Consider the following 914,505-nt stretch of genomic DNA (forward strand, 5'->3'; position numbering starts at 1 on the left):
AGAGCGCAGTCACTGCCGTCGTGGCTGCGTATTACATTCTTTTATTCTATTTTTAACCAGTCCTTAGCGATTATTTCACTACCTGATTGCCACTTTTGGCTTATCAGATAGAGTGATCTTGCATAAAAAATTGATAAAAGGCGTTTTTTACCCTGACCTATAGCCTCTGACACAGGCTACAGTTATTCTTGCGACATATCGGTGCACTCTCTTTTATTAGCTAACATTTAGCGTAGTTGGCGAGGATCTTGCATCGGTAAAGCGAGCAATGACTGCAGGGGAGCCCGGTCTCTTCTCTTTCATGTAATCCGAAATAATATGCATGATATCTGCATACTCAACATTGCGTATATTGAGTCCGTTTGTTAACGGGCGACGAGAAGGATAAGAGAGATGGCCGCCTTGAATAAGAAATGGTTAACGGGTCTGGTAACAGGTGCGCTGATGGCCGCCTCGGCAAGCGTGCTCGCTGCGGAACAAAAAACGCTGCATGTATATAACTGGTCTGATTATATTGCGCCGGACACCGTCGCAAATTTTGAAAAAGAGACCGGCATTAAAGTGGTGTACGACGTCTTTGATTCCAACGAAGTGCTGGAAGGCAAACTGATGGCAGGCAGCACTGGCTTTGACCTGGTGGTGCCTTCCGCCAGCTTCCTTGAGCGTCAGCTTACCGCGGGCGTTTTCCAGCCGCTTGATAAAAGCAAATTACCGAACTGGAAAAATCTTGACCCGGAAGTGTTAAAGCTGGTGGCTAAGCACGACCCGGATAACAAATACGCTCTCCCTTATCTGTGGGCGACGACCGGCATCGGCTATAACGTCGATAAAGTGAAAGCCGTGCTGGGCAAAGATGCGCCGCTCAACAGCTGGGATCTGGTGATGAAGCCGGAGAATCTTGAGAAGCTGAAAAGCTGCGGCGTGTCGTTCCTCGATGCCCCGGAAGAAATCTTTGCCACCGTACTTAACTACTTAGGCAAAGACCCGAACAGCATGAAAGCCGATGATTACACCGGCCCGGCAACCGATCTGCTGCTAAAACTGCGGCCGAATATCCGCTATTTCCACTCTTCGCAATACATTAACGACCTGGCTAACGGCGATATCTGCGTGGCGATTGGTTGGGCAGGCGATGTCTGGCAGGCGGCAAACCGCGCGAAAGAGGCGAAAAACGGCGTCAATGTTTCCTACTTTATTCCAAAAGAGGGGGCGCTGGCGTTCTTTGATGTGTTCGCGATGCCTGCGGATGCGAAAAATAAAGATGAAGCCTATCAGTTCCTTAACTACCTGATGCGTCCAGATGTGATAGCCCATATCAGCGACCACGTGTTCTATGCCAACGGGAATAAGGCCTCCACGCCGCTTATCAGCGCTGAGGTTCGCGACAACCCGGCGATTTACCCACCGGCCGATGTGTTCGCCAAACTGTTCACGCTGAAAGTGCAGGAGCCGAAAATCGACCGCGTCAGAACGCGCGCGTGGACCAAAGTCAAAAGCGGCAAATAAATTAACCAACCGAAAGATGATGCCGATTGCGCACCAGTAGCCCGGACGAGGTGCGTTAGCACCGACTCTGGGGAGTTCCCCGGCGTCACTCCGTTCGGCCAGGCTACTCAATGGTGATGGTTATGCACCGGGGCAGTGCAGCTGCCCCAATCTGGACATCGGTCGTTTGGCCGAACGCCAGGGGTTGATATGACAACCGGATCATATCGCTATTTTTTTTGCCGGAGAGCACTCGATTGAACGACGCTATTCCCCGCCCACAGGCGAAAACCCGCAAAGCGCTCACTCCGCTGCTGGAAATCCGTAACCTGAGCAAATCTTTCGACGGCAAACCCGCCGTTGATGACGTAAATCTCACCATTTATAAAGGCGAAATCTTTGCCCTGTTAGGCGCCTCCGGCTGCGGGAAATCGACCCTGCTGCGGATGCTGGCAGGTTTTGAACAGCCAACCGCCGGACAAATTATCCTCGATGGCGTCGACCTCGCTCAGGTGCCGCCATATCTGCGGCCTATTAACATGATGTTCCAGTCCTATGCGCTTTTCCCGCACATGACCGTTGAACAGAACATCGCCTTCGGCTTAAAGCAAGACAAGCTGCCGAAAGCTGAAATCAGCGCCCGCGTGGCCGAAATGCTCACCCTGGTGCATATGCAGGAGTTTGCCAAACGCAAACCGCATCAGCTTTCCGGTGGTCAGCGTCAACGCGTGGCGCTGGCGCGCAGCCTGGCGAAACGGCCAAAACTGCTGCTGCTTGACGAACCCATGGGCGCGCTGGATAAAAAACTGCGCGACCGGATGCAGCTGGAAGTGGTGGATATTCTGGAACGCGTTGGCGCCACCTGTGTCATGGTGACTCACGACCAGGAAGAAGCGATGACCATGGCCGGGCGCATCGCCATTATGAACCGCGGTAAATTCGTGCAGATTGGCGAACCGGAAGAGATCTACGAGCACCCAACCACGCGTTACAGCGCCGAATTTATCGGCTCGGTTAACGTCTTTGAGGGGCTGCTTAAAGCGCGGCAGGAAGACGGGCTGGTGATTGATTCTCCAGGGCTGGTTCATCCGCTGAAAGTAGACCCGGATGCCTCGGTGGTCGACAACGTGCCGGTATACGTCGCGTTACGCCCGGAAAAAATCATGCTCTGCGAAGACCCGCCAGCCGACGGCTACAACTTTGCCGTCGGCGAAGTCGTGCATATTGCCTACCTTGGCGATCTCTCCATTTATCACGTGCGGCTTAAAAGCGGCCAGATGATCAGCGCTCAGTTGCAGAATGCGCACCGTTACCAGAAAGGGTTGCCGACCTGGGGCGATGAAGTACGTCTGTGCTGGGAAGCCGACAGCTGTGTGGTACTGACGGTTTAAGGAGCGGCGATGAGTATTTATGAACCTCCGGCTCGTCCGAGCAAACCGGGCGGTATCGCCCTGTGGCTTGCGCGCATTAATATGAAGCACGGTCGCAAGCTGGTGATTGCGCTGCCGTATGTGTGGCTGATTCTCCTGTTCCTGTTGCCGTTTTTGATTGTCTTTAAAATTAGTCTCGCCGAAATGGCGCGGGCAATTCCGCCGTACACTGACTTAATGGAATGGGCGGATGGCCAGTTATCCCTGACGCTTAATTTTGCCAACTTCCTGCAACTGACCGACGATCCGCTCTATCTGGAAGCCTATTTACAGTCGCTACAGGTGGCGGCGATCTCGACGATTTTCTGTTTGCTGCTCGGCTATCCGCTGGCCTGGGCGGTGGCGCACAGTAAACCGTCGACGCGCAACATCCTGCTGCTGCTAGTGATTTTACCGTCGTGGACCTCATTTTTGATTCGCGTCTACGCCTGGATGGGGATCCTTAAAAACAACGGGGTGTTGAATAACGTTCTGATGTGGTTAGGGGTTATCGACCAGCCGCTGACCATTTTGCACACCAATCTCGCGGTCTATATCGGTATTGTTTACGCCTACCTGCCGTTTATGGTGCTTCCGATTTATACCGCGCTCACGCGCATTGATTATTCGCTGGTGGAAGCGTCGCTGGATCTCGGCGCGCGACCGCTGAAAACCTTCTTTAGCGTGATTGTGCCCTTAACCAAAGGCGGGATTATTGCCGGTTCGATGCTGGTCTTTATTCCGGCGGTCGGCGAGTTTGTGATCCCGGAACTGCTTGGCGGCCCGGACAGTATCATGATTGGTCGCGTGCTGTGGCAGGAGTTCTTTAACAATCGCGACTGGCCGGTGGCGTCAGCCGTGGCGATCATCATGTTGCTGCTGCTGATCGTGCCGATCATGTGGTTCCATAAATATCAGCAAAAACAGATGGGGGATCACGGATGAATAATTTACCGGTCGTGCGCTCGCCGTGGCGCATTCTGATTCTGGTGATTGGGTTTACCTTCCTGTATGCCCCGATGCTCATGCTGGTAATTTACTCGTTTAACAGTTCCAAGTTGGTGACCGTATGGGCGGGCTGGTCCACGCGCTGGTACGGCGAGCTGTTCCGTGATGACGCGATGATGAGCGCGGTCGGGCTCAGCCTGACCATTGCCGCTGCGGCCGCCACTATGGCAGCCGTGCTCGGCACGATGGCGGCGATGGTGATGGTGCGTTTCGGTCGTTTTCGCGGAGCAAACGGCTTTGCCTTTATGATCACCGCGCCATTAGTCATGCCGGATGTCATAACCGGGCTGTCGCTGCTACTGCTGTTTGTGGCGCTGGCGCACGCTATCGGCTGGCCGGCGGATCGTGGCATGCTCACCATCTGGCTCGCGCACGTGACGTTTTGTACCGCTTACGTAGCGGTGGTGATCTCCTCGCGTTTGCGCGAACTTGACCGCTCGATAGAAGAGGCGGCGATGGATCTTGGCGCGACGCCGCTAAAGGTCTTTTTCATCATCACGCTGCCGATGATTATGCCAGCGGTCATTTCCGGCTGGCTGTTGGCCTTCACCTTGTCGCTTGATGATCTGGTGATCGCCAGCTTCGTTTCTGGCCCCGGTGCCACCACCTTGCCGATGCTGGTCTTTTCCAGCGTGCGAATGGGGGTGAACCCGGAGATCAATGCCCTGGCATCGCTTATCTTAGGCGTGGTCGGAATTGTCGGATTGATCGCCTGGTATCTGATGGCGCGCGCAGAAAAACAACGCGTGCGCGATATCCAACGTGCAAGACGCGAATAATCCACTTAAAATCAATAAGGATGCAGTCGATGCCGCGAACGTTCGCGGCATCGTTTTCATGGAAGGCAATACATTGGAACTGTTTACTCGAACCCCTCGGTCGCACGCCCGTCTGAATGTTCCTGCTTTAGTGCAGGTGGCTGCGCTCGCGATTATTTTAATCCGCTGCCTCGACCTGTTGATGATATTCAACTTACTCGGGCTTGCCGGTATTGCCGATTTTATCCATCGCAGCGTACAAACCTGGACGCTGACGCTGGTATTCTTAAGTTCTCTGGTGCTGGTTTTTGTGGAAATTGGCTGCGCATTCTCGTTGGTGAAAGGGCGCAACTGGGCGCGCTGGGTTTACCTGTTGACGCAGGTCATTGCCGCCAGCTACCTGTGGGCCGCATCGCTTGGCTACGGCTATCCCGAACTGTTTAGCATTGCCGGGGAGTCTAAACGGGAAATCTTCCGCTCGCTGGTGCTGCAAAAAATGCCGGATCTGCTGGTCCTGCTCCTGCTTTTTATTCCTGCCTCCTCGCGTCGGTTTTTCCGCTTTCAATAACGGTGATACAATCCACGCCCCGATTTGTCTGAAGGTTTTTCTATGCAGTGCGCACTTTTTAATGCCGACCGTTGCCGTTCATGCCAGTGGATTGAACAGACAATCCCACAGCAACTGGCGGCGAAAATGGCCGATCTCCAGACGCTGTTGGCGGATTTCCCCGTGGCCCAGTGGTGCGCGCCGGTAAGCGGCCCAGAAAAAGGCTTTCGCAATAAAGCCAAAATGGTGGTCAGCGGCAGCGTAGAAAAACCGCTGCTGGGCATGCTGCACCGTGACGGAACGCCGGAAGATTTAACCGACTGCCCGCTCTACCCAGACACCTTTGCGCCGGTATTTGCCGCGCTTAGGCCTTTTATCGCCCGCGCCGGACTTACGCCGTATAACGTGGCGCGCAAGCGCGGCGAGCTGAAGTATTTGTTGCTGACCGAAAGCCAAAAAGAGGGCGGTATGATGCTGCGCTTTGTGCTGCGTTCGCAAAGCAAGCTAGAGCAGCTGCGCGCGGCGCTGCCGTGGCTACAAGCGCAATTGCCGCAATTAAAGGTGATCACCGCGAATATCCAGCCGGTACATATGGCGATTATGGAAGGTGAGCAGGAGATCTATTTCACCGACCAACAGGCGCTGGCGGAGACCTTTAACGGCGTGCCGCTGTGGATCCGCCCGCAGAGTTTCTTCCAGACTAACCCGACGGTTGCCAGCGCGCTGTACGCTACCGCCCGCGACTGGGTGAGGGCGCTGCCGGTCAACCATATGTGGGATCTGTTCTGCGGCGTGGGCGGCTTTGGTCTGCATTGCGCGACGCCGGAAATGACCCTTACCGGGATTGAAATTGCCCCGGAAGCCATTGCCTGTGCCAAACAGTCGGCGGGGGAATTAGGCCTTAAAAAACTGCACTTTCAGGCGCTCGATTCCACCCAGTTCGCGACCGCCCAGGGCGAAGTACCGCAGCTGGTGCTGGTGAACCCACCACGTCGCGGTATTGGCAAGGCGCTGTGTGATTATTTAAGTGAGATGGCGCCGGAGTTTATCGTTTATTCCAGCTGTAATGCGCAAAGCATGGCGAAGGATTTTTCTCACCTCACCGGGTATCAGGTGGCGAAAGTTCAGCTGTTCGATATGTTCCCGCATACGGCGCATTATGAAGTTCTGACGTTGCTTGTGCGGCGTTAGACCCTCACCCCAGCCCTCTCCCTAAAAGGGAGAGGGAGCACACCGAGCTCCGGCCAGTCCCCTCGCCCCTTTGGGGAGAGGGTTAGGGTGAGGGGAACCCCTGCACCTCTCTGCTCCGCCAAAGTTTAAATTAAATGTGATAACTCGACGCGCCCGACTGGGTTAAGCTTTTAAAAAAGAACGGGTGAAATGACATGAACAGCGCGAAGAAAATCTTACTGATTGAAGATGATATCGATATCGCCACTTTGCTGCGGCTTAATTTGCAAGATGAGGGCTATCAGATTGCGCATGAGGCCGATGGCGCACGGGCGCTGGAGCGGCTTGAAGCAGAGGTCTGGGATGCGGTGATTCTCGATTTAATGCTTCCGGGCGTCGATGGGCTCGAAATTTGCCGCCGTATTCGTCTCATGACCCGCTACCTACCGGTAATTATTATCAGTGCCCGAACCAGCGAAAGCCACCGGGTGCTGGGCTTAGAAATGGGGGCTGATGACTATCTTGCCAAACCTTTCTCGGTGCTGGAGTTAATTGCTCGAGTGAAAGCGCTGTTCCGCCGCCAGGAGGCGATGGGGCAAACCTTGCGTCTGCAAAGCGGTTCCATTGCCAGCCACGGCCTGAACATTGATCCGCTGACCCGCGAAGTGCGTCTGCATGGAAACGCCATTGAGCTGACGCCGCGTGAATTTGAACTGCTGTACTGGTTTGCTCGTCACCCCGGCGAGGTCTTTTCACGGCTGGCGCTGCTGGAAAACGTCTGGGGCTACCAGCATGAAGGGTATGAGCATACCGTCAACACTCACATCAACCGTCTGCGCATCAAAATAGAAAAAGATCCCGCCGAACCGGAGATTATTCTGACCGTGTGGGGGAAAGGGTATAAATTCGCCACTGAACACCAGGAGCCTGTGCCATGAGCCGCCGCTTCAGTCTCAGCCAACAGCTCACGCTGGTCTTTAGCGCTATTTTGCTGCTGTGCGCCATCGCCGCCTGTAGCATTCAGCTCTACAACAGCAGCCAGTTCGGTAATGCCATGGTGCAGCGCCTGTCGGCTGGCCTGGCGCAGCAGATTGTTAACCGGGAACCGCTGCTGGATGAGCAGGGCGAAGTGAATCGTCAGACGCTTAAAATGCTTTTTGACCGCTTGATGACGCTCAATCCCAGCGTGGAGCTCTATCTCGTCTCGCAAGACGGCAACATCGTTGCCGACGCGGCACCGCCGGGCCATATAAAACGTAAGCAGATCAACGTTGAACCGTTAAAGGCCTTCCTCAACGGCGCGGCATGGCCGGTTTATGGCGACGACCCGCGCAGCCTGGAGAAGGAGAAAGTGTTCAGCGTGGCGCCGGTATTGCTGAACGGCAATCTGCATGGCTATCTCTATATCATCCTTGAAGGCGAAAATTTGAATGCGCTGGCGGATAGCGCATGGCATAAGGCCTTGTGGAATACGCTGCTTTGGTCACTGCTACTTGTCGCCTTGTTTGCCCTGCTGGCAGGCGTTCTGGTCTGGTACTGGGTGGCCCGACCGGTAAGATTGCTCACCTCGCAGGTGGCGGGGCTCGATCAGGACAGCATCAGCGCCATTCGGCAACTGGCGCAGCAGCCGCTGGTTGCCGATAGCTCCAATGAAGTGACCATTCTGCGCAATACGTTTATTGAACTGGCGAGAAAAATAACCGGCCAGTGGGAGAAACTCTCCGATAGCGATCGCCAGCGCCGCGAATTTATTGCCAATATTTCCCACGACCTGCGGACACCGCTGACCTCATTACTGGGCTATCTGGAAACGCTTTCGCTGAAGGCCGACACGCTGACGCCGGAAGATAATCGCCAGTATCTGTCAATTGCGCTGCGCCAAGGGCAGAAGGTGCGCCATCTTTCCCAGCAACTGTTTGAGCTGGCGAAGCTGGAACACGGCGGCATGAAGCCGCAGCGTGAACCGTTTGCCATTGGTGAGCTGATTCAGGATGTGGCGCAGAAGTTTGATCTGTCCATCGAGACGCGGCAGTTAACGCTGAAGGTTGAGATCCCGCGCTCGCTGCCGCTGCTCAATGCCGATGTGTCGATGATTGAGCGAGTGGTGACTAACCTGCTGGACAATGCGGTGCGTCATACGCCGCCCGGCGGCACGGTTACCCTGCGTGTGTGGCAGGAAAATGAACGGCTTCAGGTTGAGGTGGCTGATAGCGGGCCGGGCGTGGAAGAGGCGCTTCGTGAACAGTTATTCCATCGTCCTTCAGCATTAAGTCGGCAGAGCGTAAGAGAGAATCGCGGTGGGCTGGGGCTGCTTATCGTCCGGCGGATGCTGGAACTGCACGGGGGCAATATTCGTTTAGTTGATGCCGAATCGGGCGCATGTTTTCGCTTTTTTGTCCCGCTATAAAAGCAAATCCCCGGTAAGTTAGCGCTTACCGGGGAGTCGTTATTTATTCAGCAAACCATTTGTCATTGATTTTCTGATAGGTGCCGTCCGCTTTAATCGCTTTCAGCGCGCCGTTAAGCTTTTCCAGCAGCGCTTTGTTGTCCGGGCGCACCGCAATCCCCAGACCAATGCCGAAGTACTGAGGATCGGTCACTTTCTCGGTGGCGGCACCCAGCTGTGGGTTGGTTTTCAGCCACTCGTTGACCACCGCGGTATCGCCAAACACCCCGTCGATACGGCCATTTTTCAGATCGATAATCGCATTCTGGTAGCTATCGTAGGCCACGGTTTTGACTTCCGGGTGCTTATCCATCAGGTATTTCTGGTGGGTGGTGCCGTTTTCCATACCAATACGTTTGCCTTTCAAGTCAGCAAAGGTTTTGTAGGTATCTTTTTTAGCGATAACCAGCGCGGAGTTCGCGTAGTAGGCGTCGGTAAAGGCAACCTGCTTGCTCCGCTCTGGGGTGATGTCCATACCGGAGATTACCGCGTCATATTTTTTAAATTTCAGCGCTGGGATCAGGCTATCAAACGCGTGGTTGGTGAAGGTACATTCCGCCTGCATCTGCTTACACAACGCGTTGGCGAGATCGATATCAAAGCCAGCAATCTGGTTGTTTGCATCCATTGATTCAAATGGCGGGTAGGTCGCGGAAACGCCAAAGCTGATTTTATCTGCGGCGTGAGCGCCTGCGGCAACGGTGGCGAGTAAGGCGGCCAATACTAATTTTTTCATGGATGTGCTCCTGTCTGTCTGGCTTAAGGTTGCTGCCCTGCGTGTGGCATAAATCTACAATGCCACCAAGTGAATTTGTATGCAATATGGATGAGTAAGTATTTTTGTTTGTTGCAAAAAAAACGGATAAGCCAGTGACTTATCCGTTTTTATAATTGCTATTTATGCAATGAATTTAGTTGCGACGTTCAAAGGCCAGCGCTTTACGCTCAATTAAACGCATCATCAGCGTCAACAGACCGTTAACCACCAGATAGACCAGCCCGGCGGCACCAAAGACCATCACATCGTAGGTGCGCCCGTACAGCAGTTGCCCGTGTCCCATCACTTCCATCAGCGTGATCGTGTAGGCAAGCGACGTACTCTTAAACACCAGCACCACTTCGTTAGAGTAAGAGGAGAGCGCGCGCTTAAGCGCGTACGGCAGCAAAATTGCCAGCGTGTCCTTCTTGCTCATGCCAAGCGAACTGCATGACTGCCATTGGCCTTCCGGGATAGCGCGAATGGCCCCGAAGAACAGCTGCGTGGTATACGCGGCACTGTTGAGCGATAGCGCAATCAGCGCGCACAGCCACGGCTCAGACAGCAGGTGCCACACCACCGGGTAGTTTTGCAGCGATGGGAACTGGCCCGGGCCGTAGTAGATCAAAAAGATCTGCACCAGCAGCGGGGTGCCGGTAAACAAGGTGATGTAGGCGCGAACGATCCACACTAGCACCGGCGTTTTCAGCGTCAGAATAATGGTGAAAATCAACGCCAGCACCAGCGCCACCACGATGGAGGCAACGGTCAGCGTCAGGCTGGTATGCAGCCCTTTCATCAATTCCGGTAAATACTCGAGCATCAGCCTGGTCTCCGTTCGAAGCGAGTGGTATGCAGGTCAATGCGTTTGAGAATGTACTGACTCAGCAGGGTAATCACCAGGTAAATGGCCGCCGCAACGATATACCAGGTAAACGGCTCCTGGGTACGCGTCGCAATGCTCTTGGTTTGCAGCATCAGGTCGTTCACGCTTATCAGCGACACCAGCGCGGTATCTTTCAGCAGTACCAGCCACTGGTTACCCAGGCCTGGGAGTGCGTGACGCCACATCTGTGGCATCACCAGGCGGAAGAAGATCGCGCTTTTCGACATCCCCAATGCCTGGCCAGATTCCCATTGGCCGGTAGGCACTGCCTTCAGCGCGCCACGCAGCGTTTGTGACGCATACGCCGCGTACAGCAAGGAGAGCGCAATCACGCCGCACAGGAACGGGCTGACATCGAAGTTTTCGATCTGCATCTGCACCGGAATCTGGGCAAATCCGAGGTTAAGGGTAAAACCGTCGGAGAGCGTCAGCAGCAGCTGGGAGGAGCCGAAGTAGATAAACAGCACCACCAGGATTTCCGGCAGACCGCGCAACACGGTCACCAGCGCGGAGCCAATCCAGGCGATAGGCCGCCACTTCACTGACTCCCACACCGCAAACAGCATTGCGAGCGCCAGCCCGATTAACAGTGCACAAACGGCAAGGCCGACGGTCATGCCGGCGGCGCTTGCTAAAGGAAGCATTTCATTCATCAAGTTTTACTTCTGGAACCATTTAGCGTAGATGGTCTGGTAGGTGCCATCCTTCTTCACTTTTTCCAGCGCAGCGTTAAATTTCTGCTGCAACTCGGTGTTGCCCTGACGCAGAGCAATGCCGAGGCCGGTACCAAAGTAGTCTTTATCGGTCACTTTATCGCCAACGGCGGCCAGCTTGTCGTTGGCGGTAAGCCACTCGGTGACGACGGCGGTGTCACCAAATACGCCATCAATACGACCGTTTTGCAGATCCAGCTTGGCGTTCTGGTAGCTGTCATAAGGAACGGTGGTGATTTCCGGGTGTTTATCCATGATGAACTTCTGGTGCGTGGTGCCGTTCTGCACGCCGACTTTTTTGCCTTTAAGCTGGTCAACGGTGGTGAATTTGCCTTTCACACCTACGAACAGCGCAGAATTGTCATAGTACGGGGTGGTGAACAGAACCTGCTTTTCACGCTCCGGCGTGATGTCCATACCGGCCATCACCGCATCAACACGACGGAATTTGAGGCTTGGGATCAGGCTGTCAAAAGACTGGTTGCTGAACGTACAGGTGGCATCAATCTCTTTACACAGCGCGTTCGCCAAATCGACGTCAAAGCCGACAATCTTGTTGTTAGCATCGATAGACTCGAACGGAGGGTAAGAGGCTTCCGTGGCGAAACGAATGGTTTGAGCGGCCCCAGCGGTCAGGCTGAAGCTGGCAAGCAGCGCGGCTATCACTAATTTTTTCATCGTCATTGTCCTGAATCTCAGTGAGAAAGATAACTTCTGAATGCGTCTGTCTGTGGGCTGCTAAAGCAGCTTGCATCGCCTTGTTCGACGATATAACCATTTTCCATGTACACCACGCGGCTGGCCGTTTTACGCGCCACTTCCACCTCGTGGGTGACAATTACCTGGGTAATGTTGGTTTCTGCCAGCTCATGAATAATGCTTACGATCTGGGCGGTGATTTCCGGGTCGAGCGCGGCGGTCGGTTCATCAAATAACAGAACCTGTGGCTCCATCATCAGCGCACGGGCAATCGCCACGCGCTGCTGCTGGCCTCCTGAGAGGTGCAGGGGATAGCGGTCGCTATAGGGTTTTAAGCGTAAACGCTCCAGCAGTTTTTCCGCGCGCGCCATCGCTTGCGCTTTGCTCAGGCCCAGCACACGGCAGGGCGCTTCAATAAGATTCTGCGCCACCGTCAGGTGAGGCCAGAGATTATACTGCTGAAAGACCATTCCCACGTTTTGACGCAGTTCGCGAATCGCTTTGTCAGACGGGGTTTTAGCAAAATCGAAATGGTTACCCGCAATCGCCAGGGTGCCTGATTTCGGCATCTCTAACAGATTCAGCACGCGCAGCAGTGAGCTTTTACCCGCGCCGCTTGGGCCAAGCAGCACCAGCGTTTCACCCTCTGGGCATTGAAGCGTGATGTCGAACAGCGCCTGATGTGCGCCATAAAAGCAGTTAATGCCGTCTAATTTAATGCTCATTGATACCCGTCACGAATGTGTTGTCTTCGTCCTGGAAAGACCAGGTGCTAGCTCTGCTGCCGCATTCCGTCTCGCGCTGAAGGTCTCCATAATGGATTTATTATCAGCAATTGAGGCCGCAAATAGTACCTTTGACAGAATAGTTATGCAATATTTGTGCGTTAAAACTTAAATATAAACCAGCTTTTCTTTTAAAGTTAGCACAAAATAACGGGCGGGGTGGGCGAGGGGAACAAATGTCGGCATTCTAAAGAGAATGCCAGACATTTTGCCGGAATAATCGGTTAGACAGAATTTGTTAACACGATATTAACGTTTCTCGAGAGATTGACGCAAAGTGCCGGCTGGCGCATGGCTGTTGTTGCCAAGATAACGCACGTCATCTACGGCCCAACATTGGCCTTCGCGTACCATCAACACTTCATCTTTCCAGCTCTGTGAGCCCTGTTTCAACGTCACGCGCAGCGGGATATTACGGGCATCGGTATTCGGAATGGTCGATGCGCTGTCAACATCCGCACTGTCAGGCGTGGTGGCGCTGCTGGAGAACAGGCCGGACTGCATCAGCGAACGTTTGCTGGCGTCCTGGCTGCTGTCGTTAAGCAATTTTGCCAGGCTGTCGGTGAAATACGGACGCAGGGCGGTAATGTCCTGCGTCCGGCGCTGGATCTGGTCATTATAAAACTTCTGTGCCACGGTATCCGGGCCGCCTTCCACGCATTGTCCGCTGCGCGTACCAATATCTTTATAGGCCGGGGTAACGGTGGTACACGCGCTTAAAAACAGCGCAGCAGGAAGAATAAGGGCAAGGTTGGTGTAACGCATAGAATGATTCCTTGTTAGCAATCTCGACACTCATCACGCCATGCAGCAGGCGTGATTAATGTATACGATAATGGAGTAATCCCTTTTCAAGCATAGCAAATCGGTTCGATAATGCGTTTACCGCATTGAGCTAAGGTATTGAACGTTAAAGAAGGAGCCAGTCATGCAATTTTCCACCACCCCCACTCTGGAAGGGCAGTCTATTGTCGAGTATTGCGGCGTCGTTACCGGAGAAGCGATTCTCGGGGCGAATATTTTCCGCGATTTTTTTGCCGGTATTCGCGATATCGTCGGTGGCCGTTCAGGTGCCTATGAAAAAGAGCTGCGCAAAGCGCGCGAGATAGCGTTTAAAGAGCTGGGCGAACAGGCCAAAGCGCTGGGCGCAGATGCCGTGGTTGGCATCGATATCGACTATGAAACGGTCGGGAAAGACAGCAGTATGCTGATGGTGAGCGTAAGCGGCACGGCGGTTAAAACACGCCGATGAAACGTTTTCTGACGGTTTTTATGCTGGCGGCATTGCTGGCAGGGTGTGCTGGGGAAGAGAAGAAAGCGACCGTTGAGAAACCTGGCTACGTGCTGGATACCAGCCGTTCGGCCCCGGCGGCTTATCCTCGTGTCAAAATCCTGGTGCTGCACTACACTGCGGATGATTTTGACGTCTCGCTGACGACACTTACCGGTGATCAGGTCAGCGTACATTATCTGATCCCCGCCGTGCCGCCGCTGACGCGCGGTAAACCGCGCATCTGGCAGCTTGTGCCGGAGTCTGAACTGGCCTGGCATGCGGGCGTCAGCTTCTGGCGCGGTGCTACGCGTATTAATGATACCTCGATAGGTATCGAGCTTGAGAATAAGGGCTGGCAAAAAACAGAAGGCACGAAGTTCTTTACGCCGTTTGAACCAGCGCAGATACAGGCGCTTATCCCGCTGGCAAAAGACATTATCAAACGCTACAACATTCCGCCGGAGAACGTGCTGGGCCATTCCGACGTGGCGCCGCAGCGTAAAGACGATCCCGGCCCGCTGTTCCCATGGCAGTCGCTGGCGCAGCAGGGGATTGGTGCCTGGCCAAATGAAAATCGCGTGGCGTTTTATCTTAACGGACGCGCGCCACACGCGCCGGTGTCAACAAACAACCTGCTCGATCTGTTAGCGCGTTACGGTTATGAGGTGAGGCCGGGGATGACCCGTATGCAACAGATGAGAGTGATTGCCGCCTTCCAGATGCACTTCCGTCCGACGCGCTGGGATGGCGTGGCTGACGCCGAAAGCCAGGCCATTGCGGAAGCGCTGCTGGAAAAATACGGGCAGGGTTAAGCTAGCGGGGCAGTTTCCCGTGATCTTCAAGCCAGGCGGCGGTACGAATAATACCGTCGTCGAGCGAGATAATCGGTTCGTAGCCAAGCTCTTCACGCGCGCGGCTGATATCCAGCGTGAAGTCGAAGTTGAGCTTTGACACGCCGTAGTGAGTCAGCGACGGCTCCTTGGCTTTTTTATCGCCAAAGCGCTCCATGCTGCGCGCAATCATATCCAGCATCGGATAAGGCACCGAACGAATACGGCAGGAAATATCCAGCTCATCAATCAATCGCTCTACGATGCTGCGCAGCGTGCGTGGTTCACCGTTGGTGATGTTGTAGGCGCGGCCAGACGGCAGGTTATCGCAGCGCGGCTGGCTGGCGAGCCACATGGCGTGTACGGCGTTTTCGTAATAGGTCATATCGACCATCGCATGGCCACCGCGGGGGAGCAGTACGCTGCCGTAGTGATGCATCATCTGCGCCAGGCGCGGGATAAACACTTTGTCGTGTGGGCCGAAGACGCTCTGTGGACGCAAAATAGTGAAGCGGGTATTGGGGTTAGCCTGGGCCAACAGTTGTATCACCTCTTCGCTGGCGGCTTTGCTGCGTGCAAATTCGTTGGCGAAACGGTGTGGGCGAAAATCTTCTTTAATATCGCGGTGGTGGTGATAATCGAAATACAGGGAAGGCGAGGAGATATGTATAAAGTTACGCACGCCCCAGGCCACGGCCCATTCACCCAGACGACGGGTCGCGCGGACGTTGGCTAAATCAAACGCCGCTTGTGTGCCCCACGGCGAGGTAAAGCTTGAGCAATGCCACAGGGTATCGACACCCGCCAGCATCACTTTGGCCTGAGAAGAAACTAACTCGGTCAGGTCAGCATGGACGAACTCTGCGCCCATTTTCTCCAGCAGTTTGCCCATCGCTTCATTGCGACCGCTCGCTCTGACGCTAATGCCCTTGTTACGCAGATATTCAACTGCATTTCTGCCTAAACCGCTGGTGGCGCCGGTGACCAGTACCTTCATAATAATCCACAGTGATAAAAAAGAGTTTCGTGCGCATTCTTCCGTTTATTTCACTCGTATGCAATGGGAAACTAAGACAAAAAAGTGTTAAAGCGCACTTTTTCTTGTCTCTTCTTCTGCCAGACGAGCGATTTTCCGGGCCATCCCGCGGAAGATAAACAGGTGGGCCGGAATCATCAGTAACCAGTAGATTAAGCCTGGCATACCGTGCGGGTGCCACCAGGCGCGAACGTCGAGTTCACGATGCGTACCTTTATCGACCATCGTAAAGCAAAGACGACCCAGACCCGGCGCTTTCATCCCGAACAGTAAGGTTAGCGCTTTTTCCGGCTCAACGATAATCACCTTCCAGCTATCGACGCTATCGCCGGTCTGCAACATAGGATGCTCGGGGCGGCCTTTTGCCAGCCGGTGGCCGACCAAAAGATCCATGGCTGCGCGCGTTTTCCACAGCGCATTACCAAAGAAATAGCCCTCTTTTTTACCGCCGAGGCGGTTAACCACTTTCCACAGCGCCGACAGGCTTGCTGAGGTTTTTATCGTGAATCCGGCCTGTTTGGCGAAAAATCCATACTCTGGACGCCAGCGGGCAAATGCCTGCGCGTCGTAGCCCCAGTCGCTGGAGTTAGCGAGTTCTTTCTCATCTTCCAGCGTGCGGCGCACCGCCTCATCGAAAGGGATCAACGTTTGCGGGATGAGCGCGCGCAGTTCACGATCGTCTGCCAGAAGATCGTGCTTTAATCCCTGGATCAGCGCTTTGGCGATCGTTGGTGGCACGGACGTTATGACGTTTAAAAACCATACCGAGATCCAACTGGTGGGGAAGGGAATAGGGATCAACAAGCGATGACGGCCGCTGACCGCCATAAAATGCTCAAACTGCTGCTGGTAGGTCAACTCCTCCGGCCCGGCGGCCTCGAACACGCGGTGCTCAGTTGCTGGATGGTTGAGCAATTCCACCAGATAGACCAGCAGGTTCTCCAGCGCAATCGGCGTGGTGCGCGAGCGTACCCAACGCGGCGGTGTCAGTACCGGCAGGTTGTAAACCATATCGCGCATCACCTCAAACGCCGCAGAGCCGGCGCCGACGATAATTCCGGCGCGCAGCTCGCTAACCGGAACGCCGGCCTCACGCAGGATATCGCCGGTCAACTGCCGGGCGCGCAGGTGCGCGGATTGTTCATGCTCCGGTGCCTGAAGCGAGCTTAAGAAAATCAGTTGTTTCACCGGGGTCTGGCGCAGCGCGTCGCGCACGTTCTCCGCCACCCGGCGCTCGTGGGCGATAAAGTCTTTGCTTTCGCCCATGCCGTGAACCAGATAATAAACGGTGTCTACGCCGTGAAGCAGGGACGAAAAATCGCTGTTTTTCTCCAGATCAACCGCATGGCAGGTAACCCCCGGCAGCTGTAATTTTTGCAGCCGGTCAATACGACGTGCCACCGCCCGCACCGTATACCCGCGCTGGCTTAATTCGGTGACCAGATGCTGGCCGATATAGCCGCTGGCCCCAAAAATTAAAATCGTCTGTGACACGCCGAACTCCTTAACGGGCTAAAAAGGCTTTCCAGTGGCCGACAACCTCAGCTAACTGCTGACGATTGACGTCTAAATGCGTCACCAGGCGCACGATCGGCGAAGCGTTAATCAGTACGCCGCGTTGGTGCATAAATGCGCCCAGCGCGCTGGCGTTTGCCTCACCCACGCGTACAAACAGCATATTGGTGTCATGTCGCATGACGTCTGCGCCAATCTCGCGTAGCTGCCCGGCAAGCCAGGCGGCATTGTCGTGGTCATCTTGCAAACGTGCGACGTTATTTTTTAGCGCATACATCCCAGCGGCTGCGAGGAATCCAGCCTGACGCATCCCGCCGCCGGTCATTTTACGCCAGCGGTTTGCGCGTTTAATGTAATCATGGCTACCGACCAGTAGCGAACCCACCGGCGTGCCCAGCCCTTTGGAAAGGCAGATGGTGAAAGAGTCGCAGTACTGGGCAATGTCTTTGAGTTCGCAGCCGTAGCTGACCAGAGCGTTGAAAATACGCGCACCGTCAACGTGCAGCGCGAGCCCGCGCTCGCGGGTAAATTCCCACGCTTCTTTCAGGTACGCCTGGGGCAGCACTTTGCCGTTATGGGTGTTTTCAATGCTCAGTAATTTCGTGCGGGCGAAGTGAATATCATCGGCTTTGATTTTGGCGGCGACTTTATCCAGCGGTAGGGTGCCGTCAGACGCGGCGTCAATCGGCTGCGGCTGGATGCTGCCCAGCACCGCGGCACCGCCGGCTTCGTACAGGTAGTTATGCGCGCCCTGACCAACGATATATTCTTCGCCGCGTTCGCAGTGGGAGAGCAGCGCCACCAGATTGGCCTGGGTGCCGGTTGGCAGGAAGAGGGCGGCCTCTTTACCTGCCAGCTCGGCGGCGTACTGCTGAAGGGCGTTGACGGTAGGGTCATCGCCATAAACGTCATCGCCGACCGGTGCGGCGACCATGGCATCAAGCATGGCGCGCGTTGGGCGGGTAACGGTATCACTGCGTAAATCAATCACGGCATTTCCTTTTTAAACTCAGAAGAATGCCATCATTTTTACCTCAGCCAGTTGGTTTTCGCCAGTTCAATGACTTCATCACCGCGCCCGTTGATAATCGCGCGCAGCATATACAGGCTAAACCCTTTGGCCTGCTCCAGTTTTACCTGCGGCGGCATGGCGAGCTCTTCTTTGGCCACCACCACGTCAACCAGTACCGGGCCGTCGATGCTAAAGGCGCGCTGCAGCGCTTCGTCCACGTCTGCCGATTTCTCCACGCGAATACCGGTAATACCGCAGGCTTCCGCGATACGCGCAAAATTGGTGTCGTGCAGTTCGGTGCCGTCGGTCAGGTAGCCACCGGCTTTCATCTCCATGGCGACAAAGCCCAGCACGCTGTTGTTAAACACCACGATTTTTACCGGCAGCTTCATTTGCGCGACGGAGAGAAAATCGCCCATCAGCATACTAAAGCCGCCATCGCCGCACATGGCTACGACCTGACGGTCAGGAGCGGTGGCCTGCGCGCCCAGCGCTTGCGGCATGGCGTTAGCCATTGAGCCGTGGGTAAATGATCCAATCAGGCGGCGTTTGCCGTTCATTTTTAGATAGCGCGCGGCCCACACGGTGGGCGTACCGACGTCACAGGTGAAGATGGCATCTTCTGCGGCAAAGTGGCTGATTTGCTGCGCCAGATACTGCGGATGAATGGCTTTATCGCTGGGTTTTGCCAGAGAGTCGAGATCTTTACGCGCATCGCGATAATCACTGAGCGCTTTATCGAGGAACTTCCGGTCGGTTTTTTCTTCCAGATGCGGCAACAGGGCGGTGAGGGTGGATTTAATGTCGCCGATAAGCGCCATATCCACCTTACTGTGCGCGCCGATGCTGGCCGGGTTGATATCGATCTGGATGATTTTAGCGTCCGTCGGATAGAACGGGCGATAGGGGAACTGGGTGCCGAGCAGGATCAGCGTGTCGGCGTTCATCATGGCATGGAAACCGCTGGAAAAACCAATCAGCCCGGTCATGCCCACGTCATACGGATTGTCGTACTCGACGTGCTCTTTGCCGCGCAGCGCGTGGATAATAGGTGATTTCAGCTTGCCGGCAAATTCCACCAGCTCTTTATGCGCCCCGGCACAGCCGCTGCCGCACATCAGCGCGATGTTGCTGGAATAACGCAGCAGCTGGGCTAATTTTTTCAACTCATCTTCATTGGGCGTGACCACCGGCTGCGGCGCAGGATACCAATGCGTGCTGGCGCTTTCCGGCGCGGCTTTCAGCGCCACGTCGCCCGGCAACACCACCACCGATACGCCACGGTTCAACACCGCTTTACGCATAGCGATAGCCAATACCTGAGGGATTTGCTCCGGGGATGACACCAGCTCGCAATAGTGGCTGCATTCGCGGAACAACTCTTGCGGATGCGTCTCCTGAAAATAACCGCTGCCGATTTCGCTCGACGGAATATGCGCCGCAATCGCCACCACCGGAACATGGTTGCGGTGACAGTCGAATAACCCGTTGATAAGATGCAGGTTTCCCGGCCCGCATGAACCCGCGCACACCGCCAGTTCGCCCGTCAGATGTGCTTCGGCTCCGGCAGCGAACGCGGCGACCTCTTCGTGTCGTGTCGGCATCCATTCAATGGTGCCCATCCGGTTCAGGCTGTCGGAGAGTCCGTTCAGGGAGTCACCCGTCACACCCCAGATTCTTTTTACTCCGGCTTGTTCAAGGGTTTTGGCGATGTAGTTGGCTACGGTCTGTTTCATGGTTGTCCTTCTCCTTAAATGTGATACCGGTTACAAGTTTAGATGAATCTTGTCGTTTCGCCGGAATAATGCCCTTATTTTCAGCAGGTATATTTTGTAAGTGATAACCATTAACGTGGTGTTCTACAGGGAAAAACAGGGAAATTATTAAAATGATCGCAACATTATTAAATTCAGTTAATCGCCTTTTGTCACATGAGGATTTTGGTAAGTTTTTACTCCGCGTTGCCGTCGGTGGATTGATGCTATTTCATGGTCTGCACAAGCTGTTTGACGGCGTCGACGGTATCAGCACGATGCTGGTGGCAAAAGGGCTGCCGGGCTTTATCGCCTACGGCGTGCTGGTGGGCGAGGTGGTGGCGCCCATTCTGCTTATCATCGGCGTACTAACGCGCCCCGCGGCGCTGGTGCTGGCGTTGACTATGGTGGTGGCCTGGTTGATGGTTGGGCTTGATAAAACCGGCGCGCTGGATAAAACCGGGGCATGGGCGATTGAAAGCCTGGTCTATTTCTTTATTGCTGCACTGGCCATTGCGTTTATCGGCGCGGGGAAATATGCGCTGGGGAATAATTCCGCTTGGCGCTAGCCGAGTGAGACATGGGCAAAATCCCAATATTGGCACGGTAAGCCCCCTCTCCCTATTTAAGGGTGAGGGTTGGGGTGAGGGTTACAGCGCTGATATTAAAGATAATTCTCTTTCTTTTGTCACCCGTTCACCCCCTCACCCTAGCCCTCTCCCCATAGGGGAGAGGGGATCGTACTGTGCTGATTTCTTTATAGTGCAATAAGTTAGCCGCTTTATTTAATCCGATGGGAAATCCCTCTCCTCATTGCCCCACCAGTTTCGTCGACGCCTCACCGCGCTTTTCGCCAATGCGCTTGCCATCGCCGCGCCAATTTCCGCGCTAACCACCAGCCCCTGAATAAACGGACGGTCGTGCATTAACCAGGGCAGCCCACCAAAGGCAATGCGGCCCCGGGCATTTTCCGGCGCTTGCAGAGTGTAATCTTCACCGATATCCGGGATGTCATCCCCGCAGGCCAGAAGCTGTTCACGCAGCGAGGGGAAGGGGATATCTTTACTTTTCAGGGCTTTTTGCCCACGGGCATCAATAAAAACGTCAAATTCACGGCGCTGATTATCATGATAGATAACCGTTTTTCCCTGCTCGTTTTTGCGTTCATACTCCGTTCCCAATGCCACTATCTCAATCAGCCCGGCATCATGTAGCGCCAGCAGCCGACGAATAGACTCAGAGGGAATGGCGGCATAGTTATCGATAAATACCCGCGACAGCCCGCGTTTGAAGCGTGCGCGGTCAGCCTCATCAAGATGCGGCACGATATCTTCGATAACTTCATGCAGCCGCAGCAGGGTATAGCGCCATGCCACCGTATGTTGTTGTTGCTTATTACGTTCTACTTCCAGCAAATTGAACCTCGCCCAGTCAAACGGGTCGTGGTGAATGCGTTCGGCAAAACAGGCGTCAGAGAAGGTATCGGCGGTGAGCGTTTCAAGGCCAATCAGCTCGCTCCACTGCGGTGCCGCTTCCTGCAACTGCTTTACAATAAGCCCGAAAATGCGATCCAATAATCCATTTTGACCTTGTGCAATCAGGCGTTCGATGGCGTCTTCAGTGGCGACCGTCAGCGGTTCATAGGGTAGCGGGCAGTAAAAATCGGCTTCAGGCAGCACGCCGGTGCGCGACATCAGGGTCAGTTTCAGGTTTTCGCTGCCGGGTTTGCGCGTAAAGCGGATGGTGTCGTCAGCCTCGGTGGTAAAAGTGCCGTGTTGGCATACCACGGCGACCGCCGCGTCGATAGCGCTGAGCGAGGTGCCCAGAATGCCTACCCGGCAGGCGCTAATTTTCGCGTCCATCAGGCCGGTCCACGGGCTTGGGAAGTATTGTCGCGAGGGTTTATCCGTTTCCGGCCACAGGTGCCCGGTGGCGATAGCGGCAAAATCGACATCAACGGGCTGCGAGGCGTGGTTTACCCACACTGAGATCCCGTCCGGGTTCGCGCGCAGGTCGGTGACCTCGCTGGATTCATAGACAGAAACCTCAAATCCGGCCTCCCGCGCTTTATCGACAAGGAATAAAAAGCGATCGCGATAATAGTCACCAAGCAGCACGCGCGGCAAAAACTGCCGTTCATGGAGTGCGGTGCGTTCCACGCCAAATTGCGCCAGGTACTCATCGCTTTGGTTTTGTAGCCACGTCAGGTAGCTTATCTCAATCGGCGGGATCTCAATACTGGCGATATTTGCCAGCATATGTTCGGAATTATGTTCATTGTTGTAGGGCATACCGACGCCCGCCTGTTCGGCTTGCTCATAAAGCTGCACAGCCAGCGGTTCACCGCGTTCGATCAGCGCATGAAAGGTGTAGATCCCTGTAGGGCCGGTGCCGACGATAGCGACTTTTTTCATAAGATTCCTTTTTTGAAAAATTGATCGGTCTGTGAACGTTAAGTGTGGTTGAAAAATTGATGGGTGAAATGTTTATGTTCGCTTTTTTGCGGGGGAGGCTGCTGGATTCGGAATATGGCGGAGGAAGGGAGAGCATCACGGGGCGTCGGCCTTGCCAGGCGAGGGTTCCAGAGAAAGCCTCTAATGAGGCCTTCTTCTAAACAACCTTCTTTTGCCACCGGCTCCGTATTGGTTTAGGTATGCATGAAATGGCGGTGAGACGTGTTCCGCATTGGGAACATACTGCACCATGTGGTTGTGATAAGTCAGAACTAAAGGTCGTGAAATAGAACTTTTTGTTCGAACACACCTGGCACTTAAACTGGATGTTGGGGATATCCCCTCCGGCCGGGTGAGTTGAATACTCACCTTACAGGAATTAGTTAGCGGTGTATGTATGTTTCTGGATATATTTTGTTCAATGTACAGGCGAAAAGAACGCTGACAACCCATAATCCATTCATTGCGGTAATAAAAAAGCCGCCCGGCTAGCCTGGGCGGCTTTTGTGACATCAAAACGTCACTACGCTAGCACCAAATCCCCTTGCGGGTGACACGAGCATGCCAGTACAAACCCGTCAGCAATTTCCGCGTCGGTCAGCGTCATCGTGCTGCTGACCGTATACTCACCGGAGATCACCTTCGTCTTACAGCAACCGCAAACGCCCGCACGGCATGCGGCAACCACGGGAACGTTGTTGCTTTCCAGCGCATCCAGTAGCGTGGTGCCGACCGGTGCGTAAAACTCTTTTGCCGGTTGCAGCTTGGTGAACTTCAAGCCGCTGGTGGCCGCTTCAGCGACCGGCGTGAAGAACTTCTCTTTAAAGAAGCGGGTGACGCCAAGCGCCCTCACCTCTTTTTCCACCTGATCCATATACGGCGCGGGGCCGCAGGTCATTACGGTGCGAGAGGCCAGATCCGGTACGCTTTTTAACAGCTCGGTGCCAAGGCGACCAGCCACAAAACCGTGGGTAGCGTTGTTTTCTGCCACCAGGGTGACCGGATACTGACGCCATTCGTCGGCAAAAATCACATCTTCCGGTGAACGAACGCTGAAGATGACCTGTACGTCGGCCTGCGGACGGTACTTCGCCAACCAGCGACGCATCGACATGATAGGCGTCACGCCACAGCCGGCGGCCAGCATCAGGAACTTGTCTTGTGCTTTATCGTCACAGGTGAATTCACCCATCGCATCGGACAGCCAGATATAATCGCCGCGCTTCACGTCGCGGGTCAGCCACTGTGAACCCGCACCATCATCAATACGACGGACGGTCAGCGTAATGTACTCGCTCACGCCCGGTGTTGAAGAGATGGTGTAGGCGCGCAGGGTTTCCGCTGAATTACGCACGCTGACCAGTGCATACTGTCCGGCGCGGTAAGGATAGGCGTCGTGGCATAGCAACGAAATCGTCCATACGTCCGGCGTTTCCTGATGGATGTGATGAACCTGCATCCGCCATGGGCACTGATGAGTTGGCATTGTCATTTTTTACTCCTTACGCGTTCAGCAGCTGCTTCATGTCTTCTTCAACGGTGGTCACGGAACGCAGACCGAATTTCTCGTTGAGAACAGCCAGCAGATCCGGCGTAAAGAAGCCTGGTGCGGTTGGGCCGGTGACGATGTTTTTCACGCCCAGAGACAGCAGGGTCAGCAGAATGACGATGGCTTTTTGTTCGAACCAGGAAAGCACCAGAGACAGCGGCAGATCGTTCACGCCACAGCCCAGTTTCTCAGCCAGCGTGACCGCCAGGATGATGGCAGAGTACGCATCGTTACACTGACCGGCATCAATCAGACGCGGCAGACCTTCGATATCGCCGAATTCCAGTTTGTTGAAACGGTATTTACCGCAGGCCAGAGTCAGGATCAGACAGTCGTCCGGTACGCTGGTGGCGAAGTCGGTGAAGTAGTTACGTTCGCCGCGCGCGCCGTCACAGCCGCCGACGAGGAAGATGTGACGCAGTTTTTCGCGGCTCACCAGATCAATCAGCGAATCCGCGGCACCCAGCAGAGTCTGACGACCGAAACCGACGGTGATGAGGTGTGGGATTTCGCTGTACGGGAAGCCCGCCATTTGCTGGGCCTGTGCGATAACCGGGCCAAAATCATCACCTTCCAGGTGGCTTACGTTTGGCCAGCCGACGATGCTACGCGTCCAGATACGGTCGTCGTAAGCGCCAACGGTTGGGTCGATGATGCAGTTAGAGGTCATCACGATTGGGCCAGGGAAGCGGGCAAATTCCACCTGCTGATTCTGCCAGCCGCTGCCGTAGTTACCGATCAGATGTTTGAATTTACGCAGTTCCGGGTAACCGTGAGCTGGTAGCATTTCACCGTGGGTATAGACGTTCACGCCGGTGCCTTCGGTTTGTACCAGCAGGTTGTACAGATCTTTCAGGTCGTGCCCGGAAATCAGAATACATTTGCCTTCGGTCGCTTTCACGTTGACCTGAGTTGGCGTCGGATGACCGTATTTAGTGGTTTCACCGGCGTCCAGAATGCTCATCACTTTGAAGTTCATCTGGCCGATTTCCATTGAGCACTCCAGCAGAGCGTTCATATCGGAAGGCCAGGTACCCAGCCACGCCATGATTTTGTGGTACTGCGCGTAGATGTCGTTGTCGTACTGATCGAGAACGTGGGCGTGCTCCATGTAAGCTGCCGCACCTTTCAGACCGTACAGGCACAGAAGACGCAGGCCGAGGATGTTCTCGCCGATGGTCGCTTTGTCTTTATTCGGGGTAAATTCCGCCGCCTGTTGTTGCAGCGCGCCAAGATCGTCGCTTACGAGCTGCAGATCGGCCATTGGGTTATCAACGGAGGCGTGCGCATCCACGGTCAGACACTGCGCTTTCAGCGCTTCGCGCAGGGCAATCGCTTCACGTGCGTAGCCCACGATGCGGGGTGAGTCGAAGTTGACGTTAGTCAGCGTAGAGAAGAACGCGCGCGGGGCGAAGTTATCCACCTCGTGGCTGATGATGCCGTATTCACGAGCCTTCACCGCCCATGCGGACAGACCTTGCAGAGAAGCAATCAGCAGATCCTGCAGATCGGATGTTTCAGCCGTCTTCCCGCACATACCCTGTGAGTAAGAGCAGCCGTTTCCTGCCGGAGTACGAATGGTTTGTTCACATTGCACACAAAACATGGTCACACCTTTTTTAAAGTTATATTTAATATACATGTTAAAGGGTAAGCCTGGAGGTAAGCCTTGAAAAGGCATTTTTAGTGCAACTTAAAGAGAGGTTGATTTAGCGCAATTTTGGCGGCAGCCGGAGCTACCGCCAGAGAGGTATCAGGCGGTGAAAAAGGCCATCAGGATAGGCACCAGCAGGCTTAAAACAAAACCGTGAACGATGGCGGGAGGCACCATCTCTACGCCGCCGGAGCGTTGTAGAACGGGGAGGGTGAAGTCCATAGATGTTGCGCCGCACAGGCCAAGGGCGGTGGAACGACTGCGACGGACCAGGCCTGGAATCAACATGATGGCGACCAGCTCACGCGCCAGATCGTTAAAGAAGGTGGCGCTGCCGATAACCGGGCCGAAGGCATCGGTCAGCAGAATACCGGACAGGGAGTACCAGCCAAAACCGGAGGCCATCGCCAGACCGGTTTTAATCGGCAGGTCGAGCAGAAAGGCATTAATGACGCCTGCGACCATTGAGCTGGCGACGACAACCAGCGCAATCAGCATCCCGCGGCGGTTTAGAATAATCTGGCGAAGCGTCATACCGCTATTACGCAATTGAATACCCACCAGGAACAGCAGGAAGATCAGCGTATATTCGCTGGCAGCGGTGGCGTGTTGTAAAAAGGAGAGGCCGCTCAGTCCCAGAACAAAACCGGTTACTACCACGAAACACAGTTTTAATGATTCCAGCGCCATGGCTAAACGGGAGGGTAATTTCTCCTGATGTTTAGGGTGACCCCACGGGCGGATTTTTTCCAGCCACAGGAGCGCGGCGGTATTACAGACGAGAATAACGACAATGCTGATGGCGGAATAGTGGAAAATATCCAGCAAGTTTGAAGCCAGATTATCCAGAAATGCCAGGCTTATCCCCATGAAGAAGAGAATAAGGTACACAATCCAGCTTAACAGGCGATTAATCAGCCCAAGTGCGCCACGGTGGGTCAGGGGAATAAGGTAGCCGATAATGAGCGGCACCAGAATGATGAGCAATCCAGATAACATGGCTGACACTGTTCCTTGCAGTATTGAAATCGCGCACAGACACTACCTAAAACAGTATTCTGAGTAAAGCCACGAAAAAAGAAAGACCCGGAGAATCCGGGTCTTTGCGAGGGTAGGCGGATGATGCACCGAGCCCCCGGGGTCGGCGTGAACGCCTCGCCCGGGCTACATGCTTGTAGGCCTGATAAGCGTAGCGCCATCAGGCACAACGGCGCAGATTGCCGGATGGCGGCTTTCGCCTTATCCGGTCTACCAGACTCTTATTTCTTTTCCAGCAGCGTGCGATAAATCAGGCCACCCAGGATACCGCCAATAATTGGCATTACCCAGAACAGCCACAGCTGGTTCAGCGCCCAGCCGCCCTGGAAGATGGCAACTGCGGTACTGCGCGCTGGGTTAACGGAGGTGTTAGTGACCGGAATGCTGATCAGGTGAATCAGGGTCAGCGCCAGGCCGATAGCGATAGGCGCGAAGCCTGCCGGTGCATTTTTATCGGTCGCACCGTGGATAACAATCAGGAAACCACAGGTCAGTACGATTTCAATCACGATAGCGGAAAGCATAGAGAAACCGCCCGGAGAGTGCTCGCCGTAACCGTTAGAGGCAAAACCGCTCGCAGCCGCATCGAAGCCCGCTTTACCGCTGGCAACGAGGTACAAAATAGCCGCAGCAATAATACCGCCGACAACCTGCGCGATAATATAACCAATCACCTCTTTTGCCGGGAAACGACCGCCAGCCCACAGACCCAGGGTTACGGCCGGGTTAAAGTGACCGCCAGAAATATGACCTACGGCATAAGCCATCGTCAGAACGGTTAAACCGAATGCCAGTGCGACACCCGCAAAACCAATCCCTAATTCTGGAAACGCTGCAGCCAGAACCGCGCTACCGCAACCACCAAATACCAGCCAGAAGGTGCCGAAGCACTCCGCAGCCAATTTTCTAAACATAACCACCTCGAATCACAAAATAGTATCGTCACAAAGGATGACGACAGAATTTATACCTGCCAAAAAAGGGGGGCAGGTATAGTCCGCGCTATTTTAGAAACTAACGGCATCCTTTAACCAGTTAAATAAAGACGTGAACTTTGATACAAAACAATGTGGTGTTATTCCTTAGGCAATTCATTCTTTGATTTTGAGTGTAGTGCATTATTTTCGGAATAATCGCGTCACAGGAGTGGGAGCGCACTTTATTACCTGGCGTGGTTATTTAATCCACAAACGGGCGCAAAGCGTGGTGGGAGGCGGGTGCCAAGCGAGGCGCATACCGCTATACTGCCGATAACGAAGGATGACAGGCACCGTATTACGGAGGGATTATGCTTCTTGAACGCACCGAAATTGTAGGGTTTCGCGGCATTAACCGATTGTCGTTAATGCTTGAGGAGAATAATGTCTTAATCGGCGAGAATGCCTGGGGTAAATCGAGCCTGCTGGATGCGTTAACGCTGCTGCTCTCTCCGCATGAGGGGCTGTATCACTTTACTCATAACGATTTCTGGTTCCCTCCCGGCGACATCGAAGGTCGCGAGCACCATCTGCATATTATTCTCACCTTCCGCGAAAACGAACCGGGGCGCTATCGTGGGCGTCGCTATCGGGGCCTCTCCGACTGCTGGACGCTATGTGACGATGGTTATCAGCGAATTTTCTATCGTCTGGAAGGCGAGCTTGCCGCCGACGATAGCGTCCTGACGCTGCGCAGCTTTATTGACAGCAACGGCCACGCGATCGAGCTTGAAGATATTGATGCTAAGGCGCGCGAGCTGATTCGCTTAATGCCGGTACTGCGGCTGCGGGATGCGCGATTTATGCGCCGTATTCGCAACGGCACGGTACCGAACGTGCCGGATGTGGAAATTACTGCCCGTCAGCTTGATTTTCTCTCCCGTGAACTGGTGACCCATCCGCAAAATCTCAGCGACGGGCAAATTCGTCAGGGGCTGGCGGCGATGGGACAACTGCTGGAGCACTACTTCTCTGAACAGGGCTCCGGCCCCGCCATTCAGCGCTTAATGCGCCGTCGTTCGCATGATGAACAGCGCAGTTGGCGCTATCTGGATTTGATCAATCGGATGATCGATAAACCCGGCGCGCGCAATCACCGGGTGATTCTGCTGGGCATGTTTGCCACCTTACTGCAGGCAAAAGGGGCCGTCAGGCTCGATAAAGACGCGCGTCCGCTGCTGCTGGTGGAAGACCCGGAAACACGGCTGCATCCCATTATGCTGTCGGTGGCGTGGAGCCTGCTTAATTTGATGCCGTTGCAACGCATTGCCACCACCAATTCCGGCGAATTGCTGTCGCTGACGCCGATGCAGAATGTCTGCCGTCTGGTACGTGAGTCTTCCCGCGTTGCCGCCTGGCGTTTGGGGCCTGAGGGGATGAACGCCGAGGACAGCCGACGAATCTCTTTCCACATTCGCTTTAATCGCGCCTCTTCGCTGTTTGCCCGCTGCTGGCTGCTGGTGGAGGGGGAAACTGAAACCTGGGTGATTAACGAACTGGCGCGCCAGTGCGGGCACCATTTTGATGCAGAAGGTATCAAGGTCATTGAGTTTGCCCAATCCGGCTTAAAACCGTTGATTAAGTTTGCCCGGCGAATGGGGATTGAATGGCATGTGCTGGTCGACGGCGACGAGGCTGGAAAAAAATATGCGGCCACCGTCCGCGGCGTGCTCAATAACGATAAGGAACTGGAACGCCATCACCTCACCACGCTACCCGCGCTGGATATGGAACACTTTATGTATAAACAGGGTTTTTCCCATGTTTACCACCGCGTTGCGCAGTTGCCGGACAATATCCCCATGAACATGCGCCGGGTGATCACTAAAGCGATCCACCGCTCTTCAAAGCCTGATTTAGCCATTGAGGTGGCGATGGAAGCAGGGCGACGAGGCATTGATGCCGTGCCTCCGCTGCTAAAAAAAATGTTTTCCCGCGTCGTCTGGCTGGCGCGCGGGAAGGCAGATTAACGCTGAACGCTGTCGATAATTTGCTGCTGGAGTGCATCCAGCAGCGTATAGCGACGGCGATATTCCGCGCGCTTCTTGCTGGCAATCTCTTCCATCGTTTTGCGCGGCAGCGCTAACGGCAAAATGTAATCCCCATTAGCATCGGTCACGGCGCTTAAAGATTCCCAGAAACCGTTGTAATCCGCATGAAGCGCATCGCGTTTCTTACGACGGTAGCGCACGCTACGATAGATGTGCGTTTCATTACTGACGGCGCGCACCTGTTCAACCGAGAACAGCGTACCCAGCGTCAACAGCGCATCGACGACCAGACGTTTCGGGAACAAGCCGTGACAGGCTTTGGTCGCCGACTGGATCAACTGATGCGGCACATCCGCTTTTGCGCCCTGTAGGCCACCAATAAAGAAGGTATTGACGCCGTGGTACTGACATAACGTGAAGGTCAGCTCCGCCAGCACGGTGCCGTCTTCGTCGTGAAACGTCAGCGTGGCTTCGCCTTCTTTATCCTGCATCGCATCGGCGCGCAGGCCAATGCTGTAGCGCTGGCCCTCTTTGCCTTCAATCTGAGCCAGCGGTACGCCGTGGGCTGAGAGATAACCGCTAACGATGTTCCCCGGCAGCTTGTCGAGCATCTGCTGATAATGGAAGCACAGTGCATCGATGGTTTGTTGATGGCGCATATGCATGGCGAGCCACGGGCGATGCAGGCGGCACGGCAATCCGGGCTGGGCGTTAAGAATCTGCAGCAACTGCGGCTGTTCAGCCAGGCGCGCTAATAGCTTCCCGGTCATACGCGGAGTGCTCATGCTGCGCAGCATAAATTTGCGTCGGTAGGCGGGATTTTTCCAGGCGGTTCCCGGCGTCAACGTTCCACTGGCGAGCAGGCGAAATAATCGCCAGCCGGAAAGAGGTTGCAGTGCGGCGGAATGGGGAAGTTCAACAAGGCTTGCCATCGGGAAATCTCATCTCTGGAAGGATGAGAGCATTTCAGCAGAGTGAGGGTCAATCGAATGTAAACGGTAAAGAAACGTATTGAAAAGTTATAATCTCGTTTATTGATTATTTACATTTGATGCTTTTAAGGTTCCACAACGCCGATAGACGTTGTGGAAAATGACGTGAAATTAGTGGTGAAATAAATCAGCCATCTGTTGTTGGATGGTATCCAGTAATTGATAGCGTCTGCGGTATTCTGCGCGCTTTTTACTGGCGATTTCAGACTCATCTTTTCGCGCAATATCAATCGGGATATGGAAATAACCCTGTTTATCGCACTCACCGCCGACGGCTTCCCAGAATGAATTGTAATCGGAGAGAATTTTTTTATTCTTATCCTGATAACGTTCACCCCGGAAAATATGCGCGTCGTTGCTGACCGCAAGAATTTGCTCAACCTGCAGACGCTGCGCAAAACGGCAAACCGCTTCCATTACCAGGCGTTTGGGGAACAGACCGTGGCAGGCTTTGGTTGCGCTCTGGATTGCTTCATGCGGCAGGTCGCTGCGTCCACCCTGAAGCCCACCAATAAACAGCGTGCGCGTATTCTCATACGCCAGAAGGGTAAACGTCATTTCCGCCAGCACGTCACCCTCGCTATTACGCATCAGGATAGTACTATCGCCCTCTTTATCGAGGTTGACCTGCATGGTCAGTTCGAAGGTAAAAATCTCACCATTTTTGCCTTCGATTTGCGCCAGAGGCAAAGCCTGTGTATTCAGGTAGGTCGACAACTCTTCAGAGGACATCGCCGCAGACAACAGCGTATAGTGATAACGCAACGCTTCCAGTACCTGCTGGCGGCTGAAATTAACCGCCAGATACGGGCGATGCAGGCGCACAGGAAGACGAGGTTGTCGGGTTAACAGCGCATCAAGATTGGACCACTGAGACAGTTCGTGCATCCATTCACGGCTTAAACGTGGCATCAATAAAGAGCGCAGCATAAACTTCCGTCGAAAGCTGCGTTTATTCCAGAATTCACCTGGTCGCCATTGGCCGCGAAAAAGGCTAAAAAAGAGCCCAAGTCCGGTGAAATGACGCGATTCGGTGAGTGAATTATCGCTAAGCTGTGACATAGTTTACGACCTAAATATAAAAATTTTCAGTATTTTACAATCGGAAAGCTAAACATATTCTCAATCATTCGGTGATTTTTGGGATTTTCTCAATCTGGTTGAGCTTTCGTTGACGTACGTTTTTTCATTCTGTCGAATTCACTGGGGAACTCAGGATTTTTATGATCATCAAGGGAAAATTTAAAAAACGGTATTTGATTGCCATTATCCTGCTCATTATTGCGGTGATCTATGTCTGGAAAATGCTCAATGCGCCGTTACCGAATTACCAGACATTAATTGTGCGTAAAAGCTCCCTTGAACAGAGCGTCCTGGCGACCGGGAAACTTGATGCATTGCGCAAAGTCGATGTGGGTGCTCAGGTGAGCGGGCAGCTTAAAACGCTGTCGGTGAATATCGGCGATAAAGTGGTTAAAGATCAGCTTTTAGGGGTTATCGACCCCGAACAGGCGGAGAACCAGATTAAAGAGGTTGAGGCCACGCTGATGGAGCTTAATGCGCAGCGTAAGCAAGCGCAAGCGGAGTGGAAGCTCGCCAGTGTTACTTACTCGCGCCAGCAGCGCCTGGCACAAACTCAGGCGATTTCACGTCAGGATCTGGATACCGCAGCCACCGAAGTCGCGGTTAAGCAGGCGCAGATTGGCACCATTGATGCGCAGATTAAACGCAACCAGGCTTCATTGGACACGGCGAAAACCAACCTCGATTACACCCGTATTGTCGCCCCTATGCGCGGCGAAGTGACGCAAATTACGACGCTGCAAGGGCAGACGGTTATCGCCGCCCAACAGGCGCCTAACATTCTGACGCTGGCGGATCTCAGCACCATGCTGGTTAAAGCGCAGGTGTCGGAAGCGGACGTTATCCATCTTAAACCCGGTCAGAAGGCGTGGTTCACCGTATTGGGCGACCCGCTGACGCGCTATGAAGGCACGCTCAAGGATATTCTCCCGACGCCGGAGAAGGTGAACGATGCCATCTTCTACTACGCCCGTTTTGAAGTGCCGAACCCGAAAGGCGTATTGCGTCTTGAGATGACCGCACAGGTGCATATTCAGCTTAGCGGCGTGAATGACGTCCTCACCATTCCACTCTCCGCATTGGGTGATAACGTGGGTGATAACCGCTACAACGTGCGTTTGCTGCGCAATGGCGAAGTGAAAACGCGTGAGGTGGTCATTGGCGCGCGCAATGATACCGATGTTGAGATAGCCAAAGGGCTGGACGCGGGCGATGAAGTGATTATCGGAGAAGGCAAAGCCGGAGCCGAAAAATGACCGCCTTGCTTGAACTGACCGATATCCGCCGAAGCTATCCCTCGGGCGACAGCAGCGTGGAGGTGCTAAAAGGCATTTCTCTGCAAATCAACGCCGGGGAAATGGTGGCTATTGTCGGAGCATCGGGTTCCGGCAAATCCACGTTGATGAATATTCTCGGCTGCCTGGATAAACCGACCAGCGGCACTTACCGGGTGGCGGGCACCGACGTGGCGACGCTCGACGGCGATGCGCTGGCGCAGCTGCGTCGCGAACACTTTGGGTTTATCTTCCAGCGCTATCATCTGCTTTCGCATCTGACGGCGGCGCAGAACGTTGAGGTGCCGGCGGTGTACGCCGGGATGGAACGTAAAGCGCGGCTGGAAAGAGCAAAACAGCTGCTACAACGGTTGGGTATGCAAGACCGGGTGGATTATGCGCCATCGCAGCTCTCCGGCGGCCAGCAGCAGCGCGTGAGTATTGCTCGTGCGCTGATGAACGGCGGTCAGGTGATTCTGGCCGATGAACCCACTGGCGCACTCGACAGCCATTCCGGCGAAGAGGTGATGGCTATCCTCCATCAGCTCAAAGAGCAGGGCCATACCATCATCATCGTCACTCATGACCCGCTGGTGGCCGCACAGGCTGAACGCGTGATTGAAATTCGCGATGGCGAAATTATTCGTAATCCCCCGGCGCGGGAAAGCACGGTCGCGGCGCGTCAGCCGGTGACGCAGAACGTTTCCGGCTGGCGGCAGTTCAGCAATAGCTTCCGGGAAGCGCTGTCGATGGCCTGGCGGGCAATGGTGGCGAACAAGATGCGCACCTTGCTGACGATGCTGGGGATTATTATCGGCATTGCCTCGGTGGTGTCGATTGTGGTGGTCGGTGACGCCGCTAAGCAGATGGTGCTGGCAGACATTCGCGCCATCGGCACAAATACTATCGACGTCTATCCGGGGAAAGATTTTGGCGACGACGATCCGCAGTACCAGCAGTCATTGAAATATGACGACCTGCTCGCCATTGAAAAACAGTCGTGGGTCAGTTCAGTTACCCCATCGGTTTCGAAAAATCTGCGGATACGTGCGGGCAATATTGATGTGGCCGCCAGCGTACAAGGGATTGGCCAGCATTACTTTAGCGTCTATGGCATGACCTTTAGCGAGGGGAATACCTTTAACGAGGTGCAGGCTGCCGAGCGTTCGCAGGTGGTGATTCTGGACAGTAATACGCGTCGTCAGCTATTTCCCAATAAGCCCCGCGTGGTGGGGGAAGTGATTCTGGTCGGCAATACGCCAGCGACGGTAATCGGCGTGTCGGATGAGAAACAGTCGATGTTTGGCAGCAGCAAGGTGCTTCGCGTGTGGCTGCCGTATTCGACCATGTCCGGGCGGGTGATGGGCCAGGCGTGGCTAAACTCGATAACCGTCAGGGTTAAAGAGGGGTATGACAGTAGCCTTGCGGAACAGCAGCTAACCCGATTACTCAATTTGCGTCACGGCAAAAAAGATTTCTTCGTCTGGAACATGGACAGCGTCTTGAAAACGGCAGAACGCACCACACATACATTACAGCTGTTCTTAACGTTAGTGGCGGTCATCTCGCTGGTGGTCGGCGGTATCGGAGTGATGAATATCATGCTGGTGTCGGTGACCGAACGCACGCGAGAAATTGGTATTCGTATGGCGGTGGGCGCGCGGGCCAGCAACGTGCTTCAGCAGTTTTTGATTGAGGCTATTCTCGTCTGCCTGGTGGGCGGCGCGCTAGGTGTCACGCTGTCGTTGATCATCGCGCTGTTGCTGCAACTGGTACTGCCGGGCTGGGAGATTGGTTTTTCACCGCTGGCGCTCTTGACGGCGTTTATCTGTTCGACGATAACAGGGGTATTGTTTGGCTGGTTACCGGCGCGCAACGCGGCGCGGCTTGATCCGGTGGAGGCACTGGCGCGGGAATAATCGCGTCGAACAAGACAGAAAAAATGCCAGTCAGAAGGGCTGGCATTTTGGTAGCGGGATGTACACAATGGGGCAGTGCACTAGGCAGCCGTTTCTGCTTGTACTTCCACGGGAATGATAACGCTGGCATGGTTGCCTTTCGGCCCCTCGTGGACATCAAAATGGACGGATTGCCCGGCTTTTAATGTTCTGTAGCCATCCATCTGGATGGTGGAGTAATGTGCGAAGATATCTTCGCCACCGCCTTCCGGGCAGATAAAACCAAACCCTTTAGCATTGTTGAACCACTTAACAGTACCCATTTCCATACTTCGACATCCTTCGTAATTCTATTATACGTTTATAAGATGGAATGAACCGGTGGTGGAGTCAGGATTGTTCAAAACCTCACCAACTCTCGCCAGTACAATTTAGATATTTCGGCCAGTGCGTCAAGCGTTAGAGGGAGGCTAAAGGGGGAAAATGCACCAAAATTTGAAGCAGTTAACGCTATTGACGGGAATGTGACAGAGCTCGCGAATGACAGCTATAGGTGATAGCTATCTATGATCTACAGTAAATTCAGAGGCTGTATACGCAGGAACGAACGGAAACGTGGTTGGCGGGGAATGTGTCATTGATCTTGCCAATAATACGATACCCGACGTGTTTACCCAAAATAATTCGAGTGGCAGGAAGGCGGCAAGGGAGTGAATCCCCAGGAGCTTACTTAAGTAAGTGACTGGGGTGAGCGAGCGCAGCCAACGCATCTGCCACTTGAAGTATGACGGGTATTGACCACTCGTCAGTAACACCAAATGACACCGACGATGATGACTGACAATGAGTAAGACCAGAGACTGGCTGGATTTTGACCAGCTTACCGCAGATAAACTTAAGGATGGGCTTCAACCCCCATCGATGTATAAAGTGATATTGGTCAATGATGATTACACTCCGATGGAGTTTGTTATTGACGTGTTACAAAAATTCTTTTCTTATGATGTAGAACGTGCAACGCAACTGATGCTAGCGGTTCACTATCAAGGTAAAGCAATTTGTGGTGTATTTACGGCAGAAGTCGCCGAGACCAAAGTTGCGATGGTGAATCAGTACGCGAAGGACAACGAGCATCCACTGTTGTGTACGCTGGAACAAGCCTGATACAGGCATGAAAATTGGGGGAGGTGCCAATGCTCAATCAAGAACTGGAACTCAGTTTAAACATGGCTTTCGCCAGAGCGCGCGAGCACCGTCACGAGTTTATGACCGTAGAGCACTTGTTGCTGGCTCTGCTCAGCAACCCATCTGCCCGTGAAGCGCTGGAAGCGTGTTCGGTCGATTTAGTGGCGCTGCGTCAGGAACTCGAAGCCTTCATCGAACAAACCACGCCGGTCTTGCCGGTCAGTGAAGAAGAGCGCGAAACGCAACCGACGCTCAGCTTCCAGCGTGTTCTCCAGCGCGCGGTCTTCCACGTCCAGTCTTCCGGGCGTAGCGAAGTAACCGGCGCGAACGTCCTTGTGGCGATTTTCAGCGAGCAGGAGTCGCAGGCTGCGTATCTTCTGCGTAAACATGAAGTCAGCCGCCTTGATGTGGTGAACTTCATCTCTCACGGCACGCGTAAAGACGAGCCGAGCCAGCCTTCTGATGCGGCTAGCCAGCAAACCAATGAAGAGCAAGCAGGCGGGGAGGATCGTATGGAAAACTTCACCACCAACCTCAATCAGCTTGCTCGCGTTGGCGGAATCGACCCGCTGATTGGTCGTGATAAAGAGCTGGAACGCACCATTCAGGTTCTGTGCCGTCGCCGTAAAAATAACCCGCTGCTGGTGGGGGAGTCGGGCGTGGGTAAAACCGCGATTGCCGAAGGTCTGGCATGGCGTATCGTACGCGGTGACGTGCCGGAAATCATGGCTGACTGCACCATCTATTCACTGGATATTGGTTCGCTGCTGGCGGGCACCAAATATCGCGGTGATTTTGAAAAACGCTTTAAAGCGCTGCTCAAGCAGTTAGAGCAGGACACCAACAGCATTCTGTTTATCGACGAAATCCACACCATTATCGGTGCGGGTGCGGCGTCGGGCGGCCAGGTGGATGCGGCGAACCTCATCAAACCGCTGCTGTCCAGCGGCAAAATTCGGGTGATGGGTTCTACCACTTACCAGGAGTTCAGCAATATCTTTGAGAAGGACAGGGCGCTGGCGCGTCGTTTCCAGAAAATCGATATTACCGAGCCATCGGTTGAAGAGACCGTGCAGATTATTAACGGCCTGAAACCGAAATACGAAGCACACCACGACGTGCGTTATACCGCTAAAGCGGTGCGTGCGGCGGTTGAGCTGGCGGTGAAATACATCAACGATCGTCATCTGCCGGATAAAGCGATTGATGTGATTGATGAAGCCGGTGCGCGTGCGCGTCTGATGCCGGTGAGCAAGCGTAAGAAAACGATCAACGTGGCGGACATTGAATCCGTGGTGGCGCGTATCGCGCGTATCCCGGAGAAAAGCGTCTCCCAAAGCGATCGCGATACGCTGAAAAATCTCGGCAATCGCCTGAAAATGCTGGTATTCGGCCAGGATAAAGCGATTGATGCCCTGACCGAAGCCATCAAGATGAGCCGTGCCGGTCTCGGCCACGATCATCGTCCGGTCGGTTCCTTCTTGTTTGCTGGCCCTACCGGTGTCGGTAAAACAGAAGTAACCGTGCAGCTGGCGAAGGCGATGGGTATTGAGCTGCTGCGTTTTGATATGTCCGAATATATGGAACGTCATACGGTGAGTCGCTTGATTGGTGCGCCTCCGGGATATGTTGGTTTTGACCAGGGCGGCCTGCTGACCGATGCGGTGATTAAGCATCCTCACGCGGTACTGCTGCTGGACGAAATCGAGAAAGCGCACCCGGATGTCTTTAACCTGCTGTTGCAGGTGATGGACAACGGCACGCTGACGGATAACAACGGTCGTAAAGCCGATTTCCGTAACGTGGTGCTGGTGATGACCACCAACGCCGGCGTACGTGAAACCGAGCGTAAATCGATTGGCCTTATCCATCAGGACAACAGCACCGACGCGATGGAAGAGATCAAAAAGATCTTTACGCCAGAGTTCCGTAACCGTCTGGACAACATTATCTGGTTCGATCATCTGTCGACCGACGTTATCCATCAGGTGGTGGATAAGTTTATCGTCGAGCTGCAGGTTCAGTTGGATCAGAAAGGCGTGTCGCTGGAAGTCAGCCAGGAAGCGCGTAATTGGCTGGCCGAAAAAGGCTACGACCGTGCGATGGGCGCACGTCCAATGGCGCGTGTAATTCAGGATAACCTGAAGAAACCGCTGGCTAACGAACTGCTGTTTGGTTCACTGGTCGACGGCGGTCAGGTCACCGTAGCGCTCGATAAAGAGAAAAACGAACTGACCTACGACTTCCAGAGTGCTCAGAAGCATAAACCGGAAGCGGCACATTAAGGGCTGAAGTGGGTGAAGTGAATAAAAACCGGGCTGGAGGATGGCCCGGTTTTTTTATGCTAGGCAGCTTAAACACTTCATTTCGGTGGCAGCAAAAATTGCGTACCTGAATCGCTTTTCATTATATACGGTGAGCCAAAATGATATTTGATGATGTGTAACATCCTCCCCGCTTTGCTATTTCTGCATTCCTACTAACAAGGAAGGAGTGCAAAAAATGAAACTAAACCCGCTTACGTTGAGCCTAATCCCACTATTATCCGTCACGGCTTTTGCCGCCCACGCAGGCCCTCAGGCCCATGTGGTCTGCGCTTACCACCATACTTTGGGTGACGATGCCATCATGATGTTTGGTAAGCCAAATCAGGCGATGTGGCATGATTTCTTCGGCAATACCCATACGGATGCCGTCTCAACTTACCAGACGCTGCGTGCGCAGCCGGAAACGACGTGTGACAACAAGGCTGATAGCTCGGCGTATTGGGCGCCGTCCATGAAGCTACCGGATGGTCAGATTGTCACTCCGGCCTATCAGAAAACGTACTACCAGACGAGTAAAGTTGAGCAGTATCCTTTGCATCCGTATCCAGCGGGGCTTGAGTTACTGGCGGGCGATCACCATGGCTCGGCGCCGAGTTCGCGCATTACTTTCTTGTGTGCAAATGGCAACGGTTATAGCAATAAAGCAGGGGAGATCTGCGGGCTTCGTAAAGCGGGTGATGCAGTGCAGTTCAATATTGGTATCCAGTTCCCTAACTGCTGGGACGGCGTCAACCTGAAGCCGACGCACGGGCATAGCAACGCGACCTATGACGTCAACGGCGCGTGCCCAACGGACTATCCGGTGAAAGTGCCGACGGTTAATATGAACATTGCCTACGTGCTGCCGCAGATTAAAACGCTCGATACCGCGAAAATCCAGCTATCGATGGATCCGGTTATGAATGGTGATACACGTGAGGAGCATTGGGGAAGCATTTACTCCGCTCATGCCGATTTCATGAATGGCTGGACGGTCGAAGGGGCGCAATACATGACGGAGCGCTGTATGAATAAAGGCATTGATTGCGGCAGCGCTGTGCCTTATGGCTTCTCCACCGCGAAAGAGAATGCGCTGGTGATGAGCGAAGAGCCTGATGCGAAACACGCAGCGCCAGCAAATCTGGATGTGAGCGATAACTGGAAAAACGGCGGTCGCACTAAAAACCCGGAAACGATGACGCTGGTAAAATTTGCCATCCCGCCGCTGCCGCAAGGCCAGGATGCGTCGCTGTTTAAATACAGCTTGCGTATCTACGGGGGCAAAGTAGAAATGAACGGCGCCGATCAGCTCTTCTTCTATCCAGCAAGCAATGACTGGAATGCGGATAGCGTCACCTGGAACCATCGCCCATCGTGTAACTATAATTCAGAAGCCTCGCTGTATCTGAACTACAAGCGCGAATATCGTATGGTTGATGTCGATAAAGCGGTACGTAAAGCGTTGGCAGAAGGAAAAACAGAGATCTCCTGGTATATCGGTGGCGACCGTCAGGGTAACCATTATCAGTTTGACCCAGTTTCCACTGAGCAAGAACCGATGCTGATGCTGATGGGTTTTAAAGGGACACCGGAAATCTGATAGGCAATAGTCGCAAGACACATTGATAAAAAGCACCGAATATTCGGTGCTTTTTTTTGCCCATAAAAATGCCCCGCAGTGAGCGAGGCATTATTTGGCAAATCGCGTTCGGCGAACGTTGCGCCAGATGCTCATTATCTGCGGTTATTAGCGACTACGGAAGACAATGCGGCCTTTGCTCAGGTCGTACGGGGTCAGCTCAACAGTCACTTTGTCGCCCGTCAGGATGCGGATATAGTTTTTGCGCATTTTACCGGAGATATGTGCAGTCACCACGTGTCCGTTTTCCAGTTCTACGCGGAACATGGTATTAGGTAACGTATCAAGTACGGTACCCTGCATTTCAATATTGTCTTCTTTGGCCATCTAATCCTCTGGGGTATCACTACCGTAATTTGAACCGGCAAGATAATGCCGAAGTTCATCAAGTAAGTAAAGAATTGTCCGTCTTTATCGGCGAAAGTCGTTTTTGCGCATCACCCTTTCACCACACAAACAGGTCATGTGATGGGCGCGAACCAGGCCGGAAACAGCAGGATAAACGTGGGCGTTATCTGACTCGAATGATTCCCAAACGGCGGCGGGGCAAAAGGCAGAAGCGACTCTCGTCGGCAATTATATCATCCTCATGGAAATTGTGCTGAAAACATTTACCTTTCAGCGCAAAACAACTGACGTGGCACCCAAAATTGATGAGTTAAGCGTCCGGCACGCAGGTTGTCGACCTGTTCCAGATAATCACGACGCGGAATTTCGGTCGCGCCCAGCGATGCAGTGTGGCTGTTTAACACCTGACAGTCGATGAGTTTACCGCCTGCCTTATGAAATGCCTCACAGAACACGTACAACGCCGTCTTAGAGGCGTTCTCCGCGCGGCTGAACATTGACTCGCCGCAAAACAGTTCGCCCATCGCAACGCCGTACATGCCGCCTACCAGCATATCGTCCTGCCAGACCTCAATGGAGTGCGCATGGCCAAGCTCGTGCAGTCGATGATAAGCCTGGCTGATACTGCTGGTTATCCAGGTACCTTCATGACGATCCTGCGCGCAGCCTTCAATCACTTCGCTAAAGGCATAATTCAGGGTGACGCGGTAAGGGGAGGTCTTATGAAAACGTTTCATGCTGCGGCTGAGATGAAATTGCTCGGGCCACAGTACGGCGCGCGGATCCGGTGACCACCAAAGAATCGGGTCACCGGGAGAAAACCACGGGAAGATCCCGCGCTGATAGGCCATTAACAGCCGGGCAGGGGCCAGATCGCCGCCGAGGGCAAGCAGTCCATTTGGTTCGCGTAATGCGCCCTCCGGTGAGGGAAATGCTATCGAATGCCGGGAAAGCTGGACAAGGCGCATGTCGCGACGACCTCACGAAACAAAGTTAACTAATCATAGCCTACAGACGCTGTTTAAACTGGTAGTAACGACCTTGTTTTGCCAGCAATTCTGAATGATTACCTTGCTCAATAATTTGCCCATTGTCCATGACAATTATCTGATTAAATCTTGCCAGGCCGCGCAGACGATGGGTGACCATTAACAGCGTTTTTTCACGCATCACGTCTGCCAGCAGTTCGAGAATCTGGCTTTCCGTGGTGGCGTCCAGACCTTCCGTAGGTTCGTCCAGCAGCATTAAGGGCGTATCGTGCAACAAGGCGCGGGCAATCCCCAGACGGCGTAATTCGCCCCCGGAAAGCTGACGACCACCTTCACCCAGCCAGCTGTTAAGACCAGTGTCTTCCAGCAGTTTTTCTAACCCGGTACGACGCAAAACCTGGCAAAGCATCTCGTCACTGGCCTGAGGTTTTGCCAGCAGGAGATTGTCACGCAGAGTGGCGCTAAACAGGTGTACACGCTGCGGCACCAGGCTCATGGTCTGACGAAGCGTTGGCTCATCAATGCTGCTAAGCGGTTTGTCGTTAAGCTGGATTTGGCCTTGCTGCGGATCCCAGGCGCGTGTCAGGAGCTGCAACAGCGTTGATTTACCGCAGCCGGTACGGCCGAGAATGGCGATATGTTCACCGGCGTTAATATGTAGCGAGAGATTATTCAGCGCAGGCTGCGACTGATCAGGATAGGTGAAGGAGACGTTTTCCAGCGTCAGCGCCACCTGCTCCGGGCGGGCGGTGGTTTGCTGCGGGAAGGTCACTTCAGGCTGCTGTTCAATAATCTGGCTGACGCGCAGCGCCGAGGCGATAACCTGACCCAGATGCTGGAACGCGCCGGTAACTGGAGCAAGCGCTTCGAACGCTGCCAGCGCGCAGAAGACAAACAGGGCGATAAGGGCGCCCGGCTGGGTATGTTCACCCACGCCGCCGGCCGCAAGCCACAACATGGCGACCACCGCCGCACCGCCGATAAGCAGCATCAGCGCCTGGGAAAGGGCGGTAAGTTCCGACTGGCGGCGCTGGGCATCGTGCCAGTTCAGCTCAGTCTGCTCCATCTGCTTGCGATAGCGCTGGCTGGCGTTGAAAATCGTCAACTCTGCTTGTCCCTGAAGCCAGCCGGTAAGCTGTTGGCGATATTGCCCACGCAGCGTAGTGAGCTGCTCGCCGGTGGGTTTGCCCGCGCGGTAAAACAGCGGCGGCAGAATGAACAGCGTCGCCAGCATGATGCCGCCAAGCGTGAGGGCGAGGCCCACGTCCAGGATGCTAAGCCCCGCGGTGACTACCAGAATGACCACCAGTGCACCAATGAGCGGAGAAATCACGCGCAGATAGAGGTGATCCAGTGTGTCGACATCCGCCACCATACGGTTTAGCAGCTCGCCTTGACGAAAACGCGCAAGCCCGGCAGGGGAGAGCGGCAACAGTTTACTGAATGTGAAAACGCGCAGGTGTTGCAGCACACGGAAGGTGGCATCGTGGCTGACCAGACGCTCGAAGTAGCGACCGGCGGTACGAACAATTGCCGCACCGCGCACGCCTGCGGCAGGCAGCATATAGTTGAAGGTGTAGGCGCCCGCAAAACCGACCACGGCCGATGCGGAAAGGAACCAGCCGGAGAGCGTCAGAAGCCCAATGCTGGCTAACAGTGTGATTATCGCCAACACGACGCCGAGGCTTAACAGCCATTTGTGGCGTTTATAGAGCGCCAGATAAGGCAGCAATGCGCGCATTTAAATCTCCTCCTGACGATTGGCCAGCAGGCTAGTGAACACGCCATTGGCCTCAACCAACTGTTGATACGTACCCTGTTCAATGATCTGACCGTTATCCATCACCCAGATAGCATCCCATTCGGCCAACCCTTCCAGTTGATGAGTGACCATCAGCGTGGTTTGTTGAGTCGACGCTTCGGTGAGGGCCTGCATCACCCGTTGCTCGCTATGGGCATCAAGGCTTGCGGCCGGTTCATCCAGCAGTAACAGGCGACACGGCGCTATCAGCGCGCGGGCAACCGCGACGCGTTGTGCCTGGCCGACGGACAAACGGGCGGACTGTTCGCCAACCGCGGTATCTACACCCTGCGGAAGCTGTGGCAGAAACTCGTTAACCCATGCTTTTTCAAGCGCGTTATTGAGTTCTTCTTCACTGGCGTCTGGATTTCCCAGCAGCACGTTGTCACGTAGCGTTGGCGCCGGAAGCTGCGGGTTTTGCCCAACCCAACTCATCAGGCGGTGCCAGCCTTCAGACTGGAGATGGCGCAGTTCAACGCCGTTAATCTGTAAAGACCCGCTGTAGGGTAAAAATCCAGCCAGCGCATTCAGCAACGTACTTTTCCCCGAACCGCTTTGCCCCACCAGCACCGCACGTTGCCCGGCGTCGAGGGTGAAGTTAAGCGGCCCAGCCAGCATTTTGCCTTCTGGCGAGGTGATAAACAGATCTTTAGCATGAAGTGTAACCGGCCCGCTGGTCTCGAGAATCTGCTCTCCCTGTTCAGGATGCGCCAGTGGGGCTTCAAGGAAGGTTTTCAGACTATCAGCGGCCCCCACGGCTTGGGCCTTGGCGTGGTAGAAAGTCCCTAAATCACGCAGCGGCTGGAAGAATTCAGGGGCCAGAATCAATGCCAGGAAGCCGGAGGACAGCGTGACCGCCATACCGTAGCTGCCAAAGTTCAGCTCGCCCAGATAAGAGAAGCCGAAGTAAACCGCGACCAGCGCAATGGAGAGCGAGGTAAAGAACTCGAGCACGCCGGATGACAAGAAGGCCAGACGCAGCACTTCCATGGTGCGATGACGAAAATCTTGCGAGGCTTCACGGATGCGGTCGGTTTCAGCCTCACCGCGCCCGAAAATGCGCAAGGTGTCCATGCCGCGTAAACGGTCGAGGAAATGGCCGCTCAGTCGCGCCAGCGCAAGGAAGTTCCGTCGGTTAGCATCGGCGGCACCCATGCCGACCAGCGCCATAAACATTGGAATGAGCGGGGCGGTGACCAGCAGGATCAATGCGGCGGCCCAGTTTGAGGGGAAGATAGCCGCCACAATTAACAGTGGCACGCAGGTCGCCAGCGCCATCTGTGGCAAATAGCGGGCGTAATAATCATGCATATCGTCAATTTGTTCGAGGATAAGCGTCGCCCAGCTACCGGCAGGCTTGCCCTGAATCCAGGCCGGGCCTGCTTGCTGGAGGCGATCCAGCACCTGACGACGGATCTCAAAGCGAATCTGTTGCCCGGCATGGAAACCGACGCGTTCGCGCAACCACACCACCCAGGCGCGCAGAATAAAAATCAGCACCAGTTGGATAAACGGCATCAGCAGGGCTTCTCGTGGAATATTCTCCATTATCATGTGATGAAGAATACGGGCCAGGAACCAGGCCTGGGCGATGATCAGTACACCGCTTGCGAAGCCGAGCAGGCGGGAGATCATCAACCAGCGGCGTGAGACAACGCTTTGCTGTTTGAGCCAGCGGGTGAGTTCTTGTTGGCGACTTTTATTCATTGGGCGCTTAGCAGGTGGATAATGGTTTCAGTTATGTGCGCGGCAATGTTACATCGCAGACAAAATAAAGGCGACTTATCGTCGCCTTTTTTACTTTTGTTACTGACTTGTAAAGATTATTTGCAAGCGTCGGCCAGACCGTCGAGATAACGCTCTGCATCCAGCGCGGCCATACAGCCGGTGCCCGCAGAGGTAATTGCCTGACGATAAATGTGGTCCATCACGTCACCCGCAGCAAAGACACCCGGAATGCTGGTCTGTGTCGCATTGCCATGAATACCGGACTGAACTTTGATGTAGCCGTTTTCCAGTTCCAGCTGACCCTGGAAAATGGCGGTGTTCGGGCTGTGACCGATAGCCACAAACAGACCGGCAACGTCCAGCGACTCAATATCATCGCTCTGGGTATCACGCAAACGCAGACCGCTCACGCCCATTTGATCGCCGGTAACTTCTTCCAGCGTACGGTTGGTGTGCAGGACGATATTGCCGCTTGCCACTTTATCCATCAGACGCTTAATGAGAATTTTTTCCGCGCGGAAAGAGTCGCGACGGTGAATCAGGTGCACTTCAGAGGCAATGTTCGACAGATACAGCGCTTCTTCAACCGCCGTATTGCCACCACCAATCACCGCCACTTTCTGGTTGCGGTAGAAGAATCCGTCACAGGTTGCGCAGGCGGAAACACCGCGTCCTTTAAAGGCTTCTTCGGAAGGGAGGCCCAGATAACGAGCAGAAGCGCCGGTAGCAATGATCAATGCATCGCAGGTGTACTCGCCGCTATCGCCAGTCAGACGGAAGGGACGGTTTTGCAGATCGACGCTGTGAATGTGATCGAAAAGAATTTCGGTTTCAAATTTGGTGGCATGCTCGTGCATGCGTTCCATCAGCAGCGGACCGGTCAGATCGTTCGGATCGCCTGGCCAGTTTTCCACTTCAGTGGTGGTGGTCAACTGACCGCCTTTTTCCAGACCGGTAATCAGTACCGGTTGCAGGTTTGCGCGTGCAGCATAGACCGCTGCGGTATATCCCGCAGGTCCTGAACCAAGGATTAACAACTTACTGTGTTTGGCCGTGCCCATGAGATCCCCATAATTGTTGGCAGACATTGGTCTGGATTGTAGGGAATTTGCAGACGTAAAAAAAGAGCGCTGCGATTTTGTTAACGATATGTGCAATAGAATATGCCGATTGATGCTTAATTTAACATCAAAAAACATAACTATTTCTACTGTCAGCAGGGGAGTTATAAGACGATTACATGTGAATCAAGCCCGGCTGATGATGAATATCTGGCATGTTGTACTAAAAAAAGATGTTTTGCTTTGACAATCACCTGTGCTTTTGCGACAACATTCAAGGAAGAAGAAAAGCAGTGTTTCGCGTGTGGTGAATTTTCATGCACGCAAATGCCATTTTTACCCGGTCACTGAAATCTACGTATGGCGTGGACAGACTTCATACGTGATGTCGGAGGGTGGCACCGGGGCTTCTCATACGCATACCCTGGGATATACGTCGTTGCAGCAACAACGGCGTATTGAAATCGGGATAAGGCTCTGAACAGTGAAGTGACACAGAGTCAAGACAGGAGTAGGGAAGGAATACAGAGAGACAATAATAATGGTAGATAGTAAAAAACGCCCTGGCAAAGATCTCGACCGCATTGACCGCAACATCCTGAATGAATTGCAAAAAGATGGGCGCATTTCGAACGTCGAGCTTTCCAAAAGAGTAGGACTTTCTCCGACCCCGTGCCTTGAGCGCGTACGTCGTCTGGAACGACAGGGTTTTATTCAGGGCTATACCGCGCTGCTGAACCCGCATTATCTGGATGCGTCGCTGCTGGTTTTTGTTGAGATTACTCTGAATCGTGGCGCCCCGGATGTGTTTGAACAATTTAATACCGCCGTACAAAAACTTGAAGAAATTCAAGAGTGTCACCTGGTTTCCGGTGATTTCGACTATTTGTTGAAAACCCGTGTACCTGATATGTCGGCTTACCGTAAGCTCCTTGGCGAGACTCTGCTACGCCTGCCAGGCGTCAATGACACCCGTACGTATGTCGTTATGGAAGAGGTCAAACAGAGTAATCGTCTGGTAATTAAGACCCGCTAAAACGGAACAGGTGCAAAATCAGCGTAGTTTGATTACACTCCTGTTAATCCATACAGCAACAGTGTCAGCGTAATCTGGCACTGTTGTCCGTTTTAGCATTTGGCACCTGGAGAGCCTTTCTTGAGCCAGGAATATACAGAAGACAAAGAAGTCAAACTTACAAAACTCAGCAGCGGACGCCGACTCCTTGAGGCGTTGCTCCTTTTATGCGCCATTTTTGCCGTCTGGTTGATGGCAGCATTACTGAGCTTTAATCCTTCCGATCCCAGCTGGTCTCAAACGGCCTGGCACGAGCCTATCCACAATTTGTGTGGCGCATCAGGCGCATGGCTTGCTGACACGCTGTTCTTTATCTTCGGCGTGATGGCTTACACCATTCCGGTGATCATTGTCGGCGGCTGCTGGTTTGCCTGGCGACACCGGGCAAGCGAAGACTACATCGACTATTTTGCCGTATCGTTACGCCTGATTGGCGTGCTGGCGATTATTCTCACCTCCTGTGGCCTGGCGGCTATTAACGCCGATGACATCTGGTATTTCGCTTCCGGTGGCGTTGTCGGCAGCCTGTTAAGCACGGCGTTACAACCGATGCTGCACAGCAGCGGCGGCACCATTGCACTATTGTGCATTTGGGCTGCGGGGTTAACGCTGTTTACCGGCTGGTCGTGGGTCAGCATTGCTGAAAAAATGGGCAGCTGGATCCTCAATATTCTGACGTTCGCCAGTAACCGCACTCGCCGTGATGATAGCTGGGTCGAAGAAGACGTCTACGAAGATGACGAATACGAAGAGGAAGGGGAGGCTACGTCGAAAGCATCCCGGGAATCTCGCCGTGCGCGTATCCTTCGCGGAGCACTGGCTCGACGTAAACGTATTGCCGAAAAATTCTCAAATCCAATGGGGCGCAAAACTGACGAAGCGCTGTTCTCAGGGCGCCGCATGGATGACCCTGAAGAGGCCGAGCGCTACGCAGCTAAAGCTGACCCTGACGATGTGCTGTTCTCTGGCGCCACTGCCGCGCGTGCGACACATTATGACGAGTTCGATCCGTTATTAAACGGCCATTCGGTGACTGAAGCCGCCCCTGTGGTCGCTCCGATAGTCACAGCCCCCGCCTGGACTGCCGACGCCGCGCAGCCAGCGACCATCCCAGACGTTGAGTGGCAGGCTGTTCCGCCGCCTGTGACCACAGAAACAAATATTGCTCCGACGCCTGAAGGGTGGCCGCCAACACCTCAGCCTGCTTACGATCCTCTGTTGGCCGCGCAGCCGCAGCAGCCTGTTTATCAGGAGCCGCAGTACGCGCAGCCGCAGCAGTCTGTATATCAGGAGCCGCAGTACGCGCAGCCGCAGCAGCCTGCATATCAGGAACCGCAGTACGCACAGTCGCAGCAGCCTGCATATCAAGAGCCGCAGTACGCACAGCCGCAGCAGCCTGTTTATCAGGAACCGCAGTACGCGCAGCCGCAGCAGCCTGCATATCAGGAGCCGCAGTACGCGCAGCCGCAGCAGCCTGTTTATCAGGAACCGCAGTACGCGCAGCCGCAGCAGCCTGCTTATCAGGAACCGCAGTACGCGCAGCCGCAGCAGCCTGCTTATCAGGAGCCGCAGTACGCGCAGCCACAGCAGCCTGTTTATCAGGAGCCGCAGTACGCTCAGCCACAGCAGCCTGTTTATCAGGAGCCGCAGTACGCGCAGCCACAGCAGCCTGTATATCAGGAACCGCAGTACGCACAGCCTCAGATTGTTGAACCGGCACCCGCAGCCGAACCTGAGCCGACTATTGCAGAAGAGGTGAAGCCCGCGCATCGCCCGCCTCTCTATTACTTCGAAGAAGTGGAAGAGAAACGCGCTCGTGAACGCGAGCAGCTGGCCGCGTGGTATCAGCCGATTCCTGAGCCTCTGGCACCCGTGGAACAGCAGGGCGTATTCCCGTCGAGCTCCACGCCGGTTTCGGTGCCTGAACCTACCGCAACCGTTGCCCCTATCGCCGCAAGCGTGCGCGATGCTTCTGTCGCTGCGGGTAGCGTAGCTGCTACTGCCGCCGCGGCTTCCGCGCCGTTATTCAGCCCAGCCGAAGGGCCGCGTCCTCAGGTTAAAGAAGGCATTGGCCCGAAATTGCCTGCGCCAAATCGCGTGCGTGTTCCTACGCGTCGTGAACTGGCGTCGTATGGTATTAAGCTGCCCTCCCAGCGTATGGCTGAAGAGCGGGCCGCGCGTGAAGCAGAGCGCTATCAAACTGACGATTCCGATAACCTCAACGATGATGAAGCCGATGCGCGACATCAGGATGCCCTAGCGCGTCAGTTTGCTGCCACCCAGCAGCAGCGTTACGGTGAAACAGATACGCAGCACGCTCAGTATGCAACTGAGGATGATGATGCGGATAACGTCGCGGAAGCAGAACTCGCGCGCCAGTTTGCTGCCTCGCAGCAGACACGCTACGCGAGTGAACAGCCGGATGGCGCGTACGCCTACACGGCCGATGATTTTGAATTCTCACCGATGAAAACATTGGTAGATGATACGCCGAAAGCGCCGTTATTTACGCCGAGCGTAATGCCAGAACCGGTTGCGCCAGCGCAGCCGCAGTACTCTCAGCAGCAGCCTCAGCACGCGCCGCAGCAGTTTGCTCAGCCGCAACAGCCGGTGCAACAGCCGGTGCAACAGCCGCAATATGCTCAGCCGCAGCAACCGGTGCACCAGCCCCAGGCGCCGCAGTATGCGCAACCGCAACACCCGGTTCAGCAGCCGGTTACGCCACCGCCGCAGGAGAGCCTGATTCACCCGCTGTTAATGCGTAACGGCGACGATCGTCCGCTACAACGTCCGACCACGCCGCTACCGTCGCTGGATCTTTTAACGCCACCGCCGACAGAAGTGGAACCGGTTGATACATTTGCGCTGGAACAGATGGCGCGTCTGGTGGAAACGCGGTTGGCAGACTATCGCATTAAAGCTGATGTCGTGAACTATTCACCGGGTCCGGTGATCACGCGCTTTGAATTGAACCTGGCTCCGGGCGTGAAAGCTGCACGTATCTCCAATCTCTCCCGCGACCTGGCACGTTCACTGTCGACCGTCGCTGTGCGCGTGGTTGAGGTGATTCCTGGTAAGCCATACGTGGGCCTGGAACTGCCGAACAAAAAACGTCAGACCGTTTATCTGCGTGAAGTGCTGGATTGCGAAAAATTCCGTGATAATCCGTCACCGCTGACCGTGGTATTGGGTAAAGACATTGCCGGTGAGCCGGTGGTGGCCGATCTTGCGAAAATGCCACACCTGCTGGTCGCTGGTACCACCGGTTCGGGTAAATCCGTCGGTGTCAACGCCATGATCCTCAGCATGCTTTATAAAGCGCAGCCGGAAGATGTGCGTTTCATCATGATCGACCCGAAAATGCTGGAACTGTCGGTATATGAAGGCATTCCGCATCTGCTGACTGAAGTTGTCACCGACATGAAAGATGCCGCCAACGCCCTGCGCTGGAGCGTCAATGAAATGGAACGTCGCTACAAGCTGATGTCAGCGTTGGGCGTACGTAACCTGGCCGGTTATAACGATAAAATCGCGGAAGCAGCCCGCATGGGACGTCCGATTCCAGACCCATACTGGAAACCGGGCGACAGCATGGATGCCACCCATCCGGTGCTGGAAAAACTGCCGTATATCGTTGTGCTAGTCGATGAATTTGCTGACCTGATGATGACCGTCGGGAAAAAAGTGGAAGAACTGATTGCACGTCTGGCGCAGAAAGCCCGTGCGGCCGGTATCCACCTGGTATTAGCGACTCAGCGTCCGTCGGTCGATGTTATCACTGGCCTGATTAAAGCGAACATTCCAACGCGTATTGCGTTTACGGTTTCCAGTAAAATCGACTCGCGTACCATTCTTGATCAGGGCGGCGCTGAATCATTACTGGGCATGGGTGACATGCTCTATGCGGCCCCTAACTCCAATACCCCGATTCGTGTCCACGGTGCATTCGTACGTGACCAGGAAGTGCATGCGGTTGTGCAGGACTGGAAAGCGCGCGGTCGCCCGCAATATATTGAAGGCATTACCTCCGATAGTGAAAGCGAAGGCGGTAACGGCGGTGGTTTTGACGGCGCAGAAGAGCTGGATCCGTTATTCGATCAGGCGGTGAACTTCGTGACGCAGAAACGCAAAGCTTCGATCTCAGGCGTACAGCGTCAGTTCCGTATCGGCTACAACCGCGCGGCGCGTATCATCGAGCAGATGGAAGCGCAGGGGATCGTCAGCGAACAGGGGCATAATGGTAACCGTGAGGTGCTAGCGCCACCGCCGTTTGATTGATTGCAAAGATCGGTAAATGAGTCAGAATTAAGCATATTCTTCTGTCACCGCACGAAATGGCATCATAGAGTGAGTGACAGAGGCTCTCCTGGCGGGAGCATGAGGCTATTTAAGGAATAACAATGAAAAAGTTCGCGATCACATGTGCATTACTTTCCAGCTTTGTTGTCAGCAGCGTATGGGCTGATGCCGCCGGTGACCTGAAAAACCGCCTGGATAAAGTCAGCAGCTTCCACGCCAGCTTTACCCAAAAAGTGACTGACGGTAGCGGCAACGCGGTACAGGACGGTCAGGGCGATCTGTGGGTAAAACGTCCCAATCTGTTCAACTGGCACATGACCCAGCCGGATGAAAGTGTTCTGGTTTCTGACGGCAAAACCTTGTGGTTCTACAACCCGTTCGTTGAACAGGCGACCGCGACGAATCTGAAAGATGCTACCGGCAACACGCCGTTTATGCTCATTGCGCGTAACCAGGCGAGTGACTGGCAGCAATATAATATCCAGCAAAATGGCGATGATTTTGTGCTGACGCCACGCGCCAGCAACGGTAATCTGAAAAAATTCACCATCAACGTTGGCCGTGATGGCACCATCCATCAGTTTAGCGCCATCGAACAGGACGATCAGCGCAGTAGCTACCAGCTGAAAACGCAGCAAAACGGCGCGGTTGACCCCTCTAAATTCACCTTTACACCGCCGCAGGGCGTGACGGTGGACGATCAGCGTAAGTAAGAGGCATGCGTGGGCAATTTGTCGCTCGATTTTTCTGATAATATCTTCCAACCTCTGGCCGCGCGTATGCGGCCAGAAAACTTAGCGCAGTATATCGGTCAACAGCATTTGCTGGCGGCCGGTAAACCGCTGCCGCGCGCCATCGAAGCCGGGCACCTTCACTCGATGATCCTCTGGGGGCCGCCGGGAACCGGCAAAACCACGCTTGCGGAGGTGATTGCGCGCTATGCTAACGCCGATGTTGAACGTATCTCCGCGGTCACCTCTGGCGTCAAAGAGATCCGTGAAGCCATCGAACGGGCGCGGCAAAACCGCAATGCCGGACGGCGGACGATTCTGTTCGTTGACGAAGTCCACCGCTTCAACAAAAGCCAGCAGGATGCCTTCCTGCCGCATATTGAAGACGGCACCATCACTTTTATCGGCGCCACCACCGAAAACCCATCGTTCGAGTTGAATTCCGCGTTGCTCTCCCGGGCGCGTGTCTATTTGTTAAAATCGCTAACCACCGAAGATATTGAGCAAGTGCTCACGCAGGCGATGGAAGACAAAGCTCGCGGCTATGGCGGGCAGGACATTATTCTGCCTGATGAAACCCGTCTTGCGATTGCGCAACTGGTGAACGGTGACGCTCGTCGGGCGCTGAACACCCTGGAAATGATGGCCGATATGGCCGAGCTGGAAGATGCCGGTAAGCGTGTACTGCAACCTCAACTGTTGACTGAAATCGCCGGCGAGCGCAGCGCGCGTTTTGATAACAAAGGCGATCGCTTCTACGACCTGATTTCGGCGTTACATAAATCCGTGCGCGGTAGCGCGCCGGATGCGGCACTCTACTGGTATGCCCGTATCATCAGCGCCGGTGGCGATCCGCTCTACGTGGCGCGACGCTGTCTGGCCATTGCCTCAGAAGATGTGGGCAATGCCGATCCGCGAGCAATGCAGGTGGCCATTTCGGCCTGGGACTGCTTTACTCGCGTTGGCCCCGCAGAAGGGGAACGCGCTATCGCTCAGGCGATTGTCTATCTGGCCTGTGCTCCGAAGAGTAACGCGGTGTACACCGCGTTTAAAGCGGCGATGGCCGACGCTCGTGATCGCCCGGATTACGACGTTCCGGTTCATCTGCGTAATGCGCCAACAAAATTGATGAAAGAGATGGGCTACGGGCAGGAATATCGCTACGCCCATGATGAGCCAAATGCGTACGCCGCGGGTGAAGAGTATTTTCCCAGCGAGATGGCGCAAACTCGCTATTATCATCCGACAAAACGGGGTCTTGAAGGCAAGATTGGCGAAAAGCTCGCCTGGCTTGCTGAACAGGATCAAAATAGCCACACAAAACGCTACCGCTAGCGCAGGCGTTGCGGTAATGTTGTCGATGTACCTCTGTGACCGCGGGCTGCGGTCACATACTCCACTTTCAATTCGATAAGCATAGGATAAGCATGCTCGATCCCAATCTGCTGCGCACAGAGCCAGACGCAGTCGCAGAAAAACTGGCACGCCGGGGCTTTAAGCTGGATGTAGATAAACTTCGCGCTCTTGAAGAGCGTCGTAAAGTACTGCAGGTAGAAACTGAAAATCTGCAGGCAGAGCGTAACTCGCGATCGAAATCCATCGGCCAGGCGAAAGCACGCGGGGAAGACATTGAGCCTTTACGCCTGGAAGTGAATAAACTCGGCGAACAACTTGATGCCGCGAAAGCTGAACTGGACGTTCTGCTGGCGGAAATCCGCGATATTGCGCTGGCGATCCCGAACGTTCCACACGACGATGCACCGGTAGGCCGTGACGAAAATGACAACGTCGAAGTCAGCCGCTGGGGCACCCCGCGTGAATTTGACTTTGAAGTGCGTGACCACGTGACGCTTGGCGAAATGCATAGCGGTCTGGATTTTGCCGCTGCCGTTAAGCTGACCGGTTCACGTTTTGTTGTCATGAAAGGCCAGATCGCCCGTATGCACCGCGCGCTGGCGCAGTTCATGCTGGATCTGCACACCGAGCAGCACGGCTATAGTGAAAACTATGTGCCTTACCTGGTTAACCAGGACACGCTGTACGGTACGGGTCAGCTGCCGAAATTTGCCGGCGATCTGTTCCACACGCGTCCGCTGGAAGAAGAGTCTGACAGCAGCAACTACGCGCTGATCCCAACGGCGGAAGTGCCGCTGACGAACCTGGTACGCGATGAAATCATCGACGAAGACGACCTGCCAATCAAAATGACCGCGCATACGCCGTGCTTCCGTTCTGAAGCCGGTTCTTACGGTCGTGATACCCGTGGTCTGATTCGTATGCACCAGTTCGACAAAGTTGAGATGGTGCAGATTGTTCGCCCGGAAGATTCGATGACGGCGCTGGAAGAGATGACCGGTCACGCGGAAAAAGTGCTGCAATTGCTGGGCCTGCCGTACCGTAAAATCATTCTGTGTACCGGCGACATGGGCTTTAGCGCATGCAAAACCTACGATCTTGAAGTCTGGGTTCCGGCGCAGAACACCTACCGCGAAATTTCTTCATGCTCCAACGTCGGCGATTTCCAGGCACGTCGTATGCAGGCTCGCTGCCGCAGCAAGTCTGACAAGAAAACGCGTCTGGTCCATACCCTGAACGGGTCTGGTCTGGCAGTTGGCCGTACGCTGGTCGCCGTGCTGGAAAACTATCAGCAGGCAGATGGTCGCATTGAAGTACCAGAGGTACTGCGTCCTTACATGAACGGTCTGGAATTTATCGGTTAATCCTCATTTTTACCGATCGTTTAGAAAAAAGCGCCGCAAGGCGCTTTTTTTATATCTCATATTGATACTGAACAATACCTCTCCTGGTAGAACGTTTAATACTCCCTTCTAAGTAACACCAGCATATAAAACTACAATAACAGAATTTCGTTATATATAAATCTATATAACGATCAATGTTTTCAATGTCAGCAACGAAGTGAGTATCCATGAAAACTGAAATCCCCGATGCTTTACTGGCAGCCGAGGTCAGCCGTCGTGGTTTGATGAAAACGACGGCGATAGGCGGACTGGCAGTGGCCAGCAGCGCATTAACGCTTCCCTTCAGCCGTATCGTCAGCGCCGCAGAAGTCATTGCCCCAACTAACGCCGTCGAGCGTGTGACCTGGAGCGCCTGTACGGTTAACTGTGGCAGCCGCTGCCCGCTGCGCATGCATGTTGTCGATGGCGAGATTAAATACGTCGAAACCGATAACACCGGTGATGATGACTACGATGGTCTGCATCAGGTTCGTGCCTGCCTGCGCGGTCGCTCTATGCGTCGTCGCGTCTATAACCCAGACCGTCTGAAGTACCCAATGAAACGCGTGGGTAAACGTGGTGAAGGAAAATTCGAGCGTATTAGCTGGGAAGAGGCCTTTGACACCATTACCGACAACATGAAGCGTTTAATCAAAGACTACGGTAATGAATCCATTTATCTCAACTATGGTACCGGCACGCTTGGCGGGACGTTAACCCGCTCCTGGCCGCCGGGAAAAACGCTGATTGCGCGTTTGATGAACTGCTGCGGCGGTTATCTGAACCATTATGGTGACTACTCTTCTGCCCAGATTGCTGAAGGGCTGAACTATACCTACGGCGGTTGGGCTGACGGTAATAGCCCGTCTGATATTGAAAACAGTAAGCTGGTGGTGCTGTTTGGTAATAACCCTGGCGAAACGCGAATGAGCGGCGGCGGGGTCACTTATTATCTGGAGCAGGCGCGTCAGAAATCCAATGCGCGCATGATTATCATCGATCCGCGCTACACCGATACCGGTGCGGGGCGTGAAGATGAATGGATCCCAATTCGTCCAGGCACCGACGCCGCGCTGGTGTCCGCGCTGGCATGGGTAATGATTAACGAGAACCTGGTCGATCAGGCGTTCCTCGATAAATATTGCGTCGGTTATGACGAGAAAACCCTGCCGGAAGGTGCACCGGCGAACGGTCACTATAAGGCTTATATCCTGGGCCAGGGCAGTGATGCGACGGCGAAAACGCCGGAGTGGGCCTCCACCATTACCGGAATTCCGGCTGACCGCATCGTGAAGCTCGCGCGTGAAATTGGCAGCGCAAAACCGGCCTACATTTCTCAGGGTTGGGGGCCGCAGCGTCACGCTAACGGTGAAATCGCTACGCGTGCCATTTCCATGCTGTCGATTCTGACCGGCAACGTCGGGATTCACGGCGGCAACAGTGGCGCGCGCGAAGGCTCCTATCAGGTGCCGTTTGAGCGTATGCCAACGCTTGAAAACCCCGTTGAAACCAGTATCTCCATGTTTATGTGGACCGATGCTATCGTTCGCGGGCCGGAAATGACGGCGCTGCGCGACGGTGTGCGCGGCAAAGACAAGCTGGACGTGCCGATCAAAATGATCTGGAACTATGCCGGTAACTGTCTGATTAACCAGCACTCTGAAATCAACCGCACCCATGAAATCCTGCAGGACGATAAGAAATGCGAAATGATTGTGGTGATTGACTGCCACATGACGTCGTCTGCGAAATATGCCGATATCCTGCTGCCAGATTGCACCGCATCTGAACAGATGGACTTCGCGATGGATGCCTCCTGCGGCAACATGTCCTACGTTATCTTCACCGATCAGGTGATAAAGCCACGCTTTGAGTGCAAAACGATTTATGACATGACCACCGAGCTTGCGAAACGCATGGGCGTTGAGCAACAGTTCACTGAAGGGCGTACGCAGGAAGGCTGGATGCGTCATCTGCACGAACTTTCTCGTAAAGCCGTGCCGGAGTTGCCTGATTTCGATACCTTCCGCAAGCAGGGGATCTTCAAGCAGCGCGACCCAGAAGGTCATCACGTCGCTTATAAAGCCTTCCGCGAAGACCCGCAGGCCAATCCATTGACCACGCCGTCGGGCAAAATTGAGATCTACTCACAGGACCTGGCGAAAATCGCGGCGACCTGGGAGATAGCGGAAGGTGATGTCATCGATCCGTTACCTATCTACACCCCGGGCTTTGAAAACTACAACGATCCGCTGGCGGAAAAATACCCGCTCCAGCTGACCGGTTTCCACTACAAGGCTCGCGTGCACTCTACCTACGGCAACGTTGATGTCCTTAAAGCATCTTGCCGTCAGGAAATGTGGATCAACCCAATTGATGCGAAGAAACGTGGCATTGCTAATGGCGATCGCATTCGTATCTTCAACGACCGTGGTGAAGTCCATATTGAAGCCAAAGTGACACCGCGCATGATGCCGGGCATCGTCGCGTTGGGTGAGGGCGCCTGGTACAACCCGGATGCGGGACGTATCGATCAGGCCGGCTCTATCAACGTGCTGACGACCCAGCGCCCATCGCCGCTGGCGAAAGGTAACCCATCGCATACCAACCTTGTTCAGGTTGAGAAGGTGTAAGGAATAATCGATGACCACGCAATATGGCTTTTTTATTGACTCGGCACGTTGCACTGGTTGCAAAACCTGTGAACTGGCCTGTAAAGATTTCAAGAACTTAACCCCGGACGTCAGCTTCCGTCGTATTTACGAATACGCGGGCGGCGACTGGCAGGAAGATAACGGCGTCTGGAATCAGAACGTCTTTGCCTACTACCTGTCGATTGCCTGTAACCACTGCGAAGATCCGGCCTGCACCAAGGTCTGTCCGAGCGGCGCGATGCACAAACGCGAAGACGGTTTCGTGGTGGTAAACGAGGACGTCTGTATCGGCTGTCGCTATTGCCATATGGCCTGCCCATACGGCGCGCCGCAGTACAACGAAGCAAAAGGTCATATGACTAAATGCGACGGCTGCCATGAGCGCGTGGCGGACGGCAAGAAACCCATTTGCGTCGAATCCTGCCCGCTGCGTGCGCTGGACTTTGGCCCGATTGAAGAGCTGCGTAAAAAGCACGGGACGCTGGCGGCGGTAGCGCCACTGCCGTCTGCGCATTTCACCAGACCGAGCATTGTGATCAAACCAAACGCCAATGCACGTCCGTGCGGCGACACCACTGGCTATCTGGCCAACCCGAAGGAGGTGTGAGATGGGAAGTGGATGGCATGAATGGCCGCTGATGATTTTCACGGTCTTAGGGCAGTGTGTGGCCGGAGGATTTATCGTTCTGGCGCTGGCGCTGATGAAAGGGCAGCTGTCGCGTGAGCAGCAGCAGCGGGTGGTGGTAAGCATGTTTGCGCTGTGGGTGCTGATGGGGATTGGTTTTATCGCCTCCATTCTGCACTTAGGCTCACCGATGCGCGCCTTTAACTCGCTTAACCGTATCGGCGCTTCGTCGCTGAGTAACGAAATTGCCAGCGGTTCAATCTTCTTTGCCGTGGGCGGGATTGGCTGGCTGCTGGCGGTGACGAATAAGCTCTCCTGTGCGTTACGCAGCCTGTGGCTAGTGGTGACAGCGGTGCTGGGGGTGGTCTTCGTGTGGATGATGGTGCGCGTGTATAACACCATCGACACCGTGCCGACCTGGTACACGGTCTGGACGCCGCTCTCGTTCTTCCTGACGCTGTTTATCGGCGGCCCGCTTCTGGGTTACCTGCTGCTGAGCTGGGCGCGAGTGGAAGGCTGGGCGCTGCGTCTTCTGCCGGTAGTGAGCCTGGCGGCGCTGGCGGTGAGCGTGGTGGTGTCCCTGATGCAGGGCGTTGAGCTGGCCGCAATTCACAGCTCAATTCAGCAGGCATCCGCGCTGGTGCCGGACTATGGTTCGCTGATGGCATGGCGCGTGGTGGCCATTGCGCTGGCGCTGGTGTGCTGGGTGGTGCCGCAGCTTAAAGGCTATCAGCCTGCGCTGCCGCTGCTGAGCCTGGCGTTCGTGCTGGTGCTGGTGGGTGAGCTGATTGGCCGCGGCGTGTTCTACGGTCTGCATATGACCGTCGGCATGGCGGTCGCAAGTTAAATTGAAAGCCGGAATAATTTCCGGCTTTTTTTATCACCAGGCAAGGATGTATAGGGGGAAAAATGTCAGATGATCAAATAACACAATTAATTAAAACACCGGTGAGTCGACGAAAAATTATTCAGGTCGGTGCCGCCACCGGCTTGGTTGCTGCTGCGGGAGGGATCTCATTACCCTTCAGCCATAAAGTTTTTGCCGCCAGTGAAAAGGCCGCAAAATTAGAAGAAAAGGCCGTCTGGAGTTCTTGTACCGTTAACTGTGGTAGCCGCTGTTTGCTACGGCTCCATGTGAAAGATGATGAAGTGTATTGGGTTGAGTCCGATACCACCGGTGAAGATATTTATGGCCAACATCAGGTCAGAGCTTGTCTGCGCGGTCGGTCTATTCGCCGTCGCATGAATCACCCAGACCGTATCAAATATCCAATGAAACGGGTCGGTAAGCGCGGGGAAGGCAAATTCGAACGAATTAGCTGGGATGAAGCGCTGGATACTATTGCCAACAGCCTGAAAAAGACGCTTAAGGATTATGGCAACGAAGCGGTGCATGTTTTATATGGCACCGGCGTGGATGGCGGCAATATTACCAACTCCAACGTGCCTTATCGCTTAATGAACTCTTGTGGTGGATATTTAAGCCGCTACGGAAGCTACAGTACTGCGCAAATTAGCGCCGGTATGAATTATATGTTCGGCGGAAATGATGGTAATAGCCCGGACGATATTGCGAATACCAAATTGGTTGTGATGTTTGGTAATAACCCGGCTGAAACCCGAATGAGCGGCGGTGGCGTCACTTATTATGTTGAGCAGGCGCGTGAACGCTCAAATGCGCGAATGATCATTATCGATCCGCGCTATACGGATACAGGCGCCGGGCGAGAAGATGAGTGGTTGCCTATTCGTCCCGGTACTGACGGCGCGCTGGCGGCAGGCATTGCTTGGGTGCTTATCGCTGAAAATATGGTTGACCAGCCTTTCCTCGATAAATACTGCATCGGCTACGATGAGAAAACCTTGCCGGAAGGGGCATTGCCGAATGCCCATTATAAAGCCTATATCCAGGGGAATGGGCCGGACGGTATCGCCAAAACTCCCGAGTGGGCAGCGAAAATTACCGGTATCCCGCAAGATAAAATCATTCAACTGGCGCGTGAAATAGGCTCTGCCAAACCGGCCTATATTTGCCAGGGTTGGGGGCCGCAACGGCATGCTAATGGAGAACAAGCTTCTCGCGCTATTGCGATGCTCTCTATCCTGACCGGTAACGTCGGCATTAACGGCGGTAACTCTGGCGCCCGTGAAGGAACCTTTGATTTAGGCGTTGAGTGGTTTTCCATGCTGGATAATCCAGTGAAAACACAAATATCCGTGTTCACCTGGACCGAGGCTATTGAACGAGGCGCTGAAATGACGGCGACCCGCGATGGTGTCAGAGGCAAGGATAAGCTTGATGTCCCGATTAAATTTATGTGGTGTTACGCCAGTAATACACTGATCAATCAAAACAGCCATATCGCCAGAACCCACGAAATATTACAAGACGAAAGTAAGTGCGAAATGATTGTCGGGATGGATCACTTTGTCACGGCATCAGCGAAATATTATGACATTCTGTTGCCCGACCTTATGCCAACCGAACAGGAAGATCTGATCTCGCATGAGTCTGCGGGGAATATGGGCTATGTCATTTTAGGGCAGCCCGCTACCACGGCGAAATTTGAACGTAAGCCTATTTACTGGATGCTAAGCGAGATAGCAAAACGGTTGGGTGATGATGTCTGGAATACCTTTACCGAAGGGCGTACGCAACATGAATGGATAAAATATCTATTCGAGAAAACGCGTGAACGTAATCCCGATATGCCTTCCTATGAAGAGATGAAAAAAACGGGGATTTATAAGCGTAAATGTCCTGAAGAGCACTACGTGGCCTATCGTTCTTTCCGTGAAGATCCTCAGGCGAATCCATTAAAAACGCCATCAGGGAAAATTGAAATCTATTCACAGCGATTGGCCGAAATTGCATCGACCTGGGAATTACCTGCTGGGGATATTATCGATCCACTACCGATTTATGCCGCAGAAGTGGAAGGTTGGGATGATCCGCAGCGACAGCATTATCCGCTGCAACTCACCGGGTTCCATTACAAGGCCAGAACGCACTCCAGCTATGGCAACATTGATGTCTTACAGCAGGCTTGCCAGCAAGAGGTGTGGATTAACCCGATTGATGCTAAACCGCGCGGAATAGTTAATGGCGACAAGGTTAAGGTATTTAACGATCGTGGCCAGTTGTTTATTCAAGCTAAGGTGACGCCAAGGATTATGCCTGGGGTGACGGCAATGGGACAGGGGGCGTGGTTACAGGCGGATATGTTCGGCGATAAGGTCGACCATGGTGGCTCCATTAATATTCTGACCTCATCGCGCCCATCGCCGCTGGCGAAAGGCAACCCATCGCACACCAACCTTGTTCAGGTAGAGAAGGCGTGAGGAGTAACTGATGACCACGCAATATGGCTTTTTTATTGACTCGGCGCGTTGCACCGGTTGCAAAACCTGTGAACTGGCCTGTAAAGATTACAAGAACTTAACCCCGGACGTCAGCTTCCGTCGTATCTACGAATACGCGGGCGGCGACTGGCAGGAAGATAACGGCGTCTGGAACCAGAACGTCTTTGCCTACTACCTGTCGATTGCCTGTAACCACTGCGAAGATCCGGCCTGTACCAAGGTCTGTCCGAGCGGCGCGATGCACAAACGCGAAGACGGTTTTGTGGTGGTAAACGAAGACGTGTGTATCGGCTGCCGCTATTGCCATATGGCCTGCCCTTACGGCGCGCCGCAGTACAACGAAGCAAAAGGTCATATGACCAAGTGCGACGGCTGCCATGAGCGCGTAGCGGACGGCAAGAAACCGATCTGTGTGGAATCCTGCCCGCTGCGCGCGCTGGACTTTGGCCCGATTGAAGAGCTGCGTAAAAAGCACGGGATGCTGGCGGCGGTAGCGCCACTGCCGTCTGCGCATTTCACCAAACCGAGCATTGTGATTAAACCAAACGCCAATGCACGTCCGTGCGGCGATACCACTGGTTATCTGGCCAACCCGAAGGAGGTGTGAGATGGGAAGTGGATGGCATGAATGGCCGCTGATGATTTTCACGGTCTTAGGGCAGTGTGTGGCCGGAGGATTTATCGTTCTGGCACTGGCGCTGATGAAAGGGCAGCTGTCGCGTGAGCAGCAGCAGCGGGTGGTGGTAAGCATGTTTGCGCTGTGGGTGCTGATGGGCATTGGCTTTATCGCCTCCATTCTGCACTTAGGCTCACCGATGCGCGCCTTTAACTCGCTTAACCGTATTGGCGCTTCGTCGCTGAGTAACGAAATTGCCAGCGGCTCAATCTTCTTTGCCGTGGGCGGGATTGGCTGGCTGCTGGCGGTGACGAACAAGCTCTCCTGTGCGTTACGCAGCCTGTGGCTGGTGGTGACGGCGGTGCTGGGCGTGGTCTTCGTGTGGATGATGGTGCGCGTGTATAACACCATCGACACCGTGCCGACCTGGTACACGGTCTGGACGCCGCTCTCGTTCTTCCTGACGCTGTTTATCGGCGGGCCTCTGCTAGGTTATCTGCTGCTGAGCTGGGCGCGAGTGGAAGGCTGGGCGCTGCGTCTGCTGCCGGTAGTGAGCCTGGCGGCGCTGGCGGTGAGCGTGGTGGTGGCCCTGATGCAGGGCGTTGAACTGGCCGCGATTCACAGTTCAATTCAGCAGGCGTCCGCGCTGGTGCCGGACTATGGTTCACTGATGGCATGGCGCGTGGCGGCCATTGCGCTGGCGCTGGTGTGCTGGGTGGTGCCGCAGCTTAAAGGCTATCAGCCTGCGCTGCCGCTGCTGAGCCTGGCGTTCGTGCTGGTGCTGGCGGGTGAGCTGATTGGCCGCGGCGTGTTCTACGGTCTGCACATGACCGTCGGCATGGCGGTGGCGAGCTAAGCGAAAAAGTGCCGGGGCAGCTATGCCCTGGCACTTTTTGTCCATGAATTTTTTCAACTGAACCCTGCCGGCATATTTATTCCCTTTCTCAATAAAAACAATCAAATAAATTTCTATGATGCTTTTGTAGCGATGCGCTGAATAAGAAACATCAATCGTTCGGCCATAAAGCGTCTTAGGGTGAAAATTCGGTGGATTGACAATGTTTTTTGCGGTGGCATGATGCGCTCGAAATCTGTCTATCCTCACGGTCTGATACCCATGTCCACCTATACTCGCCCGGTGTTGTTGTTGCTCTGTGGCTTACTCTTATTGACGCTGGCGATCGCGGTATTAAACACGCTCGTCCCGCTCTGGCTCGCTCATGAAAATCTGCCAACCTGGCAGGTGGGAGTGGTCAGCTCGTCCTATTTCACCGGTAACCTGGTGGGCACAATGCTGACTGGACGCCTTATCAAGCGTCTGGGATTCAACAACAGCTATTACATCGCCTCGCTGATTTTTGCCGCGGGCTGCGTTGGGCTGGGCCTGATGGTGGGCTTCTGGAGCTGGATGTTCTGGCGTTTTGTTGCCGGTGTTGGCTGTGCGATGATTTGGGTGGTCGTGGAAAGCGCGCTGATGTGCAGCGGAACCACGCACAACCGTGGGCGTCTGCTGGCGGCCTACATGATGATGTACTATATCGGCACCGTGCTGGGGCAATTGATTGTCAGTAAGCTGCCAACCGATATGGCGACCATCCTGCCGCTGATGACAGGCGTTGTGCTGGCAGGGATCCTACCGCTGCTCTTCACCCGTATTCTGAACCAGCAGAGCGAGGCTGAAAGTGGTACCACGCGCGTATGGCCAATGTTCAAACTGCGCCAGGCGCGCTTGGGTGTGAACGGCTGTATTATCTCGGGTATTGTCCTGGGATCGCTATATGGCCTGATGCCGCTGTATCTGAACCACCGCGGAGTGAGCGACTCGGGCATTGGATTCTGGATGGCAGTGATGGTGAGCGCCGGTATTTTAGGGCAGTGGCCGATTGGTCGCCTGGCGGATCGCTATGGTCGTTTGCTGGTGCTGCGCGTACAGGTATTTGTGGTGATCATCGGCTGTATGGGGATGCTGAACCAGGCCATGATGGCACCATCGCTATTTATCCTGGGCGCAGCGGGCTTCACGCTTTATCCGGTGGCGATGGCCTGGGCTTGTGAAAAAGTCGAACATCATCAGCTTGTGGCCATGAACCAGGCGCTGCTGCTCTCCTATACCATCGGCAGTCTGGTTGGGCCAATGCTCACCGCGATGCTAATGCAGAACTACTCCGATAATCTGCTGTTTATTATGATTGCCGGCGTGTCGTTCATTTATCTCATGATGCTGCTGCGCAAAGCAGGACATCATCCAACTCCTGTGGCTCATGCCTGATTCTCCCCCGGCGCGTTGCTTTCACTCCAGCGCGCCAGCCATTCCCTCTGCAATACCATAAACCCGATTAAATGTGCGAGATGTTGGAATTTTGCACTGCCACATTACCTTTTCTTGTCCGGTGCTCGCATAATCATCCGTCGAAAAAAATAACGCATTCGCGAAAATAACATTCAAGGAACGGAATTTATGGCAAGCGATCAACAAAAACAGTTGCGATGGTACAACATCGCGCTGATGTCGTTTATTACGGTTTGGGGTTTTGGTAACGTCGTCAACAACTATGCCAACCAGGGGCTGGTGGTTGTTTTCTCATGGCTTTTTATCTTCGCTCTTTATTTTACCCCTTATGCCCTGATTGTTGGTCAGCTTGGCTCGACCTTCAAGGATGGCAAGGGCGGGGTAAGCACGTGGATTAAAAATACCATGGGGCCAGGGCTGGCATACCTGGCCGCCTGGACCTATTGGGTGGTGCATATTCCCTATCTGGCACAAAAGCCACAGGCGATTTTGATTGCCTTGGGATGGGCGCTCAAGGGAAATGGTTCCCTTATCACCGAATATGGCGTGGTGGCGCTGCAGGGCTTTACGCTGGTGCTGTTTATCTTCTTTATGTGGGTGGCTTCCCGCGGGATGAAATCACTGAAGCTGGTCGGCTCAATTGCCGGGATTGCGATGTTTGTGATGTCGCTGCTTTATGTGGTGATGGCCGTGACGGCTCCCGCTATTACAGAAGTCAAAATTGCCACGACCAATATCACCTGGCGCACGTTTATTCCGCACTTCGATTTCACCTACATCACCACGATTTCAATGCTGGTGTTTGCCGTCGGCGGCGCGGAAAAAATCTCCCCATACGTCAACAATACGCGTAATCCCGGTAAAGAATTCCCGCGGGGAATGATATTCCTCGCTGTGATGGTGGCGGTATGCGCCATTCTGGGATCGCTTGCGATGGGGATGATGTTTGACTCCAACAATATTCCAGACGATCTGATGGCCAACGGGCAGTATTATGCTTTCCAGAAACTGGGCGAGTACTACGGTATGGGCAACGCCCTGATGGTGGTTTATGCGATTGCCAATACCCTGGGGCAGATTGCCGCGCTGGTGTTCTCGATTGATGCGCCGCTGAAGGTGCTGCTGAGTGATGCTGACAGCCGTTACATTCCCGAAAAACTCTGCCGTACCAATGCCTCCGGCACGCCGGTAAACGGTTATCTGCTGACGCTGGTGCTGGTGGCGCTGCTCATCATGCTTCCCACGTTAGGGATTGGGGATATGAACAACCTGTATAAGTGGTTGTTGAACCTCAATTCGGTGGTGATGCCGCTGCGCTACCTGTGGGTGTTTGTGGCGTTTATTGCGGTGATTCGGTTAGGGCAAAAATATCACTCGGAGTATGTGTTTATTCGTAATCGGAAGCTGGCGATGACGGTGGGCGTATGGTGTTTCCTGTTTACCGCCTTTGCCTGTCTCACCGGGATCTTCCCGAAAATGGCGACGTTTACCCCGGAGTGGATCTTCCAGCTGTCATTGAACGTGGCGATGCCGTTTGTGCTGATAGGGCTGGGGTTAATTTTCCCGCTGCTGGCACGTCGGCGCTGAGTTCCCCGGCGTCGCTTCGCTCGGCCGGGCTACAAATATGCACGAAAGTAGCCCGGCCGAACGAAGTGACGCCGGGAAGGGCAGGTGAGCTTAGTACATCACCTTATGACCGTACTGCTCGAGGATGCCTTTTACGCGCTCCATGGTCTCTTTCTTCGGCGGCTTAACGCCGTCGAGCTTGTACTCTTCACCCATGGCGACCCACTTGTGTTTGCCCAGCTCGTGGTACGGCAGCAGTTCGATTTTCTCAACGTTGCCCATGTCCCGGGTAAATTCCCCCAGACGGTGCGCTGAATCATCATCATCAGACCAGCCCGGAACCACCACGTAACGGATCCACACCTTCACGTCTTTCTTCGACAGATACTGCGCAAATTCCAGCGTACGGTGGTTAGACACACCGACCAGATTCTGGTGAATTTCATCGTTCATCTGCTTAAGGTCGAGCATGACCAGATCGGTGACTTCCAGCAGTTCATCAATCACCGGATCGTAGCGACGAACGAAACCGTTAGTATCAAGACAGGTATGAATGCCTTCTTTGTGGCAAGCGCGGAACCAGTCGCGAACGAACTCAGCTTGCAGGATAGCTTCGCCGCCAGACGCCGTTACGCCACCGCCGGATGCGTTCATAAAGTGGCGATAGGTCACCACCTCTTTCATCAGCTCTTCAACGGTGATCTCTTTACCGCCATGGGTATCCCACGTATCGCGGTTGTGGCAGTACAGGCAGCGCATCAGGCAGCCCTGGAAGAAGGTAATAAAGCGGATGCCTGGGCCATCAACGGTGCCACAGGACTCAAAGGAGTGAATACGACCAATTACGGACATTGCGGTGTTATCTCCAGTTCTTCCCGGCTTTACAGCCAGGTTTGCGAGCACGGTTATAAAGCCGCGTCGAGTTTATTTTGCTTGTTAACTTCAGTATAGAAGTCAGCAAGCAAAATCCACTCAGCGTGAGTCGGTTATAAGAAAGGCCCCACCGAAGTGGAGCCTTTATGTTACGCGTTTTTAATCGCGATTTCAGTCAAATCTATTAGATAGATTGAGTGAAGGTACGAGTGATAACGTCCTGCTGCTGTTCTTTAGTCAGGGAGTTAAAACGTACTGCGTAGCCAGATACACGGATGGTCAGCTGAGGATATTTCTCAGGGTTTTCCATCGCGTCGAGCAGCATTTCGCGGTTCATAACGTTAACGTTCAGGTGTTGACCACCTTCAACAGACGCTTCGTGGTGGAAGTAACCATCCATCAGGCCTGCCAGGTTGGTTTTACGAACATCGTCGTCTTTACCCAGAGCGTTTGGAACGATAGAGAAGGTGTAAGAAATACCATCTTTAGCGTAAGCAAACGGCAGTTTAGCAACGGAGGTCAGAGAGGCTACAGCACCTTTCTGGTCACGACCGTGCATTGGGTTAGCACCTGGGCCGAATGGCGCGCCAGCACGACGACCGTCTGGGGTGTTACCGGTTTTCTTACCATAAACCACGTTAGAGGTGATGGTCAGAACAGACTGAGTCGGGATAGCGTTACGGTAAGTAGTCAGTTTCTGAATTTTCTTCATGAAACGTTCTACCAGGTCAACTGCCATGTCATCGACGCGAGGGTCGTTGTTACCAAACTGCGGGTATTCGCCTTCGATTTCGAAGTCGATAGCCAGACCATCTTCGTCACGAATTGGTTTAACTTTCGCATATTTGATTGCAGACAGGGAGTCAGCAGCAACGGACAGACCTGCGATACCACACGCCATGGTGCGGATAACGTCACGGTCGTGCAGCGCCATCAGAGAAGCTTCGTAGCTGTACTTGTCGTGCATGTAGTGGATGACGTTCAGTGCGGTGACGTACTGTTTAGCCAGCCAATCCATGAAGTGGTCCATACGATCAATGACTTCGTCATAGTTCAGTACGTCGCCTTTCATTGGTTCAGACTTAGGACCAACCTGCATTTTCAGTTTTTCATCAACGCCGCCGTTGATTGCGTACAGCATGGTTTTCGCCAGGTTTGCACGAGCACCGAAGAACTGCATTTGCTTACCAACGATCATTGGGCTTACGCAGCAAGCGATAGCGTAGTCATCGTTGTTAAAGTCAGGACGCATCAGATCATCGTTCTCGTACTGCAGAGAAGAGGTATCGATGGAGACTTTAGCAGCATATTTTTTGAACGCCAGTGGCAGTTTCTCAGACCACAGAACGGTGATGTTCGGCTCTGGAGAAGGACCCATGGTGTACAGGGTGTTCAGGAAACGGAAGCTGTTTTTGGTAACCAGGGTACGGCCATCAACGCCCATACCTGCGATAGATTCAGTCGCCCAGATTGGGTCACCGGAGAACAGTTCATCATACTCAGGGGTACGCAGGAAGCGAACCATACGCAGTTTCATGACCAGGTGGTCAATCATTTCCTGAGCGTCTTGCTCGGTGATTTTACCTGCTTTCAGGTCACGTTCGATGTAGATATCCAGGAAGCTGGAAGTACGACCGAAGGACATTGCCGCGCCGTTCTGAGATTTAACCGCAGCCAGGTAGCCGAAGTAAGTCCACTGAATAGCTTCCTGAGCGTTGGTAGCCGGACCAGAGATGTCGTAGCCGTATTTAGCAGCCATCTCTTTGATCTGACCCAGCGCACGGTGCTGTTCAGAGATTTCTTCACGCAGACGGATAGTCGCTTCCAGGTTTACGCCATTTTCGAGGTCAGACTGCAGAGACACGAACTGTGCGTATTTGTCTTTCATCAGGAAGTCGATACCGTACACCGCGATGCGACGGTAGTCACCGATGATACGACCACGGCCGTAAGCATCTGGCAGACCAGTCAGAACGCCAGATTTACGGCAGTTCAGAATGTCTTTGGTGTAAACATCGAATACGCCCTGGTTGTGGGTTTTGCGGTATTCGGTGAAGATTTTTTTGATCATTGGGTCCAGTTCGCGATTATACGCTTTGCAGGAACCTTCGATCATTTTGATGCCGCCGAACGGGATAAGAGCACGTTTCAGTGGGGCTTCAGTCTGCAGACCAACGATTTTTTCCAGCGACTTGTTGATGTAGCCAGCGTCGTGGGAAGTGATAGTTGAAGCAACGGCGGTGTCAAAGTCAACTGGCGCGTGGGTGCGGTTTTCCAGTTTAACGCCTTCCATTACGCTGTCCCACAGCTTGGTGGTCGCTTCAGTAGCGCCAGCCAGGAAGGACTCGTCACCCTCGTACGGAGTGTAGTTTTTCTGGATGAAGTCACGTAAGTTTACTTCATTCTGCCAATCACCTTTGGTAAAACCTTCCCAGGCTGCGGCTAACTTTTCATTAAGTTCGGACATGTAACACCTACCTTCTTAAGTGGACTTTTATTTACTGCCTGGAGCAACCATCAAATTAATGACGGTCACCGCCACGCAGGTAAATGACCCAGTATGTCAACCCAACCAGCAAACCGCCGCCGATGATGTTCCCGATAGTGACAGGAATCAGGTTATCGGTGATGAAATGCATCACGGTCAGGTGTGAGAAATTCTCCGGAGAAGAACCGACAGCGGTCCAGAATTCCGGGCTAGCAAAATCGCGTATTACGATACCCATAGGGATCATAAACATGTTTGCGATACTGTGCTCAAAACCGCTGGCAACGAACATAGCAACCGGCAGAACCATAATCATGGCTTTGTCCATCAGGCTGCGGCCAGAGTAGCTCATCCAGACTGCCAGGCAGACCATCAGGTTCGCCAGGATGCCGAGAGCGACGGCTTCGATAAATGTGTGATGCATTTTGTGGTCGGCAGTTTGCAGGACGTTGAGCCCCCATCCGCCGTTGGCCGTCATGTATTCCCCGGACAGCCACATGAGCAGTACGAAGATCAGGCAGCCAATCAGGTTACCCACATAGACGTTAAGCCAGTTTTTTGCCAATTGACCCCAGGTGATACGACCGCTGGCTTTTGCCACGACGATGAGCACGGTTGAGGTGAAGAGGTCAGCGCCACAAATAACGCAAAGAATGAGGCCTAGTGAGAAGCAGATACCACCAATCAGTTTTGCGATGCCAAACGGCATGCCAGCTGTACCCGTGGTTGCTGTAATATAAAATACAAAAGCAATCGAGATGAAAACGCCCGCAGTGATCGCCAGATAAAAGGTTTTCAGCGGATGCTTAGTTGCTTTATAGACACCTGCTTCTTCGGCAACTTTAGCCATTGCAGCAGGGAGAAGTAGATCAAAAGGGTTGTCAGCTTTCACACTAACTCTCTCTTTTTATTTAATCGGCGATGAGATACTAACAAAGCATTATAGATGAGAAATTGATGTAGATCATATCTCGCCTGGCTTATAGGCCTGCAAAGTGGATGGTTTTTCAACTAAAGCAGGGTAATTTATTGATTTTGATGATAAAAATAAATTTTAAGATTTGCAAATTCAGTTGAATATTTTCTTTACCCTTAATTTTACTGGTTAATTAAAATGGAGTAATGATCAAGTAAATTAACAATAAAAGTAAGCTACCAATAATCGTGTTTACTTATCTTTAACTTTATTTTCACACCGCAGTTAAGCGAAGCGTGGAAATAAAAACGGGGCCAGCAATTGGCCCCGTAATATAGCGTAGAGTCTACGTTAAGCCTACTCTTTATAAGGCTTTAACTTATTTTGCCCAGAATGCGGCTTTTGCCCGCTGCAGTTTTTCGTATGCCTGTAACAGCGACTGATGTGCAGGGAAAGCGGCAAGCGTGCCATCCGAAGGTTGCAGACCATAGAAGGCTTCTTCACCGCTGAGGGCTGCGCTGGCAGCTTCTACCGCATCTACGCCATACATGCGCACGAAGGCATTCAGATACTGAAGCGGCTGGCGATCTTCTTCCTGAGACAAGAGCAGCAGAGTCTGCAGGCAGCGGTAGTAGTTTGCCCGTTCCGGGCTAAAGACCGAGGCGTTGAATTCCATCGTCCACTCGGTCCAGATCAGCGCCTGTTCCAGGTCACCGCCGGCCAATGCCAGCATGGCTTTCAGCTCACCGATACGCAGCGTGTACCAGCCGTTATCGGAACCCGTCGCCAGACCCAGCAGTTCACGGACACGGGTGAAGTCGTCCAGACCTTCATCGTCAATCTGTTCAATCAGATTCAGATACTCTTCTTTTTCCCACTCGCTGCCCGGCAAGGAGAGAATGGTGTCGCGCAGGTGGCTACCCATGTTGTTGTTAGCCAGCCACAGATCTTCTGCTGGATAAATGTCGGACATGCCAGGGACGATGATGCGGCAGGCGTAAACGCTCAGGTGCTCATAGTCGGCGATGTACACTTCTTTATCTTCTTCTTTGAAGATAGCCATCAGGGTTGCGAACTCTTCTTCGGTGGTACCGGAGAAGCTCCAGTCCACAAACGGATAGTCCGCATCCTGCTTGAACAGATCCCAGGAGATAGAACCGCTGGAATCGATAAAGTGGGTTTCCAGGTTGGTGTGTTCAGCCACTTCTTCGTCATCGAAGGTGGGGGGAGTAAACACGTCGAGATCTTTCAGGCCGCGGCCCTGCAGCAGCTCGGTCACCGTACGCTCCAGCGCGACGCCGAAATCTGGGTGCGCGCCAAAGGACGCAAAGCAGGTTCCGTTTGCTGGGTTGAACAGTACCACGCAGATAACCGGGTATTTACCGCCCAGAGAACCGTCGTAAGCAAAGATTGGGAAACCTTCAGCTTCCAGTTTTGCGATTGACTCAACCACGCCCGGGTAGCGCGCCAGCACATCGGCTGGAATTTCCGGCAGGCTGATGCTTTCGGCAATAATGCGGTTTTTCACGTAACGCTCAAAGACCTCTGACAGACCCTGAACGCGCGCCTCATTGCGGGTGTTACCGGCTGACATGCCGTTGGACACGTACAGGTTCGCGACGATGTTCATCGGGATATAGACGGTTTCGCCATCGGATTGACGGGTAAACGGCAGGCCGCATACGCCGCGATCGTCGTTACCGGATTGCAGATCGACCAGCATGCTGGCGCTAAGCTGATCGTCTGGATCATAAAAAGCGCGCAGACGGGCGTCGAGCAGACCTTCCGGCACTTCGTCGTCTTCGGTCAGCGGGAACCATTTTTCATTCGGGTAGTGCACGAATGGGCCGTTGGCGATTTCATCGCCCAGCCAGAAATCGGCAAAGAAATAGTTGGTTGAGAGACGTTCAAAGTACTCACCCAGCGCTGACGCCAGCGCTGCTTTTTTGGTAGCACCTTTACCGTTGGTAAAGCATAAAGAACAGGCTTTATCACGAATATGCACTGACCAGACGTTAGGAACAGGGTTCAACCACGAGGCTTCTTCAATATCGAAACCGAGGTCGAGCAGCTTTTGCTGGAAGCGCGCGATGGAATCTTCCAGCGCGGCGTCTTTGCCGGGAATATAGGTCTGGGTCATAGCAATCTCTTTAGTCGTACGGAAAGCGCGCAATGATACGGGTTTTGTGTGACGGGTGCTATCTCCGGCGAAAATAAAAGACAGGTCTATGCTTATAGAAAATAACCTTTTGTTAAGGCATAGAAGAATGAAAGTATTTGATATCCAACGGATGGCATTTGATAAAGTTCCTCCTGAGTTTTTAGCTGAAGTGGCGCTGAGAAGTCTCTATACCTTTGTGCTGGTGTTCTTATTCCTCAAAATGACCGGGCGGCGTGGCGTTCGACAGATGTCGCTTTTTGAAGTGCTGATCATTTTGACGCTCGGTTCAGCGGCGGGTGACGTGGCATTTTATGATGATGTGCCGATGGTGCCCGTACTGGTGGTTTTTGTCTCCCTGGCCTTGCTTTACCGTTTAATTATGTGGGTGATGGGAAAAAGTGAAACGGTGCAGGATCTACTGGAAGGTAAAGCGGTAGTCATTGTCGAGGACGGACAGTTAGCGTGGGACAACGTGCGCCAGGCCAACATGACCGAGCTGGACTTCTTTATGGAACTGCGTCTTAGCAGCGTGGAACAGCTAGGACAAGTTCGGCTCGCCGTGATGGAAACCAACGGCGAGATAAGCGTGTTCTATTACCATGATGATGACGTTAAGCCGGGCTTGTGCATTCTGCCAAACAAACTGATCACCCGATACAAAGTGGTGCCCGAGCCGGGTGAATATGCCTGTGTCCGCTGTAGCAACGTTATCACTATGCAAGCGGGCGAGCGCCAATTATGTCCTCGCTGTGCGAATCCAGAGTGGAGTAAAGCCAGCCGGGTTAAACGCAACGCCTGACAGCAATTTTGTCGGTTTTACGGCGTCCAGATGGAACAATCTTTTGTGTGATGCGGTGCACAATTCGTCGGTGGAAAGTTTTAGACATTGCGGCGCGTGTCACTGAATGATAAAACCGATATCCACAGGTATTACTTATAGCTTTTAGCGTGGTGAGGGAAAATGGCTCAGGTGTTTAATTTCAGTTCAGGTCCGGCAATGTTACCGGCAGATGTTCTTAAACTGGCGCAGACAGAACTTTGCGACTGGAATGGCTTAGGAACGTCGGTAATGGAAGTCAGCCACCGTGGTAAAGAATTTATTCAGGTGGCGGAAGAAGCAGAGAAGGATTTCCGTGACCTGCTCAAAATCCCTTCCAACTACAAAGTGCTGTTTTGTCATGGTGGCGGTCGCGGGCAGTTTGCCGGTGTTCCGCTCAATATCCTGGGTGAAAAAACGACCGCAGATTACGTTGATGCGGGCTACTGGGCTGCCAGTGCGGTCAAAGAAGCGAAAAAATACTGCACCCCGAATATCATTGATGCCAAAGTTACCGTAGACGGCAAGCGCGCGGTAAAACCGATGCGCGAATGGCAGCTCACTGACAACGCGGCGTACGTACACTACTGCCCGAATGAAACTATCGATGGTATTGCCATTGAAGAGACGCCAGACTTTGGTAAAGACGTCATTGTGGCCGCTGACTTCTCCTCTTCTATCCTGTCACGTCCTATTGATGTTAGCCGCTACGGTGTTATCTATGCCGGTGCTCAGAAAAACATTGGGCCTGCGGGCTTAACGCTGGTCATTGTTCGTGAAGACCTGCTGGGCAAAGCGCATGTGGCTTGCCCGTCCATTCTCGATTACACCGTGTTAAACGATAACGACTCCATGTTCAATACCCCACCGACCTTCGCCTGGTACCTGTCTGGTCTGGTGTTCAAATGGCTCAAAGAGCAGGGTGGCGTTGAAGCCATGGAAAGAATTAATCAGCAGAAGGCCGATCTTCTGTATAGCACCATCGATGGTAGTGATTTCTATCGTAACGATGTGGCGACCGCCAACCGCTCCCGTATGAACGTGCCGTTCCAGCTAGCGGATAGCGCGCTGGATAAGTTGTTCCTCGAAGAGTCGTTTGCCGCAGGCCTGCATGCGCTGAAGGGCCACCGCGTTGTGGGTGGTATGCGTGCCTCAATCTACAACGCCATGCCGCTGGAAGGCGTACAGGCGCTGACAGACTTTATGAAAGCATTCGAACGCCGCCACGGTTAATCTGGATTTTTCTATTTCATCCCCACGGTTGCGCCGTGGGGTTTTTACTTCTGTTTTTGAGAGTTGAGTTTCATGGAATCCCTGACGTTACAACCTATCGCGCGTGTTGATGGCACCATTAATCTGCCCGGTTCTAAAAGCGTGTCGAACCGCGCACTGTTGTTAGCAGCATTGGCTCGCGGCACAACCGTTCTGACAAACTTGCTGGATAGTGACGATGTTCGCCACATGCTCAATGCGCTGAAGGCTCTGGGAATTCACTATACCTTGTCCGCTGACCGCACCCGCTGTGAAGTGACCGGCAATGCGGGGCCGATGCAGTCCTCTGGTGAACTGGAGCTGTTTTTGGGCAATGCGGGCACGGCCATGCGGCCGCTGGCAGCGGCGCTGTGCCTGGGGCAGAACAATATTGTGCTGACCGGTGAACCACGGATGAAAGAGCGTCCCATTGGTCATCTGGTTGATTCTTTGCGTCAGGGTGGCGCGCAGATTGACTATCTTGAGCAGGAAAACTACCCGCCGCTTCGCCTGAAAGGCGGTTTTAACGGCGGAAAGATTGATGTTGATGGTAGCGTATCGAGCCAGTTTCTCACCGCGCTGCTGATGACGGCACCGCTGGCCCCACAGGATACCGCCATTACCATTAAAGGCGATCTGGTCTCAAAGCCGTATATTGATATAACCCTGCACCTGATGAAAACCTTCGGTGTGGACGTTGAAAACCAGAATTACCAGCGTTTCATCGTGCGCGGTAATCAACAGTATGTCTCCCCAGGACACTACCTGGTTGAAGGCGATGCTTCCTCCGCTTCGTATTTCCTTGCAGCCGGCGCGATTAAAGGCGGTACCGTGAAGGTAACGGGTATTGGTCGCCATAGCGTGCAGGGGGATATTCGTTTTGCTGATGTGCTGGAAAAAATGGGCGCAACCATCACCTGGGGTGACGACTTTATTGCCTGTACTCGCGGTGAGCTAAACGCCATTGATATGGACATGAACCATATTCCTGACGCGGCAATGACTATCGCCACCGCGGCGTTGTTCGCTAAAGGCACGACGACGCTGCGCAATATCTACAACTGGCGGGTGAAAGAGACTGACCGTCTGTTTGCGATGGCAACTGAATTACGTAAAGTGGGCGCTGAAGTCGAAGAAGGCGAAGACTACATTCGCGTGACCCCGCCTACTGAACTTAATTTCGCAGAGATAGGCACCTATAACGATCACCGTATGGCGATGTGTTTCTCGCTGGTGGCGCTGTCTGACACGCCTGTGACGATCCTTGACCCAAAATGTACGGCGAAAACCTTCCCGGACTATTTTGAACAGCTGGCGCGAATCAGTACCCTTGCCTGAGGTTAGTCGTTAAAGGTAATACTTTTCGGGCTGGTCTCCCACCAGCCCACTATACTTATCTATTCTCCTGTTTTTTTACGGTCAATTCTGGAATTTGCATACAAAGGTAACTGTCTGGCGCAGAGATGCGTATAATGCGCGGCGTTTACGTTGATTATGCCTTTTATTAAGGAGATAGAGATGACGGCAATTGCCCCGGTAATTACCATTGACGGCCCAAGTGGCGCGGGTAAAGGCACACTGTGTAAAGCCATGGCTGAAGCACTACAGTGGCACTTACTGGATTCGGGTGCGATTTATCGTGTGCTGGCATTAGCCGCACTGCATCATCATGTTGACGTGACCTTAGAAGATGCATTAGTCCCGCTTGCCACGCACCTGGATGTCCGTTTTGTCTCAAACGGTGGGGCGCTGGAAGTCATCCTTGAAGGGGAAGATGTGAGCGGTGAAATTCGCACCCAGGATGTCGCGAACGCGGCATCGCAGGTTGCTGCATTCCCACGCGTTCGCGAAGCGCTGTTGCGCCGCCAGCGTGGCTTCCGTGAGCTGCCAGGCCTGATTGCCGATGGCCGTGATATGGGTACGGTGGTGTTCCCGGATGCGCCGGTAAAAATCTTCCTTGATGCGTCATCGGAAGAACGTGCCAACCGCCGCATGCTACAGTTGCAGGAAAAGGGCTTTAGTGTTAACTTTGAGCGCCTTTTGGCAGAGATAAAGGAGCGTGACGACCGCGATCGTAATCGTGCTGTTGCGCCACTGGTTCCTGCCGCCGATGCTTTAGTGTTGGATTCCACCACCTTAAGCATTGAGCAAGTTATTGAAAAAGCGTTAGACTATGCGCGCCAGAAGCTGGCACTCGCGTAAAACGCGACCGAATTTTGTAGTACCCCCGTTGCAATGGATTGACAGCGGGTATGTTAAACAACCCCATCCGGCATGGAGCCAGGTGGACGTTAAATATGAAACCTGAAGATTAAACATGACTGAATCTTTTGCTCAACTATTTGAAGAATCTTTAAAAACTATCGAAACCCGTCCGGGTTCCATCGTTCGTGGTGTTGTTGTTGCTATCGACAAAGATATCGTACTGGTTGACGCCGGTCTGAAATCTGAGTCTGCCATTCCGGCAGAGCAGTTCAAAAACGCCCAGGGCGAGCTGGAAATCCAGGTTGGTGACGAAGTTGACGTTGCACTGGATGCAGTAGAAGACGGCTTCGGTGAAACTCTGCTGTCCCGTGAGAAAGCTAAACGTCACGAAGCTTGGATCACGCTGGAAAAAGCTTACGAAGAAGCTGAAACTGTAGTTGGTGTTATCAACGGCAAAGTTAAAGGTGGCTTCACTGTTGAGCTGAACGGTATTCGTGCGTTCCTGCCAGGTTCTCTGGTAGACGTTCGTCCAGTGCGTGATACTCTGCACCTGGAAGGCAAAGAGCTTGAGTTCAAAGTAATCAAGCTGGACCAGAAGCGTAACAACGTTGTTGTTTCTCGTCGTGCCGTGATCGAATCCGAAAACAGCGCAGAGCGCGATCAGCTGCTGGAAAACCTGCAGGAAGGCATGGAAGTTAAAGGTATCGTTAAGAACCTCACTGACTACGGTGCATTCGTTGATCTGGGCGGCGTTGACGGCCTGCTGCACATCACTGATATGGCATGGAAACGCGTTAAGCATCCAAGCGAAATCGTAAACGTTGGCGACGAAATCACTGTTAAAGTGCTGAAGTTCGATCGCGAACGTACTCGTGTATCCCTCGGCCTGAAACAGCTGGGCGAAGATCCATGGGTAGCTATCGCTAAGCGTTATCCAGAAGGTACCAAACTGACTGGTCGCGTGACCAACCTGACCGACTACGGCTGCTTCGTTGAAATCGAAGAAGGCGTTGAAGGCCTGGTTCACGTTTCCGAAATGGATTGGACCAACAAAAACATCCACCCATCCAAAGTTGTTAACGTTGGTGATGTAGTGGAAGTTATGGTTCTGGATATCGACGAAGAACGTCGTCGTATCTCCCTGGGTCTGAAGCAGTGCAAATCTAACCCATGGCAGCTGTTCGCAGAAACCCACAACAAGGGCGACCGTGTTGAAGGTAAAATCAAGTCTATCACTGACTTCGGTATCTTCATCGGCCTGGACGGCGGCATCGACGGCCTGGTTCACCTGTCTGACATCTCCTGGAACGCTACAGGTGAAGAAGCAGTTCGTGAATACAAAAAAGGCGACGAAATCGCAGCAGTTGTTCTGCAGGTTGACGCAGAACGTGAACGTATCTCCCTGGGCGTTAAACAGCTCGCAGAAGATCCGTTCAACAACTGGGTTGCTCTGAACAAGAAAGGCGCTATCGTTAACGGTAAAGTGACTGCAGTTGACGCTAAAGGCGCAACCGTAGAGCTGGCTGACGGCGTTGAAGGTTACCTGCGTGCTTCTGAAGCATCACGTGACCGCGTTGAAGATGCAACTCTGGTTCTGAGCGTTGGCGACGACGTTGAAGCTAAATTCACCGGTGTTGATCGTAAAAACCGCGCAATCAGCCTGTCTGTTCGTGCGAAAGACGAAGCTGACGAGAAAGATGCAATCGCGACTGTTAACAACAAACAGGAAGAAGGCAACTTCTCTAACGCGATGGCTGAAGCATTCAAAGCAGCTAAAGGCGAGTAATTTTATCCATTCAGGCTTAACAATCTGAATTGTGATGAGTTTACTTGACAGATTACAGGTTTCGGCCTGTAATCTAGCACAAAGGGCGGCTATGGCCGCCCTTGTTTAATAAGCTGTTAGCTAATTTTCCTTAAAGGAAACCGGAGGAATCATGACCAAGTCAGAATTGATTGAAAGACTTGCCAGCCAGCAATCCCATATCCCTGCTAAGGCAGTGGAAGATGCGGTAAAAGAGATGTTGGAGCATATGGCTACGACTCTTGCTGAAGGCGAGCGCATTGAAATCCGCGGTTTCGGCAGCTTCTCTCTGCACTACAGAGCACCACGTACCGGGCGTAACCCGAAGACTGGCGACAAAGTGGAACTGGAAGGCAAATACGTGCCGCACTTTAAACCAGGCAAAGAACTGCGCGACCGCGCCAATATTTACGATTGAGTTACTGTCGCTCCGGCGGCCAACTTGATTGAGAAAAAAGCACCTTCGGGTGCTTTTTTCGTTTCTGCAAACCCTGCACCTCTGGAACCCGCCTCGCATTTCAACTGTAACTCTTACCGCCACCATAAACTTCTGTGGAACCCGCCGCGTAACGTCCATTTTATCTTCACGACACAAATGGTATTTGGCGCGACACTTCCTGCAACAAGGAGGTTTTAATGCGTCTTCCACAGCTCGCCTGCAGCGTTTTGCTCGGCATTCTTCCATTAAGCATATTGCCGGAATTACCCTCACTCACGTCCATAAAGTGCGCCGTGATTGCGCTCATTTTGCTGGCTGCTTGTGGCAAAGTTGCGCGAATTATCAGCCTGACAGGGCTCATGTTCTGCTGGGCGGTGCTGGCTGCCTGGCAGGTGAAACTACCTGCTGAACTCTTACCGGGAAAGAATCGCCATATTGAAATGCTGCTGACGCAGACCGATGGGCAAACCACGCATCAAGGCACCATTACCCATCTGGAAGGACAACGTCTATTCCCGGGGGCGGTGATGGTTTTGTACGGGAACTATCTACCGTCTCCTCCCTGTGCAGGGCAGCGCTGGCGTATGACGGTAAGCGCGAGAGCCGTACATGGTCAGCTAAATGACGGTGGATTTGACTCGCAGCGTTATGCGCTCTCGCAGCATCGCGCGCTGACGGGGCGCATTATCGCCGCCGAACCGCTGGATACAACCTGTAGCCTCCGGGCGCGCTTTTTAAATTCGTTAAGAGACACCGTGGGGAGTTTACCCTGGCGCGATGTGATGCTGGGACTGGGGATGGGGGAGCGCTTAGCGATATCACAGGATATCAAAACGTTGATGCAGCAGACGGGCACCTCGCACCTGATGGCGATATCCGGGCTTCATATTGCGCTGGGCGCTTCACTAGGATGGTTGCTGATTCGTGGGATCCAGTTTTTTCTCCCCGCCAGGTTTATAAGCTGGCGGCATCCGCTGCTGGTGGGGTGGGTATGTGCGATGGCCTACGCCATGCTGACAGGCATGCAGCCTCCCGCGTTGCGTACCGTGGTTGCTGCGGGTATCTGGTATTCGCTTCGTTTGAGCGGCCGACAGTGGACGGGCTGGGAAGTGTGGTTGTGTTGTCTGGCAACCATTGTGTTTGTCGATCCGTTGACGGTACTTTCGGATAGCTTATGGCTATCAGCCTTTGCCGTCGGCACGCTGATATTCTGGTATCAATGGGTGCCGCTACCGGAAGGTTATTTTTCACGTCGACTGCGGCCGCTGGTAAGCCTAATTCATTTGCAGATTGGGCTGATGCTCTTGCTGGCCCCCCTGCAAATCTGGCTGTTTCATGGCATAAGCCTGACGTCATTGCTGGCCAACATTGTTGCCGTGCCGGTGATTACGTTTATCGCCGTGCCAATGATTTTATTGGCGATGTTTCTCCATCTCTGCGCGCCTGCCGCCGTTGAGATGGTGGTGTGGTACGGCGCGGACCGCGTGCTGGCGCTGGTCTTTGCATACTTGCGTTTACTGCCGGCGGGCTGGTTGGGTATCGACGGGGCATGGCTGGGAATATCGCTGGTTCCCTGGTTGGTCGTTGTGCTCTGGCGTCTGCGTGGCGGGTGGCAATTTTCAGCGCTATGGATACCACTATGCACACTGCTGGCTTTTCCCCTGTGGCGGAAAACGCCTGCCGATCAATGGCAGGTGACGATGCTGGATGTCGGGCAGGGGCTGGCGATGGTTATCTCGAAAGGGGATAGCGCGATACTCTATGATACGGGCCTGGCATGGCCTGAGGGCAACAGCGGCGATCAGCTGATTATTCCCTGGCTGCGATGGCATGGGCTGACGCCCGAGGGCATTATCCTCAGCCACGAACATCTGGATCACCGTGGCGGACTGCACGCCATACAGCAGACCTGGCCGCACGCCTGGGTGAAAAGCCCGTTGGGGTGGGCGGGGCATAAGCCTTGTCTGCGTGGGGAAACATGGCGGTGGCAGGGGCTGACTTTCCGCGCACTCTGGCCGCTGCCTGGCAAAGTGCAAAAAGGGAATAATGGATCCTGCGTGGTGAGGATTGATGATGGTAAAAATAGCATTCTGCTCACAGGAGATGTTGAATTAGCGGCAGAAATGTCCATGATTAGCCATTTCTGGCGGCCATTTGCGTCTACAATTATTCAGGTTCCACACCATGGTAGTTCGACATCGTCGGGCATGGCATTACTGCAACGGGTGGGTGGCATGGCTGCCCTGGCTTCCGCATCCCGCTATAACGCGTGGCGACTGCCTTCCACTAGCGTAAAAGCACGTTATCGCCAACGCCAATATGCCTGGTTTGATACCCCACATCAGGGGCAAATTACCGTCACTTTTAACGCCAAAGGCTGGAAGGTTGAGAGCCTACGAGATCAACTTTTACCTCGTTGGTATCATCAGTGGTTTGGCGAGACTCGCGATAACGGGTAGAATATGCGGCTATTTCAACATAAGCTGGTTTTTTGAATGCAGAACGACAAAGATCTCTCCACGTGGCAGACCTTCCGCCGACTCTGGCCGACTATCGCGCCGTTTAAAGCCGGGTTGATCGTGGCGGCTATTGCGTTAATTGTCAACGCAGCCAGCGATACCTTCATGTTATCGCTTCTTAAACCATTACTGGATGATGGTTTTGGTAAAACAGATCGCTCAGTGCTGCTGTGGATGCCGCTGGTCGTTATTGGCTTGATGATCCTCCGTGGTATTACAAGCTATGTCTCTAGCTACTGTATTTCCTGGGTTTCCGGCAAAGTGGTGATGACCATCCGCCGTCGGCTGTTTAGCCATATGATGGGCATGCCGGTTTCTTTCTTTGACAAGCAGTCCACCGGGACGCTGCTGTCACGCATTACCTATGATTCAGAACAGGTTGCCTCCTCTTCCTCCAGCGCACTGATTACCGTAGTGCGTGAAGGTGCGTCGATAATCGGCCTGTTTATCATGATGTTTTACTATAGCTGGCAGCTGTCGGTCATTCTTATCGTTCTGGCACCTATCGTGTCGATAGCGATTCGCGTGGTCTCCAAGCGCTTCCGTAGCATCAGTAAAAACATGCAGAACACCATGGGGCAGGTCACCACCAGCGCCGAGCAGATGCTTAAAGGGCATAAAGAAGTGCTGATGTTCGGTGGTCAGGGTGTTGAAACTCAGCGCTTTGATAAAGTCAGCAACAAGATGCGTTTGCAGGGGATGAAACTGGTCTCCGCATCATCTATCTCTGACCCTATCATCCAGCTGATTGCCTCACTGGCGCTGGCCTTTGTGCTGTATGCGGCAAGCTTCCCAAGCGTGATGGAAACGCTGACAGCCGGTACTATCACCGTGGTCTTCTCCTCAATGATTGCGCTGATGCGCCCGCTGAAATCGTTAACTAACGTCAACGCCCAGTTCCAGCGTGGGATGGCGGCGTGCCAGACGCTGTTCTCCATTCTCGACAGTGAGCAGGAAAAAGACGAAGGTAAACTCGAGGTTGAACGTGCGAAGGGGACGGTTGAATTCCGTAACGTCACCTTTACCTACCCAGGCCGTGAAATCCCGGCGCTGCGCGATATCAACCTGACGATCCCTGAAGGCAAAACCGTTGCATTGGTGGGGCGTTCAGGATCGGGCAAATCGACCATCGCCAGCCTGTTAACGCGTTTCTACGATATCGATCAAGGCGAAATTTTACTCGACGGTCACGACCTGCGTGAGTATAAGCTTTCCTCGCTGCGTAATCAGGTTGCTCTGGTCTCACAGAACGTCCACCTGTTCAACGACACGGTTGCCAATAACATTGCGTATGCGCGCACCGAAGAGTTCAGCCGCGAACAGATTGAAGAAGCCGCACGTATGGCTTACGCGATGGACTTTATCAACAAAATGGATAACGGCCTCGATACCATCATTGGTGAAAATGGCGTGCTGCTCTCCGGTGGGCAACGTCAGCGTATCGCCATTGCGCGAGCCCTGCTTCGTAACAGCCCGATACTGATCCTCGATGAGGCCACCTCGGCGCTGGATACTGAATCAGAACGTGCGATTCAGTCGGCACTCGATGAGTTGCAGAAAAACCGCACATCGCTGGTGATTGCGCACCGTCTCTCCACCATTGAACAGGCCGATGAAATTATCGTCGTTGAGGACGGTGTTATCGTTGAGCGTGGTAATCACCAGAAACTGCTGGAACATCGTGGCGTGTACGCGCAGTTGCATAAAATGCAGTTTGGCGAATGATTGCGAAAATCTGGTCGGGCGAATCGCCGCTGTGGCGGCTATTACTGCCGCTTTCCTGGCTTTATGGCCTGGTGAGCAGCAGCATCCGACTGTGCTATCAGCTCGGGATTAAAAAAACCTGGCGAGCGCCTTGTCCGGTCGTCGTTGTCGGAAATCTGACGGCGGGTGGCAATGGCAAAACGCCGGTGGTTATCTGGCTTGTTGAACAGTTGCAGCAACAAGGCATTCGTGTCGGCGTGGTGTCTCGCGGTTACGGCGGAAAAGCAGAACGCTATCCGCTGTTGCTGAACAAGGACACCACCACGGCGCAAGCGGGTGATGAACCGGTACTGATTTTCCAGCGCACCGGTGCTCCCGTTGCGGTGTCGCCCGTGCGGGTCGATGCCGTAAAGGCGCTACTGGCGGCGCATGATGTGCAGATTATCGTCACGGATGATGGCCTCCAGCATTATCGGCTGGCGCGCGATAAAGAGATTGTGGTTATCGACGGCGTTCGCCGTTTCGGCAACGGCTGGTGGTTACCGGCGGGCCCAATGCGCGAGCGGGCATCACGTCTAAAGACGGTAGACGCCCGAATCGTTAACGGCGGCCAGGCACAGGCGGGAGAAATTCCGATGACCCTGCGTCCGGGGGATGCGGTAAACCTGCTCACCGGCGAACGCCGACCTCTCAGTGCGTTGCAAAACGTGGTGGCGATGGCGGGAATTGGTCATCCTCCACGCTTTTTTGCCACGCTTAATGATAATGGCCTGCAGCCGGTGCGTACGGTTGCGCTGGCCGATCATCAGGCGCTGACTCAGGCGGATGTTGAATCGGTGGTTGAGCCGGGCCAAACCTTAATCATGACGGAAAAAGACGCGGTGAAATGCCGCCACTTTGCGCAGGATAACTGGTGGTATCTGCCGGTCGACGCCGTGCTCACCGGCGACCGTGCTCAGACCCTGTTACAGGAATTGATAACCCTCGCACGGCGCTAACGGGCGTCGGCGATAACTGGGGGAACCGGCATGACTGAACGGCAACTTACCCTCCGCGCCGCACGCCATCTTCACCTCGCGGCGCAGGGCCTTCTGCACCGCCCACGCCGCAAACCGAAAGCGGCAGATATCCTCCCGACTATTCAGCGCATGTCTTTGCTGCAAATTGATACCATCAACGTGGTGGCCCGCAGCCCTTATCTGGTGCTTTTTAGTCGACTCGGCGCTTATCCGCCTTCATGGCTGGACGATGCGCTTTCTCGCGGCGAACTCATGGAGTACTGGGCCCATGAAGCCTGCTTCCTGCCGCGCAGCGATTTTCCGCTTGTGCGTCATCGCATGCTTGCCCCCCATAAAATGGGCTGGAAATATCATCAAGGCTGGATGGATGAATACGCCGAAGATATTGCTGCGTTGAAGGCGCATATCGCGGAAAAAGGGCCCGTACGCTCCGCCGATTTTAGCCATCCTCGTAAGGGGGAAAGCGGCTGGTGGGAATGGAAACCGCACAAACGTCATCTCGAAGGGCTGTTTACCGCCGGGGAGGTGATGGTGGTGGCGCGGCGAAACTTCCAGCGGGTTTACGATCTCACCGAGCGCGTGATGCCGCACTGGGATGATAAAACCGATGCGTTAACGCAGGCGCAGGCTGAAGAGGTGATGCTGGAAAACAGCGCGCGTAGCTTAGGGATTTTTCGTCCCCAGTGGTTAGCGGACTATTATCGTTTACGACAGCCTGATTTAGCGGCCCTGATGTCACGCTGGCAAGAAGCCGGAGTGATACTCGCGGTAAACGTCGAAAGTCTCGGTGAGATGTGGGTACATGCGAGTTTATATCCCCAGCTCAATCTGGCATTAGCGGGCAAACTCAAGGCGACGCATAGCGCGGTGCTGTCACCGTTCGATCCGGTCGTCTGGGACCGTAAGCGTGCCGAGCAGCTATTCGATTTTACTTACCGGCTTGAATGCTATACGCCTGCACCTAAACGTCAGTACGGCTATTTTGTTTTGCCGCTGTTGCACCGTGGCGAAATCGTCGGACGAATGGACAGCAAAATGCATCGTCGTGACGGCGTGCTGGAGATTTTCTCGCTGTATCTGGAAGATGGCGTGAGGATAACTCAGCATCTTGAAAGCGGATTGATTCAGGCCATTAATGACTTTGCCCGATGGCAGGGGGCGAGTCGTATCAAATTGGGGCAGGTGGCTGAAAAACTCTTTATTCAACAACGTCACGGTTGGGAGATTGACGCCGACCGTTAGCGCTCTATGATATGCTGCACTGGTTTTCGATACGGCCCATCAGGAGGAACCATGGATCACCGTCTACTTGAAATTATTGCCTGCCCGGTTTGCAACGGTAAACTTTACTACAGCCAGGACAAGCAAGAACTGATTTGCAAAATTGATAATCTGGCGTTTCCCCTGCGTGACGGAATTCCCGTTTTGCTGGAAACCGAAGCCCGCGTACTCGCTGCCGAAGAGAACCGACCATGAGTTTCGTTGTCATCATTCCCGCGCGTTTTGCCTCTACGCGCCTGCCGGGGAAACCTTTACAGGACATCAACGGCAAGCCGATGATTGTACACGTGCTGGAACGCGCGCGTGAATCTGGCGCTGAGCGCATTATCGTGGCAACCGACCATCCTGACGTGGCGAACGTTGTTGAAGCGGCCGGTGGTGAAGTTTGCATGACGCGTGCCGATCATCAGTCCGGCACCGAACGTCTGGCAGAAGTGGTTGAGAAGTGCGGATTCAACGACGACACCGTTATCGTTAACGTGCAGGGCGATGAGCCGATGATCCCGGCGGTTATCATCCGCCAGGTGGCAGAAAACTTAGCCGCTAGCCATTCTGGAATGGCCACTCTCGCGGTGCCAATCCACGATGCGGAAGAAGCCTTTAATCCGAATGCCGTGAAAGTGGTGATGGACAAAGACGGCTATGCGCTCTATTTCTCCCGCGCGACGATCCCCTGGGATCGCGACCGTTTCGCGAAAACCCGCGAAGAGATTGGTGACACCTTGCTTCGCCACATCGGTATTTATGGTTATCGTGCCGGTTTTATCCGCCGCTACGTTAACTGGGCGCCAAGCCCGCTGGAGCACATTGAGATGCTCGAGCAGCTACGCGTGCTGTGGTATGGCGAAAAAATTCACGTCGCCGTGGCGAAAGAAGTTCCGGGTACGGGCGTGGATACGCTCGAAGATTTGAATCGCGTTCGCGCGCAAATGCAGTAATCCTCTCGCCTCCTTATCGCAAGGAGGCGTCTCTCGCGGCACTATTTCCTGGTTTTCTGTTGCAATTTTGATCTTGTCTGGTGAAATTCCCACTCCATATGCTCATTATGAAAGCAGTGGCTTTTATAGGGGTAATCTGACATGGAACAGCTACGTGTAGAACTTAGCCATCTTTTGGGTGAACCACTCAGCCGCGTGGAGTGTATTAACGAGCAGACGGATACCGCGCTGTGGTCGTTGTATGATGCCGAAGGAAACCCGATGCCGTTACTGGCCCGGAGCTTCTCCTCGCCCGGTATAGCCCGGCAGTTAGCCTGGAAAATCTCAATGCTGGCGCGCAGCGGCACCGTGCGTATGCCGGTGGTTTACGGCGTCATGACCCACGAGGAACATCCCGGGCCGGATGTTCTGCTGCTTGAGCGCCTTCGTGGCGTTCCTGTCGAAGCACCCACCCGCAACCCGCAGCGCTGGGATGCCCTCAAAGACCAAATTGTTGAAGCGATGCTGGCGTGGCACAGAATAGACAGCTCGGGAAGCGTCGGTTTTGTCGATGGCACCCAGGAAAATAGCTGGCCGAATTGGTATCGCCAGCGGCTTGAAGTGCTGTGGGAGACGCTTAGCCTCTATCACAATACGGGGTTAACGATGCAGGACAAACGGCTGCTGTTTCGCACCCGTGAACGCCTGGATACGCTCTTTGACGGGTTTAGCGATAACTGCGTACTGGTGCACGGCCATTTGACGCTGCGCAGTATGCTGAAAGATTCGCGCAGCGATCAGCTACTGGCGATGGTTGGCCCGGGGCCGATACTGTGGGCGCCAAGAGAATATGACCTGTTCCGCCTGCATGAAAGCGGGCAGGCGGAACAGCTGCTGTGGCACTACCTCCAGCGCGCACCGGTGGCTGAGGCCTTCCTCTGGCGGCGCTGGCTCTACCTGCTGTGGGACGAGGTTGAGCGGCTGGTGAATACCGGTAAATTTAACCGGGATAACTTTGATTTGGCGGCCAAATCACTGCTCCCCTGGCTTTCCTGAATCACCTTTTAACCACTGCCAGATACGCCCTAGCGTCTCGTAACCGACCCGGTCACTGTGCATCAGCCAGACCGGTGAAGGGATGAGGCGCTCCCACGGATTGAGCGGGGAAGTAATGGCGAGCTGATTGGCTGGCGCAGGAAGCGGGTGTAACCCGGCGTGCTCAAAAAAGATCATGGCACGCGGCAGGTGTGATGCGGAGGTGACCAGCAGGAACGGCGTATCACCAATAGCGGCTTTCACCGCGCTGGCTTCTTCTTCTGTGTCCTTCGGGGTATCCAGCACGATGATGTCACTACGCGGAACGCCCAGGCTTTCGGCGACGCGCGCGCCACTCTCTGCGGTACTCACCGGATTGGTTATCGCCCGCGCACCGGTGAAGATCATTTTCGATCCCGGATTAGCCTGCCACAGACGAATTCCCTCGGCCAGACGCGGTAAACTGTTGTTAATCAGATTCGAGCTCGGCGCCCATTCCGGGTTCCAGGTATAGCCGCCGCCCAGCACCACAATGTACTGCACCGACTTTTCGTTGCGCCAGGTGGGGTATTTGTCCTCAATCGGTTTAAGCAAACTGTCGGCGACCGGTTGCAGGCTTAGCAGAAGCAACAGTAGCCAACCGGCGGTAATTGCCGTTTTTCCCGTTTTTTGAAAACGCGTAAACCAAACCAGGACAATTCCCAATCCAATCAGCAAAAGAAGAAGAGGAAGCGGCAGCATCAAACCGCCGATATACTTTTTCAGCATAAAAAGCATTCTGTAGAGTACCTTTTTTAACCATCTGACCGTATGAATGCAGGGATATTACACCAGATAGCTTCATTCTCGCCGTGGGTGTGACAAAATAGACCCTTTGTGGCGGTGAAGTAGGAAAGTCCTGTGCAGGATCGCAATTTCGATGACATGGCAGACAAGTTTTCGCGCAATATTTATGGCACCACGAAAGGTCAGCTGCGCCAGGCTATTCTGTGGCAGGATCTGGATGCGCTATTGGCGACAATGGGCTCCCGGCCGCTGCGTGTCCTGGATGCGGGTGGTGGTGAAGGCCAGACGGCGATAAAAATGGCCCAGCGTGGTCATCATGTGACGTTATGCGATCTTTCCGCGGAAATGATCGCGCGCGCAAGTCAGGCGGCAGCCGAGAAAGGTGTGAGCGACAACATGCATTTCATACATTGCGCCGTCCAGGACGTTGACGAACATTTGGAAAGCCCGGTTGATCTGATATTGTTTCACGCGGTGCTGGAATGGGTGGCTGAGCCCCAGGCTGTCTTAAAGACGCTGTGGACGGTACTTCGTCCGGGCGGCGCATTGTCGTTGATGTTCTACAATGCAAACGGCCTGCTGATGCATAACATGGTGGTCGGCAACTTCGATTACGTGATGCTGGGCATGCCGAAAAAGAAAAGACGTACGCTGTCACCGAACTACCCGCGCGATCCGCAACAGGTCTATCGCTGGCTGGAAGAGAGTGGCTGGCAAATAAACGGGAAAACCGGCGTGCGAGTGTTTCATGACTATTTGCGCGATAAGCAGATGCAAAAGAACTGTTTTGACGCCCTGCTGGAGCTGGAAACACGCTATTGCCGCCAGGAGCCGTATATTAGCATGGGGCGCTATATTCATGTCACCGCGCGCAAGCCGCAGACAGAAACAAGGATAAACGATGAGTGAATTTTCCCAGACAGTCCCCGAACTGGTTGCCTGGGCCAGGAAAAATGATTTTGCCATCTCGCTACCCGTCGACAGGCTCTCATTTTTGCTGGCGGTAGCAACGCTCAACGGTGAGCGACTGGAAGGTGAAATGACGGAAGGCGAGCTGGTGGATGCGTTCCGTCACGTCAGTGATGCGTTTGAGCAAACCAGTGAGACCATCGGCACGCGCGCCAACAACGCGATTAACGACCTGGTGCGCCAACGTCTGCTGAACCGCTTTACCAGCGAAGTCACGGAAGGGAACTCAATCTATCGTCTGACGCCATTAGGGATTGGCATCACCGACTACTATATTCGTCAGCGCGAGTTCTCCACGCTGCGTCTGTCGATGCAGCTCTCCATTGTGGCAGGTGAACTCAAACGAGCGGCTGATTCGGCGGATGAAGGTGGCGATGAATTCCACTGGCACCGCAACGTTTACGCACCGCTCAAATACTCGGTAGCGGAAATTTTTGATAGCATCGATTTGACGCAGCGCATTATGGATGAGCAGCAGCAGTCGGTGAAAGACGATATTGCCCAGTTGCTCAATAAAGACTGGCGCGCAGCGATTTCCAGCTGTGAACTGCTGTTGTCCGAAACCTCCGGCACGCTGCGTGAATTGCAGGATACGCTGGATGCGGCGGGGGATAAACTGCAGGCGAACCTCCTGCGTATTCAGGACGCCACCTTAAGCCATAACGATTTGCACTTTGTTGACCGCCTGGTTTTCGATCTGCAAAGTAAGCTTGACCGCATTGTGAGCTGGGGCCAGCAGGCGATTGACCTGTGGATTGGCTATGACCGCCACGTGCATAAATTTATCCGTACCGCTATCGATATGGATAAAAACCGCGTTTTCGCTCAGCGTCTGCGTCAGTCAGTGCAGAATTACTTCGATGCGCCATGGGCGTTGACCTATGCCAGCGCCGACCGTTTGCTGGATATGCGTGATGAAGAGATGACGCTGCGCGACGAAGAGGTTACCGGGGAACTTCCGCCGGATCTGGAATATGAAGAATTTAACGAAATCCGCGAACAGCTTGCCGCGCTAATTGAAGAACAGTTAGCCATCTATAAAACCAAACAGCTGCCGCTGGACCTCGGTCTGGTGGTGAAAGAGTACCTGGCACAATATCCACGGGCGCGTCATTTCGACGTTGCGCGTGTGGTCGTAGACCAGGCGGTACGTTTGGGCGTAGCAAACGCAGATTTCACCGGACTGCCAGCAATCTGGCAGTCGATTAATGATTACGGAGCCAAGGTACAGGCGCATGTCATCGACAAATATTGAACAAGTGATGCCGGTTAAACTGGCACAGGCCCTGGCCAACCCTCTTTTTCCCGCGCTGGATAGCGCACTGCGTGCTGGCCGCCACATTGGTCTGGATGAGCTGGATAATCACGCCTTTTTAATGGATTTCCAGGAGTACCTGGAAGAGTTTTACGCCCGTTACAACGTGGAGCTGATTCGCGCGCCGGAAGGATTCTTCTACCTGCGCCCGCGTTCCACCACGCTGATTCCGCGCTCGGTGCTTTCTGAGCTGGATATGATGGTCGGCAAAATTCTTTGCTACCTCTATTTAAGCCCGGAGCGTCTGGCCAATGAAGGCATCTTCACCCAGCAAGAGCTGTACGATGAGCTGTTATCTCTGGCTGATGAAACCAAGCTGCTGAAGCTTGTTAACAACCGTTCTACCGGTTCTGACCTCGATCGTCAGAAACTGCAAGAGAAAGTCCGCTCCTCGCTCAACCGTCTGCGCCGTCTGGGAATGGTGTGGTTTATGGGCCATGACAGCAGCAAATTCCGCATCACCGAATCGGTCTTCCGCTTTGGCGCGGATGTGCGCTCGGGTGATGACGCGCGCGAAGCGCAGCTGCGCATGATCCGCGATGGTGAAGCGATGCCTATCGAAAACCATCTGTTGCTCAATGACGAGAACGACGAAAATCAGCCAGATAGCGGGGAGGAAGAATAATGATTGAGCGCGGTAAATTTCGATCGCTTACGCTGATTAACTGGAACGGGTTCTTTGCCCGTACCTTTGACCTGGATGAACTGGTCACGACGCTTTCAGGCGGTAACGGTGCGGGTAAATCGACGACCATGGCGGCTTTCGTCACGGCGCTAATTCCCGACTTAACGCTGCTGCACTTCCGTAACACCACGGAAGCAGGGGCAACCAGCGGTTCACGCGATAAAGGTCTGCACGGTAAGCTGAAGGCGGGGGTGTGTTACTCGGTGCTGGACGTGATGAACTCACGCAATCAGCGCGTAGTCGTCGGTGTACGTCTGCAACAGATCGCCGGACGCGATCGTAAAGTCGACATCAAACCGTTCGCCATTCAGGGCCTGCCAACGTCATATCAGCCGACTCAGCTCTTGACCGAAACGTTAAACGAACGCCAGGCGCGCGTCTTAACGTTGCAGGAGCTAAAAGATAAGCTCGACACCATTGAAGGCGTGCAGTTCAAGCAGTTCAACTCGATTACTGACTACCACTCTTTGATGTTCGATTTGGGGATCGTAGCGCGTCGTCTGCGTTCCGCCTCCGATCGTAGCAAATACTATCGTCTGATTGAGGCCTCGCTGTACGGCGGTATCTCCAGCGCGATCACCCGCTCGCTGCGTGATTACCTGCTGCCGGAAAACAGCGGCGTACGTAAAGCCTTCCAGGACATGGAAGCGGCGCTGCGCGAAAACCGTATGACGCTTGAGGCGATTCGCGTTACCCAGTCCGACCGCGATCTGTTCAAGCACCTGATCTCTGAAGCGACCGACTACGTTGCGGCAGACTATATGCGCCACGCCAATGAGCGTCGGGTGCATCTGGACAAAGTGCTGGAGTATCGACGTGACCTGTTCACTTCGCGCTCGCAGCTTGCCGCTGAGCAGTTTAAGCACGTAGAAATGGCGCGTGAACTGAACGAGCATAACGGTGCGGAAGGGGATCTGGAGGCCGATCACCAGGCTGCCAGCGATCATCTGAACCTGGTGCAGACAGCGCTGCGTCAGCAAGAAAAAATTGAACGCTACGAAGCGGATTTAGACGAGTTACAAATTCGTCTGGAAGAACAAAATGAAGTCGTGGCGGAAGCCGCTGAACAGCAGGAAGAAAATGAAGCTCGCGCCGAAGCCGCCGAGCTTGAAGTGGATGAACTGAAAAGCCAGCTGGCGGACTACCAGCAGGCGCTGGACGTGCAGCAAACGCGCGCCATTCAGTACACCCAGGCGTTGCAAGCCCTGCAACGCGCCAAAGAGCTTTGCCATCTGCCGGATTTAACCCCGGAAAGCGCCGATGAATGGCTGGAAACGTTCCAGGCGAAAGAACAGGAAGCGACCGAAAAACTGCTGACGCTTGAGCAGAAAATGAGCGTGTCGCAAACCGCTCACAGCCAGTTTGAACAGGCGTTCAAACTGGTGGAAGCCATCAATGGCCCGCTGGCGCGTAACGAAGCCTGGGACATCGCCCGTGAACTGCTGCGCGACGGCGTCAACCAGCGCCATCTGGCGGAACAGGCGCAACCGCTGCGCAGCCGTTTGAATGAGCTGGAACAGCGTCTGCGTGAACAGCAGGAAGCTGAACGCCTGTTGGCAGATTTCTGTAAGCGTCAGGGCAAACAGTACGATATTGACGACCTGGAAGCGCTGCATCACGAGCTTGAAGCACGAATCGCGGCGCTAAGCGACTGTGTTACCGACGCCCGCGAACAGCGCATGGCGCTGCGTCAGGAACAAGAACAGCTGCAATCGCGTATCTCAGCGCTGATGCACCGCGCACCGGTCTGGCTTGCTGCGCAAAACAGTTTGAGCCAGCTTTGCGAACAGAGCGGCGAGCAGTTTGAGTCAAGCCAGGACGTTACCGAATACCTGCAACAGCTGCTGGAGCGTGAACGCGAAGCTATCGTTGAGCGTGATGAAGTCGGCGCGCGCAAACGTGCCGTTGACGACGAAATTGAACGTTTAAGCCAGCCGGGCGGTTCTGAAGATCAGCGTCTTAACGCGCTGGCGGAACGTTTTGGCGGCGTGCTGCTGTCAGAAATTTATGACGACGTTAGCCTTGAAGACGCGCCGTACTTCTCCGCGCTATATGGCCCGTCGCGTCACGCGATCGTCGTACCGGATCTCTCGCAGATTGCCGAGTATCTGGAAGGTCTGGAAGATTGCCCGGAAGACCTCTATCTGATTGAAGGGGATCCGCAGTCCTTCGATGACAGCGTATTTAGCGTCGATGAACTGGAAAAAGCGGTGGTGGTGAAAATTGCCGACCGTCAGTGGCGTTATTCTCGCTTCCCGTCGGTGCCGCTGTTTGGCCGCGCAGCGCGTGAAAGTCGTATTGAAAGCCTGCACGCCGAGCGTGAAGGCCTTTCCGAACGTTTCGCTACGCTGTCATTTGACGTGCAGAAAACCCAGCGTCTGCACCAGGCATTCAGCCGCTTTATTGGTAGCCATCTGTCGGTCGCCTTTGATGACGATCCAGAAGCAGAAATTCGCAAGCTGAACACCCGTCGCACCGAGCTTGAGCGTGCGCTCAGTAGCCATGAAAGCGACAACCAGCAGCAACAGGCGCAGTTTGAACAGGCGAAAGAGGGCGTAGCCCAACTGAACCGTCTGCTGCCACGCCTGAGCCTGCTGGCGGATGAAACGCTGGCCGATCGTGTTGATGAAATTCAGGAACGTCTGGATGAAGCTCAGGAAGCCGCGCGCTTTATCCAGCAGTATGGTAATCAGCTGGCGAAGCTTGAACCTATCGTCTCGGTTCTGCAAAGCGATCCTGAGCAGTTTGAGCAGTTGAAAGAAGATTTCGCCTGGTCGCAACAGGTACAACGAGAAGCGCGTCAGCAGGCCTTTGCCCTGACGGAAGTGGTGCAGCGTCGCGCTCACTTTGGCTACTCTGACTCTGCCGATATGCTTTCAGGCAACAGCGATCTGAACGAGAAGCTGCGTCAGCGTCTGGCACAAGCGGAAGCCGAACGTAGCCGTGCTCGTGACGCCATGCGTACTCATGCAGCCCAGGTCAGCCAATACAGCCAGGTGCTGGCCTCACTGAAAAGCTCTTACGACACCAAAAAAGAGCTGCTCAACGATCTGCATAAAGAGCTCAAAGATATTGGCGTTCGCGCCGATGCGGGTGCTGAAGAACGTGCGCGTACCCGTCGTGACGAACTGCATGCGCAGTTGAGCAATAACCGCGCGCGTCGTAACCAGCTGGAAAAAGCGCTGACCTTCTGCGAAGCGGAGATGGATAACCTGACCCGTAAACTTCGCAAACTTGAACGTGATTATCTGGAAATGCGTGAACAGGTCGTGAGCGCCAAAGCCGGATGGTGTGCGGTCATGCGTCTGGTGAAAGATAACAACGTCGAACGCCGTCTGCACCGTCGTGAACTGGCTTATCTCAGCGCCGACGATCTGCGTTCTATGTCGGATAAAGCGTTAGGGGCATTGCGCCTGGCAGTCGCGGACAACGAGCATCTGCGCGATGTTCTGCGTATGTCGGAAGATCCGAAACGTCCAGAACGTAAAATTCAGTTCTTTGTCGCGGTTTATCAGCATCTGCGCGAACGTATCCGTCAGGATATTATTCGCACCGACGATCCGGTTGAAGCTATCGAGCAGATGGAAATTGAACTGAGCCGTCTGACCGAAGAGCTGACTAGCCGCGAGCAGAAGCTGGCGATAAGTTCCCGCAGCGTCGCGAATATCATTCGCAAAACGATTCAGCGTGAACAGAACCGTATTCGCCAGCTGAACCAGGGCTTGCAGAGCGTCTCCTTCGGCCAGGTGAACAGCGTACGTCTGAACGTCAACGTGCGGGAAACTCACTCTATGCTGCTGACCGTGCTCTCTGAACAGCATGAACAGCATCAGGATCTGTTTAACAGCAATCGCCTGACCTTCTCGGAAGCGCTGGCGAAGCTGTATCAGCGCCTGAATCCGCAGATTGATATGGGACAGCGTACGCCGCAGACTATTGGTGAAGAACTGCTTGATTACCGCAGCTATCTGGAAATGGAAGTTGAGGTTAACCGCGGATCTGACGGCTGGCTGCGCGCTGAATCCGGTGCGTTGTCAACCGGTGAAGCTATCGGTACCGGGATGTCGATTCTGGTGATGGTGGTACAAAGCTGGGAAGATGAAGCGCGTCGCTTGCGCGGCAAAGACCTGTCGCCATGCCGCTTGCTGTTCCTGGATGAAGCCGCCCGTCTGGATGCCCGTTCCATTGCCACGCTGTTCGAACTGTGCGACCGTCTGGACATGCAGTTAATTATCGCGGCGCCGGAAAACATCAGCCCGGAGAAAGGGACAACCTACAAACTGGTGCGTAAAGTGGTCAATAACCATGAACACGTGCACGTCGTGGGTCTGCGCGGTTTTGCCGCCCAGCTCCCGGAAACTCTGCCCGGAACGGCAGACGCTTCGTAGCACTCATCCCGGTGTAGTAGGGCGCGTCCGGCAGGATAAGTCCTAAAAAGAACTCAAGGCGACAGCAATGTCGCCTTTTTTGTTATCCGCTTTTAGGCCATATCACGTTATTATCTTTAGACTTCTTTACATTTCGTCGGGCAAAAATATTTTTGTCTTTATATACTGAAGATAAGCCCATGTTACGGGTCTTCGTATATTTAACAGGGGGCAAGGGATGTTGCTGAAAAATGAAAATCGTCGTCGATTGTCGGCCGTGAGTTTGTGCCTGGCAATGGCGTTTGCTCCACTGTGTACCGCGTTTGCGGATGAGCCTGAGCTGGTTCCTTCTGATAGCAGCGCATTGCCTGCCGAAGTCTCGCCAGCCCTCGAGCAACCGGGCACGCAATCTTCTGCAATGGCTAATCTGGAAGGCAGTCAACCCTTACCTGATGGCGCGGCGGCGAAAAGCCGCGCGGAGATCCAGGCCCTCCTGCCTGTAGGGTATAAACCCGTCTACATGAACCCTCTGGTAACGTTGTACGCTGCCAGAGAGATGAAACCGATGTGGGATAACCACGAGGCGGTTCACGCCTTCCAGCAGCAGCTGGCCGAGGTGGCCATCGCCGGTTTCCAGCCGCAGTTTACGCAGTGGGTTGAACTGCTCACCGACCCGGGCGTCACCGGTATGGCCCGCGATGTGGTGCTGTCGGATGCGCTAATGGGCTATCTCCACTTCATTAGCGGTATTCCGGTACAGGGCAACCGCTGGTTATACAGCAGCAAGCCGTACACGCTGGGCACGCCACCGCTGTCGGTGATTAACCAGTGGCAACTCGCGCTGGATAACGGTGGCCTGACACAATTTATTAGCGCTTTAGCGCCGCAGCACCCGCAGTACGTTGCCATGCATCAAGCGCTGCTGGCGCTGACCGGCGATTCGCGACCGTGGCCTAAGCTGACCGGCAAAACCTCATTACGTCCGGGGCAGTGGAGTAATGATGTGCCAGCGCTGCGCGAAATTTTACAGCGTAACGGTGTGCTGGATAATGGCCCTGCGATTGCGCTGCCGGGCGACAATATCGGTCAGGCTAAAAGCAACGCCAAAAGCGAGGTCTACGATCGCACGCTGGTGGAAGCGGTTAAGCGTTTCCAGACGTCGCAAGGGCTAGGCGGGGATGGGGTTATTGGCCCGTCTACCCGAGACTGGCTCAACGTCTCTTCCGCCGAGCGCGCGGGGGTTCTGGCGCTGAATATTCAGCGTCTGCGACTGCTGCCTGGCAAAGTCTCTACCGGCATCATGGTGAATATTCCGGCCTACTCGCTGGTTTATTATCTCAATGGTAATGAAGCGCTGGCATCGCGAGTGATTGTGGGTCGTCCCGATCGTAAAACGCCGATGATGAGTAGCGCGCTGAATAACGTGGTGGTGAATCCGCCGTGGAACGTGCCACCAACGCTTGCGCGTAACGATATCCTGCCGAAGCTGCGTAATGACCCGGGCTACCTTGAACGCCATAACTACACGTTGATGCGCGGCTGGAACAGTAAAGAGGCCATCGATCCATGGCAGGTTGACTGGTCTACGATCACGGCATCGAATTTACCTTTCCGTTTCCAGCAATCGCCGGGCGCTCATAACTCCTTAGGGCGTTATAAGTTTAATATGCCGAGTTCGGATGCGATTTATCTGCACGATACGCCGAACCATAATCTGTTCCAGAAAGATGCGCGAGCGTTAAGTTCCGGCTGTGTGCGGGTAAATAAAGCCTCGGATTTGGCAAATATGCTGTTACAGGATGCTGGCTGGAATGACGCACGCATTTCTGCGGCGCTGAAAGAAGGCAATACGCGCTATGTGAATATCCGGCAGAATATTCCGGTTAATCTCTATTATTTGACCGCATTCATTGGCGCTGATGGACAGACACAATATCGCACAGATATTTACAATTATGATGCCACTGCGCGATCCGGTGCACAGATTTTGCCAAAAGCGGAACAATTGATCAGATAAATGAAGTAGTTCAGGTAATGTAGTGGTCGAATAAAACGCGAAGATGCCAGCCTCGAACGTCCAGGGCTGGCAGATCTGCGCTGCAGGCCGCCTTGACGCTGGCTTTGATGCCCGGTAAGGTGCTTAACGTGCGCCAGAAGTGCATATATTCCGACCACATTTACTGACTGTAGACCTGATTATCATGGACAAATTTGACGCTAATCGCCGCAAACTGCTGGCGTTAGGTGGTGTTGCGCTGGGCGCAGCGGCCATCTTACCGACACCTGCGTTTGCTACCCTCTCGACCCCACGCCCGCGTATTTTAACGCTGAGCAATCTGCACACCGGTGAGTTGATAAAAGCCGAGTTTTTTGACGGCCGAGGCTATATTCAGGATGAATTAGCAAAACTGAACCATTTTTTCCGTGACTATCGCGCGAATAAAATAAAGAGCATCGATCCTTCTTTGTTTGATCAGCTCTATCGCCTTCAGGGATTATTAGGCACCAATAAACCGGTACAATTGATTTCTGGATATCGCTCGCTTGATACCAATAATGAGCTGCGTGCGCACAGCCGTGGTGTAGCTAAGAAAAGCTACCACACGAAAGGGCAGGCAATGGATTTCCATATTGAAGGTGTTGCTTTAAGCAATATTCGCAAAGCTGCATTAGCAATGGGAGCGGGTGGAGTAGGATATTATCCACGCAGCAACTTTGTGCATATTGATACCGGGCCAGTACGGCACTGGTAATGTCATACTCACCGTTTAACATCATTGATGAGTCTCGGCGGTGACAAGTATATACTCTATGGATTTCGAGCTGTAGAAAGGCGGCAAGAAAGTGAATCCCGATTTTCAATTATTCGGGTGAACCAAGCAGCCAACGAGTATAAACAGGAGCAACATGAATTATCGCATTATTCCGGTTACCGCTTTCGCGCAAAACTGTTCGTTGATCTGGTGTGAGCAAACTAAACTGGCGGCGCTGGTCGACCCGGGCGGTGATGCCGAAACCATCAAACAGCAGGTAGCAGATGCTGGCGTGACGTTACAGCAAATTTTGCTGACCCATGGTCATCTTGATCATGTGGGAGCGTCGGCAGAACTGGCGCAGCACTATGGTGTGCCTATTATTGGGCCGGATAAAGAAGATGAATTCTGGTTGCAGGGATTGCCTGCACAAAGCCGGATGTTTGGTCTGGATGAGTGCGAGCCGCTGGTGCCGGATCGTTGGCTGAGCGAAGGCGACACGGTGAGCGTCGGTAACGTTAAGCTACAGGTGCTTCACTGTCCTGGGCATACGCCGGGGCACGTGGTGTTCTTTGACGAGGCGGCGCGTTTACTGATTTCTGGTGACGTGTTGTTTAAAGGCGGCGTAGGGCGCAGTGATTTCCCGCGCGGCGACCATGCGCAGCTGATTGATGCTATCAAACATAAACTATTGCCGCTGGGTGATGATGTGAAATTTCTCCCGGGACACGGGCCGATGTCGACGCTCGGTTTCGAGCGTTTGAATAACCCGTTTTTGCAGGATGAATTACCCGTCTGGTAAAAATACAAAAGGCCGCGAAAGCGGCCTTTTTACTTTTATGCTCAAGTCACCCGGCAAGCGCAGCGCTACCAGAGCACTCCCGGAGTCGGTGCTATCGCACCTCGTCCGGGCTACCGAAATGTAGGCCTGAAAGCTGAGCGCCATCAGACATTACGGTGTTACAGCACAGCGACGATAGCTTCGCACAGCGGCGCCATGTTGTCCGGCGTCATGCCAGCAACGTTAATACGCCCGGATGCGACCGCATACACGCCAAACTCTTCACGCAGACGCAGCACCTGCTCTTTAGTCAGACCGCTGAACGAGAACATTCCGTTCTGTTTGGTGATGAAGCTAAAGTCACGGCCCGCACCTTTCTCCTGCAACGTATTCACAAACAGCAGACGCATACGCTGAATGCGCTGGCGCATATCGGTCAGCTCTTGCTCCCAGATTGCGCGCAGAGCGTCGTTGCTAAGAATAGTCGCCACAACCGAAGCACCGTGTGCCGGTGGGTTCGAGTAGTTGGCGCGGATAACGGCTTTCATCTGGCTGAAAGCACGATCGGCATTTTCGGCATCGGCAGCGACCAGGGTGCAGGCACCGACGCGTTCATTATAAAGGCCAAAGTTCTTCGAGTAGGAGCTGGCGACAATCAGCTCTTTGTGCACGGCGGCAAACGCGCGCAGGCCTTCAGCGTCTTCTTCCAGCCCACGGGCAAATCCCTGGTAGGCGAAGTCAAACAGCGGCAGCCAACCTTTCTCAATCGACAGGGCAGCCAGCTGTTGCCACTGCTCAAGCGTTGGATCAATACCGGTTGGGTTATGACAGCAACCGTGGAACAGAACCACGTCGCCCGCTACGGCTTCATTCAGACTTGCCAGCAGAGCGTCGAAATCGAGCGCGTGTTTCTCAGCGCTGTAATAGTTGTACTCACGCACTTCAAGACCGGCTGCGCCAAACACGCTTTTATGGTTAGGCCAGCTTGGATTGCTCACCCAGATACGTTTTACGTCGGTGTTTTTAGCGAGAAAATCCGCCGCGACGCGCAGTGCGCCAGTGCCACCAGGGGTTTGTGCGGTACGCGCGCGTTTATCGTTGACGATAGCGCTGCCTTTACCAAACAGCAGTTCCTGCGTGCAGCGACCAAATTCAGGAATACCATCAATACCGAGGTAGTTTTTGGTGGTTTCATTTTCCAGTAGATACTGTTCAGCTTTCTTTACACTGGTCAGAACCGGCGTCTTACCGGTTTCATCTTTATACACACCAATCCCGAGATTGATTTTGCTCGGGCGTTCGTCGGCGCGAAACAGATCGGCCAGGCCAAGAATAGGGTCGGCAGGGGCGGCGGTAATGTTCTCAAACATGACGAGGTTCCATTTTTAAGTTCGGGGGAGATCCGCTATCAGGTTAACGGTAGATTTACAAAATGCCAACCATTAGAGATGAAAAGCGCGATGGTTTTCAAAAGTTACGATCTTCATCTTAGGAACGTAAAAAAGCAGGACCGAAGTCCTGCTTTTTAGGCATATAGCAGCGAGGGTCTGCTGATTAGAACTGGTAAGTTGCCATCAGAGCCATCATGTCATCGTTGCCGTTGATGCCGCCCACTTCACGGGTGTAGGTGTCATCTTTGTCCAGCAGGTTGATGTAGTAGTCAGCTGCGATGTTGAAGTTTTTGTTGAAGTAGTAAGTTGCGCCAACCTGGATGAATTTCGCCAGGTCCGCATCGCCGCCTGCGAAGGCACCAGATGCTGGCAGATCCTTACCTTTGGTCTGCACGTAAGAGATAGCTGGGCGCAGGCCGAAGTCGAACTGATACTGAGCAACCAATTCTAAGTTCTGAGTTTTCTTAGCGAAACCAGCGTCACCGTCGCTACCGGTACGGGTGGTGTTACGGGTTTCAGCATAGGTGGCTGCCAGGTAGATGTTGTTTGCGTCGTACTTACCGCCAACACCCCAGACTTCCGCTTTGTTACCCTGGTTGTCCGCTTTCTGATTCACGGTACGGTTAGAGTTGCTGTAGGTGGCAATCACACCGAAGCCTTCAGCAAAGTCGTAACCCAGAGAGTAACCAACGCCATCACCGTTAGAGGTATAAACGTTATCACCGTTACCACGATCGTTCTTCGCCTGGTACTGGACGCCCATGTTCAGGCCGTCAACCAGACCGAAGAAGTCGCTGTTACGGTAAGTTAACAGACCGGTGCTACGGCTGGTCATGAAGTTATCAACGTAGTTACCGCCCCAGGTCATGCCTGAGAAGGATGGCGCCATATCGGTGTAAGACGCGACGTCGTAAGCAATACCGTAGTTACGACCGTAGCTGATGCTACCTGCATCACCGGCTTTCAGACCCGCAAAGGCCAGACGGTTTTTGTTAGTCGCAGCGGTGCCTTCCGGGCCGTTTGCCATGAAGCGATATTCCCACTGACCAAAACCAACCAGCTGGTCATTGATCTGAGTCTCACCTTTGAAACCGAGCTGTGCATAGGTGCTGTCGGAGTTCTTGGTGTCGCCACTGGTGACGAAATCACGCTCGGCATTGACTTTACCGTACAGGTCCAGCTTGTTGCCATCTTTGTTGTAGATCTCGGCCGCGTTCGCTGCACCCGCTACCAGCAGAGCAGGGATAACCACTGCCAGGATATTACGCTTCATCATTATTTATTACCCTCATTAGGTTTTTTTTATAGACACTCTCGACTTTCGACAATTACTTCCGTCAATAAATATTTACGGAACTATTGATGAGAGTTTGGTGTCTTTATGTGTCTGAGAGGCATCTTTCCATTCAAAACATTCTTTCGCTAGCCTGAAAATGCTACAAACCTCAAGAATTAGTAAGCAAAAGAAATAATGTGTAAGAATTTATTAATTTTAAGGAACTTTGTGAACTAACTCAAAATTCTGATGTGTACGCGGAATATTTGAGCGGCTCTTTATCTATCAATATGAATTTCTTATCTTTTATTCGCATAATGCTTTTTCTTATCGCACTGGGCGGAGGAGTTAAGTTTTACATATGACATTTTTTAGCCGTCTGGATTGCCGTTCAATCGGTTGAAAAATATGCTAAGGCGTAAGTGAATTCTGAGATGCAACCTACGAAAGGTTGTTTTTTGTACAGAAATGTGGCGATGAAATAGTCTGTAACACAGCAGGGAGGGTAAGGGGTTGATGCTTAAGTTTGTTAAACTTAATAAAGATTTCTTTACATAGTGGATTAAAAAAAGGCCAGCACGATGGCTGGCCTTGACAACATAACTAAATCAGAAAGCTGCGTTACGCGGCGTTCTTGGGAACGCAATCACGTCACGAACGTTTTGTACGCCAGTGACATAAGCGATCAGACGTTCGAAGCCCAAACCGAAACCAGAGTGTGGCACGGTGCCGTAGCGGCGCAGGTCGCGATACCACCAGTAGTCTTCTTTGTTGAGACCCATTTCAGCCATACGCGCATCCAGTACGTCCAGACGCTCTTCACGCTGAGAACCACCGATGATTTCGCCAATGCCCGGTGCCAGAACGTCCATTGCGGCAACGGTTTTACCGTCATCGTTCAGACGCATATAGAAAGCTTTGATCTCTTTCGGGTAGTTTTTGACGACGACCGGCGCTTTGAAGTGTTCTTCTGCCAGGTAGCGTTCGTGTTCGGAAGAGAGGTCAACGCCCCAATACACTGGGTTTTCGAAGGTCTTGCCGCAGTTTTCCAGAATGGTCACCGCGTCGGTGTAGTCAACCTGGGCAAAATCAGCGGTAACGAAACGTTCCAGACGGTCAATCGCGTCTTTATCGACACGTTCTGCGAAGAATTTCATGTCGTCAGCGCGTTCGGTCAGAACGGCTTTAAAGACATACTTCAACATGGCTTCCGCCAGTTTGGCGTTATCTTCCAGATCGGCAAATGCGACTTCCGGCTCCAGCATCCAGAATTCAGCCAGGTGACGGCTGGTATTGGAGTTTTCAGCGCGGAAGGTTGGGCCGAAGGTATAGATTTTGGACAGTGCGCAGGCATAGGTCTCGCCGTTCAACTGGCCGGATACGGTCAGGAAGGCTTCTTTACCGAAGAAGTCTTTGTCGTAATCCACTTTACCCTGATCGTTACGCGGCAGGTTTTCCATGTCCAGCGTGGAAACGCGGAACATTTCACCCGCACCTTCAGTATCTGAAGCCGTAATCAGAGGGGTAGAAACCCAGAAGAAGCCCTGTTCGTCGAAGAAACGATGCAGCGCCTGTGCCAGCGTATGACGCACGCGGGCAACCGCACCAATCAGGTTGGTACGCGGACGCATGTGGGCAACTTCACGCAGATACTCAATACTGTGGCGTTTTGCCGCCATCGGATAGGTATCTGGATCTTCGACCCAGCCGGTCACTTCAACGTGGGTGGCCTGAATTTCAAAACTCTGACCTTCACCTTTAGAGGCGACAATCTTACCGGTGACAATAACGGAACAGCCAGTGGTCAGACGCAGCACTTCCTGATTGTAATTGGGCAGAGAATTATTAATAACGGCCTGTACAGGATCAAAGCAGGAACCGTCATAGACGGCCAGGAAGGAAAAGCCAGCTTTTGAATCTCGGCGGGTACGTACCCAGCCGCGCACGGTGACTTCGCTGTCAACGGCTACGCGGCCCTGGAGTACGTCGGCTACAGGCACAACGCTCATAATAGTCTCTCTATTCGTAGTCCAATAAAAAAATCGTTTACCCCAACACTACGGGGGGATATCTATGTTACCTGTCATCTTCCATCAGACAAGCAGAATTCGCACAGGGAAGGGATGTTTTCGGAAATAAATAAAGAAGAAGGGAGCCTGACGGCTCCCTTTGGTGATTAACTGGCCTTTTTGATCTGCGGGAGATCGAAGGCTTTGCGTAAAGCGCGTACAAACGCTTTATCGTGACAGATGGTTTTACCCGGACTGTCGGAGAGTTTCGCCACCGGTTTGCCATTACACTCCACCAGTTTAATGACAATATTCAGCGGTTTTACCTGCGGAATATCGCAGGTCAGGCGCGTACCAATACCGAAACTGAGATTCACCCGTGAGGAAAAGTGACGATACAGTTCGACGGCTTTAGTCAGGTCGAGATTATCGGAGAACACCAGCACCTTGGTCAGCGGGTCGATTCCCAGTTTCTGATAATGGCTAATGGCTTTCTCGCCCCACTCAACCGGGTCGCCCGAGTCATGGCGTAAACCTTGATAGCGGTTAGCAAACTCTGGGCCGAAGTCACGCAGGAAAGCATCCATGGTGATACAGTCGGTGAGCGCAATACCGAGCTTGTCAGGATATTCCATAAGCCAGGCCGCAAGCGCCGCACGCTGGCTGGTGGCAAGGTCAGGGCTGATTTGCTGATGCGCCTGGAACCACTCGTGCGCCTGAGTACCCATTGGCGTCAACGTCAGTCGGCGCGCCAGGTCATAGTTACTGGTGCCGGTAAACCAGGATTCCTGCTGCAGACGGCTGACGATGGCCTCCTGAACCTCGCGAGAAAAGCGGCGGCGCGTGCCAAAGTCCATCAGCCTGAAAGCCGACATATCGAGGTCAGCGGTCATCTGATTGAAGTCGACAAGCTTATGCTCCAGCATTTCAAGCGCCTCAGGCACACCGCATTCCGGTGAGCGATAGCGATGAACCAGCTCGCTTATCACCGCCAGCAACGGAACTTCCCACATGATCACTTCACGCCACGGGCCTTCAAGACGGATATTGAGTTTGCCGTTGTCGTTAGTGACGGTAACCTGCTGCGGGTCATAGCGGAAGTCGCGCAGCCAATCGAGATAGTCTTGCTTGAAGAACGGTAAACCGGATAGCCACTGGTATTCATCATCGCGCAAGGTGAGTGAACGCATAGCGTCGACTTGTTCGCGGATGGCGTCAGCATAAATGCCTAGCAGATCGTCACCACGGCAGCGAAATTCGGCCGCCACATTAACATCATAGTAGTGGTGGAAAACGGCCTGCTGCATATGCAGCTTGTAGGCGTCTGTATCCAGCAATGAATGCAGAACAGGGGAAGCGAATTGTGTCATGGTGCGCAATAGCATCCTCTCACAGGAGCGTTTAGTACATTAAACAACAGAGGGAGAATCGCTGGAGTATACCCTGTTTAACAATTTATTGAACCCCGATCACAACATTTGGCACGAAGAGCCACTTGTGCTTTTGTGCGTCATGTTGCGTAAATGTATCATTTTTACCTATTTGACTGGAAAAGATGAAGATTCTGCATAGCGTGAATAACACAACAGGAATAGACTGGAGCTGACATTTACATAAGATGCTAAAGGTTTTTTATGACACAACAGCCCCAAGCCAAGTACCGCCACGACTACCGTGCGCCGGACTACCTGATTAGTGATATTGACCTGGCCTTTGACCTGGATGCCGCAAAAACCGTCGTGACAGCGGAAAGCCAGGTTTCCCGCCACGCAGCGTCTGATGTGCCGCTCCGTCTGAATGGTGAAGATTTAACGCTTATCTCCCTTCATGTTAACGGACAACCGTGGACCGACTATAAAGAAGAAGATAGCCACCTGGTCATTTCTGGCCTGCCGGAGCGTTTTACGCTCAAGATTGTGAACGAAATTAGCCCTGCGTCGAATACGGCGTTAGAAGGGCTGTATCAATCTGGTGAAGCGCTGTGTACCCAGTGCGAAGCGGAAGGTTTCCGTCACATCACCTGGTATCTCGACCGCCCGGATGTGCTGGCGCGCTTTACCACCAAAATCACCGCAGATAAAAGCAAATATCCTTTCCTGCTTTCCAATGGTAACCGTATTGCCGAAGGTGAGCTGGATAATGGCCGTCACTGGGTGCAGTGGCAGGATCCATTCCCAAAACCGTGCTATCTGTTTGCGCTGGTGGCCGGCGATTTCGACGTGCTGCGCGATACCTTCAAAACCCGCTCCGGGCGTGAAGTGGCGCTGGAACTGTTTGTCGACCGCGGTAACCTGGATCGCGCGCCGTGGGCGATGACCTCGCTGAAAAATTCCATGAAGTGGGATGAAGAGCGTTTTGGCCTCGAATACGACCTCGACATCTATATGATTGTCGCCGTTGACTTCTTTAATATGGGCGCGATGGAGAACAAAGGGCTTAACGTCTTTAACTCCAAATACGTGCTGGCGCGTACTGATACCGCCACCGACAAAGACTATCTCGATATTGAACGCGTGATCGGTCACGAATATTTCCATAACTGGACCGGTAACCGCGTGACCTGCCGCGACTGGTTCCAGCTGAGCTTAAAAGAGGGCCTGACGGTGTTCCGCGATCAGGAGTTCAGCTCTGATTTAGGTTCACGCGCTGTCAATCGTATCAGCAATGTACGTACCATGCGTGGCCTGCAATTTGCTGAAGACGCAAGCCCGATGGCGCATCCGATTCGTCCAGATAAAGTTATCGAGATGAATAACTTCTATACCCTGACGGTTTACGAGAAGGGTGCGGAAGTGATCCGTATGCTGCACACGTTGCTGGGCGAAGCTAATTTCCAGAAAGGAATGCAGCTTTATTTCGAACGTCATGACGGCAGCGCCGCCACCTGCGACGATTTCGTCCAGGCGATGGAAGACGCGTCGAACGTGGATCTGTCCCATTTCCGCCGCTGGTACAGCCAGGCCGGTACGCCGATTGTGAGCGTACAGGACGACTACAACCCGGAAACCGAGCAGTACACCTTAACTATTCGTCAGCGTACGCCAGCAACGGCGGAGCAGGACGAGAAATACCCGCTGCACATTCCTTTTGATATCGAGCTGTACGATAACGAAGGCAAGGTGATCCCGCTGCAAAAAGACGGCCATCCGGTGCACCATGTGCTCAATGTCACCCAGGCCGAACAGACGTTTGTCTTTGATAACGTCTACTTCCAGCCCGTGCCTTCGTTGCTGCGTGAATTCTCAGCGCCGGTGAAACTGGAATATAAATGGAGCGATCAACAACTGACGTTCCTGATGCGTCATGCGCGCAACGATTTCTCACGCTGGGATGCCGCGCAGAGTCTGCTGGCAACCTACATCAAGCTCAACGTGGCTCGTCACCAGCAGGGGCAACCGCTGTCTCTGCCGATTCACGTGGCGGATGCTTTCCGGGCTATTTTGTTAGATGAGAAGATCGACCCGGCGCTGGCGGCAGAGATCCTGACGCTGCCATCGGCAAGCGAAGTGGCTGAACTGTTCGAGATTATCGATCCTATCGCGATTGCGGCGGTACGCGAAGCGCTGACCCGCACGCTGGCGACCGAGCTTGCCGATGAATGTTTAGCGATTTACAACGCCAACAAACTCGACAGCTACCGTGTTGAGCATGATGACATCGCGAAACGCTCGCTGCGTAATACCTGCCTGCGTTATCTGGCGTTTGGCGACCGTGAGCTGGCCGATAAACTGGTTAGCAAACAGTATCATGAAGCGGATAACATGACCGATGTGCTGGCGGCGCTGTCTGCGGCCGTGGCCGCAGAATTGCCATGCCGTGACGCGCTGATGCAAGAGTATGATGACAAGTGGCATCACGATGGTCTGGTCATGGATAAATGGTTCATCCTGCAAGCCACAAGTCCGGCGGACGATGTTCTGGAAAAAGTGCGTAAGCTGCTGACCCACCGTTCATTCAGCATGAACAACCCGAACCGTATCCGTTCTCTGATTGGTGCGTTTGCCGGCAGTAATCCAGCGGCGTTCCATGCCCAAGATGGTAGCGGCTACCAGTTCCTGGTGGAAATGCTCACCGAGCTTAACAGCCGTAACCCACAGGTTGCATCACGTCTGATTGAGCCGCTGATCCGCTTAAAACGCTATGACGCAAAACGTCAGGCGCTGATGCGTGCGGCGCTTGAGCAATTGAAAGGTCTGGAAAATCTGTCCGGCGATCTGTACGAGAAGATTGCGAAGGCGTTAGCCTAAGCACTGGTAGCCCGGCCGAGGCGTTAGCGCCGACGCCGGGAGGCTCGGAGCCTGTTCCCGGCGTCACTTCGTTCGGCCGGGCTACATTATCAACAAAAACGCCGCTGAGGTTCCCTCGCGGCGTTTTCTTTATCAAACATGTTCGGCCCGTCTTGCCGTACCTAATGCGGGAACCTGAATATCCCGCCGGTGTAATGCTTGCCAGAAAGTCTCCAGCGCGCTATCCAGACGATGATGCAAATTCGTGCTGAACTGCGGTTTATGCTGGTAATCGGTCACCTGACTGTCGTCAGCAAATACGCCTTGCAGGATCTCCTGCGCCTTCAGCGCATTCAGCACCGGTTTCAGGGCGTAGTCCACCGCCAGCATATGTGCGACCGTGCCGCCGGTGGCGAGCGGCAATACCACTTTACCTTCCAGCGCGCGCTCAGGTAACAGATCGAGCAGCGCCTTCAGCGCCCCGGCGAAAGAGGCTTTATAAACCGGCGTAGCAATAATCAGCCCATCCGCATGCGCCAGTTGTTCGGTCAGAGCTTGCAGGGCCGGGCTATCGAAACGGGCATAGAACAAATCCTCCGGGGAGAAATTTTGCAAATGCCAGTGGAAGACTTCGACATCTGCCGTCGATAATTTCTCCCGCGCGTACTCGAGTAAGGCGCTGGAGCGGGAAGGGAAGCGGGGACTACCGGCTAAAGTAATGACGCGCATGAACTCTCCTTATAACTAAAAACAAACATTAATCTAAATTTCATAACATTTGCATGAGTGTCGCAGAGCGCATAAGGAGGGCGAAATACTTTTTCCAGCGTTGGTTTACCAAAAAAGGCATAAAGGATTGCTGTGCGGGGGAGAAGCAAAGAAAACGTTTGCGCTTTTTTTGCCATAGGTCAATTCCCTTTCTGCGCGTTATCGCACATAATACGCCCCCGGTTTGCACACCGGGAATCCAGGAGAGTTCATGTACTATCCCTTCGTTCGTAAAGCACTTTTTCAGCTCGATCCAGAGCGCGCTCATGAATTAACATTTCAACAGTTACGCCGTATCACCGGCACCCCACTCGAAGCGCTGGTGCGCCAGAAAGTGCCGCAAAAACCGGTGACCTGTATGGGTCTGACGTTTAAAAATCCACTGGGGCTGGCCGCGGGCCTGGATAAAGATGGCGAATGCATCGACGCCTTAGGGGCGATGGGATTCGGCTCCATTGAGATAGGTACCGTCACCCCGCGTCCGCAACCAGGAAACGACAAACCGCGTCTGTTCCGCCTGGTTGATGCTGAAGGGTTGATCAACCGTATGGGCTTTAACAATCACGGCGTTGATAACCTGGTCGAGAACGTTAAAAAAGCGCATTTTGACGGTATCCTGGGGATTAATATCGGTAAGAATAAAGACACTCCGGTAGAGCAGGGTAAAGATGACTATCTGATTTGTATGGAAAAAATCTATGCCTACGCCGGTTATATTGCGATAAATATTTCCTCGCCAAATACCCCAGGGCTGCGTAGCTTGCAATATGGCGAAGCGCTCGATGATCTACTTTCCGGTATTAAAAATAAGCAATCTGAGCTTCAGGAAAAACATCACAAATATGTTCCTGTGGCGGTGAAGATCGCGCCGGATCTTTCTCATGAAGAGTTGATCCAGGTTGCCGACAGTTTAGTTCGTCACAATATTGATGGTGTAATTGCGACCAATACGACATTAGATCGTTCTTTGGTTCAAGGGATGAAATATTGCGATGAAATGGGTGGCTTAAGCGGTCGTCCATTACAATTAAAAAGTACCGAAATTATTCGTATGCTGTCAGCAGAATTAAAAGGTCAGCTGCCGATCATCGGCGTTGGCGGTATTGATTCAGTGACTGCGGCGCGCGAGAAAATGGCGGCAGGAGCTTCACTGGTACAAATTTATTCCGGTTTTATTTTTAAAGGCCCACCGTTGATTAAAGAAATCATTACCCATATCTAGTCTTTTTCCTGGTAATGTGATCCAGGGCTTTATTTCCGGCCCTGGTTGCTTTATATTTCCCTACTGTTGCTTATTTAAACATATTAGTCTTTTATTATTCAGGGCAACGTAACACAGCGGAAGAAACGGGCACAGCATTGGATGCGAAAATGATGGGGGAGAGCAATGCGAATTAAACCTGATGATAACTGGCGTTGGTATTATGATGAAGAGCACGATCGAATGATGCTCGATTTAGCCAATGGTATGTTATTTCGCTCGCGTTTTGCCCGCCGCATGTTAACGCCCGATGCATTTGATCCTACCGGTTTTTGCGTTGATGATGCCGCACTCTATTTTTCTTTTGAAGAAAAGTGCCGCGATCTACCGTTGTCCAAAGAACATCGCGCTGAGCTCATTTTAAATGCGCTGGTGGCAATCCGTTTCCTGAAGCCGCAAATGCCGAAAAGCTGGCATTTTCGTACCCATCACGATGCCTGGTCACCGACGACCGGCGACGCCGCTTGCGTGTGGCTAAGCGATGACAATAGCCAGGTGAATCTTTTAGTGGTTGAACCCGGCGAGAACGCCGCATTGTGTCTGTTAGCGCAGCCAGGTCTGGTACTTGCGGGGCGCACAATGCAGTTAGGCGATCCGATTAAAGTGATGAACGACAGGCTGCAACCGCAATTCGGAAACGTCGGTTACAACCTGGAACAAGCGGTTTAACGCTTTAGCTTCAGCGCGGTTTTAGGTACGCAACTGCAACTCAGTATCGTTCCGTCCTGGCCAATGGCGCTCTTCTTCAGCGGAGTCACTTCGCCTTCAAGTAACGTCACACGACAGCTTCCACAAAGTCCGGCACGGCAGGAATATGGAACGCGAATTCCCTGTTGTTCAAGCTGTTCGAGCACAATCTGCTGATTATTACCGCTAAATGCGCTTCCTTCCCACTCGATCTCCACCTCTGCATCCTGCTCGGCCTGCGGCGCAAGCGTGTCATCGGTTTTCCCGGCCGCGTAGGTTTTGGCCGTGCCGGTTGCGAGAATTTCCACCTTATCGCCCACGCGCACCACGCCGCTGTTACGGGCTATCAGGTTTTGTCCAAAATCGACATCGCCGTTAGCCGGGTCGGTGCGGAATGACTGCAAAGTGCTAAGCGGTTCACCCGCCGGATGTTTTTGGCCTTTCTCCGGGCTTATGGTGGTAAAGATACAGCGGCTGCATGGCTTCACAACGTCAAAGATGACATCACCGATGCGAATCGTTTTCCAACTATCCTCGGCCCATGCTTCTACGCCAGTGACCACCAGATTGGGGCGAAACTGTTCCATACTTACGCTGGCACGGCAGCGCTGCTGGACGTCCCGCAGCGAGGCTTCATTGGTAAGGAGGAAGGGGAAGCCGTCAGCAAACGAAAGCGGAACGGCGTCATGGCGTTTAACCCGGCGAGTCAAATCGGCGCCGAGCCAGCGCAGTTGTACATCGCGTTTGAAGAATGGCGACAGCCACTGATTGATGGCATCCGGGGCAATACGCGAGGTAAAATGGTTGCCCCAAACTTCGGTAGGCGACGCCTGAGTCGTGAAATCGGTGAAGCGTACCAGCGCGCTACTGCCATCCGGCGCGGTCAGATGTAGCCCATCATGCAGGACGGCAGGCGTAAAACGCACCATCGCCGGAAACTGCCGGGCGGTAATGAAGGTGCCATCGGGTTCGGTAATCATAAAAATGCGGTCGAACGCCAACCCGCTGATATCAGCAAAGGCGTGTGTCAGGCCGATGCCCCGCATAGATTTCACCGGATGAATAAAAAGCCGCGATAATGTAGCCACAACGCTGTCCCTGAGTCGAAATAAGCCTTTAACTTTATGACATGGGGCGCAGATTGGCTATAATGCGCAACAATTTTCTGCGAGTAAAAGTGACGATATGAATTCTCTGTTTGCCAGTACGGCCCGTGGGCTGGAAGAGCTGTTAAAAACTGAACTGGAAGGTCTGGGCGCGCAAGCGTGCCAGGTAACCCAGGGTGGCGTCCATTTCCAGGGCGATACACAGCTTCTGTACAAAAGCCTGATGTGGAGTCGTCTGGCTTCACGCATCATGATGCCGCTGGGGGAATGTAGCGTCTGGAGCGATCTCGATCTTTATCTTGGCGTGCAGGCTATCGACTGGACGTCAATCTTCACCCCTGATGCCACCTTCGCGGTCAGCTTCGGCGGCCTGAATGACAGTATTCGTAACAGCCAGTACGGTGCGTTGAAGGTCAAAGACGCCATAGTGGATGCCTTTACCCGCAAAAATCTGCCGCGTCCTAACGTCGATCGCGAAAACCCGGATCTGCGTATTAACGTGCGTCTGAATAAAGAAACCGCCTATATCTCCCTCGACCTGAGCGGCGATGGCCTGCACCTGCGTGGTTATCGCGACCGCACCGGTATGGCGCCTATCAAAGAGAACCTGGCGGCGGCTATCGTCATGCGTTCAGGCTGGGTACCCGGTACGCCGATGCTCGACCCGATGTGTGGTTCCGGTACGCTGCTGATTGAAGCGGCGATGTGGGCCACCGATCGCGCGCCAGGCTTACACCGCAGCCACTGGGGCTTTAGCGGCTGGGCACAGCACGACGAAGCGGTCTGGCAGTCGGTTAAAGCCGATGCGCAAACGCGCGCCCGCGCGGGTCTTGCGGCCTATGAGTCGCGTTTCTTTGGTTCTGACGTTGACGGACGCGTGGTGGAGCTTGCGCGCAGCAACGCCCGTCGCGCGGGGATTGGCGAACTGATTACCTTTGAGGTCAAAGACGTTGCTCAATTGAGTAATCCGCTGCCAAAAGGCCCTTACGGCACGGTCATCAGCAACCCGCCATACGGTGAGCGTCTGGAAAGTGAACCCGCGCTGATTGCCCTGCACAGCTTGCTGGGCCGCAGTATGAAAAATCTGTTTGGCGGCTGGAACTTGTCTTTGTTCAGCGCTTCTCCTGAACTGTTAAGCTGCCTGCAACTGCGCGCTGAACGTCAGTTTAAGGCTAAAAACGGCCCGCTGGACTGCGTTCAGAAAAACTATCACCTGACCGAAAGTACCGGTGAAGCTCCGGCATCGCTTGCCGAAGATTACGCTAACCGTCTGCGCAAAAATTTCAAAAAATTCCAGAAGTGGGCAAAGCAGGAAGGGATCGAATGTTACCGCCTGTATGATGCCGACTTGCCGGAATATAACGTTGCCGTCGACCGCTACGCCGATTGGGTGGTCGTGCAGGAATATGCGCCACCGAAAACCGTCGACGCCAATAAAGCGCGTCAGCGTCTGTTTGATATTATCGCCGCCACTATTTCGGTTCTGGGAATTGCGCCTAATAAGCTAGTGCTCAAAACCCGCGAACGTCAGAAGGGAAAAAATCAGTATCAGAAGATGAACGAGAAGGGCGATTTCATGGAGGTGAGCGAGTATAACGCGCGCCTGTGGGTCAACCTGACCGACTATCTTGATACCGGCCTGTTCCTCGATCACCGTATCGCACGTCGCATGTTGGGCCAGATGAGCAAAGGAAAAGATTTCCTTAACCTCTTCGCCTACACCGGCAGCGCCAGCGTGCACGCCGGTCTGGGCGGTGCGCGTTCTACCACTACCGTGGATATGTCGCGTACCTACCTCGAGTGGGCGGAACGTAACCTGCGCCTGAATGGTTTGACCGGTCGTCCGCATCGCCTGATGCAGGCGGATGTGCTGGCATGGCTGCGCGATACCGACGAACAGTTCGATGTGATCTTTATCGATCCGCCAACCTTCTCAAACTCTAAACGTATGGAAGACGCGTTCGATGTGCAGCGCGATCATCTGCGTTTAATGACCGATCTGAAACGTCTGCTTCGTAAAGGCGGCACCATTATGTTCTCCAACAATAAACGCGGTTTCCTTATGGACCACGACGGTCTGGCTGAACTGGGACTGAAAGCACAAGATATTACCCAAAAAACACAGTCGCCGGATTTTGCCCGTAACCGTCAGATCCACAACTGCTGGCTTGTCACCGCGGCCTGAAAGGAATAAAGAATGTCATTAATTAGTATGCACGGCGCCTGGCTATCGTTCAGCGATGCGCCGCTTCTCAATAATGCCGAACTGCATATTGAAGATAACGAGCGCGTTTGTCTGGTGGGCCGTAACGGCGCCGGCAAATCCACGCTGATGAAAATCCTTAACCGCGAGCTGGGGCTGGACGACGGGCGCATTATCTACGAGCAGGATCTGGTCGTGGCGCGTCTGCAACAGGATCCTCCGCGTAACGTTGAGGGCAGCGTTTACGATTTCGTCGCCGAAGGGATCGCGGAACAAGCGGTTTACCTCAAGCGTTACCACGATATCTCGCATCTGGTGATAACCGATCCGAGCGATAAAAATCTCCAGGAACTGGCGAAAGTCCAGGAACAGCTGGATAACCACGGTTTGTGGCAGCTCGAAAGCCGGATTAACGAAGTCCTGGATCAGCTCGGCCTGACCGCAGATACCGAATTGGCTTCGCTTTCCGGCGGCTGGCTGCGTAAAGCCGCGCTAGGACGTGCGCTGGTCAGTGCACCGCGCGTGCTGCTGTTAGACGAACCGACGAACCACCTGGATATTGAAACCATTGACTGGCTTGAAGGCTTCCTGAAGTCCTTCAAGGGGACGATTATTTTCATCTCCCACGACCGTTCATTTATTCGCAATATGGCGACCCGCATTGTCGATCTCGATCGCGGCAATCTGGTGACCTATCCGGGCAACTACGACCAGTATCTGCTGGAGAAAGAAGAAGCGCTGCGCGTTGAAGAACTGCAAAACGCTGAATTCGATCGCAAACTGGCGCAGGAAGAAGTGTGGATCCGTCAGGGTATCAAAGCGCGTCGTACCCGTAACGAAGGCCGCGTTCGCGCGCTAAAAGCAATGCGTAACGAACGTAGCGCGCGCCGTGAAGTGATGGGTAGCGCGAAGATGCAGGTCGAAGAAGCTTCTCGCTCCGGCAAAATCGTCTTTGAAATGGAAGATGTGAATTACCAGGTTGATGGCAAAGTACTGGTGAAAGACTTCTCCGCCCAGGTACAGCGTAGCGATAAAATCGCCATGATTGGCCCGAACGGCTGCGGTAAAACCACATTGCTGAAGCTGATGCTCGGCCAGCTTCAGGCCGATAGCGGACGAATTCACGTCGGTACTAAGCTGGAAGTCGCTTACTTCGACCAGCACCGCGCAGAGCTGGATCCGGACAAAACGGTGATGGATAACCTGGCGGAAGGGAAGCAAGAAGTGATGGTGAACGGTAAGCCGCGCCATGTACTGGGCTACCTGCAGGACTTCTTGTTCCATCCGAAACGTGCGATGACGCCGGTGCGTGCGTTGTCCGGTGGCGAACGTAACCGTCTGCTGCTGGCTCGTTTGTTCCTGAAACCGAGTAACCTGTTGATTCTCGATGAACCAACCAACGACCTGGATGTCGAAACGCTCGAACTGTTAGAAGAGCTTATCGACGGCTATCAGGGCACCGTCCTGCTGGTAAGCCACGATCGTCAATTTGTTGATAATACTGTGACCGAATGCTGGATCTTTGAAGGCAATGGGCGCATTGGTCGTTATGTCGGGGGCTACCACGATGCTCGCGGCCAACAGGCGCAATCGCAGTCGCGTCAACAACCGGTTGTGAAAAAAACGGCGGAAGTAGTTCAACCAAAAGCAGAAACTGTCAAACGCAGTGGTAGCAAACTAAGCTATAACCTGCAGCGCGAACTGGAACAGCTGCCGCAGAAGCTGGAAACGCTGGAAGCGGAGCTGGAAGCATTACAGTCGCAGGTTGCTGACGCATCGTTCTTTAGCCAGCCTCATGACCATACCCAAAAGGTACTGGCTGACATGGCACAGGCGGAACGCGCGTTAGAAGAAGCGTTTGAACGTTGGGAATATCTGGAAGCGTTGAAAAACGGCGCCTGATTGAGGACTTTTCATGTGCGAACAACATCATGCTGCGCAGCATATTCTGTGTTCACAGTGTGACATGCTGGTGGCGTTGCCGCACCTCGAGCACCGACATAAAGCAAACTGTCCACGCTGTGGTACGACATTAACCACCGCGTGGGATGAACCCAGACGACGCCCCACGGCGTACGTCCTGGTGGCACTCTTTATGCTGCTGCTGGCTAACCTGTTCCCTTTTATCAATATGAAAGTGGCAGGGGTGAGCAGTGAAGTTGAGCTGCTGGAAATTCCCAGCGTCATGTTTTCAGAAGACTACGCCAGTCTGGGTACTTTTTTCCTGCTGTTTGTTCAGCTGGTGCCGGCGTTTTGTCTCATCACCATTCTGTTACTGGTTAACCGCGTGCGGATGCCTTACCGACTGAAAACGTTTCTGGCGCGGATTCTGTTCGCGCTGAAAACGTGGGGCATGGCCGAAATCTTCCTCGCGGGCGTACTGGTGAGTTTTGTGAAGCTGATGGCCTATGGCGATGTCGGCGTGGGCAGCAGTTTCCTGCCGTGGTGTCTCTTCTGTCTGCTGCAATTACGTACTTTCCAGTGCGTCGATCGCCGCTGGCTATGGGATGATATCGGCCCGATGCCAGCGCTCTCGCAGCCGCTAAAACCGGGGATGACCGGTCTGCGGCAAGGGCTGCGTTCATGCTCATGCTGCACCGCTATTCTGCCCGCTGACCAGCTTGAATGCCCGCGCTGTCACAGCAAAGGCCACGCACGACGCAAAAATAGCCTGCAGTGGACGATGGCCCTGCTGGTGACGTCGATTCTGCTGTATCTTCCCGCCAATATCCTGCCGATCATGATAACCGATCTGCTGGGTGACAAAATGCCCTCGACCATTATCGCCGGGGTGATATTGCTGTGGAGTGAAGGATCGTATCCGGTGGCGATGGTGATTTTTATCGCCAGTATTCTCGTACCTACCTTAAAGATGATTGCCATTGCCTGGCTGTGTCTTGATGCAAACGGCCTCAAGCGTCGGAGCCGGGACAGCGAACGTATGCACCTGATTTATGAAGTGGTGGAGTTCGTCGGGCGCTGGTCAATGATTGATGTGTTTGTAATTGCCGTCCTCTCTGCGCTGGTGCGCATTGGGGGATTAATGAATATCTACCCGGCCATTGGCGCGCTGATGTTTGCGTTAGTCGTCATAATGACCATGTTCTCAGCAATGACCTTTGATCCGCGTTTGTCGTGGGATCGGGAACCTGAAGCAAGCCATGAGGAGTCGTAAAAACATGGAAACCAAGAGTGGGGAGGCAAACGTGCAGAAAGTGAAAAACTGGTCTCCCGTTTGGATCTTCCCGATTGTCACGGCGTTGATTGGCGCCTGGATCTTATTTTACCACTACAGCCATCAGGGGCCGGAGGTGACGCTTATCACCACCAATGCTGAAGGGATTGAAGGGGGTAAAACCACCATTAAGAGCCGCAGCGTGGATGTGGGCGTGGTAGAAAGTACTACCCTGACCGACGATTTGACGCACGTAGAAATCAAAGCACGGCTGAACTCAGGAATGGAAAAACTGCTGCATAAGGACTCGGTATTCTGGGTCGTGAAGCCGCAGGTTGGGCGTGAAGGGATTAGCGGACTGGGTACGCTGCTCTCTGGGGCCTATATCGAATTGCAGCCGGGTTCGAAAGGTTCGGTACCGGACAATTATCAACTGCTCGATGCACCGCCGCTGGCGCCACCGGATGCAAAAGGTATTCGCGTGATACTCGACAGCAAAAAAGCGGGCCAGCTCAATCCGGGTGACCCGGTGCTGTTCCGTGGCTATCGCGTGGGTTCGGTAGAAACCAGCACCTTCGATCCGCAAAAGCGTGACATCTCCTATCAGCTGTTTATCAGCGCACCGAACGATCGTCTGGTGACCAGCAACGTTCGCTTCTGGAAAGACAGCGGCGTCGCGGTGGATCTGACTTCTGCCGGGATGCGCGTTGAAATGGGGTCGCTGGCGACGCTGTTCAGCGGCGGCGTGAGTTTTGATGTCCCGGAAGGCGTTGAGCTGGGTCAACCAATCACTGAGAAGACCGAATTCAAACTTTACGACGACCAGAAAAGCATTCAGGACTCGCTGTATACCCAGCATATTGATTACCTGATGTTCTTTAAAGATTCAGTTCGAGGCCTTCAGGTTGGCGCGCCGGTTGAATTTCGCGGTATTCGTATGGGCACCGTGGCACAGGTACCGTACTTTGTTCCCGGCCTTCGCCAGAAGCTGACCAGTGATTATCGGATACCGGTAAAAATTCAGATTGAACCCGAACGACTTGCGGCTCAGTTTGGCGATAACCTCGATGTGCGTGGCCATCTGCCAACCCTGATTGAACGTGGACTGCGGGGCTCGCTGAAAACCGGTAATCTGGTCACCGGTGCGCTTTACATCGACCTCGACTTCTATCCAAAAGAACCGTTGATGAAAGATGTGAAGTCATTTGATGGCGTGGACATTATCCCGACCGTGAGCGGTGGTCTGGCGCAAATCCAGCAGCGTTTGATGGATACGCTGGATAAGTTCAACAATCTGCCGTTAACGCCGATGGTCCAGCAGGCAACCAATACGCTTAGCGAAAGCCAGAACACTATGCGCCGTCTGCAAACGACGCTGGATAATCTTAACAAGATCACCGCTAGCCAATCCGCGCAGCAGCTTCCAGCTGACATGCAGAAAACGCTCAATGAACTCAACCGCAGCATGCAAGGCTTCCAGCCGGGCTCCGCGGCCTATAACAAAATGGTCGGCGATATGCAGCGTCTGGATCAGGTTCTGCGCGAGTTGCAGCCTGTACTGAAAACGTTGAACGAGAAGAGCAACGCGCTGGTATTTGAAGCGAAGGATAAAAAAGATCCAGAGCCTAAGAGGGCGAAATAATGAAGAAGTGGTTAGTTCTGACGGCAGCCTGCCTGTTGGCAGCCTGCAGCAGCGGGGAAAATAAAACCTACTACCAGTTGCCGTTGACAACGGGAGTGGTGCAAAACACCAGCGCCACTACCAACCAGCGGATGCTGTGGGTGGAACAGGTCAACATACCTGACTTCCTCGCCGGGAGCGGCGTGGTATACCAGACCAGTGACGTTCAGTACGTGATTGCCAGTAACAACCTCTGGGCAAGCCCATTGGATCAGCAACTCCGTACGACGCTGGTTTCTAACCTGAGCAATCAGCTGCCGGGGTGGGTGGTCTCTTCACAGCCATTATCCAGCACACAGGACACGCTAAACGTGTCGGTCACTGGTTTCCACGGGCGGTATGATGGGAAAGTCGTGGTGAGCGGCGAATGGCTGCTTAACCATCAAGGCCAGCTGATTAAGCGTCCATTCCATGTAGAACTGGCGCAGCAGCAGGATGGTTACGATGCGATGGTGAAACTCTTAGCGCAGGCGTGGAGCCAGGAAGCGGCCTCTATTGCGCAGACCCTCAATCGCCAACCATAAGTAGAACTAATTGTTCTAAGGGCCGCCGCCGGTGTAAAACCGGCGGCGGTTTTTTTATGTCTGGCTTCAATTGGTTACTTATGCCACTTCACATTTTCTGTACAAATGAACTTCTGATTAGCTCACAAATATGACATTGGTATGAATTCTGCGCATTGACGGGAAGATTATTTAGCGGTATTCGTATTATGTGGTTGCGCGATTTGTAGCCACTGTTTTCTTTTCCACCAGACCAAAATATGAGGGAAACGAGGCATGAAGAGACAAAAACGAGATCGCCTGGACCGGGCACATCAACGCGGATATCAAGCCGGTATTACTGGACGATCGAAAGAAATGTGTCCTTACCAGACTATTAATCAGAGGTCTCACTGGCTAGGAGGCTGGCGAGAAGCCATGGAGGACAGGGCAGTAGTTGCCTGACACTGTCTCTTTAAAAAGAAACCTCCGCAGTGCGGAGGTTTCGCCTTTTGATTCACAATACTAATCTATCGCCGGTCTGGACGATAATCGGTATTAGAATGCAGAAGTGTCCTGGAACAGACCCACTTTCAGGTCGTTCGCGGTGTAGATCAGACGACCGTCAACCAGTACTTCACCATCTGCCAGACCCATGATCAGACGACGGTTAACGATACGCTTAAAGTGAATACGGTAGGTCACTTTCTTCGCCGTTGGCAGAACCTGACCGGTGAACTTGACTTCACCTACGCCGAGCGCACGGCCTTTGCCTTCACCGCCCAGCCAGCCGAGGTAGAAACCAACCAGCTGCCACATTGCATCCAGACCCAGACAGCCTGGCATCACAGGATCGCCGATAAAGTGGCAACCGAAGAACCACAGATCAGGATTGATATCGAGCTCAGCTTCAACATAACCCTTGTCAAAGTTGCCGCCGGTTTCGGTCATCTTAACGACACGATCCATCATCAGCATACTCGGTGCCGGTAACTGCGGGCCATTAGCGCCGAACAGTTCACCGCGACCAGAGGCAAGAAGGTCTTCTTTCGTATAGGATTCGCGTTTATCTACCATGTTTTAAGTAAGCCTTATTTTAAGTTCGGAACGCAGGATAGCTAACACGTGTACGCTGAACAAGTCCGATCAGTTGGATTGTGATCGGTTTAGCCAGCGTAACGGCCACGGAAAGCGGTTGCGGGGCTCCTGCTGCGTGGCCTGTGCAATGCGTTCCTGAATAGTTTGTAACAGCGTCTGACCTTCGCCATCCCAGTTAAGCTGTGTCAGCAACGGTAACGCATCACCGATGTCATCGATAGCCCAGATTGAAAATTCACCGGCCTCTACCGCTTCTTGTACTTCGGTGGCGAGACTCAGATGACGGACATTCGCAGAAGGGATAATGACACCTTGCTTACCGGTTAACCCGCGCTGGGCACAGATAGCGAAGAAGCCTTCAATTTTCTCATTCAGACCGCCAATCGGCTGGGCGCGACCGAACTGATCGACGGAACCTGTCATAGCGATGCTTTGGTTAATCGGTACGTTAGCGAGAGCACTGATCAGCGCGCATAGCTCAGCCATCGAAGCGCTGTCGCCATCGACTTCACTGTAGGATTGCTCAAAGGTCAACGATGCAGAGAAGGGCAACTGCTGGTCCAGATCGAGCTCGGCCATCAGGAAGGCCTGCATCAACATCATGCCTTTAGCGTGCAGATTACCGCCCAGTTCCGCTTTGCGTTCCACATCAATAAACTCGCCGTCACCAATGTGGACGACGCAGGATATACGGGAGGGCTCACCGAACGGACGCGGATGGCCTGGGAAATCAATGACTGACAAGGCATTGATCTGACCGATGCATTCACCTTCGGTTTCAATCAGAATCTGCTCAAGTAGAATTTCATCCTGCATACGTTCAGCAAGGAAACCTTCACGCCACTGACGCTGCATCAGCATGGTTTTCAGCTGTTCAGCATTGATGCGGTCGTTGTCGGTAAACGGAGCGGCTTCACGAAGCTGACGGGCAATCCACAGCGGGCATAGCGGCATAATTTCCTGATCGCCGGTATCGCGAGCACCTTCCTGCATCAGCAAAGGCCAGGCATCCGGGGCAAGACCCGGCAGCGATTTTTCACGCGCGATATTCCAGACCCACTGGCACCATTGCTTCAACGTCTCTTCATCGGAGATTTGCAGGTTATCTTCAAATTCGCTATACAAAGCGGTCTCCGCCAGCTCCGGTTCCATTTCCTGGAAGTCGGCCAGAGAATCCCTGTCGCCCATTAAGACCACTTTCAACGTCAATGGCATTGAGGGGATACTTACCGGCAGGGGACGGGCATCATCAAAGGTCAGCCAGTCAAAACGTTGTTGCATGACCTGATTCTTCAGGCGCATCCACAACAGCGGTTGTGCCATTAGTGTACGCAGGGACAGTATCAGGATGCCGCCATTGGCCTGATGTACCAGACCCGGCTGGAGGCTAATTTCACCGTTAAACTGGCGTACGCAGCCAAAAAGCTGTTCCGCTTCAACCCAGTCGGCAAAAATGACGGGACCCTGGCTTGCAAAGTTATCCTCTGAGCTCTGGGCAGCAGTCATGCTGACTTTGCTACCATTCACCTGATAGCTGACGCCCGTTAGCGCTTGCGCATCACTATCGCGCAAAGAGTCGATGTTCTGCGTAAGCAGCTGGAGGTACTCTTTTTCTTCCGGTGCTTTGACCAGTAAGAAAGGGGAGATGCCCTGAGGATGTAAAAACTGTTCCAGCGCATAGTGTAAACGCGCTTGAAGCTCGCTGAATAAGGTATCGTTTTCTGAGGCCAGCTCACGCTGGGCAAATAGCGCCTGAAATGCTTCAGTCGCGGGGGCGAGAAAGCGCCGGGAAAGAGTATTTATAGTCAATGTCGCTATTTTTAGTCAGATGTAAAACGCGAGATTATACCTGATGCTGCGGGGAAGCTCACGGAGATTAAGGAAGTATCTTTTACCGCTGGCTTAATCCGTATCACAGTTGCAGATTTCTTCTCAGCACATTCGGAAAAAACTGTTATCCTGAAAAGAGTTACACGGTCACACTGAGATCGCAATGAAATATCAACAACTGGAAAATCTTGAAAGCGGTTGGAAGTGGAAATATCTGGTGAAAAAACACCGGGAAGGCGAATCCATCACCCGCTACATTGAAGCCAGCGCCGCACAAGAAGCTGTCGATGTTTTGCAGAAGCTGGAACATGAACCCGTTCAGGTAAATGACTGGATTGCTCAGCATATTAATCCACAGCTGGTTAATCGCATGAAGCAGACCATCCGTGCACGCCGCAAGCGCCATTTCAACGCTGAGCACCAACACACGCGAAAGAAATCTATCGATCTGGAGTTTGTGGTCTGGCAGCGGTTAGCGGGTCTTGCTCAGCGTCGTGGTAAGACGCTGTCTGAAACGATCGTGCAGTTAATTGAAGATGCCGAAAACAAAGAGAAATACGCCACTAAGATGTCCAGCCTTAAGCAGGATCTCGAAGCGATGTTGGGTAAAGAGAAGTAGCTACCCGGACTCATTTTTTTGGCGACTCATCGTCAGACAAGCAAAAAAAAACCCCGCTTAGCGGGGTTTTTTATGAGACGAGAACTTAAGCCTGTGGCTGAGTTACAACGTCTTTGCTGCCTTTAACTTCGATCTCAACGCGACGATCTGGTGCCAGGCAATCGATCAGCGCAGCTTTCGCTTTCACGCCGTCACAGGTGTTGCCAGTAACTGGGTTAGCTTCGCCCATGCCACGTGCAGAGATTTTGTCTGAAGGGATACCTTTAGATACCAGGTAATCAACTACGGACTGTGCACGTTTCTCAGACAGACCCTGGTTGTAAGCGTCAGAACCGATGCGGTCAGTGAAGCCCAGAACCACTACGGAACCGTCTTTCGGATCCAGGTTGCTCAGCTGGCTGTACATCTGGTCCAGAGCCTGCTTACCTTCTGGTTTCAGGGTAGATTTGTTGAAGGTGAACAGAACGTCAGACTTCAGAGTGAAGTGTTTGGTCTGTACTTCTGGCGCTGGAGCTGGAGCTGGAGCAACTACTGGAGCTGCTGCATCCTGCTGGCCGAAACGGTAGGAAACACCTACGCTCAGCATGCCGTTGTCTGGACGTACGCCAACGCTGTTTGCGTCGCCGATGTTGTTAACCCACTGGTATTCCAGACGGGTAGCGATGTCACGGGTCATTGCCCACTCAACGCCGCCAGCGAATACTGGGGAAACGCCGGTGTCGTGGTGATCGCCAGCTTTGTTGTTGCTGGAGTCTGCACGCCAAACCATACCACCCAGACGGGTGTAGATGTCCAGGTCGTCAGTGATTGGGTAACCCAGTTTAGCGGTCAGCTGAACGCCCTGAGCTTTCAGAGCACCGTTAGTCTGGCTACCGGTGTATTCCATACGACCCAACCAGTCGTAACCCATTTCGAAACCAACATACGGGTTAACCTGATAACCACCGAAGGCGCCTGCGCCCAGCTGGCTGTTGTGGGTTGAACCGTTGTTGTTCAGGTCACTCTGGTACCAGCCAGTGTCATGGAACTGAGACCAGCCCAGTTTACCACCAGCATACCAGGTGTTGTCTTGCGGAGCGGCCTGCGCTACAGAAGCGAAGCCTGCCAGTGCCACTGCAATCGCGATAGCTGTCTTTTTCATTTTTTGCGCCTCGTTATCATCCAAAATTTGCCATGAAGTTCTAAGTAGACTCACGGTTAAATCCTTCCACCGGGGGCGTGGCTTAGTGAATTACTTAGCAGATATCTGCGGTATAAGCTGAGCACCCCTGGCGATGTAAAGTCTACAACGTCGTTCGAAACTTACAAGTGTGAACTCCGTCAGGCTTATGAAAAAAAAAGAGTTGTATACGCAATATTTAACATTTATGTTGAAAAATTAAACAGTGAAAAATACTGAAAACCGCACCAGACAAGCCTTCTGCGCAAAATGAGCCGGTAAATCTTAGGGATAAAAAAGTTTCAAAAAAATTACTCAGAAAAATCCTATTTTTGATTAATGGTACAAATTTGAGTGAATTTTTAGCCCATTAAATTGTCCAGTGGGGTGAGAAGTCGACTGAACTGGTCGCATAATAAACACCATCGAATTACCTTCTTCGGCCGCACTTAACAAACGTGCGTGCTCCTCTGATGACAATTCTTCCGTTAACCAACCGATAACAACACTATAATTTCCGGTGCGCAAAGCACGAACCATAGAATCAAGCATGTCGCACGATGACATCTGGCGCAATTGCATGACTTTAGTTAGCGGAAGGCCAGACGACTGCACCCATTCGCGACTCAGTTTTTGTTGTGGCGTGAGCCACAGCTGCCAACGAGATTGTTGCCCCAGCTGTTGGAGTAATGGTAGCAGTAACATCTGCGCCATCATCGGCTGGTCTTCGCGGTAGAGCACTTCGCTGATTAAGGCGGCAGACGTATTCTCTACCGGAGATAAAGTATGGGAAGCCGTTTTAACGACAGCCGCGGAAGAACGATTAACAACACCAGAAGTATACATAGCTAATCCAACCTTGTGGGTTACTGTATGCATATACAGTACTACCCTGCATAGTAAAGATCAACCTCATTTTCTGAAAGCAACTCGCAAAATTGCACACTAATTACCTCGGAGGTGAAATTCACCTTGCCGTCCTGTGTGAAGTTCCTTATGTTGCTAATTATGTGTTCCGTTAACGAATTTAATGAATCCATGTACATGATTATTAAGGATTAATCATGAAGATAATATCATATAAACGGATTTATCAATCCCAGGAATATTTTGCGGTATTAGGGAAAGTCAGGTCACGAGCGCTGTTTGGGGGGTACAGCCTTGCCGTAGACGACACGGTTTTTGCCATGGTGGCGGAGGGCGAACTGTATCTGAGAATGTGCGAAAAAACCGCCATTTATCAGACCAAGCATTCACCACCATTATTAATGCTACATAAAAGAGGAGGGCCACTTCAGCTTAAGTACTTCCGCGTAGACGATGAACTCTGGGCAAATAAGCCCGTTTTGCTGCAACTGGGCGCATATTCACTGGAGGATGCGCGACGTGAAAAGTCTCAGCAAAAACATCCGAAGCGTTTAAAGGATCTCCCTAATCTGTCATTCCATATGGAACTCTTGTTACATGAAGCGGGGGTTAAGGACGCTCAGGCGTTGCATCAAATGGGGGCGAAATCGGCGTGGTTGCTACTTCGCCAAAAGCGTAAACAGATAAGCCCGAACGTGATTTATTCATTGGAAGGGGCTATTCAGGGGGTACATGCTGCGGCGCTCCCAGCGCAAAAACGTCAGGAGCTCCAGGAGTGGGTGCATCATTACACCCACAAGAAGTAAGCGCAGGCCTTAGCTCAGAACCTGCTTTTGTAGCCGACAGATTTCCGGTAACAGCGAAATCATCAGGCCTATTTGTTGCAAAACCAGAGGCTCTTTACTGTCCTGGCGAGGCTCAAGATGGTTTATTCGTGCTGATAATCCGTTGAGTGCCTGCGAAACCCGGTCTTCATCTGAGGGTAGATGATGCAGGGCATCGTCGACATAGCAGACCGCGTCGTCAAGAAGGGCCAGAATTTCTGGTGTAGTCAATTTCTCCCGGTGGGCGCCCAACGCGGAGATATAGCTGGTTAACGTATGATTCAGGCACAGTAAACGGAAAGCCGTTTCTCGCATTTCGGCGGTGACGTTGGGTTCAGTCGACATATTGGATACCACCGAGGCGAGTTCAGCATCCCTATTGTGCGCATCACGACGCGCTATCCGGTAAGCGAGCCGGTTATCCCGGCCCTGGTGATACTGCTCAAGAATAGCATCCAGATATCGACAGTTGGCATTCACCGCTCGCTCAAGGACTCGGGGCAGGTTGCGGAACTTCCAATCCGGCCAGATAAAGCTCACGGCAATCCATGCGATTCCACAGCCAATCAGCGTATCAATGACGCGTGGTAGCGCGACCTCAAATCCTTCACCGAGCAGGTTAAAGCACAGCAGCACCAGCAGCGTGATGAACATCGTGGCGTGGGCGTATTGCACGTTGCGAAAAGCAAAGAACAACACACCGGTAATGACGATAAGCATCAACTGCCCCTCAAGCGACGGCACCAGCCAGAGGATGGGGAGGCCGAGCGCTACGCCAACCAATGTGCCGATAATACGCAGCGCAAGTCGGTGACGAGTGGCGTTATAGTTGGGCTGACAAACGAAGAGGCTGGTGAGCAAAATCCAGTAACCGTGCTGTAACCCGGTTAATTGAATAAAGGCATAGCCCGCACACAGCACCAATGACATGCGCACCGCATGGCGGAACAACGCCGATTCGGGCGACATATTGCGGCTCAGGCGGGAACGAATATCGTCAAAGCCATGGATGCTGTCATCCGCCAACAGATTTTCCGTATCGCTTTTCGCTTGTGACTGCACCTGTTCGGACTCAATGGTCGCCAGTTGGGCGTCAATAGCGCGCAGGTTATTGAGTAGAAAACCCAGCGCTTTCATCTGCTCCGGCGCGGCTCCGCTTGCGCGGACGCGGTCAAGGGCGGCGTCCAGATGGGTGAAGGCGCGTTCGAAACGGGCATCGTGCTGGTAAGGGGTACGCAGCAGTATGGCTCGGGATAACGCCTGGCAGGCTAATGATTGCATCGACAGCAGACGCTGGAATCGGAACATCACATCGCTATAGCGAAAGTGATCGCGCAGGGCCTGATACTGGATGTGCGATGAGCTGGCGCGCTCATGGATATCCTGAGCGACAAAATAATAGTGCAGCGTACGTCGCGTACTGCGCTGACCGCGATCGCCGCGCAGCCGGGTGAGCAGCGACGCTTTAGTCTGATTAAGCGTGGCAACCAGCTGACCATTCGCCAGCGCCAGTTCGTAGAGTGGCGCTTGATTTTCATCATCGAGATCCGGGTCGAACAGCCGCGATTTCAGCTCAAGATAGTGCGCCAACTGCTCATAGCTGCGCGCAAGATTGTCCTGAAGCGGACGGATAGGGAAAATCAGATGCCCGGTGAGCGTCAGCAAGTTGTACCACACCGCCCCAGCAATCAGCAGCAGCGGTTGCTGATACCAGTGGGCGTAAAGCGACACGCCGAGCATGGTGTAAATGGCAATCAGCAGCGCGCCAAAGGCGATGGTGGCGTAACGTTGGCCTAAACCGCCAAGGAGAATGAAGCTGATGGTCGAGACGGTTAACCCAAGCGCGAAAAGCCACGGCCACGGAAACAGCAGTTCAACTGACGCTGAAGCGATAAAAAAGCAGAAAAGCGTAATCACCAGATTACGCAGTCTTCCGGTGAGGCGATCGTCTAAATCAGTCAGCGCAGCGGCGACGACGCCGAGCGTAAGGGGAATCGTTAATTTGGCATCGCCCAGCCACCAGGGCAGGGCGGTAGTGCCAACTAATGCGATAAATATTCTGGCGTTGTATAGCCAGGTACTATTCCAGGTATAGCGGCGAAGCAAAGGGCTTAGCATATCGGGTGACGGGTCCTGATTACTGGAAACGACGGCGAGCGTTGGCTTCACGCGCAGCGCGCGCCACCTCTACTGGCACGACACGGCGACCGACCGGCCACAGCGCGATGGCCGCAATTTTAAAGTTCGCAATACCTACCGGTATGCCAATAATAGTGATGCACTGAGCGATGCCCGCCAGAATATGCGTCAGACACAGCCACCAGCCAAACAGAATAAACCAGACAATATTGAGCAGCGCTCCGCCAGCATTCATCACGCTGCTTTTGCTACCGGGTTCCAGTTCGTCAACATGCACTGCTTCGTTCCCGAAGGGGAACAGTGAGAGTTTGGTTATTTCCCAGCAAGAACGGGTGAGGGGAAGGGTGATAATCAGCACGACGCTGAACAACGTCGCCAGCAGCCAACCCAAAGTTGTCAGAAAACCACCTAAAACAAAATTCAAAATATTCAGAACAGTACGCATAAATCCTCTCTGCAGCGCTGTGAATAATAAGACCTGGTGATTGTAACGTTTTTTTAGGCTGGAGCACCTATTCTCTGGCGGTTACACTGTGAGATATCGAAAAAGTCAGGACTCTGCATGACATGGAACTAAAAGCAACGACATTGGGCAAGCGGATGGCGCAGCACCCTTACGACCGGGTTGAGATCCTCAATGCGGGCGTGAAGGTCTCCGGCCCGCAGCATGAATATCTTATCCCTTTCAACCAGTTAATCAGTATCAACTGCAAGCGTGGCCTGGTGTGGGGTGAGATGGAGTTCGTTCTGCCAGAGGAAAAAGTCGTGCGGCTGCATGGAACCGAGTGGGGTGAGACGCAGCGGTTTCACCGTCATTTGCTGGGGCTATGGCAGCAGTGGAGCGCGGAGATGAGTGAAATAGCCGCCGGGCTATTACAAGCGCAGCTGGCGATTATTAACGGCAATCGTGAGCAAACCCATTGGCTGACACGCCAACAGGCGCAGACTATTCGCCAGCAAATTGTGCAGGCGCTGGAAGGATTACCCCTGCCAACCAGCCGTTTGGATGAGTTTGGTAACTGCCGCGAAGCCTGGCAGCAATGTAAGGCCTGGCTGGCAGATAAAGAGAGCGGCCGCGCTCAGCATAACCAGCGTTACACCGACGCCATGCTGGCGCAGTACAGCGACTTCTTCGAACAAATCGAATCCTCGCCGCTGAATCCGTCACAGGCGCGAGCCGTGGTCAATGGCGAGCGTTCATTGCTGGTGCTCGCCGGTGCCGGTAGCGGAAAAACCTCGGTGCTGGTGGCGCGAGCTGGCTGGTTGATGGCGCGCGGCGAAGCGTCAGCAGAACAAATTCTGCTGCTGGCATTTGGCAAAAAAGCCGCGGAAGAGATGGATGAACGCCTGCAAACTCGCTTACATACTGATGCGATTACTGCCCGTACCTTCCACTCTCTGGCGCTGTTTATCATCCAGCAGGGCAGCAAAAAAGTGCCGGTGGTTAGCAAACTGGAAAACGATTCAACCGCCCGTCACACGCTTTTTACCCAATGCTGGCAACAACAGTGTCGCGAGAAAAAAGCCCAGGCCAAGGGCTGGCGGCTATGGTTGCAGGAAGAGCTGGGTTGGGACGTGAGCGACGAAAATTTCTGGGAAAATGAGAAAATCGTTAAGCGCATGGGCAGCCGATTGGATCGCTGGGTCAGCCTGATGCGGATGCACGGTGGCACGCAGGCTGAAATGATAGCCGGTGCGCCAGAAGAAGTGCGCGACCTGTTTGGCAAGCGTGTGAAGCTGATGGCACCGCTGGTTAAAGCTTGGAAAACCGCGTTAAAAGAGGAGAATGCCGTCGACTTCTCCGGCCTTATTCATCAGGCGATCATTATTCTTGAGAAGGGCCGTTTTATCAGCCCGTGGAAATATATTCTGGTGGACGAATTCCAGGATATCTCGCCGCAACGCGCGGCGCTTCTGGCGGCATTGCGCAAGCAGAACTCACAAACTTCCCTCTATGCCGTCGGCGATGACTGGCAGGCCATCTACCGCTTTAGCGGGGCGCAACTCTCGCTGACCACGGCGTTTAACCACTATTTTGGCGAAGGGGACAGCTGTGCACTGGATACCACTTACCGTTTTAATGGCCGTATTGGTGAGATTGCTAACCGCTTTATTCAACAAAACCCGCATCAGCTCAGTAAACCGCTCAATAGCTTAACCCCGGGTGATAAGAATGCGGTGACGTTACTGGCAGACGATAAGCTCGATGCACTGTTTGATAAGCTCAGCGGCTATGCCACGCCGGACCAGCGTATTCTGGTTCTGGCTCGCTATCACCATTTGAAACCTGCTGCGCTTGAAAAAGCCGTGACCCGTTGGCCGAAGCTGAATATTGATTTTATGACGGTGCATGCCAGTAAAGGGCAACAGGCAGATTACGTCATCGTGTTAGGTCTACAGGAAGGGACTGATGGTTTTCCGGCACCCGCGCGCGAGTCAATCATGGAGCAGGCGCTGCTGCCCGCGCCGGAAGATTTCCCGGATGCGGAAGAGCGGCGTTTGCTGTATGTGGCGATAACGCGTGCGAAACTTCGGGTCTGGCTGATGTTTAATCAGGCGCAGCCTTCATCGTTTGTGGAGGTCTTAAAGCAGTTGTCGGTACCGGTGGCGCGTAAACCGTAAGGCTTACCGGAGCCGCTGTGCGCGCTCCGGTTTTTAGCTCGCTTATTTCAGACGTTCTGCCAGATAGCGCTGGTAATCGGGGATCAGAATCTCAACCGGTTGACCAAAGTTTGGCGACTGAATGATGAAATCGGCGGTAGAGGCGTTAGTGGCAACCGGAATATTCCAGACGGTGGCCAGACGCAGCAGCGCTTTGACGTCAGGATCGTGCGGTACGGCGTTTAGCGGATCCCAAAAGAAGATCAGGACGTCGATTTTGCCTTCCGAAATCAGCGCGCCAACCTGCTGGTCGCCGCCCATTGGGCCGCTTAAAAGCGCCTGTACTTCAAGCCCGGTGGCGCGTTGCACCAGGTTACCGGTAGTTCCCGTCGCCGACAGCGTATGTTGTGCCAGACATTCCTTATGGCGCTCCACCCATTTCATCAGCATATCTTTGCAGTGATCGTGTGCAACCAGCGCAATATGTTTGCGCGCGGCCAGGGTGCGAGTAGTCAGTTCCATAAAACATTCCCTAATGTGTGAGATCCCAACAGATTACTGCAAGAGAATCAGGCTGCAAGCCCTGATTGGCAAAAATTTGACGCGCGACATCAGCGGCTAGCATACACTTAAGCTATTGGCCAGGAGGATAATGATGACAGAAAATGAGATTGCCAGTATTTTGACCACAACGCGTACCATTGCGCTGGTGGGAGCCAGCGACAAACCTGACCGTCCAAGCTATAGGGTGATGAAGTACCTGCTGGATCAGGGCTATCACGTGATCCCGGTTTCACCTAAGGTTGCAGGCGGCACGTTATTGGGACAAAAAGGGTATGCCACGCTTGCCGATGTGCCGGAAAAGGTCGATATGGTCGATGTTTTCCGCAACTCAGAAGCCGCATGGGGTGTCGCTCAGGAGGCGGTTGCCATTGGGGCGAAAACGCTGTGGTTGCAGCTTGGGGTTATCAATGAACAGGCGGCTGTTCTGGCGCGTAATGCCGGGATGCAGGTGGTGATGGACAGATGTCCGGCCATTGAGATCCCACGGTTAGGATTGGCGAAATAACCCTGAATAAAAAACCCCGCAACGCGGGGTTTTTTTAAACGGCGGTTAGTTGCGCAGCCGTGGCGCCTGTAGCTGTCGGCGAATGGTGCGGGCCAGTTCATCCATAGTCGGTTGTTCTGGATGATCGGCTCGTAGTTCACTGCTTAACTGCGCTTCGGCCAGATAAGTATGCATTGGCTGGCCTTCGTCATCTTCCATCACCACATGATACCAGGGCAACGCGCGGAGTTCGTCGTTAGCCGCAAGATCGTCGGGCTCAGGTTCATCAAGCGAGTAAACCGGGTCGATATCTACCACCACGCCCAGGTAGCCCAGCAACGAGTGTCGCACCTGCTGGCCAATTCCGAATTTGCTGGTAATCATCATTCTTCCTCCCGGGAAATAGCGCCTTTATCCTACCTATAGATATATAGACACCATTTCGCTTTTCAAGTTACATGACGCGGCAGGCAAATCCTTTCAAATATAGCCCTTCCGGGTATGTCGCAATCACCGGGTGATCGGCTGCCTGACGGAACTGCTCTATAAATTGTACATCACGACCAGCATCTATTGCGGCGTCAGCGATGATTTTCTGGAATAAATCGGTGGTCATCAGGCCAGAACAGGAGAATGTCAGCAGCACGCCGCCCGGATTCAGCAACTGGATAGCCAGCATGTTGATGTCTTTATAACCGCGGCAAGCGCCCATCAGCTGGCTTTTGTTCTCGACGAACTTTGGTGGGTCCATCACGATGACATCGAATTTCTCGCCCTGATCGCGATATTTACGCAGCAGTTTGAACACGTCATCGCGGACAAATTCAGCTTTGCTAAGATCGAGCTTATTTAGCTCAACGTTCTGGCGCGCGATATCCAGCGCTTCCTGCGAGGTATCGACGCTGGTGACCTGGCGGCAACCGCCCATCAGCGCGGAAACCGCAAAACCGCCGGTGTACGAGAAGCAGTTCAGCACGCGTTTGCCTTCCACGTAGCGACGGGTCGCCAGACGGCTGTCACGCTGATCGAGGTAGTAGCCGGTTTTATGGCCGCCCTGAATGTCTACCAGCAGTTTCATGCCGTGTTCTTCAATGGGCAGCAGCGCAGGCGGCAGCTCACCGGTCACCGGGCCCTGGGTCAGCTCCATTCCTTCTTTTTTACGCACCGCAACATCGCTGCGATCGTAAATTGCGCACTGCGGGTAGAGCGTTTGCAGAGCGCTAATCAGCGCAGCGCGCTGATATTCAGCCCCGGCGCTCAGCAACTGGAGCACCAGGAAAGTGCCGAATCGGTCAATGGTGACGCCCGGCAGACCGTCGGATTCACCGGCAATCAGGCGATAGCTATCGAGGCCGTCTTTTTGCGCCAGCCAGTCACGCCACTGCTGCGCCTGCTGTAAACGGCGAACGAAGAAATCGATATCAATCGCTTCGTTGGCGTCAAATGTCCAGACGCGAGCACGAATTTGCGACGATGGAGAATACGCACCGCGGGCTAGCCATTTCCCCTGGCTATCAACAATATCAATGGTCTCGCCGAGGCTGGCTTTGCCTTCCATGCGCGCAACCGCACCGGAAAAGACCCAGGGATGACGGCGCAACAATGATTTTTCGCGCCCTTTGGCTAACACTAAACGTACACTCATAATTTTTCTAATCTGGCTTTTTGATGGGAAGGGCTTCATTTTCCCGACTTCCCCGCATAAATGCAACGAACGGCGGCAGAATGCCAGGACAATTGACGTTACAGTATTGAAATTCATCATCACCGTTTACGAGGAGTCAGCGTGGATAAATGTGTAATCTGTTGGGTTTATGGCCAGGTGCAGGGCGTCGGTTTTCGCTACTTTACTCAGCAGGAAGCGGGGCGGCTTGGGGTGCGCGGCTATGCGCGGAATCTGGATGACGGTAGCGTCGAAGTGCTGGCCTGTGGGGACGGTGAGCAGGTGGAAAAACTGCTGGCATGGCTAAAAGCCGGTGGGCCGAGAAGCGCTCGGGTTGATAAAGTTCTGGCAGAGCCTCATCAACCCGAAAAAGCGTGGCGCGACTTCAGCATTCGTTACTAAATGCACTTCACCGGTTTAGGGAGACCGGCGATTTTTGTTGCCTGTTTCGCCGGGCCTTTCGGGAACAAGCGGTACAGGTAACGGCTATTGCCTTTCTCTTCACCAAAGGTGTTGGCCATGGCTTTGACCAGCATTCGAATGGCTGGAGAGGTGTTGAACTCCAGGTAAAATTCACGCACAAAGCGCACCACTTCCCAGTGTTCCGGGCTCAACGTAATCCCTTCTTTTTCAGCAATGACGGCAGCCAGCCCTTCGCTCCATAACGTTGAGTCTTTAAGATAACCGTCGTTATCGGTCTCGATTTCGGTATTTTCGTAGATAAGCATAATTTTTCACACAACATACAGATGGCGGGAAGTGTAGCAAATAAAAAGGCCCCGCATAAGCGAGGCCTTGAGGGATGGCTGACTTCAGGTTAGTCGCGGCTGGCGAAGCCCAGAATGCTCAGCAGGCTAACGAAGATGTTGTACAGAGACACGTACAGACTCACCGTTGCGCGGATGTAGTTGGTTTCACCACCGCGAATAATGTTGCTGGTTTCATACAGGATGGCACCTGAAGAAATCAGGATAAACACTGCGCTAATCGCCAGATGCAGGGCAGGCAGCTGCAGGAAGATGTTCGCCACCATACCAATTAGCACCACCACAATACCCGCCATCAGCATACCGCCGAGGAAGGACATGTCTTTACGGGTGGTTAACACATAGGCCGAGCAGCTAAAGAACACTAACGCCGTACCGCCCAGCGCCATACCGATAACGTCGCCCATACCCGCAGACAGGTAGGCGTTCAGAATCGGCCCAAGGATATAACCTAAGAAGCCGGTGAAGGCGAACGCGGACAGAATACCGACAGGCTTATCCGCCGTTTTATAAGTCAGGAACATCAGTCCGTACATACCGACCAGCGTCAGGATTAACCCCGGCGATGGCAGCATCAGTACGGTGCTGGCCGTGGCGGTGATGGCGGAAAACGCCAGCGTCAGGCTCAGCAGGAAATAGGTATTACGCAGGACTTTATGGGTGCTCAGTAGCGATGAGCGGTCACGCGATGAAGTAATTATGCGATCCATGAGTCACTCTCTTATGATGGATGTTATTAATGGCTAAGCATAAAAAAAGTCTTCTTTATTCCCAAATGGTTTTACCCATCTTTACTCTGCCGAATCAGAGGATTATGGGCAGGTCACAAATTCTTCCAACAATGCCACAAATAGCGAGATCGCTATCTTATAGGTTATTGAAAGTCCTTGCGTAATTCAATATCCATGCCGAAAGTGAAAGAGGTAAAAACAACAAGGCAATGGAAATGAAAATACAAAAATATAACTACATCACGATAGCTTTACTGACGATGGGACTAACAGGGGCGGCGCAGGCCGCAAACGTCCCGCAAGGAACAGCGCTTGCTGATACCCAGGAGCTGGTGCGCAGTAATGGTAATGAACCCGCCTCACTTGACCCGCACAAAGTGGAAAGCGACGTCGAATTTAACATTATCAGCGATCTGTTTGACGGGCTGGTGGCGATAAAACCGGACGGCACAATCGAACCCCGACTGGCCCAATCCTGGGAGAATAAAGATAACACCGTCTGGACGTTCCATTTACGCCCGGGCATCGTCTGGAGCGATGGCTCAGCCATCACCGCCCAGGATATCGTCTGGAGCTGGCAGCGGCTGGTCACGCCCGCCACCGGTTCTCCCTATGCAAGCTACCCCGGCAATATGCACATTGCGAACGCCGCTGACATTGCGCTGGGTAAAAAATCACCTGATACCCTTGGGGTAAAAGCGCTCAACGATTCTACGCTCGAAGTGACGTTAACGCAGCCAACCTCATCATTCCTGGCGATGCTTACCCACCCGTCGATGGTGCCGCTCGATAAAGTCCTGATCGGCCGCTATGGCGATAAGTGGGTCAAACCGGACCATTTTGTGGGCAGCGGCGCCTATAGCCTGGCGCAGTGGGTAGTGAATGAACGCATTGTGGCGGTGCGTAACCCACATTATTGGGATAATGCAAATACCGTCATTAATAAGGTGACCTATCTGCCGATTCGTTCGGAAGCTTCGGACGTGAACCGCTATAAGGCGGGCGAAGTTGATATCGTCTATACGCTGCCAATTAACCAGTTCAGCCAGTTGCAGAAGACGCTGGGCTCTGAAGTGAATGTCTCGCCACAGCTGGCGACCTATTACTACGAATTCAACACCACGCGTGCCCCGTTTAACGATGTGCGCGTTCGTCGGGCACTGAATATGGCGCTGGATAAAGACATCATTGCCGGGAAAGTGCTAGGGCAGGGGCAGCGTCCGGCGTGGGTGTTTAGCCAACCGGAAATCGGTGGGATAAAACTACACGGGCCAGACTATGCCTCATGGCCGCTCGAAAAACGTCTTGTCGAGGCGAAAAAGCTACTGGCGGAGGCGGGATTCAGTGAAAGTCATCCGCTGACCTTTAATCTTCTCTATAACACTTCCGAGTCGCATCAGCGTATCGCGATTGCCGCCGCTTCCATGTGGAAGAAAAATCTCGGCGTTGAGGCCAAATTGCAAAACCAGGAGTGGAAAACCATGCTCGATACGATGCATACCGGCAATTTCGATGTGGTTCGCTATGCCTGGATTGCTGATTACGACGATGCCTCAACCTTCCTGAATACCTTCCGTACCGGCGACAGCGAAAATACAACGAAGTACAGTAACCCGGACTATGACAGCGCGCTGCGTGATGCCGCTAAAGTGCTGGATCCGGCCCAACGCGCGAGTGATTATCAGAAAGCGGAAGATCTCCTGGGACGTGATGTTCCGGCAATTCCCGTCTATCACTATGTGCGCACGCACCTGGTGAAACCGTGGGTGGGGGGATTCACCCCTGACCGCCTGGGCTACTATTACACCAAAGACATGTATATCAAAAAACATTGAGACACTGAGTATCAATAAAAGGCGAGTAAAACCCATCATTTTGTTGTTTTTTCAGGCGAATAACACGGTTTTGCTCGTTTTTCGCCCGGTCGTGCGTTTTGGGGCTTTACAGGCCCAATGGGGATGTTTATAGTGCGCCTCATTGGAAGCGTGGCCGAGCGGTTGAAGGCACCGGTCTTGAAAACCGGCGACCCGAAAGGGTTCTAGAGTTCGAATCTCTACGCTTCCGCCAAATTCGCAAAGGGGTTACCGAAAGGTAACCCCTTTTTGCTTTTGTCTCCCGGTAGCTCGTCGTTTGCAGCGGTTTTCTGCTTTTAAACTTTTAAACCTATCCCGTATGAAAATACGTCTCCTCGCGCAGTAGCCTGTCTTTTTTTTGTCCATGACGGGCAAAATTGACGAGGAAATAATCAGACGATAAAAAAGAAGTGAATTTCATCGCCAATAACGCGTTTTGGTGCTTTACAGGGCCGTTTGGGATGTTTATAGTGCGCAGCATTGGAAGCGTGGCCGAGCGGTTGAAGGCACCGGTCTTGAAAACCGGCGACCCGAAAGGGTTCTAGAGTTCGAATCTCTACGCTTCCGCCAAATTAGAAACCCAGGTCGTTATGCGACCTGGGTTTTTCTTTTTTCGTTTCATTGTGCCATTGCCGGTCGTCTTGCGCTGGACTGCTGCGAAAGCATTGGAGACCTCGCCCCCTTTCATCTAGACGTCAGCGCCCCGATAGTGGCGGGCATGATGTCATTGAGTTTTCGACCAGTTTGCGCCGTTTTAACGTAATATGCGTCGTTCCATTCAGAAGTAGTTAACTGCAAACATCTCACCCTCGTAAAGGTTGCCGTGTCGATTAGCATGGATGCGGTCTGCCATGCGACAGGAATACGCGGTAGCGACCGCATCATCTCATCATTAGCAACAACGCATCGGGCATTACGGACAACAAAACTTTCAATCTGAAAAACGCTCTCTGCCGTGGTTATAGGATTGTGGGACAAGTTCATGGGGTGATGCTACATCAGTCCCTATAAGTTTTTAAAAATACGCCTTAAAAAACTGCAAAATTATAAAGTGGCGTTTTTTTAAAGTCACAATGGCAATATAAAAGATATAGTTATAAATATAAATTTCGGTATCAAAAGTTTCGATAATTTAACTTCAATCTCATTCTCAAATAGAGTAGTGGGAATATATCCTGTAATCACGGAAAACAGAGTTTATTTAATATTTCTCACCCTAATAATTAAGGTCACAAAATGCTTAGTCCTACTCCATACTCACTTTCTTCATCCTATATTTCTTCGCATTTCACTACTAAATCAAACCAATCTAATGCGCATTGCTCGTCAGAAAACTTGAGTAAGTTGCGAGAAAATATTTGTGGTATTCATAATTCCAGAGCGACATTTTTGCGATCAATGCTCCATTCTGAAACAGAAACGAAAGCACAGCTTCCCACCCGTAATGAAGTGCCTGCCGTGATGAAGCATACGGCTCCTGGCCAATTCCGTATTAAAGCGCCTACCGCGATGAGGCATACGGCTCCTGGCGAATTGCGTAACGAAGCGCCTACCGCCACGAAGCTTTCGGCTATTGACCAATTTATTGCCAAACTGGATAAGGTAAAAATTGAAACGCAGCCTCAAATTGGAGCGGGTTCTTACGGTACTTGTTATCGCTGTGGTGATTTCGTCATAAAAGTACCCGTGAATAGCAGCGGTAATTTTGTTGACTGGAATTCACCAGAGCATAAAAATGCCAAACCTGAACGAGTGAGCCGCTATTTAAATGAGGCCAATAATGACTGTGATTACTCACGCAGCGCGCAGGCGGTATTCAATAATAAACCCATGAATGTATTAGTTTCAAAATTTGTACAGGGTCATGAGCTTGATGTGGATAACGAAGAAAATTACTTCCGTGCCAGCGACCATCTTGAATCAAGAGGGTTATACATGCATGACATCAACGTAATGGGTAACATCCTGGTCGATAAAAATGATAATCTCCATATTATTGATGGCGATCAACTTGTTTTGTCTCAGGCTAAGCGACTTGAAAGACAACCCTCCATGGCGACAACCGATCTTGAAGATCAAATTGAGTCATCGTTACTGGTAAAATTAAAGATGGCCACCAATAGAAAAAATGAAGAAGATATAACATATTATCAAGATCTCGTTGATGATCTTAAAGACCTCAGAGGGAAATAAAAAATTATGACAACTGATAATATCGACTTAGCTCTTTACGTCTGAATTCGGTGGAAGCCCCTCCAGACCTCTCACTTGAGGTGGCAACAGACTGGATGCTATCTCAACCTAAGGGAACAATCTTTGCAGTATATGTAGCAGGGACGGTCGATGGGAAAGAAGCCTATCATTTTCTTAATGCTGCCCACGTTAATGATATAGTTTACATCGATTTCCAAACTAATCGTGGACCAAGAGTAACTGGTCGAGGGTTCGAATATGAACCCTATCCAGGGCATTTAGGCCCCGCTACGTCAGACACTCCTTTTGTTGGCGTTATAACGCAACAGTGTGCAGTCAGTACAAGTGACATACACGCACAGGTGCAGGAAGGTTCGTTTGCGAAGGAAACCGCAAGATTAACAATAGTGGCATTTCAACAAAATTGATTGTCATCTTTGATAATATCAGAGCGCTGAGCACGAACTATTGCATTTGGCGGAACAGTTTTTCCTTCTGAATGATTCAAAATATCAAGTTTTATGAGATGCAATGAAATCATGGCGGGCATCTTAACTTAACCTAAAACGGACAGCGCCCATTTACCCTGGTGAGCGTTGTCTTCAGTGTAAAATCTGGCTGGGGCCGTCAGGTCAGGCAGAGAATTTCAAATCAGTAACCGGTTACGCCTTTTATTAGATATATCGACTTAATCATTGTCGATTGTCCACCTTTACATGACGACCCTGGCCGCGGCACAGCCTCTGCGCGCCGTCATCACAATACTTTTAGCGTGATAATTTCATCAGGAAAACATTTTCTTTTGTTGAATCGATAAAGCATTTTGCACATTGTCAACCAATGTGGGACAAAGAGTATCGTGGAGTGATATTGTAAGTGAATTCTTAAGGAATAGAATACGCGTGTAAAAAGTATTGATATCTAATAATCATCAGACTTTTTACAGGGGATGGCGTTAATGATACCTGGCGGTCGCTGCCAGGTCAGTAGCAAATGCTTTATCACTGGTCGTATTTTAAGGAAAAACCATGCAGTACTTATCATTGGATAAATATAAAGATAGTTACTTATTGATTGCCCGGGTGTTGGTAGCAATCCTGTTTGTATTATTTGGCTGGCAGAAAATAACTGGGTTCGAAGGGACGGTAGGCTACATGGCGGCAGTAGGCGCGCCGTTGCCGCAGATTGCCGCGGTGGTTGCGGTTATTGTTGAACTGGTGTTTGGTTTACTTATCGTGATTGGTTATTTCACCCGTCCACTGGCGCTGATTCTGGCAATATACACGGTGGTTACCGGATTTATCGGCCATCCATATTGGGGAATGAGCGGAATGGACCAGTATATGGCAATGATTAATTTCTATAAAAACATCAGCATTTGCGGTGGTTTTATGCTGTTAGCATTGACAGGGCCAGGCCGTTTCTCTGTTGATCGCAAATAATTCACAGTAATAGTGAAAAAAGTCTATTTCGCGGCCATACGCTGAGGCCAGACGATAATAGCTCTTATTGCCATTCAAACCGTCGTGTGGGAATGGCAATATTTCATTTATTGGATAGGCTATTTCTTATTCTGTGGTGCAATCAAAACAATTAAAGGAATGTGACAATGTCGGGCGAGAAAACGAATAATTCGAGACGCGACTTCCTGGTCAAGTCGATGACGATAATTCCTGCACTGGTTGTGGGAGGCAGCGGTGTCGGTACGCTGGGGCTGGTCGAAAATGCCAATGCGGCAGAGGGCAAAGCTCATGCGGATACGGCAGCCAAAAAGACGGCTGATAATGAGTGGATACCCCAGTTTTTTAATGCCGATGAATGGACATTTCTAAAAGCCGCCGTCGCGCGGTTGATTCCAGCCGATGAGCACGGGCCCGGCGCGCTGGAAGCTGGAGTACCGGAGTTTATCGACCGCCAGATGAATATGCCTTATGCGACAGGCTCCATCTGGTATATGCAGGGGCCATTCAATCCCGATGTGCCAAAAGAGATGGGCTATCAACTCCCATTGGTGCCAAAGCAAATCTACAACCTCGGTATCGTGGAAGCCAATGACTGGTGCCGCCAGCAGTACGGCAAACCCTTTGCGGAGCTGGATGCCGCAAAACAGGATGCAGTATTAGGTCAGTTTGAGTCCGGCTCTGCCAGCTTTAAACAGCTGCCATCTTCTCTCTTCTTCTCCTATTTATTACAAAACACCCGTGAAGGATTCTTTAGCGATCCTATTCATGGCGGCAACAAAGGTATGGTGGGCTGGACGTTGATTAACTTCCCCGGCGCGCGTGCGGACTTTATGGACTGGGTTGAACGGGGCGAGCGTTATCCCTTCCCGCCAGTATCAATCAGTGGGGAGAGGGCATAACAATGGCTACTGTAATGAAAAAAACCGACGCCGTGATTGTCGGGTTCGGTTGGGTAGGGGCCATTATGGCCAAAGAATTAACCGAAGCGGGGCTGAATGTGGTGGCGCTGGAGCGCGGCCCGATGCGCGATACCTGGCCTGATGGTGCCTATCCGCAGGTTATTGATGAATTGACCTATAACATTCGCCGCAAACTGTTCCAGGACTTGTCCAAAAGCACCGTGACTATTCGTCACAACACTAGCCAGACCGCCGTTCCGTATCGTCAATTGGCGGCATTTTTGCCGGGGACGGGCGTCGGCGGTGCGGGTTTGCACTGGTCAGGCGTGCACTTCCGCGCTGACCCTATCGAGCTGCGCATGCGCAGCCACTATGAAGAGCGCTACGGCAAAAACTTCATCCCGCAGGATATGATTATTCAGGACTTCGGCGTCACCTATGACGAGCTGGAGCCCTTCTTCGATAAAGCGGAAAAAGTCTTTGGCACTTCCGGGACTGCGTGGTCGGTCAAAGGGCAGATCGTCGGCAAAGATCGCGGGGGCAACCCGTTTGCGCCTGACCGCTCCGATAACTTCCCGCTCCCGGCGCAAAAGAACACCTGGTCGGCGCAGCTTTTTGAAAAAGCGGCGCGTGAAGTGGGTTATCACCCGTATAACCTGCCATCGGCGAATACCTCTGACTCGTACACCAACCCTTATGGCGCCCAGATGGGGCCGTGTAACTTCTGCGGTTATTGCAGCGGCTATGCTTGCTACATGTACTCTAAGGCTTCGCCGAACGTTAATATCCTGCCCGCGCTGCGTCAGGAGCGTCGCTTTGAGCTGCGTACCAACGCTAACGTTCTTAAGGTGAATCTGACCGGAGATAAACAGCGCGCAACCGGAGTCACTTACGTTGATGCACAAGGGCGTGAAGTTGAACAACCCGCCGATCTGGTGATTGTGGGCGCATTCCAGTTCCATAACGTTCACCTGATGCTGCTTTCGGGCATCGGTAAACCTTACGACCCGCAAACCGGTGAAGGGGTGGTGGGGCGTAACTTTGCCTACCAGAACATGACTACCATTAAAGCTATCTTCGATAAAGATACCTTCACCAATCCGTTTATTGGTGCGGGGGGTAACGGTGTCGGACTCGACGACTTTAATGCCGATAACTTTGACCATTCCGAGGTGGGTTTCGTCGGCGGCTCACCTTTCTGGGTTAACCAGGCCGGAACCAAACCGATCTCCGGTCTTACCGTACCGCCGGGCACGCCTGCGTGGGGGAGCAAATGGAAAGCGGCGGTTGCCGATACCTACACTCATCACCTGTCGATGGATGCCCACGGTGCGCACCAATCTTACCGTCAGAACTATCTTGACCTCGATCCGAACTACAAAAATGTCTTCGGCCAGCCGCTGCTACGCATGACGTTTGACTGGCAGGAAAACGACATCAAAATGGCCCAGTTCATGTTTGATAAAATGGCACCTATCGCGAAAGCGATGAACCCGAAACATATCCTCGGCAGCCCAAAAAACGCCAACAGCCATTTCGATACCACCAGCTATCAGACCACCCACATGAACGGCGGGGCGGTGATGGGGGAAGATCCGAAAACCAGCGCGGTAAACCGCTATCTGCAAAGCTGGGACGTTCACAACGTGTTTGTGATCGGCGCTTCCGCATTCCCGCAAGGGCTGGGATACAACCCAACGGGGACGGTTGCCGCGCTGGCCTACTGGTCGGCTAAAGCCATCCGTGAAAAATATCTCGCGAATCCCGGTCCACTGGTACAGGCATAAGGAAGGCAACGATGAAGATCCCACTGTTATCAGCATTGGTGCTCGGTACGCTGAGTTTATCCAGTTTTGCGCAGGACGCTGCGGTTGACAGCAATCTGCTCCGTCAAGGGGAATACCTGGCGCGGGCAGGTGACTGCGTGGCGTGTCATACCAACGGTAAAGAAGGGAGACCTTTTGCCGGTGGTTTGTCGATGGAAACCCCGATTGGCGCGATTTATTCCACCAATATCACGCCGGATAAAACGCATGGTATCGGCAACTATACCTTTGAAGAGTTTGATGATGCGGTGCGTAAAGGCGTTCGCAAAGATGGCTCAACGCTCTATCCGGCAATGCCATACCCGTCGTTTGCGCGCATTAGCGAAGCCGACATGCGCGCGATGTACGCCTACTTTATGCATGGCGTGCAGCCGCAGGCGCAGGCCAATCGTGACTCCGATATTCCGTGGCCGCTTTCAATGCGCTGGCCGCTGTCTATCTGGCGCATGATGTTCGCGCCAGAACCGAAAGATTTCGTCATCAACACGCAGGCGGATCCGGTACTGGAGCGCGGGCGCTACCTGGTGGAAGGATTAGGTCACTGCGGGGCATGCCACACGCCGCGTAGCCTGACCATGCAGGAAAAAGCGCTCAGCGAGAAAGACGGCGACGACTATCTCTCCGGCAGCAACAACCCGATTGACGGTTGGGTTGCCTCCAGCCTGCGCGGTGAAAATCGCGATGGACTGGGCACCTGGAGCGAAGCTGAACTGGCGGAGTTCCTGAAAACCGGGCGCAACGACAAATCCGTGGTCTTTGGCGGCATGAGCGATGTGGTTGAGCACAGTCTGCAATACCTCTCCGATGACGACATTACGGCGATTTCGCGCTACCTGAAATCCCTGCCGCCGCGCGGAGGGAAACAAACGCCTGCGCCAGTGGAAGATAGCGTGGCGAAGGATCTGTGGAAAGGTAACGACAGTAAACCGGGGGCTTCACTGTACGTCGACAACTGTGCCGCCTGCCACCGTACCGACGGCGTGGGCTATAAGCGCGCTTTCCCGGCGCTGAAAGGCAACCCGGTCGTGCAGACGGAGGATGCGACATCGCTTATCCACATTATCCTCACCGGCAGCACAACGCCGGCGGTTAAGGGCGCCGTGTCCAACCTGACCATGCCATCGTTTGGCTGGCGTCTTGACGATCAGCAGGTCGCTGACGTCACCAACTTTATCCGCTCAAGTTGGGGCAATAAGGCACCGCCAGTGACGGCATCCGACGTGGCGAAGGTTCGTAAAGACAAGACCCTGACTCACGATGGCAAAGCGCTTGGCAATGCCGATATCTCTAAATTGCCAGCTCAGTAAGCCACTTTCGGGGAGCTCTGCACTGGCGGCGCTCCCCGCATAGGTTTTGCTGAACATGTTTTCAGCCGTCTGTTTTGAAGGGATTTGTGCATGCTTGATGCCAACCAACTGACCTGTATCTATGACGAGCGGGTGCTGTTCCAGTCGTTATCTTTCAGCGTTAAGCGCGGCGAGATGGTGCAGATTGCGGGGGAGAATGGTGCCGGTAAAACCTCGCTGCTGCGTGTCTTAACTGGTCTGCGTCAGCCGGAAAGCGGCAGCGTGAGCTGGCAGGGCAAACCGCTTGCCGACGTGCGGGAAACCTTCCATCAGCAACTGTTGTGGATGGGGCATAAACCCGGGGTCAAAGCGCCGTTAAGCGCCGAGGAAAATCTGCGCTGGCTTTATCCCTGCTCGACATCCGCGTCGCGAGAAGCGGCCTTGTCGGCGGTGGGGCTGGCGGGATATGAAGACCTGCCGCTCTATCAGCTTTCGGCTGGGCAACAACACCGCAGTGCGCTGGCGCGTCTGTGGATGACCGATGCAGCGCTATGGATACTCGATGAACCGCTGGCGGCGCTGGACGTTGCGGCTATTGAAACCGTTACGCATCAGCTAGAACGGCATGTTCAGGCCAGTGGCAGCGTCGTGTTAACGACCCATCAGCCGCTAAGAGCGCTGAACTGCCCGTTTCGCACGGTGGAACTTTGCGGTGAGGAGAGGGAGTTCACATGATACGGGCGATTTTCCTATGTGAAATGCGGCTCGCGTGGCGTCGGGGGGCCGATATCCTGAACCCGCTGTGGTTTTTCCTGATAGTGATTACGCTGTTCCCCTTTAGCGTGGGGCCGGAAGCGGCTTTGCTGGCGCAAATTGCCCCCGGCGTTGTCTGGGTAGCCGCGCTGTTGGCCTCGTTGCTGGTAATGGATCGGCTGTTTCGTGATGATCTCCAGGACGGTTCGCTCGAGCAGTTAATGCTGCTGCCGACCCCATGGGTGGGCGTCGTCATGGTGAAAATCGTCGCGCACTGGATGATGACCGGATTGCCGTTGCTGCTGGTGTCGCCGCTGGCGGCATTACTGCTGGGCATGACGCCTCATAGCGTCGGGATCTTATTTATCACCTTGTTGCTGGGCACGCCGACGCTAAGTTTTATCGGGGCCGTAGGAGCAGCGCTCACGGTCGGCTTAAAACGCGGCGGCGTACTGCTTAGCTTGCTGGTGCTGCCCCTGCTGGTGCCGATGCTGATTTTTGCCTCCGCCGCAGTTAACGCCGCCGTCCTGGGACTGCCCGTGGATGGCTATCTGGCGGTACTGGGCGCATTTCTGGCAGCAAGCGCGACGTTATGTCCTTTTGCCACCGCAGCCGCTCTGCGGTTGTCCGTATAACTGGCCTGTTTTTTCGCTAGGGTAAGCAAATTTATGTGGAAAGCATTACATCAACTGGCCGTACCGGAGCGGCTGTACACGCTTTGTGGACGCGGGCTGCCGTGGTTGACGGCGCTAAGCGCGCTGTTGCTGGTCATCGGGCTTGGCTGGGGATTTGTCTTCGCGCCGGCGGATTATCAGCAGGGCGAGAGTTACCGCATTATCTATATTCACGTTCCCGCCGCGATGTGGTCGATGGGGATTTACGCGATGATGGCAATGGCGGCGTTGTGCGGTCTGGTCTGGCAGATGAAAATGGCCGACTTAACCCTGATGGCGCTGGCCCCCGTCGGCGCGGTCTATACCTTTATCGCGCTGGTTACCGGTGCGGCATGGGGCAAACCGATGTGGGGAACCTGGTGGATTTGGGATGCCCGCCTGACCTCTGAGCTGGTGTTACTGTTTTTATATGCCGGGATAATTGCGCTCTGGCATGCCTTTGACGACCGGCGTCAGGCCGGGCGAGCCGTGGGCATTCTGGTGCTGGTGGGCGTGGTCAATCTGCCGGTTATTCACTATTCGGTGGTGTGGTGGAATACGCTGCATCAGGGAACGACAAACGTCGGGCAGACGCTGGATATCAGCATGCGCGTGCCGCTACGCATTTGCATGGTCGCCTTTCTGTGCCTGGCCATGACATTGACCCTGATGCGCCTGCGCAACCTCATCCTCTGGCAGGAGCGTCGTCGCCCGTGGGTGGCAAATCTGGCGAAAAAAGGAGAGGCACAATGACCCCTGCATTTTCTTCGTTGAGCGCTTTTTGGCAGATGGGCGGCTACGCCTTCTATGTCTGGCTCTCGGTGGGAATCACGCTGCTGGCGCTGGCTGGTCTGATAGGCCACACCTGCTGGCAGCATCGGATGCTGCTCCAGGCGGTACGCCGCCAGCAACGTCGCGACCAGCGTCTGCGCGAGTCACGTCAACGGTTCAACAAGGAGCAGGCCGATGCTGGCACGCCGTAAAAATCGCCTCTATCTGGTGTTAGCTGTGTTGGCAGGACTGGGCCTGGCCGTCGGTCTGATGTTGTATGCGCTGCGCGCCAATATTGACCTGTTTTATACGCCGGGCGAAGTGCTGTATGGCAAAAACGAAACCCATGAAAAACCGCAGCCCGGTCAGCATCTGCGGGTGGGTGGATATGTCCAGCCGGGCAGCATCAAACGCGATGCGAAAACGCTGGATGTCACGTTTCGTCTGTATGATGCGCGCGGTGTTATCTCGGTCAGCTATCGGGGAATATTGCCGGATCTTTTTCGCGAAGGGCAGGGCGCGGTGGCGCAAGGGGTTCTGGATAGCCAACAGCATATGACGGCGATTCAGGTACTGGCGAAACATGATGAAAATTACACGCCGCCGGAAGTGCATAACGCGATGACCACGACGCCTGCGGCGCAAAAGGATACCCGCTCATGATGCCAGAACTGGGCAACTTTTTACTGTGTCTGGCGCTAGGGCTGGCGGTACTGCTGGCGATTTATCCTCTGTGGGGAGCCTGGCGACAGAATCAACGACTGATGGCATTAGCGCGCCCGCTAAGCTGGGCACTCTTCTTGTGCATTCTTGGCGCATTTCTAGTGCTGGTGCATGCGTTTGTGGTTAATGATTTTACCGTCCGCTATGTCGCGGATAACTCTAACAGCGCGCTCCCGGTGTGGTATCGCGTGGCGGCGACCTGGGGCGCGCATGAGGGCTCCTTGCTGCTGTGGGTTCTGCTGATGAGCGGCTGGGCCTTCGCGGTGGCGGTGGCTAGCCGTCGAATGCCGCTGGATGCCGTTGCCCGCGTGCTGGCGGTGATGGGCATGATAAGCGTCGGTTTCTTGCTGTTCATTCTGCTGACCTCCAACCCCTTTACGCGCGGCCTGCCTAACTACCCGATTGACGGACGCGATCTCAATCCGATGTTGCAGGATATCGGCATGATCTTCCACCCGCCGCTGCTCTATATGGGCTACGTGGGCTTTTCCGTGGCGTTTGCCTTCGCCATTGCCTCATTGCTGGCAGGACGGCTGGACACCGCCTGGGCGCGCTGGTCGCGTCCGTGGACGCAGGCAGCCTGGGTATTCTTGACGCTGGGTATCGTGCTGGGATCGTCGTGGGCCTACTATGAACTAGGCTGGGGCGGCTGGTGGTTCTGGGATCCGGTGGAGAACGCGTCCTTGATGCCGTGGCTTGCCGGTACGGCGTTGATGCACTCGCTGGCGGTGACGGAAAAACGGGGCAGCTTCCGGGCCTGGACGGTGTTGCTCGCCATCGTCGCCTTTTCGCTGTGCCTGCTCGGCACGTTTCTGGTGCGCTCCGGCGTTCTGGTGTCGGTGCACGCTTTTGCCTCCGATCCGGCGCGCGGCATGTTCATTCTGGCGCTGCTGGTGATAGTGATTGGCGGATCGCTCCTGCTCTATGCCCTTAAAGGCGGCAGCGTGCGGGCGCGCGTCGAGCATACCCTCTGGTCGCGAGAATCCTTCCTGCTCGGTAACAACATCCTGCTTATTGCGGCAATGCTGGTCGTGCTGCTCGGCACGCTGCTGCCGCTGGTGCACAAAGAGCTGGGAATGGGCAGCATCTCGGTAGGCGAGCCCTATTTTAATACTCTGTTCACCGTCCTTATGGCACCGTTTGCGCTGTTATTAGGGATTGGGCCGCTGGTGCGCTGGCGTCGTGATGACGTGGCGAAGCAGGTCAAACGCCTGGCTTACTCGCTGGTCGTGACCTTCGCGCTGGCGCTGCTCCTGCCCTGGCTTTTACAGGACAGCATTGTCGGTATGACGGTCGTTGGCATGATGATGGCGCTGTGGGTGCTTATCTTCGCGCTGATTGAATTGCATGAACGTGCCACCCATCGCCACGGTTTCTGGCGCGGGCTAACGAAACTCACCTCCAGCCAATGGGGCATGGTGCTGGGACATATTGGCGTGGCGGTCACCGTTATCGGCATTACCTTCAGTCAGAATTACAGCGTCGAACGCGACGTGCGCATGAAGGCCGGTGACAGCGTCGATATTCATCAGTATCACTTTGTTTTCAAGGGAGTACGCGACATCGTTGGCCCCAACTGGTTTGGTGGTGAAGGGATTATCGACGTGACGCGTCAGGGGCGTCCCGAAACGACGTTATATGCGCAAAAACGCTTTTACAGCGCCAGCCGCATGATGATGACCGAAGCGGCTATCGACGGCGGGCTGACGCGCGATTTGTATGCCGCGCTTGGCGAGGAGCTGGATGACGGCAGTTGGGCTATGCGCCTGTACTATAAACCGTTTGTTCGCTGGATCTGGTACGGCGGGGCGCTTATGGCGCTGGGCGGTATTTTCTGCATGTTTGACCCGCGCTACCGGACGCGCAAAAAAGCTAAAGGAGTCGCCCATGAAGCGTAAGGCGCTATTTGTCCCGCTTGTCCTGTTTCTGGCGCTGGCCATCGCTTTGATGTGGCAATTACTGCGTAACGCTGGCGGAGACGATCCCACCTTGCTGGAGTCTGCGCTGATGGGAAAACCGGTGCCGGAATTTCGCCTGGAAGCGCTGGACGAACCGGGCAAGCTGTACGACCGTCAGGTGCTGGTCAGCGGAAAACCGCTGCTGCTTAACGTCTGGGCCACCTGGTGCGCCACCTGCCGCGCCGAGCATCAGTTCCTCAATCAGCTATCCGCCGAGGGCGTGAGAGTGGTGGGGATGAACTATAAAGACGATCGTCAAAAGGCCGTCGACTGGCTGCATCGGCTGGGCAATCCCTATTCACTTAGCCTGTTTGACGGTGACGGTATGCTGGGGCTCGATCTTGGCGTATATGGAGCGCCGGAGACGTTCTTAATTGACGGGCAGGGCATTGTGCGCTGGCGGCACGTGGGGGCGCTGGATGCCAGCGTCTGGCGTGAACAGCTAGCGCCGCTGTGGCAGCAATATAGTCAGGGAGCATCATCATGAGGCGCTGGATAATCGCTATCGCCGCGTTGCTGCTAAGCGTAAACGCGCTGGCGGTCACCGAAACGTGGCAGTTTAAAGATGCGACTCAGGAGCAGACGTTCCACGACATCATCTCCCAGCTACGCTGCCCAAAATGCCAGAACAATAGCGTGGCGGATTCGAATGCGATGATCGCCGCCGACATGCGCCAGAAGGTGTATCAGCTTCTGCAACAAGGGCAAAGCAAACAGCAAATTATCGATTACATGGTGGCGCGATACGGTAATTTTGTCAGATACGATCCTCCGCTCACGCCCGGCACGCTAGTGCTGTGGTTGCTGCCTGCCTTATTTATCCTCGGCGGCGCCGCGGTGGTGGTGATGCGTACCCGGCGGCCGCAAGCGGCAAGCGGCGCGCTCAGTGAAGAAGAGCGCCAGCGTCTGGCACGCTTACTGGAAAAAGAGAAAACGCTATGAGCCTGTTTTTCATTGCCGTCGTGCTGCTGTTGGTGGCGAGCGTGGGGCTACTGTACTTTCCGTGGTCAACCCGCGATAACGTTGACCGCGATACCTTAAACCGCGATTTTTATCACGCTCGCCTGCAAGAGATTGAGCAAGACGATTCCGCCGGTCGTGACGCTATGGTGGCGGAATTGCAGCGTACGTTATTGACGGACATCCCGACTAATGCGCCCGCCGCGACGCGCGCATCGGGTGGCAGAATATTATTGCCGGGTGCGCTAGCGCTGGTGGTGATTAGCGTCGGGGTGTTCTGGAAAACCGCCGATATGGGTGAGGTGGCAAACCTGCGCCTGGCGCAAGAGGCCTTGCCAACGCTGGTCACCCGGTTACTTGACCGGACGCAGCCTCCGCTACGCACCGATGAAGTCGAACAGCTGGCGCTGGGGCTGCGCAGCCATGTGCAGACGGCACCAGACGACCTTGACGCCTGGCGGATGCTGGGGCGTATCGGTATGGTGATGAATAACGGTGAAATGGCGATAGGGGCGTACGCTAAGGCAAGCCAACTGGCGCCTGACAGCGCGGTGCTGTCGCTTGAGTATGCCGGAGCGCTTATTTGCGCGGGAGATGATAGCGCCAGACGACAGGGGGAAATGAAGCTGCGAGAGTTGCTCACCCAACATCCTGAGCGCCTGCGTGCCGCCGCGCTAAAAAACGATCGTCCCCCGTTCAACCTGCTGGTTCAAAACGAGATGCGTTGTGATGCCGTGGTGCAGCACATGCTCCAGGGGAGCGCTCCCTGATACCGCAGGGCTTATTCCCCCTTTCCGACGCCTGCGCGTTTACAATAGTTCCCAGATGATGCGCGAAGAAGGCGCGTCCAGAATCGGGTGATAAAAATGCAGTTAGATGACATACGGATTTTTGTAACTATCGTCAATATGGGCAGCTTCACCGCCGCGGCGGAACATCTGCAATTGTCGAAACAATTCGTCAGTCGCCGCATGGCGGCGCTGGAAAAAAAAGTAGCTGCCCGGTTACTGGTTCGAAACACTCGAAAATTATCGGTAACGGATACCGGGCAGGTCTTTTTTCATCATGCGCAACGTATTCTCGACGAGGTGCACGAAGCCGAACAGGTTATCTCCGCCCGTCAGCAGAAGCTGACCGGATCGTTTCGCATTAGCCTGCCGATGATTTACGGCGTACGACGTCTGGCGCCTCTCATCATCGAGTTTCAGCGTGCTCACCCGGAATTGTCCGTTCATATTGATATGAGCGACCGCTATGTTGATGTGGTGGGCGAGGGCTACGATATGGTGCTGAGGATTGGCAACCTGATGGATTCAACGCTCATCGCGCGTGGTCTGGGTAAAGAGCCGATGGTGATTTGCGCAAGCCCCGGCTATCTCCAATCCCATGGGCACCCTAATGTCGCCGCCGACCTGATGCAGCACAACTGCCTGTTGTACGGTCGCGAAGGGCATATTGGCTGGCGATTAAAATCGGACGATGCGCTGCATACCTACGCCGTGCGCGGGAGCCTCAGCAGCAATCATGGTGAAGTGATTCGCGATGCCGCAGAAGCCGACGGCGGCATCGCGCTGTTGCCGCTGTTTATTGTTGAAGATGCGCTGCGTCGGGGAACGCTGGTGCAGCTTTTGCCGGAGTGTTCACCGCCGCCGCTGAAGATAAGCGCCCTGTACCCTAAACATCACCAGAACAGCGCGGTGACGCGGGTTTTACTCGCTTTTCTCGCTAAACGTATTGTGGGAATCATGAATACCGGCGAAGAGGGCGAGGCGAAGAGCGGCCTATAAAATCGTCGCGCGAGTCGGGCAAAGCCTGCACAAAAAAGCCCGCGAAATTTCGCGGGCATATTACATTGCCTTCTCTCTCTCAGTGTGGCTTATGCCCCCTGATGTTGTGCCAGCGCTTTAAACACCATCGCGACCGCATGGGCCCCAGGGTCCATATTTCCTGCCAGACTGTCGCTGTTCAGGTAAGACGCGCGCCCGGCATTGGCTTTGGTTGCGCGGCTGGTGGCGTCCGCCCCTTCCTGTGCGGCACGGTAGGCGGCATCCAGATTGCCAGGATTTTGCGCCAGCGCCTCCAGCGCCGGTTGCAGAGCGTCAATCAACGTCCGATCGCCTATGTCGGCTCCGCCGTAAAACTTCATCTGCGCAAGCCCTGCCTGTAGGGCGCTGACGACCGATTTACCGTCATGAATTGCCTGCCCGGCAGCGGTGAAGAAAATCGACATCAGCACGCCGCTGGATCCGCCCATAACCACCGTTAAGCGTTCGCCAATTAACCCGCACAACGTCTCCAGTTGCGCCAGCGGTAGCTGATGCTCGTTTAACAGACGGGCAATTTCACGGGCACCGGCGGCAAAGGTTGAACCGGTATCCCCATCGCCGACTTTGGCATCCAGAGCGTTAAGACAGCTTTCGAGGTCCGACAAAGTGGTCGTGACCGTCTCGACAATCTGGCGGGTCTGCATATTGTCCGATGGCGTAAAGTCGACGCGCGCGCTTTGAATCTGGCAGGGCACCGTTTGCGGCGAACGCAGGCTCACCGGCGGTAGCCAGCCTGAAGTTCTGACCTCAGCCAGCAGCGCCTTTTCAACACTCTCCTCCATCACCATCGCGGTAATGGAAAAACCTTTCATATCAAGGGCGCTGACCAGCGGCGCGGGCCCTATCAGCCAATCGGTGCGTGATGCCAGCGCGCTGGTGGCCAGTTCGCGGGTGATGATCGCCATTTCGGTGACCGAAACGCCGCCAAGGTTATTGAGCATCAGCATCAGGCGACCGGTAGTCGGCAATGCCGCGGCGATTTTCTCCACCATCAGGCGGACAATTTCCTGGCTGTTTTGCGTATCCACAACGTTGGCACCGGGCTCGCCGTGGATCCCCATTCCCAGTTCTGCCTTGCCCGGATGATGGCGAACACCGTCTTCAGGGTCGGCGGGAAGGTGGCAGCTTGACAGCGCGACACCCAGGCTGAATACCCGCGCCATCGCCAGCCGCGCTTCCCGGGCAACCGTATCCAGATTGCTGCCGTTCTCGGCAAAATAGCCGGCCACTTTGTGAATAAGGATCGTGCCCGCAATGCCTCGAGGGTGCTTATTGTCCGGCAGCGAAATATCATCGCCGACGATAACCATCTCCACTTTAAAGCCCAATCGACGCGCTTTTTCCGCCGCCAGACCGAAGTTCAGCCGATCGCCGGTGTAGTTTTTAACAATCAGCAGGCAGCCCGCCTCGCCGGTCACCGCCTGTATCGCGGTCAGTACGGCATCGACGCTCGGAGAGGCAAATAAATCGCCGCAGACCGCTGCCGTCAACATGCCTTTTCCGACAAAACCGACGTGCGCCGGTTCATGACCCGCACCGCCGCCGGAAATGACCGCCACGCGAGATTTATCCAGATCCTGACGCACCACAATGCGGATGGCGGGATCGGTTTCCAGACGGGCAAGATTGTTCCAGGGACTGGCGATAATCGCCCCTTCAATCGCGTTATTCACGAGGTTTTCACGTTGATTGTAGAAAAATTGCGACATAATGGTTTCCTGAGATTGAGGTCTGACACGTAAGCCTGGCCGACGTGTCAGAAAGGGGATGAATTTTGATTAGAGACGGTTTAAGGATAGCGGGTCGCCGTTATGGTAGGCATCGAAGGCGTCGCCCTGCTGGCATAGCCAGAGGATGCCAGCGGCTTTTGCAATGATTGCACCATGCGCCAGTGGGCTACCGTCGCGTAAACAGATGGCGGCCGTTTTGGTTGCATCCAGCTGCAAGACCACCGACGGATAAATATTGTCGGCGATGATCACCGTCCTATGCTGCAAACCTGGAGCGCTATCAGGGTTATCCGCCAGGTGCCCCAGCGTACGATGCAGAATATCTTCAATATCAATATAGCGCGCCTGAAGATAGGCATCGTCCAGGCCTTGATACTGCTGGCTTAGCGCGCTCATGGCTTGCGACCATGCCCACTCTGCGCGGCATTTCTGCTGATTTAAGATATCGCTGATGCTGTTGAGCAGTTCCGGGTCGTCGAGCAAGTTGTGCTGACCAAAGAAAATGGCGGCGATATCCTCCGAGTATTTTTCTGCCGCCAGCGCAGCGAGCCCCAGCAGGTCGTCCAGCGTATGGCTCACCGCCATTTTAACGCGACGAAGCTCCGCCTTCGGGTCGCCGTCCGCCATAGGATCAAGCGCGTAAACGGTCGGCTGGTAGTGCAATACCTGGCCGCTAACGGTCGATAGTAAAAGGGGATTTTCCGTCGGCGGAACGCGGGTGGTCAGGTGTTCGCCAAAATGAGCGTCGGCCAGCGCGGCAAATGCGGCCAGCGCCTCGGCGGCCTCGGGGCCGTTGGCAATCAGGCGAAGCTTGTCGTTGCAGCGGACTTTCAACAACGCAATTTGGTTAATACTGTCAGGTTTGACGCATTTACCGTCTTTTTCCAGCAGCAGATCGGCGTTAAAACCGGCCAGCCCCTCGACCAGTCGAGCGGCAGGGCGCACGTGCAGGCCGTTGGGGTTGGCGATTTCCACAATCAGAGACTGCCCCTGGGCGTCGGCTGAGCATTCCTCGTTTGAAGTGTGGGCTTCCTGCGCGGGAAAACCGAGCTGAACGCGTTTAGCCGCAAGAGCCCCCTGGGCGTCCTGAATCACCTTATTAATGTCGGCACCGCTGGCGGCGCTGACCGTCGCCGCCAATGCCCCTTCCACCAACGGCGCTGGGCAAAGATGGACGCGTGCTGCAATCTCGGGATCCAGCAAATCGAGCGCGGTTTCGGCGCTCATCAGCGCGCTGCCAATATCCATTAATACCAGAATCGCATCGGTATCCGCGACGGAGAGTATGGCATCCATGACTTTGATAGGATCGGTGCCAATGGGATTTTCAGGATCGTCGATACCGGCGGCGATGGCGAGTCGGCAGCCATCTCCTCTTAACATCTGACGCGCCAGTTCCCCGACCCCCTGGCCCAACTGGGCGCTGTGAGAAACAATGACCAGATTTACCATCGCCTTATCTCCTTTTACGCCTGAGCCGCGGCGGCGAGCATTTGCATCATAAACAGCGCAGAGGTGGCCCCAGGATCCTGATGGCCGATACTGCGTTCCCCCAGATAGCTGGCGCGACCTTTGCGCGCCTGCAGGGTGATGGTGGCCTGTACCGCCTGCTGCGCAACCTCGCAGGCGGCGTCCAGCGCGACCGTCATCGAGAGATTTTGCTCCGTGGATTGACGCAGAGAATCCACCACCGGCAGCCAGACATCGCACATGGTTTTGTCGCCGCGTTCGGCCTTACCCCGGCTGACCACGCCGTCAGCGCCTTCACGGATCATCAGATACAGTTCTTCAAGCGTCAGGTTCTGACGTGCCTGGGTAACCTGGGCTGCGCGAATAAAGAACGTGCCAAATAACGGGCCGCTGGCACCGCCGACGTTGGAAAGCAGCACCATGCCGGTGTTTTTTAAAATAAAACCAATATCCTTATCGGCAATCGAGGGCAGCTTTTCCACCACCTTGCTAAACCCCCGGTGCATATTGAGGCCGTGATCGGCATCGCCAATTTCACGATCCAGTCCGGTGAGAAAATCGCATTGCGTGGTGAAGATTTCGCCACAGCGATACAGCCAATCAACGATGTTATCTCTGTTCAGTGACATAGCAGTTCTCCTTAATGGCCCCAGTTGAGGGCAGGCGTGTGAACCGGGGCATCCCACAGGGCGAGGGTATCCGCATCAACTTTCAGTAAAGTGATGGAAAAACCGGACATATCCAGGGAAGTACACCAGGCCCCGACCAGGGAGCGTTCAATCGTGATTCCCGCCTCAGCGCACAGCGTGTCTAACCGGTTATAGACGCCGTAAAGCTCAGAAAGCGGCGTGGCGCCGAGGTTATTGACCAGCGCAATCACCTGGTCGCCTTTTTGCAACGCCTGCTTGGTTTGCACGACTTCCTGCCAGCAGCCTTTCTGCGGATCCCATTGGCGCAGAGTACGGCTGTAGTGACCGTTTTCCAGCAGGGTGGCAAACATCGCATCGACGGTGTTATCCAGGGAGGTAAAGGCGCGGCGGTCGATGCCGGGCTCGCCGTGGATCCCCACGCCAAACTCCATCTCGTGGTCGTTGAGTTCAAACGACGGTTTCCCGGCGGCCGGCACGGTGCAGGCGCTTAGCGCCACGCCGATGGAGTGGCCCTGGTTATTGAGCTGCCGTCCAAGATTCGCGCAGGCTTCCAGGCTGTCGCCGCGCTCGGCGGCGGCGCCCATCAGCTTTTCGATAAGCACCGTATTGGCGACGCCTCGCCGTCCAGCGGTGTACAGACTATCTTTGACCGCGACATCATCATCCACCACCACGGTGGTGACGTTGACGCCGCTCTCGTGCAGCAATTCGGTGGCGGTTTCGAAATTCAGGATATCGCCGGTGTAGTTTTTGATGATCAGCACGACGCCTTCGCCGCCGTCGACCTGCATGGCGCACTCGAAAATTTTATCGGGCGTAGGCGAGGTGAAAATCTCACCCGGGCAGGCACCGCTCAGCATACCGCGACCGATAAATCCGCAGTGCATCGGTTCATGCCCGCTGCCGCCGCCGGAAAGCAGGGCAACCTTACCAGCAACCGGCGCGTCGGCGCGGGTGACGTAAACCGGATCCTGAAACAGTTTCAGCTCCGGGTGTGCTTTTACCAGCCCGGCCAGCTGTTCAGCCAGGACATCTTCCACACGGTTAATCAATTTTTTCATTTTGCGTACTCCGCTGGATGTTTTAAGAGACCACGCTGAGGTTGTCTCATGTGTAGGGTTGCGGTGGCGATACCGTGACCGATGAGTTGATTCTCGCCTGGCAGCAAAAAAAGAAAATCCCCGTCGTCAGCGGTTTCATAGCGGAACACAATTCGCTGAATTTGTTTCAAAATGGAACGTTATTTGATGGGCAATGATAAAAGTGAGAGATGGGGCAAGCTTAAACACCGTTGAGCGAAGCCTTGAATCATCGGCATGATGGGCGGGCGCTATTATTTTTTGTTATTCACGGTCAAAATGGTGGAATTGGTACTGATTAAAATTGTGAATAGTGTGAATCAGCGGCGGATCGCGATCGCAATCCTGACCGACTGCCCTGTGATGCGTTTCGTTTTGGAACAAAATTTTATGGATAGTGTTTCGAAGTGGAACCAAATGATGAAGAATTTTTTTGTTCTGCACCCGCTCTAAAGTGATTGTCACCGCGTCGGTCATGTTCCACATCCCCGACGCCATCATGGAAACGAGTTCAATGTGAGGGTGTAGAGAATGCTACAAGTTATTCAATCTCCAGCAAAATATCTTCAGGGTCCTGATGCATCAGCGTTATTCGGTCAGTATGCCAAAAACCTGGCGGACAGCTACTTTGTGATTGCCGATGATTTCGTGATGAAGCTGGCCGGTGACAAGGTTCTGAACGGTCTGCATGAAAACGGCATTAGCTGCCACGCCGAACGTTTTAACGGCGAATGCAGCCATGCTGAGATTAATCGTCTTGGGGCAATCGCTAAGCAAAAAGGCTGCAAAGGTGTGGTCGGTATTGGCGGCGGTAAAACCCTCGATACGGCGAAGGCCATTGGGTATTACCAGCATTTGCCGGTGGTAGTGATCCCAACTATCGCCTCAACCGATGCGCCAACCAGCGCGCTGTCGGTGATTTACACCGAAACGGGTGAGTTTGAAGAGTATCTGGTCTATCCGAAAAACCCCGATATGGTGGTGATGGATACGGCGATTATTGCCAAAGCCCCGGTTCGCTTACTGGTGGCCGGGATGGGGGATGCGCTCTCCACCTGGTTTGAGGCAAAAGCCTGTTTTGACGCGCGTGCGGTAAGCATGGCGGGGGGATACTCAACCGCGGCGGCGTTAAGCCTGGCGCGCCTGTGCTATGACACTTTGCTGGCGGAAGGGGAGAAAGCCCGTCTGGCGGCAGAAGCGGGAGTGGTGACGATGGCGCTGGAACGTATCGTGGAAGCCAATACTTATCTGAGCGGCATCGGTTTTGAAAGCAGCGGCCTGGCGGCGGCGCACGCTATCCATAATGGGTTCACGATCCTCGAAGAGTGTCATCATTTATACCATGGCGAAAAAGTGGCTTTCGGGACTTTGTGCCAACTGGTGCTGCAAAACAGCCCGATGGAAGAGATCGAAACGGTGCTCGGCTTCTGTCAAAAAGTCGGACTGCCGATGACGCTGGCGCAGATGGGCGTGAAAGACGGCATTAGAGAGAAAATTCTCGCCGTTGCGGAGGCGACCTGTGCCGAAGGCGAAACCATCCACAATATGCCGTTCGCGGTGACGGCACAAAGCGTGTACGGCGCGATTCTGGCCGCTGACCGTCTCGGTACTCAGTGGCTGGCAACACACTAAATTGTTGCGCTGACGGTTTCTCTGTCTGCGCTCCGCCGTGTTGAATTTTCCCCCGATATCGCGTCAGGCGATGCCGGGGGAAAATGTTTTAAACGGAATGCAAAGAAAGGAGAAATGGCACAGATGAGCATACACCACCCGCAGCCCGAACAGGCGCCGATGTCATTTATCGCGCAGTCCTGGCACCGCTGCGGCAAGATGATGCAGCGCGAGACCTGGACCACCCCGCATCAGGCGCAGGGGCTGACGTTCGCCTCCATCAGCCGTCGAAAGACGGCGCTGCTGACCATCGGCCAGGCCGCTCTTGAAGACGCGTGGGAGTACATGGAGGAGCGTCCGTGCGCGCTGTTTATCCTTGACGAGTCCGCCTGTATTCTGACCCGCAGCGGGCATCCGCAAACGCTTGAGCAGCTCGATAAGCTCGGGTTTCATGCCGGGAGCTACTGTGCAGAAAGCATTATCGGCACCTGTTCTTTGTCGCTGGCATCAATGGTGGGACAGCCGGTAAAAACGCTCGGCGAGCAACACTTCAAACAGGCACTTTTCCCGTGGGCCTTCTGTTCTACGCCGATATTTGATAACCACGGTCGGCTGTCTGGCTCCATCGCCCTGGCATGCCTTGCGCCACACTCCGGGAGCGCCGACCTGTCGCTGACGCTGGCGATGGCCCGGGAAGTAGGCAATTCGCTGCTGACCGATAGCCTGCTGGCAGAGTCTAACCGTCACCTTAACCAGATGTACGGCCTGCTCGAGAGCATGGACGACGGCGTGATGGCGTGGAATGAAGCGGGGATATTGCAGTTTCTCAACCCTCAGGCGGCACGACTTTTACATCTTGATGCCGCGACCTGTCAGGGGAAAAATATTGCCGATCTGGTGACGCTTCCTGCGCTTTTGCGACGCGCGATTAAGCATGCCAGGCCGCTCAGCCATGCGGAGGTCACGTTTGAAAGCCAGCATCAGTTTGTTGATGCGGTGATAACCCTCAAGCCGATAGTGGAAGCTCAAGGGACAAGCTTTATTCTGCTGCTCCACCCGGTGGAACAGATGCGTCAGTTGATGACCAGCCAACTTGGCAAAGTCAGCCACACTTTTGCCCAGATGTCGGCAGACGATCCCGAAACCCGTCGGGTGATCCATTTTGGCCGCCAGGCTTCCCGCGGCAGTTTCCCGGTATTGATGTGCGGCGAAGAAGGTGTCGGGAAGGAGTTGATAGCCCAGGCAATTCATAACGAAAGCGAACGCGCAGCGGGGCCATTCATTGCCGTCAATTGTCAGCTGTATGCCGATAATGCCCTCGGGGTCGATTTTATGGGCAGCACGGCAACGGAAGAGGAAAATGGCCGACTCAGCCGCCTGGAACTGGCCTCCGGCGGAACGTTATTTCTGGAGAAGGTCGAATATCTGACGCCGGAACTCCAGTCCATCCTGCTTCAGGTGATAAAGCAGGGCGTCGTCACCCGCCTTGACGCGCGCAGGCTGATTCCGGTGGATGTGAAGGTCATTGCCACCACCACCACCGATTTAGAAAACCTGGTCGAACAAAACCGATTTAGTCGTCAGCTCTACTATGCGTTGCACTCTTTTGAGATCAGCATTCCGCCGCTGCGCGAGCGCCGCAACAGTATTCCCTCGCTGGTTCACAGTCGACTGCGTACCCTGGAACGACGTTTTTCATCACGCTTGAAAGTGGACGATGATGCGCTGGCGCAACTGGTGGCCTACTCTTGGCCGGGCAATGATTTTGAGCTAAACAGTATTGTTGAAAATATCGCCATAAGCTGTGAACACGGACATATCAGGCTTTGCAATCTCCCGGACTGGTTATTCCACGATAGCCCCGGCAGTGGTGCAAATAGCGGATTAATCCCTGCTAGCCTGAGTATTTCCGCCAGGGAGAAAGAGGCGATTATTCACGCCGCAAGAGTCACCAGTGGCCGGTTGCAGGAGATGTCCAGCTTGCTCAATATTGGCCGCACGACCTTGTGGCGTAAACTCAAACAGTTTGACATTGATGTTAGCCAGTTTAAGCATCGGCAGCAGGAGTAGCGGCGCTTTTTAAAGGCCACTATTTCGTAAATGCGGCGCTGTTGCTAAAGTAACCCACTGATAGCAATAGAAAGGAACTCACCGTGGCTGGCATTATTGATTATCAGATTGAAAAATATAGCTTTAAAGAAGCTGCTGAACCTGCACGACTGACTCGCCAGTGGGCTGAGGTCATGCAGGAGTGCCGCAAGATGAGCGCAGAAGAACGTCTGCGCACGGCCTTACTCAACGTTGACTACGTGACCAGCTTCGAGCTGCCTTTTCGTTTGCTGCTAGTCAGAGCGCCGCAATTCATCGCAGGCTTGCGTGAGGAGCTGGCGCTTAACCAGAAAAATGTGACGTTTAACGGCAAGCGATTTGGCTGCGTATACAGCCTGAAAACCAGTATGGATGCCATCCCGGATACTTTTCAGTACAGTCTGGCAAATCGTATCCGGCGCATGGAAGGTGGGCAATCAACGTCCTCGCCGTATCAGGAGATAGCCAAACAAACTCGTCTCACGCGGGAACGCCTTAAGCTGGCGCTGGAGGCTGGGCTGGATGTCACGGCGCTGGATGCGCTTTTCTGGTTTGGTATTCAGCGTCTTGCCGCCGAGATACCGCCTTTACGTAAAGCGGGGATGACTATTATCACCGGGGAAGTTGAGGTTTATGATTCGCTAACCGAAACGACCCGACGAGTGCCGTATTATCGTGGGGTAAATAAATGAAAATACATAAAGAAGTTTATTTATCGTTATTTTCAAATCAATATATATAGGATATGAAAAGCTTAGTGGTAATATTCTTATATTTTCCTGACGGTCATTTTTGATATTAATCAACAATCATGCAGATTTTTACAGCATAAATATCCTGGGCTTTAGAAAAATGAAAAATCCTGGTGCTGATAAAAATGCGTAATGAATGCTAAGCGCACTAACTTATAAGCAAATTTTGTGTTGGCCTCATCGTTAGCTAATTGAAAAAACAGTAGTTTAGCCACAGCCCCCCTTCCTGAAGCATTAAATAATCTTCGTAATTACTTCTGGTATATATTCATCACAGCGATTGTAACGCTAGTGTTGATAGATTTAATCTATCAATTGGCCGGTGCTACCGTGTAATAAACGATTGGAAACAGCCAGGTAAATATCTAATTCTTTAGCGACTTAAACGCCTGATGATATTGATTTAAATGAAATTTAAAGTCTATTAATGCTATTAATTGTCAGTTTTGAGAATAATGGTAAATATGTCTGAGAAAGCCTTTACATAATTACTTACTTATTCTTTATAACGATAATGTGCTTTTTATATTATTCCTCATGCGGCTTATTTAATAACGCCTGTCATTTCAGATTTTATACGTAAGGAGACGTAGCCAATGAAATATAAAAATGTTGTGATCACACATATGCTTTTTATGGCGGTGGCCGGGCAGGGAGCCTGGGCACAGCAGACCTACCATATTACTCAAGGTGATTATGTCTGGAATGATGGTCTGATTCTTAATAATTTATCTGACAATTACGTCAGCGCGCTGCGAGCCGAAGGGGAGCAAGACTCTGAAATCCGTACCGGAAAAAATATCGACGTCAGCAATAATAACGCCGGGGTATTCTTTTCTAATAGCGCATCGATAACGTTAAACAGCATGAGTCCTGACATTCTATTCCAGGCGAACAACAATCGTTGGGAAGGGATTCTGGTGGAGTCCAATGCTGACTTTATTCTCAACAACATAAACGTCAGCTCCAATGGTAATGCAAATAACGGCATTCGCGCCGATACCGCGGGTCAGTTCTCCATTAACGAGGCTTCCCAGGTTGAGTTCAACAATAACGCGGGTAAAGGAATTTTCGCTTATGCTGCTGGCAGCGCCGTTAACATTACCGGTAAAGCTAACAATAGCTCGTTCCTTTCTGTGAATAACAATAATGCCAGCGTGGGCTGGGGCGGTGGCATTTGGTCAGAAGATGGGGCGCGGGTGAACATAATCAATATGAACACCGAGGTGAAGGGCAACGGATTAGCAGGGATTATGGCATGGAACAACGGACGCGTAGATCTCCTGGGGGATGGGCGCCAGTATTTACATGTCATTGAGAATGGCCTGAATAGCGATGGCGGCATTATTGTAAAAGGAAACTCGTCACTGAATATCAAAGGCATGGATGTTCAGATAAAGGACAATGGTCGAAATGGTCTACAGGTAGCGGAAGGCAGCACCGCCACTATTATCAGCGCGGAAAACGTCCAGAATACACTTCAGGCTAACGGCAATAAAAACCATGCGACCTCATGGACGGAAGGCGCGGGAATTGAGGTTCAGGGCGCAGCCGATGGCAAGGCTTCCCAGCTTGTCGTGCAGAACATGAATGTGCAAGCCAACAACAATGGTCGTTACGGTCTTTCCGCCACCGAAGGCGGGATGCTCACGCTCAGCGGCGATGGCACCCAGCTGCTTGAGGCCATCGCTAATGTGACCTCCCAGGACAACCCCTGGGCCTTTGGGGCGGGAATCATCGCGAAAGGTGTCAGTAGCCTTTATGACGACCTCAAGAGCACCATCAATATTACCGGCATGGATATCAAGGTTCGTGACAACGATTATCACGGCATCCGCGCAACGGAAGGCGGCGTCGTGAATATCGTCGGCGTCGAAAATAATAAAATTGAGGTGGCCGCTAATAACAGCGCGGATGGCAACATGGGTAATGGCATTATTGCCGACCATTCAGCGTCCAACGGCGACCGTTCGACTATCGCTATCCAGGATATGAATATTCGGGTAGACGATCAGGCTTACCAGGGTATTGCCGCCCGCGATGGGGGGATCGTCAATATTAGCAGCACCAGCGGACAGCACCTGCTGGAGGTGTATAACACCAGAATGGCGACCGATAACGGGCAGGACCTGGGAAAAGGTCTGCATGCGAAAGGGGCCGATAGCACATCAGGCGATGTCGCAACGCTTATGATTAAAGATATGGATATCATTGCCAACAATAATGAGCGTGAAGGGGTAGTGGCAGCCAATAGCGGCGTCATTCATATTGAAAGCCAATCGGGGAATAACACCTTAATCGCCAACGCCAATCGGCAGTATACGGCGGCCACGCTGGATGAATGGTCGTATGGCGCCGGGCTACTGGCACACGGTGTTTCTGCGAATACGCCGGAAAAGCAAGCCGCTATTGTCATTAAAAATATGCATGTAGAAGCCAATGATAACGGCGTTTACGGCCTCTATGCGCGTGATGGCGGGGTGATTAGCATCACCGGCGATGGCTCACAACGACTTGATGTTATTGGCAATAAATCCACCGAGTCGGATACCTACGACGCCGGTGTCGCCATTGAAGGCATCACCAATCAGGGGACTTCGGCAAAACCCGCCGCTATTGAAATCAAAAACATGCAGGTCACTATCAACGACAACGGTCGCTACGGCATCGATATTAATAGCGGTGGGCAGATGTCGATCGTCAGCAATACCGGCAATACGCTGACCGTTTCGGGGAATCAAACGGTCAACGGTGCCCAAAAAGAGGGTATCGGCATTAACGTCAACGGTATTGCTGATGGTTACCACTCCCGGCTGGATATCATGGATATGGATGTTCTGGTTGATAACAGCCCTGACGCCGGAATCAAAGCGAGCAATGGCGCCGAGATCAATGTGGTGAGCCAATCCGGGTCTCATACCTTGCAGGTCAACAATAACGATAACCACGGTGCGCAGTACAATGAAGGTGCGGGCCTGTTTGCTTATGACTCAAAGGATACGACCAACGCCGCGGCGACGATAAACGTGGTTGGGATGAATATTGAGGCCACGCATAACGGGTCGTATGGCGTGTTATCGGAAGGCGGCAAAATTTTCATCCAGGGCAATGGCCAGCATCTCCTCGATGTCGACGGTAACGGTCGGTATGGTTTGTTGGCAAAAGACGGTGGCGATATCGCTATCTCGGGCATGAACGTTTCCGGCAACTCGCAGGGCCACGCGATGGTGGGCATTGAACGGGACGGCCTTTTCCACTTAACGAACAGCACTCTTACCACCGATAACGATGCCTTATTTTACACCTGGAGCGACAGCGACTCGCAGCGGGCCGAATTTGTTATCGAAGGTTCAGAAGTGACGGCGAATGGCGACCTGCTGGCACAGTTTGCTGCTCACGACAGCACGCTGAGCGCCACGAATTCCTCATTAACCAATGCGATATTGACGGATCATGCCGCGGGGGCGTCATCCAATATTACCCTCAATCAATCAACCTGGGCGATGAGGACAAACAGCGCTATCACCCATCTTACCGCCAATAACTCGCGCGTCGATCTCCGTGGCTCTGACCAATTCAACACGCTGACCATCGCGGAGAACTATGCCGGAGATAACAGCACGCTGGTGATGAATACCGCGCTGGGCAACGACTTTTCGCCAACGGATAAACTGGTGGTGAACGGGGATACCTCAGGAACCACCAACGTGTTGATTCATAACGCCGGGGGAACGGGGGCTAAGACGCTAAACGGTATTGAGGTGATTGAAGTGGGCGGACTGTCTGCGGGGGAGTTTGTTCAGTCGGGGCGTATTGTCGCGGGCAGCTATGAATATTTTCTTGGCCGGGGTGATGGCAGTAACAGCAGCCACAATAACTGGTATCTGACGAACACCATGGCGCCGACCGATCCGACGCATCCAACGGATCCCACCGACCCAACTGACCCGACCGACCCTACGGATCCAACTGACCCAACCGATCCCACGGACCCAACCGACCCGACGGATCCTGTTGGCCCGGTTGCGCCTACCGGCCCGGCGACATACCGCCCTGAAATCGGGTCTTATCTTGGCAACCTGGCGGCAGCCAACACGATGTTTAACCTCCGTTTGCATGACCGCATCGGTGACACGCAGTATACCGACCTGCTGACCGGCGAGGAGAAAGTGACCAGCCTGTGGCTGCGTCAGATTGGTGGTCATACGCGCTTTGATACGGCGCAAAACCAGCTCCACACGCAAACTAACCGTTATGTTGTACAACTGGGCGGCGACCTTGCGCAGTGGAGTGATGATGGTCTGGATCGCTGGCATCTGGGGCTGATGGCAGGCTACGGCAACGCGCAGAGTAATACCCAATCGAACGTGAGCCAGTACCGCTCACGGGGGCGCGTCGACGGCTACAGCGTCGGTGTTTATGGAACCTGGTATGCGAACGATGAGGATAAAACCGGTAGCTACCTTGACTCGTGGGTTTTATATAACTGGTTTAAAAACAGCGTCACAGGCCAGGGGCTGGCGAGCGAGAAGTACAACTCGGCCGGATTTACAGCCTCGGTGGAAGGCGGTTACAGCTATCTGATGGGGCCGCGTCAGGATGGGCGTTCCAGCTGGTGGTTGCAGCCAAAAGCGCAGATCACCTGGATGGGCGTGCAGGCGGATAACCATACGGAGGCCAACGGCACGCGCGTGAAAGGTAAAAATGACGGCAACCTGCAAACGCGTCTGGGCGTGAGAGCCTACATCAAAGGGCATAACGCTATTGATGACGGAAAAACGCGTGAGTTCCAGCCCTTTGTCGAAGCCAACTGGATCCACAACTCCGGCAGCTACGGCGTCAGCATGAACGGCGTCACCAGCCGCCAGCAAGGCACACGCAATATCGGTGAGCTAAAAGCCGGTGTGGAAGGCCAGCTGAATCAAAACCTGCAACTGTGGGGGAACGTCGCGCAGCAGGTGGGCGATAAAGGCTACAGCGATACGCAGGGGATGGTGGGAATAAAATACGCTTTTTAATCTTACGGGTATGAAAAACCGCCCCAGCCGACAGGTTGGGGCGGTTTCGTGAGGGTTAAATCACCGGTGCATCCGGTTTCGCAATCAGGCTATTAATATCAATATCCGCCGCCGCACAGTTCTCTACGGTGATACTCATGGTTGAGTTTCCGCTTTGCATCTGCCCGTTGGTGTTAATTTCAATCACCGTGTTACCGTGATTGTCATCGCTGACTTTGATGTAAGACGCCAGATCGTTATTGGCAACATCGCCCAGCAGATCGCTTAAATCTATGCGGTCGCCTTCGTCAGCGCGGAAGTCTTTTATGACATCGTGCCCATCGTCACCTTTAAGCCAGGTGAAGGTGTCGCTGCCCGCGCCGCCGTACAGGGTGTCATTGCCTTTTCCACCGATCAAAATATCATTGCCCGTTCCGCCGAACAGCAGGTCGTTACCCTCACCGCCGTTGAGAAGATCGTTGCCTCCGCCGCCAATCAGGATATCGTTACCTTCGCCGCCGTAGAGTTTGTCATTGCCTGAGCCCATTGCGCCAAGTTCGTCGCTATGCTGGGTCACATAGTCAGCCACTTTATCGAACGTCAGTTGGTCGACGGGAGTATTCATGTGGTTGGCCATGCCGATCAGACTGTCAAAACCATCGCCAATCAGAATGTCATCGCCTTTACCGCCAAAGAGGACATCATCCCCGCTGCCGCCGACCAGAATGTCGTCACCGCCGCCGCCGTAGAGGATATCGTCACCAACACCGCCGAACAGTACGTCTTTACCGCCATCCGCTTGAGACTGGTCGAACTCGGCGGGGTGCTCGGTGATATATTGCGCGATATGCGACACTTCCAGCTGACTCACGGGAATATTGAGTTTGCCAGCAACATACTCCTGAATAGCGGCATACCCGGTTTTGTCGCCAAACTGCACCATGTCGCCAAACAGAATGTCGTTGCCGCCGTTGCCGTGAACGGTATCCTGCGCACCCGCCATCTGCACATAGTCACCGCCGAGAATCGCGTTGGCCAGTTCGGTTGCGGAGATCCCCGCCGTCACTTTTCCATCGGAATCGTAGGCGATAAGATCTTTTGCGCTAATACCGTTGTTGATACCGATGGCTTCGACGTTGCCGCACATCGCCATTAATAAGCCAAAGGCAGAGATGGAGTTACTGGTGGTATCGGTTGTCGTGCTGCTGCCGTTACCCGCACGCACGGATATCTCGTAACCCCCTTTACCGTCCGCTCGCATGGTGCCAACATTTGTCCGGTTATTGCCGTTCCAGCTATACACGTTACCGCTCGCATCAATGACCACACGGCTAACGCCGTTGATAGTCATCGAGACCACCTGGCCTGGATGATAATCAATTTTGGTGACATCGAGAGTGACAACGTCGTTCCTACCGGTACGACCATCCACGTCTATGCTGGTTTTATCATCCTGATAGTAAGTAGGTTTACCGTCAGTGATAAAGTAGGTCAGGTTCTCGCTGTTGTCAGAAGAGACGTCATGGAACCAGTTTGCGGTGGTTTTAAACGCATCCTCATAGTTGGTGCCGCCGCCGCTGGTCATTTTGGCTAAGGCATCGGTCAGCGTTTTTAAGGCCCCGGAATCTTTAAGATTCACCGAGACGGCGAAGTTCACCTGAGCGTCAAAATCGACCAGCAGGATTTTCACATCGCCAGCGTTCGCCAACTGCGCGTTCTGATGCAGAGCGTTAAAGACGGTGGTGAGAGAGGCGATGATACTTTTAATATCAGCCGCCCCCACGCTGCCGGAACTGTCCACCACGAAGGCAATGTTGTAATTCTGTCCCGGTATCTGCTGGAAGCCCTGGGTATCGGCGATAATAATATCGCTGCTATCACTGCCATCAATCACGTTGTCTTTTTCATCGCCGGTAATGAGATTGCCGGTTTCGATGGTGACGGAACGTTCGGTCGAGTGGCTAGCCGTGTTGCCTGCCGGATCGCTAATGCTGATGGATGCCGTGACTTCCGGGTTATTCATCAGATTTTTAGCCGTGAATTCGCTCTCCCAGACCAGATTACCCTTACCATCATCGGTGACCGTTGCCTGCTGTGTCACCTCGCCGACTTTAACATTGACGATATCGCCCGCCTTAGCCTCTCCGGTAACGGTGCCAGTCACTTTGATGACTGGCTCTGGTTGACCCGGCAGCTGGTTAGTTTCTGCAAAGCTCAGGAAATCGTCGCCGGTGACCGGGTCGATGGTGACCTTAACGTCGATCTCGGTATCGATGATGACCGGCTCGCTATCAGTTGCTGTAGCTTCGTTTCCAGCTACATCGGTGATGGTGATAGTGCCGTTGACGATCGGGTCTTTAAGTAAATCGCGGGTGTCGACCTCGGTTTGCCAGATTAGGTTACCGTCTGCGTCCGCCACCACTTTCGCGGTGTAGGTGTTGTCATTGATTTCCAGATGGACCACGTCCCCGGCTTTGGCATCGCCGCCGACGGTACCGCTGATGGTGGTGGTCGGTTTCTCCGCCTCGGCGGCGTTGATATAGCCATCACCGCTGATAACATCAATGTGCAGCGAGACGTCAGGAGGCGTGGTGTCAAACACCACGGATTCATCATCAATGGCGGTGGCTTCGTTGCCCGCCTCATCCCGGATGGTGATGCTGCCGTTCACCTGCGGGTCGGCAAGCAGATCGCTGGTGGCCACCTCGGTCTGCCAGACCAGCGCGCCGTTTTCATCTGCGACGACAGTGGCGGGGTAGTCCTTGCCGTTCACTTCCAGATGGACCACGTCCCCGGCTTTCGCATCCCCGCCGACGGTACCGCTGATGGTGGTGGTCGGTTTCTCCGCCTCGGCAGCGTTGATATAGCCATCACCGCTGATCACATCAATGTGCAGCGAGACGTCAGGAGGCGTGGTATCAAACACCACGGATTCATCATCAATGGCGGTGGCTTCGTTACCCGCCTCATCCCGGATGGTAATGCTGCCGTTCACCTGCGGGTCGGCGAGCAGATCGCCGGTAGCGACCTCGGTCTGCCAGACCAGCGCGCCGTTTTCCCCCACGACGACGGTGGTGGGGTAGTCCTTGCCGTTCACTTCCAGATGGACCACGTCCCCGGCTTTCGCATCGCCGCCGACGGTGCCGCTGATGGTGGTGGTCGGTTTCTCTGCCTCGGCGGCGTTGATATAGCCATCACCGCTGATAACATCAATGTGCAGCGAGACGTCAGGAGGCGTGGTGTCAAACACCACGGATTCATCATCAATGGCGGTGGCTTCGTTGCCTGCCTCATCCCGGATGGTGATGCTGCCGTTCACCTGCGGGTCGGCAAGCAGATCGCTGGTGGCGACCTCGGTCTGCCAGACCAGCGCGCCGTTTTCCCCCACGACCACGGTGGCAGAGTAGTCCTGACCGTTCACTTCCAGATTCACCACGTCCCCGGCTTTGGCGTCGCCGCCGACGGTGCCGCTGATGGTGGTGGTCGGTTTCTCCGCCTCGGCGGCGTTGATATAGCCATCACCGCTGATAACATCAATGTGCAGTGAGACGTCAGGAGCCGTGGTATCAAACACCACGGATTCATCATCAATGGCGGTGGCTTCGTTGCCCGCCTCATCCCGGATGGTAATGCTGCCGTTTACCTGCGGATCGGCAAGCAGATCGCTGGTGGCGACCTCGGTCTGCCAGACCAGCGTGCCGTTTTCCCCCACGACCACGGTGGCAGAGTAGTCCTGACCGTTCACTTCCAGATTCACCACGTCCCCGGCTTTCGCATCCCCGCCGACGGTACCGCTGATGGTGGTGGTCGGTTTCTCTGCCTCGGCGGCGTTGATATAGCCATCACCGCTGATCACATCAATGTGCAGTGAGACGTCAGGAGCCGTGGTATCAAACACCACGGATTCATCATCAATGGCGGTGGCTTCGTTACCCGCCTCATCCCGGATGGTGATGCTGCCGTTCACCTGCGGGTCAGCAAGCAGATCGCTGGTGGCGACCTCGGTCTGCCAGACCAGCGCGCCGTTTTCCCCCACGACCACGGTGGCAGAGTAGTCCTGACCGTTCACTTCCAGATTCACCACGTCCCCGGCTTTGGCGTCGCCGCCGACGGTGCCGCTGATGGTGGTGGTCGGTTTCTCCGCCTCGGCGGCGTTGATATAGCCATCACCGCTGATCACATCAATGTGCAGCGAGACGTCAGGAGCCGTGGTATCAAACACCACGGATTCCTTATCGTAAGCGGTGGCTTCGTTACCCGCCTCATCCCGGATGGTAATGCTGCCGTTTACCTGCGGATCGGCAAGCAGATCGCTGGTGGCGACCTCGGTCTGCCAGACCAGCGTGCCGTTTTCCCCCACGACCACGGTGGCAGAGTAGTCCTGACCGTTCACTTCCAGATGTACCACGTCCCCGGCTTTCGCATCCCCGCCGACGGTACCGCTGATGGTGGTGGTCGGTTTCTCTGCCTCGGCGGCGTTGATATAGCCATCACCGCTGATCACATCAATGTGCAGTGAGACGTCAGGAGCCGTGGTATCAAACACCACGGATTCATCATCAATGGCGGTGGCTTCGTTGCCTGCCTCATCCCGGATGGTGATGCTGCCGTTCACCTGCGGGTCGGCAAGCAGATCGCTGGTGGCGACCTCGGTCTGCCAGACCAGCGCGCCGTTTTCCCCCACGACCACGGTGGCAGAGTAGTCCTGACCGTTCACTTCCAGATGCACCTCATCCCCGGCTTTCGCATCCCCGCCGACGGTGCCGCTGATGGTGGTGGTCGGTTTCTCTGCCTCGGCGGCGTTGATATAGCCATCACCGCTGATAACATCAATGTGCAGCGAGACGTCAGGAGCAGTGGTATCAAACACCACGGACTCATCATCAACGGCGGTGGCTTCGTTACCCGCCTCATCCCGGATGGTAATGCTGCCGTTCACCTGCGGGTCGGCAAGCAGATCGCCGGTAGCGACCTCGGTCTGCCAGACCAGCGCGCCGTTTTCCCCCACGACCACGGTGGCAGGGTAGTCCTTCCCGTTCACTTCCAGATGTACCACGTCCCCGGCTTTGGCGTCGCCGCCGACGGTGCCGCTGATGGTGGTGGTCGGTTTCTCCGCCTCGGCGGCGTTGATATAGCCATCACCGCTGATAACATCAATGTGCAGCGAGACGTCAGGAGCCGTGGTATCAAACACCACGGATTCCTTATCGTAAGCGGTGGCTTCGTTACCCGCCTCATCCCGGATGGTAATGCTGCCGTTCACCTGCGGGTCGGCAAGCAGATCGCCGGTAGCGACCTCGGTCTGCCAGACCAGCGCGCCGTTTTCATCTGCGACGACGGTGGCGGGGTAGTCCTTGCCGTTCACTTCCAGATGGACCACGTCCCCGGCTTTGGCGTCGCCGCCGACGGTGCCTTTAATGGTGGTGGTCGGTTTCTCTGCCTCGGCGGCGTTGATATAGCCATCACCGCTGATAACATCAATGTGCAGCGAGACGTCAGGAGCAGTGGTATCAAACACCACGGATTCCTCGTCGTAAGCGGTGGCTTCGTTACCCGCCTCATCCCGGATGGTAATGCTGCCGTTCACCTGCGGATCGGCAAGCAGATCGCTGGTTGCCACCTCGGTCTGCCAGACCAGCGCGCCGTTTTCCCCCACGACCACGGTGGCAGGGTAGTCCATCCCGTTCACTTCCAGATGCACCACATCCCCGGCTTTCGCATCCCCGCCAACGGTGCCGCTGACGGTGGTGGTCGGCTTCTCCGCCTCGGCGGCATTAACAAAGCCGTCACCGCTAATAACGTCGATATGCAGCGACACGTCAGGCGCGGTAACATTTACTGAGACCGCGCTTTCTGCGCTCGCGCTCGCCTCATTACCGTACTGGTCGTACGTCGTCACGCTAGCATGCACTTCGCCCGATGCCACCAAATCGCTGGTGTTCACCTCAACGGACCAACGCCCGTCAGCCGTAACCTGCGTCTGGTACGAGTTGCCATTGACCGTCACGGTGACGATATCGCCTGGCTGAACATCCCGCCCGGTTGACCCGGTAATCACGGTTTTTTGCTGGGCGGCCTCATTGATATTGATGACGTTATCACCCGCAATCACATCGATAGTGATACTGGCTTCCGGTAATGGATGAGAGGGCGGTGGGGTGATAGGGGTATCGGTGTCGGTATCGACGTTGGTGTCGTTGCCTTGCTCGGGCTGTAGTAGCGTAACTTCTTCTACAGGCATAGATCTTGCGGCGTCGAGCCCTTCGGTCGGGTAGCCTGCCGTAGGATCAAGTATTTCGCCGGTCAAATCGAGAATAACGTGGCTGTGCCCGCTGTGGGCTCCTGTTGGTTCGGACGACGAATCAATAATGGTGGTGTTACCGGCGGCCGTCGCTTCCAGAATTTGCGTCGGGTCAGCGCCCTCGGCGATAGCCTGCTGTGCGGCGGCGATGGCCTGCTCATCGCTACCGCCGGATACTGAGACCGCTACCGCCTCATTACCCCATTCACTTCCACGACCGAGATCCATATTCTTGCCATTGGGCAACGTTACGGTCGCAGCCCCCTGGTCGGTGACGACTAATTCCCCGCGCATGACCTGTTCGCCTTCTGTTGCCAGACGACGAGAGCCGTCAGTTGCGACGATCCACACTTGTCCCATAACTGCCTTTATCGTTCCTATAATTGTTGACATAGCGGTCTCTCCTTAGAGTGCAAATTACGTAGTCGACAGTGGAGATAATCCACCCGGTAATCATATTTATAATAAAAATTACGTATCGGTTGATGGTCTTAAGAATGAGTCTAGTTTTTTATCCCCTAAATATATATATCCAATGTCGCATTAGTAATAATATTCATGTGTTATTTTTGGGTTTATTTATCTTGTTGTTATTTTTATTGCACTTTTTAGTTTTGTTATTAGCTGTAATTAACTGTTAAGATTAATACAACAATGATTTTATTAATGTTTCCTATCTGCTAACCTGCGTCAGCTTTCTTTCATCTGCTTGTTTTTATTGGATATTTGATATTGTTATTTAATTTAACAAATGGCTGGTGCGCGTTATTAATTGTTTTATATTTATGTTTCAACATAGATTGCATTTGTTTTTCTTAAGCATTCTACGTTATTGTCATTAGCGCTAATTATAAAGAATTACTGAAGAATATTCTCAATGATTCCTGCTCGAATATCTGGTAATTTGGTAGAGTAATCAAGTATTGTAATGTCTGCTAAGTCAATGCCCGTAATTTCAGGAATAAGAAAGTACTAACGGTTTTAGTCGGGTTTGTTATTAAGGATATAACTATGACACTACAATCACCGACCCCTGGTGAAAAGGATGTCACTGAACGCTATGAAGATGTTCAATTAGATCAGCGTGAGCTGTGTGACGATCCGCTTCTTGAAAGCCTGATGGCCGTCTGCACGTTATATGGAAAAGCGTCAAGCCGCGTTTCGCTCACCGCAGGTTTACCCCTGAAAAATAATCGCTTAACGCTTCCCGTTTTCCCACGCGCCGCCGCGCGCGCCGGGCTACGCGTGCGGATGTTAAAACGAGAGCTGAGTAAAATAACGGCCTTGTCGCTGCCCGCCATCCTGATCCTGAAAAATAACCGTACAGCGGTACTGTGCGGATGGACGCCGGGCGGGCAGGCCCAGCTATTGTCCGGGGATACCCAGGGCGGGCAAATTGAGTTGGATCCCTCGCGACTGGCTGAAGAATATACCGGCATCACGCTGTTCATCCAGCCCATTCACCAGAGCGAGCGAACCAAAGCAACGCTGCTGCCACGTACCCGGACATGGTTTCGCGATACGCTGAAACTGTCGCGTTTTCTTTATATCGATGCGGTTGTTGCCAGCTTCCTGATTAACGTCATTGCGCTGTGCACGCCATTATTCGTGATGAACGTTTATGACCGGGTCGTGCCCAATCAGGCCACATCCACTCTATGGGTGCTGGCGATTGGCATCACGGTCGCATTCTTATTCGACCTGTTACTCAAGACCTTGCGCACACGCTGTCTGGATATTGCCGGTAAGAAAACCGACATGATTGTCTCGGCATCGCTGTTTGAGCGGATCACCGGAATGGCAATGAAAGCGCGTCCGGCGCGGATGGGCAGCTTTGCGCAGAACATCCATGAGATCCAATCACTGCGTGATTTTCTCTCATCGCTAACCATGGCCACGCTCATCGACATGCCCTTTACGCTGCTGATGCTGCTGGTAATTGGCATCATCGGTGGCCCGCTGGTCTTTATCCCGCTGGTCGCTTTCCCCTTAGCGCTGCTGGTGAGCTGGGCTATCCAGAAACCGTTGAACCAGACCATTAACGACACCATGAAACTGGCGTCGGAACGGCAGGCGGTGCTGATTGAAACGCTCAGTGGCCTTGACGCCATCAAAGTGAATAACGCGCAAAGCGAACGGCAGCACATGTGGGAAAGCACGCTCGTCACGCTCAGTCAAAAAGAGCTGCGCGTTAAAACGCTCTCCACGCTGGCGATGAACTTCACCGCCTGGTTACAGCAATTCTCCGGCGTCGCGATGATCGTGGCGGGCGTGTATTTGATCATTGATGGCAACCTCAGTATGGGCGGCCTGATTGCCTGTTACATGCTAAACGGCCGCGCATTGGTGCCGATGGGGCAGCTGAGCGGGTTAGTAACTCGCTACCAGCAGGCCCGCATGACGATGAACACCACCGAAGAGATGATGGATTTACCGCAGGAACGCCAGGACGATCGCCCCCTGGTGGCGCGTGAAAAATTGCAGGGCGCAATCACCTTCCAGAACGTCACCTTCACCTACCCGGATCAGAAACGACCGTCGCTTAGCAACGTGTCGTTTACCATAAAACCGGGCGAGCGGGTTGGCATTATCGGGCGCAGCGGCTCGGGAAAAAGCTCTCTGGCTAAGCTCATCATCGGTTTTTACCAGCCCAACAGCGGCGAAATTCTGCTCGACGGCATGGATTCCAACCAAATTGACGTCAACGACGTGCGGCACAACATCGGTTACGGGCCTCAGGATATTCATCTGTTCAGCGGCACGCTGCGCGATAACTTGCTCAGCGGCGCCAGCTATGTGGATAACGAGGCGATGCTTAAAGCCTCTCAGCTGGCGGGCGTTCATGAGTTCGCGCGTAAGCATCCTGATGGTTACAACATGCAGGTAGGCGAGCGTGGGCTTAACCTCTCCGGCGGACAGCGCCAGGCGGTCATGCTGGCGCGCGCGCTACTGCTTGACCCGCCGATATTGCTGCTGGATGAACCGACCAGTTCGATGGATAACACCACGGAAGACGCCGTGCGGCGGGCGCTGACGGAATCTACCGTGGGTCGCACGTTGCTGTTAGTCACCCATCGCGCCTCAATGCTGACGCTGGTTGACCGGCTTATTATTATCGACCGGGGACGCATTATTGCCGATGGCCCACGGGACAATGTTCTGGCTGCGCTGAAAAAGGGGCAAATCCATGCGACACAATAAAGGATTAAAAAACTGGCTGCGTGGATTAGGAACGGGAAGCGGTGAAAAAGATCTGACCGTTAACGGTATCAACGGCTTGATTATGGGCGATGCGCCCCGGTCATCCCGTATCACGCTGTGGTCATGTCTGGCCTTTTTCATCGCGCTGATCGTCTGGGCTGCGAACGCTCCGATTGATGAAGTGGCCCGCGGTGAAGGGAAAGCCATTCCCTCCTCACGCCTGCAAAAAGTGCAGAACATGGAAGGGGGGATTGTCTCGGAAGTTTTCGTGCATGAAGGGCAGGTTGTTGAGGCCGGGCAGCCGCTATTAAGGCTCGATGATACCCGCTTCAAATCCAACGTCGGTGAAAGTGAAGCTGACCGCTATGCATTGATGGCGCAAATCTTACGTCTGGAAGCGCAGCTTGATGATAAACCGCTGGTCATTAGCGAGGAGATCACCCGCGAGGCGCCAAATATCGCCCGTGGGGAGCAAGAATTATTCAATACCCAGCGTGCGCGCTTTAATAGCGAAATTGCGGGGCTGGAAGAGCAGCTCTCGCAAAAAAAACAAGAACTGCTGGATTTTGAAGCCAAAAAAACACAATTCAGCCATAGCCTGGGGCTGCTTCAGCAAGAAGTCCGCATGTCTGAACCGCTGGTTAGCGCCGGGGCGATTTCAAAAGTCGAAATTCTCCGCCTGCGGCGTTCGGAAGTGGAAACGCGGGGGCAACTGGATTCAGTTACCCACTCCATTCCCCGCGCCCGCTCGGCGATTAAGGAAATCGAAAATAAGATTGCCGAAGCGCGGGGCCGCTATCGCAGTGAAATGCTCGGGCAACTTAACGAAGCGCGCACTAACCTCGCCAAAACCGAAGCCAGCGGAAAGGCTATCGAAGACCGGGTCAACCGGACGCTGGTGACCTCGCCGGTACGCGGCATTATTCAGCAAATGCTGGTCACCACCATTGGCGGCGTTATCCAGCCGGGCAGCGAACTGGTGGAGATTGTGCCGCTTGATGACAGCCTGCTGGTTGAGGCGAAAATACGCCCTCAGGATATTGCCTTTTTACACCCGGGCCAAAAAGCGATGATTAAATTTACCGCCTATGACTACACCATTTACGGCGGTTTAAAAGGCTCACTGGAACATATTAGTGCCGATACCATCACCGACAAAGAAGGCCGCAGTTTTTACCAAATCCGCTTAAGAACGGATCGTAATTATCTCGGCAGTGAAGATAAGCCGCTGCTGATTATCCCTGGGATGACGGTGTCCGTGGATATTATGACCGGGCAAAAGACGGTACTCAGCTATCTGTTAAAACCGATTTTACGGGCTAAAGCGGAAGCGCTGCGTGAACGCTAAAAGTCGTGAGGTTAATGATGTGGTTTTCTTATAAGACAAACAGGGTTTAGCGATCTTCTCTCTTGAGAACACCAGGCTAACCCCAGGCAATCAGGGAAATTAATAAAAGGACGAAATTATGAGCAAACATATTCTGGCGCTGACCGGCATTTCATTACCATTGCTGTTCTCTCATGCGGCAAATGCGGCATCACTTGAACAAGCGGTGAAAGACAGTTTGCTATGGCACCCGCAGGTGAGTGCATCGGTCAACAGTCGTTATTCCGCCGATGAGGATCTTCGTGCGGCAAAAGGGGGCTATTTACCCACCTTAGATTTATCTGCCGGTACGGGCTGGGAGCAGACCGATAACGCCAGCACCCGAGGCGCTGACGATCACCGTCGCAATCTGCATCGCAGCGAGTCCTCGATCAATTTACGTCAAAATGTCTTTAACGGTTTTGCCACCACCAGTGAGGTTTCCCGTCAAAAGGCGACGGTGAACTCTCGCGCCTACTCGGTGCTCAATACCAGCGAAGTCACCGCGCTGAATGCGATTCAGAGCTATCTGGATGTCCTGATGCGCCAGCGCATGGTGAAACTGGCGGAAGATAACCTGCGAAGCCACGAGCGGGTGTTCGACCAGATTCGCCTGCGTACTGAACAGGGGGTAGGGCGCAAGGCGGACTATGAACAGGCGCAGGCCCGTCTGGCGCAGGCGAGAAACAATCTGCTGACCGAACAAACCAATCTCCAGGATGCCCAGGCGAACTACTTCAGCGTGGTGGGGAAAGAGGCGGAAGGGCTGTCGATGCCGCTGACCACACACATTCCCGCGTCTGTGGCTGATGCCCGCAAGCAGATGCTGGAAAACAGTCCGCTGCTCAAACAAGCGGATGCCGATGTTGAGGCCACTCGCCAGCAGTATGAAGCCGCCAAATCACGTTTCTATCCAAGCGTTGATATTGATTTGGGACGCAGAATGGATAACAACGTCGACGGTACCCGTGGGCACGATCAGGAATGGCAGGCCATGGTGAGAATGAACTACAACCTGTTCAACGGCGGCAGCGACAAGGCCCAGCTGTCATCCTATGCCTATAAAATGCAGGAGGCGCAGGATGTTAAACGCAATGCCCTGCGTCAGCTCGATGAAGAACTGCGCCTGTCATGGAACGCCTGGCAGAACGCTCGTCAGCAGGTTCCAATCGCCAAAGACTACGCTGACCGCAGCGCCGTGGTGCGTACCGCCTACCAGGAACAGTTCAGCATTGGCGAGCGTAGCCTGCTGGATATGCTGGACAGTGAAAATGAAGTGTTCAACGCTCAGCGCCGCTATGTTGAGATGCAGTTTACGGAGATGTTCACCACTTACCGCATCAATGCGCGAATTGGCGATTTGTTAAAGCAGCTTAACATTCAGGCACCGTCTGCGGCACAGCCGGTTGAAGTGGCGCAAAAAACGCAGCCAGAATTACCCGATCTGAAATAATAATGTGCGGGGGCGCTATCCCGGCGCCCCCAAAGTAAAACTTAACCCACTGTAATCGCCGTTTTTTATCCTTCCTGGCATTGTTATACTGAATATTTTTTCGTCACTTTTCCCCGACTAAAATAGCGCCGTCGCCTGTGCAAAACCGCGACGATTAATGGTGATGCGGCACATAAGGATAAGTTCAATAAATTTCAGTGATGTAAAATACATTTTTTATAAAAACTAGTGATATTTATGATCTTAATTAAGCTTCTTTTGCGCATCATATTTTTGATTATAGCTGTCGCTGCGGCAGTGCTTTGCCTGCATGTTGACGTCAACATCATGAACAACGGCTTGTCTGAAACCTCACTCACCGAGGTGGTGCAAGAGTGGATACTGTTGCTGATTGTGGTCATTCACTTCATTCGCGTCCGTAAAAGCAGCGTGCAGCGGCAATGTAATGTGTTGATTGCTGGATTTTTCCTCGCCATGCTGATTCGTGAACTGGACGGTATATTCGACCTTATCCGTCACGGCAGCTGGGTATGGTTTGCGCTGTTGAGCAGTATTGTGTCCATTGGTTATGTCCTGCGCACCCCTTCATTGGTGGCAAAACAATTAGTGGACTATGCCCGTACGCCATCCTACGGCCTGATGGTCGCGGGCCTTGCGACGGTACTTATTTTCTCCCGACTGTTTGGTATGTCGGTTCTCTGGCACGATATTTTGCAGGAAGGCTATGTTCGCGTGGTGAAAAATATGGTGGAAGAGGGCGTCGAGCTGTTTGGCTATATTTTGTGCCTTGCCGCGACGGTCAATTTATTACATGTCAAACAACCTGACGAGGAAGGAAATTAATTTTCCCTACAGGTGTTAACCACTTTGTTAATACTTAGTGGATAATATCATCACCCTTAGATTATTTGAGCGGCGTCCAGTTGGACGCCGTTTTTTTATGCCTGAAGGTTACCTGAGAATCAGCGCAAGGCGGCGTTCTCGCGTGGCGCGTTTTTCGAGAGCTACGCCGGCCTAATCCGCGTATGTTTTGCACCGCTTATTAATTGCAGGTAGGATGCTTCGCGGCGATTTTATCCCTACACAGAATGACGGGAAAAATGGTCAACGTTATCGCGCATCGTCGTTCGATTCGCGCAACCGGAAGTCTTCCTTTAAACAGACAGGTAACAGGGAAACGATGGAAACACAAAACACACAGGCCACGGAGCAACACGCGGCAAAACGACGCTGGCTTAACTCTCATGAATCGGGTTACCACAAAGCAATGGGTAACCGCCAGGTGCAGATGATTGCCATCGGCGGCGCTATTGGTACCGGGCTATTTTTAGGCGCAGGTGCGCGCTTACAGATGGCCGGCCCGGCGCTGGCGCTGGTCTATCTGGTCTGCGGCATTTTCTCCTTCTTTATTCTCCGCGCGCTTGGCGAGCTGGTATTACACCGGCCATCCAGCGGGAGCTTTGTCTCCTACGCTCGCGAATTCCTCGGTGAGAAAGCCGCCTATGTGGCGGGCTGGATGTATTTCATTAACTGGGCAATGACCGGTATCGTGGATATCACCGCCGTGGCGCTGTATATGCACTACTGGGGCGCGTTTGGCGATGTGCCGCAGTGGGTATTTGCGCTAGGGGCGCTGGCGATTGTCGGCACCATGAACATGATTGGCGTGAAATGGTTTGCCGAAATGGAGTTCTGGTTTGCCCTCGTTAAGGTGCTGGCGATCGTTATCTTCCTTGTGGTCGGCACCGTTTATCTGGGCAGCGGCAAACCGCTCGATGGTAACGCGACCGGTTTCCACCTCATTACCGATAACGGCGGCTTCTTCCCACACGGTCTGCTGCCTGCGCTGGTACTGGTTCAGGGGGTGGTGTTCGCTTTCGCCTCAATCGAACTGGTCGGCACCGCGGCGGGCGAATGCAAAGATCCGCAAACCATGGTTCCTAAGGCCATCAATAGCGTGATCTGGCGTATTGGCTTGTTCTACGTTGGCTCCGTGGTGCTGCTGGTGCTGTTGCTGCCGTGGAATGCTTACCAGGCAGGGCAGAGCCCGTTTGTCACCTTCTTCTCGAAGCTCGGCGTGCCGTATATCGGCAGCATTATGAACATCGTGGTGCTGACCGCCGCACTCTCCAGCCTGAACTCGGGGCTCTATTGCACCGGGCGTATTTTACGCTCCATGGCGATGGGGGGGTCAGCGCCGAAATTTATGGCTAAGATGAGCCGCCAGCATGTCCCGTACGCGGGGATCATGGCGACGCTGGTGGTGTACGTGGTCGGGGTGTTCCTCAACTATCTGGTGCCTGCTCAGGTGTTTGAGATTGTGCTCAACTTCGCTTCGCTGGGGATTATTGCCTCGTGGGCATTTATTATGGTTTGCCAACTTCGTCTGCGTCAGGCTATCAAAGCCGGACAGGCCGCCGACGTCAGCTTCAAGCTGCCGGGTGCACCGTTTACCTCGTGGTTGACGCTGCTGTTCCTGCTAAGCGTGCTGGTGCTGATGGCATTTGATTACCCTAACGGCACCTACACCATTGGTTCGCTACCGCTGATTGCCATCCTGCTGGTTGCTGGCTGGTATGGTGTACGCAAACGCGTTGCGGAAATTGAGCGCACCGCGCCATAAACCGTAGCCCGGCCAAGCGCAGCGCCGCCGGGATTGGCTCCGCACTTCCCCCGGAGGCGGCTAACGCCTTGCCCGGGCTACATAAACCGTAGCCCGGCCGAGCGCAGCGACGCCGGGGAACCCCCGCACAACGGGTCGGCAATGCAAAAACTCACCACCATACCCGCTGGTGCTATTCCCACACATATAGCGCGTCACCACTCGCGAGCCATGCAGACAAATCATTACATGCAAAGTCTTGCACAATGATTTGTATTGTTTATGATTCGGCTGTTCTGAATCATCTGGTAACTTATGCGTAATCGTCAGCTTCTTGCGAAATGGTTTTTGATATTGGCCTGCTTTGCTATGGTTATCTGCCTGGCTCAGCGGACGGTCTATCTACACCATTTTTTACAAGACGCCGCCAGCCCGGTTCAGGTTCTCTCTTCTCCCGCGCCCGATGATGCGCCGGTTGGCCCGTCACCGTGTCAGCTTAGCGCTAATTCATTGCTCTGCGCGCAGCCCGTATTTTTTGATGGCGCATTGCCCGCCGTTATTCTCTTTCTGGCCCTGCTGCAACTACTGACTGCGGAACGGACGTACGTCCCACGGGACACGCCCACAAGGCCTCCTACGCTACGGATCCACCTCAAAAACTGCGTCTTCCGTGAATGAATAATCGTCGTTAGTACGACTTATTATTCAATTTACGGAGAAAACAAATGCTGAATATCTTCAGGGGATTCGTCCTCCTGTTGCTGTCGTGCATGGGCGTGGCTCATGCGGCAGATAGCGGGTGGCTGACCGCCCCGCAAAACGATCACGCCCGGGTACGTTTCCAGGCACAAAAAAGTCAGGATCAATTGCATGGGCTGCTCACCGTCGAGCTGCAATCGGGATGGAAAACCTACTGGCGATCGCCAGGAGAAGGCGGTGTTGCGCCGGAAATCACCTGGAAAAAGGGTGAAACGGCACGGTGGTATTGGCCGGTGCCTTCGCGCTTTGAAATTTCAGGCTTAACCACCCAGGGCTACCACAAGAAGGTCGTCATCCCGATGGTCATCAGCGCAAATGCCGGTGATGTGCTGGATGGGATGCTGACGCTCTCCACCTGTAGCAACGTCTGTCTGCTAACGGACTATCCGCTGCATCTGGATTTCAACCAGCCGGACGACCCCGATTTCGAGGCGGCATTTGCGCAAGCCATGCGCGCTATCCCGGCTGATAGCGGTATTTCAGACGACCTGTCCGCCCATCTTGCTGGCAGCAATCTGGTGATAACCGGCAGCACGGCGGGGGAGTGGCGCGACGCGCAGATTTATTTTGACCCGCTCGAGGGCGGCATTATTCCCGGTGAACCGGCAATAAAAAGCAGTGGAAGCTCGCTGGTTGTAACCACGCCCGTCACCGACGAGTGGGGCGAAAAACCCGCCAGTCTGGCGGGGAAAACGCTCTCTTTCGTCCTCACTAATGACGGCAAGGCGCAGCAAACCACGCTCACGGTGGGCGCCGATCGAGAGGCAGCAGCCGTCGCTGATGCCTCTACGGGCAACCTCGGCCAAATGGTACTGTTTGCCCTGCTCGGCGGGCTTATCTTAAACCTGATGCCCTGCGTTCTACCGGTGATGGGCATGAAGCTTAATTCAGTGCTCCATGGCGGCACGGACACCGCCCGCATCCGGCTGCGATTCCTGGCGACCAGCGCCGGGATTCTGACCTCGTTTGCCCTGTTGGCAGCGATGATTACCGCCCTGAAAATCACCGGCGCTTCACTGGGATGGGGGATTCAGTTCCAGAATCCGTGGTTTATCGGTCTGATGGTTGCCGTCACCTTTATCTTCGCCCTCAATCTGTTCGGCGTCTTTGAGATGCTGCTGCCGTCATCCCTCACCGGACGTATGGCAACGGCGGGAGGCAATGGGCTGGCGGGAAGCTTCTTTGAAGGCGTTTTCGCCACGCTCTTAGCCACCCCGTGCTCCGCACCGTTTCTCGGTACCGCCGTGGCCTTTGCGCTGGCGGCCCCGCTTGGGGATCTGTGGCTCATCTTTATGCTATTAGGTCTGGGGATGGCGCTACCGTGGCTGTTTGTCGCGCTTCTCCCGAAAACGGCGCAGCTGCTGCCGCGTCCCGGCCGCTGGATGAACAGCTTAAAAGTGATTCTGGCTCTGATGATGCTGGCCTCCAGCCTATGGCTGGCGACGCTGCTTAATCAGCATCTGGGGAACACGCTTAGCGGGCTTGTCACGCTGGCGTTGACGGTTATCGCGCTGGGCGCGTTTATTCGCACCGCACCGCGCACCACGTTGGCATTCTGGCTGGTGGTGATTGCGCTTGCAGCCTTTGGCGGATACCAGATTCGGGGGCTCACCCAGGATGATGCGGCGAGGGCATCGACTGCCGATGCGCATCCACTCATCACATGGCAGCCGCTCAGCGAAGAGGCCATCACGCGTGCGCTGACGGACGGTAAACGAGTGTTTGTTGATATCTCCGCCGATTGGTGCGTGACCTGCAAGGTGAATGAACTGCGGGTGCTAAATCAGCCGGAAATCATTGCGGCGCTCAATCAACCGGACGTTGTCGCCCTGCGCGGCGACTGGAGTAAACCGTCCGAACAGATCACCGCGTTTTTGCAAAAGCGTCACAGCTACGCGATCCCCTTTAATCAGGTTTACGGCCCCGCGCTGCCCGACGGTCAAATATTGCCGCCGCTGCTCACTCAGCAGACCGTCCTGACCGCTCTCAAGAATGCTAAAGGTTAATTCATTATGAAAAAGACACTCTTCACCCTGATTTTACTTTCACTGTCCACACAGGCGTTTTCCGCGCCCGCGCTCACCGCGGCGCAGGAGGCTCGCGTGCAGGAGCTGGTCAAAGAAACGTTGCTAAACCACCCGGAAATTCTGGCGGCAGCGGCAGAAAAACTGGATCAACAGGACGCGCAGGCCAACCAGCAACAGCTAGAAGAGGTGATTGCCAAGAATGCCGACTTCCTGTTTCGTGATGCCAATTCACCGCGTATCGGTGCGGCGCATCCCCGTCTGACGCTGGTGGTTTTCACCGACTACAACTGTCCGTACTGCAAGAAATTCGACCCGTATCTGGAAAAGATTGTGGCTAAATATCCCGATGTGGCGGTGCAATTCAAATTCCTGCCGTACCGTTCCGAAAGCTCGGTGACCTCCGCACGCGACGCGCTAACCGTCTGGCGGGCACACCCGGAACAATTTATGAAATTTAACGATATCCTGATGGCAAAAAAGGGCTATCACGATGATGCCAGCATTGCTCAGGCGAAAACGAAGGCGGGCGTGACGGTGAATAAGCCGGATGAGCAGAGCATGCAGACGCTGAAGAAAAGCCTCATGCTGGCGCAAGAGTTAGGGATTCAGGGCACCCCGGCGACGCTTATCGGCAACGAAATGCTGTCCGGTTGGGTTCCCTTTGAACAATTTGATGCTATGGTCAGCGACGCGCTGAAAAAACGCTAAACCGGCATTCGGGGGAACACACGCTCCCCCGTTTCACAAGAGGCGACGATGAAACGTATTCTTTTATCTGCTCTACTGATGACACCCGTTCTGGCCTATGCGCAGGACACTATTCCCGATATCGTTAAACGCTTTAGCGATCGGCAAAATATCACCAATCTGAAGCCCGTGCAGGCGCCCGGCGGCATGAAAAGCTGGGTCGGTCAGTATCAGGATATGGGGGTCAACCTGTTCTTAACTCCCGATGGCCAGCACGTTATCTCGGGCTATCTCTACGATGACAAGGGTAAAAACCTTAGCGAAGGCTATTTCACCGAACAGATTTACATCCCGCTCGGTCGGGAGATGTGGCAGACCCTCAACAAAACCAAAGCGCTGAAAGAGGGAGCCGATACCGCGCCGCGTAAAGTATTCGTCTTTGCCGACCCGTTCTGCCCGTACTGTAAAACGTTCTGGTCGGCAGCCCAGCCGTGGGTCGCCGCGGGTAAAGTGCAGCTTAATACGCTGATGGTGGCGTTCTTAAACCCGAAAAGTGGCCGCAACGCCACCGCCATCCTCAACGCGCCCGACCCGGTCAGCGCCTGGCGTGAATACGAGCTTTCGGGGGGCAAAAAACTGCCGCGCTTTGACGGCGCCACGCCGCGTGAAACCTTTAATCTTCTACAACACCATCAGCAGCTGATGGACTCGCTCGGCGCCAACGCCACGCCGGCTATTTATTATATGAATGATCGTAATGAGCTTCAGCAGGTGGTGGGGATGCCGGATGAGAAACAGCTGATTGAGATGTTTGGCCCGAGGCCGTAGTGGGCTGATGGTATTTTAATCAGGTGCTTTCGTGAGCGTGGGGGAGGCTGAGCACTCGCCTGCGCTGGCGCGCCCTTATTTGTCGACAAGGCGGAAGTATTGCTTCCGTTATTTTCTCTATTACCATCGACGGGCGGAAATGATATTTCCGCAAATCGCAACATCACATTAGCGTTATTTAATGATTATTGTGTTGACGCAAAAAACGATATACATCAATGGGGTATAATGATCGCCTGAATTGAATGATGGCTTCTTCTGAGATAATGAAATACGCACTTTTACTGTTAGCTTTTCTTTCTGCGCCCAGTTGGGCATTGAACTTCACCTCAACGCACCTGCGATTACACTGCCCATCGCGAGGCATCGTGGAAATCACGCTTCACGTCTATGAGCATGTTTCTGAACTGTGGAATGGGCATTTTGAAGTGGGTGCCGGGCATCGCTCGCGTGATGGCATGGATCTGGTGAAATTTATCAACGGCGATCTGCTTATCCATCAAAGTCATACCGATGAGTTTCTTTTCCGCTATGCCGGAGAAAGTACGCTACGGCACTGCCAGAAACTTTCGGAAAGCCCGGTCAGCGTGGTGTCTTTACCTTACTATCGCTCGGCGTCGGTCTGACGCCGGTTCTCCTGCGCCCAGGCCATAAACGCTTTTTTCGGCAATGACGGGCTATACAGCCAACCTTGACCCGATTGCACGCCGTGCGCGACCAGCCAGTCGCGCTGGCACTCGCTCTCAATGCCTTCGGCCACCATCGATAAGTTGAGTGATTTAGCAATCTCAATGATATGGGCGGTCACCGGATTACACGCCAGCGTGTCGACGAAGCATTTGTCGATTTTGAGCGTATCCACCTCAAGTTCTTGCAGATAGCTCAGGCTGGAATAGCCGACACCAAAGTCATCGATATAAATCGGGTGGCCCGCCTGGCGATAGCTCTGGAGTACCGGCAGCGCTTTTTCCGGGGAGACCAGAACGCGCTCGGTTAACTCAATGGCAATTTGGCTCGGCTCCACGCCCCAACGCGCGCACTGCTGGCTCATCAACGCGGGTAGCGTCGATGAATAGAGGTCGGTTGCCGCAATATTAATCGAAATATGCTGCTCTGGATGCTGCGCCAGCCAGCGCCCCATCTCGCTGAACACGCTGCTGACAATATGCTCAGTCAGCTGGGTAATCACCCCTGTTTGTTCAGCAAGAGGGATGAACATGTCCGGCGGCAGCCAGTGCCCATCGGGTTGCTGCCAGCGAGCTAGCGCCTCGGCGCCGATAATGCGGCCGCTTTTTAGCGCCACGATAGGCTGATAGTGAACGGTAATTTCCCCGGCTTTAATCGCATCAAGAATACGGTAGTGGGACGATTGTAGCTGGCGCAAAATGCGCAGCATCAGGAACGAAGCCAGCGCGCTAAGCACTAACCCAACCGGTAGCCAGAAAAGCAGCTGGTGGTACCAACTGTTATCGATAGGATTTGTCGTAGACCAGGTTAATAAGATGCCGCCAACCGGGGGAAGAAGCTGCTGTTTATACACCACACCGTTATGTTCTATCACCGGTTGGAAGGTGTGGAGGGCGTTTTGCCAGATATCCGGGTCGATGGCATAGTTGCTGGCGATAACCCGATGGTTACGGGTACTAATGATTGCCGCATGAAGAGGGTAGGCGGGATGCGGCAGCACATCGATCATCGAGTCAGGATCGATCATCACCATATATTTCCCGCGACTGACGGCAATCATATTGTCGTTGGTCTGCAGATCGTAACGCGATGTTAACCACACGCGGTATCCGCCGGGAGTGACAAATTCAGAATTCGGCACTTTCTGAGATAGCGTATTCCTGAGCAGTTCGCAGGGCTTAATGGCATTATCCAGATAAAAAATACCTTGAATATATTGATGAATATAGGACACTTTTTGTAGCTGCCGCAGATGTTCCAGACTACAAGGTTCGCCCTTAAAGCGATTGATTTCATTTAGCGCGGTGCGGACCTGGTCTTTTACACGCTGGGTACGCGCCAGAATGCGGTCGGCATAACCGTCCATTTCCTGATTGAACAGGTCATTGGCCTGACGGTGAGCCAGCCACAGGCTGAGGATAATGGGAAGCAGGATTGAGACAATCAGCACGCTTGTGACGAGTCTCACCAGGCGCTGTGTGGTCATCAATAATCCTTAACGATCGAGCAGAGTGGGGAAGAACCAATGCGCAAATTATATCGATGTGTCCCCTGTCCGGCTATATCAACATAAACAATGGTCCTATTATCAGACTTTTCGAATTGTTATTGTATAAAATTTCCCCTTCAGATTGACCTGAAGGGGAAATAACGAGGATTAAAGGACGCCGAAGAATTTTGGCAGGAACAGCGAAATGGCCGGGATATAGGTCACCAGTAGCAGCACGAGGAACAGCACCGCGTAGAACGGCAGCATCGCTTTCACCACTTGCTCAATTTTCTGCTTACTCACAGCACTTGCCACGAACAGCACCGAACCGACCGGCGGGGTAATTAAGCCAATGCCGAGGTTAACCAGCATAATCATGCCGAAGTGCACCGGGTCGATACCCAAAGCGTTAGTGACGGGCAGCAGCACCGGGGTGAGAATCAAAATCAGCGGCGCCATATCCATCAACGTACCGATAAGTAGCAGCATGATGTTAATGCACATCAGGATCACGTACTTATTATCGGAGATGCTGGTGAAGGCTTCGGTAATACGCATCGGCAGCTGCATGTAAGTCATGATGGCGCCGAATGCCGCGGCAAAACCGATAAGAATCATAACGATGGTGACGGTTTTCACCGTGCGATACATCAGCTTTGGTAGTTCAGACCATTTGTAATCGCGATAGATAAACATGGTGACGAAGAACGACCACAGACAGGCAATTGCCGCAGATTCGGTGGCGGTAAAGATGCCGGATAAGATCCCACCCATAATGATGACTACGGTCATCAAACCCCACAGAGTATCGACGAAAATCTTCAATGCCTGGCGGAAGGGCACGCGTTCACCTTTCGGATAGCCGCGTTTGTTGGCGAAGCACACGCACATGACCATCAGCGATAGGCTCAGCAACAAGCCAGGCAGAATACCGGCGATAAACAGTGCGGCGATGGAAACCGTACCGCCCGTTGCCAGCGAATAAATCACCGAGTTATGGCTAGGCGGGGTGAGAATGGCCTGTACGGAACCGCTGGCGGTGACGGCGGCGGCAAAGTCACGCGGATAGCCTTTTTTGTCCATTTCCGGGATCATCACCGAACCGATGGATGCCGTATCGGCGACCGAAGAACCCGAAATCGCGCCGAAGAAAGTGGAGGCCACGATATTCACCAGTGAGAGTCCGCCGCGAATAAAACCGACGAAAATATAGGCAAAGTTCACCAGTCTGCGGGCGATACCGCCCTCCGCCATAATGGCCCCGGCCAGAATAAAGAACGGGATGGCCAGCAAGGAGAATTTATTGACCCCATTGGTGAGCTGGATCATGACCGCTTCCAGCGGGATATCAATATACCAGGCACCGATAATCGCGCTAATGCCGACTGCGAAGGCCACCGGCACCCCAATCGCCAGCATAATTGCCAGCGTAAAAACGAGAATAAATGCGTCCATCTGCTTTCCTTTTCTCAAAAGTAGGGGGGTTAACTGGTGGAACCCAGCATCACGACAGGACGTTGGTACTGCGGGCCGCGCCAGAGCTTCTCAATGATGAAAAGCACGGTGATGGCAGAACCAATAGGCAGCGGCAGGTAATTTTCTCCTGCGGTTAATAACGGGAACTCAGCGACCGGTTGCTCCCACAGCTCGTAGCACAGCAGAGTGCCGTACCACAAAATAAACAGGCTGATGGCCATCATCGTTATGTCGGCCAGAATTAAGCACAGGCGGCGAGCGCCTTCTCCCAGACGGTCGGTGACCATGCTGACCGCAATATGGGAACCTGCACGATAACTGACCGCCGCACCAATAAAGGTAAAGGTCACCATACATAAAATAGCCACCGGCTCGGGCCAGGACAGCGCGCTGTTCATCACGTAACGGGCGAAAATACCCACGGGAATAACTGCCACCATAACTAATAATGCAATTCCGGCAATCCACATGGAGATTCGGTAGATAATATCCATGACTGACGAATAGCGTTCATCCATAATAATGACCTCGAATTATTTAGGCTGTAGTTGGGCGAAATCATTCGCCCAACTAAAGTGTTACTTCACATCCTGAATTTTCTTGATGAGATCCTGATGGTCTTTACCATATTTATCACGCACCGATTGAGTGGCGTCATAATATGCTTTGGTATCGATATCGTGGAACTGAACGCCGTTGGCTTTCATCGTTTCGAGAGATTTAGCATTATAGGCTTCCCATAATTCGCGCTGTTCAATCTGGGCTTCTTTAGCCAGTTTTAAAATTAATTGCTGATCTTCTTTTTTCAGCTTGTCCCATTTTGGTTTAGAAAACAGGAACAGTTCAGGCATGATGAAGTGTTTACTCCAGGTAAAGTTCTTCGCAACCGGTAAATAGTTATGGGCGACGTAGGTTGGCGGGTTATTTTCGGTGCCGTCAATCACGCCGGTTTGCATCCCGCTGAACACTTCACTGGTGCCCATCGCGATGGCGTTTGCACCCATGGCTTTTAAGGTGTCGAGTGCAACCGGGCTAGTCTGGACGCGAATCTTCATGCCCTTGAGGTCTTCGGGTTTGACCACCGGCGCTTTGGTAATCAGGTTACGGGTTCCGGCATCCATCCAGCCGAGGAATACCAGACGAGACTTGCTGTTTCCGGTCAGCCGGTCGCCGATTTCCTGGCCAATCATACCGTCGAGAACGTGGTGCATATGCGTTTCATCGCGGAAGATATAGGGCAGGGTAAAGACGTTAATCTCAGGCAAAATGGCGGCCACGGGCGCCATTGATACACGGATGATATCAATGGCGCCAAGCTGGGCCTGCTCAATCATCTGTTTTTCATCACCCAGTACGCCGCCGGGAAAGGTCTTGATATCCAGTCGGCCGTCGGTGGCAGCGTTGAGTTTTTCACCCATATGTTTAACGGCGACAACGTTAGGATAATCAGCAGGATGGACGTCAGCGGCGCGGAGGGTTTGGGCCACGGTGGCGTGGGTGCTCAATAAGAGGGTCGTACCAATACATAAACTTAACAGGGTTTTCGTCAGTTTCATTTTCCGTCTCCAGACACTTATTAATATCCATTAATGAAAATACTATTCAGAGTAATAACCGCCCGGGTGAGAAGACGGTGAACAATGACTTTAACGATGTTACCGGGCCAGACTAATAGGTGTAACAAGTTATTACGATGATGTTCTTCACAAAAAAAGAAATGACGCGCTTAAAAATGGCACGGCGTTTCAAAAGTGTTGGTGGCTTCGGGTTTTTGACGGGTAAATGCACGTGAGAGGTTCAGTGATGTGAGTGCTATCACTTATTTTGTTTCATTAAAAATAAAACATAAATATTCTGTCACGCATTAATCGTAATATTTATTAATAACATTAATATTAATGCTGATAATGAAAGTTGAGGGTGTTATGAAAAAAGGAAAGGCGGGGCGGTTTTATGAAGCACGATTTTCACGCTAATAACCCCCTTTCCCATGAACGATGAGAAAGGGGGGCCGGACTTACATCCCGGAGAACACGTTCATGATAATTCCGCCGCTAATAATTAATACCATAGCGAAAATAGCCGGTAAGTCGGGTTTTTGCTTATAGAGGATCATTGAGCAAATGGTCACGCCGACGATGCCAAAACCGCACCACAGCGAGTAGGCCACGCCCACTGGAATCGTGCTCATAGCGCGGGTTAGCGCGAAGTAGCACAGCGAATAGGCGCACACCACCAGCACCGATGGCCACAGGCGGCTGAAGCCATTGGTTTTTTTAATCATTGAGGTGCCGGTAATTTCAGAACCGATAGACAGTGCCAGCCATAAAAATCCGAGATTAAACATATGCTATTCCTTGTGCGTTAGTTGGCGATTTTTTTCTCGAGGGTAGAAACCGGCGTAGGTGGCGTTTCTTCTTCCTCTTCATGACCCATTTTTGAGAACAGATTCATAATCACGATGCCGCTGGCAATAATGACCATACCAATCACGGCAGCAGTGTCAGGATGCTGGCCGTAGAAGGCCATACCTAACGTTGAGACAACGAGAATGCCGGTGCCGGACCAGGTGGCATAAGCCAGACCAACCGGGATATCTTTCACCGCACGCGACAAGGAGTAGTAACAAACACAGTAGAGCACGACGATCAGCGCCAGCAGCAGGGTTTTAGTGGCCCCTTCGCTGGTATCGAACATTTTAAGGGTGGAAGTGGCTGAGGTTTCTGACAGGATAACCAACAGCATCCATAGCCAGCATTTTGTTTTAGAAGACATAATCTAAACTCCAGGGTTAATTATCGAGGTCAGTTTTTTGCTTTGCTTTAATAAAATCGACGGCAGCATCGGTCAGTACAACGTTGGGCGCCCCGGCCAGCGACGGATTATTGACGATATCTGTGACAGTCAGATAACGGCGGGTCGTCGCATCAGCGGTCGGCCGGTCTGTGCCCGAGGCCAGTTTTTCCAGCATTTCATTCAGGGTACAAAGCGTGACGCCAATCGCCGTTAATCGGGAGAGCGTCGCTTCAACATGCGCGGCGTACCGACTGTTGTCGCTACAACCGCGCAGTTGGTTTAGCTCGCTGCGCGGGTCGCAGTGATAGCGCAAAGCCAGCACCGGGATCCCGGCCAATAGCGCATCGTGCAGCCGACGTGCGACCGGACTTTGCAGCGTACCGCTCACCAGTTCTGCCGCCAGCGGGTAATCGAGAAACGGCAGCAGTAGCGCTTTATAGCGAGTCTGCGGCAGCGCGCGCTGCCAGTCGGGTAGCGTCTCACCCAACTCGCGCCACTGTTCGCCGTCGGCAATGTCACTCTCCAGCGCCAGATGCAGCCGCTCGCCGCATCCCGCCAGCCGTTGGCGGATCACGTGGCGATACCCCAACGCTTGCGTCACCATCACCAACACCGGCGGCTGCAAACGCGCGAGGATCAGTGTTACCAGACGTTCTGTCTGTGCATCGGTCATGCTGGCCTCCCTTAGCGAACGAGCGTCACCTGCGCGCCGTTTTTCAGCCCGGCAGCATTCGCTTCTTCGGTATCGATATGGAACTCGAGCGCGAAATCTTCGCGAACTCGTACCACCACCTCATCAAAGGTAAGCTGGCGTTCTCCGGCGCTGCGCACGCTCACCTTCTGTCCGTTAACCACATTCAACCGGCGGGCGTCCTGCGGCGACATATGAATATGCCGCCAGGCGCAGATCACCTGCGAATGCAAATCGACGTGGCCCTTCGGCCCGACCAGCAGCGCGTCACCGGCTTTCTCTAACTGACCGGACTCGCGAACCGGTGCGCTGATGCCCAGCGTAAAGCAATCAGCGCGCGACACCTCAAGCTGGGTGACGGGACGGGTTGGCCCCAGCACGCGGACGTTTTTCAGCGAGCCTTTTGGCCCGACGATGGTCACGCACTCTTCGGCGGCAAACTGCCCCGGCTGACGCAGCGGCTTCAGCGGCGTTAAAGTGTAGCCCTTGCCAAATAACGCCTCGACGTCCTGCTGTGCCAGATGCACATGGCGATTAGAAATTCCCACCGGAATCGTCGGTGCCGCTTCGTGCAACCGGGCGACGATCTTTTCTCGTAGCAGGGTGTCAATCATGCCTTTTTCCCTTTCTTATGCGCCGCGTTCTTATCCTCGCTAATCGGCGCGGGTGCCTGCGGCTCGATAACCGGTGCGTCGATAACCGTCGTGACCGGCGCTTTTGCCCGCGGTGGATGCCCCTTCAGATTGCTGAGTGCATCGACGATGCAGCGTTCCGGGCGGGCAATCACCAGCGAGTGAACCTCGGCGTCGGTGGCTGAGGCCACTTCCACACCGCGTTCAATGGCGGTATGCACGGCGCTGATCTCACCTTCAAAGCAGACGCTCACCAGCCCGGAACCGACTTTACGATAGCCGATACAGGTCACGCCTGCGGCTTTACAGGCTGCATCTACGGCCTGAATGGCGGCGACTAATCCTCGCGTTTCAATGACGCCTAAACTTTTCATGATCGGCTCCTTTAGTGACGAACTAAGCGAATATCAAAATCAAATTGCGCAAAAAAGGCTTCCAGCTTGTTCAGCTCTTCCACGCTGTAGGTCGGGTCTTTTAAGATGGGGTAGGGCATCTCCAGACGCTCATATTTCTTACGTCCCAACTGGTGGTACGGCAGCATATCGATACGGCGGATATTGCCGCGCTTCGCCAGCTTCTGAACATAGTCGATGGCCCCGGTGATGGCCTCCCAGGAGTCGTTATAGCCCCGAACCAGCGGCATACGCACAATCACGTTGGCCCCTGAGTCCACCAGCCACTCCAGATTGCGCCGCACTCCTTCGTTACCGATGCCGAACAGCGCCTTATGGTGATCGCTGTCAATCTGCTTGATGTCGAATAAGAAGGTATCGGTGACCGGCGCCAGCTTCTGATAGTTTGCCAGCGGCGTGGTGCCCTGGGTTTCGACGGCGGTATTGAGCATCATTTTTTTGCATTCACTAAACAGCGCGACGGCAAAATCGGTTTGCAGACTCATTTCACCGCCGCCGATGGTCACGCCGCCGCCGGAGGAAATGTAGAAATCATAGTCCTGCATAATGATGTCCATCAGCTCGCTGACGGTGACGTCTTTGCCCATAATATCCAGCGCATTCTGGGTGCAAATCTCTTCACACTTGCGGCAGCCGATACAGTCTTTATTGCGGTTGACGAAGTGCTTCATCTCGCCGTTTTCTTCCGCGCGATAGTGAATCCCCGCCGGGCAGACGTTGACGCAATCGCCGCAGTTAATGCATTTATCCTGCGAGAACATCACCTGAAACTGGCTTGAAAGCCCTTCAGGGTTGGCGCACCACGGGCAGCGAATATTGCAGCCTTTGAAAAACACCAGCGTGCGAATACCGTCGCCGTCGTAAATGGAGTACTTCTGGATGTTAAAAATGCGCCCGGTTAATTCTGTCTTTCCTGTCACGCTTGCCTCCTGAAAACGTTGGACGTCCTTGTCCTTTAGGTTCCGTTAATCAGAACTTCTCAATCACCGTACGGCTGATGATTTCGTCCTGTACCTCTTTGCACAGCTCCACGAAGTAGGCGCTGTACCCCGCCACGCGGACGATCAGGTCGCGGTATTTTTCCGGCTCCTGCTGGGCTTTTTTCAGCACTTCGTTATCGACATAGCTGAATTGCATCTGGCCGTTGCCGAGAATCGACGCGGTGCGCAGCAGGGTAATCAGGCCGTGGCGTCCTTCCGGGGTATCCAGCAGCCCTTTGAGGAACTTGAAGTTATGCACCATGCCGATGTTCATGGTTTCGACGTTCATCTTGCTCACCGACTTGATGATCGCCGTCGGTCCTTGTTTATCCGCGCCCTGGGTTGGGCTGATGCCGTCGGAGAGCGGCATCCACGCCAGGCGACCGTTCGGCGTAGCGTTGGTCAGCTCGCCAATCGGCGTGTTGTTAGAGATAGACAAGGTGCCGTGGCTCAGTGTGGAGTAGAGCATTTTGTACTTACGGCACTCGCGCTCGGTCCACTCGGTGATATCCAGCGCGTACTGGTCAACGTAGTTATCATCGTTGCCGTATTTCGGCGCATTGAGGCAGTCGCGGCGCAGGCCTTCAAAGCCTTCGAAGTTCGCCAGCATCGCGTCGCGCATCTGCTCGAGGGTGTATTTCTTATCTTCGAATACCAGCTTGCGAATCGCCGCCATCGAGTCGACGTAGGTTGCAAGACCAGAGAAAATCAGCCCCGGCCCGTGGTTGACCATCGCGCCACCGGCTGCAACGTCTTTGCCTTGCTCCATGCAGCCTTCCACCAGCAGCGACATCAGCGGTTTCGGCGCCACGTCGCGGTGCACGCGCTGGCTGATAACCGTACCGATAGCCGACAGGCGTACGATATGGGCAATCTGCTGTTTCACCGCCGCGTCGAATTCTTCGAAGGTGTGCAGGTCGCGCAGGTCGCCGGTATCCAGCCCCTGATAGCTATCGAACAGCACCATGCGACCACGGTTTAAGACGAACTCGATGGCAATCGGCCACTGGGTATAACCGGTGGAGGTCCACTGATAGATGCGGCCGGATTTCTGCGGCTCGACGCAGCCCATCAGGCAGTAATCGCGCGCGTCTTCGAAATCAAAGCCTTTGCGCAGCATCATCTTGATATGCGAGTCATCGAAGTGACAGGCCGGGAAGCCCATGCCCGCTTTCACCACGTCGACGATTTTTTCCATATACTTCTGCGGCGACTGGTTGTGAATACGGCAGGCCAGCGACGGCTGGTAAACCTTCACAAAGCGCACGGCGTCCATGATCAGGTAGGTCAGGTCGTTACAGGCATCGCCGCCGGAGCGCTTCTGACCGCCAACGGTCAGGTTGATAAACGGCTGATAACCGGCGAAATATTTCGCTCCCAGCTCGCTCGACATCCACATCAGCTCGGCGCACTTGATGATAAACGCCTGCATCATCTCCAGCGCGCTATCGTGAGTCAGACGGCCTTCACGGATATCGGCTTCGAACATCGGGTAGCAATACTGGTCGACGCGACCCAGCGACAGCCCGGTCTGGTTCTCTTCAATTTCAAACAGCGATTCCACGGTCCAGATACTTTGCAGCGCTTCCTGCAAGGTTTTCGGCGGGTTCGCCGGAACGTTCTGGTTCACTTCGGCGATGGTCAGCAGCTCGGCGCGACGCTGGGCGTTCTGCTCAAGGGCTGCCAGTTCACGGGCGCGCGCGGCGATGCGGTGCGAGTAGTTAATGACCCCTTCGCAGGTTTCAATCGCCGCCTTGTAGTAGTAGATACGGTCGATATCTTCCGGTTTTTCCATGCTCAGGCTGGCGAGATGCGCCTCGGCGTCGGCCTTAATGCCGTTCATCCCTTTGGTGAACAGCAGCACGTCGTAGCCCGGGCAGGTGTCGCCGCCGCCGTTGATCTGGTGATAGGAGAGGTCGCTGACGAAGGTCTCGCCGCTAAATGCCCACACGCCCGCTTCGCGGTACTGGGCTTCACAGATCTCATCCAGCGAACGGCCTTCCCAGAACGGCACGATCTCTTCGCGGATGGTTTTCTTATCTTCTTCGCTGATCTCAAACGGATCCTGTGGACGGGTGCTCATGGTGTCCAGTTCGTCGCGGACCCAGCGCCAGGCGATATCCGGCGAGAATGCGCCCGCACGCGGCTTGCCGCACGGATGACCGACGATCAGCTCGTCGTCCTGAATCAGAATCGGCGCGGTTTCGCAGGCGTGGCGGAAGGCTTTGGCGCGCAGCAGAATGGTCGGCATCCCCGGATTGGCTTTCACCACTTCGGTAAATGCCAGCGCGCGGTAGATAGAGACGCTCGGGCGCACGGTCAGGTAGTGGTTGCGCAGGCGCTGCATGCGTGGGGTTAAGCCTTCAGCCGTTGGCATTTCGCTGGTGGCGGCAAACGGCGTGCTCGAGATTTTCTGCGCGCCGCTGAACAGCCGTACCGGCAGATGCAGGGCGCTGAGGTTTTGCTGCGCGCTAAGGAACATGTCGGAGAGGTCGTTAATGCGCGCATTTTCAAGGCTTGCGCCGTGCAGCATGGCGTCAAACATCGGATAGCCGTCGATAGCGCAGGCGGCGCGCACTTCGCTTAGCTCCGCCAGTTTGAACCACAGCGATTCGACGATTTCATACGCCTGCTGCTGCGACAATGCGCCGCTGTTGATATCGTGCTGATAGTAAGGCAGCAGGGCTTTGTCCGCCCCTTCCGGGTTGACGGCGTAGCTGCCGTTGTCCAACTGGAGCGCCAGCTGGAACAGGTAGAACGCCTGGCAGGCTTCTTTAAAGCTGCGCGCCGGATGCGCCGGAACGTGGTGCAGAATGGCGGCGCTGTCCAGCAGTTCCGCTTTGCGGTAAGCGTTGGTTTCAGCAGCGGCCAGGGTTTCCGCGCTGTTAGCCAGATTTTGCGCCAGCGCCATCAGGGCATCGCAGGCGTAGATGGCCGCGCGGCAGCCGTTGACTTCGTCCATACCGCTGCGGCTGACGGCGCTGCCCAGCGCGCGGGTTTTCTCTTCCAGCTGATGTTTAATCGCCAATACGCCTTTTTCGACCACCAGCTTGTAATCCGGCGAGTCGAGGTCGCTGTTCAGGTTGAGAAACTGGAACGCGGAAGGGCGACGGGCGGCGCTTTCGTCGTGGAAAATTGCGCCGTGCGGCTTGCGGGTCTGGTTGCCGACAATCAGCTCGTCGGCGCTGATGTTGAGCGGCAGCTGGCGCATCAGTTCATAGAAGCGGCGCGCCGGTTTGACGGCGGCAGGAACCCCCGCGATATCGCTATCAAGGGCGTTCAGCGTGGTGGCATGTTCGGTGCACAGAGTGCTTTTTTGTGAGAGTAAACGTTCTGCCAACACTTTGACGCGCGGCGTTAAGCTGTAGTGTGCCATGTAGTATTCTCCAGATGTTCTTTTTCCGCGGTTGATGACAACCCGGCTGTGGATACAGTGTCCGTATTCCTGCCGGGTGGCGGCTAACGCCTTACCCGGCCTACGAATAGCCTGATGAACAATCGGTTATCTGTTACCGGTCCATGCCCGGCGATAGAGTTCGGTGAGTGCTTGAGCGTCCGGCGTGCGTGGGTTTGTCGGCGTACAGCTGTCGCGCAGCGCCTGGCTCACCATGTCTGCCAATCGGTCGTCAAAATCGGCGGTTTCAACGTCGGTGTCTTTTATTCCCGCAGGCATCTGCATTTCATCTTTTAAGGCCGCAATGGCGACCAGCAGACTGGCGACACCTTCCCGCGGGGTCTGTGCCGGTAAGTCCAGCAGATGGGCCAATCGGGCGTATTTGCGGGCGGCATCGGTATCGCACTGGCCGTGGAAATCCGCATTCCATGCCACCACTTCCGCCATCAACAACGCGTTAGCGCGACCGTGCGGGACGCGGAACACGCCGCCGAGTGCGTGCGCCAGACTGTGGGTAATACCCAGCGAGGCGTTGGTGAAGGCCATGCCCGCCATGCAGGAGGCGTTGTGCATTTTTTCGCGCGCCACGAGATCCTTACCGTCGCGCCAGCAGGTCGGCAGATAGCGAAATACCTGCTGTACGACCTTCTCCGCGAGCGCATCGGAAAAGTCACTGGCCGCCCGGGAAACATAGGCTTCCAGCGCGTGACACAGCACGTCCATTCCGGTATCGGCGGTGATAGCCGGTGGCACCGAGGCCACAAGCGTTGGATCTAGAATGGCGATATCCGGCAGCAGCGATGGGTCAACCAGCACCAGTTTTTCAGAGTGGGCTTTCACCACGGAAAAGCTGGTCACTTCCGAACCGGTGCCGCTGGTGGTGGGAATAGCCACAAAGCAGGGCGGCTTGCGGCTATCGTTCGGACGGGTTTGCGCCAGGGCGAAAATAACCGCTTTGGCGGCATCAATCACCGAACCGCCGCCGAGTGCTATCACCAGATCCGGGTAGCTGTTATCCATCCGCTTCATACCGCGCACCACGGTGGCGATATCCGGGTCAGCGACCACATCGTCCCAGACCTGGAAAGTGATACCGCGCTGGCGCAGGATCTGCGTAACGCGGGCGGCGAGGCCAAACTTGACCATCGCCTGGTCGGTCACCAGCAGTACGTTGTGGGCGGGGACTTCGGCAAGCGTCGACAGGGCGTCCTGTCCAAAGCGGATCCGCGGTTTCAGTAAAAATTCACTCATTGGGTTATTCACTCCTAAGCGTCCCGAAACACGTTCTCGACAATGGCAACCACCGACATCGCCTTATAACGATCTTTGTTGAGCGCCAGATACTCTTCCGCCAGCACGATGTCATGCATGCCTGCGCCCACGCTATCGACGGCGACCCAGGTCTGGTTTGGCATCGGCTGCTGCGAGTCATCTAATTTGCTGATAAGCAGCAGGTTGCTTCCGCGTAGCTCATCGCACTTTTGCGTGGCGACGACATGTCCGACTACCTTTGCGAGAATCATTGTTTTATCGCCTTATATCAGTGTGTTACTTACCAAGGCGTTCCAGCACCTGGCGGATGACGCGCTCCACGTTCTGCTCGCTGATTTCATCCTCAACGCTTGCGCTCGCCGCAAAGCGGTCATCGCCATGCGTTGCAGGGGCCGCAGAGGTGAAACGGGCATCATCAAGGATGCTGCGATGCGCAGAGGCGGCAGGCGTGGTGATGCATGGCTGAGGCTCCGCGCGGCTGCCCGGTGCTCGCAGTTCGTCAATAGAGCGCACGCCGTAGCCCACTCTGCGGATGTTGATCAGGTTCATCGGCCCGACGTTATCTGAGCTGGAACCGCCGCCTACCGCGCCGCAACCGAGCGTCAGGGCAGGGGTGATATTGGTGGTGGCACCAATGCCGCCGAGCGCCGCTGGCGTATTGATGAGAATGCGGTTAACCGGTTTTTCCAGGCAGAACTGGCGGATAACGTCCTGGTTGCGGGTGTGGATCACAAGCGTATGGCCAAGACCTTCGTTGGTCAGAAGCTCCATCACGCGGTGGCAGGCGGCTTTCCAGTTCTCTTCCACGTACAGACCGAGTACCGGGCACAGCTTCTCGCGGGAGTAGGGGTTGGAATGCGCCACGGTGGTCTGTTCGGCAATCAGCACGCGGGTGCTGGCGGGAACGCAGAAACCGGCCATCTGGCTCAGATACAGCGCGGTTTTGCCGACCGTTTTCGGGTTGATCGCGCCGTTAGGCCGCAGCAGCAGGGCCGCCATTTTCGCCGCTTCGCTTTCGTTCATAAAGTACGCGCCCTGAGCTTCCAGTTCGCGATGGACTTCATCGTAAATGCAGCGTTCGACGATGATCGACTGCTCGGAGGCGCAGATCACGCCGTTATCGAAGGTTTTGCTGGTAATGATATCTTTCACCGCGTGGTGAATATCGGCGCTACGTTCGATAAACGCCGGGCCGTTGCCCGGGCCACCGCTGATGGTTGGCGTGCCGGACGCGTAGGCCGCGCGTACCATGCCTTCACCGCCGGTCGCCAGAATCAGCGACACGTCTTTGCTGTGCATCAGTTCTGAGGTGGCTTCAAGCGTCAGTTCGGTTATACCATCGACAATCCCTGCCGGGGCGCCCGCCGCTTCGGCGGCACGTTTGACAATCTCAATCGCTTTCCAGCTACACTGACGCGCGCCAGGATGCGGCGAAAAGATAATGGCGTTACCGGCTTTTAGCGCAATCAGCGTTTTGTAGATAACGGTTGAGGTCGGGTTGGTTGACGGCACCAGCGCACAGATCACGCCCAGCGGTACGCCCACGTCCATCACTTTTTTCTCTTGATCGTCATGAATGATGCCGACGGTCTTCATATCTTTGATGGCGTCGTAAACGCGCAGCGAGGCAAAACGGTTCTTCAGGACTTTATCCTGCCAGTTGCCAAAGCCGGTTTCTTCTGCGGCCATTTTCGCCAGCGATTCGGCGTGGTGCGCCGCTTCCTGGGCCACGTTCTTCACGATGGCATCGATTTGCTGTTGTGAGAAGGTGGCGAAAATTGCCTGCGCCTTTTTGGCGTTGCGCACCCGTTCTCTCGCGTTCTGGCGGGAGAGCAAATCGGTATCCAGTTCAATCATGAGTCTATCCTTCATCAGACTAAAAGAGTGCAGACGGGGCGTACCCGGTCAGTCATGCTTTGTGCTGCGACGCGATTTTTTCGATGTCATTGTGCGGGCGCGCAATCACGCGAGAGGTCACCACTTCACCGATGCGTTTTGCCGCTTCGACGCCGGAGTCCACCGCCGCATTCACCGCGCCGACATCGCCTTTCACCATGGCGGTAACGAGACCGGAACCGACGTTTTCATAGCCAATCAGCTCGACGTTGGCGGCTTTACACATTGCATCTGCCGCTTCGATACAGGCCACCAGACCTTTGGTTTCAATCAGACCAAGCGCTTCTTTCATCATGTTCTCTCCGTTTACTCGATAATTTTGTAGTGCGAGATAATCTTGCTGATGTCGTTGTGCGGACGCGCAATCACCAGCGACGTCACCACTTCACCAATGCGCTGTGCGGATTCCACGCCGGAATCGACCGCTGCTTTCACCGCGCCGACATCGCCTTTCACCATGGCGGTAACGAGACCAGAACCGACGTTTTCATAGCCAATGAGCTCGACGTTGGCGGCTTTACACATTGCATCTGCCGCTTCGATACAAGCCACCAGACCTTTGGTTTCAATCAGACCTAATGCATCACCCATTTGCGTTCTCCTGGCGGTTACGCCTTGTGTTTAATGACAATTTTGTTGATGTCGTTATGCGGACGCGCAATCACCAGCGACGTCACCACTTCCCCGATGCGTTGTGCAGATTCCACGCCGGAATCGACCGCCGCTTTCACCGCGCCAACGTCGCCTTTCACCATCACGGTGACGAGGCCAGAGCCGATGTTCTCGTAGCTAATCAGCTCGACGTTGGCGGATTTGCACATCGCATCCGCAGCTTCAATACAGGCCACCAGACCTTTGGTTTCGATAAGCCCTAATGCATCACCCATGGTTTATTCCTCTGGACAGGTTGTGTGATTTCAGGAAAACCGTCCGTGTCACGGCGTTAACCCACGGCAGCGGCGTTCGAAGGTCACTATAGGGCGTGGCAAATTGAGTGGAATTTAAATCCGCGGGTAATAAATAATTAGATTTTTATACTAGTAATTAGCCTTATTTAGCCTTCTATTTATCTCTTTATGCTGAAGAGGCACATCAGATTTCAGGAACAATAAGGCGATTTCTTTGGCACTTAACGAGCCACCAGAAAATGTTGCTAAATTGCTAAATAATTAAAAAATGCGGGTAACAGAGGGCGGCGCTAACTGTGGGCGGGCGCATGTTTTGCCGTGAAGGCTAAATACAAAAAATGCGGTTTTTTCGACGTAATGGTTGTCAGTTAAGCGTGGGATGAAGTTCACCTGGTAATACCTTGCATCCTCCGGCTTGCCGATTTCAGAACGATTGGTTTTAGCTTTTAACTTAAAGACCGCACGGATTCAGGTGGCGTCTAAATCGCCGAAGCGTTCCCTGTAGGCCGGGGCAGCCCACAGGGATGTGGGCTGAGGGTGCGGTTTACAGGGATGTAAACTCGCGCCCGACCCGAAGCCGGAAGGGAAAAGCTGAGGGAACCGCGCAGCGGCGATTTTGCCGCCAGAGCCCGGGGGTGCAGGGGGCGGCGGCGATTGGCCGCCCCTTGCGCGCTCCCAGCACTCGCGCATTTTATATGGCTAAATCTTCAAAAGGAGCGCAACAGTGAGATGAACCTAAAGATCCAGCCCCCTAACTGACAAGCATGAGATTTGCACCGGCAAGTAGTCACATCAGGATACGTCGCAGATCAGTCCAGCTTACTACCGGATTTCAGCGTACAAATCCACAACGGTGAATTAATCGAACTAAGTAAAATCGCTTTGTCATTAAGCTTCTGCGCGTTTAAAAACAGCCCATCGTGGCTATCAGACATCTCGCGCATAAAGTAGTCAAAAATCACGTCGGGCGATTCATCAATAGACGAGGCGCTGGACTCCCATTTATTGATCCGGTAATGGCGCTCAGTAGCGGAAATCCGTTTGCTGCTGTAGGTGAATTTGACATAGCGCTGAAGATACAACCACCCGGCGGCGGAATCGGTATAACCTTCAACCACCATCGACCCCTTACCCTGAGCGCCAAAGTTAAAGTGAATGCTGCCGTTAACGTTCTCCTTATCCATGTTTTCAAAACGCATGATGCCTTTGGTGGAGCAGCTCATGGCACCGTCATTGACCGCCGGCAAAAGGTGCCAAGCGCAGAAGCCGACGGCGGCGATAAACACCAAAACGCAAAGGGCAAAGAACGGACGCGGTGCGAGTCTCATTACGGCTTCCAGGAGTAGTAAAAGTAGTTATCGCAGTAGCTAAACGGATTGTCTTCATGCATCGCGCAGTGTGCGAGAAACACGCGGCCCAGCCCGTTAGTCTCGAGCCTGTCACCATAGAAGAACAGGAAACGTTCCCCGGGTTTACAGGCAACGTTTAGGCGCTGGCGTACCTCGTCGAAATTTTTTCCGTAAGCATCGGCACTGACGGAACGCAGCATTTCGTCGCTCGCCAGCAGTTCACACTGGCTGTGGCTGATAAGGGTCAGGGCGATAGGACGTGATTCACCAATCCCCACCCAGCTAAAAATAACCAGCAGCAGCGAGATGGTGAGCAGGCAGGCGCCAGCCATATACCAGCACGTACCGCGCGCATGACCTGTGCGCGGGAGCGGTTTTTGCTCTGCAACCGGCAACGGTTCCGCAATGATTTCCACATCCGCTGGGGCAGGCGATTCAGGCAGCGGCGGCGCTAACTCATCAAGCGCTTCAATACTGACATCCGGGTTGAGCTGCAAATAGCCGCGTGACACGGTGACGATAATATTGTCGATACCATAGTGGCGGAAGGTCTTACGCAGCATGCTCAGATACTGATTGAGATTGCTGTTAGATGACGTTAATCCATTGTCATCCCACACTTTTTTTAACACTTCTTCCCGGCTTATGATGCCCGTATTGCGCAGGAAAAAGTACAGCAGGGCGCTGGCGGTGATCGACAGCTGGCTGTCCGGTTCGTTGCTATCCGGCAGCGTCAGCGTGCCATCGGAGGCGTCATAAATAAAACGGGCATTGATGTTGTAGCGCATCGCGGCCTCAGCCTGTGTGCTTCACGCGGGAAGCGTCATCTTATTAAGGGAGGCGACCAGTGCCCGTCGATGCTCGGCGCTCATCGTTATCCCTTCCGTCAACTCAGAGAGCCAGATACCGTCTGCGGCATAGCGCACAAGCGTCCCGGTGGGGCCGTTGTCTAACGCATCGCCCTGGGCAAGATGGCCCAGCATCCAGTCGCGCCAGCATTGGCGAAGCACCGGTTCATCGGGCATTGCAAGCGACAGCACCATCAGCTGGCGGCTTTCATGCGTATCCGTCAGGTCGGCAAGATAGTTCAGATAGGCGCGGGTAAATCGACCGTAACTGACGCCGTCATCGCGCATTAGCGCGGTGATAGCTTCTTCCATAATCGCCAGCAGCCGGGCAAACAGCGCGAAAATAAGCGCCTGTTTATTGGGAAAGTGGTGTATCAATCCGCCTTTACTCACTCCCGCCTCACGGGCGACGGCGTTAAGCGACAGGGCGGCGATACCATCCCGACCGGCAATCATTGCGGCCGATTCCAGCAGCTGCTGATGCAACCGAACCGGATCTTTTTTGCGGTGTTGGGCTTCCATGTTCATGGCGGGATCATACCGACCAGACGGTATGTTTATTTTTGATAGCGATCAAAAGCGACGAGATGTCCGTAAAGTGATTGTGGGTAATGCGCGCGGGGTCACAATTCGTCGTATGGCCAGGAAAGCGCGACGGCATGTGGCTGATACTTCGTACAATCCGGTCGACACCGTTTGCGGTGAATAAAGACATGATTGTGCATAAAAGCATTCGACTTTACGCCCGGTCATGTCATGGTAGAGCGTGGACGGTCCCGAGAAAAATGAGAAGGTTATGTCATGAAAGAAATTGATTTTTACATGGTTGATGCTTTTAGCACCGTGACTTTTGGAGGGAACGCCGCAGCGGTTTGTCCTCTCACCGAATGGTTGCCTGATGAGATCTTATTGAAAATGTCTCAGCAGCATAATCAGTCAGAAACCGCGTTTTTCGTCACCACCGACGATGGCTTCGAGCTACGTTGGTTTACCACGCAGGGGGAAATTAATCTCTGCGGGCATGCTACGCTTGCCGCCGCGCATATCATTTTTGAATACCTTGATTATCCACACACCGCTATCCATTTCGATACCCGCTTCGTGGGGCCGTTGACGGTGACGCGTAACGGTGATTGGCTTACGCTTGATTTTCCTGCCTGGGAAACCGAGTCCATTCAGCCGCCGCCGTTGCTGCTTGAAGCGTTAGGTATCAGCCGCTATCAGGAAGTGCGGGTGGCGCGCGATTATATGGTGGTATTGGACAATCAGCAGCAGCTTGAGGCGCTACGCCCGAATATTGACGCCATGATCCCATTAGGAAAAATGGTTTGCGTGACTGCCCCGGGTGAGGGCGAGTATGACTTTGTCAGCCGTTTCTTCTGCCCAGGCGAAGCGGTGGCGGAAGACCCAGTGACCGGTTCAACGCACAGTATGCTCATTCCTTACTGGGCGGAAAAGCAGGGCAAAACGCAAATGCTGGCGCGTCAGATCTCAGCACGCGGCGGGGATTTACGCTGTCAGCTGGCAGGGGAGCGGGTGCTTATAGGCGGTCAGGCGACAACCTATCTTATTGGAAAGGTGCTATTGCGCTGAATAGGACGACCGCAGGCGTGGTATCACGCCTGCGAATCACCCGTAACGTTACAGCGTACCGGTCCCGCCGTCAGAGCACCAGACCTGACCTGAGGTGTAGCTGTTTTCTTCCGCTGCCAGCGTGACGTACAGCGGCGCTATTTCCACGGGCTGACCCGGACGGCCAAGAGGGGCAGACGCGCCAAACTGTTCTAACTTCTCCTGCGTCTGACCGCCACAACATTGCAGCGCCGTCCAGTATGGGCCCGGTGCCACCGCATTTACCCGTATTCCTTTAGGGCCTAACTGTTTGGCAAGGGATTTGGTAAAAGCCACGATAGAGGCTTTGGTCTGGGCATAGTCCAGCAGAATTTCACTCGGTTCATAAGCCTGTACCGAGGTGGTATTAATAATCACGCTACCTTGCTGTAGATGGGGAACAGCGGCTTTGGTGATCCAGAACATGGCATACACGTTGGTCTTAAACGTTGCGTCAAATGCCTCTGTAGTGAGTGTTTCAATTGACTCACAGAATTGCTGACGTCCGGCATTATTGACGAGAATATCAAGACCGCCCAGCGCATCGGCCGCCTGCGAAACCAGTTGCTGGCAAAATGCTTCATCACGGATATCACCCGGGATGGCAACCGCCTTTTTCCCCGCTTTTTCAATCAGTTCGATGACCGAACGGGCATCCTCTTCTTCGGCTGGCAGATAATTAATCGCCACATCTGCCCCTTCACGGGCGAAAGCAATCGCCACCGCAGCGCCAATACCGGAATCACCCCCGGTGATTAAGGCTTTTCTGCCGTTAAGTCGGCCGCTACCCTTGTAGCTCTCTTCCCCGTGGTCCGGGCGGGGATCCATTTTGCAGGCAAGTCCTGGAAAAGATTGTTTCTGGCGAGGAAAAGGAGGAACAGGAAATTTTCCTGAATGAGTTTTGTTGGTGGCTTCTTTATGATTGTTTTGATTAGACATTAATAATCTCTCTTTTTTCTGCAACGATTTATAAGCGTAGAGCAAAATCGACGGAAGTGGCCGTTGAATATTCTTATCTTTGTTTTGATGTCAGTCTAATAAAACAGGTGTTTATCATGTAACTGTTTGATTTATTGATTGAATTATTATTCTGGTCGATCAATGCAAAAGTCTTATTTATATTTTTGTCAATAAGATGATTTGTAACGATATTATCCTTTAAGACTATTTATTCTTGCAGGATGAAGAATTAGTAACCACACTTAATAAATGAAGTTCACTGCAAAAAGGGGCGGAGATGAAATTTTCGACGATGCCGTTATTAGCTTTTCTTATTATTCCTGGCGCTTTTGCGGTTGAGACTTCAGCGCCACCGTCTCCTCACGCGTTAGCCGATGGTCAGCACGGTAGCGAAGATATTCCACTCACCACGATTAAAGAAGTCCAGACGATGGACGACGGCGCAACGATTGCCTTACGCGGCAAGCTGGTGGCGCATCAGGAGGGGGACAAATATACCTTGCAGGATAAAACCGGCACCATGCACGTGCAGATCCCGCTTGCGGCGTTTCATGGACGCACGGTCAAACCGGAGCACACAATCCGCATTCATGGCAGTCTGGATAAAAAAATGCAGCCGCCGGTAGTGCGTGTGAGCAGCGTACAATAATCACATTGCCTGTTTCTCGGCCCGAGGGGGATTTAAACCGGCTTCAGGGGAAAATCCCGAAGTGCGTCACATTTTTGACTCTGCTGAATACACCTATAAAAATTGCGTGTTATTATTCATCACGTAAATAACTCTCAACTCACCCCGAGGCTTTGATGCTGGAAAATGTAATCATCTGATAATCAGCTTCCCGACCTTTTCAGGCCGGACTGATTATCAATGCGCCGAAATTGTCTGCGAACACCGCCGTGTGTTTGCACGTTTTGCCATGATGATGACACAGGTTTTCCAGTATGAATTTATCCCGTCAGGAACAACGTACCTTACACGTTCTCGCCAAAGGTGGACGTATTGCGCACGTCCGCGATGCTTCAGGCCGCGTCACTTCCGTTGAATGCTACAGCCGCGAAGGATTTTTGCTTAGCGACTGCACGCTCAGCGTGTTTAAAAAACTCAAAACCAAGAAACTCATTAAGTCCGTCAATGGTCAGCCCTACCGTATTAACACCACGGGGCTGAACAACGTTCGCGCTCAATTAGACAACCGTTAAGGAGAGGATAATGGATATCCCACGTATTTTTACCATTAGCGAAAGTAAACACCGCATTCATAATCCCTTCACCCCGGAAAAGTATGCCACGCTGGGGCGTGTTTTACGGATGACGCCTGGTGCGCGCATTCTTGATTTGGGCAGCGGCTCGGGGGAGATGCTTTGCACCTGGGCGCGCGATCACGCGATTACCGGCATCGGTATTGATATGAGTCCACTGTTCACCGAACAGGCTATACGGCGAGCCGAGGAGCTGGGCGTCAGTGAACACGTTCATTTTGAGCATAACGACGCCGCGGGCTATGTCGCAGCGGATAAATGCGACATTGCCGCCTGCATTGGGGCCACCTGGATTGGCGGCGGCGTTGCAGGCACCCTCGAGTTATTGGAGCAAAGCCTGAAGCCCGGCGGAATGCTGCTTATCGGTGAACCTTACTGGCGCCAGGTTCCTGCTACGCAGGATATTGCGAAAGCCTGTGGGGCAACCTCGCTGGCTGATTTTCTCACTCTGCCTGAGCTGGTCTCCTCGTTTGCGACATTGGGGTACGACGTCGTGGAAATGGTGCTGGCAGACCAGGAAGGGTGGGACAGATATGAAGCCGCAAAATGGCTGACGCTGCGCCGTTGGCTGACGGCCAATCCTGATGACGACTTTGCGCCGGAGGTAAGAGCGGAGCTGACGATAGCGCCTGAGCGCCATGTTAGCTTTACCAGAGAGTATTTTGGCTGGGGTGTTTTTGCATTAATGCGACGTTAATTTAAAACACAATGGGTATCGTCGAAAGACGATACCCATTCATGATGAGCCAGTTTCGTGGCCCTTATTTATTACGCAACGTTGCGCCGTAGCGCTACCACTTCATCTCACCGGTATTGACCTTTGCGCTCAGTTCCAGAGAGCTATCCTCTGCCAGGTCAGGGTAGGCGGCCTTCATTGTTTTGATAACCGCAGCCGATCCTTTCTGGTCTTTCAGCGCCTGTTCAAAGGTTTGCAGATAGCTGCGGGTAAAGGCGATTGCCGCGTCATTGGCCGGACGCTCCCCAAGATAGTGGCCCGGAATAACCTGCTGCGGTTTCAGCGCCTGCATTTCGCCAAGCACCTTTATCCAACCCTGACGAATCTCTGGGGTTTGCGTATCTGCCGTCCAGACGTGAATACCGGAAGCAATACCGGTGCCGCCCAGAATCGCTTTGTTCGCGGGGATCCACACGTAGGCCGCATAATCACCGGCGTGTTTAAGCTCCAGTGGTTCACCATCAACGGTAAAACGGGTGGTCGTTGCCACCTGCGGCACGATGATTTTTGTCGGTGTGCCGTCTTTCATCTGTGGCCCCCAGAAGGCTAGCTTAGCGTCTTTCGTCGCCAGGATATGCGAAACCACCGCTTGCGAGGCCACAACTTTGGCCTGTGGGAAGGCTTTCACCAACGGCTCAAGACCGAAATAGAAATCAGGATCGCCGGAGGTGATGACAATCTCTTTAAGCGTTTTACCACTGGCCTTAATCATCTGCACCAGTTTCTCGCCATCGTTGACGCTGAACTGGGCATCAAACAAGACCGCTTCTTTAGGCCCGGATACCAGCGTGGAAGAGACCGGGAAAATACCTTTATCCTGAGGATTGTAAACCTCAAGGTGGAGTGGGGCGGCAAAGGCCGGGGCGGCGGCAAGGGATAAAACCAGCGTGAGAGATTTGAGATTCATGGGACGTCCTGGAGAATGAGTGTTTATCGTGTCTTTTGCATTCTACCGATTCTGGCTTCTGCTAGAATTCCTGAAACAATACATGCTGAGTTTCATAAAACGATCAAATGGGGATGTGATGGACAGGATCATGGCGGCAATCACCTACAATCGCATCTGCGAGCTCGGTAGCCTCAGTGCGGCTGCGCGGTCGCTTGGAATCTCCCGCCCGATGGTGAGTCGTTATCTTGATGAGATGGAAAAGTGGGCCGGAGCACGCTTGATTCACCGCTCAACCCGGCGGTTAACCATCACGCCCGCAGGTGAAAAAACGCTGGAAAAGACCCGACAGCTGGCCCTGTTATCCCAGGGTATTGAAGGGGATACGACCCGCGTCACCCCGTCTGGCACCTTACGCATTGCCAGCGCGCACTTTACGGCCTCGCACCTGTTGGGGCCGGTTATCCCGGCTTTTTTGGCCCAGTATCCGGCGTTACGTATTGAGGTGGATATTAACAACCATCCGGTAAGCCTGGTCGGTGAGCGAATCGACCTCGCGATTCGGATAACCAACGAACCGGAACCCGGGGCTATTGCGCGTTATCTTGGGGACTGCCAGTCGGTAGTGTGCGCGTCGCCGGACTATCTTGCGCGTGCGGGCGTACCGGCGAGCGTTGAAGACCTCGCGCAACATAATTGTTTGCACTACAGCCGCTTCTCCGGGCAGTCGTGGTCTTTTCGCGAGAAAGATAACGGGGTGATATCGGTGGCGGTGCACGGCAATTTTAGTGCCGGAATATCGTCGCTGTTATGTGAGATGGCGCAAGCGGATGTTGGCGTGGCGATGGTGCCTGAAATTGAGGCGCGGGCCGGATTAGCCAGCGGTCGGTTGGTGAGGGTGCTGCCACAGCTGGAACCACAGCCGTTAGGTATTTACGGGCTTTATCAGTCACGCGATCACCAACATGCGGCGCTCGGGCTATTTCTGGATGCTATCAAAGAACATCTGGCGTAACGGCCGCCTTTTTCCGGGTATAATCTCCGTGGGTACATGCGGACAATAACTGTGGCTATGGGTATGAATCTTAATCGTTTTTGTTATTTACTTCTGGCACTTGCCGCGGTGGGCAGCCTGTTAACGTTACATCCCGCCGCCGTGTGGTTCCTGCTCGCCAGTCTACTGACGTTTGTTATTTACGGTGTTGATAAAACCGCGGCGCGCAAGGCCTGGCGTCGGGTGCCTGAATCGACGCTGCTGGTATTAGGGGTTGTGGGAGGCTGGCCTGGCGCCATCGTCGGCCAGCAGCTCTTTCGCCATAAAACGCAAAAGCAGCCGTTTAAAACCTTCTTTTTCGTAAGCGTGATCGTGAATGTGATAGTGCTGGCGGGACTGTATTACGTGACCACGCCAACGCGCTAGCATGGTAAAAACGCAAAGGGCGACAAAATGCGAATGTTAAAAAAATGGGCCAAACGGTGTTGTTACTTCGCGATTTTCATCTTGCTGGGTGTGGTGGTGACACGGATATATGATATCCAACGCAAGCCTGACCTTGAGCGCTGGCATACTTTTGTCCCGCAGGAAATGTCGGCGCATGAAATTGATAATGCCGACTGGAATGACTACATCAACACGGAAAATCGTATTTTCGAAGCCGTTCGTCTTAATGTCACCGATAAATTAGAACCCAGCCAACGCATCGCGCTTAATCGTTATTATGCCGAAAGCCCCGTCTATCCCGACCATTTTTCTCTGAACTGGAATCGCTCGTTTATTCTAAAACCGCAGGGGCAACCCAAAGGCGCCGTGGTACTACTGCACGGCCTCACCGACGGGCCATATAGCCTGCGCACTATTGCCTTGAATTATCAACAACAGGGTTATGTTGCGGTCGGCATTCGTTTACCGGCGCATGGCACGGTTCCCGGTGCGCTTACGGAAGTGGAATGGCAGGACTGGCTGGCGGCGACGCGTCTGGCGGTCAGAGAAGCCAGGGGGCTTACGCAAAAGAATTTGCCGTTGCATATTGTTGGATTTTCCAACGGTGGCGCGCTGGCACTAAAATACGCGTTAGATGCCCTGGATAATCCTGCGCTGGATAAACCGCAGCGCCTTATTCTTATTTCGCCCATGATAGGCATCACCTCCTATGCGCGATTTACGGGTATTGCCGGCTGGCCTGCGATATTTCCCGCTTTTGCGAAAGCCGCATGGCTCGATATTATTCCCGAATTTAATCCTTTTAAATACAACTCGTTCCCGGTCAATGCCGCCCGTCAATCTTATGCACTGACGCAGGCATTACAAAAGCAGATCCAGGCAGATTCTCAAAACCATAAGTTGGGCGCGCTACCGCCGATATTGACCTTCCAGTCGGTAGTGGACTCTACGGTCAGCAGTCGCGCGGTGATTGACGCGTTGTACGATAAACTGCCGGCAAACGGCAGTGAGGTGGTGCTCTTTGACCTGAACCAGGCGGCGACTGTGACCCCGTTAATCCGGGCGTCGGCCGCCAGCGCGTTGCCGAAAATGGTGCCGCCAGCGCCGCGTAATTACAGCGTGACTATCGTCTCGAACATCACATCAGACACCACCAAAACGCAAGCCAGCACCGTTGCTGCACATGAAACCCGGGAGAGCGTCGAGCCATTAGGAATTGATTATCCAGCCGATCTCTTTTCCCTTTCCCATATTGCGCTGCCTTTTCCAGTAAACGATCCGTTATACGGACGTTATCCTGAGCCCCGCAATCAGTATGGTATCGGTCTGGGCACCTTTTCCGCTCGCGGCGAGCGGGGAGTATTGACGGTTAATCTGGATACATTAATGCGCGTGACGTGGAACCCGTTCTATCCGTACATGATTCAACGCATTGACCAGAAAATCAGTTCTGAGTAACGGCCTGCGGGCTTGTGTCATCCAGGCGGTGGCGTAACGACGATTTCGGGAGACAGAGTATGCAAATTTATAGCGTGGGCCAGAACGACGAGATTCAATGGCAAAAAGGCGAGCGCATTATCGTTTTGTTCGAGAGCGGCAAAACCCTCGAACTGACGGCGAGCCCTAATCCGCTGCCGCCCGGTATTCCTGATGGGCTGCATGTCTGGGGCGGCAGAGCGCCTTCGCCAGCATTGGCAGAACCTCAATCCGCACAGCTCACAATTATTCCGGTAGCGGCCAACGGCGTGATTATTACGCCACGCGATAAACAAAATGCCGACTCAGGTGGGATACGCTTTTTTATCGCTGAAGATGAGGACCACCCCCAGCCCGTCAAAGATAAAAAGCTCGTCATTGCGTTAAATAATGGCAAAACGCTTGAGGTGATGGAGGACTACAGCAAAAACGGCCTGCTGGTCTGGGGAGGGCGTGAGCCAATATCCGGGCTACCTCTGGAGGAATTACAAAAGAGAACCGAGAGCATTGGATGTTTCCCTCTCGCGGGTAATCTCGTTCACCTGTATCCCTATAAATTAACATAATAGATAGCGTAATCCGTTATGTTTATAAGAGATCCTGTGTTGATTTTTGGGGCAAAAGATTTAGTATATTCAATGGTTTTTTAATGAGTTTATTTAAATGAAAAAAATAAAATCTACGGGCCTTTTTATTATTGGTGGTTTGTTACTCGGGGCAAATGTTTCTGCTCATGCTGGTCTTTTTAGTAGCCCGATAGACTTATCTAAGCCGTTTATTTGCAAGGACGTTTCTCCAACCCCAATGCGAATTACGGATAAAGGTTTAATGATGGGGGGCGTGCTTTATCCGCTCTACAACCCAAATGCCGCGTCTATTCCAACGCTGACAAATACTATCTTCCGTAGCCGCGATAATCTGGAAGAGATAGACATCGTTCAATACGCCGACGATGGCAAAATAAGCGTAAGCTACATGAAATTTCGCTTCGATCCCGATCAGTTTTTCGATGATGCCGCCATTGAAAATAATAAAATATTTGAAAAAGGCAGTTTTAAGGCGATGAATCCGGGGCCAAAATATTTTTCCAAAAACCAAGGCTGTGAGCAGTAGACGGCAAACCTGACGCCTGCAATGACTTACACGCGGTGGAACGCTCCACCGCGCCACACAAATTCTTACTCTGAAGCCGCCTGCGCTAAATCTTTCTGCACCTGCTGGCGCTGCTCCGCGGTCAGAACCTGGCTCAGGTCAAAGTAGTACTTCACTTTGTAATAACGCACCTGCTGGTCAACCTTGCTGAAGGCGGCAAGTTGTTTCTGCACGCCAGCTTCATCCCATTTTCCAGACTGGATCATGTCGATAATCATCCCGTCTTTCACCTCTTTCATTGAGATGCTTTCAACGTTTTTCTCCAGCTGCTGATGCAGGGTTTTGATTTTTGATACCTGGGCATCGCTGAGTTTCAGGTGCTGAACAATGGGATCTTGCGCAGGGGCTGGGGTGGTGGTTGTGGCAGCCTCGGCGGCAAACGTGGTGCCAGCCAATGTGGCGATAAGTAATGCGGTGCGGGTAAATTTAATCATTATAGTCATCCATAAAGCAGTCAAATTACAGGGAAAACCCTAGGTTTATTGTCAGAATCATAATAGGTTGCCTGTGGTGAAGAACGCTTGCGGATTGTTGTGTCAGGGGGTAACGATAAGAAACAATCACCTTATGAAATCATAGTTATTTACTGCTTTCGCCTCCCTATTTGAACATCCTGTTACTCTCAGTGGAAATGCAAAATTTGCCATAGCAATACTGATTTTGGCATATCAACGACCAGGCTCGATTCTATTTTACCTTTAAATAACAACCGCTTTGCCTATAACCTTTTTTAGCATAAGGAATAACGAATTGTTATTTGTACCGCTGATAAGGGTGTGGGAGCGTAAAAGGACACAACAAAAACAGGGTATCGAGAAAACTTATGGCAAAGACACACCGCACGTTCACAAAAATAGCGCTGATCCTGGGCCTGACGGCAACAGGGCTGATCACATTCTCAGCGCAGGCTGACCAACTGGCCGATATCAAAGCCAAAGGCGTGGTAAAGGTCGCCACCTTTGACGCTAACCCTCCGTTTGGTTCCGTGGATGCTAAAACCCATGAATTAGTGGGTTACGACGTTGATTTTGCCAAAGCGCTGGCGAAATCCTTAGGCGTGAAGCTGGAGCTGGTGGCGACTAACCCGGCAAACCGCATCCCGTTATTGCAGTCCGGTAAGGCGGATTTGATTGTCGCGGACATCACCATCACCCCGGAACGTGCGCAGGTCATTGATTTTTCAACGCCGTATTTTGTCACCGGACAACAGTTCCTGGTGCCGGTAGACAGCGGCGATAAGCTTGATGATTACAGCAAAGCCCGCATTGGCGCAGTAAAAGGCACCACCGGCGAACAGACGCTGCATCAGCGTTTCCCGCAGTCTCGCGTGCTCTCCTATGACGATATTCCGCTGGCGTTAACCGCGCTGCGTAATGGCAATGTGCAGGCGATCACTCAGGACAGCACAATTCTGGCGGGCCTGCTGGGCGAAGCGCCGGACAAAGCGAAATTTAAAATCCTGCCTGAATTGCTGAGTAAAGAAGAGATCGGCGTGGGCGTCAAAAAAGGCGAACCTGCGCTGCTGAAAGCGGTGAATGATGAACTGGTGGCGCTGGAGAAATCCGGTGATGCGGCGAAAATTTATGACGTCTGGTTTGGCCCATCCACCAAAGCCCCACAGCCTCGTTCCTTTACCATAGAAGCAAAATAATATGTTGTCGGCTTTACGCTCACACTCCGCGGCACAGGCCGCGGATTTTTCACATCTGCAGAATGCCAGCGTGGAATTCCGTCAGAGTGTGAAAGAATATGGCAGTCATCGTGTGCTAAACGGCATCGATTTGACGATAAATCCCGGCGAAGTGGTGGCGATCTTGGGGCCTTCTGGTTCCGGTAAATCGACGCTTATTCGCTTGATAAACCAACTTGAAACCCTCAGCGGCGGTGAGATTCTGGTGGATGGCAAACCGACAAGGCAGCTCGGCGGCAAAGCGTTACGCCAGCTGCGCAGCCGGATTGGTTTTGTTTTCCAGCAGTTCAACCTCTATGCCCATTTGTCGGCGGCGCAGAATATCATGCTGGCGCTGGAGTCAGTTCATGGCTGGAAGCGGCGCGACGCGCATAAGCGAGCGCTTGAGCTACTGGCTCGCGTGGGGCTTGCGGAGAAAGCGGATGCGATGCCTTCCCAACTCTCCGGTGGACAGCAACAGCGCGTGGCGATTGCGCGGGCGCTGGCTTCTTCGCCGCAAATCATTCTTTTTGATGAACCGACCTCAGCGCTGGATCCCGAGATGATAGGCGAAGTTTTGCAGGTCATGCAGTCGCTGGCGCACAGTGGGATCACCATGATTGTGGTCACCCACGAGATGCAGTTCGCGCGTGAAATCGCAGACCGGGTGGTGTTTATCGACGGTGGGGATGTGCTGGAAGTGGCGGCGCCGGAGGAATTTTTTGTTCGTCCTCGTCATCCACGCGCCGTGCGTTTCTTGCAAAAAGTCCTCGACCCTTTGCATCAGGAGCGGGCAACGCCATGATTCATTTTGATTGGCAGGGGGTTCTCAGCGGACAGCCCCTGCAATGGGTCATCTCGGGATTTCTCACGACGCTTTGGGTTACGCTGGCAGGGATGGTGCTGGCCACGGTGCTGGCGGCGCTATTTTTGCTGCTACGCCTTGCCGGTGGACGAGCGGGAAAGGCGGTAACCGCCTGTTGGGTATCCATTTTCCGCAATACGCCGTTACTGGTACAGCTACTGTTCTGGTACTTCGCCGCGTGGAATTTTCTGCCGTCAGGGCTGCGCAATTTCATCAACGATCCCCACGACTGGTCGATTCTGCCGGGAAACGTCTGGTGGCTCACGCCGGAATTTATCTGCTCTGCCTGGGGATTGGGCGTATTTACCTCGGCATTTTTGATTGAAGAGGTCGCATCCGGGCTCAGAAGTGTTCCCGACGGACAGCGTGAAGCCGCATTAGCGCAGGGATTTTCCACCGCCGGTCTGCTGCGTCATGTTTTATTGCCCCAGGGGCTGGCGAACGCCTGGCAGCCGGTGGTTGGGCAGTATCTTAATTTGATGAAGCTCTCCTCGCTGGCAAGCGGCATTGGCTTTGCCGAATTGACCTATCAGGTAAGGCAAATTGAAAGCTATAACGCGCATGCGCTGGAGGCGTTTGCCGTGGGCACGGTGCTGTATCTGTTCACCGGCGTAGTGCTGGGGTTACTGTTGACCCGGCTGGGGCCAAAACCGGTAGGGCAATCTGCGCGCAAACGTCAGGTCACAAACGTACAGGATGGGGTTGGCTATGAACGCTAATCTGGCGGTAATTTACGATAACCTGGATTATTTGCTGTGGGGACGGCTGGCGGCCGGTGAACCGGGCGGGGTAGCGCTCACGCTGATGATGGCGGTGGGCGCGGGAGTTCTGGCCTTACCTGGCGGGATTCTGCTTGCCTGTGTGGCCTGGCGCTTTCCCGGTACGGTGCGGCGGCTACTGTATTTGTGGGCCGAAATCATCCGCGGGATCCCGCTGATTTTTGTCATCTTCTGGCTCTGGTATTTGCTGCCGATGCTGACCGGTAGCGATCTGCCGGGCGCGGTGACGGTTACGCTGGCGCTGGCCTGGTTTACCGCTGCAATGGTGATGCACTCGGTGCTGGCTGGCCTTCAGGCGCTGCCCGTCGGGCAGTATGAGGCGGCGCTGACGCAAGGCCTGAGTGCCGGGCAAAGTTTACGCTTGATTTTGCTGCCGCAGACTCTGCGCAACGTGCTGCCGTCGCTGGTGGGCATTTTCATCGGTCTACTCAAAGATACATCGCTGGCGTTTATCGTTAACGTGCCGGAACTGACCACGGTGGCAGGGCAGGTGAATAACCGCGTGCAGATTTACCCGACGGCGATTTTCGTGTTTATTGGCGTGGTTTATTACGTACTGTGCTTTGGGCTGGAAAGCGTGGCGAAGCGCTGGCAAAGGCGGGTGGTGGTGTCGTGAATTTCCCGGCGTCGCTTTGCTCGGCCGGGCTACAACATATCATGTAGGCCTGATAAGCGTAGCGCCATCAGGCACAACGGTGCAGATTGCCGGATGGCGGCTACGCCTTATCCGGCCTACACCCATCGGTAGCCCGTCCGAGCGCAGCGACGCCGGGGGAACCCAACGTTAATCAGACGTTTTTGCGTTCAATGGTTTGCTCACCCCAAAACAGCGAGTCTTTATCTGTTTTACTAAAGGCCAGCTCAAGAACGGCATCGTTACCTTCTTCCCAGATTTGTTCCGCGACTTTCTCATCGTACTTCGCCAGTTCAAAAATCGCTTCGGCTATCTCAGGCGAGGTATTACGTAAGCTCGCCCATTCACCAACGTGATGTGCTTTGTCTGCTTGTGTGGGCATATCTGACTCCCTCAATAATTAGCCTTTTAATTTAACCGCCAGTCCTGCCACGTACTCACCCTGATAGCGAGCAATAGACAGCTCCTCAGGGCTCGGTTGACGTGAACCGTCCGGGCCGGCAATCGTGGTCGCACCGTAGGGGGTTCCGCCGCGAACTTCTGAAATATCAAACAATTCCTGAGCGGCGTAGCCAATCGGTACAATCACCATACCGTGATGGGCAAGCGTCGTCCAGGTGGAAGTAATCGTTTGTTCCTGCCCGCCGCCGGTGCCCGTTGAGCTAAAGACGCTGGCCAGTTTGCCGTACAGCGCGCCGGATGCCCAAAGGCCGCCGGTCTGATCTAGGAAGGTGCGCATTTGTCCGGCCATATTGCCGAATCGGGTTGGCGTACCAAAGATGATTGCGTCGTAATCCGCCAGTTCTTGTGGGGTGGCGACAGGGACAGCTTGCGCTTTACCGCCCGCTTTCGCGAACGCTTCAGCCTGCATGGTTTCTGGTACACGCTTGATGACGACATCGACGCCATCCACCTTATTTGCGCCTTCGGCAACGGCCTTCGCCATCGTCTCTATGTGTCCGTACATAGAATAATAGAGCACCAGAATACTTGCGTTTCCACTCATCTTAACTCTCCTGTGTCAAATTGGTTGGTGATACAACAAGTCTTGTTAAGCATAGACCTTATTGAAAAGAGTGCGGTATCGAACCCGTAATTTAACCAGAAGCAGGTGGCACGTCAGGCTGCCACCGGTGTCCGCCCTTGACGCACAATGACACATTTTTGCTATGTATGATTTCCTGAGCGATAAGAGGGCATTATGCCGCTCCCTTGGCCGCCGCCAGAAATAACGGGCGTGAGATATAACAAAATATGAACGAAGCCTTAAGACCGCCGCTCGGACAGCTATGCTTTAAGTGACTCGTGCAACGGTACGGGTCCTTTTCATCGACAACATGCATTATGCGTTCTCACAACTGGAGGTCAGTAATGGCAAACCATCGTGGCGGTTCAGGCAACTTTGCTGAAGACCGTGATAGAGCATCAGAAGCAGGTCGTAAAGGAGGCCAGCATAGCGGCGGGAACTTTAAAAACGATCCCCAACGCGCCTCGGAGGCGGGTAAAAAAGGTGGCAAAAACAGCCATGGTACGCATCGCGAAAGCAAGTAATGCGTAATTTATCTGTCCCTCATCAGACCGCCGGTTGACCCGGCGGTTTCTTTTTTTGTCGCCAACCCGCAAAATAGGTATTGATGCTGTAAATAACAAGGAGAGGGCGGATGGCTCAGGATGCAGTAAAAAAGAGTGGCAAACGTTCGCAGGCGGTCAGCGCCAAAAAACAGGCCATTCTCAGCGCCGCGCTGAATACCTTTTCGCAGTATGGGATCCACGGTACACGCCTCGAGCAGGTTGCCGAACTGGCCGGGGTCTCTAAAACCAATCTGCTCTATTATTTTCCCTCCAAAGAAGCGCTGTATGTTGCCGTGATGCAGCAAATCCTCGATATCTGGCTAGCGCCGCTGAGGGCATTTCGTGAAGATCTGGCGCCTTTGGTGGCCATCAAAGAGTATATCCGGCTGAAACTTGAAGTGTCGCGCGACTATCCGCAGGCTTCAAAATTGTTCTGTCTGGAAATGCTACAAGGAGCGCCGTTGGTGATGAATGAACTGACGGGGGATTTGAAAACGCTGGTGGCGGATAAGTCTGCGATTATTGCGGCCTGGGTTGATAGCGGCAAGCTCGCGCCTATAGACCCGCACCATTTGATTTTTATGATTTGGGCCACCACGCAGCATTACGCCGATTTCGCTACCCAGGTCGAGGCGGTGACTGGTAAAACGCTGCGTGATGAAACCTTCTTTCAGCAAACCGTTGAAAATGTTCAGCAGATCATCATCGACGGGATTCGCGTCCGTTAGTTAGCCGGCGGCAGCGGGCAGCTCAGATCGCCTTCTTCACACTGCATCAGGGAAGCAAGATACGCTTCCCGGTCGACGGTTTTATCGGTCAGACACTGGCTGTGAATCATCGGCTGAATACTGCCGCCTTCAGTGGCGGAGCTGATAACCGCACAGTCAGCGTCGCGCAGGGCAATCCACGCGCTTTGCGCTTTCTTGAGTAAATCACGCTGTGCGGGCGCTGCCCGTTTCATAACGTCCTGCCAGGTCTGATTGAGCTTCTTATCCGCCGCCTGATATTCGTTTGCGGTACAAGCATTGATGTCAGCCTGCGTGCTGGCGTTGCTACAGTCGTCCGCAAGCGTATAGCCGCTTGCCAGCAGCAGGGCAAGCGCCGGTAAAACACGTTTCATTGATTGACTCCCCGGATGTTCAGTTAAACCCAATGCGTTCAGGATATAACACGATTTTACCGCGAATCTTGTCCAACCAGCGTGCGTTTTTCTTAAATTTGAACGATGGCGCAAGGTTCGCGTAGACGCTACGGCGTACAAGGTTGATGATCCCACGCAGGATGCGTGCGGTGGGGCAGAGGGAGATTATCAGCAATGTCGGGTGTGGAAACTCAGGGACGGTTAGGGCTTTATACTCTGGCGTGGCCCATTTTTGTCGAACAGCTGCTACGGCTGATGTTGGGCTATGTCAGCGTCTTTATGTTGGGCCACTATTCGGATGAAGCGGTCGCTGCCACCGGCGTAGCGAATCAAATTCTGGCAATCTCGGTGATCTTTTATGGTTTCCTCACCGTCGGCGTGCAGATTGTCGTGTCGCAGCTTATTGGCGCTAAACGCTTTAAGCGCGTTGAGCGGGTGATCACCAATGGGCTGGTGGTAGCCTTCCTCATTGGCGTCATCATGAGCCTGATATTTGTGGTTTTTGGTGACAGCTTCCTGCGCATGCTGGGGCTTAGTCATGAACTGGTGGCGGTGGGTTCACCGTTTATTCGCATCATCGGCGGCATCTCGGTGGTGATTGCGCTTTACTCTTCAATCCTGCCGATTCTCCGTACCCACGGCTACGTGCGCCAGGCCATGCTGGTGCCGATTACCGTCAGCGTCGTCAATGTGGTGCTCAACTATCTGTTTTTGTATGGCAAACTGAGCTTTCTTGGCCTTGGCGTGACCGGCGTCGGCATTGCGGTGGGGATTGCTAACGTGATTGGGATGTTGATGTCGGCGTGGATGCTGAAAAAATACATCGGCTACGTTTTCCGCTGGCAAAAATTGCAGCAATGCTCACGCAAAATGCTGGGGGCAATTTTACGCTATGGCCTGCCTTCGGCTGGCGAAAACCTCTCTTATGCGGGGTCGCAACTGGTGGTGACGGCCATTATCGCCTTTCTCGGCACCGAGGCGCTGACCACCAAAGTTTACGCGTCAACCATTAGCCAGTTTGTTGCGCTGTTCGCCATGTCGATTGGTCAGGCATCGCAGATTATTATCGGCCGGGCGGTAGGGGCGAGGGAAATTGACGCGGCGTACCGGCAAGGGGTGAAAAGCTGGCGGCTGGGGATGCTGGTGGCGTTATCGATAAGCGTGCTGATTTATCTGTTTGCCGTGCCGATCATGCAGCTTTTTACCGGTAATCAGGAGATTATCGCCCTGACCAAACGGCTGTTTTTATTCTCCATTTTGCTGGAGCTGGGGCGTGCGACCAACATAATCGTTATCAGCAGTTTGAACGCCACCGGCGACGTACGTTTTCCGTTTATTTGCGGAGTTATCGTGATGTGGATTGTTAGCTTGCCCTTCTCGTATCTGCTCGGCGTGTCCGCCGGTCTGGGGCTGGTCGGGGTCTGGCTGGCGTACATTATTGATGAGGGATTACGTGCGGTGTTGATGTTCCGCCGCTGGCGCAGCCGGGTGTGGACGACCAAATCGATGTTTTAGTGCGGTGGGTTCCCGGGGTCGCTTGCGCTCGCCCGGGCTACATTCATGCATATTTGTAGCCCGGCCAAGCGCAGCGCCGCCGGGGCCGGGATTGAACGGTTAACCGATGGTCATCAAACTGGCGTTGCCGCCCGCCGCCGCGGTGTTCACGCTGAGTGAACGCTCATGGTACAAACGCTCAAGCAGCAGATTGGTTTCCCCGCGCGCAAAGCCCTGTACCGATACTATTGCCCCATCACGCGCCGCCACCTGCTCGCACAGCTCGCGCAGCTGGTCGGAATCACCATGGTAGATAACCGCATCGAAGAATTTGGTCATCAACGTTTCTGGCTTCGCAAAGTGCAGGCGTTCGGTGACCGCTTTCGGCAGCGATTTTGCCAGCTCCCGTTGTAACGGCGCGTCGGCCCATAGCACTTCGCTGCCGACCGCCAGAACCGCCGCCAGCTGTATCAGCAGATCGTTTTCGTTATCCGCAAGGCACAGCACGCGCTCGCGCGGCACCAGCGTCCAGGTATTGCGCTCGCCGGTTGGCCCCGGCAGTACCCGTTGGGTACCGGCCTGCGCCAGTTCGCTGTACTGTTGGCTGAGCGCCAGCAGTTCTGGACGATTTGTCAGCCAGGTTTGCAGCTCGCTAAGCGGTTTTTCCAGCAGCGTTTTCAGCTGCGTATCCACCACCTGACCTGCATCCTGACGCGCCAGCGTCACCTTCAGCGCCGTTTCAGGGCGGCTTGCCAGTAAACGGTAAAGATACATCGGGCCGCCTGCTTTTGGCCCGGTACCTGAGAGCCCTTCGCCGCCGAACGGCTGCACGCCAACCACGGCACCGACCATATTGCGGTTCACATACAGGTTGCCGACCTTAGCGCTACCGGTGACCTGAGCGATGGTTTCATCGATACGGGTATGCACCCCAAGGGTCAGACCGTAGCCGGAAGCATTAATCTGACCGATCAGCGCATCAAGCTGGCTGCGGTGGTAGCGCACCACGTGCAGCACCGGGCCGAAGACCTCTTTGGTCAGCTCATCAAAACTTTCCAGCTCGATAAGCGTTGGCGGAATAAAGGTGCCGTTCTGCCACTCCCGACTGTCCTGCGCGTTTTCTCGTGCGGCCTGGAAAACGGTGCGCCCTTTAGCGCGCATTGTCTGGATATGATCCTCAATGCCGGCTTTGGCCTCCGCATCAATTACCGGGCCAATATCGGTGGTCAGACGGCCCGGATTGCCCATTCGGCACTCGGCCATCGCGCCGCGCAGCATGGTGAGGGTGTGATCGGCGATATCATCCTGTAAACAGAGAATACGTAGCGCCGAGCAGCGCTGTCCGGCGCTATCAAAGGCCGAGGCGACTACGTCCACCACCACTTGCTCGGTCAACGCTGAAGAGTCGACAATCATCGCGTTCATGCCGCCGGTTTCAGCGATAAGCGGCGTTGGACGACCTTGTGCATCCAGTCGCGTGGCGATATTGCGCTGCAGCAGCGTGGCGACGCTGGTCGACCCGGTAAACATCACGCCACGCACGCGGGCGTCGCCGGTAAGCTGTGCGCCCACGGTTTCACCGCGACCCGGCAGAAGCTGCACCACGCCTGGCGGAACGCCGGCTTCCAGCAGCAGGGCGACACCTTGGGCTGCGATAAGCGGCGTCTGTTCGGCCGGTTTCGCCAGCACGCTGTTGCCAGCGGCGAGTGCTGCGGCAATCTGGCCCATAAAGATCGCCAGCGGGAAGTTCCACGGGCTGATACACACTACCGGGCCTAACGGGCGATGCGTTTCATTATCAAAATCGTCACGTACCTGACCGGCGTAGTAGTGCAGGAAATCGACGGCTTCACGCACTTCTGCGATAGCGTTGCTGAAGGTTTTCCCGGCTTCACGCACAAGGATCCCCATCAGTAACTGCATCTGATCTTCCATTAACACCGCCGCGCGCTCAAGAATGGCGGCGCGTTCCTCAGGCGGCGTGGCAAACCAGATAGGCGCGTTATTCACCGCGCTTTCCAGTGCGTGCTCCACTTCGCTCTCCGTGGCTTCACGCACATAGCCGACGATATCCTTCGGCTCCGCCGGGTTGATGACCGGCGTCATATTGCCATCAGTCACCGCGGATTCGAGCATCGGTTTGGCCGACCATTTCTGCAATGCGCTATTGAGCAGGGAAGATGAGAGTGACGCCAGGCGATGTTCGTTCGCCAAATCCAGACCGGCGGAGTTCACCCGCCCTGAACCGTACAGTTCGCGCGGCAGAGAAATTTTCGGATGCGGGAGACCCGCAGTACCTTCCTGCAACGCCATTTTCTCGACCGCCTGCACCGGGTCGGCAACCAGTTCGTCCAGCGGCAGACTGCTGTCGGCGATACGGTTGACAAACGAGGTGTTGGCCCCGTTTTCCAACAAACGTCGCACCAGATAGGCCAGCAGGGTTTCATGAGTGCCGACCGGCGCATAAATACGACAAGGGCGGTTTAACTTACCGTCAGCCACTTTCCCGACGACCTGCTCATACAGCGGCTCGCCCATGCCGTGGAGGCACTGGAACTCGTACTGGCCCGGATAGTAGTTTTGCCCGGCCAGTTGATAAATTGCCGCCAGCGTGTGGGCGTTGTGGGTCGCGAACTGCGGATAAATCTGGCTCGGCGCCGCCAGCAGTTTTTTGGCGCACGCCAGATAGGAGACGTCGGTGTAAACCTTGCGGGTATAAACCGGGTAGCCTTCAAGGCCGTCCATCTGCGCACGTTTGATTTCGCTATCCCAGTAGGCGCCTTTTACCAGACGGATCATCAGGCGACGGCGGCTGCGGGTAGCAAGGTCAATCAGATAATCAATGACGAACGGACAACGCTTCATGTAAGCCTGAATCACGAAACCAATGCCGTTCCAGCCTGCCAGTTCCGGCTCAAAACAGAGTTTTTCCAGCAGGTCGAGAGAGATCTCCAGACGGTCGGCTTCTTCGGCGTCGATATTAATGCCAATGTCGTACTGACGCGCCAGCAGCGTTAAGGATTTCAGGCGCGGATACAGCTCATCCATCACCCGGTCATACTGGGCGCGGCTGTAGCGCGGGTGCAGGGCGGAGAGCTTGATGGAAATCCCCGGTCCTTCATAGATCCCGCGACCGTTAGACGCTTTACCTATGGCGTGAATCGCCTGCTGATACGAAACCATATAGGCCTGCGCATCGGCGGCGGTCAGCGCGGCTTCGCCGAGCATATCGTAGGAGTAGCGGAAACCTTTATCTTCCAGTTTGCGGGCATTGGCCAGCGCTTCGGCGATGGTTTCACCGGTGACGAACTGCTCGCCCATCAGGCGCATCGCCATGTCGACGCCTTTGCGCACCAGCGGTTCGCCGCTCTTACCAATAATGCGGTTCAGGGAACGCGACAGGCTGGTTTCGTTATGCGTGGATACCAGCTTACCGGTAAACAGCAGGCCCCAGGTGGCGGCGTTGACGAACAGCGACGGGCTGCGGCCAATGTGCGACTGCCAGTTACCGTTGCTGATTTTGTCGCGGATTAACGCATCGCGGGTGGCTTTATCGGGAATACGCAGCAGCGCTTCCGCCAGACACATCAGCGCGACCCCTTCTTGCGAGGAGAGGGAGAACTCCTGCAACAGGCTCTGCACCATACCAGCGCGACCGCTGGCGGTTTTTTGATTACGCAGTTTTTCGGCCAGCGTCCAGGCGAGCTTATGCGACTTTTCCGCCACCGCTTGCGGCAGGCGTGCCTGTTCTAAAAGCATCGGGACGGCATCGGTTTCGCTGCGACGCCAGGCGGCGGTGATGGCGGCGCGAGTGACCGATTGCGGCAGGATCTGTTCAGCAAATTCGAGGAACGGCTGGTGGTTTTCTTCTACCGTCGACGTTGATTCGTCGCTTTCATTGGCAGCACCAGACAGCAGTGCAGGCAGTTCCGGTAAGGTTTCGTTATTTTCCAGCTTTTCCAGATAATTAAAAATTGCCTGCTTAATGAGCCAGTGAGGGGTGCGGTCGATCCGTGTCGCCGCGCTCTTAATCCGCTCACGCGTTGCATCATCCAGCTTAACCCCCATGGTGGTGGTGCCCATGCTGTCTACTCCTGTTGCTCGATTTTCATTATGAAGTGCGTGACAGGAATATCCACTATGTTGCAACTTTGTGCAACCTTGTTAAATGTGATGTGCGTTGCAGGCTTGAAAATGAATTAAATGTTAATGGTGAAACTTATGATAAGCCTGCCTGGCAATCGGTAAGAAAGCGTTATTTCATGAGCCACTTAACAGTTATTCATGGTGCAACCCGAAAAAGCGTGAGAGAGTGCAACCTATAGAAAAATGCTCTGATAGCAGGGATGCATTTAATGTGAATGCAGTGTTAAATCATTTGTGAAAAAATTCAGCTTCCGTCAGGATACGGTCGCCTCAAATCATTGTCCCGTTCCGGCAATGGTATAAACGGCAAATTGGAATGTTGCCGATAAATAATCCTGGAGATCGTATGACTATTAGCACACCGATGCTGGTGACTTTTCTTGTTTATATTTTTGGCATGATCCTCATTGGCTTTTTTGCATGGCGTAATACCAAAAACTTCGATGATTATATTCTCGGGGGCCGTAGCTTAGGGCCGTTTGTTACCGCGCTGTCTGCCGGTGCTTCGGATATGAGCGGCTGGCTGCTGATGGGCCTGCCGGGGGCGATTTTTATCGCCGGTATTTCGGAAAGCTGGATTGCCATTGGCCTGACCTTAGGCGCATGGATTAACTGGAAACTGGTGGCCGGGCGTCTGCGCGTGCACACCGAGGCCAATAATAACGCCTTAACGCTGCCGGACTATTTTACCGGGCGTTTTGAAGATAATAGCCGCGTACTGCGAATTATCTCGGCGCTGGTTATTTTGCTGTTCTTCACTATCTACTGTGCCTCCGGGATTGTTGCCGGTGCGCGTCTGTTTGAAAGCACCTTTGGCATGAGCTACGAAACGGCGCTGTGGGCCGGGGCGGCGGCGACCATTCTGTACACCTTTATTGGTGGATTCCTCGCGGTAAGCTGGACCGATACCGTGCAGGCGAGTCTGATGATTTTCGCCCTGATTCTGACCCCGGTTATCGTGATATTTGCCGTAGGTGGCCTGGGTGATTCGCTGGAAGTGATTAAGCAAAAGAGCATTGAGAACGTGGATATGCTCAAAGGTCTGAACTTCGTGGCGATTGTTTCGCTGATGGGGTGGGGTCTGGGCTACTTCGGTCAGCCGCATATTCTGGCGCGCTTTATGGCGGCCGATTCCCACCACAGCATCGTCCACGCTCGTCGTATCAGTATGACATGGATGATCCTGTGCCTGGCCGGTGCGGTTGCCGTCGGTTTCTTCGGTATTGCCTACTTCCAGAATAACCCTGCGTTAGCGGGCCCGGTGAGTCAGAACGCGGAGCGCGTGTTTATCGAGCTTGCGCAAATTCTGTTTAACCCGTGGATTGCGGGGATCCTGCTGTCGGCCATTCTGGCGGCGGTGATGTCCACGTTAAGCTGTCAGCTGCTGGTCTGCTCCAGCGCGATTACAGAAGATCTGTACAAAGCGTTTCTGCGTAAAAACGCTAGCCAGAAAGAGCTGGTGTGGGTAGGGCGCTTTATGGTGCTGGTGGTGGCGCTGGTGGCGATTGCGCTGGCGGCAAACCCGGAAAACCGCGTGCTGGGTCTGGTGAGCTATGCGTGGGCAGGCTTCGGCGCCGCGTTTGGCCCGGTGGTACTGTTCTCGGTGATGTGGTCACGCATGACCCGCAACGGTGCACTGGCAGGGATGGTTATTGGTGCGCTCACCGTGATTGTCTGGAAACAGTTCGCCTGGCTGGGGCTGTATGAAATTATCCCAGGCTTTATCTTCGGCAGTATCGGGATTGTGGTGTTCAGCCTGCTGGGTAAAGCGCCATCGGCCGCGATGCAAGAGCGTTTTGCGAAAGCAGATGCCTATTATCATTCAGCACCGTTACCTCGTACCGGTAGCCCGGACGAGGTGCGATAGCGCCGACTCCGGGGGAACTCGGTGCCTGTCCCGGCGGCGCTACGCTTGGCCGGGCTACAGGCTGCTGCGATTGTAGCCCGGACGAGGTGCGCTAGCACCGACTCCGGGGGAGCACGGAGCTTATCCCGGCGGCGCTACGCTTGGCCGGGCTACAGGCTGCTGCGGTTGTAGCCCGGACGAGGTGCGTTAGCACCGACTCCGGGGGAGCACGGAGCTTATCCCGGCGGCGCTGCGCTTGGCCGGGCTACAGGGTGCTGCGGTTGTAGGCCGGATAAGGCAAAGCCGCCATCCGGCAATGTGCGCGGTTATGCCTGATGGCGCTGCGCTTATCATGCCTACGTGACTGTCCCCAAGCCCGCAAATTTTGCGGGCTTTTTCATGCGCACAGCCTTAGTCTGCTACCGATAAATTGCGCAACTATATTGCCGCTATTCGTTTACATCTCGTCATTATTTCCCACACATTTCCCTTGTGTTTCCGCTTTTCTTAATGATAATCACTATCACTCACATTTACCGGACTTTGCAAAAGTTGACGGCGTTTCACATTTAAGGATGTCTGCATGTTTGTTCCGTTTCTCATTATGTTGCGGGAAGGTCTGGAAGCGGCGCTGATTGTCAGCCTGATTGCCAGCTATTTAAAGCGTACCCAGCGCGGCCGCTGGATTGGCGTGATGTGGATTGGCGTACTCCTTGCCGCCGCACTGTGCTTAGGCTTAGGGATCTTTATCAACGAAACCACCGGCGAGTTCCCGCAAAAAGAGCAGGAGCTTTTTGAAGGCGTGGTGGCGGTGATTGCGGTGGTGATCCTCACCTGGATGGTGTTCTGGATGCGCAAAGTCTCCCGCAACGTCAAACAGCAGCTTGAGCAGGCAGTCGATAATGCGCTGCAAAAAGGCAATAACCACGGCTGGGCGCTGGTGATGATGGTTTTCTTCGCCGTGGCGCGTGAAGGTCTGGAGTCGGTGTTCTTTCTGTTAGCCGCGTTTCAGCAAGACCTCGGCATCTGGCCACCGCTCGGTGCGATGCTTGGGCTGGCCACGGCAATTGTGCTGGGCTTCATGCTCTACTGGGGCGGTATCCGCCTGAATCTCGGCGTGTTCTTCCGCTGGACGAGTCTGTTTATTCTGCTGGTGGCAGCCGGTCTGGCAGCAGGGGCGATTCGCGCCTTCCATGAAGCCGGATTGTGGAACGCCTTCCAGGATGTCGCCTTTGACTTTAGCGGCACTCTGACGACGCATTCGCTGTTTGGCACGCTGCTGGAAGGTATTTTGGGTTACCAGGAAGCGCCGAGCGTCAGCGAAGTGGCGGTCTATTTCCTGTATCTGATTCCGGCGCTGGTGCTGTTCTTCTGGCCTCCGCGTCCAACAACATCAACTTCACGTATCACACCTTAAGGCTGATAACGGTTGCTAGTGACAACAAACTTTCTTTTAAAGGGATGGAACATGACCAAGAACTTCCGCCGCAGCGCGTTGCAGACGGGCATCGCCGCACTCTTTTCGACCGCGTTTATGGCGCACGCCGCCGATATTCCTCAGGTTAAAGTGACGGTAAACGACAAACAGTGTGAACCGATGTCGATAACCGTGAACGCCGGTAAAACCCAGTTCATCATCCAGAACCACAGCCAGAAAGCGCTGGAGTGGGAGATCCTCAAGGGGGTGATGGTGGTTGAAGAGCGTGAGAACATCGCGCCGGGCTTCACCCAGAAAATGACCGCCAATTTGCAGCCGGGCGAATATGACATGACCTGCGGCCTGCTGACCAACCCGAAAGGGAAGCTGATTGTGAAAGGTGAAGCGACAGCGGACGCAGCAAAAGCCAACGCCTTGCTGGATCTCAGCACCGCAATCACCGCTTATAAAGCCTATGTCGTGGAGCAAACCGCTGAACTGGTCAAAGGCACCCAAGCCTTTACCGACGCAGTGAAAGCGGGCGATATCGAAAAAGCGAAATCCCTGTATGCCCCAACGCGTCAGTACTATGAGCGTATCGAGCCGATTGCCGAACTGTTCTCTGACCTCGACGGTAGCATTGATGCGCGTGAGGACGACTACGAGCAGAAAGCGGCTGACCCGAAATTCACCGGCTTCCACCGTCTGGAAAAAGCCCTGTTTGGCGATAACAGCGTCAAAGGCATGGAGCAGTACGCCACGCAATTAAACAGCGACGTACTGGAACTGCAAAAACGCATCAATGAGCTGGCCTTCCCGCCTTCAAAAGTGGTCGGCGGCGCGGCGGGTCTGATTGAAGAAGTGGCAGCAAGCAAAATCAGCGGTGAAGAGGATCGTTACAGCCACACTGACCTGTGGGATTTCCAGGCCAACATCGATGGCGCGCAGAAAATTGTTAACCTGCTGCGTCCGCAGCTACAAAAAGAGAACAGCGCGCTGCTGGCTAAAGTTGACGCCAACTTCAAAAAAGTGGATGCGATTCTGGCGAAATACCGTACCAAAGACGGTTATGAAACCTATGACAAACTGACCGACGCTGACCGCAATGCGCTGAAAGGGCCTGTCACCACACTGGCGGAAGATCTGGCGCAGCTGCGTGGGATCCTGGGTCTGGACTAAGCACCATGGAAAAGAGTCACACCGACGATTTGAATGAACCGTCACGTCGTCGTTTATTAAAAGGGATCGGCGCGCTGGGAGGCGCGCTGGCTATCTCGGGCGGGTGTCCGGTTGCCCATGCGGCAAAACCCGACGCTGCGCCTGCGACCCATAGTCGGATGGAAACGCAGCCGTTTTATGGAGAACACCAGGCGGGCGTGTTAACGCCGCAGCAGGCATCGATGATGCTGGTGGCGTTTGACGTGCTGGCGGCAGATAAATCCGACCTTGAGCGCCTGTTTCGTCTGTTGACGCAACGTATTGCGTTTCTGACGACTGGCGGCCCGGCACCGGATACGCCAAATCCGCGCTTGCCGCCAATGGACTCGGGTATTCTGGGGGCGTATATCGCGCCGGATAACCTGACGATGACGCTCTCTGTCGGCCATTCGCTGTTTGATACGCGCTTTGGGCTGGCGGATAAAGCGCCGCGAAAATTGCACAAGATGACGCGCTTTCCCAATGATTCGCTGGATGCCGCGCTGTGTCATGGCGATCTGTTGCTGCAGATTTGCGCCAATACCCAGGACACGGTTATCCACGCGCTGCGCGATATTATCAAGCACACGCCTGATTTGCTGAGCGTGCGCTGGAAGCGCGAAGGGTTTATCTCTGACCACGCGGCGCGCAGCAAAGGCAAAGAAACGCCGGTCAATCTGCTGGGCTTTAAAGACGGCACGGCGAATCCAGACGGCAGCAATAGCGCGCTGATGGATGAGGTGGTGTGGGTAACCGGCGAGCAGGGTGAACCGGCGTGGGCGACGGGCGGTTCGTATCAGGCGGTACGCATTATTCAGTTCCACGTCGAGTTCTGGGATCGCACGCCGCTAAAAGAGCAGCAGACGATTTTTGGCCGCGATAAGCACAGCGGTGCGCCGCTGGGTATGAAGCTTGAGCACGATGTGCCGGACTACACGCAGGACCCGGAAGGCGAGGTGATTGCGCTGGACAGCCATATTCGTCTGGCAAACCCACGCACCAAAGAGACGCAATCGAGCCTGATGATGCGCCGGGGCTACAGTTATTCGCTAGGCGTGACCAATTCCGGGCAGCTGGATATGGGGCTGCTGTTTGTGTGTTATCAGCATGACCTTGAAAAAGGGTTCCTGACGGTGCAGAAGCGGCTGAATGGCGAAGCGCTTGAGGAGTACGTGAAGCCGATTGGCGGCGGGTATTTCTTTGTGTTGCCGGGCGTGGTGTCACCGAAGTCTTATTTAGGCAGTACGCTGCTGGAGGCTTGAGTATTCCCGGCGGCGCTGCGCTTGGCCGGGCTACAAATCGGTATTCATGCGCTCGCCGGGTTACAAATATGCACGAATGTAGCCCGGCCAAGCGCAGCGCCGCCGGGTTTATCCCCACATCAAATTGAAGAATATCGTCAAAAATCAGCACTTTTTTTCATTTTCCCCGCAATTGACATAAAACTGTCATATGACTGTCAGATGCTATCTCAGGTGACTATCGTTATATTTGTGTAAATTTTATGTTGCATTATTTGTGTTTTATGATGTAAACATTAAGTAGAGCGGTAGTTCCCGGCAGTGATGTTGTTTCACTATGGAGATCGCGAATGGTAGCGTCCTTGACTGGACTTAGCAGTATCAAAAACCGCACCATCCAGCGCGGAGGCCTCTCCTCCGGCAGCGATTTCGTCACCTTAATTTTCCCCCCATGCAGAATTCAACTTGTAGTAAACGATGTTATGCGCGGTGCGCGTAGCCGCGTATTCACATCATTTCGACCAGCAGTTGCTATGGCTTACAAGGAAGCCAAACCTCAGACGTTCGTGCGCATAATCGCGCTGTTATTAGCGCGTGTGATGTATACCAACAACTCAAGGTGCTATCCATGGGAAGACAGAAAGCAGTGATCAAAGCTCATCGCGAAGCAAAACGTGTGCTCAGACGGGATTCACGCAGCCACAAACAACGTGAAGAAGAATCGGTCACCTCGCTTGTGCAAATGAGTGGTGTGGAAGCGATTGGCATGGCGCGTGACAGTCGCGACGCCTCGGCCATCGCCCCCCGTAATGACGCTCAGGCCCACTATCTGAATGCTATCGAGAGTAAGCAGCTGATCTTCGCCACCGGCGAAGCGGGCTGCGGCAAAACCTGGCTTTCCGCCGCGAAAGCGGCCGAGGCGCTGATCCATAAGGATGTGAATAAAATCATCGTCACGCGTCCCGTGCTTCAGGCTGATGAAGACCTGGGATTCCTGCCGGGAGACATTTCGGAGAAGTTTGCCCCGTATTTTCGCCCCGTCTATGACGTGCTGGTGAAACGGCTCGGCTCCTCCTTTATGCAATATTGCCTGCGCCCGGAAATCGGTAAGGTAGAGATCGCGCCGTTCGCCTATATGCGCGGACGTACCTTTGAAAATGCCGTGGTCATTCTTGATGAGGCTCAGAATGTCACCGCAGCGCAAATGAAGATGTTTTTAACCCGCCTCGGGGAGAACGTCACGGTTATCGTGAACGGGGATATCACCCAGTGTGATTTGCCTCGCGGCGTTCAGTCGGGTTTGAGTGACGCTCTGGCCCGGTTTGAAGAAGATGAAATGGTAGGGATTGTCCGCTTCAATAAAGATGATTGTGTCCGCTCGGCGCTCTGCCAGCGGACGCTCAAAGCCTACGACTAAACGTTGCCACCTCTGCAAAGCCCGGGAAACCGGGCTTTGTTCTTTCCGGCTGTTGCAAATCCAACAGCGCTGGCGAAGGCGTGTTGCATTTCACACCGCCTCGTCTGCATCAATAAACCTAACTGATTGAAAAACAAAGCTTCTAAGGCTGGCATAAACTTTGCTATCAACTCATATAACTTAACAACGTAAAGACACAATAATTAATTCCATAAATGGATATGTATAAATATCAATCGGATGATTGTGTTTGCGCGTGCTGATAAACCCGAAGAGATGATGCTATGTCAGTGACCCACAACGCTCCAGACTATACCCAACAGGCGCCAGATGCCTATCGAATTACCAGCGATGAAGAGGCTCTCAGTATCGCCCATGAAATAGCAGCCTTCCTGCAAACCGGCGCATCGGAACGGGATCTGTCCGGCATCGTTCCTGCGGAGGTCGTCAATACCTACTCCAACAGCGGCCTGTGGGGGATTACCGTCCCGCGTGAGTTTGGCGGTGCGGAGGTTTCGGCGGCGACGCTTGCCTCGGTGATTGCGATCGTTTCAGCCGCTGACCCGGCACTGGGGCAAATTCCGCAGAACCACTACTGTTTGCTGGAGGATATCCGCCTGCAGGGTAGCGACGACCAGCGGCGTTTCTTCTTTGAGCTGGCGCTGAGCGGCCATCGCTTTGCCAACGCGCTGTCGGAAACCGGCGGCAAGACGGTGCAGGATATTCAGACGCGGTTGACAAAAAGCCCTCAGGGTCTGCGGATTAATGGTCGTAAAGGCTACTGCACCGGCTCGTTATACGCACACTGGCTGGGCGTGCTGGCGCTGGACGATGAGGGACGGGCGCAGCTGGCGTTTGTGCCGCACAACGCGCCGGGTCTGACGGTGGTCAACGATTGGGCTTGCCTGGGACAGCGCACCACCTCAAGCGGTACGGTGCTGGCGGACAATCTGCCGGTAGAAAGCTTCAATCTGATCCCAAGCTGGAAATCCTACGATACGCCGACGCTCGCCGGCCCCTTTGCGCAGTTAACCACCGCAGCGATAGACGCCGGTATTGCGCGCGCGGCGCTCAGCGACACGGTCAGCTTTGTGAACCAGTTTGCTCGTCCGTGGATTGACGCGGGCGTGGAGCGCGCCGGGGATGATCCGCTGACTATCCATCAGATTGGCGTCCTTGATAGCCGCATTGCCGCCGCCGAAGCGCTATTGGAGCAGGCGGGCAAAGTGCTCGACCGCTACAAGCATCTTCAGACCGAAGAGACCGTGGCGCTGGCGTCTTTGGCGGTCGCGCGCGCCAAAATTTTCACCACCGAAGCCGCGCTGGAGGCCGCCTCACGCCTGTTTGAGCTGGGCGGGACTCGCTCAACGCATCCACGCTACAACTTCGATCGCCACTGGCGTAACGGTCGCGTGCATACCCTGCACGATCCGGTGCGCTGGAAATACCATCTTCTGGGCAACTGGGTTTTAAACGGCAAAGCGCCTGCACGCCACGACTGGAACTAAGGAGTCGGCATGTTCGCAATTCTTGCCGAAATTGACTGGGGGGATGTGGCGCAAGCGGCCGCGGACACCCTGACCATGCTGGGCTGGGCGCTCGGGTTCACGATACTGATTGGCCTCCCGCTTGGCGTCATTCTTTACCTGACCGGGCAGCCTCGCTTGCTGTATGCGCCCTTGCTGCATCGGGTGCTTTCACTGCTGGTGAACGTGATGCGCTCGCTGCCCTTCATCATTTTGTTGATTGTGATGATCCCGCTGACCACGATGATCACCGGAACGTCACTGGGCGTTGAAGGCACCATCCCGCCGCTGGTCGCGGGCTGCGCGCCTTTCTTTGCACGCCTGGTTGAGACATCGTTGCGCGAAGTCGATCACGGGCTGGTGGAAGCCAGCTGGGCGATGGGCGGCAGCACCTGGCAACTGATTTGGTACACTTTGCTACCGGAGTCGCGATCCGGGCTGATTGCGGCGGTGACCGTGACGTCTATCGTGCTGGTGGATTACACCTCGATGGCGGGCGTTATCGGCGGCGGTGGTTTGGGGGATCTGGCGATCCGCTTTGGCTATCAACGTTTTCAGACCGATGTGATGGCGGTGACGGTCGTGCTGCTGATTGCTCTGGTACAGATTTTACAAATGAGCGGTGACCGTTTGGTGCGCCGGATGAGTCGTAAATAAGGATAAACCATGAAAAAAACCATCATTGCCGGGCTGCTGGCGCTGTTTAGCGTGTCGGCTTATGCCAATGAAAAGCTGGTCGTCGGCGCCACGCCGGTTCCACATGCTGAGATTCTCGAATTTGTGAAACCGACGCTGGCAAAGGAGGGGGTTGATCTCGATATCAAGGTATTCAACGATTTTATTCAGCCCAATCAGCAGCTGGCCCAGAAGAATCTGGATGCTAACTATTATCAGTATCGCCCGTTCCTGGATGATTTTAACAAGACTCGCCATACCAATTTAGTGCCGGTGGTGGGGGTACATATCGAACCGTTCGGCGCGTATTCAACGAAATACAAAAGCCTTAAAGAGCTGCCTGACGGGGCAACCATTGCGATCCCAAACGATCCGGTGAATACCGGACGGGCGCTGGTGCTGCTGGCGGAAGCGGGATTGATCTCGCTGAAGAATCCGCAAGATCCGCAGTCGACGGAGAAGGATATCACCGCCAATCCACACCATTTTAAAATTCGTCCGCTGGAAGGGGCGATGCTAGCGCGCGCGGTAAGCCAGGTGGATCTGGCGTTTATTTTTGCCAACTATGCGCTGGAAGCGGGCATTGATACGGACAAGGCGCTGATTGTTGAAAAAGGCAAGAGCCTGTACGTCGAATATCTGGTGGCAAGGCCGGATAACATTAACGACCCGGGTATCCAGAAGCTGGCGAAAGCGCTGAATTCGGATGCGGTACGCCAGTTTATCCTGACGAGATATCAGGGAAAAATCGCCCCCGGGTTTTAGGAGTATACGGTATGACGCAACATCTTCATCTCCAGCTTCGTAACATCAGCAAGGCCTATCCGAACGGAGTGCAGGCGTTAGAGGCGGTGAATCTGGACATTCAGCGCGGGGAGATTTTCGGCATTATTGGCCGCAGCGGGGCGGGGAAATCGACTCTGCTGCGCTTATTTAACCGTCTGGAAAGCGCTGATGGCGGTGAAATCTGCATTCACGGAATACCGATAAGCGGCGGCCGCAGACAGTTGCGGGATTTGCGTCGTCGGGTGTCGATGATCTTCCAGCACTTTAATTTGCTCTCGACCAGGACAGTGGCCGAGAACGTGGCGCTGCCGCTACGGATGGCGGGAATCCCGGTCGCTGAAAGGCAACGCCGGGTGGACGATATTTTAAGGTTGGTCGGGCTTGAGTCGCTGCGGGATAGCTGGCCTTCGCAGCTATCAGGCGGACAAAAGCAACGTGCCGGTATTGCCCGGGCGCTGGTGACTCAGCCGGAGATCCTGCTGTGCGATGAGGCCACGTCGGCGCTCGACCCGGAAAATACGCTGGCGGTGTTGAGCCTGCTAAAAGAAATTAACCAGCGGCTGGGGCTGACAATTGTGCTCATCACCCATGAAATGGACGTTATTCGCACCTTGTGTGACCGGGTGGCGGTGCTGGAGAAAGGGCAGGTGATTGAGCAAGGCGAAGTGTGGCGCGTGTTCGGCGACCCGCAGCACGAGGTGACGCGCGGGATGCTTGGGACGTTACATCACGGTCGTGCGGAAAACGGTGAGCAGCTGGACGTTGGGCAGCAGTTTGTGACGCTGCATTTTAATGGGGTGAATGGGCTGGAGCCCGATTTACGCGAGATTGCCCGCGTGCTGGGCGGCAGCCAGTTGATTTATAGCAGCTGTGAGCCTATTCAGGGGCGAATTGTTGGACAGCTCAAGCTTCGCGTAGAGGCGCCGCTGTCGGCAGAGACGCTGAGACTGGCGGCGGGAGTGGCAGACAGGGTTGCGGTGCAGGTGGGGTAGATCGGCGCACGTCCCGGGGGCGGCGTAAACGCCTTGCCCGGGCTACAACCGCCCGGCGAGGCATTGACGAATGTAGCCCGGGCGAGCGCATGCGACCCCAGGAAATATCGGCACGATGCTGACGATCTACAGACGAAAAAAAAGCCCGTACTTTCGTACGAGCTCTTCTTAAAATATGGCGGTGAGGGGGGGATTGACTCGCTTTGCTCGCCCTTCGGGCAGCCTGTTCGCTTCGCGCTCAGTCTGTCCAACTGGCTAGCGCCAGTTGTCGAACCCCGGTCGGGGATTCTCATCCCCCCGCAGGCGTGCAATATGCGAAAAAAAAGCCCGTACTTTCGTACGAGCTCTTTCTCAAAATATGGCGGTGAGGGGGGGATTGACTCGCTTTGCTCGCCCTTCGGGCAGCCTGTTCGCTGCGCGCTCAGTCTGTCCAACTGGCTAGAGCCAGTTGTCGAACCCCGGTCGGGGATTCTCATCCCCCCCAGCTATGCAATATGCGAAAAAAAGCCCGTACTTTCGTACGAGCTCTTCTTAAAATATGGCGGTGAGGGGGGGATTCGAACCCCCGATACGTTGCCGTATACACACTTTCCAGGCGTGCTCCTTCAGCCACTCGGACACCTCACCATATTGTTTGCTGCTCACCTTAGGTGGGCAACGGGGCGCTACTATAGGGAGTCAGGCTAAAACGGTCAAGCATAATTTATGCGTGACGTCTCGTTTGGTTAAGCAATGAACACTGCCCTGGCCTTTGAGGCCAGGGCAGTGGATTTAGCGCTGGGAATCCAGCTGTTCGTTGTTCTTCACCACGTCCTGAGCGCGGGCATAGCTCTCGATAAGCAGCTGGTAGGCCGGGAAGACGTGGGTGTAGACCTCGGCCCATTCAGCGGCATCCGGGCGATTCCACGTGCGCTGGAGTTCGGACGCCACCGCGGCGGTATCCATCGGAACGACGCCCGCTTGCGTTACGCGGGCCAGCGTAATTTCCTCAGCCATCTTGCTGTAAGTCCCGGAAGCATCAATCACTGCGAAAACTTTATAGCCATCGGCCACGGCGGCAATCGCCGGGAATGCCATGCAAACGCTGGTGATTGTCCCGGCGATAATTAACGTTTTACGTCCGGTTGCCTTGACCGCTGCCACAAATTCCGGGTTGTCCCAGGCGTTAATTTCGCCCTTACGCGCAATGTATTGCGCATGGGGCGCATTGGCGTGGATCTCTGGGATCAGCGGGCCGTTCGGACCTTGTGGCACCGATGCGGTGGTGATGACCGGTAAACCTGCCAGCGTTGCCATTTTTGCCAGCGCAGCGGCACGAGCGCGCAGTTCTGGCATCGGCATATCACCGACGGTCTGGAACAGGCCGCTTTGGTGATCGATTAGCAACATCACGGCATCGTCGACATCAATGACCGGGCGTGCACCGTTGAAATTAGCGGGAGTAGACATATTCTTCACCTCTTTAAACGTCAATTTGACCAAAACGGCCGGAGTTGAAATCGCGAATCGCTGCCTCGATTTCAGTTTTACTGTTCATCACGAAGGGGCCGTAGCCGACAATCGGTTCATCAATAGGCGCCCCTGCAAGCACCAGAACTTTCGCGTTGCTGCTCGCATGCAGATGCACGCGCTGGCCTTGTTGGCTCAACACCACGAGCTGTGCTTCCTGAGCCGTTGCGCTACCGTTCACCGTCACGCTGCCTTCCAGCACCACCAGGGCGGTGCTCCAGCCGTCGGGCTGTTCAAAGGAAAACTCGCCGTCCTGGGGCAGTTGCAGATCCCAGACGTTCAGCGGTGAGAAGGTGTCTGCCGGGCCGACCGCATCCTGGTAGCGGCCTGCGATAACCCGCAGGGAACCACCGCTAGCGGACAGATTCACCGCAGGAATCGTTGCCGCCTCAATACTCTGGTAACCGGGCGCGGTCATTTTGTTTTTGGCCGGAAGATTGACCCACAGCTGGATCATCTTCAGCTCGCCGCCCCGACGGGCAAACTCCGCCGAGTGAAACTCCTCATGGAGAATGCCTGCGCCCGCCGTCATCCACTGCACGTCGCCTGGGCCAATTACGCCGCCTTTACCGGTTGAGTCGCGATGTTCAACTTCACCGGCGTAGACGATAGTGACGGTTTCAAATCCACGATGGGGATGTTCGCCCACACCGCGTTTTGCGCCATCGGCCGGGAAGTGATGCGGCCCGGCGTAATCCAGCAGCAGGAAAGGGCTCAGGCTTTCACCGTGTGATTGATAAGAAAATAACGAACGAACCGGGAAGCCATCGCCCACCCAGTGCGGACGCGGTGCGGTATAGACACCCGTAATCTGTTTCATTTGTTTTCTCCTGCGTAGTGAGCTTTGATGCTTATTAGCTTATATTTGGAGTTAATATTCCGGTAGATAGCAAAAGTGACCTTCACTGTTGCAAAAATAGAACGATGAGGTGGCAATGCAGGATCTTAATGATTTTGCCTGGTTTGTCCGTGTGGTGGATAACGGCGGGTTTGCGGCGGCGGGGCGAGCGCTGGATATTCCGAAGTCGAAGCTCAGTCGACGTATTGCCCAACTGGAAGAACAGCTTGGCGTGCGGTTGATTTATCGCACGACCCGCCAGTTCACGGTAACCGAGGTAGGGCAGACCTTTTACCAGCACTGCAAAGCGATGCTGATTGAAGCGGAGGCGGCGCAGGAGGCGATTGCGATGCTGCAAGCTGAACCGCGCGGCGTCGTCAGACTCGCGTGTCCGGTTACGCTGTTACATGTTCATGTGGGGCCGATGCTGGCCCGCTTTATGATGCGTTTCCCCGGCGTGCAAATTCAGCTGGAAGCGACAAACCGGCGAGTGGATCTGGTGGCTGAAGGGGTAGACGTGGCGATTCGCGTCAGGCCTCGTCCGTTCGATGATAGCGATCTGGTGATGCGGGTGCTGGCAGATCGTGGGCACTGTCTGGTGGCAAGCCCGACGCTTGTGGCTGCATTGGGGAAACCGCAGACACCCGATGAACTGAGCCGCTGGCCGGGGTTGAGCATGTCGGCGGGGAAACATATCCATAAATGGCAGCTCTCCGGCCCGGATAAGGCAAAAGCTGAGGTGCATTTTACCCCGCGGCTTATTACCAACGATATGCTCGCGCTGCGTGAAGCGGCGGTAGCAGGCGTCGGCGTCGTGCAGCTGCCCGTGCTGATGGCGCGTGAACAACTGGCCGACGGCACGCTGGTTCGCGTGCTGGATGAATGGGAGCCGAAGCGTGAGGTGATCCACGCGGTGTTCCCATCGCGGCGCGGTTTACTGCCGGCGGTCAGAGCGCTGGTGGATTTTCTCAGCGACGAGTATGCGCAGATGGTTGAAGAGTAATTTTTACAATTTATTTACAAAATCGCGTTGAATATGCTATCTCTCATAGTTCTATTTCTCTGTGGCCAGGACTCATGAGTCTCCAGCAAATAATGAATACGCGAGATATTCAGATGACAATCAGCCCGGCTCGTGCCGAGCAGGTTCTGAAAAAGCTGGGCTTCACTCAGCCACCGGCGCTGACCGAACATGGGTTAACGCAAGTCTATCAGGCATGGTGTCGAACGGTGCCTTTCGACAATCTTCTTCGTCGAATTCAGGTGGCGAAAGGCGCTAAGTCTGAGCTTCCCGGTTTTATCCCCGATCATTTCTTCGCAAGCTGGCTGCGTTATGGTACCGGCGGTACTTGCTGGGCAGGGCATGGGGCGCTTTTTGCGTTGTTAAAGGCGCTTGGCTTTAGCGTGCAGTATGGCCTGACGACAATGCGCTCCCCACGCCCGGTCAGCGCCGATTCACCGGGGCACGGCACGCTATTTGTGCGTTTGGGTGAGACCCTGTTTATCGTCGATGCCACGATGCTGCACGGTCAGCCTCTCCCGCTGCAAGCATGGTATTCGCCGCATCCCGTGTGGGGAACCCGCGTGCACAGAGATGAAGGCGTCTGGTGCGTTAACTGGAAACCGCTGGGGCGCTCGCGCGTCGATTGCCAGCTGTTGGAGATGGATGCGCCGGAGCATGAATATCCGTTGCGCCACCAACAGAGTCGCGGTAATAGCCGGTTTGATGGGGCGATGTTGATTCGCCTGGCGGGGCGGGAATCTATCACCGGGATCGTGAAAGGCGAGAAGGTGGTGAGAGATGCCTCAGGAAAAGAGATATTCACGCCGCTCACTTTCCGTCAGCAGCAGGCGTTGTTGATTGAACGCTTCGGTATTGCAGAAGAGATTGTGGTCCAGCTGCCGATGGATGAACTCGAGAGATAGAGTAACAATACGTAGGCCGGATAAGGCGAAGCCGCCATCCGGCAATGTGCGCGGTTATGCCGGATGGCGGCTTCGCCTTATCCGGCCTACACCAGTCGGTAGCCCGGGCGAGCGCACGCGACCCCGGGGAAATATCGGCACGATGTTGACGGTCTACGGACGAAAAAAAGCCCGTACTTTCGTACGAGCTCTTCTTAAAATATGGCGGTGAGGGGGGGGATTGACTCGCTTTGCTCGCCCTTCGGGCAGCCTGTTCGCTTCGCGCTCAGTCTGTCCAACTGGCTAGCGCCAGTTGTCGAACCCCGGTCGGGGATTCTCATCCCCCCGCAGGCGTGCAATATGCAAAAAAAAAGCCCGTACTTTCGTACGAGCTCTTCTTAAAATATGGCGGTGAGGGGGGGGGATTGACTCGCTTTGCTCGCCCTTCGGGCAGCCTGTTCGCTGCGCGCTCAGTCTGTCCAACTGGCTAGCGCCAGTTGTCGAACCCCGGTCGGGGATTCTCATCCCCCCGTAGGTATGCAATATGCGAAAAAAAAGCCCGTACTTTCGTACGAGCTCTTCTTAAAATATGGCGGTGAGGGGGGGATTCGAACCCCCGATACGTTGCCGTATACACACTTTCCAGGCGTGCTCCTTCAGCCACTCGGACACCTCACCATATTGTCGTCACCAGCATTGCTGGGACGAGCGATAATGTAGGGAAAAGGGCTGTCACCGTCAATAAACTTTTTAAAAAAAACGTGTGTTTAGACAAACTTCCAGCAACTTGCTTCTTAAATACGCATAAATCGTCTTTTTTGCGATCGCTGCCGCATTTACCGGGACAGCGAAACGAAATTTGCTATGCTGTTCAATCACAAAAAATCAAAAAACGGTGCCGCACGGGTAGCCGGTAAAGCGCTTTTAATCAGGAGTCGTTATGGAGATCATCTTTTACCATCCTACGTTTGATACCCCGTACTGGATAGCTGAGCTTGGCAAAAAACTGCCGGGGGCGAAAATTCGTGCGTGGCAACGTGGCGATAATGCCCCCGCTGATTACGCGCTTGTGTGGCATCCTCCCGTTGAAATGCTTCAGGGACGCCAGCTGAAAGCCGTATTTGCATTGGGTGCCGGGGTGGATTCCATCCTGAGTAAACTCAACGCGCATCCTGAAATGCTGGCGGACTCTATTCCTTTATATCGGCTCGAAGACACCGGCATGGCAAGCCAGATGCAGGAGTATGCCGTCAGTCAGGTACTGCACTGGTTCCGTCGATTTGATGACTATCAGGCTTTGCAGCGCGAAGGGCGCTGGCAGCCGCTGGCGGATTATTCGCACGATGAGTTCACCATCGGCATTATGGGCGCAGGTGTTCTTGGTTCTAAAGTGGCGCAAAGCCTGCTGGCGTGGGGCTTCCCGGTCAGATGCTGGAGCCGCAGCCGTAAAGCGTGGCCGCAGGTGACAAGCTTTGCCGGAGAAGAGGAGCTTGCTGATTTCCTGCAACACACCCGCGTGCTGATTAATTTGCTACCGAATACCGCGCAAACCGTTGGCATTATTAATAAGTCGTTGCTGGCGCAATTGCCGGACGATAGCTATGTGCTGAATCTGGCACGCGGTGTTCATGTGGTCGAAGAGGATCTGCTGGTGGCACTTGATAGCGGCAAACTCAAAGGCGCAATGCTGGATGTCTTTAGCCGCGAACCTCTGCCCGATGAGAGCCCGCTGTGGCGTCATCCGCGTGTCACCATCACCCCCCATGTGGCTGCGGTCACTCGCCCGCAAGAAGCTATCGCCTATATCTCGCAGACGATAGAAAAGCTTGAACGCGGCGAAAAAGCCACCGGAGAGGTTGACAGGGTGCGCGGCTATTGATGCCCCTGGCTAATAAATACGAGGCTTTCCTGCTATTCTTGGCCTATGACGAGAGAGGAGAATGTGATGTATCCTGTTGACTTACATATGCACACTGTTGCCAGCACCCATGCTTACAGCACGTTGCATGACTATATTGCCGCGGCAAAGCTTAAAGGGATCAAACTTTTCGCGATTACCGACCACGGCCCGGATATGGCCGATGCTCCGCATTATTGGCATTTTGTGAATATGCGCATCTGGCCGCGTATGGTAGATGGTGTGGGGATCCTGCGCGGGATCGAGTCGAACATTAAAAACATCGACGGTGAAATTGATTGCACCGGGCCGATGCTGACCTCGCTCGATTTTATCATCGCCGGATTCCATGAGCCGGTTTTTGCGCCGCAGAATAAAGAGATCCACACCCAGGCGATGATTGCGGCGATGGCGAGCGGTAACGTGCATATGATAAGCCATCCCGGCAACCCAAAATTCCCGGTCGATATTCCGGCCATTGCCGAAGCGGCGGCGAAATATCATGTGGCGCTTGAGATCAATAACTCCTCTTTTGTGAGCTCACGTATTGGCAGTGAACATAACTGTCAGGCGATTGCGGCGGCTGTGCGCGATGCCGGCGGCTGGCTGGCGCTAGGTTCGGATTCGCATACCGCCTTCACGCTGGGTGAATTTACCGAATGCCAGAAGATCCTTGATGCGGTGGACTTCCCACAGGATCGGATCTTAAACATTACGCCGCGCCGTTTCCTGAATTTCCTTGAGTCGCGCGGAATGGCGCCGATTCCTGAATTTGCTGAACTTTAATGACTAACTGGATTAACTAATGAACGAGTTTTCTATCATCTGCCGTGCGCTTGGCTCGCTGTATTATCGTCAACCGCAGGATCCGCTGCTGGTGCCGCTGTTTACCCTGATCCGCGAAGGTAAGCTTGTGGCTAACTGGCCACTGGAGCAGGATGAACTGCTCGCCCGTCTGCAAAAAAGCTGCGATATCCAGCAAATTGCCGCTGATTATAATGCGCTGTTCGTGGGTGAAGAGTGCAGCGTTCCGCCTTACCGCAGCGCGTGGGTGGAAGGGGCCACGGAAGCCGAGGTTCGCGCTTTCCTGACCGAATGCGGTATGCCACTGGGCGAGAACCCGGCCGATCAGATTGGGACGCTGCTACTGGCGGCCTCCTGGCTTGAGGACAATGCCGTAGAAGATGACGATGCGCTGGAAGTTCTCTTTGATGATTACCTTCTGCCGTGGGTGGGTACTTTCCTCGGCAAACTCGAAGCGCACGCGACGACGACCTTCTGGCGTACGATGGCGACGTTAACCCGTGAAGCGATCTCCGCCATGTACGATGAGCTGCAGGAAGCGGAAGAAGAGTGATTTTGATCACGAATCCAATGTAATTGAAATGTATTTGATGAGCAAAGCGTGCTCATGATCTCATCATAACGCCGGGTATCTGCTAAGATGCCCGCCATGAACGTTATCTTAGCTATCGCAATCACAACAGGTATCCTCTCCGGCATTTGGGGATGGGTCGCTGTCTCTTTGGGTTTATTAAGCTGGGCCGGTTTTTTAGGCTGTACGGCTTATTTCGCCTGCCCAACCGGCGGTCTTAAGGGACTGGCAATCTCTGCCAGCACCACGATGAGCGGTGTTATCTGGGCGCTGGTGATTATTTATGGCAGCGCCTTAGCGCCGCATCTGGAAATCGTCAGCTACGTTATGACGGGCATTGTTGCATTTCTAATGTGCATTCAGGCTCGTCAGACCCTACTGGCATTTGTTCCAGGAACCTTTATTGGTGCCTGTGCGACCTTTGCCGGGCAGGGAGACTGGAAGCTGGTGGTGCCTTCTTTATTGGTGGGGCTGTTATTTGGTTATGCCATGAAGAATAGCGGTCTGTGGCTGGCGAATCGCAAAGCGAAAAGTCAGCTTGTGGACGAGTCAGCGCTGTAAAGCTCAATAGAGTCAAAAAAGGCGGTAGGTTTTGAACCTGCCGCCTTTTTTATTGCCAGGACTTTATGAGTATTAATATAAAAAACATATATGTTGATGTGATATATTAATATTAACTATATGATTTTAAAAGTCAAAATGGCTTGCGGAAATTATTTTGCTGTTATAATGTAATTAAAATGTTTACGAAATGTATACTCATTATGGGTTAAACATACAGGCCCTCCCTTAAATAAGGAGAGGCCCCGGCTAAACGGGGAGTTGCCATGCAAACATTATCTCGCCTTCCGCTCTATCTTACTTCGCTACTGGTGTTGAACAGCGGTTATACGCTTGCCGCGCCGGATGGCATTATCCATTTTCGTGGGCAAATCGTTGAATCACCGTGTGACTATAATCAGCCGTCACAACAAAGAATTCGCGTCAGCTGTTATGAGAATCAACGCCATACGGAACAGACCATACCGCTTAACGCGCTGCTGGAAGGGCGTACCATCGTTAATGAGAGAAGCTCCGCCCAGTTGCATTGGATTAATCGTGAACAAAATCTGGCCATCTTGCAGGTCGAATACAAATAGCCCGAAACGAAATTGCGGTCTGCGTTGTCTATGGTAGACAATAGGGCAGTCTTAGTCAGAGGATTGTAAGCATGACCGTAAGAATTCAGGTGTTGCAAGGGGATATCACTCGCCTTGAGGTCGATGTCATTGTGAATGCTGCAAACCCATCATTAATGGGCGGCGGCGGTGTTGATGGCGCGATTCATCGGGCTGCGGGACCCTCATTGCAGGAGGCTTGCGCCATCGTGCGCCAGCAGCAGGGCACCTGTCCACCAGGGCATGCGGTGATTACCCATGCGGGCAATCTCAAAGCAAAAGCGGTAATTCATACCGTTGGGCCTATCTGGCAGGGGGGAGGGGAGAACGAAGCCTCGCTACTTGAACAAGCGTATCGCAACAGTTTGCAGCTGGCGCTGGATAACGGTTACCACACGTTAGCCTTTCCGGCGATTTCGACCGGCGCGTATGGCTATCCTCACCAGGCGGCGGTTGAGATCGCCGTCAATACGGTCGCCGCTTTCTTAACCCGCCGAAGCCTGCCTGAGATTGTCTATTTTGTCTGTTTTGATGAAGAGATGTTAGCGCTGTACCAGCATCAGCTAAGCCAGACCCGCATCCCGAGTCTGGCGAATGACGCGAATACTTAACGGCTAGCCGTCTGTGCTTTCTCCGCCTTTTGCTGCGGTTTTCCCGAGAAGAGGAAACGCAGCAAAGGAATGCGCAGATGAATTTCATAAAGCACGATGGCGCAGCCCACCACGAAGACCAGACCGGTGGTAAAGCCGAGCAGATTCGAGTTGATATTCGGCATAATCCACGCGCCGAAGAATAGCGTTAATGGATGGTGAACCAGATAGATAAACAACGAGGCGTTAACGAAGTAGGTCACGCGCGCTGACTTGAAATTCAGCAGACGATAGCCAAACGAGAACACCACGTTGACCATCCACAGCCCCAGCACCATCGTAATCACGGATTCTGTTTCATACATCCACGCCTCACCTGAACCATAACGCTGATTCATCAGATAGGCGATAAAGCCAAGTAATGCCGCAAAAACGCACCACGGAGACGGGGCGGTAAAGAGCGCTTTTAGCCGAGGGTGGATAAAGGCCAGCGCGCCCAGAATAAAGAACGGCACGTAGAAGAGCGTTTGCATCACCACGAAGTTAAACAAACCATCGCTTAAGATTGGCGGATAAAGCAGGAAAAGCGTGCGGCGGACGGCGGCATAAACCACGCCGAGCAGCAGGAAGATGAGCGTCAGTTTCGCCATCGACATGTTATCGAACGCGTCGGCTCGTCTGCGAATCTGGCGACGGCGCAGCAGGCGAAATGCCATAATTCCAATTGTGGTTAACACCACCAGCACCAGCAAGAACCACAGGTGCGACACCAGTTCCCACGCCAGCGTATTATATTTTTGGTAGAAAGTGAGCGTGTGCCAGCTTTCCGTCTTACCCTTTACGTATTGCAGCATTAAAAACTGCGGCAACGTGAGCAGCGGGATCGCGGTCAAAAAGGGTATTCCCACGCGTTCTACGCGCACTTTCCACCACTTTTTCAGCGGATAACGCAAAAAAAGCATGTAGGAAAAGTAGCCGGAGATAACAAAGAACACCTGCATGCGAAATGAGTGAATAAAATCGTTAAACAGCGTCAGCCACCACGAAGGGGTTTCGCTGTTCATATGCCAGGTGTGGCTGGAGTAAAGTAATGAGATGTGAAAGGGTATTCCCAGTAGCATCAACCAGGCCCGAATGGAGTCGAGGAAGTATTCACGCTGTGCGGGTTTGTTATTCATAGGGTTAGCTAAGATTCTCAGACTAATCGCCTTACGTAGCCAGACGATAAAGATTACATTCGTTGGCAACCCTACACGAACTCTGGTTACCTGTCTCCAGGATAAGCACGCAAAGTGCAAAGCGCAGTGACGGTTGCTTACTCCATAAGCCACTGCACTGAACAATATGGGGATTATGTTGTCGGATTGCTTGAATTTCCAGTAAAATGGATCGGATCGATTTAAGCACACAAAGGGGGAAGTGCTTAGTTATATGAAACATACACCACAGATGATGAAACTGCGCTGGTTAGGCGTAGCCGTAATGTTGTCCCTGTGTACTTCATCTGCATGGGCATTCACTATTGATGACGTTGCGAAGCAGGCTAAGTCGCTGGCGGATAAAAGCTACGAAGCGCCGAAAAGCAACCTGCCATCCGTGTTCCGCGATATGAAATATGCGGACTACCAGCAAATCCAGTTCAACCACGATAAGGCTTACTGGAGCAAAATAAAGACCCCATTTAAGCTCGAATTCTACCATCAGGGTATGTACTTCGACACGCCGGTGACCATTAATGAAGTCACGGCAACCTCCGTGCGTAAAATTAAATACAGCCCGGACTATTTTACTTTTGGTGATGTTCAGCACGATAAAGACACCGTAAAAGACCTCGGTTTTGCCGGGTTTAAAGTGCTTTACCCTGTCAACAGCAAAGATAAAAACGACGAAATCGTCAGTATGCTTGGCGCCAGCTATTTCCGCGTACTGGGTCAGGGCCAGGTATATGGTCTGTCCGCGCGTGGCCTGGCGATTGATACCGCTTTACCGTCCGGTGAAGAGTTCCCTCGCTTCCGTGAATACTGGATTGAGCGTCCGAAAGCTAACGATAAACGCCTGACGATTTATGCGCTTCTGGATTCCCCGCGCGCAACCGGTGCTTACCGCTTTGTCGTCATGCCGGGCCGCGATACCGTGGTTGACGTGCAGACCAAAATTTATCTGCGCGATAAAGTCGGCAAACTGGGCGTAGCACCATTAACCAGTATGTTCCTGTTTGGTCCAAACCAACCGTCTCCGGCGACGAACTATCGTCCAGAGCTGCACGATTCAAACGGCCTGTCGATTCATGCGGGTAACGATGAATGGATTTGGCGTCCGCTGAACAACCCTAAACACCTCGCCGTGAGCAGCTTTGCGACTGAAAACCCTCAGGGCTTTGGTTTGCTGCAACGTGGCCGTCAGTTCTCTCACTTTGAAGATCTTGACGACCGCTATGATCTGCGTCCAAGCGCCTGGATCACGCCGAAAGGTGACTGGGGCAAAGGAACTGTTGAGCTGGTTGAAATTCCAACTAACGACGAAACCAACGATAACATCGTCGCTTACTGGACGCCGGACAAGCTGCCGGAAGCCGGAAAAGAGATGAACTACAAGTACACCATCACCTTTACCCGTGACGAAGAAAAACTGCATGACGCCGACAGCGCGTATGTGATGCAGACTCGTCGTTCAACGGGCGATGTGAAACAGTCTAATCTGATTCGTCAGCCAGACGGTACGGTGGCCTTCGTGGTCGATTTCACCGGCGCAGACATGCGCAAAATGCCGCAGGATACGCCGGTAACGGCGCAGGCCAGCATTGGCGACAACGGAGAAATCGTTGAAAACAGCGTTCGCTACAACCCGGTGACTAAGGGCTGGCGCTTAACGCTGCGGGTAAAAGTGAAAGATCCGAAGAAAACCACTGAAATGCGCGCCGCACTGGTCAACGCCGATCAGCCGCTGAGTGAAACCTGGAGCTATCAGCTGCCTGCAAATGAATAACACAACGAAGTACATCGATGCACTGTCGCTGAATGAGACTGAAAAAGCCGCGCTTCCCAGCACGAGTATTCGTGCTGTTCATGAAGCGCTGGATGATGAACATCAGACTTTTTCTCGTGATGATGACACGCCCCTGGCGTCCGTTAAGGCCCGGCTCGAACAGAGCTGGCCTGACTCTCTGGCGGGCGATCAGCTGACCAAAGACGATGAAGGACGTACCCAGCTCAAGGCGATGCCAAAGGCAACGCGTTCTTCTATGTTCCCCGACCCGTGGCGGACAAACCCGGTGGGGCGTTTTTGGGATCGCCTTCGTGGCCGTGATGTCACGCCGCGCTATCTTTCCCGCCTGACCAAAGAAGAGCAGGAGCATGAGGCTAAATGGCGTACGGTGGGGTCTTTACGCCGCTACACGCTGCTTATCCTGACGCTGGCTCAGACCGTGGTCGCCACCTGGTACATGAAGACCATTCTTCCGTATCAAGGATGGGCGCTGATAAATCCTGCCGATATGATTGGGCAGAACGTCTGGGTTTCCTTTATGCAGCTGCTGCCTTATTTGCTGCAAACCGGGATCCTCATCCTGTTCGCCGTGCTGTTCTGCTGGGTCTCTGCCGGTTTCTGGACCGCGTTAATGGGCTTTCTGCAACTGCTTATCGGGCGGGATAAATACAGTATTTCTGCCTCGACGGTAGGCGATGAGCCGCTGAACCCGGAACACCGGACGGCGTTGATTATGCCTATCTGTAATGAGGACGTTTCCCGCGTATTCGCGGGGCTGCGTGCGACTTGGGAATCCGTTAAGGCTACAGGGCAAGAGAAGCACTTTGACGTCTATATCTTAAGCGACAGCTACAACCCGGACATCTGCGTGGCAGAACAAAAGGCCTGGATGGAGCTTATCGCCGAGGTGCAGGGGGAAGGGCAGATCTTCTATCGTCGTCGTCGTCGTCGCGTGAAACGTAAAAGTGGCAACATCGATGACTTTTGCCGTCGCTGGGGCAACCAGTATAGCTACATGGTGGTACTGGACGCCGACTCGGTGATGTCAGGTGAGTGCCTGACTAACCTGGTGCGTCTGATGGATGCGAACCCGAATGCGGGGATCATCCAGTCATCGCCACGCGCCTCAGGCATGGACACGCTGTATGCACGCTGCCAGCAGTTCGCAACGCGCGTCTACGGGCCGTTGTTTACCGCGGGTCTGCACTTCTGGCAGCTGGGTGAATCCCATTACTGGGGTCACAACGCCATTATCCGCGTGAAGCCGTTCATTGAGCACTGTGCGCTGGCACCGCTGCCGGGTGACGGTAACTTTGCCGGGTCTATTTTGTCGCATGACTTCGTAGAAGCTGCGCTGATGCGTCGTGCAGGGTGGGGCGTGTGGATTGCCTACGATCTGCCGGGCTCTTATGAAGAGCTGCCGCCGAACCTGCTGGATGAGCTTAAGCGTGACCGTCGCTGGTGTCAGGGTAACCTGATGAACTTCCGCCTGTTCCTGGTTAAAGGGATGCACCCGGTACACCGTGCGGTGTTCCTGACCGGCGTGATGTCTTACCTCTCGGCGCCGCTATGGTTTATGTTCCTGGCCCTATCAACGGCGCTACAGGTCGTCCATGCGCTGACTGAGCCTCAGTACTTCCTGCAACCGCGTCAGCTGTTCCCGGTGTGGCCGCAGTGGCGCCCTGAACTGGCAATTGCGCTGTTTGCCTCCACCATGGTGCTGCTGTTCTTACCGAAACTGCTGAGCATTATTCTGGTGTGGTGCAAAGGTTCCAAAGAGTACGGCGGGTTTATTCGCGTGACGATTTCCCTGCTGCTGGAAGTGCTGTTCTCAGTGCTGCTGGCGCCGGTACGTATGTTGTTCCATACCGTGTTTGTGGTCAGCGCGTTCCTCGGTTGGGAAGTGGTCTGGAACTCACCGCAGCGTGACGATGACTCGACGCCGTGGGGCGAAGCCTTTATGCGCCATGGTTCGCAGATGCTGCTGGGTCTGGTATGGGCCGTTGGTATGGCGTGGCTGGATCTGCGCTTCCTGTTCTGGCTGTCGCCAATTGTTTTCTCGCTGATTCTGTCGCCGTTTGTATCGGTAGTCTCGAGCCGGGCAACCAACGGGCTGCGCACCAAGCGCTGGAAGTTGTTCTTAATTCCAGAAGAGTACAGTACGCCGAAAGTGCTGGCCGATACCGAAGAATATCTGAAGCTCAACCGTGAACGTATTCTGGATGATGGCTTTATGCATGCGGTGTTTAACCCGTCGTTTAATGCGCTGGCAACTGCCATGGCGACTGCGCGTCACCGCGCAAGCCATGTACTGGAGATCGCTCGCGATCGCCATGTTGAGCAGGCACTGAACGAAACGCCGGAAAAACTCAACCGCGACCGCCGTCTGGTACTGCTGAGCGACCCGGTGACGCTGGCGCGTTTGCACTATCGCGTCTGGGCGTCTCCTGAGAAATACACCTCGTGGGTCAGCGAGTACAGCAAGCTGAAGCTCAATCCGTTGGCGTTAAAAACGAAATAAGGGTGATAGTCTTCTGACCCGTAGCCCGGGCAAGGGAAGCAACATGTAGGCCGGATAAGGCAACGCCGACATCCGGCAATCTGCAGAGTTATGCCTGATGGCGCGCTGCTTATCAGGCCTACTTCCGACGCTAGCTCGGGCGGGTGGTTACGCTGACTCTTGGGGACGCAACATGTAGGCCGGATAAGGCAACGCCGCCATCCGGCAATCTGCAGAGTTATACCTGATGGCGCGCTGCTTATCAGGCCTACGTCCGACGGTAGCTCGGGCGGGTGGTTACGCTGACTAGTGGGGAAGCAACATGTAGGCCGGATAAGGCAACGCCGCCATCCGGCAATCTACGGAGTTATGCCTGATGGCGCGCTGCTTATCAGGCCTACGCCCGACGGTAGCCCGGAGGGGGCGTTTATGCCAACTCCGGGAATACACGGAAGACATATTCACCGAAAGAAAATACCGGCATACTGTGCCGGTATTTTTTTGCCTGTTTAATGAGGAATGACGACGTGATACGAATTATCCTGGTCTCTGCTATGGCGTTAATGCTCAGCGGATGCGGCAGTATTATCAGCCGTACTATTCCCGGGCAAGGTCATGGGAACCAGTATTATCCCGGCGTTCAATGGGATCTGCGCGATTCAGCCTGGCGTTACGTGACCATTCTCGATCTGCCATTCTCGCTGGTCTTTGATACGCTGCTGTTACCCATTGACGCAAGCCACGGCCCCTACGAGTAACTAGCGCTCATCCCACTCATCAGCCGCGGCCTCGCCCTCCTCAGTATCCAGTGAGGGTTCGAGCTGATACTCGCCTTCATCCCATTCATGCAGCGTATTTTCTTCAACCCACTCCTGACGTAGCTCGACTTCATCGAAATCGCCGTCAAATACGCTCTGCGCTGCCTCGCCGCTAAGCATCGGCAGGCATTCCCCTTGTTCATCATCGTCAGCGAAGAACTCGACCTGCCACATAATGTCGCCGTCTTGCTGAACGTATTTCTGCATATTGAATTGCTGAACGTTCGCATCACCTTCCTCAAGGCCTGGATTATCGGCGAGGAACGTTTCACGTGCCGCATCAATAGCTTCTTCGAGTGTGGCGTATAAAGTCATCTCAACTCCCTGCAATTTGATGGGTATTCAGGAAAATAATAGCTTAAGTTTTTAGTTGTACACGCCCGGCGCATTTAATTTATGTAAACGACCGGGCGAATGTATTAAGAGTGAGCAGGGGATGAGCGGCGGCGCAGGCTATATCCGGTGTAAATCGCGTTAATCAGCACCACCAGCGCGGTAACGCAGAATACCGCCCTGAAGCCATATTGTGCGGAGACTGCGGCGCCAATCAGCGGCCCGGTGACGTTACCGATATCGCGGAATGATTGGTTATAGCTAAAAATTCGTCCGGCAATCTGATTGCTGGAGTTGTACACCAGCAATGTCTGCACGGCGGGTAAGAGCGCGCCATCGGCGGCACCCAGCAGGAAGCGTAAAATACCCAACTGCCACGGTGTCTGAACAAACGACATGGGCAGAAGCAGCAGTACTGATACCACTAATGCCACAATCAGGATCTTCTCCGGGCCAATACGGTCACCTAATTTTCCCAGTCGCGGCGCACAAAGCAGGGCAGCAACGCCGGGCACTGAGGCTATCATGCCGCTGATAAACGCAATGTTGCTGATATTCCCCGCGAGGTCGCGCACGTATAGCGTCAGAATCGGCGCAATTGAACCTGTCGCCACCTGAATAATCAGGGTGGTCACAAACAGGCTAAGCACCAGTTCACGATTCTTCAGCGAGCCGAAGACTTCTTTGACATGAAGCATCTCTTTTTTCGACACCGGGGTGAACTGCTCTTTGATAAAGCACAGCGTCAAAATAAAGCAGATAAACAGCACGGTAGCCGTCATAAAGAAAACGGGGCGCAGGCCGTAATTATCCGCCAGAAAACCGCCCGCTAGCGGCCCCAGCAGTGCGCCGCTGACGGCACCGGTAGACAGTGTCCCCAGCGCCCAACCGCTTTTATGGCGTGGGATTTGGGTCGCTATCAACGCATTCGCATTGGGAATGAAACCGCCCAGCAGGCCGAGCAAGGCGCGCAGGATCAAAAATTGCCAGATATTTTGCGCCAACCCCATCAGCAGCATCACGATTGCCATGCCCAGCGCCGAACGCAGCAGCATAATTTTGCGGCCTTTACGGTCAGCCAGCCCGCCCCAAAGCGGTGATGCAATGGCGGAGAATAGGAAGGTAATACTGAACACCAGCCCTGACCACATGTTGAGCTGGCTATGACCGGTGATGCCGAGTTGTTCAACGTAGAGCGGGAGAAAAGGCATTACCAGGCTGAATGCGGCACCGGTGAGAAAACAGCCGAGCCAGACGACGGTGAGATTGCGCTTCCAGTTAATGGGTACATCTGAGGGTTGCATAAGGATCCGCAGGCGATATCACGCCGAAAGGGTGTATTTATAAGCCTGCTAATTATGTACCCGTGTTCATAGCGTTGCAATGTGGGGAGCTTTTAAAGCTAAAACGCGCAGCCGGGGCTGCGCGTTTTTGACGGCTAGTAGCGGGAGGGAACGCCCTCGGGCCGCGTTTTGAATCGGCGGTGGAGCCACATATATTGCTCCGGCGCCATCATGATGCACTGCTCAACGACCTTATTCATCCATTTAGCGGTAGTTTCGGCATCATCGAGCGGAGGATTACATTCAGGCGGCAGAATGATCAGCTCGTAGCCCTTACCATCTGGCTTACGACGCGGCACGAAAGGCACCACGCAGGCTTTGGACATTTTTGCCAGCATCCATGTACCGGAGGTGGTCGCAGCGTCTTTAACGGCAAACAACGGTGCAAACACGCTGGCGCGCGGGCCGTAGTCGTGATCCGGCGCGTACCAGATGATTTCGCCATTTTTAAGCGCGCGCACCATCCCTTTGAGATCTTTACGATCGATCATGTCTTTATTGGAACGCATGCGTCCCCAGGTCTGCATCAGATCGATAACCGGGTTGTCGTTTGGACGATAGACGCCGATCCCTGGATTGTGAATGCCGAACATCCGCGCACCCATCTCAAGCGTCAGAAAATGAATACCGATAAGCAGCACGCCTCGCCCGGAATCCTGAACGGTACGAATGTGTTCAAGACCGCTGGCGTCCATCCAGCGATTAATCCGGCGGGTCGGCCAAAACCAGGCCATCCCGGTTTCGATAACGCCCATGCCTACGGACTCAAAGTTTTTGACCACCATCTGATGGCGTTCTTCGTCCGTCTTTTCCGGGAAACAAAGCTCAAGGTTGCGGTATGCAATTTGCGCGCGGCGCTTCATTAAGCGCAAAGCCAGTCTGCCCAGGCTATTTCCCATTCGATAAAGAACCGGATACGGTAACTGTACGATCAACCACAACAAGCCAACGCCTAGCCAGTATGGCCAATAACGAGGGTGCAAGAGGGCGGCGGTAAATTTGGGTAACTGGGTCATGTCTTTCCTGTTGTCATGAGCAACTCACGCTATTGTTGCACTTTTTTCCTGTCATCCAAAACGACCAGCTCTCGACTGACGCTTATTCAAACAATTGTTTTTCTTACGTGATTAATGATGATGATAATGTAGCGCAAAATGCGTGGATGTAAATTAACAGTGATTGCTATATCATGCGCGGCGATTATTACCTAATTCATCATTTAAATTTTGCAGGATAAGAACACCATGCCAGTGTTACATAACCGCATATCGAATGAGACGCTAAAAGCACAGATGCTGGCTGAGACTGAGCCACGCACTACCATCTCATTCTATAAATATTTCACCATTGTCGATCCAAAAGCGACCCGTGATGCGCTGTACGTCGCGTTGTCTGCGCTGAATGTGTTTGGCCGCGTCTACCTTGCGCGTGAAGGCATCAATGCGCAGATAAGCGTTCCGGCGAGCAACGTGGATGCGCTGCGCGCGTGCTTAGATAGCTTTGATCCGGCATTGAAGAATTTACGTCTCAATATTGCTCTGGATGATGACGGTAAATCATTCTGGGTGCTGCGTATGAAGGTTCGCGACCGTATCGTGGCGGACGGCATTGACGATCCCACCTTTGATGCCAGCGATGTGGGAGAGTATCTGAAGGCGGCTGAAGTCAATGCCATGCTCGATGACCCGGATGCGGTGTTTATCGACATGCGTAACCATTATGAGTATGAAGTCGGCCATTTTGATAATGCGCTGGAAATTCCTGCGGATACCTTCCGTGAACAGCTGCCAAAAGCGGTTGAGATGATGCAGGAAAACAAAGATAAAAAAATTGTCATGTACTGCACCGGTGGCATTCGCTGTGAAAAAGCCAGCGCCTTTATGAAGCATAACGGCTTCAAACAGGTCTGGCATATCGAAGGCGGTATTATCGAGTACGCGCGTCGTGCACGTGAACAAGGGCTGCCGGTGCGTTTTATCGGCAAGAACTTTGTCTTTGACGAACGTATGGGCGAGCGGATTTCAGATGAAGTTATTGCCCATTGTCACCAGTGTGGTGCTTCGTGCGACAGCCATACCAACTGCCTCAATGACGGATGTCACCTGCTGTTTATTCAGTGTCCGGCCTGCGCGGCAAAGTTTGAAGGGTGTTGCAGTGAAGCCTGCCAGGAAGAACATAAACTGCCGGAAGAAGAGCAGCGCCTGCGCCGGGCGGGGCGTGAAAATGGCAATAAAATCTTCAATAAATCGCGTGGACGTCTGAATACGCAGCTGGGTATCCCCGACCCGGAAAACAGCAGCAATTAGCTGAAATAGAGATACGCGACGTCAATAAGAGCGAGCAGGAGCGAGAGCAGCAGGTAAAGCATCAGGTGCTCACGGATGTTATTGATAAGGAAGTCGAGCAGGCGACGCATAGTATTCTCTAATGAACGGCCCCGTTAACACGGGGCCGTTTTGTTATTCGTGATTAAAACGGTTGAGTGCAAAAGCGCTTAAATCAAATTCTGGCGTTTTGTGTTGGGCAAACTGGGCGGCAATTTCTCCCAGTACCGTCGCAAATTTAAAGCCGTGGCCGCTCAGGCCGCCGATAAACAGCACATCCGGTTGGCCTGGCAACGTGTCGATAATAAAGTCTTCATCCGGTGAGTTATCGTAGGTGCAGGCCGCGCCGTGCAGACAGCCGCCGATACCCGGCAGAATTTGCCGCAGAAAGCTGAACGCTTCGGAGCCATCTGTCGCCACCGCGCCGAAAGCTTTACGCTCTTCCGGGCTATTGATGACCTGCCCGCCATTATGCTTGCCAATTTTTAAAGCATCATCCACCGCCGGGAAGCCGTAGAACTGGTCGCCGTTGGGTAACTCGCCGGTAAAAGCCGGGAAATTATTTTTTTGACTGTAACGACCATCGGCCTGGAACCAGGAGAACACCTTACGCACCGGTTGAATGGGCAATTCTGGGTAGAGCTGTTTGACCCAGGTGCCTGCCGTCAGCAGCAATTTTTTACCCTGCCAGCTTCCTTCTGACGTCTCAATGGTTACGCCGCTTTCGTCGCTTTTTATGGCGGTAACGGGGCAATTAAAGAGCTGCGCACAGCCGGCATCTTTCGCCATGGCGATAAGCGTTTTGACTGCCAGTTCACTTTTAAGCACGCCAGAGTCAGGTTCAAAGATGGCCCGGTAATCCTGCGGCACGGTAATTTCCGGCCAGCGTTGCATCACCGCTGCGGCATCAAGATGCTCAACCGGCAGCGAGAATTGGGCGGCGCTATGGGCAACCGTATCGAGGAAGGTGGAGTCGGCAGGCCCCAGATTGACCACGCCGCTGCGTTCAAAAATAGCTTCGCCACTGATGGCGGCTAATTCATCCCACAACGTCTGCGCGCGAAGCACCAGCGGCACATATTTCTCGCCCTCACCATAGGCGTGGCGCATCAAACGGGTATCGCCGTGATGGCTACCATGCTGGTGGGGCGGCATATGGGCGTCGGTCATCAGGACATTTAAGCCCGCCTTACGGGCATAGAAACCTGCCGCAGCACCGACGGAGCCGCTGCCAATGATGATGAGGTCGTATTGCATAGTCTTTCCTGACGCGATGATAAGGCGTGAAACGGTATCAGGTAGAGTAATTAACCCACAGTTGTTATACAAGTGTGGAAATAATTAAGGCACCCGAAGGTGCCTTTTGAGCTTAATTAGAAGAAAGTATCGGTATTAATGCCGACGATACTCGTTAGCCTGATAATCACCAGATTCAATTTTGGCAATTCCAGCTTCCAGAATAGAAATAAATTGACGTGCGACATCTGTCGTTAACCACAGCGTCTGGCCAACTTCTGCTTCTTTATTGCTCGATTCATTGGGGTCTTGGTAGTGCAGGCGCAACATCATGGCATCGTAGCTGTCTACGGTGCTGATGTCCCATCCGACGAGGGGATGGGTCTGGATGACTTCATTATTCTTTTCCATCATAACCCCTTATTTATGCGTTAAAAGGCAACAACAACTCTCGAGGTTTAATGCGTTTTTTAGTGAAGCTTTATCAGTATACAACAATTTAAGCAATACTCGAAAATTGAGGTCAAAAGCAACATAAATTCCTGAGTAGCGTGTTGTTTGCGCAATAAACAAGCATTTGTGCATTGTTTTTGCGGCTGATTTAAATAATGGGGATGGAATGTGGAAATAACAACCAGATAAAGATGAAAAAAAAGCCGGGGCGACCCGGCAAAAACACAATGTTGTCACAAGGGTTAATCAGTGATGAACCAGTCGTCCGCGCTCTCCCAGGTTTCCTGGAGAATTTCGGTGATACGGTCTTTATCTTCTTTAATACCGCCGATAACGGAGAGATTATTGTTCGCGGCGTAGCGTACGCTCACGCTACCTCCACGGTCAGGAAATTGATCGTTGATACGGCGGGAAAGTTCATCTGCCAGCGCGTCTAAGGCGCCGGCGGGTAGCGCGGTGGTTTTTGCTACGGTGACTTCAATACGCATAATTGCCCCCTGTGTAATATACTGTATATTTATACAGTCACTCTCATGAGTTTACAACAGGGGACGCGAATTTATTTTTTTACCGTCCAGCGCAGGGATTCACCGGCAAGGAATGGCACCAGCGTGTCGTCGGTAAGGGCGATACTTTCAGGCACGGTGCTTTCTTCACGTACCAGTTCGACAAAATCTTCATTCACCGGCAAGCCGTAGAAACGCGGGCCGTTCAGGGAACAGAAGGCTTCGAAGTGTTCAAGCGCATTCATCTCTTCGAACACGCTAGCGTAGCTGCCAAGAGCGGTCGGGGCATTGAAGCAGCCCGCACAGCCGCAGCTTGCCTCTTTGCGATGGCGAGCATGAGGCGCTGAGTCGGTGCCGAGGAAGGCGCGGGTGAAACCGCTGGCAACCAGCTCACGCAGCGCCTGCTGGTGCACGTTACGTTTAAGGATCGGCAAGCAGTAAAGGTGAGGGCGCACGCCGCCAACCAGCATATGGTTGCGGTTAAACATCAGATGTTGCGGCGTAATCGTGGCGGCGATAAGTTCATTGCCGTCGCGAACATATTCCGCTGCATCTTTGGTGGTAATGTGCTCGAACACGACTTTCAGTTCTGGCAGACGCTGACGCAGCGGCTCCATGACGGTATCGATAAAGCGCGCTTCGCGGTCGAAGATGTCGATATCAGCGTGGGTCACTTCCCCGTGAACCAGCAGCGGCATCCCCAGTTTTTGCATACGCTCAAGCACCGGCATAATCGCGTCGGTGCTGGTTACGCCGTGGCTGGAATTGGTGGTGGCGTTGGCAGGGTAAAGCTTGGCGGCGGTGAATACGCCCTCATTAAAGCCACGCTCAAGTTCGTTGGGATCCAGCGTGTCGGTTAAATAGCAGGTCATCAGCGGCGTGAAGTTATGTCCGGCCGGAACCGCGTCCAGAATACGCTGGCGATACGCTATTGCCGCTTCCACGGTGGTAATCGGCGGCACCAGGTTTGGCATGATAATCGCGCGGCCATACAGTTCACTGGTATACGGAACAACCGTGTTCAGCATCTCGCCATCGCGAAGGTGGATATGCCAGTCATCAGGGCGGCGAATTTTAAGAACTTGAGGTAATGCGGTCATGGAAGGCTCCGGCTGGTGAGAGATCAGTCATAATGGCTGCTTTTTGCCGGGCACTAAGGATAAGCGTAAACGTTTTCCTTTGCATCCTTTTTAAATAAAAAACTGCCCGGTATTACCGGGCAGCGGGGAGTCAGTTAGTAAACGGGATAATAATTTCACCCGGTTTAACTTCAATGCCTTTAGCGTATTTCTTCGCCAGCGCTTCGCCCTGGCTGGCATCTTCTTTCAACACGTAGGCTGGCTGCTTGTTGAAGTAAGTGCGCAGCGATTGATTCAGATAAGGAATGAGTGTCTGTACCACCGACTGCATTTTCTCTGGGGCGACTTTGGCATCGACCACTTCCATTTCCTGAAGATAAATCGCGCCTTCTTGCTGATTAAATACCGGCAGGGCTTTCAGGGTCAGAGCAATATTCGCTTTCTGACTGCCGAACAGAGAGTTCAGATCCAGTTTCGCGTCGCCGCTGAGCGTGATTTTGTTTGGCTCGGTTCGGCCAATCGCGCTGGTGAGATTGTTTAACACAATATGGGCGTCGGCAACGCCTGGTACCCCAATATCTTTGGAGAAATTATTGCGCTTTTGCAGCGCCTGATTGATCTCCTGTTCGCTCACGGAGTATTGCGTAAGCTGATTACAGCCGACAACCAGACCGCTTATGATCAGGGCGGCAATGACTAACAATTTTTTCATGGGGTTCCTCAGCGTGAAGCATCGTGTTCATCCTGACAGACAGCAGCATACGATGCCAGTAAGTTTCCGACAGCGGAAAATACTGAAAGTGCCGCTGGAGGGTGAAATCAATGGCCCGTTACCGGCATATTCTTCTGACCTGCGTAAATTCTGATGCTAATGACACAGCGGGTAATCATGCTTAACGGTTGGCGGTGCTATCGGCTTTGGTGGCCTCATCCGTCGTGCTTTGCGAATTCAAAAAGTCGGCATCATCACCTTTGTTATCGTCATTCATCGCTTTTTTAAAGCCTTTCAATGCCGCACCGACATCGGAGCCAAGCGTGGCGAGCTTTTTGGTGCCGAACAATAAAATAACCAGTACGACAATCACCAGCAGTTTAGTAATGCTAATTTCACCCATGATGAACCTTTCAAGAGATAAGGGGATCGCGACGCGTTGCCAAAGACCCACGTTGCGAGATTTTTGAGGGCAGATTTTCGCAAAGGCGGGAGAATTTTATTTGTCCGAAAATGGCATTAAACGCCCAATATAGTTTAAGAAATCATCATTCTGAATTCTCTCAACTTCTTGCGGCTGGGCATTAATGATAAACATCTTCATTTTGCCGGGCCGTCTCACCTTTTGACGTATTGCCAGCAGCCCCTTTTTTTTATCACAATGCAGAATAACAGATTGTTTTTCATTGGCTGCCCTCGGGCAGGTATAGTGAAAAGACCGGGGTATACGTTGGGTACGGGAGTAGTGAGATGTTTGGCTATCGCAGTAGTGTACCGAAAGTGCGGTTGACCACCGACCGGCTTGTTGTCCGTTTGGTTCACGAGAGGGACGCATGGCGTCTGGCTGATTATTACGCAGAGAATCGGCAGTTTTTAAAACCCTGGGAACCGATTCGTGACGACAGCCATTGTTATCCTTCGGGTTGGCAGGCGCGGTTGTCGATGATTAATGAATTTCATAAGCAGGGAACAGCCTATTATTTTGCGCTCCTCGATCCCGAGGAGAAAGAGATTATCGGCGTGGCTAATTTTTCCAACGTGGTGCGCGGCTCATTCCATGCCTGCTACCTTGGCTACTCCATTTCGCAAAAATGGCAGGGGCAGGGAATGATGTATGAGGCGCTCACCAGCGCAATACGTTACATGCAACGCACGCAACATATTCACCGTATCATGGCCAATTACATGCCGCATAACCATCGCAGCGGCGGTCTGCTGGCGCGTCTTGGGTTTGAAAAAGAAGGCTATGCAAAAGACTATTTACTGATTGATGGCGAGTGGCGTGACCATGTGCTTACCGCATTAACCACCCCACAATGGACGGCCGGTCGATAAGGAGACAAAAATGAAATACCAATTAAGCCCGCTGGAAGCGCGAGTTATCGGATGTTTACTGGAAAAACAGGTGACTACGCCTGAACAATATCCGCTGTCAATTAACGGTGTTGTCACCGCCTGCAACCAGAAAACTAACCGTGAACCGGTGATGACGCTAAGCGACACCGAAGTGCAAGAGCAACTGGATATGCTGGTCAAGCGTCACTATCTGCGCACGGTCAGTGGTTTTGGCAACCGCGTCACCAAGTATGAACAACGTTTTTGTAATTCTGAATTTGGCGACCTTAAGCTGTCCGGCGCAGAGGTTGCTCTCGTGACCACGCTGCTGTTGCGCGGCGCACAAACGCCGGGCGAACTGCGTGGACGCGCGCAGCGTATGCATGAATTTGCCGATATGGCTGAGGTTGAAAATACGCTTGAGCGTCTGGCCAATCGCGAAGATGGCCCGTTTGTCGTGCGCTTACCGCGCGAGCCGGGAAAACGCGAGAGTCGCTATATGCACCTGTTCAGCGGTGAGGTTGACGTTGACACGATGGCGGCAAGCCAGCCTGAACCAACGGGGGCGAATGAAGATTTACGCGACCGCGTCCTGGCGCTTGAAGGCGAGGTCGCTGAGTTAAAACAGCGTCTGGACTCACTGCTTGCACATCTTGGGGAGTAATCGGCATGGCTAAATTGCGCGTTGGCGTCGTCGGTCTGGGCGGTATTGCACAAAAGGCGTGGTTGCCCGTATTAAGCGCTGCGACCGACTGGACCTTACAGGCGGCCTGGTCACCGGGCAAAGAAAAGGCGCTGCGGGTGTGTGAAACTTATCGCATGCCTTACGCCGACTCGCTAACAAGCCTGGCCGCACAGTGCGACGCCGTGTTTGTCCACAGTTCGACGGCGTCGCATTATGCGGTGGTGAGTGAATTGCTCAATGCCGGTGTTCACGTCTGCGTCGACAAACCGCTGGCTGATAAACTCGACGATGCCGAAAGGCTGGTCGCGCTGGCGGCGCGTAAAAACCTGACGCTGATGGTCGGCTTTAATCGCCGTTTTTCTCCGCTGTATCGTGAGCTGAAAAAACATGCCGGTGAGATGTCATCGCTGCGTATGGATAAGCATCGGGCCAACAGCGTTGGCCCGCACGACCTGCGTTTCACGTTGCTGGATGATTATCTGCATGTGGTGGATACCGCACTATGGCTGGCGGACGGGAAGGCGAAACTGAGCGGTGGTGTGTTAAATACCACCGATGAAGGCTGTATGTTCTATGCCGAACACCATTTCAGCCAACCGGGTTTGCAGATAACCACCAGTATGCACCGACGAGCGGGCAGCCAGCGCGAATGGGTGCAGGCGGTCGCTGACGGCGGGCTGTATGAAGTTACCGATATGCGGGAATGGCGGGAAGAGCGCGGTGCGGGTGTCGTAACCCAGCCGATCCCAGGTTGGCAGACCACCCTTGAGCAACGCGGTTTCGTCGGCTGTGCGCGGCATTTTATTGAGTGTGTGCAAAATCAGACGGTTCCTGAAACGGCCGGTGAGCAGGCGATTTTTGCCCAGCGCATAGTGGAAGGATTGTGGCGCGAGGCCATTCGCGAATAAGCGCAGATCCCGAGCCCATCCCGGTGTCACTGCGTTCGACCGGGCTACCCGTGGATGTAGACCGGCCGCCATCCGGCAATGTGCCAGACGATGCCTGATGGCGGCGTTGCCTTATCAGGCCTACGGGATGTCACAGGCGTCATTATCTGCCACATCGACAAACTCTCACTCGCTGTAACATCTGAGAGTAGCAATTCATTCCGAACCCGGTAGACTAACGCCACTTTTTCAGCGCCCGCCGACGAGGCGCTTTGGTCCAGGTTGTGGAATCACAGATTAATGAACCTACTTAAATCGCTGGCAGCCGTCAGCTCGATGACCATGTTTTCGCGCGTACTGGGATTTGCGCGCGATGCGATAGTGGCAAGGATTTTCGGGGCCGGGATGGCTACCGATGCCTTTTTTGTGGCGTTTAAGCTGCCGAACCTGTTGCGCAGAATTTTTGCTGAAGGGGCATTTTCTCAGGCGTTCGTTCCCATTCTTGCCGAATACAAAAGCAAGCAGGGTGAAGATGCGACCCGGGTATTTGTTTCGTATGTCTCAGGTCTGCTGACTCTGGCGCTGGCGGTCATTACCGTGCTGGGGATGATTGCGGCACCGTGGGTGATAACCATTACCGCTCCCGGATTCGCCAATACCGCTGAGAAGTTTGCGCTCACCACTCAACTGCTGCGCATCACTTTCCCCTATATTCTGCTGATCTCGCTGGCCTCGCTGGTGGGGGCCATTCTTAACACCTGGAACCGCTTCTCTGTTCCTGCCTTTGCGCCCACCTTCCTGAACGTCAGCATGATTGGTTTTGCCCTGTTTGCCGCGCCGTATTTCAATCCACCGGTGCTGGCGCTGGCGTGGGCTGTGACCGTGGGCGGCGTCTTGCAGCTTGCCTATCAGCTACCGCACCTGAAAAAGATCGGCATGCTGGTGCTTCCTCGCATCAACTTTAAAGATGCGGGCGCAGTCCGCGTCATTAAACAGATGGGCCCGGCGATCCTCGGCGTGTCAGTGAGCCAGATCTCCTTAATTATCAACACTATTTTTGCGTCATTCCTGGTGTCCGGTTCCGTTTCGTGGATGTACTACGCCGACCGCCTGATGGAGTTCCCATCTGGCGTGCTGGGTGTGGCACTGGGGACGATTCTGTTGCCCTCACTGTCAAAAAGCTTTGCCAGCGGTAACCACGATGAATATCAGCGCCTGATGGATTGGGGACTGCGTTTATGTTTCCTGCTGGCGCTCCCGAGCGCCGTCGCGCTGGGGATTCTGGCGAAGCCGCTGACCGTGGCGCTGTTCCAGTACGGCAAATTTACCGCGTTTGATGCGGCAATGACCCAGCGTGCGCTGGTGGCCTACTCGGTGGGGCTGATGGGGCTGATTATTGTGAAGGTGCTGGCGCCAGGTTTCTATTCGCGTCAGGACATCAAAACGCCGGTGAAAATTGCCATTGTGACGCTGATTTTAACCCAGGTGATGAACCTGGCGTTCATTGGCCCGCTTAAACATGCCGGGCTATCGCTGTCGATTGGTCTGGCGGCCTGCCTTAACGCGGCGCTGCTTTACTGGCAGCTGCGTAAGCAAAAAATCTTTACTCCGCAGCCGGGTTGGCGTCTGTTCCTGGTGCGTCTGGTGGTGTCCGTAGTGGTCATGGGCGCGGCGCTTTTGGGGATGATGCATGTCATGCCGGAGTGGTCTCAGGGAACGATGCTGTATCGCTTGCTGCGTCTGATTAGCGTGGTGCTGGTGGGCATTGTGGCTTACTTTGCGACGCTTGCGGTGCTGGGCTTTAAAGTTAAAGAATTTGCTCGCCGGACGGTGTAAGCAAAACGAATCGGGCGGGGCACACTCTTTGGCCCCGCATTGCTTCAGACTGAAAACTTCCTGGCGCTGCGCGCTACGGCAGGACTGGCGGCCTGACCATCTTTACCGTAAAGGCCTGGTTCCTGGTACGGTTTGAGAACGTCAATCGCCTGTTGATTACGCACAATCTGCCCTTCAAGCAGCCAGCCGTTATGCTGGTTTTTGCGCCGTAATTCTTGCGTCGTGTCGGTAATCACCTGCCAGCGTTCGCTAATCCCTTCTTCAGCATCACGCTGGGCATTTTGCAAAACCCGACGCTGCTTCTCCAGATAGTCTAAAGTTGCCAGCAACGAGCTTTTCTCTTCGGTGATGCTGGCAAGTTGTAGGCCATTAACGTTGCCTGCGGAGAGTTGCTGTTGCTCAGCATCCATCACCTCTTGTAAGGAGGTCAGGATGCTGGTCATTTGGTCGAGAATCGCTGACAAACCGCTCATGTGATTATTTACTCTGCAAATAGTCTTGCGTGTCCTGAATTAAAGCGTCAGCAATTTTACCGGTGTCCATCTTCAGTTCACCGTTGCGGATCGCCGTCTTAAGTTCTTCAACGCGTGCCGTGTTGATGTCGCTGCTATCAGAACGGGTTAACGCCGTCTGCGCATTGCTCAGGGTGACGCTTGCGCTGGTGGCGGTAGTCGACTTGTCGGCGCGGGCTTTCTGTGCGCTGGTCTCTGGCATTTCGCGTGGCTGTACGCTGGTGACAGCTTTCAGAGATGATGTACGATCGATGCTCATGGTTCTTTCCTCATGGAGGCTCTGGTATGGGCGCAGGCGCCGACTCTCATTAATTGTTAATTATCTATCGGCAAGCGATACGGTTTCTTTATGACGTTTAGAGATTAATCAGAATATTCCCATCAGTATTAACCTGCCCGCTCACCACCTGTCCCGACGACATTCGCACACGTGCGTTTTGCGACACGCCCGCATTGTTTAATGCCTGACCTTCACCGTTGATACTAAATCCCTCTCCCTGCGCAATCACCTGGACTTTCTGCCCGGCCTTGACGCGCCATGACTGGCGTACCATCGACAGCTGAATTGGCTGGCCAATCGCCACATCACGCAGGCTAATCGCATCTTCGGCTTGCGCCAGCGTCAGCATAGTACGCGGTGGAAGCTTATCAAGACGACCGCGCATTAAAGTCACGCTCTGCCCGTCAAGTGGGCTGCCGCGCACGATAGGCGTAGCGGCCACGACGTAATCACCGACCGCCTGCACGTTCACCTGCAAATACTGCTTCGCATTGCCACACTGGGCCACCACCGTCAGGTTTCCCCATAGCCGCGAATTGCCGGGCGTACTGAAAGCGGGTTCCTCACAGGTCAATTTCAAATTCTGCGTATTTCGCAGACTGACGTTGACCTCATCGCTAAACCCGGTCAGGCGCGCGGTAAAAAAATCGCGCAGCTGCGTCTGAATATCGACGGCCTGAGCCAGCGGGCTAAAAGCCAGTATCGCTGCGGTTAACGGGGCAATGAGCTGACGCATTGAACGCTCCAGTGGATGGCGAATGTAGACATATTACCCCTCCGGCTGCGACATCAACGCAATAAATAGCGACGCATATTGCGCTTATTCCGGCGATAACGCGCGCGTCATGGGAATTAAGCTGTGAGCTGAAACTTTGCCACTCGCGGAGGAGCCATGCTCGATAAACTCGACGCCTCATTACGTTTTCAGCAAGAAGCGCTAAATCTGCGCGCCCAGCGCCAGGAAATTCTGGCCGCCAATATCGCGAACGCGGATACCCCCGGGTATCAGGCGCGCGATATGGATTTTTCCAGTGAACTCAAAAAAGTGATGGAGAGGGGGCGGGTGGAAAACAGCGGTGTTGCGCTGACGCTGACCTCCTCGCGCCATATTCCCGCCCAGACGATTTCGACGCCGGAAACCGACTTGCTCTACCGCATTCCCGATCAACCTGCGATGGATGGTAACACCGTCGATATGGACCGCGAACGCACGCAGTTTGCCGATAACAGCCTCCAGTACCAGACCGGTCTTACGGTTCTGGGCGGACAAATCAAGGGCATGATGAGTGTCCTGCAGCAGGGGAACTAACCCATGGCATTACTCAATATCTTCGACGTCGCCGGTTCAGCACTGACCGCGCAGTCCAAGCGTTTAAACGTTGCCGCCAGTAACCTGGCGAACGCCGACAGCGTCGCCGGGCCTGACGGTCAGCCGTATCGCGCCAAGCAGGTCGTTTTCCAGGTTGATGCGCCCATCGGTGCCGCCACCGGTGGCGTGAAAGTGGCTGACATTGTGGAAAGCCAGGAGCCGGACAAGTTGGTGTATCAGCCGGGGAATCCGCTGGCTGACGCCAAAGGGTATGTTCGCATGCCCAATGTGGATGTGGTCGGAGAGATGGTGAATACCATGTCGGCATCGCGTAGCTACCAGGCGAACGTCGAGGTGCTCAATACCGTGAAAAGCATGATGCTCAAAACGCTGACGCTTGGGCAATAAGGAGATAACCAATGTCCGTCGTATCCAATATTAACGACACTGCCAGCAGCACCGCGATATCGTCGTCGGTCAGCAGTACGGGAACCAACAGTTCGTCCGATCTTCAGAGCAGTTTTCTGACGCTGTTAGTAGCGCAGCTGAAAAATCAGGATCCCACCAATCCGCTGCAAAACAATGAATTAACCTCCCAGCTGGCGCAGATCAGCACGCTGAGCGGTATTGAGAAGCTCAACACCACCCTCGGCTCCATTTCCGGGCAAATCGATAACAGCCAATCGTTACAGGCCAGCTCGCTGGTGGGGCATGGCGTGATGATCCCGGGTAGCTCGATTCTGGCCGGGAAAAACAGCAGCAGCGACAGCGTCGACACCACGCCGTTTGGCATTGAACTGGCTCAGGCGGCTGAAAAAGTGACGGCGACCATTACCGATGGCAACGGCAAAGTTGTCCGCACGCTGAATATGGGCGCGCAGACCGCTGGCGTGCACACCTTTACCTGGGACGGTTTGATGGATGACGGCACGGCGGTGCCGGATGGTGCTTATACCATCAACTTTGCGGCAAGTCAGGGGACGACACAGCTGGTGGCTCAGCCGTTGCAGTTCGCGCTGGTGCAGGGCGTTACGCTGGGTAAAGACGGCAACAAACTGGATCTGGGCACCTACGGCACCACCACGCTGGATGAGGTTCGCCAGATTATTTAAGCCTTTCAACGCGTCATTATTCGGGCCGTTAAAGCAGCCTGAATGATTTCGCGCATCACACTTTCAGGAGAGACGATATGGCCTTTTCACAAGCGGTCAGCGGGTTAAACGCGGCTGCCACCAACCTCGATGTTATCGGCAACAACATCGCTAACTCCGCCACCTACGGGTTTAAATCCGGGTCGGCGTCCTTTGCCGATATGTTCGCTGGCTCCAAAGTGGGGCTGGGCGTTAAAGTCGCCGGGATAACTCAGGATTTCACCGACGGCACAACGACCAGCACCGGGCGTGCACTGGACGTCGCTATCAGCCAGAACGGTTTCTTCCGCCTGGTCGATAACAGTGGCACGGTGTACTACAGCCGTAACGGTCAATTCTCACTCGACGAGAACCGCAATCTGGTCAATTCACAAGGGTTGAAGCTGACCGGCTACCCGGCAAGCGGTACGCCGCCGACTATCCAGCAAGGCGCAAACCCGGTAGGGCTGTCTATTCCGAATACCCTGATGTCGGCGAAAGCCTCCACCACCGGCACCATGCAGATGAACCTGAATTCCACGGATAGCACGATCACCAAAACGTTCAACGTCAGCGACCCGGACACCTACAACAAAAAAGGGACCGTCACCGTTTATGACAGTCTGGGTAACTCCCACGACTTGAACGTTTACTACGTGAAAACCGCGGCGAACAAGTGGGATGTGTACACCCAGGATACCAGCGTCAGCGGCGCAGCAGCCGTGAAAGCCGCGCAAATGGGCTTTGATAATAACGGTACGCTGACCTCAGTCTCCAACTATATTGCCGATCCGGCTAATCCAGGCGCATTAATTCTTGGCCCGGCCAACGCCAACCCGGAAATCAATATCGCGCTGGCTTCTCTGAACGGTTCGCAGGCGAGCACCTTCTCTCTGAGCTTCCTCAATTCCATGCAGCAAAACACCGGCTCAAGTGACGTGGTTGCCACCACGCAGAACGGCTATGAGCCGGGCAGCCTGGTGAGCTATCAGGTCAACGATGACGGTTCGGTGGTCGGCAACTACTCCAACCGTCAAAGCCAGCTTCTGGGTCAGATTGTGCTCGCCAACTTCTCCAACACCGGCGGTCTGCAATCGGAAGGCGACAACGTCTGGTCTGCGACGCAGTCTTCTGGCGTCGCGCTGCTGGGGACGGCAGGTGAGGGTAACTTCGGCTCGCTGACCAACGGTGCGCTGGAAGCCTCTAACGTCGATCTGAGTAAAGAGCTGGTGAATATGATCGTGGCGCAGCGTAACTATCAGTCGAATGCGCAGACCATCAAAACCCAGGATCAGATCCTTAACACGCTGGTTAACCTGCGTTAATCCGCTAACAGGGCGACCTTATGGATCACGCGATATACACGGCAATGGGCGCCGCCAGCCAGACCATGCAGCAGCAGGCGGTCACGGCGAGCAACCTTGCAAACACATCAACGCCAGGCTTTCGCGCGCAGCTCAATGCCATGCGCGCGGTGCCGGTAATGGGGCCGTCACTGGAAACCCGCACGCTGGTGGCCGCCACGACGCCGGGGGCCGATATGACCCCTGGACAGCTGGACTATACCGCGCGTCCGCTCGACGTCGCCATTCAGCAGGATGGCTGGCTGGCGGTGCAGTCGGCGGATGGCAGTGAAGGCTATACCCGCAACGGCAATATTCAGGTCGACTCGACCGGCCAGTTGACCATCCAGGGCCATCCGGTTATCGGGGATGCCGGCCCGCTAAGCGTGCCGGAAGGCTCGCAGATTACTATCGCCGCAGACGGCACCATTTCGGCATTAACGCCCGGCGACCCGGCAAACACGGTGTCTCCGGTCGGCAAGCTGAAAGTGGTTAAGGCCAATGCGACGGAAGTGACGCGCGGTGACGATGGGCTTTTCCATCTCACCCCGCAGGCCTTGGCGACCCGTGGGCAGACTTTACAGGCTGATCCAACGTTACGCCTGCAATCCGGCGTGCTGGAAGGCAGCAACGTGAAACCCGTGGCGGCGATGGCGGAAATGATCGCCAGTTCGCGCCGTTTTGAAATGCAGATGAAGGTTATCAGCAGCGTGGATGAAAACACGCAGAAAGCTAACCAGTTGCTGTCAATGAGCTAAGGAAAATTATGATCAGTTCATTATGGATCGCCAAAACCGGTCTTGATGCGCAGCAAACCAATATGGACGTTATCGCCAACAACCTGGCGAACGTCAGTACCAATGGTTTTAAGCGCCAGCGCGCGGTGTTTGAAGACTTGCTTTATCAAACCGTTCGCCAGCCGGGTGCGCAATCATCCGAACAAACGACGCTGCCGTCAGGCTTGCAAATCGGTACCGGGGTACGTCCCGTGGCGACCGAGCGTTTGCACAGCCAGGGCAACCTGTCCCAGACCAATAACAGCAAAGACGTGGCGATTAAAGGTGACGGCTTCTTCCAGATTCTGCTGCCAGACGGCTCCTCCGGCTATACCCGTGATGGTTCGTTCCAGGTCGATCAGAACGGCCAACTGGTGACCGCCAGCGGCTATCAGGTGCAGCCTGCTATTACCATTCCGGCGAACGCTATCAGCATCACGATTGGTCGTGACGGCATTGTCAGTGTCACCCAGCAGGGGCAAGCGAACCCGGTGCAGGTCGGCCAGCTGAATCTGTCGACCTTTATGAACGATACCGGTCTCGAGAGTATTGGTGAAAACCTGTACATCGAAACGCAGGCATCGGGGGCGCCAAACGATACCACGCCGGGCTTGAACGGTGCGGGGCTGCTGTATCAGGGATATGTCGAGACCTCGAACGTCAACGTGGCGGAAGAGTTGGTCAACATGATTCAGGTGCAGCGCGCGTACGAAATCAACAGTAAAGCGGTATCGACGACCGACCAGATGCTGCAAAAACTGACGCAACTGTAAGTCGTGCGGGCTACAGAGCGCCTGATGGCGACGCCCATGCGTCTTATCAGGCCTACAAACGATGAAAACCCGTAGGCCGGATAAGGCGAAGCCGCCATCCGGCAATCCGTAGCCCGGACGAGGCGTTAACGCCGACTCCGGGATCTCTCGGGGCATACATTGAGATTCAGAAGAAGAAAGCAATGCAAAAATCCGCAGCGTTCCGTTTTCCGCTTTTAACCGTCGTCGCCCTTAGCGTGGCGGGGTGCGCCTTGATTCCAAGCAAACCGCTGGTGGAAGGGGCAACGACCGCCCAACCGATCCCCGGCCCGGTGCCTGTGGTGAATGGCTCTATTTTCCAGAGCGCGCAGCCGATCAACTACGGCTATCAACCGCTGTTTGAGGATCGTCGTCCGCGCAATATCGGCGATACGCTGACTATCGTGTTGCAGGAAAACGTCAGTGCGAGCAAAAGCTCGTCGGCCAACGCCAGCCGCGATGGCAAAACAAGTTTCGGTTTCGACACCGTGCCGCGTTACCTGCAAGGTCTGTTTGGCAACGAACGTGCTGATGTCGAGGCTTCCGGTGGCAATAGCTTCAATGGTAAGGGCGGGGCGAATGCCAGCAATACCTTTAGCGGCACGCTGACCGTCACCGTCGATCAGGTGCTGGCAAACGGCAACCTGCACGTCGTCGGTGAAAAACAGATAGCCATTAACCAGGGCACCGAGTTTATCCGCTTCTCCGGGGTCGTTAACCCACGCACCATCAGCGGCAGCAATACCGTGCCGTCGACGCAGGTGGCGGATGCGCGTATCGAATACGTGGGCAATGGCTACATCAATGAAGCGCAGAATATGGGCTGGCTGCAGCGTTTCTTCCTTAACTTATCGCCGATGTAACGAGGTGAATCATGTTTAAAACTCTGCTCACGCTGGCGTTGGTGCTGGTCACCGGGCTGGCGCATGCCGAACGCATTCGCGATCTGACCAGCGTACAAGGGGTTAGGGAAAACTCGCTGATTGGCTACGGTCTGGTCGTGGGGCTAGACGGGACGGGTGACCAGACGACGCAAACGCCGTTTACCACCCAGAGCCTGAACAACATGCTGTCACAGCTAGGGATTACCGTTCCGGCGGGCACCAATATGCAGCTGAAAAACGTGGCGGCGGTGATGGTGACCGCGCAGCTTCCGGCGTTTGGCCGTCAGGGACAAACCATTGATGTGGTGGTCTCCTCAATGGGTAACGCCAAAAGCCTGCGCGGCGGCACGCTGCTGATGACCCCGTTGAAGGGCGTCGATAGCCAGGTTTATGCGCTGGCGCAGGGTAATATTCTGGTGGGCGGTGCGGGCGCATCGGCGGGCGGTAGCAGCGTGCAGGTGAACCAGCTTAACGGTGGCCGTATTACGGGCGGCGCCACCATTGAGCGTGAGCTGCCAAGCCAGTTTGGCGCCGGGAATACCATCAACCTGCAGCTCAATGATGATGACTTCACCATGGCGCAGCAGATTGCCGATACCATCAACCGTCGCAGCAGCATGGGCAACGCCACCGCGCTGGATGCCCGTACCGTGCAAATCCGCGCGCCAAGCGGCGGCAGCGGTCAGGTTCGTTTGCTGGCGGATATTCAAAACCTTGAAGTGGGCATGCCGCCGCAGGACGCGAAAATCATCATCAACTCGCGTACTGGGTCGGTGGTCATGAACCGTGAAGTGACGCTGGATACCTGTGCCGTGGCGCAGGGCAATCTGTCGGTGTCCGTCAACCGCTCGGCGCAGGTTAGCCAGCCGGATACGCCATTTGCCGGGGGACAGACGGTGGTGACGCCGCAAACGCAGATTGATTTACGCCAGAGCGGTGGTTCGTTGCAGAGCGTGCGCGCCAGCGCCAATCTCAACAACGTGGTGCGCGCGCTGAATGCGCTGGGAGCAACGCCGATGGAACTGATGTCCATCATCCAGGCCATGCAAAGTGCGGGCTGCCTGCGGGCGAAGGTGGAGATTGTCTGATGCTGACTGACAGCAAATTACTGTCGAGCGCCGCCTGGGACGCGCAGTCATTAAACGAGCTGAAAACCAAAGCCGGGCAGGATCCGCAGGCCAATCTTCGGCCGGTGGCGCGACAGGTGGAGGGGATGTTCGTGCAGATGATGCTCAAGAGTATGCGCGAAACGCTGCCGAAAGATGGCATGTTCAGCAGCGACCAGACCCGACTCTATACCAGCATGTACGACCAGCAAATTGCCCAGCAGATGACTGCGGGCAAAGGGTTGGGTCTGGCGGAGGAGATGGTGAAACAGCTGTCAGCGCAGCAGCCGCCTGATGAAAACGCAGGCCAGGTGCCGATGAAGTTTGATAGGCAAACGGTCACCAGCTATCAGAATGCGGCGCTGACGCAAATGGTCCGCAAAGCGCTGCCAAAAGCGCCGGATGGCAGCGATGTTCCGCTGTCCGGCGACTCGAAAGACTTCCTCGCCCAGCTCTCGCTACCCGCGCGACTGGCGAGTGAGCAAAGCGGCATTCCCCATCACCTGATTCTGGCGCAGGCTGCGCTTGAATCCGGCTGGGGCCAGCGGCAAATTCGCCAGCAAAACGGTGAGCCGAGCTTCAACCTGTTTGGCGTTAAAGCTTCCGCAGGCTGGAAGGGTAAAGTGACCGAGATAACCACCACCGAGTTTGAGAACGGCGAGGCCAAAAAGGTGAAAGCGAAATTCCGCGTTTACAGCTCTTATCTGGAAGCCTTGTCTGATTACGTCGGCCTGTTGACCCGCAATCCGCGCTATGCGGCGGTGACGTCGGCCGCAACGGCGGAGCAGGGCGCGCAGGCGTTACAGAACGCCGGATATGCCACCGACCCGCAGTACGCACGTAAATTAACCGGCATGATCCAGCAGCTGAAATCGATGAGCGAGAAGGTCAGCAATACCTACCGCAACGATATCGAAAATCTGTTCTGATTAGCCTCAAGTTTGCAGTCCGCCATCCGATAAGTAATACCATGGCCTTAAGAAGGAGCGTTCATGTCCAGTTTAATTAACAGCGCGATGAGCGGGCTCAGCGCCGCGCAGTCAGCCTTGAATACCACCAGTAATAACATTTCGAGCTACAACGTCGCCGGATACACCCGCCAGACGACGGTGCTGGCGGCAGCCAACAGCACGCTAGGCGCGGGCGGTTGGGTGGGTAATGGCGTTAACGTGACTGGCGTGCAGCGTGAGTACAATGCCTTTATTACCAACCAGCTCCGGGCGGCGCAGAATCAGAGCAGCAGCTTAACCGCCCGTTACGAGCAGGTGTCGAAAATCGACAGCATGATTTCCAGTACCACCAATAACCTGTCGACGACTTTGCAGGACTTTTTCAGCAGCCTGCAAACGCTGGTCAGTAATGCGGAAGACCCGGCGGCGCGCCAGACCGTTTTAGGAAAAGCGGACGGCGTGGTAAACCAGTTTAAAGTCGTCGACCAGTATCTGCGCGATCAGGATAAGCAGGTGAACCTGTCTATCAGTTCCACGGTGGATTTGGTCAACAATTACTCCTCACAAATTGCCAGCCTGAATGACAAAATCTCCCGTCTGACCGGCGTGGGGGCAGGAGCATCGCCAAACGATCTGCTCGACCAGCGTGACCAGCTGGTCAGCGAGCTGAATAAGCTGGTGGGCGTCGAAGTCAACGTCCAGGACGGCAGCACCTATAACATTACCATGGCGAATGGTTATACCCTCGTCGCAGGCAGTAAAGCTAACCAGCTGGCAGCGGTGCCAAGCAGCTCGGACCCTAACCGTACTACCGTTGCCTATGTCGATAATGTGGCGGGCAACGTCGAGATCCCGGAAAAATTGCTGACCGGTGGTTCACTGGGCGGCCTGCTGACCTTCCGCTCTCAGGATCTGGATCAGACGCGCAATAGCCTCAATCAGATGGCGCTGGCGTTCGGTGATGCCTTCAATACCGTGCATAAACAGGGGATTGATGCCGACGGTAACAAGGGCGTTGATTTCTTTAGCTTAGGTGAGCCGTCAGCGTTATCGAATAGCAAAAACACCGGCGATGCTGATCTAAAAGTCACAATCGATAAGTCTTCTGCCGTCCAGGCCACAGACTACAAAGTCACCAAAACCGACAGCGGTTGGGAAGTGACGCGCCTGTCTGACAATACCAGCGTCAAACTGGATTCCGGTAGCGATCTTGCCAATGGCGTGCTGAAGTTTGATGGGCTTACGGTTACGGCGCAGGTTAAAACCGGCGGTACCGATCCGGCGCAGAGTGGCGATAGCTTTATTGTCAAACCGGTGAGCGACACTATCGTCAATATGAAAGTGGCTATCAGCAGTGAATCGCAAATCGCGATGGGACTTGCCGATACCACCGGTGCCAGCGTCGGTGAAAGCGATAACCGTAACGGTCAGGCGCTGCTCGATTTGCAAACCAGTAAAGTGGTTGGCGGCTCAAAAAGCTTTAACGATGCCTACGCCGCGCTGGTAAGTAACATTGGTACTCAAACGGCAACGCTCAAAAGCAGTAGTACGACCCAGGCGAACGTGGTGACGCAGCTGAACAAACAGCAGCAGTCTATCTCCGGCGTCAATCTTGATGAAGAGTACGGCAACCTGCAGCTCTTCCAACAGTACTATCTGGCCAATGCGCAGGTGCTGCAAACCGCAAGCACCCTCTTCGACGCATTAATTAATATCCGCTAAGGAGAGGGCATACGATGCGAGTCAGTACCTTAATGATGTACCAGCAGAATATGGGGGGTATCACTAACTCTCAGTCTGAATGGTTAAAGTATGGTGAGCAGATGTCGACCGGCAAACGGGTGAACCGTGCATCGGACGACCCGGTGGCGGCCTCGCAGGCCGTGGTGCTGTCGCAGGCGCAGGCGCAAAATGCGCAGTACGCCACCGCGCGTACCTTTGCCACCCAGCGCGTTTCAACGGAAGAAAGCACGCTAAAACAGGTGACCACCGCCATTCAGGCGGCGCAGGAGAAGATTGTTTATGCGGGCAACGGTACGCTCAGCGATGACGACCGCGCGTCATTGGCGACCGACCTGCAAGGGATCCGCGACCAGATCCTGAACCTGGCCAACAGCACCGACGGCAACGGGCGCTATATTTTTGCCGGTTACAAAACGGATACGCCGCCGTTTGATGACAGCGGCAAATACGTAGGCGGCGATATCAACGTGGAACAGCAGGTGGACTCTTCGCGCTCCATGGTCATTGGCCATACGGGCAATTTGATTTTCGATCACGCGACCAGCAATGCCAAACCGGATGCGGACGATAATATTTTCACCGCGCTCGACTCCGCCATCGCCGCGCTGAATACACCGGTAGCGGATGCGGACGATGCGACAAAAGATAAGATGAGTGCCGCTATCGACCGGACTAACCGCAGCCTGAGCAACTCGCTGAACAACGTGCTGACCGTTCGCGCTGAACTGGGCACCCAGCTTAAAGAGCTGGAAAATCTCGATGCGCTGGGCGATGACCGTAAACTGGCGCAGACCCAGCAGATGAGCAACCTGGTGGATGTCGACTGGAACGAGACCATTTCCAACTACACCATGCAGCAAACCGCCCTGCAGGCGGCGTATAAAGCGTTTACCGATATGCAGGGCATGTCGCTGTTTCAACTGAATAAATAATAAAGATGGCCAGAAAATATCTGGCCGATGTAGATGTTTTTATCGCCCGCGCACCACCCCGTCGCGGGCTTTTTTTAGGGTTTACTGGGTGCTGACCGCAGCGCTGCGTAAACGGTAAGTTTCGCTAACCCGAATTGCCAGCGCAACAAGACCCGCCACCGTTGCCAGCGCCACCACACCTTCCCAGCCTGCGAATGCATAAACTTGTGTACCCAGTACTGAACCTAACGACATGCCGATGAAGACCCCGGTAAACAGCAGCGCATTCAGACGGCCTCGGGCCTGCGGTTCGAGGCTATAGACCAGATTCTGGTGCGCGACCAGACTGGACTGGAGACCCAGGTCGAAGCCGATAGCCGCTATGGCAATCAATACCAGCTGTGCCATCGTAGGCAGGAAGGGGAGCAGGAACATCAGGGCGAACGAGACGCTCACCAGCGCTGCACCTAACTGCGTGACTTTCTCTGCCCCCACTTTATCCGCCAGACCGCCTGCCAGCGGTGCCGCTAGCGCACCAGCCGCCCCGGCAATACCAAACCCACCGGCCACGGCGCTGCCCATGTGATAGTGCTCGGCGAGCATGACCGCAAGCGTAGACCAGAAGGCGCTAAAGGCGATGGACAGAAATCCCTGCGCCACCGCGGCACGACGCAGCGTCGGGTAGCGGCGCCACAGATGCGCCATCGACATCATCAACGCGGGATAGCGTAACTCGGAGTGAGCCACAAAATGAGGCAGCACGCGCCACATTAGCGCACCTATCAAGGCGATGCTCACCGCCGCCGCCTGATACATGACGCGCCAGCCAAACAGTTCACCGACCACGCCGCTGACCGTCCGTGACAGCAGGATCCCCAACAGCAGACCGGTCATTACCGTACCCACCATTTTCCCCTGTTTGCCAGCGGGAGCCAGAATCGCGGCTGCGGGGACAATATCCTGCGCCATGGTGGCGGCCATCCCTATCAGCAGACTTACCGCCAGCAGCGAGTGGAACTGTTGCGTCAGGCTGTAGACCAGCAGCAGGACGGCAAGCGCCAGGCTTTTTACGAGGATTAAGGTACGGCGGTCGTAGCGGTCGCCGAGCGGCAACAGGAACAAAATGCCCAGCGCATAGCCTGCTTGCGTGAGCGTGGGAATAAGCCCCATGCCCTCAACGCTCAGGTGCAAATTGCTGCCCATCAGCGGCAGCAGAGGTTGGGCGTAGTAAATGGCGGCGACGCTGAAACCGGCGCCAAGGGCCAGGATAAAAATCATCATACTGGCGGTTCGGGTTTGCGTGTTCTGGGTGTTCATCATTAAGTCCTCAACGGTGTATGGAGCGCATTTTCCGCCTGTTGCGGCTGGTGCGGTAGCCATTGCAGTGGTAAAACAGTTATACGTTTGGCGTATAGGCATCAAGATAATGAAGAGAAATGAGCGTATAGATCGCGTGGAGTTAATGCGCACGTTCATCCGAATTGTGGAATCTGGTTCACTGTCAGCCGCCGCCCGGCAGATGGAGACCACTCAGGCGACAATCAGCCGACGATTACAGTCGCTGGAAGAGATGCTGGGGGCCAAGCTGCTGCTGCGTTCGACCCACGCCATGAAGTTGACCGACGACGGCGAACGCTGCTATCAGCATGCGCGAGAAGTGGTTGATTCCTGGCTTGCGCTGGAGGATGCGTTACACGTTATCGATGAGCAACCGGTCGGCACGCTTCGGGTGCGGGCACCGCACGCCTTTGGTCAGCAGCAGCTTTTGATGCCGCTGGTTGGTTTTCTGGCACGTTACCCACAGCTTTGTGTCGAATGGATGCTGCATGACCGGGCGGTGGACTTTATTAGCGATAACGTTGATTGCGCGATCCGCGTTGGGGCAGAGGTGGATCCCGCCACCGTGTCAGTGCTGTTGGCAGAAGTCCCGCGCTGCATCGTGGCAACCCCTGAGTTATTGAGCCGCTATCCCGCCGTGACGCAACCGGAACAGCTTTCGATACTGCCGTGGATAGCCATCAGCACTTTCTATCAGCATGAAGTGGTGTTGCATCATCAGGATTCTCAGCAAACGGCAAACGTGGTAATCGCGGCGCGCTTAAGCACCGATAGCCTTTATGTGGCGAAAAATGCCGCGCTGGCTGGAGTGGGGGCCGCCGTGGTCTCAAGCTGGACGGTGGAGGAGGAGCTGGCAAGCGGCGCGTTGGTGGAACTGTTACCCGCCTGGCAGGCGACACCCTTACCGGTGCATTTAGTCTATCCGTGGGCGCGTTACTATCCGACGCGATTACGCAAATTCCTCGACCTGATGCGTGAGGTGATGCCGCAAATAGCCGGAATGCGGCTGCCGAACAAAACGCAAGGATAGGGGACGCAATTGCGGTTTGCAGGGCAAAAAAAAATCGGCCACCAGGGCCGATTTTTTATATTGCGGTGTCGGATTATTCAGCCGACTGCGGACGCGTAGGACCCGCCGTGGCGGTATGCGTTGCGCTATGACCGCCCGCTGAGCCTTTACCTTCGAAATCGAAGGATGGGCGAACCCAATCGCTCTGGCGTGGTGCATCCGGCACGTAGTCTGGCGCAGGTGCACGAGTCATTGGTGCTGTAGCATGCTTGACCGCAACTTTAGCAACCGTGACTGGCGCAGGTGCTTCAACAACAGGCGTTGGCGCAACCACCGGCGTTTCTTCTACCGGAGCTTCCACCACAGGTGCTGGTGCCGCGACCGGTGCTTCTTCTGCAACCGGCGCTTCAACGACCGGGGCAGGTGTGGCAACTGGCGCTTCTGCAACCGGTGCTTCAACGACTGGGGCTGGTGCCGCAGCTGGCGCTTCTTCAATCGCCGCTTCGACGACAGGCGTTGATTCAACGACCGGTTCAACTACCGTCGCTTCCGCTTTCACCTCTTCAACCTGAACGTCTACGGTTTGTGCCGCAGGTTGTTCATCCACAGTCGTTTCAGCCACTACCGGTGCAGGCGTTTCTTCCTGAACTGGGGCAGCGTCCTGGACTTCAGGCTGTGCAATCACTTCTGGCTGTACTGGCGCTTCGGCTGCTGCGGCAATTGGCGCAACGGCTTCAGTGACTACAGGCTGTTCAATCACTTCCTGCTCGACCGGTGCATCAACAACGGCCTGATCCTGTACCTGAGCAATCGGGTATTGGATCCACACTTTACCTGAAGCCAGTTCCGGTGATGCGCAGGCGAACGTCAGCGGCATCGGTGACTGGGTTGGGTAACGCTCGTCACGATAGCGACGACGACGCTGGCCGCTAACGCGCAGGTGGCGCGGAGAACGACGGGAACGACGCGGCATACCGTTGTTATCACGTGCTTCACCGTTTTCATCGTGCTCAGGCTGAACTGGAGCCTCAACGACGGCTGGCAGGTCAACTTTTGCCAGTGTAGTGGTACGTGGTGCTTCGGTCTGCGGTTCTTCTGGCGCGAATTCGCGAGCGGCGGTCTGCTCTGCGGTTTCGATACGCACTTTCTGCGACAGCTGACGCGGCTTACGGCGCGGCATATTCTGTACGCGATCTTCAGGCGCGGCTTCCTGAGCGACGACAACTTCTTCGCGGCTCTGTGGTTTCGCTTCCTGTGGCGTCTGACGCTTATCATCACTGCGGCGACGGTTACGTTCGCGACGTGACTGCTGCTGATCGTCACGCGACTTCGCTTTTTCGCTGTCATCAACAACGGCAGCGTTCTGCTGGCGGTTTTCACGCACCTCAGAAGACTGCTGCGGTTTTTCACGGCGGTTGCGACGGTTGTCCTCGCGACCTTCGCGGCCTTCAGTATTCTCGTTACGCTCGTTGCGGTCATTACGATCGCCACGGTCATTGCGGTCGTTACGACGATCGCTGCGATCGTTGCGGTCATTACGGTCGCGACGGTTGTTCTGACGCGGTTTGCGACGATCTTGCTGACGGTCTGGTTTAGCTTCAGGTTGCTTCTCAGGCTCGGCTGCAACCGGCTTTTCCGGGGTACCGGCAAACAGGTTTTTCAGCGCGGCGAAGAAACGAGAGATAAGGCCCGGTTCCGACGGTGCAGCGGCAGCGGCTTTTACTTTCGGCGCAGCTGCGGTTGCGCTTTCAGCGGTAGCCGTTGGCGGTACTTCAGGCATCACGAAGGTAGCCAGCGCAGGCTGCTCAGGAATCTTACGCTCGGCGACTTCATCGTCTACCGGCAGCGCCATCTCTTCTTCATGCAGCTTCGGCAGCAGATAGCTCAGCGTAGTGGTTTCTTCACCTTTACGCACGCGCAGGACGGAGTAGTGTGGCGTTTCCATCTGATCGTTTGGCACGATGATGCAGCGCACGTCGGTCTGGCGAGCTTCGATAGCAGTTACCGCGGCACGTTTTTCGTTCAGCAGGTAAGAGGCAATCGGCACAGGCACAATCGCATGAACTTCTTTGGTGTTCTCTTTGAGCGCTTCTTCTTCAATCAGACGCAGAATAGACAGCGACAGTGATTCGTTGTCACGCACGGTGCCGGTGCCGGAGCAGCGTGGGCAGACGTGATGGCTGGATTCACCCAGTGAAGGACTAAGACGCTGACGAGACATTTCCAGCAGACCAAAGCGAGAGATATGGCTAATCTGGATACGCGCACGGTCCTGACGTACCGCTTCACGCAGACGGTTTTCAACCGCGCGCTGGTGACGGACTGGCGTCATGTCGATGAAGTCGATAACAATCAGGCCGCCGAGGTCACGAAGACGCAGCTGGCGAGCGATTTCATCGGCCGCTTCAAGGTTGGTGTTAAACGCGGTCTCTTCGATATCGCCGCCGCGAGTGGCTCGAGCGGAGTTGATATCAATGGCGGTCAGCGCTTCGGTGCTATCGATAACGATAGAGCCACCGGACGGCAGACGGACTTCACGCTGGAAGGCGGATTCAATCTGCGATTCAATCTGGTAATGGCTGAACAGCGGAATTTCACCGGTGTACAGTTTAATTTTGCTGCTGAAATCCGGGCGACCCAGTGCGGCAATGTGCTGACGCGCCATTTCCATCACTTTCGGGTTATCAATCAGGATTTCACCAATGTCCTGGCGCAGGTAGTCACGGAAAGCACGAACGATAACGTTGCTCTCCTGGTGAATCAGGAACGGAGCAGGGCGGCTTTCAGCGGCTTTCTGGATGGCTTCCCAGTGCTTCATGCGGAAGCTCAGATCCCACTGCAACGCTTCGGCTGATTTGCCGACGCCTGCGGTACGGACGATTAAGCCCATGCCGTCTGGCAGTTCGAGACTGGCCAGCGCTTCTTTGAGTTCAGTACGATCGTCACCTTCGATGCGACGAGAGATACCGCCGGCACGTGGGTTGTTTGGCATCAATACCAGATAGCTGCCTGCCAGGCTGATAAAGGTTGTCAGCGCCGCGCCTTTGTTGCCGCGTTCTTCTTTATCAATCTGTACGATAACTTCCTGACCTTCACGCAGCACGTCTTTGATATTTGGACGGCCATGCGAGTTGTAATGGGCAGGGAAGTATTCGCGAGCAATTTCTTTTAGGGGGAGGAAACCATGACGTTCGGCGCCGTAATCAACAAATGCGGCTTCGAGACTTGGTTCAATACGGGTAATTTTGCCTTTGTAGATGTTCGCTTTTTTCTGTTCGTGTCCTGGGCTTTCAATATCCAGATCGTACAGACGCTGCCCATCAACGAGGGCGACACGCAACTCTTCCTGCTGAGTTGCGTTGATTAACATTCTTTTCATCGTAACTTACTCATTATTCTTACATTGACGACTAAGCTGCGAGCAGAGTAATGCCTTTCCGGGGTAAACCGATGGCCTCGTGACTATTCACGTCGCCAACCTCACGGTTGTCGCTCGTTTAAGAGGCGCAGAGTGTCGGTAGCCTGTGTTTCAAACGGAACCACAGTGCAATTATTTGGGGAACAACCTGGGATAACTCTCCAGAGAAGATTCCAGTTATACTCGTCATCTTTTAGAGAACAGATGTCCTGGCGTCTTACTTACGTAAGCACGGGAATATCCCGCTTCGCTTTCTGTCTATACGCTAAAAATCGTACAGTATACGTACCGGTAAGGACTGCAACCCGCAGCCCGCTAACTGTTTGAGCGATCAATACGTCTTACGCCATTGCTGCGTGGATGATCAAACAAACAAAATGGGTCTTTCCGTAATTATCCTTGTTATTCCAGGTTCAACACGGAAAACAGCTTCATTATTCCTTGCTAACCTGGTTATAGCAAGATGACTTTCACCTTTTATCACCCGGTTACTCACAGTTTCTTCACCAGCCCGGTGAGATTGTTCTAATAACAAACAACTCGCGGAGCAAAGCACCAGGAGAAAACCGATTATGCTAAATATAAGCATATAAAAATGAGTGGCGCTATTGAGCGGGGATAATTAGAATCGCGCACCATGAAAACTGAGACTCCGACCGTAAAAATGATTGCCATTAGCGCTGATGAAGCCGGGCAACGAATTGACAACTTTTTGCGCACCCAGCTTAAGGGCGTGCCAAAGAGTATGATTTACCGCATCCTGCGCAAAGGTGAAGTGCGGGTGAATAAGAAGCGCGTCAAGCCAGAGTACAAACTTGAAGATGGCGATCAGGTACGCGTGCCGCCGGTGCGTGTCGCTGAGCGTGAAGAAGACGCGGTTTCGCCACATCTGCAAAAAGTGGCCGCATTGAGCGACGTTATCCTCTATGAGGACGACCATATCCTGGTGCTTAATAAACCATCGGGTACGGCGGTTCACGGTGGCAGCGGGTTAAGCTTTGGCGTGATTGAAGGACTTCGCGCGTTACGCCCTGAGGCCCGCTTCCTCGAACTGGTTCACCGTCTTGACCGTGACACTTCCGGTGTATTACTGGTAGCGAAGAAGCGTTCAGCGCTGCGTTCCCTGCATGAGCAGCTGCGTGAGAAGGGGATGCAAAAAGATTATCTGGCGCTGGTGCGTGGACAGTGGCAGTCGCATGTGAAAAGCGTGCAGGCGCCTTTGCTGAAGAATATTTTGCAAAGCGGTGAACGCATTGTGCGCGTCAGTCAGGAAGGCAAACCGTCTGAAACCCGCTTCAAGGTGGAAGAGCGTTATACCCATGCGACTCTTGTGCGCTGTAGCCCGGTGACCGGACGTACGCACCAGATTCGTGTGCATACGCTGCATGCGGGGCATCCGATTGCGTTTGACGACCGTTATGGCGATCGTGAGTTTGATAAGCAGCTGGCCGGTACGGGGCTTAACCGTCTCTTCCTGCACGCCGCCGCGCTGAAGTTCACCCATCCGGGTACCGGAGAGGTGATGCGCGTTGAAGCCCCGATGGACAATGTGCTCAAACGTTGTTTGCAGGCGCTGCGTAACCAGAAGTAAAGCATAAGACCGGTAGCCCGGACGAAGCGTTTACGCTGACTCCGGGAGGTACGGTGTGAAATGCGACATCGTATCTCCCCGGCGGCGCTGCGCTTGGCCGGGCTACAGGGCTTTATCCCACCACACAACCCCTTCATTATGCTGCTGATAAAAAAGTGACCCGGTCAGGGCCAACTTTTTGTCTGGCATCTCCGGTACGAATCCGGGAAAACGTTCAATCCAGCAGGGGATTGAGATTCTCACGGCGTAGCATTTTGCACAGCGCAATCAATGGCAAACCGACCAGCGTATTCGGATCGCGCCCCTCAAGGCGGTCAAACAGCGCGATGCCCAATCCTTCGCTTTTAAAGCTCCCGGCGCAGTTTAGTGGGCTCTCTTTGCGGATGTAGACGTTAATTTCCTGCTCGCTCAGATGACGGAAATGGACATCGAACGGTTCGCATTCGGTTTGCAACTGCCCGTTTGCGGAATTATACAGCGCCAGTCCGGTATAAAAGGTCACCACGTTACCGCTGGCCTTTTTTAATTGCAGACGCGCATTCTCTTCAGTGTGAGGCTTGCCGGTTATTTCACCATCCAGCACGCAAACTTGATCGGAACCAATAATAAGATGGTGCGGGTAGCGGTGGGCCAGCGCCTGGGCTTTCGCCTGCGCCAGACGCAGTACCAGACTGCGCGGAGTTTCACCGGGCAGCGGCAGTTCATGAACCTCAGGGGCTGCGCACTCAAAAGACAGTTCAAGCTTCTCTAACAGCTGTTTGCGATAGGGAGAAGTGGAGGCAAGAATCAATTCAGGCATAATTTTTCAACGAGAGTGTAGCGAATTAGATTCCGACATTTTAAACTATAGGCCGCAATGTGTGCGAATAATTGGCAAAAGGCAACCTGAGGCTGCCTTTTTCTTTGACTCTATGACGCTACAAAGTTAATATGCGCGCCCTATGCAAAACGTAAAATTACCCCTGACTCTCGATCCGGTTCGCACGGCTCAAAAACGCCTTGATTATACGGGTATCTATACCCGCGATCAGGTAGAGCGTGTTGCCGCGTCCGTAGTCAGTGTGGATACCGATGTGGAATGCGAGATGTCCTTCGCCATCGATAACCAACGTCTCGCGGTTATTACCGGTGATGCGAAGGTGACGGTGTCGCTGGAATGTCAGCGTTGCGGAAAATCGTTTACCCATCATGTCCACACAACGTATTGTTTCAGTCCGGTCAAAAATGATGACCAGGTTGAAGCACTCCCGGAAGCGTATGAGCCGATTGAGGTTAACGAATTCGGTGAAATCGATCTGCTGGCGTTGGTTGAAGATGAAATCATCCTCGCCTTGCCGGTAGTTCCGGTGCATGATTCTGAACACTGTGAAGTGTCCGAGGCGGACATGGTCTTTGGTGAATTGCCTGAAGAGGCACAGAAGCCAAATCCATTTGCCGTATTAGCCAGCTTAAAGCAAAAGTAATTGAGGAGTAAGGTCCATGGCCGTACAACAGAATAAACCAACCCGTTCCAAACGTGGCATGCGTCGTTCCCATGACGCTCTGACCGCAGCCAACTTGTCTGTAGACAAAACTTCTGGCGAGAAACACCTGCGTCACCACATCACTGCCGACGGTTTCTACCGTGGCCGTAAGGTCATCGCTAAGTAATCACGCGATGCTCTTGTCAATTACCTCTCGTGGGTGAAAGACAAAAGCCATAGCGTGGTGAAGCTTAGTGAGGCATTTCCCCGGGCAACTGGGGAAACACCAAACCAAGCGGCGACGATACCTTGACACGTCTAACCCTGGCGTTAGATGTCATGGGGGGCGATTTTGGCCCTTCCGTGACAGTGCCTGCAGCATTGCAGGCACTGGATTCTAATTCGCAACTCTCACTTCTTTTAGTCGGTAATCCCGACGACATTACGCCATTACTCGCCAAAGCTGACTTTGAACAACGTTCGCGTTTGCAGATAATTCCTGCCCAGTCGGTTATTGCCAGTGATGAACGGCCCTCGCATGCGATTCGCCATAGTCGCGGAAGCTCAATGCGTGTGGCGCTAGAAATGGTGAAAGAAGGGCGGGCTGAAGCTTGCGTCAGTGCCGGAAATACCGGCGCATTGATGGGGCTGGCTAAATTATTGCTCAAACCGATTAAGGGGATTGAGCGCCCGGCGCTGGTGACGGTGTTACCGCATCAGCAAAAGGGCAAAACGGTGGTGCTGGATCTCGGTGCCAACGTGGATTGTGACAGTACCATGCTGGTGCAGTTTGCCGTCATGGGGTCGGTGATGGCAGAAGAAGTGCTGGAGATTGCGAACCCGCGCGTCGCGCTGCTCAACATTGGCGAAGAAGAAATTAAAGGGCATGACAGTATCCGCGATGCTTCTTTAGTGCTAAAAACAATCACCTCCCTCAACTATATCGGCTATCTTGAAGCCAACGAACTGTTGACGGGGAAAACCGATGTTCTGGTTTGCGATGGCTTTACAGGTAACGTCACCTTAAAGACGATGGAAGGGGTTGTCAGAGTGTTCCTTTCGCTGCTGAAATCACAGAGCGAGGGTAAAAAAAGGTCGTGGTGGCTCATTTTATTAAAGCGTTGGTTACAAAAAAGCCTCACAAGGCGATTTAGTCACCTCAACCCCGACCAGTATAATGGCGCCTGTCTGTTAGGATTGCGCGGCACGGTGATAAAGAGTCATGGTGCGGCTAATCAGCGGGCCTTTACGGTCGCAATTGAACAGGCAGTACAAGCAGTGCAGCGACAAGTTCCCAAGAGAATTGCCGCTCGCCTGGAATCCGTATACCCCGCAGGATTTGACGCGCCTGAGGCCAGCGAATAAGGCCAGTTTCAGGACGTTGAGTTGGGCGGCTATATTAGCGAAAAGTGACTGAGCGTACATGCATACGAAGATTATTGGTACCGGCAGCTACCTGCCTGAGCAGGTGCGGACTAATGCCGATCTGGAAAAAATGGTTGATACCTCCGACGAGTGGATTGTCTCCCGTACAGGTATCCGTGAGCGCCGTATTGCTGGCCCTGATGAGTCCGTGTCTACGCTGGGTTACGAAGCGGCTAAGCGCGCGCTGGAAATGGCGGGCATTGAAGCCAGTGAACTGGGCCTGATTGTGGTTGCGACCACTTCCGCCACCCATGCTTTCCCAAGTGCAGCATGCCAGATTCAAAATATGCTCGGCGTGAAAGGCGCTCCGGCGTTTGATGTCGCCGCTGCCTGTGCTGGCTTTACCTATGCGCTAAGCGTTGCCGACCAGTATGTGAAATCCGGTGCGGTGAAATATGCGCTGGTTGTCGGTGCAGATACGCTGGCGCGCACCTGCGATCCTACCGATCGCGGCACGATCATCATCTTTGGTGACGGTGCGGGTGCGGTGGTACTGGGCGCATCTGAAGAGCAGGGGATCATCTCTACCCATCTGCACGCCGACGGTAGCTATGGCAAGCTGTTGACGCTGCCAAACGCTGACCGCGTGAATCCAGATAACTCCATCTATCTGACGATGGCCGGTAACGAAGTCTTCAAAGTTGCCGTTACTGAGCTTGCGCACATCGTTGATGAAACGCTTGAGGCGAACAACCTCGATCGTTCAGAGCTGGACTGGCTGGTGCCGCATCAGGCGAATTTACGTATTATCAGCGCCACAGCGAAGAAGCTCGGCATGTCGATGGACAACGTGGTGGTGACGCTTGACCGTCACGGCAACACCTCGGCTGCTTCCGTACCTTGCGCGTTTGACGAAGCCGTCCGCGATGGCCGTATCAAACGCGGTCAACTGGTACTGTTAGAGGCATTCGGTGGTGGTTTCACCTGGGGCTCGGCGCTGGTTCGTTTCTAAGTATAAGGATAAAAAACATGACGCAATTCGCATTTGTGTTCCCAGGACAAGGTTCCCAGACGGTTGGGATGTTGTCTGAACTGGCAGCAACCTATCCGGTGATTGAAGAAACTTTTCATGAAGCCTCTGCGGCGCTGGGTTACGATCTCTGGGCGTTGACTCAGCAGGGCCCGGCTGAAGAGTTAAACAAAACCTGGCAGACTCAACCGGCACTCCTGACCGCCTCCGTTGCGCTGTACCGTTTGTGGCAGCAGCAGGGCGGTAAAGCACCAGCCATGCTTGCAGGTCATAGCCTGGGCGAATATTCTGCGCTGGTTTGCGCCAATGTTATCGCGTTTGCTGATGCCGTACGTCTGGTTGAAATGCGCGGTAAATTCATGCAGGAAGCGGTACCAGAAGGCACCGGCGGCATGTCTGCTATCATCGGCCTTGACGATGCTTCCATCGCGAAAGCCTGTGAAGAATCTGCTGAAGGCCAGGTCGTTTCTCCGGTCAACTTCAACTCGCCAGGCCAGGTGGTTATTGCCGGTCATAAAGAAGCGGTTGAACGTGCGGGCGCCGCCTGTAAAGCAGCGGGTGCAAAACGTGCGCTGCCACTGCCGGTGAGCGTACCTTCCCACTGCGCGCTGATGAAGCCTGCGGCGGACAAACTGGCCGTTGAGCTGCAAAAAATCACCTTTAACGCGCCGACCATTCCGGTTGTGAACAACGTCGACGTGAAGTGCGAAACCGATGCAGACGCGATTCGCGATGCCTTAGTTCGTCAGCTGTACAGCCCAGTTCAGTGGACCAAAACCGTTGAGTTTATGGCGTCCCAGGGCGTTGAGCACCTGTATGAAGTTGGCCCGGGTAAAGTCCTCACCGGTTTGACCAAACGTATTGTAGATACCCTGACGGCATCGGCGATTAACGAGCCGGCTGCGCTGTCAGCGGCACTTGCGCAATAAAAGAGGATAGCATGAGCTTTGAAGGTAAAATTGCACTGGTAACGGGTGCAAGTCGCGGTATTGGCCGCGCAATCGCTGAAACACTCGCCGCACGCGGCGCGACGGTTATTGGCACCGCGACCAGTGAAAATGGCGCGCAGGCTATTAGCGATTATCTGGGTGCGAAGGGTAAAGGTCTGATGTTGAATGTGACTGACCCGGCATCTATTGAATCTGTTCTGGAAAAAATTCGTGCGGAATTTGGTGAAGTCGACATTCTGGTCAATAATGCTGGGATTACTCGTGATAACCTGTTAATGCGCATGAAAGATGAAGAGTGGAACGATATCCTCGAAACCAACCTTTCATCTGTTTTCCGTCTGTCAAAAGCGGTAATGCGCGCTATGATGAAAAAGCGTCATGGACGTATTATCACTGTTGGTTCTGTGGTTGGTACCATGGGAAATGCGGGTCAGGCTAACTACGCTGCGGCGAAAGCGGGTCTGATCGGCTTCAGTAAATCACTGGCGCGTGAAATTGCGTCACGCGGTATTACTGTAAACGTAGTTGCTCCGGGTTTTATTGAAACGGACATGACGCGTGCGCTGACTGATGAGCAGCGTGCGGGTACTTTGGCGGCAGTTCCTGCGGGGCGCCTCGGCTCTCCAAATGAAATCGCCAGTGCGGTTGCATTTTTGGCTTCCGACGAAGCAAGTTACATCACGGGTGAAACGTTGCACGTTAACGGCGGGATGTATATGGTCTGACCGTGTTTTGCACAAAGTGCTCAGACAACGGGCAATCTCCGTATGTCTGAGCATGATTAGTGCAAAATCATTTGCGTTATGAGGGCAAACACCCGCAAAATAGCGCAAAATCGTGGTATGACCTGCCGGGATTTAGTTGCAAATTTTTCAACATTTTATACACTACGAAAACCATCGCGAAAGCGAGTTTTGATAGGAAATTTAAGAGTATGAGCACTATCGAAGAACGCGTTAAGAAAATCATCGGCGAACAGCTGGGCGTTAAGCAGGAAGAAGTGACCAACAATGCTTCCTTCGTTGAAGACCTGGGCGCAGATTCTCTTGACACCGTTGAGCTGGTAATGGCTCTGGAAGAAGAGTTTGATACTGAGATTCCGGACGAAGAAGCTGAGAAAATCACCACCGTTCAGGCTGCCATTGATTACATCAACGGTCACCAGGCGTAAGTGAACATCTCCAGGCGGTCATTCGACCGCCTGAGTTTTATCTTTTTGTCCCACAAGCATCTATTTTAATCCCTCCCTGGAGGACAAACGTGTCTAAGCGTCGTGTAGTTGTGACCGGACTGGGCATGTTGTCTCCTGTCGGCAATACCGTAGAGTCTACCTGGAAAGCTCTCCTTGCCGGTCAGAGTGGCATCAGCCTGATCGACCATTTCGATACTAGCGCCTATGCAACGAAATTTGCTGGCTTAGTAAAGGATTTTAACTGTGATGACATTATCTCGCGCAAAGAACAGCGCAAGATGGATGCCTTCATTCAATATGGAATTGTCGCTGGCGCCCAGGCCATGCAGGATTCTGGCCTCGAAATTACGGAAGAGAACGCTCATCGTATTGGCGCCGCTATCGGCTCCGGTATTGGCGGTCTGGGTCTTATCGAAGAAAACCATGCCTCACTGGTCAATGGTGGACCGCGTAAGATTAGCCCGTTCTTTGTTCCGTCGACGATTGTTAACATGGTGGCCGGTCATCTGACCATTATGTTTGGTTTACGTGGCCCGAGCATCTCCATCGCGACCGCCTGTACCTCTGGTGTGCATAACATCGGTCAGGCCGCGCGTATGATCGCCTATGGCGATGCAGATGCGATGGTTGCCGGTGGCGCAGAAAAAGCCAGCACCCCGCTGGGTGTCGGTGGCTTTGGCGCGGCACGCGCACTGTCTACACGCAACGATAACCCGCAGGCGGCGAGCCGTCCGTGGGATAAAGATCGTGATGGCTTTGTGCTGGGTGACGGCGCGGGCATGGTTGTACTCGAAGAGTACGAACACGCTAAAAAACGTGGCGCAAAAATTTATGCTGAAGTCGTGGGCTTCGGTATGAGTAGCGATGCGTATCATATGACTTCACCACCGGAAAACGGTGCAGGTGCAGCGCTGGCGATGGTTAACGCCATTCGTGACGCGGGTATTGATGTGGGCCAGATTGGCTACGTGAATGCTCACGGTACCTCTACGCCAGCAGGCGATAAAGCAGAAGCACAGGCCGTTAAGTCTGTCTTCGGCGACGCTGCAAGCCGTGTGATGGTCAGCTCCACTAAGTCAATGACCGGCCACCTGCTGGGTGCTGCGGGTGCAGTAGAATCTATCTACTCTATCCTGGCACTGCGCGATCAGGCCGTACCGCCAACCATCAACCTGGATAACCCAGATGAAGGTTGTGACCTGGACTTCGTGCCTCATGAGGCGCGTCAGGTTAGCGGCATGGAGTACACGCTGTGTAACTCCTTCGGCTTCGGCGGCACTAACGGTTCACTGATCTTTAAAAAGGTCTGAGTCGGCTTGTCGGGAAATGCTGAGCCGTTAAGCGTCAGTTGACCGATAATGTGGTTGTATAAAAAACCGGAAACGCTTACCCGTTTCCGGTTTTTTTATGCAAATTGGCAAGACTCAGAAAAACGTGGAGCGCTTAGCCCCACGTGGATATTATTGATAGGTAAAGGTGAATTGTACGGTTGTGTTAAATTCGCCGGCCGTCACCGATCCGGTTGGCGTATACAACCGGGCAGAGAGCGGGAAGGTGGCGCTCCGATTAACGGTATCGACCGCTATCGCCAGCGACCCGAGCGGTTGAATTTCCGTAAGATGATCGCGCGTCATGATCTGTAGCGCCATACCCGTCGCATCACCATTCGTATTAGCAAACTTCGTCGGATCGTCGTTATCGGCATTACCGCTGGTGGTGGCCGTGACTTGGGTCGTCGATGGCGGGCAGGATGATAGGGTTAACGAAAAATCCTGCCATTCGCTGGTTGCCCCAGGCGTTTTGTAGTTCACCGCCCGTGCTTGTTCAAACTTTACTGTCTGAATAAGACTTCCTGCATCAACCGTACAGGCTGAGGCCACGACGGTGCCGCGAAGATCAATGTCGGTAGCGTGAGCGCTGCTACCGAGAATAAGCATCACACTCGCGAGCGTTGGGATAAGTTTGCGTACCCGTATTGTCATCATGCCCGTCCTCAATTACTGGTAGGTAAAGGTCGCTTGTACCTGGCCGATAATGCTGCCTGGCATGACGTTTCCTTTGGAAACCGCACGCGCCCGCATTGCCAGATTGTAGGCATGCGTGTTGGGGATGGCGACGTTGTTCAGCGCCGTGCCGTTACTTAGCGTGGTTGCACCATCGGCAGTGGTCAGCTCCAGCGATAGATTCGTGGCGGTGCCGGTATTTTTGTAGTTGGCAGGCACATCGCTATCCGCGTCGCCGCTGAACGTTACGCTAAAGCTGCTGGTTGATGCCGGGCAACTGGTGAGCGCGAGGGTAAAATCACTCCAGCTGGTCAAGCTGCCTGAGGCGGCGAGAGAGTCCGCCTGGATCGTGTCGCCGAGTTTGACCTGCAACGATGACTGGCTGCCATTCACCACGCAGGGTGACGCCACGACGGTACCGTTAATATCGATATTGACCGAGTTGGCGGAACATAAACTTGAGAACAAACTTCCACACGCCAGAATCATTACCGACAATTTTTTTCCATTATTCATTTTCATCTTCAATCCTAAAGAGTTAGTTATAGGTAATCTCAAGCTGAATGGTCGATTTTACATTTCCGGCCGTGACGTTGTTTTCATCATAAATATAGTAACCGATTTTATAACCCGGCAGATCGTAGTTACCTGAGCCGTTATAATTTTCAAGATCATGCGTACCGTTTGCCATGGCTGGGCTACCATCTGCATTTTGCAATTGAATATAAACATTTTTTGCATAGCCATCGCCGGTTACGGTTTTTATTATGCCATTGCTTGCGTCTTGTGTTCCGTAAGTGGCTTTGAAAGCATATTTAATTCCTGAAATTGCACCCGGGCAATTTGTTAATGTCATCGTCGGGATATCAATAGCTTCCTGGGCGCCAGAGGTCAATTTATTACCATACAGGGTTGGTAGAGTAATCGTTGACGGCGCATTAATAGTACAGCTTGTCATTTTAGGCTGCGACGATATACCAGACAGCGCCAGAAATGAGATGTCAGGGTAACCGCTGCCCGTAGGGTTATGGTAATTCAACGTGACGTCAGGAGCTTGGGTAATTGCTCCCGCAGGGACATTTTCAGTGAGACGCACAAGCATGTATTTCACATGCATATAGCCACTTCCACTCGTAGTGGTCGTGAAGGTTATTTTATTGGGCAACTCCCAGGCATACTGAGGCGTAGTCGCGGATGGCGGATCGTAGTTGACTTGATAGGCGATGCCGATGCCCGGATTATTGGTGGCGTAAATTGTCGCCCCCTTGCTATTAATACCCACAGCGGTTCCGTTAACGGTAATATCCGCCCACGCACTGCTTGTGCTCGGAACGACACTCACTTGATATGAACCGCCGTCATCGTACCAGGTTTCACCGTTTACCGCTGACGGAATATTCCACAGGGAAAGATTGTATTTAAGCGTCTTCTGCGTTGCCGAATTAGTATTAAGAAAAGAAGCCTGCGCAGAGAAGGGGAGCAGTGCTTCCCCGGCAAGAATAAATAATGCAATGATTGTCTTTTTATTCATCCTGAATATTCCACTTATGCTCATCTATCGAGAATTAACGACAGGTTGCGCGGGTAGTAATCATGCCGCTGGTTGGGTTATTCTCAGCGAGGTTAAACGTGACGCGGCAGGTTTGATTTGCGGCATTACCCCACTTCGCCATGAGTTCGCCGCGCTCAGGCATCCCGGTGATATAGGCCTGACCGCCGTCGCCGACAATAACGCTGCTGCTATTGTCACCGCCATCAACGGTAACCATGGCACCAAATGGCACGTCTTCGCCTGATGGGCGTGTGAGCGTCATTAGCACACGTTTACCAATATGCGTATCAAAGTGTGCTCTGACGACAGCCCCGCGCGTTGGGGTGACCGTTTTGGCAGAAAGGGTGACATCGGCATCTTCAGGCAGCATTTCGGTATCCAGTGAAATGGTGTTTTCGCGATATGGCGTGATGTAAGGCACGATGGTATAGCCGCGGAAATCGGTGCTGACGCCGGTCTGGTTACTGATGTCGACGCCGCTGGCACCAGGGGCTTCCACCAATGCGGATGTTTCACCCAACTGCTGGCTTAAGGTCACACCGTTGGCATGCGCGATGATGCCGCCGTTGATACCGTAGTTGACTCTGCGCTGATCGTGGTCATAGCCATAGGCCGCGTTCATGCGCGCGTAAGAGCCCTGGTAATCGAGGCTGGCATTACCGCCGGTACCTTCTCCGTGGTTGGTTTTACTTTCCTGTACGCTCCAGTTCAGGTTTTGATTTTCAAGCGCAGAACCGTTTAGGCCGACCGTATGGCTGGTATTCCCCTGTTTGCTGGTGCTAAGGCCATAGCTCGCCCAACTGTTGTTAAGCCAGCGATCCAGCGGAACGTTGATACTCAGCGAGAACACCTGATCTTCGCTGTAGACTACGTCGTTATCCCGGGCGCTGGTTGTATTGCGGTTATAGCTGTAGTTCACGCTCCAGGTTATGCCATTCCAGCTATTGCTATAGCCCGCGCCGATTGAGCGCATATTGCGGTCGCTATTCCAGTAATCTTCGCTGATGGCGTTCAGGGAGAGGGAGCCTGCGCTTTCCCCAAGGTTCTGGTTCAGCAGTAACTCAGCGCGATTACGACGACGTTCCATCGTGTCCAGTTGGTTGTCATCACGCCAGGTATCGAGTACTTCCGATAGCGTGTAATACCCGGACGTTGAATAGCGGTAGCCCGAAATCGAAATATTAGTGCCGGTCGTGAGGATGTTTTTGCTGTAGCGAACGCGTACTGACTGGCCGCTCTCTTTATCCTGCTCTTTTTGCGTTGACCATGCCTGGGTCGCATCGACGGATACTGCCCCCAGACCGCCAAAGTTTTTACCCACACCCGCCAGTACAGACTGGTAGTGTTGGGAGAATTGTCCGCCGCCATAGAGGGTAAATCCGGCGGGCAGGCCATAGATGGCGGTACCCTGGGTAAAATATTCTTTATCTACGGCGCTGTCGTAAGAGCGATACTGGCCGCTGGTCAGGCTGTATTTCAGGCGCCCTTCACGTTGTAAGACGGGGAGGGAAGCGAAAGGGACGATTTGATGCTGTTCGCTGCCATCGGCTTCTTTAATGGTCACGTCAAGATCGCCACTGCTCCCGGTCGGGAACATATCATTGATTTCAAACGCCCCCGGAGAAACGTAGGTCTGGTAAATGGTGTAGCCATTTTGCTTCACAATGACCTGGGCGTTGGTGCGCGCGATACCGCGAACTACCGGAGCGTAACCGCGCAGGCTATCCGGCAGCATGTCGTCGTCAGAGGCCAGCTGAGCGCCGCGGAACGGTACGCTATCAAACATATCCGACGGTGAGTTGCTTTCACCGAGGGTCAGCTGGCTTTTAAGGGCAATAATATTGCGCTGGGCGTAGGTATAGGCCGAATCCCAGTTATCCTGAGTATTGTTGCCCGTGGTGTCTCGCGACCAGGTGCTGTAATTGCGCACGCGCCAGGCGCCGATATTGAGTCCTGGTTGTAGGTTCAGATAGTAGCTGTCGGAATCCTGAGAACCGTTGCGTCGCGCTTCGGTATTGCCGCCGGTAAAGTTGTAGTTAAGCAGCAGGGCATTGATGCCTTCATCAAGTCTTTCCGGCGCAACATAACCCCGGGCGACCGTATTGATAGCCGCCTGAGGAATACTGAGCTCAAGCTGCTGTTTATTGAAGATAAGTTTGCTGCTGGCCTGCGGAATCACCGCCAGATTGGCACATTGACCATGACTGGCTAACTGAGGAAATTGTTCCGTGCGGATGCCAAACGATGCCAGCATTTCAATGCTCAGGCAAGGCTGAAGCGTCTCATTGCCCAATGCATCTTTTTGCATCGAAAATTCAATGTCATAGGTGCCAAGTGAGCTTTTATTCACCAGCACGTCCACGCGATAGGTGCCTGGCATCTGACCGACGCCATCTTCGAAGGCACTCAGATCGGTTAGATCGGTACTCGGCCCATCAATACCTAACATGGCCGGGTTGAAATATTCGCGTGCAAACGCCGGGTTAAGCACTGGCAACGCACACTGTAATGCGATAAAACAGGCCAGTTTTGTTAATGATCTTTTATTTTTATTCACGTCTTTCATTCCGCGATCCTTACGGAGATTTAGGGCGCAAGCGACTACTGGCGGGTTTGATGGACATCACCAGCGGCACCGTAGTCATTGATAATTTTCCAGCTAATGTCGCCCGATGCATTCGCAGGGACGGTAAAGGTTGCGCTGGACATTGGCGCAACATAGGTCGCGTCTTGCACTCTACTGCTGCCGACTTTTACTTCGCTGAAGTTCATGTAATAGGCCGTCGGGTTACTGACGGTCAGTTTTTGCCCACTGCGTACCCAGCTCAGCTTGTCGGTGAGTTTTTCCGGGATATCGGTCAGTGTTTTTGGCCGATAAATGAGTTTGATACGGGTTTTAACGGCGATCTGTAATGTGTTAACGTTTTCTTGTTTTTCTGTTGCTGGAATAGTCTTTATATTCATCCAGAATAATGATTCGCGATCGTCTGGTAAGTTTCCGCCTGCACGAATAATACGTAACTTGTTCTCTTCAGTACCGCCTAAGCGGAAAAGAGGAGGTGTGACAATGAAAGGTACTTTATTATTTTTATTTTCGCCTTCATCAATCCAGGATTGAATAAGATATGAATAATTATCAGGGTTTTTGACGCTGATCGACGTCTCTTTTTTTTCTTCACTATATATAATGCGAGTGCCGCCAACGATAACGCCCGCATGCGCTGCCGCCATCGATAAACAAAATGTCGTGGCGATTAGTGTATTCACTAATTTCATTTGGTTAACCTCAAAAAAGTAAAACCGGAAGACCCGGCTTTACTTATAGCCAAAAGCGGGAATTAATCGTATTACGATTAATTGTATGTCATTGTAAAGTTAACGGTACCGTTGGCTTTACCTGATTTCACGCTCGCCGTTGTTGCGACATACTGTGCGCTAAAGACCATAGTTGCCGTACCTGCAGAGGTGTCAATAGTAGCTGGTTTAGATTCTGTAGACAGCGGCAGAGCGCTACCGTCGCCGTTTAGCAGCTGAATTGCCACGCCTTCGGCCACATCAGTGCCGCCTGCATCGGTCAGTTGCAGATAGTCGTTATTCACGGTATCAGGCGTACCGCTATATTTAACCACAACAGGTTTGCCTTTCAGGTCGTCAGGGCAACCCGTTAATTTCAGGCTAAATGTCGTATTTGCTGCTACTGCACCCGCAGTGGCCAGCGATGCTTTGGCGACATCACCTAATTTAACTGTCTGTGGAGAAGTCAGTGAGCTATCTACCTGGCAACCGGCTTCAATAATATTACCGGTAAAATCTACTTTTCCATCTTCTGCGAGCACAGAGGAGGCCATTCCTAAAGTGGTCAGGAAGGCAACTGCAGCCAGTTTTCCTTTCATGGGTATTATCCTTTTTGAAATATATGGGTTTTTCTGGAAAACAAATACATGTGGCTCCACCGTCGGAAATAGACAGTGGAAAGTAACATTTCTTCCAGACTGGATGGATTATATTGTAACTATATTTAAATATGCATGTTATTTTTCTACATATGATATTAATTAAATCTAAAAATATTGACTCGGTAAATGCTGATGATTTCGTTAAATGTATTGATGGGATGTATTTTATTTCTCATTGTCAGCAACAGTGGGCTTGGTATTTCAGAATTACAAGCATCGCTGCGGCTTTTCGTATTGGTAATTTTGATGTGTCACGAATACAATGAAGCCAGTGCGTAATAATATACGGAGAATGAATGCAATTAATCAATGGATCGCAGACTGACACATTGCCTGCGAACGATCGAAGCGTTCAGTTTGGCGATGGCTGCTTTACCACGGCGCGCATTGTAGAGGGTCAGGTGTGTCTGCTTGATAGGCATCTACGCCGTTTACAGCAGGCCTGTGAACGACTTGCCATTCCTTTTGTCGATAAAGACCTGCTGCTTACGGAAATGAGGTCTTTGGCCGCCGGGCAGGAGACGGGCGTTCTCAAAGTGATTATTACCCGTGGTAGCGGTGGCCGCGGGTATAGCGGCGCACTTTGCCAACAACCTACGCGCATTCTTTCTCTTAGCCCCGCCCCCACGCACTACCATCGCTTAAAAGAGGAGGGCGCAATCCTCGCGCTCAGCCCCGTGCCACTTGGGCGTAACGCGTACCTCGCAGGAATAAAACACCTCAATCGCCTTGAGCAGGTGATGATTCGTTCTCATCTTGAGCAGACGGACGCCGATGAGGCCCTTGTCCTTGACAGCGATGGGTGGCTTACGGAATGCTGTGCGGCTAATTTGTTCTGGCGCTGCGGGCAGGACGTTTTTACGCCGCGCCTCGACAAGGCCGGCGTAAACGGCGTGATGCGGCAGTTTATTATGGCGCAATTGGCACACTCGCCGTATCGCGTTGTCGAAGTCATGGCGCCGCTGTCCGCGCTGGCGCAGGCGGATGAAGTCCTGATGTGTAACGCGCTGATGCCGGTCATTCCCGTACAGCGCTTTGGGGACCAGCAGTGGTCGGCCCGTGAACTTTACCAATTTTTAGCCCCACTTTGTGAGTCATCTGATTAGCATGAAGAAACTGTTACGCATAACGTTATTGATAGTGGTTGTCCTCGGTATTGCCGCCGGCGTGGGCATGTGGAAGGTGCGTCAATTGGCGGACAGTAAGTTGCTGATTAAAGAGGATACCGTCTTTACCCTTAAGCCCGGTACCGGGCGTCTGGCATTGGGCGGGCAGCTTTATACTGAGAAGGTGCTTAACCGTCCGCGGGTTTTCCAGTGGTTACTGCGCCTGGAGCCTGAACTGTCGCACTTTAAAGCCGGGACTTATCTGCTGACGCCACAAATGACCGTCCGCGATATGCTAAAGCTCATTGCCAGCGGTAAAGAGGCGCAGTTCCCGCTGCGTTTTGTTGAAGGAATGCGTCTTTCTGACTACCTGAGACAGCTTCGCGATGCGCCCTATATCAAACATACTCTGAGCGACGATCAATACGCGACCGTTGCTAAAGCCCTGGCATTGGATAACCCGGAATGGGTTGAGGGTTGGTTCTGGCCGGATACCTGGATGTACACCGCGAACACCACCGATATCGCTATTCTTAAGCGCTCCCACCAGAAGATGGTGGCGGAAGTGGACAAAGCCTGGGAAGGTCGCGCTGAAAACCTCCCTTATAAAGATAAAAATCAGTTTGTCACCATGGCCTCTATCATTGAAAAAGAGACCGCGGTGGCGGAAGAACGCGATCGCGTGGCATCGGTCTTTATCAACCGCCTGCGTATCGGGATGCGGCTGCAAACTGACCCGACCGTGATCTACGGGATGGGTGAAAACTACGATGGCAAGCTCTCGCGTAAGGATCTTGAGACGCCAACCGCGTATAATACCTACACTATTGCCGGTATGCCGCCGGGGGCGATTGCCAACCCGGGCGAAGCCTCGCTGAAGGCCGCCGCGCATCCGGCGAAAACGCCGTATCTCTATTTTGTTGCCGACGGTAAAGGCGGACATACGTTTAATACCAATCTTGCAAGCCATAACCGGTCGGTGCAGGATTACCTGAAAGTGCTAAAGGATAAAAATGCGCAGTAATTACATCGTCATTGAAGGACTGGAAGGGGCGGGTAAAACCACCGCGCGGGACGTGATCGTCGAAACGCTGCGAGACCTCGGCATCAACGACCTGCTGTTTACCCGCGAACCCGGCGGCACCGTGCTGGCAGAGAAGCTGCGCAGCCTGGTGCTGGACATCAAATCGGTTGGCGATGAAGTGATTACCGATAAAGCGGAAGTGCTGATGTTTTACGCCGCCCGTGTGCAGCTTGTGGATTCAGTGATTAAACCGGCGCTGGCGCAAGGTCAGTGGGTGATTGGCGACCGCCACGATCTCTCGACGCAGGCCTATCAGGGCGGTGGACGCGGTATCGACCGCCATATGCTGGCAACGCTGCGCGATGCGGTACTGGGCGACTTCCGTCCCGATCTGACCATTTATCTCGACGTGACCCCGGAAGTGGGCCTGAAGCGTGCGCGTGCGCGTGGCGATCTTGATCGTATCGAGCAGGAGTCGCTGAACTTCTTCAACCGTACCCGCGCGCGTTATCTGGAACTGGCTGCGGCCGACGCCAGCATTCGCACCATAGATGCGACACAGCCGCTTGAAAAGGTGATGAGTGACATCCGTGCCACCGTCACCACCTGGGTTGCGGAGCAACAGGCATGAAATGGTATCCGTGGTTACGCCCGCCGTTTGAACAGCTTGTGTCGAGCTATCAAGCGGGAAGGGGTCACCATGCGTTGTTGATTCAAGCGCGTGCGGGCATGGGTGCCGATTCGCTGGCCTATGCCATTACCCGTTTTCTGATGTGTCACCAGCCTGATGGTCACAAGAGCTGCGGCCAGTGCCACAGCTGTCAACTGATGCAGGCCGGAACGCATCCTGATTATTACGTTTTACAGCCTGAGAAAGGCAAAAGTACGCTGGGTATTGATGCGGTGCGCGGGGTGAGTGAAAAACTCTACGAACACGCCCGTTTGGGTGGGGCGAAAGTGGTGTGGATCGCCGATGCGACCCTGCTGACCGAAGCCGCGGCCAATGCATTGTTAAAAACGCTGGAAGAACCGCCGAAAAATACCTGGTTCTTTCTCGCCTGTGAAGAACCCGCGCGTTTGCTGGCGACGATGCGTAGCCGCTGCCGACTCTATCACCTGGCCCCGCCGAGCGAGCAATATGCGCTGGCGTGGCTTGAGCGTGAGATGACCGCGCCCCGGGAATCGCTGCTGACGGCATTACGGCTTTGCGATCATGCGCCAGCCGCCGCGCTTGAGCTGCTGGCTGCCGAGTCGTGGGCCGCGCGTGAAAAGCTGTGTCAGGCGCTGGGTATCAGTCTGAATAACGGCGACTGGCTGGCGCTTTTACCTGCGCTGAACCACGATAGCGTCGTCCAGCGACTACACTGGCTGTCAACGTTACTGCTGGACGCGATGAAACAACAGCAGCGGATCGTACGCTTAACCAACGTCGACCACGCCGAGCTGGTGAATCAGCTGGCGAACGCTTTATCGGCTTCCCGATTGCAGGCCATTGCCGCTGATGCCTGCGTTTGCCGGGAACAGCTGTTAAGCGTCACGGGGCTTAACCGCGAACTTATCCTCACCGAGCGCCTGTTGCGCTGGGAACAGTATTTGCAACCTGGTGCGGTACTGCCAGTATCCCACCTCTAAGAGAGACATTATGTTTTTAGTCGACTCGCACTGCCATCTTGATGGCCTTGATTACCAATCCCTGCATAAAGACGTTGACGATGTGATGGCGAAAGCCGCCGCACGGGACGTTCGTTTTGCACTTGCCGTCGCCACGACCTTGCCGGGCTATCGTCAAATGCGCTGTCTAGTCGGGGAGCGCCCGGAAGTGGTGTTCTCCTGTGGCGTACATCCGCTTAATCAGGATGAGGCGTATGACGTTGAAGATCTGCGCCGCATGGCCGCAGAAGAGGGCGTTGTCGCCATGGGCGAGACGGGGCTTGATTACTTTTATACCCCGGAAACCAAAGCCCAACAACAGCTGTCATTTCGCCAGCATATCCAGATTGGCCGTGAGCTGAATAAGCCGGTGATTGTGCACACCCGCGATGCGCGTGCCGATACGCTGGCTATCCTGCGTGAAGAAAACGTGATGGATTGTGGCGGTGTACTACACTGTTTCACTGAAGACACTGAGACGGCGGGTAAGCTGCTGGATATGGGGTTCTATATTTCGTTCTCCGGGATCGTCACTTTCCGCAATGCGGAGCAGTTACGTGAAGCCGCGCGCTACGTTCCACTGGATAGACTGCTGGTTGAGACCGACTCTCCGTATCTGGCACCGGTGCCGCATCGTGGCAAGGAGAACCAACCGGCGATGGTGCGCGATGTCGCGGAATACATGGCCGTGTTGAAAGGCGTAAGCGTAGAACAGCTGGCGCAACAGACGACGGACAACTTTGCGAACCTCTTCCATATCGATCCTACCCGCCTACAATCTGCCTGATTTTGCGACTTATTTTAATGCTCGTAATTAATGTTCAAAGCGAGTACAGTTCACCGCCGTAAAAGTGGCGGTGAACGTCAATCTGCCAATAAACGGGCCAGTTTATTGTAAAGAAGATTAAAATTCTAAGTCATAACCGTTTGGAATGTGATAGCGGTCAAACAAAACTCAGGGGAATTATTTTACTCTGTGTAATTAATAAAGGGCGCTTTAGATGCCCTGTCCCTGGTGAGTCTCTCCCCACTCACTAATGCGTGAAAACGTAGATAAAAGTACAAATACTCAGGAGCACTCCTAATATGTTTAAGAATGCATTTGCTAACCTGCAAAAGGTCGGTAAATCGCTGATGCTGCCGGTTTCCGTGCTGCCTATCGCAGGTATCCTGCTGGGCGTCGGTTCCGCAAACTTCAGCTGGCTGCCAGCCGTCGTTTCTCATGTTATGGCAGAAGCGGGCGGTTCCGTTTTCGCCAACATGCCACTTATCTTCGCTATCGGTGTTGCATTAGGCTTTACCAATAACGACGGTGTATCTGCGCTGGCTTCGGTTGTTGCCTACGGCATCATGGTGAAAACCATGGCTGTGGTTGCTCCTCTGGTGCTGCATTTGCCTGCGGAAGAGATCGCGGCTAAACACCTGGCGGATACCGGCGTATTAGGCGGTATTATTGCGGGTGCGATCGCGGCGTACATGTTCAACCGCTTCTACCGCATCAAGCTGCCTGAGTATCTGGGCTTCTTTGCCGGTAAACGTTTCGTGCCGATCATTTCTGGTCTGACCGCGATCTTTATGGGTATCGTGCTGTCCTTCATCTGGCCACCGGTAGGTACTGCTATTCAGACCTTCTCGCAGTGGGCGGCTTACCAGAACCCAGTCGTGGCATTTGGTATTTACGGCTTCATCGAACGCTGCCTGGTGCCGTTTGGTCTGCACCACATCTGGAACGTTCCTTTCCAGATGCAGATTGGTGAATACACCAACGCAGCAGGTCAGGTGTTCCACGGCGACATCCCTCGCTATATGGCAGGTGACCCAACTGCGGGCAAACTGTCCGGCGGCTTCCTGTTCAAAATGTACGGTCTGCCGGCTGCGGCTATCGCTATCTGGCACTCTGCTAAACCAGAGAACCGTGCAAAAGTCGGCGGCATCATGATCTCCGCTGCGCTGACCTCTTTCCTGACCGGTATCACCGAGCCAATCGAATTCTCCTTCATGTTCGTGGCGCCGATCCTGTACATCATCCACGCTATTCTGGCAGGTCTGGCATTCCCGATCTGTATTCTGCTGGGGATGCGTGACGGGACTTCGTTCTCTCACGGTCTGATCGACTTTATCGTACTGTCCGGTAACAGCAGCAAACTGTGGCTGTTCCCGATTGTCGGTATCTGCTATGCGGTAGTCTACTACGTCGTTTTCCGCGTGCTGATTAAAGCACTGAACCTGAAAACGCCGGGTCGTGAAGACGCGACTGAAGATTCTAAAGCTACGGCAACCAGCGAAATGGCGCCTGCGCTTGTCGCCGCCTTCGGTGGTAAAGAAAACATCACTAACCTCGATGCTTGTATTACCCGTCTGCGCGTAAGCGTAGCCGATGTCGCGAAAGTGGATCAGCCAGGGCTGAAGAAACTCGGTGCGGCGGGTGTGGTTGTTGCAGGTTCCGGCGTTCAGGCGATTTTCGGCACTAAATCCGATAACCTGAAAACCGAAATGGACGACTACATTCGTAATAACTAAGTTATTCGATGTGATAGGTTTGGGGAGACTAAGGCAGCCGAATGGCTGCCTTTTTTACGTTTGTGGGTTGGGTAGACATCCCGGCGTCGCTGCGCTCGGCCGGGCTACGCCCTAAACGGTAGGCCGGATAAGGCAACGCCGCCATCCGGCATTCTGCGCTTATTTGCCTGATGGCGCGAAGCTTATCAGGCCTACGGGCTAAACGGTAGCCCGGGCGAGGCGTTTACGCCGACCCCGGGGAAGCTCATGAAGGGCATCAGAACTGGTAACTTGCCGTGACGCTCACGTTACGCGGTTCGCCGTACACGATAGAACCATCAATATTGGTATCGTAGGTTTTGTCGAACAGGTTGTTGAGGTTGCCCTGTACGGAAAAGTTCTTCGTAACCTGGTAGCGGGTGAACAGATCGACCAGCGCATAGCTGCCCTGTTCTGCACGGAAGGTACCAAACGGTGTGACGGTATCTTTATAGACGCGGTTTTGCCAGTTCACGCCGCCGCCCACAGTGAGCTCAGGCATTGCCGGCAGACGATAGCGGGTAAACAGTTTCACGCTGGTACGCGGCAGGTTCGGGTTGACCGCATTGCCTTCATTATCTTCCGCCACAAATCGCGTTGCGCCAAAGGTCATCTGCCAGTTATCGGTAAGCGCGCCGTTTATCTCAAACTCCACGCCTTTGCTGACGGTTCCGTCTGCGGTGGTATAAGCAATATCCCCCGCGCTGCCCGGAATCGGGTTGCCCGTCGATTGGCCCAGATTATCCTGCTCAATACGGAACACCGATAACGTTGTGGTCAGGCGGCTGTCCATCCAGTCGGATTTCAGGCCCAGCTCGTAGTTATTCCCGGTAATCGGCGTCAGGTATTTCCCTGAGCTATCGCGCACGTTCTGCGGCTGGAAGATAGAGGTATAGCTGGCGTAGGTTGACCAGTTATCGTTGATGTCATAAACCAGACCCGCATACGGCGTGGTGTGGTTTTTCTCCATCGTGTAGCTGAGCGTATCAATGCTCCAGTTGGTATAGCGCGCGCCGAGAATCAGGTGCAGCGGATCGGCAAGCGTCACGCGGGTTGCCGCATACAGCGATTTCATGCGCGTGGTATCGTCCTGCGCCAGACTTTGCGGGTTCCAGTTGGTTTCCGGGAAGGTGGCGCTATCAAAATTATTGAAGCTACCGACTTCATCCGGGAATACGTTCGCCCACGAGCTGAAATAGCGGTTGTTTTGCTTACTGTAGCTGCCGCCCACCATCATATTATGCTGACGACCAAACAGGTCATAACTGCCGTCGGCAAACAGGTCCAGCGCATCGACTTTACGTTTACCGCTGTTCCATCCGGTGCCGCCAACGTAATCAAAGCCTGGGCCGTAGTTACCGTAAGGCCCAACCAGCATACCGGTATTCTTATCGACATAGGCGTCGATATACATGGTTTTACTGTCGAACTTAATCTCGGTATGCGTGGCGTTAAGCGTCGCCTGCCAGGTGTCGGCAAAGCGCTGCTTTAAGGTCATAAAAACTTTATTGCTATCTTTATCGTTATAAGCCCAATCCGGCGCGGTGCTGTGCGCACGGTCGTATTGACGGCTGCTGCCGTCGGTATTCCAGCGCGGCAGGCCGCCCCAGGTTGGGCTATCGACGTTGATTCGCTGATACTCGTAGCCTGCGGAGAGGCTGGTGGCGGAACCTAAGTCTGCATCGAGAATACCGGAGAAGAACGTTTTGTCGCTGTTGTAACGGTCAAGCCAGGAATCATTATTTTGGTAGCCGGCCACAATACGCGCGCGCACGTTACCGTCTTCGGTTAGCGGGCTTTGCAGGTCGGTGACATAACGCTGCTTATTCCAGCTACCGTATTCGGCGGAAACATTGCCGGTGAATTCACGGCTGGTGGCGTGCTTGCGGATCATATTGATTGACGCGGAGGGATTACCGGTGCCGGTCATCAGTCCGTTAGCACCACGAACCACTTCCACACGTTCATAGAGCGCGGTATCGGACAGGGCATCGCCCAGATTCCAGCGGGATTCAAAATAGGTGGGAATCCCGTCGACCATATAGTTATCGATTTCAAAACCGCGGGAGTAATAGCTGTTGCGGTCAGAGTCGGCCTGACTACGGCTGATGCCGGTGGTGCTGTCCATCACATCACCCAGGGTTTGCAACTGCTGATCCTGCATACGCTGCTCGCTGATGATGCTGACTGATTGCGGAATATCGCGCTGCACCATCTGCATTTTCGTACCGGCTGTCGTCGTCTTAACGCTGTAGTCCTGTTTTTGCGTATCGCTACTGCTATCGGACGAGGAACCTTCGACAACAATCGTGTCTTCAGTTTTATCAGCGGTCATGCCCAGTTGAGGGTAGAGCGCCAGCGCAATGCCGACAGCAATCAGAGACGGCGCGGTACGACCATCCCGGGTGTTGGAAGTGAAAGACATGGTAAACCCTTAATCAAATGAGAATTATTTTTCTCCGCAGCTCTACGGCCACGGTCAATCGTTGCTACGCGCATATGTCGTAGTGAATGCAAATGAGAAATATACGCATTTTTATTAAAATGTAAACAGAGGTAAGCAAGAGAAATGGCGCGTAATGAAACGGCTTTTTAGTTAATTCATGAGCAGGAAAAGTGCGGATGGGGGGAAACTTTGGGGAAGCGAGTCCGTAAGCGGTAGCGGGTACGTTGACGTACCCGCGACAATTACCGTCAGGCGAGGGCGTTTTCTTCAAGTTGCTGCATAAACTGACGCACCCAGTCCATGCGCGTTTTACGCTCGGCCAGTTCCTGGAAGAAGCGCAGACGCGTCGGGCCATCTAACCGATAGTGCTGCGGTTGTTTTTGCAGCAAACCGATAAGCCAGGAAGGATTGACGTGATTTTTCTCGGCAAACTCAATGACGCCGCCTTTGTCGTTGCCTTCAAGCTTGCGGATCCCAAGCTTCTGCGCCTGCTGACGTAGACGCGCAATGTCCAGCAGGTTGCGCGCGGCGTCCGGTAACAGGCCGAAGCGGTCAATCAACTCGACTTTAATCTCGTCAAGCTCATGCTCACCTTTGGCGCTGGCGATACGTTTGTAGAACGACAGACGCGTATTTACATCCGGGATATAGTCATCCGGTAGCAGCGACGGCATCCGCAGCTCAACTTCCGTCTGCTGGCTGGTGAGATCTTCAAGCGACGGCTCGCGCCCCTCTTTAAGCGCATCGACGGCGTTTTCCAGCATCTCCATATACAGCGAGAAGCCGATAGATTCCATCTGCCCACTCTGACCTTCACCCAATAGCTCACCCGCGCCACGAATCTCAAGGTCGTGGGTCGCCAGCGCAAATCCGGCGCCTAAATCTTCCAGTGAGGCAATGGCCTCCAGACGCTTTTGCGCATCGGTCGTCATCGCTTTTGGATGCGGCGTTAACAGCCAGGCATAGGCCTGATGGTGGGAGCGCCCCACGCGGCCTCTGAGCTGGTGAAGCTGCGCCAGGCCAAAGTGATCGGCGCGCTCAATGATGATGGTGTTGGCGGTCGGAATATCGATACCGGTTTCGATGATGGTGGTACACACCAGCACGTTGAAACGCTGGTGGTGGAAATCATTCATCACCCGTTCCAGTTCGCGCTCGCGCATCTGACCGTGGCCGATGGCAATGCGGGCTTCCGGCACCAGTTCGGCAAGTTTATCCGCCGCTTTCTGAATATTTTCAACGTCGTTGAACAGATAGTACACCTGACCGCCGCGCAGCGTTTCACGCAAAATCGCTTCGCGCACCACCAGGCTGTCGTACTCGCGGACGAAGGTTTTGACCGCCAGACGGCGCGCCGGTGGCGTGGCGATGATCGACAGATCGCGCATACCGCTCATCGCCATATTCAAGGTTCGCGGAATCGGCGTTGCGGTGAGCGTCAGAATATCGACGTCGGCGCGCATCGCTTTGATACGCTCTTTGTGGCGCACGCCGAAACGGTGCTCCTCATCGACAATCAACAGCCCAAGATCGCGCAGCTTAACGTCGCTTTGCAGCAGTTTATGGGTGCCAATCAGAATATCAATCTTACCTTCGGCGGCCTCGGCCAGAATCTGGGTTTGCTCTTTGGCACTACGAAAACGTGATAACACTTCAATCCGCACCGGCCAGTTGGCAAAGCGGTCGCGGAAGTTATCGTAGTGCTGCTGAGCGAGCAGGGTAGTGGGTACCAGCACCGCGACCTGCTTGTGGTTTTCGACGGCGAGGAAGGCGGCGCGCATTGCCACTTCGGTTTTGCCAAAGCCAACGTCGCCGCACACCAGACGATCCATCGCCAGCGGCTGGCACATATCGCTTAAAACGGCGTTGATGGCCTGCGCCTGATCCGGCGTGGTTTCAAACGGGAAGCTGTCGCAGAATAGCTGGTACTGCTCCTTGTCGTGCTTGAAGGCAAAGCCCTCTTTCGCCGCACGCTGGGCGTAGATATCCAGCAGTTCAGCCGCCACGTCACGCACTTTTTCAGCCGCTTTCTGCCGCGCGCGTGACCAGGCATCGCTACCCAGTTTATGCAGCGGCGCACTCTCGTCCGCGCCACCCGCGTAGCGACTGATAAGGTGCAGCGACGACACCGGCACATACAGCTTGGCGTCGTTGGCATAGATAAGCATCAGGTACTCGGCGGTGATACCACCGGTTTCCAGCGTCGTCATGCCGGCATAACGCCCAACCCCGTGCTCAAGATGCACCACCGGCTGACCGATATGCAGCTCCGCCAGGTTGCGAATTAAGGTATCCGGGTTAATGGTGCGGCGAGAGTCCTGACGGCGACGCGCCACGCGCTCGCCCAGGAGATCGCTTTCGCAGATAAGCGCGCGGTTATTCTGGGTGTCGATAAAACCATGTTCGGCAGCGCCAATCATCAGATAGCGCTGGTTGCCCTCCGCCTCGTCAAGACGCTGGATGCGTTTAGGCGCAAGCTTAATACGCGCCAGCAGTTCACCTAGCGCTTCACGGCGGCCTTCACTCTCCACCGAAAAAATAACCGGCCCGCTAAAGGACTCAATAAATTTTCGCAGATTATCCAGCGGCGCTTTATTTTGCGCCTGCACGGAAAGATCCGGCAGCGGCTGGAAGCCCATATTGACGTGGGCCGCTTTTTTCGCCAGATGCTCCGTCTTAAGCTGGACGCGCGGCCATTTTTTCAGCTCGCTGTTGAGCTCGTCGGTGCGAAGCCAAAGGTGAGCAGGGGCCAGCAGCGGGCGCATCGGATCAACGCCGCGGTTCTCAAAGCGGGCCTGGGCATCGGCCTGAAAACGGTTGGCGCTGGTGTCGATATCACCGGTATTCACCAGCAGCGTATTGGCCGGGAAGTAGCTAAAGAGCGGCGGTAGCGGCTCGCTAAAGAACAGCGGCTGCCAGTACTCGATCCCCGCCGGTAACGTGCCTTTACTCACTTGCTGATAGATATGCTCGGCATCGCGCTTAACGTCAAACTGGTCGCGCCACTGGCTGCGGAACAGTTCAATGGCGGCTTTATCGGTCGGGAATTCGTGCGCGGGCAGCAGATTGATGGCGTCAACTTCATCAAGCGTCCGCTGGCTGTCGACGTCAAAGACGCGCAGGCTATCAATTTCATCATCAAAGAAATCAAGGCGGTACGGCTGGTCGCTGCCCATGGGATAGAGGTCGAGCAGCGCGCCACGGATGGCGTATTCGCCGTGTTCCATCACCTGATCAACATGGCGGTATCCGGCGCTATCAAGCTGGTTACGCAGCGCATCACGCGACAGGCGCTGTCCTTTTTTCATCACCAGCGCGTGGCCGTGCAGGAAGCTATGCGGGCAGACGCGCTGCATTAAGGTGCTGACCGGCACAATCAACACGCCGCGCTGCATGGTTGGCAACTGATACAGCGTTGACAGGCGCGAGGAGATAATATCCTGATGCGGCGAGAAGCTGTCGTAAGGCAGCGTCTCCCAGTCGGCGAGGTTCATCACCAGCGCATCGGTGAACTGGCCAATTTCGTCATGCAGGCGCAGAGCGTTTTGCATATCCGGGGCGATTAACACCACCGGGCCGGGATGATGTTCTGCGATGTCAGCGACCACCGTCGCACAAGCGGCACCGGTCAGTTCGCCAAGCAGGCGTTGCTCACCGGGTTTCGTCGGTAAGGCATAACGGGCATGTTCAGGCATAGTCAGCGCACGTTCTCCAGAATAAAAGCCGTGTTCGATACGGTAATCATATCAATCTTATACGCTTATTATCCGTGATGGTGGCGGGAGTGCAACCGTTGAAAAAGACGATAATGCTTCAGACAGGCTGTCGGCGCTGCTGGCTCAACTTGCGGTATTGCTGCGGCGACATGCCGACCAGCTTGCCGAATGTGCTGTAAAAACGGCTGCTGGAGCGGAATCCGGCGGTCATGGCGATATCGAGAATCGTTTTATCGGTGTCGCTCAAAAGCGCACGGACGTGGTTGATCCGCATGGCGGTAATGTACTGTTTAAGCGTTAACTGCATGACGCGCTGGAAAATACCCATTGCATAGTTGGCGTTGAGTTTCGCATGCTCGGCAACATCGTTAATGGTTAATGCCTGATCGTAGTTATCGGCAATGAATCCCAGCATCTGGCTGACGTAAAACTGTGCGTGACGGGAGACGCTATTTTTATGCGTGCGCGAGGTTTTGTTGAGCAAAATAGGCTGCCAGCCGGAGAGGCTAAAGCGCTTAAGCATCAGGCCGATTTCATCGATCGCCAGCTGCCGAATCTGTTCGTTCGGGCTGCGCATCTCCTGCTGCCAGCGTAATACCTCAAAGGTGCTGAGTTGTTGGGTCGCCAGCGATTTAATCACCATGCCGTGGGTGACGTGGTTAATCAATTCGCGGTCCAGCGGCCAGGAGAGAAAAAGATGCATCGGCAGGCTGAAAATCGCCATCTTTTCGCAATGGCCGATATGGGTGAGCTGGTGCGGGGTGCAGGCCCAGAACAGGGTGATGTGGCCTTGTTCTATCTGAACCACTTCGTTATTGATCAAATACTCAACGTCGCCGTCAAACGGCACGTTCACCTCAACCTGACCATGCCAGTGGCTGGCGGGCATAACGTGCGGGCGTCGTAGCTCAATATCCATCCGCTGATATTCAGAATACAACGCCAGCGGGCTACGGGTCTGCTTCTCATCACCGTTGCACATATGCGGGTCGGGCGGGAGGAGGGTTATCGGATCAATATTCATGATGACTCCATTTCCTGAATTATCAGAATCATGGCAGGTTTCTGGCCTGGTGACCGAGAATGCCGACACAAAAGTCATACTTTTCTTTAAGCATAGGCCTGATTGCAGGCGCATTACTCTGCTTTTCCGCCGACATTGTCCCATAACCTCAGATTTACGCGCTCTGTGCAGACGATCTGAGTTTATGGGAATGCTCATCCGGGAAGCCGGAGGTTTTCACTCACCGCGCGTGCCACGATGAAGAGGTTAACTACTGTTCTGGAGAGTCACGATGACAGCACCAAAAATTACCTTTATCGGCGCGGGTTCAACCATCTTTGTTAAAAATATTCTCGGCGATGTTTTCCACCGTGAGGCGTTGAAGTCGGCGCATATCGCCCTGATGGATATCGACGAAACGCGGCTGGAAGAGTCGCACATTGTGGTGCGTAAGCTGATGGATTCTGCCGGGGCTTCCGGCCATATCACCTGCCACACCGACCAGCGCGCGGCGTTGCAGAATGCGGATTTTGTGGTGGTTGCCTTCCAGATTGGCGGCTATGAACCGTGCACGGTAACCGATTTTGAGGTCTGTAAGCGTCATGGTCTGGAACAAACCATTGCCGATACGCTGGGGCCGGGCGGCATTATGCGCGCGCTGCGCACCATCCCTCATCTGTGGCGGATATGCGACGATATGACCGACGTCTGTCCGAACGCCACTATGCTCAACTACGTCAATCCGATGGCGATGAATACCTGGGCAATGTACGCCCGTTATCCGCATATCAAGCAGGTCGGGCTGTGCCACTCGGTGCAGGGAACGGCGGAAGAACTGGCGCGCGACCTGGATATCGACCCGGCAACATTACGCTATCGCAGCGCCGGGATTAACCATATGGCGTTTTATCTGGAGCTGGAGCGCAAAACGGCCGATGGCAGCTATGTCGATCTCTACCCGGAACTGCTGGCCGCCTATGCCGAAGGCAAAGCGCCGAAAGCGAATTTACACGGCAATGAGCGCTGCCAGAATATTGTGCGCTACGAGATGTTTAAGAAGCTGGGCTACTTTGTAACCGAATCCTCAGAACACTTTGCCGAATACACCCCGTGGTTTATCAAGCCGGGGCGTGAAGATTTGATTGAACGCTATAAAGTGCCGCTGGACGAATATCCGAAACGCTGCGTGGAGCAACTGGCGAACTGGCATAAAGAGCTGGAGGAGTACAAAACGGCGGAGCGCATCGATATTAAGCCATCGCGGGAATACGCCAGCACCATCATGAACGCTATCTGGACCGGTGAACCGAGCGTGATTTACGGCAACGTGCGTAACGATGCGCTTATCGACAACCTGCCGCAGGGAAGCTGCGTTGAGGTGGCGTGCCTGGTGGATGCCAACGGTATTCAGCCAACCAAAGTGGGGGCGATACCGTCGCATCTGGCGGCGATGATGCAGACCAATATCAACGTACAGACGCTGCTCACCGAAGCTATTTTGACCGAAAATCGCGACCGGGTGTATCACGCCGCAATGATGGATCCGCACACCGCCGCCGTGCTCGGCATTGAGGAAATCTATGCGCTGGTGGATGACCTGATTGCCTCGCACGGCAACTGGCTACCGGCCTGGCTGCACCGTTAATTACGGCGACGCCGGGCGGTGAATCCGGCGTTTTACATCTCTAATAACATCAAGGCGGGCGCTGGTAACAGCGACCCGGTATCCTATGAGCATCTCTCTGAAAACAAAATTAAGTTACGGGTTCGGTGCATTTGGTAAGGATTTCGCCATCGGCATCGTCTACATGTATCTGATGTATTACTACACCGACGTGGTGGGCTTGTCGGTTGGCGTCGTCGGTACACTATTTCTGGTGGCGAAAATCTGGAACGCGTTCAACGACCCGATCATGGGCTGGGTGGTGAACGCTACGCGAACGCGCTGGGGTAAATTTAAGCCGTGGATCCTGCTCGGCACGCTGTTGAACTCGCTGGTGCTGTTTTTACTGTTCAGCGCCCATCTGTTTGAAGGCACCACGCAGGTGGTATTCGTCTGCATCACCTACATCCTGTGGGGCACGACTTATACCTTGATGGATATTCCATTCTGGTCGCTGGTGCCCACCATCACCCTCGATAAGCGCGAACGCGAACAGCTGGTGCCGTTCCCGCGCTTTTTCGCAAGCCTTGCCGGGTTTGTAACCGCCGGGATAACGCTGCCGTTTGTGAACTATGTGGGCGGTGCGGATCGCGGGTTTGGTTTTCAGATGTTCACGCTGGTGCTGATCGCGTTCTTTATTGCCTCGACGATTGTTACGCTGCGTAACGTCCATGAAGTCTTCTCATCAGACAGCGATGCCACGGCGGACAGCAGTCGTCTGTCGCTGAAATCCATTCTCGCGCTCATCTATAAAAACGACCAACTTTCCTGCCTGCTGGGAATGGCGCTAGCCTACAACGTGGCATCGAATATCATCACCGGTTTTGCTATTTACTATTTCACCTATGTGGTCGGCGATGCGGATCTGTTCCCGTACTATCTCTCCTATGCAGGGGCTGCCAACCTGCTGACGTTGATACTGTTCCCGCGTCTGGCGAAGGCGCTGTCAAGACGAGTACTTTGGGCGGGGGCATCAATTCTGCCAATGGTCAGCGGCGGCGTGCTGCTACTGATGGCGTTAGTGGGTTCAGCGAACGTATTGGTTATCTGTCTTGCGGGGATTTTCCTGAACATCGGCACGGCGCTGTTTTGGGTATTGCAGGTGATTATGGTGGCGGATACCGTCGATTACGGCGAGTACAAGTTTAACGTTCGTTGCGAAAGTATCGCCTATGCGGTGCAGACGATGGTGGTGAAGGGCGGGTCGGCGTTTGCCGCCTTCTTTATCGCGGTGGTGCTCGGGGTGATTGGCTATACGCCAAACGTCGCCCAGTCTACCGAAACCGTGCTCGGCATGCAGTTCATTATGATTGTGCTGCCTGTCGTGTTCTTTGCAGTGACGCTGGTGCTCTATTTCCGCTACTACCGTCTGAATGGCGATCAGTTGCGCAAAATTCAGATTCACCTGTTGGATAAATATCGCAAAGTGCCGACGCCAAACGCACCGCATGAGGTGCCGGTAAGTCCGCTTACCGTGACTCGCGATGCGCAGGCGTAACCATGGAGTGGGCTTCTTTGATTGGCTATGCGGCCGCATGCCTGACGACGCTGTCGTTCTTACCCCAGGCTATTAAGGTGATCGCCACCCGCAATACTCAGGGGATCTCCGGCCTGATGTACATTATGTTCGTTTGCGGACTGGTGATGTGGCTGATTTACGGCGTGATGATTGAGGATACGGCGGTGAGCATGGCGAACTTTTTAACCCTGCTGTTCGCCATGCCGATTCTGATTATCAAGTTTCGTCGCGGGTAGAGAAAAAATGCCGGATGGCGGCGTAAGCGCCTTATCCAGCCTACAGTGAGTATCCCGTAGGCCGGATAAGCGTCAGCGCCATCCGGCAGCTTTTAGCTGTCGACAATGCACGCCTGCCAGCAATATCACCGTGGTTAGCGCGCCCAGCAGGGCGCAGAACATATCCGATTGGGTATCCCACGGATCGCCCTGGGTGCCGAGGAAATCATCCGCCCCTTGTCCCATCGCCAGCGCCGCCCACCATTCGATAAGCTCATAGGTCGCGCTAATCGCCAGCGCCACGCAGCAGACCAGAAACGCCAGCATCTTACGCCCGCGTACAATGTGCCCACGTAGCAGAATTTCGCGCGTCGCCAGCGCCGGTACTAGCCCCTGGAAGAAATGGCCCAGTTTGTCGTACGGGTTCCGGCTGAGGTCAAACCACGCCTGCACATCAAAACCAATAGGCACCTTCGCGTAGGTGTACTGCCCACCGACCATCAATATGATGGCGTGAAAGAAAATCAGCGTGTAAAGCAGGGGTGTCAGTGGATAACGTTTGGCCGTTAACAGCAAAACGGGGACCACGATAATCACCGGGGTGACTTCCATTATCCAGGTCACTTTCTCGGCGGCGTTAACGCCGGTATAAATCAGAAAAAGTGCAAGCAGCAGCGCGCCAGCGGCTAACAACACAGGGTTCAGGGTGCGGATCATCATGAATTCGCAAATAAAGGGAAAACATCACTATTGCCCGTTGTGGTGAAAAATTCAATCACCGTGTTGTATTGTCAGCCAATGTCAGGCTTGCGCTTACGGTTCAGTCATTTACCCATTCCGCTTTCGCTTATATACTCGTGCTTCTGCTATCAGCAACCAGACGGATTACATGTATCAACCTGTCGCACTATTTATTGGCCTGCGTTATATGCGTGGGCGAGCAGCGGACCGTTTCGGTCGCTTTGTTTCCTGGCTGTCGACTATCGGCATTACGCTTGGCGTAATGGCGCTGGTCACCGTCCTTTCGGTGATGAACGGCTTTGAACGCGAGCTGCAAAACAACATCCTGGGGCTGATGCCGCAGGCCATTCTGAGCGCCGATCAAGGCTCGCTGAACCCACAAAAATTCCCTGAACAAAGCGTTAAGCTGCAAGGCGTGACGCGCGTTGCGCCGCTCACGACCGGCGATGTGGTGCTGCAAAGCGCGCGCAGCGTCTCGGTGGGGGTGATGCTGGGTATTGACCCGGCACAAAAGGATCCGTTGACGCCGTATCTGATTAACGTTAAACAGGCTGACCTCGTGGCCGGAAAGTATAACGTTATCCTCGGCGAACAGCTGGCCGGACAGTTGGGCGTTAACCGCGGCGATCAAATCCGCGTGATGGTGCCGTCCGCCAGCCAGTTCACCCCGATGGGGCGTTTGCCTAGCCAGCGCCTGTTTACGGTGATTGGTACTTTCGCAGCGAACAGCGAAGTCGACGGCTACCAGATGCTGGTAAATATTCAGGACGCGTCGCGCCTGATGCTTTACCCGGCAGGCAACATTACCGGCTGGCGTCTGTGGCTGGATAAACCGTTGCAGGTGGATACCTTAAGCCAGCAAACGCTGCCAGAAGGCACAAAATGGCAGGACTGGCGCGAGCGCAAAGGCGAGCTGTTCCAGGCCGTGCGCATGGAAAAAAACATGATGGGCCTGCTGCTTAGCCTTATCGTCGCCGTGGCGGCGTTTAACATCATCACCTCGCTTGGTCTGATGGTGATGGAAAAGCAGGGCGAGGTGGCGATTTTGCAAACCCAGGGGCTGACGCGGCGTCAAATCCTCACCGTATTTATGGTGCAAGGAGCCAGCGCAGGCGTAATTGGTGCGCTGCTGGGCGCGGTGCTCGGCGTCTTGCTCGCCAGCCAACTGAATAATTTAATGCCGATTATCGGCGCGCTTCTTGATGGTGCGGCACTGCCGGTTGCCATTGAACCGCTGCAGGTTATCGTGATTGCGCTGGTGGCCATGGCCCTTGCGCTGCTGTCAACGCTGTACCCTTCCTGGCGCGCTGCCGCCACTCAACCCGCTGAGGCTTTACGTTATGAATAAGATCCTGTTGCAATGCGACAACCTGTGCAAACGCTATCAGGAAGGCAACGTGCAAACTGATGTTTTGCACAATGTCAGCTTCAGCATTGATGAAGGCGAAATGATGGCGATCGTCGGCACATCCGGCTCCGGGAAAAGTACGTTGTTACACCTGCTGGGCGGGCTGGACACGCCGACTTCCGGCGATGTGATTTTCAGCGGTCAGCCGATGAGCAAGCTCTCCTCAGCCGCAAAAGCTGAACTGCGTAACCAGAAACTGGGCTTTATTTATCAGTTTCACCATCTGCTTCCGGACTTTTCTGCCCTTGAAAACGTGGCTATGCCGCTGCTGATTGGCAAAAAGAAAACGGCTGAAATCAACGAGCGGGCGCTGGCGATGCTGAAAGCGGTGGGTCTTGACCACCGCGCCAGCCACCGTCCGTCTGAGCTCTCCGGCGGTGAGCGTCAGCGCGTGGCGATTGCCCGCGCGCTGGTGAATAACCCGCGCCTGGTGCTGGCGGATGAACCGACCGGTAACCTTGATGCCAAAAACGCCGATAGCATTTTCAAACTGCTCGGCGAGCTCAATCAGTTGCAGGGTACGGCGTTTTTAGTGGTCACCCACGATCTGCAACTCGCCAAACGGATGGGACGCCAGCTGGAAATGCGTGACGGCCATTTGAGCGCTGAACTGACCCTGATGGGAGCGCATTAATGGCTCCGTCGCTTTCGTTACTGATTGGCCTGCGCTTTAGCCGCGGACGTCGGCGCGGCGGCATGGTGTCGCTGATTTCAATCATTTCCACGGTGGGTATCGCGCTGGGCGTGGCGGTACTGATCGTAGGCCTTAGCGCGATGAACGGTTTCGAGCGCGAGCTGAATAACCGTATTCTGGCGGTGGTACCGCACGGTGAAATTGAAGCGGTTAATCAGCCGTGGGAAAACTGGCGCGGGGTGTTATCTAAGGTCGAAGCGGTGAAGGGCATTGAGGCCGCAGCACCGTATATCAACTTTACCGGCCTTATTGAGAGTGGCAGTAATCTGCGCGCAATCCAGGTCAAAGGCGTTGATCCGCAGCAGGAAGCCAGACTTAGCGCGCTGCCGAGCTTTGTGCAGGGCGATGCCTGGGCCAATTTTAAAGCCGGTGAGCAGCAGATTATTCTCGGTAAAGGGGTTGCGGATGCGCTGAAGGTGAAAGCCGGTGGCTGGGTGTCGATTATGATCCCCAATTCCAACGCCGAACATAAACTGTTGCAGCCTAAACGCGTGCGTTTGCATGTGGTCGGCATTTTGCAACTCAGCGGCCAGTTGGATCACAGCTTTGCCATGATCCCCATGCAGGATGCGCAACAATATCTTGATATGGGTGAGAGTGTTTCCGGTATCGCCATCAAAGTGAAAGACGTGTTTAACGCCAACAAGCTGGTGCGTGACGCGGGTGAAGTGACCAACAATTACGTCTATATCAAAAGCTGGATTGGCACCTACGGCTATATGTATCGCGATATCCAGATGATCCGCGCCATCATGTATCTGGCGATGGTGCTGGTTATCGGCGTGGCCTGTTTTAACATCGTCTCCACGCTGGTGATGGCGGTTAAAGACAAAAGTAGCGATATTGCGGTACTGCGCACATTGGGCGCCAAAGACGGGCTGATCCGCGCTATTTTCGTATGGTATGGTTTATTGGCTGGTCTGTTTGGCAGCCTGTGCGGCGTGGTTATCGGCGTTCTGGCTTCGCTGTATCTGACCGACATTATTAACTGGATTGAAAAACTTATTGGTCACCAGTTCTTATCTGGCGACATCTATTTTATCGACTTCCTGCCGTCTGAGTTGCACTGGCTGGATGTCGTTTACGTGCTGGTCACGGCACTGTTACTGAGTTTGCTGGCGAGCTGGTATCCCGCCCGTCGCGCCAGCCGTATTGACCCAGCGAGGGTGCTGAGTGGCCAGTAATTTGACGTCCTGACCGCGTGGCGTTGCTGCTGCGCGCGTCAGTTAGAGGAATGAACAATGATGCATTATGGATTTGACATTGGCGGCAGCAAAATCGCGCTGGGCGTATTTGATTCATCGCGCCAGCTTCAGTGGGAAAAACGCATCCCCACCCCGAAAGAGAGCTATGACGCGTTTCTGGAGGCGGTCATCGGGCTGGTGGTAGAAGCCGACGAGCGTTTTCAGTGTCGGGGCACGGTAGGTATCGGCATCCCCGGTATGCCGGAAACCGAGGGCGGTTTGCTGTACGCCGCGAACGTCCCGGCGGCCTCTGGCAAGCCGCTGCGTGCGGATTTAAGCCGCCTGCTGGACAGAGACGTGCGTCTTGATAACGACGCCAACTGTTTTGCCATCTCCGAAGCCTGGGACGACGAATTTACCCAATATCCGCTGGTGATGGGGCTGATCCTTGGCACCGGCGTCGGCGGTGGTATCGTGCAAAACGGTAAATCGATTACCGGTCACAGTTATATCACCGGCGAATTTGGTCATATTCGCCTGCCGGTTGATGCACTGGAGGTGGTAGGGCGCGATTTCCCGCTCACGCGCTGCGGCTGCGGTCAACATGGCTGTATCGAAAACTATTTGTCCGGCCGTGGGTTTGCCTGGCTGTATAACCATTTCTACCAGCAGTCACTGACCTCGCCGGAAATCGTTGCCCTGTGGCAGCAGGGAGACGCTAACGCCCGTGAACACGTCGAGCGTTATCTGGATCTGCTGGCCGTGTGTCTGGGTAATATCCTGACCATTGTCGACCCGGATTTAGTGGTGCTCGGCGGTGGATTATCTAATTTTTCAGCGATCGCCGATGGATTAGCGCAACGCTTACCGCGTCATTTACTCCCTGTCGCCCGACCGCCGCGTATTGAACGTGCGCGACATGGCGATGCAGGTGGAATGCGCGGCGCAGCGTTTCTTCATCTCACCAACTAACATGGAGTCGATATGCAGTCGCGCCGCTTACATCGATTGAGCCGTTTTCGGCGGAATAAACGTCAGCTGCGCCAGCGTCTTCGCCAGCGTACATTTTTCGCGGACAGAGCTATGTCAGATAAGACAGAAAAACCGAGGGTATTGGTGCTGACCGGGGCCGGTATTTCGGCAGAGTCAGGGATCCGTACTTTCCGTGCGGCCGATGGGTTATGGGAAGAACATAAAGTGGAGGACGTGGCGACCCCGGAAGGCTACGCGCGCGATCCTCTGCTTGTGCAAAACTTCTATAACGAACGACGTCGGCAGCTGCAACAGCCGGAGATTGCGCCCAATCCGGCGCACCTTGCGCTTGCCAGGCTTGAAGAAGCGCTGGGCGATCGCTTTATGCTGGTGACGCAGAATATCGATAATTTGCATGAGCGCGCGGGCAATAAAAACGTGCTGCATATGCACGGTGAGCTGCTGAAAGTGCGTTGTACGCAAAGCGGTCAGGTATTCGACTGGCCGGGGGAGCTATCGGTTGATGAGCGCTGCCACTGCTGTCAGTTCCCGGCGCCGCTGCGACCGCATATCGTCTGGTTTGGTGAAATGCCGTTTGAGATGGACAATATCTACCTGGCGCTGTCGATGGCGGATATTTTTATCGCCATCGGCACGTCCGGGCATGTTTACCCGGCGGCGGGGTTTGTTCACGAAGCCAAACTGCACGGCGCGCACACCGTGGAGCTCAATCTTGAACCCAGCCAGGTGGGCAGCGAGTTCGAAGAAAAGCATTATGGTTTAGCCAGTGAAGTGGTACCGGCTTTTGTGGAAAATCTTTTAAACGATCTGAAATGATCTCTGACCGGTAGGCCGGATAAGGCGGTTATGCCGCCATCCGGCAATCTGCTCTGCATTGCCTGATGGCGCTACGCTTATCAGGCCTACCATTTCGGATTAACGTCCAGCTTTTAGCTTCTGATAATACTCTTCGTACAGCGTGCTGGTGCTGCCAACATCATTCTGCCATTCACCATTTTTAATCGTTTCGGCATCAGGGTAGAGCGATTTATCGTTAGCAATCTCCGGGCTTAACAGCTTACGCGCAGCCAGGTTTGGCGTAGGATAACCGACGGTTTCCGCAACCTCTTTAGCCACGTCTGGACGCAGTAAGAAGTTAATCAGCTTCAGCGCGCCTTCTTTATTTTTGGCGTTGGCAGGAATGGAGAGGCTGTCCATCCAGAAAATGCCGCCTTCTTTTGGCCATACCACTTGCAGCGGCGCACCGGCCTGACGGGCAACGAACGCCGAACCGTTCCACACCATCCCCAGATTAACTTCACCTTCCAGATACGGGTTGGCAGGGTTATCGGAGTTGAACGCCGCGACGTTTGGCATCAGTTTGCGCAATTCCTGATAAGCCGCCTCAATCTCTTTTGGAGCGGTGGTGTTACCAGAATATCCCAGCTTGCGTAAAGCAATCTGGAACACTTCGCGCGCATCATCGGTTAATAACAGGCTGCTTTTGTATTCCGGTTTCCATAAATCGGCCCAGCTTGTCACCGTTTTAGGGTCAATGACGTCGCTGTTAACGCCAATCGCCGTGGCGCCCCAGATGTAGGGAATCGAGTAGTCATTGTTAGGATCGAAAGGCTTATTCAGCATCTCCGGGTCGAGATTGCCAAAGTTGCTCAACTGGGTTTTATCAATTTTCTGGATCATCCCTTCTTTGCGCATTTTGTCGACAAAGTAAGTGGATGGCACGACCAGATCGTAAGCCCCATTTTTATAGGTTTTGAGCTTGGCATACATGGTTTCATTCGACTCGTAAGTGGAATAGATAACCTTGATACCTGTCTCTTTGGTGAACTGTTCAAGCAGCCCCGGCGGCACATACTCCGTCCAGTTGTAGAAGTAGAGCGTTTTGCTATCGTCCGCGTGGGCGGCACCCATGGTGAGTGCTAAAGCGCCTGCCGCGAGCAGGTGGCGTGACCATTTCATCATTTTATGTCCCCTGAGGTTAGTGCCTGACGTTCAGGCTTTTGGTTTTATCACGTGCAATTAATTGGCTGAGAACCACCATCAATAGCGACAGTACCAGCAAAATGGTAGCGAGCGCATTGACTTCCGGTGATACGCCAACTTTCACCATCGAGTAGATCTTAAGCGGCAAAATTTCATAGCCTGGACCGGTCACAAAAGAGGAGACCACAACGTCATCCATCGACAAGGTGAAGCTCAAAAGCCAACCGGCGGCTACCGCGGGCAGCGCCAGTGGGAGAATGATCTTGCGCAAGATGGTGAACTCGCTGGCGCCCAGATCTTTAGCCGCCTCCAGCATGCGCACATCAAAGCCTTTTAGCCGCGAGTAGACGGTCACCACCACAAACGGCAGGCAAAAGGTAATGTGCGAGAACAGCAGCGACCAGAAGCCAAGCTGAATGCCCAGCAGCATAAAGAGCACCAGCAAGGAAATCGCCATCACGATATCCGGCGACATCATCACCACGAACAGCATGCCGCTGACGAAGGGTTTGCCGCGAAAGCGATAGCGATAAAGCGCGACCGCGGTCAGTGAGCCAATTAATGTCGCGGCGGTGGCCGAGAAAATAGCCATCGTCAGCGAGTGCTGGGCCGCTTGCAGCAGGCTGTCGTTGTTCATTAACAGGCTGTACCACTTGGTGGTGAAACCTTGCCAGTTGATGCCAAAGCGCGAGCTGTTAAACGAGTTGACGATTAAAATGATAATCGGAATATAGAGATACGCATAAATGGCGGACATAAACCCACCGCGCAGCAGTTTACCTATCATTCCAGTTCCACCTTTTTATTGAGCAGTCTTGATGCCCGCCAGTACACCAGCAGCATAAGCCCCATCACTACCGTCAATGTAATGCTGGTGGCTGCCCCAAATGGCCAGTCGCGAATATTGAGGAACTGGCTCTTAATGACGTTACCAATAAGCAGGTTTTTCGCGCCGCCCATTAAGTCCGAGACATAGAAAAGGCCCATCGCGGGAAGCATAACCAGCAGACATCCGGCGATAATGCCCGGCATGGTCAGCGGCAGAATAATGCGGATAAAGGTCTGAAATTTGTTGGCCCCAAGATCCTTTGCCGCTTCCAGTAACGGTTTATCGAGCTTTTCGATGCTGGAATACAGTGGCATGACCATAAACGGCAGCAGGATATACACCAGTCCAATGATAACCGCGCTGGGCGTAAACATGATGCGGATTGGCGTATCAATCACGCCCAGCCACAGCAGGAATTCATTGAGGTAGCCTTTGGTGCTGAGAAAGATTTTTAGCCCATAGATGCGAATCAGTGAATTTGTCCAGAACGGTACAATCAACAAAAACAGCAGCAGTGGACGCACCTTTTGCGGCAGACGTGCCAGAAACCAGGCAAACGGGTAGCCCAGTATCAGGCACGCCAGCGTGGCGATAATGGCCATGTTGAGTGAGTGCAGCAACACCTCAGCGTACAGCGGGTCGAGCAGCCGGGCATAGTTATCCAGCGTAAAGACCATCTGGACGAAGTTGGCATCGTCGCGCGTCAGGAAACTGGTGCCGATGATCATCAGGTTGGGCAGGAACACAAACAGCACAAGCCAACCGACGATGGTGGCAATCACCATATTCTGGAACTTACTTGTGCTCTTCATCTGCCAGTACGACCTCCCAGCTTTCAACCCAATTAATGGCCATCTTCTGGTCAAGTGAATGGTCAAAATCGGGGTCATCTTCATTGAAGAACTCACTGACGATAACCATTTTGCCGTTTTCCAGCTCAACCACCGACTCAAGGGTCATCCCTTTATAGTTACGCTCGCGAACGTAACCAATAAGCCCTTCAACCTCAGTGCCATCGTGAATCTCATCAACGCGTAGATCTTCAGGGCGCAAGAGTACGTTAAGTTTTTGCCCTGGCGTCACCGGGAAGTTGACGTCGATGTTGCATTCACGGCCTTCCACGAGGGCGCGGACGCGAAGATTGTCGAGGCGTTCAATGACCGTGGCGCTAAAGATATTGATCTCGCCAATAAAGCTTGCGACAAACAAATTTTTCGGCTCTTCGTAGATTTCACGCGGCGTGCCGTCCTGCTCGATTTTGCCGTCGCGCATCACCACAATACGGTCAGACATGGTCAGCGCTTCTTCCTGATCGTGCGTGACGAACACGAAAGTGATCCCAAGCTTACGCTGCAACGCTTTTAATTCGTTTTGCATCTGCTTTCGCAGCTTGTAGTCGAGCGCGGAGAGGGATTCGTCTAGCAGTAGCAGGCTGGGTTTGTTGACCACCGCGCGAGCAATGGCCACGCGCTGCTGCTGACCGCCGGAGAGCTGGTGCGGTTTACGTTGCGCAAACTCTTCTAACTGCACCATGCGCAGCGCATCGTTGACGCGGGGAGGGATGTCGCTGGCGGGCGTTTTTTGCATACGCAGGCCGAAGGCAACATTGTCGAAAACCGTCATATGGGGGAAAAGCGCATAGCTCTGAAAGACCGTGTTGACGTGACGATCTTCAGCAGGCACCTCTGTGATGTCCTGATTTTCCAGATAAATTTGTCCGGCGTCGACACTTTCCAGACCGGCAATAAGCCGAAGAACGGTTGTTTTACCGCAACCGGAGGGGCCAAGCAGCGTGAGAAACTCGCCGTTGTTGATAGTCAAATCCAGATCCGAAATGACCGTTTTTCCATCGAAGTCCTTGCGAATCCCCACCAGTTGCACCAGCGGTGACAGCGAACGCGATTTTGTATTCAATTTATTACTCTGTCCCATGTAAACGCATCGGAAAGCGTGTCGATGCGGGGTTTGTGGTTAACCACCTTTAGACGTTTAGAGGTCTGAAATGTATTAATAAGGGCTGGCATTCTACGGCAAACGATACCCAATCGCCAATCCTTGTCTAAGCTACGTGTATGTATCTACATATAATAGCTGTGGTTTGGCGAAAAAAATCGTCTTTGCCGGACTAAAAGTGACCTGACGCAATATTTGTCTTTTCTCGCTTATTGATAATGTTGTCACAAAAAGAGAGGGTGGCTACATGGATAAATTGCTCGAACGTTTTTTGCAGTACGTTTCACTGGACACGCAATCGAAGTCTGGCGTGCGTCAGGTACCGAGTACCGAGGGACAATGGAAGCTGTTGAACCTGCTCAAAGAACAGTTAGAAACAATGGGACTGGTCAACGTCACCCTGAGTGAGAAGGGTACGCTGATGGGCACGCTCCCTGCCAACGTTAGCGGTGATATCCCGGCGATTGGATTTATTTCCCATGTTGATACCGCACCTGATTTCAGCGGTAAAAACGTCAACCCACAAATTGTTGAAAACTATCGCGGCGGTGATATTGCGCTGGGTATTGGCGATGAAGTGCTGTCGCCGGTGATGTTCCCGGTACTGCATCAGCTGCTTGGTCAGACGCTTATCACCACCGATGGCAAAACGCTGCTCGGCGCCGATGATAAAGCGGGCATCGCGGAAATTATGACCGCGCTGGCGGTGATGAAAGAAAAAAATGTGCCGCATGGTGATATTCGCGTGGCCTTCACGCCGGACGAAGAGGTCGGCAAGGGCGCGAAACATTTCGATGTCGCGGCTTTTAACGCTCAGTGGGCCTACACCATCGACGGTGGCGGCGTCGGCGAACTGGAATATGAAAATTTCAACGCAGCGTCCGTGACCATCAAGATTGTCGGCAATAACGTCCATCCCGGCACCGCAAAAGGGGTGATGGTCAACGCGCTGTCGCTGGCCGCGCGCATTCATGCCGAAGTGCCTGCGGATGAAAGCCCGGAAAAGACCGAGGGCTATGAAGGTTTCTACCATCTGACCAGCATGAAAGGCTCGGTGGATCGCGCTGAAATGCACTACATCGTGCGCGATTTTGACCGCAAGCAGTTTGAAGCGCGCAAACGCAAAATGATGGAAATTGCCAAGAAGGTTGGCAAGGGGCTTCACCCGGATTGTTATATTGAGCTGATTATTGAAGACAGCTACTACAACATGCGGGAAAAGGTGGCCGATCATCCTCACGTGGTAGATATCGCCCAGCAGGCAATGCGCGACTGCGGAATTGAACCCGACATGAAGCCAATCCGCGGCGGAACGGACGGTGCCCAGCTGTCATTTATGGGACTGCCATGCCCGAACATTTTCACCGGCGGCTATAACTACCACGGCAAACACGAGTTTGTGACGCTGGAAGGGATGGAAAAAGCAGTGCAGGTGATTGTACGGATTGCTGAGTTGACGGCAAAACGCCAGCGGTAAGATTCGATGTAAACCCGGAGTCGGCGTCCCGCCACGTAGCCCGGCCAAGCGCAGCGCCGCCGGGATTGGGCACCGAGCCTCCCCGGAGTCGGCGTCCCGCCTCGTCCGGGCTACCAGCGACAGCATTGTAGGCCTGATAAGCAGAGCGCCATCAGGCACAACAGCATAAATGCCGGATGGCGGTTTCACCTTATCCGGCCTACATCTGTAGCTAGCCCGGCCAAGCGTAGCGCCGCCGGGATTGGGCACCGAGCCTCCCCGGAGTCGGCGTCCCGCCTCGTCCGGGCTACCAGCGACAGCATTGTAGGCCTGATAAGCAGAGCGCCATCAGGCACAACTGCATAGATGCCGGATGGCGGTTTCACCTTATCCGGCCTACATCTATTGCTAGCCCGGCCAAGCGCAGCGTCGCCGGGAAGTCTCGCAGTTTACTCGGCGAAGAACCAATACCCGCTGTTCACCAGCGCCGCCAGCATGGCCAGGAACGATGGATCGTCCAGCGCCTCGCCGAAGTGCTGGCTTTCTAACATGATGCTTCCTGCCATCGCATCCAGCGCCTGACGGTGCGGAGAGTCGACTTTCTCGCCGTTAACAAAGAAATCATCACCGATGCGAATCACCCGCAGGCCGCCTAAACGTTGCAGCATGTCGCCTTGTTGCAGCGCATCATAAATCTCATCGGGCTGATACGGAGGTTCCGGCGGAGCAATATCCAGCTCATGTCGTGACTGGCTGATAAACTCGCCCAGCCACTGCTGGAAATGTTCCGGCTGTCCGATTAGATCCAGCATCATCCCGCGCAGACGCTCTACCTCTTCCGGCAGCAAATCCGCTGGATGGTCGCGCGAGGGCACATCAGGATCGCTATAGTGCTGATTGCCCAGATCGCGCTGCAACACATAGTCAGCGAAACCGCTAATCAACTCACGGCTGTTCGGTGAACGGAAGCCCACGGAATAGTTAAGCGAGTTTTCCAGCGCATAGCCTTCATGCGGGAAGCCGGGTGGAATATAGAGGATGTCGCCGGGTTCCATCTCTTCATCGATGATGGCTTCGAACGGAGCAACCTGTAACAGATCGGGATGCGGGCAGTGCTGCTTCTGTACGGTCTTTTCACCCACACGCCAGCGACGACGGCCGGTACCCTGGATAATAAAGACGTCATATTGATCAACATGCGGGCCTACGCCGCCGCCCGGCACGGAGAATGAGATCATCAGATCGTCCAGACGCCAGTCGGGCAGGGTGCGGAAAGGGCGCATCAGCGCGCTAGAAGGTTCGTGCCAATGATCCACGGCCTGAACCAGCAGCGACCAGTTGCTTTCACCCAGATGATCGTAACTTTCAAATGGGCCATGTTTAACCTGCCATTCCCCGTCGAGGTGGCTCACCAGTCGGCTATCGACTTCGTTTTCCATCGCCAGACCGGCCAGTTCATCGGGTGAAATTGGGTCAATAAAGTTGGCGAACCCGCGTTTGAGCACAACCGGACGTTTTTGCCAGTAGCGCGCCATAAAATCGGGCCAGTTGAGCGTTAAGTGATATTCCATATTAATATTTCCGCAGCAGGTGTATGACCGGATTATACCTTCTTATTCACAAAACTACCCTGCTGCGGTAACACTATTTACCCTTCGTGACTATCCACATCCTGGTGGCTGAAAATAACCTCCATTTTTGACCCGCCGAGCAGGCTATCGTGAGTCACGATGCGCCCATCGTACTGCTCCACAATATCGCGGACGACGGCAAGCCCAACGCCTTGCCCAGGACGCAGCGTATCGGCGCGCTGGCCTCTATCAAAGACGATATCGCGCTTACCCTGTGGAATTCCGGGGCCGTCATCTTCAACGATGATATGCAGGTCATTGCCGTTCTGGCGGGCGGACACCTCCACGAACTCCAGGCAATATTTGCAGGCGTTATCCAGAAGATTGCCCATCACTTCCATAAAGTCGTTCTTCTCGCCAATGAAGACAATCTCGGGTGAGATATCCAGCGTAATATTGACCCCTTTACGCTGATAGACCTTATTTAGCGCGGAGATCAGGCTGTCGAGCAGTGGCGCCACCGGATGCAGCTCACGGCTCAGTAACGTGCTGTCAGTGCGCATACTGGCACGATGTAGGTAGTAGCCAATCTGCTGGGAGATACGGCTGATTTGCTCAAGCATGACCGGTTCGGCTTCGCTAACGCTAATTTGCTCGCTACGCAGAGAGCGCAGTGAACTTTGTAATACCGCCAGCGGCGTTTTGAGACTGTGGGTAAGATCGGTCAGGGTAGTGCGATATTTGTCGTAACGTTCACGTTCGCTCTTTAATAACCGATTGAGATTACGTACCAGGCTCGTGAGCTCGCGGGTGGTCTCGGAATTCAGATGCTCGCGATGATGCTCTTCCAACTCCCGTACCTCACGTGTGAGCGCGGCGATGGGGCGAAGGCTCCAGTGTGCGGCGACCCACAGCAGTGGAATGACAAGCAGCAGGTTGGCGACCAGCACATAAGAGAACCAGTTCCAGACCATATAGGAACGCTTAAGCTCGATAGGGATGGTGTCCACCACCACAATCACCACGGCGGGCATCAGGCGAGTCGCGGGGTAACTGTTGACGGCGACGGAGTGAGTCATCTCCGAATCATCGCCCTGGAGGCGCATTTCAGTCAGCTCTTTTTGGATTTCGTGATCGTTTCGCAATAGCGAGCTGGTGGAATCCACGTCGGCTTCGATTTCATAAAAGCCGTTGCCCCTAAGCCAGTCCGGCCTGATGCGGTTAACCAACCAGGGAAGATCTTTTTGCTGCCACAACAACTTACCGTGGGCGTCATAAATCAGCGCTACCGTTGGGCTTTGCATGCTGAGATTATCGGGAATATCGACGCTAAGCTTATTGTTTTCCCATTTGGCTAAGGTATAGAACAGATTACTTTCACCGCGCAGCAGGCGAAATGTCGTCTTATCGAAGCTGACGCTATACCCGACCAGCGCCACCATGCCATAAGAAAGCGACAACACGATAACTACGGCGGCGGTCGCGAGCAGAAAACGCACCCGCAGCGACAAGGGAAAAATGTGCCGACGAAGATTTCTCATGCGCGCAGTTCAAATAAATAGCCCTGACCACGCACGGTAATGATCACGTCGTGAGGATACTGAGTCTGAATTTTTTTACGTAAACGCCCCATCAGAACATCAATAGTATGGCTTTCGCGTAATTCGGCGTCCGGGTACAGCTGCAACATGAGGGCATCTTTGCTGACAACTTTACCGTTGTTGCGAATCAGCGTTTCCATGATGGTGTATTCGAAAGCGGTCAGTTTTATGACCTCGTCATTAATGGAGAGCTCGCGGCGTGAAAGGTCAACCTGGAAGGGCGGTAAGGAGATAACCTGTGAAGCGTGCCCGCTGTTACGGCGCATCAACGCCTGCATCCGCGCTGAGACTTCTTCAATATGGAAGGGTTTGGTGACGTAGTCGTCAGCGCCCGCGCTCAGCACTTCAACTTTGTCCTGCCAGCCTTCGCGGGCGGTCAGCACCAGAATAGGCAGTGAAATATCATGGCTGCGCCAGCGGCGAATCAGCGACAAGCCGTCTTCATCCGGCAACCCTAAATCGACGATAGCAATATCGGGAACATGTTCTCCCAGATAATAATCGGCTTCTTTCGCATCCTCTGCGGCATCTACCTGATGGCCCATATCCTGGAGCTGAACTTTCAGGTGGTGACGTAACAGAGCGTTATCCTCTACGACGAGTACGCGCATACTGTATCTCCATTTAATTAATAACATGAATATATTAACGCCGATTATGGCGTTGTGGAGATAAACATTGATTAAATTATCAGGCGTTTCCCCTCCTTCAGAGCGAAGGAGGGGAAGGTTGAAATTATTTCAACTCATCAACCATGGTGGTCGCACGGCCAATATAGTTCGCTGGCGTCATGGCTTTAAGGCGGGTTTTCTCTTCTTCTGGCAGCGCCAGACCGTCGATAAACTGCTTCATGCCCTCGGCGTCAACGCGTTTGCCGCGCGTCAGCTCTTTGAGTTTTTCGTAAGGCTTTTCAATGCCATAACGACGCATGACGGTCTGAATCGGCTCCGCTAACACTTCCCAGTTATGGTCCAGTTCATCCAGCAGACGATCGCGGTTCACTTCCAGCTTGCTCACGCCTTTCAGGGTGGACTGATAAGCGATCACGGCATAGCCGATACCCACGCCCAGGTTACGTAATACGGTGGAGTCGGTCAGGTCGCGCTGCCAGCGGGAAACCGGCAGTTTGCTCGCCAGATGCTGCAGAAGTGCATTGGACAGACCCAGGTTGCCTTCGGAGTTTTCGAAGTCGATCGGGTTAACTTTATGCGGCATGGTGGATGAGCCAATTTCACCCGCAATAGTTTTCTGCTTGAAGTGGTTCAGCGCAACGTAACCCCAGACATCGCGATCGAAGTCGATAAGGATGGTGTTGAAACGGGCGATGCAGTCAAACAGCTCGGCGATATAGTCATGCGGCTCGATCTGCGTGGTGTACGGGTTCCACTGAATACCCAGCGACGTGACGAACTCTTCGCTGAACTGGTGCCAGTCAACGTCCGGGTAAGCGGCGATGTGGGCGTTATAGTTACCGACCGCACCGTTGATTTTACCAAGAATTTCAACCTGTTCTAACTGACGGAACTGGCGCTCCATGCGGTAAGCCACGTTGGCCATCTCTTTACCGATGGTTGACGGCGTAGCCGGTTGACCATGGGTACGTGAGAGCAGGGGGATATCGCGATACTGCACCGCCAGATCTTTAATCGCATCGATAACTTTACGCCAGTAGGGCAGGACAACTTCCTCGCGGGCGGTTTTCAGCATCAAGGCGTGGGACAGGTTGTTGATGTCCTCAGAGGTGCAGGCAAAGTGGATAAACTCTGACACGGCGTGCAGCTCAGGCACGGAGGCAACTTTTTCTTTCAGGAAATACTCAACTGCCTTCACATCGTGGTTAGTGGTGCGCTCGATAGTTTTAATACGGGCGGCGTCTTCTTCATTGAAGTTAGCCACGATGCTATCAAGGTAACCGTTTGCGTCGGCAGCAAAAGCTGGAACTTCCTTGACGGCTGCGTGTGCGGCCAGCTTTTGCAGCCAGCGTACTTCGACTTGTACACGAAATTTCAGCAAACCGTATTCGCTGAAAATCCCGCGCAGCGCGCTGACTTTATCGCCGTAGCGTCCATCGACAGGGGAAACGGCGGTCAGTGAGGATAATTCCATAGATCATAACTCCGGGGTTAAATGAGCAAGAATTTGTTTGGCCTGAGTAGTCAGGCGATTACGAGAAAACATCAGCTGCAGGCGGCCACCGCCGACCTGGTGCCACAGTACCGCCGCGCGGATACCGGCCAGTAACGAGGCGCGCACTTTGGCTTGCACCTGTGGGCTTTGTAAAACGGCAGGGGAGCCGGTGACCTGAATGCGTGGGCCAAGCGGGCTAATCACATCGACATAAATTCCCGCCATGGCGCTGAGGAGGGTTTCTGACTGTAAGTCAAAATGGTCCAACTGGCGTTGCAGACCGTTAATTTGGTTGCCGAGCGTATCCATCGCGCCTTTGGCTGCGGCAAGCTTACGTTCAAGCACCATTAAACTCAGCGTGTAGCGGGTGAGTTCAGCGTTCAGGCCTTGTCGGCTGCTGGCATTCAGCACGCCAAGCAGGGTTTCAAGGCCAAGGCGAAGATTGGCTTCACTGCCACCGAAAACGCCCAGCGTGGAGTCTGGGTTGAGATCGATAACGCTGTTTAGCGAGACGTGGAGCGCGTCGCCGTCACAGTGCCCCTGATGGGCCAGTTGCTGCACCAGACGGGCGGACTGGCAGATGCCGGCCAGCGCCAGGGTGATGTCATAATAATTCTTCGCCACGCTCACTCCTTGTTGGCGCCTGCCCGACGTCGCGATGTCTGACAGGCTACGTTGAACCTCCGCAGGTGCGGGGTCACGCTCAATATTGTTAGGCTACCGGCAGCGGCAAGCGCTGCTCAATGACGCCGCCGCCGAGGCAAATTTCACCGTTATAGAACACGGCGGATTGACCAGGGGTGACGGCGGCAACAGGTTCATCAAAGCGAACCTCAATACGTTCTGCGTCCAGCGCGATCACCGTGCAAGGGATATCCGTCTGGCGATAGCGGGTTTTGACGGTACAACGGAAAGTACCGGTGACCGGTTCGCGGTCAACCCAATGTAACTGCTGGGCAATTAGCCCAACGGACATCAGACGCGGGTGGTCGTGACCCTGAGCCACAACCAGAATGTTGTTCTCGACGTCTTTATCAACCACGTACCATGGTTCTTCGCTGCCTTCTTTAATACCACCGATCCCAAGGCCTTTACGCTGGCCCAGAGTGTGGTACATCAGCCCCTGATGGCTGCCGATCTCTTCACCATCAACGGTGATGATCTTGCCCGGCTGTGCGGGCAGATAGCGACCGAGGAATTCGCGGAACTTGCGCTCGCCGATAAAACAGATACCGGTGGAGTCTTTTTTCTTCGCGGTGATGAGATCCAGCTCTTCGGCGATCTTACGCACCTGCGGCTTCTCAAGTTCACCCACCGGGAACAGGCTTTGCGCGACCTGATCGTGACCCAGGGTATAGAGGAAGTAGCTCTGATCTTTATTGCCGTCCAGGCCGCGCAGGAGCTGGCTTTTACCGTTTACGTCAGCGCGACGCACATAGTGACCGGTAGCAATATAGTCCGCCCCCAGATCTTCAGCGGCAAACTCGAGGAAGGCTTTAAATTTGATCTCTTTGTTGCACAGAATATCCGGGTTAGGCGTGCGGCCCGCTTTGTACTCTTCCAGGAAGAGTTCAAAAACGTTGTCCCAGTATTCGGCGGCGAAGTTCACCGTGTGCAGCTCAATGCCGAGCTTATCGCAAACCGCTTGCGCATCGGCCAGATCGGCTGCAGCAGTACAGTATTCCTCGCCGTCGTCTTCCTCCCAGTTCTTCATGAACAGGCCTTCTACCTTATAACCTTGTTGCAATAACAGGTAGGCGGAAACGGAGGAATCTACACCGCCGGACATGCCGACGATCACTTTTTTCTGGCTTTCTGACATAGGAATACTCACGACATTGGACTTCAAGGCGGCATATTCTATCACGCAGCCTTTTACTTGACACCCTCTGTAAACGGCCAGTTAAATTCGCCAATAAGCGACAGCGGATAGCGGGCATCCTGCTGATAGCTGCGGATGCTTTCCGCAACCAGCGCAGAACGAAGATTCTTCGCGTTAAGAATTTCCTCAGCGCTTAGCCACAGGCAGCGGTCAATATCGCTGTCGTGCGGTTCCGTGGCGCACATTTCGCTAAGCTCAACCACAAACAGAAAGCGTAAAAAAGGCGTTTTGTCAGGCGCAATCCACTGATGAACCCGCAGGAAATGCTGCGGCGTGGCGCTAATTCCGGTCTCTTCCCAAAGCTCACGACGGGCGGCCTGGACGAGCGTTTCATCCGCTTCCAGATGACCGGCAGGCTGATTCCATAGCGCTTTATTGTTAATCGTCTCTTCAACAATCAGAAATTTGCCTTCAGCGTGGACCACACAGGCAACGGTGACATGGGGCTTGAACATGCGGCATCCTTATCGGGTGAGTAGAGGATAAGGATATAAAGAAGAGAAGGGAGAAATCAAACTGGCATGGCTGACGCTCATTATCACCATCGTGAGCGCGGAGAATTTCCCGCGCTCAGCGGCGGATAATCAGGCATCTCGCCATTGTCCGTTTGGCAGATTGTCCAGCGTGTAATCCCCCATGGCGTAGCGGATCAACCGTAGCGTCGGATAGCCAACATGCGCCGTCATGCGTCTGACCTGACGGTTGCGCCCTTCATATAGCGTCACTTTTAGCCAGGCGGTAGGAATGGCTTTTCGCTCGCGAATGGGGGGCGTACGCGGCCATAACCATGCGGGTTCGTCAACGCGCTCAATACCGGCGGGTAACGTCGGGCCATCGTTAAGCGTCACACCGTTGCGGAGTGCTTCCAGCGCTTCATCCGTCGGCTCCCCCTCAACCTGCACGTAGTAAATTTTACCCGTCCGTTTGCCCGGCTGCGTGAGTCTGGCCTGTAGCGCACCGTCATTTGTTAACACCAATAGGCCTTCGCTGTCGCGATCGAGCCGTCCGGCGGCGTACACATTTTGTACGGGAATAAAATCTTTTAGCGTGCTACGTCCCGCTTCATCCGTAAATTGCGGCAAAACATCATAGGGTTTATTAAACAAGATAACGCGTTTTGGTTGGTTATCTTTACGTTGTTTGGTTGCTTGTCGTGAGCTGAATCGCTCAAGCTGGTTTTTTCTAAATGAAGTCTTAATCATAGTATTTTCAGGCTTTATAGATTCGCGCATTATAGCCTAATAACGTGAGTCTTTCATGGCGCCAAACAATCAGGTAGTATTGACAGGCTTATTACAAAACATTAACAAAAATGCTCAAACTCTTTGTGTTGCAGGAAGACGGTAAGACAGTGCATCTCCGGGTAGACGGAATGGGCGTAGTAGCGGCAACAACCTGTGGCGTAAAGGATGACGAGCACACCAGTAGCGCTCGAAGGAGAGGTGAATGGAAAGCAAAGTAGTTGTTCCGGCGGAAGGTCAAAAAATCACCCTGAAAGACGGCAAGCTGAACGTGCCACACAATCCGATTATCCCATTTATTGAAGGCGACGGTATCGGCATTGACGTGACTCCGGCAATGCTCAAAGTGGTTGATGCCGCTGTTGAAAAAGCCTACAAAGGCGAGCGTAAAATTTCCTGGATGGAAATTTACACCGGGGAAAAATCTACCCAACTCTACGGCCAGGACGTCTGGCTGCCAGCCGAAACGCTGGATCTCATCCGCGACTACCGTGTTGCAATCAAAGGTCCTCTGACGACGCCAGTTGGCGGCGGTATCCGTTCCCTGAACGTTGCCCTGCGCCAGGAACTGGATCTCTATGTTTGCCTGCGTCCAGTTCGTTACTATCAGGGCACCCCAAGCCCGGTTAAACACCCAGAACTGACCGATATGGTTATCTTCCGTGAGAACTCAGAAGATATCTATGCGGGTATCGAGTGGAAAGCGGATTCCGCTGACGCCGAGAAAGTGATCAAATTCCTGCGTGATGAAATGGGCGTGAAAAAAATTCGCTTCCCAGAGCATTGCGGTATCGGCATTAAGCCGTGTTCAGAAGAAGGGACCAAGCGTCTGGTGCGTGCGGCGATTGAATACGCTATCACCAATGACCGCGATTCTCTGACCCTGGTTCACAAAGGCAACATCATGAAGTTCACCGAAGGCGCGTTCAAAGACTGGGGATACCAGTTGATTCGCGACGAATTCGGCGGCGAACTGATTGATGGCGGCCCATGGCAGAAGATTAAGAACCCGAACACCGGCAAAGAAATCATCATTAAAGATGTGATCGCCGATGCATTCCTGCAGCAGATCCTGCTGCGTCCTGCTGAATACGACGTTATCGCGTGTATGAACCTCAACGGTGACTACATCTCTGATGCGCTGGCCGCTCAGGTGGGTGGTATCGGTATCGCCCCAGGCGCTAACATCGGTGACGAATGTGCGCTGTTTGAAGCGACCCACGGTACTGCACCGAAGTACGCAGGCCAGGATAAAGTGAACCCAGGTTCTATCATCCTGTCCGCTGAAATGATGTTACGTCATATGGAATGGTTCGAAGCCGCTGACCTGATTGTTAAAGGTATGGAAGGCGCTATCAACAACAAAACCGTGACCTATGACTTCGAACGTCTGATGGAAGGCGCTAAACTGCTGAAATGTTCAGAGTTTGGTGACGCGATTATCGCGAATATGTAATCCAGATTCTGGGTTAGAAGAGAACGGGAGCCGGTTGGTTCCCGTTTTTGTATTAGCCTTTTAATTTTTCTATAACGTATTTAGCACAACTCTACCAACATTCTCTCGTACGGCCATGCTCGAGCATTTTCGCGTATTAAATTTTGCGATGAGCATATTCTTAATAATGTACTTTGATGGCATGTCCAAAATGGATGCAACATAAATGAATGTGCACTATTCGGATGTGCTCTTTCAAAAAGAGCAATTTTTCTTATCCTGGTGGCAAGTGCTTATCTAATGAACGATAACGTACCGATGAGTCTCGATCAAGATTGATATAGATGCTATGATTTTGCGGTTTGGAACCATAATAAATTATAATTATTTAAAATTAGGGTTGATTAGAATGATAAAAAGAAAAAACATAGACAGTATTCATCAGTTACGTGGTATTGCTGCTCTATTAGTTGTCTTTTTTCATTTTAGATTTTTTCTGAATGATGTTTATGCGCAGAAAGATTTAGGATACATATTATTTGGCGGCGGGGCATTTGGTGTCGATTTGTTTTTTATGATTAGTGGGTTTATTATTGCCGCTTCTACGGTTAATCAGCGGAGTATTATTGTTTTTAATATTAGAAGATTCTTTAGAATTTACCCTACGTTTATTGTTACTTTCGCATTTGGATATCTGGCACTATATCATGTAGATCCCATTGAACTGATTTTAAGATCTTTATTTTTTATTCACCGAGATTATAAGCTTCCTTCCCCTGGTTTCGGCTATAACTTACTTGGCCCGGCATGGACTTTGACTTATGAAATTTACTTTTATGCATTATTTTCAGTTGCTATGCTCATAAATCATAGATACAGGGTGTTTATATGCTCATTGTTGATATTGTTACCATTTATTATTGTTCAAACCCATTTTAATGGCGAAGTATTGATTGCCGGAACTGCTGCTCCCAAAGTCCCAGAAGGACATGAATATTTTTCATTATTAAGATTTGTAGGGTCGCCAATTTTAATAGAATTTGTTATAGGTATGTTTTTATATATAATATATAGCACTTTTAGTTTAAGGATTGGGAAAGAAGTCTCATCTATACTGTTTTATCTGTGCGTTAGCCTGGCAGTTTCATTTTATTTTAAACCAAACCATTCAGGCTTTGGCATGCAAGACTTTGGCTTTTGGGCTCTTATACTCCTGTGTGGTTGTTTATTGTATGAAAAAAATAATGAAGTAAAACAATCGAAAGCTTTAAACTTTTTAGGGGATATTTCATTCTCTCTCTACATTTCTCATTATCCAATAATATATAGTGTAAGTAAGTACAATGATTTCTTTCCGCAAGGATTTGTTGGTATTTCTAAATTTATGTTGTTGGCTACTGTGTGTATTGCTTTTGCCACCTTACTTCATATTTTTATTGAAAGGCCGTTTATTAAAATCGGTAAGGCTATTGAAGCAAGGATAACATCAACAAAGCTATGAAATTAATCAAAGATTCACATTGTCAATTTCCCCTACATAGTTATAGTCAGGATTGACAATATTTTCAGTATGGAGCAGACGATTGTCTTTCGACCAATAATGGCGATTTGCCTCATTGACATCGACCACCCATTTGAATACCCCCGCTCTGGCTAATTCCCGGCAATATTGGTCAAAACGAGTACAGCCGCTGAAATGGCGTTTGGTGGCGATGCGTGTCAAAGCATCACTCGCATTTTGATTGATCTTAATTAACCGTCGTTGGCTTTTTAACGATAAGTAGGTGTCCGCAGTTGTCACCACTTGTACATTTCCCGTAGCGACGAAATAGATATAGTAAGAGATATTGTTTTGCTTTAATTGTGCCAAAAAACGGAGAAAGTCTGATTTACATCTAACTTGCTCAAAAAAAACGCTGAGCATTTCATCGAATTCCATTTACTGCCTCTGAATGAGATCTTTGTATTATTGATAATCTTTATTGCTTAAAAGTAATATCTAAAATAAACACAAATAAAAAATTGAAAAAAGATATATTTACCTTTGCTTTTTTGGGCCCTGGACGCAATAAGAAAAATGCATTAATTGTTACTAAAAATTTCATTAGGGGTATTATTTTGATAGCTTGGGCAAGAGGAACATCCTAAACTGGGGTGAATGACATAAGGAGATAGCAATGTTAGAAGGGTACTTCGATCTAGACAACGTCACCGACGCTGAAGCCTCTGAAAACCGTAAGCGTTTGCTGGCTGTTCAGGCCGCGTTAGAGATATCTAAAGCCTCGGTTTCCGCCTCCACCGCAAACTCTGGGATCCGCTCCCAGATGGACTTGCGCAACGTTTCACAGGAAGTTGCGTCACTGGCCGATGCCATCCAGGATGCGCTGGAAATCGGCGAGTAATTGCCGTTGCCGCCTTCGGGCGGCTATCCCCCATTTTTCCTCTTCTGCAAAACTCCTGCAAAACCCTTCTGCAAAACTGTCTATAAAATAACCAATTTCCTCCACTCTTTTCCTCGCGAATCATTGTACCTGTCCGTCATTGCCTGGTTAGCGTGACCCATCAATATCTGGGTATTAACACCCTGTTCACGATATAGCCGTTCAGCTAAGGACCTTTGTTCGTGGAATGTCGGCGCGGTACCATTTTGTGCCCAGTCACGGTCCACTGAATCTCTGGCTTTCCTGAATGCAGTGGTCAAGGTTGTTGGTTTTACTTTTCCACCTCGTACAGCAGTTCCTTTTGCGCTGTGGTGGTGAAGCATATATGGACTCAATACGCTGTCTCGGCACATTGCGACAACGTCACCAATGCTGTAACCAACCTTTTCGCATTTTAATTTCAGTGGAAGTGCGATCTTCGCACCAGTTTTCTCTTGCTCAACAAGCAGATAATCCCCCGAAACATCGGTAAATTTCATTTTGCATAAGTCAGATATTCTTTGTCCGGTTACGATCGCCAACAGCATGCCTTTCTGTAAATAATAATTTTCTTTCTCTGCGGCCTTATATATAAGTATCCACTCTTCGAAATCGAGTCGCTGGCGCGTTATTTTTACGTGCGGTTTTTTAGCGGACTCCGCCGGATTGAAACCAGCAGGAACCTCGCCCAATTGCTGAGCTTCTTTGAAAACATCAATTGCCACTTTCCTGAATATTTGTCCCATACGGTTATGCTCTTGTTCTCGATAATCGTCGAGGATCCCCACGATGTCTTTGACGGATACTTGATCCAGCGACCGCATACCCAGATGTTGCTCAAGAACTTTCAGTGGAGACTGTTTTTGCTTTAACGTGTTTAGTTTTATTTCGCCGCGCTCATAACGTTCATCCTGAATAGCTTTATATCGAACCACGAAATCGCTCACACTTGACGAGCCTCCCAGGCTTTTGATTAGCTCGTCCTTAATTTTTAGTGTGTGCCTCATTTGTTGTTCTGCTAACCGGCTATTTGCCTCAGTAGCCAGTTCTTTCGCTAATGTTTCATCAGACCCCAATCCATGAAATTTTCCAGTAACTGGATGCTTATAGCGCCAGTAGACTTTATTCGTTCTTGAGTCCATGTAGGGGGAGAGCCCCGGAATAGTCACGTTATACTTTCGTGGTCTGCCCATCCTCTAAGATTCTCCTCAAAAGCGGATGATCCTGTTTTTTTATCTCTGGTTGTGACGTAAAACCAATAAATCGAGCCGTAAGCTCTACGCGCCAGCTTTTACCAACTTTACAAGCTGGTGGTGAGATCATTCCGTTTTTTGCGTATTTGCTTAAGGTTGATGGGCCGGGTATCGGATTACCGAACTCATGTTCAGCCCACTCTGAGAGCAGTACAAGCCTCGCCATTTTTCCTCCTGCTGGCAGCTCATTATAAAGCTGCCAGTTGTTTGTATATGATAATTCAGAATCAACTCACCTGGCCCGGCAGCGCACGCAGTCGGCGCATTCCCTTCATCGCTGTGGCCACGTAGTTTGCCTTCCGGTTCACCACTTCAACCCAGACCTTCACCCCGTCAACCCGGATGGTGTACGTCTCTTTCATCTTGCTGCGCCCATAGTCGCCGTAGCGTTCCTGGTGCGTTGCCAGCGCTATCTCGCATGCCTGACGTGCGATGGGGGATTGTTTATTGCCTCTGTTAATTAGCTTCATGCTCGCCCCTTCGCAGTTCTGATGCAGCGGTTACGACGCGACGCAATGATGGCCACGCCGGTTACTGTCTTCTGCTGACGGGATAACTCTGCCAAGACTGTTGCTGCCCGGCGCCACAGGCCGCGGTTCTCTAATTGAGTCGCTATCACCTCCAGCTGGCTAAGTTGGTTTGATTCTGATGATTGGCCGCCGGACTTGCCTACCTGTTGAGTATTCTGCACAAAGCGATACCATCTGGAGTCTTCACTGCGTTTGCACCGGGCAATCGTCCCGCTCTTGATCAGTGAATTGATGATGTGGCGCAAGTTCCGACCTGTAATGCAAAGGGATTCGCTGATCTCTGCGGGGCTGGCCTGCGGGTTATCAAGCAGGTAATTGGCGACCGCGTTCTGACGTTCAATTTTACTTACCATGCTGGTATCCGGCCCCATGCGGGGCCGACCTCCGTTAGCCAACGTATTCCGGTTTCATGTCGTCGAGGGTTACGCGGAACTGCTCGTAAAGTTCGTCGCCCAGGTGGCGCCGCGCGGCGGTGAGTGTTGCTTCTGCCTTCGCGAACAGCTCAGCCGCATCCGGTTCACCTGCGTTCGGCAGAGAGTTAATGGTTGCCTCGACTTTGTTTCGAGCATTCACCCGGTGATAACGCTGTGTAGCTTTGTTCTTGAGCTCGGTGTACAACGCAGACCCCAACTTTGCTTTGGCCTGGTTAATGTCTTCGCCAACGGCTTTTGCCGCGTCGGTATCTTCGGAAGCATCAATCCGGGTGCGGAATTCCTCTGCGATAGACTCGATGCCTGCAATTGATTCCTGAGCGTTGCTGGTGGATGTCACTGCCTCGCCAGTGATTTCATTAAGCTCCATGCGCTGCGGCGCCGGGTTAATCTCTTTCTCTGCGCGTGGCTCGACTTCATCAGGGGTATAGACTCCAAGAACAACCGCTGGGCAGTAGAGGCGCGCCCAGTACTTCAGTGCCAGGTAAGCGATCTGCTGTTTCGGGTTTGATATCCACAGCGGCGAATTGCGGGTAATCACGCTGGAAAGGAAGACCGGTTCTCCCCAGGTGATTTCACTCTCGCCGCGGATGACCGCACCCACGCGAACCGACAGGCCCTGTTCGTCAGCGCTGGACCAGCCGCGTACCATTTCTTTCTTGTCGTACGTGCCGCCGCCTTTCGTTGGCTTCTTCACGATCTCTTCACGGCTGCTGGCGCATTTCGACCAGTCGCCTTCATACTCATAGTGGAAGCGGCCCACGATTGCGTTTGAGCTGGAAATTACCGCGTTGACCAGCTGCGCCTCGTAACCGAGAACGCCGTTTACCAGATGCGTTTTCTGTGCCACTGCGTATGGGTTCATCCCCCACTGCATGGCCTGCATGATGATGGCCATGCAGTCGGCTGGGTTACCTCGAAGATGTTCAGGAACCGTGACGGCGGCCTGCGCCATCAAACCGGCAACGGCTTGCAGCTGGGTTAACGCCTGCACATTGAAAATGGCATTGCTCGCTGAAATGGTGTTTGGTGTCTGCTGCTCAGCGTTCACGATATTTGTGTTTTCCATCATCATTCCCCTTATGCCAGGCGCAGCGTTTCAAGACGGCGTGTGTCGAAGTCGTTCAGTTCGTCGGTGTAGTCGGTGGTGATCGGCGCTGGCCATTCGCCAGTATCAAACCCGGTTGCAATGGCGCGCATCGCCTTGCGATATTCCAGCATGCCCAGTTCCAGAAGCTCGGCAGATGCCTCTACAATTGCTATCCAGTGATAGTTCTCGTCTTTATTGACGAAAATCCAGAAGAACTGGTCAAGTGCTGCCGTGTCGCAGTACATCGCTGCGCTCAGGTGATAATCGCGGTCGATGATCTCCCGGTGCAGCTTGGCGCGCAGGCCTTCCTGTTTGATGTTCCACATGCTGATGGTTTTCAGGTCGGCACCGATACGCAAACCGTCCAGGTCGATTTCCAGATCCGGACGCACACGGACTTCCAGCCCGGTTTCGTCGTCGAATCCGAAGTAGCTCACCTCGACGGCGCGGCTCGGGTGCGTCAGCAGCTTGCCGGCGGTCGGGTGCTGGAGTAGAGCTTTCTGAATATTCAGCGCGGTACTCAGTTGCTGGCGGGAGACCAGCACTTTTCCTTCCGGGTTATCTCGCCATGCGTCCAGCAGCTCGTCGGCGAACACGGCACCCGGATTAACAGACTTCACGGCCTGAATCAGATCGGCTTTCGTGCCGGATACTTTGAGCGGCTGGGGCTTCTGGGCTTCCTGCGCGACCAGGTCAGGATTAATAATCGCCAACTGCTCGAGTAGAGCGTCACGGCTGCCGCTTGTTTTCACCTGCGGCGGCAGGGTGGCGTTGTACTCTTTGATGCAGGCTTTCATTGCTGTTGCGGTCTGCTTCTGGCCTTCTTCAATACGCTGGTACTCAGCAGGCAGAGCCATGTAGCTTTGCCCAGTTTCTTCCAGCGATGCGCCGAGCGGCACCTGCGGCGGCAGGGTGGCGTTGTGTTCTTCCAGCAACGCTTTGATATCTTCGGCTGACAACTGCGCTGGCAGGCTGGCGTTATACTCATCGATAAACGCACGGATCGTTGCCGTGGTGGTGAACGCACCTTCCGGGATAATCGGTTCAACGCTGAACTCGGCATCCAGTAGCTCTGGTTGCAGCGCCAGCGCATGTACCAGATTTCCCATATCCAGAACCGGGGAGCGCTCTTTCGTGATGGTCTTCTCGACGTGGCGCGCGTTGAAGTACATCAGGGATACTCGGGCATCTTTCACCTGCGTTGAGCTGATACCGTTTGCCGCGTGATAAACCTCGTTTGGTAGACCTTCATAGCGGCCGGGTTCGAAGAAAGCAGGGTACTCGGCAGCAGGTTCTAACTGCGGTTCTTCTGGCGCTTCGGTGGCTACTTCCGGCGCAGAGTCGAGCTCCGGCACGGGTTGCTCGTCGGCAGCCAGGCTCGGCGCAGCAGCGGCCAGAATAGCCGTGTTGCTGGTTTCGTGCTCCAGCGCATCCAGCTCGTCTTTCAAACCGGCTTCCATTTCCACATAGGTAGCATCGCCGCATGCAGCGCCACAGTCCGGGCAATGACCGCCACCGACAGCACCGCAGCCGGTGCATACGGTTTCTGTTACGGTATCTGTCTGCTGATCATCTTCCACAGTACCTTCGCCTGCTGATACCGCATTGTTAGTTTCGCCTTCGGCGCGCTCAGTCTCTTCCATCTGCTCATCGCTGGTGGTTTCCTCGGTATTTGCTGGGTGTAATTTTTCTTCGGCGGCGCGCTGGCGCACCTGATCAACGACAGAAAGCGCTGGTTCCAGCTGCTCTCCCATCAGGCCATCGATAGAGAACATGCCGTTGCCCATGCTGGCGATTTTTGGCTGTTCGGCTGCAGCCTTCTGCTCTGCTGCGACCTGCTCGTTAATCTCGTTTTCCCAGCTTTTTTCTGGCACGTGACGAGCTGCTGCCAGGGTTTCTTCGGTTGGGTGCTGGTGGTCGGTTTCCGTTAGGTTCGCGTTGATATACGTCTGCAGGCTGACCGGGAAGTGGTGAACGTTCTCTGCGGCGCCACGGATGAGCGCGAAGATAGCAGCGCGCGAATAGTCCAGGATGCCGGCGGTTTTGCGCAGTGCTTCGGACCACTCTTTGAACGGGCTTTCTTTCTTGCTAACGATCTCTTTTGCGCGGCGGAAAACGCCACCAGGGATATCGTAGATGTTGAAATCCATTGGTAGAGTGGCCAGCGCAATATCAATGTCCAGAGTGTCCAGCGTGTGGACAAGGTCAGGGTTGCGATCGGTTTTATTACCGCCGCCGGCGTTGGTTTTAGTATCAGTCCGCTGAATCAGCTCCACGCGGTTGCCTTTCTGCCATTCTTTGACCAAAAGGCCGCGATCGATGTGTTCGGTGCCTACCCACGCTTTGACGAACCGGATCACCTGGTTCAGTTCGCTGCGATTGTCCTGTGGAAAAATTTTCTTGATGGCGTCAGTGAGTTTCCAGATACCAGGCATGTCATATGCTTTAACTTCCGGAGTGTTTTCGATAGCCAGCAGTAGGTTCTGCACATAGCTGTTATCCATGTCCATTTCGAGAGCAGATAACTTGGCCTGTGTTTCCTTGTTAATGCAGTAAACATGACGTTCTTCGGCATTGAACTGTGCCAGTACCTGGATGCGGAAGGACAGGGGAGCAATGTTGTATTCGACGTTTACAATCTTGCTTTCGTGGACGCTGTCCTCATCCTGTTCTGCGTCTGCGTCTGCGTCTGCGTCTGCGTCTGCGTCTGCGTCGCCAGCATCTTCCTGGTGGAAAGTATCTTGCGGCGCCGCGCCGGGTTTCAGCTGCCAGGTGCGCTGGTCGTCGGCCAGTTCGTAGCGCTCACACCAGGTAAAATCAACCGTTCCTTCTTCCGGCAGGTCATTAAACACAGGGAAGTCAGTACGAACGGGCTTCATGTAGTCTTTGCCACGACCGGTTTCGATTTCGGCATCTTCCAGCTCTACATCAAGCTGGAGGTTAGCCCGGGCTTCTGATTTTGCAGTGAACCAAATCACAGCATCTTGCTTGCCAGATTTCTGAGTGGCCTTGACCACATAGAAGAATTCCATGTTCAATCCTCTTTTTCGGATGTTAGAATCCCCGGGCCATTGATAGCGCCCATTGGGTGTCTTTTTGGTTTGGTAAAAATTCCGGTGTAACTTTGGTCGGGAGCACCGGAGAGTTTCAGCATTGCGCTGGTTTTATAAATTTCTGGCGAATAAGCCGTGATTTGCTTCGCGGAAGTTGTTTATTGCTTCCGCTGCCTTTTCTAATTCAACAAAATTTCCTACCGTGTATCTTTTCCCATCAACGCGACAGATGGCTCTCCAGCGCTGCTTACCCTTGTGCCAGTACACACCCTTCACTCCGCTTGTGTTGTTCTTCTGGAGTGACTTGTTGAAGTTGTTCTGCGAACAAGTTGCTTCGCGCAGATTTTTCAACCGGTTGTCAGAGCACTTCCCGTTTACATGGTCAATCTGGTCTTCAGGCCATTTACCATGTACGTAGAACCAGGCCAGGCGGTGCGCTCGATACTTTTTCCCATTGATGATGATTCGAATATATCCGCGTGAATCAAGATGACCTGCAACTTCACCTGCTGCGACGCGACCACGTTTTTCTAACCAGGTAAAATCACCTGTTTCTGGTGAGTAGCTGAGTAATTCTTTCAGGTGCTCAAGTGATAACTTTTCGCTCATATCCGCCACCGTTATGACTCGTGGGCCATCTGGTCGTATGAAGCACAACGTACAGAGCAATAATCGCGTTCTTCGTGTGTCAGCTGCGCGCCGTGAATCAGCGTCAGCTCATTCTTTACTTCTTTTCCCTGCTCAATCGGCTTTCCACACAGGTGGTAAGCGCATTTCTTTTGGTTATGCATCCGGATCTCCTTTCTGCGCCAGCAGGTAGCAGAGACGGCGGATGAACGCCTCAACATAATTCAGTTTTACGGCCTGCTGCCGTGCTGGTTTGCGTGCAAAGTCTTTCATTTCACCCTCGGTGCTCGTATCGCTGAGCTGCGGAACATTTCACCTGACAACGATGCGCTTGTTATCGATGAATTGAAGTGTGCAACAATAAGTTTCGTTTGTAAAGTGCGGTGAAAGTATAAATTTCGCATGAGGGCGAAAAAAAAGGCGCCGCTAGGGCACCTTTAATTCTTGGGTGTTTCTTTTTTATTTTTTAACGTTGTTTATGAGATCGAACACATCACTTTTGAGAAGCTCTATATCGCGCAGAACTCCTTGGGTATGAAGAATCAACCTCAGTTTTTCAGACTCTGGTAGCTGATTGAATAGTGAGAGCATGACCAATTCTGTCTCATCTAACTGTCTTTGTGTTGCCTGCTCTTGAGGAATATCTTCAGAGACATCAGCAGGCAAAAAGAACCAATGTTCAGGCTTCCCAGTAGCCGCAGCGAGCCTTTTTAACCTCTCTCCGCTAGCAACACTTTTACCTTTAGCCCAATTTTGCACAGCCGTATGCGAAAGCATGACCTTCTTGGCTAGATCGGATTTATTCCAGCCGTTTTCAGTCATGACTTGTTGAATTCTTTTGGCAAAGACCGGGTTAGTAATCTCATTCATAAAACTCATTTTACAACCTAAGGTTTCGCTAGGCACTAAAACAATATGTTTCGTTTGTTGAAACATAAACTTTCGTCGTGTATGCTTCAATTCATCATCTGAAGGAGAGCATATGAACAAAGATATCCAGGAAAAAATCAGCAAAGCCGCTTCGCGAGCTTGCATTGGTAAACACTTCGGCATCAGTGGCCAAGCCGTTGGTAAGTGGATCCATGATAGCGGTGTCCCTCAAAAACGAATTATCCAGCTTTGTCAGTTTCTTAATTGGGCGGTAACTCCGCACGAAATCGATCCTGATGCTTACCCAAACCCAACCGACGGACTACCAAAGCAAGGAGCGTAATCATGCAAGCTCTAAATTTTTATCAGGATACAGGAGCGCCAGCGCAAGCGGTGATATCGAATTATCAGAGCGCTCCACGCAATAACAGCAAGTTAATCCGTATTCGCGAAGCTGTTAAAGCATGGCAGAAAGCCACCCCAGGCCAGGCGCAAATCTACATTTCGAAGCTGATAGCGAAAGAGTGGATCGCCCGCGGTGGTCGCGGTCTGTTGCTTGCTGGTTCCGAGGTGAACACCAGACAAAATTTCTTCCGGATGATTAACGAGCCAGGCCCGAAGAATGACAAAAACCTGATGCTACTGATCCCGGTAATAACAGACGTAATGTCTCGCGATAACGAGAGAGTGGCGCGTGAATATGGGCTGCTCGCGAAAACGGAAGCAGAGCTGATTGCTGATGCAATGAAAGAATGCACTGAAGCGCACCAGGCAAAGCTACTCGGGCAGCCAATTAAACGGCTTGAGAAAGAAGTCCGTGAAGCTGCTGAGGCTTTATTGCGCTTCTTGCCGGATGAATCGCTGGCCGCTGTCGTGACCAGTTTAGCAACCATGGTTCCGGGGATTATGGGATGAGTAATTCAGAAAAGGCGAAAGCCGCGGTGCGCGAACACCAACGGCTTTCTGGTGCAAAAACGGTAGGTAATTGCGGAGATAAGTATGTCAAACACCGCTGAAATATTCAAATTTCCCGCGCAGCTGGGAAAACAGGAGAGTCGCATGGCTGAACTGGAGAACGGCTATTTACGCTTGGCCAACCAGATTCAGGATGCCCTGTGTATCGTTGAGCTTTCAGGCCGTGAATTCCGGGTGCTGAATGCTATCGTTCGCCTGACCTATGGCTGGTCTAAGAAGTCTGATCGCATTGCCAATAGCCTCATTGCAGATAAAACGACGCTGAAGGTGAAGCACGTCTCTGAGGCTGTGCTGAGCCTTGCCTATCGGAACATCATCATCCTGCGCCGCATTGGGCAAATCAGATACATAGGGATTAATACCTGCCTGGATAAATGGGCTTACACCAAGCCAAATTGCATGAAGTGTCCGGCGGCGTTCCCGGCTGCTGAAGTCGAAACGTGGGTTATTAGCGCCCGCGAATTCATGATTGGCAATCCCCGGAATCAGGGACAGTTATCCCCGAAAACAGGGATGGTTATCCCTGAAAACAGGGATGGTGATTTTGCCCCTTCAACCATCCCCGAAAACAGGGATGGTTATCCCCGAATTCAGGGAAAGGTATCCCCGAAAACAGGGAACACCAAAGACATTCTTCCAAATACAAATATAAAAACAGATCTAACCCCCTCTAATCCCCCAAAGGGGAAGGTGAAGTTTGACCCTCTGACAATCCCTGTCCCTGAGTGGCTTGATTCTGAGTCCTGGAGTGAATGGGTTGCCTACCGCCAGCAATCTGGAAAGGCCATCAAGACCGAGTTGACTGTCACCAAGGCATTCAAACTGCTGAAGGCTTGTCTGGACGACGGACATAACCCCGTAGATGTGATTAACACCAGCATTGCCAATGGGTATCAGGGATTGTTCAAGCCGAAGTTTGCTCTCGCCGAGCGCAAAACGGGCAGGGATGTGAACCACATTTCTGAGCCAGAAAATACCATCCCACCAGGTTTCAGGGGGTAGCGATGAAAAATATTGTTAATTCCGGCAGCGCGCTGGAGCGTCTGAAGAAACTCATTCCGCCAGGTGTACAGCCGAAATTCACCAGCGCCGCTGAGCTACTGGCGTGGCAGCGGGAAGAGGGGCTTAAGCATTGCGAGGAACTGAGCAGACTGAACCATAAAGCGCGAACTGAGAAAATCTTCGGCCGTTCCGGTATACAGAGCCTGCACCGCAGCTGCACGTTCGCCAACTACGAAGTATCCAGCGAGCAACAACGCAAGGCCTACACCATGGCGAAAAGCTACGCGCACAACTTCGTGGCTGGCTTTGCGAGCTTCGTATTCAGCGGCGGCCCAGACACCGGCAAAAACCATCTTGCAGCGGCGATAGGAAACCATCTACTGGCTGCTGGCCATTCGGTTCTGGTCGTCACCATCCCGGATTTAATGCTTCGTGTCCGCGAGTTCTATGACGATGGCCAGTCGGAGGCCTCCCTGCTGGATAATCTCTGCAAGGTTGACCTGTTGGTGCTGGACGAGGTCGGTATTCAGCGCGGCAGCAGCGGCGAAAAGGTCATTCTGAACCAGGTTGTTGATCGTCGGCTGTCCTCGATGAAACCGGTCGGCGTTCTGACGAACCTGAACCATGTAGGGCTTCAGGAATCTCCCGGGCTTCGAATTATCGACCGCTTAACCATGGACAGCGGCATCTGGGTGAATTTCGACTGGGCCAGCTACCGCAAGAACGTATCACACTTGAGGGCTGTGAAATGAGAGACATGGAAACAGTGAGTATGAACGATATAACCGTGAAGCAGACCAACAAGGCCATCGCAATTATCGCCGAGTATCTCCAGCGCGCCAGCCGGAATGAGCAGCTGCAAGAAGCGAAAGTTCGTCTGGATAAGAAAATGGTTCTTCTATCCGATGATGAAAACTGCGATCAGGGCATATTGATGGGGGCGTTTGTACCTGCCATGACCAGTCATTCTCGGGAGAAGTTTTTCGAAGAAATCGCCGTAGCACTGAAAGGAGCGCAGGCATGAGACTAATACTGGAAGTCCTTTCTGCATCAGTGAACATTGGTCGATACAGAAATGCAAGGCTGAAGTCTGCCCGTTAATCTTTATAAACAAGTATTAAGGGCACACACTCTTTCGGGGCTGAATTTGCTAGCAAAGTACGAACTCTGCTATAGACTCCCGTGTAAAAACTTCTCAGTGGCGTTCATATCAACATGTGTAATTGCTTTTTATTGTCTAGTCAAGGAGGTACTTTAGCAAGCCTGACCTATCGCAGGTCAAACTGATAAGAAATCCTACCAAATGTGATAACTATCAACAAAGTATATTTCTCGGATATTCACATTTGTGATTTAATTCAGATGGTTTGCAGCTTACTGAGTAAATGGCCTGTGTTTATCATAGCAGGTAGATTCTGTTGACAGTTAGCATACTGATTCATTGAAATACTGGAGTATAGAAATCAATGCTAACCATAGTGTAGTTTTAATTATTTAAGGAAAAGGTGTGTTTGAATCTATGATAGCAGGTTATGTGGCGAGCAAAGCTGACAAAGGGGTGGATAAGGTCGTTGAGAAGAGTTTTGAGAGATTGTTTGAACATATTCTTAAAAATCCTTGGCGATTTAATTCTAAGAAAGGTGAGAAACTTATCAGGAGTCTTAAAGAAGATGGGGGCTATGATAATTATGTCAATGGACATATCTATGAGAATTTAAAAACAAAAACAATTGACGGAAAGGATAGTTTATTTGTTATAGACGATATATATTATCCTTTAAGATTTAAAAATAATAACAATGAGTCTGTTCTTTTAGAGAACATGATAATGACAGGGGAAGGTTGTATTTTAAATATCACTGGTGTGGCTGGTAATGGGAAAAGCACAGTGATGAAGAAGTTATTAATTGAAACGATTAGAAAAGGTCTCCGCCTTCCATTCTTTTTGGAATTGAGAACGCTAGAAGATAATTCGATTGTCGAAAAGCTGGTCGAGATAATAAATAATTGTGGAGTAAAGGCTGATATTGATTCAGTAGAATCTGCATTGTCCAGTTCTAGAGTCATTTTACTGCTTGATGGTTTCGATGAAATATCCTCGGGGAGAAGGAAGGTTGTTTATAAGGAAATTGAATTAATAAAGAATAAGTTTAAAGCACCAATATTAATTTCATCTAGACCACACACTGAAATATGTACATCAACAATAGCACAAGAAATTAAAATCCAGGATCTTTCTCCTTTAGATGTATTCAACTTGATTGATAAAAGGATGGGGAAATTTGAAGCAGAAAAAGCTAAACAGATATTGAAATCTAATAATGAATTGCTGACATCTTTAGTGACGCCGATTCTTGTTTCTCTTTTTTGTGCTTGTTATCCAAATGCAGATATTATTCCGAAAACAGCTAGTGACTATTACCAAAGGATTTTTGATATATTATATGAGGGGCATGATTTAAGAAAGCTTTTTTTCTCTAGAGAAAAAGCGTTTCATGATGATAGTGGATTGGTAAAAGCTATATTTTGTGCTTTTAGCTTTTTATCTTTAAAGGAAAATAAATTAACAATTACACACCAGGAAGCTATTGATTTTATTGACAAAAGCATGAATAGGTGTGGATACAAACCAAAATCGAATGATACTAGTAATTTTTTGCAAGATATAATAAAAATAACAGGTCTTATCAAGGAAGATGGTTTTAAACAATATGCTTTTATTCACAAATCTATACAGGAATATCATGCCGCTTTATTTATAAAAAACTCAGATGATGATGCGAAGAAAAGCATCAATCAATCAATTCTTAATGGGTTGATTGATGGGAGTTTGAAAAACATAAATGTTTCCTCATTTTTGTTTTACATAGATAAGTTAAATACAATAAGAAATATTTCAATTCCATTATTCGAATCAATAGGGTTCTCGCAAGAGGTTGATGTAGAGGAACTCACCAGAAAACTTGTTGACGATGTACTTTGTCACTCGAGAGCAGGTGTTGTTGTGCATGCACAACATGAAGAGGCACTTAAACCAATCAAAGGAAATAAAGCTAAAGTTCGAAAGAAAGAAATATTTATATTGCGTACTGATGTCGTAGGTGAGCGATTGGTTCCTCTGTCACCATTTATATCAATAGATAAAGATAAAACGCTACGTATTGCAGATATGATATATACAACTATGAACTCCCATGTTTATTTGCAATATTATGTTAACAAGGTTGGTGTGAATCGTGAAAATAAAGACTTAGATGCATCAAATTCATTGCTGGCAGTAGAGGTTGTAGATCATTTCGGCCATTATCATAAGGTCTTTAATCTTGCAATGGAAATAGTTTCAGACCTTTATTTGCAATATGTTGAGCAAAAGGCCATGCTGGAGAGTATAAAATCCACTGAGGATTCATTTAGTGGTTTGTAAAAATATTAAAGTTGATGCGACTCTTCTTTTCAAAGAAGAATTTGATTTCATATTGAAGCGTCTTTTAGCTATGTAGTGGTCAATAAATGTCTGATTGTATAACAGAGTAAAGTAGCCTTTATCACATACTGCGGACGAAACCAGTTCGCGGAAGTGATGGGTAAATCCCTTGCTACCTCTGATGGTGAAGCGCTGGAAGGAGAGTGTCTGGACGAGGTGGTTGTTGCGGGTGTTATTACATACGAGATAATGGTTGTACGTGGTAAAGAGCTAGATGATTTTCCGATTATCTGAACCAGTCTACCAAGCTTTATGTTGATAAACCCGCTCCGGCGGGTTTTTTGTTGTCCTCATAAAAACTCATTAGAAACAACATAGTAACCTTCGCAAAAAATGCTTTTATAGGATTGATAAATCTGCTGCATGGGTGTACTGTTTATTTATACAGTATTTGCAGAGGAGGATAGATGAGAGTTGAAGTCACAATCGATAAAAAGAAAAAGTTACCCGATGGCGCAGTGCCGGCACTGGAAGCCGAACTTTCGCGCCACATAGGTCAGAATTATGAAGACTGTAAGCTGATAGTTCGCCGGGCAAGTACTGATGGGCTTAACGTGGTAGGCGATGAAAAAAGCAATAAACATCGCATCGAAGAGATCCTGCAAGAAACGTGGGAAAGCGCGGACGACTGGTTTTATTGATTACTTGCATAATAACCGGGCTCCTTTCTGCACGGTTTCTGGAAATATTTTATTGCGTCTGGATGTCGCTCAGGGGGAAATATTGTGGGTGCAATTGACTCAGCTCCTACCGGAGACTTTATAGCGACCATCACAGATGCTAGTGGCCGCGAAGTTTTGTCTTTTGATTTGGCGGCTAGCGACCGATTCATCCTGTCGTCATCCGATGGGAAGGTTTTAAGTAGAAAGCTCTGCAAAGATGATCATTACTGGTCTCGGGCGACACTGCTGGAAGTTGTCAGAGAGATGACCGCAAAAAATTGACCGTTTAACAGTATATCCAGCATAATCAGCATACTGGTCTGAACAACCAGAACCTGACGACTGTGCGCCACGGGGAAAACCATGGCGCAGTTACAACTCATCAAGCAAAACTCAGGAATCCTGATCGCGGCTACCCCCGAGACCAGCGATATACTGCAATCAAAAATTAAGCTCGGCGCCGTGTTGGTGGCTGAGTTCAAACAGGTCCGCAACCCAGCATTTCACCGGCGATTCTTTGCTCTGCTTAACCTTGGCTTTGAGTATTGGGAGCCTGCCGGCGGCGCCATATCGTCTAACGAACGCAAGCTGGTGACCGGTTATGCTAAATACCTTTCGGCTTACGGTGGCAACGAAGGCGCGCTACTGGATGCTGCTGAGCAGTATCTGGACCAAATCGCAAGCCGCCGTGTCACCAATGGTATCAGTCTCTGCAAATCATTTGATGCGTATCGCGCCTGGGTAATCGTAGAGGCAGGGCATTACGACGCTATTCAGTTGCCAGACGGCACACTCCGCAAACATCCCCGCAGCATCTCCTTTGCCAATATGGACGAAACTGAGTTCCAGCAGTTGTACAAGGCCGCGCTCGATGTTCTCTGGCGCTGGATATTGTCGCGCACTTTCCGAACACAGCAGGAGGCCGAGAACGCCGCTGCCCAGTTGATTAGCTTCGGGGGATGATGCCGATGAAATATTCCTGGTTCCATCATCACGAATGCACCACCGAACAGGCCGACGAGCTGGTGGCTAACTACCGTCGCCGTGGCGTCAAAGTTGAGCGCAGTCTGAACCGTGACAACATCACCTGGACCGTCAGCGCCTTGCTCCCGGAAGGGGATAAAGCGCCGCGCTCGAGCCGCGTCTGGCAAAACAAGGCGTGGGGGTGAACATGGCTAAGTCACCGCGCCGTAAGTGCGCCAACAAAGAATGTCGCCAATGGTTCCATCCGACGCGAAGCGAGCAGATTGTTTGTTCGTACGAATGCGCCAGCGCCTATGGCAAAGAACAGACCAGGAAAGCCAGGGAAGATGCGCATCGCAGGGAGCGTTCCCATCAGCGCGCCATTGAGAAGAAAGAACGTGCAGCCTGGCGCCAGCGTAAAGCAGCGGTTAAACCGCTGAAGCATTGGGAGGATTTAACCCAGCGCGTCGTCAACGACTACATCCGAGAGCGCGATGTCGATCTGTCATGTATCAGCTGCGGGACGTTCGACACCGTCCAGTGGGAAGCCGGCCACTACCGCTCACGCGGTAAGGCATCACACCTGCGCTATAACGAGGACAATATTAGTAAACAATGTCACCACTGCAATGTGCAGCTGTCTGGCAATCAGCAGCAGTACCGCCTGGGCCTTATCGAGAAAATCGGCGCTGAACGCGTCGAGGCGCTCGAAAACAACGACGTTCCACACCGATATACCATCGAAGAACTCGAGGCCATCAGGAAGCGCTATAGCGCACTGCGCCGCGGGTTAATTAAGAGTAGGGAGGCCGCATGACATTCGAATCCTATTTTGCCGACCACCTCCGCGTCCGCTGGATGCGATTGCGCTTATTCCGCTTTCCAGGCTCGGTGTTGGCTGACTATCGAATCTTGAAGAATTACGTGAAAACTATGGGCGGTGCTACATGAATACTCAATTTCTCGAATATGTCCGCCAACAGCTAATTGTTGCTACTGCAGATTTAAGTGGGGCAACGAAAGGGCAGTTAATGGCCTGGCTGGAGAACGCGCAGTTCGACACGAAAACCTTCAAGCGGAAAAAGCCTCGAGTATGGGATGCTGAAAATGAGAAATGGCAGGTTCTCGACAACCCGCCGATTCCCGGCAAACAATCACATGCGAAGGGTTCCCACATTCCTTTGGTGCGGCCTCTGGAGTTCGCGACTGCATCATGGCGCCGTGCGCTACTGTCACTGGAAGAGCACCAGAAGGCCTGGTTACTATGGAACTATAGCGAGAGCACAAACTGGGGCCATCAGGTCACAATAACTCAATGGGCTTGGGAACAGTTCAGCCACCAACTGGCTGGTAAGCGGGTAGCAAAAAAGACCATGGAGCGACTGCGTAAACTTATCTGGCTTGCCGCGCAGGATGTGAAAGCTAAGTTGGCCGGTAAGGACGTTTATCAATATTGTGATCTTGCCGAGCTGGTGGGTGTCAAACCTGACAACTGGAGCAAAAACTATGGTGACTACTGGCGGGCGATGTGCGACATATTTGCTTTGATGGATAGTGAAGCTCTAATGCAGGTAGTAAGAACACGATCGCAACATAAATCTGTTTTTTCGCAGCAAGGTCTTGCAAAAGTCAATTTAATAGGCCATATTTGAAGCATATTTGATATGTTGCCAAAATTTTATAAACCCGCCACCGAGCGGGTTTTTTATCGCAAAACAAACATGTCATGGCTTACCAAGAATGTCTAATCTGTGCCAAAACCTGTCACCCATTTCTTTTCAGCTGGTAAAAGGTAGTGTGATTCTATGAAGGCGTAATACAAAAAGCAGCCGTATCCAGAACACATGTGAGATAAGGTAAACCCAAATCATTTCGATCAATAAAGAGTTAGTAAATGAAAATGATGATTTACAATGTTTTTGGAAGGCATATAGGGGTTGAGCGTAAGGACGAGCGTTGGCTGGTTTATCGTGTTGATTTGACAGATGGAAAATCATCAAGGCTATATGACGCCGTCATTCCTGATGAACTCAGTGAGGCCGAAATCCTTGGTTGGTTAGAGGATATCTTCCATGAAGCTGCTAATGCAATAAATCCCGAGGTAAAAAAAATTCACTAATTAATTGTGATAATAAAAAGTCAATGCTCCGGCTTGTGCCGTACATTGTTTTCAATGAATTAAGCAAAAAACCAGCTACGGCTGGAGAGATTGCACTGAATACCCATATTAGCCGCGAGCGTTGCCAGCTAATTCTTACGCAGTTGGTGATGGCGGGGTTATTAGATTACCAGTTCGGATGTTATACGCACCTCCAGTGATGGGGGCTTTTTGCTGTGAAAATGGGCGGCTGGTGGGTGTTAGCGCACCCGGCCAGCCATCAGCTCATGATTTGAGATCACAAGTTACCTAAGGCCCGCTGTTTTAGTGCAAAAGCAAAGTGGGCCTACTGGCTTAATTCATTATGTAGATTTTCTAACGCATGAGCGTGCTTCTAAATATCTATACTGCTCTGTAATAACAGCGGAATAGGACCAAGAGATGAAAGCAGGCTATTACTGGATTCAGCACGATGGAAAAGTTCAAGTAGCGTACTTCTCACCGGAAGAATTTGAAGATATTGCAACTGGCAGGATGGTTACCGGCGTATGGCATCTGGCCATGAATGATGATATCTGCCACAACGGAGAAGCACAGGTTCTCGAGGGACCGCTGCAACCACCGCGATAATAAATACCAAACATTCAATCCCTGGCAACTGCCGGGGATTTTTCTTATTCAAGGCCGCTGACAGGCCCGTTTAGTGCAACGCCTTTCCCCGTGTCCGCTCCTGGAATTTCGGGGATTTTTTATTTCAGGCTCCGGGAAACCTTCACTTTCGTGCTGTCGTTAAATCAGCCCGAGAGCCTGACCCCATCTACTACCGGAAGAACCCCGGCCGCATAAGCGGCTTTTTTTATTTCAATTAAGGAAAACACTATGTACGCATTAAAAACGATTGGTAAAAACCCGGAAGGCAAACTTGTTGAGAACGTAAGGGTGCTGGGCAAGTGGTACAACCTGGAGTTCGAAGAGTCTCAGCCCCTGGGCGATAATACCCCGATTGAATCCCCCGTCGCGCGTATCTCTTATGCAGACGGCGGTGAAACCATGACTGCAGTCGTCAACGACAATCAGGACGCCTACATCACCACGCTGCAGGGCGATACTGTTCGCGTCGTTCGCAACCGTGGCATCTACTGAAGACCTTCTGCAAAAAGCATCCTCCGGGGTGCTTTTGACAGAGCGTTTTTCAGTTTCCCTTTTAGCCACAGCACCTGCCAAGCGGTGAGGTGAGAGCATGTATCGTATGGAAAAGATAACCACCGGCATTGCTTATGGCGCTTCAGCCGGGAGCATCATCAACGGTGTACTTAATGCCTACAGCCCGGAGCAGTGGAATGCCATTGGGGTGCTGGTGGGCATTATGATCGGCGTACTTACGTACCTGACGAATCTGTATTTCAAAATTAAAGATGACCGGCGAAAAGAACGCGAGGACCGAATTAATGGGCATGTCACCAAATTTGAGGAATAGCGTTCTTGCTGCGGTACCTGCTGGCGCTATTGCTATTGCAGCGGCCCTGATTACCGGTCCAACGGGTAATGATGGTCTAGAGGGTGTTCGCTATCAGCCATATCAGGATGTGGTCGGTATCTGGTCCATTTGCTACGGGCACACAGGCAAAGACATTATGCTGGGTAAGACTTACACGAAATCAGAGTGTGATGCCTTGCTCAACAAAGACCTTGCCACCGTAGCAAGCCAGATTAACCCGTATATTAAGGTTCCTATCCCAGAAACCACACGCGGCGCGCTTTATTCGTTCGTTTATAACGTTGGGGCCGGTAACTTCAAAACCTCCACGCTACTGAGAACTATCAACCAGGGCGATATCAAAGGCGCATGCGAGCAGTTACGGCGCTGGACCTATGCTGGTGGCAAAAAGTGGAAGGGATTAATTACTCGGCGTGAGATTGAGCGAGAAGTTTGCTTATGGGGTGAGAAGCCACAAAAGCTGGATGATGGATTTGGGCCGCTTAACCCAGGAACGCCAGCAACAGCACCGGGAGTATTCTGATGAAACCCAACAAAATTGCGATAGCCGCGATTCTGCTGGTGGGCGTCGTAATCACCATTGCAGTGCTCTGTGTGTTACTGGTGCGCAGCAATGCAGCACTGACCACGTCAGAGAGTGATAACCGGGTACTGCGCAGCGACAACGCTCTACAGGCAACCGTAATAACCACCCAGGCTTTCAACTTCAACCGGTTTAACCAGGTGGCGGAAAACGCCAACCATCTTAACTCGCTTATCGATGCTGGAACCGAAAAGACTGTTATCGAATACCGTGAGATTCTCCGACGTGAAAAAACCTGTGATCTGCCTGTTCCTGCTGATGTCGCTGGTGGGCTGCTCAACTACGCGAACCGTTTACGTGCCAGCGCAATGCACGCCGATTCCGGGAACGCTAACGCAGCCGGTGATAGCACCACTACCGCCATCTCAATAACGTACTGCCAGGCTGTTCTGTGGATAAATCCGCTACTGGCTGCCATCGAAAAGGCGAATAACCAGCTGGCAGGGATACGGAAAATCGAGCTGGGACGAAAATAGCATCAAAGAAAATCTTCGGCGATGGGGCTTTTACCGCGTTAGTGATTATTTCGGGTTGCTATTGCATAATGAAATTCTATATACCTCCAGAGTTTATGTTATGAAAAAGATGCCAGCTAGTGGGATGTGTTACTTTGTAAAAAAAATTGATTTTGAAGAGTTTTCACGCCAGTTGAAGTTTGCTTTATTGAATATAGAAATCCGAGATGTAACGATAAACCCCTACAATGACGGGAGTGTAATTGTGATCCATGATTTCGCAAAAACAGATGACGATTTCACCCTTTCCCATAGGATGACAAAAAAGATAACAGAGAAGTTTGGTGGGACGTATTCCATCGAGTAGTCTGGGCACTTCAACTTTTCTGAAACTTCTCATGCCGAGCTAATGCCATCACCAAGACCGCCTCTGGGCGGTTTTTTATTGCCATTACCATGGGTAGACCCATGGTAATGGCAAAAGTACGGTGAGCTTATCGCCCTGTATCTTAACCGCGAGCCTCGCGACCGTCTTCGTCCTCAGGAGCACGGTATCGCCAGTATTTATCTGGTTTGACCCAAACCACACCCTCACCACTGTCAATCCGGAAGGTGTTTATTACCTTGGTTGATAGCGCTTGGTTGCCATCCGCATTTTCTTTGAGATGCTGCTCGTTATGCTGTTTAACGAGATAATCCACAACATCCTGCTGATATAGACAACCATCCCTCAATAAAGCATCCATCATCCAGGATGAAACATCATCAAGAGTTAAGGTTGGTGCGTTTGGGGCTATGGCTTTGGGGTAACGCGCTCAATGGATTCCGGTTTGAAATAACCTTGCTCAAGTTTTTTACCAGCAAACCATTGGCAAAGAAAAGAATGACCTTGAGTAGTTGAAAATGACCTGATGGTCATGTCAGGTCCGCCTGATTTCAATTTAACAATGTCTCCTGTTTTGAAGTCATCGCTCATAATAATCTCCTTATTGGAAGTAAAAAATGGCACTCACCGACAAACAAGAAATGTTCTGTCGCGAGTACCTCATCGATTTAAACGCCACGCAAGCGGCTATTCGGGCGGGGTACAGCGCAAAGACAGCTAATCGTACCGCGTCTGAAAACATGTCAAAACCTGACATCAAGTCCAGAATTGCCGAACTTAAAGCGCAACGCAATGATCTGGTTGGCATAAATGCGACATACGTCCTTAATCGTCTGGTTGAAATTGACCAGATGGATGTGCTCGACATCCTGACCTCGACAGGAGAGCTAAAGCCAGCATCTCAATGGCCAAAGGTTTGGAGAACGACGCTATCTGGCCTGGATGTCGTTGAAATGGCTGCAGAGGGAAACACATCAGCGCTGCTTAAGAAGATTAAATGGCCTGATAAGGTTAAGAACCTCGAACTGCTTGGCAAGCACGTTCGTGTGCAGGCGTTCAAAGAGCAAGTTGAACAGAAGGTCACAGCAACCCACAGCATCATGCCGGTCCCGTCCTGCGATAACGTAGACGACTGGGAAGCGGCAGCGCAGAAGCAGCAGAGCGAGGTACTGGGTGGATGAATTACAAAGCCGTCTGGAAACCTTTGCCAGGATCGCAATCGCTCTCCCTGAGTTGCCCGTGTAACGAAATCCTCTACGAAGGAACACGCGGCCCGGGTAAAACTGCTGCGCAACTGGCTCGCTTTCGTCGCCTAGTTGGTCTTGGTTATGGTTCGTTCTGGCGTGGCGTCATTTTCGATACCGAGTATAAGAATCTTACCGACATCATCACCCAGTCGAAGCGTATGTACCGCCTGTTTAACGACGGCGCACGCTATCTGGCGTCAGCATCTGAGCTTCGCTGGGTATGGCCGACTGGAGAGGAACTGCTATTCCGCTTCGGCAAGGAAGAGGGCGACTACTGGGATTATCACGGTCAGGAATTCCCATTCATCGGATTCAACGAGCTGACCAAGCAGCAGTCTGGAGAGTTCTACGAGATGATGTTCTCCTGCCGGCGTTCTTCGTTCCGGCCTGAGAACTATCCGCGGGATGATGGCTCGTTACTCAAGCCGATCCCGCTGGAGACGTTTAGCACGACCAACCCGTTTGGCATCGGCCATACCTGGGTGAAGAAACGCTTCATCGAGCCCGCGCCGCGCGGAACCATCATTCGCGAAACGCAAAAAGTGTTTAACCCGCAGACCGAGCGTGAAGAGGACGTGACGCTGACGCGGGTGGCAATACACGGATCGTTCAAAGAGAACCCGTACCTGGATCCACAGTACATCGCAACACTGATGGCTATCAAAGACCCGAACCGGCGCAAAGCCTGGGTAGAAGGCTCCTGGGATGTTACCAGCGGCGGGCGCTTTGACCATCTGTGGAACGCGTCATTGCACGTCATCAAACCGTTTCGCATCCCGGATAGCTGGACCGTCGACCGCTCCCATGACTGGGGCGAGTCGAAGCCGTTCTCTAACCTCTGGTGGGCGCGCGCCGACGGTACCGCCGCAGAGCTGCCCGATGGCCGTCAGTTCTGCCCGCCTGCCGGGTCGCTGATCCTGATTGGCGAATGGTACGGCTGCCCGCCTGATGAACTCAACAAAGGCCTGAACATGTCATCCACTAACGTCGCCAAAGGCGTGGCGTGGGTGAATAAACGGCTGGTGGGCGAAGAACTGGCAGAACCCGAAGAAATAAAGCTAAACGGGGTCACGCAGGGGCAACTGAATATCATGCCCGGCATCTGCAAGACGGTTCTCCCCGGCCCGGCTGACGGGGCTATCTACAACACTGGCGATGATGAACTCTCCATTGCCCAGAAGATGGAATCGCAGGGCGTTAAATGGGTTCCATCCAACAAAAAGCCTGGGTCGCGTGTGAACGGTGCGGCCCTGTTTGCTGACATGCTTGAGGCCGTTGTCGAAGGTAAGAAACTTGAATCCGGCACCCCAGAGAAACCTGCATTTTACGTTTTCGACTACTGCCGTGGCTGGATAAGCCGTGTGCCGGTACTCGTGCGCGACAGCAAAAACCCTGACGATGTAGATACCCAGCAGGAAGACCACGACTGGGATGCTACCCGATATGCCGTTCTGCATTCACCGCCGAAGAAAGTCGGCAAAGTCACCAACCTACGGATCTAACTCCATGCCTGATATTTCAACACCCAATCTGGACTATGGGAACATGGTGCAGGCGTGGGACATTAATGATGCCCTGATGGGCGGTACGTTGTATATGCGCCAACTCGGAGAGTCATATCTCCCTCGCTGGCCGAAAGAAGACAAAGAGGACTACGAAAAGCGCCTGGCTGTGGCCACGCTGCTGCCTGCTTACGAAGAAACCATCAACCAGAACGTGGGCCGCGTATTCGCTGAGCCTATTCAGCTTGGCGAGAACGTGCCGGATGCTCTGCGAGAATTTGCGAAGGATGTGGATCTGGAAGGCAGTCGCCTTGATGTATGGGCGCAGGCGTTCTTCAGCCTGGCGATGCAGTATGGCCTGTCTCATGCGCTGGTGGATTATCCACGTGTAGATGCTGAGCAGGTTAAGACCAAGGCAGATGAAAAGGCTACCGGTGCGCGACCGTACATAACGATGCTGAATCCCCGTCAGGTGATTGGATGGAAGTCGACGATGGTCGGCGGAAAGATACAACTCACCGCGCTACGCATCAAAGAGGTAGTGGTGGTGGATGGCGACGACTTCGGGCAGACAAAGGTTGAGCAGATTCGTCTGCTGACACCCGGGCAGGTACAGATTTATCGAAAGGCCACTGGCACTGACGGCCAGGTAAACTGGACCCTGCATGAAGAGTGGCAAACCTCCCGCAGGGATATCACCCTGGTCACGCTCTACACCAAACGCACTGGCTTTATGTGCGGGTCACCGCCGCTGCTCAATATGGCGCTGCTGAACGTCAAGCACTGGCAGAGCCAGAGTGAGCAGGACAATATCCTTCACGTAGCGCGCGTCCCGTTGCTTACGGTATTCGGCCTGGAGGATGGGCAGGAACTGGTAATTGGCTCTTCGTCTGCAACTCAGTTCTCCGACCGTCAGAAGCAGGGGCTTGAGTACGTTGAACACACCGGCACTTCAATCGCATCAGGAAAAGAATCGCTGACTGACCTCGTGGAGCAAATGCGGCAGGCGGGCGCAAAGCTGCTGCGGACTGACAACACCTCCACGAAGTCTGTAGACCAGACGTCTGAAGAAAAGATGCAGGAGCAGTCGCCGCTCTACACCATGGCCACCAGCCTGGAGGACGCGATCGACAACATCCTGCAAATCATGGCTGAGTACATCGGGGAATCTGAGGGCGGTAATGTTGATGTCCGTACCGAACTGGATGTTGAGTCGAAAGAGTTTAATCCACCGGCGGCGATGGCTATCCAATCCCTGCGCCAGGGTGGCGACCTGCGTCGCATCGATGCGATTAAAGCGCTTCAGAAACTAAACCTGATTGATGCAGATGCAGACCCAGAAAAGGTCTTGGACGAGTTATTGGCTGATTCCTCCTCGCTGGATACCAGAACGATAGACGAGGTGTGATATGGCACGTACCGTCAATGACCGCCTGCAGGACGAGACCATAGCGCATGGTCTGTATGTGACGCGCTACGGTACTGGCGTTGCCCGGCGAATGGTGTCGCTGCTGAACAAGATGGATGCTGACCTCGCAGCCAAACTGCTGGTGCTGCTGGACGGGAAGCGCGCCGATAATTATAGCGCCCGTCGTCTGGCATCGCTGCTGGCTGGCGTGCGTGACCTTAATCACAAGGCCTATGACCCGGTTAATGATGCGCTGGCGCGCGAACTAACACGCTACGTTGAATATGAGGCCGGTTATCAGCTGGACCTGTTCAGCAGCATCATCCCTAAGCAGATCCTCCGGCATGTTCCGCTCCAGAGCATCGCACCAGAGCAGGTTTACGCCTCAGCTGTGGCGCAACCCTTTCAGGGCCGGTTGCTGAAAGAGTGGGGGCAGAAGCTTGAATCAGATCGGCTGGACAAAATCACCAACGCTGTTCGCTCTGGTTTCTTCCAGGGTGAAACGGTTGAGCAGATTGTCCGGCGCGTCGCGGGCACACCGCAGCGCAATCGCGAGGACGGGGTGATAAACACCTCTCGCCGCGACCTGGCTGTGGTGACACGTACGGCGGTGAACCATATGGCCGCCACAGCACGTCAGGACTTCGCTCTGGCAAACAGCGATATTGTGAAAGCCAAGCAGTGGTCGTCTACGCTCGACACGCATACTAGTCAGTGGTGCATCATTCGCGACCGCAAACTCTACTCGCTGGACGGCAAACCGCTGGGGCATGTTGTTCCGTATCTGCGCGGGCCCGGCAAAATCCACTTCTGCTGCCGCTCCGGGGAAATCCTGCTAACGAAATCGTGGGAAGAATTGCAGATAGCCTCAGGTGTTCTGAGTGGTGTAACACGCGCCTCAATGGACGGGCAGGTGCCAGCGCATACCAGTTATCCCGAATGGCTTACCCGGCAGCCGTACGCGCGACAGGAGCAGGTGCTGGGCGTAACCCGCGCGCAGATGCTGCGTGACGGCAAAATAACTGTGCCTGAAATGTTTAACGATGCAGGGGAGTTTCTCACCTTGGACGAACTACGCCGCATGGATGCGTCGGCGTTTGAATAACACAGACCTCATCAACATCAGGCTGCCTTTGGGCGGCCTTTTTTTATGCCTGCCGCTGAGCGGATGCGACGCGGTGACCGGGTCGGATGACCCATTACCAATGGCCGGAAGGCTGGAGCAAAACAATGAAACTCAAACTTGATGCCAACGGCAATGTGGTCGTTGAAAACGGTATGCCTGTGTATGTCCATGATGACGGCAAAGAGATCCCGTTCGATGCGACCGCAGCGATGACCAAAATCACATCTCTGAACGGTGAGGCCAAAACTCACCGTGAGGCGAAGGAAGCGGCAGAAGCTGGTCTTGCGAAATTCGCTGGCATCACCGACCCGACCAAGGCACTTGAGGCCCTGGAGATGATGACCAAAATCGACCAGAAGAAGCTGATCGACGCTGGCGCCGTTGACCAGGTTAAGGCCGAGATCACCAAGGTTTACCAGCAGCAGCTGGACGAAGCGAACGGCAAGACCAAACAGCTAGAAACCCAGCTCTACGACGAGATGATCGGCGGCCGCTTCGGTGGCTCTAAGTTCATTTCCGAGAAGATGGCGATCCCGGCTGAGTTCGTGCGCTCCCACTTCGGGCAGAACTTCAAAATTGAAGACGGCAAGGTCGTGGCCTACGACGGGCAGGGCAACAAGGTGTTCTCCCGCACCAAGCCCGGCGAATTGGCTGGCTTTGACGAAGCGCTGGAATCTCTGGTCGAGTTGCATCCGCAGAAAGACTACATCCTCAAAGCGTCCGGTAATAGCGGCGGTGGTTCTCACCAATCGCAGCATCAGGCCGGGCAAAAAACCATGAAACGCGCTGCTTTTGACGCTCTGGATGGTGCCGGAAAGCAAGCGGCACTCAAAGACAGCGTCAGCATCGTTGATTAATCGAAAGGAGCCATAAATGGCAGGCAATACTCTCACTGGTCTGATCCCGACCATCTATACCGCACTGGACGTAGTGTCCCGCGAACAAACTGGCTTCATTCCTGCTGTAGCGCGCGACGCGAAAGCGGATGCAGCTGCAAAAGACCAGACCGTGCGTGCGCCAGTCGCACCGGCGGCCACCACTGAAGACATTGTACCGGGACCGGCAGCGCCGAATACCGGCGAACAGACCATCGGTGGTGTGGATGTCAAAATCACCAAATCCAAAATGGCCCCGGTCAAATGGAATGGTGAAGAGCAGTTGGCACTTGGCCCGGCCGGTACCTACAACATCATTCTGGCCGATCAGTTCAAACAGGCTTTCCGCGCCTTGTCGAACGAAGTTGATGCCGACCTTGCTGCACTGTACCTCAACTCCTCACGCGCTGTTGGTGCACCGAAAGATACGCCGTTTAGCATCAAGGACGATCTGTCAGATGCGGCTCTGGCGCGACAAATTCTGACCGATAACGGCACGCCAACCACCGACCTGCGCATGGTGCTTGGCGGCGAGGCGATGGCCTCCATTCGCGGTAAGCAGTCTGTACTGTTTAAAGCGAACGAGGCGGGGACCGACCAGCTGCTGCGTGAAGGCGTTATCGGTCGCATCATGGGCTTCAACCTCCATGAGTCTTTCAGTATCAAGCGCACCGCGAAAAGCACTGCGGCTGGTTACAAGGTTAACGGCGCGAAAAAAGAGGGCGATATCATCGTTGCTATCTCGGCGGGCACCGGCGGTATTGCTGCGGGCACTGCGGTGAAGTTTGATGGTGATGACAACCAGTACCTGGTTGTGGCAGCGACGTCTTCCAGCATTACCATCAGCGCACCGGGCCTCCGTCAGGATCTGGCTGACCAGGCGGACGTCACGGTACTCAGCGAGTTTACGCCGAACATGGCGTTTGACCGGGGGGCATTCCTGCTGGCCAGCCGCACCCCTGCGATGCCTGAAGGTGGCGATACCGCAGACGACGTTATGAACGTGACCGACCCGGCATCCGGCATCACCTTCCAGGTCGCCCTGTACCGTCAGTACCGTCAGGTGCGTTACGAGGTCGGTCTGGCGTGGGGTGTGGCCGCTGTGGCTCCGCGTCATTCCGCCATCATCATGGGTTAACCACTGGGGCTTCGGCCCCTTTTCTTTTCGGGAGGCCCAATGGCCGGATTAACCAAAGAGCAGCGCGCGCAGCGTGAGGCTGAAAAGATTGCGGCGCAGAACGGCGCTGAACATGCTTCTGCCCAGCAGGAGCAGCAGGAGCAGCAGGAGCAGCAGGAGCAGCAGGAGCAGCAGGAGCAGCAGGAGCAGCAGGAGCAGCAGGAGCAGCAGGAGCAGCAGGGTATTGAGCTGGCGGTCATGGTACGCGATATCCCTGAATTCCCGGGCGGCCCGCTGCGCGCAGGTGTTCATCCTGACGAAGTGAATAACTGGCTGGCGCTGGACTGGCGTCTGGAGGAGTAAGCATGTTGGTTGCCGATCCCCATTCGCCAGACTTCAACAGCTACGCCAGCGTCGTTGACCTGCGCGCGTTCGCGTCGGGGCGCGGGTATACCGTTCCTACCGATGATGGCGAGTGCGGTCAGATGCTGATGCAGTCCATGGACTATCTGGAAGGGCAGCAGTGGCGCGGCCAGCGCTCCAGGGCATCACAGCCGCTGTCATGGCCGCGTTCTGGCGTTCGCTTTGATGGTGTTGACCTGCCGGATGACGCCATCCCGCAGCGCCTGGTTGACGCGCAATGCCGCCTGGCTATCGAATCGAAGGAGATTGACCTCACGCCTTCGGTCGCTGGTGGTGGGGCCGTCACGATGGAGCGCGTCGAGGGCGCTGTGACTGTTCAGTACGAACCGGGCACGAACAAGGCTGTGCCGTCGTTTCCCTGGTTCTATTCCTCGCTGCGCGGGCTGGTGGTGGGCGGCAATCAAATCCGTATCGAAAGGGGATGATATGGCAATCGACTACCGCCGCATGCGCGCAACAGCAACCCGACTGCTGACCGAGAACGGGAAGGCATACCAGCTCACCCGCGGCGGCACCACCACCCGCGATCAATACGGGAGGGAGGTTACCACAGAGCCTGTTATTGCCACCGTTATCGGCGTTATCACCGAATACTCCACGCGTGAAATCGATGGCTCTCTGATTGCTACTGGCGATAAGAAACTGGCAGCTACGTGTGAAACGGAAGTGCGAATCGATGACCGCATCGAAATTGACGGCAAAAAGTGGCGAGTGGTGCAGCCGAATCCGGTTAAGCCTGCCGATGTGCTGATTTCCTACAACATCCAACTGAGGACGTAAGTATGGCTAGTTCTGCTAATCAGCCGTTCCTGGCTGCCATTCAGTTGTTCGTTGATAGTTCCAAGCAGGAGATGGACGAGGTGGTACGTAGGACGGGTATCAAAATACTCGGTCGGCTGGTGGAAATGTCACCTATTGGTAATCCCGATCTCTGGCAGGTCAACCAGACGGCATCTGCGTACAACACCGCTGTTCGGGAGCATAATGCGATCCTGCGTGATGACCCTACTAACCTGACCAAATCAGGACGGCTCAAGCGCGGTCTGCGTGTTAACGACTCAATGGACGTCAAAAAGCCGGATGGGTATGTCGGTGGGCGCTTCAAAAATAACTGGTACGTGGGATTTGATAGTCAGCCGACTGAATCCAACGACACGCCAGACGCTTCCGGCCAGGGCTCGAACACCCGCGGCATGGCCGTACTTGAGGTGTTCCGGGTAGGGCACGTAAGTTCGATTTACTTCACTAACAACTTGCCTTACGCCCGAGCCCTGGAAGATGGCCACTCCGGCCAGGCTCCGGGTGGGATGGTGCGGGTTACTGCGCTGGACGCCGCGCAACTGTTCCGTGAGGCAATGAGCGAGGTGCGTAATGGCCGGTGACCAGTCAATGCGGATCGCTGACTTGCTGGAAGGTCGTACCGCGGTTATCTGCTCCTCGCTCGGGCTGCCAGTAGCCTGGCCGAACATCGCGTTTACTCCACCGGATAATGCGCCTTACGGACGTGTTTACGTTCTGCCAGCGCAAACTGTGGGGCAGGATCTGGAAGGCCAGTTGCGTACGTATCAGGGTATTCTCCAGCTCAACATCATCGCGCCTGCCGGCAGCGGCGTGACACTGACAAGGGGGCTGGCAAAGTCTGTTGCCTATGCCTTCCCTGAAGGGCTGCCGCTGGTGGATGGCGATTTGACCGTCTATATCAACGGCCCGCCGCAGGTGCGCACGCCGATACAGGATCGCCCGACATCTGCACCAAATGGCTCGAGCGGCTCGATCACCTACACCACCCCCGTCAGCATGCAGTACCGCGCTGATTACTGACCCGCCACTCGGCGGGTTTTTCTTACCTCAATTCAGGAGAATGCAATGGCATTCGCAATCCCTAACGGGTCACGTGTAAACGTGGCCAAGGCCTATCTTGCGCCGATTATTTTCACAGCAGCATCCAATGCCACGGAATGCGAACTGACCGTTGCCTCGGCTGCTGGCATCCTCGCGGGCGATGTTGTCCAGGTTAACTCTGGCTGGTTGAAGCTCGACAACATGGTCGTGCGCGTTAAGTCAGTCTCCGGTACAAAAATCGTGCTGGAAGCGTTCGATACCACCAACACCGCTAAATTCCCGGCAGGCACTGGCGCTGGCACACTGCGTAAAATTGATTCGTGGATCACCATGCCTCAGGTGATGACGCTCTCTACCGAAGGCGGTGACCAGCAGACCATCAGCGTGCAGTTCCTTGAAGATGATAAAGCCCGAACCATCCCGACGTTCAAGAATGCCGTGGTGCAGGTCTACACCTTCGCGCATGACCCGCAGTTGGCTATCTACAAACGGCTGATTGAACTTGATGAATCTAGCGATACCACTGCTGTCTGGTTCCATAACCCGCGCGGAAAAGCGGATCGTTACTACTCTGCCAAGGTGTCCTTCCAGAAAGTGCCGAAGACCGAAATCAACGCAGTGGAAAGCAATGAAGCGCGTATGAACTTCGAATCAGATATGCAGATTTACCCTATCGTTGATGCATCCGCTACGCCGCTGGCGTTCCTGACTGACTTGCCAGCAACCAAAACTGTTGCCAGTGGTGCTGCGTTGGATCTGGCAGTGGTTATGCAGGGTGGTTCCGCGCCGTACACCTACGTGTGGAAGAAGGGCAGCACCGCTATTCCGGGCAAAACTGCATCAACATTCAATATCCCGTCGGTTGCGTCTGGTGATGCCGGTTCGTACACCTGCGAAGTCACCGATGCCGCAGGCAAGACCCTAACCTCAGCGGCATGTACCGTCACTGTCAGCTAACCAACCAGGCCCGGTTCGCCGGGCTATTCTGAGATGAACACATGACCAAATTCTCCCTGATTCCAAACCCAACGTTCTCCGCTACCGCCAGCATCCCGCGCGCCGGTGCTGACGACGGCAAACTGACCGTCACCTTCCGCCATAAGACGCTGGAAGAGTTGCGAGCCATGGACGAGCAACTGCACAAGAAGGCCGGCGGCAAAAAAGCCCCTATCGAGCCGCAGGCCGATTACCTGATGGAAATCGTCGATAGTTGGGCATTACCGGATGAATTCACCCGCGATAACGTGATCGTCCTACTTAAGAACTACCCGCGTGCGTTCGACAGTATTGGCCTGGCTTATACCAAAGAGTTGATGGGCATCCGCGAAAAAAACTGAGGCAGGTCGCCGCAGCGATGTATACGCCGGGACCGACACTCGCGGAGTTGAACGCTTTTGGTTTAACGCCTGAGGACGTGGAGGAAGATGTGGGGATCCTGCCGTCGGTATGGAAGTCTTTCACTATCTTTTCCACGCTTGCGACCCAATGGCGCGTTGGCGCGAGCGGGGCGACCGGCCTTGATTACAACGTACTCCCCTGGATGTTTGAGTTACACGGGGTTGAGGATGCGGCGGCCTGTATGGCTGACCTACAAATCATGGAAAGCGAGGCGCTTAAGGTAATGCATAAGGAGACGAAATAATGTCAGACCAAATCGCCTCTATTACTTTGAGGGCTGATGTTTCCGACCTGAAAACAGCCAGTAATGAACTGGATAAACTCGGAGAGGCAGCGGCAGGTGCCGTCGGCAAGGCTGATGACCTGAACAGTGTTTTCCGTGCTGGCGCTGAGTCGACAAAACAAGGCACGGCAGGCATTAAGGAACAGCAGACCGCGCTAAAGGGGCTGCTGGGGAACATCGACCCGGTAAACAAGGCGCTGAACCGGCTTGACGAGCAGCAGGCAGCGCTACGTAACTTCCAGGCGAAGGGCTTTCTTGATGCCGACTCGTTCCTGGCGTATAGCAAAATTCTGGACGACACCCGCCTAAAACTGACCGATACCGGTGAAGCAGCAGCGAAAGCACAGGCAGAACTGGCAGCCACCCAAGCCGCCGAGAAGCAATCCGCTGCGTTAAAGAACCTGCTGGGCTCCATCGACCCGACCATCCGGGCATTCAACTCGCTGGATGAACAGCATGCGCAGCTGGTGGCGCATTTCGAGTCAGGACGCATCAATAGCGCTCAATTCGAGCACTTCAACACCATCCTGAACCAGACGCGCGAGCGGCTTTCCGGCGTGGCTGACATACTACCCGAGGCTCTATCCCGGCAGGAAGCCGCCGCACGCCGCGCCGGTATCTCCGTGGGCCAGTACAGCGCAGCGATGCGCACACTTCCGGCACAGTTCACAGATATCGCCACACAGCTGGCTGGTGGGCAGTCTCCGTTCCTCATCCTGCTCCAGCAGGGTGGGCAGATTAAAGACCAGTTCGGCGGAGTGGGTGGTGCAATTTCCGGTGTCGGTACTTATTTGCGCGGGCTGCTTGGCTTGCTCAATCCTGTCACCATTGGCATTGGTGCTTTGGTTGTTGGCGCTGGGGCGCTGGCGACAGCCTGGTATCAAGGGTCGAAGGAAGCGACGGAGTTTAACAAGCAGCTTATCCTGACCGGTAATTACTCGGCACAATCAGCTACAAAACTTTCTGATTTGGCTCAAAAAATTGGTGGCTCAAGTGGCAAGGTTGCAGAAGCTGCGAGAACGCTTTCTCAGGTCGTTGGTGCTGGCACATTCAAAACTGACCAGCTCGAAGCTGTAACCCGTGCCGCCATGTCGATGCAAGATGCGACTGGTCAGTCAGTTGATGCCACAATAAAGAACTTCCAGAGGCTTTACGACGCCCCGACTAAGGCGTCAGAAGAGCTAAACTCGACGCTTCATTTCCTCACCTCGGCGCAGTATGACTACATTGCGTCACTGGAACGGCGTGGAGATAAAGAAGGGGCAGCCGCGGTGGCAGCCGAGGCATACGGAGATGCCGAACAAAAAAGAAGCCAGCAGATTCTCAATAATATGGGGCTGATTGAACGAGCTGCAGCGAGTGTTAGTAAGGCCCTCAAAGGAATGTGGGACGAATTGCTCAATGTTGGAAGGCCGGATGCGCCAAATGACATGCTGCGCAAGATGCAGGATGAGCTTGCGGTGCGGGAAAAGGCACTACTACCTGAGAGAAATGACAGTAAATATGTATATGGCATGCCAAATGATGATGCCGAGTACAATCAGCGTCGAAGGGCGCAACTGGCTGCTATTAACGCGCTGAAATCTCAGATAGCACCACTACAACAAGCGGCTCAACTGCAAAATGATATCAGCGCTTCGATAAAGCAGGGGGCTGATGCTGACAATAAGAGAACGGATGCTCTGATTTACCAGAACCGTATTCTCGAGCAATCAATGACGTGGCAGGAGAAGCGCAGCCGTGCGTTATCTGAGCTATGGAAAAATGTTGCTATAGCGCCTGATAAGTGGAGTGAACAACAGCGTCAGCAGGCTGTTGATGGTATTAATAAGCAGTTCCATCCGAACAAAACCCCCAACACTCCAGCCGTTAAGGCTTCAGCTGGTGATCGCTCAACCGATACTTACAATGCTGAGACTTTGGCTCTGCAAGCGCAGCTCAAAACGCTACAGGATCATCGTGACATCAATGATGTAATCAGCCAGCAGCGTAAGCAGCAGTGGGAGTTAATTTCGAAAATCACTATCCTCGAGTCCACCGCTAACGATCCGAAAGGGCGCGCATTAACACTCGATGAAAAGTCACTGCTGGCGAACAAAGATAAGCTCTTGGCCCAAGCAGATATTAATGCTGGATTGGGCGATCAGATTGCCAAACAGCAAAAGTTGAACTCATTAGCTGACCAGGCGACTAAGTTCGCCCAGCAACAGTCTGCCAAGCAGGCGGAAATTGCTGCGGCAGCTAGAGGCTTGTCCACCAGAGAGGCCGAAAGGGAAGCGACGCGCCAGCGCCTGACTGAATCCTACGCCTTTAACCCAGACGCTCAGAAAAAGGTTCTCGCAGATCAGGAGGAGACCTACCGGAAAGAGGATGAACTTCGCAGCGACTGGCAGGCCGGCGCAAAGCGTGGCTGGGCCGATTATGCTGACTCAGCAACAAACACGTTTGAAGCGATGCGGAATGTGGCTGGTTCTACGTTCAGTGGCCTATCTGACATGCTGACAGACTTGGTTACTACCGGTACAGCCAGTTTTAAATCGTTTGCTTCTTCAATGCTCAAAATGATTGCTCAGGTAGTTAATCAGCTACTTGTGGCTTATGCCGTCCAGGCCGCAATGGGCTGGATTAGTGGTGGCGCCAAAGCCCCTACTGCCGGGCAGTCTTTTGCAGTGCCTTCATATCGACCTACAGGATTTGACTCAGGTGGATATACTGGATCGGGTGGTAAATACGAACCAGCAGGCATTGTCCACAAGGATGAATTTGTATTCACTAAAGAAGCCACCAGACGGATCGGGGTGGACAATCTGTATCGCCTGATGAACAACGGTAATTTGGGGCGTTACGCTACTGGCGGGCTTGTTGGTGGAAATCAGTCAGGAGTTACCGCCGCAGGTGTGCCAATCATCAGTGTCAGCTTTGGTGATATCAATATCGGTTCAGGTGGGCAAGCCAATACGGGCGGCTCAGCAAATGCTGCGGCGATTGGCAAGCAACTTAACGACGCGATGGTCGAGACCATCAATACTCAAGTAAGAAAACCAGGCACTCCGCTCTGGAGCGCCGTAAGAGGAAAATATTAATGAAAATTGCCGAAATACAGGTTCATGATGTTATTTGGTACGACAATTTTAATGGAAAGGAAATCAGCGCTAGCGTGACGTTTTACGGCCCAGACGATAGCACTCGCATTATCAGCGTCCCCGTTAGCCTGCCCCATCAGCTAGATCTAACCATCCGACAAGTTGAAGAGCTTGCGATTACGACAGCCAAAGAAAAGCTAAAACTGATCGCTAATAGCATCTGATCGATACATTCTGACATCCCCTGGTTATCATGCGTTAAACCATGCTAATCAAGGGGATGATAGTGAAAAAATTGCTATTGGTGGGGATTGCTTGTTTGCCACTTACCGGGTGCTTTGGAGAATACAGTGAAGCCATAAATTATGGGGAGTCACAAATCAAGCAGTCATTGAAAGATCCAGATAGCGCAAAATTCAATGATGTATGGTTTTCACCAGATGCGAATAATGGCAAGCCTAAAATCAGCGGGTATGTCTGTGGCCGGGTTAATGCAAAAAATGCATTCGGTGGGTATGTCGGAGAGGCTCCGTTCTTTATTTATGTGGGTCAGCTTGCCTCTGATTTTTTCAGTGGGGCCCCAGGAATTATCCAAAGCGATGACGAAAAATCCATGAAAAGATTTGAACAATTTTGCAAGAGATAGCTCACGCCAACACCAACAGCAAGCCCCGATAGGGGCTTGTGCACGGAGCCCACTCAGGTGGGCTTTTTGTTGAAGGAGTTGCTCAATGTATATTTAGCCAGGTTTAGGTGCATGAGTAGTTTTGCTATGATTCGGTTAAACACCATTTGGCCGATGTGGATATGACTAGCGCTAACCCTCAACTGAAAACCAATGAACTTCTTGAAAAGCTAGTTCCCTCCATCGAGTCTGGAGAAAATCTTATTGGTGATTTTGGCCTGCGTGTAGTTATCCGCGAAGCTAAAAAAATACCAGATACCTATCAGTCTCTTTTAGTCATAGGGCTTGCAGAAATCGTTGGTGGTAACTATGTTGCTGCTATGGAAAACCATCGGCGACTTGCCCTTATCAATCCTTATAATGACGTTGTTTGGGTGAATTTTTCAGTCGCGTTAGGCCAGAGATGTCAGTATCGCTTGGCGCGTGAAATTTCCCACAATAGCATCCCTTATGTCGGTTTTGCTGGGCTTTGCCATGCATATTTAAATGCAGGGTTTTGGGGAGATCTCGAAACAATGTTGCTTATAAAAGGTCAGCCAATTTTCAACTCCAGCGATATATCATCATTTGCAGAAAAACAAAGGTATGACATTATGCGTTGCGATTCCATCATGAAAATTTTGATGGATGACAGGGAGGAATCTGATTATTTATTTCAAATGGCTTCTCTTGTAATGCAAATCGCGGAAAGGCTAAAACTCCCACCGAGACAGGCATCAATTCATACAGATGCGGAAGGTATGTTAATTTTCTCTTTTGGCATAACTTCAGAATATTCAGATAGTTTATGGGAAATCAATGATGAACTTGCTTCATTGATAGTTGATAATCAGATTTTCTCTTCAAATAGCATTGCCACATTCCATGTGATAGGAGACTGAAATGGCGATTTCACATTCTGAGATCCTTCATTTTGCAAAGTCGATAGCTGGGGATGGTGAGAACGAAGTTAATCTGAGGGCCTCAATTGGTCGGGCATACTACAGCATGTTTCACGCTGCGCATGAGATTGCTGGTGGTCGCGTACCCAAAAATCATCCTATGCCCGGCAAAATTTTCAAAGGTGGGACTCACGCTCGCTTGTCCCAGTATTTAGCAGACTGTGCAGAACAACTGCATCCGGCGCATGTAAGAACATTGCAATTACTCTCTGTTAAGCTAAAAATGTGTCATAAATCCAGGTGTGAGGCGGATTATGAATTAACTCAAAATATTCATAAATCGCAGTTGGACTGCATTTTAAAAGAAGCTGAAATGACACAAGATATTTTGGTGAAAATTAAAGAATTAGTTGCCTGAATATTTCATAAATACCAATCATTATGAATAACCCAGCTCCGGCTGGGTTTTTTTATGGAGCAAATATGGCAGTTGAAATCTACAAATGGCACTCGCAACTCGGGGCGGGGGCTGTCGAATACAGCCAGACGGTACGGTCGGCGCAGTTTGGTGATGGATATGAGCAGGTAGCTGATAACGGCATCAACTCCACCGCCATTCAGGTGCCGATGAAGCATGTCGGTACCGAAGTAGAAGTAAACGTGATCCGCGACTTTCTGCTGGCCCATACTGTTAAGTCCTTCATCATCACGCCGCCAGGCGAGGTTAAGGGGCTGTACCGGGTTGTCGCTGACTCCATCCGGAAAAATCAGCTTAGCAGCAAGTTTTCTGAGCTGACCTTCACTATCAAGCGAGCTTACGGGGTTTACGCATAATGGCTCTTGTCGATCAGGCGGCGACGCTGGCACCAGGTGGCAGAGTCCGCCTGGTTGAAGTAGACGCTTCAGAGTTCAGCGGTGGTATCCATCGCTTTCATTACGCACCATTCCCCCATACACCAGCCGAAGTTGACGCAGCGAACGGCGACGAGTCAAAGCTGGGGCCGAAGCCAATTATCTGGGGCGGGAAGACCTTCGATTTCTGGCCATTCCAGATTTCTGATCTTGCACTCTCAACCGACCAGGCAGCAGAGCCTAAGCTGAGCGTATCCAACCTCGATGGGCATATCACAGCACTATGCCTACAGTTCAAGGACATGGTGAATGCGAAGGTCAGCATTATTGATACCTACGCTATCTATCTGGATGCGGTGAACTTTCCGGGCGGCGTTAACCCAACGTCGGATCCGACGGCGTTCTCTTTGCAAACCTTCTGGCTGGATACCAAAACCTCAGAAGATGATGAGGTAGTGTCGTGGTCTCTTAGCAGCCCGGCGGATTTGCAGAATCTGGTTATTCCCACCAGGCAGATCACATCACTTTGTGAGTGGGCGTTGCGCGGTCAATACCGCAGCGGTGATGGCTGTACATACAATGGCACGGCGTATTTCGATGCGAAAGGTAATGTAGTCACTGACCCTGCATTGGATGTATGCGGAGGTTGTCTGAGCGATTGTCGTAAGCGATTTGGTGCTGGCCTGGCTGAGCCTAATACCGCAACCCTCGATTTCGGCGGCTACCCAGCAACCGTGCTTTTCTCTCGATAACTGGACATCTAAATGAATAAAACAATTATGAAGGCGATCCGAGCGCATGCGCTGGAGGAATCCCCGTGCGAGTGCTGCGGCTTCATCATTCAGTCAGGGCGGCGCCAGCGTTATATCCCGGTTCCGAACAGTCATGAAAACCCATCAGAGCATTTCCGTATTGATGCTGAGTACTGGGCAAATGCAGAGGATGCGGGAACCATAATTCGAGTCATTCACTCGCATCCTGGCGATGGTGCAAGGGCTATCCCATCAGACCTAGATCGCCAGCAATGCAACCAGTCAGGTGTGGTATGGGGTATCTACGCGCCTGATAGTGACGAATATGCCGAAATTATGCCGGATGCTATTCCGTTAATCGGCCGCCCGTTCATTCTTGGCTCTCACGACTGCTGGGGGCTGGTCATGGACTGGCATGCTACTCAAGGTGTGAAGCTGACCGACTTCCGCGTTGATTACCCGTGGTGGGAAAGTCAGTATCCGGACAACCTCTATTTCGACAATTGGGAGAGAGAGGGATTTGTTGAATGCGATCCGGCCCCCGGATGCATGGCCATCATGCAAGTCGAATCTGGTAAGTGGAACCACGCGGGAGTCATCACCGAAGATGGCGAGCTGTTGCACCATCTATACGGCCAGCCCTCTTGCATCACGCCATATTCCCGTGGCTACTTCAAAGATCGGACGATGATCTGCGTCCGACACAAAGACCTAAAACAGGAGATTAAACCTTGGCGCGGTTAACAACTATCCGTCTGTACGGTGCGCTCGGCGCGCGGTTCGGTCGGGTGCATAAACTGGCAGTTCAGACGTCTGCAGAGGCGGTAAAAGCCTTATGCGTCAATTTTGATGGTCTGGAAGACTACCTGATGAACGCTAAAAAGAATGGAATGGTGTTCGCGGTATTTCGTGGCAAGCGGAATATTGGCGTGCAGGATTTCAAGGAACTGGGTGGAAAGAGTGAAATTCGTATTGCTCCGGTAATGGAAGGTGCAAAAAAGGCAGGAATATTCCAGACAATACTTGGTGCTGTGATGCTCGTTGCTGGGGTTGTAATGACTGTTATGTCTGGTGGAGCGGCTTCTCCATTGGCGGCTAGTCTGATGGTCGCTGGTGGATCAATGATGGCGGGTGGCATCTACCAGATGCTTTCCCCGCAACCCAAGGGCCTTCAGGGTCGTGATGATCCAGATAACAAACCGAGCTATGCCTTCGGGGGGGCAGTGAACACCCTGGCGATGGGCAATCCAGTCGCGCTGCTGTATGGCGAACGCGAGATTGGCGGCGCAATTATCAGCGCAGGTATCGTCGCACAGGATATCTAGAAATAGGTATAAGGCAATTTCCTAATCTGATAGATATCAATGAGAAGACTCAAAATGTAATAGTTTGCATACAACGTGTGTTAGGATAAATCCGATTGCAATCAAAGGATGATCTTAATGAAAAAAATTTTAGTTGTTGCTCTTGGGGCTCTGTTACTTTCTGGCTGTTCTATTCGTGTTGCTGATTTGACTGTTGGTAGTACCAAAAACTACAACATTAACGGTAATAAATTTGTCACTGGCCCACGAGTAATCGCTGAAGATTCCTATCCTGTAGTTATTTTCCCACTAGGAATTCCAAATATGAAAACAGCAATTGATAAAGCGATTGAGAAAGATAAATGTGCTGTTGGATTGAGTAATCTGGTTATCACTCAGCTGAATCATTCCTTCCTTTTCGGCAAGATTGGTGTTCGGGCTGAAGGTAATTTAATTATCGATAAATCATTACCGGGTTGTGAAAATCACAGCTAATGGTTTCTTAAAATGATGAGCCACCTACGGGTGGCTTTTTTTATGGGTGCAATATGGCAACGATTACTGGTGCAAAGGGTGGCAGCCAGAAGCAACACACGCCTGTCGAACAACCAGACTCAGCTCAATCAATGGCGCGGTGCCGCATGCTGCTGGCGTTGGGCGAGGGAGAGTTTGCTGGTGGACTGGATGCCACGCGAATTTTCTTAGATGGCACGCCGCTAGGTAATGCCGATGGCACAATGAACTTTGAGAATGTTACCTGGGATTTTCGCCCAGGGACGCAGTCGCAGACACCGATCCCCGGCTTTCCGGCGGTTGAGAATGAAACCAGCATTGGTGTTTCGCTTACGAAAGTTACCCCCTGGACGCGAGCTATCAGCAACACGCAGATCGACGCGGTACTGGTGCGCATCGGCATTACTGGTTTGCAGCAGCAGGAGAATGACGGAGATATCGTCGGCACCACCGTAAAATATCACATCGATTTGTCCGTTGATGGTGGTGCTTATGCAACGGTGCTAACCAAGACAGTAACGGAGAAACTCAGTTCGCTGTATGAGTTGACACACCGTATCAATCTTCCGAAAGCGAACAGCAGTTGGCAGATCCGAGTCGTTCGCGATACCGATGACAGCACTAGCCAGATGTTGCAGAACAAAACGCAGGTGCAGGCTATTACTGAGGTGATTGACGCCCGTCTACGCTATCCGCATACCGCTCTGTTGTACGTATCGTTCAATGCCAAGTCATTCAGTAATATCCCAAAGATTTCCTGCAAACCGAAAGGACGAGTAATCCGCATTCCGCAAAACTACGATCCCCTGGCGCGCACTTATAACGGCACATGGGACGGTACATTCAAATGGGGCTGGACCAATAACCCTGCGTGGATTTGGTTCGACGTGCTGACGGAGCAACGCTTTGGCCTGGGGCGCCGCGTGTCGGCGGACATGCTGGATAAGTGGGAGCTTTACCGGATTGCGCAGCGCTGCGACCAGAAAGTGCCGGACGGAAAAGGAGGCTCCGCCACAGAACCACGTTTTATGTTCGACGTTTATATTCAGGCGCAAGCCGATGCCTGGCAGGTGATTAAGGATATCGCCGCGGGCTTCAATGGCATGACGTTCTGGGGCAACAACATGTTCAATGTTGTCTCTGACATGCCGGCGGATACGTCGAAGCTGCAGATACTCACCCGCGCATCCGTTGTGGGTAAGCCGAGCTACTCGAGCGGAAGCGAGAAGAACCGCTACAGTTCGGCGCTGATTAATTTCAGCGACCCGGATAATCACTACCAGGATCGCACCACCGCCGTGATGTTCCCTGAGTTGGTGAAGCAGTTTAAGTTTAAGCAGACACAGTTGACGGCGATCGGATGTACGCGAGAAAGCGAGGCGCAGCGCCGTGGAGGTTGGGCGGTATATTCGAACTCTCTTGACCGCATCATCACGCTGCAGACCGGGCTTGATGGATTCGCATATGTGCCGGGTACCGTTTTCGCTTTTGCTGATGAACGGTTGTCAGGGCGGGTCTATGGTGGACGTGTTGTTGATTACAACGCCGGACTTAAAGCCGTAACAACGGATCGCGGTACCAGCGCCGTTGCTGGCGATACGCTGATGATTCGAACGCAGGGTGGTATTGTTGAAAGCAGGGTAATTCAGGCTGTAAATGGCACACAACTTATTTTGGCCACGCCATTCACTGCAGTGCCAGCACCTAATGCAGTATTCGTCATCGATGCTGGGCAGCTGCGCCTGCAGTATTTCCGTGTAACTAATCTGACGTTCAATGACGAGGAAAATACCTTCAGCATCACTGGCGCAGAATACAACGCGTCAAAATATGATGCGGTCGATAACAATGCCCGCCTGGACACGCCGCCAACCAGCCTGATACCAACTGGCCTCGTCAACCAGCCGACCAATATCGTGGTCGCGAGCTATGACGCGGTGCGCCAGGGGCAGCGAGTAGCTACCCTTACGGCAACATGGGATGCACCTCTCGACAAGAACGGCAAGCCACAGGCTGATGTCATAGCCTATCGGGTACAGTGGAAGCGCGGCGACAATGAGTGGATTAACGTACCGGAGACCGGCCTTCGCAATATCGAAGTGCCTGGCATTTTCGAGGGGGATTATCTGTTCCGCGTCCGCGCTATCAACTCTGGTGGTTCATCCAGTCTATGGGCAACTTCTGTTCTGACACACCTCACTGGGCGCACCGGTGATGTGCCGAAACCAGTTGGTTTACGGACGACTGCCATCAACTGGGGGATACAGATTGACTGGTCATTCCCAGCGGATACAGGCGATACGCTCCAAACCGAATTGCAATATTCGGTAAACAGTAATGGGGATAATCCTCTACTACTGGTTGGAGTGCCATATCCGCAACATACCTACTCTCAGTTGGGCTTAAAGGCTGGAGTTGAATTCTGGTATCGTGCTCGCCTGGTCGATCGTATTGGCAATCAGAGTGACTGGACAGGCTGGGTTCGTGGTGAATCCAACGCGAATGCTGATGACTACCTGGGAGATATTGCCGGCGATTTTCTGACATCAGAGGATGGCGAACGCCTTACGGGAGACATTGATACCAACCTTGAAGGCATTATGCAGAACGCGCTGGCGAACCACGGAACCGTTGAGCACCAGTTTGCTCAGTTAGGTGAGGTTCGCGCCGATATCCTGGTGGTGAAGACAACTATCGCTGATGTGGATAAGGCCATGGCGGAAATGTCCACGCAGGTGCAGGCGCAGTTTAATGGCGTAACTGCGGCGCTGGAAGATAAGCTGACCGCCGTCGTGGATGCCACTGGAGCCTCAGCGATTTACACCCTGAAAACTGGGGTTCGCATCAACGGGGTAATGTATAACGCCGGGATGTCGATTGCGGTGCTGGCGGAGTCTGGTAAACCAGTGGTTACTCGCGTCGGGTTTAACGCTAACCAGTTTGTCCTGATGAGCGGCAGCGGCAACACGCAATATTCACCTTTTGCCGTGGTTAATGGGCAGGTGTTTATCAGTGATACGTTTATTCAGTATGCCAGCATTACCCTTGCAAAGATTGGTGAATTACGCTCATCGAATTACGTTCAGGGTAAAACAGGCACCATCATGAAAGCAGACGGAACGTTTGAAATTAATGGTTCTAATGCAGGTGATGGCAGAACCACAATAGATAATTACGGACAGAAGGTATATGACAAAAATAATACTCTTCGGGTTGTTGTTGGCAAATATTAGCGGTTGCGCCTCTATTTCTCAGGCATTAAATAGTGGCGTTAAAAGTGTCGATTGTACGGCTGTATATTCTTCGCATTTAGGTGCCGGTGCTGAACTTCGTACTGCGACAGTTTCTATCAAACAGATCCGCATTGATAAAAATGGGACGTATTGGGTCAGACCGATTAATAGTCTTTATGTTCGATTCTTTCCTGGCTGGAAGTCTACTGAACACCTGACAAACTACCAATGTAAAGGGGATGATTATGGCTTACGGAGTGCAGTTGTTCGACGCTAAGGGGAATGAGCTGGTGGGGCGATTCAACCCCACCTTTGTTGCCGCAGTTATCACTTCGCCAGCGTCAGGCTCTAAGGCTTATCCGGTTGTTGAGGGCAAAACTCTGGTCGCAGATCCGCAAAACATATTCACCCCTAGCGGTTCAAAAGGCCAGACTCCGGCAACGGCGACCGTGGCCAATGGGACGGTAACCTGGTCTAACGCGTCAGTAAATCAGCCAATATTGGTGATGTACAAATGAGTTATGGTATTAAAATTTTTCGTGAAGACGGTAGTCTGTTTATTAGTCCTGAAGTCACACCGATGAATTTTATCGGTGTATATCGTTTCACAGGAAATATGACGATCCCCACAGACATTCCAGCCACGGCAAACGTGATTTCATTTATCCGTAACGATTCTGCAACCGGTGCCGCTTATGTTATTCCGGTTGCTTCAAATGGGAAATGGAATCTGAATTTAAACTGCAATGGGGTAGGCGGTCATGTCTACGTGTTCGCAAATGTTGTTCCTGTTGCGCATGGTGTTGGAATGGCAGTATATAACGCTAACGGCGATATGGTCTGGAATACAGATTGTTTGCCGCTTGAGCTTCATTTTGTAGATAACCCGTGGAACGGCTCAGGAAATGGCAATGGTGCAAACTACGACGTTAATGTTGGGCTTCCGGCGGCAGTTGTATCTGGTATGAGTTCAAATTACCTGGTCCCGTTAGATCCCGCTGCTGGGATTTATATTTATGGGACGCTGACGGCACGCGCTTATGACAACATCGTTGGCGGGTATTCCATTTACAGCGAACAGATTAACGGGCAGGCTCCCACACCACGATTTAAAAAACAGTATATCTACATCGATACGCGGCTTTATTCGTAGAGGCTGCTTACTATCCAAATCACTAACCTCGCTCCGGCGGGGTTTTTTATTTCATGAACACTGGAGTCCTTATGTCCGCAGGAACATTAACCCTGACCAACAAATCAGCCGCTGTTACCGGTTCCGGCACGGCGTTCACAACCGAACTGGCGGCCGGTGATTTCGCCGTTGTTACTGTGGGCGGTATTCCGTACTCACTCCCGGTGAAAAGCGTTAACAGTAATACATCGCTGACGCTGGTGAGTAACTTCACTGGCCCAAGTCAGGCGGGAGCAGCATGGTATGCCATGCCGCGTGTTGCGATGAACCTGGTTACCGCTGCACTCGTTACCCAGAGCGCGGAAGCCCTGCGCGGACTGAACTATGACAAACAGAACTGGCAATCAGTGTTCACCGCCAGTGGCACCATTACCGTTACGCTGCCTGATGGTTCAAATTTCACAGGTCCATCATGGAAATACCTTGCCGATAACATGGCCACAAAATCCGGTGGCGCGGTTCCTGTTAATCAGGGAGGTACCGGGTCAACCTCAGCCCAGGGGGCTCGTACAAACCTCGGGTTAGGAACCGTTGCAACATACACGGTTGCGACATCAACCTTAGACTGGAACCCCAACCGGGTTTTATATACCGGCTGCTGGGGAATCGGTGCGCAGGACTGCCCTACAATTTCAGAAGCTAATGCGGCAAGGCAAGGTGGTATCGTCCAGGGAGGTGGTGGGATAGGGACTAACTGGGCCGATGCATATTGCCCAGCATTGGTCATGAATCGTTCTGAGCGTCTGTTTAGTCAGATTCAGGTTACATCTGCAAATCGAATGGCCTGGCGTATTGGCGAAGGTGGGGTGGGTTGGAAGCCATGGCTTACTGCGTGGGATTCAGGAAATACCACAGTTGATTCCAGTGGGTTCATAAAGAAAGCATCGCCAATTATCAAAATCTACTCCGATGGCCATTTCGACATCAATGAAGAATCTGAGGGGTGTACCGTGACACGGTTAGCTGTCGGGGAATACCTGATTGAAGGCTGCACTGGTATGAACTCTGATGCGAGCTGGGGTGGCATTGATGGGGGCTTTGATATTCCACAGGACCGCAATAAACAGCCTCTTCTCTGGCTTGATTATGAGGTTAATGCTGATGGTTCAGTACTGGTAAAAACCTATCACCGGACTCACCCGGACGCACCAGCGTTTGCCCGAAACCTGATTGGCACGAAAGACGATGCTGGAAACTTCACTGAAACAGTGCTGAATGGTGAGCTGATCGATATTCCTGATGATGTGTTTATCTCGGTGCGCGTTGAGATGCCGGCTGACTCTGTTTATAACCTGAGTTTGCTGGACAGACAAAGAATGGAACTTGCTGAGTAAGTCATGATTGCTCCAAAAATCCTTTTGCAAAACTATTTTTATTTTCATTAATATCAATCAGTTAAAACCACATGAATTTGCCTGTATTCAAGGAATGAAATTGAGCGTTTTTATTTAAAAAACAGAAGGATATTCGATTTTTTTCACGGTGCCGGTCTGGTACATGGATATCGACACTAACGTGAAGTTTAAAGCGGGTGGCGTTAACCAGAGCGTAAGTACCAGACTGGAACCGTGGGTGTTCATGTTCTCTGCTGGCTACCGCTTCTGAATTCTTCTGCAAAACCTCTCTGCAAAACTGGTTATTGCATGACCAGTTTCTTCCACTACTTCGACAAAATATGAACAGATTTTGTTTACATCGTATTGTTCTCCGCTATCCCGAACTTTGAAATAGATCTTGCGATATTTTTTTCAAAAGTTATTTAGCCAGGTACATTATTAAAGATTTGTAATTTATTCATGCTCTGCATGAGATTAATCCTGGTTTTTATGGGTTAGGTATTATTATCAGGGTTGTCATGCAGTTAGTTTGTTTTAATTTTGCGTAACGTAGAAATTAACAATCTGAGGGGCTTGTAATGCTTTGAAAAATAAAGGTGGCGAAATAATGTGATACATTCCATAAATTTGACTAAATCAGAATAACCACTAATGTTAAACACTGAACAACGACAGGTACGAAATACATTTTTGTATCTGACTGACATAACCGATATATATGAGGTGATATATGGCAGAGCATCGTGGTGGTTCCGGTAATTTTGCTGAAGACCGAGATAAGGCATCTGAAGCAGGCCGCAAAGGAGGTCAGCACAGCGGGGGGAATTTCAAAAACGATCCGCAACGTGCATCTGAAGCCGGTAAGAAAGGTGGACAGAATAGTCACAGTGGTGGCAATAAATCTGACAAATCCTGATTATTAGCTTCAATCTTCTCTTTTAACTAAAAGAGTACCTTGCGGGTCCGTTTAAGACCCGCAATTATTTCTACAGCCTAGAAGGTATTCCTATGAATATGAAAAATATTGAAGATGTATTTATTCACTTGCTTTCAGACACCTACAGTGCCGAAAAACAATTAACGCGTGGGCTGGCTAAACTTGCCAGAGCAGCATCAAATGAAAAACTCAGCGCGGCTTTTAGTGCGCATCTGGAAGAAACGCGAGGACAAATAGAACGTATAGATCAAATACTTGAACAAGAACCGGAAATTAAACTTAAACGTATTAAATGTGTGGCAATGGAAGGGTTGATTGAAGAAGCGAATGAGGTCATCGAAAGCACAGAAAAAAATGAGGTTCGCGACGCAGCATTAATCGCTGCGGCACAGAAAGTAGAGCACTATGAGATAGCCAGTTACGGCACTCTGGCCACCCTGGCGGAACAACTGGGTTATAAAAAAGCGGTGAAACTTCTCGCGGAAACACTTAAGGAAGAAAAAGATACCGACCTGAAACTCACCGACCTTGCGGTAGGCAATATCAATAAAAAGGCCGGGGAAAAATAACATTACTGACTCGAGGAAATCACGATGAATCATATTGAGCATTACCATGATTGGTTACGGGATGCGCATGCGATGGAAAAGCAAGCAGAATCCATGCTGGAATCAATGGCAGGCCGTATCGATAATTATCCTGATTTACGTGCCAGAATAGAGCAACACCTGACCGAGACAAAACGCCAGATTACAGTGCTGGAAGAGATTCTTAAGCGAAATGATATCTCGCGTTCTGTACTAAAAGACTCGATGAGTAAAATGGCCGCTTTTGGTCAGTCAATTGGAGGGATGCTCCCCTCAGATGAGATTATCAAGGGCGCGATCAGCGGCTATGTATTTGAACAATTTGAAATAGCTTGTTATACCTCGTTTCTAGCTGCCGCTGAGAAGGCGGGTGACACTGCCTCCATACCCGCAATTAAGGAAATTCTGGCGGAAGAACAGGATATGGCGGATTGGCTTATTAAACATCTCCCGCAAACGACTGCGCAGTTTCTTGTGAGATCTGACGCAAAGGGCGTTGAAGCCAAAAAATAAAGTTCTTTGTAGTCTGCTTATGGCCTGGCAACGGCACTGACAAACCACAGTCCCTGCTGTTGCCAGGCAGAAACTTCTTCCACTAAAACAGCCAGGCTGTAACAGACTGCTTTTGCAATGACATCCTGACAGCCACCGGAAAAAAGTATCCGTTTTGTTACCGTCTGCCCGCGGAAATTCCACGCAAACCAAATTGTCCCCGCTGGAGTACCATCCTCTCCACCGTCTGGTCCAGCATAACCACTAATGGCAATGCTAATATCTGTTCCGGCGCGTATCCGGGCACCTTCCGACATTTCTATCACCGTTTCTTCACTAACGGCGGTATATTTCTCCAGCGTGCTGGCCTGCACACCAAGCATTTTCTGTTTTGCATTGTCGCTAAAAGTAATGATGCCAATATCATAAAAAGCGGCCGTATCTGCCTCCGCGCAAAGCGCGGCAGCCAGAAGTCCCCCCGTGCAAGATTCAGCCGTGGTTAAGGATAAGCCGCTATCAATGAACGCATCTGCGATCTTTTTTGTTAACTCGCCAGCGGTTTTGGCTTCGATGTACTCTGAGCTTTTCATTATTTCCCCCCTTAATCCTCATTAGCTATAACTGAAATATGGCCATTGCGCTCCAGAATGGCATACTTAATTTTCCCAAGTTCCGTAATACCCTGACTCTGCCGCGCAGCCACTAAAATATCGTCGAGAGAGACATCAACCATTTTCATTTTCTCCATTAACGGTACGCCGTGATCCAGCAAAATTACAGGTGAACCATCTAGAGCAGATTCGGCGCCATTGACCTGTTTTTTAAGGAATCCAAACACTATATCAATCACTACTAGAGTGACAATGGTGAGCATCGCGCCCGTTATGGAAAAATCATTGCCAAGTAATGCTTGTTGTGTGGCTTCGCTGATAATCAATAATAGAATCAGGTCGAAACTGGTCATTTGCAATAATGCCCGGCGTCCCAAAATTTTGAACACAACCAATAAAATAAGATAAATGGCTAGAGCTCTCAGCACCATTTCCATACTGATCTCCTACGGATAAATAAATTGTCTGAAACGGATTTCAGGATTGGTGTTTAACTGAACTACACTTATTACGCTACCGGGTTTTACTGGGGTGACATGTAACCAGATGGATGTTGTTTTCCGGTTTTCATGTCCGTTATATACCAGGTAAAGGTCGTCGCCCTTGCTGTACATTCTGTCAGGTTGAGGCCAGATATTTTCTATCTGATGAAAAATATTGAAATCTCCACCTAGGCGATAAATATTTTCACCAGGATGTTGATTTTTAGCTGAAATTTTGAAATTGAACTCTGTTTGCAAACGTCCAAATCGTTCGAAATTTAATGTCATTTCTCCGGTTGTGTTCTTACTCACGGCATCACTGAAATAACCACCAGAAAATGCACCAAACAAGGCCACAATGATAATACAGAGTAAAACAGCGAACCCAACTTTATGACACTTTGCCTCAAAATTCAAAAAACGTGGACTTTCTTCAATTCCGAATATTTTCTCATTTTTTCTGGGCATTTTAACCTCACCGTATCGCTAGTATCTTGTCAGCTAGATGATTTATAGGGATATTATCTTTTAATACTGTTCTGGTTTGCCAGATTAAGGAATAGCAATCAGACTTAATAAGTCAAGTTGTTACTGAGGTAAGGACGGAATGAAATTATACGTGGCACCATCAATAGATTTTTTTTAATCCCGACAGTTTTTACTGACGATGACAATGGTGGACTGAACAAAGATACTGCGCCGCCGCCGCCACACGCTCTGGATGAAGGATGCCGAGGTACAGAAGATGCGCGAATCATGACGGTTCAACAAGCTAAAAGTATGCATGACGGTGCAATCATATCCCTGCGCGGGAATCTGATTGATGGTCAAGAGGGAGGTAAATTTTTTTTCGCGACTAACCGGCAGCCTTCATACCCTGATTCCACTTTCTGTCTTTGATGGTCGTACGGTAGAACCTGATCAAATGATCAGTATTAACGGTAGTCTGGACACGAAAACGCAACCTCCTGTGGTTCGTGTTAACAGAATACAAAAGTAACATTACTACTGTTCTGCAAACTCCACGACACAGAGTAACCCATGCTGGCTGTGTGGTATTGCATACCTGAGGAAGTATACTAAGGTCTGCTTTTCTCTCATAGCGGCCATAAAAAGTTCAGATATTCGTTCTGCAAAACTAAAATTAAGGCTATGTAAATCAGATAGTTAAAAGCACATGAAACGTTACTGTTTTGTGGTTTGAAAATAGAGATTTATCCATATAAAACAGATTGATAGAGTATTTTTATGGCTATACTAGAAGGGTACTTCGATCTAGACAACGCCACCGGCGCTGACGCCTCTGAAAACCGTAAGCGTTTGCTGGCTGTTCAAGCCGCGTTAGAAATATCTAAAGCCTCGGTTTCAGCCTCTACCGCAAACTCTGGGATCCGCTCCCAGATGGACTTGCGCAACGTTTCACAGGAAGTTGCGTCACTGGCCGATGCGATCCAGGACGCGCTGGAAATCGGTGAGTAATTGCCGTTGCCGCCTTCGGGCGGCTATCCCCCACTTTTCCTTTTCTGCAAAATTCCTGCAAAACTGACTAAAAAAACAATTTTCTCCAACGGTTTGCTCGCGAATCATTGACCTAGCACTTTCTCATACTTGTCAGCATAGCGACCATCAAGTTTGTAACAGCGCGCCGTATGCAGGTGTGCTGGTTAAGGTGGCATGGACATATCTGGTAGTATTAATATGCTACTTTGCCCTCTAAATTTTCCCTTTGTAACGTTGGCCATTAAAAATGAACCCTTTTGATGTTGGTTTTTTCACCGAGAATGAATTAAAAAATTTCGGCTTCAAGAAAGTAGGACGAAATGTTTCTATTGCAAAAAACTGTACAATAATAGGCCTGAATAACATTTCCATTGGTGATAATGTCAGAATCGACGGATACACAACCATAGTAGCCAATGGCAATGGTTTTTTAAACCTGGGATCATTTATACATATAGGCGGATATTCTTTATTGTCCGCTGGCGCAGGTATAACTATGGAGGATTTTAGCGGTGTTTCACAAGGCGTTAAAATCTATAGTAAAACAGATGATTACACTGGCAATAGCTTAACTAATCCGACAGTCGATCCAAAATACACAGGAGTCACTTCCGGGGAAGTTATTTTAAGATGCCATGTCATTATTGGTTCAGGCACGGTTATTCTTCCTGGCGTTACCGTCTGGGAAGGGGCGTCCGTCGGTGCATTATCTCTTGTGACAAAGCACCTTCCAGAATGGGGAGTGAATTTTGGTGCGCCTGTGGAAAAAATAAAAAATCGGAAGAAAAAGTTGCTTGAGCTAGAACAGGAATTTTTATCTCAGTACCGAGACTCCTGATTCGGGTACCCGCTCCCAGATGGGCCGGGCAACCTTTTGCTGCAAGTGCTGGCTGGTACAATGAAGTATCACAATAATTTGAATATTTTTTCTCTGAGTGTCAGCTAAGATTTTCCTGTGATCTCAACTACAGGATGAAAAAAATGAAGATAGTCAAAGGGCTGTTAGTGCTTTCAGCGTCAATTCTTGCTCCCGTTGCTTTTTGTGCACCACTCGGCACATTGAGCGTTCATGTTCTGAATCAGCAAACCGGTATCCCATCTGAAAATGTTGGTGTGACGCTTGAAAAGCAACAGGACATGGGCTGGACTAAGATCGCTGAGGGAAAAACAGATGGTGATGGGCGAATCAAGTCGCTTTATCCCATGGATAAAGATATGCAGCAGGGCGTTTACCGGGTCACTTTTAAGACTGGTGAGTACTTTAAAAGTGAAAAACTAAACTCTTTCTTCCCCGAAATACCCGTGATTTTTACGGTGAGTAAAACAAATGAAAAGCTTCACATCCCTTTGCTATTGAGCCAATACGGTTATTCAACTTATAAAGGAAGCTGAAGCTGCGGCGACGTACTACAAGGCTAAATTGTCCTTTTGGTCTTTTTATCGCCAATTGAACTATCCTAAAATACTGCTCCATAAGCGAAATGTGTTACATATTTTTACCGCTGTAATTACAATGCCGCCCAAGAGGAAAGTACTCTTGTAAACGAATTTTGGGCAAGGCTAAGCCTGCGGTGATTTTTCAACGTTTTCGTCCAGGTCAGCTATAAATGCTGACCTTTTTTTTATTCGTCATTTACTCAACTGGATAAAGCGCCGAATTTCTATCTTCCTCGGCGGAAAGGGGTGAATCTCCGGTGAGTGATTAACCTCCTGCAAAGACTGTCATTTTTCTTTCAAGTAAGGAAATATCCTTGTTGTTAGTACCTGATCTCCAACACCTAACACCTGCCTCGCAGAGAGGGGAACGTTTGAACTGGTAACAGGTATTGCCTGAGTAGTGCCAGTTGGTAGTGCTGAATTCTGGATTGTTTATTTTTCATATCCGTACAAATTAATCCTACCCGATAAATACTCACCTAAATATACTTCGCTGATTTTATTGAAACCTTGCTTTGTAACTTCATTTTCCAACCAGTCACTGTCCTTGTTAAGAATTTCTAGCAGATCATTGTTGGCTAAACCATCTACTATGATTGGGTAGCGTATATTTTCATCACCACTCTGTATAATGGTTAACTGCCCATTTTGCTCGAGTACTACGCGTTTTAGCTGCTCTATTTCATAAATTCCATTTGCTCTTAATTTGAACATTAAATCATTTGCAGATACGCCATTTCGCAAACATTCCCGAACATTGATGCAGCCGTTATGTACCAAAGTAATCGGTTTTCCATCAATTACTCTTTTAACTAACCTATTATTTTCTTTCAAAAATTTAAGGACTAAGACCAGAAAAGTCCATATAATTAACACCAGGACAAATTGGAGTACTGTTATCGATTCGTTGTAAATTACACCACCTATAATTCCCCCCAGAACATAGTTTTGAACCTGATCCATTGCGGATGAGGGGGCCAGATTTCCTTTCCCCATAAGATTTATTTGCACGATCAAACACAGTATACCCAAGCCCAATTTTATAATTATAGGTATGTAAATTATCATTTCCGGCCCTCATTTTTTAATGATTTCAATTTGTGGGTTTACTAACGAAACCTCAATTAGGTTGTATGTTTTTTGATCCGGGCTTAAGTTAACACGGTAGTAAAGATCATTAATTTTAACAATAATTCCATCTGAAAGTTGCACTGAACTTGAAAATATAGAATTAACATCTACTTTTTTTTCTTGTGATAGCAACCTTACAAAGTTAACCATTTGTGATGATTGGGAGTGTATATTTTGGCTATCGGTATAATCAGCATACTGAACACCTGAGATAAAAAGTAAAAATAAGAAGGCAATGATCGTTAGGTCACGGTATTTTGTTTGTAAGCGATGGCGCATGTACAGGCTAAAAACAATAATAAGGATAAATAAACTACTAAATATAATAATGTATTTTAAAAAATCATTGATGTTAGACTGCGTTTGGAGATAATCGATACTATAAAATCTCATCTGTCTAATCCCTGCATCTTAAGACCGCTTTTTATTATAGTAACACATTGCTGTTTTCCCCTCAGATATTACTTAACAAATACAAGCAGAAGTTTGCCTTGATCTTTTAGGAGGAAGGATGGGACATCGATAGATTAGCTATTTTCGATGAATAAATATTCGTTCTAAATGTGTTCAAATCTATCATATGCGGCTAATCAAACGTTCAGGCACACAGGCTTAAGGGGACCGGTTTGCATGGATGCTCAAAATGATACTCAATAAGTTAGCCGTTAAATCTTTGGCTAACCTTTGGGAGCCGCTGAAACATGGGGCTGCGCCACGTTTCTCTGGGACTTTATGCGCTGACTGATGCAATCCCGAATGCACGGGGAATCATTATGCGATCGCCATTGTTGTCTCCCAGCGGCAATCCAGATTTTTCACTCTTAGATAAAACAAACACTAAATTATCTGTTTTCTCCATGCCTTTCCCGACAAACCATTCTCCTTATTCCCTGTGTCCTTCGTGCTTTCTTAATGTACAGCGCAGATGAGAAAAGGCCCTGCATTATTAGCAAAAACCATGTTTCCGTTAGGCAACTGACGAATTCGAATGATACGTTGCACCCCAGACAAAAGTGGCATGAGGTACTTGTTCTCAAGCTCGGCAGGGATGTTGTCTCCACCAGAACGAGACGCCTTAGTGACTTCCATCAGATACTCATCTGGGCCGATACGCGTATAGTCATAAATAACAGCACGATTTAAACTGTAATACTTATTTTCATTCTCAATATTGCCAGAAATATAAAGGAAAGCGGCACCACTGCGTGAGAAGGAAATGTTTTGACTGAACGTTAAAAAAGGTGTGCTCTCAGCATTATTATGGAAGGAGGAGTTAGACGATGAACACGTGAAGTTAAGGTTATGTCGCGTATAGACATAACCCATCATCAAAAGCCCAGCCAGAATGAGCAGCCCGACACTATACATTAACACTTTCAATTTTTTCATCCCTGAACCCAGCTGTAATAATACATATTTTGGCAAATGTCACGGCTATCGGGCCACTCCACGCAGCGGCTTACCAGCACTCGAGCCTCTTTATCCAGATGCAATTTTTCCTGCGCATGAATGTAAAACGCCGTGTTTTGCGAACAGGTTTGTTTATTCATGGCTAAGGCTTTTTTCACAACATCAACATTGACGGTGTCCATCGTCTCACTTTTAACACCGGAGATATCATAGATAGCACATCCTTTGAATTCGCCGATTTTACGTGGGATATTTTTTTCCGGCTGCATGAGGTAAACGAAAACGCCTGACATTATTGTGGCTAGTACACTCATGGCAGCAACATATCTCAGCCAATGAGTTTTGGTTTTATGGGCAACAATATTTTCAGAAACGCTAATGTTTTTACTAAAGTAATAGCCCGCACGAGGCACTGTGACAATGGCTTCCTGTTCCCCGATATAGACTGTCAGCGTTTTTCTCAGCAAGCTGATGTACTGATTCAGTGTATTGGACGATGAGACAATTCCTTCCTTCTCCCAGATGTCATCAAAAAGCGTATCGCGAGTGACGAGCTCACCGTGGTGTTGTATTAGATGCGTGAGAATTTTATGCGCAATAGTCGTAAGCGTTGTGGCTTCAAAGGGTTTCTCATTGATACGCCGTAAAGTTCCATTTAGGGAATCGTAGATGACCTTGCCGTCAATAAGATACAACATGACTCGTCTCCATATGTTGAGCATTTTAGATGATAGCGGTTTCTATTCCATCTGTACCGCGATGTTGATGAATATCGTCTTAATGGATTAATAATCTATAATTTTATTATAAATTAGTGTTTTTTGCTATAAATTATGTATACGCGATATTATATCGTTGTTAAGTGAGTGGTGTTTTCTGACACTAAGCGTGTTCTGACAAACGGCGTTTATCCTTGAATATCTGAAGAAGGGATTGTTCATCGAGTATTTTAAGTCGTTAGTTACTCACTTTGGCATTAGATATCGAGGATGTTTTAAAGAGTTAAACCTATTTTTTTTGTGAACGTTCAGTGGCGTTAACGCGTAAAGAAAATTATGGCGGGCAGGGGGGAGTATTCATCCAGACTTTGCTTCTATCCCGTTTATTTAACGGCAGCATAATGCTGAAACATTTATTAGTGCTGTCTTTATGTGTTGTAAAAAATATGACTTATTTCATTGAAACCAAAAATCATTATCAAAGATTAGCCCTGGAGGAACTCCTCGCGCATCATCGTGGCTATCCGTATACCTGTATTATTGATGTTAGTTCTTTCTGTTCCATTATGGAAATCATATCCTGCGTCAGGCGCCATCATCGTGCATCACGCTTTGTTTTTATTGGAGGAACAGATATTTATTCTCGCGCATTATCTCCTTTGATATCGCTTGAAAGTCGATTATCTGTATTAGAGTCCCTCGACCTAATATGCCAGGGGCAGGGGGCGACATATCATGAGACGATGGATTTCTTGCGCAGCTATAGGTGTATGGCAAACTATTCCCGCAGAGATAAAATAACGATTTATGGCATGTTGATAAGTAATACCTTGATGGGCGCAGCCCTGGAAATCGGTATATGCCCCAAATTGTTCTATCATCGCGTAGACAGTCTGGTAAAAAAACTCAATATGCTTAGTCGCTTGCAGGCACATCAGTTTTTCTACAGGGAGTATCCTGCGGAATTTGTTCGCTCGCAGCTTCATGACGCGTGCGTATGCGCATAACGATTGCTTGAAGCGCACTGGCTATCAAAAAGTTGATGCCATCGAACGCTTTCTCTTCTGCTCCCAAGTGGTACACTAAAAATGTGATTTCAATCATGACCTGCGTAAAAACAAAAAAGAGATACTGCTATGCAACATATCATTGAAGGATTCCTCAACTTCCAGAAAGATGTTTTTCCAGAGCGTAAGGAACTCTTCCGCAGTCTGGCCTCCAGCCAGAATCCGAAAGCACTGTTCATTTCCTGTTCAGACAGTCGTCTGGTGCCGGAACTCGTCACGCAGCAAGAACCTGGCCAGCTGTTTGTTATCCGCAACGCGGGTAACATCGTACCGTCCTTTGGCCCGGAGCCAGGTGGGGTGTCGGCGACGATTGAGTACGCGGTGGTCGCCTTAGGGGTGACAGATATCGTTATCTGTGGACACTCAAACTGTGGTGCGATGAAAGCCATCGCCACCTGTCAGTGTCTTGAGCCAATGCCTGCGGTTTCACATTGGTTGCGCTACTCCGACGCAGCAAAAGCGGTCGTTGAGAAAAAAACCTTCGATAATGAAACCGACAAAGTTAATGCGATGGTCGAGGAGAACGTTATTGCTCAGTTGAACAATATCAAAACTCATCCATCGGTGGCAGTAGGTCTGCGTGACGGTGCCATTCGTCTGCACGGCTGGGTTTACGACATTGAGAGCGGAGCGATTCGCGCGCTGGATAAAAACAGCAAATCGTTCGTGTCGCTGGCAGACAACCCAAGCGTTTTCTTTGAATAGAAAAGCAAATAATACAATGTCTTATTAATAAGATACTTGCGAACAGCAAATAGAAAAGGGAGCCATTGGCTCCCTTTTTAGTGCTAAAGAGACTACCACCCGCACACGTCGTGTTCGTTTTCCGTATCGTATGCGCGGACGGTATTAATCAGATCTTTAACCACGTCTGCCGCAACATCAGGGATCAGCAGTTCCATCGGTGTTTCAGTTTCATAATCCACAGAAATCCCGTTGCTGTTGTTGGTGACGGTCACCGTGTAGGTTGCCTTACCCATTTTATTACCCCTTGTGCGAATTCACGACTTTGCCCAAGCCTTTGCCTTCAAGCGTTGCGTCCGGGTCGGCAAAGAAATCGATATTGAAGTAGGTATCATCCGTCAGCAGCTCGATACGGTGCCATTTCTGCGGTGGAGAAATACCAAAGGAGCCGGCTTCAATGACGACTTCAACATCCGGCTCGGTAGCATCGCCGTCAGGAAAACCGAAATAGCGGACAGCTCCTTGCATCACAGAAAGACGACCATAAACGTGGGCCTTCGTATTGTGATGGGTGAATAGGGCTTTCGGCGCGGTATCTTTGTTCCAGAACGGGGTCGAACGCGAATGAACAAAATTTTCAGGGATGCGTAACATAGATGACTCCTTACTATATAGCTTTGTGGGCCTATAGAGATTTCAGCACATCAGCTTCGACAAAGAAGTCGATGTTAAATACGGTATCGTCGGTCATGGTTTCGATGTAATGCCACTTTTCCGGCGGAAATACGCCAAAGTGACCGGCTTCGATAATGAGTTCACTGTCAGGTTCAGTCGAGGTTTCAGAGGTGAAGCCCAGATAGCGGACAGAACCCTGGTGAACGGAAAGTCGTGGATAAACTCCCTGGCGTGTCCCTTTATCAAGGTGACGCTGGAAAATACCGGCTGGCGCCGTGTCCTTGTTCCAGAACGGCGTGGAACGGGTATGAATACAACTTTGCGGAATGCGTAGCATGTTTCCCCCCTATACGTTGAATGTATTAAATCACAAATTAGCCGGACTGTTTATCAAAAAATGCATTTAAAATGCAACTTACGATTTAGGTTAATTTTATGATCTGTATAGGTGCTGTTTGTGAATGTATGGCAACAATAAACATTCAATTTATGCCGCATTAATGTTACAAATACAGCGCAAAATTGTGAGAACAGCGTCGGGAGGATGCGATGATTCTGGAAAAACTGCGGACGCCGAATGGCAAAAAATTTCTGCTTTCCGCTTTAGTGGTATTCGTTATTGCCGTCATAGTGGTAGGGCGGGCGACGTTTGGCGGCGTGGTGAGTGAATATAATTTACCGTATTCGCAATGGACAACGAGCATGTTTGTTCTGCAAGGGGCCATGGTAGTCGTTTACAGCTCGATTTTTACGGTGCTCTTTTCGATCCCGCTCGCTTTTTGGTTTTTAGGCTCTGATATCCAGCGCTAATTCTGCCCGGCGAGTTTCCCGCTCGCCTTCCTGGAATCCTATTGCCAATACGTAAAAAGCCTGACACGATCAAATCCCCGCTTGCGGTATAAAAATCACCCATAATCATTCACATCAGAAATGAAAACGTACCGTGACGCCACGCCGGGTCATGTGGGTGACGTTTCAAGGATTTCACCCATCGGTCCGGGGTATTAGTGAGAATTATTCAGGATAGTCTGCGCAAAAAACAGTCACTCCTCGCTTCGGCTGCGGTGACATGTCTCCTTGTTTGTACGGCCATTGTCTTCTTTTACCAGCGTTCTGTGTCGCAGGTTAACGAAGGCATTAACGCGTTACAAAGCCAGATGGTATCGATGTTCAATGATAATGAGTTAATGGCTGAGGCAACCGGCGTGCGCTATCAGCAAATCAGCCATCATCAGCTGTGCGGGGATGTACCAAATTTTACCCCTCGGGGCAATGCGTGGGCTATCAATGCCGCACCCGGTGCCATCGATAAGGCCCATGGCGCACTCATCACCAAACAACCCGATGACAGCGCACGTTGCATCTATCAGGCCGCTGAATATATACGAGCCAAGGTTCGGACGCTCAATCCCGAACAGCATGACGTTCATCGCTACCTTATCGCAAAGGATGGTCGCTGGTTTTACTGGTTTACGCCAACCGATTCTGCCCCGTTTCAATTCGAGACATCGCAAATGGCGCAGAACCCTCACCATTTTTTTAGCAAACCGGAAATGTATTATGACCGTGTCTTGCAAAAAAGCTTACGTAAAAAATCGCTCAGTGCGACGCAGTTCTACGCGGATAAAATTACAGGCGACCTGGGATATACGATTGTGAGTTATATTTACGATCTCTCCGCCAGTGAGCCAAGTAACGATATTATTGCTTATCTTGCCTACGATCTGTCACGCGTTGAGATTCGTCGCATGTTGCTGTCGGCATTTGCGAATAAGATACCCGAGGGCTTAATACTGGGATTCCAGAGCCGTCAAACGGGCGAAATAATGTGTATCGTCGGCAATTGTAGCTGGCTTGATGATTATCGAATTCACCAGATATCTTTGCGCTATGAAATTAAATACGCGCTACCGGTTTTGTTTTTTGTCACGCAGGATCCTCGGGCATTAATGATGCTGATTCTGGCGCCGGTGTTGTTGGTTCTGCTGTTCCTGTTTTTCCGTTATCACTTAAATCGCGCGGATTTACGTTTTTATCGAGACCCGCTGACGGGCTGTTTTACGCGCAATATCTTCACGCTTGTTCAGCAGCGTTCATTGCCGTTTAGTACGGTGATCCTTTTCGACTGTAACAAGTTTAAAGCGATCAACGATAACTACGGGCATACGGCTGGCGATAAGGCGCTGCAGGCCATCTCATATTGCATGCTGACGGATATTCGCGCTAATGCAGATTGGGTCATCCGTAGCGGCGGCGATGAGTTTATTATTTTGCTCAACCGTACGGATATTGCGCATACGCATATGATCGCTGAGCGAATTGCGGCCAGAATTGCCGTTTTTCCCTTTAGCCCACAGGGGAAGCCTATACCGTTATCGGTGTCCTGGGGCGTCGCGCGGTGTGTCGATTCATTAGATGATGCCATCCAGCAGGCAGATGCGCAGATGTATGAGATGAAGAAAAAAAATGGAGAAAGTCGATAAGTCGGCAAATTACCGACTTATCAGAGGCTTACCACCAGCCGAACTCGACGCCTACGACGGTAATGATGGCGATAATTAACATGATTATCGTGGTCTTTCTCATTGTGCACCTCCCGGTAGCGCATAACCGCCAATAAAGAACCAGCCTAGAAAGACAAGCGCGATAAAGAAAATAACGATGGGAAAGGCGATACCCAATCTCATGGTGACATCCTGATTGTTATCAATAGACAGCGCGTATAATACTGTAATTACCCCATGCGCTGGGCGCTAATTTCCAGGCGATGACGAAATTTTTTGTCCTCATACATCTCGCTATCGGCAGCACGCAGGGCCGCGTCTGGGTTCATTACATTCGGATCCACTACCACCGTACCAATACTGGCGCCAGGGTAATGAATCATCGTGTCGCCTAGCAGATAATCGCCAATCAGGAGCTGGCGCAATGTATTGGTAAACTGCTCAAGTTGTTCCGCCGTACGCGACAGCGTTGCGACCATAAATTCATCCCCCCCCAATCGCCCCAGCTGGTCGTCTGCGGAAATGCCCGATCTCAACCGCTGACCAACCTGCTGTAAAAACGCATCACCCGCCTGATGCCCATAGCAGTCGTTAATCATCTTAAACTTATCGAGATCGATAAAAGCAAGCAGCACCGAATGATTTAAATGGCGTGCCAGTGAGAACAAGACTTCCAGGTTTTCAAATACGGCGCGGCGGTTAGGAAGGCCGGTGAGCGCATCGGTGTAGGAGTGATAGATAAGCGCAGCGTTAGCTTCCTGCAATTGTGCAACCAGCGACTCTTTTTCAATATAACGCGCGATGATACTCGCAAACAGAGCGAGCACATGTTCACTGTTAAAACTGAGCGGTTTTTGCTCGGTGCTAGTGGCACATAGCGTTCCATACAATGAACCATCGGTCAGATGTATTGGTGTGGTCAGGAAGGTGGTGATCCCCAGGGCTTTTGCCGCATCACAATCCCCCCACTGCTCGGGAACGTGATCGGTATAGAAGCAGCCATCATCCAGCGCGCGCTTGCACAGCGAATCGTTCCACGGTACGGATAAATTTTCAGGGATTGTCATCTCACCGCTGTTGCGTGAATAAATAATGTGCTGCAACTGGGCGTCAGTATCAATTTTTGTCAGATAGGTTGATTCCATACTGGTAACCAATCCAAGCATCTCAAGCAGTTGCCGAACGAGGCCTTCGAGCGACTGTTCGGTGGCAAGTGTTTGCGACACGCGTGCAAGAATGATATCTGACATGAAAACAAAGGCCCCTCAACGATGATGTGTTTGATAGTGTATGATCCTAAACAAAACTGGATTAACTAAATTTTATACATTATGTATCGATAAGGTAAGCGCAATGTTGCTTAAAAGTGGCGTTTGCCTGGAGCTGTTGGTTATTACGGATAAAAAAAAGCCCCATCGGGGGCGATGGGGCAAAAATAAAACTCATTGATTATGGAATGTTCTGTTCTCTGGTCAGTTGAGAACGAGTGGTACAATACGTCGCAAAAGTGGAGCTAAATTGAAGAAATTATGGAGTTTAAAGTTAAACTCCTGTCCGAAACTTAGGAGATAAAATGCTAAATCGTTTGAGTTTACTGTTGCCACTATTCCTGCTCGGATGCGCAACCCATGCCGAACCTGAGGCGCCGAAACCGCCGCAAATCGGTATGGCCAATCCTGCTGCCGTTTACTGTCAGCAGAAGGGAGGAGAAAGCCTTCGTCAGGTCAATGCGCAGGGGGAGTCGAGCCTTTGTAAGCTACCTGACGGTGAAACTATTGAGGAGTGGGCGCTGTGGCGTCGCGATCATCCACAGAAAAAATGACAGTAAATTCTCCTTCCAGTACACTACGCCTCTAAGATAATTCTGATTAACGAGAGATGTATGTATTCGCTTAAACCGGGTGCCACCGCCATTATCATCGGTGCCCGTACTGCTGTCGGCCGCGCTAATATTGGTAAGAGCGTGGAACTGTTTGCGTTGATTAACCCAGGTGAGCGTTGTCTGAATCCGGTTAACGGCGTGATGACGGAGCTGGCTGCCGATGCGCCACGGGCGCTGTGGTTAGTGACCGGGGATGTCAGCGCGAGTGAAAACCAATACGGTTTTGCTTTTGTCCGTTCGGAGTATTTACTGCCATTAACGCCGGACGCATTGCCTGCGAAAGAACGAGCGATGCTGGTGGAATAACGCGACGGCGGATGGCGTCGCGTTAGAGTGAATTACAGTTTTTTTAGCCAGTCAGCGAGTACCCGCGCGTGGTTCTGCGTGGTATTGGTGGCGGCGTAAATTAGCGTTAGCCCGCGCTCTTGTGCAATTTTTGCCAGGCGCAGGCCCTCTTCGCGATGGTGCGAAAGCTCCTCGCGATAGTGCTGGCAAAAGGTGGCAAAGTCGATAATTTCACCGTGGTAGGCTTTGCGAAGCTCGGCTGACGGGGTGAGGTCTTTACACCATTCATCAAAGATAAGCGCCTCCTTTTTGATTCCGCGCGGCCAGAGCCGGTCAACCAGGACACGGTAACCATCATCAGGTGCTGCGTCGTCATAAACGCGTTTACACTGGATCATATCCTTCCTCCCTTTATCCTTTTTTGACCATACCATAAAGAATCGTTGGGTTCGCTATCAGGGTGTTGCTATTCGGTTCGCAGATCGCTAATGTGAGGCTCCTTATGCCGTTCTAAACGTCTGTACATAAGGACTTCCATGGAAAACGCAGCAGTGACTCCCTCTCTTCGTATCGCTCTGGTGGGCGACTATAATGCCGATGTGATTGCGCATCAGGCGATTCCTTTGGCTATTGATGACGCGGCAGCGGTACTGGATCTAGCCGTTGAGTACCATTGGTTACCCACGCAAAATATTAAAAGCGCTGAGGATTTCGCCGACTATCACGCTATCTGGCTAGTGCCTGCCAGCCCGTACCAGAATACGCAAGGCGCGCTGATGGCGGTGCGATATGCTCGCGAAAATAGCGTGCCGTTCCTGGGCACCTGTGGCGGTTTCCAGCACGCGATTCTGGAGTACGCACGCAATGTGATGGGTTGGCAAGACGCTGCACACGCTGAAACAGACAGCGAAGGGCGCATGGTGATTGCGCCGCTGACCTGCTCGCTGGTGGAAAAAAGCGACACCGTCGAACTGCGCGCGAATACCCTGATCGCACGCGCATACGGGCGCGACAGTATTGAAGAGGGTTATCACTGCAACTACGGGATATCCCCTGAATTTGCCGCCGAACTGGATGTTCAACCGCTGCGGGTGACCGGGTGGGATGACAATGGTGATATTCGGGCCGTCGAGTTGGTGACGCATCCCTTCTTTGTGGCGACGCTGTTCCAGCATGAACGCCATGCGCTTGCCGGTCGTCCAGCACCGTTAGTTCAGGCTTTCCTGCACGCTGCTGCCCAGTAATCGAAAAATGCCCGGCTGGTATGCCGGGCATTTTTTCGAGGATAACCCCGCGTCGGTGCCGTCGCACTGCGTCAGGGTTGTCGTTAACGCGGCATCTCTCTATCGCGTCCCGCTAATCCGCCAAAGACCGCCATCGCCAGAGCAATCACCGCAACGCAAATCAGCGAGATGTGCCACGCGCCGCTGGCATCGTGTATTTTGCCCATCAGCGGTGGCCCACATGCGGCCAGTAAATACCCCACGGCTTGCGCCATACCTGAAAGTGCAGCGGCCTGATGAGCCGAGCTCGCGCGCAGCCCAATGAAGGTCAGGCCAAGGATCATGGTCGCACCGGAGCCAAAACCAAAGACAATCGTCCAGATCACCGCCTGTGAGGGAAATAACGTGTAGCCTAGCGCGCTGACAGCGCACATCAGTGCCGTGATAATGGCAATGCCGCGCTGATCTTTTAAACGATGTAGAATCAACGGCACCACAAAACCCGGTGCGGCGGTCGCCAATTGCAGTAAACCGTGCAGCGAGCCTGCTTGCGCTTCACTGTAGCCCTGGCTTATCAGAATGGCTGGCAACCAGCCAATAATCACATAATAAACCAGCGAATTCAGGCCTAAGAATAACGTGACTTGCCAGGCTAACGCCGAACGCCAGATACCGCGATTATGCGCCGCTCCGCTACTTGAAATCGAAGTGCCCTGTGTTGCCCGCCATTGGGGCAGCCAAAATAGCATTGCCAGCAGGGGAAAGACCATCAGCGTCAGCAATGCACCGCGCCAGCCAAAACCGTTCATCGCAATCGGCACAACCAGCGCGGAACCTAACGCGGCGGCAGCTCCCATGGTAACCGAATACGCGCCGGTAAATCTGGCTACGTGGGTCGAAAAATCACGTTTTATTAAGCCTGGTAGCAGGACGTTACCAAGCGCTATCCCGCAGCCGATGACCGCCGTACCGATAAACATCAGGGCTACGGAGGGCAGGGAGCGAATGACGATCCCGGCACAAATCAGCCCCATGGCGATAAACAAACTCCGTTCCATACCCATTCGGCGCGCAATTCCTGCCGCCAGAGGCGACACCAGCCCGAAGGCGAGTAGCGGCAAAGTGGTGAGCATCCCGGTCTGGGCGGTGGTCAAACCATAGTCGGCACGGATAGCATCGAGTAAGGGCGCGGCCCCCGTAAAGGTTACCCGTAACGTCGAGGCAATCAGCAAAATTCCAACAATCAACAATGCGCGTTGGCTGGAAGAGGAAGATAAAGAAGACATCGTTTACTCAACTCAGAAATGGGAAAACAACGATACCTGTTTTTACCCTAGTTTAAATCAAGCTAAAATGACAGATTATCGCTAAATTCGGACAATATTATGTTGGGATTAGGATTGGATGGTTATCACCCGGATAGCCAACGGGATGCCGCTGTGGCCTTTGGGATTCAGGTCATAGAAGGTGAGCAATATATTCCCGTGCATCAACATCGTAAGGGACAGCTGATTCTTGCCCTGCATGGCGCTATCACCTGCGAGGTGGAAAACGCGTTGTGGATGGTGCCACCGCAGTTTGCGGTATGGGTTCCAGGCGAAGTGCCGCACAGCAATCGGGCGACGCCACAAACGCAGCTGTGCTTTTTATTTATTGAGCCAGGCTGCGCACGAATGCCAGCGCATTGCTGCACATTAAAAATTTCTCCATTGGTGCGTGAGCTGATTCTGGCGTTAGCGCTGCGAGATGAAGCCTCACGCCAAACGCCAGAAACCCAAAGGCTTGTGCAGGTTCTGTTCGATGAGCTTCCCCAGCAGCCGGAACAGCAGCTTCAGTTGCCGGTTTCTGCGCATCCTAAAATCCGCCAGATGGTGGAGCAGATGGAACGCGAGCCTGCGAACTGGCAGACGCTCGCGCAGTGGGCAGGGCGCTTTGCGATGAGTGAACGCAACCTTGCGCGACTGGTGGTTAAGGAGACGGGCCTGAACTTCCGCCGCTGGCGGCACCAGCTGCAGCTCATCCTCGCATTGCAAATGCTGGTGCGCGGCATGAGCGTACAGCAGGTGGCGCTGTCGCTGGGCTACGACTCGACCACCGCCTTTATCACTATGTTTCGAAAGGGCTTGGGTCAGACGCCGGGGCGTTATCTGGCGTCGCTGTCTACGACTTCCCAATAAGTAACGATACAAGCCCGGCGGCAATCAGCGGCCCAACCGGGACGCCCCGGAACAATGCCACGCCGAGCACGGTACCGATGAGTAATCCCGCCACCAGCTGCGGCTGGCTTCCCATAAGAGTGACCCCACGCCCGCCCAGCCACGAAACCGCTACGCCAACGGCGATAGCGACCAGTGATTTCCAGTTGGCGAATGAATGGAGCAGCGTGGTGGCGGGCAATGTACCGCTGGCAATCGGCGCCATTACGCTAATTGTCAGGATTATAATCCCGATGCTCAGCCCCTGCTTTTCGACCCACGGGAAAAATGTGCTAAGCGGCGTGACGCGGATAATAATCAAAACCAGAATTGAAACGGCGACAGTGGTGTTGTGGCTGACAAAACCCAGGGCAGCCAATCCCAGGAGGATAATCAGGGTGGTATCGAGCATAGAGAGGTGTTCCTTGCCAAAAATAAAAAAAGACAATATTGCTGGTTTGAACGCTATCACGGCCCGGAGCGCAGTGCTCATTATGGCAGCGTGCTTCAATCCGTTTACTGTACGCAAGAAGCGCACAGTAAACAGGTCTTTTTCAACTTTCGCCGTGGATTTCAGGCATTTGACTAATTATTTGAGGCATTTCGTGATTAACGGGCAGCGCTTGCGAAAAAACAGTGGAATCGTCTCCGGGCGGCAACATTATATGACGTGAGTAAGGGGGACCGAAGATTAGCTCTCACGGTGGAAGGCGATAAGCTCTGGCTTTGCAATACGCAGGTAGTCTTGCGTATTCAGGATCACTGATTTATCCAGACTGCCGGCGTTAAAGGCTATCTCGTCAAAACGCTCGAACAGCAGAGGGTCTGCAACCAGACGCAGCGCGTGGTGGAAGCTAAAGGGGGGGATTGCGCCAAAGACGCAGGCGGTGAGCGCGTCAACCTCCGCCGGGCTTGCCAGCGAAGCTTTTACTCCTCCAATCAACTGCGCCAGTTTGCCAAGATCCGCCTGCCGGTCGGCGGGCAGAATGGCGAGCACGTGCTGATTCATGCCGTTGCCTTTCACCTTACACACCAACGCTTTAGCGCCCTGTCCCAGCGCAGTACCGCGAATCTCGGAAACGGCTTCGCATTTACCAACCGCCTCGTGTTCAATGACGCGATAGCGTGCAAGCTCTGCATCGAGTAACGCCAACAGGCGTTGATGAATGTCAGCGGTTATCGGTTCAATCATCATTATCTTCGGCTACCTCTTCGTCTTTTATCCTGATACAGGCGTTCGTCGGCGATTTTCATCGCGCTATCAAGCGTGTCACCGGCCTGCATTTTATAAGCTCCCCATGAAAAGCTCACGCGTTTATGGGTATCGGTGAGACTGAGATAGGCCTGGATCCGCTCGATAATGACGCCCGCTTCCGCTTCTTCATAGTCGACAAGAATAATCGAGAACTCGTCTCCCCCAAGCCTCACTCCGTAATCGCTTTTACGAATGGAAGCGGAGATAGCGTCAGCCAGTAATACAATTGCCCGGTCACCCTCATTGTGGCCCCAGGTATCGTTAATGTACTTGAGTTTATCGCAATCTATCGCAATCACGACAATCCCGGCACCTTGCTCCGTCAGGCGCTGAAGGCGCATGTTCTGCACCTCTGAGAGGATTTTACGGTTATACAGCCCGGTGAGAGAATCACTGATGTTATCCTGGCTAACGGTGCGGTACATCCGAAAATGGGTACGCACTAATTGCAGTAGGGCAACGGTGGTGGCCAGATAAAACAGGAACAACTTCCATGAACTCAGCAGGAAGTACATCACGTCAAGTGACACCTCAACATGCATGTTTTCGGCCATCGGGCGACGGTAATGGACGTACTTGAAAAGATGCGCGGCGCTGCGATGAACGTCGATACGCGCATTATTATCTGAGTCAGTAAATGAGATATCGAGATAACGCCAGACCAGCGGTCGATCGCGGGTAATGAAAATGTCACGTAAATCCTGATGGAAAAGATCGACCATGACAATTCCCTTAAGCTGCTCATGATGATAGATCGGGGTCAGGAATGTTAAGATATTCTTATGGGTGAAAGTGTCAGTATAAATACTCGACACCACCGTACGGCCGAGAAATAAATTTTCCAGACTACCAGGAGAAATACCCAGGCGTTTGCCGTAGAGAAAATTCCAGCTGGTTAATGTTGGGTCGGTAATAACAACGCGAGAATTAAAGTAAATATATTGATTCTCTAAATCAATATAATAGCGAAAGCGCTGATTATTTTTCGGCTCATCGGGAAGAATAGGTTTCCAGATATTATTACTGGCAATCGCGGTATCAAACGCTTCCAGTGTTGGAAGGTCGTTAACCCATTGTGTACAAGGTGTTCTGTTAACGGTAAGCGAGCCCTGAAGCCCAGGGTAAGACATCCCGTCGATATTGAGTCCACTCACCTCTCCGCGGTGTTGTAAGCTGGCACACGCCCGCGCAGCGGTATCAGCCGACGGCTTTTCATCCTCATATCGTGATATTTGCGATATAATCAGCTGGTTCTCATATTTCTCATACAAAAAGGCCGACTCACCTTTATCGATGATATAACGCATGTAATCCGACATATCCTGATGGCTGACCACCAGTTCATATATCAGAAAAGATGAGGTGAGGATAACGACGCCTGCGGAAATGACGAAGCGTAGTAATGTGTTTTGCATTTTCATGATGAAATTAATTATTCTTCCGTGTCAGCCGGAATTTTATCATGGAGGAGACGGTATCTCTAGCTATGTATTAGCAATAGAAATGTTTTGTAATGCACCGGCGCAAGAAGTGTTCATGAATATTGCATGAAATAGGGCTTAATAAGCAAGTAATGTTAAACCCTGGGTGTCAATATGTTGCGTTTTTGCATGGATGTTACGGATAACATTCCAGGGGATCAAAGCGTGATAATATTTGCTGAATCTGATAACAGAGGCTTACATAAGATTTTATAGCCGTCATGATCAAAGCCGGGCTGTTGCCGTGATAAAGAACCGGCGTCAGCCAGTGAACTCACCGAACCCAGCCACATCCAGTTGCGGATGATATGGTACTGCGTCAAGTCGGCGCTCTCTTCTTTCAACGCAATGGCGCCTTCCCACGGCCAACAAACGAGTTGCAGCCGCTGCAATGCGCTAATCAGTCGCTGATGATGTGCTTCCACGCTCTCTTTACCGCAACAGGCGCCCGCGCATCGATGCAGGGCCTGGCGAAAACAGCCGCGTCCTCGGGTAAGCGACTCAAGGCCAAGTAACCCGTAGCAGAGCTGATGTTCATCAGCGAGCGATTTTAAGGTTTCCAGCGCGGCGCGGCGGTTTGAGAAAAGGCCATACAGACCGGGCTGGTGGGCGAAATCAATTTCCTGCGCGTACACCACTTCCGGTTTATTATCCTTAAAAAGCAGTGAACAAAGCTGGCGGGTGCGGCGCAGGCGTTTATTAAAGAGCGGCTGGTGCTCTTTAATCATTTTCGCTTCCAGCAACAGCGCGCCCACTTCACCCGCTGTCCGCGTCCAGCTTATCCGCTTTGATTGATGGAGCATGGACGCTTCATCCGGGGTCCGCAGGTGCGACATCACGCGGCTGCGCAAATTCACGCTCTTACCGATATAAAGCGGCAGCGTTTCACTTTCACCATGAAAAACATAGACACCCGGAAGCGTCGGAATTTCCTTTAACCATTGGCGCAGGTGTTCAGGGTACGCGTAAATGGCTGAAGGGGTGAATGCAGGGCGATGAGATGGACGACCGGGCAAAATGCCTCCTGATGCTGTTTATTTAAACAGTATATAGCCATCATATGAGGTAATGGAAGGGTTAAAATGAATACAAAAGGTGTATGAAAAGAAAATCAGCCAGCAGGGGAAGTTAACTGGCTGATTTATGGTGCTTAGTCCTTAATCGCAGAACCTTGTTTGTGGAACAGCTCGCGGAACACCGGATAGATGTCCTCCTGATCGCGAATATGCTGAATGGCGAAGTTATCAAACGACGCCTGCAGATGTTCGTACTCGCGCCATAAGGTCTGATGCGCCCGGCGGGTAATTTCGATATAGCTGTAGTAACGCACCACCGGCAGGATTTTTTTCGCCAGAATTTCGTGACACAGCGGCGAGTCGTCCGCCCAGTTATCTCCATCCGAAGCCTGGGCCGCATAGATATTCCACTGCGACGGATCGTAGCGCTCTTTCACCACCTCATCCATCAGTTTGAGGGCGCTGGAGACAATCGTGCCGCCCGTTTCCTGCGAGTAAAAGAACTCATGTTCATCAACTTCTTTGGCCTGCGTATGGTGGCGGATATACACCACCTCGACGTTTTTATAGGTTCGGCTCAGGAACAAATAGAGCAGAATATAAAAGCGTTTAGCCATGTCTTTGGTGGATTGATCCATCGACCCTGAAACGTCCATCAGGCAGAACATCACCGCCTGACTTGAAGGTTCCGCACGCTTCTCATAGTTTCTAAAGCGCAGATCGAAGGTATCGATAAACGGTACGCGATCGATTTTTGCCCGCAATTCGGCAATCTCTTTGCGTAACCGTTCTTCCTCCAGCAGCTGAACGGGCTCGCTTTTTGCCACCTCATCCAGCGTCTCTTCCAGCGCCCGCAGTTCGCGACGTTTTCCTGCCGTCATCGCCGTGCGGCGGGCGAGAGAGTTTTGTAGCGAACGCACAACGCTAATATTGGCAGGAACCCCATTGGCGGTGAAGCCCGCGCGATGCGTCTTATACTCGTTTAACTGTCGCTGCTGGTTGCGCTTAAGGTTAGGTAATGCCAGATCCTCAAACAACAGGTCCAGATACTCATCTTTGGAAATCTGAAAAACGAACTCATCCTGGCCTTCACCGTCGGCGCTGGCTTGTCCCTGTCCGCTGCCGCCACCAGCGCCGCCGCCCTGAGGGCGCTCGATACGGTCATTCTGGACAAAATGGTCGTTCCCGGGGTGCACCCGGTGACGTAATCCGCCGCGTCCCTGATGGAACATCGGTTCGCTGATATCATCCGTTGAAATCGAGACAGACTCGCCGCTGTCAACGTCGGTCACCGAGCGTTTGTTGATGGCTTCGGAGATCGACTGCTTTATTTGCGCTTTATAACGACGCAAGAAGCGCTGGCGGTTCACCGCGCTTTTATTTTTGCCGTTCAGACGCCGGTCAATGAACCAGGTCATAAGCCCCTCCTGAACTGCTTTACGCCAACTTACAGCGCCTGTAAGTGCCGGACGGGCTGACGCCAATCCGGCCTACGGGACATTATTGTCGGCCCGGTAAACATAAGGCTACCGGGCGCGATATTATGATGATTTACGCACGCGCAGATACCATTCACACAAGAGGCGCACCTGTTTACGGGTATAGCCTTTCTCCATCATCCGATCGACAAAATCGTCGTGCTTTTTCTGCTCATCGGTTGAGGTCTTCGCGTTAAACGAAATCACCGGCAGCAGCTCCTCGGTATTGGAGAACATTTTCTTCTCGATAACCGTGCGCAGCTTCTCGTAGCTTGTCCAGTTCGGGTTGCGACCGTTGTTGTGGGCGCGGGCGCGCAGCACAAAGTTGACTATCTCGTTACGGAAATCTTTCGGGTTACTGATCCCGGCAGGTTTCTCGATTTTTTCCAGCTCTGCGTTCAGGGATTCGCGGTCGAACAGCTGGCCGGTATCCGGGTCGCGATACTCCTGATCCTGAATCCAGAAGTCAGCATAGGTCACGTAACGGTCAAAAATATTCTGCCCGTACTCGGAATAGGATTCGAGGTACGCCGTCTGAATCTCTTTGCCGATAAATTCGGCGTATTTCGGGATCAGGTAGCCTTTGAGGAACTCAAGATAGCGCTCCGCTTGCTCTTGCGGGAACTGCTCACGCTCAATCTGTTGTTCCAGTACGTAGAACAAATGAACCGGGTTCGCCGCGACTTCGGCATGGTCAAAGTTAAAGACGCGAGAGAGGATTTTAAAGGCGAAACGGGTCGACAGACCGTTCATCCCTTCATCAACGCCGGCGTAATCGCGATACTCCTGGTACGATTTGGCTTTCGGATCGGTATCCTTCAGGCTTTCGCCGTCGTAGACGCGCATTTTTGAATAGACGCTGGAGTTCTCAGGCTCTTTCAGACGCGAAAGAATCGAGAAGCGGGACAGCGTTTCCAGCGTGCCCGGCGCACACGGCGCATGGGTCAGCTCACTGTTATTAAGCAGTTTTTCATAAATCTTGATCTCTTCAGAGATCCGCAGGCAGTAAGGCACTTTGACGATGTAAACACGGTCAAGGAAGGCCTCGTTGTTTTTGTTATTACGGAAAGTCACCCACTCAGATTCGTTAGAGTGCGCGAGGATAATACCGTTAAACGGCAGGGCGGAAATGCCTTCTGTACCGTTATAGTTGCCTTCCTGAGTCGCCGTGAGCAGTGGATGCAGCACCTTAATCGGCGCTTTAAACATCTCGACGAATTCCATTATCCCCTGGTTTGCACGGCACAGCGCGCCGGAATAGCCGTAGGCATCCGGGTCGTTTTGCGCAAAATGCTCCAGTTTACGAATATCGACTTTACCGACCAGCGCAGAAATATCCTGGTTGTTTTCATCACCCGGTTCCGTTTTGGCAATGGCAATCTGTTGCAGGATAGATGGCCACACTTTGACGACGCGGAATTTAGTGATGTCGCCACCAAACTCATGCAGACGTTTTGCCGCCCACGGCGACATAATCGTACCGAGATAGCGGTTAGGGACGCCGTACTCTTTTTCCAGAATTTGCGCGTCTTCCTGCGGATTAAACAAGCACAGAGGATGGTCATTGACCGGGCTGCGCTCGCCGTTGGCGCTCAGCACATAAATCGGCACGCGCTGCATCAGCACTTTCAGGCGTTCAGCAAGAGAGGATTTCCCACCGCCGACCGGGCCCAGTAAATAGAGGATTTGTTTCTTCTCTTCAAGCCCCTGGGCTGCGTGTTTCAAATAGGAAACAATCTGTTCAATGGCTTCTTCCATGCCGTAAAACTCTTCAAACGCAGGATAGCGCCCAATGACGCGGTTTGAAAAGAGACGGGAAAGCCGGGGTTCCTGCGCAGTATCAACCATTATCGGCTCGCCAATAGCCGTTAATAGCCGTTCTGCTGCGTTAGCATAGGCACTGCGATCTTGCTTACATACGGCAAGAAACTCCTGCAGTGTGAACTCTTCGTCCTTGGCAGCTTCATAGCGCTGGCGATAGTGATCGAATATATTCATGGCATGCCGTCCTTTCATTTTTTAGCACAGGTTAAGAGCCATTGGTATGAGTAGTAGGGGCTCCCGGAAGGGGTTAGCCGAACGACGCTCGCTCTCTCATCCAGCAACCCGTGTGCCAGATTGTTGGCGGATTAACGCCGTCGTGCGTGGCAATAACACCTTCTAAAAATAAGCGTAGATGGCATTTGCAAAACTTGCATGGCGATAAAATCGAATTTCAATGACATATCAACAACTCATCAATATTTACCGCTATTCATTCATTTAAACTTTTTTGCACTTTCATATAGCCGTCACGAATTTGCAAAAACAATGCCATAAGCCGCCAGGATAATGACGGGTCGTCTATTGTCATGACAGGTAAAAAATTTGTGATACGACAATGCGGCAGGTAAACTTCCGCTGCTGACACGTTGAATAAAAAGGAATTACGGATTGTGAATCGAATCAAACTTCTAACCCTAGGGGTACTGATTGCCGCTTCTGCCACGGCGGCTCAGGCGGATAACAAATTCACGCTGGGTGCGGGCGTGGGGATTGTTGAACACCCATACAAACAGTATGACCACGATGTTTATCCTGTGCCGGTTATCAGCTATGAAGGCGATAACTTCTGGTTCCATGGTTTAGGCGGCGGCTACTATTTGTGGAATGACGGCACCGATCAGCTCTCCCTGATGGGCTACTGGTCTCCGATGTACTTCAAGCCGGGCGACAGCGACAACAGCCAGCTGCGCCGACTTGATAAGCGTAAATCTACCGTGATGGCGGGCGTCTCCTGGATGCACCACACGCAGTATGGTTCTCTGCGTACCGCGCTTTCTGGCGACGTACTGGATAACAGTAACGGCATTGTCTGGGATACCGCATGGGTTTATCGCTACACCAACGGTGGTCTGACGTTGACCCCGGGTATCGGTGTGGAGTGGAACAGCGAAAACCAGAACCAGTACTATTATGGTGTCTCCCATCGTGAATCATCACACAGTGGGCTGCGCAGCTACGACCCAAGCAGCAGCTTTAGCCCGTATCTGGAAATGACCGCCAATTACCGCTTTGCCGGTAGCTGGAGCGTTTACGGTACCGCGCGTTACACCCGTCTGTCCGACGAGGTTACTGACAGCCCAATGGTCGATAAAAGCTGGACAGGTCTGCTCTCAACCGGCGTGACTTACACCTTCTAAATCGCCAGTTGTCTGGTTCCTGAAGCTCGCCCACCGGCGGGCTTTTTTTTGCCCATTAACCGTGCAGTTCTGGTTCATTGCCCAGTAACGGGGCGTGAGATTTGTGCAGTGTCACAACGTATCCGCAGTGGTTTATCCTTTACGGTAGGGGCTTTTAACAGGAGATGGCGATGACGGACAACATGATGCAATTTTGTGGCACGCAGCTACCCGCAATCGGGCAGGGAACCTGGTATATGGGCGAGAGCACCGCCAATCGACGTCAGGAAGTGGCGGCATTGAATGCCGGTATTGCGCAGGGGCTGACGCTGATTGATACCGCCGAAATGTATGCGGATGGCGGAGCAGAAGAGGTCGTGGGCGAGGCCATCCGCGGCAAGCGTGATGATGTATTTCTCGTGTCTAAGGTTTATCCCTGGAATGCTGGTGGAAAGAAATTAGCCGCAGCCTGTGAGGCCAGTCTGCGCCGTTTGGGGACAGACACGATTGACCTCTATCTGCTGCACTGGCGCGGTGGCTTTGAGCTGGCAGAGACGGTGGAGGGGATGCAGACACTGATAGCTCAGGGCAAAATACGTCATTGGGGCGTCTCTAATCTTGATCTTGCGGATATGCATGAACTCATGAAGATTGACGGCGGTGCAGGGTGCGCCGCAAACCAGGTGCTGTACCATCTGGCCTCGCGCGGAATTGAGTATGACCTGCTGCCGTGGTGTCAGTCTCATAAGATACCAGTAATGGCCTACTGTCCGTTGGCTCAGGCTGGACGTTTACGCCGTGGTTTACTGGCGGATCAAACGGTGCAGGATATCGCCAGCGCCCACCGGGCCACGGCGGCGCAGATCCTATTGGCATGGGTGATTCACCATCAAGGGGTGATGGCCATTCCAAAAGCGGCGACGGTGGCGCATGTTGAGGAGAATGCGGCGGCGCTGAACATTGCCTTAACGGCAGAGGATGTGTCCCGGCTCGACAACGCGTTTCCGGCCCCGGGCAGAAAAGTGGCGCTGGATGTGGTGTAGTGCTGATTCAGAGCCGGATGGTGGCGTAAACCGCCATCCGGCAAGGCATCAAACTTAGCGTTTGACGACTTTAATGGTCTGCGCCAGGCGGGCTGGTTTTTCTTCTGTCGCTTTCTGCGTAGCGCTTGCGCAAGCTGTTTCTACGCAAACAAATGTTTTGTAACCATCATCAGGCATATCGCCCATGCTGACGGATAACGCCGGGCCTGGGTTCCAGCCGACGACGTTCACGTGATGATGATGCACCACATCAATGGCACGGTTCAACGACGTATCGTGGATTACGCTGCACGCTTCTGGATTCAGATAGACGCGGTCGGTACGATCCGGGAAGGTCTGGACGCCGTCGGTCAGCTCGCCAATTTCGGCATTCTGCACTTTATCGATATAACGATCGCCCAGGCCGCTGACTTTCACCGCATGGATGTCACCCACGTTGAAATAGGTGTGCAGCGCGGTAGTGGTTTCAAATTCACCGTGCGCTTCCAGCTCCATTTCACAGGTTTTACCGAGTTTAAAGCGCGCCAACAGGCTGAACTCATGCGGCCAGTATTGACGAGTGGCCTCGCTGCTTTTCAGCTCGAAGGTCAGGGTGACGCCGTTATCGTCTTCATTATGGGCTTTCAGCTCCCACGGCAGATTACGGGCAAAACCGTGCGCCGGGAAACCTTCCGTTGCCGCCGGGCCAAACCACGGCCAGCAGATCGGTACACCACCGCGCAGGGCGACACCGTTTTTAAACGGCGTGTTGTCGCTCAGCCACAGTACTTCTTCTTCACCCGCGGGTTTCCAGGAGAGCAGGTGTGCGCCCTGGAAAGCGACGGACGCTTTGACTTTGGGATGATCGACAACAATAAGCGCCAGCTCATCAAGCTGGCGACGAGAGAGGACAGGGGTAAGCTGTTCAAGAACCGGGAGAGCGAAAATTTTGTTAATCATGATGCAATCCTTGGTGTTTAAATTTTTGGACATAAAAAAAGGCGACCGAAGTCGCCTTTTTGGATCAGATTCTCATCTCAACTTATTTAGAGATGTGAGCGATCAGGTCCAGAACTTTGTGAGAGTAGCCAGTTTCGTTGTCGTACCAGGAAACCAGTTTCACGAAGTTGTCGTTCAGTGCGATACCAGCTTTAGCATCGAACACGGAAGTGCAAACTTCACCGTTGAAATCGGTAGATACAACGTCGTCTTCGGTGTAACCCAGAACGCCTTTCATTGCGCCTTCGGAAGCAGCTTTCAGTGCTTTCTTAATTTCTTCATAAGAAGCAGCTTTTTCCAGACGAACGGTCAGGTCAACAACAGATACGTTAGGAGTTGGAACGCGGAACGCCATACCAGTCAGTTTGCCATTCAGTTCTGGCAGTACTTTACCTACTGCTTTAGCAGCACCGGTAGAAGATGGGATGATGTTCTGGGATGCGCCACGACCGCCACGCCAGTCTTTGTGAGACGGGCCATCAACGGTTTTCTGAGTTGCGGTGGTCGCGTGAACGGTGGTCATCAGACCTTCGACGATGCCGAAGTTGTCGTTGATAACTTTAGCCAGCGGTGCCAGGCAGTTGGTGGTGCAAGATGCGTTAGAAACGATGTCCTGACCTTCGTATTTGTCAAAGTTAGCGCCTTTAACAAACATAGGGGTGTTGTCTTTAGAAGGACCAGTCAGAACAACTTTTTTCGCACCAGCAGTGATGTGCTTACGAGCAGTTTCGTCAGTCAGGAACAGACCAGTTGCTTCAGCAACAACGTCAACGCCGACTTCGTCCCACTTCAGGTTAGCTGGGTCACGCTCAGCGGTAACACGGATTTTTTTACCGTTAACGACCAGATGACCGTCTTTCACTTCAACGGTACCGTTGAAACGGCCGTGAGTGGAGTCATATTTCAGCATGTAAGCCATGTAGTCTGCGTCTAACAGATCGTTGATTGCAACGATCTCGATGTCAGAACGTTCCTGAGCAGCACGGAAAACAATGCGACCGATACGGCCAAAACCGTTGATACCTACTTTGATAGTCATATATTCCACCAGCTATTTGTTAGTGAATAAAAGGTTGCCTGTAAAATTACAAAAACCTTACGCAGCGTCAAGCGGAATCGTGTCAATCATTGCGACAAATCAATCCTCTGCCTAAGCTTTGCACGACTGACCTGCCTCACTCTTCCTATGAGCTTGAAACCACATGAGGGCGGCGCCGGGGATTTTAAAGGGCTCGAGAGATAAAAATGTGATTTGAGTCACAATTAACCGGCTGCCTTTTTACGCCGATTAAGTTTAGAACAAAAGTTCAGGTTTCATTGTTAATGTTTTGTTAGAATCCTCTGGTAATTGTATTTTTCATAGTGAGATGTGAGCAAAATGGCCAACAAACCCACCCCAGATGATCTGAAAAATACCCTGAGTGAAATGCAGTTCTATGTCACGCAGAAACATGGCACGGAACCCCCATTCACCGGGCGTTTGCTGCATAACAAGCGTGATGGCATTTACCACTGTCTGGTGTGTGATGCGCCGCTTTTTCATTCCCAGAGTAAATTTGATTCCGGCTGCGGCTGGCCGAGCTTTTTCGAGCCAGTAAGCGACACCGCCATCCGTTATCTCAACGATTACTCCCACGGTATGCAACGTACTGAGATTCGGTGCGGAAATTGCGATGCTCACCTGGGACACGTTTTCCCTGACGGCCCACAGCCTACCGGCGAACGTTTTTGCGTCAATTCCGCCTCGCTAAACTTCACGGATGACGAGAACGGCACCTCGATCAAGGGTTGAAAAAACGATTCAGCAAATTATTCCTCAACAGAAGGAGCTGGGCATGAGTATTGAGCAAATGATCGACACGATGACGCCGGAAATTTACCAGCGTCTGGCCACCGCCGTTGAACTGGGAAAATGGCCCGATGGTGTCGCCTTGACCGCCGAGCAGAAAGAAAACTGCCTGCAACTGGTGATGCTTTGGCAGTCGCGCAATAACAATGACGCGCAGCACATGACTATCGACACCCGCGGGGAGATGGTGATGAAAAGCAAACAACAACTTAAAGAGGACTTCGGTATTTCACCGAAGCCGATTGCGACATTCAAACAGCACTAAGCGGCGGCCCACGGTTCGATTAACCGCTCCCGGGCGTACCAGATTGCCTCTCTGACCGCGACGGGCCTGTTTAACAGGCCCAGCGCGTAGAAGCGGTCGGCGATGGTTTGTTGCGCCCGTACCGCCTGCATATCCATCTCCCGGGTCTGATGGCTTCGGCGCGCCAGCGCACAGGCCAGTGAACCGACATCTAACCCCAGTTCGCTCGCCAGTAACTGAGCTGCTTCCTGACGATGACGGTCGATAAACTTGCCCGTTTTCACCAGCGCCGCCACAATCCCGACGATAACTTCTTCATTTTGCAGCGCATACTGACGGCGGGTAATGTAAAACTGATGGTTATTGACCCGGCCTTCGCCGCTGGCGAGCACCCTTAGCGTTCCACTGCGTTCGGCGGCGCTTAACACCGGATCCCACATCATCCAGGCGTCGGCCGCCAGATAGTCACTGGCGGTTAACGGATATTTTGGCGGCGCATACACCACCTTCACATCGTCAAGCCCCAGCCCGGCTTCTTCCAGAATTTGCACTAAAAGCCAGTGAACGTTTGATCCTTTGTTCAGTGCAATTCGCTTACCGCGCAGCTGTTCTGGAGTACGAATATCACTGGCATTCGGCACCACCATCGCCACGCTACGCGGAGCAGGTGGCTCCCAGGCGACGTACAGCAGCGCATTATCTTTAGCCTGAGCAAAAATCGGCGGCGCTTCGCCGGTGGTGCCAAAATCAATTTCGTCATTGCTCAACGCCTGAAGAAGCTGTGGGCCCGCCGGATACTCGCTCCACAATACGTTCACTCCCAGCGCCTCGAAGGATTGTTCCAGCAGCTGACGCGCTTTCAGCACGCCCAGATTACCAAAGCGCTGATAGCCAATTCGCAGTTCCCGCTCGCGGGGAATGGGCAGCGCCGTTTCGCCGGATTTCCGCCGTTGCTTAATAACCCCCAGATGCGCAAGCTGCGTCCGCAGGGTATGACGGCTTATTCCCAGTAAAGAGGCGGCCTGACTTTGATTGTTATTACTCTCGCTCATGGCGGTATGGATCATGGTGTGCAGTAGGCGGTCGTAGAGGGCACCGTTATGGATAGCCATCTGGCGGCGCATAAAGTTTGCGAGTTCGTCGCCCTCATCAGCCTGCGGCGTGGGCGCTATGGCAGCAGAGGTGAAGCGCAGATGCTCGGGTCTTAGCTCGTCGTCAGGATGAAGTAGCACGGCGTTGTGCAACGTGTTCTCCAGCTCGCGGATATTGCCCGGCCACGAATAGTCAATGAGCCGTTCCACCGCCTGCGGGCTGAGCTGCTGGGCAGGACGGCCCAGACGCGCGGCATACAACTGGATAAAATGCTGGGCCAGTACGGGGATATCCTGCTTACGTTGACGCAGCGGCGGCAAGGTGACCGCGGCAATATTGAGGCGATAGAAGAGATCTTCACGAAAGCGGCGCGCCTGAATGGCCTGTGCCAGATCGACGTGCGTCGCAGCAATCACACGGACATTGATGCCGATAGGCTTGTGGGAACCGACGCGGGTGATTTCGCGTTCCTGAAGCACGCGCAGCAGCTTGACCTGCAACGCCAGGCTCAGCTCACCAATCTCGTCTAGCAACAGCGTCCCGCCGTCTGCTGCCTCAAACCATCCCTGATGCGTATGCGTGGCTCCGCTGAACGCGCCTTTTTCATGACCGAAAAGCTCCGACTCCGCCAGTGATTCGGTTAATGCTCCGCAGTTCACCGCCAGAAAAGGCGCGTGGGAGCGCTTGCTGTAACGGTGCAGATAGCGTGCAACGACCTCTTTGCCGGTGCCGGTTTCTCCGATGATAAGTACCGTCGCGTCGGTAGGAGCAAGGCGATCCAGCACCTTTTGAAAGGCCTGTGAGGCGGGGTCAACCAGCGCCGGGCCGGTTGTGGTGAGTTCTGTGTTGAGCATCAAACGTCTCCAGCTAATTTCTTTCTCGACGGTATCTTTTGCCGTGGTGATTTGCCAGAGGGGGAAAGCGGCGGGTTGTTGCCATTGCGGCAGTTTTCGGCGTCAGCATGTTGCGTTTGCAACAGCACTTACAGATGCGATGAATTATTAACTCACTGAAAAATAGATATATTTTAGCTTCTAAAAACTGGCACGTATTTCGCTAATGTCTTTATAACTGACTTAAATAACTGCTTCTATAAATACCAAATATAGTTATAAAGGAAATGGATAATGACAGTACAAGCCGCGCAGAAAATCAATGTCTTTTGGTTTCTCCCCACCCATGGCGACGGGCGCTATTTGGGCACCACGGAAGGCGGTCGTCCGGTCGATCTGCCGTATCTCCAGCAGGTGGCGCTGGCGGCAGATAGCCTTGGCTACTATGGCGTGCTGATCCCGACGGGTAAAAGCTGTGAGGATTCCTGGCTGGTGGCCGCCGCGCTGGCCCCCATTACCCGTAATCTACGTTATCTGGTGGCCGTCAGACCGGGTCTCCAGCCGCCGACGTTGGCCGCACGTATGGCCGCCACGCTGGATCGTCTTTCTGAAGGCCGACTGCTGATAAACGTGGTCACCGGCGGCGATCCGGTGGAGAACAAAGGGGACGGTATTTTCTTAAGCCACAGTGAACGTTATGAAGTGACGAACGAATTTCTCGACGTCTATCGTCGCCTTCTGGCAGGTGAAAAGGTCGATTACCACGGTAAACACCTCCAGGTTGAAGGTGCCGAAGTCCTGTTCCCAACGGTGCAAAAGAACGGGCCGCCGCTGTACTTTGGGGGATCGTCTGAACAGGCCATCGACGTTGCCGCCGACCACATTGATGCTTACCTGACCTGGGGCGAGCCGCCGGCGCAGGTTGCCGAAAAACTGGCGGTGGTGAAAGCCCGCGCCGAAGAAAAAGGGCGTGAGCTGGAATACGGGATCCGCCTGCACGTAATTGTCCGCGAAACGGAAGAAGAGGCCTGGGCTGCGGCAGACAAGCTGATCGCCCATCTCGATGATGACACGATAGCCCAGGCGCAGCAGATTTTTGCCCGCATGGATTCGACCGGTCAGGCGCGCATGAGCGCTCTGCACAACGGTAACCGCGATAAGCTGCGCATCTCTCCGAATCTGTGGGCGGGCGTTGGACTGGTGCGTGGCGGGGCGGGAACTGCACTTGTCGGCAATCCACAGCAGGTGGCGGAGCGCATCCGCGAGTACCAGGCGCTGGGAGTGACAAACTTTATCTTCTCCGGCTATCCGCATCTGGAAGAGGCCCATCGTTTTGCTGAGCTGGTGATGCCGCTGCTGCCGGTCAGCACGCAACCGCGTTCGGCTAAAGGGCAGGTCAACACTGGGCCGTTTGGCGAAACGATTGGCGGGGCAAAACGTCCTGCGAAACACGTCAGCGCGAGCTGAAGGGGGAGTGATGTCTGAGCCTCATATCGTGATAGTCGGCGGCGGTTTTAGCGGCACGGCGGTGGCGATTCATTTGCTGCGCGAGGCCACGAGTCCGGTGCGTATCAGCGTGATTGAGCCCCGCGAACATCTGGGGCAGGGCGTGGCCTATTCGGCAACCGATCCTGCTCATCGCATTAACGTCCCTGCCGCGCGGATGCAGCTGGCGGGGGACGAAGATGGCGCCTTTGACCGCTGGTATCGTCGCTACGGCGATTTTCCGCAAGACCCGTTTGCGCAGCAGCCTGACGGCAGCGTCTACCCGCAGCGAGGGGCATTTGGCCGCTATGTCGAGGCGGCGTTTATCGACGTCGCAAAAGCGCACGGCAACCGAGTAGCCCATCTTCAGGAGCGCGCCGTCGATTGGCAAGCAGGCCACATCGTCACCTCTACCGGCCGACGTCTTCGCGCGGATAGCGTAGTCCTTGCGGTGAGCCATCCGCCACCGCGTCTACCCGTGGCGGTTCGCGCCCTGGCTCATCACGCCCAGGTGATTGCCAATCCGTGGCAGGCACAGGCGCTGTCGGCGATACCGCCTGACGGCCGCGTGGCGATAATGGGCACCGCGCTCAGCATGGCTGACGTCGTCGCGTCGCTGGTTCGCCAGGGACACCGGGGCGAGGTGATGGCTTTTTCCCGCCACGGCCTGCTTTCACGCCCCAATGCCCCGACAAATCTGCCGAAATGGCCGGGGGATTATCTTACTGGCACATTGCGCCAGCGTTTACGCCAGATTCGCGCTGATATCGTGCGCGCCAATGCGGCTGGCCTGCCGTGGCAGGTGGTGCTGGATGCCGTACGCCAGCAGGGACAGGATATCTGGCAGCGGATGAGCGCAGGCGAGAAGCGCCAGTTTCAACGCCATTTACGCCGCTTCTGGGATGTGCATCGCTACCGCATTGCTCCCCAGGGGGCGCAGGCGATTGCCGATAAACGTCGTGCTGGGACGTTTCGCCATTTTGCCGCACGTTTACGCACGTTAGGCGCCCAATCGCCGGGGCTTCGCCTTAATTTGATACTTCGCGGTGGCAAATCACATCAGGAAACGGTGGATTATCTGGTGCTCACCACGGGCCCCGATCATACGGATCTGATTGCCAGCCAGCCGTTCTTACACGCATTGCAGCAGGCCGGTCTGATTCGGCCCGATCCGCTGGGTATGGGCATTGAGGTGGATATTTCGTCTCAAGCCTCACCTCAAATTTGGGTAGCCGGCCCCGCCGCCCGTGGACGCTTTGGCGAGCTCATGGGCTTGCCGCAGGTTGCCGACCATGCGCAGCAGGTTGCGCAAAACGTACTGGAAACGCTGGGCTGTCGTCAGCTTGTCTTGTCGTAAATCCATCATCAAAATTTAATGGCACCGGGTGATTCGCCGGGTGCATCGGGAGACCGTTATGCCATCACAACGTGAAATTCGTCTGAACGCTTTTGATATGAACTGTGTCGGCCACCAGTCGCCGGGCCTGTGGGCGCACCCGCGCGATCGTTCCTGGCAGTATAAAGATCTTGAGTATTGGGTTGATCTGGCGCGATTACTGGAGCGCGGGAAATTCGACGGTCTGTTTATTGCCGACGTGCTGGGCGTATATGACGTCTTTAACGGCAATGGCGACGCGGCGATCCGCCAGGCGGCGCAGGTGCCGGTCAACGATCCGCTGGCGCTGGTGACACCGATGGCGCTGGTCACCGAGCATTTAGGCTTTGGCCTCACGGCATCGCTGTCGTTTGAGCATCCCTATCCGTTTGCCCGCCGCTTGTCGACGCTCGATCACTTAACCAAAGGGCGTGTGGGGTGGAATATTGTCACCTCGTATCTGGAGAGCGGGGCGCGCAATATCGGTCAACAGGCGCAAACGGCGCATGATGCGCGTTATGACTATGCCGATGAATATCTGGAAGTCGTGTACAAGCTGCTGGAGGGCAGTTGGGAGGAGGGGGCCATTTTACGCGACCGCGAACGGCGTATTTTCAGCGATCCGAGTAAGATCCACGCGATTAACCATCACGGTAAATTCTTCGATGTTCCGGGCTACCATTTATGCGAGCCGTCGCCGCAGCGCACGCCGGTGCTGTATCAGGCCGGTGCATCCAGCCGTGGCAAACAGTTTGCTGCAAGCCACGCGGAGTGCGTGTTTGTTGCATCACCGTCGAAAAGCGCGTTGAAAAAGACGGTAGCCGATATTCGCCGTCGCGCGGAAGAGGCCGGACGCGATCCGCACAGTATTCTGATTTTTAATATGCAGACCACGATTGTCGGTGAAACGGACAAAGCGGCACAGGCTAAATGGCAGGAGTACAAAAGCTATACCAGCTACGAAGGTGCGCTGGCGCTGATTTCTGGCTGGACGGGGATTGATTTTAGCCAGTACCAGCCGGATGAAGTGTTTACCTATTCCAAAACCAACGCCATTCAGTCGGTGGTGGATACCTTCTCGACGGCCGACCCTGATAGACAGTGGTCGGTGAAAGCGATGGCCGATTGGGTGGGTATTGGCGGATTTGGCCCACTGACCGTTGGCAGCGCCGAGACGGTAGCCGATGAGCTGCAATCGTGGGTTGAAGAAACGGATGTCGACGGTTTTAACCTGGCCTATGCGGTAACGCACGAAACCTTCACCGACGTGGTGGAATTGCTGGTCCCAGAATTGCAAAAACGCGGTGTCTATAAGCAGGAGTACCGCGAGGGGACGCTACGCGAAAAGCTGTTCGGCGGCAGTGCCCGCTTGCAGGCCCCGCATCCGGGGGCCGGTTATCGTATTCACGCCAACAGCGGGATTTTGACCCCGGTTTAACCCCGGAGTCGGTGCTAGCGCACCTCGTCCGGGCTACAGCAGCCGCGTAGCCCGGCCAAGCGCAGCGCCGCCGGGATTTACATCGAGCCTCCCCGGGGTCAACGTTCCGCCTCGTCCAGGCAACCGCAGCCACGTAGCCCGGCCAAGCGCAGCGCCGCCGGGATTTACACCGAGCCGCCCCGGAGTCGGCGTCCCGCCTCGTCCAGGCAACAGCAGCCATGTAGCCCGGCCAAGCGCAGCGCCGCCGGGATTTACACCGAGCCGCCCCGGAGTCGGCGTCCCGCCTCGTCCGGGCTACGGTAGCCACGTAGCCCGGCCAAGCACAGTGCCGCCGGGATTTACACCGGGCCGCCGCGGAGTCAACGTTTCGCCTCGTCCAGGCAACAACAGCCATGTAGCCCGGCCAAGCGCAGCGCCGCCGGGATTTACACCGAGCCTCCCCGGAGTCAACGTCCCGCCTCGACCAGGCAACAGCAGCCACGTAGCCCGGCCAAGCGCAGCGCCGCCGGGTCAAGCGCTAGTGCTTAATCCCCAGTGACTCAGCCAACTGTTTTGCCAGTTGGTTGTTGTCATCGGCTCCGTACTCCCAGAACATCGCGCCGCCGAGTCCTTTGCTCTTGATGTAGTCCGCTTTAATGCTGACCGAGCGCGGATTCTCATACGACAACGCAAATAGCCCCTTACCGTCGTCCGACTTCACCGTCAGGTACGGCACTTTCGCTTGATCGTCCCAGTGCTCGGTAAACCGTTTCTGCGGATCATTTAAAAGTTTTGCGACAATATCGTTATATTTCACGTAGGTATCCTTGCTTAAATCCACTCCCAGCGATTTAAACAGCTCAACCTGCTGCGGGCCAAAATACGGTTGTGTCGCCGGATTTTTCTGCGCATCCGGTTTACTCCAGTCAATACCCGGCTCTACGCTACGTTTTGGCACGCGGCCGTAAAAACCGATACCCAGATTCATCTGGCTCGGTTTCAAACCGGCAGCCAGATAATTATTCACCACAAAATCTGCGCTGTATTTATCCGCCTCGGCCACCGTTGGCCACTGGGTGGAGTCATACAAATTGGAGTTGAAATACTGAGTGCCATACGCCATGTCGTAGGTCATCAGGTTGATGTAATCGAGCAGCGGGGCAATCGCCTTCACATCCACCCAGCTTTTCGGGCTCTCGGCGTTGGCGCCCACGGCAATGGTCACTAGCTTGTTTTGCCCCATTGCGCTACGCAGCTCTTTTAGCAGCGTCGTGAAATTGTCTTTGTCCGCAGGTTGGCTCGCGACCAGACCCCACGCGCCGTTAACCGGGTATTCCCAGTCAAGATCAATTCCATCAAGGCCATATTTCGCCACCACATCCTGTACGGAGCGAATAAATACCGCTCGTGATTCAGGCGTTGCCGCAGCCCCTGAGAACCCTCGTGCGCCCCAGCCGCCGACGGACAGCAGAACTTTCAGATTTGGGTTTTGTTTACGCAGCATGGGGATTTGGGCTAAATCCGCCTGCACCTTTGGCGATAACCAAATCTGATGCAGTTTTGCGGGATCTTTCAATGCGTCATTGGTTTCATCTTTTTCATCGTTGTAGATAAGACCAAAGGAATAGTTGAGGTGGGTAATCTGGCGGACGTCGAGCTTATTGATATCGCCGCCGGGGCCAGCGGTCACATCACCGCCGCCGTTAAAATAGCCAACGGACATCAGGGAATTAGCAGAAACAACCGATGCGCAGAGCAGGGGTAATGCTGCCAGCAAAGGCAAAATTTTCATACACGGTCCTCTTTGACATTAAAAAAACAAACATGCCACAGCAATGGCGTGGCGAAAAAACAACCGTTTGAACATAGCATTGCCGCTGCGTTAAATCTGCGAGAGGGTTCACGTGAATGAAAGGTTAAATCAGGGGAGGGACGCGGGTAAATTCCCGGAGTCGGCGCGGGCGCACCTCGTCCGGGCTACGGTCAGGAATTAACTTTGTGTCTCGAGCCAGTCATCAAGCGTGTAGAGCGTGGCGCCTTCTGCGGCCATTTCCATAAAGGCATTGGCGCTGTCTTGCGGCTCTATATTCACGCCACGGCAGCCGTCCGTTATCACGTTCACGGTGTATCCCAGCTGCAACGCATCCAGGACGGTGAACTTCACACAATAGTCCGTCGCCAGACCCAGCACGATTAATTCGTTGATATCGTGCTCGCGAAGCCACGCGTCCAGCCCGGTTTGCTGGCGGTGTCCGTTATCAAAAAAGGCGCTGTAGCTGTCGATATTCACGCTCTGACCTTTATGAAAGACCGCATCAATATCCTGCGTTGTCAGCAGCGGGTGAAACGCGGCCCCGTCGCTGTTCTGTACGCAGTGATCCGGCCAAAAGGTCTGCGGTAAGCCATCAAGCGTCCCCTGAGTATACGGCCGAACGCCGTGCTGACTGGCGAAGCTACCGTGGTTGGCTGGATGCCAGTCCTGGCTTGCGACAACGACATCGCCGAGGATTTTACTGGCCCGGATCATCAGATTCGCCACATCGATGGTGCTGTCGCCTTCGGCAACGGTAAGCGCGCCACCGGCACAAAAATCATTCTGTAGATCCACCAATAATAGAGCACGTTGCGTCATGATTTCTCCTTAGTCGTCCGGCGTCAGTTCACCGCGCAGGTTCTGCTGCATAGCCTGACGGATGGTCTCGGTATCAAGCCCTTGACTCAGCAGATAGTGTAGCTTGGTCAGCGTCGCCTCTACCGTCATATCAAAACCGCTAATCACGCCCGCCTGCGCCAGCGCATTGCCGGTGGCATACCCGCCCATATTCACCTTGCCGGACATGCACTGGGTGAGATTAACCACCAGGATGCCGCGATGGCTGGCTTCGGTCAGCTCTTTAATAAAATTGCCGTTCTGCGGCGCATTGCCAACGCCATAAGAACGCAGGATCAGCGCTTTCACCGGCTGTAACAGGAAGTTACGCACCACATCTGCGGAAATGCCCGGATAAATCGTCACCACGCCAATCGGCTGCGGAGTGATAGGGTGCACAATCAGCTCGCCTGCACCGTGCGGCGCCGGTGGTGTGCCCAGTTTACGAATATGAATCCCGGCTTCCAGCAGCGGCGCTAGGTTAGGCGAGGCAAACGCATCAAAGCCATCGGCATGGGCTTTGGTGGTACGGTTTCCGCGATAGAGACGATTATTAAAGAATAGGGTGACTTCGTTAATCGGGTAGTTTGCCGCCACGTAAAGCGCGTTCAGCAGGTTGATTTGTCCGTCGGAACGCAGCTCCGCCAGCGGGATCTGCGAGCCGGTGACGATGACCGGCTTACCCAGATTTTCCAGCATAAACGACAGCGCCGAGGCGGTGAAAGCCATGGTATCGGTACCGTGCAGAATGACAAAACCATCGTAGTCATCGTAATGCGCTTTGATATCGTCGGCGATATGCTGCCAGTCTTCCGGCGTCATATCGGAAGAGTCCATCAGCGGGTCGTACTCGTGGATGGTAAAGTCCGGCATTTCCGGGCGATGGAATTCAGGCATCAGCGCGAGCTGGCGCTGGAGATGACCGGAAACCGGAATGTAGCCGTGTTCTGAGCGCTGCATCCCGATGGTCCCGCCGGTGTAGGCGACGTAAATGGATTTTTTTTGCATGTGGTCGTCGAATGATTAATCTAAAGAAAATCCCCTCCGTTGAGGAGGGGATTGCGATTAGCGAATATTGGCGCAGGTCAGGCAAATTGCATAGCGATTTTGCGGGTCGTTAAACACGGCGAGCTTATCGCTTTCGGCTTTGACTGCGTTTGCGGCAGAGGCCAGCGGAGCTGGCAGGTACGCCTGCAATGCCTGAGGCAGGGCTGCACGCACGGAGCCTGACATGCTGTCCATCACCATATCGAAGAATGTCGGCTCACTCTGATAATAGTCAATGTGCCAGGTTTTCACCTTCGCAAGCTCTGCGGCTTTCGCCACTGCGTCATCGAAATCACCCAGACTGTCGACCAGACCGTTGGCTTTAGCGTCCTGACCGGTCCACACGTGGCCTTGCGCAATCTTATCGATAGCTTCCGGCGTGCTCTTACGCGACTGCGCCACGAGGGTGATAAAGCGCTTGTAGCCGTTCTCAATGGTCAACTGCATCATCTGCTGAACTTCAGGCGTTAACGCTTTGGTCACCGCCATGTCGGCCAGCGGTGAGGTGGCAACACCGTCGGTATGAACGCCGATAGAATCGAGCGTATTTTCGACCGTATTTATCACGCCAAAGATGCCGATTGAGCCGGTCAGCGTGCTTGGGCTTGCCACGATGTAATCCGCAGGCGTTGAGATCCAATAGCCGCCAGAGGCCGCCATGCCACCCATCGATACCACCACCGGTTTACCCGCTGCTTTCGCTGCCGCCAGTTCAGCGCGGATCACTTCAGAGGCGCTGACGCTGCCGCCAGGGCTGTTTACGCGTAGCACGATGGCTTTCACTTTAGCATCCAGACGCGCGTCGCGAATCTGTGCCGCCGTGGTGTCACCGCCCACGTTACCCGGGGTTTCCTCACCGTCCATGATGGCGCCGTTAGCAAAGACAACGGCAATGCTTGAACCGGTATCCGCCGGGGTTTTCACCGCGTAGTCATACATGCTGATGGCGCGGAAGTTGTTATCCGCTTTACTCCAGCCAAACGCCTTGGTCATCGCTTTTTCGATGTCGGCGCTGGAGGCGAGCGTATCAACCAGCTTGTTATCCAGCGCGTATTTTGCCGTGTCGCCGTCGGCCTTACGCAGGCCATCGAGCATCGCCTGTGCGCCCGGGAACACCTGCTGGGCGGGAATCTGGCGGTTGGCAGCTACGGTATTGAGGTAGTTTTGCCAGAGTTCGCCAATCCAGCGGCTGTCTGCTTCACGCGCGGCGGGAGACATATCGTCGCGAATAAACGGTTCAACGGCGGATTTGTAGGTGCCGACGCGGAAGACGTGGGTGGAAACCTTCAGCTTATCGAGCAAGGTTTTGTAGTAAAGACCGTTGGTCGCGAAACCATGCAAGTCCACCACGCCCTGTGGCGACAGCCAGATTTTGTTGGCAAAGCTGGCGAGGTAATACTGGCCCTGGCTGTAGCTATCGCCAATCGCGTAGACCGGTTTACCGCTGTCACGGAACTCGCGCAGCGCCTTACCGATATACTGCATCGACGGCTGATCGCCACCGGCAAAGTTTTTCAGATCCAGCACAATGCCGGTGATATTGCGATCATCCTTCGCCTGACGAATGGTCTGCACAATATCAAACAGGGAGTTTTCCTGCAGGCGATCGGAGGAGGCGCCAAAAATCTGTTTGCCTATAACGCTAAGCTTGCTGCTGGTGGACGGTTTATCGACCACCACGCCGCTGATGTCCATCAACAAGGCACCCCGGCTGCTACGTTCAGAGGAGCTGCTGGTGCTCACCTGCATCCAGATACCGACGCATACCAGCACCAGTAAGATAAAGACCAGGTTAAACACCAGTTCACGGACGAAATTAAGTAATCGCCACATCCATTTAAAGAATCCGGCAATAAAGCGCCATACGGTTCGCATGTATTCTCCCTGCAATAACGAAAAAGGTTCACCGAAACGGTAAAACGTCAGGCTATCCTAAATAGACCGTCGCCCGTTGTCAGCAGGAATCGCCTTCTGCGCTGTAACAAATTCCTCGCACATGTTAATTTTATGAAAAATAACGTAAGAGGAGTGACCTGATGGATGCACTTGAATTACTGGTGAATCGCCGCAGCGCTTCCCGTCTGGCGGAACCCGCGCCAGCCGGAGAACAGTTGCAAAATATCCTGCATGCCGGGATGCGCGCCCCGGATCACGGCACGTTGCAGCCGTGGCAGTTTGTTATTATTGAAGGCGAAGGGCGCGCCCGTTTTAGCGGCTTGCTCGAGCAGGGCGCAGTCGCCGCGCAAAGTGACGAAAAAGCCATCGAAAAAGCGCGTAACGCCCCGTTCCGTGCGCCGCTGATTATTGCGGTTATCGCAAAATGCCAGGATCACCCTAAGGTGCCGGTCTGGGAGCAAGAGATGTCGGCCGGGTGCGCGGTGATGGCGATGCAGATGGCGGCGGTAGCGCAGGGCTTTAACGGCATCTGGCGCAGCGGTGCGCTGACCGAGAGTCCGGTGGTACGCGAAGGTCTTGGCTGCGGTGCGCTGGATAAAATCGTCGGTTTCCTCTATCTGGGAACCCCGCAGTTGAAAGCGTCGACCACAATTGTCGCGCCCGATCCGGCCCCCTTTGTCCGTTATCTCTGAAAATCCGCGACGATTGTCTGGATTCCAGGCAAATACCCTCGAATTCAGACAGTCGTACTTATCACCGCCCGGTTCTGGCGTTAACATACAGCCCTTACGCAAATGCCAGAGCAATGACAGGAGTTGTCCATGAGCGAGCAGGCCATTCGTTTAACCCAGTACAGCCACGGAGCGGGTTGCGGTTGTAAAATTTCACCGAAGGTGTTGCAGACTATCCTGCACAGCGATCAAACGAAGTTTATCGACCCGAACCTGCTTGTTGGTAACGAAACAAGCGATGATGCTGCTGTCTATGATCTCGGTAACGGAACTTCCGTTATCAGCACCACCGATTTCTTTATGCCGATTGTCGATAATCCGTTCGACTTTGGCCGCATTGCCGCCACCAACGCGATAAGCGACATTTTCGCGATGGGCGGTAAACCGATTATGGCGATTGCCATCCTCGGCTGGCCTATCAATACACTGGCGCCTGAAATTGCCCGACAAGTGACCGAAGGCGGGCGTTTTGCCTGCAAACAGGCCGGCATTGCGCTGGCGGGCGGACACTCTATCGATGCACCAGAGCCGATTTTCGGTCTCGCGGTCACCGGTATCGTGCCGACGGAGCGGGTGAAGAAAAACAGCACCGCCCAGGCAGGCTGTAAGCTGTTTTTGACCAAACCGCTGGGAATCGGCGTGTTAACCACCGCCGAGAAAAAATCACTCTTAAAACCTGAACATCAGGGGCTGGCGACGGAAGTGATGTGCCAGATGAACCTGGTCGGTTCTGCGTTTGCCAACATTGACGGCGTGAAGGCGATGACCGATGTCACCGGCTTTGGTCTACTGGGGCACCTGAGCGAAATGTGCCAGGGCGCAGGCGTGCAGGCGCAAATTGATTTTAATGCTGTGCCGAAATTGCCGGGCGTGGAAGAGTACATCGCGCTGGGTGCAGTGCCTGGCGGCACCGAACGTAACTTTGCCAGCTACGGCCACATGATGGGCGCGATGAGCGATGACCAGCGCGCGCTGCTGTGCGATCCGCAAACCTCCGGCGGCCTGCTTATTGCGGTGACCCCGGAGGCGGAAGACGCCGTTCATGCCGCCGCTGCGGAATTTGGGATTAACCTGACCGCCATCGGCGAACTGGTGACCGCACGCGGTGGCCGTCCGATGATCGAGCTGCGCTAAACCGATGCGCCTGTTTATCGCGGAAAAACCAAGCCTGGCACGCGCCATTGCTGACGTCCTGCCTAAGCCTCATCGTAAAGGCGACGGTTTTATCGAATGTGGTAATGGTCAGGTGGTGACCTGGTGTATTGGTCACCTGCTGGAGCAGGCGCAGCCGGATGCTTATGACAGCCGCTACGCGCGCTGGAATCTACAGGATTTGCCCATTGTTCCCGAAAAGTGGCAGCTCCAGCCGCGCGCCTCGGTCACCAAGCAGCTCAACGTCATAAAGCGTTTTATTCATGAAGCCAGCGAAGTCGTCCACGCGGGTGACCCGGATCGTGAAGGACAGCTGCTGGTGGATGAAGTGCTGGACTACCTGGATTTGGCGGCGGACAAGCGTCGTCAGGTCCAGCGCTGTCTGATTAACGACCTCAACCCTCAGGCGGTTGAACGGGCAATTTCTCGTCTGCGCGCCAACAGCGAATTTATCCCGCTGTGCGTGTCGGCGCTGGCCCGCGCGCGCGCCGACTGGTTGTACGGTATCAATATGACCCGCGCTTACACCATTTTAGGGCGTAACGCGGGCTATCAGGGCGTACTTTCCGTGGGCCGCGTGCAGACGCCGGTGCTGGGATTAGTGGTGCGTCGTGATGAAGAGATTGAAAACTTCGTCTCGAAAGACTTCTTTGAAGTGAAGGCGCATATCGTCACGCCAAAGGATGAACGCTTTACCGCCACCTGGCAGCCAAGCGAAGCCTGCGAACCGCATCAGGATGAAGAAGGGCGTTTACTCAACCGCACCCTGGCGGAGCATGTCGTCAAACGTATTACCGGCCAGCCTGCGTTAGTCACCGCCTATAATGATAAACGGGATTCAGAACCGGCGCCGCTGCCGTTCTCGCTTTCCGCCTTGCAGATTGAAGCCGCCAAACGCTTTGGATTGAGCGCGCAAAACGTACTGGATATCTGCCAGAAACTGTATGAAACCCACAAACTGATTACCTATCCGCGTTCCGATAGCCGCTATCTGCCGGAAGAACATTTTGCCGGGCGACAGGCGGTAATCAACGCCATCAGCGTTCATGCGGCGGATCTGTTGCCGCAACCGGCGGTGGATCCTGATATTCGCAACCGCTGCTGGGATGATAAAAAGGTCGACGCTCACCACGCGATTATTCCCACTGCGCGCGCCAGCAACGTAAATCTGACGGAAAACGAAGCTAAGGTTTATCGCCTGGTTGCCAGCCAGTATCTGATGCAGTTTTGCCCGGATGCGGTGTACCGCAAGTGCCAGATCGATCTCGATATTGCCAACGGTAAGTTCGTTGCGAAAGCGCGTTTTCTCGCAGAGGCCGGTTGGCGTGCGCTGCTGGGGGCAAAAGAACGCGATGAAGAAAACGACGGTACGCCGTTGCCGGTGGTTGCCAAAGCCGATGAGTTACTGTGCGAAAACGGTGAAGTGGTTGAGCGTCAGACCCAGCCGCCGCGTCACTTTACCGATGCGACGCTGTTATCCGCCATGACCGGTATTGCGCGGTTTGTGCAGGATAAAGATCTGAAGAAGATCCTGCGCGCCACCGACGGTTTAGGCACTGAAGCTACCCGCGCGGGGATTATTGAGCTGCTGTTTAAGCGCGGTTTTCTTAGCAAGAAAGGGCGCTATATTATCTCAACCGATCCCGGACGCGCGCTTTTCCATTCTCTGCCGGAGATGGCGACTCGCCCGGATATGACCGCGCACTGGGAATCAACGCTAACGCAAATCAGCGAAAAGCAGTGCCGCTATCAGGACTTTATGCAGCCGTTGGTCGGAACGCTGTATCAGCTGATTGACCAGGCTAAGAGCACGCCGGTAAGACAATTCAGAGGACTAGCGGTTCCGGCTGGAGGCGCGAAGAAAACATTCATCAAAGGCAAGGGGAAGAAGCGGGCAGCAAGCCCGGCGCCTGACGCGTAGGCAGTATAAGGTGAGGTCGTTGCGCTGTGGTGCCGGATGGCGGCGATGCCTTATCCGGCCTACATCGTTCACACCCTGTAGGCCTGATAAGCGTAGCGCCATCAGGCACCCTGACCGTGATTAAATCACACCCTGTCCCAGCATCGCATCGGCCACTTTCACAAAGCCTGCGATATTCGCGCCGCGAACGTAGTTGGTTTGTTTCGCTTCACCGCCGTGCTCAACGCAGGCGTGGTGAATATCCAGCATGATGTGATGCAGACGCGCATCAACCTTCTCCGCTTTCCACCCCATACGTGCAGCGTTTTGCGCCATTTCCAGACCGGATGTGGCGACACCGCCGGCGTTAGCCGCTTTACCCGGTGCGAACAGTACGCCCGCGTCGAGGAACAAATCGGTCGCTTCAATGGTGGTTGGCATGTTGGCGCCTTCAGCCACGGCTTTTACGCCGTTGGCGATAAGTACGCGGGCGGCCTCAACGTCCAGTTCGTTCTGGGTGGCGCACGGCAGGGCGATATCCACCGGCACGCCCCACGGCTGCTTGCCTTCCAGATACACCAGACCAAATTCACGCGCATAGTCGGCAACGCGACCGTCGCGGCTGGCTTTGATGGCGCACAGGCGAGCCAGTTTTTCTTTGGTGAAACCGGCTTCATCCACCACGGTGCCGCTGGAGTCGGAGGCGGTAATGACGCGCGCACCCAGCTCCATCGCTTTTTCGATGGCGTATTGTGCCACGTTACCGGAGCCGGATACCGCCACGCGAGTGCCTTCAAAACCAAGACCATGACGTTTGAGCATGGCTTCGGTGAAATAGACCAGACCGTACCCCGTGGCTTCTGGGCGAATCAGACTGCCGCCGAAAGACAGCCCTTTACCGGTAAAGACACAGGCGGTGTTGTTGGAGAGTTTTTTCATCATCCCGGCCATAAAGCCGACTTCACGGCCACCGACGCCGATATCACCGGCAGGGACGTCGGTATCTGCGCCCAGATGACGGTACAGTTCGGTCATCAGCGACTGACAAAAACGCATGACTTCGCCTTCGCTTTTGCCTTTAGGATCGAAATCAGAACCGCCTTTACCGCCGCCCATAGGCAGGGTGGTCAGCGCATTTTTAAAGGTCTGTTCGAAGCCGAGGAATTTCAGAATAGATAAGTTAACGGATGGGTGGAAGCGCATCCCACCTTTGAACGGCCCAATAGCCGAGCTGAACTGCACGCGCCATGCGCGGTTAACCTGCACCTGGTTACGGTCGTCTACCCACACGACGCGAAACTGAATAACACGCTCAGGTTCAACCAATCGCTCCAGCAAAGAAAGCTGGCGATAGTGCGGGTTCTTTTCGAGGAACGGCCAGAGCGTTGTCATCACTTCACGTACAGCCTGAGCAAACTCGGTCTGGTGTGGGTCGCGTTGTTGAACATGAGCCAGGAAGGAATCCAGGGAGCAAACCTTGTCCATAAGTATAAGTACCTCTTATGATTGTGAATATATGTAGTTGTTATGGTTGTGTTTAATACAGTGCGTTATTTCGACTATATCACCACCCTGCTAACCGATGACAAGGAATTTCCCCGCGCGTAATAAAATTAATATTCAAGGTAAGGTCATAACCAAAAGCGATGAGGGAAAAAAGTTAAGTTCGCCGCCAATTTGGTCGATAGTTATAAGAAGAGATTTTTTAAGGAGATAACGAATGAAAAGGTTATGGATTGCGGGGGCGCTGCTTCTGTGTTGCCACGCTGCGCAGGCGAGGCCTCAGGTGGAAGTTAACGTTCCGCCTGAAGTCTTTAGCAATAACACGAATAGCCAGCGCGTGCAGCCTTGCTCTCAGTGCTGTATTTATCAGGATGAGAACTATTCAGAAGGCGCAGTGATCAAAACAGAAGGGGTGCTTTTACAGTGCCAGCGCGATGAACGCGCGATTAGCACTAATCCGCTGGTGTGGCGTCGGGTAAAGCCATAAACGCCTGAAGTAGCGGGATATCGGCCGGGGCGAGATCGTAATTCAGTGCCTCTTGTGGTGTACACCATGCCAGCGCGCTATGCTCGCGAGCGATAATTTCCCCGTCATAGCGCGCGACATGCCAGGCGTGCAGATGAATCATTCGCCCGGAAACCTCACGCATATGGCTGGCAATATAGCGACCGGGACACGCGTGGATAGCGAGCTCTTCCTGGAGTTCGCGCACCAGCGCTTGCGGCTGGCTTTCACCGGCCTCAACTTTCCCCCCAGCAAACTCCCAAAGCCCAGCTTGATCGGCATGAGCAGGGCGCTGGGCGAGCAGAATTTTGCCGTTTTTTTCGATAATCGCAGCAACAACATCAATTGTTTTCAGCATAGTGGTCAAAGACGTGATAAAGGGAATGGCATATTATCGCTGCTTTGTCGTTTCCCCAAGTTTTGCAGGAGTCTGCGGGTGAAAAATCAACAACCCTGGGTGCCGCCGCTCAGCCAGTTACCTCTGAGTTTGAAACCTCTCGTTGCCATGCAGCAAAAACATTACGGCAGCGTGCTCAACCCGACCCGCTGGTGGGGGCGTATGCCGCGTCTGTTCTGGCTGGTTGCGCTGTTTGTCGGATATCTGGAGCGCCGAAAAGCCCGGCTTGAGCCGACGCTGCGGGCCTTGCTGCTAACCCGCGTGTCGCAGCAGTGCGACTGTGCGTTTTGCATTGATGCCAATAGCCTGCGTCTGGTAGAGCGCTGTGGGGCAATGGATAAAGTTCAGGCGCTCAACGACTGGCAGACCGCCACGGTGTTTAGCGCGGCTGAACGTGCGGCCCTGGGTTATGCGGATGGCATGACCGCGACGCCGCCAAATATCACCGAAACGATCAAACAAGAGTTACACTGTCACTTTAACGACGCGCAGATCACCGAAATGACCGCGCTGGTGGCGTTTCAGAATTTATCCGCCCGTTTTAACGCTGCGCTGGAGATCCCCTCGCAGGGGCTATGTCCGTTTGGGGGTAAAACCGATGCTTGATAAACACCTGCACCCCCGCCTGAAACCCGGTCTTAACCGGGTGGCGCAAGTGCTGGATCGACCTGGCATCTCGGCGGATGGTATGACCCTTGTGGGATTTGCCATTGGCGTACTGGCGCTGCCGTTCCTGGCGCTGGGCTGGTACGTCGCCGCGCTGGCGGCGATTGTATTAAACCGGCTGTTTGATGGCCTTGACGGTGCGCTTGCCCGCCGTCGCGGCCTGACGGATGCGGGCGGTTTTCTCGATATCGCCCTCGATTTTCTGTTCTACGCGCTGGTGCCGTTTGGTTTTATCCTCGCCGACCCGGCGGCAAATGCCGTGGCGGGAGGCTGGCTGTTGTTTGCGTTTATAGGCACCGGCAGCAGCTTTCTGGCGTTTGCCGCGCTGGCGGCGAAGCACCAGATAGATAATCCCGGCTACGCCCATAAATCGTTTTACTATCTGGGCGGGCTAACCGAAGGCACCGAGACCATTTTGCTCTTTGTGTTGGGCTGCCTGTTTCCGGCGTGGTTCGCGTGGATGGCGTGGGTGTTTGGCGCGCTGTGCTGGTTAACGACGTTTAACCGGGTCTGGGGCGGGTACATGACGCTAAAATTGCTTAACTCTTCAGCAAAATAAAATCGGCCATTTACGCTGAGGCAGAAATTCTCACGACGTTGAGTCAGTAAAGCCCGCCGCCACGGCATTTGGCCTAGTCCTCCCCAAATAGCACCATCACTCACAAATCGACACTTGAACCCGCGCATGATGCGCGGGTTTTTTATTAACCAAGGAAAATCTTATGAAATTGAAGAAAATGATGATGTGTTTGGGACTGCTGCTGATAACCGCATCAGCCATGGCTTGCCCGAAAGGCGAGCATCCGCATGGAGGCACGGGTTCTCACCATAAGGGTGGGTATTGTTCTTATGATCAGTAAGCGCATTTTAGTGCTGATCTCTATAGGTATTCTTTCTGGATGTGTAGGAAAGGCAAGTCACCCGCAGTGTCAGAATTTGAAAGGTGAAGCATTCGGCGCTCGTCTTGGTGCGGCAATCTCGGGTCGCTATATTGACGATATGAAAGCCAATATCGCTGATACGCGTTATGAGCGCTGTGAGGAGATGTTTGATTTAATACAGTACCAGGAGCAGTTGCAGGAGACTGCACAGCAAGAGCGACAGGAAAGTCTTCAGCAACAGTCAGCTATTGCCGTCAGTCCAACCGTACAACCGTCACAATTGCACTCGGCCTCATTAAAAGACCTTGTTGATTGTGAGCGGACAATATTGGAGCCTGGAAAGCAGGGCGTTTCCGATGAGAAGACCAAATTGTCATATCAGTGTGAACTGGAAATTGATCGGCGTGTAGACACAGGTATTGTTGGCCGCGACACCGTGAATAAGATGCTCAAGCAAGGGTAATCACTCATTCCCATCGTGAAGTTTTTATTCTCATGCACTGGATGTTATTGGGTGAAAAGAGAGGGATGGGTGGTAGTTTGCGTTTAATGTGGTGAGTTTTTGGGGAAGAAAACTTCCCCATTATTCAAAACCCTTATCTCATGACGCGATGAGCCTATATCTCAGCATCGTAAATAACGCCATTACAGCGTGCTGTCCGGTTTGCGCTCGCCCGTCACAACCGGATTTTTCGGATCGGCGCTCCACTCATACCAGCCGCCGTCATACACGCTGACGTTCGGCCAGCCCATCGCGCGGGCGTACATAAACGTCTCTGATGCGCGCCAGCCGGTGCCGCAGTAGAACGATACTTGTTGAGTCGGCAAGATATTCCACGATTTCCACATAGCCGCAATATCGTCAGCGCTGCGCATGGTGCCGTCAGGATTGTGGAAGTCTTCCATATGGGTCGAATCGCTACCCGCATGGCCCCAGCGAGCGCCAGCGATTTCGCCTTTTGGCTTGATGTAGCTATAGCCACTGGTGGTGCCGATAAACTCCGGCCACGAACGAATACTCACCAATGAGGCATCCTGGCGATGCAGCAGCGCGCGCGCCTGTTCCATATTCAGCATCAGCTGCGGCTGGGCAGGTATGGTGACGCCAAAATCAGGGGCTGGGGCGACTTTTTCAGGTAAACCCCGCTCCACCGGCAGGCCAGCGTCAGACCAGGTTTTCCAGCCGCCGTCGAGAAGGCGTACATCTTTTACGCCCGCATAAAGCATAATCTGCGCCACGCGGGCGGCGGCATAGACGTCGCGGCCGTACAGCACCACCGTAGTGTCATGACGGATACCGTGTTTCGCCAGCAGTTCTTTTAATTTTGCGTCGGAAACTTTATTCCACAGCGGTTCGCTTTCCACCTCGTTGGTGTCGATATACCCAGCCCCTGGGATATGGCTCACCAGATACAGTTTCGGCGCGCCCCAGGCGGCTTCAATCACCTTCACATCACCCGCCGGTTTCGCAACAACGTCTTTGCCTTGCTGCAGGTCGTGCAACCATTGCGGATAAACCAGTTGCTCAAAATGCGGTAATTTTTGCAGACGTTCAGGCTGTTGCAGCGCATCGCTAAGGGTCGACAGATTAGTATAGCCTGCCGCTTTAAGGCGGCTGGCAACCGCGTCGTTATCTTTGCTGTCGCCGTAGAGTGCGATATCGGTATTTTTCTGTAACTGATGTTGCTGCGCCCACGCGGCCAACTGCTCATTATTCATCGCAGAAAGCCAGCTTGCGGAAAGATTGAGAGCGCCGGGTTCATGACCCTGCGTCCCATTCACCTGCTGCGGCCAGCCGTTATAAAACGCGCTGACACGCGTATCAATGGCGGTACCTTTTTGTTCTAGCAGATGGGTAAAGGTCAAAGTTTTCGGGGTTTGTGCGGCAAATGCAGAAGAGGCAAGACCGAGCGCAAGGGCCAGCGCGGTCAGTTGAGAAACACGTTTCATCAAATCATCCGACGGAGAAAATTGGAGCATTATTTTGCGCCTCAAGTAGAGAGATTACCTTGCGTTAACGCAGGATTTCCCGCGTCATCGCCAGTTTTCGAGCTGTAAACAGCGTCCGCCCGAAGGCACATCATCGGCATCATGTGTCACCTGGACCACCGGGATTTGTCGGCGTTGCAATTCATTGAACACCCACTGACGAAAACTGCTGCGAAGCTGCGGGTCAAGTCGACTAAACGGTTCGTCGAGCAGCAGGGCTTGTGGCTGTGCCAGCAGCGCGCGCAACAGCGCCACACGAGCACGTTGACCGCCGGACAGCGTGGCCGGATCGCGATCGTAAAACTCTGCCAGCCCCGCATGGGCTAACGCCTGCATCACCTGATTTTGCCGTTCCCGACGAACCACCGAGGCCGGGAGTGCCAGCCTCAGGTTATCCCCCACGCTCAGATGATCAAACAACAGCGCATCCTGAAATAAGATGCCGATGCGCCGCTTTTCCGTAGGTAGCGGGCCGCAGCGGCATCCGTTTAGCCACAGCTCGCCGCTGGCGCGAAAATCAGCGCCCAGCGCGCCGACCATCCAGGCAAAAAGGGTGGATTTACCGCTGCCGGACGGCCCCATTAGCGTGAGAATTTCTCCCGGCTGAACGGTAAAGTTGACGCGGTGCAGTAGCACAGAGCCCGCCCGCGAAAGCGTCAAATCCTCGACGTGTAACATTAGCGTAATCCTCGGCGAAGATGACCTATCCGGCGCGCCAGCAGGGCGGTCAATAAGAAGAAAACCATTGGCAGAATCAGTTGCCACAAGGCCTGAGCAGCGAGGGTGGCGGTTGCGCCACCGCTGCTTAATGCGACGGCTTCGGTGGTGAGCGTCGGGATTCGCCCGCCGCCCAGCCATTGGGTGGGGAGATATTGCGCGATGCTCACCGAAAATCCTACCGCCAGCGCTGACAGCAGTGGACGAACAATCAGCGGACATTTCAGCCGCAGAAAAATACGTCCGCGCGTCCACCCCAGGGTTTGGGCGAGGACAATCTGACGTGAATCTATTTGCCGCCAGGCGGGGCGCAGCATAAACAGCATCCACGGCACCACCCACAATAAATGCCCCCATAGCACGGTATCAAACCGACCATCGAACCAACCGTAGAGCGCCAATTGATATTGCCCGGCGGCGAGCGGTAGCGCGGGCAACAACAGCGGCAGATCGACCCAACGTTGATGCCGAACGGGCCCCCACTCCAGCCACAATAAGCAGACGACCGCCCCAAGCGCTGCCGACGAAAGCGCCAGCCACAGGCTATTGTTAACGGTAGGCGTTGCAGGCAACGACGCGTGGGTCAGATAGGCCAATAGGGCGGTGCAGATCAGGCCGCTTAAAGGCAGCATCAGGCTAACCCCTCTTCCCGGCAACGAAGGAAAGTGGGGATTACGAACGCCGTCGGGATGAGGAAAGTTCGCTCGCCAGCCGCGCCAGAGTTGGCGGGCAACCCCGGCCACTAGCGCGAGGATAGCGAGCAGTAATAAACAGGCCAGCGCGCCTTTCGCCTGGTCGTCCGGGTCGCCGGAATTAAGCCACTGCCACGCCAGCACTGCAAGGGTCGGCGGATTTCCGGGGCCGATAATGATCGCCACATCTACGACCGATAACGTCCAGGCCGTTGTCGCCAGCAGGGCGATGCTAAGCGAGGGCATTAGCGCCGGGAGGATAACGTACAAGAGGCATTGTCCACGACCAAACCCGAGGCTTTTAAATACCACCGTTTGTTCGGCTAACCGGCGCTCGCCGAGGATGGCCCAGCTCACCCACAATAAAAAACCGCTTTCTTTGACTGCGAGTACCAGGCCAAGCCCGATGCCGTAGCTGTCCTGCACGGGCCGCAGCGCTGGCAGCAGACCATATATCGCGCCGCCTTCCGCGAACAGCAGCAGGGCGCAGGTGGCGAAAGCCACATGGGGAAGCGCTAATAGCCAGGGCAGCCGCGACGCCAGCCGCTGCCAGCCGGGTGACGGCCAGAGGGTCGCGATAACCAGCAGCGTGAGCAGCAATGCGCCGCCAATCGCCACCAGCGAGGAGATAAGGGTGGCGAGAAGGGCCTGACTAAGCTGCGGGTCGCTGAATAACTGCTGCCAGTGGAATAGCGAAAACGCAGGCGTCAACAAGACACCTGCGGCAGGAAGCAGGGGCAGATAGATAATCAGCATCATGCCCCAGCACAGAGTGATTAATGCGTACCGTAACGGCGCAGCCATTCCTGCTCCAGTGCATTCACCCACGCCGCATGAGGCTCAGCCAGCACCGGAGGGGCGTTTTCCGGGGTAAGCGCCTGTAATGCTTTTCGCTGTTCTGGCGCTAATTTATCGACCGCCAGCACGTAAGGATCGCCCCAGACCGTTGGGTCGGCTTTGCGCAACTGGGCTTCCGGCGAGAGCAGGAAATTTGCCACCACCTGGGCCGCGGCACGGGCGCTGGAGTTTGCGGGAATCGTCACAAAGTGGACGTTGCCGATCATCCCCTGGGGAAAGCCAAAGCTATAGCTGTCTTTGGGTAACTCACCTTTTGCCACTTTTTGTTTAGCGTGCATTGGGTTAAACGTCACCGACAGCCGCAATGTGCCCGCGGTGAACAGGCTGTCCATCCGTGCGGTGGAAGGGGGAAAATCTTTACCCTGACGCCACAGCAGAGGATGCAGTTGGTCGAGATAGGCCCATAACGGCGCGGTGACGGCGGCAAAAGTGCGCTCGTTCGGTGGTTGTTTTAAGGCGTCCGGCTGGGGGGTGAGATTTATTAGTAGCTGCTCGATGAGCGCCGTGCCGGTAAAGTCTGGCGGACGCGGGTAGGTGATAGTGCCCGGGTGCGCTTTGGCATAGCCCAGCAGCGCCTGTGGCGATGTCGGCGGCTCGGGCGTTTGCTGTTGGCGGGCGATAAAGGTCAACTGTGCGCTGCCCCACGGGGATTCGGCACCGTCAACCGCGACGGAGAAGTCTTCACGCACGGGTTTGCTGGTATCAACATAGCGCCAGTTTGGCAGCTGCTCGGCCCAGCCCGTTTGCAGCAGGTTGGCTTCTTTGAGCGCGCGGAAGTTCTCCCCATTGACCCACAACAAGTCGACTGAGCCGTGGGTTTTGCGTCCGGCGCGCGCTTCGGTCTGAATGCGTTTTACCGTGTCGGCGGCATCGGCAATATGCACGATGCGCAGATCGATGGCGTAGTGGCGTTTCACTTCACCGCTCACCCAATCAAGATAGTGATTGACCGCCTCGTCGCCGCCCCAGGCGTTAAACCACACGGTCTGGCCTTCGGCTTCGCGTTGAATCTGCTGCCAGCTATCGGCGTTAGCGGCGAAGGGTGACAGCATCGCCAGCCCCAGCAGTGCACAGCGCAGGATTTCTCCATGAAAACGCATCAGGATTTCCTCTTTTGTCGTTCTTGATAAAAGGCTTTCGCCGCAACGATAACAATAGTCAGCGCGAACAGAATAAACAGCCCGCTCACCAACCAGAAGGTTCCCCCGGTCAACAGGCTGCCGACCCAGGAGTAAACCACGGTGGCGGGAAGCTGACCGAGGCCGGTGGCGAACATAAACTGACGAAAACGTATTGAGGTCAACCCGGCGGCGTAGCTCACCGGATCAAAAGGAACAAAAGGCAGCAGCCGACACACCAGGATGGTGTGTTTACCATACCGCTCAAAAAATTCATCGACGCTACGCAACACCGTTTTACCGGTGAGCTTTTCCACCACCTCGCGTCCCATCACCCGCGCAATATAAAAGCATAACGCGGCACCGACCATCGCACTGCTCCATGACAGCAGCCCGCCCCAGAACGCGCCAAACAGCGAGGCGTTGGCAAAGGTGATAACAAATGCCGGAAGCGGAGCGGCAATCGCCTGGAGAATCATCAGCAGGAACGACACCACGGCCGCAAGCCGGCCGTAAGAGTGAATGAAGCGTTCAATTTCGTGCGGGTCGAGGGCTAAAAAAGCGCTGACGCTGCGGTCAATAAAGGCGTGGACGGCAGGGATATACCACCACGCCAAAAGCGCGGAGATAAAAATCAGCACCATAAGGCCGCGGATGCACCAAAGGGTGCGGGGTGAGCCAGTCATCGGCGATCCTGTTGTGGGAATGCCACCCGTTTTCGCCGGGCATAGCCTTTTGCCGCCTGCACGAGCGCAAACAGCGCCAGACCGGCGAGGCTAAGCTTCAGCACAAAGGCGAGGGTGATTCCGTCGGCGGCAAGTTCACTGGCCATAAACGTGTAGATAAAAATTCCCGGCAAGGTGGTCAGCGCGGATATCAGCGTGTAAGACCAGAAGGGAATCGCCGTTAAACCGTAGGCATAGTTCTGAATATTATAGGGAAACAGGGGAATAAGCCGGGTGAGGATCAGGAAATCAATCCCGTTGCGGGCAATGCCTCGCTCAATGGCCTGAAAAGTGGCGGTATGCCCGACATAATTGAGTAACAGCGTGCGGCCCAGCGCGCGGGCGAGTAAAAATGACGCCGCAGAGGCAAGTGTGGCGGCAACCAGCGACAGCAATGTACCCAGCCACGGGCCAAAGACCATGCCACCGACTAATACCAAAACGCTACCCGGCATCAAACACACCGTCGCCAGAATAAACAGGGCGATGTAAAGGCCATAGCCAAGCGTGCCGCTTTGTAAAATGAGGCGTTGAAGCTGGCGAAAATGCGTCACCAGATCGACCAAACCAAAATGCTGAATAAGAACGTAGAGTGCGTAGATAACAGCGACAATCAGCAGGAGCTTAAAGGCTGCGTAATACCGACTTCTTTTGCATGGGGGTCCTCCTGCCGGGAAGAAAAGTGCGCGCGACGGTATTATAGATTAGTCACTACAGCAAGAGCTTAGCGCCGGTTTATTGATTTTGCTCAGAATTTTTGCCGTTCGGCGTATCGTTGCCGAGCATCACTGCGCGACACCAGGCTACCGATTGCTGTAGGCCGGATAAGGCGTAGCCGCCATCCGGCAATGTGCTCAGTTATGCCTGATGGCGGCTACGCCTTATCAGGCCTACATGACTACATGGCGTAGCCAGGCCAAGCGCAGCGCCGCCGGGATTGCACACCGATTATTCAGCTTATTTAAACGTCGCCCACACCGGCGCATGGTCAGACGGCTTTTCCATACTACGAATTTCGTAATCAATTCCGGTCTCAACACAGTGCGCCGCCAGCGCCTGGCTTGCCAGCAGCAGGTCAATACGCAGGCCGCGGTTGTCGTCAAAACCTTTCGAGCGGTAGTCAAACCACGAGAAGCGGTCGTTCGTTTCCGGGTTGGCGTTGCGGAAGGTATCCACCAACCCCCAGCCCAGCAGGCGTTCCATCCACTCGCGTTCTTCCGGCAGGAACGAGCACTTACCGGTGCGCAACCAGCGTTTACGGTTCTCTTCACCGATACCGATATCTAAATCAGTAGGGCTGATATTCATATCACCCATGATCAGCACCGGATTATCTTTGTTCAGACGCGTTTCCAGATAATCCTGCAAGTCCTGGTAGAACTTCGTCTTGGCCGGGAATTTGGTTTCATGATCGCGGCTTTCACCCTGCGGGAAGTAGCCGTTAATCACCGTGACGTTACCAAACTCAGACGGTACTTCAGCGATGATGATACGGCGCTGCGCATCTTCGTCATCAGTCGGGAAACCGCGATGCACCGCAATCGGCTCAGCCTTAGTCAGGATTGCGACGCCGTAGTGGCCTTTCTGCCCGTGGTAGAAGATGTGGTAACCGAGCTTAGCGACCTCTTCAAGTGGGAACATATCGTCGTGCACCTTTGTCTCCTGCAGGCCAATCACATCTGGCTGATGTTTTTCAACGATGGCTTGCAGTTGATGAGGACGGGCACGCAGGCCGTTGATATTAAAGGAGACAAATTTCATAGTCGTTGCCACTTTGCAGGATGAATTGTGACGGGATAGTAGCAGAATTTAACGCTGAACGCTGCTTTGACTCAGCGCTATTGCCTATTTCTTTTATCAATGCTGCCGTTTTGCTGAGCAAAAACTGCACCAGGTTTGGGCAACTTGCGCCGTTTTGAGGCGTAAATCTACGATTAATTTCGCAGTCGATCACAATTCCAGAATGATATTTTGCCAATGCATAATTTTTCTAAATTTTACCCTGCAAGGTAATGCAATGCCATTAATATTCACTATATATGCAGTTTCAATGAATATTGATGATTCATAACTTATTGATATTTCGTTCTCACCTCCCATTTATGCACTTTTTTCTCTCGCTGGCACGAACCGTGCAATCTACATTAAAGGGGAAAACACTAAAATCATTAACATAAATTAAACCATTTGTTTACTTATCGAGGTCGCTATGTCTCAGTCAATCAGCCGTCAAAACTTTGATCAATGGATGATGCCGGTTTACGCACCCGCCACGTTTATTCCTGTACGCGGTGAGGGGGCGTGGTTGTGGGACCAGGAAGGAAAAGGCTATATCGATTTTGCCGGCGGCATTGCGGTAAACGCCTTGGGGCATGCGCACCCGGCGATGATTGAAGCGCTGACCGAGCAGGCGGGCCGGTTCTGGCATACTGGTAATGGCTATACCAACGAACCGGCGCTGCGACTGGCTAAGCAGTTAATTGACGCCACCTTTGCTGACCGCGTCTTTTTCTGTAACTCCGGGGCCGAGGCTAATGAAGCGGCGCTGAAAACGGCGCGCAAATACGCGCACGACCATTTTGGTGAACACAAAACCGGTATTGTCGCTTTCAAAAATGCTTTTCATGGACGCACGCTGTTTACCGTCACCGCCGGTGGTCAACCGGCTTATTCTCAGGATTTTGCGCCGCTGCCGCCGGATATTCGTCACGGCATTTATAACGATATCGCCTCGGCCCGCACGCTGATTGATGATGATACCTGTGCGGTGATCGTGGAACCTATTCAGGGGGAAGGCGGGGTTATTCCGGCAACCGTTGAATTCCTGCGAGAACTGCGTGAACTTTGCGACCGTCACCACGCGGCGCTGATCTTTGATGAAGTACAAACCGGCGTCGGACGCACCGGCGAACTGTACGCCTACATGCACTATGGCATCACCCCGGATTTACTTTCGACCGCCAAAGCGCTGGGCGGTGGCTTCCCGATTGGTGCGCTGCTGGCCAGCGACAAAATGGCCAGCGTCATGACCGTGGGCACCCACGGCACAACCTACGGGGGTAATCCGCTGGCCTGCGCGGTGGCAGGAACCGTGCTGTCGATGATTAATACCCCGCAGGTGCTGGGTGGCGTGAAGCAGCGCGAACAGTGGTTTAAAGAACGGTTGCAGGCCATTAACGAAAAGCTGGGACTATTCAGTGAAATCCGCGGCGCGGGCTTGCTGATTGGCTGCGCTCTGCGCGACGAATATGCCGGTAAAGCGAAACAGATAAGCCTGCTGGCGGCGCAAGAAGGGTTGATGGTACTGATAGCGGGGGCCAGCGTGGTGCGTTTTGCCCCTGCGCTGATTATTAATGAAGAGGATGTCACGCTGGGTCTCAATCGTTTCGAGACCGCCTGTGCACGCTTTGTTAAAGGAGAATCATCATGATGATTATCCGTCCCATTGCCGCCGGAGATCTCGGCGGTTTGCTTACGCTTGCCGGGGGAACGGGCGGCGGGTTGACATCATTACCCGCCGATGAACAAACCCTGGCGGCAAGAATTGCCCGTTCACAAGCCACCTGGCAAGGTACGCTGCCCCGCGGCGACCAGGGGTATGTCTTTGTGCTGGAAGATACCCGCAGCGGCGCGGTTGTCGGCGTTTGCGCGATTGAGGTTGCGGTGGGGATTAACGATCCCTGGTACAACTATCGCGTCGGGACGCTGGTGCATGCCTCCAAAGAACTGAACGTTTATAACGCGCTGCCGACGCTTTTTCTCACTAACGATCACACCGGCAGCAGCGAGCTGTGCACGCTGTTTCTCGATCCGCAATGGCGAAAAGAGAGTAACGGCCATCTGCTCTCATGCTCGCGCTTTCTGTTTATGGCGGCCTTCCGCGACTGCTTCAACCATAAAGTGGTTGCCGAGATGCGTGGCGTAATCGACGAGCACGGCTACTCGCCATTCTGGAAAAGTCTGGGGGAGCGCTTCTTCTCAATGGAATTTTCCCGCGCCGACTACCTGTGCGGCACCGGACAAAAAGCGTTTATCGCCGAATTGATGCCAAAGCACCCTATCTATACAGATTTTTTAAGCGAAGAAGCACGCGCAGTGATAGGCCAGGTGCACCCACAAACGGCACCGGCGCGCGCGGTGCTGGAAAAAGAGGGGTTCCGCTATCGTGATTATGTCGACATTTTTGACGGCGGCCCGACGCTTGAATGTGAAATTGACCGGGTACGCGCCGTGCGTAAGAGCCGCCTGGTGACGGTGGCCGAAGGGCAACCCTGCGGCGCAGAGATGCCGCTGTGCGTGGTTGCCAACGAACAGTACCAGCATTTTCGCGCCATGTTAGTTCATGCCGACCCGCAGACTGAAAACCTTATCTTAAATGCTGAACAACTTGATGCCCTGAACTGCCATCTCGGCGATAGCGTGCGACTGGTGCGGCTGTGCCCTGAGGAGAAAAAATCATGAGCCTATGGATTAATGGACAATGGCAGACGGGCGGCGGCGCCCCACTTTCCAGCGCTAACCCGGTGACCGGTGAAGCCAGTTGGTCGGGTCACGAGGCATCTTTACTTCAGGTAGAGCAGGCCGTTGCGGCGGCCCGTGACGCCTTCCCGGCGTGGGCGCGTCGGCCGTTTGCCGAACGTCAGCAGATTGTTGAAGCGTTCGCCGGATTGCTTGAGAGCCATAAGGCTGAATTAACGGATGTTATCGCGCGTGAAACCGGCAAACCGCAGTGGGAAGCGGCTACGGAAGTGGGCGCGATGGTCAATAAAATCGCCATTTCACTGGCCTCCTATCGCAGCCGTACCGGGGAGAGTCATAGCGAAATGGCCGATGGCGCGGCGACGCTTCGTCATCGCCCGCACGGCGTGCTGGCGGTATTCGGGCCCTATAATTTCCCGGGCCATCTCCCCAACGGGCATATTGTTCCGGCGCTGCTGGCTGGCAATACGGTGATCTTTAAACCCAGTGAATTAACCCCGAACTGTGCCGAGGCCGTGGTGAAATTATGGGAGCAAGCCGGACTGCCGCCGGGGGTGTTGAATTTGCTCCAGGGCGGACGGGAGACCGGGGAGGCGCTGAGCAGCCAATCGGGGCTGGACGGGGTATTGTTTACCGGTAGCTCGACCACCGGTTTTCATTTACATCGCCAGCTTGCCGGACAGCCGCAAAAAATGCTGGCCCTTGAAATGGGCGGAAACAATCCGCTGATCGTTGATGACCCGGACGATATTGACGCTGCTGTACACCTGACTATCCAGTCGGCATTTATCACCGCCGGACAGCGCTGTACCTGCGCCCGTCGCCTGTTGGTCAAACGCGGCGCCGTCGGCGACACCTTCCTGCAAAGATTGGTGGAAGTGAGTGGGCGTATTGTCCCTGATGCGTGGAATGCGCAGCAGCAGCCGTTTATCGGCGGTCTGATTTCCGCGCAGGCGGCACAGCGGGTCTATCAAGCCTGGCAAATGCAGGTGGAAAAGGGCGGGACGACGCTATTGGCCCCGCGTCTGCTAAAAGAGGGAACGTCGTTACTGACGCCGGGGATTATCGAACTGACCGAGGCGCGGGATATTGCCGATGAAGAAGTTTTCGGGCCGCTGCTGGGTGTCTGGCGCTATGATGATTTTAGCCAGGCGATTACGCTTGCTAACGCGACGCGTTACGGCCTCTCCTGTGGTCTGATTTCGCCAGACAGGGAAAAGTTTGACCGTCTGTTGCTTGAGGCGCGTGCGGGGATCGTTAACTGGAACAAACCGCTGACCGGAGCGGCCAGCAGTGCGCCATTTGGCGGAACGGGTGCCTCCGGTAATCATCGTCCTGGCGCATGGTATGCCGCCGACTACTGCGCCTGGCCGATGGCAAGCCTGGAATCTCCGCAACTCTCGCTGCCGGCAACGCTTAGCCCGGGGCTTGATTTTCAGCATGAGGTGAAATCATGAACGCCTGGGAGGTGAACTTCGATGGCTTGCCCGGGCTGACGCACCATTACGCCGGATTGTCATTTGGAAATGAAGCCTCGACAAAACATCAGTACCAGGTCTCCAATCCGCAGCTGGCGGCGAAGCAGGGGCTTTTAAAAATGAAGGCGCTGGCGGACGCTGGTTTCGCGCAGGGCGTGATCCCGCCGCAGGAGCGCCCGAACGTGGCGTTACTGCGCCAGTTGGGATTTAGCGGACGCGATGAGCAGGTTATCGCTAAAGCCGCGGCACAGGCACCTCAATTACTCAGCGCCGCAAGCTCTGCGTCGGCGATGTGGGTGGCTAATGCGGCGACGGTATGCCCATCAGCCGATGCGCTCGACGGCAAAGTACACTTGACGGTGGCGAATCTCAGTAGTTTGTTGCACCGAGCCAGTGAAGCGCCTACCACTCAGGTAATCTTGCAGGCTATTTTTCACGACACCAACCATTTTTCCGTCCACGGCCCGCTGCCGTCGGTGGCGGCATGGGGAGATGAAGGGGCGGCAAACCATAATCGGCTAGGGCGCGACTACGGTATGCCCGGCACGCAGTTGTTCATCTACGGTCGGGATGCGGCCAGCGGCGTAAGCCCGCATCGCTATCCTGCACGGCAAACCCGAGGGGCCAGCGAAGCGGTGGCCCGGCTTAACCAAATCAATCCGAACCAGACCCTTTTTGCCCAACAAAACCCAAAGGTTATCGATCAGGGCGTATTCCATAATGATGTGATTGCGGTCAGTAACCGGCAGGTACTTTTTTGCCACGCCGAGGCGTTCCTGCATCAGCCGCAGTTAATGCAGCAACTGGCCGAGCGGGTACCGGGTTTTATGCCGATTGAAGTGCCGGCGGAAAAAGTGACGGTGGCTGAAGCGGTATCCACCTACCTGTTTAACAGCCAGTTATTGAGCAAGGCTGATGGCAGCATGATGTTAGTGTTGCCAGGCGAAGCGCAGGAAAATCCGCGCGTCTGGCGCTATCTTAACGAGCTGCTGGCGCAGGATAACCCGATTGATACGCTTCGCGTGTTCGACCTCCGTGAGAGCATGGCGAACGGCGGCGGCCCGGCCTGTTTACGTTTAAGAGTGGTGCTGACTGACGCCGAACGTCAGGCGCTTAATCCGGCGGTAATGATGAATGATGCGCTGTTTGCCACACTGAATGATTGGGTCGAGCGTTATTACCGCGACCGTCTGACCGTGGCGGACCTCGCGGATCCGCAGCTCTTGCAGGAGGGGCGTGAGGCGCTGGATAGGCTCACCCAGATCCTGAAACTGGGCTCACTTTACCCCTTCCAGCGTTAAGGAGCTTTTATGAAACAGTTTCTGGCATATACGCTGGCGGGGAGATTGCCATCTGAACCTGAAGGGGAGTGCGAACATTTCCATTGGGAGTGGCGTGAAGCGGGCGTATTACAGCTCACGCCGCATGAACTTTGCTCACAGGCGTTGGTTTTGTCAGCTGGGATCCACGGTAACGAAACGGCGCCGGTGGAGATGGTCGATAATCTTCTAACCGCACTGCTCAGCGGTAAACAGCCGCTGCGCTGGCATCTGCTGGTGGTCCTGGGGAATCCACCGGCACTGCGCGATAATAAACGTTACCTGCACAGCGATCTCAATCGCATGTTTGGCGCGCGCTGGCGTCTTTTTCCGGTCAGTGATGAAACGGTTCGTGCGGCAAGCCTTGAACAAACCGTGGCGGCATTTTATCAACGTTGCCCTGCGCAAGTGCGCTGGCATCTCGATTTGCACACGGCTATTCGGGGTTCGCACCATATGCGTTTTGGAGTATTACCGGCGCGCGAAACCCCCTGGGACCCGCAATTTTTGACCTGGCTGGCTTCAGCCGGGCTTGAAGCATTGGTGTTTCATCAAGCCCCTGGCGGCACGTTTACCCATTTCACCGGGGAGTCGTTTGATGCTCAGTCATGCACGCTGGAGTTAGGCAAAGCCAGGCCGTTTGGTCAAAACGATCTCTCGCGTTTCGCGCTGGTGGGGCGACAGCTGGCGAATTTACTGGCAGGAGAATTCGCCGGTGGCTCGACGATGGTGCCGCTTTACTATCGCGTAGTGCAGCAAATCACCCGGCGTAGCGCTGATTTTCATCTTTATATGTCGCCACAAACGTTGAATTTCACCCCGTTCGCCAAAGGGACGCTGTTGGCTGAAGATGGCGACACGCGCTATGTAGTGACATCGCCTTGTGAATATGTCCTGTTTCCTAATCCCGATGTGGCGCTGGGATTAAGGGCCGGACTGATGCTGGAACGTTGCCCGACGGAGTCTTAATTAACGTTCTCAGCGGTGCAAGTGGTGTAACGCTTGTGCCGCTGACGTTATTACGGAATATTCCTGGTAAATTGCTTTATTATTAATCTGTGGTGCTTTATACTTCTTCAAAATCTCTTCTTTATCAGCCATTTGTATATTTTCATTGCAACTCTCCACAATTTATCCTTAATTTCTTCATAGTTGGTTGGAAAACGCTTTTTACACTTTCATTGTTTTACGCACGCTCTGATTAATTGACGATAAACCCCGTAAAGTTAATCTCGTCAACACGGCACTACGCCGTCAGAATAAATGAAAGTAAGGACTCAATAATGAAAAAATTAACTGCTCTGTTCGTTGCTTCTACGCTGGCTCTGGGTGCTGCAAGTGTGGCGCACGCTGCCGATACCACGACCTCTACCACCACCGAAGCGGCTCAGCCGAACGGTAAAATGATGCAGCATCATAAAGGTCATATGGGCCCGCGTCATGACATGATGTTCCAGGGACTCAACCTGACCGACGCCCAGAAACAACAGATTCGTGACATTCGTAAAGCGAGCCGCGATGAGATGAAGCGCCCGCCGCAGGAAGAGATGCGTGCGATGCATAACCTGATTGCTAGCGATACTTTTGACAAAGCAAAAGCAGAAGCTCAGGTCAGCAAAATGGAAGAACAGCATAAAGCTATGATGCTGTCTCGTCTGGAAACCCAGAACAAGATCTACAACGTATTAACGCCGGAACAGAAAAAGCAGTTTAATGCTAATTTTGAGAAGCGTCTGACAGAACACCATGCGCCAGAAGGTAAAATGCCACCTGCGCCTGCCGAATAAGTTTAACGGCACACTGTCTTAAGACCGCCGGATCTGCTCATAAACGCCAACAGGCTATGGGCAGACCCGGCGGTTTTCTCATTTATTTCTTCCAGAAATCATCAAACACGGTGATAGGCGTGCGACGCTTATGCTCGGTCTTGAGATACCAGCCTTCAATCGTCTGCGCCACCTCAGGTGCCAGCGTTTTACCTTCCAGATAATCATCAATATTGTCGTAACTCACGCCTAATGCCACTTCGTCAGGCAGAGAAGGGCGATCGTCTTCGAGGTCTGCGGTTGGTGCTTTCTTATAAAGATGTTCCGGGCAGCCCAGTTCGGCCAGTAGCTGCTTACCCTGGCGTTTATTGAGGCGGAAAATAGGGTTGATGTCGGTGCCGCCGTCGCCGTATTTGGTGAAGAAACCGGTAATCGCTTCTGCCGCATGGTCGGTGCCGACCACCACGCCGTGGGTCATCCCGGCGATGCTGTATTGTGCTTTCATGCGCTCACGGGCTTTTTCATTGCCGCGAACAAAGTCACTGAGCTCGATACCCGCTTCACGCAATGCCTCCTCGCTGGCGAGCACGGCGGCCTTAATATTAACCGTCAGTACGCGGTCTGGCTGGATAAAGGCGATAGCATCCTGACAATCTTGTTCGTCAAACTGCACGCCGTAGGGCAGGCGCACGGCAATAAATTGCAGCGCGTTGTCGCCGCTTTCGGCCCGCAGTTCAGTAATCGCCTGTTGGCACAGTTTCCCGGTCAGCGTGGAGTCCTGACCTCCGCTAATACCAAGGACTAACGATTTGATAAACGGATAGGTTTTGAGATAAGCCTTGAGAAAATCGACGCTACGGCGGATCTCCTCTTTCGCATCAACCTGTGGTTTTGCGCCAAGCGCCTGAATAATTTCTTGTTGTAACGCCATTTACCCCTCCGAAATGTGTGTGTCAGCCGTGCCGAGAAGCCGCCAGAACAAAGTGTTAAAGCTACCTCTTTGGCGCTAAAACGACAAGGATCACAGTTTTGACTGATGTAAATTAATCCGAATATTGTCGATGCCCGGGATCATTTGGCCGTATTAGTTGATAAATAGCGATATTTATTCCAGGCTTAATGAACATCATAAAAAAGGAGAGGGAAGATGAACAAGAATGTAATCGGGCTTCTGGGCGCTGCCGCTGTAATGACAATGCTGGCTGGCTGTACCGCTTATGATCGCACAGCAGACCAATTCACCCAGCCGGTGGTTAAAGACGTTAAGAAAGGGATGAGCCGTGCGCAGGTTGCGCAGGTTGCAGGCAAACCATCATCAGAAGTATCAATGATTCACGCTCGTGGTACTTGCCAGACCTATATCTTGGGTCAACGTGATGGTAAAACAGAAACCTACTTTGTGGCGTTAGATGATACCGGTCATGTGATCAACTCTGGCTATCAGACCTGTGCTCAGTACGATACAGACCCGCAGGCACCTAAGAAATAATCGTGTATTTATAGGATGTCTACGAAAACCCGACCATCGCGTCGGGTTTTTTTATGAGCCATGATGCTTATTTCTTGTCGCGAATTATTTTGACCAAAATGTGAGGCCAATCAAGATGGGAGGTCAATGAGAGACAATTTTGGGGCGTTGAGAATTATCCGTGCCCAAAATGTTGCCGTATACTCAGGGCATAAACAGAAGATAACTCATCTGTTACATACGAGGGTAGTGGGCACATGGAACATCGCCCGATGATGGCAGATTTCACAAGTTGAGGAAGCGTGAATGGAAAAGAAACATATCTACCTATTTTGTTCAGCTGGAATGTCCACGTCATTATTAGTCTCCAAAATGCGTGCACAGGCTGAGAAATACGAAGTACCCGTTGTCATTGAAGCATTCTCTGAAGCGTTTGCGGCGGAAAAAGGCCCTGAGGCTGACGTTATTTTGCTCGGTCCACAAATTGGTTATATGTTGGCTGATATTCAAAAGATTTTACCAAACAAGCCAATCGAAGTTATTGATTCAACGCTGTATGGCAAAGTAGATGGTTTAGGTGTGCTTAAAGCAGCTGTTGCTGCAATTAAAAAAGCCGCTGCGCAGTAATTTAATTTATTTTTCCCGTCAAAGAGTTATTTCATATTTAATCGCCGCAATTATTGTTGCGGCCCTTTAAGGGTATTTTATATGAGTAAAGTGATCGATTCGCTTGAAAAGGTACTCCTTCCTTTTGCTGTTAAAATAGGAAAGCAGCCTCACATTAACGCCATTAAAAACGGCTTTATTAAATTAATGCCACTGACCCTCGCTGGGGCCATGTTTGTATTAGTTAATAACGTTTTCCTGAGCTTTGGTGAGGGGTCATTCTTCTATTCAATGGGCATTCGTCTGGATGCATCAACCATTGCCACATTAGACAGCTTTAAAGCCATCGGCGGTAACGTTTATAACGGTACCTTAGGCATTATGTCGCTGATGGCGCCTTTCTTTATTGGCGCAGCTTTAGCGGAAGAGCGCAAAGTTGACCCGATGGCAGCCGGCCTGCTTGCGGTCGCGGCCTTTATGACCGTCACACCTTATAGCGTGGGCGATGCTTACGCCGTGGGCGCGAACTGGTTGGGCGGTCAGAACATCATCTCCGGTATGATTATCGGTCTGGTGGTCGCTGAACTGTTTACCTTCGTCATCCGCCGTAACTGGGTGATTACGCTGCCAGATAGTGTGCCGTCCTCTGTGTCACGTTCTTTCTCGGCCTTAATCCCTGGGTTCCTGATCCTGTCCATCTTCGGCATTATCTCCTGGATCCTCGCCTCCTATGGCAACAACTTCCACCAGATAATCATGGATTCCATCTCCAAACCGCTGGCGGCGATGGGTGGCGTGGTCGGTTGGGCGTATGTGGTCTTTAACTCCCTGCTGTGGTTCTTCGGTGTACACGGTTCGCTGGCGCTGACCGCGCTGGACAACGGCATCATGACCCCTTGGGCGCTGGAAAACATCGCGTTGTATAACCAGTATGGTTCCGTTGATGCAGCCATTGCGGCAGGCCAACAGTTCCACTTCTGGGCGAAACCGATGCTCGACTCCTACATCCTGTTGGGCGGTTCCGGTGCAACCTTAGGTCTGATTATTGCCATCTTTATCGCCTCACGTCGTGCTGACCATCGTCAGGTAGCGAAACTGGCGCTGCCATCAGGCATCTTCCAGATTAACGAGCCGATTCTGTTTGGTTTGCCGATTATCATGAACCCGGTGATGTTTATTCCGTTTGTCCTGGTTCAGCCGATTCTTGCCGCAATCACCCTTGCTGCTTACTCAATGGGCATCATTCCACCGGTCACCAACCTGGCCCCATGGACAATGCCAACCGGTTTAGGTGCCTTCTTTAACAGTAACGGCAGCGTCGCTGCGCTGTTAGTCGCACTCTTTAACCTTGCGGTCTCAACCCTTGTGTACATGCCGTTCGTGATTCTCTCGAACAAAGCACAGGCGGTCATCGAAGAAGAAGAAAGCGAAGAAGATATCGCGGCTTCACTGAAATTCTAATGCCAATGCGGTATGGAGCCAGTCTCCATACCGCCCTCAACAAGAAGGGAATAAAAATGTTCGATCTGGATAATGTTGTTGCTGAGGACGTGCAGGAAAACGATCTCGAAGAAGTGGTGATGGGCCTGATTATCAACTCAGGACAGGCGCGAAGCCTGGCATATGCCGCATTAAAGCAAGCCAAACAGGGTGATTTCGCGACCGCAAAAAACACCATGGAACAGTCCCGCATCGCGCTGAGCGAAGCCCATCGTGTCCAGACCCAGCTCATCGAAAGCGATGAAGGTGAAGGGCGTATGAAGGTAAGCCTGGTGCTGGTTCATGCGCAAGATCATCTAATGACATCAATGTTGGCCCGTGAACTGGTTGCTGAATTGATCGAACTTCACGAGAAGGTACAATAGGCTTTTCCCTATGAGGCAACCGAAGATGATCAGCATGGAAATCAACACCGCCCGAGAACAACAGCTCTTTAACGGTAAGAATTTTCATGTCTTCATCTATAACAAAACGGAAAGTATCAGTGGGTTGCACCAGCATGATTATTACGAGTTCACAATCGTACTGACCGGCCGCTACTATCAGGTGATAAATGGCAAACGGGTTATGCTGGAGCGCGGAGATTTTGTCTTCATCCCAATGGGTTCTCACCACCAGAGCTTTTACGAGTTTGGCGCGACGCGAATTCTGAACGTCGGGATCAGCAAAGATTTCTTCGATACTCACTACCAGTCATTGGTGCCGTTTGCGTTGGTTGCTTCGCAAGTCTATTCGATCAAAAGCACTTTTCTTAGCTACATTGAGTCGGTTATTTCGTCACTGCATTTTCGCGAAACTGAATTTGACGAATTTATTGAACTGGTCTCCTTCTACGTGATTAACCGCTTGCGTCATCACCGTGAAGAACAGACGCAGGACGTCATGCCACAGTGGTTAAAAACCACCGTTGAAGCCATGCACGATAAATTACAGTTTGGTGAAGGTGCGCTGGAAAACATGGTCGAGTTATCCGGGAAGACCCAGGAATATTTAACTCGCGCCACCCAACGTTATTATGGCAAAACGCCAATGCAGATTATTAATGATATCCGCATTAACTTTGCTAAAAAACAGCTGGAAATAACCAACTACTCAGTAACCGATATTGCCTACGAATCAGGTTACAGCAGCCCCAGTTTGTTTATTAAAACATTCAAAAAGCTGACCTCATTCACGCCAAGTAATTATCGGAAGCAGCTGACGGTTATTAAATAACGCGCTACGGAATAATTTCGTAGTTCTGTCACAAATTATTTAGCTCGCCGCATATTATGCGGAGGGGCAACCACGTTTAGCTTGTGGATCTCCAGGGAGAAAAGATATGAGCCAGAAATTAAAAGTCGTTACTATTGGTGGTGGTAGCAGCTATACGCCGGAATTACTGGAAGGTTTTCTCAAACGTTATCATGAACTGCCGGTAACGGAACTGTGGCTGGTGGACGTTGAAGAGGGGCAGGCGAAGCTGGATATTATCCACGCGCTGTGCGAACGCATGGTGGAAAAAGCCGGCGTGCCGATGAAAGTCTATAAAACGCTTAACCGCCGTGAAGCGCTCAAGGATGCCAATTTTGTCACCACGCAGCTCCGTGTTGGTCAGCTCCAGGCGCGTGAAAAAGACGAACGCATTCCGCTAAGCCACGGCTATCTGGGACAGGAAACCAACGGTGCGGGCGGCCTGTTTAAAGGTCTGCGTACCATTCCGGTGATTTTCGACATCATCAAAGATGTGCAGGAAATTTGCCCGGATGCGTGGGTGATTAACTTCACTAACCCAGCCGGTATGGTGACCGAAGCAGTTTATCGCCACACCAACTTCAAGCGCTTTATCGGCGTGTGTAATATCCCAATCGGGATGAAAATGTTCATCACCGACGTTCTGCGCCTTAGCGAAAAAGACGATTTGTCTATCGACCTGTTTGGTCTTAACCATATGGTCTTTATTCGCGATGTGCTGGTCAACGGTGAGTCACGCTTTGCTGAACTGCTCGATGGCGTGGCTTCCGGTACGCTGTCAGCCAACACCGTGAAAAACATTTTCGATATGCCGTTTAGCGAAGGGCTGATTCGCTCTCTGAATCTGCTGCCGTGCTCTTACCTGCTGTACTACTTCAAGCAAAAAGAGATGCTGGCTATCGAAATGGGCGAGTACTACAAAGGTGGCGCGCGCGCTCAGGTGGTGCAGAAAGTTGAGAAGCAGCTGTTTGAGCTTTATAAAAATCCCGATCTGAATGTGAAGCCAAAAGAGCTCGAACTGCGCGGCGGGGCCTACTACTCCGATGCGGCGTGTGAAGTCATCAACGCCATCTATAACGATAAGCAGACCGAACACTACGTGAATATCCCACACCACGGTCATATCGACAATATTCCGGCGGACTGGTCGATTGAAGTGACTTCAATCCTTGGTCGCGACGGCGCGAAACCGCATCCGCGTGTGACCCACTTTGATGAAAAAGTGTTGGGTCTTATCCACACCATCAAGGGCTTTGAAGTTGCGGCAAGCCAGGCGGCACTGAGCGGTGAGTTCAACGATGTCCTGCTGGCGCTGAACCTGAGCCCGCTTATCCACTCTGATAAAGATGCCGAGATTCTGGCGCGCGAGATGATTCTGGCCCACGAAAAATGGTTGCCGAATTTTGCTGCCACCGTGGAGACACTGAAAAAGTGACAGGAGGCATGATGGAACGTTTGTTAATCGTCAATGCGGATGATTTCGGTCTAAGCAAAGGGCAGAACTACGGTATTTTCGATGCCTGTAAGCACGGCGTGGTCACCTCCACGACCGCGCTGGTCAACGGCGCGGCTATCGAACATGCCGCGCAGTTAAGTCGTCGTACGCCTGAACTGGCCGTTGGCATGCACTTTGTGTTGACGCTGGGCGAACCGCTAACGCCAATGCCTGGGCTTACCCGCGAAGGTAAGCTGGGTAAGTGGATCTGGCAAATGGCGGAAGAGGGCGCGCTGCCGCTAGACGAGATTGCACGTGAACTGGAGTGTCAGTACAACCGTTTCATTGAGCTGTTTGACGCGGAACCGACGCATTTAGACAGCCACCATCATGTGCACATGATCCCGCAAATCTTCCCGCTGGTGGCGGCGTTTGCGAAATCAAAAGGCGTTGCGATGCGCGTTGACCGCACTGTTGCGCTGAATACGGACCTGCCGCACGCTCTGCGTACCAGCGAAGGGTTTAGCAGCGAGTTTTACGGTGATGCCATCTCTGAAGCCCTGTTCCTTGATGTGCTGGATAAATCGGCAGCACGCGGCGAGCAGTCGGTGGAGGTGATGTGTCATCCGGCGCTGGTTGATAACACCATTATGGGTAGCGCTTATTGTTACCCGCGTCTGGCCGAGCTGGACGTATTGACCTCGGCATCGCTGAAGTATGCGATTGCGGAGCGAGGCTATCGTCTCGGAACCTACCGCGACGTGTAATAACCCTTTGTTTCACCCCCTCAACCCTTGCCCGGCAGCGATCCTGCCGGGCTTTTTTGTCTATGTCGATGCCCGGTGAATCCTGCTATCATAAGGCTTTCCTGTATTTGTTATTACTGATTGTGAAGTTCACTGCTTATGAAACCGTTTCGCCAACAAAATCGGCAGATTATCAGCTATGTTCCGCGTTCTGAACCCGCTCCACCCGATCACGCCGTGAAAGTTGAAGGCTTTCGCGATGTCTGGTTATTGCGCGGCAAGTACGTGGCGTTTGTGCTGATGGGCAGCGCGTTCCAACGCTCGCAGGCGTTCTCCATTCCTGAAGCGGCGCAGCGTTGGGCGGTACAGATGCGTCAGGAAGGAGAAATCGACGCTTAGTGGCAATCAGGAATAAAAAAAACCGCTGATAAAGATATCAGCGGTTTTTTTATGGAAGTGAGCTAACAAGCTTAGCGGTGCGCTAACTCAGCATCTTCTTCACTATTGAGTACGTCTTTGTCGGTCTGGCGCAGCCATTGGCTGGTCAGCGTACCGGCGGTCATCGAACCGCTAACGTTAAGCGCGGTACGGCCCATGTCGATAAGCGGCTCTACGGAAATCAGCAGCGCAACCAGCGTCACCGGCAGACCCATCGCGGGCAGAACGATAAGCGCGGCAAATGTTGCACCACCGCCCACGCCAGCAACGCCTGCGGAGCTTACGGTAACCATACCGACCAGCGTCGCAATCCACAGTGGATCAAGAGGGTTAATGCCGACGGTTGGCGCCACCATGACGGCCAGCATCGCAGGATAAAGACCGGCACAGCCGTTCTGACCAATGGTTGCCCCAAACGATGCGGAGAAGCTGGCGATGGATTCCGGCACGCCCAGACGACGCGTTTGCGCTTCCACGTTCAGCGGAATAGACGCCGCGCTGGAACGGCTGGTAAACGCAAAGGTCAGCACCGGCCACACTTTACGGAAATACTTCAGCGGACTCACACCGTTTACGCCAAGCAGAATGCCGTGTACCACGAACATAATCAGCAGGCCGAGGTAAGAGGCGACCACGAAGCTGCCCAGCTTAATAATGTCCTGCAGGTTAGAACCGGCAACCACTTTGGTCATCAGTGCCAGCACGCCGTAAGGGGTCAGCTGCATAACCAGACGAACCAGCTTCATCACCCAGCTTTGCAGGGTATCGATAGCGGTCAGAACACGCTGGCCTTTTGGCGCGTCGTCTTTTAACAGTTTCAGTGCGGCGACGCCCAGGAATGCGGCGAAGATAACCACGCTGATAATGGAGGTTGGGCTTGCACCGGTCAGGTCAGCAAACGGGTTTTTCGGCACAAACGATAGCAGCAGCTGCGGCACGCTCAGGTCTGCGACCTTGCCCGCATAGTTGCTTTGAATCGCGTTCAGGCGCGCGGTTTCAGCCGTACCCTGCACCAGACCTTCCGCGGTCAGACCAAACAGGTTTGTCACCAGTACGCCGACCAGTGCGGCAATCAGGGTGGTGAACAGCAGAGTACCAATGGTCAGTACGCTGATTTTACCCAGTTGCGATGCGTTATGCAGACGCGCTACCGCACTCAGAATAGAGGCAAATACCAGTGGCATGACAATCATCTGCAGCAGTTGCACATAGCCGTTACCGACGATGTTAAACCACTGGATGGAATCTTTAAGCACCGGGTTATCGGAGCCGTAAATCATCTGTAAAGCCAGGCCAAAGACCACGCCGACAACCAGAGCAACCAGCACTTTTTTCGCCAGGCTCCACTGTTTGTGGCGCGTTTGCGCAAGCGCAAACAGCAATACGACGAACACGATAATGTTCGCAACTAATGGAAAGTTCATCCCCGTTCTCCTGAAAATTTGTCCACGCCGTCCGGCAGCCATAGCCGCGCGGCGGCGAGTCTTTTTTTAGAACAAATCCGTAAAGATTTGTCTGTATGTGAGAAGGTTAACAGAAGTGGAATAACACGCTTATATCCAAATGGAATTGTTTATGCCAAAAAAGCGCTTTGCGCTGAATTATTGCTCAGCTCGCCCATGGATAAACCGATTGAAATCGTTTTGCAGCATATTAATCACCGAGGATGACCAGCGCACGGCGCTGTTGTCGGGGAGGGACTGCGGCATAAACACGGCGTAGGCAAAAAGCGCCATGCACAGCACGCGCTCAAGCTGGTTGCCCTTGCGCGGCGCGAGAATAGGCAAACGAAAACGCCAGCGGCACGGCCAAAGTAGGGGCACTCCAGCGGGCGTCAGCATATCGGCAAGAATATGGCTCAGATAACCCAGCACCATGCCTTGCAGCGCATCTGCGGGAACAATCCAGCTATCCGGTACTTTGAGGTAAAACACGGTGAGCAGGGCAAATACCGCCAACAGGCTATGAGTAAACCCTCGATGGCCAAACATTCGCGCAATGGGTTTAGACAGCCAGCTAAGCCGCTGCCCGAGAAAGGAGCGCGGGTGATCGATGTCGGGCAGCAGACAGGTCAAAATGGCTGACGGCACCACATGCCACCAGTCTCCCTGCGCTAACACAGGCGTCAGTTCGGCATTTTTAGCAAACACCGCACAGGCGATGGAAAAGAGCAGATGACCTTCCGCCGTCATGATAAAACCCATTATTCTGTAAATTCATACAGTATAGGGTTTTTATACAGTAGGCGGAAGTGGTTACAGTGTAACTCTTTGTCAAAAAATTAACGTGCCAGCCAACCCCCGTCAACGGCTACCGTATAACCATTGATGTAATCAGAAGCCGGGGAGGCGAGAAAGACCACCGGGCCTTTGAGATCTTCCGGGGTGCCCCAGCGTGCGGCGGGGATCCTGTCGAGGATTTCTTTGCTGCGCTCGCTGTCTTCGCGCAGCTGCTGCGTATTGTCGGTCGCCATATATCCCGGGGCAATCGCGTTGACGTTAATATTGTGCTGCGCCCATTCGTTGGCTAATAAACGCGTGATGCCTAATACACCGCTTTTTGAGGCGGTGTAGGATGGCACACGTATTCCGCCCTGGAAAGAGAGCATTGACGCGATATTAATGATTTTTCCGCCGCAGCCCTGGGTCAGAAACTGTTTCGCCACCGCTTGTGAGAGGAAAAAGACCGATTTCAGATTCAGGTTCATCACCTCGTCCCAATCTTTCTCGCTAAAGGTCAGCGCATCTTCGCGGCGGATAGTGCCAGCATTATTGACCAGAATATCAATGCGTCCGGCGGCTTTAACGGCGGCGGGGACAATATCAGCAATGCTGTCCGGCTGACTCAGATCGGCCTGAATGGCGTAAAGTTGACGCCCAAGCGCCTTCACTTTTTCTGCCGTTTCTTGCGGCACGCGGCGGCTGACGCTGACAATATCGCAACCCGCTTCGGCTAACCCGAGCGCCATTCCTTGACCCAGACCTTTATCGCACCCGGTGACGAGTGCCACTTTACCTTGCAAATTGAATGCATTAAGAATCATGTCGACCCCTGTCTTTGCTTTTATTGATTTTGGATGGATGACTACAGGGCAAAGCATAGAAGGGAGAGACGTAAAATTCAAATAAATTTAAAACGGCGTTTCATTTTCATGAGGTGGCTAGCATTTGCGGGCACAATAAGTGCCCGCAGACCGATTAGCCGCACAAATTTTCGCGAGTCAGAGAGACCAGGGATGATAGCTTGACGTCGGCCAGGCTAAAGCGAGGATCCTGCTGGCTTGCCGCATCAGGGACGACAATCGAGCGCATACGCGCGGCTTTGCTGGCTATCATGCCGTTGACGGAATCTTCCAGCGCCACGCAGCACAGCGGGTCTACGCCCAGCTCAGCGGCGCAGTTGAGATAGACCTGCGGATGCGGTTTGCTGTAAGCCAGCGTATCGGCGGAGGCCAGCGCATCAAATTGCTCGCGTAGGTCAAATAAGGCGAGCACTTTTTCCAGCATATACAGCGGTGAGGCAGAGGCGAGGCCCACTTTTAACCCTGATGCCTTGCACAGCGCAACCGCTTCGCGTACGCCGGGCAGGAGTGGCTGTGTGGCTTCGACCTGCGATATGACGCTGGCGATGATGCGTTTCACCACGGTCGCGCGGTCAGGCCCGCTCCACGGTTGCTGCCCAAACCACAAATCGACGACCAAATCGATACGCAAACCACGGGTGTCAGGAAGCTCATGGCGACGGTTAAAGTCGACGCCCAGTTCCCCCAGCACTTCGTGCTCAGCACGATCCCACAATGGTTCAGAATCGATCAGTAAACCATCCATATCAAAAATCGCAGCACGTATTTGGCGCTCGGCGGACATAACAACCTCTCCTTTAGGATAACGAATGCAGGTGAATGGTATATCATATCCAACGTAAAGTCGGGCGAAAGTCGCCATCAGCAGATAGACTGAGGCTGAGTCCCGAAATAAAGCGTCTTAACAAGGGGAACCCATGACGTATCAACAAGCTGGACGCATTGCCATACTTAAGCGCATTGCCGGGTGGATTATCTTTATTCCCGCGCTGATATCGACCTTGATTTCTTTGCTTAAATTTATGTATGAGCACAGTGCTAAGCAGCCAGGAATCGATGCCGTCATGATGGATTTTGTCCACGTGATGGTCGAAATGATGCGTTTCAATACGCCATTTTTAAATGTGTTCTGGTACAACTCACCGCAGCCAGATTTCAGCAACAGCCTGAACGTTCTGTTCTGGGTTATTTTCGCACTGATTTTTGTGGCGCTGGCGCTACAGGATTCCGGGGCGCGTATGTCGCGTCAGGCGAAGTTCCTGCGTGAAGGGGTGAACGACCAACTGATTCTGGAGAAAGCGAAAGGGGCGGAAGGCCTAAGCCGTGAAGCGCTGGAAGCGCGTGTTGAAGTGCCGCGTCATACCATTTTCGTTCAGTTTTTCCCGCTGTACGTCCTGCCGATTATCGTGATTGTGGTGGGCTACTTCGTCTTAAAAGTATTGGGTTTCCTTTAAATGCAACAAGCCCGGCAAAATTGCCGGGCTTGTGATTACGCTGCAGGAATAGCGCGCGGTTTTCCTTGCGGATCGACGGCGACGTAGATAAACAGCGCCTCGGTCGCTTTATAACGCTGGCCTATCGGCTCGGAAGAAACCTTCTTCACCCACACTTCAATATTGATGGTTATCGACGTATTGCCGCGTTTTACGCAGCGTGCATAGCAGCACACCACGTCGCCCACCGCAACGGGCCGCAGGAAGGTCATACCATCAACCCGTACGGTGACTACGCGGCCGTGTGCCACTTCTTTCGCCATAATGGCGCCACCAATATCCATTTGCGACATGATCCAACCGCCGAAAATATCGCCGTTGGCATTGGTATCCGCAGGCATCGCTAATGTGCGTAATACCAGCTCACCCTGAGGAGCGTCATTTTGTTGTGTCATTCTTATTCTCTGTGCTTACTTATGGTCGTCTTGTGGCATGTGGCGATAGATATAAAATCCGCTTAACACGGTAAATACCAGCGTTAACGCCGTCAAACCGAACACCTTAAAGTTGACCCAGATATTTTGCGGTAACCAGAAGGCGATATAAATATTCGCGAGCCCACAGAGAATGAAAAATACCGCCCAGGCGAGGTTTAGCTTCGACCAGACCGCTTGCGGCAGGGTTAATTCTTTACCCAGCATGCGCTGGATCAGCGGCTTTTTCATCACCCACTGGCTGACCAGCAGGGCACCGGCGAACAGCGCGTAAATAACGGTCACTTTCCACTTAATGAATTCATCGTTGTGGAAGAACAGGGTCAGGCCACCAAAGACGGCGACCAGGACGAAGGTGATTAGCGCCATTTTTTCAACTTTGCGATAGCGCACCCAGCTGTAAATCAGTACCACGGCCGTCGCGACAATCAGCGCCGCCGTCGCGGTGTAGATGTCGTAAATTTTGTAAAAGGCGAAGAAAACCACCAGCGGTAAAAAATCCAGAAACTGCTTCATACTTCGATTCCGTCGTTCAGCGCTGTCCACGAATGGACAGCATCAGATTAGTTACGAATAAGCATATACATGCGGAATAAATAAATCAGCAACAGGGCCGATATCAGGTTGCTCAGCGTATTGAGCACCACCGCACCCAGGTAGGGGGTGAGCACGGCAAAGCTCGAGGCAAACAGCAACAGCAGGGTTTTGGCCAGCATCCAACCGACAACCGCCGGCGCGATAAGACGCATATTGGCCCAGCCAAGACGGGTGCTGTTACGCATGGCAGAAAATACGCCCAGTTTATCCTGCACCATCATCACCGGCGCGAAGGCTAGCACGATAGCCAGCAAAATCCCCGGAACGACAATTAGCATCACGCCCATCTGAATCAGGAAAGTGCTGATAAAGATGAGCAGCAGCAGCTTAGGCAGCACCGGTGCGCTCGCCCCGATGGCGCGTATAGCGCTGACCGACTGACCGGCAGAAATCAGCTGAATCATCAGCAAGATGCCGCCTGCCAGAATGGCATTGCCGATCAGTCCAGCAAACGTTGAGGCCGCAGAGGACTGCAGCAAGATTTGCTGTTGTTCCGGCGTCATGTTTTGAACCAAATCAAACAGACCGGTGCTCCCGGTAAGATGATCGCCGACCGTCAGGGTAGCAAGCTGCTCTTCGCTGGGAGAGAAGGCATGGCCGAGCACCACCGTGATAAATGAACAGAGCAATGAAATCAGTAAGATGGTAACAAACTGATTACGGAAAAAATTACCCGTGTCACGGTATACAGACTGCGCCGTGATAGACATGCACTCTCCTTGAGTATTGCAGGTGTTAATTAGCCGGCAATTGTACCGCAAATCTCGCGACCGTAGCACTCTTCGCAGGACACCCGCTAAGTATATCTTTGTAAAGAGGAAGCCGTATCCGACCTCTCAGGGCAGGGAACTGTACATAAGATAAGCATAGGCTGTTTATGCCGCCGATTAATCCTCCAATATCCGTCATCAGAGCGAGGGTTGTGACGCGTGGGAAATTGATCTGGGTATTAATCACCTTATGTTACAAAGGCGTAAAAATTAATCTGGATCAATAAAAGTTAAATCTCATGACTTTATGTGATCTATGAATGATCAAAAGTAACTCGTTATAGGTATATTTGCCGCGCTTGAAAAACCATAACGAGGAAGTGGATATGAAAAAGTTAGCAGTGGTTGCATTGGCGTTAAGTACCTTATCTGGCAGCGTCTGGGCGCATGAGGCAGGCGAGTTTTTCATTCGTGCGGGGTCTGCGACGGTTCGTCCAACCGAAGGGTCGGATAATGTTCTGGGAAGCCTCGGCAGTTTTAACGTCAGTAATAATACGCAGCTCGGCTTAACCTTTACCTATATGGCGACTGATAACATCGGTATTGAGTTACTGGCTGCCAGCCCATTCCGCCATAAAGTGGGTACCGGGCCAACGGGCAATATTGCCACCGTCCATCAATTACCGCCGACCCTGATGGCGCAGTGGTATTTTGGCGATGCGCAGAGTAAATTCCGCCCATACGTCGGAGCGGGGATTAACTACACCACTTTCTTTGATAACGACTTTAATGACACCGGGAAAGAAGCGGGTCTTTCCGATCTCAGTCTTGACGACTCCTGGGGGGCGGCAGGTCAGGTGGGGCTGGATTATTTGATTAACCGTGATTGGCTGGTGAACATGTCGGTCTGGTACATGGATATCGACACCAATGTGAAGTTTAAAGCGGGTGGCGTGAACCAAAGCGTGAGTACGCGTCTGGATCCGTGGGTGTTTATGTTCTCAGCTGGCTATCGCTTCTGATTTCTTCTGCAAAAAAGCTGGTTATTGTATGACCAGCTTTTTCCATTCTTTTCCGCGCGAATCATTTTATTGAACTGTCATCAGTTTTACTGAACTGCTCGAGAAGTAATCGGATATCAATTCCTTACGTTCTGTATAGACGCTCGGACAAGGAGCGTTGTTCATGAAAACTGAGTGGTGCACAGTTTTGCGCCCAACCATACTCAACATCGTCTCTGGTCTTGCAAAAGGCTACGCTGAGCGTCCAGGAATTACTTACGCAGTGCCTTAGCTTTTAGACGAATGCAATGAAGCAGATAAGGCAGTACATTTAGAGCTCGGTGTGCTGCCTTATCGCAGAGGTGCTTGAATTAATTAACTATGTTTTATACTTTTAAAAAATATAGTTTCTGAGTCTGCATCAGTTATTTCACCTTTCAGACCACTTAAATGTTCTGGAACATTAAGATCCAGCATATTGATAACTTCTTTAACCTCAGCGGTGGAAGGATAGCGACCTAGTGACATAGTGAGCCGGGAAGCTATCAACTCGATTCTGTCCACGTCATCAATATCAATAGCAGTGAGTGTTATTTGCTTGTCATTACTGATGGTTCTGGATATATCGTCATTGGCGAAAACCACTCTCTCAGCAGACTTTGCCATATGATAAAATGAATAATCGGCAACTTTGTTTGTAATATCCTCAGATTTATTTTCTTTTGTTTCTTTAAAACCAGATTGATTCGCATATTCAACCTGATTTAACTGAATGGCGGATGAAGTGTCATATTCTGATCTTAGTAAATTAGATACATCCTTACCAAATTGGACTCTTTGTTTCTCGTGTTCAAGAATTTCAGCAATGTCTTTTCCTATACCACCATTGACAATGCTATAAACTTTACCCTTGTCATCGAAATACAATCTATTCTCTGCATCAACTGTATTGAATTTAGTTGAGTCCTCATTTGTATTGTTTTTCTCAATTATCCATCTTGTGCCTGTGTGGTTTTCATGAAGTACTTTATTTTCCTGATAGGCTAAAGCAGTATTCACTATGATACTGCGTACTTCCATGGACACCTGAGTCTCATCTTTATTGGCCTTGATGCCTGATAGTCGTTTGCACAGTACTGACTGAGCTATAACATGTTCTGAGTTGTTGTTACAATGTTTTTTTGCAATGTTGTCACTTGTTTTTATTAATGATTTCAATTCTTTTATTTCCATGCCGACAACTTTAGATCTATCAGTTCTGTTTTTTAGTTCCAGGTGAGTAGGGTTTTTTAGCCATGTGCCATGCTGAGCTCTATTATATGATGTTGCTCTTGTAAAAGAAGCATCATGATGCGTGCCTTCGATATTTTTAGTAAAGGATTTTGTGTTGTCCTTCACTATAGAGATCGGTGTGTTTTGAACGTTTATAACTAGTGTATGTACTTTATTTTCAACACCTGATTTTTGCTGGCTAGATACCGGTGTTGAAATGGCACCATTATTAACTTGCCCATTAATAAGTCGTGATGTTGGTAAAAGCATGCTTCATTCTCAGTTAGTTAAAAGGAGGTGTTATTTAAGTGAAAAGCATGAGAGTAAGATATAAAAAAACAACTATGCTCAATCTAAACTTTGATTCTCTGGGCTAAATCTCAGCGGCTTACACAAAGTAAGACAGAATGTCAATACTCACTGGATTATCTCTGGGTATTAACAATGGCCTTTCTTGGATGGGGGGACGGGGATAGCGTTGAGGTGCCGAAAGATGTCAACGACCGGCCGAGGGTTGGGGCTTATGATACAGATCTAGCATGCTTAATAACTATCATCGGTCTCACCAGAGATTGCTACCAACCCTATTGGGACGAAAGGCGATGTCGGGAATTTTACTGAAACAGTAGTGAAGGGTGAACCGATCGATTTCACTGATGAAGTATTTATCTTGGTACGTGTCAAAATAATAAACCGTAGTGCCAACTGCAGACTTTCCTGTGATCGGTTGATAGGGGCAACACACCTCCATTCGCGGTTATAAGCGTTTTTTAATAAAAAAAATAAAATTTTGCTCTAATATACGAAAGGTGTATTACAATGTATATTTGAGGTATGTCTATGATTTCAAAAGCGTCATCATTCCTGGTGAAGAACATATGCGATAGAAAACTATGTAATTTAGAAATTATCTCAAAGAATAAATACGGCTTTGTCGGAAATTTCTTAAAAGCAAGAAATGAAGTTATGACCTTCTCAATTGGTGGAGTAAAGGAAAAGTTTGAAACCAAAGCGATATTATCATCAGTAGATAGAGCACTTAAAGATAGTTGTAAGACCGAATGGTCTAGAGAAGAAAAGATCAGTATATTATCTTCTGAGATTAATAAAACTATCGATGCTGCATGTGAGATACATGGCCGTATTCTCAATGAAAAAGAAAAAGATGATCTTTTCCGTAGAATTTCATCTAAGTTTGGTTCGGTGGAGCTAGATCCGAAATGCACACAAAGTAGCATTTCACAAATATTGTATAATAATAAGTCTTTATCTGAAAAGGTTGAGCGATTATCTGTTTTTTCGCCATCTCGTGATGATAAGAATAAATTAAGAAATATCATCAACACAAAGCTAACCGATCATGTTTTCATGAAAAAGTTTGGCGACATTGATCTGAATATTCTTAGAAAAAAAACAGCGGAAGAGTTGGCTCGTTTGATAAAACAGAAAAAAATGTAAATATTGGAGACGATTTTCAGTGGTCTCGTTTGTCGGCGTGAATCATTTTGGCTGGTTTGTTAGGTTATAATTTAAACATATGATTGTTTTTTGCAAGGCGGAAATGATGACGTATGCTATAAAGCATTATGTACTCATGTGTTAATAATTATTTATATGAAACTGGCGCTATTCAATGGTTTTTTGATTTTTCTATAAAAGATAATGAGCATGAAACTTAATAATTTAGGCATTAGCCGTTTTTTTTGTAAGGGCAGAGGAACCTATGACCTTACCGCAAAGGGAACCAAAAATGAAATCAACTCTGGTGGTTATATTGGCAAGGTGAAAATTGTTGAAAACACACCTGTTGATTTGGCTTTTCCTCAGGCACGTAAATCTTCGACATTGTCTAGCTCACTGGAATATATAAAACAGAACAGTAGTGATGTCTCAAGTGGAAATGTAAAGCCTCACAAATTTTTTCGGGGTATTAGATGTTGGCTAGCTGAAGTTAAAACAGGAAGTCACACCGTTAACATTGATGAAAATATTGTCTTCAACAGGATTGATGGAATTATTAATAAACTATCCGAAAAAGATAACAATGTTGCATTGCTAAGTTTTAACAAATCTGCACACAGTGCAATTGTTATACACCATAGTGATGGTATGTTCAGTATGTATAATGTTACGGGAGAGGACAACGAGACACGTTATATTGAAAATGAACGGAATGGTTTTACTAATGATATTTTAAATGAGATGGCGAATTGGAATGATATGCTCCAGGATGAGAGTGTGGTATTCCTTCCGAACCTTAATGTTAAAAATATTGAGGATCATATTAAAAACTCCGGGGATCATAAATTTAACGTATTAACGCATAATTGTTCGAAATTTGTCGCGAAAGCCCTACTCGCAGGATTTGATAATGATAATAACCATAAATTCGCACATGACAGAAAATGGCAAATGCCAGCTAACACGCTGGAGTTAGCAAAGGAGATCGCTTTCAAAAGTGCTCAGAAGAAGGATGAATAATCGAACTCAACAAATGGCTCACTCCATTGGGTAATCACCATTTCCCATGGATAGCTAGCTTCAACGAAGGCAAATAGGCTATATCATGGGAAATTTGGGTCACAGCTACGAGCGTGAAAACCTCCATCATACCCGCTTAAGGCTCAGCATGAATGTGTCGCAGATAAGAAGGCATAGTGATTAGATTCTGCAATGTATGGAGAAGTCGTTATGCCTCTTAGAGTTTTACGCAACAATGGAAAAGTGTTTTCTGCCGTTGGAATGTCTAAACCTGAAAAAACGCTTTCTGAAAAGACGATAGAAGATAAAAAAAAGAAATTACAGAGACTTAAACAAAAAGCAGCATCAAAATTTAAACCTATTCCCGCAAAAATTTTGAGTATGATTAATCGTCTGGGGAATATGTTGCAAACCGCGAGCATCACTCCTTCGGTCACGGAGGCGAAAATCAATCAACTTCTGAATCAGATTTCGTCCATGATAGACAGTACCCGGCCGACAGACGATGCCTCTAAAGATGATGGTAAGTTGCCAAAATTTCAAGGAAAAACCCTGGCGGATGATGAAGCAATGACGATTAGTAAAAAGGCTTCATCAGAACTCAAGAAAAGAAAATCAGGCGCCTTGCTGGATAACTCGGTGAGTTCAAAAATAAGACGGGATTGAATTCTATTGGTCAGGCTTGTGGGGCTGCGTAACGAAATTTTTATCCCTTTTACGTTGCGGGTGTCCGACGTGAGAGGTTTTGCCTCATAAAGAGAGCGATTGCGCTGAAGGCGATGTTGAAGTCAAAAAAAAGCCCGCATTAAATGCGGGCAAAAATACTGGAAGCAATGTGAGCAATGTCGTACCGAATACTTGAGTGATTTGCTCAACTATTCGGTAATGAGAAAGATAATAGTTCTCATCTAAGATATCAACCCTATCTTTTGTGTGAAAGCGATTTTTTTTACTCCACCATAAAAACCGTTCTTTTGTGGCTGTTATCTAATGGCCACGCTTCGGCGACTTCATGCAGGGGGACGGGGGTGGTAGCAAGGGTAAATTTGCCCGCCACGGCTGCCTGAAGCATCTCTCCGGTCGCCTGTAACAGCTGCTGTAAGCTCAGGCTGCCGATTCCACTGCCCATCAGCTGCAGCGGCGAGGATCGCAATACCGAACCGTTAAGATTAATGTCACTGCCCGCCAGTGAGCCGACCTGCACATAACGAATAGATGAGCCTGCTGGAGTGTGTTTCGCTAACGCTGGCAGCAGCAATTCCGCGCTGTGTCCCCAAAGATAATCCACCACCACATCAATCTGCTGGCTGGCCTGCTCGGCGAACTGCGCGCTTAGCGTGTCATCGTCGGTGGTTAACACAACGCATTCATCAGCGCCGAGAGAGGCTAAAGCCTGCGGGTTACGTCCGGTGGCAATCACCTTCTTTGCCCCAAGATGGCGGGCAATCTGGATAGCTAACTGTCCGGCGGTGCCGGTGGCACCGTTAATCAGCACCGTTTCACCTGCGTTAAACGCGGCACGCTGTACCAGCGCTGCCCATGCCGACATGCCGGGATTCGCCATTGCCGCCGCAGTGATATCGTCTAACGCATCTGGCAGCGGTAAGCAGTGCGTTAATGCGACAGGAGCATACTGCGCCATGCTTCCCCAGGGAGCGACTGGAAAGGCAAAGTAGACGCGCTGACCATCGGATAACGATCCGGTACCGTCAATACCCACGCCAAAGGGCAGCGTGCCGTCAAAGCTGTAATGCTTGCCGGAGGCGCGGCTTTTCACCACGTGGCTGATGGCGGCGGCGCGCACCTTTACCAGCGTGTGCTGCGCGTCGGCCTGTGGGTCGGTAAAGTCGGCCCATACCGGCCCTTGCGCGAGGTCAAACACGACGGCTGCTTTCATTATTCTGTCTCCATAAGGTATTTATGTGTAAAATGCACATATCAGATAACGGCACTATACCCGGTTGGAAAATATATGCAATATGCACATAATAAATATGACATCACCGAATTTCACGGCGCGCTGCTGGATATCATCGGCGTAATGAATCAACCTGTGCGTGACGAACAGTTGCTACAGGCAGCCGGCGTACAGCTGGATCAAATCCTCTTCCCGCTGCTGGTGGCTATTGGACGTAGTGGCCCGATAGGGGTGGTTGAGCTCGCGGATAACCTCGGGCGTGATTACACCACCGTAAGCCGCCAGGTGAAGAAATTAGAGGCCTTAGAACTGGCGCATAAACAGCCCAACGCGCAGGACCGGCGGATAAGTGAAGTGACGCTGAGTGAAAAAGGTCGGGCTATTTTTGATGCGATTGCGATAGCAAGGCAAAAGCTGATGAATCAGGTACTGGCGGGATGGAAGGCGGAGGAGGTGGAGGCGTTATTTAAGCTTACGCGTCAGTACGCTGACAGCCTGCAACAAAATCCGGCCGCCTGACGGTAGTCGGGCGGCCGGAGTATCAGGCGGTGATTGTGGCGGCTTTCATGCTCTTCACAAAGCGTGAAAGCTCATCCAGCATTGCCTGCGGATTCTCGACGTTACGCTCGATAATCTTAACAATCGCGGAACCGGAAATTGCCCCGGCAGCGCCGGCTTCAATGGTCGCGGTCACCTGATCGGGGGCAGAAATACCAAAGCCCTGCAGCGGTGGCGCGGCGTTGTACTTGGCCAGTTTTTCTACCAGATGGTGCAGCGGCAGCGCGGCGCGTGACTCCGTACCGGTAACGCCCGCCCGGGACAGCAGGTAGGTATAACCCCGTCCGTGCTCAGCAATCTGGCGCAACAGCTCATCATCCGCATTCGGTGGGCAGATAAAGATCGGTGCCACATTGTGGCGCAATGCTGCCTGGCGGAACGGTGCGGATTCCTCGACCGGTACGTCGGCAACCAGCACGGAATCGACGCCTACGCGTTCACATTGCGCATAGAACTCATCAATACCGCCGCTAAAGACCAGGTTTGCGTACATCAACAGGCCAATGGGAATCGTCGGGTGTTTTTGACGAATCGCCGCCAGCATCCCAAAGCACTGGGTTGGCGTGACGCCCGCGGCAAATGCGCGCAGCGTGGCGTTCTGGATGGTCGGGCCGTCGGCCAGCGGATCGGAAAACGGGATCCCAAGCTCCAGCGCATCGGCTCCAGCCTCAATCAGCGTGTCGATGATTTTCAGCGACTGACCGGGGTTCGGATCGCCCAGGGTGACGAAGGGAACGAATGCGCCTTCCTTGCGGGCCTTCAGTGTTGCAAATAGGTTGTCATAGCGTTCCATCAGATTTCCCCTCGCGCTTTCAGAATATCATGTACGGTAAAGATGTCTTTGTCGCCGCGACCGGAGAGGTTAACCACCAGAAGTTGCTCTTTTTCCGGGTTTTCGCGGATCATTTTCAGTGCATGGGCCAGCGCGTGAGAAGATTCCAGCGCCGGGATAATGCCTTCATGACGGCTGAGTTCTTTAAACGCGTCCAGCGCTTCGTTATCGGTAATCGACACGTATTCCGCGCGGCCGATGCTGTTCAGGAAAGCGTGCTGTGGGCCTACGGATGGGAAATCCAGCCCGGCAGAGATGGAGTAAGATTCTTCAATCTGGCCTTCATCGGTCTGCATCATCGGCGATTTCATACCAAAATAGATACCAACGCGACCATGTTTTAGCGGTGCGCCGTGCTCGCCAGATTCGATACCGTGACCGGCAGGCTCGACGCCAATCAGGCCGACGCTGGTCTCCTCAATAAAGTCAGCGAACATGCCGATGGCATTGGAACCTCCCCCGACGCAGGCGATAACCGCATCCGGCAGACGGCCTTCTTTTTCGCGGATCTGCACTTTGGTTTCTTCGCCAATCATGCGCTGGAATTCACGCACGATGGTCGGGAACGGGTGTGGGCCTGCGGCGGTGCCGAGCATGTAGTGCGCGGTTTCATAGCTGCCAGACCAGTCGCGCAGCGCCTCGTTACAGGCATCTTTCAGCGTTGCGGAGCCGCTGTGTACCGCGATCACTTCCGCGCCCATCAGACGCATACGGAAGACGTTTGGCGACTGGCGCTCAATGTCTTTCGCACCCATGTAGATACGGCATTTCAGACCCAGCAGCGCACAGGCGAGGGCGGAGGCGACACCGTGTTGACCTGCGCCGGTTTCAGCGATGATCTCGGTTTTGCCCATCCGTTTCGCCAGCAATGCCTGGCCTAACACCTGGTTAGTTTTATGCGCACCGCCGTGCAGCAGATCTTCACGCTTTAAGTACAGCGTGGTTTTGCTGCCCGCCGTCAGATTGCGGCATTTGGTCAGCGCGGTGGGACGACCGGCGTAGTTTTTCAGCAGGTCGGTAAATTCGGCCTGGAAAGTCGGGTCTTTTTGCGCGCTGACGAAAGCTTCTTCCAGCTGGCGCAGGGCAGGCATCAGAATCTGTGGAACGTACATTCCGCCAAATTCACCAAAATAGGGGTTCAGTAAAGTGCTCATTATTGCTCCTTAATATGCGCGCAGCGTTTGAAATGCCGAAGCCAGTTTGCTGGCATCTTTAATGCCGGGTTCTAATTCGACGCCTGAGTTGAAATCCAGCCCGGCGCAGCCGCTTTTGGCGGCGGTCACACAGTTATCTGCGCTTAATCCACCCGCCAGAATCACATTGCTGAGATCCTGACCTTGTAATAAAGACCAATCAAAGCGCTGGCCCGTACCGCCTTGACCGTTGTCGAACACATATTTGTCGACGTGGTTAAGATTTCGTGCGGGCAGCGTGTCGGCAACGCTGAGCGCTTTCCAGATTTGTACGTCATCAGGCAAAGCGGCACGAAGTTCGTCGATATAGGCTTGATCTTCATCGCCGTGTAATTGCACGGCACAAAGATGCAAACCGGTAACGCGTTCAACAATCTCAGCCACCGGCGCGTTTCTGAATACGCCAACGTAGGCGAGCGGGGCGGCGTTAATCACCTCTTGCGCTTGCTGAGCGCTAACCGCCCGCGGCGAGGTCGGGACGAAAATAAGTCCACCATAAATCGCGCCAGCCTCGAAAGCGGCCTGCGCGTCCTGGGGTCGGGTTAAACCGCAGACTTTGTTCTCGCCTAATAACACACGGCGGACTGCGGCATTCAGGTCATCATGCGACATCATCGCCGAGCCAATCAGGAAGCCGTTGGCGAAGTGGCTCAGCTCGCGAACCTGGGCATTGGTATTAATGCCGGACTCGCTGATAACCGTCACCTCATGCCCCAGACGCGGCGCAAGTTGGCGGGTGCGGTTGAGATCGATGGACAGATCGCGCAGGTCGCGGTTGTTAATACCGACCACCCGGGCCTTCAGGGCAATCGCGCGTTCAAGTTCTTCTTCGTTACTGACTTCGGTCAGCACGCCCATGCTCAGGCTGTGCGCGACGGCCGAAAGCTGGCGATACTGGTCATCGTCAAGCACTGACAGCATCAGCAGGCAGGCATCGGCCTGGTAGTAACGGGCCAGATAAATCTGGTAAGGGTCGATAATAAAGTCTTTGCACAGAATGGGCTGCGGCGCGATTTGGCTGACAATAGGCAGGAAATCAAAGCTGCCCTGGAAGTACTTTTCATCCGTCAGTACAGAAATGGCCGAAGCGTAATGCTTATATACGTTGGCAATACGCGCCGGATCGAAATCCTCGCGAATCACCCCTTTTGACGGAGAGGCTTTCTTACACTCCAGAATAAAGGCGGTGCGGGTACCGCGCAGCGCGTCATAAAAATGACGCTGGCTTGGCTGTACCTCGTTCTGGAATGAGGCTAAAGGCTGTTGTTGTTTACGGGCTTCTACCCAAATCGCTTTATCTGCAACGATTTTCGCTAATACGGTCTGCATTTTTTATCCTCTTGCCGCTAATGCGGTCACGCGGTCGTAGGCGGCACCGCTGTGTAGAACATCAAGCACCTGCTGGACGTTGGCTTTCAGGTCTTCATGACCGTAAAGACGCATCAACATAGCGACGTTTACCGCGACGGCGGATTCGTGCGCAGTCTCACCTTTACCTTGTAGTAAGCGCGTCAGAATGTCACGGTTTTCTTCCGGCGTACCGCCCGCCAGCTCGGCCTGATGGTACGGGGTGAGGCCAAAGTCATCTGCGGTTAACTGGTAGCTCTTAATTTCGCCGTTATGCAGTTCAGCCACCACGGTTGGCGCATGGAGCGAGACTTCATCCATACCGCCACTGTGTACCACCGCGGCGCGCTCGTAACCCAGCACGCGCAGCGTTTCTGCAATCGGCAGCACCAGCTCTGGACTGTAGACGCCAATCAACGCCAGCGGCGGGTGAGCCGGGTTAATCAGCGGCCCCAGCACGTTAAACAAAGTGCGGGTTTTCAGCTGCTGACGTACCGGCATCGCGTGGCGGAAACCGGTGTGATACTTCGGTGCGAACAGGAAGCACACGCCGAGTTCATCCAGCGCCTGACGTGATTTGTCCGCGTTCATGTCGAGGTTTATCCCGAACGCTGCCAGCAGGTCGGAAGAGCCAGACTTACTGGAGACGCTACGGTTGCCGTGCTTGGCGACCTTCAGGCCACACGCGGCGGCCACGAAGGCGCTGGCGGTGGAAATATTGATACTGTTGCTGCCGTCGCCGCCGGTGCCGACGATATCGGCAAACGGATAGTCCGGGCGCGGGAACGGCGCGGCGTTCTCCAGCAGGGCGGTGGCGGCCCCGGCAATCTCATTCGGGCTTTCGCCACGAATTTTCATGCTCACCAGCGCGGCGGCCAGTTGTTCTGGTTTCACTTCACCGCGCACCACGGCGGAGAAGAGCTGGTGGCTTTCTTGCTGAGTCAGCGTTTGCGCCTGGTAGAGTTTTTCCAGAATCGGTTGCAGGGTGTTGCTCTGCTCCAGTTTCTGTAGCGCCCATGCCAGGGTTTGCTCCAATAAACGAGCGCCTTGCGTGGTGAGGATCGATTCCGGGTGGAACTGGAAGCCGCAAACGCGATCCGCATCGTGACGAACGGCCATCACCATGCCGTTGAAATGGGCGTTAATGGTTAAGCCTGCGGGAATGTTGCTGCCCACCAGAGAGTGGTAGCGCGCGACCGGCAGCGGGTTGCTTAAACCGTCGAACATAGCCTGACCGTCGTGCTCAATGCTTGAGGCTTTGCCATGCAGGATTTCACCGGCTTGACCGACATAACCGCCGTAGGCTTCAACAATCGCCTGATGACCGAGGCAGATACCGATAATCGGCAGTTTGCCACGCATACGGGTCAGCAGTTCTGGCATGCAGCCTGCTTCCGACGGCGCACCGGGGCCAGGAGACAGCATCAGCACAGGGTTATCCATCGTGCCCAGACGTTCAATTAACGTTTGCGCCGGAACATGGTTACGGTAAATCACGACGTTGTGCCCGTTTGCGCGCAGCTGATCCGCCAGGTTGTAAGTAAAGGAGTCGATATTATCGAGCAGCAGAATGTCAGCCATCAGAAAATCTCCTGTGCATGATGGGCGGTAGCAATGGCGCGCAGAACGGCACGGGCTTTATTTCGGGTTTCATCGGCTTCAGACTGCGGGACAGAATCGAGCACCACGCCTGCGCCAGCCTGTACGGTGGCAATCCCGTTTTCGACAAACGCTGAACGGATAACGATGCAGGTGTCGAGGTCGCCATGAGCGGTGAAGTAGCCCACCGCGCCGCCGTAGCTGCCGCGTCGCTTGCCTTCGGCTGCGGCGATAAGCTGCATGGCGCGGACTTTTGGCGCACCGCTCAGGGTGCCCATATTCATACAGGCGCGGTAAGCGTGCAGGACGTCGAGGTCTTTACGCAGTTCGCCCACCACGCGGGAGACCAGGTGCATGACGAAAGAGTAACGATCCACTTTGGTCAGGTCTGCAACGTAGCGGCTACCCGGCGTACAGATGCGGGCGAGGTCGTTACGCGCGAGATCGACCAGCATCAGATGTTCGGAAAGCTCTTTATGATCGGTACGCATCTCAAGTTCAATGCGGCTGTCGAGATCGCGGTCCAGCGTGCCGTCAGCGCGGCGACCGCGTGGACGAGTACCGGCAATCGGGTAAATTTCAATCTGACGGTTGGTGGCGTCGTATTTAAGTGAACTCTCTGGCGATGCACCAAACAGCGTGAAATCGTTATCCTGCATAAAGAACATATACGGGCTTGGGTTGCTCTTTTTCAGCACGTCGTAAGCCGCCAGTGCAGACGGGCAGGGCAGAGAGAAGCGGCGTGAAGGCACCACCTGGAAAATCTCCCCCGCGCGAATCGCTTTTTGCATTTTGCGCACCACGTCGCCGTACTCTTCATCGCTCTGGTTGCATTCGCAGCGCATGGTTTTAATTTCATGCACCGGCAGCGCCATCGGCGGTTCGTTCATCTGCTGGCGAACCTGAGCAATACGTTGTAGTAGGCGATCTTTTTCCGCTTCGCATGGGGTGAACAGGCTTGCCTGAATACGGGTGTTTTTAGTCTGATGATCAATCACCAGCAAGGTTTCTGCCAGGTAGAAGCAATAGTCCGGGCACGCGTTATCGCTTTCAAGCTGCGGTAAATCCTCAAAACCGGCGACCAGGTCGTAAGCGAATAATCCGCCAAAGAACATGGCTTCACGTTCATCTTTCGGGACGACAACCAGTTCCTGCATCAAACGCAGGGCATCAAAGACCGACAGCGAACACAGGCGGGCATCTTCATCCAGCAGGTTGCTGACGGCTGGGAAGCGCAGCACGCGGCAGGTGGGCTGACGGTTATTTTCAACGCCTGAAGGCAGCGCAGCGTCGAGCAGAGGCAGCAATGATGCACCGTTATCAGACAGCGCCTGAATGGTGACGGTATCGCCCAGCGCGGTGATGCGCAGGGCGCTATCGACCAGCAGCAGGCTTTTTAAATCGTTCTTGCTATCGATATCTGCGGACTCAAGCAGCAAAGTCGCCGGGCGCGCACCACACAACTGATGAAACAGCGCGGTAGGATTCTCACGGTAAATCGCGTCACTGGTCAGAAGCTCGAGCAGGGGTTTTTGTGTTTGCATCGTTGTTCTCGCCTGATTCTGTATTATTGTGCTTAATAAAAAGCCCGCGCATTGGCGGGCTGGGTATCTGTTTGCTTTACGCAGACGTGATGACTCCGCCCTACTGGGAAGTACGCCACCAACCGTTGTGCAAAGCAATGATTTTACGTGTCATTTTCAGATACCTTTACTAAGTGAACTTGCGTACTAGTTAACTAGTTCGAGGGGGCAAAGTCAACCCCTGATTTTAGAAATAAGCGCAATACCGTTATGATAGGCCGCGAAACATAATGAGTAGTCCAACGGGAGCTGTTTTGAGCGACACCAATTACGCAGTGATTTACGATCTTCACAGCCATACCGTCGCCTCTGATGGTCACCTGACGCCGGAAGAACTGGTACACCGTGCAGGGGAAATGCGCGTGGGTACGCTGGCGATTACCGATCACGATACGATCAATGCCATTCCCCGGGCACAGGCCGAAATTGCGCGCGCCGGTCTGGCGTTGCAGTTGATTACCGGCGTCGAGATCTCGACGCAGTGGGAAAACCACGAAATTCATATTGTCGGGCTCAATATTGATATTGAAAACCCGGCGCTAACCGAATTCCTGGCCGCGCAGATTGAACGTCGCCAGCTGCGCGGGAAAATGATTGCCGAGCGTCTGGAAAAGGCGCAAATCCCTGGGGCGTGGGAAGCCGCGCTGAAAATGGCCGATGGCGGTGCGGTGACGCGAGGCCACTTCGCTCGCTTCCTCGTTGAGCAGGGCAAGGCGTCCAATATTGGCGATGTTTTTAAAAAATATCTCGCGCGTGGGAAAACCGGTTACGTTCCGCCACAGTGGTGTACAATAAAGGAAGCTATTGAAGTCATTCATCATTCCGGTGGGGTTGCGGTTATCGCCCATCCGGGGCGGTACAATTTGTCCGCCAAGTGGCTGAAAAGATTGCTGGCGCACTTTAGTGAACACGGCGGCGACGCGATGGAAGTCTCCCAGTGCCAGCAGGCGCCTCACGAGCGCACTCAGCTTGCCACCTATGCCCGCGAATACGGTTTACTGGCGTCACAGGGGTCGGACTTCCATCAACCCTGCCCGTGGATTGAACTGGGCCGTAAACTGTGGTTACCCGCAGGCGTCGAGGCAGTCTGGCAGCGCTGGGAGCAGCCGCAGCATTCAATTGAGAGGGAAGCATGAGTCAGTTTTTTTATATCCACCCGGATAACCCACAGGCGCGTCTGATTAACCAGGCGGTTGAAATTGTGCGTAAGGGCGGCGTCATCGTCTACCCAACCGATTCTGGCTACGCCTTAGGCTGTAAAATTGAAGACAAAGGGGCGATGGAGCGTATTTGCCGCATCCGTCACCTCCCGGACGGTCACAACTTCACCCTGATGTGTCGCGACCTGTCCGAATTGTCCACCTATTCTTATGTCGATAACGTGGCGTTTCGTTTAATTAAAAACAACACGCCGGGTAACTACACGTTCATTCTTAAAGGCACCAAAGACGTACCGCGTCGACTGCTGCAAGAAAAACGTAAAACCATCGGGATGCGCGTTCCTTCTAACCCGATAGCGCAAGCGTTGCTGGAAACGCTCGGCGAGCCGATGCTCTCCACCTCGCTGATGCTGCCGGGCAGCGAATTTACCGAGTCCGACCCGGAAGAAATTAAAGACCGTCTGGAAAAACAGGTGGATTTGATTATTCACGGTGGATATCTGGGCCAGCAGCCAACGACGGTTGTCGATCTGACTGACGATACCCCCGTGGTTATCCGCGAAGGCGTGGGTGACGTTAAACCTTTCCTGTAATACCCGAACACCCGGCGGCGTTTGCCTGCCGGGTATCTGCATTTAGCGGCCTTTCTCCCCTGATTGACCCATCGTGGCCTTCCCGCTGCTTAAGAAGGCGATAAAAGGCAGGAACAAGCTGCCCTTTTATCCTAAAATTCGTGTACTATGTGCGGTCACAATTCTGGGTGGGTAGCCTGCGTGGTCATTTAACGCGGCTGTTCGCCTGCTTATGCAGCCCGGTGACTCATTCCTGCGGCTGATAATAAAGTCTGTAAGACGCCTGTGAAGGCGACACCTGAAGGAAGCTCGATGAGCGATAAAAGCGAAAAACTGCAAAAAGTGCTGGCGCGTGCTGGCCACGGTTCCCGCCGTGAAATTGAAACCATTATTGAAGCGGGCCGCGTCAGCGTGGACGGCAAAATCGCCAAGCTGGGCGATCGTGTTGAAGTGATCCCCGGTCTCAAAATTCGTATCGACGGACACCTTATCTCCGTTAAAGAATCCGTAGAACAAATCTGTCGCGTTCTGGCGTATTACAAGCCGGAAGGTGAGTTGTGTACCCGTAACGACCCGGAAGGGCGTCCAACCGTCTTTGACCGTCTGCCAAAACTGCGCGGCGCGCGCTGGATTGCCGTAGGGCGTCTGGACGTCAACACCTGTGGGCTGATGCTGTTTACCACCGATGGTGAGCTGGCGAACCGCCTGATGCACCCAAGCCGTGAAGTGGAACGTGAATACGCGGTGCGCGTATTTGGCGAAGTGGATGACAACAAAGTGCGTCAGTTGTCTCGCGGCGTACAGCTTGAAGATGGCCCTGCGGCCTTCAAAACCATCAAGTTTAGCGGCGGTGAAGGTATCAACCAGTGGTACAACGTGACCCTTACCGAAGGTCGTAACCGTGAGGTTCGTCGTCTGTGGGAAGCGGTGGGCGTGCAGGTTAGCCGTCTGATTCGCGTGCGCTATGGTGATATCCAACTGCCTAAAGGCCTGCCGCGCGGCGGGTATACTGAGCTTGATCTGGCGCAGACCAACTATCTGCGTAAGCTGGTTGAACTGCCGGCTGAAACCGAATCCAAAGTGGCGGTGGAAAAAGATCGTCGCCGCATGAAGGCAAACCAGATTCGTCGTGCCGTGAAGCGTCACAGCACCACCAGCGCCAGCCCGAAAAACAATTCTAATCGTCGTTCCAGCACCCGCAACAGCGGTAAAGCGTAATGACCTCGGTTTCGGCGGGTTAACCGCCGAAACCTGCTTTATTATCCTCATCTCCCTGTGATTCATTTCACACTTCCAGATAAAGACAAAAAACAGGAATTCCCCGGACAAATTACGCAAAGTGATGCCTTAGCCAACGCCATATACTGTTGCCACAGATTCCTGAAAGGGTAGCCCGAAATGGACACAACAAAAAAGCTCTCGGCAAGTTATGTGGTTATCGGTGTTAAAGAAAAAATAGGCTATGGCTTTGGCGATTTAGCCTCTAATTTATCCTTTGGTTTTGTCTCTCTTTTTCTGCTCTATTTTTACACCAATATTTATGGCATTAGCGCCGCGCAGGCCAGTTTGATATTTGTGATCGCCCGCGTGATTGACGCCATCTTTAATATCCTGATCGGTTTTGCGATTGATAAAACCCACAGTCGTTATGGGAAATTGCGCCCGTGGTTATTATACGGTTCGATTCCGCTTGGCTTCCTGACGGTACTCTGTTTTGTGCCCTTTGGCGGCGAGGCGAAATTCTTTTTTGCGTTAGCTTCTTATACTATCTATTGCCTGGCTTACACTGCGGTGAATACGCCATATTCCGCATTAACTAACCGTCTCACTCAGCACGAAGCCTCACGATCATCTCTTTCGGTTTATCGATTTGTCCTGGCAATTGTCGGCTACCTTATCGTTTCAACCACCGCCGATTTACTCATTTCGCCGTTTAACGACAAGCAGATGGGCTATGTTTTTGCTGTTTCCTGCTTCGCATTGCTGGCGACGTTTTTGTTTCTTGCCTGTTTTGGCATGACGAAAGAACGAGTGGGTGAAGAAGAGGACACGCCCGCACCGGGCCTGCGTGAAATGCTGCGCGCGGTGATGGGCAATGCGCCGTTGATTAACCTGTCGCTGTTCACCGTCTTTTTCTATATTGCCTACACAGTATGGATGGCCATCGCGGTTTACTTTATTAAATACATTATTGGCAACGAAGGCTTTACGGCCACCTTCTTTATGATTCAATCGGCGGCCTATATTTTAGGCACCATGATTTCAGGCAAGATTATTGCCTGGATGGGCAAAAAGAAAATGGCGCTGCTGGCACTATTGATTGGCGTGCTGGGCGTATTAATGCAGTACTTTATTGCCGGTGATAATCTCTGGCTGGTGATGAGCGGTGTGTGCCTGTTCAGTATTACGCTCGGGATGGGATTTGTCGCGATGTGGTCGATGATTGCAGATACGGTGGAATATGCTGAGTGGCATCATGGGGTGCGTACAGAAGGCGCAATATACGGTTTCTTTAACTTTATCACCAAACTTGCGATGGCTATTGGCGGCGGATGTGCGGGATGGATGCTGGATTATTACCATTATGATGCCGGTGATATTAGTGCCAGTGCGTTAAATGGTATCAATATTTTAATGACCCTTTTCCCCGGCGCGATGTTTGCTTTAAGCGCTATTTTTATCGCGGCCTATTCGCTGGATGAAAAAACCTACCGTGACATTGTGCAGAAAATCAGCCTGCGTAAACAAAACGCGCACTAACCTCAGGGAGTCGAGATATGAATCGTGATTTTAGCAGCCTCATTAGCGCGATGAACGCCGAAGAGAAAGTGGCCTTATTAACCGGCAGTGGCCTGTGGCGAACAGCCAGTCTGCCGCAGCACGGCATTGCTGATATCGTCATGACCGATGGCACCTACGGCGTACGCTACAGCAGTGCGCAAATTGACGGCAGCGAGAAGTGGAGTATGGATGACTTCATTTCGGTCATTACTCAGACGGCAGATCGGGCGAGCGTCGAGGAGTCGGCGGTGAAAGGCGGCAGTGAAGCCTTATTCAGCGCCTCGCTTCCGGCGACCTGTTTCCCGAATGGTTCAAGCCTTGCCTGCAGCTGGGACATTGATCTGGTCTATCAAATGGGGCAAGCGCTGGGACGTGAATGTCAGCATATGGGCGTGGGCATTTTGCTTGGCCCGGGGATCAATATTCGTCGCACGCCGCTGGCTGGACGGGGTTATGAATACTACGCCGAAGATCCCGTGGTGAGCGGGGATATTGCTGCGGCGCTGATTAACGGTTTGCAGGATGAAGGTGTCGGCGCCAGTTTGAAGCACTTTGCGGCGAATAATTCTGAGTATCGCCGCACCGAAATGGACTCGATTATTGAAGAGCGTGCGCTGCGTGAAATTTACCTAGCCGGTTTCCACCGTGCGATTAAGAAATCCCAGCCGTGGACGGTGATGTCCTCTTATAATCGGTTAAACGGTATGCAAACCTCGCAGGATCCTTTCTTGCTGACGCAGGTGCTAAGAGAGGAGTGGGGTTACGACGGGCTGGTGATGTCTGATTGGTATGGCATTAAAGACCGTCCCGCCTCTTTGCTGGCAGGAAACGATCTGGCCATGCCAGAAACGCGGCGTGATAAGCAAACGTTGCTTGCCGCGATTGAAGCCGGGGACGTGCCTATGGCGGTGGTCGACCGCGCCTGCGAGCGGATGCTGGTACTGCTGGATAAAGTGCAGCGCCATCGTCGTCCGCAAACTCAGGCTGATTTCCCGGCTCACCATGCGCTTGCGCAGCGCTTAGCCGCTGAGTCTATCGTGTTACTTAAGAATAGCGATGACCTGTTGCCATTGCGTCCTGAAACTACCCGTCGGATAGCAGTGTTGGGTAAACCAGCACAGGAGCCGGTGATTCAGGGTTCAGGCTGTGCGACGACCGTGCCGTGGCTTCTTGACCGACCGCTGGATGAAATTTTTGATCTTGCCGGGGATGATTTCAGCGTCACCTGGGCGGTGGGCGCGCCTGACGACCTTCACTGTGACGAACAGGCGCTGGCCGAGGCCCGCGCGGTGGCGCAGGATGCCGACGTTGCGGTGATTTTTGTTAGCACCGCCGTGGGTGAAGATGGCGAAAATGGCGATCGTCAGGATCTCAACATCCTGGCAGTGCATGAACGCCTGATCCGTGAAGTCTCTGCGGTGCAGCCAAATGTGGTGGTGGTCTTGGCGAACAGCGACGCCGTCGTGATGCCGTGGCTCGGGGAGTGTAAAGCGCTGCTGGAGACTTTCTTTGCCGGGCAGGGCATGGGCCGCGCGGTGGCAGAGATTTTGTTTGGCAAACGCAACCCTTGCGGCAAACTGACGGTAACGGTGCCAAATACGCTGGAGGAGACGCCTGCCTGGCTGAACTATCCGGGGGAGAACTTGCGCCATCATTATGGCGAAGGGCTCTTTGTCGGTTATCGCTACTATGATAAGCGTCGCCTGACGCCGCTGTTCCCGTTTGGCTTTGGCCTGAGCTATACGCAATTTGCCTATGCCAATCTGGCGCTGTCAGCGAGCTGTATTGGCGAGAACGAAACGCTCACCTTGTCGTTTGATTTGACCAACACCGGCCATCGTGAGGGTAAAGAGATTGTCCAGCTGTACGTCAGCGCGCCTGCAGGTGAGTTGATTCGAGAGGTTAACGCGCTGAAAGCGTTCACGAAAGTCACGCTGGCGGCGGGAGAAACTCGCCGGGTGTCTTTGCAACTCCCGATTGCTGAGCTGGCTTGTTATCATCCCGGTCTCGCAGATTGGGTGGTGACGCCGGGGATCTGGCAGCTCCATGTCGGCAGCTCCTCCCGCGACCTGCCGTTAAACGCGGAAGTGAAAATTGATTGCCCGCAGCGTTACGTCCCGCTGCGCGATGATAATTCTTTGCAACAGCTTATCCAGCAGCCGGAGGCATTTGCTCGCGTCGTTGATCTGATTGCGGCGAAAAGTCAGCGGCCACCAGAGCAGGTGCGTGAGAAATTGATTCGTCTGGCGCCGGATCTATTCTGCGGCCTGCTGATTGCGCTGACTGAGTTCCTGGCGCTCGACATTGAGCGCGATGAGCTTAATGCGGTGCTCGCCGGACGCCAATAATGGTTTAAAACAGGAGATGACGCGTGTTTCCTTTTTCAGTGACTCACCCCCGCCCGGCGACGCCAGCCGGGCGCCAGACGCACAATAGCGGCTACGAGCTGATTGCTTTTGATGCGGAGAAACTGAACGTGTTTGCCGCTGAGGTTCGCTATTGCGAGCCTCACTGGCATCCGGCGCCGGAACTGATTACGGTATTGGCGGGCCGTTTTTCGCTCACGGTGGGGCAACAGCGCGTGGAGCTCTCTGCGGGTGAAATGCTGTATATCAATGCTGAAGAGGTGCATTCGCTCAACGCGCAAGCGTCGGGCAGCCAATTGCTGACGGTGCAGTTTTCGCCGGGATTGTTTGATGAACTGCATCCTGCGCCTTCATTAACCTGGCGCACGCACTCAGCGTCGCAAAACGCGCACGATCGCGACGTTTTTCAGCGCCTTTCCGCATTGCTTGAGCAGATTATTGATAACCGTGCACCGTTTCAGCGTATTGCGGCCATCTACCTTTTATTGGATGCGTTAGTGACTGCTGGACAACCGACGCGGCGTGCGGAAAATTCGCTGCGCGAAGAAGAGATGATCAAAAAAGGCATCGATTATATCAACCAGAATTTCGACCAGCCGTTGACCCTTAGCGACGTCGCAAGCCATACCGGAATGAGCTATTCGTGGTTTTCCCGACTGTTTAAAAAGGTGAGTCGACACAATTTCAAAGAGTATCTGACGCTGGTGCGGCTGAATAAAGCGCGTACTTTGCTACAAGATACCCGCACACCCATAACCGACATCAGCCACAGCTGCGGTTTTCAGGAACATAAATACCTGATAGCCGCGTTTAACAAATATTGTGGACTGACGCCGACCGAATATCGAAAGCGCTTTGTCTCACGCCAGAACATGATTGAAAACGAACTGGCGCTAGGTGAGGACTGCTTGTGCCTGCCGCTGAACGCGGCGTTGCTTGCACGGCTAACGCTTAGTAATCGATCCCAATCTGCGCCTTGATCCCGGCTTCAAACGCATGTTTGACCGGGCGTAGCTCGCTGACCGTATCGGCGTATTCAAGAATATCCCGGTGGCAGCCGCGACCGGTAATAATCACCGTCTGGTGCGCCGGGCGTTTTTTCAGCGCGGATAACACCTCTTCGAGTGGTAAATAATCGTAGGCCACCATATAGGTCAGTTCATCCAGTAACACCATATCGAGGGTTTCGTCTGCCAGCATGCGTTTGGCGTGCTCCCACACCGCCAGACACGCCTCGGTGTCGCTTTCACGGTTTTGCGTGTCCCAGGTAAAACCGGTCGCCATGACCTGAAATTCTACGCCCAGCGGCTCCAGCAGATTTCGTTCACCGTTGGGCCAGGTGCCTTTAATAAACTGAATAACGCCGACGTTATGACCATGCCCCACCGCGCGGGTGGCGGTGCCGAACGCGGCGGTGGTTTTGCCTTTCCCGTTGCCGGTAAACACAATCACAATGCCTCGGGTGTCCTGGGCTGCGGCAACGCGGGCGGCAACGCGCTCTTTCACACGCTGTTGGCGCTCACGATAACGTTCATCACTCATTGGGCAATTCCTGGTTTTCGCCCGGGCTGGGCATCAAAAGTCATACCGGTTTTACGGCGGCTATCATCGCCCATAAGCCACAAATAGAGCGGCATAATATCGGCGGGAGTTTTGAGTTTTTGCGGGTCTTCGGTGGGGAAGGCGCTGGCACGCATGCCGGTTCGCGTTCCGCCTGGATTAATGCAATTTACGCGCAAATGTTGGCCCTTAAACTCTTCCGCCAGCACCTGCATCATGCCTTCAGTGGCAAATTTCGAGACGGCATAGGCGCCCCAGTTGGCACGGCCTTCACGACCAACGCTCGAAGAGGTAAAGATTAAGGATCCGGATTCGGATTTCAGCAGCAGCGGTATAAGCGCTTGGGTCAACATAAAGGTGCCGTTGACATTAACCTGCATCACCTGCTGCCACACCTCGGGATCCTGCTCCATCATCGGTACGATATCGCCTAATAGCCCGGCATTATGCAAAACGCCGTCCAGACGCGGGTAGTGGAGGCTAATTTGCTGGGCAATCTGCTGGCAGGACTGTGGCGTACAGGTGAGCAGATCCAGGGTGTACCAGCGTGCGGGGATGCCGCCTGCCTGGTCTATTTCTTGTGCGACGGCGCGAAGTTTGTCGTCATTGCGACCCAGTAAAATGACGCTGGCGCCGTGGCGGGAATAGGTCAATGCGGCTTCGCGACCGATACCATCGCTGGCGCCGGTCACGAGGATGATACGGTTTTGCAACAAGTCAAGTTGGGGTTGATAGTGCACGGTGACTCCTGTTGGCGTAAGAAACGCCAGATTTTATGTACTTTTCAGGGCGTTTGGGCTTTATGCCTGAATATCCGCGCTATTTCAATCAGCGAGCAGGAGAGATAACGGATAATTAACAATTTGCAATGATTTCATCAGCAAAAAAGTAAACTGGAAGGCGCCTCGCGGGCTGATACTGCAATCAAGACGTACTGGGTTTGGTGTTGTACACTGAGCGACAGATTTTGTGATTTTTGTACAAGGTGGATGTGTGGAATTACTTTTTCAATATGGTCTGTTTCTGGCGAAAATCGTCACTGTTGTCGTCGCCATTGCTGTTATTGCGATACTTATCGTCAATCTGACGCAGCGCAAACGGCAGCGCGGTGAGTTGCGCATCACCAATCTTAGCGAGCAGCACAAAGAAATGCAGGAAGATTTAGCCGTAGCCCTTCTTGATGGGCCGCAGCAAAAGCTTTGGCATAAAGCGCAGAAGAAGAAATTAAAGCAGGAAGCCAAAGCGGCGAAAGAAAAAGCGAAGCAGGGCGGAACGGCTGCGGCTGCGAAACCACGCGTGTGGGTTATCGATTTTAAAGGCAGTATGGATGCCCACGAGGTTGCCTCGTTGCGTGAAGAGATCACCGCCGTGCTGACGATGGCCACAGCGCAGGATCAGGTGGTGGTGCGTCTGGAGAGCCCTGGCGGGGTGGTACATGGTTACGGACTGGCTGCCTCTCAGCTCCAGCGTATCCGTGATAAACAGATCCCTCTGACGGTGGCGGTGGACAAAGTTGCCGCCAGCGGCGGCTATATGATGGCCTGTGTGGCAAACAAAATTGTTGCCGCGCCGTTTGCTATTCTCGGATCTATCGGCGTTGTTGCGCAGATCCCAAACCTTAACCGTTTCCTTAAAAATAAAGACATCGATGTCGAACTGCATACCGCCGGGCAGTACAAACGTACCCTGACGTTGTTGGGTGAGAACACCGAAGAAGGGCGCCAAAAGTTCCGCGAAGAGCTCAATGAAACGCATCTGCTGTTTAAGGACTTTGTCAAAGAGATGCGCCCGACGCTGGACGTTGACGACGTTGCCACCGGTGAACACTGGTACGGCTTAAAGGCGCAGGAAAAAGGTCTAGTGGATGAAGTGGGCACCAGCGATGAACTGCTGCTGGGGCTGATGGAAGGACGCGATGTCATTAGCGTGCGCTATATGCAGCGTAAGAAAATGATGGACCGTTTTACCGGTAGCGCTGCGGAAAGTGCAGACCGTCTGATGATGCGCTGGTGGCAGCGTGGGCAAAAACCGCTGCTGTAATAAACGCGCCCATCAATAACAATGCCCGGCAACGCGAGTTGACCGGGCATTTTTTCACGCCGTCAGGCAAACGCCTCGCGTTCAGTCAACCAGGTGATATTTTTCAGACAGCTGGTGGGCAAGATACTTGAACATATTAAATACTGCCGTACTTTTCGGCGTTGGCAGGCCCTGTTCATCAAGGTAATACTCACCGCTGAAAACCAGCACGCCATTGCGCTGTTCTACGCCAGTGGCTTCAATACCCGCTAAAGTATCCTCATGCTCACGAATGAGTTTGTTTGCTTCAACAAGCAGTGTCTGACGATCGATAGGTTGGCTATTATTTGACATATTCAACTCCTCAAATTTTCGCCGCTAGTTTACGCCGGCCGTTGATTTCGGGCAAATTTTCCCGACGTTTTCCGGGGGAAATGATTTTACCTCAGAGTTGGCATGATTGGTGTTTGCATGCTAATAAAGTTGCGTAACGAATTTTATCAGGTACAGTGTGACGCTTTCGGCGATCTGGCAACAGATTTGCTTGACATTCGACCAAATATTCTTCGTGCTTCAACATCTGACGAAAAAAAGTCTGTAAACTCAGCCACCTGGCTGCTTGTATCAAATGCCGGGCAGTAAAGGGTTGATATCCTTTGGTGTTGCCGCAACATACAAGGCTTGTCGCCAGTGAAATGTGGAACATGTGCGATGTATTCCTGGAAGAATCAAATTAGGTAAGGTGATTATGGGTAAAGCTCTCGTTATCGTTGAGTCCCCGGCAAAAGCCAAAACGATCAATAAGTATCTGGGTAATGACTACGTGGTTAAGTCCAGCGTCGGTCATATCCGCGATTTGCCGACAAGTGGCTCAGCTGCCAAAAAGAGCGCTGACTCTACCTCCACCAAAACGGCCAAAAAGCCTAAAAAGGATGAACGAGGCGCGCTAGTTAACCGCATGGGTATCGACCCATGGCATGACTGGGCGGCACATTACGAAGTGCTGCCGGGTAAAGAAAAGGTTGTTTCGGAACTTAAACAGTTGGCGGAAAAAGCCGACCACATCTATCTCGCAACCGACCTTGACCGCGAAGGGGAGGCCATTGCATGGCACCTGCGGGAAGTGATCGGTGGTGATGAGTCGCGCTATAGCCGCGTCGTGTTCAACGAAATAACCAAAAATGCGATTCAACAGGCTTTTGAAAAGCCGGGTGAACTGAATATTGACCGTGTTAACGCTCAGCAGGCGCGTCGCTTTATGGACCGCGTGGTGGGGTACATGGTTTCTCCACTATTGTGGAAAAAAATCGCTCGCGGTTTGTCCGCAGGTCGCGTTCAGTCGGTGGCTGTTCGTCTGGTCGTAGAGCGTGAGCGTGAAATTAAAGCGTTTGTTCCAGAAGAGTTCTGGGAAGTTAACGCCAATACCACGACGCCGGGCGGCGACGCTCTGGCGTTGCAGGTTACGCACAAAGCTGACAAGCCGTTCCGTCCGGTCAATCGTGACGAAACCATGGCCGCCGTCAGTGTGCTGGAAAAAGCCGGTTACAGCGTTCTTGAACGCGAAGACAAGCCAACCAGCAGCAAACCTGGCGCGCCATTTATTACCTCCACCTTGCAGCAGGCGGCCAGTACCCGTCTTGGCTTCGGGGTAAAGAAAACCATGATGATGGCGCAACGTTTGTATGAAGCGGGCTACATCACCTACATGCGTACCGACTCCACTAACCTGAGTCAGGACGCGGTTAACATGGTTCGCGATTATATTGGCGACAACTTCGGTAAGAAATACCTGCCGGAAAATGCCAATCAGTACGCCAGCAAAGAAAACTCTCAGGAAGCGCACGAAGCTATTCGTCCTTCCGATGTGAATGTGGTGGCTGAGTCGTTAAAAGATATGGAAGCGGATGCGCAGAAACTGTATCAGCTGATCTGGCGTCAATTTGTCGCCTGTCAGATGACGCCAGCGCAATACGATTCCACCACCCTGACCGTGAAAGCCGGTGAGTTCAAACTGAAAGCGCGCGGTCGTACCCTGCGTTTTGACGGTTGGACGAAGGTGATGCCAGCGCTGCGTAAAGGCGATGAAGACAGGGTTCTGCCGGTGGTTAAACAGGGTGATAGCTTGACTCTCGTTGAACTGATGCCAGCACAGCACTTCACCAAACCGCCTGCGCGCTTTAGCGAAGCCTCTTTGGTTAAAGAGCTGGAAAAACGGGGCATTGGTCGTCCTTCTACCTATGCGTCGATCATCTCGACGATTCAGGACAGGGGCTATGTGCGTTCTGAGAACCGCCGCTTCTATGCTGAAAAAATGGGCGAGATCGTCACGGATCGTCTGGAAGAGAACTTCCGCGAGCTGATGAACTACGATTTCACCGCGCAGATGGAAGATCATCTCGACCGCGTGGCGAATCATGAAGCCGAATGGAAGAAGGTGCTGGATCTGTTCTTTGGTGATTTCACCAAGCAGCTGGAAACCGCTGAGAAGTCGCCTGAAGAGGGCGGCATGCAGCCAAACCAGATGGTACTTACCAGCATCGATTGTCCGACCTGTGGTCGCAAAATGGGCATCCGTACCGCCAGCACCGGCGTGTTCCTCGGCTGTTCTGGCTATGCGCTGACGCCGAAAGAGCGCTGCAAAACCACTATTAACCTGGTGCCGGAAAACGAAGTGCTGAACGTGCTGGAAGGCGATGACGCTGAAACCAACGCGCTGCGCGCTAAACGTCGCTGCCAGAAATGCGGCACGGCGATGGACAGCTATCTCATCGATCCAAAACGTAAACTGCACGTCTGTGGTAATAACCCGACCTGTGACGGTTATGAGATCGAAGAAGGCGAGTTCCGTATCAAGGGTTATGACGGCCCAATCGTTGAATGCGAAAAATGTGGTTCCGAAATGCACCTGAAAATGGGACGTTTTGGTAAGTACATGGCGTGTACCAACGACGAGTGCAAAAACACCCGTAAAATCTTACGCAGTGGCGAAGTTGCGCCACCGAAGGAAGATCCGGTGCCGCTGCCAGAGCTGCCTTGCGAGAAGTCTGACGCCTATTTCGTGCTGCGTGACGGTGCGGCAGGGGTCTTCCTTGCTGCCAACACCTTCCCGAAATCCCGTGAAACCCGTGCGCCGCTGGTCGAAGAGCTGTTCCGCTTCCGCGACCGCTTGCCGGAAAAACTGCGTTACCTGGCCGATGCGCCACAGCAGGATCCGGCGGGGAATAAAACGATGGTGCGCTTTAGCCGCAAAACCAAACAGCAGTATGTTTCCTCTGAAAAAGACGGAAAAGCAACGGGCTGGTCAGCGTTCTTCGTTGACGGTAAATGGGTTGAAGCAAAAAAATAACCTATCGTTGATAACGTTCACAAAGGGCCGCTAAGCGGCCCTTTTTTATAACCTCGTTATTATTTTTTGTTTCCACCTATACACACTTGCTATAAATGATATAGTGGTTATAGAAGAGGCATTTCTTATGATTAAATCGTCTTTATAACCGTTTCTCGAGTGCAGACTGGATACAACCGCATGAAATTACAGCAACTTCGCTACATCGTTGAGGTGGTCAATCACAACCTTAATGTCTCCTCTACCGCTGAAGGGTTGTATACCTCGCAGCCGGGCATCAGTAAGCAGGTCAGGATGCTGGAGGATGAGCTGGGTATCCAGATTTTCGCCCGTAGCGGTAAGCATCTGACGCAGGTCACGCCCGCAGGTCAGGAAATTATCCGCATTGCTCGTGAAGTGTTGTCGAAAGTTGATGCGATTAAATCTGTCGCCGGTGAGCACACCTGGCCAGATAAAGGCTCTTTGTACGTTGCCACCACCCACACCCAGGCGCGTTACGCCCTCCCTGGGGTGATTAAGGGCTTTATTGAACGTTACCCTCGGGTTTCCCTGCATATGCATCAGGGCTCGCCAACGCAGATTGCTGAAGCGGTCTCGAAAGGCAATGCCGACTTCGCCATTGCGACCGAAGCGCTGCACCTGTATGACGATTTGGTGATGCTGCCGTGCTACCACTGGAACCGTTCTATCGTGGTGACGCCTGAGCACCCGCTGGCGTCTAAAACCTCCGTCACCATTGAAGAACTGGCGCAGTATCCGCTGGTCACCTATACCTTTGGCTTCACCGGGCGTTCCGAGCTGGACACCGCCTTCAACCGAGCGGGGCTCACGCCGCGCATTGTGTTCACCGCCACCGATGCCGACGTCATTAAAACCTACGTTCGACTGGGGCTGGGCGTTGGGGTTATCGCCAGCATGGCGGTCGATCCGGTCTCCGATCCCGATCTGGTCAAACTGGATGCAGAGGGCATTTTCAGCCATAGCACCACCAAAATTGGCTTCCGCCGCAGCACGTTCCTGCGTAGCTATATGTATGATTTTATTCAGCGCTTTGCCCCACACCTGACCCGTGATGTGGTCGATACGGCGGTGGCGTTGCGTTCGAATGAAGACATTGAAGCCATGTTTAACGATATTAAACTGCCAGAAAAATAATTCCGATGAATTATCCGCCTCTCAAAAGGAGGCGGCTTGCCTTATATCTTCCGCAAATAATCTCTCCGTAAATCCCCTGCGTTGTGCGAATTTCTTGATTAATTATTGTTCCCGTTAGTAACAATGACCCAAAAGTAGAAATAAATTTAACGTAAGGCAAACTTCTCATTTCAAATATTCACGGGTTGTCAAAAGAATAAATAAATCTCTGTCGGCAATTCGTAAAATCGCTGGATTTCTGCTTAAAATTTACTTAGGATTTATCTCATTAACGATTAGTTGTAACAATTGATTGGTGTGAAAATGATAAGTAATATCGATTTCGAGAGGGCAGTAATGACGTCAGAAAATAAAGGGACTCGCGCAAAACGTGTAGCTTGGTTGAGCGTATTCCTGGGTTCGGCGTTGTTTTGGGTCGTGGTTGCCTACCTGGTATGGACTTTTTGGGGCTGAGTATGTTGACCTTTGAACGAGTCAAGCCGACGAAGCCTCAGCAACCTGTCGAGAAACACAAGCCGGTGGTGAAAAATAAAAAAGCGACCGTTCCCGACGAGTGGGATTTAACCCCGGAACAAAAGGCGTTTATTGACCTGTTCAATCAGGATGAGAATAAGAAACAATAATCTCATGGTTATTATTTGCCTTCCATTTCCCGCCCCTAAAATGCCATAAATCCTTCCCCTGCTAATCATTCCAGACGCTGACGAATGTTATTAACGTATTGACATAGTTTATCAATCTGAGCCCTTTCCCGGCGGTATCCGCAGGTTGTGTTATCTTTTATACATACCCCAAGGAGAGTTGCAGTACCCGCCATTAAAGGAGGAGCTATGTCGTTAACCCTACGAGAGACCTGCAAGGATACGCTCCAGGTCGATAATAAAACTTACCATTACTACAGCCTTGCGCTGGCGACTCAGACATTGGGAGATCTCTCCCGCCTACCAAAATCACTGAAAGTTCTGCTCGAAAACCTCTTACGCTGGCAAGATGGCGACTCGGTGACCGCCGAGGATATAGAGGCGCTCGCGGGGTGGCTGAAAAATGCCCATGCCGACCGGGAAATAGCCTATCGCCCGGCGCGCGTATTGATGCAGGATTTTACCGGCGTTCCAGCGGTGGTGGATCTTGCTGCCATGCGCGAGGCCGTTAAACGGCTTGACGGTGATACGCATAAAGTTAATCCGCTTTCACCGGTCGATCTGGTAATCGATCACTCGGTCACCGTGGATCGTTTCGGTGATGACGAAGCCTTTGATGATAACGTTCGCCTTGAGATGGCGCGAAATCACGAACGCTATACCTTCCTGCGCTGGGGCCAACAGGCCTTCAGTCAGTTCCGCGTCGTGCCGCCGGGCACCGGCATTTGCCACCAGGTTAACCTTGAGTATCTGGGGAAAGCGGTGTGGAGCGAACAGCAGGGCAATGAATGGGTCGCCTATCCCGATACCCTGGTGGGCACCGATTCGCACACCACGATGATCAACGGTCTTGGCGTACTGGGATGGGGCGTTGGCGGGATTGAAGCTGAAGCGGCGATGCTTGGGCAGCCGGTCTCAATGCTTATTCCTGATGTGGTGGGCTTTAAGTTAACCGGGAAACTGAGCGAAGGGATTACCGCAACCGACCTTGTTCTCACCGTCACGCAGATGCTGCGTAAGCTGGGCGTGGTCGGGAAATTCGTTGAATTCTACGGTGATGGTCTGGACTATCTGCCGTTGGCTGACCGTGCGACAATCGCCAACATGGCGCCAGAATATGGCGCAACCTGTGGCTTCTTCCCGCTCGATGAGGTGACGCTCTCCTATATGCGCCTGAGTGGGCGTAGCGCTGAGCAGGTGGCGCTGGTGGAGGCCTATGCGAAAGCGCAGGGAATGTGGCGCAACGCCGGTGATGAACCGGTCTTCAGTCAGACATTATCGCTGGACATGGCCGATGTGGAAGCCAGTCTCGCCGGACCGAAGCGGCCGCAGGATCGGGTGGCTTTAGGCGATGTGCCCCGGGCGTTCAATGCGTCCACGGAGCTTGAGCTTAACGTAGTCAAGCAGGCTAAACCGGCAATCGACTTTACCCTCGACGGTCAGCAACATGCACTGCCCGAAGGCGCGGTGGTGATTGCCGCCATTACCTCTTGCACCAACACCTCTAACCCAAGCGTACTGATGGCCGCAGGCCTGCTGGCTAAAAAAGCCGTCGAACGGGGGCTGATGCCGAAACCATGGGTCAAAGCGTCGCTGGCGCCCGGCTCAAAAGTGGTGTCGGACTATCTTGCCCATGCCGGATTAACCCCGTACTTAGATAAACTGGGTTTTAACCTTGTCGGCTACGGGTGTACCACCTGTATCGGTAACTCCGGCCCGTTACCGGAGCCAATTGAGAGCGCCATCAAGCAAGGCGACCTGACCGTTGGCGCAGTGCTTTCAGGCAACCGTAACTTTGAAGGGCGTATCCATCCGCTGGTGAAAACCAACTGGCTGGCCTCGCCGCCGTTGGTGGTGGCTTACGCGCTGGCGGGCAATATGAACGTTAACCTGACCCGGGATCCGTTAGGGCTTGATGGTAACGGTCAGCCGGTTTATTTACACGATATCTGGCCGGGAAGCGCAGAAATCGCTCAGGCCGTGCAGCAAGTCTCGACCGATATGTTCCACAAAGAGTACGCCGCCGTATTTGAGGGCACCCCGGAGTGGAAGGCTATCAATGTTCCGGCGACGGACACCTATGACTGGCAGGATAATTCTACCTATATCCGTTTGTCCCCATTCTTTGACGAGATGGGTGTAACCCCGGAACCGTTGCAGGATATTCACAGCGCGCGCGTGCTGGCGATGCTGGGGGACTCGGTCACCACTGACCACATTTCACCGGCAGGGAGCATCAAGCCAGACAGCCCGGCGGGACGCTATCTTCAGGAGAATGGCGTCGCTGCCCGTGACTTTAACTCCTACGGCTCGCGCCGGGGTAATCACCTGGTAATGATGCGTGGCACTTTTGCCAATATTCGTATCCGCAATGAAATGGTTCCCGGCGTAGAGGGCGGAATGACGCGTTTACTGCCGGGCACGGAGATAATGTCCATCTACGATGCCGCGATGCGCTACCAGGCGCAGGGAACGCCGCTGGCGGTCATTGCCGGTAAAGAGTATGGCTCGGGTTCCAGCCGCGACTGGGCAGCGAAGGGGCCGCGCCTATTGGGCGTTCGGGTGGTCATTGCCGAATCCTTTGAGCGTATTCACCGTTCAAACCTTATCGGGATGGGGATTTTGCCGCTGGAGTTCCCAGACGGTGAGAGTCGTAAAACGTTACGTCTGACCGGTGAAGAACGCATTGATATAGCCGGGCTACAGCAGATAAAACCCGGAGCGACTATCCCTGTGGTACTGACGCGTCCTGATGGTCAACAGCTCACTCTGGCCTGTCGCTGCCGGATTGATACGGCCACGGAGCTGACCTATTACCAGAACGACGGTATTTTGCACTATGTGATCCGTAATATGCTGAAATAAAAGGTTAACCGGGGACACGGCTTAGGCGTAAAGCGTCAGGCCGCTGTTACCCGGTATTAACCCAGGCAAACGAACCGTCAGGCGAATAACTCGAAGGCTTGGGATAAGCGAGGATTGACGGCGGATTGTTAACACCAGGCTGAAATGTCCCCTTTGAACCATTCTAAATCCCTCAGACAATTCTCTGGGGGATTTTTCATGATCAAAGAGACTGTTACGATGAGTCTTAAGGAACTCGACCGACTTCAGATTATTCAGGAGTCAATTAATCGACATATTACTCAGGAACAAGCTGCGGCACGCATTGGCATTTCTATTCGCCAGGTTAAACGTCTGGTGCAACGGTATAGAAATGGAGGGTCTACTGGTCTGGTTTCCCGCCGACGTGGAAAGCGTCCTAATAATTTCTCTGCTTTGATGGCGCGGCGTTTCGCTCCTGCTGAAACAACCCGGACTTACATGGAAACCCTCCGGGGTTACCTTAATGATCATGGCGTACCGCTCTCTCTCTACTCTGATAGACACAGTATATTCAGGGTAAATAACCCAGAGCGGGAAGGTGAGTTGACCCAGTTCACTCGTGCGATAAAGACACTGGGCATTGAGCCTGTGCTAATGTCCGCTATGTGCGAGGAGCTGACCTAAGCTCGCCCGTTTAAGCTGAGGAATACATCGATTTCATCCGGCATGTAGCTACATTGCCAATATTACATCTCTAATGGATAAAATTTTTCCCAGTTATAACTTATCCTCGCTAATGTCAATTCTCCAACGACATCCCCGTAATCAATTTCCCGACGTTCCAAAAAAAACTCCCGCACGGTTGCGGGTATAAAAGCAGCGCTGTATCGCAGGATCGTGCTATGCCAGAATGGCGCCGGTAATGGACTGCTGCTGTGCCGCATCAGCAACTCATCTTTCCACTTAGACTCCAGAATTCTCTCGCAGAATGACTGACGCATAGTTATCGCTGGCTCATCTGGGATACCCGCCAGTAACAACTGGCTGGGCAAAGCGATTAAACGAAGGTTTCTGATCACAATCTTTTTCGAATAATATCCAGCCCAGATATTTTTCAATTGCTCAACTTTAGGGGGCAATCGCTCGTTTGCCTTATAGAGTGGTAGAGTCAGTGGTAAGAAGGTGAAATGGAAACCGTGTTCTGGCAGGATGTCAGCGAGCGGATCATCCCTTATGAGCTCATTTAATTCATCAATTAGCTGCGAGATCGAAAATGGCATATGCGGCTTTATGCCTGTTGCCAGAGCTAGTTTTACCGGGTCGTAGTAGTTTTCCTCTCTGATTTCCCCGATTTCAGCATTATCTTTCCACATCCCAATGGTGTTTAAATTTGTTGAACGGTAAATGTCTGGCAAGCAAAAGGATTTCATGACCGACCTTAAGGGGTAGTGAACACAGGCTATAAATTGCAGTTTTATCAGATATTTTAGGCCATTCTATTAATATTTCACCGCCAGTTAGGGCTGGAGAAAGGATTTTATACCTGCTTATTCCCGCTCAAAGGGCTAGCTGTTGATCTACACAAATATGCAGGACGCCCTCAACTTCCGCTTATGGCACAAAGCGGACTGTGATCACCGTTCAAACAGACACTCCTGAGTGATGAAGATGCTGAGCTCATGGAGATAGTGAAAGAACGGCTTCGTCATCCAAAGCCAGTACGTGTGACGCTTGATGAGCTCTGATGGCTTATTTTCTGGATTTTGACGAGCGGGCACTAAAGGAATGGCGAAAACTGGGCTCGACGGTACGTGAACAGTTGAAAAAGAAGCTGGCTGAAGTACTTGAGTCACCCGGATTGAAGCGAACAACTCCATGTTATGCATGACTGTTACAAGATTAAGCTCCGGTCTTCAGGATATCGTCTTGTATATCAGGTCATAGACGAGAAGGTTGTCGTCTTCGTGATTTCTGTTGGGAAAAGAGAACGCTTGGAAGTATATAGCGAGGCGGTCAAACGCATTCTCTGAAACAAAGCATGACATCTCTGTTTTGCAGCGAAGGTGACGCTTCTGCTTTGCGTTGACAGGATTCACTGCGGATAAAAAAGGGGCCGATTGCTAGCCCCAAAACAAACGACAGCAATGAGAAAAAACGCCCCCATAGCCAGATGGGATAGGCTCTAAACCACAGCTATGGGGTATTGGATTATTTGAAAGTGTAAACAACCCCCATACGAAGACGGAACTGACGTTCGGTTGACGTAGACGAGCGACCAATGTCGCCAAAGGTGACGTACGGTTTCCACTCTTTTTTATCCCCGAGCGTGTAGTCAAACTGCCATTCTTGCTCGTAGTCGTAATGCTGGTTACCCCACAAAATTTCATCACCGTGTTTATAGATGAATTTGTAGGTCGTCGAGAAACGATCAAGGGTATAACGCAAATAAAGATCGCCACGGTTCACGGTACGGTGCTTATTTTTGCTACAGGATTTATCGCCATTGTACCCGCAGTCTGGATCGTTGGCATAATCGGTCATTTCAAAGCGATACATTCCACCGACGGCCCAGTTCTCATTAATGGTATACCACGGTACAAAACCAAATTTCCATTCGGTACGTTCAGAGTTAAATTCAGGTTGAATCAACGGCGCGATTTTAAAATTGCCGAACGTAAATGATTTCGACAAGGTTAATTCAACAGCATTAATCACCGGGTCGCTGTACATTCTATCCTTGGTGTCATCACCGCCGGTTTTGTATTTTGTCTCGATGGCAAAATTATAATTATCAGGCAGGGCGGCCGACATATTTAATTTATCATAATGGGTTCGGTCACGTACCCGGTACTCGTGCCGGTAGTCAAGGCTGAGCGAGCGGATTGGTGAGGTATATTCTTCAGCCAGCACCATATGGCTGGTCAACAAGACGCAACTTGCTAAAAGGTATTTACCGGACATCATATTTATACTTCCCTCTTATTATTAGAAAGATGGCATCGCGCATTCTGCTCAGCCCGCCATTGTTTTTATCAGACTTGCTGATAATGACCTGCGCTGAATAATCGCAGGTAGTTAATCACTGGCGTCAACGATGAAACCTTTAATAAATCACCAATTATTTAATGATTTTGTCGGGAATATGAAGAAAGAACTTTGTCGTATTAAGAATGTGAGCATCGTCGTAATAATTAATGATATTTAAGCAACCTTAATTATTGCGTCATCCTGAAGATGGGCTTTGTCTTTATTTCAAAGGTTATCGTGGAAGCGCAGAGGCATCCTGAGGTCGTTCCCGTACGCTTTATCCAACGGGAGCATCTGAACCAACCCGAACACTGCTGAAATTGAGGAAACTATGGCAAAGGGTGATGTCACTCCGCTGACCTTTACATCTCAAATTGATCCTGTGACCCACGTCCGCGTGGAGCGCTTGACCCCGCAGGAGCGTATTTTTCATCGTAACTATTTCTATCAGAAATGCTTTCTAAAAGGAGGGATGCAGTTACTGATCGGCGGTGTTGATCAGGGAAACTGGAACTATTGGCTGCTCGATCTCGAACACCATACGCTGCGTCAACTCACGGAAGGTGAGGGGGATAACAGTTTTGATGGCTTCATAACCGAGGACGATCGGGCGCTTATTCTTATGCGTCATAACCGCCAGATTGTGCGGGTAGAACTGGACACGCTGCAAGAACAGGTACTGTACGAATTGCCCGCACAATGGGTCAGCACCAGCGCATGGGCGCCGGATAGCACGGGTAGCAAAATGATCGGCATGTCGCTGTCTGCGCAGACCTGGCTACCGTTGAATGACTGGGATGATTTTCAGCGCCAATATCATATGAATCCGACTACGCGCTGCGAAATTGTCGATCTGGCTTCCGGTCGCTCAGAAGTCTTGTTTGAAGAACCGCGCTGGCTGGGACATCCGGGTTTTCGCCCAAATGATACTGATACCATCATGTTCTGCCATGAAGGACCACACGATCTTATTCGTAATCGTATTTGGTTGTTTGACCGCCAGACGGGGAAAAGCGCGCCGATTAGCCAGGCGGAGAATGAAACCTTCACCCATGAATTCTGGGTGCCGGATGGTTCGCGCATTATGTTTGTCTCCTTACACAAAGAAACCCATCAACGCCATATTTGCCAGACCATTGCCGGGAGTCGCCGCAGCGAGAAGGTGATGGAAATGCCAGCCTGTTCGCATCTGATGAGCAACTATGATGGAACGCTGCTGGTGGGCGATGGCTGCGGAACGCCCGTTGATTTAACCGACAATGGTGGCTACACGGCGCTCACCGACCCGTGGCTGTATTTGTTTGAGCCAGCGGTGAAGCATACCCGTAAGATAACCCGCCACGACACCTCCTGGCGGGTTATTGATGGCCAATGCCAGGCATCCCATCCACACCCTTCATTTAGCCCGGATCTACGCCAGGTGCTCTACACCTCTGACCGCGACGGATTACCCGCCGTTTATCTGGCGGATATTTCCGCTCTCCTGACAGGAGGATTGTCATGAAAAAAATCGCTTTTTCTGTACTGCTCGCGTGCAGCGCATTGCTATCAACCGGCCCGGTGATGGCGGATGACGCTGATACAGTGACCTTACGTGTGTCCTGGTGGGGGGCGAACTCGCGTCACCAGAATACGTTAAAAACCCTTCGCGCTTTTGAACAGGCACACCCCAATATCAAGATCAAAGCGGAATACACCGGCTGGGATGGCTTCGTGTCGCGACTGTCGACGCAAATTGCCGGAAAGAATGAACCGGATGTGATGCAACTTGATTGGAGTTGGATCCAGGTATTTTCGCGTTCAGGGGACGGATTTTACGATCTTAACCAGTTACGCCAGGAGGTTGGGCTCGACAACTATACCGGCAAACTCGGTACCGTGACGGTCAACGGTAAAGTTCAGGGGCTGCCCGTCTCGCTGGTAGCGCCGATTATGTATTACAACACTGAAACCTGGAAAAAGGCGGGCCTTGCTTACCCTAAAACCTGGGATGAGCTGTATGCCGCGGGAGGGGTATTTAAAGAGAAGTTGGGTGACAACTATTATCCAGCGATAGTCACCACCTCAATGGAGCTTATTAACTCGTGGATGGTGCAGAAATACAATCAGCCGATGCTTGATGAGAAAGGGGCGTTTACCTATAGCGAGGCGCAGTGGCTGGAGTTTGTCCAGGTGTACCAGAAACTGGTGGCAGAACATGTGTTACCGAGCCAGAAGTACATTCAATCGTTTGGTAAAGCACAACCTTTTGAAATGAAACCGTGGATCAAGGGTGAATTTGGTGGGTCGAACTTGATGAGCTCAGCGGTGGCGAAGTATGAAGATACCCTGACGCCGCCTGCGAAGCTGGAAGTCGGGCCATATCCGTTATTGCCGGGGGCCAAAGATGCCGGGCTGTTTATCAAACCGTCGATGATCTTCGCCATCAGCCGTAACACAAAGCATCCGAAAGAGGCGGCAATGCTGCTCGATTTCATGGTCAACCAACCGGAAGGCGTGCAGCTGATGGGGCTGGAGCGCGGGTTCCCGGTGAGTAAAGCCGCTGCTGATTACGTGATAAAAAATAATCTCGCCCAGCCGGACGACCCGGTGGTCACCGGTCTCAAGCTGGTAGAAAGTATGCCGTCTGACCACGTCTACATCTCGCCGTATTTTAAAAATCCTGAGATAGAACAGTACTGGCTGGATCTTACCCAGCGAATCGATTACGGCAAAATCAGCGCCGAAGATGCGGCAAAAGAGTTCGAACGTACCGCGAAACGTGCATTACGCAAACATGCACCGATGAAATGAGAGGCAATATGGACAGAAAACAACTGCAATTTAACGCCGCGCAAACGGTGCAAATAACGGAAAGTCTCATTGATGCGCTGGTCAACATTCGTGATGAAAATGGCGCATTTCTGATGACGCTGGCGGACGGCCGCGTGGTTGATACCAAAGGCTGGTGCGGATGGGAGTGGACGCATGGCATTGGCCTTTATGGGCTGTGGCAATACTGGCAGCAAACGCGTGATCCGCGCTGGAAGGCTATCGTTGAGCAGTGGTTCAGCGATCGCTTTAAAGAAGGTACGCCCACTAAAAACGTCAATACGATGGCGCCTATGCTCACGCTAGCCGCGCTCTATGAAGAAAGTGGGCATACGCCGTGGCGGCGTTATATCGAGATTTGGGCCAACTGGGTGATGTATGACATGCCGCGCACTGAGCTTGGCGGTTTACAGCATATGACCTTTAACTACGCCCATCATCAACAGCTATGGGACGATACGCTGATGATGAGCGTCATGCCGCTCGCCAAAGCCGGTCTGGTGCTTAACCGACCGGAGTGGGTGGCGGAGGCCAAACGACAGTTCCTGCTTCATTCGCAGTATCTGTGCGATGCGCCAACCGGGCTTTGGTATCACGGCTGGAATTTTGAAGGCCGTCATCACTACGCCAAAGCGTTGTGGGGGCGGGGCAATAGTTGGGTGACGGTCGCCATCCCTGATTTTATTGAAATGCTCAATCTGCCAGAAGGCGACCCGGTGCGTGAATTCTTGCTGGGGCAACTCTCGCGGCAGGTTGAGGCGCTGGCTGCGCGTCAGGACGGGGAAAGCGGGCTTTGGCATACGCTGCTCGATGATCCGACCTCCTATCTGGAGTCTTCCGCTTCGGCAGGATTTGCCTACGGTATTCTGAAAGCGGTGCGTAAGCGCTATATCGACAAGCGTTTTCTGGCGACCGGAGTTGCGGCAGCGGAGGGCGTGATGCGGCAAATTTCCCCGCAGGGTGAATTGCAAAATGTCTCATTTGGCACCGGCATGGGCAAAGATCTCGACTATTACCGCAACATCGAACGTACCACCATGCCATACGGTCAGGCGATGGCGATGCTGGCGTTAATTGAGTATCAGAACCTGTTTATCTGAGTGGCGCAAAGGCTCTTCACCTCAGGACTGAAGAGCCGTGCGATGGCTTATCAACGGAAACAGTCCATATTTGCGGACGGTACGCGGTGGAATGCCAAAGAACAGTTTAAAGCGATGGGAGAAGTAGTTGCTATCGTTAAAACCGCACTGGTAGGCGATATCGGTAATCGTCTGCTGGGAGGTGACCAGCAGGTTCATCGCGTGGCATAACCGGACATGGGTAATGTAATCATTGGGAGTTAGTGCGGTAATAGATTGTACTTTACGCTCTAGCATCCGCTTTTGAATATTAAATTTCTGCGCCAGATAATCGATACTTAATTGATCGTTAGCATAATTGTGATGTAAGTAATTCAGGAGATTAATAATTGAATCTTCTTTAGCATAATTATTGATGGTTTGGCTGACGTGTCCACGCTGCAGGAATATGGCTAATTGCGTAAATAGCGTTTCCAGCATGATGGCGCGATGCGGTAAATCATGGGTTAATTCTTCATTTAATAGGTTGGTATAAAATGCACTATGTACAATTGCTTGATGAGTCGCCATAAATTGTTTCTCAGGCGCGAAGTCGGTCAATAGCGAAAGTAAGGTATCGGTCATAAAATCGGGGTGAATCAGGATATTGAGCAGGGAGAGCTTTTCCACTTTCTCAAAATAGTGCTCCTCATGAGGTGCCACGATAAATACCGAACCGCAGCTAATCGGCCACGAGATACCGTCGATGACGTGCATCCCGCTACCGGAGGAGACGCACACCATTTCATAAAAGTCGTGGGCGTGCAGTGGGCAGATGTCCTGGTCAGCAATGTGCTTAATCATCAGTGACGCGTTATCAGGAAAATAGGTTGCATGACGACGCAGTGCCATGGAAATAGCCTTATCAGGAAAAGAAATTATTTCCAGACTATAGGATTTAATCCTTAAAAAATGAAATGTTTTTTCATTAATTTGCTTGTGCTCACAGCTAATTTTTATTAGCCATTATTAAATGTGATAAAGATCACTCCCTCATCCTATCCTGACGATGAGTGATATTGCGTTTCTTTATTATATTAGAGGAATCTATGAACGAGAATAAATTATTAGGTCTGGCATGGATATCACCCTATATAATAGGGTTGCTGGTATTCACGGCATTCCCTTTTGTTTCATCATTTCTATTAAGTTTTACCCAGTATGATTTGATGAGCCCGCCGCAGTTTATTGGTATAGAAAACTACCGTTATATGCTGACGGAAGACTCGTTATTCTGGAAGTCAATGGCGGTCACCTTCATTTATGTGTTCCTGACCATACCGGTCAAGCTCGCCTTTGCGTTGGGGATTGCGTTTGTCCTCAACTTTAAGCTCCGCGGCATTGGATTTTTCCGCACCGCTTACTACATCCCCTCTATTCTCGGCAGTTCAGTGGCGATTGCGGTGCTGTGGCGGGCGTTGTTTGCCATTGATGGGCTATTCAATAGCATGCTGGCGGTGATTGGCGTTGACCCGATTAACTGGCTTGGCGAACCGTCGCTGGCGCTGATTTCGGTCACGCTCCTGCGGGTCTGGCAGTTTGGTTCGGCGATGGTTATCTTTCTGGCCGCTTTGCAAAACGTGCCGCAATCGCAATATGAAGCGGCGATGATCGACGGGGCGTCGAAGTGGCAGATGTTCCTGAAAGTGACCGTGCCGCTGATTACGCCGGTTATCTTCTTCAATTTCATTATGCAAACCAGCGGCACCTTCCAGGAGTTCACCGGCCCATACGTGATTACCGGCGGCGGCCCGACCTATTACACCTATCTGTTCTCACTTTACATCTATGACACCGCCTTTAAGTACTTTGATATGGGGTACGGTGCTGCGCTGGCATGGGTGCTTTTCCTGGTTGTCGCCGTCTTTGCGGCGGTCGCCTTTAAGTCATCGAAATACTGGGTGTTCTACTCTGCCGATAAGGGAGGCAAACATGGCTGAGCTGCAAGCAATGTCATCTACCGAGCAGGAGGCCGCGCGCGAAGTGGCTCGTACCCTGCGCCGCGAAAAAATAAGCCGCTCACTTCGCTATTTTATTTTGCTGGTGGTCGGGCTGATGATGCTCTATCCGCTGGCGTGGATGTTCTCGGCATCGTTTAAACCCAATCATGAAATTTTTACCACGCTCAATCTGTGGCCCGTTCACACGACCTGGGATGGCTTCATTAACGGCTGGAAAACCGGGACGGAATATAACTTCGGCCATTACATGATCAACACGTTTAAATATGTCATTCCGAAAGTTGTCCTGACCGTTATCTCGTCCACCATCGTGGCGTACGGTTTTGCCCGCTTTGAGATCCCCTGGAAGAAATTCTGGTTCGCCACGCTCATCACTACCATGCTGCTGCCGAGTACCGTGTTGCTTATTCCGCAGTATTTGATGTTCCGCGAAATGGGCATGCTCAACAGCTATCTTCCGCTGTATTTGCCCACGGCTTTCGCCACGCAAGGTTTCTTCGTGTTTATGTTGATTCAGTTTTTACGCGGTGTGCCGCGCGATATGGAAGAAGCCGCGCAGATAGATGGCTGTAACTCCTGGCAGGTGCTGTGGTTCGTGGTGGTGCCTATTTTGAAACCCGCGATTATTTCTGTAGCGCTGTTCCAGTTTATGTGGTCGATGAACGACTTTATCGGCCCGCTGATCTATGTGTACAGCGTGGATAAATATCCGATTGCGCTGGCGCTGAAAATGTCTATCGACGTCACCGAGGGCGCGCCGTGGAACGAAATTCTGGCAATGGCAAGTATCTCCATTTTGCCGTCCATCATTGTCTTTTTCCTGGCACAGCGTTACTTCGTCCAGGGTGTCTCCAGCAGCGGAATTAAAGGTTAAGAGGGAACTATCATGGCTGAAGTGATTTTTAAAAAACTCGAAAAGGTCTACTCCAACGGCTTCAAAGCGGTACATGGGATCGATCTTAACATTGCGGAAGGGGAGTTTATGGTGATTGTCGGGCCGTCGGGCTGCGCGAAATCGACCACCCTGCGCATGCTGGCCGGACTGGAGACCATTAGCGGCGGAGAAGTGCGGATCGGTGAGAAAATCGTCAATAATCTTGCGCCGAAGGAACGCGGTATTGCCATGGTGTTCCAGAACTATGCCCTGTATCCCCATATGACGGTCCGAGAGAATCTGGCCTTTGGCCTGAAGCTCAGCAAGCTGCCGAAAGCGACGATTGATGCACAGGTGAATGAAGCCGCCAGAATTCTCGAACTGGAGGATTTGCTGGATCGTCTGCCACGCCAGCTTTCCGGGGGCCAGGCGCAGCGCGTGGCGGTAGGGCGCGCGATTGTCAAAAAGCCGGACGTGTTCTTGTTTGATGAGCCGCTATCAAACCTCGACGCGAAGCTGCGCGCCTCCATGCGCATTCGTATCTCCGATCTCCACAAACAGCTAAAGCAATCCGGTAAGCCGGCGACCACGGTCTACGTGACGCACGATCAGACGGAAGCGATGACCATGGGCGATCGTATTTGCGTGATGAAACTGGGGCATATCATGCAGGTCGATACGCCAGATAATCTCTATCACTATCCGCAAAATATGTTTGTGGCCGGGTTTATTGGCGCGCCTGAAATGAACATTAAGCCCGCCAGCATTGTTAACAAAGAGGACGGGTTGCACATTACCGTCGGCCACGACACACTACCGCTTAGTGCGCAACAGCAAAGTAAAGTGGCGGACTATGTCGATAAAGAGGTCTACTTCGGGATACGTCCAGAGTATGTCAGCGTGTCAACGCAGCCCTTTGCTGAGGGCTGTGGCAGAGGAACGCTTATCCGAGTAGAAAATATGGGCCATGAGTTCTTTCTGTACATGCAGGTAGGCGATTTTGAGATGACTGCGCGCATGCCATCGGATCACGCAAGGCCGATCCTCGACGCAGGGTTGAACAGCCCGGTATGGTTCCGATTTGATATGGTGAAGTGCCATATCTTTGACGCGCAGAGTGAGCAGAATATTTCGCTTTAAGGGAAGGTCGCCGTTTATATGAATAAACGGCGAATAAAGTGAATGATTAGTGAAACCGATGAGCAGGGGCTTGTTCAATGCCACTACTTAGCTAACGAGTCTATTTAACTCTGTCATCGGTTGATGCTAATAAATAATCTAATGTATAAGTCATTTAAATTATATTGTTTCAGTGAATTATTTTATCTGGTTTCAATAAAGTTAATAAGTTGACTTGATGTTTGCGATAATAAATATTGAAGGCTATCTATCGGTTATATATTATGGGCGGTGAATCACTGCTTTTAATATTTATAAGAAATGCGAAAGGTATTTGTTTTGTGAATGTGTTTGGTGCATCAATAATGGCCAATCTAACAGGAGATTAATCAATCGATGAGAAAGGTAGGTAAATCTGAATTAAGAAACTCATCCTGGGAAGAGTATTTGGGGGATTCATTGCGCGGCAAGGTGCCTGTTAACCAGTTAACGCCAAAGCATCCTTATTTACTGAACACGTTAGGGCTGGAAGATGTTCTCCACAAAAATACTGAGCATATTCTATTGCTGACTTTGGATGAAGCCTATACGGTTGTTAATAGTTTCTATAATATTGGCACAACGTATGCGGGGAATATTAAAGATACGCTCACTGGAGGTAAAAATATTGTCAAGCTAATCAGTTATCATGATTCAGGGAAACTGGTATTCAATCTTAAGAGTTTAGGCATTAAAGCTATCTCGTATATCCATAAGGGAGTTGTTTATATCAAGGTGACCGGCTATCCATCATTGAGGCGCATTATCAATGGAACACGTTACAGCTTAAATAATCTCAAAATACTGGAGCTTAGTATCACTAAAGCAGGGATTTCAGAAGGGGTGATAAGCGGTACACGATTCTGTATCTATTTTGCTGGGGCGGTACGGATCGCTGAGTTGATCTTCTCTTCTGCACACGACGTTGCGCAGTTTATTGGTAATATTACGATGGATGTGGCTAAGGCGATTGTTTCGTTATTTTTAACCAGGATTGCGGTTAATGTATTTGGTGGTACGGCAATGTCAATGTTCGTTAGTTCGGTTGTTCCCATATCAGTAACTATATTTTTTGTAGTATCTTTAGGGGTGGCGATTACCTATGGTTTATATAGTTTGGATAAATCATATCAATTGTCGCCAAAATTAATAGAAAGTATTAAGAAGGGACTGGCAGAACATCGTAAGATACAGGAGTGGAATCTCAAACGTAGCAACCCATATTTATGGTCAATGATTAATGCAGGTCAGTGATGAATATAAAGCTTATTACGGATGGTCTGAGAATTTCATTGATTATTTGCTTTGTAACTGGAATGATTTATTTAATTTATACAACCGTCATTGAAGATGTGAGTGATCTTATTCATAGTGCCGATTATGTTTCGTTTGATCCAAAAGCTATCCCCCTTTTTCTGATCTTACCTACGGCTGTCGTCGCTGATTTTGTTCTGATTTGTGGTCTGTTCCCCGTAGGCACACCGCCAATGAATCTGGCTAAGTTTATTATTATAAAATTTAGTGTACCGTTGGTTGCATATGGCATCTGCGCTATGGTATTAGGATTAGTTTTATCATTCATTATATTAATCTATCCCTTAGGCACTGATTACTATAAATGTGATTCCACGAGCATTATTTCTTCTGGGGCTGTTTACGCCAAAACCGAAGCACTTTGCAAGCAGAGGGCGTTGGAAATTAAAAAAAGCATTGGTGCTGATAGTGAAGATACGCCCTTGAGAGAGCCGCAACAGTAGGGCTATGAAGAAAGGGCACTAAAAAAACCATGAAGAGAGGATAATCGCCGTTTATATTTAAACGGCGATCTCAGCCAGGATTATTTATTCAGCAAATGCCCCATCTTCTCAGCCTTAGTATCAAGGTAGTGGGCATTTTTCGGGTTACGTCCGACAATCAGCGGCACGCGCTCGGTGATGTTGATGCCCGCTTCAGTCAGAATTTCGACCTTTTTCGGGTTATTGGTCAACAAACGTACTGCGTCAACGCCCAGCAGTTTGAACATATCGGCGCACAGTGTGAAATCGCGTTCGTCGGCGGCGAAACCAAGCTGGTGGTTGGCTTCAACGGTATCATAGCCCTGGTCTTGTAACGCATAGGCACGAATCTTATTCAGCAGGCCGATGTTACGACCTTCCTGACGATGATACAGCAGGATCCCACGACCTTCTTCCGCAATATGTGACAGGGCAGCTTCGAGCTGAAAACCACAGTCACAGCGCAGGCTAAATAATGCATCGCCGGTCAAACATTCTGAGTGAACACGAGACAGCACGGGCGTTTGCCCAGTAATATCACCAAATACCAGCGCGACGTGATCGTGCCCGGTTGCCAGTTCTTCAAAGCCCACCATCAGGAAATCGCCCCAAGGGGTTGGCAGTTTGGCTTCTGCCACACGTTTAAGCTGCATGTGATTCTCCAGATTATCTCAGCGCTAGCAGCGCTTTCTGTTTTCCTTATTTTGCCACAACGTGCTTTACTTCACCTAATGGTGCGCGGGCAACCGTCGGTAAAAACGCACAATTTTGACAATATATTTTCAGCTAACGTTGTGACATTGATGGAAAAAGGAAAAGAAATGCGCGTCATTGCGGTACGAACCTTCATAGCGGCAGCCATACTGTTTATGATGCCGCTGGGAATCTGGATCTCCGGTTGGCAGTGGTTGCCAGGACAAAGTGGCGCAGGGTTGAAAGCGTTGTATGCGGTGACTGAAACGGTCACGCAGCCGTGGGGCATTATCACGCATCTGTTGCTGTGTGCGTTGTGTCTTTGGCTGTTGCGCCCCGGTTTACGCGCATCGGTTATTCTGGTGCTCGCGCTCAGCGCTGCCGTGGTCGGCGGGCAAGGTGTTAAATCGCTGGTGAAAGCCCAGGTACAAGAACCGCGGCCCTTTGTCGTGTGGCTGGAAAATACGCAACGCGTTCCGGTTGCGCATTTTTATGCGCTGAAGCGCAGTGAACGCGCGGCGCTGGTGAAAGAACAGCTATCCGGGCAGCAGACTATCCCTAAGTTTTTACGCCATCATTGGCAAAAAGAGACCGGTTTTGCGTTTCCCTCCGGGCACACGATGTTTGCTGCCACCTGGGCGCTGCTGGCGGCGGGGCTGCTATGGTCAAGGCGTCGGGTATGGGTGGTGGCGGCCATCATGGTGTGGGCGATTACGGTGATGGGCAGCCGTCTGCTATTGGGGATGCATTGGCCGCTCGATCTGATGGTGTCGACAACTATCTCATGGGTACTGGCCACCCTGGCGCTGTGGATAGTTCGCCGGTATTGCGGGCCGCTGGAAAAAGAGACATAAAAAAGGGCGCGACGACCGGAAATACGAGAAAGGGTTGATTTTCATTGTTCATACCCACAGATCCTTGTCTTACGACACGCTTTTCCATTTCGTCGTCGCGGTGAAGATGTTATTTTATAAGGCTAGGTGCTGTTTACACGCTGCTGAAGCCACATAACGGGAAGTAATGTGAAATACCTACTCATTTTTTTATTGGTGTTAGCGATTTTCGTCATCTCAGTGACGCTGGGCGCGCAAAACGATCAGCTTGTGACCTTTAATTATTTACTGGCGCAGGGTGAATTCAGAATTTCGACGCTGTTGGCGGTGCTGTTTGCCGTTGGCTTTGCTATTGGTTGGCTGGTTTGTGGCTTGTTCTGGCTGCGCGTGCGCGTCTCGCTGCTGCGTGCGGAACGTAAAATTAAACGACTGGAACATCAAATTGCGCCAGAAACGGTTGCGCCGGTGACCCCTGCGACACCAATGGCAAAGGAATAATCATTTATGCTGGAGTTGTTGTTTCTGCTCTTACCCGTCGCCGCCGCCTATGGCTGGTATATGGGGCGCAGAAGTGCACAACAGTCCAAACAGGACGAAGCGAGCCGCTTGTCACGTGATTACGTGGCAGGGGTAAACTTTCTTTTAAGCAACCAGCAGGACAAAGCGGTTGACCTGTTCCTCGATATGCTCAAAGAGGATACCGGCACCGTGGAAGCTCACCTGACGCTGGGGAACCTGTTTCGCTCGCGCGGTGAGGTAGACCGGGCAATTCGTATTCACCAGACGCTGATGGAAAGCGCCTCGTTGACCTATGACCAGCGTTTGCTGGCGGTACAGCAGTTGGGGCGTGACTATATGGCGGCCGGCATGTACGACCGCGCGGAAGACATGTTCAGCCAGCTGGTTGATGAAACCGAATTTCGCATCAGCGCATTGCAGCAGCTCCTGCAAATCTATCAGGCAACCAGCGACTGGCAAAAAGCCATTGAGACTGCTGAACGTCTGGTGAAGCTGGGTAAAGACAAACATCGGGGCGAAATTGCCCATTTCTGGTGTGAACTGGCGTTGCAGCAAATGGGCAACGATGAGCTGGATAAAGCATTGTCGTTGCTTAAGCGCGGCGCCTCGGCAGACCCGTCCAGCGCTCGCGTCTCGATTATGATGGGGCGCGCGTGGATAGCGAAAGGTGACTATGCGAAAGCCATGGACAGCCTGCTGAAGGTTATCAATCAGGATAAAGAGCTGGTCAGCGAAACGCTGGAAATGCTGCAAACCTGCTATCAGCAACTGGACAGAAATGCCGATTGGGAACATTTCCTGCAACGTTGTGTGGAAGAAAACACCGGCGCGACGGCGGAATTAATGCTGGCGCAGGTGATGGAGCAAAACAAAGGCAGCGACGTTGCACAAACCTACGTCACGCGCCAGCTTCAGCGCCATCCTACGATGCGCGTGTTCCACAAGCTGATGGACTACCACCTGAATGAAGCGGAAGAAGGGCGCGCGAAAGAGAGCCTGATGGTGCTGCGTGACATGGTGGGAGAACAGGTGCGTAGCAAGCCGCGCTATCGTTGCCAGAAATGTGGCTTTACGGCCTATACCATGTACTGGCACTGCCCATCGTGTCGCGCGTGGTCAACGATCAAACCTATCCGTGGCCTTGACGGTCAGTAGCCATTCTAAACGCCCCTCAAAGCGATAATACGCCTACATTTCTGCCCTTGAGCCGACTCCGGCATTGTGCCTGCCGGGTCGCGCAGGTAGAATGCTGCCCGTTTACCTTTTCCGCACCCTGCGTGCCCATCAATAAGAAGGTCCAGTCATGTCTGTTGCTTCATCTTCTTCCCGTGTCGTTACTTCCTCGCCCGTTGTTGTCGCCCTCGATTATGATAATCGCGATAAGGCGCTGGCTTTCGTTGACCGGATTGACCCGCGTGACTGCCGCTTAAAAGTCGGCAAAGAGATGTTTACCTTGTTTGGCCCACAGTTGGTGCGTGACTTACAGCAGCGCGGCTTTGATATCTTCCTCGACCTCAAATTCCACGACATTCCCAATACCACGGCGCATGCGGTAGCCGCCGCCGCGGATCTGGGCGTCTGGATGGTGAACGTACATGCCTCTGGTGGGGCGAGAATGATGACCGCGGCGCGTGAAGCCCTGGTTCCGTTTGGTCAGGATGCGCCGCTGTTAATTGCGGTCACCGTGCTGACCAGCATGGAGTCGAGCGATTTGCTCGATCTTGGCGTGACGTTGTCACCTGCGGACTATGCGGCGAAGCTGGCGGCACTGACGCAACGCTGCGGTCTGGATGGCGTTGTCTGTTCAGCGCAGGAAGCGGTACGCTTTAAGCAGGAGCTAGGTCAGTCATTTAAACTGATTACTCCGGGCATTCGTCCTGCGGGCAGCGCGGCGGGCGATCAGCGCCGCATTATGACGCCTGAACAGGCTCAGGCTGCGGGCGTTGACTATATGGTTATCGGCCGTCCGGTGACGCAGTCCGCCGACCCGGCGCAGACCCTGCGTGATATTAATGCATCGTTAAATCTGGGGGCGTAATGAGTGACGCAAACAGCCGTCTGGTCTATTCGACCGAAAGCGGGCGTATTGATGAACCGAAAGTTGTCGCCGAGCGCCCAAAGGGGGACGGTATTGTCCGTATCCAGCGCCAGACCAGTGGGCGTAAAGGTAAGGGCGTATGCCTGATTACCGGCATCGATCTTGATGATGATGCGCTGGCAAAGCTTGCGGCTGAACTGAAGAAGAAATGCGGTTGTGGCGGTTCGCTTAAAGACGGCGTTATTGAGATTCAGGGCGACAAGCGCGATTTGTTGAAAAGTCTGCTTGAAGCGAAAGGCATGAAGGTGAAACTGGCGGGCGGTTAAGCGGCTTGCCTTCCCGGGGACACTGCGTGCGCCCGGGCTACCGGTGTCCGTAGTCCGTAGGCCTGAAAGCTGCGCGCCATCAGGCATGACCGCATACATTGCCGGATGGCGGCTTTGGCTTATCCGGCCTACGTCCACCGGTAGCCCGTTCGAGCAACGCGACGGCGGGAACCACACAAAATAAAAGGGCCCCGATTTGCATCGGAGCCCTTTTATTTATTAAAAACTTATTTGCCAACCTGGTGGCCGATAATCCCACCGACAGCGGCACCGCCCAGCGTACCCAGCGCGCTACCGTCTGATAATACGGCACCACCAATTGCACCTGCACCTGCACCCAGCGCGGTATTACGGTCGCGTTTAGACCAGTTAGAACACGCACTTAACGACATTACCAGCGTTACAGCTAAAACAGCAGCAGTCATTTTTTTGTTCATTGACGTCATTTTATTTCTCCTGAATTATCTATTCATGGAAAAAGCACTTTAATTATAGCCGCTGTCTTAAGAGGCTGAGTGTTCTCCATGAAACTTGTTGCGCAGGTTGTAAATTTTGTTGCTAAAGGTCACGCAAGTGATAGTTACTTCCTGTTATATCGCTAACATCAAGTTTACGACTTTGTGATGTAATCGACAGGTTAAAAAGTCTTAAATCAGGGATCAGAATACTCTTATAGCGAGGCGGGTTACTGCATAAGGGGCAGGGGGCGTGCCCGATGCGCGGGAGCATCGGGCTGACTATTTAAGGACGTTTTACAATATTTACCGTGAGTCCAGCCTGTTCAAGCTGGAGCTGTTTTTCCGTTGCCAGGTTGTCGTCGGTAATAACCCGATTAAATCGGCTCATTGGCCCCAGCGGGTAGGGATGGGTGGCGCTAAATTTTGAGCTATCCGTCAGCACAATGGCTTCAGTGCCTTTTTCCAGCACCGCATTGACGATATCGGAACGCATCATGTCTCGTCCGGTAAAACCGGTCTCAGGCTGCCAGCCATCAATGCCAATAAACGCTTTGCTAAAATGCACCTGCTGAATGTACTGGCGGGTTAACGGGCCTACCATGCTTTCGCTTTTTTTCTGATAGATACCGCCCAGCAGGATAACTTCTCCCGGCGTCTCTTTAAGCAGATGAGCAATATAGCTGCTGACGGTAATAATAGTGATGTCGGGCTGAGTGGCCAGTTCGCGCGCCAGTAATGCATTGCTGCTGCCGTTTTCAATAAATACGGTTTCACCGGGGCGTACCAGCGAAGCGGCAAACTCCGCCAGTTCGCGTTTGAGGGCGAAATTGTTCATCATCCTTGTTTCAACGTCTTCGCTATCCAGCGGCACGGCAAAACCGTGGGTTCGCCGCAGGTAGCTTTGCTTCTCCAGCAGGTTTAAATCCTGGCGAATGGTCACTTCTGATACGCCGGACATTTTTGCCAGCTCGGCAACGCTCATTCGGCCTTTATCAATGACCAATTGTAAAATGGTTTGCTGTCGGGAATTCATAATAATGCATCAATATCTCTGTGCGAGGGCGCGGGTTTATCACCTCTGCGCCGCTCGCCGGGCGAAAGGGTTAGATTTCCCAGGGGGATTTTGGCTGACCAGGCTTACCACCACGTTCTTCGGCAGCCAGCGTCAGCAATTCCGCTTTTAATATTTCCAGGTTGTTCATTGCGGAATGGGTATCGCCGCCGACCAGAATATCAAGTACGGTATCAATACGTTGGGCAATCTGGCGCGCATCGAGCTCGGACATAGTGGGATCCTGTTAATAAATTCGATTGAAATCAATGATGCAAAATTTAGTGACAAAAGAGAAGTGAAAAAAACGGCTTACCTTATAACCGGGAACGTGCTTCCAGCCAGCGTTCCAGTAACGCCGCGGGCATTGGATGGGCAAAAAGGTAGCCCTGACGTTCATCCACCCCGTGCAGAGTGAGAAACGCATCATCGTCGACGTCTTCAACTCCCTCCGCCACAATATGTAAATTGAGCGCGCGGGCGACGGCGATAATCGCCAGAACCAGCGACTGCGATACCGACCGGTCGTGAACCCGCTGGACAAAAATATGGTCGAGTTTGATGGTGTCGATAGGAAAGCGCGTCAGCTGGGAGAGGGATGAATAACCGGTGCCAAAATCATCAAGATGAATTTGCGCGCCCAGCTCGCGAAATTGCTGAATAACCGTAAGCGCCTGCTCGGCATTGTCAATCAAGCAACTTTCGGTCAATTCAATATCGATAGGACACTGCGTGAATCCCCGCTCGTTGAGCGCCTGGCGCAGGTCGCAAAAAATGGACTGGTCGACCAACTGACGTGCCGAGACGTTGACCGCGACGCGCAAATGAATGCCTTTATCCCGCCACAGCGCCACCTGACGAATCGCATCAAGCATGACCCAACGGCCAAGCGGGACAATCAATCCTGATTCCTCTGCGTAGGAGATAAAATCCATCGGCGGAATAAGACCTCGTTCAGGAGAATTCCAGCGCACTAACGCCTCAAGGCTGCGCACTCTGCCGTCCAGCGACACCTTAGGCTGGTAATAAATGACCAGTTGGTCGCTTTGTAGCGCCTTACGCAGATTCGTATCAAGCCACAGATACTCGAATACTCGCAGATTCATCTCGGGGGTAAACACGCTAAACCGCCCGCGTCCCTTCTCCTTGGCGGTATACATTGCGGTATCCGCATTGCGGATCAAACTTTCCCTATCTTTCCCGTGCTGGGGGGCAATCGAAATCCCCAATGAACAGCCGCTGTAGACTTCGATGAGCCCAATTCGCAAAGGGTCACGCAGGCGAGTGAGCACGCGCGATGCCATCGCTTCCAGCGCGCTTTGCGAGGTATCGGTCGCCAGTACGATAAACTCATCGCCTCCGAGCCGGGCTAACGTCTGACCCTCCTCCAGACAGCTTAAAATCGACAGCGCGACGGATTGCAGAAGCTGATCGCCAAAAACATGGCCGTAGGCATCGTTAACCTTTTTAAAATTATCGAGATCGAAATACACCAGACCAACTTGTTCTTCCAGGCCACGGCCTTCAAGGGCCTCGCCTATCAGTTCGTTTATCGCGTGGCGGTTGGGCAGGCCGGTAATGGTGTCGGTATTCGCCAGTACTCTTAGCCGCTCCTGGGCGCGGCGCTCTTCGGTAATATCTGTGCCGGAGCAAATAAGGAAAACTTCGTTTCTCCCGCTGCCGCTATGGACAAAGCGATTGCGAAATAAAAACAGGCGCGGCCCTTTACGCGTTTTTATCCAGCGTTCGACCTCATAAGGACCACCGTTACTGAAAAAGCGGCTCACATTCTCTCGCGCAGCGGCGGCTTCGGGAGGCGTCATAAAGAGTTCAAAAGCGGTTTTACCAATGACATCGTGCTCTTTGAGGCCGGTATATTCTTCGCATAAGCGGTTGAAACGTTGGATCTTGCCGTCACGGTCGAGGATCACGATCACCGCGTTGGCTTCGGAGACAACCTGCTCAGCAAAAAGCAGCCCTTGTAAGAGATCGCGCGCCACGGAAGAGGTATCAAACCAGGAGGAGGCCGTTCCGGCCCACTCGCTGGTACTGATCTTACGGCCAATTAAATGCACTGGAACGTCGTAACCATTAAGTTGAATATTGAGCGAGACGCTGGAGGTGGTCACGGTGATGGCCTGAATGCGCTGCACATTTTCCGGGCTTAATGTGACGGTGAGTTCCGCTTTGGCATCCGGGTCTACGCTCAGATGTAACGTGGGATTATCCTGCGAAAAACGCCAGAAAAGGCTGGTTTTGCCCGAATTTGGATCAAGAAGGTTTTGTGCTAAAGATGTTGTCATCAACTCTCCCTCATTCATCCGCGATGTAATTACCTACAGCCCAGCCACAATATTTAGTGTGAACGGTTTTCGAAAATTCGCAGGGAAAAAAGTCAGGAGGTGTGGTGCAGATAAAAAAACGGCCCTGAAGAGGGCCGTTTGATGGCTGATAAAGCGCGAACCGTTGCCCGGCGTGACGGCGCTTACGCGGCCGGACGGGCGATAACGCTGCGGGTTTCCATACGGACTTCGGCTATCGTCACATCAATGACGTCGGTGACTTTATAAGCCACTTCGCCTTTGATCTGTACGGTGCCGTTTTCCTGGCTGCAAACCATCTCATCGCGGACGGCATGCAGGAAAGGGGCCGGGATAAAGGCTACTGCGCCGTTATCAACTAGACGCACGCGCATCCCGCCGCGGCTGACATCGATAATCTCAGCGGCAAAACGTGTCTCGGTACCCGCCTGTGGGCTGAGGTAGCGAGCGTAAAGCCAATCGGCCACGTCACGCTCTGCCATACGGTTCAGACGACGGCGCTCGGCCATCTGTACGGTGATCTCATCTTGTGGACGCGCGATGGTTTCACCTTTGATGATAGCTTTCAGCAGGCGATGGTTAACCATGTCACCGTACTTACGAATCGGCGAGGTCCAGGTTGCATACGCTTCCAGACCTAACCCAAAGTGCGGGCCCGGTTCGATGCTGATTTCAGCAAATGACTGGAAGCGACGAATGCGGCTGTCGAGGAACCCAGTTGGCTGGGCGTCCAGTTCGCGGCGCAGTTTGCAGAAGCCTTCCAGGGTCAGGACTTCCACTGGGTCAACGTGGACGTCGTGATTTTTCAACAGTGCGGCCAGCGCTTCGGTGTTGTCAGGTGCAAAGCCGGTGTGCACGTTATAAATACCGAAACCAAGCTTATCGCGCAGCACACGGGCGGCGCAGATGTTGGCGGCAATCATCGACTCTTCAACGATGCGGTTAGCAATGCGGCGCGGTTCGGCAACGATATCCAGCACTTCGCCTTTCTCACCGAGCACGAAACGGTAGTCAGGACGATCTTTGAACACCAGCGCGTGGGTTTTACGCCATTCGCTGCGCAATTTGCAGACGCGTTCCAGCAGGGTAATTTGACGCGCAATCGCGTCATTTTGCGGCTGCCAGCTACCGCTGTTTTCCAGCCAGCCCGATACGTCGTCGTAGGCAAGCTTGGCTTTCGACTCAATGTTGGCGGCAAAGAATTCAATATTGTCTTCAATCGTGCCATCTGCTGCCAGCGTCATTTGACAGGCCAGCACCGGGCGAACCACGTTGGCGCGCAGGGAACACAGGTCGTCAGACAGCTCGCGCGGCAGCATCGGGATGTTGAAACCTGGCAGATAGTTGGTAAAGGAGCGAATTTTCGCCGCGTTATCCAGCTTGCTTCCTTCAACAATCCACGCGGTAGGATCGGCAATCGCCACGGTCAGCAGCAGCTTGCCGTCGCTGGACTCTTCAACGTACAGCGCATCGTCCATATCTTCGGTGCTGGCACTGTCGATGGTGACGAAATCAAGCGCCGTAAGATCGCGACGTTCAATGCCTTCATCCTGCATTTCGGTCGCCACGCCGTCTGGCGCTTCTTTTTCAAGATTATGACGGGCGAGGGTGACCCACCAGGGCACGAAGTGATCGTCGCCATAGGTGATGAATTTGGTCAGTTCTGCGTAGAAGGTGCGGTCGCCTTTTAGCGGGTGGCGACGCATCTGCGCAACCGCCCAATCACCCTCTTTAAAATCGTGGGTCACATCGCGGTCGGCGCGGCATGGAATGGCATCTTTGAGCAGGGGATGATCGGGCACGATAGAAAGCCGGTCATCTTTGCGATGCACTCTGCCGACAAAACGGGTCAGGAACGGTTCAACCAGTTCTTCTGGCTCGGCGCTCTCTTTATCTTTTTCAGAATGGATCACGGCAATAATGCGGTCGCCGTGCATCACTTTTTTCATCTGCGGCGGCGGAATAAAGTAGCTTTTTTGTGCATCGACTTCGAGGAAACCGAAACCTTTTTCCGTGGCTTTAACGACCCCTTCCGCACGTGGCGTTTGGGAATGAAGTTGCTGTTTTAGCTGCGCGAGCAGCGGGTTATCCTGAAGCATAATGTTCTATTTTCGTGGCCAAAAGAGCGGCTGACATTGTGACGCGAATCAAGGGTTGGCAGCAAGCGCTGTTTCACCCTTTTACGTAACTTGTTGCCCGCAGCCAAGGGCAATGCGCAGGCGGTTTAACCAACCGCTTAACGCACTCCAGGCGAGCAGGGTAATGGCATCTGGTGTCGATAGCCCGTATTCTAAGAGCGGTGCAAGCTGTGTGGTGCTGAAGCGATCTGGCGCCCGGGTGAGCAGTTGGGTCGCCTGCGCAACCGCGCGTTCGCAGGGAAAGTGATGACTCCAGGCATGCATTGCGCGCTCGCCGTTTCGCACGGCTTCCGGCAGGCCGCTTGCGCCTTGCCATTGGGTACTGTAGTAATTAAAACAGCTGACGCTACCGTTAATCCGTGCAGGAATGAGCGACGAGAGCGGTTGTAGCGGATGGGCGAAGGTCAGCGCGTCGATAAGCTCGCCGAGCCCATTTAACAGCTCTTCTTCATGTGCCAGCACCGGCGCGAGCGCCTCAAGCTCCGGGATAGATTGCCAACGGTGTAAGGCCTCGCCCTGCGGCGTATTCGTTTGAAGGGACTCTATGCCGTGGAGATCGGTGTGCCATTGCGCACTGTCGTGGCTAAATAGCGCGGCGTCCGCATCTTCTTGTACCGGCATTCCGGGGATCCATCGTACCGGGAAACCCAGATGCGCCTGCAAAAGGGCGATAACCCGCGCCTGAAAACCGACAAAGCCCACCACTTGATTAATGATAATAATATCGTGCAGCGTCAGACCCACATCGTCGAGCTGCTGGCGAGCGCGCGGGGTGATAATGGACGGCGAGCTTGCTAGTTGACGGGCGTATTGGGTGATTTGCGCCAGCCGATGGTTGCTCTCGCGCGAAGAGTCGGGGCCGGGCAAAGGCGCCAGACGGGCGGCATAGTGATTACAGAGCCGCTGGACGCCCGAGACTTGGGCGACCGTCAAGGCCGTACTCAGTCTGTCGTACGCGCTGAAGGTGTGCAGTCGATTGGTGGTGACGACATTGGGAAACAGCGTATTAGCCAGCCTTCGGGCAGCACGTAGCCACTTGAGGCTGGCGTTAAGCAGCGCGTCGGGCAGCGTCAGATCGAGTAAAAAACGGTCGTCAACGTACGCGGCCTCGGGAACCAACGGCATCACATCACTGTGTTGGGTTCTCGACTGGGTTTCGTGATACCAGTGGTTTTTGCCGGAAACGTGGCGTGGCTCCATGGGTGTTCCTTGATCTGATAGTGGCGAGCCAGCCGCGTCAAAGGTGATGTTGCCGGATCGTTATAGATAAGTATCCTGGCGCATGCGTGACGAGGGAGAAAATATTGTTCGGTGATAATTAATAACTTACAGGAATAACAAAGAGGAAAGGGGAGGCATCGGCGCGGCTCCCGGGGTCGGCGTAAACGCCTCGCCCGGGCTACGGCCCGCGTAGGCCGGATAAGGCGCAGCCGCCATCCGGCGATGTGCGGGTTATGCCTGATGGCGCTACGCTTATCAGGCCTACGGGAGATTGTACCCCGGGGGCGGCATACACGCCTCGCCCGGGCTAAGGCCCGTGTAGGCCGGATAAGGCGCAGCCGCCATCCGGCAATGTGTGCGTTGTGCCTGATGGCGCTACGCTTATCAGGCCTACGTGAGATTGTACCTTGGGTCGGCATAAACGTCTCGCCCGGGCTACGGCCCGCGTAGGCCGGATAAGGCGCAGCCGCCATCCGGCGATGTGCGGGTTATGCCTGATGGCGCTAGGCTAATCAGGCCTACGGGAGATTGTACCCGGGGTCGGCATAAACGCCTCGCCCGGGCAACGGACCGTGTAGGCCGGATAAGGCGCAGCCGCCATCCGGCGATGTGCCGAGAGAGAGCGGTAGCCCGGCCGAGCAACGCGACGCCGGGATGCTCCGGGGAGGTGTGGAACTTACTTCAACTCCAGCTCGTTCATCGCCGCGATGCTGAAGCCGCCGTCAACGTGCACAATCTCACCGGTAATTCCGGCGGACAGATTTGAGCACAGGAAGGCCGCGGAATTGCCCACGTCTTCAATTGTCACCGTGCGACGAATTGGCGTCACCGCTTCGCAATGCGCCAGCATTTTGCGGAAATCCTTGATACCGGACGCGGCAAGCGTACGGATAGGACCGGCAGAGATGGCATTCACGCGAATTCCTTCCGGGCCCATGGCGTTTGCCATATAACGCACGTTGGCTTCCAGAGACGCCTTTGCCAGGCCCATCACGTTGTAGTTAGGGATAGCCCGCTCGGCCCCCAGATAGGACAGTGTCAGTAGGGCAGAGTCTGGGTTAAGCATACTGCGGCAGGACTTTGCCATCGCCACAAAGCTATAAGCGCTGATGTCGTGGGCGATTTTAAAACCCTCGCGCGTCACCGCGTTAACATAATCGCCGTCCAACTGATCTGCGGGCGCAAAACCAATGGAATGCACGAAACCGTCAAATTTCGGCCACACTTTTGCTAAGTCGATAAACAGGGATTCGATGCTTTCATCGACAGCCACATCGCAAGGCAGGACAATGCTGGAATCCAGCGCGGCGGCAAAATCTTCCACCCGGCCTTTCAGTTTGTCGTTTTGATACGTGAACGCCAGTTCAGCCCCTTCTCGGTGCATCGCCTGAGCGATACCGTAGGCGATAGACAGTTTGCTGGCCACGCCAGTAATCAGAATGCGCTTACCGGAAAGAAAACCCATCGCTATTCATCCTCTTAGTCAGCGTTATAGCGGCCTGCAAAAATAACAGGCCACCGTTAAACATGATTTGTCGCGTAAAGGTTAGCGGTCTTTACGCCAGGCATCGGCGGTAAGAGCCTCGCCAAAGTGGCCTGCAATCAACCGCTTGGTTAAATCGTGCAGCGGGGAGGCCAGAACATCGGCGGTACTGCCGCGCTCAACGACCTCGCCCTGATGCATCACCAGTACCTGGTCACTGATATGCTTCATCATCCCCAAATGCTGCGTCACATAGATATATGAGATGCCTTGCTTCTCTTGTAACTCCAGCATCAGGTTTACCAGCTGCGAACGCATCGACATATCCAGCGAAGCCAGCGCTTCATCGCAGATAATCACTTTTGGACGCAAAATTAGCGCGCGCGCCAGCCCCAGACGCTGCTTCTGCCCCGGCGCCAGCATATGCGGATAATAACTGACGTGATCGGGTAACAGACCGACCAGCCGCAGGGTGTCGATAATCTGCTTACGTCGGGCTTCCGCTTCCAGATCGGTATTGAGCCGCAGCGGGAAGTCGAGGATCTGCGAGATACGCTGACGCGGGTTCAGCGAGGTGCTCGGATCCTGAAATATCATTCGGATGCGCTGGCTGCGGAAAGAGTAATCGCCATACTCCAGTGGATGATCGTCAATAAACAACTCACCGGTCGTCGGCTCGACCATCCCCGCCAGCATTTTCGCCAGCGTAGATTTACCGGAGCCATTCTCACCAATAATCGCCAGCGTCTGTTTTTCACGCAGCGTAAAGCTCAGCGGCTTGACCGCCTGTAGCGTTTGCCGATGGAACCAACCGGTGCGGTAGCGAAAGGTCTTACTCAGATTGCGCACTTCAAGCAAGGTTTCGACCATGTCACTCTTTCTCCATATTGAGCGGGAAATGACAGGCGAACAGGTGATTCTTCGCTCCCGTCAGACGCGGGGTTTCAATACATTTTCGCTGGGCGTAAGGGCAGCGCGGCCCCAGACGACAGCCCATCGGTAGCTGTTCCAGCAGCGGAATCGCGCCAGAAAGGGTATTCAACCGGCTTTTATGTGGCATCGAGCGGCCAAAATCGGGAATGGCCCGGATTAACGCCTGGGTATAAGGATGATGGGGAATGGTCACCAGTTCTTCACTTGGCGCGCTCTCAACCGTCTGCCCGCAGTACATGACGTTAATCTTATCCGCCCAATGGGTCAGCATCTGCAAATCGTGAGAAATCAGCAGGATGGTGGTGTTGTTGTTTTGGTTAAGACCGGTCAACAAACGGAAAATTTGCGCCTGAGTGGTCGGCTCCATGGCGTTGGTCGGCTCATCGGCAATCAGCAGACGCGGCTGGTTGGCGAGGGCGATGGCGATCATCACCTTCTGACACTCGCCTTCCGTCAACTCATAAGGGAAGCTGCGCATCGCATCTTTGTGATCTTTTATGCCGACTCTATGCAATAGCTCAATGGCGCGACGTTTCCGCCAGCCAAATCGCTGCCACCAGCGGCCTTTAAAGGTCCAGCCGGGAATGTTCTGCATCAGTTGCTCGCCAACCCGTTCCGACGGATCAAGACACGACTGCGGCTCCTGGAAAATCATCGACACGTTGTGTCCGACCAACCGCCGACGCTCGCGATTCGACAGGCGCAGCAGGTCGATATCGTCAAAACGCATACGGTCGGCGGTGACCCGCCAGTTATCTTTGGTGACGCCGCAAATCGCTTTGGCGATAAGGCTTTTTCCCGAACCGGACTCGCCGACCAGACCACGGATCTCGCCTTCGGCAAGCGTCATGCTCACGCGGTCGACGGCCTTTACCCAGCCTTCGCTGGTTTTAAATTCGATGGTTAAATTACGAATATCAAGTAACGGCATTATTCCACCCCGGCATTAATAGCCCGGCGAATACCGTCGCCCAGCAGGTTAACCAGCAGAACGCTGACCATAATGGCCGCGCCTGGCAGCATGACGGTCCACGGCGCCACATAAATCAGCTCCAGCGCATCGCCCAGCATCGCTCCCCATTCAGGCGACGGTAGCTGTGCGCCCAAATCCAGGAAGCCGAGCGCTGCGATATCGAGGATGGCCATCGACAAGGCACGGGTGATCTCCGTGACCAGCCCAGCGGCGATGTTAGGTAAAACAGCAAACCACAGGATATTTAAGGTCGTCGCGCCGTCGAGACGGGCGGCAATGACATAGTCTCGTTCCAGCTCGTCATGAACCATGCTGTAGATGGAGCGCACCATACGTGGCAAAAGGGCCAGCCAGACAGCGAACATGGCATGGGACAGATGCGGCCCGGCAAACGCCACCACGATAATCGCCAGCAGCAGGGATGGAATCGACAGCAGGGTATCGAGAATGTGGTTAAGCATCGCCGAGCGCAGGCCGCGCGTGGAACCCGCGAATGCACCGAGCACCAGGCCAAAGACGGTGGCGGCGAGAGTCACCACAAACGCTCCCCCGACGGTCGGCGCCGCGCCGCTCAGCAGACGGCTTAAGACATCACGACCTAAATCATCGGTACCCAGGAAGAAGGAGACTTCCCCATAGCGCGACCATGACGGCGGCAGCAACTGATACCCAAGGAACTGCTGATCGATGCCGTACGGGGAAAACCATCCGCCAAAGACGCACAGCAGCACGAGCCCGATACAGCCATAGAAACCGATCATTGCGACGGTGTCGCCGTAGAATTTACGCCACACGGTTCGCAGAGCGCCCGGCGGGCGCTTCTCGAGGTAGACGCTATCGTAAGGCATACCATTCCTTATGTTTCAGCGGGTTAGCCATAGCCCCCAAAATATCGGAGATCACGTTAATAATAATGACCAGCGCACCAATCACCATCACGCCCGCCGAGATGGCGGCGTAGTCTTGTTGACGGATGGCGTTAATCATCCAGCGCCCAAGACCTGGCCAGTTAAAGACCATTTCGGTAATCATCGCCAGCGTCAGCATGGTCGAAAATTGCAGGCCCAGACGGGGGATGACGGGCGGCAGCGCATTGTGCAGGACGTGACGACGTAATATCGTCAGCCGCGATACCCCGCGAGTGGCGGCGGCTTTCACGTAGTTGGTGTCGTAAATGGCGATGGTGCTGATGCGCATCAACCGCACCACCTCGGTAGTTGGCGCAACGGCCAGCGTCAGCACTGGCAGCACCATGTGGCGCACGGCGCTCATGATCATTTCGTGACGCCACGGCGAGTCGGACAACCAGGCGTCAATCAGCGCAAATCCGGTGACGTTCTTCACCTCATACAGCAGATCAAAGCGTCCTGAAACCGGCAGCCAGCCGAGCGTGAGCGAGAAGAAGAGCGTCAGCAACAGCGCCAGCCAGAACACCGGGATCGAAAAGCCGAGCAGGGCAAAGAAGCTAATCACTTTATCCTGCCACTTATTGTTAGAGATCCCTGCCAGCATCCCCACCGGAATACCAATCAGCAGCGCCAGGCCGAAGGCCAGAATGCACAGTTCCATCGTGGCCGGGAACACCTGGCGAAGCTGCTCAGAAATAGGCTGGCCATTAATACTGGAGACGCCAAAATCCCAGTGCATAACGCCTTCAAACCAGAATACCCACGCATTCCACAGTGAAGCTCCCTGCAACGGCGCATGCGGGGTAAAGTAGCTCAGGCTGAACCCGACCACCGTCAGAAAAAAGAGGGTGACCAGCAGCAGTAATAAGCGACGAAGAGTGAAAATAATCATGGTTTCTGCACCTTCTCTTCTTCCTTCTCCCGCGAAACACCGGCAAACGACGTGTTACCAAACGGGCTCAACACCAGCCCCTTCATGTCGTAGCGATACGCCTGTAGACGCAGCGAGGACGCCAGCGGCAGGATGGGCAGTTCGCGTGCCAGAATCTGCTGCGCTTCATCGTAGGCATCAATGCGTGAGGCCAACTGCTGCGAGTCCAGCGCCTTTCTTAGCACGTCGTCAAATTCGCGATTACACCAGTGGGCAAAATTGGTCTGCGAGTTTATCGCCGCGCAGCTCAGTAATGGCCGGAAGAAGCTGTCCGGGTCGTTACTGTCGGTGGCCCAGCCGGAGAGCGTCAGGTCGTGGTTCATGTCCATTAACCGCGCTTCCTGGAAGCGCCCCTCGACCGGCACAATAATCACTTTCACGCCAATCTGCGCCATATCCGCCTGGATGAGTTCGGCGGTTTTCAGCGGGCTTGGGTTCCACGCCTGGGAGCTGGTGGGCACCCAAAGATGCAGCGTTAACTTACTTAGCCCCAGCGCCTGTAACCGTCGACGCGCCTCTTGCGGATTGTATTCCGTAATTTTAGCTTCGTTATCGTAAGCCCAGGAGGCGCGCGGCAAAATAGAAGCGGCCGTTTCAGCGGTGCCGTAATAAATTGACTGCATCAGACGTTGGTTATTAATCGCCAATGAGAGGGCATGACGGACTTCAGGATTATTTAACGGCGGCTTATCGGTATTAAAGGCCAGATAAGCGATGTTCATCCCCGGACGCAGCGTCAAGCGCAGACGGGGATCGTCGCGCAGGATGGTTAACTGACTGGCCGCCGGCCACGCAAGCACATCACATTCGCCGGTGAGCAGTTTGGATAAGCGTCCGGTGCCGCCGGAACCCAAATCGACCACCACCTGCGGCATCAACGGAGTGCCGCGCCAGAATTTTGCGTGACGTTGCAGGCGGATGTACTGCCCGGACTGGTATTCGTCAAGCAAGAACGGCCCGGTGCCAACCGGCTGGCGGTCGAGCAATTCCTGATGATCTTCTTTTGCCAGCTTATTGGCATATTCAGCCGACATCACCGAAGCATAATGGGTTGCCAGATGCCACAGGAATGAGGCATCCGGGCGAGTCAGACGAAACTCCACCGTGTGGCTGTCGAGTTTGCGTATGCTCTGCACGCTATCGGCAAATTGCAGACTGTCAAAATAGGGGAACGCGCCGCCGTTGACGTTATGCCACGGGTGATTGCGGTCAAAAATACGCTCGAATGTGAACACCACATCGTCGGCATTTAACGCGCGCGTTGGCGTAAACCAGCGGGTGGTCTGGAACTTCACGTTATTACGCAGGTGGAAGCGGTAGGTCGCGCCGTTATCCAGCACCTCCCAGCTTTCCGCCAGTTCCGGCACCAGGCGATAGGTATAAGGGTCGACGTCGAGCAGGCGGTCATAAAGCTGAGCCGCCAGCGTATCGACGATAAGCCCGCTGCCCGCTTTTTGTGGGTTGAACGTGTTGACCTGCCCACTGACGCAGTAGACAAACCCGCTGTCGCGAATATCGGCACGGGGTGGCGCGAGCGGCTGCGGCGCGGCAAGGGCCTGACCGCAAAGTAACCCCAGCGCCGCCAGAAATGATGACAAATTCAGGCGCATAGTTTCGTTATATTTTCGATTGATCTGCAAAGTGTATCGCACTTAAGGCTATCAGGTACAAATGTCTACGCCCAACCGCTGTAAAAGTCGTCAATTGAGCGGGGTGAGCTCGTATAACACCACGCCGTTGCTCTCCAGTGCGTCGAGCACCTGCCAGTTCTCGGAAATATTAATCTCCCTGACGCTGAGGGCGGGGCGGGTGGTGTGTAAAAGCCATGTCCAGGTCTCTTCGTCCGGGCCGCTGCTGCTTTCAAGCGACTCCAGCCGTGGAAACAGCGCCCCATGGTGTTGATCAAACTGATGGCGCTTTATCTTCCATCGCCCGCGTAATCCGGCAAGTTCGACCGGGCAAGATTGACGAAAACGCTGAATAAACGTCTCCTCACTGGAAAGCCACGGGTTGAACACCACCGGGTTTCGCAGCAGCAACTGGAAACGTCCGCGATGATGAAGAACTAAGACCTGCTTATCGTTCACCAGCACGTCACCTTGCAAGCGCTGCCACAACCACAGTACCCAGTAAATCGGTCGAGGTAAGGCGTGGTGATAGAGCAAGGCAAGGCTAGAGGTATCAAAGGTGCCGTTACTGCGCGCTTCGCCTTGCAGGCTTGAATTCAACCAGAAACCGCCGAGCGCAACCTGCTCGCTCAGACCCAGTAACGTATTGATGAGCAGCGCCCCGCGAAAAAACTCCCCGTTAGTGCGGCGGGTGCTGCCGGTGAGGGTGTTCCACGACAACAGCCAGATTGGCAGTGAAAGGTGGCGCTGGCGTAGCGCGCGTTGAATCAGACGAACTTTCTCAACCGGATAATCCTCCGTCGCCGCCAGACGAGCACGGTCTGGCGGCTGGGTATCGAGACATTCGTTGGCGTTGGCGGAACAGGCCAGAAAATCGGCTTCTTTAAGCAGTGGCGAATGGAAAATAGCATCGTCCGTTGTCGTCGCAAGCGGTGCGGGAAAACGATGCCAGATACCCAGTAACGAGTCGGGGGAGGCGTTATCAATAATTGTTTTTTGCTGCTGCCAGATTTTCTCACGTGAAGCAATGCTGGCCTGTGGCGACCAGTGCCAGACAAAGTGCCAGCTTGCAAGCGTAGTGGCGGGAAAGTGCTGGGCGCTCAGCCGTAAAAATTGCCGCAGCAGGTCCGGGCGCGTGGTCATATTGGTGTGAAGTAAAACCCGCCAGCCTTTCTTTGCGAGAAAGGTGAACGCTTGTTGCAGGGGATACCAGCAGGCGCACTCGGTGGTGAGCGGGGAATCCCAGCCGTCGCTAAATAAGCGACTGCTCAAAAAGGGCTCGTGAATATCGATACCGTCAATGGGGATCTGCGTATGCAACGCTTCCAGCGAACGGCGCACATCATCGCGCAGCAGATCGTCAATTTCACGAAGGGTGATGACCACCGGAACCTGACGCAGCGTAACGCGGCGAGGGGATGGCAAATGCAAGGCGATTTCCCGCGGCGGGGCGCTGCGCAGGGGCTGAGCGGTCTCCTCCCACGGCTGTTTTTCCGCACGATTAAGCAGCGTATAGAGCGTTTCGGCGGCAACGGGGCGGACATCATCGACGCCAGGCTCGACGTGACGGCCTCGTTTGCCGGCAGTTTCCGGGCGCAGACGATACTCCCGAGGCGTCATGCCATGACGGCGCTTAAACAGATCGCTCATCACGCGTGAGCTGGCAAAGCCCTGCTCCTGCGCAATGCGCTGCAAAGAATAAGGGGTCTCCAGCAACTGCTCTTGCGCTTTTTTCAACCGCAGGGCCGTAATGTACTGCATAAAGCTGACGCCGACCTCTTTGTGAAACAAGCGGGACAGCCAGGCTTCCGAAACCCGCTCCGCACGGGCGATTTCCGCAAGCGTTAACCGCTGATTGTACTGCGACTCAATGCGCGTCACGACCTGGCGGATCCGCTGGCTCCAGCCGCTATCGTGATACGGCACGTTGCGGGTTGACGGCACCTGGAAATGCGTCGCCAACAGCAATGCCAATTCGGCAAGCCAACGGTTCGCTTCAAGGCGTGACGGGGTTTCATGGCTGAGCAGGTGCGTCACCAGCAGCTGGCGCATCAGCGCACGCAGCTTGCCGTCATCCACCAGTCCGTGAGAGGACGGCGGGGGCACGTGATAGTCGAAGGCAAAAAAGTGGCTATCCAGCCGGGTTAACCAGTGGCTGGCAATGCTCAATATCATGACCGTGGAGGCCTGTGAACTTTGCAGCAGTGCCTGCTCTCCGGGGTTCAGGATAGTGATCCCACCTTCCGTCATAGCCGTCGAGCTGTGGCGAGTTTGCAGGTCGAGATGACCTTGCAATACCCACAACAGCGTCAGACGCTGCGGCTCATTTAGCGTCTGATGACGAATATCGCTCACTTCTATAGTGAAGTCGTTGCCTTGCTGCGTCATGGTTGCGCACCTCGCGGGACAAAAATAAGCAGATGAATTTTGTCATAACTAAACAGTATGAAAAACAGTCACTTCATTATTAGTCAAAATAAGACAAAAAATGGCATTTTAAAGCCGGGTGAGCGACATAAACTCGACGTTATCACTGTGAAGCAATAAAGGGATAACAAAAATGACACATCCTATCGTCGAAGCATTACAGACTCAGGAAGCGCGATTTACCGCCCTCCGTCGCCAGTTCCATCAGCAACCGGAAATCGGTTTCGAAGAGCATCGCACCAGTGAGCAAGTTGCGGCGCTGCTTAAGGAGTGGGGCTATGAGGTTGATTACGGGCTGGCGGGAACCGGCGTGGTGGCGACGCTGAAAGTGGGTGACGGTAACAAAAGGTTGGGGCTACGTGCCGATATGGATGCCTTACCGATGCAGGAAAACAGCGGCAAACCGTGGGCCAGCCAGACCGACGGGCGTTTTCACGGCTGCGGACATGACGGTCATACTACCACGCTGCTGTATGCCGCCGAATATCTGGCGCGTACCCGCCAGTTTAACGGCACGTTGCACCTGATTTTCCAGCCGGCAGAAGAGTTGCTGTACGGCGGTCGAGTGATGCTGGAAGACGGTCTGTTTGACAAATTCCCCTGCGACCACATTTTTGGCCTGCACAATATGCCGGGGCAAAAACTGGGACGGATTGGGCTACGCGATGGCGCAATGATGGCCTCGTCGGACACCCTGCATATTCAGGTTCAGGGCGTGGGTGGACACGGTGCCGTACCGGAGCATACGGTGGATGCCACCGTGGTGGCTTGCCATATCACGCTTGCGTTACAGACTATTGTCTCGCGTAACGTCAGCCCGTTCGATCCGGCGGTGGTGACCGTTGGCAGCATTCAGGCGGGTCATGCGCCGAATATCATTAATGACCATGTGCTGATGAAGTTGACGGTGCGCACGCTCAATGAGGATGTGCGCCAGACCGTCCTGCAACGTATTCACGATATTGCGATTGCCCAGGCCGAAAGCTTCAATGCCACCGCGACGCTCACGCATGTTAACGGCAGCCCGGTATTAAAAAACGATCCGCAGGCGAATGCGATGGTGCGCCAGGTTGCCACGTCATTGTTTGGTGAGGATGCGGTAGGCACCGTTTCTCCGTTTATGGGCAGCGAAGATTTTGCGTTTATGCTGGAGAAAAACCCGCAAGGTGCCTATTTCACCATCGGGGCCGGCGATGAGCCTGACCGCTGCATGGTGCACAACCCGGGATACGATTTTAACGACAGCATTCTACTCACCGGCGCCGCGTTGTGGTGCGGCCTCACCGAATACTATCTGCGCGCCTAGCGCTTTGTGAAAGAGGGCGAGCCATGAGTAGCGTTTCGATAAATGCCGCGCCGTACGTCGGCACTGACCGCCTGCTGGCGGGGATTGTATTAAGCGTCCTGACCTTCTGGCTGTTTGCCCAGTCGGTGATTAACGTGGTGCCGGTGGTCAAAAGCAGCCTTGATATCTCGCTTGAAACGCTCACGCTGGCCGTCAGCCTGAGCGCGCTGTTTAGCGGTTGTTTTGTGGTGGTGAGCGGCGGGCTGGCGGATAAATTTGGCCGCGTCCGCTTAACCACCATTGGCCTCGCGTTGAGCATGGTTGGCAGCGCGCTGCTGGTGGTTTCGCAAGGGCCGGTGCTGTTTCTGGCCGGCAGAGTGGTACAAGGGCTTTCTGCCGCCTGTATCATGCCCGCGACGCTTGCCTTAATTAAAACCTGGTACGCCGGGAAAGCGCGTCAACGTGCGGTCAGCTTCTGGGTGATTGGTTCATGGGGCGGCAGCGGCCTGTGCTCCTTCGTTGGCGGCGCTATTGCCACCGGTCTGGGATGGCGATGGATTTTTGTTTTCTCGATTGTAGTGGCGTTGACCGCGCTGTTATTGATTCGCACGACCCCGGAAAGCCGCAGCGAAACGGCGGGGCAGCATAAACTCGATATCAGCGGATTGCTCAGTCTGGTGGCGGCGTTAGTGCTGTTCAATCTGTTTATTGCCAAAGGCCATCATTGGGGCTGGAGCAGCCCGCTGAGCCTGTCAATGCTGATAGGCGCGGTGGCGGCTATTGTCTTTTTCCTGGGTACGGAAGTGCGCAAAAAAGAGGCGGCGCTGATTGACTTTGCGCTTTTTAAAAACCGTGCCTACGGTGCGGCGGTGCTGTCTAATTTTATGCTGAATGGCGCAATTGGCACCATGATGATCACCAGTATCTGGCTGCAACAAGGCCGCCATCTGAGTCCCTTCCAGACGGGAATGATGACGCTGGGGTATCTGGTGACGGTGCTGCTGATGATTCGTGTCGGCGAAAAGTTACTGCAACGCTATGGTGCCAGACTGCCGATGATGGGCGGGCCGCTGATTGCGATGGTGGGGATTTTTCTAATATCCTGCACCTTCCTGGAGACCGGCGTCTATATCGCCACGGTGTTCTTTAGCAATGTGCTGTTCGGTCTGGGGCTGGGATGTTATGCCACGCCATCAACCGATACCGCCGTGGCCAACGCCCCTGAAAGTAAAGTGGGCGTGGCATCAGGCGTCTACAAAATGGGCAGTTCGCTGGGTGGGGCGTTTGGCCTGGCGATGACCGCCTCGCTGTACGCGCTTTTCCTGCCGCAAGGGATGGCGACGGCGGCACAGTATGCGCTGTGGTTTAACTGTGCCTTATGTCTGGGGGCGATGCTGGTCAGCGCCGTTATGCTGCCAAAGTCACCTCAAAGCTGATGCTTTTTTAACAGCGCGCGCAGCTGATGATAGGTAAGCCCCAGCAGATCCGCTGCCTGCTTTTGATTGAACCGGGCCTGTTGCAGACTTTGCTGTAACAGCTCTTTTTCCTGGTCTAGCTGGAACTGGCGCAAATCTAACGGTAGCGCCAGTTTTTCGTTTGTCGGCTGAGGCTCGGATTGGCGCTGACGATGGAAAGGATCGATAACAATCTCATCGAGCGGGATTTCACTGCTGCCATGGCGATAGACCGAACGTTCCACCACGTTTTTTAGCTCACGGATATTCCCCGGCCAGCGGTAGTTCAGCAGCGTATCGCGGGCGCGCTCGGTGAAGCCCGGAAACAGCGGCAGCTTTAGCTCCCGGCACATCTGAATGGCAAAGTGGTCCGCCATTAACATAATGTCGCTCTGGCGCTCGCGCATCGGCGGCAACAGCACGACGTCAAATGCCAGACGGTCGAGCAGGTCGGCGCGGAAAGTCCCGTTTTCAACCAACTGCGGCAGGTCGGCGTTGGTGGCGCACACCAGACGAACATTCACCTGCAACGGCTGGCTACCGCCGACGCGCTCAAGCTCCCCGTATTCAATCACGCGTAATAACTTTTCCTGTACCAGCATTGGCGCGGTCGCCAGTTCATCGAGAAACAGGGTGCCGCCATCGGCGCGCTCAAAACGCCCCGGATGGCGCTTTTGCGCGCCGGTAAATGCCCCGGCTTCGTGGCCGAATAATTCGCTATCGAGCAAGTTTTCGTTGAGTGCCGCACAGTTAAGCGAGATAAACGGCCCTTGCCAGCATGAAGACAGATAGTGAAGCCGATTGGCGATAAGCTCCTTACCGGTACCGCGTTCGCCGATGATAAGCACCGGTTTGCTAAGCGGTGCCAGCCGGGAAACCTGTTCCAGCACTTCAAGAAAGCGGTTTGCCTCGCCCAGGAGGTTATCTTTGTATTCTGCCATGATGAAATTCGCCACTAGTTGGTGTAATTCGCCATTTCACTGTAGGTGTTTGCTGGGCAAAATTCAATCACTTCTTTTATAATCAATAAGATAAAAAGTTGGCATGGAACTTGTAATAGTCTTTACGCAGGGCTTAGCCCGATACACAGAACTATGAGGATTGAATTATGGGTATTTTTTCTCGTTTTGCCGACATCGTGAACGCCAACATCAACTCACTGCTGGAAAAAGCGGAAGACCCGCAAAAACTGGTGCGTTTGATGATCCAGGAAATGGAAGACACGCTGGTTGAAGTCCGTTCAACCTCGGCGCGTGCGCTGGCGGAAAAGAAAGAACTGAGCCGTCGCGTTGAAAAAGCACTGGCACAGCAGCAGGAGTGGCAGGAGAAGGCCGAGCTGGCGCTGCGTAAAGATAAAGAAGATCTGGCGCGTGCCGCACTGATTGAAAAACAGAAGCTGACCGACGTTATCGCCACGCTGGAACATGAAGTGACGCTGGTTGATGAAACCCTGACTCGCATGAAAAAAGAGATTGGCGAGCTGGAAAACAAACTCAGCGAAACCCGTGCGCGTCAGCAGTCATTGACGCTGCGTCATCAGGCGGCAAGCTCATCCCGCGATGTGCGCCGTCAACTGGACAGCGGTAAACTCGATGAAGCGATGGCGCGTTTCGAATCCTTTGAGCGTCGTATTGACCATATGGAAGCCGAAGCCCAAAGCCACGCTTTTGGTAAAAAACCGACGCTGGACCAGCAGTTCGCTGAGCTGAAAGCCGATGATGAAATCAGCGATCAGCTGGCCGCGCTGAAAGCCAAAATGAAGCAAGACAACCAATAATTCTTGCAGGCCCGGCGTCGCTATCACGCCGCGTCCGGGCTAACCGAACCAGATATTGAGCAGTACCGTGGGTACTGTGGCTCATAACATATAAGGAGTATCTATGAGCGCGCTTTTTCTTGGCATTCCACTGACGTTGTTTGTTCTGTTTGTGTTGCCAATTTGGCTATGGCTGCACTACAGCAACCGCTCGCGCTCGGGTGAACTCTCGCAGGGCGAAAAGCAGCGGTTGATGCAATTAACCGATGACGCAAAGCGGATGCGCGAGCGTATTCAGGCGCTGGAAGCCATTCTTGATGCAGAGCATCCCAACTGGAGGGACAAATAATGGCAGCCTGGGATTGGAATAAAAAGCTCTGGCGTATTCCAGAGCAAGGTATGGTGAAAGGGGTATGCGCAGGTATTGCGCAGTATCTCGATGTGCCGGTGAAGCTGGTGCGCATTATTACCGTTCTGGCGATGATCTTCGGTCTCTTTTTCTTTGTGGTGGTCGCCTACATTATTCTGACGTTTGCCTTAGACCCGATGCCGGAAGGGGCGAACTATAATGAACACCAGCCCACCAGCCGGGATTTACTGGATGCGGTGGATGCTGAACTGGCCGCTGGAGAACAGCGCCTGCGCGAGATGGAACGCTACGTGACATCTGATGTATTCAGCTTGCGCAGCCGGTTCCGTCAACTCTGAATAAGAGGTCAATGATGAACAATAAATGGCAGCGAGCAGGACAGAAAGTGAAACCTGGCCTGAAAATCGTCGGCAAGTTAGCGCTGCTGACTGCATTACGCTATGGCCCGGCGGGCGTTGCCGGGTGGGCGATTAAGTCTGTCGCTCGCCGTCCGCTGAAAATGGTTCTGGCGGTGGTGCTGGAACCGCTGTTGTCGCGCCTCGCCAAACGGTATTTCCCCATGGCAAAATAGAACATTGGCGTTGACAGGAGTGTGTAAAAAGCAATGAAGCGACTTAAAAATGAATTCAATGCGCTGGTCAACCGTAGCGTTGACCGGCATCTTCGTATTGCCGTGACCGGCTTAAGCCGCAGCGGCAAAACCGCTTTTATCACCGGCATGGTCAATCAACTGCTGAATATCCACACCGGCGCGCGTTTACCGTTACTGAGTGCGGTCAGAGATGAACGACTGCTGGGGGTAAAACGCATTCCCCAACGCGATCTTGGCGTCCCCCGATTTACCTACGATGAAGGTCTGGCCCAGCTATACGGTCAGCCGCCTATGTGGCCGACGCCAACCCGCGGCGTGAGCGAAATCCGCCTGGCGCTGCGTTATAAATCCAATGATTCTCTGCTGCGCCATTTTAAAGAAACCTCCACGTTGTATCTGGAAATTGTCGATTATCCCGGCGAGTGGCTGCTCGACCTGCCGATGTTGACTCAGGATTATTTAAGCTGGTCGCGACAAATGACCGGGCTACTGAATGGCCAGCGCGCCGAGTGGTCGGCAAAATGGCGTCAGCTCTGCGAAGGGCTGGATCCGTTAGCGCCTGCCGACGAAAACCGTCTGGCGGAGATTGCCCAGGACTGGACCGACTATCTGCATCAATGCAAACAGCAAGGGCTGCATTTTATTCAGCCGGGTCGCTTCGTATTACCGGGCGACCTTGCCGGAGCGCCCGCGCTGCAGTTCTTCCCCTGGCCGGAAGTTGACGGAGTAGGGGAAAGCAAACTGGCGCAGGCTGGCAAAGGCACCAACATGGGCATGCTGCGCGAACGTTTTAACTATTACTGCGAGAAAGTGGTTAAGGGATTTTATAAAGATCACTTCCTCCATTTTGACCGCCAGATTGTCCTGGTCGATTGTTTACAGCCGCTCAACAGCGGCCCGCAGGCGTTTAACGATATGCGCCTGGCGCTGACGCAACTGATGCACAGTTTCCACTATGGGCAGCGCACGCTGTTTCGGCGGCTCTTTTCGCCGGTTATCGACAAGCTGCTGTTTGCCGCGACTAAGGCCGATCATGTGACCGTCGATCAGCACGGGAATATGGTGTCGCTGCTGCAACAGTTGATCCAGGACGCGTGGCAGAACGCGGCCTTTGAAGGTATCACCATGGATTGTCTGGGGCTGGCGTCAGTGCAGGCGACGCAAAGCGGATTAATTGACGTCAACGGCGAGAAGATCCCTGCGCTGCGCGGGCATCGTTTAAGCGACGGCGAGCCGCTGACCGTATACCCGGGCGAAGTTCCCGCGCGGCTGCCGGGGCAGGCGTTCTGGGATAAACAGGGCTTTCAGTTTGAGAATTTCCGTCCGCAGTCAATGGACGTTGACCAGCCGTTGCCGCATATCCGTCTGGATGCCGCGCTGGAGTTTTTGATTGGAGATAAACTGCGATGAGCGACTCATTTAAACCACGGATTGATTTTGCCGGCCCGCTTGAGGAAGCCAGACTCGAACAGTTTAAATCCTCGCAGGCCTTTGACGGCGAGGCGGCAGAGAAATTCGCGCCGGTAAGCCTTGAAGAGTTAGAAAGCGAAGGGCAAGCCGAGGCCAGTGTCGAAGCCGCGTTGCGCCCGAAACGTAGCCTGTGGCGTAAAATGGTGGGTGCCGGGCTTGCGCTGTTTGGCGTCAGCGTGGTGGCTCAGGGCGTACAGTGGACGGCACATGCCTGGCAGACTCAGGACTGGGTGTCCTTAGGCGGTTGTGTTGCCGGTGCGTTGATTATTGGCGCCGGTGTGGGCTCGGTGGCGACAGAATGGCGCAGACTGTGGCGCTTACGTCAGCGCGCCCAGGAGCGGGATGAAGCGCGGACGCTGATGCACAGCCACGGCGTAGGACAGGGGCGAGCGTTTTGCGAAGGGTTAGCGCGTCAGGCGGGATTGGATCAAGCCCATCCGGCGCTTCAGCGCTGGTACGCGGCAATCCATGAAACCCAGAGCGACCGGGAGGTGGTCAGTCTTTATGCCCATCTGGTGCAGCCGGTGCTGGACGCTCAGGCGCGTCGTGAAATTAGCCGCTCGGCGGCCGAATCGACCTTGATGATTGCCGTAAGCCCGCTGGCGCTGGTGGACATGGCCTTTATCGCCTGGCGTAACCTGCGACTAATCAACCGCATCGCTAAACTGTACGGTATCGAGCTCGGCTATTACAGCCGTCTGCGTCTGTTCCGTCTGGTGCTGATTAACATTGCCTTTGCCGGTGCCACAGAACTGGTGCGTGAAATCGGTATGGACTGGATGTCGCAGGATCTCGCCGCACGCTTGTCCACCCGTGCCGCGCAAGGCATCGGCGCCGGGTTGCTGACCGCGCGTCTTGGGATCAAAGCCATGGAACTGTGTCGCCCGCTGCCGTGGCTGGATAACGACAAGCCGCGCCTGGGCGATTTCCGTCGCGAGCTGATTGGTCAACTCAAAGAGACCCTACAGAAAGGCAAATCAGCGGCGCAATAAATTAATCGCGCCGATTGCCGGATGGCGGCTGCGCCTTATCCGGCCTACAAATGAGTAGCCCGTCCAGGCGAAGCGCCGTCGGGACTGCTCCGTTGTCGATTGTTGCGCGATAATTCCCGCATTACGCTGTTACCAGTAGACAGGCAAATCATCGGTGTAATGAATTAACCGCGCCGATTGCCGGATGGCGACTACGCCTTATCCGGCCTACAAATGAGTAGCCCGGCCAAACGAAGTGCCGCCGGGGCTGCTCCGTTGTCGATTGTTGCGCGATAATTCCCGCATTATGCCGTTACCAGTAGACAGGCAAATCATCGGTGTAGCCCGGCCAAGCGAAGCGCCGCCGGGACTGCTCGCTTGTTGATTGTTACGCGATAATTCATACGTTACGCCGCCGCCACTTCTCTATTTATGCTCTCAAACGTATATCTTTACAGCAAACCCGCTGTTTTTCCGCCATACTGTCAATAATTGTTGACAGTCATCTTCCCGCCGGTGAAGAACTGTCTTATTATTCATACGTCTTTGGCTTTTAAGGGTGAATACTCCCATGCGTCTTGAAGTCTTTTGTGAAGACCGTCTCGGTCTGACACGTGAACTGCTCGATTTATTGGTGCTACGCGGCATTGACCTGCGCGGTATCGATATCGACCCTGTTGGCCGAATCTATCTTAATTTCGCGGAGCTGGAATTCACCAGCTTCAGCAGCCTGATGGCGGAGATCCGCCGCATTGCCGGGGTGACCGACGTTCGCACCGTGCCGTGGATGCCTTCTGAACGTGAACATCTGGCGTTAAGCGCCTTGCTGGAAGCGATGCCGGAGCCGGTGTTGTCGCTCGATACGCGCAGCAAAATTGAACGTGCTAACCCGGCAAGCTGCCAGCTTTTTGGCATGAACCAGGAGCGGATGCGCAACCACAACGTCACGCAGCTCATTAGCGGATTTAACTTTCAACGTTGGCTTGAGAGTGATGACGTGGAATCCATCGCCGAACATGTGGTTATTCACGGACAGAACTTCCTGCTGGAAGCCACGCCGGTCTATCTGAATGGCGAAAATGATACCCGCATACTGGGCGGCGCGGTGATTATGCTGCGCTCAACGCTACGAATGGGGCGCCAGCTGCAAACCATGACCACCCAGGATGTCAGCGCCTTCAGCCAGATTGTTGCCGTCAGCCCGCGTATGCGGCAGGTGGTGGAACAGTCGCGCAAACTGGCGCTGTTGACCGCGCCGCTGCTGATCGTCGGTGAAACGGGAACCGGGAAAGATTTGCTGGCGCATGCTTGCCATCAGGCAAGCCCACGTGCGGCAAAACCGTATCTGGCGCTGAACTGCGGTTCAATCCCGGAAGATGCAGTAGAGAGCGAGCTGTTTGGCGATGCGGCAGAAGGCAAGAAAGGATTCTTTGAACAGGCCAACGGCGGCTCGGTGCTGCTGGACGAAATTGGTGAAATGTCGCCGCGCATGCAGACTAAGCTGCTGCGTTTTCTCAATGACGGCACTTTCCGCCGGGTTGGCGAAGATCATGAAGTGCATGTCGACGTCCGCGTTATCTGTGCAACGCAAAAAAATCTCGTCGAACTGGTGCAAAAAGGCCTGTTCCGTGAAGACCTCTATTACCGCCTGAACGTGCTGACGCTGAATCTGCCGCCGCTGCGCGATCGTCCACAGGACATCATGCCGCTGACCGAACTGTTTGTTGCGCGCTTTGCCGATGAGCAGGGGATTTCGCGGCCAAAACTGTCAAGCGACCTCAACACCGTATTGACGCGCTACGGCTGGCCCGGAAACGTCCGTCAGTTGAAAAATGCGGTCTACCGTGCGCTGACTCAGCTGGAAGGTTACGAACTGCGTCCTCAGGATGTGCTGCTGCCGGATAATGATGTCACAAGCGCCGCAGTGGGTGAGGAAGCGATGGAAGGTTCACTTGATGATATTACCCGCCGCTTTGAGCGCTCGGTGCTTTCTCAGCTTTATCACAGCTATCCGAGTACGCGTAAGCTTGCCAAACGCCTTGGCGTATCGCATACCGCGATTGCGAATAAGTTACGTGAATATAATCTGAGCAATAAGAAGAGCGAAGATTGATAAAAAAACAGCCTCTGAAAAGAGGCTGTTTTTGTTTGGCTGCCGGGCAATTACGCTTTCAGCGCTGCCAGTGCGGCATCGTAATCTGGCTCGTTGGTGATTTCGTTCACCAGCTCGCTGTGTACCACTTTGTCGTTTTCATCGATAACGACAACAGCACGCGCTGCCAGACCTTTCAGGCCGCCGTCAGCAATGCCAACGCCGTAGGTTTGCAGGAATTCAGGCGCACGCAGGATGGACAGCGTGACCACATTGCTCAGGCCTTCTGCGCCGCAGAAGCGGGACTGGGCGAACGGCAGGTCAGCCGAGATACACAGAACAACGGTGTTCTCCAGTTCACCCGCTAACTGGTTGAATTTACGCACAGATGCGGCGCAAACGCCGGTATCGATGCTTGGGAAAATGTTTAACACTTTACGTTTGCCAGCGAACTGGGCCAGGGTGACGTCAGACAGATCTTTTGCCACCAGCGTAAACGGTTGAGCTTTATCGCCCGCCTTTGGGATAGAACCTTGAACGGCAACAGGGTTGCCCTGGAAATGTACGGTTTGCGACATGATTATCTTCCTGTTTACATATAGTTAACGTCTGCCCTAGTGTATGACATCAGGTGTTAACACGGCAAACGCTATTTGCGCCTGAATGAAAGGAGTGAAAATGAGAAAGCTGTGCGTATTTGAAGAAGCCTGGCCGCTACATACCCCGTTTGTGATTGCGCGCGGTAGCCGTAGTGAAGCCAAAGTGGTGGTGGTAGAGCTTGAGCAGGACGGGGTGAAAGGAACGGGTGAATGCACCCCTTATCCACGTTATGGCGAAAGCATTGCGTCAGTCATGGCGCAAATTATGGCGATTGGCGAACAGCTTGAACAGGGCATCACGCGCGAACAGCTGGCGAGCTTGCTGCCCGCCGGTGCGGCGCGTAATGCTGTAGATTGCGCGCTGTGGAGCCTGGAATGCGGGCTAGCTGGAGGTGACGTTGTCACGCAGCTGGGCGTCATGCTGCCGACTACGGTGACCACCGCACAAACGGTGGTGATAGGCACTCCTGAACAAATGGCCGCCAGTGCAAAGGCTTTATTTGATAGCGGGGCCACGCTGTTAAAGGTCAAACTGGATAACCATTTTATCAGCGAACGGATGGTTGCCATTCGTCAGGCAGCGCCCGAGGCGACGCTGATTGTTGACGCGAATGAATCCTGGCGCGGCGATGGCCTCGCGGCGCGCTGCCAGCTGCTGGCCGATCTCAATGTCGCCATGCTCGAGCAGCCGTTACCGGTCGGCGAGGACGAGGCGCTGGAAAACTTCATTCATCCATTACCGATTTGCGCCGATGAAAGCTGCCACACTCGCGAAGATCTGGCGGTGCTGCGCGGTCGTTACGATATGGTCAATATCAAGCTGGATAAAAGCGGAGGGCTCACGGAAGCGCTGTTGCTCGCCGCCGAGGCCGAGGCGCAGGGATTTGGCCTGATGCTGGGCTGTATGCTTTGCACTTCACGGGCGATTTCCGCCGTGTTGCCGTTGGCCCCAAGGGTCAGATTCGCCGACCTCGACGGGCCTACCTGGCTTGCCGCTGACGCCCAGCCCGCGCTACGTTTTACCTGCGGAACGCTTCATTTGTGACCGGCGGGTTGCCAGTGCAGCAGCCTGGTCATGGCGGCCAGATACTGCTCGCTGGCCTCATCTGCCGAGACCGGGGGAAATTCGGCGGTAATGCAGTGCAGGCTAATATCGTCGCACCAGCTGCCAAAGGAGCCCGGCGTCTCATACCCCACGCTGCTAACCAGCGGCAGGGTGAAGGCGTCGGATAACCATTGCCCCAACTCGCTGCGCCGCGCATCTTCGATGCAGGCCAGCGGATCGTGGAATGATACCACCCATGCCGGGTTAATCTGGTGGATGAGCTGACAAAGCGCGCGACTTTCCGGTTCAGAGCCGGGACGGCTACCGGTCGTCAGCACCACGTCGCGCTGCTCAGCGGCACTGTTCCAGCGATACACCGTTTCGCCCGCCTTCCAGTTAGCCGCGGGGAAATTGCGGTTTAAATCGACGCCATTGGCGTTTGCCCGCAGGCCAAGCTGACAGCCGTCCGGGTTGACCGCCAGAATAACGTGATGGCGGCGAAGTTCAGGGGCCAACGCACGTAACGCGCAGGAGAGGGTGACGATGGAGGAATTCTCGTCGCCGTGGGTTCCGGCAATAATCAGACCGCTCTGGGGGCCAGCTTCTGGCGCGGGAAACCAGATAAGCGGCGCGCCCAGAATGGAGCGGCCGTAATGTTGTGTCCCCTGCGGGAAAGCGCCGCGCTGGGCGCGAGGGCGGAGTGCAGACATGCGTCGAGTCCTGATGCTAAACGGAGATACTCAGCAGTGTTGTGCAAAAATCGCCGCGAATCAAATAGTTTCCTGAGTAGTAATTGACGGTACAAATCAAGTTTCTGCGATATGTTATTTGCAATTATGTAAAGTGAAACAAATAATATTTTCATTAAGTTATCTGGGATTTTTATTTTAAGGGGATGTCATGAAGTATCCTTTCACCCTGGCCTGTAGCGCCGCACTCTTGTCAGGTCTGAGTTTTGCCGCCACCGCGGCCGACGTTCCCGCCGGGACAGTATTGGCGAAACAGCAGGAGCTGGTGCGCCATATTAAAGATGAGCCGGCATCACTCGATCCTGCTAAAGCGGTGGGTTTGCCGGAGATTCAGGTCATTCGTGACCTGTTTGAAGGATTAGTTAACCAGGATGCCAACGGCAATATCATTCCGGGTGTGGCGACGCGCTGGCAGACTAACGATCAGAAAATCTGGACCTTTACCCTGCGTAACGATGCGAAATGGTCAGACGGCACGCCGGTGACCGCGCAGGATTTTGTTTACAGCTGGCAGCGTCTGGTGGATCCGCAAACGACATCACCTTTTGCCTGGTTTGCGGCCCTTGCGGGGATGGCTAACGCGCAGGACATCATCGACGGTAAAGCCAAACCTGAAACCCTGGGAGTTACCGCGGTTGATGCCCACACGCTGCGCGTGCAGCTTGATAAACCGCTGCCATGGTTTGTCAATCTGACCGCCAACTTCTCCCTGTTCCCGGTCAACAAGGCTAACGTTGACAGTGATAAAAACTGGACGCGTCCGGGGAAACTGGTGGGTAACGGCGCATACGTGCTGACCGACCGCGTGGTGAACGAGAAACTGGTCGCAACGCCGAACAAACATTACTGGGATAACGCGAAAACTATTATCCAGAAAGTGACCTTTGTACCGATTAACCAGGAGTCGGCGGCAACGAAACGTTATCGTGCGGGCGATATCGACATCACCGAGTCATTCCCGAAAAACCAGTATCAGAAGCTGAAAAAAGAGCTGCCGGGTCAGGTTTATACCCCAGCCCAGTTGGGCACCTATTATTACGCTTTCAATACCCAGAAAGGGCCGACCGCCGATGCGCGCGTGCGTCTGGCGCTGAGCATGACCATCGACCGTCGCATTATTGCCGAGAAGGTGCTGGGAACGGGTGAAAAACCGGCGTGGCGTTTGACGCCAGACGTGACCGCGGGCTTTAAACCGCAGCCATCGGCGCTGGAACAAAGCAGTCAGGCTGAGCTGAACGCCCAGGCGAAAATGCTGTTGCAGGCGGCGGGCTACGGTCCGGGCCGTCCGTTGAATCTCACGCTGTTGTACAACACCTCGGAAAACCATCAGAAGATTGCTATTGCGGTTGCATCGATGTGGAAGAAAAATCTGGGTGTGGATGTGAAGCTGCAAAACCAGGAGTGGAAAACCTACATCGATAGCCGCAATACCGGTAATTTTGACGTGATCCGCGCATCGTGGGTGGGGGACTACAACGAACCGTCAACGTTCCTGTCGCTGCTGACCTCAACCAATAGCGGCAACATCTCACGCTTTAACGATCCGGCCTACGATAAGGTTATTCGCCAGGCATCGCAGGAAAATACCGCGGCGGCACGTAATGCTGATTACAACGAAGCGGAAAAAATTCTCGCAGAGAAAGCGCCGATTGCGCCAATCTACCAGTACACCAACGGGCGTTTAATCAAACCGTGGGTGAAAGGATATCCGATAACCAACCCGGAAGATGTGGCGTACACGCATACGATGTATCTGGTGAAACACTGATTGTTAAATAAAACATCCTGCTGGCGTACTCCCGCCAGCAGAATGATCTCTTCAAGCCCATGTATAGGTCCGATCACTCACGAACCCTGAAATCCTGTTAAACAGGAGATGGGACTTGCCAGTAGAGCGGCGTACCGAACACCTCAAGATAGTAATCAATGACTGCGCGAACATTAAGCGGTGGATGGCGTGCGTTGGGATAGATAGCCGAAATCTGCTGGGCGTCGGCATGTATTGCGACCTCAAAATCCGCCAGCACTTTCACCAGGCTGCCGTTTTTCAGGCTGTCGCCAATCAACCAGTCCGGGAACAAAACCAGTCCCATGTCGCTTAACGCCGCGGTGAGGAGCGATTCTGCGTTATTCGATGTCATGCGCGCGGTAACCGGATAGTGCACCCACGGCTGCGTACCTTGCTTCATCAGCCAGCGGTTAGCGCCGGAAGAACCTTTGTACACCAGACATCGGTGCTGCGAAATATCCGCGGGCGTCAGCGGGGTGCCGTGTTTTTGCAGATAGCCGGGTGAGGCGGCCAGATGATAATGCTGGTCGCCAAACGTGCGGGCATGAAAACCCGAGTCGGTGAGGGCAGCGATGCGGAAGATAACATCGGCGGCTTCACGATGCGGATCGATAAAATCATCGGTGAGGATCAGTTCAACGTGTAACGCGGGGTAGCGTTCAATCAGGCCGCTTAACCATGGCGCGATGTGGCGTTGACCAAAAAAGACCGGAGCATTAATACGCACCGTTCCTGATGGGGTCGAGGCGCGATTTTGCAGGACTTCTGTTGCCCGACTTAGCTCATCCGCCATCGCGCGGACAAACTCAATCAATTGATGCGCGGCTTCTGTGGGGATCACCGAGCGGGTATTACGATAGAAAAGCTGCTGCCCAACGGCGGCTTCAAACTGCTGCATGGTGCGAGAAATCATCGATGCTGAAACGCCTTCTTTACGCGCGACCCGCGAAAAACTCTGCGCGTCATAGACGGCGATAAAGAACATCAGCGTGCGAATATTGATATTACTAAGATCGAGCATTAATGCAGAACCTGAAAAAGTGTTTCCCCACTTATACCATTTTTAAGTCAGTCTGAATCGCCTATCTTTCCCGGCACTTTTAACGGGAGAGTGATGGATGCAATTTTTACTGATACTACTGACCATAGTCGGGGGGATGGGGCTGTCCGTGGAGGCGGGGATCCTCGGGCCGCTAGGCGCTGAAGTTGGCGATTTATGGGCGACCTTTAGCATCTTCGGCGTCGGCACGGTGTTGACCTTTTTATTGATGCTATTTTTTAGCCCGCGCAACGCGCCGTCGTATTTTGCCCAGCCCGGCTGGACGCTTCTGGGCGGCATACTTGGCCCCATTTATGTGGTGGCATTAACCGTGGCCGCACCCGTTATTGGCGTCGCGATGACCATGATTGGCGTCCTCGCAGGGCAGGTTTTCAAAAGCCTGCTGATTGATCATTACGGCTTATTTGGTACGCCGCACCGTAAAATTAATGTGCGCCGCGTTTATGCCCTGATTTTCATTCTGGCTGCACTATTACTGGTGGCAAAGGGATAAGTTATGACCATACTGATGATTTTACTGGCGGTGCTCGGCGGCGCAACGCTGAGCGTGCAAGCTGCGATCAATGGCCGCCTCGGCGGGCAGGTCGGGGTGCTGAAATGTGCTTTTTTAACCTTTTCGGTCGGCGCGTTAGTCACCGCATTACTGATTCTCTATTTTGAACCTAAACAGGCTGTGACATTACTGGATGTCCCCAAATGGCAGCTGTTAGGGGCGATGCTGGGCGTGCCGTACATTGTGATTATGGTTATCGCCGTGCAGCGAATTGGTGCCGGTGTAGCCACCGTGGCGGTGATCTTCGGACAGCTTGCCATGAGTATGCTCATCGATAATTTCGGCTGGCTGAATAATGCCAGCATCGTATTCTCTCCCACGCGGTTTGCGGCGGTGGTCTGTTTAGCGATTGCGCTCTACTTTATCTACACAAGTCAGAAAAGCGCCTCATCCTGAGGTGGCGGGCACTTCAGGCCTGACGTTTTTTGCCCGCGGAGATATCCCGACGCAGAGCTGCCGGTGCGTTGGGCTCGCCGCTTAACGGCAAATTACTGAGCATAATTTCAATATCTTCTTCGGGCACCGGGTCTGAGAACCAGAACCCCTGTAACGCATCGCAGCCCAGCCCGGAGAGGATCCGCTGCTGTTCGTAGGTTTCAACGCCTTCCGCCACCACGTCCATATTCATCGAATGCGCAATGTGAATAATGGTGGAGACGATTTTGATATTTTTGCTGTTTTCGCGCATATCCTTCATAAAGCTTTTGTCCACTTTCAGCTCTTTGGCGGGAAGATCCTGTAGCGCCAGCATATTGGAGTATCCCACGCCGAAATTATCAATCGATAAGGTGATGCCCATTCGACAAAAGTCGTCAAATATCTGGGCGCTTCGCTCAAATCCATGCAGCGCGGTCGTTTCCGCCAGTTCAATGATAAGGCGGGTAGGTGAAACGCGATGACGCAAAAGCGCTTCACAGACCAGTTCGTAAAAGTTTTGCTGTTCAAACTGCACCGGCGAAATATTCAGGGAAAGCGTCCAGTCGTCGTGCCCGGCCAGGCTCCACTTGCGCAACTGCTCACAACCTTTTTCCAGAATCCAGTTGCCTACCGGGGTAATCAGCCCGGTGTTCTGGAGCGTCGGCAAAAAAACATCGGGTAACAGGATGCCTTTTTTCGGATGCCGCCAGCGCAGCAGCGCTTCAAAACCGAAAATACGTTTTTCTTTGACGTGATATTTGGGCTGATACCACAGCTCAAATTGCCCGCGTTCAAGGGCCTGGGTGAGGTCCTGGAGAAAGTGCGCGCCTTGCCAGGTGCTGTCGAGCATTGACTCATGGTAGAAAACCCAGCCGTTACGACCGCTGTGCTTGACGTTATACATGGCCGTGTCCGCCGACAGCTTCAGTTCCTGCGGCGTTTCACCATGTTTTGGATAGAAGCTGATGCCCACGCTCAGGGAAATTTGCAGTATCTGCCCGGAATGATAGAACGGGCGGCGAATACTCTCGACCATGCGGGTACAGATATCAGCGATTTCGGCCTCACTACAGTCGGGGGCCAGCAGGATAAACTCATCCCCGCCAATCCGCGCGAGCGTCATTTTGGGCGTCAGACATGCGCTCATGCGATTGGCTACCGAGACCAGCAGGTTATCGCCGACGTGGTGGCCCCACGCGTCGTTCACCAGCTTAAACCGGTCAAGATCCATCAACACCAGCGCAAACGTGCTGCCCGCCAGCCGCGACTGGTGTAGACACGCTAACAGCCGCATATCAATCTGGCTGCGGTTCGCCAGCCCCGTTAAGCCATCAAAACGCGCCTGTTGTTCCAGCTGTTGGTTGAGGCGTTGCAGATTCTCCGTCAGGCGAGTGGTACGAACCTGCGAATCGACCATTGAGATCATCAGCATCATGCCGAGCAGCACAAGGGTGGTGGCGGTAACCCAGATAGACAAGCCTTCTTCGCTTATCATCGCCGCAGAGTGCGCCATGGCGTGCCCATGACCGTGAAAGGTCGCGGCGCTCATGCCGGTGTAGTGCATTGCGGCAATCGCGATACCCATCGCCAGCGCCGCGCCAATGCGGGTTAACAGAACGCCTTTGCTGTTTAAGCGTAAGCTAAACGCCAGCCACAGAGCGACCCACGAGGCGACGATGGCAATGACAACCGATGCAAGAATTAAAGGAATGCTCCACGTGATTTGATCGTGCGCCATTAGCGCCGCCATACCGACGTAGTGCATCGTGACCACGCCGCTGCTTAAAAGCGCCGTCGCAATACACAGGCGCTTAAGCGAGAGCGTATTACCCGAAACGGCAATATTTATCGCCAGCGATGAAGCAACGATCGCCGCCAGTAATGAAACAATCGTCAGTTCAAGGTGATAGCTCATCGGCATCGGCATTTTCATCGCCAGCATGCCGATAAAATGCATTGACCAAATCCCAATGCCGAGAGTGGCACCGCCCGTTATGCGCCAGAATAGCGCCGCTTTTTTATTGGAGGCGGCAATTTTCGCCGCGCTATCCAGGGCGACAAAAGAAGCAATAAAGGCAACCAGAAATGAAATACCGACGAGTATCGGGTCCCACGAAGCGTGCAGCATCATGCAATCCATACCTTTTCATTAAGAGATTGTTATTAATCTATCAGTATAATCTGAATTTAAGCTAGAAAAATAATCAGCTAAATCAGCTTTATTACAATATTCTGAAAATAGGGTATTTTAATTTAGCAATGCTTAATGAAGATGAAATGCCGATAAATTAAATATGCTCAATTTTTATATTGTTCTTTCAATCCATGTGGTTAAGTATTTTTCATGCAATTGATGTTGGTGATTTCACTTTAGGGCAGATAAACGGCGGAGAAAAGGTAAACTGGTGCAGCTAATGTTTAAAGTGCAGAAAAATCTTAAAATGGTCTGGAAAATACAACTTCCGGTGATATAACAAAAATACACACCAGGAATTGGGAAAGGGTTATGTTTAAGAACATTAGCGTCCGAACGTTTATCCTGATATTTACTTTATCGGTCTTTATTATCGTAGACGTGATCTGCTTAATATTATCAAAGAATATATTCTTGCATCTGGCGATTAATATTGTATGGGTAGCAGCATTAGCATCGCTGTGGCTGTACATGACGAAATATCTGGTGACGCCAATCAATGCCGTCAAGCGCAGTATAGATGAGGTTAATGACGGTAACCTGGCGGTGCGCATTCCCATTTTTGGTGACAACTGTGCCGGACGTTTAATTCCGGGGATCAACAGCTTATCCAACAATATTTCAACGCTGGTGGCAGAAATTCGTGCATCCTCGGATACGGCAATGACATTATCGGAGCAGTTAGCTAATCGGAGCGCTGAGCTCTCGGTGAAAACCGAGCAGCAATCGGCAACGCTGATGCAGACCGCAGCCAGTATGGAACAGATTGCAGCCAGTACCAAAAATAACGCCGAACATACCCGTCTGGCGAGTGAGCGGGCCGGTGAGGCAACCCAGTGCGCGCGTAAGGGCGGGGCATTAATGGGCGATGTCGCCACCAATATGCAATCTATTACCGACTGCGCGCGACAAATGACGGAAATTATCGCCATGATTGATGGCATTGCCTTCCAGACCAATATACTGGCGCTCAATGCGGCAGTAGAGGCGGCGCGGGCGGGTGACCACGGGAAAGGATTTTCGGTGGTGGCGGGCGAAGTGCGCAACCTCGCCCATCGCAGTGCCGAAGCGGCGAAGAGTATTAAAAGCCTTATCAACGTCACCAGTGAAAACGTGACGCAGGGGGCCAGTATTGTCGCTGAGGCGGAGAAAAATATGCAGGAGATTGTGACCGGCTCGGGTGAGCTTAATAACCTCATGGGGCAGATAGCCGTGTCGACTTCCGAGCAGGAAAAAGGTATCGACCAGATTACAATGGCCCTGGCAGAGCTGGAAACGGTGACGCAAAGCAATATCGGCGTCGTGGAGGAGCTTGCAGGTTCCTCAGACATTCTCAAACGTCAGGTTGTTGAGCTGCAATCACGCACCCAAAGCTTCCGCATCGGTAACGAGGTGCGTGGGGCTGGTGAAATCTCCGCCGCCGAGCGATTACAGCCTTCGGTAGCCGGAGTGAGTGATCGGCATTTCTGGCAATCCTTCTGACCTGGCATCCCTTATCGCCCGGCGTCTGTGCCGGGCTTTATATGCTCAAACCCATCAAATATCCTCCCTTTTACGAATAATTTCAGCGCCATGGCACCGCCGCGAGTTGCTTAACATAAGCAGATGGCTAGACTATCAGGATCAATAGCGATGACCGGAGGCGATGTGGAAGCCATAAAGGGAGCAGATCTTAACGTGCCAGACGCCGTGTTTGCGTGGCTGCTGGATGGACAGGGCGGGGTAAAACCGTTAACCGATACTGAGATTGTCAGCAAAGATAATCCCTGCTGGCTGCACCTGAATTACACTCACCCCGATAGCGCCCAATGGTTGGCGAACACCCCATTGCTACCGGGTACAGTGCGAGAGGCGCTCGCAGGGGAAAGCGTACGCCCCCGTGTGACGCGTTTAGGTGAAGGCACGCTGATTACGCTGCGCTGTATTAACGGCAGTACCGATGAGCGTCCCGACCAACTGGTGGCTATGCGTTTATATATTGATGAACGCATTATCGTCTCAACCCGTCAGCGTAAAGTGCTGGCTCTTGACGACGTGATTAGCGATCTGCAAGAGGGCAGCGGCCCCACCGACTGCGGCTCCTGGCTGGTGGACGTGTGTGACGCGCTAACCGATCACGCAAGCGAATTTATCGAACAGCTGCACGACAAAATTATCGATCTGGAAGATAACCTGATGGAGCAGGAGGTGCCGCCGCGCGGTTTCCTGGCGCTGCTGCGTAAACAATTAATTGTCATGCGTCGCTATATGGCGCCGCAGCGGGATGTGTATGCCCGGCTGTCCAGCGAACGTCTTTCGTGGATGACCGACGATCACCGGCGCAGGATGCAGGACATTGCTGACCGACTGGGGCGAGGGCTGGATGAGATCGACGGCTGTATTGCGCGTACTGCCGTCATGACCGATGAAATAGCCCAGATGCTGCAGGAAAACCTCTCTCGACGAACCTATAACATGTCGTTGATGGCGATGGTCTTTTTGCCAAGCACGTTTCTGACCGGTTTGTTTGGCGTCAACCTGGGGGGAATTCCAGGCGGCGGCTGGCACATGGGGTTCACCCTCTTCTGTATTATGCTGGTATTACTCATTGGTGGTGTTACGTGGTGGTTACACCGTAGTAAATGGTTGTAAAAAATCACCTTTTTATTACCGTTTAACCGTGAAAACGCCGATTAAGTTGAGCGAGGTCAATAAACCGCCACTGCAATCGGGGCAATATCGTTCCTGCAGGTGAATGCAACGTCAAGCGATGGGCGTTGCGCTCCATATTGTCTTACTTCCTTTTTTTGAATTACTGCATAGCACAATTGATTCGTACGACGCCGGCTTAATAGAGTCGGCTTTTTTTTGCCTGTTTTCCGCTACCCTTACGCCACTCATCGATTATTATGTCGCATCAGCCAGCGAGATCTGCGAGGATACGCGCCTGCTGAACGTCAGCCCCTAATTCGCGAGAAAATATTGTGACCGCTTTTGCCTCCCTTAATGCACTGCCAGCCGCCCAGCTAGACAACCTGAACGACCTGGGCTATCTCTCCATGACCCCGGTTCAGGCGGCTGCGTTGCCCGCGATCCTTGCCGGTAAGGACGTGCGCGTGCAGGCAAAAACCGGCAGCGGTAAAACGGCTGCGTTTGGTCTTGGCCTGCTCCAGCACGTGGATGCCAGCCTGTTCCAGACCCAGTCGCTGGTGCTGTGCCCGACCCGCGAGCTGGCAGACCAGGTCGCAGGCGAAATTCGCCGTCTGGCGCGTTTTCTGCCAAACATCAAAGTCCTGACGCTTTGCGGCGGTCAGCCGTTTGGCGCGCAGCGTGACTCCTTACAGCACGCGCCGCACATTATTGTCGCTACGCCGGGCCGCCTGCTTGACCACCTGCAGAAAGGCACCGTCTCTCTTGAAGCGTTACAAACGCTGGTTATGGACGAAGCAGACCGCATGCTGGACATGGGCTTTAGCGATGCCATCAACGAAGTGATTCGTTTTGCCCCAGCATCACGTCAGACTTTACTGTTCTCCGCGACCTGGCCGGACGCGATTGCCGCTATCAGCGGACGCGTCCAGCGCGAACCGGAAACAATAGAAATTGACTCGGTTGATGCCTTACCTGCGGTTGAACAACAGTTCTTCGATGTCCCTCGCCACGGTAAAATTGCGCTGCTGCAACAGCTTCTGAGCCAGCATCAGCCTGCATCATGCGTGGTATTCTGCAACACCAAAAAAGATTGCCAGGCGGTCTATGAGGAGCTTAACGCCGCAGGGCAAAGCACCATTGCGCTGCACGGCGATCTCGAACAGCGCGATCGTGACCAGACGCTGGTGCGTTTTGCGAACGGCAGCGCTCGTATTCTGGTCGCTACCGACGTGGCCGCGCGTGGGCTGGACATTAAATCGCTGGCGATGGTCGTAAACTATGAGCTTGCCTGGGATCCTGAAGTGCACGTACACCGTATTGGTCGTACTGCCCGTGCGGGTAACAGCGGTCTGGCGGTGAGCTTCTGCGCGCCGGAGGAAGCACAGCGTGCCAACATCCTCGCTGAAATGCTCAATATTAAGCTGAACTGGATGCCGGAACCGGCTAAAACGCGCATCGTGCCACTGGAGCCAGAGATGGCAACCCTGTGCATCGACGGCGGTAAAAAAGCCAAAATGCGCGCTGGTGACGTGCTGGGCGCGTTAACCGGTGACGTCGGGCTGGTAGGCGCGGATATCGGCAAGATTGATGTTCATCCGGCGCACGTGTACGTCGCCGTGCGTGCTGACGTCGCGCATCAAGCGTTTAAGCTGTTACAGAAAGGCAAGATTAAAGGTAAGGCGTGTCGCGCGCGTCTGCTTAAATAAGCAAAGCAAATGGTGTCTCAGGCGGCAGCCTGAGACACCAGAGAGATTATTTTACTTCAACCACATCCAGACGTAGTTCATCTAACTGACCTTCATCTTCTTCCGGCTGCCAACCCATTGGCTGTAACGGCAACTCTTCACGGTCGAACGCCAGATCGCCGCCGTCAACCACTTCAGAATCGTGCGTCAGCGCTTTGAAATCAAACAGGCTGGTGTCGCTTAGGTGTGAAGGCACGACGTTCTGCATGGCGCTGAACATGGTTTCGATACGGCCCGGATAACGTTTATCCCAATCGCGCAGCATGTCACCAATCACCTGACGCTGGAGGTTCGGCTGTGAACCGCACAGGTTGCATGGAATAATCGGGAATTCTTTGGCCTCGGCAAAACGCTCGATATCTTTTTCGCGGCAGTAGGCCAGCGGGCGGATAACGATATGTTTGCCGTCGTCGCTCATCAGTTTCGGTGGCATGCCTTTCATCTTGCCGCCGTAGAACATGTTGAGGAACAGAGTCTGCAAAATATCATCGCGATGATGACCTAGCGCAATTTTGGTGGCGCCCAGTTCCGTAGCCGTGCGGTACAGAATGCCGCGACGCAGACGTGAGCACAGTGAGCAGGTGGTTTTGCCTTCCGGGATCTTCTCTTTCACGATCCCATAGGTATTTTCCTCGACGATTTTGTACTCGACACCCAGTTTTTCCAGATACTCCGGCAGAATATGCTCTGGGAACCCAGGCTGTTTCTGATCGAGGTTAACTGCCACCAGGCTAAAGCTAATCGGCGCGCTTTGCTGCAAATTGCGCAGGATTTCCAGCATGGTGTAGCTATCTTTACCGCCGGAGAGGCAAACCATAATGCGATCGCCATCTTCAATCATGTTGAAGTCGGCAATGGCTTCGCCCACGTTGCGACGCAGACGCTTTTGTAATTTGTTCAGGTTGTACTGCTCTTTCTTTGAAACTGTTTGATCTTCTTGCATTATTACCGTTCTCTAAAACCAAAAGGGGCATCTAAGGGCAAACGTTAGACAGACCCGACCTGCGATCGCATCTTTGGCTTGGTTCACCCTTTGCGCGTTCTTAAGCCCCATCTGATTAGCTATATAATGATGGGTTCGCTAAAAGCCAGCAGGCAAAAGTATGTCGCGTATGGTACGGATTCCGGCGACGAATGCCAGCACGTTTTACGGCTGCCATTCGTCACTGCCTGACGAGCCTGGAAGTTGCGCTTTTATTGTGTTGTGAAAAGTGCGCTCCGATAAATGAAGCGCTTAGCGCTCCAGAGCTGCGACAATGGTCGATTCCATTTTCTCCGGCGTGGTGATAGGGGCGAATCGCTGGAGCGGCTTGCCGTCGCGACCGACCAGAAATTTGGTGAAATTCCACTTGATGCGCCTGCCGAATACGCCCGGCAATGCGTTTTTCAGATAACGAAACACCGGATGTGCGGCGCGTCCGTTGACCGCCACCTTTTCAAATATCGGAAAGCTCACCCCGTAGTTTATCTGGCAGGTCTGCGCAATGTCGTCCGTGCCGCCAGGCTCCTGCTTACCAAACTGGTTGCAGGGGAATCCCAGAATCACCAGTCCCTGAGCGGCGTACTTCTTATAGAGGGCTTCAAGCCCCGCGTATTGGGGGGTAAAGCCGCAGTGGCTTGCCGTATTCACGACCAGAACCAGTTTACCGGCGTAGTCTGCCATGGAAACAGGCTCACCCTGTAGATTGGTGGCAGTCAGTTGATGAAAGGTGGTCATGTTGCAGTCCTCAGCGCACAGATGTTACTCATTAGACTATGAGTGTAGGCAAAACCGCGCAAGCGTGGCTTTCCGGCACACATTCCAGGATAAACTCTGCAAGCCATTGTCGCAGGGCAGGGAATAAGCCAGCCTGCTTTTAGCATTAGCCCTCCTTTTGCCAATTTTACTCCCTCATATTCGTTGTCGTGATGAGTGTGTCGTCGCATAATAGCGCCCAACCTCCGCAGGTGCGGGGTTAAGCGCCAGCTTTTTCTGGTGATGAAGGATACACAATGGAAAGGCGTCACTTTCTAAAAGGTGCTGCGGCACTCTCTACCCTTGGTCTGGTTAGCCCGGTTTTCGCGAAAACAGAAGCAAAAGCGCAGCCTGCGGTTTCATCTTCGGGTAAATATCGCCGTTTTGTGATGACGCAAACCTACAGCCTGAAGGCGCCTGAAGGCTCTTCCGGCAAGGTGAATTTGTGGATCCCTATTCCAGAAGAGACGGCTTTCCAGCAATTGCTGAATCTCTCTTTTAGCGGTAATTATCAGTCGGCGACGCTTAACGCCAACAACCGCTACGGTGCAAAGGTACTGTTCGTGACCTGGCCTGCCTCCAGCGGCCCGCTTGAAATCAAGGTTGAGATGGAAATCGAAACCCGCGATTGGGAAGTGCTGAAAGATAACCGCCTGGCCGACTGGCAGCTGCCGGTTGAAGGTGCGGTCATTCCAGATGAGATCAAGCCGTTCCTGAATGCTACCCCGCATATTCCCGTGGATGGCCTCGTGAAAGAGACTGCCCTGAAAATTATTGGCAATGAAAAAGCACCGCTGAAACAGGCTCGCCTGATCCACGATTGGGTCAGTACCCATATGCATCGCGACGATGCGGTGATTGGTTGCGGTACCGGTGATGTTGGCGAAATCCTTAAAACCGGCAAGCTGGGCGGTAAATGCACCGACATTAACTCCGTGTTCGTGGCGCTGTGTCGTGCGGTGGGTATCCCGGCGCGCGAAATGTTCGGTATTCGTTTAGGCGCCAGCCGTAAGCTTGATAGCTACTCTAAAAAAGCGTTTGGCAGTGCCGATGCGCAGGGAGTAGCTAAAATCAGCGGCGGCCAACACTGCCGCGCCATGTTCTGGCTGGCCGGTTTTGGCTGGATGCCCGCTGACCCGGCGGATGTCACGAAAATGCGCCTGACCGAGAAGAAAGAAAACGGTGACCCGGCGGTGACGGCGGTGAACGATTACCTGTTCGGTAACTGGGAAATGAACTGGGTTGGCTTTAACCACGGCCGCGATTTTGCGCTGTCGCCAGCGGCTGAGCAGGGCGACATCAATAACCTCGGCTATCCGTATGCCGAAGTTGATGGCGACCCACTGAACTTCTACGATCCAGCCGCATTTAGCTACGATTATGTCAGCATCGAACAGCATTAAGGGCGGGCTCCTGACGTTGCTGGCGGCGGTTATCGCCGCTGGCGCTTCAACCTTGTGCTGCATTGGGCCGCTGCTGTACCTGCTTTTTGGTATCTCTGCGGCAGGGTTGGTCGGTATCCCGGGCGCGAGCTGGTTACAAATCCCGATGGTGATTGTGGCTATCGGACTGATGGCGCGCGGTTTCTGGCGTTTACATTTATCGACTAAACCGGTGTGCGTGAACGTGGTCAGCCGTCGGGTGTTGGTGTGGCTATATTGGCTCGCCGTACCGTTGGTGCTGGCGCTGATAACCTATCCATATGTTTTGCCGTGGATTTGGGAGTGGATGGAATGAAAAAAGCAGTTATCCTGGCGCTACTGATGGTGTCCCCATTGGGGTGGGCTGCCGATAAGCTGGTGACGATTGATGTCGGCGAGATGAATTGTCCGCTGTGCGTGATTTCGATTAATCAGGCATTGCGCACGACTGAGGGTGTCGTTAAGGCGAAAGCGTCGCTAAAAACGCGTCAGGCGCAGGTGGTGGTGCCGGAAAATTTCGATAATCAGAAATTGCTGGCGGCGATTGCCAAAACGGGCTTTAAGGGTGAAATCCACGGAGAAAGCGTGGTGTAGTAACCGTTGTGCGTCGTACCGTAAAAAAGAAACCCGCCATTGCCAGCGGGTTTTTTTATGGGATTAGAACTGGTAAACCAGACCCATCGCCACGACGTTATCAGTGTTGATACCGTTGTTAGCGTAGAAGTTACCGTCGTCGTTATCGTTCAGCAGGTTGATTTTGTAATCAACGTAGGTGGACATGTTTTTGTTGAAGTAGTAGGTTGCGCCTACATCCATGTATTTAACCAGATCGTGATCGCCTGCATTGGTGCCGTTGGCATTGAGCAGATCTTTACCTTTGGACTGCAGGTAAGAAATCGCCGGACGCAGGCCGAAATCGAACTGGTATTGAGCGGTGACTTCCACGTTCTGCGTCTTGTCGGCGATACCGTAATTACCATACGGGGTCATGTTGCGCGTTTCAGAGTACATGGCCGCAAGGTAGACGTTATTCGCGTCATATTTCAGGCCGGTAGTCCATGCTTCAGCCGTTTCACCTTTCGCAAACTGGGCATGAGAGCCGTTTTGTTGCTCATTGGTACGGTCGGACGTTGAGTAGGCCGCCGCAGCGCTGAAGCCCATGCCGAAGTCATAAGAAGTGGAAATACCGAAGCCGTCGCCGTTGTCTTTACGCACGTTGTCGCTGCCGGTACGGTTGTTGGTACCTACGTCGTCGCCTTCACCGCTCTGGTTTTCGTTTTTGCCCTGATACTGCAAAGCGAAGTTCAGACCGTCAACCAAACCGAAGAAATCGTTGTTACGATAGGTTGCCACGCCGTTGGTACGGCCTGTCATATAGTTGTCTGAATAGGTGTAAGAGTCGCCACCGAATTCTGGCAGCATATCGGTCCAGCCTTCAACGTCGTACAGTACGCCGTAGTTACGACCGTAGTCGAATGAACCGTATTCGCCAAATTTCAGACCCGCAAAGCCCAGACGGGTCCATGCGTTATCGGTATTGCTTTCGGTATTGTTAGCCTGGACGTTATATTCCCACTGACCATAACCGGTCAGCATATCGTTAATCTGCGTCTCGCCTTTGAAGCCGAAACGAACATAGCTCTGATCGCCATCGCTATTAGAGTTGCTGGAGAAATAATGCAGACCATCTACTTTACCGTAGACATCTAATTTGTTGCCGTCTTTATTATAGATTTCTGCGGCGTGAGCTGCGCCTGCTGCGAGCAGGGCAGGAATGACGAGGGCCAGTACTTTTCTGTTCATTGAAAATATTCCTTTAGATTTTTTATATTCGCGCACTTCCAGATTAAGGAAGTGAGTTAATGCTAAAGGAGAGTTATGTCAGATGGTAAATAACATTTGTTACGATATGAGTAAAATCTCAAGCATATGATTCAACTGAAATCATGATGGATTTCATGAATATATCAAGCGTGAAATATACAAAATAAAAATTATACAATTAAAAATGGCTGGCGTACTCTACGTCCGTTATATGCCTTTTTGCCACACATTCAATTCCTGTTGCCGTGTGTCATTTATTAGATTGGTCGTTTATAAAATGACAAGCCCGAATAGATATTCGGGCTTTTTTTATGCTCAATAAATACGCTTTACGGCTTATTCCTGCGGCGTCGCTTTCTCCGCCTTGCCAGCAAGCTGCGCTAAGAAATCGTAGCGTTTTTGCAAGTCGGCGGCGGCGTCCTTCCACAACTGCTCAGCCACTTCTGGCTGCTGGCTGTTCAGGCGACGGAAGCGCTGCTCGTTCATTAGCGTTTCGGCGAGCGCATCGGATGGTGGACGAGAGTCCAGCGCCAGTGGGATCTTCCCTTCATCAGCGCGACGCGGGTCGAAGCGGAACAGCGGCCAGAAGCCGGTCGCGGTGAGCTGACGCATCTGATCGTGGCTCAGCGCCAGATCGTAGCCGTGCTCTTCACATGGGCTGTAGGCGATAATCAGCGATGGCCCCGGATAGGACTCCGCTTCCTGAATGGCTTTCACCGTTTGGTTTAGCTGTGCCCCTAGCGAAATCTGTGCGACATAAACGTGACCGTACATCATCATGCTCACGCCCAGATCTTTGCGCGCTTTGCGCTTGCCATGCTCGCCAAACTTGGTCACTGCGCCCAGCGGGGTAGCTTTTGAGGCCTGGCCGCCGGTGTTGGAGTAGCACTGCGTATCCAGTACCAGAATATTGACGTTCTCGGTCAAGCTCATCACGTGATCCAGCCCGCCAAAGCCAATATCATAGGCCCAGCCGTCACCGCCAATCAGCCAGATGGATTTCTCGACCAGCGCATCGGCATCGGTCAATAGCTCCTCAGCACCGTCAACGCCTGCCAATGCCGCGCGCAGCGCCGCAACCTGTTCGCGACGCACTTCCGGGGTCGCTTCACTATTGAGCGCTTCGTTAAGCTCGGCCGGGATTTTATCGGCAAATCCGCTCAGCAGACGCATCACGCGCTGGCGGTGTTGATCGACCGTTAAACGGAAGCCCAGACCAAACTCGGCGTTATCTTCAAACAGCGAGTTGGCCCACGCCGGGCCACGACCGTTGATGTCGGTAGTGTAAGGCGTAGAGGGCAGGTTACCGCCGTAGATAGATGAACAGCCGGTGGCGTTAGCAATCAACATGCGATCGCCGTAGAGCTGAGTCAGCAGTTTAATGTACGGGGTTTCGCCGCAGCCGGAACAGGCGCCGGAGTATTCAAACAGCGGGGTGATAAGCTGCGAAGTACGAATATCAATACGCTCAAGCTTGCTGCGGTCAATTTCCGGCAGGTCGAGGAAGAAGTCATAGTTCACTTTTTCTTCTTCGACGTGGTCAAGGCGCGACATCATGTTGATGGCCTTGATTTCCGGGTTCTGACGGTCTTTCGCCGGGCAAACCTCGACGCAAAGATTACAGCCGGTGCAGTCTTCAGGCGCAACCTGAAGCACGTACTTCTGGCCGCGCATATCGCGTGATTTCACGTCAAGCGAATGCAGGGAGTCAGGCGCATTTTCCATCGCCTCCGGTGAGACAACCTTCGCGCGAATAGCCGAGTGCGGGCAGGCGGCGACGCAGTGGTTACACTGGGTACACAGCTCTTCCTTCCAGATAGGGATCTCTTCGGCAATATTGCGTTTTTCCCAGCGGGTGGTGCCGACCGGCCAGGTGCCGTCTGGTGGCAGCGCGGAAACCGGCAGGGCGTCACCGAGTCCGGCGAGCATGGCGGCCGTGACGGTTTTCACGAAGTCAGGGGCGGCGTCGGAGACCACCGGCGGACGATTAGGGCTACCAGCATTGACCGGCTGCAACGACACTTCCGCCAGCGACTCACGCGCCAGCGCCAGGGCCTGCCAGTTGCGCTCAACCAGATCCTGGCCCTTGCTGCTATAGCTTTTGGCGATGGCGTTTTGCAGCTCCATCAGCGCGCTATCACCCGGCAGAATCTGCGTGAGGTGGAAGAATGCCATCTGCATGACGGTATTAATACGCGCAGCCAGACCGCATTCACGGGCAATTTTCGCCGCGTTGATAACGTAAAAGCGGGCTTTTTTCTGGTTCAGTACCGCCTGAACTTCCTGCGGCAGGCGCGCCCACACTTCATCGGCGCTATAAGGCGTATTGAGCAGGAAAATACCGCCAGGCTTTAAGCGTTCGGCCATCTGGTATTTATCAATAAATTGCAGCTGGTGGCAGCCGACGAAATCAGCCTGCGCCACCAGATAAGCGGAGCGAATCGGATTGTCGCTCACCCGCAGGTGGGAAACCGTCAGGCCGCCGGCCTTTTTGGAGTCGTAGACGAAATAGCCCTGCGCAAACCACGGCGTGGAGTTACCGATGATCTTGATGTTGTTCTTGGTGGCCGACACGCTGCCGTCGCTGCCTAACCCGTAGAACAGCGCTTCCAGACGCGCCGTTGATGGTAAGGTATTTTCCGGCAGCGGCAGGGAGAGGTTGGTGACATCATCATAGATACCAACGGTGAAGCGGGATTTCGGTTTCGCGGACGAAAGCTCGTTGAAAATCGCCAGTACGCACTCCGGGCCAAACTCTTTGGACGACAGACCGTAACGGCCGCCAATCACCCGCGGCAGCGTTTCGCGCAGGCCCTGGTTAAAGGCTTCGGCAAGCGCCGTCATTACGTCAAGATACAGCGGCTCAGCTAATGCGCCCGGTTCTTTGGTACGGTCGAGCACCGCGACGCTGCGCACGCTGTCGGGCAGCGCTTGCAGCAGGTGTGCGGCTGAGAATGGGCGATACAGACGCACTTTTAACACGCCGACTTTTTCACCCTGAGTCAGCAGCTCATCCACCACTTCCTCACAGGTGCCGATGGCCGAGCCCATAATCACGATTACGCGCTCGGCCTGCGGATGGCCGTAGTATTCAAACGGTTTGTAGCGGCGACCGGTCGCGTCGGCGAAATCATTCATTGCCTGCTCAACATGGTCGTATACCGCGTTGTACCAGGGGTTTGTTGCTTCGCGAGACTGGAAATAGGTGTCCGGGTTTGCCGAGGTGCCGCGAATGATCGGATGTTCCGGGTTCAACGCGCGGGCGCGGTGGGCGGCAATTTCATCGTGTGGCAGCAGGCTACGGATGGTGTCATCAGACATCGGCACAATTTTATTAATTTCGTGCGAGGTACGGAAACCATCGAAGAAATGAATAAACGGCACCCGGCTTTTGAGCGTGGCAATGTGAGAAATCAGCGCGAAGTCCTGCGCTTCCTGCACGCTACCGGCGCACAGCATGGCGCAACCGGTCTGGCGAACTGCCATGACGTCGGAATGATCGCCGAAGATGGAAAGGGCGTGGGTGGCAACCGTACGCGCCGCAACGTGCAGAACAAACGGCGTCAACTCACCGGCCAGTTTGTAGAGCGTTGGGATCATCAGCAGCAGACCCTGCGATGAAGTGAATGAGGTGGAAAGCGCGCCGGTTTGCAATGCGCCGTGCACGGTGGCAATGGCACCGGCTTCTGACTGCATCTCAACCACGCGCGGCACATCGCCCCATACGTTTTTCAGCCCATTACCCGACCAGGCATCCGCCTGTTCCGCCATGGTCGAGCTTGGCGTAATCGGATAAATGGCGATGACTTCACTGGTGCGGAACGCAACCGAGGCGACTGCACCATTACCGTCAATTGTGATCATTGATTATGACACCTTACATTGCGCAAAAAATGAGGTTTACGGATTGCCGCAAACCGGGAATCTATTCTTTTGGTATTGCTAAAGTCTAGCAAACCTCACGCTGAATCATTTTTGCTTTTGTGTCCTTCACCGGGGTTCATATCAATATGATGGATAATTCGACCAACAAAATTGCCAGAAAATGTTTCTACAGCGCATAAATGCGCGTTGGGTCTCTCGACGTACCGCGCTGCGCTGCCTATGATGCATAGGTTTGTTTATATTTTTTCGATGGGGAGAGAAAAGATGCGGGCTGCGTTTTTAGTCGGATGTGCGGCGTTATTATTATCAGCGTGCAGCAGTGAACCTGTTCAGCAGGCGACTGCGGCACACGTTACGCCGGGAATGAGAGCGGCGATGTCCAGTACGGGCGATGCCAATTGCGCCATGATAGGCGGCACGCTCTCCGCTGCACGTCAACTGGATGGCTCCAGCATCGGCATGTGCGCGCTGCCTAATGGCAAGCGATGCAGTGAACAATCTCTTGCGGTCGGCAGCTGCGGAAGCTACTAACGGTTAATTCACCAGATCGGCAAGTTTATAGCTGAGCGTCTGGTCGGCGGTGGCAAGGGTAAGCTGTGATTCGGTGAGATCCACCTGTGCGCCTTTACGCAACATGGAGGCAAGCGTTCTATCAAGTTCATTGAGCTTGTCATCGCTACACAGTTTGCGGGTCATCGCCAGATCCGGGGCGGTCAGCTCGCCATTGGAGATTGAAGCCGTACCGGAAAAACCATTACACATGTTGCCGGACAGGTAGATTTTGTTCAGTAACTGCTTTTCGCCAAAGCTAAGCTCCAGCGGGGTGCCGTTGCCTTTAACGGGCTGACCGTTGACGCTTTCCAGAACAAAGCGATGATGCTGTAGCTGGTCGCCGCCGGTAAATACTTTGCTGTTATAAACGCAGCCGGAGAGAAGCGCGGCCGCCGCCAGGAGGATTAAAGATTTCTTCATTTGCAGGATTTCTTATTTATTTGATGAATACTTACGAAGTGTAACTGTACTGCCAATGGTGTCTGTGGGGCTTATCTGAAAATGCTCCCCAACGGGCGTCAGGGAGCGTTGTGGCTTAGGCGAGGGCGTTAGGACAGTCGCTATTGGTGTCAATCTGACGCAGGTTTTCCAGCGTTGTTTCCGAAATGCTGGTCAATGCCTCTGCGGTCAGGAACGCCTGATGCCCGGTAAACAGAACGTTATGGCAGGCAGACAGACGGCGGAAAACATCATCCTGAATCACGTCGTTAGACTTATCTTCAAAGAACAGATCGCGTTCGTTCTCGTACACGTCCATCCCCAATGCGCCAATTTTCTGCGTTTTCAATGCTTCAATCGCGGCCTGAGAATCAATTAACGCACCACGGCTGGTGTTGATGACCATCACACCGTCTTTCATCTTCTCAAACGCGCTGGCATTAAGCAGATGATAGTTTTCTTCGGTCAGCGGGCAGTGCAGGGAAATAACATCAGACTCAGCAAACAGCGTTGGCAGGTCGACGTACTCCACGCCCATCTCCAGCGCCGCCGCGTTTGGGTACGGGTCAAAGGCCAGCAGCCGCATCCCAAAACCTTTCAGAATACGCAGCGCGGCGATACCGATTTTGCCGGTGCCAATCACCCCGGCGGTTTTACCGTACATGGTAAAACCGGTCAGCCCTTCGAGCGAGAAGTTGGCGTCACGGGTGCGCTGATAGGCACGGTGAATACGGCGGTTCAGCGTCATCATCATACCGATGGCATGTTCAGCCACCGCTTCTGGAGAATAGGCCGGAACGCGAACCACGCGCAGACCGAGCTCTTTTGCTGCATCAAGATCGACGTTGTTAAAGCCCGCACAGCGCAGCGCTATATACTTCACGCCGTTTTTTTTCAACTCTTCAAGAACCGGGCGGCTACCGTCGTCATTAACGAAAATACACACCGCCTCGCAGCCATGCGCGGTTTTTGCGGTTTTTTCCGTCAGCAGAAAATCGAAAAACTCAAGCTCAAAACCATATGCCTGATTAACATTTTGCAGATACTTTTTGTCGTACTGCTTGGTGCTGTAAACGGCGATTTTCATACGCTTTACTCCAGTGATTTTAGAGTCAAATTAGCATAATTCAAATTATCATACAAAATGTAAAAATGTTTTGAATGCTAAAGATATGTAAAGAAACTCCGACCAGTATACCTGCCTGCAAGAGCGCGCGATACTGGCGACCTCAATCAGAATCAACTGAAATTACTCACATTTTATTTTTTTACCGCTATGCTTAAAGCATCACCGCGGCTTTCACTCTCTGGTCTGACATGACACAATACGCGCCTTTGGACAGTCCGCTCGGCCGTCCGGCATCTCTGCCTGCACTAAATTGGACAAGACTGCACCCATGAAGGGTAAATACAAAGCTGCTATTGCGCTACTTCTGTTATTACTGCTCCTGCCATTGACCCTGCTGATGACGCTGGGGTACTGGGTGCCTACGCTGGTGGGGATCTGGCTTCCGGCAGGAACGCGCATTGCCTTACATGACAGCCCACGCTTAACGCGTTCCTCATTGCATATCCCCGATCTGCGCTACCTGGCAGGTGACTGTGAACTGGCTACTTTAAAAGATGTCACGCTCTCGCATCCCAGCCGCTGGAAGCTGCACGCGGCGTCACTCAACCTGAACTCGGTCTGCTTTGCCAAACTGCCGCAAAACGATACCGTCCCGGGCGCGCCGCGTACCCTGGCAGAATGGCAGTCGATGCTGCCGAACACCTGGCTTACGATTGATTCATTAAGCATCTCGCCGTGGGAAAAGTGGCAGGGAAAACTGGATGTTGCCCTGACGCCTGAACGTCAGGAGGTGGAATATCAAGGCGACAACGTCACTCTACACGCCCGTTTGCACGGTCAGGCGCTGACAATCAGCGAGTTTCAGGCAAGCCTGATGGACGGTGAGCCGCCGGTGAAGCTGGTCGGACAGTTCACCATGCCGCTGGTACCGGATGGTTTGCCGATTGCAGGACATCTCACCTCAACGCTACAGGTGCCGCAGGTGCCATCGCTTGTGGATGCGGAGTTGAACTGGGATGGCAATCAGGGGCAACTGCTGATGATGGCGCGCGGTGAGGGCGATCCGTTAGTCGATTTCCCGTGGCAGTTGACCGAACAACAGCTCACCATCAGCGATGGCCGCTGGAACTGGCCGTTCCAGCCGGGGCTTCCGCTGAGCGGCCGTGTGGCGCTTAAACTCAACAACTGGCAGCAGGGCATTGATAAAACCGTGATTTCGGGCCGGTTGAACGTGCTGACCTCGGGGGATGCCGGGAAGGGTAACGCGGTGTTATCCGTGGGGCCGGGTACGCTCAGCATGGATAACAGTGATATGCCGTTGCAGCTGGTTGGCGAAGCGAAGCAGGGGGATCTCATCCTCTACGCCAAACTTCCGGCTAAGTTAAGTGGCCCGTTAGTCAGCCCGGTGCTGGATTTCCAGCCAGGCGCACTGCTGCGTTCGCGCGGTCGAGTGATTGATTCCCTGAATATTGATGAAGTGCGCTGGCCGCTGGCCGGGGTGAAAATATCAACCCAGGGCATTGATGGGCGATTACAGGCCATCCTGCGCGCCCATGAGCAGCAAACGGGAGATTTTGTCCTGCACCTCGATGGCCGCGCCGATAATTTTATGCCGGATAAAGGCACCTGGCAGTGGCGCTATTGGGGCGACGGTCATTTCACGCCGATGCAGGCGCGCTGGGATGTGACCGGCACCGGCGTGTGGCGTGACAGTGCGATTGTGCTGAATACGCTATCAACCGGCTTCGACAAATTACAGTACGGCACCATGACCATCGACACACCGCGCCTGAAGCTGGAAAAGCCGATTCATTGGATCCGCGATGAACAGCATCCTTCCTTTACCGGCGCCCTGGCGCTGGATGCCCGGGAGACTCGCTTTACCGGCGGTAGCGTGCTGCCGGCTTCAGCACTCACTTTCAGCGTTGACGGGCGCGATCCGACGTTCTTCCAGTTTAAGGGCGATCTCAGAGCTCAGGATATCGGTCCGGTCAGGGTGAATGGACGTTGGGACGGCGAGCGTCTGCGCGGTCAGGCGTGGTGGCCGGAACAGTCGTTGACCGTCTTTCAGCCGCTGCTGCCGCCGGACTGGAAAATGAAACTGCGTGATGGTTCGCTCTATGCGCAGGTGGCCTTTTCCGCCGCCGCAGGGCAAGGTTTTGAGGCGGGCGGACACGGTGTTTTGAAAAATGGCAGCGCCTGGACGCCGGATAACCAGGTGAACGGCGTCGATTTTGTGCTGCCATTTCGCTTAAAAGAGGGCATCTGGCAGCTGGGCACCCGGCAGCCTGTGTCGCTGCGCATTGCTGAAATTGTCAATCAGGTCACCGCGCGCAATATCACCGCCGATCTGCAGGGCACCTGGCCCTGGAGTGAAGCACAACCGCTACAACTCAGCGACGTCAGCGTGGATGTGCTGGGTGGTAAGGTCACGATGCAACAACTGCGGATGCCGCAACACGACGCGGCCTTATTGCGCCTGCATCATATTTCGATGAGCGAGTTGGTCAGCGCGGTGAATCCCAAACAATTCGCCATGTCGGGCCCGGTCGATGGTGCGTTACCGCTGTGGCTTAATGACAGCAAATGGATAATTAAAGATGGCTGGCTGCACAACCCCGGCCCAATGACGCTCCGGCTGGATAAAGACACCGCCGATGCGGTTGCCGATGACAATATTGCCGCCGGTGCCGCTATCAACTGGCTACGCTATCTGGAAATTACCCGCTCCTGGACGCGCATTAATCTCGACAGTCTGGGATTACTGACGCTGACGGCGACGGTCACCGGTACCGGGGTGATGGATGAAAAACGCAGTACGGTGCAGTTAAACTACACGCACCAGGAGAATGTTTTTGATTTGTGGCGAAGCTTGCGCTTTGGCGACAAACTTCAGTCATGGCTTGAGCAACACGCGACCCTTCCCGGTGCGCCGTGTGGCAGCGGCACGGAATGTAAGGAGCAACAATGAAATTATCCATCGCCATGCTGGCTGTGATGGGCTGCGGCCTGTTGTCAGGATGCGTCCCGCGCATTGAAGTGGCGGCGCCGAAAGAGCCGATTACTATCAATATGAATGTGAAAATTGAGCATGAGATCCATATCAAGGCCGATAAGGATGTTGAGGATCTACTGAAATCCCGTAGTGATTTATTCTGAGGTCATAATGCGAAAAATAGGGATTGCTGCGCTTCTGGCGTTGGGATTGTTTAGCACCGGCGTACAGGCGTTAACGCTGGCAGACGCGCGTCAACAAGGGCGAGTCGGGGAGAGCCAAAGTGGCTATCTGGCGGCTATCAAAACCGACCCGGACACTCAGGCTTTGGTCAAACAAATCAACGAAGCGCGTAGCGAAAGCTATCGGCAGCTTGCGCAGAGTAATAATCTCACGCAGCAAGAGGTGGCAAGGCTTGCCGGTAAGAAACTTATCGAGAAAGCGCAGCCCGGTGAATTCGTCCAGGGCATTAATGGTCAGTGGCTGCGTAAGTAAAGGTCCGATTGCGCTAAGAAAATATGTATTCCGGTTGAAAGATTAGCGGTAACTCGCTCATACTCTTGGCATGTAACCTGTTCGTCGGTAACGGTTTTACCGTCGCATATGAGAATAATAAAGGAAGTCCCAATGGCAGAAGAAACTATTTTCAGCAAAATTATTCGTCGTGAAATACCGTCAGATATCGTTTATCAGGATGAGCTGGTCACCGCTTTTCGCGATATTTCTCCACAGGCACCCACCCATATTCTGATTATCCCTAATATCCTGATTGCCACCACCAATGACGTCACCGCCGCGCATGAACAGGCGCTGGGTCGGATGATTACCGTGGCGGCGAAAATCGCCCAGGATGAGGGCATTGCTGAGGACGGTTACCGTCTTATCATGAATTGCAATCGCCACGGCGGACAGGAAGTTTACCATATCCACATGCATTTGCTGGGCGGTCGGCCACTGGGGCCAATGCTGGCGCACAAAGGCTAACTTATGAAAACGGTCTGTCTGGGTCTTTTGCTTTGTTCGACGTTGCTAGCCGGGTGCCATTCGCGCCCGGAAATTGCCGTGAATGAGGAGCAAACGCTGGTCATGGAGTCGAGTCTGTTGGCGGCTGGGATCAGCGCGGAAAAACCTGAACTGACGTCGTCAGATATTCAGGCTACCGCCAGCGCGAAGCTTTTCAATGAAAGGCGAAAGCCGGTCACCGTACATTATCGTTTCTATTGGTATGACGCCCGTGGGCTGGAAATGCATCCGCTGGAAGCGCCGCGCAGCATCACGGTTCCGCCAATGGGCGCGGTCACGCTTTACGGTACAGCCAACGGTCTGGGTGCACATAAAGCCCGGCTTTATCTTTATCTTTAAGGGGTAAACTCGAATGAGTAAATTGGGTCGCTATGCGCTTATTGCCTCGCTGGCAATGTTGCTGGCAGGGTGTGTAATTCGTAATGAACCTGCGCCGGTTGAGACGGCTAATCCGCAACAACCGCAGCAGCCGGTAGAGCCACAGCAACCGGTGACAACCGTTCCGGGCGTGCCGACAATCCCTGCGCAGCCGGGGCCGATTGAACACGGTGGTGACGCCACCGCGCAGCCTACGCCGCGGGTTCGTCACTACGATTGGAACGGTGCCGCACAACCGATGGTGGCGAAAATGTTGCAGGCGAGCGGCGTGAATGCGGGCAGTATTTTGCTGGTCGACAGCGTTAACAACCGCACCAACGGGTCGTTAAATGCCGGAGAAGCGACAACCGCACTGCATAATGCGCTGGCGGGCAACGGTAAATTCACCCTGGTGACCCCGCAGCAACTGGCGGTTGCCAAACAGCAGCTCGGTCTTTCTCCACAAGACAGCCTGGGCTCACGCAGTAAAGCGATGGGGATCGCGCGTAACGTTGGTGCGCAGTACGTGCTGTACTCCAACGCCACCGGCAACGTCAATTCACCGACGCTTCAAATGCAGCTTATGCTGGTGCAGACCGGTGAAATCGTCTGGTCAGGAAAGGGTGCGGTTGCGCAACAATAAGCTTACGCGTGATGCGGTACTTTCACGCTATTTCCCTCAGTATTGCGTCGTCGCCAGCCCCGAAACGTCGGGGCTGAGCGGCAGCAGCTGCATTCTTCAGCACGGCGAACGGCGGCTGGTTCTGCGCCAGCATCATGCGCCCGATGCCCCGGAAAGTGATTTTCTTCGGCAGTATCACGCGCTATGCCATCTTCCCGCAACGCTTGCCCCTCGGCCGGTTTTTTATACCCCAGGCTGGATGGCGGTTGAATTTTTAGCCGGTGAGATCAAAAGCGTGCTCCCGGCACATCGCTCGTTAGCGACTCTCCTGTATGATTTACACCATCAGCGCCGATTCGGCTGGTCACTGGCTTTATTGCCCTTACTTGAGCAGTACTGGCAGCAGTGCGACCCGGCTCGCCGGACTCCGTTCTGGCTTCGGTGCCTAAAGCGTCTGCAAAAGCGGGGCGAACCGCGCGCGCTACGACTGGCCCCGCTGCATATGGATGTTCACGCTGGCAACATTGTGCATACCTTGCAAGGACTCCGGCTTATCGACTGGGAGTACGCCGGTGATGGCGATGTCGCGCTGGAGCTGGCTGCGGTATGGACGCAGGACAATTTACAGCGCCATCAGTTAACCGTGGCCTACGCCGAACGCGCCAACATCGCGCCGCCGCTTTTGTGGCAGCAGGTGATGCGCTGGCGGCCGTGGGTACTGATGCTGATGGCCGGCTGGTTTGAGTGCCGCTGGCAACAAACCGGCGACGAACAATTTATCACGCTGGCCAACGACGTTTGGCGCCAGCTTAAGCACAAAAGGGAGGCCGTGTGGGCCCAGTAATGTTGGATGTTGAAGGCTTTGAGTTGGATGCAGAGGAACGTGAAATCCTCGCGCATCCGTTAGTGGGCGGCTTAATTCTGTTTACCCGTAATTATCATGATCCCGCTCAGTTGCGCGAACTGGTACGCCAGATCCGAAGCGCATCGCATCATCAGCTGGTGGTGGCGGTCGATCAGGAAGGTGGACGCGTTCAGCGCTTCCGCGAAGGGTTTACCCAATTACCGGCGGCGCAATCTTTTGCCGCCGTGCTGGGCTGTGAGGCCGGTGGTCGCATGGCAGCGGAAGCGGGCTGGTTGATGGCAAGCGAGATGATCGCCATGGATATCGATATCAGCTTTGCGCCCGTGCTGGATGTTGGACACATTTGTACCGCCATTGGCGAACGTTCTTATCATGCCGATCCGCAAAAAGCGCTGGCGATGGCGCGTCACTTTATTGACGGTATGCACAGTGCGGGCATGAAAACGACCGGTAAGCATTTCCCGGGCCACGGCGCGGTGACCGCAGATTCGCATAAAGAAACGCCGCATGACCCGCGTTCTGAGGCGGAAATTCGTGCTAAAGATATGGCGGTGTTCCAGACGTTAATTACCGAGAACGCGCTGGATGCGATTATGCCTGCACACGTGGTCTACGATGCGGTTGACCCGCGTCCGGCCAGCGGTTCGCCGCATTGGCTGAAAACCGTGCTGCGCGGCGAGCTTGGCTTTAATGGCGTGATCTTCTCAGACGATCTGTCAATGGAAGGCGCGGCGATTATGGGCAGCTATGCCGAGCGCGGGCAGGCGTCGCTTGATGCAGGTTGCGATATGATCCTCGTCTGCAATAATCGTAAAGGGGCGGTGAGCGTGCTGGATAACCTGTCGCCGATCAACGCCGAGCGTGTTAAGAATTTGTATCATAAAGGTTCATTTAGCCGTCAGGAACTGATGGACTCCGCCCGCTGGAAAACGGTTAGCGCGGAACTGGAACAACTCCACGAACGCTGGCAGGAAGTGAAGGCTGGTCATTAACCCTCCCGGTGTGGGAGTAATGGTGTGGTGAGGACGCGATGATTATCTATTTACACGGTTTTGACTCGAATAGCCCAGGCAATCATGAAAAAGTGCTGCAACTGCAGTTTATCGACCCGGATGTTCGGCTGATTAGCTACAGTACGTTGCACCCAAAACATGACATGCAGCATCTGCTCAAGGAAGTGGACAAGATGCTGCAACTGAACGCCGATGAACGTCCGCTGATTTGCGGCGTCGGCTTAGGCGGCTACTGGGCGGAGCGGATTGGTTTCCTGTGCGATATTCGTCAGGTGGTGCTTAATCCGAATCTGTTCCCGTATGAAAATATGGACGGCAAGATTGACCGCCCGGAAGAGTATATGGATATCGGCACCAAATGCGTGAATAACTTCCGTGAGAAGAACCGCGACCGTTGCCTGGCGATCCTGTCTCGTCATGATGATGCGCTGGACAGCAAGCGTACTGCCGAAGAACTGCATCATTACTACGAGATAATCTGGGACGAAGAGCAGGGGCACAAGTTTAAAAATATTTCGCCGCACCTGCAGCGCATCAAGGCCTTCAAAACCTTAGGCTGATTCTGTTACCAAAGCCCCGGCTGCGTTCTGCGCAGCCGGGGCTTTTTTTTGTTAATTTTTAACCTAACAGACGCGATATTTGCGGCAAAAAAATCCCGTCGCTCAACTTATGCGCGATAAAACTTGATGCATATCAATTTTGGTATGACCAATGCACCATTCATGTTATTCTCATTGCAGCTGAATGGTTTCGCGTTAGTAACTTGTTGTTAATTAAAGGCTATGTTAATAACTTTTAATTAACAATTGGTTAATAAATTTTAAGGGGGTCTCATGACTACACCAATCAAGAAAATTGTTATTGTCGGTGGTGGTGCGGGCGGCCTGGAACTGGCTACTCAACTGGGTAGAAAGCTGGGTCGTGGCAAAAAAGCAAAAATCACCCTGGTGGATCGTAACCATAGCCATCTGTGGAAACCGCTGCTGCACGAAGTGGCGACCGGTTCACTGGATGAGGGCGTGGATGCGCTGAGCTACCTGGCGCACGCGCGTAATCATCACTTCCAGTTCCAGCTGGGATCGGTGATGGACATTAACCGTGAAGCCAAAACGCTGACTATCGCCGAACTGCGCGATGAGAAGGGCGAACTGCTGGTGCCTGAGCGCAAGCTGGCCTATGACACGCTGATTATGGCGCTGGGCAGCACCTCGAATGACTTCAACACCCCTGGCGTCAAAGAACACTGTATCTTCCTTGATAACCCGCATCAGGCGCGTCGTTTCCACCAGGAAATGCTGAATCTGTTCCTGAAGTATTCCGCGAACCTCGGCGCGAACGGCAAGGTTAACATCGCCATTGTCGGCGGCGGGGCAACCGGCGTTGAGCTGTCCGCTGAACTGCATAATGCGGTTAAGCAGCTGCATAGTTACGGCTATAAAGGCTTAAGCAACGATGCGCTGAACGTGACGCTGGTGGAAGCCGGTGAGCGTATTCTGCCTGCGCTGCCGCCGCGTATTTCCGGGGCGGCCCACAGCGAGCTGACCAAAATGGGCGTGCGCGTCCTGACCCAAACGATGGTCACCAGCGCCGATGAAGGCGGTCTGCATACTAAAGACGGCGAATATATCGAGGCCGATCTGATGGTGTGGGCGGCTGGGATCAAAGCGCCGGACTTTATGAAAGATATCGGCGGCCTGGAAACTAACCGTATTAACCAACTGGTGGTTGAGCCGACGCTGCAAACCACGCGCGACCCGGATATCTATGCCATCGGCGACTGCGCGTCATGCGCCCGTCCAGAAGGCGGTTTTGTTCCACCACGCGCCCAGGCTGCGCACCAGATGGCAAGCTGCGCGCTGAACAATATTCTGGCGCAAATGAAAGGCAAAGAACTAAAAGCCTACAGCTACAAAGATCACGGATCGCTGGTTTCGCTCTCCAACTATTCCACCGTGGGCAGCCTGATGGGCAACCTGATGCGTGGCTCGATGATGATTGAAGGGCGCATTGCGCGTATGGTTTACATCTCCTTGTACCGTATGCACCAGATTGCGCTGCACGGATACTGCAAAACGGCGCTGATGATGCTGGTGGGCAGTATTAACCGGGTGATTCGTCCGCGTCTTAAGCTGCACTAATTCATCGTGGGTTCCCGGCGGCGCTGCGCTTGGCCGGGCGACTTTAAATTGCCGGATGGCGGCTACGCCTTATCCGGCCTACAACTACCTGTAGCCCGGCCAAGCAAAGCGCCGCCGGGTGGCTCAGAATCCTCTGAAACCCCTACATCCCCCTATAAAACACTTCTTTTGCGTCTTTGTCTGATTGGCTGTGCTAACAAATGGTTGCACAATTGTCAGTAATTGCAACAAAGGAGGAAGTCCCGTGAATAAATCTATGTTGGCGGGTATGGGTATTGGCGTCGCAGCCGCACTGGGTGTTGCTGCCGTCGCCAGTATGAACGTTTTCGACCGTGGCCCACAGTATGCCCAGGTTGTCTCTTCTACGCCCATCACGGAAACCGTCAAAAACCCACGTAAAGAGTGCCGTAACGTGACGGTCACGCATCGTCGTCCGGTACAGGATGAAAACCGAATTGCCGGTTCAGTGCTTGGTGCGGTGGCGGGGGGCGTTATCGGGCATCAGTTTGGTGGTGGTCGCGGTAAAGACGTGGCAACGGTGGTCGGTGCTTTAGGCGGTGGTTACGCCGGTAACCAGGCGCAGGGTGCGATGCAGAATAACGACACCTACACCACAACCGAACAGCGTTGTAAAACGGTGTACGATAAGTCTGAGAAGACGCTGGGTTATGATGTTACCTATAAAATTGGCGACCAGCAGGGGAAAATCCGTATGGATAAGAACCCAGGCAGCCAGATCCCATTGGATAACAATGGACAGCTTGTTCTTAATAAAGCCTAAAAAAGCATGACAATCTTATTCGCCCCGCTATCAATCAGATAGCGGGGCGTTTTTTTAAGGCTGCTTAATCATCTGCGGCCATAGGCGCAGCGTCGTTTCAATAATCTGCATCAGCGTTTCAAAGCTTGCCCCTTCACGGGCGCTTATCGACATTCCCTGCAAAATACAGCCCAGGAACAAGGCCAGCTCTTTGACATTTTTGTCAGCGGGGATCTCGCCGCGTGCCTGACGTAATTGCAGGAATTGACATAACGTCTGTTCTTGCACCGCATGTCGGGATTTGATGGTTTTGGCTATCTCTTTAGACGATGCCGCCAGCGCCGCTGAGGTGTTAATCATAAAGCAGCCCGCAGGCGTGTCTTTGCTGGTAAAGCAGGTGGCAACAGAGGTGAAGTAATTCCTCAGCGCTTCGGTCACCGTCTGCTCTTCGCAAAACAGGCAAGCTTCATTTTTCGAGGCAAAGTGCGAAATATAGTGATCGAGAACGGCGCGGAAGAGCCCCTCTTTGTTCGCGAACTCTGCATAAAGCGTAGGCGCTTTCGCCCCGGTCGCTTCGACAAGGTCAGAAAGCGAGGTTGCTTCATAGCCATACTGCCAGAAAAGCGTCATCGCTTTATCAAGCGCCGCTTCCCGGTCGAATACTTTCGGTCGACCACGGCCTTTTTTCGCGCAACTTTGCGTGTCAGTTGTCATCGTGCCGCCTACCTTAGTCGGTTTTAGTGAACGTTCATTATAAAAATAATCGTCAGCGGGAGCTAGCGCTTCCGTGACAAAAATAAATGAAACATATTCATATGAAAAATATATGAATTTTAATTAATTAAACGGTCGTTATAAAAATAGCGTTGACGTGTGACGTAGATCTCATTATCATTATCTTATCGATCGTTAAGTTAATAACGTCTGACCTACAAAAAATCATCTGCATAGGTAAAAATCATGAAAAACGTAAAAAATCTGGCCATCGCAGCCGTTCTAAGTTCGCTGTCATTTGCAAGCTTCGCCGCTGTTGAAGTGCAGTCCACTCCAGCGGATCAGCAAAAAGTAGGTAGCATCGCGGCAACTGCCGGTCCAAACCTGGCATCCCTGGAACAAGAGTTGTCACAGAAAGCTGATGCGATGGGCGCGAAATCGTTCCGTATCACTTCAGTAAGCGGTCCGAACACCCTCCACGGTACTGCTGTTATCTATAAATAAGCATTAAAACCCTCATAATGCTTTAATATACCACTGCGATAAAAAAGGCCCTGAGCGGGATACGCTCAGGGCCTTTTCTTTTTTCTGCTATTCACTACATATTTTGCTGCGAAACCGCGTCATGTCGGCTGACGTCAATCGGCATGCCCGAACGAATATCCAGCGCTTTATTCATCACCTCGCGGTCAGTACCGCTGTTCTGACTAAACGCTTTCATCGCCGCGTTAAGGACAATCGGCAGCGTTTGTGGATCGTCATTAATATGCTCAGATAGCGGCTGATGGACTTCTACCCAATGTATACCATTGGGCTCAATGGACGCTTTAATCGGCGTGTTGATGATATTCACTTTGGTGCCCGGCTTCACCTCATCAAACAGCGCCTTAATGTCGCCATCACGCAGGCGAATACAGCCTGAGCTGACGCGCATCCCGATACCAAAATCGGCATTGGTTCCGTGCAGCAGGTACACGCCGCCGTAGGCTGCCAGGCGAATCGCATGATGGCCCATAGGGTTATCCGGCCCGGCTGGCATCACTGCCGGCAGATCAATGCCTTGTGCTTTATAACGCGCGCGAATATTGGCCGTTGGCGTCCAGGTCGGGTTTGCCCGCTTATCGGACACGGTGGTGACCATGGTTGGGGTTATGGTATCGCCCCCGAGCTGGCCGATACCGATAGGGTAGACCGTCACCTTGTTGCTGCCCGGCGGATAATAGTAAAGCCGCAGCTCCGCCAGATTGAGCACAATGCCTTCGCGCGGCACGTCCGGCAGCAGGGTTTGCAGCGGGATGGTCAGCACGCTGCCTGGGCGCGGAACGTAAGGGTCAATGCCGGGGTTGGCCTGTAATAGCGCCAGAAAACCGACGTTATATTTCTTGGCGATGGCTTCCAGCGAGCCGCCGTTATTTTCAACCACGTGAAAACGGTTCTCGCCCACCAGACGGCTGCCCGGCGGCGGTAACGGCCAGGTGTTGGCGCTGGCGGGTAACACCATGCTAGCGGCGAGAGCGAATCCCAGCAGCCAGCGTGAAAGTCGCAGAGTTTGATGCATCACGCTTATCCCTCAATGTCGCATTATGTTACTTAAAAGTTAAAACGACTATTATGCGGAAACGAACTGTAGGGAAGTGACACATTATTGAAAGATTACGTAAATGCGGCCCCAGAGCGGGGCCGCGGGTGACCTAGAAGGCCATTTTGACCGTTAATTGCACTTCACGCGGATCGCCAATCTGGTTGCCCAAATTATTGCTGGCGATAGACGAGGTGTAGTAGGTCTTATCGAACAGGTTTTTGACGTTCAACTGTAACGTGACCGGATACTGCAACTTCATTTTGTACGCGGCAAAGACATCGGCAACCGCATAGCCTGGCAGGTAATAATCCGCGCCGTTAGTACCAGAACGCCGACTCAGCGCGTGCCCGCCGCCGCCAAGTGTCAGGGTGTTGCCGTCATAGACGTTATGAATATCGTAAGTCAGGAACAAGGAACCGGTGTGGCGCGGCACGTTCGGCAGCGGTTTTCCGGCGTAATCAGGATCGTCAATCACCTTCGCGTCGGTATAACCATAGCTGGCAATGACGTTGAGATTATCGGTGAGCGCCCCGGCAACGTCCACTTCAATACCCTGCGAACGGACTTTACCCGCCGTTTTGGCGTAGGTTTCATCGCCAATCGTTTCGGTATACATCACGTTGCGTTTATGAATATCAAAGAAGGTGATATTGGATGTTACGCCGTCAAACAGATCGAATTTTGCACCGAGCTCGTAGGCCGTAGACTCTTCCGGCGGCAGGTCGCCAATGTAGCTTGCAATCGACGACTGCGGCATAAACGACTGTGCCACGTTACCGAAAAGCGACACGGCAGGAGTAAGCTTATAAACCATGCCAAACTTGGGCGTGAGTTTCTCATCCTGGCTGTCGGTATTGACGTTGAAAGGACGGCCTTTTCCCGCGTACTGGGTGTAATACTGATAGCGCACACCGGCGACGGCAATCCATTTGTCGGTCAGATAGAGCGAGTCCTGCAAGTAGGTCGCATAGGTTTCCTGCTGAATACGCTGGTCGCTGTCGGCGGCAGAGACGCTGGTGCATTTATCCAGCGTACCGTACGCCGGGTTGTAGATATTGAAACCTTTGACGTTTTTGCAACGGATCATATCAGTGCGCAGCAAATCGTAATTCTCATAGGCAATACCGCCGAGAACTTCATTATAAAAGCCGCCGATCACCACATTACCTTGTAAATCTGCGCGGGTTGAATGCATGCGCTGCGTGGAGCCCTGGGTGGCATCTACCCGCCGCGTCAGATTGCCCGTTTTGGCGTCATAGGCCATAACGCGCGCCTGATTATCACTGTATTTATCCTGGCTGAAACCGTAATCGAAGCGGGCGGTCCACTGACTGTTCAGGCGGTATTCGGCATTCACCTGCGCGAGATCGGAATCTCCGTTGGTGACGTTAAAGGGCTCATCAAAACGCTCGTCACGGGGAACATCGACGGCGTGTCCGGTGTTTAAATCAAAAATGGTGCCGCGGTCAAACGGCGTGTGGTAGCTCCGGTGAGACCACGAGAGGTTAACCGTAGCATCATCGCCAAACCAGGTCAGGGAAGGAGCGATAAAGCTGCTGCGCTCCTTGCCAAAATTACGCCAGTAGTCTTCATGCTGATATTCCCCGACCAGACGGTATGCCAGCTGCGTGCCTTCTATCGGCCCGGTGACATCGACCTGTCCCGTGCCGCCGCCAAAACTGCTGGAGGTGGCGGAGATGTCGCCGGAAAACGTACGTTCCGGGCGTTTGGTAATGACGTTGATCAGACCGCCGGGGTCGAGAATGCCGTATAGCGTAGAGGCTGGCCCTTTAAGCACTTCCACCCGTGAGGTGGCGGCGTTAAAGCTGCGCGGCAACACGGTACGCAGCCCGTTGGTCATGATGGAACCATCGCGATTGGCGCCGAAGCCACGGCGGGTGAAGGCATCTTGCGTACCGCCCAGCGTATTGGTTTGCACGACGTTTGCCACGTTGTACAACGCTTCATCAAGCGTGGTGACATGCTGGTCGGCGAGGACTTTGTCGCTGACGGTATTCACCACCTGTGGAATATCCAGCAGCGGCATTGAGGTGAGCGTGGCGGTAGAACTACTGAGTGGTTGATAGCCATCGGTGACCGTCTGGTCCGCCTGCGAAGTGCCAACGACCGTCATTGCCTCTTCTTTCTGGGCGCTATCACCCGAGGTTTTTGTTTCTGCCGCCATCAGCGACGGGGAGCTAACCGCTCCGACAAGAAGCAATGAAAAGAGGGCGCGCCCGGTTTTTCCCGTGAACGTCGGGGAGTGCTGTGTCATCTGTCTGTTTCCCATAAATCACCGAGTGCGGTGATAAAAAGTGATAAAAATCATTGCCCTGATTGTGAAAATGTATCCATGTGCATCACGCGGTGATGAACTGGATATCTAATTGAGAATCATTCAAACATGAGTGGATGTAGTAGTAAATGCAGCGAAGAATAAATTTATTAAGCAGCGAAAAGCAGGCTCATGAGGACTTTTTTGGATGGTGGATATGATTTTATTTATTGATATATATGGTTTTTATAAGTGTGCTGGCAATCAGCGATTGTTCAGGTAAAAGCAAAGACCCTGTGAAATGAAACGGTAATGTAGTGAGCTTGACTACTACATAACGGCATTGCATGATCAAAAGAGAATGAGATTTATTTAAAGTGCAGCACGCGAAACGGCCGTTGCCCTGGAGAGAGAAACATGCCACAGCGGCAAGATGCCCCGCACCCACGCGGGATTGTGCTGGAGTCCCTGTGCGCAGGCTACGGCAGTCAGCGCATCGTTGAAAATATCAGCCTGACCCTGCCCGTGGGCAAAATGACGGTGCTCGCAGGGGCAAATGGTTCAGGCAAATCTACCTTACTCAATACCATGGCGCGGATGCTCAAACCGCTTGCGGGCTGCGTTCGCCTCGATGGGCGCGACATCCACGCGCTACCGACCAAACAGGTCGCCCGCCAGCTTGGCCTGCTGCCACAATCGCCGCTTACCCCGGAAGGGTTGACGGTGTTTGAACTGGTTTCACGCGGGCGCTATCCGTGGCAGGGGCTGATTCGTCAGTGGTCGGCGGAGGATGAACACGCGGTAGAGGAAGCTCTGCGCCTGACCGGGACGCTGGAGTACGCGCATCTGCCGGTGGACAGCCTGTCCGGCGGTCAGCGGCAGCGATGCTGGATAGCGATGGCATTGGCGCAGCAGACCAGCACCATTTTGCTCGATGAGCCGACCACCTGGCTTGATTTGCGCTATCAAGTGGAGATCCTCGAGCTGCTACACCATCTCACCCGCGCGCATGGGCGTACGGTTATCACCGTACTGCATGATCTCAACTTCGCTGTGAACTACGCCGACACGCTGGTGTTTATGAAGCAGGGACGCATTGCGCATATTGTTGATGAGAGGCAGCCGTGTACGCCGGAAATCATTCAACACGTCTTTGATGTCGAAGTGCAGATGCTGCACAACCCGCAAACCGGTAAGCCGCTGTTTATGCCATTGTGCACCGGCGTGGTGCCGGACTAATGGTGGCGCTCACGCTACAGCGACGGCACCGCGTGCGCCCTAAGCTTGCGTTACTGCTGATAAGTGCGCTGCTGTGCTGCGGGGCGATTGTCCATCTTGGCCTTGGTGCACGCGCCATTGCGCCGCGGGTGGTGATAGAGGCGTTACTGCATAACGATCCGAGCAATTTTGAACACCGTATCATTGTCACCCTGCGTCTGACCCGTTTATTAGCGGCGCTATTAACCGGCGCGGCGCTGGGGGCAGCGGGGCTGCTACTACAAACCGTGGTGCGCAATCCGCTGGGCGAGCCGCATATTCTGGGGTTGAACGCCGGGGCCACGCTGGCGGTGGTGGCCTGCTCGGCGGCGGGTGTTTCGTTTGGTGAGTGGGGGATCGACCGTTCGCTGGTCGCCCCCTTCGGCGCGGCGCTGCTGTTTGGTTTGGTGATGCTGTTGGCAAGCGCGGGGCGCACAGGGGCAACGGCGATGAAAATCACCTTATGCGGCGTGGCGCTGTCGGCGTTTGCCTCGGCGGTGACCGCCTCAATTCTTATTCTTGATGAACAGACGCTCCAGGCGATGCGCACATGGCTTGCCGGGGATCTGGCGGGTATCTCCCTGGCTACCCTGAAAATAGCGAGTATTCCGGCGCTGACTGGCGTGCTGCTGGCAGCCTGGCTTGCCCCGCGTTTAAATATTCTCGCGCTGGGCGATCGCGTGGCGAGCGGTCTGGGCGTGGCGGTCACGCGTACCCGCATCCTGGGGGTGATTGCCATAGCGCTGCTGTGCGGGGCGGCGGTATCGGTCGCCGGGCCGGTCGGGTTTATTGGTCTGGTCGTTCCTCATGCCATACGCCGCTGGGCCGGTCAGGATGTCCGTAGCGGACTCCTGCTGGCGCTTCCCACCGGCGCGCTGTTATTGCTGCTGGCGGATATTCTTGCCCGTTGGCTGCTGGCGCCTCAGGAGCTGGCGACCGGCGTTATGACCGCTCTGGTTGGAGCGCCTATCTTTATCGCCATTGCCGTGAGGTATTTTAAATGACGCGTGCGGTGCAAAAAGCCGGGTTTCGCCCGCTAGCATTTGGGCCGTGGCGCCTATTACTGAGCCCGCGTAGGGTGAAGATTGCCGCCGTGCTGGTCTCGCTCATCCTCCTGTTGCTGGTTTATAGCGTCACGCGCGGGACGTTAGCTATCCCCACGAGTGCGATAGGCCGGGCGCTGTTTTATCCGCAGTCGTTAAGCGCTCAGCAGGTTTACATCGTGCGCGACATCCGCCTGCCTCGGATGCTGATGGCTATCTTTTGCGGTGGAATGCTGGGCCTGGCGGGGGCAGCTATGCAGTCTATCACCCGAAACGGACTGGCGGATCCGGGGCTTATCGGCGTCAAGGAGGGGACCAGTATGGTCGTGTTGACGCTCATCCTCGTGTTTCCGTCGTTAAGCCTGGTATGGCGACCGGTGGCCGGGATGCTCGGCGGCGTGCTGGTGGCGTTGTTGGTTATCGTGCTGGCGCGCGATCTCTCTCGTCCGCGCTTTATTCTTATTGGCATCGGCGTCTCCTGGACTCTGGCGGCGGCAATGGCGCTGTTTGTCACCACCGCCGACATCCGCGATGTTCAGACCGCGATGACCTGGCTTGCGGGAAGTTTGCACGCCGCCACCTGGTCACTGTTAGCGGTTGCCGTCGCGTGGGCGTTACCGGCAGTGATTATCCTGTATCTCACCGCTCGCGCCGCGGATGTGGCGCTGCTTGGCAATCAAATGGCGAGCGGGCTGGGCGTGCGTTTATCTCGTCTGACACTACTGCGATTTTTCGCCCCGGTTTTGCTGACGGCGGCCAGCGTGTCGTGCGTCGGTAGCCTGGGTTTTGTTGGCCTGATGGCCCCGCATATGGCCCGATTTGTGCTGCGCGGAGGGCAGGTTGCGCTGTTGAGCGGCAGTGCGTTGATTGGCGCGTTGCTGGTGCTACTGACCGATACCGTGGGGCGGCTGGCCTTTGCGCCGCTGCAAATTCCGGCCGGGATCATTATTTCGCTAATTGGCTGCCCGTTCTTTATTTTACTGCTGTGGCGTCGTCGCGACGCTTTATGAGGATTTCGATGACTGTACGTGGGCTGTGGTCTTTTTTGTGTCTGTTTAGCGCGTCGGCATTGGCGCAAACCCAGGCATTTACCGACGATCTTGGGCGCGTAGTGCAGGTTCCGCTGCATCCCCAGCGCATTGTCTCGATGCACGATCTCGATATCACCATTCCGCTGATTGAGCTTGGCGTGCCGCCCGTTGCCAGCCACGGGCGTACGCGGCCTGACGGCAGCCACTACCTGCGTTCCAGCGCCCAGTTAACCGGTATTGATTTTGATAACAGCGATATCCAGTTTATCGGCACCGCTGATATCGATCTTGAAGCCGTCGCGGCAGCGAAACCGGATCTTATTATTACCGAACCCAATCGCAATGTGCCGATTGAGCAACTGGCGAAAATTGCGCCGACGGTCAGTATCGATCACCTTCTGGGGGGCGCACCGCGCATCTATAGCAAGCTGGCGCAATTAACCGGCACCGAGGCGCGACTGGCGGTGCTTGACCACCGCTATCAGGCGCAAATAGCGCAGCTTAAACGTACCATTCAAACCCACAACATCAGCGTCTCAGTCATTCAGGCTAACAATGGCAAAGTCACCGTCCATCATTCCTATCACTCGCTGGGACGCGTGCTGCGCGATGCCGGTTTCCGTTTCCCGCCGCTGATTGAGCGTATTCCTGATGGGGAACGCATGGATGTTAGCGCCGAGCAATTGCCCGATCTCGACGCTGATTTCCTGTTCGCCACCTGGCGCTCGGATACCGGCGGTAAACCGCAAGATGAGATCAATGACATGGAAAAAGTCATGCCGGGTTGGTGCGATTTTATGCGCGCCTGCCGCACCGGACATTACATTCTGTTGCCGCGTGAAGAGGTCATCTCTAACTCCTACGCGGCGCTCAGCCTGCTGGTGGCGCAAGTGCAGTCGCAAATTGCCGGTCGCCCCATCCCGCAGGAGGCGAAATGAAACCGGCAGCATCGCGCAAAGAAAAACGCCGAGTCGATTTGTTCGGCGAACGTATGAAAAGCCGCAGCGGACAGCTTTCTCCCCGTCTGCTGGCGGTGGTGAACTGGATTGACGATAACCGTGAAGCGGTGCTTGACCATACGGCGATGGAAATTGCGCAGGCGACGCAAACCTCAGACGCCACGGTGGTGCGGGCGATTCAGGCGCTGGGTTTTGCCGGGCTGCGCGATCTTAAGCATACCCTCCAGCACTGGTTTGGCCCGACCATAACCTCGTCGGAAAAAATGGCCTCCACGGTCGGGGCATTGACCAGCGATGTGAACTCCAGCATCGATTTTGTTCTTGAAGGACATCTCCGCGCCTGTGAAATGCTGGCAAGTACTGAAAACCGGGCGGCGATTGCGCAAGCGGTGGCCCTGCTTACCGAGGCCCGTCAGGTGGCGTTGTTTGGTATCGGGGCATCGGGCATTTTAAGTGAATATAGCGCGCGTCTGTTTAGCCGTATCGGCCTGCCATCGTACGTCTTAAACCGCACCGGTTTTAGTCTGGCGGAGCAGCTTGTCAGCCTGCAACGCGGTGATGTGCTGATTATGATGGCGCAGAAATCACCGCACAGGGAAGGGCTAACGACGCTGCGCGAAGCGGCGCGCTTGGGCATTCCCACCATTTTACTCACCCAAGCCACCGACTCGCGGTTTAGCGAAATGTCGCAGGTCGTGGTGCATGTACCCCGGGGAGAAAATGGCCGTGTACCGCTGCACGGAACGGTGATGGTAGGCCTGGAAATGCTGGTGCTGTCAGTGGCCTCGACGACCTCGCAGCGCACCCTGCGTTCGATGAAGCGTATTAACGACCTGCACAAAGCCATTGGCAAGTCAGGGGGGCGAAAAGGCTGAATGCCGTCAGATAATCCTGGGCGCTCACCTGATTATCCGGTTGCATTTTGGTCTGATAATCATCAGGCTAATTAAAATGACCGAATCGATTAGGAGAACGAAATGAAGGCATTGCCTGTGGTAGCGGTGTTGGGATTAGGCGCAATGGGGCACGCGTTTGCCGCCAATCTGCTGAAAAAAGGGTTCACCGTATTCGGCTGGAACCGAACCCCGGGGCGCGGTGACGATCTCGAGATTCACGGTCTGCAATTGTGTAACGATGCGCCGCTGGCGGTAGAGGATGCCGAGGTCATTATCGCCATGCTGACCGACGGCGAGGCGACGCTTGCCTGTATTCGCACCATCGCGCAGTCCTGTCCGCAAGGGGCCACCTTCTGCCAGATGGGGACGATTGGGATTAAGGAAACCGCTGAGGCTATCGCGCTTCTGGCGTCACTGCGCCCGGATATGCTCTATCTCGATGCCCCGGTATCCGGCACGAAAGCGCCGGCGGAGAACGCGCAGATTCTGGTGATGGCTAGCGGTGATAAATCACGGGCGGGCGCGGCACAACACGTATTTGATGCCATTTCTCGCGGCACCCAATGGTACGGTGAAGCCGGGAACAGCCAGAAAATGAAGCTGGTGATCAATGCCTGGCTGATTGCGATGATGCAGGGCGTGGCGGAAAGTATGCAGCTGGCAAAACAGTTTGGTTTCACTCCCGAGCAGTTGTGGGAAACGCTGGAAGGCGGCCCGCTGGCGGCCCCGTATGTGAAGGGCAAACTTGAGATGATCCGCAAAGAGGATTATACCCCGCAGATGCAGCTCCAGCATGCCCTCAAGGATGCGCGTCTGGCGCTCGCCAACGCGCCACTGGGGACGATGCCGATGATGAGTGACATCACAGCGTTGTGGGCACAGGCGGCCGAGGGAGGGCTTGCACAACAGGATCTGGCCGCGGTGTACGCCTGGCTTGATAACGCGCGACAGAGCTAAACAAACGGAGAAAGGTCATGGAGTGGCTACGTCAACGTATTGAACAGCAGGTGCTGGGGCTGACCGGGATTTCGCTTAACGAGATCGATTTCGAACATCCGAAAGGCGAGCCGGGTCTGTTTGGCCCGCAATCGGCTATCTGGCCGGTGCACGGCGATTTTACCTCCATGCTGTGTGGCGGTATCAGCGCCTTGCTGTTGCAGATGCTTCATCCATTGGCGCTGGCGGGAGTCTGGGACCATTCTAACTTCCGGGAAGATATCTTCGGACGCCTGCGACGCACCAGCCAATTTATCTCTGCCACCACCTATGCGACGGTGCCGGACGCCGAGCGGCTGATTGCCAAAGTGAAAGCCATCCATCTGCGCGTAAACGGCACCGATAGCGACGGTTCACCGTATGCCGCAAGCGACCCGGAGCTTCTCACCTGGGTGCACGTTGCCGAGTGCAGCTCATTTATGGCCTCACACCTGCGCTATCGTCGCATCATCGTGACACCGTCACGTCAGGCGCAATATTTTATTGAATCGGCAAGTATTGCTGAACGGCTAGGGGCGGTAAACGTACCGAAAACGCCGCAGGCGGTCGCCAACTATCTGGAGAACATGCGTCCACAGCTTCGCTGTGATGAACGCACTCAGGAAGTGGCGCGCGTGCTGATGACCACCCGTTTGCCGGGGCGATTGACGCAGCCCGCGGGGACGATATTTATCAAGGCCGGTATCGATCTGTTGCCACCCTGGGCTCAGGAGATGTTGGGGCTACGGTTAAGCCCGCTTGAGCAGCGGATAGTGCGCGGTAGCGTTCATGCTATTGCTGCCGTACTTAGACGTTCGGTCAGAAATGGGGCGTATCACTGCGCGTTGCGACGCATGGGCCGTTGAGGAGTGTCGGTGCCGGGAAGGCCGCTGGATGAACAATTAATTAAAATGGAAATGCATCCCATAAAATAAAAAACCGACAATAAATGTCGGTTTTTTTTATCAGATTTTGCAAGCGTCGCCGCAATCATCGTCAGCAATAATCGCCTGTGCCTTCTTGTCTGCGTCGTCCAGACGTTCTGCATTGCGCTCTTGTGCTTCATCCAGTCCATCAAAGACCAGATTATCGAGATCTATTTCCATTCTTCACCTTCATTTTTTCTGTTCTACTCTTAACACAGTATATTGCAAAAATGTTGATGGATGTACTCAGTTGTGACACTGGTCGCGTATTTCGCACGAAGCGCTACCAGGGCGTCGGGAAACGGCTGAAGTGTGAAGTCACGCGGTCATATGCGCACGCATTGTACAAAAAAGAGTCGATAACAGGCGAATACTGGAAACAGGAAAGCATATAACCTTGAAAATGATCACCAGCTCGGAGGGATATGCAATGCAGAAACAGGATCCACAGGCACTAACCAATTTTGATTTTTTGGCTCGCAGTTTTGCCCGTATGCAGTCGCTTGGTCAACCCGTTGATATTCATGCCGTGACGGGAAACATGAGCGAACAGCAAAGAACCTGGTTTGAGGCACGATACGAGCTTTACATACAGCAGGCCACAAGGGCAAAAGAGCGAGCGCTGGAAGTGTGTTAAACGTTAACGGGCACCTGGGTGCCCGTTGTTGTTTCTGATTAATACCGTTATCTGGAAATGCCTACTTAAGCCTGTCCCACGGAATAAGATTATCCACCACTACCGCAAACAAAATCCCGACTAAAAGCCCGTTACTCAGCAAAGGGCGAATGGTCAGCGGAATATCCTGTAGATACACCGGCGGCAAACTCATTAAAAACAGCCCAACAAACAGCGGTAACGCCAGGCGGTAAATATTGCGCGAGGTCAGTTTGACCTGCTGGCTAAAGACCAGGCTTGAAAAGAGCAGGGGTAAGTAGGAGACCAGCATCACCGCGCTGCTGACACCCAGCGTAATGGCGCAGAAGAACTGGGTGAGCGGGGTTACGATGGCGACAATCAGGAATAACAGCGCGCCGTATAAGAATGATTTCTGCGAACTGTCACCCGTTTGTGTGAGCAGGCCAACCGACGACACGAACGGTGAAAAAGGCACCACGGCTAACGGTACGCTCAGCAGGGTAACAAAGCCCGAGACAATAAAGCTCCGACGGTAATGCCCATTATCAGGAGTGGCCTGGGGATAGAAGGTATCCGTACCGCGGAGTGCACCGTAGGTATTACTGATATTCACAAGGCCGGTTATCACTGCGGTCAGAATAATACCCGGCGACAGCGTGCCATGATTGCCCAGCGGGAACCACTGCCAGTGCAGGCTAGCAGAATTAATGTCTGAGCCGCCAAAAAACAGCCGCCACATGGCCCAGCCAATCACCGTGCCGATAAGCAGCGCGTAGCGTGAAATACGTTGGGGTAAAAAGACAATCAGCCCAATAACAAAAAACATCACCGCGACCGCCATAGCAAACGGCGCCAGCGAAAGACTGACGGTAGATTTGGCCATGCCAAAAGGTAGCCCAAGCATGCCCTTAAAAAAGATGGTCGTTAGCTGGGCGCCGAGTAACAGCATAAACACCACCATCACCGATGGCGTGAACAATCGCGCGAGTCGGCTTCCCAACCCGCTGATGCCGATAACGATGGTCATCACGGCGGAGATAGCAATGCCCACCGCCAGACTGCTGGCAATATCGTTCAGCGGCGTGCCGCGTGATGCTTCAGCCAGGGTAATCGTCAGGATGGTTCCCCACCACAGGCCGGTTGGCCCTTCCATAATTGCACGTCGGTGGCCGATAAAGACCTGCAATAAACAGGCAATGGCGGTAGTGAGAAAGGCATACTGCGTTAGCAACAGCAGGCTGCTTTCCGGCAGATGGAAGGCGGAAACCAGCGTCGGAGGCACGACGACGGTGTTGCAAAAGATAAAGAAAAACCATTGAAAACCGGAAAGCAGGTTTTCACGCGTTGGGCGTAGAGTCAGCATGGGGAAGTCCGGCAAATAAACACGACTGTAGCCCTTTTTATCCGGCAGCGGTAAATATCCGCATTAATTGCCTGAAACCGGGAATGAAATGCTGCGAAAGAAGCATGAAATGCATTATTTGTGTGATGAATATTTTGTTGGCATTGATAGCTTCACGATTAATGAAATTCGCTCATAGGTCAGTTCTGATTTCCCCGTCTAATCATTCTTATATCAACGCATTATAATTTTTCCATTCACCCATTAGCGTGGGAGCCGCGGTTTCCCACCTGGAGATATCATCATGCAAAACCCTCTGAATGCTCGCCAGCAGGCGATGATCCCGATTGCGGCATTGGCCGCTCGCGGCGATATGGAAACGTTAACTCTCGCCCTTCACGAAGGTCTGGATGCTGGGCTCAGCGTAAATGAAGTTAAAGAACTTCTGGTGCAGCTTTATGCCTACTGCGGTTTTCCGCGCAGCTTGAACGCGCTGGGCTGTTTTATGGCGGTGGTCAACGCCCGTAAAGACAGCGGGATTGTTGACGAGGAGGGGGCTGAACCCACGCCACCACCTCAGGATTGGGATAGCCTGACTGCGGGCACTGCCACCCAGACGCAGCTGGTGGGGAAGCCGGTGAGCGGGCCGCTATTTGATTTTGCGCCAGCCATCGACGTGTATCTGAAGGCGCATCTGTTTGGCGATATCTTCCAGCGTGATGTACTGGACTGGCCCGCGCGCGAGCTGGCTACGCTGTCAGCGCTGGCGGCCATTACCGGTGCGGAAAGTCAGCTGAAAAGCCATTTTGCGATTAGCCAGCATAACGGCATCACCACGGAGCAGTTGCACGCTTTCGTCGCCGTGCTCGCCGCGAAATGTCCTGTCGATATTGCCACCCATGCTCACGCGGTGCTAAGCCAGTATCTGAACGACTCATCGTCTAAAACGGCGCGCACTGATGCGGGGCTAAACGCGGCATTTGAGGGCAATAGCGTTTTTCCGCGCGGTGAGAAAAACGAAGCCTACGCGAAATATTTTACCGGCACTAGCTATCTGACCATGCTGTCGCGTGAAGGGGTCACGATCGGCAACGTCGCGTTTGAACCGGGCTGTCGTAACTTCTGGCATATCCACCATCAAGGCGGGCAGATTTTACTGGTCACCGGCGGTCGCGGTTGGTATCAGGCATGGGGGGAACCGGCCCGTGAGCTGAAAACGGGTGACGTGGTGAATATTCCGCCGGGGACAAAACATTGGCACGGCGCCGCGCACGATAGCTGGTTTGCCCACATTGCGGTAGAAGTTCCGGCATCCGGGGCGTCAAACGAATGGCTGGAACCGGTGAGTGATGAAGAGTATTCGCGGCTACCCTAGCGCGGCCACCTTCGCGAGCGAGGTTGCAGTGGCGTAAAGTGCGCCTCGCTGCTAGCCTGAATAGTTGAGGTACCCGGTGAGACGCCGGGTTTAGCATCGACAAATCAAGGATCTCCAATGAGCGAAGTGAAGATAGTAGCCACTCTAACCCCCTTCCCGGAACATATCGAAACCATCAGAAAAGCCGCCCAGGACATGGTGCCACTGACGCATCAGGAGTCGGGATGTTTGCAGTACGATCTGCATGAAAGCCATGCGGTGCCGGACGTGCGAAACCTGGCCAATAAAGGGGCCGTCTCTTTTGTATTTATCGAGCGATGGAAATCGGAAGACGATCTGGTCAAGCACGTCGCGATGTCATACCACGATGATTTTCTTGAGATATTAGACGGTAAACTGGAAAGTCTGAACGTACAGCGCTTAACGAAGCTTTAGCGAGAAGAGAAGGGAATATGCACCATATCAGAAAGATATGGTGCGTCTGAATGGACTCGAACCATCGACCCCCACCATGTCAAGGTGGTGCTCTAACCAACTGAGCTACAGACGCAGAATGGTGCGTTTAATTGGACTCGAACCAACGACCCCCACCATGTCAAGGTGGTGCTCTAACCAACTGAGCTATAAACGCATTAATGGTGCGTCTGAATGGACTCGAACCATCGACCCCCACCATGTCAAGGTGGTGCTCTAACCAACTGAGCTACAGACGCATTGTTGCTTGTGGCAACGGGGACGAATATTAGCGGCACTCATGGGTTGTGGCAAGCGGAAAATGTTTGATTTCACGCGACTGGAGAACTTTTGCCCATCTGTGCGGCTTTTTACCGCAATACGCTAGATTGCGTTGATCTCACAGGCTTTTAGCGATGGCTTTTTATCCTGAATACCCCTTTTGCTGGCAAAAACATTTTGTCATTCTTTGTTGAAAATAGAAATGTTATGTTATAGCGTTTTCTCTCGGTTATTGACGAAGGGAAATTCACGGGTGAAACAATCAGCTAAAATCGTCGCGATGGCCGCGGCGTTAATGGTCAGCGGTCAGGCGTTGGCTCATGGGCATCACGATCATGGTGTGCCGCTAACCGCAACGGAGCAAAAGGCGGCAGAAGGCATTTTTAAACTCAGCGATGTAAAAGACCGCTCGCTCTCGGACTGGGAGGGAATGTGGGAATCGGTTAATGGTTATTTGCTATCAGGTGCGCTGGATCCCGTGTTTAAGCAAAAGGCGGATAAAGACAAAAGTAAAACCTTTGCTGAGGTAAAAGAATATTACCGCAAAGGTTACGCCACCGATGTAAACATGATTGGGATCGAAAATGGTGTGATGGAGTTTCATGTCGGAGATAAGGTCAGTGCCTGCCAGTATCGCTATGCTGGATTTAAAGTCCTGACTTATGCCTCCGGTAAGCAGGGAGTACGTTATCTGTTCGAATGTCAGCAAGCCAACACCGGGGCCCCGAAATTCGTACAGTTCAGCGACCATACCATTGCACCGCGCAAATCGGCGCACTTCCATCTCTTTATGGGCAATCAATCTCAGGATGCATTGCTTGAAGAAATGGATAACTGGCCGACCTATTATCCATACCAGTTGACCGAAAAGCAGGTGGTCGATGAGATGCTCCATCACTAAGAGCCCATCCCATTAGGCTATTTTATTCGCCATTTTGGCACCGGGCAGTGCTCGAAATCCTCACGTACTACGTGTACGCTCCGGTTTCTCCGCGCTGTCCGGCACCAAACTGGCTTCAACAATTACGCCTACTGGGATAGGCTCTAAGCGTCAGTGATACCGCCGCTTAAAAAGAAAAAACGCCGGGTAAACCCCGGCGTTGTGCTGTTTTCTCCCAGCCCGCGGGAGATTAGCGGGACGCCCGCTTGAGAATCACCGTCGCAGGCTGACGTTGCAGGAAGCGCATGCGTAACATCATCATCACTGCCGCAGACGTCAGGCCGATAATAAAGCCCCACCAGAAGCCAGCTGGCCCCATTCTGTCGACCACCAGATCGGTCAATGCCAGCACGTAGCCGCACGGCAGACCGAGTACCCAATACGCGGTGAAAGTAATAAAGAAGATGGAACGTGTATCTTTATAGCCGCGCAAAATCCCGCTACCGATAACCTGAATTGAATCGGAAAGCTGATAGAGGGCCGCCAGTAACATCAGCTGCGCCGCCAGCGTGACAACCTCAGGATTGTCGTTATACAGCAGGGCGATGTGTGTACGCATCAGCGTCGTGAAAATAGCGGTGCACATCGCCATACATATTCCGACACCCAGGCCTGTGCGGGCGGAAACCTGCGCGTCAGGCGTCGAACCTTGCCCAAGGCGGAAGCCCACGCGAATGGTGACGGCCGCCGCAAGCGACATCGGCAGTACGAACATCAGCGAGCTAAAGTTCAACGCAATCTGATGCCCCGCGACATCGACAATCCCCAGCGGGGATACCAGCAGGGCAACCACGGCGAACAGCGTCACCTCGAAGAAAAGCGCCAGCGCGATGGGTAAACCCAGCGTTGCTAACCGTTTCAAAATAACCGGGTCAGGGCGGGTGAAACGATCGCTAGTACGGATATCACGCATGGAACCGGCGTGACGCACATAATAGAGCATGCTAAAGAACATCACCCAATACACCGATGCCGTCGCCACGCCGCAACCCACGCCGCCTAATTCCGGCATTCCAAAGTGGCCGTAAATAAAGATGTAGTTCACCGGAATATTAACCAGCAGGCCAATAAAGCCCATCACCATACCCGGCTTAGTTTTAGCCAGCCCTTCACACTGATTACGTGCGACCTGGAAGAACAGATAGCCCGGTGCACCCCACAGTAGTGCGCGCAAATAGCCGACGGCTTTATCCGCCAGCGCCGGGTCAATATTGTGCATAGAGCGAATAATGTAGCCCGCATTCCACAGCACCACCATGATGAGGATGGAGACAAATCCGGCGAGCCAAAAACCCTGACGGACCTGCATGGAAATACGTTCGCGTCGGCCCGAACCGTTAAGCTGTGCAATGACCGGCGTCAGCGCCAGCAGCAAACCATGACCGAAAAGGATGGCGGGTAGCCAGATTGATGTCCCGATGGCGACCGCAGCCATGTCGGTGGCGCTGTAACCCCCGGCCATGACGGTATCGACAAATCCCATTGCCGTTTGGGCAACCTGCGCGAGGATTACCGGGATTGCCAGAGCTAATAACTGACGCGCTTCGACAAAATACTTCTGCACGTGAACACCTGTATTGTTGTTATTTATTCTCGCCGTACAGCGAGTACGGGAGACAGAAAAACCGCCTTAACCGGCAGCAAGAAGAATAAATAGAGGAATTTCTCCGTTATTGTAGCGAGGATTTGCTATTAATCTAGTCAAAAAATCAGCGGTAGGGCGTGGAAGGTAGCAACCTGAATTATCAACTGCTATTGTGCGTAACAGATGAACCGGTATACCCGTCATACTTCAAGTTGCACGTGCGTTGGCTTTCCTCGTTCACCCCGGTCACTTACTCAAGTAAGCTCCCGGGGATTCACTGCGTCGCCGCCTTCCTGCAACTCGAATTATTTAGGGTATAACGTCGCGAAATAAATGAATAACAGGAGTTAACTGCATGTTCACTGGTATTGTGCAGGGCACGGCGAAAATCGTGTCCATTGATGAAAAACCAAACTTTCGTACCCACGTGGTTGCGCTGCCGCAGCATATGCTGGCGGGGCTGGAGACCGGCGCGTCGGTCGCCCACAATGGTTGCTGCTTAACGGTCACCGACATTAATGGCGACCTGATAAGTTTCGATCTGATGAAAGAGACGCTGCGCATTACAAACCTGGGCGATGTGAAAGAGGGTGACCTGGTCAACGTTGAGCGTGCGGCAAAGTTCAGCGATGAAATTGGCGGCCATTTAATGTCCGGTCATATTATGACTACCGCAGAAGTGTCGAAGATCCTGACTTCCGAAAATAATAAGCAGATCTGGTTTAAAATTCAGGATCCGGCGCTGATGAAATATGTGCTGTATAAAGGCTTCATCGGTATTGATGGGATAAGTCTGACGGTAGGGGAAGTGACTGCTACGCGTTTTTGCGTGCACTTGATTCCAGAAACACTCGAACGCACTACGCTGGGTAAAAAACGTCTGGGCGACCGCGTGAATATCGAAATTGATCCGCAAACGCAGGCGGTAGTCGATACCGTAGAACGCGTGATGGCGGCAAAAGAAGTGGCAGCAAAGCAGCTTACCGCGGAATAACCACAGATTCCTGATACCTGGGTTGCATTGAAAAACGCCTGCGCCAGAACGGCACAGGCGGTATGGGGTTAACGCGCGACGCGCAGACCTTTTTCAACTCCGCGAGAGAACACAACCTGCCATAGCTGAATATCTCGCGCACGGAAAGCACCCGCGCAGGCGTTGAGATAGTAGCTAAACATCCGTTTGAATCGTTCGGAATAGTTGTCCGCAATCTCCGGCCAGCTGGCAAGGAAACGTTCGTACCATGCCATCAGCGTCGTATCGTAGTCAGCGCCAAAGTTGTGCCAATCTTCCATCACGAAGTGAGGTTCACTGGCGTGTGCTATCTGGCGTACTGAGGGTAAACAGCCATTCGGAAAGATGTATTTGTTGATCCACGGGTCAACATTACTGTCGGTTACCTTCGATCCAATGGTGTGCAGTAAGAATAAACCGTCCGGTTTTAAATTACGGTCGACCACTTTAAAGTAGGTATCGTAATTTTTAGGGCCCACGTGTTCGAACATGCCGACGGAAACGATGCGGTCAAACTGCGCGTTGAGGTCGCGATAATCCTGCAGCAGAATCTCGACATCTAACCCTTCGCAGCGAGCCTGAGCCAGCTTTTGCTGTTCAGCGGAGATGGTCACACCCTTCACGCTAACGCCGTGATTTTTCGCCATATAGGCGGCAAGTCCACCCCAGCCGCAACCGATATCTAAAACCTGCATACCCGGTTCGAGCTGCAGTTTCTGGCAAATTAACTCAAGTTTTGCCTGCTGCGCCTCTTCAAGCGTTTGCGCATCTTTCCAGTAAGCGCAGGAATACTGCATGTAAGGGTCTAGCATACGGCTAAAGAGATCGTTGCCCAGATCGTAATGTTCCTTACCGACCTGCCAGGCTCTTTTGCGCGTTTGTAAATTGAAAATACGGGCACCGGCGACGCGGAGCGTATCTTTGAAATGATGAGGGATTTGCTGTTCGAGTCCGGCGCGTAGCACCTGGTCGAAAAAGATATCTAAACGGTCGCATTCCCACCAACCGTCCATATAACTTTCGCCGAGGCCCAACGAGCCTTCTTGTAAAACACGTTTGAAAAACCGGGGATTTTTGACCTGTATATCGCAGGGGGCGTTGCCATTAATTTCAATGCCTGCTCGACTGAGCAATTCGCTAACGATACGGTACCAGTCATCTTCCGGTATATTGACTTCTTCTATACACGATGTGCTCATAGCCTCTCCATCCCGACCTGTTGATCAGAACCTTAAAACAGCGTAGACGCTTTTTTCTGGTTTGTGAGAAATGTCACGAAAAATTCGTGAGTCTGCTATCCGACGTAACATAGAGAAAGGGAGAATCCCTTGCTGAAAGCCAGTCCATGGTTTAACGGGTGGCATCCTGCCGCCGCTCAATAACAATAATGTATATTAATTATGTGATGCCGATCCAGTATAGGACGCTAAGTTTATTGATTCAACTAAAAATCTTAGCGTCCTAACGATTTATCATGGCATTGATATGGATGATGATTAGGCGTGAGAAGTACTCTGTTCAGCAGCGCGCTCTTCACCACGCGCGGCCCGCTGCATTCTGTAACCTATCGCCGCCAGCAATACCGTCACAAGCATCACGCAAGTGGTGGTCAGCAGCGGGGTAGCAATCAGCGTGGACACCGCAAGGCTTGCGAGGAAACACAGGCCCAGCTGTAACGTATTCTGTAGCGCAGCCGCCCGGCCGGTTGCCTGTGGGAAGGGTTTCAGGGCCTGAGCGACGACGATAGGATAAATCCCCCCGTTAGCGATAGCCATCACGCAGAATGGGATAAGTATTGCGGTCAATGAGGCATTTTCCATCAGACCCGCTCCCCACGTACCTATGACGCTTAGGGCATAAACAACCAGCAGCCAGGGTAGCAACTGAGAACCCTGCCATTTTTGCAGCGCGGCGCGACAGCCGTAGCCGCCAATCAGGAACGCGATCGTCTGCGGAACGTAGCTCAGGCCGATAACGGTTGGGCTATAGCCCATCTCATGCAGAATAAACGGCGAACCCGTTAACCATGCGAAGAAACTCGCCGAGCAGGCGGCGTAAATCAGAACGTTACCGCGATAGTCTTTGCTGCGCAGCAGGCGCATAAAGGTCAGTTTCTCTTCGCTGGTGGGGCTTTTCTTATGTGCGGGCTTCAGACGCAATGCCGGTAGCATCAGCACCAGGGTAATGATAAATAATGCCGCGAAAATAGCCTGCCAGTCGAAATGGACCAGTAGCCAGCTCCCCAGAAGCGGGGCGAGGGCAGGAGACAGGCCAACCAGCGGCATTATGGTGGCGAAGATACGGTTTGTGCGCTGTGCGGGATAATAGTCGGTGACCATTGCCTGCCAGGTCACGGCAGCCGCGCAGACGCCGACCGCCTGCACGAATCGCAGCACCAGCAGAGTCGTCCCGTCGCGCACCCACAGCATCCCCAGGCAACCCACGGCAAAAATAGTTAAACCGGTCAGCAAAATAGGCTTACGCCCATAACGGTCAGACAGCGGCCCCCATAACAGCTGGGCAACCGCAAAGCCTGCAAGGAACAGACTGAGGCTGGCGCTCACGGCGGAGGCCGGCGTTTGCAGGTCTTCCTGAATGGCCGCAAAGGCCGGCAAATACATATCTGTTGCCAGAAAACCCAGCACGCTCAGCCCTGCTAGCCAGACTAAAAATCCTTTCCCCGGTTGCATAATACGACCTTTCTATCATCAATAAACAATGCCGCAGAGTGTAGAGAGTGCATTGGTGGTTGTGAAACGCTAATATTTGAGTCATGGATTCAAAATTTTTGCAGGCAGAAAATGTGGTCTGAATATTCTTTGGAAGTGGTTGATGCCGTGGCGCGTAACGGTAGCTTTAGCGCGGCGGCGCAGGAGCTTCATCGCGTGCCTTCTGCTGTGAGCTATACCGTCCGCCAGTTAGAAGAATGGCTGGCGGTGCCGCTGTTTGAACGGCGCCATCGGGATGTGGAACTTACGCCTGCGGGCGTTTGGTTTTTGAAAGAGGGACGGTCTGTTATCAAAAAAATGCAGATCACCCGTCAACAGTGTCAGCAGATTGCCAACGGCTGGCGGGGGCAACTGGCTATTGCGGTAGACAACATCGTTAAACCGGCGCGAACGCGACAGATGATTGTAGATTTCTATCGTCATTTTAACGATGTCGAGCTTATCGTTTTTCAGGAGGTATTTAACGGCGTGTGGGACGCGCTGGCGGATGGTCGCGTGGAATTAGCGATTGGTGCCACCCAGGCTATCCCGATTGGCGGACGTTTTGCTTTTCGTGATATGGGGATGCTTAACTGGCATTGTGTGGTTTCCCATGCCCATCCGCTCGCCCAAATGGACGGGCCGCTCAGCGATGATGTGTTGCGCAACTGGCCCTCACTGGTGCTTGAGGATACGTCTCGTTCATTGCCTAAGCGCACCACCTGGCTTCTCGATAACCAGAAAAGAGTGGTTGTCCCCGATTGGGCATCTTCGGAAACGTGCATTTCCGCAGGGCTATGCGCGGCAATGATCCCCGGACATCGGGCGCAGCCGTGGCTTGATAGCGGTGAGTGGGTCGCCTTAACCTTAGAAAATCCGTTCCCGGATGCCGCCTGTTGCCTGACCTGGCAGCAAAGCGAAGCCTCGCCGGCGCTAAGCTGGCTATTAGAGTATTTAGGGGACAGTGAGACGTTAAACGATGAATGGCTGCGGACGCCGGAATAGGGCGTCCGCATAGGGACTTAACGGCGATAGTCGCGGAACGGGCCGTCAGCCACGGAGCGGCGCTCGATGAGGCGTGGATGGACCTCAATTGACTGCGACTCCTCACGCTTACTGACGATACGATCCATCAGCATATTGAAGGCCGTTTCGCCCAGCGAGTCTTTTGGCTGGTGAATCGTCGTCAGCGCAGGCGTAAAGAAGCGAGAGTTGCGCACGTTATCGTAGCCGATAAGCGAGATGTCCTGAGGAACACGAAGCCCCATTTCATCGGCTGCACACAGCGCGCCCATTGCCATCACATCACCGCCGCAGAAGATTGCGGTGGGGCGAGGGTGCTGGGACAGGATTTGCTGCATTGCGCGATAGCCTGATTCTGGCTCAAAATCGCCTTGCACAATCCAGTTGGCCGGGACGTTAATCATCGTCTCTTCCATCGCTTTCATAAAGCCTGCCAGGCGGCCCGCGCCGGTGTTACGCTCCAGCGGCCCTGGGATAACGCCGATATCACGATGCCCACGTTCCACCAGGTAACGACCCGCCATATACCCGCCTTCAAAGGCGTTATCAATGACTGAGTCAGTAAAGTCGGCTTTGGCTTCACCCCAATCCATAACCACCATCGGGATGTTGCGATACTCTTCGAGCATCGACAGCAGCGATTCCGGGTACTCAGAACACATCACCAGCAGGCCATCTACGCGCTTTTGCGCCATCATTGACAAATACGCGCGCTGCTTTTCCAGATTGTTCCACGCATTGCCAAGGATCAGGGTATAGCCTTTCTCAAAGCAGTTCTTCTCAACGGCTTCGATGATTTCAGCAAAGTAAGCCGCCTCGCTACTGGTTGCCAGCAAACCAATCGATTTGGTGTGGTTAACCTTGAGGCTGCGCGCGACGGCGCTTGGCGAGTAGTGCAGCTCTTTAATCGCTGCCCATACCGCTTCACGCGTGTCTTCAGCGACAAAACGGGTTTTGTTAATAACATGTGATACGGTTGTAGTGGAAACGTTTGCGCGCTTCGCTACATCTTTAATTGTTGCCATTCCATCTCACTCCAGACCCTGGCCTGCCCCTGAAAATACCGAAAGGAAAACGTTTGCCTTCACACACCCTGGTACAATCTTGCAGATTGCATTTCGCCGGGAAAACGATACAGGACGACAGGAGGGGGTCAATGGCCGGTTCGCTTATAAATAAGCGTCGAATTTTGACTTATCCTGACGCAAAGTGGAAGAACAAAAACCATCATCCTGCTAAATCTGTGAAGATTTTTGCGATTAAGTGTGCAAAAATGATTAAACGCAGTTTTACTGTGGTAATCAAAAGGAGAAAAATTGATGAGCACCGACCTTAAGTTGTCACTCGGTACTACCTTCGTTGCGCTCGCGCTGATCGTCGCGGCGGCGTTTACCGCGATATTGCATTAATCCCCCTGTGAGGGAGCATTCGCTCCCTCTCGTTTTATTGTTATCCAAATAGCAATAATCTTTTGCTGTTTTGTACACTTCTGTTTTTCTGTGATTGCTGTCATGCTTTTGCCCCATGTTGTCATGCCGCGTACTGCGTATGGCTTAGCGGAGCTTTTGTATGAAAATGAATTTTCCTTTATTGGCGTTAGCCATTGGGGCTTTTGGTATCGGCACCACCGAATTCTCGCCGATGGGACTTTTGCCGGTTATCGCGAAAGGGGTTGATGTTTCCATTCCTGCCGCCGGTATGTTGATAAGCGCCTATGCCGTTGGTGTGATGGTAGGCGCGCCGCTAATGACCCTGTTGCTTTCGCATCGCGGTCGCCGTAATGCGCTGATTTTCCTGATGGCTATCTTCACCCTCGGCAATGTGCTGTCGGCGTTCTCGCCGGACTACACCACCTTAATGGTGTCGCGTATTATCACGAGCCTTAACCATGGTGCTTTCTTTGGCCTGGGTTCAGTGGTTGCGGCAAGCGTGGTGCCAAAGCACAAGCAGGCCAGTGCGGTTGCAACCATGTTTATGGGGCTGACCATCGCGAATATCGGCGGTGTGCCTGCTGCAACCTGGCTTGGAGAAACCATCGGCTGGCGTATGTCGTTTATGGCCACCGCAGGGCTTGGCGTAATCGCTATTTTAAGCCTGTGGTTCTCGCTGCCAAAAGGTGGAGCGGGGGAGAAGCCGGATGTGAAACGCGAACTGTCTGTGCTGGTGCGTCCGCAGGTGCTCTCTGCGCTGTTGACCACGGTACTGGGGGCAGGGGCAATGTTTACCCTCTATACCTATATCTCTCCGGTATTGCACACCATCACTCATGCCTCGTCAGGTTTTATTACCCTGATGCTGGTGCTGATAGGCGTGGGCTTCTCTATCGGTAACTACCTGGGCGGTAAATTCGCTGACCGCTCCGTGAGCGGAACGTTGAAAGGTTTCTTGCTGCTGTTAATGGTTATCATGTTGGCTATTCCGTTCCTTGCGCAAACGCAGTTAGGGGCGGCGGTGAGCATGGTGGTATGGGGGGCGGCAACCTTTGCGGTGGTGCCTCCGCTACAGATGCGCGTGATGCGCGTGGCGCATGAAGCTCCGGGCCTGTCGTCATCGGTCAATATCGGCGCGTTTAACCTGGGTAATGCGCTGGGCGCGGTAGCCGGTGGCGCCGTGATTTCAGGCGGTATGGGCTATAGCTTTGTTCCGGTGATGGGGGCAATCGTGGCGGGGCTTGCGTTGTTGGTGGTGGTATTGAGTAGCCGCAGTCGCGGTGAAGAAGCGCTGGCGAGTCAGTAAGTCTATAAAAACGCAGAAGAGGAACTCTTCTGCGTAATGGATAAAACCCGGCGGAAGATGGCCGGGTTTTTTGCAACTTATGCAGCCAGATTTTCAGCCACAAACTTCCAGTTTACCAGAGCCCAGAAGTGCTCCAGATAGTTTGGACGCGCGTTGCGGTAGTCAATGTAGTAAGCATGTTCCCACACATCGACGGTCAGCAGTGGCGTTGCGTCGGTGGTCAGCGGCGTACCCGCGTTAGAGGTCGAAACGATGGCCAGTGAGCCATCAGCCTTCTTCACAAGCCAGGTCCAGCCCGCACCGAAGTTTTTAACCGCGGCATCAGTAAATTGTGCTTTGAATTCCGCGAAGCTACCAAACGCTTTGTTAATGGCATCAGCAACGGCGCCGGTTGGTTCGCCGCCAGCGTTAGGGGCCAGGCAGTTCCAGTAGAAAGTGTGGTTCCAGACCTGTGCTGCGTTGTTGAACACGCCGCCTTCAGAGGTACGTACGATCTCTTCAAGCGTTTTGCCTTCAAACGCGGTGCCTTTAACCAGGTTGTTCAGGTTAGTGACATAAGTCTGGTGGTGTTTACCATAGTGGTACTCAAGCGTTTCCACAGAAATGTGTGGGACTAGAGCGTCTTTGGCATACGGTAATGCAGGTAATTCGAACGACATTGCTACTCTCCTTATTATAGTTTGTGCACTCAATAACCTTGTATTGAGTAAGGGTAGAGTAGCAAATTAAAAGGTGAGAGAAAAGATAAGCTTACCCCGTTTATTAACAAACGGGGTAAGTGATTAACGAATGGTCTTCGGCGTGACTACGCGACGGGCGCCAACATAGTGACGAACCCAATAATCTTCGCTCAAGGAAGTGATTTGAATATCACGACCGGTACGAGGGGATTGGATAAATTTACCGTTGCCGACGTAAACACCGACATGGTCAGCCGTGCCGCGACCTTGCGTGCGGAAGAAGACCAAATCGCCGCTCTCCAGCTCGCCACGGTCTACCGGGCGGGCATCACGCAGGTGGTACATTTCATTGGCGGTGCGTGGGATACGAATGTTGACCAGATCTTTATAGGCGTAATACACCAGGCCGCTGCAATCGAAACCGGTACGTGGCGAGTTGCCGCCCCAACGATAAGGCTTACCGAGCTGGCCCATCAGTTTGTTCATTGCCGTCTTCTGCGCTTTTTGCATGCGAACTTTGTGCGCCTGCGCTATGGTCGTCGGCTGACTCTCGGCAGGGCTTGTGGTGCAGGATTTTTTGTGGCCTTTACGCGCAGGTTTGCAGGTGGTGACGAGGTTAGCCGTTTTCAGCGTGCTGCCTTTTCTGCTGGCTTTTGCGGTACGCGTAGAGGAGTTTTTACGGCTGGAGGAAGGTGCTGACTTTTTCGCCACGGCGCTGCTGTTTTTTTTCTTACTGGCCGTAGAGGACGATTTTTTCTTGCTGTTGGACTTGGTGTCTGTGCTTTTTTTCTTACGTTCGCTGCCTTTTACGGGAAGCGATTTTTGCGCCGTAGGTGTTTTGGCATGCCCGGTTGCATGCGCCAACGGCGTGAAAGATAACGATGTAAACAACAATGCACAGAGCGTGAACGACCATTTTTTTATCTGCGCCACTGAACAACCCTCTGAGTAATCAGGCGTACATCCTTGCCTGGGTATGGTTTACAAAACCCAACGATTCTAATCTATAAAAACACGAAATGTTAATACTGTTTTTTAGTCCAAAACGTTGTTTCGTTAGCAACTGCAAAAAAAAACATCATTTGATACAACTCGAGCTAAAAAATGAACAAGTTTTTCAGTGAACTGCCGATAAAGACATATTTATAAAGCAACTTAAGTGAACAGACGATAAAATAGTAAAGCGTGAACAAAATGTTATTTTCGGTTCGCGACCTGAAACGCTACAATGGCGGACTACTGTCGTAAAAAGAAGTGTGAGGAAGCAAGACAATGAGCGAGACAATTGAAAAAATTCAGCGCCAGATCGCTGAAAACCCAATCCTGCTGTACATGAAAGGTTCTCCGAAACTGCCAAGCTGCGGCTTCTCCGCTCAGGCAGTGCAGGCGCTTTCTGCCTGTGGCGAGCGCTTCGCTTATGTCGACATCCTGCAGAACCCGGATATTCGTGCTGAGCTGCCAAAATACGCAAACTGGCCGACCTTCCCGCAGCTGTGGGTAGACGGTGAGCTGGTTGGCGGCTGTGACATTATTATTGAGATGTACCAGCGTGGTGAACTGCAGCCTCTGATTAAAGAGACCGCGGCAAAATACGCTGAAGAGCCAAAAGCAGAGTAACTGCCTGGTTCGTGTAGGCCGGAAAGCTGCTCGCCATCCGGCATTCTACCCGGGATGCCAGATGGCGAGCAGCTTTCTGGCCTACGGTTTCAACGATAGACAGCTACAGAAAATAAAAAGCGCCTTTACGGCGCTTTTTTTATACGATTATTCTTCAGTGGCTATCGGCAGCGGCCAGCCGCCAAGGCGCTTCCAGCGGTTGACGATTTCGCAGAACAGAATCGCGGTTTGTTCGGTATCGTACAGCGCCGAGTGGGCCTGGCTGCTGTCGAAATCCATACCGGCGGCCGCGCAAGCTTTTGACAGTACCGTTTGTCCAAGCGCCAGCCCGCTGAGTGCCGCCGTATCAAAGGTTACAAACGGGTGGAACGGATTGCGTTTGAGCGAGGCGCGTTCGGCGGCGGCCATCATGAAGCTATGGTCGAAGGTGGCATTGTGCGCCACCATGATCGCGCGGTTGCAATCCGTATCTTTCATCCCTTTGCGTACCATCTTGAAAATGGCATGCAGCGCGTCGTATTCGCTGACTGCGCCGCGCAGCGGGTTATTTGGGTCAATGCCGTTGAAAGCGAGCGCTTCTGGAACAAGGTTGGCTCCTTCAAATGGCTCAACGTGAAAATGCAACGTGTTATCCGGCATCAGCCAGCCTTGCTCATCCATTTTCAACGTGATTGCTGCTACTTCGAGCAGAGCATCCGTTTTGGCATTGAATCCTGCGGTTTCAACATCAATCACCACGGGATAAAACCCACGAAAACGGTCGCAAAGACCATTGAGCTGCACATTGTCGGACATCTGAATCTCTTAACTTAGAAAAAGTAGCGCGCATTATGGCAAATTTTGCCGCGGCTTGGAAAGGCGGGAGGAGAAAACGGGTACCCTAAGGCACCCGCTGGAGATTAGTTGCCAAGACCTTTGCCGGCATCCTTCTCTTCGATCAACTCAATTTTGTAGCCGTCTGGATCTTCGACAAACGCGATAACCGTCGCGCCGCCTTTTACCGGGCCTGCTTCGCGCGTGACGTTACCGCCATTTTTGCGAATGCGATCGCAGGCTTCTGCTGCATTATCAACGCTCAGCGCGATGTGACCGTAAGCCGTTCCCAGGTCATATTTGTCTACGCCCCAGTTATAGGTCAACTCAATCACTGCGGTGTCGCTTTCATCGCCGTAACCGACGAATGCCAGGGAGTATTTGTATTCGGTGTTCTCGCTGGTGCGCAGCAGTTTCATGCCCAGAACGTTGGTGTAAAACTCAATAGAGCGTTGCAGGTCGCCGACACGCAGCATGGTATGCAGTAAACGCATGATATCCCTCGTCCTTACTTATGAATAATATCCTAGTATAGCGGCGCAAAGGCGCCGCTATCAATGAAGGATCACAAAGTCGGATAATCGGTATACCCTTCAGCACCACCGCCGTAGAAGCTTTCTGGATGCTGTGGGTTCAACTCGGCTTTGCGTTGCAGACGGGCTACCAGGTCCGGGTTGGCAATATAAGCGCGACCAAAGGCAACGGCGTCAATTAACCCTTTTTCAATCAGCTCTTCTGCTTTTTCCGGCGTGTATGCGCCAGCACCAATGATTGGGCCGTGGAAACGGGCGCGCACTTTTTCGCGGAAAGCATCGCTGTACGGTTCGCCGCCCGCCCAATCTGGTTCGGACATGTGCAGGTAAGCAATGCCGCGTTTGCCCAGTTCTTCAATCAAATAAAGCGCATCTGCTTCTTCATTCGGGCCGTTATCGACGTTCTGGAAGGAGCCAATTGGCGATATGCGAATACCGATACGATCGGCACCCCATTCTTTGATCCCGGCATCAACCACTTCAAGCACCAGACGAGCGCGGTTTTCAACGCTACCGCCGTACTCATCGGTACGATGGTTAGAAGAAGGGGACAGGAACTGGTGCAACAGATAGCCGTGGGCTGAGTGCAGCTCAACTAAATCGAAGCCAGCTTCACGGGCGTTAGCGATAGCCTGACGGAAATCATTAACGATACCCGGAATTTCACGGGTTTCCAAAGCGCGAGGCAAAGACGTGTCGACACGGATAGCATGACCGTTTTCATCACGAAGCGAAGTACGGGTATTGGCACTCAGTGCAGAAGGCGCAACCGGCGCTTCACCATTGGGTTGCAGGCTGCTGTGAGAAATACGTCCGGTGTGCCATAGCTGCACCGCGATACGACCGTTTTCAGCATGCACACCCGCGGTGATTTTCTTCCACGCGGCAATCTGCTCTGGGCTGTGCAGGCCTGGTGCGCCCTGGTAGCCTTTCGCCTGAGCGGAAATCTGGGTTGCTTCGGAGATAATCAGACCCGCGCTTGCACGCTGGCGATAGTATTCACCCATCAACGGAGTCGGGATATCGCCTGGCACGATGCTACGCAGACGCGTCAGTGGGGCCATAAACACGCGGTTTGGGGCGGTCACCGCACCCACTTTAAGTGGGGTAAACAATTTCTCTTGTGACATAATGACTCCTGAGTAGACCGGTCGTCTAGTGATGTAAGAAATAAAAACGCCGGTGATTAATCCGGCGCAGCAATCAGATTCCTGACGTGCGTGAGTGCGCTTTCAAGCGGCGCGGCGCTGCGCGCCATTTTGGCCTGCAAGTTCGCCCCTAACCACAGCGAGTAAAGTACCTGCGCTGTCGCTGCGGCTTCACCGACAAAGTTTAAACATCCTTCCCGGCGGCCATTTTCCAGCGCTTGCGCTAACAAAAACATGATCTGGTTAGCGCCTTTGTTCATTTCAGCGCGCATATCTTCTGACAGATCGCACACTTCAGCAGAGAGTTTGACGGTTAAACAACCGCTGATCAAACCCTGCTGGCAAAATTGGGTGAGCGTGTGCTGATAGTAATCCAGCAGGCGGTCGCGGTAGTTGCCGGGGCCCTGCGTGAAGTGCTCAACCAGACGCAGATGATAATCGGCAAAGTGCCGCTCCAGCATGGCGACGCCAAACGCCTCTTTTGAACGGAAATAGTGATAGAACGATCCTTTCGGCACCTCGGCCGTTTTCAGGAGTTCGCTCAGACCCATTCCGGTAAATCCGCGATGCATACAAAGACGCTCGCCGGTAGCCAGAATGTGTTCACGGGTATCATGTTCAATAGATTTGCTCATGCGCTGAACTGTAATAGACCGATTGGTCTAATGCAACTCTATTTTTGAAAAAGCAGCCTGATAAGCTCTATGACCAAGAAAAGTTGCGTCCGTAGAGTTAAACGTCTTCAATGAAAGGATAACGAGGTAAAAGGGGGCTAACGTGGCGGAGCAACTGGAGTTTTTCCCGGTTCAAAGTCCATGCCGGGGAATATGTCAGGCGGATGAGCGCGGATTTTGTCGCGGCTGTTTTCGCAGCCGGGAGGAGCGCTTTAACTGGCAAAATATGAGCGATGGGCAAAAGCAGGATGTTCTGCGACTGTGTCGCCAACGGTTATTGCGTCAATTGCGCGCAGCCAAGCCTGATAACGTTGAAGAACCTCAGCAGCCCTCACTGTTTTAAACGCAAAAATGCGTATACTCGAGAACAATTTTTTTTAGAGGAAATGGTCATGGTTCAACGTATTACCCTGGCGCCGCAGGGCCCGGAATTTTCGCGCTTTGTGATGGGTTACTGGCGTTTGATGGAGTGGAACATGTCCGCTCGGCAACTGGTGAGCTTTATTGAAGAGCATCTGGATCTCGGCGTGACCACCGTTGACCATGCGGACATTTACGGCGGCTACCAGTGTGAAGCGGCCTTCGGTGAGGCTTTGAAGCTGGCGCCGCACCTTCGTGAGCGGATGGAAATTGTCACCAAATGTGGCATCGCAACCACCGCTAAACCTGAAAATACCCTCGGGCACTACATCACCGACAGCAACCATATCATCCACAGCGCTGAACAGTCGTTGCGTAATTTATCGACGGATGTACTCGATTTACTGCTAATCCATCGCCCCGACCCGCTAATGGATGCCGACGAAGTCGCTCAGGCATTCCTCACGCTACACCAGAGCGGAAAAGTGCGACATTTCGGCGTCTCGAACTTTACCCCGGCGCAGTTCACCTTGCTGCAATCGCGCCTACCTTTCACCCTGTCAACCAATCAGGTTGAGATCTCCCCGATTCATCAGCCAACGCTGCTTGATGGTACGCTGGATCAGCTGCAGCAGCTGCGTATTCGTCCGATGGCCTGGTCTTGTCTGGGCGGTGGTCGTCTGTTTAATGATGATGAATTCCAGCCGCTGCGCGATGAGCTGGCGCAGGTGGCTAATGAGCTGAATGCCGGCAGTATTGAGCAGGTGGTCTATGCGTGGATTATGCGTTTGCCGTCGCAGCCGTTACCGATAATCGGTTCTGGTAAAATTGAGCGCGTGCGTTCTGCGATTGTGGCGCAATCGCTCGATATGACGCGACAGCAGTGGTTCCGCATCCGTAAAGCGGCGCTTGGCTACGACGTACCGTAAGCATCAAGAGGCAGATTGCTTTTACCGTCTGCCTCTCATCTCTCACGCCGTCTGCTCGGTGAGCGTACCGGGCGTCGGCGCCGTTTCAAGCTGTGAAAGCGAGCAGTAAAGACGCCACAGAATAGAAGCCAGCTCGCGCGCAGCCGGTTGATGATGGTGGGAAAGAACGTCGCAAATTCGCTGTAATTCCTGCAACGTGACCGCCAACGGACGCTGTTGCACTCCTCGTTCACTCATCACATCGCGCAATAGACCAATCGCCATATCGCGCACCTGCGAGAGTGGGTCTGAACGCGCTTCCCAGCCGCGTAGTTGCCATACCACATGCGAACAGTTCAGCAGCACCACGCCCCAGCGTAATAACCAGCGACGAGCCGGTTCGTCCTGACTGGTGCTTAATTGGCTAACGTGATGATAAACAAGGGATTCAAACTCATGTTCGCTGTTATCGGGATGACGACTCAGCTGATCGACAAAGTGACGCCGTAACGCACGGATGTGGCGGCGGCTTTTACGGGCGTCAGAACCCGGCGTCAGTACGGCAAAGGCCAGCCAGGCTAGCCCAACGCCGATAATTTTGGCCAGGTTATCATTGAGGAAATCGGCAAAGTTATAAACCGGCGGATTGGTGACGGCGATAAACGATCCCATAAAGACAATTAACGATCCCCAAAGCCTGGCCTGCTTGGGAATTTGCAGCTTGAGCAACTGCATCGTCACCAGTAACGGGAACAGGAACAGCATAAACTGCCACAGGTCGCTTATCTGCACCATCAAACCAAATTTCACGCCAAAGCTGAAAATAGAGAGCAGCACCAGCGTACGCAATAATAAGGTCAATGAACTGTAGGGGGACGGTACGTTTGAGTACAAAACGCAGGAAATTGCCGCCAGCGTCAGTGCCGCTGCGCCCGATTCCCATTGCGTGCTGATGCTCAAAGCGCCGATGCTGACTAACGCAAAGAAGGTGCGGATGCCGCTCCAGGCGGCTTCCGCATGGTCTGTATGTCGCATCAGTGCAGGGGCGGCCGGGACGGAAAACTCGGTGATAGCCGAGGCGCTTTCCAGCCGCCGCAGCCACTGGCTGGTGCTGATATAGAGTCGGCAGAAGTAACGCAGACGGTGCCAGAAGGCATGATGACGGTAATTTTGCCGATCGTGAGGGGCCAGCGGCGCAATAATACGGGCGACGGTGTAGGCGTCGCAGTTGGGTTTAGCGAGCGCTTGCAGCAATTGTTCCAGCACCGGACGAATCGTCGGTGGCGCATCCGGCCAGTTCATCATCAGGCGGCGCAGGCTGGAGATAACGCTGGTCAGGCGTAGCTGCTGGTGTAGCAGGTAGTTAAGTAGCTTATTTTGTCTGCGCAGCCGATAGTGGCTCCAGAATGCCTGAATGCGCAGCAGGTTCATGGTCAGGATCTGGCTTATTACGCTCTGGTGTGCTGAGCGAATCGCGTCAGTCGTCACCGGTTGCCAAAGCAAGCTGGCATGTTCCAGCAGGCGGGCGTGCATATTTTTCAATGCCGTGAGCAGGGCGCTACCGTCCGAGGTGCTGGGCAGGATCATCATCATCAGGCCGCCGCAAAGAATACCGACGATCACTTCACAAACGCGCGCCTGGGCAATTTCCCAGAGCCTGGTGGCGTCCACCACATTAATAATTGGGAAGGCAATGATAGCGCAGGTATAGCCTGCTAGCTGAAACGCATAGGCGACGTTGTTGGTGTACATCGCACAGGCCCAGGTACACAAGGCCAGCCAGCCTGACATGGCGAACAGAAAAAACCACGGGTCGGTCATGGTGTGTCCGGCAATCAAAATGGCGGCGCTGGCACCCAATAAACTGCCGGCAATGCGGCCCAGACTTTTACTGATTACCCCGCCTACGGTGGGAAAACTGACCACCGCGGCGGAGGTCATTGCCCAATAGGGCTCATCCAGATTCAGCCAATAGGCAATACTCAGCGCCAGACACATGGCGAAGGTATTGCGCAGCGCATAGCGCCACTGCGGCGACGTCGCTTTAACCCACGGCAGTGACGCCCACGTCAGGCTGGGAAAGGTCATTGCGGCTTACCGACAATAGAAACGGTACAAGTTGTCCCGGCGACCAATAAAGTCTCGGCTGGCAGAGCATCAAACTGAATACGCACAGGAACACGCTGGGCCAGGCGAACCCATGGGATGGTGGGCTTGATATCGGCAACCAGTGAACCGTCAGCCGCCAGGCTCTGATCGTGAATCGCACGACCGATGCTGGATACGTGACCCTGTAACTTTTTATTGTCGCTGTATAAAACGATATCAGCTCGGTCACCTTCCCGGATATGGCGCAGCTTCGTTTCTTCAAAATATCCCACGACATAAAATGAGTGGCTGTCGATGAGTGCAAACACCGGGTGACCAATGGCGGCATAGTTACCGACGCGAGTGGTCAGATTCGTGACCCATCCATCAACGGGCGCTTTGACATCGGTTTGCGTAAGCTGCCACTGGGCATGAGCTCGTTCAGCTTTGGCAGCGTCGGCGTTAGCCTGGGCCACTTTTAGCGCCATATTAGAGGCTTCACGATCTTCTGCAGAGATAGCATTAGCGGAGAGACCGCGGCGGCGAGCGGCTTCATTGCTGGCGCGGGACAGCTCAGACTGGGCTTTAGCCAGCTTTGCGTCAGCGTTCATCAGCGCAATCTTCCACGGCGTCGGATCAATGGTGAACAGCGTCTCACCCGCCTTCACGAACTGGTTATCTTTGACGTTGAGGGTCAGTATGCTGCCGGAAACCTGAGGCGTAACATCCACCTGTTCGGCGCGGATTTTGCCATCGCGGGTCCACGGTGACTGCATGTAATAATTCCAGACAAACCAGACGGCAACGATGGCAAGAGCCGCGATTAACAGCGTGGAGAAATATTTAAGCTTTTTCATAGGACGACGTTACCACCAGACCAGAATCATCAGCGCAAGGCAGACGGAAAGGGCGAAAAAAGAGAGATCCATTAACAGCGGGTGCCAGATATCGCCGGCATACATCCAGTCGCGTAAGGTTCGGTGGATTAGCAACCAAAAAAGGAAGCCGAGAAGAACCGCTTTGAATAAAGGTGGAAAATAAATTGATGCGCCCACGACGAGATCTTGTAGCGGTAGCCCGGGAATGTTGAAATTCGACTTCACAAGCAAAAATCCTTTGCGATTATGACGTTATGGTTCGATGTTATGTCGTGTTTTGAAATAAATAAACATCATTTGTAACAGTGTAATCCATGACGCGCGTTTGCGGGCACGTGGCAATTCATTTGTTTTGCTAATTTAAATACTGCACACTATTCTAAAATCAGTATAATAACTTAGCAAGCTAATTATAAGGAGATGAAATTGGAATCGCCATTAGGTTCTGATCTGGCACGGTTGGTGCGCATTTGGCGTGCTCTGATTGACCATCGCCTGAAACCTCTGGAACTGACGCAGACGCACTGGGTTACGCTGCATAATATTCATCAGCTTCCACCTGAACAGTCGCAAATCCAACTGGCTAAAGCGATTGGCATTGAACAGCCGTCACTGGTTCGAACCCTGGACCAACTGGAAGAGAAAGGCTTAATCTCTCGCCAGACCTGTGCGAATGACCGTCGTGCCAAACGCATTAAGTTAACGGAGAAAGCGGAACCTCTCATCGAGAAGATGGAGGCGGTGATTAGCCATACCCGTGGTGATATCCTGGCGGGCGTTTCTGCTGAGGAACTGACTTTATTGACCACGCTTATCCGCAAGCTGGAACAAAATATCATCGAGTTACAATCACGCGATTGATAACCCAAAAACCCGCGAATCTCGCGGGTTTTTTCTTACATTTATTCCCAGACCACCACCCGATTTCGGCCCGCGCTTTTCGCTCGGTACATCGCTTCATCCGCCCGACGCACACACTCTTCTACCGATATCGACAAATCGATGGCGGTAAACACGCCCATACTGATCGTTATTGGCTCCGGCAGCTGATTGAGGCTACTTTCAGTATCGTGCTGACTAATAGCCAATCGAATGCGTTCAGCGACGGACTGTGCAACTTCAGGCGAGGTATTGACCAACAGCAGGGCAAATTCTTCACCGCCAATACGCGCAGCAATATCGTTCTGACGTACAGAATCCTGGAGTACTTTAGAGACAAACTGAATGACCTTGTCCCCTTGCAGGTGCCCGTACTTATCATTGATGCGCTTAAAGTGGTCAAGGTCGCTGACGATAACCGACACCGGATGGCCAGAAGCAATGGCCGGCAGCAAAGCGGTGAATGAGTCATAGAAGTAGCTACGATTGTACAGCCGCGTTAATGGGTCGCGGATGGAGTTCTGGTATGAATTCAGGTATTTGGTATTGGACTGACGGTAGAGCGTAAACACGTCGCAGAACAGAACAAAGATAAGGAACAGCGTTGAGATGGTTTCAAATAGCCGAGCCTGATACCAGCTGTAGCTTGCAGTGTCCTGGCCTGTCATCAGCACGAATAGCGTAAATATATAGCAGGAGCAAAAGAATGCTCCACTGTACCAAAAAATATTGCGCAATTGTGTAATAAGTAAAATGATCAGCAGCGCCAGTATCCAAATGCATATTAAGGACCAGCTAATAACCGTCAGCCAAACATTAGAATATTTAAAGGTGTTATTATCAATGAATTCTACGCTTAGCAGTGGGTTATTACTGGAGTATAACCAGGCAAGCCACATCGCCGAGAGACTAAAAAGAACAATCACGCTAATGATTATAAAATGGATTTTTCGTGTATGCATGGCTGTAGTTTTAAAAGCATACAGAATAACTGAAGTAATAAAAAGTACAGCCATCATGAAGTTACGGAATGAGAAAAATATCAATGCATCATTATAATTGGTGATATTCAACCCGCCGCATAAAAACCAGTTGGGGTAGCTTTTTAGCGTTCCAAGCATCAGCAAGGCAGAGGAGGCGAAGGCCAGCGCGATGGGAACCAGATACAGGCGTCTTTTGTCACATAAATACTTCATGATCATAAACACGGCGATCATGGTATGAAAGACCATCAGGAAAATGGTCAAAGTAGGAAATAGAATAGGCGCAATTGCCGGAACATGTCTTATGACGACATTCGAAAAATGATTGAGCAGCAATGTACCAATAAGCGTAATGGTAAGATAAATCAAAAAACGTTGCCGTGGGAAATTTAAAAGCATAGATGCGTCCTGTTTACGCTAAGCGTTTCAATTCTGGGCTTCCTGGCCCTCTATGGCTTTAGTGTACTTGATTCAGGGTAAAGAAATATTGTCCGGGCGCAAATAATAGATTGGCCGAATGTCAACATTATATTCATGTTGCGAATATAATTAGATTGCGAAGGGAGGGGAATACGTGGCCATAAGGCCACGCATGACGTCAAATTAACGTGGTGAAACGGTGACCTGGCTGCCGTTGCTAGCCATCACGACGCGCTGACCAGCAGAGAAGCGGGTATCGCCTTGTTTCTGCACCACCATAATGGTGTTACCGTCATCTTTACGGATCTCAAGCTCAACACCCTGAGTTTTATTCATCGCGCCCTGAACACCTTGACCTGCTACGCCGCCAGCCACAGCACCCGCTGCGGTTGCCAGAGATCGTCCGGTACCGCCACCGACCGTGTTCCCGAGGAAGCCACCCAACACCGCGCCACCAATGGCACCGATTACGTTACTTTCATCACCGCCCTGAATCTGAACAGGACGAACGTGGACAATCGTACCGTAGGTCACGTTCTGGACCTGTTTCGCCTCGGATGCCGAGTAAACATCACCGGACAGGCCGCTGTTGCCGGCACATCCGGCCAGGGATAAACCAATCATTGAAACAGCCAATACACGTAACATCATTATGAATCTCCAGTTCACGAGAATTGCTCTTATGAGCATCCATACAGAACAATTATATGGTATTTGGTCGAAGGGGTCATACACTCCGCATTTATTATTAATGAGAATAATCTAAACAGCTTTAACCAACGTTAAACACGCCCTTATTTCAAGGACGACATTGGCCCCAACGGCCACCATTTTGTTAAAAAATATTATGAGTCAATAGCATTACCTGTCGCTTTATGGTGGAGTGTTGACTTTGCAAAGTTGACTAAGGACAGCGTATGAAATCAGGGCGATATATTGGCGTTATGTCAGGAACCAGTCTTGACGGTGTGGATGTGGTACTGGCAGCAATTGATGAAACCCGCGTAGCGCAGCTCGCAAGCCTGTCCTGGCCCATTCCCATCGCTCTGAAAGAGGCCGTTCTGGCTATCTGTCAGGGACAGCCGCTCACGCTCTCTCAGCTTGGCCAACTGGATAATCGGTTGGGGCATCTGTTTGCTGATGCCATCCTCGCACTTATGGAACGGGAACACCTCAAACCGCAGGATATCGTGGCCATTGGTTGTCACGGACAAACGGTCTGGCATGAGCCGAAAGGGGACGCGCCGCATACGATGCAAATTGGCGATAACAATATTATTGTGGCGCGCACGGGCGTGAGCGTGGTGGGTGATTTTCGTCGTCGCGATATGGCGCTCGGCGGGCAGGGCGCGCCGCTGGTTCCCGCCTTTCATCAAGCATTGCTTATGCATCCAGGCGAGCGCCGGATGATCCTCAATATTGGCGGCATCGCTAACCTTTCCTTATTGGTGCCCGGTCAGCCTGTACGGGGGTTTGATACCGGCCCTGGAAATATGCTGATGGATGCCTGGATCTGGCGAAACCTCGCTAAGCCGTACGATAAAGATGCCGAGTGGGCAAACGACGGTAAAGTTATTCTGCCGCTATTGCAGGATATGTTAAGCGACCCGTATTTTGCGGCCCCGGCGCCAAAGAGTACCGGTCGTGAATACTTTAATTACGGTTGGCTGGCACAGTTCCTGACCCGTTACCCGGGGCTGCGTCCGCAAGATGTGCAGGCTACGCTTGCGGAGTTGACGGCGGTGACCATCGGCGAGCAGGTGATGCTAAGTGGCGGATGCGATCGTCTGCTGGTCTGCGGCGGTGGAAGTCGTAACCCGCTGGTGATGGCGCGTCTTGCCGGACTGCTGGCCGGCACTGAAGTGGCGGCAACGGATAAATACGGTATTAGCGGCGACGATATGGAAGCACTGGCCTTTGCCTGGCTTGCCTGGAGAACCGTTGCCGGATTGCCGGGAAATTTACCGTCGGTGACCGGCGCTTCTGAGGCTAGCGTATTGGGAGCTATTTTTCCCGCAAACCCTCAGAATAATAAGAGTTAACTGAAATCATCTTTTACAGCAGGCCTGTAGACTTAGCCTAAACGGGAGTGTGAAATGACTCCATGAATGAGAAAGTCGTAAGGCCTGAAAAATGAAAAAAATACTGATTGCTGTTGTCCCTTTGATGCTGGCCGGGTGTAGTACCTACAACCAATTTATGGAACGTATGCACACCGATACGCTGGAGTATCAGTGTGAAGAAAAACCGCTGACGGTACATTTAAATAATCCTCGCCAGCAGGTGAGCTTTATCTATGACAACCAACAGCTCAATCTGACCCAAGGCATGTCTGCTTCAGGCGCGCGTTATACCGATGGAATCTATGTGTTCTGGTCGAAAGGTAATGAAGCGACGGTCTATAAGCGCGACCATATTGTTTTAAATAACTGCCAGTTGCAAAACCCTAAGCGTTGAGATTTTCACCCGGGCGGCGCACAATAATGCCACCTACTGATTACCTTCAAAAACGCCATGTCTGATAACGACGATCTGCAGCAAATCGCGCATCTGCGCCGAGAGTACACCCGTGGCGGCCTGCGTCGCCACGATCTTCCTGCCCAACCTCTACCGCTTTTTGAACGCTGGCTGGCCCAGGCCTGCGAAGCACGGTTAGCCGACCCAACGGCAATGGTGGTGGCGACGGTGGATGAAAACGGTCAGCCGTACCAGCGTATCGTGTTGCTTAAGCATTATGATGAGAAAGGTCTGGTGTTCTATACCAACCTCGGCAGCCGCAAGGCGCATCAGCTGGAAAAAAATCCGCATATTAGCCTGTTGTTCCCGTGGCATATGCTGGACAGGCAGGTGATGGTTATCGGTAAAGCAGAACGACTGTCGACCCTCGAAGTGATGAAATATTTCCACAGCCGTCCTCGTGACAGCCAGATTGGCGCTTGGGTATCCAAACAATCCAGCCGCATTTCTGCGCGTGGGATCCTCGAAAGCAAATTCCTCGAACTAAAGCAGAAATTCCAGCAAGGTGATGTGCCGTTGCCAAGTTTCTGGGGCGGTTTTCGCGTAAGCGTTGAGCAAATGGAATTCTGGCAGGGCGGTGAACACCGTCTACACGATCGTTTTTTGTACCAACGTGAAGCCGACGCCTGGAAAATCGACCGACTGGCACCATAAAGGACTAAATTTGTTGTTTTAAGCGCTAGCGCTGAATGCGCCAGCGCTTTATTCTATATAGCTTTCGCGTCTGGCGAAAAGTCGTGTACCGGCAAAGGTGCAGTCGGATAGAGATGGAGAATTTGATGGCAAGCAGTAACTTGATTAAACAACTGCAAGAGCGGGGGCTAGTCGCCCAGGTAACGGACGAGGTAGCGTTAGCAGAGCGACTGGCGCAAGGCCCGATCGCGCTCTATTGCGGCTTCGATCCAACCGCTGACAGCTTGCATTTGGGGCATCTTGTTCCTTTGTTATGCCTGAAACGCTTCCAGGAGGCAGGGCATAAACCTGTCGCACTGGTTGGCGGCGCAACGGGTCTGATTGGCGATCCGAGCTTTAAAGCCGCCGAGCGTAAACTGAACACCGAAGATACCGTGCAGGAATGGGTTGCCAAAATCCGTAAGCAGGTTGCACCGTTCCTCGATTTCGACTGTGGCGAAAACTCGGCGATTGCCGCGAACAACTACGACTGGTTTGGCAGCATGAACGTGCTGACCTTCCTGCGTGATATCGGCAAGCATTTCTCTGTTAACCAGATGATCAATAAAGAAGCGGTGAAGCAGCGTCTTAACCGTGACGATCAGGGGATCTCATTCACTGAGTTTTCCTACAACCTGTTACAGGGCTATGATTTTGCCTGCCTGAACGAGCTGCACGGCGTCGCGTTGCAGATTGGCGGTTCTGACCAGTGGGGCAACATCACCTCCGGTATCGACCTGACCCGTCGTCTGCATCAGAATCAGGTATTCGGTCTGACCGTTCCGCTTATCACTAAAGCAGATGGCACCAAGTTCGGTAAGACAGAAGGCGGCGCGGTATGGCTTGATCCGAAGAAAACCAGCCCGTACAAATTCTATCAGTTCTGGATTAACACCGCTGACGCTGACGTTTACCGCTTCCTGAAGTTCTTCACCTTCATGGACATTGCAGAGATCAATGCGCTGGAAGAAGAAGACAAAAATAGCGGCAAAGCGCCTCGCGCCCAGTACGTGCTGGCCGAAACGGTGACCCGTCTTGTGCATGGCGAAGAAGGCCTTGTCGCGGCAAAACGCATCACCGAAAGCCTGTTTAGCGGTTCTCTTAACGCACTCAGCGAAGCGGACTTCGAACAGCTAGCGCAAGATGGTGTGCCGATGGTCGAAATGGAAAAAGGTGCCGACCTGATGCAGGCGCTGGTGGATTCTGAGCTGCAACCGTCTCGTGGTCAGGCGCGCAAAACTATCGCCTCCAACGCGGTCACCATCAACGGTGAAAAGCAGGCTGACCCGGAATACTTCTTTAACGACAATGATATTCTGTTTGGTCGCTACACACTGCTGCGTCGTGGTAAGAAAAATTACTGTTTAATCTGCTGGAAGTAATCTTCCAAAACAGGGGGGCGTGGGAAACCACGCCCCCTTCTTTTTTGTCGTCTGAGTAGAACCCATGAACAATATCCTCGCCATTCAATCCCACGTTGTTTTCGGTCATGCGGGCAACAGTGCCGCAGAATTCCCTATGCGCCGTCTTGGCGCGAACGTCTGGCCCTTAAATACCGTTCAGTTCTCCAACCATACCCAGTACGGTAAGTGGACGGGCTGTGTGATGCCGCCTGCGCACCTGACGGAGATTGTGCAGGGGATTGCGGATATCGACCAACTATCGCGCTGTAGCGCCGTGCTGAGCGGTTATCTGGGGTCGGCTGAACAGGGTGAGCATATTCTCGGTATTGTTCGTCAGGTCAAAGCGGCGAACCCACAGGCGAAGTATTTCTGCGATCCGGTGATGGGACACCCGGAAAAGGGCTGTATCGTGGCACCCGGCGTGGCGGAGTTTCATAAGCGCTATGCGCTGCCGGCAAGCGACATTATTGCCCCGAATTTGATTGAGCTGGAGATGCTCTCTGAGCGGCAGATTACTGATGTGGCCGGGGCCGTCGACGCTGCCCGCGCACTTATCGCGCTCGGCCCGAAAATTGTGCTGGTGAAACATCTGGCGCGCGCGGGCTATAGCGTGGAGCGTTTTGAAATGCTGCTGGTAACGGCTGACGAGGCCTGGCATATCAGCCGTCCGCTGATTGATTTCGGCGCAAGGCATCCGGTTGGCGTTGGCGATGTGACCAGCGGTCTGTTGCTGGTGAAATTGCTGCAAGGCGCGACCCTACGTGACGCGCTTGAGCATGTCACTGCGGCGGTTTACGAAATTATGGTCACGACAAAAGAGATGGGCGAGTACGAACTGCAGGTCGTTGCCGCACAGGATCGTATTGCGAAGCCGGTGCATGTATTTAGCGCAACGCTATTGTAATTAGCCTGCGCGTCCCGGCGTCGCATTCGCATTAGAACGTAGGCCGGATAAGGCAACGCCGCCATCCGGCGGCAATGCGCGCGGCTATGCCTGATGGCGCTGCGCTTATCAGGCCTACAGGTCGCTGATGTTCACAATATCGACAACCATGGGTAGCCCGGCCTGGCGCAGCGACGCCGGGTGATAATCAAACTACGGCTATTTCAGCCCTTCAGCCGCGAGCGCTGCCGCAACCGCAGGACGCGCTGCTACGCGCGCCATATAGTCCGCTATATGCTTATATCCCGCTATATCCAGCTTCACGGCAAATGCCCAGCGCAGTACGGTAAACAGGTATGCATCGGCAATGGTGAAGCGTGAACCGGTAATCCACTCCGCGTTTGCCAGGGACTCATCCACATACGCGAGCTTCTTATCTAAAAGAGCCCGTACCGCTGGCTTGTACTCTTCTGGCGTATCCGGGCGGAACAGCGGCGTGAAACCTTTATGAAGCTCGGTAGCAATAAAGTTCAGCCATTCGAGAGTCTTATAGCGATTGATACTGCCCACCGGAGCTAGCAACTGGCGGTCGGCAACGCTATCTGCGAGATACTGCATAATAGCCACGCCTTCGGTCAGCAGCGTGTTATCGTCCAGCAATAGTGCAGGAACCTGGCCTTTTGGGTTCACCTTCAGAAAATCGTCACCGTTTTCCATACGTTTTTGCATCAGGTCGACGCCAATCAGCGAAAAATCCTTTCCGCTTTCCCGTAAAGTGATGTGCGATGCGAGGGAACATGCGCCGGGCTTATAAAACAATTTCATGGGTAACTCCTTCAGACTTCGGTTATTTTTGTGGTCCATCAGCAGAAGGGCGGCTGGGGGATATCAACGTATGTTAGTGCCTGCGCCAATAAAAAAAAAGCCGCTAACAGAAGTTAGCGGCCCAAATTTTTGTGTTTCCCGATGACATTATGCGGAGGCGGCTTTTCCATCCGTAGCAGGGAGTGGATCGTCCTGCGTCATGCGGTTCAGTTTTGGTGCAGTCAGCAGCATCAGAGCGGCGACAATAGCGGTAGCCACACCAATTTGCAGGAATACGCGACCATAAACTTCCAGAGACATCACTGGATCGGTAACGTTTTCCGGTACCGCCATCATCCCTGCAACATAACCACCGATAAGGTTCGCACCTGCGGTTGTCAGGAACCAGCTACCCATGATGAAGCCCATCAGGCGCTGTGGAACCAGCTGTGCAACCATCGCCAGACCCAGACCGGAGATCATCAGCTCACCGATACTCTGCAGTGCGTAGCAGATGATAAGCCAGTTCACGGAAACGATACCTGCGTCGGTGGCGAATTTCGCGCCCAGCGGCAGCACCAGGAAGGCACCAGAGCACAGCACCATACCGATGGCAAACTTGGTTGGCATTGGCAGCGTGTCGCCCATCTTGTTGTAGATAGCGGCAAGGATTGGGCTACCGATGATGATCCAGAACGGGTTCAGAGCCTGATATTGTTCCGGTTCGAACGCGATACCCAGAATGGAGTGCTCAACGTTACGAATTGCGAAGAAGTTCAGAGACGTTGGCATCTGGCTGTACAGCACGAAGAAGATAATCGCTTCCAGCATCAGGATAAAGGCGACAATCATCTTACGACGAGCAGCACCCTGCATAGCGAAGGCTTCTTTACCGAAGATAAAGACGATACCCAGCGCAATTACGCCCAGAACCATACGTGCGATTTCCTGGTTGTGCAGCAACCACGTAGCAATAACGACCAGGATAACAACGCCGATGATGGTCAGCAGCAGGTTACGGAAGTTGATCGGTTCAAAATCGGGTTTAGAACCGTACTGTTTAACCCAACGCTGGCAGAAAGCGAAGTTCACGACGGTAATCAGCATACCGACAACGCTCAGCGCGAACGCAACGCTCCAGCCGTATTTCGCGGCGAGCCATGGTGTTGCCAGCATAGAGAAGAACGAGCCGATGTTGACGGACATATAGTACATAGTAAATGCACCGTCCAGACGCGGGTCGTCCTTGGCATAGCAGGTTGACAGCAAGGAGGATGGGTTAGCTTTGAACAGGCCATTACCCACGGCAATGGTTGCCATACCCATATAAACGATAGCAGCGTCGTGACCAGACCATGCAACCAGCGCATAGCCGATTGCCAGGACGATAGCACCCAGCATAATGACACGCTTCGTTCCCAGAACTTTATCACCCAGCCAGCCGCCGATAGCGACCAGACCGTAAACTAATGCGCTGAAGGAAGAGAACAGGGTGATAGAATCTGCTTCAGACATGCCCAGTTGTTTAACCAGGTAAACGGCCATAATGCCTTGCAGGCCGTAGAAGCCAAAACGCTCCCATAACTCGATAGAGAAAATGAGATAGAACGCTTTAGGTTGTTTGAAGGCGTTTAAACTTACGCTTTCCGTTGGTTTATTGTTTGCAGTAGACACATATACCTCTTATTTACATCCCATCTTAATGGGGGGTGTACTGGGTGGAGTGCTCGTTTTGGCATCCACCTTATAGTTATTCTGGAGGGAAACGGGAAGTAATGTTCACTATCCTGCGCCATCAGACAAGGGTTTTGCAATACTCCGTTACAAATTAAAAGACTGGTACAATCGACCAACATTCCAATTGTTATTTAGCGTTAAATTTCATGCTTTAAAAATAGACGGTTTTTTATTCTAAAAAATAGGGGCAAAATTGGCACTATAACCATATCTTCTGCTGATAAGGCTTATCTATAGTGATATAGGCTGGATTCTGAAAAATTGTTGGATGATCATCTTGTGCTGACCCGGCGTTTCATCGTATTGCGATCGTGGGTTTGCTTGTAAAGAAACATAAATGCAACATAGTGTTACTTTCATGATCTGGTCAGTGATTGTATAGAAATTTTCGTGTTCGATGACATGTTTAACCTCTATAAACGTTATATAGCGGTGATTAATGCCAGAAACTGAATAATTATATGAGATTAAAGAGGGCTTAAGCACTGAGGGAGTGCGGCGGGGCGACTTGCCACCCCGCAAATCTTCGGCTAGATATCGACTTTCTCTTTGAATTCGCAAAGATCTTCAATAATACATGACCCGCAGCGAGGCTTGCGCGCGATGCAGGTATAGCGGCCATGTAAAATCAGCCAATGGTGGCAGTCGACCTTGAATTCAGCGGGTACGACCTTCAGCAGCTTCTCTTCGACCTGCTCAACGTTCTTGCCGGGTGCGAAGTTTGTCCGATTGCAAACGCGGAAAATATGGGTGTCGACGGCAATCGTCGGCCAGCCAAAGGCTGTGTTTAGCACCACGTTGGCGGTTTTGCGGCCCACGCCCGGTAACGCTTCAAGCGCCGCACGGTCTTCCGGGACTTCGCCGCCGTGCAGGTCGAGCAACAGGCGGCAGGTTTTAATGACGTTCTCGGCCTTGCTGTTAAAAAGACCAATCGTCTTGATGTAATTTTTCACCCCTTCGACGCCCAAATCCAGCATCGACTGCGGCGTGTTCGCCACCGGATACAGTTTCGCGGTGGCTTTATTCACGCTCACGTCGGTGGCTTGCGCCGAAAGCAGAACGGCAATCAGCAATTCAAACGGCGAGGTGAAATTAAGCTCGGTTGTCGGATGCGGATTGTTGTCGCGTAGACGGGTTAAAATTTCCAGACGTTTTTGCTTATTCATTACGCTTTCTCTGCCGTTTCCACGCCAACGTTATCCGCAGCAACGGCCTTAGCACGACGCTGCTTTGTGCGTTCATCAATCAGATATTTGATGGCGAGCAGCATTCCCAGACCAATGAAAGCGCCTGGTGGTAACATGGCCAGCAGGAATGGGGTATCGGTATGGAAAAGCTCGATCCGCAGTGATTTGGCCCAGCTGCCGAGTAAACCGTCAGCGCCATCAAACAGAGTACCGTTGCCCAATAGTTCGCGGATGGAGCCCAGTACGAACATGGTACAGGTCGCGCCCATACCGATGGCAAAGCCATCAAGAGCCGATAACGCCGGGCCTTTTTTCGCGGCGAAAGCTTCAGCGCGGCCCACGACGATACAGTTGGTCACGATAAGTGGGATAAAGATGCCGAGCGATTGATACAGCCCGAACGCATAGGCATTAATCAGCATCTGCACGGCGCTCACCACCGAGGCGATGATCATCACGTAAATCGGGATTCGGATCTCAGCCGGAGTCCACCGGCGCAGACTTGAGATCGCCAGATTGGTCAGCGTCAGTACCAGCGTGGTGGCAAGTCCCAGGCCTAAGGCGTTGGTCGCGGTGGAGGTGACCGCCAATAGCGGACACATGCCTAATAGCTGTACCAACGCGGAGTTATTCTTCCAGAGTCCCTGGACAATAACCTCTTTTACCTCGCTCATAATTTACTCTCCACAGGCTTGCAGTTGTGAAAGCTGATCGGGCAGCGTTTCGGCATACAGTCCGGCACGCTTCACGGCGTTAACCACCGCGCGCGGGGTAATCGTGGCACCGGTGAACTGATCGAATTGCCCACCGTCTTTTTTGACCGCCCACAGATTGTCATTCGCGCCGCTGATTTTCTTACCGGCAAACAAGGTTATCCAGTCCGACAAACGCAATTCGATTTTATCACCCAGCCCCGGCGTTTCATGGTGTTCAGTCACGCGAGTACCGAGCACTGTACCCTTGAAATCGGCGCCCACTAACAGCTGAATGGCACCTGAGTAGCCGTCTGGTGCTGTGGCTTCCAGCACGGCGGCAACCGGTTTATCGTCCATTCGGGCGATATAGACCTTATGCGGGCCTTTGCCCAGCTCCGGGGCGTCGACCACGAAGCAACTTTTCAGCAGGGCGTTATTATAGCTATCAGCGGGAACCACCTGCTGGAACAGCGCATTTTGCTGTTTCTCCGCCTGTTCGTCGATGGTGTGCTTCGTTAGCTGGTTAATTGCCGCCGTCAGCCCGGTAGAGCCTGCGGCAAACAGCGCCAACGTGACACCGTGTTTACGCATGGTTTTTAACATGCTCGCTCCTTAGCGGTGTCCGTATGCGCGTGGGCGCGTGTAGTAATCAATCAGCGGCACGGTGATGTTCGCCAGTAGCACTGCAAATGCTACGCCATCCGGGTAGCCGCCAAAGCTTCGAATAAGCCAGACCAACAGGCCCGCCAGGGCGCCAAAAATCAGGCGGCCACGGTTAGTGGTCGAGGCGGTAACGGGGTCGGTGAGAATAAAGAACGCGCCGAGCATCGTTGCGCCAGACAGAAGATGCATCTGTGGCGAGGCCACGTTTTCCGGGTGCAGCAACCAGCCGAGCGTGGAACATACGGCAAGGCTTACCAGGAAGCTGACGGGAATATGCCAGCGGATGGCTTTTTGCCACAGCAGGAACAGTCCACCCACGAGGTACGCAATATTGACCCACTGCCAGCCGATTCCCGCAAGGGCACCGTGGTAAATGCTGGCGCTAAGGATATGCTCAACAGACTGCCCGGCATGACGCGAGGTTTTGAAGGTATCAAGCGGCGTGGCCTGGCTGATGCCATCAATCCCAAGCTTCAGCGCATTCATGTCCTGACCTGCGGCAGTGTGGCCGGTGAAAATCATCTGTACTGCATCGACTAAGCCCGGAGTGGTCGCGGCGATATCATGCGGCGGTAGCCATGAGGTCATTTGTACCGGGAAAGAGATCAGCAACACGACATAACCGATCATGGCCGGGTTAAACGGGTTCTGCCCCAAACCGCCGTAGAGCTGTTTGGCAATAATGACGGCAAACACGGTACCGAGCACCACCATCCACCATGGGGCAAACGGCGGGATACTGATAGCCAGCAGCAAACCGGTGAGCAGGGCAGAATTATCTGCCAGCGTCTGGGTAATATTCTGCTTACGCAGACGGAGCACCAGAGCCTCGGCAAGCCAGGCGGTCACAATGGCCAGGATGAGCTGAATAAAGGTTCCCCAGCCGAAAAACCAGCTCTGCACCAGAATACCGGGCAGGGCGGCAATCACCACCAACGTCATGATGCGTGAGGTTTGGCGGTGATTGTGGGTGTAAGGGGAACTTGCGATTTTGAAAACCATTTAATCCTCGTTAACGGCCTGAGCGGCTTTCCTGGCTTGAACACGGGCAATGGCCGCTGCGACGGCTGCTTTGCGTGGATCGTCGTTGGCGGCAGGTTCATTGATATCCTGCGTGACCGCTTTACGTGCTTTTGCGCGCGCGATAGCCGCTTCAACTGCGGCTTTGCGCGGGTCGACGGCTTCAGCGTCGGTTGCTGCGGCGACTGACGCCTGCTCGGCCTTACGCGCTTTCGCACGCGCGATAGCCGCTTCGACCGCGGCTTTACGCGGGTCGATGGCTTCAGCGTCGGTTGCTGCGGCGGCTGACGCCTGCTCGGCCTTACGCGCTTTCGCACGCGCGATAGCCGCTTCAACCGCGGCTTTACGCGGATCAACGGCTTCAGCGTCGGTTGCTTCGATGACTGGAGCTTGCTCGGCCTTACGTGCTTTCGCACGCGCAATTGCCGCCTCGACCGCCGCTTTACGCGGATCAACATCGCTATCAGCCGATTGCTGTTTCTGCGCCTGGGCAGCACGCGCTTGCGCTTTGCGAGCCTCACGCGCTAAGGCAACGGCGCTGTTATCAGGATGAGCACCCGATTGAATCACAATCGGCTGGGTTGCCTTGTGCTGTTTATCCTTCACGCGCGCAAGGGCGGCATGAATGGCATCTTTATCTTGCGCGGCTGGTTGAACGGCGGCTTTTTTATGCCGTTCTTCGCGAGCCGCTTTCTCACGCTCAAGACGCAGTTGGCGGGCCTCAAAGCGCGCTTTGGCTTCTGCCGCTCGCTGTTCTTCAAGACGTATTTCGTGAATTTCGGCCTTTTCCTCACGGAAATACTGCACCAGCGGAATGCTGCTCGGGCACACCCAAGCGCAGGCGCCGCATTCAATGCAGTCGGCGAGATTGTGCGCCGTTGCTTTGTCGTGCTGTTGGCCTTTGCTGAACCAGTACAACTGCTGAGGCAGCAGATCGGCAGGACAGGCGTCGGCGCAGGCGCTACAACGAATGCAGCCTTTTTCTTCTTCAGGTTCGCCCATCTCTGAGGGCGATGGCGCCAGCAGGCAGTTGGTGATTTTCACCACCGGCACGTCCAGCCAGGGCAGGGTAAAGCCCATTAATGGGCCGCCCATAATCACCATCTGTTCACTGGAAGGGCAGAAATTAGCGTGGGTTAACAGGTGCTGCACGGGCGTCCCCAGACGCGCCCAGACATTGCCTGGCTGACCGATAGATTCACCCGTCAGCGTGACCACGCGCTCGGTTAACGGCTCGCCGTCGATGATCGCCCGTTTTACCGCAAACGCTGTGCCAACGTTTTGCATCAGCACGCCGATATCCGATGAACGTCCGCCGTGCGGAACCTGTTTGCCGGTGAGAATTTGCGTTAACTGTTTTGCGCCGCCGGACGGATATTTGGTTGGAATGACGCGCAGGTGAATATTATGGCAACCCGCCAGCACCGCGCGCATCATCGAGATAGCCTGCGGCTTATTATCTTCAATACCAATCAGCACCTGCTGCGGTTGCAGGATGTGCGCGATGATTTGAATCCCCTCGAGGATTTGCGCCGCACAGTCCTGCATTAAACGATCGTCTGCGGTGATATAAGGTTCACACTCGGCGGCATTGATAATCAGCGTGTCAATTTTGTCGCCGCCGCCGCGCAGTTTCACGCCGGTCGGGAAACCTGCGCCGCCTAAACCTGCAACGCCAAACTGGTGAATACGCTCAATTAAGGCTTCGCGGCTGTGATTTTTATAATCTGCCCATCCTTCGCGAGGGATCCAGATGTCTTCACCGTCGGCCTCAATGATCACGCTCATCTCCGGCAGGGCGGAAGGGTGAGCGGTGGCGTGTGGAGCAATCGCAACCACGGTACCGGATGTGGGGGCGTGAACCGGCAGCATTTTCCCCCAACCGCGCGTGAGCGGTTGACCACGGAGCACGCGATCGCCGGGCTTAACGCTGAGTTCACCCTCAGCACCAATATGCTGTTTCAGGGGAATAACAAAACGCTGGGCGAGCGGCAGTTGACGCAGCGGCGTACCGTTAGACTGGGTTTTCATTTCCGGTGGATGAATGCCGCCGTTAAAGTCCCAGACTTTGTCTTTTTTGAATGCGGAAAATAGCTTAAACATGGTGTTCCACAGGAATAATTCGTACCGGGATGGTTTGCAAATCCCATTTCCAGCTGTCGGTGGTCGTCTCTACCGGGCGCATATCAATGCACTGCGTTGGGCATGGCGCCACGCAGAGGTTACAGCCGGTACAGAGATCGCTCACAACGGTATGCATCGCACGGGTTGCGCCGACAATGGCGTCAACCGGGCAGGCCTGAATACATTTCGTGCAGCCAATACAGTTGGCTTCATCGATTACCGCCAGCATCCGCGCTGGTTCAGCGGCGGATTCATCCGCATCGATAGGCTGAGGATCGACGTTTAGTAATTCGGCGATTTTAAGCATGACGGCTTCGCCACCGGGGGCGCAGCAGTTAATTTTTTCACCGTTGCTGACGGCTTCGGCGTAGGGACGGCAGCCGGGATAGCCGCATTGCCCACATTGGCTTTGCGGTAGCAGACCATCAATTTTTTCGACAACCGGATCATCCTCAACGGCAAAACGGCGTGAGGCGTATCCGAGAATGACGCCAAAAATCAGCCCTAACAGGCTTATTGCAGCGACAGCAATCCAGAAGGTCATCATTACAACTTCACCAGCCCACTAAAGCCCATAAAGGCCAACGACATTAATCCTGCGGTGATCAAAGCAATAGCGTTGCCACGAAACGGGGCGGGGACATTAGACACCACCAGGCGTTCGCGAATCGAGGCGAACAGAACCATCACCAGCGAGAAACCGACGGCGGCGGAGAACCCGTACAGTGCCGATTGCAGGAAGTTGTGGCCAAGATTAATGTTCAGCAGCGCCACGCCTAACACGGCACAGTTGGTAGTAATAAGCGGCAGGAAGATCCCCAACAGGCGATAGAGCGCCGGACTGGTTTTACGCACCACCATTTCGGTAAATTGCACAACCACGGCGATAACAAGGATAAAGGCCAGCGTCCGCAGATAAATTAAATCGAGCGGAATAAGGATCCAGTTATCAATAAGCCAGGCGCAAATAGAGGCAAGGGTCATCACAAACGTCGTGGCCAGTCCCATTCCCATGGCGGTTTCCAGTTTTTTGGACACGCCCATAAAAGGGCATAGCCCAAGGAACTTCACGAGAACGAAGTTGTTTACCAGAACCGTACCGATAAAGAGCAATAAATAGTCAGCCATCATTCGACCTGTAACAAAAAAAGCGGCCTATTATCTGACAAAGAGCATCAGGCGACAACAGGTTAACTGTGGGGTTATTACGTACGCGTAAAGGTCCGTTTTACCCGCGATGAGCGCTTGAGATAAGGCACGATAAGTGCAGCAGCCAGCAACGGTAACAGCAGTTGACGCACGGCCAGGTCGTCGGCAATAGGTGAGAAAGCGAAAGCTTTGACAGCCAGAATTACACCCACCATCAACCAGATAATGTAATGTTTCGGTACATTACTGCGACGTTTAAAGAAAGCAAACGTCAGCCAAAGCGTGTAATACCACATGGCGATAAATGAAATAAACGACAGCGCCAACAGGACGATGTTGCTTGTCCCAAGGTCTTTAATCAGCGAGAGCGTTTGTGGCGCAAAGAGCACGGTGGTGAATTTAAATAAGGTCACGGTGACGCTTATTAATTGCACAATGAGCCAGGCCAAAGGGCCAAGCAACCATCCGCCAATGCGTTCAGCAGAATTATCTGACATGGTGTCTCCTGAAAATCAGCGCCAGTCGTGCGAAAATATAGGGCGAGGAGTATAAGCAACTGGCGCTTAGGAGAAAACCCTTATTGCACAAAACGCCAAACGGATTTAGGGACTTGCCCCACATCGTACAACCGACCGCCAGAGACCAGCTCTGCACGACGATGGTCGGCAGCGCGGTACATATTGATGATTTCTTCATTGCTGGTCAGTGAATAGTTAAGGTGGTCATACAGTTTTTCCAGCGTCTCGAGCGAGCTGATTTTGCGAAACTTCAATAAATAATCCAGAACGGTCATTAGAGGGTATCCATTTATAATGTTTAAGCCACCGTATCGCGTTTTACAGCCGAGCTGACGCGAGGAAAATAATCCGGTGGTTCCAGTCTTTATGATTTTGTTATCCATTTTTCTTGAGCCTTCAGCAGCAAGTCTGACCTCAAGAGGATGTTGTAGATTATTTGGGTTATACGAATGAATTTCAATAACAGAAAATGTGCTTATTGATTTAGCACCATAATTAGAGCGGTTTAGGCAATCAGGGCACCGGACGGCGCCCTGAATAGAAGAGGATTAACGGTTCTCGCCGCGGCTGGCGATCACCTCTTTATACCAGAAGAAACTTTTCTTCCGTTGACGTGCAAGGTCTTTGTTATGGTCAACATAAACAAAACCGTACTGTTTTTTGTAGCCGTTGAGCCAGCTTAACAGGTCGATAAACGACCACGGATAATACCCGCGAACGTCAGCACCAAGTTCGATGGCTTTTTCCAGCGCATCAATATGCATACGCAGGAAATCAATACGCGGATCGTCCACGACTTCGCCATCGATTATCGGGTCAACCGCTCCCAGTCCGTTCTCAGTGATATAAATAGGAATATCGCCGTAACGTTTTTTAATCATCATGATGCCGTCAGTCAGCCCCTGCGGCCAGATTTCCCAACCCCATTCGGTATAAGTACTCTGCGGGTTTCTCACGAAATAGAACAGACCCTCAACGCCTTGCTCGCCGCTGACTTTTTCAGCCGGTGGCTGCGCGGAGACCGTTTCACGCCGGTAATAGTTGAGACCGATAAAGTCACAACGGTTTGCGCGCAACAGCTCATCATCGCCCGGCGCAAAGCGGGGGACGCCCCAAAGTGCTTGTGACTGTGCAAGCAGTTCAGCAGGGTATTGACCTTTTAACACCGGATCGTAAAGCCAGTGGGTGTGGATGGCGTCAGCCAGGTCGCTTGCGGCGATATCTTCTGCGCTGTTGGTCAAAGGAGAGTGCGGTTGCAGAACGTTCACAAATCCGATTTCGCCGTTTATCTTCATGCCACGGAATGCCTTCACCGCCAGCGCGTGGGCAATAAATACGTGGTGACAGGCCTGAATTGCGCGAGCCGGATTTTTTACCGACGGCGGATGATTACCGGTGATATAGCCGTGACCAATAAAAACGATGGTTTCATTGAAGGTGGCCCATTTTTGCACTCGGGAGCCAAAACGGGCGTAGCACAGTCGCGCATATTCTTCGAAAGCTTCCGCCGTTGAGCGTGCTTCCCAGCCGCCTTCATCTTGCAGTGCCTGCGGCAGATCCCAATGATAAAGGGTAATCATCGGCTCAATATTATGGGCGATAAGGTCGTCAATTAAATCGCTGTAAAACTTGAGTCCGGCTTCGTTCACTTCCCCGCGCCCGTTAGGCAGCAGGCGAGGCCAGGAGATAGAGAAACGGTAGCTTTGCAGCCCCATTTCGGCCATCAAATTGACATCTTCTTTTACGCGATGGTAGTGATCGACGGCGACGTCGCCATTAGTACCCTGGTAGGTTGTCCCGGGTTGGTGAGAAAAAATATCCCAAATAGACGGGCCCTTGCCGTCTTCATTATATGCACCTTCAACCTGGTACGCCGCTGTGGCAGCACCCCAGAGAAAATTTTGGGGAAACGCAGACATATAACACTCCTTATCATGATGATAAGACGAGTGTAAGGAGTGGCGCTATCTTGTGCAACCGGTTTCAGAAACCGGTTGCACAGATGCGATCCGAATCACTTTTTAGCGCGGTTATCTTACTTTTTTTGCAGTGATGCCGTGGCAGTCGGTTCCGGTGACTGGTAGTTATCAATGTGATGCGCGACAAACAAAAGCAGTACAGAGAAACCCAATACAACCCAACCAATTAATTCAACAATACGCGTCAATACAGAAGTCATAACAGTCAGCAAACAGTCCATTGAAAAATAAAGCGAGACAAAGATCTTAGCGTGCTTAAATTCCAACGCAAGTTTTCCGCCAAATCGCCGCCACAAACGCTGTTTATTTCGCCACTTCCAGCTCATCCAGGCCACAATGTTATTAAAGTGTTGTGCTATTTCCTGAGATAAGGTCAAATAAGAAATCGATTACAAAATCATTCCAACCGCTTTAAATCAGAAGTGAGGCTGCAATATGAGTGACCAAATCCGAGTCGGACTAGTGGGTTATGGCTTTGCCAGCAAGACGTTTCATGCGCCGCTCATCAGCGGTACGCCGGGGATGGAACTGGCAGTGGTTTCCAGTAGCGATGCCAGCAAAGTCCATGCTGATTGGCCGACTGTGAATGTGGTGTCCAATCCTGACACGTTGTTTGCCGATCCCGATATTGATCTCATCGTCATTCCGACGCCGAATGACACCCACTTTCCGTTAGCAAAAGCGGCGCTGGAAGCCGGGAAAAATGTGGTGGTCGATAAACCGTTTACGGTGACACTGTCACAAGCGCGCGAGCTGGATACCCTGGCCAAACAGCAGGGTAAACTGCTGTCGGTGTTCCATAACCGCCGCTGGGATAGTGACTTTTTGACCGTTAAGGCGTTAATTAATGAAGGTAAGTTGGGCGAGGTCGCCTACTTTGAATCGCACTTTGATCGTTACCGTCCCGAGGTACGCGCCCGCTGGCGTGAGCAGCCGGGACTGGGCAGCGGCATCTGGTATGACTTAGGGCCGCATCTGTTGGATCAGGCGGTTAATCTGTTTGGCCTGCCGCAGAGCCTGTCGGTCGACCTCGGGCAAATGCGTCCTGGGGCACAGGCCACTGATTACTTCCACGCCATTTTGACCTATCCACAACGTCGAGTGGTTCTGCACGGCACGCTATTAGCTGCAGCGGAAACAGCACGCTATATCGTGCATGGCACGCAGGCAAGCTATGTCAAATTCGGTCTGGATCCGCAGGAAGACCGCCTGAAAAGCGGCGAGCGTCTTCCGCAGGCGGATTGGGGTTATGATATGCGTGACGGCATCTTGACCACGGTTGAGGGCGAAACCCGGGTCGAAGAGAGCTGGCTGACCTTGCCGGGCAACTATCCGGCGTACTATGCGGGAATCCGTGATGCCTTAAACGGTATCGGTGACAACCCGGTACCGGCTGGTCAGGCAATTCAGATTATGGAGTTGATTGAGTTGGGAATTGAGTCGGCGAAACATCGTGCAACGTTAACGCTGGTGTGAAGCAGAGAGGGCGAACACCTGTAACATGTGGGTGTTCGCCGTCATGGCGTTCTGTGTGTATTGCCGGATAGCGGCTATGCCTTATCCGGCCTACGCTCAAGGTTCGCCCGGGCGTCGACCCCGGCAATCCTCAAGCGCTCTTTATCCGCGCGTCACGCGAGCAGTCAGCGCCTGTTTTTCAGCGGCTGACAGGAACGCCATCTCCAGACCGTTAACCTGCGCCTGACGAATTTGCGCCGGCGTTAAACCCGCAGCCGGGGCGGCAACACGATATTCGTGTTGGATATCAATGCCCTGAACCGCCGGATCGTCGGTGTTGAGACTCGCCAGCACGCCGTGCTCAAGGAAGATTTTCAGTGGATGTTGGGCCAACGAGGCCACGGTACTGGTCTGAATGTTGGAGGTCAGGCACGATTCAATCCCGATTCGTTTTTCCGCCAGGAAATCCATCAGTGCCGGGTCCTGCACCGCTTTGACGCCGTGACCAATACGCTCAGCGCCGAGATCGCGAATCGCCTGCCAGATGCTTTCCGGGCCCGCCGCTTCGCCCGCATGGACGGTAATCCGCCAACCGGCATCCCGAGCGCGGGTAAAGTGGTTCTGGAACAGATGTCCTGGGAAACCTAATTCATCGCCCGCCAGGTCAAGGGCGGTAATGCCGTCGCGATGGGCCAGAAGGGCATTCAGTTCTTCTTCACAGGCCGCTTCGCCAAAGGTACGGCTCATAATGCCAATCAGTCGCGCTTCGACATTAAACGCTTTACAGCCTTCTTTCACGCCAGCAATGACCGCTTCCACCACGCCGTCTACCGGCAACTGGTGAGTCATTGCCATATAACGCGGTGAAAAGCGCAATTCAACGTAGTGCAGGCCGTTACGGGCGGCATCTTCAATATTTTCAAACGCCACGCGGCGACAGGCGTCCAGCGAGGCCAGCACTTTCACCCCCCAATCAAGCTTACTCAGGAAGCTGACCAGATCGGGTTCGTTGCTGGTGACCTGGACGTGGGGGATCAGAGTGTCGAGCGTGGTGGCAGGGAGCGCAAGATTGTACTGGCGACCGAGATCAAGGATTGTCTGGGCACGGATATTACCGTCGAGATGGCGGTGGACGTCGGTTAAAGGCAGGTTAGTATCAATCATGGTTGCACTCATTTTTTAGTTAAAGTGCAAATTATTATACCATAGAGCATTAAGTCGTTAAAAGTATTGAAAATATCGCGAAAATGCAAGAGGTTAGGATTTTATTGCGCAACAAATAGTCTTGTTGCGCAATAAGCTTTAGCGCAGGCTGTTAATCGCCGCAATCAATCGCTCGACGCCAGATTTGAGCTTCACACGCGGACACCCTGCGTTCAGGCGGATAAAACCGTTGCCTTCATCCCCATAGGTGTAACCCGGCATAATGGCCACTTTTTGCTGCTTAATCAGCGCCTCTTGCAATTGGCGATCGTCGATATTGAGCGGGCGTAAATCAATCCACGCCAGGTAGGTGGCCTGTGGCATCGCCCACTGAAGTTCCGGGAAGGCGGCATTCAGCGTCTTTTCGATATAGCGCAGATTTTCCTGCAAGTAGTGACGTAATGCGTCCAGCCAGGATTCACCGTGTTGATAGGCGGCGATATGGGCCACTAGTGCCGGAACGGATGGGGATGAGAGGCCATCGCGTCCTTTCAGGGCATTGAGGTAGGCATCGCGACAGCCATCATCTGCAATTAAGCCGTAAGCGCCGGTGAAGGCCGGAATATTGAAGCTTTTCGAACCGGAAGTGAACAGCGCCCATGGCCCTATGGCTACGTCACTCCATGGAATATGCCTATGGCCCCCCCACGTCATATCCATATGAATTTCATCGCTAATGACCCGCACGTTGTGTTTTGCACACAGTGCCGCCATGGTTTGCAGCTCTTCGCGGGTCCACACTTTGCCGGTTGGGTTTTGTGGGCTACACAGCAGCAGGATGCGGTTTTGAGGCTGCGAAAGTGCTTCCTCTAGCTTATCCATATCGCAATACCATTGACCGTCTTGCTTATCGAGCGGCACGCCAACGACCTGACGCTGATTGCCCTCAATGGTCTTAAAGAACGCGTCATAGGCGGGGGTATGAACCACTATACCGTCGCCGGGCGCAGACCACTGGCGGATCATTTCCGCCACCATATAAATGACCGACGGGCCGTAAACAATGCTGTCGGGGTCAATCGAGGTATGGAATCGCTGCGCGTACCAGTGAACAATGGCGGGCAAGAACTCGTCATTCTTCCAGCGGCTGTAGCCGAAAATCCCGTGAGCAAGACGTTGGCTCAAGGCGTCAAGAATGCAAGGCGCGGTGGCGAAATCCATGTCAGAGATGGTAAAGGGCAGCAGGTCAGCGTCGCCAAAACGGTCGGCAACATAATCCCATTGAGTGCACCATGTGCCATGTCGGTCAATCACCGTTGAAAAATCAAACATGTGAGGATCCTAGCGAAGAAAATATGAGGGCTATTTTGCCCCTGCAATCCACAGGGGCAAAGGGTTTTAGGCTTGAACGGTATTCATCAACATGGACATTTCGTCTTTCACCGACTGCACCTGCGGGCCGATGACCACTTGTAAATTATGTTGATTGAGTTTCACAACACCAATAGCACGGTTGGCCTTGAGGACGGCTTCGTCTACTTTGCTCATGTCGTTGACCGACAAACGCAGACGGGTGATGCAGTTGTCGAGAGAGACAATGTTCTCACTGCCGCCTAATGCGGCAAGAATAGCCGGGACATTATAACCTGACTTACCGGTGACGCCGCTGGTGGTTTGTTCAGCCGTAGGCGCGGTATCAATATCGCGACCCGGTGTTTTGATATTAAAGCGGGTAATCGCAAAGCGGAAAATCGCGTAGTAAGCGGCAAACCAGACGGCCGCGACGACCGGCACCATATACCATTTGGTAGACAGGCCATGCAGGATCCCAAAGACCACAAAGTCGATGACGTTGCCATCTGTGTTGCCGATGGTGACGCCCAGAATAGCCATCACGGTGAAGCCCAAACCCGTCAGCAGAGCATGGATGAGATACAGCACCGGTGCCACGAATAAGAACAGGAATTCAAGTGGCTCAGTGGTGCCGCCAACGACGCAGGCAATCACGCCAGAAATCAGCAACCCTTTAATTTTGTGACGATTCTCAGGGCGTGCACAGTGGTACATCGCCAGCGCCGCGCCCGGCAAGCCGCCGAGGAATGCCGGCATTTTACCCTGTGACAGGAAGCGCGTGGCGCTTTCAGAGAAACCGTGTGTGGTCGGGCAGCTTAGCTGAGCCTGGAAGATAGTCAGTGCACCGCTTACGCTATGGCCGCAAACATCCATGGTGCCGCCAGCCTCGGTAAAGCGAATCAGCGCCACGAGAATATGCTGTAGACCAAACGGCAGCAGCAGACGTTCGCCGGTGCCGAAAATCATCGGCCCAAAATCACCTGCGCTATTGATAATCCAGCCCAGACCGGTAATGCCCATTGCAAACACCGGCCAGACCAATGGGATCACCAGACCGACAAGCCCCATCACCACGGTGGTAATAATCGGCACAAAGCGGGTACCGCCAAAGAACGCTAGCGCATCTGGCAGGCGGATGGTGTGGAAACGTTCGTGCAGCATCCAGACGATAATCCCGGCGATAACCGCGCCGAGGATCCCCGTATCGATCGACTGAATGCCGATGATATTCTGAATGTTATTGGCTTTAAGAATGGCGGCGTCGGTGGTTGGCAGAATACCTTTGGCGGTGAGCCAGAAGTTAACCGCCAGGTTCATTACCGCATAACCGACGAAACCGGAAAAGGCGGCAACGCCTTTGTTGTCACGCGCCAGGCCCAGCGGAATGGCGATACAGAACATTACCGGCAGGAAGCTAAAGGCAAATGAGCCCACTTTGCTCATCCAGATGAACAGCGCTTGCAGGAATGGTGTATCCAGCCAGGGCAGCAGGGTCGTGACGTCATGACTGCTTAACGAGCTGCCAATGCCAAGCATGATCCCGCAAAAGGAAAGCAGAGCAACCGGCAGCATGAACGTCTTGCCCAACTGCTGGAAGAATTCCCAGAGGGTTAATTTAGGTGCTGTTTTCGCCGTCATGAAACGACTCCTTAGTCCTGAAAATGGGTTTCTTTTAATGTTGGGACAGGAAGATAAAACGTTTTACCATTTTTTAGTGAGAAACAAATCACAAAAGCAAGTGATAATACGGTTTATAAAGTAAGTGTATTGATAAAACGTTTTATCGAATGAGCAAAAGGAGTCGCGCAGAAGTCATGGCGATTGCAAAGAAAGTCACCATTAATGACGTCGCGCTGGCGGCGGGCGTGTCGGTGAGCACCGTTTCATTGGTGCTCAGTGGTAAGGGACGAATCTCATCGGCCACGGGCGAACGAGTCTACCGGGCAATCGATGACCTGGGATTTGTGCGTAACCGGCAGGCGGTGTCACTGCGCGGAGGGCAGACCGGGGTTATCGGCCTGATTGTCGGCGACCTTTCTTCACCGTTTTATGCCGAACTGACGGCCGGATTAACCGCGGCGCTTGAGTCACAGGGAAAAATGGTTTTCCTGACTCAGGGCGGCAAGCGCGGCGAGCAGATGCTCCAGCGATTTGACACGCTGGTGTCGCAGGGCGTAGACGGCGTGGTTATTGCGGGTTCCGTGGATCAGGCGTCGGAACTGCGGGCAAAAGCGGTGGAAACGCAAACGCCGCTGGTGTTTGCATCGCGCGCGAGCTATCTCGACGAAGTTGATATTATTCGCCCGGATAATATGCAAGCGGCACAAATGGTGACCGAACATCTGATTCGTCGCGGGCATCAGCGTATTGCCTGGCTTGGCGGACAAAGTTCGTCGCTGACGCGTGCGGAACGGGTCGGCGGCTACTGCGCCACGCTCATCAAATACGGGCTGCCGTTTCACAGTGAGTGGGTGCTGGAGTGCGAGTCCAGCCAGAAGCTGGCCGCAGAGGCGATTGCCGGGCTGCTGCGGCATAACCCGACCATTTCCGCCGTACTGTGCTACAACAGCGTTATCGCGATGGGAGCATGGTTTGGTTTGATGCGTGCCGGGATCCAAAGCGGTGAAGGCAGCGTTGAGAGTTATTTTGAACAGCGCGTGGCGCTGGCGGCTTTTGCCGATGTGCCCGAACGGGCGCTGGACGATGTGCCACTCACCTGGGTCACCATTCCCGCGCGCGAAATGGGGCAGAGCGTTGCTGAGCGGATACTGCAGCGTATCGATAACGTTCAGGGGGGCACCAGAAACGTTATTATGCCGCCCCGGCTGGTGGCGTGGAAATAAAAAAGCGCCTCAAAGAGGCGCTATAAGCATGTGATACTGAGAATGTCAGTTATGGTGCCGGTAACGGTGCCGGTGCCGCAGGCTCAGTCAGGCCTGGCATACCGAACATTCCCACCAGATCTTCCAGCGACATTTTCTGACCATTCAGCGTGACCTGACCATTCGCATATTGCAGGCTGCTGCTGATCGCGTTGTCTTCGGTAGTGGTCAGACGGAACATCTGCCCCATAGCCGCCAGCCCCTGAACCTGCTGCTTCGCAAGCTTATTGGCATCTTCTTGCTGATAGCCTTCAAGACGCGCCACCTGGGTCATCAGCTCTGTTGCCATGTCCATTGGGATGGTCAGTTTAGCATCCAGCGATTTGACGTTACGGTCGACCTGTTGCGTCAGCGTCTGCGCTTCACCGGTGGCCTGAGCCGGGTCTTTAAGCGCCAGCGACAGATTAAATGCGCTTTCCCCTTTAGCATTTTTCCAGCTTAACGGTGACAGTGTCACAACCGGGTCGCCTTTCATCAAAATCGGCAGAGAACTTAACAGTGCTTCCACCGCTTTTTGCTGATACTGCTCGGGATCTTTCGCCAGATTTGGATCGGCCAGCAATGCCTGTGTTTGAGCCTGATACTGCTGGCTGAACTGATGCATCGCTGCGCCATCAATACCATCCACTTTGAACACCAGCTGGCCGCTACCAAAGTCCTGGTTTTGCAGTTTCAGATTGCTCAGCGAGTATTCAAGCTGACTGTTGATTTTCTTTTTATCGGCGCTCAGATCGGACTTACCGACGATGCGCATCCCTTTAAGCTCAGCCAGATCTTTACCTTCAACGGCAATCGCCAGACGTTCCAGTTCAAGCGTCTGGTCGCCAATACGCTCGCCAAAGGAGGCGAGGCTGGTGGTGCCGTCAGTTTTCAGGTTATTAAAGGTCACCTGAACTTTCTGATCGTATTCGTTCACCGCGTTAATCTGGCCGCTTTTCGCTTCGCCGGTCAGAGCCACCAGGCTACCCTGTTTATCTGCGGAAACGGTGAATTCGCCGCCGCTGAAGCTCACTTTGTCGGTGTCTTTTTCGTAATCCAGCGCTTTGAGCGAGATATCTGATTTGGTATCGCCGTTGTAGCTAATGCGAGTATCGATATCGAATGGAGATTCACCTTTGGCAATTTCAAACAATTGCTGAGTAACATCGTTTTTCACCAGGCGCGTATTGACGGCAGCCATGGCAGGGACGAGGTTGAAGGTTTTCAGCGAAGCCAGTGGGAATGGGCCGTGGCTCACGTTTTCATCGAGCAGTACGCTCTGGCCGGGTTTCAACCAGGCGTTTTGCGCGCCAGCTAACGGTTTTACGACCAATTTCAGCTGGCTGCTGAATACGCCGCGCTGATAATCCTGGTAGCTCACCTCAAGACCAGCTTCCGGGGCATTGAGTTTAAGCTGTGAGTTGGCCTGCGACACCATATCAGCAATATGCGTCTCCAGTTGTTTACCTGTGTACCAGGCGCCTCCCGTCCAGACAATCCCTAAAGCAACAATCACACCTACGGCAACCAGCGATTTTTTCATCATATTTATCCATAAAATGAAACCAGACGGGGAAGCCGTCTGGTTGAGTCATAAGGCTATGCAAAAGAGTAGCAAGCCTGTCCTGAAACTGCAGTAATTACTTCAGCTTATTGTATACGCGCGCTAAACGACCGTTGCCACTCACCTGAATAGGCGATTCATTGGCGGCAATAAAGGCGGATTCACCCGGCGCTAGCACCAGCGTCTGGTCGTTTTTGTGTAATACCGCTTCGCCGTCGACGCAGAACACAATGGTGGCGCCGTCCTGCACAAGCTCGCTTTCCTGCTCGTGCAGACGGTGCAGGGAGAAGGCAAAATCGTCAACCGGGATTGGGAAATCAAGGGTATCGCCAAAGGTATCAGGCTCGGTTAACAGCGTATTCGCCGGTTTGGCCGTAAACTTGACGTTCGCCACCAGTTCCGGGATATCAATATACTTTGGCGTCAACCCAGCGCGAAGTACGTTATCGGAGTTGGCCATCACCTCCAGACCGGTACCGCGCAGGTAGGCGTGCGGGGTTTCTGCAAACAGGAACATGGCTTCGCCAGGTTTCAGTTGCACCACGTTTAGCAGCAGCGGCGAGAATAGCCCGCTGTCGTCGGGATAAAATTCAGCAATCAGGCGGATAGCATCCCAGGCCGCACCCTGTTGGTTGTTAAGCGCCGCGGCAAGAATGCGCAGCGCGTGGTCTTTTGCTTCACCCTGTAAATTGAGTAAACCGGCAAACAGGGCGCTCAGATGTTCGCTGGTAGGCGAGGCGATAAACTGCGCGATAAGCGGGTGAGCTTCGGCAACCGGCGCTAACAGAGCGGCAATTTCATCAAACTCGCGGAAAGCATTCATCGCCAGGAACGGCGTGAGGGCGAAAACCAGCTCCGGCTTGTGGTTAGGATCTTTGTAGTTGCGTTCAGCGGCATCGAGAGGGATACCGGCGGCGTTTTCTTTGGCAAAACCCGCTTCGGCGGATTTTTTGCTCGGATGCACCTGAATGGACAGCGGTTGGGCGGCGCAAAGGACTTTAAACAGATAAGGCAGTTCCCCAAAACGCTCGGCGACGTTCGCGCCCAGTAAGGTCGTTTTATCGGCGTCAATTACATCGCGCAGCGACTGCTCCTTGCCATGACTGTCCAGTACACGTGAGCTGCTCTTAGGGTGTGCGCCCATCCACAGTTCCGCCATTGGCAGACCGTCGGGATTGGCCATTTGGTAGAGTTCCGTTAACGCAGTTTTACTGCCCCAGGCATAGTTTTGCACTGAGTTGATGAGTTTTTGCATTATCAAGCCCTGATTTAATGAGGATTCTTTTGGCTGTATTAAAGCAAAAAAATGCGGTGACGTATGCTGGAGAAATAAAAAGTCGTACTAGTCTCAGTTTTTGTTAAAAAATTGTGTACGATAGAGTGACTCGCTTTTACATGGGCATACGGATAACCGGCCCTTTCACAAAATCATCAGAGCGGTAAGTGAGAGCACAATGTCGAATAAACCTTTTTACTATCAGGATCCTTTCCCGTTAAGCAAGGATGAAACCGAATACTATCTGTTGAGTAACGACTATGTTTCCGTCGCAGAATTTGAAGGGCAAGAAGTCCTCAAAGTTGCCCCGCAAGCGCTGACGCTCCTCGCCAAACATGCCTTCCATGACGCCTCCTTTATGCTCCGCCCCGCGCACCAACAGCAGGTGGCCGATATCCTGAACGACCCGGAAGCCAGCGAAAACGATAAGTACGTGGCGCTGCAATTCCTGCGCAACTCTGATATCGCCGCCAAAGGTATTCTGCCCACCTGCCAGGACACCGGCACGGCGATTATCATGGGCAAAAAAGGCCAACGCGTCTGGACCGGGGGTGGCGATGAAGCCGCACTGGCGCGCGGCGTTTACGACACCTTTATTGAAGATAACCTGCGTTACTCACAAAACGCCCCGCTGGACATGTACAAAGAGGTCAACACCGGCACCAATCTGCCAGCGCAGATTGATCTCTACAGCGTCGACGGCGACGAATATAAGTTCCTGTGCATCGCCAAAGGCGGCGGCTCGGCGAATAAAACCTATCTTTATCAGGAAACTAAAGCGCTGATCACCCCGGCGAAGCTGAAAAACTACCTGGTCGAGAAGATGCGCACGCTTGGCACCGCAGCCTGTCCGCCGTATCACATCGCCTTTGTCATCGGCGGGACGTCGGCGGAAGCTACGCTTAAAACCGTGAAGCTGGCATCAACCAAATACTACGATGGTCTGCCAACGGAAGGTAACGAACACGGCCAGGCATTCCGCGATATCCAGCTTGAAAAAGAGTTGCTGGAGGAGGCTCAGAATCTTGGTCTGGGCGCGCAGTTCGGCGGTAAATACTTTGCTCACGACATTCGCGTGGTGCGCCTGCCGCGTCACGGCGCGTCGTGCCCGGTGGGGATGGGCGTTTCCTGCTCGGCCGACCGTAATATCAAAGCCAAGATTAACCGTCACGGTATCTGGATTGAAAAACTGGAAAATAACCCAGGGAAATACATTCCTGAATCACTGCGTAAAGCCGGTGAGGGCGAAGCGGTAAAAGTCGACCTCAACCGTCCAATGAGCGACATCTTAAAGCAACTGTCGCAGTACCCGGTTTCTACGCGTCTGTCACTAAGCGGCACCATTATCGTTGGCCGTGATATCGCGCATGCCAAGCTCAAAGAGCGCATGGACCGTGGCGAAGGCCTGCCGCAGTACATCAAAGATCACCCTATCTATTATGCTGGCCCGGCAAAAACGCCGGAAGGCTACGCCTCGGGTTCTTTGGGGCCAACGACCGCCGGGCGCATGGACTCCTACGTCGACCAACTGCAATCTGAAGGCGGCAGTATGATCATGCTGGCGAAAGGCAACCGCAGCCAGCAGGTGACCGACGCGTGCCATAAACACGGTGGATTCTATCTCGGCAGCATTGGCGGCCCGGCCGCCGTGCTGGCGCAAAGCAGCATCAAGAGTCTGGAATGCGTGGAATACCCTGAATTAGGGATGGAAGCCATCTGGAAAATTGAAGTGGAAGACTTCCCGGCGTTTATCCTGGTGGATGACAAAGGTAACGACTTCTTCCAGCAGATCCAGTCGTCACAGTGCGACCGCTGCGTGAAGTAATCTTTCACCGCCCTTCGGGGCGGTTTTCAGTTCTACGACCATACTTATCTTTTTCGCATGAGCAATGTCACTTCACAATCACTTTGGATTCAAGGAGAAGGTAATGACAACGTCACGCCGTGAAAGCGATTCTATGGGGCCCATCGACGTTCCGGCCGATAAACTGTGGGGCGCGCAAACTCAGCGCTCACTGGAGCATTTTCGTATCTCTTCCGAGAAAATGCCGCTTTCGCTTATCCACGCGCTCGCGCTCACTAAACGGGCGGCGGCTAAGGTCAACCAGGATTTAGGTCTGCTTTCAACGGACAAAGCGGGGGCCATTATTGCCGCTGCCGATGAAGTGCTGGCAAACCAACACCCGGATGAGTTCCCGCTGGCTATCTGGCAAACCGGTTCTGGCACGCAAAGCAATATGAACATGAACGAGGTGCTAGCAAACCGCGCCAGTGAACTGCTGGGCGGCGAGCGCGGTATGTCACGATTGGTGCACCCTAATGATGATGTCAATAAAAGCCAAAGCTCGAACGATGTGTTTCCCACCGCCATGCACGTTGCGGCCGTTATCGCCGTGCGTGAACACCTGCTGGTGCAACTGGCTGTCCTGCAAGAGACGCTTCGCCAGAAATCAGAGCGCTTTCGCGACATCGTGAAAATTGGCCGCACTCACTTGCAGGACGCGACGCCGCTAACCCTGGGGCAGGAGTTTTCCGGTTGGGTGGCGATGCTTGAGCACAATCGTCGGCATATTAAGCAAAGTTTGCCGCATTTATGCGAACTGGCGCTGGGCGGAACGGCGGTAGGGACTGGGCTTAATACCCACCCGGAATACGCGGTACGGGTGGCGCAGGAACTGGCCACCACCACTCATCAGCCCTTTGTCACCGCGCCGAACAAATTCGAAGCGCTGGCGACCTGCGATGCGCTGGTTCATCTGCATGGCGCGTTAAAGGGGCTTGCCGCCTCGATGATGAAAATTGCCAACGACGTTCGCTGGCTGGCGTCCGGCCCTCGTTGCGGGATTGGCGAATTGTCTATTCCAGAAAATGAGCCGGGTTCCTCCATCATGCCGGGGAAAGTAAACCCGACGCAGTGTGAAGCGATGACCATGCTGTGCTGCCAGGTGATGGGCAATGATGTGGCGGTGAATATCGGCGGCGCTTCCGGCAACTTTGAGCTTAACGTCTATCGCCCGATGGTCATTCATAACGTGCTGCAATCGATCCGTCTGCTGGCAGATGGCATGGAGAGTTTCAACGAACATTGTGCCGTCGGCATTGAACCTAATCGTGAGCGTATCGACCAGCTTCTCAATGAGTCGCTGATGCTGGTTACCGCCCTCAATACGCATATCGGTTACGATAAAGCGGCGGAGATAGCCAAAAAAGCGCATAAAGAAGGGCTGACATTGAAAAATGCTGCGCTGGCGCTCGGTTATTTGAGCGCCGATGAGTTTGATCTTTGGGTGCGCCCACAAGAGATGGTGGGAAGTCAGGTCAGCCGAGATTAATCGGTTGCCAGCCAAAGGTGCAGCCGTGGAATGATTAATTTCAGCGGCTGCGCCTGCGGTTTGTGCCGATGCTGCACGTTATCCTCATCGTAATTCAGCAGTTCACCCAGATCCGGTACGCTCACTCCCTTTCTGCCTGAAACGATGGCGATCAATGGCCCAGGACAGGCGTACTGCACCTGTTTTTGTTCGCCCGCGTACCACACGCGAGCAATCGGCTGTACCTTGACCGGGCGCTTTATCTTCAGGCGGGCGTTTTGCGGCAGGGCGGCAATATCCTGATACTCGCGTTCCAGTTTGGCCTGCCATTGCTCGCGCGTCCACGGCGGAACGGCACGCGGCGATTTCAGGCTTTTCTCCAGCTGCGTCATCACCTCATCGCGAGTCAGGTTTTTGATAATGTGCTTGTTTGCCCAACCAAAACGAATAGTGCTGGGATCGGAAAGCAGGGTGAGCGAGCGATAGGCATTGAGTGTAATCAAGCCGGGAATATAGCGATGTACCCACTCAAAACGCGCCACTGCGGGCAGACCTGACTCAACGGTGATGATCTGTTCTAGCTCGGCCTTCAACGTATTAATGTGGGCAATGCGGGCGGCGAGCGCTTCATGCTGCTCGGCATGAGTTTGCAGGCAGATAGCGCCTGGCAGGCGTACCGCGGCCTTGCTGCTGCGATTTTCTGACTGTTGCTGAATAAACAGATGGCCAAAGTGCTGTAACGCGCGAGTGAAGGCCGGCTGCCCGATATGCTGCGTCACCTTGACGTGCGACATCGGTGCCGTTTCCGTCGTTTTTGTCACCTCGGGAAGTTCAAACACCCGCGCGGTTAATAGGCGACATTCGGCCAGCTCATCACGTAGCGTGGCGAGATTGCGTTCCATCTGACGAAATGTGTCAGTCAGGCGTTCGACGAGGTCGTAGCTGGCCATTTTATCCCCTAAGAATGTCATTAGTTACAACATACTGCAGCTGGTTTTATTCTACGCCGGGATTAACCCTCGTGCAAATTCTCCAGTCAACTAGCCGCGGGAAGGGAGATGTGATGGTAAATAGGCCACGTTAAACGGAAACAGGCGCCGCCCAGCGCGCTTTCTTCACAGCTGGCCTGTCCGCCCATTGCCACAGCGATAGAGTGCACAATAGCCAAACCTAATCCACAGCCACCGGTTGCCCGATCGCGGCTCGGATCCAGACGAACGAACGGCTCAAAAACGCGCTCGCGTTCGCTGATGGCGATACCCGGGCCATCATCTTCGACCTGTAAACACGCTTTAGCGCCGTTCAACGTGAGGCTGACCTGGATTTTACGCTGGCTGTAGCGCATCGCGTTATTAATCAGATTATCCAGCACGCGCTCCAGCAAGCGCATATCCAGCGCGCCATAATCACCGCGCGTTAACTGCCCGAGCACGACCTCGCGCTGCGGCGTTACCGACTGAACATCCTCAACGTGGGCCGCCACCCAGCCCGGCAGGTCGGGAGTGGTCAACGACAGTTCAGTTTGTGGCCGGTCGAGGCGGGCGTAGGTGAGCAACTCTTCTATCAGCGCTTCCAGCTGCCCGATATCACGATTGAGCGCCTGTGATTCGGCCTCGGTAAGATTTTCGCTCATCTCCAGGCGGTAGCGTAAACGCACCAGCGGCGTGCGCAGTTCGTGGGCGATGCCGTCAATGAGCTGTTTTTTGCTGGCAATCAGCGCGTTGATATTGTCGGCCATCTGATTAAACGCCACGCCAAGACGTTCAAAACTCGACATGCTATCAAAGTGTATTCGCTCGCCCAGATGCCCCTCACCGAAACGCTGCGCGGCACTTTCCAGCCTGAGCATGTCCTGCCAGTGTGGGCGCATCCAGATAAATACCGGAAAGGCCAGCGATATGGCGATGAAGGCCATCAGCGCAATATCCAGAATCCGCATCTCATGCATAAAGTAGAGATAGGGCACGGGGCCGACGGCCAGAACATAGTGGCTGCGCGGAATACGTTGAATAAAGGTGTACTGATCGTCGAGTGCGACGATATCACCGGCCCGCAAATGCCGCATGGCGCTGTCTTCGAGGTTGAATTTACTCAGTGGCTCAATCCGCAGGTCAAACGACAGGTTCAAATCGAGTTCGTTAAGGGTTTTGCTCCAGTTACGCGGCGGAATTTCACGCAGCTCACTGCGCATCAGGTACAGGGAGCTTTTCATTAAATCGTCAAGAGATTGACGACCCGCGCGTTCGGCAGTGAATTTGTAGACCAGGCCGACCAGCATGGTCATCACCAGGAAGCAGACAAATAATAAGAGGTAAAACTGCACAAACAGCTTTTTCATGGAAAATCACCGAACGTTCAATAAGTTAGCTTACGCAGCTTCACTGCCGAGGCATAGACCCATCAGAGTACACGCTATGGCGTATTTATGCATTCACCAACGCTTGATGCCCGTGCTTTTGTCGCATTTCTCAGCAAGACGTTTCACTTTTCATGCGAACATTAAGATAACCTTAAGAAAAAGGCATGCTTTGCTAATAGCTAATCAACATTAACTTTTAGGATGATAGGCATATTCTTAATATGGCTTTTTAATCTATGAAACTTGATACGCAAATCACGATACCGGTAATTGGCCTTGTTGTGCTCTCCGCGTTGTTGCCTCTGGCGGCCGACTGGCAAATTCCACTTCTCGGCGGGGCGGTTGTGACACAGATTGAAAATGTGCAGGCCCTATGGTTGCTGTTTGGCGCGCTCTTCACCGCCTGGTATATCAAACCGTATTCCCGACCTAAGGGTGAAAAACAGTTCTGGATGTGGGCAGTCATGTGGTGGATCGTACTGCTTGGGCGCAGCACCAGTTGGGGACGCGCTTACTTCCCGGAAGTACCGCATATCGTCTTTAGAATTATCTCGGTTATTTTGGTCGGCGGATTATTGCTGAGCCTGCTGTCATCTTCCTTGCGCAAAGAAATTGCGCGCAGAATGAAGGAAAATTCCATTCCGGTATGGCTGCTGGCGGTGACGGTCCTGACGTTCTTAATTTCCGATACGGTCGAGCATCATCGTCTGTTGGCACCGCTATTTGTGCGTGATGTGCATTATGCTGATTTGATGGAAGAGTTGTATGAAGTACCGTTTTTGATTGGGCTATTCCTGACAACGTTCTATTTTATGCGTGCGGATAAAATGGCGAAAAAGGTCTATTCCTCGGCGACTCAGTATTTACATGGTCACTAAAAAATGAAATGCCTCAGCGTTCAGGGCGCTGAGGCAGTGTTCATCAATTAAGCGTTACGCCTGGCTGTGCCTGTGTTTCTTGCTTATCCAGCACACGGCTGGCAATCACTCCAGACATCATCGAACCATTTACATTTAGCGCGGTACGCGCCATGTCAACGATCGGTTCAATAGCAATAAAAATACCCACCAGTGCGACCGGGAAATTCAGCGTCGACAGCACAATCAGGGCCGCGAAGGTTCCGCCGCCGCCAACACCGGCAACGCCGATTGAACCCAGCGCAATCGCGGGAAGCAGGGTCGCCAGGAAATGCAATGATAAAGGATCGATCCCCATCGTTGGCGCAATCATTGCGACCATAATCGCCGGGTAAATCCCCGCGCAGCCGTTTTGCCCCATACTTGAACCAAACGAAGCCGCAATATTGGCGATGGTGCTCGGAACACCGAATTTTTCCTGTGCGGAAATTGCCAGAGGAATGGCGGCGGCGCTGCTGCGGGAAACAAAAGCGAAGGTCAGTACCGGCCAGACGGTTTTATAATAGTGCAGAGGATTATGGCCGCTCAGGAGCAGAATAATCGCGTGTACGATAAACATCATCGCTACCGCCAGATAACAGGCGGCAATAAAGCCGAGCAGGCTGGTAAATTGCGCCAGTTGATAGGTTGAAAAGACCTTAGCCATTAAGGCCATGACGCCATAAGGCGTCAGCGCAATAACGATGCGCACCATCTTCATGACCCAAATCTGAATGGCATTGATACCGGCGCTTAATTTAGCACCTTCTTCTGGAGCCTCTTTCTTCACTTTGAGTAAAGCAACGCCGGCCAGCAGAGTAAATATCACAATACCAATCACCGATACGCTGCGGGCACCGGTTAGATCGAGAAAGAGGTTCGTTGGAATAAGCGAAGTCAGTAATTGCGGGAGTGATACGGCTGCGGTTTTGCTGACATCATCGGCGGTGAGCGTTGACTGCATATGCCCAAACGCGCTGGCGTCCAGCCCGATAAGGTGCGCGGTCATGAGGCCGACAAAGCCCGCCACCATCACCAGCAACAGCATACAGGCGACGATGGTCAGCGACATTTTGCCGATCCCGGCATTGTTTTCGAGTTTATTAATCGCCGAAAGAATAGAGATAAAGATCAGCGGAACCGCGACCAGCTTTAATAAATTTACATAGCCATTGCCGATAATACCGTACCAGTCAATGACGGTCTTACTGCTGTCAGCGGGGATAAAATGTAGCGATAGGCCAATAACAGCACCTATAAAAATAGCGATAAAAACTGAGCGAGATAATGAATGGCTTTTACGATCTATCTGGAATATACCCCATGAACAGACTAAAAAAAGCACAATATACGCGAGCGTGGTGAACATCTTGTAAGCCTCTTGCCCCATTCAGCACCTGAAATGCCGGAAGAGTTGTTTCGATAAATTACCTCTTATCCAGTATGGATAAGAGTCCGGGGCGGATTATAAAGATAAAAACACCAGATTGGCATACAAAAAGTGTGTCTTTGTGCCATTTTGTTCGCTGAGCTGGAGGGCATATTCATATATTAATATCAGTAGCTTGTTATCACGCTACAGCCTGCGTAAATTGGCTTTTAAATATACAGGGGGGCACTATGCAGGCATTAGTTAGGTCTGCTGGAAGCCGGATTTGCGCGCGGCGTGAATACCGCCGAATTACTCGGCTAGTTGAATTTTATAAAATGCTGCCATCTGCGCAAAATTAGCGCAGATGGCAGAGCGAATACGTTATTTTGGCACTGGGTGGTGAGAAAGTTCTCGAGGGTTATAATTTTAACACCAGCATAAAATGCTGCTGGCCATGTTCTTATTCCCAGGCGTGCGGGGCGAACAGGTAGCCCTTATTTCGCACGGTTTTTATGCGGTAAGGCTCCGTTGCGCTATCGAGCAGTTTCTTACGCAGGCGCGATACCGCCACGTCCACGCTCCTGTCCATTCCGTCATAGCTCACCCCACGCAGGTTTTTCAGCAATGCATCGCGGTCCATTATCTGACCCGCATGGGTTGCCATTTCCCATAACAGATCGAAATCAGCCGTTGAGAGCGCAATATTTTCACCGCTCAGTAGCACCTGACGATTCACTGGATCAATGGATAGCGTGCCGAAACGCAGCGCCTTGTGCGGCATTAAGGTCGATTGTGTTGACGGGGCATTATTGTTGCCTGAAGGATTCTGACGCAGGTGCAGACGTAAACGCGCCAGCAGCACGGCGGGTGGCGTCGTTTTAAGGATATAGTCGTTGGCGCCCATTTCCAGCGACAAAATATGGTTCATATCGCTGTCCAGTGAGGTAAGCAGCACAATCGGCCCTTGCCACTGGCCGCGCAGATCGCGACACAGCGTCATACCGTCTTTTCCTGGCAGCATAATATCCAGCAGCACCAGATCGGGTTTTTCCCGGGCAATGGTGACCTCTGCGTTGTCGCCGCGCGGCTCAACGATGACATCCATATCATGCTTACCCAGATAGGCGGCGATCAACGCCCCAACATCGGGATCATCCTCAACATAAACGATCTTGTTCATTACTCTACGCACTGAGGGAAAAACGCTACGATACCGAAAAAAACGCAAATATCACAGGGACAAATCATTCACCGTCGGGTAGGCACTGTAAGTGCCCGTGGCGTACACCGCGCTGCGCGATAACATCATCGGCAAAATGCTGTACATCCCCCATATCTCCCTTGAGCACCGCAATTTCCAGACAGTCATGGTGATTGATATGTACGTGCAGCGTGGAAACGCTAAGATCGTGGTGATGATGCTGAGTTGACACCAGGCGGCTGGCTAAATCACGCTTCTCATGTTCGTAAACGTACGAGAGCACGGCATAACCCTGGGTGCCATGCTGTTGCGTGGTTTCTTGCGCCAGCGAGTTACGCAGAATATCGCGAATGGCTTCAGAGCGATTGTTATAGCTTCGACGCTGGCTTAACGCATCCAGCATTTCCAGTAAATCATCATCAAGGGTAATAGTGACACGTTGCATATGGCTTAAACCTTATTTCGGCGCGCGGGGAAGGCGGGAAGTACCGCTTTTTGTAGCACACGACCGGCGTCGGAGGAAAAGGTTAATGTGTCACCTGGTGTGAGTGTCTCAACAATTTGTCCCTCGTCCATCACCATCACCCGCTGGCAAAAGCGTTCAACCAGACGTAAATCGTGGGTGATAAACAGGCAGGCGGTACCGAACTGCCGCTGGAGTTTTTTGAGTAAACGAATAACGCCTGCTTGCAACACCAGATCGAGATTCGACACTGCCTCATCGAGAATGAGCAGTTTAGGTTCCACGCTCATCGCGCGTGCCAGACACACGCGTTGCAGTTGTCCGCCGCTCAGTTGTGGTGGGCGTTTATCCAGCACGCTGTCGTCCAGCTCCACGGCTTTGAGCATTTCACTGGCTCGCGCTAATTGCTCCGCTTTTGGTAGCGACAAAAGGTGGCGCATCGGCTCGCGTAAAATCTCGCGCACGGTTTTACGCGGATTGACCGCGCTGATTGAATCCTGGAAAACCATCTGAATATCACGACGGAAGGCTTTTTGCTGTGCACTATTGAGTCGGGAAAGCGATTCGCCGCGCCAGCTGATGGTGCCCTGCGAGGGCAACTCCAGGCCGACCAGCAGGCGTGCCAGAGTACTTTTGCCGCAGCCGCTACGTCCTAAAAGCGCAACGCTTTCACCGGGCTGGAGTTCCAGGGAAATCTCTTTTAGCACCGCCTGGTGTTGAGGCTGCCCGTAAAGATTGCTGCGCGCATAATGATGGGAAAGCGCTGATACGCGAAGTAATGTCATAAGGTAAGCTCCATACCGTACAGCGCCAGATGTGCCGAGACCAGACGGCGAGTGACGGGATGTTGCGGTGCGCTGAAGACGGTGTCGACATCGGTAAGTTCGACAATATTGCCGCTATCCATCACCGCGACATCGTCAGCTAATCGCGCCACGACGCCCATATCATGCGTCACCAGCAGCATGCCGGGTGAACGTGTTTGCATAATGTTATCGAGCAAATCGAGAATCCGCGCCTGAGCGACCACATCCAGATCGGTGGTCGGCTCATCCGCGATGATAAACGGCGCATCGCACAATACCGCCATGGCGATCATCATGCGTTGCAGCATGCCGCCGCTCATTTCGAATGGATAGAGCTTTAACACCCGCGCCGCGTCGTCTAAGCCTACCGCGTTAAGCGCGGCTATGAGCGCGTGGTCGTCTGATGGCTTATCCAGTGCGTGGCAGGTTTCACGCGCATGTGCGGCCATCGTATGCAGGGGATTAAAGGCGCTGCGTGGGTTTTGCATAATCGTGGCGACGTTCACCCCGCGCAGGGACGCTGGTGAAACTGGCTCACCGTCCATCCGTATTTTTCCTGCGGACTGCCGGACACCTGCGGGTAAAATACCGAGCATGGCGGCGCAGGTCAGTGATTTTCCGCTGCCGCTGCCGCCCACCAACGCCAGTACGCGACCGCGCGTCAATCTGAGCGATACGCCGTCGACCAGCGGGCGTTCGGCATGCAAAACAAGATCTTGCAGTTCAATGTGTTGTGGCATCAGTGAGCATGCTCCGTGTCCAGATGCGGATCCAGATGATCGCGCAGGGCGTCGCCCAAAAGGTTAAACGCCATCACGCTAATAAACAGCGCCAGCCCCGGCCACAACATTTGCAGCGGCTGGGTCCAGATATACTGACGGGCGTCGTTAATCATCACGCCCCATTCAGCGGTGGGCGCCGTTACGCCGAGGCCAAGGAAAGACATGCCCGCCACGTGCAGCATCATATGGCCAATATCCAGCGTCGCCAGTACCAACAGTGAAGGAAGTACGGCACCGGCAAGATGATCGACAAACACACGCACATGGCCTGCGCCACACAAACGAGAGGCCAGCACAAATTCACGCTGACGTAGGGAGATAACCAGGCTGCGAACCATGCGCGCATACCAGGCCCAGTGCGACAGAGCGATGGCGATGATGACATTGGTCAGCCCGGTTCCAAGAACGCCAACCAGAAAAAAGGAGAGGATAGAGGTCGGGAAGGTCATAAACATATCGGCGACACGCATGGTGAGCTGATCGATGCGACCACCGAGAAGTCCGGCGCTACCGCCGATAATTAGCCCCAGCGCCAGCACTAACAGCAAGCAGGCCAGCACCGAGCCCAGCGAAACGCGCGTCGCTGCCAGCAGACGGGAGAAAATATCACGCCCCAGATGATCCGTTCCCAACCAGTGATGGCTATCGGGTGATAATAACCGTGACGGTAAATCAATCGCCTGCGGATCAAATGGCAGCCACCACTGCCCGGTGAGGGCAACAAGCGCCAGTAAGGTGATGATGATGAGGGCAAATTGCACGGACCCGCGCGCGGAGAGGAAAAATTTCACGAATGGGCTCCTTCATGACGGCGAATGCGTGGATCCAGCCCGGCGTTTAACACATCCACCAGCAGGTTACAGAACACAAACACCACCACCATCATCAGGGTAAAGCATTGAATAACCGGATAGTCCCGGTTAAATATGGCAGAGACGGCATAGCGCCCGACGCCCGGCCAGGCAAAGATATTTTCGATAATCATCGTGCCGCCAATCAGTTCGCCAATGTGCATGCCAACCGCGGTAATCATCGGCAGCGAAGCATTACGCAGAATATGGCGGCGTTCGGTTTGTTTGTCGCTTAAGCCGCGCAAGCGCGCCCAGGTGACATGCCGCTGCCCAGCCACCTCCAGCATACTGGCGCGCAGCAGACGGGCATTAATCGCAAGCGACATAAAGGCGATTGAAACTGCCGGTAAAACAATATGTTGCCAACCGCCATATCCCAGCGCGGGTAACCATCTCAGGTGTACGGAGAAAAACATCACCAGCAGGAAGGCCAACCAGAAATTGGGCATCGAAACACCAAGAAAGGCGATAACCCGCACCATAAAGTCGGGGAGCTGGTCACGGTGACGTGCCGCCCAAATACCCAGCGGGACGGAGGTCAGCAGGATCAGCACCAGGGCGGCACCGGCAAGCTCGAGGGTGGCGGGCAGGAAGGCCATTATGTCATCCAGCACCGGACGCTGTGTGGCGAAGGAGACGCCGAAATCCAGATGCAGCGCTTTCCATAACCAGCTGCCGAACTGCACGATAAGCGGTTTTTCCAGCCCAAGCATAATGCGCGTGGAAGCGAGCATATCCGGTGTGGGCGGAAGATTTGACAGGCGTAGGTAATCGAGTGCCGGGTCGCCCGTTCCCAGACGGAGCATCAGGAAGATGATTGCCGAAGCGGCGAAAATCATCGGAATGAGCAGCATGATTCGCCGCAAGATATAACGTAGCATCAGCGGGTTACCGGAGTTATCTGTTCGAAGGGAATATCAGAGGTGATGGGCGCGTAGGGAATCGATCCCAGCGCGGGTTTGGCCACGATCATCATCGACATATAGCTAATGGGCAGGTAAACCGCATCGTGATGTAAACGGGTCAGAATGTCGCGATACAGTGATTTGCGCACGGCCTCATCGGTGGTGGTCAGCACAACGCCAATCTCTTTATCGATAATAGCCTTATCCGCCAGACCCTGCTGCGCCTGATAATCCGCGTGTGAAGGCACGCGCATTGAGCTCATAAATGCATGCGGATCGTAGGGCGCGCCCCAGGTTCGCGAGAAAATCATGCCGAAGCGGCCATCCCGCATACGCGCATAAATACTGCTTTCTTCTTCGCCCACTAACGTGACATCGACGCCAATTTTGCGCATATCGGCCTGCACAATTTCCGCCATCGATTTGTTGAGCGCATCGGTGCCAATATACGCCAGCTCAATGTGTAGCGGTTTGCCCGCCTTTTCACGAATGTCTTTCCCGGCAGGGAGCGTCCAGCCGGCTTGTTCCAGCAGTTCGCTGGCGTGATGGGGATCGTATTGTCGAGGTTTAAGGCCAATATTGGCGTACGGCACTGACGGCGCAAACAGCGTATCGGCAACCTGCTGGGTGCCGTACAGCGCGTTGTCGATAAGGGATTTTTTATTAACTGAATAGTTCAGCGCTTCGCGTACTAACAGCTCGTTGGTCGGCACTTTGGCTGAGTTTAACGCCAGCATCACCGTTTCAACCGGAGCGGAAAGTTGGGTACGGTATTGAGGATTGTGGGTAAAGCGGGCGAAAGTATCGAGCGGCAGCAGGCCTTCATTACCGTACAGCAGGTCAATATCGCCGGTTTCAAACGCCACCGCACGCGTTGTGGGGTCGGGGATGACCTTGACCGTAATCTTCTGGATGGGCGGTTTTTCTCCCCAGTAGTGCTCGTTACGTACCAGTACATCGTACTGGTTGAGTTTCGAGTCTTGCAGCACCCATGGCCCGGTGCCAATCGGCGCTTTAATGCCGTTCATCGTGCCATTATTTTTAAACTGTGAGGGGGCGATAAAACGGAACGGGCGGGGCAACGCCAGCTCTTGCAGGAAAGGATAATAAGCCTCTTTCAGCGTGATTTGCAGTTCCGTTTTGCCAAGCACCTTGACGTCAACAATCTGATTAACCAGCTCCAGCCAGGCGTGGCGCTGTCGGTTATCTAGCACCGCGCGGAAGTTTTCCGCGGCCGCCTTCGCGTCAAAGATTTCGCCGTTGGAGAAGGTCACATCATCACGAAGTGTGAAACACCAGACTTTCCCGTCAGCCGAGTGGCTCCAGCTTTTTGCCAGCCACGGTTTGACCGTGCCATCGGCTTGATACTTCACCAGCGGTTCGTAAACCATGCTCTGGGCGAACATCTGGTTAGGCGTATAAAGGTGAGGATTTAAGGGCCCTACGTTAACCGGCCATGCGGTGGTGATTTCTGTCGGGGCGGAGGCATAAGCCAGGAGAGGGACGCAGGTTAGCAGCGCAAATAAGGTGCGGCGTAGTCTGGACAAAACGGTGGCCTTAATGATGGAGAGGTAAGACTAAATGAGTATGACGATTGTAAGGATTCATCATACCTATGGGTTGTGATGGATCAATTTTAGGGCCAATAAGTTAACGTGATGAATAGATGCTTTCTATTCATAAAGATAAGCGCTTCCGTTATGCTGGAACCACATGTTGTTTTTGAGTGAATAATGAAATGGGGTTGTTAATAAAGGCGCTGCTTGGCGCGCTGGTCGTGGTCCTAATAGGTGTGCTGGCGAAAACCAAAAACTATGCCATTGCCGGGCTTATCCCGCTATTCCCCACCTTTGCGCTCATCGCGCATTACATTGTCGCCAGCGAGCGAGGTACCGAGGCGCTGCGTGCCACCATCGTGTTTGGCATGTGGTCAATCATTCCGTACTTCCTCTACCTACTTTCCTTGTGGTACTTCACCGGCATGATGCGCTTGCCGATGGCGCTCGCAGGCGCGGTAGCCTGCTGGGGACTTAGCGCCTGGCTGCTGATTTTCCTGTGGGGACGTTTTCACTAAACCAGCGGTCGTCCGCCATCAACGGCGAACGTCCGCCCGGTGACGTAGCGGCTGCCGAGAATATAATTGACCAGATTGATGATCTCGTTTTCGCCGGCGACGGTTTTCATCAACGACTTATTGAGCGCTTTCTGGCGATATTCTTCATCATCGCTGTCGTTAAACATAACTAACGCGGGGGCAATGGCGTTGACCTTCACCTCTGGCGCCAGCTTGCGGGCAAACGAGCGGGTCATATTGTCGAGGGCGGCTTTACTGGCGGCGTAGGCAATGTGTTTGTCGCTGCCGCGCTCCACCACATAATCCGTAAAGTGGATAATATCGCCTTGCGCATGTCCTTGACCGCGCAACAAATCGTCCAGCGCATGGTTAAGCAAATAGGGCGCGTGAACGTGAATTTGCAACATCGCGTTCAGAACGTGGCTAAGCGAGGCGTTGGGGGTTTCCGCCACCCAGTCGCTGGCGTTATGAATAATGCCGCGCAGCCGGGGGGCGTGCGCTCTGACACTCTCGGCAAAGGCATTAATGCCTTCGTCGCTAGCGAAATCAGCCTGGATGCACACCGCGCCCGCTTCACGCAAAACGTCTATCGACGGGTACCAGGTGCGATAGCTCACCATCACCGGCTGCTGACGGCTGAGAAAATGATGGGCGAGGGCAAGGCCGATACGACGCGCGCCACCGGTAATCAGGATGGGAGGGGATTGCCTGTTTTCCATCATTATCTCCATATTGCCCACTCGTTACCTCACCAGCATCCACGTTGCGGGCACGGAGGCAATCAGAAGCAGACCAATCAAAGCCAGTTCGCGGCGCTTCAACAAAACGTTATCGTCATGAGTACGTCGTGCATAAATAAAGACTAATAATCCCGGCGCATACAGCACCACCGACAGCAGCAGATGCATTGGCCCGGAAGCATACAATAACCATAAGCCATAAATGCAGGCACCGACACCAATCACCTTATGCAGCGGGCGCTGAGCTATTTTCAATAAGAAGGCGCCAACGAGGAAATACGGCACCAGAATCATCTCGGAAGCAATGGTCAGCAGGGTATTGTAATCCGAACCGGTCAGCCAGATGAGCACCAGACTGGCCTGCACGCTAAGGTTGGTTAACCACAGTGAGGCAGACGGCGCGTTGTTGGCATTCTGACGGGCAAAAATACGCGGGAAGGCTTTGTGCGTTGCCGCCAGCAGCGGGACTTCCGCGGCCATAATGGTCCAGCTTAAGTAAGCGCCGCAGACGGAGACAATCAGCCCGGCGGCAATCACAATCTCGCCCCAGGAGCCCATCATCCGTACCATAATTCCGGCCATGGAGGGATTGCGCATTTCCGCAAGCTCGGGACGCGCCACCACGCCCAGCGACAGCAATGTGACCAGCAGATAGACGCTTAACGCGGAGATAACCGCCAGCAGGGTCGCGCGGCCAACATCTTTTTTGTGACGCGCTCGCGCGGAAACCACGACTGCGCCTTCCACGCCGATAAACACCCACAAGGTGATGAGCATGGTATTTTTCACCTGCTCCCATACCGGCACGCCTAACTCGAGGCCGTGGAAATCAAGGGTAAAGACATCGCTGTTAAAGGCGATTGCCGCCAGGACGATAAAAAGCCCAAGCGGCACGAGCTTCGCAAGCGTCGCTGCCAGATTAATACTGGCGGCGGTCTGCACCCCGCGCAACACCAGAAAATGCACCACCCACAGCAGCACCGAAGCGCCGACAATTGATTGCCAGGTATTTCCGTCGCCGAATAGGCGCAGTTCCGGGGTGTCGGTAAAGAAACTTAGGGCCGAGAAAACGATCACCAGATAGGAGACGTTAGCAATAACCGCACAAAGCCAGTAACCCCACGCCGAGCAAAAACCAACCAGTTCGCCAAAGCCTTCGCGCGCATAGGTGAAAATGCCACCGTCCAGATCGGGACGAATGCGGGTCAGCACCAGCATGGCGATAGCGAGAAAGAGAATGCCGACGCCGGTAATCGCCCAGCCAATCAGCAGTGCGGCGGGGCTGGCAACCTGCGCCATGTTTTGTGGAAGGCTAAAAACGCCTGCGCCGAGCATAGAACTCAGAACCAAAGCCGTCAGGGCGCTAAGCCCTAATTTCTTTTCCATGTGATTCCTGTCGTGGAAAGAGAAGAAGGAGAATATTTATTTGGCGAAATCGCATAAACATGGGGGATTGCGCTGAGGCGGCGATTTTACGGAGAGCGATGCATACATGCAACAATGTATGGCGGAAAGGCGTAAAAAAGGCGGCGAGTGTCGCCTTAACGTTCGATGCTTCCCCGGAGTCGGCTTACGCCTCGTCCGGGCTACCGGTTTGTGTAGGCCGGATAAGGCGTAGCCGCCATCCGGCAATCTGCACAAATGTGCCTTGGCGTCGAACAGATTACTTATACAAATCTGCGCTGATAGTGACGTTACCGCCACGTTCCTGCCACTGACGCGTAATGTGGTAGTACTTCGCACCTTTCTTCGCAGCGCGCTTCGCCACCTGGTAGGACACTTCGGTCATGTTGCCGTAGTTACCGGTGAACTTGATGCTGTCGAAAGGAATCATCTGCGCAGCGGCAGCTTTGTTCAGTTCTTCAACTTTAGTACCGTTCGGTAACGTGACGCTGTAACGTCCACCTTTCGACGACTGAGTTTCATAGAACAGGCCGACGCCGGTGCCAGCACCCACTGCGGAAGAGCTTGCTACGCCTGGGATCTCAACCTGTTTAGCCGCTTCACCGCCTTCAGCTAACGCTTTACGGCCAGCCTCGGAATTCGCAGGAATTGCATCAGCGCTTTGCAGAACGCGTTTTTTCGCATCGGCTTTATAGATATACGCGGTGACGCGCTGGTTGCCGCCGTCGTTGGCATCAACCTGACGCACGATAAAGAAGGAAGCCGCTCCTTTCGCCTTCGCCGCTTTGGTGATGGCATCGTTAACATCTGGCTGGCTGCGATAGAAGCCCTGCACGGTCACGGTGTCAAAAGGAACTAACGCCACGGCCTGGTCTTTTGGTAACTCCATCACGCCGTTGATCACGCGGTTTTTCGGAGCTTCGGCTTTGGCGGCATCCTCTTTATAGAAATCTGCCGTAACGCGCCAGTTGCCGCTGTTACCGTAGTCTGAGGTGTCGACCACGTAAAAAGAGGCTGCGCCTTCTTTGTCTGCTTTGCGGGACATGGCCTGCACGGCATCGCCAATGGCGGTAAAACGACCGGTGATGACAACGCGGTCATAAGGTTTCAGTGCGGACGCTTGCTCCGGGGTCAGCTCAGTGGCTGCATGAGCGGACATCGCCGCGGCACACAACATGGCGGACACGAGGAGGGTGTTCTTAAGCTTCATAAAAATAATCCTTCGCCTTGCGCAAACCAAATTCGGGAAATGTTAATTATGGGAAAACGTCTGATTATGGCATTGAAACGATGCAACTGTCTGCGTCATTTTTAATGTCAGATGCGAACCCAGTGACGGTTTTGAATAACTTTTCCTGATATGTTGAAAAAACGGGCGCTTGACCACTAAAAGCGGTCAACCATATGACTTTTTTAAGTTAATGGGATGTTAATTTGCCGATCGCGCCCGCGAAAAATCATGTTTTCCCGAGCTGAGGAAGCGAATTATGAGGCTCGCTAAGCAAATCGGGGTAAATATCGCTGTTTGTAGCCCGCTGAACTCATTATTTGGCAGTTAATGCAAAAATAGTATTTTTTGGCGCTAGATCACAGTCGGTATTTTCAGTAGGTTATAGTCAGTTTGTTACTGTTTTATTTATTCAGGTTGTTCGCCTGTTAGATGCAACGGGTCAGGCGCAACATGCTGGCAAATGGCAAACCATCATATAAGAACCGATGGAAGGGAATAGTTATGCGTATTGGTGTACCAAAAGAGAGGTGGGCCCAGGAAACGCGGGTCGCAGCGACGCCGAAAACGGTAGAGCAGCTGCTTAAACTCGGTTTTAGCGTGGCAATTGAGACTGGCGCTGGAAAGCTCGCCAGTTTTGATGACGATGCATTTGTGCAGGCTGGCGCAGAAATTGTCTCAGGCGAAGCCGTCTGGCAATCCGATGTTATCCTGAAAGTGAACGCGCCGCTGGATGAAGAGATCCCGAATCTCAATCCCGGCACGACGTTAATCAGCTTCATTTGGCCGGCGCAAAACGCCGAGCTGATGGCAAAACTTGCCGCGCGCCAAATCAACGTGATGGCAATGGACTCGGTGCCGCGCATCTCCCGCGCCCAGTCGCTGGATGCGTTAAGCTCAATGGCGAATATCGCCGGCTATCGCGCCATTGTTGAAGCGGCCCATGAATTTGGTCGCTTCTTCACCGGCCAAATTACCGCCGCCGGGAAGGTTCCGCCAGCCAAAGTGATGGTTATTGGTGCGGGCGTCGCGGGGCTTGCGGCAATCGGTGCGGCAAACAGCCTCGGAGCTATCGTGCGCGCGTTCGATACCCGTCCAGAAGTGAAAGAACAGGTGCAGAGTATGGGCGCCGAGTTCCTTGAGCTGGATTTTAAAGAAGAGGCCGGTAGCGGCGACGGTTACGCGAAAGTGATGTCCGAAGCGTTTATCGCCGCAGAAATGGCGCTGTTTGCCGCTCAGGCAAAAGAGGTCGATATCATCGTCACCACGGCGCTTATCCCGGGTAAACCGGCACCGAAGCTTATCACCCGTGAAATGGTAGATTCGATGACGCCGGGCAGCGTGATTGTCGATCTGGCGGCGCAAAACGGCGGTAACTGCGAATATACCGTGGCGAATGAAATCATCACCACCGCCAGCGGCGTGAAGGTGATTGGTTATACCGACCTGGCCGGTCGTCTGCCAACGCAGTCATCCCAGCTCTACGGCACCAACCTGGTTAACCTGCTGAAATTGCTGTGCAAAGAAAAAGACGGCACCGTCACTATTGATTTTGACGATGTGGTTGTGCGCGGCGTGACGGTGATCCGTGAGGGTGAAGTCACCTGGCCTGCGCCACCGATTCAGGTTTCGGCACAGCCACAGGCGGCACCAAAAGCGGTTGAAACGCCAAAAGAAGCGGAAAAACCGGCTTCCTCGTGGCGCAAATATGCGCTGATGGCGCTGGCAATCATTCTGTTCGGTTGGCTGGCAAACGTCGCACCTAAAGAGTTCCTCGGTCACTTTACGGTCTTTGCGCTCTCCTGCGTGGTGGGTTACTACGTGGTGTGGAACGTTTCGCATGCGCTGCATACGCCGCTGATGTCGGTCACCAATGCCATTTCCGGCATTATCGTGGTGGGCGCGCTGCTGCAAATTGGCCACGGCGGCTGGGTTAGCTTCCTGAGTTTTATCGCGGTACTGATCGCCAGCATCAATATTTTTGGTGGTTTCACCGTCACTCAGCGCATGCTGAAAATGTTCCGCAAAGGATAAGGGGTAACAAATGTCTGGTGGATTAGTGACTGCTGCATACATTGTTGCCGCGATCTTATTTATTTGTAGTCTGGCAGGGCTGTCAAAACACGAAACGTCCCAACGTGGTAACTACTTCGGTATTGCCGGGATGGCGATTGCCTTAATTGCGACCATTTTGGGGCCGGATAGCCACAGTGTAGGTTGGATCCTGCTGGCGATGGTTATCGGCGGCGCAATCGGTATTCGTCTGGCGAAGAAAGTTGAAATGACCGAAATGCCGGAGCTGGTTGCGATTCTGCACAGCTTTGTCGGTCTGGCGGCGGTGCTGGTGGGCTTTAACAGCTATCTGCAACATGAAACCGGTATGGATCCGATTCTGGTCAATATTCATCTGACCGAAGTGTTCCTCGGGATCTTCATCGGCGCGGTAACCTTTACCGGCTCCGTTGTGGCGTTCGGCAAACTGTGCGGCAAGATGTCCTCCAAGCCGCTGATGCTGCCAAACCGTCATAAGCTGAACCTGGCGGCACTGGTGGTTTCTCTGCTGCTGCTGATCGCCTTTGTGCGCACCGACAGCACGGCGACGCAGGTACTGTGTCTGCTGATCATGACCGTTATCGCGCTGGCCTTCGGCTGGCACCTGGTGGCGTCTATCGGCGGCGCGGATATGCCGGTGGTGGTTTCCATGCTGAACTCCTACTCCGGTTGGGCTGCGGCAGCGGCGGGCTTTATGCTCAGCAACGACCTGCTGATCGTGACCGGTGCGCTGGTGGGTTCTTCAGGGGCCATCCTGTCGTACATCATGTGTAAAGCGATGAACCGCTCCTTCTTCAGCGTAATCGCCGGTGGCTTTGGTACCGACGGTTCCTCAGCGGGAGGTGACGAAGAAGTCGGCGAGCACCGTGAAATCAGTGCCGAAGAGACCGCAGAAATGCTCAAGGATTCGCACTCGGTCATCATCACCCCAGGCTACGGCATGGCGGTGGCACAGGCGCAGTATCCGGTTGCTGAAATCACTGAGAAACTGCGCGCGCGCGGCATCAAGGTGCGTTTCGGTATTCACCCGGTTGCCGGGCGTCTGCCGGGCCATATGAACGTGCTGCTGGCAGAAGCGAAGGTTCCTTACGATATCGTGCTGGAAATGGATGAAATCAACGATGACTTCTCCGATACCGACACCGTGCTGGTTATCGGCGCGAACGATACCGTAAACCCTGCGGCGCTGGACGATCCGAAAAGCCCAATCGCCGGGATGCCGGTGCTGGAAGTGTGGAAGGCGCAGAACGTTATTGTCTTTAAACGCTCGATGAATACCGGTTACGCCGGGGTGCAGAACCCGCTGTTCTTTAAAGAGAATACGCAGATGCTGTTCGGCGATGCGAAGGCAAGCGTCGACGCCATTCTGAAAGCGCTGTAAATTTTACACGCGAGACGATAAACCGCCGGGGATTTTATCCCGGCGGTTTTTTATTGGCTGGCGTTTGCTTTTGGTCAAAAAATAATCAGCAAGGCGTGTTATACTGGGTTTTAGTCGTCCACACCTAAGAGGAAGTTATGGAAACCTTGTTTACACCTGCACAGCTGGCCATCGAATATCTCCGCCGTGAAACCACACCCTTAAGCCCCGCTCAGTATCTCAAACGTGTTAAACAGCTTGAGTTAGAATTTGCCGATCTGATGTCGCTGTCCTCCATTGAGCTTAAAGAAGAGATCGATTTTGCCTGGCGTCTTGGGCTCCACTGATATTTCTGCAAAAACCACGTCATTGCGTCATGCGCTAACCGCGCTTTAAACGGATGATGTCGCAGTTCGTTCGCTTAAGGATCCAGAGTGAACGAACTTAGTTTCTCCCGCATAACCCTTCGACCCGTACTCACTATCCCGGCAAATCGACTTTTCCGACGAACAACACCGGCCCTGAAGGCCCTTTAAGCCTGGAACCGCCAACCGGTTCGAGACTTATTGCAAGCGTGCTCTGGTTATCCACTAGCCCGGCGGGGAGCTGGAATTCGTTGTGTTCCTGATGCGTAATCAGCCCTATAGAGTGCGGCGGATTATTGCCTTTAATCAGCCATAATTGCAGGTTTTTGGCTTCGGGAAGCGTCGTGTTCAACGCCACCACCTGCATCATCCGCGCTGATTTATCGAGGCTTACCACAAATTGTGAATTCGATTGGCTGCCGCTGAGGATGGCAATCGGCCGCAGGGAAGATGGCGTATCGGGTTTTTGTAGATAGGTGAGAACCAGTACTCCAGCGAGTGCCGCGGCCATTGCCCAACCCAGCCACATAGAAGGGCGCAATTTTGCCGTCGGTGATTTTTGTCGCTGAATTTTTTGCGCGATTTTTTGCCATATTTCGGGGGAAGGTACGCTTTCCGGCGTAATCGCATCCACACCGCTAAACGCAGTTTGCCAGTGCCAGACCTGCTTCGCAAAGGCTTCGTCTTCGTTAAGCCGCTTGTCGAGATGCTGGCGAGTTTGTTCATCCACCAGCCCAAGCACATATTCTGCGGCTAAAATGGCATCCGTATTGTGTGTGTTCATAAGCCGATGCACTCCCTGAGATGGATAAGCGCACGGCGGATCCAACTCTTGACGGTACCTTCAGGCTGGTTCAACGAAAGCGCAATTTCTGTTTGAGACAGCCCGCGATAATAGGCCAGAGCGATGCTTTGACGCTGTTCTGCCGGAAGATGCTCCATGCAATGATGCAGTTTCTTCGCTTCGGGATGAAAGTCGTCCTCAGCTAAAGGTGCGCGCAACATGTCTTCCGCCTCGCTAATCTCCTCGACGGAGCAACACCGATTGTCATGCTTACGCAGATAATCGATCGCGCGGTTTCTGGCGATATGGTTAAGCCAGATTTGCGGTTCGCTACGTTTGTCGTCGTAGTAGAGTGCAGACTGCCAGATGTGAATGAACGTATCGTGAAGGATCTCTTCAGCCCAGTCACGCCGCCTGACAATCCGCAAAATAATCCCGAATAATCGGGGTGATATTGTTTTATACAGCAGTTCCAGAGCCTGTTTATCGCCACAGGCAATCTGGCTCATTAAGCCTGCATGGATATGCGCTGAGTTAATTGTCATCGGTGTCCCTAAAAGGTGCAGCCACCGGACAGGTGGCTGAACACAGTATAGGTAACAATTTACGGCATCAGCACGGTATCAATAACGTCAATAACGCCATTGCTCTGATTAACATCATAAGTACTGATATTCGCGATATTGCCGCGAGCATCCTTCAGCTGGATGTTGTGCGGGCCGTTTGCCATAATCCATAGCGCTTCGCCATTGACCGTTTTCAGTTCTGCTTTCCCTCCGCCCGCCTTAATTTTCTGTTGCAGGGCTTTCATATCGTATTTCCCGGCGACCACGTGATAGGTTAATACGGCCGTTAATTTTTGTTTATTTTCAGGTTTAAGCAGCGAGTCTACGGTGCCTGGAGGCAGTTTCTCAAACGCGGTATTGGTTGGCGCGAAAACGGTAAAGGGGCCTTTTCCTTCCAGCGTTGAGACCAGACCTGCGGCTTTCACCGCGGCAACCAAGGTCGTGTGATCTTTTGAATTCAGCGCATTTTGCACAATATTTTTAGACGGATACATTGCCGCTCCGCCCACCATGACGGTGCTATTGTCCATTGTTGCCGCGTGGGTTGCACCGCTGATGACCAGTGCAGAGAAAAGAAGTGATGGCAGTATTTTTTTCATTTTCATTTCCTCATAAGGTTTTTCGGGAAGGGCTTCATACGCCCTCATGAAGTAATACGATTGAGCAAAGAAAACGGATGCAAAAAAAAGAGAATATTTTTTTGTTTGCCTCGAATACTGAGGTTAAGGCGTAAACTCATATCAGTTACATAAAAATGCATAATTTTTAACGCTGATATAATATAGCGGCGACCAAGCACGTAACCGGGAAACGCCATGAAAAAGTACCAGCAGCTCGCCCAGCAGATGACGGAACAGATTGCCCACGGGGTATGGCAACCGGGTGATAAGCTCCCCTCGCTTCGTGAGCAGGTGGTGAACAGTGGGATGAGTTTTATGACCGTCAGCCATGCGTATCAGCTTCTGGAGAGCCAGGGGCGAATCGTGGCGCGGCCTCAGTCCGGTTACTATGTGGCCCCGCGAATGGTGGCAACGCGGCAAACCGCCGCACCTGCACAGGTGATGCCGGATAACGCCGTTGATATCAACACCTATATTTTCGAAGTCCTGCAGGCCAGCCGCAATGCTGCCGTCCTGCCGTTTGCCTCCGCGTTTCCCGACCCCAAATTATTTCCCTTACCGCAACTTAACCGTTCGCTGGCCCAGGTGAGTAAAACCGCTACCGCAATGAGCGTGATTGAGAATCTGCCGCCGGGCAACGATGAGCTGCGCCATGCGATTGCGCGCCGCTATGCCTTGCAGGGGATGACCATCTCCCCGGATGAGATTGTGATCACCGCCGGGGCGCTGGAAGCGCTGAACCTGAGCCTGCAAGCGGTAACTGAACCGGGCGACTGGGTTATCGTTGAAAATCCGTGTTTCTACGGCGCATTACAGGCGCTGGAACGTCTGAGGCTGAAAGCCTTGTCGGTGGCAACCGATGTGAAGGAGGGCATCGATCTCGATGCGTTAGTCCAGGCGCTGCAAACCTATCCGGTGAAAGCCTGCTGGCTGATGACCAATAGCCAGAATCCGCTCGGTTTTACCCTTACGCCTGAAAAGAAAGCCCGGTTAATAGACACTCTAAGCGAGCACAACGTGACGTTGATTGAAGATGACGTTTACAGCGAACTCTATTTTGGCCGCGAAAAACCGTTGCCCGCGAAGGCGTGGGACAAGACCGATATGACGCTGCATTGCAGTTCATTTTCAAAATGCCTGGTGCCGGGATTTCGTATCGGCTGGGTCGCGGCGGGCAAACATGCGCGGCGCATTCAGCATTTACAGCTAATGAGTACGTTGTCGACCAGTTCACCGATGCAGCTGGCGCTGGTGGATTATCTGGCGACTAAACGCTACGACGCCCATCTACGTCGTCTGCGCCGCCAACTGGCTGAGCGCAAACAGCTGGCCTGGCAGTCGCTGATGCGCTCTTTGCCGCCGGAAGTACAAATTCATCATAACGACAGCGGCTACTTTCTTTGGTTGGAACTCCCAGCGGGCATTGATGCGGGCCAACTAAGCGCCAGCGCGCTGGAGCACCACATCAGTATCGCGCCGGGAAAGATGTTCTCCACGACCGATAACTGGGCCTCCTTTTTCCGCTTTAACACTGCCTGGGGCTGGGGGGAAAGGGAAGATAAGGCCGTTGAAACGTTGGGGCATCTGATCCGTCAGCTTTTAAAGTAAGCAAAACCCTTCAAGTACTCCTCAGGCCATAGGAAATTTGCATAGTCCCTGTGGCCGATAACGCCTTGTCTATAATCCTGTTTATTCAGCTTCAACTGGACGTGCTTGCGGAATGCGCTGCTGGTCACAACCTGTACAAATTATTAACATCCGCACAGGTGGGACGCATGGCGCCGTCTATTTTTAAACAGGGTGATAATTGTACGGTGCGGCTGGCGCAACAAGACGACGGCCCCTCCACGGAAGTACGACGTTAAATATAAAACAGGATCATGCTATGCAACATAAGTTACTGATTAACGGTGAACTGGTGGCAGGTGAAGGCGAGTCACAGCCGGTGTATAACCCGGCAACCGGCGAGATCCTGCTCAATATTAGCGAAGCATCTGCCGCACAGGTTGATGCCGCGGTACATGCCGCTGACCGGGCGTTTGAGCAGTGGGGACATACCACGCCGAAACACCGTGCGGAGTGTTTATTAAAACTCGCCGACCTCATTGAACAACACGCGGAAACCTTTGCCAAACTGGAGTCGCTCAACTGCGGAAAACCGCTGCACTGTGTAATTAACGATGAAATTCCGGCCGTAGTCGATGTGTTCCGCTTTTTTGCCGGAGCGGCACGCTGCTTAAATGGGCTGGCGGCCGGCGAATATCTTGAAGGGCACACCTCGATGATTCGACGTGACCCGGTGGGCGTCGTGGCGTCCATTGCCCCGTGGAATTACCCACTGATGATGGCGGCGTGGAAGCTGGCTCCGGCCCTGGCAGCGGGCAACTGCGTGGTGATTAAGCCATCAGAAATTACCCCGCTCACCGTGTTGAAACTGGCCGAACTGGCGAAAGATATCTTTCCAGCAGGCGTACTCAATGTGGTGTTTGGCCGAGGCAAAACTGTCGGTGATCCATTAACCGGGCATTGCCTGGTGCGGATGGTGTCGTTAACCGGTTCTATTGCCACCGGGGAGCATATTATTGCCCACACGGCGCCATCAATAAAACGGACGCATATGGAACTGGGCGGCAAAGCGCCGGTGATTGTGTTCGATGATGCCGATATTGATGCCGTCGTCGAAGGCGTCAGAACGTTTGGCTATTACAACGCAGGTCAGGATTGTACCGCCGCTTGCCGTATCTACGCGCAGAAGAAGGTTTATGACAAGCTGGTGGAAAAATTAGGTGCCGCCGTTGCCAGTATCAAGCTCGGCGCGCCAGAGGATCCGACAACGGAACTGGGGCCACTCAGCTCACAGGCGCACCTTGCACGGGTTAGCGAGGCGGTAACCCGTGCAAAATTGCTGGCGCATATCAAGGTGGTGACCGGGGGCGAGAAAGTTGAGGGGAAGGGCTATTACTTCCAACCGACGCTGCTCGCGGGAGCACGTCAGGAGGACGATATTGTGCAGCGTGAAGTGTTTGGCCCAGTCGTTAGCGTCACCGTCTTTGAGGATGAAGATCAAGTGCTGGCCTGGGCTAACGATTCCCAGTACGGCCTGGCCTCGTCAATATGGACGCAGGATGTTGGGCGTGCGCATCGCCTGAGCGCCCGCCTGCAATATGGCTGCACGTGGGTGAATACCCATTTCATGTTGGTCAGCGAAATGCCTCACGGCGGGCAAAAGCTGTCAGGTTATGGCAAGGATATGTCGGTATATGGGCTTGAGGATTATACCGTGGTTCGCCATGTCATGGTAAAGCACTAATTACCCCCTTCGCGGTAGGCATTCTGCCTGCCGCGCGCCGCCTCTTTTTTGACATGCCGGGAACAACGTGCGAGGATCCGCGCCGTTGAAAAACTGAGCATAGTTAGAGTCATGAATAAAAGTCTGATTTTTACCACGGTATTAATTGCGGCAGCCATTGGCATTGGTACGTGGTTTTCGGTGAGTCGTATTGCAACCTGCGATGGCAATAGTCGCCAGCTCACGGCAGCCTGTCTGGCCCAAGCCTGGGATGCTGAAAAGGTCAATCTGGTTCCCCAGTACGATCCAAACCATTATGTCAGCGACCCAACCGCCGACAGCATCTTTGCCGCTTCCAAAGTAAAACGCTAAGCGTAAGACAAATCACAGAATTAATGGCTGAAACGGCCTAACCTGGCTTTGCCTTTAATTATTCACACAATCAATTTATGAGAGAGTAAATTGATTGTGTGCTGGATTGTTTCGAGCGAAAAGCGGCGAAAAACTTGATGTGCGTCAAAAAACGTAGCATATTGCGCGGCTTTAACGATCAATTAGAAGGATTGAATTGGTGACGCTGTATCAGCATATGCTCATCTTCTACGCCGTGATGAGTGTCATTTGCGCCTTTATCACCTGGTTTCTTACCAAGGAAAGCCCCACAATTCGCTTTATTGCCGCGTTGTTGATTGGCGCCACATGGCCATTTAGTTTCCCCGTGGCGCTGTTACTGTCGTTATTCTGATCTTTATTTGCTCAGATCGCTTAGCAAAATAGCGATACTTTTGCCGCCTTCCGTTTGCTCAAGCGCAATTTTGACGATGATGGTTAACGGAACGGACAGTAACATTCCTACCGGCCCTAGCAGCCACCCCCAGAAAATCAGTGATAAAAATACCACCAGCGTTGAGAGTCCAAGACCGCGCCCCATGATGCGAGGCTCGAGAATGTTGCCAAAAACAAGGTTTATCACCAGATACCCCGCAAGTACGATAAGGGCGTCGTAAAAGCCGCTAAACACCAGCACCTGAAGAATAGGGGGGATCGCTGCCAGCACTGAGCCGATATTGGGAATGTAGTTTAGGGCGAAGGCTAAAAGCCCCCAGATAAAGGCGAAACGGACGTCCAGCAGTTCCAGCATGCCCCAGGCGACTAAACCGGTTACCAGACTGATAGCCGTTTTCAGCACCAGATAGTGCGATACGCTATCGAGCGCGCGCTGAATGGCCGCCATTCCTTCGATGGGGCGAGACATAATCTGCTGCAATTTTGACGGCAGCTGCGGCACTTCAAGCAGCATAAAGACGACGGTTAACAGCAGCAAAAAGATTGACGACATGGCGTTTGACAGCTGAGTTAACAGGCGGGAAACCAGCGTCATAGCGGCGTTAGGATCGATATATTTGATTAACTCGTCAGGACTGACGCCGATGCCGAAACGTTGCATCCAGGGCTGCAGGTTATATAACGGCTCTGCAAGCGAAGAACGGTATTGCGGCAGGGTGCGCGTCAGTTCGTTAAGCGAGGTTCCAAGTGAGGCGAGCAGCAGAACGACGGCCAAAATGATGACGCCTATCAGCAGTGAAATGGCCAGCACGCGGGGGACTCGCCAACGTACCAACAGCATCACCACAGGATTGAGGATCACGGCGATAAACAGCGCCAGCACGAACGGCACGATGATATCGGCGGCGAAGCGGATACCCGTCAGAATGATCACCAGCATGCCCAGCATGATGACAAGTTTTAATCCATTAAGCGTAATCACAGGCCTGGACATGTTAAGTTAACTCCACCAAAATCTATTATGGCTATCATAATTGGGTTTTTACCGATAATACATGCATTCATATCAAACAACATTGGTAAAGATTTGAAAACATTTTGAGATATTTCGACATCTATGCTAGAAATTAGCTGTGTTTAACTACTGAGGACAATTTTATTCCGCAACGATGAGAAGCAATACCGCGGATAATTGTAATTTTATGGACAATATGTTCAGGTTCTACCGTTCTACTAAACCTTCTGTTTTCCCTTCCTTTTCTGCCTTCTGTGGTGAGCAGCACTGGCGCAACGCGCTTTAGTCTCCTTCTTCGTTTGAGCTAAATTTTAATCATTTTTTATCGGTTTGCGTTTCTCGCAAACTGCGATGGATTATATTCTCATGCAGGAGAAGCACCATGTTTTATTGGATTTTATTAGCCCTCGCCATTGTTGCTGAAATTACAGGTACATTGTCTATGAAATGGGCAAGTGTAAGTGATGGCAGTACCGGTTTTATTTTGATGTTGGCGATGATCGCGCTGTCTTATATTTTCCTTTCGTTTGCAATTAAAAAGATCGCCCTTGGCGTAGCCTATGCGCTATGGGAAGGGATCGGCATTTTGCTGATTACTTTGTTCAGCGTTTTATTGTTCGATGAAAGTCTGACGGTGATGAAAGTCGCGGGTTTGCTGACGCTGGTGGCCGGGATCGTGCTGATTAAATCAGGCACCCGCAAAGCGCCAACCAAACGCAACGCCATGAATAAAGAGGTGGACCATGCAACAGTTTGAGTGGGTTCACGGCGCGTGGCTGGCAGGCTCCATTGTCCTGGAAATTGTCGCTAATATTTTCCTTAAATTCTCGGACGGCTTCCGTCGTAAAGTGTATGGCGTGCTGTCGCTGGTGGCCGTCCTGGCCGCGTTTAGCGCGCTGTCGCAGGCGGTAAAAGGTATCGATCTTTCGGTCGCTTATGCTATCTGGGGGGGATTCGGTGTCGCTGCGACGCTTGCGGCGGGGTGGATCCTTTTTGGCCAACGCTTAAATAAAAAGGGTTGGTTCGGTTTGGGTCTGCTTTTGGTTGGAATGGTACTGATTAAGCTCGCATGATGCGATCGCTGCCCGAGATATCGGGCAGCAACAACGTTAATTTCCCGCCGCTAATGCTTCCAGTTTGTCACGAAAACCGGTCACCGATATCGCGCGGTTATCCGCTCGCCAGCGATCTTTTGCCGCTGGCGCCGAGCTTTGCACCGCAATAACCTGCCAGCCGGTGTCGGTTTTCAGCAGTAGCGGGGAACCGCTATCACCGGGCAGCGTATCGCACTGATGTGAAAGCACCGAAGTTTGCGCCCAGCCGGTCACCACACAGTTCTGGTGGCTGTACAGTGATTCCAGATGATCGACCGGGTAACCTGACTGCGTGACTTTGCGGTCAGCTTGTTTGAGCGCCGCGGTAAGATCCGCTTTATCGCCGCTAAATAATGGAATGGGCGTGATACCGGAAGGCGGGTAGCGCAATACAATCAGCCCAAAATCCCACGGTGCGGCGGATGCGGGAACAATCCAGCCATCACCATCGGGTTTCAATCGCTTGCCTAAAGAGGCATCAACCCGTCCTTCAATGCCATGAATTTCATATCGCCAGATACCTTTTTGCGAAATAAAACGCAGCGCGACGGCTTTATCCAGCTTACCGCGCGGAGGTTCCAGCAGACAATGCCCGGCGGTCAACGCCAGGTTGGGGGAAATCAACGTCGCAGTGCAAAGATTGCCGCTGGCGGTTTCCAGCTGCCCAATCGCATCCCACGGGGACTGTGTTGGATTATCAACCAGCACACGTTCATCCTGCCCAAAGAACAAGGTTTTGATCTCTTTTGCGCTGATGTCGCTATCACCATCATCAGCGTGCGCAAATACAGGTAGTACGGACAACGATCCCAGTAAACAACACACAAAGGCTGTACGCATATCACTCTCTGAAGGGGCAATTATGATTATAAAAGAAATACCCAATGAGACTACTATAGACGGGAGGAATGGAAAGTGGGAGCAAAATCAGCGAACTACGCTCAGTAAAAGAAAAACTGCGTGGCAACAAGCGCACAGACGATAAGTAAAGCCAGGATGAGCTCAAAACGATAGCGCCGCATCATGATTGCTCTCCAGGAAAAAATCGGCGCTAGATTAGCGCCGATGCGGATAATGTTAGGGGTAGCCCAGGCAAGTGTTTCAACACCGGGTGGGGCCCCGGCTCACCGCCGAAGGCTACCCCCCGAATCGATGCGGTTATCGCGTCGACCCATTATCAACCTTTGCTTACGCTGCTGGCTGTGCTGCTGGTTTAGCCGCTTCGTGTTTTACTGCTTTTTTGTGTTTTTTCGCTGCCTGTGCTTTCTGAGCAACGGCTGGTTTAGCAGCGGCTTTTTTGTGTTTCTTTGCAGCCTGAGCTTTCTGCTCTACAGGCTTGGTTGCTGACTTAGCAGCAGATTTTTTGTGTTTTTTAGCGGCCTGTGCTTTCTGGGCAGGGGCTGCTTTTTTGTGTTTTTTGTGGTGAGTCGTTTTAGCTGGTGCCGCGTGAGTGGTGGTCGCGGTGGCAGCAGGTGCTGGAGTTGCAACAGCGTCAGCAGCGAATGCAGCAGAAGACAGACCCATAGCAGCGGCAACAACCAGAGCTAATACTTTTTTCATTCTCATACCCTCAAATCGGTTTTTCATTTAACCCCACTGCGGGGCCGTTGAAAGAACTATACCTGCGGGATGATTAGCTTTCCGTGAGTCATTGGTATCGCTGTGTAACGTAATGTACGAGATTTGTTGTGCGGACGTAACGGGGCAGTTTTCGCTGCCCCGCAATAGGTTAGCTCTGACAGAGGGACTGGTGACGCTGCGCTAAATAAACGCGCAGCATGAGGATAAAGGCGCATGCCACCACGATTGCGGCAATCAGGTAGATGCTGTCTAACTGATAATATCCGGCAATCCAGCCTGCAACTGGCCCGGTGATGCCTAATGCCAAATCCAGGAAGGCGGAATAGGTTCCCAGCGCCGTGCCCTGGTTTTGTTCTTCAACCTGTTTAACCGCTTCAACCCCGAGCGCCGGGAAGACCAGAGAGAAGCCCGAACCGGTCAGAAACGCGCCGACGCCGGCCATCCAGGCATTCGGGGCAAACCCTATGATCAGCAGCCCCAGGCATTCAACCACAAAGCAGATAAGCGACACGCGCAGGCCGCCGAATCGGGTGATGGTATTGCCCAGCACTAAACGAATACAAATAAAGCCGATACTAAACAGCGATAACGTGAACGCAGCGCCTTGCCAGCCATGAGAGGTGAAGTAGAGGGTAATAAAGGTTGCAATCACCCCAAAGCCCACGGTACCTAAACCTAAGCCCAGACCGTAGGGCCAAATTTTGCGCGCCACCACATGAAAGGGCGCTCTGACCCCGGCACTGACGCTGACATCGGCGCGAGTACGGGCGAATAGCAGGCCGATGATAGCAATGAGCACAATCACCACCGCGAACCCACTAATGCCAAACTTGCTGTTAAGCAGTACACCAAGCGGCGCGCCAGCGGCCATTGCTACATAAGTCGCGACGCCGTTCCAGGAAATCACCCGCGATGTATGGATCGCGCCGACGGTTTTAATGCCCCATAGCGTGGAGCCGGTGGAAGTAAAGCTTTCGCCAACGCCGAGGAAAATACGACCGATCAGCAATAATCCAACGGCAAGCATAGGAGAGCTTTGCAAAACCGCTGCCGCCAGCGTGAACAGCCCGCTCAGCATGCAGCAGACAATCCCGAGACTGACAACTTTTTTTGGGCCCCAGACATCGGTATAGCGGCCAGCATGAGGACGACTCACCAGCGTGGAAATATACTGCAAACTGATGACTGCACCGGCGACAAGCGTGCTGTACCCTAAATCGTAGTGAATAAATCCGGGAAGTACCGCCAGCGGCAGGCCTATTGAGAGATAGCAGATACAGGTAAAGACGACTATCGAGATAATGCGTAGGTTGAGCTGTGTGTTGTTGCTGTAGGAGGTCATAACGATAAATAGGTAAGAAGAAGAGGGCTTATTATAGGAATTGCCAGCTAGTATGGCGAGGTGGGAAGGCATTTTATGTCAATAAAATCAGTGGGGCGAACCAGCCAGGGCCATGAAATCGATAGCTGTTTAGCTCGATTGATATTGATGCATCCTATGATGATAAAATGAAAGCTTATTTAAGTAGAAAAAACAGCCAAGAAGTCTTGTCGGCGAATTTGAATATTTAGCGTCATTAAAAATAATAGGGTGTATTTTGGGTTATTCATTCTTGCGGCGAATGGGATAGCGGTTTTTATTATTTATAACTTGCTGCATTTATATTTATCTTATCTATTTATAAAAAGTTTAACCTATCTATCTTGTTGTTTTTGCAGCGCATTATTTTATTTATTTGGCTTAATTATTATTTCATGATAACTGATTGTAATCTTGTATTTGTTTTTGCAATAACTGCTTTGTTTTAATCTAACTTCCATTTTTTCTTGCTTACCATGATGTGATATAGATATATTTGCTCGCGATAATTATGATTATATCTGTAAATAGATTTACGTTAGCGTCCATAGGGATGATTAGTGCCTCAATCCTGATGCCGGATTCGTAATTTTTATTACTTCTGGAGTTATTATTAATGTCTACAGGATTACGTTTCACACTGGAGGTGGACGGCCTGCCGTCGGATGCGCTGGTCGTGACGTCCTTTCATCTGAGTCAGTCCTTCTCCGAACTTTTCTCCCTTGATATCTCGCTGGTAAGCCAGCAACTTCTCAGCATCGATTTCTCTCAGGTACTGGAAAAGCCGGCGCACCTCAAAATCTGGCAGGGCACGGAGATTCAGCGCCGGGTGAACGGCATTGTGACCTGGTTTGAGCAGGGGGAAAACGACGGGCACCAGATGCTGTACAACATGAGAGTCCGTCCGCCGCTGTGGCGTGCCGCGCTGCGCCAGAATTCCCGAATTTTCCAGAATGAGGACATTAAAAGCATCCTCGGGACGATACTTCAGGAAAACGGGGTCACGGACTGGAGTCCGCTGTTCAGCGAGGCGCATCCGGCAAGGGAATTCTGCGTGCAGTACGGTGAAACGGATTATGACTTTCTGGCGCGGATGGCCGCCGAGGAAGGGCTGTTCTTTTACGAAGAGCACTCACCGGACAGCGATGACCAGAGCCTGGTGCTGTGCGACACGGTGCGCTTTCTGCCGAAGGCGTTTGACATCCCGTGGAACCCGAATACCCGCAGCGAAGTGAGCACGCCATGCATCAGCCAGTTCCGTCACAGCGCACAGATACGCCCCTCTTCCGTTATCGGCAAGGACTACACCTTCAAACGTCCGGGCTGGGCGGGCCGCTTTGAGCACCAGGGTGAACATCAGGATTACCAGCACACGCAGTACGAGGTGTTTGACTATCCGGGACGCTTCAAGGATGCACACGGGCAGAACTTCACCCGCTGGCAGATGGAGGGATGGCGCAATAATGCCGAAGAGGCCCAGGGGAAAAGCCGCTCCCCGGCAATATGGCCGGGACGGCGTATCACGCTGACGGAACATCCGCAGGTGAGTCTGAACCGGGAATGGCAGGTGGTGAGCAGTGATTTGCAGGGGAGTCAGCCGCAGGCAGTGGCAGGACGTTCCGGCGCAGGCACCACCCTTGAGAATGATTTTACGGTGATCCCGGCAGACAGAACGTGGCGGCCGGTACCCCAGCCCAAGCCGTCGGTGGATGGCCCACAGTCAGCGGTCGTCACCGGCCCGGAAGGCGAGGAAATCTTCTGCGATGAACACGGTCGCGTGCGGGTGAAATTCAACTGGGACCGTTATAACCCGGCCAATCAGGACAGCTCATGCTGGATCCGGGTGGCGCAGGCGTGGGCGGGGCCGGGGTTCGGAAACTTAGCCATACCGCGCGTGGGCCAGGAGGTTATCGTTGATTTTCTGAACGGCGACCCGGATCAGCCGATCATCATGGGTCGAACCTATCACGCCGAAAATACCCCACCGGGTGGGCTGCCGGGGACGAAAACTCAGATGACTATCCGCTCAAAAACCTATATGGGCAGCGGGTATAACGAGCTGATGTTTGAGGATAAAGCCGGGCAGGAATTGCTGTCGATGCATGCGCAGAAAGACATGTCAACGGTGGTTCTTAATAACCGGGTGACCGCTGTCGGCGCTAACCATGTTGAATCGGTCAGCGGTAACCAGGCGATTAATGTCCAGGAGGGGCAGGTTGTTGTCGTGCATGCCGACCATAAGCAGCAGGTAAAGGATATGCATGACACGCTGGTGGGGGGAAACAAAGTTGAACTGGTTGCCGGACCCTGTCTGATAAATAGCGCGACATCGCTCACGCTCGCCTGTGGAGATGCCGTCATTACCCTCACCGCCGATGGCAATATCAGTTGGTATTGTAACAACTTCAATATCTACGCAAAGAAAATGGGGGCTATCACCGCAGCCGATACGGTGGATATCAATATGGATGACGCGACTCCCGGCACAATTGGTGCGCACTTTGCACCTGCAGATATTAAAGGTGCAGTTGATGCTGCGTTCCCCCCCGCCAAGGACACCAGTAAATAATCTCAAGGGACTGATTTAAAATGAATTATATTACTCATGAAGGCACATTCAGCTTGCCTGACTGCGACGATGTCGTGGATGAAACCGTCAATATCCTGAAATTACCCCAGCGCCAGGCGTCACTGGTCATTAGCCGGGTGCAGCTGGCGGAAGGGCAATCTCACGAGGGTTATCTGTCCCGCCAGATGGCAATGCTGAAAAAAGACTCCCGTCATTTTCTGAGCAGTGAGCCATGGCCCGTCATGCTGGGCGATATTCCGGCACTAGAGCTCACCTGCTCGTTTGAAAAACAGAATGTGACAATTTACCAACAGCTGCTTTGTACCCAACAGACACCGCATCTGATGGTCATCACATTCACCCGGCTTGCCCCGCTGGATGAAGCTGCAACGCAATGGTGGCAGCAGGTCAAGGCCAGCTTTATTGCTCACCGTGATATCACGCAGGCATGACAGGGAGTCTCTACCATGGGCAGTGATTTTCTTGCCGCTAAACTCCACGATCCGCTGGTTCATACCTCGCTACTAGCCGATTTTGTCTCCTCATTTGTGAAAGGCGCCATCTATGTGGCGGTTGCAGTAGGCGCTGCAGCGGCCGCGACAGCCGCCGTCGCTGCCACCATCGGTTCCGGTGGCACCGCGGGGCCGGTAGTCGCTTTTCTTATAAGCAATATCATTATTGGCGGCGTGGGGGCCGGGTTTGGCTCCCTGATTGATGATATCGCCGACGGCGCCGGAGCGTTGGTGGATGATGCGCTGGACTTTTTTGGCATGAAAGGAAAGCCGGACGGTCTTATTGTGACCGGTTCTCCGAATGTGAGGATCAAAAAGCAACCTGCTGCCCGCGCCGCAGGTAAATTGCCTCCCGCTGGCGAACTGGCAAAACTTGAGGCGGAAGACGCGAAGAAGCAGGAAGAAGACGAGAGTGCGTGGGACATCGCTGCCAATATTTTCTTTACACTGCTGCCCGTTGCCGGGCTGGCGAAAATGGCCTGTGATTTTTTGGCGGATCCCGCAGGTTCAATAAAAGAAATGGTGGTACCGACTGTGGCGGGCGCAAACCCTTATGCCACACCTGCCGATGAAGATAAAATAACGTGTGCAAAATTACACCTTATCCCACCTAATGAGCTGTTTCTGGCGGAAGGTTCACGTACCGTCCGTATCAACAGTCAGCCCGCCTGTCGTAACGGCGATCGCAGTACCTGTGAGGCGGTGATTTCACATATCCAGAGCGGTATGAAAGTTCGTATCGGTGGTCCATCTGAAGTCGTTAAGAATATCCGTAGTGGGAAAAATCCGTTCATGGGGCTGGCAGCCGACGTTGTGGTGGGGCTGCTGACCCGGAAAGCACTCGGTAAACCGCCTAAAAAACGTAAAACCGGGGGGAAGGAACCGCATCCGCATAAAGAACGCGATCCCAATGCCCCCTGTCCTATCAGAGGAAACCCGATTCATCTGCCCAGCGGAGCGAAAATACAGGCTGGGGAAAGTGAGCTGGATTTTGTGCTGGATGGACATATTCCTCTACTCTGGCAGCGACTTTACGATAGCCGTAATACCCAAACCGGCATACTGGGCCGGGGATGGCGGTTGCCATTTGAAACAACAATATACCGGAGTGCCTCTCCCGATATCACCACGCCGCCCCGAAGCGATCTGACTGAAAATAGTCCAGACCAGTTCATCTATATGGATGATGCCGGCCGGGCCTTAAAACTCGGCGGGCTGACGCCTGGCGACAGCGCTTTTTATGTGGACGAAAGGTTTCACGTCTGGCGCAGTAAACAGGACTATTTTCTCATCCAGACGCTGGCAGGAGAGTATTCCTTTTTTGCCCCCGACCCTGGCCGCTCGGGCTACTGGCGGCTGGAAAGGATCATGGACCGGCACCTTAATAGCCTGACGCTGGTTTATGACGCTACTGGTGTGCTGACTCATATTCATGATGATGACCACCTGCTGGTTGTTCGTCTGCAGTATGAAAATGAGCGCCTGCATAAGGTCTGGCAGTCTAGCGAAGATGGCAGCCAGGAACGTCTGCTGGTTAGCTATGCTTTTTCGCCGGAAGGACAGCTCGGCCACGTCATTGATGCGAATGGCGACGTCATCCTGCGCTGTGAATATGGTGATATCCATGGCCTGATTCAGGCGCTGTATTATCCTGCAGGCCGGGAGTCACACTACCGCTGGCAGACGTTTGATGCCTGGACGGATGAGGCGGGAGACATGCGCCCGGCTCACTGGCGAGTGATAGAGCACTGGATCCAGGAAAGTGCTCACAACGACACGCCACCGGTGCTGCTGGAGCATTACGGGTTTGACTATGACGTGCCGGGCCAGAGTCTTCGACTGGTGCAGCCCGGCCGGGGAGAAAGCGTCTGGCGCTGGGATGCACTGGGGCAGATAACGTCAGAGCGGGATGAGTCAGGCGCGGAGTGGGCATATCAGTGGAACACCGCACGGCAGCTGCTTAAAAGCATCGATCCTCTGGGGAACTCGCAGACCTTTACCTATGACGAATACGGCAATATTGCCGTGTTCACCAATGCGCTGGGTGAGAAAACGGCAATCACCTGGCTCCCGGGTTTTTCTTTCCCGGTCAGATGGATACAAGCCGGACAGGTGGTCTGGTCGTATGAGTATAACAACATCGGGGATGTCATCAGTATGACCGATCCGGAGGGGCACATCACCCGGCTGGAGTGGGATACCGACGGCAACAACACCGTGGTACATGATGCGAAGGGAAATGCGCTGCGCTACCGATATAATCGTCGAGGGCAGGTGACGGAGTACCGGGACTGTTCCGATCGTGTGACAGGCTGGCGCTATGATGAATGGGGACGTGTCACGCAGCATATCAATGCTGAAAGTCATGGCACTCATTACGGTTACACCGCTACCGACCGTCTGCATACGCTGACCCGACCGGACGGGGAGTTTATGCAGTTTGAGTACGATGCGGCAGGTGAGCTTATTCGCCATCAGGATTATGGCAGGGTATTGACCCTCTTTACCCGTAACGCGCGGGGTCAGGTGACGCAGCGAACCGACCCGGGCGGCTATACGTTACGGTATGAGTACGACCCGCTGGGGCGTCTTAAACGCCTGTTCAATGAAAAAGGTGAGGCCTATCGTTTTGAGTACGACGCGCAGGACAACCTGATACAGGAAACCGGGCTGACCGGGATACAAAAAACGTATCAACGGGATGCGCTGGGTCAGCTTCTGACGCAGACTGAAACGCCCACGGATGGCGGTACGCCTCTGCTGACTCACTTTGAGTACGATGCCCTGGGCCGACAGACGGCCCGCATGACCCCATCACGGCGCACTGAGTATCATTACGCATTACACCAGACAACCGTCCTCAATATCACCGCAGAAGGCACCACGACGCTGCGTTTTGATTACAACCGTCTGGGGCGGCTGCTTGCCGAGCATAACCACGGCGGCGATTATCGCTATGAGTACGATGGGCTGGGTAACCGGATCGCCGAGCATCTGCCGGGAGATCAGACGCTACGTCACCTGTATTACGGTAGCGGGCATCTGCTCCAGACGCATCTGGACAGCGACTGCGGCCGTGAGGTGATAGCAGAATACGAGCGTGACGTGCTGCACCGTGAAATCCGCCGCACGCAGGGCACACTTAATCAGTACCGGGCTTATAATATCTGCGGTCACCTGACGCGTCAGAGCTGCGGCCGGAACAGGCCCGAGCTGGCGACGCCGCTGCTGGATATCCGCTATCACCGTGACGCCCGGGATAATCTGCTGCGGGTGAGCGGTCGATACCATCCGGGGCTGCCGGAGCGGGACAGGGATACGGGTGCCCTGCAGGAGGACGCGTTCCGCTATGACGAGCGCGGGCAGATAGTACATCACGAGCAGGACGGCCACGGCCGGACGTTCAGCTACGATGCCGCCATGAACGGTCTGGGTGACAGCGGTTACCGGCAGTCGCTGGGGTTACCGGACGCGCCGGGTAATGTGCTGACCGCATGTAAAGAGTACCGCTACCGCTGGGATGGTTTTGGTCGTTTAGCACAGCGTGACAATGTCAGCACGGGGGTTAAGCAGCGGCTGCATTATGATGACAGCCATCGTCTGATAAAGGTGGAACTGCTGAACGACCGGGAATGGTCGAGGGTGGAGTTCAGCTACGATGCGCTGGACAGGCGGACAGAGAAACGGATCTGGCGGCATAACGGCATGCTGCCCGTGCGCACATTTTTTGAATGGAGCGGGATGCGGCTGTGCGGTGAGCGCAATGATAAGGTGCCGCTGGCGCACACGCTGTATCTGTATGAGGAAGGAAGCTGGCAGCCGCTGGCGCGGGTGGACAGTTACCGCGGCGGCAGTGCGCCACAACAGCGCGTACTGTATTATCACAGCCTGCCCAACGGTTTTGCGCCGTGCCTGACGAACAGCGAAGGTGAGATAGTCTGGCGCGGACGGATGCAGCTGTGGGGAACGCTGAGGACAGAGGAAAATCGGGAAAGCTACTCCATGCACCCGGCGCACAACCTGCGGTTCGCGGGTCAGTATCTGGACAGGGAAACGGGGCTTCACTACAATACGTTCAGGTATTATGCGCCGGAGAGCGGCCGGTTTACCCAGCTGGACCCGATAGGGGTGAATGGTGGGTGGAACCTTTATCAGTATGCGCCGAACCCGTTATGGTGGATTGATCCGTTAGGATTAAAATGTGGTGAGGGGGAACAGCCTGAATGGACACCTCACAATTACAAGCATTTCCCTCCTAAGAATAAATCTTGGAAGGATATAATTAAATCCACTAAAACAGGGCCAGCAAAATATAAACCCGACATTAATATCAAGTCTGTAGAATATGATGTATTTAATTCAGGAACACCTGTTACGAATGGTAAACTCTGGAAAGTAAAAGATATGGGGGAAGTTATTGGAGCCAGTGAGGGTAAACCATCTCAATGGATGAGGGTTGAACTTAGTGCTGGAACAATTCACGGACATCCAATATCTATAGATGAGTTCTTAAGGTTAACAACACCATGAACATTGATTTCTCAACAAAAAAAGGAGAGATCGTATTCAACGAATTCTCATTAGAACAGAATATCTCCCTTGACAAGCAGCAAGACTCTCTAAAAGAAGATATGTTACAAGTTGAATTTCCAGGTGGATATATTCTTGATGTGGGGTGGAGACCATCATTTGATATAAATGGTAGATTTTATATTTATCTGATAAAAGATTTTGATTGGATCGCGCCTGTCTATAATGGTAATGCTGGAGATATCGATTCTTTAGTATTTGAAATTAATCAAGCACTAAATAAACTGTAATGTAAAAGCCGGGAAAAAAATTAAATCTTCCCGGCTTTTTATTATTTAATTTTGGTTCAGCCCACTAAACAAGCACGTCCTTAATTCCCTTAACCACCTGTTTAGTCTGGTAAATCTGCTCGCTTATATCATCTTCAATAATGTATCCATTATAAATTATTGAAGATGCCGAAAAACGACACGGATAGCTGCGACGATTGTTTGTGAAAAGGAGGTCAATCACTGCAGCCGCCTATGCAGCATCCCCCCCGTCAACAACGCCCCCACCAGCAGCAGGGCAATAAATCCCCCAACGCCGTTCCAGCCATATTGATGCCAGAAAACCCCGCCCAATGTCCCTGCAATACTCGAACCTAAATAGTAACTGAAAAGATAGAGCGAAGAAGCCTGGCCTCTGGCGCGGCGGGCACGTGGGCCGATCCAACTGCTGGCGACCGAGTGGGCGGCGAAGAAACCGGCAGAGAACAGCAGCATTCCGGGGAAAATAACCCACAGCGGGGAAAACAGCGTCAATAACAGACCCAGCAGCATAATGCCGGTAAAGAAGATCATCACCGGGCCACGACCGTAGCGAGTAGTCATCATTCCGGCCTTTGGCGAGCTCCACGTTCCGGTCAGATAGGCGACGGAGAGCAGGCCCACAACCGCCTGATTGAGCGACCATGGCGACAGCATCAGACGATAGCCGATGTAGTTAAACAAGGTCACAAATGCGCCCATCAGCAGGAAACCTTCGATAAACAGCAGGGGAAGACCCCGATCGCGCCAGTGCAGACGGAAATTAATCAGCAAAGATTTAGGCTTTAATGAACTGGCCCGGAAGTGACGAGATTCCGGGAGAATGCGCCAGAACATAATTGCCGCCCCTAAAGCAAAGGCGCTGATAACCGCCAGTGCGGCGCGCCAGCCAAAGAAATCGGTTATTACCCCGGTCAGCAGGCGTCCACTCATGCCACCAATGGAGTTCCCGCTGATGTAAAGTCCCATTGAAAAAGCGACAAAACTCGGGTGGATTTCTTCACTTAAGTAAGTCATGCCGACTGCCGCCACGCCGCTAAGCGAAAGACCAATCAACGCGCGCATGATTAAAATGCCATGCCAGCTGGTCATCATGGTTGAAAGTAAGGAACAACAGGCAGCCAGCAGCAGTGCGGTGACCATCACCGGTTTACGACCGATGGCATCAGACAGTGGGCCGGTAAATAGCAGGCCAATTGCCAGCATCGCGGTTGATATAGACAGCGAAATACTGCTCTGCGCCGGTGAAACACCGAACTCATGAGAAAGGACGGGCAGGATTGGCTGCACACAATACAGCAGCGCAAAAGTGGCGAGGCCTGCGGAGAAAAGGGCCAGCGTCACACGAATAAACGACGGCGTACCGCGACGGATATAAACGTTCGCGGAAGGGGAAAGATCATCGCGGACATCATTTACGGGAGTATGGTCTGCGGTTGTTGTGCGGCTCACGAGAAAATCCTTGGTAATAACGACTTAGGTCACAACTTCAGGGTAGGAAATTGTAAATATTCTGTCTAATATATTAATAATCTCAATTAAGACTTTTAAAGTATGAATATTGAACTTCGACATCTGCGCTACTTTGTCGCCGTCGCTGAAGAGCTGCATTTTGGCCGTGCCGCCGCACGTTTAAACATTTCTCAGCCGCCGCTCAGCCAACAGATTCAGATTCTTGAGCAGCAGGTGGGCGCGCGTTTATTTGCGCGTACTAATCGCAGCGTCACCCTGACCGCTGCGGGGCGTCAGTTTCTAGCCGATAGCCGCCAGATCCTACTTCAGGTCAATGATGCCGCCGCAAGGGCAAGCCGTTTGCATCATGGTGAAACGGGCGAGCTGAATATTGGCTTCACTTCATCGGCCCCGTTTATTAAAGCGGTGTCCGATACCTTGTCGACCTTCCGCCAGCATTACCCGGATGTGCATATTCAGACGCGTGAAACCAATACCCGCGAGCAGATATCACCGCTCACCGAAGGGGCGCTGGATTTAGGATTAATGCGCAATACACAACTACCCGACACGCTTCACTGGCAGGTCATTTTGCGTGAACCGTTGCTGGCAATGATCCACCGCGACCATCCGTTGGCGGTGCAGCACTCGGTGAGTCTGATTGAGTTAAGCAAAGAACCCTTCGTCTTTTTTGACCCCCACGTGGGAACCGGGCTGTATGACGATATCCTCGGCCTGATGCGTCGTTATGGCGTAATGCCGACCATCACCCAGGAAGTGGGGGAGGCAATGACGATTATTGGCCTTGTGGCCTCAGGACTAGGGGTATCTATTCTGCCCGCGTCGTTTCGTCGCGTGCAGCTTCAGGAAATGCGTTGGGTACCGATTACAGAGCCAGATGCAGTGTCGGAAATGTGGCTGGTGTGGTCAAAACATCATGAGCTAAGCCAGTCGGCAGAGCGTTTTAAACAACATCTGCTGACTGCCGCAAAGGTGAGCATTTCTACGACAAAAACATGAAAAATTGTGCAGTAAATCACATGGCTAAGTAAAAATTTGACGTAGGCCATTGAAGTACTTCACCATAGTCCACAGTTTATTTCGAAGCGCGAAAATAAGGGAGTTTCACGGTGGTAGCGGACAGTCAGCCAGGCCATATCGATCAAATTAAGCAGACCAATGCGGGGGCCGTCTATCGCCTCATTGATCAACTCGGCCCGGTCTCCCGTATCGACCTCTCCCGACTGGCGCAACTGGCTCCGGCCAGTATCACCAAAATTGTTCGCGAACTGCTGGAAGCGCACCTGGTTCAGGAGACTGAAATTCAGGAACTGGGTAGCCGTGGCCGTCCCGCCGTCGGTTTGATGGTCGAAACACAAGCCTGGCACTATCTCTCGGTGCGCATTGGTCGCGGTTATATTCATCTTGCTCTACGCGACCTCAGCAGTATGCTGGTCGTTGAAGAACAGCTGGAACTTGCGCTGGAGCACGAAACGCCGTTTCTTGAACGTGTGCTTAATCATATCGACCAATTTTTCATTCGCCATCAACGCTTACTGGAACGCTTAACGGCGGTGGCGATCACGCTGCCCGGGATCATCGATACGGAGAACGGCATTATTCACCGCATGCCGTTTTATGATGTGACCGATGTGCCGCTCGGCGCGACGCTTGAAGCGCATACCGGTGTGCCTGTGTACATCCAGCACGATATCAGCGCCTGGACGATGGCCGAGGCGTTATTTGGCGCCTCGCGCGGCGCGCGTGATGTTATTCAGGTGGTTATCGATCACAACGTCGGCGCGGGAGTGATCACCGATGGTCGCTTGCTGCATGCGGGGAGCAGCAGTCTGGTGGAGATCGGGCATACGCAGGTTGATCCGTTTGGCAAGCGCTGCTATTGCGGCAATCACGGTTGCCTTGAAACCATTGCCAGTGTGCAAAGCGTGCTGGAGCTGACTCAGGCGCGTATGCAGCAATCCATGAGCTCGATGTTGCACCAGCAGCCGCTGACGGTTGACTGGTTATGCCAATCCGCCTTGCAGGGGGATTTGCTGGCAAAAGACATTATCAGCAGCATTGGCACCAACGTGGGGCGCATTCTTGCGATTATGGTGAATTTGTTTAATCCGCAAAAAATTCTTATCGGTTCCCCGTTTAACGCCGCATCCGACATCCTTTTCCCGACCATTGCTGACTGTATCCGCCAGCAATCGTTACCCGCCTACAGCAAACACATTGCCGTTGAACAAACACAGTTTTCTAACCGAGGCACGATGGCCGGGGCGGCGCTGGTCAAAGATGCGCTGTATAACGGAACATTACTGATTAGACTGTTACAGGGTTAACAATTTTTATCAGTTTTGCAAAAAATTGCGCTATCTCAATCCGGCTATCCCGTGCATCACGTAAACTTTCACCTGCTTGAATTATTCATTGCTTTGATATTTTATCGACGTCGCCGTGGGGTTAGTGAGTCATGCTTAATCGTTTCTTTATTACTGGAACTGATACTTCCGTCGGTAAGACGGTGGTTTCTCGTGCGCTATTACAGGCGCTCGCCGCCAGCGGGAAACGGGTGGCAGGTTATAAGCCGGTGGCAAAAGGCAGCAAAGAGACACCGGATGGCCTGCGCAACAAAGATGCGCTGGTGCTGCAAAGCGTTTCATCGCTGGCGTTACCTTACGATGCCATCAATCCTATCGCACTGAGCGAAGAAGAGAGCAGCGTCGCGCACAGCCGTCCCATTAACTACACCTTATTGTCCGATGGCCTGGCGAATTTAAGCCGTCAGGTAGACAACGTCGTGGTTGAGGGGACGGGAGGCTGGCGCAGCCTGATGAATGATCTGCGCCCATTATCAGAATGGGTTGTTCAGGAGCAACTGCCGGTGTTGATGGTGGTGGGCATTCAGGAAGGGTGCATTAACCATGCGCTGCTTACCGCTCAGGCCATTGCCAATGACGGCCTGCCGCTGATTGGCTGGGTCGCAAACCGCATCAACCCAGGTCTTGCGCATTATGCCGAGATTATCGACGTTCTGAGCAAGAAACTGCCCGCGCCGCTTATTGGTGAATTGCCTTATCTGCCGCGTGCGGAACAGCGCGAGTTGAGCCAGTATGTCGATCTAGCGATGCTCAGCAACGTGCTGACGGTAGATAGAATCCTGGCGTAAGGTGCGTGACAGCACGGACGCCAGCACACAGGCAATCAGTAAACCGGGCAGCAGCGTATACTGTCCGGTCATTTCACAAATCATCAGCGTCGACATTATCGGTGCATGCGTGGTCGCTGCCAGCAGCGTCGCCATTCCGGTAATTCCTACTAAAATAGCGATCTCCTGATGTGCCCCGAACACCAGACCTCCTGCATCTGCCAGCAGAATGCCCACCGCCAATCCGATAAACAGCGTTGGGGTAAAAACACCTCCTGGCGCGCCCGACCCGCTACTGGCGAGGATGGCGAGCAGTTTGCATAAAAAAATCCCGGCAATAATGGCAAAAGCTGGCGGAGCCAATAAAAAGCCCTGCACAACACTGTAGCCATTCCCCCATACGGCCGGCGTCAGCAGCGACAATATTCCGACGATAAGCCCGCCCAACGCAAGCTGCCACGGCGGCGAGAGCTTGAGCTTTAAAAACAGACGATGACTGGCGTCCATCAATCCCATCAATAATGGCCCACTCAGACCGCAGACCAGGCCGGTTGCTAACATGAGCGCGTAGAGGCTGGCGTTTAATGTCGGCACCTCGCTCACCTGATACAGCCATTGCGCGCCGCCGTTCATCATCTGCGTTACCAGCAGCGCGACAACCGCAGATATCACCACCGGCCCGAGCGAAGCCAGCATTAAGGTGCCAAAAAGAATCTCAGCGATAAATAAACTGCCCGCCAGCGGCGCATGATAGGCGCTGGTCATCCCTGCGGCAGCGCCACAGGCAATCCACAGTTTCCATTCGTCCTTCGGGGTAAAACGTTGGGCAAAAAGTGAAGCGGCGAGGGCGGCCAGCAGGATCATCGCGCCCTCCCGGCCAATCGCGCTACCGCTGGCGACGACCAGCAGCGACGCCGTTGATTTCACAAGGCTCGCGCCGGTATCGAATTTACCTTCATCACTCTCCAGCGCTTCCATGTAATCGGTCGGCGCATGCGGACGCTGGCGGGTATAGCGCTGCCAGCCCCACAGCAACGTACCGGCGGCCAGACCGCCGAGCGCAGGCGTGATTAAGCGACGCCACCAGACTAACCCTTGCGCCGCATTGACCAGGCTGCCGCTGTCGTTACTTAAAAACAGCCATTCCAGGAAGTACATGGCGTGGCGAAACAGCGACACCCCCAGCGCGGCAAGAAGGCCAACCACGCAGGCAATGATCAGGCGACGAAACATCGCCTTGATGTCGGGGAAGTGATGAAGCCGTTGCATGATGATTTAGCGATAGAGCTTTTTATCAGCGACGGGGATCAGCAGGTCAGACTGCCAGTGTCCCAGCGTTTGCTGAGTCAATTGCCCCAGTGCAGTAAAGAAAGGATGGTTAGCTTTCTCGATAAACTCGGCAATAAAGCGTTTAGCCCATGGCAGCAGATGCCAGGCCAGGAGCTGATCGCACGCCTCCGGGCGCTCGTTTTCAATTAGCCAGGCGGCGAGCATCAGCAGGGTGCCAAAGTGGTCTTCCGGTTCGTTTTGCTGCACATCAAATGCAATCTGGTTTTCACGCATCCATTGACGTAATGCCAGGGTCGAGTCACCAAACAGGACGTTTTCGCGATCAAGCCAGACGGAGCCCCACGGCGGTGATGGTAGCGCTGACGGGCCAATAAACAATCTTTGCCAGGCTTCGGCCAGTGGCTCATCGGCGGAGGTGGAAAATGCGCGGGTTAGCGCATCGGCATTATCAATGGGATAGGGCCATTGTGTTTTCCATTCGCCGTCGGTAAAGGCGGCAACCAGCGGCTCGGCAAGCGCGCTATCCGGTGCAAAGTAAAACAGCGCCCCAAGAACGCGGGCGGAGAAAGCTAAAGCATCGTTGCGCTGAACATAATTCATTACTGCATTTCCTCAAAAGGGTGCGGGAACCCTCCCGCACCAATAGATTATCCGGCAATCGCCATTCCGACGGTCATGTGCAAGCCGTAGAAAAGACCTCGCCCTATGAGTTCACCGGCTAGCACGAACAGCAGTCCGAGCGTGAGCCCGATTGCGCCCGGCGAAACCCGACGAAGCAAAGGGCAGATCCAGCAGCCTAAACCGGCCGCCAGGAAGCCAAAGCGCCAAACCTGTAAGCGCCCCCAGTCAGGTAGCAGTGCATTCGCTTGCTGGACTGAACTGTGAATAAACCCAAGCTCTGCGGTCTGCATCACCACAACCGCAACGCTTGCTAAAAAGGCCAGCACGCTTAGTGAGGCGAAAAACGCGCCATTGAACGGGACTTTCGCCAGCTTTAGCAGCAGGGCTGCAAACAGTGGCCCGGTAAGCACTACGGTTAAGAAGAACGAGGCCGTCGTGTAACCATTATACCAGGTTGGCACCGTCTCTATCTGATAAACCCGCGTCATCGCCCAGACAAAAATTAATCCGAGCAGCATACTGATGATGAGCCAGAGACGACCCAACGCGGCGGGCATTTTACCCAGCGCTGACAGCAGCCACCAGAAACCGCCTACGGCGAAAAATACCGAACCGCTGGCGATTTCATTACTGAGTGCCGAAGCGCCAATGCGGTTTAAGGAGTTAAACGCCCGCAGCGGTGAGCCGAGGTGCATTACCGACGCTAAAAAAGCAATCCCCATGATGACCCACAGGAAAAACATATTCAGTACGATGCGCCGTTGATCCGCCCGTTCGTTACGCGCGGCCAGCCAGCCCATGCCGGTAATGATCGTCGCGCCAACAACACATTGCCCCAGTACCGTGAACAGTACCAATGGCCATTCATGCCATCCGCTTCCCATCTCACACCTCCTTCGGGTTGGCCAGATAGCCAGTGGTGTCGCCGCACGGACGTGCATTGGCGTTCGGTTTAATCACAATGCTCGGTTTGGTGAAATGCGCAGACGGCAGTGGCGCTACCGCCGCCAGGGTCCCGTGCTTTTTACGCTGCTCTTCAATCGGGCCAAAGTCCAGCGCGCGCAGCGGGCAGGATTCCACACAGATCGGTTTCTTGCCGTCCGCTACGCGCTCATGGCAGCCGTCGCATTTGGTCATATGACCTTTTGCTTCGTTGTACTGCGGCGCGCCGTACGGGCAGGCCATATGGCAATAGCGGCAGCCGATACACACGTCTTCGTTTACCACCACAAAACCGTCTTCGCGTTTGTGCATCGCGCCGCTCGGACAGACCTTGGTGCAGGCCGGATCTTCACAGTGGTTACAGGCAATCGACAGGTAATAGGCAAAGACGTTCTGGTGCCAGACGCCATTATCTTCCTGCCAGTCGCCGCCCGCGTATTCGTAAATACGACGGAAGCTGACGTCCGGGGTTAAGTTCTTAAAATCTTTACAGGCCAGTTCACAGGTTTTGCAACCGGTGCAACGCGCTGAATCGATAAAAAATCCGTATTGCGTACTCATTATTCAGTCCTTAAACCTTCGCGATTTCCACCAGGTTGGTATGCTGCGGGTTGCCTTTCGCCAGGGGTGAAGGGCGATGCGTGGTTAGGGTGTTGATGCAGGAACCGTGGTCGATACGATCGCCATCCATCTGCGCGTCATGCCAGGCGCCCTGGCCCATTGCGCTGACGCCCGGCATAATGCGCGGCGTGACTTTGGCGGCAATACGCACTTCGCCGCGCCCGTTGAATACCCGCACCATATCGCCATTTTTAATACCGCGTTTTTGCGCATCAAGGGGATTGATCCACACCTCCTGGCGGCAAGCGGCTTTCAGAACATCGACGTTACCGTAGCTGGAGTGGGTGCGCGCCTTGAAGTGGAAGCCAAACAGCTGAAGTGGGAATTTCTCGCGCAGTGGATCGTCCCAGCCCTCAAAGGTTGAGGCGTAGACCGGCAGTGGGCTAATGGTTTCGTCTTGCTTGAGCTGCCAATTAGCCGCGATATCGGCGAGGCGAGCGGAGTAAATCTCAATTTTACCCGACGGTGTTTTTAGCGGATTGGCCTCTGGATCGTTGCGGAAATCTTTATACGCGACAAAGTGTCCGTTCGGATCTTTGCGTTTATAGATCCCCATTTTCTTAAGTGCGTCATAACTTGGGAGCTCGGCATCTTTAGCGCGCATTTTCGCGTAAAGATACTGGAGCCACTGTTCTTGCGTGCGGCCTTCGGTAAATTTCTGGTGGACATCGTCGCCCAGCCGTTTTGCTATTTCACTTAAAATCCAGTAAATCGGCTTGCGCTCGAATTTTGGTGCAGTAGCAGGCTGAATAAAGATCAGATAGCCCATATTCCCGGCATAGTCGTTAGGAATAATATCTTCCTGTTCGACGGTCATCAGGTCAGGCAGCAATATATCAGCGTATTTTGCCGACGCGGTCATAAAGTTTTCAATCACCACAATCATTTCGCATTTGCTTTCGTCCTGCAAAATTTCGTGGGTTTTGTTGATGTCCGAGTGCTGGTTGATGATGGTATTGCCCGCATAGTTCCAGAAAAACTTAATCGGCACGTCGAGCTTGTCTTTCCCGCGCACGCCGTCACGCGTGGCGGTCATTTCGGTACCGTGGTCGATAGCATCGGTCCAGGTAAAGCAAGAGATGGCGGTTTTCACCGGGTTAGTTAACACCGGGAAACGCTCAATCGTAATGGTATAGGTGGATTCCCGCGCGCCGCTGTTGCCGCCGTTAATGCCCACATTGCCGGTCAAAATTGGCAGCATGGCGATAGCGCGGGCTGCCAGTTCACCGTTGGCCTGACGCTGCGGGCCCCAGCCCTGGCAGATATACGCGGGTTTAGTGCTGCCGATTTCTCTTGCCAGCTTGATGATGCGTTCAGCTGGGATACCGGTGATGCGTGAGGCCCACTGCGGCGTTTTTGCCACACCATCATCACCCTGGCCTTGAATATAGGCCTTGTAGTGACCATTGGCCGGTGCGCCTTCTGGTAGGGTTTTCTCGTCGTAGCCAACACAATATTTGTCGAGGAACGGCTGGTCGACCAGGTTTTCGTCAATCAATACCCAGGCAATACCGGCTACCAGGGCGGCATCGGTTCCGGGACGAATTGGGATCCACTCGTCTTCACGTCCGGCGGCGGTATCGGTATACCGTGGGTCGATAACGATCATCCGCGCATTCGAACGCTCACGGGCTTGTTCCAGATAATAAGTGATCCCGCCGCCGCTCATGCGCGTTTCCGCCGGGTTATTGCCGAACATCACCACCAGCTGACTATTTTCGATATCGGAGGTGCTGTTGCCGTCGTTAGTGCCGTAGGTATAAGGCATGGCGCAGGCAATCTGCGCGGTACTGTAGGTTCCGTATTGATTCAGCGAACCGCCGTAGCAGTTCATCAGTCGCATCACCGCAGAGCCAGAGGGTGAGGAGCGGGTAATATTACCGCCGACGATGCCGGAGGAGTAATTGATGTAGACGGCTTCGTTACCGTAATCTTTGACTACCCGCTTGAGATTGGTAGCGATAGTGTCCAGCGCTTCCTGCCAGGAGATGCGCTCAAATTTGCCTTCACCGCGTTTACCCACGCGCTTCATCGGATAATTAAGACGATCCGGGTGGTTTATACGGCGGCGAATCGAGCGTCCACGCAGACAAGCGCGAACCTGGTGATCGCCATAAACATCCTGCCCAGTATTGTCGGTTTCTACCCAGTAAACTTCATCATCTCTTACGTGAAGACGTAATGCGCATCGGCTACCGCAGTTGACGGAACACGCCCCCCAGACCACTTTATCTTCCGGGCGTGCTGCTTGTTGAACCGCAGCGGCCGTGGCGCGTAATGAGAAAGGGAGCGATAACCCGCCCGCCGCTAACGCCAAAGATCCTATGGCTGACGATTTAATAAGGGTACGTCGGCTTAGCCCTTCTGGCTTTTCCTGATTAGACATCGCTCACTCCATTATTTTTATTGTTTCAATACGAAATTAAAAACAGGGTAATAATGGAGCGGATGATACCTGGTAAGTGGTATGCAAGTATTATCCCTGGTCAAAGAGGGAATACTCCGAACGAGGGTTTATTTTAACGGTGAAAATAAGCGGGCTAACGCCGCCTCAGGGAAGAGGCGACAGGGGGTTACTGCGGCGTGTCGGTGCGGGTATAGATGATTTTAAACGTATCGTTGGCGCAATGGCCAACCACCTGTGCCCCCGATTGTTCGGCCTGATCGTTAGGCACGATGTCCAGTGTAAAAGCGCTTTCGGCGACGCCGTTGTTAACGATTTTTTGCTGAATATCGCTTCTGACGCGTTCGCAGGAATCTGGTACGGCTGCGAGCGCGGGCAGGGATCCCACAACCAGTAGCGCCAGTAACCAACGTGATTTTCTCATGAAAGGCTCCATTTTCCGTAGACGAATAAAAAGTATAGCAGTGATAGTGTAAACAATTGTATTTACTAATATGATTGAGAAAACTCCCGAAACAGGAATGCGGTGTGAAGAAATTGATTTATGTGGCGTCAATGATGGCGATACTTAGCGGCTGTGATAACAACGATACTCCCGCCGCGTTCACCCCGGAAATGGCCAGCTTCTCTAATGAGTTTGATTTCGATCCCCTGCGCGGCCCGGTCAAGGATTTCAGCCAGACGCTTTTAAACGAAAAAGGTGAGGTGGCCAAACGGGTGAGCGGGCAGTTGTCTGCTGAGGGATGTTTTGATTTACTCGAATTTCACAATATTGAAGAGGACACCGGCGCGCTTTTAGTGCTCGATGCAAATTATTATGTGGATGGCGTCACCCATGAAAAACGGGTGCGTTTGCAGGGTAAATGTCAGCTTGCTGAGTTTCCTGCCGCCGGCGTGGCGTGGGAAACGGATGATAACGGCTTTGTGGTGAAGGCGGTGGGTAAAGAGAGTCTGGTGGAGTACAGCTATGATAGCGAGGGCTATCCGTTAGGAAAAACCTCAACCATAAAGGATAAAACGCTGTCGGTCATCTCAACCCCTTCGCAGGATACGCGTAAGAAGCTTGATTACACCGCGGTGAGTTTGCTGAATAAACAGCCGATTGGCAACGTCACGCAGAATTGTGACTATGACAAATATAACAACCCATTGAACTGTGAGCTGCAGATTGTCGATGAAACCGCAAAGCCGCCGGTGACGCAGCGTTATACGATTAAGAACAGTATTGAGTACTACTAAAATGAAAAGGGCGCCAGCGGCGCCCTGATAACACTATGGGTTAATCGTGCGACCGGTCGAGCGGTCAAGACAACGCAGCGTGTTTGGTTCCCAATAGGCGTTAATATTGGGGCTTTGCTGGCACTTATCACGCGCATCAAAAGCAACGTCGGCTTTATCCCACTCTTTCTCGGCACGTTTGTTGACCTTCTGACGCAGTTGGCGCGTATCATTCCACTGCTCTTTATCCATCGCCGCTTCCTGGCGACTTTGTGCGCTATCGCCAGACTCAATAATCAGTTTGTTGGTGGCAGCGGATGCAGTGGCGGTGTACACGATGGCACCCAGCGCAAACATTACCGTCAGGCACAGGCGTTTGCCAGGTTTCATTTTCATTTGCGGGTTCCTTTGATGTGGTGAATGCAATGACTCCTGCCAATCAGTTTACTACATCTCTTACGGTCGTCATACCGGCAACAGATGTGTGGTCGATTCCGTATATGTTATGTGTATGATAGCGCCACGCTTATTGTGACGATGCGACAAAATGTTAAAAACTTCACTGCTTTTTTTTGCGACCGCTTTGTGCGAAATCATTGGATGTTACTTACCGTGGCTTTGGTTAAAGCGTGGGGCAACGCCGTTGCTGCTCCTGCCCGCAGGCCTTACCCTGGCGATGTTCGTCTGGCTGCTCACGCTGCATCCAGCCGCCAGTGGACGCGTTTATGCTGCTTATGGAGGCGTGTATATTTTCACTGCGTTGCTGTGGCTGCGTGTGGTTGAGGGCGAAAAGCTGACGCTTTATGACTGGACTGGGGCGGCGGTAGCCCTGTGTGGAATGCTCATTATTGTTGCTGGTTGGGGACGCGCCTAAAACTGCAACTTTTACACCGGTTCGCTGATTTACCGCGAACAGTGTGCTCAAGGCCCATCGTGAAAACGATGGGCCTTTGTTTTATGCGAATGTCTGCACTTACCGCGCTCGCCACGCGCTTATCGCTCAATATTTCCCACCATCGTCAGGCCCTCAATTCCCCTTTTTTTGTGATCCTACTCGGTAAAATTCGATAATTATACTTGTATGGTAGTTGTCTCGGGCGTAAGTTTCGTCCAACTAACCGATGAGATGTAAGGATTAAGAATGAAAATTGTGGGTGCTGAGGTTTTTGTAACCTGTCCTGGCCGTAACTTTGTCACGCTGAAAATTACCACCGACAGTGGATTGGTCGGCTACGGTGACGCTACGTTAAACGGTCGCGAACTTTCTGTTGCCTCCTACCTAAAGGATCACCTGTGCCCGCAGTTGCTGGGACGTGATGCGCATCGTATCGAAGATATCTGGCAGTTCTTTTATAAAGGGGCTTACTGGCGTCGTGGCCCGGTAACCATGTCCGCCATCTCTGCCATCGATATGGCGCTGTGGGATATCAAGGCCAAAGCGGCCAACATGCCGCTGTATCAGCTCTTAGGCGGGGCGTCTCGTGAAGGCGTGATGGTTTACTGCCACACCACCGGGCGCACGATTGATGAAGTGCTGGAAGATTATGCGCGCCATCAGGAAATGGGCTTTAAAGCCATTCGCGTTCAGTGCGGCGTGCCGGGCATGAAAACCACCTACGGCATGTCGAAAGGTAAAGGTCTGGCGTATGAGCCTGCTACCAAAGGGCAGTGGCCAGAAGAACAGCTGTGGTCGACTGAGAAATACCTCGACTTCACGCCGAAACTGTTCGACGCGGTGCGCAACCAGTTCGGCTTCAACGAACATCTGCTGCACGACATGCACCACCGCCTGACGCCAATCGAAGCGGCGCGCTTTGGTAAGAGTATTGAACAATACCGTCTGTTCTGGATGGAAGATCCTACGCCTGCGGAAAACCAGGAGTGCTTCCGTCTGATTCGTCAGCACACCGTGACGCCAATTGCCGTGGGTGAAGTGTTCAACAGCATCTGGGATTGTAAACAGCTGATTGAAGAGCAGTTGATTGATTATATCCGCACTACCATTACCCACGCTGGTGGCATCACCGGAATGCGCCGCATTGCCGATTTTGCCTCGCTTTACCAGGTTCGCACCGGTTCTCACGGCCCGTCGGATCTGTCACCGGTATGCATGGCGGCGGCGCTGCACTTCGACCTGTGGGTGCCGAACTTTGGTGTTCAGGAATATATGGGTTACTCCGAGCAAATGCTGGAAGTGTTCCCACACAACTGGACCTTTGATAACGGCTATATGCACCCAGGCGATAAACCGGGCTTAGGCATCGAGTTTGACGAAAAACTGGCTGCAAAATATCCGTACGATCCGGCATACCTGCCCGTTGCGCGTCTGGAAGACGGCACGCTGTGGAACTGGTAATCCCTTATTTTTATTAAAGCCACCTTTATTACTAAAAGAGAAATAACATGGACTTCATTAACGATCGTTTTATGATCGATAGTGAAGTCGGTGTTCGGTTATATAAAGAAGTTGCAGCCCAATTACCGATCATCGACTATCACTGTCATCTTGACGCCAAAGAAATTTACGAGAATAAACCCATTGAAAATATCACCCAGCTTTGGCTGGCGGGCGATCATTATAAATGGCGGGCGATGCGTGCTAACGGTATTGATGAATATTATATTACCGGTGAAGCCAGCGCGGAAGAAAAATTTAAAGCATGGGCCGAAACGGTAGAGGCGTCATTTGGTAATCCGCTTTATCACTGGACACACCTGGAGCTGAATAAATATTTTTCCTGCAATGAAATGCTCAGTACCGAAAACTGGCAGGAAATTATGCAGTTCTGTAACCAACAAATGGCAGGTGATGATTTTAAACCGCGACGTTTAATTTCGCGTTCAAACGTTGAAGTCATTTGTACTACCGATGCACCGTTGGATTCTCTGGAATACCATCGTTTATTACAACAAGACCCGAGCTTTGAAACCAAAGTATTGCCGACGTTCCGCCCGGACGATATTTTTGCTGAAAGCGCCACCGATTTTGCGAACTTTATTGTCAAGCTCGCACAGTTAACCCATCAGAAAATTGGCTCATTTAGTGAGTTTTCACAAGCGCTGGCCCAGCGTATTGACTGGTTCCATGAAGTGGGATGCCGCATCTCGGATCACGGCCCGGTCAGCATTGAATATCAGGCTGCCTCAGCACAAACCATCAATGCGCTATTCTGCCGTAAAGCAGGTGGTGAAGCACTGACGGCACATGAAACCGCGCAGCTGCATAGCGCGATGTTTGTGATGCTGGCAAAAGAGTACAAGGCGCGCGGCTGGGCGATGCAAATACACTTTGGTGCTATTCGCAGTAATAATAGCAAAATGCTGCATAAGCTCGGCATTAATACCGGTTTTGACTCAATTGCCGATCAAAGCAATCTCGCCGCGGGCTTGAATCAGTTGCTCGATGCCATGGCGCAGGTCGACGGTTTACCGAAGACGATTCTTTATAACCTCAACGGTAGCTATAACGATATTGTCGCCACCACGATTGCCAATTTCCAATCGGCAAATGATGGCGTGAAATCGCCAATGCAGTTTGGCTCTGGCTGGTGGTTTAACGACACTCGTCGCGGCATGGAAAATCAATTGAACAGTCTGGCGGACCAGGGATTATTAATGCATTTCGTTGGCATGCTGACGGATTCACGCAGCCTGGTGTCCTATACCCGCCATGATTATTTCCGCCGGATCCTTTGTAATTTAATTGGCGGTTGGGTCGACCGTGGTGAACTTCCTGATAACAACAGGATTTTAACGCGGATGGTTAGAAACATTTGTCACGATAATGCGGTTAATTATTTTAGATTCTAACGTCCTTCCTTAAATGAGGGTAGAACATGTCTCGTACTAATAGAAAAATAACAATTCCCGTCAGTATTGGCTATGGCTTAACGGATATTATGGGTGGCGGTGCTTTTACCGTTATCGGAGCCTGGCTATTATTCTTTTACACAACCTTTGTCGGTTTATCCCCGGTAGAAGCGGCCTCTATTGTGGCGATTGCCCGTATTGTTGATGCTATTGTCAGCTTATTTATGGGCAGTTTCACCGACCACTTCTATAAAAATGCGCTCGGTAAGCGCTTTGGCCGTCGTCGCTTCTTCTTATTGATTGGCGCGCCATTAATGCTGGTGTACACCCTGTTGTGGATAACCGGCATGAGTTTCTGGTTCTATCTGGCGGTATATCTGGCCTTTGAAATCATTGCCGCCATGGTGTTGATCCCATGGGAAACGCTGCCATCTGAGATGACCAAAGACTTTAACTCACGTACCAAACTGTCTACCTGTCGCATGTTCCTGTCCGCATCCGGCACGTTCCTGGCGACCTTTATTCCTGGGCTTTTAATCAGCCACTTCGGTGAGCATGATCCGCACGCCTACTTTATTAATGGCGTCGTCTTCTCAGTTATCTTTATGCTGTGCGTCTTCATTTCCTGGAAAGTGACCTGGGAGCGCGAATTGACGCCAGAAATGCAGGCTGAGCTTGAGCGCGATCGTAAGCCGACCTCATTGCTGGAGAAGGTGGCGATGGTCGGTAAATTGTTCAAGGAGTATTACTCTACGCTGAAAGTCCGTGCGTTCAGAAAACACCTGGCGATTTATCTGTTCTCCTTTACGGCGAAAGACGTCTACAACACGGTATTTGTTTTCTTCTGCGTGTACTGCCTCAACGTTTCTTCGTCGCTGTCCGGCACCTTGTTGTCAATGAGTATTGTCGGTCTGCCGGTGACGCTGTTGGCCGGGGTGGCGATTATTAAATACGGCCCATCTCGTCTGTATGTCTTTGCTTATACCTTGATGTTGCTGTGTCTGGCGGGTCTATTCATGGTTTATCAGTTCCCGACGGATAATAAAGTGACTATCCTGGTAGTGCTGGCAGCGGTGTATCAGGTAGGGCGCTGTGTGCTGGAGTTTACCCCTTGGAACGTTTTCCCATTCATTCCAGATATTGATGAGATGATCACGCGTCAGCGTCGTGAAGGGCTGTTTGCGGCAGTGATGACGTTCTCCCGTAAAACCACCGTGGCCATTGCGACTTTTGCAGTCGGCGTCATGCTACAGGAAGGCGGGTTCGTTAAAGGCAGCCTGGTGCAGCCGGAAAGCGCAGTAAACACCATTGCCATGATGCTGTTTATCGGGACATCCGCTCTGCTGTTGATTGCACTTTGGCAAGCGGTGACGTTCCACCTGAACAAGCAAACGCACAGAATTTTTGTTGATGAAGTCGAGCGTTTGAAAGCGCATGGGTCAAAGCTGGATGTGACGCCGCAAGCGCGCCATATTGTTGAAGACCTGACCGGCTATTCCTACGACGATCTGTGGAATGAACCCCAGACTGAAAATGCCAAATTGACTCGCCCAGCGCGGGTGCACTAAGCCAGATGGTGACAACATAGCGCATTTATGTCTATGTTGTCACACAACTCAAAAATCATGTCATACCAATTGCGTATAAATTAATGCAAATCAAAATCTCTCTTGATGAACTCGTTAATCTAGTATGGCAATCAACGTTCTCTACAGTGAGTCAAAAAGATGCAGAATAAGCTATTAACCGCGAAGGCAACTCTCCCAACCTACGATCGCAGCAAGCTGGTGTCACGCATTGTGCACCTGGGCTTTGGTGCGTTCCACCGCGCCCACCAGGCAGTGTATGCCGATATTCTCGCCGCAGAACATGGCAGCGATTGGGGTTATACCGAAGTTAACCTGATCGGCGGTGAGCAGCAGATTGCCGACCTGAATCATCAGGACAATTTATACACCGTAGCCGAAATGTCGGCCGATGCCTGGACTGCTCGCGTGGTCGGCGTGGTCAACGAAGCGCTGCACGCTCAGGTCGATGGCCTGGAAACCGTACTGGCCAAAATGTGCGAACCGCAGGTGGCGATCGTTTCGCTGACCATTACCGAAAAAGGTTATTGCCACTCTCCGGCAAGCGGCCAGCTGATGCTCGATCATCCATTAATTGCCGCAGATATTCAGAATCCACACCAGCCAAAATCTGCGCCGGGCGTTGTTGTCGAAGCGCTGGCGCGTCGTAAAGCTGCCGGTCTGCCGGCGTTTAGCGTGATGTCCTGCGACAATATGCCGGAAAACGGTCACGTCATGCGCAACGTTGTCTGCGCCTATGCGCGTGCGGTTGACGCGGGTCTGGCGGACTGGATTGAATCTCATGTGACGTTCCCGTCAACCATGGTCGACCGTATTGTACCGGCCGTGACGCCTGAAACGCTGGATAAAATTGAACAGCTAACCGGCGTTCGCGACCCGGCTGGCGTGGCCTGCGAACCGTTCCGTCAGTGGGTCATCGAAGATAACTTTGTCGCTGGCCGTCCTGAGTGGGAAAAAGCGGGTGCAGAGCTTGTCAGTGACGTGATTCCATTTGAGGAAATGAAGCTGCGTATGCTAAACGGCAGCCACTCTTTCCTGGCTTATCTGGGCTATCTGGCGGGCTATGAGCACATCAACGACTGCATGGGTGACGAAAACTATCGCCGCGCTGCGCATGACCTGATGCTCAAAGAGCAGGCGCCGACCCTGAAAGTGCAAAATGTTGACCTGGCGCGCTATGCCGATCTGTTAATCGCGCGTTATACCAACCCGGCGCTGCGTCACCGTACCTGGCAGATCGCGATGGACGGTAGCCAGAAATTACCTCAGCGTATGCTGGATTCTGTTCGCTGGCACCTGGCTGATAACAGCAGTTTCAAACTGCTGACGCTGGGCGTGGCTGGCTGGATGCGTTACGTGGGTGGCGTAGACGAGCAGGGCAATAAGATTGAAGTAAGCGATCCGCTGCTGCCGGTGATTCAGGCGGCGGTACAGGGCAGCGAAGAGGGCGAGTCTCGCGTGAAAGCGCTGCTGGCCATCGACGCAATCTTTGGTCAGGATCTGCCGCAAAATGCTCAGTTTGTTGAGCAGGTGACAAATGCTTATCTGTCTTTATTGAGCAAAGGCGCGAAGGCGACCGTGGCGCAATATAGCGCATCGTAATCAAATAACGACAATAGTTATTCTAAATGCCGCCTTAACAGGCGGCATTTTTTTTGCGTGACTCTCCATCTATTACACTTCTTTTAACTAACTCAAATAGCTTGAAATAATGGACGAATATTTTCAACCTCGATGTAGCATTATGATGAATGAATGCTATGACCGCTGGATTAAATATGGCATGGTTATTCCCAGAAGATAATGGAATCTCTTAATAAGGAATCTGGACTATGTATAAAAAAATCCTCATGCCTGTTGATGTATTCGAAATGGATTTAAGTGATAAAGCGATTCGCCATGCGGTTTATCTGGCGGGTAGCGAAGGTGAGATTACGCTTTTAAACGTGTTACCTAACAGCAACCGTTCTATTTTACGCGGATTCGCCTCCGACATTAAGAAATTTGAGGATTACATGCTCCGGGAATCCTCAAAGAAAATGGATGAACTCCAGCGTTTATTCGATCTTCCACGCAAGCGTATGCGTAATGAAGTGCGCTTTGGCAATATCCGTGATGAGATTTTAGCCATGAGCAAAAGCGGTGACTATGATGTTATCGTGATTGGCTCTCGTCAGCGAGGAATGAGCACCCACCTGCTGGGCTCGAACGCCGAATCTATTCTGCGTTACGCGAATATTCCTACGATGGTTGTTCGCTAATTGCTATACCCTGTATGCCGGATGGCAGCTGCGCCTTATCCGGCCTACACCAACGGTAGCCCGGTCGAACGAAGTGACACCGGGGTAGAGCACATTATTTGAGTACGTATTAATTTGAAAATGTCGCCTTAACGGGCGACATTTTTTTGATTACTCTTCGCTGAACCAGTCGCGATTTTCCTGACGAATCAACAATACCGACTCGCTAATTTCCTGGAGGTGTAACGTCATGGCTTTATCGACCGCATCACCATCTCGTTTTTGTAGCGCATCGAAAATCTCATAGTGCTGGCTTATCAACATTTCCGGTGATGAAACATGATCCAGACTCATATAACGTACGCGGTCAATGGCGGCTTTAATATTCTCGATGGTGTCCCAGGCTAACTGGCAATCGGCAATATTCGACAGCAACTGGTGGAATTCATCATCCAGCTGGAAGAAATCATTTAATTGCTGGCGGTCGATCGCGGTTCGTTGCTGATTCAGATTTTGTTCTAACTGATAGCTTTGGGCATCGGTAATCAGCATAGCTGCTCGCCGTGCAACGGCGCATTCAATGGCCTGACGCACAAAACAGCCGTTACGCACTTGCGAAAGCGATATTTTATTCACATAACTGCCGCGCTGCGGACGGATTTGAATCAGCCCGTTTTCGGCGAGTTTGATAAAAGCTTCACGCACCGGCTGTCGGGAAACGTCAAAACGCAAAGAGACCTCTTTTTCTGACAGCGGCGTGCCTGGCGGAATGAGGCAATGAACAATATCGCGGCGGAGAATACGATAAATCTGTTGGTTAACGGGCTGTGTTGGGTTCAGTTGGGTTTCGGCGGCCATTGAGTCGTTCTTATCAGCTGATTAAGCTACTATTTTACGCTTTTTTTGGCTGGTATCCCAGCCCGACCGGTGGTCAGGCTGGGATTAAATGCTAACTTTTACGATGAACGCTAAGTCCCGCAAATGTCTGGCTGACCGGCATCATTTCGACGGTATTGATATTAACGTGTTTTGGTAAGGTTGAAACCCACCACACGGCTTCAGTCACATCTTCCGGGGTGAGCGCGTCGGTATTCTCGTAAGTTTTACCGGCTTTGGCATCATCACCTTTAAAACGCACGTTCGAGAATTCTGTGCCGCCCACAAGGCCTGGTTCAATATCGGTGACACGCACGGCGGTGCCGTGGAGATCGGTACGCAGGTTGAGGCTGAATTGACGCACGAAGGCTTTCGTTGCGCCATAGACGTTACCGCCCGCGTAAGGCCAGCTACCGGCAGTGGAACCGAGATTAATGATATGACCGCGGTTACGTTCGACCATGCCCGGCAACACGGCACGCGTCATGTACACCAGACCTTTATTGTTGGTGTCGATCATATCTTCCCAATCCTCGACGCTGGCCTTATGTGCGGGTTCAAGACCCAGCGCCAGACCGGCGTTGTTAACCAGAATATCAATGTCACGCCATTCGGCAGGCAGATTGGCAATGGTTTCTTCAATGGCTGCGCGGTTACGCACATCCAGCTGCACGGTCAGCACGCTGTCGCCCAGCTCATCTTTGAGTGATTTCAAACGTTCGTAGCGACGGCCTGTGGCAATCACTTTATGCCCGTTGGCAATAAAACGACGGGTAATGCTTTCGCCAAAACCTGCCGTTGCTCCGGTAACTAGTACGATCATCTGTTAGTTCCTTCAAGGCGTTAATGTCTCAACACGATAGCACGCTATCTTTATCAGGGGGAAGATAGCGAAACCATTGCGGTCTTAAAACGACTTGCTACTCTAGGGGGATGTTTTTTATCAGGAGCACACCATGACGGCCACAAATCCCTTTTTTGCGAGTAGCACATTACCTTACCAGGCACCGCCGTTTGATCTGATAAAGGACGCTCACTATCGTCCCGCATTTGATGCCGCGCTTGCGCGTAAACGTCAGGAAATTGCCGATATCGCCGACAACCCGCAACCTGCGACCTTTGACAATACAATGGTGGCGCTGGAAAAAAGCGGTGAGATGCTCTCCCGCGTGACGTCGGTATTTTTTGCGATGGCGGCCTCGCACAGCAATGCTGAAATTCAGCAACTCGACGAGCAATTTTCCGCAGAGCTGGCGGGGCTGGCTAATGATATTTACCTGAATAGCGCGCTTTTCCAGCGCATTGAGAGCCTCTGGCAGCAGCGGGATTCGCTTGGCCTTGATGCGGAATCTTTGCGTCTGCTTGAGGTGACCTATCAACGTTTTCTGCTGGCCGGCGCGACGCTTGGCGATGCGCAAAAAAGCGAGCTGAAAGCGCTAAATACTGAAGCCGCGACGCTTAGCAGCCAGTTCCACCAGTGTTTGCTCGGTGCCGCAAAAGCGGGTGGACTCCTGCTGGAGAATGAAGAACAGCTGGCGGGGTTGAGCGCTGATGAAATCGCTAACGCCGCGGCCGCGGCGAGCGAACGCGGGCTTTCCGGTCGCTGGTTAATCCCGCTGGTGAATACCACGCAACAGCCTGCGCTGGCGTCACTTTATCATCGTGATACCCGCGAAAAACTGTTTAACGTGGGCTGGCTTCGAAATCAGCAAGGCGATGCTAATGACACTCGTGAACGCCTGCTCAGGCTGGTGGCGATCCGTGCCAGACAGGCTGAGCTGTTAGGTTTTGATGATTACGCGAGCTGGAGCATGGCTGACCAGATGGCGAAAAAACCGCAGGCGGCGCTCGAGTTTATGCGCGAAATCACCCCAGCGGCGCGTGCTCGCGCGCAAAGCGAGCTGGCTGATATTCAGAAGATGATTGATAACGGTAACGAAACGTTCACCGCCAAAGCCTGGGACTGGCTCTATTACGCCGAGCAGGTACGCCGCGAAAAATACGCCATCGATGAAGCGCAAATTAAACCGTGGTTCGCATTAGACAATGTTTTACAAGACGGTGTCTTTTGGTCTGCCAGCCAGCTGTTCGGCCTGCGGTTTGTGGAGCGTTTTGATCTGCCGGTCTATCACCCGGATGTCCGTGTCTGGGAAATTTTTGACGCGGATGGGGAAGGGATGGCGCTGTTTTATGGTGATTTCTTCGCTCGCGACAGCAAGAGCGGCGGGGCCTGGATGGATAATTTTGTGCCGCAGTCGACGCTCTTGGGTACGCGTCCCGTTATCTATAACGTCTGCAATTATGCCAAACCCGCTGATGGGAAACCTGCGCTAATTTCCTGGGATGATGTGATCACGCTATTCCATGAGTTTGGTCATGCGTTACACGGGTTATTTGCCACACAGCGCTATGCGTCGTTGTCGGGCACCAATACGCCACGTGACTTTGTTGAATTCCCATCACAAATTAATGAGCATTGGGCCAGCCATCCTGTAGTGTTTGAGCATTATGCGCGTCACTACGAGAGCGGTGAGCCGATGCCCGCAGCGCTACGCGAAAGCCTGTTCCGCGCGGCGAATTTCAACAAAGGCTACGACATGACCGAACTCCTTAGCGCAGCCTTGCTGGACATGAACTGGCACCGTGTAACCACCGCGGCATTACCGCAAAACGTAGACGCGTTTGAGGCGCAGACTTTAGAACAGGAAAATCTCCATCTGGATGCTGTACCACCGCGCTATCGCAGCAGCTATTTCTCGCATATTTTCGGCGGCGGCTATGCGGCGGGCTATTATGCCTACCTGTGGACGCAAATGCTGGCGGATGATGGTTATCAGTGGTTCGTTGAACATGGCGGATTAAATCGTGAGAACGGCCAACGTTTCCGCGAAGCGATATTGTCGCGTGGCAACAGTAGTGATTTAGAAAAATTGTATCGTGATTGGCGCGGCCACGATCCGTTAATTGCCCCAATGCTGAAAAATCGGGGATTATTCGTGTAACCGCTGCTTTTATATTCTCCCGGAAAAATGATGCCGGGAGAATATAAAAAACACACACCGGGCTGGCGAATTCGCATTGAGTGATTCCGTCTTTACAAATGCGTTCAGTTGTTGAAGAAACTCGTCATTCGCTTTGCTACGATAGACCGGTAACTTGTTGAGTTAATGGATTTAATATCAGCACTCTACCGGAGGTAATTATGAATAAGTTTCAGCGTAAATCACGTCGTCAGTCCGCCTGGTCCACCCGCCCTGAACGTCAGGATTTACAGGCGTCGCGCACCGGTAGCGTGTGGGCTTTACGCCAGGCCAACTGCTTGAGTAAAAAAGCATGGAAAGATTTAGCACTGAATAATCCCCTGGCCGTTTAGTATTAGTTGAATATTGCGGTGTTAGGGTAATGGAAAGGACAGTGGCCCAATCAAGGAGAGAGGGTTACCGTAGAAAGAAAATCTATCCATGCAAGCATTTATACCGCCAGTTTCCTGGCGGTTTTTTTTTTGCCGTTAATCATTCCACTTTCCACTCAGATAGGCCGTCAGAAAACCGGAAAAAAGAATGAGCCCCATCGCAATCACAAATACCTGCATATTATCCGGCATGATGACCTCCACGTTGATGCTAAAGACATTCTCCAGACTACTGATTTAAACGTAGACTAACGGCATGCGTGGTTAATTAATTATTTATTGCAGTAAACTTTTTTCTGTAGGCCAGCGGACTGATTGCCAGATGTTGCTGAAAACGCAGGCGCAGATTTTTGGCTTGGCCAAAGCCTGCGAGTTCCGCCACTTTTTCTATACTCTCGCGGCCGGTTGTCAGATGGTGCTGCGCAAGCCGCAAGCGCTCGTCCAGCAGCCAGCGGGCAGGGGTTTTACCGGTTGCCGCGTGAAAGCGGCGCAAAAAAGTACGTTCACTCATCCCGGCCCGTTCAGCGAGCGAACGTACGCTGTGGGCCTGCGCTAAATTCTGATACAGATAATCGAACAAGGTACCTAGTCGCTGACTTTCCCGGGCACGAGCCACAGGTTGAGCCACCCTTTGTTTCTGCGTGCCGTCGCGATGGGGTTGAATGACAAGACGGCGGGCGACCTGGTTTGCGGCGTCGAGGCCGTAATCTTCGCGCACCACATGCAGACATAAATCAATGCCTGCCGCGCTGCCCGCAGAGGTGAGCACCTTGTCATTGGCAATATACAGGACATCCTCAACAACGTTTACGGCCGGATAGCGTTGTTGAAGCGCGTCTGTATAGCGCCAGTGAGTGGTGGCCCGTTTGCCATTGAGCAATCCCGCCGCAGCCAGCACAAAGACCCCGGAACAGATAGATAACACTCGGCAACCCCGCTGGTTTGCTTGTCGTAACGCCTCACACAGTTCTTCTGGCACCGCGTTGTCAATGCCACGCCAGCCGGGCACGATGATGGTATCGGCGCCTGTCAGCAGACTCAGATCGCCGTCCGCCACAACCCGCACGCCGCCGGTGGCCCGAAGCTCGCCCTTATCGACGGCGGCGACCGCAAATTGGTACCAGTCATCGCCCATTTCGGGTCGTGGCAAACCAAAGACCTCCACCGCAACCCCGAATTCAAAAGTACATAAGCCGTCATAGGCTAAAACCACGACGCGTTGGGCGCACTTTGTCATCTTTGGGTCGTTTTCTGTCATCACTGCGGGCAGTCCTCACCAGGGGCATCTGTTTATACTCATGCGGTCGTTGCCATAGAGGTAACATATAACGGGAGAATTAACGATGAGTTACGTAACTGAATTTCCTGCCGCCAGTCCAGCGATAGCGGCCGCGCATTTTCATCAGCGCCTGGCGTGTGAAACAGACTGCGCCGACGTTCATGCCTCGCTGCAGCTACCCGCCCCGGATTTTGTATTGCTGCATGTAGTGGGGAGCCCGGAGATGTTTTTGCGCCGTCATATTCCCGGCGCTATACACCTGCGACATCGCGATATTAACGCCGAGCGGATGCAGCAATGGCCGGAAGACACGCTATTTGTGGTCTATTGTGCCGGGCCGCACTGTAACGGAGCCGATCGCGCAGCGCTGAAGTTGGCCATGCTGGGGCGTCCGGTAAAGGTGATGATTGGCGGGATCACCGGCTGGCAAGATGAAGGGTTTGCATTTTCCACACCATGATGAATTTTCTTCATGTGTGATGAATTTTTCTCGTTTGCCTGACAATGTCACGGATGACACTATTCAGACATGCAGCCGTCCAGACGGCTAAATGATTCAAATAATAAATTATCACTCAAGGCAATTAGTCTGTCTGAGTGACTAAGGAGAATGCATGTCACATCAACACGCCCCGTACCGCGCCGATATCGTTGGCAGTTTCTTACGCCCGCAGGCGATTAAACAGGCCCGTTTACAGTTTGCCGACGGTGAAATCAACGCGCAGCAGCTGCGTGCCGTAGAGGATGCTGAAATACGCCGCGTCGTACAGCACCAGTGTGATTGTGGTCTGCATGTGGTGACCGACGGCGAATTCCGCCGCGCCTGGTGGCATTTTGATTTCTTCGATGGTTTGCAGGGCGTAGAACGTTACGACGCCGATAGCGGGATCCAGTTCAACGGCGTGCAAACGCGCGCTCATGGTATTCGTGTGACCGGTAAACTGGGCTTTGGCGACCATCCAATGCTGGAAGATTTTCGCTTTCTGAAAAGCATCAGCGGCGATGCCACGCCAAAGATGACTATCCCAAGCCCGAGCGTGCTGCATTTTCGCGGTGGTCGTAAAGATATTGATGCCACGGTGTACCCGGATCTGAAGGACTATTTCAACGATCTGGCTGATACCTGGCGTGACGCGATCCGCGCTTTTTACGATGCGGGTTGCCGTTATCTGCAACTGGATGACACCGTCTGGGCCTATCTGTGCTCTGATGAACAGCGCCGTCAGGTACGTGAGCGGGGGGAATGCCCGGATGAACTCGCCGCCATCTACGCCGACGTGCTCAACCGTGCGCTGGAAGGCAAGCCGGATGATTTGATTATTGGTCTGCACGTTTGTCGCGGTAACTTCCGCTCAACGTGGATCTCGGAAGGCGGCTATGAACCGGTGGCGGAGATCCTGTTTGGGCGCGTGAAGGTCGATGCCTTCTTCCTCGAATATGATAACGACCGCTCCGGCGACTTCGCACCGCTGCGCTTTGTACCGAAAGGCGAGCAGAAAGTGGTGCTGGGGTTGATTACCACCAAAAATGGCGAGCTGGAGAACCCGGAAGGAGTGAAAGCGCGCGTGGCGGAAGCGGCCAACTTTGTCCCGTTAGATCAGATTTGCTTAAGCCCGCAGTGCGGCTTCGCCTCAACGGAGGAAGGTAACAGCCTCAGCGAACAGCAGCAGTGGGATAAGGTGCGTCTGGTGACGGGGATTGCCGCACAGGTCTGGTAACCGTAGATTGTCGGATGGCGGCTTCGCCTTATCCGACCTACTCCTGTGGTAGCCCGGCCAAGCGTAGCGCCGCCGGGAACTCTTCACACCACGTTCAAGGCTGGACTCCAGCGACTCGCTTTGATCCCTTTGAAGATAAGCACCCATGCCAGCACGATAACCACCATCATTATCGGAAACAGCGTCATCGGCGGGAAATGGGTCAAAATTTGTCCGGTCAGCAGGGGGTTGAGCGCTGCACCCAGCCACCCCAGCGCTTGCGCAGAAAAATAGCTGGCCTTCATACCCGGCGGCGCAATGTTGTCGATAAGCATATATTCGCCTGGCGCATAAATGATTTCGCCGAGCGTAAACACCGCTGCCGCCAGCCCCCAGAAGATAAGATTGTTGCCTGACACCATAAATCCCGCGAGACCAATAACATAGCAAACGGTGCCAAAGGTCATAAGCGGACGCAGATTATTCGCCGTCAGTTTGCGGCCAATCGCGTATTGTAATGTCACCACCACGGCGGCATTCACCGGCAATATCACGGCCACCACTTTCTCAGCGAAGGTACTGTCGCCGATGGTCAATACGTACTGTGACATACAGGAAGCGAATGAACCGCCCACGAATGAGGCCAGCAGACCGGAAAGGGTAAACCAGAGCAATGCCCGGTCGTGGAGCAGCACCGAGGGCGACCATACGACCGCGGTTTCCCCCCCTTCACCGGGCGTGACTCGTTCGACATAACGCTGAATAAACCACAGCGGGAACGCCGCACATAGCGCGGCAAGCCAGAAGGGCAAGTTGATGCTCTGCATCACCAGCAGCGTGCCGATAGGCGGCCCAATCGTCCAGCCGATATTTAAGAAAGAATAGTTCAGTGAGAAAACCCGGGCTTTCGTGCTGGCTGCCAGGGTATCGGAGAAATAGGCCTTGAGGACGGTCGAAAAAACTGAATATGAGCAGTTTATCAGTGAGAAAAAGAACACGACCAGCGTGACGTTATTGACCAGCGGAATAGCCACAAAGCCGCAAATAAAGAAGGCGATGGCGATCAGCATATAGCGCTTTTTGTCGAACTTGTCCGCCAGAATACCAAAGCCGAGGCTAAAGACGACGCCAATAACCAGAGCAATAGACATCGCGTAGCCAATAGTGTCTACCTTCATGCCATATTGACGCGTCAGGTAGATGGTCATGAAAGGCAGCGTGGCGCCGCGCCCGATAGTTAACAGTAAAGACGATACCAGCAGCGCAATCGTGGATCGTCTGGTCGTAGGTTTCATTTTCCTGCCCAAATTATGTCGTGGTGTTGGTTTTTATTATCTCTTTCACAAATATCATGCCGCAGAAGGGTTGTATAGGCGTCGCCGTGTCAGTTAATGCCATTTTCGCCTGCTAAAAATAATGATCTATTCCTGGCCTGAATTTTTCGTTACTTTGAATGTGTTTACATAAATTTAAAAAACGTTGAGGCGAGAATGACGCGTAAAGATGGGCTACTGGCATTACTGGTCGTGGTGATATGGGGACTGAACTTTGTGGTCATCAAAGTGGGCTTACACAGTATGCCGCCGCTCTTGCTGGCCGGGTTACGCTTTTTGTTTGTGGCCTTTCCTGCGCTTTTTTTCGTGCCGCGTCCCCGCGTTCCGCTCTCATTGCTTTTGGGTTATGCGCTGACGATTAGCTTTGGTCAGTTCGCATTTTTATTCTGTGCCATTAATTTTGGCATGCCCGCTGGGCTTGCTTCTCTGGTTCTGCAAGCGCAAGCGTTCTTCACGATTATTCTCGGCGCGTTTGTCTTTGGCGAGCGACTGCAGCGCAAACAGCTGGTGGGAATTTCTCTCGCGGTGGTGGGTGTCCTGGTGTTGGTGGAAACCAGCATGGGCGGCCAAAACGTTAAGCTCCTCGGCTTTATGCTGACGCTGGGAGCGGCGCTGTGCTGGGCGTGTGGGAATATCTTTAATAAAAAAATCATGCTTCATCCCTCCAGAACCGGCGTGATGTCGCTGGTGGTGTGGAGTGCGCTGCTGCCGATTATTCCCTTTATGCTCAGCTCGTGGATTTTTGAAGGCCCGCAAATCATGGCGCAAAGCCTGATTCACATTAATCTCTCAACGGTACTGTCGCTGGCCTATTTGTCCTTTATGGCGAGTATTGTCGGGTATGGTATTTGGGGTTCGCTGCTGGGCCGTTATGAAACCTGGCGGGTGGCGCCGCTTTCTTTACTGGTGCCGGTGGTAGGGTTGGCAAGCGCTGCGCTGCTGCTCGATGAGACATTGTCACTACTGCAGCTTGCTGGAGCACTGCTTATCATGGCTGGGCTTTTGATTAACGTCTTTGGGTTTCGTTTCCCGGGCATGCGGCGGGTGGTTAAGGGATAAAAAAAGCCCCGCATAAGCGGGGCAATATTGTTAGCGATTGTTGTCGTTGTAATAGGCGACACCCAACTCATCTGACTTATCGCTACCGGCGGCCATGTGATTAAAATCAAATGGCGCCTGGTTACTGGCCGATGGCATCAGCATAGTCTGCTGGGTATGAGTTTGTGCTGGAAGTTGCTCCGCGTAACTCGACAATGAGGCCATCGCCAGCAGGGCGATAGCAACGGAAGCGAACAGTTTCATTATTTCCTCGATACGTCTTTTTGCAGGCGATTAACAAACACAGTGATCAATGGGATGCAGGTAGCGGGATTCTCCGCGCATATTGGTGACGCGATACTTGTGCGGCGGCACGTCGAAATAGTTTTTAAACGTACGCGTCAGCGTCTGTTGTGATTCGAAACCATAACGCTCTGCCAGATAGAGAATCGGCTCGTTGCTCTCTTTTAATTTCTGGGCGATTTCCGTCAGCTTACGGGTGCGGATATATTGGCCTAATGAATGACCGGTCTCTTTTTTGAACATCCGCTGCAGGTGCCATTTGGAATAACCAGAACGCTCGGACACTTTCTCAAGTGACAGCGGGGATTCCAGGTTATCTTCAATCCAGCCCAAAATGCTATGAATTGTAATAGCGTCGGTGTTGCGTCTGGACATCGTCTTACCTCTTCTTCTGTTTACGGCAATATTTTTTTAAGGAGAAGTTCGAGTGTTTCAACTTCATTTGCCGTTAAGTTTTTTGTTAATTCCTGGTGCAGGTTTTGCCCAACGAGCTGATGACATTGCTCACATATCGCCGCGCCTTCGGGTGTTAGCTGAATCAATACACCACGCTTATCGTTTGGATTAGGTAACCGGGCAATCCAGCCCCGACATAACAAACGATCCAGCATGCGAGTGAGTGCGCCTAAATCCACCGACAGGTTTTTCTTCAGCTCCACCGGGGTGATACTTCCCTGGCAGCGAATTGAGCACAGAACCCGGAACTGCGAGGCGGTAATGTCTTCAGGCGATAAATGCTCGTTGAGTAAGCGATCTTTTTTCTGGTTAACCATGTGAATTAAATGCCCAAGTGGAATCATTTCATTGAAGAGATTGCTTGTGCTGTTCACAATGGTTGCCCTGGCAAGTACTTTAGTTGCTGAGGATATTATTTCTCGCGCAATCATAAGTCAACTGAATGGATCATGAGATGCCACGAATTGCTAAAACGCGTCGGGTGGCGGTAAATAGGATATCCTTTACTTAGCCGTTTTAGAGCAAGCGATACGGTGCCCAATGGGTAGACTCGGGTAAATATCACGTATTTTTTCGTTAAACAGACAGGATTTTTGAGCGCTTATGAAGGAACTTTTTCAAGCAATAGGGCTTGGGCTGGTGGTATTACTGCCGCTGGCGAACCCGCTAACGACCGTCGCCTTGTTCCTCGGACTTTCGGGAAACATGAACAGCGCCGAGCGAAACAGACAATCGCTGATGGCGTCCGTTTATGTGTTCGCGATCATGATGGTGGCCTATTACGCGGGCCAGGTGGTAATGAATACATTTGGCATATCAATACCTGGCCTCCGTATAGCCGGGGGGCTTATCGTCGCCTTTATCGGTTTCCGCATGCTTTTCCCGCAGCAGAAGGCGCATGAGTCGCTGGAAGCGCAAAGTAAGTCTGAAGAGTTAAAAGAAGAACCTACGGCCAATATTGCCTTTGTGCCGCTCGCGATGCCAAGCACCGCAGGCCCGGGGACGATAGCGATGATTATTAGTTCAGCGTCAACGGTAAAACACGGCGCTAACTTCCCGGAGTGGGTGGTGATGGTCGCGCCACCGATTATTTTTGCGCTCGTTGGCATCATTCTGTGGGGCTGTTTGCGAAGTTCCGGGGCGATTATGCGCCTGGTCGGCAAGGGAGGAATTGAGGCTATTTCCCGCCTGATGGGCTTCCTGCTGGTGTGTATGGGCGTGCAGTTTATTATCAATGGCGTGCTGGAGATTATTTCAACCTATCACGCATGACATTCCCCGGGGTCGGCTACGCCTCGCCCGGGCTACAGTAACCCGGCGAAGCGCAGCACCGCCGGGAACCTTTTAATGTTGCTGCGCCTGTGCGTCTAAGGACGCATCAGGCCAGCGGCGGAAAATCACCACCGACCAGACAAGCGCGGCGAGCGCAGGTATCGCGCCCACATAACCAATCGACGACATCGACAGATGCGTACTTATCTGGCTGCCCAGTAATGCTCCCGCACCAATCCCGATATTAAAAATTCCCGAAAACAGCGACATCGCCACGTCAGTCGCATCCGGTGCCAGGGCAAGCACCTTAACCTGCATCCCCAGTCCAATCACCATGATCGCCATTCCCCAGAAGATGCTGAGGATAGCCAGATGAGTGACATCCTGCGCGGCGGGAAGCAGTAATAACAAGCAGGCCAGCAGCAGGCCGATAGCGCCGCTGATTAACCCGGAAGCATGTTTGTTGCCAAGCTTACCGAATATCACGCTACCAATAATGCCGGCACCGCCGAGAATCAGCAGCAGAACGGTGGCGACGTTGCCGCTAAGCCCGGCAACGGTCTGCACGAACGGCTCTATATAGCTGTAGGCGGTGTAATGCGCGGTCACCACCACAACGGTCAGCAGGTAGATACTCAATAACGCCGGACGGCGAAACAGGACCGGCAGGCTTTTTAGTGAACCTGAATGTTCGCTTGGCAGACGCGGCAGCAGTTTTACCAGCGCTAGCAGGGTAATCAGCGCGCCTACGCCAATGGCGAAGAAGGTTGTGCGCCAGCCGAAGTACTGCCCGACAACGCGACCAATAGGGATGCCAAATACCATTGCCAGCGCGGTACCGGTGGCGAGTAAACTCAGGGCCTGAGCGCGCTTACCGGCCGGGGCCATACGAATAGCCAGTGACGCGGTAATCGACCAGAACACCGCGTGAGCGAAAGCAATGCCGATGCGGCTTATTACCAGTACGGTAAAGTTCCACGCCAGAAACGACAGCACGTGGCTTGCGATAAATAAGATGAACAGCCCAATCAGCAGCTTGCGTCGCTCCATCTGGCTGGTCAGTAGCATAAAGGGCAGTGACATCAACGCCACAACCCAGGCATAGATGGTCAACATGATGCCCACTTCGGCGGTTTTCATGCCAAAGCTGTTAGCGATATCCGAGAGTAAACCTACCGGTACGAATTCAGTGGTATTAAAAATAAAGGCGGCGATAGCCAACGTGACGACCCGAAGCCACGCGACCCGACGAGAAACGGTATTTGTTGTCATATAAAAGAACCGGGGGGTAAACGAGCGTAATGAACGATCTTAAGGCTATTAACGCTGCAAATACAATCATTATGTGATCTGCATCCCGTTTTTATATCTGTGACAACGTCACGTATAACGCGCATAAGAAGCTTGTCGCTGTGGGGTTTTTATGTCAGTTTGCCTGAAAGCAAATTGAGGGTTGAACGCGATATGCACGAGATTGATTTTTATATGGTTGATGCCTTTAGCCGGAATGCTTTTGGCGGTAATGCGGCGGCGGTTTGTATTCTGAACGACTGGCTACCCGACGAAACGCTGCTCAGCATGGCCCGCCAGCATAATCAGTCCGAAACGGCTTTTCTGGTGAAGCGGGAAGGTGACTTCGCGCTACGCTGGTTCACGACGCGAAATGAGGTCAATCTTTGCGGACATGCCACGCTTGCCAGCGCGCACGTCGTGTTCAATCATCTCAACTATCCACACGCCCGCATCCATTTTGATACGCTCTCCGGGCGTCTGACCGTGACGCGCAACGGGGAATGGATGACCCTGGATTTCCCCGCCTGTAGCACTAAAATGGCGACACCGCCGCCGGAGATGCTACGCGCATTGGGTATCAACAGTTATCTTAGTGCACATAAAGGTCGCGCGTGGGTAATTGAACTAGAAAACCGTCAACAGGTTGAGGCTCTAACGCCGGATATCGGCGCAATGATACCCGGTGAGCATAAAGTTTCGGTGACCGCCAGAGGCGACGGTGAGTATGATTTTGTCAGCCGTTTCTTCTCGCCGGGGGAAGCCGTCTGGGAGGATCCGGTCACCGGTTCCGCGCACACCATGCTGATTCCGTACTGGGTAACAAAACTGGGTAAAACGCAGATGCTGGCTCGGCAGGTCTCGGCGCGCGGTGGGGATATCCGCTGTGAATGGGCAGGCGATAGGGTGCTGATGAGCGGCACGGCGAGAACCTATTTGCAGGGCAAAGTGTGGCTGGAATAGCGGGCACTTGACCCGCATCGCATCTTATGATCAAGCCACCGGCTCATCCAGCAGCGCAATAAACGCTTCCAGCTGGCGGCTCATGGCCCCACGCCGCCACACAAGCCAGGTGGTTAGCCAGCGCCATTTCTCCGTCAGCGGCCAGGCCGAAACCTGATGATGCCCGGGCATACTTTCCAGCATACTGCGTGGGATCAGCGCCAGCCCGGCGCCCGCAACGACGCAGGCAAGCATGCCGTGGTAGGACTCCATCTCATGGATCCGACCCGGCGTCGCTTTATCCGCATGGAACCAGCTTTCAAAATGACGGCGATAGGAGCAGTTGGCGCGAAAGGCATAAATACTGACGCCGTTCACCTCGCTTGCGCGGGTGATTGGTGGATGCCCCAGTGCCGCGACAATCATCATCTCTTCTGGATAGACCGGGATCCCATCGAGACCTGGATGCATCACCGGCCCGTCAATAAACGCGGCGCTAAGCCTGCCCTCGAGGACACCATCGGTCATGGTACCTGACGGCCCGGTGGCTAAATCGAACTGGATGCGTGGGTAAAGCTGGTTATAGCGCGCCAGCGTCTGTGGAATGCGCACGGCCGCGGTACTCTCCAGCGCGCCGAGCGCAAATAAACCCTGCGGTTCATCCCCGGCAACCACCATGCGAGCTTCATCGACCAGGGCCAGGATCTGCTGGCTATAGCGTAGAAAGCTGTGTCCGGCAGGCGACAGACGCAGGCGCTGGTTTTCACGAATAAAGAGATCGACGCCGAGGTCGGCCTCCAGTTGACGGATGCGTGTGGTGAGATTTGACGGAACGCGATGCACCTTCTGTGCCGCCTGCGTAATACTGCCCGTCTGGGCGACGGCGTTAAACATTTCCAGTTGCGTTAGATCCATGCCTTTCTCATTTTGTGAATGGTGAGCTTAATATTATTCAGTTTTCATAAACGAGAGAATAGGTCAGGATGACACCACTTCGCAATCGACGAGAGAGAAATATTATGAATTCACCTGCAACCCATGCCATCTCAGTAAATCCTGCTAACGGTGAAACGATCGCTTCGTTACCGTGGGCGACCGCCGCAGAGGTTGACGCGGCGATGACTCTGGCGCAAAACGCTTTTCGCAAGTGGCGTAAAACCCCCGTCACTGAGCGAGCCGATGCGCTACGTGCTATTGGTCGCGTCCTGCGTGAGCGGGCTGAAGAGATGGCGCAATGTATCACCCGTGAAATGGGTAAACCCATTAATCAGGCGCGCGGTGAAGTGAATAAATCAGCCCATCTGTGCGATTGGTATGCGGAGCACGGCCCTAAGATGCTGGCAACCGAAGCCACCCAGGTTGAGAATAACCAGGCGGTGATAGAGTATCGTCCGCTCGGCCCGGTGCTGGCGGTAATGCCGTGGAATTTCCCACTGTGGCAGGTGCTGCGCGGTGCGGTGCCAATTATGCTGGCGGGCAACAGCTATATTCTGAAACACGCGCCGAACGTGATGGGCTGCGCCACGTTGATTGGCGAGATCATCACTCAGGCAGGGATTCCGTCAGGACTCTTTAACGTGGTGAATGCCACTAATGACGGGGTTTCGCAGATGATCGACGATCCACGTGTAGCGGCGGTCACCGTGACCGGTAGCGTGCGCGCCGGGAAAGCGATTGGTGCGCAGGCCGGAGCGGCCCTTAAAAAATGCGTGCTGGAGCTGGGCGGTTCCGATCCTTTCATTGTTCTCAACGATGCCGATATTGACATGGCGGTGCAGGCTGCGGTGATTGGGCGCTATCAGAACACCGGGCAGGTATGTGCAGCCGCGAAGCGTTTTATCGTTGAAGCGGGCGTTGCCGAGCAGTTTACGGCAAAGTTTGTCGCCGCGACTGCTGCGCTGAAAATGGGCGATCCTCGCGATGAGAACAATTATCTAGGGCCGATGGCGCGTTTTGATTTGCGCGATGAATTGCACGCTCAGGTGATGGCGACGGTAAAAGAGGGCGCCACCTTACTGTTAGGCGGAGAAAAGTCTCACGGTGAGGGCAACTACTATCCGGCCACCATCCTGGCGAACGTTTCGCCTGACATGACGGCGTTCCGCCAGGAGATGTTTGGCCCGGTAGCGGCAATCAGCATTGCGCGTGATGCTGAACATGCGTTAGCGCTCGCCAATGACAGCGAATTCGGGCTCTCTGCCACGGTGTTTACTGCCGATACTGAAACGGCCCAACGTTTTGCTGATGAATTAGAGTGTGGCGGCGTATTCATCAATGGCTATAGCGCCAGCGATGCCCGTGTGGCCTTTGGCGGCGTGAAGAAAAGTGGTTTTGGCCGTGAATTATCGCATTTCGGACTGCGTGAGTTCTGTAACGTGCAGACCGTGTGGAAAGATCGTCACTAAGCAAAACACGTAGCCGTTGCGCTCTGCTATAATCCCTGGCCGAAAGCGCCTATGGGCAAGGAGTGTAAGTGGCTACGGTTATTAATAATGCCATGCTGACGTCGATTCTTGACGACGTCCGACCGTTGATTGGGCAAGGTAAGGTGGCGGATTATATTCCGGCGCTCGCCTGTGTTAGCGGCAAAAAACTGGGGATCGCTATCAGCACCGTGGACGGGCAGCATTTTTGCGCCGGCGATGCTGAGGAACGATTCTCGATTCAGTCAATTTCAAAAGTCCTGAGTCTGGTGGTGGCGATGAATCACTATCAGGCTGAGGAGATCTGGTCTCGGGTAGGGAAAGATCCTTCCGGTCAGCCGTTCAATTCTCTTCTGCAATTAGAAATGGAGCAGGGCATTCCGCGTAATCCGTTTATCAATGCCGGGGCACTGGTGGTTTGTGACATGCTGCAAGGGCGTTTAAGCGCACCGCGTCAGCGAATGCTGGAGATCGTGCGTAAACTGAGCGGTGTGGACGATATCGGCTACGATATGGCCGTGGCGCGCTCTGAGTTTGAACACTCTGCACGTAATGCGGCGATCGCCTGGTTGATGAAATCTTTTGGAAACTTTCATCACGATGTGACGACCGTACTGCAAAACTATTTCCATTACTGCGCGTTAAAGATGAACTGCGTTGAGCTGGCGCAAACCTTTTTATTCCTCGCCAATCAGGGGCTGGCTGAGCATCTTGATAACCCGGTTATTTCGCCGATGCAGACGCGTCAGGTTAACGCGCTGATGGCAACCAGTGGCATGTATCAGAATGCCGGAGAGTTTGCCTGGCGCGTTGGCTTGCCGGCTAAATCGGGTGTGGGCGGCGGTGTAGTGGCGATTGTGCCACATGAAATGGCGATTGCGGTCTGGAGCCCGGAACTCGATGAGACCGGGAACTCGTTAGCCGGGGTCGCGGTGCTCGAGAAACTCACGCAAAAAATAGGACGTTCAGTCTACTGATGGACACTCTGGAAAATCTCTTCTCACGCTTGCAGCGCTCGACGTTTCGCAGCCGGTTTCGGCTTGGCGTTAAAGAGCGGCAGTACTGCCTCGATAAAGGGGCGGAGGTGATTGACAGCCATGCGGCGGATTTTGTCGCCGCTCGTCTCGCCCCGGCGTTACCTGTTAATGATGGTAAGCAGACGCCGATGCGCGGTCATCCGGTCTTTATTGCCCAGCATGCGACGGCAACCTGTTGTCGTGGCTGTCTGGCGAAATGGCATCATATTCCGCAAGGTCAGGCGCTAAGCGAGGCCCAGCAGCAGTATATCGTTCGCGTTATTCATCATTGGTTGGTTATCCAGATGAACTAATGCTCACATGTGTTGAGCATCCTCTGAGATGCTCTCTATGCGGTAAGCTTGATGCAGCAGATTGGCTTCAGGTGCTGGCCCCACGGAAACATATGAAAACACTATGACCTCGTCAGTTGTGTTATTAAATAGTTAACGTGATAGTAGTTTCCTCATTCTGTGGAGACGAAAATGAACCCTTCTTTTACCCTGCACAATTTTTCAGCTAGCGAGATTCTGGCTAATCTGGATGCTTTGGCTGAGGTACTAAGTCACTGTGTCCATGGCGGCGCATCGGTGAGTTTTATGCTGCCATTTTCTACTGAATCCGCGTTGGCATTCTGGCGACGTACGGCTGAAAGTACAGCCCGTCATGAGCGAGTCGTGCTGGTGGCGAAAGATGCCGGGCAGCGGATTGTGGGTACGGTGCAGATGGTTATCGATCAGCCTGAAAACCAGCCGCATCGTGCTGATGTCGCCAAACTGTTGGTGCATGAGAGTGCGCGACGTAAAGGCGTTGCCCGCGCACTGATGCAGCGGCTGGAAGAGGTGGCCATAGATACCCATAAAACGGTGTTGGTGCTCGATACTGCCACCGGGAGTGGCGCTGAACAGTTCTATCATCAGTGCGGCTGGCACAAATCAGGTGAGATCCCTCGCTATGCGTTAATGCCGGATGGCGAGTTAACGGCGACCTCTATTTTTTACAAATTCTTATAGGCTCGCTATTTATTGTCTCACTCTTGATCAAAACAGGGTTTCATAAGCGGAAAATCTGATAAGTTATTAGACCAATTTAGCGGGCTGTATGACTAATCCAGAAAGGAACCCATTGTGAAAACACTGAACCGCCATGATTTCCCCGGTGCCCAATACCCTGAACGTATTATCCAGTTTGGTGAAGGCAACTTCTTGCGCGCCTTTGTTGACTGGCAGATCGATCTGCTGAACGAGAAAACCGACCTCAATTCCGGTGTGGTCGTCGTGCGCCCAATCGCGAGCGACTTCCCGCCGTCACTCAGCACTCAGGATGGTCTTTACACCACGATTATTCGTGGTCTGAATGAGAAAGGTGAGGCAGTGAGTGAGGCTCGCCTGATCCGTTCTGTAAACCGTGAAATCAGTGCATACAGTGATTACGCTGAATTCCTGAAGCTGGCGCACAACCCAGAGATGCGTTTTGTCTTTTCTAATACCACCGAAGCGGGTATCAGCTACCATGCGGGTGACAAATTCGACGATGCCCCAGCGGTAAGCTATCCGGCAAAATTGACCCGTCTGCTGTTCGAGCGTTTTAGCCATTTCAATGGTGCTAAAGATAAAGGCTGGATAATCATTCCATGTGAATTGATTGACTATAACGGTGAAGCGCTGCAAGAACTGGTCGTTCGTTACGCGACTGAGTGGGCATTACCAGCAGAATTCATGACCTGGTTGAATGAATCCAACGCTTTCTGTTCCACGCTGGTGGACCGTATCGTGACAGGTTACCCGCGCGATGAAGCGGCAAACCTGGAAGCCGAATTGGGCTATAAAGATGGTTTCCTCGATACCGCGGAACATTTCTATCTGTTTGTTATCCAGGGGCCTAAATCACTGGCAAGCGAGCTGCGTCTGGATAAACTGGCGCTTAACGTGCTGATTGTTGACGACATCAAACCGTACAAAGAACGTAAAGTGGCCATTCTCAATGGTGCCCATACCGCGCTGGTGCCGGTGGCGTTCCAGGCGGGGATTGATACCGTTGGTGACGCGATGAATGACGCCGAAATTTGCGCGTTCGTTGAGAAAGCGATTTATCAGGAGATCATTCCGGTATTGGATCTGCCAAAAGATGAACTCGAATCTTTTGCCAGCGCAGTCACCGGACGTTTCCGTAACCCGTACATCAAACACCAATTGCTGTCTATTTCTCTGAACGGCATGACGAAGTTCCGTACCCGTATCCTGCCGCAGCTGCTGGCAGGGCAGAAGACTAGCGGCAAACTGCCGGCACGTTTGACATTTGCTTTGGCGGCGCTGATTGCCTTCTATCGCGGTGAGCGCAACGGTGAGTCTTATCCAGTACAGGATGATGCGCACTGGATTGAGCGCTTCCAGATGTTGTGGTCACAGCATCACGACAATGTTATCAGCACCACCGAGCTGGTGACTGCGGTGCTGAGCGTCAGCGAACACTGGGAACAAGATCTCACACAGGTTTCGGGATTGGTCGAACAGGTTTCTGCTGACCTTGATGCCATTCTGACCCAAGGGATGCGTCAAGCCGTTAAGCCACTGTGCTAATGGTTTAATCATCTAAGTGAACCCGGCTGCGGCCGGGTTTATTGTTTCCAGATCATCAACAAAACATATTGTGCCCTTAATTAGTTACAACATACATATAGAGTGTTTCCAATATCCCAATGAAACATTGTGCAAATACGCTTTTCTGGCATCTGGATAGGGCATCAAGTCTATCATCCACGCGCCTGCCATGCTTGAATACATGATGAAGATCACGTTTAATACACAACTCGTTAACCAGATTGAAAAAAACATGATCGTTCGTCCTCACCAACATTGGTTGGCCCGCATTTTCGTATGGCATGGCTCGGTACTGCCAAAGATTTTCTCCCGCTTATTGCTCAATTTCCTGCTGTCGATAGTGGTTATTCTGATCCTGCCCTGGTACTCATCGCTGGGTTTTAAGCTCACTGTTGCACCCTTTAGTATTCTTGGCGTGGCTATCGCCATCTTTCTTGGTTTTCGCAACAATGCTTGTTACTCCCGTTATGTCGAGGCAAGGCAGCTATGGGGGCAATTGATGATTGCGTCGCGCTCGCTGCTGCGCGAGGTGAAAAATACGCTGCGTGACGACGCGCATCTTAGTGAATTTGTGAATCTGCAAATCGCTTTTGCGCACTGCCTGCGTCTGACGCTACGACGCCAGCCGACGCGCGCAGTGATGGAAAAATACCTCTGCGAAGAACATCTGTCACAGGTCATGGCGGCACAATCACCGGCAAACCGCATATTGTTGATCATGGGTGACTGGCTGGCTGATAGACGGCGGGGCGGAGAACTGTCGGATATTCTATATCACAGCCTGAACATCCGGCTTAACGACATGTCTGTTGTGCTGGCAGGCTGTGAACGCATCGCCAATACGCCGGTGCCGTTTGCATACTCATTGATACTGCATCGTACGGTGTATCTGTTTTGCATCATGCTACCGTTTGCCCTGGTGGTGGATTTACATTACATGACGCCGTTTATCTCGGTACTGATTTCCTACACCTTCATCTCCCTGGATACGCTTGCTGAAGAGCTTGAAGAACCTTTTGGTCTGGAAAATAATGACTTACCTTTAGATGCTATCTGTAATGCCATTGAGATTGATTTGCTGCAAATGAATGATGCGTCGCAGATCCCCGCTCGCATTACCCCCGATAAGTACTACCAACTCAGCTAAGAGGTGTGCCGTGGTCGTGACATTTCGTTCACTGGAAGCAGAAGATAAGACGCAGTGGCTGACGCTCTGGAAAGGGTATAACGATTTTTACGCGAGTGATTTATCTGAGGAAGTGACGGAGTACACCTGGGCACGGCTTATCGACCCAGGCTCGTCTATGTTTTGTCGTGTTGCTGTGCTGGACGGCGCGGTTGTCGGTTTTGCACATTGCGTTCTGCATGAAGGAACCTGGGTCACATCACCAATATGCTACCTGGAGGATTTGTTCGTAGACCCCGTCTGGCGTGGTAAGGGCGTTGCCCGTGAGCTCATACAATTTGTGCTAAATGAAGCCAAAGCACAAGGATGGTCACGCTTCTACTGGCATACTCGTATTCATAACCCGGCACGTAAGCTTTATGATGAATTTGTCCCAGCCGATGATTTCGTACGATACTGTGTTAGTCTCTAAGGACTGACGCTGAATAAATCATTAAGGTTTTCCGTGTTTAATGGTTTTACCGACATAGGGAGAATCAAAATGGAAAAGAGAATAGAAACGGCCGTTAACATTATTGTCTTTATCTCGCTGTTTGCGACGGCCTGGGATTTATCGCTAGTACAAGCCTTTAACTGGTAAGCGCCAACCGGGCGCAGAGAAGTGCTGCGCCTTTGAGCTTGTCTTATTCTGCTGCTTTTCCCCTCTTTACCTCCTCGACAATTTTCCGTATTCATGCTGTGCCTATCCCCGGTGAAAGCCGTGGGCGCTACGGTTCCAGATATCTAAGTCATGATGGGTGTCGTAGTCGTTCGTGCCAATCAGGTAACCGTTGAGCAGGATGTGGTGATACAGCAGCGTGTAGGCCACCATGCCTTTATCGTGGCCTAAGTATTTACGTGAATGTCGGCCTTTACTGTCGACCATTCAGTGCCAAACTTCTTCCCGTCAACGGTACCTTCGGATCAAAGAACGTCCGTTGAACTAAATTTAGAGATTGCTACGCGTGAACGTTAACTCTAGCGGATTGAACAGATTACGGAAGAAGGTGTCCACCTTTTTGATGTTACTGATATCGTTTTCCGTCAGGGTGCCGTTCTTAAGGCGAGCGATCATCCCCGTATTAATTTCTTTCATAGCCGCAATATTATCGCCATGGCGAGCAACGTTAGCGCTGTCTTTTTCCAACTGCTGGGCGGTCATCTGAATGCTGTCGACGGCATTATGGAAGAAATTGCTGGCGCTCAGAATGATTCAATAAAACGACTTTTTTAGTCATAGGCTGCATGGTTGGTGTCTTAGGAAAACTAAAGCGTCTTTTTAGTTATGAATAGTCCAGAGGCATGTCCTAAAGCTCTGGCTCTTCTTTAACAACCATTGCTCCCAGCTCAGCGTTCTGTTCCTTAAGTCCATCCAATACCTGTTGATGTGAGCATAAAACGGGGGCTGCCCCTCAGTGGAACGAAAACTCACGTTAAGCATTTTTTTGACCAATGAACGAATGCTTGCCTTGAAGGACAGCTCGCTGAGCTGGAATATGCAGGAGTAATCCATATGGAACGGCCTTTTAGCTAACGGCAATTAACCAAAGTCGTTTTTTGAAAGACGAAAAACTATTAACATGCTCTTATATTCTCACGTTTCTTTTGCCATGCGAGATATATAAAAATGAACATTTCAAGTCTTTTCCGTTCCACACCGGTTGCAAAGCTGCCTTCTTATACAAGTTCGGAAGTTAGCCATTCTGCGAGAAAATTTATTAATAATCTGAAAGGCATTAAAAATACGGCGGAGACTAAAGGGAGTAAAGTTTCATCCATGTATTATAAAACCGAAAATTATGCTAGCAAGTTAGTAAAAAGTGCCGAGAAGGGAAGTATTAAAGATACGCTGAAAAATGTAAGTAAATTACAAAAACATTCAGATAATTTATTTTTCGCAACAGGTAGTCCATTTACTAGAAGTGCCATTGACGCAGCAAAAGCGGAACGAGCAAATATTGCAACGGCACTGTTGAATAACAAACTCTCTTTACGGTAACTGCAGCACTATCCTGCAAATCTATTTAGCATTGTCACGGGACTAGTTTTAGTGAACCTTGATGTTAACCTTGCCTCATGCCAACAAATTTATTGCGCTAAATTGCGTTGTTTGAGATGAGTGTAAGGTTTCATCTTTTAAAATTTTACAACCCGTGACACTAGCAATACGGAGTTGCCGGGAAATCCCGGTTGCTCCAACTCCCTGACGATATAACGACAGTACGTAGTCCCTCTGCGACCAAACCTGATGCCTTTCAGTTTTGCTTCCTGTTGGCCTTTCATTGGCACGTTCTGAGACGTTTTTGACGGGTATGGGGCAGCAGGAAAAGGAGTGCTTAGAACAGTTATCGCAGACGATCAGGGAATAACTGAGAGTGGAATGGCTATGCTTCACTCAAAACTGCGTGGAATTATGGATTAACAATCATCGCGTCATCCACGACTTTTCTGCCTATTATCCACAAGGTTGCGCACCGTTTCTGTGGATAACATTTCAAGACTTAGTGTTCATCATTCCCTGAAATGTCTTGCGCCATTCAAGTGGGCTCACGCCAAATTTATTGCGAAATATCTGACGAAAGGTGATCGCAGACTGAAAACCTGACGCCTCGGCAACCCGTTCAATCGATAGTGAACCTGATTCCAGCAACACCTGGCTTCGGCGCAGCCGTTCGGTGGTTATCCATTCGCCCGGCGTGAACCCGGTGGCTTTGTAGAAATGGCGAGTTAGTGTTCGGCGGCTCATTGCGGTTCGCGTCGCCAGGGATTCGATGCTATGAGGCCGATGTATGTTTTCCTGTAGATAGGTCAATAAAGAATTGATGCGATTATCACCGGTGTTGTGCGGTACAGCATGCTCAATGTACTGAGCCTGACCGCCTTCGCGGTAGGGCGGTGTTACCATTCGTCGGGCTATCTGATTCGCTACTTTGAGGCCAAAACGTTGGCGAATCACATACAAGCAGCAGTCAAGCGCCGCTGCCGTTCCTGCCGACGTGATCAATCCATCGTCATCGGTATAAAGGACATTTACGTCAAGATTAACTCGCGGAAAAAGCTGTTGAAAGGCTTTCTCATATTCCCAATGAGTTACCGCTCGTCGGTTATCCAATATTCCAGCGTAGGCCAGAGCAAAAGTTCCCAGACATAAACCTACCAGGGTTGCACCATTTTTGCGGGCGCTGAGTAACCCAGCAAGCAACGCGGGTGATGGTTTTTCCTCCACATGCCGCCAGAAGGGCACAATGACAATGTCGCACTCGCCAAGTAAGGCAAAGTTATGTGATGCCTTCACTGCGGTTCCATCCTTTGACCACACCAATCCTGGTTCTTCTGCACAGATGTAGCGGGTGAATTTATCTGTATCCCCAAATAAAATCAGCGGAACAGATAAGTGAAAAGTGCTAAAACCATCGCTTGCAACGATCGCAACGGTAGTGGGCATGAGTTCTTTTCCCTTTAAAAGGTGACGGTGTCACCATCATCTGGCGCACTAACATACGCCTGAATTTCAATATCGCGCACGTAATCCAACAGTTCCCGACGCGTGACCAGACAATGGTTTACAGCTTCCATATGGGTGGCGACAATCTGTGCGTGCGGCAAAATATTATGCGCTTTGAGTACATCTTCTTTACCAAATATGATTGGGCCATAGCCTATCAGATGAGCCCAACCGGTATTCATAATCACTACTCCGGGCTGATAGTAGCGCATATTCTCAGCAACGCCATCAATCCAGATGGAATCACCCACCAGATAAAGGTTTTTTTCTGCGGGATGCTGGAAAATCACCCCACAGGCATCGCCGAGCCGTTCAGCTAATTGGGGGACAGCATAGACTTCATTTGAACCATGCTGACCTTCTGTTTTAATCAGCGCAATATCTTCAAAAGCGCTTTTGGCACTTAGCTGACATAAATGGGTGAAGCCTTGAGCACGCAAAAGGGCTTCATCGCTGTCGTTCTGGACATAAATCAGCATAGATTTCGGAATTAACTTCGCTGCCGCAGCATCCCAATGATCAGCATGTGTGTGAGTCACGATGATCGCATCAACATCCAGTAACGCTTCTATATCTATCGGCAACTCAACCATTGGATTGCGGATAGATGAACGTGCGCTTGCGTTGAAGCCTGGCCAGGCATCTTTTTCAGACAGCATTGGATCAACGAGAAAACGTTTTCCGGCGTAGGTAATTATCTGGGTGGCATTACGAATTTGGGTGATTTTCATGGTACAAATCCTGTCAGCAGTTGAATACTAACAGTATGAAGGAATAACGTCTTATTGCTGCTGACCAAAAGACAACTTTCGATGGGATTGCGTCAACATCAAGGATTAATTCGTTCGGCTGCTTAATAACCTGACGGTGGTACGCCAAAGGCCTGACGAAAAGCGTAACTAAACGCCGCTGTACTGGAGTAACCAACTTCCAGCGCGACGGCGGTGACGTTCTTGTTCTTTTTCAGGAGCATCACAGATTCCAGAATGCGCATTTTCTGCTTCCACGCGCTAAATGGCATACCGGTCTCTTTTTTAAAATGGCGGGAAAAGGTGCGGGCTGACATACCAAGATGGCTGGCCCAAAACTCCATTGAATGCTCAAGGGCAGGTGACTCCTGGAGAGTTCTGCACACCTTCATCAACGCCGGGTTTTGTGGCCACGGTAGCATCAGCTCGACAACGGGTAATTTTAGAATCACATCAAGTAATACGCTCACCAGCTGGCCATCTTTGCTGTCTGTATCGTAATGATTTGGCGTGTTGGTGGTGGCGTAATGGATAAATTCACGCACAAAATCACTGATGGCTACGACCCGACATTCATTGATGGGCTGTGGGATAAAATCAGGCTCAATATCGAGATTTTCCAGATACACATCATCCAGCGCCCAAACGGTGTGGTCTGTGTTTTGTGGGATCCATATACCGTAATGCGCTGGAATGACCCAGCATTTTCCCGCGACATCAATACGCATACTGCCCTGGCGTGCAAAATGAAACTGAGCAAAGGTATGGCAATGCTTATCAACGTGATTGTTAGCAGCCAGGACGTAGGAACGAAAATAGACTGACTGCGGCAGCTCTTTCATTGAATCATCCTGCGATGAAATCCACTGTTTTGCCTGCGCGGTCGTGAAAGAAGGGCGATCGTCCATCATTATGACGTCTGTTCGATAGAAATTGTCCTCACATCATAATACATACCATCCGGTTATCAATAATAATCTCTTTCAGAATATACTGACTCAAAATGGATAGTGCTCATGGCCACGGTTTGTTCAAACGTAATCAATGTTAATGAATTAAATGATAACTGGTCCCGAATGGGGAACGATCTTCTCATTCAGGCCGACATTCAAATTAACGGTACCAGACCGTGGGATATTCAGATTCACCACGCCGATTTTTTCAAACGTGTATTCCAACAAGGCTCATTGGGGTTAGGTGAGAGCTATATGGAAGGTTGGTGGGATTGTGAACGTCTGGATATCTTTTTCTATAAAATACTTAAGGCCAAGCTCGACAAACAGATGCCAGGCAACCTCAAAGATATTTTACGGATTATCAGCGCCCGCCTATTTAATCTTCAGTCCCGCCACCGTTCATGGATTGTCGGCAAAGAACACTACGATATAGGTAACGACCTTTTCACCCTCATGCTCGACCCACACATGCAATATTCCTGCGGCTACTGGAAAGATGCACAAACGCTGGAAGCAGCGCAAAATGCCAAGCTTAAAATGATTTGTGAAAAGCTTCAGCTTAAACCCGGGTTGCGACTACTGGATATTGGCTGCGGCTGGGGAGGGCTTGCGGCCTACGCTGCGCGTCATTATGGCGTGAGCGTAGACGGCGTCACTATTTCTGCCGAACAACAAAAATTGGCCCAGCAGCATTGCAAAGGGCTCAATGTCTCTATATTACTTCAGGATTATCGCGATCTTGATAAGACCTATGATCGCATTGTTTCTGTAGGCATGTTTGAACATGTTGGCCCCAAAAACTACGACACCTATTTTAGTGTGGTTGACCGTTGCTTAAAGCCAAAAGGCTTATTTCTTTTACATACTATTGGTAGCAACGAAACGGGGGTGAATGTTGACCCCTGGATTAACAAATATATTTTCCCTAACGGTTGTTTGCCATCTATTCGCCAGATAGCCAGTGTCAGTGAATCACGGCTTATAATGGAAGACTGGCATAATTTTGGTAGCGATTATGATAAAACCCTGATGGCGTGGCACCAACGTTTTAACGCCGCCTGGACTACGCTTGCGCCACACTACACGGCGCAATTCCGTCGGATGTTTAACTATTATCTTTGTGCTTGTGCCGGGGCGTTTCGCGCCAGAGATATAGAACTTTGGCAGGTGCTATTTAGCCGAGGGCAAGAAGGTGGACTGTACGTGTATCGCGGATAGAAAATAATGATTGGCGCTGCACTAGCAGCGCCAATCAAAGCTTAGAACATGGAGTACAGCAGCGCTGAAACGGTGAGAATTCCGCTTATCTTTACCATAACCGATAAAGCTCCGCGCAGCGGCTGAAGAGCCGGGCGGGTAAATATCAGCCAGGTCGGGATAATAAACAGGAAAATGGCGATTAAAGGACCGCAGACGGTTTCAATCATGTTAATCACATCCGGGTTAAGATAAACTACGATTGATGTAACAATAAACATTAACACCGAGATAACCAGCTTAATCCGCTTAATTTGGCTATTACGTTTTAAGTGGAAAAGATCGCTTGCCAGCGCATTAAAGGTTTCAGCCACCGGCATTGATATTCCTAAAAATGACTTGGTCATGCCCAGAATGGCAATAAAAGGCGCCAGATAAAGTATTGCGCTCATACCGCCGTTACCGCCAATCACTGACAGTACGTTAAGGTTTTGCGCTTTTGCCATTTCGAACGTTTCACGCGGCGTACTCAAAATACAGCTCAAAACAAAGAAAATAATGCTGAATAAAATGAGCGCATAAGCACGACGAATCACGCGTATTGACTGTTTTTCGCCTCCGTTTCCTGGTTCACGATACCATGACGCGAGTGCTGGAATGAGCGGTGCGGAGCATAATGAAAAAGCAATCAATGGCAGCGTTAACCATAGATCTTTCAATGTATTGCCCATCGATGATGACGGTGTCTGCTGCCAGGCATGGGTAATATTGCTGAAATCCCAGGCGGGTATTTGCGTTGCGGCAATCACGATAATGGCAATAGCAAAAGGTAATGCCAGTGCGCTCATTGTGCTCACCACTTTATCGCGACCTTTACTTAGTACAAGGTGCAAAATAAACAGTACGACAAGCGTCAACGCGCCTCGGTTAATACCGCTGATGTGAAGGCGTTCGCTCATAAAATGGCTTAGCGCATTGACCAATGAAACGGCATAAACCAGCGTGACCGGGTAGTGGGCCACGCAGAAAAATAGCTTCATCGCCTGGCGGCCTTTGGCACCAAAGAAAGAACCGAACAGAGGCAAAGTATGATCGGCGGAGTCGAGACCTTGCTGATCGCGCATAAATACGCGGGTGATCAGTACATGCGGCACAAGCGCCAGAGGAATGGCGAGTAGGAGTAGCAGGACAAAGACGAGCGGGCCGCGCGTTCCAATTTCTACCGGCAGGAATAGGGTACCTGCACCAACGGTAGCGCCATAAACACCCATCATCCAGATGGTATCTTTTGGAGTCCATTGAGGACGAGAAGTAGCGGTTTCTTTAGTCATAATACTCATAAATATCAGAAATAACGCGAACGTTAATGATGTGTTATTAGGGGCAACCTGCGAGGAAAGGTAAATTAAACGGGCTGGATTTTATTATTATCGACGTTGAAACGACGTTTTACTGATACTACTGGCAGTCAGGCTTGAACCGCAAGAAGTTTTTAGAATGATTAGGCTAAACGGATATATTGGCGATATTGCTTCACATGGTAGTAACTTATTACTCTCGAAATTGAAAGAATCGGTGAGAATTCACCGACTCTTTCAGGTTATTTATTTGCCCCAGCGATCTTTTAGATAATTGACAGCATCCTGAGTTTGCGGTTGATCCAGGTAAGCTTCACGGAACAGAATGGTGCCGTTAATGTTCGAGGCTGATTCATTAAGGTCAATCTGCTTTTTAAGCTCCGGCACGCCACCTTCAATCATCCAGTCCGGCTCGTTCTTCGATGGTTCTCCGACTTTGTACAGCGCGATACCAATATAGAGGCGAGTGTTCGTAGGCTTCACCACATCGGCCCACCATTTTGCCAGCACATCATAACGCGCCGCATCGCGAGCAAAAGGCCAGTAGAGCTGGGGTGCAATGTAGTCCAGCAGGCCAAGCTGCACCCACTTACGGGTATCGGCATAGGACTCATCGTATGCCGCAGCACCGCGAGTATCGGAACCGGCAGGATCGTGAGAGCGATTACGCCAGACTCCGGCCGGGCTTACACCAAACTCTACGTTAGGATTAAGCTGCTTTATGGTATGCGAAACCTGCGCAATTAACTGTTGAGTATTGTTCCTGCGCCAATCCGCTTTTGAGGCAAAACCCTGACCGTACTGGCGGAACGTCGCATTGTCATTGAGAGCCGAGGTGCGCGTTTCGGTATAGAAATAATCGTCAAACTGTACGCCGTCGATAGGGTAGCGGGACACCACTTCCGCGACAATGCTGGTAATCCAGTCACGCGCCTCAGGAATGCCCGGGTCAACCACAAAACGGTCGCCAGCCGAGCGGATCCAGTCACGATGCAGGACGTACACGCTGGATGGCGTTTGCGAGAGAGTATTATTGAGCGCCGTAATCGTCGACGGTTTTACATTCACTGAAACACGATAAGGGTTAAACCAGGCGTGAACCTTCATGCCACGCTTATGGGCTTCATCCAGCACGAACTGTAACGGGTCAGCGCCATAAACACCCATCATCCAGATGGTATCTTTTGGAGTCCATTGAGGACGAGAAGTAGCGGTTTCTTTAGTCATAATACTCATAAATATCAGAAATAACGCGAACGTTAATGATGTGTTATTAGGGGCAACCTGCGAGGAAAGGTAAATTAAACGGGCTGGATTTTATTATTATCGACGTTGAAACGACGTTTTACTGATACTACTGGCAGTCAGGCTTGAACCGCAAGAAGTTTTTAGAATGATTAGGCTAAACGGATATATTGGCGATATTGCTTCACATGGTAGTAACTTATTACTCTCGAAATTGAAAGAATCGGTGAGAATTCACCGACTCTTTCAGGTTATTTATTTGCCCCAGCGATCTTTTAGATAATTGACAGCATCCTGAGTTTGCGGTTGATCCAGGTAAGCTTCACGGAACAGAATGGTGCCGTTAATGTTCGAGGCTGATTCATTAAGGTCAATCTGCTTTTTAAGCTCCGGCACGCCACCTTCAATCATCCAGTCCGGCTCGTTCTTCGATGGTTCTCCGACTTTGTACAGCGCGATACCAATATAGAGGCGAGTGTTCGTAGGCTTCACCACATCGGCCCACCATTTTGCCAGCACATCATAACGCGCCGCATCGCGAGCAAAAGGCCAGTAGAGCTGGGGTGCAATGTAGTCCAGCAGGCCAAGCTGCACCCACTTACGGGTATCGGCATAGGACTCATCGTATGCCGCAGCACCGCGAGTATCGGAACCGGCAGGATCGTGAGAGCGATTACGCCAGACTCCGGCCGGGCTTACACCAAACTCTACGTTAGGATTAAGCTGCTTTATGGTATGCGAAACCTGCGCAATTAACTGTTGAGTATTGTTCCTGCGCCAATCCGCTTTTGAGGCAAAACCCTGACCGTACTGGCGGAACGTCGCATTGTCATTGAGAGCCGAGGTGCGCGTTTCGGTATAGAAATAATCGTCAAACTGTACGCCGTCGATAGGGTAGCGGGACACCACTTCCGCGACAATGCTGGTAATCCAGTCACGCGCCTCAGGAATGCCCGGGTCAACCACAAAACGGTCGCCAGCCGAGCGGATCCAGTCACGATGCAGGACGTACACGCTGGATGGCGTTTGCGAGAGAGTATTATTGAGCGCCGTAATCGTCGACGGTTTTACATTCACTGAAACACGATAAGGGTTAAACCAGGCGTGAACCTTCATGCCACGCTTATGGGCTTCATCCAGCACGAACTGTAACGGGTCATAGCCTGGGTACTCACCAATGTTCCCGGTCATCATATCTGACCACGGCAAAATATTTGATTGCCACAGCGCGGTGCCATCGGGTTTCACCTGGAAAAAGATCGTATTGATGCCGAGACTTTTGAGTTTATCGAGCTTAGTGCGCATCGCAGCCTGCTGCTGATTAATCCTTAGCGTTGCGCTACCGGCGTTAATTGAGCTTATCGGCGGCCAGTCCAGACGCGAAACCGTGGTCAGCCAGACGCCGCGCATCGGCTCATTGCTGTGCTCAGATTTGCCCGGGGTTGAGGTAGACGGTGATTTAACCGGGGTCTTTGAATCACAGCTGACTAATAACAGTGCAGCAACGATCAGCGCGCTGACTTTCTTCATTTTCGACATGCGGGGAAGGCTAATAGTACTGAGGTTCATAGTTGCCGTTGTTCGGTTGTCACGAGTGGAGAACATTTTCGTACTATTGGTGGGGAAGTCAATTGCTTAGCTAGCACGGAATACGGGCTTTACTCATCAGAGCAATGATTCTTCAGTTAGTCCGATCTCTTCATACGGCTGTTAGCCCACGGGTCGATATCCGTTTCGCTAGCTTTATTCGCAGTGAAATCGTCGAGAGAGTCCAGATAAAGCGCTTCAACCTCCGCACGAGCCCACGGAGTACGACGCAAAAACTTCAGGCTGGATTTCACACTGGGATCTTTTTTAAAACAGTTGATACTGATTATTTTCCCTAATTTTTCCCAACCGTAATGCGCAACCAGCGCGTTTATCTGCATCTCAAGCGTTACGCCATGCAGAGGGTCTTTGGAACTATGCGCAGTCATATTGGGTCCGTGTTTTCAATTTCTTTGGCAAAGGAAGATTACAAGAAAGTCAGATCGCCAGCAATGATGCAGGGGAATTTTTGCATCTTTTTTGGCGTTCGTACGTGAAATTTGACGTACAGATGTACTGTTGAAATAGCAGAATTCACACAGAACACGATTATTTAATTAAAGCGTTATAAATCATATTGTTGAAGAACTGGCTAATCGGGGGATGTGTAAAGTTTAGAGTAAGTGATTGGCTGGGACATTAGAAATGGGGCAACAACACAACTTTGACCTTACGAGTAACTCTGATATGAAAAAAATCGCTCTTAACTTTAGGGGCAAAAAACGAAAGATACGAAGGGGGGGCTTAATCCTGTCATTTCATTTAATCGGGTATGCGGGGTCAGATAACAATAAATCCGATTTAACATAATATACATTATGCGCACTAACGTCAGGTAACGAAGATTGTAGCCAGATTGGTGCAGTCATTATAGCTCGCATAGCAGTTGGATTGTCTTGCGCCCTCTGGTTCAGATTGAGGACTTCTATGGCTAAGCTCTCACTGCGTTCGAGAGATTGTGCTCGTTGTGATTTCTTCATTCACCTGACCGACATCATCAGATTGCGGGCACGTTTGCAGTGATTGAACCCTTTTACCCGATGTCATTACATTTCCAATACTTTAGCACCCTAAGGCTACTTCGTATTTCAAAAAACAATCCTAAAATTATCAGTGACGCTCAGCTACGCAGTATGAACTCAACATAAATGCTCATCATAATTCGTCCATCAACCCTTCCAGCCATTCGGCAAAAACTCTCACTTTATGTGACAGATGTCGATGTGGATAAAGCAGAGAAAGTTGGCGTTGGGGGCAAGGAAAATCAGGTAAAACCTCCATAAGTTGGCCGTTGTTAATATAAGGCTGTAGGAAGAACTTCATTCCCTGCAATAACCCAAGGCCTGCAAGACCGGCGGCAATATAGACTTCCGAATTATCGAGGATCAGTTTTCCCGGTATGGTCACCTCTTTAATTCCCGTTGATGTCTGAAAGCGCCAGGGCATAATCTGGCGGCTATTATTATTGATCCAGTTAACGGCCTGATGGTGTTGCAAATCATCGGGATGACTGGGCATGCCGTACTGCGCAAGATACTCCGGGCTGGCACAAGTCGCCATATTGATGTTACCCAGCGGCCTTGCCACATAATCGCCGTCGTCCAGCGTTCCCATGCGCAACACGCAATCCAGCCCGTCTCGCAGCATATCCCGCCTGATATCTGAGCTGCTTAAAACAATCTCCAGTTCAGGATGTGAACGATAAAACTCGGCTAATTTCGGTACCACGATTTGACGGGCAAAGGCGATAGGCATGTCCACACGAAGCTGGCCGTGTAATGGTCTGTTTGGCGCAAACGCGTCCAGGAGATCGTCGGCCTGCGACAACAACGGTTTGCTACGGCGATAAAATTCTTCACCTTCCGGGGTTAAATAAAGACGCCGCGTTGTGCGCTGTAATAGACGCACTCCGGTGTGCTGTTCCAGTTGCTGGAGTGCCTTAGTCACCGCTGGACGGTGAATTTGCAGATTTTCTGCCGCCTGCGTAAAGCTGCCAGAATCGACGATTTCAATGAAAATTTTAATATTATCAAAGAGATTGATTTGCATGATGCGCATCCTGAAAAACAGCTAAAGAGATTATTACTATTTTAATAATAGTGTTGAACATATTTCACTATTTTTCTAACTAATAAAGCCCCCTACACTGCCCTCATTCCAGCATATTCCTGCTGCAACAAGGAAATAACATCATGAAAACAAATCGTATTTGTCAGATTTTAGGTATTGAAAAACCCGTTGTTCAAGGGCCGCTCTCCTGGCTAACCGATGCGCGTCTGGTAGCTGCCGTGAGTCGTGCCGGTGGTTTAGGCGTGCTGGGGCCAAACGCTGGGTTAACCGCAGAAACTGCCGTCTCTACCCCAGATGAGACGGCCGAGAAATTGCGTGAGGAGATCCGTAAAACCCGGATGCTGACGGACAAACCCTTTGGCGTAAACCTGATCCCTACCGCTCAAAATGATATCTGGACGCCTCCCATTCTCAAGGTGATTAAAGAAGAAGGCGTTAAGGCAGTGGTTTATACCGGCTACGGCGAAGGCGCGATTATTCCCACTTTATTTGATGAACTTAAGAGTGCGGGAATCGCCATTATCTATCGTGATATCAACCCTACGCCCGCCAATACCCGTGAAGCGGAACGTGCAGGCGCGGATATTATTGTCGCTACCGGTTTCGACGAAGGGGGTACGTTGCCTGGCACGGTGCTGGGGACATTTTCAATTGTTCCGATGATTGCCGATGCCGTGGAAAACGTGCCCGTTATGGCCGCCGGCGGTATTGTCGATAAACGTACAGCCCATGCGGCTCATGCGTTGGGCGCGGAAGGCGTCTTTGCTGGATCCGTATTTATCAGTACGCTGGAAAATCGCGTCCCGCAATCAGTAAAAGACAAAATCGTTGCGGCCAACGGTCTGGATTTAAGCCTGTTCCGCACCCTTCCCGACTTCTACCGCTCACTGCCTGGGAAACTGACCAGTAAACTGGTGGAGATGGATAAAGCGGGCGCCAGTAATGAGGCAATTGGCCAGGCCATGGGGGGATTACGGGGTTTACGTATTGGTATGCTGGAGGGCAATACCAACGAAGGCTATATTTCACTGGGTACCGGGATTGGCGGTATCAAAAAAGTTGCCAGCGTTGCTGAGGTTGTCGAGCAGCTCTCAGTATAAAAGCAATGGGCAGCGCGAGCTGCCCAAACAGGATAGTTTCCCCATCACTCTCATAAAAGTTCTTTTTTCAGGTTAAGTGCCGGATTTGCCGGTTCTGGTGTTTCAGGGACGAGCATAATCATCTTCAATGCACGGTTGCTGGCGAGCTGCCAGCTCAACTGTCGATAAACAAGCTGACCCTGTTCGGCATGGTGAAAAAGTCGCTGTCCTCCTTCACGCACAATCACCTGCTGCTGTGACCAGAAATCGCGGAAGTCAGGACTGTTGTCACTCATCTGCTGTACAAAAGCGTTGAGGCGATTGTCGTCAGGATAATGAACGGCATCTGAACGCAGTTCGGCAACGATACGCCGTGCGCGTACTTCCCAGTTATCGACCAGCAAGCGTGCCTGCGTATTCTGAAACATAAAGGTCATCATATTCGGTGACGCTTGCGAACCCAACCAACCGGAAAATAGCCTCTCGGCACCTTTGTTCCACGCCAGCACTTGCCAGGTCAGATCCAATAGATAACAAGGCTCAGAGACATAGTTAACGGCCGCCAGAATTGTCTGCTCAACGGCAGGAACCTGCTCGTTCAAGGGATCGCTTTTATGCGCCAGTAAAAATAAGTACTCCCGCTCCGATTGCGTTAACTGCAGTGCCAGAGCGATTCCTGATAGCGTCTGTGCCGACACGGTGATATCGCGCCCCTGTTCAAGCCAGGTATACCACGTCGTGCTGATAGCACTCATTTGCGCCACTTCTTCCCGTCGTAGCCCTTTGGTGCGGCGACGCGAAATGACCGGTATTCCTACTCTCTCAGGCGAGGTGTTTTCACGTTTTACGCGTAAAAATGCGCCTAACGCCTGAGGGCCATATAATGCCGGTTTTTCCATGGTAGTCACTCGATATACCAGTATAAGTGGCAATATTGTACCCGTATTAATGCCAGCGTATAGTCCTTTTAACAACAACATAACAACAGAGGAAGAACGGGATGAGCAACCATCATGAAACCTTAGTTAAGACGCAATTTAGCGGCCAGGCAGCAGCCTATTTACAGAGTCATGTTCACGCGCAAGGCGCTGATTTACGTCGTCTGTCCGAGTGGTTAGCGGACGATAAGCACGCCGAACTGTTAGATATTGGCTGTGGCGCAGGACACGCTAGCTTTACCGCCGCGCCGCTGGTCGCAAACGTGACGGCATACGACCTGTCGGAAGGAATGCTGGCGGTCGTTAAACAAGAAGCTGAAAAGCGCAATTTGAGCAATATCACCTGTACTCAGGGGCCCGCGGAGGTTCTGCCATTTGCTGATAATCACTTCGATATCGTGATTAGCCGCTACTCGGCCCACCATTGGCATGATATTCAAGCCGCGCTGATGGAGATCCGCCGCGTGCTGAAGCCCGGTGGCCGTTTTATCCTGATGGATATCGCAACACCGGGTAAAGCGATGCTCGATGTGTGGTTGCAAACCGTCGAAATGCTGCGCGATCCTTCGCATATTCATAACTATTCGCAAGGACAATGGCTGACGATGATCAACAACCGTGGGATGGTGATTGAGAAATTAGTTGGCGATAAACTGCATCTGGAATTCTCTTCCTGGGTCGCACGAATGAAAACGCCTGAGAATATCGTAGAGGCGATTCGCTATTTGCAAAGTAAAGTTTCTGATGAGGTTCGCGCGCATTTTGCCATTGCTGATGATGGCAGCTTCGTGAGCGATACCATTATGTTTGAAGCGCGATAAAAAAAGCGGCCCGGCCTGGCTCGTCGGGCCCTTTGATCACGACATTTGGTTAAATAGCCATCAGTCGGGCGCTTTTTTGTGCCCTTACCTCCAATTTGTCACCATCATGTTAAGCGTTGCTCTATAATCTTGCGCGCTGCAGTTTCTGCCAGCCCCTGACGGGTCTGAAGTGAAGACAACGGAGTTAACGTAAGATGTTACCAGGCACTAAAAATCGTTCCCTATATATCCCCTATGCGGGCCCGGTTCTGTTGGAATTTCCCCTGCTGAATAAAGGCAGTGCGTTCAGTATGGAAGAACGCAGCAACTTCAATCTGCTTGGGCTACTGCCTGAAGTCGTCGAAAGTATTGAAGAACAGGCCGAGCGCGCCTGGATCCAGTATCAAGGTTTCAAGACTGAAATCGATAAGCACATCTATCTGCGCAATATCCAGGACACCAACGAAACGTTGTTCTACCGCTTGGTAGAAAATCATCTCGAGGAGATGATGCCCGTAATCTACACGCCAACCGTTGGCGCAGCCTGCGAGCGTTTCTCTGAAATCTACCGTCGTGCGCGCGGTGTCTTCATTTCCTACCAGAATCGTCACAACATGGACGATATTCTGCAAAACGTACCGAATCATAATATTAAAGTGATTGTGGTGACCGACGGTGAACGTATTCTCGGCCTTGGCGACCAGGGTATTGGCGGCATGGGTATCCCAATCGGAAAGCTATCTTTATACACCGCCTGCGGTGGCATTAGCCCTGCTTACACCCTGCCGGTCGTGCTGGATGTCGGAACCAATAACCAACAGTTATTAAACGATCCGCTGTATATGGGTTGCCGCAATCCGCGAATCAGCGACGATGAGTATTACCAGTTCGTTGATGACTTTATTCAGGCGGTGAAACAGCGTTGGCCAAACGTACTGTTACAGTTTGAGGATTTCGCGCAGAAAAACGCCATGCCGCTGCTCAATCGCTATCGCGACGAAATTTGCTGTTTTAACGACGATATTCAAGGTACCGCTGCGGTTACCGTCGGCACGCTGATTGCCGCCAGCCGTGCGGCGGGCAGCCAGCTTAATGAGCAGAAGGTTGTCTTCCTGGGCGCAGGTTCCGCGGGCTGCGGTATTGCCGAGCAGATCATTTCGCAGATGCAACGCGAAGGACTGAGTGAAGAGCAAGCGCGCAGCCGCGTATTTATGGTTGATCGCTTTGGATTGTTGACCGACCAAATGCCTAATCTATTGGCCTTCCAGAGTAAGCTGGCGCAAAAGCAGGAAAAAATTGCCTCATGGGAGCATGAGAACGACGAAATTTCCCTGCTCGATGTTATTCGCAATGCTAAACCCGATATCCTGATTGGCGTATCCGGTCAAACAGGTCTGTTTACGGAAGCGGTTATCCGGGAAATGCACAAACATTGCCCGCGCCCAATCGTGATGCCGTTGTCTAACCCCACCTCGCGCGTTGAAGCCACACCTCAGGATATTATAAGCTGGACCGATGGCCAGGCGCTGGTCGCCACCGGCAGTCCTTTTGCGCCGGTGGTCTGGAAAGATACGGTATACCCGATTGCGCAGTGCAATAATTCTTATATCTTCCCGGGAATTGGTCTGGGCGTCATCGCATCCGGCGCCTCACGTATCACAGACGAGATGTTGATGTCTGCCAGCGAAACCCTGGCAAAACACTCTCCTCTTGCCACGCAGGGAGAAGGTTTGGTACTGCCAGAGCTAAAAGACATTCACAAAGTGTCGCGGGCGATTGCCTTTGCGGTCGGTAAAATGGCCCAGCAACAAGGTGTCGCGACGAATACTTCTGCTGACGCTTTGCAAGAAGCGATCGATGAGAATTTCTGGCAGCCGGAATACCGTAGCTACCGTCGTACCTCTATCTAAAAGTTTGAAAGCTGCGCGCCAACTTGTACGGTACTGGCGTGCAGCTTTTAAAATACCTGTGCGGTTATCGCCATTTTTCCCTGATGACTTTTATAAGCACAATGCTCAAGGGTGCGATATTAAAACCCTTAATATGTATGTTGTAACTAATGTTTTTCTTACTGGCGAAATAATATCCATCACGCTACACTGCTTCCAACGTTCAACCTGACAACGAAAATAGGAGGCTAATTATGCTGTACTGTGAAAATATTAATATTTCACATACCCTTGGTGATCGCACCAGCTCAAGCGTTATCGATATCGTGCTGCGATAACTTCGGCTTGAGCGAAGACACCCACTCTTAATCCCTTCCCTCGGGCTTACAAGGTTATCGTCAGCGATTTTGACGAGGCATTTCTATGCCAGTAACTCTTGAGTAAGCAAATGAGCACATTACTAACGGCACAATCTCTTCACGTTGAGACGGCGTTTGGCCCTCTTTTCACCAACATCTCCTTTACCCTGAAAAAAGGCGACCGTATAGGCCTGATAGGCTATAACGGCTGCGGGAAAAGTACCTTATTACAGGTGCTTGACGGCACTATCCCCCCCTCTTCTGGCATGGTTGCGCTCGCCGGGCACTGTTTGATGGCTCGCGTCGAGCAACACTTACCTCAGGCACTCCTTGAGCAATCGTTGCTTCAAGCCGTTCTGCACAAACTCCCGGCGTCTGCACGCGAAAGCCAGCGCTGGCAGGCCGAACGGTTACTTCTCGAAATGGGATTTCTCCCTGCTGAAAATGAACAAACGGCATCGACGTTAAGCGGTGGCCAGCACACGCGTCTGCTGTTGGCACGGGCACTTATCGGGCAACCGGATCTGCTCTTGCTTGATGAACCTGGTAACCACCTCGATCTTCCCACGCTGTTGTGGCTGGAAGCGTTTCTTAATAGCTGGAGCGGTAGCTTTGTACTGGTATCACACGACAACACACTTTTGGATGCGGTAACCAACACGAGCTGGATTTTACGCGATTCCACCCTGCACGCTTTTGCGCTCCCCTGTACAGCGGCCCGCCGGGCATTAGAAATTCAGGATGAAAGCGATACGCTTCGCCATAAAGCCGAGCAAAAGGAGATCGATCGCGTCACCGCCAGCGCTAAACGGCTGGCGACCTGGGGACGGGTATACGATAACGAAGATCTCTCACGCAAAGCCAAGCAGATGGAAAAACAGGTGCTGCGGCTAAAGGAGAGCCAGACCGAACTCACCACCGGCACGCCGTGGAAACTGACGTTGCACGGTGACGTTCTGCGCGCTGACAGGCTGCTGGAAATGGAGCAGTTATCCGTATCGCCAGCCCCTGGCATGCCGCCTTTATTCACCACCGGAACCGCACGGCTGCAAAGCGGCGATCGCGTGGCGATTATGGGCCGCAACGGTGGCGGGAAATCGTCATTGTTGCGTCTGTTATGGCGCCAGATGCAACACGGCGGGGATACCGATGGACTACGGCTTCACCCGCGCTTAAATCCCGGTTATTACGACCAAACGCTGCATCAGTTGTCCGATAATGCCAGTCTGCTTGAGGCGCTGGAAGCGTTTGAACCGTCGCTGGAGATACGCAAACGGGCGCTCATTTCATCGGGATTTAGCTGGGCGCGTCACGGGCAAAAAGTTAGCACGCTGAGCGGTGGCGAACGTTCGCGGCTGCTTTTCGTGGGGCTATCGCTTGCCCGTTACAGCCTGCTATTACTCGATGAACCCACCAACCATCTGGACATGGATGGTAAAGAAGCGCTGGCGCAAACGTTATGCGCCTATCCCGGAGGGCTGCTGCTCGTCAGTCATGACCGTCAGTTAATTAGTCAAAGCTGCAATCGCTTTTGGTTAATTGATGATAACGGACTTAGCGAATGGCACAACGCAGATGAAGTTTACGCGCAGCTGCAAAATACCGTCCGCCGCCATGCGCCTGACGAAACAACCACCTGCACGTCAGAGACCGCGCTGAATGGCGACTGTCTTCTTGAGCGGTTAATTACACTTGAACAGCGGTTAGCTGAGGATATGGCGCGCAAGCCCAAACATCAGAAACCCCAGCTCCAGCAGCAATGGCAAAAGGAGATTGCAGAACTTAATCGTCAGTTAAGTTAATTCTCTAAACGTCATCTATCCCGGCGGTTCGTTATGACGCCGGGATAATTCCAGGCTCCAGAATATATATCTGAAGGTCACGGTGAATGATGAACAAAAGATAACCTTTTCATGGCCCTTTTATGAGCGGTTAACGTTATTTCAGCCTAATCCCACCAGATTATCCCCTGTTACTCGCTTGCAATTTTATCCTTAATGACTAATCATTAATGAGTATTATTATCAAATACATAAACTCAGGAGTAAGGCTATGAAGGCTGCTGTTGTCACTCACGATCATCAGGTTAACGTTACCGATAAAAAGCTACGTCCGCTTAAGCACGGTGAAGCCCTGTTAAAAATGGAGTGTTGTGGTGTTTGTCACACCGATTTGCACGTTAAAAACGGCGATTTCGGTGACAAGACTGGCGTCATTCTCGGCCATGAAGGCATCGGCATTGTTACTGAAGTCGGGCCAGGCGTGACCTCTCTGAAAATTGGCGACCGTGCGAGCGTTGCATGGTTCTTCGAAGGCTGTGGCCACTGCGAATACTGCAATAGCGGTAACGAAACCCTCTGCCGCTCAGTGATTAATGCCGGTTATACCGCAGATGGCGGGATGGCCGAAGAATGTATCGTTACCGCCGACTACTCGGTCAAAGTCCCTGACGGCCTTGAATCTGCCGCGGCGAGCAGCATCACCTGTGCCGGCGTGACCACGTATAAAGCAGTTAAAATTTCCGGTATCAAGCCGGGCCAGTGGATTGCTATTTATGGGCTTGGTGGCCTGGGCAACCTGGCACTGCAATATGCGAAAAACGTCTTTAACGCTAAAGTTATCGCGCTGGACGTGAACGATGCGCAGCTGGAGCTGGCAAAAGAGATGGGTGCCGATCTGGTTATCAATTCGCGCAGTGAAGATGCCGCGAAGATCGTACAGGAAAAAACCGGCGGCGCACACGCTGCGGTAGTCACTGCCGTCGCGAAAGCAGCGTTTAACTCCGCGGTTGACGCCGTTCGTGCCGGTGGCCGCGTCGTTGCCGTTGGCCTGCCGCCAGAATCCATGAGCCTGGACATCCCACGTCTGGTGCTGGACGGTATTCAGGTCGTTGGTTCTCTGGTCGGTACGCGTCAAGATCTGATTGAAGCCTTCCAGTTTGCCGCTGAAGGTAAAGTGGTACCGAAAGTCACCATGCGCCCGCTTGGCGACATTAACGCTATCTTTAAAGAGATGGAGCAAGGCCAGATCCGTGGCCGTATGGTTATCGACTTACGCCATTAATGCTCAGCGCCTCTCCCCTTGTGGGAGAGGTCAACTCACCTTCCGTCGCACAGCTGATGAATAACCTCCACCAGCCTTCAGATTCAGGCAATCGCTAAACGCCGCTGGTAGCGGGCATAAAGCAACAATGACGACATCGCCAGAAACGACAGCGCAGCCGCGGGCAACGCCACCGAATTCCAGCCGAAATTGAGAGTAATCATCAAACCACCAAAGAACGCGCCGATAGCACTGCCGAGGTTAAAAGCAATTTGCCCTCCTGCTGCTCCCAGCATTTCGCCGCCCTTCGCATTTTGCAGCAGCATGATTTGCAGCGGTGCCGACAGCGCGAACAGCCCGGCGCAACAGATAAACGCCAAAACCAGCGAGGCTATTTTCATCCCGCCAAGCAAGAAAATCAGCAGCAGCGCAACTACGATAACACCGTCAGTGGTCGCCGCAATCCGCAGCGGGCTATAGCGGCCGGAGAGCTTACCGCTCAGAATATTACCCAGCACCATCCCAAGCCCCACCAGCATCATGATGAACATCATGGCGCTTTCATGAAAACCGGACACGTTCATCATAAACGGCTTGATGTAGCTAAACCACGCAAAGACTCCCGCATTGCCAAACATCGTGGCCGCAAAAATCAGCCACGGAGCCGGGCTTTTCAGAAAGTGAAACTGCTCGCGCAGACGTGCGTCTGATTTATCAAACAGTGTCGGTACCCAGGCAACGATCGCCAGCAGCACCGCCACATCAAACGCGGCAATAGCGAGAAAGGTATAACGCCAGCTAAACTGATGCCCTAACCAGGTTCCGGCAGGAACTCCCACCAGATTGGCGACCGTCATCCCGGCAATCATCCCGGCAACCGCCGCCGTCACCCTTCCCGGCGGCGCGATCTTCGACAGAATAATCGCCCCGACGCCAAAGAACGCCCCATGAGGAAAACCTGACACCAACCGACCCAGCGCCAGCATGGTATAGCTGGATGAGAGCGTGAAAATCGCATTCCCAAGAATACACAGTGCCGCGAGCAACAGCATGATGGACTTCAGCGAGAAGCGCGTTGAGAACAGCGCAATAATCGGCGCGCCAATCACCACGCCAAACGCGTACCAGGAGATCATATTGCCGGCCGCCGGGATCGAAATCCCCACATCATGCGCCAGTTCCGGCAACACCCCCATAATGCCAAACTCAGCCATTCCTAGCCCAAAGGTGCCAAGCGCCAGTGCAAAAATTGTCTTTTTCATCCCTCTAATCACTTGTTTATGTTGCATTTGCGGGACGACATTATTGACCATTCGTTAAACACAGACCAGACAAAAACGCCTGATGGCGGGTTTATCCATAAAGACAGCGTGAATCCCCCATACCGGTCTGACACATAAAAAAAAGAGCGGTCTAACGTCCCCTTCAAGGAAACATCAAACCGCTCTTATTATCAGACCTGAAGGTTACTTCAACCCTTCCTGATTCTCTTTCTTCGCCTCTTCGCGTTCAACTTCATGATACCAGCGAGGATGGTGCTTCTGCGCCCAGCGACGGCTCACTTTGCCTTCAATCATCCCTTTAATCGATCCTTTGACCCAAAATGCCATATACATATGGATGAGGATCGCATGGATCAGAATGATGGCCGACGTTGCATGAATCAGTAACGCATAGCGAATCACCTGAATCGGGAAATAGGTCGCAAAATAGGGACGCCAGATAATCACCCCGGTCACCAGCAGTACGAAAATCATGCTCATAATGGTCCAGAACATCATCTTCTGCCCGGCGTTATATTTACCGACCTTCGCGACCTTATGCTCGTTGCCTTTCAGTACTTCAACAATCCCCAGCACCCACGGAATATCTTTCTTATCCGGGATGTTGTGATGCACGAAGCGGGCGAACATAAACATCAGCACCACGAAGATCAGCACGCCGAAGAACGGGTGCAGAATACGCCCCATCTGCGGTGTCCCGAAGGTCTCAGTCAACCATTGCAGCGTCGGGAAGAAGAACGAAATCCCTGAAACGGCAACAAGGAAGAAGCAGATAACCACCGTCCAGTGACAGGCGCGGTCAATAAACTTTGTGCGCACAATCATTTTCGAGTTACTCATGGCTATCCTCCTCTTCGTCATCGTCCACTTCTTTGTTCGGGCCAATACCAATATAGTGATAGATAAGCCCGGCAAAGGTTGCGATAAAGCCAGCGGCAGACAGCGGTTTCAGCGCGCCTTTCCACAGGTTGATGCTGGTATCGATAGCCGGATCTTTTGGCAGCTTATGGTAAAGCTCCGGTTGATCCGCATGATGCAGCACATACATCACGTGCGTTCCGCCCACGCCTTGCGGGTTATAAATACCGGCATTCGGATAGCCACGCTTTTTAAGCTTATCGACACGCTCCTGCGCCACATCCAGCATCTCTTTCTTGGTACCGAAATGGATAGCGCCGGTCGGACAGGTTTTCACGCAGGCAGGCTCCATGCCCACGCTAACGCGGTCCACACATAAGGTGCATTTATACACGCGGTTATCCTCTTTATTGAGGCGCGGAATATTAAATGGACACCCGGCAATGCAGTAACCACAACCGATGCAGTTATCCTGCTGGAAATCGACGATCCCGTTGGCGTACTGAATAATTGCCCCAGCGGACGGACACGCCTTCAGGCAGCCCGGATCCTCACAGTGCATACAGCCGTCTTTACGAATCAGCCATTCCAGCTTGCCATTCTGTTCGGTTTCACTAAAGCGCATCACCGTCCAGGATTTGGCGCTCAAATCGGCCGGGTTATCGTAAACCCCCACGCAATGCCCTACCTCGTCACGGATATCGTTCCATTCAGAGCAGGCCACCTGGCAGGCTTTACAGCCTACACAGGAGGAGACATCAATTAGCTTGGCAACTTCTTCCTTATAGTCCCGCGCACGCGGCGCGGGGGTAATCGGGTTGGTTGCAGAGCGTTTAATAATGTCTTGTGTTTCCATCGCCATCTAAACGCTCCTTACGCTTTCTCGATGTTAACCAGGAACGCCTTGTACTCTGGCGTTTGCGAGTTGGAATCGCCGACGTTTGGCGTCAACGTATTGGCGATATAGCCTTTACGCGCCACGCCCTCAAAGCCCCAGTGCAGCGGGATCCCGACGGTTTCCACCTGTTGACCATGAACGTTCAACGTTTGCAGACGACGAGTGACCACGGCGACCGCGCGAATAAAGCCACGCTGGCTGCTGACGGTGACACGGTCACCATTGGCAATCCCTTTCGCCTTCGCCAGACCTTCGCTGATTTCAACAAACTGTTCCGGCTGCGCAATCGAGTTCAGACGCGCATGCTTAGTCCAGGTATGGAAATGCTCGGTCAAACGATAGGTTGTGCCCACATACGGGAACTTATCTTTTTTACCCAGACGTACGGCATCTTCTTCGTACAGACGCACAACCGGGCTTGAGATAACGTTCGGATGCAGCGGGTTTGTCCCCAGCGGCGTTTCCATCGGCTCGTAGTGTTCCGGGAACGGCCCTTCTGCCAGCTTATCGATGGCAAACAGACGACCCAAACCTTCCGGCTGCATGATAAACGGCATGGTGCCACTCCCCGGCGGCGCGGTATTAAAGTCCGGGATATCATTACCCGTCCATTTACTGCCGTTCCACTCGATGAGCATCCGTTTCGGATCCCACGGTTTTCCGCTCATATCCGCAGAGGCGCGGTTGTACAGCACGCGACGGTTCAGCGGCCAGGCCCAGGCCCAACCCAGCGTATTCCCCAGACCTGACGGGTCAGAGTTATCGCGGTTAGCCATCTGGTTACCCTGCTCGGTCCAGCTACCGGTATAAATCCAGCACGACGATGAGGTGGTACCGTCATCGCGCAGCAGCGCAAAGCTGTTCAGGAGCTGACCTTTCTTCGCCACCAGCACGCCGTTGGCATCATAGAGATCGGCCAGTGCATAGCCATTATTCTCTTTCGCCACTTCTTCGGATTCTGGATGGTCTGGTTGCTTATAGTTCCAGCTCATCTTCAGCAGCGGCTCAACGCCTTTACCCCCTTCCGTGCGATACATGTCGCGCAGACGATGATAAATACCGGCGATGATCTCGCCGTCGTTACGCGCTTCACCCGGCGCATCCTGACCTTTCCAGTGCCACTGCAACCAGCGGCCGGAGTTGGCAATCGAGCCATCTTCTTCCGCAAAACAGGTAGATGGCAGACGGAAGACTTCGGTCTGAATAGTTGACGGATCGACGTCGTTTGACTCGCCGTGGTTCTGCCAGAAGGTCGAGGTTTCGGTGACTAACGGATCGATAACCACCATGTACTTCAACTTGCTCAGGCTGCGGACAACTTTGTTCTTATCCGGGAACGACGCCACCGGGTTAAAGCCCTGGCAGATGTAGCCGGTGACTTTTCCACTGTCCATCATGTTGAAGTATTTGATAACGTCATACGCCTGGTCCCATTTCGGCAACCAGTTAAAGCCCCAATCATTATCTTTTGTGGCCGCATCGCCATAGAACGACTTCATCAGGCTAACGAAGAACTTAGGATAGTTACCCCAGTAGTTCACCTGATTCGCCATCGTGGCTTTTGGCATATTAGCCGCAAGATAAGTCTGCAGATCTGCCTGCTTATCGGACGGCAGCGTCAGATAACCGGTCAGACTGGTCGACAGCAGACCTAAGTCGGTCAGGCCCTGAATATTAGAGTGACCGCGTAAGGCGTTCACGCCGCCGCCCGCCATCCCCATATTGCCCAGCAGCAGCTGAATCATCGCCATCGTACGGATGTTCTGCGCCCCGACGGTGTGCTGAGTCCAGCCCAGCGCATACAGGAAGGTGGTGGTACGGTTTGCGGCACTGGTGGAGGCCAGCACTTCACACACTTTCAGGAAATCGGCTTTTGGCGTCCCACAGATGTTTTCCACCACATCCGGCGTATAGCGAGAAACGTGCTCTTTGAGCAGATTCCACACGCAGCGCGGGTGAGTCAGCGTTTCATCACGTTTGGCATAGCCGTTTTCGTCGAACTGATAGTTCCAGGACGATTTGTCATATTGCCGTTTTTCGGCATCGTAACCGCTGAACAGCCCGTCATCGAAAGCATAGTCATCGCGCACCAGCAAACCGGCGTTGGTGTAATGCTTAACGTATTCGGCGTTAATCTTATTATTTTCGATAAGATACAGCAGTACGCCCGACAGGAAGGTAATGTCGGTACCGGAGCGAATTGGCGCATAGATATCCGCCACCGACGCCGTACGCGTAAAGCGCGGGTCGACGACAATCAGCGTCGCATCATTATTGTTTTTCGCTTCCATCGCCCAGCGGAATCCCACTGGATGGGCTTCAGCGGCGTTACCGCCCATCACCATCACGACGTTGGCATTTTTGATATCAACCCAGTGGTTGGTCATCGCACCGCGACCAAATGTTGGAGCAAGACTTGCTACCGTTGGTCCGTGTCAGACGCGCGCCTGGTTATCTACCGCCAGCATGCCGAGCGAGCGCACAAACTTCTGCGTCAGCATACCGGTCTCATTACTTGCCGCAGATGCGCACAGCATCCCGGTGGAGAGCCAGCGATTAACCGTTACGCCCTGTTCGTTCTTCTCAATAAAGTTGGCGTCACGGTCGGCCTTCATCAATTTCGCAATGCGATCGAAAGCCTCATTCCAGGAAATACGCTGCCATTTGTCAGAACCCGGCGCACGATATTCCGGGTAACGCAGACGGTTTTCACTATTCACATAGTCCAGAAGCCCAGCGCCTTTTGGACACAGTGCACCACGGCTTACCGGATGATCCGAATCGCCTTCAATGTGGTAAATCGCTTCACGGGTATTTTTCGCCCCATCACCCAGGCTATACATTAAAAGCCCACAACCTACGGAGCAGTATGTGCAGGTATTACGAACTTCTTTGGCGCGCAGTAATTTGAAATTACGCGCCTGAGCCAGCGCTAATTTTGGGGCAAACCCCAGCGCCGCAGCCGTCGTCCCAGCCATACCGCCCGCGCAGATTTTAAAAAACTTTCTGCGACTGACGTCCATTGTTTTCCTCATTGTATGGATGTACTTCGGGGGTGAAACTAACAGCAATGCCCCTGATTTTTTTGCGTCAAATCAATGTCGAAAACGGTGGCCCCCTTAATAGTCAAGGGCGGCGACTTTTGCTAACCCTTTGGGGTTAGCTGACAAATAGAAATATCACCGTGGGTGGACAAAAAATGCTATAACCACAAATTCGTTTGGAAAAGCATCAGGTTAGATATGGATAAGAAACGAGCCACGCTCATCGGACTGACCGCCATTGTGCTCTGGAGCACCATGGTAGGGTTGATTCGTGGCGTGAGTGAAGGGCTTGGCCCGGTGGGCGGCGCGGCGATGATTTACAGCCTCAGTGGATTACTGCTGATCTTTACCGTGGGATTCCCCCAGTTGCGTCAGATCCCGCCACGATACTTAATCGCAGGCAGCGTGTTGTTCGTTAGCTATGAAATTTGCCTGGCGCTTTCTTTAGGCTATGCAGGAAGCCGCCAACAGGCTATAGAAGTTGGCATGGTGAATTACCTATGGCCCAGCCTGACCATTGTGTTTGCCATTGTGTTCAATGGGCAAAAAACAAACTGGCTAATTGTTCCGGGATTATTATTGTCGCTGGTTGGCGTCGTCTGGGTATTAGGCGGGGAACATGGCCTTGATCTTGCTGAAATTACCCGCAACGTTATCTCCAGCCCTCTTAGCTATATTCTGGCGTTTGTCGGCGCCTTTATCTGGGCGACCTACTGTACGGTCACCGCAAAATATGCCAACGGTAAAAACGGCATTACGCTTTTCGTTTTGTTGACGGCATTGAGCCTGTGGGTGAAATTCCTGCTAAGCGATGAACCGCCAATGCTCTTTAGCTGGCCGGTGGTTGTCAAACTGGTGATGTGCGCACTCGCGTTAGGATTAGCCTACGCGGCATGGAATGTTGGGATCTTACACGGCAACGTCAGTTTGCTGGCCGTCGCTTCCTACTTCACACCGGTACTCTCATCGGCATTGGCCGCAATCCTGTTAAGCGCAGCGCTCTCCTGGTCATTCTGGCAAGGCGCGGGGATGGTCTGCGTGGGCTCCCTGCTCTGCTGGCAGGCGACACGGCGTTAAATAACCTGCGGGGAAGTGAATCTCTCTTACTTCCCCTGCACCTCACTCATGGATCACCATACAGTTTAATACTCAGAATATTGATGATCGCCCGACCGTTCCAGTGATATTCCAGATGCTCAGCCTGCACGATGCTTTTCACCAGACGCGGGCGGTAAAGCACATAACACGTATGGTCGGTATGGCGAACGGAACAGTAGTGGATGCCGTCCCTGTTTTCTGCTTTCTGTTTCTGCGCAAACACTTTCGACTGGCCGTAATCCGTGGCGTGATAAAGCGCAGACGAGACGAACGGCTCATGGGTAATATCGACTAACGTGGCATCAAATTCGGTAAACAGCACCCGCATCTGCACTTTTTGCGCCGGTTCGTTGGTATAGCCGAAAATGCGCTCCTGATGATAGACCGTCTCTTTAATTGCGGTATCCAGCAGCGGCGCGCAGTAATAGCCACCAAAATCACCGGTGGTGAACCGGGCCCCTTCAGGATTAATGTGCGTAAAAGCGGCCATCACATAGCTGCTGCCATTAAGGCCAACGAGCCAGTCGTCCTTTGGTACGCGCGTGAGGTCGCCCGCATATTCCAGCAACCGCTCATTGGTCAACGCTTCAACGGCCCATACGGCCTCCAGCTCATCGCTGCTGGCGACATCTTCAAACAGACAGATCGTGGGATAGCGGCTGGGGATAATGCGATACGCCGTTGCTCCCTTGAATTCTTCCAGTGGCGGAGATTCTGTCATCACGCCATTCCTCCTCGCCAGGCCTGCAATCGCGTGGCGACTTCATACAGATCGGCAACACGCCCCCCGTTCATCACGTCCATGGCTGAACGTCCGGCAAAGAAAGGATGGGAGTTCGGTTTGCGCACCCATCCATAAATGCTGTCGTCAGCGGAGAAGAGAATACGCAGGCATTTGTGAATATTCAGGATATAGCTCATCCGCTCCTGAATATCGGCGCTCAGGCGGATCCCGCCTTTCGACTCTTTGTATTTGTTCAATGTTGAACGAGAGCTTATGCCCAGCAACCTTAATTGTTCATCCGTGCTGCACTGCCACTTTTCCAGGATCCGAAAGACCACCGGCAGCGCCTTGCTGGTATCAACACTCCCGTTGATATGGCTTTGTTGTACTGTGGACATATTCCCTCCCGTACTCTGTTTTACTGTATCGCCGTCTATTCCGGGCGCGTACATTTACTGTCAATATTATCGTAATTGTTCATTAATGTACACATCCGAATCAACGGCGACTTGCTGTACTCGCGGAGGTTGAGCTTAATTTGACCCGGATTAAACGGCGGTCGGCACCTTCGCCAGTCCGCGCCAAATCCCGGCGGCCAACAGCAGTAACAGTACGCCTGCCGTCCCCAGCGCCACGCTGTGCGCGCTGATAAAGGCAGTCTGCGCGGCTTCAATCAGCGCTCGAGCAGGAATAGCCGGCAACGACTGCGCTAACTGCATCGCCTCGCCAATGGATGACGCAGCGCGCGTCGCGGCATCGTTATCGAGAGTCTGCGGCACGACAATCGCCGCACCGTAGCTACGTGTGAGGATCAGACCAAACAACGCAATCCCTAATCCGGCGCCCAGCTCATAGGCCATCGTTTCAATAGCACCTGCCGCTGCCGCTTTCTCTTTTGGTGCCGCTGCCATAATCGCTGACGTGGACGCTAATAAAGCGCTGGCCGCACTAAAGCCCAGCAGCGCCATCAGCCCCCATGCCTGCCATTGTTGGGTACTGAAATCCGTCACCGACAGCCCCAGGAAGCTGAATGCACTCAACAGCATCCCACCGGTCGCCACCTGACGCAGCCCAAGTCGCGACACCAGAATCCCCGCGATTGGCCCACTAAAACCGCTCGCTACCATCACCGGCAGCATAAACATCCCGGCTTCAAACGGTGTTTTCTGATGGACGAACTGCAGCTCCTGCGCCATTAATAATTCGAACCCCACCAGCGTAATCAGCGCGGTCATTGCCATCACCACGCCGCTTAAGATGATGCGATGCGTAAACAGGCGCATATCGATCATCGGTCGTGTTGCCGCCAGTTGCTGACGGACGAAAGTTGTCAGCAACGCCATACCAATTAGCGCCAGCAGCCCAACGCTCCACAGCGCCATGTGCCCTTTCAGCGCCGATTTAGCGCTATAGACCAGCATCAGAATTGCCGTAATCAGCATCAACGCCTGCAGCAGATTTAACGGTTGTTCGCGACGAGCCGGCTGCCGTGGCACCAGCCGCGCGCTAAAGGCCATCACCACCAGCACGATCGGCACGTTAATCAGGAATACCGACCCCCAGTAGAAATGCTCCAGCAGCAAACCACCGACCAGCGGGCCAAATGCCGCACCGCCGGAACCCACCGCCGCCCACAGGCCGAGGGCCATATTGCGGTGTTTCACTTCGGCAAAAGTGCTGCGGATCCCGGCAAGCGTCGCCGGTACGATCATTGCCGCCCCCACCGCCAACAGCGAGCGAGAGGCTATCAAGGCCAGCGCCGTCGGCGAGAAAGCCGCCGCCAGCGAGGCGATTCCAAAGATGCCGCTGCCCAGCAGCAGCAGACGTTTAAAGCCGATTTTATCGCCGAGCGCGCCCATCGGCAGTACCATCCCGGCCATCACTAATGAGTAAATATCAATGATCCACAGCAGCTCATTGCCGCTTGTCCCGAGCGCCACACTGAGCGTAGGTGCCGCAACGTGCAGCACGGTCGCATCAATCGCCACCGGGATATAGACCATTAAAATTGCCATAAGCGTTAACCATTGGCGTGACATGATTCCTTCCTCTTTCTTAATTAATGTTGGACGAATGTCCAGGAAACGGATCCTGCCGGAATGTTGAACGCGTGTCCAATTTTTTGTTATTCTTACCTAAACCCCACTTAAACGAAGCGATATGAACTATTTATCAAGGGATGAGCGGCGAGAGGTTATCCTCAAAGCAGCGATGCAGGTCGCCTTAACCGGCGGTTTTAATGCGATGACCGTACGTCATATCTCGACCGTTGCCGGTGTCTCAAGCGGTCAGGTACACCACCACTTCACCTCCGTCGGCGAACTGAAAGCCCACGCTTTCGTGCGGCTTATTCGTGAAATGCTGGATATGCCACTGGTGCCCGATGACGCAAGCTGGCACGAGCGGCTATTTGCCATGCTTGGCAGCGAGGATGGACGCCTGGAGCCTTATATTCGTCTTTGGCGCGAAGCTCAGCTGCTAGCCGATAGCGATCATGATATTAAAGGCGCTTATTTGCTCACCATGGATATGTGGCACAAAGAGACGGTGACGCTCATTTTGCAAGGAACAGAAGCGAATGAATTCAGACCAATTGATAATGCAGAGAATATTGCCTGGCGATTAATAGCACTGGTCTGCGGACTGGATGGTATTTACGCACTGGGTATGGCAGAAATAAGTGATGAGGTCTTTACTCGTTATATACAACATTATATTACCCTCGAACTAAACCCCGCTTAATTTACATTTAGTAACAATTAACAACGTTTTATTCACAGCGCGTTATCTTACAACGCGTTTTTTTTATCTATTCTTCAACGATAAACAGATAAAACGGCCTGTCGATAATAACTCCACCAACCTACCTCGCTGTTTTTCATCATTTATTTTTTTGACCTATCTTTCGAGGGTATTATGGCAAATAATGATAAAGAGAATCATTATCTTTTAAAAGAGTGGCAACCGGAAAACCCGGCGTTCTGGGAAAATAAAGGCAAAGGAATTGCGAGGAGGAATCTGTGGATTTCCGTAGCCTGCTTATTACTCGCCTTCTGTGTCTGGATGTTATTTAGTGCCGTTGCGGTGAATCTTAATAAAGTCGGTTTTAATTTTACCACCGATCAGCTCTTTTTATTAACTGCGCTGCCTTCTCTTTCCGGGGCAATATTACGCGTCCCCTACTCCTTTATGGTACCCATTATGGGAGGCCGTCGCTGGACGGTCATCAGTACCATCATCATGGTGGTGCCTTGTATCTGGCTTGGAATAGCCATTCAAAACACCTCTACCCCCTATTGGGTATTTATTACCATCGCGCTCCTGTGCGGTTTTGCCGGGGCTAACTTCGCCTCCAGCATGGGTAATATCAGCTTCTTCTTCCCTAAATCCAAACAAGGCAGCGCGCTGGGCGTCAACGGCGGCCTGGGGAATCTCGGCGTGAGCGTCATGCAAATGGTGGCACCGGCCGTGATCTTCCTGCCTATGTTTACCTTTATCGGCATCCACGGTGTAACCCAGGAAGATGGTTCAACGCTGGCACTCAGCAACGCCGCCCTTATCTGGGTGCCTCTGCTGGTCATTGCCACGCTTGCGGCCTGGTTTGGCATGAATGATATCGCCAGTTCAAAGGCCTCGGTACGCTCTCAATTGCCAGTATTAAAACGTCCGCATATGTGGCTGCTGAGCCTGCTGTATCTGGCGACATTCGGTTCCTTTATCGGCTTTTCAGCAGGCTTTGCGATGCTGGCGAAAACTCAGTTCCCCGACGTCAACATACTCAAACTGGCTTTCTTCGGCCCCTTCATCGGTGCGCTGGCACGATCTTTTGGCGGGGTAATCTCTGACCGTCTGGGCGGCGTAAAAGTCACGCTGGTGAACTTCATCCTGATGGCGGTGTTCACCGGCCTGCTGTTCCTGACCTTACCGGGCAGTGGCTCAGGCAATTTTATCGCCTTCTACGCCGTATTTATGGGGCTGTTCCTGACCGCCGGTCTTGGCAGCGGTTCAACCTTCCAGATGATTGCGGTGATCTTCCGTCAAATCACCATCGATAGCGTGAAAAAACGCGGCGGTACCGATGAACAAGCTCAGCACGAAGCGGTAACCGACACCGCCGCCGCCCTCGGTTTCATCTCAGCAATCGGCGCTATCGGCGGCTTCTTCATTCCAAAAGCCTTCGGCACCTCTTTAGCCATGACCGGTTCGCCGGTGGGCGCGATGAAAGTTTTCTTTGTTTTTTATGTTGTCTGCGTGCTGGTGACCTGGCTGGTCTACGGACGCCGTAAACCGACTTCAAAATAAGCATAAATTTGCCGGATGGCGGCTAACGCCTTATCCGGCCTACGGGATCGCGCGGTGTTGTAGGCCGGATAAAGCGCGCTAGCGCTGCCATCCGGCAAAGGCACGATGCCGAACATTATCGAAGCAGGAGAAATGTCATGAGTAAACTATTGGATCGCTTTCGCTACTTTAAGCAGAAACGCGACACTTTTGCCAACGGTCACGGACAGGTCTATGACAATAACCGTGATTGGGAAGATAGCTACCGCCAGCGTTGGCAGTTCGATAAAATTGTCCGCTCAACGCACGGCGTGAACTGTACAGGCTCATGTAGCTGGAAGATTTACGTTAAGAATGGCCTCGTGACCTGGGAAACCCAACAGACCGACTACCCGCGTACCCGCCCCGACCTGCCAAACCATGAACCGCGCGGCTGCCCGCGAGGCGCAAGCTACTCCTGGTATCTCTATAGCGCTAACCGTCTGAAATATCCCCTGGCGCGCAGAAAACTGATTGAACTGTGGCGCGAGGCGCTGGCGCAACATGTGGATCCGGTACTGGCCTGGGATAGCATCATGCAGAGCCCGGAAAAGACGCTGAGCTACAAACAGGCACGCGGTAAAGGCGGGTTTGTCCGGTCGTCGTGGAAAGAGCTAAACCAGTTGATTGCCGCCGCCAACGTATGGACTATCAAGAACTTCGGCCCTGACCGCGTTGCAGGTTTCTCGCCCATCCCAGCCATGTCGATGGTCTCCTACGCCGCCGGTACACGTTATCTGTCGCTGATTGGCGGCACCTGCCTGAGCTTCTACGACTGGTACTGCGACCTACCGCCCGCTTCACCGATGACCTGGGGCGAGCAGACGGACGTACCGGAATCTGCCGACTGGTATAACTCCAGCTATATCATCGCCTGGGGTTCGAACGTTCCACAGACCCGTACCCCGGATGCCCACTTCTTTACCGAAGTGCGCTACAAAGGCACCAAGACCATCGCGATTACTCCTGACTTCTCCGAAGTCGCCAAGCTCAGCGACCAGTGGCTCGCGCCGAAACAGGGTACCGATAGCGCGCTGGCGATGGCCATGGGCCACGTTATCTTAAAAGCGTTCCACCTCGATAACCCGAGCGATTACTTTATCAACTACTGCCGCCGTTATACCGACATGCCCATGCTGGTGATGCTCGATAGCCGTGACGATGGTTCGTACACCGCAGGACGTATGCTGCGTGCCTCCGATCTGGTTGATGGTCTGGGCGAAAGTAACAATCCTGAGTGGAAAACCGTTGCCTATAACAGCGCCGGAGAACTGGTGGTGCCTAACGGTTCCATCGGTTTCCGCTGGGGCGAAAAAGGCAAATGGAACCTCGAAACGCTGGCCGCCGGAAACGAAACCGAGCTAACGCTCTCGTTACTCGACAGCCATGATACCGTCGCCGGTGTCGCATTCCCCTACTTTGGCGGCAATGAAAACCCGCACTTTCGCAGCGTAAAACAAGACCCGATTCTGGTGCGCAAACTGCCAGCCAGAACGCTGACCTTTGCCGATGGCAGCAGCCGTTTAGTGGTCAGCGTGTACGATCTGGTGCTGGCGAACTACGGTCTGGATCGTGGTCTAGATGATGAACTGGCGGCGAAAAGCTTTGACGAGGTGAAAGCCTATACCCCGGCCTGGGGGGAACAAATTACCGGCGTGCCGCGTCAACATATTGAACAAATTGCCATGGAATTCGCCGACACCGCGCATAAAACGCACGGTCGTTCGATGATCATCCTCGGTGCCGGGGTCAACCACTGGTATCACATGGACATGAACTACCGCGGCATGATCAACATGCTGGTGTTCTGCGGCTGCGTCGGGCAAAGCGGCGGCGGTTGGGCGCACTATGTCGGCCAGGAGAAGCTGCGTCCGCAAACCGGTTGGCTCCCGCTGGCGTTCGCCCTCGACTGGAACCGTCCACCGCGCCAGATGAACAGCACCTCCTACTTCTACAACCACGCCAGCCAGTGGCGTTACGAAAAGCTGACCGCCAAAGAGCTGCTCTCGCCGCTCGCTAACCCGGAAAAATACACCGGCCATCTGATCGACTTTAACGTCCGCGCCGAACGTATGGGCTGGCTACCGTCCGCCCCGCAGCTCGACATGAACCCGCTCACCCTCAAAGCCAAAGCCGATGCGCTGGGAATGACGGCACAGGAATACACCGTGCAGGGGCTGAAATCCGGCGATATCCGTTTCGCCAGCGAACAGCCGGACAACGGTCAAAACCACCCGCGCAATATGTTTATCTGGCGCTCTAACCTGCTGGGTTCTTCCGGTAAAGGTCACGAGTACATGCTGAAATACCTGCTCGGCGCCGATAGCGGGATTCAGGGCGATGAGTTCGGCTCGACCGAAGACGTGAAGCCTGAAGAGGTGGAATGGCAGACCGCTGCGCTTGAAGGCAAGCTCGATCTTCTGGTGACGCTGGATTTCCGCATGTCCAGCACCTGTCTATTCTCCGATATCGTCCTGCCGACCGCCACCTGGTATGAAAAAGACGACATGAATACTTCGGATATGCATCCGTTTATTCACCCTCTCTCAGCCGCCGTTGACCCGGCATGGGAATCAAAGAGCGACTGGGAAATCTACAAAGGTATCGCCAAATCGTTCTCCGAAATCTGTCAGGGCCATCTGGGCACCGAAACCGATGTGGTGCTACAACCATTGCAACACGACTCCCCGGCGGAGCTGTCACAACCGTTTGATATCCAGGACTGGCGTAAAGGCGAATGTGACCTGATTCCGGGTAAAACCGCGCCTAATATCATTGCCGTCGAGCGTGATTATCCGGCGACCTATGAACGCTTTACCTCTCTCGGCCCGCTGCTGGATAAACTCGGTAACGGCGGTAAAGGGATCAACTGGAAAACCCAGAGCGAAGTCGATTTCCTCGGCAAGCTCAACTACGTCAAGCTGCATGGCCCGGCGAAAGGCCGTCCTTGCATTGAGACGGCCATTGACGCCTCTGAGGTGATCTTAGCCCTCGCCCCGGAAACCAACGGTCAGGTGGCGGTCAAAGCCTGGCAAGCGCTGGGCGAATTTACCGGTCGAGACCACACGCATCTGGCGACCAACAAAGAAGATGAGAAAATTCGTTTCCGCGACATCCAGGCGCAGCCGCGCAAAATTATCTCCAGCCCAACCTGGTCGGGTCTGGAAGATGAACATGTCTCCTATAACGCGGGTTATACCAACGTTCATGAGCTGATCCCATGGCGCACCGTCTCCGGTCGTCAGCAGCTGTATCAGGATCACCCGTGGATGCGCGATTTCGGTGAAAGTCTGGTGGCCTATCGTCCACCGATTGACACCCGTAGCGTCAGCCATATGAAGGAAATCCCGCCAAACGGCTTCCCGGAAAAAGCGCTGAACTTCCTGACGCCGCACCAGAAATGGGGCATTCACTCCACCTACAGTGAAAACCTGCTGATGCTGACCCTGTCGCGCGGCGGGCCGATTGTCTGGCTGAGTGAAACTGACGCCAAAGAGCTGGGGATTGTCGATAACGACTGGATTGAAGCGTTCAACGCCAACGGCGCACTGACCGCACGTGCGGTGGTCAGCCAGCGTATACCGCCGGGAATGACCATGATGTATCACGCGCAGGAACGCATCATGAATATTCCAGGCTCGGAAATCACCGGGCGACGCGGCGGTATTCACAACTCCGTCACCCGCATTTGTCCAAAACCTACCCATATGATCGGCGGCTACGCGCAGCTTGCCTACAGCTTTAACTACTACGGAACGGTCGGTTCGAACCGTGATGAGTTCATTATGATTCGCAAAATGAAAAACATTAATTGGCTGGATGATGAAGGCAATGATCAGGTACAGGAGGCGTCAAAATGAAGATACGCTCACAGGTTGGGATGGTTTTGAACCTCGACAAATGCATCGGCTGCCACACCTGCTCGGTGACCTGTAAAAACGTCTGGAGTAGCCGTGAAGGCATGGAATACGCCTGGTTTAACAACGTCGAAACCAAGCCGGGTATCGGTTTTCCAAAAGACTGGGAAAATCAGGAAAAATGGCAAGGCGGCTGGGTACGCGGGATCAGCGGTAAGCTGACACCGCGTATGGGCGGCCGCCTGGGCGTGCTGTCTAAAATCTTCGCCAACCCGCTGATTCCGGGTATTGACGATTATTATGAGCCGTTCACCTACGACTACCAGCACCTGCACAACGCGCCAGAGGGCAAGAACCTGCCTACCGCCCGCCCGCGCTCGCTGATTAGCGGCCAGCGGATGAACAAAATTGAATGGGGCCCGAACTGGGAAGAACTGCTCGGCGGCGAATTTGAAAAGCGCGCGCACGATCAGAACTTTACCGCCATGCAAAAAGAGATGTACGGCCAGTTTGAAAACACCTTCATGATGTATCTGCCGCGCCTGTGTGAACACTGCCTGAACCCAAGCTGTGTCGCCACCTGCCCGAGCGGGGCTATTTATAAGCGTGAAGAAGACGGTATCGTGCTGATTGACCAGGACAAATGTCGCGGCTGGCGTATGTGTATTACCGGCTGCCCGTACAAAAAAATCTACTTCAACTGGAAGAGCGGCAAGTCAGAGAAATGTATCTTCTGCTATCCCCGCATCGAGTCCGGTCAGCCCACCGTCTGCTCGGAAACCTGCGTGGGCCGCATTCGCTACCTCGGCGTACTGCTTTATGATGCCGACCGCATTGAAGAAGCGGCAAGCACCGAGCATGAAACCGATCTCTATGAGCGTCAGTGCGACGTATTCCTTAACCCACACGACCCGGCGGTCATTGAAGAAGCGCTCAAGCAAGGCATTACCCAGAACACCCTCGACGCCGCGCAGCGTTCACCGGTGTACAAAATGGCGATGGACTGGAAGCTGGCGCTGCCGCTGCACCCGGAATACCGCACCCTGCCGATGGTCTGGTACGTGCCGCCGCTGTCACCGATTCAATCGGTTGCCGATGCCGGTGGTCTGCCAAAAACCGACAGCATTCTGCCTGCTGTCGAAAGCCTGCGCATCCCAGTGCAGTATCTGGCAAACATGCTCAGCGCCGGTGATACTGGCCCGGTTCTGCGGGCGCTGAAACGCATGATGGCGATGCGTCATTACAAACGCTCTCAGACGGTTGAGGGCGTCACCGACACCCGCGCCATCGAAGAAGTGGGATTGAGCGAAGAACAGGTCGAAGAGATGTATCGTTACCTGGCGATTGCCAACTACGAAGATCGCTTTGTGATCCCCACCAGCCACCGTGAAATGGCAGAAGACGCCTTCCCGGAAAGCAAGGGCTGCGGCTTTACCTTCGGCGACGGCTGCCACGGGTCGGACACCAAGTTCAACCTGTTCAATAGCCAACGTATCGACGCCATCAACATTGGGGAGAAAGAGTAATGCGGATCCTGAAAATCATCGGGCTGCTGCTGGAATATCCCGATGAGCTAAGCTGGGAGAACAAAGACGAACTGTTCTCCCTCATCGACAGCGACGCCCCTACGCTGCGTCCTTTCCTGGAGCAGCATCTGGCGGTGCCGCTGCTTGATAAACAGGCCGAATGGTGTGAAATCTTCGAGCGCGGACGCGCCACCTCGCTGCTGCTGTTTGAGCACGTGCACGCGGAATCCCGCGACCGTGGACAGGCGATGGTCGAGCTGATGGCGCAGTATGAGAAGCAGGGTTTGCAGCTTGATTGCCGCGAACTGCCCGATCATTTGCCGCTTTATCTGGAGTATTTAAGCATTTTGCCGGAAGACCAGGCACGGGAAGGTTTGCAGAACGTCGCCCCCATTCTGGCACTGCTCGGCGGTCGCCTTAAACAACGCGAAGCCCCCTGGTATCAGCTATTCGACGCCCTGCTGGTGCTGGCGAAAACTTCGCTTTCAAGTGACAGTGTCACTAAACAGGTAGCGGGTGAAGAACGCGATGATACCCGCCAGGCGCTGGATGCAGTGTGGGAAGAAGAACAGGTGAAGTTTATCGAGGATAACGCCACCGCCTGTGAGAGTTCTCCGCTGCAAAGCTATCAACGACGCTTTAGCCAGGACGTGGCGCCACAGTACGTGGACGTCACCTCGGGAGGCCCGAAATGATCCAGTTTCTCAACGTCTTCTTTTACGATATCTACCCTTATCTGTGCGGTACGGTGTTTTTGCTGGGCAGCTGGCTGCGTTACGACTACGGTCAGTACACGTGGCGCGCCTCTTCCAGCCAGATGCTCGACAAGCGCGGGATGGTGCTATGGTCTAACCTGTTCCACGTCGGCATTCTGGGGATCTTCTTCGGACACTTCTTCGGCATGTTAACGCCGCACTGGGTGTATGAATCCTGGCTGCCGCTGTCGCAAAAACAGATTATGGCGATGGTGCTGGGTGGCGTTTGTGGCGTATTAACGCTAGTGGGCGGTGCAGGTCTGCTGATTCGCCGCCTGTTTAATCCGCGTATTCGCGCGACGTCGAGCACCGCTGATATTCTGATCCTCAGCATTTTGTTGATCCAATGCTGCCTCGGTTTGACCACCATTCCCTTCTCTGCCCAGCATCCTGACGGCAGCGAAATGTTAAAACTGGTGGATTGGGCGCAGGCAGTAGTGACCTTCCACGGTGGCGCTTCGGCGCATCTTGACGGCGTTGCGTGGATCTATCGCGTGCATCTGGTGCTGGGGATGACTATCTTCCTTCTGTTCCCGTTCACCCGATTGGTGCACGTCTGGAGCGCGCCAATCGAGTATCTGACGCGCCGCTATCAGGTGGTACGTTCACGCCGATAACCGGCCTTAACCCTAGCCCGGCCGAGCGAATGCGACGCCGGGTTTTTTATATCGCAAAGAAAATACTAAACCTAATCTCAACCACTTTATCTTTTGCCAGCCAATTTAAAAATTACGCGCTATATTGCGCTCGTTGAATTTATCTTCTCCGCGCAGAAAATAAAGATTAACGCCGCATCGTAATTAATAATCTTGTTATGGCGAGGCTCCTGAATAAACATAAGTTATCGCCCTGATGGTATCGAGAGAGACCATCACAGGGAAATACAGGCATCCATCGAATCAAGGTGTTGCCAAGATAACTTCTGACGGTATATACCCAAAATAATTCGAGTTGCAGGAAGGCGGCAAGTGAGCGAATCCCCAGGAGCTTACACTGGTAAGTGACTGGGGTGAACGAACGCAGCCAACGCACATGCAACTTGAAGTATGACGGGTATAACGCCGTGCAGATACGTTGTTCAGTGCTAAAACCGGGACGTAGGGATTTATCTCAGCTCTTCCAGTTTTGTTCGCCCTATAAGCGTTTTTCTATAGGGAAATCCAATGTCACATATCAATGCAACCGTACCGTTCTACCCAACGCATCATGCGTCAGGCGATATTATCTCAAACTATATGTCGAGAGATTTTATTTCGCTGCCTGAGCACCTTAATATCAAAGAGGCGCGCGAACTTTTCTTACAACAATTAAATGACGATCATTTCCCTTGCGCGGTATTTGTCGTTTCTGGCGATAAACTGCGGGGAATATTATCAACGCGCAAGCTGCTGCAGGCCCCCGATGATAGCCATCCGATGTCGCAGCTAATGGATACAACGCTCTATCACGTCAGCCCGGACGACGCTCGCGATGTGGCCGCCGGGTTAATCGACAAACACCGTCTGACGCTTGTGCCGGTCATTGAACACGGCAAGCTTATCGGCTGTCTGAATGAAAAAGAGATAGACCAACTGTTAGCCGATGAAATCACCGAAGACGCCCAGCTTCAGGGGGCGACGCTGCCGCTGGAAAAGCCGTATCTGGAGATAAGCCCGGTTACGCTTTGGAAAAAACGCGCAGTCTGGCTGCTGCTCCTGTTTATTGCCGAGGCCTACACCAGTACCGTTATTCAGCATTTTGAAGAGGCGCTGGAATCGGCCATCGCGCTGGCGTTCTTTATTCCGCTACTGATTGGTACCGGGGGCAACAGCGGCACGCAGATCACCTCCACGCTGGTGCGCGCCATGGCGCTGGGTGAAGTGGGTCTGCGCGATATTGGACGCATTCTGCGCAAAGAGATGTCGACGGCGATGCTGGTCGCCATCACCCTCGGCGCAGCGGGTTGTCTGCGCGCATGGATAATGGGCATTGGCCCGGAAATCACCTTTATCGTCAGCCTGACGCTGGTGTGCGTTACACTCTGGAGTGCGGTGGTGTCATCAGTGATCCCGCTGGTCATTAAGCGGCTGGGCATTGATCCGGCGGTAGTCTCAGCACCGTTTATCGCTACGTTGATTGACGGCACCGGGCTGATTATCTATTTCAAAATCGCCCAGCATTTCTTAGGCTTAAACTAACGCACAGCCCGGCGCCGCAGGGGTTTGCCTACGTGCTAATTCCCGGCGGCGCTTCGCTTGGCCGGGCTACAGCCGTAGGCCGGATAAGGCTATACCGCCATCCGGCAATGTGCACCGGGCCTACAAGATTTAAAATACCCGGCTACAGTGCGGCAATAATTTTGTGAACAATGACTTCCGGCGAGGCCATCGCGAAAATCTGGATATCACCCTGCGCCATAAAGTCGGTAAATCGCTGGCGAAACTTGGCCTCTTCGTTATCCCGAACGAGGCCAAATCCGCGCTTAAGTTGGCGCTTCACGATACAGCCGCACGCAACATCGACATCCTTTGACGGCATCAGCAGAATTGAACGCCCGCATTCCTTCACGCGCTGGCGATTGCGTTCAATGATATCCGGGCGAATATCGGTCGCAAGAAATCCCGAAGAGAGCGCAAACACCACATTCTGATGGCACCATTCAGCCAAAAGCACGTCAAACAGGGCAGCGTTTTGCTCAAGGTAAGCTTCATAGCCGTCAGATTTCAGGTATTCACGGATGTTCGCAATGCGCTCACAAAATTGCGCATCCAGATCGACAAACGCATACCCCAAACGAACGGCCAGTTTCTCCCCGACGGTACTTTTTCCTGCACCGCCTGGGCCAATCAAAAAAAGATGCATTATTGCCCCATAGGTTAACCCAAACGACGTCGCGAATATCGCTATTCAAACACAAAGGTGTCGCCGGTTGCCGGGGAGATAACTTCCGGCAGCCACAGCTTGCCCCACGCGCCGGTACAGTGGCAGGCCATGATTTTATCGGGCTTGAGTTGTTGTAAAAACTGTCTGACCTGCCAAAGCGTGCGCGGTGAAGCGCTGCGCAGGTGAAAGCCACCGATTAAGGCATGAACCTTCTCAATGCCGGTAATCTTCTGACAGTGGCGGACAATGTTCACAATCCCGCGATGCCCGCAGCCGGTAATAATCACCAGCCCTCGTCGCGACAGATAAATCAGCACACCTTCATCAATCACGTAATCCGTTTCATCGCCCATCACGCCGTAGGCTTTAGGGTTATCAACGGCAATCTCGCCTGACCAGATAAAACGGTCGCTGATTTGCAGCGGCGCACGGGTGTACTCCATGCGGTGGCGAGCGTAATCAATATCCAGTGAGAGTTTTTTGATTTTATGCAACCGCCCTGCCACGTTCAGCGCGGCATAGCGCTCGTTGCCGACGCTCGGGTGACAGATAATCCGAGTGTTGTCCGGCAGCCAGGGAACGCCGCCGCAATGATCATAGTGACCGTGTGAGAGCACCGTTGCGGTGAGGTTATCCAGCGAAACATCCATCTGCGCGGCATTATGCGCAAAGCTGTCATCCGGGCCGGTATCGAACAAAATCGACGTCGTTTCGTCGCTAACAAACAGACTCAGGCCTGCTTTAACGCGCAGTTGATCTTGTGCGACCGCCGCACGTTGATTTTCCAGTAATACCTTAAGTGTCAGTGCCATAACATTCATCCCTGCAAGCGCCGCCAAGGTTTTCCCCGGAGTCGGTGCTAACGCACCTCGTCCGGGCTACCCACGAGCCCGTAGCCCGGCCAAGCGAAGCGCCGCCGGGACTGCTCGGTGCCTGACCGGGCTACCGGTTATTTTCCAGCTTCGGGGTGGGTATCAAACGCCGCCATTATCGCCGCCAGTTCGCTGACGCTAAAGCCATATTTCGGGTCATTAACCCCCAGCCCAAAACGACTTTGCAGCGCTTCATACAACGCCGGAACATCCGGGAAATCCACCTTTTCAACCACATGGTTTTTATCCCAATGGGTGAAATGGAAATTGGTCAACGTCATTTTACCGCCGTCTGGCAGATGGCGGCACATCAACAGATGGTGACGGAAATGAGACTGCGGCCAGTGTGCCGACCAGAAGTTGCCCATCACATAATCCGACGCGTACTGGCGCCCTAAATCAAAGTGGTACATCGACTGCCAATGATCGTGATGACTAAATTGCAGGATCCACTCCTGATTTTCATACAGCAGACGATAATCGCCGTGCGGCGTCGTCTGGGTAATATCCGCCAACAGCTTGATAGGCGCGGTTAGCGTCTGCCCGCCAAAGCCCACATCAGCAATCCAGCGCTCACCGTCCACGTCGACCAGCAATAGACGATGGGTACGCGGCGGCATCTGCGGCGGATGCGCCAGCACCACGCGCCCCAGCAGGCTGCGCACATGAAAACCGAGTTCGCGCAGCACGCGTTCAAACAAACCGTTTTGTTCAAAACAGTACCCGCCACGACGCCCGTGAACCAGCTTATCTTCCAGTGATTGATCGTCGAGATGCATTTCGCGCGGCAACAGCACGTCGAGATTCTCAAAAGGGATGGCGCTGTTATGGTGGATATGCAAACTGCGCAGCGTCTCAATGGTGACATCGGGGGTCGCCGTCCAGCCAATACGTGCAAAATAGGCGCTTAAAAAAGGGGTCATCAATGCCTCCAGCGTTGTTGTCCGTTCTTTATAACCTATTTTGCTCAGGTCACTGACCGATTTGTGCGATCGGTTAACCTACCGTGTACTTCGCGGCTTTAATCCCATAATGTCAGCCCTATACCCATAAACCTAAAGGAACCTTCATGAGCCGTTTTCGCCCCGTTGAACTGCATCACGCCAGCCGTTTACTCAATCACGGCCCCACTATTCTGATAACCAGTTACGACGCACAATCACAACGCCGGAACGTCATGGCAGCCGCCTGGTCGATGCCGGTCGAGTTTGACCCGCCGCGCATCGCTATCGTGGTGGACAAAGGAGCATGGTCGCGGGAGATTATCGAACGTAACGGCACATTTGGTATCGTGGTGCCGGGGGTATCAGCGGCAAGCTGGACCTATGCGGTGGGAAGCATCAGCGGGCGCGACGAGGATAAATTCAATGCGTATGGTATTCCGGCCATCACCGGGCCGGTGCTGGGTTTACCGCTGATTGAAGATAAATGTCTGGCGTGGATGGAGTGTCGATTATTGCCCGCTACCGCCGCGGCAGCACAATACGACACGCTGTTTGGGGAAGTGGTTGCAGCCGCCGCCGACGAGCAGGCCTTTATGGCCGGACGCTGGCAATTCGACGATGATAAACGCAATACGCTGCATCATCTTGGCGCAGGAACGTTCGTTGCCAGCGGTAAGCAGATCCGCGCCAATACGCCGGACTAACGCAACGCCCGGCGTCAGCCCATAGACCTTTTTATACAACGTGGTGAAATACCCGCTGGGGGCGCTGCCGCCCATACCTGCTGATTGGCGCAGTTCCCTTCGGCTGCTGTGCATTCTGGCGTATTACGTGCCGGAGTTTCGCACCACCGGTAAGCTGATTTACGCCTTTGTCACCTACGGGTGTCTGTCGTTTCTCTACACGCTGGTCAATATTCCGTTCTGCGCGATGCTGCCGTTTTTGACCCACGATTCAGGCGAACGTACGACGCTATCGACGGTGCGCATCCTGCTCGGTTCTTTGGGTGCGACGATTGTTGCCGTAGCCACCCTGCCGCTGGTTGGCGCGCTTGGGCACGGTAATCAGGCGCACGGTTTTTTCTATACCGCCGTGGTGTTTGGCGTCATTGCCACCTTCTTCTTGCTGGTGAGCTTCCGTAACGAACGGCGCTGGTAGCAGGTATTTCCACCTTCGTCCCGCTGCTGGGAACGCTAACCGTGCCCATGCTTGCTAGTCGCATGAAAAAGCGTCACGTCTATCTGGTGGCCTGCGTGATCAATCTGATCGGATGGGAGCGATTATTGGCGTCCTGCTCTCCAGCAGCGGCTATGTTGCCAATCAGGTTCAGGGCGACAGCGCGATGCTGGCCATTAAAGCCTGCTACCTGTATATCCCGGCACTTCTGATTATCGCCTCTATGATCGTTTCTACCGTCTCGACGATGAGTATGAGCAGATTCGCGCCGATCTCGATGCGGGGCGTTCAGCGCCATTGGAACCATCCGCACGCACCACCGCCAAACTGGCCTGATAGAATACAAAAAACCCGGTGTCGGCTTGCACCGAGACCGGGCTTACAGGTGAAAAAACGAATTACATGCTATAACCGGGTTTCTTGATAAGCGTTGCCATCTGCGGCGCAATCTCACTATCCCATACCTGCTGCCAGTCACTTTCCTGCACCTGATTCAGCGCCACGCTAACCGAGCGGTCTTTGGTACTTAGATGGCGGATAAGGACTTCAGTAATATCAGCCGCCAGCGCGGTTTTTTGTTCATCACTCAGTTCGCGGGGAAAACATTTAATATCAACGTGTGGCATGGGCAGGACTCCTTATGATTAGAGCTTTAAAGCTACCATAGCCTGGCAAAAACGGCTGTTATTTCGTGCGCTGATGCCACGAATTATTTTGCTTTTCCGGCCAGTAATTCCGCCATAAACGCGTGTGTTTCTCGCTGGTTCTTGAGCCGCACAAAACGAATATGCTGCCACTGCGGATCGTCCATATCACGCAGGTAGCGCTCACGGTTTTGCCGCCAGGTTTTTAACGTCCATAAAATGATGGAATCACGGCTGGCAAACGAACGGCGGAAGCTCTCCCGATTGCCTGTCCCCGGCCACAATTCCTGATGCCGTGAGGCTCTGGACGCTGCGCGACAAACGGCCTGCCGCAAAGTGCGCCAGAAGCTGTAATCCACCCATACCACCATATCCACATCGCGCCACTTCACCGGGCGGCTACGATTATAATTTCCGTCCAGCACCCAGCCGGTGGCGTTGGTCGCCAACCTGATTTTCTCGAACAACTCATCATCGGGTGTGCCCTGCCAGTTCGGTCGCCAGTAAAGTGTATCCATTTCGATATAAGGGACGTCTAATGCCTGCGCCAGACGTTTGGCAAGCGTCGACTTACCGACACCGCTAGTCCCTACCACGTTGATTTTCATCGATCTCTCGCTGACATTTAAGGAGTTGCATATAAACTTGGGACCATTACACTAAATTAATCAATCAAATACCATGAAGCAGATTCATCAATGGCCCTTTCCCTATGCTTAAAGACAATATCAACGATCTGATCTCATTCATGGTTGTCGCTCGCGAGCGCAGTTTTACCCGTGCTGCCGCGCAGCTTGGCGTCTCACAGTCCGCGTTAAGCCATGCGATGCGCAACCTGGAAAGCCGTCTTGATGTGCGCTTGCTGACCCGCACTACCCGTAACGTTGCCCCCACCGAGGCGGGAGAAAAGCTGTATCAGCGCCTGAGTCCGCATCTTCAGGATATTGAGCTGGAGCTTACGGCGCTGCGCGATACCCGCGACCGTCCGGCGGGAAATATTCGTCTGACTGCTGGCGAACATGCGATGGACACCGTGCTCTGGCCACGCCTTAAACCCTTTATGCAAACCTACCCGGATATCAATATTGAAGTGACCGTCGATAACGGTCTGACCGATATCGTCGACGAGCGTTTTGATGCCGGGGTGCGCTTAGGTGAGCAGGTGGCGCGCGATATGATTGCCGTGCGTATTGCGCCGGATATGTGTATGGCGGTGGCGGCTTCACCGGCTTATCTGGCGACCCACGGCATTCCCGAAACGCCGCACGATCTCCAGCAGCATCGCTGTATCAATATGCGCTTACCGACCCGGGGCGGACTGTATGCATGGGAATTTGAGCGCGATGGCGAACCATTGCGAGTGCGGGTTGAGGGGCAATTAATCCTCAACTGCCTGCCCCAGCGAATCGATGCCGCCGAGGCAGGGTTGGGTCTGGTGTACGTGCCGGAGGATTCGGTCAGTGAAGCCATTGCCGCCGGGCGCTTACAGCGCGTATTAACCGACTGGTGCGTGCCGTTTCCCGGTTATTATCTCTATTACCCAAGCCGCCGCCAGCACACAACCGCGTTTGCGCTACTGGTCGAGGCCCTGCGCTATTCCGACGCTAAATAGCCGACTTCGGCTTGAGGTCTTCATCAAATTCCAGCCGCTTGCGGTCAGGCTCCGCTTCGGTCAGTGGTTGCACCTCAGAAAGCGTGTTCTGACAGCGCTCAACCAGCACCTGATACTCACGGGTACCCTGCATTTTCCACGTCAGTTCCTGCTCGGTTAATGTGCGAATCGCTTTAGCCGGGCTGCCGACAATCAGATGATTGGCAGGCATCGAAGCACGCGCTTTTACAAACGCCGAAGCGCCTACGATGCTGTTTTCACCAATGGTTGCGCCGTCGATTATCACCGCGCTCATCCCTACCAGCGCGTTACGGCCAATGACGCAGCCGTGCAGAATGGCACCGTGACCGATATGCCCGTCCTCTTCCACCACCGTGTCCTGCCCCGGAAAACCGTGCATCACGCAGTTATCCTGAATGTTCGCGCCATCTTTCACCACGATACGACCAAAGTCACCGCGCAGGCTGGCGTTAGGGCCAACGTAAACCCCTTTACCGAGGATCACATCACCGATCAGCACGGCGGTTGGGTGAACATAGCTTTCGTTAGGGACGACGGGGATCATTCCGTCCATCTGGTAAATCGGCATGGCGTCTCCTGTATTGGCACGGTGTACTCCCTCTCCCTAAGGGAGAGGGTCGGAGTGAGGGTAAATGCACGTTGCCCCCTCACCCTAGCCCTCACCCCAAAGGGGCGAGGGAACAGTACGGCAATGTTTTCTCTAATAGTGCAAAGAGCTAGCGCTTATTCAGGCTAACCCACCAAAACGTTGATAATAAAGCGGCCCCGGTGCGGGCAGTTCGCCCACCGAGCTTTCGCCCTTTTCAGTGACGAAAATCTGTGCGCCGGGTGCAACGCGTTGATAGATATTGATACACAGCTGACGCGCGGTTTGCCCCAGCCAGTGTGCGGGCAGCAGTTCCTCGGGTAGCAGCGGATCTTTTAACACTACGCGACGGTAGAAGTGAATCAGCAGTAACCGAATCTGGAAGCAGCGTTCCGGCGTCAGTTCGTCCGGGTCGGCATCACGGAGCAGTGGCAACAACGGGCGAAACAGGGTGATAAACGCCTCGTACATGGCGTTTTGTTCGGTCAGATGCCAGCACTCCTCAACCCGTTCACGCAGCGCCGCGCGGGAGAGTGCCAACGGCGAATGGGCTTCAAAACAGATAACATTTTCCGCCACGCCCGCCTCATGCAGCAAGGACTGCACGTCGGCCAGCTTTTGCGATGGCGAGGCCAGCAGGCTTGGCGCGAGTACGCCGAAGCCCTGCCAGATGAGCTGCTTTTTGACTTCCGCGAGGGTGTTTTTCTCCAGCCCTTCCGAGAGTAACAGCAGCCAGGTGCCGTCCCATTCCGGGGCGCTGGCGCGATAGATTTTGCTTTCAGCGCGGCGGGTTAAGCGCAGACCTTTGTCACTCAGCCGGTAGAAGCTGCGGCGACCAATACGCACCACGTCCAGCCACTCTTCTTTATTGAGGCGAAACAGCGCGGTACGCACAAAGCGTTCACCAAAGCCCAGCCCTTCAAGTAATGCCGCCACGCTGCCAAGCCACACTTCCCCGCCGCGCTGCGACAGGCAGTCGCCGTACAAAGAGGCGATAAGCGAAGTGCCGCTCACCGGCATGGCGGTGACTGCCTGCTGAATAAAGCTATCGATTTTGTCCATATGATTCATTCTGTTGTTATTTATATCCTTTTTGAATCATAGCACAGGAATAATTCCGCGATATGGCAGGAATTTGTAGGCCGAATAAGGCAAAGCCGCCATCCGGCAACGTTGCACCGATTTGCCTGATGGCGCTGCGCTTATCAGGCCTACGATTCTTAACCGTTTGCTGCGGCTTTGCGCAGGTCGAACACCCGGCACGCCTTGCCTTCGGAGCGTGGAATGCTGCCGCAGTTGACGATGCTGACGTCGGTCGAAATCCCGACCATCGACTTAATGCGATGACGCAGATGGTGGCAAATCTGGCAGCGCTGCTCGTGACTCAGCGCCAGACCGCTCTCTTTTAGCTCGACGCGCACGGAAAGTGAATCAAGATGCCCGCGGCGATCCACTTCCAGCTGGTAATGCGGAGCCAGATGTTCAATCTTTAAGATCTCCTCTTCCAGCTGCGACGGGAAGACGTTAACGCCGCGAATAATCAGCATGTCGTCGCTGCGGCCGCTGATGCGGTCCATCCGCCGCATAGTGCGTGCCGTCCCCGGCAGTAAACGGGTGAGATCGCGGGTGCGGTAGCGGATCACCGGCAGCGCCTCTTTAGTCAGGGTAGTGAAAAGCAGCTCGCCATGCTCACCGTCCGCCAGCGGCGTGCCGTCCTCCGGGTTGACCACTTCCGGGAAGAAATGATCTTCCCAGATAGTCGGGCCGTCGCCGGTTTCAATGCATTCCATCGCCACGCCCGGCCCCATCACTTCGGACAGGCCGTAAATATCCAGCGCGGTAATGCCCAGACGACGCTCGATTTCAGCGCGCATTCCCGCCGTCCACGGCTCAGCGCCAAACACGCCGGTACGCAGCGAACAGCCGCGCGCGTCGCCGCCCATCTGGCGTTCGAGCTCTTCAATCAGGTTCAGGCAGTAAGACGGCGTAACCATGATCATGTCGGGCTTGAAATCACGAATCAGCTGCGCCTGTTTCTCGGTTTGTCCGCCGGACATCGGGATCACCGTGGCCCCTAAACGTTCCGCGCCGTAGTGCGCGCCCAGGCCTCCGGTAAACAGGCCGTAGCCGTAGGCAACGTGGATTTTATCTTTCGCCGTACCGCCCGCCGCGCGCAGTGAACGCGCCACGATATTGGCCCAAGTGTCGATATCGTTTTGCGTATAGCCGACGACGGTCGGTTTGCCGGTGGTGCCGGACGACGCATGGATACGCACCACCTGCTCCATCGGCACCGCGAAGGTGTCGAACGGATAGTTATCACGCAGGTCCTGCTTGGTGGTGCAGGGAAACTTGCCAAGATCGCTCAGCTCACGAAAATCATCCGGGTGAACGCCCGCCGCGTCGAACTTGCGGCGATACATCGGTACGTTTTCATAGGCGTGTTTTAACGTCCACTTCAGACGTTCGGTTTGCAGAGCCTGTAATTCGTCACGCGATGCAGTTTCAATCGGATCTAATGTTGTTGTAGTTGTCATTTTGTAGGGTATCCGCAGGTCAATTAGCTCACACTCGCTCGAGGATCAGGGCAATGCCCTGGCCCACGCCAATACACATCGTACACAGCGCATAGCGTCCATTGCGTCGTTCCAGTTCCAGCGTTGCTGCCAGCGCTAAGCGCACGCCGCTCATGCCCAACGGATGGCCTAAGGCGATGGCGCCACCGTTGGGATTCACGTGTTCAGCATCATCTGCCAGACCCAGCTGGCGCATCACGCCTAATGCCTGAGCGGCAAACGCTTCGTTCAGTTCAATCACATCCATATCGTTGATATTCAGCCCGGCGCGCTCCAGCACTTTACGCACCGCGGGCACCGGCCCCAGCCCCATAAACTTCGGCTCGACGCCCGCCGTCGCCATCGCCACAATGCGCGCGCGTGGGGTCAGCCCCTGCGCACTAGCCTGTTCTGCGCTGGCAATAATCATCGCCGCCGCGCCGTCGTTCACGCCGGAGGCGTTACCGGCGGTAATCACGCCGCCTTTGCGAAACGGGGTTTTGAGTTGAGAAAGCTGTTCGAGAGTAGTTTCCGCACGCGGATGTTCATCGTCGCGCACCGCGCTAATCGCGCCCTTCTTGCCGATAATCTGCACCGGCACAATTTCCTGCGCCAGAATACCGCCGCGCTGCGCTTTAGCGGTACGCTGCTGGCTACGGTAAGCAAAGGCGTCCTGGTCCTTGCGGCTGATATTTAACAATTCAGCTACATTCTCCGCCGTTTCCGGCATGCTGTCAGTACCAAATTGTTGCTGCATGAGCGGGTTCACAAAACGCCAGCCGATGGTGGTATCGAACATCTCCGCCTGACGCTGGAATGGCGCGGTGGCTTTGCCCATCACAAACGGCGCACGGGACATGGACTCCACGCCACCGGCAATCAGCAGATCGGCATCACCGGCTTTAATGGCTCGCGCCGCGAAGCCAATCGCATCGAGCCCAGAACCGCACAGACGGTTGATGGTGGTGCCCGGTACTGAGTGCGGATAGCCCGCCAGCAGCGTCGCCATATGCGCGACGTTACGGTTATCTTCCCCGGCCTGGTTGGCGCAGCCGAAAATCACATCGTCGATGGCGCTGGCGTCAAGCGCGGGGTTACGGTTGAGCAATTCCCGCAGTGGGATAGCCGCCAGATCGTCAGCGCGTACGCCCGCCAGCGCGCCGCCGTAGCGACCAATCGGGGTACGAATGCCGTCACAAATAAACGCGTCACGCATTAGACTTCTCCTGTAATAGTGCCGCCGATGCGGTGCGATTTGCCGCGAAACAGGGCCACGGTTTTTTGCTGCTGGTTGATGATTTCAATGTCGTAAACGCCGGTCAGCTTGCCCTGCTGCTTGACCCGCGCGGTGGCGGTCAGCAGCTCACCAACAAAGGCAGGACGCAGGAAATCGATGCTGGCGGCAGACGCCACCGCCGCCAGCCCCTGACTGTTACAGGCGTAGGCGAATGCCGTATCGGCGAGCGAAAACAGCTGTCCGCCGTGGCAGGTTTGATGGCCGTTCAACATATTCGGTGACACCGCCATAGTCATCTGCGCATAACCCTCGTCCATTTCGATAATCTTGATACCCAGCGCTTTCGCACAGGTGTCGTTCTCGTACATGGCGCGAGCGTTGCGCCAGGCTTCGTTACTCATGACGCATCTCCAGTAGCGCTTTTTCGCGCAGCAGCGCACTCGGGCGATAGCGTTCTTCGCCGTAGTGCTGTTGCAGGTTTTCCAGCAGACGCAGCACGCGCCCCCAGCCCAGCGTTTCGCCCCAGGCCAGCGGCCCGCGCGGGTAGTTCACGCCTAAGCGCATCGCGGTATCGATGTCCTCGGCGCTGGCAACGCCTTTTTGCACCGCATCGAGCGCTTCGTTCGCCAGCATCGCTACCGTGCGCCACACCAGCAGTCCCGGGTAGTCGGCAATGTGCAGCACTTTTTTGCCCTGCTGCTGGAAGAAATAAACCGCTTTGTCGGTAGCGGATTGTGGATTGGTAGCGGCACTTGCCAGCACCACCGTGTCGCCCGCCGCGTAGTCGTACACCACCACCGGGCGATTGTGCTGCACGCTTAATGCCAGGGCGGTTTCACCGGTGGTTTCCAGCAGCAAAACATCGTCCAATTCGGTGACAACGTCACGTATTGTATGTCTTGCCGCACTGTCAGCAGAAACAGCGTCGAGCGCCAGTTGCGGTTGTGCTTCAATAGGCCACCGGTAAACGCCGTGACCGCTTTTCTTACCCAGACGTCCGGCAATCGCCAGCTCCTGTTGCAGCAGCGACGGCAGAAAACGGCGGTCCTGCCAGAAGGCGTTAAACACCGAACAGGTCACGGCAAAATTGACGTCCTGACCGATAAGATCGGTCAGCGCCAGCGGCCCCATCGGGAACCCGCCGCCGTCGCGCAATGCGGCATCAATCACGTCAGGCGTTGCCACCTGCTCTTCCAGCGCCCGCCAGGCTTCGGCATAGAACGGACGCGCCACGCGGTTGACGATAAAGCCCGGCGTCGAACGGCAGCGCACCGGTTGTTTGCCCCACGCGCTCACGCACTGGCACAGTTGTTCAACCACTTCGGCTGAGGTAGCCAGCCCGCTGACCACTTCGACCAGCTTCATCACCGGCGCAGGATTAAAGAAATGCAGCCCGGCCACCCGCTCGGGATGTTTAATGCCGGCGGCAATGGCGGTAATGGAAATGGACGAGGTATTGCTGGTCAGCATCGTTGACGGGGAGCAGATCTCCGCCAGTTGGCTGAACAGCGCCTGTTTGATATCAAGACGCTCGGACGCGGCTTCAATGACCAGCTGCGCATCTGCAAGCTGATTCAGTTCAGTGGCGGGCGTAATGCGCGCCAGCAGCGCCCGCGCCTGCTCAGCGCTGATTTTTCCACGGCTGACGCGGGAATCCAGACGCTGTGCGATACCGTCGATAGCGCGGGTAATCGCGTGAGCAGAAATGTCATACAGCCGCACCGAATGTCCGGCGCTGGCGGCAATCTCAACGATGCCCGCGCCCATGGTGCCGCCGCCAATCACGGCGACCGTGTGGAGTGTTTGCGTCATGGCTTATTTCCCGCTGAACTGTGGAGGACGTTTGCCGAGGAAGGCGCTGACGCCCTCGCGGTAGTCGTCGCTGCGCCCGGCGAGGCGCTGGAAATCGCGCTCGACGTCAAGCTGGTCATCCAGAGTGTTGGTTTCCGCCAGCTGCAACGCTTTCTTAATAAGCCCTAAGCCGTAGGTTGGCTGGGATGCCAAGTGGCGCGCCAGCGTCAGGCTGGTGTCTTTCAGTTCCGCGTCATCGACCAGCTGCCAGATCATGCCCCACTGCGCGGCCTGTTCGGCGCTTAAGCTGTCGCCCAACATCATTAATCCCACGGCACGAGCGCGGGTTGTGACGCGCGGCAACACCCAGCTACCGCCGCAGTCCGGCACCAGGCCGAGCTTGCTGAAAGCCATTACAAATTTGGCGGAGCGTGCCGCCAGCACGATATCGCAGCCGAGCGCAAGCGTAGCACCGGCACCTGCCGCCACGCCGTTTACCGCGCAAATCACCGGCTTAGGCAGCGCGGCCAGACGGCGTACCAGCGGGTTATAAAAACGCTCCACCGACATACCCAAATCAGGCGCGGGGCCGCTCGGATCAACGTTGCGATCGTTGAGATCTTGTCCGGCGCAAAAACCACGCCCAGCACCGGTTATCAGCAGGCAGCGAATGGTATCGTCACGTTCGGCCTGTTTCAGACACTCGGACAACTGCTGGTGCATGGCGTCGTTAAAGCTGTTGAGCCTGTCCGGGCGGTTCAGGGTAATCGTCATCACGCCCTGGTCGATATCGCTAAGAATGAATGCGTCCACGGTTAACGTCCTTTGAAGGCTGGGGTGCGTTTTTCTAAAAAGGCAGCGATGCCTTCACGACGGTCTTCGGTGGCGCTGAGCAGCGTAAACAGCTGGCGCTCCTGCGTCAGCCCGGCCTGCAAGCTCACTTCCTGCGCCAAACGCAGAGACTGTTTGGCGGCACGCAGCGCCAGCGGTGAGTGGCGGGCAATCGTCGCCGCCAGCTTCAGCGCGTATTCGTCAGAAAGATTGGCCGGATGGATATCGCTCACCAGCCCGGCCTGCTGCGCCCGCTGGGCGTCAATGCTTTCACCGCTCAGTACCATGCGGCTCGCCAGCGCTTTCCCGACGCTGCGAATCAGGCGCTGGGTGCCCCCCGCCCCCGGCATGGTGCCGAGGGTGATTTCCGGCAGACCAAAGCGCGCGTTATCTCCGGCAATCACCAGGTCACACAGCAGCGCGAGCTCGCAGCCCGCGCCCAGCGCGTAGCCATTGACCACCGCAATCAGCGGCTTGTTAAAGGCATCGATCCGCGCCCATAAGCGCGGACGAACATCGTCGAAGGTGGCAGGTAGATCTTTCTCCGCCATTTCGTTGAGATCCGCACCGGCGGCGAAGTAGCGCGGATTGCCGCTTATCACGCAGACGCTAACGCTTGAGTCTGCTGCCGCACTTTCCAGCGCCTCAGCAAGCTGGGTCAACAGCGCGTTATTCAGCGCATTACGCGCCTGCGGACGGTTCAGCGTCAGTTGCAAGACGTTGTCGTGTCGGGTTATCAGCAGTTCGCTCATGCTATCCCCCGCGCATCGAAATCGACGATCACATCGCCGCTTTTTGGCAGCGCCTGACAGCTCAGCACGTAGCCCGCTGCCAGTTCGTCGGCCTCGAGACTGTAGTTGGCCGCCATCGCCACTTCGCCGCGCACCACTTTGCATTTGCAGGTGGCACAGACGCCGCCTTTGCAGGCGAACGGCAGGTCAGCACCCTGACGCAGCGCGGCGTCGAGAATGCTATCGTCTTCTGCGGAGAGCGAAATCAGACGCTCGCGGCCGTCCTGACGCAGGGTGACCGTACGCCCTTCGGCCTGTACGCCGGTGGCGCGTTTGACGCTGGTACCCGGCGTGTTGAAACGCTCGAGGTGAATGGCTTTTTCCGGCATCCCCAGCGCACGCAGCGTGGTTTCTGCCTCGTCCATCATCGCCGACGGGCCGCAAATAAAAGCGTCATCAAAGCGGCTGAAATCGAGCAGATGTTCAGACAGCGCGCGCAGTTTGTCGCCGTCGATGCGGCCCTGTAGCAGGTCGCTGTCCATCGACTCCTGGCTGAACAGATAAATCACCTGTAAACGCTGCGGATAGCGGTCTTTCAGGTCAGCCAGCGCCTGGCGGAACATCATGCTGTGGCTGCTGCGATTGCCGTAAATCAGAGTAAAGCGGCTGTCGGGTTCAATCGTCAGCGTGGCCTCGATAATCGCCATCATCGGCGTGATGCCGGAACCGGCGGCAATGGCCAGATATTCGGCCTGACGTTCAGCCTGTGGTTGATAGCCAAAGTGGCCCTGCGGCACCATCACCTCAAACGCCATACCCTGCTGGATATCGCTCTGGGCAAAGCGCGAGAAACGTCCGCCGTCGATGGCTTTCACCGCCACGCTAATCTCAGCGGGCGAGCGGCTGCGGCAGATGGAGTAGCAGCGCCTAAGTTCTTCGCCGCCAAGGCGAGTTTTCAGCGTCAGATGCTGGCCCGGACGGAATGCGTATTCATGACGCAGCGCGTCGGGAATGGCAAAAGTGATGGTCACCGCATCGCGGGTTTCCGGCTCGACATTTGCCACGGTAAGCGAATGAAATGTTGTCATCGCGACCTCAAATACATTTAAAGTAATCAAAGGGTTCACGGCAGCTTTCGCAGCGATATAGCGCTTTGCAGGCCGTGGAACCGAATTCACTAATCAGCGAGGTATGCGTGCTGCCACAGCGTGGGCAGAGCACATCCTTCGGCATCTCATCGGCGTGACAGGCGTGGGCCTGCGGCGGGCTAATGCCGTATTGACGCAGACGTTCGCGGGCGTCCGGGCTCATCCAGTCGGTGGTCCACGGTGGGTCAAGCTGCAACACAATGTGCACCGGCGTGTAGCCGTGCTCGCTCATCACCGCGCGGATCTCACCTAACAGATGTTCGGTCGCCGGGCAGCCTGAATAGGTTGGCGTAAAGCCAATCACCCAGCCGTCGCCGTGACGTTCAACGCGGCGCACCATGCCGAGGTCGGTAATCGTCAGCACCGGGACTTCCGGGTCAGGGATAGCGCTAAGCAATCCCCAAACGGTGTGCACCTCAGCGGGTGCGATGGCGGCAATATGTTGCATAGAGACCTCCGTTTACCACTGCTGACCGGGGTAGGCACGCTGCAGGTACTGCATCTCTGCCAGCATCGGCCCCAGATGTTCACTGTGCAGCCCCTGTTTGCCGCCGCTGCGGAATGCCGCTTCTTGCGGGATCTGCAAACCCGAGTCGAGCAGCGCGGTATGTACCGTCGCCTGCCATTCGGCCTGTAGTTCACGCGGATCGACGGCGATCCCCTGCGCAATCAGTGCGATCTCCAACTCATCCGCCAGGAACAGCTCGCCGGTGAAGCGCCACAGGCTATCAACCGCCTGCTGCATCAGATTTGCCGAGAGTTCGGTGCCGTTACCCAGACGCTCCAGCCAGCCGCGGCTGAAGCGCTGGTGATAGCGCACTTCTTTCAGCCCTTTGGCGGCAATAGCGGCAAGCTGTGCGTCGCGGCTGTTAATAAGGCGGCTGAACAACGCCACGTGCCAGACGTCGATAAAAAACTGCCGAGCGATGGTGTCGGCAAAGTTGCCGTTCGGCTGTTCCACCAGCAGCAGATTGCGGAACTGGCGTTCATCGCGACCAAAGGCCAGCGTATCTTCGTCGCCGCTGCCGTTGAGCTCGGCGGCATAGCTGAGAAAATTACGCGCCTGACCGAGCAGGTCGAGGCCGATGTTGGCCAGCGCCAGATCGATCTCCAGCTCCGGCGCATGACCGCACCACGCGCCTAAACGCTGGGCCAGCACCAGGCCGTTATCGCCAAGACGCAGGGCATAGGTTGCAACGGGATTAGGGTTATTCATCGTTGCCTCACATATGTTCCATGCCGTCCGGCACGGTATAGAAGGTCGGGTGGCGGTAGACTTTGCTCTCAGCCGGGTCGAAAAACGCGCCGCGTTCTTCCGGCTGCGAGGCCACAATACTGCTTGCCTTCACCACCCAAATCGAACAGCCTTCGCTGCGACGGGTGTAGGCATCGCGCGCGTTTTCCAGCGCCATCTGGTCATCGGCGGCGTGCAGGCTGCCGACGTGGCGGTGAGACAAACCCTGTTTGCTGCGGACAAACACTTCGTATAACGGCCAGTATGTTTTGCTCATCTTTATTCTCCTTAGGCGGCGTCGCGGGATTGCTGTTTTTCGGCATGCGCCAGCGCGGCTTCGCGCACCCATGCCCCCTCTTCCCAGGCCTTACGTTTGGCGCCCAGACGCTCGTGGTTACAAATCCCACGCCCGTTGATGACTTCGTTAAGTTCCTGCCAGTCGATCTCGCCGTAGCGATAGTGACCGGTGGCTTCGTCAAACGTCAGGTCGGCGTCCGGCACCTTCATGCCGAGGATTTCCACCTGCGGGACGGTGTTGTCGACAAAGCGCTGACGCAGTTCGTCGTTGGAATGCAGTTTGATTTTCCACGCCATACTGCGGGCGCTGTTCGGCGAGTTGTCGTCGCTTGGGCCGAACATCATTAATGCTGGCCACCAGAAGCGGTTGATGGCGTCCTGCAACATCTGACGCTGTTCTTCGCTGCCGGCTGCCAGCGCCATGCAGGCTTCAAAACCCTGACGCTGGTGGAAGCTCTCTTCTTTGCAGATTTTGACCATCGCCCGGGCATACGGGCCGTAGGAAGTGCGGCACAGCGCCACCTGATTGACGATCGCCGCACCGTCGACCAGCCAGCCGATGACGCCGATATCCGCCCAGGTGAGCGTTGGGTAGTTAAAAATGGAGGAGTACTTCATCTGCCCGTCGAGCATCTTCTGATACAGATCTTCACGGGCGCAGCCGAGGGTTTCGGCAGCGCTGTAGAGGTACAGGCCGTGTCCGGCTTCATCCTGCACTTTCGCCAGCAGAATCGCTTTGCGGCGAAGCGTTGGCGCGCGGGTGATCCAGTTACCTTCCGGCAGCATGCCGACGATTTCTGAATGCGCATGCTGACCAATCTGGCGGATCAGCGTTTTGCGGTAGGCATCCGGCATCCAGTCCTGCGGTTCGATGGCTGTATCCTGCGCGATGCGCTGGTCAAAGCTGTGTTCTTCTGTCACGTCATCACCTTATGATTCCGATAAATTCAACAAATCAATTTTTGTGAATCACTTTGTTTTATAAAAGTTACATCCTGGTTAAATAAAACCACAAATTTTGTTTGTGGATTTTGTGATGGGTACCGCAAAGCATTTTTATAATATCTTTACAAACAGCAGGATAATCCTAATAAAGAAAGTGTTCGCGATCGCATTGTTAATAAATTATTAAAATCAGACTTGCATTTTATGATTCAGAAAAGAACTATCTATAAGGAGATTACGTAACATATCTGGAGAATAACCATGCAGCAGTTAGCCAGCTATTTATCCGGCGCCTGGCAGACCGGCCGGGGCCGCACCCGTACCATTCAACACGCCATTAGCGGTGAAGCGCTGTGGGAAGTGACCAGTGAAGGCCTGGACATGGCGCACGCGCGTCGCTTCGCTATCGACCACGGCGGCAAAGCGTTACAGGCGATGACCTTTATTGAACGCAGCGCAATGTTAAAAGCGGTGGCGAAACATTTGCTGGAGCTGAAAGCCGATTTCTACGCGATTTCCGCCGAGACGGGCGCAACGCGCGCGGATAGCTGGGTGGATATTGAAGGCGGTATCGGCACCCTCTTCACCTATGCAGGACTGGGCAGCCGCGAGCTGCCGGACGACACCCTGTGGCCGGAAGATGAACTCATTCCCCTGTCCAAACAGGGCGGCTTTGCCGCGCGCCACGTGCTGACCTCAAAATCCGGCGTGGCGGTGCATATCAACGCCTTTAACTTCCCGTGCTGGGGAATGTTAGAAAAGCTGGCCCCAACCTGGCTTGCCGGGATGCCTGCAATCATCAAACCGGCGACCGCCACCGCGCAGTTAACTCAGGCGATGGTAAAAGCGATTGTCGACAGCGGGTTGGTGCCGGACGGCGCGATTAGCCTGATTTGCGGCGGCGCGGGCGATCTGCTCGACCAGCTTGATCATCAGGACGTGGTGACCTTTACCGGCTCGGCAAAAACCGGGCAGCAGCTGCGCGTACATCCCAATCTGGTGGCCAAGTCTGTTCCCTTCACCATGGAAGCCGACTCGCTGAACTGCTGCGTGCTGGGCGAAGACGTGACGCCGGAACAGCCGGAATTCGCGCTGTTTATCCGCGAAGTGGTGCGCGAGATGACCACCAAAGCCGGGCAAAAATGTACCGCGATTCGCCGCATTATCGTGCCGCAGGCGCAGGTCAACGCAGTGCGTGAGGCGCTGATTGCCCGCCTGCAAAAAGTGGTGGTTGGCGACCCGGCGCAGGAAGGCGTGAAGATGGGTACACTGGTTAATAGCGAGCAGCGTCAGGACGTGCAGGATAATGTAAATCGTCTGGTGGAAGCCGGATGTGAAGTGCTGCTGGGCGGCAAAGCCGATCTCAACGCTGCCGGGGCTTTCTTCCCGCCGACGCTGCTATTCTGCCCACAGCCGGATGAAGTGGCGGCGGTTCACGCCATTGAGGCCTTTGGCCCGGTCGCTACGCTGATGCCATATCAGAACAGCGAACATGCGATGCAGCTGGCTCGCGCCGGTGAAGGTAGCCTGGCGGGAACGTTAGTGACCGCTAACGGTGATTTGGCGCGCCAGTTTATTCTCGGTGCCGCACGGGCGCACGGGCGTATTCAGGTGCTGAATGAAGAATCCTCCGCAGAATCCACCGGCCACGGTTCTCCGCTGCCGCAGCTGGTACATGGCGGCCCGGGACGCGCGGGCGGCGGTGAAGAACTGGGCGGCCTGCGGGCGGTGAAGCACTACATGCAGCGCACCGCGATTCAGGGTAGCCCGACCATGCTCGCCGCCATCGGCCAGCAATGGGTACGCGGGGCACAGGTGGCGGAAGACCGCATTCACCCGTTCCGCAAATATTTCGAAGAGATCCAGCCGGGCGACAGCCTGCTGACCCCTCGCCGCACGCTCACCGAAGCGGATATCGTCAATTTTGCCTGTCTGAGCGGCGATCACTTCTACGCCCATATGGACAAGATTGCCGCCGCCGAGTCAATTTTTGGCGAGCGCGTGGTGCACGGCTACTTCCTGATTTCTGCCGCCGCCGGGCTATTTGTTGATGCGGGCGTCGGCCCGGTTATCGCCAACTACGGCATGGAAAACCTGCGCTTTATCGAGCCGGTGAAACCGGGCGACACCATCCAGGTGCGCCTGACCTGCAAACGTAAAACGGTGAAACGCCAGCGCAGCGCCGACGAAAAGGCCACCGGCGTGGTGGAATGGTCGGTGGAGATTTTCAACCAGCACCAGCAGGCGGTGGCGCTGTATTCCATTTTGACGCTGGTCGCGCGTCAGCAAGGGGATTTCCCGGCGTAAGCTGTGAATTGCCCGGTGGCGGCTTGCGCCTTACCGGGCCTACATTTGAGTTTGTAGGCCGGATAAGGCGGCAGCCGCCATCCCGCAAAACCCCGACACCATCACCTGAATGCCTCTGCGGAGGCATTTTTTATAACTGGCATAACTGACCAATAACCTGGCAAGCGTGAGCAAACGTGTCGTGACGTTTGGCTGTTAGGTTAAGAGACTGGAACCAAAAAGCCTGACACGGCACAACATAACGATAAGATGAGGTCATAATGTCTAACGCTTTGATTCAAAAGACACGTAAAACAGCACTGGCGCTGGCTATCGCCCTGTGTTGCGTCGGGACTGGCCCGGCGTTCGCCCACGGCGGCGAAGCGCATATGGTGCCGATGGACAAAACGCTACAAGACTTTGGCGCCGACGTGCAGTGGGACGACTACGCGCAGGTGTTTACCCTGATTAAAGACGGTGCCTATGTGAAGGTGAAACCGGGCGCGAAAACCGCGATCCTCAACGGTAAATCGCTGAACTTACAGGTGCCGGTGGTGATGAAAAACGGCAAAGCGTGGATTTCAGATACCTTTATCAATGACATTTTCCAGTCCGGCCTTGATCAGACCTTCCAGGTCGAGAAAGTCCCTCACCCGCTGAACTCGCTGTCATCAGCAGAGATTGGCGAAGCGGTCACGATTGTTAAAGCCGCACCGGAGTTCCAGGCCAATACGCGCTTCACCGAAATCTCCCTGCACGAACCGGACAAAAAAGCGGTGTGGGATTTTGCGCTCAACGGCACGCCGGTTAACGCCCCGCGTACCGCCGACGTGGTAATGCTCGACGGCAAACATGTGATTGAAGCCGTGGTCGATCTGCAAAATAAAAAGATCCTCTCCTGGACACCGATTAAAGACGCGCACGGCATGGTGCTGATCGACGATTTCGTCAGCGTGCAAAACATCATTAACGCCAGCACCGAATTTGCTGACGTGCTGAAAAAACACGGCATTCAGGACACTACAAAAGTGGTCACCACACCGCTTACCGTCGGTTACTTCGACGGTAAAGATGGCCTCAAGCAGGACGCGCGCCTGCTGAAAGTGGTCAGCTATCTCGATACCGGCGACGGCAACTACTGGGCACATCCAATTGAAAACCTGGTCGCGGTGGTTGATCTTGAGCAGAAGAAAATCATCAAGATTGAAGAAGGTCCGGTGATCCCGGTACCAATGCAATCTCGTCCATATGATGGCCGCGACCGCATAGAAAAATCGGTGAAACCGCTGGAAATCATCGAACCTGAAGGCAAAAATTACACCATCACCGGCGATATGGTGCACTGGCAGAACTGGGATTTCCACCTGCGTCTGAACTCACGCGTCGGGCCGATTCTCTCCACCGTCACCTATAACGACAACGGCAAAAAACGCCAGGTGATGTACGAAGGTTCGCTTGGCGGGATGATAGTCCCTTACGGCGACCCGGACGTGGGCTGGTACTTCAAAGCGTATCTGGATTCCGGCGATTACGGTATGGGCACCCTGACCTCGCCAATCGTGCGCGGCAAAGATGCGCCGTCTAACGCCGTGCTGCTGGATGAAACCATCGCCGATTACACCGGCGCGCCGTCGACCATTCCGCGCGCCATCGCCATCTTTGAGCGCTACGCTGGGCCTGAGTATAAACACCAGGAGATGGGCAAACCGAACGTCAGCACCGAGCGCCGCGAACTGGTGGTACGCTGGATAAGCACCGTCGGCAACTACGACTATATCTTTGACTGGGTATTCCACGAGAACGGCACCATCGGCATCGACGCCGGCGCTACCGGCATTGAAGCGGTGAAAGGCGTGCTGGCGAAAACCATGCACGACCCGAGCGCCAAAGACGATACCCGCTACGGTACGCTTATCGACCATAATATCGTCGGCACCACCCACCAGCACATTTACAACTTCCGCTTAGACCTTGACGTTGACGGCGAAAATAACAGCCTGGTGGCGATGGACCCGGAAGTGAAGCCAAACACCAGCGGCGGCCCGCGCACCAGTACCATGCAGGTGAATCAGTACAATATCGACAGCGAGCAGAAAGCGGCGCAGAAGTTTGACCCTGGCACCATCCGCCTGCTGAGCAATACCACCAAAGAAAACCGCATGGGCAACCCGGTGTCGTACCAGATTATCCCTTACGCGGGCGGCACGCATCCGGCGGCGACCGGCGCCAAATTCGCGCCAGACGAGTGGATTTATCATCGTCTGAGCTTTATGGACAAGCAGCTGTGGGTCACCCGCTATCATCAGGATGAGCGTTATCCTGAAGGGAAATACCCGAACCGCTCAATTCACGACACCGGTCTGGGGCAGTATGCGAAAGACGATGAGTCGCTTGATAATAACGACGATGTGGTGTGGATCACCACCGGCACCACCCACGTGGCGCGTGCTGAAGAGTGGCCGATTATGCCGACGGAATGGGCGCATGCGCTGCTGAAACCGTGGAACTTCTTTGATGAGACGCCAACGCTGGGTGAGAAGAAGAAGTAAGGTAGATTAGAGGATTAACGGCGATAAACCCGGGATTGGGATTATCGCCGTTTTTTTGTTTGAGGGGCGGGTTTGTGCCAGAAGCGGACGTTACCACGAGTTCAAGCAAACTGCCCCTTAGCCCTTAATGAAGAATGGAGGGATTGGTATTAATATGTGAATATCGGAATATCTTCAACTGGCAAGGGCCGTTTTTAGGGGATAACTATATTGTCACCTGGTAGCCGTAAGAATATGCACAGAGAGAACATATTTCACAACGGCCCCTCATTTTTATGAAAAGTCATAAAACGTAGGAATATTTAAACGCATTTGAACGTCAGGCGAGCAACGCCATTAACAAGTAAGTGTGTATCAATATCAGTTCTGACTTCTTTCATAGATTTGTTTTGTACTCTACAAAAATCAGAAGCCTTTTTAGTTGCAGTGCCAATAGCGCCTTGTATACGGCCTGCAGCAGGAGCTGCTTCTACTTCAGTGAGGTAGTCCCCATTATCCAGTTTTTTGACATCGGACTGATATGTCAGCCCCAGGCCTTGAAACTGTGTTTTATCATTTTGTACAGAGCAACCACTTAAAAAAGCACCAATTAAAATGGTGGTGGCAATTACTAATGTTTTCATGTAAAGAACAATCCTTATGTATTTGGTTTGTTTCTATTCTACAAACTGAAATACAACATAAATTAAACCAATTGCTATTTATAGATGCGCATACAGCTATCGCATTGAATATTTAGAGAAATAAATCACACTAACCGACAAACAAGAACGTCAGGTGATTCAGAACACATTGATGTAAATATGGATTCCGGACTTCCGCTCCTTGCTCAAAATTGCCAATTCAACCTCAATGCAAAAATGACAGCATATTGCTTGGTTCAACCGGAAGCAGATCAAACAGCCTTTATTAACGCATGATGCTAATACCCCGTAAAAGGGAGGTTTATCGACATTTTCCGTTTATGGTAATGTTTAGCCTTCGACGCCCTATGTTCATAAATCAGGCAAAGTCATCTGAGCATCTAAGGAATAAACATGGTTTTACAGCAAGCACCGCAGCTCGAGACAGAGCGTTTAATTCTCAAGCAATTCACGCTGGAAGATTTTCCTGCCCTTCAGGCATGCTGGACCGATCCTGAAATGGTTAAAATAAATGGCGGAGAAGTTCCTACAGGGGAAGCCGTCTGGGCGCGCTTGTTACGTTACATCGGGCATTGGCAGGCGTTAGGCTATGGCTACTGGGCCGTGTTCGAAAAAGCAACAAATCTTTATATTGGTGCGTTTGGTTTTCAGGATGCGCACCGCAATATCGAACCGGCATTACCCTACCCGGAAGCGGGATGGACATTAATCGCGCAATCGCGCGGCAAGGGTTACGCCAATGAAGCACTGGAGGCTATTTTGCATTGGGCTGACACATCACTTTCATCACCGCTTTGCTGCATTATCGCCACGGACAATCAGCGCTCCAGTTATTTAGCTGAGCGCTTTAATTTCCAGTTCGATAGCGATGTTTATTACCACGGTAAAGAAATACGTCTTTTTATTCGCCCTTTCCCCTCGAACCCACGTCAATCCATGTCGTGAAAAGGGACTTCGTTAAAGCCTGTATTGCTCATTCACGCAAGTAAGCGCGACAGGCTTTTATGATGTTACTTCCCTGCACCCGATATGCTGCTGCCACTGAACAGCATTTTAATCCCAAGGCCAATCATCACGACGCCGGTAAAACGTTCCTGCCACTTGATAAACCCGGGATGCTTACCCAGCCATTCCCCAAATACGCCTGATGCCATGGCAACCGAGCCAAGCGAGAGGATCCCGGCTAATTTCTGGATCGTGCCCAGAATCAAAAGCTGTGACCAGATAGGCCCGGCTTCGGGGTTAACGAACTGCGGAAGAAAGGCGAACATAAAGAGTAATGATTTTGGATTAGTCAGGCTATTAATCGCGCCTTGTTTTACGGCTTCACGTCCGGTGATTTTTACCGTCTTTTTAATTTTGGTATCGGAACCAGCAGTGAGCAGCATCTTGATACCAAGCCAAATCAGGTAACCGGCCCCAAACCAACGCAGGAGGTCAAGCGCCATTGGCCAGGCATGAACGACAGAGACCAGGCCCAGAACGAGAAAAGAGACCTGAATAATCCCAGCCACAAAAACGTTCCCCACTACCGTCAAAAATGCAATACGACGGCCCTGCCCGATGCCTCTGGCGATGGTCAGCATCATATCCGGGCCGGGCGAAATCTCTAACAAAAACAGGGCAAAAAGGAAGGTTAAAAAGGTGTCGACGGTTGGCATAGCAAGAATGACCAGGAGTTAAATGAGCTGGCAGGATACCTCTATTTACGACACGACCAAAAGGCTTTTTGTGGAGCTAGTTGGCCTGTGCCCTGCTCGCGCAAAAAACGCCCCGCCTTTTAAAGGTGGAGCGTTAAGGTTGGAAGCGGTGAACCGTTTTACGCGTCAGACCATTCGGCCATTTCAATGATAATGAAGTGCGCGTGTTTGTCTTTCGCTTTAAAAGTTAGCGTCGCTGGCCCGACAATCTCGAGTGAGTCACGCTCATCAAGCGTCATAAGCCCCTCGACATTCATGCTGTCTTCAATACTGCTGATATACGCCTGACGACCGGCTTTTAGTTCATAAGAGACTTGCGCATCACCGTTGGTCAGCTCGCTGACAAACATGTTCACATCCTGATTCAAATGCAGCGGCGCATCGTCATCATTTTGCAGACTACCGACAATATGCAATAACCTGTTCTCACGATCCTCGTCGGTAAATTTATGGTTTTCATAGCGCACTTCCAGACCTTGTTCTGGAGGCAAAATCCAGATTTGCAGGAAACGACACCAGTCGTCATGGTTATTCAGCTCTGAGTGCCATACGCCATTACCTGCGGTGACCGTCTGCACATGTCCACGACTGAGCACATCTTCAACCTGCGTCGCGCTGTCCCAGTGGGTCAGATTCCCCTTCACCAGATAGCTGACGATTTCCATATCTTTGTGTGGATGACGGTCAAACCCGCTATGGGGTTTAACATCATCATCATTAACCACCCGCAGTACGCCATAATGCATGTTTGCGGGATCGTAATAGTTGGCAAATGAAAAATGAAAGCGAGTGTTTGCTGGATGATATTCACTGGCTGGCAGATAATGCAGCAGCTCCGCGCCTTTTTTACGATAATGACTAGCCATAATAGATGATCCTCGATGTTTTTCTGATGCACGTAGAATAGGCGCGAGGTTCATGCAGATAAATCGGGTTTCAGGTAAGACACCATTACGCAAAATGAAAGAATACGATCTCATCTCACTGCGCAGCTTTGTCGCTGTTGTTGAAAGCGGCAGCTTCTATAATGCCTCCGTCCTGCTTGATACAAGCAGTGCAGCCATCAGCCGCCGCGTTTCCGCACTGGAGGCCGCGCTGGGCGTGAAACTGATGAACCGCACCACCCGCCAGCTCGATTTAACGCCGAGCGGGCAACAATTTTATCAGGACGTTCTCGGAATTTTAGGCGCGCTCGAGCAGGCGGAAGAACGCCTTAACTGCGCGCAGGAGACCTACAGCGGCATCATTCGGCTGGGCGCACCATTGAGTTTTGGTACTCAAAAATTGGCCCCGCTGCTTCCTTCATTTCTGAAGCAATATCCGCAGATTACGGTGACATTACAGCTGGAAGACCGGGTTAGCGATTTGCTCAATGAAGGTATCGACCTGTCTTTGCGTATCGGTGAATTGCAGGACTCATCTTTAGTGTGTTTGCCCATCGCCATGATGCCTCGATTATATTGCGCGTCTCCTGCGTATCTTAAAATGCGGGGAAAACCGGAATCACCCGACGAATTAAAACAGCACGACTGTCTGCATTATTCACTGCTCTCCACTCGCGATGAGTGGGAGTTTGCCAGCGGCGGACAAGAGCTGGACTTGCGGGTTCCGCTGGTTGCCAATAATGGCGACGTGCTGCGCGAAGCAGCCATTCAGGGCATGGGGATTGCTATGTTACCGTGCTATATCGTCGAAGATGCGTTGCGCAGCGGTGCTTTAGTTCCGGTGCTTGAGCGCTATGCGCCACCGCCGCTGCCTTTATCAATAGTGCGTCCTTCACGCCAGTTCACCCCGGTGCGGATAACGCTGTTGATGGACTATTTACGCGAAGCATTGGCGACGGTTGCGGGCAACTGACCTCACCGCTGAACGTAGAAAGGGTGATTTTTTTCACTCACGGGCGCGCTTCTTACTTCAGGCAAACGCATCGACGGTCTACAGTTAAACTATCGTGCCTTTGCTTATGACTCACATCATGAACTTTTGTTTCAAAACCTACTTTCGCGCGCGTCTTCGTTTATTAATCGCTATTGTGGCTGGCATCATCTGTTTTTTCGCCCTTCCTCCCGCCCTGGGCTATTTACAACGGTTGCTGATTAGCTGGAATGTACTGGCATGGTTATATTTATTCTTTATGTGGTTTCGGATGCTACGAACGGAGGTAAAGGATATTCCCCATATTGCCCGCATTCAGGATGAGAGTGCGGGGCTGGTGCTGGGTATGGTCATTATCGGCTGTCTGGTCAGCATCCTGGCAATCCTGCTTGAACTCCCTTCGCTTAAGCATCTCTCCGGGACTCCGCGCGCGCTGCATCTGCTGCTGACAGGCGCCACGCTGGTCGTCTCCTGGGCCCTGCTGCCAACCTCCTTTGCCATGCATTACGCACATCATCACTATCTGCGTCGGAGTAAAGACGTCACGCCAATGATTTTCCCGGAAAAACCGCAGGAGCCGGGTTACTGGGATTTTCTTTATTTTTCCTTCACCATTGCCGTCGCCTCGCAAACCGCCGATGTGGCAACCGGCACTACCGATATGCGACAAATTGCCCTGCTCCAGTCAGTTATCTCTTTTATTTTCAATCTAGCGATTTTGGGGCTGTCGGTGAACGTGGGGGCCGGGCTACTCAGCTAGGCGATGCGAATATGAGACATTGTATTATTGCGACGATTTAATAATTAAGCGTAAAAAAGAAACCGAATAAATTTTCAATTAGCGAGTCAAAAATATTAACCATTGGTAAAATTAAAGTAACAGGCTGTAAAAACTAAATATTTTTCTTTCTCATAGACGGCAATTTATCTGTCATGATATAATATAGCGGAATAAGATGCGGGTTATTATTCCGCAAATAATGTGAATATATTTCGAGGAGAGCATTCCAGTGGGACGTAAATGGGCCAATATCGTTGCTAAAAAAACGGCTAAAGACGGTGCAACGTCTAACGTTTATGCCAAATTCGGTGTAGAAATCTACGCTGCGGCAAAACAAGGTGAGCCAGACCCAGAATCAAACTCAGCGTTGAAATTCGTTATTGAACGTGCGAAACAAGCGCAGGTTCCAAAACACGTTATTGATAAAGCTATTGATAAAGCCAAAGGTGGCGGCGATGAGACGTTCGTACCGGGGCGTTATGAAGGCTTTGGCCCTAACGGCTCAATGATTATTGCTGAAACCCTCACCTCCAACGTTAACCGCACCATTGCTAATGTCCGCTCAATTTTCAATAAAAAAGGCGGAAATATCGGCGCCGCAGGTTCTGTCAGCTACATGTTTGACAATACCGGCGTGATTGTCTTTAAAGGCACAGATCCCGATCAATATTTTGAAATTTTGCTGAATGCTGAAGTTGATGTTCGTGATGTCACCGAAGAAGAAGGCAACATCATTATTTATACCGAATCAACGGATCTTCATAAAGGTATTTCAGCGTTAAAAGCTGCGGGCATTACTGAATTCGCTACAACCGAATTAGAAATGATTGCACAAGCAGAAATTGAACTCCCACCAGAAGATTTAGAAATCTTTGAAGGCCTTGTTAACGCCCTTGAAGATGATGATGATGTACAGAAAGTATATCATAACGTTGCAAACCTCTAATTATAAATTAAAGAAATCTGTCTTTATGGCAGATTTTTTAACTTATTAATTCGTTATTATAAATATATCTCTGACCGGACGTATTAATAATAAGCCGCTAGAAAATGAATGCCGCAACGCGTCATGAAAACGGCCCAGGATTCGGGCCGTTTTGAGGCAGAATAAAACACCGTGCCCTTCCCGGCGGCGCTTCGCTTGGCCGGGCTACAAAAAGTGTTGTAGGCCGGATAAGGCATCGCCACCATCCGGCAATCTCTCAGCGTTTAATACCGCACGCACACCGATTTCGTTTCACACCAGTCATTTAACCAGTCAGGGCCAAAATCGCGTCCGGTGCCCGACTGCTTCATGCCGCCAAACGGTAAGTTGGCATCAATCAGCGTATGGCTGTTAACCCACACGGTGCCCGCTTGCAGGCGGTCGGTGTAGTTCAGCGCCTGGGTCAGATCTCGCGTCCAGACGCTGGCGGTCAGACCAAAATCGCTGTCGTTCGCCAGAAGCAGCGCTTCTTCACCGTCGGCAACACGTACCAGGTTGACCACCGGGCCAAACACCTCTTCACGCGTCAGGCGCAGGTTAGCATCCGGGTTAATCACCAGCGTCGGCGGTATATAGAAACCCTGGGCATCAGGGCCGAGATTGCCGCTAATCAGTTCCGCGTTCTGCTGACGGGCTTCATCAAGATAGGCCGCGACTTTGGCGCAGTGCACCTTCGACACGACCGGGTTAATCTGGGCGCTTTCCAGCATTCCCGGCCCCACCGACATCGATTTCACCGCCTGTTCAAATCCGCTGACCAACGTGTCGAACAGCGGCGCTTCAATATAAATACGCGAACTGGCGGCGCACACCTGCCCCTGGTTCAGGAAGCTGCCGGTCATTAACCCTTCAATCACCCATTGCGGATCGGCGTCTTTCAGGACGATCGCCGGATTTTTCCCGCCCAGCTCCAGCGTAACGCGGGTTAAGCGGTCTGCCGCCACGCGGGCAATCTGTTTGCCCGTCGCGGTGGATCCGGTAAAGCTAACTTTTGCCACGTGCGGATGTGAGGTGAGCGCCGCACCGCACTCGGCACCGCTGCCGGTCACCACGTTGAACACGCCGTCCGGCACGCCCGCCTCGGTGGCCAGTTCCGCTACGCGCAGGAGGGTCAGCGGCGTGGTTTCCGACGGCTTGATAACGATTGAACAACCCGCTGCCAGCGCGGGCATGACTTTCCACATGCCAATCATCAGCGGGAAGTTCCACGGCACAATTCCGGCGACCACGCCCACCGGCTCTTTTTTCGTCCACGCCTGATAGCGCGCCCCCGGCGGGAAAGGAATCGACACGTCCAGAGTGCGGCCGCTGATTTTGGTGGTCAGCCCAGCGGTGTAGCGCATCCAGTTCAGGGTACAGCCCACTTCAAAGGCGCGTGAAATATTGATGGATTTGCCCTGCTCCAGCGTTTCAAGCTGCGCCAGCTCTTCACCATGTTGCTCCACCAGGTCGGCAAAGCGCAGCAAGATACGTTCGCGTTCCGCAGGCGTGCGACCGGCCCAAGCGCGGGAGACAAACGCTCGCCAGGCGGACATCACCGCGCGGTCAACATCACCTGCATTGGCATCCGCCGTGCTGGCGATCTCTTGCCCGGTCGCCGGGTTCGAGACGGTCAGCCGTTTTTCGCTTTCGGCGGCCTGCTGCGCACCGTCAATATACAGGCCATGCTGGCGGTCGAGGAATTGTTGTACGCTTGCGAGCAGCGCCACGTGTTGTGCAGACATATCGTCACCTTATTCTTCGCGAGGAGTGATTTCAGTCTAAGGCGGGTTAATCGATAGCGCTTTTGTCTGTGTGACATTCGCTGTTGCCGCTGTGACAGAGACCGCAAATCGACAGATTGCGCTGTCAGAAATGTGTGACAGGTAATAGTTCTTTCATATATTCCCCCCGTCTTACTTGTTTAAAGCAACATAAATGCAACAATAACCATACATTTTTTTGGCAGAGATGGCTTATGGCAGCGGTAGACGGCGGCGAGAAGTACCAGGACTGGCTGGCAAAAATTAATCAGGTTTGCGGGCAATTTGCCGCACGTCCCCTGGACGGTGATTTTCATGGGGAAATTGACACCAGCTACGCGGGAAGCCTGAAACTGAGCACCGTCACGTCACGTAACGTCAATCTTTACCGTACCCGCCAGGAAATCAGCCGGGGTAACGACGCCTGGTTCTACACCGTTTTTCAACTCTCCGGTCAGGCCAGCATTGAGCAAGACGATCGTCAGGTGAAGCTTGAGACCGGTGATATGACGCTTATCGATGCCTCACGCCCCTGTTCCATTCTCTGGCAACAAACCTCGCGCCAGGTTTCCCTGCTCTTGCCCCGCCAGTTACTGGAAAACCAGCTGCGCGGCAGCGCGATAAGTGTGGCCACCCGGCTGGACAAGTCGTTACCGATGGTGCAACTTAGCCAGCGTCTTTTGCACGAAAGCATGAGCAGCCCCACCTTGTCTGCCAGCGAAAGTGAAGCCGCACTCGACGCTATTGTCTGCCTGCTGCGCCCCATGCTGCATCAGCAAGATGTGCAACCCTCGCGCCGAGAAAAACAGTTTTCACGCATTATGGCGCTGATAGATGACGCCATTCAGGAAGAGCATCTGCGGCCGGAGTGGCTGGCGGGTGAAACCGGGATGTCGGTGAGAAGTTTATATCGATTATTTGCTGACAAAGGTCTGGTGGTGGCGCAGTACATTAAAAATCGGCGTTTAGATTTGTGCGCCCGAGCGCTGCAATGCGCGCATGACGATGAAAAACTGGCGGGAATTGGTTATCGCTGGGGATTTAGCGACCACAGTCATTTCTCAACCGCCTTTAAGCAGCGGTTCGGCATGTCGCCGGGCGAGTATCGTAAACGCGGTCGCTAAACGCGAAGGGCATTAATTATCTTTGATCAACTGCGCCACGTCGCTGCTGTTGATTTCGCGCTCGTTGCCATTCTCATCGGTGTAACGGGTCATGCCGGTCTCTTTATCCAACTGCGGTTTCCCTTCCGTCACGATCGTCTGGCCGCTTTTGGTGGTCATGACATAGTGAGATGTGCAGCCTGCCAGCGCCAATAACATGGCGCCTGTTCCCAGAATATATAACGTCTTTTTCATGAACTCTCCGTATTTAATCCCCACCTTGTGTGGGCGTAACGGCGTGCATTGTATGCCTGAAAGGGCCTAAGCGGGTATACACGGGAATGTAACAGGAGATAAATCGGGCTAAACGGGAGGTGCGACACACCTCCCGGCGGCACAATTACAGCGCGATACGAATGACGTCGTCAGCCTCAGTGGCCTCTTTTTGACGGGTAGATTCCTGCTTCACGCTAACGTAGAGCGTTTTACCGTCGGCGGACAGCGCCAGGCTGTTCGGGAAGGTTGGCGTCTTAAGGGTTTTCGTCACCTTGTAGGTTTTCGCGTCGATAACCGTTACGGTGCCCGCTTTACGCTGGGTCACATAAACTTCGTTACGCACCGGGTTAAACAGCACGGCCAGTCCTTCCTGGGTGTCTACTTTCGCCAACACTTTGCCATCTGTCAGATCTACGGCGAGAACTTCCGGCTGTTTAGCGTCGGTAATAAACGCGCGTTGCCCGGCTTTATCCAGGCTGATGTTCATGTAGAAATGCTCTTTACCGTCGTCGACGAGTTTTTTACGGCTTACGATTTTGTTGGTTGCCGTATCAACGGTGAGCAGTTCACCGTCGGCGTTAGTCACGTAAAGACGCTGCTTATCCGCATCCACTGCCAGACCCGTACCGAAGCTGCCGGTGCCTTCAATGGTCGCTTTGAGCGCAATTTTGTCACCATCAACCACCCAGACTGCGCTGCCATCTTTGCCAATACCGGTGATATAGACGGTGTTGCTTTTCTCATCAACCGCCAGCTGGCGCGGCTGTAAAGGTTTCACGGTTTCACTGCGCTGACGAGCATCGAGAACCAGACGCCCTTTTACATCGCCGGTTTTCGCGTCAATCGCCGTTACGGCACCATTGGTGGTGTTACCGAACCACAGGGTCTGCGTCTGCGCATTAATGGTGGCGCCAAACGGTTTGAGATCGTTATGAATAGCCTGGGTCACTTCCAGCGTGACCGGATCAAGACGATATACCACGCCGCCTTTATCGATTTTACGACTCTGTGAGGTGGCCAGCCAAAGCGCGTTTTCCTGCTGGCTGTAGGCCATTTCATATGCCCCTTTACCGACCGCTTTACGCAGCATTTCGTCTGCGGCATGCGCGCTAAAGCTCCCCGCCAGCAGTAAGGCGCTTAACAGCAAAGAACCACGCAGACGCGGTGCGGACAATTGACGTAATGACATGACGACTCCCTTTGATGAACTGATTTTTTACGCTTCACATGCTTCTGGCTTCGCGGCGTCATTGCACCACGTTTTATAGATGAGAATAGTAATCATTAATTTATACAAAGTGGAGCTTTTCTTTGTTATGCCCGGCGAATTCTTGCCATTTACTTACCTGCAATTAACGATTTATGCTGCTAAAGTTTTCAATATATTTACAAAAGTATTACTCTATTCAGATTGTTCCATTTGGTACATTTTTGCGAGTCTTTCATGAAAATCATAACTGTTCGCGCAGTCACGCTACCTGCGTTGCTCCTGCCTTTTATTTTCTCGCCTTTATCCTGGGCCGATGATGCACAGACGTTAATTGTCACAGCAACCCCGCAGACCGTGTCCGAACTGGATACGCCTGCTGCCGTCAGCGTGGTCGAGGGCGAGGATATGCGCCATGCCGCACCCCGCGTCAACCTGTCAGAATCACTCGGTGCGGTACCCGGTTTGCAGATCCAAAACCGCCAGAACTACGCGCAGGATCTACAGCTTTCTATTCGCGGTTTTGGCTCCCGCTCCACCTACGGCGTGCGCGGCATTCGTATGTATGTCGACGGTATTCCGGCAACCATGCCCGACGGACAGGGGCAAACCTCGAATATTGATATCGGCAGCGTCGAAAGTATTGACGTGCTGCGTGGCCCCTTCTCCGCTCTGTACGGTAACTCTTCCGGCGGCGTGGTGAATGTGACCACTGAAAAAGGTCAGCAGCCGACCACGATTGAGGCCAGCAGCTACTACGGCAGTTTTGGCACCTGGCACTACGGTATGAAAGCCAGCGGCGCAGTTGGTGACGGTACGCAATCGGGCGACGTCGACTATACGGTGTCGACCAATCGATTCATCACTCATGGCTATCGCGACCACAGCGCGGCGCGCAAAAACCTCGCCAATGCCAAACTGGGCGTGCGCATCAACGAAGCCAGCAAGCTGACTTTGCTGTTTAATAGCGTCGATATCAAAGCTAACGATCCAGGTGGGCTGACCTACGCTGAAATGCAGCAGAATCCGCAGCAATCCCCCCGAGGCGATCAATACAATACGCGCAAAAGCGTGAAGCAGACGCAGGCGGGATTGCGCTATGAGCGTCAATTGAGCGAGCATGATGATCTTAGCGTCATGATGTATGCGGGTGAGCGCCAGACCACGCAGTATCAGTCAATTCCCTTTAAGCCTCAGCAACAAGCTAGCCATGCAGGCGGAGTTATCGACCTCGACAGGCATTATCAAGGCATCGATACTCGCTGGACGCACCGAGGTGAATTAGGCGTCCCGATGTCGTTCACCGCCGGGCTCAACTACGAAAATATGAGCGAGAAACGTCGCGGATACGAAAACTACGTTATTGACTCAAATACGACGACGTTCGGTGAAAAAGGCAATTTGCGCCGTAACGAACGCAATTTGATGTGGAACCTGGATCCTTATCTGCAAACCCAGTGGCAGTTGACCGACAAATTGAGCCTCGATGCAGGTGTTCGCTATAGCTCAGTCTGGTTTGACTCCAACGACCACTACATTACCACCGGAAATGGCGACAGCAGCGGAGAGGCCAGCTACCACGAATGGTTGCCAGCAGGCTCACTCAAATATGCTGTAACCGATTCATGGAACATCTACGCCTCAGCCGGACGGGGTTTTGAAACCCCGACCATTAGTGAGCTCTCCTACCGTTCTGGCACGGATAATGGTCTCAATCTGGGACTTAAACCAGCGACCAACGAAACCGTGGAAATCGGCAGCAAAACCCGGATTGGCAATGGCTTATTGACCGCCGCATTATTCCAGACGGATACCACAAACGAAATCGTCACAGACACCAATATGGATACCCGTTCGAGCTACAAAAATGCCGGTAAAACGCGGCGTCAGGGGGTGGAATTATCACTCGATCAACAGTTTGCTGAAAACTGGCGCGCAAAGGCTGCGTGGACCTGGCTTGACGCCACATACCGCACCAACGTCTGTGACGATGCCAACTGTAACGGCAATCGTATTCCGGGCATCGCGCGCAATATGGGCTTTGCCTCGCTGGGCTATGAGCCAGAAAGCGGCTGGTACGCCGGGGCGGATATTCGTTATCTGAGCGATATTATGGCCAATGACGAAAACACCGCCCGCGCACCTTCCTGGACGGTCGTCGGTCTGAATACCGGCTATAAGTTTGATGTCGGTAACTGGAGCCTTGATCTGTTTGGCCGCGTCGATAACCTGTTCGATCGCGAGTATGTCGGGTCGGTTATCGTTAATGAGTCAAACGGTCGTTATTACGAACCGGCTCCGGGGCGTAACTATGGCGTCGGATTGAACGTTGCCTGGCGATTTGAGTAACAGATTCAACGTATCCGGGTCGTCCCCGGATACGTATTTCAGGCGTGGCGGCTAATGTTGATATTGCTGCTGTAAAAAGGTGGCCGATTCATCAATGATCTGGCATATCGCCATCTGGCTGGCAGACGGTTCTTTCTTTTCCAGAGCGGAGAGTAAAGGCTGATAAACATTAATTTGCTGAAACGGTTCGATTGATTTTGAATATAAATAATGAAAGCTCGGCCCGGCGCGAACCCATAATTGTTCAATGAGCGTCATCAGCGTAGGCATTTCTGCGTACTCGTAGATTCTAAAGCGAAAATGATAATTGGCCTGAAGCATTTTAGTGATATCACCAGAAGCTTTAGCCTCGTGAAATAATAACGCCAGGTGATTTAATTCCCCTATATTCTTCGAGGTTAAACGACTTGAAGCTGTGGCCGTCGCCATGCCTTCGAGATTTTTACGAATCTGGCTAATTTCATGATAAGCGGTATGCGTCAGCACCGGCACCAGAAAAGCCTGCGCAGGCGCCGCCTGTAAGGCTCCGGCGGAAACCAGCCGTAATAATGCTTCACGAACTGGGGTGATACTGATGCCCTGATTCTCAGCCAATTCTCGGGTCACAAGCCGTTCTCCGGGTTTTAAGGCACCGATAATGAGCGCGTTCCTGATATTATTCTCTACCTGCTGTGTCAAACTGATGCGTTGTGCTTTTGCAAATTCCAGCATTTTTATTATTACCCCACATATTAGAGGCCCTGAGCCCTATAATAATTAATAGCTGGCGTTTTGTTTTTTTGCTCAGGAAATACAACATATATTTTTATAGGGTAGAAAAGCGAGTTTCATAATAGCGTTACAGCGCAAGGTTGAGACGTACGACAAGGTATATACAAGACTCATCCCCATCGTTAATAAAGCGGCAGTCGTTTGGCGGGCCGAGTTCGAGGCAATCTCCCGCCTGCATACGGTGAGCAACATTCCCTTCCATGAACAACAGCTCCCCACCTTGCACCCAGATAAGCTGACGCGCCATCGCATACGCCGACGCGGGCATCGGGATATCGCTGCCCGCAGGCAATTCTATCTGGACTAAATCAATCGGTAGCTCGCCGCGTGGAGAGACATGACGACGCAGATAATGAGTCTGAGGATCGTGCCACACCGGCTGGTCAGCAAAGCGTAATAGCCTGCCTTCCTGCATCTCCGCACGCGCAATCAGCGTCGACATGCTAATACCAAACGCACCGGAGAGCTTCGCTAATAGCGTCGCCGTCGGGCTGCTTTCACCCCGTTCAATTTTGTGGATCATCGCCCGGGAAACGCTGGCGCGGTCAGCCAGATCGCTTAGCGACCAGCCGCGCGATTCACGTTCAATGCGAATTCTTGCTGCAATCCGCTGATTTAGGTTGTCTTCAATAGTATCCATGGCGTAATAATATAGTGAACAACATTCAGGGTGCAACTATGTCTATTCGATTTGCGACAAAAGAAGACTGCGCCGCGATTGCGGCAATCTACAACCATGCGGTGATCAACACGGCGGCGATCTGGAACGACAAAACCGTCGATACCGATAACCGTATTGCGTGGTTTGAAGCGCGTCAATTTGGAAACTTCCCGGTACTGGTCAGCGAAGAAAATGAGGTCATCACCGGCTACGCCTCTTACGGTGACTGGCGAGCCTTTGATGGTTTTCGCCATACCGTCGAACATTCGGTGTACGTCCACCCGGAACATCAGGGTAAAGGGTTGGGCAATGCTCTGTTGGGCGCGTTGATTATTGAAGCCCGACGCCGCGGTAAGCACGTGATGGTGGCCGGAATTGAGTCGCAAAACCACGCCTCTTTGCATCTGCACGAGAAGCACGGCTTTGTTACCACCGGGCAGATGCCGCAGGTTGGCACTAAATTTGGGCGCTGGCTTGATCTCACCTTTATGCAGCTTCAGCTGGATTACCGCCGCGACCCGGACGGTCAGGCATGAATCACTCCCTGACGCTGACGTTCCTGATAGCCGCCGGTATTGGCCTGGTTATCCAGAACACGCTGATGGTGCGCATTACCCAGTCGGCCTCCACGATTTTAGTCGCCATGCTGCTCAATTCGCTGGTCGGCATCGTCCTGTTTGTCACTATTTTATTGATAAAACATGGGTTGTCGGGCGTCAACGAGCTGGTGTCGACAATCAAATGGTGGACACTGATCCCCGGTTTGCTGGGGTCGTTTTTTGTATTTGCCAGCATCAGCGGTTATCAGTATGTGGGGGCCGCCACGACGATTGCGGTACTGGTGGCGAGCCAGTTGATTGGCGGGCTGGTAATGGATGTGGTACGCAGTCACGGCGTGCCGTGGCGCGCGCTGGTGGGGCCGGTGTGCGGAGCGATGATGTTGATTGTTGGTGCGTGGTTAGTGGCAAGACGACAATTTTGAGCAGGCAACTCCCGGCGTCGGCGCAAGCGCCTCGGCCGGGCTACAACCTGTGCGAGAACATCGATACTGTTGCCGGATGGCGGATACGCCTTATCCGGCCTACGCCAACCGGCAGCTACTGTGGGCATTGACAACACGTAGGCCTGATAAGCCACGCGCCATCAGGCACAACCGCGCACATTGCCGGATGGCTGCTATGCCAATCGGTAGCCCGGCCGAGCAAAGCGACGCCGGGTGCCAACGGCAGAAAAACTAAAGAATCGTGCCGCCCTGGCTTAGCAGTTCCCGACGCAGCTCTTCCAGCTCTTGCTGATTTTTACCGTGATGCGCGATGGCAACCCGAAGACGCTGCTGCTGGGTAAAGCGATCTTCGCGGCTTAACTCGGCGTCATCGCTCAGCACCTGCAACAATTCATTCATATGGGTAATCACGTTTTCCGCAAGCGCGGCTTCAACACGTTCGCTAACCTCATCCAGATGCGACATCTTCACTCCTTAATTAATTTTCACCTTCGAGAAATCACTGCCCATCAGGCTTACGCTATAACCGGTAATGTTACTGCGGGTAGCGTAGAACGTTTTGCCATTGGCGAGCGCAATCCACGGTGCCTGCTGATAGAAAATTTCCTGCGCCTGCCCATAAAGCGCGGCGCGTTTCGCCGGGACGCTTTCGACCAGGGCTTTCTTCATCAGGCCATCATACTCTTTATTGCACCAGCGCGCGGCGTTTGAGCCGGATTTTATGCTGTCACAGCCGAGTAAGGTGTTAGCAAAGTTGTCCGGGTCGCCGTTATCCGACATCCATCCGTAAAGCGCGCTGTCGTGCTCGCCCTTGCGGATACCCGTCAGGTATTCACCCCATTCATAGCTGACAATTTTGGCTTTCACCCCGACTTTCGCCCAGTCGCTTTGGATCATCTCAGCAATACGCCGTGAATTTGGGTTATAAGGACGCTGCACCGGCATTGACCACAACGTCACATCAACGCCCTTCTCAAGCCCCGCCTGTTTAAGCAGCGCTTTGGCTTTCTCAGGATCGTAGCCATAATCTTGCAGATCTTTTTTATAGCCGAGCATATTCGGTGGGATTGGGGATTTAGCGACCGTACCGGAGCCCATAAACACCGCATTCACGATGGCCTGTTTGTCGGTCGCATAGTTAAGCGCCTGACGAACTAATACGTTATCAAACGGTTTTTTCTCGGTGTTAAACGCCAGATAGCCGACATTCAACGCTTCAACCGCGTGCAGCGCCAGGTCATGATTCTTTTTAATCGCATCAAACTGTACCGGAGAAGGCGCCGGGATAATCTGACATTCGTTGGTTTGTAGTTTTGCCAGTCGTGTTTCCACGTTCGGCGTAATGGAGAAGATCAGATGTTTGGTGGGCACCGCGCCGTCCCAGTAGTTGGGGTTAGCGAGATAGCGGATCTGTGAGTCAACCTTATACTGCTGAAGAACATACGGGCCGGTGCCAATAGGCCAGTTGTCGACGTTTTCCGGCGTGCCTTTTTTCAGCATCGCATCGGCGTATTCAGCCGAGAGAATTGATGCGAAGTCCATACCCCAGTCGGCAAGAAACGCGGCGTTAGGTTCACTCAGAACGAACTGGACGTGATAATCATCGACCTTCTTCACTTCTTTAATCAGCTTGTCCAGGCCAACGTCGCTAAAGTATTCATAATTGCCCTGCGACACGTTGTGATACGGATGGTCTTTGTCTTTCTGACGCAGCACCGAGAAAATAACGTCATCGGCATTGAAATCACGGGTCGGTTTAAAGAATTTGTTGCTATTGAACTTCACGCCCTGACGCAGCGTAAAGGTGTAGGTCAACCCGTCCGGCGAAATCGTCCATTCGGTAGCCAACGACGGCACCGGCGTATTTTTCACCGGATCGAAATTAATCAGGCGGTTATACAGCACCTGAGAACTGGCCACAAAGCTTGGGCCGGAGCTGGCGATTTGCGGGTTAAAAGATTCTGGTGAAGCCTCGGAGCAGTAGATCAGCGTGTCATTGTTTGCCGCCCAGGCGGCGCTTGCCGGTAACAGTGCGCTGAGCGCCAGCGCGAGGAGCGTTTTCCCTGTGGTCATGGTTATATGCCTTTCGATTTTATTATAAGGATGGTCGTACTAATAACAGCACAGCGTTACAAAGCTGGCAAATAACCAATCGGCATAAATCATAAATTAATCCATTAACATCAATTAAATACCCCCAGCATCCTGCGACGCTGGGGTAGCTGTCAGAGCACCTCCTCCAGTACCCACACGCTGACGCAGCCGCCATTGCAGGTAAAGGTCGCTGTGCCTTCGCTGTCAGTTTCGACCGTCTCTTCGCGATTGTTGAGGAAATCTTTCCAGCGTTTATTGCCGTAGTTTTCGCCAAGGGTCAGCGTTTTTTCACCGTCATCGCCATTGGAAAGTACCACAACGCATCCCGGCATCTCATCCGTTCCGCTGCGGCTAAACGCAATGCAATTCGGGTGATCGAACCATAGCGTCTGCACCCCGTGGGCGTAACGTTGACGAGCGTCGATCAATTCATGCAGCTGCGCAATAACCGGCATGTCGATGGTGTAGGTTTCACCATCCTGGCCGCTGTCCTCGTAGTGCGCGCCAAACAAGTCCGGGTAAAAGACCGACGGCACGCCGTTTTCACGCAGCAAGATCAGCGCATAGGCCAGCGGTTTAAACCACGCTTCGACCGGAGCTTCCAGCGCCTGAAGCGGCTGAGTATCATGGTTTGCCACCAGCGTCACCGCGTGGAAAGGATCGGCTTCCACCAGCGTACCGGTGAAGATCTGACTCATGTCGTAGTCGCGTCCCATGCGCGAGGCTTTATGGAAATTCAGTTGCAGTGGCGCATCGAACAGCATCGATTTTCCGGCAACCTGGTCGATATATTGCTGCAATTTATCCACTTCGTGTGACCAGTATTCCGCCACGACGAATAACGGTTTCGGTGCCACTTCCTGTACGTGTTCAATCCACTCTTTATAGAACCACGCGGGAATATGTTTTACGGCGTCAAGACGAAAGCCGTCACACTGTGTCTGCTCAAGCATCCAGCGCGCCCAGTATTTAATCTCTTCGGTCACCGCATGATTACGGAAGTCGACATTTTCGCCCATCAGGTAATCGAAATTTCCCATTTCGTCGTCAACCTGATCGTTCCAGCCTTCACCGGTATAATCATTGACGATTTTGAAAATGCCGTCTTCATCAGGATTTTCGATATGGTCGATACCGCTAAAGCATTTGTAATCCCAGACAAACTGCGAATATTTTCCCTCACGGGCGGGAAACGTATAGCGAGTCCAGGCTTCACACTCGATGATTTCCTCGTCAATTTGCGTGCGATCGTCAGCATTCACGCGCTGGACGCGAACCTGCTCTTTTTCATCTGCCCCCATCTTATGGTTGACGACCACGTCCATCAGCACCGCAATGTCATGCTGTTTCAGCGCCGCTACCGCTTCCAGTAGCTGGTTTTTATCACCATATTTGGTGGCGACCGTTCCTTTTTGGTCGAACTCGCCGAGGTCGAAAAGATCGTAGCTGTCATAGCCCACTGAATAGCCACCCGACGCCCCTTTATAGGCCGGCGGTAGCCAGATCATATTGATACCAATTTCTTGCAGGTTCGGGGCTAATGCCGCCACTTCCGGCCACAATTCACCGCCGGTCGGGTAATACCAGTGAAAACATTGTAATAAGGTGGGGTTGCGCATACCTGTTCTCCGTGTGAGGCGACACAAGAACTATAAGTGGGAAATACGCAGGGCGCGAAGTTCTGAGCCCTAACTTGATAGAATTTATGCCGGTTATTGTCACTATAGGAAAAAACCACAAGATTTAACTTAAGTAATAACATTCAATGCCGCGAGAATTACCCTATTTACCCCTTTCATTCGCCGTTTGTTGCATTTCGCTTTGCGTAAAGTAATGCCGTGAAGAAGTCTATGGGATAAGAACGTGGCAAAAATTCTTTTACGCAGCGGAAGTCTTGATGATTTCCAGGCCGTAGGCGGCGGCGGGCAAACCGTGTTTCATCTTGCGTTGCAGGTGCGTGAAACCCTGCGTTTACGTAAACAACTCGCCCTGGCGGATTGCCTGGCGATCCCGCAGCTTAACGATGAAGGTGACCGGGTAGACTGGTATTCGCCGATACAAGGCGACGTGGTGAGCTGGAAAGCCGCTGACGAAACGTTACGCACCCGCGCGCTGCACTATTTAGAGGGATTGCAGGAGAGCGCTCGTACGCTGAGTAAAAAATGCCTGCAATCGGACAAAACCGCTCAGCAGTTGTTCGGCGCGCTACTGGAAAAATCGCTCCAGTTTCCTGGTGAAAACCACCTGTTTTTGGTCGACGGCAAACCCGTTATCAGCTTCTGGGGGTTTGTGAATCTTAACGAAGCCGCGCGTGAAGATACCCTGGACTGCCTGCGCTACGTTGAGCCGCAGGAGATGGTAGTCCCGGAGATTGCTGAGCTCCCAGCCGTTGAAGAACCGCTGGCACCGGCTATCGTTTTCCAGCAAGCCGAAGCGCCGTTGCTGTCAGCAGATGAGCCGCTGATTAACGCCTATACGTTACCGGTTGATGAACCGGATGAAACGCCCACGCCCGTGGAGACCGTCGCCGCTGCCCCGTCACCAAAAGCACGCCGACCTCGCTGGATGTGGGGGATCCCGCTCGCAGCAGCCGTGGCGGCGCTCGCAATTGTCGTGCCGTTAACCATCCCAACCTCACAGGCAGAGTCCGAGCCGGTAGCCGAGAAAGCGGCCATGCCGGAAATGCCCGCTACAAAACCGCTCCCGGTGTTAGCCGCCGCCCTGCCTTTGCATCAGGCCAGTTTCAAACGCGAGCCCGTGGTCGAAGTGGAAGAAAAACCGGTGGTCATCGCCGCCATTCCCAAGGACGCGATGGTGATGGATGCCACGCAAATGCGCACCGGCACAACCCGTTTTCTGAACGGCACCTGGCGTCTGCAAATGGATATCAGCGATGCTCATAGCGGCAAAGCGCCGAGCCTGCGCTATCAGATTCAGAATAATAAAGGCACTGCCCGACTGGTGCGTGAAGGGAATATTATCTGCAAAGCCGCGATTTTCTCTGGTCTACACCAAAACGGCGAGCTGATGATTAAAAGCCGCGGCAATGCGCAATGCAGCGACGGTACGCGCTACCCGCTACCGGAAATCAGCTGTAAACCTGGCAACAGTAATGTCGCCGTTTGTCATGCACGGTTTGACGCCAAAACGGTTGTCCCGTTGACCTTTAAAAAGACGGGAGCGTAAACCATGCTGGTTACCCTATGTGATTACAAACAGAGCGTGACGCTGATTGCCAATAGCGGCGTCCAGTTCCTCGACTTCGGCCTCAGCCCTCAAGAGTCGCTGCAACAGGGTCGCTTTGTGCGCAAAACCGCCAACGGCCCGCTGCTGCGCCTCGACTATGACGTCGTCAACCAACGCCACACGCTACCCGGCGAACCGGGCCGTCCGCCAGAGGTGGTGAAACCTGAATCCACCCTGCCGCTGCACCACTCGCTGACCCTGCTTGACGGTGTCTGGCTACCGCTGCCATTTTTGCGTTTTAACCCGCCGCGCACCTTTGTGGAAGGGCCGGATAACTGGGCCCGGGTGCAAATTCGTAAACTCGCCACGCCGGACAGCGCGGGCAACACGCATCGCGTGACCCTCGCATTTGACAGCCAGGTGAGCGATGAAGCGGCTACCGCGTTATCTCCCGTGACTAACGATCTGCTTAACGGCACGCGTTTTGCGCTGGCCTGGCGCGACCACGAAGTGAATGATTTTCTTGACCAGACGTGGATTGACGGCTGGCTACGCGAAGTCTTTCAGCAAAGCCTTGCCGTCCACGAAAGCCGCAGCGAACGTGAGATTAGCCAGGCGCTGAGAAGTTTTGAGTATCAGGGCCATTGGCTCAATATTCTGGCCCTACTCGGCGAGCAGCTAACGGTGCCTGAGATTAAAATCGTCACCGCTACCCTCAGCACGCCAGCGATTCCGGTGGATCTGATTCTCGACGTTGGCAATACCCACACTTGCGGCGTGATTATTGAAGATCACGGTGATGCCAACGACGGCTTGCGACAAACCGCTGAATTACAGGTTCGTTCGCTCAGCGAGCCGCAGTATCTCAACGAACCGCTGTTTACCAGCCGGGTAGAGTTCTCCGAATCACGCTTTGGCAAACAACATTTCTCCGTTGAGAGCGGGCGTGAAGATGCCTTTATCTGGCCTTCTCTGGTGCGCGTTGGCGATGAAGCCCGCAAGCTGGCGATGCAGCGTTTAGGTACCGAAGGCTACAGCGGAATTTCCAGCCCGCGTCGCTATCTGTGGGACGAGACGCCAACCGTGCAGGACTGGCGCTTTAGCCAGATGAACAGCAAAACCCAACGCGAACCGCTGGCAACCGCTTTCCCGTTGATGAACCTGATGAATGACGAAGGTCAGCCGCTGTTTACCCTGCCTGCGGACGAGCGTATGCCGGTCTTCTCACCGCAGTACAGTCGTAGCACCCTGATGACGCATATGCTCTGCGAGCTGTTGGCGCAGGCGCTGGGACAAATCAACAGCGTGGCGACGCGTCTGCGTTTAGGCTTCCCCGCCTCTCCACGCCAGTTGCGAACGTTGATTTTGACCCTGCCCTCGGCAATGCCAAAACAAGAGCGTGAGATTTTCCGTCAACGTATGTTCGAAGCCATTGCGCTGGTGTGGAAAGCCATGGGTTGGCATCCACAGGATGAGGATTTTGCCAACGTACGCTTGCAGGAAAAGAGCGTTGTCCCTATTCCGAAAATTCATATGGAGTGGGATGAGGCGAGCTGCGGGCAATTAGTCTGGTTGTATAACGAGGCTATCTCCCACTTTGCCGGGCAGACCGAGGCGCTATTCGCCTCAATGGCGCGCCCCGACCGATTGCCGGAAGCGGGCGAAGCTCCCGGGCGTGCGCTGCGCATTGCATCGCTGGATCTCGGCGGCGGTACCACCGACATGGCGATTGCGCAATATCAGCTCGACGACGGTATTGGCGGCAACGTCAAAATCACCCCGCGCCTGCTGTTCCGCGAAGGCTTTAAAATCGCCGGGGATGACGTTTTGCTGGATATTATTCAGCGCTGCGTTCTGCCCGCGCTGCAAATCCATCTACAAAAATCCGGTGTCGCTGACGCACAGGCGCTAATGGCAACGCTGTTTGGCGACTCAGGACGGCTGGACACTCAGGCCGTCCTGCGTCAACAGACGACGTTACAGCTCTTTATGCCCATCGGCCACGCCATTCTGGCGGCGTGGGAGCAAAGTGACACTCAGGATCCGCTGGCTGGATTGCACGCCACCTTTGGTGAATTACTTCCCCAAACGCCGACCCGTAACGTGCTGAACTATGTCGGCCAGGCGATTGAACATGCCCTGCCGGTAGGAAGTACCCCGTTTGATCTGCTGGCAGTGCCAATTGAGGTCACCTTCAGCGCGTTACAGCAGGCGATGCTCGACGGTGAATTTACCCTCGCAGGGCCCCTGCATGCCCTGTGTGAGGCCATTTCTCATTACGCCTGCGACGTGCTGCTGGTGACCGGCCGACCTGGGTGTTTGCCGGGTGTGCAGGCGTTGATCCGCTATCTGCAACCGGTGCCGGTTAACCGTATGGTGTGGCTGGATAAATATCACGTTCATGAATGGTATCCCTTTAGCCAACAAGGACGCATTGGTAACCCGAAATCCACGGCGGCGGTTGGGGCCATGTTGTGCAGCCTGGCGCTGGACTTGCGTCTGCCGCACTTCAACTTCAAAGCCGCCGACATTGGTGCCTACTCGACCGTGCGCTATCTCGGTGTGTTGGATAAAACCGTTAACACGTTGCGCGATGAAAATATCTGGTATCACGACCTCGACCTCGATAAGCCCGGCGCAAAGCTTGATGCACGTCTGCACTTCCCGCTGCGCGGCAACGTCACGCTGGGCTTCCGTCAACTGGCAAATACCCGTTGGCCGGCCACGCCGCTGTATACGCTGAGCATTAACTCGCCAGAGCTGGCGAAAGCCATCGCCGGTGACGGCGTCCTCCAGGTGCGCCTGAAGCTTGCGGGCGGCAGCAAGCACGAAGCGCCACAGGCATTTATTCTGAGCGAAGCCTGGCTTCAGGACGGTACACCCGTGTCGCCAGATGACCTGACCTTAAAACTGAACACCCTGGCCGACCGCCGCCACAGCGGCAGCCATTACTGGATTGATAGCGGGAGCGTATTCCTCAAATGACCCCATTAGATAACGTTATCGACTGGCTCGCCGTCGCCCGCCAACGCTCTCCGATGCTTGATGATGATGCAGATGCTCTGCTGACGCGCCTGCTGGCGCTGGACGCCCAACAAACCTCTCAAGTGGCGAGCAGTAAACTACGGCCCAGTATTGCCCTTTTCGGCCATTCTCAGGCGTCCAAAGCGCATCTCCTGCGCACCCTATGCGGCAACGGTGAGGGACGGTTATCCGTGCAGGCAGGCAGTAAAACGCTCGATTATTTCAGCCATATCAATCCAGGGCATAGCCTGACGCAAATGGCCGTGCGCTTTAGCCGCGCCCCCGCCGCCACCGACGATGCATTCCCTCTGCGCCTGACGCTGCTTAGCGAAGCGGCATTGGTGCAACTGTTTATCGCCCACGCGTGGCAACGCGGTGATATACGTCCCCCCGATGCCACCGTTATCGCCAGTCGCCTGCAAGGCTGGCAGAGCCTCCGCCAGCCACAGCCGGTGCCCGGTATTACGCCTAAAGAGATTGCCGCCATTGCCCGTTTCTGGCGCGACACGCTGCCGACGTCCTACCAGCAAATTGACGATGGCCTGTGGTATCAGTTTGCGCACCTATTGCCTTCGCTCGATCTCACCGCGCGAGCACGGGCATGGTCTTTACTGTGGGGGGAACAGCATGCGTTGACTCAACATTGGCTTACGCTGGCGCATACCTTGCATCAGCTGGGGAATCGTCGCGAGGTTTTGGCGCCGCTCAGTTTGTTGGTTGATGCCTTCACGCTGCCGATGGACGCTTTCTTAATGCCTGGCGGCGAAAGCGATGACGCGGTGCTGGTTCATCCGCTTACCGACGAAGGTCATCAGAATGCGGTCAGTATTCCGGTAACGGCACTGGCGCAGTTGACCCTTGAACTGGTGCTGAGCACCGAACATGGCGTGCTGGACAACGTAGATATTATCGATATTCCCGTCCCGCCCGTAAGCGCGGATGCGCCGCTGTGGACCAGCAAGTGCCGCTGGCTGCTCGAGAATTATCGTCAGCATCAGCAGCCTGATATTGTGCTGGTGTGTAACGCGACAGCGCAGCGCACCGCCATTGCGTCGACCGCTAAAGCGCTATTGCGTTGGGTGAATGAAACGCAACCTGCGCAGGAAAATAAACTGCCCGGGCTGGTCTGGGCAATTACGCCGGAAGATGATCGTTTCATTCATAAACGTCATTTCGATGAAACCGTTCAGCAATTGGTGGGTAAACCTGGCCTGCACTGGGGTACCTTACAGGCACTGGATCACAGTAGCCTGCAACGGTTAATTGAATGGTTATCACAAGCGACACAACCCACATTACGCGAACGTCGTTTTGCCGCGATGATGGCAAGTTATCAGCAGCAATTGCACACTCTCTGCCAGCCGTTGTTAGCCAGCACTGAGTCGAACACGGCGCGAATAGAGAGCACCATTCGCGAGCTGCAAACTCATGCATCGCGGCACGGTGAACTGCTGGCGTGTTTGTTACCGGAGCTGAGCGCGTTTGACGCATTGTGTCAGGTTCAACAGCAGCGGGAAGAAAAAGTCAGCGGGTTATTTAATGATGCTGTGGATCTGTTTGCCGCTCAGGAGACATCACAACATCATGCGCTTTCACATCAGGATCCCGGATCTCAGGCTTACGCGCTGTGGTGTCGACATTTGCGCCAGTGGAGCCGTCAGCCCCATGCTCAGTTGACTTCAACGACCCAACAGCAGCTGGTATTCACGCTCATTGCCGCCAGTCAAAGGCTGGCACTCGCGCAGCAGCTACGTCGCGCCAGCACGGAGCAACAAGCGGGTGCGGCCCAGCTTCGCGCGATCCTTGGCAACTTCATCAACTGGTTAGGTTATGCCGAACTGCCCGTCGAACAGCGCCCGGCAAGCCGTATTGCCAAAGGCAGCGCCGTCTTTGCGCAAAGTACCGCCCCCGACAGCGCGCGCCTGACCCAACTGGGTGAACAGCCGGTTCATGCAGCCTCACGCTACGTTTATGACTGGCTGGTGGCCCTGTATACGCGCAGCATGGAGTCGGATGATGGGGAGAATCTTTGGCAGTTAGACGCTGAAATGCAGCGGCAGCTTCAGGCATGTTTCACGGTTAGATTTTGAGCACTTCCCGGAGTCGGCGTTGCCTCGTCCGGGCTACCGTTTGATCTGGGCCGGATGAGGCAATGCACCCATCCGGTCTACCGATTGATGTAGGCCGGATAAGGCAACGCCGCCATCCGGCAATATGCGCCTGGCCGCCTGATAGCACGCCGCCTCTCAGACCTACCCGCTGCCATTTCACCGCTCCCACAGCCGGTTATACCGCACATCGTTTAGCTGCCGCGCGCTATCCGTATTCCCCTTAAACGATCTGCCGGTGGTCGCTGCCGCTCCCCACGGAGACAGGCTGTCATAGCCGCTATCAATGGTACTGTTGATGATCAATACCTGACCATTGGCCGTTTTCCCCGGAAGATAACCGGTTTTCCCTGCCCCCTGATCCCAGGCGCGCCCTAGCTTCGCTTTGAAGCTTCCCTTATAGCCCTCATCGGTCGTAAAGCGGCTATTTTTCACCAGGAAACCGTAGGGATTGTCCGGTAGCGTGTTGGGCGCTAGCACGTAGGCTTCCGGGGATTTGCGCGTGGACACGGTATGGAAATGCACGTTGTCAAACACCACGTTCGCGCGGCCGAAAACGAAGTCAACGTCGCCCTCGATATAGCTATCCTGTACGTGAACGCGATTGATTCTGTCAGTCAGCGCGTCGTTATGGCGATTACTCACGTTGAGATACAACGTATCCTGACGCCCCAATAAACGCACATTCTGTAACTGGACGCGGTCGCCGTCGGTACGCAGCGCAACGCCCTGATGCGTGCCGCCATCCACCGTATCCAGCAAGCTATTGGCAATGGTCAGGTTCACTAACTGGAGGTCGTTGCTCTGTGACCAGACGACGGCAGCACAGTTAGTGCCAATGATCGCCGTCGTTTTACCGGCACACAGCGCATACTGATAATAGGCTGGCGACGATGGCGGGTAGTCATCGGCATTCACCGTCTGGCGATACTGTGCCGGGCTAAATTGTGAATCGATCGCCAGCTCCAGACGTACCGCATCCGGGCCGGTTCCGGCGCCATAAAGTGTTATCGGTGGCGCGTCATCCGGGATATAAACCGTACCGGTGTAGACGCCGGGCTCAAGGCGAATATAGATACGCTCGTTTCCCTGACGCTTTGCCAATGCGGCATCAACCGCTTGCTGAACGCGCGTAAAAGGAGCGCCGCTCGGCGCGACGCGCCACGGTGTGTCAATGTGAGTCAGTTCGATGGCGGGCGGTTGCCACGGCCCTTTTGGATTTTGCCGTAAACCGCCTTGTGCAAAGTAATTTTCAAGGGTATACGGTGCCGCTTCCTGTGCCGTAAGCAGCGGCCGGGTCGGGGTTCCCGTTGATAAGGGCGCCGCGCATCCCTGTAAAACTAACGGCATGAAAAGCAGTGACGCCATGCCGGCCTTAGGTAGTCTTATCATCGGATCTCCATTATCACGTTAAAAGCGACTCCAGTGGGCCTGGCAATAACTCAGCCCCGGAACCTTAAAAACAGAAACGAAGATCCGATAATAATGGAACTCTATTTTAATTTATAACCAGGCGATCACGCTTTCTCTGCATCAAGCTCATCAAACACCTGCTGCGCAAGATGCATTGTGGCGTTAGCCGCAGGCAGCCCGCAGTACAGCGCCGAATGCATGATCAGCTCTTTCAGTTCATCGCGCGTCACGCCATTATTAAACGCAGCGCGCAGGTGCATTTTTAGCTCTGCCTCACGGTTAAGCGCAATCAGCATCGAGATGGTGATCATGCTCCGGGTGTGATGGTCGAGCCCCGGTCGCGTCCAGGTTTCTCCCCATGCGTAGCGAGTGATAAAGTCCTGAAATTCTTCATTCAGCGGCGACAATTTTTGCAACGTGCGCTCGACGTGGGCATCACCCAACACCTTGCGTCTGACGTTCATCCCCTGCTGATAGCGTTCATCATTGTTCATGCTCTCTCCGAAAAAAATGCCACGATGGCCGCCGTGAACTCATCGCTTGCCTCGACGTTAGACAGATGCGAGGCCGGCAGCTCCACCAGAAACGCGCCATTGATTTGTTGGTGTAGATAATCGGCGTCCGCGACGGTAGTGACGGGATCATGTTGCCCGGCGATAATGAGCATAGGCAGCGCGATGGCCGCAACTTCTGCCCGCAGGTCGGCCGCCGCCAGGGCTTCACAGCATTCGGCATAGCCCTGAGCGTCTGAGGTTGCCAGCTGATGGCACAATTGTTCGACCGTGGCAGGCTGGTGCTGACGGAAATCCTGGGTAAACCAGCGGTCGGCCGAACCCGCTGCCACTACGCCCATTCCTTCACTGCGTACCGTGCGCGCCCGGGACAGCCAGTTCGCCTGATCGCCAATTTTGGCCGCGGTATTGGCAACAGCAATTTTGTAGAAACGTTCCGGGGCAAAACGCGCCAGCCAGAGACCGGTTAAGCCTCCCATGGAAATACCGCAGAAATAGGCTTTGTCGATATTCAGGCTATCGAGCAACGTGATGACGTCTTCCGCTAATTGTGACAACGTCACCTTTCCGCGTTTTGTCGTTTGCCCATGACCGTGCGTGTCATAGCGCAGAACGCGAAAATGTTGGGTGAGTTCGGCAATTTGCGCATCCCAGAGTGAGAGCGTGGTGCCCAGCGAGTTTGATAACACCAGTGCCGGTGCCTTTTCGGGTCCATCAAGACGATAGTGGATATTCATTTCCCTGCTCCTGAAAGCGCGCCAAAACCTGACGCACAAAGTAGTCCGTGCTGCCGATAGCATTCGCCGGGTCCAGCAGCTGCGTGATTTTCGCTGAAGAAAGATGCTGGCTGACCAGCGGATCGTTTTCCAGCAGCGGTTGCAACGGGCATTCCAGCGCAATTGCCCGATGGCAAATTTGTTCAATTTGATGATGGGCATCGGCTTTGCCGATAAAGGCGGCCAGCGCCTGAGTCACCGATTCAGCCATTATCAAACCATGGGTTATATCTAAATTATCACGCATTTTCTGCGTGTTAACCTGCATACCGCGCAGCAAGTCGTGGCTATTTTCCAGCACCCCACCCGCGAGCATGATAAGTTCCGGCAGCGTTTCCCATTCCGCCTGCCAGCCGCCGAGCGCGCGCTCGTGCTGCTGAATTTGACTGGCATACAGCGTCGCCATTAGCCCCGGCATACGCTGCACCGCGGCCAGAATCGCGGCGCAACCCACCGGATTGCGCTTATGCGGCATTGCTGAGGAACCGCCGCGCCCTTCGGCAATCGGCTCGCTGACCTCAGCCACTTCTGTTTGCATCAATAAAGAAAAATCGTTGGCAAATTTACCGAGCGTTGCGCTGACGCCAGCATACCAGCCAGCGACTTCAAGCAGACGGTCGCGCTGGCTGTGCCAGGGCGTATCGGGGAGCGATAAATTCAACGTCGCCGCCAGATGCTGCACCACCTCGGGCCCCGCTGTTTTGAGTGATGCCAGCGTACCCGCCGCGCCGCCAAACTGAAGCGCCAGTACGCGCGGGCGCATTTCCGCTAGCCGCTGTTGCCAGCGCAGCAGCGCATCGAGCGTACCCGCCAGTTTTAGGCCATAGGTAATAGGAAGCGCATGCTGCAGCCAGGTACGGCCTGGCATCAGGGTATGTTGATGACGGGCCACCTGCTCTGCCAGCACTTGCACCAGTTGCTGAAGGCGCTTTTCCGTTTCATCCAGCGCACTACGCAGCTGTATAATCAGGCCGGTATCTATCGCGTCCTGACTGGTTGCCCCCCAATGCACGTAACGCGCGGCCTCGGCATCGCGCATTTTGACAGCTTGCGTGAGCTGCTTAACCAATGGGATCGCCAGATTTCCGGCATCAGCCGCCGCATTGGCCAGCGCGGTAAAGTCGAGAGTCTCAGCCCGACAGGCCGCGACGATGGGGTTGACCGCTGACGCGGGAATGACGCCGCATTGCGCCTGCGCCGTCGCCAGCGCTGCTTCAAAATCCAGCATCCCCTGCACGGTGTGCTCATCGCTAAAAAAGTCGCTCAGAGCATGCGTGCGCAACAGCGGGGTCAATAAAGTCATTCCAGCTCCTTAAACGCGTTCAATAATCAGCGCGATCCCCTGACCGACGCCAATGCACATGGTACACAGCGCATAACGCCCACCGCTACGGCGTAACTGATAGGCGGCACTCATCGCCAATCGTCCACCCGACGCTCCCAGAGGGTGCCCCAGCGCAATAGCCCCGCCGTGCGGATTCACATGGGCAGCATCATCCGGCAACCCTAAATCACGCAGCACGGCCAGCGCTTGTGCCGCAAAGGCTTCATTGAGTTCAATCACATCCATCTGCGCCAGCGTCAGCCCGGTCTGGGCTAATACTTTGCGCACCGCCGGTGCCGGGCCAAAGCCCATAATGCGCGGAGCAACGCCTGCCGTTGCCACTCCCACCACGCGAGCCAGCGGCTGGAGATCGTTTTGCGCCATCGCCTGTTCGCTTGCGATCAACAGCGCACACGCGCCATCGTTGACCCCGGAAGCATTGCCTGCGGTGACGGTCGCATCCGGGCGGACAACGCCCTTAAGTTTTGCCAGCGCCTCAAGCGAAGTGCTGCGCGGGTGTTCATCCTGCATAAAACAGAGCGGTTCGCCCTTTCGCTGCGGGATCCACACCGGGATCAGTTCATCTTTAAAGATACCCGCCGCCTGCGCCTGCACGGTGCGCAACTGACTACGCAGGGCAAAGGCATCCTGACTGGCCCGGGAAATAGCAAAATCCGTGGCGACGTTTTCGGCCGTTTCCGGCATGGAATCCACGCCATACAGAGCCTTCATCTGCGCATTAATAAAGCGCCAGCCGATAGTGGTATCTTCCATTTTCATGCTGCGGCTAAAAGCGCTTTCGGCCTTGCCCATCACAAACGGGGCACGCGACATGCTTTCAACACCACCCGCAATCATCAGCTGAGTTTCACCGCTTTTAATCGCCCGCGCGGCAATCCCAATGGCATCGAGGCTGGAGCCACATAAGCGGTTTACCGTACTGCCGGGCACCGTCTCCGGCAAGCCCGCGAGTAACAACGCCATACGAGCCACGTTACGGTTGTCTTCTCCGGCCTGATTCGCACAGCCGTAGATAACATCGTCAATACGGGCAGGATCCAGGCCACGATTGCGTTCGAGTAACGCTTTTAACGGCAGCGCCGCTAAATCGTCCGCGCGAACGCTTGCCAGCGTACCACCAAAACGGCCGAAAGGTGTGCGCACTGCGTCGCAGATAAATGCTTGATTCATCATAGTTCCTTAGGCGGTTTCCGCCATGGCGTCATAGGTCAGGGATACCGGCGTTATGCGTTGTAATTCGTCAAACGAGAGGCCGTTAAAGATTTCACGAACCACCGGGCCGTTAGCGGTAATATCAATGACTGCAAGGTCGGTGTAGATACGGCTTACGCAGCCGACGCCGGTCAACGGATAGGTGCAATGTTCAACCAGTTTGCAGTCACCATCGCGCGTCAGGTGATCCATCATGACGAATACCTGTCGCGCGCCAACCGCCAAATCCATCGCGCCACCCACGGCGGGAATGGAATCGGGCGCGCCGGTACTCCAGTTGGCGAGGTCACCCATCGCGGAGACTTGATAAGCCCCCAAAACGCAAATATCCAGATGGCCGCCGCGCATCATGGCGAAAGAGTCGCCATGGTGGAAATAGCAGCCGCCCTGCAATAAGGTCACGTACTCTTTACCCGCGTTAATCAACTCCGGGTCTTCTTCGCCTGGCAACGGTTTTGGCCCCATCCCCAGCAGACCGTTTTCGCTGTGCAGGAACACTTCTTTATCGCTGGGCAGATAATTAGCAATACGCGTTGGCAGCCCGATGCCAAGATTGACGTAAGCGCCTTCCGGGATATCCTGCGCCACGCGTTTTGCCATGTCGTCACGAGAGAGTTTTTGCATCATGGGTTCCTTAGGCGCGCAACGCCTGGCGGGTGAGAGATTCCAGTGAGAAGACGCGCTGCACGAAAATCCCTGGGGTGATGATATTTTCCGGGTCCAGTTCGCCAAGCGTGACGAGATTCGTCACTTCGGCAATGGTGGTTGTCGCGGCGGTCGCCATAATTGGGCCAAAGTTTCGCGCCGCTTTGCGATAGACCAGATTGCCCCAGCGGTCTCCCTGATGCGCTTTTATCAGGGCAAAATCCGCTTTAATGGGATATTCGAGCACGTAATGGCGCCCGTCGATTTCGCGCGTTTCTTTTCCTTCTGCCAGCGGCGTGCCGTATCCCGTAGGGGTAAAAATAGCGCCAAGACCTGCACCCGCTGCCTGAATTCGCGCCGCGAGATTGCCTTGTGGCACCAGCTCTAGCTCAACATCGCCGCGACGATAAAGGTTGTCAAAAATCTGCGAGTCGACCTGGCGCGGAAACGAACAGATCATCTTGCGGACGCGCCCCGCTTTCAGTAGCGCCGCCAATCCAATCTCACCGTTACCCGCGTTGTTATTGATGATGGTCAGTTCGCGCGCGCCCTGCTCAATCAAAGCATCGATAAGCTGTGTCGGCTGTCCGGCTGGGCCGAAGCCGCCGATCATGACGGTGGCGCCATCGTGGATCCCGGCGACGGCGTCTGCCAGCGTCGATACACTTTTATCAATCATCAGGTGCTCCTTGATGTGCGGTTATCGCACTAATTTTCGTTGTTCGCACAAAATGTGACCCGCTTAACGATGTCGGTCAAGGGCGATAATCGAAATATGGTGCGATAATCGAACATCATGTATGTTTAGCGTAAGAATGTGATCGGCAGCATAATTGGAGAGAGAAATGGAGAAACATCCCGATGATATTTTGACCGGCGATCCCGACCCGTTCAAAGGCGACCCCAACTTTATGGCCTCGCTTGCCCGCGGTCTGGAGGTTATCCAGGCATTCACGCCACAGCGGCGGGTGCTGTCGATTTCACAGATTAGCCAGAAGACCGGGATCCCACGTGCAGCGGTGCGCCGCTGCCTGTATACGCTTGGCAAACTCGGTTTTGTCTATGCGGAAGACGGCAAGAATTTCCAGCTCCGACCACGCATTTTATCCCTCGGTCATGCATGGTTAGCCTCCACGCCGCTGGCGCGTTCGGCGCAGCCGGTGTTGAAGCATTTAAGCGAAATGCTCAATGAATCCTGTTCCATTGCCACGCTGGATGGTGACGATATTCTGTATATCGCCCGCGCCTCCAGCTCGCGCATTATGACGATTGATCTGGATATCGGCAGCCGCCTGCCCGCATGGTCAACGTCGATGGGACGCGTGCTGTTAAGCCACCAGCCGGAAGAGAAACTCAACGATATGCTGGCCCGCGTGACCATGATCCGCTATACCCCGCAGACGATTTCTTCCGTCAGCAAGCTGCGTAGTGAATTAAAAGCCGTGCGTCAGCAGGGTTATGCGCTTAACGATCAGGAGCTAGAGATGGGGTTACGTTCGCTGGCGGTGCCGCTTTTCAATAGCCAGGGACAAGTGGAGGCGGCGCTCAATGTCGGCGTCCATGCCGGACAGGTTTCGGCCAGCGAATTACTGGAGCGGGTGTTGCCCGAACTGCAAAAAGCGGCCGCGGAATTGACGCTGCTTATGCGTTAACGACTGCGTTTGGCGTGCCGCTCGCTGTTTTCCAGGCTGGCGGCCGCTGATTTACGTAACGCGACGTAGCACGCTCCGCTGCCGCCGTGATGCGGCTTTGCACAGCAAAAGGCCTGCACTTCCTCAAATTCGGTTAGCCAGCGGGCAAGGTAGCTGCGGATGATATTGGCATGCGCGGCCTCCTCTTTCCCCTTACCGTGAATAATAAGCAGGTTGCGCAAGCCGTCACGGTGAGCCTGACGGATAAATGCAAACAGCTGCTGGCGGCATTTTTCCACCGGCTGGTGCAGAAGATTCAGGCTGTCTTGCTGGCGATATTTCCCCAGGCGAAGCTTGTCGATGACGCCGGTTTGCAGTCCTTCGCGTCGGAATTCAAGCGGCGTATCCAGCGGGATGATGTCCAGAAAGCCGGTGGTGAGAAAGTTATCCAGCTGTAAGGTGTCGATTTGCTGGCGAGTGCGAGAGTTGCGGACAGGCTGCCAATGAACATCATGGCAAAGCTTTAGCGGCTGGACATCTTCCATGGCGTCGAGAAACAGTGATTTTTCGTCAAGATTCATATGAGCTCCCCGTAACAACTGACCGATACTATAGCCGCGTGGCGCTACTCGCTCAATGCGTTTTGCCTGACGGTTAAATAAGCGCCACTTGAGATATTTTCATCTTAATGTATTTTCTGAATGAATAAATTCACTGCCGCTTAACGATAATAAATCCATATTTAATGGTTATCGGCTATTTTCGTTAATTGGGGTAAATCACTTAGATTTATCTGGAAAATACACCAACTGCCGTTATAAATAGTATTACCCGCTGTGCGGAGCAAAATGTGGGAAAGGGAACGGATACAACTTTGTGGTTGCTGCGGGGTCTGGCGATGTCGACAGACCCCGTTTTTTATATTCGATCATTGATTAACCTTATTTTTATAAGGTTATACGTTTGAGGTATAGAGCAGACATCTCATTGCGTGATAAGGTGCCAGGCACGATATTTTGTCTTAAAGAATGAGAATGCGCATGTTGACGTTGCTCGAAGATAAAATTGCCACTCCGCTTGGGCCGCTGTGGATCCTTTGTGATGAAAATTACCATCTCCGCGCCGTGGAGTGGGAAGAGCACAGCGACCGAATGGAACAATTGCTGGATATCCATTATCGCGCCGAAGGGTATGCCAGAGTCGCGTCCCGCAATCCGGGCGGGTTGAGCCAGCAATTAGCAAACTACTTTGAGGGCGACCTGGCCATTATTGAATCGCTACCCACCGCCACCGCGGGAACCTCTTTCCAGCGTGAAGTCTGGCAGGCCCTGCGTTCAATACCCTGCGGACAGGTGATGCATTATGGTCAGCTTGCCGAACAGTTAGGACGCCCTGGTGCCGCGCGCGCGGTGGGTGCGGCGAATGGTTCCAATCCTGTGAGTATTGTGGTGCCCTGCCATCGCGTCATTGGTCGCAACGGCACAATGACCGGTTATGCGGGCGGCGTGCAGCGTAAAGAGTGGCTTTTACGCCATGAAGGCTACCTGCTACTTTGATGTTCTGTGCCCTTTTCACCCTGGCCTGACGCGCGGGTCAGGGCTCTTAACTAAAATTTTTTGATATATATCAAATGCATATATTTCAAAAAAGCATATCCCTTTTTAATCTTAGGTGAATCCCCGCGCCGAGACTTACTTGCTCACCAAAAAGATGTTAAAATTGACTAATATCAATTACGGCTTGAGCAAACCTATGATCCCGGAAAAGAGAATTATACGACGCATTCAGTCTGGCGGTTGCGCTATCCATTGTCAGGATTGCAGCATCAGTCAGCTTTGCATCCCGTTCACTCTTAATGAGCATGAGCTTGATCAGCTGGATAATATTATCGAGCGTAAAAAGCCCATTCAGAAAGGGCAAACCCTGTTCAAAGCCGGTGATGAACTGAAATCTCTGTATGCGATTCGCTCCGGCACCATTAAGAGCTATACCATCACCGAGCAAGGTGATGAGCAAATTACCGGTTTCCACCTGGCGGGTGATTTAGTGGGCTTCGATGCTATCGGCACCGGACACCACCCAAGCTTCGCACAGGCGCTGGAAACATCCATGGTCTGTGAAATCCCGTTTGAAACGCTGGATGACCTTTCCGGTAAGATGCCTAACCTGCGTCAGCAAATGATGCGTCTGATGAGCGGTGAGATCAAAGGCGATCAGGATATGATCCTGCTGCTGTCGAAGAAAAATGCTGAAGAGCGTCTTGCGGCCTTTATTTACAACCTCTCGCGCCGTTTTGCGCAGCGTGGTTTCTCTCCGCGAGAATTCCGTCTGACGATGACGCGTGGTGATATCGGTAACTACCTCGGTCTTACCGTTGAGACCATTAGCCGTCTGTTAGGCCGTTTCCAGAAAAGCGGCATGCTGGCGGTGAAGGGTAAATATATCACTATCGAAAATAGCGATGCGCTGGCCGTTCTGGCGGGACATTCCCGTAACGTTGCCTGATGACATGCGTTTGCTGTTAGTTTTGAATAAACCCCGATACGTCGGGGTTTTTTATTGCCAGAAAAGCGCGTGGCTAAGATTCTCGTCCCTTTCACCTCTCCTTTGCATTTCACCTCGCCACTTCAACTGATTCAGCTCAATGAGAATTTATCCTGATTTATTGATCTGGCAATGATTCCCCCCTGTTTCAATCGCTGTATATGAGTTATCTTTTACTGACAAACTGTGGTTACAGCTGTAAGGAGACCCTGTATGGCCAAGTATCAGAACATGCTCGTTGCTATCGATCCTAATCAGGACGATCAGCCCGCGCTGCGACGCGCTGTTTATCTACATCAACGGATTGGCGGTCGCATTAAAGCCTTTTTACCCATCTATGACTTTTCTTATGAGATGACAACCCTTCTGTCTCCTGACGAGCGCACCGCTATGCGTCAGGGGGTTATTAGCCAGCGTACCGCATGGATCCGCGAGCAGGCGAAATACTATCTGGATGCTGGTGTGCCGCTTGAGATAAAAGTGGTCTGGCACAATCGTCCTTTCGAGGCCATCATTCAGGAAGTGATCAGCGGCGGTCATGATTTACTGCTGAAGATGGCGCACCAGCACGACAAGCTGGAGTCGGTTATCTTTACCCCCACCGACTGGCATCTGCTGCGTAAATGCCCGTGCCCGGTGTGGATGGTGAAAGACCAGCCGTGGCCGGAAGGCGGTAAGGCGCTGGTTGCGGTTAACCTTGCCAGCGAAGAAACCTACCATAATGCGTTGAATGAAAAACTGGTCAAAGAGACGCTGGAGCTTGCCGAACAGGTCAACCATACCGAAGTTCACCTGATTGGTGCTTATCCGGTTACGCCAATCAACATTGCCATTGAGCTGCCTGATTTTGATCCTAGTGTTTATAACGATGCTATTCGCGGGCAGCATCTGCTGGCGATGAAGTCACTACGTCAACAATTCGGTATCGACGAGAAATTTACCCACGTTGAAAAAGGCCTGCCGGAAGAGGTTATCCCCGACCTCGCGGCGCACCTTGAGGCAGGTATTGTCGTATTAGGAACCGTTGGTCGCACCGGGATTTCTGCGGCATTCCTGGGCAATACGGCAGAACAGGTGGTTGACCATCTGCGCTGTGACTTGCTGGTCATTAAGCCAAATGATTACCAGACGCCTGTTGAGATGGACGACGAAGAGGACGACTGATTTAAAGCTCGTCACTAAGTCAGTTATTACAACGCCCCACTCGGGGCGTTTTTAATGAATAAAACTGACGATTTATACTCCTGCCAAACGGCTTAATCTATATATCGTTATTATTAATAAAATAGCACCGGTCGCAGCCCCTGTGACAATTAACACGACGATCAATAACAAACAAAGCTAAATTTCAGGCTCGCACTGCTCCCTCTCCCTTATCTGTCTCTTATACACATACTCGTGGTGACAGTGATCAGATAAGGGGCGATATATTCAGGTTTATCAATCTGTTGCGCTCTCTTCCAATGCCAGCCATATAAATTGCACTAGCGCAGAGAGCGCGCAAGGGGCGGCCAGTCGCCGCCGCCCCCTGCACCCCCGGGCTCTGGCGGCAAAATCGCCGCTACGCGGTTCCCTCAGCTTATCCCTTCCGGCTCCGGGTCGGGCGCGAGGCAACGTCCCTGTAAACCGCGCCCTCAGCCCACATCCCTGTGGGCTGCCCCGGCCTCCAGGGAACGCTTCGGCGATTTAGACGCCACCAGAAACCGTGCGGCCTTTGAGTTAACAGCAAAAACGAATGTCGCTGGAACGGCGGAGTCCCCGCTGTAAATCGGCGAACCGGAGAATGGAAGACAAGGTCAGGACGCCATGGATGGCGGACTGAGGCGAAGCGAGACAGGAGGTCGAGTTTCGCCGTGCCGCAGGCTGGAGTTCGCAGGCGAGCGCAGTGCGAAGCACCGATTTCCCTGCGGGGCCGCGGGGATTGCTAAGGGGTGCGCGGCCGCATCCCTTAGCCCGTTCACCGGTGACGGGACTTCATATTCTGCCTGATGTAAAGTGAACGGAACCCCTCACCAGACTTATATACATTCAGTTCTGTCCCACGAATTTGTGTATAAGAGACAGCTCCCTTATAAGGGAGAGGGCCGGGGTGAGGGTTAATGCACCGCTGCCCCCGCCAACGCGCTCAACTGTTATTACTTAATAGTGCCCGACTGTCTCTCCACCCAACCTTTCACGCCACTTAAAATCAGACCGAGTTTTCATCTCTACGGAGTTTGCATGTTAGGTCTCGATGCGTTTCACCTCGCAAGAATTCAGTTTGCGTTTACCGTTTCATTCCACATTATCTTCCCCGCTATCACCATCGGCCTTGCCAGCTATCTGGCGGTGCTGGAAGGGTTATGGTTAAAAACGCGCAACCCGGTCTGGCGTTCCTTATACCAGTTCTGGTTGAAGATTTTTGCCGTCAACTTTGGTATGGGCGTGGTCTCAGGCCTGGTGATGGCCTATCAGTTTGGCACCAACTGGAGCGGTTTCTCCCAGTTTGCTGGGAGTATTACCGGCCCACTGTTAACCTATGAAGTACTGACCGCCTTCTTCCTGGAAGCCGGCTTCCTTGGGGTTATGCTCTTTGGCTGGAATCGCGTCGGGCCGGGGGCTGCATTTCTTCGCCACCTGTATGGTCGCGCTGGGCACAATTATTTCAACGTTCTGGATCCTCGCCTCAAATAGCTGGATGCAGACGCCTCAAGGCTATGAAATTGTTGGCGGACAGGTGGTGCCCGTCGACTGGTTTGCCGTGGTGTTTAACCCATCATTCCCCTACCGCCTGATGCACATGTCTATCGCCGCATTTTTGAGTAGCGCACTGTTTGTCGGCGCATCGGCAGCATGGCATCTCCTGCGCGGTAATCAGAGCCCCGCCGTACGCATCATGTTCTCAATGTCGCTATGGATGACGCTGATTGTCGCGCCTATTCAGGCGCTGGTTGGCGATATGCACGGTCTGAATACCTTAAAACACCAGCCCGCAAAAATAGCGGCGATTGAGGGACACTGGGAAAATAAGCCAGGAGAACCGACACCGTTACTGCTGTTCGGCTGGCCGGATATGGCACAGGAACGCACGCGCTATGGACTTGAGATCCCGGCCCTTGGCAGCCTTATTCTTACACACAGTCTGGATAAGCAGGTTCCGGCGTTAAAAGAGTTCGCGAAGGAAGACCGCCCGAACTCCACCGTTGTTTTCTGGTCATTTCGCATTATGGCGGGGCTAGGCATGCTGATGCTGCTGCTTGGCGCGATAGCGCTATGGCTACGCGTTCGACAAACGCTGTACACCTCTCGCCCATTCCTGTGGTTTACGTTGCTGATGGGCCCCTCGGGACTGGTGGCGATCCTCGCCGGTTGGGTCACAACAGAAGTCGGTCGACAACCCTGGGTGGTCTACGGTCTTCAGCGTACAGTAGATGCGGTATCGGCCCATGGTTCTTTGCATATGAGCATCAGTTTGCTCACGTTTTTCGTGGTTTACACCTCGGTGTTTGGCGTGGGTTACAGCTATATGGTTCGCCTGATCCGCAAAGGCCCGCAGCCCTTCACGCCGCCACCGCACGGCACGCCTTCCCGCCCGTTGTCAGCGGCAATCACCCCGAATGAGCAGCTGGAGAACCGCCCATGACCTTCGATTTATCCATTATCTGGTTTGTTATTATCGTATTCGCCACGTTGATGTATATCGTGATGGACGGTTTTGATTTAGGCATAGGTATTCTGTTTCCCTTAACCCGCAGCGCACACGAACGTGATCTGATGGTCAACAGCGTCGCTCCGGTCTGGGACGGTAATGAAACCTGGCTGGTGCTGGGCGGCGCCGGGCTTTTTGGCGCGTTCCCACTGGCCTACGCCGTCATTATTGATGCGCTGACGATCCCACTCACCTTAATGCTGGTCGGCCTGATTTTCCGTGGCGTCGCCTTTGAGTTTCGTTTCAACGCGACACCATCGCATCGTCCATTCTGGGATAAGGCCTTTATGGGCGGTTCAATCCTGGCGACCTTCTGCCAGGGTATCGTGGTGGGTGCGGTGATTAATGGATTCGACGTCCAAGGGCGCAGTTTTAGCGGTGGCGCATTGGATTGGCTTACGCCATTTACCCTGTTTTGCGGCGTGGGGTTGGTTATCGCTTATGCCCTACTGGGGGCGACATGGCTGGTGATGAAAAGCGAATCGGCATTGCAAAACGCGATGCGCAAAAATGCCCGTTATCTATTGGTGGCGCTGTTAGCGAGTATTGCCGCAATCAGCCTATGGACGCCGCTGCTTCATGCCCAGATTGCATCGCGCTGGTTTAGTCTGCCGAATTTCTATTATTTGCTTCCCGTTCCACTGCTGGTTGTCGCCACCAGTGCACTGCTTTGGCGGCAGCTGGGGCGTACAACAAGCCACGTTCAGCCATTTATCCTGACGCTGGTGCTGGTGTTCATTGGCTTTAGTGGATTAGGGATCAGCATCTGGCCGGCAATTATTCCGCCCTCCATCACCCTCTGGCAAGCCGCAGCTCCGGCGCAAAGCCAGGAGTTCATGCTGGTTGGCGCGCTGTTTATCATCCCGGTGATTCTGGTTTACACCTTCTGGAGCTACTACGTTTTTCGCGGCAAAGTTGCGCAAGATGAGGGGTATCACTGATGAAAAATATCTGGCTATCACGCCTGATGTGGCTGGTCATCTTATGGGGTGGCAGCGTGCTGGCGCTGACGCTGGTAGGAAGTCTGTTTCGGGTATTAATGACTGTCGCTGGATTTAAATCCTGAGCGTAAAAAGCACCTGCCGAAAAGCACCATGCTTTCCGGCAGGTTTTCGCTGCTCTTAGCCTCGACGCTTAGGCAGCGTCTTCACTAAATCATCCGGGCTGACCGAGGCCACCACGCTTCCCGGCAGCGGCATCTTCAAAATATGATTTTTCATTTTGCCAATCACGTGCATTTCGCACGGCCGACAATCAAATTTCAGCGTCAGCACCTCATCACCGTTAATTAACTGCATCGGTGTGGCTTTCCAGCTTTTAATCGACCCTTTCGCCTGTTTCGGGCAGAGATTAAAAGCAAAGCGCAGGCAGTGCTTGGTGATCATCACCGGCACATCGCCCTTTTCCTGATGCGCTTCATAGGCCGCGTCAATCAACTGCACACCATAACGATGGTAGAACTCGCGCGCTTTATGGTTGTAAACGTTCGCGAGGAAGCTCAAATGGCTTTCCGGGTAGACCAGCGCAGGATCAGATACCGCTTTTCGGCTACCGCGCTGATAGCCCGCAAGCCGCGCCTCGCTTAGCAGTTCAACCGTTTCACGGCGTAGCTGATTCAGCATACTATTGGGCACAAACAGCGCTTGTGGCAATAGAACCTCGACGTTTCGAGCGTAATACAGCGTTTGCCCCAGTTTGGCGATACCTTCATGCAACTGGCTTAACGCTTTATCGGCATTGTTGGCCGCGGCAAAGTCGCCCTCTAAGGTGTGAGTCACACAAACGCCATCTTCACTGGTCATCGTCAGCACGAGCTGTTCTTGCCAGCCGGACAGCGTGATGTCGACGGCAATCCGCCGTTCGCTGGAGGTTTTCAGTAACGCTTGCTGCCAGTTGTGGTCGAGGTTGCGGTTTAACACCTGATTCGGGCGAACTTTATGCAGGTCGGCAGGCATCTCATTAGGCGTGATGCGGTAACGGTTTTTACCAATCACCTCAACCGTATTGGCGCGAAAGCCCACAATTTCGCGCTTAATTAGCACATTCAATCCATCGCCGTTGGCGAGCCGCTCGCTGGATTCAACATCGAGAGTCTCTTTGCCCACCCTCAAAACTTCACCGACCGGAAGGCCGATAAATTTGGGTGAATCAAACGCGCCGATATTCATCTGCCGCTGATTAACAAAATAGTCGGTACTGCCGCGATGGAAGGTTTTGTCGGTGGAGGGAATAAAGAAATGTTCGGTACGCCCTGCGGATGCCCGCGCCAGATTACCGCGCTCTTCAATCAGCCCATCAAGCAGTTGACGGTAATGCGCGGTGATATTTTTCACATAGCTCATGTCTTTGTAACGCCCTTCAATCTTGAAGGAGCGGACACCTGCGTCGATAAGCGCACCGAGATTAGCGCTCTGGTCGTTATCTTTCATCGACAACAGGTGTTTTTCAAAAGCCACCACGCGCCCCTTATCATCTTTAAGGGTATATGGCAGTCGGCAAGCCTGCGAGCAGTCGCCGCGGTTGGCGCTGCGTCCGGTCTGCGCGTGGGAAATATTGCACTGCCCGGAATAGGCCACGCATAAAGCACCATGAATAAAGAATTCAATGGTGGCATCCGTGGCGTCGTGAATGGCTTTGATTTGCGATAAATTCAGCTCGCGCGCCAGCACAATCTGGCTGAATCCCACGTCGGAGAGAAATTTGGCTTTTTCTACGCTACGAATATCGCACTGAGTACTGGCATGCAGTTCGATTGGCGGAATATCCAGCTGCAAGATTCCCATATCCTGCACAATCAGCGCATCGACACCGGTTTCATAGAGGTTGGTTATCAGCTTTTGAGCGGGTTCAAGCTCATCATCATGCAAAATGGTATTGAGCGTGATGAAGATTTTTGCGCCATAGCGGTGAGCAAACGGCACCAGTTCGGCAATATCCTGCAAGCTATTGCTGGCATTATGACGAGCACCAAAACCCGGGCCACCAATGTAAATAGCATCGGCACCGTGGAGAATGGCTTCGCGGGCAATAGCCGTATCACGAGCCGGACTAAGAAGTTCAAGATGAGTGTTCTGCTGGCGCATACTATCGGGATTATCCAGTAGGATCACAAAAGGTGTGGCTATTGTATCCAGAAGCCACGGCGGACGAAATCTTTTCCCCCCAACACGCCATGAATAGCTTATTTTCAACAACCTATTGCCGAAATGAGCATTTCGCCTGTCGATAAGACTGCGATAGAGTCAGCCTCGTATTCCGGACTTCCTCGTAACGACGACGTTATGAATCATTGTCGTGATTTGCCGCAGGCTTGCCTGCGGCTTTTTCTTTGGGGTAATGGATAATAGAGTGAAAATGCACGGTCTGCTCGCCGCTATTGCGGTAAGCGTGAGCCAGATCGCCTGCAAAGCGTAGCCCTTCTCCCGGCGCGAGCGACTGCCATACTCCCTTAACCCACATATCGAGCGTTCCGCTGATGACCACCACATGTTCAATAACCCCTTTTTCATGCGGCGTGGATTCGCTTAAAGCACCAGGTGCTAGCGTAATAGAAAAGTGATCAAAGCACAGTTCTGAATCCCACGGAAAAACCGGGGTGACCACCATTGCCTGTTGTTGCGGATCAAAAGCCAGCTCATCGCCGGGTTCCGGCGGAGTGATAAACAGCGAAAATGGCACGTTGAGACCCGTGGCGATTTTCCAGAGCGTGGCCACGGTTGGGCTTGATTCATGACGTTCGATTTGCCCCAGCATAGCTTTGGAAACGCCGGTCTCTTCCGCCAGTTTCGACAAGCTCCAGCCACGCTGCTGACGCTGCATTTTCAGCGTCTGGGCCAGATGTTGCGCAATATTCATTCCACCTCCGTTCAGCGACTTGCGGTCAGTATACCCCACTGGCTGCCCGACGCTTAACAAATGCCGGGGAGTTGTGCGCTATAGCGCACAATGATAAAGTGCACGGACGTTATAACGCACAAGAGACACCTATGCGATCTTCACTTCTCCCTTTCCCGACCGTTCTGGCTGGTTTTGTCGCCGTGCTGGTTGGCTACGCAAGCTCTGCGGCGATCATCTGGCAAGCCGCGGCAGCGGCTGGCGCCAGCGCCATTCAGATATCCGGCTGGATGACCGCTCTGGGCCTGGCGATGGGCGTCAGTACGCTGGTGCTGACGCTGTGGCGTAAAGTGCCCATTTTAACCGCATGGTCGACTCCCGGCGCGGCCCTGCTGGTCGGCAGCTTACAGGGCGCGACGCTAAATGATGCGGTAGGTATTTTCATCTTTGCCAACGGTTTAATTGTTCTGTGCGGCCTGACGGGCTGGTTCGCCCGGTTGATGAAAATGATCCCCCATTCGCTGGCCGCCGCCATGCTGGCAGGTATTTTGTTGCGTTTTGGCCTACAGGCTTTCAGTACGCTTGAAGGGCATCTGCTGTTATGCGGAAGTATGCTGGTCAGCTGGTTGCTGTTTAAAGCGATGGCGCCACGCTATGCGGTGGTCGCCGCGCTGGCAGTCGGGATGGTCGTCGCCGCTCTAAAAGGTGACGTTGTCACTCAATCGCTCAGCATGGCGATCGTTATGCCGCAGTTTATTGCCCCGCATTTCTCGCTCACGGCCTTACTCAGCATCGGCATTCCCTTCTTTTTGGTGACAATGGCCTCGCAAAATGCCCCTGGCCTTGCCACCTTACAGGCTTCCGGTTATCGGGTTCCCGTCTCGCCGCTGATTGTCATTAGCGGTGCGTTCGGGCTGCTACTCGCCCCGTTTGGCGTCTATTCAGTGTGTATTGCGGCGATTACCGCGGCGATTTGCCAAAGCCCTGATGCTCATCCGGATCCCGCTAAGCGCTGGCTTGCCGCTGCCGCTGCCGGGATTTTCTATCTGCTTGCCGGGGTCTTTGGCGGCTCGATTACCGCATTGATGTCCGCCTTACCGGCAGTCTGGATCCAGATGCTGGCGGGGCTGGCGCTGCTCGGAACCTTGGGCGGCAGCCTGTTCCAGTCCTTAAACGTCGCGGGCGAACGCGATGCGGCAATGGTGACGTTTCTGGTGACCGCCAGCGGTATTACGCTGGCAGGAGTCGGTTCCGCATTCTGGGGATTAGTGATTGGCGGGACAAGCTTCGTGCTGCTATCCCGCAAGGCTCGCACGTAGCTGTGACGGCGTAGTGCCTAAAGCGGCCTTGAAGCGATTGCTGAAGTGGCTGGCCGAGCTGAAACCGCAGGCAAGCGCAATCTCGGTGAGCGGCAACGGGCTGTGTCGTACCAGGTGCTGGGCTTTATCCATCCGGCGCTGCATCACATACTGATGCGGCGCTAAACCCACCGACTGACGAAACATGCGCGCAAAGTGATACTCGCTCAGGCTCGCTTGCGCTGCCAGTTCAGCCAGCGTCAGCGGTTGTGCCAGATGCTCATCGATATAGTCTAACGCGTGCTTTAACACTGACGGCGATAAACCGCCGGTTACCGTCGGCAACCGCCACTGCACGTTGGAATAGTGCTGCAACAAATGGGTCAATAACAGCGTGCTGGCACTGCTCAACGTCAGCTGATTTGCCGGTTGCTGCCAGTCATAGCCGAGCAGAAACTGGCGATAGAGCAACGTGATTTTTTCATCATTGCCGAATATTTGCTCATCCAGCGTCAGGGATGCCGGGCTGCGGTCCCATATCTGTTCCCCCACCTTACGCAAATGCGCTTCGGTGCAGTAGAGATGGACAAAGGAAAGGTCACCGCGAATGTCCCACGTTGATTCGCTGTCCTGCGGCATCAGGCAGAAACGGTCAGGCCCGCCGCCGTTTTTCCAGCCGTGCGGCGTTTTCTGGTAGCTTTCATAGCCATCGGCCACGTACAGGCTCAGCGTGTGGTGATCGCTTTGCACCGTCAGGGTATCGCACTTATTGTACCAGGAGGCGAGCTGGATCCCGGAATTAAGCGCCACGGTTCCCCTCAGCACGGCATTCTGGCTTTGTAATCTTTCGAAGGTCGCGTAGGTTTGAGTCATTAACATCTCAGCCACAATGATCAATGCCTCAGTCTAGAGTTTGTCAGCATCCGATTCCAGTCGTCCAGGCGCTGCGGTAATGAAAAACCGCAAGAATATGCAAGTCGTTGGCAATCTCGTGCAAGCGCCGCCGTCACCAACACCGCACACTAAAGCCTTTTACGATGAGGGGTAAGAGGCTCTATGAACGCACTGCTTTATGCGCTGGTTGTGGTTATCTGGGGAACAACATGGATTGCCATTTTTTTACAACAAGGGCCTGTGCCGGAGGCGGTGTCTATTTTCTGGCGTTTTGCCATTGCCAGCATTGCGATGTTAACGATATTGCTGTGCTTACGCCGCCTGCGACCGCTTTCCCTTCGCGATCATCTGTTTTGCGTTCTACAGGGTTGCTGCGTATTTGGCTTTAATTTTTTGTGTTTCTACACCGCGGCAAAATGGATTAATACCGGGCTGGAATCGGTTATTTTCTCGATGGCGGTATTATTTAACGCGATCAATAGCTTTTTGTTTTATCGGCAGACGCCGCCGAAGCGTTTCTATTTTGCCGCCCTTCTGGGGCTCGGCGGGATCGTCACGTTGTTCTGGCAGGATTTACGCGCCGTTGGGCTTAGCAGTACGCTGCTGGCGGGGATCTTGCTTAGCGCACTGGGCACATATGGCTTTTCGTTGGGGAATATGCTCAGTCTGCGCCACCAGCGCCGGGGGCTCGAAACGCTGACCACCAACACCTGGGCAATGCTCTATGGCACCGTGATTATCGGTATTATCGCCTTGGTGCGCGGCGATGATTTTACTGTGCAGTGGACGCTTAGCTATATGGGCGCGCTATTCTATCTGGCGATTTTCGGCTCGGTGATTGCGTTTGGCGTCTACTTTACCCTGGTCGGGCGCATCGGGGCCAGCAATGCGGCTTACAGTACCCTGCTCTTTCCGCTGGTCGCCTTAACCCTATCGACGGTTTATGAAGGTTATCAGTGGCACACAAATGCCATTATTGGGCTGGTGTTGATTCTGCTGGGTAATTTAGTGATGTTCGCTAAACCGCAACAATGGCGAATATTTTTAACCAGTCGCGCGTAATCCATAAATAAAGGGTGGCACCTGCGCGTCACCCTTTATTTTATAATGTTATTAATTTATTTCTGCGACGGATCAAATTTAACCGCGTCAATAGCCATATCATCAATAACCTGTTTCAACGTATCCAGCGTCAGCTGCGCATTAGAGTTGGACAAATCTTTGCCCTCTCCCTTACGGACAACCTTAATCACCGGTTTATTCGTCGCGGCATCAATCAGTTCACCTTCAAAATACAGATTGGTGTTCATCGTGCGATGACCCGTTGCGGCCTCGGTACCCGCCACAACCATGGCAATTGGGATAACCTCGTAGAACTGTAACCCTTGTTTACTGGAGTCAACCGCCGTGATAGCGCCACGGAAGATCAGGCTGCGCGGGCCAGCCGTAGTCGCCAGCGTTTTACGCTCGCTAATGGCTTTCTTCACTTCGGTATTGGTGTAATTGAGGATATCCGCCAGCGCTTTTTTGCCCACCTGAGTGGTCGGTTTCGGCACCGGATAGTAGGTTATTGGGTTGTAGACGATGTTGTCGTAATTAGCCGGTTTATAGTCTGGAGAGATCCAGCGCAGTTCCGTTTTTCCCGACGCCGTGGTGGCTTCCTGCAGACCGGAATAATCTTTTAAAAATCCTGAATACTGTTCTGGGGTAGTGGTCTTCGATGCACAGCCTGCTAATGCCAGAACGCCCACAAGGGCAGCCGCTTTGAAAAACGCTTGAGTACGCATAAGAATAATCCCTGATAAATGCACAAATGCCAGTAAGTTATAGCAAATGTATCAGGAGTTTGTCGCGGCAAATATGGAGCCTGCTCTCATTATTTATATAAATGATTCACCAAATAACGGGCTTTCGCCCGTTATATAAATAGCAGTTATGATTCTTTGCGCGCAAGCAGTGTCGCAAAGCGTAATTTAATGCGATTGCCGTTTTCGTCGGTACGATGCAGTTCGCCCACATCTTCGTTATATTTCTGCAAATCCCAGCCTTGATAATAGTTTTTCAACTCCCCGGCTTTGAAGGCAAACGGGAAACCTACCGTACAAGGGAAATCTTCGGTATCCATCGCCGCGACGATCAGGTTATAACCACCGGGTTTGGTGCAACGCTGCATGTTAGCAATCAGCCCCGGAATGGTTTTCGCCTCAAGGAACATCATCACCACGGTAGAGAGGATAAAATCATACTCACCGTCAAAGCTTAGCGCGTTAAGATCTTTCACTTCCGCCTGCAGGTTTTCCAGCCCTTCCGCGTCGCGGATGGACAGCAGGTTTTTGATGCTCATCGGGTTCTTATCCCACGCGGTCACCTCATAACCATTCGCCGCCAGATACAGGCTGTTACGACCATTGCCGCAGCCAAGGTCGAGCGTTTTACCCGGTTTCAACAACGTGGCGGCGTGCAACACGTCAGAATGGGTACGGGTCAGGCCGTATTTTTCAGTGAAATAGTTTTCATCACGAGTGGTCATTATTCATCCTTCGGTTTCTTCAGTGTCGACGGGGCAACACGGGTCAAAAGTTTACCCTGAATGAGCAGGTGCAACGTTTTTAGCAGCAGCAGGCCAATCACGATATTGGTAAAAATAAACAGCGGCATCGCCAGATGATGGAAAAAACCCGCATTACTGGCGTGACCAAGATGCAGCCCGGTAGACGCCAGAGCGGAAATGCCGAACGAGAAGCTCCAGAACGAGGCGTTAAAGGCCTGACGCAAGTACCATGGCATCAGGCGCAACATAAACAGCAGTTGCAGCAAACCATAGCCAAACAGCATTTTGGCGAACACATCCGCATGCCCCCCGTTCACGCTAAGCCAGGCATTACAGGCCACAAGCGCAGGTGCCAGCTGAATACCCAGCGAGGTTCGTAGCGGCACCGACAGAGCGCCGCCGCTGCGTAAGCGTTGGACAATCGACGGTTCCAGAGTGAGCCAGGAGATAACCCCCGCGCCGAGAAATACCAGCCCGGCATCGTTGAAGCCCAGCGCACCGCAGGCCATCGCGCTAATAAAGTTATTGGCTACGGTCGGCAAATAGAGTCCGGGAGTCGTGGCATCAGCCGGATGCTCGCCGCGCCATAGCCCGGCGGTTTGCCAGGCGGCATAGCTTAATTGCAGCGCCACCCCAATGCCAAACAGCACCAGCGCCAGCGGACGCAACCACTGCGTGACGCCAATTGCCACCAGCATGGTGGTAGCGGGAAACAGACTGACAAAGCTGCTGGCAATGGGATGATGCATCTCCTGCCAGACGCTGTAGGGGAAACGCACCGCGCGCGTGAGAAACGCCAGCGTCAGCAGTGACCACATGACGATAGCCAGGATAACCAGCGCATCACCAATAACATGACTGACCGGTAAAATGGTGCTGGCATAGCGCCAGGCAAACCCCATGCCGATAGTCCCCAGTACCATGCCGAAATAGCCCGCCGGAAGATTCAGAACGCGGACGCCGTCATTTTCTTTGTACATTTTTTTGATTTATTAAAAATTAGTTAAGTTGCATTTTAAATGATTCTTTGAGCCTGCGCTAGGGGAAAACGCGGTCCAAAGACGCGATGTTGCCAGCATGACCATGGCACATGGTTGGCACATGTTGATTACCCCGGTAAGTGTAGCGGCTCGCAATCGAAATCCCTGCGAATCGCTTTCAACGGATTTTCCGGCTCACATTAATTGCAAATAGATATTGTCATATTGGCAGGTCGACCGCCGCATTCTGTCGCGTAGTTCGGTTGTGCTGACGGGGTCTAACTGATTGTTAAATCATGCCCTGATTTCAGCAGGTTTTGCATCGGACCGCTCCCCCCTTCAGCCGGGAAAACGCTACCCCGATTGCTCAGAGTTTTCCAGCGCCCGGTACCTAAAAAAATACGTATGTGCGTTTTTTTATAGTATTGCAGAATAGTCTGCAGATAATTGTGAGAGGCTAAAAAAAGGAGAAGGTTTGTGGCTATAAACTCAATTAATCCATCAATATCAAGTAACCCCATTTACCAGGATGTAAGTAATCGAAATGCAAGCGTGATCCCAAAAAAAGCATTTATAAAAAATATCAGTAGAATTTCTCAGTCACCGGAGAAAATGACCTCGTTAAAGCGAAGAATTAACAATCATTTTGAACAAAGGAAAGACTCGATAGAAAAACAGGGAGCCAGCCTTAATGAATTCTATAGAAATGAGTTGGTTAATGCATCCAGGAATACTGCTTTGCATCAGATAGTAGAATCTCAGGTTAATGCTGCAAATAGTAAATTCTCAGGCACACATTTAAAGCTTGTTTTCAAGGAATATCAAGGTGTGTCAATAGTGGACACAAGACCCAAATTGCCGACAAGAAACAAAACATAAATAAACCCGATTATTTTTTAAACAATGGCGCTTTTAGTTTCAGTTATTGTGAGTCCGGTGGAATGAATTACGAGCCGCTACAGTAAGCATCACATGTTATAGCGCAGAAACGCCCGATAAGTTCAGCTTTTGCTACAGTTAACGGTAACTGTCTGGTCAGGGGCCGCCATGAAAAAGTTCCGTCTGAGCGATGAGAGTCGTACCGTGCATATTGGCCCGCCCGGGGCAAAAGAGAGCCTTTGCGTGCGGCAAATTATCGTCCTGCGTGATTTTTCCGACATTACCGCCGGGACACGCGGCGGCTGGCTTGACGATGAGCAGGCGTTAAGTCAGGACGGCGACTGTTGGGTTTATGATGAAAATAGCCTGGTGTATGCCGGTGCGCGTATTGAAGATAACGCCCGGGTCACCCACGCCTGCGAGATAAGCCATCAGGCGTTGATTGGCGGTAATGCCTGGGTTGATGAGAGCAACATCAGCCATCTTGCCCGCCTCACCGGTGATGTGACCGTTCGCCATTCGCAGGTGCACGGCGTTTGCCACCTGTTCGGCCATGCCCATATCAGCGAGCACTGCCAGATCATTGCGGCCAAAGGCTTAACCGCCGAGCAAGACCGCGAGCTGCAAATTTATGACCACGCTCGTCTTAGCCAGTGCCGAATCGTCCATCAGGCGCAAATATACGGTAACGCACGGTTGCATCACGCTTTTGTCGAACACCGGGCAGAGGTTTACGATAACGCGCGGCTGGAAGGCAATGAAGAGAATAACGTCTGGGTCTGTGATTGCGCCAAGGTCTATGGCTACGCGAGAATTATCGCCGGGTTCGGTGAAGATGAGATCCCCACCTTACGCTACAGCGCCCAGGTGGCGGAAAATGCCCGCATTGAAGGAAACTGTGTGTTAAAGCACCATGTTATGGTCGGCGGTAATGCCCAGCTGCGCGGCGGCCCTATTTTGCTCGACGATCACGTCCTGATTCAGGGCGATGCGCAGATTATGGGCGATGTGCTGATCGAGTATCACATTGATATTAGCGGCAGCGCGGTCATTGAAGCGCTGGCTGGGGAAGCCATTTCTCTGCGAGGTCGTAAGACCATCAACGGGACGCAAAACATTACCCGTACCCCGCTGTTTGGCGCTCTATAGCGCGGTGTTATCAATAATACGCGCGTAGATATTCTGGTCGTGGAATTTATCGTTGAGAAACTCGGCCTGACGTAAACAGCCTTCAAGCTGAAAACCGTTGCGCTGCGCCACCCGATTGCTGCGTAAATTATCCACCCGACATTTAATCACAAATCGACGGACCTCGCCGCTTTGTGCGTAGTAGTGCATAAACGCCTGCAATGACGTGGATAAAATGCCCTTTCCCTGCGCCGATTCATCCAACCAGTAACCGATATAGCCCGTTTTATTTGAGGGTTCTATCTGGTTAAACGAGAGCACGCCAACCATTTTATCGTCGGCAAATATCAGGAACATTTTAGCGATACTGCGCTGATGCAGCATCATATTGCCCTGCACGTTCTGGCGAGTTTCCTGCTCACTTTTAACGAACTGCGGCCAGTTCAGGGTTTGTTGCAGCCACAATTTATTGCGCAGAACTAATTGATGCAGTTCGCTGATATGGCTTTCGTTAACGGCCTGGAGATTGAGCGTGTCGGTGACGATGATCGTTTCTGCGGGAGTCATATTCAGGCATCCAGTCAGGAGCAGAACCCGGCGTCGCTGTGCTCGGCCGGGATAAGCAAGAGTTACTTCATGATTCGGTCGTCAACGTATTGACGTTTATCCGGTGCCGGTGGGAAGTATTGATACAGCCACGTTTCGCTGATGGCATCGCTCTGGCAGCGCAGGAACAGGCGCATGTCTACCGGGTCGGTCGAGTCAGAGGTTGGATACCAGTCGAACAATATTCGATAGCCGTCGAACGGTTCAACGTAGAGGATCTCTATCTGCTTCGCTTCACCGCTGGAGAGCGTGATCACCGGTTCAATACCTTTCGGGGCAGCGGCTTTCAAATCACCGCCGACGAAATCAATCGCAAACCGGCGTGACCATTTCTCTGGATAATGTTCGCCCGGTGCCCAGCCTTCCGGGAAACTGCCCATGCCGGTACGGGTCGCCAGCACGCGGGCGAGCGGAGAGCGAATCGGCGGCATCGCGCTCCAGTACAAACGGTAGCTGAAGTTCAGCGTATCGCCTGCTTTCATCGGTTTTTCTGGCTGCCAGAAGCAGACAATGTTATCCAGCGTCTCACCGGTGGTTGGAATCTCCATCAGGCTAACCGCCCCTTTCCCCCAGTGGTTACGCGGCTCAACCCAGAGGCTTGGACGCTTGTTGTACCAGCCCATCACATCCTGATAGTGGGTAAAATCACGATCCAGTTGCAGCAGACCAAAGCCTTTCGGGTTTTTATCCTGATAGGCGTTGAACTGCAACTTTTGCGGGTTATTCAGCGGACGACAGATCCACTCCCCGTTGCCCAGCCACATCGCCAGACGATCGGAGTCGTGAATTTGTGGATGAATGGTGTCGCAGACGCGGCGCTCATTGTTGCCGCAGCTGAACATACTGGTCATCGGCGCAATGCCTAACTGTTTGATATCTTTGCGCGCGTAGATGTGATTTTCCACATCCATGATCACCTGCGCTTTTTCACAGTGCACCACGAATTTATAGGCACCGGTCACGCTTGGGCTGTCGAGCAGCGCATAAACGGTGAAGCTGGTCGCGCCCGGTTTGGCTGTTTCAAACCAGAACGAGGTAAAGTCCGGGAACTCTTCCACACTGTCGGTATAGGTGTCGACGGCAAGGCCGCGTGCGGAGAGGCCATACTGATAGGTGCTATCAACCGCGCGGAAGTAGCTTGCGCCGAGGAATGAAACAATATCACGGCGAGCAAGCTCTGGCGCTTTAAAGACGCGGAAGCCAGCAAACCCGAGGTCGGTCTGCCCTTCGAGCTGTTTGGTGTCAACGCCCGCATCGTTGTACTGGAATAATTCAGGACGGAAATGGATCTCACGCGCCTGCTGATTTGCCGGATCCAGGGAGAACATGCGCACGCGGCGACGAAAGCCCATGCCAACGTGGAAGAACTGCACGTCGAGCTGGCGCTCTTTAACGTTGTTCCAGAGCGACTGGGAGGCATCGTACTGAATACTGTTGTAAGCCTGCGGCGTCAGGTTGGCTAGCGTATCGGGCAGCGCGCGCGGTGCGCCACTCCACGGCTGACGCGATAAATCGTGCGCCATTGATTGCAGTACGCCGAAATCAAAGCGACGCGTCTGACCGTCAGCAATATCGGACTCCTGCGCCATCGCGGCCTGGGAGAAAAGCGATGCAAAACCAGTGGTTCCGCACACGGTGGCAACGGCCATGGATGATTTGATGAAATGTCTGCGATTCATGCCTGGCAAAGCGTCCTTTTAAAGTCGGAAATTGCAAAATATAGATGGCTTTAATCACGCCCACTCTAGACAAAATTGATTGAGAATCCAATTGCTCCCACAATAAAATCTCTTAATCCAGGCTGACATGGTGTTTCATCACGCGTTTGAATAACGCCATCCGCGCACGCATAAAGCGGTTCTCCACGTGAAAACCGGCGCCCTTTTGCAAACCAATGCGTAATAATCGGTCACGGCCACGCACCGCCGCGGGCCAACGCAGTGGCCCGGACAACGTGGTATGGTTAACGCTGGCATCGCGCGCGAAGCTCACCCAGTAGTCTGCGACCAGCCGGGCAAAGTCGAGATCGCTTGCGCTAGCATAGTCGCGCGACGGTGAAATCTGCCCAAGGGTGTCAAAAACATACGGCACTTCGTTGCCATGCCATGCGCCGTGTAAATAGGTGTCATGCTCGGCCTCCGCCACATAATCAAACCAGTATCGCCAGCAGGGTTGATTGATGCGCTGTTGCGCCTGCATCACCACATACCCGAGGGTGGTAAATGCCATATCGCGGCAGACTTGTCGCCCCAGTTCAACATCGTCCTTCACGCCCGGATACAGCAATTTAATCAGCCCCAATCCCAGCCGACGCTCACGGCGTAATTTTTGAATCTGGCCAGCAAGGTCGATGCCAAAGACCGCCATCACGCTGGCTTCATCACTGTTAGAGCCGACCATGACAGGCATCGCATGCTGCTTGCCAGCAAAAAAAACATCCAGCATCGGTTGCGGCAGCACCGCGTCACCTGCAATCGGCGCCGGGCCAGTGTTATAAGGGGCCGGTAACGACCAGAACACCTCAGCCGGAATTTCACGCAGCCTGTCCGCTGAAGCGTTGGGGAGATTGAGATAGGCGGCAAGCTGTTCACCCCGCGTTAGCGCTGTTTCACGCGGCAGGTCGGGCAACGTATAGCCACTCTGAATTATCGCCTTATGGAATAATCCCGCAGCTTTAGGAGACGCCATCAGTGACAGTACGCTACGCGCCCCGGCGGACTCACCGAATAACGTGACGTTGTCACAATCGCCGCCAAAGGCCGCGATGTTCTCCTGCACCCAACGTAACGCCGCAATTTGATCCAACAACCCGAAATTATAAATCCGCTCGCCGTCTTCCTCATCCAGTGCCGGATGGGCAAAGAAACCCAGATGTCCAAGACGGTAATTAAGCGTAACCACTACCGCGCCCCGCCTCGCCAGCGCCTTGCCGTCATAAGGCGGCAGGCCACCCGCGCCGATGGTGAAACCACCGCCGTGAAGCCAGACCATCACCGGCAATGCCGTGGTGCGTTTGGCAGGAGACCAGATATTGAGATAGAGGCAATCTTCAGAAAAGCGGCCCGGGTCGCCGCCGCCCAGCGTCTGACAATACTCGCTGCTTTGCCAGCTGGAGGCTGAGAACGTGTCCGCCTGGCGGACGCCGCGCCACGAGGATGGCGGCTGCGGTGCGCGCCAGCGTAGCGAACCTATTGGTGCGCTCGCATAGGGTATACCGCGCCAGAGATGAATATCCTCGTCCACAAGTCCTGATAACGTTCCTTGTTGGGTTTCGACACGGGTTGAGGGGGTCTGCATGGTGTTCTTCCTTTTAAACTGATTCCCATGCAGAGTACCTGTTTCAGAGCAGACCGCAACGCCGTTTGCTGCGCATTTCGGCTTCCTCATAAAGACTGAATTCATTAAGAACGCTGCGCCCTAATGCCTGTTCAAAGGCTTCCCGGCTGGCATTGCCATGGCTTAACGCATGAGCATCGCCGCCAAGATTGGACTGAAAAATACCCGCGGCGCTAACCGGCAGAAAATCTTCGTAGGTAATCGGCTGGGCTTCAATCCAGCCACGTTCAATAAAAGGCTGCGGATCGTCGCCGGGATGAATGGCCTGACGATGCGCGTCGCCTGCGGGCGTCAGGCGATAGCGAAACCATGCCAGCCCCTGTTGACGCAGCAGAAACTCACTGTCGGGGAAGGCTTTAAAGACCGTCTGTAGATGATGCTGATGCGTCAGGTTGTCTTTCCCTACGCCCGCCTCGGCAAGCAGCTGATCATATAAGGCGCGTCCTTTTGGCGTTAGCGCCGCCCCACGCTGCTCAATTTCACCAAAACGCGCGGTATGCGTGCCGCTCATCTCACCGGCAAACTGCACCGGTTCCTCGAGCGCTTTAAAACTGGTCTGACGCAATAGCAGCGGCACCGCGCGACGCGGCGGGCCTTCAATCACCGCTTTGGGCTCAATGCCGTACTTCGACATTAATGACTGAACCTGGTCGATATCGAGGGTGCGCGGCGTTAAGTGATTGATGTGGCAGCCGGGAAAGCAGACGACATCAGCAATAAGTCGATGCTGCTGGTGCAGCGCTTGATAGGTTTCTTTGTCCACCGTGGTATGGCGATGCCAGCGAAAGGTTTCCAGCGCTTCGTGCACAAACTCCTGCGCCTGTGGCTGCGTAAAATGGCCCTGCTCGTCGTGAATTTTCATCAACGCGCGGCAGCGCGGCGTAAAGATATCGCGCCGGGCAAGAATTTTGGCGGCTTTTTGCCGTAGCGTCGGGGAATCAATAAGTTCCAGACGCAGCAACGAGGTAAACACGCGGAAGGGATTGCGTTGCAATGCCGCATCATCCACGGGACGAAAAGCCGTTGAATGAACCGGTACGCCCGCGACCGAGAGATCGTAATACCCTACGGGGTGCATACCCATGATGGCGAACATCCGGCATAAGGTGGCCAGTTCGTCCGCCGTCCCCACGCGAATGGCGCCATGTCGTTCAACATTAAGACGCGCCAGTTCATCGGCGTTGGCCAGTTGTTCGTGTAAGCGCGTGTTGTTTTCCAGCACTGCCAGGTTTACATCAGCAACTAATGCCAACAAGGTTCCATATTGCGGGACTTCTTGCTGGTACATTGCCGACATTGCTTGTGAAAATTCTTCCCGGATATCATCCGCCGAAAGGGTGTGCGCCATGATGTCATATCTCCTGTGACTGTATTTGCAGTGTAGGAAAGCCCATGATGCTGTGCGGTAAGAATTTACAAAGTGTGATCCCGGCAACTGAGTTGATTTATAGCTTAAATAATTCGCGGGCAGCCAATGCCCTCACCTTGGATGTATGACGTGTTTAACCAGAGAATCGGTTGTTTGCATAACTACAGGTTATTCAAATAACACCTTAAATTCACTTTAAATTAACAAAACATTTACACACACTGTGTGCGGCAATAATAAAATACCCTACACGGAGCCGCCCATGAGCACAAAATGGTCACCGCAAGAAGTCATCCATCGGGATTACAACAATCACCCGCCAGCGTTAGCACCGGGCTATAAAACCAGCGTTCTACGCTCGCCGCGCAATGCCCTTATTTCACTGCAAAATTCGCTGTCAGAGATTACCGGGCCGGTATTTTCTGCCCGCGATCTCGGCCCGCAGGATAATGATCTGATCCTTAACTACGCCAAAGACGGCCTGCCGATTGGCGAACGAATTATTGTTCACGGCTATGTCCGCGACGGTTTTGGTCGTCCGCTGAAAAACACCCTGGTTGAGGTCTGGCAGGCGAACGCCGGGGGGCGCTATCGTCACAAGAAAGATCAGTATCTGGCGCCTATCGACCCTAACTTTGGCGGCTGTGGGCGCGTGATGACCGATGAAAATGGCTACTATTTTTTCCGTACCATCAAGCCGGGCCCTTATCCGTGGCGTAATCAGGCTAGCGACTGGCGTCCGTCGCATATCCATTTCTCCCTCTTTGGTGAGGCCTTCGCGCAGCGTCTGATAACCCAGATGTATTTTGAAGGGGATCCGCTGATTAAGCAGTGCCCTATCGTGAAAGCAATCAATAATGACGATGCCATCCGCACGCTGATCGCCGAACTCGATACTCATGCCGCCGTGCCGCTAGATTGTCTGGCGTATCGCTTCGATTTAGTGCTGCGCGGACAGCGCGCCACATTATTTGAAAATCGTACTCAGGGGGCTGCACGATGAAAGATTATTTACCGGAAACCGCATCGCAAACCGCCGGGCCTTATGTGCACATCGGTCTGGCCCCTGATGCTGCGGGCTTTCATATTTTCGAGAAAAATTTTGGTTCGACGCTCGTCAACAGCCATACGCCAGGTGAGCGCATCGCGATTGAAGGCCGAGTGTTTGATGGCTCCGGTACGCCGGTGCGGGATGTGCTGATTGAGATTTGGCAGGCCAACGCCGATGGCCGCTACAATCATGTCGCCGACCAGCAGCAGGAAACGCCTGTAGATGATGATTTTCGCGGCTGGGGTCGTGCTTGTTCCAATTTCGACAGCGGGGTGTGGCGATTTGATACCATCAAGCCTGGGCAGGTCATGGGCCGCGATGGCCGGATGATGGCTCCCCACGTGAATCTATGGATTGTGGCGCGGGGGATCAATATTGGCCTGAATACGCGGATGTATTTTTCCGATGAGCAGGACGCGAACGCCAGGGATCCGGTGCTCAATATTATTGAGTGGGAAGTTCGCCGTCAGACGCTGATAGGCCGCAGAGAAACGCGGGGTAATGAAACCGTTTATTGTTTCGATATTTATCTACAGGGCGAGAAAGAGACGGTCTTCTTCGACGTTTAGCACCTTAACGGTAGGCCGGATAAGGCGGTGACGCCGCCATCCGGCAACCTGTCGCCTCACCTGATGACGCCCAGTATTAAGACCTACCTGTGTGAAACCGAATAACACTTCCACATTTAAATTACTTGTCTGTTAAACCCCGAGAATGTTAATAATATTTTGCTAGCAAGTTATCAAATTTAAACAACCACACTTGTCACTGATGCCGCTGTGTTTTTAACATTGCCTATGGAAAAAAACGTTCTCTTCAGTCAGCGCATTCGTCTGCGCCATCTTCACACTTTCGTGGCCGTCGCCCAGCAAGGAACTTTGGGGCGAGCGGCTGAAACCCTTAATTTAAGCCAGCCTGCGCTTTCCAAGACCTTAAACGAACTTGAGCAATTGACCGGCACCCGCCTGTTTGAACGCGGCCGTCTGGGCGCGCAACTGACGCTCACCGGCGAGCAGTTTTTAACCCATGCAGTGAAGGTTCTGGATGCATTAAACACCGCAGGTCAGGCGCTCATTCGTAAAGAAGGTGTTAATAATGATGTCGTGCGTATCGGCGCATTGCCGACGGCAGCATTAGGCGTACTGCCCGCCGTGATTGGCCCTTTCCACCAGTTGCAAAAAGACGTGACGTTGCAGGTTGCGACCATGAATAACACCATGCTTCTGGCGGCGTTGAAATCCGGCGATATCGATCTGGGAATTGGGCGGATGTCCGACCCGGAGCTGATGACAGGTTTAAACTACGAGTTGCTGTTTCTTGAATCACTGAAGCTTGTGGTACGCCCGGACCATCCGTTATTACAAGAAAACATTACCCTAAGCCGCGTGCTGGAATGGCCGGTAGTGGTGTCGCCTAAAGGGACGGTGCCACGGCAAAATGCCGAAACCCTGCTACAGGGCCAGGGTTGCAAAATGCCGCCGGGTTGCATAGAAACGCTCTCCGCGTCGCTATCGCGCCAGCTTACTGTGGATTTTAACTACATCTGGTTTGTGCCTTCCGGCGCGGTAAAAGATGATTTGCGGCGCGGCACGCTGACCGCCCTGCCAATCGCCACCCAGGGTCAGGGCGAACCGATTGGTATCCTGACTCGGGTTGATACCCCACTTTCAACGGGGGCGCAAATTCTGCTCAGTTCAATACGTAAATCGATGCCAGCATAATGTGGCTGCGGCCCATCCGGGCCGCAGCAGCAATGACTCAGGCCAAATGATGAAGATCCTCCCAGCTCATTTTCGGAAATGCCTCTATTGCACTTTCTGGTGACAAATTGACCACCTGGATATTGTGCGCCTGACAATAGGCCTGGGCTGCTAAAAATGAATGCGTAATATTGTCAAAATCAAGATTCAGGCGAGTCCCTAATTTATCCTCGCTGGTTTCATAAAAGCGGGGCGTATTAAAATTATTCATATCCAGCCCGACAATGTAAATTTGTTTGTAGCCCAAAAGACAGGCTATCTGGAGCGCGGGATAAGTGACGGTGCCATAATCAAATAGCGCTTCTTCAATTTTATCGGAGAAACCGAAATTTTCGTGCCAATGAAAATGTTCATTGCTACGGTTTATTTGACATCTTGATAACAGAAAACGATTAACTTGCGTACTTGATGCGGTTTCAAAAATTTTTATCCGGCAACGAACGTTTTCAAATGCAATATTTGAAAAAATAGAGTCCAGGCTATTATACGTACAAAATAGGATAAGATCTTCCCGGGCAACAATCTCTTTAACGAGCGCAAGTCTTTCGCGCACAAAGTCTCTATCAATAATTACGTACCAGTCAAAATGTACGTTTCTCATTGAAAATGCGCCATTTACGCCAAGATAGTCAAACCTATCATCGAAGAAAAGCTTATCAATATGCTTAACTGATGGCCCTGTAGCCATAATCACCAGCGGTTTGTTTTTTTCGCTGATGTGAAGCTCAATGTTAGTGATTTTATTGCGTTTAAAATAAGCATTCCCAAGCTGTCCGGAGGCATTTCGTTCAACCTTAAAGAATGGCCAAATGTTTTTATTGTGATGATATTTTTCACTGTGAGTATTGCGATAAATGGTTTTACAAATCCATTTTGTAAACTTATCAATCCCTGGCATTTAAATTAATTCCGCAAATTATATTGTTGTAAATGATGTATCCTACAGGCCTATAAAAGGCATATCTCCTGTCTTTGCAAAGTCAAACTATTTCGCGATGGTTGTGGATGTGATATTAACCCCGACAAGTTTACGTCGAAGATTCGGATCAACCTATTATCAATTAATAAAATCAGAATATTGCCCGAATGCATCAATGCCGTCGTTCACCGCCGCGACCTGAGTACAGGTATCCCACCCCGTACTGGATCCTGAAGAACAGCGCAAGCGGACGCAAAGCGCTATTAAGACAAATTTCCTACGCAATAAATGCGATATTATTTTTTAACAATTGCGCAATGCAATTTAACAGCTTTATCATACCTATAAGTTAACCAAATGGTTCGCACCATGTTACATGCGCGAACTAAATGACTTGGTTAGAAGCTAAATCGCATTTCATTCAAAACAACAACACGGAAACGATGGTTCACCTGGTTCATCCGTGTGCTTTTTTGCTGTCGCAAGGAGAACAGTATGGCAACTGGCAACGTGCCACGAGGATTCCCACGAGTCCTGCAGTGGCTTCTTATCGGCCTGATGTTGATTATCGGTCTGGCTATTGGTGCTCTGGGGGCAAAGCTTGCCACCGTTGGCGGCACCTGGTTCTTTGCCCTGATGGGGCTGGTTATGGTGGTTAGCGCCATCCTGATCGCGCGTAACCGCCGCGGCGGGATTGTGCTCTATAGTCTGGCGTTTATCGTCGCTATCATCTGGTCCATCAGCGATGCTGGCTGGGAATACTGGCCGCTTTTCTCTCGTCTGTTCGCGTTTGGCGTACTGGCGATGTTGAGCGCGCTGGTATGGCCTTATATGTCCACTCCTGCGGTTGCGAAGAAAGGCACGGCATGGGGGCTGGCGGCGGTCATGGCGGTAATTCTTCTGGCAAGCCTTGGCTGGATGTTCAAGCCTCAGACGCTGGTGTCAGCCACTGAAGCGGTTCCGGTCAAACCGGTCGCGGCAGGCGAAGAACAGAAGAATTGGGAACATTGGGGGAATACTACCCACGGCGATCGTTTCGCCGCGCTTGATCAAATCAACAAGCAAAACATCGATAAGTTGCAGGTTGCCTGGGTTGCCCACACCGGCGATATCCCCGTGAGCAACGGTTCAGGGGCTGAAGATCAAAACACCCCGTTGCAGGTCGGCGATACCCTGTTCGTCTGTACGCCTTACAGTAAAGTGCTGGCCCTGGATGTGGATAGCGGCAAAGAGAAATGGCGCTATGATTCAAAAGCCACCGCCCCTAACTGGCAGCGCTGCCGTGGTCTTGGCTATTTTGAAGACACTCAGGCTCTCAAAACGCCGGCGTCATCAACCTCACCTGCCGCCTGCCCACGTCGGCTGTTCCTGCCTACGACCGATGCTCGCCTTATCGCTATCAATGCCGATAACGGCAAGCTGTGTGACGATTTTGGTGACCACGGCATCGTGGACCTGAGCATTGGCATGGGTGAAATCAAACCGGGCTATTACCAGCAGACCTCCACGCCGTTGGTGGCTGGCAACGTGGTGGTAGTCGGTGGTCGCGTCGCGGATAACTTCTCCACCGGTGAACCTCCGGGCGTAGTGCGTGCCTATGACGTTCGTACCGGTAAGCTCGCCTGGGCGTGGGATCCGGGTAACCCGAATCTGACCGGCCTGCCGCCTGAAGGACAAACCTATACCCGCGGTACGCCAAACGTCTGGTCAGCCATGTCTTACGATGCGAAGCTGAATCTGGTGTACCTGCCAACCGGCAACGCCACGCCAGACTTCTGGGCCGGTGAACGTACCGCGCTTGATGATAAATACAGCTCATCTATTGTTGCCGTTGATGCCACCACGGGTAAAGTACGCTGGCATTATCAAACCACGCACCACGATTTGTGGGACTTTGACCTCCCGTCTCAACCGCTACTGTATGATTTACCCGATGGTAAAGGCGGCACTACTCCGGTGCTGGTGCAGACCAGTAAGCAGGGCATGATCTTTATGCTCAACCGTGAAACAGGTCAGCCGGTCGCCAAAGTCGAAGAGCGTCCGGTGCCGAAAGGCAATGTCGAGGGCGAGCGTTATTCACCAACGCAGCCGTACTCGGTGGGTATGCCGATGATCGGCAATGCAACGCTCAAAGAGTCCGACATGTGGGGCGCGACTCCCGTTGACCTGCTGTTGTGCCGCATTCAGTTTAAAGAGATGCGCCACCAGGGGATCTTCACGCCACCGGGCACCGACCGTTCCCTGCAATATCCGGGATCGCTTGGCGGTATGAACTGGGGCAGCGTTTCTGTTGACCCGAACAATAGCCTGATGTTCGTCAACGATATGCGTCTGGGGCTGGCAAACTACATGGTGCCACGAGCGCATGTCGCTAAAGACGCCAGCGGTATTGAGATGGGGATTGTGCCAATGGACGGTACGCCGTTCGGCGCAATGCGCGAGCGTTTCCTGTCGCCGCTGGGCATTCCATGCCAGAAACCACCGTTTGGTACGATGTCGGCGGTTGATTTGAAATCGGGCAAGATTGTCTGGCAGGTGCCGGTAGGAACCGTTGAGGACACGGGCCCGCTGGGAATCCGCATGCACATGCCAATTCCTATCGGTATGCCAACGCTTGGCGCGTCGCTGTCAACTCAGTCAGGCTTATTGTTCTTTGCCGGTACCCAGGATTTCTATCTGCGCGCGTTTGATACCGCGACCGGTAAAGAGATCTGGAAAGACCGTCTGCCGGTGGGCAGCCAGTCCGGCCCGATGACCTATGTGTCACCGAAAACCGGCAAGCAGTACATCGTGATTAATGCCGGTGGCGCACGCCAGTCGCCGGATCGCGGTGATTACATTATCGCTTACGCGCTACCTGACGCGAAGTAAGCAAACACGCCCGTAACCGCTGGTTACGGGCGTGTTCTTACCTAAAATGTTTCCCAGTTTTCCGTCCCCGCTACCGCCGGACGACTCGGCGTAAAGGTCGGCTTAACGCTCTCTTTCACTGTTTCAACACGCTGAGTGCCCTGAAGACGGAATGTGCCGACCGCCTGCGTCAGGCGTGCTGCCTGCTCTTCAAGCGAAGCTGCCGCCGCGGAGGCTTCCTCCACCAGCGAGGCGTTTTGCTGAGTCACATTATCCATTTCGGTCACCGCCTGACTCACCTGTTGAATACCGCGATTCTGTTCATCAGATGCTGCTGCAATCTCCAGCATAATGTCGGTCACCCGTTTTACCGCCAGGACGATATCGGTCATGGTGGATCCGGCACGCACCACCTCGCTGGAACCGCGCTCAATCAAGGTGACCGATTCACTGATCAGCCCCTCAATCTCCTTCGCCGCCTGCGCGCTGCGGCTTGCCAGAGTGCGAACTTCACTGGCTACAACCGCAAACCCGCGCCCCTGCTCCCCTGCACGCGCCGCTTCCACCGCCGCATTCAGCGCCAGAATATTGGTCTGGAAGGCAATACTGTTAATCACCGAGGTAATTTCTGAGATTTTTTTCGAGCTACTGGAAATACTGCCCATCGTCGTAACCACGCCCGACACCAGCTGTCCGCCGCGCGTCGCTTTGCCAGACGCGTCTTCCGCCAGTTTACTGGCATGATGCGCGTTATCCGCATTCTGTTTCACCGTGGCGGTCAGCTGCTCCATGCTGGCCGCCGTCTGCTCAATAGCCGCCGCCTGCTGCTCGGTGCGCGAGGAAAGGTCGGTATTGCCCATGGAGATTTCACTGGTGCCGCGATAAATTTCTTCCGCCCCCTGCCGTACCGTTCCCACGGTCTGCACCAGGGCGTGCTGCATTTTTTGCAGGTTCGCAATAAGTTGACCAATTTCGCTACGTCCTACCGGCTCCTCGCTCATGGTCAAATCTCCGCTGGCAATCTGCGCGATACGCGCACCCGCGCGCTGCAACGGCAGGATCACTACCCGGCGCAGCGTGGTGAAGGTGATGATTGTCATCACGACTGCCAGAATAAACGCACCGATCATAAACATAACGCCCAGCTTGGTTCGGCTATGCGCAAGTTCGGTCAGCTGATTGGCCCGCGCTGCGCGGATATCAATGACCTTCTGGCGTACGGCGTTATAGGCATCATCAAGGGTACGCGCCTGCTCGGTTTCATAGTTAAGGATCGCCTCAAACATGCCGTTTTGGGCGAATTTCAACATCGGCTTCATGCCTTCCAGATAGGCGTTGTAGCGCTGGTTCATTTCGTTATCCAGCGCTCTATCTGCCGCCGTTTTGACGCCTCTGTCGGTATAGACTTTAAAGCCCTCCTGCGAACGTTTAATCCACGTTTGCGCGGCGGTCAGGTTCTTTTTCATGCTGTCCATTTCCGCAATACGGCTGTCGGCACCGGCATGGATCATCATCAGGCGCGCTTCGCGCAGGTAGTTTGCGCTGTCGGAAAGCCCTACGCGCACCTGTAGCTCGTGGGTGACCTCCCGCTGGTCAACATCGGCTTTCCACATAAAATAACCGGCAAGACCCGCGCTCAGCGCAAATAACAGCAAAACGCCGCCCAGCACGGAGCCGAAAAATGGCACCAGACGAATGTGGTGTAAGAAACTGATTTTTGGCAAGCGACCCGACTGTGCGGATGTTTTTTCCATGAGTTAACTCTCTGTGTACTTGAGGTAAGTCATAGAGTCATCGGCCATCGCCGCTAATTACTTATCAGGAAAGGTTAAAAACGCCGTGCGGGTCACAAATCAAAATACCAGCGGGAGGGTGCCCGCTGGTTGAGGGGATTATTTATCGCCGAAATGAATCACGGTGCGGATTGATTTGCCTTCATGCATCAAATCAAACGCCTCGTTAATTTGCGCCAGCGGCAAACGGTGAGTGATAAACGGATCGAGCTGAATTTTGCCCGTCATCGCGTCTTCAACCATGCCCGGCAACTGAGTACGGCCCTTCACGCCGCCAAAGGCAGAACCGCGCCAGACGCGCCCGGTAACCAGCTGGAACGGACGGGTTTTAATTTCCTGACCTGCACCCGCCACGCCGATGATGATGCTCTCACCCCAGCCTTTATGGCAGCATTCCAGCGCAGAGCGCATGACGTTCACGTTGCCAATACATTCAAAGCTGAAATCAACGCCGCCGTCGGTCATTTCAACAATGACATCCTGAACCGGCTTATCGAACTCTTTCGGGTTGATAAAGTCGGTAGCGCCCATTTCCGCTGCCAGTTTGAATTTCTCGGGATTAGTATCGACCGCCAGAATACGTCCGGCTTTCGCCTGTACCGCGCCCTGAATCACCGCCAAACCAATACCGCCGAGGCCAAACACCGCCACGGTATCGCCCTCTTTTACTTTTGCCGTGTTGTGCACCGCGCCGATACCGGTGGTGACGCCACAGCCCAGCAGACACACTTTATCCAGCGGTGCCTGTGGGTTGACCTTGGCCAGCGAAATTTCTGCCACTACGGTGTATTCGCTGAAGGTACTGGTGCCCATGTAGTGATAAATCGGCTCACCGTTATAGGAGAAGCGCGTCGTTCCATCAGGCATCAGACCTTTACCCTGCGTGGCGCGCACGGCCTGACAAAGGTTGGTTTTACCCGATTTACAGAATTTACACTCACCGCATTCTGCGGTGTATAACGGAATAACATGATCACCGGCTTTCAGACTGGTGACGCCTTCACCGACTTCCACCACCACACCGCCGCCTTCATGGCCGAGCACCGCGGGGAAAACGCCCTCAGGATCGTCGCCAGACAGAGTAAAGGCATCGGTATGGCAAACGCCGGTATGAGTGATTTTGACCAGCACTTCCCCTTTTTTGGGTGGTGCGACGTCAATTTCAACAATTTTCAGCGGCTGACCGGGGCCAAACGCAACTGCAGCACGTGATTTCATAGCTGTCTCTTCCGTTGTGATGTTTATTTTAAATAGGATCGTAGCAGATGACCGACTTCCGTCATGCGCAGCGCACGTTGGTCGGGAGTGGTTTCACCACTCACCAGCTCATCTTTGAGATGCATTTCAACCATTTCGCCCATCAGGCCGTTGGCCGCACCGCGAATAGAGGCGATCTGTTGCAGGATGGTCAGGCAGGATTCACCTGATTCAAGCGCGCGTTCAAGCGCCTCGACCTGCCCCTTGATACGGCGAACGCGGGTAAGCGCGCGTTTTTTGTCTTCAGGTGAATGTGGCATAACGCCTCCTTTAGTATAGGGGGGTATACTATATAAAAAATCAGAATCTGTAAAATTGATGTTGCATTAAGGGGGAATTATTGTCGAAGGAGCGTTCAAGTAGGCCGGATAAGCGCAGCGCCATCCGGCATCACAATTCAGGACTGCAATGTCGCCAGTCGGGCAGCAAAACCCACAAACACCAGACCAATCAAGCTATTACCAATCTTCGCCAGTTTCTTACGCGTTTTCACATAGCGCGTCACCAGCGAACCCGAAACGATAAGGAAGCTCAGATAGGTAAAACTCACCAGCTCCAGCGTCAGCGCCAGAATGAAGAATGCCAGTCCCGGCGTTTTGGCATGAACATCGATAAACTGCACGAAGAACGACACGTAAAACAAGATAGCTTTCGGGTTAGTCAGGCTCAGCGTCAGCGCGCGCTTAAAGATCGCATGACCCGGCTCAGGCTCATCTTCCTGACCGGTCGTTTTACGCTTCAGCGTGCTATAGAGCATCTTGCCGCCGAGATATAGCAGATAGAGCGCGCCGAGATAACGCACAATATTAAACAGCAACGGCGTGGTTTTAATCAGCGTTGCCACGCCGGCAAAGGAAAGCGTCATCAACACGGCATCGCCGATAAAGACCGCCAGCGCGGCCATGTAACCCTTACGAATGCCGTGCGAGACGCCGGTTTTCAGTACGAAGAAGGTATTTGGCCCCGGCACCAGAATGATAAAAATCGCGCCGAGTAAATAGGTCCAGTAATTCAGTACGCCAAAATCTGCGAACACCCTGTTCTCCTTCATACAGATAGATTAAAAATATAAGCCGTATGGTAACGCAGAGACCAGGGAGTTTAAAGGTTTGTTAACGCTTGCGCGGCATCATGCGTAAGAGCGTGTTGTCCTTCCAGAAATAGTGATGCGCGAGCGCGGCAAGTGCATGCAGACCAATCAGCCAGTAGCCCAGATTCGCCAGCAAAATATGGTAATGCTTGAGGGTATCCACCAGCTCGAAATTGCCCTCGGCGGCATGCGGCATAACGATACCAAAGGCCAGCCACGGGTTGCCGCGGTTGTACATCATCACCAGACCGATTATTGGCAGGGCGATAAACAGCAGATAAATCGCCAGGTGCCCAAGATGGGCCATGCCGGTCATCATTGGTTTCGGCTTAGGTACAATCGGCGGTGCCGGGCGTTTTAACCGCACCAGCAGGCGCGCGATCATAAGCACCAGAATAGTGATGCCGCAGGAAACATGCACCATGTTAATCAGCGGCCGGTCGCTGCGGGGAAAGAATCCCCGTAGTTCCATCGCCGCGTAGGCCACCACCACCAGCAGGAAAACCAGCCAGTGAATGGCAATTTGTAAGCGGGAATATTTGTCGTTCATCGCCTGAGCACTCTAATAACCAACATGAGAAAGCAAAGTATCTATCTTTCATTAAAAATTCATTAACTTTTTCATATCGATACAAATTAACCTGACACCATGGCATTGCCCTTCCCCGCAGGCTGAACTATGCCTGGACAGGTGACAATAAAATTCTGATGTTTTTAACGCATGTGCTATTGGGTTCGCGCCCATCACTGACAGGAGAGCACCATGAGTAAGATTGGCATTAACGGGTTTGGACGTATCGGCCGTCTGGTTTTGCGCCGTTTACTAGAAGTGTCCAGCAGTCATGAAGTGGTCGCCATTAACGACCTGACCTCACCGAAAGTTCTGGCATATTTACTGAAGTACGATTCCAACTACGGGCCGTTCCCGTGGAGCGTGGATTTTACGGATAGCGCGCTGATTGTGAACGGGAAAACCATAAACGTTTTCGCCGAAAAAGAGGCGAAAAATATTCCGTGGGCGGCGCAAGGCGCAGAGATTATCGTCGAATGCACCGGCTTCTACACCTCCACCGAAAAATCGCAGGCGCATCTGGATGCGGGCGCGAAAAAAGTGCTGGTTTCCGCTCCAGCCGGCGAGATGAAAACGGTGGTCTTTAACGTCAACGACGATACGCTTAACGCCAGCGATAAAATTATCTCCGTCGCCTCCTGTACCACTAACTGCCTGGCGCCAATGGCCAAAGCGCTCAATGATGCATTTGGCATTAAAGTGGGCACCATGACGACAATCCACGCCTACACCGGCACGCAGTCGCTGGTCGACGGCCCGCGAGGAAAAGATCTCCGCGCGTCTCGTGCAGCGGCGGAGAATATTATTCCGCATACCACGGGAGCGGCAAAAGCCATTGGCCTTGTGATCCCGGCACTCAGCGGCAAGCTGAAAGGTCACGCCCAGCGCGTACCGACCAAAACCGGCTCGGTCACCGAACTGGTTTCAATCCTTAGCCAAAAAGTCACCGCTGACGAAGTGAACCTGGTGATGAAAAACGCCGCGCAGAATAATGAATCTTTTGGCTATACCGAGGATGAGATTGTTTCATCCGATATCATCGGCAGCCATTTTGGTTCCGTGTTTGATGCAACGCAGACAGAAGTCAGCGAAGCGGGCGACCTGCAATTAGTGAAAACGGTCTCCTGGTACGACAACGAGTACGGTTTTGTGACTCAGTTAATTCGCGTGCTGGAGAAGTTCGCCAAAATGTAATCCTGCGGCGGGGGGCTCCCCTCGCCATTTCGCGCCCAAAACGTTAGGTATGCCCATTTTTACGCTTATCGGCGCGAGTATAGTGTTCACCCTTGCAGCTCATTTATTAAGGACATTATCACCATGGACGACCGGGACACACTGACTTCCCGCATGGCGCAGGCCGCTCAGACCGCCACAACCTTCCCCATCTGGCCCGACGGCGATGCGCCGGGTGCGCGTCATAGCCCTGTATCACTGTTACTGGAAAGCGACCACACCGGAAACAGCGCTTTTGACCGGGCAGTTACCGGCATTCGCGCGCCCGAAATCACGGTTTACCCGCCTGAAAAATCTAACGGTATCGGTATTCTGGTGACGCCCGGCGGCTCTTACAAACGGGTGGTTCTCGATAAAGAAGGCACCGCGCTGGCGCCGGACTTTACCGCGCGCGGTTATACGCTCTTTGTCATGACCTATCGCCTGCCCGGCGACGGCCATGAAGAAGGCGCTAATGCGCCGCTGGCAGATGTGCAGCGCGCCATGCGTACCGTGCGCCATCAGGCCGCTAAATGGCAGTTAAACCCTGACAAAATCGGGGTGCTGGGGTTTTCCTCCGGCGGGCACGTCGCGGCAAGCCTCGGAACTCGTTACGATGAACAGGTCTATTCCCTCCAGGATACGATTGATACTCACTCTTCGCGCCCGGATTTTATGGCGCTGGTCTATCCGGTGATCAGCATGGATGAGGGGTTTGGTCATGCGGGCTCACGACGGGAACTGATTGGTACAACGCCTGATAGCGCGCAGCGTAAACACTACTCGCTGGAAAAACGGGTCGACCACAACACGCCGCCGACATTTTTATTGCATGCGGTTGATGATCCGGCGGTGAAAGTGGAGAACAGTCTGGCGATGTTTAACGCCCTGCACGCCCATCAGATTCCTGTCGAAATGCACCTGTTTGAGCAGGGTCGCCACGGTTTTGGCATCCGTGATGCGCAGGGATTGCCGGTGGCAGAATGGCCACGGCTATTAATGAACTGGATTGAGAGCAAAACGTCGAGACGGTGAACGTCTGCCACACGTAGGCCGGATAAGCAAAGCGCCATCCGGCATTCAGCGCGATTGTGCCGGATGGCGCGAAGCTTATCCGGCCTACACTAATCGATATCATGGCGGATTGCCGCCGCACACCGCATCAACTCAGATGACGACTCGCCAGTATCGGTCTCAGATGAGGGTCCGCACTTAGCAATTGCCACGCCGCTTCTATTTCATCTGGAATATCAACGTGGGCAATAAATCCCTTACCGAGGGGGCCGTAGCCCTGTGCATTATCACGCAGTCGCGGCAGCTCACCGACAATCAGCGCCAGGTAACGCGCAATTGGCCATAACCCCTCAACCGGCTGCCGCCAGCTCACGCCGTTTGGCGTATTCTCCAGCACCGGCTGATAGCCTGGGTAGCTTAGCCATTCCGGCGGATTTGAAACGCCTTGCCACACGCGGGCGAACGTCGCCATGGTGCGCCGCTGCATGGTGGGATCCTGAACGACCGTCGCCCGCACGGCATGAATACCCTTTTCTTCCAGCACCCGGCGAGTAAACCACGCGTTCTCGCCGCAGTTGGTCGACCGATCCTCCACCACAATACGCTCGCGCGGTATGTGCCAGAATTGATGGGCGATCTCGGCGAGCAGCTGAGCTTCGGGCTGTTCATCAACTCGCAGCGTACAATAGCGCGGATGCTCGGCGATAGCCTGGTAAAGGAACCCGGTGGAATGACCGATACCGCCGCTTACCAGCAAGGTGCCGCCGCTCTCATTGGCTAAACGACAGGCCGCGTCGATGGTCGGCATGACCGCATTTCCTGCCATGACCACAAGCTGGGTATCCTGCTTACCCGGTTGTCCGGCGAAATCATTCTGCGCCAGCCAGGCCCCGAGTTGATTCGCCGCCGTCAGTACTTCTTCAGGTAAATTTGACATGTCCATCACTCTCTCCTTCCTTGCCCTGGCAACCACGCAGAACATTTGCGCAGCCAACCAATTTGTAACATTTTTGAAATAACCAGAAACGTCTAAAAACAGCGCGGTTGCACCTGAATTATATGCCAGTCAACGATAATACTTCGGCATCATTAACCATTAAATAACGACAAATTAATTATAAATAACAAAAAAGAGACGCAATCTCACTCACAAATTGTCATCCCGCACTTGCCAAACATCTTATGGCTCTCTAGTTTGCTTAACAAATGCACAACCTTTTTAACCCATTCCGGTTGCACCAAACGTTAAAAAAGTGGCACCCAATTTAATCCAATGTGGCGGGAGTTATTCTTCATGACAATACAAGAAAGCAGCACCACAATCCTGAAAAAGAATAAAAGGGTTCTGATTGCTAGCCTGACCGGCAGTTCTATTGAATGGTTTGACTATTTTCTCTACGGTACGGCCGCCGCGTTGGTCTTTAACAAGATCTTTTTCCCGATGGTTGACCCGGTTATTGGGCTGATTCTCTCTTATCTCTCCTTCTCGCTCACCTTCTTCATCCGGCCAATTGGCGGCGTAATTTTCGCCCACATTGGCGATCGTATCGGTCGTAAAAAGACGCTGGTACTGACACTCTCACTGATGGGGAGTGCAACCGTGATGATTGGTCTGTTGCCAACCTATGATCAGATTGGGATATGGGCTCCCATCCTGTTGATTCTGATGCGCATTATTCAAGGCATTGGCATCGGTGGCGAATGGGGCGGCGCGTTGCTTCTGGCCTACGAATATGCGCCCGAAAAACGCAAAGGTTTCTTCGGCAGTATCCCCCAGGCGGGCGTTACCATCGGTATGCTGATGGCGACCTTTATTGTCTCCCTGATGACCCTGTTTAGCGAAGAACAGTTCCTCTCCTGGGGCTGGCGTATACCGTTTTTGATGAGCGCCGTGCTGGTACTGGTAGGGCTGTGGATCCGTAAAGATATTGATGAAACCCCAGAATTTAAGAAGGTGAAAGAGTCCGGCCAGGTTGCCAAAGCGCCGCTGCGTGAGACCCTGACTCATCACTGGCGTGAAGTGATCATCGCCGCTGGGCTGAAAGTGGTGGAAACCGCACCGTTCTATATCTTTTCGACCTTCGTGGTCAGCTATGCCACCACAACGCTTACCTATCAAAAATCGCAGGTGCTGGAAGCCGTGACGCTCGGCGCCCTGGTATCAACGGTGATGATTCCATTAATGGGGCTGTTATCCGATAAAATTGGTCGCCAGCGTATGTATACCATCAGCGTGGTGCTGCTCGGCCTGTTTATCGTGCCGTGGTTCCTGCTTCTGAATACCGGCACCACCTGGGGCATTATGCTCGCGACGGTCATTACCTTCGGTATCCTGTGGTCACCGATTACCGCCGTGCTGGGGACGCTGTGCTCTGAGATTTTCAGCGCCAACGTTCGTTATACCGGCATCACGCTAGGCTATCAGATTGGCGCCGCGCTCGCGGGCGGTACCGCCCCGCTAATCGCCACCGGCCTGTTAGCGAAGTACAACGGCGATTGGGTTCCCGTCGCCTGGTATCTGGCGGTGACGGTCGCAATCTCACTCACGGCGATTTTCTTCGCCAGCCGCAGCAAACGTCACAACGCGGTGATTAACGCGCAAACCAGCCGGGTGTAATCGGCTCGTTTTGGCGCTCTCCCTTTCTAAGGGAGAGCGCTGTGACAATGGGCTTAAACATGACGCGGCGTAAATCCGAGCCGCTGACCACCTAAACGATTCATCTCAGACTCTACTTATTTTTTATATATTCACTTGAATTATTATTTGCGACGAGCATAAACTCATTAGAGCTCTAATGATTATGAAAGTGTCGCTATGGATAACCGTCAGTTAAATTTCTCCCACCTACTCTACCTCACCGCGCATCACTGGCGGCTGGCGGTCGATCGTCGGTTAAAAGACCTCGGCATGAGTCAGGCGACATGGGTTGCCGTCGCCGCCATTGCGCGCAACGAACAGCCGCTGTCGCAATCTGAGCTGGCGCAAGAACTCGGCGTGGAAAGCGCCACCGTTGTACCGCTCATCAATAAACTGGTCGAGCAAGGATTGGTGGAACGCATCCTCACCGAGCGGGATAAGCGCAAGCGTCTACTCATCGCCACCGACAAAGGAATGGCGGTCTTTCATCAGGTCAAAAAGGTCGCCGATGAGCTGCGTGAAGAGATCCTGACGGCGATTACCCCGCAAGAACAGCAGCAAACCTATGATGTGCTGACAAAATTACTGCGCGAAGTGGAGAAGAAATAATGTCGCCACCGCGTCATGACCCTTACGCCCCGCATGATTGGGCGCCACATGAAAAACCGGCTATTCTCGGTTCGCCATCGACGCCTATCCATAGCGCCCCACGCCGGGTGGCTTATGGTCTGGTCGGGCTGCTGGTCTGTTTGACCGGCGCTTTGGGTAACGCAGTTGTCACCGCGAATCTGCAAAACCTGCAAGGTTCCTTTGCGGCCTGGTCAACGGAGATCGCCTGGCTTCCGGCGGTCTATGTGATGACCAACGTCTCAATAAACCTTCTGCTGGTAAAATTCCGCCAGCAGTTCGGCCTGCGGGCGTTCACCGAAGGCTTTCTGGTGCTGTATGTGCTGGTCACCTTCTTCCACCTGTTCGTCAACGATCTCAGCTCCGCGCTCATGGTGCGCGCCGCTCACGGCATGGTGGCGGCAGCGCTCAGCTCGCTGGGGATTTACTACCAGGTGCAGGCGTGGCCGGCAAAACATCGCCTGAAAGCGCTGACTATCGGCATCACCGGCTCGTCGCTGGCCATCCCTCTCGCCCGACTGTTCTCCACTGAACTGCTGCAAATTGACGAGTGGCGCGGCCTTTATTTCTTCGAATTAGGTCTGGCGTTAGTGTCGCTGGCGTGCGTGATCGCCTTAAAACTGCCGCCTAGCGACCGGCAGAAAGTTTTTGAAAAGAAAGACTTTATTACCTTTATTTTACTTGCGCCCGGCATGGGGCTTATCTGCGCGGTACTGTCACTGGGGCGTCTGGATTGGTGGTTTGAAGCGCCGTGGATAGGTTGGGCGCTGGCCGGTGCCATCGTGCTGATTGTCAGTGCTATCGTGTTTGAACATAACCGCCGCAATCCGCTATTGAATACTCGCTGGTTATCAAGCGGTAGCATTTTGCGTCTGGGATTGATTATGGTGCTGATCCGCATTGTGCTCGCGGAACAGAATACCGGCGTCATTGGCTGGCTACAGTATGTCGGACTACAAAACGAGCAGATGACGACGCTGGCATGGTCAATTTTCGCCGGAATAGTCTGCGGAATTATCGCCAGCTGTCTGACGTTTAACCCAGCCCGCTTATACTGGCCTATCGCCACCGCATTGACGCTGATTATGATAGCCTCGCTGCTCGACAGCCAGTCCACCAGCCTGACCCGCCCGGATCAGCTGATGTTCAGCCAATTTCTGCTTGGCTTTGGCAGCGCCTTTTTCCTGGCCCCCGCCATGATCGCCGGGATTGGGGGAGTGATAGCCGATCAGCGTAATTTAGTCAGCTTCTCGGTACTGTTTGGCATGAGCCAGAACGTCGGCGGTCTGCTGGGTTCGGCCATTCTGGGGACATTCCAGACCTGGCGGGAAAAGTTTCACTCAAGCCAGCTTGCTGATCAGATTACCAGCTTAAATCCGCTGATTACCGAACGCTTGCAGCAGTACGCGCAACAATATCAAAGTCAGATTGGCGACAGCACGCTGCTAAACGTGCAGGCCAACGTGACGCTGCAAAACGCCTCGACGCTGCAGGCCAATATTCTCGCCTACAATGATACTTACCTGCTGACGGCAGCCATCTCCGCTGCCACTCTGCTATGGGTATTCTGGCGAATAATCAGACTGCGTATTACCGCCCGCGTCGCGCTTAAACGCGCGACGGGTAGCAAATAATAACAAGAGATCTGGAGTCGTTATGAGTCAGCAGGACGCGGCCAAACAACAGGCCAATACCCGCAACAACATCCGTGTGGTATCCATTTTCACCGCGGCCGCCATCGGTCTTGTGGGCGTGCTGGTCATCCTGTATGCCTGGCAATTACCGCCGTTTACCCGTCACAGCCAATATACGGATAACGCCTATGTTCGCGGGCAAACGACGTTTATTAGCCCACAGGTCAGCGGATACGTTACCGGCGTTAATGTGCAGGACTTCAACCAGGTTAAGAAAGGCCAGGTTTTGTTTCAGATTGACGACCGAATCTATAAGCAGCGCGTTCATCAGGCTCAGGCGCAGTTATTAATGAAAGAAGCGGCGCTGAAAAATAACCTCCAGCAGCGCAAAAGCGCCGAGGCGGTGATTGTCCGCAACGCTGCGGCGCTGCAAAACGCCCGCGCCCAGAATCTGAAAACCCAGGCCGATTTAAAGCGTGTACAGGAGCTGACCGCCGACGGTTCGTTATCAATCCGTGAACGTGACTCCGCTCGCGCCAGCGCTGCACAGGGCACCGCCGATATTGAACAGGCGAAAGCCACGCTTGAGATGTCGCGTCAGGATCTGCAATCCACCATCGTCAATCGTGACTCCCTCGAAGCGGACGTCGCCAGCGCAAAAGCCGCCCTCGAACTGGCTGAAATCGATCTGCAAAATACGCAGATAATCGCCCCCACCGACGGCCAACTCGGGCAAATTGCCGTGCGTCTTGGTGCGTATGTGACTGCCGGTACGCATCTGACACCGCTGGTGCCGCCGCACCATTGGGTTATCGCTAACCTCAAAGAAACTCAGCTTGCCACGGTGCGCGTGGGTCAATCGGTGACCTTTAGCGTTGATGCGTTAAATAGCGAGAAATTCAAAGGCACGGTGGAGAGCATTTCCCCGGCCACCGGCGTGGAATTCAGCGCCATTTCACCGGATAACGCCACCGGGAACTTTGTCAAAATCGCCCAGCGTATTCCGGTGCGAATTGCGGTCGACGACAGGCAAAAGAATAGCCAGCGCCTGCGTCCGGGGATGTCGGTACAGGTGACGATAGATACCCTTTCGGAGGCGAAGAAATGATCCGCCCGGTCGCTATTGCGCTGACTTTGGCCCTCGTCGGTTGCCAATCGGCAGATATTCAACGCGCCCAGCCCACGCTGGTGATACCTGCCGCCTGGCGGGCGGATATTGGGCCCACAAGCCCGGTTGAGGCCGTCTGGTGGCGCAACTTTCATGACAGCGCGCTCAATCAATACGTTGATCAGGCGCTGCGATATAACAGCGATGTGCTGATTGCCCGCGAGCGAGTGAACGAGTATCAAGCGCGGGTTTATGCAACCGATGGCAGCCTGTTTCCATCGCTGGATGCGAGTTTGAGCGGCACCCGTGCCCGCGCTCAATCGGCGGCCACCGGTCAGCCGATTCATAGCACGTTGTACAAAGGCGGGCTGACCGCCAGCTATGACGTCGACCTGTGGGGCGCGAATCGTAGCGCCTCAGATGCCGCCGAAGCGAGCCTTGAGGCGCAAAAAGCAGCCGCCTCCGCGGCCAATCTTACGGTTGCGACCTCGGTTTCGGTCGGTTACATCACGCTGTTATCGTTAGATGAACAACTTCGCGTCACCGAGCAGACGCTAAAATCCCGGGAAGACGCCTTCAATCTGGCGAAGCGGCAGTTTGAGACGGGCTATACTTCGCGGCTGGAACTGATGCAGTCAGACTCTGAGCTGCGTTCTACCCGCGCGCAAGTGCCGTTACTGCGCCATCAGATAGCCCAGCAGGAGAACGCTTTAAGCGTGCTGCTGGGCAATAATCCCGGCGCGGTGAAACGTAATGAATTTGAGCGTCTGACGCCGCTTTCGCTGCCATCACAGCTTCCGTCGTCGCTGCTAAACCGTCGTCCCGATATCGTACAGGCGCAGCGCCAGTTAGTTGCCGCCGATGCCACGCTCGCCTCTTCACAGGCGCAACTGCTGCCCTCGATAAACCTCACCGCAACGGGCAGTTTTCAGCACCACACCCTGCCCGACTTACTCGACAACCCGCTGCGTTTATGGAGCATTGGCGGCAGTATTCTTGCGCCGCTATTGAACCGCCAGGCGCTGAATGCGCAGGTGGATATCTCGATGGCGCAGCGTAATCAAGCCCTCTACGGCTACGAGAAAACGGTGCGTAGCGCATTCCGGGAGGTGAACGATAGCCTCGATGCCATCACCCGCTATGGCGAGCAGTTGACCGAATTGCAGGAACAGGAAGCCGTCGCGCAGGAGACGCTGCGTATCGCGCAAAACCGTTATCGCAACGGATACTCCTCCTATCTGGATGTGCTGGATGCCCAGCGCACCTTGTTCTCAACGCAAATTAGCGTGGTCCAGGTGAAAAATAACCTGCTGCTGGCGCAGATAGATCTTTACCGCGCAATGGGCGGCGGCTGGTCTTAACCGGTAGGCCGGATAAGGCAAAGCCGCCATCCGGCAATAGGCTCAGGAATGCCCGATGGCGCTGCGCTTATCGGGCCTACATGACACGGCACCGTCATCACGCAACGACCAGCTCCATAGCCTGCAAAACACGTGGCCTGTAGGCCGGATAAGGCAAAGCCGCCATCCGGCTATAGGCTCGGGAGTGCCCGATGGCGCTGCGCTTATCGGGCCTACATGACACGGCACCGCCTTCACGCAACGACCTGCTCCATAGCCTGCAAAACACGCGGCCTGTAGGCCGGATAAGGCGGAGATGCCATCCGGCAATAGGCTCGGAATGCCCGATGGCGCTGCGCTTATCGGGCCTACATGACACGGCACCGCCATCACGCAACGACCTGCTCCATAGCCTGCAAAACACGCGGCCCGTAGGCCGGATAAGGCAAAGCCGCCATCCTGCAATAGGCTCGGAGTGCCCGATGGCGCTGCGCTTATCGGGCCTACATGACACGGCACTGTCATCACGCAACGACCTGCTCCATAGCCTGCAAAACACGCGGCCTGTAGGCCGGATAAGGCAAAGCCGCCATCCGGCAATAGGCTCGGGAGTGCCCGATGGCGCTGCGCTTATCGGGCCTACGTGTCGCTGCACCGCCATCACGCAACGACCTGCTCCATAGCCTGCAAGATTCGCTTATCTGAAATCGGATACGGCGTCCCCAATTGCTGAGCAAAGAAGCTGACTCGCAGCTCTTCAATCATCCAGCGGATCTCTTTCACGTCTTCATCTTCACGGCGCGCAGGCGGCAGTTTGTTGAGCCACTGCTGCCACGCTTGCTGCACGCTTTCGACTTTCAACATTTGCGCACGGTCGCGGTGCGGGTCGACGGCCATTTTCTCCAGCCGTTTTTCGATGGCCTGTAAATAGCGCAGCGTGTCGCCCAGACGGCGGAAGCCGTTGCCGGTGACAAAACCGCGATAAACCAGCCCGCTCATCTGCGACTTGATGTCCGACAGCCCCAGCGCCATGGTCATATCCACGCGCCCTTTCAGCCGTTTGTTAATGTTGAATACCGCTGTCAGGATCTGTTCAACCTGTTTGGCAATCTCCACCACCGTTTCGTTGAGATCGGCGCGCACCTTTTCTTGCAGCGCATTAAAGCCCGCCTCCGTCCATACCGGGCCGCCGGCTTCATCAATCAGCTTGTCGACACCACAGGAGATGCAGTCGTCAATCAGATCCAACACCTTGCCATACGGGTTGAAGTAGAGCCCCAGCTTGGCTTTATTCGGCAGTTTTTCGTGCAGATATTTAATCGGCGACGGGATGTTCAGCAGCAGCAAACGGCGCAGGCCGCGCCACATCATCTGTTGCTGCTCAAGCTCGTTATCAAACAATTTGATGGCCACGCTATCACGTTCATCCACCAGCGCAGGCCAGGCTTTCACCTTATAGTTGCCGCGCTTTTGTTCGTAACGTTCCGGCAGATCGCCAAAGCTCCAGATGTGTAGCCCATTTTGCTCAATACCGTCGTCGGCTACCGCCGAGAGCGTCTCCTGAACTTTGCCTTTCAGCGCATCCTTCAGATCCTGTAAAACGCGCCCTTCCTGCAATTTCTTGTTTTTGTCATCCACCACGCGGAAGCTGATTTTAAGGTGATCGGGCACCTGATCCCATTGCCAGGCTTCGCGGTCTACGGTGACGCCGGTCATACGACGCAGCTCGCGTTCAAGCGAATCAAGCAACGGCATCTCCAGCGGCGTTACGCGCCCGAGGAACGCTTCGGCATAGTTTGGCGCCGGGACGAAGTTACGACGCACCGGTTTTGGCAACGATTTAATGAGCGCAATAATCAGTTCACGACGCAGCCCTGGAATTTGCCATTCAAACCCGGCGTCATCCACCTGGTTTAACAGCGGCAGCGGGATATGCACCGTGACGCCGTCCGCATCCGTACCGGGCTCAAACTGATAGGTCAGACGCAGCTTGAGATTGCCCTGATGCCAGAAGTTCGGGTAGTCCAGTTTACTGACCTGTTCCGCCCCTTCTTTAATCAGCATGCTCTTCTCAAAGTTGAGCAAATCCGGTGTTTCGCGGCTGGCCTGTTTCCACCACTTATCAAAATGCCGCGAAGAGACAACATCGTGGCTGATACGCTGGTCATAAAATTCGAACATCGTCTCGTCATCCACCAGGATGTCGCGACGGCGCGATTTGTGTTCCAGTTCCTCGATTTCCGTACGCAGTCTGGCGTTTTCGCGGAAGAACGCATGACGCGTTTGCCAGTCGCCCTCCACCAGCGCGTGGCGGATAAACAGTTCGCGGCACAGCGCCGGGTCAATCTGGCTGTAGTTGACCTTGCGCGCCGCCACGATAGGCAGACCGTAAACGGTGACTTTTTCAGTCGCCATGACCGCACCTTGCGCGCGTTCCCAGTGCGGCTCACTGTAGGAACGCTTAATCAGATGCTGTGCCACCGGCTCCACCCATTCGGGGTCGATTCGCGCGGCGATGCGGCCCCACAGGCGGCTGGTTTCCACCAGTTCGGCAACCATCGTCCATTTTGGCGGCTTCTTAAATAAACCTGAGCCCGGGAAAATGGCAAAACGGGCGTTACGGGCACCGGTAAACTCCTGCTTATCGGTGTCTTTCATACCAATATGCGACAGCAGGCCGGTCAGCAGCGCGATATGTATCTCGCGGTATTCCGCCGGTTCGCTGTTCACCGGAATGCCGAGCTCCTTCACCACCTGACGCAATTGCGTGTAAACATCCTGCCACTCGCGCACGCGCAGGTAGTTCAGGAAATCGAGCTTACACTGGCGACGGAACTGGTTCGACGACAGCGCTTTTTGCTGCTCGCCGAGGTAGTTCCACAGATTCACAAAGGCCAGGAAGTCTGACTCTTTATCGTGGAAACGGCGGTGTTTTTCATCGGACGCCTGCTGTTTATCCATCGGGCGTTCGCGGGGATCCTGGATGGAGAGCGCCGAGGTGATGATCATCGCTTCACGCACGCAGCCATGCTTCTGCGCTTCCAGCACCATCCGCGCCAGTCGCGGGTCGACCGGCAACTGGCTGAGCTGGCGGCCCATCGGCGTCAGCTTATAGGCGGTTTGCTGTTCATCGGTGGTAATCGCGCTCAGCTCTTCGAGCAGGCGCACGCCATCCTGAATATTGCGTTTATCCGGCGCTTCAACGAACGGAAACGCGGCGATATCGCCAAGCCCCAGTGCCGTCATTTGCAGGATAACCGAGGCCAGGTTGGTACGCAGAATTTCCGGGTCGGTAAATTCCGGGCGCGACAGGAAGTCGTCTTCCGAATACAGACGAATACAGATCCCTTCCGACACACGTCCGCAGCGGCCTTTACGCTGGTTAGCAGAGGCCTGGGAGATAGGCTCGATAGGCAGTCGCTGCACCTTAGTGCGGTAGCTGTAGCGGCTGATTCGCGCGGTGCCCGGATCAATCACATACTTAATGCCTGGCACAGTTAGCGAGGTTTCAGCGACGTTGGTTGCGAGCACAATGCGGCGGCCGCTATGCGACTGGAAGACGCGGTTCTGTTCACTGTTCGAGAGTCGTGCATACAGCGGCAAAATTTCGGTATGCCGCAGATCGCGCTTGCTCAGCGCATCGGCGGTGTCACGGATTTCACGCTCACCGCTCATAAAGATCAGGATATCGCCCGCGCTTTCCCGTCCCAATTCATCAACGGCATCGAAAATCGCCTGAAGCTGATCGCGGTCGACATCGTCGGCCTCTTCCACAATCGGTCGATAACGAACTTCAACCGGATACGTGCGACCGGACACTTCGATAATGGGTGCATTATTAAAGTGGCGCGAGAAACGTTCCGGGTCGATGGTCGCCGAGGTAATGATAATTTTCAGGTCGGGACGACGCGGCAACAGCTCGCGCAGATAGCCGAGCAGGAAGTCGATGTTCAGACTGCGTTCGTGCGCTTCATCAATAATGATGGTGTCGTACTGCATCAACAGGCGGTCCTGCTGGATTTCCGCCAGCAGAATACCGTCGGTCATCAGCTTGACCATGGTGTTGTCGCTGACGTGATCGCTAAAGCGCACCTTGTAGCCGATACAGCCGCCCGGCTCGGTTTTCAGCTCTTCCGCAATACGGTTCGCCACGGTTCGCGCCGCCAGACGACGCGGTTGGGTATGGCCGATAAGACCTTTAACCCCGCGCCCCAGCTCCATGCAGATTTTCGGTAACTGGGTGGTTTTGCCCGAGCCGGTTTCCCCCGCCACAATCACTACCTGGTGGTCGCGTATGGCGTTGAGGATGTCTTGTTTCTTCTGGCTGACCGGCAGATTTTCCGGGTAATCAATCACCGGACGTGACGCTTCACGCAGCACGACTTTACCGGCAGCCTGTTCAATTTCTTGCGCCATCTCCTGAAGAATGGCCTGTTGAGCATCAGGATTTTTAACCTTTTTAACGCCGTGTAAACGGCGAGCAAACCGCTGTTTGTCCCGCAGCATCAGCGTTTCAAGGCGCTGGCTTAGCATAGCAAAGGTGATTTTTTGTTGTTCAGTCATAATGTTATCGGGCAGCGTACTGCCGGAAAAAAGCTCTTATAAAGTATGGTCCTAGCGTACCACATTCGCGCATTTCTTGCCTTGTTCAAAAAAACTGACAATAGAATTCGATATATTGCGCTATCCCTGTGTCAGGATTGTGAATAAAGTGTCAGCAAGCAACAGGGCACCGCCCGTCAATCAAATATAAGGAATTACCCATGAGCAAAGTATTGGTTCTGAAATCCAGCATCCTGGCAGGCTACTCTCAATCAAGTCAGCTGTCCGACTATTTTGTTGAACAGTGGCGTGAAAAGCACTCTGCTGATGAAATCACCGTGCGTGATCTGGCGGCAAATCCTATTCCGGTGCTGGATGGCGAACTGGTTGGTGCTTTGCGTCCAAGCGATGCGCCGCTGACTCCGCGTCAGCAGGAAGCGCTGGCGCTGTCTGACGAGCTGATTGCTGAACTGAAAGCGCACGACGTGATTGTGATTGCTGCGCCGATGTACAACTTCAACATCCCTACGCAGCTGAAAAACTACTTCGACCTGATTGCGCGTGCAGGCGTCACCTTCCGTTACACCGAAAAAGGCCCAGAAGGTCTGGTGACCGGCAAACGTGCTATCGTGCTGAGCAGCCGTGGCGGTATCCACAAAGATACTCCAACCGACCTGATCACCCCGTACCTGAACGTATTCTTAGGCTTCATCGGCATCACCGATGTGAATGTGGTCTTCGCGGAAGGTATCGCTTATGGCCCAGAAGTGGCAACCAAAGCGACCGCCGATGCTAAACAAGTGATCGACAGCCTGATCGCATAATCGCGCTCCCGCATGATCAAAGCCCTGCGCTCACACGCAGGGCTTTTTGCTATGTAGCCCGGCAAAGTGCAGCGCCGCCAGGAATCACTCGATTTCACCTTTTACACCGAGCCACCCCGGAGTCGGCGTAAACGCCTCGTCCGGGCTACTTACCAGCGGCTCTACACGTAGCCCGGCCAAGCGCAGCGCCGCCGGGAACCGCTCGGTTTCACATTTTACTCCGAGCCACCCCGGAGTCGGCGTAAACGCCTCGTCCGGGCTACTAATCCACCAACGACTCTACATGTAGCCCGGCCAAGCGCAGCGCCGCCGGGAACTGCTAGGTCTCACATTTTACTCCGAGCCACCCGGAACCAGCGTAAACGCCTCGTCCGGGCTACTTTTTGTCGTATCGCAAATACCCGACGATTCCACCGCCGCCACCGTCTTTGGGATGGCTTACCCCATCGTGAACCTCAACGCAGGCAAAATCGAACGGTGATACGCCTTCAATACACGCGACGTTAACGCCATATTGCTGCGGGTTAGAACGGCGCTGGTGAAAGGTATAAATTCCGCACACTGAGCAAAAATAATGCACGGCCTGCCCGGTATTAAAGCGATACTCGGTCAGCTTCTCCTTACCACGTATTATCGTTATCCCACTGAGCGGTGCCGAAACCGCGACCGCTCCACGCATCCGACAGTACGAGCAGTTGCAGCGGCGGGCGGTATTAAACCCATCGCTAAGCTCAACGGTGAAAGCCACCGCGCCACAGTGGCATTGAGCCGCACGTTTTTCAGTCATATGCCCCCCGTCAGGCGTTATCGACAATGCCATCAAGCGTCGCCAGTACATCAGATGACAATTTCAGCTCTGCCGCCGCCATATTTTCCCGAAGATGCGCAACCGACGAGGTGCCCGGGATCAACAAGATATTCGGCGAACGGTGCAACAACCAGGCCAGCGCGACCTGCATTGGAGTTGCCTCAAGCGAGCTGGCAACCTCATTCAGTGCTGAGGATTGCAGCGGAGAAAAACCGCCCAGCGGGAAGAACGGTACGTAGGCAATACCATCACGCGCTAATGCATTAATAAGCGCATCATCACCGCGATGGGCAATATTGTATTCATTTTGCACACAGACAATATCCACGATCTTACGCGCTTCTATTACCTGTGCGGTGGTGACATTACTGAGCCCGATGTGCTTCACCAGTCCTTGCTGCTGCAATTCAGCCAGTACGCAAATAGGTTCTTCAATAGAGCCTTCACAAGGGCCATGTCCGTCACCTAACATCATGCGCATATTAACCACATCCAGCGCGTCCACCCCCAAATTTCTCAGGTTATCGTGTACCGCCTGATTCAACTCTTCAGGCGAACATGCCGGAATCCAGGAGGCATCGTCACCGCGGCGAGCACCAATTTTGGTGACAATCACCAGATCGTCGGCGTAAGGATGCAGCGCTTCACGGATAATCTGGTTGGTGACGTGTGGGCCGTAAAAGTCACTGGTATCAATGTGATTCACGCCAAGCGCCAGCGCTTCACTCAGAACGGTAATCGCGGCATGACGATCTTTTGGCGGGCCAAACACGCCGGGGCCGGCTAATTGCATCGCCCCGTAACCGAGGCGATTTACGAAGTGGGAACCGAGGGAAAACGTGCTGTACTGGGTCATAACGTCCTGCCTGTATCATCATGATGAATGTGAAGACAGTATAGAAAGCCTGAGAGAGAAGATACTGTGCCTTTTATGCCATTTTGTAACCCGTGTGAAAATCCTCGTGATGAATGCCCCACCGCCGCAAGTGTTTACTACTCTATCTCACTGGACTTCGCATTGCGCTTCATCAGCCAGAACACCGCCACGCCCGCCAGCACTATTCCCGGCGCAGAGGCAGCCATCACCCCCACCGTGCCGGTGCCCAGCGCCAGCATTTTTCCGGCCAATAGCGGGCCGCTCATCGCCCCCAATCGCCCTACTGCCACCGCAGTGCCCACGCCGGTGGCGCGGATTTCAGTACGATAAAATAACGGCGCCAGCGCGTACAAGACGCTTTGACCGCCGGTGGCGAACATTCCGGCCACAAAACCGGAAATCATCATGGTGAGAAATGAGTTCGCCGCCCCTAGCGCAATCAATGATGCCAGCATGCCACAATAAATCAGCAGCGACATTTTCATTGGGCTGAGTTTATCCATTAACGCCCCGAGAATAAGCGTGCCGAGCGCCGCGCCAATTTGCAGCGCAAACATGACGCCTGAAGCCTGAGAAGCGCTAAAACCCTGATCGACCAGCAGCATCGGCAGCCAGTTGATCAGCATATAAACGACCAGCAGCGTAAAGAAGTAACACAGCCACAGCAGCAAGGTTGAAGAGGCCGTACCGGAGGCGAAAATCGCCTTTAGCGGTGCAGGAGCCGCCTGCTGTTGCGCATTGAAAGCCTGCGATTCAGGCAAGCGGCGCATAAGCAGCGGCACCAGCAGCAGCGGTACAATGCCGCCGACCCAAAACACGGTTTGCCATGCCTGCGCCAGCCCGCTAAACCCCATCGCCGCCGCCAGCGCAGCGCCAATCGGTACTCCGCAGTACATCAAGCTCACCGCCGTGCCGCGAAAACGTGGCCCGGCGGCTTCAGAGGTCAACGCAATCAGGTTGGGCAGAGCGGCGCCCAGGCCTGCGCCGGTCATCAGACGAGCAAAGACCAGTGACGGGTAGTCCCAGGCAAGCGCAGTCACAATCGAGAACAAACCGAATAGCGCAACGGAGCCCAGCAGAACCTTCTTACGCCCGTAGCGGTCGGCCAGCATACCGCCGCCAAGCGCGCCGGGTAATAAACCGATGATCCCGGCGCTAAAGACCCAGCCCATCTGCATTTTATCCAGCCCAAATGCCTGGGCAATACCCACGGCAGCGATACCGGCTGCTTGTAAATCCAGCCCTTCCATCAGGGCAACTAAAAAGCAAAGCCCGACGGTAAGCATCAGGCGTGAAGTGTTCGGGGGAGAGGAAACCTGAGAGATATTCGACATAATGCGACCTTTTGTAGAGTGCAGGTAAAAAAGTGGCCGATACGTTGCCGGCCACATTGTTTTTTCATTTTCGTTCGCCCGGTCAGTGCATTGCCGACCGGCTTTTTCTAGGCCCGTGCGTTGGCTTTGAGATCGAGCGCTACGTCAACGATCATATCTTCCTGGCCGCCCACCATCCGGCGTTTACCCAGTTCAACCAGAATATCGACCGCGCTCAGTCCGTAACGTGCAGCGGCCACTTCACTGTGGCGCAGGAAGCTTGAGTAGACTCCGGCATAGCCCAGCGCCAGCGTTTCGCGGTCAACGCGTACCGGTCGGTCTTGTAGCGGACGCACCAGGTCATCAGCCGCCGCCATCAGCGCGTATAAATCCGTCCCGTGGTGCCAGCCCTGCTTGTCAGCGGCGGCGATAAACACTTCCAGCGGCGCGTTACCCGCGCCCGCGCCCATTCCGGCAAGGCTGGCATCGATACGATCGCAGCCCTCTTCAACCGCCACCAGCGAGTTGGCAACGCCGAGGCTTAAGTTGTGGTGAGCGTGCATCCCGGTCTGCGTCTCAGGGTTGAGAACGTCTTTTAGCGCGCGGAAACGGTCGCGAATGTCGTTCATGTTCATCGCGCCACCGGAGTCCACGACATAAATACAGGTTGCCCCGTAACTTTCCATCAGCTTCGCCTGACTCGCCAGATTTTGCGGGGTAGTCATATGACTCATCATCAGGAAACCGACGGTGTCCATGCCCAGCTCGCGGGCACAGGCAATGTGCTGCGCCGACACGTCCGCTTCCGTACAGTGCGTGGCAACGCGTACCACGCGCGCACCGGCCTGATACGCATTTTTCAGGTCATGAAGCGTCCCAATACCCGGGATCAGCAAGGTCGCAATTTTGCTGTGGGTGACCACTTCCGCGGCCGCCGCAATCCATTCAATGTCGCTGTGTGCGCCAAAACCGTAGTTAAAGCTCGAACCCTGCAAACCATCGCCATGCGCCACTTCAATGGAATCGACACGCGCATCGTCCAGCGCTTTGGCAATTTGACGCACGTTGTCGAGCGTGTACTGATGGCGGATAGCATGCATTCCGTCACGTAAGGTCACATCCGAGATATAGAGTTTTTTACCGTTCATGCGACTTCTCCTGCCACTTTCGTAAGCGTTTGCGCCATTTTTTCTGCGGTCGACATTGCCGCAGAAGTCATGATGTCGAGGTTTCCGGCGTAGGCGGGCAGATAGTGTGCGGCCCCTTCCACTTCCAGATAGACCGCGGTTTTCAGTCCTGAGAACTGACCTACGCCGGGGATGTTGACCGGTTTATCCTCTGGGATCACCTCAAACTGGACCTTCTGTTTCAGACGATATCCCGGCACATACGCCTGTACCGCTGCGGCCATCTGTTCGATCGAGGCTTCAATTTCTGCCTGCGAAGCCGCTTCGCTCAGCACGTAGACGGTATCGCGCATCATCACCGGCGGCTCAGCCGGGTTGAGAATAATAATGGCTTTGCCTTTTGCCGCCCCGCCGACTACTTCAATCGCCTGCGAAGTGGTTTCGGTAAATTCGTCGATATTGGCACGTGTTCCTGGGCCCGCCGATTTGCTCGAAATCGAGGCGATAATTTCGGCATAGTGCACTTTGGCAACGCGCGACACCGCCGCCACCATCGGGATGGTGGCCTGTCCGCCGCATGTCACCATATTGACGTTGCCCTGAGACAGATTTTTATCCAGGTTGACCACCGGCACGCAGTACGGCCCGATAGCCGCCGGGGTCAGATCGATAAGCCTGATGCCCGGTTTGGCCTTACGCAGCAACGCATCATTTTTCACGTGCGCACTGGCGCTTGTGGCATCAAAGACGATGTCGATATCATTGAATTCAGGCATCGCTATCAGGCCGTTCACCCCTTCATGCGTGGTCGCAACCCCCATACGCGCAGCACGAGCAAGACCATCGGAATTCGGGTCAATCCCGACCATCACCGCCATTTCAAGGTGTTTGCCGTGACGCAGAATTTTAATCATCAGATCGGTACCGATATTGCCGGAACCGATGATGGCGACTTTACATTGACTCATGACTGACTTCCTTCTTGCACAGAAAACGTGGTAGATACCGAGCCAATTCCCTCGATAACCGCCTCAAAACGATCGCCTGGATTGACCGCGACCATAGGCCCCAACGCCCCGGTGAGGACGATATCGCCCGCGCGCAGCGGTTCGCCGAGCGTAGCCATTTTGCGGGCCAGCCAGACCGCGGCGTTTAACGGATGCCCCAGGCATTCGCTACCGCGTCCGCTGGACACATCTTCGTCATTGCGCGTCATTTTCATGACGCAGTTTTTCAGATCCAACGCCGCCGGGCGCTGTGCCGGGCCACCGACGACATACACGCCGCAGGAGGCGTTATCCGCTACCGTATCCACGAACTTAATTGACCAGTCACGCACGCGGCTACCGACCACTTCGAGGGCTGGAACCACCCATTCAATGGCGTTAAACAGTTCATCAAACGTGGTGTCTGCGTGAGGCAGGTCGCGGTTTAAAACCAGCGCAATTTCGGCCTCAATTTTCGGTTGCAGCACGTGCGTAAACGGAATGGTTTCGTTATCGCCGTAGCACATGTCGGCAAACAGCGTGCCGAAATCAGGCTGGTCAACCCCCAACTGCTGCTGCACCTTAGGGTGCGTTAACCCCACCTTACGACCGACGATGCGCCGCCCTTGCGCCACGCCGTGCTGGACGTTAATGCGTTGAATCGCGTAGGCCGCCTCGGCATTTTCAACCCCGATAACTTCGCGCAGCGGTTCGATAGCGACACCGCTTTTTTCCGCCTCGCGCAACGCGAGCGCCAGCGTTTCCAGAGTGTGATTTGACATAAATGCTCCTTAGGCGCGGTCGAGAAAATTCAGAACCAGTTGGTTAAACGCATCCGCGTGCTCCCACTGGGCCCAGTGACCGCAGTCACGGTAAATATGCAGTTCGGAACCCGCAATCCCGGAAAGCAGACGCAGCCCCGCGTCCATCGGCACAAAGCGATCGTTACGTCCCCAGACCACCAGGGTTTGCGCCTTAATTTCACCAAGCCTTGCGCCAAAGTCAGGGAACTGTTTGGGATTGGCTTCGAGGCTTTTGATAAAGTTTTCCAGATGATCGCGGCGCGACAGCATGTTATTGAGGCGCGCTTCAAATAACGCCTCGGTCAGGTCGCTGGTGTCATAGACGAAAATGTTCATCATCTTTTTGAGGTTTTCGATGGTCGGCTCGCGGTACAACGCGTTCAGCAGTTTGATGCCTTCAGTTGGCATTGGGGTAAACAGGCTCATACCGCCCGTTCCGCCCCCCATCAACACCAGTTTGCCTGTGCGTTCGGGCCACGTCAGAGTAAACGCCACCGCGCTATGACCGCCCATTGAGTTACCCAGCAGATGAACTTTTTCAATATCCAGTTGGTCGACTACGCTTTTCAGAATGCGGGCGTTGAGATCAGAACGAGAACCGGTGCTGACGATGGAATCACTTTTCCCCCAGCCCGGGCAGTCCAGCAGCAGCACGCGGTAACCGGCTTCCACCAGTGGGTCGATGTTGCGACTAAAATTCGCCCAGCCGGTAGCGCCGGGGCCAGAGCCGTGCAGCAATACCACGGTTTCATCGCCCTGGCCGCAGTCGTTGTAGTGAATTTTTAGCGTCTGACCGCCTTCTTCGACGTTGAGAAAACGGCTGGTTGCGGCTTCGCTTTGTGGTTGATAGCTCATCATATTCTCCTGCTTAATCAATTTGTAGTGTGCGCGCTGAGGGAGCCAAATCCGGCGATCCATTCCGGGATCGGGCGATAATAACGGCCCTCGGTGCGGTAGCCGCCCATTGCCGATATCGTGGCGAACGCGGCGGCCCAGGTTTTCACTTCATGCGTCGATTTACCGGCAACGGCGGAAAGTTCTTCATTACTGATGGCATCGAGTTCGGATAACCGGCCCTGCTCAAGCAATGACATAAACTGGTTGTCCCAGATAGGATTCAGCGGGTGTAGCGTTTTCTGGTCTTCAACAAAGCGCTCAGCGGCTTCAATCACCCGGCGCTGACGCAGTTCGCGCTCGTCTGCCGGCAGTTGCTTGCCGCTTCCCAGCATGCGATCGCGCATATGGGCATCCACCTTTGCCAGCTCCGGCACCGGCGGCTGATGTGACAGTCCGCCAGAGCCCAGAATCAGCACGCGTTTATTCAGCGTCGACAAAAAACGCCCCATCGCTTCGCCTAACATACGGGTGCGCTGAAAGCCCGGTAACGGCGTGGCAACGCCGTTGATAAATATCGGTAGCACCGGCACCTTGTCTAAGCCACCCAAGAGCAATTCCAGCGGCTGGGCAAAACCGTGATCCACCTGCATACAGTAAGAGATGGCGAGATCGATTCCGCTTTTCATCACCGAATGGGCACAGGCTTCTGCCAGCTCTGTCGGCACTGGCAGATCACCGGCGCTGCTGGAGAAATCACCGATAGAAGTCGCGCCAATCCCTAAACAAAACGGCGGCATCACATCATAGAAAAAGCCGTTGTAATGGTCGGGGGCATAGAGCACCACCAGTTCCGGGTCAAAGGCGGCGATGCGCTCGCTCGCGCTGGCAATAACGCCGTTGACTTCATCAAGTACCGCTTTTTCCGGGTCGACATATCCCACTAACGGTGTGTGGGAGAGACAGTGGAGGTAAGCATTCATCTCAAGCCACCTTTTCAATATGCAGGTCTGAATCGACGCGTGTGAGCGCCATGACGCCCGCCAACTGGTCGAGGGTTTTGCTAAGGGTCTGCGGAATAGCCAGTGCCGCAACAAAACGGTCAGGCCGAATCACCACAATCGCGGTATCCTGCGCGGCAAACCAGGTTTTCAGTCGGTTCTGGGTATCGCCAATGCGCACCACGCCGTCGACATTGTCCTGCGGAGTACGAATCTGAACGTCAGGCACCACCTGAATAAAACAGGTGCCCAGCGCCCGCCATGTCTCAATTTGTTGTGGGGTCATGCCCCAAAGTGGGTTGCAGCCCCAGGCTATCACCGCAAACTTCGCGCCAATCACGTCATCAAGTAACTGCACATCGCCGTTCTCGCGCGTCACTTTGGGTTGAATGAACATCGTTCCGACCGGGGATTTTTTCTTGTGGTCGCCAGCCAGTAGCGCACCTTCACGGTACTGCGGCATTGGTTTAAAGCGCATTTCCAGAAAGTAGCTTTTAACCGGCGGGAGGTAGTTCAATAACCATGAGATGCCGTCACGCGCCGTGCCGTGCCAGCGTTTTGTCGGGGCGAGCACATTTCCGGCGGTGACTGAGAGATCGATCATCGCTTTTGCATGGTCGCGACGTTCCTGCTGATAGGTATCCAGCAATCTATCACCCGCTTTCCCGTTCACCACCAGCGCCAGTTTCCACGCCAGGTTAAAGGCATCGCGCATACCGCTGTTGTAGCCTTGCCCCTGCCAGACCGGCATGATGTGCGCCGCATCGCCAGCGAGCAGTACCCGGTCGATGCGAAAACGTGCCGCAAGGCGGGCGTTGTGCGTATAAACGCGCTGACGGATAAGCTCGACATTGTCCGGGTCCGGTAAAACCTGACTTAACAGCCGACGCATATTATCCGGCTCGCTAAGCTGCGCCTCGGTTTCCCCCGGCATCACCATAAATTCAAAGCGCCGTACGCCATGCGGGAGCGCCGCAGAAACATAGGGGCGCACCGGATCGCAGCACAGGTAGATGTGTGGCGTGGCGAGCGGGTCGTTGGCAATATCCACCACAATCCACTGATTTGGCGCTGTTTTCCCTTCAAACGGCACGTTCAGCGTTCGCCGTATCACACTCGCGCCGCCGTCACAGGCCACTAGCCAGTCGGCTTTAATCGTTTCGCGCTCCCCTTGCGGCCCCTTGAGACTTAACGTGACACTGTCACCGTCTTGACTAAAGGCATCGAGTTCCCGGGAGAACAGACAGCGGACATTGGGGAAGCGTGCCAGCCCCTGATACATCACCTCATCCACCTGAGGTTGGATAAAAGCGTTGCGACGCGACCAGCCAAATTCATCGGTCATCGGCTGAATATCAGCAAAGCAGCGGCCCTTTGGCGTCAGGAAACGCATGGCGTGCCACGGGGTCGTGTGCGGCAGAACTTTATCGACCAGATTAACGGCCTGCATGGTGCGCAGCGCCTCGTCGTCGATACCGATAGCGCGGGGATAGTCGATCAGTTTGTCCAGCTTTTCGACCACCAGCACCTGAATGCCCATCTGCCCCAGGTAATTCGCCATCATCAGGCCAACGGGACCTGCGCCAGCGATGGCGACCTGGACATGGTGTTGTACTGCGGGTTGGATATCCGGATTGGACGTTGTCATTTTCATACCTCACTTCTCGGACCAAACGGTTATGCCTCGGGAATCGCAAACCACTTGTTAAATTGATGTAAAAATATTTTTATTGTGGAGGCAGTATAGGTTGCGGCTTTTAGGCTACAATCGAAAAAAGCCGTTTTGTGCACCAGGTGCACAATACTGTTTTAATTGAATTAATGGTGGGTTAAATGAAAAGTAATGACGCCACAGATTACAAAACAGTACGTGGGTTAACGCGTGGGCTGTTGTTGCTGAACTTGTTAAATAAATTCGATGGAGGGGCGTCAACGGCGACGCTGGCGGAGTTTAGCGGTCTGCATCGCACCACCGTGCGAAGGCTGCTGGAAACCCTCCAGCAAGAGGGATATGTCCGCCGTAGCCTGTCAGACGATAGTTTTCGTTTAACCCTCAAAGTTCGACAGCTCAGTGAAGGATTTCGTGATGAACATTGGATTTCTGCGCTTGCAACGCCATTACTTGGTGAATTATTGCGCGAGGTCATTTGGCCAACCGATTTAACGACGCTTGACGTGGATGCCATGGTCGTTCGCGAAACCACCCACCGTTTCAGCCGACTCTCTTTTCACCGTTCGATGGTTGGCCGCCGTCTGCCGCTACTGCTTACCGCTTCAGGCCTCACGTGGCTTGCCTTCTCACCCGAAGCGGAACGTCAGCCGATCATTGAGATGCTAGCCGGACGCCCGGAAGATGAGTACCAGCTCGCGCGCGAACCGGAAAAACTCAATGCCATCCTCGAACGGACGCGCCAGCACGGCTACGGCGAAAATTTTCAGGGCTGGCAGCGAGAGGAGAAAATTGCCTCTATCGCCGTGCCGGTGCGAAGCCATGGGCGCGTGATCGGCTGCCTGAACCTCGTTTATATCGCCAAAGCGATGACCATTGAACAAGCGGCTGAGAAACATCTGGCGGCACTGCAACGCGTCACGCAGCAAATTGAGGAGCGGATGGAAGAACAAGAGATCGTCTATGACCATCGATGATTAAGCGTATTTTCGTGATTTGCGTATAAGACTTATCGCCTGCGCCCTATTTTTCCCTTTACAGGTTACGCCTAACATTCGGGTATTCCAGATAATACCCGGAGACATCATGAAAGCATTTGCCATTACCCGCGCCGCCACCGACGGCAGCAACATTCCGTTTATCACTGAGATTGAGCTGCCCGTCCCCCAGGCAAAAGGTCACGATATCCTGGTGGAAATTAAGGCCATTTCCGTAAACCCGGTCGACACGAAAGTTCGCGCGGGCTTCGCCTCCGATACCCCGCGTGTGCTGGGCTGGGATGCGGTGGGCGTGGTGAAAGCCATAGGTGACAACGTCACGTTATTTACACCGGGTGATGAGGTTTGGTACGCCGGTGCATTGGGACGTCCGGGCAGCAACAGTGAGTTTCAACTGGTAGACGAGCGCATCGTTTCCTTAAAACCCCGCACGCTGGATAATGCTGCGGCTGCGGCATTACCGCTGACCGCTATCACCGCCTGGGAGTTGCTTTTTGACCGGCTGGGGGTGCAGCGTGGAGGTAACGCAGGCGATACGTTGCTGATCGTCGGTGCAGCCGGCGGCGTCGGTTCTATCCTGACGCAGCTTGCCAGTAAGTTAACCAAAATGACGGTTATCGGTACCGCTTCTCGTCCTGAAAGCCAGAAATGGGTGCGCGATGCCGGCGCTCATCACGTTATCGATCATAGTAAACCGCTCACCGAAGAGCTGGCGCGTATTGGCATTAATGAAGTCACGCATGTTGCCAGTCTGAATAATACCGAGGCGCACTATCTGCAACTGATTGCCGCCCTGGCCCCGCAGGGGAAACTGGCGTTAATTGACGACCCGCATAGCCTGGACGTGGTGCCGCTGAAGCATAAAAGTATTTCGCTTCACTGGGAGTTTATGTTTACTCGCTCGATGTTTGAAACTCACGATATCAGCGCTCAGCATCATCTATTGAGCGAAGTCGCAACGCTGATTGATAACCAGACCATTCAGACGACGCTTGGCCAGCATTACGGCATCATCAATGCCGTGAATTTACAAAAAGCCCATACGCAGCTGGAAACCGGTCGTGCGGTCGGCAAAATCGTCCTCGAGGGATTTTAAGATGATTTCAATTATTGCGGTATTGAAGGCGAAAACGGGAAAAACAGAGGAATTGCGTGAAGCGCTCAAAGCGCTGCTGTTGCCTACGCGTAAGGAACCCGGCAATACCGACTACACCCTGTTTCAGTTGCGCGATGAGCCAGACGTATTTTATATGCGGGAGTCCTGGCGCGATCAGGCGGCGCTGGAAGAGCATATTTCCTTGCCCCATTTTCAGGCCTTTATCGGACAGATGGACAGCTTGCTGGCAGAGCCGATAAGACTGGATTATTTAACGCCCGTTGAGGCGGAGTAACACCCGGCGGCGCTGCGCTTGGCCGGGCTACGGGAAGGTAGGCTGCTTTCTCGCCTCCTATGTTGCAAGGGTTAACCGTTTAGCCACTTCAGGTAATGGGCGGGCCATTGCGTTGTTTGTGTCCCTGGCCGGCCCATAGCAAAACCATGCCCGCCTGTTGGATAGCGGTAGAAGGTCACAGGGACTTGTGCCCTGACGCAGGCGGCCTGCATGATGAGCGTGTTGTGCGGATCGGACACCGTATCGTTTTCCGCCTGAACCAGAAAGACCGGCGGCGTCTGGGTCGTCACATAATTTTGCACTGACCATGCCGCGTTCTGCGCATCCGTTGCCCTATTCCCCACCAGCATCTTATGCGTTGAGCTGTGATTATAGGGTTTCTCAAGAGTGATAATAGGGTAAATCAGCGCCGCGCGGTCAGCATACGCAGGTTGCTCATCGAGCCGATCCAAAATGGGATAACTGCGGTAATCGGTTCGTGTCGCGGCCAACCCCAGCAGATGCCCACCGGCAGAGAACCCGAGCACGCTCACCTTTTTTTCACGCTCACGCACGATTCTCAGCGCGCGTTGTGCATCCTGTAACGCGACCTTATTTCCATCATGCCAGCCTTCTCCCGGTAAGCGATAACTCAGTATATAAGCCGTGAGTCCCCGCTCAACCAGCCAGCGTGCCGCAGGCCAGGCTTCCATCGCCATTTCTATCCGTTTATAGCCTCCTCCCGCCGCAATCAGCACAGCATGACCTTTGGGCGATGGTGGCTCAATAACGGTGAGATACGGCGCGGCAATATGGCTTTGTGCCCCTTTTTCACTCACGTGAATCTCACCGACGGGCCCACCGCCACCGGGCGCTGTACCCGTCCACAATGACAGCATATAGGGTGTTTTTTGCCGCGGAGAAGCCAGCGCGACACCCGACGTTGCGCTTAAGGCCAGCGCGGAGAAATGAATAAGAAACTGTCGACGATCCATAAAAATGCTCGGCGAGTAGGAAGACGGTCAGTTAAGCCACATCCAGGCAGTAGCAGACGTTTAACGGCAAAACCACGGCTACTGGGAATCTACTTTAATAAAGTCAATAAACGCCCTTAGCGCTGGCGGAACCAGCTTACGGCCGGGGTAGTAAAGATAAGGCCCGGGGAATGGCAACCACCAGGGTTCCAGGATGGGTTCAAGGGCACCGCTGTCCAGATGGGGCCGCAGCCATTCTTCAAACAGATAGATAACGCCCAAGCCTGAAATTGCGGCCGCCACCCCAAGATCGGCGGCACCGCCAGCGCTATAAATCAGGGGGCCTCGCGGTTCTATCCGGCAATACTCCTCTCCCCGCTGATATTCCCAGAGTTCAATGTTCCCTTTGCTGAACCGCCCGGCCAGACAGTCCAGCTTGAGCAGTTCATCAGGATGTTCAGGCCGACCATGACGGTTCAGATAATCGGGAGAAGCGGCAGTGGCAAAGCGCTGTTCACGAGGGCCGATACGGGTGGCAATCATGTCCTGCTCTAAGCCTTCATCATAACGGATCCCGGCATCACAGCCGGCCGCAAGAATATCCACCAATCCACTCTGGCCGACAATTTCCACGTTTATTTCAGGATAAGCCTGTAAAAAACGCGGCAGGATATCGGGCAGGATCAGGCGAGCAACATTCACTGGCACATTAAGCCGCAAAGTCCCCACGGGCCGGTCTGCGCTGACCGCCGCCGCTTGCAGCGCGTTATCCAGTTCTTCAAGAGCGGGTAGCGCGTGCTCCAGCAGACGTTGCCCCTGTTCAGTCGGAGAAATACTTCGGGTGGTTCGATTCAATAAACGCACACCCAGGCGACTTTCAAGCCGCCGTACGGCATCACTGAGCCCGGATGGGCTGGCATGCAGTAACCGGGCGGCTTCGCGAAACCCACCTGAACTGGCTACTGTGGCAAAAATCTTGAGCGCATTAAGCTCCTCACCCGCTCTTTTGTTCAATCAATACTCCGGTCTATATCGATGGGGGTTAGCAACATTGTGCCTGTAAATATTTTCTGAATCATTATTCGCACGGTGAAACCCTAACTCGGATGAACCCCATTAGCGATCTGTATTGTACGTTTTAACGAACAACGTGTACGTGCCTCGCTGGATTATCAACTGCGGGAGATACCGCTACTATTATTTCGCTGGTTAAGACGTACTACAACTCAACAGGAAATATAGCTATGAACACAACGCAATCTCTCGCCTTGGTCACCGGAGCATCTTCTGGCATCGGGAGGGTCTATGCCCGTGAATTACTGAAACAAGGGTTTGATGTCATAGCCGTTGGCCGCCGTAAAGAGCGTCTGGAAGAGCTGGCTGCTGAATTTCCGCATCGCCGGGTAGACACCGTCGTGGCGGATTTAAGCACCGTGGAAGGGGTAGAAACCCTGTCCGACATCTGCCGTACACAACCGCTAACATTATTAGTCAACAACGCCGGGGTCTCCCACTATATGAGCTTTGTTGATTTGCCGGTTGAGAAAGCGCGAGAACTAATGAACATTAAAGTTCTGGCTCCTACTCTGCTGGCTCATGCAGCGTTGCCCGGTATGCTTAAACGTGGCAAAGGTACCATCGTTAATGTGGCCGGTATGCTGGCCTTTGGTGCGACCGCACCGCTCGGCAAAGCCGCAGGTCGCGCAACGTATGTTTCCACGCTGGCGCACCTGGTTAATTTAACCCTGGCGCTGCATGAAGAGTTCCAGAATAGCGGCGTGAAATTCCAGGTTCTTTGCCCAGGCGTGGTGGCGACTGAATTCCATGAACGTCAGGGCATGGATTTAAGCGCCTTCCCACGCATGACGCCAGAAAAAGTCGTCGAAGCCAGCCTGAAGTCCCTGCAACAAGATGAAGTGGTTTGTGCACCGGGCGTGGAAGAGGATCAGCTTATTACTGAAGCGCTGAAAGCCTCTCTGGCCGCCTTCCAGGGCCAGTCTCCCGAACTGGCAAGTCGCTACCGGTAATTCCCTCAGGCCGTGACACTGACGGCCATTCCCCACGCTTTGCTGGAGGTGAGCGCATGACGCACACTGATATTCAAACGGTTGGATTTATTGGTCTAGGCGATCAAGGTCTGCCAATGGCACAGGCTATCGCCCAGGCTGGTTTTGTACTTCACGTATGGGCGCGCAGGCCCTCCAGTCTGGAGGCGCTGGGCGATACCGCATACATTTCGCAATCGTCAGTAGAGGCTCTGGCCCGGCAATGCGATGTGATTTGTCTGTGCGTACGCAGCGATAACGATATTTTCGAATTGCTGGGTAAGGGCCTTCTGGCCCAAATCCGCCCCGGTACCGTTGTCATTAACCACGGCACCGGCACCCCTGCCAATGCACTTAAGCTGGCGCAATTATGTCAGTCAGCCGGGGCATTAACGCTTGACGTGCCGGTCAGCGGGGGGCGAATTGCGGCGCAAGCACGCACATTGACCGTATTAGTGGGAGGCAATGAAGATACCTTTATACGTTGCAAACCGGTACTCGAAAGTTTTTCCCGTGATACTCACTATATGGGGCCAACGGGCGCGGGGCAGTACGCAAAATTATTTAATAATGCCCTACTGGTTCAGAATTTTGCCTCTATAGCCCGTACGCTGGAACTCGCCGTGTTATGTGGCCTTAACCCACGTCAAACGCTTGAAGGGCTTAAGTCTGGTAGTGCTTTTAGCAATGCGATGAGTTACCTCAACACCATGATAACGCCCGCCAATGTTGCACATCATGTGGCAGTTCTGGGAGAAGATATGGCCTTGTTTGCTGACGCAATGGGTGCCACTGGCCAGCCCTGGCAGGCGGTTTACGAGCAGGGTATCGCAGGTATTCGCGCGTTACCGCAATTGATTGCGGCTCTGAATGCTGAGGAGGAAAAGCATGAATAACGACATCATAGAAGTGACCCAATCTGTACTGGCAGAAAGACAGAATCGTGACAGGGGATGGTGGCAGGCCTGGGAAGATGGCTTTACCTCTGATGCTTTTATTAATATGAGCTGGATTAATGATACTGCCGCCGAGTTTGTCAGGCGCACAAAGGCCTTATCCACCGATAAGATCTGGGGGCACCACCGCCTGTCGCCACCGACGGTGCGGGTTAATGGCAACCGGGCCATCGCCGAGCTGCCGCTGGGCATCGAGTTCCGTATCCTCGTAGAAGATGTGGAAGCGGATTTAGCCTCTTTTTGCCGTTCGCAATATCGGCTGGTAAAACAAGATGGTGTCTGGAAAATAGCCGGCATTACTTCAATTTATGAGTATGACACGATTACCCCAGCCCTACCCGGTGAACACCTGGCTATAAAGGCGCATGATCTCAAGCAATATCGGCCATCCTACCGCTGCCTGGCCTGGTATCTGGCAAAACAGGGAAATCCACTTACCCGCGAGCTGCCCGGTGATGACCGCCCGGACTTAAGCCGCCCTATTTATCAGGCTGAATGGGCGTGGCTCAATGGTGACAATAATTAACGGATGACTGCAAAAAGGCTAGCTAACCGGGCCACAGGGGCAACTTTGTGGCCTTTTTCGTTTTCATTCGGGTCAAATTCCGAAAAACAAACATCTGGATATACAAACAGTATCCGGGTGCTATAGGCTCCTCTCAATCCCGATTTCCGGGAGAGGCGCAATGTTGCGGGGGCTTGATCCCCGGCGGCAGGTGTTGCTGGAAAGAGAAAACCCCCGCACGTTGTTTGGGATAAACCTGGCAACATAACGGGGGCTAAACTTGAAACCGCAACTCAAGAATAGCCGCGAACCGTTGCCATTGCAATCAGGATGGCGGTATGACGCTAACGCAATGGGGTTTTATGTTCTGGCACGATCTGGGCGCTCCGCTCATGGTCAGCGTGCTCGCCGGTCTGATTTTAGGCTGGTGGCATAACCGGAAGTAAACTCCGGGCGTCGGTGCCGCCGTAATGGCAGCATGCGCCCGAACCAGGCCGCAGGGGGCAACTCTGCGGCCTTTTTCGTTCTCATCCGGGTCAAATTCCGAAAAACAAACATCTGGATATACAAACAGTATCCGGCTGCTATAGGCTCCTCTCAATCCCGATTTCCGGGAGAGGCGCAATGTTGCGGGGGCTTGATCCCCGGCGGCAGGTGTTGCTGGAAAGAGAAAACCCCCGCACGTTGTTTAGGATAAACCTGGCAACATAACGGGGGCTAAACTTGACATCGCAACTCAAGAATAGCCGCGAACCGTTGCCATTGCAATCAGGATGGCGGTATGACGCTAACGCAATGGGGTTTTATGTTCTGGCACGATCTGGGCGCTCCGCTCATGGTCAGCGTGCTCGCCGGTCTGATTTTGGGCTGGTGGCATAACCGGAAGTAAACTCCGGGCGTCAGTGCCGCCGTAATGGCAGCATGCGCCCGAACCGGGCCGCAGGGGCAACTCTGCGGCCTTTTTCGTTCTCATCCGGGTCAAATTCCGAAAAACAAACATCTGGATATACAAACAGTTTCCGGGAGAGGCGCAATGTTGCGGGGGCTTGATCCCCGGCGGCAGCTGTTGCTGGAAAGAGAAAACCCCCGCACGTTGTTTAGGATAAACCTGGCAACATAACGGGGGCTAACTTGTCTCTAAGCAATTCAAGAATAGCCGCGAACCGTTGCCATTGCAATCAGGATGGCGGTATGACGCTAACGCAATGGGGTTTTATGTTCTGGCACGATCTGGGCGCTCCGCTCATGGTCAGCGTGCTTGCCGGTCTGATTTTGAGCTGGTGGCATAACCGGAAGTAAACTCCGGGCGTCAGTGCCGCCGTAATGGCAGCATGCGCCCGAACCGGGCCGCAGGGGGCAACTCTGCGGCCTTTTTCGTGTTCAGAGGTACTGTTTGTGGAAAATTAGGGGTAATAAGCTTAGACGGTTTGCATTTGCTTTCGTTATATAATCAAATACACATCGTTTATTGACTCCTGACTGAGCATCTCATGTCCACATTACATCATTTATTCCTGAGTCTGGCGTTAGTCTGCGCCAGTCTGACTGTTATCTCGCCTGCACAAGCTGACCGTATTGTCACCGATCAGCTTGGCCGCCAGGTCACACTGCCTGATACCGTTAACCGCGTGGTTGTCCTCCAGCATCAAACGCTCAACCTTCTTGTTCAACTCAATGCAGCTGACGATATTGTCGGCGTGCTCAATAGCTGGAAAAAGCAGCTTGGCCCAGCGTTTGCTCGCTTCATGCCGACCATTGAAAAAATGCCGATGCCCGGCGACCTGACGCAGGTTAACATTGAGAGCCTGTTGGCACTGCATCCGCAGGTGGTTTTTGTCGCAAACTACGCGCCTTCTGAGATGATTCAGCAGATTCAGAATGCGGGGATCCCGGTTGTGGCTATTTCGCTTCGTGAAGATGCTGCCGGTGAAAAGAATAAGATGAACCCATCGATGGGCGATGAGGAACGCGCTTACAACGAGGGGCTTAAGCAAGGTATCCGCCTGATTGGCGAGGTGGTTAACCGCCAGAACGAAGCGAATGCCTTGATTGACTACACGTTTGCTGCCCGTGCGAAATTCAATGCCCCGGTTGCCGCTATCCCGCAAGCTGAAAAAGTGCGCGTATATATGGCTAACCCCGATCTCAATACCTATGGTTCAGGTAAATATACCGGCCTGATGATGCAGCATGCCGGGGCGATGAACGTCGCTGCCGCCACGGTCAAAGGCGCTCGGCAGGTTTCTCTGGAACAGGTACTGCAATGGAATCCACAGGTGATTTTCGTCCAGGATCGCTACCCGGATGTGGTACAGCAAATTACAACCGATCCCCAGTGGCAAGGTATTGATGCGGTAAAAAATCATCGCGTCTGGTTGATGCCGGAATACGCCAAGGCCTGGGGCTATCCAATGCCAGAAGCGCTGGCGATTGGCGAGCTGTGGATGGCGAAAAAACTGTATCCGCAACGCTACAAAAACGTCGATGTCGATAAGCAGGCACAGGACTATTATCACCGCTTCTACCGTACTGATTGGCACGCGAATGCTCATCAGTAGTCACCCTAAAATGGTTCAGGGTGGGTTGATATTGCTCACCCTGTTGGTCGCGTTGGTCTCGCTGTGTTTTGGGCAGTACGGCTTGTCGATTGGCGACGTAGTGACCGCGCTAAGCCATCCCCATCACACCGCCGATATTGCCCATCAAATCGTCTGGTCCGTTCGCCTGCCCCGCGTTCTCATGGCGCTGCTGGCCGGAGGTGCGTTAGGGCTCTGCGGGGCCACCTTGCAAGGCGTATTCCAGAATCCCCTTGTTGATCCGCATATTATCGGCGTCACCTCCGGCTCCGCCTTTGGCGGCACGCTAGCGATCCTGCTTGGACTCAGTATGCCGATGATGATGGGAACCACCTTCTTCTTCGGTTTGCTGGCGCTAACGCTGGTCTATCTGTTGGCGTCACTGCAAAAGCGGGAAAGCACGCTGGTACTGATCCTCGCCGGTATTATCCTCAGCGGATTTTTTGCAGCGCTGGTCAGTTTGATGCAATACATGGCGGATACCGAAGAGGTGCTACCGAATATTGTTTTCTGGCTGCTGGGCAGTTTTGCCACCGCTAACTGGACCAAGGTGCTGCTGCTGGCAGCTCCCGTCACGGTGTCTGCATTGATTCTGTATAAGCTACGCTGGCGTATCAACCTGCTGTCACTTGATGATAAAGATGCTCGCGCGTTGGGTGTTCGGGTGAGCGCGTTGCGCCGTGGTGTCCTGCTGTGCTGTGCCCTGCTGGTTGCCGCACAGGTGGCCGTTAGCGGCAGTATTGCGTGGGTGGGTCTGGTGATCCCGCATTTGGCCCGTATGCTGACCGGTGCCGATCATCGCCGTCTCCTTCCGTGTGCATTCTGGCTGGGAGCCAGTTTTATGATACTGGTTGACGATATTGCCCGCACGCTCACCGCCGCCGAAATTCCCATAGGGATCATCACCGCATTGGTAGGGGCCCCTATTTTTGCCGTCATGTTGATACGCGCTAACCGTAGAGGAATGCTCAGATGACTCCGACGCTCACGCTTTCCCATCTGGAATATGGACACAAAAAAGCGCTATTTACGCCATTGAGCCTGCATTGCCAGCCCGGCGAGGTTTGGGCCGTACTGGGCGCGAATGGGCGCGGAAAAAGTACACTTTTAGATACGATAACCGGTGTGCTTCCGGCGCTTGCCGGGGAGATGGTCGTCACCGGCGGCGTGGGCATCGTACCGCAGTCGTTTCGCCCCGCTTTCGCCTGGCGGGTCAAAGAGGTCGTGTTAATGGGCCGCGCGCGCCACATCGGCCTCTTCGCCCAACCGCAAGCAGAAGATGAACGGCAGGTGTTGGATGCTCTGGCATTGCTGAATATTACATCGCTTGCCGACACGCTATTTAGCACCCTTTCCGGTGGGCAACAGCAACTGGTCATGATTGCCCGCGCGCTGGTCAGCGCCAGTCAGAATATCCTGCTGGATGAACCCTGCTCGGCGCTGGATTTAGGCAATCAGGAAACGGTGTTGCAGCTTATCAGTAAGCTGGCGCATGCCCAGTCACGCACGGTGATGTTTACCACCCACGATCCCACCCATGCGCTACAGGTCGCCAGCCACACGCTGCTGCTGTTACCCGAAGGTCAGTGGCTTGCGGGAACCACGGCGGAGGTGGTGCAAGAAGCTAATCTGCAGCGGGCATACGGGGTCGCGGTACGCAAAATTCAGCTGGCGGATTACCCTACAGCGGTGGTCACTCCGCTGTTTAATCTTCGTCGCTAACGGCAAGAAAACCCGCGTCACGCAGGCAACGCTGTCCTTCATCGGCCAGAATAAACTGGCAAAATTGCCGCGCACCGTCGCTTTCATCCAACATCGCCAGATAATATTCGCAGCGAATATTCCACGGTTGGGGAATGGTGATGTTGCGGATAGCCCTCTCCCCATCGAGTGCGCGGGCGTAATGGGCATAGCCAATAAACAGGTCGGTCAGACCTTGCTGTATCAGCCAACGACTCGCTATCTCGCCCGGTGGAACGCTAAGCGAATGACGCCCACCCACCAACGGTATGGCTCGCTGTTTTAAGGACGCGCCAAGGCCTGGATAGTCGACATCGAGGCTGTCAAACAGCTGCCAGGTATAGTCTCCAGACGGGTCACACAGCGGTGTCGATGTCCCTAGCCGCAGCGAGTTATCGCTTAATAATGCCAGCCAATCCTTTGCTGCCGTCTCGGGCGTATTTTTGACCGTTAAGATAAGCTGATTTCGCGCAAAAGGTTGCAGACCGTGCGCACGCCCGGCGTCGCTTAACGCTTGCGGATGCTGACGATTAGCCGAGGCAAACACGGAACATGCCGCGCCATTTTCAATGCGTTCACGCAGCAGCCCCGCGGGGCCGAAAACCATATCAACCGCGATGCCCGTTTGTTGGGTAAATTTCGCCTGTAATGGGATAAATGCGCGGCGTAGACTCCCAGCCGCGAGTAATGTCAGAGTAGATTTCATAAAGATACGTAATAGCCCTGGATGAGCGTTATATTACTCGGGCTATTACGTTAATGACCAGCGCTTAGTAGCGAATCTCTGCCAGCGCCTGCAACTGCTCAGGCGTTGCGACCGGCAGATGGAAAAAGTCCAGATAAGCCGGGATCATTTCAAACAGCATATCGGTGCCGCGCTGCACCTGGCATCCTCGCGCCATCGCCGCTTGCAGAAACGGCGTAAATTCCTGCTTCATGACGACTTCGCCAACAAAAGTCCCGGGGTCAATCCGCGCGACATCCATCGGTAGCGAATCGCCGGGTGACATGCCCAGTGGCGTGGCGTTAACCACCAGCGAGTGTCCGGCCGGATCGTTGGACTTAAGCGTCAGCTTTAGTCGCGGATAATGCGTTTGTAGGCGGTGTGCCAGCGCCTGTGCCGTCGCTTCCTGAGTATCATACAACGTGAGATGACTCACCCCCGCCGCGGCAAGAGATGCCGCAATCGCCGACCCTACGCCCCCGCTCCCTACTACCAACGCACGCGCGCCGAGAGCGCGGAAACCTTTGCGTTGAATGCCGCGCACAAAACCGTCGCCGTCGAACATGTCTCCGGTTAGCGTGCCATCATTTTCCCGACGGATAGCATTACAGGCACCGGCAATTTGCGCGGTCGGGCTAAGCCTGTCCACCAGTTCACAGGTTGCCACTTTATGCGGCATCGTCACCAGGGCGCCGGTGATATTGGTCAGGGAAAACAAGGCCGGAAGCAGTGCGGCATAATCTTGCGGTTTCACCCCCATCGGCACCACTTTCACATCAACGCCTTGATTTTCAAACCAGGGGTTATAAATCATGGGGGCTTTAAAGCTGGCGGTTGGATATCCCAGGTGCGCAATCAACTGTGTGTGTCCGCTAATCTGCATGAGCACTCTCCGTAGTCAGATCCAGCTCAATGCGTTTCACGTCACCGAGGATAAATACATAGGCGATAACGCCAAGCAGTGCAGCGCCGCCAATATAGATAAGGGCATAGAAAAAATTACCGTAGGCAGCGACGATAAAGCCAATCACCAACGGTGTCAGGATCCCTGCGAGGTTGGCACAAAAGTTAAATAGCCCGGCGGTGACTCCTCCTAACCCTGTTGGCGCCATATCGGAGATGAGCGTCCAGCCCAAGCCGACCATGCCCTGACCAAAGAATGCAAACGACATCACCAGAATGACCGCCGTGTCGCTGGTCAGCCAGTTGGCGCTAATAATGCAGCTCGCCATCAGCAGGCCGGCGATAATCGGCAATTTACGCCCCAGATTGGCATTACCGGTGGCCTTGAGTAATTTATCCGATACCCATCCACCAAACATCACGCCGCCTGCCGCCGCCAGGAACGGCAGAATGGCAAAGAAGCCCACCTTCAGCCACGGCATATGTCGTTCGGTAGCCAGATAGGTTGGAAACCAGGTCAGGAAGAAAACCAGAACCGTATTACCCGCAAACTGGCCGATGCTGGCGCCGACAATCTGGCGCTTGCTCAGCAGCTGTTTCATCAGCGGCCAGCTAAAGACTTTACGCTGTTCAGCACCGGAACTCATGCCACCGCCCGCGGTGATATAGTCGCGCTCCTGTTCGCTAAGGCTGGCATCGTCATGCGGCTCGCGATAGTGTCGCCACCACACCAGCGCAAAGAGGATGCCTATAACGCCAACGCTGATAAACAGCGCGCGCCAGCCAAAACCCTCCATAATCCAGAACAGAAGCGGCGCAAAACAGGCCAGTCCAAGATATTCCCCTACCGTGTACACCGCCGTCGCTTTCGCCCGCTCATGCTGCGGGAACCAGGCGCTTACCACCCGACTGTTCACCGGAAAACACGGCGCTTCACTCACTCCCAGTCCGAAACGGCACAGCAGCAGCGTTTTTAAGCCAACGGCGAAACCGTGAAATAGCGTAAAAAGCGACCAGAAACTCAACGCCAGGAAATAGGTAATTTTATTGCCGAAGCGGTCAAGAAACATGCCGCCGGGAATTTGTGCTAAGGCATAGGTCCAGGCGAAAGCGGAAAAGACGATCCCCATCATCGCCGCGCCGATACCCAATTCCTGAGTCAACTGCGGGGCAGCGATACCCAGCACAGTCCGGTCGAGATAGTTGATCATGGTGCCTACTGCCAGCAACGCCAGAATACCAATGCGTCGCCGGGAGCGAGGAACAGCATTGACCGCCCGAGCGGTCGCCACGCGATTATGGCCGAGTGTGTTCATAGTGTTTACCTGTCATTGTCGGGTGCAGATGAATATTATTTTTATGTTCTATCCGGGGCACTAACGTACCGGGTGGTACATTTTGATTCAACGGTACTGCATTGCGGAAAGCCGCACGGCGGCATTTACCGCGCCATATTGCGCGTATCCATGACGTCTTTGCGTCAATTCAAAGAAGAAGCGTCCTTCACTAAACGGCCAGGTGTAGCGATGCAAAAATTCACCGCCCGAACTATCGCGGTCGTAGAGGATTTGCAGGCGCTGGAGAATATCGGCTTGCACACCATTGCCGAAACGCGCCACCAGGTCTTCATAATAGTTAGCGGGCACCGGCAGTGAGAGCGATGCATCCAGCGGCTGACTCTCCAGCAGCGCCGGAAGATCGTGACAGGCAAAAGCCGCATGCTGCAATCCCGCCCCTTGATAGCAAGCTACCGAACGCGCAATTTGCGTGGCGCGACTTTGTGAAATATTCAGCGCAAGACGAATATTTCCCTGCGGACTCTGTACTGCCAGACTGCGAACCAACCCGTAGGGGTCGGGCATGGTTTGTTCATGCTCGAGCGCGAAGCCGAGCACCGTACGGCAGAACATCACCCAGTTATCCCGGCTATCTGCATCCATTCCTAATGCCAGATGATCGATACCCAGCAGATTGCCGCCGTGGCTGTCCGCCGTCAGATTGAAATCTTGTGCGTAGATATTCTGATGGTCATCAACCAGATAAATCAGACTGCCATCCGGTGCGCAAACTGCGGGGATCGTGCTTTCATTCGGCCCGGCATCCCCCTGCCAGGTGGCGTATCCGTAGGCTTTCGCTCGGGCAACGATGGGCGCGCTCTCGCTAACCCTTAACGCCATAGCACACAGCGACGTACCGTGACGCTGATAGAAATGATCGGCCCAGCTGTGGGGCTGAGAGTTGATAATCACCCGCGCACCGCCGTTACTCCACAGTGCGACCTGTTTTGTCCGGTGCTGACCCGCCAGCCGAAACCCCATGCCACTTAGCATCGCGCTAAGTTTTTTGGCCTCTGCGGGGCTGGCGGCAAATTCAATAAATTCGGTGCCGTTAAAGGTCGGCAGAGCGGCTGTCACGAATAAATCCGCATCGGTATGGCCCAGCGCCCGGTGAGTCTGCTCTTCCAGCCACAGCAGCGAGCGGTAGCCATCTTTCGCCGTCGCCCCATTGGGCGAAGCGCGAAAACCATCGTTAAAAATTTCCAGCGACCACGGCCCGCGGTAACCGTGTTGCGTGAGCTGACGGGCAAACTCCACCAGCGGTAATTCACCTTGTCCAGGGAAGCAGCGGAAATGACGGCTCCATTCCAGGACATCCATTTTCATGAGCGGCGCATCCGCCAGCTGCAGGAAGGTGATTTTCTCCACCGGGACTTCATGCAAACGATGCAAATCATCGCCTAGTGACAGGATATGGAAACTGTCGAGTACAATGCCCAGCGCCGGGCTATCCACGGCCTTCACCCGCTCCCAGGCCTGATACCAGCGATTGACGTGCGTACCCCACGCCAGCGCCTCGTAACCTACCTGGATATTCTCTTGTTCTGCCAGCGTCGCCAGCGCACGCAGGTCGGCAACTTGTTGTTCAAAATCAGCGGAACAATCGGCCTGCACGTTGCTGCACAGCAACATCGTGTCGCAGCCTAGCTCATGCATCAGCGCAAATTTGCGTTTTGCCCGCGCCAGGTTGGCGGCAAATTGCTCGCGCGTAGCGCCTTCAAAATCACGAAATGGCTGAAACAGCGTGATTTTTAGTCCTAAATCGTCAGCCATATTACGGACATCTGCCGGCGTACCGGTATAATAGAGCAAATCATTTTCGAAGATTTCAACGCCCTGGTAACCGGCCGCTGCAATCGCGCTCAGTTTTTCAGGCAGGGTTCCAGAAATTGATACGGTAGCAATCGAACGCAACATAGTTTCACCTGACTTAAGCGGTAACAGTTGCATCGAATATGAACCATTTGGTTAAATCGCGCCAGATTTGGTTGCTAAATTGTGATCATAGTGTGTATTTTTTGTTCCTTTGGAATTGTTAACAGGAGTTGTTATGTCCGCCATTGCTCACGATGAAGCCCAATCGCTCAAGACGCGTATTTTTACCGCTGCGATCGCCGTTTTTGCCGAACATGGGCTGGCAGGCGCCAGAATGGAACAGATCGCCGGAGAGGCGCAAACCACCAAGCGCATGGTGGTCTACTACTTTAAAACCAAAGAGTTACTGTACCAGGCGGTTCTGCAATATGTTTACACGCGCATTCGGGAAACTGAGCAGCAGCTGGGGCTTGAGAATCTGCCACCGGTAGAGGCATTGGTGCAATTAGTGAAGTGGAGTGTGCGTTATCACGTAGAGCATGCCGATTTTATGCGGATTATCTGTATGGAGAATATGCAGCGCGGCAAATGGCTGCTGGCGTCCGGGGATATGAAGCAGTTAAACAAGAGCGCCCTCTCGCTGCTTGAACACATTCTGCACCGTGGGCAAGAACAGGGAATTTTTCAGCCGGCGCTGGAAGCTCGGGATGTACATCGGTTGATCAGCAGCTTTAGTTTCTATCAGGTGTCTAACTTTTACAGCTTTAATAGCCTCTATCTGGATGGTCCACTTCCGGACATCGATGACGAAGCGCTTATCACCCACCACAGCGAGCTCGCGGTAAAAGCTATTTTGCGCTTCGTCATCGCCTGATTATTGATATTTGTCGGTCAGGGTTGACCGGATAGCGCTTTCACCACCTTTTGCATCGCATCGCGCGTCAACTCTGAGCGCTGGATCTTGCTATTCGCCAGCGCCGTTCGCACCACACCCGCAATCACCATATGCTTTGGCTCCTGGCCTAAATCCCGCATTTCCAGGACAACCTTACCCACAACGCGACACATCTCCTGGTATAAAACATCGTCTTTTGCTTGATTACCCATATGTTCGCACTCGCTATTTTCCATTAATAATCAGTTCATTATTGTTTTCTTCTATCGATAAAGCAAATCAGCGCGCAACGCAGGCTCCTCTGAGCTTGCACGTTGCGCATTGCAACTGTTACTTTTTAACAAGATATTCGTTTTTATTTTGTTAATAAGTGACTTTTGATTTTGAAACGGCGTTTTTATTTTCTTTTTTGCGTATTACATCGTATAATCTGCCGCGTTTCTTTCTTGAATGGTTTCAGCTCATTGGACTGCATTAATAAACGATTAAAACATCGCCTATTTCACTATGCTGAACCTCTAGCACACTTTCCTCTGCACGCTTTTTTTATGTCACCTATCCTTATGGCGTGGCATAGCAACTTTCGTAATACAGCTTTAGCTCTGTGGCCATGTGGACATGGAGCGAAAATTCAAAATCCCAATCCTTCTCAATCTCAACCTAAAAGACTAAGACTGTCATGAAAAAGACCAAAATTGTTTGCACCATCGGACCAAAAACTGAATCCGAAGAGATGTTAGGCAAAATGCTTGACGCTGGCATGAACGTAATGCGTCTGAACTTCTCCCACGGTGATTACGCAGAACACGGCCAGCGCATCAAGAACCTGCGCAACGTGATGAGCAAAACCGGTAAGAAAGCCGCTATCCTGCTGGATACCAAAGGCCCAGAAATTCGTACCATTAAGCTGGAAGGCGGTAACGACGTTTCCCTGAAAGCTGGCCAGACCTTCACTTTCACCACCGACAAATCTGTTGTGGGTAACAGCGAAATCGTTGCTGTAACTTACGAAGGCTTCACCACCGACCTGACCGTAGGCAACACCGTACTGGTTGACGATGGTCTGATCGGCATGGAAGTTACCGCTATCGAAGGTAACAAAGTTATCTGTAAAGTGCTGAACAACGGTGATCTGGGCGAAAACAAAGGCGTTAACCTGCCAGGCGTTTCTATCGCTCTGCCAGCACTGGCTGAGAAAGACAAACAGGATCTGATCTTTGGTTGCGAGCAAGGCGTTGACTTCGTTGCTGCATCCTTTATCCGTAAACGTTCTGACGTTGTTGAAATCCGCGAGCACCTGAAAGCGCACGGCGGCGAAAACATCCAGATCATCTCCAAGATCGAAAACCAGGAAGGCCTGAACAACTTCGACGAAATCCTCGAAGCATCTGACGGTATCATGGTTGCTCGTGGCGATATGGGCGTTGAAATCCCAGTTGAAGAAGTTATCTTCGCTCAGAAAATGATCATCGAAAAATGTATCCGTGCGCGCAAAGTGGTTATCACTGCGACCCAGATGCTGGACTCCATGATTAAAAACCCACGCCCTACCCGTGCAGAAGCTGGCGACGTTGCTAACGCCATCCTTGATGGTACCGATGCCGTTATGCTGTCCGGTGAATCCGCTAAAGGTAAATACCCGCTGGAAGCTGTGACCATCATGGCAACCATCTGCGAACGTACTGACCGCGTGATGACCAGCCGTCTGGACTTCAACAACGACAGCCGTAAACTGCGCATCACCGAAGCCGTTTGCCGTGGCGCGGTTGAAACTGCAGAAAAACTGGACGCTCCGCTGATCGTGGTTGCGACTCAGGGCGGTAAATCTGCTCGCGCTATCCGTAAATACTTCCCGGATGCCACCATCCTGGCCCTGACCACCAACGAAACTACCGCGCGTCAGCTGGTGCTGAGCAAAGGCGTTGTTGCACAGGTCGTTAAAGAAATCAGCTCTACCGATGATTTCTACCGTCTGGGTAAAGAAGTTGCAGTAGAAAGCGGTCTGGCTCAGAAAGGTGACGTGGTCGTTATGGTTTCCGGTGCCCTGGTACCGAGCGGAACAACCAACACTGCATCTGTGCACGTACTGTAATAATTCACATACTTATTATAGTTTGCTTAAAAAAGCGCCCGCTGGGCGCTTTTTTTATACATACAGATAACATTGCTGAATAAAAATCAAATAGGCTGGCACTATTTAAAACGCGATTATCTAAGAGGAATCCGATGGAAGTTACCTGTTTTCACAGACTTTTTCGCTAAAAAAGCCGCGAGTCGATGCTTCTTTGAGCGAACGATCAAAAATAAGGGAAAACGAATAAAAATATCTTCTCAATATAAAAAAGTTTGTGTAATACTTGTAACGCTACATGGAGATTAACTCAATCTAGAGGGTATTTATAATGAATCGTACTAAACTGGTACTGGGCGCGGTAATCCTGGGTTCTACTCTGCTGGCAGGTTGCTCCAGCAATGCTAAAATCGATCAGCTGTCTTCTGACGTTCAGACTCTGAACGCTAAAGTTGACCAGCTGAGCAACGACGTGAACGCAGTGCGTTCCGACGTTCAGGCTGCTAAAGACGACGCAGCACGCGCTAACCAGCGTCTGGATAACGCAGCTACTAAATACCGTAAGTAATAGTATCTGTGTAATGAAAATGGCGCATTTCATGCGCCATTTTTTTTGCACATATAACCACACTTTTTATAAGGATATTCTCATGAATCGTACTAACAAACTGGTATTAGGCGCCATCATTCTGGGTTCTACCCTGCTGGCAGGTTGCTCCAGCAACGCGAAAATCGATCAGCTCTCTTCTGACGTTCAGACCCTGAGCGCAAAAGTTGACCAGCTGAGCAATGATGTTAACGCCATCCGCGCTGACGTTCAGGCTGCTAAAGATGACGCCGCACGCGCTAACCAGCGTCTGGATAACCGCGTGACCCACATTCGTAAATAATTCGAATCAGATATAATAATGGCGCACATTGTGCGCCATTTTTTTTGCCTGCAATCCGACAAGCTTACTGCGTCATTTGATTTGACGATGACTCTGCGTTTTGTGCGGAGAGTACCGACGACGTTGCTGCGGCCGTTGAATCTGAAACCATCATCGGGTATCCGGCACGACGCGTCAGGCTTTTCTTCACCAGCGCCTCGCTCACACCCTTCTGCTCAGCAAACTGCTTAAATTCCGGCGACAGTGTAATCTTCATAGTTTGTGTATCCTGCGCTTCGTTCGGCGACAGCGGACGGTGAACTTCCAGATAGTGTGCGCCATTCGGCTCCACGGAATATTTTACCGGTTCGTTAATCACTCTGACCGTCGTCCCGCTGCGAACCTGGGCAAACAGCGCTTTGATATCCGGCGCATTCATACGAATACAACCGGAACTGACACGAAGCCCGACGCTATCCGGCGCGTTAGTGCCGTGAATAAGATATTCGCCGTTACCGTAAGCCAGACGCAGCGCAAACAGCCCCAGCGGATTACCTGGGCCCGCAGGAATCACGGCAGGTAAAGTCACCCCGCGTTCGAGCGAACGGGCGCGAATGCCCGCCGTCGGTGTCCACGTTGGATTTGGGATCTTCTGTCCAACCCGCGTGGTCATCTCAGGCGTCTCAAGCCCCTGTTGACCGATGCCAATCGGGAACACCTGCACTATCTGCTCGCCCGGAGGAAAATAGTACAGCCGCAGCTCAGCAAGGTTTACGACGATCCCGTCACGCGGCACGTCCGGTAATAGCATTTGCGAAGGAATGGTGACCACCGTTCCCGGCATGGGTGAGGAGGCGATAGTATTATTGGCCTCGAGAATCAGCATCGCCGCCGTATCATAACGTCGGGCAATGGCCTGTAGGTTCTTATCCCCCTCCTGAACGGTGTAGATTTGATTGTGACCGATTAAACGGCTATTGGCAGGGGGTAACGGGTAGTCGACGGCCCAGGCGCTGGAAAACGCGCTGAGGGCGCTTAAAATGCTGAGTGTGATAAGAGACGCGCGCTTCATATCTGGATTCCTTATTCATATTCACTGACAACATGCCAGAAAGCTGAACCACCAGTGAGGCGGACATACAGCCCGCCTTGCTTCTTAACAGATTGGAAGCTGTCTTTTCTATAGTAGCTAAATTAGTGGGACCTCGCCGCCGCACGCGCGCGAATTGCACGGATCATTGCTTCCAGTCCCTGAGTTCGTGACGGCGTCAGGTGCTGTGCCAGCGCCATCCGCTCAAACCAGGGGCGAACGTCAAAGGTTTCAACGTCCGCGGCGGTCATTTCATCGTAGAGGATAAACACCACGGCAATCAACCCTTTAACGATTGCCGCATCGCTATCGCCCCGTAAAGTCATGCGCCCTTGCTCATCGGTACCCATGACTATCCATACCTGGCTTTGACAGCCCTGAATGCTGTTCTGCGCGCTGTGCTCTTCCGGGGTTAGCGGCGGCAGCCGTTGACCCAGTTCGATGATATAGAGATATTTCTCTTCCCAGTTGGCGCAGCGATTGAAGTTGCGCAATAGCTTGTCTTTATCCGGTAAAGCCGCCATCGTTGGCTCCCTGTTATCCCAGTAAACGTTGAATACGCTGTAGACCGGCCACCAGACGATCCACCTCTTCCACCGTGTTATACATCGCCAGTGACGCCCGGCACATGGCCGGCACCTGATAAAATTCCATCAGCGGCATGGCACAGTGATGCCCGGTGCGAACGGCAATACCGTAGTTATCGAGGAAGCTGCCCACATCGTAGGCGTGGTGTTTGCCGAGGTTAAACGCGATAACGCCCAGACGGTCGGCGGGGCCATACAGATGTAGATCAGGAACCTGGGATAACGAATCAAGTGCATAACGCATCAGCGTTTGCTCATATTCTCCGATTTGCGCAAGCCCCAGCTCGCTGACGTAATCCAGCGCCGCCCCCAGCCCGATAATGCCGCCGGTATTCGGCGTTCCGGCCTCAAATCGCCACGGCGCGTTTGCCCAGGTGTTGCCCTGCGTCAGACTGACGGTCGCAATCATTGAACCGCCCCCTTCCCACGGCGGCATATCTTTTAGGAGCCCGGCTTTGACATACAGCGCGCCAATTCCGGTTGGCCCATAGAGTTTATGGCCGGAAAAAGCGTAGAAATCACAATCCAGCGCCTTTACATCCACCGCGTGGTGCATCACCGCCTGCGCGCCATCCACCAGCGTTTTTGCGCCGTGCTGATGCGCCAGGGCTATCAATTCACTCAGCGGATTTTCGGTGCCCAATACGTTTGATACCTGCGTCACCGCCAGCAGGCGAGTCCGTTCATCAAACAATGAAGGTGCAGCGGCCATCTGCAACGTCCCGTCCGCATTGAGGGGGATAACGCGCAGTTGTGCGCCGCTTCTAGCGCAGAGCATCTGCCAGGGAACAATATTGGCATGATGCTCCATGGCGGTAATGACGATATTATCGCCCGCCTTGACGTTGCTGCTGCCCCAGCTATTGGCCACCAGATTGATGGCCTCCGTCGTGCCGCGCACAAAAACGATCTCTTCAGCGCTCGCGGCGTGAAGGAAATGGGCAACCTTCTGCCGAACCTCTTCCATTCGCTGCGTGGCTTCGGCGCTTAACGTGTGAATACCCCGGTGCACGGCGGCATAGCCATGACGATAAAAGTCGGCTTCAGCGTGGATCACCTGCTCGGGTTTCTGCGCGCTGGCGGCGGAGTCAAGATAGGCCAGCGGCTGACCATTGACTTCGCGAGCGAGCACCGGAAAATCACTACGTACCTGTTGCACGGAAAAGGTCATTGCTTACCTCCCACCAGACGTTGCCCAATGCGCGCCAGAACGTGTTGCTTGAGCGGTTCCAGGGTAATTGCATCCGTAAGCCCAGCGGCGAAGGCATACAGAATGATCTTTCTGGCCTCATCTGATGCGATACCGCGTGAGCGCAGATAAAAGAGTTGTTCATCGTCAATCCGACCGACCGTGGCTCCGTGGCTGCATTTCACGTCATCCGCATAAATTTCCAGCTGCGGTTTCGTGTCCACTTCCGCCAGGCGGCCCAGCAGCAGATTATTGTTGGTCATCTGCCCATCGGTTTTAACGGCATTCGGCGCGACGGTAATCACGCCGTTAAATACCGCGCGCCCTTTGTCACTGACGATCGTTTTATGCAGTTGACGACTATTGCAGTAGCCTTGGTTGTGCTCAAGCCAGGTGCGGGTGTCGCACACTTCCGTGTTAATCGGCATCGACAGGCTGTTAACCCTTAAGGTGCTGTTTTCACCATTTAACTGTGTGCTGGTGTGATGACGCGTCACCGCTGCGCCCAGCAAGAAGCTGTGGCTGAACGCCGCAGCATCGCGCCCCAGTCTGAGGTCGTTATGGGCAAAGTGATAGCTGTGCGCATTTTCAAACCCCAGCTTGAGGTGATGAAGCTGGGCGTTATCCGCAAGCTCCGCCGTCAACCGCGCGCCGGTGAAGTGGCGTGATTCATTAAGGCTGACATACTGCTCAATCACCGTTGCCTGCGCCCCTTCTTCCATATGCAGATGGTGGCGATAGTGCGCGGTGTTCATTTCATCGCTTTCCAGCCCCCGGGTAATGTGTAACAGCAGCAAGGGTTTTGCCGGATGTTGGTTACGTCGAACCTGAATGCGCGTGACGTTAGTCGCCAGGCTTTCCGTCAGATGCAAAAATACCTCACCGTGAACCGCTTCCGGCAGCGATTGCCGCTGGTTATCTACCGTCACCTCAAAACCGCTGCCCGTGAGAGAGTCGCTTAAGCCGGGCTCAAAATGTCCGTCAACGAACACCAGCCGCCAGGCATCCAGCGCGAGCGCATGGGCGTCGCGTTCCGCCGCCGTTAATGCCGGTAAAGCAGGCGCCACGAAAGTGCTCGCCAGCAGTTTATCGAGCGAGGTGTATTTCCAGTCCTCATCTTTACGCGACGGCAGCCCCAACCGTTGCACCTGCTGCAGGTGCTGCTGTGCCTGTGGCGAAGTCTGTCCGCCGCGCGCCTGGAACAGCGCATGCCACTGTTGTAATGCGCTACTGTTGTTCGCTAAGCCAGCCATAGCCCTGCTCCTCCAGTTGCTTCACCAACGTAAAGTCACCCGATTTCACGATGCGCCCCTGATAAAGCACGTGCACCACATCCGGTTTGATATAGTCGAGAATACGTTGATAGTGGGTGACGATAATAAATGCACGCTTACCGTCACGCAGGGAGTTAACACCGTCGGAAACCACTTTGAGAGCATCGATATCCAGCCCGGAATCCGTTTCGTCCAGAATGCACAGTGATGGCTCAAGCACCGCCATCTGTAGAATATCGTTGCGCTTTTTCTCCCCGCCAGAGAAACCGACGTTCACCGAGCGGGTAAGCAGATCGGCGGGCATTTTCAACAGATCGATTTTCTCTTCCATCAGATCCTGAAAATCAAAACGATCCAGCGGCTCCTGTCCACGATGCCCGCGCACCGCATTCAGCGCGGTTTGCAGGAAGAACTGATTGCTGACGCCCGGGATCTCAACCGGATACTGAAACGCCATAAAAATGCCTTCACCGGCGCGTTCTTCCGGTGACATGGCCAACAGATCATTATTGTTAAAGCGAACTTCGCCGCCGGTCACGGTATAGTCTTCACGTCCGGCAAGCGTGGCTGAGAGCGTACTTTTCCCCGAACCGTTTGGGCCCATGATGGCGTGAACTTCGCCAGGGCGCACCTCAAGGCTGACGCCCCGCAGAATCGCTTTATCATCAACCGAGACCTGCAAATCTTTGATACTCAACATAACTTATCCCTTAATCTTTAGAGCCTGTCCCAACAGGCGAATAAAATAGCCTGATGGGATAGGCTCTTAACCGACGCTGTGTTCAAGGCTAATAGCCAGCAGTTTTTGCGCTTCCACGGCGAACTCCAGCGGCAACTCAGAGAAAACGTCCTTACAAAATCCGTTGACGATCATCGAGATGGCATCGTCTTCGCTGATGCCCCGTTGCAGGCAGTAAAACAGCTGATCCTCGCCAATGCGTGAGGTTGTCGCTTCATGTTCCAGCTGGGCGCTATTGTTCCGGCATTCGACGTAGGGGAACGTGTGGGCTCCACAGTCCGGCCCAATCAGCATGGAGTCACACTGGGTAAAGTTGCGCGCATTGGTCGCCGTTGGCATGATTTTGACTAATCCGCGATAGCTGTTCTGGCTGTGACCGGCAGAGATCCCCTTCGAGATAATGGTTGATCGGGTGTTCTTACCGATGTGGATCATCTTGGTGCCGGTATCCGCCTGCTGATGACCGCTAGTCAGCGCCACCGAGAAGAACTCACCTACGGAGTTATCGCCGCGCAGGATACAGCTTGGGTATTTCCAGGTGATGGCTGAACCGGTTTCCGATTGCGTCCACGACATTTTGCTGTTTTCACCTTCGCACAGCGCGCGTTTAGTGACGAAATTCAGGATCCCGCCGCTGTTGTTGTCGCCGGGGAACCAGTTCTGCACGGTGGAATATTTCACCTCCGCATCCTTATGGATGATCACCTCGACGACCGCCGCATGCAGTTGATAGCTGTCGCGTACCGGCGCCGAGCAGCCTTCGATATAGCTGACATAGCTGCCTTCATCCGCTATCAGGATTGTGCGTTCAAACTGGCCGGTTTTTTCCGCATTGATACGAAAATAGGTCGACAGCTCCATCGGACAACGCACACCTTTCGGGATATAGATAAAGGTTCCGTCCGATGCCACTGCGGCGTTTAACGCGGCAAAGAAGTTATCGTTTTCCGGCACAACCGTGCCGAGATAGCGTTTTACCAGTTCAGCATGGTCATGAATGGCTTCACCAAAGGAGCAGAAAATAATGCCCTGTTCCGCCAATTTTTCCCGGTAGGTGGTAGCGACTGAAACGGAGTCAAAAATAGCGTCAACCGCCACTTCCCGGCCTTCACGCACCGGTACGCCAAGCTGGTTAAACGCCGCTTCAACTTCGTCGGTTAAAAAACTGGCCGTGCCGGTTTGCTGCTGTGCGCCGGGCTCAGAGGCACAGCTATCATCACAGTTACCGCACGATGGCGCGGAGTAATAGCTGTAATCCTGGTAGTTAAGCCCCTCATAGTGCGCTTTTAACCAGTGCGGTTCTTCCATTAAAATCCAGGCACGATAAGCCTTGAGGCGGAATTCCAGCATCCATTCGGGCTCGTTACGACGAGCAGAGATTGCCCGCACCACCTCTTCGTTGATGCCTTGCGCCAGTTCATCTGTTTTAAGTTGGGTAAAGAACCCTTCTTTATAATTGAGCGGGCCGCCCGCCCACGTCTGGACATCGTCAGTTGCTTCAGTATTGCGCGTCATTATGTACCGCCTATATCCCGAAACTTTCGCCGCAGCCACATTCGTTCTGCGCCTTCGGGTTATGATATTTGAACAGCTGGTTCAAGCCTTCGCGCACGTAGTCCACTTCGGTACCGTCGATAAACGGCATCGCGCGTAAAGGCACCCACAGCTTCGCGCCGTCGGATTCAAACAACAGATCGTCTTTATCCGGCTCGCTGACCGCGTCCAGCACGTAACCAAACCCTGCACAGCCGGTTTGTTTTACGCCAAGCCTTACGCCTTGAATCCCCGGCTGCTGTTTTACCAGCGCCCGGATATGCGCCGCTGCGGAAGGCGTCAGCGTGACGCCGTGCCAGGCTGCGTCATTAGGGTCAAAGGTTCCAGAATGCAATTCCATAGGTCTACCTCATCAATGAAGCTACATAAGCGTTAACACCATGTTAGTGATAATGATTATCACTTCAACCCCTGCCGGGTGGGGGTATTCCGCGCTTATCTTTGCCACGGGGTCTTTTTATAAGCATAGACCCTGCTGTCTGGGGTGATTGATATAGATCTATTTATGCAATGCTTTGAAAAATAATGGATTTGCTTTGATTGATAGGTGATGAGCGCGGTAGCGCAAAAGATGTATAGATAATGCCTATTTATTTGATTGGTTTTGGTGCTTTCTGTTGATTTAGCCCGTCAAGGCATTATGAAAAGGTAAAAGACATCTCTGTAGCGGGCACACGCCGTCTCTTACTGCGGGAAAATGCCTGGCAGCTTTTTATTCTGGCCATCACAAATCGATGGCCAGGATTTATTCTTTCATAAATTCGGTTAACTCATCCAGAGGCTGATGCGCGTTTACCGAATAGCCCTGTTCACGCCAGTGCTGTAATAGTTCCTGCTGTCTTCTCGTTAACACGCTGCCTGTCCAGACAAACAAGATTTGTCCTGGGAAAAACTCTGGGCGAGGCGAGGCCACCGGTTCTGGCAAGACCGTGATATGCCAGGATGCTTGCGACAGGCGCCAAGCTTCTAGCCATAGACGCGCCCTATCCTCAACCTCCCAGGCAATGAGTAACGCATCTCTGCCCGGTTTGCGCCGCGATTCATACAAGCACATTGAGACATGCTCAATCAGCACACCGTCCAGAAAACTGCACATAATATTAGAGGTGTTTTGATCTAGCTTTAATCGCTGGCGCACCGGGAACAATATGTGATCGATCAGTTCATCGACGGTACATTCTCTGGTCAGGGATTGTACTTTTGCCCGCAATTTTGAAGGAGAAACCTGTCTGAGCACCAGAAGTAGCTCTTCCTGCCAGACGAGCCATCTCCCTTTTTCATTGGTTTGCGCAATGGTCGGTGTTTCCAGCAGCGCTTTAACCTTGCTAACGGGCGTGCCTTGCTTAATCCAGTTTTTAATTTCCTCAATACGCAGTATGTCTTCTTCATCAAACTGTCGATGACCGCCCTCACTGCGTTGAGGCTTCAGTAAGCCGTACCGTCTCTGCCACGCACGAAGGGTAACTGGGTTTATACCGCAACGTTCTGCAACATCTCCTATGCTGTAAAAAGCCATATTTACTCCTTCTGTAGCCATACTTCTCTTGCAGATTGATCCAGCCTCGATGGCTGTACAACTCAATCATAATTATACAAGGTAAATATTGATACTAACAAAAATAGGAGAAATTACGCCAGCATAGGTTGTCACTTAGATCATATTATTCATAAATAAATTACCAATGCGTTGTTTAGAAGGGAGTTTTTTTCTCCGGCCAGGCAATCGCAGGTAACCCATTTAGAGAGGCTGGGGCAAAAAGATTACCCTGGAAATATTCGATACCCGCGGATTCTAGCCACATCCACTCCTCTATTTTTTCTACCCCAACAACCGAAATCTGAATTTCCAGCAGTCGGCAGCACTGAATAATGGACAGTAGAATGGATTGTTGCGGGCCACTTTTATGAATATTTTCAATCAGATCGCGATTAATCTTAATTCTATCTGGCTGGAATCGAGACAGTAACAGGAGTCCGCCGCCGCCAGCACCAAAATGGTCGATCGCGACGTTAATTCCGGCATACTTTAATGCTTTAACGGCCGCAGAAAATTCATCAAAATTCGATATGACGGCATTTTCAGTAAATTCTACGATCACCTGTTCAGGGACAATCTGGTTTGCGGCAAGGTCTTTCAATAAAATATCAACCGCGCCAGGAATTTTAACCAGCGTCATTGGCATCAAATTTATCGATAAAAGCTTATTTTTCAACGGCAACATGCGTGCCATTTCAAAAGCGGTTCGCTTACTCTCCAAATCGGCCTTATATACACAATCGCCTTCAAAGGCACTGAAAAATTCTTCAGGAGAGCGCCCACTCAGGGTTCTCACCAATGCCTCATACGCGATGACCTCTCCTGCCAGAGGATCAATAATCGGTTGAAACGCAAAAGTACACTCGCCATGCGGCTGAGAAAGCGAGACCGAAGACTCATCTTTAACAAAAAGCCAGGATTCTGCCGGCGGAATTTCGAAATAGTTGGCGTTATAGGTGCCCATCACGAATGAACGAAAGAACTGAAGCGCTCGGTCGTTATAAGTCAGCTGATATCTGGTTGTACCTTGATTCAGAACGGCTTGCAGGACTTTCTCTTCTGAATATTCCCGCAGATCGAACAATTCCATACCCGTTTTGCCAAAGTGTCGCGCAGGGGCGTAATCACAAAGGAGTTCAACGACATTGTAATGACGCTCATCCTCACAGATAGCGCTATAAATTTCTTTAACAATCTTTTCAGGGCCTTCAAGTAACTGAAAAAAATGAATACCGTTGAACAATAGAATGCCGGTTACATTTTTTAGTTCATTGTTTTTATTCGCTTTAGCAACCATGCTTTCAATTTCCTTGAATGCAACACTGTTACACAGACGACTACGGTAGATGATGGTTGTGAGCATTTTTAATCCAAAGCAGGTTGTTGAGCGCCTACAGTAACAGAAAACATTTATTACTTCGCATGATAAGTTACTATTTTAACAAATATTTATCACTTCACAGATTTGCTCTTACCTCCCGGAATTCACATCCCAACTATGTACATGTTACAGAAAGCATGTACAACTCCAACTAACTGATTTTAAAGAGTTAGCATTTTTTGCTAAAAAATAAAAGGCATTTTTGTACACGTTTTGCGTACAAGTTTGCTAGTTTTAGTTAACTTCAATTTTACAGTTAACTGAGACACCGGAGCGATCATGCAGCAGAATATTTCAGTACCAGATTCCGCAAATGCCATTACTCGTTACTTTGCAAAAGTTGAACAGCCGACACAGCAGGAGACGCTGGGGGAAATTGTTAAAGAGATCCTCATGGATGGCAGAAATCTTAATCGTAAGGCCCTGTGTACCAAATTGCTCAAACGACTAGAGCGCGCTTCTGATAAAGAAGAAGAGCATCACTATAACCAGCTCATCAGCATGCTGTTTGACTGAAAGTTTTAGATTCTATTTTTGCTTACAGATGATTCTGAACATATAGACCCTACAAGTCTTGTTGTTCCTTTGGGGCCGCTAACACCGGCAATATAATTTCACTAACAAATGTTTTCCATCGAGGTTTAAAATGCCACAGCAATCCAACTTTAATTCTTTTCTTGCCGATAAATCATTAAATGCATATTTTCAATCGGCGGGTGACCGACTCGAAGAAGAATCACAGGTATTGGATCTGGCGATCAAATCAATGATCAGTGACGGACAACATATTAATAATAAAAGTATCATTTCAAACTTAATTCATACTTTAGAGTGTACTGATGATATTGGTATGGCGCATGTCGTCCGTAACACCCTTGAAATTGTTGTCAACCATACCGTTGACGATATTTAATCACGCAGCTACACATGCACACACCCTGCCCTTGTCAGGGTATTAAAAGACCGGGAAACTCACGGTGCTATTAGCATCTTAGCCACCCGCCCCGAGTGTACTCATAAGTCTTAAAGAAGGTAAACTGTTATGCTACCAGTACGCACTGGAAATATTGATTTCTGGATTGATGATAGTTTCCTTCAATTAGGACTCGAAAGAACCATCCATAAATCACGCGCAGTCGATCCAGATATTCGTTTGGTTTTTTTTACCATTGACCAATACAACATGGTAAAAAAACAACGTTACAGTTCAACTGAGCACCGGCTTATTCTGCTCACTGAAGGGCATATGTATAATTTTCTCGATGATGCAGGCATTTATCGGATGCAAAAAAAATCATCTTTTACCGAGATGGAGAAAATTATAGAGAACGCAACTCAGCGTCGCGGCAAAGCGGCAAAAGCCGAGTTCCAGGGTATCGTTCTTAGTGAGCGAGATAAAACCTTGTTAAATTACTTCTGCGAAGGTAAGAAAATTAACGAAATTGCGGAACTGATGCAGCTCCATTTCAAAACAATTTATCTTATTCGTAAAAACCTGATCAATAAGCTTGGTTGTTCAGGGGTGATTGATTTCCTGCATACGCTCAGAAAAGATGTTTTCAAGACCTGGTTGATGCAGACCCCGTCGCAAATGAACTAACGTTTTCCTCTGTTAGCAGCCCATTTTTGGCCGCTTGTTATCCGCCCACAAGGCCCCTCACGATGTTTTTTGATGCCAGTTCCGCTACTGGCATCAACGTTTTTTCATTAGTCATCTTCTGCACAGTAAGCTATCTTAGTTGCCCATCGCATAGCGGAGTCTCCGTGAAAAGCCATCGTCGTTTCAAGTTTTACTCTTTTTGCTACATGACGCTCTCCTACGCGCTGATGGTCTTCTTTCTTCTGGTATTTATCGACCTTGCTATCGGAGATTCCACTGAGGATGTCTGGAGTGGCCGTTTATCCATCACAGGGTATCTTCTCTCTCACGCCCCCTTCTTTCTGACGATGGCCGGTTTGGGCGCGGGGCTAGGGTTCATACTCTGGTGTATCACCTATCGTAAATCCTAATCTCCCCTTTAGCGTCAATCCTCAGTACATCGAACATTTTCAACGCACAGCGACAGCCATTTTCTCCCTTGAAATTCCGGTAATGACCCCTATTTAAAAATCGTCTGTTTGTCAGGGGGGCAATACACCCTTTTGTCACGATTTTAGTTATCCGTGAAAATCCAGCCTAAGTGAAAGGAGGAAACGATGAAAACCTACGATCGTAACCGTAACGCTATCACAATTGGTAGCCATGTCATGATTGCCAGCAATGGCGCCTCGGGCGTGATTCGCGCTATCCGCGGCGAAGGTAAAACGGCAGAGCAACTTCGGCGCTCTGACTGTGTTGAAATTTACGGTTGTGATGGCGTGTACTGCCCGCTGGAGCTGATTCGCCTCGGTTTTAATTGATTGTGAAAATAGTTAAGGCCACGGCGGTGGCCTTAACTGGCTTATTCGACTGCGATAAACGCTCATCTCATTATTCCCACAATTTTCGCTTGATCTGCTGAAGCCCATAGAATACTGTATTTACATACAGTATATTTTAGGGCGGCAACCATGTTGTTTTATCTTTCCACACTGCTGCGTCACTGCAACGGAAATCTCACATTCAGCGCGGTATGTCTCGCGCCTGCGAGCCGCCTATGTTTGTCCTCTGCGATGTGAACACCTTCTACGCGTCCTGCGAAACGGTCTTTCGCCCGGATCTCGCAGGACGGCCGGTCGTCGTGCTGTCTAATAACGACGGCTGCGTCATTTCACGTAACGCTCAGGCGAAGCCTTTCGTGAAAATGGGCGCGCCCTATTTTCAGCAAAAAGATCTCTTCAGGCAGCACGGCGTCGTCTGCTTTAGCAGCAATTATGAGCTCTATGCAGATATGTCCAACCGGGTCATGACCACGCTCGAGGAAATATTACCGCGTTGCGAAATCTACTCCATTGATGAAGTGTTTGGCGATATTAGCGGCATCTGCCGGTATCGCGATTTGACCGAATTTGGTCGTGAAATCAAAGATAAGGTACGCATGCGTACGCATCTGACCGTCGGGGTCGGCATCGCGCAAACGAAAACCCTGGCCAAGCTTGCAAACTATGCGGCGAAGCACTGGCCACAGCAGACCCAAGGCGTGGTTGATTTGTCCAACCTCGAAAGACAAAGAAAGCTGATGGCGGCCCTGCCGGTTGAAGAAGTGTGGGGAATTGGTCGACGCATTGCGAAGACGCTGGAGTCGATGGGAATCAAGACCGTGTTACAACTGGCAGAGACCGATATCCGGTTTATCAGAAAGCATTTCAGCGTGGTGCTGGAAAGAACCGTTCGCGAACTGCGCGGTGAACCATGCCTTGAACTCGAAGAATTTGCCCCGCTCAAACAAGAGATTATCTGCTCACGCTCCTTTGGTGAACGCATCACAGAGTATGATGCCATGCGGCAAGCCATCTGCAGCTATGCGGCCCGGGCGGCGGAAAAACTGCGACAGGAACATCAATACTGCCGTTTTATTTCCGCGTTTGTGAAAACCTCACCGTTTACCCCGAGCGCCCCATATTACGCGAATAGTGCCTCCGTGAAGTTAATCACCCCCACGCAGGACAGCAGAGATATCATCGCGGCGACCATGCGCTGCCTGGAGGCTATCTGGAAAGAGGGTTATCGCTATCAAAAAGCCGGTGTCATGCTCGGCGATTTTTATAGCCGGGGTGTCGCTCAGCTCGATCTGTTCGATGAAAATACCCCACGAAGGGATAGCCAGAAGTTAATGGCGGTACTGGATACACTCAACGCAAAGGAGGGGCGCGGCACACTCTATTTTGCCGGACAAGGTATTCAACAACACTGGCAGATGAAGCGGGAAATGCTCTCGCCGCGCTACACCACACGCTATACCGATTTGCCGATCGTAAAGGCATAGCGTGTGCAAAAGACTTTTGAGGACGTTAGTATTTGGCAGACTCAGTAAGATAGACGTCGCCCAAAGGCGACATCTAGGACGTTCCTGATTAAGGCGTAACCATGTTAAACCAGAACTCAAATTTATCCATATAGCTGAGCAATTCATCAAGTTTGGCGTGATTACCGGTGATGCGAACATCCCCTTGTTGTTCAGCCTGCTGCAATGTTTCTTCTTTGAGGATAATTTTGTTCAGGGTTTCACGGTTTAATATGATAGAGGCATCCGCATCGCTGGCCTGAACGTTGGCACTGTGATTGAGCACGCCATTTTCCAGCTCCAGCTTATACTTGCCGCCATCGCTGCCTAAATCAACGTTGAATACCGCTTTGGCATTTGCGGCTTTTTCACCATTAATATGCACGGCCAGATAGTCAAAGAACATTTCCGGCGACATCGCTTTGACCGTATCCGGGCTGGCGGTATTTGGCGTTGGCCCTTTCACTACGCCATTACGCAGTTCCTGCGCGCCAGTCAGGTAGAAGTTACGCCATGGGCCAGACTCTGCCTGATAGCCTAACTGCTCTAGCGCATCGGCTTCCAGGTCTCGTGCCGCCTTATTCGCGGGATCGGCAAACACAATTTTATTGGTTACCTGGGCCACCCAACGATAATTCCCTTGGGCATAGTCCATTTTGGCCTTTTGCATAATGGCATCGGCGCCGCCCATATAATCGACATACTTCTTCGCCGCATCGACCGGTGGTAATTCGTCCAACGTGGCTGGATTGCCGTTAAACCACCCGAGGTAAAATACGTAGGTTGCTTTCACATCATGGCTAACCGAACCGTAGTAACCTCGGCTAGCCCAGGAGCTTGCCAGACCTGGTGGCAGCGTGAAGTTGGCAGCAATTTCATCGCGCGTCAGGCCGTGGTTAGCCATACGCAAAGTCTGATCGTTAATATAACGGTACATATCGCGCTGGCTTTTCATCAGCTTCACTACATTCTCATTGCCCCAGGTTGGCCAGTGGTGTTGCGCGATGATGATCTGTGCTTTGCCACCCCAACGATCGATTACGTCATTAACATATTTTGACCATGCCAGAGGGTCGCGAATTTTCGCGCCACGAAGCGAATAGGTATTATGCAGGGTATGAGTGACATCCTCAGCCGCTTCAATCATTCCTTTTTCTTCGACATACCACAGCATTTCGGAAGGTGCTTCCGAACCCGGGGCCATCATAAAATCATAGGTCAGGCCATCAATGACCTCTTTCTGACCGGTATGCGTAATATAATCGGTAGGTTCGATGAGCGTTACGGTGCCCGCCGATGTGGTCGTGCCCAGACCTGCACCCACCTGACCTTTAGCATCAGGTTTAAGTAAGTTGCCGTACATATAGCTGGCACGACGGCTCATCGCATTCCCGGCCATAATATTTTCAGAGACCGCTTCTTTCATAAAACCGGCTGGTGCATAGACTTTCACCTTCCCGGATTTTACATCGGCTTCATCCACCACCCCACGGACACCACCGTAGTGGTCAACATGGCTATGGGTATAAATCACCGCGACGACCGGTTTTTTACCACGATTTTTATAATAGAGATCCATCCCCACTTTAGCCGTTTCAGCCGAAACCAGAGGATCAATAACCGTAATCCCTTCTTTCCCTTCCATAATAGTCATGTTTGAAAGATCCAGATTACGAATCTGATACACTCCATCGGTAACCTGGAACAGACCACCAATATTGATTAACTGCGACTGGCGCCACAGGCTCGGGTTTACCGTATCCGGTGCCTTTTCGCCTTCTTTAATAAAGTCATATTGCCGTGGATTCCAGACGATATTACCCTGTGCACCTTTAATAAGCTCTGGTGGTAGCGCGGCAATAAGACCTTTGTGTGCATTCATGAAATCAGTTTGGTCAGAGAAGGGAAGCTTTTTATATAGCGCTTCATTGGCCTCTTTGGTATGTGCGGTGGCGTCATTATTCATCTCCTGCGCCATCGCAGGCAAAGAAAGAAATATAGTGGAAAAAATGCCCACGACCGCCATACCACTCACTATTTTATTAAGCTTCATAGATTCTCACTTTATGATTTAATGCCGCAGCCCTCCCATTGCGTTCATGGTCTATTACCGAGGGTTGTGCAAAGAGTAACTGATGGAAAAATCATACCACTCGCTTATTTAAAAAAATAAGGCTAAAAAGTTTAATTCTGGATTTTGAGAAGCCTTATTTTTTTATAAACAAAAATGGCATGCCCTTGCCTTGCACAATATGCTAATTGCCAAATAAAAATCCCCCTCATTGGCTAATAAGGGGGATAGAATTGGCGAGAATGTTAGTGCTTGTCTGAAATCTCAACCACGACATGACGGTCTGGTGCAAGACACTGAATCAACTGGCTGCCGGATTGCCCATCACATTGAGAACCCGTCACGGAGTCAGTCGCCCCGCGCCCATCGGTCGAGATATTTTCAGCCGGCATCCCCAGCATCACTAATTCATCGGCCACGGCTTGCGCACGTTGTGCGGAGAGTTGCTGATTGTACTCGGCGGCACCAATTCGGTCACTGTAACCAATCACTACCGTCGTTTTATCTTTCGCAGGCTGCAAGCCCGGGTTTTGGTAAAGCTGCGCAATTGCGGCTTTACCTTCCGGGGTCAATGTCGCTGAATCATAGCTAAACATGACATCAGATTTTAAATTAAAACGCTGTGGCGCGGGGGCTGGCACTGGGGCAGTGACTGGGGCCGAAGCAACCGGGCTGTCATCATGTTGACCAAAGCGATAAGAAAGACCGGCCGTCACGGAACTGACATCGCTTGAGACGCCAATCTGGTTTTCATTGCCCACATTGCTCACCCACTGATATTCAACGCGCCCGGCCCAGTTTTTGTTAAAGGCATATTCCGTACCCACTGCAACAACCGGGCGGACACCGGTATCAAAGCGGTTATGCCCTTTAATATCGGACTCTGCGCGATATCCCATCGCTCCAGCACGCCCATAAAGATCCCAGCTATCCGTCAGACCATAGCTGGCTTTCAGCGACAGTTGCAGGCCCTGACTCTTCATTTGCGAACCCGAAGCCCCGTTCTTACCATTGAACTGCATATTACCTAAATAATCGTAGCCGCCTTCCACTGCCAGCCAGGGAGTAATCTGGTAGCCCGTAAATACGCCGCCGCCCACATTATCGCTATCAAATCTGACATCCCCATACTTTTGCCCCTCAGTATTGGACTGCTGGGACGCGCTGGTATCGAAATAATGTGACCAGCCAAATTTCCCCCCGGTATACCAGGTACCGGCATCGGCGGCGGCAAATGCGGTAGTGGCGGTTAATGCGTTCGCAATAATCAGTGTAATAAGCGTCTTCTTCATGATTTTCCTATTATAGACTTGCCATTAGTCGTTACATGCTACTAAGTGGCGCTACAATAAATTTTTTCGCTGGCGCTGATAACCGATTGTTTATTTATTTCTGGACAGTTCTAGAATCGCTCCGGGAGATTTTTTACTGTAGTAAGATAACCACCCCGCTGATAATCAATGTAGTCACCTTTTTTCAATGCCGATATCACATTCAAGACGCTACTGCGGGACAGGTGCGTGCGCTCCTGAATATAATCAAGAATCGACACTCGCATTCTCGACTCTTCCGGCAGTAAATTCATCTCGACCAGGTGATTACGGATAACGGAATAGGTTTTTTGCTGCACGACAAGCGCATCACGATAGAACAGATAAGCCGTGTGGTATGACAATAAGGACGCGACATCTTCCCACAGCCCTTGCTGACGAAAAACGTCCATCGCCGTTTGCGCATCGACTCGCAGTATTGTCGACTCTGTTTCAGCTCGTAATAAATGCCCTCTTACTGGCTGAATCATCTCTGCAATACCAAACAGATGCGGCTCATATACGGTAACAATCAGTAATCCATCAGAGGCCCTGAGAATAGAGAGTTCACCTTCGAGAAACAGATACAATTGCGGCTGATTTTTATAGGTCCACAGCATCCGTTTTCTCGGTACAACTTTAACTTTCTCGGCTATTGGCGTCAGAACTTCGGTTAATCGCTGTATACTGAGTTCGGGACGCACCGGTGGTAAGATTTGCATAGTTAACCTTGTAAAATCTCGATAGTAATGATTGTTCGCTGAGGCGGAGTTATTGATATCAGTCACGTGGTCCGCTCACGTAGAAATACGATAAATAAAAAAACTGCCCGTAGGCAGTTTTTTTGGCACAGAATATTACGGTGTAACAATATTGAACCAGAACTCGAATTTATCCATATAACCGAGCATCTCATCGAGCTTCGCACCGTTACCGCTAATTTTCACCTCACCCTTATCTTCAGCTTGTTTGAGGGTTTCCTCTTTCAAGATGATCTTATTCAGGGTTGCGCGATCGAGCGTCAGCGTGGCATCTGCGTCCTTCGCCTCCGCATTTGCGGTATGGTTCAGGACGCCATTTTCCAGTTCCAGCTTGTACTTACCGCCATCGTTGCCTAGATCAATGTTAAATACCGCTTTCGCTGTACCCGCTTTTTCACCGTTAATATGCACGGCCAGATAGTCAAAGAACATTTCCGGCGTCATCGCTTTTACCGTATCCGGGCTGGCGGTATTTGGCGTTGGCCCTTTCACTACACCATTACGCAGTTCCTGTGCGCCCGTCAGGTAGAAGTTACGCCATGGCCCAGATTCGGCTTGATAACCCAACTGTTCCAGAGCATCGGCTTCCAGATTACGTGCATCCTGATTTTGAGGATCGGCAAAGACAATCTTGCTGACAACTTGCGCCACCCAGCGGTAATTCCCCTGTGCGAAATCTTCTTTTGCCTTCGTCATAATGGCATCGGCACCGCCCATATATTCCACGAATTTCTTCGCCGCTTCTTCTGGTGGCAGCTCGTCGAGGGTTGCCGGGTTACCATCGAACCAGCCAAGGTACAGCACATAAGTGGCCTTCACGTCATGGCTGACGGAACCATAGTAACCACGGTTAGCCCAGGTATGGGCAAGGCTGTCAGGTAACTTAAAGTTAGCGGCGATCTCGTCGCGCGTCAGACCTTCGTTGGCCATACGCAGCGTCTGGTCGTTAATATAACGATAGAGGTCGCGTTGGGTTTTCAACAAGTTAACGACATTGTCATTACCCCAGGTCGGCCAGTGGTGCTGAGCCATGATGATTTCAGCTTTATCCCCCCAACGCACGATCGCTTCGTTGATATACTTCGACCACGGCAGCGGTTCACGGATCTTCGCGCCACGCAGCGAATAGGTGTTATGCAGGGTATGAGTCACATCTTCTGCGGACTCAATCAGTTTTTTCTCTTCGATGTACCACAGCATTTCAGACGGCGCTTCTGAACCCGGCGCCAGCATAAAGTCATAGGTCAGACCATCAATCACCTCTTTCTGACCGTCTTTCTCAATGATATTGGTTGGGGCAATCAAGGTCACGGTTCCCGCTGACGTTGTCGTACCAAGACCCGCGCCAACCTGACCTTTCGCATCAGGTTTCAACAAGTTGCCATACATATAGCTGGCACGGCGGCTCATTACGTTACCGGCCATAATATTTTCAGCGACGGCGGCTTCCATAAAACCGGCAGGCGCGTAAATTTTCACTTTTCCGGCTTTTACATCGGCTTCATCGACAACGCCGCGCACGCCACCATAGTGGTCAACGTGGCTGTGCGTGTAGATGACGGCAACCACCGGTTTTTTACCCCTATTCTGGAAATAGAGATCCATCCCAACCTTTGCGGTCTCGGCGGAGACCAACGGATCTACGACGGTCACCCCTTCTTTACCTTCGATGATAGTCATGTTGGAGAGGTCGAGATTACGGATTTGGTAGACCCCGTCGGTAACTTCAAACAGGCCGCTGATATTGATCAACTGAGACTGGCGCCAGAGGCTTGGATTGACCGTCGCTGGCGATTTTTCACCCTCTTTTATAAAGGCATATTGCTGCGGGTTCCAGATAACATTCCCCTGCTCACCTTTAATCACATCGGTAGGCAGTGCCGCGATGAAACCTTTGTGGGCATTAGTGAAATCGGTATTGTCAGAGAAAGGTAATTGATTGTAGAGCGCATCGTTGGCTTTTTGAGTGGTGTCAGTGGCTTCTTTTGGTGACACCTCCGCATAAGCCGGAAGGATAATTGTCGACATCAGCCCGGCTAACGCCAGGCTTTTGACGATAAGCTTTCGTTTCATTATGCCCCTCTTTATTTATCTGGACCGTTTAAAAGCTCCGGTCTGTGTTTAGCATTCAGGTACAT

General features: G+C 53.1%; 861 protein-coding genes, 7 tRNA genes, 4 other RNA genes, 10 pseudogenes, 1 riboswitch and 1 other annotated feature. Of the genes and pseudogenes, 478 read left to right on the forward strand and 404 right to left on the reverse strand.

All coding sequences use genetic code 11. The features are described from left to right. Positions 1-393 precede the first annotated feature (393 nt). The 8 genes from potF to ACIPDS_RS00500 all read left to right on the forward strand — a co-directional run bounded on the left by potF (position 394) and on the right by ACIPDS_RS00500 (position 8,784). Positions 394-1,506 carry a spermidine/putrescine ABC transporter substrate-binding protein PotF gene (potF, locus tag ACIPDS_RS00465; protein ID WP_400731905.1) on the forward strand — a complete coding sequence of 371 codons (1,113 nt, stop codon included), beginning with the start codon at positions 394-396 and terminating at the stop codon, positions 1,504-1,506. Positions 1,507-1,742: 236 nt separating this feature from the next. Further along, on the forward strand, positions 1,743-2,876 hold the full coding sequence (gene potG / locus ACIPDS_RS00470; RefSeq protein ID WP_166515028.1) for a putrescine ABC transporter ATP-binding subunit PotG: 1,134 nt from the start codon (positions 1,743-1,745) through the stop codon (positions 2,874-2,876). A gap of 9 nt (positions 2,877-2,885) precedes the next feature. Further along, on the forward strand, positions 2,886-3,839 hold the full coding sequence (gene potH / locus ACIPDS_RS00475) for a putrescine ABC transporter permease PotH (RefSeq protein WP_400731906.1): 954 nt from the start codon (positions 2,886-2,888) through the stop codon (positions 3,837-3,839). Then, positions 3,836-4,681 (forward strand): putrescine ABC transporter permease PotI, encoded by an 846-nt coding sequence (potI, locus tag ACIPDS_RS00480; RefSeq protein ID WP_166515030.1) that lies wholly within the window; start codon positions 3,836-3,838, stop codon positions 4,679-4,681. Before potH ends, potI begins: the two co-directional genes overlap by 4 nt. Before the next feature lie 58 nt (positions 4,682-4,739). After that, positions 4,740-5,228, forward strand: coding sequence for a YbjO family protein (locus tag ACIPDS_RS00485; RefSeq protein WP_166515091.1), 489 nt, complete (start codon positions 4,740-4,742; stop codon positions 5,226-5,228). 42 nt (positions 5,229-5,270) lie between these two features. Next, the gene (gene rlmC, locus ACIPDS_RS00490; RefSeq protein ID WP_400731908.1) at positions 5,271-6,398 is read left to right on the forward strand and encodes a 23S rRNA (uracil(747)-C(5))-methyltransferase RlmC; all 1,128 of its coding nucleotides are present in this window, start codon (positions 5,271-5,273) and stop codon (positions 6,396-6,398) included. Positions 6,399-6,592: 194 nt separating this feature from the next. Next, on the forward strand, positions 6,593-7,315 hold the full coding sequence (locus tag ACIPDS_RS00495; protein ID WP_166515032.1) for a response regulator transcription factor: 723 nt from the start codon (positions 6,593-6,595) through the stop codon (positions 7,313-7,315). Continuing rightward, positions 7,312-8,784 (forward strand): sensor histidine kinase, encoded by a 1,473-nt coding sequence (locus tag ACIPDS_RS00500; RefSeq protein ID WP_400731910.1) that lies wholly within the window; start codon positions 7,312-7,314, stop codon positions 8,782-8,784. Before ACIPDS_RS00495 ends, ACIPDS_RS00500 begins: the two co-directional genes overlap by 4 nt. Before the next feature lie 43 nt (positions 8,785-8,827). On the opposite strand, the gene artJ is transcribed toward ACIPDS_RS00500, so the two are convergent. The 6 genes from artJ to ACIPDS_RS00530 form a co-directional block, all read right to left on the reverse strand. Beyond that, positions 8,828-9,559, reverse strand: coding sequence for an arginine ABC transporter substrate-binding protein ArtJ (artJ, locus tag ACIPDS_RS00505; RefSeq protein ID WP_166515034.1), 732 nt, complete (start codon positions 9,557-9,559; stop codon positions 8,828-8,830). A 175-nt stretch (positions 9,560-9,734) separates the two neighbouring features. Further along, entirely contained in the window at positions 9,735-10,403 is a 669-nt protein-coding gene (artM, locus tag ACIPDS_RS00510; protein ID WP_166515035.1) for an arginine ABC transporter permease ArtM, read from the reverse strand. Next, positions 10,403-11,119, reverse strand: coding sequence for an arginine ABC transporter permease ArtQ (artQ, locus tag ACIPDS_RS00515; RefSeq protein ID WP_166515036.1), 717 nt, complete (start codon positions 11,117-11,119; stop codon positions 10,403-10,405). Before artQ ends, artM begins: the two co-directional genes overlap by 1 nt. A gap of 6 nt (positions 11,120-11,125) precedes the next feature. Then, positions 11,126-11,857, reverse strand: coding sequence for an arginine ABC transporter substrate-binding protein ArtI (artI, locus tag ACIPDS_RS00520; protein WP_400731913.1), 732 nt, complete (start codon positions 11,855-11,857; stop codon positions 11,126-11,128). A gap of 17 nt (positions 11,858-11,874) precedes the next feature. Beyond that, entirely contained in the window at positions 11,875-12,603 is a 729-nt protein-coding gene (gene artP, locus ACIPDS_RS00525; RefSeq protein WP_166515038.1) for an arginine ABC transporter ATP-binding protein ArtP, read from the reverse strand. A 309-nt stretch (positions 12,604-12,912) separates the two neighbouring features. After that, the gene (locus tag ACIPDS_RS00530; RefSeq protein WP_400731915.1) at positions 12,913-13,428 is read right to left on the reverse strand and encodes a lipoprotein; all 516 of its coding nucleotides are present in this window, start codon (positions 13,426-13,428) and stop codon (positions 12,913-12,915) included. Positions 13,429-13,591: 163 nt separating this feature from the next. Between ACIPDS_RS00530 and ACIPDS_RS00535 the strand changes: the two genes are divergently transcribed. Both ACIPDS_RS00535 and ACIPDS_RS00540 read left to right on the forward strand, forming a co-directional pair. Next, positions 13,592-13,915, forward strand: coding sequence for a heavy metal-binding domain-containing protein (locus tag ACIPDS_RS00535; RefSeq protein WP_062775055.1), 324 nt, complete (start codon positions 13,592-13,594; stop codon positions 13,913-13,915). Next, on the forward strand, positions 13,912-14,748 hold the full coding sequence (locus ACIPDS_RS00540; protein ID WP_166515040.1) for an N-acetylmuramoyl-L-alanine amidase: 837 nt from the start codon (positions 13,912-13,914) through the stop codon (positions 14,746-14,748). Before ACIPDS_RS00535 ends, ACIPDS_RS00540 begins: the two co-directional genes overlap by 4 nt. Before the next feature lies 1 nt (position 14,749). Here ACIPDS_RS00540 and ACIPDS_RS00545 read toward each other — a convergent pair whose 3' ends face one another. From ACIPDS_RS00545 to poxB, 4 genes are all read right to left on the reverse strand, one after another. Next, a complete protein-coding gene (locus ACIPDS_RS00545; RefSeq protein WP_166515041.1) occupies positions 14,750-15,763 on the reverse strand; it encodes an NAD(P)-dependent oxidoreductase in 1,014 nt (337 codons plus the stop codon). Between the two features lie 87 nt (positions 15,764-15,850). After that, positions 15,851-17,296: a DUF2867 domain-containing protein gene (locus tag ACIPDS_RS00550; protein WP_400731918.1), complete on the reverse strand. Its 1,446-nt coding sequence runs from the start codon at positions 17,294-17,296 to the stop codon at positions 15,851-15,853. A gap of 10 nt (positions 17,297-17,306) precedes the next feature. Then, a complete protein-coding gene (gene ltaE, locus ACIPDS_RS00555) occupies positions 17,307-18,308 on the reverse strand; it encodes a low-specificity L-threonine aldolase (protein WP_400731920.1) in 1,002 nt (333 codons plus the stop codon). 38 nt (positions 18,309-18,346) lie between these two features. Then, on the reverse strand, positions 18,347-20,065 hold the full coding sequence (poxB, locus tag ACIPDS_RS00560; RefSeq protein ID WP_400731922.1) for a ubiquinone-dependent pyruvate dehydrogenase: 1,719 nt from the start codon (positions 20,063-20,065) through the stop codon (positions 18,347-18,349). A 152-nt stretch (positions 20,066-20,217) separates the two neighbouring features. Between poxB and ACIPDS_RS00565 the strand changes: the two genes are divergently transcribed. Continuing rightward, positions 20,218-20,652, forward strand: a complete 435-nt coding sequence (locus ACIPDS_RS00565) for a DoxX family protein (RefSeq protein ID WP_400731924.1) — start codon at positions 20,218-20,220, stop codon at positions 20,650-20,652. Between the two features lie 216 nt (positions 20,653-20,868). On the opposite strand, the gene ACIPDS_RS00570 is transcribed toward ACIPDS_RS00565, so the two are convergent. From ACIPDS_RS00570 to aqpZ, 5 genes are all read right to left on the reverse strand, one after another. Then, complete coding sequence (locus tag ACIPDS_RS00570) at positions 20,869-22,497, reverse strand: FAD-NAD(P)-binding protein (protein WP_400731926.1); 1,629 nt, start codon at positions 22,495-22,497, stop codon at positions 20,869-20,871. Positions 22,498-23,059: 562 nt separating this feature from the next. Continuing rightward, the gene (gene hcr / locus ACIPDS_RS00575; protein ID WP_400731927.1) at positions 23,060-24,028 is read right to left on the reverse strand and encodes an NADH oxidoreductase; all 969 of its coding nucleotides are present in this window, start codon (positions 24,026-24,028) and stop codon (positions 23,060-23,062) included. A 10-nt stretch (positions 24,029-24,038) separates the two neighbouring features. Further along, positions 24,039-25,691, reverse strand: coding sequence for a hydroxylamine reductase (gene hcp / locus ACIPDS_RS00580; protein ID WP_400731929.1), 1,653 nt, complete (start codon positions 25,689-25,691; stop codon positions 24,039-24,041). Between the two features lie 147 nt (positions 25,692-25,838). After that, the gene (locus ACIPDS_RS00585) at positions 25,839-26,738 is read right to left on the reverse strand and encodes a lysine exporter LysO family protein (RefSeq protein ID WP_400731930.1); all 900 of its coding nucleotides are present in this window, start codon (positions 26,736-26,738) and stop codon (positions 25,839-25,841) included. 260 nt (positions 26,739-26,998) lie between these two features. Beyond that, complete coding sequence (gene aqpZ / locus ACIPDS_RS00590) at positions 26,999-27,691, reverse strand: aquaporin Z (RefSeq protein ID WP_166515050.1); 693 nt, start codon at positions 27,689-27,691, stop codon at positions 26,999-27,001. Positions 27,692-28,065: 374 nt separating this feature from the next. Between aqpZ and ACIPDS_RS00595 the strand changes: the two genes are divergently transcribed. Then, positions 28,066-29,724 carry an ATP-dependent endonuclease gene (locus ACIPDS_RS00595; RefSeq protein WP_166515051.1) on the forward strand — a complete coding sequence of 553 codons (1,659 nt, stop codon included), beginning with the start codon at positions 28,066-28,068 and terminating at the stop codon, positions 29,722-29,724. Here ACIPDS_RS00595 and ACIPDS_RS00600 read toward each other — a convergent pair. Both ACIPDS_RS00600 and ACIPDS_RS00605 read right to left on the reverse strand, forming a co-directional pair. Next, a complete protein-coding gene (locus ACIPDS_RS00600; RefSeq protein ID WP_400731931.1) occupies positions 29,721-30,677 on the reverse strand; it encodes a VirK/YbjX family protein in 957 nt (318 codons plus the stop codon). The genes ACIPDS_RS00595 and ACIPDS_RS00600 overlap by 4 nt on opposite strands. A 171-nt stretch (positions 30,678-30,848) precedes the next feature. Next, positions 30,849-31,799, reverse strand: coding sequence for a VirK/YbjX family protein (locus tag ACIPDS_RS00605; protein WP_400731933.1), 951 nt, complete (start codon positions 31,797-31,799; stop codon positions 30,849-30,851). A 161-nt stretch (positions 31,800-31,960) separates the two neighbouring features. Between ACIPDS_RS00605 and macA the strand changes: the two genes are divergently transcribed. Both macA and macB read left to right on the forward strand, forming a co-directional pair. Further along, positions 31,961-33,076, forward strand: coding sequence for a macrolide transporter subunit MacA (gene macA, locus ACIPDS_RS00610; protein ID WP_400731935.1), 1,116 nt, complete (start codon positions 31,961-31,963; stop codon positions 33,074-33,076). Next, positions 33,073-35,013 carry a macrolide ABC transporter ATP-binding protein/permease MacB gene (gene macB / locus ACIPDS_RS00615; RefSeq protein ID WP_400731936.1) on the forward strand — a complete coding sequence of 647 codons (1,941 nt, stop codon included), beginning with the start codon at positions 33,073-33,075 and terminating at the stop codon, positions 35,011-35,013. Before macA ends, macB begins: the two co-directional genes overlap by 4 nt. Before the next feature lie 80 nt (positions 35,014-35,093). Here macB and cspD read toward each other — a convergent pair whose 3' ends face one another. After that, positions 35,094-35,321 (reverse strand): cold shock-like protein CspD, encoded by a 228-nt coding sequence (gene cspD, locus ACIPDS_RS00620; RefSeq protein ID WP_153743276.1) that lies wholly within the window; start codon positions 35,319-35,321, stop codon positions 35,094-35,096. A 514-nt stretch (positions 35,322-35,835) separates the two neighbouring features. Between cspD and clpS the strand changes: the two genes are divergently transcribed. The 3 genes from clpS to ACIPDS_RS00635 all read left to right on the forward strand — a co-directional run bounded on the left by clpS (position 35,836) and on the right by ACIPDS_RS00635 (position 40,083). Next, positions 35,836-36,156 (forward strand): ATP-dependent Clp protease adapter ClpS, encoded by a 321-nt coding sequence (gene clpS, locus ACIPDS_RS00625; protein ID WP_062778891.1) that lies wholly within the window; start codon positions 35,836-35,838, stop codon positions 36,154-36,156. A 29-nt stretch (positions 36,157-36,185) separates the two neighbouring features. Next, on the forward strand, positions 36,186-38,462 hold the full coding sequence (clpA, locus tag ACIPDS_RS00630) for an ATP-dependent Clp protease ATP-binding subunit ClpA (protein WP_166515056.1): 2,277 nt from the start codon (positions 36,186-36,188) through the stop codon (positions 38,460-38,462). Between the two features lie 217 nt (positions 38,463-38,679). After that, positions 38,680-40,083, forward strand: a complete 1,404-nt coding sequence (locus tag ACIPDS_RS00635) for a DUF1996 domain-containing protein (RefSeq protein WP_400731939.1) — start codon at positions 38,680-38,682, stop codon at positions 40,081-40,083. A 147-nt stretch (positions 40,084-40,230) separates the two neighbouring features. Here ACIPDS_RS00635 and infA read toward each other — a convergent pair whose 3' ends face one another. The 6 genes and pseudogenes from infA to trxB all read right to left on the reverse strand — a co-directional run bounded on the left by infA (position 40,231) and on the right by trxB (position 46,049). Next, positions 40,231-40,449 carry a translation initiation factor IF-1 gene (gene infA / locus ACIPDS_RS00640; RefSeq protein ID WP_002211347.1) on the reverse strand — a complete coding sequence of 73 codons (219 nt, stop codon included), beginning with the start codon at positions 40,447-40,449 and terminating at the stop codon, positions 40,231-40,233. Beyond that, positions 40,377-40,532 (reverse strand): annotated as a pseudogene (locus ACIPDS_RS00645) (hypothetical protein); the annotation flags it as partial. The gene infA and the pseudogene ACIPDS_RS00645, both read right to left, overlap by 73 nt. A 201-nt stretch (positions 40,533-40,733) precedes the next feature. After that, positions 40,734-41,438 (reverse strand): leucyl/phenylalanyl-tRNA--protein transferase, encoded by a 705-nt coding sequence (aat, locus tag ACIPDS_RS00650; RefSeq protein ID WP_400731942.1) that lies wholly within the window; start codon positions 41,436-41,438, stop codon positions 40,734-40,736. 40 nt (positions 41,439-41,478) lie between these two features. Next, the gene (cydC, locus tag ACIPDS_RS00655; protein ID WP_400731944.1) at positions 41,479-43,200 is read right to left on the reverse strand and encodes a cysteine/glutathione ABC transporter ATP-binding protein/permease CydC; all 1,722 of its coding nucleotides are present in this window, start codon (positions 43,198-43,200) and stop codon (positions 41,479-41,481) included. Continuing rightward, positions 43,201-44,967 (reverse strand): cysteine/glutathione ABC transporter permease/ATP-binding protein CydD, encoded by a 1,767-nt coding sequence (gene cydD, locus ACIPDS_RS00660; RefSeq protein WP_400731946.1) that lies wholly within the window; start codon positions 44,965-44,967, stop codon positions 43,201-43,203. Positions 44,968-45,083: 116 nt separating this feature from the next. Next, positions 45,084-46,049 carry a thioredoxin-disulfide reductase gene (gene trxB, locus ACIPDS_RS00665; RefSeq protein ID WP_166514419.1) on the reverse strand — a complete coding sequence of 322 codons (966 nt, stop codon included), beginning with the start codon at positions 46,047-46,049 and terminating at the stop codon, positions 45,084-45,086. A gap of 541 nt (positions 46,050-46,590) precedes the next feature. On the opposite strand from trxB, the gene lrp reads away from it, so the two are divergent. From lrp to ACIPDS_RS00730, 13 genes are all read left to right on the forward strand, one after another. Beyond that, positions 46,591-47,085, forward strand: coding sequence for a leucine-responsive transcriptional regulator Lrp (gene lrp / locus ACIPDS_RS00670; protein ID WP_000228473.1), 495 nt, complete (start codon positions 46,591-46,593; stop codon positions 47,083-47,085). Positions 47,086-47,205: 120 nt separating this feature from the next. Further along, positions 47,206-51,402 (forward strand): DNA translocase FtsK, encoded by a 4,197-nt coding sequence (gene ftsK / locus ACIPDS_RS00675; RefSeq protein WP_400731948.1) that lies wholly within the window; start codon positions 47,206-47,208, stop codon positions 51,400-51,402. A gap of 122 nt (positions 51,403-51,524) precedes the next feature. Beyond that, complete coding sequence (gene lolA, locus ACIPDS_RS00680; protein WP_166514417.1) at positions 51,525-52,136, forward strand: outer membrane lipoprotein chaperone LolA; 612 nt, start codon at positions 51,525-51,527, stop codon at positions 52,134-52,136. A gap of 9 nt (positions 52,137-52,145) precedes the next feature. Then, complete coding sequence (gene rarA, locus ACIPDS_RS00685; protein ID WP_400731949.1) at positions 52,146-53,489, forward strand: replication-associated recombination protein RarA; 1,344 nt, start codon at positions 52,146-52,148, stop codon at positions 53,487-53,489. 92 nt (positions 53,490-53,581) lie between these two features. After that, positions 53,582-54,874, forward strand: a complete 1,293-nt coding sequence (serS, locus tag ACIPDS_RS00690; protein WP_166514415.1) for a serine--tRNA ligase — start codon at positions 53,582-53,584, stop codon at positions 54,872-54,874. A 209-nt stretch (positions 54,875-55,083) separates the two neighbouring features. Next, on the forward strand, positions 55,084-57,528 hold the full coding sequence (gene dmsA / locus ACIPDS_RS00695; RefSeq protein ID WP_400731950.1) for a dimethylsulfoxide reductase subunit A: 2,445 nt from the start codon (positions 55,084-55,086) through the stop codon (positions 57,526-57,528). 10 nt (positions 57,529-57,538) lie between these two features. Beyond that, positions 57,539-58,156: a DMSO/selenate family reductase complex B subunit gene (locus ACIPDS_RS00700; RefSeq protein ID WP_166514413.1), complete on the forward strand. Its 618-nt coding sequence runs from the start codon at positions 57,539-57,541 to the stop codon at positions 58,154-58,156. 1 nt (position 58,157) lies between these two features. Then, positions 58,158-59,021 carry a dimethyl sulfoxide reductase anchor subunit family protein gene (locus tag ACIPDS_RS00705; protein ID WP_400731952.1) on the forward strand — a complete coding sequence of 288 codons (864 nt, stop codon included), beginning with the start codon at positions 58,158-58,160 and terminating at the stop codon, positions 59,019-59,021. Positions 59,022-59,110: 89 nt separating this feature from the next. Beyond that, positions 59,111-61,516 carry a selenate/tellurate reductase subunit YnfF gene (gene ynfF / locus ACIPDS_RS00710; protein ID WP_400733384.1) on the forward strand — a complete coding sequence of 802 codons (2,406 nt, stop codon included), beginning with the start codon at positions 59,111-59,113 and terminating at the stop codon, positions 61,514-61,516. A gap of 10 nt (positions 61,517-61,526) precedes the next feature. After that, the gene (locus ACIPDS_RS00715; protein ID WP_400731954.1) at positions 61,527-62,144 is read left to right on the forward strand and encodes a DMSO/selenate family reductase complex B subunit; all 618 of its coding nucleotides are present in this window, start codon (positions 61,527-61,529) and stop codon (positions 62,142-62,144) included. 1 nt (position 62,145) lies between these two features. Next, positions 62,146-63,009: a dimethyl sulfoxide reductase anchor subunit family protein gene (locus ACIPDS_RS00720; RefSeq protein ID WP_400731955.1), complete on the forward strand. Its 864-nt coding sequence runs from the start codon at positions 62,146-62,148 to the stop codon at positions 63,007-63,009. Between the two features lie 261 nt (positions 63,010-63,270). After that, positions 63,271-64,422: an MFS transporter gene (locus tag ACIPDS_RS00725; protein WP_400731957.1), complete on the forward strand. Its 1,152-nt coding sequence runs from the start codon at positions 63,271-63,273 to the stop codon at positions 64,420-64,422. Positions 64,423-64,611: 189 nt separating this feature from the next. Continuing rightward, positions 64,612-66,030, forward strand: a complete 1,419-nt coding sequence (locus ACIPDS_RS00730; RefSeq protein WP_400731958.1) for an amino acid permease — start codon at positions 64,612-64,614, stop codon at positions 66,028-66,030. A 90-nt stretch (positions 66,031-66,120) separates the two neighbouring features. Here ACIPDS_RS00730 and pflA read toward each other — a convergent pair whose 3' ends face one another. From pflA to ycaO, 4 genes are all read right to left on the reverse strand, one after another. Further along, positions 66,121-66,861 carry a pyruvate formate lyase 1-activating protein gene (gene pflA, locus ACIPDS_RS00735; protein ID WP_166514408.1) on the reverse strand — a complete coding sequence of 247 codons (741 nt, stop codon included), beginning with the start codon at positions 66,859-66,861 and terminating at the stop codon, positions 66,121-66,123. Between the two features lie 205 nt (positions 66,862-67,066). After that, positions 67,067-69,349 (reverse strand): formate C-acetyltransferase, encoded by a 2,283-nt coding sequence (gene pflB, locus ACIPDS_RS00740; RefSeq protein WP_400731960.1) that lies wholly within the window; start codon positions 69,347-69,349, stop codon positions 67,067-67,069. Between the two features lie 55 nt (positions 69,350-69,404). Further along, positions 69,405-70,262: a formate transporter FocA gene (gene focA, locus ACIPDS_RS00745; protein ID WP_166514406.1), complete on the reverse strand. Its 858-nt coding sequence runs from the start codon at positions 70,260-70,262 to the stop codon at positions 69,405-69,407. A gap of 403 nt (positions 70,263-70,665) precedes the next feature. Then, positions 70,666-72,426 (reverse strand): 30S ribosomal protein S12 methylthiotransferase accessory factor YcaO, encoded by a 1,761-nt coding sequence (gene ycaO / locus ACIPDS_RS00750; protein ID WP_400731961.1) that lies wholly within the window; start codon positions 72,424-72,426, stop codon positions 70,666-70,668. Between the two features lie 127 nt (positions 72,427-72,553). Here ycaO and ACIPDS_RS00755 point away from each other — a divergent pair, with 127 nt between their 5' ends. The 13 genes from ACIPDS_RS00755 (at position 72,554) to ACIPDS_RS00815 (ending at position 87,459) form a co-directional block, all read left to right on the forward strand. Further along, positions 72,554-73,246 (forward strand): DUF421 domain-containing protein, encoded by a 693-nt coding sequence (locus tag ACIPDS_RS00755; RefSeq protein ID WP_400731962.1) that lies wholly within the window; start codon positions 72,554-72,556, stop codon positions 73,244-73,246. A 162-nt stretch (positions 73,247-73,408) separates the two neighbouring features. After that, positions 73,409-74,497, forward strand: a complete 1,089-nt coding sequence (gene serC, locus ACIPDS_RS00760; protein ID WP_166514403.1) for a 3-phosphoserine/phosphohydroxythreonine transaminase — start codon at positions 73,409-73,411, stop codon at positions 74,495-74,497. Between the two features lie 72 nt (positions 74,498-74,569). Beyond that, on the forward strand, positions 74,570-75,853 hold the full coding sequence (gene aroA / locus ACIPDS_RS00765) for a 3-phosphoshikimate 1-carboxyvinyltransferase (protein ID WP_400731963.1): 1,284 nt from the start codon (positions 74,570-74,572) through the stop codon (positions 75,851-75,853). Between the two features lie 180 nt (positions 75,854-76,033). Next, on the forward strand, positions 76,034-76,717 hold the full coding sequence (gene cmk / locus ACIPDS_RS00770; RefSeq protein WP_166514401.1) for a (d)CMP kinase: 684 nt from the start codon (positions 76,034-76,036) through the stop codon (positions 76,715-76,717). A gap of 115 nt (positions 76,718-76,832) precedes the next feature. After that, complete coding sequence (gene rpsA / locus ACIPDS_RS00775; protein ID WP_166514400.1) at positions 76,833-78,506, forward strand: 30S ribosomal protein S1; 1,674 nt, start codon at positions 76,833-76,835, stop codon at positions 78,504-78,506. A 151-nt stretch (positions 78,507-78,657) separates the two neighbouring features. Next, positions 78,658-78,942, forward strand: a complete 285-nt coding sequence (ihfB, locus tag ACIPDS_RS00780; protein WP_062777559.1) for an integration host factor subunit beta — start codon at positions 78,658-78,660, stop codon at positions 78,940-78,942. Positions 78,943-79,160: 218 nt separating this feature from the next. Further along, a complete protein-coding gene (locus ACIPDS_RS00785) occupies positions 79,161-81,422 on the forward strand; it encodes a ComEC family protein (RefSeq protein WP_400731964.1) in 2,262 nt (753 codons plus the stop codon). Positions 81,423-81,458: 36 nt separating this feature from the next. Further along, positions 81,459-83,207: a lipid A ABC transporter ATP-binding protein/permease MsbA gene (msbA, locus tag ACIPDS_RS00790; RefSeq protein WP_400731966.1), complete on the forward strand. Its 1,749-nt coding sequence runs from the start codon at positions 81,459-81,461 to the stop codon at positions 83,205-83,207. Next, the gene (lpxK, locus tag ACIPDS_RS00795; RefSeq protein ID WP_400731967.1) at positions 83,204-84,184 is read left to right on the forward strand and encodes a tetraacyldisaccharide 4'-kinase; all 981 of its coding nucleotides are present in this window, start codon (positions 83,204-83,206) and stop codon (positions 84,182-84,184) included. Before msbA ends, lpxK begins: the two co-directional genes overlap by 4 nt. A 30-nt stretch (positions 84,185-84,214) precedes the next feature. Continuing rightward, the gene (locus ACIPDS_RS00800; protein WP_400731969.1) at positions 84,215-85,447 is read left to right on the forward strand and encodes a winged helix-turn-helix domain-containing protein; all 1,233 of its coding nucleotides are present in this window, start codon (positions 84,215-84,217) and stop codon (positions 85,445-85,447) included. Between the two features lie 51 nt (positions 85,448-85,498). After that, positions 85,499-85,681 (forward strand): protein YcaR, encoded by a 183-nt coding sequence (gene ycaR, locus ACIPDS_RS00805; RefSeq protein ID WP_166514395.1) that lies wholly within the window; start codon positions 85,499-85,501, stop codon positions 85,679-85,681. Then, entirely contained in the window at positions 85,678-86,424 is a 747-nt protein-coding gene (gene kdsB / locus ACIPDS_RS00810) for a 3-deoxy-manno-octulosonate cytidylyltransferase (protein ID WP_400731970.1), read from the forward strand. Before ycaR ends, kdsB begins: the two co-directional genes overlap by 4 nt. A 141-nt stretch (positions 86,425-86,565) precedes the next feature. Continuing rightward, positions 86,566-87,459: a YcbJ family phosphotransferase gene (locus tag ACIPDS_RS00815; RefSeq protein WP_166514393.1), complete on the forward strand. Its 894-nt coding sequence runs from the start codon at positions 86,566-86,568 to the stop codon at positions 87,457-87,459. On the opposite strand, the gene elyC is transcribed toward ACIPDS_RS00815, so the two are convergent. Continuing rightward, entirely contained in the window at positions 87,436-88,215 is a 780-nt protein-coding gene (gene elyC / locus ACIPDS_RS00820) for an envelope biogenesis factor ElyC (RefSeq protein WP_400731971.1), read from the reverse strand. The two genes, ACIPDS_RS00815 and elyC, sit on opposite strands and share 24 nt — an antisense overlap. Before the next feature lie 123 nt (positions 88,216-88,338). On the opposite strand from elyC, the gene cmoM reads away from it, so the two are divergent. From cmoM to ACIPDS_RS00855, 7 genes are all read left to right on the forward strand, one after another. Further along, positions 88,339-89,133 carry a tRNA uridine 5-oxyacetic acid(34) methyltransferase CmoM gene (gene cmoM / locus ACIPDS_RS00825; protein WP_400731973.1) on the forward strand — a complete coding sequence of 265 codons (795 nt, stop codon included), beginning with the start codon at positions 88,339-88,341 and terminating at the stop codon, positions 89,131-89,133. Beyond that, positions 89,126-90,448, forward strand: coding sequence for a chromosome partition protein MukF (gene mukF, locus ACIPDS_RS00830; RefSeq protein ID WP_062777540.1), 1,323 nt, complete (start codon positions 89,126-89,128; stop codon positions 90,446-90,448). Before cmoM ends, mukF begins: the two co-directional genes overlap by 8 nt. After that, complete coding sequence (gene mukE / locus ACIPDS_RS00835; RefSeq protein WP_400731975.1) at positions 90,429-91,133, forward strand: chromosome partition protein MukE; 705 nt, start codon at positions 90,429-90,431, stop codon at positions 91,131-91,133. Before mukF ends, mukE begins: the two co-directional genes overlap by 20 nt. After that, a complete protein-coding gene (gene mukB / locus ACIPDS_RS00840; RefSeq protein ID WP_166514389.1) occupies positions 91,133-95,581 on the forward strand; it encodes a chromosome partition protein MukB in 4,449 nt (1,482 codons plus the stop codon). The genes mukE and mukB overlap by 1 nt, the downstream gene beginning before the upstream one ends. A 217-nt stretch (positions 95,582-95,798) precedes the next feature. Then, positions 95,799-97,577, forward strand: a complete 1,779-nt coding sequence (gene ldtD / locus ACIPDS_RS00845; RefSeq protein ID WP_400731977.1) for a L,D-transpeptidase — start codon at positions 95,799-95,801, stop codon at positions 97,575-97,577. A 184-nt stretch (positions 97,578-97,761) separates the two neighbouring features. Further along, a complete protein-coding gene (locus tag ACIPDS_RS00850) occupies positions 97,762-98,313 on the forward strand; it encodes a YcbK family protein (protein WP_166514386.1) in 552 nt (183 codons plus the stop codon). 154 nt (positions 98,314-98,467) lie between these two features. Continuing rightward, positions 98,468-99,115 (forward strand): MBL fold metallo-hydrolase, encoded by a 648-nt coding sequence (locus ACIPDS_RS00855; RefSeq protein WP_400731980.1) that lies wholly within the window; start codon positions 98,468-98,470, stop codon positions 99,113-99,115. Positions 99,116-99,273: 158 nt separating this feature from the next. Here ACIPDS_RS00855 and ACIPDS_RS00860 read toward each other — a convergent pair whose 3' ends face one another. The 4 genes from ACIPDS_RS00860 to pncB all read right to left on the reverse strand — a co-directional run bounded on the left by ACIPDS_RS00860 (position 99,274) and on the right by pncB (position 105,140). Continuing rightward, positions 99,274-100,464, reverse strand: coding sequence for an amino acid aminotransferase (locus tag ACIPDS_RS00860; protein WP_166514384.1), 1,191 nt, complete (start codon positions 100,462-100,464; stop codon positions 99,274-99,276). A gap of 184 nt (positions 100,465-100,648) precedes the next feature. After that, positions 100,649-101,761, reverse strand: a complete 1,113-nt coding sequence (locus ACIPDS_RS00865; RefSeq protein WP_400731982.1) for a porin — start codon at positions 101,759-101,761, stop codon at positions 100,649-100,651. 608 nt (positions 101,762-102,369) lie between these two features. Continuing rightward, positions 102,370-103,770, reverse strand: a complete 1,401-nt coding sequence (gene asnS / locus ACIPDS_RS00870) for an asparagine--tRNA ligase (protein ID WP_166514383.1) — start codon at positions 103,768-103,770, stop codon at positions 102,370-102,372. Between the two features lie 167 nt (positions 103,771-103,937). Continuing rightward, on the reverse strand, positions 103,938-105,140 hold the full coding sequence (gene pncB / locus ACIPDS_RS00875) for a nicotinate phosphoribosyltransferase (RefSeq protein ID WP_400731984.1): 1,203 nt from the start codon (positions 105,138-105,140) through the stop codon (positions 103,938-103,940). Between the two features lie 264 nt (positions 105,141-105,404). On the opposite strand from pncB, the gene pepN reads away from it, so the two are divergent. Continuing rightward, on the forward strand, positions 105,405-108,017 hold the full coding sequence (gene pepN, locus ACIPDS_RS00880; protein ID WP_400731986.1) for an aminopeptidase N: 2,613 nt from the start codon (positions 105,405-105,407) through the stop codon (positions 108,015-108,017). A 132-nt stretch (positions 108,018-108,149) separates the two neighbouring features. Here pepN and ssuE read toward each other — a convergent pair whose 3' ends face one another. Next, the gene (gene ssuE / locus ACIPDS_RS00885) at positions 108,150-108,725 is read right to left on the reverse strand and encodes an NADPH-dependent FMN reductase (protein ID WP_400731987.1); all 576 of its coding nucleotides are present in this window, start codon (positions 108,723-108,725) and stop codon (positions 108,150-108,152) included. 250 nt (positions 108,726-108,975) lie between these two features. Between ssuE and pyrD the strand changes: the two genes are divergently transcribed. Beyond that, a complete protein-coding gene (gene pyrD / locus ACIPDS_RS00890; RefSeq protein WP_166514379.1) occupies positions 108,976-109,986 on the forward strand; it encodes a quinone-dependent dihydroorotate dehydrogenase in 1,011 nt (336 codons plus the stop codon). Positions 109,987-110,151: 165 nt separating this feature from the next. Next, on the forward strand, positions 110,152-110,694 hold the full coding sequence (zapC, locus tag ACIPDS_RS00895; protein WP_166514378.1) for a cell division protein ZapC: 543 nt from the start codon (positions 110,152-110,154) through the stop codon (positions 110,692-110,694). Here zapC and ACIPDS_RS00900 read toward each other — a convergent pair. Then, positions 110,691-111,800 carry a YcbX family protein gene (locus tag ACIPDS_RS00900; RefSeq protein WP_400731989.1) on the reverse strand — a complete coding sequence of 370 codons (1,110 nt, stop codon included), beginning with the start codon at positions 111,798-111,800 and terminating at the stop codon, positions 110,691-110,693. The genes zapC and ACIPDS_RS00900 overlap by 4 nt on opposite strands. 97 nt (positions 111,801-111,897) lie before the next feature. On the opposite strand from ACIPDS_RS00900, the gene rlmKL reads away from it, so the two are divergent. The 6 genes from rlmKL to rmf all read left to right on the forward strand — a co-directional run bounded on the left by rlmKL (position 111,898) and on the right by rmf (position 119,824). After that, a complete protein-coding gene (gene rlmKL / locus ACIPDS_RS00905) occupies positions 111,898-114,003 on the forward strand; it encodes a bifunctional 23S rRNA (guanine(2069)-N(7))-methyltransferase RlmK/23S rRNA (guanine(2445)-N(2))-methyltransferase RlmL (RefSeq protein WP_400731990.1) in 2,106 nt (701 codons plus the stop codon). 12 nt (positions 114,004-114,015) lie between these two features. Beyond that, positions 114,016-115,923 (forward strand): ABC transporter ATP-binding protein, encoded by a 1,908-nt coding sequence (locus tag ACIPDS_RS00910; RefSeq protein WP_400731991.1) that lies wholly within the window; start codon positions 114,016-114,018, stop codon positions 115,921-115,923. 13 nt (positions 115,924-115,936) lie between these two features. Continuing rightward, a complete protein-coding gene (pqiA, locus tag ACIPDS_RS00915) occupies positions 115,937-117,196 on the forward strand; it encodes a membrane integrity-associated transporter subunit PqiA (RefSeq protein ID WP_400731993.1) in 1,260 nt (419 codons plus the stop codon). A 4-nt stretch (positions 117,197-117,200) separates the two neighbouring features. Beyond that, positions 117,201-118,838 (forward strand): intermembrane transport protein PqiB, encoded by a 1,638-nt coding sequence (pqiB, locus tag ACIPDS_RS00920; RefSeq protein ID WP_400731994.1) that lies wholly within the window; start codon positions 117,201-117,203, stop codon positions 118,836-118,838. Then, positions 118,838-119,401 carry a membrane integrity-associated transporter subunit PqiC gene (pqiC, locus tag ACIPDS_RS00925; protein WP_400731996.1) on the forward strand — a complete coding sequence of 188 codons (564 nt, stop codon included), beginning with the start codon at positions 118,838-118,840 and terminating at the stop codon, positions 119,399-119,401. Before pqiB ends, pqiC begins: the two co-directional genes overlap by 1 nt. Positions 119,402-119,656: 255 nt before the next feature. Then, the gene (rmf, locus tag ACIPDS_RS00930; RefSeq protein WP_052284062.1) at positions 119,657-119,824 is read left to right on the forward strand and encodes a ribosome modulation factor; all 168 of its coding nucleotides are present in this window, start codon (positions 119,657-119,659) and stop codon (positions 119,822-119,824) included. 93 nt (positions 119,825-119,917) lie between these two features. Here the strand turns inward: rmf and fabA are convergent, their stop codons facing one another. Further along, positions 119,918-120,436 carry a bifunctional 3-hydroxydecanoyl-ACP dehydratase/trans-2-decenoyl-ACP isomerase gene (gene fabA / locus ACIPDS_RS00935; protein WP_131635527.1) on the reverse strand — a complete coding sequence of 173 codons (519 nt, stop codon included), beginning with the start codon at positions 120,434-120,436 and terminating at the stop codon, positions 119,918-119,920. Between the two features lie 69 nt (positions 120,437-120,505). Further along, positions 120,506-122,266, reverse strand: a complete 1,761-nt coding sequence (locus ACIPDS_RS00940; RefSeq protein ID WP_400731998.1) for an AAA family ATPase — start codon at positions 122,264-122,266, stop codon at positions 120,506-120,508. A gap of 184 nt (positions 122,267-122,450) precedes the next feature. Here ACIPDS_RS00940 and matP point away from each other — a divergent pair, with 184 nt between their 5' ends. Beyond that, positions 122,451-122,906: a macrodomain Ter protein MatP gene (matP, locus tag ACIPDS_RS00945; protein WP_166514371.1), complete on the forward strand. Its 456-nt coding sequence runs from the start codon at positions 122,451-122,453 to the stop codon at positions 122,904-122,906. Positions 122,907-122,991: 85 nt separating this feature from the next. Here the strand turns inward: matP and ompA (ACIPDS_RS00950) are convergent, their stop codons facing one another. Both ompA (ACIPDS_RS00950) and sulA read right to left on the reverse strand, forming a co-directional pair. Next, positions 122,992-124,047 carry a porin OmpA gene (ompA, locus tag ACIPDS_RS00950; RefSeq protein ID WP_166514370.1) on the reverse strand — a complete coding sequence of 352 codons (1,056 nt, stop codon included), beginning with the start codon at positions 124,045-124,047 and terminating at the stop codon, positions 122,992-122,994. Between the two features lie 354 nt (positions 124,048-124,401). After that, the gene (gene sulA / locus ACIPDS_RS00955) at positions 124,402-124,911 is read right to left on the reverse strand and encodes an SOS-induced cell division inhibitor SulA (protein WP_166514508.1); all 510 of its coding nucleotides are present in this window, start codon (positions 124,909-124,911) and stop codon (positions 124,402-124,404) included. Positions 124,912-125,129: 218 nt separating this feature from the next. Between sulA and ACIPDS_RS00960 the strand changes: the two genes are divergently transcribed. Further along, entirely contained in the window at positions 125,130-125,738 is a 609-nt protein-coding gene (locus tag ACIPDS_RS00960) for a TfoX/Sxy family DNA transformation protein (RefSeq protein WP_400732000.1), read from the forward strand. Between the two features lie 9 nt (positions 125,739-125,747). Here ACIPDS_RS00960 and yccS read toward each other — a convergent pair whose 3' ends face one another. Together yccS and ACIPDS_RS00970 are read right to left on the reverse strand one after the other, a co-directional pair. After that, positions 125,748-127,874 carry a YccS family putative transporter gene (yccS, locus tag ACIPDS_RS00965; RefSeq protein ID WP_400732001.1) on the reverse strand — a complete coding sequence of 709 codons (2,127 nt, stop codon included), beginning with the start codon at positions 127,872-127,874 and terminating at the stop codon, positions 125,748-125,750. 19 nt (positions 127,875-127,893) lie between these two features. Continuing rightward, positions 127,894-128,340, reverse strand: a complete 447-nt coding sequence (locus ACIPDS_RS00970) for a YccF domain-containing protein (RefSeq protein WP_166514367.1) — start codon at positions 128,338-128,340, stop codon at positions 127,894-127,896. A gap of 122 nt (positions 128,341-128,462) precedes the next feature. Between ACIPDS_RS00970 and helD the strand changes: the two genes are divergently transcribed. Then, entirely contained in the window at positions 128,463-130,517 is a 2,055-nt protein-coding gene (gene helD / locus ACIPDS_RS00975; protein WP_400732002.1) for a DNA helicase IV, read from the forward strand. Between the two features lie 42 nt (positions 130,518-130,559). Here the strand turns inward: helD and mgsA are convergent, their stop codons facing one another. Further along, positions 130,560-131,018, reverse strand: a complete 459-nt coding sequence (gene mgsA / locus ACIPDS_RS00980; RefSeq protein ID WP_400732004.1) for a methylglyoxal synthase — start codon at positions 131,016-131,018, stop codon at positions 130,560-130,562. 133 nt (positions 131,019-131,151) lie between these two features. On the opposite strand from mgsA, the gene ACIPDS_RS00985 reads away from it, so the two are divergent. After that, the gene (locus ACIPDS_RS00985; RefSeq protein ID WP_166514507.1) at positions 131,152-131,565 is read left to right on the forward strand and encodes a CoA-binding protein; all 414 of its coding nucleotides are present in this window, start codon (positions 131,152-131,154) and stop codon (positions 131,563-131,565) included. Between the two features lie 45 nt (positions 131,566-131,610). Here the strand turns inward: ACIPDS_RS00985 and hspQ are convergent, their stop codons facing one another. Together hspQ and rlmI are read right to left on the reverse strand one after the other, a co-directional pair. Then, on the reverse strand, positions 131,611-131,928 hold the full coding sequence (hspQ, locus tag ACIPDS_RS00990; RefSeq protein ID WP_166514506.1) for a heat shock protein HspQ: 318 nt from the start codon (positions 131,926-131,928) through the stop codon (positions 131,611-131,613). A gap of 70 nt (positions 131,929-131,998) precedes the next feature. Continuing rightward, positions 131,999-133,189, reverse strand: a complete 1,191-nt coding sequence (rlmI, locus tag ACIPDS_RS00995; RefSeq protein WP_166514364.1) for a 23S rRNA (cytosine(1962)-C(5))-methyltransferase RlmI — start codon at positions 133,187-133,189, stop codon at positions 131,999-132,001. Positions 133,190-133,330: 141 nt separating this feature from the next. On the opposite strand from rlmI, the gene yccX reads away from it, so the two are divergent. After that, positions 133,331-133,609 (forward strand): acylphosphatase, encoded by a 279-nt coding sequence (yccX, locus tag ACIPDS_RS01000; protein WP_400732006.1) that lies wholly within the window; start codon positions 133,331-133,333, stop codon positions 133,607-133,609. Here yccX and tusE read toward each other — a convergent pair. After that, on the reverse strand, positions 133,606-133,935 hold the full coding sequence (gene tusE / locus ACIPDS_RS01005; protein ID WP_166514362.1) for a sulfurtransferase TusE: 330 nt from the start codon (positions 133,933-133,935) through the stop codon (positions 133,606-133,608). The two genes, yccX and tusE, sit on opposite strands and share 4 nt — an antisense overlap. An 89-nt stretch (positions 133,936-134,024) precedes the next feature. After that, the gene (yccA, locus tag ACIPDS_RS01010) at positions 134,025-134,684 is read right to left on the reverse strand and encodes an FtsH protease modulator YccA (RefSeq protein ID WP_052284078.1); all 660 of its coding nucleotides are present in this window, start codon (positions 134,682-134,684) and stop codon (positions 134,025-134,027) included. Between the two features lie 236 nt (positions 134,685-134,920). On the opposite strand from yccA, the gene ACIPDS_RS01015 reads away from it, so the two are divergent. The 18 genes from ACIPDS_RS01015 to ACIPDS_RS01100 all read left to right on the forward strand — a co-directional run bounded on the left by ACIPDS_RS01015 (position 134,921) and on the right by ACIPDS_RS01100 (position 151,830). Further along, positions 134,921-136,540 (forward strand): ABC transporter substrate-binding protein, encoded by a 1,620-nt coding sequence (locus tag ACIPDS_RS01015; RefSeq protein ID WP_400732007.1) that lies wholly within the window; start codon positions 134,921-134,923, stop codon positions 136,538-136,540. 144 nt (positions 136,541-136,684) lie between these two features. Beyond that, positions 136,685-136,772: transfer RNA gene (locus ACIPDS_RS01020), tRNA-Ser, on the forward strand. Positions 136,773-137,040: 268 nt separating this feature from the next. Continuing rightward, positions 137,041-137,128 (forward strand) — tRNA-Ser (locus ACIPDS_RS01025). 666 nt (positions 137,129-137,794) lie between these two features. Continuing rightward, entirely contained in the window at positions 137,795-138,751 is a 957-nt protein-coding gene (locus ACIPDS_RS01030; protein WP_400732008.1) for a hypothetical protein, read from the forward strand. Between the two features lie 1,028 nt (positions 138,752-139,779). Further along, on the forward strand, positions 139,780-140,193 hold the full coding sequence (locus ACIPDS_RS01035; RefSeq protein WP_166514356.1) for a DoxX family protein: 414 nt from the start codon (positions 139,780-139,782) through the stop codon (positions 140,191-140,193). Between the two features lie 167 nt (positions 140,194-140,360). Beyond that, on the forward strand, positions 140,361-141,113 hold the full coding sequence (locus ACIPDS_RS01040) for a gluconate 2-dehydrogenase subunit 3 family protein (protein WP_400732009.1): 753 nt from the start codon (positions 140,361-140,363) through the stop codon (positions 141,111-141,113). Positions 141,114-141,115: 2 nt separating this feature from the next. Continuing rightward, positions 141,116-142,900 carry a GMC family oxidoreductase gene (locus ACIPDS_RS01045; RefSeq protein ID WP_166514354.1) on the forward strand — a complete coding sequence of 595 codons (1,785 nt, stop codon included), beginning with the start codon at positions 141,116-141,118 and terminating at the stop codon, positions 142,898-142,900. Between the two features lie 11 nt (positions 142,901-142,911). After that, the gene (locus tag ACIPDS_RS01050; RefSeq protein ID WP_400732010.1) at positions 142,912-144,246 is read left to right on the forward strand and encodes a c-type cytochrome; all 1,335 of its coding nucleotides are present in this window, start codon (positions 142,912-142,914) and stop codon (positions 144,244-144,246) included. 90 nt (positions 144,247-144,336) lie between these two features. Next, the gene (gene ccmA, locus ACIPDS_RS01055) at positions 144,337-144,960 is read left to right on the forward strand and encodes a cytochrome c biogenesis heme-transporting ATPase CcmA (protein ID WP_400732011.1); all 624 of its coding nucleotides are present in this window, start codon (positions 144,337-144,339) and stop codon (positions 144,958-144,960) included. Beyond that, complete coding sequence (gene ccmB, locus ACIPDS_RS01060; protein WP_400732012.1) at positions 144,957-145,613, forward strand: heme exporter protein CcmB; 657 nt, start codon at positions 144,957-144,959, stop codon at positions 145,611-145,613. The genes ccmA and ccmB overlap by 4 nt, the downstream gene beginning before the upstream one ends. 33 nt (positions 145,614-145,646) lie before the next feature. Beyond that, positions 145,647-146,384 carry a heme ABC transporter permease gene (locus tag ACIPDS_RS01065; protein ID WP_400732013.1) on the forward strand — a complete coding sequence of 246 codons (738 nt, stop codon included), beginning with the start codon at positions 145,647-145,649 and terminating at the stop codon, positions 146,382-146,384. After that, positions 146,381-146,614, forward strand: a complete 234-nt coding sequence (gene ccmD, locus ACIPDS_RS01070; protein ID WP_400732014.1) for a heme exporter protein CcmD — start codon at positions 146,381-146,383, stop codon at positions 146,612-146,614. The genes ACIPDS_RS01065 and ccmD overlap by 4 nt, the downstream gene beginning before the upstream one ends. Continuing rightward, entirely contained in the window at positions 146,598-147,065 is a 468-nt protein-coding gene (gene ccmE / locus ACIPDS_RS01075) for a cytochrome c maturation protein CcmE (protein ID WP_166514348.1), read from the forward strand. The genes ccmD and ccmE overlap by 17 nt, the downstream gene beginning before the upstream one ends. Then, positions 147,062-149,023 carry a heme lyase CcmF/NrfE family subunit gene (locus ACIPDS_RS01080; protein WP_400732015.1) on the forward strand — a complete coding sequence of 654 codons (1,962 nt, stop codon included), beginning with the start codon at positions 147,062-147,064 and terminating at the stop codon, positions 149,021-149,023. The genes ccmE and ACIPDS_RS01080 overlap by 4 nt, the downstream gene beginning before the upstream one ends. After that, on the forward strand, positions 149,013-149,570 hold the full coding sequence (locus ACIPDS_RS01085) for a DsbE family thiol:disulfide interchange protein (protein WP_400732016.1): 558 nt from the start codon (positions 149,013-149,015) through the stop codon (positions 149,568-149,570). Before ACIPDS_RS01080 ends, ACIPDS_RS01085 begins: the two co-directional genes overlap by 11 nt. Further along, on the forward strand, positions 149,567-150,025 hold the full coding sequence (locus tag ACIPDS_RS01090; protein WP_400732017.1) for a cytochrome c-type biogenesis protein CcmH: 459 nt from the start codon (positions 149,567-149,569) through the stop codon (positions 150,023-150,025). The genes ACIPDS_RS01085 and ACIPDS_RS01090 overlap by 4 nt, the downstream gene beginning before the upstream one ends. Further along, a complete protein-coding gene (gene ccmI, locus ACIPDS_RS01095) occupies positions 150,022-150,813 on the forward strand; it encodes a c-type cytochrome biogenesis protein CcmI (protein ID WP_400732018.1) in 792 nt (263 codons plus the stop codon). Before ACIPDS_RS01090 ends, ccmI begins: the two co-directional genes overlap by 4 nt. Positions 150,814-150,909: 96 nt before the next feature. Then, a complete protein-coding gene (locus ACIPDS_RS01100; protein ID WP_400732019.1) occupies positions 150,910-151,830 on the forward strand; it encodes a LysR substrate-binding domain-containing protein in 921 nt (306 codons plus the stop codon). 89 nt (positions 151,831-151,919) lie between these two features. Here ACIPDS_RS01100 and ACIPDS_RS01105 read toward each other — a convergent pair whose 3' ends face one another. The 5 genes from ACIPDS_RS01105 to ACIPDS_RS01125 form a co-directional block, all read right to left on the reverse strand. After that, positions 151,920-153,578, reverse strand: coding sequence for a glycerone kinase (locus tag ACIPDS_RS01105; protein WP_400732020.1), 1,659 nt, complete (start codon positions 153,576-153,578; stop codon positions 151,920-151,922). Between the two features lie 69 nt (positions 153,579-153,647). Further along, positions 153,648-155,051 (reverse strand): dihydroxyacetone kinase phosphoryl donor subunit DhaM, encoded by a 1,404-nt coding sequence (gene dhaM / locus ACIPDS_RS01110; RefSeq protein WP_400732021.1) that lies wholly within the window; start codon positions 155,049-155,051, stop codon positions 153,648-153,650. Positions 155,052-155,065: 14 nt separating this feature from the next. Beyond that, entirely contained in the window at positions 155,066-155,698 is a 633-nt protein-coding gene (dhaL, locus tag ACIPDS_RS01115) for a dihydroxyacetone kinase subunit DhaL (protein WP_166514340.1), read from the reverse strand. Positions 155,699-155,709: 11 nt separating this feature from the next. After that, the gene (dhaK, locus tag ACIPDS_RS01120; RefSeq protein ID WP_400732023.1) at positions 155,710-156,780 is read right to left on the reverse strand and encodes a dihydroxyacetone kinase subunit DhaK; all 1,071 of its coding nucleotides are present in this window, start codon (positions 156,778-156,780) and stop codon (positions 155,710-155,712) included. Between the two features lie 282 nt (positions 156,781-157,062). After that, positions 157,063-157,275, reverse strand: a complete 213-nt coding sequence (locus ACIPDS_RS01125; RefSeq protein WP_400732024.1) for a hypothetical protein — start codon at positions 157,273-157,275, stop codon at positions 157,063-157,065. A 54-nt stretch (positions 157,276-157,329) separates the two neighbouring features. Between ACIPDS_RS01125 and ACIPDS_RS01130 the strand changes: the two genes are divergently transcribed. The 4 genes from ACIPDS_RS01130 to ACIPDS_RS01145 all read left to right on the forward strand — a co-directional run bounded on the left by ACIPDS_RS01130 (position 157,330) and on the right by ACIPDS_RS01145 (position 166,267). Beyond that, the gene (locus tag ACIPDS_RS01130; protein WP_400732025.1) at positions 157,330-158,430 is read left to right on the forward strand and encodes a glycerol dehydrogenase; all 1,101 of its coding nucleotides are present in this window, start codon (positions 157,330-157,332) and stop codon (positions 158,428-158,430) included. 123 nt (positions 158,431-158,553) lie between these two features. After that, positions 158,554-160,479, forward strand: coding sequence for a dihydroxyacetone kinase operon transcriptional regulator DhaR (gene dhaR, locus ACIPDS_RS01135; protein ID WP_400732026.1), 1,926 nt, complete (start codon positions 158,554-158,556; stop codon positions 160,477-160,479). Between the two features lie 83 nt (positions 160,480-160,562). Then, positions 160,563-161,189 carry a helix-turn-helix domain-containing protein gene (locus ACIPDS_RS01140; protein WP_400732027.1) on the forward strand — a complete coding sequence of 209 codons (627 nt, stop codon included), beginning with the start codon at positions 160,563-160,565 and terminating at the stop codon, positions 161,187-161,189. Positions 161,190-161,845: 656 nt separating this feature from the next. Further along, on the forward strand, positions 161,846-166,267 hold the full coding sequence (locus tag ACIPDS_RS01145; protein WP_400732029.1) for an autotransporter outer membrane beta-barrel domain-containing protein: 4,422 nt from the start codon (positions 161,846-161,848) through the stop codon (positions 166,265-166,267). A gap of 55 nt (positions 166,268-166,322) precedes the next feature. Here the strand turns inward: ACIPDS_RS01145 and ACIPDS_RS01150 are convergent, their stop codons facing one another. After that, the gene (locus ACIPDS_RS01150; RefSeq protein WP_400732031.1) at positions 166,323-172,940 is read right to left on the reverse strand and encodes a retention module-containing protein; all 6,618 of its coding nucleotides are present in this window, start codon (positions 172,938-172,940) and stop codon (positions 166,323-166,325) included. A gap of 618 nt (positions 172,941-173,558) precedes the next feature. On the opposite strand from ACIPDS_RS01150, the gene ACIPDS_RS01155 reads away from it, so the two are divergent. From ACIPDS_RS01155 to ACIPDS_RS01200, 10 genes are all read left to right on the forward strand, one after another. Next, positions 173,559-175,748 (forward strand): type I secretion system permease/ATPase, encoded by a 2,190-nt coding sequence (locus tag ACIPDS_RS01155; protein ID WP_400732033.1) that lies wholly within the window; start codon positions 173,559-173,561, stop codon positions 175,746-175,748. Further along, the gene (locus ACIPDS_RS01160) at positions 175,735-177,096 is read left to right on the forward strand and encodes an HlyD family type I secretion periplasmic adaptor subunit (protein ID WP_400732034.1); all 1,362 of its coding nucleotides are present in this window, start codon (positions 175,735-175,737) and stop codon (positions 177,094-177,096) included. The genes ACIPDS_RS01155 and ACIPDS_RS01160 overlap by 14 nt, the downstream gene beginning before the upstream one ends. 118 nt (positions 177,097-177,214) lie before the next feature. Beyond that, complete coding sequence (locus ACIPDS_RS01165; protein WP_400732035.1) at positions 177,215-178,567, forward strand: TolC family outer membrane protein; 1,353 nt, start codon at positions 177,215-177,217, stop codon at positions 178,565-178,567. Positions 178,568-178,804: 237 nt separating this feature from the next. Further along, complete coding sequence (locus ACIPDS_RS01170; protein ID WP_400732036.1) at positions 178,805-179,410, forward strand: transporter; 606 nt, start codon at positions 178,805-178,807, stop codon at positions 179,408-179,410. A 337-nt stretch (positions 179,411-179,747) separates the two neighbouring features. After that, positions 179,748-181,190 (forward strand): L-asparagine permease, encoded by a 1,443-nt coding sequence (ansP, locus tag ACIPDS_RS01175; RefSeq protein WP_166514329.1) that lies wholly within the window; start codon positions 179,748-179,750, stop codon positions 181,188-181,190. Positions 181,191-181,484: 294 nt separating this feature from the next. Next, positions 181,485-181,847, forward strand: a complete 363-nt coding sequence (locus ACIPDS_RS01180) for a hypothetical protein (RefSeq protein ID WP_400732037.1) — start codon at positions 181,485-181,487, stop codon at positions 181,845-181,847. A gap of 47 nt (positions 181,848-181,894) precedes the next feature. Further along, positions 181,895-183,934, forward strand: coding sequence for a protein-disulfide reductase DsbD family protein (locus ACIPDS_RS01185; RefSeq protein WP_400732038.1), 2,040 nt, complete (start codon positions 181,895-181,897; stop codon positions 183,932-183,934). A 6-nt stretch (positions 183,935-183,940) separates the two neighbouring features. After that, a complete protein-coding gene (locus ACIPDS_RS01190) occupies positions 183,941-184,663 on the forward strand; it encodes a DsbA family protein (protein ID WP_400732039.1) in 723 nt (240 codons plus the stop codon). Between the two features lie 48 nt (positions 184,664-184,711). Then, complete coding sequence (gene dsbG, locus ACIPDS_RS01195) at positions 184,712-185,470, forward strand: thiol:disulfide interchange protein DsbG (protein WP_400732041.1); 759 nt, start codon at positions 184,712-184,714, stop codon at positions 185,468-185,470. A 266-nt stretch (positions 185,471-185,736) separates the two neighbouring features. Continuing rightward, on the forward strand, positions 185,737-186,096 hold the full coding sequence (locus tag ACIPDS_RS01200; RefSeq protein WP_166514324.1) for a hypothetical protein: 360 nt from the start codon (positions 185,737-185,739) through the stop codon (positions 186,094-186,096). Here the strand turns inward: ACIPDS_RS01200 and ACIPDS_RS01205 are convergent. From ACIPDS_RS01205 to ACIPDS_RS01300, 20 genes are all read right to left on the reverse strand, one after another. Next, positions 186,075-187,643 carry an EAL domain-containing protein gene (locus tag ACIPDS_RS01205; RefSeq protein ID WP_400732042.1) on the reverse strand — a complete coding sequence of 523 codons (1,569 nt, stop codon included), beginning with the start codon at positions 187,641-187,643 and terminating at the stop codon, positions 186,075-186,077. The genes ACIPDS_RS01200 and ACIPDS_RS01205 overlap by 22 nt on opposite strands. A gap of 171 nt (positions 187,644-187,814) precedes the next feature. Further along, positions 187,815-189,101, reverse strand: a complete 1,287-nt coding sequence (locus tag ACIPDS_RS01210) for a TRAP transporter large permease (protein WP_400732044.1) — start codon at positions 189,099-189,101, stop codon at positions 187,815-187,817. Between the two features lie 29 nt (positions 189,102-189,130). Beyond that, complete coding sequence (locus ACIPDS_RS01215; RefSeq protein ID WP_166514321.1) at positions 189,131-189,640, reverse strand: TRAP transporter small permease; 510 nt, start codon at positions 189,638-189,640, stop codon at positions 189,131-189,133. 60 nt (positions 189,641-189,700) lie between these two features. Further along, a complete protein-coding gene (locus ACIPDS_RS01220) occupies positions 189,701-190,678 on the reverse strand; it encodes a TRAP transporter substrate-binding protein (RefSeq protein WP_400732046.1) in 978 nt (325 codons plus the stop codon). A 461-nt stretch (positions 190,679-191,139) separates the two neighbouring features. Then, complete coding sequence (locus ACIPDS_RS01225; protein WP_062778399.1) at positions 191,140-191,469, reverse strand: multidrug efflux SMR transporter; 330 nt, start codon at positions 191,467-191,469, stop codon at positions 191,140-191,142. Between the two features lie 17 nt (positions 191,470-191,486). Further along, positions 191,487-191,897 carry a multidrug efflux SMR transporter gene (locus tag ACIPDS_RS01230; RefSeq protein ID WP_166514318.1) on the reverse strand — a complete coding sequence of 137 codons (411 nt, stop codon included), beginning with the start codon at positions 191,895-191,897 and terminating at the stop codon, positions 191,487-191,489. 16 nt (positions 191,898-191,913) lie between these two features. Further along, the gene (locus ACIPDS_RS01235) at positions 191,914-192,591 is read right to left on the reverse strand and encodes a hypothetical protein (protein ID WP_400732049.1); all 678 of its coding nucleotides are present in this window, start codon (positions 192,589-192,591) and stop codon (positions 191,914-191,916) included. A gap of 11 nt (positions 192,592-192,602) precedes the next feature. After that, positions 192,603-193,223: a phosphate propanoyltransferase gene (locus ACIPDS_RS01240; protein WP_400732051.1), complete on the reverse strand. Its 621-nt coding sequence runs from the start codon at positions 193,221-193,223 to the stop codon at positions 192,603-192,605. Next, a complete protein-coding gene (locus ACIPDS_RS01245; RefSeq protein ID WP_166514315.1) occupies positions 193,220-193,615 on the reverse strand; it encodes a BMC domain-containing protein in 396 nt (131 codons plus the stop codon). The genes ACIPDS_RS01240 and ACIPDS_RS01245 overlap by 4 nt, the downstream gene beginning before the upstream one ends. 11 nt (positions 193,616-193,626) lie before the next feature. After that, on the reverse strand, positions 193,627-194,574 hold the full coding sequence (gene cutD / locus ACIPDS_RS01250) for a choline TMA-lyase-activating enzyme (RefSeq protein ID WP_166514314.1): 948 nt from the start codon (positions 194,572-194,574) through the stop codon (positions 193,627-193,629). Positions 194,575-194,623: 49 nt separating this feature from the next. Then, on the reverse strand, positions 194,624-198,010 hold the full coding sequence (gene cutC / locus ACIPDS_RS01255) for a choline trimethylamine-lyase (protein WP_400732053.1): 3,387 nt from the start codon (positions 198,008-198,010) through the stop codon (positions 194,624-194,626). A gap of 126 nt (positions 198,011-198,136) precedes the next feature. Continuing rightward, positions 198,137-199,279, reverse strand: a complete 1,143-nt coding sequence (locus tag ACIPDS_RS01260; RefSeq protein WP_400732055.1) for a 1-propanol dehydrogenase PduQ — start codon at positions 199,277-199,279, stop codon at positions 198,137-198,139. 14 nt (positions 199,280-199,293) lie between these two features. Beyond that, positions 199,294-199,551, reverse strand: coding sequence for a EutN/CcmL family microcompartment protein (locus ACIPDS_RS01265; RefSeq protein WP_166514311.1), 258 nt, complete (start codon positions 199,549-199,551; stop codon positions 199,294-199,296). 25 nt (positions 199,552-199,576) lie between these two features. Further along, positions 199,577-201,157, reverse strand: coding sequence for an acetaldehyde dehydrogenase (acetylating) (locus ACIPDS_RS01270; RefSeq protein WP_400732056.1), 1,581 nt, complete (start codon positions 201,155-201,157; stop codon positions 199,577-199,579). Between the two features lie 52 nt (positions 201,158-201,209). Further along, complete coding sequence (locus tag ACIPDS_RS01275) at positions 201,210-201,488, reverse strand: BMC domain-containing protein (RefSeq protein ID WP_015585230.1); 279 nt, start codon at positions 201,486-201,488, stop codon at positions 201,210-201,212. 14 nt (positions 201,489-201,502) lie between these two features. Continuing rightward, the gene (locus ACIPDS_RS01280) at positions 201,503-201,787 is read right to left on the reverse strand and encodes a BMC domain-containing protein (RefSeq protein WP_062778384.1); all 285 of its coding nucleotides are present in this window, start codon (positions 201,785-201,787) and stop codon (positions 201,503-201,505) included. 17 nt (positions 201,788-201,804) lie between these two features. Continuing rightward, positions 201,805-202,083: a BMC domain-containing protein gene (locus ACIPDS_RS01285; RefSeq protein WP_010634659.1), complete on the reverse strand. Its 279-nt coding sequence runs from the start codon at positions 202,081-202,083 to the stop codon at positions 201,805-201,807. A gap of 830 nt (positions 202,084-202,913) precedes the next feature. Further along, the gene (locus tag ACIPDS_RS01290; RefSeq protein WP_400732058.1) at positions 202,914-203,432 is read right to left on the reverse strand and encodes a FidL-like protein; all 519 of its coding nucleotides are present in this window, start codon (positions 203,430-203,432) and stop codon (positions 202,914-202,916) included. Continuing rightward, the gene (locus tag ACIPDS_RS01295) at positions 203,432-204,241 is read right to left on the reverse strand and encodes a transcriptional regulator (RefSeq protein WP_400732059.1); all 810 of its coding nucleotides are present in this window, start codon (positions 204,239-204,241) and stop codon (positions 203,432-203,434) included. Before ACIPDS_RS01295 ends, ACIPDS_RS01290 begins: the two co-directional genes overlap by 1 nt. 21 nt (positions 204,242-204,262) lie before the next feature. Further along, entirely contained in the window at positions 204,263-204,829 is a 567-nt protein-coding gene (locus ACIPDS_RS01300; protein ID WP_400732061.1) for a TetR/AcrR family transcriptional regulator, read from the reverse strand. A 273-nt stretch (positions 204,830-205,102) separates the two neighbouring features. On the opposite strand from ACIPDS_RS01300, the gene ACIPDS_RS01305 reads away from it, so the two are divergent. Next, positions 205,103-205,894 carry a PhzF family phenazine biosynthesis protein gene (locus ACIPDS_RS01305; RefSeq protein ID WP_400732063.1) on the forward strand — a complete coding sequence of 264 codons (792 nt, stop codon included), beginning with the start codon at positions 205,103-205,105 and terminating at the stop codon, positions 205,892-205,894. Between the two features lie 48 nt (positions 205,895-205,942). Here ACIPDS_RS01305 and ACIPDS_RS01310 read toward each other — a convergent pair whose 3' ends face one another. After that, positions 205,943-206,851 carry an SDR family oxidoreductase gene (locus ACIPDS_RS01310; RefSeq protein ID WP_400732065.1) on the reverse strand — a complete coding sequence of 303 codons (909 nt, stop codon included), beginning with the start codon at positions 206,849-206,851 and terminating at the stop codon, positions 205,943-205,945. Positions 206,852-207,149: 298 nt separating this feature from the next. On the opposite strand from ACIPDS_RS01310, the gene ACIPDS_RS01315 reads away from it, so the two are divergent. The 3 genes from ACIPDS_RS01315 (at position 207,150) to ACIPDS_RS01325 (ending at position 208,829) form a co-directional block, all read left to right on the forward strand. Further along, complete coding sequence (locus ACIPDS_RS01315) at positions 207,150-207,521, forward strand: NirD/YgiW/YdeI family stress tolerance protein (protein ID WP_400732066.1); 372 nt, start codon at positions 207,150-207,152, stop codon at positions 207,519-207,521. 293 nt (positions 207,522-207,814) lie between these two features. Continuing rightward, positions 207,815-208,072, forward strand: coding sequence for a YjhX family toxin (locus ACIPDS_RS01320; RefSeq protein WP_400732067.1), 258 nt, complete (start codon positions 207,815-207,817; stop codon positions 208,070-208,072). A 10-nt stretch (positions 208,073-208,082) separates the two neighbouring features. Next, the gene (locus ACIPDS_RS01325) at positions 208,083-208,829 is read left to right on the forward strand and encodes an SAM-dependent methyltransferase (protein WP_400732068.1); all 747 of its coding nucleotides are present in this window, start codon (positions 208,083-208,085) and stop codon (positions 208,827-208,829) included. Between the two features lie 94 nt (positions 208,830-208,923). Here the strand turns inward: ACIPDS_RS01325 and ACIPDS_RS01330 are convergent, their stop codons facing one another. Beyond that, a complete protein-coding gene (locus ACIPDS_RS01330) occupies positions 208,924-209,775 on the reverse strand; it encodes a Vmh family MBL fold metallo-hydrolase (protein WP_400732069.1) in 852 nt (283 codons plus the stop codon). 118 nt (positions 209,776-209,893) lie between these two features. Between ACIPDS_RS01330 and ACIPDS_RS01335 the strand changes: the two genes are divergently transcribed. From ACIPDS_RS01335 to ACIPDS_RS01355, 5 genes are all read left to right on the forward strand, one after another. Further along, positions 209,894-210,769 (forward strand): LysR family transcriptional regulator, encoded by an 876-nt coding sequence (locus ACIPDS_RS01335; protein ID WP_400732071.1) that lies wholly within the window; start codon positions 209,894-209,896, stop codon positions 210,767-210,769. Positions 210,770-210,832: 63 nt separating this feature from the next. Further along, entirely contained in the window at positions 210,833-211,174 is a 342-nt protein-coding gene (locus ACIPDS_RS01340; RefSeq protein WP_400732073.1) for a DUF1294 domain-containing protein, read from the forward strand. Positions 211,175-211,201: 27 nt separating this feature from the next. Next, positions 211,202-212,653 (forward strand): alpha/beta hydrolase, encoded by a 1,452-nt coding sequence (locus tag ACIPDS_RS01345; RefSeq protein WP_400732074.1) that lies wholly within the window; start codon positions 211,202-211,204, stop codon positions 212,651-212,653. 59 nt (positions 212,654-212,712) lie between these two features. Beyond that, positions 212,713-213,237, forward strand: coding sequence for a hypothetical protein (locus ACIPDS_RS01350; protein WP_400732076.1), 525 nt, complete (start codon positions 212,713-212,715; stop codon positions 213,235-213,237). A 97-nt stretch (positions 213,238-213,334) separates the two neighbouring features. After that, positions 213,335-213,784 (forward strand): hypothetical protein, encoded by a 450-nt coding sequence (locus tag ACIPDS_RS01355; protein WP_400732078.1) that lies wholly within the window; start codon positions 213,335-213,337, stop codon positions 213,782-213,784. 65 nt (positions 213,785-213,849) lie between these two features. Here the strand turns inward: ACIPDS_RS01355 and ACIPDS_RS01360 are convergent, their stop codons facing one another. Further along, positions 213,850-214,257 carry a Spy/CpxP family protein refolding chaperone gene (locus tag ACIPDS_RS01360; RefSeq protein ID WP_400732080.1) on the reverse strand — a complete coding sequence of 136 codons (408 nt, stop codon included), beginning with the start codon at positions 214,255-214,257 and terminating at the stop codon, positions 213,850-213,852. Between the two features lie 389 nt (positions 214,258-214,646). On the opposite strand from ACIPDS_RS01360, the gene ACIPDS_RS01365 reads away from it, so the two are divergent. Genes ACIPDS_RS01365 through ACIPDS_RS01380 form a run of 4 tightly spaced genes read left to right on the forward strand, consistent with a single transcriptional unit; the run spans position 214,647 to position 217,752 of the window. Beyond that, positions 214,647-215,474, forward strand: a complete 828-nt coding sequence (locus tag ACIPDS_RS01365) for an ABC transporter substrate-binding protein (RefSeq protein ID WP_400732082.1) — start codon at positions 214,647-214,649, stop codon at positions 215,472-215,474. 1 nt (position 215,475) lies between these two features. After that, the gene (locus tag ACIPDS_RS01370) at positions 215,476-216,297 is read left to right on the forward strand and encodes an amino acid ABC transporter ATP-binding protein (RefSeq protein WP_400732083.1); all 822 of its coding nucleotides are present in this window, start codon (positions 215,476-215,478) and stop codon (positions 216,295-216,297) included. Then, positions 216,294-217,076 carry an amino acid ABC transporter permease gene (locus tag ACIPDS_RS01375; RefSeq protein ID WP_400732085.1) on the forward strand — a complete coding sequence of 261 codons (783 nt, stop codon included), beginning with the start codon at positions 216,294-216,296 and terminating at the stop codon, positions 217,074-217,076. Before ACIPDS_RS01370 ends, ACIPDS_RS01375 begins: the two co-directional genes overlap by 4 nt. Further along, positions 217,066-217,752 carry an amino acid ABC transporter permease gene (locus tag ACIPDS_RS01380; RefSeq protein ID WP_400732086.1) on the forward strand — a complete coding sequence of 229 codons (687 nt, stop codon included), beginning with the start codon at positions 217,066-217,068 and terminating at the stop codon, positions 217,750-217,752. The genes ACIPDS_RS01375 and ACIPDS_RS01380 overlap by 11 nt, the downstream gene beginning before the upstream one ends. 172 nt (positions 217,753-217,924) lie before the next feature. Here the strand turns inward: ACIPDS_RS01380 and ACIPDS_RS01385 are convergent, their stop codons facing one another. Then, positions 217,925-218,152: a YccJ family protein gene (locus tag ACIPDS_RS01385; protein WP_166514290.1), complete on the reverse strand. Its 228-nt coding sequence runs from the start codon at positions 218,150-218,152 to the stop codon at positions 217,925-217,927. 18 nt (positions 218,153-218,170) lie between these two features. Then, entirely contained in the window at positions 218,171-218,776 is a 606-nt protein-coding gene (gene wrbA / locus ACIPDS_RS01390; RefSeq protein ID WP_166514289.1) for an NAD(P)H:quinone oxidoreductase, read from the reverse strand. Positions 218,777-219,141: 365 nt separating this feature from the next. Here wrbA and ACIPDS_RS01395 point away from each other — a divergent pair, with 365 nt between their 5' ends. Both ACIPDS_RS01395 and rutR read left to right on the forward strand, forming a co-directional pair. Then, a complete protein-coding gene (locus tag ACIPDS_RS01395) occupies positions 219,142-219,321 on the forward strand; it encodes a general stress protein (protein ID WP_166514288.1) in 180 nt (59 codons plus the stop codon). A 110-nt stretch (positions 219,322-219,431) separates the two neighbouring features. After that, on the forward strand, positions 219,432-220,070 hold the full coding sequence (rutR, locus tag ACIPDS_RS01400) for an HTH-type transcriptional regulator RutR (protein WP_166514287.1): 639 nt from the start codon (positions 219,432-219,434) through the stop codon (positions 220,068-220,070). On the opposite strand, the gene ACIPDS_RS01405 is transcribed toward rutR, so the two are convergent. Next, on the reverse strand, positions 220,067-220,462 hold the full coding sequence (locus ACIPDS_RS01405; RefSeq protein ID WP_166514286.1) for a lysozyme inhibitor LprI family protein: 396 nt from the start codon (positions 220,460-220,462) through the stop codon (positions 220,067-220,069). The two genes, rutR and ACIPDS_RS01405, sit on opposite strands and share 4 nt — an antisense overlap. Before the next feature lie 195 nt (positions 220,463-220,657). Here ACIPDS_RS01405 and ACIPDS_RS01410 point away from each other — a divergent pair, with 195 nt between their 5' ends. Next, complete coding sequence (locus ACIPDS_RS01410) at positions 220,658-221,998, forward strand: MATE family efflux transporter (RefSeq protein WP_400732088.1); 1,341 nt, start codon at positions 220,658-220,660, stop codon at positions 221,996-221,998. Between the two features lie 99 nt (positions 221,999-222,097). Here the strand turns inward: ACIPDS_RS01410 and putA are convergent, their stop codons facing one another. Next, on the reverse strand, positions 222,098-226,060 hold the full coding sequence (gene putA, locus ACIPDS_RS01415; protein ID WP_400732089.1) for a trifunctional transcriptional regulator/proline dehydrogenase/L-glutamate gamma-semialdehyde dehydrogenase: 3,963 nt from the start codon (positions 226,058-226,060) through the stop codon (positions 222,098-222,100). Positions 226,061-226,469: 409 nt separating this feature from the next. On the opposite strand from putA, the gene putP reads away from it, so the two are divergent. The 9 genes from putP to ACIPDS_RS01460 all read left to right on the forward strand — a co-directional run bounded on the left by putP (position 226,470) and on the right by ACIPDS_RS01460 (position 237,220). Next, positions 226,470-227,990: a sodium/proline symporter PutP gene (gene putP / locus ACIPDS_RS01420; protein WP_400732090.1), complete on the forward strand. Its 1,521-nt coding sequence runs from the start codon at positions 226,470-226,472 to the stop codon at positions 227,988-227,990. Positions 227,991-228,552: 562 nt separating this feature from the next. After that, positions 228,553-229,386, forward strand: a complete 834-nt coding sequence (gene efeU, locus ACIPDS_RS01425; RefSeq protein ID WP_400732092.1) for an iron uptake transporter permease EfeU — start codon at positions 228,553-228,555, stop codon at positions 229,384-229,386. 51 nt (positions 229,387-229,437) lie between these two features. Next, positions 229,438-230,565 (forward strand): iron uptake system protein EfeO, encoded by a 1,128-nt coding sequence (gene efeO, locus ACIPDS_RS01430; RefSeq protein ID WP_400732094.1) that lies wholly within the window; start codon positions 229,438-229,440, stop codon positions 230,563-230,565. A gap of 5 nt (positions 230,566-230,570) precedes the next feature. Continuing rightward, complete coding sequence (gene efeB, locus ACIPDS_RS01435) at positions 230,571-231,845, forward strand: iron uptake transporter deferrochelatase/peroxidase subunit (RefSeq protein ID WP_400732095.1); 1,275 nt, start codon at positions 230,571-230,573, stop codon at positions 231,843-231,845. A 607-nt stretch (positions 231,846-232,452) separates the two neighbouring features. Continuing rightward, positions 232,453-233,241, forward strand: a complete 789-nt coding sequence (gene phoH / locus ACIPDS_RS01440; RefSeq protein WP_400732096.1) for a phosphate starvation-inducible protein PhoH — start codon at positions 232,453-232,455, stop codon at positions 233,239-233,241. A 284-nt stretch (positions 233,242-233,525) separates the two neighbouring features. Then, on the forward strand, positions 233,526-234,749 hold the full coding sequence (locus tag ACIPDS_RS01445) for an SfnB family sulfur acquisition oxidoreductase (RefSeq protein WP_400732097.1): 1,224 nt from the start codon (positions 233,526-233,528) through the stop codon (positions 234,747-234,749). Positions 234,750-234,758: 9 nt separating this feature from the next. Beyond that, a complete protein-coding gene (locus tag ACIPDS_RS01450) occupies positions 234,759-235,424 on the forward strand; it encodes a methionine ABC transporter permease (RefSeq protein ID WP_400732099.1) in 666 nt (221 codons plus the stop codon). 9 nt (positions 235,425-235,433) lie between these two features. Then, positions 235,434-236,207 carry a MetQ/NlpA family ABC transporter substrate-binding protein gene (locus tag ACIPDS_RS01455; protein WP_400732100.1) on the forward strand — a complete coding sequence of 258 codons (774 nt, stop codon included), beginning with the start codon at positions 235,434-235,436 and terminating at the stop codon, positions 236,205-236,207. 11 nt (positions 236,208-236,218) lie between these two features. After that, positions 236,219-237,220 carry a methionine ABC transporter ATP-binding protein gene (locus ACIPDS_RS01460; RefSeq protein ID WP_400732101.1) on the forward strand — a complete coding sequence of 334 codons (1,002 nt, stop codon included), beginning with the start codon at positions 236,219-236,221 and terminating at the stop codon, positions 237,218-237,220. 176 nt (positions 237,221-237,396) lie between these two features. Here the strand turns inward: ACIPDS_RS01460 and ACIPDS_RS01465 are convergent. The 5 genes from ACIPDS_RS01465 to ACIPDS_RS01485 form a co-directional block, all read right to left on the reverse strand. Then, positions 237,397-237,534, reverse strand: a non-coding RNA gene (locus tag ACIPDS_RS01465) — RtT sRNA. Positions 237,535-237,579: 45 nt separating this feature from the next. Then, positions 237,580-237,717: non-coding RNA, RtT sRNA (locus tag ACIPDS_RS01470), on the reverse strand. A 42-nt stretch (positions 237,718-237,759) separates the two neighbouring features. Further along, positions 237,760-237,847, reverse strand: a tRNA-Ser gene (locus ACIPDS_RS01475). Between the two features lie 144 nt (positions 237,848-237,991). After that, positions 237,992-238,669: an isochorismatase family protein gene (locus ACIPDS_RS01480; protein WP_166514275.1), complete on the reverse strand. Its 678-nt coding sequence runs from the start codon at positions 238,667-238,669 to the stop codon at positions 237,992-237,994. 13 nt (positions 238,670-238,682) lie between these two features. Continuing rightward, on the reverse strand, positions 238,683-239,549 hold the full coding sequence (locus ACIPDS_RS01485) for a pirin family protein (RefSeq protein WP_400732104.1): 867 nt from the start codon (positions 239,547-239,549) through the stop codon (positions 238,683-238,685). A gap of 115 nt (positions 239,550-239,664) precedes the next feature. On the opposite strand from ACIPDS_RS01485, the gene ACIPDS_RS01490 reads away from it, so the two are divergent. Then, complete coding sequence (locus ACIPDS_RS01490; protein WP_400732106.1) at positions 239,665-240,570, forward strand: LysR family transcriptional regulator; 906 nt, start codon at positions 239,665-239,667, stop codon at positions 240,568-240,570. 113 nt (positions 240,571-240,683) lie between these two features. Next, positions 240,684-241,493: an arylamine N-acetyltransferase gene (locus ACIPDS_RS01495; RefSeq protein ID WP_400732107.1), complete on the forward strand. Its 810-nt coding sequence runs from the start codon at positions 240,684-240,686 to the stop codon at positions 241,491-241,493. A 202-nt stretch (positions 241,494-241,695) separates the two neighbouring features. Here the strand turns inward: ACIPDS_RS01495 and ACIPDS_RS01500 are convergent. The 3 genes from ACIPDS_RS01500 to ACIPDS_RS01510 form a co-directional block, all read right to left on the reverse strand. Beyond that, positions 241,696-241,834, reverse strand: a non-coding RNA gene (locus ACIPDS_RS01500) — RtT sRNA. Positions 241,835-241,881: 47 nt separating this feature from the next. Further along, positions 241,882-242,018, reverse strand: a non-coding RNA gene (locus tag ACIPDS_RS01505) — RtT sRNA. A 44-nt stretch (positions 242,019-242,062) separates the two neighbouring features. Next, positions 242,063-242,150, reverse strand: a tRNA-Ser gene (locus ACIPDS_RS01510). 262 nt (positions 242,151-242,412) lie between these two features. On the opposite strand from ACIPDS_RS01510, the gene ghrA reads away from it, so the two are divergent. From ghrA to ymdB, 6 genes are all read left to right on the forward strand, one after another. Continuing rightward, positions 242,413-243,351 carry a glyoxylate/hydroxypyruvate reductase GhrA gene (ghrA, locus tag ACIPDS_RS01515; RefSeq protein ID WP_400732109.1) on the forward strand — a complete coding sequence of 313 codons (939 nt, stop codon included), beginning with the start codon at positions 242,413-242,415 and terminating at the stop codon, positions 243,349-243,351. Positions 243,352-243,417: 66 nt separating this feature from the next. Then, complete coding sequence (locus tag ACIPDS_RS01520; RefSeq protein WP_166514270.1) at positions 243,418-244,155, forward strand: phosphatase; 738 nt, start codon at positions 243,418-243,420, stop codon at positions 244,153-244,155. A 19-nt stretch (positions 244,156-244,174) separates the two neighbouring features. Next, positions 244,175-244,726, forward strand: coding sequence for a molecular chaperone (locus tag ACIPDS_RS01525; protein ID WP_166514269.1), 552 nt, complete (start codon positions 244,175-244,177; stop codon positions 244,724-244,726). Positions 244,727-244,822: 96 nt separating this feature from the next. Beyond that, positions 244,823-245,305, forward strand: a complete 483-nt coding sequence (locus ACIPDS_RS01530; protein WP_166514268.1) for a DUF1097 domain-containing protein — start codon at positions 244,823-244,825, stop codon at positions 245,303-245,305. A gap of 266 nt (positions 245,306-245,571) precedes the next feature. Then, on the forward strand, positions 245,572-245,883 hold the full coding sequence (locus tag ACIPDS_RS01535) for a hypothetical protein (protein ID WP_400732111.1): 312 nt from the start codon (positions 245,572-245,574) through the stop codon (positions 245,881-245,883). Between the two features lie 71 nt (positions 245,884-245,954). After that, a complete protein-coding gene (gene ymdB / locus ACIPDS_RS01540) occupies positions 245,955-246,512 on the forward strand; it encodes an O-acetyl-ADP-ribose deacetylase (RefSeq protein ID WP_400732112.1) in 558 nt (185 codons plus the stop codon). Here ymdB and mdoC read toward each other — a convergent pair. Beyond that, positions 246,509-247,669, reverse strand: a complete 1,161-nt coding sequence (gene mdoC / locus ACIPDS_RS01545; protein ID WP_400732113.1) for a glucans biosynthesis protein MdoC — start codon at positions 247,667-247,669, stop codon at positions 246,509-246,511. The two genes, ymdB and mdoC, sit on opposite strands and share 4 nt — an antisense overlap. A gap of 271 nt (positions 247,670-247,940) precedes the next feature. On the opposite strand from mdoC, the gene mdoG reads away from it, so the two are divergent. The 3 genes from mdoG (at position 247,941) to ACIPDS_RS01560 (ending at position 252,734) form a co-directional block, all read left to right on the forward strand. Next, on the forward strand, positions 247,941-249,476 hold the full coding sequence (gene mdoG / locus ACIPDS_RS01550; RefSeq protein WP_400733388.1) for a glucans biosynthesis protein MdoG: 1,536 nt from the start codon (positions 247,941-247,943) through the stop codon (positions 249,474-249,476). Further along, complete coding sequence (gene mdoH, locus ACIPDS_RS01555) at positions 249,469-251,997, forward strand: glucans biosynthesis glucosyltransferase MdoH (protein WP_400732114.1); 2,529 nt, start codon at positions 249,469-249,471, stop codon at positions 251,995-251,997. The genes mdoG and mdoH overlap by 8 nt, the downstream gene beginning before the upstream one ends. 509 nt (positions 251,998-252,506) lie before the next feature. Beyond that, the gene (locus tag ACIPDS_RS01560) at positions 252,507-252,734 is read left to right on the forward strand and encodes a YceK/YidQ family lipoprotein (RefSeq protein ID WP_400733390.1); all 228 of its coding nucleotides are present in this window, start codon (positions 252,507-252,509) and stop codon (positions 252,732-252,734) included. Here the strand turns inward: ACIPDS_RS01560 and ACIPDS_RS01565 are convergent, their stop codons facing one another. The 3 genes from ACIPDS_RS01565 to ACIPDS_RS01575 form a co-directional block, all read right to left on the reverse strand. Next, positions 252,735-253,109 (reverse strand): MysB family protein, encoded by a 375-nt coding sequence (locus ACIPDS_RS01565; RefSeq protein ID WP_166514262.1) that lies wholly within the window; start codon positions 253,107-253,109, stop codon positions 252,735-252,737. A gap of 104 nt (positions 253,110-253,213) precedes the next feature. Continuing rightward, entirely contained in the window at positions 253,214-254,431 is a 1,218-nt protein-coding gene (gene mdtG, locus ACIPDS_RS01570) for a multidrug efflux MFS transporter MdtG (protein ID WP_400732115.1), read from the reverse strand. A 134-nt stretch (positions 254,432-254,565) separates the two neighbouring features. Continuing rightward, positions 254,566-255,486 (reverse strand): Kdo(2)-lipid IV(A) acyltransferase, encoded by a 921-nt coding sequence (locus ACIPDS_RS01575; RefSeq protein WP_400732116.1) that lies wholly within the window; start codon positions 255,484-255,486, stop codon positions 254,566-254,568. A 228-nt stretch (positions 255,487-255,714) separates the two neighbouring features. Between ACIPDS_RS01575 and ACIPDS_RS01580 the strand changes: the two genes are divergently transcribed. After that, positions 255,715-256,776, forward strand: coding sequence for a rhodanese-related sulfurtransferase (locus ACIPDS_RS01580; RefSeq protein ID WP_400732117.1), 1,062 nt, complete (start codon positions 255,715-255,717; stop codon positions 256,774-256,776). Here ACIPDS_RS01580 and ACIPDS_RS01585 read toward each other — a convergent pair. The 7 genes from ACIPDS_RS01585 to tatA all read right to left on the reverse strand — a co-directional run bounded on the left by ACIPDS_RS01585 (position 256,773) and on the right by tatA (position 261,183). After that, positions 256,773-256,886 (reverse strand): DUF2770 family protein, encoded by a 114-nt coding sequence (locus ACIPDS_RS01585; RefSeq protein WP_166514258.1) that lies wholly within the window; start codon positions 256,884-256,886, stop codon positions 256,773-256,775. The genes ACIPDS_RS01580 and ACIPDS_RS01585 overlap by 4 nt on opposite strands. 43 nt (positions 256,887-256,929) lie before the next feature. Next, positions 256,930-258,051 (reverse strand): N-methyl-L-tryptophan oxidase, encoded by a 1,122-nt coding sequence (gene solA / locus ACIPDS_RS01590; RefSeq protein ID WP_400732118.1) that lies wholly within the window; start codon positions 258,049-258,051, stop codon positions 256,930-256,932. Positions 258,052-258,186: 135 nt separating this feature from the next. Next, positions 258,187-258,441, reverse strand: a complete 255-nt coding sequence (gene bssS / locus ACIPDS_RS01595; RefSeq protein WP_166514256.1) for a biofilm formation regulator BssS — start codon at positions 258,439-258,441, stop codon at positions 258,187-258,189. 284 nt (positions 258,442-258,725) lie between these two features. Next, positions 258,726-258,971 (reverse strand): DNA damage-inducible protein I, encoded by a 246-nt coding sequence (dinI, locus tag ACIPDS_RS01600; protein ID WP_153743170.1) that lies wholly within the window; start codon positions 258,969-258,971, stop codon positions 258,726-258,728. A gap of 71 nt (positions 258,972-259,042) precedes the next feature. Beyond that, positions 259,043-260,089 (reverse strand): dihydroorotase, encoded by a 1,047-nt coding sequence (gene pyrC, locus ACIPDS_RS01605; protein WP_400732120.1) that lies wholly within the window; start codon positions 260,087-260,089, stop codon positions 259,043-259,045. Between the two features lie 130 nt (positions 260,090-260,219). Continuing rightward, complete coding sequence (locus ACIPDS_RS01610) at positions 260,220-260,780, reverse strand: lipoprotein (RefSeq protein ID WP_400732122.1); 561 nt, start codon at positions 260,778-260,780, stop codon at positions 260,220-260,222. A gap of 181 nt (positions 260,781-260,961) precedes the next feature. Continuing rightward, complete coding sequence (gene tatA / locus ACIPDS_RS01615; RefSeq protein WP_400732124.1) at positions 260,962-261,183, reverse strand: Sec-independent protein translocase subunit TatA; 222 nt, start codon at positions 261,181-261,183, stop codon at positions 260,962-260,964. Positions 261,184-261,530: 347 nt separating this feature from the next. Between tatA and rimJ the strand changes: the two genes are divergently transcribed. The 4 genes from rimJ (at position 261,531) to murJ (ending at position 265,523) form a co-directional block, all read left to right on the forward strand. Next, a complete protein-coding gene (gene rimJ / locus ACIPDS_RS01620) occupies positions 261,531-262,115 on the forward strand; it encodes a ribosomal protein S5-alanine N-acetyltransferase (protein WP_166514252.1) in 585 nt (194 codons plus the stop codon). 10 nt (positions 262,116-262,125) lie between these two features. After that, on the forward strand, positions 262,126-262,779 hold the full coding sequence (locus tag ACIPDS_RS01625) for a YceH family protein (RefSeq protein ID WP_400732126.1): 654 nt from the start codon (positions 262,126-262,128) through the stop codon (positions 262,777-262,779). Between the two features lie 5 nt (positions 262,780-262,784). Next, positions 262,785-263,708 (forward strand): Gfo/Idh/MocA family protein, encoded by a 924-nt coding sequence (locus ACIPDS_RS01630; protein WP_400732127.1) that lies wholly within the window; start codon positions 262,785-262,787, stop codon positions 263,706-263,708. Positions 263,709-263,987: 279 nt separating this feature from the next. After that, complete coding sequence (gene murJ / locus ACIPDS_RS01635) at positions 263,988-265,523, forward strand: murein biosynthesis integral membrane protein MurJ (RefSeq protein ID WP_400732129.1); 1,536 nt, start codon at positions 263,988-263,990, stop codon at positions 265,521-265,523. Positions 265,524-265,567: 44 nt separating this feature from the next. On the opposite strand, the gene flgN is transcribed toward murJ, so the two are convergent. The 3 genes from flgN to flgA form a co-directional block, all read right to left on the reverse strand. After that, positions 265,568-265,996 (reverse strand): flagella biosynthesis chaperone FlgN, encoded by a 429-nt coding sequence (gene flgN / locus ACIPDS_RS01640; protein WP_400732131.1) that lies wholly within the window; start codon positions 265,994-265,996, stop codon positions 265,568-265,570. A gap of 4 nt (positions 265,997-266,000) precedes the next feature. Further along, positions 266,001-266,294, reverse strand: coding sequence for a flagellar biosynthesis anti-sigma factor FlgM (gene flgM, locus ACIPDS_RS01645; RefSeq protein ID WP_400732132.1), 294 nt, complete (start codon positions 266,292-266,294; stop codon positions 266,001-266,003). A 97-nt stretch (positions 266,295-266,391) separates the two neighbouring features. Then, positions 266,392-267,051 carry a flagellar basal body P-ring formation chaperone FlgA gene (flgA, locus tag ACIPDS_RS01650; protein WP_166514246.1) on the reverse strand — a complete coding sequence of 220 codons (660 nt, stop codon included), beginning with the start codon at positions 267,049-267,051 and terminating at the stop codon, positions 266,392-266,394. 156 nt (positions 267,052-267,207) lie between these two features. Between flgA and flgB the strand changes: the two genes are divergently transcribed. From flgB to flgL, 11 genes are all read left to right on the forward strand, one after another. Further along, complete coding sequence (gene flgB / locus ACIPDS_RS01655) at positions 267,208-267,624, forward strand: flagellar basal body rod protein FlgB (RefSeq protein ID WP_400732134.1); 417 nt, start codon at positions 267,208-267,210, stop codon at positions 267,622-267,624. A gap of 3 nt (positions 267,625-267,627) precedes the next feature. Further along, positions 267,628-268,032, forward strand: a complete 405-nt coding sequence (gene flgC / locus ACIPDS_RS01660; protein WP_400732135.1) for a flagellar basal body rod protein FlgC — start codon at positions 267,628-267,630, stop codon at positions 268,030-268,032. 11 nt (positions 268,033-268,043) lie between these two features. After that, positions 268,044-268,736 (forward strand): flagellar hook assembly protein FlgD, encoded by a 693-nt coding sequence (flgD, locus tag ACIPDS_RS01665; RefSeq protein ID WP_400732137.1) that lies wholly within the window; start codon positions 268,044-268,046, stop codon positions 268,734-268,736. 77 nt (positions 268,737-268,813) lie between these two features. Then, entirely contained in the window at positions 268,814-270,079 is a 1,266-nt protein-coding gene (gene flgE / locus ACIPDS_RS01670) for a flagellar hook protein FlgE (protein ID WP_400732138.1), read from the forward strand. A 20-nt stretch (positions 270,080-270,099) separates the two neighbouring features. Beyond that, positions 270,100-270,855 (forward strand): flagellar basal body rod protein FlgF, encoded by a 756-nt coding sequence (locus ACIPDS_RS01675; RefSeq protein WP_400732140.1) that lies wholly within the window; start codon positions 270,100-270,102, stop codon positions 270,853-270,855. Between the two features lie 8 nt (positions 270,856-270,863). Further along, the gene (flgG, locus tag ACIPDS_RS01680; RefSeq protein WP_052285574.1) at positions 270,864-271,646 is read left to right on the forward strand and encodes a flagellar basal-body rod protein FlgG; all 783 of its coding nucleotides are present in this window, start codon (positions 270,864-270,866) and stop codon (positions 271,644-271,646) included. Between the two features lie 182 nt (positions 271,647-271,828). Then, positions 271,829-272,527, forward strand: coding sequence for a flagellar basal body L-ring protein FlgH (gene flgH, locus ACIPDS_RS01685; protein ID WP_400732143.1), 699 nt, complete (start codon positions 271,829-271,831; stop codon positions 272,525-272,527). Positions 272,528-272,538: 11 nt separating this feature from the next. Next, a complete protein-coding gene (locus tag ACIPDS_RS01690; RefSeq protein ID WP_166514239.1) occupies positions 272,539-273,636 on the forward strand; it encodes a flagellar basal body P-ring protein FlgI in 1,098 nt (365 codons plus the stop codon). After that, complete coding sequence (gene flgJ / locus ACIPDS_RS01695) at positions 273,636-274,583, forward strand: flagellar assembly peptidoglycan hydrolase FlgJ (RefSeq protein WP_400732145.1); 948 nt, start codon at positions 273,636-273,638, stop codon at positions 274,581-274,583. The genes ACIPDS_RS01690 and flgJ overlap by 1 nt, the downstream gene beginning before the upstream one ends. Positions 274,584-274,646: 63 nt before the next feature. After that, positions 274,647-276,326: a flagellar hook-associated protein FlgK gene (gene flgK / locus ACIPDS_RS01700; RefSeq protein WP_400732146.1), complete on the forward strand. Its 1,680-nt coding sequence runs from the start codon at positions 274,647-274,649 to the stop codon at positions 276,324-276,326. A gap of 14 nt (positions 276,327-276,340) precedes the next feature. Then, the gene (gene flgL, locus ACIPDS_RS01705) at positions 276,341-277,279 is read left to right on the forward strand and encodes a flagellar hook-associated protein FlgL (protein WP_166514236.1); all 939 of its coding nucleotides are present in this window, start codon (positions 276,341-276,343) and stop codon (positions 277,277-277,279) included. A gap of 81 nt (positions 277,280-277,360) precedes the next feature. On the opposite strand, the gene ACIPDS_RS01710 is transcribed toward flgL, so the two are convergent. Continuing rightward, complete coding sequence (locus tag ACIPDS_RS01710; RefSeq protein WP_400733392.1) at positions 277,361-278,575, reverse strand: MFS transporter; 1,215 nt, start codon at positions 278,573-278,575, stop codon at positions 277,361-277,363. A gap of 109 nt (positions 278,576-278,684) precedes the next feature. Here ACIPDS_RS01710 and ACIPDS_RS01715 point away from each other — a divergent pair, with 109 nt between their 5' ends. After that, entirely contained in the window at positions 278,685-279,626 is a 942-nt protein-coding gene (locus tag ACIPDS_RS01715) for a LysR family transcriptional regulator (RefSeq protein WP_400732148.1), read from the forward strand. A gap of 73 nt (positions 279,627-279,699) precedes the next feature. Here the strand turns inward: ACIPDS_RS01715 and rne are convergent, their stop codons facing one another. After that, the gene (gene rne / locus ACIPDS_RS01720; RefSeq protein WP_400732149.1) at positions 279,700-282,984 is read right to left on the reverse strand and encodes a ribonuclease E; all 3,285 of its coding nucleotides are present in this window, start codon (positions 282,982-282,984) and stop codon (positions 279,700-279,702) included. Between the two features lie 676 nt (positions 282,985-283,660). Between rne and rluC the strand changes: the two genes are divergently transcribed. After that, a complete protein-coding gene (gene rluC, locus ACIPDS_RS01725; protein WP_166514232.1) occupies positions 283,661-284,614 on the forward strand; it encodes a 23S rRNA pseudouridine(955/2504/2580) synthase RluC in 954 nt (317 codons plus the stop codon). 214 nt (positions 284,615-284,828) lie between these two features. Here the strand turns inward: rluC and ACIPDS_RS01730 are convergent, their stop codons facing one another. Beyond that, positions 284,829-285,413, reverse strand: coding sequence for a Maf family protein (locus ACIPDS_RS01730; RefSeq protein WP_400732150.1), 585 nt, complete (start codon positions 285,411-285,413; stop codon positions 284,829-284,831). Positions 285,414-285,555: 142 nt separating this feature from the next. Between ACIPDS_RS01730 and yceD the strand changes: the two genes are divergently transcribed. The 8 genes from yceD to fabF all read left to right on the forward strand — a co-directional run bounded on the left by yceD (position 285,556) and on the right by fabF (position 291,924). Next, positions 285,556-286,077, forward strand: a complete 522-nt coding sequence (yceD, locus tag ACIPDS_RS01735; RefSeq protein WP_166514230.1) for a 23S rRNA accumulation protein YceD — start codon at positions 285,556-285,558, stop codon at positions 286,075-286,077. Between the two features lie 16 nt (positions 286,078-286,093). Next, positions 286,094-286,264: a 50S ribosomal protein L32 gene (gene rpmF / locus ACIPDS_RS01740; RefSeq protein ID WP_052284447.1), complete on the forward strand. Its 171-nt coding sequence runs from the start codon at positions 286,094-286,096 to the stop codon at positions 286,262-286,264. A 122-nt stretch (positions 286,265-286,386) separates the two neighbouring features. Further along, entirely contained in the window at positions 286,387-287,442 is a 1,056-nt protein-coding gene (gene plsX / locus ACIPDS_RS01745) for a phosphate acyltransferase PlsX (RefSeq protein WP_400732151.1), read from the forward strand. 58 nt (positions 287,443-287,500) lie between these two features. Next, positions 287,501-288,454, forward strand: coding sequence for a beta-ketoacyl-ACP synthase III (locus tag ACIPDS_RS01750; protein WP_166514228.1), 954 nt, complete (start codon positions 287,501-287,503; stop codon positions 288,452-288,454). Between the two features lie 17 nt (positions 288,455-288,471). After that, positions 288,472-289,401: an ACP S-malonyltransferase gene (gene fabD, locus ACIPDS_RS01755; RefSeq protein ID WP_166514227.1), complete on the forward strand. Its 930-nt coding sequence runs from the start codon at positions 288,472-288,474 to the stop codon at positions 289,399-289,401. 11 nt (positions 289,402-289,412) lie between these two features. Continuing rightward, complete coding sequence (gene fabG / locus ACIPDS_RS01760) at positions 289,413-290,147, forward strand: 3-oxoacyl-ACP reductase FabG (protein WP_166514226.1); 735 nt, start codon at positions 289,413-289,415, stop codon at positions 290,145-290,147. A 209-nt stretch (positions 290,148-290,356) separates the two neighbouring features. Beyond that, positions 290,357-290,593 (forward strand): acyl carrier protein, encoded by a 237-nt coding sequence (gene acpP / locus ACIPDS_RS01765; RefSeq protein WP_000103754.1) that lies wholly within the window; start codon positions 290,357-290,359, stop codon positions 290,591-290,593. Positions 290,594-290,682: 89 nt separating this feature from the next. Further along, positions 290,683-291,924, forward strand: coding sequence for a beta-ketoacyl-ACP synthase II (gene fabF, locus ACIPDS_RS01770; protein ID WP_166514225.1), 1,242 nt, complete (start codon positions 290,683-290,685; stop codon positions 291,922-291,924). Positions 291,925-292,074: 150 nt separating this feature from the next. On the opposite strand, the gene ACIPDS_RS01775 is transcribed toward fabF, so the two are convergent. From ACIPDS_RS01775 to ACIPDS_RS01800, 6 genes are all read right to left on the reverse strand, one after another. Next, positions 292,075-292,599: a fimbrial protein gene (locus ACIPDS_RS01775; RefSeq protein WP_400732159.1), complete on the reverse strand. Its 525-nt coding sequence runs from the start codon at positions 292,597-292,599 to the stop codon at positions 292,075-292,077. 12 nt (positions 292,600-292,611) lie between these two features. Beyond that, complete coding sequence (locus tag ACIPDS_RS01780; RefSeq protein WP_400732160.1) at positions 292,612-293,139, reverse strand: fimbrial protein; 528 nt, start codon at positions 293,137-293,139, stop codon at positions 292,612-292,614. A gap of 16 nt (positions 293,140-293,155) precedes the next feature. Further along, positions 293,156-294,148: a fimbrial protein gene (locus ACIPDS_RS01785; protein WP_400732161.1), complete on the reverse strand. Its 993-nt coding sequence runs from the start codon at positions 294,146-294,148 to the stop codon at positions 293,156-293,158. Between the two features lie 34 nt (positions 294,149-294,182). Then, positions 294,183-296,735 (reverse strand): fimbria/pilus outer membrane usher protein, encoded by a 2,553-nt coding sequence (locus ACIPDS_RS01790; protein ID WP_400732162.1) that lies wholly within the window; start codon positions 296,733-296,735, stop codon positions 294,183-294,185. Between the two features lie 35 nt (positions 296,736-296,770). Continuing rightward, entirely contained in the window at positions 296,771-297,445 is a 675-nt protein-coding gene (locus ACIPDS_RS01795; protein ID WP_400732163.1) for a molecular chaperone, read from the reverse strand. 77 nt (positions 297,446-297,522) lie between these two features. Continuing rightward, on the reverse strand, positions 297,523-298,062 hold the full coding sequence (locus ACIPDS_RS01800) for a fimbrial protein (RefSeq protein WP_400732165.1): 540 nt from the start codon (positions 298,060-298,062) through the stop codon (positions 297,523-297,525). 359 nt (positions 298,063-298,421) lie between these two features. Between ACIPDS_RS01800 and pabC the strand changes: the two genes are divergently transcribed. The 6 genes from pabC to ptsG all read left to right on the forward strand — a co-directional run bounded on the left by pabC (position 298,422) and on the right by ptsG (position 304,425). Continuing rightward, positions 298,422-299,231: an aminodeoxychorismate lyase gene (gene pabC, locus ACIPDS_RS01805; protein ID WP_400732166.1), complete on the forward strand. Its 810-nt coding sequence runs from the start codon at positions 298,422-298,424 to the stop codon at positions 299,229-299,231. Position 299,232: 1 nt separating this feature from the next. Beyond that, on the forward strand, positions 299,233-300,255 hold the full coding sequence (yceG, locus tag ACIPDS_RS01810) for a cell division protein YceG (protein ID WP_400732167.1): 1,023 nt from the start codon (positions 299,233-299,235) through the stop codon (positions 300,253-300,255). Continuing rightward, entirely contained in the window at positions 300,245-300,886 is a 642-nt protein-coding gene (gene tmk / locus ACIPDS_RS01815; RefSeq protein WP_166514222.1) for a dTMP kinase, read from the forward strand. Before yceG ends, tmk begins: the two co-directional genes overlap by 11 nt. After that, the gene (gene holB, locus ACIPDS_RS01820; RefSeq protein ID WP_400732168.1) at positions 300,883-301,887 is read left to right on the forward strand and encodes a DNA polymerase III subunit delta'; all 1,005 of its coding nucleotides are present in this window, start codon (positions 300,883-300,885) and stop codon (positions 301,885-301,887) included. The genes tmk and holB overlap by 4 nt, the downstream gene beginning before the upstream one ends. Positions 301,888-301,897: 10 nt before the next feature. Next, positions 301,898-302,692, forward strand: a complete 795-nt coding sequence (locus ACIPDS_RS01825; RefSeq protein WP_400732170.1) for a metal-dependent hydrolase — start codon at positions 301,898-301,900, stop codon at positions 302,690-302,692. Between the two features lie 299 nt (positions 302,693-302,991). Continuing rightward, the gene (gene ptsG / locus ACIPDS_RS01830; protein WP_400732171.1) at positions 302,992-304,425 is read left to right on the forward strand and encodes a PTS glucose transporter subunit IIBC; all 1,434 of its coding nucleotides are present in this window, start codon (positions 302,992-302,994) and stop codon (positions 304,423-304,425) included. A gap of 256 nt (positions 304,426-304,681) precedes the next feature. Here ptsG and fhuE read toward each other — a convergent pair whose 3' ends face one another. From fhuE to melR, 3 genes are all read right to left on the reverse strand, one after another. Continuing rightward, on the reverse strand, positions 304,682-306,868 hold the full coding sequence (gene fhuE / locus ACIPDS_RS01835; RefSeq protein WP_400732173.1) for a ferric-rhodotorulic acid/ferric-coprogen receptor FhuE: 2,187 nt from the start codon (positions 306,866-306,868) through the stop codon (positions 304,682-304,684). A 269-nt stretch (positions 306,869-307,137) separates the two neighbouring features. After that, on the reverse strand, positions 307,138-310,584 hold the full coding sequence (gene mfd / locus ACIPDS_RS01840) for a transcription-repair coupling factor (protein ID WP_400732174.1): 3,447 nt from the start codon (positions 310,582-310,584) through the stop codon (positions 307,138-307,140). A gap of 118 nt (positions 310,585-310,702) precedes the next feature. Next, on the reverse strand, positions 310,703-311,629 hold the full coding sequence (melR, locus tag ACIPDS_RS01845) for a transcriptional regulator MelR (protein ID WP_400732175.1): 927 nt from the start codon (positions 311,627-311,629) through the stop codon (positions 310,703-310,705). 271 nt (positions 311,630-311,900) lie between these two features. Here melR and ACIPDS_RS01850 point away from each other — a divergent pair, with 271 nt between their 5' ends. The 3 genes from ACIPDS_RS01850 to ACIPDS_RS01860 all read left to right on the forward strand — a co-directional run bounded on the left by ACIPDS_RS01850 (position 311,901) and on the right by ACIPDS_RS01860 (position 315,026). Further along, positions 311,901-313,253, forward strand: coding sequence for an alpha-glucosidase/alpha-galactosidase (locus ACIPDS_RS01850; RefSeq protein WP_400732177.1), 1,353 nt, complete (start codon positions 311,901-311,903; stop codon positions 313,251-313,253). Positions 313,254-313,338: 85 nt separating this feature from the next. After that, a complete protein-coding gene (gene melB, locus ACIPDS_RS01855; protein WP_400732178.1) occupies positions 313,339-314,769 on the forward strand; it encodes a melibiose:sodium transporter MelB in 1,431 nt (476 codons plus the stop codon). 2 nt (positions 314,770-314,771) lie between these two features. Next, positions 314,772-315,026: a SemiSWEET transporter gene (locus ACIPDS_RS01860; protein WP_166514213.1), complete on the forward strand. Its 255-nt coding sequence runs from the start codon at positions 314,772-314,774 to the stop codon at positions 315,024-315,026. Positions 315,027-315,098: 72 nt separating this feature from the next. Here ACIPDS_RS01860 and ACIPDS_RS01865 read toward each other — a convergent pair whose 3' ends face one another. Continuing rightward, positions 315,099-315,722 (reverse strand): DUF2238 domain-containing protein, encoded by a 624-nt coding sequence (locus ACIPDS_RS01865; RefSeq protein WP_400733394.1) that lies wholly within the window; start codon positions 315,720-315,722, stop codon positions 315,099-315,101. A 172-nt stretch (positions 315,723-315,894) separates the two neighbouring features. On the opposite strand from ACIPDS_RS01865, the gene lolC reads away from it, so the two are divergent. From lolC to cobB, 5 genes are read left to right on the forward strand one after another with little or no spacing between them, the layout of a single operon-like run. Beyond that, entirely contained in the window at positions 315,895-317,094 is a 1,200-nt protein-coding gene (gene lolC / locus ACIPDS_RS01870) for a lipoprotein-releasing ABC transporter permease subunit LolC (RefSeq protein ID WP_400732180.1), read from the forward strand. Next, entirely contained in the window at positions 317,087-317,788 is a 702-nt protein-coding gene (gene lolD, locus ACIPDS_RS01875) for a lipoprotein-releasing ABC transporter ATP-binding protein LolD (protein ID WP_400732182.1), read from the forward strand. The genes lolC and lolD overlap by 8 nt, the downstream gene beginning before the upstream one ends. Beyond that, positions 317,788-319,032, forward strand: a complete 1,245-nt coding sequence (gene lolE, locus ACIPDS_RS01880) for a lipoprotein-releasing ABC transporter permease subunit LolE (RefSeq protein ID WP_166514210.1) — start codon at positions 317,788-317,790, stop codon at positions 319,030-319,032. The genes lolD and lolE overlap by 1 nt, the downstream gene beginning before the upstream one ends. Before the next feature lie 60 nt (positions 319,033-319,092). Continuing rightward, the gene (nagK, locus tag ACIPDS_RS01885; RefSeq protein ID WP_400733396.1) at positions 319,093-320,004 is read left to right on the forward strand and encodes an N-acetylglucosamine kinase; all 912 of its coding nucleotides are present in this window, start codon (positions 319,093-319,095) and stop codon (positions 320,002-320,004) included. Between the two features lie 12 nt (positions 320,005-320,016). Continuing rightward, positions 320,017-320,841, forward strand: a complete 825-nt coding sequence (cobB, locus tag ACIPDS_RS01890) for a Sir2 family NAD+-dependent deacetylase (protein WP_400732183.1) — start codon at positions 320,017-320,019, stop codon at positions 320,839-320,841. A 99-nt stretch (positions 320,842-320,940) separates the two neighbouring features. Here the strand turns inward: cobB and potD are convergent, their stop codons facing one another. Genes potD through potA form a run of 4 tightly spaced genes read right to left on the reverse strand, consistent with a single transcriptional unit; the run spans position 320,941 to position 324,769 of the window. Next, the gene (gene potD / locus ACIPDS_RS01895) at positions 320,941-321,987 is read right to left on the reverse strand and encodes a spermidine/putrescine ABC transporter substrate-binding protein PotD (protein WP_400732185.1); all 1,047 of its coding nucleotides are present in this window, start codon (positions 321,985-321,987) and stop codon (positions 320,941-320,943) included. 16 nt (positions 321,988-322,003) lie between these two features. After that, a complete protein-coding gene (gene potC, locus ACIPDS_RS01900; RefSeq protein WP_400732187.1) occupies positions 322,004-322,795 on the reverse strand; it encodes a spermidine/putrescine ABC transporter permease PotC in 792 nt (263 codons plus the stop codon). Further along, positions 322,792-323,649, reverse strand: coding sequence for a spermidine/putrescine ABC transporter permease PotB (gene potB, locus ACIPDS_RS01905; RefSeq protein ID WP_400732189.1), 858 nt, complete (start codon positions 323,647-323,649; stop codon positions 322,792-322,794). The genes potC and potB overlap by 4 nt, the downstream gene beginning before the upstream one ends. After that, positions 323,633-324,769 (reverse strand): spermidine/putrescine ABC transporter ATP-binding protein PotA, encoded by a 1,137-nt coding sequence (potA, locus tag ACIPDS_RS01910; protein WP_400732190.1) that lies wholly within the window; start codon positions 324,767-324,769, stop codon positions 323,633-323,635. The genes potB and potA overlap by 17 nt, the downstream gene beginning before the upstream one ends. Before the next feature lie 268 nt (positions 324,770-325,037). Here potA and pepT point away from each other — a divergent pair, with 268 nt between their 5' ends. Then, positions 325,038-326,267, forward strand: a complete 1,230-nt coding sequence (gene pepT, locus ACIPDS_RS01915) for a peptidase T (protein ID WP_166514204.1) — start codon at positions 325,038-325,040, stop codon at positions 326,265-326,267. 428 nt (positions 326,268-326,695) lie between these two features. Here the strand turns inward: pepT and ACIPDS_RS01920 are convergent, their stop codons facing one another. From ACIPDS_RS01920 to rluE, 8 genes are all read right to left on the reverse strand, one after another. Beyond that, positions 326,696-327,817, reverse strand: coding sequence for a JmjC domain-containing protein (locus tag ACIPDS_RS01920; protein WP_400732191.1), 1,122 nt, complete (start codon positions 327,815-327,817; stop codon positions 326,696-326,698). Between the two features lie 77 nt (positions 327,818-327,894). After that, entirely contained in the window at positions 327,895-329,358 is a 1,464-nt protein-coding gene (gene phoQ, locus ACIPDS_RS01925; protein WP_400732192.1) for a two-component system sensor histidine kinase PhoQ, read from the reverse strand. Then, complete coding sequence (gene phoP / locus ACIPDS_RS01930; protein ID WP_166514201.1) at positions 329,355-330,029, reverse strand: two-component system response regulator PhoP; 675 nt, start codon at positions 330,027-330,029, stop codon at positions 329,355-329,357. Before phoP ends, phoQ begins: the two co-directional genes overlap by 4 nt. A gap of 124 nt (positions 330,030-330,153) precedes the next feature. Then, a complete protein-coding gene (gene purB / locus ACIPDS_RS01935; RefSeq protein ID WP_166514200.1) occupies positions 330,154-331,524 on the reverse strand; it encodes an adenylosuccinate lyase in 1,371 nt (456 codons plus the stop codon). A 3-nt stretch (positions 331,525-331,527) separates the two neighbouring features. After that, positions 331,528-332,169 (reverse strand): high frequency lysogenization protein HflD, encoded by a 642-nt coding sequence (hflD, locus tag ACIPDS_RS01940; protein WP_166514199.1) that lies wholly within the window; start codon positions 332,167-332,169, stop codon positions 331,528-331,530. 88 nt (positions 332,170-332,257) lie between these two features. Continuing rightward, positions 332,258-333,367 carry a tRNA 2-thiouridine(34) synthase MnmA gene (gene mnmA, locus ACIPDS_RS01945; protein ID WP_400732193.1) on the reverse strand — a complete coding sequence of 370 codons (1,110 nt, stop codon included), beginning with the start codon at positions 333,365-333,367 and terminating at the stop codon, positions 332,258-332,260. A gap of 53 nt (positions 333,368-333,420) precedes the next feature. Further along, positions 333,421-333,882 carry an NUDIX hydrolase gene (locus tag ACIPDS_RS01950; RefSeq protein ID WP_400732194.1) on the reverse strand — a complete coding sequence of 154 codons (462 nt, stop codon included), beginning with the start codon at positions 333,880-333,882 and terminating at the stop codon, positions 333,421-333,423. A 129-nt stretch (positions 333,883-334,011) separates the two neighbouring features. Further along, positions 334,012-334,659 carry a 23S rRNA pseudouridine(2457) synthase RluE gene (gene rluE, locus ACIPDS_RS01955; RefSeq protein WP_400732195.1) on the reverse strand — a complete coding sequence of 216 codons (648 nt, stop codon included), beginning with the start codon at positions 334,657-334,659 and terminating at the stop codon, positions 334,012-334,014. Positions 334,660-334,873: 214 nt separating this feature from the next. Here rluE and icd point away from each other — a divergent pair, with 214 nt between their 5' ends. Next, on the forward strand, positions 334,874-336,124 hold the full coding sequence (icd, locus tag ACIPDS_RS01960; RefSeq protein ID WP_166514195.1) for an NADP-dependent isocitrate dehydrogenase: 1,251 nt from the start codon (positions 334,874-334,876) through the stop codon (positions 336,122-336,124). 388 nt (positions 336,125-336,512) lie between these two features. Next, positions 336,513-337,604 (forward strand): acyltransferase family protein, encoded by a 1,092-nt coding sequence (locus ACIPDS_RS01965; protein WP_400732196.1) that lies wholly within the window; start codon positions 336,513-336,515, stop codon positions 337,602-337,604. A gap of 6 nt (positions 337,605-337,610) precedes the next feature. On the opposite strand, the gene ACIPDS_RS01970 is transcribed toward ACIPDS_RS01965, so the two are convergent. Next, positions 337,611-338,042, reverse strand: a complete 432-nt coding sequence (locus tag ACIPDS_RS01970; RefSeq protein WP_400732197.1) for a DUF1398 family protein — start codon at positions 338,040-338,042, stop codon at positions 337,611-337,613. 238 nt (positions 338,043-338,280) lie between these two features. Here ACIPDS_RS01970 and ACIPDS_RS01975 point away from each other — a divergent pair, with 238 nt between their 5' ends. Next, complete coding sequence (locus tag ACIPDS_RS01975; RefSeq protein WP_400732199.1) at positions 338,281-338,505, forward strand: hypothetical protein; 225 nt, start codon at positions 338,281-338,283, stop codon at positions 338,503-338,505. 80 nt (positions 338,506-338,585) lie between these two features. Here the strand turns inward: ACIPDS_RS01975 and ACIPDS_RS01980 are convergent, their stop codons facing one another. The 9 genes from ACIPDS_RS01980 to ACIPDS_RS02020 all read right to left on the reverse strand — a co-directional run bounded on the left by ACIPDS_RS01980 (position 338,586) and on the right by ACIPDS_RS02020 (position 346,377). After that, on the reverse strand, positions 338,586-339,716 hold the full coding sequence (locus ACIPDS_RS01980) for a phage integrase Arm DNA-binding domain-containing protein (RefSeq protein WP_400732201.1): 1,131 nt from the start codon (positions 339,714-339,716) through the stop codon (positions 338,586-338,588). Further along, positions 339,694-339,942 (reverse strand): excisionase, encoded by a 249-nt coding sequence (locus tag ACIPDS_RS01985; RefSeq protein ID WP_400732202.1) that lies wholly within the window; start codon positions 339,940-339,942, stop codon positions 339,694-339,696. Before ACIPDS_RS01985 ends, ACIPDS_RS01980 begins: the two co-directional genes overlap by 23 nt. A 61-nt stretch (positions 339,943-340,003) precedes the next feature. Beyond that, positions 340,004-340,246, reverse strand: a complete 243-nt coding sequence (locus tag ACIPDS_RS01990) for a DUF4060 family protein (RefSeq protein WP_400732204.1) — start codon at positions 340,244-340,246, stop codon at positions 340,004-340,006. After that, entirely contained in the window at positions 340,243-340,659 is a 417-nt protein-coding gene (locus tag ACIPDS_RS01995; protein WP_400732206.1) for a PerC family transcriptional regulator, read from the reverse strand. Before ACIPDS_RS01995 ends, ACIPDS_RS01990 begins: the two co-directional genes overlap by 4 nt. 34 nt (positions 340,660-340,693) lie before the next feature. Then, positions 340,694-341,806: a RecT family recombinase gene (locus ACIPDS_RS02000; RefSeq protein WP_400732208.1), complete on the reverse strand. Its 1,113-nt coding sequence runs from the start codon at positions 341,804-341,806 to the stop codon at positions 340,694-340,696. An 11-nt stretch (positions 341,807-341,817) separates the two neighbouring features. Continuing rightward, the gene (locus ACIPDS_RS02005; RefSeq protein ID WP_400732209.1) at positions 341,818-344,859 is read right to left on the reverse strand and encodes a RecE family exodeoxyribonuclease; all 3,042 of its coding nucleotides are present in this window, start codon (positions 344,857-344,859) and stop codon (positions 341,818-341,820) included. 132 nt (positions 344,860-344,991) lie between these two features. After that, positions 344,992-345,489 (reverse strand): HNH endonuclease, encoded by a 498-nt coding sequence (locus ACIPDS_RS02010; RefSeq protein WP_400732211.1) that lies wholly within the window; start codon positions 345,487-345,489, stop codon positions 344,992-344,994. Positions 345,490-345,500: 11 nt separating this feature from the next. Further along, on the reverse strand, positions 345,501-345,671 hold the full coding sequence (locus ACIPDS_RS02015) for a YdaE family protein (protein ID WP_400732213.1): 171 nt from the start codon (positions 345,669-345,671) through the stop codon (positions 345,501-345,503). Positions 345,672-345,966: 295 nt separating this feature from the next. Beyond that, positions 345,967-346,377 carry a helix-turn-helix domain-containing protein gene (locus ACIPDS_RS02020; RefSeq protein ID WP_400733399.1) on the reverse strand — a complete coding sequence of 137 codons (411 nt, stop codon included), beginning with the start codon at positions 346,375-346,377 and terminating at the stop codon, positions 345,967-345,969. A 112-nt stretch (positions 346,378-346,489) separates the two neighbouring features. Between ACIPDS_RS02020 and ACIPDS_RS02025 the strand changes: the two genes are divergently transcribed. From ACIPDS_RS02025 to ACIPDS_RS02120, 20 genes are all read left to right on the forward strand, one after another. Beyond that, positions 346,490-346,720 (forward strand): YdaS family helix-turn-helix protein, encoded by a 231-nt coding sequence (locus ACIPDS_RS02025; protein ID WP_400732215.1) that lies wholly within the window; start codon positions 346,490-346,492, stop codon positions 346,718-346,720. A gap of 2 nt (positions 346,721-346,722) precedes the next feature. Further along, positions 346,723-347,292 (forward strand): hypothetical protein, encoded by a 570-nt coding sequence (locus ACIPDS_RS02030; protein WP_400732217.1) that lies wholly within the window; start codon positions 346,723-346,725, stop codon positions 347,290-347,292. 78 nt (positions 347,293-347,370) lie between these two features. Beyond that, entirely contained in the window at positions 347,371-348,354 is a 984-nt protein-coding gene (locus ACIPDS_RS02035) for a replication protein (protein ID WP_400733401.1), read from the forward strand. A gap of 2 nt (positions 348,355-348,356) precedes the next feature. Then, positions 348,357-349,106, forward strand: coding sequence for an ATP-binding protein (locus ACIPDS_RS02040; protein WP_400732218.1), 750 nt, complete (start codon positions 348,357-348,359; stop codon positions 349,104-349,106). A 20-nt stretch (positions 349,107-349,126) separates the two neighbouring features. Continuing rightward, a complete protein-coding gene (locus tag ACIPDS_RS02045) occupies positions 349,127-349,378 on the forward strand; it encodes a hypothetical protein (RefSeq protein ID WP_400732219.1) in 252 nt (83 codons plus the stop codon). Between the two features lie 483 nt (positions 349,379-349,861). Further along, positions 349,862-351,778 (forward strand): NACHT domain-containing protein, encoded by a 1,917-nt coding sequence (locus ACIPDS_RS02050; RefSeq protein ID WP_400732220.1) that lies wholly within the window; start codon positions 349,862-349,864, stop codon positions 351,776-351,778. 467 nt (positions 351,779-352,245) lie between these two features. Further along, positions 352,246-352,479 carry a DinI-like family protein gene (locus ACIPDS_RS02055; RefSeq protein WP_400732221.1) on the forward strand — a complete coding sequence of 78 codons (234 nt, stop codon included), beginning with the start codon at positions 352,246-352,248 and terminating at the stop codon, positions 352,477-352,479. Between the two features lie 384 nt (positions 352,480-352,863). Then, on the forward strand, positions 352,864-353,463 hold the full coding sequence (locus tag ACIPDS_RS02060) for a DUF1367 family protein (protein WP_400732222.1): 600 nt from the start codon (positions 352,864-352,866) through the stop codon (positions 353,461-353,463). Further along, positions 353,463-353,669, forward strand: a complete 207-nt coding sequence (locus ACIPDS_RS02065; RefSeq protein WP_400732223.1) for a hypothetical protein — start codon at positions 353,463-353,465, stop codon at positions 353,667-353,669. The genes ACIPDS_RS02060 and ACIPDS_RS02065 overlap by 1 nt, the downstream gene beginning before the upstream one ends. A gap of 2 nt (positions 353,670-353,671) precedes the next feature. Continuing rightward, a complete protein-coding gene (locus ACIPDS_RS02070; RefSeq protein WP_400732224.1) occupies positions 353,672-354,280 on the forward strand; it encodes a recombination protein NinG in 609 nt (202 codons plus the stop codon). Next, positions 354,277-354,414 carry a YlcG family protein gene (locus ACIPDS_RS02075; RefSeq protein ID WP_400732226.1) on the forward strand — a complete coding sequence of 46 codons (138 nt, stop codon included), beginning with the start codon at positions 354,277-354,279 and terminating at the stop codon, positions 354,412-354,414. The genes ACIPDS_RS02070 and ACIPDS_RS02075 overlap by 4 nt, the downstream gene beginning before the upstream one ends. After that, positions 354,411-355,115, forward strand: a complete 705-nt coding sequence (locus ACIPDS_RS02080; protein WP_400732228.1) for a bacteriophage antitermination protein Q — start codon at positions 354,411-354,413, stop codon at positions 355,113-355,115. The genes ACIPDS_RS02075 and ACIPDS_RS02080 overlap by 4 nt, the downstream gene beginning before the upstream one ends. Before the next feature lie 248 nt (positions 355,116-355,363). Beyond that, the gene (locus ACIPDS_RS02085; RefSeq protein ID WP_400733404.1) at positions 355,364-355,582 is read left to right on the forward strand and encodes a hypothetical protein; all 219 of its coding nucleotides are present in this window, start codon (positions 355,364-355,366) and stop codon (positions 355,580-355,582) included. Between the two features lie 23 nt (positions 355,583-355,605). Beyond that, entirely contained in the window at positions 355,606-355,782 is a 177-nt protein-coding gene (locus tag ACIPDS_RS02090; protein WP_400732229.1) for a TrmB family transcriptional regulator, read from the forward strand. 220 nt (positions 355,783-356,002) lie between these two features. Next, the gene (locus ACIPDS_RS02095; RefSeq protein ID WP_400732231.1) at positions 356,003-356,191 is read left to right on the forward strand and encodes a hypothetical protein; all 189 of its coding nucleotides are present in this window, start codon (positions 356,003-356,005) and stop codon (positions 356,189-356,191) included. 249 nt (positions 356,192-356,440) lie between these two features. Beyond that, a complete protein-coding gene (locus ACIPDS_RS02100; RefSeq protein WP_400732233.1) occupies positions 356,441-356,704 on the forward strand; it encodes a hypothetical protein in 264 nt (87 codons plus the stop codon). A gap of 97 nt (positions 356,705-356,801) precedes the next feature. After that, a complete protein-coding gene (locus tag ACIPDS_RS02105) occupies positions 356,802-357,038 on the forward strand; it encodes a class II holin family protein (RefSeq protein ID WP_400732235.1) in 237 nt (78 codons plus the stop codon). Continuing rightward, positions 357,016-357,582, forward strand: a complete 567-nt coding sequence (locus ACIPDS_RS02110; protein ID WP_400733406.1) for a lysozyme — start codon at positions 357,016-357,018, stop codon at positions 357,580-357,582. Before ACIPDS_RS02105 ends, ACIPDS_RS02110 begins: the two co-directional genes overlap by 23 nt. Next, positions 357,582-358,118, forward strand: coding sequence for a hypothetical protein (locus ACIPDS_RS02115; RefSeq protein WP_400732237.1), 537 nt, complete (start codon positions 357,582-357,584; stop codon positions 358,116-358,118). The genes ACIPDS_RS02110 and ACIPDS_RS02115 overlap by 1 nt, the downstream gene beginning before the upstream one ends. 100 nt (positions 358,119-358,218) lie before the next feature. Beyond that, positions 358,219-358,464 carry a hypothetical protein gene (locus tag ACIPDS_RS02120; protein WP_400732238.1) on the forward strand — a complete coding sequence of 82 codons (246 nt, stop codon included), beginning with the start codon at positions 358,219-358,221 and terminating at the stop codon, positions 358,462-358,464. A 142-nt stretch (positions 358,465-358,606) separates the two neighbouring features. Here ACIPDS_RS02120 and ACIPDS_RS02125 read toward each other — a convergent pair whose 3' ends face one another. Further along, complete coding sequence (locus tag ACIPDS_RS02125) at positions 358,607-358,894, reverse strand: DUF6953 family protein (RefSeq protein WP_400733407.1); 288 nt, start codon at positions 358,892-358,894, stop codon at positions 358,607-358,609. Next, the gene (locus tag ACIPDS_RS02130) at positions 358,891-359,073 is read right to left on the reverse strand and encodes a YodC family protein (RefSeq protein WP_234284174.1); all 183 of its coding nucleotides are present in this window, start codon (positions 359,071-359,073) and stop codon (positions 358,891-358,893) included. The genes ACIPDS_RS02125 and ACIPDS_RS02130 overlap by 4 nt, the downstream gene beginning before the upstream one ends. A 26-nt stretch (positions 359,074-359,099) precedes the next feature. On the opposite strand from ACIPDS_RS02130, the gene ACIPDS_RS02135 reads away from it, so the two are divergent. From ACIPDS_RS02135 to ACIPDS_RS02290, 32 genes are all read left to right on the forward strand, one after another. Beyond that, entirely contained in the window at positions 359,100-359,663 is a 564-nt protein-coding gene (locus tag ACIPDS_RS02135) for a terminase small subunit (protein WP_400732240.1), read from the forward strand. Beyond that, positions 359,660-361,231 (forward strand): terminase, encoded by a 1,572-nt coding sequence (locus ACIPDS_RS02140; RefSeq protein ID WP_400732242.1) that lies wholly within the window; start codon positions 359,660-359,662, stop codon positions 361,229-361,231. The genes ACIPDS_RS02135 and ACIPDS_RS02140 overlap by 4 nt, the downstream gene beginning before the upstream one ends. A gap of 4 nt (positions 361,232-361,235) precedes the next feature. Next, positions 361,236-362,639 (forward strand): DUF4055 domain-containing protein, encoded by a 1,404-nt coding sequence (locus ACIPDS_RS02145; RefSeq protein ID WP_400732243.1) that lies wholly within the window; start codon positions 361,236-361,238, stop codon positions 362,637-362,639. 1 nt (position 362,640) lies between these two features. Beyond that, positions 362,641-363,744 (forward strand): hypothetical protein, encoded by a 1,104-nt coding sequence (locus tag ACIPDS_RS02150; RefSeq protein WP_400732244.1) that lies wholly within the window; start codon positions 362,641-362,643, stop codon positions 363,742-363,744. Between the two features lie 125 nt (positions 363,745-363,869). Then, positions 363,870-364,622, forward strand: coding sequence for a DUF6651 domain-containing protein (locus ACIPDS_RS02155; RefSeq protein ID WP_400732246.1), 753 nt, complete (start codon positions 363,870-363,872; stop codon positions 364,620-364,622). Positions 364,623-364,638: 16 nt separating this feature from the next. Next, positions 364,639-365,778, forward strand: coding sequence for a P22 phage major capsid protein family protein (locus ACIPDS_RS02160; protein WP_400732247.1), 1,140 nt, complete (start codon positions 364,639-364,641; stop codon positions 365,776-365,778). A 39-nt stretch (positions 365,779-365,817) separates the two neighbouring features. Continuing rightward, complete coding sequence (locus ACIPDS_RS02165) at positions 365,818-366,120, forward strand: hypothetical protein (protein ID WP_400732249.1); 303 nt, start codon at positions 365,818-365,820, stop codon at positions 366,118-366,120. A gap of 2 nt (positions 366,121-366,122) precedes the next feature. Then, a complete protein-coding gene (locus tag ACIPDS_RS02170; protein WP_400732250.1) occupies positions 366,123-366,605 on the forward strand; it encodes a DnaT-like ssDNA-binding protein in 483 nt (160 codons plus the stop codon). Position 366,606: 1 nt separating this feature from the next. Continuing rightward, a complete protein-coding gene (locus ACIPDS_RS02175) occupies positions 366,607-366,960 on the forward strand; it encodes a hypothetical protein (protein ID WP_400732252.1) in 354 nt (117 codons plus the stop codon). A gap of 2 nt (positions 366,961-366,962) precedes the next feature. Then, positions 366,963-367,562 carry a hypothetical protein gene (locus ACIPDS_RS02180; protein ID WP_400732253.1) on the forward strand — a complete coding sequence of 200 codons (600 nt, stop codon included), beginning with the start codon at positions 366,963-366,965 and terminating at the stop codon, positions 367,560-367,562. Then, entirely contained in the window at positions 367,552-368,001 is a 450-nt protein-coding gene (locus ACIPDS_RS02185; protein ID WP_400732255.1) for a phage tail terminator-like protein, read from the forward strand. Before ACIPDS_RS02180 ends, ACIPDS_RS02185 begins: the two co-directional genes overlap by 11 nt. Positions 368,002-368,046: 45 nt before the next feature. After that, a complete protein-coding gene (locus tag ACIPDS_RS02190; RefSeq protein ID WP_400732256.1) occupies positions 368,047-368,979 on the forward strand; it encodes a phage tail tube protein in 933 nt (310 codons plus the stop codon). Between the two features lie 41 nt (positions 368,980-369,020). After that, positions 369,021-369,359, forward strand: a complete 339-nt coding sequence (locus tag ACIPDS_RS02195) for a phage tail assembly chaperone (RefSeq protein ID WP_400732258.1) — start codon at positions 369,021-369,023, stop codon at positions 369,357-369,359. Positions 369,360-369,376: 17 nt separating this feature from the next. Continuing rightward, entirely contained in the window at positions 369,377-369,664 is a 288-nt protein-coding gene (locus ACIPDS_RS02200) for a DUF1799 domain-containing protein (protein ID WP_182944914.1), read from the forward strand. Continuing rightward, on the forward strand, positions 369,664-372,786 hold the full coding sequence (locus ACIPDS_RS02205; protein ID WP_400732261.1) for a phage tail tape measure protein: 3,123 nt from the start codon (positions 369,664-369,666) through the stop codon (positions 372,784-372,786). The genes ACIPDS_RS02200 and ACIPDS_RS02205 overlap by 1 nt, the downstream gene beginning before the upstream one ends. Continuing rightward, positions 372,786-373,010: a hypothetical protein gene (locus ACIPDS_RS02210; RefSeq protein WP_016156676.1), complete on the forward strand. Its 225-nt coding sequence runs from the start codon at positions 372,786-372,788 to the stop codon at positions 373,008-373,010. Before ACIPDS_RS02205 ends, ACIPDS_RS02210 begins: the two co-directional genes overlap by 1 nt. 56 nt (positions 373,011-373,066) lie before the next feature. After that, complete coding sequence (locus ACIPDS_RS02215; RefSeq protein WP_400733409.1) at positions 373,067-373,432, forward strand: hypothetical protein; 366 nt, start codon at positions 373,067-373,069, stop codon at positions 373,430-373,432. 161 nt (positions 373,433-373,593) lie between these two features. Then, positions 373,594-374,352, forward strand: coding sequence for a hypothetical protein (locus tag ACIPDS_RS02220; protein ID WP_400732263.1), 759 nt, complete (start codon positions 373,594-373,596; stop codon positions 374,350-374,352). Position 374,353: 1 nt separating this feature from the next. Beyond that, positions 374,354-374,770: a hypothetical protein gene (locus ACIPDS_RS02225; protein ID WP_400732265.1), complete on the forward strand. Its 417-nt coding sequence runs from the start codon at positions 374,354-374,356 to the stop codon at positions 374,768-374,770. Between the two features lie 65 nt (positions 374,771-374,835). Next, the gene (locus ACIPDS_RS02230) at positions 374,836-375,186 is read left to right on the forward strand and encodes a phage tail protein (RefSeq protein ID WP_400732266.1); all 351 of its coding nucleotides are present in this window, start codon (positions 374,836-374,838) and stop codon (positions 375,184-375,186) included. Then, positions 375,186-375,956 carry a phage minor tail protein L gene (locus ACIPDS_RS02235; RefSeq protein WP_400732267.1) on the forward strand — a complete coding sequence of 257 codons (771 nt, stop codon included), beginning with the start codon at positions 375,186-375,188 and terminating at the stop codon, positions 375,954-375,956. The genes ACIPDS_RS02230 and ACIPDS_RS02235 overlap by 1 nt, the downstream gene beginning before the upstream one ends. 12 nt (positions 375,957-375,968) lie before the next feature. Continuing rightward, complete coding sequence (locus ACIPDS_RS02240; protein WP_400732268.1) at positions 375,969-376,700, forward strand: C40 family peptidase; 732 nt, start codon at positions 375,969-375,971, stop codon at positions 376,698-376,700. Then, positions 376,688-377,281 (forward strand): tail assembly protein, encoded by a 594-nt coding sequence (locus tag ACIPDS_RS02245; RefSeq protein WP_400732270.1) that lies wholly within the window; start codon positions 376,688-376,690, stop codon positions 377,279-377,281. The genes ACIPDS_RS02240 and ACIPDS_RS02245 overlap by 13 nt, the downstream gene beginning before the upstream one ends. 117 nt (positions 377,282-377,398) lie before the next feature. Beyond that, positions 377,399-377,755, forward strand: a complete 357-nt coding sequence (locus ACIPDS_RS02250) for a hypothetical protein (protein WP_370928366.1) — start codon at positions 377,399-377,401, stop codon at positions 377,753-377,755. A gap of 53 nt (positions 377,756-377,808) precedes the next feature. Further along, positions 377,809-381,006 (forward strand): host specificity protein J, encoded by a 3,198-nt coding sequence (locus ACIPDS_RS02255; RefSeq protein WP_400732272.1) that lies wholly within the window; start codon positions 377,809-377,811, stop codon positions 381,004-381,006. Between the two features lie 245 nt (positions 381,007-381,251). Then, positions 381,252-381,524 (forward strand): hypothetical protein, encoded by a 273-nt coding sequence (locus ACIPDS_RS02260; protein ID WP_348588865.1) that lies wholly within the window; start codon positions 381,252-381,254, stop codon positions 381,522-381,524. Further along, positions 381,521-382,159, forward strand: coding sequence for a hypothetical protein (locus ACIPDS_RS02265; RefSeq protein WP_062779914.1), 639 nt, complete (start codon positions 381,521-381,523; stop codon positions 382,157-382,159). The genes ACIPDS_RS02260 and ACIPDS_RS02265 overlap by 4 nt, the downstream gene beginning before the upstream one ends. A gap of 71 nt (positions 382,160-382,230) precedes the next feature. Then, positions 382,231-383,532, forward strand: a complete 1,302-nt coding sequence (locus ACIPDS_RS02270) for a phage tail protein (RefSeq protein ID WP_400732274.1) — start codon at positions 382,231-382,233, stop codon at positions 383,530-383,532. A 136-nt stretch (positions 383,533-383,668) separates the two neighbouring features. Then, positions 383,669-383,803, forward strand: coding sequence for an OmpW family outer membrane protein (locus ACIPDS_RS02275; RefSeq protein ID WP_400733411.1), 135 nt, complete (start codon positions 383,669-383,671; stop codon positions 383,801-383,803). Positions 383,804-384,265: 462 nt separating this feature from the next. After that, positions 384,266-384,451 (forward strand): general stress protein, encoded by a 186-nt coding sequence (locus ACIPDS_RS02280; protein WP_400732275.1) that lies wholly within the window; start codon positions 384,266-384,268, stop codon positions 384,449-384,451. A gap of 92 nt (positions 384,452-384,543) precedes the next feature. After that, positions 384,544-385,041: a ferritin-like domain-containing protein gene (locus ACIPDS_RS02285; RefSeq protein ID WP_400732276.1), complete on the forward strand. Its 498-nt coding sequence runs from the start codon at positions 384,544-384,546 to the stop codon at positions 385,039-385,041. Between the two features lie 24 nt (positions 385,042-385,065). Further along, positions 385,066-385,572: a ferritin-like domain-containing protein gene (locus ACIPDS_RS02290; RefSeq protein WP_400732277.1), complete on the forward strand. Its 507-nt coding sequence runs from the start codon at positions 385,066-385,068 to the stop codon at positions 385,570-385,572. 17 nt (positions 385,573-385,589) lie between these two features. Here the strand turns inward: ACIPDS_RS02290 and ACIPDS_RS02295 are convergent, their stop codons facing one another. Genes ACIPDS_RS02295 through ACIPDS_RS02305 form a run of 3 tightly spaced genes read right to left on the reverse strand, consistent with a single transcriptional unit; the run spans position 385,590 to position 387,112 of the window. Beyond that, the gene (locus ACIPDS_RS02295; protein ID WP_400732278.1) at positions 385,590-386,141 is read right to left on the reverse strand and encodes a 2-oxo-tetronate isomerase; all 552 of its coding nucleotides are present in this window, start codon (positions 386,139-386,141) and stop codon (positions 385,590-385,592) included. An 11-nt stretch (positions 386,142-386,152) separates the two neighbouring features. Then, positions 386,153-386,599, reverse strand: coding sequence for a DUF421 domain-containing protein (locus ACIPDS_RS02300; protein WP_400732279.1), 447 nt, complete (start codon positions 386,597-386,599; stop codon positions 386,153-386,155). Positions 386,600-386,608: 9 nt separating this feature from the next. After that, positions 386,609-387,112: a hypothetical protein gene (locus tag ACIPDS_RS02305; protein ID WP_400732280.1), complete on the reverse strand. Its 504-nt coding sequence runs from the start codon at positions 387,110-387,112 to the stop codon at positions 386,609-386,611. Positions 387,113-387,251: 139 nt separating this feature from the next. On the opposite strand from ACIPDS_RS02305, the pseudogene ACIPDS_RS02310 reads away from it, so the two are divergent. From ACIPDS_RS02310 to uraH, 4 genes and pseudogenes are all read left to right on the forward strand, one after another. After that, positions 387,252-387,644, forward strand: a pseudogene (locus ACIPDS_RS02310) (YgiW/YdeI family stress tolerance OB fold protein). A 254-nt stretch (positions 387,645-387,898) separates the two neighbouring features. Further along, positions 387,899-388,123 carry a hypothetical protein gene (locus ACIPDS_RS02315; protein ID WP_400733413.1) on the forward strand — a complete coding sequence of 75 codons (225 nt, stop codon included), beginning with the start codon at positions 387,899-387,901 and terminating at the stop codon, positions 388,121-388,123. A 268-nt stretch (positions 388,124-388,391) separates the two neighbouring features. Then, the gene (locus ACIPDS_RS02320; RefSeq protein WP_400732281.1) at positions 388,392-388,982 is read left to right on the forward strand and encodes an acyltransferase; all 591 of its coding nucleotides are present in this window, start codon (positions 388,392-388,394) and stop codon (positions 388,980-388,982) included. A gap of 143 nt (positions 388,983-389,125) precedes the next feature. After that, the gene (gene uraH / locus ACIPDS_RS02325) at positions 389,126-389,536 is read left to right on the forward strand and encodes a hydroxyisourate hydrolase (protein ID WP_400732282.1); all 411 of its coding nucleotides are present in this window, start codon (positions 389,126-389,128) and stop codon (positions 389,534-389,536) included. Positions 389,537-390,013: 477 nt separating this feature from the next. Here the strand turns inward: uraH and ACIPDS_RS02330 are convergent, their stop codons facing one another. From ACIPDS_RS02330 to ACIPDS_RS02350, 5 genes are all read right to left on the reverse strand, one after another. Then, positions 390,014-390,649: a DUF421 domain-containing protein gene (locus ACIPDS_RS02330; protein WP_166514146.1), complete on the reverse strand. Its 636-nt coding sequence runs from the start codon at positions 390,647-390,649 to the stop codon at positions 390,014-390,016. A gap of 9 nt (positions 390,650-390,658) precedes the next feature. Further along, the gene (locus tag ACIPDS_RS02335) at positions 390,659-391,105 is read right to left on the reverse strand and encodes a DUF3290 domain-containing protein (protein ID WP_400732283.1); all 447 of its coding nucleotides are present in this window, start codon (positions 391,103-391,105) and stop codon (positions 390,659-390,661) included. Between the two features lie 337 nt (positions 391,106-391,442). Continuing rightward, on the reverse strand, positions 391,443-391,571 hold the full coding sequence (locus tag ACIPDS_RS02340; RefSeq protein WP_400732284.1) for a hypothetical protein: 129 nt from the start codon (positions 391,569-391,571) through the stop codon (positions 391,443-391,445). Between the two features lie 50 nt (positions 391,572-391,621). Continuing rightward, complete coding sequence (locus ACIPDS_RS02345; protein WP_400732285.1) at positions 391,622-392,101, reverse strand: hypothetical protein; 480 nt, start codon at positions 392,099-392,101, stop codon at positions 391,622-391,624. Beyond that, entirely contained in the window at positions 392,098-392,820 is a 723-nt protein-coding gene (locus ACIPDS_RS02350; protein ID WP_400732286.1) for a transcriptional regulator, read from the reverse strand. The genes ACIPDS_RS02345 and ACIPDS_RS02350 overlap by 4 nt, the downstream gene beginning before the upstream one ends. A 332-nt stretch (positions 392,821-393,152) precedes the next feature. On the opposite strand from ACIPDS_RS02350, the gene ACIPDS_RS02355 reads away from it, so the two are divergent. Beyond that, positions 393,153-393,848, forward strand: a complete 696-nt coding sequence (locus ACIPDS_RS02355) for a hypothetical protein (RefSeq protein WP_400732287.1) — start codon at positions 393,153-393,155, stop codon at positions 393,846-393,848. Between the two features lie 129 nt (positions 393,849-393,977). After that, positions 393,978-394,613, forward strand: a complete 636-nt coding sequence (locus tag ACIPDS_RS02360; RefSeq protein WP_166514141.1) for a carbonic anhydrase — start codon at positions 393,978-393,980, stop codon at positions 394,611-394,613. 92 nt (positions 394,614-394,705) lie between these two features. On the opposite strand, the gene ACIPDS_RS02365 is transcribed toward ACIPDS_RS02360, so the two are convergent. The 3 genes from ACIPDS_RS02365 to ACIPDS_RS02375 are packed head-to-tail and all read right to left on the reverse strand — an operon-like array spanning position 394,706 to position 395,604. Further along, positions 394,706-394,888, reverse strand: a complete 183-nt coding sequence (locus tag ACIPDS_RS02365; RefSeq protein ID WP_052281740.1) for a DUF1869 domain-containing protein — start codon at positions 394,886-394,888, stop codon at positions 394,706-394,708. A gap of 4 nt (positions 394,889-394,892) precedes the next feature. Then, the gene (locus ACIPDS_RS02370; protein ID WP_112204898.1) at positions 394,893-395,246 is read right to left on the reverse strand and encodes a DUF1971 domain-containing protein; all 354 of its coding nucleotides are present in this window, start codon (positions 395,244-395,246) and stop codon (positions 394,893-394,895) included. A 31-nt stretch (positions 395,247-395,277) separates the two neighbouring features. Beyond that, a complete protein-coding gene (locus ACIPDS_RS02375; protein ID WP_400732288.1) occupies positions 395,278-395,604 on the reverse strand; it encodes a DUF1971 domain-containing protein in 327 nt (108 codons plus the stop codon). Positions 395,605-395,816: 212 nt separating this feature from the next. On the opposite strand from ACIPDS_RS02375, the gene ACIPDS_RS02380 reads away from it, so the two are divergent. Both ACIPDS_RS02380 and ACIPDS_RS02385 read left to right on the forward strand, forming a co-directional pair. Then, positions 395,817-396,077 (forward strand): DUF2534 family protein, encoded by a 261-nt coding sequence (locus ACIPDS_RS02380; RefSeq protein WP_166514139.1) that lies wholly within the window; start codon positions 395,817-395,819, stop codon positions 396,075-396,077. Between the two features lie 197 nt (positions 396,078-396,274). Next, a complete protein-coding gene (locus ACIPDS_RS02385; protein WP_400732289.1) occupies positions 396,275-397,750 on the forward strand; it encodes a GGDEF domain-containing protein in 1,476 nt (491 codons plus the stop codon). 99 nt (positions 397,751-397,849) lie between these two features. Here the strand turns inward: ACIPDS_RS02385 and ACIPDS_RS02390 are convergent, their stop codons facing one another. Together ACIPDS_RS02390 and ACIPDS_RS02395 are read right to left on the reverse strand one after the other, a co-directional pair. Next, positions 397,850-397,954, reverse strand: a complete 105-nt coding sequence (locus ACIPDS_RS02390) for a YoaK family small membrane protein (RefSeq protein WP_166514137.1) — start codon at positions 397,952-397,954, stop codon at positions 397,850-397,852. Positions 397,955-398,001: 47 nt separating this feature from the next. Beyond that, positions 398,002-399,021: a sensor domain-containing diguanylate cyclase gene (locus ACIPDS_RS02395; protein ID WP_400732291.1), complete on the reverse strand. Its 1,020-nt coding sequence runs from the start codon at positions 399,019-399,021 to the stop codon at positions 398,002-398,004. 323 nt (positions 399,022-399,344) lie between these two features. Here ACIPDS_RS02395 and ACIPDS_RS02400 point away from each other — a divergent pair, with 323 nt between their 5' ends. Together ACIPDS_RS02400 and ACIPDS_RS02405 are read left to right on the forward strand one after the other, a co-directional pair. Continuing rightward, a complete protein-coding gene (locus ACIPDS_RS02400; RefSeq protein ID WP_166514135.1) occupies positions 399,345-399,593 on the forward strand; it encodes a DUF333 domain-containing protein in 249 nt (82 codons plus the stop codon). 60 nt (positions 399,594-399,653) lie between these two features. Continuing rightward, a complete protein-coding gene (locus tag ACIPDS_RS02405; protein ID WP_400732294.1) occupies positions 399,654-399,959 on the forward strand; it encodes a hypothetical protein in 306 nt (101 codons plus the stop codon). 32 nt (positions 399,960-399,991) lie between these two features. On the opposite strand, the gene ACIPDS_RS02410 is transcribed toward ACIPDS_RS02405, so the two are convergent. After that, a complete protein-coding gene (locus ACIPDS_RS02410) occupies positions 399,992-400,336 on the reverse strand; it encodes a DUF488 domain-containing protein (RefSeq protein WP_400732295.1) in 345 nt (114 codons plus the stop codon). Positions 400,337-400,474: 138 nt separating this feature from the next. Here ACIPDS_RS02410 and ACIPDS_RS02415 point away from each other — a divergent pair, with 138 nt between their 5' ends. Next, entirely contained in the window at positions 400,475-401,182 is a 708-nt protein-coding gene (locus ACIPDS_RS02415; RefSeq protein ID WP_400732297.1) for a CTP synthase, read from the forward strand. Positions 401,183-401,265: 83 nt separating this feature from the next. Here the strand turns inward: ACIPDS_RS02415 and ACIPDS_RS02420 are convergent, their stop codons facing one another. Then, positions 401,266-402,447, reverse strand: a complete 1,182-nt coding sequence (locus ACIPDS_RS02420) for a CynX/NimT family MFS transporter (protein WP_400732298.1) — start codon at positions 402,445-402,447, stop codon at positions 401,266-401,268. 96 nt (positions 402,448-402,543) lie between these two features. Here ACIPDS_RS02420 and ACIPDS_RS02425 point away from each other — a divergent pair, with 96 nt between their 5' ends. Beyond that, a complete protein-coding gene (locus ACIPDS_RS02425) occupies positions 402,544-403,338 on the forward strand; it encodes a helix-turn-helix domain-containing protein (protein ID WP_166514489.1) in 795 nt (264 codons plus the stop codon). On the opposite strand, the gene ACIPDS_RS02430 is transcribed toward ACIPDS_RS02425, so the two are convergent. The 6 genes from ACIPDS_RS02430 to yeaG all read right to left on the reverse strand — a co-directional run bounded on the left by ACIPDS_RS02430 (position 403,322) and on the right by yeaG (position 410,584). Further along, positions 403,322-403,768 (reverse strand): DUF441 domain-containing protein, encoded by a 447-nt coding sequence (locus ACIPDS_RS02430; protein WP_400732299.1) that lies wholly within the window; start codon positions 403,766-403,768, stop codon positions 403,322-403,324. The genes ACIPDS_RS02425 and ACIPDS_RS02430 overlap by 17 nt on opposite strands. A gap of 279 nt (positions 403,769-404,047) precedes the next feature. Next, positions 404,048-404,548, reverse strand: a complete 501-nt coding sequence (locus tag ACIPDS_RS02435; RefSeq protein WP_400733415.1) for a YbaK/prolyl-tRNA synthetase associated domain-containing protein — start codon at positions 404,546-404,548, stop codon at positions 404,048-404,050. Positions 404,549-404,550: 2 nt separating this feature from the next. After that, complete coding sequence (gene dgcJ, locus ACIPDS_RS02440; RefSeq protein WP_400732301.1) at positions 404,551-406,032, reverse strand: diguanylate cyclase DgcJ; 1,482 nt, start codon at positions 406,030-406,032, stop codon at positions 404,551-404,553. 218 nt (positions 406,033-406,250) lie between these two features. Then, the gene (gene cho / locus ACIPDS_RS02445) at positions 406,251-407,111 is read right to left on the reverse strand and encodes an excinuclease Cho (RefSeq protein ID WP_400733418.1); all 861 of its coding nucleotides are present in this window, start codon (positions 407,109-407,111) and stop codon (positions 406,251-406,253) included. Between the two features lie 131 nt (positions 407,112-407,242). Continuing rightward, positions 407,243-408,526, reverse strand: coding sequence for a YeaH/YhbH family protein (locus tag ACIPDS_RS02450; protein ID WP_400732303.1), 1,284 nt, complete (start codon positions 408,524-408,526; stop codon positions 407,243-407,245). A gap of 123 nt (positions 408,527-408,649) precedes the next feature. Beyond that, positions 408,650-410,584, reverse strand: coding sequence for a protein kinase YeaG (gene yeaG / locus ACIPDS_RS02455; RefSeq protein WP_166514127.1), 1,935 nt, complete (start codon positions 410,582-410,584; stop codon positions 408,650-408,652). Between the two features lie 437 nt (positions 410,585-411,021). Here yeaG and ACIPDS_RS02460 point away from each other — a divergent pair, with 437 nt between their 5' ends. Both ACIPDS_RS02460 and ACIPDS_RS02465 read left to right on the forward strand, forming a co-directional pair. Further along, the gene (locus ACIPDS_RS02460) at positions 411,022-411,768 is read left to right on the forward strand and encodes a MipA/OmpV family protein (protein WP_400732305.1); all 747 of its coding nucleotides are present in this window, start codon (positions 411,022-411,024) and stop codon (positions 411,766-411,768) included. Positions 411,769-411,938: 170 nt separating this feature from the next. After that, positions 411,939-412,790, forward strand: coding sequence for an aldo/keto reductase (locus ACIPDS_RS02465; RefSeq protein WP_400732307.1), 852 nt, complete (start codon positions 411,939-411,941; stop codon positions 412,788-412,790). 54 nt (positions 412,791-412,844) lie between these two features. Here the strand turns inward: ACIPDS_RS02465 and ACIPDS_RS02470 are convergent, their stop codons facing one another. Together ACIPDS_RS02470 and gapA are read right to left on the reverse strand one after the other, a co-directional pair. Beyond that, positions 412,845-413,729, reverse strand: coding sequence for a D-hexose-6-phosphate mutarotase (locus ACIPDS_RS02470; protein WP_400732308.1), 885 nt, complete (start codon positions 413,727-413,729; stop codon positions 412,845-412,847). An 82-nt stretch (positions 413,730-413,811) separates the two neighbouring features. Then, positions 413,812-414,807: a glyceraldehyde-3-phosphate dehydrogenase gene (gene gapA, locus ACIPDS_RS02475; RefSeq protein WP_166514123.1), complete on the reverse strand. Its 996-nt coding sequence runs from the start codon at positions 414,805-414,807 to the stop codon at positions 413,812-413,814. A gap of 339 nt (positions 414,808-415,146) precedes the next feature. On the opposite strand from gapA, the gene msrB reads away from it, so the two are divergent. Further along, positions 415,147-415,560 (forward strand): peptide-methionine (R)-S-oxide reductase MsrB, encoded by a 414-nt coding sequence (gene msrB, locus ACIPDS_RS02480; RefSeq protein ID WP_166514122.1) that lies wholly within the window; start codon positions 415,147-415,149, stop codon positions 415,558-415,560. Positions 415,561-415,603: 43 nt separating this feature from the next. After that, complete coding sequence (locus ACIPDS_RS02485; RefSeq protein WP_400732309.1) at positions 415,604-415,882, forward strand: YeaC family protein; 279 nt, start codon at positions 415,604-415,606, stop codon at positions 415,880-415,882. Here the strand turns inward: ACIPDS_RS02485 and ACIPDS_RS02490 are convergent. Further along, a complete protein-coding gene (locus ACIPDS_RS02490; protein ID WP_400732310.1) occupies positions 415,879-417,807 on the reverse strand; it encodes an aliphatic sulfonate ABC transporter substrate-binding protein in 1,929 nt (642 codons plus the stop codon). The two genes, ACIPDS_RS02485 and ACIPDS_RS02490, sit on opposite strands and share 4 nt — an antisense overlap. 273 nt (positions 417,808-418,080) lie before the next feature. On the opposite strand from ACIPDS_RS02490, the gene ssuD reads away from it, so the two are divergent. Genes ssuD through ACIPDS_RS02505 form a run of 3 tightly spaced genes read left to right on the forward strand, consistent with a single transcriptional unit; the run spans position 418,081 to position 422,084 of the window. Then, positions 418,081-419,253: an FMNH2-dependent alkanesulfonate monooxygenase gene (ssuD, locus tag ACIPDS_RS02495; RefSeq protein WP_400732312.1), complete on the forward strand. Its 1,173-nt coding sequence runs from the start codon at positions 418,081-418,083 to the stop codon at positions 419,251-419,253. A 7-nt stretch (positions 419,254-419,260) separates the two neighbouring features. Beyond that, a complete protein-coding gene (locus tag ACIPDS_RS02500; RefSeq protein ID WP_400732313.1) occupies positions 419,261-420,628 on the forward strand; it encodes an FAD/NAD(P)-binding protein in 1,368 nt (455 codons plus the stop codon). A gap of 58 nt (positions 420,629-420,686) precedes the next feature. Continuing rightward, positions 420,687-422,084: an LLM class flavin-dependent oxidoreductase gene (locus ACIPDS_RS02505; RefSeq protein WP_400732314.1), complete on the forward strand. Its 1,398-nt coding sequence runs from the start codon at positions 420,687-420,689 to the stop codon at positions 422,082-422,084. Positions 422,085-422,601: 517 nt separating this feature from the next. Here ACIPDS_RS02505 and ACIPDS_RS02510 read toward each other — a convergent pair. The 4 genes from ACIPDS_RS02510 to sppA form a co-directional block, all read right to left on the reverse strand. Next, positions 422,602-423,855 (reverse strand): glycoside hydrolase family 18 protein, encoded by a 1,254-nt coding sequence (locus ACIPDS_RS02510; protein WP_400732315.1) that lies wholly within the window; start codon positions 423,853-423,855, stop codon positions 422,602-422,604. 198 nt (positions 423,856-424,053) lie between these two features. Further along, the gene (gene pncA / locus ACIPDS_RS02515) at positions 424,054-424,695 is read right to left on the reverse strand and encodes a bifunctional nicotinamidase/pyrazinamidase (RefSeq protein WP_400732317.1); all 642 of its coding nucleotides are present in this window, start codon (positions 424,693-424,695) and stop codon (positions 424,054-424,056) included. Positions 424,696-424,704: 9 nt separating this feature from the next. Then, positions 424,705-425,721 carry an asparaginase gene (ansA, locus tag ACIPDS_RS02520; RefSeq protein WP_400732318.1) on the reverse strand — a complete coding sequence of 339 codons (1,017 nt, stop codon included), beginning with the start codon at positions 425,719-425,721 and terminating at the stop codon, positions 424,705-424,707. A 57-nt stretch (positions 425,722-425,778) separates the two neighbouring features. After that, entirely contained in the window at positions 425,779-427,635 is a 1,857-nt protein-coding gene (gene sppA, locus ACIPDS_RS02525; protein ID WP_166514113.1) for a signal peptide peptidase SppA, read from the reverse strand. 161 nt (positions 427,636-427,796) lie between these two features. Between sppA and ACIPDS_RS02530 the strand changes: the two genes are divergently transcribed. The 3 genes from ACIPDS_RS02530 to ACIPDS_RS02540 all read left to right on the forward strand — a co-directional run bounded on the left by ACIPDS_RS02530 (position 427,797) and on the right by ACIPDS_RS02540 (position 431,460). After that, positions 427,797-428,348, forward strand: coding sequence for an NAD(P)H nitroreductase (locus ACIPDS_RS02530; protein ID WP_400732320.1), 552 nt, complete (start codon positions 427,797-427,799; stop codon positions 428,346-428,348). A 129-nt stretch (positions 428,349-428,477) separates the two neighbouring features. After that, on the forward strand, positions 428,478-429,521 hold the full coding sequence (gene selD / locus ACIPDS_RS02535; protein ID WP_400732321.1) for a selenide, water dikinase SelD: 1,044 nt from the start codon (positions 428,478-428,480) through the stop codon (positions 429,519-429,521). Between the two features lie 4 nt (positions 429,522-429,525). After that, entirely contained in the window at positions 429,526-431,460 is a 1,935-nt protein-coding gene (locus tag ACIPDS_RS02540) for a DNA topoisomerase III (protein ID WP_400732323.1), read from the forward strand. Positions 431,461-431,580: 120 nt separating this feature from the next. Here ACIPDS_RS02540 and gdhA read toward each other — a convergent pair whose 3' ends face one another. Next, positions 431,581-432,924 carry an NADP-specific glutamate dehydrogenase gene (gdhA, locus tag ACIPDS_RS02545; RefSeq protein WP_400732324.1) on the reverse strand — a complete coding sequence of 448 codons (1,344 nt, stop codon included), beginning with the start codon at positions 432,922-432,924 and terminating at the stop codon, positions 431,581-431,583. A 235-nt stretch (positions 432,925-433,159) separates the two neighbouring features. On the opposite strand from gdhA, the gene ACIPDS_RS02550 reads away from it, so the two are divergent. Beyond that, entirely contained in the window at positions 433,160-433,429 is a 270-nt protein-coding gene (locus ACIPDS_RS02550; protein ID WP_400732326.1) for a DUF1496 domain-containing protein, read from the forward strand. On the opposite strand, the gene ACIPDS_RS02555 is transcribed toward ACIPDS_RS02550, so the two are convergent. After that, positions 433,395-433,805, reverse strand: coding sequence for a pyrimidine (deoxy)nucleoside triphosphate diphosphatase (locus ACIPDS_RS02555; protein ID WP_400732327.1), 411 nt, complete (start codon positions 433,803-433,805; stop codon positions 433,395-433,397). The two genes, ACIPDS_RS02550 and ACIPDS_RS02555, sit on opposite strands and share 35 nt — an antisense overlap. Before the next feature lie 78 nt (positions 433,806-433,883). On the opposite strand from ACIPDS_RS02555, the gene ACIPDS_RS02560 reads away from it, so the two are divergent. From ACIPDS_RS02560 to ACIPDS_RS02570, 3 genes are all read left to right on the forward strand, one after another. After that, complete coding sequence (locus ACIPDS_RS02560) at positions 433,884-434,450, forward strand: carboxymuconolactone decarboxylase family protein (RefSeq protein ID WP_400732329.1); 567 nt, start codon at positions 433,884-433,886, stop codon at positions 434,448-434,450. Further along, on the forward strand, positions 434,443-435,069 hold the full coding sequence (locus ACIPDS_RS02565) for a CDP-alcohol phosphatidyltransferase family protein (RefSeq protein ID WP_400732331.1): 627 nt from the start codon (positions 434,443-434,445) through the stop codon (positions 435,067-435,069). Before ACIPDS_RS02560 ends, ACIPDS_RS02565 begins: the two co-directional genes overlap by 8 nt. Before the next feature lie 248 nt (positions 435,070-435,317). After that, entirely contained in the window at positions 435,318-435,854 is a 537-nt protein-coding gene (locus ACIPDS_RS02570; RefSeq protein ID WP_400732333.1) for a hypothetical protein, read from the forward strand. Positions 435,855-436,036: 182 nt separating this feature from the next. On the opposite strand, the gene ACIPDS_RS02575 is transcribed toward ACIPDS_RS02570, so the two are convergent. From ACIPDS_RS02575 to xthA, 7 genes are all read right to left on the reverse strand, one after another. Further along, a complete protein-coding gene (locus ACIPDS_RS02575) occupies positions 436,037-437,341 on the reverse strand; it encodes a rhodanese-like domain-containing protein (RefSeq protein ID WP_400733421.1) in 1,305 nt (434 codons plus the stop codon). An 84-nt stretch (positions 437,342-437,425) separates the two neighbouring features. Further along, a complete protein-coding gene (locus ACIPDS_RS02580; RefSeq protein WP_400732334.1) occupies positions 437,426-438,058 on the reverse strand; it encodes an ATP-binding cassette domain-containing protein in 633 nt (210 codons plus the stop codon). Continuing rightward, a complete protein-coding gene (locus tag ACIPDS_RS02585; RefSeq protein ID WP_400732335.1) occupies positions 438,058-439,593 on the reverse strand; it encodes an ABC transporter permease subunit in 1,536 nt (511 codons plus the stop codon). Before ACIPDS_RS02585 ends, ACIPDS_RS02580 begins: the two co-directional genes overlap by 1 nt. Beyond that, on the reverse strand, positions 439,566-440,747 hold the full coding sequence (locus ACIPDS_RS02590; RefSeq protein ID WP_400732336.1) for an ABC transporter substrate-binding protein: 1,182 nt from the start codon (positions 440,745-440,747) through the stop codon (positions 439,566-439,568). Before ACIPDS_RS02590 ends, ACIPDS_RS02585 begins: the two co-directional genes overlap by 28 nt. After that, positions 440,747-441,409 (reverse strand): TVP38/TMEM64 family protein, encoded by a 663-nt coding sequence (locus ACIPDS_RS02595; RefSeq protein WP_400733423.1) that lies wholly within the window; start codon positions 441,407-441,409, stop codon positions 440,747-440,749. Before ACIPDS_RS02595 ends, ACIPDS_RS02590 begins: the two co-directional genes overlap by 1 nt. A gap of 38 nt (positions 441,410-441,447) precedes the next feature. Beyond that, positions 441,448-442,110: a TVP38/TMEM64 family protein gene (locus ACIPDS_RS02600; RefSeq protein WP_400733426.1), complete on the reverse strand. Its 663-nt coding sequence runs from the start codon at positions 442,108-442,110 to the stop codon at positions 441,448-441,450. A 337-nt stretch (positions 442,111-442,447) separates the two neighbouring features. After that, complete coding sequence (gene xthA, locus ACIPDS_RS02605; protein ID WP_400732337.1) at positions 442,448-443,251, reverse strand: exodeoxyribonuclease III; 804 nt, start codon at positions 443,249-443,251, stop codon at positions 442,448-442,450. A gap of 448 nt (positions 443,252-443,699) precedes the next feature. Between xthA and ACIPDS_RS02610 the strand changes: the two genes are divergently transcribed. The 6 genes from ACIPDS_RS02610 to spy all read left to right on the forward strand — a co-directional run bounded on the left by ACIPDS_RS02610 (position 443,700) and on the right by spy (position 450,553). Continuing rightward, positions 443,700-444,920 carry an aspartate aminotransferase family protein gene (locus tag ACIPDS_RS02610; protein WP_400732339.1) on the forward strand — a complete coding sequence of 407 codons (1,221 nt, stop codon included), beginning with the start codon at positions 443,700-443,702 and terminating at the stop codon, positions 444,918-444,920. Continuing rightward, positions 444,917-445,951 carry an arginine N-succinyltransferase gene (astA, locus tag ACIPDS_RS02615; RefSeq protein WP_400732341.1) on the forward strand — a complete coding sequence of 345 codons (1,035 nt, stop codon included), beginning with the start codon at positions 444,917-444,919 and terminating at the stop codon, positions 445,949-445,951. Before ACIPDS_RS02610 ends, astA begins: the two co-directional genes overlap by 4 nt. Then, positions 445,948-447,426 carry a succinylglutamate-semialdehyde dehydrogenase gene (astD, locus tag ACIPDS_RS02620; protein ID WP_400732343.1) on the forward strand — a complete coding sequence of 493 codons (1,479 nt, stop codon included), beginning with the start codon at positions 445,948-445,950 and terminating at the stop codon, positions 447,424-447,426. Before astA ends, astD begins: the two co-directional genes overlap by 4 nt. Beyond that, positions 447,423-448,748: an N-succinylarginine dihydrolase gene (astB, locus tag ACIPDS_RS02625; protein ID WP_400732345.1), complete on the forward strand. Its 1,326-nt coding sequence runs from the start codon at positions 447,423-447,425 to the stop codon at positions 448,746-448,748. Before astD ends, astB begins: the two co-directional genes overlap by 4 nt. A 9-nt stretch (positions 448,749-448,757) precedes the next feature. Then, on the forward strand, positions 448,758-449,735 hold the full coding sequence (gene astE, locus ACIPDS_RS02630) for a succinylglutamate desuccinylase (protein ID WP_400732347.1): 978 nt from the start codon (positions 448,758-448,760) through the stop codon (positions 449,733-449,735). Positions 449,736-450,046: 311 nt separating this feature from the next. Then, entirely contained in the window at positions 450,047-450,553 is a 507-nt protein-coding gene (gene spy / locus ACIPDS_RS02635; RefSeq protein ID WP_400733429.1) for an ATP-independent periplasmic protein-refolding chaperone Spy, read from the forward strand. 82 nt (positions 450,554-450,635) lie between these two features. On the opposite strand, the gene nadE is transcribed toward spy, so the two are convergent. Next, on the reverse strand, positions 450,636-451,463 hold the full coding sequence (gene nadE, locus ACIPDS_RS02640; protein WP_166514093.1) for an ammonia-dependent NAD(+) synthetase: 828 nt from the start codon (positions 451,461-451,463) through the stop codon (positions 450,636-450,638). A gap of 216 nt (positions 451,464-451,679) precedes the next feature. Between nadE and osmE the strand changes: the two genes are divergently transcribed. The 8 genes from osmE (at position 451,680) to cedA (ending at position 457,919) form a co-directional block, all read left to right on the forward strand. Further along, entirely contained in the window at positions 451,680-452,021 is a 342-nt protein-coding gene (gene osmE / locus ACIPDS_RS02645) for an osmotically-inducible lipoprotein OsmE (protein ID WP_166514092.1), read from the forward strand. 285 nt (positions 452,022-452,306) lie between these two features. Beyond that, complete coding sequence (locus tag ACIPDS_RS02650; protein ID WP_166514091.1) at positions 452,307-452,627, forward strand: PTS sugar transporter subunit IIB; 321 nt, start codon at positions 452,307-452,309, stop codon at positions 452,625-452,627. A gap of 81 nt (positions 452,628-452,708) precedes the next feature. Beyond that, on the forward strand, positions 452,709-454,067 hold the full coding sequence (gene chbC, locus ACIPDS_RS02655; protein WP_400732349.1) for a PTS N,N'-diacetylchitobiose transporter subunit IIC: 1,359 nt from the start codon (positions 452,709-452,711) through the stop codon (positions 454,065-454,067). Positions 454,068-454,123: 56 nt separating this feature from the next. Beyond that, positions 454,124-454,471 carry a PTS N,N'-diacetylchitobiose transporter subunit IIA gene (chbA, locus tag ACIPDS_RS02660; RefSeq protein WP_166514089.1) on the forward strand — a complete coding sequence of 116 codons (348 nt, stop codon included), beginning with the start codon at positions 454,124-454,126 and terminating at the stop codon, positions 454,469-454,471. Positions 454,472-454,496: 25 nt separating this feature from the next. Further along, positions 454,497-455,321, forward strand: a complete 825-nt coding sequence (gene chbR / locus ACIPDS_RS02665; protein ID WP_166514088.1) for a transcriptional regulator ChbR — start codon at positions 454,497-454,499, stop codon at positions 455,319-455,321. Positions 455,322-455,427: 106 nt separating this feature from the next. Then, entirely contained in the window at positions 455,428-456,774 is a 1,347-nt protein-coding gene (locus ACIPDS_RS02670; protein WP_400732351.1) for a 6-phospho-beta-glucosidase, read from the forward strand. 11 nt (positions 456,775-456,785) lie between these two features. After that, complete coding sequence (chbG, locus tag ACIPDS_RS02675) at positions 456,786-457,541, forward strand: chitin disaccharide deacetylase (protein ID WP_400732352.1); 756 nt, start codon at positions 456,786-456,788, stop codon at positions 457,539-457,541. Between the two features lie 138 nt (positions 457,542-457,679). Further along, positions 457,680-457,919, forward strand: a complete 240-nt coding sequence (gene cedA / locus ACIPDS_RS02680) for a cell division activator CedA (protein WP_166514085.1) — start codon at positions 457,680-457,682, stop codon at positions 457,917-457,919. 71 nt (positions 457,920-457,990) lie between these two features. Here cedA and ACIPDS_RS02685 read toward each other — a convergent pair whose 3' ends face one another. The 4 genes from ACIPDS_RS02685 to hxpB form a co-directional block, all read right to left on the reverse strand. After that, complete coding sequence (locus ACIPDS_RS02685; RefSeq protein ID WP_400732353.1) at positions 457,991-459,382, reverse strand: L-cystine transporter; 1,392 nt, start codon at positions 459,380-459,382, stop codon at positions 457,991-457,993. 177 nt (positions 459,383-459,559) lie between these two features. Beyond that, entirely contained in the window at positions 459,560-460,150 is a 591-nt protein-coding gene (locus tag ACIPDS_RS02690) for a metal-dependent hydrolase (RefSeq protein WP_166514083.1), read from the reverse strand. Between the two features lie 89 nt (positions 460,151-460,239). Continuing rightward, positions 460,240-461,001 carry a 2-dehydro-3-deoxy-D-gluconate 5-dehydrogenase KduD gene (gene kduD, locus ACIPDS_RS02695; RefSeq protein WP_400732355.1) on the reverse strand — a complete coding sequence of 254 codons (762 nt, stop codon included), beginning with the start codon at positions 460,999-461,001 and terminating at the stop codon, positions 460,240-460,242. A gap of 154 nt (positions 461,002-461,155) precedes the next feature. Then, positions 461,156-461,824 carry a hexitol phosphatase HxpB gene (gene hxpB, locus ACIPDS_RS02700; RefSeq protein ID WP_400732356.1) on the reverse strand — a complete coding sequence of 223 codons (669 nt, stop codon included), beginning with the start codon at positions 461,822-461,824 and terminating at the stop codon, positions 461,156-461,158. A 133-nt stretch (positions 461,825-461,957) separates the two neighbouring features. Between hxpB and ACIPDS_RS02705 the strand changes: the two genes are divergently transcribed. Then, a complete protein-coding gene (locus ACIPDS_RS02705) occupies positions 461,958-462,494 on the forward strand; it encodes a YniB family protein (RefSeq protein WP_166514080.1) in 537 nt (178 codons plus the stop codon). A 35-nt stretch (positions 462,495-462,529) separates the two neighbouring features. Here ACIPDS_RS02705 and yciA read toward each other — a convergent pair whose 3' ends face one another. From yciA to ACIPDS_RS02720, 3 genes are read right to left on the reverse strand one after another with little or no spacing between them, the layout of a single operon-like run. Next, positions 462,530-462,928, reverse strand: coding sequence for an acyl-CoA thioester hydrolase YciA (gene yciA, locus ACIPDS_RS02710; RefSeq protein ID WP_400732358.1), 399 nt, complete (start codon positions 462,926-462,928; stop codon positions 462,530-462,532). A gap of 15 nt (positions 462,929-462,943) precedes the next feature. Next, a complete protein-coding gene (locus ACIPDS_RS02715) occupies positions 462,944-463,483 on the reverse strand; it encodes a septation protein A (RefSeq protein WP_166514078.1) in 540 nt (179 codons plus the stop codon). A gap of 47 nt (positions 463,484-463,530) precedes the next feature. Continuing rightward, positions 463,531-464,274 (reverse strand): YciC family protein, encoded by a 744-nt coding sequence (locus tag ACIPDS_RS02720; RefSeq protein WP_400732359.1) that lies wholly within the window; start codon positions 464,272-464,274, stop codon positions 463,531-463,533. A 386-nt stretch (positions 464,275-464,660) separates the two neighbouring features. On the opposite strand from ACIPDS_RS02720, the gene ompW reads away from it, so the two are divergent. Continuing rightward, positions 464,661-465,296, forward strand: coding sequence for an outer membrane protein OmpW (ompW, locus tag ACIPDS_RS02725; RefSeq protein ID WP_166514076.1), 636 nt, complete (start codon positions 464,661-464,663; stop codon positions 465,294-465,296). Positions 465,297-465,650: 354 nt separating this feature from the next. Here ompW and ACIPDS_RS02730 read toward each other — a convergent pair whose 3' ends face one another. After that, a complete protein-coding gene (locus ACIPDS_RS02730) occupies positions 465,651-466,817 on the reverse strand; it encodes a hypothetical protein (protein ID WP_400732361.1) in 1,167 nt (388 codons plus the stop codon). A 570-nt stretch (positions 466,818-467,387) separates the two neighbouring features. On the opposite strand from ACIPDS_RS02730, the gene ACIPDS_RS02735 reads away from it, so the two are divergent. The 3 genes from ACIPDS_RS02735 (at position 467,388) to ACIPDS_RS02745 (ending at position 469,694) form a co-directional block, all read left to right on the forward strand. After that, positions 467,388-468,005: a hypothetical protein gene (locus ACIPDS_RS02735; RefSeq protein WP_400732363.1), complete on the forward strand. Its 618-nt coding sequence runs from the start codon at positions 467,388-467,390 to the stop codon at positions 468,003-468,005. A 210-nt stretch (positions 468,006-468,215) separates the two neighbouring features. Then, on the forward strand, positions 468,216-469,028 hold the full coding sequence (locus ACIPDS_RS02740) for a hypothetical protein (RefSeq protein WP_400732365.1): 813 nt from the start codon (positions 468,216-468,218) through the stop codon (positions 469,026-469,028). Between the two features lie 210 nt (positions 469,029-469,238). After that, a complete protein-coding gene (locus tag ACIPDS_RS02745; RefSeq protein ID WP_400732366.1) occupies positions 469,239-469,694 on the forward strand; it encodes a hypothetical protein in 456 nt (151 codons plus the stop codon). A gap of 283 nt (positions 469,695-469,977) precedes the next feature. On the opposite strand, the gene ACIPDS_RS02750 is transcribed toward ACIPDS_RS02745, so the two are convergent. Further along, positions 469,978-470,925 (reverse strand): zinc-binding alcohol dehydrogenase family protein, encoded by a 948-nt coding sequence (locus ACIPDS_RS02750; RefSeq protein WP_400732367.1) that lies wholly within the window; start codon positions 470,923-470,925, stop codon positions 469,978-469,980. 75 nt (positions 470,926-471,000) lie between these two features. Between ACIPDS_RS02750 and ACIPDS_RS02755 the strand changes: the two genes are divergently transcribed. Further along, positions 471,001-471,465, forward strand: a complete 465-nt coding sequence (locus tag ACIPDS_RS02755; protein ID WP_400732368.1) for a MarR family winged helix-turn-helix transcriptional regulator — start codon at positions 471,001-471,003, stop codon at positions 471,463-471,465. Positions 471,466-471,487: 22 nt separating this feature from the next. Here ACIPDS_RS02755 and trpA read toward each other — a convergent pair whose 3' ends face one another. The 5 genes from trpA to ACIPDS_RS02780 are packed head-to-tail and all read right to left on the reverse strand — an operon-like array spanning position 471,488 to position 478,019. After that, positions 471,488-472,297, reverse strand: a complete 810-nt coding sequence (gene trpA, locus ACIPDS_RS02760) for a tryptophan synthase subunit alpha (RefSeq protein WP_400732370.1) — start codon at positions 472,295-472,297, stop codon at positions 471,488-471,490. After that, entirely contained in the window at positions 472,297-473,490 is a 1,194-nt protein-coding gene (gene trpB / locus ACIPDS_RS02765; protein WP_400732372.1) for a tryptophan synthase subunit beta, read from the reverse strand. The genes trpA and trpB overlap by 1 nt, the downstream gene beginning before the upstream one ends. A 9-nt stretch (positions 473,491-473,499) precedes the next feature. Beyond that, positions 473,500-474,858, reverse strand: a complete 1,359-nt coding sequence (gene trpCF, locus ACIPDS_RS02770) for a bifunctional indole-3-glycerol-phosphate synthase TrpC/phosphoribosylanthranilate isomerase TrpF (protein WP_400732373.1) — start codon at positions 474,856-474,858, stop codon at positions 473,500-473,502. A 3-nt stretch (positions 474,859-474,861) separates the two neighbouring features. Next, positions 474,862-476,457, reverse strand: coding sequence for a bifunctional anthranilate synthase glutamate amidotransferase component TrpG/anthranilate phosphoribosyltransferase TrpD (gene trpD, locus ACIPDS_RS02775; RefSeq protein WP_400732376.1), 1,596 nt, complete (start codon positions 476,455-476,457; stop codon positions 474,862-474,864). Next, the gene (locus ACIPDS_RS02780; RefSeq protein ID WP_400732379.1) at positions 476,457-478,019 is read right to left on the reverse strand and encodes an anthranilate synthase component 1; all 1,563 of its coding nucleotides are present in this window, start codon (positions 478,017-478,019) and stop codon (positions 476,457-476,459) included. The genes trpD and ACIPDS_RS02780 overlap by 1 nt, the downstream gene beginning before the upstream one ends. A gap of 34 nt (positions 478,020-478,053) precedes the next feature. Next, positions 478,054-478,146: a sequence feature (Trp leader region), on the reverse strand. Between the two features lie 142 nt (positions 478,147-478,288). Here ACIPDS_RS02780 and rnm point away from each other — a divergent pair. The 6 genes from rnm (at position 478,289) to ACIPDS_RS02810 (ending at position 485,917) form a co-directional block, all read left to right on the forward strand. After that, positions 478,289-479,194, forward strand: coding sequence for an RNase RNM (rnm, locus tag ACIPDS_RS02785; RefSeq protein ID WP_166514065.1), 906 nt, complete (start codon positions 478,289-478,291; stop codon positions 479,192-479,194). Beyond that, positions 479,191-479,811, forward strand: coding sequence for an L-threonylcarbamoyladenylate synthase (locus ACIPDS_RS02790; RefSeq protein WP_166514064.1), 621 nt, complete (start codon positions 479,191-479,193; stop codon positions 479,809-479,811). Before rnm ends, ACIPDS_RS02790 begins: the two co-directional genes overlap by 4 nt. Positions 479,812-480,102: 291 nt before the next feature. After that, positions 480,103-481,008 (forward strand): 23S rRNA pseudouridine(2605) synthase RluB, encoded by a 906-nt coding sequence (rluB, locus tag ACIPDS_RS02795; RefSeq protein ID WP_166514063.1) that lies wholly within the window; start codon positions 480,103-480,105, stop codon positions 481,006-481,008. 180 nt (positions 481,009-481,188) lie between these two features. Next, positions 481,189-482,550, forward strand: coding sequence for an MFS transporter (locus tag ACIPDS_RS02800; RefSeq protein ID WP_400732383.1), 1,362 nt, complete (start codon positions 481,189-481,191; stop codon positions 482,548-482,550). A 17-nt stretch (positions 482,551-482,567) separates the two neighbouring features. Continuing rightward, positions 482,568-484,919: a glycoside hydrolase family 3 C-terminal domain-containing protein gene (locus ACIPDS_RS02805; RefSeq protein WP_400732385.1), complete on the forward strand. Its 2,352-nt coding sequence runs from the start codon at positions 482,568-482,570 to the stop codon at positions 484,917-484,919. A gap of 23 nt (positions 484,920-484,942) precedes the next feature. After that, a complete protein-coding gene (locus ACIPDS_RS02810) occupies positions 484,943-485,917 on the forward strand; it encodes a helix-turn-helix domain-containing protein (RefSeq protein ID WP_400732387.1) in 975 nt (324 codons plus the stop codon). Here the strand turns inward: ACIPDS_RS02810 and cobO are convergent. Together cobO and ACIPDS_RS02820 are read right to left on the reverse strand one after the other, a co-directional pair. After that, positions 485,889-486,479 (reverse strand): cob(I)yrinic acid a,c-diamide adenosyltransferase, encoded by a 591-nt coding sequence (gene cobO / locus ACIPDS_RS02815; protein ID WP_400732389.1) that lies wholly within the window; start codon positions 486,477-486,479, stop codon positions 485,889-485,891. The genes ACIPDS_RS02810 and cobO overlap by 29 nt on opposite strands. After that, positions 486,476-487,237 carry a YciK family oxidoreductase gene (locus ACIPDS_RS02820; protein ID WP_400732391.1) on the reverse strand — a complete coding sequence of 254 codons (762 nt, stop codon included), beginning with the start codon at positions 487,235-487,237 and terminating at the stop codon, positions 486,476-486,478. The genes cobO and ACIPDS_RS02820 overlap by 4 nt, the downstream gene beginning before the upstream one ends. Before the next feature lie 253 nt (positions 487,238-487,490). On the opposite strand from ACIPDS_RS02820, the gene sohB reads away from it, so the two are divergent. Next, positions 487,491-488,537, forward strand: a complete 1,047-nt coding sequence (gene sohB / locus ACIPDS_RS02825) for a protease SohB (RefSeq protein WP_400732393.1) — start codon at positions 487,491-487,493, stop codon at positions 488,535-488,537. 81 nt (positions 488,538-488,618) lie between these two features. Here the strand turns inward: sohB and ACIPDS_RS02830 are convergent, their stop codons facing one another. Then, positions 488,619-488,870: a YciN family protein gene (locus ACIPDS_RS02830; RefSeq protein ID WP_400732395.1), complete on the reverse strand. Its 252-nt coding sequence runs from the start codon at positions 488,868-488,870 to the stop codon at positions 488,619-488,621. Positions 488,871-489,264: 394 nt separating this feature from the next. Between ACIPDS_RS02830 and topA the strand changes: the two genes are divergently transcribed. From topA to acnA, 5 genes are all read left to right on the forward strand, one after another. Further along, positions 489,265-491,862 (forward strand): type I DNA topoisomerase, encoded by a 2,598-nt coding sequence (gene topA / locus ACIPDS_RS02835; RefSeq protein WP_166514056.1) that lies wholly within the window; start codon positions 489,265-489,267, stop codon positions 491,860-491,862. Between the two features lie 180 nt (positions 491,863-492,042). Beyond that, on the forward strand, positions 492,043-493,017 hold the full coding sequence (gene cysB, locus ACIPDS_RS02840) for an HTH-type transcriptional regulator CysB (RefSeq protein WP_062774627.1): 975 nt from the start codon (positions 492,043-492,045) through the stop codon (positions 493,015-493,017). Between the two features lie 336 nt (positions 493,018-493,353). Further along, positions 493,354-493,470: a YmiA family putative membrane protein gene (locus tag ACIPDS_RS02845; protein ID WP_400732398.1), complete on the forward strand. Its 117-nt coding sequence runs from the start codon at positions 493,354-493,356 to the stop codon at positions 493,468-493,470. A gap of 2 nt (positions 493,471-493,472) precedes the next feature. Beyond that, on the forward strand, positions 493,473-493,640 hold the full coding sequence (locus ACIPDS_RS02850) for a hypothetical protein (RefSeq protein WP_400732400.1): 168 nt from the start codon (positions 493,473-493,475) through the stop codon (positions 493,638-493,640). Between the two features lie 207 nt (positions 493,641-493,847). After that, entirely contained in the window at positions 493,848-496,523 is a 2,676-nt protein-coding gene (gene acnA, locus ACIPDS_RS02855; protein WP_400732402.1) for an aconitate hydratase AcnA, read from the forward strand. Positions 496,524-496,544: 21 nt separating this feature from the next. Here acnA and ACIPDS_RS02860 read toward each other — a convergent pair whose 3' ends face one another. Then, the gene (locus ACIPDS_RS02860; protein ID WP_400732405.1) at positions 496,545-496,685 is read right to left on the reverse strand and encodes a hypothetical protein; all 141 of its coding nucleotides are present in this window, start codon (positions 496,683-496,685) and stop codon (positions 496,545-496,547) included. A 36-nt stretch (positions 496,686-496,721) separates the two neighbouring features. On the opposite strand from ACIPDS_RS02860, the pseudogene ACIPDS_RS02865 reads away from it, so the two are divergent. Beyond that, positions 496,722-497,135: pseudogene (locus tag ACIPDS_RS02865) on the forward strand (helix-turn-helix domain-containing protein); the annotation flags it as partial. A 95-nt stretch (positions 497,136-497,230) separates the two neighbouring features. Here the strand turns inward: ACIPDS_RS02865 and ACIPDS_RS02870 are convergent. Further along, the gene (locus ACIPDS_RS02870; protein WP_400732408.1) at positions 497,231-497,914 is read right to left on the reverse strand and encodes a hypothetical protein; all 684 of its coding nucleotides are present in this window, start codon (positions 497,912-497,914) and stop codon (positions 497,231-497,233) included. A 207-nt stretch (positions 497,915-498,121) separates the two neighbouring features. On the opposite strand from ACIPDS_RS02870, the pseudogene ACIPDS_RS02875 reads away from it, so the two are divergent. After that, positions 498,122-498,229, forward strand: a pseudogene (locus tag ACIPDS_RS02875) (type II toxin-antitoxin system RelB/DinJ family antitoxin); the annotation flags it as partial. Continuing rightward, positions 498,229-498,514 (forward strand): annotated as a pseudogene (locus ACIPDS_RS02880) (type II toxin-antitoxin system RelE/ParE family toxin). The pseudogenes ACIPDS_RS02875 and ACIPDS_RS02880, both read left to right, overlap by 1 nt. A gap of 178 nt (positions 498,515-498,692) precedes the next feature. Here the strand turns inward: ACIPDS_RS02880 and ACIPDS_RS02885 are convergent. After that, a complete protein-coding gene (locus ACIPDS_RS02885) occupies positions 498,693-499,448 on the reverse strand; it encodes an oligogalacturonate-specific porin KdgM family protein (RefSeq protein WP_400732410.1) in 756 nt (251 codons plus the stop codon). A 394-nt stretch (positions 499,449-499,842) separates the two neighbouring features. Here ACIPDS_RS02885 and ACIPDS_RS02890 point away from each other — a divergent pair, with 394 nt between their 5' ends. Genes ACIPDS_RS02890 through ACIPDS_RS02900 form a run of 3 tightly spaced genes read left to right on the forward strand, consistent with a single transcriptional unit; the run spans position 499,843 to position 503,422 of the window. Beyond that, on the forward strand, positions 499,843-501,015 hold the full coding sequence (locus tag ACIPDS_RS02890; RefSeq protein ID WP_400732413.1) for an oligogalacturonate lyase family protein: 1,173 nt from the start codon (positions 499,843-499,845) through the stop codon (positions 501,013-501,015). Continuing rightward, positions 501,012-502,304: an ABC transporter substrate-binding protein gene (locus ACIPDS_RS02895; protein WP_400732416.1), complete on the forward strand. Its 1,293-nt coding sequence runs from the start codon at positions 501,012-501,014 to the stop codon at positions 502,302-502,304. Before ACIPDS_RS02890 ends, ACIPDS_RS02895 begins: the two co-directional genes overlap by 4 nt. 8 nt (positions 502,305-502,312) lie before the next feature. Continuing rightward, entirely contained in the window at positions 502,313-503,422 is a 1,110-nt protein-coding gene (locus tag ACIPDS_RS02900) for a glycoside hydrolase family 105 protein (protein ID WP_400732419.1), read from the forward strand. Between the two features lie 21 nt (positions 503,423-503,443). Here the strand turns inward: ACIPDS_RS02900 and ACIPDS_RS02905 are convergent, their stop codons facing one another. Continuing rightward, on the reverse strand, positions 503,444-504,292 hold the full coding sequence (locus ACIPDS_RS02905) for a helix-turn-helix domain-containing protein (RefSeq protein ID WP_166514045.1): 849 nt from the start codon (positions 504,290-504,292) through the stop codon (positions 503,444-503,446). A gap of 197 nt (positions 504,293-504,489) precedes the next feature. Here ACIPDS_RS02905 and ACIPDS_RS02910 point away from each other — a divergent pair, with 197 nt between their 5' ends. The 5 genes from ACIPDS_RS02910 (at position 504,490) to ACIPDS_RS02930 (ending at position 509,190) form a co-directional block, all read left to right on the forward strand. After that, on the forward strand, positions 504,490-505,380 hold the full coding sequence (locus ACIPDS_RS02910; RefSeq protein ID WP_400732423.1) for a carbohydrate ABC transporter permease: 891 nt from the start codon (positions 504,490-504,492) through the stop codon (positions 505,378-505,380). Next, positions 505,373-506,275, forward strand: a complete 903-nt coding sequence (locus ACIPDS_RS02915) for a carbohydrate ABC transporter permease (RefSeq protein WP_400732425.1) — start codon at positions 505,373-505,375, stop codon at positions 506,273-506,275. Before ACIPDS_RS02910 ends, ACIPDS_RS02915 begins: the two co-directional genes overlap by 8 nt. A gap of 12 nt (positions 506,276-506,287) precedes the next feature. Further along, a complete protein-coding gene (locus ACIPDS_RS02920) occupies positions 506,288-507,415 on the forward strand; it encodes an ABC transporter ATP-binding protein (protein ID WP_400732428.1) in 1,128 nt (375 codons plus the stop codon). A gap of 375 nt (positions 507,416-507,790) precedes the next feature. Continuing rightward, positions 507,791-508,687: a hypothetical protein gene (locus tag ACIPDS_RS02925; RefSeq protein ID WP_400732430.1), complete on the forward strand. Its 897-nt coding sequence runs from the start codon at positions 507,791-507,793 to the stop codon at positions 508,685-508,687. Beyond that, positions 508,687-509,190, forward strand: coding sequence for a hypothetical protein (locus ACIPDS_RS02930; protein WP_400732433.1), 504 nt, complete (start codon positions 508,687-508,689; stop codon positions 509,188-509,190). The genes ACIPDS_RS02925 and ACIPDS_RS02930 overlap by 1 nt, the downstream gene beginning before the upstream one ends. A gap of 80 nt (positions 509,191-509,270) precedes the next feature. On the opposite strand, the gene ribA is transcribed toward ACIPDS_RS02930, so the two are convergent. Continuing rightward, entirely contained in the window at positions 509,271-509,861 is a 591-nt protein-coding gene (gene ribA / locus ACIPDS_RS02935; RefSeq protein WP_400732436.1) for a GTP cyclohydrolase II, read from the reverse strand. Positions 509,862-510,029: 168 nt separating this feature from the next. On the opposite strand from ribA, the gene pgpB reads away from it, so the two are divergent. The 5 genes from pgpB to yciH all read left to right on the forward strand — a co-directional run bounded on the left by pgpB (position 510,030) and on the right by yciH (position 513,617). After that, positions 510,030-510,755, forward strand: coding sequence for a phosphatidylglycerophosphatase B (gene pgpB / locus ACIPDS_RS02940; protein WP_400733431.1), 726 nt, complete (start codon positions 510,030-510,032; stop codon positions 510,753-510,755). 168 nt (positions 510,756-510,923) lie between these two features. Further along, on the forward strand, positions 510,924-511,232 hold the full coding sequence (locus ACIPDS_RS02945; protein ID WP_062777713.1) for a LapA family protein: 309 nt from the start codon (positions 510,924-510,926) through the stop codon (positions 511,230-511,232). A 6-nt stretch (positions 511,233-511,238) separates the two neighbouring features. Further along, positions 511,239-512,408 (forward strand): lipopolysaccharide assembly protein LapB, encoded by a 1,170-nt coding sequence (gene lapB, locus ACIPDS_RS02950; protein WP_400732439.1) that lies wholly within the window; start codon positions 511,239-511,241, stop codon positions 512,406-512,408. Between the two features lie 148 nt (positions 512,409-512,556). After that, positions 512,557-513,291 (forward strand): orotidine-5'-phosphate decarboxylase, encoded by a 735-nt coding sequence (gene pyrF, locus ACIPDS_RS02955; RefSeq protein ID WP_400732441.1) that lies wholly within the window; start codon positions 512,557-512,559, stop codon positions 513,289-513,291. Beyond that, positions 513,291-513,617 carry a stress response translation initiation inhibitor YciH gene (yciH, locus tag ACIPDS_RS02960; RefSeq protein WP_400732444.1) on the forward strand — a complete coding sequence of 109 codons (327 nt, stop codon included), beginning with the start codon at positions 513,291-513,293 and terminating at the stop codon, positions 513,615-513,617. Before pyrF ends, yciH begins: the two co-directional genes overlap by 1 nt. Positions 513,618-513,844: 227 nt before the next feature. On the opposite strand, the gene osmB is transcribed toward yciH, so the two are convergent. The 13 genes from osmB to ACIPDS_RS03025 all read right to left on the reverse strand — a co-directional run bounded on the left by osmB (position 513,845) and on the right by ACIPDS_RS03025 (position 530,050). After that, positions 513,845-514,063: an osmotically-inducible lipoprotein OsmB gene (gene osmB, locus ACIPDS_RS02965; RefSeq protein WP_400732446.1), complete on the reverse strand. Its 219-nt coding sequence runs from the start codon at positions 514,061-514,063 to the stop codon at positions 513,845-513,847. A gap of 295 nt (positions 514,064-514,358) precedes the next feature. Then, positions 514,359-515,108: a DNA-binding transcriptional regulator YciT gene (locus tag ACIPDS_RS02970; RefSeq protein WP_166514036.1), complete on the reverse strand. Its 750-nt coding sequence runs from the start codon at positions 515,106-515,108 to the stop codon at positions 514,359-514,361. A 70-nt stretch (positions 515,109-515,178) separates the two neighbouring features. Next, positions 515,179-515,361, reverse strand: a complete 183-nt coding sequence (locus tag ACIPDS_RS02975) for a hypothetical protein (RefSeq protein ID WP_400732449.1) — start codon at positions 515,359-515,361, stop codon at positions 515,179-515,181. Positions 515,362-515,443: 82 nt separating this feature from the next. After that, complete coding sequence (pdeR, locus tag ACIPDS_RS02980) at positions 515,444-517,429, reverse strand: cyclic di-GMP phosphodiesterase (RefSeq protein ID WP_400732452.1); 1,986 nt, start codon at positions 517,427-517,429, stop codon at positions 515,444-515,446. Between the two features lie 182 nt (positions 517,430-517,611). Then, positions 517,612-519,546: an exoribonuclease II gene (locus tag ACIPDS_RS02985; protein WP_400732455.1), complete on the reverse strand. Its 1,935-nt coding sequence runs from the start codon at positions 519,544-519,546 to the stop codon at positions 517,612-517,614. 81 nt (positions 519,547-519,627) lie between these two features. Next, positions 519,628-520,785, reverse strand: coding sequence for a CMD domain-containing protein (locus ACIPDS_RS02990; RefSeq protein ID WP_400732458.1), 1,158 nt, complete (start codon positions 520,783-520,785; stop codon positions 519,628-519,630). 697 nt (positions 520,786-521,482) lie between these two features. Next, complete coding sequence (gene fabI, locus ACIPDS_RS02995) at positions 521,483-522,271, reverse strand: enoyl-ACP reductase FabI (RefSeq protein ID WP_166514031.1); 789 nt, start codon at positions 522,269-522,271, stop codon at positions 521,483-521,485. 81 nt (positions 522,272-522,352) lie between these two features. Further along, positions 522,353-523,159, reverse strand: coding sequence for a putrescine export ABC transporter ATP-binding protein SapF (sapF, locus tag ACIPDS_RS03000; protein ID WP_166514030.1), 807 nt, complete (start codon positions 523,157-523,159; stop codon positions 522,353-522,355). A 1-nt stretch (position 523,160) separates the two neighbouring features. Further along, entirely contained in the window at positions 523,161-524,153 is a 993-nt protein-coding gene (sapD, locus tag ACIPDS_RS03005; RefSeq protein WP_166514029.1) for a putrescine export ABC transporter ATP-binding protein SapD, read from the reverse strand. Then, a complete protein-coding gene (gene sapC, locus ACIPDS_RS03010; RefSeq protein WP_166514028.1) occupies positions 524,153-525,043 on the reverse strand; it encodes a putrescine export ABC transporter permease SapC in 891 nt (296 codons plus the stop codon). The genes sapD and sapC overlap by 1 nt, the downstream gene beginning before the upstream one ends. Continuing rightward, positions 525,030-525,995: a putrescine export ABC transporter permease SapB gene (sapB, locus tag ACIPDS_RS03015; RefSeq protein ID WP_400732463.1), complete on the reverse strand. Its 966-nt coding sequence runs from the start codon at positions 525,993-525,995 to the stop codon at positions 525,030-525,032. The genes sapC and sapB overlap by 14 nt, the downstream gene beginning before the upstream one ends. Continuing rightward, entirely contained in the window at positions 525,992-527,644 is a 1,653-nt protein-coding gene (gene sapA / locus ACIPDS_RS03020) for an ABC transporter substrate-binding protein SapA (protein ID WP_400732466.1), read from the reverse strand. The genes sapB and sapA overlap by 4 nt, the downstream gene beginning before the upstream one ends. Positions 527,645-527,734: 90 nt before the next feature. Continuing rightward, a complete protein-coding gene (locus ACIPDS_RS03025) occupies positions 527,735-530,050 on the reverse strand; it encodes a helix-turn-helix domain-containing protein (RefSeq protein WP_400732469.1) in 2,316 nt (771 codons plus the stop codon). 172 nt (positions 530,051-530,222) lie between these two features. Here ACIPDS_RS03025 and ACIPDS_RS03030 point away from each other — a divergent pair, with 172 nt between their 5' ends. Together ACIPDS_RS03030 and ACIPDS_RS03035 are read left to right on the forward strand one after the other, a co-directional pair. After that, complete coding sequence (locus ACIPDS_RS03030) at positions 530,223-531,395, forward strand: M20 aminoacylase family protein (protein ID WP_400732472.1); 1,173 nt, start codon at positions 530,223-530,225, stop codon at positions 531,393-531,395. A gap of 23 nt (positions 531,396-531,418) precedes the next feature. Continuing rightward, positions 531,419-532,810: an MFS transporter gene (locus ACIPDS_RS03035; protein WP_400732475.1), complete on the forward strand. Its 1,392-nt coding sequence runs from the start codon at positions 531,419-531,421 to the stop codon at positions 532,808-532,810. On the opposite strand, the gene pspF is transcribed toward ACIPDS_RS03035, so the two are convergent. Beyond that, on the reverse strand, positions 532,801-533,769 hold the full coding sequence (gene pspF / locus ACIPDS_RS03040; protein WP_400732478.1) for a phage shock protein operon transcriptional activator: 969 nt from the start codon (positions 533,767-533,769) through the stop codon (positions 532,801-532,803). The two genes, ACIPDS_RS03035 and pspF, sit on opposite strands and share 10 nt — an antisense overlap. Before the next feature lie 167 nt (positions 533,770-533,936). On the opposite strand from pspF, the gene pspA reads away from it, so the two are divergent. The 7 genes from pspA to tyrR all read left to right on the forward strand — a co-directional run bounded on the left by pspA (position 533,937) and on the right by tyrR (position 540,100). Beyond that, entirely contained in the window at positions 533,937-534,605 is a 669-nt protein-coding gene (gene pspA / locus ACIPDS_RS03045; RefSeq protein WP_400732481.1) for a phage shock protein PspA, read from the forward strand. 103 nt (positions 534,606-534,708) lie between these two features. Next, a complete protein-coding gene (pspB, locus tag ACIPDS_RS03050; RefSeq protein ID WP_062777676.1) occupies positions 534,709-534,933 on the forward strand; it encodes an envelope stress response membrane protein PspB in 225 nt (74 codons plus the stop codon). After that, complete coding sequence (pspC, locus tag ACIPDS_RS03055) at positions 534,933-535,292, forward strand: envelope stress response membrane protein PspC (RefSeq protein ID WP_166514020.1); 360 nt, start codon at positions 534,933-534,935, stop codon at positions 535,290-535,292. Before pspB ends, pspC begins: the two co-directional genes overlap by 1 nt. Before the next feature lie 14 nt (positions 535,293-535,306). Next, positions 535,307-535,525: a phage shock protein PspD gene (pspD, locus tag ACIPDS_RS03060; RefSeq protein ID WP_062777672.1), complete on the forward strand. Its 219-nt coding sequence runs from the start codon at positions 535,307-535,309 to the stop codon at positions 535,523-535,525. Positions 535,526-535,558: 33 nt separating this feature from the next. Beyond that, positions 535,559-536,956, forward strand: a complete 1,398-nt coding sequence (locus tag ACIPDS_RS03065) for a YcjX family protein (protein WP_400732486.1) — start codon at positions 535,559-535,561, stop codon at positions 536,954-536,956. Then, positions 536,953-538,008, forward strand: a complete 1,056-nt coding sequence (locus tag ACIPDS_RS03070) for a TIGR01620 family protein (RefSeq protein WP_400732488.1) — start codon at positions 536,953-536,955, stop codon at positions 538,006-538,008. Before ACIPDS_RS03065 ends, ACIPDS_RS03070 begins: the two co-directional genes overlap by 4 nt. A 550-nt stretch (positions 538,009-538,558) precedes the next feature. Next, entirely contained in the window at positions 538,559-540,100 is a 1,542-nt protein-coding gene (tyrR, locus tag ACIPDS_RS03075) for a transcriptional regulator TyrR (protein WP_166514017.1), read from the forward strand. A 50-nt stretch (positions 540,101-540,150) separates the two neighbouring features. Here tyrR and tpx read toward each other — a convergent pair whose 3' ends face one another. After that, positions 540,151-540,657: a thiol peroxidase gene (gene tpx / locus ACIPDS_RS03080; protein WP_166514016.1), complete on the reverse strand. Its 507-nt coding sequence runs from the start codon at positions 540,655-540,657 to the stop codon at positions 540,151-540,153. A gap of 100 nt (positions 540,658-540,757) precedes the next feature. Here tpx and ycjG point away from each other — a divergent pair, with 100 nt between their 5' ends. Then, complete coding sequence (gene ycjG, locus ACIPDS_RS03085; protein ID WP_400732492.1) at positions 540,758-541,723, forward strand: L-Ala-D/L-Glu epimerase; 966 nt, start codon at positions 540,758-540,760, stop codon at positions 541,721-541,723. On the opposite strand, the gene mpaA is transcribed toward ycjG, so the two are convergent. Continuing rightward, positions 541,714-542,433: a murein tripeptide amidase MpaA gene (mpaA, locus tag ACIPDS_RS03090; protein WP_400732495.1), complete on the reverse strand. Its 720-nt coding sequence runs from the start codon at positions 542,431-542,433 to the stop codon at positions 541,714-541,716. The two genes, ycjG and mpaA, sit on opposite strands and share 10 nt — an antisense overlap. Before the next feature lie 190 nt (positions 542,434-542,623). On the opposite strand from mpaA, the gene ACIPDS_RS03095 reads away from it, so the two are divergent. Next, positions 542,624-544,240 (forward strand): ABC transporter substrate-binding protein, encoded by a 1,617-nt coding sequence (locus ACIPDS_RS03095; RefSeq protein ID WP_400732498.1) that lies wholly within the window; start codon positions 542,624-542,626, stop codon positions 544,238-544,240. A gap of 97 nt (positions 544,241-544,337) precedes the next feature. On the opposite strand, the gene ACIPDS_RS03100 is transcribed toward ACIPDS_RS03095, so the two are convergent. Continuing rightward, on the reverse strand, positions 544,338-545,282 hold the full coding sequence (locus ACIPDS_RS03100; RefSeq protein ID WP_400732501.1) for a LysR substrate-binding domain-containing protein: 945 nt from the start codon (positions 545,280-545,282) through the stop codon (positions 544,338-544,340). 97 nt (positions 545,283-545,379) lie between these two features. Here ACIPDS_RS03100 and ACIPDS_RS03105 point away from each other — a divergent pair, with 97 nt between their 5' ends. After that, on the forward strand, positions 545,380-545,814 hold the full coding sequence (locus ACIPDS_RS03105) for a DMT family transporter (RefSeq protein ID WP_400732504.1): 435 nt from the start codon (positions 545,380-545,382) through the stop codon (positions 545,812-545,814). A gap of 3 nt (positions 545,815-545,817) precedes the next feature. After that, a complete protein-coding gene (locus ACIPDS_RS03110; protein WP_400732506.1) occupies positions 545,818-546,270 on the forward strand; it encodes a DMT family transporter in 453 nt (150 codons plus the stop codon). A 13-nt stretch (positions 546,271-546,283) separates the two neighbouring features. Here the strand turns inward: ACIPDS_RS03110 and ACIPDS_RS03115 are convergent, their stop codons facing one another. Continuing rightward, a complete protein-coding gene (locus ACIPDS_RS03115) occupies positions 546,284-548,419 on the reverse strand; it encodes a putative bifunctional diguanylate cyclase/phosphodiesterase (RefSeq protein WP_400733434.1) in 2,136 nt (711 codons plus the stop codon). 378 nt (positions 548,420-548,797) lie between these two features. On the opposite strand from ACIPDS_RS03115, the gene ACIPDS_RS03120 reads away from it, so the two are divergent. The 3 genes from ACIPDS_RS03120 to dbpA all read left to right on the forward strand — a co-directional run bounded on the left by ACIPDS_RS03120 (position 548,798) and on the right by dbpA (position 552,822). Further along, entirely contained in the window at positions 548,798-549,967 is a 1,170-nt protein-coding gene (locus ACIPDS_RS03120; RefSeq protein ID WP_400732508.1) for a methyl-accepting chemotaxis protein, read from the forward strand. A gap of 165 nt (positions 549,968-550,132) precedes the next feature. Then, positions 550,133-551,116: a zinc transporter ZntB gene (gene zntB / locus ACIPDS_RS03125; RefSeq protein WP_166514483.1), complete on the forward strand. Its 984-nt coding sequence runs from the start codon at positions 550,133-550,135 to the stop codon at positions 551,114-551,116. A 332-nt stretch (positions 551,117-551,448) separates the two neighbouring features. Then, positions 551,449-552,822 carry an ATP-dependent RNA helicase DbpA gene (gene dbpA, locus ACIPDS_RS03130; protein WP_166514008.1) on the forward strand — a complete coding sequence of 458 codons (1,374 nt, stop codon included), beginning with the start codon at positions 551,449-551,451 and terminating at the stop codon, positions 552,820-552,822. Positions 552,823-552,868: 46 nt separating this feature from the next. Here dbpA and ttcA read toward each other — a convergent pair whose 3' ends face one another. The 3 genes and pseudogenes from ttcA to ACIPDS_RS03145 all read right to left on the reverse strand — a co-directional run bounded on the left by ttcA (position 552,869) and on the right by ACIPDS_RS03145 (position 554,578). Further along, positions 552,869-553,804: a tRNA 2-thiocytidine(32) synthetase TtcA gene (gene ttcA / locus ACIPDS_RS03135; RefSeq protein WP_166514007.1), complete on the reverse strand. Its 936-nt coding sequence runs from the start codon at positions 553,802-553,804 to the stop codon at positions 552,869-552,871. A gap of 12 nt (positions 553,805-553,816) precedes the next feature. Beyond that, positions 553,817-554,018, reverse strand: a pseudogene (locus tag ACIPDS_RS03140) (hypothetical protein); the annotation flags it as partial. 77 nt (positions 554,019-554,095) lie between these two features. Beyond that, positions 554,096-554,578 (reverse strand): glutathione peroxidase, encoded by a 483-nt coding sequence (locus ACIPDS_RS03145; protein WP_400732510.1) that lies wholly within the window; start codon positions 554,576-554,578, stop codon positions 554,096-554,098. 275 nt (positions 554,579-554,853) lie between these two features. Here ACIPDS_RS03145 and ACIPDS_RS03150 point away from each other — a divergent pair, with 275 nt between their 5' ends. The 3 genes from ACIPDS_RS03150 to ACIPDS_RS03160 are packed head-to-tail and all read left to right on the forward strand — an operon-like array spanning position 554,854 to position 556,611. Next, positions 554,854-555,999 carry a transglutaminase domain-containing protein gene (locus ACIPDS_RS03150; RefSeq protein ID WP_400732513.1) on the forward strand — a complete coding sequence of 382 codons (1,146 nt, stop codon included), beginning with the start codon at positions 554,854-554,856 and terminating at the stop codon, positions 555,997-555,999. Next, the gene (locus ACIPDS_RS03155; protein WP_400732515.1) at positions 555,977-556,333 is read left to right on the forward strand and encodes a hypothetical protein; all 357 of its coding nucleotides are present in this window, start codon (positions 555,977-555,979) and stop codon (positions 556,331-556,333) included. The genes ACIPDS_RS03150 and ACIPDS_RS03155 overlap by 23 nt, the downstream gene beginning before the upstream one ends. Further along, on the forward strand, positions 556,330-556,611 hold the full coding sequence (locus tag ACIPDS_RS03160) for a heavy-metal-associated domain-containing protein (RefSeq protein WP_400732517.1): 282 nt from the start codon (positions 556,330-556,332) through the stop codon (positions 556,609-556,611). The genes ACIPDS_RS03155 and ACIPDS_RS03160 overlap by 4 nt, the downstream gene beginning before the upstream one ends. A gap of 63 nt (positions 556,612-556,674) precedes the next feature. Here the strand turns inward: ACIPDS_RS03160 and ompC are convergent, their stop codons facing one another. Further along, complete coding sequence (ompC, locus tag ACIPDS_RS03165) at positions 556,675-557,820, reverse strand: porin OmpC (RefSeq protein ID WP_400732519.1); 1,146 nt, start codon at positions 557,818-557,820, stop codon at positions 556,675-556,677. Positions 557,821-558,177: 357 nt separating this feature from the next. Continuing rightward, entirely contained in the window at positions 558,178-561,705 is a 3,528-nt protein-coding gene (nifJ, locus tag ACIPDS_RS03170; RefSeq protein WP_400732522.1) for a pyruvate:ferredoxin (flavodoxin) oxidoreductase, read from the reverse strand. Positions 561,706-561,990: 285 nt separating this feature from the next. On the opposite strand from nifJ, the gene ACIPDS_RS03175 reads away from it, so the two are divergent. Further along, a complete protein-coding gene (locus ACIPDS_RS03175) occupies positions 561,991-562,257 on the forward strand; it encodes a DUF333 domain-containing protein (protein ID WP_166514481.1) in 267 nt (88 codons plus the stop codon). Positions 562,258-562,260: 3 nt separating this feature from the next. Here the strand turns inward: ACIPDS_RS03175 and hslJ are convergent, their stop codons facing one another. Both hslJ and ACIPDS_RS03185 read right to left on the reverse strand, forming a co-directional pair. Further along, positions 562,261-562,698, reverse strand: coding sequence for a heat shock protein HslJ (gene hslJ, locus ACIPDS_RS03180; protein ID WP_400732525.1), 438 nt, complete (start codon positions 562,696-562,698; stop codon positions 562,261-562,263). A 115-nt stretch (positions 562,699-562,813) separates the two neighbouring features. Beyond that, the gene (locus ACIPDS_RS03185; RefSeq protein ID WP_400732528.1) at positions 562,814-563,803 is read right to left on the reverse strand and encodes a 2-hydroxyacid dehydrogenase; all 990 of its coding nucleotides are present in this window, start codon (positions 563,801-563,803) and stop codon (positions 562,814-562,816) included. 310 nt (positions 563,804-564,113) lie between these two features. On the opposite strand from ACIPDS_RS03185, the gene ACIPDS_RS03190 reads away from it, so the two are divergent. The 11 genes from ACIPDS_RS03190 to ACIPDS_RS03240 all read left to right on the forward strand — a co-directional run bounded on the left by ACIPDS_RS03190 (position 564,114) and on the right by ACIPDS_RS03240 (position 573,579). Next, positions 564,114-566,756, forward strand: a complete 2,643-nt coding sequence (locus ACIPDS_RS03190; RefSeq protein ID WP_400732530.1) for a YdbH family protein — start codon at positions 564,114-564,116, stop codon at positions 566,754-566,756. Then, positions 566,753-566,944, forward strand: a complete 192-nt coding sequence (locus ACIPDS_RS03195; RefSeq protein ID WP_166513997.1) for a YnbE family lipoprotein — start codon at positions 566,753-566,755, stop codon at positions 566,942-566,944. The genes ACIPDS_RS03190 and ACIPDS_RS03195 overlap by 4 nt, the downstream gene beginning before the upstream one ends. Positions 566,945-566,951: 7 nt before the next feature. Next, positions 566,952-567,275: a YdbL family protein gene (locus tag ACIPDS_RS03200; protein WP_166513996.1), complete on the forward strand. Its 324-nt coding sequence runs from the start codon at positions 566,952-566,954 to the stop codon at positions 567,273-567,275. Positions 567,276-567,407: 132 nt separating this feature from the next. Beyond that, complete coding sequence (gene hinT, locus ACIPDS_RS03205) at positions 567,408-567,764, forward strand: purine nucleoside phosphoramidase (protein WP_166513995.1); 357 nt, start codon at positions 567,408-567,410, stop codon at positions 567,762-567,764. Between the two features lie 3 nt (positions 567,765-567,767). Continuing rightward, positions 567,768-568,142, forward strand: coding sequence for a YcfL family protein (locus ACIPDS_RS03210; RefSeq protein WP_166513994.1), 375 nt, complete (start codon positions 567,768-567,770; stop codon positions 568,140-568,142). Positions 568,143-568,155: 13 nt separating this feature from the next. Continuing rightward, positions 568,156-568,803: a penicillin-binding protein activator LpoB gene (gene lpoB, locus ACIPDS_RS03215; RefSeq protein WP_400732534.1), complete on the forward strand. Its 648-nt coding sequence runs from the start codon at positions 568,156-568,158 to the stop codon at positions 568,801-568,803. Beyond that, positions 568,784-569,626: a thiamine kinase gene (gene thiK / locus ACIPDS_RS03220; protein WP_400733437.1), complete on the forward strand. Its 843-nt coding sequence runs from the start codon at positions 568,784-568,786 to the stop codon at positions 569,624-569,626. Before lpoB ends, thiK begins: the two co-directional genes overlap by 20 nt. Further along, positions 569,614-570,639 carry a beta-N-acetylhexosaminidase gene (gene nagZ, locus ACIPDS_RS03225; protein WP_400732536.1) on the forward strand — a complete coding sequence of 342 codons (1,026 nt, stop codon included), beginning with the start codon at positions 569,614-569,616 and terminating at the stop codon, positions 570,637-570,639. Before thiK ends, nagZ begins: the two co-directional genes overlap by 13 nt. Before the next feature lie 38 nt (positions 570,640-570,677). Then, entirely contained in the window at positions 570,678-571,220 is a 543-nt protein-coding gene (gene ycfP / locus ACIPDS_RS03230) for an alpha/beta hydrolase YcfP (protein ID WP_393970188.1), read from the forward strand. 273 nt (positions 571,221-571,493) lie between these two features. Then, positions 571,494-572,798, forward strand: a complete 1,305-nt coding sequence (locus ACIPDS_RS03235; RefSeq protein ID WP_166513990.1) for an NAD(P)/FAD-dependent oxidoreductase — start codon at positions 571,494-571,496, stop codon at positions 572,796-572,798. A gap of 244 nt (positions 572,799-573,042) precedes the next feature. Further along, positions 573,043-573,579: a glycine zipper 2TM domain-containing protein gene (locus ACIPDS_RS03240; RefSeq protein WP_073971190.1), complete on the forward strand. Its 537-nt coding sequence runs from the start codon at positions 573,043-573,045 to the stop codon at positions 573,577-573,579. Between the two features lie 54 nt (positions 573,580-573,633). Here ACIPDS_RS03240 and ACIPDS_RS03245 read toward each other — a convergent pair whose 3' ends face one another. Further along, complete coding sequence (locus ACIPDS_RS03245) at positions 573,634-574,272, reverse strand: TetR/AcrR family transcriptional regulator (RefSeq protein WP_166513989.1); 639 nt, start codon at positions 574,270-574,272, stop codon at positions 573,634-573,636. Positions 574,273-574,518: 246 nt separating this feature from the next. Here ACIPDS_RS03245 and bhsA point away from each other — a divergent pair, with 246 nt between their 5' ends. Beyond that, positions 574,519-574,776 carry a multiple stress resistance protein BhsA gene (gene bhsA / locus ACIPDS_RS03250; protein ID WP_166513988.1) on the forward strand — a complete coding sequence of 86 codons (258 nt, stop codon included), beginning with the start codon at positions 574,519-574,521 and terminating at the stop codon, positions 574,774-574,776. A 94-nt stretch (positions 574,777-574,870) separates the two neighbouring features. On the opposite strand, the gene ACIPDS_RS03255 is transcribed toward bhsA, so the two are convergent. Continuing rightward, a complete protein-coding gene (locus ACIPDS_RS03255; protein ID WP_400733440.1) occupies positions 574,871-575,830 on the reverse strand; it encodes a L,D-transpeptidase family protein in 960 nt (319 codons plus the stop codon). Between the two features lie 133 nt (positions 575,831-575,963). Continuing rightward, positions 575,964-578,129, reverse strand: a complete 2,166-nt coding sequence (locus ACIPDS_RS03260) for a TonB-dependent siderophore receptor (protein WP_400732540.1) — start codon at positions 578,127-578,129, stop codon at positions 575,964-575,966. Positions 578,130-578,546: 417 nt separating this feature from the next. Here ACIPDS_RS03260 and ACIPDS_RS03265 point away from each other — a divergent pair, with 417 nt between their 5' ends. The 7 genes from ACIPDS_RS03265 to ACIPDS_RS03295 all read left to right on the forward strand — a co-directional run bounded on the left by ACIPDS_RS03265 (position 578,547) and on the right by ACIPDS_RS03295 (position 585,156). After that, a complete protein-coding gene (locus ACIPDS_RS03265; RefSeq protein WP_400732542.1) occupies positions 578,547-579,368 on the forward strand; it encodes an ABC transporter ATP-binding protein in 822 nt (273 codons plus the stop codon). Then, on the forward strand, positions 579,368-580,390 hold the full coding sequence (locus ACIPDS_RS03270) for a FecCD family ABC transporter permease (protein ID WP_400732544.1): 1,023 nt from the start codon (positions 579,368-579,370) through the stop codon (positions 580,388-580,390). Before ACIPDS_RS03265 ends, ACIPDS_RS03270 begins: the two co-directional genes overlap by 1 nt. Beyond that, positions 580,387-581,439, forward strand: coding sequence for a FecCD family ABC transporter permease (locus ACIPDS_RS03275; RefSeq protein WP_400732546.1), 1,053 nt, complete (start codon positions 580,387-580,389; stop codon positions 581,437-581,439). Before ACIPDS_RS03270 ends, ACIPDS_RS03275 begins: the two co-directional genes overlap by 4 nt. Positions 581,440-581,447: 8 nt before the next feature. Continuing rightward, positions 581,448-582,398 carry an ABC transporter substrate-binding protein gene (locus ACIPDS_RS03280; RefSeq protein WP_400732548.1) on the forward strand — a complete coding sequence of 317 codons (951 nt, stop codon included), beginning with the start codon at positions 581,448-581,450 and terminating at the stop codon, positions 582,396-582,398. Further along, positions 582,395-583,294, forward strand: a complete 900-nt coding sequence (locus ACIPDS_RS03285; protein ID WP_400732551.1) for a MurR/RpiR family transcriptional regulator — start codon at positions 582,395-582,397, stop codon at positions 583,292-583,294. The genes ACIPDS_RS03280 and ACIPDS_RS03285 overlap by 4 nt, the downstream gene beginning before the upstream one ends. A gap of 102 nt (positions 583,295-583,396) precedes the next feature. Then, on the forward strand, positions 583,397-584,272 hold the full coding sequence (locus tag ACIPDS_RS03290; protein WP_400732553.1) for an NAD(P)-dependent oxidoreductase: 876 nt from the start codon (positions 583,397-583,399) through the stop codon (positions 584,270-584,272). Positions 584,273-584,289: 17 nt separating this feature from the next. Continuing rightward, positions 584,290-585,156 (forward strand): oxygenase MpaB family protein, encoded by an 867-nt coding sequence (locus ACIPDS_RS03295; RefSeq protein ID WP_400732555.1) that lies wholly within the window; start codon positions 584,290-584,292, stop codon positions 585,154-585,156. A 99-nt stretch (positions 585,157-585,255) separates the two neighbouring features. Here the strand turns inward: ACIPDS_RS03295 and ACIPDS_RS03300 are convergent, their stop codons facing one another. Further along, the gene (locus tag ACIPDS_RS03300) at positions 585,256-585,396 is read right to left on the reverse strand and encodes a hypothetical protein (RefSeq protein WP_106926738.1); all 141 of its coding nucleotides are present in this window, start codon (positions 585,394-585,396) and stop codon (positions 585,256-585,258) included. 250 nt (positions 585,397-585,646) lie between these two features. On the opposite strand from ACIPDS_RS03300, the gene glgS reads away from it, so the two are divergent. Next, positions 585,647-585,853 carry a cell surface composition regulator GlgS gene (gene glgS / locus ACIPDS_RS03305; RefSeq protein ID WP_166513979.1) on the forward strand — a complete coding sequence of 69 codons (207 nt, stop codon included), beginning with the start codon at positions 585,647-585,649 and terminating at the stop codon, positions 585,851-585,853. Positions 585,854-585,914: 61 nt separating this feature from the next. On the opposite strand, the gene ACIPDS_RS03310 is transcribed toward glgS, so the two are convergent. Beyond that, entirely contained in the window at positions 585,915-587,216 is a 1,302-nt protein-coding gene (locus ACIPDS_RS03310) for a uracil/xanthine transporter (protein WP_400732559.1), read from the reverse strand. Positions 587,217-587,499: 283 nt separating this feature from the next. On the opposite strand from ACIPDS_RS03310, the pseudogene ACIPDS_RS03315 reads away from it, so the two are divergent. The 3 genes and pseudogenes from ACIPDS_RS03315 to ACIPDS_RS03325 form a co-directional block, all read left to right on the forward strand. Then, a pseudogene (locus tag ACIPDS_RS03315) lies at positions 587,500-588,099 on the forward strand (carboxymuconolactone decarboxylase family protein); the annotation flags it as partial. Positions 588,100-588,120: 21 nt separating this feature from the next. Further along, positions 588,121-588,570, forward strand: a complete 450-nt coding sequence (locus ACIPDS_RS03320) for a cupin domain-containing protein (protein WP_400733442.1) — start codon at positions 588,121-588,123, stop codon at positions 588,568-588,570. Positions 588,571-588,687: 117 nt separating this feature from the next. Beyond that, positions 588,688-589,005 carry a putative quinol monooxygenase gene (locus tag ACIPDS_RS03325; RefSeq protein ID WP_166513976.1) on the forward strand — a complete coding sequence of 106 codons (318 nt, stop codon included), beginning with the start codon at positions 588,688-588,690 and terminating at the stop codon, positions 589,003-589,005. A gap of 38 nt (positions 589,006-589,043) precedes the next feature. Here ACIPDS_RS03325 and ACIPDS_RS03330 read toward each other — a convergent pair. The 3 genes from ACIPDS_RS03330 to ACIPDS_RS03340 form a co-directional block, all read right to left on the reverse strand. Beyond that, positions 589,044-589,120: transfer RNA gene (locus ACIPDS_RS03330), tRNA-Val, on the reverse strand. 4 nt (positions 589,121-589,124) lie between these two features. Next, positions 589,125-589,201: transfer RNA gene (locus ACIPDS_RS03335), tRNA-Val, on the reverse strand. Between the two features lie 5 nt (positions 589,202-589,206). Then, positions 589,207-589,283, reverse strand: a tRNA-Val gene (locus ACIPDS_RS03340). Positions 589,284-589,585: 302 nt separating this feature from the next. Here ACIPDS_RS03340 and zinT point away from each other — a divergent pair. Next, positions 589,586-590,206 carry a metal-binding protein ZinT gene (gene zinT, locus ACIPDS_RS03345; RefSeq protein WP_400733444.1) on the forward strand — a complete coding sequence of 207 codons (621 nt, stop codon included), beginning with the start codon at positions 589,586-589,588 and terminating at the stop codon, positions 590,204-590,206. 229 nt (positions 590,207-590,435) lie between these two features. Here the strand turns inward: zinT and mdtK are convergent, their stop codons facing one another. Continuing rightward, entirely contained in the window at positions 590,436-591,809 is a 1,374-nt protein-coding gene (gene mdtK, locus ACIPDS_RS03350; RefSeq protein WP_166513975.1) for an MdtK family multidrug efflux MATE transporter, read from the reverse strand. Between the two features lie 376 nt (positions 591,810-592,185). Here mdtK and ACIPDS_RS03355 point away from each other — a divergent pair, with 376 nt between their 5' ends. Beyond that, entirely contained in the window at positions 592,186-592,824 is a 639-nt protein-coding gene (locus tag ACIPDS_RS03355; RefSeq protein WP_400732562.1) for a riboflavin synthase subunit alpha, read from the forward strand. Positions 592,825-592,892: 68 nt separating this feature from the next. On the opposite strand, the gene cfa (ACIPDS_RS03360) is transcribed toward ACIPDS_RS03355, so the two are convergent. Both cfa (ACIPDS_RS03360) and punC read right to left on the reverse strand, forming a co-directional pair. Continuing rightward, on the reverse strand, positions 592,893-594,041 hold the full coding sequence (gene cfa / locus ACIPDS_RS03360) for a cyclopropane fatty acyl phospholipid synthase (protein ID WP_400732565.1): 1,149 nt from the start codon (positions 594,039-594,041) through the stop codon (positions 592,893-592,895). 297 nt (positions 594,042-594,338) lie between these two features. Continuing rightward, on the reverse strand, positions 594,339-595,532 hold the full coding sequence (gene punC / locus ACIPDS_RS03365; protein ID WP_400732568.1) for a purine nucleoside transporter PunC: 1,194 nt from the start codon (positions 595,530-595,532) through the stop codon (positions 594,339-594,341). 111 nt (positions 595,533-595,643) lie between these two features. Here punC and punR point away from each other — a divergent pair, with 111 nt between their 5' ends. Continuing rightward, positions 595,644-596,555: a DNA-binding transcriptional activator PunR gene (punR, locus tag ACIPDS_RS03370; RefSeq protein WP_166513971.1), complete on the forward strand. Its 912-nt coding sequence runs from the start codon at positions 595,644-595,646 to the stop codon at positions 596,553-596,555. Positions 596,556-596,572: 17 nt separating this feature from the next. Here the strand turns inward: punR and purR are convergent, their stop codons facing one another. Next, positions 596,573-597,598 carry an HTH-type transcriptional repressor PurR gene (purR, locus tag ACIPDS_RS03375; protein WP_166513970.1) on the reverse strand — a complete coding sequence of 342 codons (1,026 nt, stop codon included), beginning with the start codon at positions 597,596-597,598 and terminating at the stop codon, positions 596,573-596,575. 294 nt (positions 597,599-597,892) lie between these two features. Here purR and ACIPDS_RS03380 point away from each other — a divergent pair, with 294 nt between their 5' ends. Continuing rightward, positions 597,893-597,982, forward strand: a complete 90-nt coding sequence (locus ACIPDS_RS03380; protein WP_166513969.1) for a YnhF family membrane protein — start codon at positions 597,893-597,895, stop codon at positions 597,980-597,982. A 160-nt stretch (positions 597,983-598,142) separates the two neighbouring features. After that, entirely contained in the window at positions 598,143-599,309 is a 1,167-nt protein-coding gene (locus ACIPDS_RS03385; RefSeq protein ID WP_400732573.1) for an MFS transporter, read from the forward strand. 77 nt (positions 599,310-599,386) lie between these two features. On the opposite strand, the gene sodB is transcribed toward ACIPDS_RS03385, so the two are convergent. Then, on the reverse strand, positions 599,387-599,968 hold the full coding sequence (gene sodB / locus ACIPDS_RS03390) for a superoxide dismutase [Fe] (RefSeq protein WP_166513967.1): 582 nt from the start codon (positions 599,966-599,968) through the stop codon (positions 599,387-599,389). 123 nt (positions 599,969-600,091) lie between these two features. Further along, a complete protein-coding gene (locus ACIPDS_RS03395) occupies positions 600,092-600,922 on the reverse strand; it encodes a C40 family peptidase (protein ID WP_400732577.1) in 831 nt (276 codons plus the stop codon). 339 nt (positions 600,923-601,261) lie between these two features. Here ACIPDS_RS03395 and ACIPDS_RS03400 point away from each other — a divergent pair, with 339 nt between their 5' ends. Continuing rightward, entirely contained in the window at positions 601,262-601,606 is a 345-nt protein-coding gene (locus tag ACIPDS_RS03400) for a Grx4 family monothiol glutaredoxin (RefSeq protein ID WP_035896299.1), read from the forward strand. Positions 601,607-601,753: 147 nt separating this feature from the next. Here the strand turns inward: ACIPDS_RS03400 and rnt are convergent, their stop codons facing one another. The 4 genes from rnt to ACIPDS_RS03420 form a co-directional block, all read right to left on the reverse strand. Further along, positions 601,754-602,401: a ribonuclease T gene (rnt, locus tag ACIPDS_RS03405; protein WP_400732581.1), complete on the reverse strand. Its 648-nt coding sequence runs from the start codon at positions 602,399-602,401 to the stop codon at positions 601,754-601,756. A 104-nt stretch (positions 602,402-602,505) separates the two neighbouring features. Beyond that, entirely contained in the window at positions 602,506-602,913 is a 408-nt protein-coding gene (gene gloA / locus ACIPDS_RS03410) for a lactoylglutathione lyase (RefSeq protein WP_166513964.1), read from the reverse strand. A gap of 71 nt (positions 602,914-602,984) precedes the next feature. Further along, on the reverse strand, positions 602,985-604,082 hold the full coding sequence (locus tag ACIPDS_RS03415) for an alkene reductase (protein ID WP_400732584.1): 1,098 nt from the start codon (positions 604,080-604,082) through the stop codon (positions 602,985-602,987). Positions 604,083-604,138: 56 nt separating this feature from the next. After that, complete coding sequence (locus tag ACIPDS_RS03420) at positions 604,139-604,735, reverse strand: TetR/AcrR family transcriptional regulator (RefSeq protein ID WP_400732587.1); 597 nt, start codon at positions 604,733-604,735, stop codon at positions 604,139-604,141. Positions 604,736-604,877: 142 nt separating this feature from the next. On the opposite strand from ACIPDS_RS03420, the gene ACIPDS_RS03425 reads away from it, so the two are divergent. Both ACIPDS_RS03425 and ACIPDS_RS03430 read left to right on the forward strand, forming a co-directional pair. Then, positions 604,878-605,117: a DUF1289 domain-containing protein gene (locus ACIPDS_RS03425; protein WP_400732590.1), complete on the forward strand. Its 240-nt coding sequence runs from the start codon at positions 604,878-604,880 to the stop codon at positions 605,115-605,117. A gap of 49 nt (positions 605,118-605,166) precedes the next feature. Further along, a complete protein-coding gene (locus ACIPDS_RS03430; RefSeq protein WP_166513960.1) occupies positions 605,167-606,063 on the forward strand; it encodes an aldo/keto reductase family oxidoreductase in 897 nt (298 codons plus the stop codon). A 42-nt stretch (positions 606,064-606,105) separates the two neighbouring features. Here the strand turns inward: ACIPDS_RS03430 and ACIPDS_RS03435 are convergent, their stop codons facing one another. From ACIPDS_RS03435 to ACIPDS_RS03445, 3 genes are read right to left on the reverse strand one after another with little or no spacing between them, the layout of a single operon-like run. Then, positions 606,106-608,130, reverse strand: a complete 2,025-nt coding sequence (locus tag ACIPDS_RS03435) for an FUSC family protein (protein WP_400732594.1) — start codon at positions 608,128-608,130, stop codon at positions 606,106-606,108. Beyond that, positions 608,127-608,987, reverse strand: a complete 861-nt coding sequence (locus tag ACIPDS_RS03440; RefSeq protein ID WP_400732596.1) for an efflux RND transporter periplasmic adaptor subunit — start codon at positions 608,985-608,987, stop codon at positions 608,127-608,129. Before ACIPDS_RS03440 ends, ACIPDS_RS03435 begins: the two co-directional genes overlap by 4 nt. Before the next feature lie 9 nt (positions 608,988-608,996). Next, positions 608,997-609,233 carry a DUF1656 domain-containing protein gene (locus ACIPDS_RS03445; RefSeq protein ID WP_400732598.1) on the reverse strand — a complete coding sequence of 79 codons (237 nt, stop codon included), beginning with the start codon at positions 609,231-609,233 and terminating at the stop codon, positions 608,997-608,999. Positions 609,234-609,428: 195 nt separating this feature from the next. On the opposite strand from ACIPDS_RS03445, the gene slyA reads away from it, so the two are divergent. Next, complete coding sequence (gene slyA, locus ACIPDS_RS03450; protein WP_400732601.1) at positions 609,429-609,869, forward strand: transcriptional regulator SlyA; 441 nt, start codon at positions 609,429-609,431, stop codon at positions 609,867-609,869. A 41-nt stretch (positions 609,870-609,910) separates the two neighbouring features. Here slyA and ACIPDS_RS03455 read toward each other — a convergent pair whose 3' ends face one another. Next, positions 609,911-611,269 (reverse strand): GGDEF domain-containing protein, encoded by a 1,359-nt coding sequence (locus tag ACIPDS_RS03455; RefSeq protein WP_400732604.1) that lies wholly within the window; start codon positions 611,267-611,269, stop codon positions 609,911-609,913. A gap of 204 nt (positions 611,270-611,473) precedes the next feature. Continuing rightward, a complete protein-coding gene (gene slyB / locus ACIPDS_RS03460; protein ID WP_166513954.1) occupies positions 611,474-611,941 on the reverse strand; it encodes an outer membrane lipoprotein SlyB in 468 nt (155 codons plus the stop codon). Between the two features lie 266 nt (positions 611,942-612,207). Between slyB and anmK the strand changes: the two genes are divergently transcribed. From anmK to pdxY, 5 genes are all read left to right on the forward strand, one after another. Then, positions 612,208-613,332: an anhydro-N-acetylmuramic acid kinase gene (anmK, locus tag ACIPDS_RS03465; protein WP_400732608.1), complete on the forward strand. Its 1,125-nt coding sequence runs from the start codon at positions 612,208-612,210 to the stop codon at positions 613,330-613,332. Positions 613,333-613,423: 91 nt separating this feature from the next. Beyond that, a complete protein-coding gene (gene mliC, locus ACIPDS_RS03470) occupies positions 613,424-613,747 on the forward strand; it encodes a C-type lysozyme inhibitor (RefSeq protein WP_166513952.1) in 324 nt (107 codons plus the stop codon). Between the two features lie 57 nt (positions 613,748-613,804). Beyond that, on the forward strand, positions 613,805-614,461 hold the full coding sequence (gene pdxH, locus ACIPDS_RS03475) for a pyridoxamine 5'-phosphate oxidase (protein WP_400732611.1): 657 nt from the start codon (positions 613,805-613,807) through the stop codon (positions 614,459-614,461). A gap of 125 nt (positions 614,462-614,586) precedes the next feature. Next, positions 614,587-615,861: a tyrosine--tRNA ligase gene (tyrS, locus tag ACIPDS_RS03480; RefSeq protein WP_400732614.1), complete on the forward strand. Its 1,275-nt coding sequence runs from the start codon at positions 614,587-614,589 to the stop codon at positions 615,859-615,861. 64 nt (positions 615,862-615,925) lie between these two features. Further along, positions 615,926-616,786, forward strand: coding sequence for a pyridoxal kinase PdxY (gene pdxY, locus ACIPDS_RS03485; protein ID WP_400732617.1), 861 nt, complete (start codon positions 615,926-615,928; stop codon positions 616,784-616,786). A gap of 198 nt (positions 616,787-616,984) precedes the next feature. On the opposite strand, the gene gstA is transcribed toward pdxY, so the two are convergent. From gstA to blr, 13 genes are all read right to left on the reverse strand, one after another. Further along, the gene (gene gstA / locus ACIPDS_RS03490) at positions 616,985-617,590 is read right to left on the reverse strand and encodes a glutathione transferase GstA (protein ID WP_400732620.1); all 606 of its coding nucleotides are present in this window, start codon (positions 617,588-617,590) and stop codon (positions 616,985-616,987) included. Between the two features lie 147 nt (positions 617,591-617,737). Beyond that, complete coding sequence (gene dtpA, locus ACIPDS_RS03495; protein WP_166513947.1) at positions 617,738-619,243, reverse strand: dipeptide/tripeptide permease DtpA; 1,506 nt, start codon at positions 619,241-619,243, stop codon at positions 617,738-617,740. A 593-nt stretch (positions 619,244-619,836) separates the two neighbouring features. Beyond that, entirely contained in the window at positions 619,837-620,472 is a 636-nt protein-coding gene (gene nth / locus ACIPDS_RS03500) for an endonuclease III (RefSeq protein WP_166513946.1), read from the reverse strand. Continuing rightward, the gene (locus ACIPDS_RS03505; protein WP_400732625.1) at positions 620,472-621,167 is read right to left on the reverse strand and encodes an electron transport complex subunit E; all 696 of its coding nucleotides are present in this window, start codon (positions 621,165-621,167) and stop codon (positions 620,472-620,474) included. Before ACIPDS_RS03505 ends, nth begins: the two co-directional genes overlap by 1 nt. A 3-nt stretch (positions 621,168-621,170) precedes the next feature. Continuing rightward, entirely contained in the window at positions 621,171-621,791 is a 621-nt protein-coding gene (gene rsxG, locus ACIPDS_RS03510) for an electron transport complex subunit RsxG (RefSeq protein WP_400732628.1), read from the reverse strand. 9 nt (positions 621,792-621,800) lie between these two features. Then, positions 621,801-622,853, reverse strand: a complete 1,053-nt coding sequence (rsxD, locus tag ACIPDS_RS03515; protein WP_400732630.1) for an electron transport complex subunit RsxD — start codon at positions 622,851-622,853, stop codon at positions 621,801-621,803. Then, the gene (rsxC, locus tag ACIPDS_RS03520; protein ID WP_400732633.1) at positions 622,854-624,974 is read right to left on the reverse strand and encodes an electron transport complex subunit RsxC; all 2,121 of its coding nucleotides are present in this window, start codon (positions 624,972-624,974) and stop codon (positions 622,854-622,856) included. Continuing rightward, positions 624,967-625,542, reverse strand: coding sequence for an electron transport complex subunit RsxB (gene rsxB, locus ACIPDS_RS03525; protein WP_400732636.1), 576 nt, complete (start codon positions 625,540-625,542; stop codon positions 624,967-624,969). Before rsxB ends, rsxC begins: the two co-directional genes overlap by 8 nt. After that, complete coding sequence (gene rsxA, locus ACIPDS_RS03530; RefSeq protein ID WP_166513940.1) at positions 625,542-626,123, reverse strand: electron transport complex subunit RsxA; 582 nt, start codon at positions 626,121-626,123, stop codon at positions 625,542-625,544. Before rsxA ends, rsxB begins: the two co-directional genes overlap by 1 nt. 77 nt (positions 626,124-626,200) lie before the next feature. Continuing rightward, positions 626,201-626,641 carry a DUF2569 domain-containing protein gene (locus tag ACIPDS_RS03535; RefSeq protein ID WP_166513939.1) on the reverse strand — a complete coding sequence of 147 codons (441 nt, stop codon included), beginning with the start codon at positions 626,639-626,641 and terminating at the stop codon, positions 626,201-626,203. 80 nt (positions 626,642-626,721) lie between these two features. Further along, positions 626,722-626,937, reverse strand: coding sequence for a transcription modulator YdgT (ydgT, locus tag ACIPDS_RS03540; RefSeq protein WP_400732641.1), 216 nt, complete (start codon positions 626,935-626,937; stop codon positions 626,722-626,724). Between the two features lie 273 nt (positions 626,938-627,210). Beyond that, positions 627,211-628,581 carry a GH1 family beta-glucosidase gene (locus tag ACIPDS_RS03545; RefSeq protein WP_400732644.1) on the reverse strand — a complete coding sequence of 457 codons (1,371 nt, stop codon included), beginning with the start codon at positions 628,579-628,581 and terminating at the stop codon, positions 627,211-627,213. 116 nt (positions 628,582-628,697) lie between these two features. Further along, complete coding sequence (gene blr / locus ACIPDS_RS03550) at positions 628,698-628,841, reverse strand: division septum protein Blr (RefSeq protein WP_166514477.1); 144 nt, start codon at positions 628,839-628,841, stop codon at positions 628,698-628,700. A 235-nt stretch (positions 628,842-629,076) separates the two neighbouring features. On the opposite strand from blr, the gene ACIPDS_RS03555 reads away from it, so the two are divergent. Beyond that, positions 629,077-630,117 (forward strand): oxidoreductase, encoded by a 1,041-nt coding sequence (locus tag ACIPDS_RS03555; protein ID WP_400732646.1) that lies wholly within the window; start codon positions 629,077-629,079, stop codon positions 630,115-630,117. A gap of 141 nt (positions 630,118-630,258) precedes the next feature. Here the strand turns inward: ACIPDS_RS03555 and add are convergent, their stop codons facing one another. The 3 genes from add to malX all read right to left on the reverse strand — a co-directional run bounded on the left by add (position 630,259) and on the right by malX (position 634,230). Further along, a complete protein-coding gene (gene add / locus ACIPDS_RS03560; protein ID WP_400732648.1) occupies positions 630,259-631,260 on the reverse strand; it encodes an adenosine deaminase in 1,002 nt (333 codons plus the stop codon). A 138-nt stretch (positions 631,261-631,398) separates the two neighbouring features. Beyond that, positions 631,399-632,571: a MalY/PatB family protein gene (locus ACIPDS_RS03565; protein ID WP_400732650.1), complete on the reverse strand. Its 1,173-nt coding sequence runs from the start codon at positions 632,569-632,571 to the stop codon at positions 631,399-631,401. A 66-nt stretch (positions 632,572-632,637) separates the two neighbouring features. After that, a complete protein-coding gene (gene malX, locus ACIPDS_RS03570; RefSeq protein WP_400732653.1) occupies positions 632,638-634,230 on the reverse strand; it encodes a maltose/glucose-specific PTS transporter subunit IIBC in 1,593 nt (530 codons plus the stop codon). A gap of 176 nt (positions 634,231-634,406) precedes the next feature. Between malX and ACIPDS_RS03575 the strand changes: the two genes are divergently transcribed. Beyond that, positions 634,407-635,435 (forward strand): Mal regulon transcriptional regulator MalI, encoded by a 1,029-nt coding sequence (locus tag ACIPDS_RS03575; protein WP_400732656.1) that lies wholly within the window; start codon positions 634,407-634,409, stop codon positions 635,433-635,435. Between the two features lie 49 nt (positions 635,436-635,484). Here ACIPDS_RS03575 and ACIPDS_RS03580 read toward each other — a convergent pair whose 3' ends face one another. Both ACIPDS_RS03580 and manA read right to left on the reverse strand, forming a co-directional pair. Next, positions 635,485-636,996 carry a YdgA family protein gene (locus tag ACIPDS_RS03580; protein ID WP_166514476.1) on the reverse strand — a complete coding sequence of 504 codons (1,512 nt, stop codon included), beginning with the start codon at positions 636,994-636,996 and terminating at the stop codon, positions 635,485-635,487. A gap of 97 nt (positions 636,997-637,093) precedes the next feature. After that, complete coding sequence (manA, locus tag ACIPDS_RS03585) at positions 637,094-638,272, reverse strand: mannose-6-phosphate isomerase (RefSeq protein ID WP_400732659.1); 1,179 nt, start codon at positions 638,270-638,272, stop codon at positions 637,094-637,096. Between the two features lie 199 nt (positions 638,273-638,471). Here manA and fumA point away from each other — a divergent pair, with 199 nt between their 5' ends. Beyond that, on the forward strand, positions 638,472-640,118 hold the full coding sequence (gene fumA, locus ACIPDS_RS03590) for a class I fumarate hydratase FumA (protein ID WP_166513931.1): 1,647 nt from the start codon (positions 638,472-638,474) through the stop codon (positions 640,116-640,118). A 103-nt stretch (positions 640,119-640,221) separates the two neighbouring features. After that, positions 640,222-641,625, forward strand: a complete 1,404-nt coding sequence (gene fumC, locus ACIPDS_RS03595; protein WP_400732663.1) for a class II fumarate hydratase — start codon at positions 640,222-640,224, stop codon at positions 641,623-641,625. Here fumC and tus read toward each other — a convergent pair. Continuing rightward, the gene (gene tus / locus ACIPDS_RS03600) at positions 641,622-642,554 is read right to left on the reverse strand and encodes a DNA replication terminus site-binding protein (protein ID WP_400732666.1); all 933 of its coding nucleotides are present in this window, start codon (positions 642,552-642,554) and stop codon (positions 641,622-641,624) included. The two genes, fumC and tus, sit on opposite strands and share 4 nt — an antisense overlap. Positions 642,555-642,640: 86 nt before the next feature. After that, entirely contained in the window at positions 642,641-643,942 is a 1,302-nt protein-coding gene (gene rstB / locus ACIPDS_RS03605) for a two-component system sensor histidine kinase RstB (protein ID WP_400732669.1), read from the reverse strand. A 257-nt stretch (positions 643,943-644,199) separates the two neighbouring features. On the opposite strand from rstB, the gene ACIPDS_RS03610 reads away from it, so the two are divergent. Beyond that, positions 644,200-644,841: a hypothetical protein gene (locus ACIPDS_RS03610; RefSeq protein ID WP_400732672.1), complete on the forward strand. Its 642-nt coding sequence runs from the start codon at positions 644,200-644,202 to the stop codon at positions 644,839-644,841. A gap of 43 nt (positions 644,842-644,884) precedes the next feature. Here the strand turns inward: ACIPDS_RS03610 and ACIPDS_RS03615 are convergent, their stop codons facing one another. The 8 genes from ACIPDS_RS03615 to nikA form a co-directional block, all read right to left on the reverse strand. Continuing rightward, positions 644,885-646,204, reverse strand: a complete 1,320-nt coding sequence (locus ACIPDS_RS03615) for a cation:dicarboxylate symporter family transporter (protein ID WP_400733447.1) — start codon at positions 646,202-646,204, stop codon at positions 644,885-644,887. A 487-nt stretch (positions 646,205-646,691) separates the two neighbouring features. Further along, positions 646,692-647,411: a two-component system response regulator RstA gene (rstA, locus tag ACIPDS_RS03620; protein ID WP_400732674.1), complete on the reverse strand. Its 720-nt coding sequence runs from the start codon at positions 647,409-647,411 to the stop codon at positions 646,692-646,694. A gap of 64 nt (positions 647,412-647,475) precedes the next feature. Beyond that, positions 647,476-647,877, reverse strand: a complete 402-nt coding sequence (gene nikR, locus ACIPDS_RS03625) for a nickel-responsive transcriptional regulator NikR (RefSeq protein ID WP_166513924.1) — start codon at positions 647,875-647,877, stop codon at positions 647,476-647,478. A 5-nt stretch (positions 647,878-647,882) separates the two neighbouring features. Next, on the reverse strand, positions 647,883-648,680 hold the full coding sequence (gene nikE, locus ACIPDS_RS03630) for a nickel import ATP-binding protein NikE (RefSeq protein ID WP_400732677.1): 798 nt from the start codon (positions 648,678-648,680) through the stop codon (positions 647,883-647,885). After that, entirely contained in the window at positions 648,677-649,441 is a 765-nt protein-coding gene (nikD, locus tag ACIPDS_RS03635; RefSeq protein WP_400732679.1) for a nickel import ATP-binding protein NikD, read from the reverse strand. Before nikD ends, nikE begins: the two co-directional genes overlap by 4 nt. Next, a complete protein-coding gene (gene nikC / locus ACIPDS_RS03640; protein WP_400732681.1) occupies positions 649,441-650,274 on the reverse strand; it encodes a nickel ABC transporter permease subunit NikC in 834 nt (277 codons plus the stop codon). Before nikC ends, nikD begins: the two co-directional genes overlap by 1 nt. Beyond that, positions 650,271-651,215 (reverse strand): nickel ABC transporter permease subunit NikB, encoded by a 945-nt coding sequence (gene nikB / locus ACIPDS_RS03645; RefSeq protein ID WP_400732683.1) that lies wholly within the window; start codon positions 651,213-651,215, stop codon positions 650,271-650,273. The genes nikC and nikB overlap by 4 nt, the downstream gene beginning before the upstream one ends. After that, on the reverse strand, positions 651,215-652,801 hold the full coding sequence (gene nikA / locus ACIPDS_RS03650; RefSeq protein WP_400733449.1) for a nickel ABC transporter substrate-binding protein: 1,587 nt from the start codon (positions 652,799-652,801) through the stop codon (positions 651,215-651,217). Before nikA ends, nikB begins: the two co-directional genes overlap by 1 nt. A 176-nt stretch (positions 652,802-652,977) precedes the next feature. Here nikA and ACIPDS_RS03655 point away from each other — a divergent pair, with 176 nt between their 5' ends. Then, on the forward strand, positions 652,978-653,313 hold the full coding sequence (locus tag ACIPDS_RS03655) for a GlpM family protein (protein WP_153742960.1): 336 nt from the start codon (positions 652,978-652,980) through the stop codon (positions 653,311-653,313). Here the strand turns inward: ACIPDS_RS03655 and folM are convergent. The 3 genes from folM to ydgH all read right to left on the reverse strand — a co-directional run bounded on the left by folM (position 653,310) and on the right by ydgH (position 656,667). Further along, positions 653,310-654,032 (reverse strand): dihydromonapterin reductase, encoded by a 723-nt coding sequence (folM, locus tag ACIPDS_RS03660; RefSeq protein WP_400733452.1) that lies wholly within the window; start codon positions 654,030-654,032, stop codon positions 653,310-653,312. The genes ACIPDS_RS03655 and folM overlap by 4 nt on opposite strands. A 24-nt stretch (positions 654,033-654,056) precedes the next feature. Next, positions 654,057-655,439, reverse strand: coding sequence for an amino acid permease (locus ACIPDS_RS03665; protein ID WP_400732686.1), 1,383 nt, complete (start codon positions 655,437-655,439; stop codon positions 654,057-654,059). Positions 655,440-655,716: 277 nt separating this feature from the next. Then, positions 655,717-656,667: a DUF1471 family protein YdgH gene (gene ydgH / locus ACIPDS_RS03670; protein ID WP_166513917.1), complete on the reverse strand. Its 951-nt coding sequence runs from the start codon at positions 656,665-656,667 to the stop codon at positions 655,717-655,719. Positions 656,668-657,189: 522 nt separating this feature from the next. Between ydgH and pntA the strand changes: the two genes are divergently transcribed. From pntA to ACIPDS_RS03685, 3 genes are all read left to right on the forward strand, one after another. After that, a complete protein-coding gene (pntA, locus tag ACIPDS_RS03675; protein ID WP_400732688.1) occupies positions 657,190-658,719 on the forward strand; it encodes a Re/Si-specific NAD(P)(+) transhydrogenase subunit alpha in 1,530 nt (509 codons plus the stop codon). 10 nt (positions 658,720-658,729) lie between these two features. Next, entirely contained in the window at positions 658,730-660,118 is a 1,389-nt protein-coding gene (pntB, locus tag ACIPDS_RS03680) for a Re/Si-specific NAD(P)(+) transhydrogenase subunit beta (protein WP_400732691.1), read from the forward strand. A 137-nt stretch (positions 660,119-660,255) separates the two neighbouring features. Then, positions 660,256-660,444, forward strand: a complete 189-nt coding sequence (locus tag ACIPDS_RS03685) for a YdiH family protein (protein ID WP_166513914.1) — start codon at positions 660,256-660,258, stop codon at positions 660,442-660,444. A 133-nt stretch (positions 660,445-660,577) separates the two neighbouring features. Here ACIPDS_RS03685 and ACIPDS_RS03690 read toward each other — a convergent pair whose 3' ends face one another. The 3 genes from ACIPDS_RS03690 to ACIPDS_RS03700 are packed head-to-tail and all read right to left on the reverse strand — an operon-like array spanning position 660,578 to position 662,411. Further along, positions 660,578-661,246, reverse strand: a complete 669-nt coding sequence (locus tag ACIPDS_RS03690) for an anti-sigma factor domain-containing protein (protein ID WP_400732694.1) — start codon at positions 661,244-661,246, stop codon at positions 660,578-660,580. Further along, positions 661,243-661,791 carry a sigma-70 family RNA polymerase sigma factor gene (locus ACIPDS_RS03695; protein WP_400732696.1) on the reverse strand — a complete coding sequence of 183 codons (549 nt, stop codon included), beginning with the start codon at positions 661,789-661,791 and terminating at the stop codon, positions 661,243-661,245. The genes ACIPDS_RS03690 and ACIPDS_RS03695 overlap by 4 nt, the downstream gene beginning before the upstream one ends. 59 nt (positions 661,792-661,850) lie before the next feature. After that, complete coding sequence (locus ACIPDS_RS03700) at positions 661,851-662,411, reverse strand: fasciclin domain-containing protein (protein ID WP_400732698.1); 561 nt, start codon at positions 662,409-662,411, stop codon at positions 661,851-661,853. 216 nt (positions 662,412-662,627) lie between these two features. Between ACIPDS_RS03700 and ACIPDS_RS03705 the strand changes: the two genes are divergently transcribed. The 4 genes from ACIPDS_RS03705 (at position 662,628) to ACIPDS_RS03720 (ending at position 666,466) form a co-directional block, all read left to right on the forward strand. After that, positions 662,628-664,040, forward strand: a complete 1,413-nt coding sequence (locus ACIPDS_RS03705) for a PLP-dependent aminotransferase family protein (protein ID WP_400732701.1) — start codon at positions 662,628-662,630, stop codon at positions 664,038-664,040. A 277-nt stretch (positions 664,041-664,317) separates the two neighbouring features. Then, the gene (patD, locus tag ACIPDS_RS03710) at positions 664,318-665,742 is read left to right on the forward strand and encodes an aminobutyraldehyde dehydrogenase (protein WP_400732704.1); all 1,425 of its coding nucleotides are present in this window, start codon (positions 664,318-664,320) and stop codon (positions 665,740-665,742) included. 111 nt (positions 665,743-665,853) lie between these two features. After that, positions 665,854-666,093, forward strand: a complete 240-nt coding sequence (locus ACIPDS_RS03715) for a hypothetical protein (RefSeq protein ID WP_400732706.1) — start codon at positions 665,854-665,856, stop codon at positions 666,091-666,093. Positions 666,094-666,292: 199 nt separating this feature from the next. After that, entirely contained in the window at positions 666,293-666,466 is a 174-nt protein-coding gene (locus ACIPDS_RS03720; RefSeq protein ID WP_166513907.1) for a GhoT/OrtT family toxin, read from the forward strand. Positions 666,467-666,469: 3 nt separating this feature from the next. On the opposite strand, the gene ACIPDS_RS03725 is transcribed toward ACIPDS_RS03720, so the two are convergent. Next, positions 666,470-667,501, reverse strand: a complete 1,032-nt coding sequence (locus ACIPDS_RS03725) for an AI-2E family transporter (protein WP_166513906.1) — start codon at positions 667,499-667,501, stop codon at positions 666,470-666,472. Between the two features lie 403 nt (positions 667,502-667,904). On the opposite strand from ACIPDS_RS03725, the gene mdtJ reads away from it, so the two are divergent. Both mdtJ and mdtI read left to right on the forward strand, forming a co-directional pair. Beyond that, complete coding sequence (gene mdtJ, locus ACIPDS_RS03730) at positions 667,905-668,279, forward strand: multidrug/spermidine efflux SMR transporter subunit MdtJ (protein WP_166513905.1); 375 nt, start codon at positions 667,905-667,907, stop codon at positions 668,277-668,279. Further along, positions 668,266-668,595 carry a multidrug/spermidine efflux SMR transporter subunit MdtI gene (mdtI, locus tag ACIPDS_RS03735; protein ID WP_166513904.1) on the forward strand — a complete coding sequence of 110 codons (330 nt, stop codon included), beginning with the start codon at positions 668,266-668,268 and terminating at the stop codon, positions 668,593-668,595. Before mdtJ ends, mdtI begins: the two co-directional genes overlap by 14 nt. A 36-nt stretch (positions 668,596-668,631) precedes the next feature. On the opposite strand, the gene ACIPDS_RS03740 is transcribed toward mdtI, so the two are convergent. The 3 genes from ACIPDS_RS03740 to ACIPDS_RS03750 form a co-directional block, all read right to left on the reverse strand. Next, positions 668,632-669,456 (reverse strand): serine protease, encoded by an 825-nt coding sequence (locus tag ACIPDS_RS03740; RefSeq protein WP_166513903.1) that lies wholly within the window; start codon positions 669,454-669,456, stop codon positions 668,632-668,634. Between the two features lie 348 nt (positions 669,457-669,804). Beyond that, the gene (asr, locus tag ACIPDS_RS03745) at positions 669,805-670,176 is read right to left on the reverse strand and encodes an acid resistance repetitive basic protein Asr (RefSeq protein WP_400732711.1); all 372 of its coding nucleotides are present in this window, start codon (positions 670,174-670,176) and stop codon (positions 669,805-669,807) included. A 169-nt stretch (positions 670,177-670,345) separates the two neighbouring features. Then, positions 670,346-671,539, reverse strand: coding sequence for an MFS transporter (locus ACIPDS_RS03750; RefSeq protein WP_400732714.1), 1,194 nt, complete (start codon positions 671,537-671,539; stop codon positions 670,346-670,348). 634 nt (positions 671,540-672,173) lie between these two features. Between ACIPDS_RS03750 and ACIPDS_RS03755 the strand changes: the two genes are divergently transcribed. Genes ACIPDS_RS03755 through ACIPDS_RS03770 form a run of 4 tightly spaced genes read left to right on the forward strand, consistent with a single transcriptional unit; the run spans position 672,174 to position 679,458 of the window. Then, positions 672,174-674,126 carry a type VI secretion system tip protein VgrG gene (locus ACIPDS_RS03755; protein ID WP_400732716.1) on the forward strand — a complete coding sequence of 651 codons (1,953 nt, stop codon included), beginning with the start codon at positions 672,174-672,176 and terminating at the stop codon, positions 674,124-674,126. Between the two features lie 20 nt (positions 674,127-674,146). After that, complete coding sequence (locus ACIPDS_RS03760; protein WP_400732719.1) at positions 674,147-674,578, forward strand: DcrB-related protein; 432 nt, start codon at positions 674,147-674,149, stop codon at positions 674,576-674,578. Positions 674,579-674,593: 15 nt separating this feature from the next. Next, positions 674,594-679,168, forward strand: a complete 4,575-nt coding sequence (locus tag ACIPDS_RS03765; protein ID WP_400732722.1) for an RHS repeat-associated core domain-containing protein — start codon at positions 674,594-674,596, stop codon at positions 679,166-679,168. Continuing rightward, positions 679,165-679,458: a hypothetical protein gene (locus ACIPDS_RS03770; RefSeq protein WP_400732725.1), complete on the forward strand. Its 294-nt coding sequence runs from the start codon at positions 679,165-679,167 to the stop codon at positions 679,456-679,458. Before ACIPDS_RS03765 ends, ACIPDS_RS03770 begins: the two co-directional genes overlap by 4 nt. Positions 679,459-679,677: 219 nt before the next feature. Here the strand turns inward: ACIPDS_RS03770 and ACIPDS_RS03775 are convergent, their stop codons facing one another. Then, the gene (locus ACIPDS_RS03775; RefSeq protein WP_400732727.1) at positions 679,678-680,928 is read right to left on the reverse strand and encodes an MFS transporter; all 1,251 of its coding nucleotides are present in this window, start codon (positions 680,926-680,928) and stop codon (positions 679,678-679,680) included. 102 nt (positions 680,929-681,030) lie between these two features. Here ACIPDS_RS03775 and ACIPDS_RS03780 point away from each other — a divergent pair, with 102 nt between their 5' ends. The 3 genes from ACIPDS_RS03780 to bioD all read left to right on the forward strand — a co-directional run bounded on the left by ACIPDS_RS03780 (position 681,031) and on the right by bioD (position 684,103). Further along, complete coding sequence (locus tag ACIPDS_RS03780; RefSeq protein ID WP_400732729.1) at positions 681,031-681,948, forward strand: LysR family transcriptional regulator; 918 nt, start codon at positions 681,031-681,033, stop codon at positions 681,946-681,948. Positions 681,949-682,058: 110 nt separating this feature from the next. Then, positions 682,059-683,276, forward strand: coding sequence for a sugar metabolism global transcriptional regulator Mlc (mlc, locus tag ACIPDS_RS03785; protein WP_166513898.1), 1,218 nt, complete (start codon positions 682,059-682,061; stop codon positions 683,274-683,276). Between the two features lie 131 nt (positions 683,277-683,407). Continuing rightward, positions 683,408-684,103, forward strand: coding sequence for a dethiobiotin synthase (bioD, locus tag ACIPDS_RS03790; protein WP_166513897.1), 696 nt, complete (start codon positions 683,408-683,410; stop codon positions 684,101-684,103). Here bioD and clcB read toward each other — a convergent pair. From clcB to ACIPDS_RS03820, 6 genes are all read right to left on the reverse strand, one after another. Next, positions 684,056-685,351 carry a voltage-gated ClC-type chloride channel ClcB gene (gene clcB / locus ACIPDS_RS03795; RefSeq protein WP_400732732.1) on the reverse strand — a complete coding sequence of 432 codons (1,296 nt, stop codon included), beginning with the start codon at positions 685,349-685,351 and terminating at the stop codon, positions 684,056-684,058. The two genes, bioD and clcB, sit on opposite strands and share 48 nt — an antisense overlap. A 6-nt stretch (positions 685,352-685,357) precedes the next feature. Continuing rightward, positions 685,358-685,972 (reverse strand): Tat proofreading chaperone DmsD, encoded by a 615-nt coding sequence (gene dmsD / locus ACIPDS_RS03800; protein WP_400732734.1) that lies wholly within the window; start codon positions 685,970-685,972, stop codon positions 685,358-685,360. A gap of 47 nt (positions 685,973-686,019) precedes the next feature. After that, positions 686,020-686,877 carry a dimethyl sulfoxide reductase anchor subunit family protein gene (locus ACIPDS_RS03805; protein WP_400732737.1) on the reverse strand — a complete coding sequence of 286 codons (858 nt, stop codon included), beginning with the start codon at positions 686,875-686,877 and terminating at the stop codon, positions 686,020-686,022. Position 686,878: 1 nt separating this feature from the next. Next, a complete protein-coding gene (locus tag ACIPDS_RS03810) occupies positions 686,879-687,496 on the reverse strand; it encodes a DMSO/selenate family reductase complex B subunit (protein WP_400732740.1) in 618 nt (205 codons plus the stop codon). Between the two features lie 10 nt (positions 687,497-687,506). Next, a complete protein-coding gene (gene ynfE / locus ACIPDS_RS03815) occupies positions 687,507-689,942 on the reverse strand; it encodes a selenate/tellurate reductase subunit YnfE (RefSeq protein ID WP_400732743.1) in 2,436 nt (811 codons plus the stop codon). Positions 689,943-690,129: 187 nt separating this feature from the next. Further along, positions 690,130-690,384 carry a DUF1161 domain-containing protein gene (locus tag ACIPDS_RS03820; protein ID WP_166513891.1) on the reverse strand — a complete coding sequence of 85 codons (255 nt, stop codon included), beginning with the start codon at positions 690,382-690,384 and terminating at the stop codon, positions 690,130-690,132. Positions 690,385-690,488: 104 nt separating this feature from the next. Here ACIPDS_RS03820 and ACIPDS_RS03825 point away from each other — a divergent pair, with 104 nt between their 5' ends. After that, complete coding sequence (locus ACIPDS_RS03825) at positions 690,489-691,199, forward strand: YnfC family lipoprotein (RefSeq protein ID WP_400732746.1); 711 nt, start codon at positions 690,489-690,491, stop codon at positions 691,197-691,199. 33 nt (positions 691,200-691,232) lie between these two features. Here the strand turns inward: ACIPDS_RS03825 and ACIPDS_RS03830 are convergent, their stop codons facing one another. Further along, positions 691,233-691,574 carry a DUF1283 family protein gene (locus ACIPDS_RS03830; protein ID WP_166513889.1) on the reverse strand — a complete coding sequence of 114 codons (342 nt, stop codon included), beginning with the start codon at positions 691,572-691,574 and terminating at the stop codon, positions 691,233-691,235. Positions 691,575-691,725: 151 nt separating this feature from the next. Here ACIPDS_RS03830 and ACIPDS_RS03835 point away from each other — a divergent pair, with 151 nt between their 5' ends. From ACIPDS_RS03835 to ACIPDS_RS03860, 6 genes are all read left to right on the forward strand, one after another. After that, positions 691,726-692,052: a YnfA family protein gene (locus ACIPDS_RS03835; protein ID WP_400732748.1), complete on the forward strand. Its 327-nt coding sequence runs from the start codon at positions 691,726-691,728 to the stop codon at positions 692,050-692,052. 267 nt (positions 692,053-692,319) lie between these two features. Continuing rightward, positions 692,320-693,534, forward strand: a complete 1,215-nt coding sequence (rspA, locus tag ACIPDS_RS03840; RefSeq protein ID WP_166513886.1) for a starvation-sensing protein RspA — start codon at positions 692,320-692,322, stop codon at positions 693,532-693,534. 47 nt (positions 693,535-693,581) lie between these two features. Beyond that, positions 693,582-694,988, forward strand: coding sequence for a glucuronate isomerase (uxaC, locus tag ACIPDS_RS03845; protein ID WP_400732752.1), 1,407 nt, complete (start codon positions 693,582-693,584; stop codon positions 694,986-694,988). 26 nt (positions 694,989-695,014) lie between these two features. Further along, positions 695,015-696,556 (forward strand): MFS transporter, encoded by a 1,542-nt coding sequence (locus tag ACIPDS_RS03850; protein WP_400732754.1) that lies wholly within the window; start codon positions 695,015-695,017, stop codon positions 696,554-696,556. A 159-nt stretch (positions 696,557-696,715) separates the two neighbouring features. Further along, positions 696,716-698,176: a mannitol dehydrogenase family protein gene (locus tag ACIPDS_RS03855; protein WP_400732756.1), complete on the forward strand. Its 1,461-nt coding sequence runs from the start codon at positions 696,716-696,718 to the stop codon at positions 698,174-698,176. 230 nt (positions 698,177-698,406) lie between these two features. Beyond that, positions 698,407-698,835: a universal stress protein gene (locus tag ACIPDS_RS03860; protein ID WP_400732758.1), complete on the forward strand. Its 429-nt coding sequence runs from the start codon at positions 698,407-698,409 to the stop codon at positions 698,833-698,835. Positions 698,836-698,985: 150 nt separating this feature from the next. On the opposite strand, the gene ACIPDS_RS03865 is transcribed toward ACIPDS_RS03860, so the two are convergent. Together ACIPDS_RS03865 and ydfG are read right to left on the reverse strand one after the other, a co-directional pair. Next, a complete protein-coding gene (locus tag ACIPDS_RS03865; protein ID WP_166513881.1) occupies positions 698,986-699,672 on the reverse strand; it encodes a GntR family transcriptional regulator in 687 nt (228 codons plus the stop codon). A gap of 91 nt (positions 699,673-699,763) precedes the next feature. Then, complete coding sequence (gene ydfG, locus ACIPDS_RS03870) at positions 699,764-700,513, reverse strand: bifunctional NADP-dependent 3-hydroxy acid dehydrogenase/3-hydroxypropionate dehydrogenase YdfG (protein ID WP_400732761.1); 750 nt, start codon at positions 700,511-700,513, stop codon at positions 699,764-699,766. Between the two features lie 133 nt (positions 700,514-700,646). Here ydfG and dcp point away from each other — a divergent pair, with 133 nt between their 5' ends. Together dcp and ACIPDS_RS03880 are read left to right on the forward strand one after the other, a co-directional pair. Continuing rightward, positions 700,647-702,692 carry a peptidyl-dipeptidase Dcp gene (dcp, locus tag ACIPDS_RS03875; RefSeq protein WP_400732763.1) on the forward strand — a complete coding sequence of 682 codons (2,046 nt, stop codon included), beginning with the start codon at positions 700,647-700,649 and terminating at the stop codon, positions 702,690-702,692. 200 nt (positions 702,693-702,892) lie between these two features. Continuing rightward, positions 702,893-703,063 carry a hypothetical protein gene (locus ACIPDS_RS03880; protein WP_400732765.1) on the forward strand — a complete coding sequence of 57 codons (171 nt, stop codon included), beginning with the start codon at positions 702,893-702,895 and terminating at the stop codon, positions 703,061-703,063. A gap of 135 nt (positions 703,064-703,198) precedes the next feature. On the opposite strand, the gene mgtS is transcribed toward ACIPDS_RS03880, so the two are convergent. Then, a complete protein-coding gene (gene mgtS, locus ACIPDS_RS03885; RefSeq protein ID WP_156315592.1) occupies positions 703,199-703,294 on the reverse strand; it encodes a protein MgtS in 96 nt (31 codons plus the stop codon). A 76-nt stretch (positions 703,295-703,370) separates the two neighbouring features. After that, positions 703,371-704,360 (reverse strand): transcriptional regulator FtrA, encoded by a 990-nt coding sequence (ftrA, locus tag ACIPDS_RS03890; protein ID WP_400733454.1) that lies wholly within the window; start codon positions 704,358-704,360, stop codon positions 703,371-703,373. Positions 704,361-704,445: 85 nt separating this feature from the next. Here ftrA and ACIPDS_RS03895 point away from each other — a divergent pair, with 85 nt between their 5' ends. Beyond that, positions 704,446-704,841, forward strand: coding sequence for a rhodanese-like domain-containing protein (locus ACIPDS_RS03895; RefSeq protein WP_400732768.1), 396 nt, complete (start codon positions 704,446-704,448; stop codon positions 704,839-704,841). 154 nt (positions 704,842-704,995) lie between these two features. Then, positions 704,996-706,099, forward strand: a complete 1,104-nt coding sequence (locus tag ACIPDS_RS03900) for a cobalamin-independent methionine synthase II family protein (protein WP_400732770.1) — start codon at positions 704,996-704,998, stop codon at positions 706,097-706,099. Positions 706,100-706,182: 83 nt separating this feature from the next. Here the strand turns inward: ACIPDS_RS03900 and ydeE are convergent, their stop codons facing one another. Further along, positions 706,183-707,373 carry an efflux MFS transporter YdeE gene (gene ydeE / locus ACIPDS_RS03905; protein WP_400732773.1) on the reverse strand — a complete coding sequence of 397 codons (1,191 nt, stop codon included), beginning with the start codon at positions 707,371-707,373 and terminating at the stop codon, positions 706,183-706,185. 195 nt (positions 707,374-707,568) lie between these two features. On the opposite strand from ydeE, the gene eamA reads away from it, so the two are divergent. Beyond that, on the forward strand, positions 707,569-708,471 hold the full coding sequence (gene eamA / locus ACIPDS_RS03910; protein ID WP_400732776.1) for an O-acetylserine/cysteine exporter: 903 nt from the start codon (positions 707,569-707,571) through the stop codon (positions 708,469-708,471). Between the two features lie 30 nt (positions 708,472-708,501). Here eamA and marB read toward each other — a convergent pair whose 3' ends face one another. Genes marB through marR form a run of 3 tightly spaced genes read right to left on the reverse strand, consistent with a single transcriptional unit; the run spans position 708,502 to position 709,583 of the window. Beyond that, a complete protein-coding gene (gene marB / locus ACIPDS_RS03915) occupies positions 708,502-708,714 on the reverse strand; it encodes a multiple antibiotic resistance protein MarB (RefSeq protein WP_166513873.1) in 213 nt (70 codons plus the stop codon). Positions 708,715-708,744: 30 nt separating this feature from the next. After that, positions 708,745-709,128, reverse strand: a complete 384-nt coding sequence (gene marA, locus ACIPDS_RS03920) for an MDR efflux pump AcrAB transcriptional activator MarA (RefSeq protein WP_062773664.1) — start codon at positions 709,126-709,128, stop codon at positions 708,745-708,747. A gap of 20 nt (positions 709,129-709,148) precedes the next feature. Then, the gene (gene marR / locus ACIPDS_RS03925) at positions 709,149-709,583 is read right to left on the reverse strand and encodes a multiple antibiotic resistance transcriptional regulator MarR (RefSeq protein ID WP_166513872.1); all 435 of its coding nucleotides are present in this window, start codon (positions 709,581-709,583) and stop codon (positions 709,149-709,151) included. Between the two features lie 229 nt (positions 709,584-709,812). On the opposite strand from marR, the gene ACIPDS_RS03930 reads away from it, so the two are divergent. Continuing rightward, entirely contained in the window at positions 709,813-710,481 is a 669-nt protein-coding gene (locus ACIPDS_RS03930; protein ID WP_400732782.1) for a MarC family NAAT transporter, read from the forward strand. 72 nt (positions 710,482-710,553) lie between these two features. Here the strand turns inward: ACIPDS_RS03930 and ACIPDS_RS03935 are convergent, their stop codons facing one another. Next, on the reverse strand, positions 710,554-711,753 hold the full coding sequence (locus ACIPDS_RS03935) for a sugar transporter (RefSeq protein WP_400732784.1): 1,200 nt from the start codon (positions 711,751-711,753) through the stop codon (positions 710,554-710,556). Positions 711,754-711,945: 192 nt separating this feature from the next. Between ACIPDS_RS03935 and ACIPDS_RS03940 the strand changes: the two genes are divergently transcribed. Then, complete coding sequence (locus tag ACIPDS_RS03940; RefSeq protein ID WP_400732787.1) at positions 711,946-712,734, forward strand: PhzF family phenazine biosynthesis protein; 789 nt, start codon at positions 711,946-711,948, stop codon at positions 712,732-712,734. Positions 712,735-712,764: 30 nt separating this feature from the next. On the opposite strand, the gene ACIPDS_RS03945 is transcribed toward ACIPDS_RS03940, so the two are convergent. Next, positions 712,765-713,628: a LysR substrate-binding domain-containing protein gene (locus ACIPDS_RS03945; RefSeq protein ID WP_400732790.1), complete on the reverse strand. Its 864-nt coding sequence runs from the start codon at positions 713,626-713,628 to the stop codon at positions 712,765-712,767. A 101-nt stretch (positions 713,629-713,729) separates the two neighbouring features. On the opposite strand from ACIPDS_RS03945, the gene sad reads away from it, so the two are divergent. The 7 genes from sad (at position 713,730) to ACIPDS_RS03980 (ending at position 720,350) form a co-directional block, all read left to right on the forward strand. Continuing rightward, positions 713,730-715,118, forward strand: coding sequence for a succinate-semialdehyde dehydrogenase (sad, locus tag ACIPDS_RS03950; RefSeq protein ID WP_400733457.1), 1,389 nt, complete (start codon positions 713,730-713,732; stop codon positions 715,116-715,118). Between the two features lie 68 nt (positions 715,119-715,186). Continuing rightward, positions 715,187-716,113, forward strand: coding sequence for a glutaminase B (glsB, locus tag ACIPDS_RS03955; protein ID WP_400732792.1), 927 nt, complete (start codon positions 715,187-715,189; stop codon positions 716,111-716,113). Next, complete coding sequence (locus ACIPDS_RS03960) at positions 716,113-716,466, forward strand: DUF4186 domain-containing protein (RefSeq protein WP_400732794.1); 354 nt, start codon at positions 716,113-716,115, stop codon at positions 716,464-716,466. Before glsB ends, ACIPDS_RS03960 begins: the two co-directional genes overlap by 1 nt. Positions 716,467-716,637: 171 nt before the next feature. After that, positions 716,638-717,165 carry a GNAT family N-acetyltransferase gene (locus ACIPDS_RS03965; protein ID WP_400732796.1) on the forward strand — a complete coding sequence of 176 codons (528 nt, stop codon included), beginning with the start codon at positions 716,638-716,640 and terminating at the stop codon, positions 717,163-717,165. Between the two features lie 114 nt (positions 717,166-717,279). Beyond that, a complete protein-coding gene (locus ACIPDS_RS03970; RefSeq protein ID WP_400732799.1) occupies positions 717,280-718,731 on the forward strand; it encodes a tagaturonate reductase in 1,452 nt (483 codons plus the stop codon). Positions 718,732-718,984: 253 nt separating this feature from the next. Then, positions 718,985-719,899 carry a bestrophin family protein gene (locus ACIPDS_RS03975; RefSeq protein WP_400733460.1) on the forward strand — a complete coding sequence of 305 codons (915 nt, stop codon included), beginning with the start codon at positions 718,985-718,987 and terminating at the stop codon, positions 719,897-719,899. Positions 719,900-719,909: 10 nt separating this feature from the next. Beyond that, on the forward strand, positions 719,910-720,350 hold the full coding sequence (locus ACIPDS_RS03980) for a GNAT family N-acetyltransferase (RefSeq protein ID WP_400732801.1): 441 nt from the start codon (positions 719,910-719,912) through the stop codon (positions 720,348-720,350). A 270-nt stretch (positions 720,351-720,620) separates the two neighbouring features. Here ACIPDS_RS03980 and ACIPDS_RS03985 read toward each other — a convergent pair whose 3' ends face one another. Both ACIPDS_RS03985 and ACIPDS_RS03990 read right to left on the reverse strand, forming a co-directional pair. After that, the gene (locus tag ACIPDS_RS03985) at positions 720,621-720,803 is read right to left on the reverse strand and encodes a hypothetical protein (RefSeq protein ID WP_400732803.1); all 183 of its coding nucleotides are present in this window, start codon (positions 720,801-720,803) and stop codon (positions 720,621-720,623) included. A gap of 63 nt (positions 720,804-720,866) precedes the next feature. Beyond that, a complete protein-coding gene (locus ACIPDS_RS03990; RefSeq protein ID WP_400732806.1) occupies positions 720,867-721,079 on the reverse strand; it encodes a hypothetical protein in 213 nt (70 codons plus the stop codon). Between the two features lie 465 nt (positions 721,080-721,544). Here ACIPDS_RS03990 and ACIPDS_RS03995 point away from each other — a divergent pair, with 465 nt between their 5' ends. Beyond that, a complete protein-coding gene (locus ACIPDS_RS03995) occupies positions 721,545-721,916 on the forward strand; it encodes a hypothetical protein (RefSeq protein ID WP_400732809.1) in 372 nt (123 codons plus the stop codon). A gap of 495 nt (positions 721,917-722,411) precedes the next feature. Here the strand turns inward: ACIPDS_RS03995 and ACIPDS_RS04000 are convergent, their stop codons facing one another. From ACIPDS_RS04000 to ACIPDS_RS04010, 3 genes are all read right to left on the reverse strand, one after another. After that, positions 722,412-723,362, reverse strand: coding sequence for a GlxA family transcriptional regulator (locus ACIPDS_RS04000; RefSeq protein WP_400732812.1), 951 nt, complete (start codon positions 723,360-723,362; stop codon positions 722,412-722,414). 14 nt (positions 723,363-723,376) lie between these two features. Next, complete coding sequence (locus tag ACIPDS_RS04005; RefSeq protein WP_400732815.1) at positions 723,377-724,153, reverse strand: MBL fold metallo-hydrolase; 777 nt, start codon at positions 724,151-724,153, stop codon at positions 723,377-723,379. 122 nt (positions 724,154-724,275) lie between these two features. Beyond that, a complete protein-coding gene (locus ACIPDS_RS04010; protein ID WP_400732818.1) occupies positions 724,276-725,082 on the reverse strand; it encodes a helix-turn-helix domain-containing protein in 807 nt (268 codons plus the stop codon). Between the two features lie 105 nt (positions 725,083-725,187). On the opposite strand from ACIPDS_RS04010, the gene cfa (ACIPDS_RS04015) reads away from it, so the two are divergent. Further along, entirely contained in the window at positions 725,188-726,345 is a 1,158-nt protein-coding gene (cfa, locus tag ACIPDS_RS04015) for a cyclopropane fatty acyl phospholipid synthase (RefSeq protein ID WP_400732821.1), read from the forward strand. 41 nt (positions 726,346-726,386) lie between these two features. Here cfa (ACIPDS_RS04015) and ACIPDS_RS04020 read toward each other — a convergent pair whose 3' ends face one another. The 5 genes and pseudogenes from ACIPDS_RS04020 to ACIPDS_RS04040 form a co-directional block, all read right to left on the reverse strand. Further along, positions 726,387-727,655: an amino acid permease gene (locus tag ACIPDS_RS04020; protein ID WP_400732823.1), complete on the reverse strand. Its 1,269-nt coding sequence runs from the start codon at positions 727,653-727,655 to the stop codon at positions 726,387-726,389. Positions 727,656-727,928: 273 nt separating this feature from the next. After that, a pseudogene (locus ACIPDS_RS04025) lies at positions 727,929-728,924 on the reverse strand (glycoside hydrolase family 10 protein); the annotation flags it as partial. A gap of 258 nt (positions 728,925-729,182) precedes the next feature. Beyond that, positions 729,183-730,457 carry a glycoside hydrolase family 10 protein gene (locus ACIPDS_RS04030; protein WP_400733462.1) on the reverse strand — a complete coding sequence of 425 codons (1,275 nt, stop codon included), beginning with the start codon at positions 730,455-730,457 and terminating at the stop codon, positions 729,183-729,185. Positions 730,458-730,612: 155 nt separating this feature from the next. Continuing rightward, positions 730,613-730,903: a VF530 family DNA-binding protein gene (locus tag ACIPDS_RS04035; RefSeq protein ID WP_400732826.1), complete on the reverse strand. Its 291-nt coding sequence runs from the start codon at positions 730,901-730,903 to the stop codon at positions 730,613-730,615. 766 nt (positions 730,904-731,669) lie between these two features. Beyond that, entirely contained in the window at positions 731,670-732,557 is an 888-nt protein-coding gene (locus tag ACIPDS_RS04040; protein WP_400733464.1) for a LysR family transcriptional regulator, read from the reverse strand. A gap of 149 nt (positions 732,558-732,706) precedes the next feature. Here ACIPDS_RS04040 and ACIPDS_RS04045 point away from each other — a divergent pair, with 149 nt between their 5' ends. After that, on the forward strand, positions 732,707-733,684 hold the full coding sequence (locus ACIPDS_RS04045; protein WP_400732828.1) for an NAD(P)H-dependent flavin oxidoreductase: 978 nt from the start codon (positions 732,707-732,709) through the stop codon (positions 733,682-733,684). Between the two features lie 50 nt (positions 733,685-733,734). Here the strand turns inward: ACIPDS_RS04045 and ACIPDS_RS04050 are convergent, their stop codons facing one another. Next, positions 733,735-734,562 carry a helix-turn-helix transcriptional regulator gene (locus ACIPDS_RS04050; RefSeq protein WP_400733466.1) on the reverse strand — a complete coding sequence of 276 codons (828 nt, stop codon included), beginning with the start codon at positions 734,560-734,562 and terminating at the stop codon, positions 733,735-733,737. Between the two features lie 101 nt (positions 734,563-734,663). Here ACIPDS_RS04050 and ACIPDS_RS04055 point away from each other — a divergent pair, with 101 nt between their 5' ends. The 4 genes from ACIPDS_RS04055 to adhP all read left to right on the forward strand — a co-directional run bounded on the left by ACIPDS_RS04055 (position 734,664) and on the right by adhP (position 740,712). After that, the gene (locus ACIPDS_RS04055) at positions 734,664-735,422 is read left to right on the forward strand and encodes a class I SAM-dependent methyltransferase (protein ID WP_400732831.1); all 759 of its coding nucleotides are present in this window, start codon (positions 734,664-734,666) and stop codon (positions 735,420-735,422) included. A gap of 194 nt (positions 735,423-735,616) precedes the next feature. Beyond that, positions 735,617-737,311: an NAD-dependent malic enzyme gene (locus ACIPDS_RS04060; protein ID WP_400732834.1), complete on the forward strand. Its 1,695-nt coding sequence runs from the start codon at positions 735,617-735,619 to the stop codon at positions 737,309-737,311. Between the two features lie 427 nt (positions 737,312-737,738). Beyond that, positions 737,739-739,451 (forward strand): ABC-F family ATP-binding cassette domain-containing protein, encoded by a 1,713-nt coding sequence (locus tag ACIPDS_RS04065; RefSeq protein WP_400732837.1) that lies wholly within the window; start codon positions 737,739-737,741, stop codon positions 739,449-739,451. Positions 739,452-739,701: 250 nt separating this feature from the next. Next, positions 739,702-740,712, forward strand: coding sequence for an alcohol dehydrogenase AdhP (gene adhP, locus ACIPDS_RS04070; protein ID WP_400732839.1), 1,011 nt, complete (start codon positions 739,702-739,704; stop codon positions 740,710-740,712). An 83-nt stretch (positions 740,713-740,795) separates the two neighbouring features. Here adhP and araJ read toward each other — a convergent pair whose 3' ends face one another. The 4 genes from araJ to fdnG all read right to left on the reverse strand — a co-directional run bounded on the left by araJ (position 740,796) and on the right by fdnG (position 746,753). Beyond that, the gene (araJ, locus tag ACIPDS_RS04075) at positions 740,796-741,953 is read right to left on the reverse strand and encodes an MFS transporter AraJ (protein WP_400732842.1); all 1,158 of its coding nucleotides are present in this window, start codon (positions 741,951-741,953) and stop codon (positions 740,796-740,798) included. 204 nt (positions 741,954-742,157) lie between these two features. Next, positions 742,158-742,814: a formate dehydrogenase-N subunit gamma gene (gene fdnI, locus ACIPDS_RS04080; RefSeq protein ID WP_400732845.1), complete on the reverse strand. Its 657-nt coding sequence runs from the start codon at positions 742,812-742,814 to the stop codon at positions 742,158-742,160. After that, the gene (gene fdxH / locus ACIPDS_RS04085) at positions 742,807-743,694 is read right to left on the reverse strand and encodes a formate dehydrogenase subunit beta (RefSeq protein WP_400732847.1); all 888 of its coding nucleotides are present in this window, start codon (positions 743,692-743,694) and stop codon (positions 742,807-742,809) included. The genes fdnI and fdxH overlap by 8 nt, the downstream gene beginning before the upstream one ends. An 11-nt stretch (positions 743,695-743,705) precedes the next feature. Continuing rightward, a complete protein-coding gene (fdnG, locus tag ACIPDS_RS04090) occupies positions 743,706-746,753 on the reverse strand; it encodes a formate dehydrogenase-N subunit alpha (protein WP_400732849.1) in 3,048 nt (1,015 codons plus the stop codon). 219 nt (positions 746,754-746,972) lie between these two features. Here fdnG and yddG point away from each other — a divergent pair, with 219 nt between their 5' ends. Continuing rightward, positions 746,973-747,851, forward strand: a complete 879-nt coding sequence (yddG, locus tag ACIPDS_RS04095; RefSeq protein WP_400732851.1) for an aromatic amino acid DMT transporter YddG — start codon at positions 746,973-746,975, stop codon at positions 747,849-747,851. A 46-nt stretch (positions 747,852-747,897) separates the two neighbouring features. On the opposite strand, the gene ACIPDS_RS04100 is transcribed toward yddG, so the two are convergent. The 3 genes from ACIPDS_RS04100 to ACIPDS_RS04110 all read right to left on the reverse strand — a co-directional run bounded on the left by ACIPDS_RS04100 (position 747,898) and on the right by ACIPDS_RS04110 (position 750,635). Then, positions 747,898-748,593, reverse strand: coding sequence for an RES family NAD+ phosphorylase (locus ACIPDS_RS04100; protein ID WP_400733469.1), 696 nt, complete (start codon positions 748,591-748,593; stop codon positions 747,898-747,900). Further along, on the reverse strand, positions 748,593-748,994 hold the full coding sequence (locus ACIPDS_RS04105) for an antitoxin Xre-like helix-turn-helix domain-containing protein (RefSeq protein ID WP_400732854.1): 402 nt from the start codon (positions 748,992-748,994) through the stop codon (positions 748,593-748,595). Before ACIPDS_RS04105 ends, ACIPDS_RS04100 begins: the two co-directional genes overlap by 1 nt. A 150-nt stretch (positions 748,995-749,144) precedes the next feature. Then, the gene (locus ACIPDS_RS04110) at positions 749,145-750,635 is read right to left on the reverse strand and encodes an MFS transporter (RefSeq protein WP_400732857.1); all 1,491 of its coding nucleotides are present in this window, start codon (positions 750,633-750,635) and stop codon (positions 749,145-749,147) included. A 121-nt stretch (positions 750,636-750,756) separates the two neighbouring features. On the opposite strand from ACIPDS_RS04110, the gene ACIPDS_RS04115 reads away from it, so the two are divergent. The 7 genes from ACIPDS_RS04115 to ACIPDS_RS04145 all read left to right on the forward strand — a co-directional run bounded on the left by ACIPDS_RS04115 (position 750,757) and on the right by ACIPDS_RS04145 (position 761,231). Next, entirely contained in the window at positions 750,757-751,338 is a 582-nt protein-coding gene (locus ACIPDS_RS04115; RefSeq protein WP_400732859.1) for a TetR family transcriptional regulator, read from the forward strand. Between the two features lie 171 nt (positions 751,339-751,509). Further along, positions 751,510-752,898, forward strand: a complete 1,389-nt coding sequence (locus ACIPDS_RS04120) for a NarK family nitrate/nitrite MFS transporter (protein WP_400733471.1) — start codon at positions 751,510-751,512, stop codon at positions 752,896-752,898. 137 nt (positions 752,899-753,035) lie between these two features. Next, positions 753,036-756,776 (forward strand): nitrate reductase subunit alpha, encoded by a 3,741-nt coding sequence (locus ACIPDS_RS04125; RefSeq protein WP_400732862.1) that lies wholly within the window; start codon positions 753,036-753,038, stop codon positions 756,774-756,776. After that, complete coding sequence (narH, locus tag ACIPDS_RS04130) at positions 756,773-758,299, forward strand: nitrate reductase subunit beta (protein ID WP_400732864.1); 1,527 nt, start codon at positions 756,773-756,775, stop codon at positions 758,297-758,299. Before ACIPDS_RS04125 ends, narH begins: the two co-directional genes overlap by 4 nt. Further along, positions 758,299-758,994, forward strand: coding sequence for a nitrate reductase molybdenum cofactor assembly chaperone (gene narW / locus ACIPDS_RS04135; RefSeq protein ID WP_400732867.1), 696 nt, complete (start codon positions 758,299-758,301; stop codon positions 758,992-758,994). Before narH ends, narW begins: the two co-directional genes overlap by 1 nt. Further along, positions 758,991-759,671 carry a respiratory nitrate reductase subunit gamma gene (gene narI / locus ACIPDS_RS04140; protein ID WP_400732869.1) on the forward strand — a complete coding sequence of 227 codons (681 nt, stop codon included), beginning with the start codon at positions 758,991-758,993 and terminating at the stop codon, positions 759,669-759,671. The genes narW and narI overlap by 4 nt, the downstream gene beginning before the upstream one ends. Before the next feature lie 184 nt (positions 759,672-759,855). Beyond that, positions 759,856-760,164, forward strand: a riboswitch (M-box (ykoK) riboswitch). A 53-nt stretch (positions 760,165-760,217) separates the two neighbouring features. Then, positions 760,218-761,231: a magnesium transporter gene (locus ACIPDS_RS04145; RefSeq protein ID WP_400732872.1), complete on the forward strand. Its 1,014-nt coding sequence runs from the start codon at positions 760,218-760,220 to the stop codon at positions 761,229-761,231. A 142-nt stretch (positions 761,232-761,373) separates the two neighbouring features. Here ACIPDS_RS04145 and ACIPDS_RS04150 read toward each other — a convergent pair whose 3' ends face one another. The 3 genes from ACIPDS_RS04150 to nhoA form a co-directional block, all read right to left on the reverse strand. Next, positions 761,374-761,895 carry a shikimate kinase gene (locus tag ACIPDS_RS04150; RefSeq protein WP_400732874.1) on the reverse strand — a complete coding sequence of 174 codons (522 nt, stop codon included), beginning with the start codon at positions 761,893-761,895 and terminating at the stop codon, positions 761,374-761,376. A gap of 41 nt (positions 761,896-761,936) precedes the next feature. Continuing rightward, positions 761,937-762,728, reverse strand: a complete 792-nt coding sequence (locus ACIPDS_RS04155; protein ID WP_400732877.1) for an MBL fold metallo-hydrolase — start codon at positions 762,726-762,728, stop codon at positions 761,937-761,939. Positions 762,729-762,865: 137 nt separating this feature from the next. Next, entirely contained in the window at positions 762,866-763,711 is an 846-nt protein-coding gene (gene nhoA, locus ACIPDS_RS04160) for an N-hydroxyarylamine O-acetyltransferase (RefSeq protein ID WP_400732880.1), read from the reverse strand. Between the two features lie 146 nt (positions 763,712-763,857). On the opposite strand from nhoA, the gene ACIPDS_RS04165 reads away from it, so the two are divergent. Together ACIPDS_RS04165 and ACIPDS_RS04170 are read left to right on the forward strand one after the other, a co-directional pair. Next, positions 763,858-764,436 (forward strand): flavin reductase family protein, encoded by a 579-nt coding sequence (locus ACIPDS_RS04165; RefSeq protein ID WP_400732882.1) that lies wholly within the window; start codon positions 763,858-763,860, stop codon positions 764,434-764,436. 50 nt (positions 764,437-764,486) lie between these two features. Continuing rightward, positions 764,487-765,244 (forward strand): annotated as a pseudogene (locus ACIPDS_RS04170) (MFS transporter); the annotation flags it as partial. 62 nt (positions 765,245-765,306) lie between these two features. On the opposite strand, the gene pptA reads toward ACIPDS_RS04170, so the two are convergent. Both pptA and ACIPDS_RS04180 read right to left on the reverse strand, forming a co-directional pair. Then, positions 765,307-765,534 carry a tautomerase PptA gene (pptA, locus tag ACIPDS_RS04175; RefSeq protein ID WP_400732885.1) on the reverse strand — a complete coding sequence of 76 codons (228 nt, stop codon included), beginning with the start codon at positions 765,532-765,534 and terminating at the stop codon, positions 765,307-765,309. 83 nt (positions 765,535-765,617) lie between these two features. Beyond that, on the reverse strand, positions 765,618-766,160 hold the full coding sequence (locus ACIPDS_RS04180) for an AAA family ATPase (protein ID WP_400732887.1): 543 nt from the start codon (positions 766,158-766,160) through the stop codon (positions 765,618-765,620). Positions 766,161-766,264: 104 nt separating this feature from the next. Between ACIPDS_RS04180 and ACIPDS_RS04185 the strand changes: the two genes are divergently transcribed. Next, positions 766,265-767,164 carry a LysR family transcriptional regulator gene (locus ACIPDS_RS04185; RefSeq protein WP_400732889.1) on the forward strand — a complete coding sequence of 300 codons (900 nt, stop codon included), beginning with the start codon at positions 766,265-766,267 and terminating at the stop codon, positions 767,162-767,164. On the opposite strand, the gene paaY is transcribed toward ACIPDS_RS04185, so the two are convergent. From paaY to paaA, 13 genes are all read right to left on the reverse strand, one after another. Then, the gene (paaY, locus tag ACIPDS_RS04190) at positions 767,157-767,753 is read right to left on the reverse strand and encodes a phenylacetic acid degradation protein PaaY (protein WP_400732891.1); all 597 of its coding nucleotides are present in this window, start codon (positions 767,751-767,753) and stop codon (positions 767,157-767,159) included. The genes ACIPDS_RS04185 and paaY overlap by 8 nt on opposite strands. Positions 767,754-767,912: 159 nt before the next feature. Then, positions 767,913-768,833 (reverse strand): phenylacetic acid degradation operon negative regulatory protein PaaX, encoded by a 921-nt coding sequence (paaX, locus tag ACIPDS_RS04195; protein WP_400732893.1) that lies wholly within the window; start codon positions 768,831-768,833, stop codon positions 767,913-767,915. 158 nt (positions 768,834-768,991) lie between these two features. Continuing rightward, the gene (gene paaK / locus ACIPDS_RS04200) at positions 768,992-770,308 is read right to left on the reverse strand and encodes a phenylacetate--CoA ligase PaaK (protein WP_400732896.1); all 1,317 of its coding nucleotides are present in this window, start codon (positions 770,306-770,308) and stop codon (positions 768,992-768,994) included. A gap of 28 nt (positions 770,309-770,336) precedes the next feature. Then, entirely contained in the window at positions 770,337-771,542 is a 1,206-nt protein-coding gene (pcaF, locus tag ACIPDS_RS04205; protein WP_400732899.1) for a 3-oxoadipyl-CoA thiolase, read from the reverse strand. Continuing rightward, positions 771,542-771,964 carry a hydroxyphenylacetyl-CoA thioesterase PaaI gene (gene paaI / locus ACIPDS_RS04210; protein ID WP_400732901.1) on the reverse strand — a complete coding sequence of 141 codons (423 nt, stop codon included), beginning with the start codon at positions 771,962-771,964 and terminating at the stop codon, positions 771,542-771,544. Before paaI ends, pcaF (ACIPDS_RS04205) begins: the two co-directional genes overlap by 1 nt. Beyond that, the gene (locus ACIPDS_RS04215) at positions 771,957-773,375 is read right to left on the reverse strand and encodes a 3-hydroxyacyl-CoA dehydrogenase (protein WP_400732903.1); all 1,419 of its coding nucleotides are present in this window, start codon (positions 773,373-773,375) and stop codon (positions 771,957-771,959) included. Before ACIPDS_RS04215 ends, paaI begins: the two co-directional genes overlap by 8 nt. 3 nt (positions 773,376-773,378) lie before the next feature. Then, the gene (gene paaG, locus ACIPDS_RS04220; protein ID WP_400732905.1) at positions 773,379-774,167 is read right to left on the reverse strand and encodes a 2-(1,2-epoxy-1,2-dihydrophenyl)acetyl-CoA isomerase PaaG; all 789 of its coding nucleotides are present in this window, start codon (positions 774,165-774,167) and stop codon (positions 773,379-773,381) included. Between the two features lie 2 nt (positions 774,168-774,169). After that, positions 774,170-774,937 (reverse strand): 2,3-dehydroadipyl-CoA hydratase PaaF, encoded by a 768-nt coding sequence (gene paaF, locus ACIPDS_RS04225; RefSeq protein ID WP_400732907.1) that lies wholly within the window; start codon positions 774,935-774,937, stop codon positions 774,170-774,172. Next, entirely contained in the window at positions 774,934-776,004 is a 1,071-nt protein-coding gene (gene paaE, locus ACIPDS_RS04230) for a 1,2-phenylacetyl-CoA epoxidase subunit PaaE (protein ID WP_400732910.1), read from the reverse strand. Before paaE ends, paaF begins: the two co-directional genes overlap by 4 nt. Positions 776,005-776,011: 7 nt before the next feature. Beyond that, positions 776,012-776,512, reverse strand: coding sequence for a 1,2-phenylacetyl-CoA epoxidase subunit PaaD (gene paaD, locus ACIPDS_RS04235; RefSeq protein ID WP_400732912.1), 501 nt, complete (start codon positions 776,510-776,512; stop codon positions 776,012-776,014). Between the two features lie 12 nt (positions 776,513-776,524). Next, positions 776,525-777,280 (reverse strand): 1,2-phenylacetyl-CoA epoxidase subunit PaaC, encoded by a 756-nt coding sequence (paaC, locus tag ACIPDS_RS04240; protein ID WP_400732914.1) that lies wholly within the window; start codon positions 777,278-777,280, stop codon positions 776,525-776,527. 7 nt (positions 777,281-777,287) lie between these two features. Beyond that, positions 777,288-777,575, reverse strand: coding sequence for a 1,2-phenylacetyl-CoA epoxidase subunit PaaB (gene paaB / locus ACIPDS_RS04245; RefSeq protein ID WP_400732917.1), 288 nt, complete (start codon positions 777,573-777,575; stop codon positions 777,288-777,290). An 11-nt stretch (positions 777,576-777,586) separates the two neighbouring features. Then, complete coding sequence (paaA, locus tag ACIPDS_RS04250) at positions 777,587-778,516, reverse strand: 1,2-phenylacetyl-CoA epoxidase subunit PaaA (RefSeq protein ID WP_400732920.1); 930 nt, start codon at positions 778,514-778,516, stop codon at positions 777,587-777,589. A gap of 285 nt (positions 778,517-778,801) precedes the next feature. Between paaA and paaZ the strand changes: the two genes are divergently transcribed. Both paaZ and tynA read left to right on the forward strand, forming a co-directional pair. After that, entirely contained in the window at positions 778,802-780,847 is a 2,046-nt protein-coding gene (gene paaZ / locus ACIPDS_RS04255) for a phenylacetic acid degradation bifunctional protein PaaZ (RefSeq protein WP_400732923.1), read from the forward strand. Positions 780,848-781,107: 260 nt separating this feature from the next. Continuing rightward, a complete protein-coding gene (gene tynA, locus ACIPDS_RS04260; protein ID WP_400732925.1) occupies positions 781,108-783,375 on the forward strand; it encodes a primary-amine oxidase in 2,268 nt (755 codons plus the stop codon). 302 nt (positions 783,376-783,677) lie between these two features. Here tynA and ACIPDS_RS04265 read toward each other — a convergent pair whose 3' ends face one another. After that, a complete protein-coding gene (locus tag ACIPDS_RS04265; protein ID WP_400732927.1) occupies positions 783,678-783,998 on the reverse strand; it encodes a hypothetical protein in 321 nt (106 codons plus the stop codon). A 414-nt stretch (positions 783,999-784,412) separates the two neighbouring features. Between ACIPDS_RS04265 and ACIPDS_RS04270 the strand changes: the two genes are divergently transcribed. Next, entirely contained in the window at positions 784,413-784,964 is a 552-nt protein-coding gene (locus ACIPDS_RS04270; protein WP_400732930.1) for a GNAT family N-acetyltransferase, read from the forward strand. Positions 784,965-785,029: 65 nt separating this feature from the next. On the opposite strand, the gene ACIPDS_RS04275 is transcribed toward ACIPDS_RS04270, so the two are convergent. Continuing rightward, positions 785,030-785,680 (reverse strand): LysE family translocator, encoded by a 651-nt coding sequence (locus tag ACIPDS_RS04275; protein WP_400732933.1) that lies wholly within the window; start codon positions 785,678-785,680, stop codon positions 785,030-785,032. 158 nt (positions 785,681-785,838) lie between these two features. Beyond that, complete coding sequence (locus tag ACIPDS_RS04280) at positions 785,839-786,585, reverse strand: pirin family protein (protein WP_400732936.1); 747 nt, start codon at positions 786,583-786,585, stop codon at positions 785,839-785,841. Between the two features lie 52 nt (positions 786,586-786,637). Here ACIPDS_RS04280 and ACIPDS_RS04285 point away from each other — a divergent pair, with 52 nt between their 5' ends. The 3 genes from ACIPDS_RS04285 (at position 786,638) to ACIPDS_RS04295 (ending at position 789,321) form a co-directional block, all read left to right on the forward strand. Next, entirely contained in the window at positions 786,638-787,576 is a 939-nt protein-coding gene (locus ACIPDS_RS04285) for a LysR family transcriptional regulator (protein ID WP_400732939.1), read from the forward strand. A 118-nt stretch (positions 787,577-787,694) separates the two neighbouring features. Beyond that, on the forward strand, positions 787,695-788,354 hold the full coding sequence (locus ACIPDS_RS04290) for a DUF1345 domain-containing protein (protein WP_400732941.1): 660 nt from the start codon (positions 787,695-787,697) through the stop codon (positions 788,352-788,354). 250 nt (positions 788,355-788,604) lie between these two features. Beyond that, positions 788,605-789,321 carry a YebC/PmpR family DNA-binding transcriptional regulator gene (locus ACIPDS_RS04295; RefSeq protein WP_400732944.1) on the forward strand — a complete coding sequence of 239 codons (717 nt, stop codon included), beginning with the start codon at positions 788,605-788,607 and terminating at the stop codon, positions 789,319-789,321. 263 nt (positions 789,322-789,584) lie between these two features. Here ACIPDS_RS04295 and ACIPDS_RS04300 read toward each other — a convergent pair whose 3' ends face one another. Next, the gene (locus ACIPDS_RS04300) at positions 789,585-791,084 is read right to left on the reverse strand and encodes an aldehyde dehydrogenase family protein (protein ID WP_400732947.1); all 1,500 of its coding nucleotides are present in this window, start codon (positions 791,082-791,084) and stop codon (positions 789,585-789,587) included. Positions 791,085-791,317: 233 nt separating this feature from the next. Here ACIPDS_RS04300 and feaR point away from each other — a divergent pair, with 233 nt between their 5' ends. Further along, the gene (gene feaR / locus ACIPDS_RS04305) at positions 791,318-792,226 is read left to right on the forward strand and encodes a transcriptional regulator FeaR (protein ID WP_400732950.1); all 909 of its coding nucleotides are present in this window, start codon (positions 791,318-791,320) and stop codon (positions 792,224-792,226) included. 12 nt (positions 792,227-792,238) lie between these two features. Here feaR and ACIPDS_RS04310 read toward each other — a convergent pair whose 3' ends face one another. Together ACIPDS_RS04310 and ACIPDS_RS04315 are read right to left on the reverse strand one after the other, a co-directional pair. Next, positions 792,239-792,460 carry a YgdI/YgdR family lipoprotein gene (locus ACIPDS_RS04310; protein ID WP_400732953.1) on the reverse strand — a complete coding sequence of 74 codons (222 nt, stop codon included), beginning with the start codon at positions 792,458-792,460 and terminating at the stop codon, positions 792,239-792,241. Between the two features lie 145 nt (positions 792,461-792,605). Then, positions 792,606-793,670 carry a YncE family protein gene (locus ACIPDS_RS04315; RefSeq protein ID WP_400732956.1) on the reverse strand — a complete coding sequence of 355 codons (1,065 nt, stop codon included), beginning with the start codon at positions 793,668-793,670 and terminating at the stop codon, positions 792,606-792,608. Positions 793,671-793,925: 255 nt separating this feature from the next. On the opposite strand from ACIPDS_RS04315, the gene pqqU reads away from it, so the two are divergent. Continuing rightward, positions 793,926-796,037 carry a TonB-dependent receptor PqqU gene (gene pqqU, locus ACIPDS_RS04320; protein ID WP_400732958.1) on the forward strand — a complete coding sequence of 704 codons (2,112 nt, stop codon included), beginning with the start codon at positions 793,926-793,928 and terminating at the stop codon, positions 796,035-796,037. Positions 796,038-796,088: 51 nt separating this feature from the next. Here pqqU and ACIPDS_RS04325 read toward each other — a convergent pair whose 3' ends face one another. Together ACIPDS_RS04325 and ACIPDS_RS04330 are read right to left on the reverse strand one after the other, a co-directional pair. Beyond that, entirely contained in the window at positions 796,089-796,748 is a 660-nt protein-coding gene (locus ACIPDS_RS04325) for a GntR family transcriptional regulator (protein ID WP_400732960.1), read from the reverse strand. 127 nt (positions 796,749-796,875) lie between these two features. Beyond that, on the reverse strand, positions 796,876-797,448 hold the full coding sequence (locus ACIPDS_RS04330) for a helix-turn-helix domain-containing protein (protein ID WP_400732962.1): 573 nt from the start codon (positions 797,446-797,448) through the stop codon (positions 796,876-796,878). A gap of 38 nt (positions 797,449-797,486) precedes the next feature. Between ACIPDS_RS04330 and ACIPDS_RS04335 the strand changes: the two genes are divergently transcribed. Continuing rightward, positions 797,487-798,005 carry a GNAT family N-acetyltransferase gene (locus ACIPDS_RS04335; protein WP_400732965.1) on the forward strand — a complete coding sequence of 173 codons (519 nt, stop codon included), beginning with the start codon at positions 797,487-797,489 and terminating at the stop codon, positions 798,003-798,005. Then, positions 798,002-798,451 (forward strand): DMT family transporter, encoded by a 450-nt coding sequence (locus tag ACIPDS_RS04340; protein WP_400732967.1) that lies wholly within the window; start codon positions 798,002-798,004, stop codon positions 798,449-798,451. Before ACIPDS_RS04335 ends, ACIPDS_RS04340 begins: the two co-directional genes overlap by 4 nt. Before the next feature lie 252 nt (positions 798,452-798,703). Here the strand turns inward: ACIPDS_RS04340 and ACIPDS_RS04345 are convergent, their stop codons facing one another. The 3 genes from ACIPDS_RS04345 to amyA all read right to left on the reverse strand — a co-directional run bounded on the left by ACIPDS_RS04345 (position 798,704) and on the right by amyA (position 802,185). Beyond that, positions 798,704-798,937 (reverse strand): DUF2526 family protein, encoded by a 234-nt coding sequence (locus ACIPDS_RS04345; protein ID WP_400732969.1) that lies wholly within the window; start codon positions 798,935-798,937, stop codon positions 798,704-798,706. A 9-nt stretch (positions 798,938-798,946) separates the two neighbouring features. Continuing rightward, positions 798,947-800,545, reverse strand: coding sequence for an ABC transporter substrate-binding protein (locus ACIPDS_RS04350; protein WP_400732971.1), 1,599 nt, complete (start codon positions 800,543-800,545; stop codon positions 798,947-798,949). 152 nt (positions 800,546-800,697) lie between these two features. Then, complete coding sequence (gene amyA / locus ACIPDS_RS04355) at positions 800,698-802,185, reverse strand: alpha-amylase (RefSeq protein ID WP_400732973.1); 1,488 nt, start codon at positions 802,183-802,185, stop codon at positions 800,698-800,700. A 244-nt stretch (positions 802,186-802,429) separates the two neighbouring features. Between amyA and ACIPDS_RS04360 the strand changes: the two genes are divergently transcribed. The 3 genes from ACIPDS_RS04360 to ACIPDS_RS04370 are packed head-to-tail and all read left to right on the forward strand — an operon-like array spanning position 802,430 to position 808,866. Beyond that, the gene (locus ACIPDS_RS04360) at positions 802,430-803,752 is read left to right on the forward strand and encodes an SrfA family protein (RefSeq protein ID WP_400732975.1); all 1,323 of its coding nucleotides are present in this window, start codon (positions 802,430-802,432) and stop codon (positions 803,750-803,752) included. Positions 803,753-803,755: 3 nt separating this feature from the next. Beyond that, on the forward strand, positions 803,756-806,737 hold the full coding sequence (locus ACIPDS_RS04365) for a virulence factor SrfB (RefSeq protein ID WP_400732977.1): 2,982 nt from the start codon (positions 803,756-803,758) through the stop codon (positions 806,735-806,737). Beyond that, on the forward strand, positions 806,734-808,866 hold the full coding sequence (locus ACIPDS_RS04370; RefSeq protein WP_400732979.1) for a virulence factor SrfC family protein: 2,133 nt from the start codon (positions 806,734-806,736) through the stop codon (positions 808,864-808,866). The genes ACIPDS_RS04365 and ACIPDS_RS04370 overlap by 4 nt, the downstream gene beginning before the upstream one ends. A 177-nt stretch (positions 808,867-809,043) precedes the next feature. On the opposite strand, the gene ACIPDS_RS04375 is transcribed toward ACIPDS_RS04370, so the two are convergent. From ACIPDS_RS04375 to ACIPDS_RS04405, 7 genes are all read right to left on the reverse strand, one after another. Continuing rightward, complete coding sequence (locus ACIPDS_RS04375) at positions 809,044-810,276, reverse strand: putative acyl-CoA thioester hydrolase (protein ID WP_400732981.1); 1,233 nt, start codon at positions 810,274-810,276, stop codon at positions 809,044-809,046. A 125-nt stretch (positions 810,277-810,401) separates the two neighbouring features. Further along, the gene (gene pcaC, locus ACIPDS_RS04380; protein WP_400732984.1) at positions 810,402-810,791 is read right to left on the reverse strand and encodes a 4-carboxymuconolactone decarboxylase; all 390 of its coding nucleotides are present in this window, start codon (positions 810,789-810,791) and stop codon (positions 810,402-810,404) included. Next, the gene (gene pcaD / locus ACIPDS_RS04385) at positions 810,788-811,546 is read right to left on the reverse strand and encodes a 3-oxoadipate enol-lactonase (RefSeq protein WP_400732988.1); all 759 of its coding nucleotides are present in this window, start codon (positions 811,544-811,546) and stop codon (positions 810,788-810,790) included. Before pcaD ends, pcaC begins: the two co-directional genes overlap by 4 nt. After that, on the reverse strand, positions 811,524-812,888 hold the full coding sequence (locus ACIPDS_RS04390) for a 3-carboxy-cis,cis-muconate cycloisomerase (RefSeq protein WP_400732990.1): 1,365 nt from the start codon (positions 812,886-812,888) through the stop codon (positions 811,524-811,526). The genes pcaD and ACIPDS_RS04390 overlap by 23 nt, the downstream gene beginning before the upstream one ends. Before the next feature lie 9 nt (positions 812,889-812,897). Beyond that, positions 812,898-814,100, reverse strand: a complete 1,203-nt coding sequence (gene pcaF / locus ACIPDS_RS04395; RefSeq protein WP_400733473.1) for a 3-oxoadipyl-CoA thiolase — start codon at positions 814,098-814,100, stop codon at positions 812,898-812,900. A 9-nt stretch (positions 814,101-814,109) separates the two neighbouring features. Beyond that, positions 814,110-814,766, reverse strand: a complete 657-nt coding sequence (locus tag ACIPDS_RS04400; protein WP_400733476.1) for a 3-oxoacid CoA-transferase subunit B — start codon at positions 814,764-814,766, stop codon at positions 814,110-814,112. A gap of 10 nt (positions 814,767-814,776) precedes the next feature. After that, positions 814,777-815,466: a 3-oxoacid CoA-transferase subunit A gene (locus tag ACIPDS_RS04405; RefSeq protein WP_400732993.1), complete on the reverse strand. Its 690-nt coding sequence runs from the start codon at positions 815,464-815,466 to the stop codon at positions 814,777-814,779. 166 nt (positions 815,467-815,632) lie between these two features. Here ACIPDS_RS04405 and ACIPDS_RS04410 point away from each other — a divergent pair, with 166 nt between their 5' ends. Next, positions 815,633-816,439, forward strand: a complete 807-nt coding sequence (locus ACIPDS_RS04410) for an IclR family transcriptional regulator C-terminal domain-containing protein (RefSeq protein ID WP_400732995.1) — start codon at positions 815,633-815,635, stop codon at positions 816,437-816,439. On the opposite strand, the gene smrA is transcribed toward ACIPDS_RS04410, so the two are convergent. Next, positions 816,436-816,999, reverse strand: a complete 564-nt coding sequence (gene smrA, locus ACIPDS_RS04415; protein WP_400732997.1) for a DNA endonuclease SmrA — start codon at positions 816,997-816,999, stop codon at positions 816,436-816,438. The genes ACIPDS_RS04410 and smrA overlap by 4 nt on opposite strands. Positions 817,000-817,458: 459 nt before the next feature. Here smrA and ogt point away from each other — a divergent pair, with 459 nt between their 5' ends. The 6 genes and pseudogenes from ogt (at position 817,459) to ACIPDS_RS04445 (ending at position 823,716) form a co-directional block, all read left to right on the forward strand. Next, entirely contained in the window at positions 817,459-817,974 is a 516-nt protein-coding gene (gene ogt, locus ACIPDS_RS04420; RefSeq protein WP_400733000.1) for a methylated-DNA--[protein]-cysteine S-methyltransferase, read from the forward strand. 196 nt (positions 817,975-818,170) lie between these two features. Continuing rightward, a complete protein-coding gene (fnr, locus tag ACIPDS_RS04425; protein ID WP_122983151.1) occupies positions 818,171-818,923 on the forward strand; it encodes a fumarate/nitrate reduction transcriptional regulator Fnr in 753 nt (250 codons plus the stop codon). Between the two features lie 252 nt (positions 818,924-819,175). Then, positions 819,176-820,126 carry a universal stress protein UspE gene (uspE, locus tag ACIPDS_RS04430; RefSeq protein ID WP_400733004.1) on the forward strand — a complete coding sequence of 317 codons (951 nt, stop codon included), beginning with the start codon at positions 819,176-819,178 and terminating at the stop codon, positions 820,124-820,126. A gap of 1,056 nt (positions 820,127-821,182) precedes the next feature. Next, positions 821,183-822,584, forward strand: a pseudogene (locus ACIPDS_RS04435) (cytochrome ubiquinol oxidase subunit I). Continuing rightward, positions 822,581-823,591: a cytochrome d ubiquinol oxidase subunit II gene (gene cydB / locus ACIPDS_RS04440; RefSeq protein ID WP_400733007.1), complete on the forward strand. Its 1,011-nt coding sequence runs from the start codon at positions 822,581-822,583 to the stop codon at positions 823,589-823,591. The pseudogene ACIPDS_RS04435 and the gene cydB overlap by 4 nt, the downstream one beginning before the upstream one ends. Next, the gene (locus ACIPDS_RS04445) at positions 823,591-823,716 is read left to right on the forward strand and encodes a DUF2474 domain-containing protein (protein WP_400733009.1); all 126 of its coding nucleotides are present in this window, start codon (positions 823,591-823,593) and stop codon (positions 823,714-823,716) included. The genes cydB and ACIPDS_RS04445 overlap by 1 nt, the downstream gene beginning before the upstream one ends. Positions 823,717-823,771: 55 nt before the next feature. Here the strand turns inward: ACIPDS_RS04445 and ACIPDS_RS04450 are convergent, their stop codons facing one another. Further along, positions 823,772-825,733 (reverse strand): U32 family peptidase, encoded by a 1,962-nt coding sequence (locus tag ACIPDS_RS04450; RefSeq protein WP_400733012.1) that lies wholly within the window; start codon positions 825,731-825,733, stop codon positions 823,772-823,774. Between the two features lie 196 nt (positions 825,734-825,929). Beyond that, the gene (locus tag ACIPDS_RS04455) at positions 825,930-826,505 is read right to left on the reverse strand and encodes a helix-turn-helix domain-containing protein (RefSeq protein WP_400733014.1); all 576 of its coding nucleotides are present in this window, start codon (positions 826,503-826,505) and stop codon (positions 825,930-825,932) included. Between the two features lie 131 nt (positions 826,506-826,636). On the opposite strand from ACIPDS_RS04455, the gene ACIPDS_RS04460 reads away from it, so the two are divergent. Further along, positions 826,637-827,803, forward strand: a complete 1,167-nt coding sequence (locus ACIPDS_RS04460) for a benzoate/H(+) symporter BenE family transporter (protein ID WP_400733017.1) — start codon at positions 826,637-826,639, stop codon at positions 827,801-827,803. Here the strand turns inward: ACIPDS_RS04460 and ACIPDS_RS04465 are convergent. Next, positions 827,780-828,655: a helix-turn-helix domain-containing protein gene (locus tag ACIPDS_RS04465; protein ID WP_400733020.1), complete on the reverse strand. Its 876-nt coding sequence runs from the start codon at positions 828,653-828,655 to the stop codon at positions 827,780-827,782. The two genes, ACIPDS_RS04460 and ACIPDS_RS04465, sit on opposite strands and share 24 nt — an antisense overlap. A 183-nt stretch (positions 828,656-828,838) precedes the next feature. On the opposite strand from ACIPDS_RS04465, the gene ACIPDS_RS04470 reads away from it, so the two are divergent. After that, positions 828,839-829,738 (forward strand): DMT family transporter, encoded by a 900-nt coding sequence (locus ACIPDS_RS04470; RefSeq protein ID WP_400733023.1) that lies wholly within the window; start codon positions 828,839-828,841, stop codon positions 829,736-829,738. Positions 829,739-829,794: 56 nt separating this feature from the next. Here ACIPDS_RS04470 and ACIPDS_RS04475 read toward each other — a convergent pair whose 3' ends face one another. The 3 genes from ACIPDS_RS04475 to tehA form a co-directional block, all read right to left on the reverse strand. Then, on the reverse strand, positions 829,795-830,463 hold the full coding sequence (locus ACIPDS_RS04475) for a DUF3313 domain-containing protein (protein ID WP_400733025.1): 669 nt from the start codon (positions 830,461-830,463) through the stop codon (positions 829,795-829,797). A gap of 146 nt (positions 830,464-830,609) precedes the next feature. Further along, positions 830,610-831,206 (reverse strand): tellurite resistance methyltransferase TehB, encoded by a 597-nt coding sequence (gene tehB / locus ACIPDS_RS04480; RefSeq protein ID WP_400733028.1) that lies wholly within the window; start codon positions 831,204-831,206, stop codon positions 830,610-830,612. Beyond that, positions 831,206-832,207: a dicarboxylate transporter/tellurite-resistance protein TehA gene (gene tehA / locus ACIPDS_RS04485; RefSeq protein WP_400733031.1), complete on the reverse strand. Its 1,002-nt coding sequence runs from the start codon at positions 832,205-832,207 to the stop codon at positions 831,206-831,208. Before tehA ends, tehB begins: the two co-directional genes overlap by 1 nt. 477 nt (positions 832,208-832,684) lie before the next feature. Between tehA and ACIPDS_RS04490 the strand changes: the two genes are divergently transcribed. Both ACIPDS_RS04490 and ydcK read left to right on the forward strand, forming a co-directional pair. Next, a complete protein-coding gene (locus tag ACIPDS_RS04490) occupies positions 832,685-833,086 on the forward strand; it encodes a hypothetical protein (RefSeq protein WP_400733033.1) in 402 nt (133 codons plus the stop codon). Between the two features lie 168 nt (positions 833,087-833,254). After that, a complete protein-coding gene (gene ydcK / locus ACIPDS_RS04495; RefSeq protein ID WP_400733036.1) occupies positions 833,255-834,235 on the forward strand; it encodes a YdcK family protein in 981 nt (326 codons plus the stop codon). Here the strand turns inward: ydcK and rimL are convergent. From rimL to ACIPDS_RS04515, 4 genes are all read right to left on the reverse strand, one after another. Next, on the reverse strand, positions 834,230-834,781 hold the full coding sequence (gene rimL / locus ACIPDS_RS04500) for a 50S ribosomal protein L7/L12-serine acetyltransferase (RefSeq protein ID WP_400733038.1): 552 nt from the start codon (positions 834,779-834,781) through the stop codon (positions 834,230-834,232). The genes ydcK and rimL overlap by 6 nt on opposite strands. A 62-nt stretch (positions 834,782-834,843) precedes the next feature. Next, a complete protein-coding gene (locus ACIPDS_RS04505; protein WP_400733040.1) occupies positions 834,844-836,499 on the reverse strand; it encodes a glucan biosynthesis protein D in 1,656 nt (551 codons plus the stop codon). Positions 836,500-836,611: 112 nt separating this feature from the next. Continuing rightward, positions 836,612-838,117 (reverse strand): carboxylesterase/lipase family protein, encoded by a 1,506-nt coding sequence (locus tag ACIPDS_RS04510; RefSeq protein ID WP_400733042.1) that lies wholly within the window; start codon positions 838,115-838,117, stop codon positions 836,612-836,614. A gap of 43 nt (positions 838,118-838,160) precedes the next feature. Beyond that, positions 838,161-839,504: a VOC family protein gene (locus tag ACIPDS_RS04515; RefSeq protein WP_400733044.1), complete on the reverse strand. Its 1,344-nt coding sequence runs from the start codon at positions 839,502-839,504 to the stop codon at positions 838,161-838,163. Positions 839,505-839,787: 283 nt separating this feature from the next. Between ACIPDS_RS04515 and pcaH the strand changes: the two genes are divergently transcribed. The 3 genes from pcaH (at position 839,788) to ACIPDS_RS04530 (ending at position 842,297) form a co-directional block, all read left to right on the forward strand. Then, positions 839,788-840,528 carry a protocatechuate 3,4-dioxygenase subunit beta gene (pcaH, locus tag ACIPDS_RS04520; protein ID WP_400733046.1) on the forward strand — a complete coding sequence of 247 codons (741 nt, stop codon included), beginning with the start codon at positions 839,788-839,790 and terminating at the stop codon, positions 840,526-840,528. Continuing rightward, positions 840,525-841,145, forward strand: coding sequence for a protocatechuate 3,4-dioxygenase subunit alpha (gene pcaG, locus ACIPDS_RS04525; protein WP_400733048.1), 621 nt, complete (start codon positions 840,525-840,527; stop codon positions 841,143-841,145). The genes pcaH and pcaG overlap by 4 nt, the downstream gene beginning before the upstream one ends. A gap of 228 nt (positions 841,146-841,373) precedes the next feature. After that, complete coding sequence (locus tag ACIPDS_RS04530; protein WP_400733051.1) at positions 841,374-842,297, forward strand: LysR substrate-binding domain-containing protein; 924 nt, start codon at positions 841,374-841,376, stop codon at positions 842,295-842,297. Between the two features lie 37 nt (positions 842,298-842,334). Here ACIPDS_RS04530 and ACIPDS_RS04535 read toward each other — a convergent pair whose 3' ends face one another. Then, positions 842,335-843,234, reverse strand: coding sequence for a lipopolysaccharide core biosynthesis protein RfaZ (locus ACIPDS_RS04535; RefSeq protein ID WP_400733054.1), 900 nt, complete (start codon positions 843,232-843,234; stop codon positions 842,335-842,337). A 516-nt stretch (positions 843,235-843,750) separates the two neighbouring features. On the opposite strand from ACIPDS_RS04535, the gene ACIPDS_RS04540 reads away from it, so the two are divergent. After that, a complete protein-coding gene (locus tag ACIPDS_RS04540) occupies positions 843,751-846,126 on the forward strand; it encodes a membrane-bound PQQ-dependent dehydrogenase, glucose/quinate/shikimate family (protein ID WP_400733056.1) in 2,376 nt (791 codons plus the stop codon). 41 nt (positions 846,127-846,167) lie between these two features. Here ACIPDS_RS04540 and ACIPDS_RS04545 read toward each other — a convergent pair whose 3' ends face one another. From ACIPDS_RS04545 to cybB, 5 genes are all read right to left on the reverse strand, one after another. Continuing rightward, positions 846,168-847,859 carry a methyl-accepting chemotaxis protein gene (locus ACIPDS_RS04545; protein ID WP_400733058.1) on the reverse strand — a complete coding sequence of 564 codons (1,692 nt, stop codon included), beginning with the start codon at positions 847,857-847,859 and terminating at the stop codon, positions 846,168-846,170. 138 nt (positions 847,860-847,997) lie between these two features. Next, on the reverse strand, positions 847,998-849,116 hold the full coding sequence (locus ACIPDS_RS04550; protein ID WP_400733060.1) for an S-(hydroxymethyl)glutathione dehydrogenase/class III alcohol dehydrogenase: 1,119 nt from the start codon (positions 849,114-849,116) through the stop codon (positions 847,998-848,000). A 23-nt stretch (positions 849,117-849,139) separates the two neighbouring features. After that, on the reverse strand, positions 849,140-849,415 hold the full coding sequence (locus ACIPDS_RS04555) for a metal/formaldehyde-sensitive transcriptional repressor (RefSeq protein ID WP_400733062.1): 276 nt from the start codon (positions 849,413-849,415) through the stop codon (positions 849,140-849,142). Between the two features lie 137 nt (positions 849,416-849,552). After that, entirely contained in the window at positions 849,553-850,191 is a 639-nt protein-coding gene (leuE, locus tag ACIPDS_RS04560; RefSeq protein WP_400733065.1) for a leucine efflux protein LeuE, read from the reverse strand. A 76-nt stretch (positions 850,192-850,267) separates the two neighbouring features. Further along, on the reverse strand, positions 850,268-850,795 hold the full coding sequence (cybB, locus tag ACIPDS_RS04565; RefSeq protein WP_400733066.1) for a cytochrome b561: 528 nt from the start codon (positions 850,793-850,795) through the stop codon (positions 850,268-850,270). 213 nt (positions 850,796-851,008) lie between these two features. Here cybB and gap point away from each other — a divergent pair, with 213 nt between their 5' ends. Further along, a complete protein-coding gene (gene gap / locus ACIPDS_RS04570) occupies positions 851,009-852,010 on the forward strand; it encodes a type I glyceraldehyde-3-phosphate dehydrogenase (protein ID WP_400733068.1) in 1,002 nt (333 codons plus the stop codon). Positions 852,011-852,133: 123 nt separating this feature from the next. Continuing rightward, positions 852,134-853,063 (forward strand): alpha/beta hydrolase, encoded by a 930-nt coding sequence (locus tag ACIPDS_RS04575; protein ID WP_400733071.1) that lies wholly within the window; start codon positions 852,134-852,136, stop codon positions 853,061-853,063. 127 nt (positions 853,064-853,190) lie between these two features. On the opposite strand, the gene ACIPDS_RS04580 is transcribed toward ACIPDS_RS04575, so the two are convergent. Continuing rightward, entirely contained in the window at positions 853,191-853,985 is a 795-nt protein-coding gene (locus ACIPDS_RS04580; protein ID WP_400733073.1) for an ElyC/SanA/YdcF family protein, read from the reverse strand. Between the two features lie 351 nt (positions 853,986-854,336). On the opposite strand from ACIPDS_RS04580, the gene ACIPDS_RS04585 reads away from it, so the two are divergent. The 5 genes from ACIPDS_RS04585 to ACIPDS_RS04605 all read left to right on the forward strand — a co-directional run bounded on the left by ACIPDS_RS04585 (position 854,337) and on the right by ACIPDS_RS04605 (position 860,410). Continuing rightward, entirely contained in the window at positions 854,337-855,659 is a 1,323-nt protein-coding gene (locus ACIPDS_RS04585; RefSeq protein WP_400733076.1) for an MFS transporter, read from the forward strand. A gap of 198 nt (positions 855,660-855,857) precedes the next feature. After that, a complete protein-coding gene (locus tag ACIPDS_RS04590; protein ID WP_400733079.1) occupies positions 855,858-856,289 on the forward strand; it encodes a MarR family winged helix-turn-helix transcriptional regulator in 432 nt (143 codons plus the stop codon). Continuing rightward, positions 856,289-857,941: an MFS transporter gene (locus ACIPDS_RS04595; protein ID WP_400733081.1), complete on the forward strand. Its 1,653-nt coding sequence runs from the start codon at positions 856,289-856,291 to the stop codon at positions 857,939-857,941. Before ACIPDS_RS04590 ends, ACIPDS_RS04595 begins: the two co-directional genes overlap by 1 nt. Before the next feature lie 22 nt (positions 857,942-857,963). After that, positions 857,964-859,049, forward strand: a complete 1,086-nt coding sequence (locus ACIPDS_RS04600) for an HlyD family secretion protein (protein ID WP_400733083.1) — start codon at positions 857,964-857,966, stop codon at positions 859,047-859,049. Then, a complete protein-coding gene (locus tag ACIPDS_RS04605; protein ID WP_400733086.1) occupies positions 859,046-860,410 on the forward strand; it encodes an efflux transporter outer membrane subunit in 1,365 nt (454 codons plus the stop codon). Before ACIPDS_RS04600 ends, ACIPDS_RS04605 begins: the two co-directional genes overlap by 4 nt. Positions 860,411-861,049: 639 nt before the next feature. On the opposite strand, the gene hrpA is transcribed toward ACIPDS_RS04605, so the two are convergent. After that, complete coding sequence (hrpA, locus tag ACIPDS_RS04610; RefSeq protein WP_400733090.1) at positions 861,050-864,952, reverse strand: ATP-dependent RNA helicase HrpA; 3,903 nt, start codon at positions 864,950-864,952, stop codon at positions 861,050-861,052. Between the two features lie 200 nt (positions 864,953-865,152). Between hrpA and azoR the strand changes: the two genes are divergently transcribed. Beyond that, on the forward strand, positions 865,153-865,755 hold the full coding sequence (gene azoR, locus ACIPDS_RS04615; RefSeq protein ID WP_400733092.1) for an FMN-dependent NADH-azoreductase: 603 nt from the start codon (positions 865,153-865,155) through the stop codon (positions 865,753-865,755). 376 nt (positions 865,756-866,131) lie between these two features. Here azoR and ACIPDS_RS04620 read toward each other — a convergent pair whose 3' ends face one another. The 9 genes from ACIPDS_RS04620 to ACIPDS_RS04660 all read right to left on the reverse strand — a co-directional run bounded on the left by ACIPDS_RS04620 (position 866,132) and on the right by ACIPDS_RS04660 (position 875,152). Continuing rightward, complete coding sequence (locus tag ACIPDS_RS04620) at positions 866,132-866,542, reverse strand: GFA family protein (RefSeq protein WP_400733095.1); 411 nt, start codon at positions 866,540-866,542, stop codon at positions 866,132-866,134. A 10-nt stretch (positions 866,543-866,552) separates the two neighbouring features. After that, positions 866,553-867,419 (reverse strand): aldo/keto reductase family oxidoreductase, encoded by an 867-nt coding sequence (locus tag ACIPDS_RS04625; RefSeq protein ID WP_400733098.1) that lies wholly within the window; start codon positions 867,417-867,419, stop codon positions 866,553-866,555. A 137-nt stretch (positions 867,420-867,556) separates the two neighbouring features. After that, complete coding sequence (gene mhpT, locus ACIPDS_RS04630) at positions 867,557-868,774, reverse strand: 3-(3-hydroxy-phenyl)propionate transporter MhpT (RefSeq protein ID WP_400733101.1); 1,218 nt, start codon at positions 868,772-868,774, stop codon at positions 867,557-867,559. Between the two features lie 107 nt (positions 868,775-868,881). Next, the gene (gene mhpE, locus ACIPDS_RS04635; protein WP_400733103.1) at positions 868,882-869,901 is read right to left on the reverse strand and encodes a 4-hydroxy-2-oxovalerate aldolase; all 1,020 of its coding nucleotides are present in this window, start codon (positions 869,899-869,901) and stop codon (positions 868,882-868,884) included. After that, the gene (gene mhpF / locus ACIPDS_RS04640; protein WP_400733106.1) at positions 869,898-870,848 is read right to left on the reverse strand and encodes an acetaldehyde dehydrogenase; all 951 of its coding nucleotides are present in this window, start codon (positions 870,846-870,848) and stop codon (positions 869,898-869,900) included. Before mhpF ends, mhpE begins: the two co-directional genes overlap by 4 nt. After that, positions 870,845-871,648: a 2-keto-4-pentenoate hydratase gene (mhpD, locus tag ACIPDS_RS04645; RefSeq protein WP_400733109.1), complete on the reverse strand. Its 804-nt coding sequence runs from the start codon at positions 871,646-871,648 to the stop codon at positions 870,845-870,847. Before mhpD ends, mhpF begins: the two co-directional genes overlap by 4 nt. A 9-nt stretch (positions 871,649-871,657) precedes the next feature. Then, complete coding sequence (gene mhpC, locus ACIPDS_RS04650; protein WP_400733478.1) at positions 871,658-872,524, reverse strand: 2-hydroxy-6-oxonona-2,4-dienedioate hydrolase; 867 nt, start codon at positions 872,522-872,524, stop codon at positions 871,658-871,660. 17 nt (positions 872,525-872,541) lie between these two features. Then, entirely contained in the window at positions 872,542-873,486 is a 945-nt protein-coding gene (gene mhpB / locus ACIPDS_RS04655) for a 2,3-dihydroxyphenylpropionate/2,3-dihydroxicinnamic acid 1,2-dioxygenase (RefSeq protein ID WP_400733111.1), read from the reverse strand. A gap of 1 nt (position 873,487) precedes the next feature. After that, on the reverse strand, positions 873,488-875,152 hold the full coding sequence (locus tag ACIPDS_RS04660; protein WP_400733114.1) for a bifunctional 3-(3-hydroxy-phenyl)propionate/3-hydroxycinnamic acid hydroxylase: 1,665 nt from the start codon (positions 875,150-875,152) through the stop codon (positions 873,488-873,490). 185 nt (positions 875,153-875,337) lie between these two features. On the opposite strand from ACIPDS_RS04660, the gene ACIPDS_RS04665 reads away from it, so the two are divergent. From ACIPDS_RS04665 to ACIPDS_RS04675, 3 genes are all read left to right on the forward strand, one after another. Next, a complete protein-coding gene (locus ACIPDS_RS04665) occupies positions 875,338-876,150 on the forward strand; it encodes a DNA-binding transcriptional regulator (RefSeq protein ID WP_400733116.1) in 813 nt (270 codons plus the stop codon). 109 nt (positions 876,151-876,259) lie between these two features. Beyond that, a complete protein-coding gene (locus tag ACIPDS_RS04670) occupies positions 876,260-877,267 on the forward strand; it encodes a zinc-binding alcohol dehydrogenase family protein (RefSeq protein WP_400733119.1) in 1,008 nt (335 codons plus the stop codon). 1 nt (position 877,268) lies between these two features. Next, positions 877,269-877,562 carry a putative quinol monooxygenase gene (locus ACIPDS_RS04675; protein ID WP_400733122.1) on the forward strand — a complete coding sequence of 98 codons (294 nt, stop codon included), beginning with the start codon at positions 877,269-877,271 and terminating at the stop codon, positions 877,560-877,562. Between the two features lie 71 nt (positions 877,563-877,633). On the opposite strand, the gene ACIPDS_RS04680 is transcribed toward ACIPDS_RS04675, so the two are convergent. Both ACIPDS_RS04680 and ACIPDS_RS04685 read right to left on the reverse strand, forming a co-directional pair. After that, positions 877,634-878,536 carry an alpha/beta hydrolase gene (locus ACIPDS_RS04680; RefSeq protein WP_400733125.1) on the reverse strand — a complete coding sequence of 301 codons (903 nt, stop codon included), beginning with the start codon at positions 878,534-878,536 and terminating at the stop codon, positions 877,634-877,636. Between the two features lie 78 nt (positions 878,537-878,614). After that, positions 878,615-879,529 (reverse strand): LysR family transcriptional regulator, encoded by a 915-nt coding sequence (locus ACIPDS_RS04685; protein ID WP_400733127.1) that lies wholly within the window; start codon positions 879,527-879,529, stop codon positions 878,615-878,617. Between the two features lie 230 nt (positions 879,530-879,759). On the opposite strand from ACIPDS_RS04685, the gene ACIPDS_RS04690 reads away from it, so the two are divergent. The 9 genes from ACIPDS_RS04690 to ACIPDS_RS04730 all read left to right on the forward strand — a co-directional run bounded on the left by ACIPDS_RS04690 (position 879,760) and on the right by ACIPDS_RS04730 (position 886,319). Beyond that, the gene (locus ACIPDS_RS04690; protein WP_400733130.1) at positions 879,760-880,542 is read left to right on the forward strand and encodes an SDR family NAD(P)-dependent oxidoreductase; all 783 of its coding nucleotides are present in this window, start codon (positions 879,760-879,762) and stop codon (positions 880,540-880,542) included. 56 nt (positions 880,543-880,598) lie between these two features. Beyond that, positions 880,599-881,456, forward strand: a complete 858-nt coding sequence (locus ACIPDS_RS04695) for an NAD(P)-dependent oxidoreductase (RefSeq protein ID WP_400733133.1) — start codon at positions 880,599-880,601, stop codon at positions 881,454-881,456. Beyond that, positions 881,449-882,042 carry a nuclear transport factor 2 family protein gene (locus ACIPDS_RS04700; RefSeq protein WP_400733136.1) on the forward strand — a complete coding sequence of 198 codons (594 nt, stop codon included), beginning with the start codon at positions 881,449-881,451 and terminating at the stop codon, positions 882,040-882,042. The genes ACIPDS_RS04695 and ACIPDS_RS04700 overlap by 8 nt, the downstream gene beginning before the upstream one ends. Positions 882,043-882,359: 317 nt before the next feature. Then, positions 882,360-882,467: a type I toxin-antitoxin system toxin Ldr family protein gene (locus tag ACIPDS_RS04705; RefSeq protein ID WP_400733139.1), complete on the forward strand. Its 108-nt coding sequence runs from the start codon at positions 882,360-882,362 to the stop codon at positions 882,465-882,467. A 335-nt stretch (positions 882,468-882,802) separates the two neighbouring features. Continuing rightward, the gene (locus ACIPDS_RS04710) at positions 882,803-882,910 is read left to right on the forward strand and encodes a type I toxin-antitoxin system toxin Ldr family protein (protein ID WP_400733139.1); all 108 of its coding nucleotides are present in this window, start codon (positions 882,803-882,805) and stop codon (positions 882,908-882,910) included. 302 nt (positions 882,911-883,212) lie between these two features. Then, the gene (locus ACIPDS_RS04715; protein WP_400733141.1) at positions 883,213-883,320 is read left to right on the forward strand and encodes a type I toxin-antitoxin system toxin Ldr family protein; all 108 of its coding nucleotides are present in this window, start codon (positions 883,213-883,215) and stop codon (positions 883,318-883,320) included. A 191-nt stretch (positions 883,321-883,511) separates the two neighbouring features. Further along, complete coding sequence (locus ACIPDS_RS04720) at positions 883,512-884,579, forward strand: ABC transporter substrate-binding protein (RefSeq protein ID WP_400733144.1); 1,068 nt, start codon at positions 883,512-883,514, stop codon at positions 884,577-884,579. After that, positions 884,566-885,573, forward strand: coding sequence for a FecCD family ABC transporter permease (locus ACIPDS_RS04725; protein ID WP_400733147.1), 1,008 nt, complete (start codon positions 884,566-884,568; stop codon positions 885,571-885,573). The genes ACIPDS_RS04720 and ACIPDS_RS04725 overlap by 14 nt, the downstream gene beginning before the upstream one ends. Next, positions 885,570-886,319: an ABC transporter ATP-binding protein gene (locus ACIPDS_RS04730; protein ID WP_400733150.1), complete on the forward strand. Its 750-nt coding sequence runs from the start codon at positions 885,570-885,572 to the stop codon at positions 886,317-886,319. The genes ACIPDS_RS04725 and ACIPDS_RS04730 overlap by 4 nt, the downstream gene beginning before the upstream one ends. Here the strand turns inward: ACIPDS_RS04730 and ACIPDS_RS04735 are convergent. The 4 genes from ACIPDS_RS04735 to ACIPDS_RS04750 form a co-directional block, all read right to left on the reverse strand. Further along, the gene (locus ACIPDS_RS04735) at positions 886,303-887,043 is read right to left on the reverse strand and encodes a substrate-binding domain-containing protein (protein ID WP_400733151.1); all 741 of its coding nucleotides are present in this window, start codon (positions 887,041-887,043) and stop codon (positions 886,303-886,305) included. The genes ACIPDS_RS04730 and ACIPDS_RS04735 overlap by 17 nt on opposite strands. A 64-nt stretch (positions 887,044-887,107) precedes the next feature. Then, the gene (locus ACIPDS_RS04740; protein ID WP_400733154.1) at positions 887,108-887,944 is read right to left on the reverse strand and encodes a shikimate dehydrogenase family protein; all 837 of its coding nucleotides are present in this window, start codon (positions 887,942-887,944) and stop codon (positions 887,108-887,110) included. Continuing rightward, on the reverse strand, positions 887,934-889,280 hold the full coding sequence (locus ACIPDS_RS04745) for an MFS transporter (protein WP_400733156.1): 1,347 nt from the start codon (positions 889,278-889,280) through the stop codon (positions 887,934-887,936). Before ACIPDS_RS04745 ends, ACIPDS_RS04740 begins: the two co-directional genes overlap by 11 nt. Before the next feature lie 87 nt (positions 889,281-889,367). Next, positions 889,368-891,218, reverse strand: coding sequence for a bifunctional sugar phosphate isomerase/epimerase/4-hydroxyphenylpyruvate dioxygenase family protein (locus tag ACIPDS_RS04750; RefSeq protein ID WP_400733159.1), 1,851 nt, complete (start codon positions 891,216-891,218; stop codon positions 889,368-889,370). A gap of 133 nt (positions 891,219-891,351) precedes the next feature. Between ACIPDS_RS04750 and ACIPDS_RS04755 the strand changes: the two genes are divergently transcribed. Then, complete coding sequence (locus ACIPDS_RS04755) at positions 891,352-891,990, forward strand: TetR family transcriptional regulator (protein WP_400733161.1); 639 nt, start codon at positions 891,352-891,354, stop codon at positions 891,988-891,990. 17 nt (positions 891,991-892,007) lie between these two features. Here the strand turns inward: ACIPDS_RS04755 and fumD are convergent, their stop codons facing one another. Next, positions 892,008-892,223: a fumarate hydratase FumD gene (gene fumD / locus ACIPDS_RS04760; protein WP_400733164.1), complete on the reverse strand. Its 216-nt coding sequence runs from the start codon at positions 892,221-892,223 to the stop codon at positions 892,008-892,010. Positions 892,224-892,690: 467 nt separating this feature from the next. Here fumD and pykF point away from each other — a divergent pair, with 467 nt between their 5' ends. The 3 genes from pykF to ACIPDS_RS04775 all read left to right on the forward strand — a co-directional run bounded on the left by pykF (position 892,691) and on the right by ACIPDS_RS04775 (position 894,972). Next, positions 892,691-894,103 (forward strand): pyruvate kinase PykF, encoded by a 1,413-nt coding sequence (gene pykF, locus ACIPDS_RS04765; protein ID WP_112203801.1) that lies wholly within the window; start codon positions 892,691-892,693, stop codon positions 894,101-894,103. A 310-nt stretch (positions 894,104-894,413) separates the two neighbouring features. Continuing rightward, positions 894,414-894,650, forward strand: a complete 237-nt coding sequence (gene lpp / locus ACIPDS_RS04770) for a murein lipoprotein Lpp (protein WP_062779559.1) — start codon at positions 894,414-894,416, stop codon at positions 894,648-894,650. Positions 894,651-894,732: 82 nt separating this feature from the next. Next, positions 894,733-894,972 carry a major outer membrane lipoprotein gene (locus tag ACIPDS_RS04775; RefSeq protein WP_166513833.1) on the forward strand — a complete coding sequence of 80 codons (240 nt, stop codon included), beginning with the start codon at positions 894,733-894,735 and terminating at the stop codon, positions 894,970-894,972. Positions 894,973-895,036: 64 nt separating this feature from the next. Here ACIPDS_RS04775 and ACIPDS_RS04780 read toward each other — a convergent pair whose 3' ends face one another. From ACIPDS_RS04780 to ACIPDS_RS04820, 9 genes are all read right to left on the reverse strand, one after another. Then, the gene (locus tag ACIPDS_RS04780) at positions 895,037-896,023 is read right to left on the reverse strand and encodes a L,D-transpeptidase family protein (protein ID WP_400733169.1); all 987 of its coding nucleotides are present in this window, start codon (positions 896,021-896,023) and stop codon (positions 895,037-895,039) included. Between the two features lie 122 nt (positions 896,024-896,145). After that, a complete protein-coding gene (gene sufE, locus ACIPDS_RS04785; RefSeq protein ID WP_400733172.1) occupies positions 896,146-896,565 on the reverse strand; it encodes a cysteine desulfuration protein SufE in 420 nt (139 codons plus the stop codon). A gap of 13 nt (positions 896,566-896,578) precedes the next feature. After that, positions 896,579-897,799, reverse strand: a complete 1,221-nt coding sequence (sufS, locus tag ACIPDS_RS04790) for a cysteine desulfurase SufS (protein WP_400733175.1) — start codon at positions 897,797-897,799, stop codon at positions 896,579-896,581. Further along, complete coding sequence (gene sufD, locus ACIPDS_RS04795) at positions 897,796-899,070, reverse strand: Fe-S cluster assembly protein SufD (protein WP_400733178.1); 1,275 nt, start codon at positions 899,068-899,070, stop codon at positions 897,796-897,798. The genes sufS and sufD overlap by 4 nt, the downstream gene beginning before the upstream one ends. Beyond that, on the reverse strand, positions 899,045-899,791 hold the full coding sequence (gene sufC, locus ACIPDS_RS04800; RefSeq protein ID WP_166513828.1) for a Fe-S cluster assembly ATPase SufC: 747 nt from the start codon (positions 899,789-899,791) through the stop codon (positions 899,045-899,047). Before sufC ends, sufD begins: the two co-directional genes overlap by 26 nt. 66 nt (positions 899,792-899,857) lie before the next feature. Beyond that, positions 899,858-901,345 (reverse strand): Fe-S cluster assembly protein SufB, encoded by a 1,488-nt coding sequence (sufB, locus tag ACIPDS_RS04805; RefSeq protein WP_400733182.1) that lies wholly within the window; start codon positions 901,343-901,345, stop codon positions 899,858-899,860. A 10-nt stretch (positions 901,346-901,355) separates the two neighbouring features. Next, on the reverse strand, positions 901,356-901,724 hold the full coding sequence (sufA, locus tag ACIPDS_RS04810; RefSeq protein WP_400733184.1) for a Fe-S cluster assembly scaffold SufA: 369 nt from the start codon (positions 901,722-901,724) through the stop codon (positions 901,356-901,358). 405 nt (positions 901,725-902,129) lie between these two features. Beyond that, positions 902,130-902,900 (reverse strand): MerR family transcriptional regulator, encoded by a 771-nt coding sequence (locus ACIPDS_RS04815; protein WP_400733187.1) that lies wholly within the window; start codon positions 902,898-902,900, stop codon positions 902,130-902,132. Between the two features lie 175 nt (positions 902,901-903,075). Beyond that, positions 903,076-904,284 carry a diguanylate phosphodiesterase gene (locus ACIPDS_RS04820; protein WP_400733190.1) on the reverse strand — a complete coding sequence of 403 codons (1,209 nt, stop codon included), beginning with the start codon at positions 904,282-904,284 and terminating at the stop codon, positions 903,076-903,078. A gap of 297 nt (positions 904,285-904,581) precedes the next feature. Here ACIPDS_RS04820 and ycgZ point away from each other — a divergent pair, with 297 nt between their 5' ends. The 6 genes from ycgZ to ACIPDS_RS04850 all read left to right on the forward strand — a co-directional run bounded on the left by ycgZ (position 904,582) and on the right by ACIPDS_RS04850 (position 908,207). Continuing rightward, positions 904,582-904,818, forward strand: a complete 237-nt coding sequence (gene ycgZ, locus ACIPDS_RS04825) for a regulatory protein YcgZ (protein ID WP_166513823.1) — start codon at positions 904,582-904,584, stop codon at positions 904,816-904,818. A 130-nt stretch (positions 904,819-904,948) separates the two neighbouring features. After that, the gene (locus ACIPDS_RS04830; RefSeq protein ID WP_400733192.1) at positions 904,949-905,215 is read left to right on the forward strand and encodes a biofilm development regulator YmgB/AriR family protein; all 267 of its coding nucleotides are present in this window, start codon (positions 904,949-904,951) and stop codon (positions 905,213-905,215) included. 129 nt (positions 905,216-905,344) lie between these two features. After that, on the forward strand, positions 905,345-905,902 hold the full coding sequence (locus tag ACIPDS_RS04835; protein WP_400733195.1) for a LuxR C-terminal-related transcriptional regulator: 558 nt from the start codon (positions 905,345-905,347) through the stop codon (positions 905,900-905,902). A gap of 164 nt (positions 905,903-906,066) precedes the next feature. Further along, on the forward strand, positions 906,067-906,312 hold the full coding sequence (locus ACIPDS_RS04840) for a hypothetical protein (protein WP_166513820.1): 246 nt from the start codon (positions 906,067-906,069) through the stop codon (positions 906,310-906,312). A gap of 186 nt (positions 906,313-906,498) precedes the next feature. Further along, positions 906,499-906,702 carry a putative selenium delivery protein YdfZ gene (ydfZ, locus tag ACIPDS_RS04845; protein WP_400733197.1) on the forward strand — a complete coding sequence of 68 codons (204 nt, stop codon included), beginning with the start codon at positions 906,499-906,501 and terminating at the stop codon, positions 906,700-906,702. Between the two features lie 236 nt (positions 906,703-906,938). Continuing rightward, on the forward strand, positions 906,939-908,207 hold the full coding sequence (locus ACIPDS_RS04850) for a Y-family DNA polymerase (protein ID WP_400733199.1): 1,269 nt from the start codon (positions 906,939-906,941) through the stop codon (positions 908,205-908,207). A gap of 88 nt (positions 908,208-908,295) precedes the next feature. Here the strand turns inward: ACIPDS_RS04850 and ACIPDS_RS04855 are convergent, their stop codons facing one another. From ACIPDS_RS04855 to ACIPDS_RS04870, 4 genes are all read right to left on the reverse strand, one after another. Beyond that, complete coding sequence (locus ACIPDS_RS04855) at positions 908,296-910,278, reverse strand: alkyl/aryl-sulfatase (protein WP_400733201.1); 1,983 nt, start codon at positions 910,276-910,278, stop codon at positions 908,296-908,298. Positions 910,279-910,541: 263 nt separating this feature from the next. Beyond that, entirely contained in the window at positions 910,542-911,588 is a 1,047-nt protein-coding gene (gene ompA, locus ACIPDS_RS04860) for a porin OmpA (protein ID WP_400733203.1), read from the reverse strand. 110 nt (positions 911,589-911,698) lie between these two features. Then, the gene (locus ACIPDS_RS04865) at positions 911,699-912,328 is read right to left on the reverse strand and encodes a helix-turn-helix domain-containing protein (RefSeq protein ID WP_400733206.1); all 630 of its coding nucleotides are present in this window, start codon (positions 912,326-912,328) and stop codon (positions 911,699-911,701) included. Positions 912,329-912,463: 135 nt separating this feature from the next. Continuing rightward, positions 912,464-914,440 (reverse strand): alkyl sulfatase dimerization domain-containing protein, encoded by a 1,977-nt coding sequence (locus tag ACIPDS_RS04870; RefSeq protein ID WP_166513814.1) that lies wholly within the window; start codon positions 914,438-914,440, stop codon positions 912,464-912,466. Positions 914,441-914,505 lie beyond the last annotated feature (65 nt).

It is taken from the genome of Kluyvera sp. NPDC087067, from assembly GCF_044745165.1.
In the GTDB taxonomy this organism is placed as follows: Bacteria; Pseudomonadota; Gammaproteobacteria; order Enterobacterales; family Enterobacteriaceae; genus Kluyvera.

What these genes read in the sequence shown, in the direction of transcription:
- potF (WP_400731905.1), top strand. Translation starts at nt 394, where the DNA reads ATGGCCGCCTTGAATAAGAAATGGTTAACGGGTCTGGTAACAGGTGCG.
- potH (WP_400731906.1), top strand. Translation starts at nt 2,886, where the DNA reads ATGAGTATTTATGAACCTCCGGCTCGTCCGAGCAAACCGGGCGGTATC.
- potI (WP_166515030.1), top strand. Translation starts at nt 3,836, where the DNA reads ATGAATAATTTACCGGTCGTGCGCTCGCCGTGGCGCATTCTGATTCTG.
- ACIPDS_RS00485 (WP_166515091.1), top strand. Translation starts at nt 4,740, where the DNA reads ATGGAAGGCAATACATTGGAACTGTTTACTCGAACCCCTCGGTCGCAC.
- rlmC (WP_400731908.1), top strand. Translation starts at nt 5,271, where the DNA reads ATGCAGTGCGCACTTTTTAATGCCGACCGTTGCCGTTCATGCCAGTGG.
- ACIPDS_RS00495 (WP_166515032.1), top strand. Translation starts at nt 6,593, where the DNA reads ATGAACAGCGCGAAGAAAATCTTACTGATTGAAGATGATATCGATATC.
- ACIPDS_RS00500 (WP_400731910.1), top strand. Translation starts at nt 7,312, where the DNA reads ATGAGCCGCCGCTTCAGTCTCAGCCAACAGCTCACGCTGGTCTTTAGC.
- artJ (WP_166515034.1), bottom strand. Translation starts at nt 9,559, where the DNA reads ATGAAAAAATTAGTATTGGCCGCCTTACTCGCCACCGTTGCCGCAGGC.
- artM (WP_166515035.1), bottom strand. Translation starts at nt 10,403, where the DNA reads ATGCTCGAGTATTTACCGGAATTGATGAAAGGGCTGCATACCAGCCTG.
- artQ (WP_166515036.1), bottom strand. Translation starts at nt 11,119, where the DNA reads ATGAATGAAATGCTTCCTTTAGCAAGCGCCGCCGGCATGACCGTCGGC.
- artI (WP_400731913.1), bottom strand. Translation starts at nt 11,857, where the DNA reads ATGAAAAAATTAGTGATAGCCGCGCTGCTTGCCAGCTTCAGCCTGACC.
- artP (WP_166515038.1), bottom strand. Translation starts at nt 12,603, where the DNA reads ATGAGCATTAAATTAGACGGCATTAACTGCTTTTATGGCGCACATCAG.
- ACIPDS_RS00530 (WP_400731915.1), bottom strand. Translation starts at nt 13,428, where the DNA reads ATGCGTTACACCAACCTTGCCCTTATTCTTCCTGCTGCGCTGTTTTTA.
- ACIPDS_RS00535 (WP_062775055.1), top strand. Translation starts at nt 13,592, where the DNA reads ATGCAATTTTCCACCACCCCCACTCTGGAAGGGCAGTCTATTGTCGAG.
- ACIPDS_RS00540 (WP_166515040.1), top strand. Translation starts at nt 13,912, where the DNA reads ATGAAACGTTTTCTGACGGTTTTTATGCTGGCGGCATTGCTGGCAGGG.
- ACIPDS_RS00545 (WP_166515041.1), bottom strand. Translation starts at nt 15,763, where the DNA reads ATGAAGGTACTGGTCACCGGCGCCACCAGCGGTTTAGGCAGAAATGCA.
- poxB (WP_400731922.1), bottom strand. Translation starts at nt 20,065, where the DNA reads ATGAAACAGACCGTAGCCAACTACATCGCCAAAACCCTTGAACAAGCC.
- ACIPDS_RS00565 (WP_400731924.1), top strand. Translation starts at nt 20,218, where the DNA reads ATGATCGCAACATTATTAAATTCAGTTAATCGCCTTTTGTCACATGAG.
- ACIPDS_RS00570 (WP_400731926.1), bottom strand. Translation starts at nt 22,497, where the DNA reads ATGAAAAAAGTCGCTATCGTCGGCACCGGCCCTACAGGGATCTACACC.
- hcr (WP_400731927.1), bottom strand. Translation starts at nt 24,028, where the DNA reads ATGACAATGCCAACTCATCAGTGCCCATGGCGGATGCAGGTTCATCAC.
- hcp (WP_400731929.1), bottom strand. Translation starts at nt 25,691, where the DNA reads ATGTTTTGTGTGCAATGTGAACAAACCATTCGTACTCCGGCAGGAAAC.
- ACIPDS_RS00585 (WP_400731930.1), bottom strand. Translation starts at nt 26,738, where the DNA reads ATGTTATCTGGATTGCTCATCATTCTGGTGCCGCTCATTATCGGCTAC.
- aqpZ (WP_166515050.1), bottom strand. Translation starts at nt 27,691, where the DNA reads ATGTTTAGAAAATTGGCTGCGGAGTGCTTCGGCACCTTCTGGCTGGTA.
- ACIPDS_RS00595 (WP_166515051.1), top strand. Translation starts at nt 28,066, where the DNA reads ATGCTTCTTGAACGCACCGAAATTGTAGGGTTTCGCGGCATTAACCGA.
- ACIPDS_RS00600 (WP_400731931.1), bottom strand. Translation starts at nt 30,677, where the DNA reads ATGGCAAGCCTTGTTGAACTTCCCCATTCCGCCGCACTGCAACCTCTT.
- ACIPDS_RS00605 (WP_400731933.1), bottom strand. Translation starts at nt 31,799, where the DNA reads ATGTCACAGCTTAGCGATAATTCACTCACCGAATCGCGTCATTTCACC.
- macA (WP_400731935.1), top strand. Translation starts at nt 31,961, where the DNA reads ATGATCATCAAGGGAAAATTTAAAAAACGGTATTTGATTGCCATTATC.
- macB (WP_400731936.1), top strand. Translation starts at nt 33,073, where the DNA reads ATGACCGCCTTGCTTGAACTGACCGATATCCGCCGAAGCTATCCCTCG.
- cspD (WP_153743276.1), bottom strand. Translation starts at nt 35,321, where the DNA reads ATGGAAATGGGTACTGTTAAGTGGTTCAACAATGCTAAAGGGTTTGGT.
- clpS (WP_062778891.1), top strand. Translation starts at nt 35,836, where the DNA reads ATGAGTAAGACCAGAGACTGGCTGGATTTTGACCAGCTTACCGCAGAT.
- clpA (WP_166515056.1), top strand. Translation starts at nt 36,186, where the DNA reads ATGCTCAATCAAGAACTGGAACTCAGTTTAAACATGGCTTTCGCCAGA.
- ACIPDS_RS00635 (WP_400731939.1), top strand. Translation starts at nt 38,680, where the DNA reads ATGAAACTAAACCCGCTTACGTTGAGCCTAATCCCACTATTATCCGTC.
- infA (WP_002211347.1), bottom strand. Translation starts at nt 40,449, where the DNA reads ATGGCCAAAGAAGACAATATTGAAATGCAGGGTACCGTACTTGATACG.
- aat (WP_400731942.1), bottom strand. Translation starts at nt 41,438, where the DNA reads ATGCGCCTTGTCCAGCTTTCCCGGCATTCGATAGCATTTCCCTCACCG.
- cydC (WP_400731944.1), bottom strand. Translation starts at nt 43,200, where the DNA reads ATGCGCGCATTGCTGCCTTATCTGGCGCTCTATAAACGCCACAAATGG.
- cydD (WP_400731946.1), bottom strand. Translation starts at nt 44,967, where the DNA reads ATGAATAAAAGTCGCCAACAAGAACTCACCCGCTGGCTCAAACAGCAA.
- trxB (WP_166514419.1), bottom strand. Translation starts at nt 46,049, where the DNA reads ATGGGCACGGCCAAACACAGTAAGTTGTTAATCCTTGGTTCAGGACCT.
- lrp (WP_000228473.1), top strand. Translation starts at nt 46,591, where the DNA reads ATGGTAGATAGTAAAAAACGCCCTGGCAAAGATCTCGACCGCATTGAC.
- lolA (WP_166514417.1), top strand. Translation starts at nt 51,525, where the DNA reads ATGAAAAAGTTCGCGATCACATGTGCATTACTTTCCAGCTTTGTTGTC.
- serS (WP_166514415.1), top strand. Translation starts at nt 53,582, where the DNA reads ATGCTCGATCCCAATCTGCTGCGCACAGAGCCAGACGCAGTCGCAGAA.
- dmsA (WP_400731950.1), top strand. Translation starts at nt 55,084, where the DNA reads ATGAAAACTGAAATCCCCGATGCTTTACTGGCAGCCGAGGTCAGCCGT.
- ACIPDS_RS00700 (WP_166514413.1), top strand. Translation starts at nt 57,539, where the DNA reads ATGACCACGCAATATGGCTTTTTTATTGACTCGGCACGTTGCACTGGT.
- ACIPDS_RS00705 (WP_400731952.1), top strand. Translation starts at nt 58,158, where the DNA reads ATGGGAAGTGGATGGCATGAATGGCCGCTGATGATTTTCACGGTCTTA.
- ACIPDS_RS00715 (WP_400731954.1), top strand. Translation starts at nt 61,527, where the DNA reads ATGACCACGCAATATGGCTTTTTTATTGACTCGGCGCGTTGCACCGGT.
- ACIPDS_RS00720 (WP_400731955.1), top strand. Translation starts at nt 62,146, where the DNA reads ATGGGAAGTGGATGGCATGAATGGCCGCTGATGATTTTCACGGTCTTA.
- ACIPDS_RS00725 (WP_400731957.1), top strand. Translation starts at nt 63,271, where the DNA reads ATGTCCACCTATACTCGCCCGGTGTTGTTGTTGCTCTGTGGCTTACTC.
- ACIPDS_RS00730 (WP_400731958.1), top strand. Translation starts at nt 64,612, where the DNA reads ATGGCAAGCGATCAACAAAAACAGTTGCGATGGTACAACATCGCGCTG.
- pflA (WP_166514408.1), bottom strand. Translation starts at nt 66,861, where the DNA reads ATGTCCGTAATTGGTCGTATTCACTCCTTTGAGTCCTGTGGCACCGTT.
- pflB (WP_400731960.1), bottom strand. Translation starts at nt 69,349, where the DNA reads ATGTCCGAACTTAATGAAAAGTTAGCCGCAGCCTGGGAAGGTTTTACC.
- ycaO (WP_400731961.1), bottom strand. Translation starts at nt 72,426, where the DNA reads ATGACCCAGACCTATATTCCCGGCAAAGACGCCGCGCTGGAAGATTCC.
- ACIPDS_RS00755 (WP_400731962.1), top strand. Translation starts at nt 72,554, where the DNA reads ATGAAAGTATTTGATATCCAACGGATGGCATTTGATAAAGTTCCTCCT.
- serC (WP_166514403.1), top strand. Translation starts at nt 73,409, where the DNA reads ATGGCTCAGGTGTTTAATTTCAGTTCAGGTCCGGCAATGTTACCGGCA.
- aroA (WP_400731963.1), top strand. Translation starts at nt 74,570, where the DNA reads ATGGAATCCCTGACGTTACAACCTATCGCGCGTGTTGATGGCACCATT.
- cmk (WP_166514401.1), top strand. Translation starts at nt 76,034, where the DNA reads ATGACGGCAATTGCCCCGGTAATTACCATTGACGGCCCAAGTGGCGCG.
- rpsA (WP_166514400.1), top strand. Translation starts at nt 76,833, where the DNA reads ATGACTGAATCTTTTGCTCAACTATTTGAAGAATCTTTAAAAACTATC.
- ihfB (WP_062777559.1), top strand. Translation starts at nt 78,658, where the DNA reads ATGACCAAGTCAGAATTGATTGAAAGACTTGCCAGCCAGCAATCCCAT.
- ACIPDS_RS00785 (WP_400731964.1), top strand. Translation starts at nt 79,161, where the DNA reads ATGCGTCTTCCACAGCTCGCCTGCAGCGTTTTGCTCGGCATTCTTCCA.
- msbA (WP_400731966.1), top strand. Translation starts at nt 81,459, where the DNA reads ATGCAGAACGACAAAGATCTCTCCACGTGGCAGACCTTCCGCCGACTC.
- lpxK (WP_400731967.1), top strand. Translation starts at nt 83,204, where the DNA reads ATGATTGCGAAAATCTGGTCGGGCGAATCGCCGCTGTGGCGGCTATTA.
- ACIPDS_RS00800 (WP_400731969.1), top strand. Translation starts at nt 84,215, where the DNA reads ATGACTGAACGGCAACTTACCCTCCGCGCCGCACGCCATCTTCACCTC.
- ycaR (WP_166514395.1), top strand. Translation starts at nt 85,499, where the DNA reads ATGGATCACCGTCTACTTGAAATTATTGCCTGCCCGGTTTGCAACGGT.
- kdsB (WP_400731970.1), top strand. Translation starts at nt 85,678, where the DNA reads ATGAGTTTCGTTGTCATCATTCCCGCGCGTTTTGCCTCTACGCGCCTG.
- ACIPDS_RS00815 (WP_166514393.1), top strand. Translation starts at nt 86,566, where the DNA reads ATGGAACAGCTACGTGTAGAACTTAGCCATCTTTTGGGTGAACCACTC.
- elyC (WP_400731971.1), bottom strand. Translation starts at nt 88,215, where the DNA reads ATGCTTTTTATGCTGAAAAAGTATATCGGCGGTTTGATGCTGCCGCTT.
- mukF (WP_062777540.1), top strand. Translation starts at nt 89,126, where the DNA reads ATGAGTGAATTTTCCCAGACAGTCCCCGAACTGGTTGCCTGGGCCAGG.
- mukE (WP_400731975.1), top strand. Translation starts at nt 90,429, where the DNA reads ATGTCATCGACAAATATTGAACAAGTGATGCCGGTTAAACTGGCACAG.
- mukB (WP_166514389.1), top strand. Translation starts at nt 91,133, where the DNA reads ATGATTGAGCGCGGTAAATTTCGATCGCTTACGCTGATTAACTGGAAC.
- ldtD (WP_400731977.1), top strand. Translation starts at nt 95,799, where the DNA reads ATGTTGCTGAAAAATGAAAATCGTCGTCGATTGTCGGCCGTGAGTTTG.
- ACIPDS_RS00850 (WP_166514386.1), top strand. Translation starts at nt 97,762, where the DNA reads ATGGACAAATTTGACGCTAATCGCCGCAAACTGCTGGCGTTAGGTGGT.
- ACIPDS_RS00855 (WP_400731980.1), top strand. Translation starts at nt 98,468, where the DNA reads ATGAATTATCGCATTATTCCGGTTACCGCTTTCGCGCAAAACTGTTCG.
- ACIPDS_RS00860 (WP_166514384.1), bottom strand. Translation starts at nt 100,464, where the DNA reads ATGTTTGAGAACATTACCGCCGCCCCTGCCGACCCTATTCTTGGCCTG.
- ACIPDS_RS00865 (WP_400731982.1), bottom strand. Translation starts at nt 101,761, where the DNA reads ATGATGAAGCGTAATATCCTGGCAGTGGTTATCCCTGCTCTGCTGGTA.
- asnS (WP_166514383.1), bottom strand. Translation starts at nt 103,770, where the DNA reads ATGAGCGTTGTGCCTGTAGCCGACGTACTCCAGGGCCGCGTAGCCGTT.
- pncB (WP_400731984.1), bottom strand. Translation starts at nt 105,140, where the DNA reads ATGACACAATTCGCTTCCCCTGTTCTGCATTCATTGCTGGATACAGAC.
- pepN (WP_400731986.1), top strand. Translation starts at nt 105,405, where the DNA reads ATGACACAACAGCCCCAAGCCAAGTACCGCCACGACTACCGTGCGCCG.
- ssuE (WP_400731987.1), bottom strand. Translation starts at nt 108,725, where the DNA reads ATGCGCGTCATTACTTTAGCCGGTAGTCCCCGCTTCCCTTCCCGCTCC.
- pyrD (WP_166514379.1), top strand. Translation starts at nt 108,976, where the DNA reads ATGTACTATCCCTTCGTTCGTAAAGCACTTTTTCAGCTCGATCCAGAG.
- zapC (WP_166514378.1), top strand. Translation starts at nt 110,152, where the DNA reads ATGCGAATTAAACCTGATGATAACTGGCGTTGGTATTATGATGAAGAG.
- rlmKL (WP_400731990.1), top strand. Translation starts at nt 111,898, where the DNA reads ATGAATTCTCTGTTTGCCAGTACGGCCCGTGGGCTGGAAGAGCTGTTA.
- ACIPDS_RS00910 (WP_400731991.1), top strand. Translation starts at nt 114,016, where the DNA reads ATGTCATTAATTAGTATGCACGGCGCCTGGCTATCGTTCAGCGATGCG.
- pqiA (WP_400731993.1), top strand. Translation starts at nt 115,937, where the DNA reads ATGTGCGAACAACATCATGCTGCGCAGCATATTCTGTGTTCACAGTGT.
- pqiB (WP_400731994.1), top strand. Translation starts at nt 117,201, where the DNA reads ATGGAAACCAAGAGTGGGGAGGCAAACGTGCAGAAAGTGAAAAACTGG.
- pqiC (WP_400731996.1), top strand. Translation starts at nt 118,838, where the DNA reads ATGAAGAAGTGGTTAGTTCTGACGGCAGCCTGCCTGTTGGCAGCCTGC.
- rmf (WP_052284062.1), top strand. Translation starts at nt 119,657, where the DNA reads ATGAAGAGACAAAAACGAGATCGCCTGGACCGGGCACATCAACGCGGA.
- fabA (WP_131635527.1), bottom strand. Translation starts at nt 120,436, where the DNA reads ATGGTAGATAAACGCGAATCCTATACGAAAGAAGACCTTCTTGCCTCT.
- matP (WP_166514371.1), top strand. Translation starts at nt 122,451, where the DNA reads ATGAAATATCAACAACTGGAAAATCTTGAAAGCGGTTGGAAGTGGAAA.
- ompA (WP_166514370.1), bottom strand. Translation starts at nt 124,047, where the DNA reads ATGAAAAAGACAGCTATCGCGATTGCAGTGGCACTGGCAGGCTTCGCT.
- sulA (WP_166514508.1), bottom strand. Translation starts at nt 124,911, where the DNA reads ATGTATACTTCTGGTGTTGTTAATCGTTCTTCCGCGGCTGTCGTTAAA.
- ACIPDS_RS00960 (WP_400732000.1), top strand. Translation starts at nt 125,130, where the DNA reads ATGAAGATAATATCATATAAACGGATTTATCAATCCCAGGAATATTTT.
- yccS (WP_400732001.1), bottom strand. Translation starts at nt 127,874, where the DNA reads ATGCTAAGCCCTTTGCTTCGCCGCTATACCTGGAATAGTACCTGGCTA.
- ACIPDS_RS00970 (WP_166514367.1), bottom strand. Translation starts at nt 128,340, where the DNA reads ATGCGTACTGTTCTGAATATTTTGAATTTTGTTTTAGGTGGTTTTCTG.
- helD (WP_400732002.1), top strand. Translation starts at nt 128,463, where the DNA reads ATGGAACTAAAAGCAACGACATTGGGCAAGCGGATGGCGCAGCACCCT.
- mgsA (WP_400732004.1), bottom strand. Translation starts at nt 131,018, where the DNA reads ATGGAACTGACTACTCGCACCCTGGCCGCGCGCAAACATATTGCGCTG.
- ACIPDS_RS00985 (WP_166514507.1), top strand. Translation starts at nt 131,152, where the DNA reads ATGACAGAAAATGAGATTGCCAGTATTTTGACCACAACGCGTACCATT.
- hspQ (WP_166514506.1), bottom strand. Translation starts at nt 131,928, where the DNA reads ATGATTACCAGCAAATTCGGAATTGGCCAGCAGGTGCGACACTCGTTG.
- rlmI (WP_166514364.1), bottom strand. Translation starts at nt 133,189, where the DNA reads ATGAGTGTACGTTTAGTGTTAGCCAAAGGGCGCGAAAAATCATTGTTG.
- tusE (WP_166514362.1), bottom strand. Translation starts at nt 133,935, where the DNA reads ATGCTTATCTACGAAAATACCGAAATCGAGACCGATAACGACGGTTAT.
- yccA (WP_052284078.1), bottom strand. Translation starts at nt 134,684, where the DNA reads ATGGATCGCATAATTACTTCATCGCGTGACCGCTCATCGCTACTGAGC.
- ACIPDS_RS01015 (WP_400732007.1), top strand. Translation starts at nt 134,921, where the DNA reads ATGAAAATACAAAAATATAACTACATCACGATAGCTTTACTGACGATG.
- ACIPDS_RS01030 (WP_400732008.1), top strand. Translation starts at nt 137,795, where the DNA reads ATGCTTAGTCCTACTCCATACTCACTTTCTTCATCCTATATTTCTTCG.
- ACIPDS_RS01035 (WP_166514356.1), top strand. Translation starts at nt 139,780, where the DNA reads ATGCAGTACTTATCATTGGATAAATATAAAGATAGTTACTTATTGATT.
- ACIPDS_RS01040 (WP_400732009.1), top strand. Translation starts at nt 140,361, where the DNA reads ATGTCGGGCGAGAAAACGAATAATTCGAGACGCGACTTCCTGGTCAAG.
- ACIPDS_RS01045 (WP_166514354.1), top strand. Translation starts at nt 141,116, where the DNA reads ATGGCTACTGTAATGAAAAAAACCGACGCCGTGATTGTCGGGTTCGGT.
- ACIPDS_RS01050 (WP_400732010.1), top strand. Translation starts at nt 142,912, where the DNA reads ATGAAGATCCCACTGTTATCAGCATTGGTGCTCGGTACGCTGAGTTTA.
- ccmA (WP_400732011.1), top strand. Translation starts at nt 144,337, where the DNA reads ATGCTTGATGCCAACCAACTGACCTGTATCTATGACGAGCGGGTGCTG.
- ccmB (WP_400732012.1), top strand. Translation starts at nt 144,957, where the DNA reads ATGATACGGGCGATTTTCCTATGTGAAATGCGGCTCGCGTGGCGTCGG.
- ACIPDS_RS01065 (WP_400732013.1), top strand. Translation starts at nt 145,647, where the DNA reads ATGTGGAAAGCATTACATCAACTGGCCGTACCGGAGCGGCTGTACACG.
- ccmD (WP_400732014.1), top strand. Translation starts at nt 146,381, where the DNA reads ATGACCCCTGCATTTTCTTCGTTGAGCGCTTTTTGGCAGATGGGCGGC.
- ccmE (WP_166514348.1), top strand. Translation starts at nt 146,598, where the DNA reads ATGCTGGCACGCCGTAAAAATCGCCTCTATCTGGTGTTAGCTGTGTTG.
- ACIPDS_RS01080 (WP_400732015.1), top strand. Translation starts at nt 147,062, where the DNA reads ATGATGCCAGAACTGGGCAACTTTTTACTGTGTCTGGCGCTAGGGCTG.
- ACIPDS_RS01085 (WP_400732016.1), top strand. Translation starts at nt 149,013, where the DNA reads ATGAAGCGTAAGGCGCTATTTGTCCCGCTTGTCCTGTTTCTGGCGCTG.
- ACIPDS_RS01090 (WP_400732017.1), top strand. Translation starts at nt 149,567, where the DNA reads ATGAGGCGCTGGATAATCGCTATCGCCGCGTTGCTGCTAAGCGTAAAC.
- ccmI (WP_400732018.1), top strand. Translation starts at nt 150,022, where the DNA reads ATGAGCCTGTTTTTCATTGCCGTCGTGCTGCTGTTGGTGGCGAGCGTG.
- ACIPDS_RS01100 (WP_400732019.1), top strand. Translation starts at nt 150,910, where the DNA reads ATGCAGTTAGATGACATACGGATTTTTGTAACTATCGTCAATATGGGC.
- ACIPDS_RS01105 (WP_400732020.1), bottom strand. Translation starts at nt 153,578, where the DNA reads ATGTCGCAATTTTTCTACAATCAACGTGAAAACCTCGTGAATAACGCG.
- dhaM (WP_400732021.1), bottom strand. Translation starts at nt 155,051, where the DNA reads ATGGTAAATCTGGTCATTGTTTCTCACAGCGCCCAGTTGGGCCAGGGG.
- dhaL (WP_166514340.1), bottom strand. Translation starts at nt 155,698, where the DNA reads ATGTCACTGAACAGAGATAACATCGTTGATTGGCTGTATCGCTGTGGC.
- dhaK (WP_400732023.1), bottom strand. Translation starts at nt 156,780, where the DNA reads ATGAAAAAATTGATTAACCGTGTGGAAGATGTCCTGGCTGAACAGCTG.
- ACIPDS_RS01125 (WP_400732024.1), bottom strand. Translation starts at nt 157,275, where the DNA reads ATGACCGACGCGGTGACAATCACTTTAGAGCGGGTGCAGAACAAAAAA.
- ACIPDS_RS01130 (WP_400732025.1), top strand. Translation starts at nt 157,330, where the DNA reads ATGCTACAAGTTATTCAATCTCCAGCAAAATATCTTCAGGGTCCTGAT.
- dhaR (WP_400732026.1), top strand. Translation starts at nt 158,554, where the DNA reads ATGAGCATACACCACCCGCAGCCCGAACAGGCGCCGATGTCATTTATC.
- ACIPDS_RS01145 (WP_400732029.1), top strand. Translation starts at nt 161,846, where the DNA reads ATGAAATATAAAAATGTTGTGATCACACATATGCTTTTTATGGCGGTG.
- ACIPDS_RS01150 (WP_400732031.1), bottom strand. Translation starts at nt 172,940, where the DNA reads ATGTCAACAATTATAGGAACGATAAAGGCAGTTATGGGACAAGTGTGG.
- ACIPDS_RS01155 (WP_400732033.1), top strand. Translation starts at nt 173,559, where the DNA reads ATGACACTACAATCACCGACCCCTGGTGAAAAGGATGTCACTGAACGC.
- ACIPDS_RS01160 (WP_400732034.1), top strand. Translation starts at nt 175,735, where the DNA reads ATGCGACACAATAAAGGATTAAAAAACTGGCTGCGTGGATTAGGAACG.
- ACIPDS_RS01165 (WP_400732035.1), top strand. Translation starts at nt 177,215, where the DNA reads ATGAGCAAACATATTCTGGCGCTGACCGGCATTTCATTACCATTGCTG.
- ACIPDS_RS01170 (WP_400732036.1), top strand. Translation starts at nt 178,805, where the DNA reads ATGATCTTAATTAAGCTTCTTTTGCGCATCATATTTTTGATTATAGCT.
- ansP (WP_166514329.1), top strand. Translation starts at nt 179,748, where the DNA reads ATGGAAACACAAAACACACAGGCCACGGAGCAACACGCGGCAAAACGA.
- ACIPDS_RS01180 (WP_400732037.1), top strand. Translation starts at nt 181,485, where the DNA reads ATGCGTAATCGTCAGCTTCTTGCGAAATGGTTTTTGATATTGGCCTGC.
- ACIPDS_RS01185 (WP_400732038.1), top strand. Translation starts at nt 181,895, where the DNA reads ATGCTGAATATCTTCAGGGGATTCGTCCTCCTGTTGCTGTCGTGCATG.
- ACIPDS_RS01190 (WP_400732039.1), top strand. Translation starts at nt 183,941, where the DNA reads ATGAAAAAGACACTCTTCACCCTGATTTTACTTTCACTGTCCACACAG.
- dsbG (WP_400732041.1), top strand. Translation starts at nt 184,712, where the DNA reads ATGAAACGTATTCTTTTATCTGCTCTACTGATGACACCCGTTCTGGCC.
- ACIPDS_RS01200 (WP_166514324.1), top strand. Translation starts at nt 185,737, where the DNA reads ATGAAATACGCACTTTTACTGTTAGCTTTTCTTTCTGCGCCCAGTTGG.
- ACIPDS_RS01205 (WP_400732042.1), bottom strand. Translation starts at nt 187,643, where the DNA reads ATGACCACACAGCGCCTGGTGAGACTCGTCACAAGCGTGCTGATTGTC.
- ACIPDS_RS01210 (WP_400732044.1), bottom strand. Translation starts at nt 189,101, where the DNA reads ATGGACGCATTTATTCTCGTTTTTACGCTGGCAATTATGCTGGCGATT.
- ACIPDS_RS01215 (WP_166514321.1), bottom strand. Translation starts at nt 189,640, where the DNA reads ATGGATGAACGCTATTCGTCAGTCATGGATATTATCTACCGAATCTCC.
- ACIPDS_RS01220 (WP_400732046.1), bottom strand. Translation starts at nt 190,678, where the DNA reads ATGAAACTGACGAAAACCCTGTTAAGTTTATGTATTGGTACGACCCTC.
- ACIPDS_RS01225 (WP_062778399.1), bottom strand. Translation starts at nt 191,469, where the DNA reads ATGTTTAATCTCGGATTTTTATGGCTGGCACTGTCTATCGGTTCTGAA.
- ACIPDS_RS01230 (WP_166514318.1), bottom strand. Translation starts at nt 191,897, where the DNA reads ATGTCTTCTAAAACAAAATGCTGGCTATGGATGCTGTTGGTTATCCTG.
- ACIPDS_RS01235 (WP_400732049.1), bottom strand. Translation starts at nt 192,591, where the DNA reads ATGACCGATGCACAGACAGAACGTCTGGTAACACTGATCCTCGCGCGT.
- ACIPDS_RS01240 (WP_400732051.1), bottom strand. Translation starts at nt 193,223, where the DNA reads ATGATTGACACCCTGCTACGAGAAAAGATCGTCGCCCGGTTGCACGAA.
- ACIPDS_RS01245 (WP_166514315.1), bottom strand. Translation starts at nt 193,615, where the DNA reads ATGAAAAGTTTAGGCGTCATTGAAACGCGAGGATTAGTCGCCGCCATT.
- cutC (WP_400732053.1), bottom strand. Translation starts at nt 198,010, where the DNA reads ATGGCACACTACAGCTTAACGCCGCGCGTCAAAGTGTTGGCAGAACGT.
- ACIPDS_RS01260 (WP_400732055.1), bottom strand. Translation starts at nt 199,279, where the DNA reads ATGAGTGAATTTTTACTGAAACCGCGGATCCGCTTTGGACAGGACGCC.
- ACIPDS_RS01265 (WP_166514311.1), bottom strand. Translation starts at nt 199,551, where the DNA reads ATGATTCTCGCAAAGGTAGTCGGACATGTCGTCGCCACGCAAAAGTGC.
- ACIPDS_RS01270 (WP_400732056.1), bottom strand. Translation starts at nt 201,157, where the DNA reads ATGATTGAACTGGATACCGATTTGCTCTCCCGCCAGAACGCGAGAGAA.
- ACIPDS_RS01275 (WP_015585230.1), bottom strand. Translation starts at nt 201,488, where the DNA reads ATGAAAGAAGCGCTTGGTCTGATTGAAACCAAAGGTCTGGTGGCCTGT.
- ACIPDS_RS01280 (WP_062778384.1), bottom strand. Translation starts at nt 201,787, where the DNA reads ATGGGTGATGCATTAGGTCTGATTGAAACCAAAGGTCTGGTGGCTTGT.
- ACIPDS_RS01285 (WP_010634659.1), bottom strand. Translation starts at nt 202,083, where the DNA reads ATGGGTGATGCATTAGGGCTTATCGAAACCAAAGGTCTGGTGGCCTGT.
- ACIPDS_RS01290 (WP_400732058.1), bottom strand. Translation starts at nt 203,432, where the DNA reads ATGAGACTCGCACCGCGTCCGTTCTTTGCCCTTTGCGTTTTGGTGTTT.
- ACIPDS_RS01295 (WP_400732059.1), bottom strand. Translation starts at nt 204,241, where the DNA reads ATGCGCTACAACATCAATGCCCGTTTTATTTATGACGCCTCCGATGGC.
- ACIPDS_RS01300 (WP_400732061.1), bottom strand. Translation starts at nt 204,829, where the DNA reads ATGAACATGGAAGCCCAACACCGCAAAAAAGATCCGGTTCGGTTGCAT.
- ACIPDS_RS01305 (WP_400732063.1), top strand. Translation starts at nt 205,103, where the DNA reads ATGAAAGAAATTGATTTTTACATGGTTGATGCTTTTAGCACCGTGACT.
- ACIPDS_RS01310 (WP_400732065.1), bottom strand. Translation starts at nt 206,851, where the DNA reads ATGTCTAATCAAAACAATCATAAAGAAGCCACCAACAAAACTCATTCA.
- ACIPDS_RS01315 (WP_400732066.1), top strand. Translation starts at nt 207,150, where the DNA reads ATGAAATTTTCGACGATGCCGTTATTAGCTTTTCTTATTATTCCTGGC.
- ACIPDS_RS01320 (WP_400732067.1), top strand. Translation starts at nt 207,815, where the DNA reads ATGAATTTATCCCGTCAGGAACAACGTACCTTACACGTTCTCGCCAAA.
- ACIPDS_RS01325 (WP_400732068.1), top strand. Translation starts at nt 208,083, where the DNA reads ATGGATATCCCACGTATTTTTACCATTAGCGAAAGTAAACACCGCATT.
- ACIPDS_RS01330 (WP_400732069.1), bottom strand. Translation starts at nt 209,775, where the DNA reads ATGAATCTCAAATCTCTCACGCTGGTTTTATCCCTTGCCGCCGCCCCG.
- ACIPDS_RS01335 (WP_400732071.1), top strand. Translation starts at nt 209,894, where the DNA reads ATGGACAGGATCATGGCGGCAATCACCTACAATCGCATCTGCGAGCTC.
- ACIPDS_RS01340 (WP_400732073.1), top strand. Translation starts at nt 210,833, where the DNA reads ATGAATCTTAATCGTTTTTGTTATTTACTTCTGGCACTTGCCGCGGTG.
- ACIPDS_RS01345 (WP_400732074.1), top strand. Translation starts at nt 211,202, where the DNA reads ATGCGAATGTTAAAAAAATGGGCCAAACGGTGTTGTTACTTCGCGATT.
- ACIPDS_RS01350 (WP_400732076.1), top strand. Translation starts at nt 212,713, where the DNA reads ATGCAAATTTATAGCGTGGGCCAGAACGACGAGATTCAATGGCAAAAA.
- ACIPDS_RS01355 (WP_400732078.1), top strand. Translation starts at nt 213,335, where the DNA reads ATGAAAAAAATAAAATCTACGGGCCTTTTTATTATTGGTGGTTTGTTA.
- ACIPDS_RS01360 (WP_400732080.1), bottom strand. Translation starts at nt 214,257, where the DNA reads ATGATTAAATTTACCCGCACCGCATTACTTATCGCCACATTGGCTGGC.
- ACIPDS_RS01365 (WP_400732082.1), top strand. Translation starts at nt 214,647, where the DNA reads ATGGCAAAGACACACCGCACGTTCACAAAAATAGCGCTGATCCTGGGC.
- ACIPDS_RS01370 (WP_400732083.1), top strand. Translation starts at nt 215,476, where the DNA reads ATGTTGTCGGCTTTACGCTCACACTCCGCGGCACAGGCCGCGGATTTT.
- ACIPDS_RS01375 (WP_400732085.1), top strand. Translation starts at nt 216,294, where the DNA reads ATGATTCATTTTGATTGGCAGGGGGTTCTCAGCGGACAGCCCCTGCAA.
- ACIPDS_RS01380 (WP_400732086.1), top strand. Translation starts at nt 217,066, where the DNA reads ATGAACGCTAATCTGGCGGTAATTTACGATAACCTGGATTATTTGCTG.
- ACIPDS_RS01385 (WP_166514290.1), bottom strand. Translation starts at nt 218,152, where the DNA reads ATGCCCACACAAGCAGACAAAGCACATCACGTTGGTGAATGGGCGAGC.
- wrbA (WP_166514289.1), bottom strand. Translation starts at nt 218,776, where the DNA reads ATGAGTGGAAACGCAAGTATTCTGGTGCTCTATTATTCTATGTACGGA.
- ACIPDS_RS01395 (WP_166514288.1), top strand. Translation starts at nt 219,142, where the DNA reads ATGGCAAACCATCGTGGCGGTTCAGGCAACTTTGCTGAAGACCGTGAT.
- rutR (WP_166514287.1), top strand. Translation starts at nt 219,432, where the DNA reads ATGGCTCAGGATGCAGTAAAAAAGAGTGGCAAACGTTCGCAGGCGGTC.
- ACIPDS_RS01405 (WP_166514286.1), bottom strand. Translation starts at nt 220,462, where the DNA reads ATGAAACGTGTTTTACCGGCGCTTGCCCTGCTGCTGGCAAGCGGCTAT.
- ACIPDS_RS01410 (WP_400732088.1), top strand. Translation starts at nt 220,658, where the DNA reads ATGTCGGGTGTGGAAACTCAGGGACGGTTAGGGCTTTATACTCTGGCG.
- putA (WP_400732089.1), bottom strand. Translation starts at nt 226,060, where the DNA reads ATGGGCACCACCACCATGGGGGTTAAGCTGGATGATGCAACGCGTGAG.
- putP (WP_400732090.1), top strand. Translation starts at nt 226,470, where the DNA reads ATGACTATTAGCACACCGATGCTGGTGACTTTTCTTGTTTATATTTTT.
- efeU (WP_400732092.1), top strand. Translation starts at nt 228,553, where the DNA reads ATGTTTGTTCCGTTTCTCATTATGTTGCGGGAAGGTCTGGAAGCGGCG.
- efeO (WP_400732094.1), top strand. Translation starts at nt 229,438, where the DNA reads ATGACCAAGAACTTCCGCCGCAGCGCGTTGCAGACGGGCATCGCCGCA.
- efeB (WP_400732095.1), top strand. Translation starts at nt 230,571, where the DNA reads ATGGAAAAGAGTCACACCGACGATTTGAATGAACCGTCACGTCGTCGT.
- phoH (WP_400732096.1), top strand. Translation starts at nt 232,453, where the DNA reads ATGGGAAGACAGAAAGCAGTGATCAAAGCTCATCGCGAAGCAAAACGT.
- ACIPDS_RS01445 (WP_400732097.1), top strand. Translation starts at nt 233,526, where the DNA reads ATGTCAGTGACCCACAACGCTCCAGACTATACCCAACAGGCGCCAGAT.
- ACIPDS_RS01450 (WP_400732099.1), top strand. Translation starts at nt 234,759, where the DNA reads ATGTTCGCAATTCTTGCCGAAATTGACTGGGGGGATGTGGCGCAAGCG.
- ACIPDS_RS01455 (WP_400732100.1), top strand. Translation starts at nt 235,434, where the DNA reads ATGAAAAAAACCATCATTGCCGGGCTGCTGGCGCTGTTTAGCGTGTCG.
- ACIPDS_RS01460 (WP_400732101.1), top strand. Translation starts at nt 236,219, where the DNA reads ATGACGCAACATCTTCATCTCCAGCTTCGTAACATCAGCAAGGCCTAT.
- ACIPDS_RS01480 (WP_166514275.1), bottom strand. Translation starts at nt 238,669, where the DNA reads ATGTCTACTCCCGCTAATTTCAACGGTGCACGCCCGGTCATTGATGTC.
- ACIPDS_RS01485 (WP_400732104.1), bottom strand. Translation starts at nt 239,549, where the DNA reads ATGAAACAGATTACGGGTGTCTATACCGCACCGCGTCCGCACTGGGTG.
- ACIPDS_RS01490 (WP_400732106.1), top strand. Translation starts at nt 239,665, where the DNA reads ATGCAGGATCTTAATGATTTTGCCTGGTTTGTCCGTGTGGTGGATAAC.
- ACIPDS_RS01495 (WP_400732107.1), top strand. Translation starts at nt 240,684, where the DNA reads ATGACAATCAGCCCGGCTCGTGCCGAGCAGGTTCTGAAAAAGCTGGGC.
- ghrA (WP_400732109.1), top strand. Translation starts at nt 242,413, where the DNA reads ATGGAGATCATCTTTTACCATCCTACGTTTGATACCCCGTACTGGATA.
- ACIPDS_RS01520 (WP_166514270.1), top strand. Translation starts at nt 243,418, where the DNA reads ATGTATCCTGTTGACTTACATATGCACACTGTTGCCAGCACCCATGCT.
- ACIPDS_RS01525 (WP_166514269.1), top strand. Translation starts at nt 244,175, where the DNA reads ATGAACGAGTTTTCTATCATCTGCCGTGCGCTTGGCTCGCTGTATTAT.
- ACIPDS_RS01530 (WP_166514268.1), top strand. Translation starts at nt 244,823, where the DNA reads ATGAACGTTATCTTAGCTATCGCAATCACAACAGGTATCCTCTCCGGC.
- ACIPDS_RS01535 (WP_400732111.1), top strand. Translation starts at nt 245,572, where the DNA reads ATGCAAACATTATCTCGCCTTCCGCTCTATCTTACTTCGCTACTGGTG.
- ymdB (WP_400732112.1), top strand. Translation starts at nt 245,955, where the DNA reads ATGACCGTAAGAATTCAGGTGTTGCAAGGGGATATCACTCGCCTTGAG.
- mdoC (WP_400732113.1), bottom strand. Translation starts at nt 247,669, where the DNA reads ATGAATAACAAACCCGCACAGCGTGAATACTTCCTCGACTCCATTCGG.
- mdoG (WP_400733388.1), top strand. Translation starts at nt 247,941, where the DNA reads ATGATGAAACTGCGCTGGTTAGGCGTAGCCGTAATGTTGTCCCTGTGT.
- mdoH (WP_400732114.1), top strand. Translation starts at nt 249,469, where the DNA reads ATGAATAACACAACGAAGTACATCGATGCACTGTCGCTGAATGAGACT.
- ACIPDS_RS01565 (WP_166514262.1), bottom strand. Translation starts at nt 253,109, where the DNA reads ATGACTTTATACGCCACACTCGAAGAAGCTATTGATGCGGCACGTGAA.
- mdtG (WP_400732115.1), bottom strand. Translation starts at nt 254,431, where the DNA reads ATGCAACCCTCAGATGTACCCATTAACTGGAAGCGCAATCTCACCGTC.
- ACIPDS_RS01575 (WP_400732116.1), bottom strand. Translation starts at nt 255,486, where the DNA reads ATGACCCAGTTACCCAAATTTACCGCCGCCCTCTTGCACCCTCGTTAT.
- ACIPDS_RS01580 (WP_400732117.1), top strand. Translation starts at nt 255,715, where the DNA reads ATGCCAGTGTTACATAACCGCATATCGAATGAGACGCTAAAAGCACAG.
- ACIPDS_RS01585 (WP_166514258.1), bottom strand. Translation starts at nt 256,886, where the DNA reads ATGCGTCGCCTGCTCGACTTCCTTATCAATAACATCCGTGAGCACCTG.
- solA (WP_400732118.1), bottom strand. Translation starts at nt 258,051, where the DNA reads ATGCAATACGACCTCATCATCATTGGCAGCGGCTCCGTCGGTGCTGCG.
- bssS (WP_166514256.1), bottom strand. Translation starts at nt 258,441, where the DNA reads ATGGAAAAGAATAATGAAGTCATCCAGACCCATCCCCTCGTCGGATGG.
- dinI (WP_153743170.1), bottom strand. Translation starts at nt 258,971, where the DNA reads ATGCGTATTGAAGTCACCGTAGCAAAAACCACCGCGCTACCCGCCGGC.
- pyrC (WP_400732120.1), bottom strand. Translation starts at nt 260,089, where the DNA reads ATGACCGCATTACCTCAAGTTCTTAAAATTCGCCGCCCTGATGACTGG.
- ACIPDS_RS01610 (WP_400732122.1), bottom strand. Translation starts at nt 260,780, where the DNA reads ATGAAAAAATTGTTAGTCATTGCCGCCCTGATCATAAGCGGTCTGGTT.
- tatA (WP_400732124.1), bottom strand. Translation starts at nt 261,183, where the DNA reads ATGGGTGAAATTAGCATTACTAAACTGCTGGTGATTGTCGTACTGGTT.
- rimJ (WP_166514252.1), top strand. Translation starts at nt 261,531, where the DNA reads ATGTTTGGCTATCGCAGTAGTGTACCGAAAGTGCGGTTGACCACCGAC.
- ACIPDS_RS01625 (WP_400732126.1), top strand. Translation starts at nt 262,126, where the DNA reads ATGAAATACCAATTAAGCCCGCTGGAAGCGCGAGTTATCGGATGTTTA.
- ACIPDS_RS01630 (WP_400732127.1), top strand. Translation starts at nt 262,785, where the DNA reads ATGGCTAAATTGCGCGTTGGCGTCGTCGGTCTGGGCGGTATTGCACAA.
- murJ (WP_400732129.1), top strand. Translation starts at nt 263,988, where the DNA reads ATGAACCTACTTAAATCGCTGGCAGCCGTCAGCTCGATGACCATGTTT.
- flgN (WP_400732131.1), bottom strand. Translation starts at nt 265,996, where the DNA reads ATGAGCGGTTTGTCAGCGATTCTCGACCAAATGACCAGCATCCTGACC.
- flgM (WP_400732132.1), bottom strand. Translation starts at nt 266,294, where the DNA reads ATGAGCATCGATCGTACATCATCTCTGAAAGCTGTCACCAGCGTACAG.
- flgA (WP_166514246.1), bottom strand. Translation starts at nt 267,051, where the DNA reads ATGCGTCAGCTCATTGCCCCGTTAACCGCAGCGATACTGGCTTTTAGC.
- flgB (WP_400732134.1), top strand. Translation starts at nt 267,208, where the DNA reads ATGCTCGATAAACTCGACGCCTCATTACGTTTTCAGCAAGAAGCGCTA.
- flgC (WP_400732135.1), top strand. Translation starts at nt 267,628, where the DNA reads ATGGCATTACTCAATATCTTCGACGTCGCCGGTTCAGCACTGACCGCG.
- flgD (WP_400732137.1), top strand. Translation starts at nt 268,044, where the DNA reads ATGTCCGTCGTATCCAATATTAACGACACTGCCAGCAGCACCGCGATA.
- flgE (WP_400732138.1), top strand. Translation starts at nt 268,814, where the DNA reads ATGGCCTTTTCACAAGCGGTCAGCGGGTTAAACGCGGCTGCCACCAAC.
- ACIPDS_RS01675 (WP_400732140.1), top strand. Translation starts at nt 270,100, where the DNA reads ATGGATCACGCGATATACACGGCAATGGGCGCCGCCAGCCAGACCATG.
- flgG (WP_052285574.1), top strand. Translation starts at nt 270,864, where the DNA reads ATGATCAGTTCATTATGGATCGCCAAAACCGGTCTTGATGCGCAGCAA.
- flgH (WP_400732143.1), top strand. Translation starts at nt 271,829, where the DNA reads ATGCAAAAATCCGCAGCGTTCCGTTTTCCGCTTTTAACCGTCGTCGCC.
- ACIPDS_RS01690 (WP_166514239.1), top strand. Translation starts at nt 272,539, where the DNA reads ATGTTTAAAACTCTGCTCACGCTGGCGTTGGTGCTGGTCACCGGGCTG.
- flgJ (WP_400732145.1), top strand. Translation starts at nt 273,636, where the DNA reads ATGCTGACTGACAGCAAATTACTGTCGAGCGCCGCCTGGGACGCGCAG.
- flgK (WP_400732146.1), top strand. Translation starts at nt 274,647, where the DNA reads ATGTCCAGTTTAATTAACAGCGCGATGAGCGGGCTCAGCGCCGCGCAG.
- flgL (WP_166514236.1), top strand. Translation starts at nt 276,341, where the DNA reads ATGCGAGTCAGTACCTTAATGATGTACCAGCAGAATATGGGGGGTATC.
- ACIPDS_RS01710 (WP_400733392.1), bottom strand. Translation starts at nt 278,575, where the DNA reads ATGAACACCCAGAACACGCAAACCCGAACCGCCAGTATGATGATTTTT.
- ACIPDS_RS01715 (WP_400732148.1), top strand. Translation starts at nt 278,685, where the DNA reads ATGAAGAGAAATGAGCGTATAGATCGCGTGGAGTTAATGCGCACGTTC.
- rne (WP_400732149.1), bottom strand. Translation starts at nt 282,984, where the DNA reads ATGAAAAGAATGTTAATCAACGCAACTCAGCAGGAAGAGTTGCGTGTC.
- rluC (WP_166514232.1), top strand. Translation starts at nt 283,661, where the DNA reads ATGAAAACTGAGACTCCGACCGTAAAAATGATTGCCATTAGCGCTGAT.
- ACIPDS_RS01730 (WP_400732150.1), bottom strand. Translation starts at nt 285,413, where the DNA reads ATGCCTGAATTGATTCTTGCCTCCACTTCTCCCTATCGCAAACAGCTG.
- yceD (WP_166514230.1), top strand. Translation starts at nt 285,556, where the DNA reads ATGCAAAACGTAAAATTACCCCTGACTCTCGATCCGGTTCGCACGGCT.
- rpmF (WP_052284447.1), top strand. Translation starts at nt 286,094, where the DNA reads ATGGCCGTACAACAGAATAAACCAACCCGTTCCAAACGTGGCATGCGT.
- ACIPDS_RS01750 (WP_166514228.1), top strand. Translation starts at nt 287,501, where the DNA reads ATGCATACGAAGATTATTGGTACCGGCAGCTACCTGCCTGAGCAGGTG.
- fabD (WP_166514227.1), top strand. Translation starts at nt 288,472, where the DNA reads ATGACGCAATTCGCATTTGTGTTCCCAGGACAAGGTTCCCAGACGGTT.
- fabG (WP_166514226.1), top strand. Translation starts at nt 289,413, where the DNA reads ATGAGCTTTGAAGGTAAAATTGCACTGGTAACGGGTGCAAGTCGCGGT.
- acpP (WP_000103754.1), top strand. Translation starts at nt 290,357, where the DNA reads ATGAGCACTATCGAAGAACGCGTTAAGAAAATCATCGGCGAACAGCTG.
- ACIPDS_RS01775 (WP_400732159.1), bottom strand. Translation starts at nt 292,599, where the DNA reads ATGATGACAATACGGGTACGCAAACTTATCCCAACGCTCGCGAGTGTG.
- ACIPDS_RS01780 (WP_400732160.1), bottom strand. Translation starts at nt 293,139, where the DNA reads ATGAAAATGAATAATGGAAAAAAATTGTCGGTAATGATTCTGGCGTGT.
- ACIPDS_RS01785 (WP_400732161.1), bottom strand. Translation starts at nt 294,148, where the DNA reads ATGAATAAAAAGACAATCATTGCATTATTTATTCTTGCCGGGGAAGCA.
- ACIPDS_RS01790 (WP_400732162.1), bottom strand. Translation starts at nt 296,735, where the DNA reads ATGAAAGACGTGAATAAAAATAAAAGATCATTAACAAAACTGGCCTGT.
- ACIPDS_RS01795 (WP_400732163.1), bottom strand. Translation starts at nt 297,445, where the DNA reads ATGAAATTAGTGAATACACTAATCGCCACGACATTTTGTTTATCGATG.
- ACIPDS_RS01800 (WP_400732165.1), bottom strand. Translation starts at nt 298,062, where the DNA reads ATGAAAGGAAAACTGGCTGCAGTTGCCTTCCTGACCACTTTAGGAATG.
- pabC (WP_400732166.1), top strand. Translation starts at nt 298,422, where the DNA reads ATGCAATTAATCAATGGATCGCAGACTGACACATTGCCTGCGAACGAT.
- yceG (WP_400732167.1), top strand. Translation starts at nt 299,233, where the DNA reads ATGAAGAAACTGTTACGCATAACGTTATTGATAGTGGTTGTCCTCGGT.
- tmk (WP_166514222.1), top strand. Translation starts at nt 300,245, where the DNA reads ATGCGCAGTAATTACATCGTCATTGAAGGACTGGAAGGGGCGGGTAAA.
- holB (WP_400732168.1), top strand. Translation starts at nt 300,883, where the DNA reads ATGAAATGGTATCCGTGGTTACGCCCGCCGTTTGAACAGCTTGTGTCG.
- ACIPDS_RS01825 (WP_400732170.1), top strand. Translation starts at nt 301,898, where the DNA reads ATGTTTTTAGTCGACTCGCACTGCCATCTTGATGGCCTTGATTACCAA.
- ptsG (WP_400732171.1), top strand. Translation starts at nt 302,992, where the DNA reads ATGTTTAAGAATGCATTTGCTAACCTGCAAAAGGTCGGTAAATCGCTG.
- fhuE (WP_400732173.1), bottom strand. Translation starts at nt 306,868, where the DNA reads ATGTCTTTCACTTCCAACACCCGGGATGGTCGTACCGCGCCGTCTCTG.
- mfd (WP_400732174.1), bottom strand. Translation starts at nt 310,584, where the DNA reads ATGCCTGAACATGCCCGTTATGCCTTACCGACGAAACCCGGTGAGCAA.
- melR (WP_400732175.1), bottom strand. Translation starts at nt 311,629, where the DNA reads ATGAATATTGATCCGATAACCCTCCTCCCGCCCGACCCGCATATGTGC.
- ACIPDS_RS01850 (WP_400732177.1), top strand. Translation starts at nt 311,901, where the DNA reads ATGACAGCACCAAAAATTACCTTTATCGGCGCGGGTTCAACCATCTTT.
- melB (WP_400732178.1), top strand. Translation starts at nt 313,339, where the DNA reads ATGAGCATCTCTCTGAAAACAAAATTAAGTTACGGGTTCGGTGCATTT.
- ACIPDS_RS01860 (WP_166514213.1), top strand. Translation starts at nt 314,772, where the DNA reads ATGGAGTGGGCTTCTTTGATTGGCTATGCGGCCGCATGCCTGACGACG.
- ACIPDS_RS01865 (WP_400733394.1), bottom strand. Translation starts at nt 315,722, where the DNA reads ATGATCCGCACCCTGAACCCTGTGTTGTTAGCCGCTGGCGCGCTGCTG.
- lolC (WP_400732180.1), top strand. Translation starts at nt 315,895, where the DNA reads ATGTATCAACCTGTCGCACTATTTATTGGCCTGCGTTATATGCGTGGG.
- lolD (WP_400732182.1), top strand. Translation starts at nt 317,087, where the DNA reads ATGAATAAGATCCTGTTGCAATGCGACAACCTGTGCAAACGCTATCAG.
- lolE (WP_166514210.1), top strand. Translation starts at nt 317,788, where the DNA reads ATGGCTCCGTCGCTTTCGTTACTGATTGGCCTGCGCTTTAGCCGCGGA.
- nagK (WP_400733396.1), top strand. Translation starts at nt 319,093, where the DNA reads ATGCATTATGGATTTGACATTGGCGGCAGCAAAATCGCGCTGGGCGTA.
- cobB (WP_400732183.1), top strand. Translation starts at nt 320,017, where the DNA reads ATGCAGTCGCGCCGCTTACATCGATTGAGCCGTTTTCGGCGGAATAAA.
- potD (WP_400732185.1), bottom strand. Translation starts at nt 321,987, where the DNA reads ATGATGAAATGGTCACGCCACCTGCTCGCGGCAGGCGCTTTAGCACTC.
- potC (WP_400732187.1), bottom strand. Translation starts at nt 322,795, where the DNA reads ATGATAGGTAAACTGCTGCGCGGTGGGTTTATGTCCGCCATTTATGCG.
- potB (WP_400732189.1), bottom strand. Translation starts at nt 323,649, where the DNA reads ATGAAGAGCACAAGTAAGTTCCAGAATATGGTGATTGCCACCATCGTC.
- potA (WP_400732190.1), bottom strand. Translation starts at nt 324,769, where the DNA reads ATGGGACAGAGTAATAAATTGAATACAAAATCGCGTTCGCTGTCACCG.
- pepT (WP_166514204.1), top strand. Translation starts at nt 325,038, where the DNA reads ATGGATAAATTGCTCGAACGTTTTTTGCAGTACGTTTCACTGGACACG.
- ACIPDS_RS01920 (WP_400732191.1), bottom strand. Translation starts at nt 327,817, where the DNA reads ATGGAATATCACTTAACGCTCAACTGGCCCGATTTTATGGCGCGCTAC.
- phoQ (WP_400732192.1), bottom strand. Translation starts at nt 329,358, where the DNA reads ATGAGAAATCTTCGTCGGCACATTTTTCCCTTGTCGCTGCGGGTGCGT.
- phoP (WP_166514201.1), bottom strand. Translation starts at nt 330,029, where the DNA reads ATGCGCGTACTCGTCGTAGAGGATAACGCTCTGTTACGTCACCACCTG.
- purB (WP_166514200.1), bottom strand. Translation starts at nt 331,524, where the DNA reads ATGGAATTATCCTCACTGACCGCCGTTTCCCCTGTCGATGGACGCTAC.
- mnmA (WP_400732193.1), bottom strand. Translation starts at nt 333,367, where the DNA reads ATGTCAGAAAGCCAGAAAAAAGTGATCGTCGGCATGTCCGGCGGTGTA.
- ACIPDS_RS01950 (WP_400732194.1), bottom strand. Translation starts at nt 333,882, where the DNA reads ATGTTCAAGCCCCATGTCACCGTTGCCTGTGTGGTCCACGCTGAAGGC.
- rluE (WP_400732195.1), bottom strand. Translation starts at nt 334,659, where the DNA reads ATGCGCGAATCTATAAAGCCTGAAAATACTATGATTAAGACTTCATTT.
- icd (WP_166514195.1), top strand. Translation starts at nt 334,874, where the DNA reads ATGGAAAGCAAAGTAGTTGTTCCGGCGGAAGGTCAAAAAATCACCCTG.
- ACIPDS_RS01965 (WP_400732196.1), top strand. Translation starts at nt 336,513, where the DNA reads ATGATAAAAAGAAAAAACATAGACAGTATTCATCAGTTACGTGGTATT.
- ACIPDS_RS01970 (WP_400732197.1), bottom strand. Translation starts at nt 338,042, where the DNA reads ATGGAATTCGATGAAATGCTCAGCGTTTTTTTTGAGCAAGTTAGATGT.
- ACIPDS_RS01975 (WP_400732199.1), top strand. Translation starts at nt 338,281, where the DNA reads ATGTTAGAAGGGTACTTCGATCTAGACAACGTCACCGACGCTGAAGCC.
- ACIPDS_RS01980 (WP_400732201.1), bottom strand. Translation starts at nt 339,716, where the DNA reads ATGGGCAGACCACGAAAGTATAACGTGACTATTCCGGGGCTCTCCCCC.
- ACIPDS_RS01985 (WP_400732202.1), bottom strand. Translation starts at nt 339,942, where the DNA reads ATGGCGAGGCTTGTACTGCTCTCAGAGTGGGCTGAACATGAGTTCGGT.
- ACIPDS_RS01990 (WP_400732204.1), bottom strand. Translation starts at nt 340,246, where the DNA reads ATGAAGCTAATTAACAGAGGCAATAAACAATCCCCCATCGCACGTCAG.
- ACIPDS_RS01995 (WP_400732206.1), bottom strand. Translation starts at nt 340,659, where the DNA reads ATGGTAAGTAAAATTGAACGTCAGAACGCGGTCGCCAATTACCTGCTT.
- ACIPDS_RS02000 (WP_400732208.1), bottom strand. Translation starts at nt 341,806, where the DNA reads ATGGAAAACACAAATATCGTGAACGCTGAGCAGCAGACACCAAACACC.
- ACIPDS_RS02005 (WP_400732209.1), bottom strand. Translation starts at nt 344,859, where the DNA reads ATGGAATTCTTCTATGTGGTCAAGGCCACTCAGAAATCTGGCAAGCAA.
- ACIPDS_RS02010 (WP_400732211.1), bottom strand. Translation starts at nt 345,489, where the DNA reads ATGAGCGAAAAGTTATCACTTGAGCACCTGAAAGAATTACTCAGCTAC.
- ACIPDS_RS02015 (WP_400732213.1), bottom strand. Translation starts at nt 345,671, where the DNA reads ATGCATAACCAAAAGAAATGCGCTTACCACCTGTGTGGAAAGCCGATT.
- ACIPDS_RS02020 (WP_400733399.1), bottom strand. Translation starts at nt 346,377, where the DNA reads ATGAATGAGATTACTAACCCGGTCTTTGCCAAAAGAATTCAACAAGTC.
- ACIPDS_RS02025 (WP_400732215.1), top strand. Translation starts at nt 346,490, where the DNA reads ATGAACAAAGATATCCAGGAAAAAATCAGCAAAGCCGCTTCGCGAGCT.
- ACIPDS_RS02030 (WP_400732217.1), top strand. Translation starts at nt 346,723, where the DNA reads ATGCAAGCTCTAAATTTTTATCAGGATACAGGAGCGCCAGCGCAAGCG.
- ACIPDS_RS02040 (WP_400732218.1), top strand. Translation starts at nt 348,357, where the DNA reads ATGAAAAATATTGTTAATTCCGGCAGCGCGCTGGAGCGTCTGAAGAAA.
- ACIPDS_RS02045 (WP_400732219.1), top strand. Translation starts at nt 349,127, where the DNA reads ATGAACGATATAACCGTGAAGCAGACCAACAAGGCCATCGCAATTATC.
- ACIPDS_RS02055 (WP_400732221.1), top strand. Translation starts at nt 352,246, where the DNA reads ATGAGAGTTGAAGTCACAATCGATAAAAAGAAAAAGTTACCCGATGGC.
- ACIPDS_RS02060 (WP_400732222.1), top strand. Translation starts at nt 352,864, where the DNA reads ATGGCGCAGTTACAACTCATCAAGCAAAACTCAGGAATCCTGATCGCG.
- ACIPDS_RS02065 (WP_400732223.1), top strand. Translation starts at nt 353,463, where the DNA reads ATGCCGATGAAATATTCCTGGTTCCATCATCACGAATGCACCACCGAA.
- ACIPDS_RS02070 (WP_400732224.1), top strand. Translation starts at nt 353,672, where the DNA reads ATGGCTAAGTCACCGCGCCGTAAGTGCGCCAACAAAGAATGTCGCCAA.
- ACIPDS_RS02075 (WP_400732226.1), top strand. Translation starts at nt 354,277, where the DNA reads ATGACATTCGAATCCTATTTTGCCGACCACCTCCGCGTCCGCTGGATG.
- ACIPDS_RS02080 (WP_400732228.1), top strand. Translation starts at nt 354,411, where the DNA reads ATGAATACTCAATTTCTCGAATATGTCCGCCAACAGCTAATTGTTGCT.
- ACIPDS_RS02085 (WP_400733404.1), top strand. Translation starts at nt 355,364, where the DNA reads ATGATGATTTACAATGTTTTTGGAAGGCATATAGGGGTTGAGCGTAAG.
- ACIPDS_RS02090 (WP_400732229.1), top strand. Translation starts at nt 355,606, where the DNA reads ATGCTCCGGCTTGTGCCGTACATTGTTTTCAATGAATTAAGCAAAAAA.
- ACIPDS_RS02095 (WP_400732231.1), top strand. Translation starts at nt 356,003, where the DNA reads ATGAAAGCAGGCTATTACTGGATTCAGCACGATGGAAAAGTTCAAGTA.
- ACIPDS_RS02100 (WP_400732233.1), top strand. Translation starts at nt 356,441, where the DNA reads ATGTACGCATTAAAAACGATTGGTAAAAACCCGGAAGGCAAACTTGTT.
- ACIPDS_RS02105 (WP_400732235.1), top strand. Translation starts at nt 356,802, where the DNA reads ATGTATCGTATGGAAAAGATAACCACCGGCATTGCTTATGGCGCTTCA.
- ACIPDS_RS02110 (WP_400733406.1), top strand. Translation starts at nt 357,016, where the DNA reads ATGTCACCAAATTTGAGGAATAGCGTTCTTGCTGCGGTACCTGCTGGC.
- ACIPDS_RS02115 (WP_400732237.1), top strand. Translation starts at nt 357,582, where the DNA reads ATGAAACCCAACAAAATTGCGATAGCCGCGATTCTGCTGGTGGGCGTC.
- ACIPDS_RS02120 (WP_400732238.1), top strand. Translation starts at nt 358,219, where the DNA reads ATGAAAAAGATGCCAGCTAGTGGGATGTGTTACTTTGTAAAAAAAATT.
- ACIPDS_RS02130 (WP_234284174.1), bottom strand. Translation starts at nt 359,073, where the DNA reads ATGAGCGATGACTTCAAAACAGGAGACATTGTTAAATTGAAATCAGGC.
- ACIPDS_RS02135 (WP_400732240.1), top strand. Translation starts at nt 359,100, where the DNA reads ATGGCACTCACCGACAAACAAGAAATGTTCTGTCGCGAGTACCTCATC.
- ACIPDS_RS02140 (WP_400732242.1), top strand. Translation starts at nt 359,660, where the DNA reads ATGAATTACAAAGCCGTCTGGAAACCTTTGCCAGGATCGCAATCGCTC.
- ACIPDS_RS02145 (WP_400732243.1), top strand. Translation starts at nt 361,236, where the DNA reads ATGCCTGATATTTCAACACCCAATCTGGACTATGGGAACATGGTGCAG.
- ACIPDS_RS02150 (WP_400732244.1), top strand. Translation starts at nt 362,641, where the DNA reads ATGGCACGTACCGTCAATGACCGCCTGCAGGACGAGACCATAGCGCAT.
- ACIPDS_RS02155 (WP_400732246.1), top strand. Translation starts at nt 363,870, where the DNA reads ATGAAACTCAAACTTGATGCCAACGGCAATGTGGTCGTTGAAAACGGT.
- ACIPDS_RS02160 (WP_400732247.1), top strand. Translation starts at nt 364,639, where the DNA reads ATGGCAGGCAATACTCTCACTGGTCTGATCCCGACCATCTATACCGCA.
- ACIPDS_RS02165 (WP_400732249.1), top strand. Translation starts at nt 365,818, where the DNA reads ATGGCCGGATTAACCAAAGAGCAGCGCGCGCAGCGTGAGGCTGAAAAG.
- ACIPDS_RS02170 (WP_400732250.1), top strand. Translation starts at nt 366,123, where the DNA reads ATGTTGGTTGCCGATCCCCATTCGCCAGACTTCAACAGCTACGCCAGC.
- ACIPDS_RS02175 (WP_400732252.1), top strand. Translation starts at nt 366,607, where the DNA reads ATGGCAATCGACTACCGCCGCATGCGCGCAACAGCAACCCGACTGCTG.
- ACIPDS_RS02180 (WP_400732253.1), top strand. Translation starts at nt 366,963, where the DNA reads ATGGCTAGTTCTGCTAATCAGCCGTTCCTGGCTGCCATTCAGTTGTTC.
- ACIPDS_RS02185 (WP_400732255.1), top strand. Translation starts at nt 367,552, where the DNA reads ATGGCCGGTGACCAGTCAATGCGGATCGCTGACTTGCTGGAAGGTCGT.
- ACIPDS_RS02190 (WP_400732256.1), top strand. Translation starts at nt 368,047, where the DNA reads ATGGCATTCGCAATCCCTAACGGGTCACGTGTAAACGTGGCCAAGGCC.
- ACIPDS_RS02195 (WP_400732258.1), top strand. Translation starts at nt 369,021, where the DNA reads ATGACCAAATTCTCCCTGATTCCAAACCCAACGTTCTCCGCTACCGCC.
- ACIPDS_RS02200 (WP_182944914.1), top strand. Translation starts at nt 369,377, where the DNA reads ATGTATACGCCGGGACCGACACTCGCGGAGTTGAACGCTTTTGGTTTA.
- ACIPDS_RS02205 (WP_400732261.1), top strand. Translation starts at nt 369,664, where the DNA reads ATGTCAGACCAAATCGCCTCTATTACTTTGAGGGCTGATGTTTCCGAC.
- ACIPDS_RS02210 (WP_016156676.1), top strand. Translation starts at nt 372,786, where the DNA reads ATGAAAATTGCCGAAATACAGGTTCATGATGTTATTTGGTACGACAAT.
- ACIPDS_RS02215 (WP_400733409.1), top strand. Translation starts at nt 373,067, where the DNA reads ATGATAGTGAAAAAATTGCTATTGGTGGGGATTGCTTGTTTGCCACTT.
- ACIPDS_RS02220 (WP_400732263.1), top strand. Translation starts at nt 373,594, where the DNA reads ATGACTAGCGCTAACCCTCAACTGAAAACCAATGAACTTCTTGAAAAG.
- ACIPDS_RS02225 (WP_400732265.1), top strand. Translation starts at nt 374,354, where the DNA reads ATGGCGATTTCACATTCTGAGATCCTTCATTTTGCAAAGTCGATAGCT.
- ACIPDS_RS02230 (WP_400732266.1), top strand. Translation starts at nt 374,836, where the DNA reads ATGGCAGTTGAAATCTACAAATGGCACTCGCAACTCGGGGCGGGGGCT.
- ACIPDS_RS02235 (WP_400732267.1), top strand. Translation starts at nt 375,186, where the DNA reads ATGGCTCTTGTCGATCAGGCGGCGACGCTGGCACCAGGTGGCAGAGTC.
- ACIPDS_RS02240 (WP_400732268.1), top strand. Translation starts at nt 375,969, where the DNA reads ATGAATAAAACAATTATGAAGGCGATCCGAGCGCATGCGCTGGAGGAA.
- ACIPDS_RS02250 (WP_370928366.1), top strand. Translation starts at nt 377,399, where the DNA reads ATGAAAAAAATTTTAGTTGTTGCTCTTGGGGCTCTGTTACTTTCTGGC.
- ACIPDS_RS02255 (WP_400732272.1), top strand. Translation starts at nt 377,809, where the DNA reads ATGGCAACGATTACTGGTGCAAAGGGTGGCAGCCAGAAGCAACACACG.
- ACIPDS_RS02260 (WP_348588865.1), top strand. Translation starts at nt 381,252, where the DNA reads ATGGCTTACGGAGTGCAGTTGTTCGACGCTAAGGGGAATGAGCTGGTG.
- ACIPDS_RS02265 (WP_062779914.1), top strand. Translation starts at nt 381,521, where the DNA reads ATGAGTTATGGTATTAAAATTTTTCGTGAAGACGGTAGTCTGTTTATT.
- ACIPDS_RS02270 (WP_400732274.1), top strand. Translation starts at nt 382,231, where the DNA reads ATGTCCGCAGGAACATTAACCCTGACCAACAAATCAGCCGCTGTTACC.
- ACIPDS_RS02280 (WP_400732275.1), top strand. Translation starts at nt 384,266, where the DNA reads ATGGCAGAGCATCGTGGTGGTTCCGGTAATTTTGCTGAAGACCGAGAT.
- ACIPDS_RS02285 (WP_400732276.1), top strand. Translation starts at nt 384,544, where the DNA reads ATGAATATGAAAAATATTGAAGATGTATTTATTCACTTGCTTTCAGAC.
- ACIPDS_RS02290 (WP_400732277.1), top strand. Translation starts at nt 385,066, where the DNA reads ATGAATCATATTGAGCATTACCATGATTGGTTACGGGATGCGCATGCG.
- ACIPDS_RS02295 (WP_400732278.1), bottom strand. Translation starts at nt 386,141, where the DNA reads ATGAAAAGCTCAGAGTACATCGAAGCCAAAACCGCTGGCGAGTTAACA.
- ACIPDS_RS02300 (WP_400732279.1), bottom strand. Translation starts at nt 386,599, where the DNA reads ATGGAAATGGTGCTGAGAGCTCTAGCCATTTATCTTATTTTATTGGTT.
- ACIPDS_RS02305 (WP_400732280.1), bottom strand. Translation starts at nt 387,112, where the DNA reads ATGCCCAGAAAAAATGAGAAAATATTCGGAATTGAAGAAAGTCCACGT.
- ACIPDS_RS02320 (WP_400732281.1), top strand. Translation starts at nt 388,392, where the DNA reads ATGAACCCTTTTGATGTTGGTTTTTTCACCGAGAATGAATTAAAAAAT.
- uraH (WP_400732282.1), top strand. Translation starts at nt 389,126, where the DNA reads ATGAAGATAGTCAAAGGGCTGTTAGTGCTTTCAGCGTCAATTCTTGCT.
- ACIPDS_RS02330 (WP_166514146.1), bottom strand. Translation starts at nt 390,649, where the DNA reads ATGATAATTTACATACCTATAATTATAAAATTGGGCTTGGGTATACTG.
- ACIPDS_RS02335 (WP_400732283.1), bottom strand. Translation starts at nt 391,105, where the DNA reads ATGAGATTTTATAGTATCGATTATCTCCAAACGCAGTCTAACATCAAT.
- ACIPDS_RS02340 (WP_400732284.1), bottom strand. Translation starts at nt 391,571, where the DNA reads ATGGAGAAAACAGATAATTTAGTGTTTGTTTTATCTAAGAGTGAAAAA.
- ACIPDS_RS02345 (WP_400732285.1), bottom strand. Translation starts at nt 392,101, where the DNA reads ATGAAAAAATTGAAAGTGTTAATGTATAGTGTCGGGCTGCTCATTCTG.
- ACIPDS_RS02350 (WP_400732286.1), bottom strand. Translation starts at nt 392,820, where the DNA reads ATGTTGTATCTTATTGACGGCAAGGTCATCTACGATTCCCTAAATGGA.
- ACIPDS_RS02360 (WP_166514141.1), top strand. Translation starts at nt 393,978, where the DNA reads ATGCAACATATCATTGAAGGATTCCTCAACTTCCAGAAAGATGTTTTT.
- ACIPDS_RS02365 (WP_052281740.1), bottom strand. Translation starts at nt 394,888, where the DNA reads ATGGGTAAGGCAACCTACACGGTGACCGTCACCAACAACAGCAACGGG.
- ACIPDS_RS02370 (WP_112204898.1), bottom strand. Translation starts at nt 395,246, where the DNA reads ATGTTACGCATCCCTGAAAATTTTGTTCATTCGCGTTCGACCCCGTTC.
- ACIPDS_RS02375 (WP_400732288.1), bottom strand. Translation starts at nt 395,604, where the DNA reads ATGCTACGCATTCCGCAAAGTTGTATTCATACCCGTTCCACGCCGTTC.
- ACIPDS_RS02380 (WP_166514139.1), top strand. Translation starts at nt 395,817, where the DNA reads ATGATTCTGGAAAAACTGCGGACGCCGAATGGCAAAAAATTTCTGCTT.
- ACIPDS_RS02390 (WP_166514137.1), bottom strand. Translation starts at nt 397,954, where the DNA reads ATGAGATTGGGTATCGCCTTTCCCATCGTTATTTTCTTTATCGCGCTT.
- ACIPDS_RS02395 (WP_400732291.1), bottom strand. Translation starts at nt 399,021, where the DNA reads ATGTCAGATATCATTCTTGCACGCGTGTCGCAAACACTTGCCACCGAA.
- ACIPDS_RS02400 (WP_166514135.1), top strand. Translation starts at nt 399,345, where the DNA reads ATGCTAAATCGTTTGAGTTTACTGTTGCCACTATTCCTGCTCGGATGC.
- ACIPDS_RS02405 (WP_400732294.1), top strand. Translation starts at nt 399,654, where the DNA reads ATGTATTCGCTTAAACCGGGTGCCACCGCCATTATCATCGGTGCCCGT.
- ACIPDS_RS02410 (WP_400732295.1), bottom strand. Translation starts at nt 400,336, where the DNA reads ATGATCCAGTGTAAACGCGTTTATGACGACGCAGCACCTGATGATGGT.
- ACIPDS_RS02415 (WP_400732297.1), top strand. Translation starts at nt 400,475, where the DNA reads ATGGAAAACGCAGCAGTGACTCCCTCTCTTCGTATCGCTCTGGTGGGC.
- ACIPDS_RS02420 (WP_400732298.1), bottom strand. Translation starts at nt 402,447, where the DNA reads ATGTCTTCTTTATCTTCCTCTTCCAGCCAACGCGCATTGTTGATTGTT.
- ACIPDS_RS02430 (WP_400732299.1), bottom strand. Translation starts at nt 403,768, where the DNA reads ATGCTCGATACCACCCTGATTATCCTCCTGGGATTGGCTGCCCTGGGT.
- ACIPDS_RS02435 (WP_400733415.1), bottom strand. Translation starts at nt 404,548, where the DNA reads ATGATTGAACCGATAACCGCTGACATTCATCAACGCCTGTTGGCGTTA.
- dgcJ (WP_400732301.1), bottom strand. Translation starts at nt 406,032, where the DNA reads ATGAAAATGCAAAACACATTACTACGCTTCGTCATTTCCGCAGGCGTC.
- ACIPDS_RS02450 (WP_400732303.1), bottom strand. Translation starts at nt 408,526, where the DNA reads ATGACCTGGTTCATTGACCGGCGTCTGAACGGCAAAAATAAAAGCGCG.
- yeaG (WP_166514127.1), bottom strand. Translation starts at nt 410,584, where the DNA reads ATGAATATATTCGATCACTATCGCCAGCGCTATGAAGCTGCCAAGGAC.
- ACIPDS_RS02465 (WP_400732307.1), top strand. Translation starts at nt 411,939, where the DNA reads ATGACGGACAACATGATGCAATTTTGTGGCACGCAGCTACCCGCAATC.
- ACIPDS_RS02470 (WP_400732308.1), bottom strand. Translation starts at nt 413,729, where the DNA reads ATGATTAACAAAATTTTCGCTCTCCCGGTTCTTGAACAGCTTACCCCT.
- gapA (WP_166514123.1), bottom strand. Translation starts at nt 414,807, where the DNA reads ATGACTATCAAAGTAGGTATCAACGGTTTTGGCCGTATCGGTCGCATT.
- msrB (WP_166514122.1), top strand. Translation starts at nt 415,147, where the DNA reads ATGGCCAACAAACCCACCCCAGATGATCTGAAAAATACCCTGAGTGAA.
- ACIPDS_RS02485 (WP_400732309.1), top strand. Translation starts at nt 415,604, where the DNA reads ATGAGTATTGAGCAAATGATCGACACGATGACGCCGGAAATTTACCAG.
- ACIPDS_RS02490 (WP_400732310.1), bottom strand. Translation starts at nt 417,807, where the DNA reads ATGCTCAACACAGAACTCACCACAACCGGCCCGGCGCTGGTTGACCCC.
- ssuD (WP_400732312.1), top strand. Translation starts at nt 418,081, where the DNA reads ATGACAGTACAAGCCGCGCAGAAAATCAATGTCTTTTGGTTTCTCCCC.
- ACIPDS_RS02505 (WP_400732314.1), top strand. Translation starts at nt 420,687, where the DNA reads ATGCCATCACAACGTGAAATTCGTCTGAACGCTTTTGATATGAACTGT.
- ACIPDS_RS02510 (WP_400732315.1), bottom strand. Translation starts at nt 423,855, where the DNA reads ATGAAAATTTTGCCTTTGCTGGCAGCATTACCCCTGCTCTGCGCATCG.
- pncA (WP_400732317.1), bottom strand. Translation starts at nt 424,695, where the DNA reads ATGACGCAACGTGCTCTATTATTGGTGGATCTACAGAATGATTTTTGT.
- ansA (WP_400732318.1), bottom strand. Translation starts at nt 425,721, where the DNA reads ATGCAAAAAAAATCCATTTACGTCGCCTACACCGGCGGGACCATCGGG.
- sppA (WP_166514113.1), bottom strand. Translation starts at nt 427,635, where the DNA reads ATGCGAACCGTATGGCGCTTTATTGCCGGATTCTTTAAATGGATGTGG.
- ACIPDS_RS02530 (WP_400732320.1), top strand. Translation starts at nt 427,797, where the DNA reads ATGGATGCACTTGAATTACTGGTGAATCGCCGCAGCGCTTCCCGTCTG.
- selD (WP_400732321.1), top strand. Translation starts at nt 428,478, where the DNA reads ATGAGCGAGCAGGCCATTCGTTTAACCCAGTACAGCCACGGAGCGGGT.
- ACIPDS_RS02540 (WP_400732323.1), top strand. Translation starts at nt 429,526, where the DNA reads ATGCGCCTGTTTATCGCGGAAAAACCAAGCCTGGCACGCGCCATTGCT.
- gdhA (WP_400732324.1), bottom strand. Translation starts at nt 432,924, where the DNA reads ATGGACAAGGTTTGCTCCCTGGATTCCTTCCTGGCTCATGTTCAACAA.
- ACIPDS_RS02550 (WP_400732326.1), top strand. Translation starts at nt 433,160, where the DNA reads ATGAAAAGGTTATGGATTGCGGGGGCGCTGCTTCTGTGTTGCCACGCT.
- ACIPDS_RS02555 (WP_400732327.1), bottom strand. Translation starts at nt 433,805, where the DNA reads ATGCTGAAAACAATTGATGTTGTTGCTGCGATTATCGAAAAAAACGGC.
- ACIPDS_RS02565 (WP_400732331.1), top strand. Translation starts at nt 434,443, where the DNA reads ATGCTTGATAAACACCTGCACCCCCGCCTGAAACCCGGTCTTAACCGG.
- ACIPDS_RS02570 (WP_400732333.1), top strand. Translation starts at nt 435,318, where the DNA reads ATGGAGGCACGGGTTCTCACCATAAGGGTGGGTATTGTTCTTATGATC.
- ACIPDS_RS02575 (WP_400733421.1), bottom strand. Translation starts at nt 437,341, where the DNA reads ATGAAACGTGTTTCTCAACTGACCGCGCTGGCCCTTGCGCTCGGTCTT.
- ACIPDS_RS02580 (WP_400732334.1), bottom strand. Translation starts at nt 438,058, where the DNA reads ATGTTACACGTCGAGGATTTGACGCTTTCGCGGGCGGGCTCTGTGCTA.
- ACIPDS_RS02585 (WP_400732335.1), bottom strand. Translation starts at nt 439,593, where the DNA reads ATGGCTGCGCCGTTACGGTACGCATTAATCACTCTGTGCTGGGGCATG.
- ACIPDS_RS02590 (WP_400732336.1), bottom strand. Translation starts at nt 440,747, where the DNA reads ATGCGTTTTCATGGAGAAATCCTGCGCTGTGCACTGCTGGGGCTGGCG.
- ACIPDS_RS02595 (WP_400733423.1), bottom strand. Translation starts at nt 441,409, where the DNA reads ATGGTGCTGATTTTTATCTCCGCGCTTTTGGCGTGGTGGTATATCCCT.
- xthA (WP_400732337.1), bottom strand. Translation starts at nt 443,251, where the DNA reads ATGAAATTTGTCTCCTTTAATATCAACGGCCTGCGTGCCCGTCCTCAT.
- ACIPDS_RS02610 (WP_400732339.1), top strand. Translation starts at nt 443,700, where the DNA reads ATGTCTCAGTCAATCAGCCGTCAAAACTTTGATCAATGGATGATGCCG.
- astA (WP_400732341.1), top strand. Translation starts at nt 444,917, where the DNA reads ATGATGATTATCCGTCCCATTGCCGCCGGAGATCTCGGCGGTTTGCTT.
- astD (WP_400732343.1), top strand. Translation starts at nt 445,948, where the DNA reads ATGAGCCTATGGATTAATGGACAATGGCAGACGGGCGGCGGCGCCCCA.
- astB (WP_400732345.1), top strand. Translation starts at nt 447,423, where the DNA reads ATGAACGCCTGGGAGGTGAACTTCGATGGCTTGCCCGGGCTGACGCAC.
- astE (WP_400732347.1), top strand. Translation starts at nt 448,758, where the DNA reads ATGAAACAGTTTCTGGCATATACGCTGGCGGGGAGATTGCCATCTGAA.
- nadE (WP_166514093.1), bottom strand. Translation starts at nt 451,463, where the DNA reads ATGGCGTTACAACAAGAAATTATTCAGGCGCTTGGCGCAAAACCACAG.
- osmE (WP_166514092.1), top strand. Translation starts at nt 451,680, where the DNA reads ATGAACAAGAATGTAATCGGGCTTCTGGGCGCTGCCGCTGTAATGACA.
- ACIPDS_RS02650 (WP_166514091.1), top strand. Translation starts at nt 452,307, where the DNA reads ATGGAAAAGAAACATATCTACCTATTTTGTTCAGCTGGAATGTCCACG.
- chbC (WP_400732349.1), top strand. Translation starts at nt 452,709, where the DNA reads ATGAGTAAAGTGATCGATTCGCTTGAAAAGGTACTCCTTCCTTTTGCT.
- chbA (WP_166514089.1), top strand. Translation starts at nt 454,124, where the DNA reads ATGTTCGATCTGGATAATGTTGTTGCTGAGGACGTGCAGGAAAACGAT.
- chbR (WP_166514088.1), top strand. Translation starts at nt 454,497, where the DNA reads ATGATCAGCATGGAAATCAACACCGCCCGAGAACAACAGCTCTTTAAC.
- ACIPDS_RS02670 (WP_400732351.1), top strand. Translation starts at nt 455,428, where the DNA reads ATGAGCCAGAAATTAAAAGTCGTTACTATTGGTGGTGGTAGCAGCTAT.
- chbG (WP_400732352.1), top strand. Translation starts at nt 456,786, where the DNA reads ATGGAACGTTTGTTAATCGTCAATGCGGATGATTTCGGTCTAAGCAAA.
- cedA (WP_166514085.1), top strand. Translation starts at nt 457,680, where the DNA reads ATGAAACCGTTTCGCCAACAAAATCGGCAGATTATCAGCTATGTTCCG.
- ACIPDS_RS02685 (WP_400732353.1), bottom strand. Translation starts at nt 459,382, where the DNA reads ATGAACTTTCCATTAGTTGCGAACATTATCGTGTTCGTCGTATTGCTG.
- ACIPDS_RS02690 (WP_166514083.1), bottom strand. Translation starts at nt 460,150, where the DNA reads ATGACGGCGGAAGGTCATCTGCTCTTTTCCATCGCCTGTGCGGTGTTT.
- kduD (WP_400732355.1), bottom strand. Translation starts at nt 461,001, where the DNA reads ATGATTCTTAATGCATTCAATTTGCAAGGTAAAGTGGCACTCGTCACC.
- hxpB (WP_400732356.1), bottom strand. Translation starts at nt 461,824, where the DNA reads ATGTCCGCCGAGCGCCAAATACGTGCTGCGATTTTTGATATGGATGGT.
- ACIPDS_RS02705 (WP_166514080.1), top strand. Translation starts at nt 461,958, where the DNA reads ATGACGTATCAACAAGCTGGACGCATTGCCATACTTAAGCGCATTGCC.
- yciA (WP_400732358.1), bottom strand. Translation starts at nt 462,928, where the DNA reads ATGACACAACAAAATGACGCTCCTCAGGGTGAGCTGGTATTACGCACA.
- ACIPDS_RS02715 (WP_166514078.1), bottom strand. Translation starts at nt 463,483, where the DNA reads ATGAAGCAGTTTCTGGATTTTTTACCGCTGGTGGTTTTCTTCGCCTTT.
- ACIPDS_RS02720 (WP_400732359.1), bottom strand. Translation starts at nt 464,274, where the DNA reads ATGTCTATCACGGCGCAGTCTGTATACCGTGACACGGGTAATTTTTTC.
- ompW (WP_166514076.1), top strand. Translation starts at nt 464,661, where the DNA reads ATGAAAAAGTTAGCAGTGGTTGCATTGGCGTTAAGTACCTTATCTGGC.
- ACIPDS_RS02730 (WP_400732361.1), bottom strand. Translation starts at nt 466,817, where the DNA reads ATGCTTTTACCAACATCACGACTTATTAATGGGCAAGTTAATAATGGT.
- ACIPDS_RS02735 (WP_400732363.1), top strand. Translation starts at nt 467,388, where the DNA reads ATGATTTCAAAAGCGTCATCATTCCTGGTGAAGAACATATGCGATAGA.
- ACIPDS_RS02740 (WP_400732365.1), top strand. Translation starts at nt 468,216, where the DNA reads ATGAAACTTAATAATTTAGGCATTAGCCGTTTTTTTTGTAAGGGCAGA.
- ACIPDS_RS02745 (WP_400732366.1), top strand. Translation starts at nt 469,239, where the DNA reads ATGCCTCTTAGAGTTTTACGCAACAATGGAAAAGTGTTTTCTGCCGTT.
- ACIPDS_RS02750 (WP_400732367.1), bottom strand. Translation starts at nt 470,925, where the DNA reads ATGAAAGCAGCCGTCGTGTTTGACCTCGCGCAAGGGCCGGTATGGGCC.
- ACIPDS_RS02755 (WP_400732368.1), top strand. Translation starts at nt 471,001, where the DNA reads ATGCAATATGCACATAATAAATATGACATCACCGAATTTCACGGCGCG.
- trpA (WP_400732370.1), bottom strand. Translation starts at nt 472,297, where the DNA reads ATGGAACGCTATGACAACCTATTTGCAACACTGAAGGCCCGCAAGGAA.
- trpB (WP_400732372.1), bottom strand. Translation starts at nt 473,490, where the DNA reads ATGAGCACTTTACTGAACCCCTATTTTGGTGAATTTGGCGGAATGTAC.
- trpCF (WP_400732373.1), bottom strand. Translation starts at nt 474,858, where the DNA reads ATGCAGACCGTATTAGCGAAAATCGTTGCAGATAAAGCGATTTGGGTA.
- trpD (WP_400732376.1), bottom strand. Translation starts at nt 476,457, where the DNA reads ATGGCTGACATTCTGCTGCTCGATAATATCGACTCCTTTACTTACAAC.
- ACIPDS_RS02780 (WP_400732379.1), bottom strand. Translation starts at nt 478,019, where the DNA reads ATGCAAACACAAAAACCCCTGCTCGAGCTTCTGACCAGTGACGCGATT.
- rnm (WP_166514065.1), top strand. Translation starts at nt 478,289, where the DNA reads ATGAGTAGTCCAACGGGAGCTGTTTTGAGCGACACCAATTACGCAGTG.
- ACIPDS_RS02790 (WP_166514064.1), top strand. Translation starts at nt 479,191, where the DNA reads ATGAGTCAGTTTTTTTATATCCACCCGGATAACCCACAGGCGCGTCTG.
- rluB (WP_166514063.1), top strand. Translation starts at nt 480,103, where the DNA reads ATGAGCGATAAAAGCGAAAAACTGCAAAAAGTGCTGGCGCGTGCTGGC.
- ACIPDS_RS02800 (WP_400732383.1), top strand. Translation starts at nt 481,189, where the DNA reads ATGGACACAACAAAAAAGCTCTCGGCAAGTTATGTGGTTATCGGTGTT.
- ACIPDS_RS02805 (WP_400732385.1), top strand. Translation starts at nt 482,568, where the DNA reads ATGAATCGTGATTTTAGCAGCCTCATTAGCGCGATGAACGCCGAAGAG.
- cobO (WP_400732389.1), bottom strand. Translation starts at nt 486,479, where the DNA reads ATGAGTGATGAACGTTATCGTGAGCGCCAACAGCGTGTGAAAGAGCGC.
- ACIPDS_RS02830 (WP_400732395.1), bottom strand. Translation starts at nt 488,870, where the DNA reads ATGTCAAATAATAGCCAACCTATCGATCGTCAGACACTGCTTGTTGAA.
- topA (WP_166514056.1), top strand. Translation starts at nt 489,265, where the DNA reads ATGGGTAAAGCTCTCGTTATCGTTGAGTCCCCGGCAAAAGCCAAAACG.
- cysB (WP_062774627.1), top strand. Translation starts at nt 492,043, where the DNA reads ATGAAATTACAGCAACTTCGCTACATCGTTGAGGTGGTCAATCACAAC.
- ACIPDS_RS02845 (WP_400732398.1), top strand. Translation starts at nt 493,354, where the DNA reads ATGACGTCAGAAAATAAAGGGACTCGCGCAAAACGTGTAGCTTGGTTG.
- ACIPDS_RS02850 (WP_400732400.1), top strand. Translation starts at nt 493,473, where the DNA reads ATGTTGACCTTTGAACGAGTCAAGCCGACGAAGCCTCAGCAACCTGTC.
- acnA (WP_400732402.1), top strand. Translation starts at nt 493,848, where the DNA reads ATGTCGTTAACCCTACGAGAGACCTGCAAGGATACGCTCCAGGTCGAT.
- ACIPDS_RS02860 (WP_400732405.1), bottom strand. Translation starts at nt 496,685, where the DNA reads ATGGTTCAAAGGGGACATTTCAGCCTGGTGTTAACAATCCGCCGTCAA.
- ACIPDS_RS02870 (WP_400732408.1), bottom strand. Translation starts at nt 497,914, where the DNA reads ATGAAATCCTTTTGCTTGCCAGACATTTACCGTTCAACAAATTTAAAC.
- ACIPDS_RS02885 (WP_400732410.1), bottom strand. Translation starts at nt 499,448, where the DNA reads ATGATGTCCGGTAAATACCTTTTAGCAAGTTGCGTCTTGTTGACCAGC.
- ACIPDS_RS02890 (WP_400732413.1), top strand. Translation starts at nt 499,843, where the DNA reads ATGGCAAAGGGTGATGTCACTCCGCTGACCTTTACATCTCAAATTGAT.
- ACIPDS_RS02895 (WP_400732416.1), top strand. Translation starts at nt 501,012, where the DNA reads ATGAAAAAAATCGCTTTTTCTGTACTGCTCGCGTGCAGCGCATTGCTA.
- ACIPDS_RS02900 (WP_400732419.1), top strand. Translation starts at nt 502,313, where the DNA reads ATGGACAGAAAACAACTGCAATTTAACGCCGCGCAAACGGTGCAAATA.
- ACIPDS_RS02905 (WP_166514045.1), bottom strand. Translation starts at nt 504,292, where the DNA reads ATGGCACTGCGTCGTCATGCAACCTATTTTCCTGATAACGCGTCACTG.
- ACIPDS_RS02910 (WP_400732423.1), top strand. Translation starts at nt 504,490, where the DNA reads ATGAACGAGAATAAATTATTAGGTCTGGCATGGATATCACCCTATATA.
- ACIPDS_RS02915 (WP_400732425.1), top strand. Translation starts at nt 505,373, where the DNA reads ATGGCTGAGCTGCAAGCAATGTCATCTACCGAGCAGGAGGCCGCGCGC.
- ACIPDS_RS02920 (WP_400732428.1), top strand. Translation starts at nt 506,288, where the DNA reads ATGGCTGAAGTGATTTTTAAAAAACTCGAAAAGGTCTACTCCAACGGC.
- ACIPDS_RS02925 (WP_400732430.1), top strand. Translation starts at nt 507,791, where the DNA reads ATGAGAAAGGTAGGTAAATCTGAATTAAGAAACTCATCCTGGGAAGAG.
- ACIPDS_RS02930 (WP_400732433.1), top strand. Translation starts at nt 508,687, where the DNA reads ATGAATATAAAGCTTATTACGGATGGTCTGAGAATTTCATTGATTATT.
- ribA (WP_400732436.1), bottom strand. Translation starts at nt 509,861, where the DNA reads ATGCAGCTTAAACGTGTGGCAGAAGCCAAACTGCCAACCCCTTGGGGC.
- pgpB (WP_400733431.1), top strand. Translation starts at nt 510,030, where the DNA reads ATGCGCGTCATTGCGGTACGAACCTTCATAGCGGCAGCCATACTGTTT.
- lapB (WP_400732439.1), top strand. Translation starts at nt 511,239, where the DNA reads ATGCTGGAGTTGTTGTTTCTGCTCTTACCCGTCGCCGCCGCCTATGGC.
- pyrF (WP_400732441.1), top strand. Translation starts at nt 512,557, where the DNA reads ATGTCTGTTGCTTCATCTTCTTCCCGTGTCGTTACTTCCTCGCCCGTT.
- yciH (WP_400732444.1), top strand. Translation starts at nt 513,291, where the DNA reads ATGAGTGACGCAAACAGCCGTCTGGTCTATTCGACCGAAAGCGGGCGT.
- osmB (WP_400732446.1), bottom strand. Translation starts at nt 514,063, where the DNA reads ATGACGTCAATGAACAAAAAAATGACTGCTGCTGTTTTAGCTGTAACG.
- ACIPDS_RS02970 (WP_166514036.1), bottom strand. Translation starts at nt 515,108, where the DNA reads ATGAATTCCCGACAGCAAACCATTTTACAATTGGTCATTGATAAAGGC.
- ACIPDS_RS02975 (WP_400732449.1), bottom strand. Translation starts at nt 515,361, where the DNA reads ATGTCCGAGCTCGATGCGCGCCAGATTGCCCAACGTATTGATACCGTA.
- pdeR (WP_400732452.1), bottom strand. Translation starts at nt 517,429, where the DNA reads ATGACAACATCTTTAGCACAAAACCTTCTTGATCCAAATTCGGGCAAA.
- ACIPDS_RS02985 (WP_400732455.1), bottom strand. Translation starts at nt 519,546, where the DNA reads ATGCTTCAGGATAACCCGCTGCTCGCGCAGCTAAAACAGCAACTTCAT.
- ACIPDS_RS02990 (WP_400732458.1), bottom strand. Translation starts at nt 520,785, where the DNA reads ATGGAGCCACGCCACGTTTCCGGCAAAAACCACTGGTATCACGAAACC.
- fabI (WP_166514031.1), bottom strand. Translation starts at nt 522,271, where the DNA reads ATGGGTTTTCTTTCCGGTAAGCGCATTCTGATTACTGGCGTGGCCAGC.
- sapF (WP_166514030.1), bottom strand. Translation starts at nt 523,159, where the DNA reads ATGGTCGAAACCTTGCTTGAAGTGCGCAATCTGAGTAAGACCTTTCGC.
- sapD (WP_166514029.1), bottom strand. Translation starts at nt 524,153, where the DNA reads ATGCCGTTACTTGATATTCGTAATTTAACCATCGAATTTAAAACCAGC.
- sapC (WP_166514028.1), bottom strand. Translation starts at nt 525,043, where the DNA reads ATGCCTTACGATAGCGTCTACCTCGAGAAGCGCCCGCCGGGCGCTCTG.
- sapB (WP_400732463.1), bottom strand. Translation starts at nt 525,995, where the DNA reads ATGATTATTTTCACTCTTCGTCGCTTATTACTGCTGCTGGTCACCCTC.
- sapA (WP_400732466.1), bottom strand. Translation starts at nt 527,644, where the DNA reads ATGCGCCTGAATTTGTCATCATTTCTGGCGGCGCTGGGGTTACTTTGC.
- ACIPDS_RS03025 (WP_400732469.1), bottom strand. Translation starts at nt 530,050, where the DNA reads ATGACGCAGCAAGGCAACGACTTCACTATAGAAGTGAGCGATATTCGT.
- ACIPDS_RS03030 (WP_400732472.1), top strand. Translation starts at nt 530,223, where the DNA reads ATGACACATCCTATCGTCGAAGCATTACAGACTCAGGAAGCGCGATTT.
- ACIPDS_RS03035 (WP_400732475.1), top strand. Translation starts at nt 531,419, where the DNA reads ATGAGTAGCGTTTCGATAAATGCCGCGCCGTACGTCGGCACTGACCGC.
- pspF (WP_400732478.1), bottom strand. Translation starts at nt 533,769, where the DNA reads ATGGCAGAATACAAAGATAACCTCCTGGGCGAGGCAAACCGCTTTCTT.
- pspA (WP_400732481.1), top strand. Translation starts at nt 533,937, where the DNA reads ATGGGTATTTTTTCTCGTTTTGCCGACATCGTGAACGCCAACATCAAC.
- pspB (WP_062777676.1), top strand. Translation starts at nt 534,709, where the DNA reads ATGAGCGCGCTTTTTCTTGGCATTCCACTGACGTTGTTTGTTCTGTTT.
- pspC (WP_166514020.1), top strand. Translation starts at nt 534,933, where the DNA reads ATGGCAGCCTGGGATTGGAATAAAAAGCTCTGGCGTATTCCAGAGCAA.
- pspD (WP_062777672.1), top strand. Translation starts at nt 535,307, where the DNA reads ATGAACAATAAATGGCAGCGAGCAGGACAGAAAGTGAAACCTGGCCTG.
- ACIPDS_RS03065 (WP_400732486.1), top strand. Translation starts at nt 535,559, where the DNA reads ATGAAGCGACTTAAAAATGAATTCAATGCGCTGGTCAACCGTAGCGTT.
- ACIPDS_RS03070 (WP_400732488.1), top strand. Translation starts at nt 536,953, where the DNA reads ATGAGCGACTCATTTAAACCACGGATTGATTTTGCCGGCCCGCTTGAG.
- tyrR (WP_166514017.1), top strand. Translation starts at nt 538,559, where the DNA reads ATGCGTCTTGAAGTCTTTTGTGAAGACCGTCTCGGTCTGACACGTGAA.
- tpx (WP_166514016.1), bottom strand. Translation starts at nt 540,657, where the DNA reads ATGTCGCAAACCGTACATTTCCAGGGCAACCCTGTTGCCGTTCAAGGT.
- ycjG (WP_400732492.1), top strand. Translation starts at nt 540,758, where the DNA reads ATGAGAAAGCTGTGCGTATTTGAAGAAGCCTGGCCGCTACATACCCCG.
- mpaA (WP_400732495.1), bottom strand. Translation starts at nt 542,433, where the DNA reads ATGTCTGCACTCCGCCCTCGCGCCCAGCGCGGCGCTTTCCCGCAGGGG.
- ACIPDS_RS03095 (WP_400732498.1), top strand. Translation starts at nt 542,624, where the DNA reads ATGAAGTATCCTTTCACCCTGGCCTGTAGCGCCGCACTCTTGTCAGGT.
- ACIPDS_RS03100 (WP_400732501.1), bottom strand. Translation starts at nt 545,282, where the DNA reads ATGCTCGATCTTAGTAATATCAATATTCGCACGCTGATGTTCTTTATC.
- ACIPDS_RS03105 (WP_400732504.1), top strand. Translation starts at nt 545,380, where the DNA reads ATGCAATTTTTACTGATACTACTGACCATAGTCGGGGGGATGGGGCTG.
- ACIPDS_RS03110 (WP_400732506.1), top strand. Translation starts at nt 545,818, where the DNA reads ATGACCATACTGATGATTTTACTGGCGGTGCTCGGCGGCGCAACGCTG.
- ACIPDS_RS03115 (WP_400733434.1), bottom strand. Translation starts at nt 548,419, where the DNA reads ATGCTGCACGCTTCGTGGGACCCGATACTCGTCGGTATTTCATTTCTG.
- ACIPDS_RS03120 (WP_400732508.1), top strand. Translation starts at nt 548,798, where the DNA reads ATGTTTAAGAACATTAGCGTCCGAACGTTTATCCTGATATTTACTTTA.
- ttcA (WP_166514007.1), bottom strand. Translation starts at nt 553,804, where the DNA reads ATGCAAGAAGATCAAACAGTTTCAAAGAAAGAGCAGTACAACCTGAAC.
- ACIPDS_RS03145 (WP_400732510.1), bottom strand. Translation starts at nt 554,578, where the DNA reads ATGACCACCTTTCATCAACTGACTGCCACCAATCTACAGGGTGAGCCT.
- ACIPDS_RS03150 (WP_400732513.1), top strand. Translation starts at nt 554,854, where the DNA reads ATGGAAAGGCGTCACTTTCTAAAAGGTGCTGCGGCACTCTCTACCCTT.
- ACIPDS_RS03155 (WP_400732515.1), top strand. Translation starts at nt 555,977, where the DNA reads ATGTCAGCATCGAACAGCATTAAGGGCGGGCTCCTGACGTTGCTGGCG.
- ACIPDS_RS03160 (WP_400732517.1), top strand. Translation starts at nt 556,330, where the DNA reads ATGAAAAAAGCAGTTATCCTGGCGCTACTGATGGTGTCCCCATTGGGG.
- ompC (WP_400732519.1), bottom strand. Translation starts at nt 557,820, where the DNA reads ATGAACAGAAAAGTACTGGCCCTCGTCATTCCTGCCCTGCTCGCAGCA.
- nifJ (WP_400732522.1), bottom strand. Translation starts at nt 561,705, where the DNA reads ATGATCACAATTGACGGTAATGGTGCAGTCGCCTCGGTTGCGTTCCGC.
- ACIPDS_RS03175 (WP_166514481.1), top strand. Translation starts at nt 561,991, where the DNA reads ATGCGGGCTGCGTTTTTAGTCGGATGTGCGGCGTTATTATTATCAGCG.
- hslJ (WP_400732525.1), bottom strand. Translation starts at nt 562,698, where the DNA reads ATGAAGAAATCTTTAATCCTCCTGGCGGCGGCCGCGCTTCTCTCCGGC.
- ACIPDS_RS03185 (WP_400732528.1), bottom strand. Translation starts at nt 563,803, where the DNA reads ATGAAAATCGCCGTTTACAGCACCAAGCAGTACGACAAAAAGTATCTG.
- ACIPDS_RS03190 (WP_400732530.1), top strand. Translation starts at nt 564,114, where the DNA reads ATGAAGGGTAAATACAAAGCTGCTATTGCGCTACTTCTGTTATTACTG.
- ACIPDS_RS03195 (WP_166513997.1), top strand. Translation starts at nt 566,753, where the DNA reads ATGAAATTATCCATCGCCATGCTGGCTGTGATGGGCTGCGGCCTGTTG.
- ACIPDS_RS03200 (WP_166513996.1), top strand. Translation starts at nt 566,952, where the DNA reads ATGCGAAAAATAGGGATTGCTGCGCTTCTGGCGTTGGGATTGTTTAGC.
- hinT (WP_166513995.1), top strand. Translation starts at nt 567,408, where the DNA reads ATGGCAGAAGAAACTATTTTCAGCAAAATTATTCGTCGTGAAATACCG.
- ACIPDS_RS03210 (WP_166513994.1), top strand. Translation starts at nt 567,768, where the DNA reads ATGAAAACGGTCTGTCTGGGTCTTTTGCTTTGTTCGACGTTGCTAGCC.
- lpoB (WP_400732534.1), top strand. Translation starts at nt 568,156, where the DNA reads ATGAGTAAATTGGGTCGCTATGCGCTTATTGCCTCGCTGGCAATGTTG.
- ycfP (WP_393970188.1), top strand. Translation starts at nt 570,678, where the DNA reads ATGATTATCTATTTACACGGTTTTGACTCGAATAGCCCAGGCAATCAT.
- ACIPDS_RS03235 (WP_166513990.1), top strand. Translation starts at nt 571,494, where the DNA reads ATGACTACACCAATCAAGAAAATTGTTATTGTCGGTGGTGGTGCGGGC.
- ACIPDS_RS03245 (WP_166513989.1), bottom strand. Translation starts at nt 574,272, where the DNA reads ATGACAACTGACACGCAAAGTTGCGCGAAAAAAGGCCGTGGTCGACCG.
- bhsA (WP_166513988.1), top strand. Translation starts at nt 574,519, where the DNA reads ATGAAAAACGTAAAAAATCTGGCCATCGCAGCCGTTCTAAGTTCGCTG.
- ACIPDS_RS03255 (WP_400733440.1), bottom strand. Translation starts at nt 575,830, where the DNA reads ATGCATCAAACTCTGCGACTTTCACGCTGGCTGCTGGGATTCGCTCTC.
- ACIPDS_RS03260 (WP_400732540.1), bottom strand. Translation starts at nt 578,129, where the DNA reads ATGACACAGCACTCCCCGACGTTCACGGGAAAAACCGGGCGCGCCCTC.
- ACIPDS_RS03265 (WP_400732542.1), top strand. Translation starts at nt 578,547, where the DNA reads ATGCCACAGCGGCAAGATGCCCCGCACCCACGCGGGATTGTGCTGGAG.
- ACIPDS_RS03270 (WP_400732544.1), top strand. Translation starts at nt 579,368, where the DNA reads ATGGTGGCGCTCACGCTACAGCGACGGCACCGCGTGCGCCCTAAGCTT.
- ACIPDS_RS03275 (WP_400732546.1), top strand. Translation starts at nt 580,387, where the DNA reads ATGACGCGTGCGGTGCAAAAAGCCGGGTTTCGCCCGCTAGCATTTGGG.
- ACIPDS_RS03280 (WP_400732548.1), top strand. Translation starts at nt 581,448, where the DNA reads ATGACTGTACGTGGGCTGTGGTCTTTTTTGTGTCTGTTTAGCGCGTCG.
- ACIPDS_RS03285 (WP_400732551.1), top strand. Translation starts at nt 582,395, where the DNA reads ATGAAACCGGCAGCATCGCGCAAAGAAAAACGCCGAGTCGATTTGTTC.
- ACIPDS_RS03290 (WP_400732553.1), top strand. Translation starts at nt 583,397, where the DNA reads ATGAAGGCATTGCCTGTGGTAGCGGTGTTGGGATTAGGCGCAATGGGG.
- ACIPDS_RS03295 (WP_400732555.1), top strand. Translation starts at nt 584,290, where the DNA reads ATGGAGTGGCTACGTCAACGTATTGAACAGCAGGTGCTGGGGCTGACC.
- ACIPDS_RS03300 (WP_106926738.1), bottom strand. Translation starts at nt 585,396, where the DNA reads ATGGAAATAGATCTCGATAATCTGGTCTTTGATGGACTGGATGAAGCA.
- glgS (WP_166513979.1), top strand. Translation starts at nt 585,647, where the DNA reads ATGCAGAAACAGGATCCACAGGCACTAACCAATTTTGATTTTTTGGCT.
- ACIPDS_RS03310 (WP_400732559.1), bottom strand. Translation starts at nt 587,216, where the DNA reads ATGCTGACTCTACGCCCAACGCGTGAAAACCTGCTTTCCGGTTTTCAA.
- ACIPDS_RS03325 (WP_166513976.1), top strand. Translation starts at nt 588,688, where the DNA reads ATGAGCGAAGTGAAGATAGTAGCCACTCTAACCCCCTTCCCGGAACAT.
- zinT (WP_400733444.1), top strand. Translation starts at nt 589,586, where the DNA reads ATGGCCGCGGCGTTAATGGTCAGCGGTCAGGCGTTGGCTCATGGGCAT.
- ACIPDS_RS03355 (WP_400732562.1), top strand. Translation starts at nt 592,186, where the DNA reads ATGTTCACTGGTATTGTGCAGGGCACGGCGAAAATCGTGTCCATTGAT.
- cfa (WP_400732565.1), bottom strand. Translation starts at nt 594,041, where the DNA reads ATGAGCACATCGTGTATAGAAGAAGTCAATATACCGGAAGATGACTGG.
- punC (WP_400732568.1), bottom strand. Translation starts at nt 595,532, where the DNA reads ATGCAACCGGGGAAAGGATTTTTAGTCTGGCTAGCAGGGCTGAGCGTG.
- punR (WP_166513971.1), top strand. Translation starts at nt 595,644, where the DNA reads ATGTGGTCTGAATATTCTTTGGAAGTGGTTGATGCCGTGGCGCGTAAC.
- purR (WP_166513970.1), bottom strand. Translation starts at nt 597,598, where the DNA reads ATGGCAACAATTAAAGATGTAGCGAAGCGCGCAAACGTTTCCACTACA.
- ACIPDS_RS03380 (WP_166513969.1), top strand. Translation starts at nt 597,893, where the DNA reads ATGAGCACCGACCTTAAGTTGTCACTCGGTACTACCTTCGTTGCGCTC.
- ACIPDS_RS03385 (WP_400732573.1), top strand. Translation starts at nt 598,143, where the DNA reads ATGAAAATGAATTTTCCTTTATTGGCGTTAGCCATTGGGGCTTTTGGT.
- sodB (WP_166513967.1), bottom strand. Translation starts at nt 599,968, where the DNA reads ATGTCGTTCGAATTACCTGCATTACCGTATGCCAAAGACGCTCTAGTC.
- ACIPDS_RS03400 (WP_035896299.1), top strand. Translation starts at nt 601,262, where the DNA reads ATGAGCGAGACAATTGAAAAAATTCAGCGCCAGATCGCTGAAAACCCA.
- rnt (WP_400732581.1), bottom strand. Translation starts at nt 602,401, where the DNA reads ATGTCCGACAATGTGCAGCTCAATGGTCTTTGCGACCGTTTTCGTGGG.
- gloA (WP_166513964.1), bottom strand. Translation starts at nt 602,913, where the DNA reads ATGCGTTTACTGCATACCATGCTGCGTGTCGGCGACCTGCAACGCTCT.
- ACIPDS_RS03415 (WP_400732584.1), bottom strand. Translation starts at nt 604,082, where the DNA reads ATGTCACAAGAGAAATTGTTTACCCCACTTAAAGTGGGTGCGGTGACC.
- ACIPDS_RS03420 (WP_400732587.1), bottom strand. Translation starts at nt 604,735, where the DNA reads ATGAGCAAATCTATTGAACATGATACCCGTGAACACATTCTGGCTACC.
- ACIPDS_RS03430 (WP_166513960.1), top strand. Translation starts at nt 605,167, where the DNA reads ATGGTTCAACGTATTACCCTGGCGCCGCAGGGCCCGGAATTTTCGCGC.
- ACIPDS_RS03435 (WP_400732594.1), bottom strand. Translation starts at nt 608,130, where the DNA reads ATGACCTTTCCCAGCCTGACGTGGGCGTCACTGCCGTGGGTTAAAGCG.
- ACIPDS_RS03440 (WP_400732596.1), bottom strand. Translation starts at nt 608,987, where the DNA reads ATGAAAAAGCTTAAATATTTCTCCACGCTGTTAATCGCGGCTCTTGCC.
- slyA (WP_400732601.1), top strand. Translation starts at nt 609,429, where the DNA reads ATGAAATTGGAATCGCCATTAGGTTCTGATCTGGCACGGTTGGTGCGC.
- ACIPDS_RS03455 (WP_400732604.1), bottom strand. Translation starts at nt 611,269, where the DNA reads ATGCTTTTAAATTTCCCACGGCAACGTTTTTTGATTTATCTTACCATT.
- slyB (WP_166513954.1), bottom strand. Translation starts at nt 611,941, where the DNA reads ATGATGTTACGTGTATTGGCTGTTTCAATGATTGGTTTATCCCTGGCC.
- anmK (WP_400732608.1), top strand. Translation starts at nt 612,208, where the DNA reads ATGAAATCAGGGCGATATATTGGCGTTATGTCAGGAACCAGTCTTGAC.
- mliC (WP_166513952.1), top strand. Translation starts at nt 613,424, where the DNA reads ATGAAAAAAATACTGATTGCTGTTGTCCCTTTGATGCTGGCCGGGTGT.
- pdxH (WP_400732611.1), top strand. Translation starts at nt 613,805, where the DNA reads ATGTCTGATAACGACGATCTGCAGCAAATCGCGCATCTGCGCCGAGAG.
- tyrS (WP_400732614.1), top strand. Translation starts at nt 614,587, where the DNA reads ATGGCAAGCAGTAACTTGATTAAACAACTGCAAGAGCGGGGGCTAGTC.
- pdxY (WP_400732617.1), top strand. Translation starts at nt 615,926, where the DNA reads ATGAACAATATCCTCGCCATTCAATCCCACGTTGTTTTCGGTCATGCG.
- gstA (WP_400732620.1), bottom strand. Translation starts at nt 617,590, where the DNA reads ATGAAATTGTTTTATAAGCCCGGCGCATGTTCCCTCGCATCGCACATC.
- nth (WP_166513946.1), bottom strand. Translation starts at nt 620,472, where the DNA reads ATGAATAAGCAAAAACGTCTGGAAATTTTAACCCGTCTACGCGACAAC.
- ACIPDS_RS03505 (WP_400732625.1), bottom strand. Translation starts at nt 621,167, where the DNA reads ATGAGCGAGGTAAAAGAGGTTATTGTCCAGGGACTCTGGAAGAATAAC.
- rsxG (WP_400732628.1), bottom strand. Translation starts at nt 621,791, where the DNA reads ATGTTAAAAACCATGCGTAAACACGGTGTCACGTTGGCGCTGTTTGCC.
- rsxD (WP_400732630.1), bottom strand. Translation starts at nt 622,853, where the DNA reads ATGGTTTTCAAAATCGCAAGTTCCCCTTACACCCACAATCACCGCCAA.
- rsxC (WP_400732633.1), bottom strand. Translation starts at nt 624,974, where the DNA reads ATGTTTAAGCTATTTTCCGCATTCAAAAAAGACAAAGTCTGGGACTTT.
- rsxB (WP_400732636.1), bottom strand. Translation starts at nt 625,542, where the DNA reads ATGATGACCTTCTGGATTGCTGTCGCTGCAATAAGCCTGTTAGGGCTG.
- rsxA (WP_166513940.1), bottom strand. Translation starts at nt 626,123, where the DNA reads ATGGCTGACTATTTATTGCTCTTTATCGGTACGGTTCTGGTAAACAAC.
- ACIPDS_RS03535 (WP_166513939.1), bottom strand. Translation starts at nt 626,641, where the DNA reads ATGTCAGATAATTCTGCTGAACGCATTGGCGGATGGTTGCTTGGCCCT.
- ydgT (WP_400732641.1), bottom strand. Translation starts at nt 626,937, where the DNA reads ATGACCGTTCTGGATTATTTATTGAAGTTTCGCAAAATCAGCTCGCTC.
- ACIPDS_RS03545 (WP_400732644.1), bottom strand. Translation starts at nt 628,581, where the DNA reads ATGTCTGCGTTTCCCCAAAATTTTCTCTGGGGTGCTGCCACAGCGGCG.
- blr (WP_166514477.1), bottom strand. Translation starts at nt 628,841, where the DNA reads ATGACTTCTGTATTGACGCGTATTGTTGAATTAATTGGTTGGGTTGTA.
- ACIPDS_RS03555 (WP_400732646.1), top strand. Translation starts at nt 629,077, where the DNA reads ATGAGTGACCAAATCCGAGTCGGACTAGTGGGTTATGGCTTTGCCAGC.
- add (WP_400732648.1), bottom strand. Translation starts at nt 631,260, where the DNA reads ATGATTGATACTAACCTGCCTTTAACCGACGTCCACCGCCATCTCGAC.
- ACIPDS_RS03565 (WP_400732650.1), bottom strand. Translation starts at nt 632,571, where the DNA reads ATGTTTGATTTTTCAACGGTGATTGACCGACATGGCACATGGTGCACT.
- malX (WP_400732653.1), bottom strand. Translation starts at nt 634,230, where the DNA reads ATGACGGCGAAAACAGCACCTAAATTAACCCTCTGGGAATTCTTCCAG.
- ACIPDS_RS03575 (WP_400732656.1), top strand. Translation starts at nt 634,407, where the DNA reads ATGGCGATTGCAAAGAAAGTCACCATTAATGACGTCGCGCTGGCGGCG.
- ACIPDS_RS03580 (WP_166514476.1), bottom strand. Translation starts at nt 636,996, where the DNA reads ATGAAAAAATCGCTGGTTGCCGTAGGTGTGATTGTTGCTTTAGGGATT.
- manA (WP_400732659.1), bottom strand. Translation starts at nt 638,272, where the DNA reads ATGCAAAAACTCATCAACTCAGTGCAAAACTATGCCTGGGGCAGTAAA.
- fumA (WP_166513931.1), top strand. Translation starts at nt 638,472, where the DNA reads ATGTCGAATAAACCTTTTTACTATCAGGATCCTTTCCCGTTAAGCAAG.
- fumC (WP_400732663.1), top strand. Translation starts at nt 640,222, where the DNA reads ATGACAACGTCACGCCGTGAAAGCGATTCTATGGGGCCCATCGACGTT.
- tus (WP_400732666.1), bottom strand. Translation starts at nt 642,554, where the DNA reads ATGGCCAGCTACGACCTCGTCGAACGCCTGACTGACACATTTCGTCAG.
- rstB (WP_400732669.1), bottom strand. Translation starts at nt 643,942, where the DNA reads ATGAAAAAGCTGTTTGTGCAGTTTTACCTCTTATTATTTGTCTGCTTC.
- ACIPDS_RS03610 (WP_400732672.1), top strand. Translation starts at nt 644,200, where the DNA reads ATGAAACTTGATACGCAAATCACGATACCGGTAATTGGCCTTGTTGTG.
- rstA (WP_400732674.1), bottom strand. Translation starts at nt 647,411, where the DNA reads ATGAACAAGATCGTTTATGTTGAGGATGATCCCGATGTTGGGGCGTTG.
- nikR (WP_166513924.1), bottom strand. Translation starts at nt 647,877, where the DNA reads ATGCAACGTGTCACTATTACCCTTGATGATGATTTACTGGAAATGCTG.
- nikE (WP_400732677.1), bottom strand. Translation starts at nt 648,680, where the DNA reads ATGACATTACTTCGCGTATCAGCGCTTTCCCATCATTATGCGCGCAGC.
- nikD (WP_400732679.1), bottom strand. Translation starts at nt 649,441, where the DNA reads ATGCCACAACACATTGAACTGCAAGATCTTGTTTTGCATGCCGAACGC.
- nikB (WP_400732683.1), bottom strand. Translation starts at nt 651,215, where the DNA reads ATGCTACGTTATATCTTGCGGCGAATCATGCTGCTCATTCCGATGATT.
- ACIPDS_RS03655 (WP_153742960.1), top strand. Translation starts at nt 652,978, where the DNA reads ATGGGGTTGTTAATAAAGGCGCTGCTTGGCGCGCTGGTCGTGGTCCTA.
- folM (WP_400733452.1), bottom strand. Translation starts at nt 654,032, where the DNA reads ATGGAAAACAGGCAATCCCCTCCCATCCTGATTACCGGTGGCGCGCGT.
- ACIPDS_RS03665 (WP_400732686.1), bottom strand. Translation starts at nt 655,439, where the DNA reads ATGGAAAAGAAATTAGGGCTTAGCGCCCTGACGGCTTTGGTTCTGAGT.
- ydgH (WP_166513917.1), bottom strand. Translation starts at nt 656,667, where the DNA reads ATGAAGCTTAAGAACACCCTCCTCGTGTCCGCCATGTTGTGTGCCGCG.
- pntA (WP_400732688.1), top strand. Translation starts at nt 657,190, where the DNA reads ATGCGTATTGGTGTACCAAAAGAGAGGTGGGCCCAGGAAACGCGGGTC.
- pntB (WP_400732691.1), top strand. Translation starts at nt 658,730, where the DNA reads ATGTCTGGTGGATTAGTGACTGCTGCATACATTGTTGCCGCGATCTTA.
- ACIPDS_RS03685 (WP_166513914.1), top strand. Translation starts at nt 660,256, where the DNA reads ATGGAAACCTTGTTTACACCTGCACAGCTGGCCATCGAATATCTCCGC.
- ACIPDS_RS03690 (WP_400732694.1), bottom strand. Translation starts at nt 661,246, where the DNA reads ATGAACACACACAATACGGATGCCATTTTAGCCGCAGAATATGTGCTT.
- ACIPDS_RS03695 (WP_400732696.1), bottom strand. Translation starts at nt 661,791, where the DNA reads ATGACAATTAACTCAGCGCATATCCATGCAGGCTTAATGAGCCAGATT.
- ACIPDS_RS03700 (WP_400732698.1), bottom strand. Translation starts at nt 662,411, where the DNA reads ATGAAAAAAATACTGCCATCACTTCTTTTCTCTGCACTGGTCATCAGC.
- ACIPDS_RS03705 (WP_400732701.1), top strand. Translation starts at nt 662,628, where the DNA reads ATGAAAAAGTACCAGCAGCTCGCCCAGCAGATGACGGAACAGATTGCC.
- patD (WP_400732704.1), top strand. Translation starts at nt 664,318, where the DNA reads ATGCAACATAAGTTACTGATTAACGGTGAACTGGTGGCAGGTGAAGGC.
- ACIPDS_RS03715 (WP_400732706.1), top strand. Translation starts at nt 665,854, where the DNA reads ATGAATAAAAGTCTGATTTTTACCACGGTATTAATTGCGGCAGCCATT.
- ACIPDS_RS03725 (WP_166513906.1), bottom strand. Translation starts at nt 667,501, where the DNA reads ATGTCCAGGCCTGTGATTACGCTTAATGGATTAAAACTTGTCATCATG.
- mdtJ (WP_166513905.1), top strand. Translation starts at nt 667,905, where the DNA reads ATGTTTTATTGGATTTTATTAGCCCTCGCCATTGTTGCTGAAATTACA.
- mdtI (WP_166513904.1), top strand. Translation starts at nt 668,266, where the DNA reads ATGCAACAGTTTGAGTGGGTTCACGGCGCGTGGCTGGCAGGCTCCATT.
- ACIPDS_RS03740 (WP_166513903.1), bottom strand. Translation starts at nt 669,456, where the DNA reads ATGCGTACAGCCTTTGTGTGTTGTTTACTGGGATCGTTGTCCGTACTA.
- asr (WP_400732711.1), bottom strand. Translation starts at nt 670,176, where the DNA reads ATGAAAAAAGTATTAGCTCTGGTTGTTGCCGCTGCTATGGGTCTGTCT.
- ACIPDS_RS03750 (WP_400732714.1), bottom strand. Translation starts at nt 671,539, where the DNA reads ATGACCTCCTACAGCAACAACACACAGCTCAACCTACGCATTATCTCG.
- ACIPDS_RS03755 (WP_400732716.1), top strand. Translation starts at nt 672,174, where the DNA reads ATGTCTACAGGATTACGTTTCACACTGGAGGTGGACGGCCTGCCGTCG.
- ACIPDS_RS03760 (WP_400732719.1), top strand. Translation starts at nt 674,147, where the DNA reads ATGAATTATATTACTCATGAAGGCACATTCAGCTTGCCTGACTGCGAC.
- ACIPDS_RS03765 (WP_400732722.1), top strand. Translation starts at nt 674,594, where the DNA reads ATGGGCAGTGATTTTCTTGCCGCTAAACTCCACGATCCGCTGGTTCAT.
- ACIPDS_RS03770 (WP_400732725.1), top strand. Translation starts at nt 679,165, where the DNA reads ATGAACATTGATTTCTCAACAAAAAAAGGAGAGATCGTATTCAACGAA.
- ACIPDS_RS03780 (WP_400732729.1), top strand. Translation starts at nt 681,031, where the DNA reads ATGAATATTGAACTTCGACATCTGCGCTACTTTGTCGCCGTCGCTGAA.
- bioD (WP_166513897.1), top strand. Translation starts at nt 683,408, where the DNA reads ATGCTTAATCGTTTCTTTATTACTGGAACTGATACTTCCGTCGGTAAG.
- clcB (WP_400732732.1), bottom strand. Translation starts at nt 685,351, where the DNA reads ATGCAACGGCTTCATCACTTCCCCGACATCAAGGCGATGTTTCGTCGC.
- dmsD (WP_400732734.1), bottom strand. Translation starts at nt 685,972, where the DNA reads ATGAATTATGTTCAGCGCAACGATGCTTTAGCTTTCTCCGCCCGCGTT.
- ACIPDS_RS03805 (WP_400732737.1), bottom strand. Translation starts at nt 686,877, where the DNA reads ATGGGAAGCGGATGGCATGAATGGCCATTGGTACTGTTCACGGTACTG.
- ACIPDS_RS03810 (WP_400732740.1), bottom strand. Translation starts at nt 687,496, where the DNA reads ATGAGTACGCAATACGGATTTTTTATCGATTCAGCGCGTTGCACCGGT.
- ynfE (WP_400732743.1), bottom strand. Translation starts at nt 689,942, where the DNA reads ATGTCTAATCAGGAAAAGCCAGAAGGGCTAAGCCGACGTACCCTTATT.
- ACIPDS_RS03820 (WP_166513891.1), bottom strand. Translation starts at nt 690,384, where the DNA reads ATGAGAAAATCACGTTGGTTACTGGCGCTACTGGTTGTGGGATCCCTG.
- ACIPDS_RS03830 (WP_166513889.1), bottom strand. Translation starts at nt 691,574, where the DNA reads ATGAAAATGAAACCTGGCAAACGCCTGTGCCTGACGGTAATGTTTGCG.
- ACIPDS_RS03835 (WP_400732748.1), top strand. Translation starts at nt 691,726, where the DNA reads ATGTTAAAAACTTCACTGCTTTTTTTTGCGACCGCTTTGTGCGAAATC.
- rspA (WP_166513886.1), top strand. Translation starts at nt 692,320, where the DNA reads ATGAAAATTGTGGGTGCTGAGGTTTTTGTAACCTGTCCTGGCCGTAAC.
- uxaC (WP_400732752.1), top strand. Translation starts at nt 693,582, where the DNA reads ATGGACTTCATTAACGATCGTTTTATGATCGATAGTGAAGTCGGTGTT.
- ACIPDS_RS03850 (WP_400732754.1), top strand. Translation starts at nt 695,015, where the DNA reads ATGTCTCGTACTAATAGAAAAATAACAATTCCCGTCAGTATTGGCTAT.
- ACIPDS_RS03855 (WP_400732756.1), top strand. Translation starts at nt 696,716, where the DNA reads ATGCAGAATAAGCTATTAACCGCGAAGGCAACTCTCCCAACCTACGAT.
- ACIPDS_RS03860 (WP_400732758.1), top strand. Translation starts at nt 698,407, where the DNA reads ATGTATAAAAAAATCCTCATGCCTGTTGATGTATTCGAAATGGATTTA.
- ACIPDS_RS03865 (WP_166513881.1), bottom strand. Translation starts at nt 699,672, where the DNA reads ATGGCCGCCGAAACCCAACTGAACCCAACACAGCCCGTTAACCAACAG.
- ydfG (WP_400732761.1), bottom strand. Translation starts at nt 700,513, where the DNA reads ATGATCGTACTAGTTACCGGAGCAACGGCAGGTTTTGGCGAAAGCATT.
- dcp (WP_400732763.1), top strand. Translation starts at nt 700,647, where the DNA reads ATGACGGCCACAAATCCCTTTTTTGCGAGTAGCACATTACCTTACCAG.
- ACIPDS_RS03880 (WP_400732765.1), top strand. Translation starts at nt 702,893, where the DNA reads ATGAATAAGTTTCAGCGTAAATCACGTCGTCAGTCCGCCTGGTCCACC.
- mgtS (WP_156315592.1), bottom strand. Translation starts at nt 703,294, where the DNA reads ATGCCGGATAATATGCAGGTATTTGTGATTGCGATGGGGCTCATTCTT.
- ftrA (WP_400733454.1), bottom strand. Translation starts at nt 704,360, where the DNA reads ATGACAGAAAACGACCCAAAGATGACAAAGTGCGCCCAACGCGTCGTG.
- ACIPDS_RS03895 (WP_400732768.1), top strand. Translation starts at nt 704,446, where the DNA reads ATGAGTTACGTAACTGAATTTCCTGCCGCCAGTCCAGCGATAGCGGCC.
- ACIPDS_RS03900 (WP_400732770.1), top strand. Translation starts at nt 704,996, where the DNA reads ATGTCACATCAACACGCCCCGTACCGCGCCGATATCGTTGGCAGTTTC.
- ydeE (WP_400732773.1), bottom strand. Translation starts at nt 707,373, where the DNA reads ATGAAACCTACGACCAGACGATCCACGATTGCGCTGCTGGTATCGTCT.
- eamA (WP_400732776.1), top strand. Translation starts at nt 707,569, where the DNA reads ATGACGCGTAAAGATGGGCTACTGGCATTACTGGTCGTGGTGATATGG.
- marB (WP_166513873.1), bottom strand. Translation starts at nt 708,714, where the DNA reads ATGAAACTGTTCGCTTCCGTTGCTATCGCCCTGCTGGCGATGGCCTCA.
- marA (WP_062773664.1), bottom strand. Translation starts at nt 709,128, where the DNA reads ATGTCCAGACGCAACACCGACGCTATTACAATTCATAGCATTTTGGGC.
- ACIPDS_RS03930 (WP_400732782.1), top strand. Translation starts at nt 709,813, where the DNA reads ATGAAGGAACTTTTTCAAGCAATAGGGCTTGGGCTGGTGGTATTACTG.
- ACIPDS_RS03935 (WP_400732784.1), bottom strand. Translation starts at nt 711,753, where the DNA reads ATGACAACAAATACCGTTTCTCGTCGGGTCGCGTGGCTTCGGGTCGTC.
- ACIPDS_RS03940 (WP_400732787.1), top strand. Translation starts at nt 711,946, where the DNA reads ATGCACGAGATTGATTTTTATATGGTTGATGCCTTTAGCCGGAATGCT.
- ACIPDS_RS03945 (WP_400732790.1), bottom strand. Translation starts at nt 713,628, where the DNA reads ATGGATCTAACGCAACTGGAAATGTTTAACGCCGTCGCCCAGACGGGC.
- ACIPDS_RS03960 (WP_400732794.1), top strand. Translation starts at nt 716,113, where the DNA reads ATGGACACTCTGGAAAATCTCTTCTCACGCTTGCAGCGCTCGACGTTT.
- ACIPDS_RS03965 (WP_400732796.1), top strand. Translation starts at nt 716,638, where the DNA reads ATGAACCCTTCTTTTACCCTGCACAATTTTTCAGCTAGCGAGATTCTG.
- ACIPDS_RS03975 (WP_400733460.1), top strand. Translation starts at nt 718,985, where the DNA reads ATGATCGTTCGTCCTCACCAACATTGGTTGGCCCGCATTTTCGTATGG.
- ACIPDS_RS03985 (WP_400732803.1), bottom strand. Translation starts at nt 720,803, where the DNA reads ATGGTCGACAGTAAAGGCCGACATTCACGTAAATACTTAGGCCACGAT.
- ACIPDS_RS03990 (WP_400732806.1), bottom strand. Translation starts at nt 721,079, where the DNA reads ATGACCGCCCAGCAGTTGGAAAAAGACAGCGCTAACGTTGCTCGCCAT.
- ACIPDS_RS03995 (WP_400732809.1), top strand. Translation starts at nt 721,545, where the DNA reads ATGAACATTTCAAGTCTTTTCCGTTCCACACCGGTTGCAAAGCTGCCT.
- ACIPDS_RS04000 (WP_400732812.1), bottom strand. Translation starts at nt 723,362, where the DNA reads ATGCCCACTACCGTTGCGATCGTTGCAAGCGATGGTTTTAGCACTTTT.
- ACIPDS_RS04005 (WP_400732815.1), bottom strand. Translation starts at nt 724,153, where the DNA reads ATGAAAATCACCCAAATTCGTAATGCCACCCAGATAATTACCTACGCC.
- ACIPDS_RS04010 (WP_400732818.1), bottom strand. Translation starts at nt 725,082, where the DNA reads ATGATGGACGATCGCCCTTCTTTCACGACCGCGCAGGCAAAACAGTGG.
- cfa (WP_400732821.1), top strand. Translation starts at nt 725,188, where the DNA reads ATGGCCACGGTTTGTTCAAACGTAATCAATGTTAATGAATTAAATGAT.
- ACIPDS_RS04020 (WP_400732823.1), bottom strand. Translation starts at nt 727,655, where the DNA reads ATGACTAAAGAAACCGCTACTTCTCGTCCTCAATGGACTCCAAAAGAT.
- ACIPDS_RS04030 (WP_400733462.1), bottom strand. Translation starts at nt 730,457, where the DNA reads ATGAAGAAAGTCAGCGCGCTGATCGTTGCTGCACTGTTATTAGTCAGC.
- ACIPDS_RS04035 (WP_400732826.1), bottom strand. Translation starts at nt 730,903, where the DNA reads ATGACTGCGCATAGTTCCAAAGACCCTCTGCATGGCGTAACGCTTGAG.
- ACIPDS_RS04045 (WP_400732828.1), top strand. Translation starts at nt 732,707, where the DNA reads ATGAAAACAAATCGTATTTGTCAGATTTTAGGTATTGAAAAACCCGTT.
- ACIPDS_RS04050 (WP_400733466.1), bottom strand. Translation starts at nt 734,562, where the DNA reads ATGGAAAAACCGGCATTATATGGCCCTCAGGCGTTAGGCGCATTTTTA.
- ACIPDS_RS04055 (WP_400732831.1), top strand. Translation starts at nt 734,664, where the DNA reads ATGAGCAACCATCATGAAACCTTAGTTAAGACGCAATTTAGCGGCCAG.
- ACIPDS_RS04060 (WP_400732834.1), top strand. Translation starts at nt 735,617, where the DNA reads ATGTTACCAGGCACTAAAAATCGTTCCCTATATATCCCCTATGCGGGC.
- ACIPDS_RS04065 (WP_400732837.1), top strand. Translation starts at nt 737,739, where the DNA reads ATGAGCACATTACTAACGGCACAATCTCTTCACGTTGAGACGGCGTTT.
- adhP (WP_400732839.1), top strand. Translation starts at nt 739,702, where the DNA reads ATGAAGGCTGCTGTTGTCACTCACGATCATCAGGTTAACGTTACCGAT.
- araJ (WP_400732842.1), bottom strand. Translation starts at nt 741,953, where the DNA reads ATGAAAAAGACAATTTTTGCACTGGCGCTTGGCACCTTTGGGCTAGGA.
- fdnI (WP_400732845.1), bottom strand. Translation starts at nt 742,814, where the DNA reads ATGAGTAACTCGAAAATGATTGTGCGCACAAAGTTTATTGACCGCGCC.
- fdxH (WP_400732847.1), bottom strand. Translation starts at nt 743,694, where the DNA reads ATGGCGATGGAAACACAAGACATTATTAAACGCTCTGCAACCAACCCG.
- yddG (WP_400732851.1), top strand. Translation starts at nt 746,973, where the DNA reads ATGGATAAGAAACGAGCCACGCTCATCGGACTGACCGCCATTGTGCTC.
- ACIPDS_RS04100 (WP_400733469.1), bottom strand. Translation starts at nt 748,593, where the DNA reads ATGACAGAATCTCCGCCACTGGAAGAATTCAAGGGAGCAACGGCGTAT.
- ACIPDS_RS04105 (WP_400732854.1), bottom strand. Translation starts at nt 748,994, where the DNA reads ATGTCCACAGTACAACAAAGCCATATCAACGGGAGTGTTGATACCAGC.
- ACIPDS_RS04110 (WP_400732857.1), bottom strand. Translation starts at nt 750,635, where the DNA reads ATGTCACGCCAATGGTTAACGCTTATGGCAATTTTAATGGTCTATATC.
- ACIPDS_RS04115 (WP_400732859.1), top strand. Translation starts at nt 750,757, where the DNA reads ATGAACTATTTATCAAGGGATGAGCGGCGAGAGGTTATCCTCAAAGCA.
- ACIPDS_RS04125 (WP_400732862.1), top strand. Translation starts at nt 753,036, where the DNA reads ATGAGTAAACTATTGGATCGCTTTCGCTACTTTAAGCAGAAACGCGAC.
- narH (WP_400732864.1), top strand. Translation starts at nt 756,773, where the DNA reads ATGAAGATACGCTCACAGGTTGGGATGGTTTTGAACCTCGACAAATGC.
- narW (WP_400732867.1), top strand. Translation starts at nt 758,299, where the DNA reads ATGCGGATCCTGAAAATCATCGGGCTGCTGCTGGAATATCCCGATGAG.
- narI (WP_400732869.1), top strand. Translation starts at nt 758,991, where the DNA reads ATGATCCAGTTTCTCAACGTCTTCTTTTACGATATCTACCCTTATCTG.
- ACIPDS_RS04145 (WP_400732872.1), top strand. Translation starts at nt 760,218, where the DNA reads ATGTCACATATCAATGCAACCGTACCGTTCTACCCAACGCATCATGCG.
- ACIPDS_RS04150 (WP_400732874.1), bottom strand. Translation starts at nt 761,895, where the DNA reads ATGCATCTTTTTTTGATTGGCCCAGGCGGTGCAGGAAAAAGTACCGTC.
- ACIPDS_RS04155 (WP_400732877.1), bottom strand. Translation starts at nt 762,728, where the DNA reads ATGGCACTGACACTTAAGGTATTACTGGAAAATCAACGTGCGGCGGTC.
- nhoA (WP_400732880.1), bottom strand. Translation starts at nt 763,711, where the DNA reads ATGACCCCTTTTTTAAGCGCCTATTTTGCACGTATTGGCTGGACGGCG.
- ACIPDS_RS04165 (WP_400732882.1), top strand. Translation starts at nt 763,858, where the DNA reads ATGAGCCGTTTTCGCCCCGTTGAACTGCATCACGCCAGCCGTTTACTC.
- pptA (WP_400732885.1), bottom strand. Translation starts at nt 765,534, where the DNA reads ATGCCACACGTTGATATTAAATGTTTTCCCCGCGAACTGAGTGATGAA.
- ACIPDS_RS04180 (WP_400732887.1), bottom strand. Translation starts at nt 766,160, where the DNA reads ATGAAAATCAACGTGGTAGGGACTAGCGGTGTCGGTAAGTCGACGCTT.
- ACIPDS_RS04185 (WP_400732889.1), top strand. Translation starts at nt 766,265, where the DNA reads ATGCTTAAAGACAATATCAACGATCTGATCTCATTCATGGTTGTCGCT.
- paaY (WP_400732891.1), bottom strand. Translation starts at nt 767,753, where the DNA reads ATGCCGATTTACCAGATGGACGGAATGATCCCCGTCGTCCCTAACGAA.
- paaX (WP_400732893.1), bottom strand. Translation starts at nt 768,833, where the DNA reads ATGGACAAAATCGATAGCTTTATTCAGCAGGCAGTCACCGCCATGCCG.
- paaK (WP_400732896.1), bottom strand. Translation starts at nt 770,308, where the DNA reads ATGACAACTACAACAACATTAGATCCGATTGAAACTGCATCGCGTGAC.
- pcaF (WP_400732899.1), bottom strand. Translation starts at nt 771,542, where the DNA reads ATGCGTGACGCGTTTATTTGTGACGGCATTCGTACCCCGATTGGTCGC.
- paaI (WP_400732901.1), bottom strand. Translation starts at nt 771,964, where the DNA reads ATGAGTAACGAAGCCTGGCGCAACGCTCGCGCCATGTACGAGAACGAC.
- ACIPDS_RS04215 (WP_400732903.1), bottom strand. Translation starts at nt 773,375, where the DNA reads ATGACGCAAACACTCCACACGGTCGCCGTGATTGGCGGCGGCACCATG.
- paaF (WP_400732907.1), bottom strand. Translation starts at nt 774,937, where the DNA reads ATGAGCGAACTGCTGATAACCCGACACGACAACGTCTTGCAACTGACG.
- paaE (WP_400732910.1), bottom strand. Translation starts at nt 776,004, where the DNA reads ATGACAACATTTCATTCGCTTACCGTGGCAAATGTCGAGCCGGAAACC.
- paaD (WP_400732912.1), bottom strand. Translation starts at nt 776,512, where the DNA reads ATGCAACATATTGCCGCCATCGCACCCGCTGAGGTGCACACCGTTTGG.
- paaC (WP_400732914.1), bottom strand. Translation starts at nt 777,280, where the DNA reads ATGAATAACCCTAATCCCGTTGCAACCTATGCCCTGCGTCTTGGCGAT.
- paaB (WP_400732917.1), bottom strand. Translation starts at nt 777,575, where the DNA reads ATGAGCAAAACATACTGGCCGTTATACGAAGTGTTTGTCCGCAGCAAA.
- paaZ (WP_400732923.1), top strand. Translation starts at nt 778,802, where the DNA reads ATGCAGCAGTTAGCCAGCTATTTATCCGGCGCCTGGCAGACCGGCCGG.
- tynA (WP_400732925.1), top strand. Translation starts at nt 781,108, where the DNA reads ATGTCTAACGCTTTGATTCAAAAGACACGTAAAACAGCACTGGCGCTG.
- ACIPDS_RS04265 (WP_400732927.1), bottom strand. Translation starts at nt 783,998, where the DNA reads ATGAAAACATTAGTAATTGCCACCACCATTTTAATTGGTGCTTTTTTA.
- ACIPDS_RS04270 (WP_400732930.1), top strand. Translation starts at nt 784,413, where the DNA reads ATGGTTTTACAGCAAGCACCGCAGCTCGAGACAGAGCGTTTAATTCTC.
- ACIPDS_RS04275 (WP_400732933.1), bottom strand. Translation starts at nt 785,680, where the DNA reads ATGCCAACCGTCGACACCTTTTTAACCTTCCTTTTTGCCCTGTTTTTG.
- ACIPDS_RS04280 (WP_400732936.1), bottom strand. Translation starts at nt 786,585, where the DNA reads ATGGCTAGTCATTATCGTAAAAAAGGCGCGGAGCTGCTGCATTATCTG.
- ACIPDS_RS04285 (WP_400732939.1), top strand. Translation starts at nt 786,638, where the DNA reads ATGCAGATAAATCGGGTTTCAGGTAAGACACCATTACGCAAAATGAAA.
- ACIPDS_RS04290 (WP_400732941.1), top strand. Translation starts at nt 787,695, where the DNA reads ATGAACTTTTGTTTCAAAACCTACTTTCGCGCGCGTCTTCGTTTATTA.
- ACIPDS_RS04300 (WP_400732947.1), bottom strand. Translation starts at nt 791,084, where the DNA reads ATGTCTGCACAACACGTGGCGCTGCTCGCAAGCGTACAACAATTCCTC.
- feaR (WP_400732950.1), top strand. Translation starts at nt 791,318, where the DNA reads ATGGCAGCGGTAGACGGCGGCGAGAAGTACCAGGACTGGCTGGCAAAA.
- ACIPDS_RS04310 (WP_400732953.1), bottom strand. Translation starts at nt 792,460, where the DNA reads ATGAAAAAGACGTTATATATTCTGGGAACAGGCGCCATGTTATTGGCG.
- ACIPDS_RS04315 (WP_400732956.1), bottom strand. Translation starts at nt 793,670, where the DNA reads ATGTCATTACGTCAATTGTCCGCACCGCGTCTGCGTGGTTCTTTGCTG.
- pqqU (WP_400732958.1), top strand. Translation starts at nt 793,926, where the DNA reads ATGAAAATCATAACTGTTCGCGCAGTCACGCTACCTGCGTTGCTCCTG.
- ACIPDS_RS04325 (WP_400732960.1), bottom strand. Translation starts at nt 796,748, where the DNA reads ATGCTGGAATTTGCAAAAGCACAACGCATCAGTTTGACACAGCAGGTA.
- ACIPDS_RS04330 (WP_400732962.1), bottom strand. Translation starts at nt 797,448, where the DNA reads ATGGATACTATTGAAGACAACCTAAATCAGCGGATTGCAGCAAGAATT.
- ACIPDS_RS04335 (WP_400732965.1), top strand. Translation starts at nt 797,487, where the DNA reads ATGTCTATTCGATTTGCGACAAAAGAAGACTGCGCCGCGATTGCGGCA.
- ACIPDS_RS04340 (WP_400732967.1), top strand. Translation starts at nt 798,002, where the DNA reads ATGAATCACTCCCTGACGCTGACGTTCCTGATAGCCGCCGGTATTGGC.
- ACIPDS_RS04345 (WP_400732969.1), bottom strand. Translation starts at nt 798,937, where the DNA reads ATGTCGCATCTGGATGAGGTTAGCGAACGTGTTGAAGCCGCGCTTGCG.
- ACIPDS_RS04350 (WP_400732971.1), bottom strand. Translation starts at nt 800,545, where the DNA reads ATGACCACAGGGAAAACGCTCCTCGCGCTGGCGCTCAGCGCACTGTTA.
- amyA (WP_400732973.1), bottom strand. Translation starts at nt 802,185, where the DNA reads ATGCGCAACCCCACCTTATTACAATGTTTTCACTGGTATTACCCGACC.
- ACIPDS_RS04365 (WP_400732977.1), top strand. Translation starts at nt 803,756, where the DNA reads ATGCTGGTTACCCTATGTGATTACAAACAGAGCGTGACGCTGATTGCC.
- ACIPDS_RS04370 (WP_400732979.1), top strand. Translation starts at nt 806,734, where the DNA reads ATGACCCCATTAGATAACGTTATCGACTGGCTCGCCGTCGCCCGCCAA.
- ACIPDS_RS04375 (WP_400732981.1), bottom strand. Translation starts at nt 810,276, where the DNA reads ATGATAAGACTACCTAAGGCCGGCATGGCGTCACTGCTTTTCATGCCG.
- pcaC (WP_400732984.1), bottom strand. Translation starts at nt 810,791, where the DNA reads ATGAACAATGATGAACGCTATCAGCAGGGGATGAACGTCAGACGCAAG.
- pcaD (WP_400732988.1), bottom strand. Translation starts at nt 811,546, where the DNA reads ATGAATATCCACTATCGTCTTGATGGACCCGAAAAGGCACCGGCACTG.
- ACIPDS_RS04390 (WP_400732990.1), bottom strand. Translation starts at nt 812,888, where the DNA reads ATGACTTTATTGACCCCGCTGTTGCGCACGCATGCTCTGAGCGACTTT.
- pcaF (WP_400733473.1), bottom strand. Translation starts at nt 814,100, where the DNA reads ATGAATCAAGCATTTATCTGCGACGCAGTGCGCACACCTTTCGGCCGT.
- ACIPDS_RS04400 (WP_400733476.1), bottom strand. Translation starts at nt 814,766, where the DNA reads ATGCAAAAACTCTCTCGTGACGACATGGCAAAACGCGTGGCGCAGGAT.
- ACIPDS_RS04405 (WP_400732993.1), bottom strand. Translation starts at nt 815,466, where the DNA reads ATGATTGATAAAAGTGTATCGACGCTGGCAGACGCCGTCGCCGGGATC.
- ACIPDS_RS04410 (WP_400732995.1), top strand. Translation starts at nt 815,633, where the DNA reads ATGGAGAAACATCCCGATGATATTTTGACCGGCGATCCCGACCCGTTC.
- smrA (WP_400732997.1), bottom strand. Translation starts at nt 816,999, where the DNA reads ATGAATCTTGACGAAAAATCACTGTTTCTCGACGCCATGGAAGATGTC.
- ogt (WP_400733000.1), top strand. Translation starts at nt 817,459, where the DNA reads ATGTTGACGTTGCTCGAAGATAAAATTGCCACTCCGCTTGGGCCGCTG.
- fnr (WP_122983151.1), top strand. Translation starts at nt 818,171, where the DNA reads ATGATCCCGGAAAAGAGAATTATACGACGCATTCAGTCTGGCGGTTGC.
- uspE (WP_400733004.1), top strand. Translation starts at nt 819,176, where the DNA reads ATGGCCAAGTATCAGAACATGCTCGTTGCTATCGATCCTAATCAGGAC.
- cydB (WP_400733007.1), top strand. Translation starts at nt 822,581, where the DNA reads ATGACCTTCGATTTATCCATTATCTGGTTTGTTATTATCGTATTCGCC.
- ACIPDS_RS04445 (WP_400733009.1), top strand. Translation starts at nt 823,591, where the DNA reads ATGAAAAATATCTGGCTATCACGCCTGATGTGGCTGGTCATCTTATGG.
- ACIPDS_RS04450 (WP_400733012.1), bottom strand. Translation starts at nt 825,733, where the DNA reads ATGCGCCAGCAGAACACTCATCTTGAACTTCTTAGTCCGGCTCGTGAT.
- ACIPDS_RS04455 (WP_400733014.1), bottom strand. Translation starts at nt 826,505, where the DNA reads ATGAATATTGCGCAACATCTGGCCCAGACGCTGAAAATGCAGCGTCAG.
- ACIPDS_RS04460 (WP_400733017.1), top strand. Translation starts at nt 826,637, where the DNA reads ATGCGATCTTCACTTCTCCCTTTCCCGACCGTTCTGGCTGGTTTTGTC.
- ACIPDS_RS04465 (WP_400733020.1), bottom strand. Translation starts at nt 828,655, where the DNA reads ATGACTCAAACCTACGCGACCTTCGAAAGATTACAAAGCCAGAATGCC.
- ACIPDS_RS04470 (WP_400733023.1), top strand. Translation starts at nt 828,839, where the DNA reads ATGAACGCACTGCTTTATGCGCTGGTTGTGGTTATCTGGGGAACAACA.
- ACIPDS_RS04475 (WP_400733025.1), bottom strand. Translation starts at nt 830,463, where the DNA reads ATGCGTACTCAAGCGTTTTTCAAAGCGGCTGCCCTTGTGGGCGTTCTG.
- tehB (WP_400733028.1), bottom strand. Translation starts at nt 831,206, where the DNA reads ATGACCACTCGTGATGAAAACTATTTCACTGAAAAATACGGCCTGACC.
- tehA (WP_400733031.1), bottom strand. Translation starts at nt 832,207, where the DNA reads ATGTACAAAGAAAATGACGGCGTCCGCGTTCTGAATCTTCCGGCGGGC.
- ydcK (WP_400733036.1), top strand. Translation starts at nt 833,255, where the DNA reads ATGAAAAAGTTCCGTCTGAGCGATGAGAGTCGTACCGTGCATATTGGC.
- rimL (WP_400733038.1), bottom strand. Translation starts at nt 834,781, where the DNA reads ATGACTCCCGCAGAAACGATCATCGTCACCGACACGCTCAATCTCCAG.
- ACIPDS_RS04505 (WP_400733040.1), bottom strand. Translation starts at nt 836,499, where the DNA reads ATGAATCGCAGACATTTCATCAAATCATCCATGGCCGTTGCCACCGTG.
- ACIPDS_RS04510 (WP_400733042.1), bottom strand. Translation starts at nt 838,117, where the DNA reads ATGCAGACCCCCTCAACCCGTGTCGAAACCCAACAAGGAACGTTATCA.
- ACIPDS_RS04515 (WP_400733044.1), bottom strand. Translation starts at nt 839,504, where the DNA reads ATGGCGCACACCCTTTCGGCGGATGATATCCGGGAAGAATTTTCACAA.
- pcaH (WP_400733046.1), top strand. Translation starts at nt 839,788, where the DNA reads ATGAGCACAAAATGGTCACCGCAAGAAGTCATCCATCGGGATTACAAC.
- pcaG (WP_400733048.1), top strand. Translation starts at nt 840,525, where the DNA reads ATGAAAGATTATTTACCGGAAACCGCATCGCAAACCGCCGGGCCTTAT.
- ACIPDS_RS04530 (WP_400733051.1), top strand. Translation starts at nt 841,374, where the DNA reads ATGGAAAAAAACGTTCTCTTCAGTCAGCGCATTCGTCTGCGCCATCTT.
- ACIPDS_RS04535 (WP_400733054.1), bottom strand. Translation starts at nt 843,234, where the DNA reads ATGCCAGGGATTGATAAGTTTACAAAATGGATTTGTAAAACCATTTAT.
- ACIPDS_RS04540 (WP_400733056.1), top strand. Translation starts at nt 843,751, where the DNA reads ATGGCAACTGGCAACGTGCCACGAGGATTCCCACGAGTCCTGCAGTGG.
- ACIPDS_RS04545 (WP_400733058.1), bottom strand. Translation starts at nt 847,859, where the DNA reads ATGGAAAAAACATCCGCACAGTCGGGTCGCTTGCCAAAAATCAGTTTC.
- ACIPDS_RS04550 (WP_400733060.1), bottom strand. Translation starts at nt 849,116, where the DNA reads ATGAAATCACGTGCTGCAGTTGCGTTTGGCCCCGGTCAGCCGCTGAAA.
- ACIPDS_RS04555 (WP_400733062.1), bottom strand. Translation starts at nt 849,415, where the DNA reads ATGCCACATTCACCTGAAGACAAAAAACGCGCGCTTACCCGCGTTCGC.
- cybB (WP_400733066.1), bottom strand. Translation starts at nt 850,795, where the DNA reads ATGAACGACAAATATTCCCGCTTACAAATTGCCATTCACTGGCTGGTT.
- gap (WP_400733068.1), top strand. Translation starts at nt 851,009, where the DNA reads ATGAGTAAGATTGGCATTAACGGGTTTGGACGTATCGGCCGTCTGGTT.
- ACIPDS_RS04575 (WP_400733071.1), top strand. Translation starts at nt 852,134, where the DNA reads ATGGACGACCGGGACACACTGACTTCCCGCATGGCGCAGGCCGCTCAG.
- ACIPDS_RS04580 (WP_400733073.1), bottom strand. Translation starts at nt 853,985, where the DNA reads ATGGACATGTCAAATTTACCTGAAGAAGTACTGACGGCGGCGAATCAA.
- ACIPDS_RS04585 (WP_400733076.1), top strand. Translation starts at nt 854,337, where the DNA reads ATGACAATACAAGAAAGCAGCACCACAATCCTGAAAAAGAATAAAAGG.
- ACIPDS_RS04590 (WP_400733079.1), top strand. Translation starts at nt 855,858, where the DNA reads ATGGATAACCGTCAGTTAAATTTCTCCCACCTACTCTACCTCACCGCG.
- ACIPDS_RS04595 (WP_400733081.1), top strand. Translation starts at nt 856,289, where the DNA reads ATGTCGCCACCGCGTCATGACCCTTACGCCCCGCATGATTGGGCGCCA.
- ACIPDS_RS04600 (WP_400733083.1), top strand. Translation starts at nt 857,964, where the DNA reads ATGAGTCAGCAGGACGCGGCCAAACAACAGGCCAATACCCGCAACAAC.
- ACIPDS_RS04605 (WP_400733086.1), top strand. Translation starts at nt 859,046, where the DNA reads ATGATCCGCCCGGTCGCTATTGCGCTGACTTTGGCCCTCGTCGGTTGC.
- hrpA (WP_400733090.1), bottom strand. Translation starts at nt 864,952, where the DNA reads ATGACTGAACAACAAAAAATCACCTTTGCTATGCTAAGCCAGCGCCTT.
- azoR (WP_400733092.1), top strand. Translation starts at nt 865,153, where the DNA reads ATGAGCAAAGTATTGGTTCTGAAATCCAGCATCCTGGCAGGCTACTCT.
- ACIPDS_RS04620 (WP_400733095.1), bottom strand. Translation starts at nt 866,542, where the DNA reads ATGACTGAAAAACGTGCGGCTCAATGCCACTGTGGCGCGGTGGCTTTC.
- ACIPDS_RS04625 (WP_400733098.1), bottom strand. Translation starts at nt 867,419, where the DNA reads ATGACCCAGTACAGCACGTTTTCCCTCGGTTCCCACTTCGTAAATCGC.
- mhpT (WP_400733101.1), bottom strand. Translation starts at nt 868,774, where the DNA reads ATGTCGAATATCTCTCAGGTTTCCTCTCCCCCGAACACTTCACGCCTG.
- mhpE (WP_400733103.1), bottom strand. Translation starts at nt 869,901, where the DNA reads ATGAACGGTAAAAAACTCTATATCTCGGATGTGACCTTACGTGACGGA.
- mhpF (WP_400733106.1), bottom strand. Translation starts at nt 870,848, where the DNA reads ATGAGTCAATGTAAAGTCGCCATCATCGGTTCCGGCAATATCGGTACC.
- mhpD (WP_400733109.1), bottom strand. Translation starts at nt 871,648, where the DNA reads ATGTCAAATCACACTCTGGAAACGCTGGCGCTCGCGTTGCGCGAGGCG.
- mhpC (WP_400733478.1), bottom strand. Translation starts at nt 872,524, where the DNA reads ATGAGCTATCAACCACAAAGCGAAGCCGCAACCAGCCGTTTTCTCAAC.
- mhpB (WP_400733111.1), bottom strand. Translation starts at nt 873,486, where the DNA reads ATGAATGCTTACCTCCACTGTCTCTCCCACACACCGTTAGTGGGATAT.
- ACIPDS_RS04660 (WP_400733114.1), bottom strand. Translation starts at nt 875,152, where the DNA reads ATGACAACGTCCAATCCGGATATCCAACCCGCAGTACAACACCATGTC.
- ACIPDS_RS04665 (WP_400733116.1), top strand. Translation starts at nt 875,338, where the DNA reads ATGAAAAGTAATGACGCCACAGATTACAAAACAGTACGTGGGTTAACG.
- ACIPDS_RS04670 (WP_400733119.1), top strand. Translation starts at nt 876,260, where the DNA reads ATGAAAGCATTTGCCATTACCCGCGCCGCCACCGACGGCAGCAACATT.
- ACIPDS_RS04675 (WP_400733122.1), top strand. Translation starts at nt 877,269, where the DNA reads ATGATTTCAATTATTGCGGTATTGAAGGCGAAAACGGGAAAAACAGAG.
- ACIPDS_RS04680 (WP_400733125.1), bottom strand. Translation starts at nt 878,536, where the DNA reads ATGGATCGTCGACAGTTTCTTATTCATTTCTCCGCGCTGGCCTTAAGC.
- ACIPDS_RS04690 (WP_400733130.1), top strand. Translation starts at nt 879,760, where the DNA reads ATGAACACAACGCAATCTCTCGCCTTGGTCACCGGAGCATCTTCTGGC.
- ACIPDS_RS04695 (WP_400733133.1), top strand. Translation starts at nt 880,599, where the DNA reads ATGACGCACACTGATATTCAAACGGTTGGATTTATTGGTCTAGGCGAT.
- ACIPDS_RS04700 (WP_400733136.1), top strand. Translation starts at nt 881,449, where the DNA reads ATGAATAACGACATCATAGAAGTGACCCAATCTGTACTGGCAGAAAGA.
- ACIPDS_RS04705 (WP_400733139.1), top strand. Translation starts at nt 882,360, where the DNA reads ATGACGCTAACGCAATGGGGTTTTATGTTCTGGCACGATCTGGGCGCT.
- ACIPDS_RS04710 (WP_400733139.1), top strand. Translation starts at nt 882,803, where the DNA reads ATGACGCTAACGCAATGGGGTTTTATGTTCTGGCACGATCTGGGCGCT.
- ACIPDS_RS04715 (WP_400733141.1), top strand. Translation starts at nt 883,213, where the DNA reads ATGACGCTAACGCAATGGGGTTTTATGTTCTGGCACGATCTGGGCGCT.
- ACIPDS_RS04720 (WP_400733144.1), top strand. Translation starts at nt 883,512, where the DNA reads ATGTCCACATTACATCATTTATTCCTGAGTCTGGCGTTAGTCTGCGCC.
- ACIPDS_RS04725 (WP_400733147.1), top strand. Translation starts at nt 884,566, where the DNA reads ATGCTCATCAGTAGTCACCCTAAAATGGTTCAGGGTGGGTTGATATTG.
- ACIPDS_RS04730 (WP_400733150.1), top strand. Translation starts at nt 885,570, where the DNA reads ATGACTCCGACGCTCACGCTTTCCCATCTGGAATATGGACACAAAAAA.
- ACIPDS_RS04735 (WP_400733151.1), bottom strand. Translation starts at nt 887,043, where the DNA reads ATGAAATCTACTCTGACATTACTCGCGGCTGGGAGTCTACGCCGCGCA.
- ACIPDS_RS04740 (WP_400733154.1), bottom strand. Translation starts at nt 887,944, where the DNA reads ATGCAGATTAGCGGACACACACAGTTGATTGCGCACCTGGGATATCCA.
- ACIPDS_RS04745 (WP_400733156.1), bottom strand. Translation starts at nt 889,280, where the DNA reads ATGAACACACTCGGCCATAATCGCGTGGCGACCGCTCGGGCGGTCAAT.
- ACIPDS_RS04750 (WP_400733159.1), bottom strand. Translation starts at nt 891,218, where the DNA reads ATGTTGCGTTCGATTGCTACCGTATCAATTTCTGGAACCCTGCCTGAA.
- ACIPDS_RS04755 (WP_400733161.1), top strand. Translation starts at nt 891,352, where the DNA reads ATGTCCGCCATTGCTCACGATGAAGCCCAATCGCTCAAGACGCGTATT.
- fumD (WP_400733164.1), bottom strand. Translation starts at nt 892,223, where the DNA reads ATGGGTAATCAAGCAAAAGACGATGTTTTATACCAGGAGATGTGTCGC.
- pykF (WP_112203801.1), top strand. Translation starts at nt 892,691, where the DNA reads ATGAAAAAGACCAAAATTGTTTGCACCATCGGACCAAAAACTGAATCC.
- lpp (WP_062779559.1), top strand. Translation starts at nt 894,414, where the DNA reads ATGAATCGTACTAAACTGGTACTGGGCGCGGTAATCCTGGGTTCTACT.
- ACIPDS_RS04775 (WP_166513833.1), top strand. Translation starts at nt 894,733, where the DNA reads ATGAATCGTACTAACAAACTGGTATTAGGCGCCATCATTCTGGGTTCT.
- ACIPDS_RS04780 (WP_400733169.1), bottom strand. Translation starts at nt 896,023, where the DNA reads ATGAAGCGCGCGTCTCTTATCACACTCAGCATTTTAAGCGCCCTCAGC.
- sufE (WP_400733172.1), bottom strand. Translation starts at nt 896,565, where the DNA reads ATGGCGGCTTTACCGGATAAAGACAAGCTATTGCGCAACTTCAATCGC.
- sufS (WP_400733175.1), bottom strand. Translation starts at nt 897,799, where the DNA reads ATGACCTTTTCCGTGCAACAGGTACGTAGTGATTTTCCGGTGCTCGCT.
- sufD (WP_400733178.1), bottom strand. Translation starts at nt 899,070, where the DNA reads ATGGCTGGCTTAGCGAACAACAGTAGCGCATTACAACAGTGGCATGCG.
- sufC (WP_166513828.1), bottom strand. Translation starts at nt 899,791, where the DNA reads ATGTTGAGTATCAAAGATTTGCAGGTCTCGGTTGATGATAAAGCGATT.
- sufB (WP_400733182.1), bottom strand. Translation starts at nt 901,345, where the DNA reads ATGACGCGCAATACTGAAGCAACTGACGATGTCCAGACGTGGGCGGGC.
- sufA (WP_400733184.1), bottom strand. Translation starts at nt 901,724, where the DNA reads ATGGAATTGCATTCTGGAACCTTTGACCCTAATGACGCAGCCTGGCAC.
- ACIPDS_RS04815 (WP_400733187.1), bottom strand. Translation starts at nt 902,900, where the DNA reads ATGGCTTTTTACAGCATAGGAGATGTTGCAGAACGTTGCGGTATAAAC.
- ACIPDS_RS04820 (WP_400733190.1), bottom strand. Translation starts at nt 904,284, where the DNA reads ATGCTCACAACCATCATCTACCGTAGTCGTCTGTGTAACAGTGTTGCA.
- ycgZ (WP_166513823.1), top strand. Translation starts at nt 904,582, where the DNA reads ATGCAGCAGAATATTTCAGTACCAGATTCCGCAAATGCCATTACTCGT.
- ACIPDS_RS04830 (WP_400733192.1), top strand. Translation starts at nt 904,949, where the DNA reads ATGCCACAGCAATCCAACTTTAATTCTTTTCTTGCCGATAAATCATTA.
- ACIPDS_RS04835 (WP_400733195.1), top strand. Translation starts at nt 905,345, where the DNA reads ATGCTACCAGTACGCACTGGAAATATTGATTTCTGGATTGATGATAGT.
- ydfZ (WP_400733197.1), top strand. Translation starts at nt 906,499, where the DNA reads ATGAAAACCTACGATCGTAACCGTAACGCTATCACAATTGGTAGCCAT.
- ACIPDS_RS04850 (WP_400733199.1), top strand. Translation starts at nt 906,939, where the DNA reads ATGTTTGTCCTCTGCGATGTGAACACCTTCTACGCGTCCTGCGAAACG.
- ACIPDS_RS04855 (WP_400733201.1), bottom strand. Translation starts at nt 910,278, where the DNA reads ATGAAGCTTAATAAAATAGTGAGTGGTATGGCGGTCGTGGGCATTTTT.
- ompA (WP_400733203.1), bottom strand. Translation starts at nt 911,588, where the DNA reads ATGAAGAAGACGCTTATTACACTGATTATTGCGAACGCATTAACCGCC.
- ACIPDS_RS04865 (WP_400733206.1), bottom strand. Translation starts at nt 912,328, where the DNA reads ATGCAAATCTTACCACCGGTGCGTCCCGAACTCAGTATACAGCGATTA.
- ACIPDS_RS04870 (WP_166513814.1), bottom strand. Translation starts at nt 914,440, where the DNA reads ATGAAACGAAAGCTTATCGTCAAAAGCCTGGCGTTAGCCGGGCTGATG.